Annotated in this window: 624 protein-coding genes, 4 tRNA genes, 3 rRNA genes, 1 other RNA gene, 1 pseudogene and 1 riboswitch (1 of these 634 cut by a window edge); of the genes and pseudogenes, 363 read left to right on the top strand and 270 right to left on the bottom strand. The window is 61.1% G+C overall.

The annotated features are described in order from the left end of the window. Positions 1-531 precede the first annotated feature (531 nt). The 4 genes from rpmH to mnmE all read left to right on the top strand — a co-directional run bounded on the left by rpmH (position 532) and on the right by mnmE (position 4,355). Positions 532-666, top strand: coding sequence for a 50S ribosomal protein L34 (rpmH, locus tag ACWHXT_RS17900; protein ID WP_447530481.1), 135 nt, complete (start codon positions 532-534; stop codon positions 664-666). Positions 667-679: 13 nt separating this feature from the next. Continuing rightward, positions 680-1,081: a ribonuclease P protein component gene (gene rnpA / locus ACWHXT_RS17895; protein ID WP_447956811.1), complete on the top strand. Its 402-nt coding sequence runs from the start codon at positions 680-682 to the stop codon at positions 1,079-1,081. Between the two features lie 115 nt (positions 1,082-1,196). Then, a complete protein-coding gene (yidC, locus tag ACWHXT_RS17890) occupies positions 1,197-2,882 on the top strand; it encodes a membrane protein insertase YidC (RefSeq protein ID WP_447956810.1) in 1,686 nt (561 codons plus the stop codon). A gap of 102 nt (positions 2,883-2,984) precedes the next feature. Beyond that, entirely contained in the window at positions 2,985-4,355 is a 1,371-nt protein-coding gene (gene mnmE, locus ACWHXT_RS17885; RefSeq protein ID WP_447927534.1) for a tRNA uridine-5-carboxymethylaminomethyl(34) synthesis GTPase MnmE, read from the top strand. 6 nt (positions 4,356-4,361) lie between these two features. On the opposite strand, the gene ACWHXT_RS17880 is transcribed toward mnmE, so the two are convergent. From ACWHXT_RS17880 to rarD, 5 genes are all read right to left on the bottom strand, one after another. Next, positions 4,362-5,054, bottom strand: a complete 693-nt coding sequence (locus ACWHXT_RS17880; protein ID WP_447956809.1) for an SDR family NAD(P)-dependent oxidoreductase — start codon at positions 5,052-5,054, stop codon at positions 4,362-4,364. Between the two features lie 37 nt (positions 5,055-5,091). Then, the gene (locus ACWHXT_RS17875) at positions 5,092-6,333 is read right to left on the bottom strand and encodes a multidrug effflux MFS transporter (protein ID WP_447956808.1); all 1,242 of its coding nucleotides are present in this window, start codon (positions 6,331-6,333) and stop codon (positions 5,092-5,094) included. Next, positions 6,330-6,938 carry a TetR/AcrR family transcriptional regulator gene (locus ACWHXT_RS17870; protein ID WP_447956807.1) on the bottom strand — a complete coding sequence of 203 codons (609 nt, stop codon included), beginning with the start codon at positions 6,936-6,938 and terminating at the stop codon, positions 6,330-6,332. Before ACWHXT_RS17870 ends, ACWHXT_RS17875 begins: the two co-directional genes overlap by 4 nt. A gap of 212 nt (positions 6,939-7,150) precedes the next feature. After that, complete coding sequence (locus ACWHXT_RS17865) at positions 7,151-8,242, bottom strand: cobalamin-independent methionine synthase II family protein (protein ID WP_447956806.1); 1,092 nt, start codon at positions 8,240-8,242, stop codon at positions 7,151-7,153. A gap of 112 nt (positions 8,243-8,354) precedes the next feature. After that, complete coding sequence (gene rarD, locus ACWHXT_RS17860; RefSeq protein WP_447956805.1) at positions 8,355-9,263, bottom strand: EamA family transporter RarD; 909 nt, start codon at positions 9,261-9,263, stop codon at positions 8,355-8,357. A gap of 108 nt (positions 9,264-9,371) precedes the next feature. On the opposite strand from rarD, the gene ACWHXT_RS17855 reads away from it, so the two are divergent. Beyond that, positions 9,372-9,824, top strand: coding sequence for an Lrp/AsnC family transcriptional regulator (locus ACWHXT_RS17855; protein WP_447956804.1), 453 nt, complete (start codon positions 9,372-9,374; stop codon positions 9,822-9,824). A gap of 20 nt (positions 9,825-9,844) precedes the next feature. Here the strand turns inward: ACWHXT_RS17855 and ACWHXT_RS17850 are convergent, their stop codons facing one another. The 4 genes from ACWHXT_RS17850 to rdgB all read right to left on the bottom strand — a co-directional run bounded on the left by ACWHXT_RS17850 (position 9,845) and on the right by rdgB (position 13,362). After that, entirely contained in the window at positions 9,845-10,687 is an 843-nt protein-coding gene (locus ACWHXT_RS17850) for a 23S rRNA (adenine(2030)-N(6))-methyltransferase RlmJ (protein WP_447956803.1), read from the bottom strand. 110 nt (positions 10,688-10,797) lie between these two features. Next, the gene (locus ACWHXT_RS17845; RefSeq protein ID WP_447956802.1) at positions 10,798-11,550 is read right to left on the bottom strand and encodes an OmpA family protein; all 753 of its coding nucleotides are present in this window, start codon (positions 11,548-11,550) and stop codon (positions 10,798-10,800) included. A gap of 44 nt (positions 11,551-11,594) precedes the next feature. Further along, positions 11,595-12,761 carry a radical SAM family heme chaperone HemW gene (gene hemW, locus ACWHXT_RS17840; RefSeq protein WP_447956801.1) on the bottom strand — a complete coding sequence of 389 codons (1,167 nt, stop codon included), beginning with the start codon at positions 12,759-12,761 and terminating at the stop codon, positions 11,595-11,597. Next, a complete protein-coding gene (rdgB, locus tag ACWHXT_RS17835) occupies positions 12,754-13,362 on the bottom strand; it encodes an RdgB/HAM1 family non-canonical purine NTP pyrophosphatase (protein ID WP_447956800.1) in 609 nt (202 codons plus the stop codon). Before rdgB ends, hemW begins: the two co-directional genes overlap by 8 nt. Positions 13,363-13,620: 258 nt before the next feature. Here rdgB and ACWHXT_RS17830 point away from each other — a divergent pair, with 258 nt between their 5' ends. The 6 genes from ACWHXT_RS17830 (at position 13,621) to ACWHXT_RS17805 (ending at position 17,884) form a co-directional block, all read left to right on the top strand. After that, positions 13,621-14,313 carry a LuxR C-terminal-related transcriptional regulator gene (locus tag ACWHXT_RS17830; protein WP_447927524.1) on the top strand — a complete coding sequence of 231 codons (693 nt, stop codon included), beginning with the start codon at positions 13,621-13,623 and terminating at the stop codon, positions 14,311-14,313. 20 nt (positions 14,314-14,333) lie between these two features. Beyond that, on the top strand, positions 14,334-14,882 hold the full coding sequence (locus tag ACWHXT_RS17825) for a CsgE family curli-type amyloid fiber assembly protein (RefSeq protein ID WP_447927523.1): 549 nt from the start codon (positions 14,334-14,336) through the stop codon (positions 14,880-14,882). Continuing rightward, positions 14,882-15,304, top strand: coding sequence for a curli assembly protein CsgF (locus tag ACWHXT_RS17820; protein WP_447927522.1), 423 nt, complete (start codon positions 14,882-14,884; stop codon positions 15,302-15,304). The genes ACWHXT_RS17825 and ACWHXT_RS17820 overlap by 1 nt, the downstream gene beginning before the upstream one ends. An 83-nt stretch (positions 15,305-15,387) precedes the next feature. Further along, positions 15,388-16,218 carry a CsgG/HfaB family protein gene (locus tag ACWHXT_RS17815; protein ID WP_447927521.1) on the top strand — a complete coding sequence of 277 codons (831 nt, stop codon included), beginning with the start codon at positions 15,388-15,390 and terminating at the stop codon, positions 16,216-16,218. Positions 16,219-16,466: 248 nt separating this feature from the next. Further along, positions 16,467-16,991, top strand: coding sequence for a hypothetical protein (locus ACWHXT_RS17810; protein ID WP_447956799.1), 525 nt, complete (start codon positions 16,467-16,469; stop codon positions 16,989-16,991). Positions 16,992-17,047: 56 nt separating this feature from the next. Further along, positions 17,048-17,884 (top strand): curlin subunit CsgB, encoded by an 837-nt coding sequence (locus ACWHXT_RS17805; protein WP_447956798.1) that lies wholly within the window; start codon positions 17,048-17,050, stop codon positions 17,882-17,884. Between the two features lie 108 nt (positions 17,885-17,992). Here ACWHXT_RS17805 and ACWHXT_RS17800 read toward each other — a convergent pair whose 3' ends face one another. The 5 genes from ACWHXT_RS17800 to ACWHXT_RS17780 all read right to left on the bottom strand — a co-directional run bounded on the left by ACWHXT_RS17800 (position 17,993) and on the right by ACWHXT_RS17780 (position 22,869). After that, positions 17,993-18,262, bottom strand: coding sequence for a hypothetical protein (locus ACWHXT_RS17800; RefSeq protein ID WP_447927518.1), 270 nt, complete (start codon positions 18,260-18,262; stop codon positions 17,993-17,995). A gap of 174 nt (positions 18,263-18,436) precedes the next feature. Next, a complete protein-coding gene (hemL, locus tag ACWHXT_RS17795; protein ID WP_447530463.1) occupies positions 18,437-19,717 on the bottom strand; it encodes a glutamate-1-semialdehyde 2,1-aminomutase in 1,281 nt (426 codons plus the stop codon). A gap of 93 nt (positions 19,718-19,810) precedes the next feature. Then, positions 19,811-20,620 (bottom strand): bifunctional hydroxymethylpyrimidine kinase/phosphomethylpyrimidine kinase, encoded by an 810-nt coding sequence (thiD, locus tag ACWHXT_RS17790; RefSeq protein ID WP_447956797.1) that lies wholly within the window; start codon positions 20,618-20,620, stop codon positions 19,811-19,813. Further along, positions 20,620-21,051, bottom strand: coding sequence for a protoporphyrinogen oxidase HemJ (gene hemJ, locus ACWHXT_RS17785; RefSeq protein ID WP_447530461.1), 432 nt, complete (start codon positions 21,049-21,051; stop codon positions 20,620-20,622). Before hemJ ends, thiD (ACWHXT_RS17790) begins: the two co-directional genes overlap by 1 nt. Before the next feature lie 9 nt (positions 21,052-21,060). Beyond that, the gene (locus ACWHXT_RS17780; RefSeq protein ID WP_447927516.1) at positions 21,061-22,869 is read right to left on the bottom strand and encodes a chloride channel protein; all 1,809 of its coding nucleotides are present in this window, start codon (positions 22,867-22,869) and stop codon (positions 21,061-21,063) included. Positions 22,870-23,087: 218 nt separating this feature from the next. Here ACWHXT_RS17780 and argC point away from each other — a divergent pair, with 218 nt between their 5' ends. The 19 genes from argC to mgtE (ACWHXT_RS17685) all read left to right on the top strand — a co-directional run bounded on the left by argC (position 23,088) and on the right by mgtE (ACWHXT_RS17685) (position 40,781). Then, a complete protein-coding gene (gene argC, locus ACWHXT_RS17775; RefSeq protein WP_447956796.1) occupies positions 23,088-24,116 on the top strand; it encodes an N-acetyl-gamma-glutamyl-phosphate reductase in 1,029 nt (342 codons plus the stop codon). 120 nt (positions 24,117-24,236) lie between these two features. Further along, the gene (gene erpA, locus ACWHXT_RS17770) at positions 24,237-24,590 is read left to right on the top strand and encodes an iron-sulfur cluster insertion protein ErpA (protein WP_447530458.1); all 354 of its coding nucleotides are present in this window, start codon (positions 24,237-24,239) and stop codon (positions 24,588-24,590) included. Positions 24,591-24,756: 166 nt separating this feature from the next. Next, a complete protein-coding gene (locus ACWHXT_RS17765) occupies positions 24,757-25,524 on the top strand; it encodes a transporter substrate-binding domain-containing protein (protein WP_447956795.1) in 768 nt (255 codons plus the stop codon). A 91-nt stretch (positions 25,525-25,615) separates the two neighbouring features. Further along, positions 25,616-26,287 carry an amino acid ABC transporter permease gene (locus tag ACWHXT_RS17760; protein ID WP_447927513.1) on the top strand — a complete coding sequence of 224 codons (672 nt, stop codon included), beginning with the start codon at positions 25,616-25,618 and terminating at the stop codon, positions 26,285-26,287. A 10-nt stretch (positions 26,288-26,297) separates the two neighbouring features. Then, complete coding sequence (locus tag ACWHXT_RS17755; RefSeq protein WP_447956794.1) at positions 26,298-27,056, top strand: amino acid ABC transporter ATP-binding protein; 759 nt, start codon at positions 26,298-26,300, stop codon at positions 27,054-27,056. Between the two features lie 576 nt (positions 27,057-27,632). After that, positions 27,633-29,537 carry a tRNA uridine-5-carboxymethylaminomethyl(34) synthesis enzyme MnmG gene (mnmG, locus tag ACWHXT_RS17750; protein WP_447956793.1) on the top strand — a complete coding sequence of 635 codons (1,905 nt, stop codon included), beginning with the start codon at positions 27,633-27,635 and terminating at the stop codon, positions 29,535-29,537. Continuing rightward, positions 29,534-30,199, top strand: a complete 666-nt coding sequence (gene rsmG, locus ACWHXT_RS17745; protein WP_447894745.1) for a 16S rRNA (guanine(527)-N(7))-methyltransferase RsmG — start codon at positions 29,534-29,536, stop codon at positions 30,197-30,199. The genes mnmG and rsmG overlap by 4 nt, the downstream gene beginning before the upstream one ends. Continuing rightward, positions 30,199-30,966: a ParA family protein gene (locus tag ACWHXT_RS17740; RefSeq protein ID WP_447927509.1), complete on the top strand. Its 768-nt coding sequence runs from the start codon at positions 30,199-30,201 to the stop codon at positions 30,964-30,966. The genes rsmG and ACWHXT_RS17740 overlap by 1 nt, the downstream gene beginning before the upstream one ends. Positions 30,967-31,019: 53 nt before the next feature. Then, entirely contained in the window at positions 31,020-31,949 is a 930-nt protein-coding gene (locus ACWHXT_RS17735) for a ParB/RepB/Spo0J family partition protein (RefSeq protein WP_447927508.1), read from the top strand. A gap of 224 nt (positions 31,950-32,173) precedes the next feature. Beyond that, on the top strand, positions 32,174-32,563 hold the full coding sequence (locus ACWHXT_RS17730) for an ATP synthase subunit I (protein ID WP_447956792.1): 390 nt from the start codon (positions 32,174-32,176) through the stop codon (positions 32,561-32,563). Positions 32,564-32,579: 16 nt separating this feature from the next. After that, complete coding sequence (atpB, locus tag ACWHXT_RS17725) at positions 32,580-33,407, top strand: F0F1 ATP synthase subunit A (RefSeq protein WP_447956791.1); 828 nt, start codon at positions 32,580-32,582, stop codon at positions 33,405-33,407. A 107-nt stretch (positions 33,408-33,514) separates the two neighbouring features. Continuing rightward, positions 33,515-33,742 carry a F0F1 ATP synthase subunit C gene (gene atpE / locus ACWHXT_RS17720; RefSeq protein ID WP_018918432.1) on the top strand — a complete coding sequence of 76 codons (228 nt, stop codon included), beginning with the start codon at positions 33,515-33,517 and terminating at the stop codon, positions 33,740-33,742. A gap of 76 nt (positions 33,743-33,818) precedes the next feature. Beyond that, positions 33,819-34,289 (top strand): F0F1 ATP synthase subunit B, encoded by a 471-nt coding sequence (locus ACWHXT_RS17715; RefSeq protein ID WP_447530448.1) that lies wholly within the window; start codon positions 33,819-33,821, stop codon positions 34,287-34,289. A gap of 11 nt (positions 34,290-34,300) precedes the next feature. Beyond that, positions 34,301-34,834 (top strand): F0F1 ATP synthase subunit delta, encoded by a 534-nt coding sequence (locus ACWHXT_RS17710; protein WP_447956790.1) that lies wholly within the window; start codon positions 34,301-34,303, stop codon positions 34,832-34,834. A gap of 16 nt (positions 34,835-34,850) precedes the next feature. Further along, positions 34,851-36,395 (top strand): F0F1 ATP synthase subunit alpha, encoded by a 1,545-nt coding sequence (atpA, locus tag ACWHXT_RS17705; protein WP_447927504.1) that lies wholly within the window; start codon positions 34,851-34,853, stop codon positions 36,393-36,395. A gap of 65 nt (positions 36,396-36,460) precedes the next feature. Next, positions 36,461-37,351 carry a F0F1 ATP synthase subunit gamma gene (gene atpG / locus ACWHXT_RS17700; RefSeq protein WP_447927503.1) on the top strand — a complete coding sequence of 297 codons (891 nt, stop codon included), beginning with the start codon at positions 36,461-36,463 and terminating at the stop codon, positions 37,349-37,351. Positions 37,352-37,419: 68 nt separating this feature from the next. Continuing rightward, positions 37,420-38,799, top strand: coding sequence for a F0F1 ATP synthase subunit beta (gene atpD / locus ACWHXT_RS17695; protein WP_447530444.1), 1,380 nt, complete (start codon positions 37,420-37,422; stop codon positions 38,797-38,799). Between the two features lie 24 nt (positions 38,800-38,823). Then, positions 38,824-39,252 (top strand): F0F1 ATP synthase subunit epsilon, encoded by a 429-nt coding sequence (locus tag ACWHXT_RS17690; protein ID WP_447927502.1) that lies wholly within the window; start codon positions 38,824-38,826, stop codon positions 39,250-39,252. A 149-nt stretch (positions 39,253-39,401) separates the two neighbouring features. Continuing rightward, on the top strand, positions 39,402-40,781 hold the full coding sequence (gene mgtE / locus ACWHXT_RS17685) for a magnesium transporter (protein ID WP_447530442.1): 1,380 nt from the start codon (positions 39,402-39,404) through the stop codon (positions 40,779-40,781). Between the two features lie 109 nt (positions 40,782-40,890). Here mgtE (ACWHXT_RS17685) and ACWHXT_RS17680 read toward each other — a convergent pair whose 3' ends face one another. Beyond that, on the bottom strand, positions 40,891-42,084 hold the full coding sequence (locus ACWHXT_RS17680; RefSeq protein WP_447927500.1) for a cation diffusion facilitator family transporter: 1,194 nt from the start codon (positions 42,082-42,084) through the stop codon (positions 40,891-40,893). 179 nt (positions 42,085-42,263) lie between these two features. Between ACWHXT_RS17680 and ACWHXT_RS17675 the strand changes: the two genes are divergently transcribed. From ACWHXT_RS17675 to nhaD, 5 genes are all read left to right on the top strand, one after another. After that, complete coding sequence (locus ACWHXT_RS17675; protein WP_447956789.1) at positions 42,264-43,064, top strand: undecaprenyl-diphosphate phosphatase; 801 nt, start codon at positions 42,264-42,266, stop codon at positions 43,062-43,064. A gap of 27 nt (positions 43,065-43,091) precedes the next feature. Beyond that, on the top strand, positions 43,092-44,204 hold the full coding sequence (locus tag ACWHXT_RS17670) for an FAD:protein FMN transferase (protein ID WP_447956788.1): 1,113 nt from the start codon (positions 43,092-43,094) through the stop codon (positions 44,202-44,204). A gap of 1 nt (position 44,205) precedes the next feature. After that, a complete protein-coding gene (gene glmU, locus ACWHXT_RS17665) occupies positions 44,206-45,573 on the top strand; it encodes a bifunctional UDP-N-acetylglucosamine diphosphorylase/glucosamine-1-phosphate N-acetyltransferase GlmU (protein ID WP_447956787.1) in 1,368 nt (455 codons plus the stop codon). Between the two features lie 30 nt (positions 45,574-45,603). Continuing rightward, entirely contained in the window at positions 45,604-47,430 is a 1,827-nt protein-coding gene (gene glmS, locus ACWHXT_RS17660; RefSeq protein WP_447956786.1) for a glutamine--fructose-6-phosphate transaminase (isomerizing), read from the top strand. 149 nt (positions 47,431-47,579) lie between these two features. Beyond that, a complete protein-coding gene (gene nhaD / locus ACWHXT_RS17655) occupies positions 47,580-49,046 on the top strand; it encodes a sodium:proton antiporter NhaD (RefSeq protein WP_447927495.1) in 1,467 nt (488 codons plus the stop codon). 116 nt (positions 49,047-49,162) lie between these two features. Here nhaD and ACWHXT_RS17650 read toward each other — a convergent pair whose 3' ends face one another. The 3 genes from ACWHXT_RS17650 to ACWHXT_RS17640 form a co-directional block, all read right to left on the bottom strand. Beyond that, on the bottom strand, positions 49,163-49,777 hold the full coding sequence (locus ACWHXT_RS17650; RefSeq protein WP_447530435.1) for a CBS domain-containing protein: 615 nt from the start codon (positions 49,775-49,777) through the stop codon (positions 49,163-49,165). 130 nt (positions 49,778-49,907) lie between these two features. Then, complete coding sequence (locus ACWHXT_RS17645; protein WP_447956785.1) at positions 49,908-51,302, bottom strand: ATP-binding protein; 1,395 nt, start codon at positions 51,300-51,302, stop codon at positions 49,908-49,910. Then, positions 51,299-51,976, bottom strand: coding sequence for a response regulator transcription factor (locus ACWHXT_RS17640; protein ID WP_447530433.1), 678 nt, complete (start codon positions 51,974-51,976; stop codon positions 51,299-51,301). The genes ACWHXT_RS17645 and ACWHXT_RS17640 overlap by 4 nt, the downstream gene beginning before the upstream one ends. Before the next feature lie 71 nt (positions 51,977-52,047). On the opposite strand from ACWHXT_RS17640, the gene ACWHXT_RS17635 reads away from it, so the two are divergent. Continuing rightward, positions 52,048-52,974 (top strand): GNAT family N-acetyltransferase, encoded by a 927-nt coding sequence (locus ACWHXT_RS17635; protein WP_447956784.1) that lies wholly within the window; start codon positions 52,048-52,050, stop codon positions 52,972-52,974. A 384-nt stretch (positions 52,975-53,358) separates the two neighbouring features. Next, entirely contained in the window at positions 53,359-53,955 is a 597-nt protein-coding gene (locus tag ACWHXT_RS17630) for a c-type cytochrome (RefSeq protein ID WP_447956783.1), read from the top strand. A gap of 57 nt (positions 53,956-54,012) precedes the next feature. Here the strand turns inward: ACWHXT_RS17630 and rep are convergent, their stop codons facing one another. Continuing rightward, the gene (rep, locus tag ACWHXT_RS17625; RefSeq protein WP_447956782.1) at positions 54,013-56,079 is read right to left on the bottom strand and encodes a DNA helicase Rep; all 2,067 of its coding nucleotides are present in this window, start codon (positions 56,077-56,079) and stop codon (positions 54,013-54,015) included. Positions 56,080-56,308: 229 nt separating this feature from the next. On the opposite strand from rep, the gene ACWHXT_RS17620 reads away from it, so the two are divergent. Next, on the top strand, positions 56,309-56,773 hold the full coding sequence (locus ACWHXT_RS17620; protein WP_447530429.1) for a tRNA (cytidine(34)-2'-O)-methyltransferase: 465 nt from the start codon (positions 56,309-56,311) through the stop codon (positions 56,771-56,773). Here the strand turns inward: ACWHXT_RS17620 and pyrE are convergent. Next, positions 56,768-57,445 carry an orotate phosphoribosyltransferase gene (pyrE, locus tag ACWHXT_RS17615; protein WP_447927490.1) on the bottom strand — a complete coding sequence of 226 codons (678 nt, stop codon included), beginning with the start codon at positions 57,443-57,445 and terminating at the stop codon, positions 56,768-56,770. The genes ACWHXT_RS17620 and pyrE overlap by 6 nt on opposite strands. A gap of 136 nt (positions 57,446-57,581) precedes the next feature. Between pyrE and ACWHXT_RS17610 the strand changes: the two genes are divergently transcribed. Next, positions 57,582-58,349 (top strand): exodeoxyribonuclease III, encoded by a 768-nt coding sequence (locus tag ACWHXT_RS17610; protein ID WP_447530427.1) that lies wholly within the window; start codon positions 57,582-57,584, stop codon positions 58,347-58,349. Between the two features lie 102 nt (positions 58,350-58,451). On the opposite strand, the gene rph is transcribed toward ACWHXT_RS17610, so the two are convergent. Continuing rightward, complete coding sequence (rph, locus tag ACWHXT_RS17605; protein ID WP_447894725.1) at positions 58,452-59,189, bottom strand: ribonuclease PH; 738 nt, start codon at positions 59,187-59,189, stop codon at positions 58,452-58,454. Positions 59,190-59,313: 124 nt separating this feature from the next. On the opposite strand from rph, the gene ACWHXT_RS17600 reads away from it, so the two are divergent. Together ACWHXT_RS17600 and ACWHXT_RS17595 are read left to right on the top strand one after the other, a co-directional pair. After that, positions 59,314-60,192, top strand: coding sequence for a YicC/YloC family endoribonuclease (locus tag ACWHXT_RS17600; RefSeq protein ID WP_447956781.1), 879 nt, complete (start codon positions 59,314-59,316; stop codon positions 60,190-60,192). Between the two features lie 93 nt (positions 60,193-60,285). After that, the gene (locus ACWHXT_RS17595) at positions 60,286-61,032 is read left to right on the top strand and encodes a glutathione S-transferase family protein (RefSeq protein ID WP_447956780.1); all 747 of its coding nucleotides are present in this window, start codon (positions 60,286-60,288) and stop codon (positions 61,030-61,032) included. Positions 61,033-61,072: 40 nt separating this feature from the next. Here ACWHXT_RS17595 and ACWHXT_RS17590 read toward each other — a convergent pair whose 3' ends face one another. The 9 genes from ACWHXT_RS17590 to hsdR form a co-directional block, all read right to left on the bottom strand. Then, positions 61,073-62,134 (bottom strand): HlyD family secretion protein, encoded by a 1,062-nt coding sequence (locus ACWHXT_RS17590; RefSeq protein ID WP_447956779.1) that lies wholly within the window; start codon positions 62,132-62,134, stop codon positions 61,073-61,075. A 27-nt stretch (positions 62,135-62,161) separates the two neighbouring features. Further along, positions 62,162-63,709 (bottom strand): MFS transporter, encoded by a 1,548-nt coding sequence (locus ACWHXT_RS17585; protein ID WP_447956778.1) that lies wholly within the window; start codon positions 63,707-63,709, stop codon positions 62,162-62,164. Positions 63,710-63,825: 116 nt separating this feature from the next. After that, on the bottom strand, positions 63,826-64,254 hold the full coding sequence (locus tag ACWHXT_RS17580; protein ID WP_447956777.1) for a MarR family winged helix-turn-helix transcriptional regulator: 429 nt from the start codon (positions 64,252-64,254) through the stop codon (positions 63,826-63,828). Between the two features lie 277 nt (positions 64,255-64,531). Further along, positions 64,532-65,302: a DUF3800 domain-containing protein gene (locus tag ACWHXT_RS17575; protein ID WP_447956776.1), complete on the bottom strand. Its 771-nt coding sequence runs from the start codon at positions 65,300-65,302 to the stop codon at positions 64,532-64,534. Then, positions 65,271-65,558: a hypothetical protein gene (locus ACWHXT_RS17570; protein WP_447956775.1), complete on the bottom strand. Its 288-nt coding sequence runs from the start codon at positions 65,556-65,558 to the stop codon at positions 65,271-65,273. Before ACWHXT_RS17570 ends, ACWHXT_RS17575 begins: the two co-directional genes overlap by 32 nt. Beyond that, positions 65,555-66,922: a restriction endonuclease subunit S gene (locus tag ACWHXT_RS17565; RefSeq protein WP_447956774.1), complete on the bottom strand. Its 1,368-nt coding sequence runs from the start codon at positions 66,920-66,922 to the stop codon at positions 65,555-65,557. Before ACWHXT_RS17565 ends, ACWHXT_RS17570 begins: the two co-directional genes overlap by 4 nt. Then, positions 66,919-68,544 carry an N-6 DNA methylase gene (locus ACWHXT_RS17560; RefSeq protein ID WP_447956773.1) on the bottom strand — a complete coding sequence of 542 codons (1,626 nt, stop codon included), beginning with the start codon at positions 68,542-68,544 and terminating at the stop codon, positions 66,919-66,921. The genes ACWHXT_RS17565 and ACWHXT_RS17560 overlap by 4 nt, the downstream gene beginning before the upstream one ends. 23 nt (positions 68,545-68,567) lie before the next feature. Next, the gene (gene fic, locus ACWHXT_RS17555; RefSeq protein WP_447956772.1) at positions 68,568-69,782 is read right to left on the bottom strand and encodes a protein adenylyltransferase Fic; all 1,215 of its coding nucleotides are present in this window, start codon (positions 69,780-69,782) and stop codon (positions 68,568-68,570) included. 48 nt (positions 69,783-69,830) lie between these two features. Continuing rightward, positions 69,831-73,367, bottom strand: a complete 3,537-nt coding sequence (hsdR, locus tag ACWHXT_RS17550) for a type I restriction-modification system endonuclease (protein WP_447956771.1) — start codon at positions 73,365-73,367, stop codon at positions 69,831-69,833. Positions 73,368-73,636: 269 nt separating this feature from the next. Between hsdR and ACWHXT_RS17545 the strand changes: the two genes are divergently transcribed. Then, positions 73,637-74,512, top strand: coding sequence for a pirin family protein (locus tag ACWHXT_RS17545; protein ID WP_447956770.1), 876 nt, complete (start codon positions 73,637-73,639; stop codon positions 74,510-74,512). Here ACWHXT_RS17545 and ACWHXT_RS17540 read toward each other — a convergent pair. Next, on the bottom strand, positions 74,509-75,135 hold the full coding sequence (locus ACWHXT_RS17540; protein ID WP_447894714.1) for a DNA-3-methyladenine glycosylase family protein: 627 nt from the start codon (positions 75,133-75,135) through the stop codon (positions 74,509-74,511). The genes ACWHXT_RS17545 and ACWHXT_RS17540 overlap by 4 nt on opposite strands. Before the next feature lie 135 nt (positions 75,136-75,270). Between ACWHXT_RS17540 and ACWHXT_RS17535 the strand changes: the two genes are divergently transcribed. The 4 genes from ACWHXT_RS17535 to ACWHXT_RS17520 all read left to right on the top strand — a co-directional run bounded on the left by ACWHXT_RS17535 (position 75,271) and on the right by ACWHXT_RS17520 (position 78,586). Then, positions 75,271-76,614, top strand: a complete 1,344-nt coding sequence (locus ACWHXT_RS17535) for a type II toxin-antitoxin system HipA family toxin (protein WP_447958066.1) — start codon at positions 75,271-75,273, stop codon at positions 76,612-76,614. Next, positions 76,611-76,937, top strand: coding sequence for a helix-turn-helix domain-containing protein (locus ACWHXT_RS17530; RefSeq protein WP_447956769.1), 327 nt, complete (start codon positions 76,611-76,613; stop codon positions 76,935-76,937). The genes ACWHXT_RS17535 and ACWHXT_RS17530 overlap by 4 nt, the downstream gene beginning before the upstream one ends. 118 nt (positions 76,938-77,055) lie before the next feature. Further along, positions 77,056-78,252 (top strand): MFS transporter, encoded by a 1,197-nt coding sequence (locus tag ACWHXT_RS17525; protein WP_447927479.1) that lies wholly within the window; start codon positions 77,056-77,058, stop codon positions 78,250-78,252. Positions 78,253-78,334: 82 nt separating this feature from the next. Continuing rightward, positions 78,335-78,586, top strand: a complete 252-nt coding sequence (locus ACWHXT_RS17520) for a hypothetical protein (protein WP_447927478.1) — start codon at positions 78,335-78,337, stop codon at positions 78,584-78,586. Positions 78,587-78,599: 13 nt separating this feature from the next. On the opposite strand, the gene ACWHXT_RS17515 is transcribed toward ACWHXT_RS17520, so the two are convergent. Beyond that, on the bottom strand, positions 78,600-79,295 hold the full coding sequence (locus ACWHXT_RS17515; RefSeq protein ID WP_447956768.1) for an extensin-like domain-containing protein: 696 nt from the start codon (positions 79,293-79,295) through the stop codon (positions 78,600-78,602). 179 nt (positions 79,296-79,474) lie between these two features. On the opposite strand from ACWHXT_RS17515, the gene gmk reads away from it, so the two are divergent. The 4 genes from gmk to ACWHXT_RS17495 all read left to right on the top strand — a co-directional run bounded on the left by gmk (position 79,475) and on the right by ACWHXT_RS17495 (position 83,136). Continuing rightward, entirely contained in the window at positions 79,475-80,107 is a 633-nt protein-coding gene (gmk, locus tag ACWHXT_RS17510) for a guanylate kinase (protein ID WP_447927476.1), read from the top strand. 85 nt (positions 80,108-80,192) lie between these two features. After that, entirely contained in the window at positions 80,193-80,450 is a 258-nt protein-coding gene (rpoZ, locus tag ACWHXT_RS17505) for a DNA-directed RNA polymerase subunit omega (protein ID WP_447530409.1), read from the top strand. A gap of 27 nt (positions 80,451-80,477) precedes the next feature. Then, complete coding sequence (locus tag ACWHXT_RS17500; RefSeq protein ID WP_447927475.1) at positions 80,478-82,610, top strand: RelA/SpoT family protein; 2,133 nt, start codon at positions 80,478-80,480, stop codon at positions 82,608-82,610. A gap of 136 nt (positions 82,611-82,746) precedes the next feature. Next, on the top strand, positions 82,747-83,136 hold the full coding sequence (locus tag ACWHXT_RS17495; RefSeq protein WP_447927474.1) for a RidA family protein: 390 nt from the start codon (positions 82,747-82,749) through the stop codon (positions 83,134-83,136). A gap of 63 nt (positions 83,137-83,199) precedes the next feature. Here the strand turns inward: ACWHXT_RS17495 and ACWHXT_RS17490 are convergent, their stop codons facing one another. Further along, positions 83,200-84,078: an SDR family oxidoreductase gene (locus ACWHXT_RS17490; RefSeq protein WP_447956767.1), complete on the bottom strand. Its 879-nt coding sequence runs from the start codon at positions 84,076-84,078 to the stop codon at positions 83,200-83,202. A 152-nt stretch (positions 84,079-84,230) separates the two neighbouring features. On the opposite strand from ACWHXT_RS17490, the gene ACWHXT_RS17485 reads away from it, so the two are divergent. Further along, a complete protein-coding gene (locus ACWHXT_RS17485) occupies positions 84,231-85,142 on the top strand; it encodes a hydrogen peroxide-inducible genes activator (protein ID WP_447927472.1) in 912 nt (303 codons plus the stop codon). Further along, on the top strand, positions 85,139-87,217 hold the full coding sequence (gene recG, locus ACWHXT_RS17480; protein ID WP_447958065.1) for an ATP-dependent DNA helicase RecG: 2,079 nt from the start codon (positions 85,139-85,141) through the stop codon (positions 87,215-87,217). Before ACWHXT_RS17485 ends, recG begins: the two co-directional genes overlap by 4 nt. 4 nt (positions 87,218-87,221) lie before the next feature. On the opposite strand, the gene yccS is transcribed toward recG, so the two are convergent. The 4 genes from yccS to ACWHXT_RS17460 form a co-directional block, all read right to left on the bottom strand. Then, positions 87,222-89,405: a YccS family putative transporter gene (gene yccS / locus ACWHXT_RS17475; protein ID WP_447956766.1), complete on the bottom strand. Its 2,184-nt coding sequence runs from the start codon at positions 89,403-89,405 to the stop codon at positions 87,222-87,224. 373 nt (positions 89,406-89,778) lie between these two features. Next, a complete protein-coding gene (locus tag ACWHXT_RS17470; RefSeq protein ID WP_447530403.1) occupies positions 89,779-90,135 on the bottom strand; it encodes a hypothetical protein in 357 nt (118 codons plus the stop codon). Then, positions 90,135-90,407 (bottom strand): HU family DNA-binding protein, encoded by a 273-nt coding sequence (locus ACWHXT_RS17465; RefSeq protein WP_447530402.1) that lies wholly within the window; start codon positions 90,405-90,407, stop codon positions 90,135-90,137. The genes ACWHXT_RS17470 and ACWHXT_RS17465 overlap by 1 nt, the downstream gene beginning before the upstream one ends. 104 nt (positions 90,408-90,511) lie before the next feature. Beyond that, positions 90,512-91,699, bottom strand: coding sequence for an FAD-dependent oxidoreductase (locus ACWHXT_RS17460; RefSeq protein ID WP_447956765.1), 1,188 nt, complete (start codon positions 91,697-91,699; stop codon positions 90,512-90,514). Between the two features lie 139 nt (positions 91,700-91,838). On the opposite strand from ACWHXT_RS17460, the gene ACWHXT_RS17455 reads away from it, so the two are divergent. The 5 genes from ACWHXT_RS17455 to ACWHXT_RS17435 all read left to right on the top strand — a co-directional run bounded on the left by ACWHXT_RS17455 (position 91,839) and on the right by ACWHXT_RS17435 (position 96,049). Beyond that, the gene (locus ACWHXT_RS17455; protein ID WP_447956764.1) at positions 91,839-92,402 is read left to right on the top strand and encodes a chorismate--pyruvate lyase family protein; all 564 of its coding nucleotides are present in this window, start codon (positions 91,839-91,841) and stop codon (positions 92,400-92,402) included. 33 nt (positions 92,403-92,435) lie between these two features. Next, on the top strand, positions 92,436-93,326 hold the full coding sequence (gene ubiA / locus ACWHXT_RS17450) for a 4-hydroxybenzoate octaprenyltransferase (protein ID WP_447956763.1): 891 nt from the start codon (positions 92,436-92,438) through the stop codon (positions 93,324-93,326). 95 nt (positions 93,327-93,421) lie between these two features. Further along, positions 93,422-94,111, top strand: coding sequence for a phosphate regulon transcriptional regulator PhoB (gene phoB / locus ACWHXT_RS17445; protein ID WP_447927466.1), 690 nt, complete (start codon positions 93,422-93,424; stop codon positions 94,109-94,111). 3 nt (positions 94,112-94,114) lie between these two features. Continuing rightward, positions 94,115-95,419, top strand: a complete 1,305-nt coding sequence (gene phoR, locus ACWHXT_RS17440; protein WP_447956762.1) for a phosphate regulon sensor histidine kinase PhoR — start codon at positions 94,115-94,117, stop codon at positions 95,417-95,419. 294 nt (positions 95,420-95,713) lie between these two features. Beyond that, on the top strand, positions 95,714-96,049 hold the full coding sequence (locus ACWHXT_RS17435; protein WP_447927464.1) for a hypothetical protein: 336 nt from the start codon (positions 95,714-95,716) through the stop codon (positions 96,047-96,049). 341 nt (positions 96,050-96,390) lie between these two features. Here the strand turns inward: ACWHXT_RS17435 and cysZ are convergent, their stop codons facing one another. The 6 genes from cysZ to ACWHXT_RS17405 all read right to left on the bottom strand — a co-directional run bounded on the left by cysZ (position 96,391) and on the right by ACWHXT_RS17405 (position 102,291). After that, complete coding sequence (gene cysZ / locus ACWHXT_RS17430) at positions 96,391-97,128, bottom strand: sulfate transporter CysZ (protein WP_447956761.1); 738 nt, start codon at positions 97,126-97,128, stop codon at positions 96,391-96,393. Between the two features lie 67 nt (positions 97,129-97,195). Continuing rightward, positions 97,196-97,921 carry a phosphate signaling complex protein PhoU gene (gene phoU, locus ACWHXT_RS17425; protein ID WP_447927462.1) on the bottom strand — a complete coding sequence of 242 codons (726 nt, stop codon included), beginning with the start codon at positions 97,919-97,921 and terminating at the stop codon, positions 97,196-97,198. A gap of 29 nt (positions 97,922-97,950) precedes the next feature. Further along, positions 97,951-98,757 carry a phosphate ABC transporter ATP-binding protein PstB gene (gene pstB, locus ACWHXT_RS17420; RefSeq protein WP_447927461.1) on the bottom strand — a complete coding sequence of 269 codons (807 nt, stop codon included), beginning with the start codon at positions 98,755-98,757 and terminating at the stop codon, positions 97,951-97,953. Further along, entirely contained in the window at positions 98,742-100,157 is a 1,416-nt protein-coding gene (gene pstA, locus ACWHXT_RS17415) for a phosphate ABC transporter permease PstA (protein ID WP_447956760.1), read from the bottom strand. The genes pstB and pstA overlap by 16 nt, the downstream gene beginning before the upstream one ends. Then, positions 100,157-101,269: an ABC transporter permease subunit gene (locus tag ACWHXT_RS17410; RefSeq protein WP_447956759.1), complete on the bottom strand. Its 1,113-nt coding sequence runs from the start codon at positions 101,267-101,269 to the stop codon at positions 100,157-100,159. The genes pstA and ACWHXT_RS17410 overlap by 1 nt, the downstream gene beginning before the upstream one ends. Before the next feature lie 74 nt (positions 101,270-101,343). Then, positions 101,344-102,291 (bottom strand): PstS family phosphate ABC transporter substrate-binding protein, encoded by a 948-nt coding sequence (locus ACWHXT_RS17405; RefSeq protein WP_447956758.1) that lies wholly within the window; start codon positions 102,289-102,291, stop codon positions 101,344-101,346. Between the two features lie 121 nt (positions 102,292-102,412). Between ACWHXT_RS17405 and ACWHXT_RS17400 the strand changes: the two genes are divergently transcribed. Further along, on the top strand, positions 102,413-102,829 hold the full coding sequence (locus ACWHXT_RS17400) for an acyl-CoA thioesterase (RefSeq protein WP_447530389.1): 417 nt from the start codon (positions 102,413-102,415) through the stop codon (positions 102,827-102,829). A gap of 57 nt (positions 102,830-102,886) precedes the next feature. Here ACWHXT_RS17400 and ACWHXT_RS17395 read toward each other — a convergent pair whose 3' ends face one another. From ACWHXT_RS17395 to hexR, 3 genes are all read right to left on the bottom strand, one after another. Beyond that, entirely contained in the window at positions 102,887-103,975 is a 1,089-nt protein-coding gene (locus tag ACWHXT_RS17395) for a TRAP transporter substrate-binding protein (RefSeq protein WP_447956757.1), read from the bottom strand. Positions 103,976-104,076: 101 nt separating this feature from the next. After that, a complete protein-coding gene (uvrD, locus tag ACWHXT_RS17390; protein WP_447956756.1) occupies positions 104,077-106,278 on the bottom strand; it encodes a DNA helicase II in 2,202 nt (733 codons plus the stop codon). 74 nt (positions 106,279-106,352) lie between these two features. Continuing rightward, positions 106,353-107,207 (bottom strand): transcriptional regulator HexR, encoded by an 855-nt coding sequence (gene hexR, locus ACWHXT_RS17385; protein WP_447530386.1) that lies wholly within the window; start codon positions 107,205-107,207, stop codon positions 106,353-106,355. A 265-nt stretch (positions 107,208-107,472) separates the two neighbouring features. On the opposite strand from hexR, the gene ACWHXT_RS17380 reads away from it, so the two are divergent. After that, the gene (locus ACWHXT_RS17380) at positions 107,473-107,691 is read left to right on the top strand and encodes a PA3496 family putative envelope integrity protein (RefSeq protein ID WP_447956755.1); all 219 of its coding nucleotides are present in this window, start codon (positions 107,473-107,475) and stop codon (positions 107,689-107,691) included. A gap of 102 nt (positions 107,692-107,793) precedes the next feature. Here the strand turns inward: ACWHXT_RS17380 and ACWHXT_RS17375 are convergent, their stop codons facing one another. From ACWHXT_RS17375 to ACWHXT_RS17365, 3 genes are all read right to left on the bottom strand, one after another. Next, on the bottom strand, positions 107,794-109,137 hold the full coding sequence (locus tag ACWHXT_RS17375; protein WP_447956754.1) for a sodium-dependent transporter: 1,344 nt from the start codon (positions 109,135-109,137) through the stop codon (positions 107,794-107,796). Positions 109,138-109,300: 163 nt separating this feature from the next. Then, positions 109,301-110,155, bottom strand: coding sequence for a DUF72 domain-containing protein (locus ACWHXT_RS17370; protein ID WP_447958064.1), 855 nt, complete (start codon positions 110,153-110,155; stop codon positions 109,301-109,303). Between the two features lie 59 nt (positions 110,156-110,214). After that, positions 110,215-111,009 (bottom strand): IclR family transcriptional regulator domain-containing protein, encoded by a 795-nt coding sequence (locus ACWHXT_RS17365; RefSeq protein WP_447894693.1) that lies wholly within the window; start codon positions 111,007-111,009, stop codon positions 110,215-110,217. Positions 111,010-111,134: 125 nt separating this feature from the next. On the opposite strand from ACWHXT_RS17365, the gene aroQ reads away from it, so the two are divergent. The 7 genes from aroQ (at position 111,135) to ACWHXT_RS17330 (ending at position 118,772) form a co-directional block, all read left to right on the top strand. Then, positions 111,135-111,584: a type II 3-dehydroquinate dehydratase gene (aroQ, locus tag ACWHXT_RS17360; RefSeq protein WP_447956753.1), complete on the top strand. Its 450-nt coding sequence runs from the start codon at positions 111,135-111,137 to the stop codon at positions 111,582-111,584. A gap of 193 nt (positions 111,585-111,777) precedes the next feature. Continuing rightward, entirely contained in the window at positions 111,778-113,076 is a 1,299-nt protein-coding gene (locus ACWHXT_RS17355; protein ID WP_447956752.1) for a class-II fumarase/aspartase family protein, read from the top strand. 184 nt (positions 113,077-113,260) lie between these two features. Continuing rightward, complete coding sequence (locus ACWHXT_RS17350) at positions 113,261-114,082, top strand: CoA transferase subunit A (protein WP_447956751.1); 822 nt, start codon at positions 113,261-113,263, stop codon at positions 114,080-114,082. Continuing rightward, entirely contained in the window at positions 114,079-114,852 is a 774-nt protein-coding gene (locus tag ACWHXT_RS17345) for a CoA-transferase subunit beta (RefSeq protein ID WP_447956750.1), read from the top strand. The genes ACWHXT_RS17350 and ACWHXT_RS17345 overlap by 4 nt, the downstream gene beginning before the upstream one ends. A gap of 24 nt (positions 114,853-114,876) precedes the next feature. Beyond that, the gene (gene pcaF, locus ACWHXT_RS17340; protein ID WP_447956749.1) at positions 114,877-116,079 is read left to right on the top strand and encodes a 3-oxoadipyl-CoA thiolase; all 1,203 of its coding nucleotides are present in this window, start codon (positions 114,877-114,879) and stop codon (positions 116,077-116,079) included. Between the two features lie 11 nt (positions 116,080-116,090). Further along, a complete protein-coding gene (locus ACWHXT_RS17335; protein ID WP_447956748.1) occupies positions 116,091-117,263 on the top strand; it encodes an alpha/beta fold hydrolase in 1,173 nt (390 codons plus the stop codon). A gap of 57 nt (positions 117,264-117,320) precedes the next feature. Then, positions 117,321-118,772 (top strand): aldehyde dehydrogenase, encoded by a 1,452-nt coding sequence (locus ACWHXT_RS17330; RefSeq protein WP_447956747.1) that lies wholly within the window; start codon positions 117,321-117,323, stop codon positions 118,770-118,772. 84 nt (positions 118,773-118,856) lie between these two features. Here ACWHXT_RS17330 and ACWHXT_RS17325 read toward each other — a convergent pair whose 3' ends face one another. After that, on the bottom strand, positions 118,857-119,759 hold the full coding sequence (locus tag ACWHXT_RS17325; RefSeq protein ID WP_447956746.1) for a LysR family transcriptional regulator: 903 nt from the start codon (positions 119,757-119,759) through the stop codon (positions 118,857-118,859). Positions 119,760-119,860: 101 nt separating this feature from the next. Between ACWHXT_RS17325 and mdlC the strand changes: the two genes are divergently transcribed. From mdlC to pcaG, 5 genes are all read left to right on the top strand, one after another. Further along, positions 119,861-121,441 (top strand): benzoylformate decarboxylase, encoded by a 1,581-nt coding sequence (mdlC, locus tag ACWHXT_RS17320; protein ID WP_447956745.1) that lies wholly within the window; start codon positions 119,861-119,863, stop codon positions 121,439-121,441. Between the two features lie 76 nt (positions 121,442-121,517). Further along, positions 121,518-122,534, top strand: coding sequence for a TRAP transporter substrate-binding protein (locus ACWHXT_RS17315; protein WP_447956744.1), 1,017 nt, complete (start codon positions 121,518-121,520; stop codon positions 122,532-122,534). A 67-nt stretch (positions 122,535-122,601) separates the two neighbouring features. Next, positions 122,602-123,540, top strand: a complete 939-nt coding sequence (gene pcaQ, locus ACWHXT_RS17310; RefSeq protein ID WP_447956743.1) for a pca operon transcription factor PcaQ — start codon at positions 122,602-122,604, stop codon at positions 123,538-123,540. 127 nt (positions 123,541-123,667) lie between these two features. After that, positions 123,668-124,390 carry a protocatechuate 3,4-dioxygenase subunit beta gene (gene pcaH / locus ACWHXT_RS17305; RefSeq protein ID WP_447956742.1) on the top strand — a complete coding sequence of 241 codons (723 nt, stop codon included), beginning with the start codon at positions 123,668-123,670 and terminating at the stop codon, positions 124,388-124,390. 16 nt (positions 124,391-124,406) lie between these two features. After that, on the top strand, positions 124,407-125,039 hold the full coding sequence (gene pcaG / locus ACWHXT_RS17300; protein ID WP_447956741.1) for a protocatechuate 3,4-dioxygenase subunit alpha: 633 nt from the start codon (positions 124,407-124,409) through the stop codon (positions 125,037-125,039). A 94-nt stretch (positions 125,040-125,133) separates the two neighbouring features. Here pcaG and ACWHXT_RS17295 read toward each other — a convergent pair whose 3' ends face one another. The 3 genes from ACWHXT_RS17295 to ACWHXT_RS17285 are packed head-to-tail and all read right to left on the bottom strand — an operon-like array spanning position 125,134 to position 128,237. Then, entirely contained in the window at positions 125,134-126,159 is a 1,026-nt protein-coding gene (locus ACWHXT_RS17295) for a TRAP transporter substrate-binding protein (protein ID WP_447956740.1), read from the bottom strand. 48 nt (positions 126,160-126,207) lie between these two features. Beyond that, the gene (locus tag ACWHXT_RS17290) at positions 126,208-127,176 is read right to left on the bottom strand and encodes a PDR/VanB family oxidoreductase (protein WP_447956739.1); all 969 of its coding nucleotides are present in this window, start codon (positions 127,174-127,176) and stop codon (positions 126,208-126,210) included. Beyond that, positions 127,173-128,237, bottom strand: coding sequence for an aromatic ring-hydroxylating dioxygenase subunit alpha (locus tag ACWHXT_RS17285; protein WP_447956738.1), 1,065 nt, complete (start codon positions 128,235-128,237; stop codon positions 127,173-127,175). Before ACWHXT_RS17285 ends, ACWHXT_RS17290 begins: the two co-directional genes overlap by 4 nt. A 135-nt stretch (positions 128,238-128,372) precedes the next feature. On the opposite strand from ACWHXT_RS17285, the gene ACWHXT_RS17280 reads away from it, so the two are divergent. The 4 genes from ACWHXT_RS17280 to ACWHXT_RS17265 all read left to right on the top strand — a co-directional run bounded on the left by ACWHXT_RS17280 (position 128,373) and on the right by ACWHXT_RS17265 (position 132,050). Further along, positions 128,373-129,038 (top strand): GntR family transcriptional regulator, encoded by a 666-nt coding sequence (locus tag ACWHXT_RS17280; protein WP_447927429.1) that lies wholly within the window; start codon positions 128,373-128,375, stop codon positions 129,036-129,038. A 170-nt stretch (positions 129,039-129,208) separates the two neighbouring features. Then, a complete protein-coding gene (locus tag ACWHXT_RS17275; RefSeq protein ID WP_447956737.1) occupies positions 129,209-130,240 on the top strand; it encodes a TRAP transporter substrate-binding protein in 1,032 nt (343 codons plus the stop codon). A 3-nt stretch (positions 130,241-130,243) separates the two neighbouring features. Continuing rightward, on the top strand, positions 130,244-130,771 hold the full coding sequence (locus tag ACWHXT_RS17270) for a TRAP transporter small permease (RefSeq protein WP_447530364.1): 528 nt from the start codon (positions 130,244-130,246) through the stop codon (positions 130,769-130,771). Beyond that, positions 130,761-132,050 carry a TRAP transporter large permease gene (locus tag ACWHXT_RS17265; RefSeq protein ID WP_447927426.1) on the top strand — a complete coding sequence of 430 codons (1,290 nt, stop codon included), beginning with the start codon at positions 130,761-130,763 and terminating at the stop codon, positions 132,048-132,050. Before ACWHXT_RS17270 ends, ACWHXT_RS17265 begins: the two co-directional genes overlap by 11 nt. Before the next feature lie 4 nt (positions 132,051-132,054). Here ACWHXT_RS17265 and ACWHXT_RS17260 read toward each other — a convergent pair whose 3' ends face one another. Both ACWHXT_RS17260 and ACWHXT_RS17255 read right to left on the bottom strand, forming a co-directional pair. Then, positions 132,055-132,768, bottom strand: a complete 714-nt coding sequence (locus ACWHXT_RS17260) for a lipopolysaccharide kinase InaA family protein (RefSeq protein ID WP_447956736.1) — start codon at positions 132,766-132,768, stop codon at positions 132,055-132,057. A 75-nt stretch (positions 132,769-132,843) separates the two neighbouring features. Further along, a complete protein-coding gene (locus ACWHXT_RS17255; RefSeq protein WP_447956735.1) occupies positions 132,844-133,746 on the bottom strand; it encodes a helix-turn-helix domain-containing protein in 903 nt (300 codons plus the stop codon). Between the two features lie 153 nt (positions 133,747-133,899). Here ACWHXT_RS17255 and pobA point away from each other — a divergent pair, with 153 nt between their 5' ends. After that, positions 133,900-135,084: a 4-hydroxybenzoate 3-monooxygenase gene (pobA, locus tag ACWHXT_RS17250; RefSeq protein WP_447956734.1), complete on the top strand. Its 1,185-nt coding sequence runs from the start codon at positions 133,900-133,902 to the stop codon at positions 135,082-135,084. A gap of 77 nt (positions 135,085-135,161) precedes the next feature. On the opposite strand, the gene ACWHXT_RS17245 is transcribed toward pobA, so the two are convergent. From ACWHXT_RS17245 to glyA, 7 genes are all read right to left on the bottom strand, one after another. Continuing rightward, positions 135,162-136,544: an L-serine ammonia-lyase gene (locus ACWHXT_RS17245; RefSeq protein ID WP_447956733.1), complete on the bottom strand. Its 1,383-nt coding sequence runs from the start codon at positions 136,542-136,544 to the stop codon at positions 135,162-135,164. Between the two features lie 156 nt (positions 136,545-136,700). Further along, positions 136,701-137,567, bottom strand: coding sequence for a formyltetrahydrofolate deformylase (purU, locus tag ACWHXT_RS17240; protein WP_447956732.1), 867 nt, complete (start codon positions 137,565-137,567; stop codon positions 136,701-136,703). Positions 137,568-137,624: 57 nt separating this feature from the next. Continuing rightward, positions 137,625-138,275 (bottom strand): sarcosine oxidase subunit gamma, encoded by a 651-nt coding sequence (locus tag ACWHXT_RS17235; RefSeq protein WP_447956731.1) that lies wholly within the window; start codon positions 138,273-138,275, stop codon positions 137,625-137,627. Then, the gene (locus ACWHXT_RS17230) at positions 138,268-141,309 is read right to left on the bottom strand and encodes a sarcosine oxidase subunit alpha family protein (protein ID WP_447956730.1); all 3,042 of its coding nucleotides are present in this window, start codon (positions 141,307-141,309) and stop codon (positions 138,268-138,270) included. The genes ACWHXT_RS17235 and ACWHXT_RS17230 overlap by 8 nt, the downstream gene beginning before the upstream one ends. Further along, the gene (locus tag ACWHXT_RS17225; RefSeq protein ID WP_447956729.1) at positions 141,306-141,695 is read right to left on the bottom strand and encodes a sarcosine oxidase subunit delta; all 390 of its coding nucleotides are present in this window, start codon (positions 141,693-141,695) and stop codon (positions 141,306-141,308) included. Before ACWHXT_RS17225 ends, ACWHXT_RS17230 begins: the two co-directional genes overlap by 4 nt. Before the next feature lie 11 nt (positions 141,696-141,706). Continuing rightward, positions 141,707-142,957 carry a sarcosine oxidase subunit beta family protein gene (locus tag ACWHXT_RS17220; RefSeq protein ID WP_447530354.1) on the bottom strand — a complete coding sequence of 417 codons (1,251 nt, stop codon included), beginning with the start codon at positions 142,955-142,957 and terminating at the stop codon, positions 141,707-141,709. Between the two features lie 44 nt (positions 142,958-143,001). Then, positions 143,002-144,333: a serine hydroxymethyltransferase gene (gene glyA / locus ACWHXT_RS17215; protein ID WP_447956728.1), complete on the bottom strand. Its 1,332-nt coding sequence runs from the start codon at positions 144,331-144,333 to the stop codon at positions 143,002-143,004. 384 nt (positions 144,334-144,717) lie between these two features. On the opposite strand from glyA, the gene fdhA reads away from it, so the two are divergent. Continuing rightward, complete coding sequence (gene fdhA, locus ACWHXT_RS17210; protein ID WP_447530352.1) at positions 144,718-145,905, top strand: formaldehyde dehydrogenase, glutathione-independent; 1,188 nt, start codon at positions 144,718-144,720, stop codon at positions 145,903-145,905. A gap of 158 nt (positions 145,906-146,063) precedes the next feature. Here the strand turns inward: fdhA and ACWHXT_RS17205 are convergent, their stop codons facing one another. After that, positions 146,064-147,170, bottom strand: a complete 1,107-nt coding sequence (locus ACWHXT_RS17205) for an FAD-binding oxidoreductase (RefSeq protein ID WP_447554626.1) — start codon at positions 147,168-147,170, stop codon at positions 146,064-146,066. A 380-nt stretch (positions 147,171-147,550) separates the two neighbouring features. Here ACWHXT_RS17205 and ACWHXT_RS17200 point away from each other — a divergent pair, with 380 nt between their 5' ends. Further along, positions 147,551-148,843, top strand: a complete 1,293-nt coding sequence (locus ACWHXT_RS17200; protein ID WP_447956727.1) for an aromatic ring-hydroxylating oxygenase subunit alpha — start codon at positions 147,551-147,553, stop codon at positions 148,841-148,843. 102 nt (positions 148,844-148,945) lie between these two features. On the opposite strand, the gene ACWHXT_RS17195 is transcribed toward ACWHXT_RS17200, so the two are convergent. Beyond that, a complete protein-coding gene (locus ACWHXT_RS17195; protein ID WP_447956726.1) occupies positions 148,946-149,182 on the bottom strand; it encodes a hypothetical protein in 237 nt (78 codons plus the stop codon). A 381-nt stretch (positions 149,183-149,563) separates the two neighbouring features. Between ACWHXT_RS17195 and ACWHXT_RS17190 the strand changes: the two genes are divergently transcribed. Further along, positions 149,564-151,306 (top strand): sodium:solute symporter family protein, encoded by a 1,743-nt coding sequence (locus ACWHXT_RS17190; protein WP_447956725.1) that lies wholly within the window; start codon positions 149,564-149,566, stop codon positions 151,304-151,306. Between the two features lie 84 nt (positions 151,307-151,390). Continuing rightward, positions 151,391-152,278, top strand: coding sequence for a DMT family transporter (locus ACWHXT_RS17185; protein ID WP_447956724.1), 888 nt, complete (start codon positions 151,391-151,393; stop codon positions 152,276-152,278). Between the two features lie 81 nt (positions 152,279-152,359). On the opposite strand, the gene ACWHXT_RS17180 is transcribed toward ACWHXT_RS17185, so the two are convergent. Beyond that, positions 152,360-153,424 carry an aldo/keto reductase gene (locus ACWHXT_RS17180; protein WP_447956723.1) on the bottom strand — a complete coding sequence of 355 codons (1,065 nt, stop codon included), beginning with the start codon at positions 153,422-153,424 and terminating at the stop codon, positions 152,360-152,362. Between the two features lie 72 nt (positions 153,425-153,496). Continuing rightward, on the bottom strand, positions 153,497-154,093 hold the full coding sequence (locus ACWHXT_RS17175; protein ID WP_447956722.1) for a flavodoxin family protein: 597 nt from the start codon (positions 154,091-154,093) through the stop codon (positions 153,497-153,499). A 117-nt stretch (positions 154,094-154,210) separates the two neighbouring features. On the opposite strand from ACWHXT_RS17175, the gene ACWHXT_RS17170 reads away from it, so the two are divergent. Both ACWHXT_RS17170 and ACWHXT_RS17165 read left to right on the top strand, forming a co-directional pair. Further along, a complete protein-coding gene (locus ACWHXT_RS17170) occupies positions 154,211-155,116 on the top strand; it encodes a LysR family transcriptional regulator (RefSeq protein ID WP_447956721.1) in 906 nt (301 codons plus the stop codon). Positions 155,117-155,340: 224 nt separating this feature from the next. Then, positions 155,341-156,654, top strand: coding sequence for a hypothetical protein (locus ACWHXT_RS17165; protein WP_447956720.1), 1,314 nt, complete (start codon positions 155,341-155,343; stop codon positions 156,652-156,654). Positions 156,655-156,741: 87 nt separating this feature from the next. On the opposite strand, the gene etfB is transcribed toward ACWHXT_RS17165, so the two are convergent. From etfB to gbdR, 7 genes are all read right to left on the bottom strand, one after another. Then, positions 156,742-157,575, bottom strand: a complete 834-nt coding sequence (etfB, locus tag ACWHXT_RS17160) for an electron transfer flavoprotein subunit beta (protein ID WP_447956719.1) — start codon at positions 157,573-157,575, stop codon at positions 156,742-156,744. After that, on the bottom strand, positions 157,565-158,842 hold the full coding sequence (gene etfA, locus ACWHXT_RS17155) for an electron transfer flavoprotein subunit alpha (RefSeq protein WP_447956718.1): 1,278 nt from the start codon (positions 158,840-158,842) through the stop codon (positions 157,565-157,567). Before etfA ends, etfB begins: the two co-directional genes overlap by 11 nt. Continuing rightward, entirely contained in the window at positions 158,839-160,851 is a 2,013-nt protein-coding gene (locus ACWHXT_RS17150) for a (Fe-S)-binding protein (RefSeq protein WP_447956717.1), read from the bottom strand. Before ACWHXT_RS17150 ends, etfA begins: the two co-directional genes overlap by 4 nt. 80 nt (positions 160,852-160,931) lie before the next feature. Next, positions 160,932-163,004, bottom strand: a complete 2,073-nt coding sequence (gene dgcA, locus ACWHXT_RS17145) for a dimethylglycine demethylation protein DgcA (protein ID WP_447956716.1) — start codon at positions 163,002-163,004, stop codon at positions 160,932-160,934. Positions 163,005-163,014: 10 nt separating this feature from the next. After that, the gene (locus ACWHXT_RS17140) at positions 163,015-163,548 is read right to left on the bottom strand and encodes a DUF5943 domain-containing protein (RefSeq protein WP_447554613.1); all 534 of its coding nucleotides are present in this window, start codon (positions 163,546-163,548) and stop codon (positions 163,015-163,017) included. A 90-nt stretch (positions 163,549-163,638) separates the two neighbouring features. Beyond that, a complete protein-coding gene (locus ACWHXT_RS17135) occupies positions 163,639-164,616 on the bottom strand; it encodes a dipeptidase (RefSeq protein WP_447530341.1) in 978 nt (325 codons plus the stop codon). Between the two features lie 228 nt (positions 164,617-164,844). Then, positions 164,845-165,987 carry a choline metabolism transcriptional regulator GbdR gene (gene gbdR, locus ACWHXT_RS17130; RefSeq protein WP_447956715.1) on the bottom strand — a complete coding sequence of 381 codons (1,143 nt, stop codon included), beginning with the start codon at positions 165,985-165,987 and terminating at the stop codon, positions 164,845-164,847. 344 nt (positions 165,988-166,331) lie between these two features. Here gbdR and mscL point away from each other — a divergent pair, with 344 nt between their 5' ends. From mscL to ACWHXT_RS17110, 4 genes are all read left to right on the top strand, one after another. Beyond that, a complete protein-coding gene (mscL, locus tag ACWHXT_RS17125) occupies positions 166,332-166,823 on the top strand; it encodes a large conductance mechanosensitive channel protein MscL (protein WP_447956714.1) in 492 nt (163 codons plus the stop codon). Positions 166,824-167,109: 286 nt separating this feature from the next. Continuing rightward, positions 167,110-167,814, top strand: coding sequence for a gluconate 2-dehydrogenase subunit 3 family protein (locus ACWHXT_RS17120; RefSeq protein WP_447894657.1), 705 nt, complete (start codon positions 167,110-167,112; stop codon positions 167,812-167,814). Between the two features lie 2 nt (positions 167,815-167,816). Next, the gene (locus ACWHXT_RS17115) at positions 167,817-169,589 is read left to right on the top strand and encodes a GMC family oxidoreductase (RefSeq protein ID WP_447956713.1); all 1,773 of its coding nucleotides are present in this window, start codon (positions 167,817-167,819) and stop codon (positions 169,587-169,589) included. A gap of 11 nt (positions 169,590-169,600) precedes the next feature. Beyond that, a complete protein-coding gene (locus ACWHXT_RS17110; RefSeq protein WP_447956712.1) occupies positions 169,601-170,914 on the top strand; it encodes a c-type cytochrome in 1,314 nt (437 codons plus the stop codon). Positions 170,915-171,000: 86 nt separating this feature from the next. On the opposite strand, the gene ACWHXT_RS17105 is transcribed toward ACWHXT_RS17110, so the two are convergent. The 6 genes from ACWHXT_RS17105 to hemC form a co-directional block, all read right to left on the bottom strand. Continuing rightward, on the bottom strand, positions 171,001-171,315 hold the full coding sequence (locus ACWHXT_RS17105; protein WP_447956711.1) for a hypothetical protein: 315 nt from the start codon (positions 171,313-171,315) through the stop codon (positions 171,001-171,003). Positions 171,316-171,687: 372 nt separating this feature from the next. Further along, the gene (locus ACWHXT_RS17100; RefSeq protein WP_447956710.1) at positions 171,688-172,002 is read right to left on the bottom strand and encodes a hypothetical protein; all 315 of its coding nucleotides are present in this window, start codon (positions 172,000-172,002) and stop codon (positions 171,688-171,690) included. A 298-nt stretch (positions 172,003-172,300) separates the two neighbouring features. Next, a complete protein-coding gene (locus tag ACWHXT_RS17095; RefSeq protein ID WP_447956709.1) occupies positions 172,301-173,560 on the bottom strand; it encodes a heme biosynthesis HemY N-terminal domain-containing protein in 1,260 nt (419 codons plus the stop codon). Next, on the bottom strand, positions 173,557-175,005 hold the full coding sequence (locus ACWHXT_RS17090) for a uroporphyrinogen-III C-methyltransferase (protein ID WP_447956708.1): 1,449 nt from the start codon (positions 175,003-175,005) through the stop codon (positions 173,557-173,559). Before ACWHXT_RS17090 ends, ACWHXT_RS17095 begins: the two co-directional genes overlap by 4 nt. A gap of 16 nt (positions 175,006-175,021) precedes the next feature. Then, complete coding sequence (locus tag ACWHXT_RS17085; protein ID WP_447956707.1) at positions 175,022-175,801, bottom strand: uroporphyrinogen-III synthase; 780 nt, start codon at positions 175,799-175,801, stop codon at positions 175,022-175,024. Positions 175,802-175,814: 13 nt separating this feature from the next. Next, the gene (hemC, locus tag ACWHXT_RS17080) at positions 175,815-176,759 is read right to left on the bottom strand and encodes a hydroxymethylbilane synthase (RefSeq protein ID WP_447530330.1); all 945 of its coding nucleotides are present in this window, start codon (positions 176,757-176,759) and stop codon (positions 175,815-175,817) included. Positions 176,760-176,913: 154 nt separating this feature from the next. Here hemC and ACWHXT_RS17075 point away from each other — a divergent pair, with 154 nt between their 5' ends. The 8 genes from ACWHXT_RS17075 (at position 176,914) to ACWHXT_RS17040 (ending at position 185,110) form a co-directional block, all read left to right on the top strand. Further along, a complete protein-coding gene (locus ACWHXT_RS17075) occupies positions 176,914-178,983 on the top strand; it encodes a sensor domain-containing protein (RefSeq protein ID WP_447956706.1) in 2,070 nt (689 codons plus the stop codon). Positions 178,984-179,099: 116 nt separating this feature from the next. Next, positions 179,100-180,503 (top strand): argininosuccinate lyase, encoded by a 1,404-nt coding sequence (gene argH / locus ACWHXT_RS17070; protein ID WP_447927390.1) that lies wholly within the window; start codon positions 179,100-179,102, stop codon positions 180,501-180,503. Beyond that, on the top strand, positions 180,500-180,613 hold the full coding sequence (lptM, locus tag ACWHXT_RS17065) for an LPS translocon maturation chaperone LptM (protein ID WP_447927389.1): 114 nt from the start codon (positions 180,500-180,502) through the stop codon (positions 180,611-180,613). Before argH ends, lptM begins: the two co-directional genes overlap by 4 nt. Continuing rightward, on the top strand, positions 180,613-181,884 hold the full coding sequence (gene lysA / locus ACWHXT_RS17060; protein ID WP_447956705.1) for a diaminopimelate decarboxylase: 1,272 nt from the start codon (positions 180,613-180,615) through the stop codon (positions 181,882-181,884). The genes lptM and lysA overlap by 1 nt, the downstream gene beginning before the upstream one ends. Beyond that, complete coding sequence (gene dapF, locus ACWHXT_RS17055) at positions 181,884-182,717, top strand: diaminopimelate epimerase (RefSeq protein WP_447956704.1); 834 nt, start codon at positions 181,884-181,886, stop codon at positions 182,715-182,717. The genes lysA and dapF overlap by 1 nt, the downstream gene beginning before the upstream one ends. A 17-nt stretch (positions 182,718-182,734) precedes the next feature. Further along, the gene (locus ACWHXT_RS17050; protein WP_447956703.1) at positions 182,735-183,445 is read left to right on the top strand and encodes a DUF484 family protein; all 711 of its coding nucleotides are present in this window, start codon (positions 182,735-182,737) and stop codon (positions 183,443-183,445) included. After that, positions 183,438-184,349, top strand: coding sequence for a tyrosine recombinase XerC (locus ACWHXT_RS17045; protein WP_447956702.1), 912 nt, complete (start codon positions 183,438-183,440; stop codon positions 184,347-184,349). Before ACWHXT_RS17050 ends, ACWHXT_RS17045 begins: the two co-directional genes overlap by 8 nt. Next, positions 184,346-185,110, top strand: a complete 765-nt coding sequence (locus tag ACWHXT_RS17040) for an HAD family hydrolase (protein WP_447927384.1) — start codon at positions 184,346-184,348, stop codon at positions 185,108-185,110. The genes ACWHXT_RS17045 and ACWHXT_RS17040 overlap by 4 nt, the downstream gene beginning before the upstream one ends. A 39-nt stretch (positions 185,111-185,149) precedes the next feature. On the opposite strand, the gene yihA is transcribed toward ACWHXT_RS17040, so the two are convergent. After that, positions 185,150-185,809 (bottom strand): ribosome biogenesis GTP-binding protein YihA/YsxC, encoded by a 660-nt coding sequence (gene yihA / locus ACWHXT_RS17035; protein ID WP_447927383.1) that lies wholly within the window; start codon positions 185,807-185,809, stop codon positions 185,150-185,152. Between the two features lie 326 nt (positions 185,810-186,135). Between yihA and ACWHXT_RS17030 the strand changes: the two genes are divergently transcribed. From ACWHXT_RS17030 to dtd, 6 genes are all read left to right on the top strand, one after another. Further along, positions 186,136-186,768 (top strand): thiol:disulfide interchange protein DsbA/DsbL, encoded by a 633-nt coding sequence (locus ACWHXT_RS17030; protein WP_447956701.1) that lies wholly within the window; start codon positions 186,136-186,138, stop codon positions 186,766-186,768. 5 nt (positions 186,769-186,773) lie between these two features. Next, complete coding sequence (locus ACWHXT_RS17025) at positions 186,774-187,622, top strand: endonuclease/exonuclease/phosphatase family protein (protein ID WP_447929185.1); 849 nt, start codon at positions 186,774-186,776, stop codon at positions 187,620-187,622. A 133-nt stretch (positions 187,623-187,755) separates the two neighbouring features. Beyond that, positions 187,756-188,304 (top strand): TRAP transporter small permease subunit, encoded by a 549-nt coding sequence (locus ACWHXT_RS17020; RefSeq protein WP_447956700.1) that lies wholly within the window; start codon positions 187,756-187,758, stop codon positions 188,302-188,304. Between the two features lie 20 nt (positions 188,305-188,324). Beyond that, positions 188,325-189,716: a TRAP transporter large permease gene (locus tag ACWHXT_RS17015; protein ID WP_447929184.1), complete on the top strand. Its 1,392-nt coding sequence runs from the start codon at positions 188,325-188,327 to the stop codon at positions 189,714-189,716. A 13-nt stretch (positions 189,717-189,729) separates the two neighbouring features. After that, entirely contained in the window at positions 189,730-190,551 is an 822-nt protein-coding gene (gene thiD / locus ACWHXT_RS17010) for a bifunctional hydroxymethylpyrimidine kinase/phosphomethylpyrimidine kinase (protein WP_447958063.1), read from the top strand. Position 190,552: 1 nt separating this feature from the next. Next, on the top strand, positions 190,553-190,993 hold the full coding sequence (gene dtd, locus ACWHXT_RS17005) for a D-aminoacyl-tRNA deacylase (RefSeq protein ID WP_447956699.1): 441 nt from the start codon (positions 190,553-190,555) through the stop codon (positions 190,991-190,993). A 156-nt stretch (positions 190,994-191,149) separates the two neighbouring features. Here dtd and ACWHXT_RS17000 read toward each other — a convergent pair whose 3' ends face one another. Then, entirely contained in the window at positions 191,150-193,090 is a 1,941-nt protein-coding gene (locus tag ACWHXT_RS17000) for an ABC-F family ATP-binding cassette domain-containing protein (protein WP_447956698.1), read from the bottom strand. Positions 193,091-193,116: 26 nt separating this feature from the next. On the opposite strand from ACWHXT_RS17000, the gene ACWHXT_RS16995 reads away from it, so the two are divergent. From ACWHXT_RS16995 to ACWHXT_RS16960, 8 genes are all read left to right on the top strand, one after another. Then, positions 193,117-193,689 carry a TIGR02444 family protein gene (locus tag ACWHXT_RS16995; protein ID WP_447956697.1) on the top strand — a complete coding sequence of 191 codons (573 nt, stop codon included), beginning with the start codon at positions 193,117-193,119 and terminating at the stop codon, positions 193,687-193,689. A 158-nt stretch (positions 193,690-193,847) separates the two neighbouring features. Continuing rightward, positions 193,848-194,897, top strand: a complete 1,050-nt coding sequence (locus tag ACWHXT_RS16990; protein ID WP_447927379.1) for a TRAP transporter substrate-binding protein — start codon at positions 193,848-193,850, stop codon at positions 194,895-194,897. A gap of 143 nt (positions 194,898-195,040) precedes the next feature. After that, complete coding sequence (locus tag ACWHXT_RS16985) at positions 195,041-195,619, top strand: TRAP transporter small permease (protein ID WP_447927378.1); 579 nt, start codon at positions 195,041-195,043, stop codon at positions 195,617-195,619. Between the two features lie 29 nt (positions 195,620-195,648). Continuing rightward, entirely contained in the window at positions 195,649-196,932 is a 1,284-nt protein-coding gene (locus ACWHXT_RS16980; RefSeq protein WP_447956696.1) for a TRAP transporter large permease, read from the top strand. 18 nt (positions 196,933-196,950) lie between these two features. Next, positions 196,951-197,394 carry a universal stress protein gene (locus ACWHXT_RS16975; protein ID WP_447927376.1) on the top strand — a complete coding sequence of 148 codons (444 nt, stop codon included), beginning with the start codon at positions 196,951-196,953 and terminating at the stop codon, positions 197,392-197,394. Positions 197,395-197,522: 128 nt separating this feature from the next. Then, positions 197,523-198,233: an FKBP-type peptidyl-prolyl cis-trans isomerase gene (locus tag ACWHXT_RS16970; RefSeq protein WP_447956695.1), complete on the top strand. Its 711-nt coding sequence runs from the start codon at positions 197,523-197,525 to the stop codon at positions 198,231-198,233. A gap of 121 nt (positions 198,234-198,354) precedes the next feature. After that, positions 198,355-199,194, top strand: a complete 840-nt coding sequence (locus ACWHXT_RS16965; RefSeq protein ID WP_447956694.1) for an FKBP-type peptidyl-prolyl cis-trans isomerase N-terminal domain-containing protein — start codon at positions 198,355-198,357, stop codon at positions 199,192-199,194. Next, positions 199,195-200,244 carry a poly(3-hydroxybutyrate) depolymerase gene (locus tag ACWHXT_RS16960; RefSeq protein ID WP_447956693.1) on the top strand — a complete coding sequence of 350 codons (1,050 nt, stop codon included), beginning with the start codon at positions 199,195-199,197 and terminating at the stop codon, positions 200,242-200,244. It abuts the gene before it with no gap. A gap of 18 nt (positions 200,245-200,262) precedes the next feature. Here ACWHXT_RS16960 and ACWHXT_RS16955 read toward each other — a convergent pair whose 3' ends face one another. Further along, complete coding sequence (locus tag ACWHXT_RS16955; RefSeq protein WP_447956692.1) at positions 200,263-200,874, bottom strand: SCO family protein; 612 nt, start codon at positions 200,872-200,874, stop codon at positions 200,263-200,265. Positions 200,875-200,877: 3 nt separating this feature from the next. Then, positions 200,878-201,378, bottom strand: coding sequence for a hypothetical protein (locus ACWHXT_RS16950; RefSeq protein ID WP_447956691.1), 501 nt, complete (start codon positions 201,376-201,378; stop codon positions 200,878-200,880). 116 nt (positions 201,379-201,494) lie between these two features. On the opposite strand from ACWHXT_RS16950, the gene ACWHXT_RS16945 reads away from it, so the two are divergent. Beyond that, entirely contained in the window at positions 201,495-202,412 is a 918-nt protein-coding gene (locus ACWHXT_RS16945; protein ID WP_447956690.1) for an AEC family transporter, read from the top strand. 306 nt (positions 202,413-202,718) lie between these two features. Then, on the top strand, positions 202,719-202,856 hold the full coding sequence (locus tag ACWHXT_RS16940) for a DUF2256 domain-containing protein (protein WP_447956689.1): 138 nt from the start codon (positions 202,719-202,721) through the stop codon (positions 202,854-202,856). Positions 202,857-203,328: 472 nt separating this feature from the next. Here the strand turns inward: ACWHXT_RS16940 and trmB are convergent, their stop codons facing one another. From trmB to thiS, 3 genes are read right to left on the bottom strand one after another with little or no spacing between them, the layout of a single operon-like run. Beyond that, positions 203,329-204,078 (bottom strand): tRNA (guanosine(46)-N7)-methyltransferase TrmB, encoded by a 750-nt coding sequence (gene trmB / locus ACWHXT_RS16935; protein WP_447956688.1) that lies wholly within the window; start codon positions 204,076-204,078, stop codon positions 203,329-203,331. A 35-nt stretch (positions 204,079-204,113) separates the two neighbouring features. Next, positions 204,114-204,908, bottom strand: coding sequence for a thiazole synthase (locus tag ACWHXT_RS16930; RefSeq protein ID WP_447927368.1), 795 nt, complete (start codon positions 204,906-204,908; stop codon positions 204,114-204,116). Positions 204,909-204,939: 31 nt separating this feature from the next. Continuing rightward, positions 204,940-205,161 carry a sulfur carrier protein ThiS gene (gene thiS, locus ACWHXT_RS16925; protein ID WP_447927367.1) on the bottom strand — a complete coding sequence of 74 codons (222 nt, stop codon included), beginning with the start codon at positions 205,159-205,161 and terminating at the stop codon, positions 204,940-204,942. A gap of 123 nt (positions 205,162-205,284) precedes the next feature. Between thiS and ACWHXT_RS16920 the strand changes: the two genes are divergently transcribed. Both ACWHXT_RS16920 and ACWHXT_RS16915 read left to right on the top strand, forming a co-directional pair. Then, on the top strand, positions 205,285-205,665 hold the full coding sequence (locus ACWHXT_RS16920; protein WP_447956687.1) for a DUF423 domain-containing protein: 381 nt from the start codon (positions 205,285-205,287) through the stop codon (positions 205,663-205,665). Between the two features lie 61 nt (positions 205,666-205,726). Continuing rightward, positions 205,727-206,863 (top strand): Gfo/Idh/MocA family protein, encoded by a 1,137-nt coding sequence (locus ACWHXT_RS16915; RefSeq protein ID WP_447956686.1) that lies wholly within the window; start codon positions 205,727-205,729, stop codon positions 206,861-206,863. Here the strand turns inward: ACWHXT_RS16915 and ACWHXT_RS16910 are convergent. Further along, positions 206,860-207,474, bottom strand: coding sequence for a nucleotidyltransferase family protein (locus ACWHXT_RS16910; RefSeq protein ID WP_447956685.1), 615 nt, complete (start codon positions 207,472-207,474; stop codon positions 206,860-206,862). The genes ACWHXT_RS16915 and ACWHXT_RS16910 overlap by 4 nt on opposite strands. Continuing rightward, positions 207,464-208,438 (bottom strand): XdhC family protein, encoded by a 975-nt coding sequence (locus tag ACWHXT_RS16905; RefSeq protein WP_447956684.1) that lies wholly within the window; start codon positions 208,436-208,438, stop codon positions 207,464-207,466. The genes ACWHXT_RS16910 and ACWHXT_RS16905 overlap by 11 nt, the downstream gene beginning before the upstream one ends. Before the next feature lie 192 nt (positions 208,439-208,630). Between ACWHXT_RS16905 and ACWHXT_RS16900 the strand changes: the two genes are divergently transcribed. The 4 genes from ACWHXT_RS16900 (at position 208,631) to fucP (ending at position 214,196) form a co-directional block, all read left to right on the top strand. After that, positions 208,631-209,188: a 2Fe-2S iron-sulfur cluster-binding protein gene (locus ACWHXT_RS16900; RefSeq protein WP_447956683.1), complete on the top strand. Its 558-nt coding sequence runs from the start codon at positions 208,631-208,633 to the stop codon at positions 209,186-209,188. Next, on the top strand, positions 209,185-210,135 hold the full coding sequence (locus tag ACWHXT_RS16895; protein WP_447956682.1) for an FAD binding domain-containing protein: 951 nt from the start codon (positions 209,185-209,187) through the stop codon (positions 210,133-210,135). The genes ACWHXT_RS16900 and ACWHXT_RS16895 overlap by 4 nt, the downstream gene beginning before the upstream one ends. A gap of 3 nt (positions 210,136-210,138) precedes the next feature. Beyond that, positions 210,139-212,322 carry an aldehyde oxidoreductase molybdenum-binding subunit PaoC gene (paoC, locus tag ACWHXT_RS16890; protein ID WP_447956681.1) on the top strand — a complete coding sequence of 728 codons (2,184 nt, stop codon included), beginning with the start codon at positions 210,139-210,141 and terminating at the stop codon, positions 212,320-212,322. Positions 212,323-212,846: 524 nt separating this feature from the next. Then, a complete protein-coding gene (gene fucP / locus ACWHXT_RS16885) occupies positions 212,847-214,196 on the top strand; it encodes an L-fucose:H+ symporter permease (RefSeq protein WP_447956680.1) in 1,350 nt (449 codons plus the stop codon). Positions 214,197-214,212: 16 nt separating this feature from the next. Here fucP and ACWHXT_RS16880 read toward each other — a convergent pair whose 3' ends face one another. Next, positions 214,213-214,926: a FadR/GntR family transcriptional regulator gene (locus ACWHXT_RS16880; protein ID WP_447956679.1), complete on the bottom strand. Its 714-nt coding sequence runs from the start codon at positions 214,924-214,926 to the stop codon at positions 214,213-214,215. Between the two features lie 98 nt (positions 214,927-215,024). On the opposite strand from ACWHXT_RS16880, the gene ACWHXT_RS16875 reads away from it, so the two are divergent. The 6 genes from ACWHXT_RS16875 to ACWHXT_RS16850 are packed head-to-tail and all read left to right on the top strand — an operon-like array spanning position 215,025 to position 220,165. Beyond that, positions 215,025-216,347 carry an enolase C-terminal domain-like protein gene (locus tag ACWHXT_RS16875; protein ID WP_447956678.1) on the top strand — a complete coding sequence of 441 codons (1,323 nt, stop codon included), beginning with the start codon at positions 215,025-215,027 and terminating at the stop codon, positions 216,345-216,347. Positions 216,348-216,361: 14 nt separating this feature from the next. Then, positions 216,362-216,778, top strand: a complete 417-nt coding sequence (locus ACWHXT_RS16870) for an RbsD/FucU domain-containing protein (protein ID WP_447956677.1) — start codon at positions 216,362-216,364, stop codon at positions 216,776-216,778. Continuing rightward, entirely contained in the window at positions 216,778-217,572 is a 795-nt protein-coding gene (locus tag ACWHXT_RS16865) for an amidohydrolase family protein (protein ID WP_447956676.1), read from the top strand. The genes ACWHXT_RS16870 and ACWHXT_RS16865 overlap by 1 nt, the downstream gene beginning before the upstream one ends. Further along, positions 217,569-218,567: an aldo/keto reductase gene (locus ACWHXT_RS16860; RefSeq protein ID WP_447956675.1), complete on the top strand. Its 999-nt coding sequence runs from the start codon at positions 217,569-217,571 to the stop codon at positions 218,565-218,567. The genes ACWHXT_RS16865 and ACWHXT_RS16860 overlap by 4 nt, the downstream gene beginning before the upstream one ends. After that, positions 218,564-219,415 (top strand): fumarylacetoacetate hydrolase family protein, encoded by an 852-nt coding sequence (locus ACWHXT_RS16855; RefSeq protein WP_447956674.1) that lies wholly within the window; start codon positions 218,564-218,566, stop codon positions 219,413-219,415. The genes ACWHXT_RS16860 and ACWHXT_RS16855 overlap by 4 nt, the downstream gene beginning before the upstream one ends. A 3-nt stretch (positions 219,416-219,418) precedes the next feature. Further along, positions 219,419-220,165 carry an SDR family NAD(P)-dependent oxidoreductase gene (locus ACWHXT_RS16850; RefSeq protein ID WP_447956673.1) on the top strand — a complete coding sequence of 249 codons (747 nt, stop codon included), beginning with the start codon at positions 219,419-219,421 and terminating at the stop codon, positions 220,163-220,165. Positions 220,166-220,253: 88 nt separating this feature from the next. Here ACWHXT_RS16850 and ACWHXT_RS16845 read toward each other — a convergent pair whose 3' ends face one another. After that, complete coding sequence (locus tag ACWHXT_RS16845) at positions 220,254-222,443, bottom strand: malate synthase G (protein ID WP_447956672.1); 2,190 nt, start codon at positions 222,441-222,443, stop codon at positions 220,254-220,256. Positions 222,444-222,636: 193 nt separating this feature from the next. Between ACWHXT_RS16845 and ACWHXT_RS16840 the strand changes: the two genes are divergently transcribed. The 3 genes from ACWHXT_RS16840 to ACWHXT_RS16830 all read left to right on the top strand — a co-directional run bounded on the left by ACWHXT_RS16840 (position 222,637) and on the right by ACWHXT_RS16830 (position 225,753). Beyond that, the gene (locus ACWHXT_RS16840; RefSeq protein ID WP_447956671.1) at positions 222,637-223,677 is read left to right on the top strand and encodes an alpha/beta hydrolase; all 1,041 of its coding nucleotides are present in this window, start codon (positions 222,637-222,639) and stop codon (positions 223,675-223,677) included. Between the two features lie 59 nt (positions 223,678-223,736). Further along, on the top strand, positions 223,737-224,894 hold the full coding sequence (locus ACWHXT_RS16835; RefSeq protein ID WP_447956670.1) for an MFS transporter: 1,158 nt from the start codon (positions 223,737-223,739) through the stop codon (positions 224,892-224,894). A gap of 103 nt (positions 224,895-224,997) precedes the next feature. Next, positions 224,998-225,753: a glutaredoxin family protein gene (locus ACWHXT_RS16830; protein ID WP_447927356.1), complete on the top strand. Its 756-nt coding sequence runs from the start codon at positions 224,998-225,000 to the stop codon at positions 225,751-225,753. A gap of 10 nt (positions 225,754-225,763) precedes the next feature. Here the strand turns inward: ACWHXT_RS16830 and ACWHXT_RS16825 are convergent, their stop codons facing one another. Beyond that, positions 225,764-226,933 carry an MFS transporter gene (locus ACWHXT_RS16825; RefSeq protein WP_447956669.1) on the bottom strand — a complete coding sequence of 390 codons (1,170 nt, stop codon included), beginning with the start codon at positions 226,931-226,933 and terminating at the stop codon, positions 225,764-225,766. Between the two features lie 369 nt (positions 226,934-227,302). Between ACWHXT_RS16825 and ACWHXT_RS16820 the strand changes: the two genes are divergently transcribed. The 8 genes from ACWHXT_RS16820 (at position 227,303) to ACWHXT_RS16785 (ending at position 236,921) form a co-directional block, all read left to right on the top strand. Further along, positions 227,303-228,904, top strand: a complete 1,602-nt coding sequence (locus tag ACWHXT_RS16820; RefSeq protein ID WP_447956668.1) for a peptide ABC transporter substrate-binding protein — start codon at positions 227,303-227,305, stop codon at positions 228,902-228,904. 138 nt (positions 228,905-229,042) lie between these two features. After that, positions 229,043-230,629: a peptide ABC transporter substrate-binding protein gene (locus tag ACWHXT_RS16815; protein ID WP_447956667.1), complete on the top strand. Its 1,587-nt coding sequence runs from the start codon at positions 229,043-229,045 to the stop codon at positions 230,627-230,629. A 64-nt stretch (positions 230,630-230,693) separates the two neighbouring features. Continuing rightward, a complete protein-coding gene (gene oppB, locus ACWHXT_RS16810) occupies positions 230,694-231,620 on the top strand; it encodes an oligopeptide ABC transporter permease OppB (RefSeq protein WP_447956666.1) in 927 nt (308 codons plus the stop codon). A gap of 12 nt (positions 231,621-231,632) precedes the next feature. Then, positions 231,633-232,565, top strand: a complete 933-nt coding sequence (locus ACWHXT_RS16805) for an ABC transporter permease (protein ID WP_447894619.1) — start codon at positions 231,633-231,635, stop codon at positions 232,563-232,565. 9 nt (positions 232,566-232,574) lie between these two features. Further along, positions 232,575-234,179, top strand: coding sequence for an ABC transporter ATP-binding protein (locus ACWHXT_RS16800; protein ID WP_447956665.1), 1,605 nt, complete (start codon positions 232,575-232,577; stop codon positions 234,177-234,179). A 192-nt stretch (positions 234,180-234,371) separates the two neighbouring features. Continuing rightward, positions 234,372-234,653 carry an EF-hand domain-containing protein gene (locus ACWHXT_RS16795; RefSeq protein WP_447927351.1) on the top strand — a complete coding sequence of 94 codons (282 nt, stop codon included), beginning with the start codon at positions 234,372-234,374 and terminating at the stop codon, positions 234,651-234,653. A 171-nt stretch (positions 234,654-234,824) separates the two neighbouring features. Next, positions 234,825-235,898, top strand: coding sequence for a porin (locus ACWHXT_RS16790; protein WP_447927350.1), 1,074 nt, complete (start codon positions 234,825-234,827; stop codon positions 235,896-235,898). Positions 235,899-236,093: 195 nt separating this feature from the next. Further along, the gene (locus ACWHXT_RS16785) at positions 236,094-236,921 is read left to right on the top strand and encodes a sulfurtransferase (RefSeq protein WP_447956664.1); all 828 of its coding nucleotides are present in this window, start codon (positions 236,094-236,096) and stop codon (positions 236,919-236,921) included. Positions 236,922-237,198: 277 nt separating this feature from the next. Here the strand turns inward: ACWHXT_RS16785 and ACWHXT_RS16780 are convergent, their stop codons facing one another. Further along, positions 237,199-238,101, bottom strand: coding sequence for a LysR family transcriptional regulator (locus ACWHXT_RS16780; protein ID WP_447956663.1), 903 nt, complete (start codon positions 238,099-238,101; stop codon positions 237,199-237,201). Positions 238,102-238,219: 118 nt separating this feature from the next. Between ACWHXT_RS16780 and ACWHXT_RS16775 the strand changes: the two genes are divergently transcribed. Beyond that, the gene (locus ACWHXT_RS16775) at positions 238,220-239,617 is read left to right on the top strand and encodes a M20 family metallopeptidase (protein ID WP_447956662.1); all 1,398 of its coding nucleotides are present in this window, start codon (positions 238,220-238,222) and stop codon (positions 239,615-239,617) included. 20 nt (positions 239,618-239,637) lie between these two features. Continuing rightward, positions 239,638-241,152 (top strand): AbgT family transporter, encoded by a 1,515-nt coding sequence (locus tag ACWHXT_RS16770; protein ID WP_447956661.1) that lies wholly within the window; start codon positions 239,638-239,640, stop codon positions 241,150-241,152. Between the two features lie 356 nt (positions 241,153-241,508). Here the strand turns inward: ACWHXT_RS16770 and ACWHXT_RS16765 are convergent, their stop codons facing one another. Both ACWHXT_RS16765 and ACWHXT_RS16760 read right to left on the bottom strand, forming a co-directional pair. Further along, on the bottom strand, positions 241,509-242,732 hold the full coding sequence (locus ACWHXT_RS16765; protein WP_447927345.1) for a hypothetical protein: 1,224 nt from the start codon (positions 242,730-242,732) through the stop codon (positions 241,509-241,511). 248 nt (positions 242,733-242,980) lie between these two features. Then, entirely contained in the window at positions 242,981-244,492 is a 1,512-nt protein-coding gene (locus ACWHXT_RS16760; RefSeq protein WP_447956660.1) for a YifB family Mg chelatase-like AAA ATPase, read from the bottom strand. 270 nt (positions 244,493-244,762) lie between these two features. Between ACWHXT_RS16760 and ACWHXT_RS16755 the strand changes: the two genes are divergently transcribed. After that, positions 244,763-245,101, top strand: a complete 339-nt coding sequence (locus tag ACWHXT_RS16755) for a type II toxin-antitoxin system PrlF family antitoxin (protein WP_447956659.1) — start codon at positions 244,763-244,765, stop codon at positions 245,099-245,101. Then, positions 245,098-245,595 (top strand): type II toxin-antitoxin system YhaV family toxin, encoded by a 498-nt coding sequence (locus ACWHXT_RS16750; protein WP_447956658.1) that lies wholly within the window; start codon positions 245,098-245,100, stop codon positions 245,593-245,595. The genes ACWHXT_RS16755 and ACWHXT_RS16750 overlap by 4 nt, the downstream gene beginning before the upstream one ends. Before the next feature lie 54 nt (positions 245,596-245,649). Here the strand turns inward: ACWHXT_RS16750 and ACWHXT_RS16745 are convergent, their stop codons facing one another. From ACWHXT_RS16745 to ACWHXT_RS16725, 5 genes are all read right to left on the bottom strand, one after another. Next, the gene (locus ACWHXT_RS16745; RefSeq protein WP_447956657.1) at positions 245,650-246,525 is read right to left on the bottom strand and encodes an ABC transporter substrate-binding protein; all 876 of its coding nucleotides are present in this window, start codon (positions 246,523-246,525) and stop codon (positions 245,650-245,652) included. Between the two features lie 122 nt (positions 246,526-246,647). Beyond that, complete coding sequence (locus ACWHXT_RS16740) at positions 246,648-248,771, bottom strand: TonB-dependent siderophore receptor (protein ID WP_447956656.1); 2,124 nt, start codon at positions 248,769-248,771, stop codon at positions 246,648-246,650. Between the two features lie 100 nt (positions 248,772-248,871). Beyond that, positions 248,872-249,792 (bottom strand): helix-turn-helix transcriptional regulator, encoded by a 921-nt coding sequence (locus tag ACWHXT_RS16735; protein ID WP_447956655.1) that lies wholly within the window; start codon positions 249,790-249,792, stop codon positions 248,872-248,874. Between the two features lie 8 nt (positions 249,793-249,800). Beyond that, positions 249,801-251,930 carry a TonB-dependent receptor gene (locus ACWHXT_RS16730; protein ID WP_447956654.1) on the bottom strand — a complete coding sequence of 710 codons (2,130 nt, stop codon included), beginning with the start codon at positions 251,928-251,930 and terminating at the stop codon, positions 249,801-249,803. Between the two features lie 219 nt (positions 251,931-252,149). Further along, complete coding sequence (locus ACWHXT_RS16725) at positions 252,150-252,542, bottom strand: accessory factor UbiK family protein (protein ID WP_447956653.1); 393 nt, start codon at positions 252,540-252,542, stop codon at positions 252,150-252,152. Positions 252,543-252,877: 335 nt separating this feature from the next. Here ACWHXT_RS16725 and ACWHXT_RS16720 point away from each other — a divergent pair, with 335 nt between their 5' ends. The 3 genes from ACWHXT_RS16720 to glnK all read left to right on the top strand — a co-directional run bounded on the left by ACWHXT_RS16720 (position 252,878) and on the right by glnK (position 255,082). Then, a complete protein-coding gene (locus ACWHXT_RS16720) occupies positions 252,878-253,216 on the top strand; it encodes a P-II family nitrogen regulator (RefSeq protein WP_447530269.1) in 339 nt (112 codons plus the stop codon). A gap of 77 nt (positions 253,217-253,293) precedes the next feature. Further along, positions 253,294-254,541, top strand: coding sequence for an ammonium transporter (locus tag ACWHXT_RS16715; protein ID WP_447956652.1), 1,248 nt, complete (start codon positions 253,294-253,296; stop codon positions 254,539-254,541). A 202-nt stretch (positions 254,542-254,743) separates the two neighbouring features. Then, on the top strand, positions 254,744-255,082 hold the full coding sequence (gene glnK, locus ACWHXT_RS16710; RefSeq protein WP_227389979.1) for a P-II family nitrogen regulator: 339 nt from the start codon (positions 254,744-254,746) through the stop codon (positions 255,080-255,082). A 135-nt stretch (positions 255,083-255,217) separates the two neighbouring features. Here glnK and ACWHXT_RS16705 read toward each other — a convergent pair whose 3' ends face one another. Further along, positions 255,218-255,994: a ferredoxin--NADP reductase gene (locus tag ACWHXT_RS16705; RefSeq protein ID WP_447956651.1), complete on the bottom strand. Its 777-nt coding sequence runs from the start codon at positions 255,992-255,994 to the stop codon at positions 255,218-255,220. 172 nt (positions 255,995-256,166) lie between these two features. On the opposite strand from ACWHXT_RS16705, the gene ACWHXT_RS16700 reads away from it, so the two are divergent. Beyond that, positions 256,167-257,093 carry a LysR family transcriptional regulator gene (locus ACWHXT_RS16700; protein WP_447530266.1) on the top strand — a complete coding sequence of 309 codons (927 nt, stop codon included), beginning with the start codon at positions 256,167-256,169 and terminating at the stop codon, positions 257,091-257,093. A gap of 22 nt (positions 257,094-257,115) precedes the next feature. Here the strand turns inward: ACWHXT_RS16700 and ACWHXT_RS16695 are convergent, their stop codons facing one another. From ACWHXT_RS16695 to ACWHXT_RS16675, 5 genes are all read right to left on the bottom strand, one after another. Further along, entirely contained in the window at positions 257,116-258,975 is a 1,860-nt protein-coding gene (locus ACWHXT_RS16695) for a methyl-accepting chemotaxis protein (protein WP_447956650.1), read from the bottom strand. A gap of 192 nt (positions 258,976-259,167) precedes the next feature. Then, positions 259,168-261,279 carry a methyl-accepting chemotaxis protein gene (locus ACWHXT_RS16690; RefSeq protein WP_447956649.1) on the bottom strand — a complete coding sequence of 704 codons (2,112 nt, stop codon included), beginning with the start codon at positions 261,277-261,279 and terminating at the stop codon, positions 259,168-259,170. A 272-nt stretch (positions 261,280-261,551) separates the two neighbouring features. Next, positions 261,552-263,657 (bottom strand): methyl-accepting chemotaxis protein, encoded by a 2,106-nt coding sequence (locus ACWHXT_RS16685; RefSeq protein ID WP_447956648.1) that lies wholly within the window; start codon positions 263,655-263,657, stop codon positions 261,552-261,554. Positions 263,658-263,930: 273 nt separating this feature from the next. Continuing rightward, a complete protein-coding gene (locus ACWHXT_RS16680; RefSeq protein WP_447956647.1) occupies positions 263,931-266,042 on the bottom strand; it encodes a methyl-accepting chemotaxis protein in 2,112 nt (703 codons plus the stop codon). 327 nt (positions 266,043-266,369) lie between these two features. After that, the gene (locus ACWHXT_RS16675) at positions 266,370-266,801 is read right to left on the bottom strand and encodes a host attachment protein (protein WP_447956646.1); all 432 of its coding nucleotides are present in this window, start codon (positions 266,799-266,801) and stop codon (positions 266,370-266,372) included. 98 nt (positions 266,802-266,899) lie between these two features. On the opposite strand from ACWHXT_RS16675, the gene ACWHXT_RS16670 reads away from it, so the two are divergent. Next, complete coding sequence (locus ACWHXT_RS16670) at positions 266,900-267,508, top strand: histidine phosphatase family protein (RefSeq protein WP_447956645.1); 609 nt, start codon at positions 266,900-266,902, stop codon at positions 267,506-267,508. Here the strand turns inward: ACWHXT_RS16670 and ACWHXT_RS16665 are convergent. The 7 genes from ACWHXT_RS16665 to hemE all read right to left on the bottom strand — a co-directional run bounded on the left by ACWHXT_RS16665 (position 267,505) and on the right by hemE (position 275,109). Then, entirely contained in the window at positions 267,505-268,233 is a 729-nt protein-coding gene (locus tag ACWHXT_RS16665; protein WP_447929182.1) for an amino acid ABC transporter ATP-binding protein, read from the bottom strand. The genes ACWHXT_RS16670 and ACWHXT_RS16665 overlap by 4 nt on opposite strands. Before the next feature lie 63 nt (positions 268,234-268,296). Continuing rightward, positions 268,297-269,397, bottom strand: coding sequence for an amino acid ABC transporter permease (locus ACWHXT_RS16660; protein ID WP_447956644.1), 1,101 nt, complete (start codon positions 269,395-269,397; stop codon positions 268,297-268,299). Positions 269,398-269,413: 16 nt separating this feature from the next. Beyond that, positions 269,414-270,604, bottom strand: coding sequence for an amino acid ABC transporter permease (locus ACWHXT_RS16655; protein WP_447956643.1), 1,191 nt, complete (start codon positions 270,602-270,604; stop codon positions 269,414-269,416). A gap of 82 nt (positions 270,605-270,686) precedes the next feature. Further along, on the bottom strand, positions 270,687-271,712 hold the full coding sequence (locus ACWHXT_RS16650; protein ID WP_447927328.1) for an amino acid ABC transporter substrate-binding protein: 1,026 nt from the start codon (positions 271,710-271,712) through the stop codon (positions 270,687-270,689). Between the two features lie 251 nt (positions 271,713-271,963). Further along, positions 271,964-272,935 carry an amino acid ABC transporter substrate-binding protein gene (locus ACWHXT_RS16645; protein WP_447956642.1) on the bottom strand — a complete coding sequence of 324 codons (972 nt, stop codon included), beginning with the start codon at positions 272,933-272,935 and terminating at the stop codon, positions 271,964-271,966. 198 nt (positions 272,936-273,133) lie between these two features. Continuing rightward, on the bottom strand, positions 273,134-273,994 hold the full coding sequence (gene speE, locus ACWHXT_RS16640) for a polyamine aminopropyltransferase (protein WP_447956641.1): 861 nt from the start codon (positions 273,992-273,994) through the stop codon (positions 273,134-273,136). Beyond that, positions 273,991-275,109: a uroporphyrinogen decarboxylase gene (gene hemE / locus ACWHXT_RS16635; RefSeq protein ID WP_447956640.1), complete on the bottom strand. Its 1,119-nt coding sequence runs from the start codon at positions 275,107-275,109 to the stop codon at positions 273,991-273,993. The genes speE and hemE overlap by 4 nt, the downstream gene beginning before the upstream one ends. 221 nt (positions 275,110-275,330) lie before the next feature. On the opposite strand from hemE, the gene ribA reads away from it, so the two are divergent. The 6 genes from ribA to ACWHXT_RS16605 all read left to right on the top strand — a co-directional run bounded on the left by ribA (position 275,331) and on the right by ACWHXT_RS16605 (position 282,037). Further along, complete coding sequence (gene ribA / locus ACWHXT_RS16630) at positions 275,331-275,966, top strand: GTP cyclohydrolase II (protein ID WP_447927324.1); 636 nt, start codon at positions 275,331-275,333, stop codon at positions 275,964-275,966. Between the two features lie 71 nt (positions 275,967-276,037). After that, the gene (locus ACWHXT_RS16625; RefSeq protein ID WP_447956639.1) at positions 276,038-277,369 is read left to right on the top strand and encodes a diguanylate cyclase; all 1,332 of its coding nucleotides are present in this window, start codon (positions 276,038-276,040) and stop codon (positions 277,367-277,369) included. Beyond that, positions 277,362-279,020, top strand: coding sequence for a sensor histidine kinase (locus tag ACWHXT_RS16620; protein ID WP_447956638.1), 1,659 nt, complete (start codon positions 277,362-277,364; stop codon positions 279,018-279,020). The genes ACWHXT_RS16625 and ACWHXT_RS16620 overlap by 8 nt, the downstream gene beginning before the upstream one ends. Next, a complete protein-coding gene (locus ACWHXT_RS16615) occupies positions 279,017-280,333 on the top strand; it encodes a sensor histidine kinase (protein WP_447956637.1) in 1,317 nt (438 codons plus the stop codon). The genes ACWHXT_RS16620 and ACWHXT_RS16615 overlap by 4 nt, the downstream gene beginning before the upstream one ends. Next, positions 280,333-280,761, top strand: a complete 429-nt coding sequence (locus ACWHXT_RS16610; protein WP_447956636.1) for a response regulator — start codon at positions 280,333-280,335, stop codon at positions 280,759-280,761. Before ACWHXT_RS16615 ends, ACWHXT_RS16610 begins: the two co-directional genes overlap by 1 nt. 226 nt (positions 280,762-280,987) lie before the next feature. Further along, the gene (locus ACWHXT_RS16605; RefSeq protein ID WP_447956635.1) at positions 280,988-282,037 is read left to right on the top strand and encodes a homocysteine S-methyltransferase family protein; all 1,050 of its coding nucleotides are present in this window, start codon (positions 280,988-280,990) and stop codon (positions 282,035-282,037) included. 14 nt (positions 282,038-282,051) lie between these two features. Here ACWHXT_RS16605 and djlA read toward each other — a convergent pair whose 3' ends face one another. Continuing rightward, on the bottom strand, positions 282,052-282,819 hold the full coding sequence (djlA, locus tag ACWHXT_RS16600; RefSeq protein ID WP_447927318.1) for a co-chaperone DjlA: 768 nt from the start codon (positions 282,817-282,819) through the stop codon (positions 282,052-282,054). Positions 282,820-283,100: 281 nt separating this feature from the next. On the opposite strand from djlA, the gene ACWHXT_RS16595 reads away from it, so the two are divergent. The 4 genes from ACWHXT_RS16595 to ACWHXT_RS16580 all read left to right on the top strand — a co-directional run bounded on the left by ACWHXT_RS16595 (position 283,101) and on the right by ACWHXT_RS16580 (position 287,619). Then, positions 283,101-284,270: a zinc-dependent alcohol dehydrogenase gene (locus tag ACWHXT_RS16595; protein ID WP_447927317.1), complete on the top strand. Its 1,170-nt coding sequence runs from the start codon at positions 283,101-283,103 to the stop codon at positions 284,268-284,270. Positions 284,271-284,290: 20 nt separating this feature from the next. Continuing rightward, the gene (locus ACWHXT_RS16590; protein ID WP_447956634.1) at positions 284,291-284,830 is read left to right on the top strand and encodes a hypothetical protein; all 540 of its coding nucleotides are present in this window, start codon (positions 284,291-284,293) and stop codon (positions 284,828-284,830) included. A gap of 193 nt (positions 284,831-285,023) precedes the next feature. Continuing rightward, on the top strand, positions 285,024-287,348 hold the full coding sequence (locus tag ACWHXT_RS16585) for an FdhF/YdeP family oxidoreductase (protein ID WP_447958062.1): 2,325 nt from the start codon (positions 285,024-285,026) through the stop codon (positions 287,346-287,348). Further along, positions 287,341-287,619 (top strand): MarR family transcriptional regulator, encoded by a 279-nt coding sequence (locus ACWHXT_RS16580; RefSeq protein WP_447956633.1) that lies wholly within the window; start codon positions 287,341-287,343, stop codon positions 287,617-287,619. Before ACWHXT_RS16585 ends, ACWHXT_RS16580 begins: the two co-directional genes overlap by 8 nt. A 28-nt stretch (positions 287,620-287,647) precedes the next feature. Here the strand turns inward: ACWHXT_RS16580 and dxs are convergent, their stop codons facing one another. From dxs to ACWHXT_RS16565, 3 genes are read right to left on the bottom strand one after another with little or no spacing between them, the layout of a single operon-like run. After that, entirely contained in the window at positions 287,648-289,576 is a 1,929-nt protein-coding gene (gene dxs / locus ACWHXT_RS16575) for a 1-deoxy-D-xylulose-5-phosphate synthase (protein WP_447927313.1), read from the bottom strand. Positions 289,577-289,607: 31 nt separating this feature from the next. Then, the gene (gene ispA, locus ACWHXT_RS16570) at positions 289,608-290,501 is read right to left on the bottom strand and encodes a (2E,6E)-farnesyl diphosphate synthase (RefSeq protein WP_447956632.1); all 894 of its coding nucleotides are present in this window, start codon (positions 290,499-290,501) and stop codon (positions 289,608-289,610) included. Next, positions 290,495-290,791: an exodeoxyribonuclease VII small subunit gene (locus ACWHXT_RS16565; RefSeq protein WP_447530240.1), complete on the bottom strand. Its 297-nt coding sequence runs from the start codon at positions 290,789-290,791 to the stop codon at positions 290,495-290,497. The genes ispA and ACWHXT_RS16565 overlap by 7 nt, the downstream gene beginning before the upstream one ends. 256 nt (positions 290,792-291,047) lie before the next feature. Between ACWHXT_RS16565 and serA the strand changes: the two genes are divergently transcribed. Beyond that, positions 291,048-292,292: a phosphoglycerate dehydrogenase gene (gene serA / locus ACWHXT_RS16560; RefSeq protein ID WP_447927310.1), complete on the top strand. Its 1,245-nt coding sequence runs from the start codon at positions 291,048-291,050 to the stop codon at positions 292,290-292,292. A 161-nt stretch (positions 292,293-292,453) separates the two neighbouring features. On the opposite strand, the gene ACWHXT_RS16555 is transcribed toward serA, so the two are convergent. Beyond that, positions 292,454-293,140 carry a pirin family protein gene (locus ACWHXT_RS16555; protein ID WP_447927309.1) on the bottom strand — a complete coding sequence of 229 codons (687 nt, stop codon included), beginning with the start codon at positions 293,138-293,140 and terminating at the stop codon, positions 292,454-292,456. A 226-nt stretch (positions 293,141-293,366) separates the two neighbouring features. Between ACWHXT_RS16555 and trhO the strand changes: the two genes are divergently transcribed. From trhO to hglS, 5 genes are all read left to right on the top strand, one after another. Continuing rightward, the gene (gene trhO / locus ACWHXT_RS16550; RefSeq protein WP_447958061.1) at positions 293,367-294,314 is read left to right on the top strand and encodes an oxygen-dependent tRNA uridine(34) hydroxylase TrhO; all 948 of its coding nucleotides are present in this window, start codon (positions 293,367-293,369) and stop codon (positions 294,312-294,314) included. A 149-nt stretch (positions 294,315-294,463) separates the two neighbouring features. Continuing rightward, a complete protein-coding gene (locus ACWHXT_RS16545) occupies positions 294,464-295,288 on the top strand; it encodes an IclR family transcriptional regulator (protein WP_447956631.1) in 825 nt (274 codons plus the stop codon). 216 nt (positions 295,289-295,504) lie between these two features. Next, on the top strand, positions 295,505-297,883 hold the full coding sequence (gene ybiO, locus ACWHXT_RS16540) for a mechanosensitive channel protein (protein WP_447956630.1): 2,379 nt from the start codon (positions 295,505-295,507) through the stop codon (positions 297,881-297,883). 130 nt (positions 297,884-298,013) lie between these two features. Then, positions 298,014-298,832: a flagellin N-terminal helical domain-containing protein gene (locus ACWHXT_RS16535; RefSeq protein WP_447956629.1), complete on the top strand. Its 819-nt coding sequence runs from the start codon at positions 298,014-298,016 to the stop codon at positions 298,830-298,832. A 157-nt stretch (positions 298,833-298,989) separates the two neighbouring features. Further along, positions 298,990-300,351 carry a 2-oxoadipate dioxygenase/decarboxylase HglS gene (gene hglS / locus ACWHXT_RS16530; protein WP_447956628.1) on the top strand — a complete coding sequence of 454 codons (1,362 nt, stop codon included), beginning with the start codon at positions 298,990-298,992 and terminating at the stop codon, positions 300,349-300,351. Positions 300,352-300,364: 13 nt separating this feature from the next. Here the strand turns inward: hglS and ACWHXT_RS16525 are convergent, their stop codons facing one another. Further along, complete coding sequence (locus ACWHXT_RS16525; protein WP_447956627.1) at positions 300,365-301,918, bottom strand: BCCT family transporter; 1,554 nt, start codon at positions 301,916-301,918, stop codon at positions 300,365-300,367. 321 nt (positions 301,919-302,239) lie between these two features. Between ACWHXT_RS16525 and ACWHXT_RS16520 the strand changes: the two genes are divergently transcribed. The 3 genes from ACWHXT_RS16520 to ACWHXT_RS16510 are packed head-to-tail and all read left to right on the top strand — an operon-like array spanning position 302,240 to position 304,854. Continuing rightward, on the top strand, positions 302,240-303,298 hold the full coding sequence (locus ACWHXT_RS16520) for an ABC transporter substrate-binding protein (protein ID WP_447956626.1): 1,059 nt from the start codon (positions 302,240-302,242) through the stop codon (positions 303,296-303,298). Further along, on the top strand, positions 303,298-304,080 hold the full coding sequence (locus tag ACWHXT_RS16515; RefSeq protein ID WP_447956625.1) for an ABC transporter ATP-binding protein: 783 nt from the start codon (positions 303,298-303,300) through the stop codon (positions 304,078-304,080). The genes ACWHXT_RS16520 and ACWHXT_RS16515 overlap by 1 nt, the downstream gene beginning before the upstream one ends. A 9-nt stretch (positions 304,081-304,089) precedes the next feature. Continuing rightward, entirely contained in the window at positions 304,090-304,854 is a 765-nt protein-coding gene (locus ACWHXT_RS16510; protein ID WP_447530229.1) for an ABC transporter permease, read from the top strand. A 29-nt stretch (positions 304,855-304,883) separates the two neighbouring features. Here the strand turns inward: ACWHXT_RS16510 and ACWHXT_RS16505 are convergent, their stop codons facing one another. Continuing rightward, the gene (locus tag ACWHXT_RS16505; RefSeq protein ID WP_447530557.1) at positions 304,884-305,570 is read right to left on the bottom strand and encodes a DUF481 domain-containing protein; all 687 of its coding nucleotides are present in this window, start codon (positions 305,568-305,570) and stop codon (positions 304,884-304,886) included. A gap of 184 nt (positions 305,571-305,754) precedes the next feature. On the opposite strand from ACWHXT_RS16505, the gene ACWHXT_RS16500 reads away from it, so the two are divergent. From ACWHXT_RS16500 to urtE, 10 genes are all read left to right on the top strand, one after another. Further along, complete coding sequence (locus ACWHXT_RS16500) at positions 305,755-307,431, top strand: ATP-binding protein (protein WP_447927293.1); 1,677 nt, start codon at positions 305,755-305,757, stop codon at positions 307,429-307,431. Between the two features lie 45 nt (positions 307,432-307,476). Further along, entirely contained in the window at positions 307,477-308,196 is a 720-nt protein-coding gene (locus ACWHXT_RS16495) for a response regulator (RefSeq protein WP_447927292.1), read from the top strand. Between the two features lie 165 nt (positions 308,197-308,361). Continuing rightward, the gene (locus tag ACWHXT_RS16490; protein WP_447956624.1) at positions 308,362-309,372 is read left to right on the top strand and encodes a Bug family tripartite tricarboxylate transporter substrate binding protein; all 1,011 of its coding nucleotides are present in this window, start codon (positions 308,362-308,364) and stop codon (positions 309,370-309,372) included. A gap of 109 nt (positions 309,373-309,481) precedes the next feature. Further along, on the top strand, positions 309,482-309,964 hold the full coding sequence (locus ACWHXT_RS16485) for a tripartite tricarboxylate transporter TctB family protein (protein WP_447927290.1): 483 nt from the start codon (positions 309,482-309,484) through the stop codon (positions 309,962-309,964). 38 nt (positions 309,965-310,002) lie between these two features. Beyond that, complete coding sequence (locus ACWHXT_RS16480; RefSeq protein WP_447927289.1) at positions 310,003-311,490, top strand: tripartite tricarboxylate transporter permease; 1,488 nt, start codon at positions 310,003-310,005, stop codon at positions 311,488-311,490. Between the two features lie 365 nt (positions 311,491-311,855). Then, a complete protein-coding gene (urtA, locus tag ACWHXT_RS16475) occupies positions 311,856-313,163 on the top strand; it encodes an urea ABC transporter substrate-binding protein (protein WP_447958060.1) in 1,308 nt (435 codons plus the stop codon). 83 nt (positions 313,164-313,246) lie between these two features. After that, on the top strand, positions 313,247-314,854 hold the full coding sequence (gene urtB / locus ACWHXT_RS16470; protein WP_447956623.1) for an urea ABC transporter permease subunit UrtB: 1,608 nt from the start codon (positions 313,247-313,249) through the stop codon (positions 314,852-314,854). 3 nt (positions 314,855-314,857) lie between these two features. After that, on the top strand, positions 314,858-316,006 hold the full coding sequence (urtC, locus tag ACWHXT_RS16465) for an urea ABC transporter permease subunit UrtC (RefSeq protein ID WP_447927287.1): 1,149 nt from the start codon (positions 314,858-314,860) through the stop codon (positions 316,004-316,006). Beyond that, on the top strand, positions 316,003-316,839 hold the full coding sequence (gene urtD / locus ACWHXT_RS16460) for an urea ABC transporter ATP-binding protein UrtD (protein ID WP_447956622.1): 837 nt from the start codon (positions 316,003-316,005) through the stop codon (positions 316,837-316,839). Before urtC ends, urtD begins: the two co-directional genes overlap by 4 nt. After that, positions 316,839-317,549, top strand: coding sequence for an urea ABC transporter ATP-binding subunit UrtE (urtE, locus tag ACWHXT_RS16455; RefSeq protein ID WP_447956621.1), 711 nt, complete (start codon positions 316,839-316,841; stop codon positions 317,547-317,549). Before urtD ends, urtE begins: the two co-directional genes overlap by 1 nt. Positions 317,550-317,565: 16 nt before the next feature. On the opposite strand, the gene ACWHXT_RS16450 is transcribed toward urtE, so the two are convergent. From ACWHXT_RS16450 to ACWHXT_RS16425, 6 genes are all read right to left on the bottom strand, one after another. Next, positions 317,566-318,030, bottom strand: a complete 465-nt coding sequence (locus ACWHXT_RS16450) for an RES family NAD+ phosphorylase (protein WP_447956620.1) — start codon at positions 318,028-318,030, stop codon at positions 317,566-317,568. Further along, positions 318,027-318,476, bottom strand: coding sequence for a type II RES/Xre toxin-antitoxin system antitoxin (gene parS, locus ACWHXT_RS16445; RefSeq protein ID WP_447956619.1), 450 nt, complete (start codon positions 318,474-318,476; stop codon positions 318,027-318,029). Before parS ends, ACWHXT_RS16450 begins: the two co-directional genes overlap by 4 nt. Positions 318,477-318,590: 114 nt before the next feature. Further along, positions 318,591-319,511 carry a metal ABC transporter permease gene (locus ACWHXT_RS16440; protein ID WP_447956618.1) on the bottom strand — a complete coding sequence of 307 codons (921 nt, stop codon included), beginning with the start codon at positions 319,509-319,511 and terminating at the stop codon, positions 318,591-318,593. Next, positions 319,508-320,599 (bottom strand): metal ABC transporter permease, encoded by a 1,092-nt coding sequence (locus ACWHXT_RS16435; protein ID WP_447956617.1) that lies wholly within the window; start codon positions 320,597-320,599, stop codon positions 319,508-319,510. The genes ACWHXT_RS16440 and ACWHXT_RS16435 overlap by 4 nt, the downstream gene beginning before the upstream one ends. A 3-nt stretch (positions 320,600-320,602) precedes the next feature. Then, positions 320,603-321,385, bottom strand: a complete 783-nt coding sequence (locus ACWHXT_RS16430; protein WP_447927280.1) for a metal ABC transporter ATP-binding protein — start codon at positions 321,383-321,385, stop codon at positions 320,603-320,605. A gap of 12 nt (positions 321,386-321,397) precedes the next feature. Continuing rightward, positions 321,398-322,369 carry a metal ABC transporter solute-binding protein, Zn/Mn family gene (locus ACWHXT_RS16425; protein WP_447956616.1) on the bottom strand — a complete coding sequence of 324 codons (972 nt, stop codon included), beginning with the start codon at positions 322,367-322,369 and terminating at the stop codon, positions 321,398-321,400. Between the two features lie 238 nt (positions 322,370-322,607). Here ACWHXT_RS16425 and ACWHXT_RS16420 point away from each other — a divergent pair, with 238 nt between their 5' ends. Next, positions 322,608-323,978, top strand: coding sequence for a diguanylate cyclase (locus ACWHXT_RS16420; RefSeq protein ID WP_447956615.1), 1,371 nt, complete (start codon positions 322,608-322,610; stop codon positions 323,976-323,978). Positions 323,979-323,997: 19 nt separating this feature from the next. On the opposite strand, the gene ACWHXT_RS16415 is transcribed toward ACWHXT_RS16420, so the two are convergent. The 3 genes from ACWHXT_RS16415 to ACWHXT_RS16405 form a co-directional block, all read right to left on the bottom strand. Continuing rightward, positions 323,998-325,374 carry a PepSY-associated TM helix domain-containing protein gene (locus ACWHXT_RS16415; protein ID WP_447956614.1) on the bottom strand — a complete coding sequence of 459 codons (1,377 nt, stop codon included), beginning with the start codon at positions 325,372-325,374 and terminating at the stop codon, positions 323,998-324,000. Between the two features lie 95 nt (positions 325,375-325,469). After that, positions 325,470-325,871, bottom strand: a complete 402-nt coding sequence (locus tag ACWHXT_RS16410; RefSeq protein ID WP_447956613.1) for a DUF2946 family protein — start codon at positions 325,869-325,871, stop codon at positions 325,470-325,472. A 166-nt stretch (positions 325,872-326,037) separates the two neighbouring features. After that, positions 326,038-326,376 (bottom strand): hypothetical protein, encoded by a 339-nt coding sequence (locus ACWHXT_RS16405; protein WP_447956612.1) that lies wholly within the window; start codon positions 326,374-326,376, stop codon positions 326,038-326,040. A 372-nt stretch (positions 326,377-326,748) separates the two neighbouring features. Between ACWHXT_RS16405 and ACWHXT_RS16400 the strand changes: the two genes are divergently transcribed. The 7 genes from ACWHXT_RS16400 (at position 326,749) to ureG (ending at position 332,138) form a co-directional block, all read left to right on the top strand. Next, entirely contained in the window at positions 326,749-327,633 is an 885-nt protein-coding gene (locus ACWHXT_RS16400) for an urease accessory protein UreD (protein ID WP_447956611.1), read from the top strand. 24 nt (positions 327,634-327,657) lie between these two features. After that, complete coding sequence (locus tag ACWHXT_RS16395) at positions 327,658-327,960, top strand: urease subunit gamma (RefSeq protein ID WP_447530206.1); 303 nt, start codon at positions 327,658-327,660, stop codon at positions 327,958-327,960. A 108-nt stretch (positions 327,961-328,068) separates the two neighbouring features. Then, a complete protein-coding gene (locus tag ACWHXT_RS16390) occupies positions 328,069-328,389 on the top strand; it encodes an urease subunit beta (RefSeq protein ID WP_447927272.1) in 321 nt (106 codons plus the stop codon). Next, positions 328,386-330,098 carry an urease subunit alpha gene (ureC, locus tag ACWHXT_RS16385; protein WP_447956610.1) on the top strand — a complete coding sequence of 571 codons (1,713 nt, stop codon included), beginning with the start codon at positions 328,386-328,388 and terminating at the stop codon, positions 330,096-330,098. Before ACWHXT_RS16390 ends, ureC begins: the two co-directional genes overlap by 4 nt. A 196-nt stretch (positions 330,099-330,294) precedes the next feature. Then, complete coding sequence (ureE, locus tag ACWHXT_RS16380; protein ID WP_447956609.1) at positions 330,295-330,810, top strand: urease accessory protein UreE; 516 nt, start codon at positions 330,295-330,297, stop codon at positions 330,808-330,810. After that, complete coding sequence (locus tag ACWHXT_RS16375; RefSeq protein ID WP_447956608.1) at positions 330,800-331,483, top strand: urease accessory protein UreF; 684 nt, start codon at positions 330,800-330,802, stop codon at positions 331,481-331,483. Before ureE ends, ACWHXT_RS16375 begins: the two co-directional genes overlap by 11 nt. A gap of 22 nt (positions 331,484-331,505) precedes the next feature. Beyond that, positions 331,506-332,138 carry an urease accessory protein UreG gene (ureG, locus tag ACWHXT_RS16370; RefSeq protein ID WP_447927268.1) on the top strand — a complete coding sequence of 211 codons (633 nt, stop codon included), beginning with the start codon at positions 331,506-331,508 and terminating at the stop codon, positions 332,136-332,138. Between the two features lie 280 nt (positions 332,139-332,418). On the opposite strand, the gene ACWHXT_RS16365 is transcribed toward ureG, so the two are convergent. The 8 genes from ACWHXT_RS16365 to ACWHXT_RS16330 all read right to left on the bottom strand — a co-directional run bounded on the left by ACWHXT_RS16365 (position 332,419) and on the right by ACWHXT_RS16330 (position 341,419). Continuing rightward, positions 332,419-332,661, bottom strand: a complete 243-nt coding sequence (locus ACWHXT_RS16365) for a formate dehydrogenase subunit delta (RefSeq protein ID WP_447956607.1) — start codon at positions 332,659-332,661, stop codon at positions 332,419-332,421. Further along, positions 332,637-333,491 (bottom strand): formate dehydrogenase accessory sulfurtransferase FdhD, encoded by an 855-nt coding sequence (gene fdhD, locus ACWHXT_RS16360; RefSeq protein ID WP_447956606.1) that lies wholly within the window; start codon positions 333,489-333,491, stop codon positions 332,637-332,639. Before fdhD ends, ACWHXT_RS16365 begins: the two co-directional genes overlap by 25 nt. Then, positions 333,488-336,373: a formate dehydrogenase subunit alpha gene (fdhF, locus tag ACWHXT_RS16355; protein ID WP_447956605.1), complete on the bottom strand. Its 2,886-nt coding sequence runs from the start codon at positions 336,371-336,373 to the stop codon at positions 333,488-333,490. The genes fdhD and fdhF overlap by 4 nt, the downstream gene beginning before the upstream one ends. Next, positions 336,370-337,926 (bottom strand): formate dehydrogenase beta subunit, encoded by a 1,557-nt coding sequence (locus ACWHXT_RS16350; protein ID WP_447956604.1) that lies wholly within the window; start codon positions 337,924-337,926, stop codon positions 336,370-336,372. The genes fdhF and ACWHXT_RS16350 overlap by 4 nt, the downstream gene beginning before the upstream one ends. Next, positions 337,923-338,417 carry a formate dehydrogenase subunit gamma gene (locus ACWHXT_RS16345; protein WP_447956603.1) on the bottom strand — a complete coding sequence of 165 codons (495 nt, stop codon included), beginning with the start codon at positions 338,415-338,417 and terminating at the stop codon, positions 337,923-337,925. Before ACWHXT_RS16345 ends, ACWHXT_RS16350 begins: the two co-directional genes overlap by 4 nt. A gap of 240 nt (positions 338,418-338,657) precedes the next feature. Next, positions 338,658-339,920 (bottom strand): TRAP transporter large permease, encoded by a 1,263-nt coding sequence (locus tag ACWHXT_RS16340; protein ID WP_447894555.1) that lies wholly within the window; start codon positions 339,918-339,920, stop codon positions 338,658-338,660. Continuing rightward, the gene (locus tag ACWHXT_RS16335; RefSeq protein WP_447956602.1) at positions 339,917-340,450 is read right to left on the bottom strand and encodes a TRAP transporter small permease; all 534 of its coding nucleotides are present in this window, start codon (positions 340,448-340,450) and stop codon (positions 339,917-339,919) included. The genes ACWHXT_RS16340 and ACWHXT_RS16335 overlap by 4 nt, the downstream gene beginning before the upstream one ends. A gap of 6 nt (positions 340,451-340,456) precedes the next feature. Beyond that, positions 340,457-341,419, bottom strand: a complete 963-nt coding sequence (locus ACWHXT_RS16330; protein WP_447929179.1) for a TRAP transporter substrate-binding protein — start codon at positions 341,417-341,419, stop codon at positions 340,457-340,459. 363 nt (positions 341,420-341,782) lie between these two features. On the opposite strand from ACWHXT_RS16330, the gene ACWHXT_RS16325 reads away from it, so the two are divergent. From ACWHXT_RS16325 to ACWHXT_RS16310, 4 genes are all read left to right on the top strand, one after another. After that, positions 341,783-343,168 (top strand): FAD-binding oxidoreductase, encoded by a 1,386-nt coding sequence (locus ACWHXT_RS16325; protein ID WP_447894553.1) that lies wholly within the window; start codon positions 341,783-341,785, stop codon positions 343,166-343,168. A 581-nt stretch (positions 343,169-343,749) separates the two neighbouring features. Continuing rightward, positions 343,750-343,826: transfer RNA gene (locus ACWHXT_RS16320), tRNA-Arg, on the top strand. Positions 343,827-344,095: 269 nt separating this feature from the next. After that, positions 344,096-344,953 carry an alpha/beta fold hydrolase gene (locus ACWHXT_RS16315; RefSeq protein ID WP_447956601.1) on the top strand — a complete coding sequence of 286 codons (858 nt, stop codon included), beginning with the start codon at positions 344,096-344,098 and terminating at the stop codon, positions 344,951-344,953. Positions 344,954-345,666: 713 nt separating this feature from the next. After that, positions 345,667-346,710: a diguanylate cyclase domain-containing protein gene (locus tag ACWHXT_RS16310; protein ID WP_447956600.1), complete on the top strand. Its 1,044-nt coding sequence runs from the start codon at positions 345,667-345,669 to the stop codon at positions 346,708-346,710. Between the two features lie 55 nt (positions 346,711-346,765). Here the strand turns inward: ACWHXT_RS16310 and ACWHXT_RS16305 are convergent, their stop codons facing one another. From ACWHXT_RS16305 to ACWHXT_RS16290, 4 genes are all read right to left on the bottom strand, one after another. Then, positions 346,766-347,686, bottom strand: coding sequence for a YihY/virulence factor BrkB family protein (locus ACWHXT_RS16305; protein WP_447956599.1), 921 nt, complete (start codon positions 347,684-347,686; stop codon positions 346,766-346,768). A gap of 341 nt (positions 347,687-348,027) precedes the next feature. Then, complete coding sequence (locus ACWHXT_RS16300; protein ID WP_447956598.1) at positions 348,028-349,653, bottom strand: BCCT family transporter; 1,626 nt, start codon at positions 349,651-349,653, stop codon at positions 348,028-348,030. A gap of 204 nt (positions 349,654-349,857) precedes the next feature. Continuing rightward, positions 349,858-350,832, bottom strand: a complete 975-nt coding sequence (gene hemB, locus ACWHXT_RS16295; protein ID WP_447927256.1) for a porphobilinogen synthase — start codon at positions 350,830-350,832, stop codon at positions 349,858-349,860. A 204-nt stretch (positions 350,833-351,036) separates the two neighbouring features. Continuing rightward, positions 351,037-353,337 carry a TonB-dependent siderophore receptor gene (locus ACWHXT_RS16290; protein ID WP_447956597.1) on the bottom strand — a complete coding sequence of 767 codons (2,301 nt, stop codon included), beginning with the start codon at positions 353,335-353,337 and terminating at the stop codon, positions 351,037-351,039. A 104-nt stretch (positions 353,338-353,441) separates the two neighbouring features. Here ACWHXT_RS16290 and ACWHXT_RS16285 point away from each other — a divergent pair, with 104 nt between their 5' ends. The 4 genes from ACWHXT_RS16285 to ACWHXT_RS16270 all read left to right on the top strand — a co-directional run bounded on the left by ACWHXT_RS16285 (position 353,442) and on the right by ACWHXT_RS16270 (position 357,324). Next, positions 353,442-354,200: a winged helix-turn-helix domain-containing protein gene (locus tag ACWHXT_RS16285; RefSeq protein ID WP_447956596.1), complete on the top strand. Its 759-nt coding sequence runs from the start codon at positions 353,442-353,444 to the stop codon at positions 354,198-354,200. A gap of 162 nt (positions 354,201-354,362) precedes the next feature. Next, positions 354,363-354,485, top strand: a complete 123-nt coding sequence (locus ACWHXT_RS16280; RefSeq protein WP_447956595.1) for a hypothetical protein — start codon at positions 354,363-354,365, stop codon at positions 354,483-354,485. A gap of 252 nt (positions 354,486-354,737) precedes the next feature. Then, positions 354,738-356,459: a putative bifunctional diguanylate cyclase/phosphodiesterase gene (locus ACWHXT_RS16275; RefSeq protein WP_447956594.1), complete on the top strand. Its 1,722-nt coding sequence runs from the start codon at positions 354,738-354,740 to the stop codon at positions 356,457-356,459. Between the two features lie 37 nt (positions 356,460-356,496). Continuing rightward, positions 356,497-357,324, top strand: coding sequence for an alpha/beta fold hydrolase (locus ACWHXT_RS16270; RefSeq protein ID WP_447956593.1), 828 nt, complete (start codon positions 356,497-356,499; stop codon positions 357,322-357,324). Here ACWHXT_RS16270 and ACWHXT_RS16265 read toward each other — a convergent pair. The 4 genes from ACWHXT_RS16265 to ACWHXT_RS16250 all read right to left on the bottom strand — a co-directional run bounded on the left by ACWHXT_RS16265 (position 357,303) and on the right by ACWHXT_RS16250 (position 360,683). Further along, positions 357,303-357,779 carry a LabA-like NYN domain-containing protein gene (locus ACWHXT_RS16265; protein ID WP_447530168.1) on the bottom strand — a complete coding sequence of 159 codons (477 nt, stop codon included), beginning with the start codon at positions 357,777-357,779 and terminating at the stop codon, positions 357,303-357,305. The two genes, ACWHXT_RS16270 and ACWHXT_RS16265, sit on opposite strands and share 22 nt — an antisense overlap. A 62-nt stretch (positions 357,780-357,841) precedes the next feature. Next, positions 357,842-358,633 carry an ABC transporter ATP-binding protein gene (locus ACWHXT_RS16260; RefSeq protein ID WP_447956592.1) on the bottom strand — a complete coding sequence of 264 codons (792 nt, stop codon included), beginning with the start codon at positions 358,631-358,633 and terminating at the stop codon, positions 357,842-357,844. After that, on the bottom strand, positions 358,630-359,667 hold the full coding sequence (locus ACWHXT_RS16255) for a FecCD family ABC transporter permease (RefSeq protein ID WP_447894529.1): 1,038 nt from the start codon (positions 359,665-359,667) through the stop codon (positions 358,630-358,632). Before ACWHXT_RS16255 ends, ACWHXT_RS16260 begins: the two co-directional genes overlap by 4 nt. After that, positions 359,667-360,683 carry an ABC transporter substrate-binding protein gene (locus tag ACWHXT_RS16250; RefSeq protein ID WP_447956591.1) on the bottom strand — a complete coding sequence of 339 codons (1,017 nt, stop codon included), beginning with the start codon at positions 360,681-360,683 and terminating at the stop codon, positions 359,667-359,669. Before ACWHXT_RS16250 ends, ACWHXT_RS16255 begins: the two co-directional genes overlap by 1 nt. Before the next feature lie 42 nt (positions 360,684-360,725). Continuing rightward, positions 360,726-360,917, bottom strand: a riboswitch (cobalamin riboswitch). Positions 360,918-361,021: 104 nt separating this feature from the next. Between ACWHXT_RS16250 and ACWHXT_RS16245 the strand changes: the two genes are divergently transcribed. Further along, a complete protein-coding gene (locus tag ACWHXT_RS16245; RefSeq protein WP_447956590.1) occupies positions 361,022-361,489 on the top strand; it encodes a DUF2243 domain-containing protein in 468 nt (155 codons plus the stop codon). Further along, positions 361,490-362,299, top strand: coding sequence for a cytochrome c oxidase assembly protein (locus ACWHXT_RS16240; RefSeq protein ID WP_447956589.1), 810 nt, complete (start codon positions 361,490-361,492; stop codon positions 362,297-362,299). Between the two features lie 67 nt (positions 362,300-362,366). Here the strand turns inward: ACWHXT_RS16240 and ACWHXT_RS16235 are convergent, their stop codons facing one another. The 3 genes from ACWHXT_RS16235 to ACWHXT_RS16225 are packed head-to-tail and all read right to left on the bottom strand — an operon-like array spanning position 362,367 to position 365,310. Further along, positions 362,367-363,434, bottom strand: coding sequence for a TRAP transporter substrate-binding protein (locus ACWHXT_RS16235; protein WP_447956588.1), 1,068 nt, complete (start codon positions 363,432-363,434; stop codon positions 362,367-362,369). 32 nt (positions 363,435-363,466) lie between these two features. Next, the gene (locus ACWHXT_RS16230) at positions 363,467-364,756 is read right to left on the bottom strand and encodes a TRAP transporter large permease (RefSeq protein WP_447956587.1); all 1,290 of its coding nucleotides are present in this window, start codon (positions 364,754-364,756) and stop codon (positions 363,467-363,469) included. A gap of 2 nt (positions 364,757-364,758) precedes the next feature. Next, positions 364,759-365,310: a TRAP transporter small permease gene (locus ACWHXT_RS16225; protein ID WP_447956586.1), complete on the bottom strand. Its 552-nt coding sequence runs from the start codon at positions 365,308-365,310 to the stop codon at positions 364,759-364,761. Positions 365,311-365,681: 371 nt separating this feature from the next. Here ACWHXT_RS16225 and araD point away from each other — a divergent pair, with 371 nt between their 5' ends. From araD to ACWHXT_RS16190, 7 genes are all read left to right on the top strand, one after another. Next, positions 365,682-367,415: an L-arabinonate dehydratase gene (gene araD / locus ACWHXT_RS16220; protein WP_447956585.1), complete on the top strand. Its 1,734-nt coding sequence runs from the start codon at positions 365,682-365,684 to the stop codon at positions 367,413-367,415. 12 nt (positions 367,416-367,427) lie between these two features. After that, positions 367,428-368,231 (top strand): HpcH/HpaI aldolase family protein, encoded by an 804-nt coding sequence (locus ACWHXT_RS16215; protein ID WP_447956584.1) that lies wholly within the window; start codon positions 367,428-367,430, stop codon positions 368,229-368,231. A 70-nt stretch (positions 368,232-368,301) separates the two neighbouring features. Then, a complete protein-coding gene (locus tag ACWHXT_RS16210; RefSeq protein WP_447956583.1) occupies positions 368,302-369,183 on the top strand; it encodes an SMP-30/gluconolactonase/LRE family protein in 882 nt (293 codons plus the stop codon). 43 nt (positions 369,184-369,226) lie between these two features. Next, positions 369,227-370,675, top strand: a complete 1,449-nt coding sequence (locus ACWHXT_RS16205) for an NAD-dependent succinate-semialdehyde dehydrogenase (protein ID WP_447958059.1) — start codon at positions 369,227-369,229, stop codon at positions 370,673-370,675. 9 nt (positions 370,676-370,684) lie between these two features. Further along, the gene (locus ACWHXT_RS16200; protein WP_447956582.1) at positions 370,685-371,452 is read left to right on the top strand and encodes an SDR family NAD(P)-dependent oxidoreductase; all 768 of its coding nucleotides are present in this window, start codon (positions 370,685-370,687) and stop codon (positions 371,450-371,452) included. Positions 371,453-371,475: 23 nt separating this feature from the next. Then, positions 371,476-373,515: an alpha-glucosidase gene (locus tag ACWHXT_RS16195; RefSeq protein ID WP_447956581.1), complete on the top strand. Its 2,040-nt coding sequence runs from the start codon at positions 371,476-371,478 to the stop codon at positions 373,513-373,515. Continuing rightward, entirely contained in the window at positions 373,515-374,270 is a 756-nt protein-coding gene (locus ACWHXT_RS16190; RefSeq protein WP_447956580.1) for a TSUP family transporter, read from the top strand. The genes ACWHXT_RS16195 and ACWHXT_RS16190 overlap by 1 nt, the downstream gene beginning before the upstream one ends. Positions 374,271-374,305: 35 nt before the next feature. On the opposite strand, the gene ACWHXT_RS16185 is transcribed toward ACWHXT_RS16190, so the two are convergent. Then, a complete protein-coding gene (locus ACWHXT_RS16185; protein ID WP_447530154.1) occupies positions 374,306-375,346 on the bottom strand; it encodes a LacI family DNA-binding transcriptional regulator in 1,041 nt (346 codons plus the stop codon). A 195-nt stretch (positions 375,347-375,541) separates the two neighbouring features. Further along, positions 375,542-377,023, bottom strand: a complete 1,482-nt coding sequence (locus ACWHXT_RS16180) for a carbohydrate porin (RefSeq protein WP_447956579.1) — start codon at positions 377,021-377,023, stop codon at positions 375,542-375,544. A gap of 390 nt (positions 377,024-377,413) precedes the next feature. Between ACWHXT_RS16180 and ACWHXT_RS16175 the strand changes: the two genes are divergently transcribed. Beyond that, a complete protein-coding gene (locus tag ACWHXT_RS16175) occupies positions 377,414-378,430 on the top strand; it encodes a hypothetical protein (protein ID WP_447956578.1) in 1,017 nt (338 codons plus the stop codon). 126 nt (positions 378,431-378,556) lie between these two features. Here ACWHXT_RS16175 and speB read toward each other — a convergent pair whose 3' ends face one another. Then, entirely contained in the window at positions 378,557-379,459 is a 903-nt protein-coding gene (gene speB, locus ACWHXT_RS16170) for an agmatinase (protein ID WP_447958058.1), read from the bottom strand. Positions 379,460-379,607: 148 nt separating this feature from the next. Here speB and ACWHXT_RS16165 point away from each other — a divergent pair, with 148 nt between their 5' ends. Both ACWHXT_RS16165 and hpxO read left to right on the top strand, forming a co-directional pair. After that, complete coding sequence (locus tag ACWHXT_RS16165) at positions 379,608-380,531, top strand: LysR family transcriptional regulator (RefSeq protein WP_447956577.1); 924 nt, start codon at positions 379,608-379,610, stop codon at positions 380,529-380,531. A gap of 174 nt (positions 380,532-380,705) precedes the next feature. Beyond that, complete coding sequence (gene hpxO / locus ACWHXT_RS16160; RefSeq protein ID WP_447956576.1) at positions 380,706-381,908, top strand: FAD-dependent urate hydroxylase HpxO; 1,203 nt, start codon at positions 380,706-380,708, stop codon at positions 381,906-381,908. 18 nt (positions 381,909-381,926) lie between these two features. Here hpxO and ACWHXT_RS16155 read toward each other — a convergent pair whose 3' ends face one another. Then, positions 381,927-383,246: an NRAMP family divalent metal transporter gene (locus ACWHXT_RS16155; RefSeq protein WP_447956575.1), complete on the bottom strand. Its 1,320-nt coding sequence runs from the start codon at positions 383,244-383,246 to the stop codon at positions 381,927-381,929. 187 nt (positions 383,247-383,433) lie between these two features. Between ACWHXT_RS16155 and ACWHXT_RS16150 the strand changes: the two genes are divergently transcribed. Continuing rightward, the gene (locus ACWHXT_RS16150) at positions 383,434-384,063 is read left to right on the top strand and encodes a hypothetical protein (RefSeq protein ID WP_447956574.1); all 630 of its coding nucleotides are present in this window, start codon (positions 383,434-383,436) and stop codon (positions 384,061-384,063) included. A 101-nt stretch (positions 384,064-384,164) separates the two neighbouring features. Beyond that, on the top strand, positions 384,165-384,437 hold the full coding sequence (locus tag ACWHXT_RS16145) for a DUF2798 domain-containing protein (RefSeq protein ID WP_447530147.1): 273 nt from the start codon (positions 384,165-384,167) through the stop codon (positions 384,435-384,437). A 2-nt stretch (positions 384,438-384,439) separates the two neighbouring features. On the opposite strand, the gene ACWHXT_RS16140 is transcribed toward ACWHXT_RS16145, so the two are convergent. From ACWHXT_RS16140 to ACWHXT_RS16120, 5 genes are read right to left on the bottom strand one after another with little or no spacing between them, the layout of a single operon-like run. Next, entirely contained in the window at positions 384,440-387,934 is a 3,495-nt protein-coding gene (locus ACWHXT_RS16140) for a pilus assembly protein (RefSeq protein WP_447956573.1), read from the bottom strand. After that, positions 387,931-388,443: a pilus assembly PilX family protein gene (locus tag ACWHXT_RS16135; protein WP_447956572.1), complete on the bottom strand. Its 513-nt coding sequence runs from the start codon at positions 388,441-388,443 to the stop codon at positions 387,931-387,933. The genes ACWHXT_RS16140 and ACWHXT_RS16135 overlap by 4 nt, the downstream gene beginning before the upstream one ends. Further along, positions 388,440-389,348 carry a PilW family protein gene (locus ACWHXT_RS16130; protein WP_447956571.1) on the bottom strand — a complete coding sequence of 303 codons (909 nt, stop codon included), beginning with the start codon at positions 389,346-389,348 and terminating at the stop codon, positions 388,440-388,442. Before ACWHXT_RS16130 ends, ACWHXT_RS16135 begins: the two co-directional genes overlap by 4 nt. Before the next feature lies 1 nt (position 389,349). Beyond that, on the bottom strand, positions 389,350-389,757 hold the full coding sequence (gene pilV, locus ACWHXT_RS16125) for a type IV pilus modification protein PilV (protein WP_447894508.1): 408 nt from the start codon (positions 389,755-389,757) through the stop codon (positions 389,350-389,352). Further along, on the bottom strand, positions 389,754-390,212 hold the full coding sequence (locus ACWHXT_RS16120) for a GspH/FimT family pseudopilin (RefSeq protein ID WP_447956570.1): 459 nt from the start codon (positions 390,210-390,212) through the stop codon (positions 389,754-389,756). The genes pilV and ACWHXT_RS16120 overlap by 4 nt, the downstream gene beginning before the upstream one ends. Positions 390,213-390,636: 424 nt before the next feature. On the opposite strand from ACWHXT_RS16120, the gene ACWHXT_RS16115 reads away from it, so the two are divergent. Further along, positions 390,637-390,825, top strand: a complete 189-nt coding sequence (locus ACWHXT_RS16115; protein ID WP_447894506.1) for a hypothetical protein — start codon at positions 390,637-390,639, stop codon at positions 390,823-390,825. Further along, entirely contained in the window at positions 390,818-392,290 is a 1,473-nt protein-coding gene (locus ACWHXT_RS16110) for a sodium:solute symporter family protein (protein ID WP_447956569.1), read from the top strand. Before ACWHXT_RS16115 ends, ACWHXT_RS16110 begins: the two co-directional genes overlap by 8 nt. Positions 392,291-392,468: 178 nt before the next feature. Here ACWHXT_RS16110 and ACWHXT_RS16105 read toward each other — a convergent pair whose 3' ends face one another. Beyond that, complete coding sequence (locus ACWHXT_RS16105) at positions 392,469-394,445, bottom strand: methyl-accepting chemotaxis protein (RefSeq protein ID WP_447956568.1); 1,977 nt, start codon at positions 394,443-394,445, stop codon at positions 392,469-392,471. A 220-nt stretch (positions 394,446-394,665) separates the two neighbouring features. Further along, the gene (locus ACWHXT_RS16100) at positions 394,666-396,939 is read right to left on the bottom strand and encodes a molybdopterin cofactor-binding domain-containing protein (RefSeq protein ID WP_447956567.1); all 2,274 of its coding nucleotides are present in this window, start codon (positions 396,937-396,939) and stop codon (positions 394,666-394,668) included. A 254-nt stretch (positions 396,940-397,193) separates the two neighbouring features. Between ACWHXT_RS16100 and ACWHXT_RS16095 the strand changes: the two genes are divergently transcribed. Beyond that, positions 397,194-397,682 (top strand): MarR family winged helix-turn-helix transcriptional regulator, encoded by a 489-nt coding sequence (locus tag ACWHXT_RS16095; protein ID WP_447956566.1) that lies wholly within the window; start codon positions 397,194-397,196, stop codon positions 397,680-397,682. A gap of 32 nt (positions 397,683-397,714) precedes the next feature. Here the strand turns inward: ACWHXT_RS16095 and ACWHXT_RS16090 are convergent, their stop codons facing one another. The 7 genes from ACWHXT_RS16090 to ACWHXT_RS16060 all read right to left on the bottom strand — a co-directional run bounded on the left by ACWHXT_RS16090 (position 397,715) and on the right by ACWHXT_RS16060 (position 404,382). Continuing rightward, positions 397,715-399,232 (bottom strand): tripartite tricarboxylate transporter permease, encoded by a 1,518-nt coding sequence (locus tag ACWHXT_RS16090; RefSeq protein ID WP_447956565.1) that lies wholly within the window; start codon positions 399,230-399,232, stop codon positions 397,715-397,717. Between the two features lie 21 nt (positions 399,233-399,253). Beyond that, entirely contained in the window at positions 399,254-399,778 is a 525-nt protein-coding gene (locus ACWHXT_RS16085) for a tripartite tricarboxylate transporter TctB family protein (RefSeq protein WP_447956564.1), read from the bottom strand. A gap of 35 nt (positions 399,779-399,813) precedes the next feature. Beyond that, positions 399,814-400,782: a Bug family tripartite tricarboxylate transporter substrate binding protein gene (locus ACWHXT_RS16080; RefSeq protein ID WP_447956563.1), complete on the bottom strand. Its 969-nt coding sequence runs from the start codon at positions 400,780-400,782 to the stop codon at positions 399,814-399,816. 178 nt (positions 400,783-400,960) lie between these two features. Further along, positions 400,961-401,599 (bottom strand): isochorismatase family protein, encoded by a 639-nt coding sequence (locus ACWHXT_RS16075; RefSeq protein WP_447956562.1) that lies wholly within the window; start codon positions 401,597-401,599, stop codon positions 400,961-400,963. 5 nt (positions 401,600-401,604) lie between these two features. Beyond that, on the bottom strand, positions 401,605-402,372 hold the full coding sequence (locus ACWHXT_RS16070; protein WP_447956561.1) for a maleate cis-trans isomerase family protein: 768 nt from the start codon (positions 402,370-402,372) through the stop codon (positions 401,605-401,607). Between the two features lie 13 nt (positions 402,373-402,385). Then, a complete protein-coding gene (locus tag ACWHXT_RS16065) occupies positions 402,386-403,219 on the bottom strand; it encodes an alpha/beta fold hydrolase (protein ID WP_447956560.1) in 834 nt (277 codons plus the stop codon). Then, positions 403,216-404,382 (bottom strand): FAD-dependent monooxygenase, encoded by a 1,167-nt coding sequence (locus tag ACWHXT_RS16060; protein ID WP_447956559.1) that lies wholly within the window; start codon positions 404,380-404,382, stop codon positions 403,216-403,218. Before ACWHXT_RS16060 ends, ACWHXT_RS16065 begins: the two co-directional genes overlap by 4 nt. 422 nt (positions 404,383-404,804) lie before the next feature. Here ACWHXT_RS16060 and ACWHXT_RS16055 point away from each other — a divergent pair, with 422 nt between their 5' ends. The 5 genes from ACWHXT_RS16055 to ACWHXT_RS16035 all read left to right on the top strand — a co-directional run bounded on the left by ACWHXT_RS16055 (position 404,805) and on the right by ACWHXT_RS16035 (position 411,052). After that, on the top strand, positions 404,805-405,290 hold the full coding sequence (locus ACWHXT_RS16055; protein ID WP_447956558.1) for a (2Fe-2S)-binding protein: 486 nt from the start codon (positions 404,805-404,807) through the stop codon (positions 405,288-405,290). Further along, complete coding sequence (locus ACWHXT_RS16050) at positions 405,283-408,192, top strand: c-type cytochrome (protein ID WP_447956557.1); 2,910 nt, start codon at positions 405,283-405,285, stop codon at positions 408,190-408,192. The genes ACWHXT_RS16055 and ACWHXT_RS16050 overlap by 8 nt, the downstream gene beginning before the upstream one ends. A gap of 43 nt (positions 408,193-408,235) precedes the next feature. After that, positions 408,236-408,424 (top strand): hypothetical protein, encoded by a 189-nt coding sequence (locus tag ACWHXT_RS16045; RefSeq protein WP_447894492.1) that lies wholly within the window; start codon positions 408,236-408,238, stop codon positions 408,422-408,424. Further along, positions 408,417-409,934, top strand: a complete 1,518-nt coding sequence (locus ACWHXT_RS16040) for a sodium:solute symporter family protein (RefSeq protein ID WP_447956556.1) — start codon at positions 408,417-408,419, stop codon at positions 409,932-409,934. The genes ACWHXT_RS16045 and ACWHXT_RS16040 overlap by 8 nt, the downstream gene beginning before the upstream one ends. An 86-nt stretch (positions 409,935-410,020) precedes the next feature. Beyond that, a complete protein-coding gene (locus tag ACWHXT_RS16035; RefSeq protein WP_447956555.1) occupies positions 410,021-411,052 on the top strand; it encodes a leucyl aminopeptidase in 1,032 nt (343 codons plus the stop codon). Between the two features lie 80 nt (positions 411,053-411,132). Here ACWHXT_RS16035 and ACWHXT_RS16030 read toward each other — a convergent pair whose 3' ends face one another. From ACWHXT_RS16030 to ACWHXT_RS15995, 8 genes are all read right to left on the bottom strand, one after another. Continuing rightward, complete coding sequence (locus tag ACWHXT_RS16030; RefSeq protein ID WP_447956554.1) at positions 411,133-412,062, bottom strand: 5-oxoprolinase subunit C family protein; 930 nt, start codon at positions 412,060-412,062, stop codon at positions 411,133-411,135. Beyond that, the gene (locus ACWHXT_RS16025; RefSeq protein WP_447956553.1) at positions 412,059-412,763 is read right to left on the bottom strand and encodes a 5-oxoprolinase subunit B family protein; all 705 of its coding nucleotides are present in this window, start codon (positions 412,761-412,763) and stop codon (positions 412,059-412,061) included. Before ACWHXT_RS16025 ends, ACWHXT_RS16030 begins: the two co-directional genes overlap by 4 nt. Next, positions 412,760-413,518: a 5-oxoprolinase subunit PxpA gene (locus ACWHXT_RS16020; protein ID WP_447956552.1), complete on the bottom strand. Its 759-nt coding sequence runs from the start codon at positions 413,516-413,518 to the stop codon at positions 412,760-412,762. Before ACWHXT_RS16020 ends, ACWHXT_RS16025 begins: the two co-directional genes overlap by 4 nt. Before the next feature lie 27 nt (positions 413,519-413,545). Then, positions 413,546-415,324, bottom strand: coding sequence for a peptidase M14 (locus tag ACWHXT_RS16015; RefSeq protein WP_447956551.1), 1,779 nt, complete (start codon positions 415,322-415,324; stop codon positions 413,546-413,548). Continuing rightward, a complete protein-coding gene (locus ACWHXT_RS16010; protein WP_447530134.1) occupies positions 415,321-416,169 on the bottom strand; it encodes an ABC transporter permease in 849 nt (282 codons plus the stop codon). Before ACWHXT_RS16010 ends, ACWHXT_RS16015 begins: the two co-directional genes overlap by 4 nt. Positions 416,170-416,178: 9 nt before the next feature. Next, the gene (locus ACWHXT_RS16005; RefSeq protein ID WP_447956550.1) at positions 416,179-417,102 is read right to left on the bottom strand and encodes an ABC transporter permease; all 924 of its coding nucleotides are present in this window, start codon (positions 417,100-417,102) and stop codon (positions 416,179-416,181) included. Between the two features lie 57 nt (positions 417,103-417,159). Next, positions 417,160-418,635 (bottom strand): ABC transporter substrate-binding protein, encoded by a 1,476-nt coding sequence (locus ACWHXT_RS16000; RefSeq protein WP_447958057.1) that lies wholly within the window; start codon positions 418,633-418,635, stop codon positions 417,160-417,162. Between the two features lie 99 nt (positions 418,636-418,734). Next, on the bottom strand, positions 418,735-420,582 hold the full coding sequence (locus ACWHXT_RS15995; protein WP_447956549.1) for an ABC transporter ATP-binding protein: 1,848 nt from the start codon (positions 420,580-420,582) through the stop codon (positions 418,735-418,737). Between the two features lie 215 nt (positions 420,583-420,797). On the opposite strand from ACWHXT_RS15995, the gene ACWHXT_RS15990 reads away from it, so the two are divergent. After that, on the top strand, positions 420,798-421,328 hold the full coding sequence (locus tag ACWHXT_RS15990; RefSeq protein ID WP_447956548.1) for a winged helix DNA-binding protein: 531 nt from the start codon (positions 420,798-420,800) through the stop codon (positions 421,326-421,328). 35 nt (positions 421,329-421,363) lie between these two features. Here the strand turns inward: ACWHXT_RS15990 and ACWHXT_RS15985 are convergent, their stop codons facing one another. Both ACWHXT_RS15985 and ACWHXT_RS15980 read right to left on the bottom strand, forming a co-directional pair. Then, the gene (locus ACWHXT_RS15985) at positions 421,364-422,911 is read right to left on the bottom strand and encodes a sensor domain-containing diguanylate cyclase (RefSeq protein ID WP_447956547.1); all 1,548 of its coding nucleotides are present in this window, start codon (positions 422,909-422,911) and stop codon (positions 421,364-421,366) included. Between the two features lie 293 nt (positions 422,912-423,204). Beyond that, the gene (locus ACWHXT_RS15980; RefSeq protein ID WP_447956546.1) at positions 423,205-423,951 is read right to left on the bottom strand and encodes a sulfite exporter TauE/SafE family protein; all 747 of its coding nucleotides are present in this window, start codon (positions 423,949-423,951) and stop codon (positions 423,205-423,207) included. A gap of 401 nt (positions 423,952-424,352) precedes the next feature. On the opposite strand from ACWHXT_RS15980, the gene ACWHXT_RS15975 reads away from it, so the two are divergent. After that, positions 424,353-426,032 carry a methyl-accepting chemotaxis protein gene (locus ACWHXT_RS15975; protein ID WP_447956545.1) on the top strand — a complete coding sequence of 560 codons (1,680 nt, stop codon included), beginning with the start codon at positions 424,353-424,355 and terminating at the stop codon, positions 426,030-426,032. A 15-nt stretch (positions 426,033-426,047) separates the two neighbouring features. Here the strand turns inward: ACWHXT_RS15975 and mgtE (ACWHXT_RS15970) are convergent, their stop codons facing one another. The 7 genes from mgtE (ACWHXT_RS15970) to ACWHXT_RS15940 all read right to left on the bottom strand — a co-directional run bounded on the left by mgtE (ACWHXT_RS15970) (position 426,048) and on the right by ACWHXT_RS15940 (position 434,094). Then, positions 426,048-427,403, bottom strand: coding sequence for a magnesium transporter (gene mgtE, locus ACWHXT_RS15970; protein ID WP_447927215.1), 1,356 nt, complete (start codon positions 427,401-427,403; stop codon positions 426,048-426,050). Positions 427,404-427,634: 231 nt separating this feature from the next. Then, positions 427,635-428,282: a 3-oxo-tetronate 4-phosphate decarboxylase gene (otnC, locus tag ACWHXT_RS15965; RefSeq protein WP_447956544.1), complete on the bottom strand. Its 648-nt coding sequence runs from the start codon at positions 428,280-428,282 to the stop codon at positions 427,635-427,637. Next, a complete protein-coding gene (gene otnK / locus ACWHXT_RS15960) occupies positions 428,279-429,565 on the bottom strand; it encodes a 3-oxo-tetronate kinase (protein ID WP_447956543.1) in 1,287 nt (428 codons plus the stop codon). The genes otnC and otnK overlap by 4 nt, the downstream gene beginning before the upstream one ends. A gap of 21 nt (positions 429,566-429,586) precedes the next feature. Further along, positions 429,587-431,074 (bottom strand): tripartite tricarboxylate transporter permease, encoded by a 1,488-nt coding sequence (locus ACWHXT_RS15955; RefSeq protein WP_447530123.1) that lies wholly within the window; start codon positions 431,072-431,074, stop codon positions 429,587-429,589. A gap of 36 nt (positions 431,075-431,110) precedes the next feature. Continuing rightward, positions 431,111-431,572, bottom strand: coding sequence for a tripartite tricarboxylate transporter TctB family protein (locus ACWHXT_RS15950; RefSeq protein ID WP_447530122.1), 462 nt, complete (start codon positions 431,570-431,572; stop codon positions 431,111-431,113). 87 nt (positions 431,573-431,659) lie between these two features. After that, positions 431,660-432,625, bottom strand: a complete 966-nt coding sequence (locus tag ACWHXT_RS15945) for a tripartite tricarboxylate transporter substrate binding protein (RefSeq protein ID WP_447956542.1) — start codon at positions 432,623-432,625, stop codon at positions 431,660-431,662. Between the two features lie 86 nt (positions 432,626-432,711). After that, positions 432,712-434,094 (bottom strand): flagellar biosynthesis protein FlgA, encoded by a 1,383-nt coding sequence (locus ACWHXT_RS15940; RefSeq protein ID WP_447956541.1) that lies wholly within the window; start codon positions 434,092-434,094, stop codon positions 432,712-432,714. Between the two features lie 286 nt (positions 434,095-434,380). On the opposite strand from ACWHXT_RS15940, the gene ACWHXT_RS15935 reads away from it, so the two are divergent. Next, complete coding sequence (locus ACWHXT_RS15935) at positions 434,381-435,055, top strand: GntR family transcriptional regulator (RefSeq protein ID WP_447927210.1); 675 nt, start codon at positions 434,381-434,383, stop codon at positions 435,053-435,055. Positions 435,056-435,082: 27 nt separating this feature from the next. On the opposite strand, the gene ACWHXT_RS15930 is transcribed toward ACWHXT_RS15935, so the two are convergent. Next, on the bottom strand, positions 435,083-435,283 hold the full coding sequence (locus tag ACWHXT_RS15930) for a hypothetical protein (protein ID WP_447927209.1): 201 nt from the start codon (positions 435,281-435,283) through the stop codon (positions 435,083-435,085). A gap of 421 nt (positions 435,284-435,704) precedes the next feature. On the opposite strand from ACWHXT_RS15930, the gene ACWHXT_RS15925 reads away from it, so the two are divergent. After that, positions 435,705-437,399 carry a reverse transcriptase domain-containing protein gene (locus ACWHXT_RS15925; protein WP_447956540.1) on the top strand — a complete coding sequence of 565 codons (1,695 nt, stop codon included), beginning with the start codon at positions 435,705-435,707 and terminating at the stop codon, positions 437,397-437,399. Here ACWHXT_RS15925 and ACWHXT_RS15920 read toward each other — a convergent pair whose 3' ends face one another. The 11 genes from ACWHXT_RS15920 to ACWHXT_RS15870 all read right to left on the bottom strand — a co-directional run bounded on the left by ACWHXT_RS15920 (position 437,400) and on the right by ACWHXT_RS15870 (position 443,291). Continuing rightward, a complete protein-coding gene (locus tag ACWHXT_RS15920) occupies positions 437,400-438,554 on the bottom strand; it encodes an Arm DNA-binding domain-containing protein (protein ID WP_447956539.1) in 1,155 nt (384 codons plus the stop codon). It abuts the gene before it with no gap. Positions 438,555-438,704: 150 nt separating this feature from the next. Next, positions 438,705-439,151 carry a hypothetical protein gene (locus tag ACWHXT_RS15915; protein ID WP_447956538.1) on the bottom strand — a complete coding sequence of 149 codons (447 nt, stop codon included), beginning with the start codon at positions 439,149-439,151 and terminating at the stop codon, positions 438,705-438,707. Further along, entirely contained in the window at positions 439,148-439,393 is a 246-nt protein-coding gene (locus tag ACWHXT_RS15910) for a hypothetical protein (protein WP_447956537.1), read from the bottom strand. The genes ACWHXT_RS15915 and ACWHXT_RS15910 overlap by 4 nt, the downstream gene beginning before the upstream one ends. 66 nt (positions 439,394-439,459) lie before the next feature. Continuing rightward, a complete protein-coding gene (locus tag ACWHXT_RS15905; protein ID WP_447956536.1) occupies positions 439,460-440,260 on the bottom strand; it encodes a DUF2303 family protein in 801 nt (266 codons plus the stop codon). 56 nt (positions 440,261-440,316) lie between these two features. Next, a complete protein-coding gene (locus ACWHXT_RS15900; RefSeq protein WP_447956535.1) occupies positions 440,317-440,670 on the bottom strand; it encodes a hypothetical protein in 354 nt (117 codons plus the stop codon). A 30-nt stretch (positions 440,671-440,700) separates the two neighbouring features. Then, entirely contained in the window at positions 440,701-441,099 is a 399-nt protein-coding gene (locus ACWHXT_RS15895) for a pyocin activator PrtN family protein (RefSeq protein WP_447956534.1), read from the bottom strand. Beyond that, positions 441,092-441,421, bottom strand: a complete 330-nt coding sequence (locus ACWHXT_RS15890; RefSeq protein WP_447956533.1) for a phage antirepressor KilAC domain-containing protein — start codon at positions 441,419-441,421, stop codon at positions 441,092-441,094. The genes ACWHXT_RS15895 and ACWHXT_RS15890 overlap by 8 nt, the downstream gene beginning before the upstream one ends. Further along, on the bottom strand, positions 441,418-441,756 hold the full coding sequence (locus ACWHXT_RS15885) for a hypothetical protein (protein WP_447956532.1): 339 nt from the start codon (positions 441,754-441,756) through the stop codon (positions 441,418-441,420). Before ACWHXT_RS15885 ends, ACWHXT_RS15890 begins: the two co-directional genes overlap by 4 nt. After that, on the bottom strand, positions 441,753-441,947 hold the full coding sequence (locus ACWHXT_RS15880) for a hypothetical protein (protein WP_447956531.1): 195 nt from the start codon (positions 441,945-441,947) through the stop codon (positions 441,753-441,755). Before ACWHXT_RS15880 ends, ACWHXT_RS15885 begins: the two co-directional genes overlap by 4 nt. Positions 441,948-442,036: 89 nt before the next feature. Beyond that, a complete protein-coding gene (locus ACWHXT_RS15875; RefSeq protein ID WP_447956530.1) occupies positions 442,037-442,654 on the bottom strand; it encodes a BRCT domain-containing protein in 618 nt (205 codons plus the stop codon). 25 nt (positions 442,655-442,679) lie between these two features. Beyond that, positions 442,680-443,291 (bottom strand): S24 family peptidase, encoded by a 612-nt coding sequence (locus ACWHXT_RS15870; protein WP_447956529.1) that lies wholly within the window; start codon positions 443,289-443,291, stop codon positions 442,680-442,682. 163 nt (positions 443,292-443,454) lie between these two features. Between ACWHXT_RS15870 and ACWHXT_RS15865 the strand changes: the two genes are divergently transcribed. The 3 genes from ACWHXT_RS15865 to ACWHXT_RS15855 all read left to right on the top strand — a co-directional run bounded on the left by ACWHXT_RS15865 (position 443,455) and on the right by ACWHXT_RS15855 (position 444,572). After that, positions 443,455-443,682, top strand: a complete 228-nt coding sequence (locus ACWHXT_RS15865) for a hypothetical protein (RefSeq protein ID WP_447956528.1) — start codon at positions 443,455-443,457, stop codon at positions 443,680-443,682. Positions 443,683-443,872: 190 nt separating this feature from the next. Further along, positions 443,873-444,382, top strand: coding sequence for a phage regulatory CII family protein (locus ACWHXT_RS15860; RefSeq protein WP_447956527.1), 510 nt, complete (start codon positions 443,873-443,875; stop codon positions 444,380-444,382). Continuing rightward, entirely contained in the window at positions 444,375-444,572 is a 198-nt protein-coding gene (locus ACWHXT_RS15855; protein WP_447956526.1) for a TraR/DksA family transcriptional regulator, read from the top strand. The genes ACWHXT_RS15860 and ACWHXT_RS15855 overlap by 8 nt, the downstream gene beginning before the upstream one ends. Here ACWHXT_RS15855 and ACWHXT_RS15850 read toward each other — a convergent pair. Together ACWHXT_RS15850 and ACWHXT_RS15845 are read right to left on the bottom strand one after the other, a co-directional pair. After that, positions 444,548-444,868 (bottom strand): hypothetical protein, encoded by a 321-nt coding sequence (locus ACWHXT_RS15850; RefSeq protein WP_447956525.1) that lies wholly within the window; start codon positions 444,866-444,868, stop codon positions 444,548-444,550. The two genes, ACWHXT_RS15855 and ACWHXT_RS15850, sit on opposite strands and share 25 nt — an antisense overlap. A 222-nt stretch (positions 444,869-445,090) precedes the next feature. Then, positions 445,091-445,579, bottom strand: a complete 489-nt coding sequence (locus ACWHXT_RS15845; RefSeq protein WP_447956524.1) for a hypothetical protein — start codon at positions 445,577-445,579, stop codon at positions 445,091-445,093. Between the two features lie 256 nt (positions 445,580-445,835). Between ACWHXT_RS15845 and ACWHXT_RS15840 the strand changes: the two genes are divergently transcribed. The 7 genes from ACWHXT_RS15840 to ACWHXT_RS15810 all read left to right on the top strand — a co-directional run bounded on the left by ACWHXT_RS15840 (position 445,836) and on the right by ACWHXT_RS15810 (position 450,695). Continuing rightward, positions 445,836-446,870 carry a PriCT-2 domain-containing protein gene (locus tag ACWHXT_RS15840; protein ID WP_447956523.1) on the top strand — a complete coding sequence of 345 codons (1,035 nt, stop codon included), beginning with the start codon at positions 445,836-445,838 and terminating at the stop codon, positions 446,868-446,870. Beyond that, positions 446,870-448,342, top strand: a complete 1,473-nt coding sequence (locus ACWHXT_RS15835) for a DUF5906 domain-containing protein (RefSeq protein ID WP_447956522.1) — start codon at positions 446,870-446,872, stop codon at positions 448,340-448,342. Before ACWHXT_RS15840 ends, ACWHXT_RS15835 begins: the two co-directional genes overlap by 1 nt. 239 nt (positions 448,343-448,581) lie before the next feature. Then, the gene (locus tag ACWHXT_RS15830; protein ID WP_447956521.1) at positions 448,582-448,959 is read left to right on the top strand and encodes a hypothetical protein; all 378 of its coding nucleotides are present in this window, start codon (positions 448,582-448,584) and stop codon (positions 448,957-448,959) included. A gap of 247 nt (positions 448,960-449,206) precedes the next feature. Next, a complete protein-coding gene (locus ACWHXT_RS15825) occupies positions 449,207-449,776 on the top strand; it encodes an N-acetylmuramoyl-L-alanine amidase (RefSeq protein WP_447956520.1) in 570 nt (189 codons plus the stop codon). Between the two features lie 28 nt (positions 449,777-449,804). After that, positions 449,805-450,128 (top strand): phage holin, lambda family, encoded by a 324-nt coding sequence (locus ACWHXT_RS15820; protein WP_447956519.1) that lies wholly within the window; start codon positions 449,805-449,807, stop codon positions 450,126-450,128. Beyond that, on the top strand, positions 450,125-450,556 hold the full coding sequence (locus ACWHXT_RS15815) for a hypothetical protein (protein WP_447956518.1): 432 nt from the start codon (positions 450,125-450,127) through the stop codon (positions 450,554-450,556). Before ACWHXT_RS15820 ends, ACWHXT_RS15815 begins: the two co-directional genes overlap by 4 nt. Then, positions 450,507-450,695, top strand: coding sequence for a hypothetical protein (locus ACWHXT_RS15810; protein ID WP_447956517.1), 189 nt, complete (start codon positions 450,507-450,509; stop codon positions 450,693-450,695). Before ACWHXT_RS15815 ends, ACWHXT_RS15810 begins: the two co-directional genes overlap by 50 nt. 4 nt (positions 450,696-450,699) lie before the next feature. Here the strand turns inward: ACWHXT_RS15810 and ACWHXT_RS15805 are convergent, their stop codons facing one another. Then, positions 450,700-451,443, bottom strand: coding sequence for a hypothetical protein (locus tag ACWHXT_RS15805; protein WP_447956516.1), 744 nt, complete (start codon positions 451,441-451,443; stop codon positions 450,700-450,702). Between the two features lie 242 nt (positions 451,444-451,685). On the opposite strand from ACWHXT_RS15805, the gene ACWHXT_RS15800 reads away from it, so the two are divergent. The 24 genes and pseudogenes from ACWHXT_RS15800 (at position 451,686) to ACWHXT_RS15685 (ending at position 474,455) form a co-directional block, all read left to right on the top strand. Beyond that, positions 451,686-452,159 (top strand): terminase small subunit, encoded by a 474-nt coding sequence (locus ACWHXT_RS15800; RefSeq protein ID WP_447956515.1) that lies wholly within the window; start codon positions 451,686-451,688, stop codon positions 452,157-452,159. Then, entirely contained in the window at positions 452,113-454,110 is a 1,998-nt protein-coding gene (locus tag ACWHXT_RS15795) for a phage terminase large subunit family protein (protein WP_447956514.1), read from the top strand. The genes ACWHXT_RS15800 and ACWHXT_RS15795 overlap by 47 nt, the downstream gene beginning before the upstream one ends. Beyond that, on the top strand, positions 454,107-454,328 hold the full coding sequence (locus ACWHXT_RS15790; RefSeq protein ID WP_447956513.1) for a hypothetical protein: 222 nt from the start codon (positions 454,107-454,109) through the stop codon (positions 454,326-454,328). Before ACWHXT_RS15795 ends, ACWHXT_RS15790 begins: the two co-directional genes overlap by 4 nt. After that, positions 454,329-455,960 (top strand): phage portal protein, encoded by a 1,632-nt coding sequence (locus ACWHXT_RS15785; RefSeq protein WP_447956512.1) that lies wholly within the window; start codon positions 454,329-454,331, stop codon positions 455,958-455,960. 107 nt (positions 455,961-456,067) lie between these two features. Beyond that, the gene (locus tag ACWHXT_RS15780) at positions 456,068-456,361 is read left to right on the top strand and encodes a hypothetical protein (protein WP_447956511.1); all 294 of its coding nucleotides are present in this window, start codon (positions 456,068-456,070) and stop codon (positions 456,359-456,361) included. Positions 456,362-456,432: 71 nt separating this feature from the next. Continuing rightward, the gene (locus ACWHXT_RS15775) at positions 456,433-457,659 is read left to right on the top strand and encodes a S49 family peptidase (protein WP_447956510.1); all 1,227 of its coding nucleotides are present in this window, start codon (positions 456,433-456,435) and stop codon (positions 457,657-457,659) included. A 36-nt stretch (positions 457,660-457,695) separates the two neighbouring features. Next, the gene (locus ACWHXT_RS15770) at positions 457,696-458,046 is read left to right on the top strand and encodes a head decoration protein (protein WP_447956509.1); all 351 of its coding nucleotides are present in this window, start codon (positions 457,696-457,698) and stop codon (positions 458,044-458,046) included. A gap of 40 nt (positions 458,047-458,086) precedes the next feature. Beyond that, positions 458,087-459,127 carry a major capsid protein gene (locus tag ACWHXT_RS15765; RefSeq protein WP_447956508.1) on the top strand — a complete coding sequence of 347 codons (1,041 nt, stop codon included), beginning with the start codon at positions 458,087-458,089 and terminating at the stop codon, positions 459,125-459,127. Between the two features lie 60 nt (positions 459,128-459,187). Next, entirely contained in the window at positions 459,188-459,457 is a 270-nt protein-coding gene (locus tag ACWHXT_RS15760; RefSeq protein ID WP_447956507.1) for a hypothetical protein, read from the top strand. Beyond that, entirely contained in the window at positions 459,457-459,756 is a 300-nt protein-coding gene (locus ACWHXT_RS15755) for a head-tail joining protein (RefSeq protein ID WP_447956506.1), read from the top strand. The genes ACWHXT_RS15760 and ACWHXT_RS15755 overlap by 1 nt, the downstream gene beginning before the upstream one ends. 15 nt (positions 459,757-459,771) lie before the next feature. Next, positions 459,772-460,374 (top strand): hypothetical protein, encoded by a 603-nt coding sequence (locus tag ACWHXT_RS15750; protein ID WP_447956505.1) that lies wholly within the window; start codon positions 459,772-459,774, stop codon positions 460,372-460,374. After that, entirely contained in the window at positions 460,371-460,778 is a 408-nt protein-coding gene (locus ACWHXT_RS15745) for a phage tail terminator protein (RefSeq protein WP_447956504.1), read from the top strand. The genes ACWHXT_RS15750 and ACWHXT_RS15745 overlap by 4 nt, the downstream gene beginning before the upstream one ends. A 67-nt stretch (positions 460,779-460,845) precedes the next feature. Further along, positions 460,846-461,016 carry a hypothetical protein gene (locus ACWHXT_RS15740; RefSeq protein WP_447956503.1) on the top strand — a complete coding sequence of 57 codons (171 nt, stop codon included), beginning with the start codon at positions 460,846-460,848 and terminating at the stop codon, positions 461,014-461,016. Next, entirely contained in the window at positions 461,009-461,971 is a 963-nt protein-coding gene (locus ACWHXT_RS15735) for a phage tail tube protein (RefSeq protein WP_447956502.1), read from the top strand. The genes ACWHXT_RS15740 and ACWHXT_RS15735 overlap by 8 nt, the downstream gene beginning before the upstream one ends. A 68-nt stretch (positions 461,972-462,039) precedes the next feature. Further along, positions 462,040-462,381: a hypothetical protein gene (locus ACWHXT_RS15730; protein WP_447956501.1), complete on the top strand. Its 342-nt coding sequence runs from the start codon at positions 462,040-462,042 to the stop codon at positions 462,379-462,381. Between the two features lie 116 nt (positions 462,382-462,497). Further along, a pseudogene (locus tag ACWHXT_RS15725) lies at positions 462,498-462,863 on the top strand (DUF1799 domain-containing protein); the annotation flags it as partial. Between the two features lie 55 nt (positions 462,864-462,918). Further along, complete coding sequence (locus ACWHXT_RS15720) at positions 462,919-463,494, top strand: hypothetical protein (RefSeq protein ID WP_447956500.1); 576 nt, start codon at positions 462,919-462,921, stop codon at positions 463,492-463,494. A 265-nt stretch (positions 463,495-463,759) separates the two neighbouring features. Next, complete coding sequence (locus tag ACWHXT_RS15715; protein WP_447956499.1) at positions 463,760-469,645, top strand: EF-hand domain-containing protein; 5,886 nt, start codon at positions 463,760-463,762, stop codon at positions 469,643-469,645. After that, positions 469,642-471,126, top strand: a complete 1,485-nt coding sequence (locus ACWHXT_RS15710) for a hypothetical protein (protein ID WP_447956498.1) — start codon at positions 469,642-469,644, stop codon at positions 471,124-471,126. Before ACWHXT_RS15715 ends, ACWHXT_RS15710 begins: the two co-directional genes overlap by 4 nt. A 1-nt stretch (position 471,127) precedes the next feature. Beyond that, positions 471,128-471,997: a hypothetical protein gene (locus ACWHXT_RS15705; protein WP_447956497.1), complete on the top strand. Its 870-nt coding sequence runs from the start codon at positions 471,128-471,130 to the stop codon at positions 471,995-471,997. Continuing rightward, complete coding sequence (locus tag ACWHXT_RS15700; RefSeq protein WP_447956496.1) at positions 471,998-473,560, top strand: phage head spike fiber domain-containing protein; 1,563 nt, start codon at positions 471,998-472,000, stop codon at positions 473,558-473,560. It begins immediately after the preceding gene. Beyond that, positions 473,557-473,973 carry a hypothetical protein gene (locus ACWHXT_RS15695; RefSeq protein ID WP_447956495.1) on the top strand — a complete coding sequence of 139 codons (417 nt, stop codon included), beginning with the start codon at positions 473,557-473,559 and terminating at the stop codon, positions 473,971-473,973. Before ACWHXT_RS15700 ends, ACWHXT_RS15695 begins: the two co-directional genes overlap by 4 nt. Positions 473,974-473,975: 2 nt before the next feature. Then, entirely contained in the window at positions 473,976-474,260 is a 285-nt protein-coding gene (locus ACWHXT_RS15690; protein WP_447956494.1) for a hypothetical protein, read from the top strand. Between the two features lie 3 nt (positions 474,261-474,263). Then, positions 474,264-474,455, top strand: coding sequence for a hypothetical protein (locus ACWHXT_RS15685; protein ID WP_447956493.1), 192 nt, complete (start codon positions 474,264-474,266; stop codon positions 474,453-474,455). 83 nt (positions 474,456-474,538) lie between these two features. Here ACWHXT_RS15685 and ACWHXT_RS15680 read toward each other — a convergent pair whose 3' ends face one another. The 6 genes from ACWHXT_RS15680 to smpB form a co-directional block, all read right to left on the bottom strand. Then, positions 474,539-475,225 (bottom strand): hypothetical protein, encoded by a 687-nt coding sequence (locus ACWHXT_RS15680; protein ID WP_447956492.1) that lies wholly within the window; start codon positions 475,223-475,225, stop codon positions 474,539-474,541. A 17-nt stretch (positions 475,226-475,242) separates the two neighbouring features. Next, positions 475,243-476,517 (bottom strand): Y-family DNA polymerase, encoded by a 1,275-nt coding sequence (locus tag ACWHXT_RS15675; protein WP_447956491.1) that lies wholly within the window; start codon positions 476,515-476,517, stop codon positions 475,243-475,245. After that, on the bottom strand, positions 476,514-476,960 hold the full coding sequence (locus ACWHXT_RS15670) for a LexA family protein (protein ID WP_447956490.1): 447 nt from the start codon (positions 476,958-476,960) through the stop codon (positions 476,514-476,516). The genes ACWHXT_RS15675 and ACWHXT_RS15670 overlap by 4 nt, the downstream gene beginning before the upstream one ends. Next, positions 476,957-477,187 (bottom strand): DUF1654 domain-containing protein, encoded by a 231-nt coding sequence (locus ACWHXT_RS15665; protein WP_447956489.1) that lies wholly within the window; start codon positions 477,185-477,187, stop codon positions 476,957-476,959. Before ACWHXT_RS15665 ends, ACWHXT_RS15670 begins: the two co-directional genes overlap by 4 nt. Positions 477,188-477,392: 205 nt before the next feature. Continuing rightward, positions 477,393-477,772, bottom strand: a transfer-messenger RNA (tmRNA) gene (ssrA, locus tag ACWHXT_RS15660). Between the two features lie 43 nt (positions 477,773-477,815). Next, positions 477,816-478,307 (bottom strand): SsrA-binding protein SmpB, encoded by a 492-nt coding sequence (gene smpB / locus ACWHXT_RS15655; protein WP_447894478.1) that lies wholly within the window; start codon positions 478,305-478,307, stop codon positions 477,816-477,818. A 126-nt stretch (positions 478,308-478,433) separates the two neighbouring features. Here smpB and ACWHXT_RS15650 point away from each other — a divergent pair, with 126 nt between their 5' ends. Both ACWHXT_RS15650 and ACWHXT_RS15645 read left to right on the top strand, forming a co-directional pair. Next, positions 478,434-478,868, top strand: a complete 435-nt coding sequence (locus ACWHXT_RS15650; protein ID WP_447530103.1) for a type II toxin-antitoxin system RatA family toxin — start codon at positions 478,434-478,436, stop codon at positions 478,866-478,868. Then, entirely contained in the window at positions 478,858-479,178 is a 321-nt protein-coding gene (locus ACWHXT_RS15645) for an RnfH family protein (protein ID WP_447956488.1), read from the top strand. Before ACWHXT_RS15650 ends, ACWHXT_RS15645 begins: the two co-directional genes overlap by 11 nt. A 3-nt stretch (positions 479,179-479,181) precedes the next feature. Here the strand turns inward: ACWHXT_RS15645 and ACWHXT_RS15640 are convergent, their stop codons facing one another. Further along, positions 479,182-479,679, bottom strand: coding sequence for an outer membrane protein assembly factor BamE (locus tag ACWHXT_RS15640; RefSeq protein ID WP_447956487.1), 498 nt, complete (start codon positions 479,677-479,679; stop codon positions 479,182-479,184). A gap of 72 nt (positions 479,680-479,751) precedes the next feature. Here ACWHXT_RS15640 and fur point away from each other — a divergent pair, with 72 nt between their 5' ends. Then, positions 479,752-480,162, top strand: coding sequence for a ferric iron uptake transcriptional regulator (gene fur, locus ACWHXT_RS15635; protein WP_394583316.1), 411 nt, complete (start codon positions 479,752-479,754; stop codon positions 480,160-480,162). 116 nt (positions 480,163-480,278) lie between these two features. On the opposite strand, the gene recN is transcribed toward fur, so the two are convergent. Next, entirely contained in the window at positions 480,279-481,952 is a 1,674-nt protein-coding gene (recN, locus tag ACWHXT_RS15630) for a DNA repair protein RecN (RefSeq protein WP_447956486.1), read from the bottom strand. Between the two features lie 198 nt (positions 481,953-482,150). Between recN and grpE the strand changes: the two genes are divergently transcribed. The 4 genes from grpE (at position 482,151) to ACWHXT_RS15610 (ending at position 487,163) form a co-directional block, all read left to right on the top strand. Beyond that, positions 482,151-482,795 (top strand): nucleotide exchange factor GrpE, encoded by a 645-nt coding sequence (gene grpE, locus ACWHXT_RS15625; protein WP_447530098.1) that lies wholly within the window; start codon positions 482,151-482,153, stop codon positions 482,793-482,795. Positions 482,796-482,934: 139 nt separating this feature from the next. Next, positions 482,935-484,866: a molecular chaperone DnaK gene (gene dnaK, locus ACWHXT_RS15620; RefSeq protein WP_447927205.1), complete on the top strand. Its 1,932-nt coding sequence runs from the start codon at positions 482,935-482,937 to the stop codon at positions 484,864-484,866. A gap of 124 nt (positions 484,867-484,990) precedes the next feature. Continuing rightward, positions 484,991-486,148: a molecular chaperone DnaJ gene (gene dnaJ / locus ACWHXT_RS15615; protein WP_447530096.1), complete on the top strand. Its 1,158-nt coding sequence runs from the start codon at positions 484,991-484,993 to the stop codon at positions 486,146-486,148. Positions 486,149-486,263: 115 nt separating this feature from the next. After that, complete coding sequence (locus tag ACWHXT_RS15610; protein ID WP_447956485.1) at positions 486,264-487,163, top strand: DMT family transporter; 900 nt, start codon at positions 486,264-486,266, stop codon at positions 487,161-487,163. Here ACWHXT_RS15610 and ACWHXT_RS15605 read toward each other — a convergent pair. The 3 genes from ACWHXT_RS15605 to ACWHXT_RS15595 are packed head-to-tail and all read right to left on the bottom strand — an operon-like array spanning position 487,141 to position 490,068. After that, on the bottom strand, positions 487,141-487,890 hold the full coding sequence (locus ACWHXT_RS15605) for an ABC transporter ATP-binding protein (protein ID WP_447956484.1): 750 nt from the start codon (positions 487,888-487,890) through the stop codon (positions 487,141-487,143). The two genes, ACWHXT_RS15610 and ACWHXT_RS15605, sit on opposite strands and share 23 nt — an antisense overlap. Next, positions 487,884-488,957, bottom strand: coding sequence for a FecCD family ABC transporter permease (locus tag ACWHXT_RS15600; RefSeq protein ID WP_447956483.1), 1,074 nt, complete (start codon positions 488,955-488,957; stop codon positions 487,884-487,886). Before ACWHXT_RS15600 ends, ACWHXT_RS15605 begins: the two co-directional genes overlap by 7 nt. Further along, positions 488,947-490,068 carry an ABC transporter substrate-binding protein gene (locus ACWHXT_RS15595; protein ID WP_447956482.1) on the bottom strand — a complete coding sequence of 374 codons (1,122 nt, stop codon included), beginning with the start codon at positions 490,066-490,068 and terminating at the stop codon, positions 488,947-488,949. Before ACWHXT_RS15595 ends, ACWHXT_RS15600 begins: the two co-directional genes overlap by 11 nt. A 286-nt stretch (positions 490,069-490,354) precedes the next feature. Between ACWHXT_RS15595 and ACWHXT_RS15590 the strand changes: the two genes are divergently transcribed. The 5 genes from ACWHXT_RS15590 (at position 490,355) to greA (ending at position 496,797) form a co-directional block, all read left to right on the top strand. Beyond that, positions 490,355-490,639: a DUF2218 domain-containing protein gene (locus ACWHXT_RS15590; RefSeq protein WP_447894470.1), complete on the top strand. Its 285-nt coding sequence runs from the start codon at positions 490,355-490,357 to the stop codon at positions 490,637-490,639. Positions 490,640-490,749: 110 nt separating this feature from the next. Beyond that, positions 490,750-491,562: a 4-hydroxy-tetrahydrodipicolinate reductase gene (gene dapB, locus ACWHXT_RS15585; RefSeq protein WP_447927199.1), complete on the top strand. Its 813-nt coding sequence runs from the start codon at positions 490,750-490,752 to the stop codon at positions 491,560-491,562. Positions 491,563-491,895: 333 nt separating this feature from the next. Continuing rightward, entirely contained in the window at positions 491,896-493,041 is a 1,146-nt protein-coding gene (gene carA / locus ACWHXT_RS15580; RefSeq protein ID WP_447958056.1) for a glutamine-hydrolyzing carbamoyl-phosphate synthase small subunit, read from the top strand. Between the two features lie 52 nt (positions 493,042-493,093). Continuing rightward, the gene (gene carB, locus ACWHXT_RS15575; protein WP_447956481.1) at positions 493,094-496,324 is read left to right on the top strand and encodes a carbamoyl-phosphate synthase large subunit; all 3,231 of its coding nucleotides are present in this window, start codon (positions 493,094-493,096) and stop codon (positions 496,322-496,324) included. Next, positions 496,321-496,797 (top strand): transcription elongation factor GreA, encoded by a 477-nt coding sequence (gene greA / locus ACWHXT_RS15570; protein ID WP_447530088.1) that lies wholly within the window; start codon positions 496,321-496,323, stop codon positions 496,795-496,797. The genes carB and greA overlap by 4 nt, the downstream gene beginning before the upstream one ends. 87 nt (positions 496,798-496,884) lie before the next feature. Here the strand turns inward: greA and yhbY are convergent, their stop codons facing one another. Further along, complete coding sequence (gene yhbY / locus ACWHXT_RS15565) at positions 496,885-497,211, bottom strand: ribosome assembly RNA-binding protein YhbY (RefSeq protein WP_447530087.1); 327 nt, start codon at positions 497,209-497,211, stop codon at positions 496,885-496,887. A 122-nt stretch (positions 497,212-497,333) separates the two neighbouring features. Here yhbY and rlmE point away from each other — a divergent pair, with 122 nt between their 5' ends. The 16 genes from rlmE to ACWHXT_RS15485 all read left to right on the top strand — a co-directional run bounded on the left by rlmE (position 497,334) and on the right by ACWHXT_RS15485 (position 514,351). Further along, a complete protein-coding gene (gene rlmE / locus ACWHXT_RS15560) occupies positions 497,334-497,984 on the top strand; it encodes a 23S rRNA (uridine(2552)-2'-O)-methyltransferase RlmE (protein ID WP_447927196.1) in 651 nt (216 codons plus the stop codon). 194 nt (positions 497,985-498,178) lie between these two features. Further along, entirely contained in the window at positions 498,179-500,173 is a 1,995-nt protein-coding gene (gene ftsH / locus ACWHXT_RS15555; RefSeq protein ID WP_447927195.1) for an ATP-dependent zinc metalloprotease FtsH, read from the top strand. A 117-nt stretch (positions 500,174-500,290) separates the two neighbouring features. Further along, entirely contained in the window at positions 500,291-501,199 is a 909-nt protein-coding gene (gene folP / locus ACWHXT_RS15550; RefSeq protein WP_447927194.1) for a dihydropteroate synthase, read from the top strand. Continuing rightward, entirely contained in the window at positions 501,196-502,545 is a 1,350-nt protein-coding gene (gene glmM / locus ACWHXT_RS15545) for a phosphoglucosamine mutase (protein WP_447956480.1), read from the top strand. Before folP ends, glmM begins: the two co-directional genes overlap by 4 nt. A gap of 92 nt (positions 502,546-502,637) precedes the next feature. Continuing rightward, the gene (gene tpiA / locus ACWHXT_RS15540; protein ID WP_447956479.1) at positions 502,638-503,387 is read left to right on the top strand and encodes a triose-phosphate isomerase; all 750 of its coding nucleotides are present in this window, start codon (positions 502,638-502,640) and stop codon (positions 503,385-503,387) included. A gap of 4 nt (positions 503,388-503,391) precedes the next feature. Continuing rightward, the gene (secG, locus tag ACWHXT_RS15535) at positions 503,392-503,751 is read left to right on the top strand and encodes a preprotein translocase subunit SecG (protein WP_447927191.1); all 360 of its coding nucleotides are present in this window, start codon (positions 503,392-503,394) and stop codon (positions 503,749-503,751) included. Positions 503,752-503,799: 48 nt separating this feature from the next. Next, positions 503,800-503,886 (top strand) — tRNA-Leu (locus ACWHXT_RS15530). A 106-nt stretch (positions 503,887-503,992) separates the two neighbouring features. Beyond that, positions 503,993-504,069, top strand: a tRNA-Met gene (locus tag ACWHXT_RS15525). Between the two features lie 314 nt (positions 504,070-504,383). Next, positions 504,384-504,845 (top strand): ribosome maturation factor RimP, encoded by a 462-nt coding sequence (gene rimP, locus ACWHXT_RS15520; protein ID WP_447530080.1) that lies wholly within the window; start codon positions 504,384-504,386, stop codon positions 504,843-504,845. 65 nt (positions 504,846-504,910) lie between these two features. After that, positions 504,911-506,425 (top strand): transcription termination factor NusA, encoded by a 1,515-nt coding sequence (nusA, locus tag ACWHXT_RS15515; protein ID WP_447927190.1) that lies wholly within the window; start codon positions 504,911-504,913, stop codon positions 506,423-506,425. A 27-nt stretch (positions 506,426-506,452) separates the two neighbouring features. Beyond that, the gene (infB, locus tag ACWHXT_RS15510; protein ID WP_447927189.1) at positions 506,453-508,984 is read left to right on the top strand and encodes a translation initiation factor IF-2; all 2,532 of its coding nucleotides are present in this window, start codon (positions 506,453-506,455) and stop codon (positions 508,982-508,984) included. 17 nt (positions 508,985-509,001) lie between these two features. Beyond that, positions 509,002-509,409: a 30S ribosome-binding factor RbfA gene (gene rbfA / locus ACWHXT_RS15505; protein WP_447894461.1), complete on the top strand. Its 408-nt coding sequence runs from the start codon at positions 509,002-509,004 to the stop codon at positions 509,407-509,409. After that, the gene (truB, locus tag ACWHXT_RS15500) at positions 509,409-510,329 is read left to right on the top strand and encodes a tRNA pseudouridine(55) synthase TruB (RefSeq protein WP_447956478.1); all 921 of its coding nucleotides are present in this window, start codon (positions 509,409-509,411) and stop codon (positions 510,327-510,329) included. The genes rbfA and truB overlap by 1 nt, the downstream gene beginning before the upstream one ends. A gap of 117 nt (positions 510,330-510,446) precedes the next feature. Next, entirely contained in the window at positions 510,447-510,716 is a 270-nt protein-coding gene (rpsO, locus tag ACWHXT_RS15495; RefSeq protein WP_074397689.1) for a 30S ribosomal protein S15, read from the top strand. Positions 510,717-510,933: 217 nt separating this feature from the next. Beyond that, positions 510,934-513,096, top strand: a complete 2,163-nt coding sequence (gene pnp, locus ACWHXT_RS15490; RefSeq protein ID WP_447927187.1) for a polyribonucleotide nucleotidyltransferase — start codon at positions 510,934-510,936, stop codon at positions 513,094-513,096. Positions 513,097-513,181: 85 nt separating this feature from the next. After that, a complete protein-coding gene (locus tag ACWHXT_RS15485; RefSeq protein ID WP_447956477.1) occupies positions 513,182-514,351 on the top strand; it encodes an MFS transporter in 1,170 nt (389 codons plus the stop codon). Between the two features lie 203 nt (positions 514,352-514,554). Here the strand turns inward: ACWHXT_RS15485 and ACWHXT_RS15480 are convergent, their stop codons facing one another. The 4 genes from ACWHXT_RS15480 to pcnB form a co-directional block, all read right to left on the bottom strand. Next, positions 514,555-515,733, bottom strand: coding sequence for an acetyl-CoA C-acetyltransferase (locus ACWHXT_RS15480; RefSeq protein ID WP_447956476.1), 1,179 nt, complete (start codon positions 515,731-515,733; stop codon positions 514,555-514,557). Positions 515,734-515,845: 112 nt separating this feature from the next. Next, positions 515,846-516,709: a pantoate--beta-alanine ligase gene (gene panC / locus ACWHXT_RS15475; protein WP_447956475.1), complete on the bottom strand. Its 864-nt coding sequence runs from the start codon at positions 516,707-516,709 to the stop codon at positions 515,846-515,848. Between the two features lie 62 nt (positions 516,710-516,771). Further along, positions 516,772-517,269: a 2-amino-4-hydroxy-6-hydroxymethyldihydropteridine diphosphokinase gene (folK, locus tag ACWHXT_RS15470; RefSeq protein ID WP_447956474.1), complete on the bottom strand. Its 498-nt coding sequence runs from the start codon at positions 517,267-517,269 to the stop codon at positions 516,772-516,774. Between the two features lie 12 nt (positions 517,270-517,281). After that, on the bottom strand, positions 517,282-518,667 hold the full coding sequence (pcnB, locus tag ACWHXT_RS15465; protein ID WP_447927182.1) for a polynucleotide adenylyltransferase PcnB: 1,386 nt from the start codon (positions 518,665-518,667) through the stop codon (positions 517,282-517,284). Positions 518,668-518,733: 66 nt separating this feature from the next. Here pcnB and ACWHXT_RS15460 point away from each other — a divergent pair, with 66 nt between their 5' ends. After that, entirely contained in the window at positions 518,734-519,348 is a 615-nt protein-coding gene (locus ACWHXT_RS15460) for a hypothetical protein (RefSeq protein ID WP_447956473.1), read from the top strand. Positions 519,349-519,523: 175 nt separating this feature from the next. Here ACWHXT_RS15460 and ACWHXT_RS15455 read toward each other — a convergent pair whose 3' ends face one another. The 5 genes from ACWHXT_RS15455 to dksA form a co-directional block, all read right to left on the bottom strand. Further along, positions 519,524-520,915, bottom strand: a complete 1,392-nt coding sequence (locus ACWHXT_RS15455) for a sigma-54-dependent transcriptional regulator (RefSeq protein WP_447956472.1) — start codon at positions 520,913-520,915, stop codon at positions 519,524-519,526. Next, a complete protein-coding gene (locus ACWHXT_RS15450; RefSeq protein ID WP_447956471.1) occupies positions 520,893-523,838 on the bottom strand; it encodes an ATP-binding protein in 2,946 nt (981 codons plus the stop codon). Before ACWHXT_RS15450 ends, ACWHXT_RS15455 begins: the two co-directional genes overlap by 23 nt. Next, positions 523,828-524,004, bottom strand: a complete 177-nt coding sequence (locus tag ACWHXT_RS15445) for a hypothetical protein (RefSeq protein WP_447530068.1) — start codon at positions 524,002-524,004, stop codon at positions 523,828-523,830. Before ACWHXT_RS15445 ends, ACWHXT_RS15450 begins: the two co-directional genes overlap by 11 nt. Before the next feature lies 1 nt (position 524,005). Beyond that, a complete protein-coding gene (gluQRS, locus tag ACWHXT_RS15440; protein ID WP_447956470.1) occupies positions 524,006-524,905 on the bottom strand; it encodes a tRNA glutamyl-Q(34) synthetase GluQRS in 900 nt (299 codons plus the stop codon). Positions 524,906-524,997: 92 nt separating this feature from the next. After that, complete coding sequence (gene dksA / locus ACWHXT_RS15435; protein ID WP_447927177.1) at positions 524,998-525,435, bottom strand: RNA polymerase-binding protein DksA; 438 nt, start codon at positions 525,433-525,435, stop codon at positions 524,998-525,000. A gap of 183 nt (positions 525,436-525,618) precedes the next feature. On the opposite strand from dksA, the gene ACWHXT_RS15430 reads away from it, so the two are divergent. Together ACWHXT_RS15430 and sfsA are read left to right on the top strand one after the other, a co-directional pair. Next, positions 525,619-526,779, top strand: a complete 1,161-nt coding sequence (locus tag ACWHXT_RS15430) for an aminotransferase class I/II-fold pyridoxal phosphate-dependent enzyme (RefSeq protein ID WP_447956469.1) — start codon at positions 525,619-525,621, stop codon at positions 526,777-526,779. Continuing rightward, the gene (sfsA, locus tag ACWHXT_RS15425; protein WP_447956468.1) at positions 526,776-527,510 is read left to right on the top strand and encodes a DNA/RNA nuclease SfsA; all 735 of its coding nucleotides are present in this window, start codon (positions 526,776-526,778) and stop codon (positions 527,508-527,510) included. The genes ACWHXT_RS15430 and sfsA overlap by 4 nt, the downstream gene beginning before the upstream one ends. A gap of 4 nt (positions 527,511-527,514) precedes the next feature. On the opposite strand, the gene metW is transcribed toward sfsA, so the two are convergent. The 5 genes from metW to ACWHXT_RS15400 all read right to left on the bottom strand — a co-directional run bounded on the left by metW (position 527,515) and on the right by ACWHXT_RS15400 (position 531,600). After that, complete coding sequence (gene metW, locus ACWHXT_RS15420) at positions 527,515-528,108, bottom strand: methionine biosynthesis protein MetW (protein WP_447530551.1); 594 nt, start codon at positions 528,106-528,108, stop codon at positions 527,515-527,517. Continuing rightward, the gene (metX, locus tag ACWHXT_RS15415) at positions 528,108-529,304 is read right to left on the bottom strand and encodes a homoserine O-succinyltransferase MetX (RefSeq protein WP_447927174.1); all 1,197 of its coding nucleotides are present in this window, start codon (positions 529,302-529,304) and stop codon (positions 528,108-528,110) included. The genes metW and metX overlap by 1 nt, the downstream gene beginning before the upstream one ends. A gap of 51 nt (positions 529,305-529,355) precedes the next feature. Continuing rightward, a complete protein-coding gene (locus ACWHXT_RS15410) occupies positions 529,356-529,949 on the bottom strand; it encodes a YggT family protein (RefSeq protein ID WP_447530062.1) in 594 nt (197 codons plus the stop codon). A 54-nt stretch (positions 529,950-530,003) separates the two neighbouring features. Further along, a complete protein-coding gene (gene proC / locus ACWHXT_RS15405; protein ID WP_447956467.1) occupies positions 530,004-530,828 on the bottom strand; it encodes a pyrroline-5-carboxylate reductase in 825 nt (274 codons plus the stop codon). A gap of 73 nt (positions 530,829-530,901) precedes the next feature. Further along, positions 530,902-531,600, bottom strand: coding sequence for a YggS family pyridoxal phosphate-dependent enzyme (locus ACWHXT_RS15400; RefSeq protein WP_447956466.1), 699 nt, complete (start codon positions 531,598-531,600; stop codon positions 530,902-530,904). 33 nt (positions 531,601-531,633) lie between these two features. Between ACWHXT_RS15400 and ACWHXT_RS15395 the strand changes: the two genes are divergently transcribed. Beyond that, on the top strand, positions 531,634-532,677 hold the full coding sequence (locus tag ACWHXT_RS15395) for a type IV pilus twitching motility protein PilT (protein ID WP_447530059.1): 1,044 nt from the start codon (positions 531,634-531,636) through the stop codon (positions 532,675-532,677). Positions 532,678-532,682: 5 nt separating this feature from the next. Here the strand turns inward: ACWHXT_RS15395 and ACWHXT_RS15390 are convergent, their stop codons facing one another. Continuing rightward, positions 532,683-533,852: an anhydro-N-acetylmuramic acid kinase gene (locus tag ACWHXT_RS15390; protein ID WP_447956465.1), complete on the bottom strand. Its 1,170-nt coding sequence runs from the start codon at positions 533,850-533,852 to the stop codon at positions 532,683-532,685. A gap of 111 nt (positions 533,853-533,963) precedes the next feature. On the opposite strand from ACWHXT_RS15390, the gene tyrS reads away from it, so the two are divergent. From tyrS to ACWHXT_RS15360, 6 genes are all read left to right on the top strand, one after another. Next, entirely contained in the window at positions 533,964-535,160 is a 1,197-nt protein-coding gene (gene tyrS / locus ACWHXT_RS15385; RefSeq protein WP_447927170.1) for a tyrosine--tRNA ligase, read from the top strand. A 438-nt stretch (positions 535,161-535,598) separates the two neighbouring features. Continuing rightward, positions 535,599-537,131, top strand: a 16S ribosomal RNA gene (locus ACWHXT_RS15380). 344 nt (positions 537,132-537,475) lie between these two features. After that, positions 537,476-540,366, top strand: a 23S ribosomal RNA gene (locus ACWHXT_RS15375). Between the two features lie 111 nt (positions 540,367-540,477). Beyond that, positions 540,478-540,593, top strand: a 5S ribosomal RNA gene (rrf, locus tag ACWHXT_RS15370). The 16S, 23S and 5S rRNA genes sit together here, the layout of an rRNA operon. 435 nt (positions 540,594-541,028) lie before the next feature. Next, positions 541,029-541,226, top strand: a complete 198-nt coding sequence (locus ACWHXT_RS15365) for a hypothetical protein (RefSeq protein ID WP_447956464.1) — start codon at positions 541,029-541,031, stop codon at positions 541,224-541,226. A 145-nt stretch (positions 541,227-541,371) separates the two neighbouring features. After that, the gene (locus tag ACWHXT_RS15360; protein ID WP_447956463.1) at positions 541,372-541,968 is read left to right on the top strand and encodes an isochorismatase family protein; all 597 of its coding nucleotides are present in this window, start codon (positions 541,372-541,374) and stop codon (positions 541,966-541,968) included. Here ACWHXT_RS15360 and yaaA read toward each other — a convergent pair. Then, the gene (gene yaaA / locus ACWHXT_RS15355; protein WP_447956462.1) at positions 541,943-542,722 is read right to left on the bottom strand and encodes a peroxide stress protein YaaA; all 780 of its coding nucleotides are present in this window, start codon (positions 542,720-542,722) and stop codon (positions 541,943-541,945) included. The genes ACWHXT_RS15360 and yaaA overlap by 26 nt on opposite strands. 135 nt (positions 542,723-542,857) lie before the next feature. Beyond that, positions 542,858-543,889, bottom strand: coding sequence for an NADP(H)-dependent aldo-keto reductase (locus ACWHXT_RS15350; protein WP_447956461.1), 1,032 nt, complete (start codon positions 543,887-543,889; stop codon positions 542,858-542,860). A gap of 239 nt (positions 543,890-544,128) precedes the next feature. Between ACWHXT_RS15350 and ACWHXT_RS15345 the strand changes: the two genes are divergently transcribed. Beyond that, entirely contained in the window at positions 544,129-544,614 is a 486-nt protein-coding gene (locus ACWHXT_RS15345; protein WP_447530052.1) for a tetratricopeptide repeat protein, read from the top strand. A 10-nt stretch (positions 544,615-544,624) separates the two neighbouring features. Then, a complete protein-coding gene (locus ACWHXT_RS15340) occupies positions 544,625-545,158 on the top strand; it encodes a hypothetical protein (RefSeq protein ID WP_447956460.1) in 534 nt (177 codons plus the stop codon). 38 nt (positions 545,159-545,196) lie between these two features. Here the strand turns inward: ACWHXT_RS15340 and ACWHXT_RS15335 are convergent, their stop codons facing one another. The 5 genes from ACWHXT_RS15335 to ACWHXT_RS15315 form a co-directional block, all read right to left on the bottom strand. Beyond that, on the bottom strand, positions 545,197-545,742 hold the full coding sequence (locus tag ACWHXT_RS15335; RefSeq protein WP_447927164.1) for an LOG family protein: 546 nt from the start codon (positions 545,740-545,742) through the stop codon (positions 545,197-545,199). A 45-nt stretch (positions 545,743-545,787) separates the two neighbouring features. Beyond that, the gene (locus ACWHXT_RS15330; RefSeq protein ID WP_447530049.1) at positions 545,788-546,309 is read right to left on the bottom strand and encodes a DUF501 domain-containing protein; all 522 of its coding nucleotides are present in this window, start codon (positions 546,307-546,309) and stop codon (positions 545,788-545,790) included. Between the two features lie 11 nt (positions 546,310-546,320). Continuing rightward, complete coding sequence (locus tag ACWHXT_RS15325; protein WP_447894440.1) at positions 546,321-546,623, bottom strand: hypothetical protein; 303 nt, start codon at positions 546,621-546,623, stop codon at positions 546,321-546,323. Positions 546,624-546,658: 35 nt separating this feature from the next. Further along, on the bottom strand, positions 546,659-547,060 hold the full coding sequence (locus ACWHXT_RS15320) for an acyl-CoA thioesterase (RefSeq protein WP_447894439.1): 402 nt from the start codon (positions 547,058-547,060) through the stop codon (positions 546,659-546,661). Positions 547,061-547,126: 66 nt separating this feature from the next. Further along, complete coding sequence (locus ACWHXT_RS15315; RefSeq protein ID WP_447956459.1) at positions 547,127-547,951, bottom strand: hypothetical protein; 825 nt, start codon at positions 547,949-547,951, stop codon at positions 547,127-547,129. 66 nt (positions 547,952-548,017) lie between these two features. Between ACWHXT_RS15315 and ACWHXT_RS15310 the strand changes: the two genes are divergently transcribed. Continuing rightward, the gene (locus ACWHXT_RS15310) at positions 548,018-548,371 is read left to right on the top strand and encodes a hypothetical protein (RefSeq protein ID WP_447956458.1); all 354 of its coding nucleotides are present in this window, start codon (positions 548,018-548,020) and stop codon (positions 548,369-548,371) included. On the opposite strand, the gene ACWHXT_RS15305 is transcribed toward ACWHXT_RS15310, so the two are convergent. Continuing rightward, a complete protein-coding gene (locus tag ACWHXT_RS15305) occupies positions 548,368-548,799 on the bottom strand; it encodes a hypothetical protein (protein ID WP_447929176.1) in 432 nt (143 codons plus the stop codon). The two genes, ACWHXT_RS15310 and ACWHXT_RS15305, sit on opposite strands and share 4 nt — an antisense overlap. Before the next feature lie 37 nt (positions 548,800-548,836). Between ACWHXT_RS15305 and ACWHXT_RS15300 the strand changes: the two genes are divergently transcribed. Continuing rightward, positions 548,837-550,003, top strand: coding sequence for a MalY/PatB family protein (locus ACWHXT_RS15300; protein ID WP_447956457.1), 1,167 nt, complete (start codon positions 548,837-548,839; stop codon positions 550,001-550,003). On the opposite strand, the gene ACWHXT_RS15295 is transcribed toward ACWHXT_RS15300, so the two are convergent. From ACWHXT_RS15295 to ACWHXT_RS15260, 8 genes are all read right to left on the bottom strand, one after another. After that, positions 550,004-550,942: a co-chaperone YbbN gene (locus tag ACWHXT_RS15295; protein WP_447956456.1), complete on the bottom strand. Its 939-nt coding sequence runs from the start codon at positions 550,940-550,942 to the stop codon at positions 550,004-550,006. Positions 550,943-551,075: 133 nt separating this feature from the next. After that, positions 551,076-551,429 (bottom strand): hypothetical protein, encoded by a 354-nt coding sequence (locus tag ACWHXT_RS15290; protein WP_447956455.1) that lies wholly within the window; start codon positions 551,427-551,429, stop codon positions 551,076-551,078. A gap of 33 nt (positions 551,430-551,462) precedes the next feature. Further along, positions 551,463-552,287, bottom strand: coding sequence for a nickel import ATP-binding protein NikE (gene nikE / locus ACWHXT_RS15285; protein WP_447956454.1), 825 nt, complete (start codon positions 552,285-552,287; stop codon positions 551,463-551,465). Next, complete coding sequence (locus ACWHXT_RS15280; protein WP_447956453.1) at positions 552,284-553,075, bottom strand: ATP-binding cassette domain-containing protein; 792 nt, start codon at positions 553,073-553,075, stop codon at positions 552,284-552,286. The genes nikE and ACWHXT_RS15280 overlap by 4 nt, the downstream gene beginning before the upstream one ends. Next, positions 553,072-553,938: a nickel ABC transporter permease subunit NikC gene (gene nikC, locus ACWHXT_RS15275; RefSeq protein ID WP_447956452.1), complete on the bottom strand. Its 867-nt coding sequence runs from the start codon at positions 553,936-553,938 to the stop codon at positions 553,072-553,074. Before nikC ends, ACWHXT_RS15280 begins: the two co-directional genes overlap by 4 nt. Further along, positions 553,935-554,879, bottom strand: coding sequence for a nickel ABC transporter permease subunit NikB (gene nikB, locus ACWHXT_RS15270; protein ID WP_447956451.1), 945 nt, complete (start codon positions 554,877-554,879; stop codon positions 553,935-553,937). Before nikB ends, nikC begins: the two co-directional genes overlap by 4 nt. Continuing rightward, entirely contained in the window at positions 554,879-556,441 is a 1,563-nt protein-coding gene (gene nikA / locus ACWHXT_RS15265; RefSeq protein WP_447956450.1) for a nickel ABC transporter substrate-binding protein, read from the bottom strand. Before nikA ends, nikB begins: the two co-directional genes overlap by 1 nt. Positions 556,442-556,893: 452 nt before the next feature. After that, a tRNA-Met gene (locus ACWHXT_RS15260) sits at positions 556,894-556,970 on the bottom strand. A gap of 273 nt (positions 556,971-557,243) precedes the next feature. On the opposite strand from ACWHXT_RS15260, the gene phbB reads away from it, so the two are divergent. Continuing rightward, entirely contained in the window at positions 557,244-557,990 is a 747-nt protein-coding gene (gene phbB, locus ACWHXT_RS15255; RefSeq protein ID WP_447894423.1) for an acetoacetyl-CoA reductase, read from the top strand. A 78-nt stretch (positions 557,991-558,068) separates the two neighbouring features. On the opposite strand, the gene ACWHXT_RS15250 is transcribed toward phbB, so the two are convergent. Next, positions 558,069-560,891: a DUF349 domain-containing protein gene (locus tag ACWHXT_RS15250; protein ID WP_447956449.1), complete on the bottom strand. Its 2,823-nt coding sequence runs from the start codon at positions 560,889-560,891 to the stop codon at positions 558,069-558,071. A gap of 194 nt (positions 560,892-561,085) precedes the next feature. On the opposite strand from ACWHXT_RS15250, the gene minC reads away from it, so the two are divergent. The 4 genes from minC (at position 561,086) to sbcB (ending at position 564,700) form a co-directional block, all read left to right on the top strand. Further along, complete coding sequence (minC, locus tag ACWHXT_RS15245) at positions 561,086-561,826, top strand: septum site-determining protein MinC (RefSeq protein WP_447530034.1); 741 nt, start codon at positions 561,086-561,088, stop codon at positions 561,824-561,826. A 179-nt stretch (positions 561,827-562,005) separates the two neighbouring features. After that, entirely contained in the window at positions 562,006-562,824 is an 819-nt protein-coding gene (minD, locus tag ACWHXT_RS15240; RefSeq protein WP_447927130.1) for a septum site-determining protein MinD, read from the top strand. Beyond that, the gene (gene minE, locus ACWHXT_RS15235; protein WP_447530032.1) at positions 562,821-563,072 is read left to right on the top strand and encodes a cell division topological specificity factor MinE; all 252 of its coding nucleotides are present in this window, start codon (positions 562,821-562,823) and stop codon (positions 563,070-563,072) included. The genes minD and minE overlap by 4 nt, the downstream gene beginning before the upstream one ends. Positions 563,073-563,203: 131 nt before the next feature. Next, positions 563,204-564,700 (top strand): exodeoxyribonuclease I, encoded by a 1,497-nt coding sequence (sbcB, locus tag ACWHXT_RS15230; RefSeq protein ID WP_447956448.1) that lies wholly within the window; start codon positions 563,204-563,206, stop codon positions 564,698-564,700. A 22-nt stretch (positions 564,701-564,722) separates the two neighbouring features. Here sbcB and ACWHXT_RS15225 read toward each other — a convergent pair whose 3' ends face one another. Continuing rightward, positions 564,723-567,584 carry an insulinase family protein gene (locus ACWHXT_RS15225; protein ID WP_447956447.1) on the bottom strand — a complete coding sequence of 954 codons (2,862 nt, stop codon included), beginning with the start codon at positions 567,582-567,584 and terminating at the stop codon, positions 564,723-564,725. Next, the gene (locus tag ACWHXT_RS15220) at positions 567,584-568,270 is read right to left on the bottom strand and encodes an SOS response-associated peptidase (protein WP_447956446.1); all 687 of its coding nucleotides are present in this window, start codon (positions 568,268-568,270) and stop codon (positions 567,584-567,586) included. Before ACWHXT_RS15220 ends, ACWHXT_RS15225 begins: the two co-directional genes overlap by 1 nt. A gap of 180 nt (positions 568,271-568,450) precedes the next feature. Between ACWHXT_RS15220 and ACWHXT_RS15215 the strand changes: the two genes are divergently transcribed. Together ACWHXT_RS15215 and ACWHXT_RS15210 are read left to right on the top strand one after the other, a co-directional pair. Beyond that, entirely contained in the window at positions 568,451-569,065 is a 615-nt protein-coding gene (locus ACWHXT_RS15215) for a TetR/AcrR family transcriptional regulator (RefSeq protein ID WP_447927126.1), read from the top strand. Further along, a complete protein-coding gene (locus ACWHXT_RS15210; protein ID WP_447956445.1) occupies positions 569,062-569,748 on the top strand; it encodes a 1-acyl-sn-glycerol-3-phosphate acyltransferase in 687 nt (228 codons plus the stop codon). Before ACWHXT_RS15215 ends, ACWHXT_RS15210 begins: the two co-directional genes overlap by 4 nt. Before the next feature lie 6 nt (positions 569,749-569,754). Here ACWHXT_RS15210 and ACWHXT_RS15205 read toward each other — a convergent pair whose 3' ends face one another. Further along, the gene (locus ACWHXT_RS15205) at positions 569,755-571,029 is read right to left on the bottom strand and encodes an HlyC/CorC family transporter (RefSeq protein WP_447927124.1); all 1,275 of its coding nucleotides are present in this window, start codon (positions 571,027-571,029) and stop codon (positions 569,755-569,757) included. An 82-nt stretch (positions 571,030-571,111) separates the two neighbouring features. Beyond that, positions 571,112-571,909, bottom strand: a complete 798-nt coding sequence (locus ACWHXT_RS15200; RefSeq protein WP_447956444.1) for a cytochrome C assembly family protein — start codon at positions 571,907-571,909, stop codon at positions 571,112-571,114. Between the two features lie 296 nt (positions 571,910-572,205). Between ACWHXT_RS15200 and ffh the strand changes: the two genes are divergently transcribed. From ffh to ACWHXT_RS15145, 11 genes are all read left to right on the top strand, one after another. Next, positions 572,206-573,627, top strand: a complete 1,422-nt coding sequence (ffh, locus tag ACWHXT_RS15195) for a signal recognition particle protein (RefSeq protein ID WP_447927122.1) — start codon at positions 572,206-572,208, stop codon at positions 573,625-573,627. A 300-nt stretch (positions 573,628-573,927) separates the two neighbouring features. Continuing rightward, positions 573,928-574,176, top strand: coding sequence for a 30S ribosomal protein S16 (gene rpsP / locus ACWHXT_RS15190; protein WP_447530023.1), 249 nt, complete (start codon positions 573,928-573,930; stop codon positions 574,174-574,176). Between the two features lie 100 nt (positions 574,177-574,276). Then, on the top strand, positions 574,277-574,822 hold the full coding sequence (gene rimM, locus ACWHXT_RS15185; protein WP_447956443.1) for a ribosome maturation factor RimM: 546 nt from the start codon (positions 574,277-574,279) through the stop codon (positions 574,820-574,822). Positions 574,823-574,890: 68 nt separating this feature from the next. After that, a complete protein-coding gene (gene trmD, locus ACWHXT_RS15180) occupies positions 574,891-575,652 on the top strand; it encodes a tRNA (guanosine(37)-N1)-methyltransferase TrmD (protein WP_447929173.1) in 762 nt (253 codons plus the stop codon). 139 nt (positions 575,653-575,791) lie between these two features. After that, positions 575,792-576,148, top strand: a complete 357-nt coding sequence (rplS, locus tag ACWHXT_RS15175) for a 50S ribosomal protein L19 (protein ID WP_447927120.1) — start codon at positions 575,792-575,794, stop codon at positions 576,146-576,148. A gap of 110 nt (positions 576,149-576,258) precedes the next feature. Further along, positions 576,259-577,140 carry a site-specific tyrosine recombinase XerD gene (gene xerD / locus ACWHXT_RS15170; RefSeq protein WP_447927119.1) on the top strand — a complete coding sequence of 294 codons (882 nt, stop codon included), beginning with the start codon at positions 576,259-576,261 and terminating at the stop codon, positions 577,138-577,140. A gap of 5 nt (positions 577,141-577,145) precedes the next feature. Continuing rightward, positions 577,146-577,907: a DsbC family protein gene (locus tag ACWHXT_RS15165; RefSeq protein WP_447956442.1), complete on the top strand. Its 762-nt coding sequence runs from the start codon at positions 577,146-577,148 to the stop codon at positions 577,905-577,907. A gap of 84 nt (positions 577,908-577,991) precedes the next feature. Next, positions 577,992-579,308 (top strand): homoserine dehydrogenase, encoded by a 1,317-nt coding sequence (locus tag ACWHXT_RS15160; protein WP_447927117.1) that lies wholly within the window; start codon positions 577,992-577,994, stop codon positions 579,306-579,308. 4 nt (positions 579,309-579,312) lie between these two features. Further along, on the top strand, positions 579,313-580,707 hold the full coding sequence (gene thrC / locus ACWHXT_RS15155; protein WP_447956441.1) for a threonine synthase: 1,395 nt from the start codon (positions 579,313-579,315) through the stop codon (positions 580,705-580,707). Then, positions 580,707-582,515 carry a single-stranded-DNA-specific exonuclease RecJ gene (locus tag ACWHXT_RS15150; protein WP_447956440.1) on the top strand — a complete coding sequence of 603 codons (1,809 nt, stop codon included), beginning with the start codon at positions 580,707-580,709 and terminating at the stop codon, positions 582,513-582,515. The genes thrC and ACWHXT_RS15150 overlap by 1 nt, the downstream gene beginning before the upstream one ends. Positions 582,516-582,570: 55 nt before the next feature. After that, complete coding sequence (locus ACWHXT_RS15145; protein ID WP_447530015.1) at positions 582,571-583,188, top strand: YitT family protein; 618 nt, start codon at positions 582,571-582,573, stop codon at positions 583,186-583,188. Here the strand turns inward: ACWHXT_RS15145 and gstA are convergent. Then, entirely contained in the window at positions 583,151-583,786 is a 636-nt protein-coding gene (gene gstA, locus ACWHXT_RS15140; RefSeq protein ID WP_447956439.1) for a glutathione transferase GstA, read from the bottom strand. The genes ACWHXT_RS15145 and gstA overlap by 38 nt on opposite strands. A 115-nt stretch (positions 583,787-583,901) precedes the next feature. Between gstA and ACWHXT_RS15135 the strand changes: the two genes are divergently transcribed. Beyond that, positions 583,902-584,795 carry a LysR family transcriptional regulator gene (locus ACWHXT_RS15135; RefSeq protein WP_447956438.1) on the top strand — a complete coding sequence of 298 codons (894 nt, stop codon included), beginning with the start codon at positions 583,902-583,904 and terminating at the stop codon, positions 584,793-584,795. Positions 584,796-584,875: 80 nt separating this feature from the next. On the opposite strand, the gene ACWHXT_RS15130 is transcribed toward ACWHXT_RS15135, so the two are convergent. Together ACWHXT_RS15130 and ACWHXT_RS15125 are read right to left on the bottom strand one after the other, a co-directional pair. Then, a complete protein-coding gene (locus ACWHXT_RS15130; protein ID WP_447956437.1) occupies positions 584,876-587,140 on the bottom strand; it encodes a heavy metal translocating P-type ATPase in 2,265 nt (754 codons plus the stop codon). Continuing rightward, positions 587,137-587,550, bottom strand: coding sequence for a MerR family transcriptional regulator (locus ACWHXT_RS15125; RefSeq protein WP_447956436.1), 414 nt, complete (start codon positions 587,548-587,550; stop codon positions 587,137-587,139). Before ACWHXT_RS15125 ends, ACWHXT_RS15130 begins: the two co-directional genes overlap by 4 nt. 324 nt (positions 587,551-587,874) lie before the next feature. Between ACWHXT_RS15125 and ACWHXT_RS15120 the strand changes: the two genes are divergently transcribed. The 10 genes from ACWHXT_RS15120 to rimI all read left to right on the top strand — a co-directional run bounded on the left by ACWHXT_RS15120 (position 587,875) and on the right by rimI (position 597,242). Beyond that, positions 587,875-589,227, top strand: coding sequence for an OmpP1/FadL family transporter (locus ACWHXT_RS15120; protein WP_447956435.1), 1,353 nt, complete (start codon positions 587,875-587,877; stop codon positions 589,225-589,227). Positions 589,228-589,378: 151 nt separating this feature from the next. Continuing rightward, on the top strand, positions 589,379-589,942 hold the full coding sequence (locus ACWHXT_RS15115) for a flavin reductase family protein (RefSeq protein ID WP_447956434.1): 564 nt from the start codon (positions 589,379-589,381) through the stop codon (positions 589,940-589,942). A 118-nt stretch (positions 589,943-590,060) separates the two neighbouring features. Beyond that, positions 590,061-590,756, top strand: coding sequence for a nicotinamidase (locus ACWHXT_RS15110; protein ID WP_447956433.1), 696 nt, complete (start codon positions 590,061-590,063; stop codon positions 590,754-590,756). 188 nt (positions 590,757-590,944) lie between these two features. Next, positions 590,945-592,043, top strand: a protein-coding gene (gene prfB, locus ACWHXT_RS15105) for a peptide chain release factor 2 (protein ID WP_447530010.1) whose coding sequence is annotated in 2 segments (ribosomal slippage) — positions 590,945-591,019 and positions 591,021-592,043 — 1,098 coding nt in all. Because the reading frame shifts where the segments join, the coding sequence is not laid out codon by codon here. 63 nt (positions 592,044-592,106) lie between these two features. Continuing rightward, on the top strand, positions 592,107-593,618 hold the full coding sequence (gene lysS / locus ACWHXT_RS15100; protein WP_447956432.1) for a lysine--tRNA ligase: 1,512 nt from the start codon (positions 592,107-592,109) through the stop codon (positions 593,616-593,618). A gap of 103 nt (positions 593,619-593,721) precedes the next feature. Continuing rightward, positions 593,722-594,108 (top strand): hypothetical protein, encoded by a 387-nt coding sequence (locus ACWHXT_RS15095; RefSeq protein ID WP_447530008.1) that lies wholly within the window; start codon positions 593,722-593,724, stop codon positions 594,106-594,108. A gap of 101 nt (positions 594,109-594,209) precedes the next feature. Continuing rightward, positions 594,210-595,610, top strand: coding sequence for an MFS transporter (locus ACWHXT_RS15090; protein WP_447956431.1), 1,401 nt, complete (start codon positions 594,210-594,212; stop codon positions 595,608-595,610). 41 nt (positions 595,611-595,651) lie between these two features. Further along, the gene (locus tag ACWHXT_RS15085; RefSeq protein WP_447530006.1) at positions 595,652-595,960 is read left to right on the top strand and encodes a BolA family protein; all 309 of its coding nucleotides are present in this window, start codon (positions 595,652-595,654) and stop codon (positions 595,958-595,960) included. Next, positions 595,957-596,796 (top strand): hypothetical protein, encoded by an 840-nt coding sequence (locus ACWHXT_RS15080; protein WP_447956430.1) that lies wholly within the window; start codon positions 595,957-595,959, stop codon positions 596,794-596,796. The genes ACWHXT_RS15085 and ACWHXT_RS15080 overlap by 4 nt, the downstream gene beginning before the upstream one ends. Next, positions 596,793-597,242 (top strand): ribosomal protein S18-alanine N-acetyltransferase, encoded by a 450-nt coding sequence (rimI, locus tag ACWHXT_RS15075; RefSeq protein ID WP_447956429.1) that lies wholly within the window; start codon positions 596,793-596,795, stop codon positions 597,240-597,242. Before ACWHXT_RS15080 ends, rimI begins: the two co-directional genes overlap by 4 nt. Here rimI and ACWHXT_RS15070 read toward each other — a convergent pair. Beyond that, positions 597,239-597,433, bottom strand: coding sequence for a cell division protein ZapB (locus ACWHXT_RS15070; RefSeq protein ID WP_447530003.1), 195 nt, complete (start codon positions 597,431-597,433; stop codon positions 597,239-597,241). The genes rimI and ACWHXT_RS15070 overlap by 4 nt on opposite strands. 80 nt (positions 597,434-597,513) lie before the next feature. Beyond that, entirely contained in the window at positions 597,514-598,128 is a 615-nt protein-coding gene (gene rsmD, locus ACWHXT_RS15065) for a 16S rRNA (guanine(966)-N(2))-methyltransferase RsmD (protein ID WP_447956428.1), read from the bottom strand. An 89-nt stretch (positions 598,129-598,217) separates the two neighbouring features. Here rsmD and ftsY point away from each other — a divergent pair, with 89 nt between their 5' ends. From ftsY to rpoH, 4 genes are all read left to right on the top strand, one after another. Next, positions 598,218-599,708: a signal recognition particle-docking protein FtsY gene (gene ftsY, locus ACWHXT_RS15060; RefSeq protein WP_447956427.1), complete on the top strand. Its 1,491-nt coding sequence runs from the start codon at positions 598,218-598,220 to the stop codon at positions 599,706-599,708. Continuing rightward, on the top strand, positions 599,705-600,373 hold the full coding sequence (gene ftsE / locus ACWHXT_RS15055) for a cell division ATP-binding protein FtsE (protein WP_447956426.1): 669 nt from the start codon (positions 599,705-599,707) through the stop codon (positions 600,371-600,373). Before ftsY ends, ftsE begins: the two co-directional genes overlap by 4 nt. After that, positions 600,370-601,428 (top strand): permease-like cell division protein FtsX, encoded by a 1,059-nt coding sequence (gene ftsX / locus ACWHXT_RS15050; protein ID WP_447927089.1) that lies wholly within the window; start codon positions 600,370-600,372, stop codon positions 601,426-601,428. The genes ftsE and ftsX overlap by 4 nt, the downstream gene beginning before the upstream one ends. Before the next feature lie 179 nt (positions 601,429-601,607). After that, positions 601,608-602,474 carry an RNA polymerase sigma factor RpoH gene (gene rpoH / locus ACWHXT_RS15045; RefSeq protein WP_447927088.1) on the top strand — a complete coding sequence of 289 codons (867 nt, stop codon included), beginning with the start codon at positions 601,608-601,610 and terminating at the stop codon, positions 602,472-602,474. A 121-nt stretch (positions 602,475-602,595) separates the two neighbouring features. On the opposite strand, the gene slmA is transcribed toward rpoH, so the two are convergent. The 5 genes from slmA to coaBC all read right to left on the bottom strand — a co-directional run bounded on the left by slmA (position 602,596) and on the right by coaBC (position 607,327). Beyond that, positions 602,596-603,204 (bottom strand): nucleoid occlusion factor SlmA, encoded by a 609-nt coding sequence (slmA, locus tag ACWHXT_RS15040; RefSeq protein ID WP_447927087.1) that lies wholly within the window; start codon positions 603,202-603,204, stop codon positions 602,596-602,598. Between the two features lie 18 nt (positions 603,205-603,222). Then, positions 603,223-604,122, bottom strand: coding sequence for an acetylglutamate kinase (gene argB / locus ACWHXT_RS15035; protein WP_447927086.1), 900 nt, complete (start codon positions 604,120-604,122; stop codon positions 603,223-603,225). An 84-nt stretch (positions 604,123-604,206) separates the two neighbouring features. Beyond that, positions 604,207-605,589: a phosphomannomutase/phosphoglucomutase gene (locus ACWHXT_RS15030; RefSeq protein WP_447956425.1), complete on the bottom strand. Its 1,383-nt coding sequence runs from the start codon at positions 605,587-605,589 to the stop codon at positions 604,207-604,209. Between the two features lie 11 nt (positions 605,590-605,600). Continuing rightward, positions 605,601-606,056 (bottom strand): dUTP diphosphatase, encoded by a 456-nt coding sequence (gene dut / locus ACWHXT_RS15025; RefSeq protein ID WP_447956424.1) that lies wholly within the window; start codon positions 606,054-606,056, stop codon positions 605,601-605,603. After that, positions 606,053-607,327, bottom strand: coding sequence for a bifunctional phosphopantothenoylcysteine decarboxylase/phosphopantothenate--cysteine ligase CoaBC (gene coaBC, locus ACWHXT_RS15020; RefSeq protein ID WP_447956423.1), 1,275 nt, complete (start codon positions 607,325-607,327; stop codon positions 606,053-606,055). The genes dut and coaBC overlap by 4 nt, the downstream gene beginning before the upstream one ends. A 185-nt stretch (positions 607,328-607,512) precedes the next feature. Here coaBC and radC point away from each other — a divergent pair, with 185 nt between their 5' ends. The 7 genes from radC (at position 607,513) to ald (ending at position 612,853) form a co-directional block, all read left to right on the top strand. Further along, complete coding sequence (gene radC, locus ACWHXT_RS15015; protein WP_447927082.1) at positions 607,513-608,187, top strand: RadC family protein; 675 nt, start codon at positions 607,513-607,515, stop codon at positions 608,185-608,187. 226 nt (positions 608,188-608,413) lie between these two features. Then, a complete protein-coding gene (gene rpmB, locus ACWHXT_RS15010; RefSeq protein ID WP_447529991.1) occupies positions 608,414-608,650 on the top strand; it encodes a 50S ribosomal protein L28 in 237 nt (78 codons plus the stop codon). 36 nt (positions 608,651-608,686) lie between these two features. Further along, the gene (gene rpmG, locus ACWHXT_RS15005) at positions 608,687-608,842 is read left to right on the top strand and encodes a 50S ribosomal protein L33 (protein WP_394582617.1); all 156 of its coding nucleotides are present in this window, start codon (positions 608,687-608,689) and stop codon (positions 608,840-608,842) included. A gap of 160 nt (positions 608,843-609,002) precedes the next feature. Further along, positions 609,003-609,830 (top strand): bifunctional DNA-formamidopyrimidine glycosylase/DNA-(apurinic or apyrimidinic site) lyase, encoded by an 828-nt coding sequence (mutM, locus tag ACWHXT_RS15000; protein WP_447956422.1) that lies wholly within the window; start codon positions 609,003-609,005, stop codon positions 609,828-609,830. A 39-nt stretch (positions 609,831-609,869) separates the two neighbouring features. Continuing rightward, complete coding sequence (locus ACWHXT_RS14995; RefSeq protein WP_447927080.1) at positions 609,870-611,060, top strand: class I SAM-dependent rRNA methyltransferase; 1,191 nt, start codon at positions 609,870-609,872, stop codon at positions 611,058-611,060. 45 nt (positions 611,061-611,105) lie between these two features. Next, entirely contained in the window at positions 611,106-611,540 is a 435-nt protein-coding gene (locus ACWHXT_RS14990; RefSeq protein ID WP_447958055.1) for an acyl-CoA thioesterase, read from the top strand. Between the two features lie 194 nt (positions 611,541-611,734). Then, the gene (gene ald, locus ACWHXT_RS14985) at positions 611,735-612,853 is read left to right on the top strand and encodes an alanine dehydrogenase (protein WP_447956421.1); all 1,119 of its coding nucleotides are present in this window, start codon (positions 611,735-611,737) and stop codon (positions 612,851-612,853) included. A gap of 53 nt (positions 612,854-612,906) precedes the next feature. Here the strand turns inward: ald and ACWHXT_RS14980 are convergent, their stop codons facing one another. Further along, positions 612,907-613,155 carry a SlyX family protein gene (locus tag ACWHXT_RS14980; protein ID WP_447927078.1) on the bottom strand — a complete coding sequence of 83 codons (249 nt, stop codon included), beginning with the start codon at positions 613,153-613,155 and terminating at the stop codon, positions 612,907-612,909. Positions 613,156-613,319: 164 nt separating this feature from the next. Between ACWHXT_RS14980 and ACWHXT_RS14975 the strand changes: the two genes are divergently transcribed. Then, the gene (locus ACWHXT_RS14975) at positions 613,320-613,865 is read left to right on the top strand and encodes a cold-shock protein (RefSeq protein ID WP_447956420.1); all 546 of its coding nucleotides are present in this window, start codon (positions 613,320-613,322) and stop codon (positions 613,863-613,865) included. 67 nt (positions 613,866-613,932) lie between these two features. On the opposite strand, the gene ACWHXT_RS14970 is transcribed toward ACWHXT_RS14975, so the two are convergent. The 9 genes from ACWHXT_RS14970 to ACWHXT_RS14930 all read right to left on the bottom strand — a co-directional run bounded on the left by ACWHXT_RS14970 (position 613,933) and on the right by ACWHXT_RS14930 (position 621,941). Then, positions 613,933-614,322: a hypothetical protein gene (locus ACWHXT_RS14970; protein ID WP_447956419.1), complete on the bottom strand. Its 390-nt coding sequence runs from the start codon at positions 614,320-614,322 to the stop codon at positions 613,933-613,935. Continuing rightward, on the bottom strand, positions 614,319-615,500 hold the full coding sequence (gene dapE / locus ACWHXT_RS14965; RefSeq protein ID WP_447956418.1) for a succinyl-diaminopimelate desuccinylase: 1,182 nt from the start codon (positions 615,498-615,500) through the stop codon (positions 614,319-614,321). The genes ACWHXT_RS14970 and dapE overlap by 4 nt, the downstream gene beginning before the upstream one ends. Continuing rightward, positions 615,487-616,512 (bottom strand): 2,3,4,5-tetrahydropyridine-2,6-dicarboxylate N-succinyltransferase, encoded by a 1,026-nt coding sequence (gene dapD, locus ACWHXT_RS14960; RefSeq protein WP_447956417.1) that lies wholly within the window; start codon positions 616,510-616,512, stop codon positions 615,487-615,489. The genes dapE and dapD overlap by 14 nt, the downstream gene beginning before the upstream one ends. An 88-nt stretch (positions 616,513-616,600) precedes the next feature. Beyond that, a complete protein-coding gene (locus ACWHXT_RS14955; protein ID WP_447956416.1) occupies positions 616,601-616,948 on the bottom strand; it encodes a Spx/MgsR family RNA polymerase-binding regulatory protein in 348 nt (115 codons plus the stop codon). 56 nt (positions 616,949-617,004) lie between these two features. Further along, the gene (gene dapC, locus ACWHXT_RS14950) at positions 617,005-618,201 is read right to left on the bottom strand and encodes a succinyldiaminopimelate transaminase (protein WP_447956415.1); all 1,197 of its coding nucleotides are present in this window, start codon (positions 618,199-618,201) and stop codon (positions 617,005-617,007) included. 147 nt (positions 618,202-618,348) lie between these two features. Further along, positions 618,349-618,849 (bottom strand): TadE/TadG family type IV pilus assembly protein, encoded by a 501-nt coding sequence (locus tag ACWHXT_RS14945; RefSeq protein WP_447956414.1) that lies wholly within the window; start codon positions 618,847-618,849, stop codon positions 618,349-618,351. After that, positions 618,839-621,085: a pilus assembly protein TadG-related protein gene (locus ACWHXT_RS14940; protein ID WP_447956413.1), complete on the bottom strand. Its 2,247-nt coding sequence runs from the start codon at positions 621,083-621,085 to the stop codon at positions 618,839-618,841. Before ACWHXT_RS14940 ends, ACWHXT_RS14945 begins: the two co-directional genes overlap by 11 nt. A gap of 78 nt (positions 621,086-621,163) precedes the next feature. Further along, on the bottom strand, positions 621,164-621,613 hold the full coding sequence (locus ACWHXT_RS14935) for a TadE/TadG family type IV pilus assembly protein (protein ID WP_447956412.1): 450 nt from the start codon (positions 621,611-621,613) through the stop codon (positions 621,164-621,166). A gap of 115 nt (positions 621,614-621,728) precedes the next feature. Then, positions 621,729-621,941: a Flp family type IVb pilin gene (locus tag ACWHXT_RS14930; protein ID WP_447956411.1), complete on the bottom strand. Its 213-nt coding sequence runs from the start codon at positions 621,939-621,941 to the stop codon at positions 621,729-621,731. A gap of 401 nt (positions 621,942-622,342) precedes the next feature. Between ACWHXT_RS14930 and cpaB the strand changes: the two genes are divergently transcribed. From cpaB to ACWHXT_RS14890, 8 genes are all read left to right on the top strand, one after another. Further along, a complete protein-coding gene (cpaB, locus tag ACWHXT_RS14925) occupies positions 622,343-623,332 on the top strand; it encodes a Flp pilus assembly protein CpaB (protein ID WP_447956410.1) in 990 nt (329 codons plus the stop codon). 149 nt (positions 623,333-623,481) lie between these two features. Continuing rightward, positions 623,482-624,705, top strand: coding sequence for a type II and III secretion system protein family protein (locus ACWHXT_RS14920; protein WP_447956409.1), 1,224 nt, complete (start codon positions 623,482-623,484; stop codon positions 624,703-624,705). 8 nt (positions 624,706-624,713) lie between these two features. Beyond that, positions 624,714-625,883 carry an AAA family ATPase gene (locus tag ACWHXT_RS14915; RefSeq protein WP_447956408.1) on the top strand — a complete coding sequence of 390 codons (1,170 nt, stop codon included), beginning with the start codon at positions 624,714-624,716 and terminating at the stop codon, positions 625,881-625,883. A 68-nt stretch (positions 625,884-625,951) separates the two neighbouring features. Beyond that, complete coding sequence (locus ACWHXT_RS14910; RefSeq protein WP_447554150.1) at positions 625,952-627,193, top strand: CpaF family protein; 1,242 nt, start codon at positions 625,952-625,954, stop codon at positions 627,191-627,193. Next, a complete protein-coding gene (locus tag ACWHXT_RS14905; protein ID WP_447956407.1) occupies positions 627,186-628,070 on the top strand; it encodes a type II secretion system F family protein in 885 nt (294 codons plus the stop codon). Before ACWHXT_RS14910 ends, ACWHXT_RS14905 begins: the two co-directional genes overlap by 8 nt. Before the next feature lie 2 nt (positions 628,071-628,072). Next, entirely contained in the window at positions 628,073-628,948 is an 876-nt protein-coding gene (locus tag ACWHXT_RS14900; protein ID WP_447956406.1) for a type II secretion system F family protein, read from the top strand. After that, the gene (locus tag ACWHXT_RS14895) at positions 628,948-629,616 is read left to right on the top strand and encodes a tetratricopeptide repeat protein (protein WP_447956405.1); all 669 of its coding nucleotides are present in this window, start codon (positions 628,948-628,950) and stop codon (positions 629,614-629,616) included. The genes ACWHXT_RS14900 and ACWHXT_RS14895 overlap by 1 nt, the downstream gene beginning before the upstream one ends. A 31-nt stretch (positions 629,617-629,647) precedes the next feature. Beyond that, positions 629,648-629,959, top strand: a complete 312-nt coding sequence (locus tag ACWHXT_RS14890) for a DUF3613 domain-containing protein (RefSeq protein WP_447956404.1) — start codon at positions 629,648-629,650, stop codon at positions 629,957-629,959. 138 nt (positions 629,960-630,097) lie between these two features. On the opposite strand, the gene ACWHXT_RS14885 is transcribed toward ACWHXT_RS14890, so the two are convergent. The 3 genes from ACWHXT_RS14885 to map are packed head-to-tail and all read right to left on the bottom strand — an operon-like array spanning position 630,098 to position 634,105. Then, entirely contained in the window at positions 630,098-630,628 is a 531-nt protein-coding gene (locus ACWHXT_RS14885) for a prepilin peptidase (protein WP_447956403.1), read from the bottom strand. Between the two features lie 13 nt (positions 630,629-630,641). Beyond that, entirely contained in the window at positions 630,642-633,317 is a 2,676-nt protein-coding gene (locus ACWHXT_RS14880) for a [protein-PII] uridylyltransferase (RefSeq protein ID WP_447956402.1), read from the bottom strand. After that, entirely contained in the window at positions 633,317-634,105 is a 789-nt protein-coding gene (map, locus tag ACWHXT_RS14875; RefSeq protein ID WP_447529965.1) for a type I methionyl aminopeptidase, read from the bottom strand. The genes ACWHXT_RS14880 and map overlap by 1 nt, the downstream gene beginning before the upstream one ends. Positions 634,106-634,433: 328 nt before the next feature. Between map and rpsB the strand changes: the two genes are divergently transcribed. The 18 genes from rpsB to tilS all read left to right on the top strand — a co-directional run bounded on the left by rpsB (position 634,434) and on the right by tilS (position 655,156). Continuing rightward, positions 634,434-635,183: a 30S ribosomal protein S2 gene (gene rpsB / locus ACWHXT_RS14870; protein WP_447927057.1), complete on the top strand. Its 750-nt coding sequence runs from the start codon at positions 634,434-634,436 to the stop codon at positions 635,181-635,183. Positions 635,184-635,407: 224 nt separating this feature from the next. Continuing rightward, the gene (gene tsf / locus ACWHXT_RS14865; RefSeq protein ID WP_447956401.1) at positions 635,408-636,277 is read left to right on the top strand and encodes a translation elongation factor Ts; all 870 of its coding nucleotides are present in this window, start codon (positions 635,408-635,410) and stop codon (positions 636,275-636,277) included. A 122-nt stretch (positions 636,278-636,399) separates the two neighbouring features. After that, the gene (pyrH, locus tag ACWHXT_RS14860; protein WP_447529962.1) at positions 636,400-637,167 is read left to right on the top strand and encodes a UMP kinase; all 768 of its coding nucleotides are present in this window, start codon (positions 636,400-636,402) and stop codon (positions 637,165-637,167) included. A gap of 4 nt (positions 637,168-637,171) precedes the next feature. Further along, on the top strand, positions 637,172-637,729 hold the full coding sequence (gene frr, locus ACWHXT_RS14855; protein ID WP_447927055.1) for a ribosome recycling factor: 558 nt from the start codon (positions 637,172-637,174) through the stop codon (positions 637,727-637,729). Positions 637,730-637,814: 85 nt separating this feature from the next. Further along, positions 637,815-638,600, top strand: coding sequence for a polyprenyl diphosphate synthase (gene uppS / locus ACWHXT_RS14850; protein WP_447927054.1), 786 nt, complete (start codon positions 637,815-637,817; stop codon positions 638,598-638,600). Beyond that, positions 638,593-639,414, top strand: coding sequence for a phosphatidate cytidylyltransferase (locus ACWHXT_RS14845; protein ID WP_447927053.1), 822 nt, complete (start codon positions 638,593-638,595; stop codon positions 639,412-639,414). Before uppS ends, ACWHXT_RS14845 begins: the two co-directional genes overlap by 8 nt. Next, positions 639,411-640,616, top strand: coding sequence for a 1-deoxy-D-xylulose-5-phosphate reductoisomerase (gene ispC / locus ACWHXT_RS14840; RefSeq protein ID WP_447956400.1), 1,206 nt, complete (start codon positions 639,411-639,413; stop codon positions 640,614-640,616). The genes ACWHXT_RS14845 and ispC overlap by 4 nt, the downstream gene beginning before the upstream one ends. Before the next feature lie 19 nt (positions 640,617-640,635). Further along, a complete protein-coding gene (gene rseP / locus ACWHXT_RS14835; RefSeq protein ID WP_447956399.1) occupies positions 640,636-641,994 on the top strand; it encodes an RIP metalloprotease RseP in 1,359 nt (452 codons plus the stop codon). Positions 641,995-642,092: 98 nt separating this feature from the next. Then, entirely contained in the window at positions 642,093-644,444 is a 2,352-nt protein-coding gene (gene bamA, locus ACWHXT_RS14830) for an outer membrane protein assembly factor BamA (RefSeq protein ID WP_447956398.1), read from the top strand. A 63-nt stretch (positions 644,445-644,507) separates the two neighbouring features. Beyond that, a complete protein-coding gene (locus tag ACWHXT_RS14825) occupies positions 644,508-645,005 on the top strand; it encodes an OmpH family outer membrane protein (protein ID WP_447529955.1) in 498 nt (165 codons plus the stop codon). A 50-nt stretch (positions 645,006-645,055) separates the two neighbouring features. Next, positions 645,056-646,093 (top strand): UDP-3-O-(3-hydroxymyristoyl)glucosamine N-acyltransferase, encoded by a 1,038-nt coding sequence (gene lpxD, locus ACWHXT_RS14820; RefSeq protein ID WP_447956397.1) that lies wholly within the window; start codon positions 645,056-645,058, stop codon positions 646,091-646,093. 134 nt (positions 646,094-646,227) lie between these two features. Further along, the gene (gene fabZ, locus ACWHXT_RS14815) at positions 646,228-646,671 is read left to right on the top strand and encodes a 3-hydroxyacyl-ACP dehydratase FabZ (protein WP_447529953.1); all 444 of its coding nucleotides are present in this window, start codon (positions 646,228-646,230) and stop codon (positions 646,669-646,671) included. Continuing rightward, positions 646,668-647,435 carry an acyl-ACP--UDP-N-acetylglucosamine O-acyltransferase gene (lpxA, locus tag ACWHXT_RS14810; protein WP_447927048.1) on the top strand — a complete coding sequence of 256 codons (768 nt, stop codon included), beginning with the start codon at positions 646,668-646,670 and terminating at the stop codon, positions 647,433-647,435. The genes fabZ and lpxA overlap by 4 nt, the downstream gene beginning before the upstream one ends. A 58-nt stretch (positions 647,436-647,493) precedes the next feature. Continuing rightward, positions 647,494-648,687: a lipid-A-disaccharide synthase gene (lpxB, locus tag ACWHXT_RS14805; RefSeq protein WP_447956396.1), complete on the top strand. Its 1,194-nt coding sequence runs from the start codon at positions 647,494-647,496 to the stop codon at positions 648,685-648,687. Beyond that, positions 648,668-649,288, top strand: coding sequence for a ribonuclease HII (gene rnhB / locus ACWHXT_RS14800; protein WP_447956395.1), 621 nt, complete (start codon positions 648,668-648,670; stop codon positions 649,286-649,288). Before lpxB ends, rnhB begins: the two co-directional genes overlap by 20 nt. A gap of 36 nt (positions 649,289-649,324) precedes the next feature. Beyond that, positions 649,325-652,831, top strand: a complete 3,507-nt coding sequence (dnaE, locus tag ACWHXT_RS14795; RefSeq protein WP_447956394.1) for a DNA polymerase III subunit alpha — start codon at positions 649,325-649,327, stop codon at positions 652,829-652,831. 107 nt (positions 652,832-652,938) lie between these two features. Beyond that, positions 652,939-653,895, top strand: coding sequence for an acetyl-CoA carboxylase carboxyltransferase subunit alpha (locus ACWHXT_RS14790; protein WP_447927044.1), 957 nt, complete (start codon positions 652,939-652,941; stop codon positions 653,893-653,895). Beyond that, positions 653,876-655,156 (top strand): tRNA lysidine(34) synthetase TilS, encoded by a 1,281-nt coding sequence (gene tilS / locus ACWHXT_RS14785; protein WP_447956393.1) that lies wholly within the window; start codon positions 653,876-653,878, stop codon positions 655,154-655,156. The genes ACWHXT_RS14790 and tilS overlap by 20 nt, the downstream gene beginning before the upstream one ends. A gap of 6 nt (positions 655,157-655,162) precedes the next feature. On the opposite strand, the gene ppx is transcribed toward tilS, so the two are convergent. Then, positions 655,163-656,698 carry an exopolyphosphatase gene (ppx, locus tag ACWHXT_RS14780; protein ID WP_447956392.1) on the bottom strand — a complete coding sequence of 512 codons (1,536 nt, stop codon included), beginning with the start codon at positions 656,696-656,698 and terminating at the stop codon, positions 655,163-655,165. 445 nt (positions 656,699-657,143) lie between these two features. On the opposite strand from ppx, the gene rho reads away from it, so the two are divergent. From rho to ACWHXT_RS14750, 6 genes are all read left to right on the top strand, one after another. Beyond that, entirely contained in the window at positions 657,144-658,403 is a 1,260-nt protein-coding gene (rho, locus tag ACWHXT_RS14775) for a transcription termination factor Rho (protein WP_447529945.1), read from the top strand. Between the two features lie 33 nt (positions 658,404-658,436). After that, positions 658,437-659,930 (top strand): 4-hydroxy-3-polyprenylbenzoate decarboxylase, encoded by a 1,494-nt coding sequence (gene ubiD / locus ACWHXT_RS14770; RefSeq protein ID WP_447927041.1) that lies wholly within the window; start codon positions 658,437-658,439, stop codon positions 659,928-659,930. 31 nt (positions 659,931-659,961) lie between these two features. Beyond that, positions 659,962-660,759 (top strand): FAD-binding oxidoreductase, encoded by a 798-nt coding sequence (locus ACWHXT_RS14765; RefSeq protein ID WP_447956391.1) that lies wholly within the window; start codon positions 659,962-659,964, stop codon positions 660,757-660,759. 546 nt (positions 660,760-661,305) lie between these two features. After that, a complete protein-coding gene (locus tag ACWHXT_RS14760; protein WP_447927039.1) occupies positions 661,306-662,367 on the top strand; it encodes a 3-deoxy-7-phosphoheptulonate synthase in 1,062 nt (353 codons plus the stop codon). Between the two features lie 93 nt (positions 662,368-662,460). Then, the gene (locus tag ACWHXT_RS14755) at positions 662,461-662,967 is read left to right on the top strand and encodes a DUF3087 family protein (RefSeq protein WP_447956390.1); all 507 of its coding nucleotides are present in this window, start codon (positions 662,461-662,463) and stop codon (positions 662,965-662,967) included. A 43-nt stretch (positions 662,968-663,010) separates the two neighbouring features. After that, a complete protein-coding gene (locus tag ACWHXT_RS14750; RefSeq protein ID WP_447956389.1) occupies positions 663,011-663,736 on the top strand; it encodes an MliC family protein in 726 nt (241 codons plus the stop codon). Between the two features lie 160 nt (positions 663,737-663,896). Here the strand turns inward: ACWHXT_RS14750 and ACWHXT_RS14745 are convergent, their stop codons facing one another. Continuing rightward, positions 663,897-664,973, bottom strand: a complete 1,077-nt coding sequence (locus ACWHXT_RS14745) for a metal-dependent hydrolase (RefSeq protein WP_447956388.1) — start codon at positions 664,971-664,973, stop codon at positions 663,897-663,899. Positions 664,974-665,169: 196 nt separating this feature from the next. Between ACWHXT_RS14745 and gloA the strand changes: the two genes are divergently transcribed. Further along, positions 665,170-665,304, top strand: partial view of a lactoylglutathione lyase gene (gloA, locus tag ACWHXT_RS14740; protein WP_447529938.1) — the 5' end (the start) only. The gene runs 306 nt beyond the window's last position; only the first 135 of its 441 coding nucleotides appear in the window; the start codon lies at positions 665,170-665,172; its stop codon lies beyond the right edge, outside the window.

The following is a 665,304-nucleotide window of genomic DNA, read 5'->3' as shown; positions in this document are numbered from 1 at the left end:
TCATCTCACCATCAGTTGAAAACGGCCGCCTATTGTAGCGCCCAAAGAGCCGGTTATCCACACGTGCAAGGGGCACTTTTCGGCCTGTGGACAACTTGCGATGAGCTTTTGGGACAAGTCGCGTAGACGCTGCGGATAAACCATCCACAGGGGCTTTTTTACCCGGTCGTCCACACCTGCCACACACCTTACAAGCCGCTTTTCTACGGCTTATGCACACATTTTTTATGCCTATAACAGGTTGTTTATAAAAAAATAAAACCACTTATCCACAAATAGTATCCCCACTATTAATAACAACAGGTTTTAAATAACTTCATTAGTAATAGTAGTTGCGTCAAAGGCGTTCATTAAAGGCATGTTACGAGCCGTTAGCGCATATTTAGCGTTTTTTGTGCGCAGAAAAATTGCACCGCGGCGCCGAAGTCTCTACAATTTCCGGTCTTGAATTGGATCTCCCCGGCTAGTTCCTCACTGGACCGGGTCGTTTGGAATTCACTTTCGTCCTAAACCACGTGGGAATAACGAGTTATGAAACGCACTTTTCAACCCAGCGTTCTTAAGCGCAAGCGCGCGCATGGCTTCCGTGCTCGTATGGCAACCAAAAATGGCCGTGCTGTCATTACACGCCGTCGCGCCAAAGGCCGTAAGCGTCTGAGCGCCTGATTTCGGATTGCGTGTGTCGCATCAAGGCTATCCCCGGAGTTTACGTTTACTGAACGCCGGGGATTTCAGCTACGTATTTGAGCAGGCAGACCTGAAAGTCCATGGCAAAGGTATGATGGCGCTCGCACGCTTCAATACCCGAGGTCATCCTCGCGTTGGACTGGTGGTCAGCAAGAAAAACGTCAAGCGTGCCGTTGACCGTAACCGCTTCAAGCGTCTCGTTAGAGAATCCGTTCGGCTTCGCCAACACCGCTTACCCTCTGTGGATATAGTGATATTGGCCAAGCGCGGTGTTCAGGATATCGATAATGAAACACTTTACCGCCAGCTACACGGCATGTGGAAACGACTCCAGCGCGACGCTTTGGCAGCACCACCGCCTCCCCCGCTTGCTAACGCTACGCATGGCGCTTGATCACACACTCCGCCGCTCGGCCTCGGCCTGCCTTATGGCAGGCTTTCGTGTGTCTTGGGCCGAGTAAATGACGCCGCGCCATTAGCATGTTCACCACCCATCGGGCAGAACCCTCATGGACGTAAAACGACTTTTATTGCTGATTCCACTGGCTGTACTGGCCTATCTTCTAGTGATTCAGTGGAATCAGGACTACGGGCAAACCAGCTACGACTCGACGCCGGAAATCACCCAGCGTGAAAGTACCGGGGCCAACACCGAGTCGACCAACGATGACTTGACCGTACCCAGCACCGGCGCCCCCCAGGGTAGCGCCAACGAAGAGATGCCGACGGAAGCGGCCGGTGAGTCCGAAGGTCGCGACTTCATCGCCGTCACCACCGATGTACTCGATGTACGTATCGACCCCTACGGCGGGGATATCGTGTTCGCCGCCCTGCCCCAGCACAAGATGACCCTGGACTCCGAGCGCAACTACGTGCTGCTCTCGGACAACGCCACGCGCAGCTACGTCGCGCGTTCGGGCATTCAGCTGGACGGCCAGGCAAGCCGTATCGCCTTCACGCCGGAGCGCAACGAATACCGTCTGGGTAACGACGAGCAGACCCTCGAGGTCGACATGACCGCCGAGGTCAACGGCGTCGACGTCACCAAGCGGATGACGTTTGAGCGCGACAACTACGCGGTGGACGTCAGCTACTTCGTGGCCAACAACACCGAGAACCCGGTCAGCGCCCGCTTTATCGGCCAGCTTGCCCGGGACAACAGCCCGGACCCCTCCAGCGGCGTCACCCTGGGCATGAACTCCTACATGGGTGCGGCGTACTCCACGCCGGACACGCGTTACGACAAGATCGATTTCGACGACATTCAAAGCTCGAGCTTTGAAAACCGCGAAGCCGAAGGCGGCTGGATTGCGATGATCCAGCACTACTTCGTTTCGGCCTGGGCCCCGTCGCAGAATCAGCAAAACCTCTACTACGTCACCACCGACGCACGCGATCGCAACGTGGTGGCCTTTGCCGGCCCGACCAGTAACGTTGCCGCCGAAGGCGAAGCGACGCTGGGCGCTACGCTCTACATGGGCCCCAAGGTGCAGGACTACCTGGAACAGGTCGCGCCCAACCTGCAGCTCACCGTGGATTACGGCTGGCTCTGGTTCATCGCCAACCCGCTTTTCTGGCTGCTGGACCATATCCAGGACATCGTCGGTAACTGGGGTTGGTCGATCGTACTGCTGACCGTACTGGTCAAAGCCGTGCTCTTCCCGCTCTCCGCCAAGGCGTACAAGTCGATGGCGCGGATGCGCAAGCTCGGCCCGGAGATGCAGCGTCTCAAGGAGATGTACGGCGACGACCGTCAGAAGATGTCTCAGGAGATGATGAAGTTCTACCAGAAAGAGAAGATCAACCCGCTGGGCGGCTGTCTTCCGATTCTGGTTCAGATGCCGGTGTTCATCGCGCTTTACTGGATGCTGCTGGAGTCCGTTGAGTTGCGCCACGCGCCGTTCATGTTCTGGATTCAGGATCTCTCGGTGAAGGATCCCTACTTCATCCTGCCGATTTTGATGGGCATTTCGATGTTCGTTCAGCAGATGCTCAACCCGACGCCTCCCGATCCCATGCAGGCGAAGATCATGAAGATGCTGCCCATCATCTTTACCTTCTTCTTCCTGTGGTTCCCGGCAGGCCTGGTCATCTACTGGGTGGTCAACAACATCATCTCGGTGGCGCAGCAGTACTTCATTACCCGGCGCATCGAGAACGACCCCAGTGTCGGTAAAGGGATGCGAACCAAGTAATCGCCCCCTCGCTTGACTCACCAGACCCCCGCCCTCGTGCGGGGGTCTGGCGTTCAGGGCCGGACAAATTCACAATACCGCCATTCATCCAGGAGGCGTGCCATGGCACAACGACTTTATACCCAGGACACGATCACCGCCCTTGCCACCCCGCCCGGGCGCGGCGGTGTCGGCATCATTCGCGTCTCCGGGCCCGCCTGCGGCGATATCGCCCGTGCCATCCTGGGGCGCTACCCGGCCCCGCGTTACGCCCACTACGGCGCCTTTCACGGCGAAAACGCCATCATCGACGAAGGTGTGGCGCTCGTATTCGAAGGCCCGAACTCGTTTACCGGCGAAGACGTGCTGGAGCTTCAGGGCCACGGCGGGCCGGTCATCATGGATATGCTGCTCGAGCGCTGCGTGGCCCTGGGCGCGCGCCTGGCGCGGCCTGGCGAGTTCTCCGAGCGCGCCTTTTTGAACGACAAGCTCGATTTGGCCCAGGCCGAGGCGATCGCCGACTTGATCGATGCAACCTCGCGCTCGGCGGCCCAAAACGCCGTACGTTCGCTTCAGGGCGAGTTCTCCAACCGGGTCGCCCAGCTCGTCGAGCGCTTGATCGCCCTGCGGGTCTACGTGGAAGCCGCCATCGATTTTCCCGAAGAGGAGATCGACTTTCTCGCCGACGGCCACGTGGCCAACCGCCTCACAGAGGTCCAGCAGTCGCTTTCTGAGGTGCGCCGCGCCGCGGGCCAGGGCGCGCTTTTGCGCGAGGGCATGAGCGTGGTGATCGCCGGGCGGCCCAACGCGGGTAAATCGAGCCTTTTAAACACTCTGACCGAGCAGGAAACGGCGATCGTCACCGAGATCGCCGGCACCACCCGGGACGTGCTGCGCGAGCATATTCACATCGACGGCATGCCGCTACACATCATCGACACCGCCGGGCTTCGAGACACGCCAGATGCAGTGGAGAAGATCGGCGTGGCCCGCGCCTGGGAGGAGATCGAGCGTGCCGACCGGGTGCTGTTGATGGTGGACGCCTCGACCACCGAGGCCACGGACCCCATGGACATCTGGCCCGAGTTCGTCGCCCGCCTGCCGGATCAGAGTCGCCTGACGCTGGTGCGCAACAAGATCGATGAAAGCCAGGAAGACGCCGGGCTAGACGACGCCACCGCCACGCCGACGCTGCGCTTGTCGGCGAAAACCGGGGCGGGTGTGGATAACTTAAAAACCCACCTGAAAGACGTGATGGGCTTTGCCGCCACCACCGAAGGGCGCTTCTCGGCCAGGCGGCGCCACCTGGACGCGCTGGACCGAGCCATGGCGGCACTGGACAACGGCCGTGCCCAGCTCGAAGGCATGGGCGCCGGCGAGCTGCTCGCCGAGGACCTGCGCGACGCTCAAGCCTCGCTTGGCGAGATCACCGGCGAGTTCAGCGCCGACGACCTGCTGGGTGAGATTTTCGGCAGTTTCTGTATCGGCAAATAGCGGGGCTCACCACGCAAGCGGCGCCCCCGTATAATCGATGAAACGCTGTTCGAGACAGTCGGAGTGAGTGTTCACTACGTCGACGATACCCTTTACGCTCTCCTCAACGGAGACCGGCGCGTCGTCGCCGCCCATCCCGGTTCTCACCCAACCCGGGTGGATATTGAGCACGCCCACCCCGGCGGGCTGTGCCTGGTGACGAGCGAAGCCGCGGGTCAGGCTGTTCAACGCCGCCTTGCTTGCCCGGTAGAGTTCGCGGTCGCCCTCTTCGTTGAGGGCAACGCTCCCCATGCGCGAACTGATAAAGGCAATGCGGCCCTTCTGGCGCATATGGGGGAGTAGCGTGCGCGCCAGGGTGACCGGCGCGGTGGCGTTGATCCAAAAAAGCTCGGCCAGCGCCTCGCGGCTGACACGTTCGGCGCGCTGGTGCTCCGGCCCCATGACCCCCGCCGCGATCAGCAGCAGATCGATGGGGGACTTTATATCCAAAGCACCAACGCTCGCCGGGTCGGCGAGGTCAACGTGGACGATGTCGAGCTTACCCGGGAAGCGCTGACCCAGCGCGTCCAGCGCCTCGGTGGAGGCACTGGGGCGAACACCCGCCGCGACCTCGAAGCCCTGGGTTAGTAGCTCGCCCGCCAGGCCAAGGCCGATCCCGCGCGAGGCGCCGATCACTACGGCGCGCTGAAGGTTGCTCATTGTCTGCTCCTTTTAATCGTCTCATTCACGCGATAGATCACGCCGACTCGGCGGCACCGGCCGTATAAGCGCCGCCCTGCTCTTTTTGGCTCGCCAGCCAGCAAAGCACGAGCGCCAGCGCCCCGCAAATCGCGATGGTCGCGGGTAGCTGGGCGGGGCTGACGGTGGTCAGGCTGACCGCGAAGCCGACCAGGGCGGAGAGCAGGTACTGAAGCACGCCCATCAGCGCCGAGGCGACGCCGGCGGGTGAATCCGCCGCGTTCATGATCAGCGCCATGACGTTGCCGAACACCATGCCGAGCGAGGCGATCGCAAGCCCGAGGATCAGGCTATAGGTGAGCAGCGTCGGTGCGCCGAGCGCATTGACGCACCAAAGCGCCGTGCCTGCCAGGGTATAGATCGCCGTACCGGCCATCATCACACGCCAGGCCGACCACTCGCGCTTGATCAAGGCATTACTGACCGCACCGCCCAGCACCAGGCCCACCGAGTTGGCGGCGAAGAGCTGGCTGTACTGGGTCGACCCCAGGCCGAAGTGCTCCATGAACACGAAGGAGGAGCCGCTGATGTACGAAAAAAACGCCCCCATCACCAGGCCGCTCGCCACGCTATAAAGCATGAACACCGGCTGGGCGAACAACCGGGCGTAACCCTTGACGATACTCGCTGCACTTAGCGCCACGCGCTGCTCTACCGCCAGGGAGTCGGGAATGCTCACAAGCCCCCAGACAAGGCCGACCGCCCCCAGAGCCGCCATGGCCCAGAAGATCAGATGCCACTCGGCGTAGATCAAAATGAGCCCGCCCAGTACTGGCGCGACGATCGGCGCCACCATCATCACCTGCATGAGAATTGAAAACTTCTGCGCCGACTCCTTGAGCGCATAAACGTCATCGATGATCGCCCGCGGCGCCACCAGACCCGCCGCCGCCCCCAGCGCTTGAAGAAAACGCGCGGCCAGCAGTGTTTCAAAAGAGTGGGCGAGCGCGGCCAGGACAGAGCCTGCAATGAAAACGCCTAGCCCGATCAGAAGCGGCCAGCGCCGCCCGAAACGATCCAGCAGCGGCCCGTAGATCGCCTGGCCGACCGCCAGGCCGATCAAAAAGATCGCCAGCGTCTGCTGGATATGGCCGGCGGAAACGCCGAGATCCTCGGCGATATCCGGCATGCCGGGCAGGTACATGTCGATCGCCATGGCGTCGAGCGCGGTGATCAAGGCCAGCAAAATGAGCAGCCCGGTGCCGATGGCCTTGACGGGCGGTTTGGTGGGGGTCGTCATGACGTTGTACTCATCGAATGGCGAAGGGTCAGGGAGTCTTCGAAAATGTGCATCAACGCTTCGAGGCGGCGTTCACTAAGCGCGGCGGAGGTATAGATCAGCTTGACCTGCAGACTGTCCACGATGCCCAGATACGCCAGAGCGAAGCGCTCCGTCTGTGTTGGTGATAGCGGGGTTTGGGCCTCGCCCCAGCGCGCAAGCCGGTCCAAAAAGGCGTCTTTCAACTGCGCAAGGTAGGCTTCGTGGAGCGCGTCGATCCGCTCGGCAAGCGCAAGCGGCGGCATGTAGCTTACGCGCAGAAAAAAGCGTAAATGAGCGGTCTCGCCAAAGCGCTGCACCAGCGCCTGGCAGTAGCCCGAGCCGGGAAGCACCTGGGCGCCTTCGCCTTCGAAGCACTCGCTGGCGAAGGCGCGCTCGGCGTCGAGCGACTCCTCGAAGGCGGCCATGAAAAGCGCCTCCTTCGAGGCAAAATGGGCATAAAGCGAAGCCTTGCGAATACCGACGGCCTCGGCGATGGCGGAAAGCGAAGCGCCGTCGTAATTAGCCTCGGCGAAGTGCGCCACCGCCGCCGACACGATGCGCTGGGTAGCCTTTGAGCGAGCCATGAAGTGCCTCGTAAGCGAGCTGAGTAAGAGCGGCGCAATATACTACCTACCGGAAGGTAGGTAAAGTTTTCCAGCACGGCTTATCTTCATTTCCCCACCACGTCGGCACAAAAAACCCCGCCAGGCGCTGGCGGGGTTTGGTCAAAACACAAAACGGCGAATAGGGTGACTCCCCGGGTAACGGCTTCATGCCCCGGGGCAGTGAAACGGAGCTAGTCCCCCCAGACCTCGCGAGCGACGCGAACCACCAGCTCGAGCTTGGCCTGCTGCTCAGCCTCGGTGATCGCGTTACCCTCTTCGGTAGAGGCAAAGCCGCACTGAGTGCTCAGGCAGAGCTGCTCGAGCGGCACGAACCGGGCCGCCTCATAAATACGCGCCTTGATCGCCTCCGGGTCTTCGAGCTCACCGGTTTTGGTCGTCACCAGGCCAAGCACCGCCTTCTGATGGCCGGGCTTGATAAAGCGCAGCGGCTCGAAGTCGCCGGCCCGGTCGGAGTCGTACTCCAAAAAGAAGGCGTCGATATTCACCGAACCAAACAGCAGCTCGGCGACCGGCTCGTAGCCGCCCTCGGAGATCCAGGTCGAGCGGAAGTTGCCCCGGCAGACGTGCATGCCCACCACCAGGTCAGAAGGCTTGTCCGCCAGCGCCTCGTTGATCACCCGCGCGTAGGTTTGCGCGAGTTCGTCCGGGTCTTCGCCGCGCTCGATGACCTGGGCGCGCTGCTCATCAGAACAAAGATACGCCCAAACGGTATCGTCGAGCTGCAGGTAGCGACAGCCCGCGGCGTAAAACGCCTGAATCGCGTTCTTGTAGACCTGGGCCAGATCGTCAAAGAAGTCGTCGATGTTCGGATAGGCGTCCTGGCTTACAACGTTACGCCCGCCGCGAAAGTGCAGCACGCTGGGGCTTGGGATGGTCATCTTGGGCGTGGCGCCGTCGCTGATGCTGGCAAGGTACTTGAAGTCCTCGAGCATCGGGTGCGCGCCAAAGCCAAGCTTTCCGGTCACGCGCACGTTGCGCGATTTGGTCTGCACGCCGGAAAACTGGATGCCTTGTTCTGCGTCGTAGCCTTCCACGCCTTCGAGGGCCTCGAAGAAGTCGAAGTGCCACCAGGCGCGACGGAACTCGCCGTCGGTGACCACCTTCAAGCCGCACTGGCACTGCTCGGCGACGGCGTGCTTGATCGCCGCGTCTTCTATTTGACGCAGGTCGCTTTGGCTTTTTTCACGGGCGTTCTTGATCGCCGCCGGGCGCAGCAGGCTGCCGACGACATCGGCGCGAAAAGGGGCTTTATGTTCGCTCATCGTACTCTCCTGCTCTGTTTGAGTGTTTCTCGATGCCCCCATGCTCGCGCAAACCTGGCAGGGACAAAAGTGATCTTTTCTTGATCCTGCGTGAATCATTTTAATAGTGCGATCAGCAGGCCGTACGCGGGCGCTGCCTTGCCCTTTTCACCCCGAGCCCACCTTCCACACAGAGCACCGCCACGGCAAGCCAAATGGCAGCATAGGTTGGCCACTCGTTCGCGCTGACCGACTCCCCCATCCCTAGCGCCACCACGAACAACAGCAAAGGCTCGACATAGACCAGCAGGCCGAAAAGGCTCAGGTTGAGAAGCGGCGCCGAGAGCGCCTGAAACACCAGCGCCAGGGCGCTTAACAGCCCAAGGCCGAGTACCAGGCCAAGCGGCGCGATGCTGGCGGCGCCGAGCACCTCCCCGCCTTGAACGATGAAATAGACGCTGACCGGCAGGGCCAGCAGCATATCGAACCAGAGACCACCAATGTGGTTGGTATCGGTTACCCGGCGCAGCCAGAAATAGAGCGGATAGCCAAGGCTCACCAGAAGCGTTGGCCAGGCAAGCGCCTGGGAGAACAGCAGCTGATTGAGCGCCCCCGCCAGAGCGAGCAGGCTAGCGAGCGTCTGAAAGCGCGACAGGCGATCCTTGAAGGCCAGACGGCCAACGATGACCATGGTGATCGGCATCAGAAAGTACCCAAGCGACACCGCAAGCCCTTGGCCATTGCCCGGCGCCCACATGAAAAGCCACAGCTGGAGCGCAAGGAGCGCCGCGCCGAGTAATCGGGTTGCCCAGAAGTAGCGCTCGGCCTTGAGCCGTCGATAAACGAGCGCCACCTGCCCACCATGGCCGCGCACCAGAATAAAAAACGTCAGGCAGGGAAAGGTGAGCAGCATTCGCCAACCGTATATTTCCCCACCATCGAGCGTATCCAGCAGCGACGTATAGGCGAACAGAAGCGCGAAAAAAAGCGAAGCCGTCACGTTCAAGACGACACCGAGCGCCGTGTTAGGGGCGGTTTGCATAAAGCGTATCCGGGCCAGGCAGTGTCGCGGTACTTTATTGCATCGGATACGATAAAGGCGCTCGAATTAACGCCTTATATTGATAAATTTTCTCACCGAGTGATCAGCATGGCCCTGGACGACTACGACCGTTCTCTACTCAAACATTTACAGCAGGAGTGCCAGACGCCGCTTCGCGAACTGGCCGAGGCGGTGCATCTCTCCACCGCTTCCGTACAGCGGCGCATTCAGCGGCTCAAAAAGGAAGGCTACATAAAAGCGAACGTGGCGGTACTCGACCCGGACAAGCTGGGTCAGGTGATCACTATCTTCGTAGAAGTACGCGCGGACAAGACCCACGCCGCGGACCTGGACGCGCTGAAAGCCCGCTTCTCCGGCCCGGAGATCCAGCAGTGCTACTACGTCACCGGCGAGGCGGACTTCATGCTGGTGTTACTGGTCCCCAGCATGCGCCGCTTCCAGCAAATCTGCGATGCGCTTTTCCACGAAAACCCCAACGTTAAGTGGTTTCGCACCCTGGTGGCGCTGGACCGGGTCAAATCGACCCTCGAGGTCCTTTAAACATCCCGCGAACGGCTCGTTTACTCCGCTACCAGCCACTGCGCCTGGTAGCGGCTCTCCTTGCCCAAAAGCGGGGTAATCTTGTTCATGGCCCCCTTTAGATGCTCATCGAGCCCCCAAGGCGGGTTGATCACCAGCATGCCGCTTGCGTACATGCCGTGGTTCTGGCCGGCGGGGGCGCGGTGTAGCTCGCTACGCCATATCTTGCGCACGCCGCTGGCCTTTAACGTCTCCAGCAGCGTGTGGTGATGCCCCGCCGGAAGCAGTGGATACCAGATCATGATGACCGCGTGGCGGGCCTTTTCGAGGGTTTGAATCACGGCGTCGGCCACCTCGCGGTACTCCGCTTTTTGCTCATAGCTTGGGTCGATCAATACGCAAAGCCGCGGCGTTTTGACGGGCACGCGCTTTTTGAGCTCCTCCAAACCGTCGCCATTAAGGCGCTTTGCCGCCGGCGGTAGTGCCTGGGCGTCGAGTTCGGCGTGCTCCCCCGGGTGCAGCTCGCAAAGGCGCAGCGCGTCTTGCTCGCGAAGCCGCTGGGAAAGCCACCAGGGCGAGCCCGGGTAGTGGCTCAACGGGCCACTTTTTGGCTGGATCGTCTGGATACGCGCCAGCCATTCCTTCAAAAGTGGCTCGTCGAGCTGCTCCCGCGCCTGCCAGAGAGGCACGACGCCCTCGCGGTGTTCTTCGAGCTTCAAGGCCTCCCTGGTATCCAGAGGGTAAAGCCCTCGACCCGCATGAGTATCTATATATGTAATGGCGCTTTCTTTACGTAATAGATAGCCAGTGACGGCGTAAAGCGTAAGGTGCTTGTGGACATCGGCAAAGTTGCCGGCGTGGTAGGCGTGTTGATAAGAGAGCATAGCGGTTCACAACGCGGTGTAAAAAAGCCCGCTATCAAATAATAGCGGGCTCGGATTAAAGGCCTTGGCCGGGGCGTTTGAGCCTACCGGCCTACCGGAGCATCAGCTGTTTAGTAGCCGCTGCCCTGGCCCTGCTGGCCCTGCTGGCCCTGCTGGCCCTGCTGGCCCTGCTGGCCCTGCTGGCCTTGCTGACCCTGGCCGTTACCGGTGGGTGTCAGGGTAATTTCAACGCGGCGGTTCTGCGCGCGGCCCTGGTCGGTGTCGTTGGTGGCCACCGGTTGATTGGCGCCGTAGCCGCGGGTATTAAGACGCGACGAAGAGACACCGTTTTGGCCCAGGTAGCTGCCGACCGCCTGCGCGCGGCGCTCGGAGAGGCGCTGGTTATAGTCCGCATTACCGACGCTGTCGGTGTGGCCGGCGATATTCACACGGGTATCGGTGTACTGGTTAAGCACCCCCGCCACTTCGTTGAGCGCGCTGCGTGCTTCACCGGTAAGCTCGGAAGAGTCGAAGCCGAAGGTTACGCTGCTGGGCATGTTGAGGACGATATCGTCGCCGCGGCGGTCGATTTCGATCCGCGAGCCCTGCAGGCTTTCGCGCAGCTGATTCTCCTGGCGGTCCATATAAGCGCCGACACCGGCACCGGCGGCGGCGCCCACGGCGGCGCCGATCAAGGCACGGTCGCGGCGGCTGGTGGAGCCATCACCGGAAAGCGCGCCGGCCGCCGCCCCTACCGCGGCACCAATACCTGTTCCCATACCGGTGCTGGAGCGCTGCGATTGGCCACCGTAAGGGTCAGAGGAAGCACAGCCGGCAATTAACAGGGCGGCGGCTACCGGGGTCAGCAGTCGAGAAATACGCATCACTCACTCCTTAAAAAACTCATTTGATTAACCAGGCTGCCGGGCTAGTCGTCACTGATTTGCTCAAGCAGCTCGTTCAAGAATAATAGACCTTGCGGCGATGCACGTAGTTTTTCGGGCATTTCCATCAAAAGTCCTTTTTTGTCGGCACCGTGCAAGCGCGCCAATAAAGTCTCTAGCGGCTGGCCGGTGTAGGCAGGCCACAGCGCCATGTCGACACCGTCGGTCAAACGCAGCGCGTTCATGGCAAACTCCAGCGCAAGCTCGGAAGGCTCGATCACCGATTTGCCAGCAATAAAGCCGCGCGGGTCGGATTGGCGGCGAAGATAGGCGTCGGGCTGGCGGGTTTTCCAGCGCCGCTCGATCGTCCAGCGGCCATCCGCCCCTATGTGCGAAAGCTTGCCGTGGGCGCCGGCGCCTATCCCCAGGTAGTCGCCGAACTGCCAGTAGTTGAGGTTATGGCGACTTGCCTTGCCAGGCTTTGCGTAGGCGGATATTTCGTAACGCGAAAGTCCCGCCTTGACGAGACGCTCGTGGCCTCGCTCCTGAATATCCCAAAGCGCCTCCTCTTCGGGGAGCACCGGGGGGCTTGAGTGAAACGCGGTGTTGGGTTCGAGCGTAAGCTGATACCAGGAGAGATGCTCCGGCGAAAGCGCCAGTGCCTGGTCGATATCCTCCAGGGCAAGCGTAGGTGTCTGGCCCGGCAAACCGTGCATCAGGTCGATATTCAGATTATCGAAACCCGCCACGCGGGCATGGCCCACTGCCTTGATGGCTTCATCGGCGCTGTGAATGCGCCCAAGGGCCTCGAGCTGAGCGCTTTGAAAGCTTTGGGTGCCGATCGAAAGGCGGTTGATCCCTGCCTCCCGGTAGCCGACGAAGCGCGCCTGTTCGGTGGTGCCCGGGTTGGCTTCCAGCGTGATTTCGATATCCGGGGCGAAGGGCAGGCGCGCCTGTACTTCGCCTAAAAGGCGTCGGTAAAACGCCGGCGAGAGCAAACTCGGCGTGCCGCCGCCGATAAAGATCGTGGCGAGTTCGCGTCCGTCGGCCAGGGCCAGGTCACCGTCCAGGTCACTTAAAAGCGCCTCGAGATAGGCGTTTTCCGGCAGCGCCCGGGAGGTCGGCTCGTGGGAGTTGAAGTCGCAATAAGGGCACTTGCGAACGCACCAGGGGGTGTGGATATAAAGCGAAAGCGGCGGGGTACTACCCATGCGCCACCTTCAAAAAATCGACCAGGCCCTGTAGGGCGCGGCCGCGATGGCTCAGCCGGTTTTTGGTATCCGCAGGCAGCTCGGCCACGCTCATGCTCTGCTCGGGCAGCCAGAAAAGCGGGTCGTAGCCGAAACCGTTTTCGCCTCGCGGATGGGCGAGAATTTCACCGTCCCAACTGCGCTGAACGATGATCGGAACCGGATCCTCGGCGTGGCGCAGGTACACCAGCACGCACCAGTAGCGCCCGCTGCGCTGGCCTTCGGCGCAATCGGCAAGCGCACTCAAGAGTTTCTCGTTGTTGCGTTCATCGCTTTTGGGCTCGCCGGCAAAGCGCGCCGAGTAGATACCCGGGGCACCGTGGAGCGCGTCGACTTCCAAACCCGAGTCGTCGGCCAGCGCCGGCAACCCGCTAACCCGGCTGGCCTCGCGCGCCTTGAGCAGCGCGTTTTCGACGAAGGTCAGTCCGGTCTCTTCTACGTCATAAACGCCAAACTCCGACTGCAGGCGCACATCGAGCATCAAGGGGGCCAAAAGCTGTTTGAACTCTTTTAACTTGCCAGCATTGCCACTGGCTAACACAAGCGTATTGACGGCGGACATGGCGTAACCTCCCAGTAAGAACCGCTCAGTTTACGCCTAACCGCACGCCAGCTAAAGATGCCTTGCCTGCGTAGGGCGCCACCACACCGGCCGCCAGCTGGCGCCGCTTCAGTCTTGACCGCTAACTTCTCTAATCGAATGGTTGTATAAAAACTACTTTAAACATATTTTTAGTAACATAACTTTACTAAAAAAACATTATAGGTAACAATCCGCGCATTATCGTCTCACACTTTATTAGCAGCCGGAGGGTTATCGATGGCGCAGCACAAAACCCCGGGCGTGGTGTATATCGTCACCGAAAAAAGCCCCCAGTCTCACTTGTTTGCCGAGTATTTGAATAAGCAGACGGGTTACACCATTCATCTGTATGCTCCCGGGGTTTCACTGCCCGAGGCCACTATCGGCAAACAGCTTCTGCTGGTGGATGCCGACCACGTCAGTGTCGATGTCATCCCGGATTGGCAGGAGAAGCTCCCCGAGTCGCTCTCCCAGGCACCGCTGGCGGCGTTTAACATCCGCGACATGGATCACGCCCTGGAAGCACTCTCCTGCTCCCAGCTCAAGGGGGTGTTCTACCGTAACGAGAGCCTCGAGGTGATCTGCAAGGGCATTCACGCCCTGCTCAACGACGAGCTTTGGATGTCCCGCGATTTAATGGCGCGGCTGATTATTTTTTACCGCAAATACCAAAGCAATGCGTTCCGCCCGGCCTGCGGGCTGACCAACCGGGAGATGGAGATCATCTCGCTTCTCAGCGGCGGGTCCTCCAACCAGCAGATCGCCGAGAAGCTTTTTGTCAGCGAGCACACGGTCAAGTCGCACCTTTACAACATCTTTAGAAAGATCAATGTGCATAACCGTATTCAGGCGCTGAACTGGATCCACCAGAACCTCGGCCCCATCCTGCCCAATATCGAGACAGCGCGTAGCCTGCAGCGCGGGCGCTAAACCCTACCGAGAAAACGACCATGGCCTTGTATCGCACGCTACTGCTGTTGGGTGCGCTGTCGCTGGCGCTTGCGGGGCCGGTATCCGCAAGCGAGCCGGTATCGCCCCATCAGCCGGCCTCGCCGAGCGACTCGTTGCCGGGCAACGAGCTGCCGGAAAACGAGCAGGCAGCGGTCGATGCGATCAACCGTCTCTCGGGCCCTGACGGGGCCGAGGTTGAGCCGCGCGGCTACGGTAGCAGCGAGCTGACCGGTGTGATGGTCGACCGCACCATCACCATGGCAGGCAAGACCTTCTACCGCGCTTTTAGCCAGCGGGCCATGGGTAACCCGCTGATCAATAACGCGACCCTCATTGTCCAGGAGCGTCCGGATGCCCGCTGGGGAAGCCAGCTTTGGATCCTGCAGGGCAACCAGATGTATTTCCGTACACAGCTTTCGCCACGCATCAATCAGGCGGATCAAGCGGCAGAAGAGGCCGTGCAAATCGTTCAGGACGCGCTGCTGCGGGAGCAGTTGGCTACCACCCTGACCTTCGATAAAGACTTGGGAAGTGAGGAGTTACGATAATGAACGTCAAACGACACCCCCTGTGGCTGGGCACTATCGCGGTGGTAGCACTTGCCGGGGGGAGCGCGGCGTCGGCAGGGGATCTGGTGTACCGGCCGCTGAACCCATCCTTTGGTGGCGACCCCTTCATGGGCTCGTATCTGCTGGGTAAGGCGCAGGCGCAAGACACCAACACCGACCCCAATGCGCGCAGCATACAGCAGCTCTCCTCCACGGACCGTTTGGTTCAAAACCTGGAAAGCCGGCTGATTTCACAGCTGATCTCCGATGTAGGCGCGGGCAACGTCAATCAGGGCTCTTTCGATAGCGGCGAGTTCAACGTGGTGGTCAGCGACAACGGCGGCCAGCTCGTGGTGCGCGTGGTGGACAAGCTCACCGGTGATGTCACCAATATCAGCGTGGGCGGGCTCTTCAACCCATAGTGAAGCGGTATTCGACACTGTTCAAAAACCAACCGGCTAAACGCCAACATAACGCTTACGTGTGTCGTCAGGGGAACATCAAAATGAAAATCATCGCTTCACTCATGCTGGCGGCGCTATTGAGCGGCTGCGCCGGCATGGTCGCTAATTCCAACGATCTGGAAGGCGCCCAGGCCACGCTGACCCCCCGCGGCTCGACCTACCAGGACCTGGTTTCTTTACCGCCGCCGGCGGGTAAAATTTTCGTATCGGTGTACGATTTCCGCGACCAGACCGGCCAATACCGCCCGGCACCGGCCAGCACGTTCTCGACCGCGGTGACCCAGGGCGCGGCGGCAATGCTGACCGGGGCGCTGGCGGACTCCGGCTGGTTCATTCCGCTAGAGCGGGTCGGCCTGCAGAATCTTCTAACCGAGCGGCGTATCATCCGCGCCGAGTTCGAACGCTTCAATCAGCCGGATACGCTGCCCTCGCTGCGCGCGGCCTCGGTCATGCTCGAAGGCGGCATCATCGCCTACGAATCCAACGTGCGTACCGGCGGTGCCGGGGCGGAATACTTCGGTATCGGCGCGTCGGGCCAGTATCAGGTGGATCAGGTGACGGTCAACCTGCGCGCGGTCGAAATATCTACCGGCGAGATACTCGCCAACGTCACCACGACCAAAACCATCTATTCGAAAGAGCTTCGCGCAGGCGTTTACCGGTTTATCGATTTCCGCCGCTTACTGGAAGCCGAAGTCGGTATTACCTCCAACGAGCCTGTCCAGATGGCCGTCATGTCCGCGGTCGAGTCGGCGGTCATTCATCTCATTGCCCGGGGTGTCGAGAACAATCTCTGGAACCTGGCCAACAATGCTAACGCACAGGACACTCTATTAGCCGAGTATCTTAATGCGCCAACGCCTGCCTTATAGGCCACTATCATGATTGGCTTACTAAAAAAATAGTCATACGTTTCATTAAAAAAAGCGGCGCTACTTCTCGGTAGCGCCGCTTTTTTTAACTCTATTACGGGATATTAGAAAAACCGTACTCCAGAGAGCCGCTTTTTTTAGATATTTGATCACGCGTTTAAGAAAAGCCCTGATAGCGCAATTTATTAAATAGTCCAAACTCAACGAATCACTACATTTAGATACAAAACTTTTCAAAAGGTAATGAGATGACGACTCGACAGGCGTTTTTACCACGTAAAGCGCTGGCGCTCTCGAAGCCCCTGGTTCGGTCTTTTCTAGCGTTTGTCATCACCTATTCAGCCGCGCTGAATGCCCAGGCGCAAAGCCGTGTAGAGCAGTACTTTCAAACCTCGCAAGCACCCGTTTATACAGACAATTACAGCATTATAAGGCAAAACGGCCATCACAACCGTACCGCCGTAACACAATCGTATTCCGCCCAGTATCAACACGGCAACTTTTCCAATATTCGCCAAACCGGCAACTTCAATACCGCCTCCATTACGCAAGCCGGAGGTAATAACGTCGGGGTCGTTTTACAAAATGGTGACCGTCACCTCGCCACCATTAATCAATCCTATGGCGTTCAGGGGTTACACGCCTTTGTGTCCCAAACGGGTCATCAAAGCGATATCGAGATTTCACAATCGGGGAGTGGCTACCGCGGCGTTAGCGTGGAACAGCAGGCGTTCTCGGGTAACGCACGACCAGTCATCGTCGACACTTACTGAGCCAATCTCTTTGTCTCAGTAACAACTAAAGCAAGCGTCTTGAAAGGGAAATCCACATGAAAACTCAAATCACCACTATTGCCGCCGCCATTGCCATCGCCATGAGCACTGCTGCCTCCGCCCAGTTCGCTGGAAGCGACTCCACTATCAATCAAAGTGGTGACCACAACGCTAACAACGTAACCCAGTGGGGCTCACAGACATCTCGCGTTCAACAAAACGGCGTGTACAACAAAACGACCGTCAACCAGGATGACGTTGACGGCGTTGCCACCACGCTTCCGGGCTGGAACGATTCAGGTATCGAGCAGGTCGGCGAAGGTAACGTGGCAAGCGTTGATCAGATGGGCGCCAAGAACCAGTCAACCATCTACCAGGGCGGCCTGAACAACCAAGCCTCTGCTGACCAGAACGGGGTTGCCAACGTCTCTGTTACCAACCAAAACGGCGAAAACAACACGACGGATGTTACCCAGGACGGCTGGCTGAACGACAGCTATGCCTATCAGGAAGGTACTGGTAACAACGCGACCGTCACCCAGCAAGGCAAGCTCAACCAGTCCGTCATCGAGTCCGTCGGCAGCAGCAACGACGCCACTATCGCTCAGGATGGCACCGCCAATGACAGCTACGCCTACCTGGAAGGCAACAACAACGTGGCCAACGTCAGCCAGCAAGGTTATTACAACGAAAGCAACATTTTGACCACCGGCGGCTACAACACGGCCGACATCTCGCAGTCTGGCTACAACCACGACTCCTACGCTTACACCGAAGGTTACGGCAACCAGCAAACCGTATCCCAAAGCGGCAGCTTCTTCGGCGGCGGCCACACCTCCAGCATCACTACCGTGGGCAACAACAACATGAACGTTGTCGCTCAAGGCCACTAAGCCAAGACTTTGATGCCAGAGCCCCGATATCAGGTCCTCCACGCGCTGCTCGCTTGAAAGACCTGGAGTCAAAAAACCGCCCTTCGGGGCGGTTTTTGCGTTTTGTTGCTAACGAATAGTGAGCGTCAGCGTGCCACCTTTGCCTTGGGTCGACGAACGCGAACGGTTGGTGCCCTTCAAAATATCCACTTCCAGCCGTTCGTTATCGGTTAAAAGCGTCACCTCCCCCTCGAGCGCGGTGCCTTCATAGCTGAACTCAAAGGGTACGCTTTTGCGTTCCTCAAAGTACTCGGTGACTTCATCGCCGTTGCTCACCCGCCAATGGGCGGAAAACTCAGCACCTGGCGTGCCGCTTACGTTGATCTGAATGGGGGTCATATGCTGCTCCTGATAGGCAAGCGCACCTGTGGATAAAACAGAGGCCAGGCTTGCAACGCCAAGGGTGTAAGACCAAAACGACTGCCATTTCATGATGATTGACCTTGTGAACCAACAGCGCCGCTTCGATGAGCGGCGCTTTGAGTATAGCAGTGCGTTGGCCAGCGCCGCGGTTTATAGCAGGGCAAACGCCTTCTCGGCGGCGTCCAGGGTTTGCTGAATGTCTTCCGGCGCGTGGGCACTGGACATAAAGCCCGCCTCATAAGCCGAAGGCGCCAGGTACACGCCCTGGTCCAGCATGGCGCTGAAAAAGCGCCGGAACATGTCCGCATCGCAGGCGGTTGCCTGGGCAAAGTTATCCACACGCGTTTGCGAGGTGAAAAAGAGCCCGAACATGCCCCCGGCGGACTGGGTCATCATGGCCACGTTCGCCGCGTTCGCGCGCTCCTGCAGGCCTTCGCAAAGCGTTTGCACCCGCTGGGTCAGCGCATCGTGAAAGCCCGGTGTCTTGAGCTTTTGCAGCAGCGTAACCCCGGCGGCCATGGCCAGCGGGTTGCCCGAGAGCGTACCGGCTTGATAAACCGGGCCCATGGGCGAGACGTTCTGCATGATGTCGCGCCGGCCGCCAAAGGCGCCCACCGGCATACCGCCGCCGACGATCTTGCCAAGGCAGGTCAAATCCGGGGTGATACCGTAGTGGGCCTGGGCGCCGCCGAGCGCGACGCGAAAGCCGGTCATCACCTCGTCGAAAATCAACAAGCTACCGTACTCGTTGCACACCCGGCGCAGCGTTTCCAAAAAGCCGGGCTGAGGCGGAATGCAGTTCATGTTGCCCGCCACGGGTTCGACGATAATGCAGGCGATCTGCTCGCCGATTTCGGCAAAGCAGGCCTCGACGCCTTCCGGGTCGTTATAGGAGAGCGTGATGGTGTGCTCGGCAAGCGAGGCCGGCACGCCCGGCGAGCTCGGCTCGCCGTGGGTCAGCGCCCCGGAGCCGGCTTTCACCAGCAGCGAGTCGGAATGACCGTGGTAGTTACCCTCGAACTTGACGATCTTGTCCCGGCCGGTGCTGCCCCGGGCCAGGCGAATCGCGGACATCGTTGCCTCGGTGCCGGAGCTTGTCATGCGCACCATGTCCATGGACGGGATCATTTCGCAGATCAGATCCGCCATGGTGGTTTCCACCGCCGTGGGCGTGCCGAAGGAAAGTCCGTTATCGAGGCGTGCACGTACCGCATCGAGCACGTCCGGGTCGGCATGGCCGGTGATCATCGGCCCCCAGGAACCGACGTAGTCGATATAGCGCTTGCCCTCGACGTCGAACAGGTAAGCCCCCTGGGCGCGCTCCATGAAGACCGGCGGGCGGTGAAGGCCCTTGAACGCGCGAACCGGCGAGTTGACCCCGCCGGGAATATGGCGGCTTGCAAGTTCAAAGAGTTCGGCAGAAGTGGTCATGGCATCCTCAACGTGAATGACTCGAAAGTGAATAGCTTAGTCCTTTAAACGCGGACTTAAATAGACGCGTTACCGACCCGGCGGCCAATGAGATCAAAAGCGGGTTGGGCGTGACAAGCGGTTGGGCAGGTACTGCCCGTCCGGCGGCTCGAACGCCTCGGACAGGGCCTGCCAGGTAAAGCGCTGGGCCTGCTCGCAGGCAGTAGGTAAGCGCTCACCTACCGCCATGCGCGCGGCAATGGCGGAAGCCAGCGTACAGCCCGAGCCGTGAAAGCGCTGCGCCAGGCGTGGCCACTGCCACTGGCGCGTAGTATCCGGCGAGTGCAGCGTATGCACGACCTGGGCGTCGTTTCCCGGCAGTGGATCGTCGGTGGCCGTTACCAGCACCGCTTGGCACCCCTGGGAAATAAGCGCCACCGCGCGGGTGGTATCGTCCGCGCCCGCTTCTACGTCCGGCGTCAAGGCGACGAGCTCGAACCGGTTGGGCGTCAGAATATCCACAAGGGGGAGCAGGCGCTCCACATAGCGTTTTTGAAGCGCGGCTGTGGATAAATCAGCACCGCCCCCCGCCTTGAGCACCGGATCGGCAATCACCGGCACGCCGGGAAAGCGGCGAATGATGCGCTCGGCGGCCAACAGCGTCGCTTCATCGGCCAAAAGGCCCAGCTTGATCGCGCTGACGGGAAGCCCCTCGAGCGCATGGGCCATCTGTAACATCATTTGCGGGTCGGCGGGCAGCACACGCTGGACATCGTGGCAGTTTTGCACGGTGGTGGCGGTGGGAATGGTCATTGCCCAGCCGCCACAGCCGGCCACGGCTTCGCTATCGGCGATCAGCCCCGCGCCCCCGGTCGGGTCGTGACCCGCCAGTACCAATACGACGGGAGGAAGCGGCTTTATCATCAAAAAGGCTTAATGACGGCAAGCAGAACGACGGCGATCAACACGATGACCGGGGCTTCATTGAAGAAGCGGAAAAAGCGATGGCTTTTGGTGCAGCGGTTTTGCGCAAACTGCTTCAAATAGATCAGGCAGACGTGATGGTAGGCCACCAGTAGCGCCACCAGCGTCAGTTTGACGTGCATCCACCCCTGGCTCATCCAGCCGGGTATCAGATAGAGCATGATCCCACCAAACAACAGCACCAAAATCATCGAGGGGGTCATGATGCCGCGATAGAGCTTGCGCTCCATGGTCTTGAAGTAAGTGATCGCTTGCTCATCCCCGTTGTCACGGGCAGTGGCGTGGTAGACATACAGCCGCGGCAGATAAAAAAGCGCGGCAAACCAGGTCACAACGGCCATCAAATGCAGGGCCTTCATCCATAAATACATGGTTTCTCCTTACGCGGTCGGCTCATTGTCACGGGGGTCGGTTTTGTCACGAGGGTCAGCATAGTGGTAGTAACGCTCGATCGCCCCCCGGGTAATGATACCTGAAATTCGCTGCTGCTTTGGCCGATAACCGTGCACCACGTAAAGCGCGCCCAGGGCGTTGTCCTGAAGCTTCAAAAAAGCTTCGGAAAGCGTGGCCTGTAGCGCGATCGGCGCCATCTCCACGCGCTGACCAGGAATTTCCAGAAGGTCCACCTGCTCGTCGTCCGGCGGTGGCTCACCGGCCAGCGCCTCGTCGTGCTCCAAAAGCCAGCGCGCCAGCGCCGAGGCTTTCAAACCCAACACCGGCTTTTTATCGCTGGAGCGCTCGATCAGAAGCCACATTGGATTGGTTTCCAGGAGCTTACGCGCCTGGTCCGGCGTGACGATTCGCTCGGTACGCACTAGCTGGCGCTCCATCACCGCGGGTACCGACACCCGGGAAAGCGCCTGCATCAGCGGCTGTTGAAGGGGGTGTAGGCCGTAACGTACCGAGCTGATAAAAAAGCCTTCGCAACCCGTTAGCTGGCGCGAGGTTAGACAGGCCACCACGACCACCAGCATGCCCGGCAGCATGATGTTCGGGCTGTGGGTCAGCTCCAAAAGCGCCATCAGCGCGGCCAGCGGCGCCTGAAGCACCGCGCCCATCATGGCCGCCATCCCCAGCATGGCAAAAACGCCTGGGTCGGCGGCGGGCGCCGGCCAAAGCCAAAGACCAAGCGAGCCGCTGAGTGCACCGGCGGCCGCTCCGACCACCAGTACCGGGCCGATAATGCCAATCGGTACACCTCCGGCCACGGTCAGCGCGGTGATCAATAGCTTGGCAATGACCAGCCCCAGCAGCACGCTAACGCTTAGCTGGTCGTTGAGCGCCGCCGCCAGGCTGTCGTAGCCAATGCCCTGTACCTGAGGGAACCACCAGGCCACTGCGCCGGTGGTCACACCGACCACCGCCAGGCGCAGCCAAAGCGGCAGACGGCTCAAACGCTGAGTGCGCGCAATGTGAATGAAAAGCCCGGCGAGCAGGCCGATCCCCAGGCCAGTCACCACCACCCAGGGCAGGTTCATCAGCGAGCCCAGCGCTACATCGGGAATGCGAAAGGCGGGTTCGCTACCGTAAACCGCCTGAGCGACCACCGCGCCCATGGTCGAGGCCAAAATGACCGGCATGAAGCTCATCAGGGTGTACTCCATCATCACCACTTCCATGGCGAAGATGACCCCGGCGATCGGCGTATTGAACGAGGCGGAAATACCCGCCGCGGTACCACAGGCGACCAGCACGCGAAGGCTGTTGTTGGGCAAGCGAAGCTTGAGGCCAAGCCCGCTGGAGGCGGCCGCGCCCAGGTGGATCGCCGGGCCTTCGCGCCCGGCGGAAAGCCCGCCGAGTACCGACACCACCCCGACCCACCACTGGTTGAGCCAGTTGCGCATGGGAAAGCGCCCCTGGTGGTAGGAGAGCCGCTCGATCACGTGACTAACGCCGAGCTTGTGTGCCGCGGCTTTCTGGCGGTAAAGAAAAACGCCGATGAGCGTCACCGCCAAAAGCGGCAGCAGCGCGCGAAGCCAAGGAGCAAGACCTTCGAACGCCTCCGGGTCGCCCTCGGGCATATAGACGATCGCGCCGGCTTCCAAAAGCAGGCGAAAGCCCACCATCACAGCGCCGGTAATGACGCCGGAGACCAGGCCCAGTACGCAGAGCTGGGGCAACGCGTCGACGTTGGCCAGCTGGCGGCGGAAGGCGTCGAGGGTGAAATCTGCTCGGGAATAGCGTGCCACAGCCGCGTTCCTTGCCTGTTGGTGGGTTCTTATCGGTCGAGGTTAAAGCGTAGTGCGTTTATTCGGGGCGGCCAAAAGTGAGGACTTACTCATTGAATCCGTCACGCCTGGGCTGTCACTCTTGTGTATCATAGCTTGAAGCGCTTAGACAGCCCGGTGCGGGTTTATTAGGCTTGAAGACGCGCGGTTCATATCAACGAACGGACAAGAGGTGACTTGTGATCAAGGTCGGTATCGTAGGCGGTACAGGGTATACCGGAGTGGAGCTTTTAAGGCTTTTAGCCGGGCATCCAGAGGTCAGCGTCGAGGCGATCACCTCGCGCTCGGAGGCCGGTGTCAAGGTGAGCGACATGTACCCCAACCTGCGCGGCCATTTTGATGCACTCGCCTTCAGCGAGCCCGATGCCAACGCGCTGGGCGCCCTGGACGCGGTATTTTTCGCCACGCCCCACGGGGTGGCCCACGCGCTGGCCGGTGAGCTATTGGCGAACGGCACGCGGGTCATCGACCTTTCCGCGGATTTTCGTCTGCGCGACGCCGAACTCTGGAGCCAGTGGTACGGCCAGCCTCACGGCGCGCCGGCGCTGCTCGAAGAGGCGGTCTATGGCTTGCCGGAAATGAACCGCGAAGCGATCAAGGGCGCGCGGTTGATCGCCGTGCCTGGCTGCTACCCCACCGCCGTACAGCTTGGTTACCTGCCGCTACTCGAGGCCGGGCTGATCGATGAAACACGGCTGATCGCCGACTGTAAATCCGGCGTGACCGGCGCCGGACGCGGTGCCAAGGTAGGCTCGCTTCTCGCCGAGGCGAGCGAATCGATGAAGGCCTACGGCGCCTCGGGCCATCGCCACCTGCCGGAGATCCGCCAGGGCCTGAACGATATGCAGGAACACCCGATCGAGCTGACCTTCGTGCCTCATCTAACGCCGATGATCCGGGGCATTCACGCCACGCTCTATAGCACCTTGAAAGTCGACGCAACGGAGCTGCAGGCGCTTTTCGAATCGCGCTATAAAAACGAGCCATTCGTGGATGTGATGCCCGCCGGCAGTCACCCGGAAACGCGCAGCGTCAAAGGCAACAACACCTGCCGGCTCGCGGTTCATCAACAGGGCGGTACCGTCATCGTGCTGTCGGTCATCGACAACCTGGTCAAGGGCGCTTCCGGCCAGGCGATTCAGAATTTGAATTTGATGTTTGGCCTCGACGAGACCCTGGGCCTCAACGCTCCGGCGCTGATGCCCTAGACGGAAAGCGCTGTCGCAGAGGTGCTATCCAGAAAAAGGCGACGTAATAGTTGACCCTTTTGCTCGGGATTACCCATAATTGCGCTTTCACCCAGCCATTTTAGCTCGCGGGAGGTACCCATGAGCGGTGCAGAAGCTTTCGTACCAACCCCACTTTTGCTGTCCGACAGCGCGCGACGGCGTATTCAGGCGCTCATGACCGAGGAGCACAACGACGCGCTGAAGCTTCGCGTGTACGTGACCGGCGGCGGCTGCTCGGGCTTTCAGTACGGGTTCGACTTTGCCGACAACGTCGCCGACGACGACACGCTGATCGAGTTCGGCGCCGCCGCTCTGGTCGTCGACCCGCTTTCCTATCAATACCTGGTCGGCTCGACGATCGATTTCGAAGAGGGTCTGGCCGGCGCCCGTTTTCGCGTGCAAAACCCCAACGCCACCACCACCTGCGGGTGCGGTGCGTCGTTCATGGTTTAGGTCGTGTTTCAGAGCAAGACCCACTTCTTGCGTTAATACCACCCCCGGTTCGTGACTTGACGCCTTGGCGGTTTCTCGCCAAGGTTGATAGGTCTACAACATTGCGCGCGGTCGACGGGCATGACGCCCCACGACCGTTAGCGTCATATAAAACACGGGGAAACACATGAACACTCCGCTTACCTATAGCGCCATTGCCGCCGCGTTGACTCTAAGCCTTGGCAGCGCCTCGGCGCTTGCCCAGACGCCTTCGGTCAACGTCGCCACCGACCCAAGCTTCGTGCCCTTTGAAATGATGGATTCCGAAACCGGCGAAATGATCGGCTTCGACATGGACATCATCAACGAAGTGGCCAGCCGCGCCGGGTTCGAGGTCAATCTCACCACCATGGAGTTTTCCGGCATCATTCCGGCGGTACAGACCGGCAGCCAGGAAATCGCCATCGCCGGCACCACGATTACCGAAGAGCGTGCCCAGGTCGTCGATTTTTCCGACCCCTACTACGACTCCGGTCTTCAGATCATCGTGCGCGCCGATAACGACGACGTCGAAGATCTCGAAGACCTGCAGGGCTTGAGCATCGCGACCAAGATCGGCTCGACCAGCTACAACTTCCTGCAAGAAGAGCTGGGTGACGACGCCGAGATTACGCCTTATCCCGATACGCCTGACATGTACATGGCACTTCTGGGCCGCAACGTCGACGCCGTGCTGTACGACGCCCCCAACGTCGCCTACTTCTCGCAAACCCGGGGTGATGGCCGCACCAAAGTGGTCGGCCCACTCTACGAAGGCCAGCAGTACGGGATCGTCTTTCATAAAGGCAGCGAGTGGTTAGAGCCGACCAACGAAGCGTTGGCCGCCATGCGCGAAGATGGTACCTACGACGAGATCTATGAGAAGTGGTTCGGCGACGCCCCGGACGCCGAATAACGCCTCGCTCTTTTCGACGCGAACACCACTTCTTCAGGGTCGGGCGGATAGTCGCTCGACCCTTTGTATTTTACTCATCTGGAGATAACGCGTGGACGTTACCTTTGAGTTCGACTGGTCAGCGGCGCTGGCTTCGATCCCCCACCTGTTACCCGGTATTCCCTGGACGCTGGCGATCTCCTTCGGGGGGCTGGCGATCGGTTTTTTCATCGGCATCTTCTTCGGCCTTCTGCGCATCAGCTCCGTGGCCTGGATGCGCTGGGTCGCGAGCATCTACATCGAAGTATTTCGTGGCACGCCGATACTGGTGCAGGTGCTGTTCATCTTTTACGGGTTGCCGCAACTACTGGGTGGCCCCATCGATCCGCTGGTGGCAGGTATCGCCGCCATCGCGGTGAATTCCGGCGCCTACATTTCCGAAATCGTGCGCGGCGGCGTGCAGTCCATCGAGCGTGGCCAGCGCGAGGCGTCGCTGTCACTGGGGCTTTCGCGCACCCAGGCGTTTCTCTACGTGATCTGGCCCCAGGCGCTACGGCGTATGGTGCCGCCTTTGGGCAATCAGGCCATCATCAGCATCAAGGACACCTCGCTGTTCTCGATCATCGGTGTCGGCGAGCTGGTCCGTCAGGGCCGTATCTACATCGCGACCACCTTCAACGCCCTCGAGGTCTACTTCGTAGTGGCGCTGATGTATCTGGCGATCACCTGGACACTTTCCATAGCGCTGCGTCTGCTCGAGCGTAAAGGCATCGCAGGACAATAAGGAACGCACAATGAACACTCACAAACCGCCCATTGTGCAAATGCGCAAGCTCAACAAGCACTTCGGCAGCCTGCACGTACTCCAGCACATTGACCTGGAAATCACTCCCGGCGAAGTCGTGGTGGTGATCGGCGCCAGTGGCTCGGGCAAGTCCACGTTGATTCGCTGTATCAACGGACTCGAGGAGTTTCAGTCGGGCACACTGGAGGTCGATGGCAATGTCCTCGAGCCCAAAGGTAAAAGCACCAAGGCGCTGCAAACCATTCGCACCGAAGTCGGCATGGTGTTCCAGCAGTTCAATCTATTCCCGCATCTAAGCGTTGTGGACAACGTAACGCTGGCACCCATCAAGGTACGCCGCCAAAGCCGCGAGCAGGCCTCACAGAACGCCAAACGCCTGCTCGATCGGGTCGGCATCGCCGACCAGGCCGACAAGTATCCAGGCCAGCTCTCCGGCGGTCAGCAGCAACGCGTCGCTCTCGCTCGGGCACTCGCCATGGAGCCGCGCCTCATGCTCTTCGACGAGCCGACCTCGGCGCTGGACCCGGAGATGATCGGTGAGGTACTCGATGCCATGCGCGAGCTCGCCAAGGAAGGCATGACCATGGTGATCGTCACCCACGAAATGGGCTTTGCCCGGGAAGTGGCGGATCGCGTCATCTTCATTCATAAAGGCGAAATCACCGAAGAGGGGCCGCCTGAACAATTGTTCGATGCGCCTCGACACGAACGTACCCAGTCGTTTCTGGCACGGGTGCTCAAACACTGAAACACACCTACCGAGGGCGTTTTTAAACCATCTTTTGGGTTAAAAATGCGAATAAAAAAGGGCCTGTCACCATGACAGGCCCTTTTTTTGCCTGTGGATATCATTTTTTCAATTTTCTTCATGCTTGTCTGTAGCCCGCGTCACTTGGGCCATCGGCGCTTTAGCCCGGTTACCCACAGTGTGTTTATAGCCACGCGCACAGCACAGGTATGCAGCGGTGGATAACCCGTGTTTTTTTAGCGCTGTGCATAAGTGCCCCTTTCATCCACAGCCCCAACACCACTTCTGCGCAGGCACTCCGCTGGTTAATCACCATTCGTTCAACAATATAATTGTTTAATAAATATAAGAAATATTCAGTTATACACAGATTTTATCCACACCAATAGTTACAACATCAACAGAACTTCTCTCTATATTTTTTATTTTGTTATTTATAAGTGCAAAGACGTGAAATCCCGGTGTGGAAAAACCTGACTGTTATTCACAGGAGGTTTATACTGGCCGGCTTATCGAGTCCTGCTCGTTTTCAAATGATCAATAGGCGCTTTTTGAAGGGCCAAGTTGAGGTGTTAATTGAATTACCCCGACCGCTTTGACGTGATTGTCATCGGCGGTGGCCATGCGGGAACCGAAGCCGCGCTGGCCTCTGCTCGTATGGGTTGTCAAACCCTGCTGCTCACCCACAACATCGAAACCCTGGGACAAATGTCGTGTAACCCCGCCATTGGCGGCATCGGCAAGAGTCACCTGGTCAAGGAAATCGATGCGCTGGGCGGCGCCATGGGGCTTGCCACTGACCTTGGCGGTATTCAGTTTCGCGTTCTAAACGCCAGCAAAGGCCCGGCGGTTCGCGCCACCCGCGCCCAGGCCGACCGTGTACGCTACAAAGCCGCCATTCGCGGTATGCTGGAAAACCAGCCGAACCTGACGATTTTTCAGCAGGCGGCGGGCGATCTGGTTGTGGATAACGACACCGTTCGCGGCGTGGTGACCGAGACCGGTATTCGGTTTATGTCCGAAACCGTCGTCCTGTCGACCGGTACGTTTTTGGGTGGCGTGATTCACATTGGCCTGGATAAAAGCCGCGGCGGCCGAGCCGGCGATCCGCCCTCCAACGCCTTGGCCGAGCGGCTACGCGCACTGCCGTTTCACGTCGACCGGCTTAAAACCGGCACACCGCCGCGTATCGACGCCAAAAGCGTGGATTTCAGCCAGCTCGAAGAGCAGCCCGGCGACACCCCGACACCGATCATGTCCTACATGGGCTCGCGGGATATGCACCCGCGTCAGGTCAGTTGCCACATCGCGCAGACCAACGAACGCGCCCACGACATCATCAAGGCGAATCTGGACCGCTCGCCGATGTACTCCGGGGTGATCGACAGCACCGGCCCGCGCTACTGCCCGTCGATCGAGGACAAGGTTCACCGCTTTGCGGATAAAACCAGCCACCAGGTTTTCATCGAGCCCGAAGGGTTGGAGACCAACGAGCTCTACCCCAACGGCATCTCGACCTCGCTGCCTTTCGACGTTCAGCTCCAAGTCGTGCGCTCGATGAAGGGCCTTGAAAACGCGCATATCACCCGGCCCGGCTATGCCATCGAGTACGATTTCTTCGACCCGCGAGACCTCAAACACTCGCTGGAGACGAAATTTATCCACAACCTGTTTTTCGCCGGCCAAATCAACGGCACCACCGGCTACGAAGAAGCCGGTGCCCAGGGGCTGCTGGCCGGCTTGAACGCCGGCCGCCGCGCCCGAGAGCTGGAGGCCTGGCATCCGCGCCGCGACGAGGCGTATCTGGGCGTGCTGGTGGACGACTTGATCACCATGGGCACCAAAGAGCCCTACCGGATGTTCACCTCGAGGGCGGAATACCGGCTGATGCTGCGTGAAGACAACGCGGATCTGCGCCTGACCGAAAAGGGCCGCGAGCTTGGTTTGGTCGACGATGCGCGCTTTGCCGCGTTTAGCCAAAAGCGCGACGCCATCGAGCGCGAAAGTGCGCGTCTTGCCACCGTCTGGGTACAGCCAAAAACCCCGGCAGCGGAGAAAGTCGCCGAAAAAACCGGCCAGCCGCTGCCGCGAGAGTACTCGCTGGCGGATCTTTTGAAGCGCCCGGAGCTTAGCTACGCTGATATCACCGCGCTTCCCGGCCTTGAAAGCGATCTGGTCGACAACGAGTTCGTGGCCGAGCAGGTCCAGATTCAGGCCAAGTATCAGGGCTATATCGCCCGTCAGCAGGACGAGATCGACAAGCTCAAGCGCCACGAGGCGACGCCGCTTCCCGCCGAGCTCGACTACCAAAAGGTCGAGGGGCTTTCCAACGAGATTCGCCAAAAGCTTGCCGAAGCGCGTCCGGAAACCCTGGCCCACGCGGGGCGTATCTCTGGCGTGACACCGGCGGCGGTCTCGATTTTGCTGATTCACCTGAAAAAGCGCCGCATGATCAAAAATGCCGAGGTGGCGAACGGATGAGTTCGTTAGCGCCTTTGATCAAGGAGTTGCCCGGCGAGGTCGCGTCGCGCCTGGACAGCGGCCTCGAGCAACTCGACATCGCCATCAGTGCCGAGCAGCGCGACCAGCTTTTAGCGCTGGTGGCGTTATTGCACAAGTGGAACCGGGCTTATAACCTCACTGCGGTGCGCGATATAAACGACATGGTCGCCCGGCACGTGCTCGACAGCGCAGCGATCGCCCCCTACGTGACCGGGGCGACGCTTCTGGACGTGGGCGCGGGCCCAGGACTTCCGGGGCTGGTCATCGCCATTTTGAAACCGGATATGCACGTCACCCTGGTCGATAGTAACGGCAAGAAGGTGCGCTTTCAGCGCCAGGCCGTGATGGAGCTTGCCATTAAAAACGCCACACCCACTCAAACTCGGGTCGAGGCGTTCAATGGCCAAACCTTCGATCAGGTAGTATCGCGCGCCTTTGCAAGCCTTGACGACTTCGTCACCCTGACCCGGACGCTAGTGGCCCCCGGCGGGCAGTGGCTGGCCATGAAAGGTCCCGGGGCCGATGAAGAGCTTGCGGCACTTCCCGCCGATATCGCGCTCACCGCGCGGCATTGGCTGCAAATCCCTTATGATACGGCGAAACGGCAGCTGTTGATTCTGACCCCTGAAGGAGCCTCGTAGTGAGCCAGATCATTGCCCTGACCAACCAAAAAGGCGGCGTGGGCAAATCCACCTCGGCCGTTAATCTCGCGGCGAGCCTTGCAAGCCTTGACCGGCGCGTACTGCTGGTGGACCTGGACCCCCAGGGCCACGCCAGCATGGGCAGCGGCATCGACAAGTACGCGCTTGATAAAAGCGTACTGGACGTGCTGCTGGGCGAGGCCCGCGCTGCGGATGCGATCGTGACCAACCTGCCGGTCAATTACGACGTACTGCCGGGCAATGGCGACCTGACCGCCGCCGAGGTGGAGCTTCTGGATAGCGAAGAGCGCCAAAGCCGACTCTCCATGGCGCTCAATACCGTGGCCGGTAACTACGACGTCGTCCTCATCGACTGTCCGCCGTCGCTCAACATGCTCACGGTCAATGCCTTGACCGCCGCCGACGGCGTGCTCATTCCCTTGCAGTGCGAGTTCTACGCCCTCGAAGGCCTGTCGGCGCTGTTAGACACGGTCGAGCAGATCAAGGAGAGCGTTAATCCAGCGCTTGCGATTTCCGGTATATTGCGCACGATGTACGATAAACGCACCAGTCTTACCCGGGAAGTGGACAAGCAGCTTCGCGATTTTTTCGGCGACGCGCTTTTGAAGACCACCATTCCGCGCAACGTAAAAGTGGCCGAGGCACCCAGCCACGGCTTGCCGGTGACCCACTACGCACGCTTTTCGCGGGGAAGCCAGGCGTACCGCGTGCTTGCCAAAGAGTTGATTCGCAAGCTTTCGCTTTAATGGCGGTAAGTGCCTGAGGACAGGTTCTTGATACAACGTTTAAGGGGAAACGCATGACGCGTAAACGCGCGCTGGGACGTGGCCTGGATGCCCTCATTGGAGCGGGCGCACGCCGCCGTGACAGTCTGGATCTCACCAGTGAGGAAACGTTTGAGAGCATCGACCCGGCTGCGCCTGCCAGCGCAGCCTTCGACGCCACCAGCGAACGCCTGGAGCGTTTGCCGCTTGGCCAGCTAAGCCGCGGCAAGTACCAGCCCCGCCGCGACATCCAGCCCGAAGCCCTGGAAGAGCTTGCCGACTCCATCCGCGCCCAGGGCGTCATGCAGCCTATCGTGGTGCGCCCGGTCGGCGAAGCGCGTTACGAGATCATCGCCGGCGAGCGGCGCTGGCGGGCCGCGCAGCTTGCCGAGCTCGACGTAATCCCCGCGGTGATCCGCGAAGTCAGCGACGAAGCCGCGCTGGCGCTGGCGCTGATCGAAAACATTCAGCGCGAAAACCTCAACGCGGTAGAAGAGGCGCTGGCGCTCAAACGGCTAGGGGACGAATTCGAGCTGACCCAGCAGCAGGTCGCCGATGCGGTGGGCAAGTCGCGCACTCAGGTGGCGAACCTTTTACGGCTTTTGACCCTGGACCCCGAAGTACAAACGCTTTTAGAGCGCGGCGACTTGGATATGGGCCACGCCCGGGCGCTTTTATCGCTTGCCAGCGCCCAACAGCGCCGCATCGCCCACGAGGTGGTCAATAACGACCTGACCGTGCGCGCCACCGAAGCATTGGTGAAAAAGCTCGCCAGCGACGAAAGCGCGAAAGCGACCCCCAAACGCTCGATCAAGACGACGGATGTGACCCGGCTCGAGACCCAGCTGGGCGAGCTTCTCGGCGCGCCGGTCTCCATCGACCACGGCCAACGAGGCAAGGGAAAGGTCACGATCCGCTATACGAGCCTTGAAGAACTCGACGGAATTTTGGGCCATATAAAATAAATAGCAGGCTTATTAAAAAGTCGCACGATAGCGTCTTTTTTTAACTCTTTGGTCGCAACTGCGCGCTTGGACGGGCAAATTAGGCGCAACTTCGGTTGAAGGTACGATAGCGCTTCCCTATAATCGCGCAAGATTTGTGCAGGTTGTTTCGATAATCAAAACGCCCGCATCAGGATTTTACAACGACTAGCCCGAGAAGCTGGGGCAACAGGTGCTGAGAAATCATGCAGCGATTCGAAGCCCAGCGCCGCCGAGCCTACAGCGTTTCGCTTTTACGGGCTCAATCGGGGGTTATGCTGATCGGGATGGCGCTGGCCTACGTGCTGGCGCAGCCTGGCGGGGCGATCTCGGTGGCGTTGGGTTCGCTGGTCGCGATCGTACCCTATGCTTTTTTCATAAAGCGTATGGGCGTTTTTTCGAAACGCCAAAAACGCAATGCAACGCAGCTGATGCGTGCAGAAGCAGGCAAGTTTGGTTTGACGGTGGCTCTTTTTACGCTGGTCTTCGTGGCAGTGCCCCCCTCAAACCCTACTTTATTTTTTAGTGCTTACGTTGCGGTAATTTCGACGCATTGGCTCGCGCCCTGGCTAATGCTCAAAAAATCGCACAACTGATTGAGGTGACAACTCTATGGCCGCAGGAAACGAAGTCTCGACGACTTACTATATCCAGCACCACCTGCAGAATCTGACCTTCGGGCATCACCCGGTCAACGGTTGGTCGCTGGCGCAGTCGGCCGAAGAGGCAAGCGACATGGGGTTCTGGGCGATCCACCTGGATACCATGGGCTGGTCCATCGCCATGGGGATTTTGTTCATCTGGCTGTTCCGCAAGGCGGGTAAAATCGCCACCTCCGGCGTGCCCGGTGGTCTGCAAAACGCCGTCGAAATGGTCGTCGAATTCATCGAGAACTTGACGCGTTCGACCTTTCACGGGCGTAACCCCCATATCGCGCCGCTGGCGCTGACGCTGTTCGTGTGGATTCTGCTCATGAACACGCTCAAGATTCTACCCGTCGACTACGGCCCGGTGCTGTTTGCCAAGCTCGGCGTGGATTACATGAAGATCGTGCCGACCACCGATGTCAACGCCACACTGGGCATGGCGCTGGGCGTGTTTGGTCTGATTCTTTACTACAACATCAAGGTCAAGGGCGCGGGCGGCTTCGCCAGAGAGCTCTCACTGACGCCGTTCAACCACTGGCTGCTGATTCCGTTCAACCTGGTGCTCGAGATCGTCTCCTTGCTGGTCAAGCCGTTCAGCCTGGCGATGCGTCTGTTCGGTAACATGTTTGCCGGTGAAGTGATCTTCATTTTGATCGCCATGCTGCCCTTCTGGGCCATCTGGGTGCTGGACGTGCCGTGGGCGATTTTCCACATCCTTATCGTGACGCTTCAGGCCTTCATCTTTACCACGCTGACCATCGTGTATTTGAGCGCCGCGCACGAACATCACTGATTAAGGCGTACCCGGCGCGCGGCGCCGGGTGTCGCTTGAGTTTTGTATCAACACCCGTTTCATTAACCCTCAACCCTTAACCAAAACTTGAACTCAGGAGCAACATCATGGAAATGGTTTATCTCTCAGCTGCCATCATCATCGGTCTGGGCGCACTGGCAACCGGTATTGGCTTCGCCATTCTGGGCGGCAAGCTGCTCGAATCTACCGCGCGTCAGCCGGAGCTTGGCGACCAGCTGCAAACCAAAACCTTCATCATGGCGGGTCTGCTCGACGCGGTTCCGATGATCGGTGTTGGTATCGCGATGTACCTGATCTTCGTTGTTGCCGGTTAATTTAACTTGACCGAGCGGTAGATCGCTCGGTTTTGTTTCACTCCGGTCGCCACGAACTTGTCAGAGGTACAGTCCTGTGAATATCAACATGACGCTTATCGGGCAGACGATCGCCTTCGCGATCTTTGTCTGGTTTTGCATAAAGTACGTGTGGCCTCCGATCAGCAATGCGCTTCACGAGCGCCAGAAGAAAATTGCTGATGGCTTGGACGCAGCCAGCCGTGCAACGCGCGATCTCGAGCTTGCTCAGGAACGCTCCGAGCAGACGCTCAAAGAGAGCAAGGAGCAGGCGTCCCAGATCATCGAGCAGGCCAACAAGCGCTCTGCCCAGATGATTGAAGAGGCACGCGAAGAGGCTCGCGCCGAAGGCGAACGCATCGTTGCAAGCGCCCGCTCCGAAATCGAGCAGGAAGTGAACCGTGCCAAGAATGAGCTTCGCGCTCAGGTTTCTCATCTCGCGGTTATCGGCGCTGAGCGTATTTTGCAAGAGTCGGTCGACGAGTCAGCACATCGCAAGTTGCTTGATGAGCTTGCCGCCGAACTGTAAGGAGGTGACCCATGGCGGAACTACTTACCGTCGCTCGTCCTTACGCTAAGGCAGCGTTTGAATACGCGCGTGATCACGAAGCGTTTGATAGCTGGTCTCAGGCGCTGAATTTTTTGAGCGTTGCGGTTGCCGATGACGGCCTACGCCGAGTGCTGGGTAGCCCAAAAGTCGTCAATGAAACCAAGATCGAGCTGCTTTCCAGCATTTTGCCGGAACAGCCCGAGGGCATTACGCGGTTTTTGACGACCCTGGCGACCCAGGGCCGTCTGTTGGCACTGCCTTTCATCGCTGATCAGTTCGAGCGCCTGCGCGCCGAGTTCGAGCAGCGTGTCGAGGTGATGGTCACGTCGGCCTACAAGCTGACGGCGCCGCAGAAGACCAAATTGGCAAACGCGCTTAAGAAACGTCTGAATCGCGAAATCTCAATTTCTACTCAGGTAGACAAGTCGCTCATCGGCGGTGTCATCCTGCGTGCCGGCGATACCGTCATTGACGGCTCGGTGCGTGGTCGATTGAACCGCCTTACTGATGCGCTAACCGCTTGAGTCCGAGGGACATGGCATGCAGCAACTGAATCCTTCCGAGATCAGCGACATCATCAAGCAGCGAATCGAGAAGCTTGACGTCGCATCCGAAGCCCGTAATCAGGGTACCATCGTCACCGTTTCCGACGGCATCGTGAAAGTTCACGGCCTCGAAGACGCGATGTTTGGTGAAATGATCGAATTCCCGAATAGCATCTTCGGCATGGTGCTCAACCTTGAGCGCGACTCCGTCGGCGCCGTGGTACTGGGCGACTACCTCCAGCTCGAAGAGGGGATGACCGCCAAGTGTACCGGCCGCATTCTCGAAGTGCCGGTGGGTCCGGAACTCGCGGGCCGCGTAGTCGACGCACTCGGTAACCCCATCGACGGCAAGGGCGACATCAACGCCAAGCTGACCGACGCGGTCGAAAAAGTCGCACCTGGCGTCATCACGCGTCAGTCCGTCGACGAGCCGATCCAAACCGGTCTGAAGTCGATCGATTCCATGGTGCCGATCGGCCGCGGTCAGCGTGAGCTGATCATCGGCGACCGTCAGATCGGTAAGTCGGCGATCGCCATCGACGCGATCATCAACCAGAAAGGCAAGGGCGTCACCTGTGTCTACGTGGCGATCGGTCAGAAGCAGTCGACCATTGCCAACGTCGTGCGCAAGCTCGAAGAGCACGGTGCGATGGAGCACACCATCGTGGTCGCGGCCGGCGCGTCCGACCCGGCGCCGATGCAGTTCCTCGCCGCCTACTCCGGCTGCACCATGGGCGAGTACTTCCGCGACCGTGGCGAAGACGCCATGATCGTTTACGACGATCTCTCCAAGCAGGCCGTGGCGTACCGTCAGGTATCGCTGCTGCTGCGCCGTCCGCCGGGCCGTGAAGCCTACCCGGGTGACGTGTTCTATCTCCACTCGCGTCTACTTGAGCGCGCTGCGCGCGTCAACGCCGACTACGTCGAGAAGTTCACTAACGGCGAAGTCACCGGCAAGACCGGCTCCTTGACCGCACTGCCGATCATCGAGACCCAGGGCGGCGACGTTTCCGCGTTCGTTCCGACCAACGTGATCTCGATCACCGACGGTCAGATCTTTCTGGAAACCAACCTGTTCAACTCCGGTATTCGTCCGGCGATCAACGCAGGTTTGTCGGTATCGCGTGTCGGTGGTTCGGCCCAGACCAAGATCATCAAAAAGCTTGGCGGTAGCGTGCGTCTGGCGCTTGCGCAGTACCGGGAGCTTGCGGCGTTCTCGCAGTTCGCTTCTGATCTCGACGAAGCGACGCGTAAGCAGCTCGAACACGGTCAGCGTGTCACCGAGCTGATGAAGCAGCACCAGTACTCGCCGATGTCCGTGGCGGAAATGGCGCTGACGCTCTACGCCGCCAACGAAGGCCATCTGGATGATGTCAGCGTCGACAAGGTGTTGGACTTCGAGCGTGCCCTGCACGACTACATGAAGTCCGAACACGCTGAACTGCTCGACAAGATCAACCAGACCGGTGACTACAACGACGAGATCAAGGACGGCATGAAGTCCGGTCTCGAACAGTTCAAGGCGACTCAGAGCTGGTAATGTCCGGCCCGCCTATCGGCGGGCTTGCCTACTTTCTGAGAGCCACGAACGAAGGGTAGATCGCTATGGCAGCTGCAAAAGAGATACGCAACCAGATCGGAAGCGTCAAAAATACGCAGAAAATCACCAGCGCTATGGAAATGGTCGCTGCGTCGAAAATGCGTAAAGCGCAAGATTTGATGAAGGCAGGCCAGCCGTACGCCAGGCAGATTCGTAACGTGGTCGGCCACATCGCGGACGCAAACCCCGAGTACAAGCACGACTACATGGTCGAGCGTAACGAGGTCAATCGCGTCGGTTATATCGTGGTCTCCACGGATCGTGGACTGTGCGGCGGCTTGAACGCCAACCTGTTCAAGGCCGTGGTGAAAGACGCCAAGGCCTGGCACGAGCAGGGCGCGGAGCTCGACTTCTGTGCCCTCGGCTCCAAGGCCAGCGCGTTTTTCCGCAACTACGGCGGTAACCTGGTGGCCGCGAAAAGCGGGCTGGGTGAAAAGCCAACGGTTGAAGGTTTGATCGGCAGCGTCAAGGTGATGCTGCAAGCGTACGACGAAGGACGTCTCGACCGGCTCTACGTGGTGTTTAACGAGTTTATCAACACCATGACGCAAAAGCCGGTGGTCCGTCAGCTTCTGCCGCTTTCGCCGGATATGGGCGACGACGACGCCTCCAACGATGAAGAAAACGCCCGTCCCGGAAGCTGGGACTACCTGTATGAACCGGATGCCAAGGCGTTACTCGATGGCCTGTTGGTTCGCTTCATCGAATCCCAGGTCTATCAGGCGGTGGTCGAAAACGGCGCCTGCGAGCAGGCCGCCCGGATGATCGCCATGAAGAGTGCCACCGATAACGCGGGCAATCTGATCGACGATCTGGAGATGGTGTACAACAAGGCCCGCCAGGCCGCCATCACCCAGGAAATTTCCGAGATCGTCGGCGGCGCTTCAGCCGTATAACGCCCTTGATGCCGCGAGTCGGCATCGGGCAGACAGGTTTCATTTGCAGGTTTTAAAGAGGAACCAAGATGAGCGGACGTATCGTACAAATCATCGGCGCGGTGATTGACGTAGAGTTTCCGCGGGACTCTGTGCCCAAGGTCTACGACGCGCTAAAGGTCTCTGAAAAAGAGACCGTCCTCGAAGTCCAGCAGCAGCTGGGCGACGGCGTGGTGCGGACCATCGCGATGGGCTCCACCGAGGGCTTGAAGCGTGGTCTGGACGTGACCAACACAGGGGCCGCAATTTCTGTACCCGTCGGTACCGAAACGCTAGGCCGGATCATGAACGTGCTGGGCGAGCCGATCGACGAAGCTGGCCCGATCGGCGAAGCCGAGCGCATGCCGATCCACCGCAAGGCACCGAGCTACGCCGACCAGGCGGCTTCCAACGAGCTTTTGGAAACCGGTATCAAGGTCATCGACCTTGTGTGCCCGTTTGCCAAGGGCGGTAAGGTAGGCCTGTTCGGCGGCGCCGGTGTCGGTAAAACCGTCAACATGATGGAGCTTATCCGCAACATCGCCACCGAGCACAGCGGCTACTCCGTATTCGCCGGTGTGGGTGAGCGTACGCGTGAGGGTAACGACTTCTATCACGAAATGACCGAATCCAACGTTATCGACAAGGTATCGCTGGTCTACGGTCAGATGAACGAGCCGCCGGGTAACCGTCTGCGCGTAGCACTGACGGGACTGACCATCGCGGAGAAATTCCGTGACGAAGGCCGCGACGTGCTGCTGTTCGTCGATAACATCTACCGCTACACCCTGGCGGGTACCGAAGTATCGGCCCTGCTTGGCCGTATGCCGTCGGCGGTGGGTTATCAGCCGACACTGGCCGAAGAGATGGGTGTGTTGCAGGAGCGTATCACCTCCACCAAAGCAGGCTCTATCACGTCTGTGCAGGCGGTTTACGTTCCCGCGGATGACTTGACCGATCCGTCACCGGCGACCACCTTCTCGCACCTGGACGCCACCGTGGTACTGGCGCGTTCTATCGCCGAGCTGGGTATTTATCCTGCGATCGACCCGCTGGACTCCACCTCGCGTCAGTTGGATCCGCTGGTCATCGGCGACGAGCACTACAACGTCGCCCGCGGCGTACAGGGTGTGCTGCAGCGCTACAAGGAACTCAAGGATATCATCGCCATTCTGGGTATGGACGAGCTGTCGGACGAAGACAAGCTGGCCGTGGCCCGGGCGCGTAAGATCCAGCGCTTCTTGTCGCAGCCGTTCTTCGTCGCCGAGGTGTTCACGGGTTCGCCGGGTAAATACGTGTCGCTGAAAGACACGATTAGCGGCTTCCAGGGCATTCTGGACGGCGAGTACGACGATATGCCCGAACAGGCCTTCTACATGGTCGGCTCTATCGACGAAGCGGTCGAAAAAGCCAACCAGATGAAGAAGTAATCCCGTTCACTAGGGGGATTCGCTATGGCGAATAGCTTCACTTGCACTATCGTCAGCGCCGAAGCGTCCATCTTCTCGGACAGCGTCGAGCAGGTCATCGCCTCCGGTTTGATGGGCGATCTGGGTATTTTACCCGGCCACACGCCGCTTTTGACCGAGCTTCAGCCGGGTCCGATCCGGGTGATCATGAACGGCGGCGTGGAAGAGAACTTCTTCGTGTCCGGCGGCTTCATGGAAGTCCAGCCCGAGGTGGTGACGATTCTTGCCGACGCCGCGGCGCGGGCGAGCGACCTTGACGAGGCCGCCGCCGAGCAGGCGCGTCAGGACGCGCTCAAGGCCTTCAACGAGAAGTCCGCCGAGCTCGACTACACGCGCGCCTCGGCAGAACTGGCCGAAGCCGTTGCCCAGCTGCGAACGATTCAGCAGCTGCGCAAGAAGGCGGGTAAAGGCTAGAGCTCACGCGTGACGTGAATAAAACGCTCCTTGAACCCCTGGCGGTTTAAGGGGCGTTTTTTTTATCTGCTACTATAAATTCCGGCAATGTAGCGAGCTATCTATCTGCAAAACTCATCTAACATAACGCCTCTTTCAGGGAGATTGCGATGTCGCTATCCGATGAAACCTTGCAGGAATTGAAATCAACGCTGCTGGGCGAGCTTTCCCAGCAAGCGCCGAGCCAGGCGGTGTCCGAGCGTCTGGCGGAAGTACGTTCGGCGGATATCGCCCAGGTGCTCGAAGAGTTCATCGAAGATGACGAAGAGCTCACCGCGGCGATAGCGATTCTCGATATCCTTTCCACCGAGCGCGCGGCCAACGTGCTGGGCTACCTGCCCGGCGAAAGCCAGCTCGAGGTAGTCGCCGAGCTCTCCGATACCCAGGTCCTAAAGCTATTGGAAGAGATGGGCTCGGACGAGCGGGCGGATCTTTTCAACCTGCTGGGGGAGGATCGCCGCGAAGCGCTTTTGCGGCGGATGGCCCACCAGGAGCGTGAAGACCTAAAGCGTCTGGCAAGCTATGTAGAGGGCACTGCCGGCGCCATCATGACCTCTGACTATGTAGCGATAGCCAGTGGCATGACGGTGTCGCAAGCGCTGATGCGGGTACGCCAGACCGCGCCGGACGCCGAAACCGTGTACCAGCTCTACGTGCTGGACAGCGACGGCGAGCTGATCGGCACGATGTCGCTTCGCCAGCTCATGGTGGCGCGCCCCGGGGCGATGGTCGACGACATCATGATCAAGGACGTGATCAGCACCGCCGTCGATAACGGCCAGGAAGAAGTCGCCCGGGTGGTGGCGCGCTACGACCTGCTGGCGCTGCCGGTGATCGACATCGACGGGCGCATGGTGGGGATCGTCACCCACGATGACGCCATGGACGTGGCGGAGTCCGAGGCGACGGAAGATATCCACAAGGGGATGTCGATCGGCCAGCTTGAGGACGGCGTCAGCCGCGTCAAGCTTTGGAGCCTTTACCGCAAGCGCGTGACCTGGCTGGTGCTATTGGTATTTGCCAATCTGTTTTCCGGGGCGGGCATTGCCTACTTCGAGGACGTGATTGCCTCTCAGGTGGCGCTGGTGTTCTTTTTGCCGCTTCTGATCGGTAGTGGCGGTAACGCCGGTGCCCAGGCGGCGACCTTGATGGTGCGCGGGATGGCCACCGGGGATGTCGGCGTCAAGGACTGGGGCAAGATGCTCGGACGCGAGCTCATGGTCGCCGGGGCGTTGGGGCTGACCATGGCGATTGCGGTGACGCCGATCGGTATCATGCGCGGCGGCGAAGCGGTGGCGATGATCGTGGCGCTGAGCATGGTGACCATCGTGCTGTTTGGCAGCTTGATCGGTATGTGCCTGCCCTTCGTGCTGGAGCGTTTCAAGGTCGACCCGGCCACGGCGTCGGCACCTTTGGTGACCACCCTGATCGACGCCACGGGCGTACTGATCTATTTCACCATCGCCACCATCATCCTCTCGGCGGTCTGAACCACCGCCCAATGCCGGCGCTGCCCCTGTATTGCAAAAGGCAGCGCCCGCGCCACCCTGCGCCGATTCACGATTCACGATTCACGATTCACGATTCACGATTCACGATTCACCGAAGCGCGCTGCTCGCCGCCCGGGTGATAAAGAGAATCTCCACGTGGCCCAGCCACTCGATATCACTGGCCATGGCCTTGAGCTGGCTGGCCAGGCACTGGGGCGGCTGATGCACGGCGTCGCTGATGATCAGCGACACCGAGACCTTGTTGTCCAGATAGTGAAGCTGCAATTCGTTCAACGTGCGCCATACCGGGTGGGCGTACCAGCGCTCGTCGAGCGCTGCCTCGACCTCCGGGCGAAGCGGCAGCCCCGGGAGCTTGCTCGGGTCGCCTTCACCGGCGTCGTCCTCGGGGTCGATATGAAAAATGACGTCGGTGAGCAGGGGAAACTCGTGACGCAGTCGGCGGCTCACCTCGTTGCCGATCTCGTGAGCCTCGGACACCGTAATGGTGGGGCCGACCACGATGTGTAGATCGACCATGACCCAGCCCGCGGATTGGCGAGTGCGCAGGTCGTGTACGCTATCAACACCGGCCACGCTACAGGCCACGTCGTGCATCTGCTGCTGAACGTCTTCGGGGAGTGCGGTATCGACCAGCTCCCGGGCGGATTGCCACAGTAGATCCCAGCCGACCTTACCCACCAAAAGCCCCACCACTACGGCGGCTACCGCGTCCACCCAGCCAAGCCCGAACTGGGCACCTAAAAGCGCCACCAGCACCACGGCGGTCGAAAGCGCATCGCTTCGCGAGTGCCAGGCGTTGGCTTCCAACAATTTAGACTGCACACGCTTGGCCACTCGCATGGTGTAGCGGAATATCCACTCTTTACTGGCCAGTGCGGCGACGGTGATGGCGATCGCCACGTACCCCGGAGCGCTTACCCCCTCGCCGCTTAACAGCCGGTCAACGCTTGACCAGGCGATACCGCCGGCGACGAATATCAGGATACTGCCTAGTAACAGCGTGGTCAGCGTTTCGATACGCCCGTGGCCGTAGTGATGGTCGTTATCCGGTTCCTGGCGGCCGTAGTGGATCGCGGTCAGCACGAAACCATCGGTGACCAGGTCCGAAAGCGAATGGATACCGTCGGCGACTAGCGCCGCCGAGCCGACCAAAAAGCCCACCGCTACCTTGACGATGCTCAAAAAGCCGTCCAGCCAGGCGCCAATGTAGGTCACCCGCTTGGCTTGTTCGTGGTCAAGTGTATGATTTTGAACCACTGACGATTCTACGGTCTGAGACATGGGTACCTTGCAGGGCGTGCACGTTCATTAGAGCCCCATTGTAGCGTATAGCGGCGTAATCTATAGCCCCCTGGCGCTTGTTCGTTGAGAGAAACGGACAATGCGCCAAGAGGCAGGTATTGTTTGCTCGCCTGACAGGTAAACATTCTTTAAATAACGACAGACGAATAGGACAATCCATGGATTGGCTTCAGGTGGTAGTGTTAGCGGTCGTGCAGGGGCTGACCGAATTTTTACCCATTTCGAGTTCCGCTCACCTCATTTTAGTGCCCGTATTGACCGACTGGGACGACCAGGGCCTGGCCTTCGATGTCGCGCTTCACCTGGGCAGTTTGAGCGCGGTCATCCTCTACTTTCGCCGTGAGCTTTGGCAGATGGTGGCCAGCAGCCTGACAGCGGTGGGCGGCCGGGGCGTCAACCGCGAGGCAACGCTGGCGCTTTGGGTCGTGGTGGCCACGATACCGGTGTGTCTGGCCGGGTTATTGCTGCAAGACATCGTGGAAGGTTATATGCGCTCCACGCTGGTGATCGCCATCAGCCTGATCGTCTTTGGCCTGGTGCTGGGCTACGCCGATTGGAAAAAGCGCGGCACCCGCTCCGAGTACGATATGCGTTTGAGAGATGCGCTGTTTATCGGCGCCGCCCAGATACTCGCGCTGATCCCCGGTACCTCGCGCTCGGGGATCACCATTACCGCCGCGCTGATGGCGGGCATGAGCCGCGAAAGCGCTTCGCGGTTCTCGTTTCTGCTTTCCATTCCTGTCATTATATTAGCCGGTGGGCTCGAGGCGTTTAAGCTGGCAAGCAAAGGCGCCTCGGTCGACGTGCCGGTCATGCTGGGCGCGACGGTGCTGTCGGGCATCAGTGCTTACCTGTGTATCCACTACTTTTTAGCGGTGATTAAAAAGCTGAGCATGCAGCCGTTCGTCCTCTATCGTGTGCTGTTCGGCGCTTGGCTTTTGTGGTTTTTTTATTTCTAATGCCTGGGCGTTTTAAAGGGACCCAACATGAAAAACTATTCGCCGAGGTTGCACCACGCCGCGTTTTTACTGATGGCGCTGCTGCTTTTGGGCTGCTCCGAGCAAGACCGCCCGCTTGATTCCCCCGTACGCTTCGAAGGCGGCATTTTTGGCACGTTTTATCAGGTGACCATTGCCGATTCGCTCACCCAGGGCGAAGCTCAAACGCTGGAAGAAGGTGTTCTTGCCGAGCTCGAAGACGTCGACCAGGCGATGTCCACCTACCGCGACGACTCGGAACTGATCGCGTTCAACAACGCCCCGCTGGGCGAGTGGCAACCGCTTTCCAACGAATTGATCGAAGTAATGGCGATTAGCCAGTCGGTGGCCCAGGCGAGTAACGGCGCTTTCGATATCACCATCGGCGAGCTGGTCAATCTGTGGAGTTTTGGGCCCGAGGCTCGCCCGGAAGAGGTTCCTTCCGAGCAGGAACTCGAGGATCGCCTGGCGCGCATCGGCTTCGACGCCGTCGAGGTCGACACCCAGCGCATGCAGGCCAGGCGCAATCGCGACGTTTTCATCGACCTTTCCGGCGTTGCCAAGGGCCACGCGACGGATCGCGTGGCGGCGTATCTGGACCAGCAGGGCATCGAGGATTACCTGGTGAACCTGGGCGGCGACTTGATCTCCCGCGGTCATCGCAGTGAGGCCGACCAAGAGCCCTGGCGCATCGGTATCGAAGTACCTCAAAACGGCCAGCCCCGGGCCCAGCACGTCATTCCACTGGAGACGCTGTCGGTGGCGACCTCCGGCGACTACCGCCACTATTTCGAAGCCGACGGCCAGCGTTACGCGCACACCCTCGACCCGCGCACCGGCCGCCCGATTACCCATCGTTTGGCCTCGGTATCGGTGTTTCACCCCTCCAACGCCTGGGCGGATGCCTGGGCTACCGCGCTTTCGGTGGCGGGGGAAGAGGGTGGCATGCAGATGGCCGTCGACAATGACTTGAGCGTGCTGATGCTCGTCAATATCGGCGAAGAGCAGTGGCAGAGCCTGGCAAGCCCCGCTTTCGTCGACTATTTCGGTGAAGCGTTGATGGCCGAGCTGGGTATCGATGCCTGGAACGCCGAGACCTCACCCGCTTCAATCAGGGACTAACATGCAAGAACTCGACATCGTCATCCTCGCCGCCGGTAAAGGTTCGCGGATGCGCTCGCAAACCCCCAAGGTGCTGCATACGCTTGCCGGCAAGGCGTTGGTGCAACACGTGCTCGATACCGCTGCCACGCTCGCGCCTACCCGCACCCACGTAGTGATTGGCCACGGCGGCGAGCAGCTTCGCCAAGCGCTGGCCGGTCAGGCGGTCACGTTTGCCGAACAAACCGAGCAAAAAGGCACCGGCCACGCGGTGATGCAGGCTACGCCCGCCTGTGGCAGCGGCAAGGTACTGATACTTTACGGCGACGTGCCGCTGATTCAGGCCGAGACGCTCACCGCACTGCTCGAGCAGGTGGACGAGACGCACATGGGGCTTTTGACCGTGACGCTGCCTGATCCCAGCGGCTACGGGCGCATCGTGCGTAACGCCGAGGGCGAGGCGGTGGCCATCGTCGAACAAAAGGACGCCCGCCCCGCCGAGCTTGCCATTACCGAGTGCAACACCGGCATCATGGCGATGACCACCGAGCAGCTCGAACGCTGGCTGCCGAAGCTTTCCGACCAGAACGCCCAGGGTGAGTACTACCTGACCGACGTGATTGGCCTGGCAAGCGCGGAGGGCACGACGGTGTGCACCGCCCAGCCGCAAAGCGCCGCCGAGGTCGAAGGGGTCAACAACCGCGCGCAGATGGCGCGGCTCGAACGCACCTACCAGCTCGATTTGGCCGAGGCGCTGATGGCCCAGGGCGTTGCCCTGGCCGACCCGGCAAGGCTCGATGTGCGCGGCACGCTCACCTGCGGCGAAGACGTCTTTATCGACGTGGGCTGTGTGTTCGAAGGCGACGTGCGCCTGGAAAACGGCGTACGCGTCGGGCCCTACAGTGTGATTAAAAACAGCGTCATCGGCGCGGAAAGCGTGATCGAAAGCCACAGCGTCATCGAAGATACCTGGAGTGCGGGGCGCAACCGGGTGGGCCCCTTTGCCAGGCTTCGCCCGGGTACCCGGCTGGCGCTCGACGCCAAGGTCGGCAATTTCGTCGAAACCAAGAACGCCGAGGTGGGCGAGGGTAGCAAGATCAACCACCTAAGCTACGTGGGCGACGCCACCCTGGGGCGGGCGGTGAACGTAGGCGCCGGCACGATTACCTGCAACTACGATGGCGCCAACAAGCACCACACCGTGATCGGCGACGAGGCGTTTATTGGCTCCAACAGCGCCCTGGTTGCCCCGGTCACCGTGGGCGCCGGGGCAACGGTCGGCGCAGGCTCGACGATCACCCAGAACGTCAGCGACCAGGCGCTTGCGCTCACCCGTAGCCCGCAGACACAAAAAGCGCCTTGGTCGCGCCCGACCAAAAAAACCTCTTGAACCCATCGCCCAAAAGCCAAGGAGAGACCCATGTGTGGCATCGTCGCAGCGGTTGCACAGCGTAACGTACAGGAGATCCTGCTGGAGGGACTCAAACGCCTGGAGTACCGCGGCTACGACTCCTCCGGCATGACGGTGCTTAGCGAGGGGGCCCTAAGGCGCCATCGGGCGGTGGGCAAGGTCGGCGCCCTTGCCGAAAAACTCGGGCTTGAAGCGCTTCCCGGCACCTCGGGCATTGCTCACACCCGCTGGGCCACCCACGGCAAGCCCACCGAGGCGAATGCGCACCCGCACCACAGCCAGGATCAGGTGGCCGTGGTGCATAACGGCATCATCGAAAATTTCGAGCCCATCAAGGCGCGCCTCGAAAATGACGGTTACGCGTTCAGCTCACAAACCGACACCGAAGTGATCGCTCACTTACTCAGCGAGAAGCTGGCCAGCGGATCGGATTTGTTCGAAGCGACCCGGTATATCGTCAAAAATCTGGGCGGCGCCTACGCGCTGGGTGTGATGAGCAAAAGCGAGCCCGGTGTGGTGGTCGGCGCCCGCCAGGGCAGCCCGCTGGTGGTGGGGGTAGGCATCGACGAGGCATTTCTCGCCTCGGACCCGATGGCGCTTTTACCGGTGACCGATCGGTTTATTTATCTGGAAGAGGGCGATCTGGTCGTGCTGCGCGACAAGGGCGCGATCACCGTGGTCGACCGCGACGGCCAGACCGTCGAGCGGCCTATCCACACCTTCGAGCACGGCGATGGTTCGGCGAGCAAGGGCGAGTATCGCCACTATATGCTCAAGGAGATTTTCGAGCAGCCCGCGTTGATGGGCGAGGCCCTTGAAGGCCGATTAAGTGATGACGGTGTCCTAATTGAAAGCTTCGGCCCCGATGCCTACGCGCTTTTCGAAAAGGCCCGCCAGATCCACATCATCGCCTGCGGCACCAGCTTTCACGCGGGGCTTGTGGCGCGCTACTGGCTCGAGCGCTACGCCGGTGTACCCGTGCAGGTGGAAGTGGCCTCGGAGTATCGCTACCGCTATCCGGTGGTACCCGAAGGGACGCTGTTCGTGACGCTCTCCCAGTCCGGGGAAACCGCGGATACCCTGGCGGCGCTGCGCTTTGCCAAAACCCTGGGGTATCTGGGTACGCTTGCGATATGTAACGTGCCGGGAAGCTCGCTGGTGCGCGAATCCGACATGGCGCTGATGACCCGGGCCGGCCCGGAGATCGGCGTGGCCTCGACCAAAGCGTTCACCACCCAACTGGTCGCGCTGATGCTTTTGACCCTGAGCGTGGCGAAAGCCAACGGGCGGGGGGATTACGGTGAGATCGTTGAGGTGTTGCGCGAACTGCCCGCGCTTTGCCAAAAGGTGCTGGCGATGGACAGCCAGATCGAGGCGCTCTCCCAGGCGTTTGCCGAAAAGCACCACGCGCTCTTTCTGGGGCGTGGCGCCCACTATCCGGTCGCGCTGGAAGGCGCGCTCAAGCTCAAGGAAATCTCCTACATTCACGCCGAAGCCTACCCCGCCGGCGAGCTCAAACACGGGCCGCTGGCGCTGGTGGACAGCGAAATGCCGGTGATATCAATCGCGCCCAACGATGACCTGCTGGAGAAGCTCAAGTCCAACCTGCAGGAAGTACGCGCCCGGGGCGGGCAGCTTTTCGTGTTTGCTGACGAGAACGTGGGCATCGTCGCCCAGGAAGGCATCGAGGTACTGACGCTACCTCACGTGCACGAAGCGCTGGCGCCGCTGCTCTACACGCTTCCGCTGCAGCTTTTGAGCTACCACGTGGCGGTTCTCAAGGGGACCGACGTCGACCAGCCCCGCAACCTGGCCAAGAGTGTAACCGTCGAGTAGGGCTCATAAACCTTCGTTAATCGACTTTGCAAGGCGCAGTGAATTGGCGCATCTTATGCGCAACCGCTGCGTTGCAACACTTAGTTAGTGTGCTTATCATTTGGCGGTGTCTCTCCATTCCTACTTAAAACGCTCAGGATCCCGCCGCCATGACTTCATCGAACGTCCTTGCAACCCGGTGCTCCAACCGCCGGGGTGCTTGGTTGTTGATCACGCTTCTCCTCCTCGCTTTTCCTTCGCTCTCCTTTGCCGCTGCTGGCCCGCTCGATCTGACCACCACCGTCGCTGGTATCAGCTGTGTGATCATCTTCATTCTCGCCTATGCGCTGGTGATGAGTGAAGAGATCATCCATATGCGCAAGTCCAAACCCGTGCTGGTGGCCGCCGGGCTCATCTGGGCAATCGTTGCCTGGATTTACGTGCAGGCGGGGATGCCCGAGGAGGCCGAAACGGCGTTTCGCGAAACGCTTTTGGAGTACACCGAGCTTTTGCTCTTCTTGCTGGTGGCGATGACCTACATCAACGCCATGGAGGAGCGGCGCATTTTCGATGCGCTGCGCGCCTGGCTTGTGCGCAAGGGCTTTAGCTACCGCAGTCTTTTCTGGATCACCGGCTTTCTCGCCTTCTTCATCTCGTCCATCGCCAACAACATGACCACCGCCATGCTCATGTGCGCGGTGGTGCTCAAGGTCGCCGAAGGCGATAACAAGTTCATCGGGCTTTGCTGTGTGAACGTGGTGGTGGCCTCCAACGCCGGCGGCGCCTTCAGCCCCTTCGGCGATATCACCACATTGATGGTTTGGCAGGGCGGACAAATTCCTTTCGAGGGTTTCTTCGTACTGCTGATACCGGCGATCATCAACTTCGTCGTGCCCGCCACTATCATGAATTTCTTCATTATCAACCGCCAGCCCGCCGCCTTGACCGAGAACGTCTGGCTCAAGCGCGGCTCGCGGCGCATCATCGCGCTGTTTTTGGTCACCGTTGCGATCTCGGTGCTTTGTCACTCGGTGCTCAACCTGCCGCCGGCCATGGGCATGATGTTTGGCCTGGGGCTTTTGCAGTTTTTTGGCTACTACCTGCGCCAGAGCCTGCCCCGCTCGCTGGAGCGCAAGCGCGAGCGCTACTCCCGCCGCGGCGATTGGAAAAAGCTCGAGCAGTTGGGTAGCGTCGTACCGTTCGATATTTTCAGCCGGATCGCCCGCTCGGAGTGGGACACATTGCTGTTCTTCTACGGGGTCGTGCTGTGTGTCGGCGGTTTGGGCTTCATGGGGTATTTGAGCCTGCTCTCCGAGACCCTCTACGGTAGCTGGAACCCGATCTGGGCCAACGTGGTGCTGGGGCTCATTTCGGCGGTGGTCGATAACATTCCGGTGATGTTCGCGGTGCTTTCGATGGCGCCGGACATGACCGAGGGCAACTGGCTGTTGATCACCCTGACCGCCGGCGTGGGCGGAAGCCTGCTCTCCATGGGCTCGGCGGCGGGCGTGGCCTTGATGGGCCAGGCGCGCGGCATTTACACTTTCGCGGTACACCTGCGCTGGGTGCCGGCCATTTTGCTGGGCTACGCGGCCAGCATCGGCGCGCATCTTTGGATCAACGCGTCGCTGTTTTAAGCCAGGGGCACCGCAGGGTGCCCTTGCCTCACCAGTTGGTATGAAAGTGTTGGCCAGCCAAACAAAAACCGCCCTCTAAAAGAGGGCGGTTTTTTCGTGATGGGGTGCGGCGCGTTTTATAAATCGTGGCCGGTGATGACCTGGCAAATGTCGGCGAAGCTGCTGGCCATGGGCACCACGGTATTGTCGATCTTGCCATTGCCCTGACCGATGGCGTTTTGAATATCGGTCACTGAAATCAGGCCGCGAACGCTCAAGGCGTGCTCGGCGTTGTGTTCGGTGATCAAAAGATGCTGCTCGGTGAAGCTCTCCATCGAGAGGATCAAATCCTGGATGCTCATGGACGTGAGGTGCTCCATGGGCATGGCGCTGAGTTTTTCCCAAGGCGTCATGATCATTTCGGCGGTGATCTCTTCGCGGTCGAGCTGGCGCTGCTGCATGGCCAGGTTCACCCGGCGGGTGCCGATGACTTCCTTGGCGGTCAAAACACCCACGCAGTGCTCGTTGCGATCGATCACGAACAGCAGTCTTACGCCGCTGTGGCGCATTTTCAGGTGCGCTTCGTTGATCGGGGTGTCCGCGGCGATGGACTGCGGCGCTACCTGGGTGAAATCGGTCAGCAGCGAAAGCGCCGGGCTTTGCTGGGTAAGCTCCTTGGCCGCGGGGGTGGTCAAAAGCGGTGTTTGGCCAAACTGAACGAGCGGCTTGGGCTTGCGAACCATTAAATTCATGGCAGTACCTCCGTGATCTGTCAGGGTGCGCAGGCGGTTACGCCTGCTTTATGCATTCAGATTTACACGGAATCCTTACCACAACCTTAAGGGTGTCCAATTATTGTTTAATCAACATGATAACCAACGGCTATGGTGGTTCGGCGTTGCCGCCTTTGGCCAGCACGGCGCGCACGCGAAGCCCGCCCTGGGGGGCATCTTCCAGGCTTAATTGCCCGGCGTGGCGTTTGACCAAACGCTCGACGATCGAAAGCCCCAGGCCCGCACCGGCACCCGGGCCTGCGCGCTGAAAGCGCTCCATCGCGCGCAGCCGCTCGCTTTCCACGATCCCCGGGCCCTGGTCGTCGACGGTGATCGTGACCGTATCGACGGTGGCGCTGAGGGTTACGGTAATGGTGCTCTGCTGTGGGGCGTGTTGAAGCGCGTTACCCACCAGGTTTTGGATCAGCGTCTCGATCGCGCCGGGCTCCTCGTTCATTTGCCACGGGGCCTGGTCGTCGGCGTCGAGCAGCAGCTGCTGGCCGCCTTTCGCCGCCAGCGGGGAGAGCTTTGCCAGGGTTTCGCGTGCTTCGATAGCCACGTCGACCTGCCTCGAGGCCGGGTGTGCGTCGGTGTCCGGGTCTAGCCGCGCCAATGTGAGCAGTTGGCTGACCAGGCGGGTAGAGCGGGCCACGCCGTCGCGCAGCCGCGTCAGCGACGCTTCGCGGTCGTGGGCGTTATCGGCGGCCAGGGCGTTCTGGGCGTGAAGGTCGAGCACGGCAAGCGGGGTGCGAAGCTCGTGAGCGGCGTCGGCGATAAAGCGCTTCTCGCGCACGCGCAGGCGGCTGACCCGTTCGAGCAGCCGGTTGAGGGCGCCGGCGATGGTATCGAGTTCAAACGGCAGCGGCTCGCGCGGCAGCGGCTTCAAATTATTGGGGTCACGGTTTCTGATCTGCTCGGCCATGCGCGAAAGCGGCGCCAACCCCCAGCCGATCGACCACCATAAAAGCACCGTTAATAGCGGCAGGCCCAAAAGGTCCGGCAACAAGGTGCGCAGCGCCACAGTGGTAATCAGCTCGTCGCGCATGTCTTCGCGCTCGCCGACCACTACCTGGCGGGCGGTGTTGGGCACGTCCAGCACGTAAATTCGCCACTCGGCATCGCCAAGCTCTAGCGACGAATAGCCGGAGGGCTGCTGATTCAGCGAAGCCTGTGGGGCGTTGGCCGAGCGCAGCAGCAGTGCGTCCGCCTCCCACAGTTGAAAGACGAGCTGGCTTTCGTAGCGGTGGCCCGCCGTGTGCTTGGGGGCCTCGTTGGCCGTGCGCAGCGCGTCTTCCAGGCTGCCCAATAGCACCGCCCGGTCGGCCTCGGGCAGCGGCGCGCGCAGCAGGCCTTCCAACAGGCGCGCGTTTTGCGACAGGCTGGCGTCGTAAAGCTCTTCGATCTCCTGGGCGGCGTAGCGGTAGCTGATGAACCCGATGACCAGCATGCTGAGCCCGAACACCAGTAGCGTAAGCCCCAGCGTGCGCTGGCGAAGCGACTTCATGAGGCCGACCCCGAGGCCGCTTTATCCATTACGTAGCCAATGCCGCGCACCGTGCGTACCGCATCGCTGAACAGTTTGCGGCGCAGGTGATGCACGTGTACTTCGATGGCGTTGCTCTCGACGTCCTCCTCCCAGCCGTAAAGCAGTTGAGCGAGCGTATCCCGGGTAAATACGCGGCCGGGGTGGCTCATGAACTCCTGTAACAGGGTCAGCTCGCGACGCGAGAGCGCAATCTCCTGGCCCTGGTAGGTCACGCAGAGCGTGTCCGGGTCGAGTACGATGCCCCGGCAGGTCAGCTGCGAGCTCACCTGGCCCTGACTTCGCCGCAGCAGCGCGCGCAGCCGCGCTTTTAGCTCTTCGACTTCAAAGGGTTTGGTGAGGTAGTCGTCGGCGCCAGCGTCGAGCCCGGCAATGCGGCTGTCCACGTCGTCGCGGGCGGTCAGCACCAGCACCGGTACCTGGACGCCCTGGCGGCGGGCACCTTCCAGCACCGCCATGCCGTCCAGCCGGGGGAGCCCCAAATCCAGAATGACGGCGTCGAAAACTTCGTTTTTCAAGGCGTTCAACGCCGCGGTACCTTCGCTAAGATGGTCCACGGTATAGTGCTCGGGCTTCAGGGCCAGGCGAATGCCGGAGGCCAGGCTGGGATCGTCTTCGACCAGCAGTATACGCATAGGGGCGGATGACTCCTTTCATTCACAGCGGGCTCGTTCAGGGGCTATCGCAACGCGCCGGAAAATCTAACATGCCATGTCACGAGGCTTTCGACCACTCCTACCTTGGCCCTTGTCCTGCCCATCGACGGTTGGAGGCGCTAAGCCACCTGGCCGCGTTTTACGACCCGGCACAGCAGGCGGCTCTGAAAACCTCTTTGGAGCGCGCCCAGGCAGGGCTGCCGCTCAACTGGGACGGCTTTTGGATCATCACGCGCGCAGAGCGCATCGAGGCCACCCTTTGGGTAGAGCCGCTGGCCGACGCCACCGCCCAGGTTTGGCTACCCGCCCGGCAAAATAGCGCCGCCGAGGCGTTACTCGCCGGTGTCCATCAGTGGGTAAGCCGCCAGGGCTTCGATCTTTGCCACGTCATGCTAAGCAGTGGGCAGAGCGACTGGGCGGCGATGCTGGCGGCGAGCGGGATGGAGCGCATCGCCAGGGTGGCGCATTTGCGGGCGCCCTGCGCGGCGACGTACACCGCATCGTCGCCTCTTCTCATGGCGCCCTTTGGCGGGCTGAGCCGGGCGCGTCAGCTCGCGCTGTTGCGCGCCATCAGCGAAGCGTCGCTGGACTGCCCGGCGCTGCTCGAGGCACTGTCCATGGAGACCCTGTTAGCCGGATTTTACGCCCAGGCACCGGCGGCGCCGCGCCATTGGTACCAAGTCATCTATAAGGGCGAGACCGTCGGCGTTTTGCTGCTGGCCCCGCAAACGTCGTCAAGCTGGGCGCTGCAACTGATGGGGATCGTTCCGGCCTGGCGCGGCAAGGGGCTGGGCCAGGCGCTTGTCGAGCAGGCGCAGGCGCTGGCCTACAAAGGCGGCGCCCACACGCTCACGCTAACGGTCGATGCGCACAATACGCCCGCCTGGCAGGCCTACACACGGGCCGGTTTCAGCGGCGATAGCACCCAGCAGCTCTACGCATGGCGCCGGGAAGAGCCCGAGGGTCGAACCAGCTGAGGCAAGGGGGCTGAAGAGCGGGTCTGACAAGGTCGTCATGGTGCGAGTTTTTACTCTATACTGAGCGCGTTCCATTAAGGAATACCTGTCTACTCATGGAGGAATCGCAATGAAAATTATCCTGGGCATCATCGTATTCATTTTTCTTGTCGGGCTTTTGACGCTGACCGGTGTCTTTAACCTCATTTTCTGATCCCGCGGCCCCAGGCAGACGCCGCTCTGCCGATGCTTTACGATTGGATCGCTACACGCGCTGGTATCACGCCTTCTACGCACCAAGAGGCGCGATGCCAGCGTTTGACGTTAACGGCCGCGTTTTATAGGGGGTCCGGAGTGAATTTCAAGCGCGTGGCAGGGGCTTTATTAAGCGTTGTCTCAAGTTTTGTGTGGGCTGATAACGACGCGTTGAGAGCGCAAGGCGAGGCGGTCTACGACCGGCTTTGTATGGCGTGCCACCAAACCGGGGTGGCCAGTGCGCCGATTCGCGGTGATAGCGAGGCCTGGGAGGCCCGCCTGCCCCAGGGCTTCGAGGTACTGCTGCGCCACGCAATCGACGGGGTCGGCGCGATGCCGCCGCGCGGAGGCAACCCCAATCTTTCCGACGACGAAATGCGCGCAGCGACCTTCTATCTGGTCGAGCCCGTGATGGAGGAGCCGGCGCCGCAGCAACGAGGCGAAGCGCCAACCGAGCCCTCAGCCCCCGACCCCGCTGACGACGAAGAGGGCGCTTCCCACCGCCAACTCGATGGTGAAGCGCTTTACGCCCGCGCCCGGTGCGCCTCCTGCCACGCCACCGGCATTGCCGGTGCCCCGGCGCTTGGCGATTCCAACGCCTGGGGCGAGCGCCTGGATAAAGACCCCGACGTGCTCTATCAAAGCGTGATTGCCGGTAAAGGGGTGATGCCGCCCCGCGGCGCGAGTACCGCTTCCGACGACGAGCTCAAGGCAATGGTCGACTTCATGGTCGAGCGCTCTCGCTAGCTCACTTCGTTTATCCACAGCCGCATCGAACGAAGGCGCTGTGGATAACCCGGGCCGCTAGTCGAGCAGCGAGCGCAGCCCGGCGATGGCATCCTTGCCACGCGCCTGCTTTTTAACCGGGTCCTCTTTATCGGCACGGCCTTCCCAGTCGAGATCCTCCGCGGGCAGCTCGTCCAAAAAGCGGCTGGGCTGGCAGTCCATCAGCTCACCATAAGCCTTGCGCTGGCGAGCGAGCGTCATCGTCAGCGTGCGCCGCGCGCGGGTGATGCCCACGTAAGCCAAACGGCGCTCCTCTTCCACCGTGCCGACCTCGATGGCGTTGCGGTGAGGCAGCAAGTCCTCTTCCAACCCCATCAGGTAGACATGAGGGAACTCGAGGCCTTTGGAGGCGTGCATGGTCAAAAGCTGCACGCGATCCGAGTCGTCCTCCTCGGCCTGCTGCTCGAGAATATCGCGCAGCACCAGCCGCGAAATGGCGGCTTCGACGCCGTCGGTCTCTGTGGCGGTGGAGTCGTCGTCCTCTTCCGGGTCGCGATTGAGCGATTTTTCGAGCTGGTCGATCAGAATCCACACGTTAGCCATGCGCCGCTCGGCGATGGTCGGGGCGCTGGCGTTTTGATAAAGCCAGGCTTCGTAGTCCATGTCGCGCAACATATCGCGAATGGCAGCGATGGCATCGCCCTGGTCCATGCGTTTGCGCACGCCTTCTATAAAGTGGGTAAAGCGCGCGAGCCGCTCCACCGCTTTGGTCGGCAGCACCTGCTCGAGGCCCAGCTCTCGGCAGGCGTTAAAAAGCGAGATATTGCGCCCGGTGGTCTGGTCGTTGGCGTAGTTGGCGAGCTTTTCAAGCGTGCCCGGGCCGATCTCCCGGCGCGGCACGTTGACGATGCGCAAAAAGGCGTTGTCGTCAGATGGGTTGATCAAAAGGCGCAGGTACGCCATGGCGTCCTTGATCTCGTTACGCGAGAAAAACGACGTGCCGCCGGAGAGCTTGTAGGGAATCTGGTAGTGCTGAAGCTTCAACTCCAAAAGCCTGGCCTGGAAGTTGCCCCGGTAGAGCACCGCGAAGTCGCGCCACTCGGCACGCTCCTTGATGCGCCGGGTGAGCATTTCGCTGGCCACGCGCTCGGCTTCGGCCTCTTCGTGGCGATTGACCACCACGCGGATCGGCGCGCCGTCGCCCATGTCCGACCAAAGGGTCTTATCGTAAACGTGGGGGTTGTTGGCAATCAGCGTGTTCGCCGCGCGCAGAATGGTCCCGGTGGAGCGGTAATTTTGCTCGAGCTTGATGACGTTCAAGCGGGGAAAGTCCTCGCCCAGGGTGACCAGGTTTTCCGGCCGCGCCCCGCGCCAGGCGTAAATCGACTGGTCGTCGTCGCCGACCACCGTGAAGGTGGCACGCTCGGCCATCAACAGCTTCACCAGCAGGTACTGAGACACGTTGGTGTCCTGGTACTCGTCCACCAGCATGTAGTGGATCTTGCGCCGCCAGCGGGCCAGCGCTTCGGCATCGTTTTGTAACAGCACCACCGGCAGCAGAATCAGATCGTCGAAATCCACCGCGTTGTAGGCTTTCAGGTGGCGGTTGTAGGCTTCGTAGACGCGCGCGGCGAACTGCTCGTCTTCGTCTTCGGCGTGGGAGAGCGCCTGACCGGGCAGTACCAGGTCGTTCTTCCAGGTGGAAATCTTGCCCTGCACCGAGTTGATCTGCTCGGCGTCGACCTGGGCGTCCTTGTTCATCAAATCGCGCAAAAGCGCCTTGGCGTCTTCCGGGTCGAAAAGCGAAAAGCCGGGTTTGTAGCCCAGGGTCTTGAGCTCGCCGCGAATGATGTTGAGCCCCAGGGTGTGAAAGGTCGACACGGTCAGGCCGTGGCCTTCCTTGCCCTTGAGCATCTGGCCCACGCGCTCTTTCATCTCCCGGGCGGCCTTGTTGGTGAAGGTGACCGCCGCGATCCGCCGAGCGCTCATCCCGCACTCCTGCACCAGATAAGCGATCTTGGTGGTGATCACGCTGGTTTTGCCCGACCCCGCCCCGGCAAGGACCAGGCAGGGGCCATCGATATATCGAACAGCCTCTTGCTGGCGCGGATTAAGGCCTTTGATGCGTCTTAAAATAGAGGACATGGACACTACCTGGCAGGAAAGCGGGACGCTTTGGCCGTATCATACAGGGCGGCAGGTCGAAGGCGAAACCGGTGAATAAATACGTCGAATGGAGTCAAAAAAATCTTTTCTAACATTAGACCAAAGTTCTATAAGAGTTTGTATAATACCGCGCCACCGTTGGGCGAAATCGTCACCCGGCGGGGGCGTGCCACCGGAGCGGCATTGCGCAGGCCAAAGGGTACTCGTCATGTTTGAAGTAGCGCTGTTCGAACCGCGCATGGCACCCAATACGGGCAACATCATGCGCCTGGTCGCCAATAACGGCTGCCGGCTTCATCTGATCGAGCCATTGGGCTTTGATCTTGAAGAGAAAAAGCTGCGCCGCGCCGGGCTCGACTATCGGGATCTGGCCAACGTGACGCGCCACGCCGACTTTGCGGCGTTTGCAAAGGCCATGGCCGGGCGCACCATGTGGGCCATTACGACCAAGGGGGGAAGGGCGCACAGCGAGGCGGCGTTTGCCCCCGGGGACGTGCTGCTGTTCGGCTCGGAAACCGGTGGTTTATCGGCCGAGGTGCACGCAGCACTGGCAGAGGAGCAGAAGCTGCGCATCCCCATGCAGCCCAATAACCGCAGCCTGAATTTGTCCAACGCCGTGGCGGTGGTGAGTTTCGAGGCCTGGCGGCAGCAGGGCTACAAAGGCGCGCTATAGCGCCTGGGAAGCCACCACGCCGTAGCGGTCGCGGTAGGCACGCACCGCCTCGGCGTAGGCGAGCATCTCGCCGCCTTCGTGCTCTTCGAGATATTCAAGTACTTGCTCGAGAGTGACGATACTTACCACGGGCATGGCGTACTGGTCGCTCACTTCCTGCAGGGCGCTTTTCTCGCCCTGGCCGCGCTCCTGGCGGTCCAGCGCTATGATCACCCCGGCGGCGTGGGCGTTTTCGGCCTCGATCAGCGCCATGACCTCGCGAATGGCGGTGCCCGCCGTGATCACGTCGTCGATGATCAAAATATTGCCGGCAAGCGGCGCGCCGACGATGTTGCCGCCTTCGCCGTGGGCCTTGGCTTCCTTGCGATTGAACGCGTAAGGCATGTCCTGGTCATGGTGGTCGGCCAAAGCGGCGGCGGTGACGGCGGCCAGTGGAATGCCCTTGTAGGCCGGGCCGAAAAGCACGTCGGCCTCGAGGTCGCTGTCCATGATGGCCTGGGCGTAGAAGCGGCCCAGCTTGGCCAAGGCGCGGCCGGTTTGGAACAAACCTGCGTTGAAGAAATAGGGGCTGACGCGCCCGGACTTAAGCGTGAACTCGCCGAATTTAAGCACGCCCTGCTCAATAGCGAAGGCAATGAAGTCGCGCTGATAGGGTTTTAAAGTCGCAGTCACGGCGATGGTCTCTTAAGCAAAAATGTGAGTGAACGTAACCGTTAATGATCAGGTAAATAGTCTGATTAAGCTTGCCTATTTACCCAAACGTCTAAACGTCGGGTATCATACAGCAGCGACGCAAAAGGGACGATTTATGAAAATTGCCAGCATTAATGTCAATGGTATACGTGATGCCGTCGACCGTGGCTTCCTGGACTGGCTGGCTCAGCAGGATGTCGACGTGGTCTGCGTGCAGAACCTCAAAGCCAAGAGCTTTGAGCTGGGCGACCATATCCTCTATCCGGAAGGTTTCGAAGGCTACTTTTTGGACGCCGAAGAAGATGGCTTCGCCGGGGTCGGTTTATATTGCCGCAAGATTCCCAAAGCCATCATGTACGGGCTGGGCTTTCCCCAGTGCGACCACGAAGGGCGCTTTTTGCAGGCGGACTACGACCGTTTCAGCATCGCTACCTTCCTGATGCCCGACGGCTCCGATCAAAAAGCCAAACAGGCCTTCATGGAGCAGTACCAGGAGTACCTGACGAAGATGTCGCGCAAACGCCGCGAATACATCATCTGCGGTACCTGGCACGTCGCCCATAAAACCGTGGATCTGGCCAACTGGTCCGACAACCAGCTCACGTCGGGCTTTCGCCCGGAAGAGCGCGCTTGGATGGACCAGGTGCTCGGCCCGACCGGCTTCATCGACACCTTCCGCGAGATCAATCGCGACGCCGGTGAGTATACCTGGTGGCCGAAACTCGACCAGCAGGTTCCTCGCGACCGCCAGGAAGGTTGGCGCATCGACTACCAGCTGGTCGGCCCGAACTTTCGCCGCCACGTGGTCGACGCCTGGATCGACTATGACGCGACCTTCTCCGAGTACGCCCCGCTGATCGTCGAGTACGACCTGGCCCTTTAAGGCCGAGCGGCTTCCCGCGTCGCGCCGGTAGTCACTTTCAAGTAGCCGTCAAAAAGGCCAGCTTAGCGCTGGCCTTTTGCGTCTCGATAGCGGCGTAATGGTTTAGCCGCGAATGCCCAGCGCCTCGCGTTGATGTTCGCGCAGCTCCTCTCCGGCCTTCTCGGCCAAATCCAGCATGGCGTTGAGTTCGGCGCGGCTGAACGATTCGGCCTCGGCGGTGCCCTGCACCTCGATCAGCTCGTTGGTGTCGGTCATCACCACGTTCAGGTCGGTGTCCGCCTTGCTGTCTTCCGGGTAGTCGAGATCGAGCACCGGCACGCCTTTGTAGATACCTACCGAGATGGCGCTGACCAACTGCTTGAAGGGGTCGCCCTTGATCTTTTTCTCGCGCTGTAGGTAGCGAATCGCGTCCAGCAGCGCCACGCAGCCGCCGGTGATCGCCGCGGTGCGCGTACCGCCATCGGCCTGGATCACGTCGCAATCCACGGTGATCGTGAACTCGCCAAGCTTCTTCAGATTCACCGCCGCGCGCAGGCTGCGTCCGATCAGGCGCTGGATTTCCAGCGTCCGGCCGCCCTGTTTGCCCCGGCTGGCTTCGCGGCCGCTGCGCGAGTGGGTCGCCCGGGGCAGCATGCCGTACTCGGCGGTCACCCAGCCCTGGTGCTTGCCACGCAGCCAGCGCGGCACGCCCGCCTCGACGCTTGCGTTACACAGCACTTTGGTATCGCCAAACTCGACCAGCACCGAGCCTTCGGCGTGGCGGGTGTAGTCGCGGGTCAGGCGGATATCGCGCAGCTGGTCGGCCTCGCGGCCACTGGGGCGAACAACATCGGGACGCATAGCACCTCTCAATCGCGCTCAAAAGCGCATCACTCGGAAAAGCCGTCTATTGTACACGTCCTGACGGTTAAACCCGCCCCTATCGGGTAGACTGAAGAAAATGCGCTTTCAAAGGATCTGATCAATGGGTAACACTCGCTGCGTACACAGTATGACCGCTTTTGCCCGGACCGAGCAGGCAAGCGCTTTCGGCACGCTGCAGATCGAAATTCGCTCCGTGAACCAGCGCTACCTGGACCCGCATTTTCGCTTGCCGGAGGCGCTACGCGAGCTCGAGCCCACGCTTCGCGAAACGCTCAGGCAGCGCCTGGCGCGGGGCAAGATAGAGTGCAACCTGCGCTTTGAAAGCGCCGACGACGTTCAAGCGCCCACGGTCAACCAGGCGCGGCTAAAAGAGATCGCCGACGTGCTCGCGACCATTCAGGCCCAGGTACCGGGCGCCGCAGCGCCGACGACGCTGGCGCTTTTGAACCACCCCGGCGTAATGGAGACCCAGCACCTCGACCAGGAGGCCATCAAGACCGCCGCCCACGCCCTTTTTGAGCAGGCCCTGGACGAGCTGATCGACGCCCGCGCCCGCGAAGGCGAAAAGCTCAGCGCGATGATCGAAAGCCGCCTCGATGCGGTCAGCGAGCAGGTGCGCCTGGTGCGCGGTTTTCTCCCGCAGATTCTAGAGCGCCAGCGCGCATTGCTGCTCGAACGCCTGGAAATCGCCCGCACCGAGCTCGACCCCCAGCGCCTGGAGGCGGAGCTTGTCATGGTCGCCCAAAAGGCCGACGTGGACGAAGAGCTCGACCGCCTGGAAGCCCACGTGGATGAGGTACGCCGCCAGCTGGTTGAGCCCGGCCCCCAGGGCCGCCGGCTGGATTTTCTGATGCAGGAGCTCAACCGCGAAGCCAATACGCTCTCGTCGAAATCCGTGGTCGCCGACACCACCCGCTGCGCGGTGGAGCTGAAGGTATTGATCGAGCAGATGCGGGAGCAGATTCAGAATATTGAGTGATCAAGGCTTTTGACCCAAAGCGTCGGGTTTTCGCAATGGCCGCCCCGTGCACTACGCTGTCTCTATACCGTTTAGCAGACACGAGCCTTGCCCATGCCCATGACCCTCTACGCCCATCGCCTCTCCCAGCCTTCGCGGGCTGTTGAAATTCTTGCCCGGGAGCTGGGCCTCGAGTACGACTTCCACGAGATCGACTTCGCGGGTGGTGAAACCCATGCGCCGTGGTTTGCCGAGATCAACCCCTTCGAAACCGTCCCCGCCCTGCAGGCGACCTCATCGGCAGGTGACACGTTTTCCCTCGGCGAAAGCCAGGCGATCATGAAGTACCTTTGTCGCACGGCAAGCGATCGACAGTGCGCCAAGCGCTGGTATCCGGGGGATGAAGATGCGCTTGCCTCCGCTCGGATCGACCAGTGGCTTGCCTGGATGCACGCCGGCGTGCGTCGCTTCGATATGTTCCACTCCATCATGAACCTGCACCTGACGCTGCCCATGCTCAAACGCGAGATTCAGGCCACCCAGCTGAAACCGCTACAGGATGGCCTGGCGTCGGGCCTTGGCGTGCTGGAGGCGCAGCTTGCGCGACACGCGAAGGCCGGCCACTCGGCCACGCTGCTGGGCGGCGAGCACCCCACCCTGGCCGACCTGGCCATTAGCTGCGAGCTCTATCAGATCAAGGCGACGGGCTACTCGTTCGGCGGTTATCCCAGCGTCGACACTTGGCTTACCGGCATGGCCAAGCGCGCGCACTTCAAGGCCGTTTGCGACGTGGTGGACGCCCAGGGGCGCGAGATCCGCGAGCAAAGCGGAGCGTATCTGGCGCTGGAAGCGTTCGGGTAGTTTTTGCTGACCATGCGGGCGCTCAAAGCCGCCCGGTCCGTTAGCCGGGCGCGCCGGTTTGAATCGTCGTCTCGACTGAGAGGCCGACCCGCAGTTTGTCTAGCCCCGGCTGGTCCGGGTCCAGGGCGATGCGCACCGGCAGGCGCTGGACGATCTTGGTGAAGTTGCCCGAGGTTTCGTTGGATGAGACCGGCGAGAAGGTCGCCCCGGTGGCCGGCGCCAGGCTCTGAACGTGGCCGTGCAGGGTAAGCTCGGGGAAAGCGTCCACGTCGATATCCACCGGCTGGCCGGGGGCGATCCGGGTAATATCGACCTCGCGGTAGTGAGCGGTGATATAGATCGCCTCGACCGGCACGATGGCGAGCTGCGCGCTGCCGGTATCCACCCAGGCCCCTTCGCGGGCCGACTGTTCGGCGGTCACCCCATCCACGGGCGCTTTTATATGGGTACGCGACAGCGCCAGCCGGGCTTTCTCCTGCTGTGCCAGGGCCTGGTCCAGCGCGGCGGCGGCGCTGTCACGCTGCGCCTGGAGCACCTCGGCCTGCTGGCGCACGCTCTCCAGATCGGCCTGGTCGGCCTGGCGCTTGGCTTGAAGCGCCCGGGCGTTGGCATCGGCCTGCTGGGCGTTCTGGTCCGAGACGTTGCCGTTATGGCGCAGGTGGCGAAAGCGCTCCGCCGTGGCGTGGGCGTAGTCGGCGTTGGCCCCATCCTGGGCGAGCTGCGCTTGGGCCTGACGAACCCGGGCGGGTTGCTGGGCCCGCTGCGCCTCGATCCGCGCAAGCTCCGCCCGGGCCGCGGCTACCTGGCCCTGGGCTTCCTCCAGCGCTGCCTGGTAGTCGCGCGGGTCGATCTCCATCAACGCATCGCCGCGGCTGACCCGCTCGTGATCCTCGACGTGAACGGCCACCAGATCGCCGCTCACCTGCGGGGCGATCACCACGTAGTCGGCGTCCAGGCGCGCATCGTTGGTCCAGACGGTGTCGCTGTGCCACTGTTGATACGCAAGCCAACCGGCGGCGCTGGCCGCGAGCAGCAGGATGGTCGCGCTCAGTATCAGGGGTGTTCGCGCTCGTGGGCGGGCGTCATCGGTTGGGGTACTCATGGCATTCTCAGGCTAGGGATTTTAGGGTTAGAGCGGCTTGGGCCGGTTGAAACGCGGCGCAAAGGTGCGCTTGGGCAGTAGACACAGTGGCAGTAGCAGCAGGGCGGCCAGCGCCATGACGCGCCAGATATCGGCGTAGGCGAGCACCTGGGCCTGCATCTCGAGCTGCTCGTACAGTGCGTGAAAGTGCTCGCCGCCTTTGGCGTTAGCCGACCAGGCCAGCGCTTCGCCCTCGTGGCCCCCCAGCGGCAGCGCGTTGGCCAGGCTGAAGCGCTGCCCGCCCAGGCGGTCCAGCAGGGTCTGCAGGTGGTGAGCATGGGTGGTGACTAGCGCATGGCCGATGAGGCCGCTGGCCACCGGCCCGGCCAGCGCCCGCGAGGTGTTGATCGTGGCCGAGGCGAACGGCCCCTCCCAGGGGTCGATCACCGCCGTGGAGGTCGTCAAAAGGCTCACCACTACGATCGACTGGCCCATGGAGAAAATCACCTGCGAGAGGTAGAACTGCTCCCGGGTCCAGGCCAGGGTCGCGCCACTGTTCATCCAACTGGCCAGCGCCATCAGCACCAGCCCCAGCGCCACCATCCAGCGGCTATCCACGCGCTCGAAGTTTAATACGAACGCGGTCAGCGGCAGCATCACCAGCGACGGCAGCGCCAGCGCCAGCATGACGGGCAGGATCTGCAGCGGGCGGTAGCCGTGTATCTCGGCCAGAAACTCCTCCGGCAGCGAAGCAGCCGAAGCCCCCAGGGCGATCACGCCGATCAGCATGGCGATGCCGAAGCCGAAGTTGACCCGTTTGACCAGCCCCGGCTGAATCAGCGGTACCGGCGCGACGCAGCAGCGCAGGATGAACAGCGGCAACAGCGTCGTGCAGGCCAGCGCCAGCCAGCCCGCCTGGGGTGAGTTGAACCAGTCCCACCGCTCGCCCTGGGTGAACAGCACCACCAGGCTTGCGCAGGCGCTCCAGCCCAGCAGCCAGCCCAGCCAGTCGAACTGACGCCAGCGGTTGGGCGGGCGCGGGTCCTGGGGCAATCCGTAAAGCAGCAGCGCCGCCGCCAGCACGCAAAGCGGCACCACCGCCCAGAACACGAAGTGGGTACCCAGGTCATGGTGGGCCCACGCCACGATAGGGTTGGCAATGTTAGGGGCGAAGGTGGCCGTCAGGCCGTAGGCGGCCAGCCCGAAGAGCTTGGTCGATGGCGTCAAAAAGCGCAGCGCCACCGCCATCAACAGCGGAATCAGAAAGCCGTTGGTGAGTCCCTGCAACCAGCGCAAGCCCAGCAGCACCGCCCGCGATTCGATGAACGTACAGCAAAGCCCGACCGCCCCGAGGGCGAGTACCGCCGCCACCGCGAAGCGGCGCATCGAATAGGTCACCGCCAGCCAGGGCGCAACCAACATGCCCATGGCGACGCCGGTGGCGTACAGCGTGGTGAACCAACTGCCTTGGTCGACACTGAAACCGTAGGCGCCGCGAATGTCCGCCAGGGCCAGCGACGTCGCTTCTTCGTTGATGTCGGCACCGATACAGGCCAGCAGCATACCGACCAGGCCAAGAACCAGGCGTAGGGACATGAAACACTCATTGCGATGAAAAACGGGCGGCCAAGCCAGCCCAAGGGCGGGCAAACCTATAGCTATAAGTTGACTTTGTCAACTTGTGCCACCATCCATCGCACTAAGTGATTGTTTTAAGGTGTCTCGGGGAGATCGTTACCGATATGTTCCAGCATGCGGTCGAGCAGGGTCTCGAACTGCCGGGCTTCGTCCGGTGTCAGCCCCGCGGTCAACGTGGCGGATAGCGCGCGGCGCACGTCTTCCAGGCGCTCGAACAGCGCCCGGCCCTCAGCGGTCAAGGAAACCTCGGTGAGCCGCTTGGCCGTCGAATTGCCGCAGCGAATGATCAGTTCCTGGCGCTCCAGCTCACGAAACGCCCGCGCCACCTGGCCCTTGTCCCACCCCCGGCAATGCAGCAGCGCTTGCTGGGGCTGGCCGGGAAAGCGTCCCACCACCGACAGCACGCGCATTTGAAAGGTCGACAGCGCGATACCGTCGCGCTTGGCAAGCTCCGCCAGCCGCGCCCGGCTTAAAAAACTCACTTCGGCTAGCTTGTCGATCATGGTTGGCTCCGTGTGTGAAAAACGGCGCTTCTCTGCGCATGTTGTTACCTTTTCGCTATAGTACGCGCGAAAGCATAAAGGCGTGGCGAATCTGAGATGCAAGGGTAGAGGAGGGTTCTCGCTAGTGTGCATCCTGGATAAGCGTGCTTCTGCTAAACGTTGACTTCTTACCTAACAGGTAACACACTTCGTGTTAAATGGACTGGGAGTGCCCGGTCGGCGTCTAAACCTCGGTGAGCTTCATCGAGGTTTTTCGCTATCTGGACGATGCAAAAACTCACGGCAAATGCTTGAGCCCCCACTGATCATACCCATCGCCTACCGCTTGCCTGCCGCCTTCGCAGTAAAACTTTCTTCGCAGCACATCGAAGGCTTGGTTGGGCTGCTCTGGCTTGAGCACGTGTCGGCCGATAGGCCGTGCCACTAAATCCGCGAGCTGAAGCCCTGCCGAGTTGCTGGTTTTAGCGGCCATGCGGATGCTAAAAGGCAGGTCGTGCTGATATTTGTTCTTGCCGTCGCAGATCCGGCGAAACGCCAATTCAAGCTCGATATCTTCCTTGGCACCGCGCTTTTCGACGATGACATGGGTGACGAGCTTTTCCTGCCCTTTCTCTTCGACGAAATCGAATAGTGTTTCCAGGCAGTGCTTCAGCGCCAGATGGTACGGGTTATCCTGCTCATCGCGGCTGTTCAACCGGTGCTTTTCGATGACACAGGAGGCGAGAATGAAGTTGCTCTCTTTTATCAGCGTACTCAGTCGTCCCATGAACGCCTGCTTATCGGCCCGGTTTTTGAATAGTATGAAATCGCCTTTCTCCTTGCGAATCTCGTGTTCGTGCAGAATCACCAGGTCGTGGCCGAAGTAATCGAATTTCAGCTGTTGCAGTGCCGGTACCACGGTCGAAAGATAGTGACCCTTGTAGAAAATACAAAAGGCCAGCACAAAGACCGGGTAGTTGGGGTCGATATTGGCCATGCCGTGGTCGCCACTTTCATCGACATAGACGACAAAGTCGCTAAAGCCTCGCGTGTTGCCAATATCGGCCATGCTCGTATCGCTCCTCATAAGGCTTAAGTCCCCTCGACATCCATGCAGCGTTAGCGTAGTCGGGTATCGCGCGGCCGAGCCAAGGCAGGCAGTGCGCGGCCTCTACAAGCTCGTCGCTGCGGTAGTGAATCGCGCCCTGGCCGTGGTCGATGCCCTTGAGCTCGGCGGACTCGAAAAACTCGACCTTGTGCCAGAACGATAAGATGCGCTGGGCTTGGGCCGGTGCTGCGAAGGGCGCGGATGCCGCCTGACTCATGTGGTGGCCTTCTTCCGTGGGCGTTTCTTCGGCGCCTGGGCGGCGCGTTCGGCCTTGATGCGCGCCAGAAGCGCCTCGGCGCTGTTCTCGCCGCTGATCAAGTCGGGATTGTCCTCGCGCCACTGGGCGGTCAGCTCGCCGCGAAAGGCTTTGGCGAGGATGGATTGGGTGAGCTGGTTGACGCGTTCAAGGGCGCTATTGGCCTGGCGCTCGACGGTATCGGCGTAGGCGAAGAGCTGATCGACGCGGCGGACGATTTCGGTTTGTTCATCGAATGAAGGCAATACAAAATTTAATGCACGGATAGACTTAGCGTTGATATTAGGTTGTGTTATTGCAGTAGAGCTCAGCCCCATTTTTCGCTGACCTTCAGGTGAAGTGAGAGCATAATAGATAAAGCGTTTATTGGCTGAGCTTTTTAATCTAAAACGAATAAGGTATGCACTAGGAATAGCAGTATAATCACCATCAAAAAGTGCCATAACACCAATACTACCTGTGCGTGTAATAAGCAGATCGCCAAGCTGCAATTTGAATTGATTTAATTTTTCAGAAGTAACTTCAACTTTGGGAGTTTCTGGTGTGACCCTGACCACCCCGTTATCCATATCCGTTGTACGAATAGTGGGTATGCCGGATTCAGAGTTTGTATAGTCATTTTTACTAAATCTAGGTCCATAGAAAGAGCTATCAACTACCTCATCGAGCTTTATTTCTTTTCCTTGATCTACATTTGCCTTCTTTCGCCACTCCTCCGTCAACCGTCCACTCACCGCCGCCGCGAGCACGGATTGGCGAAAGCGCTTGAGGATCTCGGGAATGCGTTCGAGGCGGGCTTTGGTGCCGTCCACCTGCGCCAGCAGGGTATCAAGCTTATCGGCGATGACCTTTTGTTCGGCGAGGGGGGGAAGTGTAATCGAGTGCTCTTTGATTACTGTTTGAGAGATATTTGGCTGCGCCCCACCTTGACCTTTAGCTATAAAAGCATCTTTTTCGTTTCTTAATAAGTAATAGAGAAAGTTGCTATCGGTTAAGCTAGAAACAGGCTGCCCAACGCCACATGCCTGATTGGTTGTTGCATCAATTCCAAGGATCGAAACTTTACCGATTGTCGCGCCATACATTGCTATTACAACAGAACCTTGTGAAAAAAATTTAGCACTCGATTTTTGAACACCAAGATCCGTAATGTATTCGCTTGCCTCAGACAAAACCTTGAGGCCGAGATCCCCTGTTTTAATCCATGGAATATCGCCACCGTAGTAATCTGTGTTTTTGCGCGAGGGAGTTCCACCAGAACCCCAGACGGCGATGCTCCCTAAGGTTGTGCAATGCCATTCATTCGGAAAGGTGCTATCCGTCATTTGATCTCACCCATCATTTCCTGCACTAACACCCGCTGCCCGTCGGCTTCTTCCTCAGCCCCCAACTCTCGCATCAGCCCATCCAGCTCACCCAGCGCCTGCACCAGCTCGCTCATCGCTTCTCCGGCCAGCACCTCGGGGGCGGGCAGCTCACTAGCATCGACGCTGTCCTTGTCCTTGAGCCAGCTGATATCCAGCGAGTCGCCCTTGGTGTCGCGAATCCACTCGCGGCTGAAGCAGCGCCAGCGGGATTTGGCGAGGCGGTCGTCATCCACGCCCTGGTTTTCCTCCGTGGCCTCCGCATCAACGGCGATCTCGTCGGCGTTGAACGACCACTCGCCTTCCTGGCGGGGGCTTCGGCCGTTGGGGTCGTCGCCATACACGGCCTCGAACGGGGTCAGGTGCTGCTTACCGAACGGCGTGCGCTTGCCGAAGCTCGGCATGTTGGTGCGCAGGTCATACACCCAAACGTTGTCGGTGCAGCCGGTGTCCTGGTGCTTATCCGCCGCGCTGCCTTTGGTAAAAAACAGCACGTTGGTCTTCACGCCCTGGGCGTAGAAGATGCCGGTGGGTAGGCGCAGAACGGTGTGCAGGTGGCATTTGTCCATCAGGTCGCGGCGCACCTCCGCCCCTACGCCGGCTTCAAACAGCACGTTGTCCGGCAATACCACCGCGGCGCGGCCGCCGGGTTTCAGGTTGCGGTAGATGTGCTGCAAAAAGGCGAGCTGCTTGTTGCTGGTTTTATATGTCAGGTCGTCGCGGGTAATACTGGCATCACCGCCTTTGCTGGTACCAAAGGGCGGGTTGGCGAGGATCACGTCGGCTTTGTCCAGGGACTTCCCGGCATCGCCCAGGGCGTTGCCCAGGTGCACCACGCCTTCGTTATCGCCCTCCATGCCGTGGAGCAGGCAGTTCATCAGCGCCAGGCGCCGGGTGCCGGGCACCAGCTCGATGCCGGTAAAGGCGCGGTTTTTCTGAAACGCCTGTGCCTGGGCCGTCAGGTCGAACAGGTCGTCGGTCTGCTCCTTGATGTAGCGGTCAGCGGCGATCAAAAAGCCCGCCGTCCCCGCGGAGGGGTCCTGCACGGTTTCCCCGGCCTGGGGTTTTACGCAGCGCACCATCGAGTCGATCAACTGGCGCGGCGTGAAGTACTGCCCGGCGCCGGATTTGGTCTCGTTGGCGTTTTTCTCCAAAAGCCCTTCGTAGAGATCGCCCAGGCCATCTGCCTGGGCGCTGAACCAATCGATGCCGTCGAGCGCCTTGATCATCTGCTCCAGGTGGCGCGGCTCGCGCAGCCGGGTCTGGGCGTCGGCGTAGATGGCGCTGATCAGCGGGTCGGCATGCACCACGTAACCGTTGCCATCGCGGCCGCTGGAAAGGCTCAGCAGAATGCGCTTGTAGTCATCCAGCAGGTTAAGGCCGGATTTGTTGTTCAAGTCCGCCCAGCGGCAGCCTTCCGGCAGCGGGTGGCGCTCTAATGTGCTCGCCTCGGTATTCTCGTGAACCATCTTGATGAACAGCAAAAGCACCAGCTCGGTGACGTAGTCCGAGTAGTTGATGCCGTCGTCGCGCAGCACGTCGCACAGGTTCCAGAGCTTTTGGACGATGTCGTTATTGGTCATGAAATTCCAGACTTATAAATCAATCAATGGTAAGGGCGCAGCGTGTTGCTGTCGCTGGTCATCAGGTTTAGCAGGCGCGGGTTAAGAAAAAGCTTTTCGTTTCCGGCGGTTTTTTCCTGCAATACGCCAATATCCACCAGCTGTTTAAGGTATTGGGAGGCGGTCTGTCGTTTGGCGATCCCTTTGTCGACCAGATTGCTGATGCGACAATAAGGCTGCTCAAAAACAGTCTGCACCAGCTCGTGGCTATAGATCTTTGGCAACCGTTGCCTGACATGATCTTCTGTCTGGCGAATAAGCTCGCGCATGGCGGCGATTTTTGCGCAGGTCCATGTGGATACTTGCTCGATCCCCTGGAGCATGAACACGACCCATTCCTGCCAGTGGCCCGTACGGGTCACCTGGGTCAGCAAACGGTAGTAGTCGTTTTTATGGGCCACGATATAGCGGCTCAGGTAGAGAATCGGCAAGGTCAGCAACTGCTGTTCGATCAGGTAGAGTACGTTCAGTATGCGTCCGGCACGGCCATTACCGTCATGAAAAGGATGAATGGCTTCGAACTGGTAATGGCTGACGGCCATTTTGATCAATGGGTCGATGTCATCTTCGGCATGCAAATAATTTTCCCAGTTGGCGAGCAAGTTGCGAATGACGTTCTCGCCACTGGGGGGCGTATAAACGGTTTCGCCTGTCGCCTGATTGCCGATAATGGTGCCCGGTATCTTGCGGATATCCATGTCCACACCCTTGAGGGTGCTGCAGATATCGACCGCCGTATTGGTACACAGAGGCTTACGCTGAAGGGAGGTGAACCCTTCGAAAAGCGCGGTGCGATATCTCAGCGCTTCTTTGGTCGCGGCATCGGCCCCTTGGTCTTCCTGGGAGTACTGAAACAGCTTGTCGGTGGTCGTGACGATGTTTTCGATTTCGGAGCTGTCTTTCGCTTCCAGCAGCGGGAGGAGGTTGATCAGCAGCGTCTGATTAGGAATCAGCTCTCCTGCCTGCTTTAGTTCCGCCAGCGCTGCACGGGCACGGATACAGGCTTTAAGAATTGTCACCGTTTCCAGTGCTTCCTCAGTCGGTGGAAGCGAGGGAAGCTGGTTGTAAGGTTGATCTGCCTGCCAATCCATGTACGATTTTCCAATAAATTTCGACATAGTTATAAGTGGCAAGCAGTCTATGTCGACGTTATCGACATGGCAATCACCTTTGTCGAAAAAATAATAAAAAATCGACATAGAGCTAAGCCATGTCGATACGATCAACACGATTTACCGCGCCTTACTTTACCCCGCCTTTGGTGGCCACATCGCCTCAATAAGTTCTTCCAGCACGCCATCCAACTGGTCATCAAGTACCTTGTCCAGCTGTTTGGCGCCGCCGGGCAGGGCGGGAAGCTGGTTGACCGCCTCGCGGTCGAGAATCACGTCGTGGACCAGCTGCTTGGCCAAGCGCTGGAGCCACTTGCGTTGGTTGGCGTTCCAGGCGTGCTGGGTGAGGATCGCGTCCATGGCCTCGGCCACGCGCTGCTGGAACGGCTTGAGCGGCTCGCCCAGGGCCGCGCGGCGGATGTGGCCGATAATGCTGGCGGCGATGTCCTGGTTGGTCTGGTTGCGCACCGCGCTTTGCAGGTTGGCCTCAGAGTAGCCCTGGCCATCCAGCAGCAGCTTGACCTCCTTGAGCTGTTCGCGGGTCAGGTCACGGGGCGCGTTGACAGCGACCGCCAGGGCGGCGGAGTGGTTGAGCTGCTCGTTGATGAAGGCGTTGAAGCTGTCGAGGTAATCTTCCGGGCGCTTGTGCACGCCGTAGCTTTGGCTGCGCTCGCGGATCTCGTCGTCGTGCTCGGCAATGATCGGCAGTCGCTCGCGGCCCACCAAGTGTTTCACCTCGGCCAGTTGATGAACAAGGTTGCTGTGCTTGCCAAGAAACGCCGACGCCTCTTTGGGCCCCAGCGCGTGTAGGTGCTCGTGAAGCTTGCCCGGCTCCACCTCCCACTGACGGTGCAGTTCGGCAAGTTTTTCCTTAAGCGCGGGTTTCTGCTCCGCTTTGGCCTCGGCCTTACGCAGCACGCGCATGACCTTTTGGCTGAGCTGGTCGAGCACTGCATCGGCCTGGCTTTGATCCGGCGTTTCGCCTGGGCTGTTCAGCGCATTTTCGAGCTGCTGCGGGTCGCTTAGCTCGTTTGCCAGTTGGGCAAGGCTGACGTTGGGGTCGCGCACCAGCGGTTGCATGGTGTTGACCTCGGCAAGGGCGGCGTAAATATCCACCGGGTCGTAAAGGGTGAAAACGGTCTTGCCGATGTCGTCGCAGCGCCGCGTAGCGCGGCCGATCATCTGCTCGAACAGAATGCGCGAACGCACCCGGCGCATGAATACCAGATGGCAAATGCGGGGCACGTCGATGCCGGTGGTTAATAGATCAACGGTTACGGCGATGTTGGGGTAGCGCTCGTTTTTATAGCGCCGGATGAGCTGGCTGACTTTTTCGCTCTGGCCGGTAATCTTGGCCACGGCGGCCTGGTGGTAGCTCTGCCCATAAAGTGCTTTGAAGGCGATATCCAGCGCGTTTTTGACCATATCGGCGTGGGCGTCGGTGGCGCAGAAGATCAGCGTTTTCTCATCACCGAACGGGTCCAGCTCCTTGGCAAGCTGCTCACAGATGACGCGGTTGAAATCGGGCGCAATCACCTGGCGGTTGAAGGCTTCGACCTCGAAGCTCAGCTCGTCCTCGAGCTCAGCGGTGTCGACTTCGCCGGTTTGCGGGTTGAGCACCTCGACGGTGGCGCCCTTATCGAACTGGATGCCCTCTTGGGTCAGCAGCGTTTCGTAGCGGATGGGTGGCTCGTGGTCGATTAGCCAGTCGTCCGCCACCGCTTCCCGGTAGGAGTAGGTGTACACCGGTTTGCCGAAAATCTCGCTGGTATGGCGTGCCGGGGTGGCGGTCAGGGCGATCTTCACCGCGTCGAAGTAATCCAGCACGCGGCGGTAGCTTGAGAGGTACTGGCCGGGGTCGCGGGTGGCAAGCTCGCCCTCGGTCATCTCCTGGTCGAGGGTATAGCCGCGGTGGGCCTCGTCGATGATGATGCAGTCGAACTGGTCGATGGGCGGCGGGGCGTCGCTTGCGAAAATACGCTTCACCATGGCCTGCACGGTGGCGACCTGTACGCGGGTTTCAAGCTCCGCCACCTTGTCGCCCAGCTCGGCGACGTTATAGATGCTCGAGAGCGTGTGGTTCTGCTCGAGCGGCGCTTCGTTGAAAGCGTCCACCGCCTGGTCGCCAAGCGCTGTCCGGTCGACTAAAAACAGGATGCGGTGAAAGCGCTCGGTTTTTAAAAAGCGGTACATCAGGCCGATGATGGTGCGGGTTTTGCCCGTGCCGGTGGCCATGGCCAGCAGGGCGGTGCGCTGCCCGTGCGCCAGCGCCTGCTCGGTCGCGGCAATGGCCTTCTGCTGATAGTCGCGCAGGTTCAGATAGCCGAAGGGCTCGCTCTGCAACAGCTTCTCGGCGTTGCACCGGTCGCGCTCGAGCAGGTTCACCAGGCCGCCGGGTGTATGAAAGGTAGGCAAGGCGCGGCGCAGGTTGCTGGGCTCGCGCACGTCGCGAAACCAGGTGCCCGACTGCTCCTTGAGCTGGGGCACGTAAGGGCGGCCGTTGCAGGAGTAGACGAAGGGCACCTTGTAGTGGGCCTCTTCCTCAAAGGGCCAGGCAATGGTGCGCCCGGCAAGCGCCCAGGCACCCACCAGCGGCGGCGCGATGCTTAACCCCTTGCTGTAGCGCTCGGCCTGCTCGATCTTGCCCGCGACGTTGACGTTCTCTTTCTTGGCTTCGACCACGGCCATCGGCGTCAGCCCCACAAACAGCACGTAGTCGGCCTGGTCTTGCTTGCCGGTGGTCTTGCCGCTGCTGGGCAGGCAGGGCCACTCCGCGATGGCGCGGTAGGTGCCTTTCTCGGGCCGCGCGCCCTTGGCGTAGGTGATTTCCTGGCTGTAGACCTCCCAACCGGCTTCCTTGAGCTGCTGGTCGATCAGTAGCCGGGTGAGCTCTTCGCTGAGCTCCAGCGACTGGCTGGCGGCCTGGGTCTGGGTGGCGATTTTCTGGCGCTGCTGGCTCTTTTGCTGCTCACTCTGCGCGTCGAGCTTTCGCTGGAGCGCCTGAATTTTCTGCTCGTAGGCCTGGCGCTGGCCATTAAGCGCCCGTTCGTTTTGCTGGGCCTGCTGGCTGAGCGTTTGCGCCTCCTGGTCCATGGCGTAGGCCAGCGCTTCGAACTCCTGCTTTTCTTGCTCGACCAGCTGGCTGAGCTGTTGGCTGTCGTCCAGCGCGAGGTTGGCGCTTTTAAGCTCGTGGCGTAGCTGTTCTATATCGCCCTGCAGTTGGCGCAGTTCGATGCTGGGGTCGCGGGGTGGCACGAAGGCGCCGGGCTTGAACGCCGTACCTGCCTGGCCAAAGGAGCGGTGAAACCAGATCGCCAGCTCCCGGGCGAGGCGTAGGCCGTCCATCGCCTCCTTGTGCTGAGTGCGAAACTGGTGCGTCGCCTTATTGCCCTCGATACGCAGGGTATGCAATAGCTCTTTGACCTGAGGCTCCAGGCGCAGCTCGCGGTTCAGGCGGTAGAGCAGGTCGGCCTGGCTGGTCTGCTGATCAAATTCGATGCCAGAGACCGCTGCCATATGCTGGGCGAGCGCCTCTCCCAACTGGCGCAGCTTGATCAGCGTGGTATTGGGGTCGTTGGCAAAGGCACGCTCGGCGGCCGCGGCGAGCTCGGCCAGCAACGCGTCGTGCTCGGCCAAAAAGCCAAAATTCGTGGGGGCGTGTTCGGTCGTCATTCCCAGGGCGCTCCGTTCTTGGCTCTATATGGTTTGGCCGTACCGTACCGGCATACTAATTGAACCCGCTCATGACGTTAAGACAACTTTAGGTGGCCGCGCCGCCCAACATTAGCCGTTAGAGAATGTCTGCGCCCCCTGTTACTCGAATGCTTGCCTGTCGCGCCGCCCTTCGCTCGATTTACTTCAACCAAACCCGGGAGATTATTCGCTCCCCAATCGCGGCGTCGGGTTTTACACTGAGGATATTCTGGATAAAGGAGCCTCTCATGTCCGCAGCGAAGCCTTCCACCCCCCGCCGCGTCATCGCCCAGCACGCCGCCCACCGGGACGATATCGGCGACCTGACCACCCGGCGGCCGCTACCGGGGCCCGGGCTCGATCAGCTCGACCCGTTTCTGTTTTTGAATCACCACGGCCCGCAAACCTATCCGGCGAACAATCAGGGGCTGCCGTTTGGCCCGCACCCGCACCGCGGGTTCGAGACGGTGACGTTTATTTTGGAAGGTTCGCTCGCCCACGCGGACAGCACCGACCACCAGAGCGTGATTCATGAAGGCGGTGTGCAGTGGATGACCGCGGGCAGCGGTATCGTGCACGCCGAAGTCTCGCCGCCCGAGTTCAAGCGCGAGGGCGGCCCGCTGGAGATTCTCCAGCTCTGGATCAACCTGCCGTCAAAACTGAAGATGAGCGACCCGCACTACGTGGGCCTGCAGCAGCATGATATCCCGGCGCTGGCGCTTCCCGGCGGCGGCGAGCTGAACCTGATCGCCGGTCAGTGGGACAACAAGACCGGCCCTATCGAGGCATTGACCGGCATTTTCATGTCGACCCTCACGCTGCCCGCAGGTTCGAGTGAGGCGTTGCCCGTGGCCGCTGGCCGCCAGGTGTTTCTCTACGTGGTGAACGGCGAGGTAAGCGTGGGCGGCGAGCCGGTCAAGGCGCATCACCTGATCGAGGTCGACCGCGAGGGCGAGACCCTTGAAATCGAAGCCTCATCGGGTGCGCGGCTGCTCTTTGGCCACGGTGACGTTATCGACGAGCCGATCTTCTCCCACGGCCCCTTCGTGATGACCACCCGCGAGGAGATCGTCCAGGCGGTCGAGGATTACCAGGCGGGCAAGTTTGGCGGGTTGAACGCTTAAAGCGGCTCGCCCCGGTAGTAGTGCCATAGAAAAAGCGAGCCTACGCTTCGCCAGGGCGCCCAGTGCTCCACCAGCTGGCGCGCTTGCTTGGGCGTGGGCTTGTCGTCCATGCGCTTTAGCCGGCCCAGGGCGACGCGCAGCGCCAGGTCGTCCGCGGGGAAAATATCCGCACGCTTGAGCGAGAACATCAAATAGATCTCGGCGCTCCAGCGGCCAAAGCCTCTGAGTTGGGTGATCGCGGTAATCGCCGCGTCGTCGTCCAGCGCCTCCAGGCCGTCGGCGCTGAAGGTGCCGGCAAGCTCCGCCTCGGCCAGGCCCTTGGCGTACTCGACCTTGCGCCAGGAGAGCCCGGCATCGCGCAGCGCCTGTCCTTCGACCTCCATCACCGCCTGGGCGTGAAGCTCCGGTAGCAGCGTATTCACGCGGCCCATGATCGCCCGCGCGGCGCCGGTGGAAATCTGCTGGCTGACGATGGTTGAGAAGAAGGTGGCGAAGCCCTTGTCGCGTTGGCGCGGGGCGGGCGGACCCACGTGCGCCAGGGCCCGGGCGATATCGCGGTCGGCCTCGGCAAGCGCGGCCATGGCGTGGTCGAGGGTGGGCTGGGTAGAGATATCGAACGACATGAATCACCAATGGTTAATGAGCAAAATAATGTTCATTAGAGTCTATTTTGAGCGCTGGTGCGCAATAAAATGCACAAAATAAGCCCCTGAGCTATAATTTTGAGTAATAAATTACTCAATCAAGGTAGCCCGATCGTGCTGATGATCCAACTATTTCATCGCGGCCAATGGCAGGACGCCGCCGAGCTGGTCATCGAGCACCCCTTGCAGGGGCGCCGAGGGGCGGCCCGGCTGGGCTATGTGACCGATTACGCGCTCGAGTATCTCGAGCGCGACGATGACGCGGCCTGCAGCTTACGTTTACCCGTCGCGTTAATGGAAACCCACCATTCGTCGACCTGGTTTACGTTTCTTGATGACATCATGCCGTCGGGCGCTAGCCGGCGCTATTGGGTCACTCAACTGGGGATCGCATCGCTGAGCGAGGCGGAGCAGGATTACACCCTATTGGCCAACGGCACCATCGCGCCGGTAGGCAATCTGCGCATCAAGGAGTCGCTGCCCGCACGCCCGGCGGGCAGCACACTGGAGCAGCAGCGCTTTCCTTTACGTGATGTCGTAGACCGGGATAGTGACTTCCTGGCCTATGCCCAGCAAATGGGCGCCGCGGGTGGGGGCGCGACCGGTGCCGGTGGCGAGGCGCCAAAGCTATTGCTGCGCTGTACGCCTGATGATCAGGTCTGGATCGATACCTATCAGGACGACCAGGCCAGCACCGACCCGCACTATTTAGTCAAATTTCCGCGCGGTCAACGCAGCGAGCTCGACAGCAACATTCTGCGCGCCGAGTACCACTTCTACCAGGAACTCACCGCCCTTGGCGTGGCCACCATCGACACCCAGGGTATGCGGCTGCTGGAAGGCGAGCGCTATCCTTCGCTTTGGCTACCGCGGTTCGACGTGGCACATATAGCGGGTCAGCGTACTTTTTTCGGTCTGGAATCCGTTTACGCCGTGATGGGCCGCGAACCCGGAAGTTTTCTGAATCACTTTGCGGTGATCGAGGCATTGACCGGCAGGCTTGGCAAGCAGTATCGCGTATTGGAAGAGGGACAGCCCTTCGATCAAGCGCCGTTCGTGTGTGAGTGGGTCAAACGTGATCTGCTCAACATTGCGTTTGCCAACAGCGATAATCACGGCCGCAATACGGCGTTACTGAAAACACCGCAAGGGATTTGGCTGGCGCCGATTTACGACTTTGCACCGATGAAGGCCGACCCGGAAGGTATCATTCGCACCACGACCTGGGGCGCGCCTTTCGAGCAGGGGCGAGAGGTCGACTGGTTCGCCATTGCCGAGGCGCTAAAAACCTACCTGCCCCCGGAGCAGTTGATGGGCGAGCTGCAAGCCCAGGCCAGGCAGTTGCTCAGCTTGAAAGAGCGTCTTGCCCTGCGGGGGGTGGCGCCCACGCTTCTGGACTCGCCGGCGCTGGGGCTCGATTACCTGGACGATAAGCTTAAGCGTTGGGGGCTACTATGAAGCGCAAAGCGTTAAGTAGTATCGAGCGCGAGGCGCTGCTGGTGGAGCTGCTCGACCAGCTGCTGCGTGAGGAAATGAGCACCGGCCAGGTACTGCGCCAATTGCGTCGTGAGGTGCTGGGAATGTCGCAAACGCAATATGCCGAGAAGGTCGGTATCAGCCGCCGCTCGCTCTCCGATATCGAAGGGGATAAAGCGAGCCCGACGCGGGCGCTGCTGGACCAGGTATTCCGCCCGCTGGGGTTGCAAGTAGGGTTGATACCCAAGAGCCGCCAGCTGCGCGAGCGTCTGTTATCCGTCAAGGCGGATGGCCGCTCGTCTTGAGGGTACCTGCCGAGATGCCATGTTTTCGTGGCAAAGAGTTTCTACTTTAGTCTAATCCTGCGATCATTTACCCCATTCCAAACGTTTTAAAAGCGGGCTAACCCCCGAGGAGCAGAGTGTGCAAGAGTCTTCCGCGGGCCGGGCGAGTAACCCTCGTCTGGCCGAATTTGCGTTAGCGCTGGGTGGTTTTGGTATCGGGACCAGCGAGTTCGTCATCATGGGGCTAATGAACCGGGTGGCGGGGGATTTGGCCGTGACCGTGCCCCAGGTGGGGTATGCGATCAGCAGCTACGCCCTGGGCGTGGTGGTCGGCGCGCCGATCATTTCCGCGATGGCGGCCCGGGTGCCCAAGCGCTCGCTTTTGATCGTGCTGATGCTGGTGTTCGCCGTGGGTAACATTGCCAGCGCCATGGCGCCGGGGTTTTGGTCCTTCGTGGGGCTGCGCTTTTTGGCCGGCCTTCCTCACGGGGCCTACTTCGGCGTGGCGGCGCTGGTGGCCGCCGGGGCGGTTCCCGTGGACCAGCGGGCGCGGGCGGTTTCCCGAGTCATGCTGGGGCTGACGGTGGCGATTTTGCTCGGCGCGCCGCTGGGCACCTGGGCGGGTAACCAGTTTGGCTGGCAAATCGCCTTTGCCGGGGTGGGGGGCATTGCGCTTTTAACGGCGCTGCTGATTCGCCTTTACGTGCCCGTTCAACCCTTCGATGCGCTGGCGAGCCCGCTCAAGGAGCTTTCCGCGCTGATCAAGCAGCGCGTGCTGGTCACGGTGGCCATTGCCTGCGTGGGCTGTGGCGGCATGTTCTCGATCTTTAGCTACGTGATGCCGACGCTGACCCAGCAGGCCGGTATGAGCGAGGCGCTGGGCCCGCTGGTATTGGTCATCTTCGGTGTCGGCTCGATCATCGGTAACCTGGTGGGCGGGCGCATGGCCGACAAGAACCTGATGCGGGCCATTCCGCGTATTTTGATCTGGTGCGCGGTCATTCAGGGGCTTTACTACTTCGCAGCCAATAACGTCTGGACCGGGCTTTTGTTCGTGGGCCTGGTAGGCACCAGCATGGCGCTGGCGCCGTCGCTGCAAACGCGGCTAATGGATGTGGCCGGCGATGCCCAGACCATGGCGGCCTCGCTCAATCACGCTGCCTTCAACGGCGCCAACGCGCTGGGCGCCTGGCTTGCCGGGCTTGCGATCAGCGCCGGGCTTACGCCGTCGAGCACTGGCTTCGTGGGCACCGGGCTTGCCCTGTGTGGTTTGGTCATTTTCGTGTTCGGGCGCTGGCTTGAAAAGCGCACCTACCAGGTAGCCCAGGCGCGGTAGCGAAGCGTTGGCGTAATTAAATTGGCGCAGGTGGGTAATTCTTTCTAAGGTATAAGAGTGCACCCCCATAAGGAGATGACTCATGCATACTCAATTTGTAAAAGCCTCGCGTATTTTGACCCTGGGCGCCATTGCGGCTCTGACCATCGGCCTGGCGGGCTGCGGCTCGACCTCTGGCGAGCGCGCCACCAGCGGCGCGGGCCTTGGCGCGGCGGCGGGTGCCGGTACCGCGGCGGCGACCGGTGGTAGCGTTGGCGGCGGCGCGGTGCTTGGCGCAGGCGCCGGTGCGGCGGCGGGCGCGCTGACCGACGAAGACGACATCAACCTCGAGTGATCGCTCGCCGCGCCTAGCGGCAAAGGCTGAACCCGCGCATGCCCATATGAAAGTGATCGGCATGCGCGGCGTTGTATTCGGGCCCTAGTACGTTGCCAAAGGTGTTGCAGGCACCGTCCCGCGCTTCTCTGAAGAACTCGCCCACCGCCCCCTCGTCATTCCAGTTATTGATCAGCGTAATACGCTGGCCATTCTCGAACCGAAACCCGGTTACATCCAGTGCTTCTGCCGTGGCGTGTTCGCTGCGCCTGCCCGATTCACGCCCGTATACGTTACGACACGCAAAGCTTCCCACGTGGTCGACCTGGCTTACGCGGCTGCCCATGATCCGTTCGGCGGCAGGCTGTAGTTCGTGGCGTTCGAACATTACCCAGGCAAGTGCCATCGGGCAGGTGGCCACGAAGCTTCGGTTAAAGCGCACGCTGCTCGCGTTCATGCGCACGACGTTGGTGAGCGGACAACTGGCCGTGGGCGAGTAGTCGCTCATGGGGGTGACGTCGAGTTCGCCGGGTGGCGCGGTCTCGAGCGCTGCCAGGCAACCGGCGCGGTCGCCCTCCAGCCGCTTGAGTTTTAGCTGCGTGACCGGGGTGACCGGGTCGTCGATGTGCAAGGGCGCCCAGGGCGCCCACTCGCGGGGGACCTCGATCAGGCCTTTTTGCAGCGCCACGCCCAGTGCGATCAGCGCTAATATAAAGATCGTTCCCCGCATACCGCACTCCTTTCGATGACGTTCGTTGCGTGGCTTCTACCATGTCGTCTACTTATGTCTTCTACTACAGACCGCGCGGCAGGTATGCGATACTGCCCGCCTTTAGTGCGCACCGCGGCCAGCAAGCGTGGCGGCGTCACAGGGCTAACGACTGTTTTTATCAATTAGGGAAGCGTTTCATGTCCCAGGGTACGCTGTTTATCGTTTCGGCGCCGTCCGGCGCTGGCAAAACCAGCCTGGTTCGCGAGCTGATCGAGAGTATGGATGGCCTTCAGGTATCGGTCTCGCATACCACACGGGGCCGCCGCGAAGGGGAAGTGGACGGGGTGAACTATCACTTCTGCCAGACCCAAGCGTTCGAAGAGATGATCGAGCGTGGCGACTTTTTCGAGTACGCCAGGGTCTTTGATAACTACTACGGCACCTCGCGTCAAGCCGTTCAGTCGCTGCTGGCCGCCGGCCAGGACGTGATTCTGGAAATCGATTGGCAGGGCGCGCAGCAGGTCAGAGCGCAGATGAAAGACGCCGTCTCGATCTTCATTTTGCCGCCTTCCCGGGCCGAGCTCGAACGCCGCCTGGCCAGCCGCGGCACCGACGAGCATGCGGTGATCGAGCGGCGCATGCGCGACGCGGTCAACGAGATGACCCATTTCGACGAATACGACTACCTGGTCGTGAACGACGACTTCACCACCGCCCTTGGCGAGCTCACGTCGCTGGTCATCAGCCAGCGGCTAACGTGTGTTGCCATGCAGCATCGCCACGCGCCGCTGCTCAAAGCGCTCTTGTCACAGGCGCCGGGCGTCGAGTAATCTATCGGGTCAAGTTGCCCATTTTGCCGGGCTGGCAGGCGTTTTAAGCGCTGCTGGCCCGGCGCCGTTATTAAAGGAAAACCCCATGGCACGCGTAACCGTTGAAGATTGTTTGGAAAATGTTGAAAACCGCTTCAAGCTGGTGATGATTTCCACCCAGCGTGCCCGTCAGCTCGCCCGTGGCTCGCGGGATTCGCAATTGGCCTGGGAAAACGATAAACCGACGGTCCTGGCGCTGCGTGAAATTGCCGCGGGTCTGGTCGATCATACCGTGCTGGACGAACCGGTCGAGGCGCCGGTGCGTCAGCGCCCGGCCGCGCCTAGCGTCCAAATCGACGACTAAGCCTAAAACCGATCAGGGGCGCGGTAAATGTTCACCATCGATGACCTGGCCGACCGACTCGGCGGCTATTTACCCTTGGATGAAATCCAACAGGTCAAACGCGCCTTCTACTACGCCGAGCAGGCCCACGACGGCCAGCGCCGCCGCTCCGGCGAACCCTACGTTACCCACCCGCTCGCCGTGGCCAATATCCTGGCCAACATGCACATGGACCATCAGAGCCTGATGGCCGCCATGCTGCACGATGTCATCGAAGATACCGGGGTCTCGAAACACGCCCTCGGCGAGCAGTTTGGCCACCCGGTGGCGGAGCTGGTCGACGGTGTCTCGAAGCTGACTCAGATCACCTTCGAAGACAAGGCCGTCGCCCAGGCCGAGAACTTCCAGAAGATGGTGCTGGCGATGTCGCGGGATATTCGCGTCATCATCGTCAAACTCGCCGACCGCCTGCACAACATGCGCACCCTGGGGGCGCTTCGCCCAGACAAGAAGCGGCGCATCGCTCGCGAGACGCTGGAAATCTACGCCCGCGTGGCCGGGCGGTTGGGTATCAACACCATTCGTATCGAGCTCGAGGATCTCTCCTTTCAGGCGATCCACCCGATGCGCGCCGAGCGGATCAAGCGCGCGGTGGCCAAGGCCCGGGGTAACCGGCGCGGCGCGATGCGCGAAATACAGTCCTCGCTGCAACAAAGCCTCGACGACGAAGCGCTCAAGGGCACGGTGGTCGGCCGGCAAAAGCACCTGCTATCGATCTATAAAAAGATGCGCGACCAGCGCAAACCCTTTGCCGAAATCATGGACGTGTTCGGTTTTCGCATCATCACCGACGATGTGGCGAGCTGCTATCGCATCCTGGGCGTGGTCCACAACCTGTTCAAGCCGGTACCCGGGCGCTTCAAGGATTACATCGCCATTCCCAAGGCGAACGGCTACCAGAGCCTGCACACCACGCTCTTTGGCCAGCGCGGTATGCCCATCGAGGTGCAGATACGCACCCGCGAAATGGAAGCCATGGCGAACAACGGCATCGCCGCGCACTGGCTCTACAAGGCCGGCCAAACCTCCCATCCCATCGCCGAAGGCAGCCATGCCCGGGCGCGGGCCTGGGTGAAGGGGCTTTTGGAGATGCAGCGCCACGCCGGCGACTCGCTGGAGTTCATCGAGCACGTCAAAAACGACTTGTTCCCCGACGATATCTACGTCTTCACGCCCAAGGGCGACATCATGGAGCTCCCCCAGGGGGCGACGGTGGTCGATTTTGCCTACAGCGTGCACACCGATATCGGCAACAACTGCATCGCGTGTCGTATCGACCGCCACCTGGCGCCGCTTTCCACGCGCCTTGAAAGCGGCCAGACCCTGGAAATCATTACCGCCCCCGGCGCGCGGCCCAATCTCTCCTGGCTCAACTTCGTTTCCACCGCCAAGGCGCGTTCGGCCATTCGCCACGCGCTGAAACACCAGCAGCAGTCGGAAGCGATCATGCTGGGGCGGCGGCTTTTGAACAAGGCGCTCGCCTCCTTCGAGACGAGCCTCGAGGAGCTCGACGAACGGATCTTCCCCCGGGCGTTCAAGGAGCTGGACGTGTCCTCGCTGGACGTCTTGCTCGAATCATTGGGCCTTGGCAATCGCATGGCCTACGTCGCCGCTCGGCGGCTGGTGGACGTTGCCCACGGCGTCGACGGCGGCCCCAAACGGCTGGAAAACAGCGATGACGCCGTGGTGATCAGCGGCAGCGAAGGCATGGTGCTGAGCTTTGCCCGCTGCTGCCACCCGCTGCCCGGTGACCCGGTCGTCGGGCATTTGTCCGTGGGCAAGGGCATCGTCGTGCATCGCAGCGAGTGCAAGAATTTGTCGGATTTGAGAAGCGATCCGGAAAAGCTCTTCAGCCTGGAGTGGTCGGAGAACATCGACGAAGACTTCCCGGTGGCGCTGCGTATCGAGATCGAAAGCCGCCGAGGCCTGGTGGCCGAGCTTGCAGGTCTTGTGACCGACGCCGACGCCAATATCGAGCGTATCGGCATCGAAGAGCGCGACGCTCGTCTATCCACGGTGAACCTGACGCTCTCGGTAAAAGGGCGGGTTCACCTGGCCCGTATCATGAAACGTATCCGCAACCTGCCAAGCGTCAGCAAAATAACTCGAATAGCCAACTAAGCCCTCCCTGACCGCGCGCTTTCAATGCCCTTGATGCGCGGGCGGGAGCGGCTTTTTCGGTACGGTTGGAAGGTTTTATTCGTTTAACACATTTATTAAAAATGCCATTGAATGGCCGCAACAGGAGCAAGGCACCATGAGCAATAAAGCCGTTATCAATACCGAGAAAGCCCCGGCCGCCATCGGCCCCTACTCTCAGGCCATCAAGGCGGGCAATACGGTTTATATGTCCGGTCAGATTCCGCTCGACCCGGAGTCCATGGAACTCGTAGCCGGTGATATCGAAGCTCAAACGCGTCAGGTGTTCACCAACTTGCAGGCGGTGTGCGAAGAAGCCGCCGGCTCGCTTACCGATATCGTCAAGCTCAACCTGTACCTGGTGGACCTGGATAACTTCGCCATCGTTAACCGCGTAATGGAAGAGTTCTTCAAGGCGCCGTTCCCCGCGCGCGCCGCGGTGGGCGTTCGCGCGCTGCCCAAGGGAAGCCAGGTGGAAGCCGAAGCCGTGATGATCATTGGCGACTAAGCGTTGCCAAAGAGCCAAAAAAAGAGCGAGCCCGCGGGCTCGCTCTTTTGTGTTGTAAAGCCGTTACGCTTTTTGTGGCTTGAAGCCGCCTTCCTTGAGGATCTGGGCGTAGCCCTCGCGAAAGCTCGGGTAGCGAAACGCGTAGCCCGTCTCGCGGATACGGCTGTTATCGCAGCGTTTACTGGTGCGCCGGCGAAGCGGCGACTGCATGGTCTCGGTAGTTTCCACCTTGAGCTCTTTGGCAAGCCAGCTCATGACGTCGTACATGGTGGCGGGCTCAGAGTCGCTGCCCAGATAAAGCTCGGCCAGGGGCTTGCCGCTCTCCTGACACTGGATCAGGTGGGCGAGTATGCCGGCGCAGTCGTCGCGGTGAATACGGTTGGAGTAGATCGCCGGCGTTATGGCGGCCATACGCCCGCCCAGTACCTGGTGGATCAGCCGGTCGCGGCCCGGGCCGTAGATGCCCGAAAAGCGCACTACCGTGCCGGGCAGCGGGTGGTTCAAAAGCGCCTGCTCGGCTTCGCGCATCAGGCTGCCGGAGAAGCTGGTGGAGTCCGTGGGGCTGACTTCGCTGACCGCTTCACCCTCTTGCTGGCCATAAACGCTGGTCGAAGAGACGAAGAAAATACGTCGTGGCGGCACGTCGTGTTGCTCCAGTACGCCGAGCACGCGCTTCAAGCCATCCGGGTAGGCGCTTTGGTAGGCGCTCTCCTCGAAGCGGTCGGCGCTGACGGTGTAGATCACGTAGTCCGCCTGGGGTAGCGCCGTGGCGCTCGCCCCTTCAAGTTGGTTAAGATCGAGGGCCAGGGGTTCGATACCAGTACCCTGTAACGACTCGGTTTGGCGGCGCACGCCCACCACGCGATGCCCTTGATTGATAAGCTCGCGCCCCAGGGTGATGCCGATATCGCCACAGCCGATAATCAGTACAGTGAGTTTCACCTGCGCACTCCTTCTGATAAATATTCCCTATTAGATACAAAGTCCCTTTGAGATATGCCATCGTCAAAGAGCTTTGTCTGTCCTTGCCATCCCGTTCATGGCCACGACGATGCGTCACGACCTGCTACGAGAGGATGCCAGCCGGCACCGTTATGACTTTAACAGAACTTCGCTACATCGTAACCCTTGCACAAGAGCGCCACTTCGGCCGCGCTGCCGAGCGGTGTCACGTCTCCCAGCCGACGCTCTCGGTGGCGGTCAAAAAACTCGAGGACGAACTCGACACGCCCTTGTTCGAGCGCTCCAAGTCCACGGTGCAGGTCACCCCGCTTGGCGAGAAGATCATCGCCCAGGCCCAGCGCGTGCTGGAGCAGTCCAGTCTGATTTTCGAGCTGGCAAGCGCTGGGCGCGACCAACTGGCCAACCCGCTACGCATTGGGGCCATTTACACCATCGGGCCTTACCTTTACCCGCACCTGATTCCGGCGCTGGCCAAGGTGGCGCCGCAAATGCCGCTCTACATCGAAGAGGGGCTGACCGGCACGCTGCGTAGCAAGCTTAGAAGCGGCGAGCTGGACGTGATCATCGTGGCGCTGCCGTTTACCGAAACCGACGTGGTGACCAAGGCGATTTACGACGAGGCGTTCGAGGTGCTGATCCCCAGCAACCACCCCTGGGCTGCGCGGGAGGCGATCGATAAGGAGGATCTGCTCGAGGAGCGGCTTTTGCTGCTGGGCGAGGGGCACTGCTTTCGCGACCAGATACTGGAGGCCTGCCCGGCGATTACCCACAAGCTCAATAGCCCGAGCAATACGCTGATAGCCGAAGGCGGCTCCCTCGAGACGATCCGCCATATGGTGGCCTCGAAGCTGGGCATTACGGTGTTGCCGCAGTCGGCGTTGGGTACAGAGAAGCACGAGCAGTCGCTACTGACAAGCCGGCCCTTCGTGGCGCCGGCGCCTTCGCGGACTGTGGCCATTGCCTGGCGGGCGAGCTTCCCTCGGCCCAAGGCCATCGACGCCTTGATCGAGGCGATCAGCCAGTGCCGGCAGCCCGCGCCATGAACGAGCTCGATGCGCCGGTCACCGAGCTCAAGGGCGTCGGCGAGGCGCTAGCGCTCAAACTTGCGCGGCTAGGGGTCGAGCGCGTGAGCGACCTGCTGTTTCACCTGCCGCTGCGCTATCAGGATCGTACCCGCGTCACGCCCATCGGGCTCTTGCGCGCGGGCAGCGAGGCCGTGATCGAGGGCGAAGTCACCGCCTGCGATATCGTCAAGGGGCGAAGGCGTAGCCTACTGGTGCGCCTGCGCGACGCAAGCGGCATCCTGAGTCTGCGGTTTTTTCACTTCTCGCCGGCCCAAAGCCAACAGCTGCGCCCGGGGGTTACGCTGCGCGCCTTTGGCGAGGCCCGCGCCGGTGCCACGGGTCTTGAGATCTACCACCCGGAGTACCGCCCAAGCGGCGCCGCCGATACGCCGGTCGAAGAGCATTACACGCCGATTTACCCCACCACCGAAGGGCTGCACCAGACCCGGCTGCGCGCTCTCACAAGCCAGGCGCTCGCCAGGCTAACCGATACTCCGCAGGCGCTGCCGGACATGATTCCGCCGGCACTTGCCGAGCGTTTCGACCTGCCGGGGCTTCACGAAAGCCTCGCGCTTTTGCATCAGCCGCCGCCGGATGTGGACCTGGATACCCTGGCCCAGGGCCTGCACCCGGCCACCCGGCGGCTGGCGCTCGAGGAGCTTCTGGCCCACCAGTTAAGCCTTCGCGAGGTGCGCCTGCGTATCCAGGCCGATGGCGCGCCCAGGCTTCCCGCCGGGCGCAGCCTGCAAACCCGCTTTTTGGCTCAGCTGCCGTTTGCGCTTACCGGCGCCCAGCGCCGGGTGCTCGAGGAGATCGAACTCGATCTGGCCGAGCCCGCACCGATGCTCAGGCTGGTTCAAGGCGATGTCGGTTCGGGCAAGACCGTAGTGGCCGCCATGGCCGCGCTTTCGGCGCTTTCCGGCGACTGCCAGGCGGCGATCATGGCGCCCACGGAGATCCTGGCCGAGCAGCACTACCGCTCCTTCAAGGCCTGGTTCGAGCCGCTGGGGATCGAAGTGGCGTGGCTTGCCGGCAAACTCAAGGGCAAAAGCCGCCTGGATGCCAAGGCGGCCATCGCCGATGGCCGGGCGCGCATGGTGGTCGGCACCCACGCGCTTTTCCAGGACGATGTGAAGTTTCACTGCCTGGGGCTTGCGATCATCGATGAGCAGCACCGCTTCGGCGTTCATCAGCGCCTGGCGCTGCGCGAAAAGGGCGAGGCGGGCGGGCTAACCCCTCATCAGTTGATCATGACCGCCACGCCCATTCCGCGCACGCTTGCCATGAGCGCCTACGCGGACCTGGACGTCTCGGTGATCGACGAGCTGCCGCCGGGGCGCACGCCGGTTAAAACCGTCGTGGTTTCTGATGAGCGCCGCCCGGAGGTGGTCGAGCGGATCCGCCGCGCCTGCAGCGACGGCCGCCAGGCCTACTGGGTCTGCACGCTGATCGACGAGTCCGAGGTATTACAGTGCCAGGCCGCCGAGGTCACTCGGGAAGAGTTGACCGCCGCGCTGCCGGAGCTTGCCATCGGCCTGATCCACGGGCGCATGAAAGCCGGTGAAAAGGCCGAAGTGATGGCGGCGTTCAAGCAAGGCGAGCTCGATCTGTTGGTCGCCACCACGGTGATCGAGGTGGGAGTGGACGTCCCCAACGCGAGTCTCATGATCATCGAAAACCCGGAGCGTTTGGGGCTTTCCCAGCTTCATCAGCTGCGCGGCCGGGTGGGGCGGGGTAGCCTGGAGAGCTTCTGCGTGCTGCTTTATCATCCGCCGCTCTCCAAAAGCTCCAAAGAGCGCCTGGGCGTGATGCGTGAAACCACCGACGGCTTTCGCATCGCTGAAAAAGATTTGGAGATTCGTGGCCCCGGCGAAGTGCTGGGCACCCGCCAGACCGGGCTTGCCCAGATGAAAATCGCCGACCTGGAGCGCGATGCTGATCTGCTCGAACGGGTTACGGCCCTTGCCCAGGCGCTGCAAAGCGATGGCGAGGCCACCGCCGTGCTGGTGCGCCGCTGGCTGGGCGAGGCGGCCGGGCGCTACGGCCAGGTATAGCGGTTCATGAGGCGTCGGATTTGGTTTGGGTCAGCCGCCCGGCGCTCTGCGCCAGCGGCGTTAGCTGTTCGGCGATCAGCCGTAGCTGGCTCTGAATGGGCCGGTAAAGCGTAACGGCGTTGACGTCGCTCTCGGGCGTTTGCACCGGCTCGCCCAGCGCGTCCAGAAGCGCACGGGTCTGGTCTTCCAAATCCGTGACGGGCCGGCGCTTGTGGAGTTGCTCGGTCAGCGCCGCCAGCAGCTCGCTAATCCGTTTGGCCTGGGGCATCAGCGCGGCGTCGTCTTCGTCCTCGGCCAGCCGGTGGCGGTGGGCGCCCAGCGCGGAAAGGTGGCTCAGTAGCGTATTGGAGAGCACCAAAAAGCGCAGGCCGCTGTCCGCATCCTGCTTGCGGTAGTGGCCCGGCTCGTGAAGCATGTTGGTCAAAAGCGTCGAAAACGCCGCATCGGCGTTGTGCGCGTTGCGCCGCGCCAGGCGGTAGCTCAAATCGTCCTGCTTGCCCTCTTCGTACTGGTGGACGATCTCGTCGAGATAGCCGCGGTGGCTGGTCAGCACCTTGGCGGCTTCGCGGTAAAGTTTGCGTCCCTGCCAGTCCGGCAGAATGAAAAATACCGCCAGCCCGGCAATGACCGCGCCGATCAGCGTATCGAACAGCCGCGGCCAAATCAGATTAAAACCGTCGCCCACCTGGTTGAAGCTGCAAAGCACCAGCAGGGTGATCGAGGCGGTCGCGACCACGTAGCGCCGCTCCCGGTTGGCAAAGAACGCGACCCCGGCGGCCACCGCGATGATGCTTTGAATGCCAGGCTGGGGGAACAGGCTGATCGACGCCCAACCCACGATCAAGCCGATCACCGTGCCCAGAATACGCTGGGAGAGAAAGCGCCGAGTGGTCGCGAAATTGGGTCGGCAGACGAACAGCGTGGTGAGCAGGATCCAGAAGCCCTGTTCCGGGTCCAGCCAGTGCAAAATCGCGTAGCCCGCCATCAGCGCGGTGGAAAGGCGCACGGCGTGGCGAAAGGTCGGCGAGCCCAGCGTCAAATTCAAGCGCACGCGGCTCCAGGCATCCTTGAGGCTGGCCGGCGAGCGGTCATAAAGCGCGCTGTCGCGCCGCTCCACGCTGCTGTCCGGGTTATGGGCGCTGGCGATCTGCGCCTCTAGCGTGGCCAGGTTGTCCGCCAGCGCATTGAGTGGGTGAATCAGGTTGCGCCACTCCGGGCGTCCGCGGTCGCGCAGGTTGTCGATCGAGGCGCGCAGATCCCTTAGCGCCTGCTCGCTTTGCTCATGGCTAAACGGCCGGTTCAATAGCAGCGATTTGGCCAGCTGGCGGCACGCCCGGCCCTGCTGGTCGAGAAGACGCTGGCAGCGAAACAGCACGTCGTGGTGGAAAAACGCCTCGGTCAGCGCGCCGTAGGGGTAGTGGGTGGAGCTTGCTCGCTCGTGGATATCCTGGGCCACGAAATAGATGCGCAGGTAACGATTGAGTTTACGGCTACCGCGTTGGCCCTCCAGCCGGCGAAAGATCATCTCCTTGGCCTGGTTCAGCGCGGCGACCACCTGGCCGTTTTGGTGCGCCAGCGCCACTCGGCGCGCCTCGACATCCACCCCGCGCACCGGCTCAAAAAGCGCCGACTTGAGAATCAAAAACTCGCCCAGTGTTTTGTAGACCCGCGCCATGCTCTGCTTGAGCGGCTGGCGGGAAAAAAGCGCGCACCAGATGACCGAAATGACCCCGTACCAGGCCGCCCCCGCCAGCAGCAGAAGCTGGCGCGAGGCCACGTCCGCATCCACGCCGCCGTGCTGCTCGATATTGATCATCGAATAGATCGATAGAATCAGCGTGCCCGAGGCGATCGTCGCGTAGCGCTGGCCGATGGCGCCGAGCATGATCAGCGTAAACGCCGACACCCCCAGGCCCAGCGCGAACAGCCACGGCCAGGGAAACAGCCACTGGACGATAAAAGAGGCCAGCGCAAAACATAACAGCGTGACCACCAGCGCCTGCAGGCGGCCCTGCCAGCTATCGTCGGTTTCCGAGAGCGCGCAGGCGATAATGCCCAAAAACAGCGGAATCACCAGCGCCACGTCGGCCTGCAGCACGCTAAAAAGCAGCGCCCCGCTAAAGGCGATAAACACGCGCAGGCTGTAGGCGAACTTGTCCAGGGTCCAAAGGCGGCGCAGGATCGGCATGGCGTCTCTTCGTTTGATTTATTAGACGTTAGTATAACAATGGCGGCGCATGGGTTGCTATGGCGCACCTATCAAGCGGTTACTTTAGGATATTTCACCGATGCATTGGCCAACGCGACATAAAGCCGTTGCCTTGGACTTTTATTCGGATACACATGTAAGGAAAGGTGCTGGTATAGCGGGGTAAAGGGCGTTTGGCCTGGGACGAGGGTGGCAATCATCAGGCACATCCAAAAAGGTGCAAACCGGCGCGTAATGGATGTATTGGCGGCTATTCGAAGAGGCGCTCAGCAACGCGTAAGCTTGAACGTGGCGATCAGCTTGCAGCAGACTAAAACAGCCCGCCCCCTTGGCAGGGGCGGGCTGTTAGCCGTTACAAATACTTCAAAAGCTTCTGCAGCTTGTTCATATCGCTGGAGTCGCCGACCAGGCGTACGTCGCCGTTCATCATGCCGTGCAGAAAGGCTTGCTGGGTCGGTTTTTTGAGTATTTTCAGCGCGGCGTCCTGGTCGCGAAAACGTAGTTCGAGGTCCAGGTCGATGGGCAGGCCTTTACCGGTGTCGATGCCGTTAGGCGTCATTCGGTAGTGGCGGGCAGTGCCGAGGTCTTCCGTGGCAATGCCCCAGTCCAGACTGCGCATACGCTCAAGCTGTTCTTTGAAACGCGGCTTACGCCGCAGTGCTCGCTTGAGCATCAAGCCAAGTAGCCACAGCGTTAGCCGGAGTTTCATTAGGAAACGGCGTCCTTGAGCGCTTTACCGGGCTTGAACGCCACGTTTTTGCTGGCCGGAATCTTCAGCGGCTCGCCGGTTTGCGGGTTTTTACCGGTACGGGCGGCGCGTTCGCGCACGGTGAAGGTACCGAAACCGATCAGGGCCACGTCTTCACCCTTGGCCACGCTATTGGTGATTTCATCAAGAATGACGTTCAGCACTTGGCCCGCTTTGTCTTTGGAAAGATCAGCGTTTTCAGCAATGGCAGCGGCGAGTTCAGGTTTGCGCATAAAAGGGGTCTCCCTGATAGAAAAAGTAAGCGTAACGCTTATGAGTGTTATTGAAAACAAACGAGTGTTTTAACTTTATGGCCTGATCACCAATCGGTCGTGGATCAGCCTAGCAGCGCAGGCACCGCTCTGGAAAGCTCCACTTTCCTTTTGACGCAACTGCCTGTCAACGCAAACCCGACTAATTGACCATCTTTATCTTCGCCAAGGGCGGCGAGCGCATCGCCTTCGCCCTCGATACGCCACTGCGCGACGGGCGCAGGCGGGGAGTAGGCCACCACGGGCAGCAGCGGCGTTTTCACTACCACCGGCCAGGCGCCAAAGCTTACTGGGGTTGGGGTGCCGGCCAGGGTGGCCGCCAACGCCTTCACACTGGCTTGAAGGGGCTGTACGTACATGGCATTGACGCCGTCGACACAGGCGGCATCGCCCAGCGCGTAGATCGCAGCGTTCGAGGTTTGCAGGTAGCGGTCCACCTGGATACCGCTTGGCGACACGTCAAGCCCCGCCTGGCGAGCAAGCGCTGTGCGCGGGGTCAGACCGGTGGCCATTAGCACGGCATCCACGCGGCAGGTTTCGGCGTTATCGAGGGTGAGCATCAGATCGTCGTGTTCATCCGCTGCGATAGCGCTTACCGTGCGGCCCAGCGCCAGGGCAATGCCGCCCGCTTCGAATGCGCTGCCCAGCGCCTCGCCAAGCGGCGCGGGTAGAAGGCGCGGTAGCGGCGTGGCTTCCGGGGCGATTAGCGTGACCTGGTGACCCGCGGCGTGCAGATCGTTGGCGAATTCGCAGCCGACCAGTCCTGCGCCAATGACCGCCACCCGGGCACTGCGCGAAGCCAGTGCTTCATGCAAGCCCCGGTAGTCGTCCAGGTCGTTCACGCTGAAAAAGCGCCCGGTCAACGTGTCGGGCACGTCAAGGGCCAGGCGTGGGCTGGCGCCGGTGGCCAGCACGAGCTTTTCGAAAGCAAGCTGCTCGCCGTTGGCAAGCGTCAGGCGCCGGCTATCGACGTCGAGCGCGGTGACATGGGTATGGGGGCGCAGCGTGGCGTCGAGCTCGCGGGCCACCTCGTCGGCGCTTTGCCTGGCGAGTGCCTCGGGCGCCAGGCGTTTGCCAAAGCCCGTGGAGAGCAGTGGCTTGCTGTACTCATCGCCGCTGTCGAAACTTACCAGGGTGATCGAGCGGGTGTCACCTTGGCGCCGCAATGCCCGGGCCAGACCGACACCGGCCATGCCGGTGCCCAGGATGATCAAATCTACCGGCTTTTCGGTTTGAGATAAAGAGTGGGTCATGCCATCACCCAGTGTTGGAACCATGATGTTTTCAATGACGGTCTTTAAATGAACGGTCTTCAAGAAAATGTCGTTGAGAAAAGTGCGTTAGAACGTCATGTTACACTAGCTTCAACGACTTGACCGCCCAGGAGGCCGCGTGGCTTCACCCCTTTTGCACCCTACCCCCTACGCGCGCTGGCAACCCGTGAACGCGCTGCGCCCGGCCATGAGCGCCGCCTGGTGGCAGTGGGTGGCCTCGACCGATTCCCTGACCCAGCGGCTGGTCTCGGCAGGCCAGCCCAACCCCTTTCGCGTGCAGCTTTTGCGCCAAACGGTGGGGGTGCCCACCCGCGACGAAGCGCTGGCACTGGGCCTGGCGCCGCGCCGTCTGGCCTGGCTTCGTGAAGTGGCCCTGTGCGTGGATGACGCCCCTTGGGTTGTGGCGCGTTCGGTGGCGCCTCTCGAGCAGCTTCAGGGGCAACACCTAAAGCGCCTTGGCGAACGTTCACTGGGGAGCTGGCTGTTTCGCCAGCCGGATCTTGTACGCGGGCCCCTCTTTGCCACCCGCCAGCGGCCAGCGTTTGCCCGCCGCTTGTGTCCTCCTGGGGCGGCCGGGGTGTGGGCGCGGCGTTCGGTCTTTTATCACGCCGGCCTGGCGCTATTGGTCCAGGAGGCCTTTTTATCCACGATGGCGGATGATCTTGGCATGGCTTCGCGCTAGGCTAGACGCGCGTTTTGTCTTTGAGAGGTAAGCATGGATCGTTCACTGCTGCGCCCTACCGGGTGGTCTCGGGCGGCGGATTTCATCACCCTGATGCGCCTGGACCGGCCCATCGGCACCTGGCTTTTGATGTGGCCGACCCTTTGGGCGCTGTGGGTGGCCGGCGAAGGCGTGCCGGGGCGTGGCGTGCTGCTGATCTTTATCGCCGGGGTCTACACCATGCGCGCGGCGGGCTGCGTGGTGAACGACTACGCCGACCGCCACTTCGATGGCCACGTCAAACGCACTAAAAACCGGCCGCTGGCGACCGGGCGTATCAGCGAGACCGAAGCCAAACTGCTGTTCATCTTGCTGGTCGCCGCCTCCTTCGTGCTGGTCCTGCTGACCAACTGGTTTACCGTGGCCCTCTCGTTGGGCGGTGTGGCGCTGGCGTTTATCTACCCCTTCATGAAGCGCTATACCCATTTCCCGCAAGTGGTACTGGGCGCCGCGTTCTCCTGGGCGATCCCCATGGCGTTCGGCGCGGTGCTGGGCTACGTGCCTTTCGAGGCGTGGGTCCTGTTTTTGGCCAACGTACTGTGGACCGTTGCCTACGATACCCAATACGCCATGGTGGATCGCGACGATGACCTGAAGATCGGCATCAAGTCGACCGCCGTGCTATTTGGCGAGGCCGACCGGTTGATCATCGGGCTGCTGCAGGCGGCCACGCTTGCGCTGCTGGCGCTGGTGGGCTGGCGTGTAGGGCTTGGCGGATTCTTCTGGCTGGGCCTTGTGGCCATGGCGGTGACCTTCGTGCATCAGCAGCGCTTGATCGTTGGCCGCGAGCGCGACGCGTGCTTTCAGGCGTTTTTGAACAACCACTGGTCGGGTCTTCTGGTATTTGCCGGGCTGGCCTTGAGCTGGTGGCCGGTGACAGGCTAATGTCGGGGATGTCATAAAACTGTCACCCGCCCATGGTGTGATTGTCACCGATATGTCATCGAACCACTTTCGTTTGGACACCGTGAGGCCCGCCAATGACCGCCAAGACCGTTTTGATCGTCGATGATGAGGCGCCCATTCGCGAGATGATCGCGGTGGCGCTGGAAATGGCGGACTATCGCGTGCTCGAAGCGGACAATGCCCAGGACGCCCACGCCCTGGTCGTGGACCATCAGCCGGACCTTCTGCTGCTTGACTGGATGATGCCGGGCACCAGCGGGATCGAGCTTGCAAGGCGGCTGAAGCGCGAAGAGGCGACCGCCGAAATCCCGATCATCATGCTGACCGCCAAGGGCGAAGAAGATAACAAGATCCAGGGGCTCGAAGCGGGGGCAGACGACTACATCACCAAGCCGTTTTCGCCTCGCGAACTGGTGGCGCGTTTGAAAGCGGTGCTGCGCCGAACGACGCCACGCGGCGTGGAAGACCCCATCGAAATCAACGGTTTGATGCTCGATCCGGTAAGCCATCGGGTCAGCGCTCACGGCAAGGCATTGGATATGGGGCCCACCGAATATCGCTTACTGCAGTTTTTCATGACCCATCAGGAGCGCGCCTACACCCGTAGCCAACTGTTGGATCAGGTATGGGGCGGCAACGTCTACGTCGAAGAGCGCACCGTGGACGTGCATATCCGCCGTCTGCGCAAGGCGCTGGGCGATGCCCATCAGAACCTGATTCAAACGGTGCGCGGCACCGGGTACCGCTTCTCCGCCCGGGTGTAGCGCGTGCGTTTGTGGAGCCGAGAGCTTTGGCGTATCGCGGGTCTGGCCACCCTCGGCGTCGTCCTGGGTTGGCTGTTTGGCTCGCCGGGGCTGGGGCTGTCAGCGGGTTTGGGGGCGTGTCTTTTTTATCATCTGCGCCAACTGCGTACTCTGCATCAGTGGCTGACCTTCACGCCCAACGAAGAGCCCCCCGCGGCCAAGGGCCTTTGGGGTGTGCTGCTGGACCGACTCTACCGCTACCAGAAAAGCCAGCGGATCACGCAAAGCCGACTAAGAGCCACGCTTGCGCGTATTCAGGAATCTTCTGAGGCGATGCGCGACAGCGTGGTCATGCTCGACCGCCACGGCGATCTCGAATGGTGGAACAGCGCCGCCCACCAGATGCTGGGACTGCAAACCGCCCACGACCGTGGCCAGCACATTACCAATTTGCTGCGCGATCCCGCCTTCGTGCGCTACTTTTCCGCGCGCCAGTACAGTGAGCCATTAACGCTTACCTCGCCGATCGACGAGCGGCGTATTCTCGAGTATCAAATCACGCTCTACGGCGATGACGAGCGTCTGGTAATGGCGCGCGATATTACCCGGCTGCACCGCCTGGAGCAGATGCGCCGTGACTTCGTGGCCAACGTGTCCCACGAGTTACGCACGCCGCTTACCGTGCTTTCGGGTTACCTGGAAACCTACAGCGATTTAAAAGACGAGCTGCCGCCCCGGTTGGGGCGCAGTATCGGCCAAATGCAGGCGCAAACCCTGCGTATGCAGAACCTGGTCAATGACTTGCTACTGCTTTCCCGATTGGAAATCGACCAGGGCGGCAAGGATCATCAGCCGTTGGCGCTGGCGCCGCTTTTACAAAGCATTCACCAGGATGCCAACGCTCTTTCCCAGCAGCAGCACACCGAGCCCCAGCGTATCGAGCTTGTGATCGAAAGCGACGCGCGGCTGATCGGAAGCGAGCAGGAGCTTCGAAGCGCCGTTTCCAACCTGATGTTCAACGCCGTGCGTTACGCCCCCGGGGGGAGCGAGATCACGCTGCGCTACGCCCCCCTTCCCGACGGCGGCGTCTGTATCGAAGTGGAGGATAATGGGCACGGTATCGACCCGGTCCATATTCCCCGCCTGACCGAGCGCTTCTACCGCGTGGATAAAGGCCGCAGTACCGCCACCGGTGGTACTGGGCTCGGGCTTGCCATCGTGAAACACGTCCTGCTGCGCCACGACGGAAAGCTTCAAATCGACTCTCACCCTCAGCAGGGGGCGCGTTTTCGCTGCGTCTTTCCCGTCTCGCGAATTGCTCAGACCTAGGTATATGAGACCAAAGTTGTACAGTGTGTCAAAATGGCATACAAGATTGGGTCACAAATTGTCTATGTGTCATTATTAGCCACTTTTTAGTGATGCAAACGCCGTTGTCCAGCTTTCTGTATAAGACTTGTAATATTTTAAGTTCTTGTTTTTAAAGTAATATTAATTTTTATGCCATGTTTGGCACAGCCTCTGCAAAGCTTTTGGTAAGAAAGACAGCTGCTTCAAAGTAGTCGACCGAAAGGTACTCTTTCTTACTTTAAGCGGTAACCACAGCGATTCAGGAGGTGGAATATGATGTCCAAGGAGCTACTCAAGAAAGCTGGTATTCTAGGTATTTCGTTTGGCCTATTGGCAAGCCCGATGGCGTTTGCAGATACCACCGATCACTCGTCGATCGAGGAAAACCAGGACAGCATGGTCGAGCAGGATCCGGCGCACGAGTCATCCGGTGTCAATATGAACACCAATGACAACCCGGATTACACTCAGGAAGAGCTCGAAACCGACCATCACACCCAAGGCCCCAACGATGAAACCATCGGTGAGCCAGACTCAATGGGTACTGCAACCGAAGAGGGTGCAGAAACTTCTCCGGAAGGCGTAGTTGAGAAAAACTCTGATTCATAAGTAACATTTTGTTGCATTTTCTGTACAAAGCGTTACGCTTAGGGAGTGAGCATTTATAAGGGACAGGATGTCCCACTGCATGGATGCTCCAAACGATTCAAGGATTGAATCAAGCGACGATCAACAACGTTAGTCAGGGTTAGATTCCAAGGTTGGAGCCCCTCAAAAGGATAGGAAGCTTTCGTTACGCATCGCAATCGCTAAGCATAAATGAAGACCCCGCCTCGTAGCGGGGTCTAGTTTTTATGGGTATAACGTTTTTTTGCTATAAACCTTTTGATCACTATAAAGGTTTACGCCTCGGCTACCTCGCGTACCCCACCTTTGAAAAGCCTGCCAGCTCAGACTCGATCATGAGTCAACTGCTTGATATCCCGGTAATGGGCGTCCCACATCAGCACCGCTCCGGCCACGGCCCCTGGTAGCAAGAAAAGGTTGGCAAGCGGTATCCAGGTAATCAGCGTGACAAGCCCCCCGTAGCTCATGCTCGGCCACCAGCGCGCGGCCAGGCGTTGGCGCATGTCTTTAAAGCTCACCTTGTTGTTATCCATGGGGTAGTCCAGGTAGGTGATGGCCATTACCCAGGCGGAAAAAAGCGCCCAGAGTAGCGGGGCCACTAAATTGAGCCCGGGTATCCAACTTAAAACGAATAGAAGGGCGGCGCGGGGCAGAATATAGCGCAGCTTGACCAGCTCGCGGCCCAGCGCGTCCAGGGCCGTTTTCGCCAGGCCCCGGTCGTCCAGCGGCTCGACACCGGTGGCGCTGCGCTCTATGTGGGCGGCCAAAAAGCCGTAAAAAGGAGCGGCGATTAGATGCGTCACCAGCGTGAAGGTAAAAAATATCGCCACCAGCAGGCTCAAGACGAACAGCGGCCAGATCAGCCAGGAGAGCCAGTCAAGCCAGGCCGGTATACTCGCCATGGCATGGTCCAGCCAGCCGGAAAAGCGCCGAGCGGTGAAGCTTGCAAGACTGATGTAGACGATCAGATTGATCAGGATGGGAAGAAATATATAGCGCCGTAGTCCTTTTCGGTAGACCAGGCGGATGCCCTGGCTCAGGGCGGAGACCGCAGTTAGCATCGAGGATCCTTATAAATACGCCCGGGTGGAATGCCTGGGCGTATTGCAGGCTCAACGCTTTAAAAGGTCAAGGCTTTTTTAGCATCTGCTCATCGAGGCTGTCCGGCGCGGTGTGGCGAATATCGAGCCCCTTCACCAGGTAGACCACGTACTCGGCCAGGTTGTTGGCGTGATCGCCCACGCGTTCGAGCGCTCGCAGCACCCACATGATGCTCAGCACCGAGCTGATCGAGCGCGAATCTTCCATCATGAAGGTCATCAGCGAGCGCATGGCGCTGCCGTATTCATCGTCCACGGATTCGTCTTCGCGCACGACCTGCATGGCAAGTTCGGTATCGAAGCGGGCAAAGGCGGTGAGCGCGTCGCGCAACATCTTGCGAACGTGCTCGCTGATATGGCGCACCTCGACGAGGCCACGAATACCGCTGCTGTTGTCGGATAGCATCAGGGCGTTACGCGCGATCTTGCTGGCTTCGTCGCCGATGCGCTCCAAATCCGACGTAGCGCGAATCACCGCCAGAACCAGGCGCAAATCCGAGGCGGCGGGCTGGCGCCGGGCGAGTACGCGAGTGCACTCCTCGTCGATCTTCAGCTGCATGTCGTTGACCTGGCGGTCGTTGTCGCGCACTTCTTCGGCCAAGTGGCTGTCGTTTTCCATTAGCGCGTGTACGGCGTTTTGTACCTGCTTTTCTACCAGCCCACCCATCGCCATCAGACGGGTTTTCAGCTCTTCCAGTTCCTGATTGAACTGGCGCGAAATATGCTGGCTATGGGTATCGCTTGTAATATCCATCGAGCACTCCTGCGGGGATCGGCGCCGGGCTATGTGACCCGGCCGGTGATGTAGTTTTCGGTCCGCTGCTGTTTCGGGTTGGTAAAGACCTGGTCGGTCGGGCCGTATTCGACGAGCTCGCCGTCATTCAAAAAGGCGGTGTAATCGGATACTCGCGCGGCCTGCTGCATGTTGTGCGTCACCAGCACCAGGGTCAGCTCGTTTTTAAGATTGCGAATCAACTCCTCGATTTTGAGCGTGGAGATCGGATCCAGCGCCGAGGCCGGCTCGTCGAGCAGCAGTACGTCGGGCCTGACCGCCAAGGTGCGCGCGATCACCAGCCGCTGCTGTTGGCCGCCGGATAAAAGCCACGCCGAGCGGTGCAGGCGATCCTTCACCTCGTCCCAAAGCGCGGCGGATCTAAGCGCCCACTCGATGATGTCGTCGCGCTTGCGCTTGGGCAGGCGCCGTTCCAGGCGCAGGCCAAAGGCTACGTTTTCGTAGATCGACATCGGGAAGGGGTTGGGGGTTTGAAACACCATGCCCACACGACGGCGAAGCTCGCTCACATTGATGTCCGCCTCGAAAATATCGCGCTCTTCAAGCTCGATACGGCCGTGGTGAACGGCGCTTTCGTTAAGGTCGTGCAGCCGGTTGAACGCGCGCAAAAGCGAGGACTTACCGCACCCGGAGGGGCCGATAAACGCGGTGACCCGGTGGCGCGGCACTTGCAGCGTTAGCGCCTTGAGCGCGGGTTTGCCGCCGTAGGTCAGGCTGAAGTCCTGGACGTTCAAACAGCGCTGTTCGGCGTCAAACGTCACTACCGGCGGCGGTGCGGCTTTCAAGGGCGCGGCCATGACTCTCCTCGTTGACGCCGTAAATAATGACGTAGAAATATGGCAGTTAGGTTAAGCACCAGCACGATCAGCACCAATAAAAGCGCCGTGGCGTAAACCAGCGGAATGGCGGCCTCGACATCATCGCCATGAAAAGCGGTATCAAATAGATGATAGCCAAGATGCATGAATTTGCGCTCGAGATGCAGGTAGGGAAACTCCCCGTCCAGCGGCATCTGCGGGGCCAGCTTGGCGACGCCGACCAGCATCAGCGGTGCTACTTCTCCTGCGGCCCGGGCCACGGCCAGAATCACCCCGGTCAGCATTGCCGGTGTCGCCATGGGTAGCACGACCCGGGTCAGCATCTCCAAACGGGTCGCGCCCAGCGCCACGGCGCCTTCGCGCTGGGCGATGGGCACGCGCGCCAGGCCCTCTTCGGTGGCCACGATCACCACCGGTAGCGTCAGCAGGGCAAGCGTCAATGAGGCCCACAAAAGCCCGCCGGTACCGAACGTGGGCGAGGGCAGGGCGTCATCGAAAAACCAGCGGTCGATCGAGCCCCCTACGCCGTAAACGAAAACGCCTAGCCCGAACACGCCGTAAACGATCGAAGGGACACCGGCCAGGTTGCGCACGCCGATACGCACCAGCCGGGTCAGGCGATTCTGGTGGGCGATCTCGTTGAGATAGATCGCCGCCAGTACGCCAAAGGGCGTCACGATCACCGACATCAAAATCACCATTAAAAGCGTGCCGAAAATGGCCGGCCAGACCCCGCCGCCGGTATTGGCCGCCCGCGGGCCTTCGCTCAAAAACCGCCACACGCCTCGACCCCAAACGGCGGTTTTTTCCAGCAACGAGAGCGCATTGGGCGTCTGGAAAGCGCTGATGCTTGAAAGCGGCTGCACCAGGCGCTGCCCCTGGCTGGTGAGCAGTATTAGCTGGCCCTCCGGGCGGTGCTCCCGGGCTGTAGCGACCAGCCCGGCAACGCGCGTTCGGGCGGCGGTGCCGGTTAGTCGCTCGCCTTCGAGCTCCAAAGCGCTCAGCCGGGCGATGATATCCCCCCTGGGGCTTCGCTCGAGCCGTACCACGTCATCGGGTGTGGTCCGGCTTGTGATCTCGTCCAGCGCGATCCAACGCCAGTCGGCGCCGGTTCGTTCGCGGTTGCCGGTAAAGTAAAGCCGCTCGGCGCCCTCGCTCTGGGGAAGGGGGGCCTCGCGTATCGGCTGGCCGATCACCTGCTCGCCGGAGCGCAGCGTCAGCTCTTCGAGCGTGGCCGGCCAGAAATGCCCCAGCCCTTTGACGGTGAGCAGCGTGAGCAGCGTCGCCAGCATCAAAAGCGACAGCGCCACGCAGCCGGCGCAGAGCCAGGCCCAAAGGGTGTCGCCGGGCCAAAAGCGGCGCTGACCGGCGCGTACCATCAGTACCCCCCCAGCCGCTGGTAGCGGCGGCGCAGGCGCTGGCGAACGACTTCCGCCAGGGTGTTGACCAAAAAGGTGAACATAAACAGCACGAGTGCGGCCAAAATCAGCAGGTGATAGGTCAGCCCGTCCGGCGGCGCCTCGGGCAGCTCGATGGCGATCGCCGCCGAAAACGAGCGCAGCCCCTCGAAGGGGCTCAGGCTCATGAGCGCGGCGTTACTGCTCGCCATGAGGACGATCATGGTTTCGCCCACGGCGCGGCCGGCGCCGATCATCACCGCCGAAAAGATACCCGGCCCCGCCATGGGCAGGGCGACCTTCCAAAGCGCCTGCCAGCGGCTGGCGCCGAGGGCCTGGGCGCCTTCCATCAGCGTTTGCGGCGTCCCGTAGAGCGCGTCTTCGGCCAGCGAATAAACGCTTGGAATGATGGCAAACCCCATGGCAAGGCCGACGATCAGCGTATTGCGGGTGGTGTAATCGATACCGAAGCGCTGATCCAGCAGCCGGGCCAGGTCGCCGCCCAGCCACTGCTGCTCGATCATGGGCGCAAGCCAGAGAGCGAGTGCCGCCATGACGGCGACCCAGGGCAGCAGCCAGAGCCCGGCCCGGTCGAGCGAGAGCCTTCGGCGCAGCGCTTTCGGCGCCCTATGCCATAAAACGCCTGCCAGCGCCGCGCTCAGGGGCAGCCACACCAGAAGTGTCAGCGCGCTGGCAAGGTGGTGCTCCACCCAGGGCGCCAGCACGAGCCCCGCCACGAAGCCGATGACCACGCCGGGCACCGACTCCATCAGTTCCAGGGTTGGCTTGATCCGCGCACGAAGCCGCTCGGTCATGAACAGGGCCGAAAAAACCGCCGCGCCCAGCGCCAACGGCACCGCCAACAGCAACGCAGCCAGGGCGGCCTTGAGCGTGCCCCAGGCCAGGGGCGACAGCCGCGCCAGCGAGAAATCGTCGAACCGGGTCAACAGCGGAAGCGTTTCCCATACCAAAAACACGCCGATAGCCAGAATCGCCAGCAGCACGCCAACGCCGGCGGCGGTGATCATGGCGATGGCTAAGCGGTCCTTGAGTGTTCGCCAGGACAAAGGCGCCGGCAAGGCAGGTCGCGTCATAGGAACATCTTAAGAGAGCGCGTGGGGTAACCGGAGTAAAGCATCAGCTCTCCTTAACGTAAGTCATTTTTATGTCAGTCGTGTGACACCGGCTGCGTTTCGCGCTGCTCGTCGGTTAGCGGTACAAAGCCTGCGTCCCGCACGATTTGCTGGCCCTCGACGGACATGATCAGTTCGATGAAGGCCTGCTCGACCGGGGGCAGCGGCGTATCGGGAGCGGCGTTCACGTACAGGTACAAATCTCTTGAAAGCGGATACTCGCCGCTTTGGATCGTCGTCTCGGTGGGGAAGATCGCTTTGCCCTGACCATCGATGATGCCCAGCGGGTGCACCATGGGTGTCAGGTGATGATAGCCGCTGTAGCCCATGGCGTCCGGCGCGTGGCCCACCGCGGCCACGACCGCCGAAGAGCCCGGGTATTCGCTGATATCGGCTCGAAACTGCCCGCCGCACAGCGCCCGCTGGCGGAAAAGATCGAAGGTGCCCGAGGCCAGGTTGCGCCCGCTGAGCGCGATGCGCCCATAAGGCCACTGTGGCGGTGGCGTGATGTCGGCCCAGCGGCGAATCGGCGTGCTGGCCCCGCAGGCGCGGGTGGTGGAAAAAATGGCGTCCAGCGCCTCGGGGGACAGCGCGTTCAAGGGGTTGTGTCGGTGCACCACCACGACCAACGCATCCCGGGCGACGCGAAGTTCGCGTGGCGGATAGCCGTAGCGCGCTTTGAAGCGGGCACGCTCGCCTTCGCTCATGGGCCGCGACATGGGGGCGAGGCGCGTCGTCCCCGCGGTGAGCGCCGACGGTGCAATCGCCGAGCCGCCCGCCTGAAACTGCACGTTGATATCCGGGTGGCGCGCGTTGAGCGCCTCGCCCCAGCGCAGCACCAAACTCGCCATGGTGTCGGAGCCGGTCGCCCCCAGGGTGCCGCTAATCGGCGCGCTCGCAAAGACCGGCGCGCTGAGCCAAAGCAGCAGCCAAAGTGCAAGGCTTACGTATTTATTGGCTGGGCGTAGCCCGCGACTGTTCAAACGATCCACCTCTTGTGATTAGCTGACGCCGGATGCTAACCGTGCCATCATGTCCGCATCCTGTTACAAAAATACGTTACAGCCGTCTTTTACAACAATAAGCCTTTGAAGCGACCCGACTATGACACCGCTTGAACATGACCTCGACGATGCGCCTGCTCCGCTTGGGCAGTTGACGCTAAAGCTACTGGCTTCGCGTCAGGATACCAATCTTTATGGCGATATTGCCGGCGGCTGGCTGGTCAACCAGATGGACCAGGCCGCGGAGTTGGCGGCCGGCCGTGAAGCAGGCGGGCGCACCGCGACGGTGGCGATCGAGTCGATGGACTTTCTAAGCCCGGTACGGGTGGGCTCGATGGTCAGCGTATACACCCAGGTACAGGAAATCGGCCACAGCTCGATCAAAATCGATGTCGAGGTGTGGGTGCGCCCGCCCCAGGGGCGCACCCTCGAAGAGCGCCAGAAGGTGACCGAGGCCCGCTTCGTGGTCGTGGCCCTGGACGATAACGGGCGTATTCGCGCCGTGCATAGCGACTAGCGCGGCCATCAAAAAGGGCGCCCTGGGCGCCCTTTTTCAATGCTCTGACGCAGACACTCAGGCGCCGATGCTCTCGCGGCCCTTGAAGTAGGCGTATTCGCCGATATCGCTGAACGGGCGCATCAACTGCTGGAACGCCGCGTAGGATTCGTAGACGCGGCGCGACTCTTCGTCGTTTTCGGTCTGGCGCTGAATCACTTCTTTCGATGCCTCGAACAGCGCCTGCATGACGTCGTCCGGGAAGGTGCGAAGCTCGACGCCGTGCTCGTCGACCAGGGTTTCCAGCGCCTGAGCGTTGTGGAAGGCGAACTCGGTGAACATGGCCAGGTTCGAGGCCCGGGCGGCTTCGCGAATCACCGCCTGCAGGTCTTCCGGCAGTTCGTTCCAGGCGTCCAGGTTGATGAAACTTTCGACCAGCGCGCAGGGCTCGTTCCATACCGAGGTGTAGTAGTAGTCGGCGACCTGGTGCAGACCGAAGGCCATGTCGTTGTACGGGCCGACCCAGTCCGCGGCGTCGAGCACGCCGGTCTGCATCGAGGTAAAGATCTCGGAGCCTGGCATGTTCACGGTGCTCACGCCGATGCCGTTCATCGCCTCACCGGCAAGACCGGGCAGGCGCAGACGAAGGCCCTGCATGTCGTCCAGCGAGTTGATCTCTTTTTTGAACCAGCCGGCCATCTGCGGGCCGGTGTTGCCTACGGCGAACGGCTTGAGGTTGTGGTTGGCATACACCTCGTCCCAAAGCTCCTGGCCGCCGCCGTGGTAGATCCAGGCGTTCATTTCGGTGGTGGTCATGCCAAACGGCACCGCCGTAAAGAACTGCGCCGCCGCCACCTTACCGCGCCAGTAGTAGGGCGTGGAGTGGCCAATTTCGGCAGTCCCTGCGGACACCGCATCGAATACTTCGAGAGCCGGGACCAGCTCGCCGGCGCCGTGTACGCGAATGCGCATGCGCCCATTGGAGAGCTCTTCCACCCGGCGGGCGAAGTCGTTGGCGCCGGTACCCAGCGCGGGGAAGTTTTTCGGCCAGGAGGTGACCATATCCCAGGTGTAGGTTTGTTGGGCCTGGGCGCTGCTCACGAAGGGGGCGGCGGCGACACCAGCGGCGCCGAAGCCGGCGGTTTTGATGAATTGGCGGCGTTGCATGAGAGGGGATACTCCAACAAGGTCTGTTTTTTTATAGTTGCACAAAGGCGCAAGCGTCGCTTGTGAGTATGCGCCAAAGGGGTTTTGTTGGGCAAGTGAGCCTAAAGCGGGGTGAGCTTGGCAAAACCGAGTACCAGCCACTTGTCGCCTTCGCCTTCGAAACTGACGTGCACCCGGGCCCGCGCGCCCTGGCCTTCGGCGTTGAGGATCATGCCTTCGCCGAACACCGGATGACTCACGCGCTGGCCCACGTGAAGCTCCGGAAGCTCCCCGTCGCTCTCGATGGAGGTCTGCGCGTAGTTGGGCCGCGCCGAGGCGGTGACCGGGCGGGCGACGTGGCCGCGCAGGCGTACCTCTTCGAGCAGATGCGGCGGCAACTCGCGCAGAAACCGCGACGGCCGGGGGAAGACCTCCTTGCCGTGCAGCCGCCGCGTTTCGGCGTGGGTCAGGTAAAGCTTCTGCATGGCGCGGGTCACGCCCACGTAACAAAGCCTTCGCTCCTCTTCCAGGCGCCCCGGCTCCTCGACGGACATCTTGTGCGGGAAGAGGCCCTCTTCGACGCCGGCGATGAACACCACCGGAAACTCCAGACCCTTGGCGGAGTGCAGCGTCATTAGCTGCACGCTGTCTTCGAACTCCTCGGCCTCGTGGTCGCCGGCGTTGAGCGCGGCCTCGGACAGAAACGCCTCCAGCGCTACCATGCCTTCGCCGGCTTCCGGCGTCTCAAAAGCGTCGCCCTGGGTGAAGGCCCGCGCCGCGGTCACCAGCTCGCCCAGGTTCTCCACCCGCGCCTGGCCCTTCTCGCCGCGCTCGCTCTTGTGATGCTCGATCAGCCCGGTGTGCTCGACGACGTGATCGATGATCTCGTAAAGCGAGAGCCCTGCGGCGTCGTTGTCGAGCTGCTCGATCAGGTTGGCGAATTTTTGTACGGCGTTACCCGCGCGGCCTTTCAACGTGCCATCACCGACGGCGTCGTGCAGCGCCTGCCAAAGAGAGACGCTCTCCAAACGCGCCCGGTGGCGCAGGATTTCCACGGTACGCGTGCCGATACCCCGGGTGGGCACGTTGATCACCCGCTCCAGTGAGGCGTCGTCGTCACGGTTGAGCAAAAGACGCAGGTAGGCCAGGGCGTTCTTGATCTCCAAGCGCTCGTAGAAGCGGTGGCCGCCATAGATGCGATACGGCATCCCCTGGCGGATCAGCGTCTCCTCGATCAGCCGCGACTGGGCGTTGGAGCGGTAAAGAATCGCCACGTCGCGCCGGTTCACGCCTTCGTCGACGCGCTCCTTGATGGTGTCGACGATGTAGCGCGCCTCCTCCAGGTCGTTGAAACCGGCGTAGACCGAGATCGGCTCGCCTTCGACGCCGTCGGTCCAAAGATTCTTGCCCATGCGCTCGCTATTGTGGCTGATCAAGGCGTTGGCGGCGTCGAGAATGGCACTGGTGGAGCGATAGTTCTGCTCCAGGCGCACGGTATGGGTCTGGGGGAACTCGTCTTCGAAGCGGCGAATGTTCTCGATTTTCGCCCCGCGCCAGCCGTAGATCGACTGGTCGTCGTCGCCGACCGCGGTCATCGGCGTCTGCATGCCGGTCAGAAGCTTCAGCCAGGCGTACTGCAGGGTGTTGGTGTCCTGAAACTCGTCCACCAGCACGTGGCCGAAGCGCTCGCGGTAGTGGTTCAAAAGCGCCGGGTTGTCCCGCAAAAGCTCCAGGCTTCTAAGCAATAGCTCGCCGAAATCGACCAGCCCGCCGCGCTCGCAGGTGAACTGGTAACGCTCGTAGAGTTCGACCATCTGGCTTAGATAGCCGTCGCCTTCCACATTGACCTGGTGCGCTCGCAACCCCTCTTCCTTGCAGCCGGAGATGAAGCTCTGCACCTGGCGCGGTGGGTAGCGCTCGTCGTCGACGTTGTAGTCCTTTAGCAAGCGCTTGACCAGGCGTAGCTGGTCGTCGGAGTCGATGATTTGAAAGTTCTGGGGGAGTTTCGCGTCCTGCCAGTGGGTGCGCAAAAGCCGGTGGGCGATGGAGTGAAAGGTGCCCACCCAGACGTGGCGCATGGAGATGCCCAAAAGCGCTTCCAGGCGCGTGCGCATCTCCCGGGCGGCCTTGTTGGTAAAGGTAACGGCGAGCAGCGCGTAGGGCGAAAGGCCCTCGGCCTGCATCATCCAGGCGATGCGATGCACCAGTACCCGGGTTTTACCCGAGCCCGCCCCGGCGAGCACCAGTAGATTGCCCTGGGGGGCGCTGACCGCCTCGCGCTGCGCGGGGTTGAGCTGATCGAGAATCGCCGTCACGTCGTCCATGGTAGCCGCTGCCGGTTTGCAAATGGGCCGACAGTTTAACACAGCCCGGCCACTGGACGACCATACAGTGCGTGCTAGCTTTCGTCCGGGTAGCGCAGCGTATTCAAGCTCTTCTTCACCGCTTTTAACTGCTCGGCAAGCTTCGGCCCGCGGGTTTTGGCAACGCCCACCGCCAGCACGTCGATCAGCACCAGATGCGCAATGCGCGAGCTAAGCGGCGTGTAGATCTCGGTATCTTCGTGGACATCGATGTAGAGCGGCAGGCTCACCTCGTCGGCCAAGGGCGACTCGCTCGGGCAAAGCCCGATCACCGTGGCGCCGGCTTCCCGGGCCAGGCGAACGCTTGCCACCAGCGCCTTGGTGCGCCCGGTTTGCGAGATCGCCACCACCACGTCGCCTTCCTGGAGGGTGACCGCGGACATGTTCTGCATATGCGGGTCGGCGTAGGCGGACGTGGAAATCTGCAGGCGGAAGAACTTGTGCTGAGCGTCGAACGCCACCGCCCCGGAGGCGCCAAAGCCGTAGAACTCGACCCGGTTGGCCATGGCCAGGGCGTTGACCGCGCGACCGAGGGCGTCGTTATCCAGCCGGTCGCGCACCGATAAAAGCGTACCCACGGTGGAGTCGAAAATGCTGTGAGAGAACTCCGCCACCGAGTCGCTATCGTTCATCGAGAACTGGGCGAACTGGCTGCCCGAGGCAAGCATCTGCGCCAGCTGCAGCTTGAAATCCTGAAAGCCGTTACAGCCCAGCGCCCGGCAAAAGCGCACCACCGTGGGTTCGCTGACGCCGGCTTCCGTTGCCAGGTCCACGATGCGCATGTGGATCACTTCGTCGGGGTTACGCAACACAAAACGCGCGACTTTTTGTTCGGAGCGGCGAAAGTGCTCCATGCGGCGTCTCATTTCATCGAACAGGGCGCGACTCACGGTGAGCTCCTTGATTATTCGGTACACGCTACGATCCCATAGCGTTTTCGACAGTATGCCTGACCCAAGCGCGTTATGCGCCGTCAAGCCGTTCGCCATTCCTGCGTGGCGCTTGCGCGTTTAAAAGCCGTTAAAGCTTTTCTTTCCGGACCGTCATCATTTTGTCAAGTAGGTTATAGTAATAAGTGACGTGCCGCACTGCATCATAAATAGTGGTCACGGATGCAGGTGGACGAACGCCGATTCACCTGAGGGAGCATCGATTATGAAAAACGTCGAACGCTTGACGTCGCTTAAAAGCGAACTGCTCGAACTATTCATGGGAATGGAAGTCGCCGAACACACGCAGCGCCGGAGAAGCGCCGCCCAGCGCAACCTGAAGGCGCGCCGCGGCATCGAGCTACACCGGGAGTCACAAAAACTTTCCCGAGACATCGCCCCGCTGCCGGACGACGATGAGCTGGCGCACCGCGCGCTTCACTAGCGCGTAACGGGTCAACGTGCCGGGTCCAGCCTTGCGCAGATACCAAAAGGCCCTGCCAATGGCAGGGCCCGTCAGTGGCCGACATCCGTTTTGCCAAGCGGCTTAGATGAAGCCCGCCACGAACACCACGACCACGCCAATCGGTGCCACGTATTTGGTCAGCAGATTCCAAAGGCTGTAGTCGTACACGTCCATGCCAAGCTCCTTGCGCGACTCTTCCTTGTCCAGGCAAAGCGAGTAGAACACGATCGCGCCCAGGCCGGTCAGCGGCAGCAGAATCTTGCCGGTGAAGGTGTCCAGGAAGTCGAAGATGTTCAGCCCGAACAGCAGTACGTCCTCCCACACGTTGAACGACAATAGTGCCGCCACACCGACCAGCCACACGGCCACGGCACTGACCAGCGTGGCGCCCAGGCGACCAAGACGCGTGCGCTCCTCCAGGGTTTCCACCACCGGTTCCAGCAGCGAAATCGCCGAGGTGAGTGCTGCGAAGGTCAACAGCAAAAAGAAGCCGAGTCCCAGGAGGCTTCCGCCGACCATGTTGCCGAAGGCGATAGGCAGCGTAACGAAGATGAGGCCTGGGCCGCTGGAGGCATCGAGGTTCGTGGCGAAGACGATCGGGAAGATCGCAAGGCCCGCCAGCAGCGCGATGGCGGTGTCGAGGACGATGACCGTCCGCGCGGTACTCAGCAGGTTGACGTCCTCACCCAGATACGAGCCATAGGCCATCATGATGCCCATACCCAGCGACAGCGTGAAAAAGGCTTGGCCCATGGCGGCCAGCATGACGCCGCCGTTGAGCGCGCTCCAATCCGGGGTGAACATGAAGGCGAACGCCTCACCGAAGGAGCCGCTCACCGCGCCGTAACCGACCAGCACCAGTAGAAGGACGACCAGTGCCGGCATCAGGATGCGCGCGGCGGCTTCCAGCCCTTTGGTAACGCCGCGGGCCACGATGCCCACGACCAGCACCATGAAGAGCGTGTGCCAGATCAAAAGCGAACCCGGGTCGCCCAGCAGCGCGCCGAAGGCTGCTTCGCTGGCCTCGGCGTCCTGGCCGCTGAACGAGCCGGCCACCGCGTTGATGGTGTAGTTGAGCGACCAGCCGCCGATCACGCTATAAAACGACAGGATCAAAAACGACGCCAGCACGCCGCTGATACCCACCAACGCCCACCGACGCGTGCGGCCATGGCGTTTGGCGAGATCCGCCATGGTGTTGATCGGGTTTTTCTGACCACGCCGGCCGATCATCCACTCCGCCACCAGAATCGGTAGGCCCACCAGCGCCACGCACGCCAGGTAAACCAGAACGAAGGCCGCGCCGCCGCTTTCACCGGTCAAGTATGAAAAGCGCCAAATATTCCCCAAGCCAACCGCTGAACCAGCGGCCGCCAGCACAAAGCCCATACGCGATGACCATTGTGCATGTGCCAGTTTTGCCATACATCACCCAAGGTTTTCAGTTTGTAATAAGCTTTTTTAAGCTAACGCCCCCACTCGATAACATTAAGTGGCTATCGAAAGTATGCGCAATTTATATGAACAGCGCCCACCATGCCAGCGCCCGCCGGTGCCCGGTGGGCAATTCCTCACGCTGAAGGCTCGGCTAGAAGAGCGGTGTTTGGGTGTCGCCGGGGAAGGTAGCCAGTGCGGGGAGCGAAACCTGTTCGCACAAGGCGTTATAAAGCATTTGTGCCATCTGGGGCGACTCGCGGTTATCCGCTGTATGCACAAACAAGAAAGGGGTTTTCCCCTGATTTATCCACAGGTTGATACGCGCTATCCACGGCGTGAAATAGTCCCTGTTGATCGCCTTGTCAATGTGCCCGATGAAACGAATGACCGGCTGATTCGCCGTTGAAAGCACGTGTAGCGGGAGTTTCGGCTTTTCCTGACGCGCTTTGTCAAGCCCCGGATGGCGTTGGTCCGGCGTTGAAAAGACCGGACGCACATCCAGCATTACGCGGTTAGCCGAATAAGTTATCAACAATTGGTTAAGCGCTTTTTCCGCGTCCCCTTTCTGGAAAAACTCGGGGTGGCGTACCTCGACGGCGCAGGGTAAATGCGTAGGCCACTGGGCGAGCAGCGCCTCCAACCTGGGCAGCTCCTGAGCGCCGAAATCCCGGGGCAGTTGCACCATGGTGGGCCCTAGCCGGTCGTGCAGCGGCGTCAGTACGTCGAGAAACGCCCAGGCGTCGCCGAGCGAGCCCAGCCGCTGGTCGTGCGTTACCCGCGCGGGCAGTTTGAAGCAGAAACGAAAGTGCGCCGGCGCCTGACGCGCCCAGGCCGCAATGGTGTCGCTCTTCGGCGCCCCGCTGTAAAAGGTGGTATTGCCCTCGACACTCGAAAATACGGTGGCGTAGTCGCTTAAAAGATCCGTTTTTGCGTGGCGCGGGTAAAGGCTACCTTGCCACTCCTGGTTGGCCCACATGGGCAGGCCAAGGTAAAGGGGAGGAGGCATACTCATCAGCGGACACCCTTTTAGTGAAGCGCAGCTTTCAAGCGAGATTTAAACGAAGGTTAACGCGTAATGGCGGTGCGTATCTGCGCGGCCTTTTGCTGTAATAGCGGCAGATACTCCTCGAGCAGCGTGTCCATATCGACACGCGCCGCATTCGTGCTGATATTGATCGCCCCCAGCAGCCTACCCGAGGCGTCAAAGGCCGGTACGGCAAGCGAGCGTAGGCCGGAGTCAAGCTCCTGGTCGGCAACCGCGTAGCCCTGCTCGCGAACGGCGTGAAGCCGCTTTTTGAGCGCCGTTTTATCGACCAGGGTCTTGTCGGTGTAGCGCTTTAGGGCAATGCGCTCCAGATACTCCTCGAGCGCCTGCTCAGGGAGCTGGGCAAGCAGAACGTGGCCCATCGACGTATGTGCCGCCGGCAGGCGAGTGCCGATGGAAAGCGTAATGGCCATCAAGCGATGAGGCGCCGCTGAACGCGCGAGGTAAATGACCTCGTCACCGTCGAGCTGGCCAAGCGAGGAGGACTCCCCGGTCCGGGCGGTAATGTCTTCCAGGAACTGCTGGATAACGCTACGATAATTGTTCGCGGAAAGAAACGAATAGCCCAGCTGCAGGACTTTGGGCGTCAGCTCGAAATAACGCTGGTGCTTTCGCACGTAGCCGAGCGCGTGCAACGTGAGCAAAAAACGCCGCGCCTTGGCGCGATTCATGTCGGTGCGCGCGGCCACTTCGCTCAAGGTCATACGTGGATGCGCATCGTCGAAGGCCTGAATGACCTCCAGGCCACTGGCCAGGGCAGAGACAAAGTCACGGCTATCGGGCGTGAGCACATCGTCCGGTAAAGAGTCTTTCATAGCGAAGGGGTCACCGTTGGCACGCGGTTATAAAAAAGCTAATGTAACATAGTGTTCGAATAGCGAACAATTATTCGTTAGTCTGCTCCAGTACCCTCAACCCGCCATCAAGGAAGCCATCTACTATGGGTCACAAAAAGGTAACGGTACTGCACGGGCCGAACCTCAATCTTTTGGGCACCCGCCAGCCCGATATCTATGGCCACGAAACCCTGGAGGACGTGAACAACCGGCTGCGCGAAGCGGCGCTGCCGTCAGGGTGGGAGGTCAACTGCTTTCAAAGTAATCACGAAGGCGCGCTGATCGATGCAATCCACGCTGCCCGGCAAGACGGGAGCATAGCGATCATCATCAATCCGGCGGCTTATACGCACACCTCCGTTGCCATCCTGGATGCACTCAACGCCTTCGAAGGGAGGGTCATCGAAGTGCATATTTCCAACGTGCACAAGCGCGAAAGCTTTCGTCACCACTCCTACGTGTCATTGCGCGCTGACGGGGTGATCGCCGGGCTTGGAACACAAGGCTACCTGGCGGCGCTGGACGCCATCATGAAAGCGCGCGGCGCTGTTTGAAGCGCAGGCAGTGGCATATCGAGCGGTAACGAGGGGTCATTGATATCTGGAATACACCTTAGTGCCCCGGTACACATAGCAAATATTCATACCATTTTTCCATTGAGAGCGGTTGTTACGCTATTTTCATGCTCTGAATAACCGTCATCGGAGCCCCACACCCATGCCCGCCCCCTTCTTTAAGCACCCCTTCATGAGCCAGAGCGCGCTTTCCACCTGTGACGAAAGCGCCATGGTACGCGCCATGCTGGCCTTCGAGCTGGCGCTGGTGGAGATCCAGGAAGCCTCGGGGGCAGCGCCCGAAGGCGCAGCCCTGATAATGCGCGAGCAGCTCGAAAGCGCCACCTTCGATACCGCCGAACTCGCCGAGGGCATCGCCAGCGGCGGTAACGTTGCGATTCCATTCGTTAAGCAGGGCCGGGGGCGACTCGGTGACGACCTCAAGCGCTACTGGCACCAGGGCGCCACGAGTCAGGACGTGGTGGACACCGCGCTTATGCTGCTGCTCAAACCGCGCCTGGAGGCCCTCGATACCCTGCTGAAACGCTGCCGTGCGGCGGCAATCACGCTCATGGAGACCCACGTCGAGACCCCCATGGTCGGGCGCACGCTGATGCAGCAGGCGCTGCCGATCACCTTCGGCGTAAAGGTGTCCCACTGGGCCGTTGGCCTGGAGCAGGCGCGCCGGCGTTTGGCAGGAGTGGAGCTGCCGGTACAGTTCGGCGGCGCCGTGGGCGTGCACTCGGGCTGGGGGGGGCACGGCCTTGGCTGGATGGACGCGCTGGCCAAGCGGCTGGGGCTGGCGGCACCGGTGCTACCCTGGCACACCGACCGCTACCCGGTTCAAAGCCTGGGCGCCGCGCTTGATGGCGTCGCAGGGGCGGTCGAGCGCATCGCCCTGGATATTTCGCTGCTGACTCAGACCGAAGTCGGTGAAGTGGCCGAACCTTCGGCCCCCGGTATGGGCGAGTCCTCCTCCATGCCGCATAAGCGCAATCCGGTGCGCTGCGCGCTGATTCGCGGCGCCGCCCGGCAGGTACACGGCCACGCCAGCGTGCTTTCGAACGCGGCGGCGCAGCCTCTGGAGCGTGGCCTGGGCGAGTGGCATGCCGAGTGGGCCCCGCTCACGGAAAGCGCGCTATTGGTCGAGGGCATGCTGGAGCAGGCCGCGGTGCTACTCGAGGGGCTGGAAGTCAATCCGCAAGCGATGCGGCGCAATCTGTCGGCAACCGGCGGCGGCATCATGGCCGAGCCGGTCGCGCGTTTGCTGACACCCGCGCTGGGGGCAGAGCGGGCAAAGACGGTGAGCGCCGAAGCCGCCGAACGAGCACGCAAGCAGGAGCGCCCCTACGCCGAGGTACTCGCCGAGTACGCCGACGTGGCAAACGCCGTTAGCCAAGAGGCACTGGAGCAGACCTGTGATCCCGCTTTATACCTTGGTAGCAGCGTCGCCCAGGTAAGCCGCGCTAAAGATTGGTTGGAAAAATCATAAGCAAATGAATTATATAGATTAATTAGGCTGAATTTAAAAAGGGCGGCGGTTATCGAAGCGCTACCGCCATGGCCTGGGGTTTGACGCTATTCGCTTAGCGCAGTAACTTGTTCGTATAAAGAATGTATGTTCGTTATGTGAACAAGTTGTCAGAGATGGCAATTCCCTGCTAAGAGGCACCCCTATGGCCGAGTTTCTCAGCCTGCATGACGCGGTGGCGCGCTACGTCGAAGACGGCGCGACCGTGGCCATGGAAGGCTTTACCCACCTGATTCCGTTTGCCGCGGGTCACGAAGTGATCCGCCAGCAAAAGCGCGACCTCACCCTGATCCGCATGACCCCAGACATCATCTACGATCAGTTGATTGGCGCCGGTTGCGCCAAAAAGGTGATCTTTTCCTGGGGCGGCAATCCGGGCGTTGGTTCGCTTCACCGCCTGCGCGACGCGGTCGAGAAGGGCTGGCCTCGCAAAATCGAGATTTTGGAGCATAGCCATGCCGCCATGGCCTGCGCGTTCGAAGCCGGTGCGGCGGGGTTGCCGCTGGCGGTGCTGCGCGGCTACGTGGGAAGCGAGCTGCCAAGCGTCAACGACCAGATCAAGTTCATCGAGTGCCCGTTCACCGGCGAGCGCCTGGCGGCGGTACCGTCGGTGCGCCCGGATGTCTCGATCGTGCACGCCCAGCGCGCGGACCGCCAGGGCAACGTACTGGTGGAAGGCATCGTCGGCGTTCAAAAGGAGGCCGTACTGGCGGCCAAACACAGTATCGTCACGGTGGAAGAGATCGTCGACGACCTGGCGACCCACCCCAACGCCTGCGTAATTCCGGGCTGGGCGATCAGCGCCATCGCGGTGGCCGAAAAGGGCGCGCTGCCCTCCTATACCCACGGCTACTACGGGCGCAGCAACCGCTTCTACAAGGAGTGGGACGCCATTGCCCGGGACCGCGATACCTTCACCCAGTGGCTTGACGATAACGTCTACCAGGCTGGGGAGAATGCCCAATGAGTCTTGAGTACACCTCGTCTGAAATGATGACGGTCACCGCGGCCCGGGCGCTGGAGAACGGCTCGACCTGCTTCGTGGGCATCGGCCTGCCGTCGGAAGCGGCCAACCTGGCGCGGCTGACTCACGCCCCGGATGTCGTGCTGATTTATGAATCCGGCACGCTGCAGACCAAACCCAACGTGCTGCCGCTCTCCATTGGTGACGGCGAACTTGCCGAAACCGCGCTGACCACCGTCGCCGTGCCGGAGATGTTTCGTTACTGGCTACAGGGCGGGAAAATCGACGTCGGTTTTTTGGGCACTGCCCAGATCGACAAGTACTGTAATCTCAATACCACGCTGATTGGCGACTATCGCGAACCCAAAGTGCGCCTGCCCGGCGGCGGTGGCGCGCCGGAGATCGCTACCAACGCCGGGGAAGTGTTCATTACCTTGAAACACTCCAGCCGGGCCTTCGTCGAGCGGGTCGATTTCGTGACAACGCTCGGCTTCGGTCGCGATGGAAAGGGGCGCGATAACGTCCCCAACATCGGCAAGGGGCCCACCCGGGTGATCACTGATCTGTGCGTGATGAAACCCGACCCGGACACCAGGGAGCTGGTGGTGGTGTCGCTTCATCCGGGGGTAACCCGGGAGCAGGTGCAGGAAGCCACCGGCTGGGAGATCCGCTTTGCCGAGCAGCTTTCGAGCACCCCGGAGCCAAGCGACAACGAGTTATCAGTTCTGCGCGAGCTGAAAGAGCGCACCGACCGCGCCCACGCCGGCCAGTAGGCATTTGAGTTGCAGGAGAGAACGATGAGCGATGTTTATTTGTGCCACCCCCGCCGCACCGCGGTCGGCCGTTTCGGCGGCACCCTGGCGCCGGTTCGGCCAGACGATATGGCCGCAACGATTTTCAAGGCGGTGCTTCAAGAGGCGCCAAGCCTCGACCCGGCGGCCATCGAAGAAGTCTTCATGGGCTGCGCCAACCAGGCCGGCGAAGACAACCGCAACGTGGCGCGCATGTCGTCGCTTTTGGCGGGCATTCCCACCTCGGTGCCTGGCACCACCATGAACCGGCTGTGTGGCTCGGGCATGGACGCCGTGGGCACCGCGTTTCGCGCCATTAAAGCCGGGGAAATGGAACTCGCGCTTGCCGGCGGCGTGGAGTCGATGTCCCGCGCGCCTTATGTCATGGGCAAGGCCGACAGCGCTTTTTCCCGCGGCCAGAAAATCGAAGACACCACCATCGGCTGGCGCTTCGTGAACCCGATCATGAAAAAGTCCTTCGGTATCGACTCCATGCCGGAGACCGCGGAAAACGTCGCCGAGCAGTTCAATATCTCCCGCGAGGACCAGGACGCCTTCGCGCTGCGCTCTCAGCAGAAAACCGCCGCAGCGCAAAAGGCCGGTCGTTTCGCCCGCGAAATCACCGCCATCGAGATCCCCCGGCGCAAGCAGGACCCGCTGATTTTCGACACCGACGAGCACCCGCGGGAAACGACGCTCGAGAAGCTCGCTGGTCTTCCGACCCCGTTTCGCGAAGGCGGCAGCGTCACCGCAGGTAACGCTTCTGGTGTCAACGACGGCGCCGCCGCCATGCTGGTGGCAAGCGACGCCGCTGTGAAGCAGCACGGTCTGACGCCCATGGCGAAGATCATCGGCATGGCCACCGCCGGGGTCGAGCCCCGCATCATGGGCTACGGCCCGGTACCGGCGGTGAAGAAACTGCTCGCGCGTACCGGCATTTCCCTCGACGATATCGACGTCATCGAGCTCAACGAGGCGTTCGCGTCCCAGTCGCTGGCCTGTATGCGCGATCTGGGACTCAAAGACGACGACCCGCGCGTGAACCCGAACGGTGGGGCGATTGCGCTGGGGCACCCGCTGGGCATGTCCGGCGCGCGGCTTTTGCTCACCGCCGCTTATGAGCTTCAAAATAGCGGCAAGCGCTACGCACTCTGCACCATGTGTGTCGGCGTCGGCCAGGGTATTGCCACGCTGATCGAACGCGTTTAACGGAGGCCACCATGGCGTTTCATACGATTAATGGCCGCAGCGTTGCCTATCGGCTGCTCGGCTCGCAAGCCAATCCGCTGGTGGTGCTGGCTCACCCTTTGGGCATGAGCCAGGCCGTGTGGGACGACGTGATACCCACGCTGCTCCCCCGCTACCGCGTACTGACCTGGGATCTGCCCGGCCACGGCGCCAGCCAAGCGGTCAACGACGCCAGGGTCAGCCCTGCCGATCTGGCCCATGAAGCCTTGGCGCTGGCAGAGCTTGCCGGCGCGCGGCGTTTTCACTTCGTGGGCACCTCGATCGGCGGCGTCGTGGGCCAGCAGTTGATCGCCGAGCATGGCGATCAACTGCTCTCCGCGACCCTCACCAATACCGGTGCGGTGATCGGTAACCCGGATTTATGGAACACCCGCGCCGGCCGCGTGCGTGAAGAGGGGCTCGAGGTCATGGCAAAGGAGATCGTCCCGCGCTGGTTCGCGCCCCAGGCGTTCGAGGCGAGCCCCGCCCTCAAAGCGGGCTGGTGTGTCCAGATGGGCCGCGGTGATGACGAATCCTACGCCCAGCTTTGTGAGATGCTGGGCCGCGATACCTTCACCGGCCGGCTGGCCGGCAAGCGCGCCAATGTGCACCTGCTTGGCGGAAGCGAAGACCTCGCGACGTCGCCGGCGACCCTCGAGGCCCTCTCAAAAGAACTCGGCGGTGCACCGCTCGAGGTTTTTGACGGCGTAGGCCATGTGCCGTCGGTCGAGGCGCCGGCGCGCTTTGCCGAGACACTTCTGAGCGTCATGGCGATAGCGCTTGGCGATGTGGCCAACGAAGGCGTGGCCTACGCCACCGGTCTTGAAACCCGCAAGCAGGTGCTGGGCGAGGCGCACGTCGAGCGTTCCACCGCCAACGCCAACAGCCTGGATGCGCCCTTCCAGCAGATGATCACGCGGCTGGCCTGGGGCGAGCTCTGGAGTAACGAGGACCTAACGCGGCGCGAGCGCAGCATGATCACCACCGGCATTTTGGCAGCACTCGGCCGTGAAGAGCTGACGCTGCACCTGAAAACCGCTCAACGTATCGGTTTGAGCGAGGCCGAGTTGCGCCAGGTGTTGATGCACGTGGCGATCTACGCCGGCGTACCGGCGGCCAATCACGCCTTTGCCCTGGCCAAGGAGCTTGGCTGGGGTGAGGGGTAGCCAATCTTTCGTCAGTCGTTCTTAATAACAATTCAACGAACACCAAGGAGCCACGCCATGACGCCTGTTCAACTGTTAATCGACGGCCAGACCTGCCCGGCCTCACACAGCGCCACCTTCACGCGCAACAACCCGTTGAGCGGTGAGGCGGTGTCCGAGGTGTCGGCGGCGTCGCTCGAGGACGTGACGCGCACGGCCGAGGCGGCGCAGCGCGCGTTCAAGACCTGGTCGCAGGTCGGCCCGAGCGAGCGCCGGGCGAAGCTCAACAAGGCCGCCGACCTGATGGAGGCGCGCCGAGAGGCGTTCGTCGACGCCATGGTCGACGAGACCGGCGCCACGCCGGGCTGGGCCGGGTTCAACGTCATGGTGGCAGCGAATGTGTTGCGCGAATCGGCGGCGCTGACGACCCAGATCCAGGGGGAGGTGATCCCCTCCAACGTGCCGGATAACCTGGCCATGAGTGTCCGGGTGCCTTGCGGTGTGGTGGTGGGTATCGCGCCCTGGAATGCGCCGATCATCCTCGGCACCCGTGCCATTGCCGGGCCGCTTGCCTGCGGCAACAGCGTGATCCTCAAGGCCTCTGAGATGTGCCCGCACACCCACGCGCTGATCGGCGAGGTGCTCGATGAGGCGGGTCTGGGCGACGGCGTGGTCAATGTCATCCACAACGACCCGGCACAGGCGGCGGACGTGGTCAGCGCGCTGATCGCGCATCCGGCGGTGCGGCGCATCAACTTCACCGGCTCCACCCACGTGGGGCGCATCATCGCCGAGCAGGCGGCCAAACACTTAAAGCCCGTGCTTCTCGAACTGGGCGGCAAGGCGCCGTTTTTGGTGCTCGACGACGCGGACATCGACGCGGCGGTGGAGGCGGCGGCCTTCGGTGCTTTCTTCAACCAGGGCCAGATCTGCATGTCCACGGAGCGCTTGATCGTCGATGACGCCGTGGCCGACGAGTTTGCCGAGAAGCTCGCGGCGAAGGCGAAAACGCTGCGCGCCGGCGACCCGCGCGACGACAGCAACGCCCTGGGCACGCTGGTGGCGGCCGCCGCCGGCGACAAGCTCAATGCGTTGATCGACGACGCGACCGGCAAGGGCGCACGGCTCGCGTGTGGCGGCAAGGCCGAGGGCGTGGTGATGCAGCCCACGCTTTTGGATAACGTGACCGCCGAGATGCGCCTCTACGCGGAGGAGTCCTTTGGGCCGCTGGTGGCCATGATGCGTGTCAAGGACGAAGAGGAGGCCATCCGCATCGCCAATGACAGCGAGTACGGCCTTTCCGGGGCGGTCTTCACCGGGGACAGCGCCCGCGGGCTGCGCGTGGCGGGGCAGGTCGTCACCGGCATTTGCCACATCAACGCGCCCACGGTGCACGACGAGCCGCAGATGCCCTTCGGCGGTGTCAAAAGCAGCGGCTACGGCCGTTTCGGCGGCAAGGCGGTGATCGAAGAGTTCACCGACCTGCGCTGGATGACGCTACAGACCGGCCCGCGCCACTATCCGATCTGATACCTGCGTCAGTAGCCATCTTTTAGTCACGACCCTGAAAGCGGCGCCTTGTGCGCCGCTTTTTTGGGCCGGGCCGCCGCGAGGCTACGCTCGTTGTGCGGCGGTCACGGCGTCGATGACGGTAGCGCAGAACCAGCGCTGGGACGCCGCGCTGCGGGGTTGAGCATGCCAGTGCAGCGCGACCTCGAAGCTCGGCACCGCGAAGGGCAGCTCATGGATCCGGAGCCTGGCATCAGCAAAGCGCGCGGCAATCTGAAGGGGCAGAATCGCGATGAGATCGCTGCCTTGCAGAACCTGGGGGAGCACCGAGAAGTGCGAAAGCGACAGGCTCACCTTGCGCTCGATACCGCGCTGCGCCATGACCTCCTCGACCAGGTCGTGGCCCGACGAGGAGGCGATCGACACGTGCCGACCGTGGACGAACCGCTCGATGCTCAAGTCGTCGTCGGCCGCGCCGCCTTGCCGGTCGAGCAGGCAGACGTAGCGATCCTCGAGCAGCACGTGCTTGTCGATATCGGCGCCGCCGAGCGCCCGGCTGCAGATCACCGCATTGACCTTGCCGGTGGTCAGCCACTCCCGCGCCTTGTCGATCTCCAGCGGTACCACGTCGAGCTCGGCCTGGGGCGCCTGGGCGTAGAAGGCTTTCAAAATGGCGGGCAGCAGTGCCATTTCGCCCAGGTCGGTCAGCGCGAGGCGAAAACGGAGTTCGCAGCGCTCGGGCGTAAAGTGGCGGCTGGCGTCGATGGTGTCGTTGATCTGGCGCATGGCCTCTTTCAGCGACGGATAGAGCTGGCGCGCGACCGTAGTGGGCTCCATCCCATGGGCGGTGCGCACGAACAGCCGGTCGTCGAACAGCTCTCTTAGCCGATTCAAGGCGTAGCTGACCGACGGCTGGGTGACGTGCAGCTTTTCGGCGGTCAGCGTCACGCTGCCGGTTTCATGCAGCATCAGTAAGGTGCGAATCAGGTTCAGATCGACCTGCGCCATAACTATAAGCCTCATCTATTTTTATAAGAAATATTATTGATTTGATCAATTATAGGCGAGCCCGCTAGGTTGGATGCAAGACATCCAACAAGGAGCAGCCGATGCCCAGCGTCCACGCCACGACCTACGCGCTCTTGCGCCGCCAGGGAATCACCAAAATCTTCGGCAACCCAGGCTCCAACGAACTGCCGTTTCTCAAGGGCATGCCGGAGGACTTCGAGTACATTTTAGGGCTTCACGAGGGGGTGGTGGCCGGCATGGCGGATGGCTACGCGCTGGCCAGCGGCAAGCCCGCCTTCGTGAACCTGCACGCCGCGGCGGGCACGGGCAACGCCATGGGCGCGCTGACCAACGCCTGGTATTCCCACTCGCCGCTGGTGTTCACCGCCGGCCAGCAGGCGCGCTCGATGATCGGTGTCGAGTCGATGCTCGCCAACGTCGACGCGCCGCAGCTTCCCAGGCCGCTGGTCAAGTGGAGCTATGAGCCGTCCTGCGCCGAAGACACGCCGCGGGCGCTGAGCCAGGCGATTCACAGCGCGAGCGCGCCGCCCAGGGGGCCGGTCTACGTCTCCATTCCCCACGACGACTGGGAGCGCGAGGCCGGCGATGAGGCACGCCACCTGCTGGAGCGCGAGGTGCGCCATGCCAGTGCGCCGCAGGTGGGGCAGGTCGAGCGCCTGGCCGGGCGGCTTCAAGCGGCGGCGAACCCGGTGCTGGTACTCGGCCCGGAGGTCGACGCCGAGCAGGCAAGCGCGCTGGCCGTCGAGCTTGCCGAGCGCCTGAAAATGCCGGTATGGGTGGCGCCGTCGGCGTCGCGCTGCCCTTTTCCCAACCGCCACCCCTGCTTTCGCGGCGTGCTGCCCGCGGCCATCGCCGGGATCAGTGAGCAGCTCGAGGGCCATGATCTGGTCGTCGTCATCGGGGCGCCGGTGTTTCGCTATCACAAGTACGCCCCGGGGCGTTACCTGCCGGAAGGGGCGAGCCTCGTGCACGTTACCTCCGACGCGGACGAGGCCGCCCGGGCGCCAATGGGTGAGGCGTACGTGGGCAGCGTGCAGGGCATGCTCGAGGCGCTCTTGCCGCGTCTCGAGGCAAGCAGCCGCGCGATGCCCGAAGCGCTACCGACACCGGGCGCCGTGCAGGACGAGCAGGACCGAATGGCGCCGGCTAACGTGTTCGAAGCGGTGAACGCGCTGGCGCCCAAGGATGCCATCTACGTCAAGGAGGCCACCTCGACGGTGGAAATCTTCTGGGAGCGGGTCGAGATGCGCCACCCCGGTAGCTACTTCTTCCCCGCCGCCGGCGGGCTCGGCTTTGGTTTGCCGGCGGCGGTCGGCGTCCAGCTCGCCCGGCCGGAGCGCCAGGTGATTGGCCTGGTCGGCGACGGCTCGGCCAACTACGCCATCACGGCCCTCTGGAGCGCGGCCCAGTACCGCGTCCCGGTGATCTTCATCATTCTCAAAAACGGCACCTACGGCGCCCTGCGCGGCTTTGCCCGGCACATGCAGGTGGACGACGCCCCGGGGCTCGACGTGCCCGATATCGATTTCTGCGCGCTGGCCGAAGGTTACGGCGTAAAGGCCGTATGCGCGACGAATCGCGAGGATTTGGAAGCCGCGCTGACGAAAGGCCTTGGCATGGATACTCCGCTGCTGATCGAGGTGCCCACGCTCCAGACCTAAGCGCGAGCGCCACTACGCTTTCGCAACTCGCTCGACAATGACCATCGCTTGATAATGACAACAAGAGGACGACCTCATGAAACGCGCCATCTCACTCAACCTGCTGGCTGCCTGCGTCGCTACCGCGTCCTTCGGCGTCCAGGGCGAAACGCTGCGAATGTCCCACTTCTGGCCCTCGGCCTCTGCCGTCCATAAGGAGATTTTCGAAACCTGGGCGCAGAGCGTCGAACAGGCCTCCCAGGGGGAACTCGACGTCCAGATCTTTCCCTCGGGCACGCTGAGCAAGCCAGACCATGCCTACCAGGGCGCGGTGAACGGCGTCTCGGACATCGCCGCCTCGCTTCAGGGTTACACCTCCGGTCGCTTCCCGCTTTCCGAGATCGTGCAGCTGCCGGGGGTCTCCAGCAGTGCACCGCAAGGCTCGTGCATTCTCCAGACGCTCTTCGACGAAGACCTGATCGCCAGCGAGTACGAGGACGTCAAGGTGCTGTTTTTGTTCACCACCGGGCCGGCGTACCTGCATACGCGCAGCACCGAAATCGAGTTGCCTTCGGATCTGGCGGGGCTGCGTATCCGCCGGCCGAGCGACGTCGCCGGTGAGATGCTCTCGAGCCTGGGGGCGGATCCGCTGGGCATGCCGGCGCCGGATATTTATACCTCGCTGCAGCGCGGCGTCATGGATGGTTTGAGCTTTCCCTGGGAGGCGATGCGCGTGTTCGGGATCAACGAGCTGGTCGACTACCACCTGGAGGTGCCCTACTACTCGGGCGCGGTCATGGCGGTCATGAATCGTGATGCCTATGAGGGGTTGAGCGATGATATGCGCGCGGTGATCGACCAGCACAGCGGTATGGAATGGTCCCAGGTGGCCGGTGAGGTGTATCACCAGCTCGATGCGGTGGGCCGTGAAGAAGCGCTCGAACAGGGCGATACCATCCACACCGTCGAAGACCCCTTGAACGACCCCGAATGGGCAGGGCCGCTGGAAGAGGGCACCGAGCGCTACCTGACGCGGCTCGAACAGCGCGGCCTGGATAACGCCCGCGAGGTCCATGAGCGCGCCTTGAGCCTGCGCGACGAGTGTGCAGAGTGAATCGCGTGGTTTCCTTGCGCGGGTGAATCGGCGAAGGTAGGGGCTTTCCTTTCGCGGATGGAGAGCCATGCTGAACGCTCGCATCAAACTGCGCCACCTGATGGCGTTTCTCGAAGTGGCCAAGCGGCGCAGCTTCGCCCGCGCCGCCGAGGCGCTGGCGATCAGCCAGCCGGGCATTTCCAAGGCGATACGCGAACTCGAGGAGATTCTCGAGACGCCGCTTTTCGAGCGCGCCGCCCAGGGGGTGTCGCTCACCCAGGCGGGGCTGACGCTGCTGCGCCACGCCGGCCCCGCCATGCGCGCGTTGGACGAAGGCGTTGGCGCCATTGGCGATGCCCACCGCGGCAAGCGCTGGCTGCGCGTGGGCGCGCTTTCCACCGTCGAGAGCCGGCTGCTGCCGGTAGCGATACAGCGCTGGCATAGCGCGCCGCCGCCGGGCCAGGGCGATACCTGTGTCTCGGTGGTGAGCGGGGCCAGCGCCTATCTGCTGTCGCGGCTGCGTTTGGGCGAGCTGGACATGGTGGTGGGCCGCATGACCGAGGCGCGGGAGATCGGGGATCTCTACTTCGAGCACCTCTACTATGAGCCTTTGGTTATCGTTGCACGGCAGGCGCACCCCCTGGCGGCGCTCTCTTCGGTGGCCGCCGAGCAATTGATTGCCTACCCGTGGGCATTGCCGCCACCCCAGACCACGCTGCGCCAGCAGGTCGATAGTTTCTGTGTACGCCACGCCATCTCCTTGCCGGCGCTGCTGCTGGAAACCCTCTCGCTGCCGGTCAGTCACCGCTACACCCTGGAGAGCGACGCGCTCTGGATCGCCCCGCGGGAAGCGGTAATCGGGGAGCTCGAAAAAGGGGAGCTCGTCGAAATCGCGCTGCCCTTCGAAGCCCAGGGGGGCTCGGTGGGGATCTGCACCAACGCGAGCATGGAAAAGTCGATGACCCGGGATGCGTTCTGCGAAACGTTGCGCCAGGTCGCGGCGCAGCGCATTCAACCAAGGTCTTAGTGGTCATAACCTATAGGTTATGAGCGAGCATGACTCTTCAATTGGCAAGGGTGGGGCGACGCGCCACACTCGTAACTTACCGGCGCAAGAGCGGCCGGTGCTTACAACGTCATCAAGAGCTTCGCCCATGACCCATAATCATAAACGCTTCGTGACCCGCGACCGTAACTGGCACCCCCCTGCCTACGCCCCCGGCTACAAGACCTCGGTGGCGCGCTCGCCCCAGCAGGCGCTGATGAGCCTGCAGCAGCCCACCGCCTCGGAGCTGACCGGCCCGGACTTCAGCCACCTACGCCTTGGCCGTTTCGATAACGACCTGCTGATGAATTTCACCCAGGGCGAAGGGCTGCCCCAGGGCGAACGGATCATCATGTATGGCCGCGTGGTCGACCAGTTCGGCAAGCCCGTGCCCCACACGCTGGTGGAAATGTGGCAGGCCAATGCCGGCGGGCGCTACCGGCACAAGAAAGACGCCTACCTGGCGCCGCTGGACCCCCATTTTGGCGGCGTGGGGCGCTGTCTGACCGACGACCAGGGCTTTTACCGTTTCCGTACCATCAAACCCGGACCCTACCCCTGGCCCAACGACGTGAACAGCTGGCGCCCGGCGCACATTCACGTCTCGGTGATGGGGCCGTCGATCTCGACGCGGCTGATTACCCAGATGTATTTCGAGGGCGACCCGCTGATTCCGCTTTGCCCCATCGTTCATACGCTGAACGACCCGGAGGCGGTCGAAACGATGATCGGGCGGCTGGATATGGCCCAGAGCCGGCCGATGGATTGCCTTGCGTACCGCTTCGATATCGTGGTGCGCGGCGAACTCCAAACCTATTTCGAAAACCAGTGAGGCGGGGGAGACTATCATGAAACAGCCTAACACCCAGCCGACCAGCGAGCTGATGCTGCGCGAAACCGCCTCGCAGACCGCCGGCCCTTATGTGCACATCGGCCTGGCGCCTGCCGCCGCCGGCAATCCCGAGCGCGACGAAGAAATCTGGAACGAGATGGCCGGGCCGGATGCCAGGGGCGAGCATATCGAGATCGTCGGCATCGTCATCGACGGCAATGGTGAGCCGGTACGCGATGCCTTTTTGGAGGCGTGGCAGGCCGACGCCGACGGTCATTATCAAATGGATTACGATTTACGTAATGCATTCAATAGCTTCGGGCGCACCGCCACGATTGCCGAGCAAAAGGGCGAATGGCTGTTCAAGACCGTCAAGCCGGGCGCTGTCGTCCACCCCAGCGGCACGCCGATGGCCCCGCACATCAATCTGGCGGTGTTTGCCCGGGGCATCAATATTCAGCTGCAGACGCGCCTTTACTTCGACGATGAGGCTGAGGCCAACCGCGCATGTCCGGTGCTCTCGCGGGTCGAGTCGGACCAGCGCCGTCAGACGCTGATCGCCAAGCGCGAGGAGGCCGATGGCGTCACTCGCTACCGCTTCGATATCCGCCTTCAAGGCCCGGGCGAGACGGTCTTTTTCGATTTCTAGCCTTATCGTATACGTAACAGCCAGACCATAAAAAAGCGCCGCACTCCTGTGCGGCGCTTGCCGTTTATCACGCCGGTCGAACGGGGTGTGATGGCTAGGCGTTGGTCGTCGCGCACGCCTGTTTAAAGCCCATGGCGGCATCGTAGATCTCGCTGGCGTTACCCCCTACCTCGTCCAGGTAGCGATCGATGGTTTCGCGCAGTACGGGGCCCCAGTCCGGGTCGTTCAGCGCATCCTCGATGGCGATAAACTCGTGGCCTGCTTCGACGGCCTCCTGGCGGCCTTGTTCGATCAGCGTGTCGTAGACTTCAGCGGCACGCATCGACCACTCCATGCCGCTGTGATCGTCGATCACTTGCTGAAGCTCCGCGGAAAGATTGTTGTAGTTGCGCTGGTTCATGACCGCGAACAGCGACAGATCATAAAGCGGCACTTCGGTGTGATAATTCGCCAGCTCGTTGAGGCGGAAGGTTTTCATGCCCTCCCAGTTAAAGCTCAGGCCATCCACCACGCCGCGCTGCATGGCGGTGAACACATCCGGGGCGGGCATGCCCACGGCCTGGGCGCCCAAACGCTCCATCATGTCACCCACGACCGGGGTGGGGCGTCGCAGCCTCAAGCCCGCCAGGTCGTCTGGCTTTTCAATCTGGCGCTCCTTGGTATGCAGGTAGCCCGGGCCGGTGGTGAAGAAGAACAGCGGATGCGTATCGGCGTACTCGTCGTCCAGGTGGCCCTGCTCATAAAGCGATTGCAGAATGCAGGCGCCTTCGTGCGCGCTCGAGGAGACGCCGGGCAGCTCGACGATCTGGGTCAGCGGAAAGCGCCCGGCGGTGTAGCCCTGAGCGGATGAACCGATATCCGCAATCCCTCGCCCGGTGCTCTCGTAGGTTTGCGCGGATTTGGCCAGTGTCTGGCTGGGAAAGACCTCGACATTGAGCTCGCCGTTGGAAGCCTCGTTGATGCTTTCGGCCCAGGTCTGAAAAAGCGCGCGGTCGATCATCGAGCCGCCGGGCCATACGTGGGCCAAGCGAAGCGTCGTTTGCGCCTCTACAGCGGCGGGCAATAAAACCAGCGCGCTCATCATTGCGGCGCGGGTCACGGTCGTCGGGGTTTTTTTCATTATAGTTATCCTTTTGTCTATCCAGAGAAACCAGGGGCGTTGGAACCCTTAAAGATCCAATACCAATACACTGCTTTTAGCACGCGAACAGCACGGCGTGAACTGGTCATTGGCCGCGTGCTCATGATCTTCCAGATAAAGGTCGCGATGATCCGGCTCGCCCTCCAGTACACGGGTCAGGCAGGTGCCGCACACGCCTTGTTCGCAGGAGACCATCACCTCGATGCCGTTTTCGGCGAGCACCTGGTGTACCGTCTTGTCCGCGGGTACGGTGAAGCTTTGACCGCTGCTGGCGATACGTACCTCGAAGCTTCCATCGTCGTCGCTCGACGTCTCGGCGCCGCTGAAATACTCGGTATGCACTTGGTCACTCGGCCAGCCATCGGCCTTGCAGGCGGTCAGGACGGCGTCGATGAAGCCCTTGGGGCCGCAGACGTAGACGTGGGTATCCGGATCCGGCTGGCCGAGCAGTGTCTCGAGGTTCAGGTGTTGGCTTGGTTCGCCATCATCGAAGTGAAAGTGCACCCGCTCGGCGAACGCGGACGCCTTCAGGCGCTGGTAGAACGCGGTTCGTTCCTGCGATCGGGTGCAGTAGTGGAGCGCGAACTCCCCGTCGGTGTGCGCCAGGCGTTCGGCCATGCAGAGCAGCGGCGTGATGCCGATACCGCCGGCCAGCAGCAGGGTGCGTTTGGCAGGTTCGAGGGGAAAGTGGTTCTTGGGCGCGCTGATCTGCATCAGCTCGCCCACCTGTAGCTCGTCGTGCATGGCGGTGGAGCCGCCGCGGGAGGCCGGGTCGCGCAGCACGCCGATCAGGTAGCGCGCGCGGTCGTCCGAGTGGTTGCAAAGCGAATACTGGCGGATGAGTCCCTCTTTGACGCGCACATCGATATGCGCGCCGGCGCTAAAGGCCGGGAGCTCCCGGCCGTGCGGATCAGCGAGTTCAAGCGTAACGATATCGAGCGCTTCCTCGTGGCGGGCCTTGACCTCCACGATCAGCGAAGGGGCCGTATGGCTCATGCGCTCGCCTCCACCGCCGTTTCACGCTCCTCGGTGAGGATGCGGTCGATGATCCGGCGCGCCTGTACACCGCCGCCGTCGATATTGAGCTTCAGCAACTGCCGCTCGGGGTAGGCGAGCAGGTTGCGCTGCTGCGCTTCGAGCATCTCGAGGTCTTCTTCGAAGATCTTGCCCTGGCCTTCGCGGATCCTCTCGGTCAATGCCTGATCTTCGGGTTTGAAGTTGCGCGCCATGCCCCAGAAGTACCAGATCGAGGTATCCGATTCCGGGGTGATGAAGTCCACCACGATGCTCGAGGCTTTCTTGTCCGCCGGTGCATCGGCGCCGCCGTTGCCCGCGTGGGCGACCCCGACTTCGATCAGCACGTGGCTTGGTGGGGTGAAGCGACAAATTTGCCAGCGGTCCACCGGCACGTCGTCGGCCAGGCCGTTGCCGCGCAGCGCCGCCTGCCAGAACGGCGGTGCGGAGATGTTTTCCATTTGGCGGCTGGTGATGACCTCGTCGCCATTCGTTTTGGTGTCGGGAGCGGATTCCTCGATCTCGGGCTGGCCGATACTCGAGGCGTGCACGTAGGTCTCGTGGGTCAGGTCCATGAGGTTGTCGATCATCAGCCGATATTCGCAGCCGATGTGGTAAAGACCACCGCCGTAGGCCCACTCGGGATTATCCGCCCACTCGAGAACCGGGATGAGGTCGGCGTCTGCCTTGTCCGGGTCGCCGGGCCAGATCCAGATAAAACCATAGCGCTCCTCGACCGGGTAGGACGTGACGCTGGGGAAGCCGCGCACGCGCTGGCCGGGCATGCTGTCGCACTTGCCGCTACAGTTCATTTCCAGGCCGTGGTAGCCGCACACCAGCTTGCCGTCGCGCACGAACCCGAGAGAGAGCGGCGCGCCGCGGTGGGGGCAGAAGTCTTCCATGGCGGCCACGCGGCCTTCGTCACCGCGGAAGAACACGAGTTGCTTGTTGCAGATGGTTCGTCCTAGCGGCTTGCCGTCCAGTTCGTCAGGCATGCAGGCGACGTACCAGGTATTCAATGGGTAGGGAGCTTGTTGCGTCACGGTGATATCCTCTTTGAAGTTTTCTTTTTTATTGGATCCAAAGTAAAGGGCATGAGTGATTTGGTGGTCAACCCATACTTTGGTTTAGCCTGCTCGCTGAGTGGGGCTAAAGGCTGTTGATATAGGGACGCATTGATGAGTAGCAACGATAAAAGCGTTGCCAGCCGGCTTCGTAAATTGATCGAGGAAGGGGACTACCCGCAAGGTGAACGGCTGGGCGAAGAGGCCGTCGCCGAGCATCTGGGGGTCTCGAGAACGCCTGTGCGCCTGGCGTTCAGGAGCCTGGAGCAGGAAGGGCTACTCAAGCGGGCGGGTAAACGCGGTTTTATGGTGCGCGAGTTTACCGAGGACGACATTCACTGCGCCGTCGAGGTTCGTGGCGTTTTGGAGGGTTTGGCCGCGCGGCGCCTGGCCGAGCGGGGCGTATCGGAAGAGCAGCGCCGTGAGTTGTTCTTTTGGATCCAAAAAGGGCGAGAGGTGATCGAGAAGGGATCTTTGAGCGAAGCCGATATCGAGTGTTGGATCGAACTCAATTACCGTTTTCATGAAAAGATCGTGAATTCAGCCGGTAGTAGTGTCATTGGCGATGCCATTGCGCGTAACAACCACCTGCCCTTCGCGGCCGCGGCCTCCATCGTGATCGATGACAGTGAATTGATCCGTGAATTTAGAAAGTTGCAATTGGCCCAGCTGCATCACGAGCTTATTTATCAGGCGCTTGAAAACGGCGAGGGGGCGCGTGTCGAAATGTTGATGCGCGAGCACGCTTTGATTGGTATCCGCTATGCAGAACGCTTCTGACCCACTGCTTGGCGTCGCTCACCAGGCGCCTGTGCCCAAAGGATTTTACAAAAAAGTAGACCAAGGTCGATTAGCTCTGAGGGGATTAGTGGATTAAGGTTGTTTTCATAAAACGAACTAATATTCGTTATGCGAACAAGTGCGTTCTACTGACTGGACTGGAGCTTCTCATGAAAGCAATTTTCACTCGGTGTGCGATTGCCGCCACCATTGCGGGTCTCTCGATGGCCTCAGCCCAGGCGGCCACCACGCTACGTATGGCCCACTTCTGGCCAGGCGCATCCGGCGTCAATGAAGACGTTCTGCAAGCCTGGGCCGATACCATTGCCGAAGAGTCCGACGGCGATCTGACGGTCCAGATGTTCCCCTCGGGGACGCTTGCCAAGCCCGATTCCATCTACGAAGCGGCGGCCAACGGTATTACCGATATCGGGGCGACGGCGCAGGGGTACACGGCGGGCCGTTTCCCGCTTTCTCAAATCGTCGAGCTACCCGGCGTTGCCAACTCGGCGACCCAAGGCGCGTGCGTACTGCAAACCCTTTATGACGAAGGCCATCTGGATAGCGAGTATGAAGATACGCGCCCGCTTTTCATGTTCACCACCGGGCCTGGCGGTATCCACACCATCGATACCGATGTTCAAACCCCCGCTGACCTGGAAGGCCTGCGTATCCGCCGCCCGACCGCCGTTGCCGGTCAAATGCTGGAGAACATGGGCGCAAGCCCGGTCGGGATGCCAGCGCCGGATATCTATACCTCCATGCAGCGCGGCGTGATCGATGGTTTGAGCTTCCCCTGGGAGGGCCTGGCGGGCTTTCGTATCAACGAGTTGGTGAGCTATCACACCGAGGTGCCGTTTTATACGCTGGTGTTCGTCGCCACGATGAACCAGCGCGCTTACGAGCGTTTGACGCCCGAACAGCAGGCGGTGATCGACGATAACTCGGGCATGAAGTGGGCCCAGAAGGCCGGTGAAGTATTCGATCGCCTGGACGTAGAAGGCAAGCAAGAAGCCGTCGACGCGGGACACACCATTCGTGAAATCGAAAACCCGCTCGAGCACCCCGATTGGCAGGGTCCGCTGGAAGCCGGTATCGAAACGTATCTGAGTCAGCTCGAAGAGCGTGGGTTGAGCCAGGCACGCGAGGTTTACGAGGCAGCGTTGAGCGCCAGCGCCGACTGCGCCGCACGCCAGGAGTAATGAATGCAGACTTCCCTGGAAAGGGCCAGCCATGGGCTGGCCCTGTTATGCCGTGTCATTGCCGGGATCGCCCTGGTGGCGCTGCTGATGGTCACGATTGCGGATGTCAGTACCCGCTATCTGTACCGGTTGACGGACGGCGCGTTCGCGCTGCGTGTCAGCGGCAGTGTGGAGCTTGTGAGCTATCTCATGCTGTGCTCCTTGCTGGCCGCCATGGCCGCCAACGTCGAAAAAAGCCAGGTCGTGGTCGAGGCTTTTTCACACCGTCTGCCCGCCTGGATGAAAAACCGGCTTCATGGCGTTTATCTGTTCGGCTTTGCCGCCCTGGGGCTGGTGCTGTTCACCGGGCTTTTGGATTCGGCGGCAGCGGCGTCGCGACACGGAGAGGTAACCCAGGATTTACGCCTGCCCATGGGGCCCATTTATTACGCCGCGGCCGCCATGAGCCTGATGCTGGGTATTCGCAGCGCCCTGCATGCTTTGCTGGGTGCGCTCTTTGGCGCTGAAGGAGACGTTGCCAATGGGGAGTGAAATGATCGGGGCCATAGGCCTTGGGCTGCTGTTGGTCCTTATGGTGCTGCGGGTGCCCGTCGCGTTGACCATGCTGGTGATCGGGGTGGGCGGCTTTGCGTGGATCATTAGCTGGGACGCTGCCATCGCGCAGTTGAAGACCGTGCCCATCGAAGTGCTTTCGAACTACAGCTTCAGTGCCGTGCCCATGTTCATCTTGATGGGCGTACTGGCTGCGCATTCGGGCATGGCGGGCAAGCTTTTCGATGCCACGCGCACGATCTGCGGGGGCTGGAAAGGGGGGCTGGCGATCGCCGCGGTGGGGTCGTGCGGGGTGTTTTCGGCCATCTCCGGTTCGTCGCTTGCCACGGCGAGCACCATGACCCGGGTGGCCCTGCCGGAAATGGAACGCTATGGCTATAACCGGGGTCTTGCGACCGGCGCTCTTGCCGCTGGCGGCACCTTAGGCATCATGATTCCGCCCAGCATTGCCCTGCTGATCTACGCGATTTTAACCGAGCAGTCCGTTGGTGACATGTTCATGGCCGGACTCATTCCCGGCCTGATGGGGCTTGTGATGTACGCCCTGACGGTGACGGTGATGATGCGCCTGCGCCCCCAGCTGGCGGTAGCCGGCGAGCCGACGACCTGGCGGGCGAAGCTGGGTTCGATCTCCGGGCTGCTGCCTTTCTTCGCCGTATTTTTGGTGATGATCCTGGGGATCTATTTCGGTCTTTTTACCCCGACCGAAGGCGCAAGCGTGGGGGCATTCGCCACGCTTTTGTACGCTTTCTATAAAGGGATGCGCCTGGTCGGTTTATGGCGAAGCCTGCAAGAAACGCTGGCGCTTTCGGCGGTCGTTTTCTTCATGCTGGTGGGTGCCGAGACGCTGGGTTATTTCATCTCGGTCTCGCGGATCTCTTTCTCGATCAGCGATTTTTTGATGGGCGTGGATCTGGCACCCATCGCGATCGTGCTCTGTATCCTGCTGCTCTATTTCGTGCTGGGCATGTTCATGGATTCGATCGCCATGCTGGTGATCACGGTGCCCGTGGTGTATCCCATTATTCAGGCACTGGGTATCGATCCGGTTTGGTTCGGGATTATTACCGTGTTGACCGTGGAGCTTGGGTTGATCACCCCGCCGGTGGGAATGAACGTATTCGTGATCAAGGCCATGGCGCCTCATGTGGGCCTTGGTGAGATTTTCAAAGGCGTTGCGCCGTTTATTGTCTCGGACTTCATCCGCCTGGCGCTTTTGATCGCATTCCCTGTCTTGAGCACGTTTTTCCTGCTCTAGTCTTTCAAGGCACGCCCTGGAAATAGGGCGCGAGCCGAGCGCTGAGCTCGGCTCGATACGCCGCTCCCTCGATGCGGTTATGCTCGAGCATGTGCTCGAGCAGTTTGGCCCGTTTGCTCGTCGAGGACGGCAGCGCCTTGATATGGGTATCGATCCAGATCAGGTGGTGCTCGCTGTCGACCAGTAAATTATCGATGTGCAGGTCGCGGTGGTAATAGCCTGCCTGGGCAAGCTGAGCGACCTGCTGGCCGAGGGATTCGATAAACGCGTGGCGCCCCTGCTCATTCTGCGCTTCGAAATAGGCGCTGCCCGTGGTGCAATTATTCATGTACTCCATCGCATAGAGTGACCCCAGTGGGTTCAGAAAGTTGAGCGCCACGCCGTAACAGCGTACGTCCACCGTGCGCTGGCCCAGCTTTTTGAGGACCCGTCGGCTTTTGAACTCCTTGTGAGCATCGTAGGAACCTGTCAGGCGCTTGGAGAGGATATCGCGTCCCAGCCAGCGCCAGAAATTCCGCTTGGGGGAGTACTTGTCGCCCACCAGCTTGAACAGGGTGCTCGACTGCGGTTGGGCATAAAAGCGGCTGCTGCTCTGCGCATCGAGCTGCGGCATGGGCTGCAGCTCGCCAAGGCTTAGCAAGCGGGCATGCTGGGTGTCGCGGACCAGGTACCAGGACGGTTTTTCGGGAAAGATGAAGCGCTGTAATTTTTTCTTCATTGAAATCTTGGATAATGACGTTAATCGGGGGAGCTACGCTCGCGGCGCCGGCGGCCGGTTGATCGATCTACTCCGCTAGTGCGTTAACAGGTGCGTTTGCCGCTGGCGAAATTCGCGAGGGGCCTGCGCCGTATTGCGCTTGAAAAAACGCGTAAAGTACGCCGGCTCGGAGAACCCCAGGCTATCGGCGATTTCGGCAACCGTCATGTTAGTGTAGGTAAGTTGCCGCTTGGCTTCCAATAACACGCGCTCGTGAAGGAGTTGCAGCGCGCTTACGCCTGCTTGTTTGCGACACGTCAGATTGAGGTGGGCGCTGCTCATGCCTAGCTGGTCTGCCAGCATCGCGATGCTGGGTTGCTGGCGGTAGTGCGTCTCGACCAGTGCCTGAAAACGCTCGAAGTGCTGCCGCCCTTTCTCGCTTCGCTGGGAGCGGCGGCTTTTGATGCTCGTCTTAGCAGGCAGGGTGAGGCGCTCCAGCTCGATCGCCAGCGCCTGCGCCAATATCTCCAGTAGCTGACGACGCCCCGGCGCCGGACGATGGTACTCCCGGCTGATTTGGCCGACCAGCGTGGCGATCTGCTGCTGGTTGCTGGCGCCTTCCAAACGGTAAAACCCCGCCTTCGACAGTACTCTGCTCCCTTCCAGGGCGCGGGAAAGGTGCTCCGCCAACGGTTTGGCGAGGGTAATGATGTCGCCCTCCACGTCAGCAGAGAAACGAAAACCGTGAATCGTCATGGCCGGCACCACGATCGTACCCATATCCTGGAAGTGGTGATGGGCGCCCTCCAGCTCCAGCGCCACGCTCCCCCGCTTGATCAACAGGATATGCACGAGATCGGCGTGCCGGTGGGGGCGAATACGCCAATCGTGCAAGCGGCTGCGCTCGGCAATGGATTCACAGTGCAGCAAGTCCGGCGTCGGCCAGTGCTCGGTTTCGCCGTATAGCTTGAAGACGGGGACAATCGGACGCTGTGTCATCGGGCGGCAATCACCGTGTTCGACCAAGGTGGGTCATGGATACGTGAAAAGTCCAAGAGACTCTCGATATTCTGCCTTATGTTAGCGCCTTTATCGGTCAAAAATACAAGCCATACGTTTCGCTTGATAATAATGACGATGAGGCCTCCCCCCATGAAGACACAAGTTGCGATTATCGGTGCCGGCCCCTCCGGGCTGTTGCTGGGCCAATTACTGCATCGCCAGGGTATCGACAACGTGATCGTCGAGCGGCGCAGCGGCGAGTACGTGCTGGGCCGTATACGGGCAGGCGTGCTCGAGCAGGGCATGGTGGATTTGCTGCGCGAAGCCGGCGTCGATGAGCGCATGGACAAGGAAGGCTTGCCCCACGACGGTTTCGAGCTGGCCTTCGATAACCGTCGCGTGCGCGTCGCGCTGGATGAGTTGACCGGCGGCAGTCAGGTGATGGTCTATGGGCAGACCGAGGTCACCCGTGATTTGATGCAGGCCCGTGAGGCCGCTGGCGCCACGACGCTCTATGAAGCTGAAAATGTTCAGCCTAGTGATCTGGAAAGCGACTCGCCCTATTTAACCTTCGAGCACAACGGCGAAACCGTACGCCTGGACTGCGACTATATCGCCGGGTGCGATGGCTATCACGGCGTTTCCCGCCAGGCCATCCCCGAAGACCGCCTGACCGAGTTCGAAAAGGTTTACCCGTTTGGCTGGCTCGGGATGTTATCGGACACGCCACCGGTCTCCGATGAGCTGATCTATGCCCGCCACCCGCGCGGTTTCAGCCTATGCAGCATGCGCTCCGCGACCCGCAGCCGTTACTACCTGCAGGTGCCGCTGGACGAAAAAGTCGAAAACTGGTCGGACGAGCGTTTTTGGGAGGAGCTCAAGCGCCGTTTGCCCGAAGAGGTGGCCGAACAGCTCGTGACTGGCCCCTCGATCGAAAAAAGCATCGCGCCGCTGCGCAGCTACGTGGTCGAGCCTATGCAGTACGGCAAGCTGTTTCTGGTGGGCGACGCCGCGCATATCGTGCCACCCACCGGTGCCAAGGGGCTGAACCTGGCCGCCAGCGACGTGAATACGCTTTACCGGCTGATGGTGAAGGTCTACCAGGAAGGGCGCACGGATCTGATCGAGCGCTATTCGCAAACCTGCCTAAAGCGCATCTGGAAAGCCGAGCGTTTCTCCTGGTGGATGACCTCGATGCTGCACAACTTCTCCGATGAAGAGGATTTCAACAGCCGCATGCAGCTAGCGGAGCTCGATTACGTAACCAGCTCTCGAGCCGGTTTGACGACGATTGCCGAGAACTATGTGGGATTGCCTTACGAGTCGCTGGAGTAACGCCCATTCGAGTCTGATTGATACAACAAAGCCCAGGCAAGGCCTGGGCTTTGTATCGGAACGAGCCCGTTCCCGTATCAACACTCGATCGCATTCACCGCCAGCCCCCCCTTGGAGGTCTCCTTGTACTTGTCGAGCATGTCGCGGCCGGTGTCGCGCATGGTGCGGATCACTTTATCCAGCGAGATGAAATGGGTGCCGTCGCCGCGCAGCGCCATTTGGGCGGCGTTGATCGCCTTGACGGTGGCGATGGCGTTGCGCTCGATGCAGGGTACCTGAACAAGCCCGCCCACCGGGTCGCAGGTCAGCCCCAGGTTGTGCTCCAGGCCAATCTCAGCGGCGTGCTCGACCTGCTCCGGCGTGGCGCCCATCACCTCGGCCAGGCCTGCAGCGGCCATGGCGCAGGCGGAGCCGACCTCGCCCTGGCAGCCCACCTCGGCGCCGGAAATCGAGGCGTTTTTCTTGCACAGTATGCCAATCGCACCCGCGGCGAGCAGAAAGTCCACCACGTTGCGCTCGCTTGAACCTGCCTGGAACTTCATGTAGTAGTGCAGCACCGCCGGGATGATGCCCGCCGCACCGTTGGTCGGCGCGGTCACCATCCGCCCGCCGGCGGCGTTTTCCTCGTTCACGGCCAGCGCGAAGATGTTGACCCACTCCATGGCGGAGAAGGTGGTCGCGATCAGGCAGGGGTCCTGTTCGGCGGCCGACAGGCGTTGATGCAGAAGTTTGGCGCGGCGTTTGACGTTGAGCCCGCCGGGCAGCACGCCTTCGTGGGTCAGCCCGTTGTCGACGCACTCGCACATTACCCGCCAGATGCGCCACAGCTCGTCGCGCACCGCCTGCTCGGGCCGCCAGGTTTTTTCGTTGGCCATCATCAACTGGCTGACGCTCATGTTTTCGCGCTTGCAAAGCGCCAGCAGCTCCTCGGCGGAGTTGAAGTCGAAGGGGATCTCGGCGGTGTCCATGTCTTCGAGCTTGGCGTCCACCTGGCTTTGGTCGACCACGAAGCCGCCGCCCACCGAGTAGTAGGTGTTTTCCAAAAGCGTGCGGCCGTCTTCGGCAAACGCGCAGAGCTTCATGGCGTTGGGATGGTGGGGCAGGCTCTCTTCGTGAAACACCAAATCCCGGTCCCACACGAAGGCCACATCCTGCTGGCGACAAAACGACAGGCGCTGGGTCTCTTTGAGCGCGCTGATGGTTGGGCCGATGATCGCCGGGTCGACCTGGTCCGGGCGCTCGCCGAGCAGGCCCATGATGATGGCGTGGTCGGTGGCGTGGCCGATGCCCGTGGCCGAAAGCGAGCCGTAAAGGTGCACTTCCAGGCGGCTGACCTGGCCAAGCATCTGGCCCTCGTCCACGGCCGTGGCAAACTTGAAGGCCGCCATCATGGGGCCGACCGTGTGCGAGCTGGATGGACCGACGCCAATCTTGAAAAGGTCGAAGACACTGATAGGCATGGGAGACCTCTGAATTGAGAGTATAAAGCCCGCTCACTGAGTATAGGACACGCGAAGCGCACATTGATGCTACGCCTTCGCACGCGCCTTGCTTGTAAGCAGACTTCATTGTTGTTGTGCTGTGCCCATCACGTGGGCCGCAAAGGCCAAGCGGTACTAGTTACCGAACACCACGGTGCGGCCGTTGTGCAAGAACACGCGCCGCTCGAGGTGGTAGCCAATCGCCCGGGCGAGCGTCAGGCATTCGATATCGCGCCCCTTGGCCACCAGGTCCTCCGGGTAGTGCGCGTGGTCCACCGGCTCGACGCCCTGGGCGATGATCGGGCCTTCGTCCAGGTCGTTATTGATGTAGTGAGCGGTGGCGCCGACGAGCTTCACCCCTTTTTCGTAGGCCTGGTGGTAGGGTTTGGCGCCCTTGAAGCCCGGCAAAAGCGAATGATGAATATTGATCGCCCGGCCGTCGAGCAGCCCGCACATGCGTGGCGAAAGTACCTGCATGTAGCGTGCCAGAATCACCAGCTCCGCACCGGTTGCTTGGATGATATCGAGCACCTGGGCTTCCTGCTCGGCCTTGGTGTCCGGGGTGATGGGTAAGTAATGGTAGGGCAGGTCGTGCCACTCGGCCAGCGCTTCTAAATCCGGATGATTGGAGATGATCGCCCGGATATCCAGCGGCAACTGCCCGGTGCGGTAACGGTAGAGCAGGTCGTTCAGGCAGTGGTCCGCCTTGGAGACCAGAATGACCGCCCCGGTGCGCTTGGCCGGCGGCGTCAGCTCGAAGGCCATCTCGAAGGCGTCAGCGCGGGACGTGAAATCCTCCAGGAACGCCTGTTCGTTGAAGGGCTCGCGCTCCGGGCGAAACTCCGCGCGAATGAAGAAACGCTCGCCGAGCCGATCATCGAAGGAGCTCAGCTCGGTAATGTAGCAGTGTTGCTCCTTTAAGAAGCGGGTCACGACATCGACCGTCCCCAGAATGCTGGGGCATTGGGCGGTGATAATCCAGGTATCCGTCATTCGGCTCATGGCGCGTCTCATTCATCCACAGTCAGGGGCGGCCGGCGGGGCCGGCCGAAGTGTTTGTTATTGTGTGTCGATCCCGTATTCTTTCGATGCATCGAGCAGCCAGCGGTAGCAGTAGTCGGCAAAACTTCGCCGGATGACCAGCTCCCACTCGGTGTCAGACGAGCGGCGCAGCACCACGCTCGCCTTGGCGAATACCGTGGTCACGCCCTTGCCCACCGGGAAGGCGCTGGGGTGAACATCGAAGGAGATCGATTTCATCAGCACTTCGCGCGCGTTCGCGCCGCCAAGCGTCAGTACGGTTTGGCCGCCGCTGACGTTGACGATGCTGAAATGAGCGCCCCCCAGCGCCTGGCGAAGCGCCCGCTCCAGGGCGAACTCTTCGCCGCCGGGCACGATCACCAGCCACTCGTCCGGCGAGATCCACTGAATCGAGCGCTCGCCGCTTTCGCCCTGCGTCATCGTGTTGGGTTTGGCGGGAAGACTCAGCCCCAGCACCTGGCGCACCGCCTCGTCCAGCACGATGGCGCCGCCGCGCAGCACCAGATGGCCCATTAGGGCTTTTTCGCGCAGCACCACGCCCGGCGACGCTTGGCGCGCCTCCGGCGTCGCTTGCTGCTGGTAGCTCCAGGCCAGCGGCGACTCGACCGCTGGGTTGCCGTCAGGCACGGTGTTGAACTCTTGCACGTTCGATACGCTCGCGTTAGACATGCTGACGCTCTCCTTTCGGGTCGATGAAGACGGGGCTTACGATTTCGGCCTCGTGCATCGTGCCGTCGGTCATGGGCAGGTAGACGGTCTGGCCCATGCGCTCGCGGCCTTCGACCACCACCGCCAGGGCGAAGCCGTGGCCTAATGAGGGGCTGTAGTAGCTCGAGGTCACGTGGCCTTTCATGGCCATGGGGATGCTTTGCGTGCTGTCGAACACGATCTGCGCGCCCTCTTCGAGTACCACGCTCGGGTCTTTCGGCTTCAGGCCGACGAACTGTTTGCGGTCGCCGCGCATGGTGTCCGGGCGGCTCAGCGCGCGCTTGCCGATCCACGGGAAGGGCTTGTCGTAGCCGATCGCCCACTGCATGCCCAAATCTTCCGGGGTCACCGAGCCGTCGGTGTCCTGGCCGACGATGATCAGGCCTTTTTCGGCGCGCAGCACGTGCATGGTTTCGGTGCCGTAGGGCGTCAGCGCGTACTTCTCGCCGTGTTCAAAAAGTTTTTTCCAGACGTGCAGCGCGTAGTTGGCCTGAACGTTGATCTCGTAAGCAAGCTCCCCGGTAAACGAGATACGGAACACCCGTGCCGGGACACCGGCCACGTTGCCTTCCTTCCAGTCCATGAATTTGAACTGCTCTTTGTCGAGATCGATATCGGTGACTTCCTCCATCAGCTTGCGTGCATCCGGCCCGGTCACGGTCATGGTCGCCCAGTGATCCGTCACCGAGTTGAAGTAGACCTGAAGCTCCGGCCACTCGGTCTGGTGCCAAAGCTCCAGCCACTCCATCACCCCGGCGGCACCGCCGGTGGTGGTGGTCATCAGGAAGTGGTTGTCACCGAGGCAGCTGGTGGTGCCGTCGTCCATCAGCATGCCGTCTTCTTTACACATCAAGCCGTAACGCACGCGGCCGACGTCGAGTTTGGCCCACTTGTTGGTGTAGACGCGGCCCAGAAATTCGCGGGCATCCGGGCCCTGAATGTCGATCTTGCCAAGCGTCGAGGCATCGAGAATCCCTACGCCTTCGCGCACCGCCAGACACTCCCGGGCGACGGCGTCATGCATGGTTTCTTTTTTACCGTTCACCGTGCGGGGGAAGTACCAGGGGCGTTTCCACTGGCCCACGTCCTCGAACTCGGCGCCGTTTTCCAGGTGCCACTGATGCAGCGCGGTGTAGCGTTTCGGATCGAATAGCTCGTTGCAGTGACGGCCGACGATGGCGCCGAAGGTGATCGGCGTGTAGTTGGGGCGGAACACCGTGGTGCCCACTTCCGGAATCGAGCGGTCCAGGCAGCGTGCGGCGATGGCCATGCCGTTGATGTTGCCAAGCTTGCCCTGGTCGGTACCAAAGCCGAGTGCGGTGTAGCGTTTGACGTGCTCGATGGACTCGAAGCCTTCCCGGGTGGCAACTTCGATGCCCGCGGCGGTGACGTCGTTTTGCAAATCGACGAACTGCTTGGGCGCGCGCAGCGCACTCTTTTCGTGGGGGACCTGGTAAAGCGCGCAGCCCAAACCGTCGCGGCGGGCGCGGGTGGCGGGCACCTCACACACTGGGGCGTTTTCGAAACCGCTTGCCTGGGCGGCCTTTTGGCCGGCGCGGGCGGCGTCCGCCAGTGTCTCGGTGAGCGCGAAGTGGCCGGCCACGCCGCCTACCGAAACCATGCCTTTTACTTCGCCGGGCACGAAGCCCAGAAGCTCTTCGTTCCACTGCGGGCGGGTGCCGGTGTGCGAGGAGAGATGCACCACCGGGCTGTAGCCGCCGGAGCTTGCGATGGTGTCGCACTCGAGGTCTTCGGTTTTACCGGTGACCACGAAGCGCTCTAGATCAACGGCGCAAACGCGGGCGCCGGTGACGCGCTGACCGCCGCGCGCTTCGACGACGCAGCTTCCGGTGATCACACGAATGCCGCTGTCCCGGGCCTGGCGCACCAGGTCGCCGTCCGGGTTGGCGCGGGCATCGACGATGGCGACGACCTCGCGGCCTGCCTCTTTCCAATCGAGCGCGGCGCGGTAGGCGTGGTCGTTGCTGGTCGAGAGCACCAGTTTGTTACCCGGCACCACGGCGTAGCGGCGAATATAGGTCGACACCGCACCCGCAAGCATGATGCCGGGCAGGTCGTTGTTGGCGAACACCAGCGGGCGTTCGTGGGTGCCGCTGGCAAGCACCACCTGGGTTGCCCGTACGCGGTGAAGCCGTGCCCGGGGCTGCCCCGGGAAACCGGCTTCCCGGGCGGTGTCCGCCAGGTGCTCGGTGCGCCGCTCGTGCAGCGTCACGAAGTTGTGGTCGTGGTAGCCGTTGGCGGTCGTGCGGGGCAGTAGCGTGACGTTGTCGAGACCGGCAAGCTCTTTTACGGTCTCGTCGACCCAGCGCACCGCGGAAACGCCGTCGAGCGTCTCGCGGCTATCCAGAAGCGAGCCGCCCATCTCCTCCTGCTCGTCGCAGAGAATCACCCGGGCGCCGGCGCGGGCGGCGGTCAGCGCCGCCGTTAGTCCGGCGGGGCCGGCACCGACGACCATCACGTCGCAGTGGTGGTGCATGTGGTCGTAGATATCCGGGTCGGACTCGGTCGGTGCCCGGCCAAGGCCCGCGCCCTTGCGGATGTACTTTTCGTAGGTCATCCACATGGAGGCCGGGGCCATGAAGGTCTTGTAGTAAAAGCCTGGCGGCATGAAGCCACCGCCTAAACGGCCCACCCAGCTCATCACGTCGCGCTGGACGTTGGGCCAGCCGTTGGTGCTGCGCGCCGTTAGGCCTTTATAAAGCGCCTGCTGAGTCGCGCGTACGTTGGGCACCTGGGTGTCGTCCCGGGCGCCGAGCTGGACCACGGCGTTGGGCTCTTCGGCGCCGGCGGCGACGATGCCGCGGGCCCGCGAATACTTGAAGCTGCGGTTGACGATGTCCACGCCGTTGGCGAGCAAGGCCGAGGCGAGCGTGTCGCCCTTGAGGCCGTGGTAGCGCTGGCCGTTGAAGGTGAACTCGAGCACCTGGGAGCGATCGACACGACCGCCGGCATCGATACGATTGGTCTGCGTCATGACGAAGCCTCCTCGTTCAGGGCCTTTGTTTCGGGCTGGGCACCGATGGTTTGCCAGCCGCCGTCGGCGGTTTGTACGCCCTCTTCATTGCGGACTTTTTCGGACTCGGCGGTGATGGTCGGCTGCTCGCCCATCGGGTAGGTCTCGAGGATTTCGTAAGTCACCGTGTTGCGGGTGATGTTGAAAAACTTGCGACAGCCCACCGAGTGCACCCACATTTCATGGTGAATACCGCGCGGGTTATCGCGAAAGAACAGGTAGTCGCCCCACTCTTCGTCGGTGGTGTTTTCCGGGTCCGCGGGTCGCATCAGGTGAGCCTGCCCGCGAGGGTGAAACTCCTCTTCCTCGCGGTGCTCCTGGCAGTAGGGGCAGTGAATATAGAACATGTTAGCTCTCCTCAGTGCGCAACGCCGGCGGCGCCGTGTTCGTCGATCAACGCGCCGGTGTGGAAGCGGTCGATGGAGAAAGGCGCGGCGATCGGGTGCATTTCACCCTTGGCCAGGCTGGCCGCAAACACGTGGCCGGAGCCGGGGGTGGCCTTGAAGCCGCCGGTGCCCCAGCCGCAGTTGAAATAAAGCCCCTTCACCTTCGTTTTCGAAAGTATCGGGCAGGCGTCCGGGCAGGTATCGACGATGCCGCCCCACTGGCGGTTCATGCGCACCCGTGAGAACATCGGGAACATTTCGACGATGGCCTGCAGGGTGTGTTCGATGGTCGGGTAGCTGCCGCGCTGGCCATAACCCACGTAGCCGTCGATACCCGCGCCGATGACCAAATCGCCCTTGTCGGACTGGCTAACGTAGCCGTGCACGTGATTCGACATGGTGACGGTGTTGAGCACCGGCTTGAGCGGCTCGGAAACCAGCGCCTGCAGCGGGTGGGACTCGAGCGGCAGCTTGATGCCCGCCATGTTGGCCAGCACCCCGGAGTTACCCGCCGCCACGCAGCCCACGGTATTGGCTTCGATGTCGCCGCGGTTGGTGTGCACGCCCAGCACCTTGCCGTCGCGAATCTTGAAGCCGGTGACTTCGGTGTTTTGCAGAAGATCCACGCCCAGGGCGTCGGCGGCGCGGGCGTAGCCCCAGGCCACCGCGTCGTGACGGGCAACGCCCGCGCTTTTCTGCCAGGAGGCCCCCATGATCGGATAGCGCGCTCGGTTGGAGATATCCAGCTCCGGCTCGATCTCCTTGATCTGCTGCGGGGTCACCACTTCGCTATCCACGCCGTTCAAGCGGTTGGCGTGGACGCGGCGCTGAATGTCGCGCATGTCCTGCAGGGTGTGGCCCAGGTTCAATACCCCGCGCTGGGAGAACATGACGTTGTAGTTCAAATCCTGGGAAAGACCCTTCCACAAGTCGAGGGAGTGGTTGTAAAGCCTGGCGGCTTCGTCCCACAGGTAGTTGGAGCGCACGATGGTGGTGTTGCGCGCGGTGTTGCCGCCGCCCAGCCAGCCTTTTTCGACCACGGCGACGTTCTTGACGCCGAACTCCTTGGCCAGGTAGTAGGCGGTGGCCAAACCGTGGCCGCCGCCGCCGACGATGATCACGTCATAGCGTTTTTTGGGCTCGGGGTTGCGCCACTGGCGCTCCCAGTTCTCGTGATGGCCGAGCGCATGTTTGACCAATCCGAAGCCGGAATAACGTTGCATAAATCTCTCCTGAATCGGCGCCGGAAAGCCCGCCGCGGCGATCGTTAAGCGATGGAAGTGGCGCTTTCGGTAGCCTGCTCGCCCTGGGTTTGGGCCTGGCCGTACACCGGATGGCGGGCGCACAGCTCAGAGACGTTGTCGCGCACCTGGTTCTCCACCTCAGTGGTATCTTTTTGATCGGCAAGCACGTCGAGAATGTCGCAGATCCAGCCGGCCAGGTGTTCGCAGTCGGCTTCATTCATGCCGCGGGTGGTCACCGCCGGGGTGCCAATGCGAAGGCCCGACGTGACGAACGGGCTTTGTGGGTCGTTGGGCACGCTGTTCTTGTTGACCGTGATGTGCGCGCGGCCAAGCGCGGCGTCGGCGTCTTTGCCGGTTACGCCCTGTTTGATCAGCGAGACCAAAAAGAGGTGATCGTCGGTGCCGCCGGAGACGACGTCGAAGCCGCGCTCGACGAACACCCGCGCCATGGCCTGGGCGTTGACGATGACCTGGCGCTGGTAGTTGACGAAGTCCTGGTTCATCGCTTCCTTGAACGCCACGGCCTTGGCGGCGATGACGTGCATGAGCGGGCCGCCCTGCTGGCCCGGGAAAACCGCGCCGTTGAGCTTCTTGTAAAGCGCCTCGTCGCCGTCGGCGGAGATGATCAGGCCACCGCGCGGGCCGCGCAGCGTTTTGTGGGTCGTGGTGGTCACCACGTGGGCGTGGGGTAGCGGGCTTGGGTAGAGGCCCGCGGCGACCAGACCCGCCACGTGGGCCATGTCGACCATCAAGTAAGCGCCTACTTCATCGGCGATGGTGCGAAAGCGGCGCCAGTCGACCACGCGGGAATAGGCCGAGAAGCCCGCGATGATCATTTTCGGCTGGTGCTCGCGGGCCAGACGCTCGACCTCGTCGTAATCGATCTCGCCGGTGCCTTCGACCAGACCGTACTGGATAGCGTTGTAGTGCTTGCCGGAGAAATTCGGCGCCGCACCGTGGGTCAGGTGGCCGCCGTGGGCCAGGCTCATGCCCAGAATGGTGTCGCCAGGCTTGACCAGCGCCATGAAGACCGCCGCGTTGGCCTGGGCGCCGGAGTGCGGCTGCACATTGGCGTAGTTGGCGCCGAACAGGCTGCAGGCGCGCTCGATGGCGAGTGCTTCGACCTTGTCGACGAACTCGCAGCCGCCGTAGTAGCGCTTGCCCGGGTAGCCTTCGGCGTACTTGTTGGTCAGCTGCGTGCCTTGGGCTTCCATCACCACCTGGCTTGTGTAGTTTTCCGAGGCGATCAGCTCGATATGGGCTTGTTGGCGCGACGTTTCTTCAGCGATTGCCGAGGCAAGGGCTGTGTCGTAGTCGGCCAGACGGGCATCAGAAAGAAAATTATTGTGTGACATCGAGTGCTCCAGGCTAGTCGCTCTGTTCGGTCTGAGAGTCTGTTAGCGCCGGTATTTTGACTACCGTTTGACGCTATCCTGCCGCGATAGTATCGCCGGGCCTCGCCCCCAGGATGCTTGCCGACGTCACCGCTCGGCGTATTTGCGACATTCGCTGAAAAATCGTGTCGCGGGGTAAAAGAGGTCGTCCAGCTACCGTTCGATGTCGTCTGTGAGTAACTTTCGCGTCGGCTAATAGACCATGCTGGAGCAGCGAGCTAATGCTCTTTGGCGGGTTTCTGACAAGCACCGGCTTGTGTCGCCGCGCCAAGTACGCCAGTTTTCTTCAAGAATAACGATGCAGCGTGGTCACGGCCGCGCGGCACCTGGAAAAGAGGATGTCCCATGTCCAATAATCGTGGTGTTGTTTATATCGGCGACGGGAAGGTCGACGTACAGGATATCGCCTACCCGAAAATGGAAACCCCCAATGGCAAGCCCATCGATCACGGTGTGATCCTGAAAGTGGTTTCAACGAACATCTGCGGCTCGGACCAGCACATGGTACGCGGGCGCACGACCGCCCCGACCGGCATGGTGCTGGGCCACGAGATCACCGGCGAGGTGATCGAGAAGGGCAAGGGCGTCGAATTCCTGGGCATCGGCGATATCGTCTCGGTGCCGTTCAACGTCGCCTGCGGGCGCTGCCGTACCTGTAAAGAGGGCCATACCGGCCTTTGCTTACACGTCAACGACGACCGCGCCGGCGGCGCCTATGGTTACGTCGACATGGGCGGCTGGGTCGGCGGTCAGGCGCACTACGTCATGGTGCCCTACGCCGACTTCAACCTTTTGAAGTTCCCGGACCGGGACCAGGCCATGAGCCAGATTCGCGACCTGACCATGTTGAGCGACATCCTGCCTACGGGCTTTCACGGCGCTTTAAAAGCCGGCGTTGGCGCGGGCTCCACGGTGTATGTGGCCGGCGCGGGCCCGGTCGGTTTGGCCGCGGCCGCCTCGGCGCGCCTGCTGGGGGCGGCGGTGGTGATGATCGGCGACTTTAACAAGGACCGCCTGGAGCACGCGCGCAAGATGGGCTTCGAGCCGATCGATTTGAACAACCACGACCGCCTGGGCGAAATGATCGCCGCCGTGGTCGGCGAGCCGAGCGTGGACAGCGCCATCGACGCGGTGGGCTTCGAGGCCGTGGGCCACAGCGGCAAGGAGCAGCCCGCGGTGGTGCTCAACCAGATGATGGACATCACCCGCGAAGGCGGCTCTATCGGTATCCCGGGCCTTTACGTGACCGAAGACCCGGGCGCGACGGAAAAAGCCGCGCAAACCGGAAGCCTTAGCCTGCGCTTTGGCCAGGGCTGGGCCAAGGGCCTGTCGTTTCATACCGGCCAGACCCCGGTGGTGCAGTACAACCGCCAGCTGATGCAGGCGATTTTGCACGGCCGTTTGAACATCGCCGAGATCGTCAACGCCCAGGTAATCTCGCTCGAGGACGCGCCAGCGGGCTACGAGCAGTTCGATCAGGGCGTGGCCAGCAAGTTCGTGCTCGACCCGCACGGGCTGCTCGGCGTCGCTTAACGCGTCTCGTCGTCTCGTCGTCTCGTCCAACGCCCGCGGCCACTGCCGCGGGCGTTTTTTTATCTTTGGTTCCAACACGATATGGGCATAAAAAAGCGGATACCACGAGGTGGTATCCGCTTTGCGCCCTTTGAGTTGCGCCCTTTGAGTGTAGTGACTTAGAAATCCACCACCAGGCTGTTCTTGGGCCGACTGCAGCAGCTGAGAATATAACCCTCTTCGATATCCTCCTCGGTGATACCGCCGTTGTGCTCCATCTCCACGTCGCCGGACTTGAGCTGCACCCGGCAGGTGCCGCAGATCCCCATACCGCACGCCTTGGGAATATGGAGCCCAAGCTTGGCCGCGGCGGCGTGGACCGTCTCGCCAGGCTGAATGCGCACGCTCTTGTTCGACTGGGCGAACTCGACGCTGAGAAGGTCTTCGGGCTCGGCAAGCTCGGCTTCCACTTCCGCTTGCTCGGCAAGCTCCTTGACGTCTTCTTGAACGTCGACCGGCGTGGCGCCGAAAAGCTCTTCGTGGTAGTGGTCCATGTTGAAGTTGTTGGCCCGCAGAATCGCCTTGATGGCGTTCATGTAGGGCACCGGGCCGCAGCAGAAAATCTCGCGCTCGAGAAAGTCCGGGGCCATCATTTCGAGCATGGGCTGGGTCAAAAAGCCCCGATAGCCCGCCCAGGCCTCACCGATATCGTCTTTTTTCTCACAGACGATATGCAGTTTGAATTCGGGGATCCGCGAGAACATGTGCACGAGCTCGCGGTGATAGATCACGTCCCTGGGCGCCCGGGCGCTATGAATGAACTCGACGTCCACATTGGTATTGGTGTCGAAGAACCAGCGCGTCATCGACATCAACGGCGTGATGCCCACGCCGCCGGAGAGAAACAGAACCTTGTCGGCGGGGAAGTCGATGGAGTTGAAGTTCCCCACCGGCCCGTGGACCACCAGCTCGTCGCCGACTTTCATGTTGGTGTGCAGCCAGTTGGAGACCTGGCCGCCCGGTATCTGCTTGACCGTGATCGAGAAGCTGTAGGGGATCGAGGGCGAGCTCGAGATGGTGTAGGAGCGCATCACCGGCTGGTTGTCGATTTCGAGCTCCAGGGTGACGAACTGGCCCGGCTTGAAGAAAAACATGACGGGCTGCTCGGCCATGAAGCAGAACGTGCGCACGTCCGGGGTTTCCTGAATGATCTTGACGCACCGCACGTGGTGGCGGCCATTGGTCCAGGTCTGGGTCGTGACGGGGTTGAAATAGTTCGTTGTCATCGTCGTCTCAATATGGCCGTGCTATCGCGTTGCCTTCACCGGCCCGTCCTTGCACTGCACGGTCCAGCACCATTGCCTGCATTCTGGGTACGCGCTTTCGGGCCAGCTTACCTGTTAGCGACACGTACTTATCTGGCGCCACCTCAAGGCCGTGAGAAATCCGTTTTCGCGTCGTCGGTACGCTACGCAGTGTCGTCGGCAGATAATTGACGTCAAAACCCCTGGACCACAATCCTTTTCATAAGTGGCAAACCACAAGTAGCCATCGCCGCGCGCCCGCACAACGTCAGGTCACGCAACTTAAACAACAAGACAATTACGTTTGGTCAATGACTGTGTCGCCGCCCTCAAGGGGAGGCGGGTTTAAAAGGATATCTGGTATGAACAACACGACGGATTACACCCAGAACGACCCCCTGGCCGCCATGCGTGAGGAGACGGTCGAGATGCTCACGTCTCGGGCGCGCACCTACTCGTTGCCGCAGCCGTTTTATAACGACGCGCGGCTTTTTGCCCTCGACATGCAAGAGATCTTCGAGAAAGAGTGGCTGTTTGCCGGCATGAGCTGCGAGATTCCCGCCAAGGGCAACTTCATGACCCTCGAGATCGGCGACAACCCGGTCGTGATCGTACGCGGCGGCGAAGGTGAGATTCACGCCTTCCATAACGTCTGCCGCCATCGCGGCTCGCGCCTTTGCAGCACCGAAAAAGGCAAGGTCGCCAAGCTGGTCTGCCCCTACCATCAGTGGACCTACGAGCTCGACGGGCGTCTCTTGTTCGCCGGTAGCGAAATGGGCAGCGACTTCGATTTGAATGAGTTCGGCTTGAAGCCGGTGAGCGTACGCACCGCCGGCGGCTTCGTGTTCATCAACTTAAGCGAGAACCCCTCGTCGATCGACGACTTCCTGGTGACGCTGGAGCACTACCTCGAGCCCTACCAGATGGACAACGTCAAGGTGGCGGTGGAGTCGAGCATCGTCGAGCAGGCGAACTGGAAGCTGGTGCTCGAAAATAACCGCGAGTGCTACCACTGCAACGGCGCTCACCCGGAGCTTTTGAACTCGCTGATGGAGTTCGACGACACCGAAGACCCGCGGGCCACGGACAAATACAAGGACCTGGTGTTTCGCAAGCAGTCAGATTGGAACGGCGAGCAGGTGCCTTGGCAGCTCAAGCGCTTTGGCAGCCGCAACCGCATCACCCGTACGCCGCTTCTGGATGGCGTGGTCTCCATGACCATGGACGGCAAGCCCGCCTGCAGCAAGCTGATGGGCCGCTTGACCAGCCCGGATATGGGGTCGCTGCGCATTCTGCACCTGCCCAACTCCTGGAACCACTTCATGGGCGATCACTCGATCGTGTTCCGCGTGCTGCCACTGGGCCCGCAGCAGACCATGGTGACCACCAAGTGGCTGGTGCACAAGGACGCGGTCGAAGGCGTGGATTATGATCCGGAGAACATGCGCCGGGTGTGGGACGCCACCAACGACCAGGACCGCCGGCTTGCCGAAGAGAACCAGCGCGGCATCAACTCGAAGGCCTACCAGCCCGGCCCGTACTCGGAAACCTATGAGTTCGGCGTGATCGACTTCGTCAACTGGTACGCCGAGCGCATGTTGGAGAACCTGGGCGGCGAGGGCGTTTCACTCTCGCTTGCCAAGGCTCAGGGCTAACCGCCCGCTTTTTGCCTACCTACCGGCGCTCCCGCTTAGCGGGGCGCCGGTTTTTCGTTTCTAACCCTTCAAGATCCCTTCAAGCGCTGGCGGCCGACTGGCCTACTCGACAAAGGCCAGATGACGCTCGACCGCCTCGCGGACCTCGGGCAGCACGATATCCTGCCGGGCTTTTAGCGCTTCAATAAAGGCGGGTAACCCATCCACGGGCTGCTGGCGGTGGGCGCTGGCCGCGATCCGGGCGCAGGTGTCCGGGTCGGCATCCAGGGGGAGCGCGATCCCCAGCGTCTCGAGCCGCGCACGAAAGTCATCACCATCGATTAGTTCGACAATCATCATGGCTGCATCCTCTTATCAATGGGTCGCGACAAGCGAGGCTAAAGCGCTCAGTGTACGCAAAGTCGCTTTGTACGTGCGCGATAGACAGCGTCTTTGGCTACGTCGAGGTCGGTTTTGGGTAACCGGGTTTCGGTGACGGGCTCAAGGCTTTATACGCCGTGGCCGGTACAGGCGTGCCGCGCACAACAAGGGGTGAAAAGGTGATGTCGCTTGCCCCAGAGCTGCCTTTCTCGCAGGTGCATTGGCGTATGTCGTAATTCCGGCAGCCGCTGGCGCTAATAGCTAAGAGTACGCTTATAAAGCGCTGCATCATGCTGTAAAGCGTCTTGAAAGCGCTTGGCAACCCCGCTTAACAACATCAATAACCTTACGGCTGCGCTTATGATTTACACCATCGCGATACTGTTGAGCCTGGTCGGCTACTTTGTGATCGGGCATCTGGCCGGCCGGCGCGTCAAGGGCCTGGATGACTACCTGGTGGCTGGACGCAACGCACCGACCTTTTTCATTCTGGGCACCCTGGTGGCAAGCTACCTAAGCACCAGCGCCTTTCTGGGGGAAACCGGGTTTGCCTACCAGGGCTATCCTTTCGTCATGCTGATCTTTGCCGCGATCAGCACCTCGGGCTGCTTGCTGGGCGCGCTGGTGTTTGGCCGCTATCTGCGCCGAAGCGAGGCGAATACCGTGCCGGAATTTTTCGGCAAGCGCTTCGCCTCGCGTCGGGTGCAAATCATTGCCGGGCTCACCACGATCATCGGCCTGGGCGCCTACCTTTTGGGCGTGATGCAGGGCGCGGGCATCATGTTTGCCGAGCTGACCGGTATGCCCTACTGGGTGGGCCTGGTACTGGTCTGGGCGACTTACACTGGCTTTATTCTCTACTCCGGCTCCCCCGGGGTCATGCTCACTGACACGATCATGTTCGTGATCTTTTCGCTGGCAGCAATAGGCGGATCGATCTATGTGATTCAGGACCTGGGCGGCTTCAGCGGTGTGATCGAAGGGCTTCTAAGTCAAACCGACAAGCCCGATATCGCGCTGTGGCACGGCGTGCTGGAAGGCCCGAACGCTACTTTCTCTACTCCCGGCGAGGCGCTGGTTTGGGGTTTGACGCTGGGTCTTGTGTGGGCGGCGGTGCTCGCGGCGAGCCCCTGGCAGTCGAGTCGCTACCTGATGGCGCGCAACGAGCACGTGGTGATGCGCTCGGCCATGCTCACCGCGGTGGCACTCGCCGTTTTCTACGCGCTGATGATGGTGACCGGGGCGGCGATCAACCTGTACGACCCGGGCCTCGACCCGGAGCGCTCGATGATTTGGGTGGCGCTCAACATCCTGCCGACCTGGCTTGGCATCGTGATTTTGACCGGGGTGTTCGCCGCCGGGCTCTCGTCGTGCTCGACCTTTCTGTCGATCATCGGCTTTAGTATTTCCAACGATATTCTGCCTGCTTCGACGAACGAGGCCTCGGCGATGCGCAAAAGCCGCCTGGCGGTGCTGGCTGCCGGGCTGGTCGCGCTGGTGCTGGCGCTTTTTCAGCCGCCGGCGGTCATGGCCGTGGTGTGGTTTGCCGCGACGCTCTTCGCTTCGTCCTGGGGCCCGGTGGCGCTTTTGAGCATCTGGAGCAAGCGGATCACCGCCGCAGGTGCTGGCTGGGGGCTGGCGGTGGGCTTTGCCGGTAACGTGGCGATTTCGTTGATGGTTCAGGCCGAGTGGCTGAGCCTGCCGGTGTATCTGCACCCGGTACTGCTCAGCACGCTGATGGCGCTGGTGGCCATTGCGCTTGCCTCTAAAGCCACGCGCGTCAGCCAGGCCGAGCACACCTACCGCGCGTTTCTGCACGACTTTGATACCGAGGCCGTTCGCGGCTGGGTGCCGGGTACCCGCTGGATCGCGCTTTGCACCATGCTAAGCGGCGTGGCGATCGGGATCTTTTTGTGGCAGCAGTACGCGGTCACGCTGGCTGGCTTTGCCGAGCCGTTTGGCGTGGCGCCCGGGGCGGTGCAGGGCGCTTACGGGCTGGCTATTGGCTGCGGCGCCATGTTATTGATGGCCGGCGGCGTCGGCTTCTGGCTGGTGCGCCCGCGCTCGCCAGCCCCTCATCGGGCTAGCGCGGCGAGCCGCTAAAATCAAAGGACGTCCGCTTACCGCCCAACCGCCCGCCTTTATGGCGGGCGGTTGGTTTTTTTTAACCGACCCGGAGCTAAAACAATGCAGCCAAGTGCTTATCAACGCGGCCTGGTCATCGTGGTGCTGGGCGTGGTGTGTCTCAGTTTCGACGGTTTGTTGATCCGCCTGGCCAATACCGATGGGTGGACCATCGTCTTTTGGCGCGGTTTTCTGATGTTGGGTGTGCTGGCGCTGTTTTGCCTTTCCGGTAAACGCCTCGCCACGCTGCGCGACACGCCGCTCGCAGCGCTCGCCTCGTCCGTTCTGCTGGGGCTGATTTCGCTACTCTTCGTGCTGGCGGTAATGAACGCCAACGTTGCCAACGTGGTGGTGATTCTGAGCTCGGCACCGCTATTTGCCGCGATCCTGTCACGGGTGTTTTTGGGCGAGCGCGTGGCGCTGCGCACTTTGATTGCCATTGCGCTCTGCATGGCCGGTATGGGCCTGGTGTTCATGGGTGAGGGCGCCCAGGGCATGCTTTTGGGCAATCTTTACGCGCTCGCCGCCGCCGCCGCGGTAGGGGGCAATCTCACGCTGTTGCGCCGCTTTCCAGGTCTTGACCGTATCGCGCTGATCGCCGGGGGCGGGCTTTTATCGGCCGCGCTCGCCCTGCCCATGGCCGCACCGTTTGCGCTGAACGCCCCACAGTTTGGCGTACTGGCGCTGATGGGCCTGGTGCAAATGCCGCTGGCCACCGTGCTGATCAACAGCGCCACGCGCTACTTGCCCTCCACCGAAGTAGCGCTTTTCTATCTGGTGGAAACCGCGCTGGGCACGCTCTGGGTGTGGTGGCTGCTTGGTGAAGAGCCCACCGCCTCGACGCTGGCCGGCGGGGTGGTGGTCATTACCGTGCTGGTGCTGCACTCCTGGATTGGCCTGCGCCGGGAGCGCCAGCGGCTGAGGTTGCATCCGGGGGTGGCCGGAAAGTAGTGCGCTTGCCACTTTACGTTATGAAACTGGGGGCTTGATGCGCTCTTTGGGTGGCTACATGCAGTTCAACCCAGGGTGGGGTCACAGTCGCGGCGTCGACCCCAACGGCGTGAAAGGGTCAGGGTGGCGGCTGGCATCCTGGTGATCCACCATCCAGCCGGGGTAGTAAGGCGGCAAGGCACTCACGGCCTCCAGTCGCGCCAGCTCCTCGCCCGTAAGAGTGACATCGACCGCCCCCAGGTTATCGTCGAGCTGATCCATGCGTTTGGCGCCGATAATGACGCTGGTAACAGCCGGTTGGGCGAGCAACCAGGCAAGCGCTACTTTTGCCACGGAAATACCCCGCGCGTTCCCGATGGCGCGCATCTCGGCAATGCAGGGCCAGGCCTGATTCAGATCCACGGGTGGAAAGTCGAAAGTACTGCGCCGGGCCCCCTCCTCAACCGATGCCCCCGGGCCGAACTTCCCCGAGAGTAATCCACCGGCAAGCGGCGACCAGACAAGCAGCCCCATTTCCTCTTCGATAACCAGCGGCACCAGTTCGCGCTCTGCATCCCGTCCGGCAATCGAGTAATAGGCCTGGAGTGCCTCAAAGCGAGTGGCATTGAGGGCGGTACTCAGCCCCAGCGCTTTACCGATCTTGCCCGCGTGCCAGTTCGAGACACCGACATAGCGGACCAACCCTTGGCGCGTCAGGTCATCCAGCGCCCGCAGTGTTTCCTCTATTGGGGTGATGGGGTCGCTCGCGTGAATCTGGTAAAGGTCGATATGGTCGACCTGAAGACGCTCCAGGCTTCGCTGAACAGAATCCATGATATGACCGCGCGACGCCCCTTGAGCGTTGGGTCCGGGCCCCATGACACCTCCCGTCTTGGTCGCCAGCACAATGTCGCTGCGCCGCACGCCGAGGTCTCTCATTGCCTGACCCAGGATGCGCTCGGACTGACCGAAAGAGTAAATATCGGCGGTGTCGATAAAGTTGATTCCTTGCTCTAACGCATGGGCGATCAAATCGTTGGCGTCAGCCTGATCCACCGCCCCGATGGTCGCCCACATGCCCGCGTCCGCATTGCCACCCAGTGTCATCGTGCCCAGGCACAGCTCGGACACATACAGACCCGTACGGCCCAGTCGATTGTATTTCATGGCGCCTCCTTCGAATTCGTGGATTCCAACGTCAGCATGACGCCGGGCGGACCTCGCCGGCTCGAAGTGAGCTCAGAGGGGCTGAGACTTCCCGGCTCGAAACTGCCCGGCAATCAATGCGACCCGCGCGCCATACAGGCGGGCCGTTTCCAGATCGCCTGGCGACATCTCTTCCGGCGACGCATCGGCCGGCGTCTGCGCCATGGGGGCGATGTAGGAACCCATACGGTTCAGGTCGTCGCGTTTCGACGCCTTGGCGTTCGCCGGTTTGATATCCAGGCCAACCCATATCCCGGCGTGCTGTCCGGACAGCAGGACGAAATACTCGAGCGTGTTGAGTTTGTCGCCGTTGAGGCTCGCACTGTTGGTGAAGCCGCCAAAGATCTTGTTTTGCCAAGCGCCTTCGAACCAGGGCTTGGAAGAGGCATCCGCGAATTTCTTGAACTGCCAGCTAGGGCCGCCCATATAGGTCGGCGAGCCGAAGACAATGGCATCAGCACCCGCGAGGGATGGCCAGGCATCGTCGGCAATATTGCCCTCGGGGTCGATGGCCACCAATACGGTGCCGGTGCCTGCGCCTTCGGCGACGGCCGCCGCCATGCGTGTGGTGTGACCGTAACCGGAGTGATACACGATGACCGTTTGAACAGGCATGAAATCTGAGTTCATGAGGGTTCTCTTATGGGGAATGTGGTGGTGTGGTGAACGACATGGGCTACTTTACTGAGTCCCCAATGTGCTATAAATCATCCCAATCTGAACGCTCTGTTATCTATTTGGTGAACAATGCCCAATCTCCAGACCCTTTTAATTTTTGCCCGCGTGGCGGAAATGTTGAGCTTCACGCGTGCGGCTGAAAGTCTGGGGATCCAGAAAGGGCGAGTGTCGACAGTGATTCGTGGGCTCGAGCGCGAGATGGGGGCGGCGCTTTTGCACAGAACGACACGTAGCGTGCAGTTGACCGAAGACGGCCGTGCTTTCTACGAACGCGCACGTGACCTGCTGGCCGATGCTCAGGACGTGCAGTCCATGTTCGCCAGTAGCGATGCTCCTCTTAAGGGGAGGCTGCGCGTCGATATGCCGACCGAGTTGGCAAAGACCGTCGTGATCCCCGCGCTGCCGCAACTGCTCGATGCGAACCCTGAGTTGGCACTTGAGATGTCCAGCACGGATCGCCGGGTCGATCTCGTTCAGGAAGGGTTCGATTGCGTCATCCGTCTCGGGCCCATCATCGACGACCGGCTGGTCGCCCGCGCGCTTGGCAAGTTGCGAATGGTGAACGTGGCAAGCCCGGGCTATCTGGCAAAGTACGGCACACCGCAAACCCTCGATGACCTGCTCACCCAGGGCCACCGGATGGTTCACTACGCGCCGACCCTCGGCGCCCGACTGGAGGGATGGGAATATCCGGAGGGGAATGGCTATGCATCACTTGCCTTGCCTGGGGCGATGCAGGTCAACAATGTGCAGACCTATCATGCGGCGGGGCTGGCGGGGATTGGACTGATCCAGGCCGGTTATTCGACCCTTGCGCACCACATCGAACGCGGCGACCTGGTGGAGGTTCTGCCCGATCTACGCCCCGAACCGCTGGCGGCATGGCTGGTGGTCGCGCATCGGCGCAACCTTTCCCCTCGCGTGCGGGCCTTCATGACGTGGATCGAGCGTGTATTGGAGCCCTATTTCGATTAGCAGGTTGCATGGCTAGCAAAGACGCCATGGCGGCTGTTGGGCTGGAAGAGCCAGCAGGTTTGCGAGACGTTCTGCTTATGGGCGCCGGTAGAGGGCATTGCTAAAGGCTGCCATCGGCTAAAGGCGACCATTCAGCCCAATAAATAGATCTGTCCTTTTTTCTATACCGCTATGGATGCTTGGTGACTAGACTGAGGTTTCGCACCCACGAAAGAAGAGATGTCATGCCGATATGCCGCCCTCTGCTGCACGGGTTCACCGCCGCCGCCCTGCTTGCGTTCACGAGCACATCCCAGGCCGACACTGAGCAAAGCCCGCATGACGCGGACTACGTTCCGGTCCCGCTGAATTCTTCGATCGACCGGGTGCAACCCATGACCGGCATCGTGTTGTGGAACGACAACGCCCGTGACCTCGCCGCACTTGGCGATGACGTGCAGCTGGAGTTCGCCTACTTCAAGTACAGCGATGTCGTCACCGAGCCGGGTGTCTATGACTGGTCTCGGGTCGAGGCCGCGCTGGCGTCCTCGGCGGCGCGGGGTCACCAGATGATCCTACGCTTTCACGACACCTACCCCGGACAGACCCGGGTCTCGATTCCTGCCCACATCGCAGACGCGCCGGATCACGAGCTGAGCTACCACGATATCGAAGGCGAGCGGACCTTCGTGCCGGACTGGCGCTCAGAAACCCTCCAGGCGTTCATTCTCGAATTCTACAGCCGGTTTGCGCAGCGCTACGACCTCGATTCACGGCTTGCCTTCCTGCAGGTCGGTTTCGGCTCCTACGCCGAGTACCACCTATGGGACGGGCCGTTGACGCTCGGCACCACGTTTCCGTCGAAGGCCTTCCAGCAGCAGTTTTTGACACACCTGGGTGACACCTTCGTAGAAACGCCATGGTCGATTTCGATCGACGCTGCGAGTTCCAGATACACGCCGTTCTCGGCGGTACCGGCCCTGCGCCAGCTGCGCTTCGGTCTGTTCGACGATTCCTTCATGCACGAAACGCATTCGGAGAGCGATCAGGAATACAACCGCGCCTCTTGGCTGTTCTTCGGCAGCACGCGCTATCACGACAACCCCGCGGGCGGCGAATTCAACTACTACAGCGATTACGACCAGGAGCATGTGCTGGCTCCGGACGGTCCCTGGGGGCGAAGCTTCGAATCCCTCGCGGCGCAGTATCACATCAGCTACATGATCGGAAACGACCAGCCCGGCTATCAACCCCGCGAGCGGATCCGCGAGGCGTCGATGGCGACCGGCTACGCGTTTCGGGTCGCGACGCTCGCCAGCAATGGCGAGTGCGTGCGTCTGACGGCGCGTAACGAAGGCGTGGCGCCGATCTATTACGACGCTTGGCCCGCCGCGGATGGTCAGCGCATGGACACTTCGTTAAAAGGGTTGCTGCCCGGCGAGGAACGCACCGCCGAGGCCTGTATCGGCCCGCATGCGCGGGAGGCACTAGAGATCAGCATAGAAAGCGATCGGCTGGTGCCGGGGCAGCGCATCCAGTTCAACGCATCGACGCCGTAGGCGCATCGAGCAAAGGCCACGGGGCTTCAATCCGTGGCCCCAGCCGGTATTCGAGGTCACCCACGGCCTTGATGCGCCGTTAAGCGCCTAACGCAGTACGCCTTCCTCCTTGAGCAACTTGAAGATCGCCTCGGCGCCCTGTTCCGGGGTGACATCGCTGAGCGTTTGTCCGCCGCCGCCATCGGCCTTGGCCGCCGCGGCTTTGAAACGGTCCCGCGCCGAGGAAGATTTGACGATCCTGAGACGTTTGGGGCGTTTGCGGGCCGGGTAGAATTGCCAGCCGGCAAGGGGTTCGTCGAGCACGCTTTGCGCCTCGCTCGGGGCCAGTTCGCCGCGTTTGGCCGGGCCGAAGGCGCTTTGACGCGCCGCCGGGGCGCTGGTGTCCACGGTGGCAATCGCCGGCAGGCGAATACGCAGGCGCCGGCGCTTGCCCCGGGGCAGGGCTTGAAGCACCACCGCCGTGCCCTGTTCGACTTTCTCTACCGCCGCCAGGCTTGTGATGATCGGCCAGCCCAGCGCCTCGGCCAGCAGGTACGGCAGCACCCCGGAGGCCTCGCCGGTTTCGGCGCGGCTGCCGGTCAGAATCAGCTGCGGCGCGTTTTCGCGAAGCGCCTCACTCAGCGCCGGTACCACGTCGGCGTTGGGCGCTTGCTCGATCAGGTTGACGCTCTCGATCCCCATGCCTAGATAGCCGCGCAGCGCCTCTTCGTGCTCGCCCGCGTGTTGGCCGGCGTGGAGCAGCTCGATAGAGGCCCCTTTAAGCGACAGCGCCATTTCTACCGCCCGGGCGTCCTGGTCGGCGCGTCGGGCGCGGGCGGTCAGCGGGTGGCGGCCGATGGAAACCAGCACGGCCACGTGCAGCCCGGCGTTTTGATGAGCGGGGGAAGTGCTTTGTGACGCGGGGGAAGAGTTAGGCGGCATCGCGGTTCTCCTGTTGTTCCAGGCGGTGCTGTTCGACCCGGGCGACCAGCGCGGCCAGCACGGCGCTGGCATCGCCAATGATGGTGAGATCGGCGCGCTTGGCCATATCGCAGCCCTCGTCCAGATTGACGGCGACCACTTTTTCGCAGCTTTGAATTCCCTGCAGGTGCTGAATGGCGCCAGAAATGCCGATCGCCACGTAGACCCGGGCCGAGACCCAGGTGCCGGTGGCGCCCACCTGGCGGTCCCGCGCCATGTAGCCGTCGTCCACCGCCACCCTTGATGCGCCCTTGGTCGCGCCGAGCACCTCGGCGGCGTGGTGATAACCCTCCCAGTCCTTGACGCCGTTACCCGCCGAGAGAATGAACTCGGCTTCCGCCAGCGAGACACTCGCCGGGTCGACCGCCACTTCGCCGAGATCCTCGATACGCCCAAGCACGTCGGGAAGCGCCTGGTTCAATTCGATGGCTTGGGCGGCGTGGCGGGTGTCGCTGACCGGGTCGGCGCACTCGGCCAGCGCCAGTACGATCCGGGGCAGGGCGCGGTGGATATCGTGGCGCCCGGCGCCGGCCCGCGCGGTGGCGCGCCAGGTCGAAGGGTCTTCGTTGGCCTCGACCTGCCACACCTGGGCCGCCGGGCGCTCGCCAAGCCTCGCGGCCAGGCGTCGGCCAAGTTCGCCACCGCCGAGAGTGGAATCAGGCAGCAGCCAAAAGCGCGGCGCCAGCTCGCGCTCGACGCTTTGCAGCACCGCCACCTTGAGCTCCGGCAGGTAGCCGGAGAAGCGCTCGCCCTCCAGGTGCATCAGCCGGTCGATACCGGCGTCACCAAAGGCGCTCTCCTTGTGCTCACCAAAGACGATAGCCACCACCGCACCGGGGTTGGCCGGGTCGGCATCGGCCAGCTGGCGCGCCAGGCCCAGCAGGTCGCGATCATGTGCCGACAGCCGTCCGCCGGCCATATCCGGCACCACGGCGACCATAAACGCCGGCGACTCGATGGTGACGGACTGGCGCGAGTCCTTGGCCTCGGCGCTGTGCGCCGGGGCCTGGGCCGCTTGCTGGGCGCCGCTACGATCAATGCGGCGAACGCCGTTGGGGCCGATGAAGCCGACCGCGCGAGGATCGCGGCGCATCACGCCGTTAGGGCCCATCCACTCGGTGGCTTTGGTTCCACCGCCAAGCTCGGCCAGCACCGTCAAATGTTGTGGGTGCAGGCGGTTTCGGGCGATCCACTCCTTGCGAGGATCGCGGCGCAGAATGTCGCTCATGAGGTTTCCTCCAGCGCCGGGGCGGGCGCGGCCTTGGCCGGTGTCGCTTTATCGGCGGGTGCATCGATGATCAGCGCATCGGCGACCAGCTCGGCGATATCCTTGATGCCGGCGCGGGGCTCGACCACGCCTTCCAACATCGCGGTGCACTGTGGGCAGCCCACGGCGACGAGATCCGCGCCGGTTTCGCGGACGTCTTCCATGCGCATGTCGGGAATGCGCTGCTTGCCGGGAATGTCGGTGATCGGCGCGCCGCCGCCGCCGCCGCAGCAGCGCGAACGGTAGCCGGAGCGGGCCATCTCCTGCACCTCGATGCCCAGCGCCTTGAGCACGTCCCGCGGTGCTTCATACTCGCCGTTGTAGCGGCCCAGATAACACGGGTCGTGGTAGGTCACGCTGCCGCCTTTCCACGCCTTGAAAGTGAGCTTGTTCGCACTGACCAATTCGCTTATGAAGGTGCTGTGGTGCTGGACATGGTAGCGGGCGGGGGCATCAGCCGTGCCCAGCTCCCCGTACTCGTTTTTGAGCACGTGGAAGCTGTGCGGGTCGCAGGTGACGATGCGTGAGAAACGGTAACGGCTCATGGTCTGGATGTTGCGGCGGGCCAGGGTCTGGAAGGTCGCTTCGTCGCCCAGGCGCCGCGCCACGTCGCCACTATCGCGCTCTTCATTACCCAGCACGGCGAAATCGACGCCCGCGGCCCGCAGTACGCTGATGAAGGCGCGCAGGGTGCGCTGGTTGCGCATATCGAACACGCCGTCGCCCAGCCACAAGAGCACCTCGGCCTCGCCCTTGTCCGCCATCAGCGGCAGGTTCAAATCCGCCGCCCAGTAAAGGCGCGAGTCCGGATCGAAGCCGCCGGGGTTGTCCGTGGCGATCAGGTTGTCCAGCACCTCGGCGCCCTTGTTGGGCGTGTTGCCGTGCTCAAGCGTTAGGAATCGGCGCATATCGACGATGGCGTCGACGTGCTCGATCATCATCGGGCACTCTTCCACGCAGGCGCGACACGTGGTGCAGGACCAGAGCGTTTCAGGATCGACCAGCGCGGTGCCTTCGCGGGCGACGATCGGACCAAAGGGGTCGCCCTGATGTTCGCCGACCGACTTGCCGGGGTAGGGCGAGCCGTAATAGTGGCCGTCGCTGCCGCCGGCCATACCGACGACCATGTCCTGAATCAGCTTTTTGGGGTTGAGCGGCTGGCCGGCGGCAAACGCCGGGCAGGCGGCTTCGCAGCGCCCGCACTGCACGCAGGCGTCAAACCCTAAAAGCTGGTTCCAGGTGAAGTCCGCGGGCTTTTCGACGCCAAGTTTGGCGTGGTCATCACCCAGGTGCAGCGCTTTCAGGCCGGTGGAGCGGTGCTCACCGCCGGTCTTGTCCGAGAAGCGCTCCGGGCGGCGGTGAAAGGCCAGGTGCAGCGCACCCGCGAAGGCGTGTTTCATCGGCCCGCCCCAGGTCATGCCGAAGAACATCTCGCCCAGGCCCCAGACGATGACCGCCGCCAGCACCAGCGCCACAATCCAACCGATACCGCTTTGGAAAACGCCTTCCGGCAGAATACCGGCGGTGGGCAGCGTGACCACGAACATGCCGATGGAAAATGCCATCAGGCTTTTCGGCAGGCGCATCCAGGGGCCTTTGGAGAGCCTTGAAGGCGGGGGGCTGCGCCGCTTGGCGACCAGGATACTGCCCAGGAACATGCTGGTGGTGGCGGCCAGCAACACCCAGGCGAGAATCGCGCTGTCCAGGCCAAAACCGTGGACGATGATCGCCAGAAGCGCGGCCAGCACGAAGCCGCCGGCGGTGGCCACGTGGGTGTGGGAGATGTACTTGTCCCGCTCGACGACATGGTGCAGGTCGACCAGGTAGCGCCTGGGCACCTGCATTAGGCCCTTCAATACGGGTACGGGAGAGGGCCGCCCCTGGCGCCACAGGCGGGCACGGCGAACCGCCCCGACGATGGCCAGCGCCAGCGCGGAAAACAGCAAAATCGGTAACAGGGTATCGAGCATGGCGTCTCTCCTCTCAGAGACACCGTAAGGTCTGCGGCCCGGGGCGTGCCCCGGGCCGTTCAGCTTACAGCGTTATTGTGTCAGAAGTCCTTGCAAAGGCGCAGCGCATCGTAGATGGCGGCGTGCGTGTTGCGTGGCGCGGTGCAATCCCCCAGGCGGAACAGGGCAAAGCCATCACCGCTTTGTGAGAGGCAGGGTTGGGGCTCGATCGCGTAGAGCGCTTCGATATCGGTTTGGCCCTTGTTGCGCGACTGCGCCTTGAGCGCGTAGTAGAGCGCCTCGTCCGGGCGAACGCCGTTTTCGACCACGACCTGATCGACCACGCGCTCTTCCAAGGCGCCGGTGTACTCGTTCTCGAGCACCGCGACCAAGGATTCGCCTTCGCGATACACCTTATGCAGGGCGAGATCCGAGGTCATGATGACTTCTTTCTCGTACAGGCTTCTGTAGTAGGTGGGGAAGGTGGTACCGCCCACCGCCGCACCCGGCTTGAGATCGTCGGTGACGATCTCGACTTTTGAGCCCTTGTCGGCCAGGTAGTCCGCCGCCGAGACGCCGGAAAACTCGCAGATGGTGTCGAATATCAGCACGTTCTTGCCCGGCTCCACGTCACCGTTGAGGATCGCCCAGGTGCTGACCACCAGGCTCTGCTCGGTATCTTCGTCATAGCCCCACTCGGGCACCTGGGAGAGAAACGGCTGGCCGCCGGTGGCCAGAATCACCACGTCCGGACGCAGATCATGAATGGTGGCTTCATCGGCTTTGGTGGCCAGGCGCTGGTCGACCTGAAGCCGGTTGAGTTCGAGCTGGTACCAGCGGGTGATACCGGCGATCTGGTCGCGCTGGGGCGCTTTGGAGGCGATGGTGATCTGCCCGCCGATCTGGTCCTTGGCCTCGAACAGCGTCACGTCGTGCCCCCGCTCGGCGCAGACCCGGGCGGCTTCCATACCGCCGGGGCCGCCGCCGACGACGACGACTTTGCGCTTGATGCCGTCGGTTTTCTCGATGATGTGCGGCAACCCCATGTACTCCCGCGCGGTGGCGGCGTTCTGGATGCACAGCACGTCCAGGCCCTGGTACTGGCGGTCGATGCAGTAGTTGGCGCCCACGCACTGCTTGATCTGATCCACCTGATCGTTCTTGATCTTGGCGATGATGTGCGGGTCGGCGATGTGCGCGCGGGTCATGCCGACCATGTCGACGTAGCCGCCCTCCAGAATGCGTTGGGCCTGGTTGGGGTCCTTGATGTTCTGGGCGTGAATGACCGGCACGTTGACCACTTCCTTGATGCCCGCAGCCAGGTGCAGGAAGGGCTCCGGCGGGTAGGACATGTTGGGAATGACGTTGGCCAGCGTATTGTGGGTATCGCAGCCCGAACCCACTACGCCGAAGAAATCGACCTTGCCGGTGGCGTCGAAATAGGCGGCGATGCGCTTCATCTCTTCGTGGTCGAGGCCGTCCGGGTGGAACTCGTCGCCGGTGATGCGCATACCCACCACGAAGTCGTCGCCGACCTCGGCGCGCACCGCCTTGAGCACTTCCATGCCAAAGCGCATGCGGTTTTCAAACGTGCCGCCCCACTCATCGGTGCGCTTGTTGACCCGCGGGCTCCAGAACTGGTCGATCAGGTGCTGGTGCACGGCAGACAGCTCAACGCCGTCGAGGCCGCCTTCCTTCGCCCGGCGCGCGGCCTGGGCGAAGTCGCCGATGATCCGCCAGATCTCCTCTTCCTCGATGGTCTTGCAGGTCGAGCGGTGGACCGGCTCGCGGATACCCGATGGCGAGACCAGCGTCGACCAGTCGAAGCCGTCCCAGCGCGAGCGGCGGCCCATGTGGGTAATCTGAATCATGATCTTGCCGCCGTGCTTATGGACGGCGTCGGCCAGATTCTGAAAGTGCGGAATGATGCGGTCGGTGGACAGATTCACCGAGCTCCACCAGCCCTGGGGGCTGTCGATGGAAACGATCGACGAGCCGCCGCAGATGCAAAGCCCGCAGCCACCCTTGGCCTTCTCTTCGTAGTATTTGACGTAGCGATCCGTGGTCATGCCGCCGTCGGTGGCGTGCACCTCGGCGTGGGCGGTGCTGACCACGCGGTTACGAATCGTCTGACTGCCAATCTGGATCGGTTTGAATAGTGCATCGAATGCCATGGGAGTAACCTCAGCTCAAGGGCGTTACGACAAACAGACCGTGCTCGCAGCCGTCTTCGGCGCCGCTTTGGGTCTGCTCGGCCACCGTGCGCGTCTCACTCCCCCGCGCGGCCAGAATCTGGTCCATGGCGCCGGCGAACCAGCCGGTGAACATGTACTCGATCTTACGATTCACCTTGCCCATCTGATACACGAAGGCGCTGTGCTCCAGGCGTACCCGCGCGGTGCCCGCGTCCAGGTCTATTTCTTCGGTGATGAAAAGCCCCCAGCCGCGCTGGGAAAGTCGCTTCATGTAGTGCTCGAAAACGGCCTCGCCTTCGAGCCCGTGAAGCTCGGCTTCCTTTTCGCACCAGTGCCAGGCGCTCTTGTAGCCGGCGTGGTAGAGAATCTCGGCATACTTTTCCGCGCCCAGGGCTTCTTCGACCGCCATGTGGTTATTGACGAAGAAGTGGCGCGGCACGTAGAGCATCGGCAGTGCGTCGGTCGTCCAGATACCGGTTTCGCTGTCGACGTCGATCGGAAGTTCAGGAGCTGTCTTGGTCACGGTGGTCATCCTTAAAACTTGTACTTGTTCAAACAAGAGAGGGTCATCGGGGCGGCGCTTTTTTGAATCGACTCGCCCCGTTTTCGATCGTTACTCGCCCCACACATCTTTCAACGTGCGCACCCAGTTCTCGCCCATGATCTTTCTGACTTGGGACTCGCTTAAGCCGCGCTTTAAAAGCGCTTCGGTCAGGTTGGGGAACTCGCCGATGGTGCGAATACCTTCCGGGTTGATGATCTTGCCGAAGTTGGTCAGGCGCCGCGCATAGCCCTTGTCGTGGGTCAGCCACTCGAAGAAGTTTTGGTCGTGACCCTGGGTGAAGTCGGTACCGATGCCGATGGCGTCTTCGCCGACGATGTTCATGATGTACTCGATGGCTTCGCAGTAGTCGTCGATGGTCGAGTCGACGCCGTTTTTGAGAAACGGCGTGAACATGGTCACGCCGACGAAGCCGCCGTGGTCGGCAATGAACTTGAGCTCGTCGTCGGACTTGTTGCGCGGGTGCTCTTTAAGGCCCGAGGGCAGGCAGTGGGAGTAGCACACCGGCTTTTTGGACTCGAGAATGACTTCCTCGGAGGTTTTGGCGCCCACGTGGGAGAGATCGCACAGCATGCCGACGCGGTTCATCTCCGCGACGATCTCGCGACCGAAGCCCGAGAGCCCGCCGTCGCGCTCGTAACAGCCGGTGCCCACCAGGTTCTGGGTGTTGTAGCACATCTGCACGATGCCCACGCCGAGCTGCTTGAATACCTCCACGTAGCCGATCTGGTCTTCAAAGGCGTGGGCGTTCTGGAACCCGTAAATGATGCCCGTTTTGCCTTCTTCCTTGGCGCGGGTGATATCCGCGGTGGTGCGCACCGGGCGGACCAGGTCGCTGCACTCTTCCATCAGCTTGTTGGAGGCGACGATGTTGTCCACCGTGGCCTTGAAGCCCTCCCAAACCGAGACGGTGCAGTTGGCCGCCGTCAGGCCACCGCGGCGCATGTCTTCCAGAAGCTCCCGGTTCCATTTGGCGATGATCAAACCGTCGATGACGATGGCGTCTTGGTGTAATTCAGCAGGGTTCATAACGAGGCTCCAGGGTTGTCCATGAAGGGGAGCATAGCGCTGCCCTGGGCCTGCTCTGCTCCTGGAAACGACGACGGAAATTCCAAAAGCGTCATCTTGGGCAATGCGCGTGGCAAAGCCCTCGGCTTCGCGTTAAAAAGCACCGGGGCACTGGGAAGGGGCGGTATAACAAAAGAGCTGCCCGTGGGGCAGCTCTTGGGCAGTGCTTACGGCAAGTGGCCGGGCGCGCTAGTAGTTCACCAGCGGTACGCTTGCAAAGGTCGGCTCGCCCTGGGCGTAGGCCAGCGCCAGCAGAGCGCTCGAGGCGGGTTCGCCGCCGGCTGGCTCGACGCCCCAGGGCTGGATTATCGGCGCGGCCTTGATCTGGGGCGACTGGCGCGACTGCGAGCCCAGGCGCTCGTCGCGCGGGGGAATGCCGAAGCACTCGCGGTAGCACTTGGAGAAATGCGGCGTGGAGACGAAACCACACACCGAGGCGATCTCGATGATCGAAAGCGACGTCTGCTTCAAAAGCTGGCGCGCGCGTACCAATCTGAGCTTCAGGTAGTAGCGCGAGGGCGAGCAGTGCAGGTAGCGCTGGAAAAGCCGCTCGAGCTGGCGCCGGGACACGTCCACGTAGGTGGCAAGCTCGTTAAGCTCTAAAGGCTCTTCGAGGTTGGACTCCATCAGTGCCACGATATCCAAAAGCTTGGGCTGGGTGGTGCCCAGCACGTGCTTCAAGGGGACGCGCTGCTGGTCCTGCTCGTTGCGCATGTGCTCGTAAATGAACATCTCCGAAATACCCGCCGACAGCGCTTTGCCGTGGTCCTGGGCAATCAGGTTGAGCATCATGTCCAAAGGGGCGGTGCCGCCGGAGGCGGTAAAGCGGTCCCGGTCGATGGAAAAAAGCTTGGTGGTCAGCACGATCTTCGGGAACGCTTCCTGCACCGAGGCCAAACACTCCCAGTGAATGCTGGTTTCGTAGTGATCCAGAAGCCCCGCCTTGGCCAGCGCCCAACTGCCGGTACAAATGGCGCCCAGGTGCTTTAGCTGGCGCGACTGGGCCTGCAGCCAGTGAATGTGCTCGCGGCTGACGCTGTGCTGGGGCGCTACCCCGCCGCAAACGATCACCCAATCGAGCGAAAGCGGCGCCTGCATGGCGGCATCCGGGGTCACGTTGAGCCCGTCGCTGGCGCGTACCGACGCACCGTCCTGGGTGAGCGTATACCAGCGGTAAAGCTCCCGGCCGGCCAGCTGATTGGCCATGCGCAGGGGTTCGATGGCAGACGCCAGGGAAATCAGGGTGAAATTATCCAGCAGCAGAAAACCCAGGGTTTGCGGTGCGCTGGGGCGGCTCTCGGGAGCGCCGTATGTTACTTGATCGGATGTCATGGTCTTTACCTCTATCACCTAAACGTCTTGGGTTTTTTATTGTTTTTCTGGTATGTCGCTGGCGTGTTGTTTTAATCCATGAACGAGCTTTATCGCGTCCTGCCTGCATAGTGGCATGGATGACACTTATACTGACAAAGCAATCTTGAAAGAGGTGCGCGGCTTGTCGCAAATAGAATGGCCAAGGTCGCCTGTAAAACCCTCCAATGAGGTTTTCTCGCATTAACCAATAAAACGCAACGTTTTCTGAACACCCGGCGTCGCTTTTTATAAGTGATTGAAGTAGCGGGTTTTATGATTAAAACGTTATATGCTAATAAACTTTCTAAACGAGGAGTGCTGAAATGTCGGGGTTTTTCAAGGAGTTTCGCGAGTTTGCCGTTAAGGGAAACGTCATCGATATGGCGGTGGGTATTATCATCGGCGGCGCTTTTACGCTCATCGTCCAGCGTCTGGTGGCGGATATCATGAATCCGATCATTGGTTTGTTGATCGGCGGAATCGATTTCTCGAACATTTTCATCGTGTTGCGCGAAGGGGCGGTAGCGGGGCCTTACCTGACACTGGCGGCGGCCCAGGCGGCGGGGGCGGTGACGCTCAATATCGGGCTCTTTCTAAACGCCGTCATTAGCTTCGCAATCGTCGCCTTCGTGGTGTTCATGCTGGTACGCACCATCAACCGCCTAAAGCGTGAAGAAGTGGATGAACCCAAAAGCCCGGTAGAAAAGTCCTGCCCGTACTGTTTTATGGCCGTGCCGATCAAGGCAAGCCGCTGCGGGCACTGTACTTCTGCTTTAACAAATGTGGAGGAGGGCGCGCCAAAGGCACAGAGCTAATGATTAGCGCAGTACATTCGGGTATATAAACGCGGTTTACAAAAGTCTTTGCTACTAAAGTTGTAGTCTCGTCTGAAACGCCCGGGATTCGCCGGGCGTCGCTTTTTGGGAGTGCTTTTTTTCTACGCGTTCGGGCAATCTGCTTTGATCGTTACTAAGCTAATTAACCGGTTTTGCATTAAGCTAACCGCCATAATTAAAAGAAGTCTTATAGACGCTTCGCTTGTAAAGCGATCGAAGGACTCGTCACGCCATGGCCTGTCGACGCAAAAGAAGAGGAGAGCACGTGAGCCTTAAAGACGCATCACGCCGGCGCTTTATGAAAGGCGCCTTGACCAGTATCCCCGCGGTCACCATCGGTAGCGGCGTTTCGCTGACTGCCCCCGCCGATGAACCCCCCGAGCAGCTTGGCGACTACCAGCCGATATTTTTCGATGAGAGCGAGTGGGAATTCATCATCGCCGCCTGCGACCGGCTGATCCCCGGCGATGGCCCCGGCCCCGGCGCGCTCGAAACCAACGTCCCCATCTTCATCGACCGTCAAATGGAAGGCCGTTTCGGCCACGCCGCCGACTGGTACATGAAAGGGCCGTTTCCCGACGACGTCCCTGAACTGTTCGGTCATCAGATATCGCTGGCCCCCCGCGACATGTACCGCCAGGGCATTCCCGCGGTCAACGCGTTTTGCCAGCGCCAGCACGGTCAGGCCTTCGCCGCCCTCGACGACGCGGCGCGCGATGACGTACTCACCGCGCTCGCCCAGGGGGATGTCGAAATGGAAGCGATGCGGAGCAGCTACTTTTTCGACATGCTGCTGCAAAACACCAAAGAGGGCTATTTTGCCGACCCCATCCACGGCGGCAACAAGCACATGGCGGCGTGGAAGTTCATCGGCTTCCCCGGCGCACGCGGGGCGTACCGCGAGTGGGTCGACCAGCATAACGTCGAGTATCCGCTGGGACCGGTCAGCATTAACGGGGAGAGAGGATAAGCATGGCTAAGACACAACCACCCGTTGACGTGGTGCTGGTGGGCTTCGGCTGGACCAGCTCGATCATGGGCATGGAGCTCACCGACGAGGGGCTCAACGTACTCGCCCTCGAGCGCGGCGAGGACCGGGACACGGTACCGGATTTCGCCTACCCCAAAATGGCCGACGAGCTCACTTACGGGGTGCGCTACCAGCTGATGCAGCGCCCGGCCAAGAGCACGCTCACCGTTCGCCACGGGCTGGACGACATGGCCGTTCCCTACCGCAACCTGGGGTCGTTTCTACCCGGCGACGGCGTGGGCGGCGCAGGTACTCACTGGAACGGTCATACCTGGCGCCCGCAGCCCGAAGAGCTGAGACTGCGAAGCTACGTCGAGGAGAACTGGGGCGCGGACATCATCCCGGACGAGATGACCATTCAGGACTTCGGCGTCAGCTACGACGAGCTCGAGCCGTTTTTCGACTTCTTCGAAAAAGTGGCGGGCATTTCCGGCAAGGCGGGTAATCTGAACGGCGAGATCCAGCAGGGCGGCAACCCGTTCGAAGGCTGGCGCTCGGATGAGTATCCGATGCCGCCGCTGGCGCGTACCTACAACGACGAACTCTTCGCCGATATGGCGCGAAGCGAGGGCTATCACCCTTTCCCCTTGCCCGCCGCCAACGCCTCCCAGGCCTACACCAACCCCTACGGTATGCAGCTGGGCCCGTGTAACTTCTGCGGCTTCTGCGAACGCTATGGGTGTCTGAACTACTCCAAGTCGTCGCCGCAAACCTGCGTGCTGGGCGCGCTCAAGCGCCGCGAAAACTTCTCCTACCGCACCAACAGCGAAGTACTGCGCGTAGAGCTCGATAACGACGGCCAGCGCGCCACGGGCGTGACCTATGTGGATGGCGAGGGCAATGAAGTCTTCCAGCCTGCGGATCTGGTGATTCTGGGCGCCTATTCGCTGCACAACGTCCACCTGATGTTGCTCTCTGGCATCGGCACGCCCTACGACCCGGAAACCGGCGAGGGCGTCGTGGGCAAGAACTACGCCTACCAGATGAACGGTGGCGCCACGCTCTATTTCAACGACAAGGAGTTCAACCCCTTCGTCGGCGCGGGGGCCAACGGCGAGATCATCAACGACTTCGGCGTCGAGCAGATCGATTTCGGCCAGGAGGGTTTCATCGGCGGCTCCTATATCAATGCCGCGATGACCAACGGCCAGCCGATTCGCAACATGCCGCTACGCGGGGACGCGCCGAGCTGGGGCGTGGGTTGGAAAGAGGCGGTACAAGAGACCTATGGCCACACCATGACCATCGGCTCCCACGGCAGCAACATGTCGTATCGTGACTGCTATCTGGACCTGGACCCCATCTACACCGATGACCACGGTCGGCCGCTCATGCGCATGACCTTCGACTGGAAAGCCAACGACGTGCGCATGACCCAGTTCATGAAGCAAAAGATCGACGCGCTCTCCAAGGCCCTGGGCCCGGACGACTACAAGCTGTCTTTCAAGGACTTCGACTCCCATTACGACGTACGTCCGTATCAAACCACCCACAACGTGGGCGGGGCGATCATGGGCACCGACCCCTCCTCCAGCGCGCTGAACCGCTACCTGCAGAGCTGGGACGTGCATAACGTGTTCGTGATGGGCGCCAGCGCCTTCCCCCAGAACCTGCAGTACAACCCGACGGGGCTGGTCGGCGCGTTGACCTACTGGTCGGCGAAAGCGATTCGCGAGCAGTACCTGCCTAACCCCGGCCCGCTGGTTCAAGCCTAAGGAGAGCGACCATGAAGCATTACCCAAAATGGCGCCAGGGGCTTATTGGCGTCGGGCTTTTAAGCGTGGCCTCGCCCTTGCTGGCGTTCGACGACGCCGACATCGAACGCGGCGAGTACCTGTCCCGCGCCGGCGACTGCGTGGCCTGCCATAGCGCGCCGGGGGGCGAGCCCTTCGCCGGCGGCCTGGCGGTAGACAGCCCGTTTGGCGATATCTTCTCGACCAACATCACACCGGACCCGGAAACCGGCATCGGTGACTACAGCCGCGACGAGTTCGCCGCCGCGCTGAGAGAAGGCAAGCGTGCCGACGGCAAGAATCTTTATCCGGCCATGCCGTATCCGTCCTACTCGCTGATCAACGATGAGGACATCGACGCGCTCTATGCCTACTTCATGGAAGAGGTGGAGCCCGTGCATAACGAGCCGCCGCAAACGGATCTTAGCTTTCCGTTCAGCCAGCGCTGGGGCATCGGGGCCTGGAATTGGCTGTTTACCGCAGACGAGCCTTTCACACCCGATACCGAGCGCAGCGAAGAACTCAACCGCGGCGCCTACCTGGTGCAGGGGCTCGGTCACTGCGGTAGCTGTCACACCGAGCGCGGGCTCTTTTTCCAGGAGAAAGCGCTCAGCGATGGCGATGAGGCTTATTTGTCCGGTGAGGTATTGGATGGATGGTACGCGCCCAGCCTGCGCGGCGACGGTGATGGCGGCAGCGCCATGGAGCGCTGGAGCGAGCAGGACATCGTCGACTACCTGGCGACCGGGCGTAACGACCATAGCGCCGTGGCCGGTGAGATGACCTCGGTGGTGGCGCACAGCACCTCGCGTCTTGACGAGAGCGACCTGCACGCGATCGCCGGCTACCTGAAGTCGCTGGGCAATAGCGAGGGGCGCCGCGTGATTACCACCGAGCAGGTGGATGAAACCGATACCCGGCTGACCAGCGCCGACGTGGGGGATGATCTGGGCGCGCGGCTTTATCTGGATAACTGCAACGCCTGCCATTTCTCCAGCGGCCAGGGCGCCTCCGGCGTCTTCCCTTCGCTTTCGGGAAGCTCGATGGTCAATGCCGACGATGCCACCGGGCTGATTCGCGTGATTCTGGCCGGCGCTCGCTTGCCGTCTACCGAGCAGCGCCCGGCGCAACTGGCCATGCCGGACTTCGCCTGGCGGCTCTCTGACGACGAGGTCGCTGAGGTGGCCAACTTCGTACGTAACGCCTGGGGTAACGAAGCCGGCGGCGTCAGCGCGGGTGACGTAGCCGACATCCGCGAAGAGCTGCCCGAAGAGCGCGTAACGAGCGCGCCGGTCATCGACGACTGACCTTCCGTGCAAACCAAAAAGGGTGCCCGATGAGGGGCACCCTTTTTTTAATGAAAACCCCACCAGTGCGTGGGGTTTTTTAATGCTTAGCTGTGCGTGCGAGCGCGTGAAGCAGCTTTATCGGTCTGCTCGCCGGTCGAACCGTTTCTGGCCAGTACCTGGTCCAAAGAGGCGCTTTGATCGGCGTTCGAGCTGCTGGAAGCAGCGGGCGTGACGTGCTCGCCGGAGGCGCTGTTTTTAGCGATCACCTGATCCATGGAGGCGCTGCGCGCTTCGGCCTGGTGTGTGGCGCTTGATGCGGGCTGGCTGATGGCGTTCAGCTCGGCGGAGCCGCGCTCGGCCAATGCAGAGCCAGAAACGAGTGCAAGTGCAATGGCGGCAGTAGCGGTCAATTTTTTCATGCTGGCGTACCTCAAGATATCGATTGGAAGGTTGTTCGGTTCTTGTCGCAGCGGTTGCTTCAGAACATGAACGTATAATAGGCCTAAAAAATTAGTATAAAAAGCGCTTAAAAGTATCTAGACCATTCGATTAATATGAAAGTAAAGGGCCATTAACCTTGTTGCTGCTTGATGAGGTACCGGAGGGCACTCCTGGTCGATCAAGCCGTTAAGCGGTACATGCCACCCAATCATTGTCGGTCAGGGAGAAGATCGTTCAGCCCGGCGCGGCAACGACAACGCCCCAAGCGCCGCGCACACGACAAAAAAAGGGTGCCCCAGAAGGGGCACCCTTTTTAGTGAAAACCCCACCGAGCGGTGGGGGATTCGTGCTTAGCCGTGCGAGTTAGTGCTTGAAACGGCGTTATCGGTCTGCTCGCCGGTCGCACCGTTTCTGGCCTGTACCTGGTCCAGGGAGGCGCTTTGGTCGGTGTTCGATCCGCTGGAAGCGGCGGCGGTGACGTGCTCGCCGGAGGCGCTGTTTTTAGCGATCACTTGCTGCGTGGAGGCGTTGCGCGCTTCGGCCTGGTGCGTGGCGCTCGATTCCGGCTGGCTAATGGCGTTCAGCTCGGCGGAGCCGCGCTCGGCGAAAGCAGAGCCAGAAACGAGAGCAAGTGCGATGGCGGCAGTAGCGGTCAGTTTTTTCATGGTGGCGTACCTTAATGTAGTTATCGAATATGTTTAGGGGCTCTGTTCGCGCCCTGCGCTTCAGAACATGCACTCATAGTAATGTCGAAAAAGTAGGATAAAAAGCGCTTAAAATCGCATAGACCGTTCGTCTATTTAGAATAATAGCGCGAGTGCGCCGTACCGAGACGCGCTTCATTTGCAGCGCCCGCCGCAAGGCCAGGAGGAGGCGAGAGGTGTTTCAAAGTACCGAGGGCAACCAAAAAAGGGTGCCCGAGGGCACCCTTGAAAAGAGACAGCTTGCTTGCGCAGAACTTGCTTAGCGGCGCTTTTTGGCGCCCTTGCGAGGGCCGTCGCTGTCGCTTGCATCGCTTGGCTGGGGCAGTGAAGGGAGCGACTGAGCCATCATGTCGACGCTTTGGCGGTAGTAGAGCTGGCTCTTGTTGTGCTCGCCAAGGCTTGCGTAAAGGCGGGCAAGCTCGGCACACACTTCGCCGCTCGGGCGCTGGCGCTGGCTGGCTTCGAAGTACTCGAGCGCTTTCTCCCACTGGCCGGTACGCAGGGAAAGTCGCCCGCAGGCAAGCAGCAGTTCCGGGTCGTTGGGGCGCTCTTGCAGCCATTTTTCTGCTTTGGCCAGCTGGCGGGCCGCGTCGACGCCCAAAAGCCCGTAGCGCTTCACCAGCCGCGCGTCCCAGTGAACGTCCAGCGATTGGTTCAAAAGGCGCTCGGCAATGGTTTCTTCGCCCGCCTGTAGGAGCGCTTCGACGTAAAGCACGATCAGCTCGGTGTTACCGCGCAGGTACTCCGGCATGTCCGACCAAAGCCCGCGAACGCGCTCAATGTTGGCCGGGTTGCCGGCTTCGAACACGATCAGCTCGCGGTAGGCTTTGAACTCGAGCTGCTCGCGCTCCTGCTCGGTAATCAGCTTTTTGGCGGTCAGCCGTGGTACCAGGTGGCGCAGGCCTTCCCAGTCGCTGACGCTCAAGTACACCTGCTTGAGCAGCTTGAGCACCTGCGGGTGGTTGGAGAGCTTCTGGTCGAGGCGATTGAGAATCGCCAGCGCCTCTTCCGGCTGCTGCCGGTCAACCATGAGCTGCGCCTGCATCAGGCCCACCGCGGTACCCGCGCCGTCGGTCGAGAGTTGGGCCTGGTTCAAGTGCTCCTGGGAGCGCTCGTGATGGCCCTGGTAGTGGGCGGCAAGCGCGGCGGAAAGATAGTTCACCATCGGCGCGCTGGAGTCATCCGCGGCACCGGCCAGGGTGCGCTCGGCGCGTTTGAAGCGGCCCTCGGTCAGCGCGACCAGGCCGCGCTCCGTGCGCTTCATGGCGCGGCGGTTACGGGCCCGGCTATTCCAGGTGCGAAACCGGCCCATTGGACGAAGGATGCCAGCGAGCAGCCGAAGCACGAAGTGCACCAGGATAAACGCGCCCAGTAGCAGCACCAGGCCAAACCAGAACGAGGTCTGTACGGAGGTATCGCCGACGCGAATCAGCCAGTAGCCGGGTACCGACATCATCAGATGGCCGAACAGAGCCCCCACGGCGAGCCCGGCGACGATTAACAGCAGCAGTTTTCTCATTCGTCACCTCCGCCCTGGCGGCGTGACTCGAAACGGTTGTCGATAAAGCGCGACATTGCTTGCTGCGAGCCGCTGATATCGGGAAGCTCGGGCTCGACGTCGTTTTGTTTGATCTCCTGGAGGCGCGTAATAACGCTTTGCGTCTCTTCGCGTTCGGTGTCGTAGTAGCTATCGAGCAGATTCAGCGCTTTATCCAGGCTTGCCTCGAAAAGCGGCTGCTCTTCTCGCAGCAGTGCAAGCTGGGCTTGCTCGAGGATCAGGCGCAGGCTCTGGCGCAGATACGACTCTTGCTCCGGCGTGACCAGGGCTTCCAGCGCTTCGTCGTGATGACGCACCACGACCAAATCACGCAGCTCGGCGCCAAAGCGCGCCAACTGGCGCTCGAAAGAACCCTGGGGCGGCTGTTCGATACCGGAATTGACCGCGCGCTCCTCGATTTCCTGGGAGAGGCGAAGCCCGGCTACGCGCTCCTGCTGGGCGTTCAGTGCCAGGTAAATGCCGGTACGGTCGACGCGGGGAACGGCATCGAGCGCGGCCAGCTCGCTGGCGATTTCCCGGCGTACCGGCGTCAGTGCCGGGTTGTCGGCGTCTACCAGGCGGGCGTCGGCGGTGCGCAGCAGTGCCGCGGCGCCCTCTACGTCGCCTTCGAGCTGCAGGCGCTGGTTGGCCAGACGCAAAAGGTAGGCGGCTTCGGCGTGGAGCCAGTCGCGCTCATCGGTATCCTGGGCCTGGGAGAGCTGGTCGAGCACGCTATTGACGGTTTCATCGACACTGGCCTGAACCTCGTCGAGCTCGGCGCGCAGTTCGCGAGCGGTGCTCTCGAGGGTTTCGTTGCGCTCGGTCTCATTGCTTTCAAGGCGCGACTCCAGCTCACTCAAGTTCTGCTGAGTGGCACTGCCCTGGGTCTGTTGGTCGAGCTCGTCGATACGCGCCTGCTGGTTATCCAGGCGCTGCCAAAGCTGCCAGGCGACCACGCCCAATACGAGCGCCAGAATCAGCACCAACACGAGTGCGACCACGCCGCCTTTACCGCCGCCACCGGAAGAGGCCGGTTTTTGAGAGGCGGGCGTTTTGGGGGGCGGCGTGGCGCTGGCGGTGCTTTTGCTTGCCGGGGCGCTGGACGCCGGTTTGGCACCGGTGCTGGCTGCGGTGGTGCTCGTTTTGTCGGGCGCGGCGTTGGATGAACCGGGCGTGCTGGTGCCGGTCGTGGCCGGGGCGTTGGCGTTTTTAGCATTGTTGCCGCCTTTGTTGCGGCGACGCGAACGGCTGTTTTTAGTGGCGTAGTCGTTTTGCGCGGCCTGGTCAGCGGCGTTTTTATCATCGACCGGGGGCGAGGCCGCGCTCGATGTCTCATCCGCCACAGGCGTTTCGCTCGCTGGTCGGTTTTGAGAGGCATCGTCAGGCGTTTTGTTGGCGCCTTCCTGGTCAAGTGGTTGTTTGCTCATCTGTCGCTAGCCCTTGTTAAGTTCTTTGATCGACATCGGCATCCCGGGGAGTGCAGGATTCGTTCAACGCTGCTACCAGCGCGGCTTTCGATGCGCCCGACGCCACCTTGAGGTCGCTAAAACCCAGCTTACCGGCAAGTGTCGCTAAACGGTGACTGGAAACGATTAGGGGGTGATCCAACGCCGCCTGTTGACACCATTTTGCCAGATATTCAAGCAGCTCGCCGCTGGTCACAATCAATGTATGAAAACTGCCACTCGCCAGGCGCCTTTGCAACTCGGCGCTGGGCGGCTGGTAGACGCGCCGGTAGACCGCCAGCCGCGTCAAGGCGGCGCCGCGGGCGGTCAGCGTATCCGCCAGCAGCGGCCGTCCGCCTTCGCCGGCCACCAACAGCACGCGCTGATGGGTAAGGCGTTGGAGCGAGGGCAGCGACAAAAGCGCTTCGCTGGTGTCCTCGCCCGCGCTTGCCGGGGGGACATGCACACGGGCACCCAGCGCGTCATGAAGGACCTCCGCCGTGCCGCGGCCGGGGCTATAAAAGGCGATGCCCACCGGTAATTGCGGCCAGTAGCAATCGATTGCCTCCGCCAGGCAGCGGGCCGCAAACGGGCTGATGACGACTATCTTATGGTACTGATCCAGATCCAGCCATACGCTTCGAAGCGTGGCGTCCTCGTCGAGTGCTTGAAGGGTCATTACCTCCAGCGGCTCGACCCAGGCGCCCTCGGCGCGCAGCGCCTCGGCGAGCACTTCGCCGCGCTCGCCCGGGCGGCAGATGAGTACCGGCTCCTTCATGGTGCGGGCGTGCTCATACGTTGTTGCCGTAGACCTCGGCAAGGATTTCGCCCGCGCCCTGGTCGAGCAGGTCTTCGGCGACGCGAATGCCCAGCGCTTCGGGCTCATGGATAGAGCCGCGACCCTCGGCGCGCAGCACCTCGGTGCCTTCCGGGTTGCCGACGAGCCCGCGCAGCCAGATGGTCTCGTTGGCTTTATCCAGCACCGCGTGGCCGGCGATCGGCACCTGGCAGCCGCCTTCCAGGCGGGTGTTCATGGCGCGCTCGGCGCGTACCCGGGTGGCGGTATCCTGATCGTCGAGCGGGGTGAGCAGGCCAATCAGGTCCGGGTCGTGGAGACGACATTCGATACCCAGCGCCCCCTGGCCGCAGGCCGGCAGGCAGATCTCCGGCGGCAGTTCCTGGGCGATGCGCGCATCGAGGCCCAGCCGCTTGAGCCCGGAGGTTGCCAGGATAATGGCGTCGAACTCTTCGTCGTCGAGTTTGGCAAGGCGGGTTTGCACATTGCCGCGCAGATTCAGGATTTCCAGGTCCGGGCGGGCCTCGCGCAGCTGCAGGCCTCGGCGCAGGCTGGCCGTGCCGATACGCGCCCCTTCGGGCAGCTCGTCAACGCTTTGATAGCGGTTGGAGACGAAAGCATCCGTCGGCTCGGCGCCTTCCAGAATCACGGAAAGTCCCAGCCCTTCGGGAAAGTGCATGGGCACATCTTTCATCGAATGCACGGCGATATCGGCGCGGCCGTCGAGCATGGCGTCTTCGAGCTCTTTGACGAACAGCCCCTTACCGCCGATTTTAGAAAGCGGCGTGTCGATGATTTTATCGCCCTTGGTGGACAGCGCCACCAGCTCGACTTCAAGACCGCTATGTGCCGCCATCAGTCGATCCCGGACGTGTTCGGCTTGCCACATGGCCAGTTGGCTCTTACGCGTGGCGATGCGCAATTTGGTGATGGATGACACGTTATTCTCCCTTTGCCGCTGACACGGCGTGTCGAACTATGATAAATCTCATCATAAAGCACCCGGTCTCGCAGTAAAAACAACCAGCCGTAATTGGCTAACGTATAATATTGGCTAACGTATAATGTAAATGTCTTTGCACAGGTAATGCCCTATGCCCTCTGCCGATCTTCAAGGCGAGCTGGATCAATTTTTTCTGTTGTCCCAGGACATGCTTTGCTGCATCGATTTCCAAGGGACGCTGATAAATGTTAACCCCAGCTTCGAAAACCTGCTTGGATATTGTGCCGAGGAGCTCATTGGCCGCCCCTGCGGTGTGATCATCGAGCGCCAGGACCACCCCATTATAGAGAGGGCGCTTGCGCGGATACACCAGGGGGAGCTGGTCGACCCGTTTGATGTTCGCGCTACAAGTCGCGCCGGCGAGCTCAAGTGGTTGGAAGTGAGCGCGTTCGCCAACGACAAGGTGATCTACGTGATTGCCCGGGACATTACCCTGCGTAAAACCTCCGCGCAGCAGTTGGCGCTTTTGGAGCGAAGCGTGGAGTCGAGCACCAACGGGGTCATCATCGTCGATGCCCAGGCCGACGACTTGCCCATGGTCTACGTCAACAAGGCCTTCGAGCAGATTACCGGCTATGAGCGCACGGCGGTGCTGGGCCGCAACTGCCGCTTTTTGCAAGGCGAAGAGACCGACCCGGCGATACGCCGACAGCTTCGCCGAGGGATCAAGGAGCAGCGCGACGTGCACGTGATGCTGCGCAACTACCGCCGCGACGGCACGCTGTTTTGGAACGATTTGTATATTTCCCCGGTGCGCGATGACCAGGGGGTGGTGACCCACTTCGTCGGCGTGCAAAACGATGTCACCGCCCAGCGCGAGTACCAGGCGCAGCTTAGACACAACGCCAACCACGATGCGCTGACCGGGCTTCCCAATTTGCAGCTTCTGAATCAGCGCCTGGCCCAGGGCTGCGTGATGGCCAAGCGCTATCAGCGCTATCTGGCCGTGCTGTTCATCGACCTGGACGACTTCAAACCGATCAACGACTCGATGGGCCACGATGTCGGCGACTTCATTTTGATGAGCGTGGCACGGCGCCTGGAAGAGGAGCTGCGCCCCTGGGATACGGTCGCGCGCATCGGCGGCGACGAGTTCATCGTGCTGCTGCCGGATTTGGCCCACGAGCAGGACGTCATGCAGGTGGTCGAGCGTTTGCTCGAGCGCATCGCCGCGCCTTACTGGTATCAGGACAAGGAGCTGCGCATCACCGCCAGTATCGGTATCGGCACCGACAACGGGAGCGTCGCCAAGCCACGCACCCTGGTGCAACAGGCCGACCTTGCCATGTACAAGGCCAAGCGGCGCGGGCGCAACACCTACCAGTGGTACACCGACGAGCTCAACCGCAAGGTGAGCGAGCGGGTCAACCTGCGCCACGCGCTGCAAAAAGCCATCGAGCAGGAGCAGTTCGAGCTTCACTACCAACCGCAAATCGATAGCGTTACAGGCCAGGTGGTGGGCGTCGAGGCGCTGATTCGCTGGCAACACCCGGAGCGCGGCAACGTCCCGCCCATCGAGTTTATCGGGCTTTCCGAAGAGACCGGCCAGATCATTCCGATTAGCGAATGGGTGCTTAGCCAGGCGTGCAAGGACGCGGTGCGCTTGAATAGCGGGGAGTATGGCCCGATCACCATGGCGGTGAACGTCTCGCCGGTGCAGTTTCAGCGCCCGGGGTTCGTCGCATCGATCGAAAAAGTGCTGAACGAGAGCGGCCTGGCCCCGGCGCTTTTGGAAATCGAGATTACCGAAGGCGTATTGATGGACAGCACCGAGCACGCGATCGAGGCGCTCAACGGGCTGCGAACCCTTGGCGTGCATATCGCGCTGGACGATTTCGGCACCGGCTTTTCAAGCCTTAGCTACCTAAAGCGCCTGCCGATCAACAAGCTCAAGATCGACCGCTCGTTCATCCGCGATGTAACCCACGATGAAAACGACGCCGCCATCGTCGAAGGCGTGATCACCATGGCGTCGAAGCTGGGGCTCGAGGTGCTCATCGAAGGTGTCGAGACCCTCGAACAGTTTCGCTACCTGCGCGAGAAGCACCCCACCTACCTGCAGGGCTACTACTTTGCCCGCCCCATCGCGTTCGACGCCCTGGTCGATTATCTGGATCACTTCGACTGCGACACGGTACTTTTGGACCGCCTGGGCGCCTAACGCGAATACTTTGAGAGCGCCCAAAACCCCGTGCCGCGAACGGGGTCGACTCTGATACACTCGTCGACAACGACTCCCCTGATTTTTGTCACCTTTTTTGTCAGCAGGAACCCTCGATGACCCAAGCTACGAATCAGTCCTGGGGTGGACGCTTTAGCGAGCCCACCGACGCCTTTGTTGCACGCTTTACCGCCTCCGTGAATTTCGACCAGCGCCTGGCCCCCCAGGACATTCAAGGCTCGATCGCCCACGCCACCATGCTAAGCCGGGTGGGCGTATTAACCGAAGACGAGTGCCAGGCGATCATCGACGGACTGACCGAGATCCAGGGCGAGATCGAGCGCGGCGAATTCCAATGGTCGGTGCCGCTTGAAGACGTGCACATGAACATCGAAGCGCGCTTGACCCAAAAGATCGGCATTACTGGCAAGAAGCTGCATACCGGGCGCTCGCGCAACGACCAGGTGGCGACCGACATTCGTCTGTTCCTGCGCGACGCCATCGACATGATCGATGCCGAGCTTTCGCGGCTGCGCGAGGGCATGATCGGCCTTGCCGAGAATGAGGCCGATACCATCATGCCCGGCTTTACGCACCTGCAAACCGCCCAGCCGGTCACCTTTGGCCATCACTTGCTTGCCTGGCAGGAGATGCTCGCCCGGGACCACGAGCGCCTTTTGGACACCCGCAAGCGCGTTAACGTGCTGCCCCTGGGGGCGGCGGCGCTGGCCGGCACCACCTACCCGATCGATCGGCACGTCACCGCCGAGCTTCTGGGCTTTGATCGCCCGGCGGAGAACTCGCTGGACGCGGTGTCCGATCGCGACTTCGCTATCGAATTTACAAGCTTTGCCAGCATCCTGTTGATGCACATGTCGCGCATGAGCGAAGAGCTGGTGCTCTGGACCAGCGCCCAGTTCGATTTCATCGATCTGCCGGATCGTTTCTGCACCGGCTCGTCGATCATGCCGCAAAAGAAAAACCCGGACGTGCCGGAGCTGGTGCGCGGCAAGACCGGCCGCGTTTACGGCCATCTGATGAGTCTTTTGACGCTGATGAAGTCGCAGCCGCTGGCCTACAACAAGGATAACCAGGAAGACAAGGAACCCTTGTTCGACGCCGTCGATACGGTGCTCGACTGCCTGAAAGCATTTGCCGACATGGTGCCCGCCATCGAGCCGAAAAAAGCGAGCATGTACGAGGCGGCGCGGCGCGGTTTCTCGACGGCCACGGACCTGGCGGATTACCTGGTGCGCAAGGGCGTGGCCTTTCGCGATGCCCACGAAATCGTCGGCCAGTCCGTCGCTTTTGGTCTGAAAGAGAAGAAAGATCTTTCCGAGATGAGTCTTGAGGAGCTCAAGCAGTTCTCCGATACCATCGAAGAAGACGTGTTCGAGGTGCTGACCCTTGAGGGGTCGGTGGCCGCGCGTAACCACATCGGCGGCACCGCCCCGGATCAAGTGCGCGCCGCAGCCAGCCGCGCCCTGGAAGCCCTTAAGGCGCACCGGGAGGCGAAATGAAAGCGCTCGTTTCGATCATGCTCATCGCCCTGCTGCTGGCCGGCTGCGGGCAGAAGGGTCCGCTCTATCAGCCCGACGATAACGCGCAAACCGCCGCCGAGGAGAGCTAATGGATCACTTCAACTACCGCGACGGCGTGCTGTTTGCCGAAGAAGTGCCGCTGAGTCGCATTGCGTTGGAGGTCGGCACGCCGTGCTACGTCTACTCCAAAGCGACGTTAGAGCGTCACTTTCGCGCCTATACCGAAGCGCTGGGCAGTCACCCGCATCTTATCTGCTACGCCGTGAAGGCCAACTCCAACCTGGCGGTGCTGGGGCTTCTGGCGCGCCTGGGCGCGGGGTTCGATATCGTCTCCGTCGGTGAGTTGGAGCGCGTGCTGGCCGCCGGCGGCGACCCGTCCAAAATCGTCTTCTCTGGCGTTGCCAAACGCGCCGATGAGATGGTTCGGGCGCTTCAGGTGGGTATCAAGTGCTTCAACGTGGAGTCCACGCCGGAGCTCGAGCGCTTGAATCAGGTGGCCGGTGAGCTTGGCCTGGTCGCGCCGGTGTCGCTTCGCGTGAATCCGGATGTGGATGCGGGTACCCACCCCTACATTTCCACCGGGCTCAAGGACAACAAGTTCGGCATCGCCGTTAGTGAGGCCTTCGATGCTTACGAGCTCGCCGCCCGCCTGCCGAACCTTGAGATCAAGGGTCTCGATTGCCATATCGGCTCGCAATTGACCGAGACGGCGCCGTTTCTGGATGCCCTGGAGCGGCTTTTGCTGCTCATGGAGCGGCTGCGCGAGCGCGGCATCGAGATCGAACACCTGGATCTGGGCGGCGGGCTCGGCGTGCCGTACCGGGACGAAACCCCGCCCCAGCCCTTCGACTACGCCAGTAAGCTTTTGGCGCGGCTGTCGCGCTGGGAAGGCGGCGAGAACCTGACTTTGCTGTTCGAGCCCGGGCGCTCCATCGCCGCCAACGCCGGCGTAATGCTCACCCGGGTCGAGTTTTTAAAGCCCGGCGAGACGAAAAACTTCGCCATCGTCGACGCGGCCATGAACGATTTGATCCGCCCGGCGCTCTATCAGGCCTGGCAAGCGATCGTCTGCGTGGACACCCGCGAGGCGCGCCCGAAGGCGGTCTATGACGTGGTCGGCCCGGTCTGTGAAACCGGTGATTTCCTGGGCAAGGAGCGCGAGCTCGCCATTGCCGAAGGCGATCTACTGGCGGTGCGCTCGGCGGGCGCCTACGGCTATGTGATGGCGTCGAACTACAACAGCCGCCCACGGCCTGCCGAGGTCATGGTGGATAGCGAGCGTTTTCACATCGTGCGCGCTCGGGAAACGCTCGAGAGCCTGTGGGCGGGCGAAACGCTGCTGCCAGACGAGGCGTCTTGATGCTTCTTCACTTCACCAAAATGCATGGCCTGGGCAACGACTTCATGGTCATCGATCTGGTCACCCAGCGCGCCCGGCTCACCAATGAGCTGATCGCGCGATTGGCCGACCGGCGCTTCGGTATCGGCTTCGACCAGCTGCTGGTGGTCGAGCCGCCCCGGGACCCGGACATGGACTTTCGCTACCGAATATTTAACGCCGATGGTAGCGAAGTAGAGAACTGCGGCAACGGCGCGCGCTGCTTTGCGCGCTTCGTCCGCGAGCAGCGCCTGACCCACAAGCACGAGATTTGCGTGGAAACCGCGGGCGGGCCGCTCACGCTCCATGTACAAAATGACGGCCTGGTACGGGTCGATATGGGCCGCCCGCGTTTCGAGCCCGAGGCGCTGGCCTTCGACGCCGCCGAAGACGCCCCGCTGCACGCGATCGATGTTCAAGGTGAGCGGCTGGAGATCGGCGTGGTCTCGATGGGCAACCCCCACGCGGTGCTCACCGTTGAAAGCGTCGAGCAGGCCCCGGTCGAACGGCTGGGCCCGCTTTTGGAGGCGCACCCGCGCTTTGCTCATCGCGTCAACGCCGGCTTCATGCAGGTGGTATCGAAAAGCGAGATCCGTCTGCGCGTTTTTGAACGCGGTAGCGGCGAAACCCTGGCCTGCGGTACCGGCGCCTGCGCGGCGGTGGCCAGCGGCATTCGCCAGGGGCTTTTGCAAAGCCCGGTGACGGTCCACCTGCCCGGCGGAACGCTGCTCATCGAGTGGCCGGATACCAACGGCCCGCTGGTCATGGTCGGCCCGGCCACGCGGGTGTTCGATGGCCGCGTGACGCTCAACTAGTTCCAAGGAGAATAGCGATGTCGCAAGCCCCCGAGCCGCGCAAAACGCTCGACCCGGACCAGGTCGCCTTTTGGCTGGCCCGCCATCCGGATTTTTTCGTCGGCCGGGAGGGCCTGCTTCAGCAGCTCAAGGTGCCGCACCCGGATATCGGCGGCGCCGTGTCGCTTCTGGAGCGGCTGGTGCTGGATCTTCGCCAGCGGGCAGAAGGCGCCGAGGGGCGCCTGGAGCACCTGCTGGAAACCGCCCGGCACAACGAGGCGCAGTACCGGCGCCTGCGTGAAACGATGCTTTCGCTGATCGAAGCCGAGGACCGGGACGCCCTGGCCCAGGCGCTGGCCACCCAGCTGAGCGAGCGCTTCGACACGCCGGCCATGGCGCTTTGGTGCCCGTCCGCGTTGAGCGACGATGAGCCCGCGCTGCCCCAGCCGCCGCGCCACGTGCTCGACCAGCACGCCACTACGCGGCTGAGCGCGCTACTCGATGGCCGCAGCAGCCGCTGCGCGAAGCTTAGTGTGAGCGACTGGAAACGCCTATTGCCCCATACCAAAGCGCCGCGCAAGGCCGGGTCGTGTGCCATTTCGCGCCTCTCCGCCGGCGAGCCCATGGGCTATCTGGTGCTGGCGAGCCCGGATGCGGAGTGCTACAAGGCGAGCATGGACACGCTATTTACCGAGTACCTGGGCGATATCGTCGCCAGGCTGTTGCAGCGTCTGGGGCCGCATGGCTGACCCGACGCTTACCCTCGCGGATGCCATCGACCGCTACCTGACCACGCTCGCCAGGCGGGCGAGCCCGGCGACGGTGGCGGGCTACCGTCAGGATCTAGCCGCGTTCGCGCGGTTTGCCGACAAGCGCGGGATCACCGAGGTCACCGCCCTCGACGCGCCGCTGGCGCGCGCATTTTTGGGGGCCGAGCGAAGCCGCGGGCTCGCCCCTCGTAGCCTGGCGCGGCGCCGCGCCGCGCTCTCCCGCTTTGCCGATGACCTGGTAAGCCAGGAGGTGCTGGCGGACAACCCGATCAAGCTGCTGCGCACCCCCAAACAGCCCAGCCACCTGCCAAGGCCGCTGGATGTGGATATTCTGGCGCAGTTTCTCGACACCCCTCACGACGGCTCGCTGCTGGCCCAGCGCGACCAGGCGATGCTCGAGCTTTTCTACTCCAGCGGGCTGCGCCTGGCCGAGCTTGCCGCGCTGGATGTGACGAGCCTGAATGCGGGCTACGTGCGGGTGCTGGGCAAGGGCGGCAAGCCCCGCCAGGTGCCGGTCGGTGGCCGCGCCCGCGCCGCGCTCGATCAGTGGCTCGCGGGCCGCGGCGGCTGGGCCGGGGAGGAGACTGCGCTGTTTATCGGCCGCCAGGGCCGGCGCCTTGGCCACCGCGCCATTCAAAAGCGCCTGGCGCAGCTTTCTATCGAGCGCGGCCTGCCCGAGCACTTGCACCCGCACCGGCTGCGCCACTCCTTTGCCAGCCACCTGCTGGAGTCGAGCCAGGACCTGCGCGCGGTGCAGGAGCTTTTGGGCCACGCCAACCTGGCCACCACCCAGGTCTACACCCGTCTTGACTGGCAGCATCTGGCCCAGAGCTACGACGCCGCGCACCCCCGTGCCAAACGCCGCCCCCGGAGCGAGCCATGACCGAATCAAGAGCCGAACCAAGAGCCGAGCTAAAAGCCATCACCTTCGATCTCGACGATACGCTTTGGGATAATCACGGCGTGATGCTGAAAACCGAGCAGGGCCATTACCAGTGGCTGTTGAATGCGCTGGCCGAGTGGCAGCGCGGGCGCGGCGAAGCGCCGCTTGCGATCGACTTCGAAGAAGGTCTGGCGGATTACCTGACAAGGCGTCAGGCATTTGCAAAAGCGACCCCCAAGCGCCGGGGCGACTTCACCTGGCTGCGCCTTCGCGCCCTCGAGGCGCAGTTGGAGGCGGCGGGGCTTACGCGCAGTAGCGCCATTTTGTGGGCGGCGGCGGCGATGAACGAGTTCCACCGCTTGCGCGTGCAGGTGACGCCGCACCCGGAAGCCGCCGAGCTACTCGAGACGCTGGGCCAGCGCTTTCACCTGGCGGCCATCACCAACGGCAATATTCACCTCAAGCGCCAGCCCCTGGCCGCCTACTTTCCCATCGCCGTGGCGGCCGGGGAGCTTTTTGCGCCCAAGCCCGACCCCCATGCGTTCGTCACCGTGCTCGAGCAGATGAACGTCGATCCACACAACGCCATGCACGTCGGCGACTCCTGGGAGGAGGACGTGCTACCGGCCAGCCGCTTAGGGATGCACGCGGTGTGGATCGCCGCCGAGAGCGACCAGGTGCTGCCCAGCCGCGTTTACCGGCTGAGCCACGTCAAGGAGTTGCCCGCGCTGATCGAACGGCTGGAGAACGCGGCGGGCTGAGTTATTGGACTGAGTGATGGGACTTGGTTTTGGACCGAGTTATTCGGGCTCCGGGGCGTCGAGCCAGCGGTCCAGGGTCTGGCAAAGCGTGGGCACGCCGTCGCGTTTGAGCGACGAGAAAAGCTGCACCGATACCAGGTCTTCCCACTCGACAAGGCGCGAGCGCACTTTTTGAAGTGACGCGCTCGCCGGGCCCTTTTTCAGTTTGTCCGCCTTGGTGAGCAGAATGTGCACCGGCAGCCCACGCTGGTCGGCCACGTCGAGCATGGTCAGGTCGAACTCGGTCAGCGGGTGGCGCACGTCCATCAACAGCACCACGCCTTTCAGGCTAAAGCGCGCGGTCAGGTACTCGGAAAGATGGCGCTGCCACTCGAGCTTGACCGACTCGGGCACCTTGGCGTAGCCGTAGCCGGGCAGATCCACCATGCGCGTGGCGGGGTTGTTCATCAGGCTGAAGAAGTTGATCAGTTGCGTGCGCCCGGGCGTACGTGAGGTGCGCGCCAGTGCTTTTTGCTGGGTCAGCGCGTTGATCGCGCTCGACTTACCCGCGTTCGAGCGCCCGGCGAAGGCGACTTCGGCGCCGGTATCGTCCGGGCAGAGGCCCAGGTGCGGGGCGCTCACCATGAACTGAGCGGTGGCGTAATTAAGGCGCGGGCTAGCCGGGCGAGGGCTTTCGCTTTCGCGATCTTGAGTCGGCATGGAAAAGATCCTGAATGCTTGAGTCACACATCAAGGCTACCCTGAAGCAGTAAATCCTGGCCCGCACAGTGGCCGGTTCAGAGGCGGCCATTTAAGCCATGGGCGGGATTCGTTACACTTGGTCAGGCCGGTAGGCTTGCTGAAAACGCTAGTGTAACACTGGACGGCGGCGAAAAAGCGGGCAAGTATGGCTTTTGAATTATCTTCACCCTGCGCTTTCACTTTTGTCTGACGGGCTCAGGCGCGGGCTATAAAGGGCCTTACCCGGGAACCGCTTGGCGGTTACGAGAGTCATAGGCTTCGCTCAACTTTGGAGAATTTTTATAATGCTTAAAGTATTCGTGGCGGCCCTGGCCGGTCTTACCCTTTCCGCTGGCGTCAGCGCCCAGGACGTCGTAGAAGGGCAGGATTATACCCTGCTGGAAAACCCGGTAGCGACCGTAGCCGACGACGCCAACGTCGAAGTCACCGAAGTGTTCTGGTTTGGCTGCCCGCACTGCTACGCCCTGCAGGAGCCGGTCAACGAGTGGTACGAAACCCTGGATGACGATGTCGAGATCGTCAAAATGCCGGCCACCATGGGCGGCAACTGGAACACCCACGCGACCGCCTTCTACGCCGCCCAGTCGCTGGGTATCGAAGAAGACCTGCACGAAGACTTTTTTGACGCGATTCATCAAAACGGCCAGTCGCTGACCGACGAAGACGACATCGCCGCGTTTTTCGCCAACTACGGCGTGAGCGAAGACGAGGCCAAAAAGGCCCTGAATTCCTTCCCGGTGCGCAGCGAAACCAACCGCGCCAACAGCCGCATGCGCGAAATGCGCCTGATGGGCGTGCCGGCGCTGATCGTTGACGGCCGCTACGTGGTCACGCCCAGCAGTGCCGGTGGTCTGGACAACATGCCGGTAATCGCCGAGGCGCTGATCGAGCGCGTGCGCAGCGAGCGTGACGAGTAATCGTGCTGAGCACCTCGGCCAACGATAAACCGCTTGGCACGGATAGCCCGCTTTGGGAAAAAGGGTCGCTGAGACTTTTGACCTTCAATCTCCAGGTGGGCATTCAAACCTCGGCGTACCATCATTACCTGACCCGTAGCTGGCAGCACTTCTTGCCCCACCCGCGCCGCGTCAAGCGGCTGGACGTGATGGGCGGGGTGCTCGGCAAGTTCGACGTGGTGGGGCTTCAAGAGGTCGACGGCGGAAGCTTTCGCTCGAGTCGCATCAATCAGGTCGAATATCTGGCCACCCAGGCCGGGTTCCCGCACCACTTCCAGCAGCTCAACCGCAACCTGGGGCGCATGGCCCAGCACAGCAACGGGCTGCTCTCCAAGCTAAAACCCAGCCGCATCGAAGAGCACCGCCTGCCCGGCACCCGAGGGCGCGGCGCCATTCACGTGCGCTTTGGCGACGGCCCGGATGCGCTGCATATTTTCGTGGCGCACCTGGCGCTTAGCCACCGCGGCCGGGTGCGCCAGCTCAACTACCTGAGCGATATCATCGCCCCGCTTCGCCACGTGGTGGTGATGGGGGACCTCAACTGCACGCCGGAGCAGCTGCACGCCCACGAGCGCTTCAGCGCCTCCTTGCCGCTGCATCCGGTCAAGCCGCTTTTGAGCTACCCCTCCTGGCAGCCGCGCCGGGCGCTGGATCATATCCTGCTCTCGCAAACCCTGGAGGCCGCCGAGGTGAACGTGCTCGATCACCTCTTCTCGGATCATCTGCCGGTCGCCGTCGATTTGCCGCTGCCCGCCGCCTGCCTGCAAGCCCTCAAGGATAGCCAGCACCAACGCCCCGCCAGCGCATCGGACTAAGCGCTATAACCGCCCGTAAGCGCTCTTTAAGCCATAAAAGGGCGCTTTGAAGGCCTATCGTGGTCGCAGGGGATGACGCAAGGGCTAGAATCAGCGATCATTTCGAGTCGATTCTTGAAGGCAGGACACCCTAATGCGTGCAAATTCTCACGAGCCGCGTCTGCTGCGCGCCCTCGATGGGCTAACCGAAGGCGTTGGCCGAGCGATCGCCTGGCTTGTGATCGTCATGATGCTGGTGCAGTTCGCCATCGTGGTGCTGCGCTACGTGATTGGAACCAACAGCATCATGATGCAAGAGTCGGTCATGTACATGCACGCCGCGGTCTTCATGCTGGGGTCGGCGTGGACGCTCAAGCACGACGGCCACGTCCGTGTGGATATCTTCTACCGCAAGCTTTCCAGTCGGGCGCGGGCATGGATCGACTTCCTCGGCACGCTCTTTTTGCTCATTCCCGTGGCGCTTTTCATCGCTATTGGAAGCGTCCACTACGTGGCGAGTAGCTGGGCCATTCTCGAACGCTCGCCCAACGGCGGCATCCCAGCGGTGTATCTCTTGAAAACGCTGATTCTGGTCATGGTGGGGCTGTTGCTTTTGCAGGCGGTGGCGCAACTGATCCGCCAGGCGCTGATTATCCGCGGCGCTCTACCCAACCCCTCCCATGAGCACGAGGAGGTCGTCTAGTGGCCGTTTTATTGGACTTCATGCCGCTGGTGCTCTTCGCCGCCGTGTGTGGCGTGTTGATGCTGGGTTACCCGGTGGCGCTGTCGCTTGCCGGCACGGCGCTGGCCTTTGCGGGTATCGGGATGGCGCTACAGGCGCTGGGCGTATCGGTGCCGTTCGAGGCGCGCATGATGGGCGCGATGCCCAACCGTCTTTACGGCATCATGACCAACTCGACGCTTTTGGCGGTGCCGCTTTTCATCCTGATGGGCGTGCTGCTGGAAAAATCCCGAGTGGCGGAGACGCTTTTAGACGCCATGGCGATGCTCTTTGGCTCGCTGCGCGGCGGGCTTGGGCTTTCGGTGGTCATCGTGGGTATGCTGCTGGCCGCCTCGACGGGTATCGTTGGCGCCACGGTGGTCACCATGGGGCTCTTGTCCTTGCCGACCATGCTCAAGCGCGGCTACTCGCCGGCGCTTGCCACCGGCACCATTTGCGCCACGGGCACCTTGGGTCAGATCATTCCGCCTTCGATCGCCCTGGTGCTACTGGGCGACGTGCTCTCCAACGCCTACCAGCAGGCGCAGCTCGCCATGGGCGTCTGGAGCCCGAAAACGCTTTCGATCGGCGATCTGTTCATCGGCGCGCTGGTGCCGGGGCTGATTCTGGTGGTGGCCTATATCGTTTATCTGTTGATCTTCGCCTGGCTCAAGCCCGCCTCGGCGCCGGCGGTGGATCGTGAGACGCTCAAGGCGGAGCTCAATCATCCGGGGGCGATTTGGCCGCTTTTGTTGAAAGGGCTGGTGCCGCCGGTGCTTTTGATCGTGGCAGTACTGGGGTCGATTCTGGGCGGTTTCGCCACGCCCACCGAGGCCTCGGCGGTCGGGGCGTTCGGCGCGCTGGTGCTGGCGGCGGCGAATCGGCGCTTGAGCTTTTCGATGCTGAGAGAGGCGCTTTACTCCACCGCCCAGGTCACCAGCATGGTGTTTTTGATTTTGATCGGCGCGGCGCTGTTTTCACTGGTGTTTCGCGCCTACGGCGGCGAGGAGCTGGTCACCAGCCTGTTCGAGTCGATGCCGGGCGGCGTGGTCGGGGCGACGATCATCGTGATGCTGGTGATCTTTTTGCTCGGCTTCATTCTCGACTTCATCGAGATCACCTTCGTGGTGGTACCGATCGTCGGGCCGGTGCTGCTCGCCATGGGGGTCGACCCCATTTGGCTGGGCATCATGATCGCCGTGAACCTGCAAACCTCTTTTTTGACGCCGCCGTTCGGCTTTGCGCTTTTCTACCTGCGCGGCGTTACGCCACCCGGTGTGCCGACCTCGGCCATCTACAAAGGGGTGATTCCGTTCATCCTGCTGCAACTGGGTATGCTGCTGGCACTGTCGCTTTTCCCGGGAATTGCGACCTGGCTTCCTTCCGTGATGTAAGAGGTAGGTAATGATGACGGACATTGCAAAGGTATTGACCATCGCCGGCTCCGACCCCTCCGGCGGCGCCGGGCTACAGGGGGATATCAAGACGTTCTCGGCGCTGGGCGTTTACGCGACCAACGTCATCACCGCGGTGATCGCGCAGAACACCCAGGGCGTGGCCCAGGTCGAGCCGGTGTCGCCTTCGATGATCCGCGTCCAGCTCGAGAACCTGTTAGCGGATGTCGAGATCGACGCGGTGAAAATCGGCATGGTGGGCAGTCGCGAGGTCGCCGAGGTGATCGCGGACGTGCTCGACAAGCACCGCCCGCGCTGGATCGTGCTCGACCCGGTGATGGTGGCGAAAAGCGGCGATATTTTGGTGGATGACGAGGGCATCCGCGCGGTGCGCGATATCCTGGTGCCGCTGGCCCATGTGATCACCCCGAACCTGCCCGAGGCCGCCGTGCTGCTGGGGTCGGCTTCGCCGAAAACGCCGGACGAAATGGAGGCGATGCTGCCCGGGCTCACCCGGCTCGGCGCGCCTTTCGTGGTGCTCAAGGGCGGCCATCTGACCGGTGAAACCTGCCCGGATCTTTTGGCGACGCCTTCTGAGCACACCTGGCTTCCCGCCTCGCGCATTGCCACCGAGAACCTGCACGGCACCGGCTGTGCGCTCTCATCGGCGGTGGCGGCGTGTCTGGCGAAGCTGCCCCTGGCGGCGGACAGCCAGGCGCCGATTGCCGCGATCAAAGAGGCCAAGCAGTGGCTGCACGCAGCGCTTGAGGCCAGCGAGCGGCTAAACGTCGGCCACGGCCGCGGGCCGGTCCATCACTTTCACCGCTGGTGGTAATATGAAGGCCTTGATTCAGCGCGTTAAAAACGCCGATGTCAGCGTCGAGGGGGAGAGCGTCGGCGCCATCGAGCAGGGGCTATTGGCCCTGGTGGGGGTGGAGCGCGGCGATAGCGAAACAGACGCGGACAAGCTTGTGCACAAACTGCTTCACTACCGCGTGTTCAGCGATTTGGAAGGCAAGATGAACGACAACCTGCAGCAGGCCGAAGGCGGTTTGCTGCTGGTCTCTCAGTTCACGCTGGCCGCCGATACCCGCAAGGGGCTGCGCCCGGGCTTTTCGAGCGCCGCCGCCCCCGAAGAGGGCGAGCGGCTCTTTAACTATCTGGTTGCCAGGGCCCGGGCGGCCTGGTCGAACGTCGAAACCGGCCGGTTCGGCGCCGATATGCAGGTAGCGCTGGTCAATGATGGGCCCGTGACCTTCATGCTCGAAAGCCGCTAGGCTCTGTCTGAAAAGTGCCTGCGCTCGACAATACAGCGTTAAAAATTGGCTCAAAATACTCATTTACACATGTAAACTCCGTTTTTTCGCCAATTTTTGCCTTGTCTTGTCTTCGCTCGTCGACTTTTCAGACAGACCCTAGCGTTCGAGCGGGCGCTAGTGCGCCTCGCTTTCGAGTATTTCGGCCTCCATCGCTTCCAGCGCCTCTTCGGCGGCGAGCCACTGCTGCTCGGCGCGCTCGACGCGCTCCTTGCAGTTGGCCTGCTCGGCCAGCGCATCCGTTAACTCGGCCTTGCGGGCAGGGTCGGTGTAGAGCTCGGCGTCGGCCAGGTTTTCTTCGACGCTCTCGAGCGCTTTTTGCGCGCTCTCCATCGCCTTTTCCGCCTTGTCGCGCTCCTTCTTCTGCGGTCTGAGCTTTTCGCGCAGCTCCGCGGCGGCCTTGCGGGACGCCTTGCGATCCACCGTCGGCGCCTGGCGCTCGTTTTTCTCCTGACGCTCCTCCCGGCGGCTCTCTTCCAGACGCGCTTTCAGCCAGGCGCGGTAGTCGTCCAGGTCGCCATCGAAGGGCTCGACGCGATGATCCGCCACCCGCCAAAACTCATCCACCGTGGCGCGCAAGAGGTGGCGGTCGTGGGAGACCAGAATCACCGTGCCCTCGAAGGCCGAGAGCGCCTGGGTGAGCGCCTCGCGCATCTCCAGGTCCAGGTGGTTGGTGGGCTCGTCGAGCAGCAAAAGATTGGGCTTTTGCCAGGCGACCAGCGCCAGTGCCAGGCGCGCCTTTTCGCCGCCGGAAAACGTGGCCACGTTGCTAAAGGCGTCGTCGCCCTTGAAGCCGAAGCCGCCGAGGAAGTTGCGAATATCCTGGTCGCTGGCGGCGGGCGAGAGGCGCTGCACGTGCACGAAGGGCGTAGAGCTTACATCGAGGCCTTCTAGCTGGTGCTGGGCGAAGTAGCCGATCGAGAGGTGCTCGCCGGGGATGCGCTTGCCGGTGAGTAATTCGAGCTCGCCGGTCAGCGACTTGATCAGCGTCGATTTACCCGCGCCGTTGGGGCCCAGCAGGCCGATTCGGCTGCCTGGCAGCAAGGAGACGTTGACCTTGTCGAGCTGCACGTTATGGCCGTTTTCGCCGGCGTAGCCCAGCTGGGCGTCGTCGAGCACCAGCAGCGGGTGGGAGGTCTTGTCCGCGGCGGGCAGGGTGAAGTGAAAGGGCGAGTCGACGTGGGCCACGGCGATCTCTTCCATACGCTCGAGCATTTTCACGCGGCTCTGCGCCTGACGGGCCTTGGTTGCCTTGGCCTTGAAGCGGGTCACGAAGCGCTCGATCTCCTCGCGCCGGGCCTGCTGCTTGGCGGCTTCGGCCTGCTGCAGCGCGAGCTTTTCCGCCCGGGTGCGCTCGAAACGCGAGTAGTTGCCGCGGTAAAGCTCGACGTCCTGGTGGTGCATGTGCACGATGTGATCGCACACCGCGTCCAGAAAGTCCCGGTCGTGGGAGATCAACAAAAGCGTGCCCGGGTAGCGGGTCAGCCAGTTCTCCAGCCACAGCAGGGCGTCCAAATCCAGGTGGTTGGTCGGCTCGTCGAGCAATAGCAAGTCGGACGGCATGAACAGGGTGCGCGCCAGGTTGACCCGCATCCGCCAGCCGCCGGAAAAGCTCGATAAGGGCTGGGTCAGATTCGCCTGCAAAAAGCCAAGGCCCACGAGCAGCTGCGCCGCGCGAGATTCGGCGGTGTAGCCATCGAGGGTTTCGATCAGGCCGTGCAGTTCGGCTTCGCGGTGGGCATCCTGGGCGTTTTGGGCATCACTCAGGTCTTGCTGGGCCTGGCGCAGGGCGGTGTCGCCGTCCAGCACGTATTCGATGATCGAACGGTCCAGCGCCTCGACCTCTTGCGCCATGTGGGCCACGCGCTGGCCGCCGCTCATTTCGATGTCGCCCTGGTCCGGGCCCAGCTCGCCAAGCAGCAGTTTGAAAAGACTCGACTTACCGGCACCATTGGCGCCGATGATGCCCGCCTTGACGCCGTTATTGAGCGTCAGGTCGGCGTTGTTCAGCAGCGTTTGCGTGCCCCGTTGCAGGGCGACTTGGCGCAGTGCGATCATGCTTTCTCCCGAATGAGGCTTACGTGATGCCCGATTCTAACCGATTGCAGCGCTTGCAGCAGGCACCGCTTTGGGATTTCGCCTGCGACTTCTACGCCTATGATGAGGTGGCGACGGCGTGTCTGACCCTTCAGGACAGCGCCGGGGTCGATGTGTGCGAACTGCTGTTTCACTGCTGGCTCTACCGATACGGGCTGCAGGCGCAAACCGCACGGCTCGAAAAAGCCCGCGCGGCGCGAAAGCACTGGCAGCAAAGCGTGACGCAAACCCTTCGCGCGCTGCGCCGCGACCTAAAACCCGACGCCGCCCACAGCACCTCGATTGCCAGGCTGCGCGAGACGATCAAAACCGCCGAGCTTCAAGCCGAAAAAGAAAATCTCCAGGCCTGGCAGGCGTTTATCGAGCAAACATCCCATGCTGTATCCGCGATTGACGAAGTCGGCAGAAGCGCGCGTGATGTCGGTATTTGGCTGCAAAGTAGGCTTTTTTCGCTCACTTTTGTCCAGAGCCAAAAACGCATGAACGAGCAGGGCCGAGACGTTGAAAGCGCCTGGCGCACGCTGGTGCGCCGCCTTGACCCCGTTAACTGTGCGCGCTAGCCTCAAATTAAGCTATTTTTGAATAACGCGTGGTTTTTGAGTTGCCGTGCCCGCTTTCAAACGTAGCGGGTAATGCATCGACTCCTGCGCTAGCCGTTATTCGAAAATGGATTTTTGCGCACTTCTTGACGCGCTTACCACTGCAAGGGGAACACTGCATGAAGGCTCATAAGGCTTTATCAACGCGCTCGGTCACCTCGAAACTTCTTACCTCGGCAAGCGTAGGCGCGCTGCTGTTCGGGCTAAGCGCCACCGCCCAGGCAGACAACTGGCGTTATGCCCACGAAGAGTACGAGGGCGATGTTCAAGACGTCTTCGCGGTGGCGTTCAAGGAGTACGTCGAGGATAACTCCGACCATACCGTTCAGGTTTATCGCTTTGGCGAGCTGGGCGAGTCCGACGACATCATGGAGCAGACGCAAAACGGTATTCTGCAGTTCGTCAACCAGTCTCCCGGCTTTACCGGCGCGCTCATTCCCGAAGCGCAGATTTTCTTCATTCCGTACCTGCTGCCCACCGATGAGCAAACCGTTCTCACGTTCTTCGATGAAAGTGAAGCGATCAACGAGACGTTCCCCGAGCTCTATGCCGAACAGGGCCTCGAGCTTTTGCAGATGTATCCGGAAGGCGAAATGGTGATCACCACCAATGAGCCGATCAGCTCGCCGGAGGACATGAGCAACAAGAAAATTCGTACCATGACCAACCCGCTGCTGTCCGAAACCTACAGCGCGTTTGGCGCCACGCCGACACCGCTGCCTTGGGGCGAGGTTTACGGCGGTTTGCAGACCGGTATTCTCGACGGTCAGGAAAACCCGATTTTCTGGATCGAGTCCGGCGGTCTTTACGAGGTGTCGCCCCACCTGACCTTTACCGGTCACGGCTGGTTCACCACCGCGATGATGGCCAACCAGGACTTCTACGCCGGGCTCTCCGAGGAAGACCAGCAGCTGGTACAAGAGGCGACCGAGGCGGCCTACGAGCACACCATGGAGCATATCCAGGGGCTGGCCGAAGAATCCCTGGAGAAAATCCAGGCGGCCTCCGACGAAGTGACCGTTACTCGCTTGAACGACGAGCAGATCGAGGCGTTCCGCGAGCGTGCTCCCCAGGTCGAAGAAGAGTTTCTTGAAATGACCGGTGAGCGTGGCGCCGAGCTTCTCGAGCAGTTCAAGGCCGATCTCGAAGCCGTCAATAACGAGTCATGAAGCGCCTGCCATCTTACGTTGGCACCACAAAGCAATGACGCAGGGGCAGCCACGGCTGCCCCTTTTTTGTGTCACCGGTTGACCATGGCCGTTTAACCACCACTTTCCAGACGCTACTTTTAAAACCGCTCAAGGAGAAACCCATGACCGATGAAGAAGCCGAAGATAACTACCGCTCGGGGTTACCCGGCGTGCTGGGCATGATCGACACCGCAATTAGCAAAATCGAGTCAGTGATTCTGGCGCTAGGGGTTTTGCTAATGGCGTTGAATACGGTAGTCAACGTGATTGCCCGGTTCGTGTTTGGCAACAGCATCATGTTTTCCGGCGAGCTAAACCGTATTTTGATCATCATGATCACCTTCGCGGGTATCGGCTACGCTGCCCGCCACGGGCGTCATATCCGCATGTCGGCGATTTACGATGCGCTGCCGGTGGGCGGGCGCCGGGCGCTGATGATCGTGATTTCGCTTTTTACCTCGCTCGTCATGTTCTTTCTGCTCTACTACTCGGTGGTGTACATCCTCGATCTTTATAGCAAGGGGCGGGTGCTGCCCTCGCTCGGGCTGCCCATCTGGATGATCTATATCTGGGTGCCCATGGGGTTTTTGATCACCGCGCTTCAGTACTTGCTGACCGCGATCAAGAACCTGACCAGCCACGACGTCTACCTCTCGACCGGCGTCGTGGACGGCTACAAAGATACCGAAACAGAAGTCTAACAAGCATAAGGCAGGCTTAGGGAAACACTATGACGACGATAATGGTAGTGACCATGATCGCCCTGCTGTTGCTGGGCTTTCCAATGATGGTGCCGCTGATTACCGCCGCGGTAATCGGCTTTTATATGATGTTCAACGGCTTCGGCCAGATGGATACGCTGATTCAGCAGATGATGGCGGGTATTCGTCCGGCCTCCCTGATCGCCGTCCCCATGTTCATTCTCGCCGCCGATATCATGACCCGGGGGCAATCGGCCAATCGGCTGATCGAAATGGTGATGTCGTTTATCGGCCATATCAAGGGGGGCCTTGCAGTGAGTACCGCCGCCTCGTGTACCCTGTTTGGCGCGGTGTCCGGCTCCACTCAGGCAACGGTGGTGGCGGTGGGTTCGCCGCTTCGCCCCAAAATGCTCAAGGCCGGCTACTCGGACTCTTTTACGCTGGCGCTGATCATCAACGCCAGCGACATCGCCTTTTTGATTCCGCCGAGTATCGGCATGATCATCTACGGGGTCATTTCCGGCACCTCCATCGGCGAGCTATTCATCGCCGGTATCGGGCCGGGCCTTCTGATTTTGTTCATGTTTTCGGCGTATTGCATCCTGTATGCGATCGTCAAGGATGTTCCCACCGAGCCCCGCTCGAGCTGGAAAGAGCGCGGCCTGGCGGTGCAAAAGGCGCTCTGGCCCCTGGGCTTTCCGGTCATCATCGTCGGCGGTATCTACGGCGGGGTATTCAGCCCCACCGAGGCGGCGGCGGCCTGCGTGCTCTACGCGGTACTGCTGGAGTTCGTGGTGTTTCGTTCGCTAAAGATGAACGACATCTACACGATCGCCAAATCCACCGGTTTGATCACCGCGGTGGTGTTCATTTTGGTGGCGGTGGGTAACGGTTTCTCCTGGATCATTTCCTTTGCCCAGATCCCCCAGGCCATTCTGGAAGCGGTAGGCGTCAACGAGGCAGGCCCCACCGGGGTATTGATCGCGATCTGCGTGTCGTTTTTCATCGCCTGTATGTTCGTCGACCCGATCGTGGTGATTCTGGTGCTCACGCCCATCTTCGCCCCGGCCATTGCCGCCACGGGCCTGGACCCGGTGCTGGTGGGTATCCTGATCACGCTGCAGGTGGCCATCGGCTCGGCCACGCCACCCTTTGGGTGCGATATCTTCACCGCCATCGCGATATTCAAGCGCCCGTACCTGGACGTCATCAAGGGAACGCCGCCGTTTATCTTCATTTTGATTCTCGCTGCGGCGCTTTTGATCATGTTCCCGCAGATCGCGCTGTTTTTACGCGATGTCGCCTTTCGTTGAACGCAAGGAGTGTGAGGCATGTTTCATCGTATCCTGATACCGGTGGATGGCTCGAAGGGCGCCGTGAAGGCGCTCGAAAAGGCAGTCAGCCTTCACCTTCTAACCGGTGCGGAGCTCTACATTCTGTGCGTTTTCAAACACCACAGCCTTTTAGAGGCGTCGCTTTCCATGGTGAGGCCTAACCGGCTCGACATTCCCGACGACGCCTTGAAAGAGTACGCCACCGAAATCGCCGTCTACGCCAAGTCCCACGCGGTGGAGCTGGGGGCGGAGGCCTCCAAAGTGCGCGCCTTCGTAAAGGGCGGGCGGCCATCGCGTACCATCGTGCGCTTTGCCCGAAAACGGGAGTGCGATTTGACCGTGATTGGGGCCCAAGGCACCAACGGCGACAAGAATTTATTGCTGGGCAGCGTTTCGCAACGCGTCGCGGGAGCATCGCACTGTCCTACACTGGTGGTGTAGTCTTAAACCTTTGACGCAACATAAGGTCTTAAGCGAAGGTAAGCGTATCGTGTCAGCGAACGCTTTGCGCAGAACAGCGACACCGCATTTATTAGCCGGCGCACAGCGTCCTTGAAGAAGGTTTTAAAATGAAAGCAATGGTCTCTACTACGTTCAAAACCACATTCAAAACCGCGGCTTTGACGGGTCTTCTATTGGTGGCCCCCTTTGCCGCCGCCGAGCCGGAAACCGACGAGCAGCGCCTGGCCTACAGCCTGGGCGTTACGCTGGGTGAAAGCATGCAAGCCGATGTCGAAGATCTCGATATCGATACCTTTTCCGAAGGTATGCGCGACGTGTTCGAAGGCAACGAGCTTGCCTTGAGTGAAGAAGAGATGATGGAGACGCTGGTCGCGTTCCAACAGCGCTCCATGCAGGAGCGTGAAGAGCAGGCCGCCGAAATCGCCGAAATGAACCAGCAAGAAGGCGAAGAGTACCTCGAGGAAAACGCCGAGCGCGAAGGCGTCGAAGTCACCGAATCCGGCCTGCAGTATGAAGTGCTCGAGTCCGGCGAAGACGACGGTCAATCCCCCGGCCCCGAAGATACGGTGGAAGTGAACTACGAAGGCATGCTGCTCGACGGCACCGTGTTCGACAGCTCGTTCGAGCGCGGCGAGTCGGTCACCTTCCAGGTCAACCAGGTGATCGAAGGTTGGCAGGAAGCGCTCCAGATGATGAGCGTCGGCGATAGCTGGATGATCTACATTCCGTCCGAGCTTGCTTACGGCGAGCAGGGCCAGGGCCCGATCGGTCCCAACGAGATGCTCACCTTCCGCGTCGAACTGCTGGGTATCGAGTAAGTATAAGCCCGTGCCTTTAAGCTACTCTGCGCCGCTTTTTAGCGGCGCTTTTAGTATCAGGGGCGCTTGGTCATCGTTTAAACGCCTTACGGTAAACAGAGTTTTCAATGAAAGGTTTTCAATGAAAGGATTACTGTCTTCTATCGCTTTGGCTGGTTGGCTGCTGACGGCGCCCTATGCGGCGGCGGCGCCGGACACTGACGAACAGCGCTTCGCCTATAGCTTTGGTACGACGATCGCCGAGGATATGCAGGAAAACCTCGAAATCGAAAACCTCGATTTACAGGCACTCGGCGACGGCATGCGTGATGTGTTTGATCACAACGAGCTGGTGTATGGTTGGCCGGTGATCAATACGGCGGTCCAGCAAGGACCGGGTGGCGCCCTCGACGGCCATCATCTTGGCTACAGCTACGGTGCTACCATGGCGCAAAACTTCATGCGTAATACCGAAGGCCTCGCTGAGCCACTCGACGTCGACATCGATGCGTTCATCGACGGCATGCGTGACGTGTTTGCCGGTAACGCGCTGGCGCTAAGCCGCGACGAGATCAGTGCGACAAGAGAGGCGTTCGAAGCACGCCGCGCTCAAACGGCCAACGAGAAAGAGCGGCTCTTGAATGCCGATAGCGAGGCCTTTCTGGCGCGCAATGCCCAGCGTGACGGCGTGATCGAAACCGACGCCGGGTTTCAGTTCGAAAAGCTCGAGTCCGGCAGCGGCGCCTCGCCCGGCCTGGACGATAGCGTCGAGATCAGCATCCAACGTATGAACCAGGACGGCACCGAGTCGGGTGACCCGGCCTCGACGAGTACCTACGCGATCAGCGAAGCGCAAAGAGGGTTTAAACAGCTGCTGCCGCTCATGCGCGTGGGCGATGTCTGGATGCTCTACACGCCCGCAGAGCTTGACCATGGCAATGGGCTGCAGCTGCAGCGTATCGAGCTATTGAGCATCGAATAAATGAAAAACCCCTGCGTTTTTACCTTTTGGTTGGCGGGCGCGCTTTTGTCGATGGCGGGCGCGAATAGCGACGCTGTCGCCGAGAATGGCACACCCGGGGCGCTACCCCCGTTAGGCACCGCCCACGGCCAGGCAAGTACGGTGGGGGTGTCGTCCGGCGGCTATATGGCCAGCCAGCTCGCGGCGGCGTGGCCGGAGCGCTTTAAAGGGCTTGGCGTCGTGGCCGCTGGGCCCTGGGGGTGTGCGCAAGGGACATTGAGCCTGGCGCTTCGCCAATGTATGCAAGTGAGCCGGGGGCTACCTTCGCTCGAGGCCTTGGACGAGCGCCTCGCGCGCTACCGCGAGCAGTCGCTGGTGGGCAGCCGGGAAGCGCTTGGCGCGCTTCGCGTATTCATTGCCCACGGCGACGACGACGAGGTGGTGGCACCGGAGTTGGGTGCGCTGCTGGCCCGCCAATGGCGTGGCTGGAGCGCAGAGGACCAGGTGCGTTTCACACCCGGAAGCCAGGGCCACGGCTGGCCGGTGCGCTTGCCCGCGCAGGCAAGCGTTGGCCCCCACGCGCTGGGGGGCTGTCGTCAGGGCGGGGGCAGCTTCGTGCTCGCCTGCGACGACGACCTGGCCGCGGATATGCTCGAGTGGCTCTACCCTGAGCGCGCCGGGGCAGCGTCCGATGGCGCGCTAATCGCCTTTGATCAAAGCGATTTCGCCGCGAAAGGCCTGGCCGACACCGGCTATCTTTTCCTGCCCGAGGCGTGTGAAGAGGGCGGGTGCCCGGTGACCGTGGCGCTTCACGGCTGCCAGATGAGCGTCGAGGACATTGGTGACGTGTTCATCCGCCATAGCGGCCTGAATGATTGGGCGGCCGCGCACGGCCAGGTCGTGCTCTACCCCCAGGCCGAAAGCAGCCTGGCCAACCCCCAGGGGTGTTGGGACTGGTGGGGCTTTGCCGAAAGTACCTGGCAGCTCAACCCGCAGCACGATACCCGCGAAGGCGTGCAGGTACAGGCGTTGATGAATATGCTGGATAGACTCGAAGCGCCCCTGGATTGAGCGCCTTCGCGGCGCTCGTTAGCTTTTTTGGCGGCGAAGCTCCCGGTCCAGGGCGGACACCAGCGCGCCGGGCGTGGGCGAGTGAAGCACCTGCTCGAGAACGTCTCCTTCCCGATTGACCAGAAAAAGCCCGGCGGTGTGATCCAGGGTGTAAGCCATGGAGGAGTCCGGCGTGTCGACGCGCTGCCACACCACGCCGTAGCGCTCGGCCACGTCCGCAAGCTCTTTGGGCGACCCCACCAGGCCAATGAACTCCTCACCGAACGCTTCCATGTATTCGCGCATGCGCGCCAGGGTATCGCGCTCGAGATCGACGGTCACCATTACCGGCACCACGCGTTCGCGGGTCTCTTCGTCGAGCTGAGCCAGCGCCTGGCGTTTGACCGCCAGGGTGATCGGACACACATCGGGGCAAAACGTGTAACCAAAAGAGACCACGGCCACCTGGTCCTCTTCCAGCTGGGTCAGCGCGAAAGCGCCGTCGGTCGAGGCCATGGCGATCGGCCCGCCGCGCAGGCCCTGCTCATCGTCGCTCGAGCCCATGATGAAAAGCGCCAGCGCGGCGAGCGCGGCCACCCCCAAAAGCGCCGCTGAAATGACCGCAGGGCGCTTTTTTAAACGTGTTTGCATTGACTAACTCCTGGTGACGTCGAAATCGAACCAACTGCCGATTTTCCCTTCCGGGGTGGTTAGTATGACACGTGCGCGCCAAGGCATGACGGCCTGGGTGCACATACCCACCTGGCCCTGGCCGTTGAAGTGGCCCGGGGCGGTGGCCATCAGGTTAAAGCGATGAAGCCCCATGTCCATGTCACGGCCGTTGAACACGACGCTTACCTGGCTTGCCTCGATCCCTTCGATCTTGACCTCTAGCGGCAAGACACTCAGGGCGTCGATCGAGCCGTCCACGTCCACGGCGAAGCTGAGCTGGCCATCACCCAGGGGGGCGGTGCAGGCACTGTCGTGGAGTTGGCAGCCCGGGTTCGGGGCGAACCAGGTGATATCGTCGCCGCCGCGCAGCCAGCTGTTCAGGCCATACACCAGGCAAGCCATCAACGCCACGGCGGTCACCAGCATCAGCACATTGAGGACAGGAAATCCGCTAACGTATCCCGAAGAGGTTGGTTTGTTCATGGGAAAAGCGTCACGATACGGCCATAGGCTAGAAAAGATACTGCATGGTAGCAGCAAACGTGCCCCAGGCCAGTGGCCAGGATGTCGCACGTGGGCGGGGTCAATCAGGAGTAGCGATGAACAGTATTACCGGGGCGCTGGGGCCACTTTTTTTGCTGATTCTGCTCGGCGTGGCCCTTGGCTACAAGCGCTGGCCGAGCAGCGAGTTCTGGGCGCAGATGGAAAAACTCATCTACTTTCTACTGTTTCCCGCCATGCTGGTGGCAACGCTTGCCACCGCGGATGTAAGCCAGGTGCCGGTGGCAAGGCTTGCGGGCGTGCTGCTCGGCGCAATTATCCTTCTTACACTGCTGCTCTGGGGGCTACGCGGGTGGCTTTTGCTCCCCGCCCCGGCGTTTACCTCGGTCTTCCAGGGGGCGATTCGCTTCAATACCTACGTGGGGGTGGCCGGTGCCGGGGCGCTGCACGGAAGTGCAGGGGTAACCACCGCGGCGGTGGCGGTCGCGGTGATGGTGCCGGTGGTCAATGTTCTCTGCGTGGCGAGTTTCATCAAGGCGGGGACGCTTGGCCCAGCGAGCCTTCGCGCCAGCGCCCTGGCGCTGATCAAGAACCCGCTGATTTTGGCGTGCCTCGCGGGTATTTTTCTGAACCTGACCGGGATCGGCTTGCCGGGCTGGAGCGAAAACGCCGCGAAACTGCTGGGCCGCGCGGCGCTACCGCTGGGGCTGGTCGCCGTTGGCGTGGCGCTGCGCCCGGCGGCGCTTTTACGTATAGACCGGGGAACACTCACCACCAACGTGACCAAGCTTTTGGTGATGCCCGTCGTCGTACTGCTGCTGGCCTGGGCTCTAGGCCTCGATGCGCTGAGCCGCGACGTGGCGCTTTTGTTCGCGGCACTCCCCACGGCCACCTCGGCCTATATCCTTGCCCGCCAGCTCGGCGGCGACTCTGAGCTCATGGCGGCGATCATCACCGGGCAGACGCTTTTGGCCATGCTCACGCTGCCGTTATGGCTTCAATTAGCCAGCGGGTAAAAATAAATAAAAAGTATTCGCATTTGTGTTGACGCAGTAAATGAGAATGATTATATTGTCCTTGCTGGCGTTTGATGAGACGTCAGGGCCAAGGCAGCAGACTTTTTCTGTCATGGTTTCTCCCTCTCATTGCTAGTCACGGTCTTTTGCCACTCCTCTGGAGTGGCTTTCTTTTTTTGGGCCCTTCGAATCGTTATCTCAGGCACGCCGTGGCCTCAACCCCCTGCCGATGATGCAAGCTGCGCGCGCTAAAGTGTCTAGACCGAGGCGCTCACTCATTGTCCTTCATTCCAGGCTCTCGCGATCATGGCCCACCAGAAACCCCACCTGCCGACCAAAATCTGCCCCGTCTGTCAGCGACCCTTCACTTGGCGCAAGAAGTGGGCGCGGGATTGGGACAACGTCGTTTACTGCTCGCAGCGGTGTCGGCGTTCGGGCGTTTGATATCGGATGGCCATAAAAAAAGCCGCCAACGCTGGCTAATGCCGATCAGTTAAGCTTGGCTAGCCCCTGTGGGACGGAGATTTAGCTCGCGACGGGTGGCTTGGCCAGGGCGCCTGACGGCGCCATTCGCCGAATGGTCGGACTACCGCTGAAGTGGGCTCCACAACAACGAAATCTTGCATCCATCCCTTGTAGGAGCAGGCTTCAGCCAGCGATGCAGCGCAACGCGCTGCTGGGGTTGGTGATGATGGCAACCAAAAGTGCCGTCGCCACCGAAGGGCGGCTATCGCCGCCATCGCCCAATGGAATTGGGCTCCTACAATGGAGTCGTGCCTCATCCCTCGTAAGAGCAGGCTTTAGCCAGCGACGCAGCGCAACGCGCTGCTACAATAGATTTACCGCTCGTTGTGGGTAGGCAAAAGCCTTAATTGATCGGCATTAGCCAACGCTGGCGGCTTTTAATCATCGCGGGTTAACGCGCCTTCCGGTAAATCAGATCCCACACGCCGTGGCCGAGCTTCTCGCCGCGGGCCTCGAACTTGGTGAGCGGGCGAAAGCCGGGGCGGGGCACGAAGGGCGCGGTGTCACTTTCAGCGGTGTTGGCGTAGCCGGGCGCGGCTTCCATGACCTCGGCCATCCACTCGGCGTAGGCTTCCCAGTCCGTCGCCATATGAAAAAAGCCGTCCGGCTCCAGGCGGGTGCGAATCAGTGCCACAAACGCGGGCTGGACTATGCGCCGCTTGTGATGCTTTTTCTTCGGCCAGGGGTCGGGGAAGAACAGCTGCACGGTGTTGATCGAGGCTTCCGGCAGGCACTCTTCCAGCACCTTCAAGGCGTCTTCACGGTAGACCCGTAAATTGGTGAGACCCAGCTTGTCCGCCTCGTCGAGCAGCTTGCCCACGCCCGGGGCGTGTACTTCGATACCGATGAAGTCGGTTTCGGGATGGGTTTTGGCCTGCTCGATGAGCGAGTTACCCATGCCAAAGCCGATCTCGACCACCCGCGGCGCTTTGCGGCCGAACAGCGCATCGAGATCCTGTAGGCCGTCGGCGAGGGTGAGGCCCAAGCGGGGCCAGACGTCGTCGAGCCCGCGGGTTTGCGCCGGGGTCATGCGCCCGGCGCGAATGACGTAGCTTTTAATGCCGCGGCGGTGAAGCGGAGCGTCCTGGCTTTCGGGGCCGGTAGCGCCATTTTCAGGCGAAGGTGCGTTGTCGTCGTTCATGGTGTCTCGGCAGGGTCTCTCTAAGGGGCGTTGAATCAGCCGTTGATGCGGCCGGCAAACGGGGTCGACGGGTCGGCGCTTTGGCGCCGCGGCATGCGCCCGGATAAAAACGCATCGCGCCCGGCCTGAACGGCGAGCTTCATGGCGTTGGCCATACGCAGCGGGTCTTTTGCGTGGGCGATGGCGGAGTTGAGCAGCACGCCGTCGCAGCCAAGCTCCATGGCCTGAGCGGCTTCCGAGGCAGTGCCGATTCCGGCGTCGACCAGTACGGGCACGCTTGCCTGTTCGATGATCAGGCGAATGTTGTAGGGGTTTTGAATGCCGTGGCCGGAGCCGATCAGCGAGCCCAGCGGCATGATCGCGCAGCAGCCAAGCGCTTCGAGCTCGCGGGCCACGATCGGGTCGTCGCTGGTGTAGACCATGACGTCGAAGCCATCGTCGATCAGCGTTTTGGCCGCGCTGAGTGTTTCCACCACGTTGGGGTAGAGCGTGGTCTCGTCGCCCAACACCTCGAGCTTGACCAGGTTGTGGCCGTCCAGCAATTCGCGGGCCAGCCGGCAGGTGCGCACCGCATCCTTGGCGGTGTAGCAGCCGGCGGTGTTGGGCAGCAGGGTGTAACGGCTGGGCGGGATCACGTCCAAAAGGTTCGGCGCGTCGGCGTCCTGGCCCAGGTTGGTGCGGCGCACGGCGAAGGTGACGATCTCGGCGCCGCTTTGGGCCACGGCTTCGCCGGTCTCGGTCATGTCCTTGTACTTGCCGGTGCCCACCAAAAGGCGCGAGCCGAAGGTGCGACCGGCAACGGAAAACGGCGTATCGTGTAGTGCTGTCATAAAAAAATCCTCGAGCGCGAGCAAGGCCTGGCTAGCCGCCGCCGATGGCGTGAACCACTTCGATCTGGTCGCCTTCTTGCAGCGCGGTGGCGCCAAGCTGGCTTTTGGGAACGATCTGTTCGTTGATCTCGACGGCGATGCGCCGCTCGGTCAAGCCGAGCTGGGCGACGAGGTCCGCCGCCGTCAGCCCTTGATTAATGGCGTAAGGTTCGCCGTTGAGCCTAAGCTCTATGGAGGCATTAGGGGTAGACATGGGTGATGAGTATCCCTTGAATGAGGCAAACGATCCCTATTGTAGCGGTTTAGAGGCGCTCAAGGTATGTCACCCAGGATATGAAAGCGCTAAAGAATTCGACAACCTTTCAAGGAGCGTACTGTGCAGCAAGCCGATAAAGGATGGTGGTGTTGGGTCGCGGTTTCCGGTGCGCTTATGGTCGCGCTCGGTGCCTACGCCGCCCATGGGCTGGCCGAGCGGGTGAGCAGTGACATGGTCGCCGCCGTGGAAACCGGCGTGCGCTACCAGGCCTGGCATACGCTGGCCATGCTGGCGGTGCTCGTATGGCGCGCCCAACGCGCCCGCGCCGGGCAGCGGCTGGTGCTATCGCTTTGGCTTTTGGGCACGCTCTGCTTTTCCGGCTCGCTTTACGCCATGGCACTGGGCGGGATGAACCTGGGGCTGGTCACGCCCATAGGCGGGCTCGCGCTGATCGGCGGGTGGTTGTCACTTCTTTTGGTGGTGCTGATCGCACGCCCTTAAGGGCAGCGCCGCCGGTCGCAGGAAGATGAAGTAAAACGCAGTTTTTGACGAGGAGAGACCCATGAGCGAGCAAGCACCCCGCCGTTTGCGGGCGGCCATGCTGGGCGGCGGCCAGGGCGCGTTCATCGGCGCGGTGCACCGCCTGGCGCTGCGCCTGGATAACCACTTCGAGCTACTTGCCGGGGTGTTCTCCTCGAACCCCGAGCGCAACCGGGCAAGTGCCCAGACGCTCTATATCGAGCCGGCGCGCTGTTACACAGACGTCGACGCGCTGATCGAGACCGAGGCGAGGCGAGACGATGGCATCGAGGTGCTGATTATCGTCACGCCCAACCACCTGCACTTCGACGCCGCGCTCAAGGGCCTTGAGGCGGGGCTTCACGTGGTGTGCGAAAAGCCCATGACGCTGACTTCAGCTCAAGCCGGGCGCCTCGAAACGGCGGCGGTGCAAAGCGCGGGGCACTTTTTGCTCGCCCACACCTACGCGGGTTACCCGATGATTCAGCACGCCCGTGAAATGGTCGCCACGGGGGCGCTTGGCAAGTTACGCCACGTTCAGGTGGAGTACGTGCAGGAGTGGCTGAGCGAGGCGCAAGGCGAGGATAACCGCCAGGCGGCCTGGCGAATGGACCCGGACAAGGCGGGGGCAGCGGGGTGTCTGGGCGATATCGGCGTGCACGCCTTTCAACTGGCGCAGTTCGTCAGCGGTCAGAAGATAACGGATGTGAGCGCCTCCTTGACCACCGCGGTCGAAGGGCGGCTACTGGACGACAGCGTTCAGGCGTTGTTGCGCTTCGAGCCCGGTACCAGCGGCATGCTCTGGGCCAGCCAGTGCGCCCCAGGCTTTGAAAACGAGCTGAGCATTCGCCTGGTCGGCGATAAGGCGAGCCTGCAGTGGGCCCAGGAGAGCCCCAACGAGCTGTGGCTCAAGCCGCTCAACGCCCCCAGCCAGCGTTTGACCCGCCGGGAGGACGCCGTCAGCCAAACGGTAGGGCGCAGTATTCGCCTTCCCGGCGGCCACCCGGAAGGCTATATCGAGAGTTTCGCCAATCTCTATCAGGGGTTTGCCGATGGCGTGACGGCGAAGACGCCGCCCGCCTGGCTACCCGGCATCGAGGATGGCGTGGACGGCATGCGCTTTATCGACGCGGTGCTCGCCTCCAGTCGACAAAACGGTGTTTGGACCCGGCTCGGCTAAGAGCCCCCGGTGTTCGGGGTGCTGTGTGACGGGCCGGCCAGGTCCGCCGGCCGGTCGATATCCATCGCCACGCCCGGGTCATCGACTGGCAGCACCCGATGGTGCGCCGCGTGGGCCTTCAATACCCGCCTGGCGCCTTCGCCGCCTTTGATGCTGGAAAGTGCTTCCCAGAAGGCACGACCGAATATCACCGGGTGGCCCTGCCTGTCCTCGACGCTGGGCGAGACGATGATGTCGGGCCCACTCATTGCCATGAGCGCGGTAAGGGTTCCGCTTTGGATATAGGGCATATCGCCCAGCAGTACGGCGGCGGCCTGAATGTCTGACAGGGACGGGTCCTCCAGGATCGCGCTGAACGCCTCGCCGATACTCGCCCCCAACCCGTGGCCGGCGCTTTGCACGCGGATCAGCGAGCACTCCTCGAGGCCCTTGGGCGTATCCTCTTCGCGCACCACCACCCGCAGGCTCGTAAACGCTCGCCGGGCGTTGGCAACGCTTGTGATCAACAAGGAGCGACCATCGCTCAGCGCCGCTTGGCGTTTATCCGCCGCGCCGAACCGGCTCGAGTAGCCCGCCGCCATTACCAACGCCATCACCGTATCAGAGCTCATCGAGACTTTTCCCGTGCTGTACGCGCACGATATCCGCCATCACCGCCAGGGCGATTTCGGCGGGGGTTTTGCTGCCAAGCGCCAGGCCAATGGGCATGTGGATGCGCGAAAGCTCGGCTTCATTCAAGCCGCCGGAGCGTTGCAGGCGCTCGAAGCGCGCCTGGGAGGTGCGTTTTGATCCCATCACGCCGATGTAGAACGCCTGGGTGCGCACCGCCTCCATCATCGCCAGATCGTCGATGCGTGGGTCGTGGGTCAGTGCCACCACGGCGGTGGCAGCGTGACAGCTGCCCTGGGCGATATACATTGATGGCAGCACGTTCTCAACCCGAGCGCCGGGCACCTCGAAACTCGCGCAGGCGCGCTCGTCCGGATCGCACACGATGACCTCGAACCCCAGAGTGAGCGCAAAGGCGGCGCAGGGCGCGGTGATCGGCGAAATGCCGGCGATGACCAGCCGGTGCGCCGGCGAGACGCGCAGGTGGATAACCTCGTTGTGGCTTTCCACCCGCGGCCCGGTCGGCGGGGCAGGTCGCAGCGTGCGCGCCCCGCTTGCGGTATTCACTTCGCGCATCAGGGGCGCGCGGCCTTCGAGCGCCGTGAGCAGCGCGCTCAAGTGCTCGCGGGTTTGTGGGGCGGGCAAAAGCCGCTCGACCAGCACATCGAGTACGCCGCCGCAGGGCAGTGTTACGTTCGGCGCGTCGGTATCGGCGGTGTCGCCATAGCGGGTAGTGGTGACGGCCTGGTCGAAGGCGCCCCGGGTGAGCCGCTTTAGAAAATCCTCCTCCACGCAGCCGCCGGAAAGCGAGCCGATGTGCTCGCCGCGGGCATTCGCCACAAGCCAGGCGCCCGGCGCCCGGGGCGAGGAGCCGAAGGTGTCCAGTACGGTGCAGAGCCAAATCGTTTGGCCCTCGTCACTCCAGTCCCGCGCTCGTTCGATGACCTTGAGGTCGAGGTGTTGCATCGAGAAAACCATTCCTTGTTGGGCGGACCTTTTAAAACGGCCCGCGTTCATCTGCCTGCTTAGCGTAGACCACTGGCGCGCTTTAATTTGGGTTATTGGATGCGTTGAGGCGCTGGCTTTAATAGCGACTATGCTTAATGCGTCATGACCGTGACCAGGCTATAGCGACGAAAAAATCAAAGGCAATTCAAAATGACCTCAACGACGACGTTCGAGAAGCATCCTGACGGCGCTCAAACGCGCTCAGCAGTTGCCCTTTCCATCAACGGCCAGCGCTACGAGCTGGAACTTGATAACCGCACCACGCTGCTGGACGCCCTGCGCGAACATCTAAAATTCACCGGCTCCAAAAAAGGCTGCGATCTTGGCCAGTGCGGGGCGTGTACGGTGAACATCAACGGCGAGCGGGTGAACGCGTGTTTGACCCTTGCCGTCATGCATCAAGGCGATGAGATCACGACCATCGAAGGCGTGGGGGATGTCGAGCACATGGACCCCATGCAGCAGGCCTTCGTCGACAACGACGCCTTTCAGTGCGGCTACTGCACCCCGGGCCAGATCTGCTCGGCGAAAGCGACCCTCGAAGAGATCCGTGCCGGTATCCCGAGCCACGTAACGAAAGAGCTCGAGGGCCCCATCGAGATCAGCGATGAGGAGATTCGCGAGCGCATGTCCGGCAATCTTTGCCGCTGCGGCGCCTACGCCAACATTCTCAAAGCCATTCACCAGGTAGCCGAGGAGCGCTCATGAAATCCTTCTCCTTCGAGCGCATCGACGACGCCGCCCAAGCGGCGGCACGCGCCTTTGAAGTGCCGGGCAGCAAATTCATTGCCGGCGGCACCAACCTTTTGGATCTCATGAAACACGAGATCGAAGTCCCGCCGCATCTAATCGATATTACCGGTACCGGCCTTGACGCCATTACCGCGACCGACGAAGGCGGGCTGCGCATTGGCGCTATGGTGAGCAATACCGCGCTGGGCGCCGACGAGCGTATCAAGCGCGACTACCCGGTGCTGAGCCGGGCGCTTTTTTCCGCCGCGTCGAGTCAGCTTCGCAACAAGGCGTCCACCGGCGGCAATCTGCTGCAGCGCACCCGCTGCCCCTACTTTTACGATACGGCGATGCCCTGCAACAAGCGCGAGCCGGGTGCTGGGTGCGCGGCGCTGGATGAAGGCGCCGATACCCGCCAGCTCGGCGTGATCGGCACCTCGGATCACTGCATTGCCACCCACCCCTCGGACATGGCCGTCGCGCTTCGCGTGCTGGACGCCGAGGTGGAAACCACCACGGCCCAGGGGCAAACGCGCAGACTCACCCTCGATGAGTTTTACAAGCTGCCCGGCGACACCCCCGAGGTGGAAAACGCGCTGGAGCCGGGTGAAATCATCACCGGCGTGGTGCTGCCCGCCCCGGTCGGCGGACGCCAGCGTTACTACAAGGTGCGTGATCGCGCCTCGTACGCCTTTGCCCTGGTGTCGGTGGCGCTGATCGAAACCGACGATGGCCAGGGCCGCGTGGCACTCGGCGGTGTGGCGCCCAAGCCCTGGCGGCGCGAGGACGCCGACGCTGAGCTTGGTAACGGTGCCCAGGCGGTGATGGCAAAGCTGCTGGACGGCGCCCGCCCCACCGAGGAAAACGCCTACAAGCTGACGCTTGCCGAACGTACGCTTGCTGCCCTGCTGGCCAAGGAGTGATGTATGGATTTTAATCAGTCAACCGACGACAACCTGTTCGATCGCGCGCGCATCATCGGCAAGCCCCACACGCGCATCGACGGCGCGCTCAAAGTGACCGGCACCGCCCCTTACGCCTACGAGCGTCACGATGTGGCGGCGAACCCGCTGGTCGGCTACCCCCTGGGGGCGAGCATCGCCAAGGGCCGGATCACCCGCATGGACGCCTCGGCGGCGCGCAATGCCGAGGGTGTGGCGGCGGTGATCACCGCGCTGGACATCGATGAGCTGCCCCGGCCCTCCACGAACGTGGCCAAGCTGTTCGGTGGCGACATCGTCGAGCACTACCATCAGGCCATCGCGGTGGTGGTGGCCGATACCCTGGAGCAGGCGCGAGCGGCCACGTCGCTCATCGAGGTGGAGTACGAGCAAACGCCGGGGGAGTATGACCTGGACGATGCCTGGAAGCGCCTTCAGGACAGCGATGTGGTCGCGCACGTGGGCGATGTAGACGCGGCGTTCGAGCGCGCCGACGTGACCATGGACGAGACCTATCACACCGCCTCGCAAAGCCACGCCATGATGGAGCCCCACGCGACCATCGCGGACTGGTGCGATGGCAAGAAAATGACGCTCTGGACCTCGAACCAGATGATCGAGTGGACCCACCAGGCGCTGGCGACCACCTTCGAGCTCGACCCGGACGACATCCGTTTGGAAAGCCCCTACATTGGCGGCGGCTTCGGCGGTAAGCTGTTTCTTCGGGCCGATGCCGTGCTCGCCGCGCTGGGTTCTCGAGAGACCGGCCGCCCGGTGAAGGTGGCGCTGCCGCGTTCGTTCATCTTCAACAACGCCACCCACCGCTCCGGTACCGTGCAGCGGCTGCGCATCGCGGCCAACAAGGATGGGCACATTACCGCCTTCGATCATGCGGCCATTTCGCATACCCTGCCCGGCGGCAGCGGCGAAGACGCGGTGAACCAGACACGCTGCTTCTACGCCGGCGAAAACCGCCGCACCGCCCATCACGCCATCGACATGAACCTGCCGGAATCCGCCGACATGCGCGCCCCCGGTGAGGCGACGGGCTTGGCCGTGCTGGAAATCGCCATGGACGAAATGGCCGAAAAGCTCCAGATGGACCCGGTGGAATTCAGGATTCTCAACGACACCCAGGTCAATCCGGAAACGCCCGAGAAACGCTATAGCGATCGCCATTTCGTGGAGTGTTTGCGCAAGGGCGCCGAGGCGTTCGGCTGGGCTTCGCGCAACACCACCCCCGGCGGGCAGCGTGAAGGGCAGTGGTTGATCGGCCAGGGCGTGGCGGGTGCCTACCGCGGTGCCCCCACCCTGGATTCCGGTGCGCGGATACGCCTTAGCGAAGGCCGTTTGATCGTCGAAACCGATATGACCGATATCGGCACCGGCTCCTACACCATCATCGCCCAGACCGCTGCGGAAACCATGGGGCTGGAAATGGACGATGTGGAAGTGCGTCTGGGCAATAGCGCCTACCCCACGGCCTCGGGCTCCGGTGGCCAAATGGGCGCGGCCAGTGCCACCGCCGGGGTTTACGCGGCGTGTCTGGCGCTACAAGGCGAGATCAACAAGCGCCTGGGTATCGAGTCGGCGCGCTTCGAGAACGGCCAAGTGATCACCGATGATAAAAGCGTCGCCTTGCGCGATGTGGCCCAGGGCGAAGAGATCGTCGGCGAAGACACGCTGCACTTTGGCGACTTCAAGGATGACCTGGAGATCGGCACCTTCGCGGCGCATTTCGTCGAAGTGGCGGTACACGCCTACACCGGTGAAACGCGCCTTCGTCGCATGCTCTCGGTGTGCGATGCCGGGCGTATTCTCAACCCGATTACCGCGCGCAGCCAGGTACTGGGCGGCATGACCATGTCGATCGGCGCGGCGCTGACCGAAAGCCTGACCGTGGATACCGCGCGGGGCTTTTTCGCCAATCACGACTTCGCCGGCTACGAGATAGCGGTTCACGCTGACATTCCCGACCAGGACGTGATCTTTCTGGACACCCAGGACAGCGCCTCCACCCCCTTGAAAGCCAAAGGGGTCGGGGAGCTGGGCATTTGCGGCGGCGCCGCGGCGGTGGCCAACGCCATGTACAACGCCACGGGCATTCGCCTTCGCGACTACCCGCTGACCCTTGATCGTATGCTCGATAAATTGCCGGCTGTCTCTTAAGCCACTTTAAGCGCCAGCGTAGCGGGCGGTGACGTGCGCCACCGGGCGCGCGTAGCCGCTTGCTCAAAAGCTGTAACTCGATCCACGCCCACGCCAGGCTTGTTCAGCCGGGCGTGGGCGATTGCGTTTAGCCCGCTAAACGGCGATTTAGACCGCTGGGCCCCCGCCAACCATACCGGACCGGCCTAAAACGGCCACGTAATCCTTCTCATCGGTAAAGCCCAACGGGTCTCCCCCTCGTGCAAGTGCTCCAGGTCTTTCTCCTGACGCTTTTAAGCCGTTTGATGACCGGTAGCCGTTTTCCAGAAGGTGCCACCAAGCGGCTGCCTTTTTCTCCATCCCGATAAATGCTCGCCAAGACAGCTCTCTGTAGAGGTGGCTGGATAGAGCTGGCTGGCCGATGTCTTGTCGAATTAGACGAATGGCGTACCTCGCCGGACTTGCCATCTCGAGGGGGCTTAGCTAGTTTACGTTTAAAGATAAATTCATCATACGAATTTAAAAAATACAATAAGGAGCTACGTATGCAACCTCATGCCAACAGGGCCGCGGCGTCAGAACGACCAAGCGAGAAAAAAGAGTCGTTTCTTCATCACGGTATGCGCTTGCCTTTCCTGCTGATCGTCGCCTGCTTTGCGGCGTGGGGGTTGGCGGGAAATTTGACCGATCCGCTGGTATCGGTCTTTGGTTCGGTGTTCTCGATGAGCGCCTTCCAGTCTTCGTTGGTGCAATTCGCCTACTACGGGGCGTATTTCGCGCTTGCGATCCCGGCGGCCTGGCTCAACTCCCAGCTTGGTTACAAGGGAGGCGTGCTCATAGGGCTTTTGCTTGCCGCGACCGGTGGGTTTCTGTTTTTCCCCGCATCGATCGTCATGACGTATTCCGTATTTCTGCTGGCGCTATTTACCCTGGCGGCAGGGCTTTCGATCCTGGAGACGTCGGCCAACCCTTATGTCATGGCGATGGGGCCTCGCGGGAATGCCACGCGCCGTTTGAACTTCGCCCAGGCTTTTAACCCCATCGGCTCTAACCTGGGCGTTTTGCTGGCCGCCATTTTCATCTTGCCCCACGTCAATCCGGCTACCGCTGTCGATCGCGCGGCGCTTTCACAGCAAGAGCTCGAGAGCATGCAGTCCGCCGAGCTACAGGCGGTCATGGGGCCCTATATCACGCTGGCGCTGCTTTACGTGGCGATCGCGGTTGCGATCGCGATGGTGCGCGTACCGAAGCGCGAGGGGCTGATGGCTGATAAAACCGACAAGGTGGCGATGTTGCCCGGCACGCGACTGGGCCGCCTGATGGCAAATCGGCGCTACTCGTTTGGCGTCATCGCTCAGTTTTTCAACGTCGCCGCGCAAACCTGTATTTGGACGTTCACGATCCACTACGTGACGGGGAATCTGGGGGTGAGTAACACGGTCGCCGGTTACTGGCTCCAGGCCTCACTGCTGGTTTTTCTGTTTTCCCGTTTTCTCATGGTGGGGCTGATGGGGCGTATCGATCCCCGCAAGTTGATGACATTCATGTGTGTGCTTGGCGTGGCGCTTTCGACATTCGCCGTCATCAATAGCGGCATTGCCGGTGCCGTGGCGCTCGTATTGCTAAGCGGCTGTATTTCGCTGCTGTTTCCCACGATTTATGGCATTGCTCTGACCGGGCTTGGCCAGGATACCAAATACGGTGCCGCAGGCCTGGTCATGGCGATCGTCGGCGGTGCGCTCATTCCGCCGTTACAGGGCTGGATCATCGATATGACGTCGGCAAGGGTGAGTTATCTGGTGGTTACCGGCTGTTTCCTGGTGGTTGCCGCCTACGGTGTTTATACGTTGCGCAACCCCGTTGCCGTTTCGACCAGTGATGAGGACCTGGCTTGAGCGAGGGCGCCAAACGCTAGTCTTCCAGGTTGATGGCTACCTGGGCCAGATGCGTACGCATCGCCGCATGGGCGGAAAGCGGGTCACCAGCGGCAATCGCATTCAGTATGGCCAAGTGCTCGTGGTGCGTGGTGTCGAGACGGCCGGCTCGGTAGATGGACTGCCAGGTTCTCATTCGAAGCGTCGGGCGGGAGAGTGCTTCGAGTAAGGCGATAAGGATCGGGTTTCGAGAGATTTTGGCCACCGTAAGGTGAAATTCCAAATCGATGGTCATGGCGGCTTCGTGATCCTTGGCCTTGATGGCGGGTTCTGCGGCTTCAATGAGGCGTCGGAGTGCTTCGATGTCTTCCGGGGTCCGGCGCGAAGCGGCGGTCGCAGCGGATTCGATCTCGAGCGCCTGGCGCACGGCATGCAGGTCGTGCGAGGACTTGTCGCCCTGGATGCTTGCCCAAAACTCCAGCGGCTTCAACAGCAAATGGGGGTCAAGCGTCGTGACGGTAGTGCCCGACCCTTGCCGTGTCTCGAGAATGCCCATGGCGGCGAGTGCCCTTACGCCTTCTCGAAGCGAGCTTCGTGACACATTGAAACGCTCGGCCAGTATGGGCTCCACGGGAAGCCGATCCCCGGGTTTTATTTCCCTGGCGGTGATCATGTCCTGGATGCCCTGAACGACCACTTCGTTTTGTGAGGGACGGCGTGCAGCCTCGCCTGCTGGGTTATCTCTGCTCATAAACGGATCCGAGTGCCGGCGGTAAGTTGGAAAAGGTTTGGAGTGACTCCAGGCGTTAGGCTAGAGTCAAATACATCATATGAATTGGAGTTTTCTCTATGGCGACCGTGACCTCGATTGACCTCGTCGACCTTCGTTTTCCCACCTCGGATAGTAGCGACGGATCCGATGCCGTCAACAAGGATGCCGACTATTCCGCTGCTTATCTCACGCTGGTGACGAACGATGCCGCACTTTATGGGTGTGGGTTCACTTTTACCATAGGCCGCGGGAACGATATCTGTCTTCGCGCCATCGAGGCATTAGCTAACCGCTTCATTGGCCGTGATGCAAACGCGTTGTGCGATAGCCCAGGCCACGTTTATCGCGAACTGGCTTCTGACTCCCAGCTTCGCTGGCTTGGGCCGGATAAAGGTGTCGTTCACCTGGCCCGCGCCGCCGTCATGAATGCGGTATGGGACATGGCGGCCCGCCGGGCAGGGCTTCCGCTTTGGCAATTCGTTTGCGAGATGGAGCCCGCCAGGCTCGTCGAAAGCCTCGACTTGAGCTATCTCTCCGAGGTGCTGACCGCCGATGAAGCCGTCGCCATGCTCGAGGAGCAAAGGCCTTATCAACAGGAGCGGATCGCCGAGCTAAAAGAGCAGGGTTTCCAGTGCTATACCACCTCGGCGGGTTGGTTGGGATATTCGGATGAAAAGCTCGAAAGGCTTTGTCGTGAAGCCGTTAGCGAAGGCTACCGGCACATCAAGCTCAAGGTGGGCGCCGAGCCCGCCGATGACGAGCGCCGACTGAGTATCGCGCGCAAAGCGATCGGCCCCGATGTATCGCTCATGATCGATGCCAATCAGATATGGGATGTTCCAAAAGCCATCCAGCGGGTAAGAGCGCTTGCCCACCACGATTTGCTTTGGATCGAAGAGCCGACCAGCCCGGATGACGTGTTGGGTCACCGCGCCATCGCAGACGGCGTTCGCCCGGAGGGGATCGGTGTTGCCACGGGCGAACACGGCATGAATCGCGTGCTTTTCAAGCAGCTGCTACAAGCCGAGGCGGTGGACTTCGTCCAGATCGACTCCTGCCGCCTCGCCAGTGTCAACGAAATCATCCCCGTGTTGTTGATGGCCAAAAAGTTTGCCAAGCCCGTTTGTCCGCATGCTGGCGGCGTAGGGCTTTGTGAGCTTGTCAGCCATCTGGTGATGATCGATCACATCGCGGTGTCGGGTCCGGTGGAAGGGCGGGTCGCCGAGTACGTCGATCATCTTCACGAGCACTTCGTCGACCCTTGCCATGTGAAAAATGGGGCCTACCTGCTACCCGATGCGCCCGGCTATTCGGCGGAAATCAAGGCGGCTTCCCTGGCAGACTGGGCCTGGCCGGAAGGTCGCGAGTGGGCGAAGCGGCAAGCGGAGTCTAAGCAATGATAAAGGGAGCCATTTTGCACCCGGAGTTGCTTTGCGCCCTTGCTAAAGCCGGGCATGGCGCAAAAGTGCTCATCGCCGATGCGCTCTATCCGCACTCGACCGGAGTGTCGCCGGAGGCCGTGAAAGTGCATCTGAACCTTTGCGAGGGAATGGTGCCGGCTGCGAAGGTGCTGGAAGCTATTGCGGCAACGATTCACATCGAGGCCGCCACCTACATGCAAACCGCCAGTGGAGATGCCTCCGAGGCGGTCAGGGAGTTTCAAGGGTTGCTCGAGGGGCACCTTCATGGCGGCGGCTCTGGCGTTGGCTGGTCGAGTTTGGAGCGGATGGACTTCTATGCGGCTTGCAGCGAGCCACCGGTCTGTCTGCTCGTCGCTACCGGTGAATCGCGGCCCTATTCGAATCTCTTGCTCACGGTGGGGGTGCCCTGATGATCGATACCCATCTTCACGTCTGGGATACATCGAGCGTCCCCATCTCATGGCTGTTTGATGCAGATCTGCCTGCTAAAGCCAGCGTTCCCGATGAGTTTAATGACCGCCGGTACGTGCTGGTCGAAGCCGATGCCGACGATCCGGGGCAGGAAGCCGACTGGCTAAGCGACGTCGCCGCCCGTGATACCCGCATTCATGGCGTAGTGGCAAGCGTGGTACTGGAGGCACCGGATGCGGCCGAGGAGCTGGCCAGGGTCGTGGCGCTGCCCGGCGTGGTGGGAGTACGACGGCTTTTACAGGATAGAGGCCTCTTCGACGACCCAGACCTGCTGGCGGGAATGAAGCTGCTCGCCGACCACCGTCTGCCTTTCGATGCGTGCGTCCGGGCAGCGGAGCTGCCGGCGCTTACCGATCTGCTCAAGCAGGTGCCCGAGCTTACGGTCGTGCTGGATCACATGGGCAAGCCTGACGTCGGTGATGAGCAGGCCATGAACGACTGGCGACGCGATATGGCGCACCTTGCCGCGTTACCCAACGTTCACTGCAAACTCTCGGGTTTGCCCGCCCAGTGCCGCGATTCGCTGGAATTGACCCAGGCCACGGCCAGCGTGGTGGGGGAGGCCACAAGGCTCTTTGGACCCCAGCGCTGCCTACTGGGCAGCGACCGCCCCGTAAGCCAGGACCCTGACGACTGGTGTTTACGCGTGCTCGAACGTCTACCCGCCGAGTGGCACTCGGTCATCGCAGAGAAAAACGCGCTGCATATTTATGCAAGGAGGCCAGCCCAATGACGACGCATACACTCACTGATCGCTTGCCGGAGAAACTTCGCGGCGCGTTTGGCCGGCTGGGCCTGGGGACGGCGCAGTTCGGGAATATGGGGAAGGAAGTCGATGAGGCAGATTGTCTGGGCGCTGTCGAAACGGCCTGGCAGAACGGGCTGCGATTCTTCGATACGGCACCTCACTATGGGCTAGGTCTTTCCGAAAAGCGACTAGGCAAAGCGCTGGATGGGCGGCCACGAGACGACTATGTGATCTCTACCAAAGTCGGCCGGTTGCTGGACAAGAACCCCACACCTCGAGGAACGGATCGCGATAACGGTTTTTGGGTACCCGATCATTTGACCCGGGTGCGCGACTACACCGCTCGGGGCGTAGAGCGCAGTCTCGAGGCCTCGCTTGGGCGTCTTGGGCTCGAGGCGGTCGACATTCTCTGGATTCATGACCCGGAGGAGCCGACGGACCGTTTCAGCGAGGCGCTTGGCGGCGCCGTGCCGATGCTGGAGCGGCTGCGTGATGAAGGCGTCATCAAGGCCTGGGGAGTCGGTTCAAAGGATGCCGCGATGCTGCGTCGTTTCGTCGACCACGCCAATCCCGATCTGATCATGCTGGCCGGCCGCTATACCCTGCTCGAACAAGAGCAGGCCGGGTTGATGACCGCTTGCCACGCGAAAGGCGTTGGGGTCGTTGCCGTCGGGGTCTTCAACTCGGGGCTGCTTGCGCGAGAAGAGCCGCCCGCTGATGCGTGGTACGAGTACGGGCCGGCACCTCAATGGGCACTGGATCGGGCCCACCGGCTCGCCAAATTGGCGCGTGATCATGGCGTGTCCCTTCCCGAGGCAGCGCTGCAATTCCCACGGCGGCACCCGGCCGTCGTCAATGTCATGGCGGGTATGCGTTCGGCCGCGCAAGTGCAGGGCAACCTTGCGCTAGCGTCGTCGTCGATACCCGAAGCTTTCTGGAACGATCTACAGGCGCAAGGCCTGCTACAGGAGGAAGTATGAAACTGTTACGCCGTGGTGAACCCGGTTACGAAGTACCGCTCGCCGAGATCGATGGCAAGCTCTACGATGCATCGCCGCTGGGTGACTTTGGGCCGTCTTTCTGGGCCAAGGGCGGTGTCGAAAAGCTTAAAAAGCTGGCGCAGGAAGGCCGTCTAACCCCCGTTACGCTCGATGAAAACGTTCGTTACGCCTCGCCCGTGGCCACCGCTTCGGCCGTCATCTGCATCGGTCAGAACTACGCCGCCCATGCTGCCGAGTCCGGTGCCGAGCCCCCCAAACAGCCTATCGTCTTTCTCAAGACCCCGAACACCATCGCCGGGCCCAACGATACCGTCACCATTGCACGCCATTCCGAGAAAACCGATTGGGAGGTCGAGCTGGGTATCGTTATCGGCAGCCAAGCGGCTTATTGCGACTCGGTGGAAGAAGCGGCGAGCCATATAGGCGGCTACGTACTGGCAAACGATCTGTCGGAAAGAGCGTTTCAGTTGGAGATATCCGGGGGCCAATGGAGTAAAGGGAAGTGCTGCCCGGGCTACATGCCTCTGGGGCCGTGGGTGATTACGCCCGACGCGTTTAACCCTAACGATGCCAGGCTTCGCTCGTGGGTCAATGGCGAGCCGCGTCAGGACTCTAGCACTTCCGACATGATCTTTAACTGTGCCGAGATCGTGCGCGATCTCTCCCAGTATATGCAACTGGAGCCCGGTGACGTGATATCCACAGGGACGCCCAAAGGGGTGGCGGTTTCGGGGCGCTTCTCCTATTTGAAGCCAGGCGATGTGGTCGAGGTCGAGATCGACGGATTGGGACGTCAACGCCAGGTCTACCGCGCCTGGGAGGAGTAGATCATGCAGGCACGCTTTGAAGGTCTGGTCGCGCTGGTGACCGGTGGCGCCTCGGGGATCGGCGCGGCAATCGCCAAACTTTTGGCGCAGGAAGGCGCCCAGGTCGCCGTTTTGGATGTCACGAATCCCGAAAACGATCACTTTTGGCATCCGTGCGATGTCGCTGACAGCGCCTCGGTAGAGGCGGCGGTTCAGGCCGTGGTAGCACATTTTGGACACCTGGATATCGTGGTGAATAACGCGGGTATCGGGGCGCAAGGGAGCATCGCGGATAATTCGGATGAAGAGTGGTCCAGGGCCTGGGATATCAATGTGACGGGCATGGCGCGCGTGACTCGCGCGGCGTTGCCGTATCTGAAAAAATCGAGTGCGGCATCAATCACCAACATGGCCTCGATCGCTTCCACGGCTGGGCTTCAGCAGCGCACGCTTTACTCTGCGACCAAAGGCGCGGTGCTCTCGTTGACACGGGCCATGGCTGCCGATCATGTACGGGAGGGTATTCGCGTTAACTGCGTGGCACCCGGTACCGTCGATACGCCTTGGGTAGCGCGGCTACTGCAGCAGGCCGATGACCCGGCCGCCGAGCGGCGGGCGTTGGAAGCACGTCAGCCCCATGGCCGGCTGGTCAGCGCCGAGGAAGTGGCACGCGCGGTCGTGTATCTGGCCGACCCTGGCAATCGCTCGTCGATCGGGGTCTGTCTGCCCGTCGATGGGGGCATGGAGGCTCTGAGGCTGAGGCCCAGGTAGCGCCCCAAAATGGTGTCATCAGAAAAACGGCCCTCAAGGAAAACCTTGAGGGCCGTTGGCAATGAGTGCACCCGGTAGTGGCGTGGTATTACTTCGCCTTGTGCGCTTTTTTCTTATGCACCTGGCGCCACTCGTGGAGTAGCGGTTCGGTGTAGCCCGAGGGCTGTTCGCGGCCTTTAAAGATCAGGTCAGACGCGGCCTTGAAGGCGGTGGAGCCATCAAAGTCAGCGCTCATGGCGGTGTAGGTAGAGTCGCCAGCGTTCTGCTCATCCACTACCTTGGCCATGCGCTTGAGCGTTTCTTCCACGCGTGGTGCATCGACAATGCCGTGGTGCAGCCAGTTGGCGATATGCTGGCTGGAAATCCGCAGCGTTGCGCGGTCTTCCATCAGGCCAACATCGTGAATGTCCGGTACTTTCGAGCAGCCCACTCCGTGCTCTACCCAACGTACCACGTAGCCCAAAATGCCCTGGCAGTTGTTATCCAGCTCCTGCTGAATCTCGTCATCCGACCAGTTGGTGTTCTCGGCGACCGGCACGGTGAGTAGCTCGTCGAGCAGGTCCGTTTCGCCCTGGCTTTCAAGCTCACGCTGAACGTCGGCGACCTTCACCTGATGGTAATGCAGCGCGTGGAGCACCGCCGCGGTGGGCGAGGGCACCCAGGCGGTGTTGGCGCCGGCTTTCGGGTGGCCGATTTTTTGCTCGAGCATGTTATGCATCAGATCCGGCATGGCCCACATGCCCTTGCCGATCTGGGCGCGGCCACGCAGGCCGCAGGCCAGGCCCACCTGTACGTTGTTCTTTTCGTAAGCGGTGATCCAGGCGGCGGACTTCATGTCGCCCTTGCGCACCATCGGGCCCGCTTCCATGGCGCTGTGCATCTCGTCGCCGGTGCGGTCCAAAAAGCCGGTGTTGATGAACACCACTCTTGATGTCGCCTCGGCAATACACGCCTTGAGGTTCACCGTGGTGCGGCGTTCTTCGTCCATGATGCCCATTTTCAGGGTGTCGCGGCTCATGCCGAGGATATCTTCCACACGGCTGAAGAGTTCGTTGGCAAAGGCCACTTCTTTGGGGCCGTGCATTTTCGGTTTGACGATGTAGACCGAGCCTGCGCGGGAGTTGCGCGGTTGGTCGGCGTCTTTTTTCAAATCATTCAGTGCGAGCAGCGAGGTCATGACGGCGTCGAGAATGCCTTCGGGCAGCTCGTTGCCGTCTTCATCCAGAATGGCCGGCGTGGTCATCAAGTGGCCCACGTTGCGCACGAACATCAGCGAGCGGCCGGGAAGTGTGACGCTTCCGCCCTCGGTGGTTTGCCAGGTGCGGTCGGCGTTGAGCGTGCGCGTGGTCGTCTTGCCGCCTTTTTCGATCTTCTCTTCCAGATCGCCGCGCATCAGGCCCAGCCAGTTGCTGTAAATGCCGACTTTATCCTCGGCGTCGACCGCGGCCACGGAGTCTTCGCAGTCCATGATGGTGGTCAGCGCGGCTTCGACCACGACATCCTTCACCCCCGCCGGGTCGGTCTTGCCGATCGAATCCGTCGCGTCGATCTGAATCTCGAGGTGCAGGTCGTTGTTGGAGAGCAGCACCGCGCTTGGCGCGCTTTCGTCGCCGTTAAAGCCGATCAGCTTGCCGGCATCTTTCAGGCCGGTTTCGCGCCCGCCCTCCAGGGTTACCACCAGGTGGCCGTCGCGCAAGCTATACTTGACCGCATCCCGGTGGGAACCGGTGGCCAGGGGGGCTGCGCGGTCCAGCACGCCGCGGGCGTAGGCGATGACCTTTTCACCGCGCTTGGGGTTGAAGCTTGTGCCCTTCTCGGCGCCGTCCTCTTCGGAGATCGCATCGGTGCCGTAAAGCGCGTCATAGAGGCTGCCCCAGCGGGCGTTGGCGGCGTTCAGCGAGTAACGGGCGTTGCTGACCGGCACGACCAGCTGCGGGCCTGCCTGAATGGCGACTTCACGATCGACGTTGGCCGTTGTAACGTTAACGTTGGCCGGGGCGTCCACCAGGTAATTCTGCTTTTTAAGGAAGCTTTTATAGACGGCCATGTCGTTGATCGCGCCGGGATGCTCCTTGTGCCAAGCGTCGAGCGCTTGTTGCAGCGTTTCGCGCTCTTCCAGCAGGCGCTGGTTTTTCGGGGTAAGATCGAAGAACAAGGCATCGACGCCGGACCAGAAGGCGTTTTCGTCGATACCGGTGCCCGGCAGGGCGTGTTCGCTGATAAAACGGTCCAGGCTGGCGGCCACCTGTAGACGGTGGCGCGTGATACGCTCGCTCATGGGTCTCTCCTGTGAAGGTGCCCGTGGGGATGAAGGGGCCACGGCCCGTATCAATGAGTATTTATGGAAAATACTTCCATAAACGCTGGGGCGTGTAAATAGCGTAGTCGTTAAAGCGCCGCTGTGCTCGACTAAATGATAATAACGCGCGCGATGGCCAGGCGGGCTACATGGCCATTCAGGGAGACAGGTAATGCACGAGTTCGATCATTTATCAGAGGTGTTCCGCCAGGCAAGCGATGCCCCGGCGCTGCACTACCTGGCGCCGGGGACGGCGCTGACGCAGGCGGTGAAAAGCTACTTTCAGCACTACCAGCTCGACACCCTTTTCGAGAGTACGCCCTCGGTCTATGCCGGGTTTATCGACACCGGGCAGTTCAACTTGTGGTGTCAGGTCTGGAGCCCTATTGCGCCCAAGGGCACCATCTTCGTGGTGCACGGCTATTTCGACCACCTGGGGCTTTATCGCCACCTGCTAAAAAGCCTGCTGGACAAGGGCTGGCTGGTGGTGCTGTGGGATTTGCCCGGCCACGGGCTTTCCAGCGGCCCCCGCGCGGAAATCAACGAGTTCAGCGACTATCAGCACTGCTTTACCCACCTAAAAGAGACGCTGCAGGCGGCGAGCTTGGCGCCCACGCCTTGGGTCGGCATTGGCCAAAGTACCGGCGGGTCCATTCTGATCACCGACGCCCTGGAAAAACGCGAAGCGGCCCGCTGGGCGGGTATCGTCCTGCTGGCACCGTTGGTGCGCCCCTGGCGCTGGAGCCAGGCCAGCTGGGTGCATCTAATCGCCAGCCCCTTTGTAAAAGAGCTGCCCCGCAAGTACCGCCCCAACTCCACCGACGAAACCTTCACCGCGTTTCTGCGCGACCAGGACCCGCTGCAGCCCGAGCGGCTTAGCGTTGCCTGGATTTCGGCCATGCGCCGCTGGATTCCCAGGCTGCTGGCGTTCGAGCCGCTGGCGCTGCCCACGCTGATTTTACAAGGCGAGCAGGACATGACCGTGGACTGGGAGCGCAACCTCGAAATTTTGGCCGACAAACTGCCCGAGGCGACGGTGTATCGCCACCCCGAGGCGCGCCACCACCTGGTGAACGAAGCCGCGACCATCCGCCAAGCGCTTTTTGCCGAGCTCGAGGATTTTATCGACCGGGTGGATACCGAGTTTCCCGCCGAGCCCGAGCGCAGGGCCCGCGGCAAGAAGGCGGCCTCTTCCAAAGCGCTGACGCCCTAAAGCCCATGGCACGACGCGCTTTTTCTTCGCCGGGCCTTTTGGCCAAAAGGCCGGTGGCCGTGATTGCCATCGCTCAGTTGCTGGGCACCTCCCTGTGGTTTAGTGCCAATAGCGCTTTTGATGAGCTGATGCGCGTCTGGAGCGTGAGCGCCACGGATATCGGCTGGCTGACCGGCGCGGTGCAGGGCGGTTTCATTCTGGGCACGCTTTTGCTGGCGCTTACGGGGCTGGCGGACCGCTTTCGAGCCAGCCACCTGTTCGTTGGCTGCGCGCTGGCCGGGGCGCTATTTAACGCGCTGTTTGCCTGGGGTGCGCAGGGGCTTGGGGACGCGCTTTTCTGGCGCTTTCTGGTGGGGCTGAGCCTGGCAGGGATCTACCCGGTGGGCATGAAACTAGTGGTGAGCTGGGCGCCAGAGCGCACCGGCCAGGCGCTTGCCCAACTGGTCGCTATGCTGACGCTGGGCACCGCCTTGCCCCACGGCCTCAAACAGCTGGGGGCCGAGATTGCCTGGCAGGTGGTGATCAGCGCGTCTTCGCTGCTGGCGCTTTTGGGGGCGGCGTTGATTTTTTGGCTGGGCGATGGGCCCCACCTGCCCGCGCGACCCAAGCCCGGGGCCAGGCGTATTCGTGTGATCGAGGCGTTCAAGGTCCCCCGCTTTCGCGCGGCGGCCTGGGGCTATTTTGGTCATATGTGGGAGCTCTATGCTTTCTGGACCCTGGTGCCGCTGCTGGTGGCAAGCTCGGTGCTGCCTGGCGCCTACCCGGGCCTTGGTATTTCGGGCTTGGCCTTCGGTGTGATCGGCATCGGGGCGCTGGGGTGTCTGCTGGGCGGGGCGCTTTCGCGAAGATTTGGCAGCGCGCCGGTGGCATTGGCGGCGCTGGCGCTGTCGTGTCTCTGCGCGGTGCTGTTCGCGCTATTCTGGCGTCAGCTCCCCCCGGTGGCGCTTTTGGCGCTGCTGCTGGTGTGGGGCGCGGCGGTCGTGGCGGACTCGCCGCAGTTCTCGGCGCTTTCCGCCAGGGCCTGCCCGCCGGCCATCGTCGGCGCGGCGCTGGCCATTTTGAACGCCATCGGCTTTGCCATCACCGTGGTGTCGATTACCGCCATCACCGCCCTATTCGAGCGCACCGGCCTGGACGCGGCCTGGCTTTTAGTGCCAGGGCCCATAGCCGGGCTTCTGGGGTTCGCTCTGACATTGCGCCGCCACCGCGCGCGCTAAGCTTGCTCCCCCGGGCTGGCGCGCCTTGACCCATGGGTGGCCCATAGGTTCTACGCTTATTGACGAACCCCCATGAATTCGAAGACCCCTTCAGGAGGCGACGATGGCAAGTACTACCCAGGGCACGGCCCGCGTCTATCGTATGAACATGACCACCCACCGCTGCCCGTTTGGCGTGAAAACGGTGGATCTTCTCAAGCGCAAGGGCTTTACGGTGGAGGATCACTGGCTGACCTCCCGCGAGGAGATCGACGCCTTCAAGGCGCGGGAAGACGTCAAGACCACGCCCCAGACCTATATCAATGACACGCGCATCGGTGGTTACGAAGACGTACGCAAGCACCTGGGCCTGCGCGTGCGCGACCCCAACGCCACCACCTACCGCCCGGTGCTGGCGATCTTCGCCGTGGCCTTGTTGATCGGCCTGGCCGTGAGCTGGGCCGCTCAGGGCACGTTGCTGGGCCCGCGTATGCCGGAGTACGCCATCGCCACGGCGATGGTGCTGCTTGGCCTGCAAAAGCTTCAGGACGTGGAAAGTTTCAGCACCATGTTCGTCAACTACGACCTGCTCGCTCAGCGCTACGTGCCCTACGGCTACGTGTATCCTTTCATCGAAACCCTGGCCGGTCTTTTGATGCTGGCCGGGGCGCTTATTTGGCTGGCCGCGCCGCTGGCGCTTTTTGTCGGAGGGGTGGGCGCGGTCTCCGTTTTCAAGGCGGTTTACATCGACAAACGCGAACTCAAGTGCGCCTGCGTGGGCGGTGGCAGCAACGTGCCGCTGGGTTTCGTGTCATTGACCGAAAACCTGGTGATGGTGGGCATGGGCCTTTGGATGCCGCTGCGCATGTGGTTGGGCTAAAAAGCACGGTTTATTCACTCTTGCCGGCGCGGGCGTCTTGGCGCCGGCCCGCGGCCAGCAGCGCAAGCACCGACACCAGGGTAAGCACGTGCACTACCCCCACCAGCACAAGGGCCCCCGCCCAGCCCCAATGGCTGTAGCAAAAGGCGGCAAGCGTGGCGCCCAGGGCGCCACCGGCGTAGTAGAAAGTAAGGTAGAGGCCACTTGCAAACGAAGCGGGCACGCGTTGCGCCCGGCTTACCATACGCGTGGTCAGCGTTTGCAGCAGGTAGGTGCTAATGGCAAAGAGCCCGACACTTAACAGGCTCGTGTAAAAGCCGGTATTGGCGAACGCCAGCGACACCCACAGCAGCGCGGTAAAGGGCAAAAAGAAGCGCGTCTCGCTGCTGTTTCGATAGAGTTTGGGGCTGGCGATGACCGCGGCGATGGCAGGCAGGGAGGCAAGGTAGACCAGCCCGATCTGCGCGGAGGAGTAGTTGAAGGGCGCCTGGGCGAGGCGCAGCCCCAACACGGTAAAGACAGCGCTTTGGGTAAAAAGCAGGGTAAAGCCCACGCAGTACGCCACCGCCAGGCGGTTCTCCAAAAGCGCCTTTTTGAGCAGTTGAAGGTAAGGCGCCCGCTCGCTCGGCGGCGCCAGCTTAAGCGGCTGTGTTTGCGTTTGCCGGAAGATGACCAGCCACGAAAGCCCCAAAAGTGCCGCGCAGCTCAAGAACCCGCCGCGCCAGGCGAATACATCCAGCGCCCAGGCGGGGTAAAAGCGGCTTAACGTGCTGCCGATAATGGTGCCGGCCACAAAAAAACCGACCCGGCGGGCGCGCTGCGCCTCGTTGTCAGCCTGGGCCAGCAGCGCGACGGTGGACGTCAGAACGCAGGGCAAGACCACGCCCTGGGCCACGCGAAGCCACCAGGTGACGCTCAGCGTAGTGCTGAACGCCAGCAGGATATTCAGCGCGATCAAAAGCCCGACGCCCATCAAAATGGCGCTATGCGAGGAGTGCCCCCGAGTAATGCGGTTGGCAAAGGGGGCGGTCAGCATCATGCCAAAAAGAGTGGCCATGTTGAGCCAACCCGCCTGAGTGAGGCTGGCATCGAGCCGGCCTACAAGCCAGGGGTAGATCGCCTGCAACTGGTACAGGTTGAAAAAAGCACTCGTGGAGCTTGCGAGTATCAAAAGGCGCATGGCCGCTTCCTGTACCAGTAGAGAAGGTGACGAGGTGTGGCCCCATACTACCTAACAATAAGGCGCTCAGCGGCCCAGGGTCGCCCGGGTTTTTACACGCCAGTCTGTTCACTTAGCGTGATTTTATCGTTTGGTTACCATTGGGTGGTTTAAATAACCAGGTTTTTATTTAAGCCAAAGTAAATAACGTGTGTTATTAGTTGTACAAGAGAATTATTTGTTTCACTGGCTAGACGGCTAATTAAAAAAACCATAATATCCTTAGAAAAGAAAACAGCGAAAAACAGCTGATATAGCGTTTCAAGCGCACGCCTATCGATATCACAACAACCAGATAAGTCATATTTATCAGATCCTTGGGAGATCACTATGCGCCTTGTAAGCGGTGTGCACAAACGTGCACTGTCCACTGCGGTATTTATTGCGTCTGCAGCCCTTGCTAGCCAATCGGTTCAGGCTGAAACACTGGATATCGGTGTGATGGGCGAACTTGCGTCTTTCGATACTTCCCAGGTCTCGGGCGGTGTTTGGGAGTCCCAGGTGCTCATGGACGTGTTCGAAGGCCTCTTCAAAGAAGGGCCGGATGGCGAACTCCAGCCGGGCATGGCAACGGATTACGAGATCTCCGACGATGGCCTGACTTACACCTTCCAGATGCGCGAAGGCGCGGTCTGGTCGGATGGCGAGCCGGTCACCGCCGAAGACTTCGTGGTGGGATGGCGTCAGATGCTCAACCCCTCCAACGCCTCCAAATACGCCTACATGCTCTACCCGGTGGTCAACGCACGGGCCGTTAATTTGGGCGAAGAGCCGCTTGAGGCCTTGGGCGTAGAGTCGCTCGACGACGGGCGTACGCTGAAGGTCGAGCTCAATCATCCGACGCCCTACTTTACCCAGCTTTTGACCCACTACACCGCCTACCCGCAGCCCGCGCACCTGGTAGAAGAGCACGGCCGGCGTTGGATCGATCTGGATCATATCGCCTCCAACGGCGCCTTCCACCCGGTCGAGTGGATTTCGCAGTCCACCATCACCACCGAGAAGAGCCCGACCTACTACGACGCGGACGACGTGAGCCTGGACGGCGTGGTGTTCCACACCACCGAAGACCGCAATGCGGCGATCTCGCGCTTTCGCGCCGGGGAACTGGATATCATTCGGGACTATAATTCCGAGCGCTACGAGTGGCTCATGGAGAACCTGCCCGACGCCACCCAGATGGCGCCTTACCAGGGCGCCTACTACTACGTGTTCAACCACCGCGACGGCCACCCGACCACGGACGCGCGGGTACGCGAAGCGCTCAACCTGGTGATTCGCCGCGACGTAATCACCGAGCAGCTGATGAAGGGCACCTTCGAGACCGCCTTTTCGTTGGTGCCGCCCGGCACCAGCCACTACGAGCAGCAGCCGATGGCGATTGCCGACGAGTCCTTCGATGACCGCATGGCCCGCGCCCAGGAGCTGATGGAAGAGGCGGGCTATAGCCAAAGCAATCCTCTTAATCTGCGCCTACGCTACAACTCCAACGATGAGCACCAGCGCATTGCCGTGGCCATCGCCGCCATGTGGCGCCCGCTTGGGGTCAATGTCGAGATGATCAACTCCGAAGCGACGGTGCACTACCAGTCCATCGCCGAAGGGGATTTCGATGTCGCCCGGGCTGGCTGGATTGCCGACTACAACGACGCCGAGAACTTCCTGGTGCTGCTGCAAAGTGGCGTGGGTAACAATTACGGCGCCTACAGCAATTCCGAGTTCGATGCCTTGATGGACGAAGCGGCGCAGACCCAGGATCTCGACGAGCGCCAGGCCATTCTCGAGCAGGCCGAACAGCTGGCGCTTGAAGATAACGCCTTTGCACCGCTGATGTTCTACGTCAGCCGCAACCTGGTCAATCCGGCGCTATCCGGCTGGGAGAATAATATCCAGGACGACCATCCGTCGCGCTGGGTAAGCTTCGACGAGTAGTCACTGCTCGCAAGGCCGGTACGGCCGGCCTTGCCTTCAAAGTGTTTTATTTCCCGATTTTAATCGCTTACGCCTCACCAGGCCGGCGAAGCCGTGCGTGTCCCAAAGGACGCGACCGGCCCAAAAACAGGAGGCCGTATGCCCCATTTATCCCGTTTGGCGGTGGCCATCGGTGCTGCCACGCTTGCACTGACAAGCCTTGGTGCCCAAGCCGCGACGCTGCGTATCGACAACGGCGCGGAGCCGGGTACGCTTGACCCGCAGCGCTCCAGCGGTGTCTGGGAGTCCCGCATCATCCGCGAGATGTTCGAAACCCTGGTAAGTTACAGCCCCGAAGGCGAGCTGGTGCCGGGCCTGGCCGAGCGCTGGGAGATGAACGAGGCCGGTGATGAGCTGACGCTTTACTTGCGCGAGGGCGCCGAGTGGTCCGACGGCGAGCCGATTACCGCCGATGATGCGCTTTACAGCCTGCGCCGCCTGCTGCGCCCCGAAATTGCCGCGCACAATGCCCAGCTTTACTACCCCATCGAAGGCGCTCACGCCGTCAATATTGGCGAGGCCGAGCCGGAAAGCCTGGGCGTTGAAGCGCTGGATGAACACACCCTGCGCATTCATTTCGCTAAGCCCGCCGCCTGGTTCATGCAGGCGCTGGCGATGCCCGAGGCCGCGCCGCTGCCCGAACATTACGTGACCGCACAGGGCCAGCGCTGGATCACCCCGGGGCAGACGCCGGTGAGCGGACCCTTTACGCTTGAGCAGTGGCAGCCCCAGGACCATATCACCCTGGCGAAAAACCCGGCCTACTACGCCGCCGCCGACGTCGCCCTCGACGAGGCGATCTTCTACCCTATCGATGACGCCAGTGCGGCGCTGACCCGCTACCGCGCGGGCGGACTGGATATCAGCTATGGCGGCGTGCCCGGCCAGCAGTTCGGCTGGATCGAGGAGAACCTGGCGGATGCGCTAAAGGTGAGCCCGATGGTCGCCAGCTACTTCTACATGTTCAACATGGAAGAGGACAGCCCCTTCAGCGATGTGCGTGTGCGTGAGGCGCTGAATCTCGCCAGCCGCCGCGAAGTGATCGCCGACCAGATTTTGGGCATGGGACAGGTGCCCTCTTACTGGTTTGTCCCGCAGGCGACCTCGGGCGGCACCCAGGGCAAAATGGCGTTTGCCGATATGCCCATGGACGAACGCCTCGAGCGCGCCCGGCAACTGCTGGATGAGGCGGGCTACGGGCCGGACAACCCGCTCGAGGTCGAGCTGCGCTACAACACCCTGGACGATCACCGCCGGGTCGCCGTGGCCATTGCCGCCATGTGGCAGCCATTGGGCGTCGAGGTGTCGCTCAACAATAGCGAAGCCGCCACCCACTTTGCCAACATCAATGAAGGCAAATTCGAGCTGGCCCGCTACGGCATGGTCGCCACCATCGACGACCCCTACGACTTTTTGAACGCCTACAGCGACGGCGGCACCTCGGCGCGCAGCACCGGCTACCACAACGCCGAGTACGACGCGCTGGTCGCGCGCAGCGATGCGATTCTCGACCCCGAGGCGCGGGCCGAGGTGCTGACCGAGGCCGAGCAAATGCTGCTCGACGACTACGCGCTGCTGCCGATTTACGACTACGTCAATTTGGCGCTGGTCTCGCCCAGGGTTTCCGGTTGGCACGCCACGCCGCTGGACGTTCACCCGCTTCGTTACATCACGCTCGAGGAGTAGACACCGAGATGGCACACCACGCCGCACCTGGCCTGCACGATCGTCAGCCAAAAAGGGCAGAGGCATGCTGACTTATATTGCCAAACGCCTGGCCATGGCGATTCCGACGCTTTTGATCGTCATTACGCTGTCGTTCTTTTTGATGCGCATGGCCCCGGGCGGGCCTTTCGATGGCGAGCGCCAGCTGCCGCCGGAGATCGAGGCCAACCTGATGGCCGCCTATCACATGGACGAGCCGCTGTGGCAGCAGTACCTGCGCTATATGGGCAATCTGGCCCAGGGCGATTTCGGCCCTTCGTTCGTCTACAAGGACTTCTCGGTCAGCGACCTGCTGCTCCAGGGCTTTCCGGTCAGCCTTCAGCTTGGTGCGCTGGCGATCGTGCTGGCGCTGCTGCTGGGGATTCCCATGGGGGTGTTTGCGGCCTTGAAGCGCAACAGCGCGGTGGACTACACGCTGATGGGGGTGGCGCTGGGCGGCATTGCGGTGCCCAACTTCGTGATTGCGCCGCTGATGGCGCTGTTTTTCGGCATCATGCTGGGCTGGCTGCCGGTGGGCGGCTGGAACGGCGGCGCGCTGCCTAACCTGGTGCTTCCCGTGGTCGCGCTGGCGATTCAGCAGATCGCCTATATTGCCCGGATGATGCGCGCCTCGATGATCGAGGTGCTGGGCAGTCATTTCATCCGCACCGCCCGGGCCAAGGGACTCACCGAACGCGAAGTGATTCTGCGCCACGCCCTGCGCCCGGCGATGCTGCCGATTTTGTCTTATCTCGGACCGGCGATTGCGGGCATCATCACCGGCTCCGTGGTGATCGAGCAGATCTTCGGGTTGCCGGGCATTGGCCGCTACTTCGTTCAGGGCGCGCTCAACCGGGACTACACCCTGGTGATGGGAACGGTGGTGTTCTACGGCGTACTGATCGTCTTGATGAACCTGATCGTCGATCTCCTTTATTCGCTATTCGACCCCCAGATCCGCTATGACGATTGAACGGAGCGCGTTATGACCTCTACTTATCACGCCACTGACGAGCAGCCGGGCAACGGCGTTGGCGGCGGTAGCCCCAACCCGCCCAAAGCGCCGCTCAAGGGCGAGAGCCTGGGCCAGGAAGCGTGGCGCCGGCTGCGCCAGAACCGCGCCGCCATGGCCAGTATCATCGTGCTTTCGCTGATTGCGCTGGTGTGTATTGTTGGCCCATTCTTGCTGCCCTGGGGGCTTGCCGAAGTGGATTGGAGCGCCTTTGGCGTGCCGCCCACCACCGAAGGGTTTCATTTGCTGGGCACCGATGCCAACGGCCGCGATCTTCTGACCCGCACGCTTTATGGGGGGCGTATTTCGCTGTCCGTGGCGCTGGTGGCGACCTTCGTAAGCCTGGTGATCGGCGTGCTCTACGGCGCCATTGCCGGGTACCTGGGCGGGCGAGTCGATAACCTGATGATGCGCTTTGTCGACATCATGTATTCGCTGCCCTTCATGTTTTTGGTCATCCTGCTCATGGTGGTGCTGGGGCGCAATATCCTGCTGATCTACGCCGCCATCGGCGCCGTCGAGTGGCTGGATATGGCGCGTATCGTGCGCGGTCAGACCCTGGCGCTCAAGCGCCGCGAGTTCGTCGAGGCCTCCCAGGCGCTCGGCGTGAAGGATTCCAAGATCGTCACCCGCCACCTGATTCCCAACTCCATTGGCCCGGTGATCATTTACGTGACGTTGACGGTGCCCAAGGTGATTTTGCTCGAAAGCTTCCTTTCGTTTTTGGGGCTGGGCGTTCAAGAGCCGCTGACCAGCTGGGGCGTTTTGATCAGCGAAGGGACCTCCAACATGCAAGGGGCCCCCTGGATGCTGATCGTGCCCGCGGTATTTTTGGCCGTAACGCTTTTTTGTCTCAATTTTCTGGGCGACGGGCTGCGCGACGCCCTCGACCCACGTACCCGCTAGGAGGCCAGGATGTCCAACGCTTTACTGGAAGTCGATAACCTCAAGGTGGATTTCGAGCTGCCCAACGGCACGGTCTCCGCGGTCAAAGGCGTAAGCTTCAGCATTGCCGAAAACGAGACCCTGGCGCTGGTGGGCGAGTCGGGGTCGGGCAAGTCGGTGACGTCTACCGCGCTGATGCGGCTGTTGCCGAGCCTTGCGAAGATCTCCGGGGCGATCCGTTTCGAAGGGGAGAACCTGGTCGAGGCCTCCAACGCGCGGATGCGAAGCCTGTTGGGTAACGATATTTCGATGATCTTTCAGGAGCCGATGACCTCGCTCAATCCGCTCCACCCGATTGGCCGCCAGATCGCCGAGGTCCTCAAAAAGCACCGCAAGATGAGGGGAAGCGCCGTGCGCAGCCGCGTGGTCGAGCTATTGACCCAGGTCGGTATTCCCGAGCCTGCCAAGCGCGTAGCGAGCTACCCGCACGAGCTTTCCGGTGGCCAGCGCCAGCGCGTAATGATCGCCATGGCGTTGGCCTGCGAGCCGCGGCTACTGATTGCCGACGAGCCCACCACCGCCCTCGATGTCACCGTTCAGGCGCAGATTCTCGACCTGCTGCGCGATCTGCAAAAGCAGTACGGCATGGCGATTTTGTTCATCACCCACGATTTGGGCCTGGTGCGCCGCTTTGCCGAGCGGGTCTGCGTGATGTGCCAGGGCGAGCTGGTCGAAAGCGGGACGACCGAAGAGGTGTTCACCGCGCCCCAGCACGATTACACGCGCATGCTGCTCGACGCCGAGCCCAGCGGGCGCAAGTTGCCGGTGGCCGACGACGCGCCGGTGATCCTGCAGGCCGACGACATGAAGGTGCGCTTTACGGTGCGTAAACGCCTGTTCGGCAAGAACAAGTACTTCCAGGCGGTGCATGGCATCAGCCTCGACGTGCGCCGCGGGCAGACCGTGGGCATCGTCGGTGAGTCCGGCTCCGGCAAGTCCACCCTGGGCCGCGCTCTGCTGCGGCTTTTGAAAAGCGACGGCCGCCTGCGCTTTGAAGATACCGACATCACCGGCTTCGACAAGTCGCAAATGCGCCCGCTGCGCTCGCGCATGCAGGTGGTCTTTCAGGACCCCTTCGGCTCGCTTTCGCCGCGTTTGACCGTCGGCGAGATCATTAGCGAAGGGCTCAAGGTCCACTTCCCCGAACTCGGCCGCCAAGCCCGGGAAGAGCGGGTCATCGAGTCCCTCGAGGAAGTGTCGCTGGACCCGGCGATGCGCAAGCGCTACCCCCATGAGTTCTCCGGCGGCCAGCGCCAGCGTATCGCCATCGCCCGGGCGCTGATTTTGAAGCCGGACTTCTTGCTGCTCGACGAGCCGACCTCGGCGCTCGACCGCTCGGTGCAGATGAGCGTGATTCGCCTGCTGCGCGATTTGCAGCAAAAGTACGGGCTCACGTATCTGTTTATCAGCCACGATCTCGCCGTGGTCCGGGCCCTGGCCGACAACGTGCTGGTAATGAAAGAGGGCCGGGTCGTAGAGCAGGGCAGCACCGAGGCGATCTTCGATCGTCCTCAGGACCCCTATACCCAGGCGCTGCTCGAGGCTGCCTTTCTTAATGATGACAAAGTCGCTTGAAAAGTCGCTTGAAAAAGTCGCTTGATGTGCCAACCAAAAAGGCGGCGTGAAAGAACTTGTGCCAGGGCGGTGTACGCCATGGCGTAAGGAGTCGGCGGCCGCCGGGGGAGAGGGGTTATCCCGGTGAGCGGCCGCCGATGCGTAGTAAAACTAAAAATGAACGACAGGAGAAGCGTTGTAATGAAGATAAAAATGGCATTAGTCACGGGATCCATCATTTTGCTCGGGGGCTGCTCACAGCTGCCCTATGGGGATGGCGAGGGCAGCTTTGCCGAAGCCAAGAGCCAAAATGCGATACCGGCGGATGTGCGCGCTGCGTTCGATCGCCTGGACACCGACGGCGACGGCGTGATCGACCCGACGGAAGCGTCTACGTCCTCTGAAATTAGCGGCAGCTTTAATCTTTATGACACCAATGCCGATGGCGTCATCTCGCTGGAAGAGTACGCTGCCCGCATCAGAGACGAGCGATAGCCAAATAGCTTAGCGGCTTGTGACAGCAGGGCGGGTGTACGAAAAAGGGGCCCAGCCGCTATAGATTGGCTTATAGAAATATTTATATAAAATTAAATAAAGTCAGGGATACAAAAAATGCTTAACCGTATAAAACCTTTTGCAGTGACAGGCGTACTCGCAGCAATGGCCATGAGCCAGTCGGCCCAAGCGGCCACGGTGTACGAAACCGCGGATACGCGACTACAGATTGGGGGCAGGATTGCCGCCGCCAGTACGTTTTTGAACGGTGTCGAGAACGACAACGATCCGAAAAACGCGGGCTCGCGTATCAACGTGGTGCACGAGTTCAACCTGGCGGATGGCTGGTCGACGATCTCCCGCGCGGAATGGGGCTTCGATCCGTTTTTTACCGATGGCACTAACGACCGTTTCAAGCGTTTGCTCTATACCGGGGTGAGCAGCGAAGAGTACGGCACGGTATTGATCGGTAAACAGTGGTCGCTTTGGTACGACATGCTGGCCTGGTATACGGATTACTTCTGGATCAACGGCGCTGCCGCCCAGGGTAGCTTCAATGCGGGCTTCAGTGGCGATGGCGGCGAGAACGGCCTGGGGCGTGCCGACAACGCAATCTCCTGGCAGAACACCTACGACAAGCTCACCGTGGGCCTGATGTATCAGATCGAAGGCAGCGAATTCGATGCCGAGGTGCCCGAGTACAGCAACATCGAACGCTTCAAGCGCAAGTACGGCGCCCAGGGCGTGGCCCGCTACGCGGTGACCGATGATTGGAACGTCGGCGTAGCCGTCCAGCACAGCAATATCGACAGCACCCTGGATGGCGGCTCAGAGAGCAGCGCCGATGCCAACGCAGCGCTGTTTGGCACTAACTATGCCCCGGGCAACTGGTACTTCGCGCTGACCGCCGGTGAGTACCGCGATACGGTGTTCGATAGCACCTTTTCCGGCCTGGAACAGCAGGGCAGCGGCATCGTCGATACCGCGCGGGGTTATGAAGGCGTAGCCCACTACACCTTCGAAAACGTAGGCCCTGGCAAGTTCGAGCTCTACTCCGGCTTCAACCGCCTGGAAGATGACGACTCCAGCGCCCGTAACGCCTTCTACCTGCTGGGCGGCGCTTACTTCCTGATGGACGACAACCTGATCCTCTCGGCGGAGTACAGCCTGGACGACTCCAAAGACGCCAATGGCGACGACATTAACGCCAACAGCACCTCTTTGCTGGTGCGCTACAACTACTAGGCGCTGTCCCGCTCGCTAACTAGCTTTTTGCCCCGCCTTTCGAGCGGGGCTTTTTTGTGTCGAACCGCCACCGCTTGCCGGCGTTGGCCAGGCCCGCTCAGGCGATGCGCTGCCTTGTTGGTCCCTAAATTGGCCGCGCGCGGTGCCCGGTGAGCGTTGTATAGTCAATGTACCAACCAACGGGAGCTTCCTTTCATGTCCGATATTCTGCTCGCCGCCCCACATCTTTGGGATCGTTTGAACGGTGACGCACCGCCCAAAGTGCTGGATGCCTCGCTACCCAATAGCCCTATCGCGGCTTACGTCGCGCAGGATGACCGTAAAATCCCCGGATCGCTCGAATTCGATATCGAGCAGGTTTTTTCCGATCCCAACGGGGCGTTTCCCCATACGCTGCCCGCCCTGGAGAGCCTGCAAGAGGCGTGCAGAAGGCTCGGTCTGGCGCCCGAGGACGACATCGTCATCTACGATAACCGGGGCGTTTACTCTTCTCCGCGGGCCTACTGGCTGCTGACCCAGGCAGGCTTTACCAACGTGAGCCTGCTCGACGGCGGCTTGCCCGAGTGGCTGGCCCAGTCGCTGCCGGTTCAGCAGGGCTATACGACGCCGAAGCCGCTGGCCGCACCGCCGGTACTCAAGGCCAATAGCAGCGTGATGAGCGTCGATGACGTCAGCACCAATATTGCAAAGCCGCGTTTCAAGCTGGTGGATGCCCGAAGCGCCGAGCGCTTCTCCGGCGCAGCGGCCGAGCCCCGCCCCGAGCTTCCCAGTGGGCACATTGCGGGATCACATAACCTTCCCTTCACGGAGGTTCTGGAAAAGGGCCACTTCAAGAGCCCGGAAGAGATCTCAAGGCTCATGCTCGGCAAAGCGCTCTCCCCGTCGGATCACCTGACCTTCAGCTGTGGCTCCGGTATTACGGCCTGTATCCTCTGGGTCGCGGCCGAGCTTGCCGGTTACGAACACCTTTCGCTGTTCGATGGTTCCTGGACGGCGTGGGTGATGAGCGGGCGCCATAGGTAATGAAAGGCTCTGCTTCTCGCGACATCTTTAGCTTTTCCCAGCATCCGCTCCTGCTATTGGTAACCATAGGTGTCAATTAACTATGGCTGGAGGGAGGTCTTGCCCTTTAGAAGTTGTCCAACGTGAGCGCTACTCGCAACCTCGAAGGTAGGAGCGGGCCGAGTGTTTGTGTCATTTTTTGAACAGTGAAATTTCCAGCGTTAAGGGGTTGGCGCCGAGCCTGTGGTATCGATTAGAGGTAAAACTTACTTTAGATTAAGATCAGGGCTTTAAACTTCTACTTCGAGAGCTTATCTATTTCAGCTATTAATAAATCTAAAAGGAAAGATACATTTTTCGGCATTTTTCTACCTTCTAAAGTCTGCACTTCTACATTTCTTAGATTAAGCTCTTTATGAATAAAGGGTCTAACTACAACAGATTGGTTAACTTGGTTGCTCATATGCGATGAAGCTGAACTTGTAAGCGTTATAGCGTTTGATATAGCTGCAAACTGTTGTAGAATGCCAGAATAGTTGCTCACCAAGGTAGGTTCTATATGGATACCTACTGAGTTGCAGCAAATTTCAAATAATTGCCGCTGTGTTGTTCCCTCTGGCATAATGGCTAAAGGGTATGGCTCAAGGTCTTTTGCATGAAGTTCTTTTTTCCTTGATAAAGGATGTTCTGCTCTCATTAGAGCAAGGATTGGTGATTCTTGAGAGAAATTTATCTTGATTCCCGATGAATAAGAAGAACTAAAAGTTAAAGCAATGTCTGCCTTTCCTTCTTCTACTAATTCGGTTGCTGCTGAAGGCGATACGACAGTAATAGAGAATTTTACATTCGGATAATGGTTATGGTATTTCGTGATAACAGTTGGTAAAAAACATCTTGAAAGTCCTTCTGTACTTGCAATATTGATACTTCCTACCGTTCTATCATTTTCACCTTTTATTTCGTCAATGATGCGTTTTTCTTCTAGGAAAAGTTTTCTAGTATAACCTAGAAGCTTTACTCCTGATGAACTCAAACACATTCCTTTAGGAGAGCGTTCGAATAGTTTGGCGTCAATTTCATGTTCCAAGAGCTTAATCTGTCTGCTAATAGCAGAAGAAGCTACGTGTAGCTTTGCGGCGGCATTTCCTAAAGACCCTGTTTCGACTACGGTCAAAAAATAAAGTAAAGCCTTGTTATTCAATTGTTTACCTCTGTTCTAAAAAAGAGAATGCCTTGCATAAATTCTCTTATAGTAGCAATTTAAAATAAGCAATTACAATGAAATAATATTTCGAATCTGCAATTGGTGTTGAAAAATCATGGATAAGAATAAGCTTTTAAAAAATATAACACTAGCTTTTGAAAATGGTGATTTTGAAGATACATTGAGGCGTAGAGTCACCTACCAATCTGTGAGTCAAGGAAAAGCCGATCCTCAGTTTCTAAAGGGTTATATGGAACAGCATATAAAGCCAGAACTTGAAGATATGGGGTTTGAATGTCGATTCTTCGAAAACTCCGTGGAAGGAAGAGCCCCTTTCATGGTTGCTTGTAGAATAGAGAAAAAAGATAGTCCAACTGTTTTGACATACGGTCATGGGGATGTTGTTGCTGGATATGATGAGCAATGGACAGGCGATTTAAAACCTTGGGAAATGAAACTGGCTGGTGATGCATGGTACGGAAGGGGTACGGCTGATAATAAAGGTCAGCACACAATAAATATCATGGCTTTGCATGAGGTTATAAAAGAAAGAAATGGAAATCTAGGTTTTAATATAAAAATGATTTTTGAGATGGGCGAGGAGCAAAGCTCACCAGGATTACGTCAGTTTTGTAGAGAACAAAAAGAGCTGCTTGCTTCTGATGTGTTTATAGCATCCGATGGGCCACGCATAAGTAAAGAAAGCCCAACCTTATTTTTGGGTGCGCGAGGATCTATTTTACTTGAACTTTCTGTAGAACCAAGACAGGAAGGGCTTCACTCCGGGAATTGGGGAGGAATAGTCAGTAACCCCGTTATCGTATTGTCCAATGCAATATCAGAAATTGTGAGTAAATCCGGCAAGATATTGATACCGGATTTAACACCAAAGGAAGTCCCTGAAAATATAAAAACGATTTTGAAAAATATAAAAATAGATGAATCGTCTTTAGGTCAATTGATTGATAGCGACTGGGGAGAAAAGGAATTAAGTCTGGCCGAAAAGCTGTTTGCCTGGAATACCTTCGAGGTTTTAGCCATTAATGCAGGTGATATTGAAAAGCCTGTTAACGCTATTCCTCCCAATGCAAAAGCAATATGCCAGCTTAGGTTTGTAGTCGGTACAAATCCCGAAGCTATCGAGAAAAATATAAGAAAGTACTTTAATGAAAATGGTTTCAAAGATGTATCTTTAAAAGTGCTGAGAGGTTCTCCCGCCACTAGGACTTCTTTAGATTCACAATGGGTAAAAGATATAACAAGATCAGTTGAAGAGGTGATAAAAAAGCCTCTATCAATCATTCCTAATTTTGGTGGAGCACTACCAAACGATACGTTTTCTGAAATTTTAGGCCTTCCCACTATCTGGGTTCCACACTCCTATCCTGGTTGCAAGCAGCATGCTGCAGATGAACATTTACCTAAACAACTTGCTTATGAAGGTTTGTTAATAATGGGTAGCATCTTCTGGGAATTGGGTAACTCCAAAAAAACTAAAACGGTACTAAACTAAGATAGACAGGAGAGATGAAAATGAAAAACAATTCAGCATCTTCACTTATGTTAAAATCGCTGTCAGGGGTTGAAAAGCTTGGTAATAAGCTGCCCCATCCGTTTTTACTTTTTATATGGCTAACATTGATCGTTGCTATCATATCGGTCATAGGGAGTTTTCTTGAATGGTCTGTTATTCATCCCCTTACGAATGAGACTATTAATGTCAGAAATCTGTTAGGAGCAGAGGGCCTATATTTTGCATTAACTTCAGTGATACCCAATTTTGTCGAATTTAAGCCGCTAGGGCTGGTGCTGGTTACTATTTTGGGTGTCGGAATTGCTGAGAAAACAGGGTTTTTCGAAGCTGTTATCAAGAAAACATTGTTGAGAACGCCAGCAAAGCTAGTCACGTATATGGTGTTTTTTGTTGGAATTACAGGTAACTTAGCCTCTGATGCAGCCTATATGATAGTGCCTCCCCTAGCTGCGCTAATATTTAAAAGTGTTGGGCGAAATCCTATTGCTGGACTGGCTGCCGGTATTGCAGCAGTAGGGTGTGGGTTTACAGCAAATATTTTTATTGCTGGAACGGATATGTTGTTGTCTGGTATTACGACAGAAGCTGCATCAGCGGTTGATCCCGATGCTATCGTATATGCAACCGATAATTGGTTTTTTATGATAGCTTCCGTGTTCTTTCTATCATTTGCAGGTGTTGTCGTTTCTGAAAAAATTGTTGAACCAAGGCTAGGTAATTATAAAGGAAGTAATAACGAAGAAGTAAGTGATTTACCCATCGAAGCTAACAAGGCTCTACGTAGGGCGTTTATATCAGCTGCTATTTTCTTGTTTGTAGTTACCACGTTATGCTTGGTTCCAGGGTCAATATTGTTGACGGAAGATGGTGGTATTTTGGGATCACCGCTACTTAATAATATTGTTATATTTATAACGCTCTTCTTCGCTGTTGTAGGTATCGTGTATGGAATAAATGTTAATAAAATAAAGTCGACCAAAGATGTGGTAGACTTTATGGGGCAGACCGTGGCTGAGATGTCTGGCTTTATTGTGCTCATATTTATTGTTTCTCAATTCATTGCCTACTTGAAATGGACGAATATTACTATTTTTCTAGCCGTTGAGGGTGCTGCCGTTTTAAGCGGAATGTCTTTGGATGGGCCGCTTTTGCTAGTTGCTTTTGTTTTCCTCTCGACATTTTTAAATATGTTTATTACAAGTGGATCGGCTCAATGGTCATTAATGGCGCCGGTATTTGTTCCTATGTTTATGATTTTAGGGTTTGAACCAGCATTTACGCAGCTAGCTTTCAGAATAGGTGATTCAGCTACAAACTTTATTACCCCACTCCAGCCTTTTGTTGCCGTTATGCTAGGGTTTTTATATAAGTACGATAAAAACGCTGGTTTTGGAAAACATGTTTCACTTGTATTGCCGTATACCTTAATGTTCTTGTTCGCTTGGCTGGTTTTACTTTCATTCTTCATGGTTTTCGATTTGCCGATAGGCCCAGGTATATATATGAGAGGGTGATTTTTAATTCAAAGGAGTAAAGAAAGAGAGCCCTTTAGGCTCTCTTTCTCATGTGTTAAAGTTTAGATTGGAGTTAAAGGGGGGGGGCTTTTTTTATGATATTTTATTTCAATTCCGATAGCTAAAAATAGAGTTTTTATTTTTGATAATGCTTTAGAGTTTTCAGGGAGAAGATCAGGTCTAAATCGGCAGAGTTAGCAATGACTTCAAATATTACCTCTAGTTTCTTTTAGGAAAAGAGCTTGCTTTTGAACACTATCGGTTAAGGTTTTTCCTGCGCCCGGAACCCTATAGGAAGAAGCGATATTGTTTAGCAAGTAGTGGTCGCCCCAGTGCTCGATAAAAGTTTTCTAGTTTCAGGATGAAATTTTCTTCTTGAAGATTAAGCCTAAAGTAGAGACAAAGCACATAGCTAAAAATGCAACAAAAAATATGCTAGCAGAAGAGAAGTTCATCATGGCAAAAATGGTGATTAGAGAAACCACGAGCATTCCAGCATATTCGCTAGTGATTTTTTTTCTGTACGATGAGTTGATTTCAGATGAAGTGTGGACCTTTTGAAGTTGCCTAAGAAAGGCGAGGTCGGATAAAGGCGTACCTATTGCTAATAAGAAAGATACAGCGCTATAAAATAACAGCGAGCTCGGTGCTATTAGTAGTAAAAAGAACCCAAAGGCTGTAAGGACTCTTCCCAAGATTAAAAAGGATCCTGGTCGAGACATCTTGAGCTTTCGGCAGAACATGTTAGATACGACATTGCCGACGCCATAGCAAAAGCCTACTATGGCATAATGACTGACTCCAAACTCATCGCTAGTACTGCTAAAGATTAAAGCCATACCGATAACCATAGAAGCGTACCAGCAACCAGCGTTAATGCCCTGTGAAAGGAATGCATACTTCAGAAACACTGAGTTATTGGTTTTATCTCTTCTTTGGACTTGATCATGGGATATCAGTGTATCCTCTCGATCCTGGTTTTCAATTTTAGGCTTGGAGTTGATCTGTCGATATGTCCAATACTGCCCCATCGCAGCAACTAAAAAGAGACAAGAGCTCAATGCTGCTATATTTTTATAGGGTAGTAGATAAGCTAATAACCCCACCACAGCGGGCGACAAAATCCGAGCTACTCTTGAAGCATTGTCGACTTTTGCAGTTGCTATCTTAAGCTCCTGTTCCGGCATTTCTATGTCGGATAAGCCGGAAAAAATAGCGCCGTCTAGATGTGGTCTTATAGCTGAAAGGGACATGGCAATCAAAACTAAAAATGTTTGTTGGATGTTGTAATAGAAAATTATTACCGCTATTGCCGACAAGACGAACCTGGTTATGTTTAATTTTGCAGAAAATTTATAGGGTTCAAATAGACGTGATTTCGTAAAATTGAATTTGAACAAACCACTAACAAAAGCTGATGCTAAAATAAAAAGTACTAACAGGCTTCCATTGGAACCATAGCTTTCTATGATATAAAATATTACTCCGATGTTGAATATTTCCAAAGCAGCGCACCCTGCTAGTTCGGAGTAAGCTATAAGGTTAAGCTGTCTTCTTTGCGAAGTTACAGTTTTGTTCATACAATGCTGTCTTCTTTTGTTAGTCTAATAAATAGCTCTATAGATTTTTATAGATTCATTCCGCTTTGTAGCTTTATAGGAGTAATTAAAGCCGGCAGGATTGGCTAAATTGAGCCCAACAAGTTTGGGTGGAAAATGCTAAGCCAGAAAATAAACTCCTATTTTCCTTAAACAGCACCCTCTCGATTTAACCCCATCCAGCTCGTCTGCGCCTAATTCCACTCCGGAAAAATTAGCGCCAATGACCCTCAGCCACCCTTCAACAGCCGGTCCAACTGCCGGTAGCCGATGGCCTCGATCAGATGCGGTTGGCCGGGTTTGGGTTCGCCCTGTAAATCCGCAAGTGTTAGCGCCACGCGCAGCACCCGGTGGTAGGCCCGCGCCGAAAGTTTGAGGCGTTCCAGCACCCCGGCAAGCCAGGTGCGCTCTTCGTCGTTTAAATCACAGGCGGCTTCCAGGGCCTTGCCGCTGAGCTGGCTGTTGAGCGCGCCACGCGTCATCTGACGCGCTCGGGCCGCCATTACGCGCTCGCGCACCGCCTCAGACGATTCGCCTTGGGTCTGGGCGGTGAGCTGCTCCGGCGGAAGCGCCGGCACTTCTACCTGCAGGTCGATACGGTCGAGAAGCGGGCCGGAAAGCCGCGCCTGATAGCGCTGGATCTGACTCGCGGTGCACTGGCAGCGGCTGCGCGGGTCGCCCAAATGCCCACAGGGGCACGGGTTCATGGCGGCGACTAACTGGAACCTGGCTGGGTAACGACGCTCGTGACTGGCGCGTGACAGATGAATTTCCCCGGTTTCCAGGGGCTGGCGAAGCACTTCCAATACGCTTCGCGAGAACTCCGGCAGCTCGTCCAGAAACAGCACGCCCATGTGGGCAAGCGAAATTTCGCCGGGTTTGGGTTTCGAGCCGCCGCCGACCAGCGCGGCGGCACTGGCGCTGTGGTGGGGTTGGCGAAAGGGGCGCTGGCCCCAGTCTGCCTCTAGTGCCAGCCCGCATACCGAGCGCACCGCGGCGACCTGTAGGGCGTCGTCTTCACTCAGTGGCGGCAAAATGCCCGGCAGGCGGCTGGCCAGCATGGTTTTGCCCGTACCCGGCGGGCCCGCCAGCAACAGGTTGTGGCCCCCGGCGGCGGCGACTTCCAGCGCCCGGCGCGCCTGGTGCTGGCCGCGCACGTCACAAAGGTCCGGCGCCGGGTTTTTTGCCTTCGGCGGGGCCGGTAGCACATGGGGCTTGATGCGGGTTTGATCCAGCAGATGAGCGACCACTTCCCAAAGCGACGCGGCGGGCAGCACGTCCAGGCCGTTACCCGCAAGCGCGGCTTCGTCGGCGCAGGCGGTGGGCACGATCAGCTTGCGCCCGGCGGTCTTAGTGGCCATTGCAAACGGCAGGATGCCGGGCACCGGGCGCAGCTTGCCGTCCAGGGCCAGTTCACCGGCGCACTCGATGTCTTCCAGGGTATCGACCGGCAACTGGCCGGAGGCGGCGAGAATGCCCAGCGCAATGGGCAGATCGAAGCGCCCGCCCTCCTTGGGCAGATCCGCCGGGGCCAGGTTCAGGGTGATACGCCGGGTATTGGGAAAATCGAAGCCCGCATTGACCAGCGCGCTTCGCACGCGCTCGCGGCTCTCCTTCACAGCGGCCTCCGGCAAGCCGACCAGGGTCAGCCCCGGCAGGCCGTTGGCCAGATGTACCTCGACCTGCACCGCCGGGGCGTCGAGCCCCACACCGGCACGCGTATTGACAATGGCAAGCGTCATCCCCGCCCCCTGTGCAGATGTCTAATTTTTCTTTTGAAAATTAAACTTAACGTATTTGGCAAGGATTGGGTAGCCGTCTAACGTAATGGGCAAGCCCAATAAACTGACTACATCATCGAGTCTCGGGCCAAACCGTCACGCTGACCGATATTGCCTTTTTATTTCCGGCCCACAATGGCCAAACCACACGTGGCAAGTGCTGATTGACGAGGTAATGCAGATGCATTAATTTGATTGCATTGCTTTTGCATTATCGTTATTTGGAGAGTGATGATGACGACGCTTCTCGAAGATGACTCTACCTTAACGGATCGTTACCAAACGACGGTGCCTGCGTCGATACGTCGGGCACTCAAGCTTGAGCGACGCGACCGCCTGCGTTATACCGTGCGTCCAAACGGAGACGTCGTCCTCTCGCGTGTCCAGGACGATACGGGCCCTGATCCGGTCATCGCTAGTTTTCTCACCTTTTTGGAGCGCGATATGGGCGCGCATCCGGAAACGATTCGCCCCTTAACGGCGAACCATTTTGCCGATGCCGAGCGCCTGACCGCCGGCATGGAGGTAGACCTCGACGAGGTGCTCGACGAGGATGATGAGGAAGAATGACGCCGCTTACGGTGAATGGATGGACGCTTTATGCCCATCCGCTGTTTTTGGAGCAGGTGCAAGCGCTGACCGCTAACGTCCAGCGTCTCAAGGCGAAAGACCCTACGGGATACCGAAGCAAACCCGCCACCAAGCGTCTGGCCGCGATCATCAAGCTGGCCTTGAACGATATTCCGCAGGATCCGTCCAGTGCTCAGTACCGACAAGGAAATACGCTCGGTACTGAACGCACCCATTGGCAACGGGCAAAATTTTACCAACAGTACCGGCTGTTCTTTCGCTTCGATGCGGCGAGCAAAATCATTATTTATGCGTGGGTTAATGACGAGCGCACAAAGCGTGCTTATGAAAGCAAGCACGATGCCTATACGGTCTTCCGAAAGATGCTCGCTCGGGGCCACCCGCCGGACAGCTGGGAGGCGCTGAAAAGCGCTGCGTCCGGCAACGCGACTCGCCTCGATGAGCTGTTAGCATCCCATGACCGCGACGTCTGAAGGGGTTCAGTAGGCCGCTAACGCTCGACGACCTCACTACGCGACTCTGACGACCTATCGAGCGGCTGGTCGTGGGCGATTATCCAGCGCCGCGACAAGCTCCCGAGCAAAGCGCTGGGCCGAGGGCAGCGCCCCGAAGCTCCATACCGGTGCCAGGCGGATGACGTTGTCGTTTTCGATGGCGGGCAGGTGCTGCCAGAGCCCGCTCCGGGCCAGCGCGTCTTCCACCCCGGCGGGGATCGGGTCGATGATCAGCAGCGTCGCCTCAGTATGGCGCGTGAGCGCCTCGACCCCGACCAGTGAAAACCCCCAGGCGTTGGTCCCTTCCTGCCAGGCATTCTCCAGACCCAGCCGCTCCAGTACCGCGCTGTAGAGGCTGTTCGCGCCAAATACCCGCACGTGGCGGGCGTCCATGAACTGAATCATCAAAAGCGGCGGCGTGGCCGTCGGGACGTCGCCGCGCAGGCTTTCCAGCAGTGCTTCGGTGTCGTCGACCAGCGCGCGCGCTTGCGCCTCACGCCGGGTCCGCTCGCCCAGGCGGTGGGTGAAGTCGATGATCTCCTGCCAGGTGTCCGCGCCCGGCGAGTAGAGGGGAAGTGAAGTGACCGGAGCGATGCGCTCAAGCTTCGGCGTCAGCCCTTCGAACATGGGCGATATCAAAAAGCCTTCCGGCGGCGACTGCGCCATTAGCTCGAAATTGGGCTGCTGGCGAAGCCCCAGGTCGGTGACGTCATCGGGAATGCGCGGTTCGCCGACCCAGTCGTGGTAGGCGGGGATCTGGGCGACGCCGCTGACTGGGGCGTCGATCGCCAAAAGGGTTTCGGCAATGGTCCAATCGAGGGTGGCCCACTGGGCCTGGGCGGTCAACGGCAGCAGGCCCGCTACGAAGAGCAGGCCGCGAATGAAAGTCGTGGTGGCGTTAGAGCGCATGACGGGGCGTCGCTTGAAGAGTCAGCCGGTATTTAAACGATAATCCTTCTTGTGTGCAAACCACGCCGCGCCAAAACGCCGGGCGCAGCGGCCCGGGCGCGGCGGTGGCGCAAAGGGCATCGTTAAAAGCGGTAGTGAATGCTTGCGGTAACGCTGCGCTCGGCGCCGAAGTAGCAGTAGTCCAGCGAGTTGCAGCTGGCAACGTACTCCTTGTCCAGCACGTTGTTGACGTTGAGGCGGGTTTCGACGCCTTCAAAGCCCTGCTGGCTCCAGTCATAGCCCAGGGTGGCGTCGACCAGGGTGTAGTCGGGCACGGTTTCGGTATTGGCCCGGTCGGCGGCGATATCCGCGTAGTGGCGCACGCCGAGGCCCATATCCACCCCCAGCAGCCCGCCGCCTTGGGGCGTGTAGTGGCCCCAGGCCTGCAGCTGGTGGCGCGGGGCGTAAATGGCCCGGTTGCCTTCGTTGCCGTCATCGCTTTTGGCGTAGGTGATGTCGGTAAAGCTGTAGCCTGCCTGTAGGGCCAGGGTGTCGGTGAGCTGCGTTTGCGCGCTCAGCTCGAGCCCCTGGGATTCGATTTCGCCAACGGCCCGGTAAGGGTCGGTGGGCTGCTCCTTGGTGGCCACGTTCTCCTGGCTGATATGGAAAAGCGCGGCGCTGTACATGCTTTGGCTTTTTGCAGGCTGGACCTTGACCCCCGCCTCCCACTGCTCGCCCTCCATGGGCGCCAGCAGGTCGCCGCGCGCGTCCACGAAACTGGTGGGGGTGAAGGCGGTGGAGTAGCTAAGGTAAGGAGCTACGCCGTTATCGAACAGATACACCGCCCCGGCGCGACCGCTGAACTGGTTGTCGCTCAATGCGCTGGTGTCGTCGGTGGCCAGGTTGGTGTTGTCGATGTCGACCCAGTCGTAGCGCCCGCCCAGGGTGAAGCGCCAGTTGTCCATGGCGATTTGGTCCTGCAGGTAGACCCCGGTCTGCTCGATCTTGTGGTGTTCGCGAGTAGGCGCGTAGAAGGTCGCGCCCTCGAGCCCGACACCGTAGACCGGCTCGAAAGCGTCGAGTGAGGGAAAGGCGCCGGAGGGCCAGGAAACCTCGTTTTTACGCCGCTGATAGTCCACGCCGAACAGCAGCCTGTGATCCAGGGCGGCGCTCTGCACCTGGGCTTCCAACTGGTTATCGACGGTCCAGGCCTCGAGGGATTCGTCGCTGCCCGAGTAGTAGCGGGTCAGCTCGGAGGCGTCCGGCGCCGCCCAGCCAAAGCCGTAGACCTGGTTGAGCACCACGTCCGAATTCAGGTAGCGCAAAAGCTGGCGCCCGGTGATGGCCTCGTTGAAGCGGTGTTCGAGGGTGTAGCCCAGCATGCGCTGGGTGCGCTCATATGTATCGAAGGCCTCTTCGCCGTCAAAAAAGGTGTTGCTGATTTTACGGCCGTTGTGTGGGGTTACCGCGCCTTCGAAAGGTACGCCGGAGTGGTAGCCGCCTTCGGGTTCGTCCTGCAGGTAGGCCTCGACGGTCAGGCTGGTCTCGTCGGTCATGTCCCAGGTCAGCCGCGGGGCGATCGCGTAGCGCTGCTCCTCGGCAGGGTCGAACTGGGTATCCGCGGCGCTGGCGATGCCGGTCAGGCGGTACGCTACGCGCTGCTGCTCGCCGAGCGGCCCGGTCAGGTCGAACGCGGCGCTGCGCTGATTATTATTGCCCAGCCGAAAGCGCAGCTCGCTGTTTTGCTCGAATTCTGGGCGCTTGCTGTTGAGCGCCACCACGCCCCCCGGTGAGGCGCGCCCGTAAAGTATTGATGCCGGGCCGCGCACCACCTCGATGCTCTCCAAAAACCAGGGGTCGACGCGCATGGAACTGTGCGAGTTGGCATCGCCCATGACTTTCAGGCCGTCCAGAAAGGTATTGCTGAGACTCCCGTCGGAAAAGCCGCGCAGCACCAGGTAGTCGAAGCGGTTGGAGGCGCCGACCTGGTTGGAGTAGACCCCCGGGGTGTAGTCGGTGGCGCGCTGCACGGTGTCCACGCCGCGGCGCTCGATCTCTTGCTGGCTAATGGTCGAGACGCTTTGCGGTGTTTCGATCGTCGGGGTTTCGACCTTGGTCGCCGCCTGCTGGGCGGTGACTGTCACGGTAGGCAAGCCAAGCGGGCCGCCTGGGTCGGTTTGTGCGTGAGCGGCGGATAAGGCGCTGGTTGCCAGTGCCATGGCAAGCGTCAAAGGATGATAGACAAAGCGGTGCTGAAGCAAAAGCATGACCCATTCCCGGTGTTTATAGTAATGAGAATTATTACTTTTTATTCGAGGGAAAGGATATGCCGGATGCCAAATGATCTATGCGCAACGCCAGCAATGCTCATGCATCGACGCGGCGCAGGACAGCCGTGGGCGCGACCCCGAACTGGCGTTTGAAAGCGGTGGCAAAGTTGGTGGCCTGGCGGTATCCGCAGGCGTGAGCTACTTGCTGGACGCTGTAACCCTTTGCGAGCTGCTGGTAGCCCTTTTGTAGGCGGCACTGGCGAAGGTGGTCAAAGATCGTGCAGCCGTAACGCGCGCGAAACTTCTGGCGCAGGCTGCTCGGGCTCATGGCCGCGCGTTGGGCCAGCGCCTGCAGCGAATAGTCGGCCATTGGGTGGCGGCTTAGCGCGTCACGCAACTGATCGAGCCGTTCTTGCTCGCGCGTTTGGGCGCTGGGGGGCGCAACGGGGTGGGCCGCCGGCGAGAAGGGCAGCCCATGGCCCAGTAGCTGCAGGGCCAGGCCCTGCCAAAGCAGTTTCTGGCGTTCATCATTGAGCGGATGTTCGCCAAGGGCCAACAGCTGTGAAAAAAGAGCCGGTGGAAGGGAGCAGACACGCAGCTGGGGGCCCTGGGGCTCTGGCAGGGCATGGGTTGCGGTCGTCAGAACGGCAATATTGAGCGTACGCAAACGCGTCTGCGCGGGTTGCTCGACGACCAGCGGCGCTTGGGCGGTAAAGTGCGCGCATAACGCCTGGCCTTTGCCAATGTGGGTCTGCTTCTGGCCCTGGGCAAGGCGGATGCTCCCCTCCATGACCACGCACATGAACCAGGGCACCGACCGGGTCGAGCGTGAGAGGTAGCCGTGGCGCACCTCGAGATCCGACAGGGTGAGGTGCAGCGCCGGGGGCAGCGACAGATCGCGAATGCGCCCTTGAGCAACCGGTTCGTCGGGAAGCGCCGCCGGGTGCCCGTAGTCGATGCCGAATCGATGTCCCAACTGGCGTAGCGCCGTTGGTGTGAGTGACGTGAGGGTCGGCATCGAAAGGCTCAGTACTCCAGCGACCAGCCCAGGGTGAACGTACGCCCCCGGGCCTGGTAGTCGTAAAGGTACTCCGGCCCATAGTTGGGCGAATAAAAGCCCACGGCCCGCTGGCCCCAGGGCGTGGAGTACTGCTTGTCGGTCAGGTTGCTGATCCCCAAACTCAGGGTGCCGATATCGGTCTGCTGGCTTCCGATCACATCGAAGGTGGTAAAGCCGTCGATGCTATCGCCCTCGGCGTCTTCGTACTGGCGGGCGTGGCTGCCCTGAAGGCGCAGCGTGCGTACGTCATCCTGCCAAGCCACGTGGGCGGTCAGGGTGTCCTGGGAGGGGTAAGGGGCTACGGTAATACCGCGGTCCTGCCAACTGCCGTCTACCTTGCGTTCGGAGGCCAGCGCGTGCAGGGTGCCGCCCACTTCCCAGTGGTGGCCGATGAAGCGGGTGAGCGAGGCTTCCAGGCCGTAGTCGCGGCGGTCGTCGTCGATCTGGGTCACATTGAGGTCATCGTCGAGCTCCATGGCGGTGTCCGACCAGGCGTAGTAGACCGCCGCCTGGGTCAGCCAGTCACCGCCCTGGTAGCGCCAGCCAAGCTCGACCTGGCGGGTCTTGATGCCGTCCAGCGGGTTGTCCGCTACGGTTTGCCCGGCGCGGCCATAATACTTGGACGGGTCGGGCAGCTCGAAGCCCTCCGAGTAGCCCAGCCAGCTCTGATGGCCGTTGTCGAAATCATACAGGGCGCTGGCGTTATAGAGCGTGACGTCGTAGTCGCTGGAGCCGCCGGGCACGTCGTTGAAATCGTCGATGTCCACGTCCATGCGCTGGTGGCGAATGCCGCCGCTGAGCTGAAGCTGGTCCGTGGCCCACCACTCGCTTTGGGTAAACAGCGCCAGCGTGTCGATATCGAAACCCGGATAGCGGGGCGTGACGCGATCGGCGCGCTGTACGAGCCCGCCGGAGCTATCGCTTGCGGCGCGATCGAAACGCATCTGCGAGGCGTCAAACGACTCCCGGTCCAGGTCCGCGCCGTAGGTCACATTGAGATCGTCACGTGGATCTGCCGAGAACAGCGCCTTCAAGCCGCTAAGCTGGGTGTTCTGCTGGGAGGCGGCGAAGTAGTAACCGCCGTCCTGGGCGGCGTAAGGGAAGGGATAAAAACTCGATTCCTCCTCCCGATGAAACGCCTGCAGGTAGAAATTCTGATTCAAAAGATCGGCGTGGTGGTAGCTTGCGCTGATCATCTTGCGGTCGGTACGCGGTTCGCGGTCGGCGGTGAAGCCGTCGCGGATATCGGCGCCGTCGAGATTCGCCGTGTTGGCGGCCAAATTCGGGTAGTAGACGCCGCGGTTGCCCTCTTTGCCGGAGTCATAAAGCTGCCCGCTGAGCATCAGCGTCTGTTCGTCGTCAAGCTCGACGCGTAGGTTGCCGAGGATATCCAGCTGACGATTGTCCTGCAGGTCGCTTTGCGCGATATCGGGGAAGATTTCATCGCCCCCGGCGTCGTACTGGCGGCCGTTTTCCATCAGGGATACGCCAATGCGGCCCTGTACCGTTTCATTACCGCCGCTGGCCGACTGGGAAAGGCGCCGGTCGAGGTCGTGGCGTGTGTTGAAGCCGCTGGTGACGCTCGCCTGGGTCTCGAAGTGGGGGCCGCCGCGCTCGCCTTGTTTGGTGATGATGTTGATCAAGCCGCCCGTGGCGCCGCCGCCGTACAAGCTGCTGGTGCCCGAGAGCACCTCGACGCGCTCGATATTGAACGGGTCGATGGCGTCGAACTGACGCGATAGACCGCGGGAGTTATTCAGCGATACACCGTCGATGAGTACCTGAACGCTGCGCCCGCGCATGTTCTGCCCTGCATTGGTGCGCCCCTGGGGGCCGAAATCCAGCCCCGGCACCAGCCGGCCCAGCGCCGTTTTCAAATCGCCCCCGGCGTTGATCTGCTGCTGTAGATCGGGCCCTTCGACCACGTGTACCGCCCCCGGGATCTGGCTGATTTGAGTGGGCGTGCGCGAACCGACCACCACCAGCGTGTCCTGGGCTGCGGGTTCCGCGCTGGTCGTCGGTTGGGATTGAGAAAGGGCCGTCAAGGGAAAAGCACCGCTCAACAAAGCGGCGCTTAGGGCGACATAGCGAGTCATGAGAGATCCAGAAAGCAGATTGTTATTGATAGAACGCCGTTCATCGACGCTGCAAAGCGCAATGATAGGTGTTCTCATTTTTTATATCAATCTACGTGGATCGGCGCTTCGAACGTCACAAACGCCCACGCGGCAAAGGGGATAAGCCGCGCGGCGCTTTGAGTATGGCTACCCTAAAGTACTGTTATAAAAGACTTTTAAAGGGCTGCTTATAACGAGCTATTCGCCCAGATCGTCCACTGAGCCCGTGGCATCCTTGGCCGCCTTGACGGAAGAGGCGCGGGGCTTGGGCGTCTTTTTGGCGGGCTCCTGGGGGGCCGGCGTGGTCTGCGCCTCGGCTTCCATGGGGGTGGCCTTATCGGCCTGGCTTGCGTCGATCGAGGCTTCCAGGTTGGCCACCTGGCGCTCCAGCGCTTCGACCCGGGAGCGGGTGCGTTGGAGCACGTCCATTAGGATGTCGAAGTCTTCCCTGGACACCAGCTCCATGCGATCGAACGCGCCGCGCATGACTTGCTGCACGCCTTTTTGAATGTCTTCCGGTGCGTGAGAAGCATTTTGCAAGCGGTCGCCAATTTGCTGTGCGAGTCGGCTAATGCGGTCTTGGGTCGCCATGGCTATCTCCTGATACGAACGCATAAATGTGAACGGCTTTCTCGTAAGGATACGCAACCCAGGCGAAATACGCATGTTTCGCATGCGTTTGGGCGGTGACTTTTTCGTTTGCATCAAAATGAAGCGACCCGCTTTGGCGGGCGCACTCCTATAGTGCGTCCGCTTTGTCGTGCACCGGCTTAGCGCGCCGCAACGTGTTGGATTTGCCTTGGCCGCAGGCTTAAGTAGCTGATTTATTATTTAAATTTAATGAATGGCACGGTATGCGCATTATCGAGGCAAGGCATTAATTTCAGGCGGCGGCGCCGCTATTTATCCAGCAGGGGAGCTCCGGGATGAAACTCATCACCGCTATCATCAAGCCATTCAAGCTCGACGATGTCCGTGAAGCACTTGCCGATAACGGTGTGCAGGGGATCACGGTGACCGAGGTAAAGGGGTTTGGGCGTCAAAAAGGCCATACCGAACTTTATCGCGGCGCCGAGTACGTCGTGGATTTTCTACCCAAGGTCAAGGTGGAGATCGCCGTCGATGATGATCGCCTGGACAGCGTGCTCGATGCGATCTGCAGCGCGGCGAACAGCGGCAAGATTGGCGATGGCAAGGTGTTCGTCACGCCCCTTGAAGACGTCATTCGTATTCGTACCGGCGAGCGCGGTGCCGACGCCGTATAACCCGAACCAATAAGTCACACGGCGATTTTGTGAGCATTTTTGCTTGATACAACGTTTTAGTAGACGGGGAACGACTCATGAACGAGGTAACCGATCTGAGCTACGCGCTCGATACGTTTTACTTTTTGATTTGCGGCGTGCTGGTCATGTGGATGGCCGCCGGCTTTTCGATGCTGGAAGCCGGTATGGTGCGCTCCAAGAACACCGCGGAAATTCTAACCAAAAACATCGCGCTGTTTGCCATCGCCTGCACCATGTACCTGCTGGTGGGCTACACCATCATGTACTCCAGCGGCGAAGGCGGTTTTCTGCCGAGCCTGGGCTTTTTGATTGGCGCGGAAAACGGTGTCGACGCCGTACTGAATGGCGGTGAAGACGCGCCCTACTACGCCATGCGCTCTGACTTCTTCTTCCAGGTCGTGTTCGTGGCAACCGCCATGTCCATCGTTTCTGGTGCGGTGGCCGAGCGCATGAAGCTCTGGGCGTTTTTGGCCTTTGCCGTGGTGATGACCGGCTTCATCTATCCGGTCTCCGGCTACTGGACCTGGGGTGGCGGCTGGCTGGACGCCCTGGGCTTCTCGGACTATGCCGGCTCCGGCATCGTGCACATGGCCGGTGCGGCCGCTGCACTGGCGGGCGTGCTGATTCTGGGCCCACGCAAGGGCAAGTACGGCAAGGACGGCGCTATTCACGCCATTCCTGGTGCCAACATGCCGCTGGCCACACTCGGTACCTTTATCCTGTGGATGGGCTGGTTCGGCTTCAATGGCGGCTCGGAACTCAAACTGTCGGATGTCGCCTCGGCCAATAACGTCGCCCAGGTGTTCGTGAATACCAACGCCGCCGCCGCCGCCGGCGTACTCGCCGCGCTGGTACTCGCCAAACTGTGGTTCCGTAAGGCGGATCTCACCATGGCGCTCAACGGGGCGCTGGCAGGGCTCGTCGCGATCACCGCCGACCCGCTTTCTCCCACCGCGCTGGGGGCAGCCACTATTGGCGCCGTGGGTGGTTTGATCGTCGTGGCGGCCATCGTCACCCTCGACAAGCTCAAGCTGGACGATCCGGTCGGTGCGATTTCGGTGCACGGGGTCGTGGGCATCTGGGGCCTGCTCGCCGTGCCCTTGAATAACGGTGACGCCTCCTTTGGCGCGCAGCTGATCGGTATCGTCGGCATCTTCGGCTGGGTCTTTGCGGCAAGCCTGGTGGTCTGGCTGATACTCAAAGCCCTCATGGGCATCCGCGTCAGCGAAGAGGAAGAGTACGAAGGCGTGGATCTCGCCGAGTGCGGCCTGGAAGCCTACCCGGAGTTTAGCGTCAAGAAATAACCAAAGCGGTCCTTTTACAACGATGTGGCCTATACAACGTGACCCATACAACGATGCAACATAGTGAGCTTACGGCCTCCCCTCGTGGGAGGCTTTTTTATTCTCTGGCGGTAGCGGTGTATGCTTGGGGTAGCGGGCAACGGTTTTGTCGTTGTGAACGTCTGCCCCACAACAATCGGACAGCAAGCGAGAGGATGTCACCATGAAACTCATATCAGCCATTATCAAGCCGTTCAAGCTTGATGACGTACGCGAATCCCTCTCGGACATCGGCGTGCAGGGGATTACCGTAACGGAAGTCAAAGGCTTTGGCCGTCAGAAAGGCCATACCGAGCTTTACCGCGGCGCCGAGTACGTGGTGGATTTTCTACCCAAGGTGAAGCTGGAAGTGGCCGTCGACGACGAGCTCGCCGAGCAGGTCATCGAGGCCATTACCCAGGTGGCGAATACCGGCAAAATCGGCGACGGCAAGATTTTCGTCATGCCACTGGAGCAGGTCATTCGTATCCGTACCGGCGAAACCGGCAAGGATGCGGTATAAAGGGGTAAATAGTTAGTCGTGAATCGTGAGTAGTAAAAAACCCCTGTGGAGTATCTCCAGCAGGGGTTTTTTGTTGGTATCGCGATGAAGGTGGCGCCGAACATCACCATTCACCATTCACCATTCACCAGCCCATCACTTCTCGACAAACGCCCGCTCGATCACGTAGTCGCCGGGTTCGCCCATGCGCGGCGAGATATTCAAGCCCAGCTCGTCGAGCAGCGCACTGGTATCGTCGAGCATCGCCGGGCTTCCGCAGATCATCGCCCGATCCTGGCGCGGGTCGATGGGCGGCAGGCCCGTGTCCTCGAAGATTTTGCCGCTGCGAATATGGTCGGTCAGCCGCCCCATGGTGTGGAACTCTTCCCGGGTCACCGTGGGATAGTAGACGAGCTTTTCGGCGATCTCTTCGCCCAGGTATTCGTGAGCGGGCAACTCCTTGGTGATGAAGTCGGCGTAGGCAAGCTCCGAGACTTCGCGCACGCCGTGGACCAGCACGATTTTTTCATAGCGCTCGTAGACTTCCGGGTCCTGAATCAGGCTCATGAACGGCGCCAGGCCAGTACCGGTGGAGAGCATGTAGAGGTTACGCCCGGGCAGCAGGTCGTCGCACACCAGCGTGCCGGTGGGCTTGCGGCTCACCATGATCTGGTCGCCCACCTGAAGGTGCTGTAGGCGCGAGGTCAGCGGGCCGTCCGGTACCTTGATGCTGAAGAATTCGAGGTGGTCTTCATAGTTGGGGCTGGCGATGGAGTAGGCGCGCATTAGCGGTTTGCCGTCCACTTCCAGACCGATCATGACGAACTGGCCGGTCTTGAAGCGCAGGCTGCGCTCCCGCGTGGTACGAAAGCTGAACAGGGTATCGTTCCAGTGATGAACGCTCAGCACTTCTTCCAGGGCAAACTTGCTCATGACAACTCCTTGGGGGCGAATGACGACGCGAGTAAGCACTCATTCGCATTTCATATTCTTAAAAAGAATAAAGGCGGTTAGGTATGTTGCCGTCAAGTCTAAACAGCGGGCGCATATCTGTTAAGTCAATTATACTGATAAACGTTATCCGTAAAATCGATATAGGCCGGGTATGCACTATACGTTACGCCAGCTCGAGGTCTTCGTGGCCGTGGCCCAGCACGAAAGCGTCTCAAAGGCGGCGCGCGCGCTTGCCATGTCCCAATCCGCCACCAGCACCGCCCTCACCGAGCTCGAGCGCCAGTTCGACTGCCAGCTGCTCGACCGGCTCGGCAAGCGGCTAAAGCTCAACGCCCTGGGCTTTCAACTGCTGCCCAAGGCGGTGGCACTTCTGGACCGGGCCGAGGAGGTGGAGGAGCTTCTGCGCGGCCAGAAGGGAGTGGGGGCGCTCGAAGTGGGGGCCACGCTGACCATCGGCAACTACCTGGCTACGCTTTTGATCAGCGATTTTATGCAGCGCTACCCCGGAAGCCGGGTGCGGCTGGCGGTGCGTAACACGCGTCATATCATCGAAGGGGTGCGCCAGCACTCGCTGGATTTAGGCTTGATCGAAGGGCAGTGCGACGACGAGATGATCGTCAGCCAGCCCTGGGTCGAGGACGAACTATGCGTGTTCTGCTCACCGCGCCACCCGCTTGCCGGGCGCAAGCATCTGGAACTCGAGCAGCTTTTACGCGAGGACTGGATCATGCGCGAAGAGGGCTCGGGCACGCGCATGACGTTGGAGCATGCCGCCCGCCACCGGCGCAGTCGCTTCAATACGCTGTTGGAGCTCGAACACACCGAGGGCATCAAGCGTGCGGTGGAGTCGGGCCTTGGCATCGGCTGCGTCTCGCGGCTTGCGCTGCGCGACGCCTTCCGGCGGGGCAGCCTTGTTGAGCTGCCCACACCGGAATTGGATTTGAAGCGCCAGTTCACTTTCATCTGGCACCGCCACAAGTACCTGACCACCGGCGTGCGCGAGTTTCTGCGCCTGTGTCGCGAGATGACCGCCGGCGCCAGCCGCAGCGACGATATCGCGCTACCGCCGGTGCCCTAGAGGGAAAAGCCCGGGCCCAGGATTAGAACGACGGCAGCGAGCGTGTGGATTGATTCTCCGTCAGCGGCGGCGCTGCGCGCTCGGACAGCTTGAAGCTGCCGATCGTCTCGGCCAGGTGATTCGCCTGCTCTTTGAGCTGCTCGGCGGCGGTGGTGGACTCCTCCACCATGGCGGCATTTTCCTGGGTCATGCGGTCCAGGTCGGCCACCGCGATGTTGACCTGGTTGATACCGTCGCTCTGCTCGCCGGTCGCGGCGGTAATTTCCTCGAGCACGTCGGACACGCGGGTGATGTGCTCCACGATGCTTTTCATGGTGGCACCGGCGTTACGCACCAGGGTGGTGCCGTTATTCACCTTGCTCTGGGAATCCTCGATCAGCTTTTGAATGTCGTTGGCCGCATCGCTGCTGCGCCTGGCCAGCATGCGCACTTCTTCGGCCACCACGGCAAAGCCGCGACCGTGCTCGCCGGCGCGCGCGGCTTCCACCGAGGCGTTCAGTGCCAGCAGGTTGGTCTGAAACGAGATGCTGTTCATCAGGGTGACGATCTCACCGATCTTGTCCGAGGCCGTCGTGATCTCCTCCATGGTGGTCACCACGCCCGCGACCACTTGCCCGCCTTCATTGGCGACTACAGACGCGGTTTGCGAGAGCTTGTTGGCTTCTTTCGAGGACGCCGCGGTTTGCTGCACGGTGCTGGTGATTTCCTCGATGGAGGCGGAAGTCTGCTGCAGGCTGGCCGCGGTGTTGTCGGTACGCCGCGACAAATCCTGGCCACCGGTGGCGATCTCGCTGGCCGCATGGTGAACCGACTGGCTGCTGGTGCGAACGTCGATCAACACCGACTCCATCTTGTCGACGAAACGGTTGAAAGCGCCGCTGATTTGGGCCACTTCGTCACGCCCTTGCTCGGGCAGGCGGCGGGTCAGGTCGCCTTCGCCGCTGGCGATGTCGTCCAGCGCATCCCGGGCGCGCTCAAGCCCCTTGAACATCTGTTTGAGCCACACGCTCAGCAGTAAGGCCGTGACGACGAGAATGAGCAGCAGCACCACCAGCGCCGATTTGATTAGGGCCCGCAGGCCCGCCGTGGCTTCGCGTTCGTCCAGCGCCACGCCAAGCTCCCATTCGGTGCCGGCAATGGGCGTGGAGGCGATGCGTTTGTGTCGGCCATTGACCTCGATGTCTTCCCAGGCGTTACGCGTTGCGTTGAGCCGGTCGATGGTCGCCGGGCTAAGGGTTTGGCTAAGCCGGGTCAACGGCTGAAGTGTCAGCGCCGCATCCGGGTGGGCAATCAGGGTTTCGCCGCTGCTGCTTAGAAAGGCGAAGCTCGACGGGGTCGGCTGGATGGCGTTGACCTGATCGATGAGGCTGTCGATCTCGACGTCGCCGCCGATCACGCCGACGAGACGGCCATTGCGCTTGACCGGGGAGGCCAAGGTAACCACTAACTGACCGCTGTTATCGTCCAGATAGGGAAGGGTGACTATGGTGCTGTCCTGGGCAACGGCGGTTTGATACCAGCCACGTTGACGTGGATCGTAGTCATCGCCTGGTATCCAGCCGTCGGAGGAAAGATGGCTACCATCGGCCTGGCCGAAAAAGGCTGCGATGAAACCTCCCGAATCTGCCAACTGCACTAAGTGTGCAAGAGGGTCACCGTTTAGAACGGGGTCGCGCGCCCCTTCTATCATGGAAGACCGCGCCGCTATCCACTCTTCGATCGCCAGCGCATTGCCTTGGGAGATGGAGGCAAGCTGTTGGGTCACCTGCTCGTCGTTGTGGGATTTTAGCGTCAGGTAGCTGACCGCGGCGTTGATCGTGAGCGCTAAAGTAATCACCACCAGGGTGATTACCAAAATGCGCATGCGTAGCGAAGAAAGCATGGCGTGATCTCTGTCAGGAAGGTGGGTAATTGAGTAGACCATTCGGTCTTGAAATAATGGGGTTGTCTCTCTATCGGCGTTGTGGGGTGCGACTTTAGTTTTACCGAACTCTTTTTCGCAGTCCGGCCCCATAAAAAAAGGGCCTCCTGTGGAGGCCCTCGATGGGTACCGGGTAGCGTCAAAGCGGCCCGTTTAGCGGCCGGGCAAGGAGAGCGGCGAGGCGTGTTGCTCGCGACCCGTACGCTCCTCGGCCAAGGTAAAGGCGCCGACCAGCTCGGCCAGGCGTTCCGCCTGTTCCTTCAACTGCTCGGCCGCGGTGGTGGACTCTTCGACCAGCGCGGCGTTTTGCTGGGTCATCTGATCCAAATCGCTCACCGCTGTGCTCACCTGGCTAATGCCGTCGTTCTGCTCGGCGGCGGCGGTGCTGATGTCGCCCAGCATCTGGTTCACCCGGGTGACGCTTTCGGCCAGCTCATGCATGGCCTGTTCGGCCTGGTGCACCAGCTGCGTGCCGCTTTCGACTTTTTCCGTAGAGGCCGTGATGCGCTGGCGGATGTCCGCCGCCGCGTCGCTGCTGCGCGCGGCGAGCATGCGTACCTCTTCGGCCACTACCGCAAAGCCGCGGCCGTGTTCGCCGGCGCGCGCCGCTTCCACCGAGGCGTTCAACGCCAGCAGGTTGGTCTGGAAGGCGATGCCGTCGATGACCTTGACGATCGCCTGGATCTCATCGGAGGTCGTACGGATATCGCCCATCGTCACGACCACTTGCTCGAAGGCGCTGTTGGTGCGCGTGGCCAGTTGCGCGGCGGTTTGTGACAGGCCGCTGGCTTCTTTCGAGGCGCTGGTGGTGTGGCCCACGGTGCTGCTGATCTCCTCCATGGCGGAAGAGGTCTGCTGCAGGCTTGCCGCCGCCTGGTCGCTGCGCCGGGAAAGATCCTGGCCGCCCTGGGTGATCTCGTTGGCGGCGTGGTGAACGGAGTTGCTACTGGCGCGTACGTCGACCAACACATCGTGGATTTTATTGGCAAAAGCGTTGAACTGAATGGCGAGCTCGGCGGCTTCGTTACGTCCGCGCACCGGCAGGCGCTGGGTCAGGTCGCCGTCGCCGGAGGCGATGTCGCGCATCCGCTCGGCCAGGTGGCGCAGCGGCCGGGAGATGCTGTTACCCAGCAGCCAACTGACGAAAAGGCCGGCCAGCGCAATCAAGAGCCCCATGAGAATCATGCCCCACATGGACGAACTGGCCTGCTCGCCGAGTTCGTCCTGCAGATTTTGCAGGCCGGCCATGACCGCGCTTTCCGGCAGGCGCAGCATCAAAACCCAGGGTGTTTCGATGTCGCCGATGGTAAAGGGCCAGTAAAGCTCGATGACCCCTTGCTCCCGGTCGTAGCGGCGTACGGGCTCGCCCGCCTGGGCGCCTTGAATAGAGGACTGCAGAGACGCGTCGAGTACGTCGCTGCTAAGCTTACCAAGCGCTTCCTGGTGGGCAGTGTGCGCCGCCAGGGAGCCGCCCGAGGCGATCAAGGCCATTTCGCCGGCACCGTCGTAGAGCGACTGATTGGCTTCCTGCAACATGGATTGAATGAAGTTGACCGATAGATCGACACCGGCGGCGCCGCGGAACTCACCGTCGACCAGTACCGGTACGCTGAACGAGGTCACCAACACGACCTGACCGTCGTAGTCGTAGGGCACCGGGTCCACGATGCAGGTGGTTAGCGTATCGCGCGGGCAAAGGTAGTACTCTCCCTGGCGGACCCCGTTGGGCTGGCGCGTTTCGCTTTCCATGCTCTCATCGAGCGGAAGCACCACGATGTTGTCGCTATCGTCGCGGTACCACAAAGGACGAAAGCGGCCATCCGGGCCGTAGCCAAGCTCTTCACGGCCGGCAAAGACCTCGTCACGCCCGAACGCATCCGGCGCCCAGCCAATATAGGTGCCCAGCAGTTCCGGGTTGTCGATGGCGGTCTGACGGATCACCTGGGAAAGCTCGCGGCGGCTCAAATACAGCGAAGGGCGGCCGGATTCGTCGGTCACGCCCATCAAGGCGTTGGTGCGCGCCAGGTTTTCGCTCAGGAGCAGGGCATTTTCCAGCTCACCCTTGATGCGCTCGGCCTGTTCCCCCGCCACGGAATCCAGGCGGACTTCGATGTTGCGCTCGAGAAGCTCTTTCGTCTGGCGCTCTACCAACTGGTTGGAGCGCCCATCGGCGATGATCGAATAGACGACCAGCGCAGCCACGACCAGCAGAATACAACTGCCCACCAAAAGCGCGATGAGCGTGCGTACGGATTTGAAATTCATTTCAAACGCCCTTGTGAGCCGCTTGCCAAGCGATGTGAGAGTGAGGCTGCGGCATCCGTTAAGATGCGCAAACGCAGTGAGTGCAGCATTGAACGTTCATCCTGTAGGGGAATATGGCGGAGCAAATAGACCGTGTGGTCTATGCCGATAATCATCTATCGACCTCGCCCCATGCGACTTGAAGCTTTTATGACGATTACTTGACAATGAGTGTGCAGGGCCTCCTCGGGAGGCCCTAATGGTCAGTGGCGGGAATGAAGCGCCCAAGGCTCTTACCGATCGCCCGAGTGAGCGGGCAGGGCGTGGGGCTTGACGCTCGCATCGTTGTCGAGTGTAAACGCGCCGACCAGCTCGGCCAGGCGCTCTGCCTGTTCCTTCAACTGTTCGGCAGCGGTGGTGGACTCCTCGACCAGCGCCGCGTTTTGCTGGGTCATCTGATCCAAATCACTCACCGCGATGCTCACCTGGCTGATGCCATCGTTTTGCTCGGAGGCGGCGGTGCTGATATCGCCCAGCATCTGGTTCACCCGGGTGACACTTTCGGCCAGCTCATGCATGGCTTGTTCGGCGTCGCGTACGAGCTGCGTGCCGGTGGTCACCTTGTCCGTCGAGGCCGTGATGCGCTGGCGGATATCCGCCGCCGCGTCGCTGCTGCGCGCGGCGAGCATGCGCACCTCTTCGGCCACCACCGCAAAGCCGCGGCCATGTTCGCCGGCCCGCGCCGCCTCCACCGAGGCGTTAAGCGCCAGCAGATTGGTCTGAAAGGCGATACCGTCGATCACCTTGACGATGGCCTGGATCTCTTCGGAGGTCGTGCGGATATCGTTCATGGTCACCACCACCTGGCCGAAGGCGCCGTTGGTACGTTCCGCCAGTTGCGCGGCGGTTTGCGACAGGCCGCTGGCCTCTTTCGAGGCGCTGGTGGTATGGCCCACGGTGCTGCTGATCTCCTCCATCGCGGTGGAGGTCTGCTGAAGGCTGGCCGCCGCCTGGTCGGTGCGTCGGGAAAGATCCTGGCCGCCCTGGGTGATCTCGCTGGCGGCGTGGTGGACCGACTCACTGCTGGCGCGCACGTCGACCAGTACGTCGTGAATCTTGACCGCGAAGGCGTTGAACTGGGTGGCGAGCTCGGCGCTCTCATCGCGGCCGTTGACCGGCAGGCGTTGGGTCAAGTCGCCGTCGCCGGAGGCGATGTCGCGCATGCGATCGGCCAGGCGGCGCAGGGGGCGGGCAATACGTCCGCCTATCCACCAAAGCGCCAGCATACCCAGCGCGGCCAGCACCAGCCCAACGGTCGTCATGCCTAAAGTGTTTCGATCGCGCTGTTCGCCGAGCAGGTCTTGCAGCGCATTGATGCTAGCGAAGACGACGTCTTCGGGAAGCTGTAGCACCAGCACCCAGGGCCGCGCGGTATCGCCCATCTGGAGGGTGTGGTAGCGCTGTAGCATCCCGTCGTGGGTATTGCTGCGCAAGCTCGCCTGGGACTGGGCGACCTCGATCCCTTCCAGTAAGTCGCTACTCAGCGTATCCCGGGCGGGTTGGCCGAGAGTTTCGCTATTGGCTGTATCGGCGACCAGACCGCCCTGGCCTGCGACCAGCATCATGCGGCCCGCGCCGCCGTAAAGTTCCTCGTTCGCATCGCTGAGCAAGGTTTGGATGAAGTTCAGCGATAGATCGACCCCCGCGACGCCGCGAAATTCGCCGTCGACCAGAATAGGGGCATTGAAGGATGTCACCAGCAGCGATTCGCCGTTGTAATCATAAACGGCGGGGTCGATCACGCAGGGGGAGAGCGTCTCTTTGGGGCAAAGGTAGTACTCGCCTTCGCGCACGCCGCTTTCCATCACGGTTTGGCTATCCATGGTGTCGCCCAGTGGAAGCACGGCCAGCTCGCCGTCTTCGGTGCGATACCACCAGGGCATGAAGCGCCCGCTGCCGTCGTGGCCGTACCGCTCGTCGCCCACATAGAGGGCGTCGTCGCCAAAGGCGTTGGGCTCCCAGCCGATGAAAACGTCGAGTAACGACGGGTTATCGGCAACGGTCTGACGAAGAAGGTTGGAAAGCTGGCGACGGTTTAACGACAGCGCTATTTCGCCTTCGGCATCGGTGGCCCCCATGAGCGCATTCGTGCGCGCTAGCGACTCGGCGGTTTGCAAGGCGCTATCCAGCTCGGCCTGGATACGCTCGCCCTGGGCCTCGATGATCGCGTTCAGGCGGGCGTTTAGCGCTGTTTGCGCCTGTTCGCGGGTGTGCTCGTCGATGGTGTGTGCCGTGCGGGTGGTGGCCACCAGGTTATAGATCACCAGAGCCGCCACAATCGCCAGCAGGCAAGGAGTCGCGAGCGCAAGCATATAAGTTCGCAGCGAGCCAAAATGCATAATCGATCCTTAAGAGGCAGACCAGTGAAAAGGGGAGTTAGCGCATCCTTCCATGGGGTGATCCTGGGGCAGGAGAAAACAGCGCGAGGTTTTGCATGGACTGCCTGGCGCCGACGTGATGACCGGCCCTTAAAACGTGATAGCGTTCATTTCAGGTTATCGACGCTTGCATCGTTGACTTGAAATGAAGGATTAAACGGCCCGCCGCGCCGCTTTGGATCTGCGGTATTAGAGGATGAAAAGGGGCCCTCGAAGGGCCCCTAAAAGGTCTGCTTAAAAACCCGACCGGGCAGGCGGAGCAAGCAGGGGCGAGGACGACGGCGAGGCGCCTTCGAGGGTAAAGCCGCCGACCAGCTCGGCCAGGCGCTCTGCCTGTTCCTTCAACTGCTCGGCGGCGGTGGTGGACTCCTCGACCAGCGCCGCGTTTTGCTGGGTCATCTGGTCCAAATCACTGACCGCGATGCTCACCTGGCTGATGCCATCGTTTTGCTCGGAGGCGGCGGTGCTGATATCGCCCAGCATCTGGTTCACCCGCGTGACGCTTTCGGCCAGCTCATGCATGGCTTGTTCGGCGTCGCGTACGAGCTGCGTACCGGTGGTCACCTTGTCCGTCGAGGCCGTGATGCGCTGGCGGATATCCGCCGCCGCGTCGCTGCTGCGCGCGGCGAGCATGCGCACCTCTTCGGCCACCACCGCAAAGCCGCGGCCATGTTCGCCGGCCCGCGCCGCCTCCACCGAGGCGTTCAGCGCCAGCAGATTGGTCTGAAAGGCGATACCGTCGATCACCTTGACGATGGCCTGGATCTCTTCGGAGGTCGTGCGGATATCGTTCATGGTCACCACCACCTGGCCGAAAGCGCCGTTGGTACGTTCCGCCAGTTGCGCGGCGGTTTGTGACAGGCCGCTGGCCTCTTTCGAGGCGCTGGTGGTATGGCCCACGGTGCTGCTGATCTCTTCCATCGCGGTGGAGGTCTGCTGAAGGCTGGCCGCCGCCTGGTCGGTGCGCCGGGAAAGGTCCTGGCCGCCCTGGGTGATCTCGCTGGCGGCGTGGTGGACCGACTCGCTGCTGGCGCGTACGTCGACCAACACGTCGTGAATCTTGACCGCGAAGGCGTTGAACTGGATGGCGAGCTCGGCGGCTTCGTTGCGTCCGCGCACCGGCAGGCGCTGGGTCAGATCCCCCTCGCCGGAGGCGATATCGCGCATCCGGTCGGCCAGGTGGCGCAGCGGGCGCGAGATGCCGCTCCCCAGTAGCCAGCTGACCACCAGGCCCAGCAGGGCAATGATCAGCCCCATGATGATCATTGCCCACATGGAGGACCGGCCCTGGTCGTTCAACTGCGCTTGCATGTTGTTAAGCCCCGCCATGACGGCGCTTTCCGGCAGGCGAATGATCAGCACCCAGGGGGTGCCGCTTTCATCGACATCGAACGGCCAGTAGAGCTCGATCATGTCGGATTCGCTGTCGAGATTGCGAACCGGCTGACCCAGGCGGGCGCTGGCTAGGTCGGGCAACAGGTCGGCGGGAAGCGCCTGCTCGGCGTTTTCGCCCAGCAGGGCGGGCTCGCTGGTGTGGGCGGAAAGCGCCCCCTGGGAGGCGACCAGCAGCATCTGGCCGGCACCGTCGTAAAGGGTTTGGTTGGCTTCTTCCAGAAGCCCCTGAAGGAAATCGACCGCAAGGTCGACACCGGCGCTGCCACGAAACTCGCCGTCGACCAGGATGGGCGCGTTGAACGAGGTCACCAGCAGGTTTTCGCCGTTGTAGTCGTACCAGTGCGGGTCGACTACGCAGGTGCGCTCGGTCTCTTTGGTACAAAGATAGTATTCCCCCTTGCGAATACCGTCGTCTCCGCGCGCCTGGTTTTCTATGTCGCTACCCAGCGCGAGCACCTCGATGGCGCCGCTCTCGGTGCGGTACCACCAGGGCATAAAACGCCCGTCCGGGCCGTAGCCCAAATCTTCCTGCTCGGTGTAGAGCGCGTCGTTGCCAAAGGCGTTGGGCTCCCAGCCAATGAAAGCGTCGAGCAGATCCGGATTATTGACCACCGTTTGGCGAATCAGCATCGAAAGCTCGCGGCGGCTCATGGTCATGAGCGGGCGGCCCTCGTCATCCTCCAGGCCCAACATGGCGTTGGTGTTCGCAAGCGACGTTGCCAGCGTCAAGGCGTGTTCGAGCTCGCCCTGGATATCTTCGGCCTGGGCCGACGCGATGGCGGTCAGGCGGGCCCCGATGTTCTGTTCGAGCAGCGCATGGGTTTCATCCTCTACCAGCGCCTGAGAGCGCGCGTGGGTAATGAGCGAGTAGATCACCAGCACGGCGACGACCACCAGGATACAGCCGCTGACCAGGGTCGCGATCAGCGTACGGACAGATTTAAAATGCATTTTATTTTATCTCTGCAGCGTTGCGATTAGTGTTACCGGCTCTGCAAGGCGCCATGGCCGCTGGCAGGCGTAAGGCTCTCCAGCACCTTGCGCACCTTGCGCACCTTGCGCGACCTGGTCGCCAAGGCGGCAATGTTTTGTTAGGGGGAATGAGTTATATCACTTAATGCTTATCGGCAAGCGAGGTAATTTCTTGAAGCGCGGGGGGCCGTTTCAGCGCGGGGGGAAGGATTGGGTCGCAAACAGCTTTGAAAGGGTCGTCGGGGGGCAGGTGATCGACGAGAGCGGCGCCACTTTGGAGAAGCGCCGCTCGAGGTGCTAAAGGGTTTAGCTCAGCTTGCTGATGGCTTTATCGATATCATCGACGGAGGCCTTGCTCAAATCCTTCGAGAGCGTATGCGTCACCATCTTCTGGGTCGGCTTGTCGAGCTTATCGCGCAAAAGCCCCAAAAACTTGGGGGCGGCGACCAGGATGAGTTCATCCATCTTGTTGCTCGTGCGGGCGTCGAACAGATACTTGACGACCTGCTTGGCGAACATCTCGTTTTCGTGCTCAAGCGCTTCGCCGCCTTCGGCGGAGGAGTGCGACGAGCTCGAGGCGGAACCATGAACGTCCGCGCCGGGGCTGTCGGTGACCAGGTCGCCTTCGTGCATGCGCCCTTCGGCGTGTACCAGGCTCTCTTTTTCCGTGAGCTTGTTGGCTGCGTGGGTAAAAATACGCGCTCTGCCCGCATCTGCCACCACAATATAAGTTGCCATAATCAAACGTCCTCCGTGTCGTTAATGGTTGATTAAACATGGCAAGCGTTTAGCGTTAGGTCAAACGAAACCCCTCGCTCACTCACACGGTACAAAAGATGCTCGATCAGCAGAGAGAACAACGCGATGACCATTGGCGTAACCGCTACCTGTTAATGCGTCACGGCCATAGCCTGGCCAACGAACAGGGGCTCATCATTAGCGCGCCGGCCCAGGGCCTGAATGCGTTCGGGCTTTCAGAAACCGGCGAGCGCCAGCTTGCGGCGGTGGTGGCCGACTGGCGCTGGCCGGCGCCTTCACGCATCGTCCACTCGGACTTTTTACGCACCACCCATACCGCCCAACGTGTGGCCGAAGCGTTCGGGCTTTCGCTTGAAAAGGAGCCTCGTTTGCGCGAGCGCTATTTTGGCTCACTGGATGGCCAGGGCGACCGTTTTTACCCAAGCGTATGGGCGCTGGACGCCGAGAATGCCGACCACCAAACGCACCAGGTAGAGTCGGTAAGCCAGGTAGCGGCGCGGATGCAGGCGGTCATCGAGGAGATGGAGAGCCGCCTCGAGGGGGAGGTGATGTTGCTGGTCAGCCACGGCGACCCGCTGCAGATACTGCTCACCGCGCTAAACGCCAGGCCGCTCACCGAACATCGTGAGCAGCCTGCGCTTTTGCCTGCCAGTATCACCCTTATAGGGGCGAACGGCGGCGCCTAGTGGCCGAGAATCTGGCTCAGGAACAGCTGGGTACGCTCGGACTGGGGGTTGTTGAAAAACGGCTCCGGGGCGTTCTCTTCGATGATTTGGCCCTGGTCCATGAAGATCACCCGGTCAGCCACGGTTTTCGCGAAGCCCATTTCGTGGGTCACGCAGAGCATGGTCATGCCTTCGTTGGCAAGCTCCACCATGACGTCGAGCACCTCCTTGATCATCTCCGGGTCGAGTGCCGAGGTGGGCTCGTCGAACAGCATGACGTCCGGGTGCATACACAGCGAGCGGGCGATGGCAACGCGCTGCTGTTGGCCGCCGGAGAGCTGGCCCGGGTATTTTCGGGCCTGCTCGGCGATGCGCACCCGCTCGAGATACTGCATGGCCTGGGCTTCGGCTTCCCGGCGGGACTTTTTCTGCACCCACATCGGCGCCACGCAGCAGTTCTCCAGCACGCTCAGGTGGGGAAACAAATTGAAATGCTGAAACACCATGCCCACGCTGCGGCGTACCTGCTCGATACGCTTGACGTCCTGGGTCAGCGGCACGCCGCCGACCACGATTTCGCCCTGCTGGTGCTCTTCCAGGTGGTTGATGCAACGAATCAGAGTGGATTTGCCCGAGCCCGAGGGCCCGCAAATGACGATACGTTCGCCGCGTTTGACTTCGAAATCGATGTCGCGCAGCACGTGGAAGTCGCCGTACCACTTGTTGACGCCGCGCATCTCGACCATCTGGTCCTGGGTATTTAAAGCTGCTTCGCTCATGAGGTTATCCTTGAAATCCTAAGGGCGGCGTTAGTTCTTGTGGCCGGTGTTGAGGCGGCGTTCCAGATACTGGCTGTAGCGCGACATGCTGAAACAGAAAATCCAGAACATGAACGCGGCGAACACATAGCCTTCTATCGAGAAGCCCAGCCAACGCGAGTCGGAAAGCGCTGCCTGCACGATGCCCAATAGATCGAAAAGGCCGATGATCATGACCAGCGTGGTGTCCTTGAATAGCGATATGAACGTATTCACGATGCCGGGGATCATCATCTTGAGCGCCTGGGGCATGACGATCAGCCCCATGCGCTTCCAGTAGGTCATACCCAGCGCCGCCGCGGCTTCGTCCTGGCCTTTGGGAATCGCCTGTAGCCCGCCGCGAATCACCTCGGCCATGTAGGCGCTTTGAAAGAGCGTAATGCCGATCAAGGCGCGAATGAGCCGGTCGACGCTGAGTTCCGAGGGTAAAAACAGCGGCAGCATCACCGAGGCCATGAACAGCACGGTAATGAGCGGCACACCGCGCCAGAACTCGATGAACACCACTGCGAAGCTTTTGACGATGGGCATGTTGGAGCGCCGGCCCAGGGCCAGCACGATGCCGATGGGAAGCGCCCCCACCATGCCAACGGTGGCAAGCAGCAGGGTCAGCATCAGCCCTCCCCAGCGGTGCGTGGGTACGCGCGGCAGGTCGAAATAGCCGCCGTGGAGCAATACGTAGGCGATCACCGGGAAGACCAGCAGCGCAAATACCGCCACCCAGCGCTTGAACGGCAGGCGCGGAATGGCAAGCCAGGCGATCAGCGCGAAAAAGCCGACGAAGACGATATTGGCGCGCCAGATTTCCGAGCGGGGGTAGAGCCCGTAGATGAACTGGGTAAAGCGCGCCTTGATGAACACCCAGCAGGCGCCTTCCCGGGAGCAGTCTTCGCGGGTGGTACCGACCCAATCCGCGTCGATGATCGCCCATTGCACGGTGGGCACCACCAAAAGGTACAGCACGTAAAGGCCAATCAAGGTAAACAGCGTATTGATAGGACCGTTGAAGAGATTGGCGCGCAGCCACGCCACGGGGCCGATGGTGCTTTTCGGGGCCGGGCGCTGCTCGATCATGGTTTGATTGTGAATCATGGTTGTTACCCTCGCCCTAGCGTTCGACCAGCGCCACGCGGGCGTTGAACCAGTTCATGAACATGGAGACCAGCAGACTGATCGTTAGATAGACCCCCATGGTCATGGCGATGACCTCGATGGCCTGGCCGGTCTGATTCAGCGTGGTACCCGCAAACACCGAGACCAGATCCGGATAGCCGATGGCGGTGGCAAGCGACGAGTTCTTGATCAGGTTCAGGTATTGGCTGGTCAGCGGCGGAATGATCACCCGCATCGCCTGGGGGATCACCACCAGCCGAAGAATCAGGTTGCGCGGCAGGCTCAGCGCCTGGGCGGCTTCGGTCTGCCCATGAGAGATCGCCTGAATGCCCGAACGCACGATTTCGGCAATGAACGAGGCGGTGTAGATCGAAAGCGCCAGCCACAGTGCCAGAAACTCCGGAATCACCGTGACACCTCCGCGGAAGTTGAACCCGCGAAGTTCCGGCACGTCCCAGGTGATCGGCACGCCGGTGGCTAAAAGCACTAAAAGCGGCAGGCCAAAAATCAGCAAAAAGGCGATCCAGTAGGCGGGCAGGCGCTTGCCCGTGGCCTCATGGCGGCGCTTGTTCCAGACGATCAGCGCGATACTGGCCACGATCGCCACGAGAAAGGCGGCGGGGATCAATCCAAAGCCGGACTCGAAAAGCGGCTCGGGCAGGTAGAGCCCGCGTACGTTCAAAAACATGACTTCACCGAAGGCGAGGCTGTCGCGCGCACCGGGAAGGGTGCGCAGAACGGCGAAGTACCAGAAAAAAATCTGCAAAAGCAGCGGGATATTACGAAAGGTCTCGATATAGGCGGCGGCCAGTTTGGCGATGAGCCAGTTAGGCGAAAGCCGGGCGATGCCCACGATGAAGCCCACGAGAGTCGCTGCCAGCACGCCAAGGCCGCCCACCAGCAAGGTGTTGAGCAAACCCACGAAGAAGGTGCGCCCGTAGGTGCTTTGCGATGAGTAATCGATCAGGCTCTGTACGATGCCAAAGCCTGCGGTGTTGTCCAAAAAACCAAAACCGGTGGTGATGCCCCGTGCGGAAAGGTTGTCCTGGGTGTTGCCCACGATATAGAGCAAAAAGATGGCGACGACCGCCACCACCAGCACCTGAAAAATGAGCGCGCGTTTAGCGCGGTCTCGCCAGAAAGGGGGCTTGTGGCCCACCGGGCGAGCATTGGGTCTTACTGACATGAAAGCGTCTCCGCAATACGGCAGGATCAATCAAACGGCCCGCCTGGGTGTTAGCGCGGCGGGCCGGGGTCAAGCGAGACGCTTAGCGAATCGGCGGTGCGTAGTGGAAGCCGCCCTGGTTCCAAAGAGCGTTGACGCCGCGCTCGATCTCGAGCGGTGAATCCATACCGACGTTGCGATCAAAGCTTTCGGCGTAGTTACCCACTTGGCTGATGATGTTGTACGCCCAGTCGGCTTCAAGGCCCATGCCTTCGCCGTAGTTGCCGTCCTGGCCCAGAAGACGCGCGATATCCGGGTTTTCACTGTCCATCATGTCGTCGACGTTTTCGCTGGTCACGCCGTACTCTTCAGCGTTGAGCATGGCAAACAGCGACCACTTAACGATGTTGAACCAGGTGTCGTCGCCCTGGCGAACCACCGGGCCCAGCGGCTCTTTGGAGATGATCTCGGGAAGGATCATCGCGCTGTCCGGCTCGTCGAGCTGGATGCGCAGCGCGGCGAGCTGGGAGGTATCCGAAGTCAGCACGTCACAGCGCCCGGACTGGAAACCGCCCACGGTTTGCTCGGAGGTGTCGAAGACGATCGGATCGAAGGCCATGTCGTTGGCCCGGAAGTAGTCCGCCACGTTGAGTTCGGTGGTGGTACCGGACTGGATACAGATCGCCGCGCCGTCGAGCTCGTCGGCGCCGTTAAGGCCCAAGTCACGGTTGACCATGAAGCCGATACCGTCGTAGAAGGTCACGCCAGTAAAGTTCAGGCCCAAGGTAGTGTCGCGGGTGGTGGTCCAGGTGGTGTTACGAGAAAGCACGTCGATCTCGCCAGACTGCAGCGCGGTGAAGCGCTCGACGGCGTTCAGCGAGATGTAGTTGACCGCGTCCGCATCGCCCAGCACGGCAGCAGCCACGGCGCGGCAGACGTCAACGTCCAGGCCTTGCCACTCGCCGCTGTCGTCCGGGGCGGAGAAACCGGGCAAACCATCACTTACGCCACACTGCACGGCGCCTCGTGAGCGCGTATCTTCCAAGACATCTGCCTGAACGCTTGCTACACCCGATAAGGTGATGGCGCCAGCACAGCCCAGCAGTACCACGTGTTTTTTGTTAAGCATGGTTGTTTCCCTTCCTCGTTATTAAATTTCGTTATAAATGCCGAAGCACGGCACATAACGCTAGCAAGGAAGATGCCAGAAAGGACATATCGGCTCATTCAGCGCTTTTCAACGCAAAAGCGGCAACGTTTTGACCAAAGTTGTGCTGCAAAAAAGTGCAACTTCGGCTACTGGTTGAGCTTCTTTGGTGCACTGGCCGTGCGGACCCTGCCGAATCGGCCAGTGAAAACAGGCGAGTGGGGCAAAAATGGTTAGCGAATGGGTGGGGCGTACTGAAGGCCGCCATCGCGCCACAGCCCGTTCAGCCCGCGTCCGATATTAAACGCTGAGTCAGCGCCCACGTTGCGATCGAACATCTCGGCGTAGTTGCCCACCTGCTTGACGATTTGATAGGCCCAGTCGGCATTAAGGCCCATCGCCTCGCCGAAATTACCGTCGCGGCCCAGTAGGCGCATCACATCCGGGCTTTCGGATTCGAGTTGTTCGTCCACGTTGGCCATGCTCACGCCCAGTTCCTCGGCGTTGAGCATGGCGAACAGCGACCATTTAACGATGTTGAACCACTGATCGTCGCCCTGGCGCACCGCCGGGCCCAGGGGCTCCTTGGAGATCGTCTCGGGGAGGACGATGGCCATGTCCGGGTCGGCCAGCTGCATGCGCTGGGCGTAAAGCTGCGAGGCGTCGGAGCTTAAAACGTCGCAGCGTCCGGACTCGAAGCCGGCGATGGACTGCTCCGGGGCGTCGAACACTACCGCATCGAAGCTCATGCCGTTCAACCGGAAGTAGTCGGCCAGGTTGAGTTCGCTGGTGGTGCCGGACTGGGTGCACACCGCCGCGCCGTCCAGCTCGCTTACGCTTTGAACGCCCAGTTCGCTTGCCACCATGAAGGCCTGGCCATCGAAGTAGCTCACCCCGGTGAAATGGATCCCCAGGGTCGTATCCCGGGTCGAGGTCCAGGTGGTGGTGCGGGCCAACACGTCGACCTCGCCGGACTGAAGCGCCGCGAAGCGCTCGACCGAATCCAGCGGCACGAACTCGACGTTGGCGCCTTCCCCCAGGGCGGCGGCGGCCACCGCGCGGCAGATGTCGGTATCCAGCCCCCGGTAGGTGTCTTCGTCGTCCAGCGCCGAGAAGCCGGGCTGGGCCGCATTGACTCCGCAGCGCAGACTGCCGCGCTCTTGCACCGTTTCAAGCGTGGTGGCCAGCGCCAGGCTCGGCAGCAAAAGCGCCGCCCCGGTCGCTAGCTTGATGCGCCAACCCCTGACCCTTGGGATAGCCCCTGGGATAGCCCTTGTGAGGGTCCTTTTGATTGCCCTTGTGTGATCCGCTTTGTTCATTGTTGTGTCCCTTGCGTGGGTAAGCGCTACAAAAAAGGCCGAGCAGTGCCCGGCCTCGATTCAGTGCGTGTCGCTTTGGGGAATTTAAGCGAAAGCGGCGCGCATAAACGGCGGCAGCGCCAGGGCGCCGCGGTGAGCCTCTACCGTGTAGTACTGTAGCGGCATTTCATGCTCCGCGGCAGCCTCTTCGCGAAAGCTTTCAACGTTTGTCGCCTTGCCCGCCAGCGTCACGCTCCACCAGCCCGACGGATAAACCGGCTGGGGGAAGGGCAGCGTTGCCACGCTCTCGAAACCGGCCGACTTCATGTCTTCGCGCAGTTCACGAATGATCGACCCGCTGTGATATAGCGGTGATTCGCTTTGCTGCACCAGCACGCCGCCGGGACGCAGAATGCGGTGGCAGCGCGCCAGAAATTCGGTCTTGAATAGCCCTTCCGCCGGGCCGACCGGGTCGGTGGAGTCGATGATGAGGACATCGACGCTTTCGTCCTCGGCCTCATCGACCCACTTCACGCCGTCAGCGAACAAAAGCTCCGCGCGCGGGTCGCCGTTGGACGCGACCAGCGCCGGGAAGAAGCGTGTGGAGGCCTTGGTGACCTCTTCGTCGATGTCGATTTGAGTGACTTTTTCCACGCTTTCGTGACGCAGCACTTCCTTCAGCGTGCCGCAGTCGCCGCCGCCGATGATCACGACGCGCTTCGGGTCCTGATGGGTGAAAAGCGCCGGATGGGCGATCATTTCGTGGTACAGGAAGTTGTCCCGGTCGGTGAGCATCACGCAGCCGTCCAGCACTAACAGGTTGCCGTAGGTCTCGGTGGCATAGACTTCCAGGTGCTGATAGGCGCTTTGTACATCCCAAAGCTTCTCGCTGACTTTGAGCGAGAACGCGCTGCCGTGGGCGTCGAAGACTTCGGTGAACCACTGCGTTTGATCGAAATCGCTCATCGGCTCTCTCCAGCGTCGCTTGGGTGGTCGTTCTTGTGATACTGGGGGCTAAGCTCGTGCAGTGCCTCCATGAAGGCGCTGACGTGGTCGGGGTTGGTGAACTGGCTGATGCCGTGACCCAGGTTGAAGATATGGCCCGGCCCGTGCCCGTAGCTTTCCAGTACCCGGGCGACTTCGGCGCGAATGGCCGAGGGCCGGGCAAACAGCACGTTGGGGTCCAGGTTGCCCTGTAGCGCCACCTTATGGCCCACCCGGTCGCGGGCGTCACTGAGCTCGGTGGTCCAATCAAGCCCCACCGCGTCGGCACCGGCGCAGGCGATGTGTTCGATCCACTGCCCGCCGTTTTTGGTGAACAGAATCACCGGCACGCGGCGGCCGTCGTGCTCGCGGATCAGGCCCGAGACGATCTGCTCCATGTAGCGAAGCGAAAACTCGAGATACGCCGGTGTGGAGAGCGAGCCGCCCCAGGTATCGAAAATCTGCACCGCCTGGGCGCCGGCGCGAATCTGGGCATTGAGGTAGTCGGTCACCGCGTGGGCCAGCGTATCGAGGAGCTGGTGCATGGTGTCCGGGGTGTCGTAGAGCATGGTTTTCAGATGGCGGAAATCCTTGCTCGAGCCGCCTTCGACCATGTAGGTCGCCAGCGTCCAGGGGCTGCCGGAGAAGCCGATCAACGGCATGCGGCCATTGAGTTCGCGGCGAATGGTGGACACCGCGCGCATCACGTAGTCCAGGTCGCGCTCGACGTCGGGCACGCCAAGCGCCGCGACCTCTTCCGGGGTGCGTACGGTCTTGCGAAATTTCGGCCCTTCACCGGTTTCGAAATAGAGCCCCAGGCCCATGGCGTCGGGAATGGTCAGAATGTCCGAGAACAAAATCGCGGCATCCAGCGGAAAGCGCTCCAGCGGCTGCAGGGTCACTTCGCAAGCGAAGTCCTGATTGCGGCAAAGGTCCATGAAGCTGCCCGCCTGGGCGCGGCGCTCGCGGTACTCGGGCAGGTAGCGCCCGGCCTGGCGCATCATCCAGACCGGCGTGCGGTCCACCGGCTGGCGGGCCAAGGCGCGTAGAAAACGGTCGTTTTGCAAAGGGGGAGGAGATACAGCGGAAGAGGACATAAACGCCTGCTCTAGGGAAATTTGCCCCTATTGTAGGCGAGGTAGTGCGCATCAGGATAGCGGCGCTCGTCGGGCGGCGGTGGGTAGAATGTGGCCGATTCGTCGTTTTATCGCCGCTTGCGTGGATGCAGGCCGTGAGGCCGGCGCCGCTTTTTGGTAAACTACCGAGTTCTTTTCCTACTCACATCGTTTCCGGCTCTGGTCGATTTGCGAGGTAACCCGTGACCATTCGCTTCATTGCCGCCTCCCGGCTGCCCACCCCCTGGGCCACATTTACCATGCACGGCTTCGAAGACGATGCAACGGGCAAGGATCATATCGCCCTGACGCTTGGCGATGTGACAGGCGTTGCCCCGGTGCTCGGCCGCGTGCACTCCGAATGCCTGACCGGCGATGCGCTGTTTTCGATGCGCTGCGACTGCGGCTATCAGCTTCAAGAGGCGCTCAAACGCATCGCCGAAGAGGGCCGTGGGGTGCTTTTGTACCTGCGCCAGGAAGGCCGCGGCATTGGCCTTTTGAACAAGATTCGCGCCTATAACCTGCAGGACCAGGGCGCGGACACCGTCGAGGCCAACGAGCGGTTGGGCTTTGGCGCCGATATGCGCCGCTATGATCTTTGTGTGCCGATGCTCGAGCATCTCAATATCCAGGCGCTCAAACTGATGACCAACAACCCTCGCAAGGTCGAGGCGCTGACCAACGACGGCGTCAACGTGACCGAGCGTTTGCCCATTACCACCGGCCTCAACCCGCACAACGAGCAGTACCTGGCCACCAAGGCCGGCAAGCTTGGCCACATGATGGCGCTCGGGGATTTTACTCAGGCCGAGGATGTGGATATCGAGCGTAAAAAGTGAGTGATTGACGACGCTTGACTCTTGTCCGCCTTCTGAGCAGTCTTGCCAAATGAACTGGCAGAAGGCAAACAATGAAACAGTCATCGAAACAGGTGGGAAAGCCGTTATCGATAGTGCTGGTCGAAGACGACCCGGGCGACGCGGCGCTGATCCAATACACCTTCAAGTATGATCATGGCGATAGCACGCTCACCTGGGTCGAGAGCCTTGCTCGGCTCACCGATTTTTTGACGCAAGCCGCCTCCTTTCCGGATGTCATCCTGCTCGATCTCAGCCTTTCAGACGCCAGCGGTATCCAGACCGTTTTGGCCTGCAAGCAGATCGCCAGCGGCGTGCCCATCGTGGTGCTGACCGGGTTCGATGACGCGGACTTTTCTCTCGAAGTACTCGAAGCCGGCGCCCAGGACTACCTGATCAAAGGCAAGATCGACGCCGACTCCCTTCACCGCGCCATTCGCTACGCCATCAGCCGGGCGAAGCTCGAACAGCGTTTGGTGATCTCGGAAGAGCGCATGGCCGCGGCCATCGAGGGCGCCAAGCTTGGCGTGTGGGAGTGGCTTTTGCAGGAGAACGCCTTTATCTACAGCGATCGCTGGCTGGCAACGCTTGGCTATCAGCGAGAGCACGCCGACCTTCCGAAAAGTGTGGAAGAGTGGTTTGCCCAGATCCACCCGGAAGACGGCGATCGGGTCGAGGCCACCATCGCGCGTCATACCCAAGGGGAAGAGCCCAATTACCAGTGCGAGTTTCGTATGCGCCACCGGGATGGCCACTGGGTCTGGGTGTTCGAGTCGGGGCATTTGGTCAGCCGCAGTGCCGACGGGCGGCCACTCAGGATGGTCGGCGTCCAACAGAACATCAGCGAACGCAAGGCCATGGAGGCGCAGCTAACCCAGCTTGCCATGTACGATGAACTGACGGGGCTGCTCAATAGGCGAAGCTTCATGGACCTGGCAAGGCGCGAGCTGGCGCGCTTGAAGCGCAATGATGGCTACGCCGTCTGCGTGGTCATGCTGGATCTGGACCGTTTTAAAAGCGTTAACGATACCTACGGCCACGGCGCCGGCGATGCGGTATTGAAGCAGTTTTCCGCGACCGTGACACGTCAGCTGCGCCAAACGGATGTGTTTGCACGTTTGGGCGGCGAAGAGTTCGTGGTGGTACTGCCCGACACCGACCTGGCCGGCGCCGAGATAGCCGCCGAAAAGCTGCGCGCCTCGGTCGAGGCGATGCAGGTACCGCTTGAGTGCGTGAGTTCACCGCTCAAGGTCACCACCAGCATTGGCGTCGCGCGCATGCAGGGCAGCGACTCGCTTCCGGACGGCGCCCTGGCGCGGGCCGACAGCGCCCTTTACGAGGCGAAAAAGGCCGGGCGTAACCAGGTGTGCGTCCATCATGAGTAGCGAACCCCTTCAATTTGCGGCCATCTTCGGTCAAAACGGCTGGCCCTGGGTCGTTTTTTTGGCCGTCGCTTTGGTGGTCTCCATCGCGCTGCAGGGGCTGATCTATTGGCGCAGCCGCCAACGTTTAGTCCGGTTGAAAAGCCAGCAGAAAGCGCTGAGCCATATCCTTTGGGGTACCTCGGCAGGTACCTGGGAGTGGAACATTCAAACCGGTGAAACACGCTTGAACGAGCGCTGGGCAGAGATGGTCGGCTATACACTCGATGAGCTAACGCCCACCACGGTAGCGACCTGGGAGCGATTTTGTCATCCGCAGGAGCTGGCCCGCGCCCATCAGGCGTTACGCGCGCATCTCGAGGGCGAGACCGAAAGCTACAACATCGAATTTCGCATGTGCCACCGCGACGGTCACGATATCTGGGTGTACGCGCGCGGCCGGGTGGTCGACCAGGACGAGGCGGGCAATGCGCGATGGATGGCCGGTACGCACATCGATATTACCCAGCGTAAAGAGGCCGAGGCCCGGGCTCAGGTAATAACCGATCGCCTCACCAAACTGAGCGCGCGGCTACCCGGCGCTATTTTCCAGTACTGGAAAAAGGCCGATGGCACGGTACACGTTCCCTACGCGAGTATCGGCATCAAGGACATCTACGGCCTGACACCGGAGGAGATCAACGAAGACGTGGGCCGTGTTTTTGCCGTGATTCACCCGGAGGATCTCGACAAGATGGCCGATAGTATCGACGCCTCGGCCAAAGCGCAGAGCGTCTGGAATCTGACGTTTAGAGTGAATCACCCGGAAGCGGGGCTTCTGTGGATAGAAGGGGACTCAAAGCCCGAGCGCCTTGCCGATGGCAGCACGATTTGGCACGGCTACCTGCGCGACGTCACCGCCTCCTACCTGCTTCAGCAAGAGCGCGACGATTACCGCGAATCGCTGGAGAAATCCAATCGCGAGCTGGAACACTTTGCCTACGCGGCCTCCCACGATCTACGCCAGCCGCTGCGTATGGTGACCAGCTACGCCCAGCTTCTAGAGCGCCACCTGGGCGAGCGGCTGGACGACGACGCAAGCACCATGCTGCATTACATGAGCAATGGCGCCAAGCGTATGGACGCGATGCTGCTTTCCCTGCTGGAGTACTCCCGGGTGGGCCGGCAAATCCCGTCGTTGAGCGTCTTTCCCCTGCGCGAGTCTCTCGATGAGGCGCTTCACTTTCTCGCCCCGGCGATCGCGGACGCCAGCGCCACGGTGGCGGTGCAGGGCGAGTGGCCCGAGGTGAAAGCAAGCCGCGATGGGCTAACCCGGCTTTTCCAAAACCTGGTGGGCAACGCGCTCAAATATCACGCCTTCGATAAACCGGTCGAGGTGACGGTCGCCATTGAGCGCTGCGCGCGTGAAGATACCTTGCATATCACGGTGGCCGACAACGGTATCGGCATCGAGCCGGACCAGATACCGCGCCTGTTCAAGGTGTTTCAGCGCCTGCATAGCCGCGAGCGGTTCGAAGGCACCGGCGTGGGGCTTGCGATATGTCGCAAGATCGTCGAGCACCACCACGGGCAAATCCGGGTTTCCTCCGCCGGTTTGAACCAGGGCAGCTGTTTCCATGTCACGCTACCCTGCGACGTACTGAGAACGCCATGAAACATAAAGCGCAGATCACGGTGCGTACGCTTTTGTGGATGTTGATGCTGCTGCCTTCGTCGGGGTGGGCCGACCTGAGCTTCGATGAGTACTTTTCGCACAGCCCAGTGCCGATGTGGATGGTGGCGGTAGACGATGGCGATATCGTGCGCGCCAACGCGGCGGCCGCCGCCTTCTACGGCTACGCGGATCTTGAGACGATGAACGTCGATCAGATCAATACCTTTACCCCCGACCAGGTGCGCCAGGAAATCGAGCGCGCCAGCCGCCAGGCGCGTAACCACCTCATCTTTCGACACCGGCTGGCCGATGGCAGCACCCGCATCGTCGGGGTGTATTCCCAGTCTTACCGCCAGGCAGACGAAGACGTCATGCTATCGTCGATTTACGATATGAGCGCTATGGATGGGGCGAGTAAACGGCGCTATATCGAAACGGTCGAGCAGCAGGTGGACTTGCAAATAGCCGAGCTGAGCCGCGCCCGCGAGCGCGCCCGCTGGTTTTGGATAGGCAGCGCCCTCGCCCAGGCGCTCGTCATCGTGTTGTTGGCGCTGGCCCTTTGGCGCCTGCGTAGCGCCCAGCGCGAAAACGTCCGGCTGATCGACGAGCTTTCGTTTCGTAACCAGGAATTGGAGCGCTTGAGCCAGGCCATGGCGCACCATTTCCAGGAGCCGAGTCGACGGCTGGTGAGTTTCGCCCATCAGTTGCAGCGCTCGTCCCAAACGCCGAGCGACTCGAACGGGGCGCTGGCGGTTCACTTTATCGCGGACCAGGCCCAGCGCCTGAGGGACCTGGTCGGCGATGTCCAGTGCTACCTGGGCGTGGGGACGGTCGCCGCGCCCTCGGAGCGCGTCGATGTCGAGCAGCTGGTCAACGAGCTCTATCAGTTCGAACCCGCGCTTTCAGCCCTGCGCGAGGCGGGCAGCTTGCGCGTCGAAGGTGAGCTTTATGAGGTCTGGTTCAACCACAAGCAGCTTGCCCAGTTGTTCAACGTGCTGTTGCACAACAGCTGGCAATACCGCCATCCAGAACGGCCGCTGGACATCGTGATTAGCGCCAGCGTGAAAAAAGGGCGCGTCCAGTACCGGGTGGCGGATAACGGCCAGGGCATCGCGCCGGAATACCGCCAGCAGGTCTTCGAGATGTTTGCACGGCTGGTGCCTAACAGCGAGGAATACCCCGGTACCGGCGTAGGGCTTGCCAAAGTCGTCAAGATGCTGCGCAAGGTGAATGGGCGTATAACGGTGGAGGACGGCATGGCGGGTGGGGCGTGCTTCGTCTTCGATTTGCCACTGGTCAGGGAGAAACCGTAATGGATGGACATTTCGTTGTGCTATTGGTGGAAGACGAGCCCGCCGACGTGCATCTTGCCAGAATGGCCTTCAAGGAGGGCCATATGCTGGTGGATGTGCACGATGTCGGCGACGGCGTCGAGGCATTAGCGTTTTTGCACCGTGAAGGTAAATACGCGTCAGCGCCGAGGCCGGATCTGATCCTTCTGGATCTCAACATGCCGCGCATGGACGGCAAGGCGTTTTTGAAACGCGTGAAGTCTCTGGAAACGCTGCGCCAGATTCCGGTGGTGGTGTTGACCACCTCGGAAGCCGAAGCGGATATCTTAGCGTCTTATGATTTGGGGGCAGCCGGATTCATCGTCAAACCCATGGATATCGAGCAGTTCGTCGCCTCGATTCGCTCATTGGAAGACTACTGGCTGACACTGGTACGCCGGCCAGGCTAAGTGCTTGGCTTTCTGGGTGGCGCGGGCCTTGGCCGGGTGGCAGAGCGTGCGCCTTGTGGGCGGTAAGCCAGTCCCGAGCGTTAATATTTATAATTTTCTCGTTGATATATCCAATGATGAATTCGGCTCATTTTCAGGGAGCGGATTTTTCATTGGTTTTACGCCGACCAGGCCTGCCAAACTGAGCCTTCATTGACGATAAAGCTCATTTCGGAGGCACTCCCCCATGGTACAAGACCTGATCACCCGGCGGCTCGATGACGGCCCACTTATCTGCGCCGAGGGCTTTCTTTTCGAGCTCGAGCGCCGCGGTTACCTCTCGGCGGGGGAGTTCGTCCCGGAAGTGGCGCTGCTGCGCCCGAACGCGTTGGAAGCATTGCACCGCGATTTTCAGCACGCGGGTTCGGACATCGTGCAGGCATTCACCTACAACGGCCACCGCGAAAAAATGCGCGTGATCGGCAAGGAGGAGCTGCTGGAGCCCTTGAACCGGGCCGCGCTCAAAATCGCCCGCAAGGTGGCCGATGAACAGCCCGGCAACCTGATGGCCGGTAACATTTCCAACAGCAACGTATGGGACCCTCAGGATCCGGCGTCCCAGCAGAGCGTGCGCGCCATGTTCGATGAAATGGTGCAGTGGGCCGTCGAGGAGGGCGCGGATTTCATCATCGGCGAAACCTTCTACTACGCCGGTGAAGCCCAGGCAGCGCTGGAGGCGATCAAGGCCAAGGGGCTGCCGGCGGTCATCACCCTGGCGCCGATGGCCGAAAATAAAATGATCGATGGCCCCGGTATCGTGGAGACCTGCGTGGCGCTCGAGCAAAACGGCGCCAGCGTGGTCGGCCTGAACTGCTTTAGGGGGCCGGATACCATGCTGGACTGGATCCAGCAGATTCGCGAGGCGGTGTCTTGTCACGTCGCGGCACTGCCGGTGACCTTTCGCACCACGGCCCAGGAGCCCACCTTTTTCAATCTTTCCGACACCCAGGGGTGCAGTTGCCCGTCGCCTCACGGGCGCCCTTTCCCCACCGCGCTGGACCCCTTGTTCTGCAACCGCTACGAGCTGGGCGCCTTTGCTCGCAAGGCCTTCGATAGCGGCGTCAACTATCTGGGTGTCTGCTGCGGCGCGGCGCCCATGCACATCCGCGAAGTGGCCATGGCCGTTGGCCGCGAGCCTGCCGCCGCGCAGTTTGCCGAGCGCATGGAGAACCACTTCATGTACGGAAGCCACGAGCGCTTGCCGTCGCATATCGCCGCGCTGGGCGAAAAGGCCTGATCAGGGGCTTGCGCTCACTCCCGGGCGCGGCTGATCCGCTCGTAAGCGTTGCTGATTTCGCTGGTACGCTGCTGGGCCATGTCGCGCATGCTTTCAGGTAAGCCTTTACCGGCCAACTTGTCCGGGTGATTTTGGCTCATCAGGCGCCGGTAGGCTTTTTTGACCTCGGCGTCGCTGGCCTCTTCACTAACCCCCAATACCCGGTAGGCGTCTTCGAGGGAAGTTTCGCTGGTACCCGCGGCGTTGGCGGAGGCGCGCTGCATCATCGCCTCGATCTGGCGTACTTCGGTTTCGCTACAGCCAATGCCCTGGGCCACGCGCATCATCATGGCGTGTTCACTTTCTTGAATCTCGCCATCGGCGGCGATGGCGCTGAGCTGTACCTGCACGAACATCTGGCGCATCACCGGCTGGCGCTGCGTCAAGCGGCCCACCCGGGCAAGTTCTGCGTCCAGGTCGAAGCTGTCCGCCTGGCCACGCTCGAAGGCGGTGCGCATCTGGGCGCGCAGCGCATCGCTTAGCTGCATCTGACTGAAAAGACGCTCGGCGATGTCGCGCTCGTTGTCGCTAACGCGGCCATCAGCCTGGCAAAGACACCCCATCACGGCGAAGACCGACTCCAGATAGCCCTGTTCGATCTGGCGGCGGGCGGTGATCAGCCGGCGTATCGCGCGCTGGGCGATCCAAAAGCCAACCCCGCCACCGACCAGCAGGCCAATGGGGCCAAAAATGGCCAGGCCCAGCAAACCAAACAGCAGCGTCGAAATAAGCAAAAACGTCATAGTACTCTCAAGCGGTCGATGGAAAAGAGGCGGTGAACGAATTTATCACTTTCAGCGCCGCTATATTGGACAGTGGCGTCATTATAGAAGGATTCGTTTTAAGTGCCTGTAGCCGGCGACGTTTGTTTAACCGCATGCTCACCGGTACGAGGCCTAAAAGCGGGGCCGTTGGTCGCCACTACCTTCGCTTTTATCCTTTGTTAAACGTTTATTTTCGGGGGTGCACTATAGTGATAGCTGGCATGGCATCGGCCATGGCTAACCCTTTCAGGAGAGCCACCATGAAAGCACTATGTTGGCACGGCAAGAACGATGTCCGTTATGACACGGTTCCCGATCCGGAAATAGAGCATCCTCGCGATGCCATCATCAACGTCAGTAGCTGCGCGATCTGCGGCTCTGACCTGCACCTCTATAACCACTTTATCCCCGCCATGGAAAATGGCGACGTGCTCGGCCATGAGTTCATGGGCGAGGTCATGGAAGTGGGGCACGACAATAAGAAACTCAAAGTGGGCGATCGTATCGTCGTGCCGTTCATCATCACCTGCGGCGAGTGTCCTCAGTGTCAGCGCGGCAATTTTTCGGCCTGTGAGCGCTCCAACCGCAATAAGGGCCTGGCGGACAAAGCCTTTGGCCATGCCGGCGCCGGGCTTTTCGGCTACTCCCACTTGACCGGCGGCTACGCCGGCGGCCAGGCCGAATACGTGCGCGTGCCCTTTGCCGATAGCACCCATATCAAGGTGCCCAGCTCGCTCACCGACGAGCAGGTGCTCTTTCTGGGCGATATCTTTCCTACCGGCTGGCAGGCCGCCGTCCAGTGCGATATCCAGCCCACCGATACGGTGGCGATCTGGGGGGCGGGGCCGGTCGGTCAGTTCTGCGTGCGAAGCGCCGTGCTGCTCGGCGCCAAGCAGGTGGTGGTGATCGATAACGTTCCGGAGCGCCTTGCCATGGCCCAGGCGGGCGGGGCGATAACGATCAATTTCGACCAGGAGAGTGTGCTGGAGAGGCTTCAAACGCTGACCAGCGGTAAGGGCCCGGAAAAATGTATCGATGCCGTCGGGCTCGAGGCCCACGCCACCCGGTCACTGGACTCGGCCTATGATCGGGTCAAGCAGGCGGTCATGCTGGAATCCGACCGCTCCCACGTGCTGCGCGAGATGATCTACGTCTGTCGGCCGGCCGGGGTGCTGTCGATTCCCGGCGTTTACGGTGGGTTGATCGACAAGTTTCCCATCGGCGCGCTCATGAACAAGGGGTTGACCGTACGCTCCGGCCAGACCCACGTGAACCGCTGGAGCGAGGATCTTCTGCGCCGGATCGACGAAGGCCAGATCGATCCGTCCTTCGTGATTACCCACTCCGTTGGGCTCGACCAGGGGCCTGAAATGTACAACACCTTTCGCGAAAAGCAGGATGGGTGCATCAAGGTCATTCTCAAGCCGTAAACGAGCCAAGGGAGGTTTCGATGGCGAACTATCCAAACCGTACGCCCCGGCGTATGACCCGTTCGATGAGCGGGGCCGACCGGGTGGCGCGGGGCCTTGGCTGGCTGAGCCTGGGCATCGGGCTTTATAAGCTGCTGGCGCCGAAAAAGCTTAGCGGCGCGCTGGGTATGAAAGGTGTCAGTGGACGGGTGCGCGCCGGCGGCGTTCGCGAGATCGCAAGCGGCGTCGGGGCGTTATCGGCCAACCCTACCCAGGCGGTATGGAGCCGTGTCGGCGGCGATGTATTGGACCTGGCCGCGCTCTCCTATGCCCTGCAGGACCGCCATAATCCCAGGCGCCAGAATATTTACCTGGCACTGACCGCGGTAGGGGTACTGACCGCCGTCGACCTGTGGTGCGCCAAAGCGCTTTCTCAGCGCCATGCCTACCAGGGCGGCGTCACGCCGGACTTTCGCCGCCGAAGCGGCTTCCCCGGCGGTTTGGCAAGCGCCCGGGGAGCGGCGCGCGGTTTTGACGTGCCCAGCGACATGAAAGACGCGCTCCCCACCCCGCCGCGTTAACGTTACGTTCTTTATATCCACGATGGCCAGAACTCGGACAGCCCAAAAGCGTCCGAGTTTTAGTCCTTTCTAAACGGCCAGACCCGGCCGGTGCGCTTGACCCCGCCCGGCTTTTACTCGAACGTTACGCCTATAAAGGCGCCCGCCGCGCTTGGGGCGTGGCGCCTGCCAAGACGACATTTGGAGATACATGATGGCCTCGCCCACTTTTGATACCGCGGACACCAAAAAAGCGGCCAAACACGACCCTGACGTGGGCGAGTACCATAGCCCCGCCGGCGGCTGGGGGGCGCTCAAGGCGGTGGGCAAGCACTTGCTGCACAGCCGTTCACCGGCGACCAACGCCCGCTCGCTTTTCAAAATCAACCAGCCCGATGGCTTCGATTGCCCCGGCTGCGCCTGGGGCGACCCGGAACACGGCTCCTCCTTCGAGTTTTGCGAAAACGGCGTGAAAGCGGTGACCTGGGAGGCGACCGCCAAGAAGGTGAAGCGCGATTTTTTTGCCAAACACAGCGTCACCGAGCTCAAGACCTGGGATGACTACCGCCTGGAGGATCAGGGCCGGCTGGTCGAGCCCATGGCGTATAATGCCGAGACCGACCACTACGAGCCCATCGAGTGGGACGCCGCCCTCGAGCTGATCGCCGCCGAGCTCAAGGCGCTGCCCACGCCAGACGACGCCATCTTCTATACCTCGGGTAAGGCCTGTAACGAGTCGGCCTACGTGTTCCAACTGCTGGCCAGGCTTTACGGGACCAACAACCTGCCGGACTGCTCCAACATGTGCCACGAAGCCAGCGGTGTGGCGCTGGGGGAGGCGCTGGGCACCGGCAAGGGCAGCGTGCGGCTGGAAGACTTCGAGCACGCCGAGGCGATTTTCGTGTTTGGCCAAAACCCGGGCACCAACCACCCGCGTATGCTCGGTACCCTGCGCGAGGCCGCCGAGCGCGGCGCGACTATCGCAAGCTTCAACCCGCTGCGCGAACGGGGTCTCGAGAAATTCGCCGACCCGCAAAAGCCGCTGGAGATGCTGCGGGGCGGCAGCCACCGGATCAGCTCGCACTACTTCTGCCCGAAGCTTGGCGGCGATATGGCCACGCTGCGCGGTATTGCCAAGGCGCTGTTCGAGCGCGAGGCCAGCGGCGAGTCGGTGCTGGATGAGGCCTTTATCGACCAGCACACCGAGGCGTTCGAGGCCTACAAGGCGCAAGTGGATGCGACCGACTGGGCGGCGCTGGAGGCGCAGTCCGGTTTGAGCCGCGACGAAATGGGCCAGGCCGCCGAGCTCTACGCCCGCTCTAACGCGACCATTATCTGCTGGGCGATGGGCATTACTCAGCACGTGCACTCGGTGCCCACCGTGCGCGAAATCGTCAATGTATTGATGCTGCGCGGCAATATGGGCCGACCCGGCACCGGTACCTCGCCGGTGCGCGGCCACTCCAACGTGCAGGGTGACCGCACCATGGGCATTTTCGAAAAGCCCACTGACGAGCTGCTGGACGCCCTGGAGGCGCGCTACAAAACGCCGATGCCCCGGGAGCACGGCGTGGACTCCGTCGCCGCCGTGGAGGCGATGCGTGACGCGCCCGGTAAGATATTCATCGGCCTGGCGGGTAACTTCACCCGGGCGATTTCGGACAGTGGGGTGGCCGAGGCGGCGATGGGCCAGTGCCGGCTGACCGCCTTCATCAGCACCAAGCTCAACCGTAGCCACCTGATTACCGGCGAGAAAGCGCTGATTCTGCCGTGCCTGGGGCGCAGCGAAATCGACAAGACCGGCGGCAAGACCCAGCTGATCACCGTCGAGGACTCGATGAGCATGGTGCACGGCTCCGCCGGCATCAACCGCCCGGCAAGCCAGGACCTGCCGTCGGAAATCGCGCTTTTAACTCAGCTTGGCGAGCACTTGCTGGGCAGCGAGAAGGTGGACTGGGCGGCGATGCGCGAGGATTACGACGTGATTCGCGATCACGTGGAAGCGGTGATTCCCGGTTTCGATAACTTCAACGAACGCGTGCGCGTGCCGCGCGGGTTTTGGCTGGGCAACCCCACCGCCGAGCTCACCTTTCCCACCGAAAGCGGCAAGGCCGTGTTCTCGAGCGAAGCGCTCCCCGAGCGCGTCATCCACCAGCAAATGGCCGAACGCGACGGCTGGCTGACGCTGCAAACCATGCGCTCCCACGATCAGTACAACACCACGGTGTACGGCTACAACGACCGCTACCGCGGCATCGAGAACGGCCGCCAGGTGGTGTTTTTGAACGCATCCGATATTGCGCGTCTGGGTGTCGAAGCGGGGCAGTGGGTCGACCTGGTGGGCGAGTCCGACGATGGCGTAACCCGCCGCGTCGAGGGCTTCAAGGTCGTGGCGTATGATACGCCCAAAGGGTGTGCGGCGGCGTATTACCCGGAGACCAACCCGCTGGTGCCGCTCTCCCACAAGGGCGACGGCAGTCACACCCCGGCGTATAAATCCATCGCCATCCGCCTGGAGCCCAGCGCCCGCATTGCCTGATTCTCAGAGTCTAAACAGCGCGCTGGAAACGCTCCAGCGCGCCCATCCAAAGCTCGATACGCTAAGCGCGCTGGTGCTGGTGGCGCTGGATCGAGTGGCCGGGGAGGCCGCGCTTTCCACCGCCCAACTGGCGCGGCGCCTCGAGATCGAGCACGCCCTGATTCGCCGCGCCTGCGCCGAGCTCGAAACCGAGGGCTGGGTGGTGATCGAGCCCGCCGCCGGGCCGGGGCCGGCGCTACGAGTACGCCTGAATGCCTCGCTTCGTCTTTAACGCCGGCTCTTTAGCGTGGGTGGGGCGTTTATTTTGCCAGCAAAGCCAGGCGTTTTTCGATCGCCGCCTGAATACCCGGTGCATCCAGCCCGCAGTCGCGCAAGAGCTCGTCCGGGGTGCCGTGCTCGACGAAGCTATCCGGTAAGCCCAGCGTCAGTACGTTCGCCTGGATATTTTCGGCGTGCAGCAGCTCCAGCACGGCGCTACCCGCGCCGCCGGCCACCACGTTTTCTTCAAGCGTCACCAGCAGGTCGTGCTCGGCGGCGGCCTCCAGCACCATTTGATGATCCAGCGGTTTGATCGAGCGCATGTTGATATGCGTGGCGCCCAGGGTCTCGGCAACTTCCTGTGCCGGGCCGTTCATGCTGCCAAAGGCGAGCAGGGCGACTTTGGGGGCGCCTTCTTTGGCCCGCGCCCGAAGCTCCGCCTTGCCGATGATCATCGGCGCCAGGTCTTCCGGGGTGGCCACGCCCGGGCCTGTGCCGCGTGGGTAGCGCACCGCGGCGGGGCCTTCGTGATAGTAGGCGGCGCTCAGCATGGCGCGGCACTCCGCTTCGTCCGCCGGGGCCAGTAGCACCATGTTGGGCACGCAGCGCAAAAACGAGATATCCATGCTGCCGTGGTGGGTCGGGCCGTCTTCGCCCACCAGCCCGGCACGGTCGATGGCGAAGGTGACATCGAGCCCCTGTACCGCCACGTCGTGAATCAGCTGGTCATAGCCGCGCTGCAAAAAGGTCGAGTAGATCGCCACCACCGGCTTCATTGCCTCACAGGCCATGCCGGCGGCGAGGGTCACCGCGTGCTGCTCGGCGATCGCCACGTCGAAGTAGCGCGCCGGGTACTCCTTCGAGAAGCGGATCAGATCCGAGCCTTCGCGCATGGCCGGGGTAATCCCCATCAGGCGTTGGTCGGCGGCGGCCATATCGCAAAGCCAGTTGCCGAATACATTGCAGTATTTCTGCTTCGGCGCGGCGGGGGCGGCGCTCTTTTGGGCCTGCGCTGCCGCCTTGTTGGGCTTTTCAAGCTTGGTGATCGCGTGGTAGCCGATCTGGTCCGCTTCGGCGGGCAGAAAGCCCTTGCCCTTGACGGTTTTGATATGCAGAAACTGGGGGCCGGGTTGGTCGCGAAGCGCGCTCAGGGTGTCGGTCAGCGCTTCCAGGTCGTGGCCGTCGATGGGGCCCACGTAGTTGAAACCGAGCTCCTCGAACAGCGTAGCGGAGCTTACGAAACCCTTCATGTGCTCTTCGGTGCGCTTGGCAAGCTTGAGCGCTCCCGGCAGGTGCGAAAGCACTTTCTTGCCCTCTTCGCGCATCTTCAAATACGGCTTGCTGGCGAGCATGCGCGCTAGATAAGTGGCCAGGCCCCCGACGTTTTCCGAAATCGACATTTCGTTGTCGTTGAGCACCACGAGCATATTGGCGTTCATGTGGCCGGCGTGGATCAGCGCTTCGAACGCCATACCGGCGGTCAAGGCACCGTCGCCGATGATCGCGCAGACCTGGCGCTCATCGTTTTGGGCGCGGGCGGCCAGTGCCATGCCGAGCGCGGCGGAAATCGAGGTGCTGGAGTGGCCCACGCCGAAGGTATCGAATTCGGACTCCGCGCGGCGGGGGAAAGCGGCCAGGCCGCCGTGCTGGCGAATGCCGGTCATGGCCTCGCGCCGTCCGGTCAAAATCTTGTGCGGGTAGGCCTGGTGGCCGACATCCCACACCAGCCGGTCGCTTGGGGTGTTGTAAACGTGGTGCAGCGCCACGCTTAGCTCGACCACGCCAAGCCCTGCGCCGAAGTGCCCGCCGGAGACCCCCACGCTATATAACAGGTACGCGCGCAGCTCGTCGGCCAGTTCGGCCAGCTGACGGTCGTTCATGGCCCGCAGGGCCGCGGGGTGGTCAAAGGAGTCGAGCAGCGGCGTGGCCGGGCGCTCGCGGGAAATCTCGTCGAACAGCTTCATGGGCATGGTGTCACGGTCGTTTTTTGTACAGGCATCGTTAATGGTCGCGCTCGATCATGTAGTCGGCAAGCTCGGCCAGGGGGGCGCCTCTTTCACCTAGCGGCGCAAGGGCGGCGGTGGCCTCTGTGATGAGCTCGCGGGCCTTGCGCTTGGCGCCTTCAAGGCCCAAAAGGCTCGAGTAGGTAGGCTTGGCCCGCAGGGCGTCGGCGCCGGATATCTTGCCAAGCGTAGCCGTATCGCCGGTCACGTCCAGTACGTCGTCGTGGATTTGAAAAGCGAGCCCGATGGCGCGGGCGTAGCGAGCCAGTGCTGCAAGCCGGGGGTCGGTTTCCTCGACGGCGACAAGCCCGCCCAGGCGTACGGCGGCTTCGATCAGCGCGCCGGTTTTATGGGCGTGCATGTGGGCAAGCGAGGCGACATCGGGCTGCCCGCCCACGGCGGCCAGATCCAGCGCCTGACCGGCGACCATGCCCTGGCGCCCGGAGGCCGTGGCCAGGGTCGTCACCATGGACCCCAAACGCGGATGATGAGTGCGTGCCAGCACTTCGAAGGCCAGCGCCTGCAGGGCGTCGCCAGCCAAAATGGCGGTGGCTTCGTCGAACGCCTTGTGCACCGTGGGTTGGCCGCGGCGCAGGTCGTCGTCGTCCATGGCAGGCAGGTCGTCGTGGATCAGCGAGTAGGCGTGAATCAGCTCGATGGCCGCCGCCGGGGCGTCCAGCGCCTGCTCTTCGGCGCCCAGTGCACGACCCGCCAGATACACCAGCAGCGGGCGCAGGCGCTTGCCGCCCACCAGCAGCCCGTGGCGCATCGCCGCTTCCAGACGTGCGTCGACGGCCGTGCTCTGGTCGAACAGCGCGTTTAGCGTGGCATCGACTCGGGCGCTGCTGGTTTCGCGGTGCGCGCTTAGGCGCAGGGGGCTTTCGCTTACCATGGGGGTGTGTCCTCGGCGTCGTCCTCAGTGGGGGCATCACTTGGCGCGCTGGCCGGGCCATCGAAGGGCGTCATGCTCAACTTGCCATCACCGTCTTCGCTTAACGCGCGCACTTTGAGCTCGGCGCTGTCGAGGCGCTTCTGGGCATCGCGAGTCAGCGTTACGCCCTCTTCAAAGGCGGTCAGCGCCTCCTCCAGGGAGAGCTCGCCTGATTCAAGCCGCTCCACCAGGGTTTCCAGCTGGGAAACCGTGGCGGCGAAATCCTGTGCGGGGGGAGTGCTATCGCTCATTGACCCATGCCTACTTATTGACGCCCTTTGCCTGGGCTTCGAGTGTGCCTACTATGAAGGGCACAGTATACACCCAGGCCAGGGGGTGGCGCCTGCCCAGGGCTACGCCGAGGTTTCAACGTGCGCCCCGTTCATTTTGAAAACGCACACTTTTCATCCGCTCGAGCCGCCGGGAAGGGGCCTTGTCGTGCTACCATGATGGCCTTTCATGAACCGATAAACGGCGGCTTCGCCGAGCATAGGGGTTGATTCAGCCATGGCCAAAACGTCCCTGGACAAGAGCAAGATCAAAATCCTGCTACTCGAGGGCGTCCACCAGAGCGCGGTGGACAATTTTCGCAACGCCGGATATGAAAATATCGAGCACCTGCCCACGTCCCTGGACGAAGAGGCGTTGATCGAGAAAATCCGCGATGTCCACTTCATCGGTATTCGCTCCCGCACGCAGCTCAACGAGCGCGTGTTCGCCGCCGCCGAGAAGCTCGTCGCCGTTGGCTGTTTCTGTATCGGTACCAACCAGGTGGATCTTAACGCTGCGCTCAAGCGCGGCGTGGCGGTGTTCAACGCGCCGTACTCCAACACGCGCTCGGTGGCCGAGCTGGTGCTGGCGCAAGCCATCATGCTGCTACGCGGTATTCCCGAGAAAAACGCCCGTGCCCACCAGGGCGGCTGGCTGAAATCGGCGAAGAACTCCCACGAAGCGCGCGGCAAGACGCTGGGAATCGTCGGCTACGGCAGCATCGGTGCGCAGCTTTCGGTACTGGCCGAGGCGCTGGGCTTCAAGGTGATCTACTACGACGTGATCACCAAGCTTGGCATGGGCAACGCAAGCCAGGTCGGCAGCCTCGACGAGCTGTTGACCCGCTCGGACGTGGTGAGCCTGCACGTGCCGGACCTTCCTTCTACCCGCTGGATGATCACTAAAAAAGAGATCGCGCGGATGAAGCCCGGGGCGGTTTTCATCAACGCATCCCGCGGCAGCGTAGTGGAGATCGAGCCGCTGGCCGAGGCGATCACGTCGGGTCATCTCAACGGCGCGGCGGTGGACGTTTTCCCGGTGGAGCCCAAGGGCAACAGCGAAGAGTTCGAAAGCCCGCTACGCGGCCTCGAGAACGTGATTCTTACCCCGCACATCGGTGGCTCGACGCTGGAAGCCCAAGAGAATATCGGCGTCGAAGTGGCCGAGAAGCTCACCACCTACTCCGATAACGGCACGACCATCACCTCGGTCAACTTCCCGGAAGTCGCGCTGCCTGCGCACCCGGACAAGCACCGCCTTTTGCACATTCACGACAACGTGCCCGGCGTGCTTTCGCAGATCAACCGGGTGCTCTCGGAAAACGGCATCAACATCTCGGGCCAGTACCTGCAGACCAACGAAAAGGTCGGCTACGTGGTGATCGACGTGGACAAGGCCTACGGCCCGCAGGCGCTCGAGGCGCTCAAGCAGGTCGAGCATACGCTGAAAATCCGCGTGCTCTACTCGGCGCACAATAGCTAAGCGGCCTTGTCCCGAGGGCCGTGCCGACCCGCCCTAGGCGAGGGCGCTGTGAACCCTTCCCTGGGCGCTACTTTCGCCCTCCCTGGCGAAAGACCCTCGCTACGGGCGGCTCGGCACGGCAGATATAACGGCCTCCTTCGGGAGGCCGTTTGGCGTTGGGCTTAGGCCAAATCGAACAGCAGTACCTCGGCGTTGACGGCGTCACCCAGTTCAAGCGGCTCGTCCGGGGTGAGGGCGGCGGCGTCCCCGGCTTCAAGGCGGGTATCGTTGACCGTCAGCTCGCCTTTCACCACGTGAAGCCAGGCGTGGCGCCGGGGCGGCACTGCGCCGACGTCGCCGTCGAACAGGCCGCCGTAGAGGTTGACGCTCTGGTGGATACTCACCGAGTCATCGTCCCCGTTTTGAGAGACGAGCAGGCGCCACTGCCCTTGGCGGGAGGCCGTGGAGAACGCTTTTTGCTCGTAACTCGGCGCGATGCCGCGGCTTAGCGGCTCGATCCAGATTTGGAGAAAGTGAAGCCCCTGGGTTTTAGAGTGGTTGTACTCGCTGTGGCGCACGCCGGTGCCGGCGGACATGCGCTGCACATCGCCCGGGCGCATGACTTCCCCGTTGCCCATGCTGTCCTCGTGAGCCATTTCGCCTTCGAGCACGTAGGAGATGATCTCCATGTCCCGGTGGGGGTGAGTGCCAAAACCGTAGCCCGGTTTGACCCGGTCTTCATTGATGACCCGCAGGGCGCGAAAGCCCATATGCGCCGGGTCCATGTAGTTGGCAAAAGAGAAGGTGTGGTACGAGCGCAGCCAGTCGTGGTCGGCGTAGCCGCGCTCCAGGGAGCGGCGAATCTTCATGAGAATTCCTGGGTGAACGGGCAAACGTTCACTATACGCCGGGAGAACGCACTCGGAGGTGAAGCTTTTAAGCCCTTAACGTCGATAAAATCGACGAATGACGCTTTTTGGGCTGGGATTGACCTGCGTCAACGTGCCGGCGTTCAAGCGCCCGGCGGTTTGCGCTAGAATGGGCGCGTTTTTAACCCGGTCCGCCCTTTACGAGGGCGACTACCTGGAGAGTTCGATGACCCAATCTACCCCGGCGGCGCCTATCGTGGTGGCCGCGCTTTATAAATTCGTCACCCTGAACGATTTCGAAGCCCTGCGCGAGCCGCTCAGAAAGACCATGGCCGATAACGGCGTAAAAGGCACGCTGCTAATCGCCAAAGAGGGCATCAATGGCACCGTGGCGGGCCCGCGGGAAGGGGTCGACGCGCTGCTTGGCTGGCTCACCGCCGACCCACGCCTGGCCGATATCGACCATAAAGAGTCCTTCTGTGACGAGATGCCGTTCTACCGCACCAAGGTAAAACTTAAAAAAGAGATCGTCACCCTGGGCGTCGACGGTATCGACCCCAACGACACCGTGGGCACCTACGTCGAGCCCGAAGAGTGGAACGACGTGATTTCTGACCCGGAAGTACTGGTCATCGATACGCGCAACGACTACGAAGTGGAGATCGGCAGTTTCGACGGCGCCATCGACCCGAAAACCACTACCTTCCGGGAGTTTCCCGACTACGTGCGCGAGCACTATGACCCGGCCAGGCACAAGAAAGTCGCCATGTTTTGCACCGGCGGTATCCGCTGCGAAAAGGCCTCGAGCTTCATGTTGAAGGAAGGCTTCGAGGAGGTGTATCACCTCAAGGGCGGCGTGCTGAACTATCTGGAAAAGGTACCCGAAGAGAAGTCGCTGTGGCACGGCGAGTGCTTCGTGTTCGATAACCGCGTGACCGTGCGTCATGATCTTAGCGAAGGCGCCTTCGAGCAGTGCCACGCCTGCCGCCGGCCGATTTCCGAAGAAGACATGCAAAGCTCGGCCTATGAGCCGGGTATTAGCTGCCCGCACTGCATCGACTCGCTGCCCGAGAAGACCCGCGCGGCGGCCCGGGAGCGCCAGCGCCAGATCGAGCTGGCCAAGGCCCGCGGCGAACCCCATCCGCTGGGCCATGACCAGCGTAAAAGGGCCTAAGCGCTAGCGCTGCCCTCATCGACAGCGCCGCTCGGCGCTGTCGTACCCCTGCCCGCCAGAATGGGATTTATTTCCGTAAACGCGACACCGGCCCACGGCTCGCGTTATCCTGCTCGCTTTGCGCCGCAAGTGAGTAAGGAGAGAGCACGGTGAGTGACGCCAAGCGCAGGTCAGTGGGACGCCCGGCAGGCACCGCAAAAGCGAGCGGCGGGCACAGCCAGTCGCTGGTACGTGGCCTAACGCTGCTCGAACATCTGGCGGCAAGCCCGTTGGGGCTGGCCCTTTCAGAGCTTGCCGAACAGGCCGAGCTCGCCCCCTCGACCGCCCATCGGCTCCTTCAAGCGCTGCAAAGCCAGGGGTTCGTGACTCAGGAGAGCGAACAGGGACTTTGGCGCATCGATGTCAAAACCTTTCGCATCGGTAACAGCTTTTTGGAGGCCCGCGACGTGGTCGCCACCAGCCGCCCGTTTCTCAGAAGGCTCACCTTCGAAACCGGCGAAACCGCCAACCTGGGTATTCGCGATGGCGCCACGGCCGTGTTTCTCGCCCAGCATGAATCCCCCCAGATGATGCGCATGATCACCCGCCTTGGCTCCCGCGCGCCGCTTCACGCCTCCGGTGTGGGCAAGGCGCTGTTGGCCGGCATGAGCGATGACGAGCGCAGCGAGCTTTTAAAAGACGAGGCGCTCGCGCGGGTGACCCCCAATACCTTTTTCGACCCCGACGCACTGGAGGCGGAGGTGCGCACCATTCGCGCTCAGGGCTTCGCCTGCGACCGCCAGGAGCACGCCGTTGGTCTTCACTGCGTGGCGGCGTGCATTTTCGACGAGCGGCGCATGCCGGTTGCGGCGATCTCGGTGTCCGGCCCCATGACGCGTATTCCCGAAGAGCGCCTGTTGACGCTGGGGGCGCTCGTGCGTGAGGCGGCCAACAACATCACCGCCAAGCTCGGCGGGCGGCTGCCGGATGCGTGACAGCGCTTTGTCAGCCGCGCGTTGGCAAGTGCCGGGCGACCTTGAAAATGATCAATTTTGTGTAACGAGCGTTTTTTAACTCATGCTACGCTGCGGCCTGTAAAATCAGCCGCTTTAAACGCTCCATGCACGTTACGCTGCGCAACGCTATGCTGTGCGTAAGGCGATTTAGCCGTTGGATTGGAATTACTACACCACCTAAAGGGAGACTCCGGTGTGAGGCCACTACGTTCACTATTCGGGCTAAGCGTTTGGTTGCTTGCGCTCTTCGTCATGATAAGCCCGGCGCTGGCGCAAACCACGCTCGGTGCCGATGAAGAAACAGCAAGCGCGGATACCCAGGCGCCACCGTCCTACGAGGCGCTAGCCAACCTTCTTGAAAACGACCAGTCCCGTCAGCAGCTCATCGAGCGGTTGCGAAGCGAAGCCTCTACGCTTCCCGGTGAGCTCGACCAGGAGCTCTCCCCGGAGGCCGCCGCTGCCGGTGGCAACGTGGCCCCCGAGGACGTTTCCTTGCCCCGCCAGCTCGCCGAGCTGACCAGCCGGGTCGTGGGGGATGTCGGCACGCAGCTCGAGCAGGCAGTCGGCATCGTCGGTGGCCTGTTTAGTGGCCAGGGCGGCGGCGGTAGTTTCGATACCGCCGCTTTCATTAGCGCGGCGATCAATCTGGGAATCGTGATTGCAGCCACCTTCGTCGTCTTCATGGTGTTTCGGCGGCTGGCGAAATCGGTATTCACACGGCTTAGCGGCTGGTCGCAAATCGGTGAAGGAGCCTCCTCGATACTGCGCCTGGTGGCCTGTGTGGCGATTGCCGCCGTGGTCGATGCGCTGCTGATTGGCGCCTCCTACGTCGTGGGTAATTTGGTCGCGACGTTTGCAGTCGGTGAAACCGGCGAGCTTTCTACGCGCGCGTCGCTCTTTCTCAACGCCTTTTTGATCATCGAGCTGATCAAGGCGGCGTTTCGTATGCTCTTCTCGTCGCGCTACGAGGGCCTGCGCCTGCTGCCGATTTCCGCGCCGGAAGCGTCCTACTGGAACAGTTGGATCGCCCGGCTAGTGGGGATGGTCGGCTACGGCCTGATGGTCGTGGTGCCGCTGATCAACTTCTATATCACGCCCACGCTTGGCCAGGCGGTCGGCACGCTGATCATGGTGCTGGCGTTTATCTACGCCGTAACCGTGGTGCTTAAAAACCGCGTGCGCCTGCGGGATAACCTGCACGGCATGGGCAGCCGCACCACGATGACGGCCAGCCGTATTTCGCTGAACCTGTTCGCCCGCACCTGGCACCTGTTCGCGCTGCTCTATTTCCTCATCGTATTCGTGCTGACCCTGGTGCGCCCGGGCGACGCGCTGCCCTTCGTGCTGTTCGCCACGCTCAAAACCCTGGTGGCGGTCGTGGTGGGGATTCTGCTCTCCGGCTTCTTGACCCAGTCCATCGGCCGGCGTATCCAGCTTTCCGAGGATCTGCGCCGCAAGCTTCCGATGCTGGAGCACCGCCTGAATAGCTACGTGCCCAATGCGCTTCGCGTGCTACGCACGATCATCCTCGTGGCCGTGGTCATGGTGGTGCTGGATGCCTGGGGCGCCTTCAACCTGGCCGGCTGGTACGCCTCCGAGCGCGGCGCGCTGATCGTGGGTCGTTTGATCAGCATCGCGGTGATTTTGATCGTGGCGCTGGGGGTGTGGCTCGGCCTTGCCAGCCTGATCGAGCACAAGCTCAACCCGGAAACCGGCGGCGGCGAACCCTCGCCCCGGGCCAGAACGCTACTCAGCCTTTTCCGTAACGCCCTGGCGGTGGCCATGGTGACGATCACCGGCATGATCGTGCTGTCGGAAATCGGCATCAATATCGGCCCGCTGATTGCCGGTGCCGGTGTGCTGGGTCTGGCCATTGGTTTTGGCGCCCAGAAGCTCGTGCAGGATGTGATCACCGGCGTATTCATTCAGATCGAAAACGCCATGAACACCGGCGATGTGGTCACCGTGGGCGGTGTCACCGGTACCGCCGAACGGCTGAGCATTCGCTCGGTGGCGATTCGCGATCTCTCCGGCACCTACCACGTCGTACCGTTCTCGAGCGTGGATACCGTCTCCAACTATATGCGCGAGTACGGTAACCACGTGGGCGAGTACGGTATTGCCTACCGTGAAAGCATCGATTACGCCATCGAACAGCTGCAGCTCGCGTTTGAAGATCTTAAAGCCAGCGAAGAGCATGGCTTCAAGCTGCTGGCGGATATGACCGTGGCCGGCGTGACGGCGCTTGCCGACAGCTCGGTGAACATTCGCGTGGTGATCAAGACCACACCGGGCGACCAGTGGGGCGTCGGCCGTGCCTACAACCGCCTGGTCAAGATGCGCTTCGACGAAGCCGGTATCGAGATCCCGTTCCCGCATACCACGCTCTACTTCGGCGAGGACCGCGACGGCAAGGCGCCGCCCGCGAACCTGCGCATTCTGGATTCGACCGCCAAGGAGAAGAGCGCGGTGCAAACGCCGGTCTCCGAATCCGCGGTGCCCAGCCAGCACACCAGCGAAGCGGATCACAAGACCCCGCACCACGACGATGTCGAGGACACCGACGATACGTAAACGTATCTAAAGTGAACGACCAGCAGGGCCGCCTTCGGGCGGCCCTGCTGCGTTTGAGGCGCTCACTCATGTTTTCCAGGCGACGGCCGATACATTCAATCAGGCGTTCATCCAGGGATACACCGCAGACATGTTCAGCCTCAAGACCAATATGTCGTCGCTGCTGGTGCAGAACAACCTGCGCACCAGCCAGCAGATGATGCAGACCTCCATGCAGCGGCTCTCTTCGGGGCTGCGGATCAATAGCGCCAAGGATGACCCGGCGGGGCAGGCGATTGCCAACCGCATGGGCGCGCAAATGCGCGGCATGGACCAGGCCATTCGCAATACAAATGACGGTATCTCCCTGGTGCAAACCGCCGAAGGCGGGCTGAATCAAATCAACGATAACCTGCAGCGCATCCGCGAACTCAGCGTACAGGCCGCAAGCGACACCTACAGTGCTAGGGACAAACGCTCGATCCAGGACGAGATCGACCAGCGCCTGGACGAGATCGACCGCATCGCGGGCCAAACTAACTTCAACGGCAACAACCTGCTTAGCGGCACCCGGGAATTTTCCATTCAGACCGGCGCCAACCCCGGCGACAGCATCAGCGTGCGCATGATGTCGATGGACCGTCAGGCGCTGGGCCTCGACGGTTTTAGCGTGCTTCAAGGGCAGGCCACGGAAAAGCCCATGGCGCTTTTGGATGAAGCGATTGGCAAGCTCGACCGCCAGCGAAGCTACTTCGGCGCTACGCAAAACCGCTTCGAGAGCGTGATCGACGGCCTGGGCAACAGTATCGTCAATCTGTCCGCCGCCCAGTCACGCATCCAGGACGCCGACTACGCTCGGGAAGCCTCCAATATGGTGCGTGCACAGATTCTCCAGCAGGCCGGCATCGCTATACTGGCCCAGGCCAACCAGCAGCCCCAGATGATCCTGCGCTTGTTGGAGGGGCTGTAACCCCCAACGCCCCACGCCATCCTTTCTAGCCTGACTTCTAAAAGATCACGCGACGCCATTGCCGAAAGCAGGGCATCGCGTGTTATTTCGTTTGTGGTGCGCCGCACTTGTTTGCTTTGATAAGGGGAATCTCCCTACAACACAGTGAGGCAGCGCCATGGCTCAAAGCTCGTTTCTATCCACCGATGAGGTGCGCGACCGTTTCTCCAAGGCGATGTCGGCCATGTACCAGGCGGAGGTGCCGCAGTACGGCACGCTGCTGGCGTTGGTCGATCAGGTCAACAAGGAGACGCTCGAGTGCCAGCCAAGGCTTCGCCGGCGTTTACAAGCCCAGGGCGAGCTGACCCGGCTAAGCGTCGAGCGCCATGGCGCCATTCGCGTAGGCACCGCCGACGAGTTGGCCATGCTCGGCCGCTTGTTTGCCGTGATGGGTATGCACCCGGTGGGCTACTACGATCTTTCCGAAGCGGGGGTGCCGGTGCACTCCACCGCCTTTCGCCCCGTCGACGACGATGCCCTGGCCCGTAACCCCTTTCGCGTCTTTACCTCGCTTTTGCGCATGGAGCTGATCGAAAGCGATACGCTCAGAGCCCGGGCCGAGGCGATTCTGGCCGAGCGGGACATTTTCACCCCCAAAGCGCGGGCGTTGATCGAGCGTTTCGAAACCCAGGGCGGTTTGAGCGAGGAAGAGGCCGAGGCCTTCGTGACCGAGGCGCTGGAGACCTTCCGTTGGCATCAGGAAAGTACGGTCGATCTGGACACCTACCAGGCGCTTCACGACGAGCACCGCTTGATTGCCGATGTCGTCTGCTTTCATGGCCCGCACATCAACCACCTGACGCCGCGCACGCTGGATATCGACGAGGTGCAGCGGCGCATGCCCCATGAAGGTATGAATCCAAAGGCGGTGATCGAAGGGCCGCCGCCGCGGGCGTGCCCCGTCTTGCTGCGACAAACCAGTTTTAAAGCGCTGGAAGAGTCGATCCGCTTTAGCGGGGCTACCGAGGGCAAACACACCGCCCGCTTTGGTGAGATCGAACAGCGTGGCATGGCCCTGACGCCCAAGGGGCGGGCGCTTTACGACCAGCTTTTGAGCGAAGGCCGCACGCGGGCTCAGGGGTTGGACAATAACGCCTACCAGGCAGTGATGAGCCAGGCGTTTGAAACGATGCCGGATAGCTTCGAGGAAATGCGCCGTGAAGGTTTGGGCTACTTCCACTACCGCCTGACCGACGCAGGCCAGGCGGCCAGCAGCCAGCACAGTGGCGATATCGAAGCGCTGATTCACCAGGGGCTGGTCGAGGCCCAGCCGATCACCTACGAGGATTTTCTACCGGTGAGTGCGGCGGGCATCTTTCAATCCAACCTGGGCGGTGGCGAAAACGCGGCCTATGCCGGTAACGCCAACCGCCAGGCGTTCGAAGAGGCGCTCGGGGCGCCGGTCATCGATGAGCTGGCGCTTTACGCCGAGCGCGAACGGGCCTCCATGCAGGCGGTATTGCGCGCGCTAAAGGCCTGACCGGCGGTGGGGGCTAGTCGATAATACCCTGTTCCCGCGCCATGGCATAAGCCGCCTGAGGGCCGTTCCAGAGCGAGGGAAGCAGAATCAGCGAGACCGGCACCGCGGTGATCACGATGAACTGCTGCAGCGCGGCGATCTGGCCTTCACGCATGGCCAGCAGCACCGCGGCCATGATCGCCATGACCACGCCCCAGAAGGCACGCAAAAACGGGCTGGGTTCGTCGTGGCCGGCGCCGACCATGGCAATCGAGTAGCTCATGGAGTCGCCGGTGGTGGCCACAAAAATGGTGGTGAGCAGCAAAATCGCCAGCGCCATCCAGGTGCCACCGGGCAATGCCTGGGCCAGGGTGAGGGTGGCAATGTCGAACTGGAAGCCCTGCAGCGCCTCGGTCAATTCGATCACGCCGGTCAACTGGTAGTAAATGCCCGAGCCGCCAAGCAGGGTGAACCAGACCGTGGTGGCGAGCGGGGCGATGACCGCCACGGCCAGAATCATCTCGCGAATGGTGCGCCCGCGGGAGATACGTGCCACGAAAATGGCCATCAAGGGGGCGAAGGCGATAAACCAGGCGTAGAAAAACACGGTCCACCACTGCATCCAATCCGCCGGCGCGGTCTGGGAGGTCATGGTCACCATGCGGAAGAAGTCATTGAAATAGGTGCCCATAGCGCCGAAGTATGTGTCGAACAGAAACAGCGTCGGCCCGAACAAAAAGACGACCGCGCCGATGCCCAGCGCCAGCATGACGTTGAAGCGGCTCAAGAGCTGCATGCCCTTGTGCACGCCGCTGACCCCGGAAAGCACGTACACAATGCCCAGGGCTAGCAGAACCGAAAGTCGTGTAACGAAGGTGTTGGGCAGCCCGAACAGCACCTCAAGGCCATGGCTGACCTGGGTCGCCAGAAAACCGATCGGCCCGACGGTGCCCGCCACCACGGCAATCACGCAAAAGGCGTCGACGAGCCCTCCTAGCGGGCCGCTCATCAAACGCTCGCCGAATACCGGGTAGAGCAGGGTGCGGGGTTGTAGCGGCTGGCCTTTTACGTAGTGAGCGTGGGCCAGCACGATCGCGGTGAGCGAGCCCAGAATCGCCCAGCCGACGAACCCCCAGTGGGTAAACGACTGGGCCAGTGCTCCGGGCACGGCGGCGCGCACGCCCGGGTCGGTGTCGAAGGCGGGTGGCACGTTCACGAAGTGATAGATCGGCTCGCCGGCGGCGAAAAAGACGCCACCGCCGCCGAGCAGCGTACACAAGATGATCGAAATCCACTTGAAAGTGCTCATTTCTGGTGCATCGAGATCGCCGATTTTGGCCTTGCCCGCCGGGGTCAGCGCAAGGCCGATAGCAATGAAGAACGTCACCAGCATCAAAAACTGGAAGTAGGTGCCAAAAGTGAGCGCGCTCCAGGCAAAGCCTGCGCTGATCGTATCGGCGACCAGGTCCAGATCAAAAAACGACATCGCGAGAAAAACCACGATGAATCCAATACTTAGAATAAGTACGACGGGATCGCCTAGCGTAGAACGCCTGCGGCTTTCACCGTCGTGAGCCGGTTTATTCATCAAGAAGAACACCTTTGGTGGGACGAGAGAAAGCCGTTTGTTTTGCGTAGAGCGTAGGCAAAATCTGGATAAAAAAAAGCGCCATTGGGGAAATGGCGCGAGGACAGGAAACAGCGTTTAGTATACAAGCGCTGTAGACCAAAGTCTAACGTGTTTTGCTTTGGTGCGATAAATAATTTCATCCGCACCTTTTTGGCGCAATAAAAATAAGGACCTCCTTGAAAAACCTCTTTTAACTGACTGATTTTAATGCACAAGCCAAATAATGGCAGTGTTGCTGCAGAGTTCAGGACTCGTTCGATCGTATACAAGGTGCTCACCATGGCTTGCTGTTTCTTCCCCATTCAGACATATAAAGGTGCTTTTTCGCCGCGTTGGGCGGGCGTTGCCGCGCTTTTGCTGCTGCCCGCCTCGGCCATGGCCGACACGCCCATTCGCTTTCAGTTGGATTGGCGCTTCGAGGGCCCGGCCGCCCCCTTCCTCATGGCCGAGGAGAAGGGCTATTTCACCGATGAAGGCCTGGACGTTCAGATCGACTCGGGCAGCGGTTCCGCCGGGGCGATCAACCGGGTCGCCTCCGGGGCCTACGAAATGGGCTTTGGCGATCTCAACGCGCTGATCGAATTTCTCGCCGAGAACCCGGATGGCCCGGGTATTCAGGGCGTCTATATCGTTTACGACGGCACCCCGGCGGCGGTCTTCGCGCGCAAGGGCAGCGGTATCGAAACACCAAAGGATCTGGCTGGCAAGACTATCGCCGCCCCCGCCTTCGATACCGGCTACCGCGCCTGGCCGATCTTTGCCAGCGCCAACGACCTCGAATCTGACGCGGTCGAGTGGCAAAACGTCGACCCGACCCTGCGGGAAACGCTGCTCACCCGGGGCGATGTCGATGCGATCACGGGCTTTTACTTCACCAGCCTCTTGAACCTGGAGGAGCGCGGCCTGGCCGAGGAGGAGCTGACCATCATGCCCTTCCCGGAGTACGGGGTGCCGCTTTACGGCAACGCCATCATCGCAAGCCAGGACTTCGCCGAGGAGCACCCGGAGGCAGTCGAGGGGTTTCTGCGCGCTTTCAACCGCGCCCTGCAGGAAACCATGGACGACCCGGAAGCGGCCATCCAATACGTGCAAAACCGCGACGGCTTGATCGACGCCGAGATGGAAACGCGGCGCCTCAAATTGGCCCTCGATAGCGTAGTCGATACGGCGGATGCCCGCGAAAACGGCGTCGGCGATGTGGACGGCGAGCGTCTCGAGCAGGCCATTGCGCTGGTCGCCGAGGCGTTCGAGCTACCCTCGACGCCAACCAGTGAGCAGGTCTTTACCTCGCGTTACCTGCCGCCGCTGGATGAGCGGATGTGGCTGGAGGCCGAGTAATGTCGGAAGCGTTCGTCCGTTTCGATGACGTCAGTCTCTCCTATGACGGGGTGGATAACGCCATCGAAGCCATCGACCTGGGCATCTCCGAGGGCGAGTTCGTCGCCTTCGTGGGGCCATCGGGGTGCGGTAAATCGACCTTCATGAAGCTTTGCACCGGCCTTCACGCGCCCACCCGCGGCGCGATAAGTGTGGATGGCAGCGCCGTGACCGGGCCGCTCAAGATATCGGGCATGGCGTTTCAAAACGCCAACCTGCTGCCCTGGCGCACCACGCTCGACAACGTGCTTCTGCCGCTGGAGATCGTCAAACCCTACCGCCACCAGTTTCGCAAACGCCGCGAGGAGTTCGTCGGCTGGGCGCGCCAACTCCTCGAGACGGTGGGCTTGGCCGGTTATGAAGACCAATATCCCTGGCAGCTCTCCGGCGGTATGCAGCAACGCGCCTCGATTTGCCGGGCGCTGATTCACCAGCCGCGCCTTTTGATGCTCGACGAGCCCTTCGGGGCGCTGGACGCCTTCACCCGCGAGGAGCTCTGGTGCGTGCTGCGCGACTTATGGGAGGCGCAGCGCTTCACCGTGGTGCTGGTCACCCACGACCTGCGCGAGGCGGCGTTTCTGGCGGATACGGTGTACGTGATGAGCCCGCGCCCGGGCCGGGTGATCGAAAAACGCGCGATCGATCTGCCCCGCCCGCGCTCGATCGAATCCACTTACGAGAAGCCCTTTATCGATCTGGTACACGAACTGCGCGGCCGGATCGGCGATGTGCGCGCAACTTAAGGCTCTTACATGAAACGACCGAGTAAAACCGCCGAACGCCTGGCGCCCTGGATCGCCGTGCTGGTGCTGATTGTGGTGTGGGAAGTCACCGTGCGGCTTTTCGATGTGCCCAGCTTCATCTTCCCCAGTGCCCTGGACACCGGCCAAGCGCTCATCGACTACGCCGGGCCTATCGGCGTCCACTCCTGGCAAACCTTCTGGACCACCCTGATCGGCTTTGGGCTGGGGGTGGCCGTGGGGCTCGCGCTTGGCTTCATCATTGGCTCGTCGCGCTTTTTGTATAACGCCTGCTACCCGCTGCTGGTCGGCTTCAACGCCATTCCCAAGGTGGCCTTCGTACCTATCCTGGTGGTGTGGTTCGGCATCGGCTCCGTGCCGGCGATTCTGACCGCGTTCTTGATCTGCTTTTTTCCTATCGTGGTCAACGTGGCCACCGGCCTTGCCACCCTGGAGCCGGAAATGGAGGACGTGCTGCGGGTACTGGGGGCGCGGCGCATGGACGTGCTCTTGAAAGTGGGCCTGCCGCGCTCGCTGCCGTATTTTTTCGCCTCGCTGAAGGTGGCGATTACGCTGGCCTTCGTGGGCACGGTGGTCTCGGAAACCGTGGCCTCGAACCAGGGGATCGGCTACTTGATGATGAGCGCGGGCTCGCAGATGCGCATGGGGCTGGTGTTTGCGGGCTTGATCGTGATCAGCGCCATGGCCATGGTGATGTACGAGCTCTTCGCGGTGCTTGAAAAGCGCATGACCGGCTGGGCGCATCGCGGTCAATAAGGCCGTCGCGGCCCGTAAAAGCTAGCGCGCTACCAGCGGTACAAAAGCGAGGCGCTGGTGGTGTTGTCGGTGCGCTCGCTGGCGTCTTCCGGCGGCTCTGAGTTGTGTTTGATTTCATGGGACAGGCGCATGGAGATGCGCGCACTCACCCGAGCGGTCAGCGAGGTAAACGAGCGCGAGGTGGTGTTGGAGTCGGTGTACTCGACGGACATCTCCTGCTCGAACTCGGTGTACTCGGAAAACCCATAACGGTAGGCCAGCGCGCTGTAGGCCACCGCCAGGCGCTCGTTATCGTTGTCGCGCAGCCGGTCGTCGCGGTAGCCCGGCCCCGCCTCCAGCGAAAGCGAATGGGGTTCGCCGGATAGCAGCTGGCGGCCGTAGCCGCCGATCACCGAGAGCTGCTGGTCGTAGCCGGCAAAGCGGTCCTTTTCCCAGCGGGCGAAGCCAAAAAGATAGTGCGGGCCGTTGAAATCGAAGCGTTCGCGCCCGGCCAGCAGGTACTGCTCGGCGCTGGTTTCGCCGTCCTTGGTGACGTTGCGCACCTCGCCGCGCAGCGAATGGGTCAGATCCCCGGTCAGCCAGGTCAGGCGCGTCTTGCCGATCAGGGTCTGGCTGTCGGTATTGCCCGAAAGATGGGTGAAACCAAGCTCGGCATCGCCGGTGAAATTCGGCGAAGCCTCTTCCGGCGGCGGCGGGGCGTAGAACGGATTGGCCATCGCCACGCCTGCAAAAAGCGGCCAACTCACCAGCACACTGCTTCTTAATAAAGTAAGCACGTTAGCTTTTTTCCCTGAAATTGACGAAAGCGAGCCAGCGCTCGGGTAGGCAAAAGCGCCATAGGTTACCGTGGCTTCGCGCTGCGTGCCATAATGACGCCACCGCGCACGTTGAGTTCCCCTTATGACGACTTCCCGGCCCCGCTCGCTTGCCGATCTCAATCCTGCCCGGCGGCCGCGTTCCAGGCGCCGCTGGTATAAACGCAGTTTCCGCCTACAGGTGATGCTGCTGGTGGGTTTTTTGCTGGCCGGGATGCTGCTGGCCCAGGGCGCCTACCTCAACCACCGCAAAACCGATATCGTCACCCAGCAGATGGGCGAACGGGCGCTGGCCGTTGCGAAAACCGTGGCGGGGATGCCGAGTATCGTCGAGGCCTTCGCCGCGCCGGACCCGGCGGGCATCATCCAGCCGCTGGCCGAGCGGGTGCGCCAGGAGACCGGCGCGCGCTACGTGGTGGTGGGCAACGCCCGCTCGATTCGCTATTCCCACCCGGTGCCCGAGCGCCTGGGCCAGCGCATGGTCGGCGGCGACAACGAACAGGCGCTGATCTACGGGCAGTCGTACATTTCCGAAGCCACGGGGACCTTGGGCACGGCGATGCGCGGCAAGGCGCCTGTCTGGGATAACGAGGGCAATATCATCGGCCTGGTGTCGGTGGGGTTCATGACCGACCGGGTGGCCCTGGACGCCGCGCGCTATACCACCCTGAGCTGGGTGCTGGTGGCGCTGATGATTTTGCTCGGCTTTGCCGGCGCCTACTGGCTCTCCCAGCATCTCAAAAAAGTGATTTTAGGGCTCGAACCCTACGAGATCGCGCGCATCGCGATCGAAAAAGAGGCCATCCTGCAGTCCATCCACGAGGGCATTTTGGCGGTCAACCGGGAAGGCCATATCACGCTGGTCAACCAGCAGGCGCGCCGCTTTCTCAAACTTCCCGACGACCACGTGCTGCTGGGCCAGCCGATTCGCGAAGTGGTCCCGAATTCCCGGCTGCTTGAAGTGCTCAAAAACGGCGAGCAGGAGTTCGATCAGCAGATGTGGCTGGGCGATCATCCGGTGGTGGTCAATCGCGTGCCGATTCTCGACGGCGACGACATCGAAGGCGCGGTGGCGACCTTTAGAAGCCGGCGGGAAATCATCGACCTTTCCCAGGCGCTGACTCAGGCAAGCCGCGATGTGGACATGCTGCGCGCCCAGGCCCATGAGTTCTCCAACAAGCTCTATACCATCTCCGGGCTTTTGCAGCTCGAGCGCACCCAGGAGGCGCTCAAGCTGATTCACCAGGAAACCGAGCGCGCTCAAGCGCAAATGAGTTTTTTGATAGCCCATGTCGCCGATACGGTGCTAAGCGGTACGCTTTTGGGCAAGCTGACCCGGGCCCGCGAGCTTGGCGTTGCGCTCGAAATCGACGAGCAAAGCTCGCTCTCTCAGCCGCTTACGCCAAGCGGCCAGGAAGTGATGATGAGCGTGGTCGGCAATCTGCTCGACAACGCCTGCTTTGCCGCGCTCAATGGGCCCCTGGCGAGCACGCCGACCGTGCGGCTTTTTTTCACGGATTTGGGCGAGCAGCTACTGATCGAGGTGGAAGATAACGGGGCCGGTGTGGCACCGGAGCACGCGAGCACCATTTTTGACGAGGGTTTTTCGACCAAGAGCGGCAGCCACCGGGGCATTGGGCTTGCCCTGGTGGCCAGGCTTTGCCGCCAAAACGGCGGGGCGGTCACGCTGGAAGAGAGCGAACTGGGCGGGGCGTGTTTTATCGCGGTGCTGGACCGGTCGCTTTGCAGTACCGCGCCTTGAGGGGCGCGTCGAGTGATAACAAGATAACGCCGAAGGGGACACGGCATGACTAATACGCAGTACGGCATTCTGGTCGTCGAAGACGACTTTCGCATCGCCGACATCCACCAGGCCTTCATCGAGCAAAGCGACGGGTTTTACGTAGCCGGCTCCGCGCGCACGGCCCGGGAAGCGAAGGCGCTGCTCGACGCCCGGTCGGATTCGATTCATCTGGTGCTATTGGATGCCTACCTGCCCGATGTCGAGGGGCTGGAGCTTCTATGGACCATTCGCCGGCACTACACCCGCGTGGATATCGTCATGGTGACCGCGGCCAAAGAGGTGGAGACGATTTCCGAGGCGCTGCGCGGCGGCGTATTCGACTATTTGATCAAACCCATCGAAGCCTCGCGGATGACCCGGATGCTGACTCGCTTTCGCCGTGAGCGTGAAGCCATGGCGAACCGCGGGGAGATGAACCAATGGGAGCTGGACCAGGTGCTGGCCAGGCTCACGCCCGAAAGCGCTCATAAAGCCGAGCCCCAGGCGCTGCCCAAGGGCATCGACCGTTTGACGCTGGATCGCGTCGTGGCCGCGCTGGCCGCCGATGCCACGGCGCTGACCGCGGTGCAGGTCGCCCACGCCCTGGGGGCTAGCCGTTCGACGGCGCGGCGCTATCTGGAATTTCTGGTCGCCGAGCAGCGCGTCGTCGCTGAACTTGGTTACGGCGATGTGGGGCGCCCGGAGCGGCGCTACCGGCTCGTGGATACCCCCGCGCTATCCTGAAGCGGTCCATCTTCCAAGGCATCGGCTACCGGGCGTGAACAAAATGAACAAAATGCCCATAAAGAATTTTTTAGCGTTTATGACCACAAGCTTGTTTCGGCCCGCCTGGGTCTTCTAACGTTCGCGACGTAAAGATCATAACAACACCGACACGTGGAGAACGCCATGACGCTATTTTTAAAGACCACGCCCTCAAAACGTCTCGCTCTGCTGGCCCTGCCCGCTGCCCTGTTGGCCGCCGTGGGGTCCTCCGCCCAGGCTCAGGAGTGGACGCCGAGTAAATCCGTTGAATTCATCGCCCCCGCCAACCCGGGCGGCGGCTGGGATACCCTGGTACGTACGGTGTCTCGCGTCATCCAGCAAGAAGGCCTGGCGGACGAGAACTACGCCGCTATCAACGTCCCCGGCGGCGGCGGCGCGGTCGCCTGGGCGCAGATCGCCCGCGACGACGGCAACCCCCACAAGCTCTTCGCCACCAGCCCGCCCATCATTTTGGTGCCGCTGGCCGGCGCCTCGCGCTACGACCACACCGACTTCACCCCGGTGGCGCGGCTGATCACCGACTACTCGATCATTCTGGTGGCCGAGGATTCCGAATATCAGGACCTCAACGACCTGTTCGCAGCGCTTGAAGAGAACCCCAATCTGAGTGTGGGCGGCGGCAGCGCCCCGGGCTCGATGGATCATATCTCCATGGCGGGCGTGGCCTCGGCGGCGGGGCTCGACGCCTCCAGCGTCAACTACATTCCCTTCTCCGGCGGCGGCGACGCCATGACCAACCTGATGGGCGGTCACGTCGAAGCGGTGATCACCGGCGCCGGCGAATCCGTTGGCCAACTGGGTGAAGGCAGCCAGCTCCGTGCCCTCGGCGTTTCTTCGCCGGAGCGCCTGGGCGGCGGGCTTGCCGATGTACCCACCTACCAGGAACAGGGCGTGGACTACACCTTCGATATCTGGCGCGGCGTAATGGGCGCCCCGGATATGCCCGAAGAAGCGGTCGCCTACTACGAAGAGCTCTTCGCCGAGATGCTCGAGACCGATGGCTGGCAAGAGGCCCGGGATCAGCTCGGCTGGATCGACGCCTATCAGGACAGCGACGCGTTCGGTGACTTCCTGGACGCGCAGCAGGAGCAGTTCAGCAGCGTGCTAAGCGACCTGGGCCTTCTGCGCCAGTAAAACGGCCGTCGCGTTACGACCCCGGTGGCCGTATGGGCCGCCGGGGTCGTTTGCCTGAAACGCGGGCCTAGCCCTACCTTCGCGGCCCTTCTTTTGAAAGAGACTCCTCATGACGCGATTAAACACCAATCAGTGGCTGGCCCTCGTGCTTGCCGTGTTCGCGGCAGCGTATCTGGCCATGGCCTGGCAGGTGCCGACGTTTCCGTTGCCGCGCCCGGTCGACTCGGACCTTTTTCCCAAAGCGCTTGGCGTGACGCTGCTGCTGCTGGCCGGGTTTCTGTTTTTCGAAAAGCCGGCGCCGATTGCCGGAAGCGACGAGATCGACGAGCAGGCTCAGCAAGGCCCGCTGTTGTTGACCCCCTGGGCGCGCGTCATCGTGACCTCGGTGGCGATCGCCGCCTACGCGCTGCTGCTCGTGCCGCTGGGTTTCGTGGTGGCCTCACTGCTTTTGTGCGTGGGCCTGACCGCCTACTACGGCTACCGCCGTCATGGGGTGAACCTGGCGGTGTCGCTGGCGGTGGTGCTGGGGCTTTATCTGTTGATGACGCGGGTGATGGATGTCTACCTGCCCACCGGCATACTGCCGATTTAAGCGCCGTCGTCTAAACGCTGCTAACGAGAGACACGCCCATGGATGCCTTGAACAATCTCATGTACGGCTTTGGCATCGCGCTCGAGCCGATCAATATCGCCTACGTTTTCGCCGGCGTGTTTGCCGGCACCATCATCGGCATGCTGCCGGGCCTTGGGCCGATCAGCGCGCTGGCGCTGATGATTCCGATCACCTTCTCGATGGAACCCTCCTCCGGGCTGATCCTGATGGCCGGGGTGTACTACGGCGCCATCTTCGGCGGCTCGACCTCGTCGATTCTTTTGAACGCCCCAGGGGTTGCGGGCACCGTGGCGACCTCCTTCGATGGCTACCCCTTGGCCAAGCAGGGCCTGGCGGGCAAGGCGCTGGCGATTGCCGCCTACTCGTCGTTCGTGGGCGGTACGGTCTCGGTGGTCTTTCTGATGCTGGTGGCGCCGCTTCTGTCCAAAGTGGCGGTAAGCTTCGGCCCGGCGGAGTACTTCGCGCTGATGGTGCTGGGGTTGACCGCAGTGGTGTCGCTTTCGGACAAGTCCCTGGTGAAAGGCCTGATCGCCGCCGTGGTGGGCGTGATGATCTCGATCGTGGGCATCGACATGCAAACCGGCACCGAGCGCTACACCTTTGGCTCGGCGCAGCTGCTCGACGGCATCGATTTCCTGGTGGTGGCGCTGGGTATCTTCGCGCTGGCCGAGGTGTTCTACATGCTGCTGCGCGGCGGGGGTGGCAAGGAGGCGCCGCGTAACGCCATCGGCTCGCTGAAGCTCACCCGCTCGGAAGTGGGGCAGATCGCCGGGCCGGTCAGCCGAAGCTCGGTGCTGGGCTTTTTCACCGGCGTGCTGCCCGGCGCCGGCGCCACGATCGGCTCGTTTCTGGGCTACAGCATGGAAAAACGCATCGCTAAAGACGGCGATACCTTTGGCAAGGGCAACATCAAGGGCGTAGCCGCGCCGGAAGCGGCCAACAACGCCGCCTGCACCGGCTCCTTCGTGCCGCTGCTCACTCTGGGCGTGCCCGGCTCCGGCACCACGGCGGTACTGTTGGGCGCGCTGCTGGTCATGGGCGTGACGCCTGGGCCGATGATGCTCGAACAGCGCCCGGACGTCTTCTGGGGCGTGGTGGCGAGCATGTACGTGGGTAACATATTCTTGCTGGTGCTCAACCTGCCGCTGATTCCCCTGATCGCCAAGATTCTCGATCTGCCCCGGGCGATGCTGCTCTCGCTGATCTTGATATTTTGCATGATCGGCGTGTACGGCATGAGCTTCAGCGTGTTCGATTTGCTGCTGCTGTTAGGCTTCGGCCTACTGGGCCTTGGGATGCGCTTATTCGGCTTTCCCGCCGCGCCGCTGATTCTTGCGCTGATTCTGGGCAACATCATGGAGGAGTCCATGCGTCGGGCGCTGCAGATCTCCGGCGGTGACTGGATGACCTTCGTCGAGAAGCCCATTTCGCTCTCGCTGCTCGCCGTCGCGCTCTTGTCGCTTTTGCTGCCGCTGCTCAAAAAGCGCCGCAAGCGCGCCGTGTGATGTTCGCTTTCACCCATGCTTTGAAGCGCCCTTCGGGGCGCTTTTTTGTGCATAGGTGCTGGCTCCATGAAACGCTTTTGGTGCATGGCGTGGGCGGGCGCATCAGAAACGATCAGCGCCGAGCCTGTATTGATCCTAATTGGTGCAGCTAAAGCCGGCTAAGCCGGGTTTGGTGTTGATAACCCATTGACTTAAAAAGCATGACCGCCCAAGGCGCCATCCTGGCGCATCCCTTGCAAGAGTGATAAGCGATACCTGCCCGGTTTAACGCCCCCGCAGGCCCGCTATTCAAATAACGAGCCCTTTTCAAAGGGCGCAAGGAGATCCAAGTGGCCAAACCAACGCTTCCTCTTTCCCGCCGTTTCATGACCTCTTTACTGGCTGTCGCCGTCATGGGCGCCGGCGCCCAGGCCGTGGCTCAGGAGAGCAACGACCCGATCAAGGTCGGTATTCTCCACTCGCTCTCCGGCACCATGGCGATCAGCGAGTCGACGCTGAAAGATACCGTCGAGATGCTCATCCAGCAGCAAAACGACGCGGGCGGGCTGCTGGGCCGGGATCTTGAGGCCGTGGTGGTCGACCCGGCTTCCAACTGGCCACTGTTCGCCGAGCGCGCCCGGGAGCTGCTCGCCCAGGAAGAGGTGGACGTCATTTTCGGCAACTGGACCTCGGTTTCGCGCAAGGCGGTGCTGCCGGTGGTCGAGGAACTCAATGGCCTGCTCTTCTACCCGGTTCAGTACGAAGGCGAGGAGTCCTCGGAAAACGTCTTCTACACCGGGGCGGCCCCCAACCAGCAGGCGATTCCCGCCGTCGAATATCTGATCAACGAAGTGGGCATCGAGCGCTTTGCGCTGATCGGCACCGACTACGTCTACCCGCGTACCACCAACCGTATTCTCGAAGCCTTTTTGAAGGACGAGCACGGCATCGCGGATGAAGACATCATGGTCGACTACACGCCGTTTGGTCATTCGGACTGGCAGAACATCGTCTCCGAGATCCGCCGCTTCGGCGAAGAGGGCAAGCCCACCGCAGTGGTCTCCACCATCAACGGCGACGCCAACGTGCCGTTTTATCGTGAGCTTGCCAACCAGGGGATCGACGCGGCGGACATCCCGGTCATCGCTTTTTCGGTAGGTGAGCAGGAGCTTTCCGGTATCGACACCGGCCCGCTGGTCGGCCACCTGGCCGCGTGGAACTACTTCATGAGCGTGGACACCGACGAAAACTATGACTTCATCGACGCCTGGATCGAGCATACCGGTGATGAAGAGTCGGTCACCAACGACCCGATGGAGGCCCACTACATTGGCTTCAACATGTGGGCGGAAGCGGTTCGTAAAGCGGGCACCACCGACGTGGATGCCATCAAGGACGCCATTATCGGCGTGAGCGTGCCGAACCTTTCCGGCGGCTATGCGGCCATGATGCCCAATCATCACATCACCAAGCCGGTGCTGATCGGCGAGGTGCAGGACAACGGCCAGTTCGACATCGTCTGGCAGACGCCCTCCACGGTGGCCGGCGACGCCTGGTCGGATTACCTGCCCGGCTCTCGCGACCTGATCAGTGACTGGCGCAAGCCCATGGAGTGCGGCAACTTCAACGTGGTCAACGGCTCCTGCGGTGGCAGTAACGCCGCTGAGGAAGCCGAAGCGGCGCTGGCCGAGTAGCGTTTTCGAGTACGCCTTTTACCCGGGCCGCGTAGGCGGCCCGGGGCACGCCATCTCTTACTCATACTCAAAGGAAGAACCCGATGAGGCGTTTCCTTTTCTGGGCGCTGCTGTGCCTGCTGGCCGGCTTTTTACCGAGTGCGGCGGCGCAAACCAGCGCCGCTTCGCCCAACGACGACTCCGGCTACGCGCTGCTCGAAACCCTGGACGTGGATTCCTACCGCGACAAGGGCGAGGCGATCTCGAATATCTTGCAAAGCGACGACGAGCGCGCCCGGGAGTGGCTCCAGGCGCTGTTGGACGGCCGCCTGCAGCGAACGGATGACGGTCGTTTCGTGGTCGTGTTGGACAATAGCGGGCGCAACTGGCCGGTGGAAGACGCCCTGACCGGCGAGGCGCTCGGCGAGATGTCACGCCGCGAGCTGGATCGCATCGGCATCAACAACGCGCTTCGAAACCAGCTGCGTAGCGCCATCGCCGTGGTGGATCTCTACTCGCCCAACGTGGAGCGCCGGCGCACCTCCGCGGATCGCCTGCTGGGCGAGGTGGACGACGAGCTTTTTGATACGCTGGCCACGGTGATCACGGAAGCCGAAGACGACTACGTCAGCATGCGCCTGGCCCAGGCCGTGGCGATCTACCAGGCAGAAAACGGCGAGATGGAAGGCATCGAGGCGCTTTCGGGCAGCCTGCACCCCCGCGCCCGTGTAGCCCTGAACCGGGCGGCGAGCGGCGACAATCCGGCGGTGGCCGAGGCGGCGCGCAACGCCCTGGGCAATATCGAGCAGAGCCTCAAGATCAACCGCGGCGTCGAGACGCTCTATTTCGGCCTGAGCCTGGGCTCAATACTGGTACTCGCGGCGATTGGCTTGGCGATCACTTTCGGCGTGATGGGCGTGATCAATATGGCCCACGGCGAGCTGATGATGCTCGGCGCCTACACCACCTGGATGATGCAGCAGCTACTGCCCGGCCAACCGGGCCTGGCGCTGATGCTCTCCATCCCGGCGGGCTTTTTGGTGGCCGCACTTGCCGGCATCGCCATCGAGCGTAGCGTGATTCAGTTTTTGAAGGGCCGCCCGCTGGAAACGCTGCTGGCCACCTTCGGTATCAGCCTGATCCTCCAGCAGCTGGTGCGCACGGTGATTTCGCCGCTGAACCGCACGGTGATCACCCCGGAGTGGATGAGTGGCTCGCTGGTCATCAACGACGCGCTGTCGCTGACGCTCAACCGCCTTTACGTGATGGGCTTTGCGCTGTTGGTGTTTGCCGGGCTGATGCTGGTCATGCGCCGCACGCGCCTGGGGTTAGAGGTGCGCGCCGTTACCCAGAACCGCGCCATGGCGCGCTCCATGGGCATTCGCGCCACTCGGGTCGATATCATGACCTTCGCGCTGGGCTCCGGTGTGGCTGGGCTTGCCGGCGTGGCGCTTTCTCAGCTCACCAATGTGGGGCCGAACCTGGGCCAGAACTACATCATCGATTCGTTCATGGTGGTGGTGTTCGGCGGCGTGGGAAATCTTTGGGGGACGCTCGTGGCCGGGCTTTCGCTGGGCGTCATCAATCAGGTCCTCGAGCCCTGGGCCGGGGCGGTACTCGCCAAGATCATCGTGCTCGTGTTCATCATCTTGTTCATTCAAAAGCGCCCGCGGGGACTCTTCCCCCAGAAGGGCCGCGCGGCGGAGGGTTAAGCGATGAGCCTGCATTCAACCTCGAGCCGCTTCTGGCTCACCCGCCCCTTTGGCGAGCGCGCCACGCAGATTTTCCTCGGCGTGCTGCTGGCGGCCTTGGTGATCGTCACCGTACTGCACGTGGCGCTGCCCCGGGGCCACGCGCTGCATATCAACGCCTATACGGTGAATCTCTTCGGCAAGTACTTAAGCTACGCGCTGCTCGCCGTGGCGGTGGATCTCGTCTGGGGGTATCTGGGTATTTTGAGCCTGGGCCACGGGGCGTTTTTTGCTATCGGTGGTTACGCCATGGGCATGTACCTGATGCGCCAGATTGGTGAGCGCGGCACCTACGGCGACCCGGTATTGCCGGACTTCATGGTGTTTCTCAACTGGGAGAGCCTGCCCTGGTACTGGCACGGCTTCGACATGGCCTGGTTCGCCTTCGCCATGGTGCTGCTGGCGCCCGGCCTTCTGGCGCTGATCTTCGGCTTTTTGGCGTTTCGCTCCCGGGTCACCGGGGTGTATCTCTCGATCATCACCCAGGCGCTGACGTTTGCGCTGATGCTGGCGTTTTTCCGCAACGAGATGGGCTTTGGCGGTAACAACGGCCTGACGGATTTTCGCGAGATACTCGGCTTCAACCTGCGCAGTTCTGACACGCGCCTCGGGCTCTTTATAGCCTCCGGGGTGGCGCTGGCGCTGGGCTATATCCTCTGCCGGGCGATCGTCACCAGTAAGCTGGGCCGGGTGTGCGTGGCGACCCGGGACGCCGAGGCGCGTACGCGCTTCATCGGCTACCGGGTCGAGCGCTTCCAGCTATTCGTGTTCGTGGTTTCGGCCATGCTCGCGGGCGTGGCGGGGGCGCTCTACGTGCCGCAAGTCGGCATCATCAACCCCAGCGAGTTCGCGCCGCTGTTTTCCATCGAAATCGTGCTGTGGGTCGCGCTCGGCGGCCGCGCTACGCTGTATGGCGCGGTCATCGGCGCGATCCTGGTCAACTACGCCAAGACCGTGTTCACCGGCGTGATGCCGGATGCCTGGCTCTTTGCCCTCGGTGGGCTGTTCGTGCTGGTCACCGTGCTGCTGCCCAAGGGCGTGGCCGGGCTGCTGCCCCATCTTTCGCGGCGGCGTACCCCTTCATCCAGTGAGCCCCGGGAGGCGAACGCATGAGCTTTATAGAATCGCTAAAAGCCCGCGATCGGGTGTTCGATTTCATGACGCCGCAGGCCTCAAAGGTGGATGTGCGTCATGGCCCGATTCTCTACATGGAAGACGTCACGGTCAGCTTCGACGGCTTCAAGGCGATCGACAAGCTGAACCTGACCATCGATGACGGCGAGCTTCGCTGCATCATCGGCCCCAACGGGGCGGGCAAGACCACCATGATGGATATCATCACCGGCAAGACCCGGCCCACCGAGGGCAGCGTCTGGTTCGGCAGCCGCCACAACCTTTTGGACATGAACGAGCCGGAGATCGCGAGCCTCGGCATCGGGCGCAAGTTTCAAAAGCCCACGGTGTTCGAGGCGCTCAGCGTCTTCGAGAATCTGGAGCTGGCCATGGCCGCGGACAAGCGCATCGTGGCCACGCTCACCGCGCGCATGACCGGCGAAATCCAGGACCGCATCGAAGAGGTGCTGACCACCATCGGTCTGACTCAGCTTCGTTTTCAGCCGGCGGGCATTCTCTCTCATGGCCAGAAACAGTGGCTCGAGATCGGAATGCTCCTGATGCAGCGCCCGCGGCTGTTGCTGGTGGACGAGCCCGTCGCCGGCATGACCGAGCAGGAGATGGAGCGCACCGCCGAGCTTCTCACCGGGCTTGCCGGCAAGCAGTCGGTGGTGGTGGTCGAGCACGACATGGGCTTCGTGCGCTCCATCGCCCGCCAGGTGACCGTGCTGCACCAGGGCAGCGTGCTGGCCGAGGGCAGCATGGATCAGGTCGCCATTGACCCCAAAGTGGTCGAGGTGTACCTGGGTGCCGACGACGAGGAGGCCGCCTGATGCTCTCCATCGACAAACTCAACCAGTTCTACGGCGAAAGCCACACGCTCTGGGATCTCGATCTCGAGGTACCCAAAGGGCAATGCACCTGCGTAATGGGCCGCAACGGCGTGGGCAAAACCACGCTGATGAAAGCCATCATGGGTGAGGTCGCCGTAAAGAGTGGCCAGCTTCGTTACCAGGGCGGCGATACCGGCGAGATCGAACTGACCAAAAAAGCGATCGAGGCGCGCTCCCGGCTGGGCATTGGTTACGTGCCCCAGGGCCGGCAGATTTTCCCGATGCTCACGGTGGAAGAGAACCTGCGTACGGGCCTGGCCGCCCGCGGCGACGGGCTGAAGAAGATCCCCGCGCGGATTTTCGAACTCTTCCCGGTGCTTCAGGAGATGAAGCACCGCCGCGGCGGCGATCTCTCCGGCGGCCAGCAGCAACAGCTCGCCATCGGCCGGGCGCTGGTGATCGAACCCAAGCTCTTGATTCTGGACGAGCCGGGGGAGGGTATTCAGCCCAACATCGTCGCCCAGATCGGCCAGGTGATTCGCCAACTGATCGAAGAGGACGGCCTCACGGTGCTGCTCGTCGAGCAGAAACTGCCGTTTGCGCGCAAATACGCCGACCGCTTCGTGATCATGGACCGCGGCCGCCCGGTGGCCAAAGGCGAGATCGGGGAGCTATCCCAGGAACTGATCAAGACGCACCTGACGGTTTGAGTTATCCACACCCGGTTTAAAGTCTAGAGTCGGCTTGAAAAGGCAGTTCTTCGGCGGTGGTCGTCATTTGATCGAACAGTGGATGCGCCGGGTTGAGCATGTAGTTGAGCTCTCGCGGCACGATTACGCTGGGTAGCGCCAGTGCCAGGCTTTGTTTTGATGCCAGCCAGCCGTCGCCCAGCTCCGCGGTTTCCGCGGGTGCCGGTGCTTCCTGCCAGTTATCGGGTAAATCTTCTATTCCAACGCGTAGAATGCTCTCGGCGGGTAGCGTCAGCCGCAGTAGTGCATAGGTCTCGAGCAGCCGGTAGCTCTCCAGGTGCACCATGATTTCGAGAAGCGCAAGTGACTCGGAGCTTGCCACATACACACAGGCGTTGCCGGGGCTGTTCCAACGCCCGCCGTAAAGCCGTGCGCCCTCGCCATCGAAGGCGGTGTCCTGGTACTTGCGCTTGACCAGCCTGTACGCCTGAACCTCGCTCACGCGGTCACTCCGTGCTCCAGCCGGCCAATCAGGTTCAGCACCGTTTGGTACTCGGCGGAGGTCGCGCTCATCTCCACTGGCCTGCGCCCGCCCAACCCTACATTGGGTTTGAGCAGCCAGGCGCGGGCGCTCTCGGTGTCACCTTCGAACAGATCCAGCGCCGCCTTGAAGAGTTCGGCAAAGCGGTAAAGCCGGTCGCTTTCCGCCATCTTGAAACGTCCCGATTTGGCACGGCGGCTCAGCGTGGCCGGGGGGATATCCACATAGCCTGCCAGGGCCTTTTGCTCGATACCCGATACCCTGGCAAGCTGAGGGTAAACCCGGTATTCCACGCCTTCATGCAATAGCTCATGCAGTTTGCGACCACGGGCGGGCAGGCCAACCTGCTGCCAGAAACCGGCAGCCAGCGCTTTGGGGGGCTGGTATTGGGTAAAGGACGTATCCATTGAGTTTTCACTTGATATGTCTGTGGACTATCAAATGGTATAGGCGCAAACGTCGTTGCTGTCAAGCGATAGGCTTTGACCGCGCTGCCTGGCGCTTGACGTTCCTGCCGCCTTTTACGAGGTCGGCGGCGGCTCCACCGGCGCTTGCCTCGCCCGGCGGCGTTTGAGCACTTGGGTGACAAGCCCATACCGCGGCCCGCCCAGAAAGGCGAGGATCAGGAACACGCCGGTCATCACCGCCATCATGCCGCCGATCGAGACGTTCAAATGCACGGCCAGGTAATAGCCACTAATGCTCGAGGCAATCGAGATCAGCGCGCCGATGATGAACATCATCCACAGGCGGTCGGTGAGCAGGTAAGCAGCCGATGCGGGCACGATCGCAAAGGCGATGAACAGCACTGCCCCCACGGCGTCGAAGGCGGCCACGGCGGTGGAACTGGTCAGCATCAAAAGACCATAGAACAGGATCGTCGGCATGAAGCCAAAGGTTTTGGCAAGCGCCGGATCGAAGGTGGCGAGCTTCAGCTCCTTATAAAAAACACCGATAAAGGCGTAATTGAGCAGCGTCATCACGCTCATCGACACCAGCGCCTGGGGAATGGGTAGCCCAAACATGTCGACGGTATCCAGCCAGACGAAGCCGATCTCCCCCAGCAGTACCGTGTGGGTGTCGATGTGCACGTCGTGGGCGTAGATATTGAGCAGCAGCACGCCGATCGAGAACAGCGCCGGAAACACCAGGCCGATGGCGGCGTCCTGCTTCACACGTTTGGTGTTGGCGAGCGCCTCGGTGAGAAATACTGTCAAAAGCCCGGTCAGCGCGGCGCCGATGAGCTGCACCGGCCCGCTTTGCTGCTTGGTGAGTATCCAGACGATGACGATGCCGAACACGATCGAATGGCTGATGGCATCCGACAGCATGCTGTTGCCGCGCAGCACCAAAAAGGTGCCCACCGCCGAAGAGGCGATGCCCACCATGGCGCCGACCAGAATGATCGGCAGGGCGGTGCTGTCGAGTAGTGCCTCGATCATGGCGCGACCTCCTCGAACGTGGCGACCACCTGCCGGGCCTTGGCCTGGCCGGAAGCGGTCAACCCCCAGCCCGCCTCATCTTGCGAGTGGGCCAGATACCCCTGGCGCTTGAGCCGGGCAAGCGTTAGCCACGCGCCCAGGGACAAACGGCGTGGCGCGGGTCTGGCCGGGTGTTTATAAAGCGTGTAGAGCAGCTGCTGCTGTTGCAGCTCGGCTTTCTGGCGGTAGTGTTTCATCATTCCCCACAAAAGACCGCGGCCAGGGGCCAGCGCAAGCGACAGCAGCACGATGGCCGTGGCGGTCAGTACGATCAGCGGGCCGGTGGCGAGCCCGCGGGACAGCGTGCTGATCGTCGCCCCGGATACGCCGCTGACGATGCCCACCCCCGCGGCAATCGCCAGCATCGTGCCCAGGTGGCGGCTCCATTGCCTTGCCGCCGCTGCCGGGGCGACGATCATCGCCGCCATCAGAATCACCCCGACCATCTGCAAACCGACCACCACGGCGAGTGCCACCATGGCGGTGAGCGTGGCCTCGATGGCCGTGGCGGGCATGCCCAAGGTGCGGGCGTACTCGGCATCGAAGGTGACCAGCTTGGCCTGCTTCCAGAAGGCGGCGAGCAGTGTGAGAGTCGCCAGCGTTACGCCGCCCATCACCCAGAGATCCGAGCGCAGCGTGGCGGCGGCTTGGCCGAAGAGAAAGGCCTCGAGCCCGCCCTGGGAGGCGTTGCTGGTGCCCTGGATGTAGGTGAGCAGCACGATGCCGACGGCAAAAAAGAGGCTCAAACACACGCCCAGGGCGGCGTCGGTTTTCAAGCGGCTTTTGCGGGTGAGCAGCAGCATGATGAGCGCGGCGAGCGAGCCGGTGGCCAGCGAGCCCAGCATGATGCCGCCGATGTCGCGGCTGCCGGTGATGATGAAACTCATGCATATGCCCGGAAGTGCGGCGTGGGAGATGGCGTCGCCCAAAAGGCTCTGGCGGCGAAGTACCGCAAAGCAGCCCAGCGGCCCGCTGATCAGGCCCAAGAGAGATGCGCCGATCACCACGTTTTGAAAGGTGTAGTCCGATAAGAGCGCGAGCCAGTCCATGGGTCAGGTCACTTTCGAGGCGGGAAACATCAATGATTCGCTGTCGCCCAGCAGGGCGATCTGGCCGCCGTAGGCCTGGCGCAGATGATCGATCTTGAAGACTTCGTCGGCCGGGCCGGCGGCGATCACCCGCACGTTCAAAAGCAGTAGCCAGTCGAAGTAGCTGCTCACCGTTTGCAGGTCGTGGTGGACGACGATCAGGGTTTTGCCCGCGTCTCTCAAACGGCGCAGGATATCGATGATCGCCCGCTCCGTGGTGGCGTCCACCCCGGCCATGGGTTCGTCCAGAAAGTAGACATCCGCCTGCTGCACCAGTGCCCGGGCCAGAAACACCCGCTGTTGCTGGCCGCCGGAGAGCTGGCTGATCTGGCGGTGGGCAAGCTCGCTCATGCTCACCATCTCGAGCGCCTCCATCGCCTCCTGGCGCTCTTTACGGCCCGGGCGCTTGAACCAGCCCAGGCGCCCGTAAAGGCCCATGGTCACGACATCCAGCGCGGTGGTGGGGAAGTCCCAGTCCACGCTCGAGCGCTGGGGCACGTAGCCCACCCGCTTGCGCTGGGCCGCGTAGGGCTTGCCGTGCACCTTCACCTCGCCGGAAAGCGACGGCACCAGCCCCAAAAGGCTCTTGATCAGCGTGCTTTTGCCCGCCCCGTTGGGGCCGACGATGCCCGCCATCACGCCCGCCGGGATATCCAGATCGATATCCCAAAGCACGGGCTGGTTGTGGTAGCTCACGGTCAGGTTGTTAATGCTGAGGGCCGGCTCAGCGCTTGCGGGTATTGCCATTAAGCGTGCCTTTTATCCCTGTTGGTCGAGCTGCCACTGGCTTGCCCACTCATCCAGCGTGTCGGGCAGCGGGGCAAGGGTACCGCCCAGCGCCTCGACGATATGCTGGGTATTGCGGTAAAGCATGCCCATATAGGTGCCGTCGACGGTGCCCGTATCGCCCATGGCGTCCGAATAAAGCTCGCCGCCCACGCTCACCGTGTGGCCGCGCTGTTTGGCTGCGTCGATCACCGCCTGAATCGTGCGCGGGTTGATCGTGCTTTCGACGAACACCGCCGGCACGCCGCGCTCTACCACACTATTGGCCATGCTGCGGATATCGGCAATGCCGGTTTCGGTTTCGGTGCTGATACCCTGAATGCCTTCGACCTCGATGTCGTAGGCGCGGCCATAGTAGCTAAACGCATCGTGGGCGGTGACCAGCACGCGCTGCTGCTCGGGAATGCTGGCAATGCTCTCCTTGACCCATTCGTGAAGCGCCGAAAGCTCGCCCTGGTAGCGCTCGCTATTGGCCTCGATGGCATCACGACACTCAGGTCGCGCCTCTATCAAGGTGTCGCTAAGCGTAGGTACGATCTGCGCCCAGAGCGAGATATCCATCCACAGGTGCGGGTCGACGCCGTAGGCCCCCTGGGCGCTGATCAACGCGTCCTCGCCGATCGAGGCCGGGGCCACGGCCAAAGTCGGTGTGCGTTTGGAGAAGTTCTCCAGCACCGAGCCGAGCTGGCCTTCAAGCGAATAGCCGGAGTAGAGAATCTGCTCGGCGCCGCGCAGTAGCGCCACATCGCTGGCGCTGGCCTGGTAAAGGTGTGGGTCGACCCCCGGGCCCATCATGGCCTCGACGCTAACGCACTCGCCGCCCACCTGTTGGGCGACATCGGCAATCATGCCGATGGTCGCCACCACATTCAGCGGCTCCTCGGCCAGGGCCTGCGAGCTTAGCGGCAAAAGCCCCAACGCCATGATCGCGCGTTTTAGTGCCATGGATACCTCCGGGCATCGAATGAAAAGAAACCGTGCATTGCACTGCGCAATTTATTTTACATGCAGTAAGAAGTATAGCCTTTGCTAAGTTTCTTGCCTTACAAAAATTATGTCAAGCCGCCGCGTCCTTCACCGAACTAAAAATGTGCGCAAACCATGATGTGGATAAAAAAACCTAAGGCGAATTTTTGTTAATGTTATCGTTTGGTCTAATTAATCTTAATTGGCGGGGTGGACGATGCGCTATAAAGATAAGTACCAGCTAGTGACCCAGTGGGAGACGCTTCAAGAGCGTACGCCCAGGTCGGTACGCCAGGCAGTGGCTCAACTGGTCTACGCCTATCATGAGCCGTTCGCCCACCATTTCTACCACACCATGATGGAGGACCCTCACGCCAAGCTGTTTCTGTCCCATGACCAGGTCAAGCAGCGCTTAAATCCTTCGATGCAGCGCTGGCTGATTTCGATGTTCAGCGAGGAGCACGATGATTTACTGGCATTGGTGGAGCAGCAGGAGAAGATCGGCCAGATTCATGCCCGGGTCGATATTCCGGTCAACCTCGTTCTTGGCGGTGCCCGCCAGCTAAAACAGGCTTTTTATCAGCGCATCGAAGAGGACCTTTGCGAAGCGCGCACGGCGGGCCGCGCCGCTATTTACGTTTCTGACACGATCGATATGGCCATGGAGATCATGAGCTACGCCTACTCGGTCGCCAGCGAGCGCAACGCGCGTACCGAAGAGGCGTACAAGCTCTTTACGCTCACGCAAAATATTGGCGATGAGCGCGAGCGGCAGCGTTCGGCGCTGCTCGATTGGGAGAATACGCTGATGTATGCCGTGGCCTCGCAGCAGCCGGTTCAAACCTTGCTGCCTCTTGCGAGCTCCGAGTTTGGGCTCTGGTATTTTCACAAGGCAAGCCACGTGTTCGAAGGCGTACCCGAGATCGGGAGTATCACCGGCTGCATCGAGCGGATCGACCACCAAACCCTGCCCGAGCTGGCCCGGCAAGAGGCGGGCCAGCGCCAGGCAGCGCTTGCCAGTATTCGTGACGGTATTCGCAGCATTTTGATGCTGCTGGACGACATGCTCAAGCGCGCCTCCCAGCTGGAGGCCGGGCGCGATAGCTTGACGCTGCTACTGAATCGCAAGTTCCTGCCGGTGGTGCTTGGCCGCGAAATCGAGCTTGCCCGCCAATCCGGCAAGCAGTTCGTTTTGTTGATGCTCGATATCGATCACTTCAAGTCGATCAACGACCGCTTCGGTCACGAAGCCGGCGACCACGTGCTGCAGCACGTGGCCGGTATCATGGAGCGCTCCACCCGCGGTGGCGACTATGTGTTCCGCATGGGCGGCGAGGAGTTTTTGATCGTGCTGGTCAATAGCTGCGCCGAGGGCAGCCGCCTGTTCGCCGAGCGGCTGCGCCAGGCCATTGCCAAGGAGTCCATGGTGGTCGGCGCCGACACGCTGCTCAACGTCACCGCAAGCTTCGGCCTCGCCTTGTACGATGGCCACCCGGACTACCAGCGCACGATCCAGCGCGCCGACGAGGCGCTTTATAAAGCCAAACACACCGGGCGTAACCGGGTCGTGATGGCGGATAACGGCTAGCCTGAACGTCCTGGCGCCTTCACGTCTGGCGAGATGTGAAACGGCGCTCCTGCAACGGGCGAACCAAAAACCAGTCGATGACCAGCATTACGGCAATCGCCGCACCGGTCAGCGGAAACAGCACCCCGCCGATTACCAGAATGGCGATGATGCCGCGAAAGGCGCGTTTATCTGTAGGCAGTGGCGGTACGCCGACGCCCCCTTTCGGGCGGCGTTTCCACCACATCACGCCGGCACTGACACATAGCCCGATGATGGCGATACACACCGCCAGAAACACCAACTGGTTCGCCAGGCCGAATTCCTGGCCCATGTGGACGCTGATGCCGAATTCCAGCCAGCGGCCCAGCGGCCCGTAGTCTTGGTAGCTCATGTCCACAAGCGGCTCGCCGCTGTACTGATCCAGATGCACCACGCGCTGCTGGCTTGAATCGTTGGGGTAGACCGAGCCCGTGTACACGCCCGTGGCGCTTCCTGGCAGGTTCACCGCGAAGCCGTCATGCAGGCCGAGCCTCTCGAAGGTCGCCACGGCCTCGTCCAGGCCGATACCCGCCTGGGCCGCTGCTGGAGTGGGCGCGTTGGATTCGGGAATGCGCGCTTGCTCCATCGACCAACTGGTGGTCGTTCGCTCGCTCAAGCGCGCCTCGGACATCGGCACCTCGACCCGCACCCCGGCGGGGTAGCCGAAGTTGTTGCCGTTGGCCCATTGGTTCACCTGGCCACCCCAAACCCCGGACCAGGGCATCCCGGTGATCGCCAGAAACAGGATGAAGCCGCCGACGAACAACCCCGTCACCGCATGCAAATCGCGCCAGAACACGCGTTTTTTCGGCGTTCCGCGCACGCTGACCACACCGCCGTTGGCCTGGCGCCGGGGCCACCACAGGTAAATGCCGGTCAGCACCAGCAAAATCGCGAAGCCGCCGGTGATCTCGATTAGCTTGCGCGGCGTGGCGCCGAAAAACTTGAGGCTGTGCAGGGTGCGCACCGTCCACATGAGGGTGCCCTGGTCGTCCAGCATGCCGAGCACGTTGGCGGTGTAGGGGTTTACATACACCGCCAGGCGCTCGCCTTGTGGGGTGCGCACGGTGATTTCCGCCGAGCTTTCCGGGGTGGCCGGGGCGGTGTATTTCAGCGCCGTGCCCGGCTGTGCTTCGAGCGCGGCGCTCACCATCGCCGAGGGCGCAGCGGTACTCTCTTGAGCCTCCACGCGTTTGACGTCGGCGTGAACGATGGCGTCGATCTCATGATGAAAGAGATAAAGTGCGCCGGTGATCGACAGCATAATCAAAAACGGCAGGACCAGAAGGCCCGCGTAGAAGTGCCAGCGCCAGACGGCGAGGTACATATCGAACGGCTTTTTCGCCGTCGACGGGGTAGTGGCGTGAGATGACATCACGAATCCTCGAACGCCCGATTAATGGGCGCTTTGATAGCGACAAGCGCCTGGCGGTCAAAAGCCGACAGGCGATCAGAAATAGAGACGAGTCGCTAGGCAGCCGGCGGTGCGCGGGGAGGTGCGTGGCGGTAGTGATCGAGGGAGGCGAACCCCTGCAACGGCATTTGCGGCAAGGGGGCCTGGTGAATGAACGCCTGCCGGGCAATGGTGGGCAAAAGCGCGTGGGCAGAGGGGAACTGCTGCCAGATCGAGCAGTAGCCGCACTCGTGAAACCAGGTGAAGATCGGCTCGGTTGGGGCTGGCGGCTGCCCGTGGTGGGCGTGATGCCCTTCGTGACCCAGCCCTGAATGCGCGTGATGGTCGCCGTGGTGGGCATGATCGTGCGCTTGAAGCTGTGAGATCAGCGGGCCCACCAGCAGCAACAGCATCGCCACCAGCGCCATACAAAGCGCTATGCGATACCAGTGCTTGCCTGTTGAGCGTTGTAACTGCACGAAGCGATCTATCCTGATGAGCCACGAGGTCGTTGGCGGGGAATGGCTAGATCGTAACGCAAAGTTGTTCAATGGGCAGTATTGCCCAGGTGGTCTTTTGTCACATGGCCATCAGGCGGCACGCGTGCCGCCTGGTCAAGAATCGCAAGCGCCAGCGGCGATAGCGTTACTCAATCACGTAATCTGCGGCGTTGGGCCCCGCTTCACTGAAGCGAATTTCGACAGGAAACTCGCTATCGCAGCCTTGCACCATCCAAAGCTCCTTCCATTGCTGGGCGCCCTCACTTCCCTCGGGCATGGCCATCACGTAAGGATAGAGCTCTTCAGGGGTGTCGCAGCCCATCATGTCGACCTTGGCGGCAACGCCGGTCATGGCATCTTGCATCAACTGCTGGTTGGCAAGGGTGCCTGGCTGGACGGCGCCTTCGGGCAGCGGCTCTGCAGCAACGGAGCTGCTCATCACGCCAAGTAGCAGACTAGCGGTCAATGACTTGGATAGTTTCATGAATAAGACTCTTTAAAGGTGATGGGCTAAAGGCGAAGCTTGATTAGCTTTTGGCAAGCTTTCTTATATAAACGCTACAGGAAAAGGTTGTCTAGTAACTTTAGCGAGTGCCCAACATTGAATGCGCAGGGCAAACAGTCGGCCCTGGCGTCAATAAGGGTTGCGCAAACAGTGCATCACGCCAGCAGAGCCGCCACTTTTTGGTGCGCGATGGTGTTTTTTGTTCTTTTTTGGTGCAAGAGGAAGGCCGGGATTGTTGAGATAGCGTTCCAATGCTGGATTCGAGCACGCGCCGAGACGTTTCACCATTTTGGCGCATTAATTGCATTTCCAGGTGAACGGATTGTTTAACGGACAAAAGCGATAGCTCCTATGACCTTATGCGATAGCGCACCTTCGCTCGCGTCTTCCGGCCACCGCTTCGATGAAAGTCGCCGTTGGGCGGCTTCACTGGGCCTGGTGTTCGCCCACCGCGACGGCGCCACGCGCCTGGTCCAGGCGCGCCACCAGGGCCCACTTCGCGTGCAGCGCCCCTTCTACCCGGAAGGCCGCGGCCAGGCGTGTCACGTTTACGTGCTGCACCCACCCGGGGGCCTTGTCAGCGGCGATGCGCTGACCATTAGCGCCCATATTGAGCCCGGCGCCCACGCGCTTTTGACCACGCCCGCGGCCAACAAGCTCTATAAGGCGGACAGCCAGGGTGTGGCCTGGACCCAGCGTACCGAGCTCACCGTGGACGACGGCGCGGTGCTCGAGTGGCTGCCCCAGGAAACCATTGCTTTTGATGGCTCGAAAGGCGAGCAGCACACCCATATCGCCCTTCACGGCAGTGCTAAATGCCTTGGTTGGGAAGTCATGGCGCTGGGCCGCCCGGCAAGCGAATTGCCGTTCGTTTCCGGGCGTATCGAGCAGCACTTTCGGCTGACCCAGGATGGCAAGCCCTTGTGGCTCGAGCGCCAGCCGCTGGACCCATTAAATCCGCGCTTTGTGGGCCGCTGGGGCCAGGGCGGTGCCACCGTGCAGGCCACGCTGTGGGCGGTCGGGCTCGATGATAATCAGCAAGCCGCCGAGGCGCTGCGCGAGGCGCTGCCGGATAGCCCCCACTGGGCGGTCACGCAGCGCCACAATGTGCTGCTGCTGCGTTTTCTGGGCCAATCACGTAATGAAGCCTGGGCGCTTTGCGAGCAAGCCTGGCGGCTTTTGCGCCCGCGCCTGATCGAGCGCGAGGCCCATACGCCGCGCATCTGGTTAACGTAATCTCTCTTTTAAGGACGACGCCCCATGGAATTGACCCCACGAGACAAAGACAAGCTGCTGCTGTTTTCCGCCGCCCAGCTGGCCGAGCGGCGCCGCGCACGAGGCCTGAAGCTCAACTACCCGGAAGCGGTGGCGCTGATTAGCTTTGAGATTATCGAAGGCGCCCGCGACGGCAAGAGCGTGGCGGAGCTGATGAGTTTTGGCCGCGAGATCCTCAGCCGCGAGGACGTGATGGAAGGCGTGGCCGAGATGGTCGATGAGGTGCAGGTCGAAGCCACGTTTCCCGATGGCACGAAACTCGTGACCGTCCATACGCCGATTGTGTGAATCGTGAATCGTGAGTAGTGCTTTGCGTATGCGTGAATCATGGGGTTGATACCACCACTCACCACTTACCATTCACTACTCACCTGTCACAAAAAACAGGAGAGCGCCATGATTCCTGGCGAATATCAGTTAAAAGAGGGTGATATCGAGCTGTGCGTGGGCCGCGAGCGCATCACGGTGGAGGTCGCCAATACCGGCGACCGGCCGGTGCAGCTGGGATCGCACTACCACTTTGCCGAGGCCAACCCGGCGCTTGTGTTCGATCGCGACAAGACCCGCGGTTTTCGTCTGGACGTGGCGGCAGGCACCGCCATTCGCTTCGAGCCGGGCCAGACCCGGGAAGTCACGCTGATTCCCTTCGTTGGCAAGCGCGAGATCTACGGTTTTCGCGGTGACGTGATGGGGCCGCTGGAAGGAGACAATCAATGACGACCAATAAAATCAGCCGCCAGGCCTACGCGGACATGTATGGCCCTACGGTGGGTGACCGCGTGCGCCTGGGCGACACCGAGCTGTGGATCGAAGTCGAGCGGGATGCCACCCACTACGGCGATGAAGTAAAATTTGGTGGCGGCAAGGTGATCCGGGATGGCCAAGGCCAGAGCCAGCGCGTCGATGAGGCGGTGATGGACACCGTGATCACCAACGCCTTGATTGTCGACTGGTGGGGCATCGTCAAGGCAGATGTCGGTCTGCAAAACGGGCGCATCGCGGCGATTGGCAAGGCCGGTAACCCGGACACCCAGCCGGACGTCGAGATCGTCATCGGCCCGGGCACCGAAGTGATCGCCGGGGAGGGCAAGATCCTCACCGCCGGCGGTATCGACGCGCACATCCACTTCATCTGCCCCCAGCAGGTGGAAGAGGCGCTGATGAGCGGCGTGACCACTATGCTGGGCGGCGGCACGGGCCCGGCCACCGGCTCCAACGCCACCACCTGCACCCCCGGCGCCTGGCATATCGGCAAGATGCTCCAGGCGGTGGACGACCTGCCCATGAACATCGGCCTGCTCGGCAAGGGCAACGCCAGCCTGCCGGAGGGCCTGGAAGCGCAGCTCGAAGCCGGCGCCATGGGCTTGAAACTTCACGAGGACTGGGGTACCACGCCGGCATCGATCGACAACTGCCTGAGCGTGGCGGAAAAGTATGACGTGCAGATCGCGATTCATACCGACACGCTCAACGAGTCAGGCTTTGTGGAGGATACCCTCGCGGCGTTCAAGGAGCGCGGCATTCACACCTACCACACCGAAGGGGCGGGCGGCGGCCACGCGCCGGATATCCTGACGGCCTGCGCCAAGGAGTACGTGCTGCCGTCCTCCACCAACCCGACGCGCCCCTACACGGTGAATACCATCGACGAGCATCTGGACATGCTGATGGTGTGCCACCACCTGGACCCGAACATCCCGGAAGACGTCGCCTTTGCCGACTCGCGCATTCGCCGCGAAACTATCGCCGCGGAAGACATTCTGCACGATTTGGGCGTGATCTCGATGATCGCCTCGGACTCCCAGGCCATGGGCCGGGTGGGTGAAGTGGTCTGCCGCACCTGGCAGACCGCCCACAAGATGAAAACCCAGCGTGGGTTGCTGCCCGAAGACGAGCAGCTTGGCGCCGACAACCTGCGCGCCAAGCGCTATATCGCCAAGTACACCATCAACCCGGCGATCACCCACGGCATCGCGCATGAAGTGGGCTCCATCGAGGTGGGGAAGCTTGCGGATCTCGTGCTCTGGAAACCGGCATTTTTCGGCGTGAAACCTTCGCTGATTTTGAAAGGCGGCATGATCGCCGCCGCCCCCATGGGTGACCCCAACGCCTCGATCCCCACGCCGCAGCCGGTGCACTACCGCCACATGTTCGGCGCCTTTGGCCGCGCGGCGAGCCAGACCCGGCTCAACTTCGTAAGCCAGGCCTCGATCGACGCGGGCATCAAGGAGCGCCTGGGGCTGCAAAGTGAATTATCCGCGTGCAAGAACGTGCGCGGCGTTCGCAAAAAGGACATGAAGCTCAACGACGCCTGCCCGGAACTCAGCGTGGACCCGCAAACCTATGAAGTGCGCTGCGACGGCGAGCTCCTGACCTGCGAGCCCGCCACCGAGCTTCCACTGGCCCAGCGCTATCACCTGTTCTAGAAGCCGTCGCTAGCTAAAGCGGCTCCTACGGGGGCGTGGGCTCGCCCTTGTAGGAGCTGGATTCATCCGGCGATGGAAGGCGCTAGCCTTCCCTTACTTGCGGCGCCCCCTTAAAGAGGTCGCTAGCTAAAGCGACCCCCTACAGAACAAGGGTCATGGTAAAAACTCAATTGATTGGATGATCAAGAGGTCGATCATGCTGAAACTGATAGAACGTCTAGGCCCGATAGAAGAAAGCGCGGCCACCGACACGCTGACGCTGCCCTTCGAGCTGCGCATTCGCGGCCGCCTGAAAGCCGAAAGCGACGGCGGCCGGGCGCTGGGGCTGTTTCTCGACCGTGGCCCGGTGCTGCGAAGCGGCGAGGGCTTGAAAGCCGAAAGCGGCGAGGTGATCCGCGTGTGCGCCGCCATCGAGCCGGTGGTCACCGCGCGTATCGAAGCGGGCCTGCCCCTGGCGCGGCTGGCCTATCATTTAGGCAACCGCCACGTGCAGCTGGCCCTCGGTGAAGACGACCAGGGCGGCTGGGTGCGCTTTCCGCCGGATCACGTGCTGGAGGAGCTGGCCACGCTACTCGGCGCCACGCTCGAACATGGTGAGGCCTCCTTCGACCCGGAGCCCGGCGCCTACAATCAGGTGGGAGGGCATTCCCACGGCCACTCCCACGATCACGGACACAGCCACGACCATCACGATCACGCCCATGAGCACTGACGCCGACAGCGACCTGGCCCTTTTGGGATTGATGCAACTGGTAAGCCCCGCGCTACCCATCGGCGCCTTCGCGTTCTCGCAAGGGCTCGAAAGCGCCTTCGAGCTTGGCTGGGTCAGCGACGAAGCGAGTCTGGCCGCGTGGCTGGAGGGCGTGCTGGAAGATGGCCTGACCCGCTGCGAGCTGCCGGTCATCGCCAGGCTTTTCAGAGCGTTCGATGAAGACGACAGCACCGTCATAGCCGAGTGGGATACTTGGCTCGCCGCCACCCGGGAAACCTTCGAGCTGGCCGCCGAGGATAGCCGCCTGGGGGCGTCACTCAAGCGCCTGCTGGCAAGCCTCGAGCTGCTGCCCCAGGCCGGGCTTCTACCCGAACAGGCCGGTTACGTCACGCTCTTTACCTACACCGCCCACCGGCGCGGGGTTAGCTCGCGCCAGGCGCTGATCGGTTTTGGCTGGGCGTGGCTCGAAAATCAGTTGGCGGTGGCTTGCAAGGCGCTGCCCCTGGGCCACACCGCGGCCCAGCGCATCATCGAGCGGCTGCGCCCCGCGCTGGTAGAGGCGGTAGACGCGGCGCTGGTGCTCGATGACGACGCACTGGGGCCGATACTGCCCGGCGTGGCGCTGGCCAGTGCCCTGCACGAAACCCAATATTCGCGGCTTTTTAGAAGCTGATGGACCGATCGAGGAGAACGACATGACACACTGTTTACGCGTAGGGGTCGGTGGCCCGGTAGGCTCCGGCAAGACAGCACTACTCAAGCAGCTCTGCCTTGCGCTGCGCGATCACTACGACATCGCCGTGGTGACCAACGATATCTACACCCGTGAAGACGCGGACTTTCTGCTCAAGCACGACGCGCTCCCGGCGGACCGGATTTTGGGCGTGGAGACCGGCGGTTGCCCGCACACCGCGATTCGCGAAGACGCCTCGATGAACCTGGCGGCGATCGACGACCTGCAGGCGCGCCACCCGGGCCTTGAGCTTGTGATGGTGGAGTCCGGTGGCGATAATTTGTCGGCGACCTTCAGCCCGGAGCTTTCCGATCTCACGCTCTACGTGATCGACGTCTCCGCCGGCGACAAGATTCCGCGCAAGGGTGGCCCGGGGATCACCAAATCCGATTTGCTGATCATCAACAAGATCGACATTGCCGAGCAGGTGCACGCCTCACTCGAAGTCATGGAGCGGGACTCGAAGAAGATGCGCGGCGAGCGGCCCTTCGTGTTCACGAACCTGTACGACGGCGTAGGTCTCGAGGAGATCATCCGCTTCATTCTCGATAAAGGGATGCTGGAGGAGCGCCGCGGCCAAAGCGCGACGGCGTAAGCGGGGGGCAATAGCGCTTTTTTTAATTAAAAAGGCCGCTCTGACCAGGCGGTTAAATGGTCAGAGCGGCCTAAAAGCGTGTGGTGCAGTCCTTGTCCAAACGGGCCATCCTTGGCCACCACACGCACACAGTGGACGCCACGGCCCTCAATCACCTTAACCCAGGTTATAAAGCGTATTTTATCGCCGGAATTAGTCGTTTCTTGAGGCTAAATAGTCGCTCACAAAGAAAAAAATGGCGCTTGAAGCTTTTTTGACGTTGTTGTTTCAAAGTAGGTATTCAGCTTGCCTGACGCTTATCGAGCCGGTCGGACAATAGCGTTGCCGCCCGGTGAGCGGCCGGTGAAAGTCCGCTCTCTTCTCGTTGAAGGCTTTCCACCAGGCGCTTTTTCATGGCGCGGGCCCAGAAGGTTTCGAGATGGCGGCAGGTGGCCTCTGCGGTAGCTTCTTCGTCGCGCCCGCCGCCCAGGTTGGCGGCGATCTGGTTGATCATATGAATCAGGTTGTCGTCGTTGGCCGACATAACGCGTCTCCTTGAGGGTGCGCCGCGTTTGGGCGGTGGTAGATCACATGGCGGTTGCCGCGGGCGAAGCCGACGAGCAGCAAGTTGGCCGCCTCGGCCTGCTTGACGGCCAGCGCCGTGGCGGCGGAAACGGCCACCAGCGCACCGATACCGGCGCTGGCGCACTTGTGCACCATCTCGTAACTGGCCCGGCTGGAGACCAGCACGAAGCCATCCAGGAGCGGCGTTTCGCTTTTGGCCAGCGAGCCAATGAGTTTGTCCAGGGCGTTGTGGCGGCCCACGTCCTCGCGCACCCGCTGGATCTCACCCTTCGCGTTACACCAGGCCGCGCCGTGCACCGCGCCGGTGGCGGCTTTGAGCGGCTGATGGTCGGCAAGTGTTGCCAGCGCCTGGGCAATGGCGGCGTCTTCGATGGCGGGCGCCGCTACCCGGGGGATCGGGCGAATCGCCTGGTCCAGCGCCTCGGTGCCGCAAAGCCCGCAGCCGGTGCGCCCGGTCATGCTGCGCCGGCGCTCTTTCAGCGCCATCAAACGCTCGGTGGCGATGTCCAGGTGAACGGCCAGGCCGTGCTCTTCTTCCACGACCTCCCAGTCGTAGCACTCGTGAGGGTGCGCGATGATGCCTTCGGTTAGGCTAAAGCCCAGCGCCAGATCCTCGAGGGCGTCCGGGCTTGCCATCATCACCGCGTGGGAAATGCCGTTATAGATCAGCGCGACCGGCACTTCCTGGGCCAGAGCGTCCTGTTCGGTCTGGCCTTGCCAGCCATCGCGATATCGACGCACCTCGACCTCGAGGCGCGCCAGGGCGTTTGCGTCAGAAGGCGCGCTCATGGCGCCTCCTGCTGAGCCCTTGCCAGATGGCTCTTCTGAGTTTGATCGAAGGTGCTGAAACGCTGCTGCCAGGCGGAGGGCTGGCTGACTTTTTCGACCTGCACGGCGGTCACCTTGTATTCGGGGCAGTTGGTGGCCCAATCCGAGTTATCGGTGGTAATCACGTTGGCGCCACTGCCGGGGTGGTGGAACGTCGTATAGACTACCCCAGGTTGCATGCGATCGCTAAGCCGGGCGCGCAGCACCGTCTGCCCGGAGCGGCTGGTAATGCCCAGCCAGTCGCCGTCCTTTACGCCGCGAAGCTCGGCATCCGACGGGTGTAGCTCCAGCACGTCCTCGTCGTGCCAGTGCTGGTTGTGGGTGCGCCGGGTCTGGGCGCCCACGTTGTACTGGCTGAGAATCCGCCCGGTGGTCAGCAAAAGCGGGAAGCGGCGGTTGGCGCGCTCCTCGGTGGCGACGTACTCGGTGATCGCGAAGCGGCCAAGCCCGATCGGGAAGCTGAACTCGTGCATGGTCGGCATGCCGAGCGGGTTGTCGTCGTTGCACGGCCACTGCAGGCTGCCGTACTGCTCGAGCTTTTCAAAGCTGACGCCTGCGAAGCTCGGCGCAAGCGAGGCGATCTCGTCCATGATTTCCGACGGATGGGTGTAGTTCATCGGGTAGCCCAGCGCGTTCGCCAGGTCCTGGGTCACCTCCCAATCCTGCTTGCCCGCCACCGGCGACATGACCTTGCGCACCCGGTTGATACGCCGCTCGGCGTTGGTGAAGGTGCCGTCCTTCTCCAGAAAGCTGGAGCCGGGTAGCAGCACGTGGGCGAACTTGGCCGTCTCGTTGAGGAAGATATCCTGGACGATCAGGCAGTCCAGCGAGCGCAGTGCGGCCTCGACGTGCTGGGTGTTGGGGTCGGACTGGGCGATATCCTCGCCCTGCACGTACATCGCCTTGAAGGTGCCCTCAATCGCCGCGTCGAACATGTTGGGAATGCGCAGCCCCGGCTCGTCGTCGAGTTTTACGCCCCACACTGACTCGAAGCGCCCGCGAGCGGCGGGATCCGCCACGTGCTGGTAGCCCGGTAGCTCATGGGGGAAAGAGCCCATGTCGCAGGAGCCCTGCACGTTGTTCTGGCCGCGCAAGGGGTTCACGCCCACCCCTTCCCGGCCGATGTTGCCGGTGGCCAAAGCGAGGTTGGCGATGCCCATTACCATGGTCGAACCCTGGCTATGCTCGGTCACGCCCAGACCGTAGTAGATGGCGCCGTTGGGGACGGTGGCGTAGGTGCGCGCGGCCTGGCGCACTGCATCAGCAGGCACGCCGGTAATCAGCTCAGAGGCCTCCGGAGAGTGGCGCTCTTCACTGATGAACGCACGCCAGCTCTGGTAGGCATCGGTGTCGCAGCGCCTGGCGACGAAGTCGGTGTCCTCGAGCCCTTCGGTGACCACCACGTGGCCCAGGGCGTTGACCAGCGCGACGTTGGTGCCCGGGCGTAGCGGCAGATGCTGGGCCTCGCTCATGTGCGGGGTCTTTAAAAGGTCGATACGGCGCGGGTCGGCGACGATCAGCTTCGCGCCCTGGCGCAGGCGCTTGCGCATCATCGAGCCAAACACCGGGTGGGCGTCGGTGGGGTTGGCGCCGATGACGATGATCGCGTCGGACTTCATGACTGAATCAAAGGTTTGGGTACCCGCGGATTCGCCCAGGGTGGTTTTCAGCCCGTAGCCGGTCGGCGAGTGGCAGACCCGGGCGCAGGTATCGGTGTTGTTGTTACCAAACGCCGCGCGGATCAGCTTCTGCACCAAGTAGGTTTCCTCGTTGGTACAGCGCGACGAGGTAATGCCGCCGATGCTCTCGCGGCCGTGCTCGGCTTGAATCGACTTCAGGCGCTTGGCGGCAAAACTGATGGCTTCTTCCCAGCTCGCCTCGCGCCAGGGCTGGTCGATCGAGTCGCGGATCATCGGCGTGGTCAGGCGGTCCGGGTGCGAAGCGTAGCCGATGGCGAAGCGCCCCTTCACGCAGGAGTGGCCGTGGTTCGCGTCGCCGCCCTTGTAGGGCACCATGCGTACGATCTTATCGCCCTTCATCTGTGCTTCGAACGAGCAGCCCACGCCGCAGTAGGCGCAGGTGGTCACCACGCTTCTGTCCGGCACGCCCTGGTCGATTACGCTCTTTTCCATCAGCGTGGCCGTAGGGCAGGCCTGCACGCAGGCGCCACACGAGACGCAGTCCGAATCCATAAACGCTTCGTCCTGACCCGCCGAGACCTTGGAGTCGAACCCGCGGCCGTCGATGGTCAGCGCGAAGGTGCCTTGGACTTCGTCGCAGGCGCGCACGCAGCGTGAGCAGACGATGCACTTGCTCGGGTCAAAGGTGAAGTAGGGGTTGGAGGTGTCTTTTTCGGCGTCCAGGTGATTTTCGCCGCTAAAGCCGTAGCGCACTTCGCGCAGGCCGACGCTGCCGGCCATGTCTTGAAGCTCGCAGTCGCCGTTGGCGGAGCAGGTCAAACAGTCCAGCGGGTGGTCGGAAATGTAGAGCTCCATCACGCCCCGGCGCAGCTTGGCCAGGCGCTCGTTTTGGGTCGTCACCTTCATGCCTTCGACCACCGGCGTGGTGCAGGAGGCAGGCAGGCCACGCCGGCCTTCGACCTCTACCGCGCAGAGTCGGCAGGAGCCAAAGGCTTCCAGGCTGTCCGTGGCGCAGAGCTTCGGGATGCTGATGTCGGCGAGTGCCGCGGCGCGCAGCACCGAGGTGCCTTCCGGTACGCTGATAGTGACGCCGTCGATCTCGAGGTTGACGGCGGCGGCACCCGGGGTCGGGGAGGGCGTGCCGTAGTCCTTGCTGAAATCGACGCTGTTGGCCTGGCGCCGGGGATCGAAATGTTCAATCATGAGCGTTCTCCACTGGCCGAGCGCTGGAAGTCTTCAGAAAAGTGGTTCAGCGCGCTCTGTACCGGGAAGGGCGTCATACCGCCCATGGCGCAGAGCGAGCCATCCACCATCGTGTCGCAGAGATCGCTCAGCAGGGCGAGGTTATCCGCGCGGTGGTCATCGGCGCGAATGCGATCGATCACCTCCACGCCGCGGGTCGAGCCGATCCGGCACGGCGTGCACTTGCCACACGACTCCACCTTGCAGAACTCCATCGAGAAGCGCGCCTGCTCGGCCATGTCGACACTTTCATCGAACATCACCACGCCGCCGTGGCCCACCCCCGCGCCGACCTCGGCGAAGGTTTCGTAATCCAGCGGCATATCCCACTGGCTCTCCGGCAGGTAAGCACACAGCGGCCCGCCCACCTGCACGGCGCGCAAGGGCTTGCCGCTTAGCGTGCCGCCGCCGAACTCCTCCATCAGCGCTCGCAATGTGGTGCCGAAGGCAAGCTCGATAAGCCCGCCGCGCTTGACGTTGCCCGCCAACTGAAGCGCCAGCGTGCCCCGGGAGCGGCCCATGCCGTGGTCGGCGTAGGCCGCCGCGCCTTCGGCGAGAATAAACGGCACCGCGGCGAGCGAAAGCACGTTGTTAACCACGGTGGGGCGGCCAAACAGGCCTTCGATGGCGGGCAGCGGCGGCTTGAAGCGCACCATGCCGCGCTTGCCCTCCAGGCTTTCCAGAAGCGAGGTCTCTTCGCCGCAGATGTAGGCCCCGGCGCCCAGGCGCACCTCCAGATGAAAGGCACGACCGCTTTCGCGGATGTCATCGCCGAGATACCCGGCAACGTTGGCGCGACGGATGGCCTCGTCCAATATCTCCTTGGCCAGCGGGTACTCCGAGCGCAGGTAGATGTAGCCTTGGGTCGCGCCCACGGCGAGCCCGGCGATGGCCATGCCCTCGATGAGCATGTAAGGGTCACACTCCATGGCGAGGCGGTCGGCGAAGGTGCCGGAGTCGCCCTCGTCGGCATTACACACGATGTACTTTTGATCCGCCGGCGCGTCCAGCACCGTCTGCCACTTGATGCCGGTAGGGAAGGCCGCACCGCCGCGCCCGCGAAGCCCGGAGGCCTTCACTTGTTCGACGATGTCCTGACTTGTCAGCTTTAGCGCCGCCTCGAGGCCCGCAAAACCGCGATGAGCGCGGTAGTCGTCAAGACATAGTGGGTCGGTGATACCGATACGCGCAAAGGTCAGGCGCTGCTGACGGGCGAGATAGTCGATTTCCTCCGTTAGGCCGAGCGCCAGCGGGTGGCTGACGTTGCCTTCGAGCAGGCCGCTGTCGAGCAGCGCGGGCACATCGCTTGGGGTAACGGGCCCATAGGCAAACCGGCCCTGGGCGGTTTCCACCTCGACCAGCGGCTCGAGCCAGAAAAGCCCCCGGGAGCCGTTGCGCACGATGCTGATGCCTTCGTGGCGAGCGGCGGCTTCGCGCTCCAAGCGCTTGGCCACGGCGTCGGCACCCACGGAGCGCGCGGTGGTATCACGGGGGACATATACACGAATACTCATGCCATCACCTCCAGCGGCCGCGTTTGCAACTCATCCAGCAGCTCATCGAAGGCCTCCGGCGTGACGCGCCCGCGCACCTGGTCATCCACGCGAACCGACGGCCCGCAGGCGCAGTTACCCAGGCAGTAAACGGCCTCCAGGGTAATCTCCTGGTCCGGCGTGGTCTGGTGGTAATCCACCCCCAGCCGCGTTTTGGCGTGGGCTTCGAGCGTGCGTGCGCCCACGGACTGACACGCCTCGGCACGACATATCTGCACGACGTGGCGCCCCGGTGGGGTGGTGCGAAAATGGTGATAGAAACTGATCACACCGTGTACCTCGGCGCGGGTCTGCTGAAGCGAGTCGGCGATGAGCGGTACGGCGTCATTAGGGATAAAGCCAAAGCGGTCCTGGAGGGCATGAAGAATTGGCAAGAGCGCGCCTGGCGTGTGTTTAAGCGCGTCGATCTCGGCCTGTATCGACGGCGACGACCATTCTCGAGACTCGTTCATCAGGTCTCTCCCGGTGCTGATTGTTTATTATAAATATGCACGCTTATGCTTGTTTGAAACGGTCATTAAAAGGGCGTGCACCACGGTCAATGTCACGCTGGCATCAAGCCAACATTAACCTACGCCCCCCAGGGCCTGGGTATCTCATACCGGCACGTATGAAGCTTATTGCGCCAGGGGCGTGCCGTTTGGCACGCCCCTGGCGTCAGTGCGCGTAAAGTGTGTGGAACACGTGGGCGGCTAGTTCCCCGACCACCCCATGAAAATGGGCACGTAAACCACCAAAAGCAGCACGCCGATCAGCCCGAGTAGATACGGGATGATCGCGCGAGTAATGCGCTCCAGCGGGAGCTGGGTAACCGAGGAGGCCACATATAAGTTGATCGCCACCGGCGGGGTGATCATGCCAATCGAAAGCCCCACCACGATGATCAGGCCAAAGTGGATCGGGTCGATGCCAAGCTGCAGCACCAACGGCAGCAAGACCGGCGTGAGAATAATCAGGGCGCTGGCGGTTTCGATGAACACGCCGGTGAGCAGAATCACCGCGACCACCAACAGCATCACGACCAGCGGATCGGTGGAGAGCGATAGCACCGATTGCGCAATAGCGCCGGGCACCTGCCAGCTCGAAAGCGTCCAGCTCAGCACCGCCGACATCGCAATCACCAGCATGATGACCGCCGTGGTCATCGCCGAGCGGATCAGTAGCCGATACACCTGGGGCAGCGTCAAATCGCGGTAGACGAACAGCGACACCAGTAGCGCGTAGTTCACCGCCACCACGGCGGCCTCACTCGGCGTAAAAATACCGGTGAAGATACCGCCCAGAATGATTATTGGGGTCATCAGCCCCCAACTGGCGGACTTGAAGGTGCGCCAGATCGTTTTGGGTGAAAGCGGCGTGCCCTTGGGGTACTGGCGCTTGTAGGCCTGGGTAATGGCAATGGCCATCAAGCCCAGGCCCATCGCCAGGCCCGGCAGAAAACCGTTCAAGAAGAGGGTCGATACCGACTGCTGGGCGATCACCGCGTAGATGATCATGGGCACCGAGGGCGGGATCACCACCCCGATGGTGCCGCTGGCCGCGATCAAACTGGCCGCCGAAGCGGGCTCGTAGCCCTTGCGTTTGAGTTCCGGCACCAGGCTCGAGCCTACCGCGGCGGTGGTCGCTGCCCCGGAGCCGGAAATCGCGGCGAAGAACATGCCCGCCATGATGGAGACGATCGAGAGCCCGCCGCGCATAAAGCCCACCAGGGAGTCGGCGAAGCTCACCAGCCGCTCGCTCACCTTGCCCTGGGCCATCAAATCGCCGGCCAGAATGAACATCGGAATGGCGACCAGCGCAAACGAGTTGATGCCCTGAAACATCTGCTGGGTGACCACCATCAGCGGCACGCCGGCCTGGTAAAGCGCGTAGAGCGAACTGGCCCCAATGGCGAAGGCGATGGGTACGCCCAGCAGCATCAGCAGGAAAAAGAGCCCAAAAAGAAGCAGTGTCATGGCGTTTGCTCCCCCATCGGCTTTCTCGGCTCACCCTCGAGGGCGATCTCGAAAAGATCCACCAGCGCGTACCAGGCCATGATCGCGGCGCTGATCGGCATCACTGCGTAGACGTAGGACATCGGCAGGCGTAATGAGGCGGATTTCTGAAAACTCTGCACCTGCATGTAGCGATAACCGATCACGATCAGCGTGATCATGAACGCAATCACCGCGAGCACGGCGAGAAAGCGCGCTGCCTGGCGAAGCCTTACGGGCAGCGCATCGACGGCGAAGGTGACGGCGATATGATGACCACGCTGGAAGGCCAGCGTACCCGCCAGAAAGGTGATCCAGATCAGCAGAAAGCGCGCGACCTCCTCGGTCCAACCCACGGCGGTGAACAGCACTCGCGAGACGATCTGCAGCGTGATCACCCCGATGAGCGCGGCCATACCGGCGAACACGACGGGCTTGAGCACGGCGTCGAGGCCGCGCTCGACGGCTCTCGACAGCGAAACGGCAGCGTTCAATGACGATGTTAACGACATGGCGGCCTACTCGAGCGCCTCTTGAATGCGCGGCAGGTAGTCGCCGAACTGCTCGCCATACTGCTCGTAGATCGGCGCCACGGCCGCCTGGAAGGCCTCGATATCCGGCGATTCATTGATCTCCATGCCGGCTTCTTCCAGGGCGGTGAGCTGCTCGGCTTCCATCTCGGCGTTTTGCGCGCGGGCGTATTGGGAAGCCTCGCGGGCGGCTTGCTGCACCAGGGTTTGCGCCTCTTCGGGGAGCGCGTTCCACTTGGGCAGGCTCATCACGAACAGCGCCGGGGCGTAGATGTGGCGCGTCATGGTCAGGTAGTCCTGGGTCTCGGCCAGGTTGAACGCGTGGATGGCGTTGATCGGGTTCTCCTGGCCGTCGATGGTGCCCTGCTGAAGGGCGGTCAGTGCCTCGGTCCAGGCCATGGGCACGGCGTTGGCGCCCAGGGTGCGGAAGGTATCCACGTAGACTTCGTTTTCGATCACGCGCAGGCGCAGGCCGTCCAGATCCGCCGGCTCATTGATCGGGTGGCGGCTGTTGGTGATGTTGCGAAAGCCGCGCTCGGCAAAGGCCAGGCCTTTCAGGTTGACGTCTTCGAGCGAGTCGAGAATCTCCTGGCCGATCTCGCCGTCGAGTACTTCGTAAGCGGCCTGTGCATCGGGAAAGAGAAACGGCAATTCGAACACCGAGAACGCGTCGACGAAGTTGGCCACAGGCCCGTTGGTGATCAAACCCATGTCGACGGTGCCGATCTGCATGCCTTCGAGCAGGGTGCGCTCGTCGCCCAGGCTTGCGTTGGGGAAGATCTCGACGCTGATCGCGCCGTCGCTTTGCTCGCTTAAAATCTCCTGAAAGCGGGTCGCGGCGAGGTGGTAGGTGTCGTCGCTATTGACCACGTGGGCCAGGCGCAGCGAGGTTTGCGGGAGCTCGGCGCTGGCCGTGCTGGTAAAACCCAAAAGCCCTGTGGCGGCAATCATGAGCGCGCCGCGCAGGTGGGCCAGGGAGAAGCTGAAAGAGGGAGAAGAGTTTGCGTGTTCCACGAGATGTCCTTCGGTGAGTCGCTTTTTTAGTGATTGGCGGGCGTATTATAACGGCGTGCGTGCTCTACCATAGCGGTTTTGGCGCGCAATTCCCCGCCTGAAAGGGCGGTATTAGCCAAAAGAACACTATGGCCCCCGGGCGCTTGAGCGGGGCTTGCGTTGGCGGTAGCCTGCATACCCCCCAATGCTTGCCGGTCAGGCTTTCGCGCTTATAAGGTTATGGGGTGATTTTATATACGCTATAGCTAAATTAAAAACAGGCGGGCCATCGCGTCAGGGCCCGCCCTCAAGGTTGAGATCATGGACACGTTGATTAACGAGCTCGAGAACATCGTTGGTAAAAAAGGCGTTTTGCTGGGTGACGACGTTGCCCAGCGCAGCGTCGACTGGTTCACCAAGGCCCCCTGTGAAGCCAAGGCGATCATTCGCCCGCAAAGCACCGAGCAGCTCAGCCAGGTGATGGCCGTTTGCCATGGCGCCAAGCAGGCGGTGGTGACCCACGGGGGCTTGACCGGCGTAGTGCACGGCGCAGTGGCCAGCCCCAACGAGCTGGTCGTGTCCCTCGAGCTGATGAACAAGATCGAATCGACGGATGCGGTGGGCTCGACCATGCAGGTGCAGGCCGGCGCCACGCTGCAAAGCGTGCAGGAAGCGGCCGAGGCGATCGACATGCAGTTTCCGCTTGATTTAGGCGCGCGCGGCTCTTGCACCATTGGCGGCAACATTGCCACCAACGCCGGCGGTATCCGGGTGATTCGCTACGGCATGATGCGCCAGCAAGTGCTCGGCCTCGAAGCGGTGTTGAGCGACGGCACCGTGGTCAGCTCCATGAACACCATGCTCAAGAACAACGCCGGTTATGATTTGAAGCAGATGTTCATCGGCAGCGAAGGAACGCTGGGTATCGTCACCCGCGCGGTGCTGCGCCTGCAGCCGATGATGCCCAGCGAGCAGACCGCGCTGGTCGCCGTACCCTCGTTCGAGGCGCTCACCGGGCTTTTGAAGCTCGCCTCCAAAGAGCTCGCCAACAGCCTGAGCGCCTTCGAGGCGCTTTGGAACAATCACTACGCGCTGATGACCAGTGAGGCCACCAAACACGCCGAGATCCTCGCCGGCGACTCGCCCTTTTACGCCATCATCGAGACGCTGGGGTCGAACGAGGAGCAGGACGCCGAGGCCTTCGCCGCGGTGCTCGAAAGGGCCCTGGAGGAGGAGTTGATAACGGACGCGGTGCTTGCGAACTCCAGCACCCAGCGCCAGGGTATCTGGGACATTCGTGAAGACATCGAAACCCTGGTGTACGAGCTGAACCCGATGTTCTCTTTCGATATCAGCCTACCCATCGCCCATATGGACGAGTACGTCACCACGCTCGAAGAGAAGCTGAAAGCGCAGTGGCCGGAGACCGCGCAACTCGTGGTATTCGGTCACCTGGGCGACGGCAACCTGCACATCATGATCACCGTGCGCGATGCAAGCCCGCATAGCCGCCGCGACGTGGAAGAGCAAGTATACGGGGCGCTTGCAAAGTACCAGGGCTCGATCTCCGCCGAGCACGGCGTGGGGCTGGAAAAGCGCGACTACCTGGCGCTCTCCCGCTCGCCAGAAGAGATCGCGCTGATGAAGCGCATGAAGCAGGCGCTCGACCCGAAGGGGCTGTTGAACCCGGGCAAGGTGCTCGCCTAAGCGCATCCTGTGATGCCAAAAGCCGCCCCGTGGGGCTAATGCCGATCAGTTAAGCTTGGCTATCACCTGTGGGGCGGAGCTTTAGCTCGCGACGTGTGGCTTGGCCAGGGCGCCTGACGGCGCCATTCGCCGAATTATCGGACCACCGCTGAAGCGGGCTCCCCAACAACGAAATCTTGCATCCATCCCTTGTAGGAGCAGGCTTCAGCCAGCGATGCAGCGCAACGCGCTGCTGGGGTTGGTGATGATGGCAACCAAAAGTGCCGTCGCCACCGAAGGGCGGCTATCGCCGCCATCGCCCAATGGAATTGGGCTCCTACAATGGAGTCGTGCCCCATCCCTCGTAAGAGCAGGCTTTAGCCAGCGACGCAGCGCAACGCGCTGCTACAATAGATTTACCGCTCGTTGTGGGTAGGCAAAAGCCTTAACTGATCGGCATTACCCCGTGGGGCGGCCAAGCGGGGTTTACTCGGCCAGCGCCTCGCGAATGCGCGGCAGGTACGCGCCAAACGGTTCGCCGTACTGTCCACCGCTTCCCGGCTGGACAGCGCCCGCCCACAAAGGTAGGATACGCCCCCTACGCGCCCGTAGCTCAGTTGGATAGAGTATCGGCCTCCGAAGCCGAGGGTCGCAGGTTCGAATCCTGCCGGGCGCGCCATCCAGACTTCTCAAGCCTTCCAGTCAGTTCCCGAGTAGACGAAAAACACAGCAAAATCAGCGGTTTTTGTCCCGCGCTTTGCCAAGTGTTCCTGCCGAATCCAAGCCCGTTTGTGGTATAGAACAGAGTGTAGAGTCACCCGAATGGTCGAGCCTCTCTGGCGTGTAATATGCACAGCCGAGCGCAGGTCATCCTGGCTCTTGGCGCGCAATCCGTGACCTGAACGTCTACGCTGAAACGTTTCGCCACGTGGGCAAAGGGGGGCAGTGATGTTCGAGGGATTCAAGCTGGAGACGGTTGAGCTTGCCGAGGCGACGTTGAGAGTAAGACATGGCGGCTCGGGGCCGCCGGTGCTGTTACTGCATGGCCACCCTCGAACCCACATGACCTGGCATCGCGTCGCCCCGCTTCTAGCGGCGCATCACACCGTCGTTTGCCCTGATCTTCGAGGCTTTGGGGAATCCTCCAAGCCCGTGGATACGCCGGACCATGCCGGCTCCTCCAAACGCGCCAAGGCGCGGGACTGCGTCGCGCTGATGCGCCACCTCGGCTTCGAGCGCTTCGCCGTCGTTGGTCATGACCGCGGCAGCTACACCGCCTTTCGCACGGCGATGGATCATCCCGAGGTGATCGACAAGGCCGTCATGCTCGACGGCGTACCCATCCTCGAGGCGCTGGAGCGCTGCGACGCGCGCTTCGCGACCGAGTGGTGGCATTGGTTCTTCTTCGCCCAGCTCGACAAGCCCGAGCGCGCCATTCTCGCCGACCCGGATGCATGGTATGGCGGGAGTCGTGAGGCGATGGGAGAGGCGTCCTACGCGGACTTTCGCCGGGCCATTCACGACCCGGCGACCGTTCACGGCATGATCGAGGACTACCGGGCCGGCTTGAGCGTGGACCACCTCCACGACCGGCAGGACCGTGAACAGGACAAGCGCCTCCAATGCCCAGCGATGGTGCTGTGGTCGCTGCGTGACGATCTGGAGCGGCTTTATGGCGACGTGCTCGAAGTCTGGCGCCCGTGGACGACATCGGTGGAGGGGCACGGCCTCGACTGCGGCCACCACATGGCCGAGGAAGCCCCCGAGGCGCTGGCGAGCACCCTTCTCGACTTTTTGGGGCGGTAGGCGTCCTGCCACGTGGCGCTGATCCTGGTTTGTTCTCGAATTGCGTCAATTGTGGCAAGGGGCGCTTTGCGATTATTTACATATAAAACAATTTCTTAACATGTGTCATCGAGCCCTTCCGGGCGCGCCAGGATTCATTGAAAGAAAGCCTTTGAGTGATCACGCGCCCCTTTTTTGTATCGCGACGATACGCACGTCCGGCGTGTTCTCGGGTCAGACGCATCATGACGGTGAATTTGAGTGGGTTTTAAACGGTTAATTTAGGCATTGCGTCACAGGGGGATAGGCTTTAATTAATTCTTGAAGTATCGCTTTGGGTTATTACTATTATTTAAGTGCGCCTGCTGCTTCCAACCTTGGCATCTGGCGGCAAGGTGCTGGCAAGCCCGGCTCACTCAACCGGTAGGGCCGTGCTCAGTTCGCCCGGGAGGAGCCAGCGGAGTAGGTCTCGGGAGTATTCACCCTTTTTAAGTTAGCAGTTGCTTTATTTTAATGCGTTAAACATTGCTCTCGATAAAATTTTTATTTTCGGGATTTTTTAGCTCCCTTTTACCAGTGACGATCAGTCAGCCTTGGTTATCGAGGGTTTTAAAGGTACGCGGATGCAAAATAGTATTAATGTGTTTGGTTGTACTGTTTACTTAATGTTGATAATTCTTTTTTTATGGATTAGCTACGTTCCCGGTACGAAAAGTGGGCCTGGATGGTGGTGCATGGCGCTGCTTTTTGCACTGCTTTCCCGCTTTTCACTCATTTACATAGACCCCACGTTGCAAAACGAGTTAACCACGATTTTCTACTTCGTGTTAGGTACCATAGAAAAGCCTTTACTCATTCTTGGGCTTATCCGGTTTTTAGAATTAAAGCGCAGTATCGTGGCCATTTGGTTTGCCGCTGCCTTTTTAGAGGTATGGTTTTTTTCGGTCTGGTTTTTCGATTTATCCATTTGGTTATTGAGACCGTTAGGCGCCGCGTTTTTCTGCTTGACGATGCTTTATCTTTCTATTATCTGTTTTAAAAATAGAAAAGCCTTACCCGGCGGCGTTATGTACGGGATCTCTTTTTTTAGTTTGGCTTTTTCGATTAATTGGATGATGGCTTACCCGATCTTTGCGCGCTTTCCTGGCTGGGGCGCCTTCGTACTCATAATCACCTCTGTGAGTAAGATGGGGTTGTACCTGTTTCTACTGGCGGGCGTGTTTCTTTCCTTTAAAACGAGATTGGAGCGTGCCGAAGCCGAAGCGCTTCATTTGGCCCATTACGACGCGCTGACGGGCATGAATAACAAGCTGTATCTGGACGGTATTTTTGATTATATGGTCAGCTCTGCCGAGCGCTCTGGAACGCTACTGGCGGTCATTTTTATAGACCTCGATGATTTCAAACCGATCAATGACTCGGCGGGGCACGAGGTGGGCGATAAAGTGCTTGCCAAAGTGGCGCAACGAATAACCGGCTGCGTAAGAGCGACGGATGTCTGCGCTCGTTTGGGCGGTGATGAATTCGTGGTATTAGCGGCCCACCTGGATAAACCCGAACAATCGATTTTGTTGGCTGAGAAGCTGATAAAAAACATCAGCCGAAATATCAGGATAGCGTCGAAGGACTATCGCGTCGGCGTGAGTGTCGGCATATCGCTTTATCCGCTTCATGGTCAAGACCTCTCAACGCTGCTGGCCCTCTCTGACAAGGCCATGTATGAAGTGAAAAAGCGAGGAAAAATGAACGTCTCTCTTTATAACGGGGGAGAAGCTTAAACTTAAGCGCAAACGTAAAACGACACCTTGCCAGCGAGAGCGGGTGCATTGATTTTCAATCCACCCGGCTAATCGCCTCGCGGTCAGGGTCCACATACCACACCAGGCCAAGGCGCGAGTTGCGCTCCAGGTCGGCGATGACCTGGGCGCCCAGCAGTAAAATGATCGCGCCTACTTCAAGGCTCAACAAAACGATGATCAGTGCCGCTAAAGAGCCGTACACGGCATTGATGAACGATAGGTGGGTAAAGTAATAGACCAGAAAGAGCCTGACCCCCTCCCACAAAAGCGCTGCCACGAAACCGCCCACCACGGCTCTTCCGATAGCGATCTGGACCACCGGTAATATTTTGTAAATCGCACTGAAAAGCAGGAATACGCCGAAAAAGCTGAACAGGTTCAGAACGGGCTCTGAAAGGCCCGCCAAGGGGAGTTCCTGGGCGAACAGCGCAAGTGCCAGGGCGTTGAGCGAACTTGCCAGGGTCACGACCAGCGTGAGCGCCATGAGCCCGGCGCCCAGCACCAGCATGAACGCGTACGGTAGCACCAGCGAGACCCAGGTACTGCGCCGGGGGCAGTCCGGGGCGTGGAAGATGAACGAAAGGGCATCTTCGAGCATACGAAAGGCAAACGAGCTAAGCAGTAGCAGTATCGGCAGGCTGAGAATGCCGATCACATCGCGAGAGTCGAGTAGCCCGCGTACCGCGTCCATCACGACATCGGCATGGGCCGGGGCCAGGTGGCGGGCCTGTATCGCCAGCACGTTCAGCAGGTGCTGCTCGTCGACTACGCGGGTCGACATGACCCCCAGCAAAGCAAAGAGCGGCACGACGGAGAGCAAAATATTGTAGCCCACGCCGCCGGCCAGCAGGATGCCGCGATTTTTCAAAAAGTGGCACAGTACCCGCCAGGCAAACGATGCCAGACGGGGGAGCAGAAGGAGAACGCCACTGACGAATGTGCGGTTGTGGGCCATCGCGCGCTACGCTCCTTATACATCGGGGATATCGGGCTTTGCATCGACCGGCCATTCGAGAAGCCGGTAAAGCGCCACTGTCTTCAAGAAAGTGGCGCCTTTGGTATCTTACCCTGATTAGCCCGGGAACGCGTTAAAGCGCTGAAACCCAAGGGGGGCCTGCCGCGTCATTGAGTAACGGGCAGGCAGGTGCTTTAGGCTCTGTCTGAAAAGTGCCTGCGCTCGACAATACGGCGTTAAAAATTGGCTCAAAATACTCATTTACACATGTAAACTCCGTTTTTTCGCCAATTTTTGCCTTGTCTTGTCTTCGCTCGTCGACTTTTCAGACAGACCCTGGGTTACTCTTTCGGGTTGAGCTCGCTTTGGCTGGGCGGCGCTTTGACCGTCACTTCGTGCAGATTTTCCTGGGAGAGCGCGCGGTAGAGGGAGAACATCATGGCGAATACCAAAAGGAACATGGGTAGGCCGACCACGGTCACCACCTCCTGCAGCGCGGTGAGCCCGGCATCGCCAGCCAGCACGATGAGCATCGCCGCCAGCACCCCTTCAGAGACACCCCAGAATACCCGCTGATGCCAGGGGCCCGCGTCCGGGCTTCCGGTACACAGCATATCGACCACCAACGAGGCGGAGTCCGACGAGGTGGCAAAGAAGATCGCCACGATCACGACCGCCAGGCCCTGAATCAGCGTGGCGGCGGGGAAGTTATCGAAAAACGCGAACATGGCCAGCGGAATACTCTCGCTTACCGCCGCGGATAGCATACCGGCCTGCTCGCCCAGCGCCTGGCGTGCCTCGGGTCCAATGCCGTCGATCTCCATGGCCGACCAGCCAAAGATGGCAAACCACACCAGGGTAAACATCGACGGGGCGAACAGCACCCCCAGCACGAACTCGCGAATGGTCCGCCCGCGGGAAATACGCGCCACGAAAATCCCGATGAAGGGGGACCAGGTCACCGTCCACGCCCAATAGAACACGGTCCAGCTGCCCTGCCAGCCCCAGTCGACGCCGTTGCCGTCGTAGCTTGCCAGGGTGTCGTTCCAGAACGCCAGCGGCAGCAGGTTGGTCACGTAAAGGCCAAAGGTCTCCACGACTGCGCGCAGTAAGAAGACGGTGGAGCCGGTAAAAAGCACGAAGATCATCAGCCCCACGGCCATACCGATATTGATATTGGAGAGCCGCTTGATACCGGCATCCAGGCCCGCCACGATCGAGCCGACCGCCACGCTGGTCAGCACGGCGATGATGACGACCTTCGTAAACACGGCGTCGGGAATACCGAAAAGCTCGGTGAGTCCTGCGTTGATCTGTTGCGTTCCCAAGCCAATCGAGACCGACACGCCGAACAGCGTACCCAGGATCGCGGCGATATCGAGGGTTTTGCCGATGGGGCCGTAAATCCGGTCGCCAATGAGCGCGTAAAACACCGAGCTGAAACGCATCGGCAGATCATACCGGTAGATAAAGTAGGCAAACGCCAGCCCCGGCATGGCGAAGATGGCCCAGGTATGAAGCCCCAAATGGTAGATGGCAAAGCTCATCGCGTCGTCGGCGGCTTCTACCGTGAACGGCTCGACTCCCGCGCGGGGCGGGGTCGAAAAGTGGGAAATGGGCTCGGCGACGCCCCAAAACATCAAGACCGTCCCGATACCACCGGCAAACAGCATGGTGAACCAGGAAAGGTTGGTGTAGGTGGGCTTGGCATCATTCCCGCCCAAGCGGATCGCGCCGTAGCGGCTCATGGCCAGCCAAAGCAGAAACACCACCCAACTCGAGACGCCGAAAATGAACAGCCAACCCAGGTTGGTCACGATCCATTCACGCCCGGCACCGAAGGCGTCGCCAATCGCCTCGGGGGCGATCAGCAGCACGATCAGAAACGCCACCATGATCCCGGCCGAGGTGAAAAATATGAAGGGGTCGGTTTTTAACCTCAGCTTCCCTGCAAGTGCATTCAACATCTTTTTGCTCCCTGTATTTCTTTCAACATAGGAGCTATTGGCTTTTAGCGCCAAAGCAAAGCGTGCCGAGGCGTTGCACGGGCGGCTCGTTTTTCCGGTGCCCTTTCAGGTTCACGGGCCGCTATCACGCCGCCCAGGAAGGCGTAGCGTGAAAACGGCGGCCCGTTAGCTGTGCGTTGAGCGGTTACCGGGCAACGCTTGCGCCTAGAGCCCTTCTTCCAGCAATTGCGGGGCAAAGTAGGTCATGATCAGATCCGCGCCGGCCCGGCGCATGGCGCCCAGGGTTTCGCGCACGACGGCGGATTCGTCGATCACGCCCTGTTGTGCAGCGAACTTGATCATCGCGTACTCACCGCTGACCTGGTACGCCACCAGTGGCAACAGGCTTTGGCGACGAATGTCGGCCATGATGTCCAGATACGCCAGCGCCGGTTTGACCATCAGAAAATCCGCGCCCTCGGCTTCATCGGCCAGCGACTCGTTGAGCGCTTCGCGGCGGTTCATCGGGTCCATCTGGTAGGTCTTGCGGTCGCCTTTTAGCTCGGTACCCGCGGCTTCACGAAACGGGCCATAAAGCGCCGAGGCAAACTTGGTGGAGTAGGCCATGATGGGGGTCTCAGAAAAGCCCGCCTCATCGAGGGCTGCGCGGATCGCCGCGACCTGGCCGTCCTGGGCGGCGGAAGGCGCGATGATATCGGCACCGGCCTTGGCCGCCTGCACGGCCTGAACGCCGAGGTTCTTGATCGTGCGGTCGTTATCTACGGTGTTGCCCTTCAGGATGCCGCAGTGCCCGTGGGTGGTGTATTCGCAAAAGCAGATATCCGGAATCACCACTAGCTCCGGCGCGGCTTCCTTGATGGTACGCACCATGCGCGCCACCATGCCGTCTTCCTTGAGCGCATCGCTGCCGGTTTCATCCTTGTTATGGGAAATACCGAACGGCATGATGCTTCTAAGCCCCAGAGCGCTCAGGCGCCTGGCCTCGTCACCCAGCTTGCTTTCCGGCACGCGGTACTGGCCCGGCATGCCCTCGATCGGCGTGTACTCGTCGGTCTCCTCCTCGACGAAAATGGGGTAGACCAGATGTTCGGCGCGAAGCGAGGTTTCACGCACGATGGTGCGAAGCGCGTCGTTTGAGCGCAAACGACGAAGACGGGCCTGGGGAAACTGGGCCGGCATGAGACCTCCTGATGAGAGTGGAAAAGACGTTCCAATCACCAGTATAACGCTGTGCGCAAGGCCGGTCAGGGTATCAAGCTCATGAAAGGGCGCTATTGAAGGACACGCCTACCCAAGGGCGCAGAGCAGGCTGACAGAGAAAGGCAAGACCCCATGCCGGCGTTTGACCGGCATGGGGGAGCGCTCGATGAAAGCGCGGCGGGCCTAGAACTCGGTGCGCAGGGTGAGTGTCGCGCTGCGCGGCGTGCCGTAGACAGCGCCGGCGTAGAAGCCGAAGTTGTCGTAGTAGGTTTTGTCGAACAGGTTGTCGACGTTGAGAGTGACGTTGGTGGCGTCTGTCACGTCGTAACGCGCCATGGCGTTCACGGTGGCGTAGCCTGCCCAGTTGGCGGGCGTGGAGCCGGTGCTGATGCCGTCGACGGGTTTACCGGCGGGGCCGGAGATCGCATCGATACTGCTCTGCGCATAGACGCCGGTACCGAAGGTCCAGCGATTCAACATACCCGCCGGCTCATAAGTGGTGTGGAGCTTGAGCAGGTGGGAGGGGTCGCTGCGCCCGTCGGAGTCGATGCGGCGAAAGTGCAGGTAGGTGTAGCCGCCGTAAACGTTCCAGTTCGGCGTAATGGCGCCGGCAATCTCCAGATCCACGCCGTCGGTTTCGTTACCGGTGCCGGCGCGGTAGGCCTGGTTGCCGTCCGGTGTGAGGTTGGCGCCGTCGAGCACGGCGCTGTTTTCCTGGCGGGTGCGGAAGTACGCCGCGGAGGCGTTCAGGCGGCCGTTGAACCACTCGCCCTTCACACCGGCCTCGTAGCTGTCGCCGTCGATAGGCTCGACCGGGTCACCGCTCACGGTTTGGCTGCTTTGTGGGGTGAAGATGTTGGTGTAGCTTGCGTAGAGCGAGTGGTTGTCCGTGAGGTCATAGACCAGCCCCGCATAGGGGGTGAACACGCCGGTTTCGCGACGGGTGGTCGTGTCGCCGGAGGCGGTTTCGTTTTCGGTTTTATAGTAGCTGGTACGGCCACCCAAAATGACGGACAGCGGTTCGGTGACGCTTAGCCGCGTAGAGGCATACAGGCCGCGCAGGTCGGTTTCGGTGGTGCTGCGCTGGCCGTTTCGCGCGCCGCTCAGGCCGATGTCGCGGTCAACGCCGTTGCGCCAATCGGTGATCGGCAGGCCATTGGCGTTGCGGTACATGCAGCCTTCGGAAAATTCGGACATCGTGCTGCTGGACAGCGTGCAGTCGTGATCATACGTGCGTGAACGGGTGCGGCTGTCGCTGTAGCCCACCGCTAGATCATGACGGCGGCCGAGCAGATCATAAGCCCCCTTCAGGTCGATACTGGCAGAGCGCTGGCGCGTCTCGTTGTCGTTGCGCATCCCGTTGAGAATGGCACCGCCGCCATCTTCTTCCCAATAGCCGTTGTAGGTGCCACTTACTGGCCCGCGGTTGACCTTGCCCAGGGCAAGGTTGCTCAGCGCATCGGTTTCACTTTGGGCGGCCTGAACTTCGACGCTCCAGTCATCGTTGAAACGATGCGTCAGCGAGGCGAAGGCGGTGTTGGTTTCTTGCTCGGCGTAGCTCCACTCTGGCACCAGGTTGGTGCTGCGCGAAAGATCCGTGCGGCGGCCGCTGGCGAACCAGATGGGCACGTTGGCGCCCCAGCCCGCGCCGGAGGTCTTGTTGTACTCGTACTGATAGCCCAGGCCGAACGTGGTGTCGTCGCTTACATCGAATTCGAAGTTGGCCAGCGCCGCTCGGTTGCGGTTGGATTCGTGATCGCGAAAGCCATCGCCTTCGCCTTGGGTTACGACGAAGCGCGAGCGAACGCTGCCATCCTCGGTGAGCGGCAGGTTCAAGTCCGCCCCGGCCCGGGCGTTGTCCCAGCGCCCGTAAGAGACGTAGGCGTTGCCGCCGAACTCCGTGCCCGGGCGCTTGCGAACCAGGTCGACGGTGGCCGAGGGGTCGCCGGTGCCGCCCAGCAGGCCGTTGGCGCCGCGCACGATATCCACGCGCTCGTAGAGATCCAGGTTCAGGGAGTTGCCGCCACCCGCGAATCCGGTGTCGCCCGGAAACTGCAGGCCGTCGATCTTCCAGTTGCTGATACCGTAGCCCCGGGCGCGGAAGGTGTTACGCACCCCCACTTCCGATTTGTTGGAGGTGATGCCCGGGGTAAGCTCTAGCGCATCTTCCAGGTTGACCACTCGCTGGTCGTCCAACTGCTGGCGGGTCACGCTGGTCACCGACTGCGGCGTCTCCCGGGGGGAAAGGTCCAGCCCGGCGGAGCTGCTGGTGTCGGAAACCGTGTAGCTTCTGCTCGGGTCACCCTGGTAGCGGGCCTGGACGGTGATGGTGTCCATCTCGACGTTGGCCGAGCTCTCAGAATCGGTTTGAGCTAACGCGCCACCACTCAAAAGGCCGGCACTTATCGCGGCGGCAATAGCGATAGCGAGGGGCTTTTTTGACCATTCAGCGGTATCGAGCGAGGGGGGGTGAGCACCGAGCATCTAAATGTCCCTTAAAATAATAATGATTAGTATTTACGATAATAGAAGCCCCGATTATATTAGCGCTTTGGTTTAAGAAAGTTTTGGTCTATGAGGCGTATGTAATGGATTGTTTGGCAGCGGGCTCACCCACTACATCAAGTACCGGCCGGCAAGTTGAATGCGACGTCATTCTGGTGGTGGACAACGATGAGGAAAGCAGCGCCCAGGTGTGTCGCTACCTGGCAGGCGTAGGGTATCGCACGCTTAGGGCCGCCAGCGGCGACGAGATGTGGGAAAAGCTCGATGACCGCGTGGCGCTGGTGCTGTTGGAGCATCTACTGCCGGGAGAGGATGGGCTAAGCCTTTGCCGGAGCTTGCGCTATCAGAACAATACGCCGGTGATCATGACCAGCGCCCGGGGGGCGTCGGCGGAGCGCATCATCGGCCTGGAAATCGGTGCCGACGACTATCTCTGCAAGCCCTTTGACTTTCGCGAGCTGCTGGCTCGTATTCGCGCCGTACGTCGGCGGGTGGCGCAAGGCTTCGCGCCGGCGCCGCCCGCACAGGAAACCGAGCGTCATTTTGCCGGTTGGCGTTTGGATCTGCGGCTGCGCCGGCTCCATTCCCCTACCGGGCGTGTCTACGATCTTACTCGTTCGGATTTCATGGTGCTGGAGGCGCTCAGCGAGACGCCCAATCAAATCATCAGCCGCGATGCGCTGAGCCGTCATGCCCTGGGGCGGGAGTATTACCTCAACGACCGCTCGGTGGATGTCTGCATCAGCCGTCTGCGTCATCGCCTCGAAGACAACGCGCGCAAGCCTCGCCTCATTCGCACCGTACGCAATGAAGGCTATCTACTCGAATTGGCGACGGCGTAAAGCAGGCATCCGCATCGAAGTGCTGCGTTGTTCTCGGCGTATTATTCCGGCGAAAGCCACGCCACCCTTCTTGCCATGAAGACAGCGCGCTATCATCGCGCACGTCCCGTCAAGCGGTGACGTTTTCAGTGGTGCAACGCTCGTGTCGGGAATCCGGTCGTTATGCATAAAGCAGGCGCGTTATTGACGCGGGGGCCTATCGGTCGCCACGTGAAGGAGATGGCCATTACCAGTGGGCTAAGCCTGTGGGCGCTGTTCTTGATCGAGATCCTGACGCTTACCTGACCGAATGGCTGGATAGCTGGCCTGAACGGCTGCCCCAAGAGGGATATGGAAAAACTCACGGCCGTCTGTCGTTTCAAACTAGCGGTGGCCACCTAAAAAGTGGCGAATTGACCACGTGAAAACCCGGGGGAAAAAACCAATAAAATTTGGGCTTATAAGGGGAACGTGTTATAGAAATATGCCGATAAACAAATGTTAATAATATAACTCGGTTAAAATACAGTTTTTTTCAGTGCGTTCATAAGGTTTACGATGTACACACCCGGCCTGCTATCGTTCGATGAGTTCCCCGTGGGATGTATGGTTACCGATGATAGCCGCCGGATCCTCTATAGCAATCAATATATGAGCGACCAGTACGGCTACGCGTTCGAGTCGCTGCGAAACCGGGATCTGTTCGAGTTATTCAGTAAAGCGTCCCAGGTGCTGATCGAAACCTTCGTGGCGCCCGCCCTGGCACGCGATGGCCAGTGCGAAGAGATCCGTTTGTCGCTGGTTCCCCCTTCCCAAAAAAGCCAGCCGGTAATCATTAGCGTCGTCGCTGATAGCACGAACGCGCGTCTTTTTTGGAGTATCGCGAACGCGAACCGCTCGGAGCAGCTGTTCGTCGAGCTAAAAAAGACGCAGCAACTGCTGGAACAAAAAGTGACTCAGCTGCGCGCGCTCTCAAGCGTCGACCCTCTTACAGGGCTTCCCAACCGCGCCGCGCTCAGCCGACATCTCGACCGTCAAATTGCCGCGCGGCAAAGCGGCTTTGCACTCGCCTTCATCGACCTGGATGGTTTCAAAGAGGTCAACGATCGGTATGGCCACGAAACCGGCGACAAGGTGCTACAGCAGATTGCCAAGCGGCTGACCGATACCCTTCGCCACAAGGATATGGTCGCCCGTTTCGGCGGCGACGAGTTCGTCGTGGTGCTGGATGGCTATTTCGATCAAACGCTTGCCCAAAGCCCGCTTTATCGGCTCATCGACCGGCTTGCAGAGCCGGTTTTCGTGGACGATGTGTCGCTCACGCTGTCGGCCAGTATCGGGCTTACGCTTTACCCGCAAGCCAAAGCGTTGGAGCCCGACCAGCTGATTCGCCAGGCCGACCAGGCCATGTACCAGGCCAAGGTCGCGGGTAAAAACCGGGTATGTTTTTTCGATATCGATGACGAAGAGGTGCAAAAGGAGCGCCACGCCGAGCTCGTGGCGATCGACCGGGCAATGGCCGCGGGGGAGTTTGCGCTGTTTTACCAGCCTAAAATCAATATGCGCACGGGCAAGGTCGTGGGTGCCGAGGCGTTGATTCGTTGGCACCACCCGGCGCGGGGGCTGGTCGGCCCCCAGGATTTTCTGCCGGTATTGAGCGACACGCCCAACGGGGTGCGGCTAGGGTACTGGGTCATTCGTCAGGCGCTTGCCCAGCTAAGCGCCTGGCAAAGCCAAGGCCTGGAGACGGTAGTGAGTGTCAATATCGACGGCTACCACTTCCAGCACCCCCGTTTTTTACAGGAACTCGGCACGATCCTGGCGGATTTTCCCGAGGTGGCGAAACGCTGCCTGGAGCTCGAAGTGCTGGAAACCAGCGCCATCGACGATATCGACCAGGTGGCGCTGGTGATCAGCGCGTGCCGCGCCCTGGGGCTTCAGGTATCGCTGGACGATTTTGGCACCGGCTACTCGTCGCTTAGCCACTTAAAAGAGCTGCCGGTGGATACGCTCAAAATCGATCGCAGCTTTGTCCAGAACATGCTCGAAAGCCGGGGGGATCTGGCTATTTTGAAAGGGGTGATCGGCTTTGCCCAGGCGTTCGAATTCGGCGTCATTGCCGAAGGCGTGGAGACCCTGGCGCACAGCCGGGCGCTTTTGGAACTGGGCTGCGAAATAGGCCAGGGTTACTTCATTGCCCGCCCCATGCCCGCCAGCCACTTCCCCGGGTGGGTCGCGGCGTGGGCGCGAGAGGAGTTTCAAAGAAAGTACGGGGATTAAAGTACGGGTATTAATGTTTCAACCAGGAGGAAGCGGTTTGTTAACCAAAGCGGGCGTCATGGCGCGCAACAATATTACCGTGGTGGGCGAGGGCGACCAAACGCTCATGTTGGCCCACGGGTTTGGCTGCGACCAGCGGGTATGGCACTACCTGCTGCCGGCCTTGAAAGAGCGCTATACGCTGGTGCTATTCGACTACGTAGGCTCCGGGCAGTCGCAGCTAGCGGCGTTCGATATGAACCGCTACGCAACGCTCGAGGGCTACGCCCGGGACGTCATCGAGATCATCGAAGCGTTGGATTTGAACGAGGTGCACTTCGTCGGCCATTCGGTCAGTGCCACCATCGGCCAGCTGGCCGCGCTCGAAATACCCGAGCGCTTCGCCAGCCAACTGATGATCTGCCCCTCGCCATGCTTTTTGAACCTGCCACCGGATTATCACGGTGGCTTCGAGCGCGCGGACCTGGAAGAGCTTTTGGATTTGATGGAGCGTAACTATATCGGCTGGGCCCACTATCTGGCGCCGCTGGTGCTGGGCCCGGAAAGCTCCGAGAAGCTCATCGGCGAGCTCTCCGAGAGCTTCTGCTCCACCGACCCGGTCATTGCCAAGGTATTTGCTCGGGCCACGTTCTTTGCAGACTACCGGGCGGTGCTGCCCCGCGTGCGCCACCCGGCGCTGCTGCTACAAAGCCAGGTCGATACGCTGGCCAACCCGGAGGTGGGCCGCTATATGCACGCGCGTATGCCGGACAGCACGTTGAGGGAGCTGCCAAGCGTGGGCCACTGTATTCACATGACCGACCCGGAGACCGTGGGCCTTGAAATCAACGCCTGGCTCGCCCGTTACGTGCGCAACAGCGCCTGATCGATAGGGATGAAGGCGCTGGCCGCCTGGATCAGCGAGGCGGCGGTGAGCGGGGCGACGCCGTATACTTCGACGCGTTTACCGTGAACCCGGCGAATTTTTTCCGCGAGCAGGTCGAAGTCGCCGTCGCCGGAGACCAGCACGATGACATCGGCAAGCGGGGCGTGTTCGATGGCATCGAGGGTGATGCCGACATCCCAGTCGCCCTTGGCCGAGCCGTCGGCGCGCTGGATGAACGGTTTCAACTTCACCTCGAAGCCGATGCGGCGAAGGATGTTCTGAAACTCCCGCTGCTTGGCGTCGCCCTTGTCGATGGCGTAGCAGTAGGCCGCCGTTACCTCGCGATTCGCGCTAACCCGCCGCCAGAACGCATGGTAATCGAAGTGTTTACCAAACGCGTCGCGCACGGTGTAGTAAACGTTTTGGGTATCCACAAAAATGGCGACGGTGGTCATAGGCGTGGGCCGTTTTGCGCGGTGCAAGGGCCGCCAAACAGTCGGGTCAGTCGTTGGGGCATCTAATGAATCCTTTGAAAAGCGATGAGCGGCGCGCCGCCTTCCGGGTCGTCCACCAGGCGGGCATTCACGGCAAATAGCGTGTTCATGAGCGCCGGGGTGAGCACCTCGGTGGGCGTGCCGAGGGCCACGATGCGCCCGGCCTTCATGGCCAGCACCCGATCACAATGCAGCGCGTGTTGCAGGTCGTGTAGTGCGACGACGGCGGTGATCGGAAGCCGCCGAATGAGTTCCAGTATGGCGAGCTGGTGGTGAATATCCAGGTGGTTGGTGGGTTCGTCGAGCAGCATCAGCTGGGGCGTTTGCGCCTGGGCCCGGGCGATGTGCACGCGTTGGCGCTCGCCGCCGGAAAGCGAGCTCCACTCACGGTGGGCCAAATCGAGCATTTCGACCGCGTGCAGCGCCTGGTCGACGGCGGCTTCGTCCGCGTCGCGCCAGCCGCCCAGCCGCCCAAGCCAGGGCGTGCGGCCAAGCTCGACCGCGTCCCGGGCGGTGATGCGCTCGTCGGTGTCGGCCTGCTGGGCCACCAGCGCCATGCGCTGGGCAATCTGGCGCCGGCTCATGCGGGCAAGCGGCGTGCCGTTGAAGCGTACCTCGCCCTGGGCGGGCGTCAAAAGCCCGGCCAGCAGACGTAGCAGGGTGGATTTTCCCGCGCCGTTGGGGCCGATCACGCCCAGCGTCTCCCCCGGGTGAATATCGAGGTCCACGCCCTCGACGATCACCCGCCCCTGGAGCACCCCGCTAAGGCCGCGGGCGCTGAGCAGCGGCGGGGGTGAAGCGGTCGGCGTCTTCATCGCCGCCCCCGCACCATCAAGTAGGCAAACGCCGGGGCGCCGACCAGCGCGGTAATCACGCCGATCGGCAGCACCTGGCCGGGGATCACCACCCGGGAGACGACATCGCAAAGCACCATGAACAGCGCCCCGCAGAGCGCGGTGGCGGGCACCAACTGGCGGTGACGCACGCCCACCAAAAGGCGGCAGGCGTGAGGAATCACCAGGCCCACGAAGCCGATTGCACCGGTGATCGAGACCATGACCGCCGTGACGAGCGCGGCGGTGCCGATCAAAAGCGAGCGGGTCAGCCGCAGATTCACGCCTAATGAGGCCGCGCTTTCCGCGCCGAACGCGAAGGCGTCCAGCGCGCGCACCTGGCTAAGCGCCACGCCAAGGCTTGCGACCGCCACGGGCAGGGCAAGCCAGGCATCCGGCCAGCGCACCGCAGAAAGATTGCCCAAAAGCCAAAACATGATGCCGCGGGCCTGCTCGGCGTTGGCCGAGTGGGCGATGATAAAAGCGGTCAGCGCGTTGAAAAGCTGCGCCCCGGCGATGCCGGCCAAAATCAACACCCCCGCGCCTCGGGTGCCGGGGCCGCTGCCCGCCATGTGGGCGAGCAGCGCCACGAAGCTGAACGCGGCTAACGCGCCGGCAAACGCACCCATCGACATCGAGATCATGCCCGCCCCCACGCCGGCGACGGTCACGGTGACCGCGCCGGTGGAGGCGCCCGCGGAAATACCCAGCAGGTACGGGTCGGCCAGGGCGTTGCGTAAAAGCGCCTGTAAAATCACCCCGGACACCGCCAGCCCTGCGCCGCAGCAGGCGGCGACCGCGGCGCGCGCCATGCGGTAATGCCACACCACGGCTTCATCCAGGCTATTGAGCGGCTGGTCGGTCAGGCCGGTCTTTTTGGCCAGCACGTCGAGCACGGTGGAAAGCGGAATGCGCGTTTCGCCGACCGCGGCGCCGATAAAAAGCGCGGCGAGCAAACAAAGCGGCATCAGCCAAACCCAAGTGGCGGCGGCGGGGCGCGCCGTTTTCGCGCGCATCAGAGCGCCAGGTCGAAATCGGCCAGGTGCTCGACCAGCGTCTCGAGGGCGAAAATGCTGCGTATCGAGGGGTCCATGGCGTGGGCGTCGATGTCGATCACGCGCTCGCTTTGCACCGCGTCGAGCAGCCCGGTCACCGGGTCGCTTTGTAGGTAGTCGCGTTTGGTGGCCAGGTCGTCGGCGGGGAAGCGGCGGCGCTCCATGCGTGCGGCGGCGATAAAGGTAGGGTTGGCGCGGGCGATGTGCTCCCAGCCCACGCTCGGCCACTCCTCTTCGATGCTCACCACGTTGTCGATGCCGAGGGTGCTCATCATCCAGTCCGGTACGCTGTTCACACCCGCCACGTAAGGGTCGCTACCCAGCTGTGCCGAGGAGTACCAGAACACGCCGCTGGCATCCTTGGGCAAGCTGAGTGCCTGGGCGGCCTCGATCGCGGCGGTTTCTCGCGCCTTGAGCGCCTCGATGGCAGCATCGCCGCGCTCTGATACATCGAACATACGCGAAAGCGTCGCGATGGCCTGATACACCAGCGCCGGGTCGAAGAGCGTGCGCCGCGCGCCGTCCATGCTTTGGACGTTGTCCTTGCCCTCGCACTCGGTAGGCAGGGTCCAAAGCGCCACCCCTGCGTCGTCGAACATCTCGGGCGTGCCCACCACGCCGGCCGGCCCGACCATCCACTCAAAAGCGGAAATCACCAGGTCTGGCTCTTTGTTGATCACGCTTTCAAAACTGGGCGCGTCGTCGGAGAGGCGCTCGACGCCGGCATTCGCCTCGGCAAACTCATCGAGCACCGGGTTGACCCAAAGCGAGGTGCCGACCATTCGTTCTTCGAGGCCGAGCAGATAAAGCATTTCCGTCGCCGCCTGGCCGATGGTGACCACCCGCGCCGGCGGCGCTTCGAGGGTGATGGCATGACCGCAGCTTTCAAGCGTGAGCGGGTAGTCGGTGGCCGCCAGGGCAGCCGGCGCCGCGCAAAGGCCCAAAAGGGCCGTTGCGTTACGTAATGTCAGCATCATGTACACTCCCGTGCATGATCCGCGGCCGCCTGGGGCGCCGTGGTGAGTGAAGAGTCGTCGGCAGTTCTCCTGACTGACGGGTCATGGCTAGCTCACCTTCCCGGACGTAGCGTCCAGTGGTCTCTCGAGCGTCGCTCGCCGCCTACAGTTGCGGGGGCAGTTCCGGTTCGCGGCCAGGCCGCTTTGGATTCTCTATTAAGTTTCCGAAGAAACACCGACGCGCGCTATTCTAGAGAGCGCTCCTGGGCAGGGCAATTGCTCATTGCGTCAGGCGCCGCCCGCCCTTTACCCAGGGTTTGGGCTTGCCTACGCTTACATGACTGTCAGGGAGAACGGCGATGACTAGAATGGCGAATGCATCTACCACGTTGAGCGCAAAACGCTCGCTTTGGGCGGCGGTGCTGGCGGGCATCGGGGTCATGGCGGCCGTCGATGAAATCGTCTTCCACCAGCTTTTGCAGTGGCACCACTTTTTCGACTTCTCCACGCCGGCCTTCGGCATTTTGTCCGACGGGCTGCTGCACGCTTTCGAGCTGCTGGCGGTGGTGGTGGGGGTCTTCATGCTGCTGGATCTCTCCCAGCGCCAATGTTTGAGCATTGCCTGGGCAAAAGCGGGCTTTTTTCTGGGGATGGGCGGCTTTCAGCTCTTCGATGGCTTGATCAACCACAAGGTGTTGGGCCTGCATCAGATTCGTTACGGCGTGGACCCGCTGATGTACGACCTGGTATGGAACGCCTTCGCCCTCGTCTTTTTGCTGGTCGGGGTGTGGTTTTTCCGGCGCGCCCGGTCAAGCGCCGCGCGTTAAATGCACGCCCACGCCAACCCCCACGGCGCGCTGCTGGATTGGCTGCCCTTCGCGCTGGTCGTCCTCGTCACGCTGGTGTATCTGGTTGCCGCCCAGGGGCTTCACCGCCGGGCGTTCTGGAGCCGCAAGCGGTGCGGCTTCTTCGTGCTGGGCAGCGCGCTGCTAGGCGTGGCTTTCTGGCCCTCGCTGATGAACTGGGCACACCACGACCTGACCGGGCACATGACGCTGCATCTTTTGATCGGCATGTTCGCGCCGCTTGCCTGGGTGTTGGCCGCCCCGGTCACATTGCTGCTCAAAACGCTTCCGCAGGCGGGCGGCAAGGTGGTAGTGGCGCTTCTTCACAGCCGCTTCATTCGCTTGATCGCTCATCCGGTCACCGCACTGTTTCTCAACGTGGGCGGCATGTACGTGCTCTATATGACGCCGCTCTACGCCGCTTCGCTTGAAAGCCCGACGCTTCACTACGCCATTCACCTGCATTTCCTGCTGGCAGGTTATCTTTTCTGCTGGGCGATCCTCGCCGAGCCCGACACCTCGCCTCACCGGCTCAGCCTGCGCTTTCGCCTCGGCGTGCTGTTCGCCGCCATCGCCACCCACAGCCTGCTTGGCAAGCTAATGTATGCTCAAGGCTTGCCCCAGGGCACCGGCCACACCCTGGAAGACGTGCAAGCCGCCGCGCAGCTGATGTACTACGGCGGCGACCTGGCCGAGGTGCTGCTGGCGGTGGTGTTGATGACGTTTTGGTTGAGACGGCCGGTGGGGCGGCGAGAAGAGATAGGGGGAAGAAAGATGGTGCAAGGGGGATAGTGTGGCTGTCAGCCTGTTGGAGTGACCAGGCTGACAGTTATCTTAAGTTTAAGCTATTGTTCGGCGCTTATGACCCCAGAATGGAATCCCGGTCAGCATTGGCACGCTCTTCTGCCCGGTCACGGGCCGCTTCGAAGGCGTCCAAAAAGCTTTCGCCGTCTTCGCCAAACGTCTCCAGGTACCACTCCCTGACAGGATCGGCCAGGGCGCGAAACTCTTCCATCTCTTCTTCGGTCGGCGTGTAGATCTCGCCTCCCGCTTCTTCCCATTTGCGGTAAGCCTCCAGCTCCTTGCGTGGCTGGATACCAAACTGAACCGTCGCCATCATCGCCGCACCATCGGCAACGACACGCTGTTGCTCGGCCGTTAGCGATTGAAACTTCTGGTTCCCCATGAGCCACATGGCCGCCATGTACGCATGGTTATCCATGGTCATGTGCTTGATGACTTCCTGGAAGTTCATGTTGGTGATGTCTGAAATCGAGTTGAGCGTGCCGTCGACCACGCCGGTTTGCAGGCCGGTATACACTTCAAGCCAAGGCAGCGGGGTCGGCGATGCGCCCATTTCTCTGACCATGAGCTGCTGGATTTCCGACTCTATCGTGCGAAAACGAAGCCCTTCGGCATCGCTGGGCGTGCGAATTTCACGCTCGCCGTTGACGATGTTGCGCCAGCCTCCGGTCTGGGTCATGGACATCAGGCGGATGCCATCGTTACTGGCCTTGAGAATCTCATCGCGTAAAAAGCCGGTAAATTCCGGGTCGGTGAGCATGTTCATCGCCGCCCGGTCATCGGGGAACGTGTAAGGAATGTCCAGGCCCTGAATCGGGGGGTAAACCGAGGCGACGCCACCGGCCGTCGCCGTGTAGATGTCGACGATGCCTGCCTGCATGGCTTCGAAACACTCGTTGGCCGAGCCACATAGCTGCGCGCCGGCAAAGATATTGACGTTGATGTCGCCGGCGGTACGGCTCTCCACGTAATTTTTGAAGACCAGCGCCGCGTCATACTCCTGGTCTTCTTCGTTGGCGAGAAACACCAGATTGAGGTCGGTGGCGTGCGCCAGGGTTGACGTGAAAAGCGTGCCCCCGACTAGCAGCGTGGCGAGCGTTTTACCGGCGTGTTTCATGGACATTGTCATTGTTCTCCTTGGAGTTTTATTACGGGTCAAGCGACATAACCAAACATTCTGGGTAGTGCCAAAATGAGGTCAGGGATATAAACCAAAGCGAAAAGGATCGCGATCTCGACAAAAAATAGCGGCAGCATCTCCCAGGCTATTCTCTCGATACGTTCCTTACTGATACTACTGACCACAAAGAGGACCAGGCCCATCGGTGGCGTTATGAGCCCCATGATCAAGGTGATGCTCATTACGACAGCAAAATGGATGGGCTCAACGCCGACACCGATCATCACGGGGGCCAGGATGGGGCCCAAAATCAGAATGGCGGGGCCGGCATCCATGATCGTGCCGACGGCCAATAGAAAAACCACGACCAGAAAGAACAGAATCCGCGGATCGTCGGTAACGGAGAGGATGAAGGCGCTTACGAGTTGCGGCGTGCCTTTCAGGCTGACCAGCGATGCAAACGCGACGGCCGCCCCTACCAGCAGCAGAATGACCGCTGAGTTCAAGGCAGCTTTACCAAACAGACGGGGAAGCTCTTTGAAGCTGATTTCACGGGTCACGAAAAGCCCAAGAATCAATGCGTAAAAGGCAGCAACGGCCGCGCCTTCCGTGGGCGTAAAAATACCGCCCACGATACCGCCGATAAGAATGACCGGCGTAAGAAGCGGCATGAAGGCGGTCACGAATGCCTGCCACTTCTCTTTCCACGTGGCTTTACGAAGCGGCTCCGGGAACTCCTTGAAACGGGCCATGATGGCAATCGTGATCATGAGCCCTAAACCGATCAGGATGCCCGGCACGATGCCGCCCGCAAACATGCCCGCCACGGAGACGTTCATGATGAACGCATAAAGAATGAAGATGCCGCTGGGCGGAATAATGCTGGCAATGACCGCGGATGCGGCGGTGATCGCCGCCGAGAAACGGTTGGTGTAACCCGATTGGCGCATGGCCGGGATCATCACGGACCCCATGGCGGATGCATCCGCGACTGCCGAGCCTGAACCACCCGCCAGCATGAGGGAGGAGGCAACCGAGACCTGGCCAAGGCCGGCTTTGCGGTGGCCAATAAGCGTTTCGGCAAAACGCACGATACGCGCGGTGACCCCGCCCGCTGTCATCAGCTCGCCCGCCAGAATGAAGAAGGGCAGCGCCATCAAGGGGAAACTATCGATACCGGCAAAAAGACGTTGGAATAAAAGGTTGAGAAAGACCGGCCGGCCTTCCAACAGCAGACTAACGCCTGGCGCAAAAAGCATTAGAAAAACAATCGGCATGCCCGCGATTAAAAGAAAGAGGAATACCCATAAATAAGCAAAGGCCATGGTTATACCTCGACGTTGTCGTTATCAGCAGACGTTTCATGCCTGGCTGGTAAATGGATGTTGAAAAAGAGGCTATATGCCAAACGCAGGACGCGTTCAAAAGAGCTTAAAGCCGTGAGAAAAAAGCTTAAGGGGAGGACGTAGTAAACGATCGACATGCTAATGCCAAGCGATAGACTCGCGATCGTGGCACCTCGGTCGATACGGTCAAAGCCGAGTTTGATACACCAGATCAATACCGCCAAAACACATAGTTCGAGCAACAACTGCAAAAGGCGCCATAAAAAGGCATCTTTAAACCAGTCCGTCACTATTTCAAGGCTTGCGTTGAGCCCTTGGCGATGGGCGGCAGGAAAGAACAAAAACGCCATCCATACCATCATGAAACGCGCCAACTCCTCCGTCCATCCGAAGCTGTCGCTGAGCACGTAACGGAAAAAAACGTGGGTAATCATGATACCCAGCATGGCGGCCAGCAGAAGCGTTGCCATATATCCCGCCCAGCGTGTTGTTATCCCGTTTATACGATCAAGTAGGGCGATGAACGTGGGCATTGCCGCCTCCGTAAGGCAGTTAAGCCTCCTTTGGGAGGTTGCCTTCTTCTTTGTAGTAGTAAAGGTGAGCTTTTGATAGCGTATCTCGTAGCGCTGCGAAAATGTTAGTGATGCCCCTATAGACTGTCAAGCAAACCGGCGCCAGTTCGGGGCTGATAGGCTTAGACATAAGTCTTATATATGGAAAATAACCCACTTATAGTTCGTTAAGATTATGATTTTAATTTATTATTACTATCGTTTCGATGGCTGGTCCAGTCATCGAGTTGACAGCTCTAAACGCCGAACGCTATATTTTCGTAGCGCTACGAAAATATAATAAAAAGGGAAGCCATCTTATAAACGCCCGTTACGACCTAAAGGCATACGACGTGACAAAACAACAGCGACGCAAGATCGAAGAGCTGCGCAGCCAGCGCTGGTACGACTCCCAGGATATGCGAGGGTTTGCGCATCGCCAGCGAACCCAGCAAATGGGCTTGCGCCGCGATGAGTTCATGAACAAACCGGTCGTTGGCATCATCAATACCTGGAGTGACTTGAGCCCCTGCCACGCGCACCTGCGGGATCGCGCCGAGGCGGTCAAACGGGCGGTGTGGGCGAGCGGCGGGTATCCCGTCGAGCTGCCTGCCTTGTCGCTGGGGGAGGTGCTCGTCAAACCCACCACGATGCTTTACCGCAATTTTCTGGCGATGGAAGCCGAAGAGCTGCTCCGCTGCCACCCGATCGACGGTGTGGTCCTTTTGGGCGGCTGTGACAAGACCACGCCCGCTTTGCTGATGGGCGCCATCAGCATGAATATACCGGCGATATTCTGCTCGGCCGGCCCCATGCTCAACGGGAAATGGAAAGGTAAAACGCTGGGTGCTGGCACCCATACGCGTAAATATTGGGATGAGTTACGCAGCGGGAATATTACCCAGGAAGAGTGGATCGACCTGGAGTCGCGAATGACGCGCTCCAACGGCACGTGCAACACCATGGGCACGGCCTCGACCATGACGTCGATCATCGATGCGATGGGCCTTAGCCTGCCGGGTGCCTCGAGCATTCCAGCGGCGGACGCCGCGCATACCCGCATGGCGTCCGAGTGTGGTAGCCGTATCGTGGAGATGATCTGGGAAGATCTTAAGCCCTCCGATATTCTGACCCGGGATAACTTTCTTAACGGCGTCAAATGCTATATGGCGCTGGGTGGCTCGACCAACGCCGCGATTCACCTCATTGCGCTGGCCCGCCGCGCCAACGTCGAGCTCACCCTGGACGACATGGACACGGTCGCGCGTCAAATTCCCGTTTTGGCGAATATCTTCCCGTCAGGCAACCACCTGATGGAAGACTTCTATTACGCCGGGGGGCTACCCGCTCTGCTGCTGCATTTGAGCGACCATCTAGCGCTTGGGACGGCCAGTGTCAGCGGCCGGACGCTGGGCGAGAACCTGCAAGAAGCCGAGTGCTACGACGAGAATGTTATTCGCCGCCTGGACAACCCGGTCTGCGACGGTGCGGCGCTGGCCGTACTGCGCGGTAACCTGGCGCCGAGAGGTGCGGTCATCAAGCCAAGCTCCGCCGATGCCAAACTGACCCGCCATCGTGGCAAGGCGATCGTGTTCGAAAACCACGCCGATATGGTGGCGCGTATCGATGACCCGGATCTGGACGTGACGGCGGACAGTGTCCTGGTATTGCGTAGCGCTGGCCCCAAGGGGGCGCCGGGTATGCCCGAGTGGGGTGCCCTGCCGATTCCCAAGAAGCTATTGGCTCAGGGTGTCAGAGACATGCTGCGCCTGTCGGATGCCCGCATGAGCGGCACCCACTACGGTACTTGCGTGCTCCACATTGCGCCCGAATCCGCCGTTGGCGGGCCGCTGGCGCTGGTGCGCAATGGCGATGAAATCGAGCTGGATGTCGCCGACCGGCGCCTGGCGCTTTGCATCAGTGATGAAGAGCTCGAAAAGCGCCGCCAGGCATGGCGCCCCCCCAGCCCGCGTATCGATCGCGGCTACACCGCCATTTATCAGGAGCATGTCACCCAGGCCGATCAGGGCTGCGACTTCGACATTCTGCAAAACGGCCAGCGCCAGCCAGAGCCGGAAATCTTTTAAGGAACAATTCCAATGACGACACTTCCCAAGAACACGTTCAAACAGTGGCTGAGTGAACCCGGCAAGGTGCCCGTAGGCACCTGGTTGATGACGGCAAGCCCCAATGTAGCCGAAGCCATTGGCTGGGCGGGTTTCGATTACGTCGTGCTCGACATGGAGCACGTCCCCATTGGTATCCCCGAGGCGATCGCCATCATGCAGGCCGTCGCGGGCACGCCGACTGAGCTCGTGGTGCGCCTTCCCTGGAACGATCCGGTCATCGTCAAGCGGGTGCTCGACAGCGGCGCCCAGACGCTGATGTTCCCCTATATCCAAAATGCCGAGGAAGCCTCCCAGGCGGTGTCGTCGACACGCTATCCCGGTAAAGGCAGCCGCGGCGTGGCGGCGGTTCACCGCGCCAGCCGCTACGGTACGGTCCCGAACTATTTGCAGGAGGCGGGCGAAGAGATCGCGGTGATCCTGCAACTGGAAACTCCCGAAGCGCTGGCGGCCATGGAAGACATTGCCGCGGTGCCGGATATCGACGGATTCTTCGTGGGCCCGGGCGATCTTTCCGCAGCCATGGGACACATTGGCGATATACGCCACGCCGATGTCCAGGCCGCCATCAAAGAGGCCGTAGAGAAGAGCCAGCGGCTGAACTTGCCCTGCGGCATCGTGGGCGCCGACCCTGAACTGGTGGGCCAGTACCGGTCGCTGGGCTTCGGTTTTGTCGCCGTGGGCTCGGATATGAGTCTGATGATGTCGCGGGCCAAAGAGTACGTGGGCGCTCTCAAGGGCGGCGAGGTGGATACGGGCAATAGCGGCGTCTACTGACGCCATCGCCGTGTGGGCGTCCGCCGCGACACGATGTTTTGTCATCTGCAACCGAGATTCGAGAGTGACCATGATGGATACTTCTTTCACGACGGTTCTGCCCGCTCAGGCCCTGCTTGGCGAGTGCCCGGTATGGGCGGAAGACGAGCAGGCGCTTTACTGGGTGGATATCGAAGCCCCTGCCCTGAATCGGTTTGACCCGGCTAGTCAGCAGAACCAGCAGTGGTCGATGCCGGAAAATATCGGCTGCTTCGGGCGCCGCCAGGGGGGCGGTTTCATTGCAGGGCTGCGTTCGGGAATATGGCTGCTGGACAGCGAAGCGCAATTGGAGCACTGCGTAGCGCGCCCGGTCGAGGATACCTCGATCAGCCGCTTCAACGATGGGCGTGTCGACCCTTGGGGGCGCTTTTGGGCGGGCACCATTCATGAGCCCCGGGACGTACCGGCCGCGTCGCTTTTCCAGGTCGATGCAGGGCTCCAATGCCATCAAATCGCGGGTGATATCAAGGTCTCCAACGGGGTCGCTTTCAGCCCGGACCGTAGCTGGGCCTACCATTCGGATACGCCTAATCACGTGATTTACCGCTACCCGCTGAACCCGGAAACCGGCGACGTCACCGGTCCGCGGGAAGTGTTTCACCGCTTCCCCTTTGGTAACGGGCGCCCGGACGGGGCGGCGGTCGATAGCGAAGGCTATTACTGGTCCGCACTTTACGAGGGCGGCCGGGTGGTGCGGTTATCGCCGGCGGGGGAGATCGTGGCCGAGTACCCGCTGCCCGCCCGCTGCCCCACGATGTGCGCGTTCGGCGGGCCGGATTTAAAGACCCTGTATGTTACCTCGGCCCGCCAGGGGCGCTCGGCGGAGGAGCTCGACCAATACCCCGAGTCCGGGAATCTTTTTGCCATGCGTGTAGACGTGGCAGGGCAGAGCGAGCCTCTGTTCATTGGCTAGCCCTGGTGCTGGCCTTAATTCGAATAACGTTGAGGATCACATGATGTTGAAACTAAACGATGCCACTTTACTGCGTGAGGCGTGCCTGATCGGTGGTGAGTGGGTGGGCGCTGATAACAATGAGGTAAGTAACGTCACCGACCCCTCAAACGAAAGCGTACTGGGCCAGGTACCGCGCCTGGGCGAAGCCGAAACGCTACGCGCCATCGATGCGGCCGACGCGGCCCTGCCTGCCTGGCAGGCGATGACCGCCAAGGCGCGCGGCGCGCTTTTGCGGCGCTGGCATGATTTGCTTCTCGAACACCAGGAAGACCTGGCGGCACTAATGACCGCCGAACAGGGTAAGCCGCTGGGCGAGGCGCGCGGGGAGATCGGTTTCGCCGCCAGCTTCTTCGAGTGGTTCGCCGAAGAGGGCCGGCGTACTTACGGGGATGTGATCCCGACACCGCAAAGTGACCGCCGCTTACTGGTCGTCAAGCAGCCCGTCGGCGTGTGCGCCGCGATTACGCCCTGGAACTTCCCGGCGGCGATGATCGCCCGCAAGGCCGGGCCAGCGCTGGCAGCAGGGTGCACCGTCGTCATCAAACCGGCGGCGCAAACGCCCTATTCGGCGCTTGCCATGGCGGAGCTTGCCATGCGGGCGGGCATTCCGGCCGGGGTGGTCAACGTGGTCACCGGGGAGGCACGTGCTATCGGTAAAGCCATGACCGAAAGCCCGAAAGTGCGCAAGCTCTCTTTCACCGGCTCCACCGCTATTGGCAAGATGCTGCTCAAGCAAAGCGCCGATACCGTCAAGAAAGTGTCGATGGAGCTCGGCGGTAACGCCCCGTTTATCGTGTTCGACGATGCCGACCTTGAAAAGGCCATCGAAGGCGTCATGCAGGCGAAATTCCGCAACGCCGGGCAGACCTGCGTGTGTGCGAACCGAATCTTCGTGCAGGCCGGTATCCACGATGCCTTTACCAAGCGCCTTGCCGAAGAAGTCGCCAAGCTCAAGGTGGGCCCAGGCCACGAGGACGGGGTCGATGTCGGACCGATGATCGATGCATCGGCCGCTGACAAGGTGCTGGAGCAGATCGAGGATGCGCTCGCCAAAGGCGGCCAGCTCCTGCTGGGCGGGCAGCGCAAGGAAGGCAACTTCTTGACGCCGGCCGTACTGACCGGCGCGACGCCGCAGATGACCTGTTTTGGTGAAGAGACGTTCGGCCCGCTGGCACCGGTGTTCCGCTTTGAAAGCGAAAGCGAAGTGATCGCCCAGGCCAATGACACCGAGTACGGGCTGGCAGCGTATTGCTACACCCGCGATTTGAGCCGCGCCTGGCGCATGTCCGAAGCACTGGAGTACGGCATGGTGGGCATCAACAACGGCCACGTATCGACCTGTGAGGCCCCCTTTGGCGGTATCAAGCAATCGGGCCAGGGTCGTGAGGGCTCCTATCTAGGCATCGAGGACTACCTTGAAACCAAATATATCAACATGGCCATCGAGTGAAGCGCTCTCATGAATGATTATCGTGACGTGACGTATCAGTCGCTCAATGACAAGCGTGTGATCATTTCCGGCGGCGGGTCGGGCATCGGGGCCGAGCTGGTCAAGGCGTTTATTGCCCAGGGCGCTCGAGTCGCGTTTCTGGATATCGACACGGATGCCGGGGAAGAGCTGGTACGAACGCTTGGGCCTAAAGCTACGTTCCATGCCTGCGATATCCGGGAAATCGAGCGCTTGCAGGCGGTGGTGAAAGAGATCGAGGCAGCGCAAGGGCCCACGCAGATCCTGATCAACAACGCAGGGCTCGATGATCGGCACTCCATTGAGGACATTACGCCGGAGTACTGGGACAACTGCCAGGCCATCAACCTGCGCCACCACGTATTTGCCACTCAGGCCGTACTGCCTGCCATGAAGGCGGCCGGCACTGGCGCCATCATCAATCTGGGGTCCATTTCCTGGATGCGAGGGCGCCCCGGTATGGTGGGCTACACCGCCGCCAAGGCAGCGATCAATGGGTTGACCCGCACCCTGGCCCAGGAGCTGGGGGAGCACGGCATTCGCGTCAACTCCCTGGTGCCGGGCGCCATTCTAACGCCGCGCCAGGAGCGGCTTTGGCTGACGCCGGAAGTCAATCAGCGCTTTCTTGACCTGCAGGCGCTGAAATTCCGGCTTCAAGCCGATGATGTCGCGCGCATGGCGCTCTTTCTCGGCTCCGAGGAGAGCCGCGGCTGTACCGGCCAGAACTTCATCGTCGATGCAGGCCTGACCCTCAACTGATTTAGCGGCGTTCAGCGCCGCCCGTGCAACGAGAAACTCCTATGCAAATAACGACCACACACGGCCAGCTAAGTGTGACGCTGGGCGGCGAAGCCCTTCTTGTTCACCGACCCGAAGCGCCGGCTTTCTTTATTGGCCGCGGCAAAGAGCGCATGGAGATGTACCGGGGTAATTTCGAGATCGAGGATTATCTGGAAAGCCGCGAAGCGCTGACGCATTTAACGGCCGTTGAAGAGGCGGGCGGGGTCCAGCTGGCGCTGCGTCGTTATCGCGAGGACGAGGTACAGCTGACGCTGCGTTTGGTCGAACTGGAAGACGGGGTTCGTCTGGAGTCGCTTGCCGCGTCAGACGGTGTTAACCGCTTCTGGCTGCGCCTGGCGGCGCAAGATGAAGAGCGGGTATGGGGCTGCGGCGAGCAGATGTCCTACTTCGATTTGAGAGGGCGTCATTTTCCGCTCTGGACGTCCGAGCCCGGGGTGGGTCGGGACAAGTCGACCTACGTGACGTGGCAGTCGGATGTGGTCAATCGGGCGGGCGGTGACTATTACCACACCAACTATCCCCAGCCGACCTTCGTTTCCTCGCGGCATTACTTCTGTGACTTGGAAACGACCGATTACGCGGATTTCGATTTCAGAAATGATGCGTTCCACGAGCTACAGGTATGGGGCGTTCCATCGACCATTTTGCTGCGCAGCGCCCCGACCTTTCTCGAGCTGGTCGAGCGTATCGGCGCGCATTTTGGTCGCCAGCCCCAACTGCCCGAATGGGTGTATAACGGGGTCATTTTGGGGCTCAAGCGCGGCCAGGAACACGCCGAAGCCAAACTGGCCGAAGCGCTCGCCACGAATATGTCGGTATCCGCCTTGTGGTGCGAAGACTGGGCGGGCGTGCGCGAAACGAGTTTCGGCACGAGGCTTTTCTGGGATTGGCGCTGGCAGGCCGAGCGCTACCCAAGCCTCGACACGATGATCGAAGAGTTGCGCCAACAGGACGTGCAGTTTCTTGGCTATGTGAACCCTTATCTATGCGTGGATGGGCACTTCTTCCCCGAAGCGCAGGCCCAGGGCTACCTGGCGACGGATGGGCAGGGCCAGACGGCGGTGGTCGATTTTGGTGAGTTCGATTGCGGCGTCGTGGACTTTACCAATCCGTCGGCATGTACGTGGTTTAAAGACGTCATCATCAAGCAGCAGATGCTGGATCTGGGCGTGCGCGGCTGGATGGCGGACTTTGGTGAGTACCTGCCTATCGATGTCACCTTGAGTAATGGCGTGTGTGCCAAGCAGGAGCATAACCGCTGGCCGGTGCGCTGGGCGCAGGTGAACGCAGAAGCCATTGCCGAAGCCGGTCTGACGGATGAGACCACCTTCTTCATGCGGGCGGGCTACAGCGGTGTGCAGGCACATTGCCCGCTGCTCTGGGCCGGCGATCAGTCGGTGGATTTCACACGTCATGATGGACTGGCGACAGTCATCTGCGCCGCCCTTTCCTCGGGCTTGATGGGCAACGCCTTCCACCATAGCGATATTGGCGGCTATACCAGCCTGTTTGGTAACACCCGCGACGGCGAGCTGTTCATGCGCTGGACCGATATGGCCGCCTTTACCCCGGTCATGCGTACCCACGAATCCAACCGACCGACCGAGAACCTTCAGTGGTTCGACGACCAGGAAGTGGCCGCACACCTGGCCCGCATGAGCCGCATTTACGCGCGCTTATCGCCGTATCTCAAGTCACTGGTCGTCGAGGGCAGCGAGAAGAGCGTGCCGGTACAGCGCCCGCTGTTTTTGCACTTCGAAGCGGACGAGGCGTGCTACGCCATTCAGGATCAGTATCTGTATGGGCCGGATGTGCTCGTCGCGCCGGTTCACGAGGCGGGGAGAAGCGACTGGTCCGCCTACCTACCCCAGGGCGTCGAGTGGGTACACCTTTGGAGTGGGCAGCGCCATGCCGGCGGCCAGCGCGTCACGGTAGACGCGCCCTATGGGCAGCCCCCGGTGTTCTACCGCGGCGATAGTGCCTGGACATCGCTATTTGAAGACGTGGCTGGCCAAAAGTGATGAGCGTCTCGGCCACCTTGCTGCTACTGGGCTGGGTGGCGTTGGCCACCTATGCCCAAACGATCACCGGGTTCGCGTTCGGGCTGATACTGATGGCGGGCGTGGTACTTTCCGGGCTCGCGCCGGTGTCGATGGTGGCCATACTGATCAGTATTTTGAGTCTGTTCAACTGTGCGCTGGCGCTTTATCGCAACATGAGCAATGTGGACTGGCAGATCGTCGTTTTATGCTCGCTGAGCGGTTTCGTTACGCTCGTGTTTGGTGTCTGGGCGCTGGCGTTTTTAAGCGGGAGCTACGTACACTGGCTGCAGCTGATTTTGGGGCTGGCGATCATTTTGAGTAGCCTGATGCTGGTGCTTAATCCGTTGCCCCAAAATGCCCGGTCCGGGCGGCTATCGTTTCTGTTCTTTGGAGGCTTGTCGGGCTTTATGGGCGGCATGTTCTCCACCTCGGGTCCGCCGCTGGTGTTTCACTTCTACCGCCAGCCGCTGACGCTGGCAGTGATCCGCGACTGTTTGCTGCTGATCTTTGCGATCAACTCGCTACAGCGCCTGATCATCGTCGGGGTGAGCGGCCAGCTAACCCTGAATATCCTGGTATTGGCGGCGACGGCTATACCGGTGGTGATGCTATTTACCTGGCTTGGGCGGCGTTACCCGCCACCGCTTGGTGAGCGCAGCTTACGCCGGGTGGCCTTTTTACTGCTGTTCGCCTCGGGTGTGAGCTTATGTGCCTCTTCGCTGCTTGCGGCTTGAAGCATGGCCCTGCCTCGTTATTCGACCCGATAGAACTAGCGCTGACGAAGGCTGCTGGCCCTGGGGAGTAATTCGAACCCAAGATCCAGGCTACGCTCCTGCAAATGGCCCTGGAGGCGTTGAAGAACGCACTGGGCCACCACGTTGCCGATCTCCTCTCGCGGCGGGCGGATAGTCGATAAAGGCGGGAGCGTGCAGTTACTGAAGTCCATGTCACCGAAGCCGATCATGGCAATATCGTCAGGAATCCGGATTCCCCGCCGCTGGGCTTCACCTATCGCACCCAGGGCCAGCATATCGTTACCGAAAATGATGCCATCCGTATCGGGGTGGCTCGCGAGCAGGTCGATGAACGCCTGGTTGGCGGCTTCCGCCATGCGCCCCGGCCCGCAGTCGATAACGCGTGTGTGAGACCTTCCCAGGAGGTCCACCAGGGCCGCTTCGCTACCGGCGCAGCGCTGCTTCGCGCGTTCGTCGACGCTCAAGCGGGTGCCGATAAACGCGATCTTTTGACACCCGGATTCGATCAGGTGACGTGCCTGAGCACGGCCGACATCGTGATGCGAAAAGCCGACCAGGGTATCCAACGGGTTCGAGCCCAGTTCCCACATCTCGATGACGGGAACGTCCGAATTGCTCAGCATCCGCCGGGTTTCCCGGCTGTGGTTCAAGCCCGTCAGTACCATGGCGCTGGGCGACCAGGACAGAAACGTTCTGACCACCGCCTCTTCTTCGGCCTCCGCGTAGTCGCTATGGCCCAGCAGCAGTTGATACCCTTGTGCCCCCAGGGCTTTCTGCATGGTATTGACCGTCGAGGCAAAGATGGCATTCACCATGGAGGGAACCACTACGCCAATGACCCGTGTTCGCGCGGCGGCAAGGGCGCCTGCCATCAAATTGGGCACGTAGCCCAGCGTATCGATCGCCGCTTGTATGCGCTTGCCCAACTGTCCGGAAACCTCATCGGGTTTACGCAGATAAAGCGATACTGTGCTGGCCGACACATCAGCAAACTTGGCGACGTCGTTCATTGTGACGCGCTGGGTCGAACGACGCTGGCGAGATTTATTATTCATACCCTGGCTCTCTAGCAAACACGATGTCGAGGGCTTGGTACCCTACACGCTTTAAAGCATGTTTAATTATATCATAAGCGTGATTTTCGTAGCGCTAGGAGCGACGAGCAGACACTAAAAACCCATGGAGCGCGCTCCATGGGCAAAGACGAACATCAAGACAGTCAACACGATGTGAGCGGTGTTGCCGGCACCTTAAAAGAAGGTTTCAGCCTGTACACCAAAGCTCCATTGGCCGCCCGTAAAGTTATCATTACCAAAGGGGTCTTCAGTGTCATAGCCGTTAAGGTCGCTGTCCCAATCGGTGTAGGATGCAAACGCACGAAGCTCGGGCCTTTGCCAAAAGCCGCCTACATCCAGCTTGAACGTGGGGGCGATGGTGAACTTGGCAAAATTCCCGCTGACCGCATTGCGGTTTTGATACCCTTCGGGGCTTAGATCCATGTATTGATAGCTCGCCTCGTACTGCATTTCGAAATTTTGCGTCAGCTCGTTGGCAAGGCGTGCGTTCGCCGTAACCCAGCGATAGCTATCGCCTTGCGAAAACCGATCCTCGCTCGTTTCGGCCAGCAGCGCCGGCGCAATACGCCAGTTAGGTGAAAGGTACGTGGTGCCGTAGACCGCCAGGCGGGCCGTTTTAGCATCGTCGATCAAATCCCCGTTGGACCCCAGGCGTTTGACCTCGGCGCCGAGCCCCTGGCCGTAAAGTAGCGCCGCCTTGAAGTTACCTTCGGAAAGCCCAAAGAAGGTATCTCCATGGTAAGCCACCATACCGTGGGCGCCGTTATCGGCGGCGGTATCGCGGCTTTCCGTCAGGCGGTCGTCGTTATCAGCAGCAGACATTGCGTTGACCATCATCTGCCAGTTACCCACGTAGTTATTGGACGTCAAAATAAGGCTGTCCGTGCTGCCTCTACCCGGGTCGCGCGGGTCACCCACTGGGAAGTCGCTGAAGCTTCGGCCATAGAGCGAGACATTGGTACGCCAGTTATCGGTGGGCTTTACATCGTATATCCCGGCGCCGGTGCCGGCCAAAAACACCACGTCGCTGTCCAGCCAGTGGATATCGAAGGTGTCGCGATCGATACGCTTACCCGCCCAGATAGCGGCATCTTCGAATGCCCCGGTAAAGCTTGGAAGCTGGTCCAGCTCGACGTACACCTGGCGCACGTTGAGTTCCGACTCGTTGGCCGTCCAGTCATTGCTGGTGGTCACCGAGTCGGCAATCGCTACGCGGAAAAGCGACCTGGCGCCGCTATCGAGCTGCTTGCGTAAATTGAACATCAGGTTGACGTAGGTATCCGGCTCGTTTCCCAAGCGGCCAACCGCGCCGCCCAGGGGCCCCGCAGGTGTCACATAGGGGCCGCCGGAAATGCTTTTGCCATCCTCGCCAATGAGTAGCCCCGAGCGGGCATAGCCATTGAGGGAAAGACCCTCATCGTTGGAGGCGCGCCTTTCCAGCACATCAAGACGCTGAGAAACCGATGTGGTATTGGGTTCCAGAGACTGAGCATCATCGATTTCCTGGGGCTGATTGTTGCGGGCTTCCGCCGCTTCCAGACGTGCCTCGAGATCGGCCAAGCGTGCTTCTATATCAGCGTCGTTTGCATGAGCGAATGTACTGGCGCCGGCAAGCGCAATGGCGGCCGTTAAGGGAGCGAGTGCCAAAAGCTTCATTTTAAGGATCCTTTGCTTAACAAGCTGTTGTTGTTATCCAGAGTCATTTCGTAGCGCTAAGATATAAAGATTAAAAAAATACTGCGCTGACGCAGTACGTCATCGTAGCGCTACGAAATTTATTTTGTACTAGACGATAGTATCGACCCTGTTGAAAACCTTTTTCTGGAAGAGGGGCCGTCCTGCTTCATATTCACTACTCAAAAGTAACCATTCATAAGCGCTTTCGTACGCCTTTGGGCATCGCTCTTGGCATCGCCGGTAAGTTTCTTTCTTTAAACTTCATTTCTCGAACTCCCGGGTCTAACAAAAATTTGCTATCGTCCCTGGTGCTTTAGCTTTGTCTGAATTATCGCGGCGTGTGAGCGATGTCATTCGGCTTGGATGTGTGTGTATTTTCAACTTTTAAGAAAGGGAGTATCTATGTGGGATTTCCGGCTTGGCCAGGCGATTGGTCTCATGCTCAAGACGTTACCTTTTATTATCTTCCGGTTAGCCGTGTATTTCGGGGTGGCGTTGGCTTACCTGTTGATGACTGGTATCGGCGCCGGTATTGGGTGGGGCGTTGGCGGTTTGGGTGACGCGGGCTTTCAGGAGTCAACCACGTTCTGGGGAGGTGCTATCGGGTTTGGTATCGTGGGTGGCGTCATGTACTTCTTGCGAGAGTATCTCCTGTACATGGTCAAGGCAGGGCATATCGCCGTCCTGGTCGAGCTACTGGAAGAACAAACGCTACCCCAGGGGCGGGGGCAAATCGAACACGCCAGTCAAGTCGTCAAGGAGCGGTTCGGTCAAGCCAACGTGTTATTTTTGGTCGATCAACTGATTAAAGGTGTGCTCAAGTCGTTTATCGGCCTGGTGAAAACCGTCTTCGGCCTTCTTCCCATTCCAGGGGCTCAGCAGTTTTTGAATATTCTGCAGGCGTTTTTGCGTATCGCGGTTGGGTTTATCGATGAAGTGATTTTGGCGTACTGCCTGCGCACACGCTCAACGAATGCGTGGGCGGGCTCCCGGGACGGCCTGATTCTTTATGGGCAGAATCTTAAACCGATGATGCAGAATGCCGCTTGGCTGACGGTCATTATGTATCTGCTGTCCTTCGTGGTGTTTCTCGTCATGTTGGCGCCGGCTGCTTTGGTGGCGTATCTCATTCCAGGCGGGTGGTCAGCCACGGGCATCTTGATTGCACTATTGTTTGCCTGGAGCGTGAAAGTCGCCGTGCTCGAGCCGCTGGCCGTTACCTGCATGATGCAGGTCTATTTCAAGGTGATCGAGGGGCAAACGCCGGACCCGGAATGGGAGGCCAAAATCGAGGGTATGTCCGGCAAGTTTCGCCGGCTGAAAGAAAAAGCCACGGACGCTTCAAAGGGCAGTGATACGCCCGCTAGCAGCCACGTCAACTCGTAGGACGCGTTTGCCTCCGTTGCTTGGCAGGGGGCTGAGAATATGAGGATGTCAGCTCGTTTCTAAGCGAACTACGCTTGGCGCTTTAGAATGTCACGATTAATAAAGCGCCAAGGTATGAAAACGCCATCAAAGGCGTTTGGCCGCCCCCAACACATACAAAAACTCAAGCCCCAGGGTGGCGGCGGCCAGGGAGGTGATCTCGCCGTGATCGTAGGCGGGGTTGACCTCCACCACGTCCATGCCGACCAGCTCCATACCGACCAGGCCCCGAATGACCTTCAGCAGTAAATCGGTCGACATGCCGCCGCAGACCGGGGTGCCGGTGCCCGGGGCAAAGGCCGGGTCCAGGCCGTCGATATCCAGGCTTATGTAGGCCGGGTGGTGGCCCACGCGGGCGCGGATTTTTTCGAGTACCGCTTTCGGCCCATGGTCGTTCACCCAGTCGGCGTCCAATACTTCGTATGGGTGGTTCTGGCGATCGAAACTGGTGCGAATGCCGATCTGTAGCGAGTGTTCGGGCACGACCAGCCCTTCTTTCAAGGCGTGGTGAAAAATGGTGCCATGATCAAAGCGCGTGCCCTGCTCGTAGGTGTCGGTGTGGGCATCAAAATGGATCAGCGCCATGGGGCCGTGTTCGCGGGCGTGGGCGCGTAGAAGCGGCAGGGTAATGTAGTGGTCGCCGCCGAGGGTCAACATCTTTTTGCCCGCCCCTAGCCAGCGCCCGGCGTGGCTTTCCAGGTTGTCCACCAGGCTTTCGGGCTCGCCGTAGGCGTAGTCCAGGTTCCCCGCATCGCACACCTTTAGGCGCTCCTCGAGCGCGAAATCCCAGGGCCAGCGCTTGCCTTCCCAAATCAGGTTGGCCGTGGCCTGGCGAATGGCGTTAGGCCCCATGCGCGTACCCGCTCGGCCGGAACAGGCCAAATCGAAGGGCACGCCGCTCACCACCACCTCGGCATCGCTCGTTTTAGGGTCGAGGGCCTTGGGCACGTTCATAAAGGTGGAAATCACGTCGCCGTAAAGGCTTGGCATGGTGGGTGAGGCAAGAGGGGAGAGCTGAGTCACCGGCAGATGTCTCCAAAAGGAGGAGGAGGGAAAGGCCGGACCATAAAAGGTTTTAGGTAATGAATAAAATGAATGTTTAGAATTAATCCATTCACTTCATTGATGATGGTGATTCATGCGCTTGCCTCGCACCTTCGATCTCAACCTGCTTCGGGTGTTCGTCACCTTGATGCAGGAGCGCCACGTGACCCGGGCCGCGCTTAAGCTCCACCTGAGCCAGCCCGCGATCAGCCACGCGCTCCGGCGCCTGCGAGAAGGACTGAACGACCCGCTTTTCGTGCGTACGGACCAGGGGATGCTGCCCACGCCTCGGGCCGAGGCGTTGCTGCCGGTGGTGCGCCAAGCGCTCGCCTTGCTGCAGGAGGGCCTCGCGCCGCCGGCCGCTTTCGACCCGGCGACCAGCACACGCCACTTTACGCTGGCCACGACGGATTATTTCGAAGAGCTCATGTACCCGCCATTTTTAAGCGGGCTGCTCAGCGGCGCCCCCCATATAAGCTTTGCCATCGAGCTCATAACGCCCCAGGTGCTGGGCGAGGGATTGAAAAGCCACGAGGTGGATATGGTGGTCGGGCTGGATAGCCAAGTCGAGCTGCCCTTTGGTGTAGTGGCAACGCCGTGGCTTGCGGAGCAGTGGGTATGCCTGGCCGCGACGAACAACGCCCAGGTAGGGGCGTCGCTCAGCTTGGCCGAGTTCGCCAAGCTACCCCACGTGGAGCTTGCCGACATCAGCGGGCTGGGGCCGAGCTCTATCGACGGTTGCCTGAGCGCGCACGGTTTGACGCGGCGGGTGGTCTCCCGAAATCTTAACTATATCGCCGCCGCGCGGGTGGTGGCGCTAACCGGGGCGGTGATGACGCTTCCTCGGCGTATGGCCGAGCGGTTCACCGCGCTGTTGCCGGTACGCCTGGTCGACGCCCCGGGTGAGCTTGGCGCGCTCACACTCACGCTGATTCAGCACGAGCTTTACGCCCACGAGCCCGCCACCGTCTGGCTCTTCGATGAGCTGCGCGGGTTTGTCGCATCCACCGAGACGTAAGGCTGGCCCCGATATTGCTCGTTCAAAGCAGTGTTATGTCGGGCGTCCGCGAGGGGATATACGCTTTGGACGATAGATGCGGTAGGCTCGTGGAAGACCTTTGATAGCCACTTTTTATAACCACTTCTTATAGCTACTTTTTATAACAACTGTTTTACAAGATCGGGAGGCGTTATGGCGTTGAGTATTGTCGTGATTGGCGCAGGCATGGGCGGGTTGAGCGCAGCGCTTGCGTTCAAGCGCCAGGGGCACCGTGTGCAGGTGTTCGAACGGGTCGAGGTCATGCGCCCGGTCGGGGCGGCCATTTCGCTTTGGCCCAACGGCGTCAAAGTGATGCACCAGTTGGGCCTGGGCACCACGGTAGAGCAGATCAGCGGTGACATGACGCGCATGCGCTACTTGAGCCATGAGGGCCACCTGCTCAGCGACTTCTCGCTGACGCCGCTTTATGACGCGGTCCATCAGCGCGCCTGCCCGATTTCCCGCGCCGCGCTTCAGCAAATGCTGTTCGATGCGGTCGGGGCGGAACATATCGCGCTGGGGCGTAGCTGCGTGGATTACGAAGCCGATGATGACGGCGTGACCGCCGTGCTGGAAGACGGCGAGCGCGTCGAGGCCGACCTGTTGGTGGTGGCCGACGGCACGCACTCACGCCTTCGCAACAAGATCGTCGGTCAGCGTGTCGAGCGCCAGTACGTGGGCTACGTGAACTGGAACGTGCGCGTGGCCGCCCACCCCGACCTGGCCCCGCTGGAAAGCTGGGATCAGTACGTCGGCGAGGGCAAGCGCGTCTCGCTCATGCCCATGGGCACCGGAGGAAATGACGAAGGCCAGCAGGAGTTCTATTGCTTCTTCGATGTGCCGCTAAAAGCGGGTACGCCCGCCGATTCCGAACACTACCGCGATGAGCTGAAAGCGCACTTTGCCGGCTGGAGCCCGGCGGTTCAGAGGCTGATCGATCAGTTCGACCCGGCGCGTATGGCGCGGGTGGAGATCCACGATATCGAGCCGTTAAGCACGCTCATCGATACCCGTGTGGCGCTCCTGGGCGACGCCGCCCACGGCATGGCGCCGGATCTGGGCCAGGGCGGCTGTCAGGCGATGGAAGACGCTTGGGTGCTGGCCGAGGCGGTCAATAAAGCGCTAGCGGAAAATGGTGAGAGGGCACAGGCGTTAGCGCAAGCGCTGGCGCAGTACGATCATGCCCGGGTAGAGCGCGTGGGCGAGATCGTTGCGCGGGCGCGCAAACGCGCCGACATGATTCACGGCGAAAACCCCGCCGAAACCCAGGCCTGGTACGAGGCGTTAAAACACGAGGATGGCCAGGGCGTGCGTGAGGGTATCCAAAAGACGGTGGTAGGCGGCCCGTTGAGCTAGGCCGCCGGTGGTGGAGGCTTACAAAAACTGCACGACGATATAGCCCAGGGATAACAGCGTCAGCGTGGCAATCGCCAGCCAGCTCCAGGCGTTGATCAGCTTCGAGGGGCGAAGCGCTGGGGGGACGGTCGCGCCGTTGGCGGTGAAGTGGTTCAGCGCGGCAAGTATCGGGCTCAGCAAAAAGGCCACGACCATGACAAAGTCCATGAACAGCCGGAAGTTGCCCATCAACGTGTAGAGAATCACCGCCGCCAGCAGCGAAAGCCCGGCCAGCGATACCAGAAACGCCGGGCTGCCTTCGATGGTGCGCGTCTCTTCGATGGCCCCGGCAGGCCGGGTAAAGGTGTACCAGGAGGCACTGATCATGCGCGGAAAACCGTCGAGCACGGTCAAAAGCGTGGTGAGCATGACGGTAAAGGCGGAAATGCCCACGACCACGCCGCTCCACTCGCCCAGGGTGCTGGTGTAAAGGCTAATCACTTGGGTGGCAAAGCCGACCGCGCCGTCCGCCGGGTTGATGGCTTGGCTGTGCATGACCCCCGCGCCCATGATCACGAAACACGCGGCCAGCACGCCCGCGCCGATGTAGCCAATGTTGAAGTCGATTTTTTCGGCGGCGGTCTCGCTGCGCGTGCCCTGTTTTTTGTTGCGCGCCTCGGACCAGAGCGAGTTCATGATGGCCAGTGTGATGTCGGAGGGCATCAGGCCCAGCACGGCGACCAGGGTGACGAAAGTGGCCACGCTCCAAAGCGGCGATGCCGCGGTGGCCGGGTAGAACGTCCATTCCACCAGCGGCAGGGCGGCGGCAGCGGCCAGCACCGTAGTCACGCTCAAAATCACCACGAATACCTTGTTGACCCAGTCCAGTAGCTTGTAACCTCCGGCAAAGGTGAGCACGCCGCAAAGCGCAATCAAAACCACCGCGACGGTAGGCGGGCTCAGCGTCAGGGGCACGATGCTGCCCGCAAGACCTGCGGTAGTGATCGCAATGGCGGCGATGATGATGGCGGTGACTGGAATCTGCACCAGCGCGAAAATGCCGACCACAGAGCGACCAAAGGTTTGGCGGTATCCTTCGACCAGGGATTGCCCGGTGACGCTGACATAAAACGGGCCAAAGAAGAACGAAGGATACTTCAAGAGCACCGCAAGTAGAATGAAGCCCAAAAGCCCAATACCGTACTCGGCACCGGCTCTTGTAGATTGCACCACGTGGGAGGTGCCAATCGCCGCGCCCGCAAACAGAAAGCCGGGACCCAGCGCCGCCAGGTATTTTTTGGCATGGGACGGTCGATGCGGTGCATCGTCACTCAAGGAAGTGGAGTGTTGAGAGGGCATGAAATGCTCCTTATGAGCCAGATAACCAGTCAGGCGGTGTTATTGTTTTGCCCGTGCTGCGCGTGGCGCTATGGTAGCTTAGCTTGACTGCGCTTTCATGCCACATTCGAATATAGACGCAGATATTGTTAAATATAAGTAACGCTTGATTGACTCTAAACCCCCCATCTTATGAGTAGGCCCGCCCATGCTTAGTGCGATTGTTTACGCTTTGATCTTTATCGGCGTCACCGCCACGCTTTATCAGCTCTATGCGGTCAACTACGCCATCAATTTCGATAATCACAAGAAGCTTTCGATGAAGGACCGGGCGCGCCTTGAATCACTCAAGGCGGCGGCCGAGCGCGACCGGGAAAGCGGTGGCCAGGAGTTCGGCCAGGCGGTAGAAACGGCGTTGGGAGCGGAGTTCGATAAGACGTTGGCCCGGGAGGCGTTCGAGCGCGAAGACGATGAAGCCGCCATGGCGCTACTGCGTCGTCGCTCACAGCTGCGTTTTGGCCCCCGTTTGACCGCGCGTCTTCCGCTTGTGGGCCGCATGGCGTTGCCCCGGCGCGATTGGCGGCCGCTTTTTATCGGCCTGGTCATACTCAATAGCCTCATTGCCCAGTTTTTGGGCGGCATGAGTATCTACACGCTGCTTTATCCCGTCATCACTCCCTCGCTTGGTTGGCTGAACGAGCCGGTCATTCTGATGGTGCTGATTTTTCTGCTCATACCGCTGAATTACCTGATCGGGCAGCTGGATTTCTACCTGAACGACCTTTACCAGCTAGGGCGCCTGGAGCAGAAGAAGGCCTCCTCCACCGCCTATGCGTGAAGCGATGCCGGTTAAGCGCTACTCCCGGCACCGGGGCCTTTCACCCACCGGCGCTAAACGCGTAAAGTAGCCGGCTTGCTAAATCGATAAAGGCCGTGGTGATGGTTCGAAAAATTTTCCCCGAGCAACGCCTGCTGGCGGCGCGCAAGCTGCACCCGAAGTTTACTCCGCTGGTGTTCGCTTTTTACATGTCGTCCATCATGGCTTTTTTGATGACGCTGGTGATTACCGCCGTTAACAGCGGTTGGGAACCGGGGTTCATGGGCCAGGTATGGCAGGCGTACCGGGTGGCGATGCCGGCCGCCTTCTTGTGCATTTTAGTGGTGCGCCCGCTCGTCGCCCGGCTGGTTCAGTGGACCGTACGGTCCTGGTGATCTTAACGTAGCGCTTCGACTTCCTCGCCGGTCAGCTGGCGCCAGGAGCGGCGCCCGAGCGGCACTTCGTTGAAATCGACCGTGATCAACCCGCTGCCATCCGGCGAAGCGGCTGAATCCCCTGGGTTGCCGATAAAAAGCGTTTCGCGCCTGGTCTCTGAATTTTTGACCCCCACTAGGCGCTCGCCGCTGCCTACCTGTAGGCCTACGATGGCATTGCCGTTGATCGTGGCGTTGCTATCGACCTGCCCATCGCGGTTGAGGTCGAAAATGGTGGACCCGCCGCTGCCGCCGGTATCGGCCAAAAGCGATAGAAAATAACCCACACGTCGGCCGCCACAAGGGTCCGTATTATCCGGCAGCAGGGTCGAAAACCGCACCCGCCTGGGAAGGCCGCTCGAGAGGGACGGCGAGGCGGTGACGCGCTCGCCTATGGGCAGCTCCATTCGCCACCCCGGCTGGTTGCCGGTCAGCGCAAGGTTGGTGGTAGCGCGTGCGATTACCCCGTTTTGGGCGGCGGTGGCGGTAATGCGTTGGGTCAGAAGCTGGCCGGCCGTCACCGGGCTCGTGCGATCGACCTGATCGCGAATACCGATCAACTGCTGAACGCCCCGGTCGCTTATATCCTGATTTCTAAAGTAGCTACCGGTGCCGAAGAGCACCATGAGCCCGTCCTGCGCGTTGCTACTCAAGGTAACCGCAGGGGCCGAGGTGATCGGCTGGGCGCGGGAGCCTGAGTAGAGTTTCGTGATCGTACCGCGGCCTCTTAGTGAAAAGCGCCACATGTTGCCTGCCAGGTCACCGGCGTAGGCGAAGTGAGCACCGCTGTTAAATTCTGGCCACGCCGTAATGGTCGGCGTGGCCAGCCCGTTCGGGGCCTCGAGCGTACCTTCGCCGGTTTTCAGGTGGGCGATCAGTTGACCGGTCGCCAGATTGACCACGAAGAGCGAGGCCTGGTAGCCGGTGCTGTTGTAACCGTTACCAAAGATGGCCGCCCAGGTACCATCGCTTAGCTGGGTAATCGTGGGTTCGCTCACACCGCTTCCCAGCTCCGGATGACGAAACTCCCACAGCACACTTTGCGCGCCCATTTGGGTCGGCTGGGTCACATCCAGCGCAAACACCGTGCGCCCGCCCGACCCCATGGTACCCACGACCACGGCGCGGGGGGTGCCATTGACCGTTATTTCGCGCGCCGCCGGGGTGCCGTCCATGAAGTAGCGGTGGCTGTAGGTTGCCCGGGTCAGTTCACGAAGCGGGGGTGAGCTCCCCTGGGTGAGCTCCGAGGGCAGATAGGCAAAGAGCTCGCGCCCGGTATCCGCGTTGAAGCCATGCAGCATGCCATCGTTGGCGGCCACCAATAGGAGTGGTACGCGCGTGTCGCTTTTGGGGAGCACGACCGGATTGGCATTGATGATGTCGCCCAGAAGCGACTGGCGCGCGCGTAGCGGCGGGCGGTTGAGTCCCTGAAACCAGTCGATCTCTGCCTGGGTGAACCCGCTGGTGGTCGTGCCCAGCACCGCCCCGGTACGCCGTGCGTCTGGTTGTGGGCGATAGGAGGTCAAAAGACGGCGGCTCCCGGCCTGACCGGCCAGCTGAGTTTCACCGTTCCAGCGGGGCGTCAGTGCACCGTTGGGTCCGATCGCGGCGGCGGTCAACCGGCCCGACCAGTCGTCACTTCGAAAACCCGCGCTGTAAAGCAGGTTATTGCTCTCCAAATCAAAGGAGTCGTTACTCACCGCCGAGGACGTATTGGATTGCGAGGCGGTGATGATGTTGCCGAGCACCTGCTGCATTACCTGGTTAAGGGAGGCTTCGTCGTTGGCGAAGTAGGCGCGTTCGGTGCCGCCCGCCCGGGCCAGTTCGCCCAGCGGGTCCTGGGGCACGCCGGGCAGGTTGTTGATGTCCGGCGGCAGGTTGAATCCCACGACGTAGGTTCTGACCGGTTTTGGCAGTGCTCGGGCGGTATCGTCATAAAGGCGTCTAATGGCGTTTTGGGCTTCTCCCAGTGCCTGGCCCACGTTGTTGCCCAGCGAGCGCCCGAAACGGTCGACCGAGGGCAAGCCATCGGTGAGCCAGATATTGGCATTGACCAGACACTGCTGGGCGCTGGGGTTGTTGATGTTCGGGATGCGCATTCCGGCGCGAGCCCCCTGGTTGCTGGTAAAGGAACTGCCCGCGCTAGTATTGTTCAGAAAGTAGTCTCGCGCGGTGTACATGGTGCCTTCGATGGGGGTAAGCCCGGTCGCGAGCAACGGCCAGGCGGGATCGACCATCGGGTTGCCACTGCCGTTCCAGTCGTGGCGCTGCGGCTGCAGTTTGGTGAGAATCGATGTCCAGTGAGCGTTGTCGATCGAGCCATCGGGAAGCGATCCGCCGATAGGTACATGAAGATAGCCAAGCCCTGGGGAGGAGGCGGTACGCCACTCTAATTGGTTCAGTGCGATAGAGGCAGTATGCGCCCCCCAATTGGGAATGCCGCGCTGGCGCAGGCTGTCTACCAGTGGAAGGTTGTACGTGCCTATGATGGGTGTACGGCCCAGAAAACCTGTATAGCCCGCGATGACGGGGTCGTCGTACCACACCCGATTGGGTTCGATAACCGACCAGCCGGTATTATTGCCCGCAAGCCCTCTATAGCGTTCGACACGTTGATCGGCGGTGGCCGTGGGATTTTGGATGTTGCGCCAGTACTCGGTAACATCGTGGGTGGGCACACCCGTGGTATAGGACTCGTCGAAGGTGTAGCCCGGCACGCCTACGTTAAAAAAGGTATAGAAATTACTGTTTGGCAGCTTTGAGCGAAAGCGCTTGGTGGAAGCATTCCAGGCGCCGGTAAAGTTGGGTGCGTACCAGCTGGGGTTGGCCGTTGTCGAATAACGAGCGTCGAGTGCGCGTTCGGTTAGCCGCCACACCACGGTACGGCCGTTAAAGGCATCGTCTCGAGTTCGAGAGGCCGGGTTTTGCTGATACGCCATCAGCCCCAGGTTGATCTCGCCCCGGTAACGGTCGATCAACTCGCGCCCTACGCGCTTCATGATGCTCGATTTGCTCAGCGGTGAACGCGCTCCCGCCGGGCAGTCCGAGGCTCTGAAGCTGTTCAACTGGCAGGCAGCGAGGTTTTCCCGGTCGCTTGGCGCCGTGCCGATTGCTACCCGGCCATCCAGGCCCTCCTGGCCGCTTTCCGAGTTATCCAAAATCAACAGGATATTAGGATCGACGTGGCTTACCGCATTGAGCGGCGCGTTGGCCAGGCCCGTTCTATCGGCCGGTATTGCATACTCTTCATTGATGACGCCGCCGCCGCCACTGACGGGCGGTTCCGTGGTGGTGGGCGGCTGAGAGGGAGTGCCTGTCGTGGGGGGAGAGGTGGTGGGAGGCGGCTCGGTAGTGGGCGGTGGGCTGGTCCCCAGCGCCATGACAGGGCTTACCCCAAAGCTTGCCGCCAGGGTCATCAGCAGGGTGGCGGTCAGCCGCGCGTAGCTCGGTTTGTTCATGGTTTTACTGCCGCCCCCTGTTCATGTGCAAAAAATACTTCAAGCATAACGGCCGTATCCTGCGACTTACCAAACCCTACGGAACTGATATTAAAAAGAAATTCAATCATTTCCAGGCCTGCGCCGGTGTGGTGCGAGCCAAGCTCGGCGACCAGCTCGATACAGTAATAAGAATCGAGGATTTGTCCTGCCCCTTCTTTCCCATGAAAAGACCAGTTTTTTAAATTTTTTAATACTTCCCTGGTGGGTTCTAACTGCCCACGGCAATCACGATTACGAAAGTCTTGTATTGAAGGGTTTTCTTTTAATTGTTGCTCAGCCTCATAGAGAGCGGCTTCGGCAGCTTGTAGCGCTGCATTGTAATCCTGCTGGTTAAGCGCCATGCGTCCCTGGGTTATCGAGCCTTGCATCGACGAAAGGCTCACCAGCGTCACGATGGCCAGAAAAATCAGGCTGAGTACCAGCGCCATACCGCGCTGAGCCGTTGGATGACCGTACTCGCGGTTCATGGTCGACTCCCCGGGTTCCTTAGCGCGATGGTCGTGGTGAACGCCTGATAAAGGCGCCCGTCATCGGCGTTAAACGGGTTCGAGCGAAAGTTGCCAGTGGCAATCGTGGTGGGCGCCTGGCGCAGGCCGGTACGCTCGCTTTGTACGATCAGGCTGATACGTACGGCGCGAACTTCTTTCCACTGATCAGCGCTTAACGCCTCGGGGGGCAAATACTCGTCACCGATCAAAAAGAGGGCGCGAAAGGCCGGGATGTGGCTCGCGAGTACTTCGTTCCCTCTATCGCCGCTGGTATCAACGCGTCTAAGCGAAGGGGCGTTCGCGTTGTCGTCATCGGTGCCCAGATAGTAAGTGGCACTATCCAGTACCCATGCAAAGGTTCTGCTTTCCGGGTAGTCGCTAGCGCTAAGGTTTGGTGGGAGTTCACCCTGAAAAAGGGCACATTTGAATGGGCCCTGTAATAAGACTAGCTGCTTTGGTGGTGTGAACCTGTCGACTCGTACCGGGGTCGGTTGGGGGAAATCCGGCGATAGCCCGCCACGAAAAGCAATACTGTGGGTATTGGGTAAGGCATTCTCGAGGGAGCCGGGAGGTCGGCTGTATCCCTGTATCGCCGGGGCAGGCGTCACCGACGTATGTACCGGGGTTTGGTTCCCCGCACAGCCCCCCTTGAAATCGACCTGACGAAGCTCCCGGGAGAGCGTTTCCAGCGCGAACCGCCCGGTATCCTGCATATTGGCCAGCGCCGTGGTGATTTGGTAGCTGCGCTGGGAGGCGACAAAGAGCTGCGTGGCGCCCAGCACCACCATGACGCCGATCACCATCGCCACCAAAAGCTCGACCAGGGTAAAGCCTGCCTGGGGCGGCGAAGCGCTGGTCGAGAGAAAAAGGCGGCGATCGCGCATCTTAAAGCTCCGAAACCAGTTGGATGCGGCGCCGCTCGCCGGGGGAGGACGGCTCTTCAAAGCTCACTGTTACGCTTATCTCTGGCGGGGTCACCACGACCTCGCCCAGGCCTTGGGGCAGTACGTCGGCCAGGTCACGCACCCAGCCTTGGGTGTCGCTGGCCACCAGGCCGCTGCCGCTCGAGGGCTGCCCCGGGGTCAGCGCGTAGGCCCTCGCATCCTCTTTATTGGCACGAATACGATCCAGCATGTCCTGGGCCATGTTGGTGGCCTGGGTTTCCAGATAGGCGCTTCGCTGCTGCGAGAGCGCCTGGGTTTGGAGCGCGACCACGCCAAGTAGCCCAATCGACATGATGAGCATGGCAATCAGCGCTTCTAAAAGCGAGACCCCGCGCTGCGCGTTTTTCATGGACCCCCGGTGGCGCGTTGTTCACCGCAGCCCTGTACCCGCGAGAGGCCGCTGCGCTCCAGGCGAATACAGCGCGCCTGGCTGCCCAGCTGAAGGGAAAGGGGCTCGGTGATCGGGTGGGTAAAGCGCCCAAGGCTATTAAAACGGATGGAAGACGGGGCGCCCGCGACGTTCAGGTTTTCAAGCGACTGCGGCCAGCGGCGCAGTGGGTTGCCACCCGGGTCGACGACTTCCCAGCCGGCCGCCCAGCCGCCCGTTAGCGGGGTCAGCGATACGCTTCGGTTACGCCGCACCGCTTCGCTTCGCGCGAAATTTAGCGCGGTCTTGAACTCGTTGGTGGCACCCACCACACGGTTTGTCTCGATCAGCCGAGCGAAGTTGGGAAACGCCACCGCCGCGAGCAAGGCCAACACGGCCAGCGCGACCAAAAGCTCTAAAAGCGTAAAACCAGTCATAAGGCGGTATCTTTTAAGGGCCACGGCGAACTCTTTAAAGACCTGCAAGACGCTACCCGGCAAGTCATTCATTATCGTGAGTCGTTGCCCTTCATTAATATGAGTCGACAACGGCTTGTCTGGTCATAAAGTATCAGAATTGCTTGAAGAGGTAGGCGTGAAATACCCGGCTTAAATGCACGTAATTAAGCCAATGCCGGGCACCGGGAAGGCGCTTTGGCCGCTCTCTGCGCGTAAGGCAGAGCGCCTGGCGTAATGTCCTGGTGTTTTGACGGTGTTTTTAACGCAAACTTGTGTAAAGCATCACGCTTTCTTGACAGGAGAATTGGCAAGGGCAAAGTATGCTGAAATGCTTCGTCTGCCTGTCAGTGGCGTTTCAAGGCGGGCAACAGGTCGATATCGCCAATACAACAAGAGGTACATCATGGCGCGCGAAAAATGGATATGGGCCGTTTGGGCAGTGGTCGTACTGTGCTGTCTGGTGCCTTATACCGTGTTGACTCACGTAGCGGCCTGGTACGGCAGCTTTCTGTTCTGGAGCGGGGCCGGGCTTTTGGTGATCGTGCTGAATATTTTCATCACTCAAGGATTCAAGGAGTACGACGGTGACTGAGTCGATGATATGGGTCGCCATCGTGCTTTATCTTGTCGTATCGGTCGTGATCGCGTTTTTATCCCGCCAGGGGCGGGTAGACAGCATGTCCGGGTATTTTCTGGGCAATCGGCAGATGAACGGGTTCGTGTCCGCGCTTAGCTATAGTGCCACGACCTACAGCGCCTTCATGATGGTGGGGCTGGCCGGGCTTACCTACGCGGGGGGCGTCGGGGCGCTGGGCTTTGAGATCATCTATTTTGCCGGCGTGTCGTTGGTGGCGATTTTCGGGCCGCGCTTTTGGGCGGTGGGCCGCGCGTTCGGTTTCGTCACGCCCAGCGAGATGTTGGGCTTTCGTTATCACAGCAAGTACGTGGCGCTCTCGATGTCGGTGGCCAGCTGTATTTTTTTGATCCCCTATTCGGCGGTGCAGCTGGCCGGCGTGGGTTACCTTTTGGAGGGCATGTCCGGCGGGGCGGTGAGCTTCACCACCGGAGTGGTACTGGCCACGGCGATCGCGGTGTTCTTCTCCTACATCGCCGGCATTCGCTCGGTCATGTGGACCGACTCGCTGCAGGCGCTGGTGATGATCGTCGCCTCGACGCTGGTGGCGCTGTTGGTCATTCGAGGGCTAGGGGGCTTTAGTGGGCTTTTCGCAACGCTTTCGAGCGAGCACCCCGAGGTGCTCACCGTACCGGGGCCGGGGCTTTTTAGCCTGACCACCTTTTTGGGGTTAAGCATCCCCTGGTTTTTCTTTAGCCTCTCCAACCCCCAGGTAAGCCAACGCCTTTTTATGCCGGCCTCGCTCACTGCCATGCGCCAGATGCTGATTGGCTTCATGGTGTTCGGTTTGATCTACACCCTGGTATCGGTGCTATGGGGGTTCTCCGCGCTGGTGGCTTTTCCCGGCCTCGAACGCGCTGACCTTGCCACGCCGACCCTGCTCGGCTCCGGTCTCGTGCCGCCACTGCTGGGCGTGATCGTGATGGTCGGTATTCTGGCCGCTGCGGTCTCCACGATCGATTCCATCATGCTGACGCTTGCCTCGATGCTTTCCCGCGACGTTTATACCCACGCTCGGCCCGGCGCGGGCGAGAAGCGCCAACTGCTGGTCGGCAAGCTGGTCGTGCCGGTGATCGCGCTGCTGGCGCTGGGCTTTGCCGAACTCCAGCTGGATTTGATTGCGGTGCTTTCCGTGGCCGCTTCCTCCGGGCTGGTGGCCATGGTGCCAGCCATCGTGGGGGCTTTTTATTGGAAACGTGGTACGGCATTCGGGGCACTGGCCAGTATCCTGGGGACCAGTATGTTCGTACTCGCAATGTACGCGACCGGAAACTCGCTACTGGGCTTACCGGCAGGTATCTGGGGGATTTTTGTCGCAACGCTGCTGTTTGTGGGGGGGAGTTTGTTGACGACGCCTCACGCTGCGTCACGCGCAGCGTTTTTAGACGCGGTCAACGATGTGCTCATAAAAAAACGGCGATAAGGCCTTCTCGACCTACCTTGCGCGTGGTGTCGAATAACGACTTGATGGTGGTCAGCAGAGCACCTCAACACTTGGCTTTCGCCGGTGGGCCGACCTTTTAACGCCGATGATAAAAAACCCGCGATCCAGGATCGCGGGTTTTTTTTACAGGCGAGTGTCAGGTGAGAGGCGAAACGTCTTAGAACTCTTCCCATTCGGCAACATCCTGGCGAGCAGCACGCGGGGCGGCAGAGTGCTCGGGCTTTGGAAGCGCGCTGGCGCTACGCTGCGTAGACGGCAAGGGGGATGTGAAGGAGGCGGTTTCGTTACCCAACACGAAATCACTCATCAGCCGATTCAGACGCTGGGCATTCTCGCGCATTTGCGCGGCCAGCGAGGCGTTTTGACTGACCATCGAGGCGTTCTGCTGCGTCATGGTGTCCATTTCCGCCACCGCGGTGTTGACCTGCTCGATGCCCGCCGTTTGTTCTCGAGCGCCGGCGGCAATCTCGCCCATGACGTCGGTCACTTGGGTGATGCTTCGATGGATCTCTTCCATCTGCTGAGCCGCGGTGGAAACGATTTGGTTACCCTCTTGGGTGTGGCCCACCGACACATCGATCAGGGCACGGATATCCTGAGCGGCGGTAGCCGAACGGCTGGCAAGCATGCGCACTTCACTGGCAACGACGGCAAAACCGCGGCCCTGTTCACCTGCGCGGGCGGCTTCGACCGAGGCGTTGAGCGCCAGAATGTTGGTTTGAAAAGCAATCGAGTCGATCAAGCCGATAATATCGCTGATCTTGTGAGAGGACTCGGTAATCGCCTGCATTTTGGTCTGCATCTGGCGCATGGACTCGTTGCCACGTTGCGATGCACCGGACGCCTCGAAAGCCAAGCCATTGGCCTGTTCGGAAGCTTGCGAGGTGTGGGCGACCGTCGAGTGAATTTCCTCCATCGAGGCGGAGGTTTCCTGCAAGTTAGCGGCCGCCTGGTCGGTGCGCGTGGAGAGCTCCTGCGTGCCGTCCGCGATATCGCCGGCGCCAGCCAGTACGGTCTGCGCGTTTTGGCGTACCTCCTGAAGCGTTTCCTGCATCCGCTCCACGAAGGCGTTGAAGCCTTTTGCCAAATCGCCCACTTCGTCTTGGGATTTGACCTCCAGACGGCGGGTCAAATCCCCTTTGCCCTGGGCGATATCCGCCATGGCGCTGGCGGTATGCCGGATGGGGGCAAGCGCTCGGCGAGCGGCGAAAGCGACCACGACCAGCAATAGCCCAAAGAGGATTAGGCCCGCCACCAGCAGTGAGAGCAATAGATGGTGGGTTACGCCGGTAAACACGGCGGCGGGCACGGTGGTACCGACGACCCAGGAGGTATCATCGACCGGGTTCCACATCATGGTCTTATGCGCGCCATCGGGCATGATGAGGTTTCCCGAGCCGGGCTGGCCGCTCAGCATCTGCGAACTTAGCGCACTCAAACCCTCGTAGCCGTGCGTTTGATCACCCTCGGTGTAGTTGAGCGCGAGCCGATACGAGGCTTCTGGATGGGCGATGACCAGCCCTTGGCTATCGATCATCCACCCGTAGCTTCCTTCCCCTACATCGATTTCCGAGGTGATATCGGAAACGGCCGACATCGTTAGGGTAATGCCCAGCAAGCCAACGCGATTACCGTCTTCGTCGAACACGGTATCGACTACCAGCGCCGTCGGTAGACCGCTCACCATCGAGATCACGGGATCTGCTAAAAGGCTATCTGCCGTGCCATCGACGACCAGCGCTTGAAAGTAGGGGCGTTCGGAGATATCCAGACTGACGCCAGCATGCGTTAAGGTATCCCCCGTGGCATCGGAAAAAAACAGCGATTCGATGGCGCCATCTGCGGGGTAGCGTTTCTCCAGCCACGTGAGATGCTCAGCCAGTGGTACGTCTTCGGCCAGGCGCTCGTCCTGGGCGAGTGTGGCATTCCACTCCCGATAGCCATTGATCCAGCGGCTGACCTCATCGGCTCGCGCGTCTACCTGGCGCATGGCGGTATTGTTGATCAGTGAAGGAATCGCCTGATTAAGCTGCATGTTGACGACTACGCCCAACACGATAGCAACGGCTAACAAGGGTAACGCTACCGCCAAAAGAAGCTTTTGCGTTAACGAAAGTCGAGAAAACTTGCTCATTAATAGCCCTATTGGATTGAAAGTCGACCGTTACTGATCCTCTTGGCGGAGCAGCATGAACGGAGGGGAACATCTTTAACGTTATTCAAACTTTATTAACGGCGATGCATTATTAAACTTGAGCAAATAATGGCCTAATTAAAGCTGGTTTTAGTTTAAAAATAGTTAATAAAGGATGTTTGAAACGAAGCCTTTAATGCTTCATATGTGTTTGATTAATTTATGTTGATTTTTTCATTGTTGGTTTCGAGTTTGACTCTCCTCTTACACAGGCGGCGGTAAAGGGGGGGTGGGTAAAGCGCACGCCGATAGCATCGAAGAGAGCATTTGCAATCGCGGGCGCTCCAGGTAGTGAGGTCGATTCGCCAACTCCGAGAGGCGGCTGGTTGGGTTGTTCGAGCATTAGAAGTTGTATCTCGGGGAGCTCGGAGAAGCGTAAAATCGGGTAGCTGCCCCATTCCCGGTTGACCGGCACACCCCGTTCGAACGTAACGCGCTCCTTGAGAGTTCGGCTGAGCGTTTGAAGGATGTTGCCCTGCACCTGATGGCGTACGCCGGCCGGGTTGACGAGCAGCCCGGCATCCTGAGCCACGTACAAACGCTCGATGACGATGCGCCCGCTTTCGGGATGCACCTTGAGTTCCACGGCCCAAGCGGCCAGCGCCGCGCCGAAGCCGGGAAACTTGCTGTGCACGTATTGGGCGTAGGCAAAGCCGCGACCGTGATGCCAGCCGTCGCTCGAGCGCGGCGCGCTGAACGCCGGGCGCGCATCCCAGCGCGCGCGTTCGGCCAGAGCGCTCACCAGCTCTGCCGCCCGAGGGTCGTTCAAGTGGCGTATCCGAAAGGCCACCGGATCCTCGCCCGCCTCGTAGGCGAGTTCGTCGATAGCGCTTTCGTGGGCGAAGGCGTTGGGCATGGCCGAAACGCCCCGCAGCCAGGAGGCGCGCACCAGGGTGGGCACGTCGTCACAGGCGATATAGCGATGTGCAAACCGGTAAGGCGGTACCGAGGTGCGATCGCCCATCTTGAAAGGGACGTCGCTCGGCGCCTGAGCGCCGGTAAGTAGCAGCGCAAGCGTCGGGGCGTTGTTGGACGGATAGCGGGTCACGAACCGATAGCCTTGGAGCTTGCCACCTTCATCGATGCCGGTATCAACCTCCATCCGCTGGGCCGCTCCCTTGGGCTCCCAGAGATGCTCTTGCTCTCGGGTAAGTTGAACGCGCACGGGCTTGCCAACGGCGCGAGACAAGAGCGCCGCGTCGGCACCCACGTCGTCGGCGCAGTTGCGCCCGTAGCAGCCTGAAGTCTCCATACGGGTCACGGTGATGGCGCCCTCGTCCAGCCCCATCAATCGTGAAAGGTCCGCGCGCAGGCTATGCGGGTTCTGTGTGCCGGACCATACTTCGAGCCCGCTCTCGCGGTAGTCGGCTACCGAGCACGACGGCCCGATCGAGCCATGCAGTTGAAAGGGCCAGAGATAGCTGCGCTGCACCCGGTGGTGGGCCGTTTTAAGCGCCGTGCCGACCTCGCCCTCTTCGAGCAGTACGCGCCGCTCGGCAGGAAGCGTTTCAAGGGCGTGCTCGACATTGTCCAGGTCGGGCAGTGACTCGGGCGTGCGCCAGTTCACCTTGAGCCGGCGCGCGGCGGCGGCGGCCTGCTCTTCGCGCTCGGCCACCACACCGATGAAGTCGCCGATGACGACTATTTTGATCACCCCGGGCATATCGCTGACCGAGGCTTCGTCAACGGAGATCAGCGAGGTGCCCACGAACGCGCCTCGGTCGTGGCCCGCGTAGGGCGGGCGTACCACGCGAGCGTGAAGCATGCCCGGCACGCGCACGTCGTGGACGAACGTCAATGCCCCGGTGGCCTTGCCCGGGATATCCACCCGCGCAGACGATTGGCCCACCAATTGGTAGGTATCCACTGGCTTCAAGGGCGCCTGGTCGTCGAGTTTCAAAGCGTGGCGGGCGCCCTTGAGCAGCGCGGCGTACTCGATGCCCTGCGAGGCGCTATCATCTGGCGCGATGCGGCCATCGCGGCAGACGAGCTGCTCACGATTCTTGTTGAAATGCCGGGCCGCCAGGTCGAGCAAATGCTCGCGCGACTGGGCGGCGGCGCGGCGCAAGGGTTCGGCGGTGATCTGGATCGTCGCACTGGCAAGCGTCGGGCCCTGGTTGGGCACTTCAAACGGGTTGCCCAGTATCATGGTGACTGCATCGAGCGGCGCGTTGAGCTCCTCGGCCACGATCTGGGCCAGCGCCGTGCGGATCCCCGTGCCCAGATCCACGTGGCCGTTGAAGGCGAGTACCCGGCCATCGGCGAGCAGGGCGATGAAGAGCTCGGGCTCGGTCGGTACGAAATCCGAATGTGTACCTGGTTGCCCCGGAGCCGGCTTGGGCGAGGGGAGCGCATCTTTGTAAACGACGAGGAGGTCGCTGTCGTTTAACAGCGCCTGACGGTCGTAGTGGCGTTTATCGTGGTCGCTTTTCAAGGGTGCCTCCCGCGTTATTGTTGATGAAACCGTTGTAGAGATCGTCGTCGAGATCGCTGGTGAAATGCCCGTCAGGCGCACCAAGGGTTGCCTGCGTTCAATAGAAAATTATAATGTGTACGCCATAAATCGGCGACACAAGCCGTTCCAGTAGCCAATGCGTTAAAGCGCTTTCCCTGCGAGCCTTTGCTTTCGGGTGTCATACTGGCCTTGATACGCCGTTTCTGGCTCAACATTCACCGCAGGGAGTTTGAATGACACCGGATCGTTTAGCGCACGACGACGCTCACCCCGACCACCCAACGCCTTCACTGCAAGGGTATGAATTTTCCGAGCAGGTCGGCCATCTGCTACGCAAGGCTTACCAGCGCCACGTCGCCATTTTTCAGCGCCATACCACCGACAAGCAGCTCACCGCCATTCAGTTCGTGACGCTGTGCACCGTCATGGAGCGCGGCCCTAGCTCGTTGACCGATATCGTCAACGCCACGGCTATCGACCCCGCCACCATTCGTGGGGTGATCAAGCGGCTCAAGGCGCGTGACTGGGTCAGTTTGACCACCGACCCTTCCGATCAACGCAAGGTGATGGTCGTGATTACTGAGCCCGGCGAGGAACTGGTCGAGGCGATGGTGCCCAAGGCCAAGCAGACCAGCGATGCCACCATGGCCAACCTCAACCCGGCCGAGCGCGTGGCGCTGATGCATCTGCTGGAAAAAATGAACGCCGACGCCGCGTCCTGACCCAGCGCTTTGGCAGCTTTTAGTGGCTCGAATCACGGCATCTTCGCCCGTTTGATATCCTTGCCAAGACGTACCCAGAGCGGTGCCAGAAGCGGCAGGGCGATGGCGAGTATCGAAAGCCCGAACAGAGCCAGCGCGATCGGGCTTTGCAGAAATACCTCCCAGGAGCCGCGGCCCAGCAACAAGCTGCGGCGCAGGTTCTCCTCGAGCAAAGGCCCGAGTATCAGCCCGAACGCCAAGGGGGCGGCGGGCAGTGACAGCAGATACAGCACGTAGCCCACCGCGCCGAACGCCAGCATGATGTAGACATCCGCCATGCTACTGCGAATGGCGTAGGCCCCCACCACACAAAGCAGCGCGATGCCGATCATCAGCAGGTGCGACGGGATGCGCAGCACCCAGGGTAGCCAGCGCATCAATAAAAGCCCGATGACCAGCGTGAGCAGTAGCGCGATGAAGAACCCGGCGTAGAGGCTCGACACGAACCCCGGGTTCTCGGCAAACAGCATCGGGCCCGGGCGCAGACCGTGGATCAGCAGCGACCCCATCAATACCGCCGTGATGGCATCCCCGGGTACGCCGAGGGTCATCATCGGGATCAGGGTGCCGCCGATGCTCGAGCTGTTGGCGGCCTCCGGACCCACCACGCCCTCGATGGCGCCGTGGCCGAAGCGCTCCGGGTGTTTGGAAAAGCGCATCTCCTGAGCGTAGGCGATGGCCACCGCAATCGCCGAGCCCGCAGCGGGAACGGCGCCGACCAGCGCACCGATCAGCGAGCCGCGCAGCATCGATGCCCAGCGTTTGGCAATCTGGCCAATGCCGGGTAACGGCGACGCCGTGGCGTGTGCGTCGACTTCCGGGATCGCGCGATGGGTGCCATGCAGGTGCTTGAGCACTTCGGCCAAGCCAAAAAGCCCTACACACAGGGGGACCAGCTCGATGCCGCCTTGCAGACCGCGGGTATCGAAGGTGAAGCGCGAGACGTCGGTCAAGGCGTCGAAGCCCACCATGCCGCACAAAAGTCCGATAGCGCCGACCAGCAGCCCGCGTACCGTGGAGCCCGGCGAGGCGTAGGCCAAAAGCACCAGACCGAACACCGCGATGGCCGTGAATTCCGGACTGCGAAAGCTCATGGCGATCGAGGCGAGCAGGGGCGCGATGAGCACCAGAAGCGCCAGCCCGACGACCCCACCGATACTCGAAGCCACCAGCGCGTAGACCAGCGCTTCCTTGGCCCGGCCCGCGCGTGCCAGTGGGTGGCCGTCCAGCTGGGTGACGATTGCCCCGGGCGTGCCGGGAATATTGATCAGAATGGCCGAGATCGAGCCGCCGTAGACGCTGGCAACGAACACGCAGAGTAGAAAGAGAATGGCAAACGCCGGGTCCATGCCAAAGCTCAGCGGTAATAAAATGGCCAGCGCCATGGTGGAGCTCACCCCGGGCAGCGCGCCGAGCACGATTCCCAGCAGCGTGCCCAGTACCGCCAGCGTCACCCCCCAGGGCGAGAACAGGGTGGCCAGCAGAGCGGAAAAGAAGCTATCGATCAGCATGGTCGTCTCCTGGCCGGGGCGTCACAGCGCCACCCCGAGCAGCGTAATGAAAATCAGGTGCAGGGAAAGGCCGAGCAGCGCCGCCACGGCCATACCTACCAGCAGGGCACGCCGGCGGCTTGCGTGGCGCCGGTACTCGAGCCAGACCAGCCACGGCGCAGCAAAAAGCCAGGCGGCCGCCAAAAAGCCGAGCCAGACCACAAGGCCTGGCAATAAGAGCAAGGAGGCAAGCAGCGCCGCGGCGTGGGCGTGGCGACTGAACGCGCTGTTCCCTGGCGGTACCGCTGGATCCTGGGCTGAGCGCTGTTTCAGCGCCCAGCCGGCCACCCCCTTGAGCATCAGCAAAACGCCGCCGAGCATGAGCAGGCTCAATACGGCCAGCGGCAGAAGCGCCGGCCCCGGGTCGGGGCCGGCGCCCAAAGTATTCATCAGCCGGGCGTTGGTGTAGGTATCGAAAAAACCGGCCAGGGCGACGATGCTGAAAAAAAGGCCGCAGGCGAGGTCGCGCCCGACGACGCGATCCAGACGAGGTGCGAGTGTACGCATGGCGTTATCCCTCCGTTGAGACAAGGCCCGCGCGCTCAGCGCGTAAGCTCGGCATCCACCAATCCGGCGGCGGCGAGAATGTCGTACACCTCATCGGCGCGCTCGGTGAGGTAGCGGTTGGTGGCTTCGCGCTCCTTGGGCGCAATCACCAGGCCTACGTCGCTGGCCGCCGCTTGAAACGCATCGTCCTCGAGCAGGGCGTAGAAGGCCGAAGCCAAGGCGTCGCGGCGCTCGTCCGCGACGCCTTGCGGCAGGTAGAGCATGAAGAAGTCTTCCGCCGTGAAGTCGTAGCCCTGCTCCTGGAAGGTGGGGATGTCCGGGGCAAAGGGGTGGCGTTCGTTGGCGGCGACCCCCAGCAGTTTGAGCTGGCCCGAGGTGTGCTGGTCGGCCAGCAGCGGTATGGGCAAAAGCGCGGACATCACCTCGCCGGAGAGCAGCGCCGAAAGCGTCGGCGCGTAGCCCTGATAGGGAATCTTGGTCATTTCGACGTCGAACTGCGCCTCGAGCATGCTGGCCGCAATAAAAGAGAAGCCGCCGGGGGAGTCGTTGCCGTTGATGATCGTCCCCGGGGCGCCGTTGAGGGTCTCGAGGTAGGCGTCGATATCTTCGATGCCCGTATCGCTTCCCACCGCCAGGGCGGCCGGCTCCGGGCCGATGAAGACCAGCGGGTCGAGCTCGTCCAGAGGCGTGGCGTTGGGGTTCATGTAGCTCTGGGCGATGGCGTGGGTGCCCATCATGCCCAGCGTATAGCCATCTGCAGCGGCCTCGGCCACGTGACGAACCCCGGTAGAGCCGGCAGCACCGGTGACGTTCTGCACGACCACGGGCACGGAGAGGACCTCGCCTGCGTGGTCGGCCATCAGGCGCGCGGCCAGATCGTACGCACCGCCGGCGGGCCAGGGCACGACAAGGGTGAGCGCGCGCTCAGGGAATTCATCGGCGAGAACGCTTGAGCTCAAGGCGAGGCCCAGGGTGGAGGCTACTAGCAAACGGCGAAGTGTCATGTCGGGTACCTATCAGGTGTCAGGTGGATCAACGCGAAGTGTTTTTTATGGTTGTGGGTGTGATGGCGTGCGTTGAGTAGGGCTCCTTTTGGTAGTGGTGAATAGTGAGTCGTAAGTGCTGAATCCTGGTTTGTCGGTCGGAAACGCCCGAGGGGCCGGGGCCGCTCGGGCGTTTTGGTCAGCTTTTCTGGATGTGCTCGATGGCGGTTTGCCGGTCGATGACGTCGCCGTACTTACTGTCGATATCGAACAAGTTCGCCTCGTGTGGGGCCGGGTGGCGGTCGCCCACGCAATCGCGCACGACCATGACGCGAAAACCGTACTGAAGACCATCGACGGCGGTGGCGCGAATGCAGCCGCTGGTCGAGCAGCCGGTGACGATGATCGTGTCCACCTCCATGGCTACCAGCATCGAGGCAAGCGATGTGCCAAAGAACGCGCTGGCGTACTGTTTGGTGACCACCGGCTCCGTGGGCGCGGGCGTTACCTCATCGCAGAACTCGGCAAACGTATTGCCCGCCACCATGGCGCGCATCACCGGCGACTTCTTCACCCACACGCCGCCGTCGAGTTGATCCGGGGCGTGGTAGAGAATGTTGGTGTGGATGACAGGCGTGGCGCTTTGCCGGGCAGCGTCGAGCAACGCCGGCATCTTGCCCACGGCCTCGACCACGCCAGGGGCGTAGAGCGGCGACTCTTCCAGCACATAGCCTTTCATGAAGTCCACCACCAACAACGCCGCTTTACGCCCGAAGCCGATCCGGCCGTCCCAGACGCCTCGGTAGTTGTCCTGAGCCGAACTGTCCTGTGTCGACATGGTCGTTACTCCGAATAAGCGCCCGAGAGCAGCGCCCCGGCGCCGGGCACGATCGGCTCGAGATCCAGCGCCTTGAGCATGGCGTAGGTGGTGGCGATGGCGGCGGTGATCACCGGCTTGCCGGTCAGCGCCTCGACCTTGGGCACCGCCGCAAGCGAGGGCATCTGGACACAAGCCGAGAGCACGATGGCATCGATGTCGGTTAGATCGAGACTTGCCACGATATCCGGCAGGTTGGCCGGGTCGTGGCGCGCCACGTCCAGGTTATTGGGAATTTCCAGCGCCCGGTAGTCGACTACCTCGATGTTCTCCTGGCGAATGTAGTCCACCACCATCTCGGTGAGCGGCTTCATGTAGGGCGCCACGACCACCACGCGCTTGGCTTTCATCACGTGCAGGCCGTCGACCAGCGCGCCGGCGCTGGTCACGACCGGCGTGTCGCTGTCGTTCTCCTGAGTGCGGCTGCGTAGGCGTTTCTGGGACTCGCGGTGATAGCCTGGGCCCATGGACATGATCGCCACCAGGCAGGCGTAGCCCATCACGTCCACGGCGGCGTCGGAAAGCTCCAGCGCGCAGCGGTCGGACTCGCCGTCCATCGCGGCCAGCTCATCCTTGCTGACGTTTTTCATGCGCATACGGCTGGAGTGGAACGTAAAGCGTTCCGGGCGAATCAGCTGGCGCGCGTTCAGCATCGCGGGAATTTCCGTCTCCATGGTGATGTTGGAGCTCGGCACAATCTGGCCAATACGGTAAGTCTTGTTATCGGAAGTCATGGTGGTCGGCCTCTTAAAGCGAAGTGCCCAGGAAGTCGTCGAAGGCGGTGAAGAAGCCGTCGAAGTCATCCCAGGGAATCATGTGACCGGCGTTGTCGGCGGTGGTGATGCGAATCGACGGCAACAGCGTCTGGATCTCCTCGCGATCCTCTTGCTGGATCACGCCCCCCTTGCCCGCGCAGATCAAAAGCGTGGGAACCTCGATGGCGGAGAAGTCCTGATGGATATCGACGGTATGGAACTCCTCGAAGGTCTGCACGATGGCCGGCGTGTAGCAGGTATGCAGCCACTCGGCGCGTAGGCGAAGCTGCTCCTCGCTCCAGGTGGGGCAGTAGGTGCGCATGGTGTCGATGCCCACGCCTTCGGTGCAGTCCTTGATGGAGTCCACGTACCATGGCAGCTTGCTGGGGTAGTCACGACGGCCGGGGCCGGAGACCGGCGGGTCGATGAGTACCAGCTTGTCGATACCGTGGGCGCCGCGGTTCATGGCGCGAAGCGCAAAGCGTGCGCCCATGGAGTGGCCGGCCAGAACCACATTCTCAAGGCTTAGGGCCTCGATAAAGGCCACGATGTCATCGGCGCAGGTGTCGGTGTCGTAGGCAAGCTCGGGGCCGGTTGCGGAGAGCCCGCGCCCGCGAACGTCGAGCACGTAGGTGTCGAAGTGGCGGCCCAGCCGCTCGGCCACGAACGCCCAGGTAACGGCGGGGCTGGTAATGCCCGGGACGATGACCAGCGGCTGGCGTGTAGACGCGTTATCGCCACCAAAGCGCAAGTAGTGCTGGCGAATGCCGTTGGCGTGAACGTTGGCGCCGTACTGATACGTGCTGGTGGAGGTCGTATCGGTCATGCCGGGCTCTCCTCGTTGGCGGTGTTCGGTGTCTTGAGCGGTGTTTCGAAAACGTCGTAGCCAAAGACCCAGGCCGGGTCCTCTTCTTCGCGAAGCCAGGTGTTGTCGTGGGACACCTTTTGCACCCGCGAGGCACGCTCGAATCGGTTCGCGCGGTAGAGTTCGAAGGCCGCGTGGTAGTCGTCCGCGCCCACCTCTTCCAGACAGCGCACCAGCATGGCGGCGTCTTCGATGGCCATGGCGGCGCCCTGGGCCATGTGCGGTTTCATGGGGTGGCAGGCATCGCCCAGCAGCACCAAGCGGTTATCGTGCCAAAGCGGTAAGGGGTTGCGTTCCAGAAGCGGCCACTTGGTGACCGATTCGGTGCACTCGATCAGCGCCTGTACAGTCGGGTGATACCCCTTGAACGCCTCGAACATCTCCTTCTGGGAGCTATCGACGAAGGACGTACCGTGATTCCAGTCGGGCTCCGGCACGCCGGTCACGTAGTAGTACTCTTTTTCGTCGCCGGTCACGAAGTAGACCATCATGTGGCGATCCTCGGACCACCACTTCACGCAGGCCTCGAAATCCAGGTCATACGCCTTGAGCTTTTCGGCAGAGATGATGGCCCGGTGGGCGACCCAGCCGCTGTAGGTTGGCGCTTCAGCGCCCAGCAACTTTTCGCGAATCTGCGAGTTGACGCCGTCGGCGCCGATCACCAGGTCCGCTTCTTCGACTGTGCCATCGGCGAAGGTCAAGCGAACCTTGTCGCCGCTATCGTCGACGTCGGTCACACGCTTGTCGAAAAAGAGCTGGTCCTGGTCAAGGGTGTCGACCATGAGTTCGTGCAAATCGCCGCGGTGCACGGTGATATAAGACGCCCCGTAGTGTTCGCGGGCGTATTCGCCCAAGGGAATGCGTGACTGATATTCGCCGGTCATGCCGTTGCGGCTGAACCAGTAATCCGGGTGAGAGCCCATATCGTCGAGCTTGTCTTCGATGCCGATGCGGCGCATGACCTTCATCACGTTGGGACCCAAGTGGATGCCGGCGCCTAGGCGAGAAAACGCGGGAGCCTGTTCGTATACCTTGGTGGGGTAACCGGCTTGCTGAAGTAATGCGCCAGCAGCGGCGCCGCCGAGTCCTGCACCGATGACGGCAATGGTGGGTTTATCGCTCATGGAATCGTTTCCTCGCTTTTTATTGGCTTATCGCGCTCGGGGAGCGCTTGGGGCCTCAGGAGATGGCCTCTTTTCATTTAAAATAACGTATACACCATTTATTTTTTGGTCAAGAGAAAACGCGCGTAAATTCTTTAAACTCTTTGAATATTGTGTTTAATATGTAAGTGCATGAATAAAAACATTATTAAGTAATTATTAGAGTTTTTATAAAAACTTGATTGTCATGCGGTCGAAATGCTATACGTTTTATATGCCCTTATTTAAGGTGTATGCACTATTAATGCTCGGATTTGGCGCCTATGCACTTATATGGTGCCGGGTCGACCACCAAGCCATTGAGGCAGCTTGAAAACGTGCTGCTATAAGAAGCGGGCACCACCGACGACAAACGACTTCAACAATAACGACGGTCATCCCCTATGACGCTGAAGTTAAACGTAAACGGCCAGCACCACGCGTTGGCCGTCCCTCTGGATACGCCACTGTTGGCCGTTCTACGCAACGATTTGGAACTCAACGGGCCGAAGTATGGATGCGGGCTGGGCGAGTGCGGCGCGTGCAGCGTGCTGGTCGACGGCGTCGCGGCGCGCGCCTGTGTATTGACGGTGGCCGCGGTGCAGGGCTTCGAGATCACAACGCTTGAAGGGCTTGCCGACCACCAGCGTCTGGACCCGGTGCAGCAGGCCTTTATCGACGCCCAGGCCGCCCAGTGCGGGTATTGCCTGAACGGTATGATCGTTAGCGTTCGCTCGCTGCTCAATCACACCGCCACACCTTCCGAGGAACAGATACTCGCCGCGCTCGATCACAACCTCTGCCGCTGCGGCACGCACCTGGAAATTCTGGCGGCGGCGCATCTTGCCGTGGAGCTCGAGGCCGACCGGCGAGGAGGCGAGAATGCGTAGATCGCTTGACGCCTCATCGTCGACGCAAAAGGCGCTGCCCGTTCAACTGCCCGGCCTTCGCTACGGCGTCGTCATTCGCCCGCCCACCTACCAATGGACCGGCGATCGCTTCGAGAGCGCCCGGCTGATAAACGTCGATGATGTGTCGCTTGCCGCCCTGGATGGTGAGGTCCGCGTGGTCGTCGACGGAAATTTTGTCGGCGTGGTCGCGACGACCCTCGAGGCCGCGCGTAACGCCGCTCAGCAGTTGGTGCTTCGCTGGGAAAAGCCCGCTCCGGTCAAGGCTCAGCGCGAAACGCCCCTGGCAAAGCCAGGCACCGACGATGAATTGGCGCGCGATTATGGCTGGCCAAGCCGCTTACGCTGGGGCGAGGCGCCGGGGTGGGTGATCGCCGAAAGCAGCGACGACGCACTGAATATCTGGACGCGAACCGCCACCCCCGAAGCGCTGCGCCATGACCTTAGCTTGGCCACCGCGGTCGATGGCGCGGCGATCACGCTGTATGCCGCGGATGGACAGGCATTGGCGACGGGATTGGGCCGCCATTGTGGCGATGACGCCGCCGTGGATGCGGCGCTTCTGGCGAAGGCGGTGGGGGGGGCAGTGGCGGTATGGCTGAGCGCGGCGTACGACGCTGATGTGAAAGCGCTGGGGCGGGCGCAGCGTATGACGCTTGGCGCGACGCACCAGAATGACGCATCCATTTCGCATTATCGGTATCGCCAGGCCTACGCCAGCGGCGAAGTCGCGGCCATCGGGCTGCTATTAAGCGGGCGGGCTATCCTGGAGGCGCTGCCCGAACATGACATACCGCTTTTTACGCCCTACCGTTTCGAGAAAGCGCACCTGTCGGCGCGCACCGGTGAGCGGCCCGCTGCTACTATCACGCTTCAAGATGTGCAGCAGACCTTTGCCCGTGAGGCGTTCATTGATGAGCTCGCCCACGAAAGGGGGCAAGACCCGCTGACCCTGCGCTTGAACCACCTGAACGATGATCGGGGTAGCGAGTTGCTGGCTTCTGTGGCCCGTCAGGCTGACTGGCCGAAGAAGGCGCCAGTCGTGACGCCCACGAGCGACGTCTTGCGAGGGCGAGGCTTGGCCTACGCCCAGCTACCCGACCGCCACCAGCGTCTGGAAAGCGGTGTGCGCTCGGCCTGGATTGCCGATGTCGACGTCAACCGCGTGACGGGTGATGTCCAATTGACGCGGCTGGTGGTGGGACAGGACAGTGGCGACGAGATGGACACGGCGCAACTCCAGCAAACCCTCCAGGCACGCGTGCTGGGGGAGTCGCGCGGGCTACTCGGCCGCGCGCCGGCCTTCGATGAATGGGGCGATGGTCAGGCGTCGGACACTTCTTCAAACGCGCTCACGCCACACTCAACAGAGCTTTCGACGCCATCGCACTCGACGCCAGCGGCCTCTGACGCCTTACCGCTGACCCTGAATGATGCCGAGTTTGCCCCCGGCGTGGCCGTCATCGCCAATGCGCTGTTCGATGCCACCGGGGTGCGTTTTCGCGAGCCTCCCTTCACTGCCGGGCGAGTGCGCCAGGCCCTTGACGAGCAGGATCCCGACACCCGAAAGGGCTTGCCGGCTGGCGCCACGCCAACGCGCAAGAAGTCGACACGACGGCGCTGGCTGGCAGCGGCGGCGCTGACGACGGTGGCGGGCAGTGCTGTCATGGCTTTGCCGTGGAAAGGGGCGATCGCTCCGGTCACCAGGCCCGGTGCCAACCTCTACTCTGCCGAGACCATCGAGCGGGGGCGGCTGGTCGCGGCGGCGGGCGACTGCGTCGCCTGCCACACGACTGAAGGCGGGGCCACCAACGCCGGCGGGCATGCTTTCGAAACGCCCTTCGGCACGCTTTACAGCACCAATATTACCCCGGACGAAGCAACGGGCATCGGCAACTGGTCTTTTGCGGCCTTCGAGCGTGCCATGCGCGAAGGCGTCGGCCGGGACGGGCGCCACCTCTACCCGGCGTTTCCCTACACCGCATTTGCCAAGACAAGCGATGCTGACCTGCAAGCGCTTTACGCTTACTTGATGGCGCAGCCGGCGGTATCCGCTGCGGCGCCAAAAAATGCGCTGACGTTTCCTTTCAACGTGCGCGCTCTCATGGCGCCTTGGCAGGCGCTTTATCATGATCCTACGCCTTTCCAGCCGGACCCTGCCCAGAGCGAGCTTTACAATCGCGGCGCTTACTTGGCCGAGGGACTTGGCCACTGCAGCGCCTGCCATAGCCCGCGCAACGCCATGGGCGCCGAGAAGCAGGGTGAGCAGTACCTGGCCGGCGCCGTGGTAGACGGGTGGGAGGCGCCGGCGCTCAATACGCTGTCGCGCTCGCCCGTTCCCTGGAGCGAAAGCTCGCTTTTTGATTACCTGCGCCATGGAAGCACTGAACTGCACGGCGTTGCCTCCGGGCCGATGGCGCCGGTAGTGGCTGGGCTTGGCGAGCTGCCGGAGTACGACGTTCGCGCCATTGCCCACTACGTTGCGCAGCAGATGCAGGCGCCGGCCGAGGATGTCGCCTCGGTCCGAGCCGAAGCCCAGCGGCTGACCGCTGGCACAACCGCCGAGCCAGCGGGCATGGAGGAGGGCGCACAGCTTTTCCAGGGCGCCTGCGCGGCCTGTCATGTGGATAACGGCATACCCGGTTTCACTAAGGCGTCGACGTCGCTTGCGCTCAATACCAACCTGCACAGCGACCGACCCGATAACGTCATTCAATCGATCATGGGCGGTGTGCACGACACCGCCATGCCCGGCTTCGCCGACAGCTTGAGCGACACCCAGGTCGCCACGCTGACGGCTTACTTGCGGGCGCGGTTTGCGCCCGAGGCAGACCCCTGGCAACAACTCGAACAACGCGTCGCTGAAATACGCCAGCCTCACTAAAACAATACGACTTTCTCCCCGACGATATAAACCGAGGTGGATCATGAAACGAAGCAAGTGGATATGGGCAGTCTGGCTGGTGGTCCTGCTGAGCTGTCTGGTGCCCTACACCTTACTGACCAATATCAACGCGTGGTACGGCAGCTTTCTATTCTGGAGCTGCGCGGGGCTCGCCATCATCGCGCTGAACGTCTACATCACCAAGGATTTCGAGGAGCACGACAATGACTGAATCGATGATTTGGTGGTCCATCGGCATTTATCTACTGATCGCCGTCGGTATCGCGTTCTTGTCCCGCCAGGGCCCGGCGGAGAGTATGTCCGGCTACTTTCTGGGCAACCGGCAGATGAACGGGTTCGTCTCGGCGCTGAGCTACAGCGCCACGACCTACAGTGCGTTCATGATGGTGGGTCTTGCCGGGCTGACCTACGCCGGCGGTGTGGGAGCGCTGGGCTTCGAGATCATCTACTTTGCCGGTGTCTCACTGGTGGCGATCTTTGGCCCGCGCTTCTGGGCGGTGGGCAAGAAGTTCGGTTTCGTGACACCCAGCGAGATGCTGGGACACCGCTACAACAGCAAGCGAGTGGCCATGGCGGTCTCCATTGCTAGCTGTATCTTCTTGATTCCATACTCCGCCGTACAGCTGGCCGGTGTGGGCTACCTGCTCGAAGGCATGAGCGACGGCGCCATCACCTTCACCACCGGCGTAATGATGGCCACTATCATCGCCATTTTCTTCTCCTACATCGCCGGTATCCGCTCGGTCATGTGGACCGATTCGTTGCAGGCGCTGATGATGATCGTGGCCTCCACCCTGGTGGCGTTTCTGGTCATTCAGGGCCTGGGCGGCTTCAGCGGGCTGTTCGGCACGCTGCAGGCCGAGCATACGGTCTCGCTCAGCGTGCCGGGCTCCGGGCTTTTCAGCTTCGTGACCTTCATGGGGCTGTGCATTCCCTGGTTCTTCTTCAGTTTGTCCAACCCGCAGGTGAGCCAGCGCCTGTTCATGCCGTCGTCGCTGCGCTCCATGCGTCAGATGCTGATCGGCTTTCTGGGCTTTGGCTTCATCTATACGTTGGTGTCCGTGCTTTGGGGCTTCTCGGCACTGGCAGCCTTTCCGGGGCTAGAGGGGGCTGATCTTGCCACTCCGTCGCTGCTGGCATCTGATTTCGTGCCGCCGCTTCTGGGTGTGATCGTCATGATCGGTATCATGGCCGCTGCGGTGTCGACCATCGATTCCATCATGCTGACGCTGGCCTCCATGCTTTCGCGCGATGTCTACGCCAACGTCAAACCCGGCGTCGATGAAAAGCGACAACTGCTGATGGGCAAGATCGTCGTTCCCATCATCGCGCTTTTGGCACTGGGGTTTGCCGAGCTGCAGCTGGATCTGATCGCCGTGCTCTCGGTGGCCGCCTCATCGGGGCTGGTCGCGATGGTGCCGGCGATCATCGGCGCCTTCTTCTGGAAGCGTGGCACCGGCGCCGGGGCGCTGGCCAGCATCATCGGCACCAGTGTGTTCGTGCTGATCATGTACGCCACGGGTAACTCTCTGCTGGGTCTGCCCTCCGGTATCTGGGGCATCCTGGTCTCTACCGTCTTGTTCGTTGGCGTGAGCCTTGCAACCCGACCCCATCTGGCCTCGGCGGACGCCTTTCTGGGCGCGATTACCGACGAGCTGGGTCGTAAAAAGCGCCTACCGGGCACTACCACGACCACTTCTAGCAATAAAGCCACCGTCTGATGCATTGAACGGGGCTTAATCGATCTCTGCGCTGTCGGATGACGGCGCAGAGGCCGCACGCTCATCGACGCTCTTCAGGAGGCGTTATGGATCACGCAAGCTTTACGGAAATCTGTCTTCACCAGTTGAAAATGTCCGGGGTCAAATCCGACGAACGGCTCATCGTGCTTACCCAAGGCAACGAGCGCCTCGACTACGCCGACGCGTTCATGGCCGCCGGCCAGCGTCTGGGCGCCAATATGTACCATATGCGCCTGCCCGCCCCCTCCGCGATGGGCGGCTGGAATGTAGGCACCACGGGCTTGGCCGTTATGCCGGATGCGGTCGAGGCGCTGAAGAACTGCGACATGCTCATCGACTGCATCTTCTTGCTTTTTTCACCGGAGCAAATGGCCATTCAGGACGCGGGCACGCGCGTGCTCACTGCGGTGGAGCCGCCGGAATTGCTGGCGCGCATGTTGCCGTCCAAAGAGCTTAGAGAGAAAGTCGAGATCGGCGCGGCGATGCTGGAAAAAGCCAAGGTCATGCGTATTACCTCGTCCCACGGCACCGACGTGGCCTATAAGCTGAACACCTACCCGACCGTAGCCGAGTACGCCTGTACCGACGAACCGGGGCGGTGGGATCACTGGCCGTCCGGCTTTGTGTTCACCGGCGGCGATGACGATGGTGTGGACGGCACAATCGTCGTCGCACCGGGCGACATTCTACTGCCCCAGAACATGTACGTCCGCGAGCCGATCACCTACACCATCGAGAAGGGCTGGATCACCGATATTCGCGGCGGCCTTGATGCCGAGCTGGTCAAATCCTACATGGAGAGTTTCGACGACAAGCGCGGGCTGGGCATGAGCCACGTGGGCTGGGGCATGAACCCGAACGCCAAGTGGCACCGTATGGTACCTGGCGAATTTCCTGGCGGCATGGGGATGGAGCCGCGCAGCTTCTACGGCAACGTGATGTTCTCCACCGGCCCCAACAACGAACTCGGCGGCCCCAACGACACCGCCTGTCACCTGGATATTCCCATGCGCGGCTGTTCGCTGTTTCTGGATGACGAGCCGGTGGTGGTGGACGGCGATATCGTGGTGAAGGATATGCAGATGCCGAGAAGTTAAGGCGTTTCCCATAAACGATCAAAGGCGCCCTTGGGCGCCTTTGATCGTTTATGGGCTTGCTACGGTCCCCAACGTTACAGTTATCCCCATACCGCCAGTTGCCAGCGATGGATCCCTTGTGCCCGGGTGGCGCTTATCGGTTGAAGCCGGACTTCGGTGCCGGGCAGGCACTGGGCGAGCAGCGCACAGGCGCTGGGGGTAAGCGCGCCGATACGTGGGTAGCCACCGATGGTTTGGCGGTCGTTCATCAGCACGATGGGTTGGCCGTCCGGCGGCACCTGGACCGCGCCCAGGGGAATGCCCTCCGAGACGATACCCGACAGCGCGCTTTGAAGCGGCGCTCCGGTCAGGCGAATACCCATGCGGTCGGCGCGCTGGTCGACCGTCCAGGGTTGATTGAAGGCGTTATAAAGGCTGCGCCCGGCAAACAGCGCAGCCTGCGCCCCCAGCACCATGGGCAACGGGCAGCCTGGCGCGGGAAGCGGCAACTGCGCACCTCGGGGCAGCGTGCGCGACGTATGCTGGCCGCCGTGCCAGCTGAGCCGGTCGCCGGTTCGTAGCGGCTTGCCGTCATCGTGAAGCCCGCCGATTTCCTCCCGCGCCGTGCAGGCGCGGCTGCCCATTACCTTTGGGGCATCGAGCCCTCCGGGAAAGGCCAGGTAGGTGCGTAGCCCGGTTTTGGGCTGACGAAACGTCAGCTTCTGCCCGGCGTCGAGCGTAAAACATCCCTGAGGCGCTAGCGGCTTGCCGTCGATACGTGCGTCCAGGTCGGCACCCGCCAGCGCGAGTGTCACGTCGCCTTCGGCTTGCAAGGTGAGGTTGCCGCCCATGGCGATCTCGAGCGCGGCGCAGTTTGACGCGTTACCCAAAAGCCAATTGGCCCAGCGGTACGAGATCCAGTCCGCCGCGCCGGACTGGGTGACGCCCAGATGGCTGACGCCGAAGCGCCCGTTATCCTGAATCAGCGCCAAAGGCCCTGCCTGCTCTACGATCAAACCGGGCTGGTTCATGGGCGCTCCTCCAGCGGGGTGGTGTCGCCGCCGGCGGCTTCGAACTCGGCTTTCGATACCGCCTTGAAGCGCACCTTGTCGCCCGGGCCAAAGAGCGGCTCGCCCCGCCGGGCGTACTCGAATAGCGGCACCGCGGTGCGGCCCAAAACGTTCCAGCCACCGGGGGAAAGCAGCGGGTAGATCGCCGTTTGCCGGTCGGCAATGCCCACACTGCCTGCCGCTACCCGTTGCCGGGGCGTTTGCAGCCGAGGGGTGGCCAGCGCTTCATCCACCAACCCCATGAAGCCATAACCCGGCGCGAAGCCTAGCGCGAAGACGCAGTAGTCGTGATCGCAATGGCTTTTTATGAGCTCATCCACGCTAATCCCGGCGCGCTTGGCGACCCGGGGTAGCTCCGGCCCGACGCTTTCGTGGTACCAGACGGGTATCTCATGGAGCTGACCGTTTTGCGTGTCAGCGGGCGCAAGACCCGTGAGTGCCTGCTTGATCAGCGCGGAGGCTTCAGAAAAAGCGAGTTTTTGACAGTCGTAGTGTATCAACAGCGTGGTGTAGGACGGGACGAGATCGATCAGCGCCTCGCCAAAGGCGCGGCGCAGCGCGGTATCCGCGGCGATGATCCAGGCCATGTTATCTTCGTCGATGACGTCGAACAGTCGCGCGGTAATCGCCTCCATGGACGCGGTTTCAAGGCGCAGGTTCACGCTGACTCCATCGCGTCGAAGGCCTCGCGAATGGCGCGCACCGCTGCCACGGACTCTGGATTGTCGCCGTGCACGCAGAGCGTGTCACAAGGTAGCTGAAACGGTGTGCCATCTAGGGCGGTGAGGGGCTCGCCCCGGGCCAGCGCTTTGGCCTGGGCGACGATGCTCGCCTGCTCTTGATGCACGGCCCCGGGCAGGCGGCGTGAGACCAGATGGCCGTTGGCGTCATAGGCGCGGTCGGCGAAGGTCTCGAACCAGAGCGTGACCCCCATTTGGGCGGCAAGCTCACGGTGTGGCGCGCTGTCGGCGGTGGCCATCACCATCAGCGGCAGGTTGGCGTCAAAGCCGCGAACGGCGCGCATGGCGCCTTCCAGTAGCTCCAGGTTGGCGGCCATGTCGTTATACATCGCTCCATGAGGCTTGATGTAGGTAAGCTCGGCGCCTTCGGCGCGGCAAATCCCGGCCAGCGCCCCGGCCTGGTAGAGCATCATGTCCTCGACTTCCGCCGCCGAACACGCCAGGGAGCGCCGCCCAAAGCCCATTAGATCCGGGTAACCGGGGTGGGCGCCGATGCGCACGCCATGCTGGGCGGCCAGCGCCACCGTGCGACGCATGACGTGGGGGTCGGAGGCGTGATAGCCACAGGCGATGTTGGCGCAGTCGACATAAGGCATCACCTCGGCATCCAGCCCCAAGGTCCAGTTGCCAAAGCTTTCGCCCATGTCACAGTTGAGCAGCGGAAGCTTCCTATTCATCGTCGAGCCCTCTTTGGGTGAGGTTGATCAGCATGATTCGTCGGGCAGTGTCATCGTCTGATAACACCGGTAGGCGCTCATGACGGTTTCATACTGCACCTGGTGAGCCATCACGAAATCATCGTCGTAAATGGTCTCGTCAGGGTATTCGGTAATCAATTGCAGCGGCGTTAGCTGCTGGTCGTTGCGGGTCAGCAAATAGGGAATACCGTGGCGGGTGGCAAACTCTAGACGCCCGGCGTGGGCCTCGAACGCCTCGATTTGCCGCTGGTTGTAAGCCACCAGCCCCGGTACTTTCGCCAAATGGGCGGTCACGCGCTCGAGCAGTGCCTCGGCTTGGGCTTCCCAGTTTTGATGAAAGCGCAGTACGAGAAAAAAGCCTTTGGGAATCGACCATAGCTCGAAGTTACGCGGCACATAGCCGGTCAGCGGGCGCGTCCACTCGTGGGCGGGGTAGCCGTGCAGATTGATATGCAGCTGGGCGCCGCTCAGCGCCTTGGCGCGCTCGCGAATCGCCAGTTCGAATTCACCGCCGGCGGGCTGATCCTGAAGGTCGCTTCCAAACGCCGTGTAGCGTGCGGCATGGTGCATGTGGGTGGGCTGCTCGGCGGCCAGACGCTGCTGCAAGCGGTAGCCGTCCGGGTTCTCGAGCGGTGAAAGCACGAAGTGCGTATCGCCCTTTTGGTTCAGATCGCGCCCCGCCCGCAGGGCCCCGACGATGCCGGAAGGCTCGTTGGCGTGCTGGGCTGCACTGATCATGACCGCGCGATCACGGCCTTGACGGTAGCGCGCCAAAAGCCGGCGCCCGCTGCGGCTTTTGGCCGCGAGCTCTTCGCCGCCCAGCGCCGCGAGCTGGGTATGGATCTGGGCAACGCTTAGCGGGCGGCAAGCGGTATCGAGCGCCATCTCATCACCCGGTGATGCTTCCTCACTGCACAACCGGCGAAGCGTGATGGTGAGCGATGGCGCTTGGTGGGGGCGTGTTTTGATCTCCGGCACGATCTGGCCGGGCTGAATCGAGCGATCGCCCAGTGGCAGACCGGCCAGATGCTGGTAGTACTCCAGCAGGGAGAAATAGAGCTCTTCGTGTAACCCTTCGGCCAGGCTTATGTGCTCGAGGCCGAAAGGCAGCCGCGTATCCTGGCAGGGCAGGGTGACGCTGATGTTGAGCTCTTCGAAAAATGGCTGCTGGGAAGGCCACTGGGCGTGGGTGATCGCCTCCATGGCGGTTTCGAATAGTTGGACGTAGTCGCAGGTGTAAACGGTGCTTTCATTCTCGCCGCTCGACGTGCGCCATTCGACCCAGCCGCAGGGGGAAAGCTGCCAGGTGTCGACGTGATCCAGATGATGGCGGTTGGGCGCCGCCACCCTGACGTACTCTTGCGCCCCGCCCGGGCCGGTCAAGACCAGCTCGTAATGGTAGAGCGCGGTTTGCGCCTCGCAGGGCACGGCTTCCCAACTCACGTCCGTTTTCTTATCCAGCATGCCGGCGAGCGGGTAGGCTTCCAGCATAAAGCGCTTGGGCGCTTCTCGCGGGGCGGGGTAGCGGACATGAAGGGCGCGCAGCGGCTTTTCGCCCGGCGCTTCGAGCACGTTTTCGAGCACGTAGTGCACCAGGGGTTTGTAGGCGCTATAAAAGTGCGCCTCGATGCCCAGGTCTTGCAGGATCTTCTCCGCGCGCTGCCTGGCATCGCGGTCGTCGAATACCCAGGCGTTCAACGTGTCCCCCGGGGCAAGCTTTTTCGAGTACGCGGCGGCCAACGCCTCCACGCTGCGTTCAAAGGTCGTTTCCAGCAGTGGGGTCATTTTGATGTCCGTCCTGTGGGGTCGAGCGTATCGCGCAGCCAGTCACCGAGAAGGTTAAGGCCCAGTACGGTGAGCAAAATGGCGACACCGGGAAAGACACTTACCCACCAGGCCGTTTGCAGGTAGGTACGACCTTCGGCGAGCATGCCACCCCAGCTCGGGATGACCGGGTCGACGCCCAAACCCAGAAAGGTCAGGCTGCTTTCCAGCAAAATGTTGTTGGCGACGTTGAGCGTCATCAGCACGATGACCGGGCCCAGCATATTGGGCAGCAGGTGTTGGAAGAGGATGCGCCAATCGCGCACGCCGATCGCCTGGGCCGAGAGAATGAACTCACGATCCTTGAGCGAGAGTACGGACCCTCTCACCAGGCGGGCATACTGCACCCATTGGGACACGATAAGCAGGATGATCATATTGGTCAGCCCGCCGCCCACGACCGCGATAAAGGTGATCGCCAGCAGAATAAAGGGCAGAGCGAGCTGCACATCGGCAAAGCGCATCACGATCATATCGACGATGCCGCCGTAGTAGCCCGATAAGAGCCCCATGACGATGCCCAATACGACCGCCCCCAGGGCGGAATAGAAGCCCACCTTGAGGGAAATCTCGCCGCCGATGATGACCCGTGCGAGCACATCACGCCCTAACGGGTCGGTGCCGAGCGGGTAACCGCCGTCGGCCAGCGGCGGCGTGAGGCGCATGGCGAGGTTGACCCCGCTACCACCTTCTGGAAACAGCCAGCCCGAGAAGATGACGGCTAGGCCGATGCCGCCCACCAGCAGGGCGCCCACAATGAACTCGAAGCTTTTAAAGCGCTCCAGATTCAGCGAATTGACTGACATAGTGGCCTCTTAGCTTTTGCGCACGCGGGGGTCGACGAAGCCATAGGCAATATCGACCAGTAAATTGATGGAGATGATCAAAAGCGAAAGCACGGTAATCACGCCCTGTAGCACCGGGTAGTCCCGAGCGGCCACGGCGTCGAAGGCGAGCGTGCCAAGCCCTGGCCAGTTGAAGACGCGTTCTACGACGACGATCCCTCCCAGCAACCCACCGAACTGCAGGCCAAAATAGGTGATCAGCGGGATCGAGCAGTTGCGTAGCGCATGTTTATAGAGCACGGCCGAGTTGGATAACCCTTTGGCTCTGGCCACCATGATGTACTGAGAACGCAGCGTTTCCAGCATGGTGGTGCGCACCAGACGTACGTTGGTGGCGGTCAGGATGATGCCCATCGTGGCCGCGGGCATGATAAAGCTCTGCCACCCTTGCATGCCGCTTGGCGGCAGCAGGTTGAAGGTGATCGAGAACAAGAGCACCAGCATGATGGCCAACCAGAAGTTGGGAAACGAGAGGCCGACCAGCGAAAGAACGCGAATCACCTGGTCGGGCCACTTGCCGCGGGAAACGGCCGCCTTGATGCCCAAAGGAATCGATAGGGCGATAGAGACGAAAAGCGATGTAAACGCCAGCGCCAGGGTGGCGGGCAGCGCGCGGCCGATCAGCTCGCTGACCGAGGTACCCCCCATGAAGCTACGCCCCAAATCGCCGGTGAACAGGCCCTTCAAAAATTCCAGGTACTGAACCAAAAAGGGCTGGTTGAGGCCGAGGGCTTCGCGGATGCGGTCGAGATCCGCCTCGGTGATACTGCCCGCCCCTTGAGCAAGCATCACGGCGGGGTCGCCGGTCAGGCGAATCGCAAACGACACGATCAGCGTTACCGCCACGAGGACGAACAGCGCCTGCAGCAGTCGATAAAAAAGAAACTTGGCCACGGGGCCTCCCTCTCGAGAATCAATAGGCCGCCGCTCCAGGGCGGCGGCGCCTTGGGCTTATTCAGCGACGTCGACGTCGGTGAGACGGATGCGGCTATCCGGCGCTGGTTCAAAGTTCTCGACCCGGGTGCTCACGCCATAAAGCGCATTAAGGCTATAAAGCGGCATCTCGAGAGCTCGTTCTTTGGTATAGCGCGCGATCGCCTGGAGCAGGTCTTCGCGCTGCTCGCGATCCGTAATGCTGCGCTGGGCATTGAGCATGTCATCGAGTTCGGCGTCGCTATCGTAGGGGTTCCAGCGCTCATCGGTGTGGTACATCAGGTAAGCGGTGTTATCGAAGTCGAAGGTCCAGCCGCCCCATTTTTGCTGGAACATCGCACCGGTGCGCCCTGCCGGAATAATATCGTTGAGCAGGACATTGGTTTCGTAAGGCTGAATGGTGGCGTTGAGCCCGATGCCCTGCAGGTAGGCAGCAACGGCCTGGGCCACTTCGGCAAAGGTGGAATCGTTGCCCCGCACATCGATTTGCAGCGAGGCGCCTGGCTCTACGCCGGCCTCCGCGAGCAGCGCCTGGGCGCGCTGGGGGTCGAAGGGGTAGGGCTCAAGCTCGGGGTCGAAGCCGAAGGATTGGCTGCCCTGAAAGCTTGCGATCACGTCGCCTTCACCCGCCAAAATCGAATCGACGATCGCCTGGCGGTCGACGGCCATGATGATGGCCTGGCGCACCCGCTCGTCGGCGGTAATGCCGGACTGCGTATTGAAACGGAGCGCCTCTACCGTGGGGGAGGCGACGCTGACCACCTCGGCGTTGGCGTGATTATCGATCGACTCGATCATGCCAATCGGGATGGTGGGCGGCAATACGATATCGACCCGACCGGACTGAAGCTCCGCGACGGCGGTGGAGGGCTCGGGAATGAACCGGTAGGTCACACTGTCGAGCTTGGGCGCACCTCCCCAGTGATCGGCGAAGGCTTCCAGTTCGACGTCGGAGCGGGGAGTATAGTCGACGACCTTGAAAGGCCCGGTGCCGACGGGGTGGCTGTTGAAATGATCGTCGCCGTGCTCTTCGAGATAGCCAGGCGGCACGATCATCGCGCCGTAACCGGCAAGCTTTGTGAGCAGCACGGGGTCCGGCTCGTTGAGCAGGAAGTCGACGGTATACTCGTCCACCACCTCGACGCTAGAAATCGCGGTGTAGTTGGAACGCTGCGGGCCCCGCGCGCCCTGTTCACCGAGCAGCCGGTCGAAGGTGAATTTAACCGCGTCGGCGTTGAACGGTTCGCCGTTATGGAACACGACCCCTTCGCGTAGCGTAAAGCGGATACGTTCGCCTTCGTCCAGCTCCTCCCAGCTGGTGGCAAGCCCTGGTACCAGCTCCATATCGGGGCCACGGTACGTCAAGCCATCGAAAATGTTGGTGGCGACGGCCGCCCAGTTCACCAGAAAGGTGTCGATCGGGTCCCAGCTCCCCGGGTCTTGCGGAGAGGCAATCGTCAGCGAGCCAGCGTGGCTTGTGCCCGCGGCGGCCATGGCGACGCTAAGAGCGCAGGCTTGAAAGAGGCGGTTGTTTTTCATTGGTATATTTCTCCGGACGCTTGTTATGGGCGTGATCAGGGTAGAGGCTAAAGACTAAAGACGTGGCGATGCGCCACCGCGGGAGACGAAATGGCCAGCGGCAATTTCATCGAGCGCCAACACGGTGGGCTCATCGCCCACCTTGCGGATCGGACTTGGAATCTCTCCATCCAGCAGCAGATGTTCACGGCGGTGGTGCGGGTCGGCGACGGGGACGGCCGAAAGAAGTTTCCGGGTATAGTCGTGCTGGGGCGTATCGAACACATACTGGCGCGGCCCCATTTCGACGATTTGCCCCAGGTGAAGCACCGCCACCCGGTGGCTCATTTTCTCGACGACCGCCATATCGTGGCTGATGAACAGATACGCCAGGCCCTCTTCGCGCTGAAGCTGCATCATCAGGTGAATGATTTGCGCCTGAATAGACACATCCAGCGCCGAAAGCGCCTCATCGGCAATGATGAGCTTGGGCCTGGAGGCCAAAGCGCGGGCAATGCAGATACGCTGGCGCTGGCCCCCGGAAAATTCGTGGGGGTAGCGGCTGGCATGCTCGGGTTTCAAACCCACCCGCTCCAGAAGCTCGTTGACGCGCTGCTTGATACGTTGGCGGTCGCCCATCAAGCGGTGGGTATGAATGGGCTCGGCCACGGAGAACCCTACGGTTTTACGCGGGTCGAGGGATGCGAAGGGGTCCTGGAAGATGTACTGCACCTCTTGGCGCAGTTTCATTTTTTCCCCGCGTGACATGCTGGCAACCGATTTGCCGGAGAAAACGATATCGCCGCTGTTGCTTTTTTGAAGCTGCTGGATGGTGCGCCCGATCGTGGATTTACCCGAACCGGACTCGCCCACCAATGCCAGCGTTTCGCCGGGGTAAATATCGAAACTGACGTTTTCGACCGCGTGCACCCGATGGCTTACACCGCCAAAAAAGCCCTGGTTGATATCAAAGCGCGTTACCAAATTGCGCACGCTGACCACGGGCTCTTCCTGAGCGCGCACGGTGTCCTGGGTCACCGGCTCACCTTGCGTTTTGATCCGTTGGCCGTCGAAGATCACGAGGGGTTCGGCCCGGGGGAGCGCTTCGCCTTGCATACTGCCAAGGGTCGGCACCGCCGCCAGTAACGCTTGGGTATAAGGCTCGCGAGGGGTCTTGAAAAGCGCGCCCACCTCCGCTTCTTCTACTTTTACGCCATTACGCATGACCACGACATGATCGGCGACTTCCGCCACGACCCCCATGTCGTGGGTAATGAAGATGACGGCCATGCCAAGCTCTTGCTGAAGGTCGCGGATGATGGCCAGAATTTGCGCCTGGATCGTAACGTCCAGCGCGGTGGTGGGCTCATCGGCGACCAGCACTTTGGGTTTGCAGGCCAGCGCCATGGCGATCATGACGCGTTGACGCATTCCGCCCGAGAGCTGATGAGGGTAACGTTTGAGTAACGATTCTGCGTCCGCCAGCCGTACCAGGCGTAGCAGTCTAAGCGCCTCTTCCCGCGCGGTGGCTCGCGTATATTCACCGTGCAGTAGCAACACCTCGGTAATCTGATCTCCAATGGTGTAAACCGGATTGAGCGATGTCATCGGTTCCTGGAAGATCATCGAAATCTCTTTGCCGCGGATGCTGCGCATCGCTTTATCGGATAGCTGGGTTAGATCCTGCGCGGCGCTATCAGGCGTTGGGCGAAACAGGATTTTACCGTTGGGGATATGGGCATTGAGGTAGTGCACCAGCCCCATCGTGGCCAGCGAGGTCATCGATTTTCCCGACCCGGATTCGCCGACGATGGCCAGTGTCTGGCCCGCGTAAAGATCAAACGATAGATCCTTGACGACTCGGTTAGAGCCGAATGCGATATCGAGCGATTGAACAGAGAGTAGAGGCGGTATTGAAGACACGAAGTTACCTACACTTTTTATATAATTTATCTAGAAATTATCTACATGGTGTTCTTATGTCAATCGTGCATCGTCCATTACAAATACGACTAACGTCGTATTCCGCTGTTTGAGTGCATTTCCCAAACGGGGGTAAAACCATTGATAATGGTCGCTTGTTCAATTGGGCAATGCCAAAACAAGCCATTAATATTAAATATAATTGAGTGAAAATAATGAGTGAGGAGCACGCTGAAAAACGGTCTGGACGAAGCCCCATCGTTTCGTCCGAACATTTGTCACATAAAGCACATGAGCTTTCCGAATTCGAGTTCGGGCTGATCATCTCCAGCAATGCGTTCAACCGTTGGATGGTGCGTTGCATGAATGCAACGGGGTATCCAGAACTCGGTGCGCTGGATATTTTAGTGCTCCATAGCGTCAATCATCGTGACAGGGCCAAACGGCAAGGGGATATTTGCCTGGTCCTGAACGTCGAGGACACCCATACCGTGACGTACGCACTGCGAAAGCTGGTAAAGCTGGAGCTGGTGGTGGGCGAAAAACAGGGGAAAGAGACGCTTTTTAGTACGACGGAACCCGGGCGTAACGCGTGCAAACGTTACGCTGAGATCCGTGAGGCGTGCTTGATCGAGTCTCTTGACTCGATGGGGATCGAACGCAGCGAGATTAGCCGCTTGGCGAGTATCCTGCGCGCCATGTCCGGGCTTTACGATCAGGCCGCCCGGTCGGCCGCTTCGTTATAGGCGGTGTTGGGAGATACAAATCGAGCAGGTCCCGCTCAAGGCCCGGATAAAGCCTGACGCCCGTAAATTGCCACACCGCTGCGCCCGGCGCGCTTGATGTGGTACATGCTCTGGTCGGCGGCGGCGATCAGTTCGTGCTCGTTGTCGAATACACCGTCTTGCACACAGGCAATGCCGATAGAGACGGAGATATGAAGCGGGGTTTCGCCGCTGTAGAACATGGGTTCTTTTTCGAGTAACGCCATGATGCGGTGCGCGAGCCGCTCGGCGTTTTGCGCCGTTTCATCGGGCATGATGATGAGAAACTCTTCGCCGCCGTAGCGCCCAGCGATATCCGAGGCGTCGACCAGCGAAGCGAGCACTTTGCCAAAGCGCTGCAGCACGTTGTCACCGGCGCGGTGGCCGTGTTGGTCGTTGAGCCTTTTGAAGTGGTCAAGATCGATGAATACCACGGACAGGGTGCGGTTTTTCTGACGGCACAGGGTAAAACGCATCTGAAGCTGTTCATCGAGCCAGGCGCGATTGGCCAACTGCGTGAGAGGGTCGATACGGCTTCGCTCGAGCAGCGCGTCGTGCTGATGCTCCAATTGTCTGAAGCTCACCTGCTGTGCCTCCAGCCGCGCGCTAATAGCGAGAGCGTGCTGAAACAGCAGCTGTTTCGCCTCACTCAGTACTTCCTGGCTATCGATAGGCAACGGCACGGCCAGCTTGAGTAGGTCGCTTAACAGATTGATCTGCTGATGCATTCGATGGAACAGCGATTCGAGCAAGACCACGTGCTCGGTATCCGAGGCAGAGAGTTCATAAAGCAGCGTTGCAAAGGACTGAGCCGGGGTATTCGATAGCCACGCATCCGCCAGCGGACCTGAAAAGCGGACGCATATGTCGAACGGGGCCTTTGCCAACACGCTGTCGTGGCTCTCGTCGATCGCGGTGACGATATTTTCCGGCAGGCCCCACTTGGCCGCCAGCCACGCGCCAATCAGCGTATGGTCGCAGCCAAAGCGCTGGCGCTCCTCTTTGGCGAGCCGCATGTGAGAGCGGTCGGGCTGGGTGTAGAGCGTGGTCGCTTCCTCGGGGTAAGCCATTTGCAGCGCCAAAATGCCAATGTCTTGCAGCAGCGCAATGGTAAACGCCTGGCCCAGGTAATCGGGGCAGAGCGTTCGGGCAAGCTGGCTTGCAATCGCCGCCGAGGTAATGGCCCGCTGCCAGACCGGTATGGCGATCTCGTTGGTTTGGTCGTCTTTAAACAGTGCGAAGCTCAAAACTGCCGCCAGCGTCGCGTCGGTGCCCAAGCGCTGCGTGGCCTCAAGGCTCGTTTGCGCGGGGTTGGGCGCGCGCACGAGATGCGCCGTATTTGCCACCGCAATCAACTGCGCGGTAAGCGCCGGGTCGTGTTCGATGACACAGGCATACTCCTTGAGCGACGCGTCCGGCATGCGCGCGACCTCCAGCACCTGCATGGCGACCGCCGGCATCGACGGCAACGAGGCCGTATTCAAAAGTGATTTGCTTAGAAAGCTGGGCAACTTTTCCGACAGCGCTGCATAGAGCGTGCCGTTAGCCACTGAATGGCTCTTCATCTTCTCTCCATATGCAATGCTCAGCGCAATAAGCGATTATTATGGCCTCACGAAAGCATATACTTTTAAAGGACTTGCGTCGTCGTTAAAACGCTATAACGTCTTCTCTATACAGCAGAAATTGCTATTTTAAATTAGTCGAAAGCCGCTGATTTAAAGTGTCGTCAATTCTTCGGGCGCGCGTGTCGTGACAATGAGGCCGCCGCTCGTTTGCGTCAATTGGCGAAAGGTACAGGCACTCTGTCGCGCTTACGCCCCGGTAGATGCGTTCATTCGGGCCAGGAATCTTAGTGCTAAGCGCTTAGGGATTGCACGGTCAGGTTGGTGCCCACCAGTAGCATGGCCAGGATGACCAGCCGGTAGAACAGTACATCGTTCACTCGGCTTTGCAGCCAAAGCCCGTTACGCACCCCCACCCACGCCACCGGTACCAGTAAAAGCGAGGCCCAGGCACTGGTCAGGTTGACTTCGCCCAGCCACAGATACGGTCCGAGTTTGATGGCGTTGACGATGGCAAACGCCACCGCACAGGTAGCAATGAACGTCTCCTTGGCAAGTTTGCGCGGCAGCAGATACACGTTGAGCGGCGGTGCGCCGGCGTGGGCGATGAAGCTCGTGAACCCGCACACACTTGCCGCGGGCAGAGCCCAGCGTGTGGAGATGGGCTTTTTGGCGACCGGCTTTAACAGCATGTAAACGGCAAACACCAGCGATAAAAGCCCCAGTACCAGCCGAACGCCCTGATCGCTCAAGCTGCCAAACAGCAGCGTCCCGATCGCCACGCCGATAAAGAGCCCGGGCAGAAAGCGCCACACTTCTGCCATATCGTGCTTGCCCCACCACGCTTTCACCGCGAAGACGTCCATCACCAAAAGCAGCGGTAATAACAGTCCCGCCGCTTGGGTCGGGCTGATCACCAGCGCCATCAGCGGCACCGAAAGCGTGCCGAACCCTCCCGCAAAACCACCCTTGGAGACGCCGGTGAGGTACACGGCAAAAACGATCAATATCCAGGCGGTGGTGGAGTAATCGGGAAGCATGGGGACCCTGGTCTAATAAAGTGAAGTCTGCAACGCGTCGTGAAAGAGTCGAGTCGGGCACCCGACTCGCTTTCGGCGGAGGATAGTAACACGTCATTACTTCCTTACCGTCTTGTTTGAACTGATTTTCGACTTTTATCAGTGTGTTAATGGTTTTTGGCTATTTAGTTGAATAGATTAAATGAATTGAAGTTTTAATGGTTTTGGCCGTTTTTAGACATATCGGAAATGGGTGATCGACGACGAAACTCCGCTTTTTATCATGGGGCAGTCAGCTCGATCGTATTACTCTGCACCGCCGCTGATTGGCATGGTTCGTTCAGCAGGCTGGCCTCAAGGTGTTGGTAGTAAAAGGAAACGCCTATAAAAAAGCGCTTTGAAGCGTTCGATCTTCAACCGCAATGGCGCCTATAAAACGACTGTTCAGCGAGTGTCCCTTCCTGAGTTCTCTATCACCTAATGGAATATACATAATGAAATTCAAGGACCTTTCTATTAGTAAGCAGATTGGTTTAGGGTTTTTAGTGCCTGTCTTGTTTTTAGTGTTTACGGGGCTTTTGAACTCGTTCAGCCTTCGCAGCATTAACGACACCATGAGTTCTCTTTATTATGATCGCGTGGTCCCCTTGCAGGATCTTAAAGTGATTTCGGATTCTTATGCGGTGGATGTCATCGATGCCGTTAACAAGGCCAACGCGGGCTTAATGAGCGCCGAAGAGGCGCTCGAGGCGGTTCATGGCGCCCGCGATGTCATTGCTGATCGCTGGCAAGCTTATATAACGACGACGCTGACGGCCGAGGAGGCGGCGATAGCCGATCAGGCCCAGGCGCTATTTGAACCAGCCAACCGCGCGTTGGATGGGCTCGAGCAAACGTTGCAAACCATGTCAGGGCGGGCCGTGGGCAGGCTCGACGCTCACGATGGCGCCTTGTACGCCTCCATCGACCCTATAAGCGCGACGATCAATCGACTGATCGATGAGCAGCTCGTCGCCGCGCAGCGGGGGATGGAACATGGCGATGCCCGGTACTATCAGGCGATGCTGTCGACCCTGGTACTTGGGTTATTAGCGGTGCTGATATCGGTAGGCGCGGCCGTCGTCATTACGCGAGGTATTACCCGGCCGCTGGGTCAAGCCGTTCAGCAGTCCCAGGCCGTCGCCGATGGCGACTTATCGACCAGTATCGAACCCGACTCCCAAAACGAAATCGGTCAGCTGCTGATGGCGCAAAAGTCGATGGTCGCAAGTCTTGCCCAAGTGGTGTTCGATGTGCGCCGTAACGCCGAAAGCGTCGCGACGGCGAGTGCGCAAATCGCGCAGGGCAACGACGACCTGAGCCAGCGCACCGAGGTGCAGTCCTCGGCGCTTGAGCAGACCTCGGCTTCGATCGAGGAGATGGGCTCCAGCGCGACCCAAAATGCTGAAAACGCCATGAATGCCAACCAGCTTGCCGCCAGTGCCAGCACGGTCGCTCGGGAAGGGGGCGGTGTCGTGGAGCAGGTCGTACAGACCATGCGAGACATCAATGAAAGCAGCCGCCAGATTAACGATATCGTGGGTGTCATCGACAGTATCGCGTTTCAAACCAATATTTTGGCGTTGAATGCCTCGGTAGAAGCGGCGCGGGCCGGTGAGCAAGGCCGCGGTTTTGCCGTGGTGGCCGGTGAAGTGCGTAATTTGGCCCAGCGCAGTGCGCAAGCGGCTCAAGAGATCAAGGCATTGATCAGTATCAGCGTAGAGCGCGTGGGTAAAGGCACCCAGCTGGTGGATCAGGCGGGCGTCACCATGCAAGACATCGTTGCATCGATTCAGCACGTCAGCGATATCGTGGGAGAGATTAGTAGTGCCAGCAGCGAACAGAGCGCCGCCGTTAGCCAGGTGAGCCAGGCGATCAGCCAGCTCGATCACACCACCCAGCAAAACGCGGCGCTCGTTCAAGAGTCGGCCGCGGCCGCCGCAAGCCTTAGGGATCAGGCCCACGACCTGGTGGGGGCCGTGGAGAAATTCAAGCTGTCAGAACACCCTCTAATGGCTAATACGAGCGGTCGCCCTTTGCTCGATAAAGCGCCCGCGAGGTGAAGGGGGTACCCATCTTCATAAAATAATCACCGTCGCCAGGCCCAGAAACGATAGAAAGCCGACGACATCGGTCACGGTGGTCAAGATAACCGCGCCGGAGAGCGCGGGGTCGATCTTCAGCCGCTTCAAGACCAAGGGGATCAGTACGCCCGAGATATTCGCCAGACTCATGTTGATAAAAATGGCCAGCGTGATGACCACGGTGATGAGCACCTGGCCAAACCAAAGATAGGAGATAGCGCCCACCACCAGTGCCCAGACCAGGCCGTTACTCATGCCGACCCAAAGCTCCTTGTTATAGAGCCAGCGCTTGTTATTACCGGCCAGTTGGCCAAGGGCCAGGCCACGGATCACCACCGTTAGCGTTTGGCTGCCGGCGATTCCCCCCATGCTGGCGACCACCGGCATTAGAATCGCCAGCGCTACGATTTGATCCAGCACCGCCTCGAACCGCCCGATGACGAACGCCGCCAAAAAAGCCGTCATTAAATTGATGCCCAGCCATACGCCGCGGCTTTTGGCGCTACGCACGATGGGCGTGAACACCTCTTCTTCGTCGCTGACGCCGGAAAGGTGCTTCAGCGTTAGATCCGCGTCGTCCTGGGTGATTTCCAGAACATCTGCCGCATTGAGCTGGCCCACCAGCAAGCCGTCGCTATCGCACACCGGGACGAAGGGCAGCTCTTTTGAGCGCAGCAAAATAGCGGCGTCGCTGACTTTCATCTGATCGTTGAGCGTAAAAAAGTCATCCATGTAGTCATCGACCACCGCGTCCTGGGGCTGCTTGATCAAGTCGATCAGCGTCAGCGTACCCAGCAGGCGTTTGTCTTTATCGGTGATCATGACCTGCTGCGACTCATCGTCGAGCAGGTGATGGATGCGGATATAACGCTGTACGGCTTCAAGGGAAACACCCTGCTTTACATTGACCGTCTCCGGGTCCATGTAGCGGCCCACGACATCCTCTTCGTAGGCGTGCAGGTTCTCTACCTGGGCGCGAATATTGTCGTCGAGGCTTGCGTAAACGCTCGTCTTGACGTCCTCGTCAGCCACCTCGAGCACTTCGGCCACGTCCTGGGCGTCCAGGCCCCTGACGATGTTTTCGATATCGCTGATCGACAGATCTTCGACGTAGTCCGCACGGATATCTTCATCGACGCTTGCCAGCACTTCGCCGATCAGCGTAGCGGGGATGAGTTCCCACAAGAGGTTACGCGTCTTGGTGGGAAAGGATTCGAGGATGCGCGCTATTTCCAGGGTTTCAAGATCGTCGAACAGGGTCTTCAGTGCCGGCGTGTCGTTTTCATCGAGTCGCTCTTGAATATAGAGAAGCGGCGTCTCGCCATCGGTGTACGGTTCGTCGTCGGCCATGAAATCCTTCCTTGGGCGCATGATCGGTAAAAGAGGGGGTGCGTAGCGGTATAATGGCCCACCTTTCAGTCTATGGTGTACCTGCGTGGAAAGCTATACGCCACAATGGATTACCAATGCGCACGACATCCCGGGGTACGGCGCATAAAAAGCCCCACTTGTTGATCAAGAGGGGCTTAAGAGCCGCTGCCGTTATCGCCTCGAAGAAAAGGGCGGAGTCGCGCTTGATACTCAGTCGCGTGGAAACCGCGCCTCGAGTGCCGCGACCTGTTCAGGCGTCAGGATACGGGGGCTCTCGCCACGAAGTAGCAAAAAGAGTTTTGCCGTCTCTTCGAGCTCTTCCGTTGCGTAGACGGCGGCTTCCAGGTTTTTACCGGCGACGACCGGGCCATGGTTGGCCAACAGAACCGCGCTATGTTGGCCCGCTAAACCACGTACCGCATCGCCCAGCGCTTCATCGCCGGGTATATGGTAAGGCACCAGCGGAAGCTTACCGACGCGCATGGCGTAATAAGCTGTAATGGGGGGGATGCAGTCGCAGGGGGCGATGTTGGGTAGACACGAGACGGCCACCGAATGCGTCGAGTGCAGATGTACGATAGCGCCGGACTGCGGCCGCTCGTCATACATGGCCGTATGAAGGAAGTGCTCTTTGGTGGGCTTGTCGCCGCTCAAGAGCTGGCCGTTTTTATCCAGGTGTGAAATGCGCGCCGGATCCAGCCGGCCCAGACACGCATTGGTGGGCGTCATCAGCCAGCCGCCGTCGTCCAGGCGAACGCTGATGTTGCCGCTCGAGCCCATGGTCAGGCCGCGATCGAAAAGCGATTTTCCGAGCAAGCTGATGTGTTCGCGTAGCTGGTTCTGCTCGTGTTTGCTCATGACAACACCTCAAACGCTCGAGTGAAGAAATCGACGCCGCCAAAATTGCCTGATTTCAGCGCTAGTGAAAGCGGCGCCGTATGGCCGTCCAGTGTCGCCTGAGTCCAGGGAACGCCTGGATCGATCTGCTCGCCAATACGAAGCGCGGTAATGTTCAGCGCGGACACCACTGCGCCCGAGGTTTCGCCGCCGGCCACCAGCAGGCGGCCGACACCCTTGTCGACCAGCGATACCGCGAGCTGACTCAATGCGTTTTCGACCAGGTGGCCGGCCTTTTCCACGCCGAGCTGGTTCTGAGCCGCTTTGACTTTCTCCGGATCGGCGGAGGCATACACCAGTACCGGGGCGTTTTGCTCGATACGCGCAAGCGCAAATGCCAGGGCTTCGTTCCAGTGAGTATCACCGTTTGCCAGATCCAGCGGATGGATCGCAAAGCCGCCTTCCGGATGGCACGCCAGGAAATCATCCACTTGAGCAAGCGTTGCCCGGGAGCAACTGCCGGAGAGCACCAGAGCGCTGCCCGAGGCGGGCTGCAGGCGGCCAGGCTCGGTGATCTTGTCCAGCCACCCTTGCCGGCGGTATTGGGCGGGCAAGGCTTGGCCAAGGCCCGAACCGCCGGTGACCAGCGCTAAATTGACGGTCGCTTCGGCAAGGACCTCCAGGTCACGATCATCAACGCTGTCGCAAATCACGTGACGAACGGTGTCCGCCTGCAGGGCGGCGAGGTGGTCGCGCGTGGCTTCGGCGCCTTGGGTCAATACGCCACGCGAGGCCAGGCCCACGGCGTGCGGCGTTTGCTTCGAGAGCACGCGCACCAGATCTGCATCGGTCATCGGCGTGAGCGGGTGGTGCTGCATGCCGCTGTCGTTCAAGAGTCGGTCACCGACGAACAGATGCCCTTGATAGACCGTACGCCCATTGACCGGAAAGGCGGGCACCAGGACGGTTTGCGAAGCCTTCAGGCGGTCGAGCAAGGCATCGGCCACCGGGCCGATATTGCCCTGATCGGTTGAATCAAACGTCGAGCAGTACTTGAAAAAGAACTGCCGGGCGCCCAGTTCGCGCAGCCAGTCGAGCGCGGCGAGCGAATCGGCAACCGCCTCATTCACGGGGCAGGAGCGGGATTTGAGCGCCACGACCACCGCGTCGACATCGCGCAAGTCGGGCAGGGCGTCGGGCACGCCGATCACCTGCACACAGCGCATGCCGCCGCGTACCAGGTTGTTGGCCAGGTCGGTGGCGCCGGTAAAGTCATCGGCGATAGCGCCTAGTACGATCGTCATATTCGTTCTCCAAATCCCGGCTTAAGAAGCAGTACGGCGCCGCGCGCGTTTAATCAGCGGCATGATCAACGTTGCCGTGAGCAACAAGAGGGCGATGGCCAAGAGCGTGGCGCTAATCGGGCGATCCAAAAAGATGCCGAAATTTCCCTGGGACATCGAAAGCGAACGGCGAAGCTCACTCTCGGCAATGGGGCCGAGCACCAGCCCCAAAATGATCGATACCATGGGGAAGTTGATCTTCTCGAGCAAGTAGCCCACGACACCAAAGCCCAGCATGAGCCATACGTCGAACATCGAGTTTCGCACCGAAAAGGTTCCCACGATGCAGCACATGATGATGATGGGGCCCAGCGCCGAGTAAGGTACGTTCAAGAGTTTGGTGAACAGCACGATAAACGGCTTGGAGAAGAGCAAAATCATGAAATTGACGATGAAAAGGCCGGCAAAGACCGCATAGATCAAGTCGCTACTGGTGAGCATGAACATCGGCCCCGGCTGCAGGCCGTGCATGATGAAGGCGCCCAGGATGACGGCCGTGGTACCGCTGCCCGGGATGCCCAGGGCGAAAAGTGGTACCAGCGCCCCCATGGCGGCGGCGTTATTGGCGGACTCCGGGGCGGCAATGCCTTCCGGGGCGCCCTTGCCGAATTTTTCCGGGTGCTTGGACCAGCGAACCGTTTCGCTGTAGCTGACCATGGCGGCGGTACTGGCCCCGATACCCGGCAAAATGCCGATGACGACGCCAATGATCGAGGAGCGAGACAGCGTAGCGCCAATCTGACGCAAAACGGGCAGGTCGAAAATCTTGACCTTCACTTCCTTGAGTGGCTGGTGGCTCGCGTGATCCAGCGTGCGCTTCATGACCTCGGACACCGCGAAAAGCCCGACGATCACGGGAATTAGCCCGACGCCTTCCGCCAGGTTGAGGTTATCGAAGGTATAGCGGCTGGTGCCGGTCAAGGGGTCGATACCGATGGTGGCGATAAATAGCCCCAGCGCCGCCCCGATCAAGCCAAAGATAAGCCGCCCGCCGAGTGAAGCCACCACGGTTAGCCCCAGCACGGCCAGCGCGAAGTACTCGGGGGATGAAAATCTCAGCGCCATGGTGGCCAGCACCGGTGTAAAGATGATCAGGGCAATGGTGCCCACGATGCCGCCGATCGCCGAGCTCAAAACGCCGATGCCCAGTGCCTTGCCCGCTTCGCCCCGCTGCGTCATCGGGTAGCCATCAAAAGCCGTCATGACCGCCTCGGGGGTGCCGGGGGCGCGGTAGAGAATGGCGGTAATCAGTCCCGAGAAGACCGTGGCTCCATAAATGGCGGTCAGCACCATGAAGGCGGTGGTGGGCTCCATGCCGTAGGTCACTGGCAGCAAAATGACCACGAGGATCACGCCGCTGATGCCGGGGAGCGCACCACCGATAAAACCGATAAAGACGGCTGAGGTTAATAGCAGCAGGTTCAGTGGCTGCATCACCACGGCTAACCCGCCCAAGAAATTTTCTAGCATGATCGACTCCCTGGAAAGTGGGGAATGGGGGCAGCCTTACGGCATGGGAATGCCCAGCAGTGATACGAACACGCCCTGCATGAGCGCCGCTGCCACCACCAGGGTAATGGTGATCGTCACCCACGAGCGGGCGCCGAGTAACAGCGTGCCGACCAGCGTGAACACCAGGCTTGCAATAAGGAAACCGACGCTTTGCATCAAGAGCGTGTAGCCGGCGGCGGCGGCCATGAACCACCAGTGACGCGTACGTCCCAGAGAGAAAGAGAAGCGGTGGGTAGGGGGCTCGTCGTCCGTCACCCCGCGCGTGGGATCGCGCCAGGTCAGCACCAAAAGCACGAGTCCAAGTACGCATAAAACGGCGAGCAGCGTTAAAGGCCAAACCCGTGGCCCAATGAAGGTGGAGACCTGCGCCGAGCTTGGAAACTGCAGCGTCGGGTAAAGCCCAACAACCGCAAGTAGCACGATCCCCAGCGCGAAAATAGTGATTCTGACGTGCATGGCCAATCCTGAGGGGAACATTGGAAGACCGGTCAGTTGACCGGTCTTTGAAGCAAACAGAACGTAACGCTTTTACAAATCTGTCTATCAGTCGTTTTGTAGAAGCCGCGAATAAAGCTCGAGGTTGTTTTCCAGGCGCTGACGATACTCATCGCCATTCATCCAGCCATCGCGATAATCCAAATTCACACGTTCGGCGTAGCTCTGGTACTCCTCGGAGTCGTAAACTTCCTGAAAGGCGTCCTGCAGGCGCTGAACAATGGGCGCCGGGGTATCGGCATGTACGAAAATGGCGCGGTCGTTACCGTCGGTCAGATCCCAGTCGTGCTCCACCGTGGTGGGTACCTCCGGATAATCTTCGAGACGCTCGTCGCTAAAAATCAGAATCGGCGCCATCTGGCCTGCGTCGATATAGCTCAAAAGCGGGCTCAGTGACGTCGTGGTGGCATCGATGTTGCCGCCCAGCACGTTCGCCGTGGCGTTACCCGTGCTGTCGTAGGGAATGAAGTTCATATCCAGCCCCGAGGCATCCACCAGTGACAGAAACGCCATGTGGTCCGGACTCGCCGTATGGGTGCCGCCCACGGTGACTTCGCCCGGGTTTTCCTCGGCGTAAGCCATGAACGCCTCGAAATCTTCAAAGCGCTCCGGATTGACGAACAGCGCCATGACGTCGGATTGCATGCGCGCGATAGGCGTCAGCTGATCCAGACCTACCGGGTTTTGCCCGGCGGCAAGCGATGTCACAAGCGTCGTAGAGGCGAAATCCAGGGTATGCCCGTCGGCGGCGCCGTTTGCGGTGCGTTGGTGAGCCAGGGCGCCGGAAGCGGCCGGCAGGTTGACCACGGTGATGCGCGCACCACCCACCGCTTCTTCGAACATGGGGCGAACCACACGGGCGAAGTTGTCGGTGCCGCCGCCAGCGCCGGCGGCCACCAGAAACTGGATGGGTTTGCTGGGGAACGAGTCGGCGTCGCTTGCATTGACAGAGGTGGCGACACCAAGCAGGGCTAACCCGAGAGCGGCGTATTTGATACTGAACTGAGTAGGCATGATTTTCTCCAGAGCGATTGTTGTTGCTTTTAGGGACTGTCTACATGGGAAAAGGGCAATAGCCTCTATTGCCCGGACGTAAGGTGTTACGGGCTCAAAAGCGCATCTTGCTTGAGGCGAAGCTCTTTTAACTTGCTCTCAGCCAAAGTGATATCGGCAAGCGTAATCGGCTGGCCCGGGGCGATATCGCGAACTACTTTCGCCCCCGGCAGCAGATAGAACGGCACGTTGGCATCACCGGAAAGCGCCGCGGCGGGGTGGATCTCCGGGCGCAAGCCTTCGATATGGCGATGATGACCTTTCATCTCGAGCAGTTGTCCCGCCGGGATCGCCTGAGTGGTGCGCGCCGTTAGATCGAACCTGGGTGTCGTGGCGTGGCCACCGCCGGAGGTGATGCCGTTGAGTACCGCATCGAGCAGTGAAATCGGCGCTTCGAGCCCGAGCAAGTGCCGCGGTAGATAGACCATGGCGCTATCGCCACTCTGGCTGAGCACGTGCCCCTTGTCGCGAAGCAACTGCCAAACGTGAGGGTCTTCGCAGCGCACTACGGCGAACACGCCGCCAGCGAAGCTCAGCTCGTCAGGTCGACGCAGGCAGTTGAACACTTCGAGTCGCTGGGGGCCCTGAAGAACGCCGCCGTGGGCTTGGGTATCCAGAAGGGTGGGCACTTCGTGGGTGCGCAACACCATGGCATGAAACTCGGGCAGGTCGGGCTGTAGGCCGGTGGCGTTGGCGACATTGACCATTTCGCACAGGTCGGGCACTGAAATCTGTGGGATGGCGGAGAGGGCCTCGCTGCGTGCTTTCACCGTCGCACGTGGATCGCGTTCATCCAGTGTCCAGAGCGACGCCATGTCAGCGGCATCGTAGGTGGCGCCGTTACAAATAACGCAGCCCCGGGCTTCATCCCAGATAAAATCGTATTCGCTGCTTTTGCCGGCTGAAACGATTTCAAAGCCCAGGGTTTTCGCCCAGGTCAACAAACCGATCAAAAGGCTTGGTTGGTCGCCGTCGAGCGGCGTAAAGATTCGCCCTTGCTGTTCTGCCAAACGCGTCAGGTAGGGCCCTACCACCGATTCGGTTTCTTTGGTCGCGATACCCACGTGCTTGCCGGCCAGCAGCGCACTCTCGGCATATTGCGCGCCAATATCCGGAATGCCGGTGGATTCAACCAGGATGTCGAACGGTAGTGTGGCCACGGTATCGAAAGACGCCGTCGCAATGAAAAAGCCTTTCTCCCAGGCATTTTCAGCTTCCGCGCCAGAATGGCATACCATTATATCTTTATCTGAAATACCCGCATGGCGTAAGGCGTCAGCTGCTCTTTCCGGATTGATATCGATCGCAATACGCGCTGACAACTTTTCCATCTGGCGTGCCTGGCGCAGTACGCCACGGCCAAAGTCGCCCGCGCCCGCAATGCAGGCTTCGACCGTTTTAGCGGTTTCAAAATGTTGTAAATAGTTCATAGATAAAGGGTATTTCCTGATAAATCGATAGCAGACAACAGTAAGAGAACGAATGTATACCTGCCTCGATGACATAACAAAACGACACACGGATCGAAAGAATGTAGTGGTATACCATTTGGAGGGTCAACGCATCGCCCATGCTACTTTAGTAGTTGTTTGTTCATGATTGGCTATAAGTACATGAATATTATGGAGAAGCATTACGTTTGAAGTTGCCGATTTATTTGAAAGGTATTTTTTGGTATGCCACTCTTGCTCGTCGCTAACAAAAGTGAATAACGCTATGGAAGAGACCGTTCAAGTCAGTCATGCCGGGTTGGTAGAAAAAGTCGCTACCTATTTGCGTGAGCATATCGTGATGGATCATTTTCAGCCGGGCCAGCGCTTGCCCGAGCGTACGCTGGCCGTCGAGCTTCAGGTATCGCGAACTCCCCTGCGTGAAGCGTTGAAAATTCTTGCGGCCGAAGGGCTCGTGGTGATCTCTCCCAACCGGGGAGCCGTGGTGGCGGATGTGAGTGCGGCGGACATGAAGGAGAAGGCGTACGTACTTAGTGTGCTGGAGCAGGCTGCCGCGGAGCTTACCTGCGCCGTGGCTACTGAAGAGGATATTGCAGAGTTTCAGGCGCTTCATTACGAGATGAAGGCGGCTTTCGTGAGAAGAGATCGGCAGAATTACTTTCGTCTGAATCAGGATATCCACAATCGGATCGTGGCGCTCTCTGGAAATTCCACCTTAATCGATATGCACGCCAACTTGAGCCGCCAGCTTTACCGCGTCCGCTACCTTTCGAATCAAAAAAACGAGAAGTGGGCGACCGCCATGGAGGAGCACGAAGCCATTCTGAAGGCGCTAGAGGCGCGCGATGGCAAACAGGTAGGGCATGAGCTACGCAACCATTTGGGTAAAACCTGGATCAAGTATGCTAACGGTGAACCCGTTCGTGATACATCGGCTTAAAGACCGATAGGAGCGCTAGCGCCACGTCTACTTTTTGTTCTTACGCATGAAGGGCAGCACTTTTGCCATGGTATCTGCCATCACCTGATCAAGCGGCTTATGATCGAGGCTCACGGCTGCCCGGGCGGCGGTATAAGTGCCCTTGTACTCTTTGGCAATGGCCTCGTCGCTCATGCTCTCGGGTAACTGCTCTTTCTGGCGTATCGCATCGATGACGTGTTGATCCATATCGCTTCGCCTCCAAAAAGTCGTTTCCTGTAGTTTAGGCTATAAATTGGCAGAAGGGGCTTGGCGCCAGCTTGCCTAAAAAATTCGACTCCGGGGGGTGCGTCCATCTCACAGGCACAAAAAAAGCACCCGAAGGTGCTTTTTTTGTGGGGTGTCTGGTGGAGGCGGCGGGAATTGAACCCGCGTAAAGAACAGTTAAATCAACGAATTAAATATAAAAGCTAACATAATGCTGACACAGGTTCTTTACAGTAAAGATATATCGATGTTAAAAAGCTTAGGTGGCCTTCGGGCTGTTTCTAGACTGAGGAGCTACTCCTTGGCGCGAGGACTTTCAATTTAGCCTACTTTTGCCGGAATATTGGACTGGACGTTACAATGTTACCTGTAAGGCGATATGTGGAGCCCGAGGCCACATCTTATGGAAAGCATCAATAAATTTCTTTTGATCGATAGTAAAGCGAGCCTGTCTGATTTTTTTGGGCTCAAGGTGGGCAAGCTAAACTATCTTTTATATAAGCTAGGTCCTGAGGAAAAGTATTCTACTTTCGAGATAGAGAAAAGAGCGGGCGGTAAAAGAATTATAGATGCACCAATTAAGCCGCTTAAAGAAATCCAGCGTGAAATTGCATCAATACTGTATTCAATCTATAAGCCAAAGCCAGGAGTTTATGCTTACGTCAAAGATGGTGGCATAAAGAAGAACGCTGAAGTACATCTCGGCGCGCAGGTGTTATTTAAGGTGGATATAAAAGATTTTTTTCCAACCGTTCATATTGGGAGAGTTATTGGCTTGTTTAAATCAAAGCCATTTTCTTTTTCTAATCAAGTAGCCGTTATATTAGCTCAGATTTGCTGTAAAGATGATAGGCTTCCTCAGGGCTCTCCTGCATCACCTATAATTTCTAACTTTATCTGTAGAGGTTTAGATATAGACTTGCTAAAATATGCTAAATCTATAAGATGTAAGTATTCTAGGTATGCAGATGATATATTTTTATCAACTTATAGAAAAAGCATGCCTTCATCAGTTTGCACGATCAATTACGATGACACATTGAGTAGTATTGTTGTTAATAAGGCATTAATAAAAATTTTTGAAAATCATGGTTTCGAAATAAATAAACATAAGACCTCAGTTGCTTTTAAGCATAACAGACAAATTCTGGCAGGTATTAAAATAAACGAAAAGCTTAATATCGATAGAAGTTTTATACTTCAGTTAAGGGCTATGCTGGACTCTTGGAAGAAGCACGGCTATAGGTATGCTGCTCATAAATACAACTCCTCCAGAGTTAATTTTGCTTATGAAAAATCTTTTAGATTAGCTGTTAGAGGGAAGGTAGAATACCTAGGGTATATTAAGGGCTATGGTGACACTGTTTACATGAAGTACGCACAACTTCTTAGTCGATTAGATGCTAAGTATATTTTTAATAAAAGAGGGTTTATTCCTGTAAGTAACAATAAATTGATAGTCTACACTGAAGGTGTTACTGATGAAAAGCATATAAAGTTTGCTTTGAATTGTTTTAAAAGAAATGGTGAATTTCTTGGCCTTGAGCTTAGCTTTAACCGTCAAGCTGGAGTGAGTGGTGCTTCTGATTTATTAAAAGTTCTTGAGTACAGTCAAAGAGAGAAAAACGACCAATTCAAGGTTTTTCTTTTCGATGATGATGACAATAATACTACTAACAAGCTTAAGATGCATCAAAATGAATACGTAAGAAATTATGGTAATAATATTTGGGCAGTACTGACGCCTAGGCCTTCGCATAGAGTTGAAGAAAATAAGTTTTGTATTGAGATGTACTATACTGATCAAGATCTACGAAAAACTAATGATTTAAATAGAAGGATATATTTAAATTCTGAATTTGATGATAAAGGCTTTCATAAGTTAGAGAATGTCGTCAGGACAAAACCTCAGCAAGGCTTGATTCTAGACGATAATGTTTTCAATTTAAGTAGTAAAGAAAAAGTTAGTCTATCAAAAAATGCATTCGCTGAATCCGTTCTTGAAGGAAAGCAAGGTTTTAATGATATGGATCATGAAGGCTTCCGGAATTTATTCAATATAATGCAAGAAATATATGATGAAGCTTATCCCGGTTAACTACGAATTATTGGAGAAAGCTTTCGTAGCCAGCATGCCTGCCTGACTATTTGTCGTCGGTATCCAGCCAGAATAAATCCTCGCAGTTGTCACCACGCTTGTATGCCCCATCTGCTTCGAGACCCATGCCAGCGGCTCGCCGGCGCTGACCATCATGCTCGCGTAGGTGTGGCGGGTTTGGTAGGGGCGGCGGTACCGGACGCCGGCGCGTTTGAGGGCGTGGGTCCAGAGCGTTTTCCTTATTGCTTGATCACCCGGCCAGGGCTCACCGGTGCGGGGGTTGAGGAACACGCGGCCGCTGGGGTGGAGAAGGCTGAGCGCCTTTTGCTGTTTCAGGGCGTCCAGGGCGCGCGGTAGCAGGTCGATCGTGCGGGTGCCGGCCGTGGTCTTCGTGGTTTCCGCTTCGCCTTTTCCTGCTTGGGTGATCGCTCGGGTGATCCGGCAGCGCTTTTGCCGCCAGTCGATATCGCCCCATTCCAGTGCGACTAGCTCTGACGTGCGCAGGCCTGACCATAGCGCGAACTGAATCAGCGGCACGCCGTCGCTGGGTAGCGCCGCCAGGATCGCGGCTTGTTCTTCCGCGGCGAAGGGGTCGATATCATCGACCTCTTTGGGCGGTTCGATCTTGCGGTAGTGCCAGCCGGCGAGTGGGTTGCTGGTGATCAGCTCGTCGTGCATGGCGTCGTCCATTGCGGCGCGTAGTGGGCTGATAATGTTCGAGATCCGTTTGTTGCTGCAGGTGAGGGTGGCCGCCCAGGTGCGGACGTGGCCGCGGTTGAGCTCGGCCAGCATCATGTGGCCGAACTGGGGAATTAGCTGCCCCTCGATGATCTTGCGGTAATCCTTATGGGTGCTGGCTTTGATCGTGGGCTTCTTTGCCTCGAGCCAGGTATTCAGGTAGTTGTCGAGCCGGTCTTGTCGCAGGAACTTGCGGGCGCGCTTCGAGCGGGGGAAGGTGACTTGATAGTCGAAGGTGCCGGCGTCGATCGCTGAGAGGATAGCGGCGCGATGCTGCGCCGCTTTTTTCAGGTTAGCGGGGGTGGGCTCGAGCTTGAGGCGTTCGCGGCAGCGGGCGCCCTGGTAGATGAAGTCGATTTCGATACTACGGGCCGAAGCTGCCCGGACCCCGTCTTGGTTGCTCCCTTTATTACCCACTTTGCGTACCCCTCCAGTGACATCAGAATGCGCCCATCCGGCGCTTTGAAAAACTGCTCCCCTTCCCGCCACTCGGCGCGCTTGATCTTCGATCGAATGGCGAGCTCGCTGTAGCCTGTTAGCTCGCTGAAGCGGCCTATAGTGACGTGATCAATTGGCAGCATGGTCGCCTCCTAGTGTGCCTGCATCGGCGGCGGGTTGGCCTGGCATCGTTTCGGGCTTAATGCCAGGCGCTTGGGTCATGCGTTCTTCACACCATTCCTTGGCCATCGTGAGGGGAAAGACCTTGATGGTGCGGTAGTGCTTAAACAGCTCGTTCCATACCTCTTTGGCAAACTCCGAGACGGCTTCGGCCTGCTTTTCAGCGTCGCGCTTGGCGAGGCTATGCGCGGGCATTTCGTCGATCGCGGCTTGCAGCGCGGGGCCCGCGCCTTGGGCGATGACGGCGGCGACGAGGTTTTGCAGGTTGGCGTCAAGCGCGAGGCAGGCGTGGCGGGTTTCTTGCAGCTGTTGGTGACTGCGCTGTGCGGCATCAAAGGCCGCGCGGGCGGCCTGTTCGCTGTTTTGGTAGGTGGCGCGCCAAGCTTCGTAGTTCATGGCTGACCCCCGTTCTGGTACGCGGCCAGTGCCTTGGTGAGTGCTTCGTGCTGACCATACAGCTTGATGTTCGCGCGCAGGTCGCGCGGTGACATCCAGAGCTCTTCGTGGTCGCCTTCGCTGTGAATGACTTCGACGCGTGCGGCTTCGGCGCCGCGCATCTTGCGGCGGGGGTTGAACTCGATGAATTGAAACTGGGGGTACTGTGGGCCCGGTGCGGCCTCAGCGTGTGCTGATTGCATTGGTGTGCTCCCGTGAGGTTAAAACCCCGCCGCTGGTGGTGGGCAGCGGAGGGGCGGTGGTGCGGCTTACTTGTTGAAGGAACCCAGTAGCAGGGTGGTGTGTTCGTCGAGTTCGTTTTCCAGCACTTGCTTGAACTCTTTCGCCATTTCCTCGCGGGCGGCTTCCAGGCCGACGATACGCAGTTTCAAGCGCGGTTTGGTGTCGTCGGCCAGGATTGAGACGCGCATCTCGAACGTGCGGAAGCTGAGGCCTTCGTAGGGCAGGCAGTGGAAGCGGATGATATCCGGGGTGCTGTCGCCGGTGGTGGCGTCCAGGGCGTCCATGCCGCTGCGCTTGGTGTTCCAGTCACCTTCTTCGTGGCTGCGCTCGCTGGTGGCCTTGATTTCAATCTTGCGTACGGCGTTGGCCAGCTGCTTGGCGGTCAATTCCTGACCGTTGCTGTCGATCCCGGTGATGCAGTGATGCCAGTCTTCGATCCAGTGCGCGAGCTCTTTCTGGGCGAAGGTGCTGCCGTTGGCGTCCAGGCAGGCCTCAAACGCGGCGGTCTTTTCCAGGCGGAGGGTGGCGGTGTGCTCGCCGTGGCCGGGGGTGTCGGCGCGGCCAAGATCAAAGAAAGCCTTGCCGCTCATGGCGTCGATATCCACGAACACGCGGGCGGTGTCCTCGTCGTTGACGTAGTTGGCGTAGTCCTCGATCGAGCTGGTCGAGAACGCCCCGCGGAAGCGGCTGGGCGCGGTCTGGTACTGCTCGAGCGATACCAGCTTGTAGCCTTCCGGTACCAGTATGGTGGGTACGTCGGTGCCGGGGTTGCCGATCTGTGCGGCGTGGACGAGGTCTTGAATCTTCTCGATGGCTTGGTGATCCATGGTGCGTTCCTTTTGCATTGGTGTGCGTGTGGTGTGGGTGTGTCAGAGCGCGCTGGTTAGGCGTGCTGGGTGTTGGGCTGTTCCTGAAACTCGAACTTGCCCTGGTTCTCGGGGAACAGCGTGAGCTTGCCGCCGCGGCCGACGTAGAGCGGGGTTTTGGTGGTGTTCTCTTCAGAGCGTTTGCCCTTGGCGGTGGGTACCACGTAGCTGAGCTTGTGGGCGCAGTCGACCTGGGAGCTGTCCGCGATTTGCTTGAGTGAGAGCTTGACCGTCACTTCGGCGGCCTTGCCGTGTTGGACGCAGCCAGCGGCGGCGTCACTGAGGGCGCGGGCGAGCTTCTCGCGGAAGATGCCGGCGTCGAGGTCGTCGAGCAGGCTATTGATGTCGGTGCTGGTGGGTTGGTCTGACATTGTCGTTTCCTTTCGTGGTGGTGTTGGCCGTCAGGCCGGGGTTTGCGGCGTGGCGTTGGCCACGTCGCGAAACTGGGTGGTGGGTACAGCGTCGATCATGCGCTGGCGTAGGCGCCGCTCGGCCTTTGGCGTGGTGAACAGCACTTCCCGGGCGCGGGCGCTTTCGACGGCGTGGTGTTCGAGAAACGCGGCGAGCTGGTAGATGCACACAAACGCGATGCCTTTCTGGCTACCGTCCAGCACGATCACTGGCAGCGGAATGGTGCGTTCGCGCAGTGCGCGGCGGAAGCGCTCGGCGCTGCGGTTGCGGAACAGGGCGGTGCGCACGTCTTCGAGCGGGATCATTACCTTGCCGAACTGCTGGTAGAGCAGGCCGACGGTGCTGTTGTCGACGGGCGCTTCGTCCCAGTTGGGCATCGGCTCATTCATCGTTCGCTGCCTCGCGCTTTATCTGGATGCGCAGGCGGTTAGCGATGTAGAGCAGGCCGCGCTCTGTGACGAGCGTTTTGGCATAGGGCCGCTCGGTACTGGTGCCGGTGTGCTCAAACGATTTGAGCTCGACGACCAGACGCCCGGCACTGGTGTGCGGGCGGGTGGCGACGTTGCGGGCATCGAGCATGCCGATCTCACGCAGTTGGCGGCACAGGGTGGTGCGGCCGGTACCGAGCAGGGCGGCGGCTTCTTTCAGCGAGTAGCGGCGGCCTAATGTACGCGCCGGCGTGGCCTGGAATTCGTTTGGGAACGGTGTCATGCGGCGTTTCCTCCATCTGGTGGGGTTAGGAGGTCTTCGAGTTTGCGGGCCAGCGCTTGCAGCTGCGGCAGTGCATTCTCGGGTTGGGGCCAAACGTCGCGGGGGTTTGGCAACTCGATGTTATGCCGGCTTTCTGCCACAAAGTTGCTCACTTCAATTTCTGATAAGCGTCGAACCTCGACAGTGAGCGTTTGAACGTTGCCGCTGTATTCAACATTCACCGCGCGCTCGCCCTGGAGGCTAATGGTGATTGCCAGATCCTGAATATGGGCGATCGCGTCTCGGTGAGTTTGCGCGATCGTGGCCGCAGGCTGAATGGGGATGATAGAACTCATGCCGCACCGCCTTGCATGCGCTGATAGCGCGCCGCTTCTTCAGGGGTGAGCAGGTAGATGGTGTGGGATGTCGAGCCGGTGCGCCGGGCCGCGATGCGGCCGGTGGTGGCCTGCATGGCCGCAATCGCGATGTGGCTGTTACCGGCGGCCGGGTGCATGAGCACCCGGCAGGGTTGGGCATTGGTGTGCATTGTCGTGCTCCGGTGGTGGGCGGATACGACAATGAGTTTTAAACACCTCAAGGTTATCTGTCAACCGTTGAGGTTAAAAACCTAGATGGTTATATAAAAACATGCTTCATAAAATGATCTTCATCCACAATGATAACTGGGTGGCCGCTGTCTTTTAGGGCCAGTGCTTGCTCGATCTTGCGGCCATGGCTGGAATACATCCACTCCTCATTAGCGATGGTGCCGATAACCAAGTAGTCGACTTTCTTGGACATTGACGACTTGCAGGCGCCCCCGCGATCGGTAATCAAAAGCTGGCATTCGCTGCGAGGGCCAAAAGCCATAATACCGGTGAACAGGAAGGTGCGGTCAGGAAAGTCGATGGTGGGCATCGGATCGTCAAGCGGCAGGCGAGTAGGGCTGCGGAAGGCTTTGAGTTCGCCATGGTCGCCGGTCAGCGTGTGAAGCATTTCCAGCAGCTCGGCAGATTCATCGTCGTGAAGCTGACCATCGGCAAGCATCTCGTTGACGCGGGCGTAGAGTATCCGGTAAACGGGATCTTCAGCCAGCGCGGTGGTTTGCCTGAGCCAGTGCTGTAGGAATTCAGCCTCAGCCTTGATGATTCTGCCATCGGCGGCCAAGCCGCGAGCCAAGCCTATCAGCTCATCAAGTGAGCGGCTTTGCACGCGCGCCTGCACGTACTGTTTGAGCGGTGCGTATTCTTCCATCTTCGTTCCCCTTTGCGGTTAAGCGTCAGAGAACCTTAACGAGGTATAGACCTTTGCCGACCACTTCCCAGGTGTCGTCCATCTTCATGTACTGCGGTTCCCATTTAGGATTCTTGGCGCAAAGGTAATAGTCCCCATCCTCGTACCGGATCTCCTTGAATGTCCCGCTATTGTTTTGATTGCAGCGGGCGTAGACGACATCACCAGAGACCCATTCCGCTTCGGGATCGATAACGATTCGATCCTTGGGATTGAAGTCCGGTTGCATGCTGATGCCGTCAAGTATCAGCACGAAGGCGCGCTGGCTGCACGAACCTGGGGCTGGTACATATTCTTCGATTTCGGCCTCCTCAAACGCTTCCTTGAGAGCGCCGGCGGTTGCCATACCAATGACGGGTAGCAAATGGCCTACTGGAGCCAAAATATCCGCATCGTGGATGTCATGGGTGTTGTGGTTTTCTTTGACCGGCTCTTCCAAGTTTCGGACATCATCTAAATAGGTGATCGGGAGTTGTAAGTTCTTCTCGATATGCCTGGCAAGGCGCTCACCGATATTCTTGGAAGGATTTTTGCCCGCGAAGCTGCTGCACTGACTAGGCGCTCGATCCAGCTTGTCTGCCAGATTTTGCAAGTTCATCTTTCTCTGAGCCATCACTCGCCGCAGCAGCTGTAGGCGTAGGTCATATATATTCATGAGGTTATAATTACGCATAACCTAAGAGGTTGCGATAACCATAGAGGTATTTACTTTTTTATCTTTAGGTGTCATCTTGACTATATGACCTTCAGGAGACATTGAAATGAAGCTTCGGGATTACCTCAAAAAACTAGACGAGCCTTCGCTTGAAGCATTTGCTGAGCGTGCCGGAACTTCGACCAAGTACCTGAGAGCACATGTAGTAAGCGGCTCTCGAGGAGCATCATTGAAATTCATGCGTTCACTGGCCCGTGCCAGCGAAGGGAAGGTTTCCCTGCTGGAAATATTGGAGCATTACGGAGTTAGTAAGGAAGAACTCGAAGCCGCCTAACCAGCGGCTTTGATAGGGTGCCGGGCAGACCTTCCCACCACAGGTCGTCCTGCCCGGCGAGGTGCAGAGAGCTTTAACGTCCACCACAGACACTCTCTGCGTGTGCGCACACCAATGCATAGCCTGCAGCACGTTTCCAATATAACCGATTGGCGGCGGGCTTGCATGGCATAGAGACGGGAGTAATGCCATGTCCAAGGTCTGGCTTTCTTCGCAGGAGCGCGCCGAGCGCGAAGTCCTGCCCCTCAATTTGTCGCTTTATCACGCAGCGCGCGACTACCCCGGCGGCGGCAAGGCGATTGCCGCGGTTTACGGGCTGCCGGCGACAACGCTGCAGCACCGGCTAAACCCCAACGCTGATACCCACCGGCTGACGATCGATGACCTCGAGTACGTACTGGCCACCACCGGCGACCCGCGCATTCTGGATTCGCTGTTGAACCTGGTGCCGGGCGCACACTGGTTCGAGCATGAAGAAGCCGCCGACGACTGCTGCGAGCATCAGTTGATGGAGTCGGTGGCGGTGCTGTCGACCCAGGTGGGCAACCTGCTCACGCGCATCAGCGATCACCGCCGCGATGGCACTTACCACGAACATGAAAAAGCCGAGCTGAAAAAGCTGCGCGGTGAGCTGTTGGGCTCGCTGCAGGCGGTGCTGGTATGTGCTCAGCGGTTCGATGGGGAGGTGGGCCATGGATAAGGCGGATATCGCGAACGATTATATCGAGTGGCGTACCGAACAGGCGCTCAAGGCGCGGCAGCGGCCCCAGGGTATTGCGAGCCGGGCGGTGTGCAAGGCGTGTGACGAGCCGATCCCGGCGGCGCGGCGTGAGGCACTGCCGGGGGTGCAGCTTTGTGTGGTGTGTCAGTCGGCGACGGAGGGGCGGTGATGCATACTCAAATTCAGCTTATTGGCGCCGGCCAAACGCAGTTTGGCTTGCTTAACGGGGGCCAAATCATCCAGCTGCTTGGTCGTCTTGAAGAGGCGCGCGCAGATCGTGGGGCCGTAGTAGGCGATCATGCGTTTGTCGTGCAGATCGGTCGCGACCTGGTCCAGCTTCTTGGGGCCCCAGTCGAAGAGTTCGTCCGGGAGGATGGCGAAGTCGTTTTTGGTGAGGTGTTCCTTGCCGGGATTGGCGACGTGGGCCAGCAGCTTCATTTCGTCGGCGGTGGTGGTGGTGTGCATGAGATTGTTGGCCTCTTTTCTAGGCGAATTGTTGCCGGTTATTTACTTTTTAGGGCCAGGCCGACCACTTGTTGGGATTTGCCGTTTCACGGTTTTGGCAGCGGGTTTTTTCTTCTTGGCGCTTGCCGTGACAGGTTTGAATTTAGTGGTTTTCTTAATAACTTTTTTGACCATAGAGCTACCTCAAATGAACCTGTTTTTGAGCTGATTATTCCTTTTGAATTAACTGCATGCGCGCAGAAAAATATTCCATCGTTTGAGTCGTTTAACTTGTTCCGTATCGTCAAGGTTGAGTTGCAAAGACGTGTCAATTTCCGCAACCAACCGCAGACCTTCTACAACACCGATATCTTCGCCATGCAGCTTGATCAATTGGCGATCTATTTCATCATCGCTCAAGTCCCGCATTTGGCTCCAAAGCGCGGTGTACATTTTACGGCTTACCGCTGCATGCACTTTGGCTTCAGCAGGCTTGTAGACAATTTGGAGGATGCTTGTAAGCGTGAGCAACACACCGGCCACGCTGGCAAGTACCGGGCTGGCTCTAAAGATGGCACCAGCGGCGCTGCTAAGGCCGATCAGTGTGACAAGCGTCAAGGCCAAGTCGGCATTTCGTGCAAGATTTCTATAGCGGCCGAGAAGGCAAATGGCAGATCTAATTTCCCACTCCATGTCATCACGGGTGCGGGGAGCGCTTTGTTCTGTATCCATTTTGCCTCCTCAGGCTTTTTACTGCTTATTTTTCGGGGGCTTAGGTGGTGGCCGGTTGGACGTTGGCACCTGAGCGTTACCCCGATCAGGATTGGGCGGTGTTGTAGGTACCGGCCGTTTCGGTGGTTCACGACGGTCGTTTGTCATGGGTACTCCTTGGAGGGTGTAGTGGGTTTGGTCTTCGCACTTCTAAGCTTACTTCATCGCCATGATGGGTGCCCACCCTTTGGTGGTTACGTTGCAAAGGAGGTGATCCATGCAGCGTGATCTTTTAACTCTCGATGAGCTTCGTTTGGCTTTAACCCATATACCCGCCGATGACCGCGAGACGTGGGTGAATATTGGTAACGCGGTGAAAACCGAGTACGGCGATGACGGCTGGTTCGCGTGGGACGAGTGGAGCCAGGGCGGGGATAGCTATAACGCGGCGGATGCCAAGAGCGTTTGGCGGAGCCTGCAGCCGGGCCATGTGACCCTGGGGACGATTATCAAGTTGGCCCAGCAACATGGCTGGAAACGCGAGCGGAAAGAGCTGAGCGCTGTTGATCGGAAGCGCATGAAGGGCGAGCAGGAAGAGCGTCGCCGGGCGCGGCAGGCAGAGATCGAGGCGGACGAGCAGCGCCGGGAGGCAATGCGGGAAACGGTGGCGATGGCGTGCCGGCATTTCATCAAGAAGCATTGCGTTCGCGAGGGTTCGTCGCCGTATCTGGATGCCAAGCAGGTCGAGGCGTTCGGGGTGTGGTTTCCGCGGTACTCGGTGGTGATCAGCATCGACGATCAGGCGCAGCGCGCGGACGTGTGGCCGGGTAGTGAGGTGAAGCGGTTCTTCGATGACTTGCCCCAGCCGCGGCCGGACCATATTTCGTTCATGCATATCCGTGCCGGCGATCTGGTGGTGCCGCTGCGTAATGTGAATGGCCAGGTGGTGTCGATTCAGGTGATCAAGCCCAACGGCAAGAAGCTGTTTCCGAAGTACGGGCGTAAGGCGGGTACGTGGCACCGGATTGGGAATGCCGAGGAGGCGCCGGTGGTGGCGGTGGCAGAGGGCTACGCCACGGCGGCCACTATTCACATGGCGACCGGCTGGCCGGTGGCGGTGGCTCTTGATGCGGGGAACCTGCAGCGCGTCGTGCCGTTGGTGAGCCAACTTTATCAGCAGGCGCGCCTGGTGGTGTGTGGCGATGACGACCCGCAACTGGCCGACAACCCGGGCCGCACGAAAGCCGAAGATGTGGCGCGCGCGGTACACGCGGTGGCGGCCTTCCCTGTTCTGACTAGCGAGGCGGCGTAATGGCTGATTGGAATGACCTGCACGTTGCCCAGGGGTTGGATGCGGTGAGGCATCAGCTTTTTGCTGCGGTGGAAGCGGCAAATGATGCCGGTGAACCTCTCCCCATCGCCCCCTCTCTTGAGTGCGGTACCAGTGATAACGGTCAAGGGCAGGATGGCGCGCTCACTCACGCCCAGGAGGGGCAGGAGGAGGTCAGCCAATACGGGGTGCGCATTCGCAAGGACGATATGCTGACGCACTTCCGGCTGATTTACGGTACTGACCTGATTTGGGATGGGATGCGCGGCAGGTTGATACGGGTACCGCACGTGCGCGAAGCGGTGGGCCGGGAGTCGTTCAAGGAGTGGCAGGACCACCCGTGGCGAATGATTGCCGAGGAGGTGGTGTTCGACCCGACCGAGATGGTGGACCCGCGTTTGAACGTGAACCTGTACGACGGTTTCAAGATGGTGCCGGATGTACGCGGCGCCGATGGCTGCGAGCTGATCCGAGCGCACATTTACCGGCTGTGCGGTCAGCGCGACGCGGAGTTCTGGTGGCTGATGAAGTGGATGGCGTTGCCCCTGCAGCAGCCCGGTACGAAGATGGCCAGCGCGGTGCTGGTTCACGGCGCTGAGGGCACGGGTAAATCGTTGCTGTTCGAGGGTATCCTGAAGCGTATCTATGGCGAGTACGGGGTAACGATCGGGCAGGCGCAGCTGGAGAGCCAGTTCACCGGGTGGCAGTCGCGCCGGTTGTTCGCCCTGGCCGAGGAGGTCGTGAGTCGGGCGGAGAAGGCGCACTACAAGGGCGTGCTCAAGCATGTGGTGACCGGTGACGAGCTGCAGATCAACGAGAAGAACATGCCGCTGCGCAGTGAGCAGAACCATGTGAACTTCGTGTTTCTCTCCAATTCGACGGTACCGCTCGAGCTGGACCTGGGGGATCGGCGCTACTTCGTGCTGCATGTCGAGGATGTGCCGCCTCCGGATTACTTCGAGCGGTTATCCGACGAGATGGCGAAGGGGGGCGTCGAGGCGTTTTATCATTACCTGTTGAACCTGCCCCTGGGGGATTTCAAGCCGCATACCAAGCCGCCGCTTTCGGACGCCAAGCAGCGTTTGATCGACTCGAGCCTTTCGCCGGCGCGGTACTTCATCTACGAGTGGCGCAACGGTGATATCCCGGATCTGCCGTACGGGGTGGTGGCGATCCCTGATTTGTGGAAGGCCTTTCTTCGATGGTGCGAGAACACGAACGAGTTCAAGACCAAGCAGCGCTGGTTTTGTGATGAGGTGGCCCGGGACATGCTGCGCGATCGGCGCGACATTCGCTATCCCTCCAGTAGTGGTGACTTCAAGACGACGCGGTTGTTCGTGCCGCCGGAGTATGCGGACAAGATCGGCAAGAAGGGGTGGCCTGACATCGCAGGCGACCAGGCGCGACAGTTTCGTTTCAGGGTGGAAGTGAAGAGCGAGGGGGCCGGGGCATGATTCAGACAGTCAGACAGACCATCAGACAGACTTTCAGACAGAGAAATCCCGGCGCCATGCGGTTTCCGACAGTCCGACAGACTTTTTGCCAGTAGCCCATGCGCGCGCGTACGCACATGACTAACCCCTTATTATTTCTGTCTGAATGTCTGAAAGATTAGATAAGTATCTATTTAGTCTAAAGAATTTAATCAGACAGACATTCAGACAAGTATTCAGACAGTCAGACAGAGGCCGTTATGATCAAGGAAATCGACCAATTACTGCAGCACTGGGCGGATCAGTTGAAAGGCCGTGGTATGCGCCAGTGCTCGCCGCTGGGCAAGTTGATGGAGTTTCAGGGTGTGATGCCAAGCGGTGGACCGAAGGGCAGCCGTGACCCGCTGGGCCATGGCGATATGGACGATGCGAGCTGGGAAGTGCAAGCGGCGCTGAAGACGCTGGAGGATCGGCTGCAGGTGCTGGCTCATGAGCATTACCTTTGGAACGGGTACAACGATGCGAAGGCGCAGCGCTTGGGTCTGGCTGAGCGCACCTATTACGATCAGCTCCAACGCCTTCACCTGGACCTTAGAGAGGCGCTGAGGGCGAAGCACAAGCGTTCAAAACGTGCGTGACCCCTGCGCATTGCGGCGTTTGGCCTGCGCATTGCGGCGTTGGCATTACCACCCTATTGATGCCACCGCAGTCGAGGGTCATCATTCAGCTACTGTCTAGTAGATGCGCCTTTCACAAGTACTAAGCCCCGCCTTCGAGCGGGGCTTTTTGTTGGGCGCATGACAACCAGCTCCCGTCCGTGGTGGGCGGTGCCTCGCATGGCTTCGGTCATGCGGGGCATTTTTATTTTGGAGGTGTGCCGTGAGCATGCGTTGGATTGATCACGTTAACGCCATCCCGCAGCGGCCGCCCCAGGTTCGCTCGGTGATGGTCTCTGCTGGGCATAGCGATACGGTGCCCGGCATCGTGGCGAATGGGTACAAGGAAGCCGATATCGTGCAGCGCTTTCGCGATGCTGTGAGTGTTGAGCTTCAGCGGCTAGGTATCGAGCACCTATTGGATGGCGAGCCGGGCGAGAACCTGCCGTTACGTGAAGCGGTGAAGGTGGCAGCAACGTGTGATATCGCCATCGAGTTTCATGCCAACGGCGGCGGCCCTGGTGCGACCGGCGTTGAAACGCTGAGCCAGGCACACAACAAGCCGTTAGGTGCTGAGCTTTGCCGTGTGACGGCTGAGTTGCTGGGCATCGCTAACCGCGGCGCCAAGCCGGAAAACTCCGGTCAGCATTCGCGGCTGGCGTTCGTGAGCCAAGGCGACGGCATCATTCATGAGTTGTTCTTTCTCTCCAATGCGAACGATCTGCACCAGTTCCTGACGCATCAGGGCGAACTGGCCTCGCGCGTGGCTGAGGTCATCGCCGACGCCGCACGATCGTAACGAACCCCTTTTATCAGCGAGTCATTCAATGCCGGGACGTGACCCCAATTTATGGCAAGCGCTCTTGGCTTATATCGCCACAGCTTGGCCGCAGTTTTACGCTGCTGGGCTAGCGTTCATCGTCGGACTGATCCGTAGCATTCATGCCGGTAATCGTGTGAGCAAAAGCTGGTTAGAAGCCGCGCTGTGCGGTTGCCTGACACTTGCAGCGTTTCCGGTGCTGCGTTACCTGGGGTTGCCTATCGACTTGGCGGCTGCGATCGGCGCGGTGATTGCGTTCAAAGGCACCGAATGGTTTGGCAAGCGTGCCGATGAGCTTTACGAAAAGTTGATTGGCAGGTGGCTGAAATGATCAAGCGCATCTTGAGTAACGCATCTGGCTGGCTCATCGCCGCGCTGCTGGGTATCACCGTCTTCGCGGGCATGCAGGCGCGCAACTATGCGCTGCAGCTATCGGCGACGGAAACGCGGCTGGCGAGGGCACATGATCAGGTCGAGATACTGCAGGAGCATCAGCGCTGGCAGCGCGAGCAGATCGACCGGATCAGCGCGGTACTGGCGTTCCGCGATGAGCAAGTAACGCGTGATAACCATCTGGTCGACATGATGCGCGACACGGCCGCCCAACTGGAGAGAGACGATGCGACGACACATGACTGGGCTGGTCAGCCTCTTTCTAGTGCTGTTAGTGAGTGGGTGCGCCGGCTCCCCGAAGACGGTGACCGTGCCGATGGTGATCACGCCGAACGTGCCGGCCCATCTGCTGACGCCGCTCGCTGAGCCGCGGCGCGCCGTGCAGCGTAACCGCGACTTGCTGCAACTGTTAGCCGATTACGAATCGCTGCGGCGCCGGGCGAATGCGGATCGTGTAGCGGTGCATCAGTTGTTGCTCAAGCCTGGCTCGGCGGGGGAACGGTGACACGCTAGCGGCGAAACGGTGATACGCCCAGCTCTGCTCGTTCTTTACGGCGTTTAGCTTCTAGTTCTTGATACAGTTTGGGATGGTCGATCCATCTTTCTGCTGAGAAAAACCAGGCTCGATTTATTGCTGAAAGCATGCTGAAGGTTATGAAGAACGCGATAGATAATCCTACTTCCCAGCCAACCAGGTTCATGACGTTCTGCAAGATTGAGTTCGTCGTATCAATCATTACCAGGTTGGGAAAAACGTTGGAAAGTATGAGTATGAGCGTGCCGAAGAGGATGTTTCCTACCTGTCTTTGCTGAGCCTCAGCCTCTCGGTTTCGTTCTACAGCATCGTGATAGCGAGCGATCATGTCCTTATCATCCTTTTCGTATGCGTCTGTTTTGTAAGTACCGAGATCGACATAGCCAAACGGATGATGGTTGCGGGCTTCAGAGTGAAAAATCTTTGGAATATGCACGACTATCATGGCGACTATCGAGCTGGCAAATGGGGTAAGCAAAGCAGCATATAACGTGAATGCAACGACAGTAATAAATACGAAACTAAGGTTGCTGAGTACTGGGGTAGCCTCGCTATCCCAACCCAATATGCCTGGCTGGCCAGCGAAGATCATTGCCAGATCAAGGAAGAGTAGAAGCTGCAATAACTGCAGGGCCCACTTGGCTTCCCATGCTCGATCAATAACGCTGATTAGCTCCCTAAAAGTAGGTTTCGAACTACCGCTACTGTGTTCGCTCATTCATGAACTCCTTTGAGGTTGAAAAAGTGGGATGGAAGCCTATCTCAAACGCGTGGGTCCTCCCAGACGAAATTACGAAAGTACGGGGGAGAATAGCCGCGGAATTCGTGCAGCTGAAAAATGCCTTTGGCTTCCTTACTTTTTAATCTGATCAATAGGTTATCGACGTGGATTCAGTTGAGCTGATCAATGTTTGTCATGGCGCGCTGCAAACCTGGCATGACCAGGAACTGCCGGCCGCTATGAATAAGCGGGCTCTCGCTGAACTGCTGCTGGTATCCGAACGCACGTTGACCGAGTGGCAGCAAAAGGGGATGCCGGTTGCCCATTCGGCGGGCAGGGGTGCCAGCAACGAATACGCGCCGGCGTTGGTGATTGCCTGGATGTTAGCCCGTGCGAATGAGTCGCCCCGGGAAAGTGCCAAGGATCGGCTGGACCGGCTACGCGGCGACCAGCTCGAGCGCGAGATGCTCAAGGAAGATGGCGTGATCGTTATGCCCGATGACTTGGAGGTTGAATACGACTCCATGGTCGACGCTGCTCGGGCGGAGTTCCTTTTCAATATGCCTGATGCGCTGGCGTCGGAGCTGACTGCCATCCTGGGGGTCGAGGTCGATGTATCGACGATCCGGCGCTATGTCGAAGATGCACTAACCACGTTGAGTAACTATGAGCCAACCGACCCCGACGAACATGCCGCTGAGGACAGCGCTTAGGCGCAATGCGCGTCGTTGGGTCAAGCGGTTGGCCGGCAAGTGGGCGCCGCCGGAGCGTATCACCACGTTAGAGTGGGCGAACAAGTATCGCTGGATGAGCGAAGTGGAAACGGCGCGGCCTGGCAAATACACCGTGAACGTGACGCCGGCCTTGGCGTTACCCGGTGGGCCACTCGAAGCGCTTGATGATCCCAATGTCGAAGAGGTGTGCTGTCAGAAATCGGCTCAGGTGGCTTGGACCTCGGGCGTGCTGGGTAACGCCCTGGGCCGCTGGATCGACATTGATCCGTCGCCCATCATCGGGCTGTTCGCGAAAGACGGCGCCGCCAAGGAGTACGTGGCCGAGAAGTTCGAACCGATGGTGGAAGCTACGCCGCGGTTACGTAACAAGATCGACCTGCGCTCGCGCAAGCTGCAGCAGCGTCAGCAATTCAAGCGCTTCCCGGGCGGCTTTCTCAAGTTAGTGGGTTCCAATTCGCCGTCGTCGGTGAAGTCTACCCCCAGCCCGCGCGGTTTCGTGGAAGAGCCGGACGACTGCAACCTGAACCTGAAGGGCCAGGGTGATTCGATTCTGCTGCTCAAGGAGCGCGGCAAGACCTACGGCCGAGGCCGGAAGAAGTACATCATCGGTGGTACGCCGACGATCGCGGGTATCTCCACGATCGAAGCAGAAATGAAGCTCAGCGACGAACGCCGTTGCTACGTACCGTGCCACCACTGCGGCGAGTCGCACGAGCTCAGCTTCGATAACCTGGTATGCCCCACGGAAGCTGACCGACACCATCCGATCTTCGGCACCTTCCGGCCGGAGCGGACGATTTACGCTTGCCCCCATTGCGGTGGTGAGTGGAGCGACCAGGAGAAAAACGCCAACGTGCGCCAAGGCACTTGGGTAGCCACCTCTGAGTTTCGTGGCATCGCTGGATTCTATATGACGGAGCTGTTGAGTACGTTTCCTGATTCCCGCTTTGCGCGTCTGATGGAGAAGTGGCTGGGTGCGCTGCACGGTGCCGAGCAGGGTGACTACAGCGACCTGATCGTTTTCACCAACAACCAGATGGGCATGCCCTACGAGTTCAAGGGTGACGCGCCAGAAGCGGACACACTGCGCGACCGCGCCGAAGACTACCCAGAGCGAACGGTACCGAACGGCGGTTTATTGCTGACCGCCGGCGTCGACGTTCAGCACGACCGCTTGGCGGTCATTATCCGCGCCTGGGGCCGAGGCGAAGAGAGCTGGCTGGTGTTCTGGGGCGAGCTCTTCGGCAACACCATGGACAAGGTAGATCCGGTGTGGGACGAGCTGGATAAGTTGCTGACCACCGGCTTTGAGCACGAAGGCGGCGCCTCGCTACGCGTTTCGGCGATCACTATCGACAGCTCGGACGGCCAGACCAGCGACGCCGTTTACCAGTACGTACGTGCGCGTCAACGCCACGGCGTCATGGCAGGCAAGGGCGCCTCGCTGAATAGCGAAAACCGCGAGATATTCAGCCGCCCCAAGGTGTCCGACGACACCAACAAGCAGAACACCAAGGCCGACAAGTACGGCCTGCGCCCGTTCATTGTGGGTACCCACAAGGCCAAGGACCTTATCGATGCGCGTATTCGTTTGCTGGGTTCTGGCCCGGGGCGGATGCACTGGTATCGGGATGTTCGTTCGGACTACTGGGAGCAGCTGACCGCGGAAGTGAAAGCGCCGCATCCCCGCAACCCGCGTAAAAAGGTGTGGCAGAAGAAAGCCGGCAAACCTAACGAGGCGCTGGATTGCGAGGTATACGCGCTACACGCTGCGCGTAGCTGCCGAACGCACGTACTGCGTGCCAGTGATTGGGACAAGCTCGAAGTCACGCTGACCCAGACCACACTATTTGAGTCGCCTGCAGCGGTGCCCGCTCAGCAGGCCGCGCCACAACGCAAGCGCCGCCGTATGAGGAACCGTAACGTATGACACAGCAAACCTATGCTGAGCGACTGCGCTTGGTGCGTGAAGCGATCGACAAGATTTTGGGCGGCTCGCAGTCATGGCGCTTTGGTGATCGGCAGTATACCCGTGCGGACTTGGCCGCTTTGCAGCGCATGGAAACTCACTACGCCAGGATGGCCGCCAAAGAGCGTTCGGCGGCCAGCGGCCGTGGGCGAAATCGTATCCGCTACGTGGGGTTTTAAATGGGCATCTTTCCAAACTTAGGCACTGCCCGCGCCAAGTTGGCGGAAACCCAGGCTCAACAGGCGATGGAAGAAATCAAGCGCCTTAAAGCGACCCAACCCAGTAGCGGTGCCAACGTCGGTAGCGAAACCCGTCACCGAGGGGCCAGCCGCATGCTGCGTAGCATGCTGAGTTGGCTGCCCGGCTTGGGTAGCCCGCGGCAAGACACACCTACCAGCGAACGCGAAACGCTGATTGCGCGTTCGCGGGACGCGTACCGCAACCACATGATGGGGCGTGCCGCCATCAGTCGGGCGGCCACCAACGTGGTAGGCATGGGGCTGACCGTGCGGCCAAACGTCGATGGTCAGGCACTCGGTTTGAGTGACGACGAAACGGACGCCTTAAATGATCAGCTCGCCCGGGGCTTCGCGCTGTGGGCCGAAGATCCTAGCGAGTGCGACGCGGAAGCATCCCAGGACTTCTATATGCAGCAGCGGCTGGCTTTCGTCAGCGCGATGGTTAGCGGCGATGTGTTCGGTTTTACGCCCTTCGAGAAGCGCACCGGTGGGCTGTTCGGCATCAAACTGCAGTTGGTGGAGGCCGAGCGCGTGGGCAACCCGTTCAACGTGTTGAATACCTCGCGAGAGCTGGACGGCATTCGAGTTGATCGGCTGGGCCGGCCCACTCATGTACGGCTGTGCAGCGGCTACCCCAGCGATCACTTGGCCCGGCACGACTGGCAATGGATGCCGGTGTTTGGGTCTGAGACAGGCCGCCGTCGCATCCTGCAGCTGATGAACGAGAAAGACCGGCCCAGCCAAGTGCGCGGCGTACCCTATCTGGCCCCGATTCTGGAAGCGCTGCAGAAGCTCGAGCGGTTCAGTCAGGCCGAGCTGACCGCGGCGGTGATCAGCGCGATGTTCACGGTGGCGATCACCCACGATAACAGCGAAGACGAGCAAGGCTTGGGCGGCGGCACGCTTTGGGACGAGCAAAGTAGTGACCCCGGTAAGCCGGGCCGCCCGGTGGTGCAGAGTAACCGAGAGCCAGAGCCCGAAAGCGATAATCTGACCCTGGGTGAAGGCGCGGTGTGGGACTTGGAAGAGGGCGCCAAGCCGGTACCGGTCAGCTCCAACCGTCCCAATCCGGAGTTCGACCCGTTCTTTATGGCAATCGTTAAAGAGATCGGCGCGGCGCTGGATCAGCCCGCCGAGGTGTTGCTGATGCACTTCTCGACCAGCTACACCGCGGCGCGGGCCGCGTTCAACCAGCTGTTCAAGTTCGTGAAACAGCGCCGCCATCATTTAACGGTGCAATGGTGCCAGCCGGCGTATGAGCTCGTTATCGATGAGATGGTGGCCAGTGGCATGATCAACCTGCCGGGCTACCGCGACCCGGCCAAGCGCCGTGCCTACGTGCGTTCGCTCTGGATCGGTGAGCCGCTCGGCTCGCTCAACGAACTGATCGACGCCCGCGCAGCTACCGAGCGCATCGCCAACGGCACCAGTAACGAACACCTTGAAACCATGGCGCTGCACGGCGAGGACTGGGAAGACGTGCATAAGGATCGTGCGCGTGAGATCAAGCGCAAGAACACGGATGGTGTGCCTTTGTACGTAGGTGGAAAGGTTCATGATGACCCCCAATAGAAAAAGGCTACTACATCATTTACGGTGGATTTTTTTTGGGGTACTGCTATGGTTTTTGATCGTGCTCGGAATGATTCAAATCGTATTATTTTGCGAGGGGCAAAGCCATGGCAGATTTATCAAATGTTGATACTGGATGTGAGACATGCGGTCAAGATAGTTCCTATATCTTGATGCATGCCTCTCATGAGGTGTTTGAGCCACCAGAGTTTTTTTGCGAACTCCATGCTGTTAACAACAAGTGGCCCGAAATTGAAGTGTCGAGAATGGTTCGGGATGAATGTCCACTTTGCGATGAAAGGCATGGTGTCGAAATAGGTGGGAAGACATTTGAACCTGTATTCCCAGTTGAGGAAATGGATAAAGTGGATGACTCTCTTTATTGTAAAGAGCACCCCTGATTCGTTTTTATAGTATCAACACTAAACCCGCTACGGCGGGTTTTTTTATGCCCAAAATTCGAGGAGCCACCATGACATGCACCGCTTTAGAACTCGCGGCGAATCGCCCGTGGCTGATCACCAGCGAAGCGCTCGATAGCGTGATGGCGGTGGCGGATCGGCAGGGCGACGTTGAGGCACTTGAAACACGCTTGGGTCGCTCGCTGGATAACACACGTAGCGTCACCGTGCGCGATGGCGTGGCGGTGATTCCGGTAACCGGGCCGATCTTCCGCTACGCCAACCTGTTCACTGAAGTCAGCGGGGCCACCAGCACCCAAGTGCTGGCTACCGACTTTCAAGCTGCATTTGACGACCCCGCGATCAAAGCGATCATCCCGGTGTTTGATTCTCCTGGTGGTGAGGCCACCGGCATTAATGAGCTGGGTGACCTGATTTACAACATGCGCGGCCGTAAGCGTGTGGTTGCCTACGTCAGTGGCATGGCCGCCAGCGCCGGGTACTGGGTTGCCAGCGCTGCTGAAGAGGTGGTGGTGGACGACACCGCCCAGCTGGGCAGCGTGGGTGTGGTGCTGAGTCTGCGTAAGCGCGAAGACAAACCCGGTGAGAAAAGCTACGAAATCGTTTCCAGCAATGCGCCGAACAAGCGGCCCGACTTGGAAACAGAAGCGGGCCTGGCGCAGCTGCAAACGCGCACCGATGAGCTGGCCAGCGTGTTTCTCGACAAAGTGGCGCGCAATCGAAGCTTGCCCCGTGAACAGGTCAACGACCTTTTCCGCCAGGGCGGCATCGCCACCGGCGCACTGGCGGTTGAAGCAGGTATGGCCGACCGCCTTGGTTCGCTGGAATCTCTCATTGCCGAGCTGGCCGGTTCCCCTGCCAGTAATCAACCCAGGAGTATCACCATGACCACCGTGAAAACCACGGCCGAGCTTCAGGCCGCGATCGAGGCCGGCACCGATCCGAAGACGATCCAGATTGCTGCCGGAGAAAGCGTTGATACCGACAAGCTGCGCACCGAAGCGGCGGAAAAGGAACGTCAGCGTTGTATCGGAATTCAAGCGCTGGCCATGCCGGGCTTTGAGAAGGAAGTGGCGGCGGCTTTGGCCAATGGCGATAGCGTCGAAGCCACCGGCTTATCACTATTCAAAGCGGCACAGGATCGCGGTATCAGCCTGCAAGGCATCCAAGGCGATAGCACCGAGGCCGGTACCACGACACCGCCGGCAGGTGGCGAGGGCGCAGATAAAGAGCGTGCCCAGGCAGTGGACGCCATTTCCAAGCGCTGGGGCAAGTAAGCCAGCGTTTAACCTATTACTGACAGGAGTGAGCCCATGCCTGGCATGACTCAAGCATCCCATCATCCCCGCCAACTGGTCGGGGGTGAATTTCCTATCCGCTTTACCACCGTGCTCGTGGCTGAAGGCCCCGCGCTGGTCGCCGGTAGCGTGCTGGGTGAAGTGACCGCCGACGAGATGTACGCGTTGAGTGCGGCAACTGCCGAAGATGGCAGTCAGGTACCCAGTGTCGTGCTTTGGGAAGACGTTGATGCCACCGAAGGCCCGGTACCGGCAGAGGTCATGCTGACCGGTGATCTGCGCGCCGCTGCACTAACGCTGGGCGAAGGCCATACGGTCGAGTCTGTGCGCAAGGCCTTACGGCGCTGGTCACTGTTCGTTCTCTAACCGAGCGCGCACACTTCTTTCATTTGATCTGGAGAACCCCATGGATTTGTTTGAACTACGCACGATGCTTGCGGCTGTAGAGCGTATGCCGCGCCCGCGCCGCTTCCTGACCACCACTTTCTTCGGTGCCCAGCCGGTCATGGCCACGACCGAGCACATCGATATCGATATCCAGAAGGGTAATCGCAAGATGGCACCCTTCGTGCGCCCCAATCGCCCCGGTACGGTGGTCGACCGTCAAGGGTTCACCATGCGCAGCTACAAGCCGGCGTATGTGAAGCCCAAGCTCGAGACACGAGCCGGCGAACTGCTGGTTCGTCAGCCGGGCGAGCATATCTATTCAGCGCGTACGCCGCTGGATCGCGCCGGTGAGCAGTTGGGCCGTGACATGCAGGATCTGGACGACCGCATCAGCCGCCGTGAAGAGTGGATGATCGCCCGGGCGCTAACGACCGGTCAGGTGCCCATCATCGGCGAAGGGGTGAACGACCTGATCGATTACCAGATGGATGCCGATAGCCTGGTCACCGAAGCCACGTCATGGACGGCAGCGGGCGCGGACCCTATCGCCGACCTGCGCAAGTATAAGCGTCGCGCGCAGCGGAAAAGCGGCCGTACCGCCAACGCTTGCGTGATGAGCGCGGAAGCCGCGGATGCGTTCCTGGACAGCGAAGCGGTGCTCAAGAAGCTCAACACGCGTCGCGTCGATCTTGGCCTGATCAAACCGGAGCAGTTGCCGGATGGCGTTTCATACTTGGGCTACCTGAACGACCCAGGCTTGGATCTTTATCAGTACGAAGAGTGGTTCACCCCGGACGGTGACGACGGCAAGGACGGTTTGGACGATGAGCCGATGATTCCGGCGGGTGGCTTGATCATTGGCCCCACCACCAGCCGTAACTCCATGCTGTACGGCGCGATCAAGGATGTCGACGCGATCGAGGGCGGGTTGTTCGACGTGGATCGCTACCCCAAGAGCTGGACCGACAAGGACGCCGGCGTGCGCTGGTTCTCGATGCAGTCGGCGCCGATTCCCGGCTTTCATGAGCCCGACGCTTTCGTCTTCGCCAAGGTCGTTTAATCACCCCGCCAAGTGCGGGGTGATTTGTTTCGAGGCAACGTAAATCCGAAGGAGGTCATCATGGCCGCTAAGCAGTACGTGGTAACGCGAGGGCAGATCGAGAAGGGTAATGAAGTGCTCGCCAAACAGGGCGAGCCTTACAAGCCCCAAAATGCTATCGAAGAAAAACGCCTGTTGGATTCAGGGTTGATCGCTGAGCTGGGTGCGTCAGTGAAGGGTAAAGGTCGTGGCAAGGTGGCTACCGTGGCGCCACCTTCGAAGCTACCGTCCGATGTAGGCAGTACGGATGGCGAGGGCGTCGGTACCGGTGATGGCATCGGCGGCGAGTAATGAGCGCCTTCGATGATGAGGTTCGCCAAGGGCTTGCCGAAATGCATCGCGACGCGGGCAAGCTGGGGGCGTACCACGGCAGCGAGGCGAGCGCTTCCGGTATCTACGTAGTGCTCGATACCGGTTATGAAGTATACGACCAGGACCAGGTGGCCATGCGTGTTACCACGATTTCAGTACTGGTAGCCGATGTGGCCACATCCCGACAGGGCGATACGATCGCGCTGCCGGGGCGCACCTGGACCGTTCAGCAAACCCTCGAAGATGATGGCTTCGAACGGCGCCTTTGGGTGTCATAACGCCGGGAGGCATGCATGCCCAACCTGCAATTCGATATACGCAATCGGGATCAGTTGAAGCAACTGTTCGACCCCAAGGACATCGAGAAAGCGCTGTCCTGGTCGACCAACGCCACGGCGCGCAAGGCCGCCACGCTGATTAGCAAGGAAGTCCGTCAGCGCTATGACGTGAAGGCGGGCGATATACGCAAGCGACTGAGCATCGAACGCTACGACCGCGACATCGGCCGGGCGGTACTCTACACCGGTCGGCGGTTGCCGCTTTCGCAGTTCAAGCCCCGCGAGCGCTGGGTCACCGTCAGCTCAAGGCGCCGCGTGAAAAACGGACCGCGCAAAGGCAGCATGGCACGCCGGCGGGGCGTCACGGTGCAAGTGCGAAAGAATGAGGGCCGCAAGCTGGTTCAGGGCGGCTGGTTGGCCAAAGGCCATATCCTGCGGCGTAAAGATAAAGGTGATACGCAAAGCCAGCCTATTAAGCGCTTTGGCCCCTCGATTCCGGAAATGGTCGATAACCCGCAGGTCATGCAGGCCGCGCAGGATCTGGTGCGTGAAGACCTGCCGCAGCAGTTCAGCGGGCGGCTGGACTACATCCTCAGCAGAAAGGCAGGCATGACATGAGCACCGAGCCCGACTATGACGTGATCGATGAGGTGATCGACCGGGTGCGCGAGCAGTGCCCCGGTATGGCCACGGTCGACAACGCCCCGTTTGCCGAACCGATCGACAATTTCGACATGCAGACCCCGGCCGCGCTGCCCTGGTTTGCCGAAGACGTGGCCACCGGCGATGCCGAAACGAACCGGCCCATTCAGCAAGTGCGCCTCACCTACGGCGTGTGGCTGGTCTGCAAGCGTCACGAGTTCAAGGCCCAGCGTCGCGCGCTACGTAAAGCGCTGATGGGGCACGGCTTCAGCCGTATGCATAACCCCATGCAGTACCGTGGCGGCCAGACCGTGGATATACGCGGTGAGCTAATCTGGTGGCGCGAATACTGGACCACTGACACATGGATACACGGCTAGCATAGCCGCGATACCCACCACCCAAACCCCGCCGCGTGCGGGTTTTTTTACGCCCGGAGGAAAGCCCATGCCCAGTATCGGCGGACGGTACCGCATGAAAAACGGCAAGCCCGAGCTTGTCCACGAAACCAAACCCGCCCCGGCGCCCGCCGGGGCGAAAGAGAAAACCAAGGCCGCGCAGCCCGCCGGCAAGTCCGCCAAGCCGGCGGCCAAGAAAGAGGACTCTGGCAATGAATGAGCCACTACTCTGGCGAATCATGACCGTTGGCGCGATCATCGAGGATCAACGCGGCGTAACGCCGGACGATCTCAGCGGCATGGTGTTTTTCGACGTCATGACCAAGGAAAGCCCCGGCGTCTACCAGGGCGATACCGCCGAGCGCGAGCGCATGAAGCCCGGCTTCGGTGCCAACGAGCAGGTCAACGTCGCCCCTTATTCCACGCGCACCATTCGCGTGCCCTACGCGGGTTCCGGCACCCCCGGCGTGCCGCCATCGTACTGGCCGCTGATGCTCGCCGCTGCTCACCGCGAAACGATCGACACGAGCGATAACAACGCACACGTGGCGTACGAGCCGGTCTCGAGCAATATGCACTCGATCTCGCTGTTCTGGTGGTCCGACAACGACGAGCTGCAGGTGCTGCCCGGTGTACGTGGCTCGGTTACGCGGACCTCTGACGCCAAGGCCATGCCGTACTTCGAATTCAGCTTTACAGGCCTGTACCAGCGGCCCCGCACTGAGGCCCCGCCCACAGGCGGTACCCGCGCGCCACAGGCCAAGGAAGTCCCGGTGAACAAGCAGAACAGCGTGTTCGAGCTGTTCAAGCAGAAAGTGCCGATGCAATCCTGGTCGTTCGACATGGCCGCCCAGGTCGAGCACCGCAACCTGGTGAACTACGAAGGCGTGCATATCACTGATCGTCAAGCGACCGGTCAGCTCAACATCCAGAAGCCGCGGATCGAGGACCTCAATATTTTTGAGCTGATCGAGTCGCACAACGGCTCGGTGGAAGGCGAGATGATGTTCAAGCACGGCACCGCTCCCGGCAACATCGTCGAGTTCGAAGCCGCCCGCGTGCAGCTCTCGAACTATCAGGAAGCGGACAACCAGGGCATCACCCACTGCACCATGGACACCCGCCTGCTCTCCGCGCCGGAAGGCGACGGCGACTACCGCTACGTGTTCCGTTAAATGCCACCACACCTAAACGCGCCGCCCTGAGCGGCGCTTTTGTTTGCCGACTATTCAAGGAAACCACCATGTCTCTCGTACTCAAGAAAATCCCCACCATTACCGTCGACGTGCCCGTGCAAGTGCCGGAGGAGGAGAACCCCTCCACCATTCAGGCCACATGGAAGCTGCACAACTGGGACGATTACCGCGCCACGGTCACCGCTCAACAGGCGGGTAAAAAAGACGACGAAGACCTCATCAAGGATCTGCAGGGCATCACTGGTATCAAGGGTGAAGACGGCAAGGACCTGCCGTTCGACAAGGACCTCCTCGAGCAGCTAATGCAGACCACTTACATCCGCCGCCCGCTGATCCTGAGCTGGTTCGCGGCGCAAGAAGGGCGTAACCAGGCCGCCGCAAAAAACTAAGAGGCGCTGGCCAGTGGTGGGCCCAGGGGCCCGCCCCCAAAGACCAGCGGAAGAAAGACACAAGCCGCTGGGGCCTCACGGATGATAACCCCGAGCCGGAAGCGCCCACGCAGTTCGAAGTGTGGGAAGAGCACTGGCCGGCGCTCGAACTGTTTTTCGCCATGCGCACCCAGTGGCGTGTGGTCGCTGGCATGGCCGGCGAGCACCGCCAAGGCATCGATTACACCGCCCTATACGGACACCCCAAATTCGCCCGCCTCGGGTTTGACGAGCAGGACGAACGGCTGGCGCAGATTCAGCACATCGAAGCGGGGGCCCTGGCCGTAATGAACAGCCAGAGCCACCACGCCGAACAGGAAGTGGAAGACCGCCGCCGCATGCACGACATGATCATGCAGAACCATCTCGCGCAGCAGAAGCTGCTATTGGAGGACATGCGTACGAGGATGGGGCTGGATTCGAGAGGGCGGTTTATTGCCTAGCAAAACTTAGCCCGGTGCGGTACGTTCCCAATTGAGATCATTGAGGGGAACAACAATGCACCATCGCATAATGCCAGACCGAGAACGCTGGAGTAACTGGGTCACGCTGGCTTGGATATTTGCCGTTATAGCATGCTTGGGTGGAATTTTTCTTGTGGTGAACTTCGGCTATGTTGAGATACCGAGGGCTGGTGGTTACGGTACTCGACGCGAACCGAGCCTGTTTATTTGGGCGCTTGCGATTGGCCAGGCGATCAGTTCTATTATGCTTGCCGTCATATTTAGCATGCTCAACAGCATTTACCAGAACACCTGCGACCAGATGAAAGCGACGGTGCCAAAGGAAGTTCCCTTGATGCCAGAAGAGAAAAAGCATTCTGGAAAGGGCTTGCGGCTAACACACGTAAAGCCAGAATCACCGCTATCAGCCGTTCTCTATACCGGCTGTCTCATCATTAGGGTTAATGATCAGCCAGTAGATAGCGTCAAAGAGATAGAGCCACTGATAACGAAAGCGCCTACAAAGGTCGAGTTCCAGGCGCCCATGGGTGAACAAGCGACAAAATGGGTTCATCTTAAGCCACATCAGGACCTCCATTTGAAGGGCGAGGCCGCCGAGATTCCAGCTTAATGGAGGTGAAGATGTTTAAGCGCGTTCTGATTCCAGTGACTATGGCTTTTTTGGCGCCCACCGCTTGGGCACAAGAAACGGTCAATAACGAGCAGTACGAGCACGGGCGCACGACAGGCACTTATACCGCAGATTTAACCAACCCCATGGAGTAGCGATCGTAGCTCCGAATAAGCCCGCCACCGCGCGGGCTTTTTAATACCCGACATTTAATCAGCCCGCCGCGTGCGGGCTTTTTTGTGCCAGTAATTCGAGGTGTAGCCCCATGGCGCAGAACTATAAAACTGGCTTGATAATCACTGGCGATGCCAGCGGCGGTATCCGGGCCATCAAGGCCACGGACGACGAGCTGGGCAAACTGAACAAGGGCTTCGACCGCGGCTCGCGCCGTAGCCGCCAGTTCAACCAGGATATGAACGCGACCAGCCAAGGGCTGACCATGCTCCGCCGGGCGGCCGCCCCCGTTGCGGGCGCGATCGCGGGAATGTTCGCGGCGAACACCATCAAAAGCCAGATTGACTTTGGTGCGTCGTTGGCGGACATCAACACCCGCCTAGGCGCCTCGGCCGAGGCGCTGAGCCAGTACAACTACGTCGCCAAGCTGAGCGGCGTCGAGTTCGGCCAGCTCACCACCGCGTGGCAGCGCCAAACGCGCCGTATTGCGGAAGCCGCCACCGGCACCGGCGTGGCATCCAAGGCGCTCGAACGTCTCAACCTGAACGCAAAAGAGCTCAGCCAGCTCGCTCCCGAAGACCAGTTCGAGCGCATCGCCACCGCCATGCAGTCGGTCGAAAGCAGCAGTGAACGCGTGGCACTGGCGCAAAAGCTTTGGGACAGCGAAGGCGTCAAACTGGTGCAAGTTGTCAACCAGGGCACCGAGTCCATTGCCGCGATGCGGGCGGAGGCTGATGCACTGGGGCTGACGATCAGCAACGAAACGGCGTCGGCAATGGGGGCATATAACGCCGAAGTGGACCGGCTGTCGTTCGCCGCTCAGGGCTTGAGTCAGTCGATTGCCAGTGAGCTGATACCGTCAATAACGCAGGGACTGCAAGCCACGAATGCCTTCATTCAGGAGGCAGGCGGGGCATCAAGCATTCTGAATGAAATAAAGGATGTGGCGGCGCTGGCAGCCGTTGTAGTGGCTGGACGTTACGCCGGTGCGTTTGCAGCATCGGCAAAGAAATTAGCCGCAAATACTGCCGAGACATACACCAACGCGCAGGCGAATGCCGCCGCCACTCAAGCAGCCGCCCGCAGGACCGCCGCTGAAAAGCAATCCGCCATGGCGATGCTGAGCACGGCGCGCCTAGAAGAGCAGGCGACCCGAGGCACGGCGGCCCATGCTTTGGCATTGGATAATCTGAGTCGCGCTCGTGCTCAGGCGGCTACAGCGGCCGGCGCCCATACAGCCGCAACCAACGCTAATGCCTTGGCAATGCAGCGCAACACCGTATCGGCATACGCCATGGCTGCAGCGAGCCGTGCGGCCAGTGCATCGCTGGCGCTGATCGGCGGCCCTGTGGGCGCCGCCGTGCTGGCAGGCACGGCGGCCTATTACTTCCGCGACTCACTCGGGTTCACGTCTGCAGCCGCGCGCGAGACCACGCAGGACATCGATCAGCTCACTGATAGCCTGGACAACTACACCCGCGCCCAATACGAAAGCAACCGGGTTTCGATTGTGCAGGATCTCGCCGAGGCCCGCATCGAAGCTGAGAAACTGTCGCGGCAGATTCTTGAATTGCAGGACCAAAGCCGCGACGAAGGCGTTATCTATCAGGGCCGCGGGGGTGCCGCTACCAGTCAGCTACCGGCCTTAAGGGCCGAGCTGCAAGAGCAGCAACGCATTGTTCGAGCCAACGAGGAAGGCCTCAGAAAGTACGACCAGGCATGGAAAGACGTACTCGAGTCGCAAATCTCGGGCGTCAGCATCTTCCGTACGCTCGACCAGTGGTTGATGACGAACGGCGATTCGGCATCGGAAACGTCCCGCCGCTTCAACGCCCTGGGCGACTCGTTGGGCGAGGGCGACGAGAAATGGGACGACTACATCGCCAAATTGCAGGCCGCGCGCGATGTCATGGGCATGACCGCCGCCGAGTCCGCGCAGTATGCCGCTGCCCAAGCGGGTTACAAGGGCCTGTACGCCGACCAGGCGGCGGCCGTTGCGGGGCAGACCGACGCTTTAAGCGACTATCAGAAAGCCGTTGCCGACGGCAACGAAACCGAAGCGCAGGCCCACTTAGCGCGCGCCCAGCGCTACGCTGAAGCGGAAGCGATGGTGCAGGCGCAGCTGCAAAACATCGACACGCTGACCACGCTACTTCAAGGCGTGCAAACCGAGCTTTCCGCTACGGCGCTCTCTGCCGCGCTGGTAGTAGGCGATGGCTCCGGCGCCGCCGCGGCGAACGTGGCTGCCGCCATTGAGGCTATCAACAACCGTGCGGCCGCCATTCGCAACACCACGACCGTCACGGTCAAGAACACCGCCGCGAACCGCGAAGCGAGCAAAGCCGCGCGGGAGGCCGAGCAAGCTGCGCAGAAGCAGGCCGATGCCCTGCAGTCCATCCGGGAGGAAATGGACCCACTGCTACGCGACCACGCGACGTATGTCGATCGCATCACCGTGCTCGAGAAAGCGCTGGCCGCCGGTACGATCACCCAGAAAGACTTTGGCGACGCCGTGCGCTGGAGCGCCGAGCAGTACACGCGCGCCGCCTCCGGCGCCGAGGACTACGAGAACCAGACCGAATCGCTGGTGAGCAAATATGATGCTCACAACCAGCGAGCGAAACTGCTACGCACCGAGCTAGAACAGATCAATCAGCGCTACCGTACGGGCATTTACGACGGCGACCAGTACGGTCGCATGGTCCAAAACGTGCGCGATGAGATGGACCAGCTCGCGAAAGAAGCGGATGGCAATAGCGACCGCATCGCCCAGAGCTTCACTACCTGGGGCACCGTAGCGGATAACACGCTGCGCAGCGTCGACGACGCCGGCCGAGACGCATGGCTGGGTCTGGTCGACGGCTCCACCAGCGCACGGGAAACCATCGAGCGCGGCTTCGAGCAGACGCTAGCGAACATCGGCCACATGCTGAGCACCCAGCAGTTAACGTTCTATGTGTCGGGCGTGATGGGAATGGATAGCACCGGCATGCCGGGCGGTGGCGGCGGTGGTTTCAATCTCGGTTCGATGGGCTCAATTCGCAACGGTTGGCAGGCCGTGCAAAGTGGCGTTGGTAATATCCAGTGGACCGGCGCGGGAGGCCAGCAAGCGTACGGCGGCGGCTGGGCGAATGCAGCGACCCAAGGTACCGGGGCGAGCGGCTACCTCGGCGGCAGCATGCAGAACTTCTCGGGCATGCAGGGCCTCGCCAGCGCCGGTACCGGCTTCGCCGGTGGGTATGCCGGTACCCAAATGGGGCAATCGCTATTCGGAAAAAATGCGGGAAGCTCGTGGGGCGCAACAGGTGGGGCGGTAGCGGGTACCTATTTCGGTGGTCCGCTCGGCGCGGCGATTGGTGGCGCTATCGGCGGGGCGCTTGATGCCGCGTTTGGTAGCGGTAAATCCAATCCACGCCTGAACGTTAGCACTTACGGAGAGCAGTCAGCGTTCTCACACGATTCCATCGCGACCAGCGCACTGGGTACGATTGGGTTCGGTCAGGGTACCCGGCGCTCCGACGAAATGTTCGGGTCCGTCGAGAAGGAACGGGAATGGCTTGCCAGCTATGCCGCGCTAGACAACATGATGGCGTCGCTTGCAGAGACCCCCGCGCAGCTTGAAGAAATGCAGCGAGCCGCACAGGGGTTTCATGTGTCTGTCGGCACCGCGGCGGAAGCCAGCGCGCGCATGAATGACCGTACCGTCACGATCGCGGCGACGATCGATGGCTACTTCGCCGCGTCGTTGAGAAAAGCGGGCATCAACGCGGAGCAGATGACAGCGCGTGTCGTAGACGCCGCTCAGGCCATGAATCTCGTGGATTCCGCGAGCGAGCGCCTGAACCTCAACTATGACAAAAACGGCCATGTCGCAATGCACTGGGCCGATGCAATGGCCCAGCAGGCCGGCGGGGTGGAGAACCTGGCGTCGCTGCAAAGCAGCTACTACCAGCAGTTTTTCAGCGAAGCCGAGCGCGCCGCAAACCTGCAGGACGACCTGACCCGTGCGCTCAATGCGATGGGGATGGCCCTGCCGGAAAACGAGGCCGGGTTCCGGCGACTGGTCGAGGCGCAGCGGCAGCACACCGCCGCGGGGTCTCAGAACTACGTGCAGCTACTGCAACTGAGCGACGGGTTCAGCGAGCTACAGCGAATGCTGGGCAAAACCGAGGTGGCCACCGACGCCGCGACCGACGCCCAGCGCCGAGCCGAGGAAGCGGCCCGGGCGCAGGAGGAGCACGAGCGTACGAAAGGCCAGCTCGAAACCCGTTACCTGAACATGCTCGGTACCCGCGAAGCCGAACTCGAGCTACGCGCCCGCGAGCTCAATAGCATCGATGAATCTAACCGCTGGCGGCTGGAGTACATCCATGCGCTCGAGGACGAACAGGCGGCGCAGAAAGCCGCTGAACAAGCGCAGCAGGAGCGCACACGGGCGATCGAGAAAGAGGCTCAAGCCTGGGCCAACGCCCGTGACCAGCTTACGAACTTCGGCAACAGTATTAGCGGATGGGTCGCACAACTGAACGCCACCGATACAGGTGGGGGCACGCCTCGGTCACGTCTCGAAGCGTCTGACGCGGATTTCTGGGCGCAGTACGAAAAGGCGCTGGGCGGCGATCGCAATGCGCAACAGGGCTTGACCCAGTACGCTGATCGTTACATCAACAACCTGCAAGAGATGTACGCCAGTAGCGCGCCGGCGGCGGCGGGTATCGCCGAGATCCGCGACGCGATGGAGCGCCTGCCGGAAATGCTGAGCCCTGAGCAATTCCTCGCGGACGAGTTCAGGGGCATCATCGGCGAGCAAACCGGCGTGCTCGCCGGCCGGGTCGATCTCAACGGTGACGGCACGGTATCGGCGTTAGAGCAGACCATCGCGGCGAACTGGAGCACGACCGAACTTTTAAGCGGTGTGCTCAATACGGAGATGAACCGGCTGGGCACTACGGTGCTGACCGAGGCTCAGGTGCGTAAAGCGCTGGCGCCGCATGCCACGGATGCCGAGATTGATCGGCTCATTCGCGAGGTAGACACGAACGGCGACGGCATGATCAATCGCCAAGAACTGACCAACGCGCGCCTCGCTGGGCTGGAGGGCGGTTTCGCTCGCGCGATCGCGACCGAGTTTGATCGAATCGACATCGATGCCAGCGGGTTCATTGACTACAACGAGTTCCGCCGCGCGTTCGCGGGGATGGCCACCGATGCTGAGCTTCGCCGGATTTTCGGCAAACTCGACAAAGACGGCTCGGGTACGATCAGCCGGCTTGAGGCGATCAATTCGACTACCGGCCGGGTGAGCAGCAATACGGGCCGCATCGACAGCAACACCGGCAACATCGATAGCCGAGCGCGTAACTCGCAAACCGGCATGCGTGTGACCCTGACCCACGGCCAGCCCGGTGACGTGTTGAGCCAGATTGGTTGGGTTTTCGGGCAACAAATGCACGGCTGGTCGGCGCGTATCGGTCAAGAGCATGCGATTCAGATGCGGCGCCAGGGTATCGGTAACTCCGGTACGCCGTACTGGGCAGGCGGCTACACCGGCCCGGGCGGCAAATATCAGCCCGCGGGTACCGTTCACGCAGGCGAAATCGTCTGGAGTCAGGACGACATCACCCGCGCCGGTGGGGTCGATAACGTCGAAGCGTTGCGCTTGGGCACAGCCAGCGCCGCGGTCCTGCAAATGCAACTGCCGGACGCACCGTTGCCCATGCCGACACCAGTGCTGCCCATGTCTCAGCATTCACTACTGGGCCAAAGCGATCAGGTAGAAGCATGGCGCGACCTGCTGAACGAAAACAGGCATCTGCGCCAGGACGTAAACCGCTTGCTGGGTAAGATCGAGCAGCACACCGGTGCCGGTGTCGCGGTACAGCAGGAGGGCTTTAAACAGCAGATCAACGAGCAGCGTAAGGGCAATCGTTCGCTCGACGACATGAGCGCCGCCGCGCGGCTGGAGGGTAGCCGATGAGTGGTTACTGGTTGTTTGCCGTCGATGCGCTGGACCCGGACGACCGCCCGGTGACGTTGCGCTTCAGTACACCCGGGTATATCGACCCCGAGCCCATCCGATGGATACCCCGCATCAAGCAGCCCGGACTCTTTAGAGCCGGGCTTTTTGCTGGGGATCTGTTGAGCACGTCACGCAGCGGCTACGGCGAGACGACGCTGATTAACAACGATGGCCAGCTCGATTGGCTGGTGGACTACGCCACCGACGGTCGCCGGGTAGTGCTCGAGCGCGTCGACGAGGACAAACGGGTCACGGTGCTGGATGGTACCGTCGCCCGGGTCGGGTTCGAGAGCGGCCGCGTTTCGTTCAAACTGCGCGATCCGCTCGAGCGTCTGCAGCAGCCGCACCCGCACAACCGATTTGCAGGCGATAACGTCGCGCCCAACGGGCTGGAGGGCACCGACGAGGACATTGGCGGCAACGTGAAGCCAAGGCTTTACGGCCAGGTGCGCAACGCCAATATCAGCCAGTTCGCGGTGAACACACAAAAGCTCATCTACCAGGTGAGCGATGCCGACTGCACCGTCACCGCTGTTTACGACCGGGGGGCCGAGCTGACATTTGACGGCGATTACTCATCGCTCGCCGATCTGCAGCGCACCGCCCCGGCGTCCAGCGGCTGGCAAAACTGGGAGCCGCCAAAAGGTACGTGGCGTCGGTACAAAGGCTACGTGCGGCTGGGTAGTTCGCCCCTGGGCGAGGTCACGTGTGATGCTCACGCACCGGTCACGCGCGCGGGCGAGGTGGTCAAGCAGCTGGCCCGCGAGGCCGGGGCCACGGTCGACAGCATTGGCGCGCTGAATGATCGCGGTGACGTTCGGCTATGGGTCACGGATGAAACCCCGACCGCTGCGCTGATCGATCGCCTGGTAGCGTCTTGCGCAGGATTCTGGCGGGTAACGCAGGTGGGGCGGCTGGTGGCCGGTTTGCTCACCGCCCCGGGCGCGCCGGTACTCACGCTGCGCGATCACCACATTATTAGCATCGACCGGGAAGCTGCCGGCGCAGGCAGTAACGGCTTGCCGGTGGGGCGTGTGACGTGGCAGGCCGACCGCATCGAAACAGTGCAATCGGATCTTGCGGGTGGCGTGTCTGAAACCCGCCGGGCGCGGCTTTCCAGCCAGTACCGCGACGCGGTGGCCGAATCCAAGTCCACTCTCGACCGCCACCCGCTTGCGGCGGCCGTCACCGTGGCCAGTGATTTGGCGACTCGGTCCGCCGGGCAGCAAACCGCCCGCGACGTGCTGGCGTTGCTATCACCCCGGCGCGATCGCCTGAAAGTCGTGGCCCGCATAAGCCGCGCCGCCGCCATTCAAATAGGCCAGACCATCCGCATCGAGACGCCCCGGCTGGGCTACAGCGCCGGGCGTAACGTGCTGGTTGTGGGCCGTGAACCGGACGGCGAGCGCAACCGCGTAACGCTCAATCTGTGGGGCTGAGATGGACCCGAAAAAAATAGTTCTGTGTTGGCCCAATCACGTCAACGAGGCCACGGCCAGCGGCGGCGGCTGGGAGCAGCAGCTACCACTGGCCCAGGTGCTGGACCGCACCCCCAGCGAGCTGGCGCGCTCGATGGATCTAACGCCCGCGAATACGCAGATGTGGCTCACGATCAAGCGCTATCGGCCCATAGGCGTGGTGGCGCTCTACGCGCACAACCTGAGCGCATCGGCACGCTGGCGCGTCAGCGTCTATTTCGAGGAGGCCAGCGGCGAGCCCGCTTGGCAAAGCGAGTGGGTGCGCGTCTGGCCTGCGGTTTATGCCACCAGCGAGCTTGAGTGGGAATACGACAATTTCTGGGGCGGCGAGCTGGACGAGGACGACCGCGACAGCTTCACGCCGCTGGCCAAAATGTTTCTGCCCACGATTCGCGTCGCGCGAACGGTGCATATCGAGATCAACGACCCCGGTAATCCGGTGGGCTATGTGTCCGTGGGCCGGGTGTTTATTTCAGACGTGTGGCAGCCGGAATACAACATGAGTTTCGGCGGTAAATGGGGCTTCGATGACGGCACGACGGTGGAGGAGGCGGGCGACCCCAATCGCACCGAGTTTTTCGACATCAAAACCCCGAAACGAACGCTCACGTTTTCCCTCGACCACCTCACCGAGCAAGAGGGATTCCGGCGGATGCTGGCGATGCAGCGAAAGCTGGGCACCCATGGCGAGGTGCTGTTCGCCGAGAGCATCGAGGACACCCCGGAGAGCTTTTCAAAAACATTTATCGGCCGGCTGACAGCGCTAAACCCGCTCGACCACCCGCACGTCGCAAGTTACACGAACGCCCCCTCACTGATGGAGATTATTTAGATGGCTGATTCAGCACATTTCCCGGCCAAAATTGGCGGCAGCGGCCGCAGCTACACCGCCGACGCGAACCCCGATACCGGCATGTTCGACGGGGGCCACCGGCGCAATATGATTCCGATGGCGGCCGATATGGTCAGCGCCGCTGGGTATGTGAGCCAGTACGCCTCGGCGATCGATGGGGCCAAGGCTAACGCTGATAAAGCGGAAGATGCTCGCGGGTATGTCAAGGCATTTGCGGATGGCATCCGATTCAGCGTTCTAGATAACTACAGAAGGCGTGCCACATTAGGTCTGGATTTCGTTCGTGGTCACTATTTTGTTGATGATGGTGAGCGCATTGAATCCAGTGATTTGACTAAGGTAATGAGCTTCGAAAGGGCGAGCCCGAAATGGGCTCGCAGCCCTAACGTAAATCATCGCATGTATTCGAGCGATAACCCGGCTCGTTCATGGTTGAATGGAAAGTCGGGTGGCATTAGCCTGGAGAATGAAGGTACGAACTTGGCACTTTCTTCCAGCGATATATCGACAAGGTTATGGTCCTCGTTCGAGGGTGTTACGCGCCTTGAGCGCGCCGGCCACCTGACTATCGTGCACGGGAACGGAAGCGGTAGTAATCGAGTAGCGTTTCGGTACGCGAATGAAAATGTGATCAACGTTGAAGCCGGCCGATACTATACTTTTTCGGGTACTTTCAAACCTTTGGCTGCTCAGTCCTTGCTTGTCTATGTCGGCGGCGCGTTCACAGAGCAGGGCGGCGCCTCCAGCGTTCGAGTCCGTTTTGATACGGCTCCGCTTTTGGCCAGTGTCGCGTTCAACGAAGCAGGTAGCGATGTAAAAAACCTGGTGTTTGAGCCGTTGGGCGATGGATCTTACTTCTTTTCATTTACGGTACGGTGCTACTCAAACGCTAGTGAGCGGCCAATTTATTATGCGTCGGACGTTGATTTGATCGGCTCTACCCGCGCAAGCGGCCCCTGCATAGGTATAGGGAATCTTCAGGTGGAGGACGGTCAGGAATTTTCTTTCCATATACCCACTGACGATAGTGCGGTTACTCGCAGTAAAGATGTGCTCTACAAGTCGTTGGGTGATGAATTCAATGCTAGTGGCAGTACGTTTTACATGGAGTTCAATCCGCGATTGCTGGGCTATCGGCGCGGAATATTGACACTCGCCCTGGCCCCCGAGTCGGCGAATAACAACTTCGGTATTTTTACGGGCCAGGCTGATGGAAACTTGGAGCTGGCATCGTTCACGTATGAAGCGGGGGGCGATAACCAGAATTTCGCTGCATCGGTTCGTGCAAACCAGTGGCACAGAGTGGCGTTCAGTTTTAACTCGAAAGGGGAGGTGCGCGCCTCATGGAACGGTCGTCGCGCGAGCCAAATGATTGGAGGTGCCGTCGTCGAGTTGCTGGGAAAAAGGCTAAGCCTCTGTGTTTCAACCAGCGCAGGTCGAGTTCTGGGTGCGGCGAATGGCTACGAGGCAATGAGTATCAGGGAGATTCTACTGGTGCCGGATGAGTTGTCGAATGCTGAGTTGGAGGAGATGACACGATGATTGATTCGATTTTGTATATTGGTGATTTCATATCCCTGGTTGATTATCTGGACGAGCATGAGCCCGGGCTGCTGCTGCGCAACGATGACGGATCTCGTGTAGAGCCACCCATCGTTACCGGAATAGCGAGGACGCCTGCCGTTTCTAATGGTAATCAGGTGATGGTCTATGCCCGATTAAGAGCAGAGGAGAGTGAACGTTGGCGTTACATGCCAGGTGTTGAAATTTTGGCGGAAGAAGCCTTTAACGGATTTGGTACAGGTGATCGGGTGTATCAACAGATATTCAGTGATCCTGAGCGGCTTGCTAAATACGATAGTGTCTATAATCGTGATCCAATCGAGGTCAATGGGGAGGATGGTGGCTACGTTTATACACCGCCCGCTAAATTTGGCATCATTGCTGGGGCCTGACCATGAGCTATCAAACCCACGTCGCCTTGCGCCTGTCCGACGTTCCCGGCGCGGTGCCCGCGCTCGACCAGCTCGACGCCGGGACGCTGGCGTTCAATACCGCTGACCGGGTGATATACGCCCGGTTCGGCGACCAGATAGAGCCCATCAACATGACCTCCGCGCACCGCGACCAGCTCGCCGCCTTGGGCACGATGGCCACCCGCAACGTGTTCATCTCCGATCAGCCGCCGGACGACGCCCAGGGCGAAGACGGCGACGTGTGGCTACAGCACTGGAGCACCTGACCCATGCACGTACGCATCGAAGAGCGCTGGCGCTACGCCGAGGAATGCGTGCGCGTGGCCGGCCGCTGGCGTGCCGCGTCCCGCTGGGAGCGCATCGACGGCCGCTGGGTGCTGGTGCGCGATGCCCGGACGTGGGCGCTTAAGGAATTGGAATGGGAGGATGATCGTTTTTGGGAAGGGGTGCCGAGTCAGTAGCCGCCCGGGCACTAACCCTGGGCGGTTTTCTGTAGCTAAAAAAGCTAAAAGCCTTGGGAAATGCTAGAGCCAAGTTATATAGCTTAATCAGTTTTATATTTAATTAAGCTAGAATCTAAGCTTAAGTTTTTTTCCAATAATCGATATACGCTGCGTTCACTTCCTTCATTTTCATTTTGAATATGTAGTTTAATGTAAGTCATTTTGCTATAGTGTTCTTTTTCAATTTCTTTGTACATAGTAATTTTTATTTTGCTTTCTTTTTCTGTTGTTATTAAAGAGTGATTCGCTTTCGCTAAAAGTAAGGCTGTCTGGTAAAAATCCAAGTATGGTGTGTATTTTTCTTTCGTCTTAATTCTGTTTGACCGTATAAGCAAAAGCTCTATTTTTTCATTTAACTTAAGCAGGTGCTCTTCAGCTTTTTTAATTCCGGTGCCATTGAGTGATGATTTAGTGTTAATTATTTCTTTTTTGCCTTCCAGTTCTTCCAAGAACTCTTTATTCTCATTTTCACTGATGTATCTTAATAAACTTCTTGTCAATATCGACAGAGACTCTTCTTTTTCTTGGTTGTTATATATAATAGTTTTTAAGAAAGATATTAGTAAGAATGCAAGAGCAATTATAGTTGATATATTTGCTATTTTTGAAAGCTCATGGCTATTAGTTAAGTTGTAAAGTAAAGGGATTGAGGTTAACGATAAAAATATCAAAAAAGTATAGAAATATAAGTCAGATATTTTCCCTGCCAAACGATGTATCTTGTTCATTAGCTTCTCTCATTGATTCACGATTTTACAATCGGGATTTCATCCCAGCTCGTAGTATACCTTGGCGTTCGATGCTCGCAACGCAGCTCCCAGTTGTTCACTTTTCGCTGCATTCCCAGCCCGATGGTGCCTTTCCCGTGTTCCCGGTTGAGTTTGTCCAAGGTAGCCATGAGCAGCTCATTCTTCTCCCGCGCTTCATCACTTTCTGTCATGCCCAACAGCCCTAGCTGCTCGTTCTCGTGATCGCACAGGTCCATGAGCATCACGCCGCACTTCTGATACCAGATCCCTTCGCGAAAAATCTGCTCAAGCCCGGCGCTGGCGGCGCGGATCAGAGCCCGGCTATCGCAGGTGGCGCTGGGGAGGGGCACCACCACACTCTTACTGTAGCTGGGCAGGTCGTCACGAAATCGATTCGTGCGCACGAAAACCATGATCGCCTGGGCGAGGCCTTGCTGCTTACGAAGCTTCTCGCCGGCCCGCGCCGCGTGCACGCGTACCGCCTCCCGAAGATCGGCTTTATTCTGGGTAAGCCTGCCGAAAGAGCGCGACACCATAATCTGCTTTTTTGGCTCGGTCATGTCGTCGAGCTCGATACAGTTGACGCCACGGAGTTCGTACACGATGCGCTCCATCACCACCGAGAAGTGTTTGCGCAGGTGCTTGGGCGATGCCTCACGCAGTTGCCAGGCCGTCTCGATGCCCAGCGTGTGCAAGCGCGCGGCGCTTCGATGGGCCACGCCCCATATCTCGCTCACTGGCAGCTGCTCGAGGAACGCCCGAGTGTCGTCGCTATCCGGATGCATGATCGCCACCCCAGCGAATCCGGTCTCTTTCTTGGCGCGATGATTGGCGATCTTGGCGAGCGTTTTCGAGGTGCTGAGCCCTACGCTCACCGGAATACCGGTATCACGCTTCACCTGGGCCCGCATGACCTGGCAGCGATCGGTCAGGGTGTCGAGCGCGAACCCCTCGAACGAGAGAAACGATTCGTCGATGCTGTAGACCTCGACGTGGGGCGTGTGCTGCCTCAGGACGTCGGTCACGCGGCGGCTCATGTCACCGTAGAGAGCGTAGTTTGAGCTCAGCAGCGTGCACTGCCTGCGGACGTGAGGCTCGATCTTGTGGGCCGGCATGCCCATGGCCACGCCGAGGTCCTTGATCTCTTGCGATCGCGCGACGACGCATCCGTCATTGTTCGAGAGCACGCCTACCGGCTCACCCTCGAGCCGCGGCTGAAACACGCGCTCGCAGCTTACGTAGAAGTTGTTGCAGTCGACCAAAGCAATCATGTTGAAAACCCTGGAGCAAGGGCGTGAACGTTATGAGTTACGACGCCCCACACTTCGCAATCGTGACCCATCAGCGGAATGGGTTTGAAGTTGGGGTTTGATGCGATCAGATAGGGGCGGTTACCCATCATGCTGTAGCGCTTACAGGTAAATTCCCCGTCGATACTCATGATGACGATGTGACCCGGGCGGGGCTGCAGTGACCGATCGACGATGAGTAGGTCGCCATCGTAGATTCCGGCACCTTCCATGCTCGTTCCTTTGGAGCGCAGGAAGTACGTTGCGCTCGGGTGCTGAACCAGATGCGAGACAAGATCGAGCTCGGCTTCCAAGTAGTCGTCGGCGGGCGATGGGAAACCTGCGCGCACGAAGCCACTGATCAGTGGAATCTTTGATGGGAAGGACGTGTTGGCGCGTCCGAGGACTGATAGGTGCATGTTCATGCCATGCTCTCCTCGGGGTTCCAGCGGATGCGTACTTGTTTGGCAGTGTCATCGAGAGGAGTCATCGTCACGTTCTCGACTGTACCCAAGTCGCTCAACATCTGTAACCAATCCTCGGCGCTGTCGTCGGGCTGACGCTGGATTTCGACGCAGCGATCGGCTTGAGCTTTTGGGCTGCCGATTTTGCGCTTTACGCGTTCAACCAACTGTTGGTAGGTATTCGACATGACGGTCCTCCTTGTATATCTGTTTATATATACAGTATTAAGAAGCGGAGTATAAGCAGGGGGGCTGATGAATGCTAGGGGTGGGGGAGAGCGATTTGGTCTAAAAAAGCTGACTCAAAAGCTGACATAGCTATGCCTAAATAGGCCCTTTCCAACCTATAGACACAAAAAAAGCACCCGTAGGTGCTTGATTTGTAGGGGTGTCTGGTGGAGGCGGCGGGAATTGAACCCGCGTCCGCCAGCACTCGCCCATTGGCTCTACATGCTTAGATTTCGTCATTTGCTTTAACGTAGCTGGCTCCGACGATCAGGATCCAGTCACGCGAGCCTTCTAAAGTTTAACGGTTGACGAGAAGACACCGCCAACCGCGGTCCTATCAGCTTTAGCTCATATCCCCGCAGTGATGAATAGGCACATCACCTTGGGGCCAGACAAGAAGCTAGCAGTTGTTACGCTGCCAGCGCGCCTTGAGCATAGTTTTCGTCGTTTGCGACTATTTTTCGTGATGTGGTATTTACGAGATACATCACGCTCTCGGCATGCACCGCAGGGTTTGTCACCGGCGTCGAAACCATGTCGCCCCCAGGTCAGAGCAGTATTCTAACGTGCTCAGCGCTAATTGACCAGCTACGCGCGGTTATGTTCCCGCATGATTCGACCTTTCTGACGGTCCCAGTCGCGATCTTTTTCGGTCGCGCGCTTATCGTGAAGCTGCTTACCGGTCACCAGCGCCAACTCACACTTCACCATATTGCGCTTCCAGTAGAGCTTGAGCGGCACGCAGGTGTGGCCCTTGTCCTGGGTGACCGAGAAGATCTTGGCGATCTCCTTGCGGTGAAGCAGCAGTTTGCGCGTGCGGGTCGGGTCAGCAATCTCGTGGGTGCTGGTGGTGTTGAGCGGCATGATGTGGCTACCCAGCAGCCACGCTTCGCCATTACGCACCAGAATATACGTGTCGGTGAGCTGACCCTTGCCCGCGCGCAGGCTTTTAACTTCCCAACCCGCAAGCGAAAGGCCTGCTTCGAAGGTTTCGTTAATGTGGTACTCAAACCGCGCCTTCTTGTTCTGGGCGATGGCGCTGTTGCTGGGGCCCTTGCTCTTGCCGTTCTTAGTGGCCATGAAACCTCATCATTAATCTGTCGATAGCACCCCCTTCGTTATATGGGGAGGCGTGATACCATTCAAGGTCTGAAATATTATTTCCCATGATACGCTTTGGGCACTGTGAAGTCAGCGGAGAGGTCAATGCCAACCGTTAATCGTACCGCCATGGTGCGGCACACCCCCCAACAGATGTTCGATTTGGTCAACGATTTCGAACATTACCCCGAGTTTTTGCCCGGGTGCCGCCGTGCCCGCCTGATCGAGCGTGACGAAACGCATCTGATTGGCGAGATGACGCTGGGCCGCGCGGGAGTGGAGCAAACCATCACCACGCGCAATGATCTGTACGCCCCGGAGCGTATCGAGCTTTCGCTGGTAAAGGGCCCGTTCAAGCGGTTAAAGGGCCGCTGGCTCTTCACGCCCATGGGCGAGGGCACCTGCAAGGTTAGCCTGGAAATGGAGTTCGAGTTTGCCAACCGGTTGCTGGGTATGGCGTTTGGCAAGCTGTTCCAGCAAATCGCCGGCCAGTTGGTCGATGCGTTCACCAAGCGCGCAGACGAACTATATGGCCGCTGAGACCTCGAGCGCGCTTTTCTGCGTGGAAGTGGTGTTTGCCACGCCGCAGAAACAGCGCATCGTGAAGGTGGACGTCACGCCCACCACTACCGCCCGGGAAGCCGTCGCAAAGGCCGAACTCCCCGCGCTTTTCCCCGAGCACCCCGCCAATACCTTTGACGAAGCGCCATTGGGCGTTTTTGGGAAAGCGCTGCGCGAGCCAAGCGTGCAAACGCTTTCACCCGGCGATCGCATCGAGGTGTACCGCCCGCTTCAGATCGACCCCAAGGCCGCCCGTCTGGCGCGTGCCAAGCGCCAGACGGGCGGCTAGCCCTTAGTCCAGAATCACGGGCTGCGGGTCAGGCGCGTTCTCCGGGGTCGGTGTGGGCGCGTTCTCGGGCGCTGGCGTCGTCGTTTGCTGGTTCGGCGTCATGATCGGCATTGCTGGGTCGGCGGTTTCGGTCGCCGGCCCTGCGCCCTCACTGCGACTGACCGTCGGTGCGCGCGAAAGATCGCCCTGCTGCTCGACGTTGGCGAGCCGCCCCTGTTCGTCAAAAGTGAGCGTTACGCGGCGCTGCTCGACGCCGGCGTACGCCTTGTCCAACCGGTAGACGTAGTCCCACTCGCGGGAATCGAAGGGCGCCTCTAAAAGCGGGCGTCCCATGACGTAGGTGACCTGCTCCTGGGTCATGCCGGGCTGCAGCTGGCTGACCATTTCCTGGGTCACCAGGTTGCCTTGAGGGATGTCGCGCTTGTAAACGCCAACGTAGCTACAGCCGCTGACGACGGTCAGGGCAACGGAAAGCGTAATGATACGAGTCAATTTTTGCATTTGGGCCTGTTCTTCACTATCGTGGTTTCGGTCGATCATACCCGACCTAACCTGTTACTGCGAAGAGCAACCATGGCCGATCAGAACCATGAACTACGCAAAGCCGGGCTAAAAGTGACCCTGCCGCGTGTCAAGATTCTCCAGATTCTCGAAAATGCTTCGGGCCAACACCACCTTAGCGCAGAAGAAGTGTATAAAACACTGATCGATGCGGGTGAGGATGTGGGCCTGGCGACCGTCTATCGCGTGCTGACTCAGTTCGAGTCGGCGGGTCTTGTGATTCGTCACAATTTCGACGGCGGCCACGCAGTGTTCGAAATGACCCAGGAAGACCACCACGACCATATGGTGTGTCTGGAAAGCGGTGAGATCATCGAGTTCGTCGATGAAATCATCGAGCGTCGTCAGCAAGAGATCGCCGAAGAGCACGGCTTCGAGCTGATCGACCATGCGCTGGTGCTGTACGTACGCCCCAAGGCGTAACGCGCACTCCTTCAAGCGGTTTGATTGAGTCAACGAACCGCAGCGCTCACAAAAGCGCCCCGGCTGCTATCGCAGTCGGGGCGCTTTTGGTTTCGGGCGCGGCAGGCTTTTAGCCGCTAGTGCGTTGGGCGCTGGCTGGCGTTGAGCATCTCCCGGGCGTGGGCCAGGGTTTGCTCGGAGAGTTTTACGCCACCCAGCATGCGTGCCAGCTCGCTCACCCGGCCCTGGTCGTCGAGTAGCGCCATGTGCGTCAGGGTGCTGTCGCGCTTGGCCTGCTTCTCGATATGCAGATGCTGGTGCGCCTGGGCGGCGACCTGGGGCAGGTGGGTGACGGTCATGACCTGGCCTTTTTCGCCCAGTTTGCGCAGCAGTTGACCGACGATTTCCGCCGTAGCGCCGGAAATACCTACGTCCACTTCATCGAAGACCAGGCTTGGGATGGTGGAGTGGCTGGCCGCCACGACCTGGATCGCCAGGCTGATGCGCGAAAGCTCACCGCCGGAGGCCACTTTGGTGAGCGGCTTGGCCGGCTGGCCCGGATTGGCGCTGATCAAGAACTGCACCTGGTCCAGGCCCTCCTGGCTGGGCGTTTCACGTGAGGAAACGGCCACCTCGAAGCGCGCCTTGCCCATGGCCAAAAACGCCAACTGTTGCTGGACTTCCTTGCCGAGTTTGATGGCGGCTTTCTGGCGCGCCTCGGAGAGCGCTTTGGCCTCCAGGCGGTAGCGCTCGCGGTACTCGGCCACCTGGCCGCTTAACGCTTCGATGTCTTCGTCGCTCGCCTCGAGCTGGGCGAATTCCTGGGCAAGCGCTTTGTGAAGCGCACAGAGCTCTTCCGGGGCGATGTGGTGCTTGCGTGCGATGCGGTGAACATCGGTCAGGCGCTCGTCCACCCAAGCCAGGCGCTCCGGGTCAAGCTCTGTGGCGCTGGCGAAGTGGGAGAGCTCGCTGGCGGCTTCCTCTACCTGAATGCGGGCATCTGAGAGCATGGCAAGCGTATTGGCCAGCACGCCCTTGTCGCTGCCGGGAAGCGCCGTCAAGCGCGCGTGGGCCTGATTCAGCAGCGACAGCGCCCCGCCTTCATCGCTTTCGCAACACTCCACGGCAAACTGGGTCTCGCGAATGGCCTCCTCGGCGTGGGCCAGCGTATGCTGCTCCTCTTCCAGGGTTTGCAGCTCCCCCTCACTCAAGTCCAACTGGTCGAGCTCTTCGACCTGGTAGCGCAGTAGCTGACGCTTGGCCTCGACTTCGCTGCCGGCCTCGCTGCGTTTTTTCAGCCGTGCCCGGGCGCTGCGCCACTCCTTGAAGGTTTCGGTCAACGACTGGCGCTTGGGTTTGAGCCCGGCGTAGTCGTCCAGCAGGGCAAGGTGGGTCTCTTCGCGCATCAGCGCTTGATGAGCGTGCTGGCCGTGTACCTGAATGAGCAGTTCGCCCAGCGCTTTGAGATCGGCGATGGTCACCGGCTGGCCGTTGATCCACGCCTTCGAGCGACCGCTGGCGCTGACCACGCGGCGCAAAAGGCACTCTTCCGACGAGAGCTCTCGCGCTTCGAGCCACTCGGCAGCGGCGGGCAGGTGGGTAATGTCGAAACTGGCGGAAAGATCGGTGCGCTCGCAGCCGTGGCGTACGCTCCCGGCCTCGGCGCGTTCGCCCAGGCAAAGCCCCAGGGCGCCAAGCAAGATGGATTTGCCCGCCCCGGTTTCACCGGTGATGGCGGTCATGCCGTCGGTCAAGTCGAGCTCCAGACGGTCAACGATGGCGTAGTCCTGGATCACTAGCTGCGTCAGCATAGGGCCTCCTGGGCAGGGCGCTATAGAAACTGGATGCTTATACAATGATTGTTGTTTTATACAGTAGTCGATAACTCACTTCAATGCCCCTCTTGAGATGACGGCCAGGGCCCCCATATAGCGTGCATACGCATTGATAAACCCTTTGTTTCATCAGGCAGCCGCATTAGGCGCCGCGACCTCATTTAGGAGTACGGCATGGCGAAAGAACCGCAAACCCCCATGGATGACGAGCTGGCCCGCCAGGAGCAGGAGGCCGACGTCACCGAGCAGGCCGACGAAGAGCGCCTGGTCGAGGGTGACCTGGAAGGCGTGCTGGACGACGAGTCGCCGCTGGGCACCGACACTTTGGAGCAGGGCGTGGATAACCCGGAAGCCGAAGTGTTGGCCGCGCGGGTAGAAGAGCTCGAACAGAGTTTGTCCGAGGCCAAGGACCAGTCGCTGCGCGCCTCGGCGGAAGCGCAAAACATTCGTCGCCGCGCTGAAGCCGAAGCGGAAAAAGCGCGCAAGTTCGCGCTCGAGAAGTTCGTGAAAGAGCTTCTGCCGGTGGTCGACAGCCTCGAAAAAGCCCTCGAGAACATGCAAGAAGACGCCACTGACGTACACCGTGAAGGCGTGTCCATGACGCTCAAAATGCAGCTGGACGTGCTGAACAAGTTTGGTGTCGAAAGCGTGGAGCCCCACGGCGAGCCCTTCGACCCCCAGGTGCACGAAGCGATGACCATGGTTCCCAACCCGGAGCTCGAGCCCAACACCGTGATGGACGTGATGCAAAAGGGCTACCTGCTCAACGGTCGTCTGGTTCGCCCGGCGATGGTCGTGGTCAGCAAGAAAGCGGAGTGATCGAGTTAGGGGTTAATACGAAATCCCCCCTTGAAAAGTTCAAGGCGGCCCCCAGATAAAGGCCAACCCGCGGTAGTTACCGCACACCGATTGCTCAACAGCATTTAGTTTTGTCACAACCGAATTCGAGGTTTTTGCTATGGGACGTATTATTGGTATTGACCTGGGCACCACCAACTCTTGTGTGGCGGTTCTCGATGGTGATAGCTCCAAGGTAATTGAAAACGCCGAAGGCGGCCGCACCACGCCGTCCATCATCGCCTACACCGATGACGGCGAAACCCTGGTCGGTCAGGCCGCCAAGCGCCAGGCCGTGACCAACCCGGAAAACACCCTGTACGCCATCAAGCGTCTGATCGGCCGTCGCTTTAAAGACGACGTCGTTCAAAAAGACATCAAGATGGTGCCGTACAAGATCGCCGAAGCCGATAATGGCGACGCGTGGGTCGAAGTAAAAGGCAAGAAAATGGCACCGCCGCAGGTCAGCGCGGAAGTGCTCAAGAAGATGAAGAAAACCGCCGAAGACTACCTCGGCGAAGAAGTGACCGAAGCGGTCATTACCGTACCCGCCTACTTCAACGACAGCCAGCGTCAGGCGACCAAAGACGCCGGTCGCATCGCGGGTCTGGAAGTCAAGCGGATCATCAACGAGCCGACCGCCGCTGCCCTTGCCTACGGCATGGACAAGTCGCGCGGTGACAAGACCATCGCGGTTTACGACCTGGGCGGTGGTACCTTCGATATCTCCATCATCGAAGTGGCCGACGTCGATGGCGAAACCCAGTTCGAAGTGTTGGCCACTAACGGCGACACCTTCCTGGGCGGCGAAGACTTTGACCTTTCGTTGATCAACTATCTGGTCGCGCAGTTCAAGTCCGACAGCGGTATCGACCTTTCCGGCGACAACCTGGCCATGCAGCGCCTGAAAGAAGCCGCCGAAAAAGCTAAGATCGAGCTTTCAAGCGCCCAGCAGACCGACGTGAACCTGCCCTACATCACGGCAGACAACACCGGTCCCAAGCACCTGAACGTCAAAGTGACCCGCGCCAAGCTCGAGTCGCTCGTCGAAGAGTTGGTTCAGCGCTCGCTGGAACCGTGCAAGATGGCGCTGAAGGACTCCGGTCTTTCCGCATCTGAAATCGACGACGTCATCCTCGTCGGTGGTCAAACGCGTATGCCGCTGGTTCAGCAGAAAGCCGCTGAGTTCTTTGGCAAGGAAGCGCGTAAAGACGTCAACCCGGACGAAGCCGTGGCCGTAGGCGCCGCGATTCAAGGCGGTGTACTGGGCGGCGACGTGAAAGACGTCTTGCTGCTCGACGTCACCCCGCTGACGCTGGGTATCGAGACTCTCGGCGGCGTGATGACGCCGCTGATCGAGAAGAACACCACCATCCCGACGAAGAAGACGCAAACCTTCTCCACCGCGGATGACAACCAGACGGCCGTGACCATTCACGCCGTGCAGGGTGAGCGTAAGCAGGTATCGCAGAACAAGTCGCTGGGTCGTTTCGATCTCGCCGACATTCCGCCGGCACCGCGCGGCGTACCGCAAATTGAAGTTGCCTTTGACTTGGACGCCAACGGTATCCTGAACGTCTCCGCGAAAGACAAGGCGACGGGTAAAGAGCAGTCGATCGTCATCAAGGCTTCCAGCGGTCTTTCCGATGAAGAAGTCGAGCAGATGGTGCGCGACGCCGAAGCCCACGCCGACGAAGACAAGAAGTTCGAGGCGCTGGTCCAGCTGCGTAACCAGGCCGACGGCATGATTCACGCCACGCGCAAGACGCTGGAAGAAGCCGGCGACAAGGCGACCGATGAAGAGAAGCAGAACATCGAAACCGCCATTGCCGATCTCGAAGCGGCGGTGAAGACCGACGATCAGGACGATATCCAGAAGAAACTGGATGCCCTGACCGAAGCCTCCGGCCAGCTGGCACAGAAGATGTACGCCGAGCAGGCTGAAGGCGCTCAGGCAGAAGGCGAAGGCGGCGAAGAAACCGCGTCCAAGCCGGAAGACGACGTGGTTGACGCCGAGTACGAAGAAGTCAACGACGAGCAGAAGAAGCAGTAATTTCTCTTTCTGCCAAGGTTAGCAGTGACGCGGGAGCCCTCTCCCGCGTTGCTGTTTCCGCGGCCAGGACGTTTATCGTGACCTGTACCGTCAAGTGCATACCTAACCAGGAGGCGTAGGACCCATGTCCAAGCGCGATTATTATGAAGTCCTGGGTGTTGAAAAAGGGGCCGATCAGAAAGAGATCAAAAAGGCCTATCGCCGCCTGGCGCAAAAATTCCACCCTGACCGTAACCCGGATGACGAAACCGCCGCAGAGAGATTCCGCGACGTATCCGATGCCTACGAAGTGCTCAGCGACGAGCAAAAGCGCGCTGCTTATGACCAGTTCGGCCACGCCGGTGTAGACGGCCAGGGCGGCGGTTATGGTGGTGGCGGCTTCGGCGGCGGCGGTGGCGCCGGGGACTTCAGCGACATCTTCGGCGACGTGTTCGGCGATATCTTTGGTGGGGGCGGCGGTCGTCGTCGTGGCCCGAACGCCCCGGCCCGCGGCTCGGATCTACGCTACAACCTGGAGCTGGATCTGGAAAACGCTGTCGCCGGTACCACGGTCGACATTCGCGTACCGCGCCACATCAACTGTGACCGCTGCGACGGTGAAGGTGCCGAGCCCGGTACCAGCAAGGACACCTGCCCGACCTGTCAGGGCATGGGCCAGGTACGCATGCAGCAGGGCTTTTTCGCCGTGCAGCAAACCTGCCCGACCTGTCACGGCTCCGGCATGCAGATCAAGGTGCCGTGCCACAAGTGTAATAGTGAAGGCCGCGTACGCGAGACCCGTACGCTGTCCGTGAAGATTCCGCCTGGCGTGGATACCGGCGACCGTATTCGCCTGAATAGCGAAGGCGAAAGCGGCGTGAACGGCGGCCCGGCCGGCGATCTTTACGTGCAGGTCGCGATCAAGTCGCACCCGATCTTCCAGCGCGACGGCAAGCACCTGCAGTGCGACGTGCCGATCAACTTCGTCGATGCGTCCCTGGGGGGCGAACTCGAAGTGCCGACGCTCGATGGCCGCGTGAAGCTCAAGATCCCGCCGGAAACCCAAACCGGGCGGCTCTTCCGCCTACGCGGTAAGGGCGTCAAACCGGTTCGCGGCGGCGCGCCGGGCGATCTGCTCTGCAAGGTAGTGATCGAGACTCCGGTGAATTTGAACGAAGAGCAGAAAGGTCTGCTGCGTCAGCTCCAGGAGAGCTTCGACGGCAGCAACAGCCACAGCCACTCGCCGAAGAAAACCGGCTTCTTCGACAGCGTGAAGAAGTTCTTCGAAGAGATGAAGCCGTAAGCTGAAGGCCTCGGCGTTGGTCGGGTGCTCCATGGAGTACCTGGCGCGCCTTTAGCGTACAAAGTCCCCGGTGCCTGGCGCCGGGGACTTTTTTGTAGAAAAAAGCGAGTCGACCATGACCGGAATCGAAGACCGCCCAGGGCTGGGCATTTTCTTGCGCGTGCTGTCCGGGGTGATGTTCACCGGCATGCTGGTGTGCATCAAGGCGGTGAGCGAGACGGTCCCGGTGGGCCAGTCCATCTTCTTTCGCTCGCTGTTCGCGCTGATCCCCATCGTCATCTTTTTGATGATCCGCCGGGAATTCCCCACGGCGCTGGCCACCCGGCGCCCGCTCGGGCATCTGCTGCGCTCCGGGCTTGGGGCGGCGGCGATGTTTTGCTCGTTTTCGGCCGTCGCTTTTCTGCCGGTGGCCGAGGCGACGCTTTTGGTGCAGCTGGCGCCGATCTTCATGGCGGTGGGCGGCGTGCTGCTGCTCGGCGAAAAATTTTCGTTCTACCGCGGCGGGGCCATCGTGCTGGCGCTGGCCGGTATGGCGGTGCTGGTGGTGCCCCAACTGAGCGGGGCCGGAAGTGACGGCCGGCTGTTGGGCTACGCGCTCGGCACCGTGGGTGCGCTTTTGACCGCGGGCGCTCTGCTGACCATCCGGCATATCTCGCGTACCGAAACCGCCGGGTCGATCGCGTTTTATTTCATCGTGGTGTCGTCGCTGGCGGGGCTTGCCACGTTCCCGTTGGGCTGGGCAGAGCTTACCGGCACCGAGTTTGCCCTGCTGGTGCTTTCCGGGCTGTTTGGCGGGGCGGGGCATATCGCCATGACGCTGGCGTTTCGCTATGCCGAAGTGTCGCGGCTGGCGCCGTTCGAGTACGTGGCGCTGGTCTGGCCGATTGCTGCGGACTGGGTGCTGTTCGCCATCCCCATCTCGAGTGGCTTCATCATGGCGCTGCCCCTGATGCTGGCCGGCGTCGCGCTGGCCTCCCTCGAAGGCCGCCGCTCTAAACGGCCTCTTCGACGATAAGCTGAGGGTGGCCCTTCGAGCAGGGCTCGATGCGCGCCGCCACTTTGTAGACCTGGCGCAAGAGATCCGGCGTGATGACCTCTTGAGTGGGGCCGCAGGCGATCAATCGGCCGTACTCCAGTACCATCGAAGCATCGGTGAAGCGCAGTGCGTGGCCCAAATCGTGCAGCGCGACCAGAATCAGCATGCCGCGCTCGTCGGCCAGCCGGCGCAGTACGCTCAGCAGGTTGATCTGGCGGTTCAAGTCCAGCGCCGAGGTGGGCTCGTCGAGCATGAGGATGTCCGGCTCCTGCACCAGCGCCTGGGCGGCACTGACCAGCTGGCGCTGGCCGCCGCTCAAATCGCCGATGTCGCGCTCGCCAAGGGCGGCAATGTTCAACTCACCAAGCGCCCGGTCGACCTGGGCAAGATCCTCCGGCTGTACCTTTAGGCTTCGCCCCTGCATGCGTGCCAACAGCACCGACTCATAAACACTGAGCACCGCCTTCGCACCGGTGTCCTGGGGCATGTAGGCCACCGGGCGTTCGGACTGCGTATTGCCGATGACCACTGCGCCCTGGCCCTGCACCAGGCCCAGGATGCGGCGAAAAAGCGTCGATTTACCCGCCGCGTTGGGCCCCAATAGCGCCACCACCTGGCCGCCGTGAAAGGTGGGGGTCGTGACGTCATCGACGATGGTGCGACGTCCGTAACGCGCCGATACGTGATTGAGCGTGAGCGTTACCATGAGGCCTTCTTGTGGTTTAACACGAGAAACAGAAAGAACGGAATGCCGACTAATGACGTGACGATGCCGATGGGAATGATCGTGCCGGGAATGATCAGTTTGGAGATCACCGAGCCCACCGACAAAATCAACGCGCCGCAAAGCGCCGAGCCCGGCAGGAAAAAGCGCTGATCCTCGCCCACCAGCATGCGGGCGATGTGCGGGCCCACCAGGCCGATAAAGCCGATGGTGCCCACGAACGCCACCGCCACCGCAGAGAGCAGCGAGACCAGCACCAGTACTTCCAGGCGCAGCGCGCGCGGCTTGACGCCCATGCTCTCGGCCTTGGCGTCGCCCAGGCGCATGGCGGTCAGCGCCCAGCCATGGCGGGCGAGTAGCGGCAGGATCGCCCCCAGAATGCCCAGCGCGATCCAGAACTTGGGCCAGGTCGCCTTGGTCAGACTCCCCATGGTCCAGAACACGACCGCGGTCACCGCCTCCTGGCTTGCGAAAAACTGGATCAGCGACATCAGTGAATTGAAGATGAACACCATGGCGATGCCCAGCAGCACGATGGTCTCCACCGTAACGCCGCGCTTTAAGCTCAGCGCGTGGATCAAGAACGCCGTGAACATGGCCATGATGAAGGCGTTGAGCGGCACCACGAACTCGATGGAGGCGGCGGGGATGATCGCGACACCAAACGCAAGGCCCAGGGCAGCGCCGAAGCTCGCCCCGGCGGAGATGCCCAGAGTGAAGGGGCTGGCCAGTGGGTTGCTCAAAATGGTCTGCATCTGCGCGCCGGCCACCGACAGACTCGCGCCGACCACCAGCGCCATCAGCGCCACCGGCATGCGCATCTCCCAAAGGATCACGCGGATCTGATCGCTGACGCTTTTTGGGGTGAGCAGTGCCGCGATGACTTCGCCGAGGCTATAGCGGGCCGGGCCAAGCGATAAATCGACGCATAGGCTGAAAAACAGGGCCACGACCAGCGCGACGAGAATCAGCTGGCGGCGTAGCACCTGGGTTTTATAGTGGCTGCGCCCCTGGCTTGCCGGGACGCTCAGGGTGGTATCACTGGCCATCGAGGGAGATCCAGTAGCCGGGTTCATAGTCGATCGGCAAGAAGCGCTCGTGAAGCTCGCGCATCGTGGCCTCCGGGTCCAGGTCTTCGAAAAGATCCGGGTGTAGCCACTTGGCGAGCTGCTGAATGGCGACGAAGTAGTAGGGGCTGTTGTAGAACTGATGCCAGATCGCGTGGACGTTGCCATCCTCGACGGCTTGAACGCCGGTCATCGCCGTGCGGTGGGTGAGTCCTTCGAGTTTGGCTCGCGCCGTGTCCATGTCCGCGCCCGGGCCCATGCCGACCCAGTCGCCGCCGGGAACGTAGGCGTCCCAGTTGCCGCCGGTCACGACGATGTGCTCCGGGCTTGCGGCGACGATCAGCTCCGGGTTGAGCGTACCGAAACTGCCCGGGATGATGCCCTCGGCAATATTCGCGCCCCCGGCAAGGGTGACGTACTCGCCGAAGTTACCGGGGCCAAAGCTCATGCAGCACTCATCGGAGTAGCCGCCGGCCCGGTCGATGAACACGCTCGGCCGCTCGGGGTCGGCCTCGTCGATCACGTTGGTGACACGGGCCAGCTGCGCCTCGGCGAAGTCGATGAATTCCTCTGCCGCTTCTTCATCGTCCATGATCTGGCCCATCAGGCGGATCGAGGGGATCGTGTGGGCAATCGGGTCTTCACGAAAATCGACGTAGACGATGGGAATGCCGAGCTGGCCGAGCTTATCGTCGTAGGCGGCGTCCTCGGTCGCCGCCTTGGCTTCCAGGTTCATGAACACCACGTCCGGGGTTAATGAAGCGGCCTGCTCGACGTCGAAGGTGCCGTCCTTGAAACCGCCGAAGGTGGGTAGCTCGTCAATCGCCGGAAAGCGCTCGGCGTAGCGCGCGTAGTTATCCGGATCGGCCTGGGAGAAATCTTCGCGCCAACCCACCACGTGGGTGAACGGTGCTTCGGGCTCGAGCAGACCCAACAGGTAGATCTGGCGGCCTTCACCGAGTATGACCCGTTCGGCGGGAGCATCGAAATGCACCTCGCGCCCGGTAATATCCACCACGTCGATACCGTCGGCCATGGCAGCCGTGCAGCTCAGGGCGGCCGCGCCGGCCAGGGCTTTTAGGTGTGAGCTCATAAATTTTCCCGCCGAGTCTGCCCATAAAAAGGCTGAAGATAAAAAGTCATCATGGTGTCTATAAAGAGTCGGGCCGTTCAACGGGGCCAGGCGCCCTGAGACAACTGTGTATGATTCGCATTTACATGGGGTATTATCGAGAAATACCGCATAGCTGTCGAGCGGTTAGCGCCAAACTGTTCCAATTATTCAAACACTGCGTTGCGTAAGCGTTCAACGCAGCGTTTGTCAGTTTTCAACGCCGATCTTAAGCTACATCGATCGTTTCTTATGAAAGGAGAGTGTCATGCCGATATCCCGTGCTGAAATTGCCACCGAATCCGGTGAACGCTTGATCAACCGTTTGTGTAAGCACTGGTCGCACAAGCTCGAGGTCGAGTACACCGCTCAGGATGCCAAAATCGTCTTTCCTGAAGGCGGCACCTGCCTGATGCACGCCGAGGCCGATAAGCTCGCGGTCTCGATCGAAACCCTCGATGAGGCAACGCTGGATAAACTCGAAGGCGTCGTCCAGAACCACCTGGAGCGCATGGCCAAAGACGAGACGCTGGAGATCGTCTGGGAAAACTAGCCAGGCCGCCCGCCGGCCGTGATGGCCGGCGGGCTCTGGTATACTCCCGCGGATGAATGAATAAAAGGCGCCGTCTGGCGCCTTTCAGGCGATTGCACCCAGGAGATTGTATGACACGAGTGGCCATCGTAGGCGTAGCGGGGCGCATGGGCCGCACGCTGGTAAGCGCGCTAAATCAGGATGAGAACGCAACACTGGCCGGCGGTATCGTCGAGCCGGGAAGCTCGCTCGTCGGTGCCGATATCGGCGAGCTGGCGGGTACGGGCAAGTGCGGCGTGACCGCGGTCGACTCACTCAACGCCATCGTCGACGACTTCGACGTGCTGATCGACTTCACCGCCCCGCAAGTAACGCTTTCGAATCTGGCCTTCTGCGCCGAGCACGGCAAGGCCATCGTGATCGGTACCACCGGCATGAACGATGACGAGCTCGCCGCCCTCGATAGCTACCGCGATAACGTCGCCATGGTGTTCGCGCCCAACATGAGCGTCGGTGTGAACCTGACCCTCAAGCTTCTGGAAACCGCGGCCAGGGCGCTGGGCGATGAAGGTTACGATATCGAGATCGTCGAAGCCCACCACCGCCACAAGATCGATGCCCCCTCCGGTACCGCGGTCAAGATGGGCGAGGTCATCGCCAAAAGTCTGGATCGCACGCTGAAAGAGCACGGCGTGTTCGAGCGCGTGGGCCAGTGCGGGCCGCGCACCGATACCGAGATCGGCTTTGCCACGGTGCGCGCCGGCGATATCGTCGGTGAGCACACGGTGATGTTCGCCACCGAAGGCGAGCGCATCGAGATCACCCACAAGGCATCGAGTCGCATGACGTTTGCCAAGGGCGCGGTGCGCGCGGCGCGCTGGGTCGCGGAGCAACGAAGCGGGCGTTTCGATATGCAGGACGTGCTCGGGCTGGGTGAGGCTTGAGCTGGATTTGTAGCCAAAAGGCTGGTCTGGTTGTCTGAAATGCTGTAACATTCCAAAAATTTTGGCCGGGTGGTGGCATGTGAGTAGAAAGTAAACGGCGAACGCTGCGCTTGTTGCACTGGCTTTATTGAAAAATTGCCCAACGCCGTACGCTAAACCATGGCCACCTGCCACGGAAGAACAACAAGCGGGATGAAACCGATTTTTTCTTTATCGGCTTCGTCCCGCTTTTTTACGACCCGACGTTTGCACGCAAACGCCGACACCGGATCGCCGAGCCTGCGCCCCCAGGCGCCTAACAGCATGGGAGAAGTTGTCTTGAATAACCCCGCATTGAGCAAACCTGCGATATTGGCCCTGGAAGATGGCAGCGTGTTTCACGGAGTTGCCATCGGCGCCGAAGGCGTCACGAGCGGGGAGGTGGTGTTCAATACGGCCATGACCGGCTACCAGGAAATTCTCACCGACCCCTCCTACACCCGCCAGATCGTTACACTCACCTACCCGCATATCGGCAACACCGGCATTAACCCGGAAGACGTGGAGTCCGCCTCCATTGCCGCCGCCGGTCTGGTGATTCGCGATCTCCCCCTGATGGCCAGCAGCTTTCGCAGCCAGCAGAGCCTTTCCGAGTATCTGGAAAGTCAAAACGTGCTGGGCATCGCCGATATCGACACCCGCCGCCTGACGCGCCTTTTGCGCGACAAGGGCGCGCAGAACGGGGCGATTCTAGCGGGTCGTGATGCCGAGGGCGACGACGCCGTCGAGCGGGCGCTGGCGGCGGCCCGCGCCTTTCCCGGGCTCAAGGGTATGGATCTGGCCAAGGAGGTCTCCTGCAAGCAGGCCTATGAGTGGAGCGAAGGCGAGTGGAGCCTGGGCGCGGGCTACGCCGATACTTCGACCTTTGATCGGCCTTACCACGTGGTGGCGTATGACTACGGGGTGAAATTCAACATCCTGCGTATGCTGGCCGCTCGCGGCTGCCGCTTGACCGTGGTGCCCGCTCAAACCCCAGCCGCAGAGGTTCTGGCGATGAATCCGGACGGCGTATTTCTGGCCAACGGCCCCGGCGACCCGGAGCCCTGCGACTACGCGATCACCGCGATTGGCGAGATTCTCGAAACCGATACGCCGGTGTTCGGTATCTGCCTGGGCCACCAGCTTTTAGCGCTGGCCTCCGGGGCGAAGACCGTCAAAATGAATCACGGCCACCACGGCGCCAACCACCCGGTGCAGGATCTCGACTCTGGCACGGTGATGATCACGAGCCAGAACCACGGCTTCGCCGCCGACGAAACCACGCTGCCAGGTAATTTGCGCGCCACGCACCGCTCGCTTTTCGACGGCACACTGCAGGGCATCGAGCGCACCGACCGCCCGGCGTTCAGCTTTCAGGGACATCCGGAAGCGAGCCCCGGTCCGAAGGACGTATCGCCGCTGTTTGATCGCTTTATCGACCTGATGCAGGCGCGTCGCTGATCCGTTTGCCAAGCCCTATCGAGCTCATCGTCACTTTTTTGCGGGAACCGTTATGCCCAAGCGTACCGACATCAAGACTATTCTCATCATTGGCGCTGGCCCCATCGTCATCGGCCAGGCCTGCGAATTCGACTACTCCGGCGCCCAGGCGTGTAAAGCGCTGCGCGAGGAGGGCTACCGGGTGGTGCTGGTCAACTCCAACCCGGCCACCATCATGACCGACCCGGTCATGGCCGATGCCACCTACATCGAGCCGATCACCTGGCAGGCCGTCGAGAAAATCATCGAGGCGGAAAAGCCCGACGCGATCCTGCCCACCATGGGCGGGCAAACCGCGCTCAACTGCGCCCTCGACCTTGAAAAGCACGGCGTGCTCGACAAGCACGGCGTCGAGATGATCGGCGCCAACGCCGACGCCATCAACATGGCCGAGGACCGTGATCTCTTCGACCAGGCCATGAAGCGCATTGGCCTCGAGTGCCCGAAGGCGAAGGTCGCCCACGCCATGGATGAAGCCTGGGAGATTCAAGCGGAGCTTGGCTTTCCAACCATCATCCGGCCTTCCTACACCATGGGCGGCTCCGGCGGTGGCGTGGCGTACAACAAGGAAGAGTTCGAGGAGATCTGCACCCGCGGTTTCGAGCTTTCCAACAATCACGAGCTTTTGATCGACGAGTCGCTGCTGGGTTGGAAAGAGTACGAAATGGAGGTCGTGCGCGATAAAAACGATAACTGCATTATCGTGTGCGCCATCGAGAACTTCGACCCTATGGGCGTGCACACCGGCGACTCGATCACCGTGGCCCCGGCGCAGACGCTGACGGATAAAGAGTACCAGATCATGCGCGACGCAAGCCTTGCGGTGCTGCGCGAGATCGGGGTGGAAACCGGTGGCTCCAACGTTCAGTTCGGCATGGACCCGCAAACCGGGCGCCTGGTGGTCATCGAGATGAATCCACGGGTCTCGCGCTCCTCGGCGCTTGCCTCGAAAGCCACCGGCTTTCCGATCGCCAAGATCGCCGCGAAGCTCGCGGTGGGTTACACCCTGGACGAGCTGCAAAACGATATTACCGGCGGGGCGACCCCGGCGTCTTTCGAGCCGTCCATCGACTACGTCGTCACCAAGATTCCGCGCTTCACCTTCGAGAAATTCCCCCAGGCCAACGACCGCCTCACCACCCAGATGAAGTCGGTAGGCGAGGTAATGGCGATTGGCCGTACCTTCCAGGAGTCGCTGCAAAAAGCGCTGCGCGGTATGGAAACCGGCAACGACGGCCTCGATCCGATCATCACCGACTTTAGTGATGAGGCGATGGCGCAGATCAAGGGCGAGCTGCAGGCCGCCGGCGCCGAGCGCATCTTCTTTGTGGCCGACGCCATGCGCGCCGGTATGAGCGTCGAAGAGGTCTTCGCGCTGACCAACATCGACCGCTGGTTTTTGGTGCAGCTCGAAGACCTGATTCTTTCTGAGGCCTCTGTGGCCAAGCGCGCGCTGGGCGACTTCTCGGCCCGCGAGCTCTACCAGCTCAAGCGCAAGGGCTTTGCTGACGCGCGCCTGGCCAAACTGCTCGGCGTCAGCGAAAAGGAATTCCGCCAAACCCGCCAGGCCGCGGGTATTCGCCCGGTTTACAAGCGTGTCGATACCTGTGCGGCGGAGTTCGCCTCGAGCACCGCCTATATGTACTCCACCTATGAAGAGGAGTGCGAGGCCGACGTTTCCGATCGCCAGAAGATCATGGTGCTCGGCGGTGGCCCGAACCGGATCGGCCAAGGCATCGAGTTCGACTACTGCTGCGTTCACGCCGCACTCGCGATGCGCGACGACGGCTATGAGACCATCATGGTCAACTGCAACCCGGAAACCGTCTCCACCGACTATGACACCTCGGATCGGCTCTACTTCGAGCCGGTGACGCTGGAAGACGTGCTCGAAATCGCCGATAAAGAGAAGCCGGCGGGCGTGATCGTCCAGTTCGGCGGCCAGACCCCGCTGAAGCTCGCCCGGGAGCTCGAAGCCGCCGGCGTGCCGATCATCGGCACCACCCCGGATGCCATCGATCGCGCCGAAGACCGCGAGCGCTTCCAGCACATGATCGAGAAACTCGGTCTCAAGCAGCCGCCCAACGCCACCGCGCGCAGCTTCGACGAGGCCTTCGCCAAGGCCGAGGCGATCGGCTACCCCTTGGTCGTGCGCCCCAGCTACGTGCTCGGCGGGCGCGCCATGGAGATCGTCTACGACGCGTCTGAACTCGAAAACTACATGACCAATGCGGTGAAGGTCTCCAACGACTCGCCGGTGCTGCTGGATCACTTCTTGAGCGCCGCGGTCGAGGTCGATATCGACGCGGTGTCCGATGGCGACGCCGTGGTGATCGGCGGCATCATGCAGCACGTCGAGCAGGCCGGGGTGCACTCCGGCGACTCCGCCTGCGCGCTGCCGCCGTACTCGCTGCCCGCGGACGTGCAGGACGAGATGCGCGACCAGGTCAAGCGCATGGCGGTGGAGCTGGGTGTGAAGGGGCTGATGAACGTGCAGCTCGCCTGGCAGGACAATGAGATCTACGTGATCGAAGTCAACCCGCGCGCCTCGCGTACCGTGCCGTTCGTCTCCAAGTGCATCGGCACCTCGCTTGCCCAGATCGCCGCGCGCTGCATGGCGGGTCAAACCCTGGCAAGCCAGGGTTTCGAGCGCGAAATCGTGCCGCATTTTTATAGCGTGAAAGAAGCGGTCTTCCCGTTCAACAAGTTCCAGGGGGTCGATCCGATCCTTTCGCCGGAGATGAAGTCCACCGGCGAAGTGATGGGCTCCGGCGACACCTTCGCTGAGGCATTTTTCAAGGCGCAGCTGGGCGCCGGGGAGGCCATTCCGGCCCTCGATGGTCCGCGCAAGGCCTTCTTGTCGGTGCGCGAGCCGGACAAAGAGGGGATTATCGAAGTAGGCCGTTCTCTGCTAACATTGGGCTTCACGTTATGTGCCACGCGCGGAACGGCCGCTGCACTCGAAGCGGCCGGGCTCACAGTCGAGCACGTCAATAAAGTTTACGAAGGTCGCCCCCATATCGTCGATTCGCTCAAGAACGACGAGATCGCCTACATTGTGAACACTACCGAAGGTCGTCAGGCTATCAACGACTCTTCGATCATTCGCCGTACTGCTCTCGCGCGCAAGGTGCCCTATGCGACCACCCTGGCGGGCGCTAATGCCGTTTGCATGGCGCTCGAGTACGGTCGGGAGATTACGGTGCGGCGCCTTCAGGATCTGCATGCAGGAGCAAGTCAATGAACAAGGTCCCGATGACGGTAGCGGGCGAAAAAAGTCTTCGCGAAGAGCTCAACCACCTGAAGGGCGAAGCGCGCCCTGAGGTGATTGCCGCGATCGCCGAGGCGCGCGAGCACGGCGATCTCAAGGAGAACGCCGAGTATCACGCGGCCCGCGAACAGCAGGGATTTATCGAAGGACGCATTCAAGAGATTGAAAGCAAGCTCTCCGGCGCCCAGGTGATCGATGTCACCAAGTTGCCCAAAACCGGCAAGGTGATCTTTGGTGTGACCGTGGCGCTTTTGAATCTGGATAGCGACGCCCAGGTCACCTACCGTATCGTCGGTGAAGACGAAGCGGATATTAAATCCGGGCGCATCTCGGTCACATCTCCCATCGCCCGCGCGCTGATTGGCAAGGAAGAGGGCGACATCGTGGTGGTCAAGACCCCCGGTGGCGATGTCGAATACGAAATCGAAAGCGTCGAGCACATCTAAACCTAGCGTTTGATGGCACAAAAAAGGCCCGGGCAGTGATGCCCGGGCCTTTTTCATGGCGCTTCTCGATAGCGCTTTAGCGCGTGCTCAGTGGCGGCCGTGATGGTTCTCGAAGCGGCTGACGTTGGAAAGTTTGGGGTTGGCGCTTGGGTTTCGGCGGTAAAAAAGCGCCATCTTGCCAATGGTTTGGACAAGCTCCGCGCCACTTTCATTGACGAGCTCCTGCACCATGGCCGCGCGATCGTCGCGCTCGGGGAGGGCCAGCTTCACCTTGATCAGCTCGTGATCGCGCAGTGCGCGGTCGAACTCGGCGAGCAGATTCTCGGAGATGCCGTTTTCAGAGACCGTCACGACTGGGTTCAGGTGATGGCCAATGCTGCGAAATGCTTTCTTTTGTGCCTGTGACAAGCTCATGGTATCTTGCGGTATCCCGGTTTGCGCTTAACGCTCCATCTTACGGTGAAACGCCGTCAAGTGAAAGCAGTCCACCCGGCACTTTCGCACATTCACCCCCATACGCTAGATGTAGACGCCTCATGCAGCAAAAGCCAGCAGGTCCCAAACGCTCCGCCAGCAAGACCAGCGCCAACTGGATGAAAGAGCATTTTGACGATCAGTACGTCAAGCAGAGCTGGCAGGACGGCTACCGCTCGCGCGCAAGCTACAAGCTTTTAGAGCTCGATGAAAAAGACAAGCTCTTTCGCCCGAACATGACGGTGATCGACCTGGGCGCCGCCCCCGGTGGCTGGAGCCAGGTGGCCGCCGATAAAGTCGGCATGGACGGTGTCGTCGTCGCCTCGGACATTCTGGAAATGGACGCGCTGGCCGGCGTTGACTTCATCCAGGGCGATTTCACCGAAGAGAGTGTGCTGAACGCCATTCTCGAGCGGCTGGGAAATCGCCGCGTCGACCTTGTGATGTCGGACATGGCCCCCAATATGAGTGGCATGGCCGCCATCGACCAGCCCCAGGCGATGTATCTTGTCGAACTGGCCCTGGAGCTTGCCCGGGAAACGCTCTCCAAAGGCGGCACCTTTCTGGCCAAGGTGTTTCAGGGCGAAGGGTTCGACGCTTATTTGAAGGAGTTGAGAGGCGACTTCGACCGCGTAGTGACGCGCAAGCCCGGCGCTTCGCGGGCCCGCTCTCGGGAGGTCTATTTTCTAGCCCAGGGGTTTCGCGGCCGCTAATTCACGCCGCGAAGAAAACGATCATGGCGATTGCCGCGAAGGCAATCGCACTGCGTGTCATACGGGCCGTAAGGCCCGTATGGCATACATGGCCCAAAGTCAAACGTGCTTTGGCAATGGTTGAACGTAGTGCTCTAGTGTAAGGTCTGAGTATCGACGGTTAACTGACGGATTCTTGTAATGAGGGTAGCCCCTTGAACGATATGGCGAAGAACCTGATTCTGTGGTTGGTCATTGCGGCCGTGCTACTGACAGTGTTCAACAATTTCAGTACGGAAAGCGCACCCCAGTCCACTAACTACTCCCAGTTCGTGCATCAGGTGCAAAATCAACAGGTTCGCAGTGTCACCATCGATGGCTACACCATTCAGGGTGAGCGCACCGACGGGTCGCAGTTCCAGACCATCCGGCCGGCGGCGGAAGACCCGAAGCTGATGGATGACCTGCTGAGCAACGACGTCACCGTGGTCGGCAAGGAGCCGGAGCAGCAGAGCATCTGGATGCGCCTGCTGATCGCCAGTTTCCCGATTCTGCTTATCCTTGCCATCTTCATGTTCTTCATGCGCCAGATGCAGGGCGGCGCCGGTGGCGGCAAGGGTGGCCCGATGAGCTTTGGTAAATCCAAGGCCAAGCTGCTCTCCCAGGATCAAATCAAGACCACCTTCGCCGATGTCGCCGGCTGCGACGAAGCCAAGGAAGAGGTCGAAGAGCTGGTCGACTTTTTGCGCGACCCGACCAAGTTCCAGCGCCTGGGCGGTACGATTCCCCGCGGCGTGTTGATGGTAGGCCCGCCGGGTACCGGTAAAACGCTGCTGGCGAAGTCCATTGCCGGCGAAGCGAAAGTGCCGTTCTTCTCGATTTCCGGCTCTGACTTCGTCGAGATGTTCGTCGGTGTGGGCGCATCCCGTGTGCGCGACATGTTCGAGCAGGCCAAGAAACAGGCACCCTGCATCATCTTCATCGATGAGATCGACGCCGTGGGCCGCTCGCGCGGTGCTGGCATGGGCGGTGGTAACGACGAGCGCGAACAGACCCTCAACCAGCTGCTGGTCGAGATGGATGGTTTCGAAGCCAACGAAGGCATCATCGTGATCGCCGCGACCAACCGTCCGGACGTTCTCGACCCGGCGCTTTTGCGCCCGGGCCGTTTCGACCGTCAGGTCACCGTGGGCCTGCCCGATATTCGCGGCCGCGAGCATATTCTGGGCGTTCACCTGCGCAAGGTGCCGCTGGCCGAGGACGTCAAGCCGGTCTTCATCGCCCGCGGTACCCCCGGTTTCTCCGGTGCCGATCTTGCCAACCTGGTCAACGAAGCCGCGCTCTTTGCCGCGCGTCGCAACAAGCGCCTGGTGGGTATGGACGAGCTGGAGATGGCCAAGGACAAGATCATGATGGGCGCCGAGCGCAAATCCATGGTCATGACCGACAAAGAGAAGCTCAACACGGCGTATCACGAATCCGGTCACGCGATCATCGGTTTGGTGATGCCCGAGCACGACCCGGTCTACAAGGTGACGATCATCCCGCGGGGCCGGGCGCTGGGTGTCACCATGTTCCTGCCGGAAGAGGATCGTTACAGCCTCTCGCGTCAGCAGATTCTCAGCCAGATCTGTTCGCTGTTCGGCGGGCGTATCGCCGAAGAGATGACGCTAGGCGCCAACGGCGTGACCACTGGTGCCTCCAACGACATCAAGCGGGCCACCGAACTTGCCCACAACATGGTCGCCAAGTGGGGCTTGTCCGATGAGATGGGCCCGATCATGTACGACGAGGACGAATCGCACCAGTTCCTCGGCGGCCCGGGGCAGAGCGGCGGCAAACTGAAGTCCGGCGAAACCACCACGCGTCTGGACAAGGAAGTGCGCAAGATCATCGACGACTGCTACGAGCAGGCGCGCCAGATCCTGCACGATAACCGCGACAAGCTCGACGCCATGACCGAAGCGCTGATGAAGTACGAAACCATCGACGCGAGTCAGCTCAAGGACATCATGGAAGGCAAGGACCCGCGCCCGCCGGAAGGCTGGGATGACGGCGACTCCTCCGGCGGCGGTACGCCGGCGGGTGGCGAGCCGCAGCCCAAAGCGGATGAGCCGGACCATGGCGATGCCAATGACGATGGCGAAGAGGACGACGACGAACCTCGCCGCCGCCCCTCCGACCCGCTTGGCGGTCCGGCCGGGCCCTGAGCCTAACGCTGGGGTCGTCATGCTCGCCCCGCTTCTAAAGCGCCCCACCTCGGGGCGCTTTTTTTTGGTATGCTAGGCGCCATCAAGCCGCCCCGTTTTCTATCTATCAGGCTGTTCATGAAACCAACGCTCGATCCACACCAGGCCCCCAGCCACGTCACTCAGTTGCAGTGCGGTCGTCATCGGCTGGATCTCTCCTTTCCTCGGGTCATGGGGATATTGAACGTCACCCCGGACTCTTTCTCCGACGGCGGCCGCCACGTCTCGCTCGACGACGCGCTGCGCCGCGCCGAGCAGATGCTGGCCGAGGGCGCGGCGGTGATCGACGTCGGCGGGGAGTCCACGCGCCCCGGCGCCGACGCCGTTCCCGAACAGCAGGAGCTCGACCGCGTCGGCCCGGTCGTCGAGGCGCTAGTGCGCGAACTCGACGCGCTGGTCTCCGTCGATACCAGTAGCGCTTTGGTGATGCGCGAGTCCGCCGCCCTCGGTGCCGGTATGATCAACGATGTACGTTCTCTCGAGCGCGACGGCGCCTTGGCCGCCGCCGCCAGTAGCGGGCTGCCTGCTTGTTTGATGCACCGCCAGGGCGAGCCCCAGGATATGCAGCATTCGCCGGCCTACGACGAGCCCATCGAGCAGGCGGTCGCCGATTACCTGACAAGGCGCATCGCGGCCTGCGAAGCGGCCGGGTTCAAGCGCGATCAGCTGCTGCTCGATCCGGGGTTCGGGTTTGGCAAAACCGTTGAGCACAACCTGCGTCTTTTGAATCAAATGCGCGCGCTCGAGGCGCTGAACCTGCCGCTGTTGGTAGGCATGTCGCGTAAAAGCATGATCGGCAAGGTGCTCGGTCGGCCGGTCGAGGAGCGTCTGCCTGGCGGGCTTGCACTGTCGGCCATGGCGGTCGAACGCGGCGCCAAAATACTACGTGTGCATGATGTCGGCGCGACGGCGGATGCCGTTACCATGGCCTGGGCGGTCCTCCAGGAAAGCTGCGAGCCGCCGGTCCACAAGGAACTCTTCTCATGACACGACGCTATTTCGGAACCGATGGTATTCGCGGCACGGTCGGCGAGACGCCGATCACCGCCGACTTCATGCTCAAACTCGGCTGGGCGGCAGGGCAGGTGTTGCGCCGCTCGAACGGGCGCACGCGGGTGTTGATCGGCAAGGACACGCGCATCTCTGGCTACATGTTCGAGTCGGCGCTGGAGGCGGGGCTCTCCGCCGCCGGGGTCGATGTCTCGCTGCTCGGCCCGATGCCCACGCCGGGCATCGCCTACCTGACCCGCACCTTCCGCGCCGATGCAGGCATCGTCATCTCCGCCTCGCACAATCCGTTCGAGGATAACGGCATCAAGTTCTTTTCCGCCGAGGGCAAAAAGCTTCCCGACGAAGTCGAGGACCGCATCGAGGCGATGCTGGACGCGCCGCTTTGCACCGCCGAGGCCGGGCAGCTTGGCAAGGCCGCGCGCATCGACGACGCCGCGGGGCGCTACATCGAATTCTGTAAATCGACGCTGCCCGACCGACTGAGCCTGCACGGCCTGAGCGTGGTGCTCGACTGCGCCCACGGCGCGACCTACCACATTGCGCCGAGCGTATTTCGCGAGCTGGGCGCCGAGGTCAGCGTGATCGGCGCCACGCCTAACGGGCTCAATATCAATCACGAAGTGGGCTCGACCCATCCGGCGGCGCTGCGTGCGGCGGTGATTCAGCAGGGCGCTGATTTAGGCGTGGCCTTCGACGGCGACGGCGACCGGGTGCTGTTGGTCGATGCCGACGGCCGGGAAGTCGACGGCGACGACATCCTTTATCTCATCGCCCGGGACCGCCATGAGCGCGGTCTTTTGCAGGGCGGCGTGGTCGGTACGCTGATGAGCAACTTCGGCCTGGCCAAGGCGCTGGAAGCGCTAGGCATTCCCTTCGAGCGCGTCAAGGTCGGCGACCGCTTCGTGATGGAGAAGATGGCGGCCAACGGTTGGGAGTTGGGCGGCGAGTCCTCGGGTCATATCGTATGTGGCCATGCGCAGACGACCGGCGACGGTATCGTCTCGGCGCTTCAGGTGCTGGCGCTGATGATGCGCGAGCAAAAAACGCTCGCTGCGCTGTTAAAGGCCTTCGAGAAGGTGCCCCAGGCGCTGGTCAACGTCCGCCTGCCCGCCGGTACCCATGCCAAAGACGTCATGGACGCTCCGGTACTCAATGAAGCGGTCGGCGAGCTCGAAGCAAAGCTCGGCGACCAGGGGCGAGTGCTACTGCGCCCCTCGGGTACCGAGCCGCTGATTCGTGTAATGGTCGAAGGCCGCGCGCACCTGGACGTTCAGGCGCTGGCCGAAACCCTTGCAAAGCGGGTCGAAGCACTACTGACCTAAGCCTGGCCCGCGTTCGGCCCAAATGTGGGCAGCGGTTGTCTTGACAAGGCCGCTCCTATACCATTTCGCTCCACCTTGAGTGAGGATATTGAATGCGCACACCACTGATTGCCGGTAACTGGAAAATGAACGGCTCAAGGTCGCTGATCGACACCTTTGCAAGCAGCCTGGCGGCCACCCCCTTGCCCGAGCAGGTCGAGGCGGCGCTGATCGTGCCTTTTCCCTACCTCGACGCCGCGCAGCGGGCGTTTCAGTCGACCTCGCTCAAGCTGGGGGCGCAAACGCTCAATACCGAGGCCTCGGGGGCGCATACCGGCGAGGTGAGCGCGCCGATGCTCAACGAGTTCGGTGTCTGCTATGTGCTGGTGGGTCATTCCGAGCGCCGCGCGCTTTACGGTGATACCGACGAGGCGATCCTTGGCCGGGTCAACGTCGCGCTCGATCACGGTCTGACGCCCATTCTATGCGTGGGTGAAACCCTGGAGGAGCGCGAGGCCGAGCGCACCATGGACGTGGTGCTGGCTCAGGTGGACGCAGTGCTTACCCATCTAAGCCACGAAGCCCAAAAGAAACTGGTCATCGCCTACGAGCCGGTATGGGCGATTGGTACCGGGCGTACGGCGACCCCGGAGCAGGCGCAGGATGTAATGGCCGAGGTGCGCGCGCACCTTGCGCGTTTTGATGACACCCTCGGTGAGGAGCTCGTGCTTCTCTACGGCGGTAGCATGAATGCCGGTAATGCAGCCGAGCTACTTGCAAAGCCGGATATCGACGGCGGTTTGGTGGGCGGTGCCTCGCTCAAAACCGATGATTTTTTCGCTATTTGTCAGTCAGCAGGATAACGCCATGCAAGTTGCAATTTTAATGGTTCACGTGGTCATCGCGATCGCGCTCGTAGTACTTATCCTGCTTCAGCAGGGTAAAGGGGCCGATGCCGGCGCCTCCTTCGGCGGCGGTGCCTCACAGACGGTCTTCGGTTCCCGCGGCAGCGGTAACTTTCTGTCGACCGCGACCGGCGTTCTGGCGGCGGGGTTCTTCGTCACGTCCATGGCGCTTGCCTACTTTGCCACTCAGGCAGGACAGGCCCCGGAAGCCGGTATTCCGGACTCGCGCTTAGTCGAGCAACAACAAAGTGTTCCAACACTTGACGACGACTCGGGAAGTGTGGATAATACCGCGCCAGTGCTAGAGGAAAACGGCGACTAAGTATTTGAGATTAAATGCTTGTTGACGCTTTCTTTAGCCTCCCCTGATGCCGAAGTGGTGGAATTGGTAGACACGCTATCTTGAGGGGGTAGTGACCGTATGGTCGTGCGGGTTCAAGTCCCGCCTTCGGCACCACCGAGAAACTGGTTGGATCGGTTTCGAGGATTTCAGGGTGGTACCTGAGACGAGAAAGCCCTTGACGAAGGTCGTATAAGGGACTAATATCGTCCAGCTAGATTGATGCGGGGTGGAGCAGTCTGGTAGCTCGTCGGGCTCATAACCCGAAGGTCATCGGTTCAAATCCGGTCCCCGCTACCATCTTTTTTCAAACGGTGTATGCACAGCGCTTCAGTATTGGCTGGCAATAGAATCACACCGGTTTGTTAAAATGGTATTACAGGTTTCTTTTAAAAAGCCCCTTCCTGTGAAGGGGCTTTTTGTTAGTAGCGTCTTTACACACGCTGACGCTACCGGCAGATTTAAGAGTAGCTTTTTGCGAGCCAAGCGTGTCTTGCGCGCCGGCACCTGCCGCGACGTCGAAGACACATTTTCAGGTAACGCCAATCAGCCACCTAGCTTTTCTCATGACTCCTGGCCAGGTGCCTGATGCAACGGCTATAGGAGCTTCGTCTGTGGCCACAAAACACGCAGCGCTGCACGCGCTGATTGAGCCTGTTGTCGCCGCCATGGGCTTCGAGCTATGGGGCATCGACCATCTTTCTCAGGGCAAACATTCACGCCTGGTGATCTACATCGAGCGTGAAAGCGGCGTCAGTGTCGAAGACTGCGCTGATATCAGCCGTCAAGTCAGTGCCGTCATGGATGTCGAAGACCCTATTCCCGGCGAGTACCGCCTGGAGGTTTCGTCGCCCGGTATGGCGCGTCCTTTGTATACCCTGGATCATTTCACACGCTACCAGGGCCACCAGGTGGCGCTCAAGCTGCGCACCGCCTTTCATGGCCGGCGTAAATATCAGGGGCTGCTCGCGGGCGTGGAAAGCGACGAAGTGCTGCTTCAGCTCGACGGCGAAGAGTACTGCTTTCCCATCGAAAGCATCGATGCTGCACACATTGTCCCGCAGTTCGAAGATTAAAAAAACGGCGGCCCCCCACGGCTTGGGCGAGGCACAAAGGACAGGTTTACTGGCGAGGCATACGCATGAGTAAAGAAATTTTAATGGTCGTTGACGCGATCTCTAATGAAAAAGGCGTTTCACGCGACGTAATTTTCGAAGCGGTCGAAGCGGCGCTGGCTAGCGCCTCGCGCAAGCGTTTCGAGCAGGAAGAAGCCAACGTGCGCGTGGAAATCGACCGCCGCACTGGCGACTACGACACCTACCGCTACTGGACCGTGGTCGAAGACGACGAGTTCGAAACGCCGGATTACGAAATCAAGCAAACCGTTGCCGAACGGCGCGACCCGCCTTTGGCGCTGGGTGAGGTCACCGAGCAGAAGATCGACAACGCCGTGTTTGGTCGTATTGCCGCCCAGACCGCCAAGCAGGTCATCGTCCAGAAAGTCCGTGAAGCCGAGCGCGCCGAAGTGGTCAGCCAGTACGCCGACCGCGAAGGCGAGCTGGTCGCCGGTATCGTCAAGAAAACTACCCGTGACGGGCTGATCATCGACCTGGGCGAAAACGCCGAGGCGTTTTTGGCGCGTAACGAAATGATTCACGGCGAGCGCTACCGCATGAACGAGCGGGTGCGCGCGCTGCTGGTCAAGGTCGACCCGGAGGCTCGCGGCGCACAGCTTCAGCTCTCGCGCACCAATGCGCAGTTCATCATCGAGCTTTTCAAGATCGAGGTGCCGGAAATTGCCGAGCAGCTCATCGAAATCAAGGGTGCGGCCCGCGATCCGGGCTCGCGCGCCAAGATCGCCGTCAAAACCAACGATCGCCGTATCGACCCGGTCGGTGCGTGTGTGGGTATGCGCGGCTCGCGGGTGCAGGCGGTGTCATCAGAGCTTCAAAACGAGCGTGTAGACATCGTGCTGTGGGACGACAACCCCGCGCAACTCGTCATCAACGCCATGGCGCCGGCGGACGTTGCCTCCATTTTGGTGGATGAAGACGCCCACGCCATGGACGTCGCGGTCGCCCAGGACAATCTCGCTCAGGCCATCGGCCGCAGCGGCCAGAACGTGCGCCTGGCATCGGAACTCACCGGCTGGCGGATCAACGTCATGACCGAAGACGAGGCCGAGTCCAAGCGCGAGCAGGAAATCGATAGCCTCGTGGACTCCTTCGTTCACCACCTCAGCGTGGACGAGGACGTTGCCCGGCTATTAGTGGAAGAAGGGTTCACTACCCTGGAAGAAGTCGCCTACGTGCCGCTCGAAGAGATGCTCGAAATCGAAGAATTCGATGAAGAGCTCGTCGAAGAGCTGCGCGCACGTGCCAAGGACGAGCTACTGACAATGGCGATCGCCTCGGAAGAAGCGCTCGACGGTGCCCAGCCGGCAGACGATCTGCTGGAAATGGAAGGAATGGAGCGCCACCTGGCCTTCATTCTTGCCAGTCGGGGCATTGTCACCATGGAAGATCTCGCCGAGCAGTCTGTCGACGATCTGGTCGATATCGAGGAGTTAGACGAAGCGCGCGCAGCGGCACTGATCATGACTGCCCGTGCGCCCTGGTTTGAAGACGATAGCGAAGCGGCTTCGAACACACAGTAAACAGGTCACGGGCTTGGGAGGGTCACAATGTCAGATATGACGGTTAAAGATTTTGCAGTAAAGGTGGGCCGCGATGTGCCCCGCCTGTTGGAACAGATGAAAGAGGCGGGCCTTAAGCACGCCTCGGAAAGCGATGCGGTCTCTGAAGACGACAAGCAGACGCTGTTGAGCTTTTTGAAGAAAAGTCACGGCGGCGGCGACGCTGCGGATGCCGGTAAAAACCGCATCACGCTGACGCGCAAAACGCGTAGCCGGATCAAAACCGGTGAGCGCGGCAAGACGATCGAAGTTCAGGTCCGCAAGAAAAAGACCTACGTCAAGCGCGCCGAAGAAGAGCAGCCGAAAGCGCCGGAGCCCACGCACTCGGGCCCGCGCCAGCTGGTAGGCGATATGGCCGAGGCCGAAGCCGAGAATAAAGCACGCGAGGCTCGCGAAGCCGAAGAGCGCGCCGAGGCCCAAAAAGCCAAGGCCGCTGAAGAAGCCGCGCGTAAGGAAGCCGACGCCAAGGCGCCGGCGCCGGCCGAAGCCGCCGTGCCCGAGCTTCAGATCGACGAAACCCCGGCCTCCGAAGAGATGCCGCCGGCGCCGCCGAAAGAAGGTCGTACCGACCGTCGCACCGCGCCGCCCAAAAAGGCCGCGGCGAAGAAAAAAGGCCGTGACGAAGATGACGACCGTGGCGATCGCGAAGAGCGTAAGCGTGGCGGCAGTGCCAAGAAAGCCAAGCGCTCCGAGCGTCGTGGCGGCCGCCGCGGCCCGGGCCAGAGCGGCAACGGCAAGCACGGCTTCCAAAAGCCCACGCAGCCGATCGTTCGCGAAGTCTCGATTCCCGAATCGATCAGCGTCGCTGAGCTGGCCGACAAGATGTCGATCAAGGCCAATGAAGTGATCAAGGCCATGTTCACCATGGGCGCGGCGGTGACCATCAACCAGACGATCGACCAGGATACTGCGGCGATCGTGGTGGAAGAGATGGGCCACAAGGTCAAGCTGGTCAAGGACGATGCGCTCGAGACCGAAATGATCGAGGGCATCTCCTACGAAGGCGATGAGATTACCCGCTCGCCGGTCGTGACCGTCATGGGTCACGTCGACCACGGTAAGACCTCGCTTCTCGACTACATTCGTCGTGCCAAGGTGGCCACCGGTGAAGCCGGCGGTATTACCCAGCACATCGGCGCCTACCACGTCGAAGACAACCACGGTGGCGTGACCTTCCTGGACACCCCCGGCCACGCGGCGTTTACCGCCATGCGTGCCCGCGGTGCCAAGGCAACCGACGTGGTCATCCTGGTGGTGGCGGCGGACGACGGCGTCATGCCGCAAACCGTTGAAGCGATCGAGCACTCCAAAGCGGCCGAAGTTCCCATGGTCGTGGCGGTGAACAAGATCGATAAAGACGGCGCGGATTTCGACCGTATTCGTAACGAGCTTTCCCAGCACGGCGTGATTTCGGAAGAGTGGGGCGGCGATACCCAGTTCGTTCACGTCTCCGCGAAAACCGGTGACGGCATCGAGGAGCTGCTGGAAGCGATCCAGCTGGTATCCGAAGTGCTCGAGCTCAAGGCCGTACCGTCGGCGCCGGGTAAAGGTGTGGTCGTCGAATCGCGCCTCGACAAGGGCCGTGGTCCGGTCGCGACCGTACTGGTACAAAACGGTACCCTCAAGCGCGGTGATATCGTGCTGGCCGGCCTGCACTACGGCCGTGTACGGGCGCTGACCAACGAACTCGGCCAGCAGGTCGAGGAAGTCGGTCCGGCGATGCCCGTCGAGATTCAGGGCCTGGACGGTACGCCGGACGCCGGTGACGACTTCATGGTCGTGGCCGACGAGCGTAAAGCGCGGGAAGTCGCCAACTTCCGTCAGGGCAAGTACCGCGAAGTACGCCTGGCGCGTCAGCAGAAAGCCAAACTCGAGAACATGTTCAGCCAGATGGGCCAGGACGAAGTGGCCAAGGTCAACATCGTCTTGAAAGCCGACGTTCAAGGTTCGCTCGAGGCGATCCGCGGTGCGCTCGAGGAGCTCTCCACCGCCGAAGTCGAAGTGGCCGTGGTTTCATCTGGTGTGGGCGGTATCACCGGTACCGACGCCAACCTGGCGCTGGCCAGTGAGGCTATCCTGGTCGGCTTCAACGTCCGTGCCGACGCCGCCGCGCGCGAAATCGTCGAACGTGAAGGCCTGGATCTGCGCTACTACAGCGTCATCTACCACTTGATCGACGAGGTCAAGCAGGCGATGAGCGGTATGCTCGCCCCCGAGTGGAAAGAAGAGATTGTAGGTATTGCTGAAGTCCGCGATGTCTTCCGCGCGCCGAAAATTGGGGCAATTGCCGGTTGTATGGTGGTTGAAGGCAACGTGCATCGTAATAAGAAGATCCGCGTACTGCGTGATGATGTAGTGATTTACGAAGGTGAGCTCGAATCGCTGCGTCGCTTCAAAGACGATGTGCAGGAAGTGCGCAACGGCGTCGAGTGTGGTATCGGCGTCAAGAACTACAACGACGTCCAGGTCGGCGACAAGATCGAAGTCTTCGACCAGGTCAAGGTCGAGCGCACCCTGTAAGGCTGCGAGGAGCAATCATGCGCGAATTCAAGCGTACCGACCGGGTAGCCGACCAGCTCCAAAAGGAGCTGGCGGTGCTTATCCAGCGCGAGATCAAGGACCCGCGCCTTGGCATGGTCACGGTCAGCGGCGCGACCGTCAGCCGTGATCTGGGCTACGCCGATATCTACGTCACCCTGTTGGGTGAGCAGGACCCGGCGCGCATCAAGGAAAACCTGCAGGTGCTCAAACGCGCCAGCGGTTTTCTGAGAAGCCAGATTGCCAAGCGCATCAAGCTGCGTCATGTGCCGGAGCTGCGCTTTCATTTCGATGAAAGCGTGGTGCGCGGCCAGCAGCTCTCTTCGCTGATCGACGAGGCGGTCTCGACCGACCGCGCCCGTCAGGACGAAGAAGAGGGCGGTAACGAAGACGAGGCGCCGCGGTAATGGCGCGTCGTCGTAAGGGCCTGCCGGTCAACGGCGTGGTGCTGCTGGACAAGCCCCAGGGCGTGTCCAGTAACCATGCCTTACAGCGCGTGCGCCGGCTGTTCGAGGCGCAAAAAGCGGGACATACCGGCACCCTCGATCCCATGGCGACGGGCTTACTGCCGATCTGCCTGGGTGAGGCGACCAAGTTCTCCGCGCACCTTCTGGAAGCCGACAAGATGTATCGCACCCGGGTCGAACTCGGGGTGATCACCGATACCGGCGATGCGGAAGGTAGCGTGGTCGAGCGCCGCGAGGTGCCGGCGCTTTCGAATGACGACGTCGAGGCTGCCATTGCACGCTTTCGCGGCGAGATCGACCAGGTACCGCCGATGTACTCGGCGCTCAAGCATCAGGGCAAAAAGCTTTACGAACTGGCCCGCGAGGGCAAGGAAGTGGAGCGTGCAGCGCGCAGAATTAGCGTGTATGATGCCCGGCTGCTCGCGTTCGACGGTCAAACGTTCGAGCTCGAAGTAAGCTGTAGTAAAGGCACCTACATTCGCACGTTGGCCGAAGATATCGGTTTGGCGCTCGGATGCGGCGCTCATATCAGCCAGCTAAGACGGCTCAAGACCGGCCCCTTCGATGGCAGCGCGATGTGGACCCTGGAGGCGTTAGAAGCTCTTGGTGAGCAGAGCGCGCGTGAGGCCGAATTGATGCCCGTGGACGTACTGGTCGACCACCTCCCTGCGCTTAGCGTGGACGAGGCCGCTCATACCTCCTTGTCCTACGGTCAATCCGCCAGGCTCGACGTGGGGGCGCTGCCGCCCAACGAGCTGGCACGACTTTACTACGCCGAGTCGTTTCTCGGCTTGGGCGTGGTGAAAGGGCCCCAGGAAGTGGCCCCCAAGCGGCTGTTAAGCACGGTCGCGCTTTCGTAAGTTCGCTGGTAAAACGTTGCAAGGACGCCGCGATTTACGCGAAAATACCCTTTGAGACTGCAAATATGCGTGGTCTCACCCATTCAATGTTAAGCATATTGCTGACTGGAGAGACAGATGGCACTAACCGCTGAGAAAAAGGCCGAGATCGTCAACGAATACGGCCGCGGCGAGAGCGACACCGGTTCCCCCGAAGTGCAGGTTGCCCTGCTGAGCGCCAACATCAATGGCCTGCAGGACCACTTCAAGACCAACAAGCAAGATCACCACTCGCGTCGTGGTCTGATCCGCATGGTAAACCAGCGTCGTAAGCTGCTGGACTACCTCAAGCGCAAGGATTTTGAACGCTATCAGTCGCTGATCCAGCGTTTGGGTCTGCGCCGCTAAAACGCCTTGTCGCGCCCCTTTTCATGAGGGGGGCGACAAGCCGCGTAGCGTGCAATCAAAACGGGTAGCCCTTTGGGGCTACCCGTTTTTTTATGCCCAAAACGCGCTAAAAGCGGGAGGAAAGGGGCGAATTCGGGTTTCTGGTAGCCCTTGAGCGCCACAGCGCCTAGAATAGTGGCGAGTCAAAACGACCCCAGAAAAGACAAGTAGCTATTTTATGTTAAAGGAAGTCGCCGTGAATCCGGTAAAAAAAACGTTCCAGTACGGTCGTAGTACCGTCACCCTCGAAACCGGCCGTATCGCTCGCCAGGCCAGCGGTGCCGTGATGGTCACCATGGACGACACCGTCGTGCTCTGCACCGTGGTCGCCAAGAAAGACGTCAATCCTGGCCAGCCCTTTTTCCCGCTCTCGGTACACTACCAGGAAAAGACCTACGCGGTCGGCAAGATTCCCGGCGGCTTCTTCAAACGCGAAGGGCGCCCCACCGAGAAAGAGACGCTTACCTCGCGCCTGATCGACCGTCCGATTCGCCCGCTTTTCCCGAAAGGCTTCATGAACGAAGTACAGGTCATCTGTACCGTTCTCTCCACCGACCGTAACCACGACCCGGATATCGCCGCGATGCTGGGTACCTCGGCGGCGCTTTCGATCTCCGGCGTGCCGTTCAACGGCCCGATCGGTGCCGCGCGCGTGGGCTTCAACGAAGAGCAGGGTTACTTTCTGAACCCGACCGTCGAAGAGCTTGCGACCTCCGAGCTGAACATGGTCGTCGCCGGTACCGAAAAAGCCGTGCTGATGGTCGAGTCCGAAGCCCAGGAGCTTCTGGAAGACGAAATGCTCGGCGCGGTCCTCTTTGGCCATCAGGAAATGCAGGTGGCGGTCTCCGCTATCAACGAACTGGTCGCCGAGGCCGGCAAGCCGCGCTGGGAATGGCAGGCCGCCGAGGAGAACGCGGCGCTTAAAACCGCCATGGCCGAAGGTTTTGAGGCTAAAGTCGGCGAAGCCTATCGCATCACCGACAAGATGCAGCGCCAGGACGCTCTGGCCGCGCTGAAAGACCAGGCGCTCGAAGAGCTGGTGGCCGTCGAAGGTGAGCCGGTCAACGACAAGTTCGCCAAAGACGACGTCAAAGGCGCCTTCGCAAGCCTCGAGAAGCGCGTCGTGCGCTCGCGGGTCGTGAAAGGCGAGCCGCGTATCGATGGTCGCGACAACACCACCGTGCGCCCGCTAGACATCGAAGTCGGCGTGCTGCCCAAGACCCACGGCTCGGCGGTGTTCACCCGTGGTGAAACCCAGGCGATCGCCATCGCGACCCTGGGTACGCTGCGCGACTCACAGCTGATCGAATCGCTGGAAGGCGAGCGTAAAGACCGCTTCATGCTGCACTACAACTTCCCTCCCTACTCGGTCGGCGAAGCCGGCTTCATGGGCGGGCCGAAGCGCCGTGAAATCGGCCACGGCCGCTTGGCGCGCCGCGGTGTACAGGCCATGCTGCCCTCGGAAGAGGATTTCCCCTACACCATTCGCGTGGTCTCCGAGATCACCGAGTCCAACGGCTCGAGCTCCATGGCCTCGGTTTGTGGCTCCTCGCTTGCGCTGATGGATGCAGGTGTGCCGCTGAAAGCGCCGGTGGCGGGTATCGCCATGGGCCTGGTCAAAGACCCGGAAGGTTACGCGGTGCTGACCGATATTCTGGGCGACGAAGATCACCTCGGTGACATGGACTTCAAGGTCGCCGGCTCCGTCGAAGGCGTGACCGCGCTCCAGATGGATATCAAGATCGAGGGCATCAACGAAGAGATCATGGAGACCGCGCTGCAGCAGGCCCACCACGCGCGTATCTCGATCCTCGAGCAGATGAACGCCGTCATTAATCAGAGCCGCACCGAGGTTTCTGATAACGCACCGTCCATGGCGACGATCAAGATCGACCCGGACAAAATCCGCGACGTCATCGGTAAAGGTGGCGCCACCATTCGCAAGATTTGCGAAGACACCGGCGCCTCCATCGATCTCGACGATGATGGCACCGTGCGTATTTATGCCGAAGACAAGAAAGCCGCCAAGGCGGCCATCGACACCGTACTGGCGATCACCGCCGAGGCGGAAATCGGCAAGCTTTACAACGGTAAGGTCGTGCGTATTGCCGACTTCGGCGCGTTCGTGAACATCATGCCCGGCACCGACGGTCTGGTACACATCTCGCAAATCGTCCAGGAGCGCGTCAACGACGTGCGCGATTTCCTCAACGAAGGTGACGACGTGGTCGTGAAGGTGCTCGACATCGACAACCGTAACCGCGTGAAGCTCTCCATCAAGGAGATCACCGAAGAAGAGAAAGCGGCGTTTGCCGCACAAAGCGAAGCCACCGTCGAATAAGCGATCCGAAGGTGCTCCCTCCGCCCCCGTTGCCTTTGGCTGCGGGGGCGGCGTTGTTTGGGAGAGCGGTCGATAAGGAGAAATCATGGAGAAGGATGTCGCCAGGTGGTGGGCGGTCATTGCGGTCATGTGCGGGATTTTCCTGCTGGTCACCGCCGAGCAGCTGCCGATCGGGCTGCTCTCGCAGGTAGCGGGCGAGATGGGCGTCAGCGAGGGCACCGCTGGCTTGATGGTGACGGTACCCGGGGTGGTAGCGGCGCTGTCGGCGCCGCTGTTGCCGGTAGCGGTGGGCCGCATGGACCGCCGGGTGATGCTGACCGGTTTGATGATCATCATGACGCTGGGCAGCGTGCTCTCGAGCATGGCCGAAAGCTTTGTCATGCTGCTTGCCGCGCGGGTGCTGATCGGCATGAGTATCGGAGGTTTCTGGGCGGTCGCGGGCAGCATCGCGCCCAGGCTCGTGCCGGAGGAGAGCGTGGCCAAGGCGATGACGATCATCTTCGGTGGCGTCACGGCGGCCTCGGTACTGGGCGTGCCGCTGGGTACGCTCTTGGGGGATATCAGCAGCTGGCGGTGGGTGTTTGGCGGCCTGGGAGGCTTTAGTCTGCTGACCGCGGGTATGATCTGGCTATGGTTACCCAGCCTTCCGCCCCGGGAGCCGGTACGCCTGCGCATTCTCGCCCAGCAAGTGCTCAATCGCGGCGTGCGCGTAGCGGTACTCACCACCGGCTGCGTGGTGGTGGGCCACTTCGTCGCCTACACCTTCATCAGCCCGATTTTGCAAAACGTCAGCGGCATCGAGCAGCGCAACGTGGGCACCCTGTTGCTGCTTTACGGGGCGGCGGGCATTATCGGCAACGTGATCGCGGGCATGCGTGCGGCGCGCAACCCCTACATCGCCGTGCTCATGATTCCGGTGCTGCTGTTGGTCGTGGTGGCGAGCTTTCCGCTGCTGGGCACGAGTCCGTTCAGCGGCGTGGCGCTGTTGACGGTGTGGGGCGCGATCTTCGGCAGCATCTCGGTAAGCATTCAAACCTGGATTCTGCGTACCGCGCCCAACACCGAGGCGGCCACCGCTTTAATGGCCTTCGTGTTCAATATGTCGATTGGCCTGGGGTCACTTCTGGGCGGGCGCGTGGTGGACGCCACGAGTCTACCCACCACCATGTGGGCCGCCGCCGGGCTTTTCCTGATCGGGGTGGTGCTGGTTGGTCGTACGCCTTCAAGTCTGGTCAACAGCGGCAGGATTCGGTAGCTACTTCAAACATCGAGCATCGGGGTCCGGAAGAGACCCTACGCGGGGGCGCTGTAAATACCTCCCTGTACGCTACTTTCGCCATCCCTGGCGAAAGACCCCCGCTACGGGTCTCTTCCGGCCACACTGGGGTGGTTGAGATATAGCTGCAATCAAAAGCCCCTGCTCGAAGGCAGGGGCTTTGTTGTTTAGAAGGCCTGAAGTTACGGCCGCTCGATGGCCAGCGCCACACCCTGACCGCCGCCGATACACAGCGTGGCAAGGCCTTTTTTGGCATCCCGGGCGATCATTTCGTGAATCAGCGAGACCAGTACGCGACAGCCCGAGGCGCCGATCGGGTGGCCCAGCGCAATCGCACCGCCGTTGACGTTCACTTTGGACACGTCCCAGCCCAGCTCCTTGTTGACCGACATCGCCTGGGCGGCAAAGGCTTCGTTCGCCTCGACGAGATCCAAATCCTCGAGGCTCCAGCCGGCTTTCTCAAGGCACCGCCTTGTCGACGGCGCTGGCCCGATACCCATGATCGCCGGGTCCACGCCGGCGTTGGCGTAGGCCTTGATGCGCGCGAGCGGCTCGAGGCCCAGCTCCTTGGCTTTCTCCGCCGAGCAGACCATCACCACGGCGGCGCCGTCGTTGAGAGAGGAAGCGTTGCCCGCGGTGACGGTGCCGTCTTTCTTGAACGCCGGCTTCATGCCACCCAGTTTTTCCGCAGTGACTTCCCGCGGGTTTTCGTCGGTATCGAACACCACCGGGTCGCCCTTGCGCTGGGGGATCTCGACCGGCACGATCTGGCTTTTGAACTTGCCTTCCTTGATGGCGTTGGAGGCGTTCTGCTGCGACTGGGCGGCGAACTCGTCCATTTGCTCGCGGGTGATGCCGTACTTCTCGGCCAGGTTCTCGGCGGTAATGCCCATATGGAAATCGTTGAACGCGTCCCACAGGCCGTCGTGGACCATGGTATCGATCGCTTTCCAGTCGCCCATGCGTTGGCCGTTGCGCGAGTTGGGCAGCACGTGAGGCGAGGCGGACATGTTCTCCTGGCCACCGGCAATGATCAGATCGGCATCGCCGCACAGGATGGCTTGCGTGGCCAAATGCACCGCTTTGAGGCCGGAGCCGCATACCTTATTGATGGTCATGGCCGGCACCGAGTCCGGAAGACCCGCATTGATGGACGCCTGGCGAGCCGGGTTTTGGCCCACCCCCGCAGTCAGCACCTGGCCGAGCAGCACTTCGTTGACCTGATCCGGCGAGACGCCGGTGGATGAGAGAATGTCCTTGATGACCAGCGAGCCGAGTTCGCTGGCGGGAATGCCCGCGAGCGAGCCGCCGAAGCTACCGACCGCGGTGCGCCGTGCGGCGACGATGACCACTTCTTGCATGACAGAACTCCCGAAATGAATAAGGCCGTAAGCCTGTGAGCGAGCGTATTGAATTCAAGCGTGTTCAATCAGCATAGGGGAAAGTCGTGCGTCGCGACAATACGCTTTTGGTTCACCCTCGTGGGGCGCGCCTTTGCAGGGTGACGGCCACGTTATCGATCAGGCGCGTTGGGCCGAGCTTTGCCGCCGCTAGTAGTACCGCCGCCGAGGTGGTGGGCGTTACCGGGCCAAGCGCTGCGCTTTTTAGCTCTACGTAGTCCGGTGTAAAGCCCGCAGCCCCCAGGGCCGCGATCGCCTGGTCGAGCACGAGCGGGGCGGGCTCGCCGTTTTCCAGCGCCGCTTTCGCTGCTTGCAGGGCCTGGTAAAGCCTGGGCGCGGCGGCGCGCTGCTCGTCACTCAAGTAGCCATTACGCGATGAAAGCGCCAGGCCGTTCTCGGCGCGCTGTGTCGCGACACCGATGATCTCGATGGGCATGTGCAGGTCCGCGACGAATTTTCGGATCACCGCCAGTTGCTGGTAATCCTTCTCGCCGAACAGCGCGATGTCCGGCTGCACCAGGTTGAACAGCATCGTCACCACGGTGGCCACGCCGTCGAAGTGACCGGGGCGGGTGGCGCCGCAAAGCCCTTCGGAAACCACCGGCACCTGCACCCGCGTCTGAGCATCCAGGCCGCCCGGGTAGAGCGCGGCGGCGGTGGGGGCGAATAGAAAATCGCAGCCGGCCTCGGCAAGCTTTGCCTGGTCCTCTTTTAGGGTGCGCGGGTAGGCGTCCAGGTCTTCACCCGGGCCAAACTGCATCGGGTTGACGAAAAGGCTCGCCACTACGATATCCGCGTGCTGGCGCGCGGTTTCCACCAGCGCCATGTGCCCGGCGTGCAGGTTGCCCATGGTGGGTACCAGCGCGATACGTTTCCCGGTTCGGCGGTCGTCGTTGAGCGTCGATCGAAGGTCGGCGATGTCGTGCAGCGTGCGCATTATGGTTGGCCTGGCAGGGGTAAGACAAAAATGGCGCGGGCGACGTCGAGCCCCGTGGGTCGTTAACCCGGGCCGTCTTCGACCAGTCGCTGAATGCCGGGGTTTTCGATGCGCTCCAGCCAGTGGCGGGCGGGCTGATCGTGCAGGGTAATCGCAGCATCGAGCTCGGTAAGCGGCATCAGTACGAAAGCGCGCTCGTGCATGTGCGGGTGGGGAACGCTTAAGCGGGGCTGCTCGATGCGCTGCTCGTCGAAGAGCAGGATATCGAGATCCAGGGTGCGTGGGCCCCAGTGGCGCAAACGGCGGCGGCGGTGGCGCTGCTCCAGGCCTTGGAGCTGATCCAGAAGCGCCAGCGGTGAAAGCGCGGTATCGAGGGCGACGACGGCGTTGACGAAATCCGGCTGGTCCTGGGGGCCCACCGGGCGGCTGGCGTAAAGCGAGGAGACGCCGCTGACCCTGGTCAGCGGCAGCTCGCCCAGCTCGACTATCGCCCGGCGTACCTGGGCCAGCGGCTCTTCGATATTGCTGCCAATGCCGATATAGGCAAGCGATGAGATCATGGCGCTGGCTCGCTAATCGCTTTTGCGCGTCGGCTTACGGCGCTTTTTACGCCGCCGGTCGCCCTGGCTTGCCGGGTCGCCGCCCACCTTTTGCAGCAGGCGGCGCTGTTCGTGCTCGTCGCCCTGCTGGAACGCTTCCCACCACTCGCCAAGCCCGCGGGGTATTTCACCGGCTTGCTCGCGCAGTAGCAACAGGTCGAAAGCGGCGCGAAAGCGCGGGTGTTCGCGGCTTTGAAACGCGCGCTTGCCGCGACGCATGGGCAGGCGTGCCTGAAGCTCCCAGATCTCGCGCATCGGCATACCAAAGCGCTTGGGGATCGAGATATGTTGAAGCTGGCGCATCACTACGTCCTGGGCGGCGGTTTGCAGCGCGGGTACCGCGGGCATGCCTTCGCCTTCGAGCTCTGCCAGGCGTAGCGAAACCGGCCCCCACAAAAACGCGGCGAACAAGAACGCCGGGGTCACCGGGCGGTCGTTGGCGATGCGCTTGTCGGTATTCATTAGCGCCTGCTCGATCAGCTCCTCGACCCAAGCGGCGTCGGCCATGGCTTCCTCGGCTTCGGGGAAGAGCATGCCGAACAGCCCGTAGTGGCTCAAAAGACGGAAGGTCAAAAGCCCCTGACCGGACATGAAGAGCTTGAGCGCTTCGTCGAATAGGCGCGCCGGCGGAATTTGCAGCAAAAGCGGCGCCAGCTCGTACATCGGCGCTTCGGTTTCCGGAGCGATCTCGAAGCCCAGCTTGGCGGCAAAGCGCACCGCGCGCAGCATACGCACCGGGTCTTCCCGATAACGGGTCGCCGGGTCGCCGATCAGGCGCAGCGTGCGTGCGTTGATATCGCCGATGCCGCCGGCGAAGTCATGAATCGAGAAGTCGGCGATGCTGTAGTAAAGCGCGTTGACGGTGAAGTCACGGCGCAGCGCGTCCTCTTCGATGCTGCCCCAAACGTTATCGCGCAGTAGAAGCCCATCGTCGGATTGCTGAGCGATATGATCGCCGTGTTCGTCCTGGGGCTTGCCTCGGAAGGTCGTTACCTCGATGACTTCGCGCCCAAAGCGGACGTGAACGATACGAAAGCGCCGCCCGATCAATCGCGAGTTGCGAAACAGCTCGCGCACCTGATCCGGCGTGGCGTTGGTCGCCACGTCGAAATCCTTGGGTGTTTGACCAAGGAGCGCATCACGAATGCAGCCACCGACCAGATAGGCACCAAAGCCTGCACCGTCCAATCGATAAAGTACTTTCAAGGCGGCGTCGCTGATCTGCTGACGAGAAACAGGGTGCTCGGAGCGGGGGATAACGTGAGGCGTTAAGGCCTCTGTAGGGTTTTCTTGGGAATCGAGCAGGTTTTTCAATTGCTCTCCCGAACCAGGTAAAAAACGGGTAAGTCCTCTAAACATGCGACGACATCGACTCGCAGTTAAAACGTAGGTTATTTAACAAAGGGTTTGATAAATGATAAGTCGATGAGTGTAGCCGACGCCCAACGCCTTGCAAAGCATTCAGACGAGGATTGTACAAAACGTTTAAAAAACGACGTTCATAAAGGCGTCAATCCCCCGCGGCCAGATGCGGAAAGGGGAGGCCAAAAGGGCCTCCCCTGTCAATTGGGTCAATCAGCATCCGTGCTGCTGTTTTTCTTCATGATGGCACATCGCCCTGAATACGCACCGCAGTCAGTAAAGCGTTACTCACTCTGCTCCGACCGCCTCGTATTCAAAACAATAATCCAACCGCGAACTCTTCTCTCCCGGCGAATTGTTATTGGGTCCGGGGGGTACATCGCAAAGCGTTTATTATTGTTGGCCGCTTTGAGGGTGTACGTCGCGTCCTTTTTCGGGTGGTTGCTTTCGATTGTTTTTATGGATGCGCCTGCTTTCAAGCGCCAGCAATTTGCAAGACATCAGCCGTTTGTTGTTATTGGTCGCTTATCTTGCCCCCGCCCTGTTGTTTTTGTTTTGGCGAGGTCTGGGCGGTATGACTTGTTATTGTTGTTGTTTAACCGCTACCCGATTTGTTTTTCTTACCCAGTAATACTGCACTTGGCGTGCCACTTGTTAAAAAGAAACGTCATTTCATGAACTTGTAGTATTTGAGTATTTTTTGAGCGGGCGTCGCGCACCAAGTGTTACCTTCGAAACAGCGTTTTTAAACGTGTTGTGTGTGGGAAGGTAACAGCCCAAATGCCCGCTTTTTTAAATATTTTTTATTGAAATCAGGATATTAGACGTTAGTCGTAGGGCGCGGTGCGTGGCATCAAGGCGTGGAGGTATCGCCCCCCGCTCCTGGGCGCTTGGCGGTCTTTTTACGCGGAATACCTAGCCGCTGGCGCCGTTCCCAGAGGTTTTTACGGCTAATGCCCAATTTTTGTGCAAGCTCGGTTTCGCTCATCTGATCCTGGTGCTCGAGCACGAAATGCTGAAAGTAATCCTCCAGCGACAGATCCTCTTCGTCTTCGAACGACTCTTTCGCTTCGGACGTCGCACTGGGCGCCGGGCGGTGAGGCACCGGCCCCAGCCCTAAGTCGTCAGGGTGGATCAGGTGGCCCTCGGCGAGAATCACGCCGCGCTCGAGCGCGTTTTCGAGCTCGCGCACGTTGCCAGGCCAGGGGTAGTCCTGCACATCCTGACGCGCGGCGCGCGAAAGGCGAAGACCTGGCCGGTCGTGGCGCTGGCAGGCTTTCTCCAGCAGGATGTCGGCGATTTTCAAAACGTCCTCGTCACGCTCGCGAAGCGGCGGCAGGGCGATCTGCATGACGTTGAGGCGATAATAAAGATCCAGGCGGAACTCACCGCTTTTGGAAAGCGCGCGCAGGTCCCGGTGGGTCGCGGTAATCAGGCGGACGTTCACGTGACGGGTTTCCACGGAGCCGATCTTGCGGATTTCGCCTTCTTGCAGCACGCGCAGAAGCCTTGCCTGGGCATCCAGCGGAAGTTCGCCGATCTCGTCGAGAAACAGCGTACCGCCGTCGGCGGCTTCTACCAGCCCGGTGCGAGCAGCGCTTGCGCCGGTGAAGGCGCCTTTTTCGTGGCCGAAAAGCTCGGACTCGATCAGCGTTTCCGGGATCGCCGCGCAGTTGACGCAAATAAGCGGGGCCGCCGCGCGCTTGCTCTGCTGATGAAGCGCCCGCGCCACCAGCTCCTTGCCGGTGCCGGACTCGCCCTGGATCAGCACGCTGACATCCGCCGGAGCGGTTTTACGAATCCGGGTGTACACCTGCTGCATGGCGGCGCAGTCGCCGATCATGATTTGGCGGGTGCCGCCCTCGTCGGTAATTGCCGGGGCGCTGCCGGCCGCCATGGCGCGCTTGTGCAAAATGCCCTCGACGGTTTCCAGCAGCTCGTCGTGATCGAAGGGTTTGGCGACGTAGTCCACTGCGCCAAGCTTCAATGCCTCGATCGCCGAGCGCATGCTGGCGTAGCTGGTCATGACCAGCACCGGCGCCGGGGCGGCGGCTTCGATCAGCGCGGTGCCCGGCTCGCCCGGCAGGCGCAGGTCGCTGATGATGAGATCGAACTCGGCAAGCGCCAGCGTTGCCGTCTCCTCGACGCTGGCCGCCTCGACGACCTCATAGTGGCTGCGTTCGAGCAGGCGCTTGAGGGCGCTGCGAATAATCGCTTCATCTTCAACAATCAGTATCCTGGCCATTTAGGGGTCGATCATCCTGTTGGTAAAGCGGCAGCCAAAGCGTAATGGCGGTACCGCACGATTGTCCGCTCGGGGGCGAGGCGCACTCGATTCGGCCCTGGTGCTCGTTGATAATCTGGTACGCCACCGAAAGCCCAAGCCCGGTGCCTTCTCCCGGTGCCTTGGTGGTGGTGAAGGGCTCGAACAGGTGATCCTTCACGCTTTCCGCGATACCTTCGCCGTTATCCGTGACGCGCCACCAGGCCTGCCCGGCCTGCTCGCCGGCGTCGATCAAAACCTCGCCCGGCCCCTGGCAGGCGTCGCGCGCGTTGCCCAGCAGGTTCACCATTACCTGGGTCAAGCGCTGGGCGTCGCCCTGAACAGTGAGTTGCGCCGGGCAGGCGTTGTCAAAGCTAACATCCTCGCCCGACCGGGCCAGGTGGATCAAGTGTAGCGCGTCGTCGCTGATATGGCGGAGCACGACGCGCTCTGCCGGGGGCGGCAATGACTGGCGCCCGCCGTGGGCAAAGCCCACCAGCGAATTGACGATTTTAGTCACCCGCTGGGTCAGCTCCTGGATGTGATCGGCGGTTTCCAGCAATGCCGGGTCGCTGGTATCGAAACGCAGGTTTTGGGCAAGCGATGAAATCCCCGTGATCGGGTTGCCGATCTCGTGGGCGACCCCGGCGGCCAGTTGGCCGATCGAGGCCAGACGCGCGGCGTGCACCAGCTCCTCTTCGAGCCACTTCATCTCGCTGTGGTCCTCGACCAGGATCACGCTACCGCCGCGGCTATCGAGCCCGCTCAGCGCGGCCTGGTGCAGGGTCAGGAAGTAGTCCCTGCCGTGCAGGCACGCCGGTTGCTTGTAAAGCGGGCCGCCTGGCGTGTGCTGCGCGCTTTTTAATAGCTCGGGCCAAGGCGCGGGGAGGCTGTCGCGGTGCGCGCCGATCACACTCTCGCCGCTAATGCCGGATAGCTCGGAAAGCGCCTGGTTCCACATGGTCAGCTCGTCGTCATCACCCAGTACGCAAAGCCCGACCGGAAGGTAAGCCAGGGTCTGGCGGTGGTGGCGGCGCAGCCCGTCGAGCTCCCGGGCAAGGCCGGTGAGCCGGGAGCGATAGGCCTCAAGGCGGCTCTCCACGAAGTGGATATCGTCGGTCACCGGCGCGTCGTCGTGGCGATAGGGTAGGTAGCGGTCGACGATGTCGCGGGCAACAGAGGGGCCCATTAGCCCGGAAAGGTTCGCCTGGAGCCGGTCGCGCAGCCGGCGCAGCGCGTAGGGCCGGCGCTCCTCGGGGCCCAGGTTGAGCGCTTTCATTGCCCGGGCCACTTCGCGTTCGGCGGCCTCGTCGCCCAGCGCCTGGGCCAGGTGGGTGTGAAAATCCGCCGGGGTGGCGGCTTCCAGCGGCAGGCGCTTGGAGCGGATCACCGCATCGACCGAGCACGCCTCCGCGGCGCTCTGTTCGCCTTCCGAGGTGCGGGTGAAAAGCGAGATGACGATCAACAGCACGATATTGACCGAAAGCGATATCAGCGTAGTGGTGTACCAGTCCGGGGCGCCCGGGGGCATCATGTCGACGAACGGAAGGCTAGGCAGCGAGGTGGAGAGCAACAGCGGCAGCCAAAGCCCCCAAAGCCATATCAGCGCGCCGCCGATAAGACCGGCCACCATGCCGTTACGGTTGGCGCCGGGCCAGTAAAGAAGCGCGAGCATTCCCGGTAAGCACTGGGCGATGCCGACAAAGGCGGCGAGCCCCAGGTCTGTGAGGGTGTGGTGGCGGCTGATGCCTTCGGCAAACAGCCAGCCGCTGGCCACGACGGCCACGACCAGCGCGCGGCGTAGCCATAAAAGCCAACCGTAAAGATTACTGCGCGCCTCCGGCGGGCGGGCGACCAGCACCACGTGGTTGAGCACCATGCCCGATAGCGCAATGGCCATCACCGCCATGGTGCCGCTGGCCGCGGCCAGGCCCGCCAAAAAGGCCAGCGCCCCGACCCACCAATGGGTGGAGAGCTGATAGGCGGCGTAGGCGGTCAATGAAAGGTCGCCCCCCAGCGACTGCGCCGCCCACCAGATCAGCGGGATGGGAAGCGCCATCAGCAGCAAGAACAGCGGCAGCGTCCAGCTCGCCTGTAAGAGCGTATGCCGCGAGAGATTCTCGGCAAAGGTGATTTGAAAAAGATGCGGCATCATGAAAGCGGCGGCGAAAAACAGCAGCAGCAGCGTACGCCACTGGGCGGGGTCCAGCCTGGGCGTAGCCGCCTGGGCAACGAGCCCGGGGCCGTCGAGCCATTGCTGCAAATCCTGGGGGCCGCTGAACACCCACCAAAGGGCGATGGCGCCAAGCGCAAGCATCGCCAACAGTTTGATGAGCGCCTCGAGGGCGAGCATGCTCAAAAGCGTGTCGTGGCGATGCTGATGGCGGTGGCGGGCGCCGCAAAGAATGGCGCCCAGCGCGATGATGGCGCAAAAAAGCAGCGTCGCGACGTCGCTGTAGCGGCTATGGGTCAAGTGAAAGACCGCATCGCTCAGGGTTTTGACCTGAATACCCAAAAGCGGCAGCACCGCCAAAAGGCTTAACAGGGTGACCAGGGTGCCCACCCAGCGCGAGCGAAAGCGAAACGCGAACAAATCGGCAAGCGAAGAGAGCTGGTAGGTGCGGGTGATGCGCTGAATGGGCACCAGCAGCACCGGCGCGAGCAAAAACGCCCCGGCCGCGCCCAGGTAGTAGGCCAGGTAGCCAAAGCCCGCCTCGGCGGCAAGCTCGAGGCTGGCGTACACCGCCCAGGCGCTGGCATAGATGCCCAGCGCCAGCGTGTAGACCAGCGGGTGGCGAGTCAGGCGTACCGGAATGAGCCCCCGCTCGACCGCTACGCCGGCGCCCAGTAGCAGGCCAAAATAGCCAAGCCCCAGGGCGATGACGCCGACTAGTTCAACGCTCATCCAGCTTCCTTTTTTGCTCGAGCCAGAGGGTCAGCGCGATCAGCCCGCCCCAGATCAAAAACGGGCGATACCACACCGTCCCCGGCTCGCTCCAGCCGCCCATCAACACCGGCGAAAGCAGGTAACCGCCGAACACCAGAAAAAGCAGAATACGGTAGACGTACATATCAGCGCTCTTCCGGCATGGGCCGCTCGACGTTGGGCACCAGCCGCGCCGGCTGCCAGTGGGCGATGGCCCAGGTAAGCTGCTGATCGGGCGGGGCGCTTTGAAGCGCGCTCGGCGGGGCCTGGTCCAGCGCGACCAGTGCCTGGTAAAGCTGGCGGCGAACGGCATCGGGTTCATCCGCCAGCGCTGGCGCCAGGTTCTGTTTGGAGAGCTTTTGTCCCGCCGCGCTCATCACCAGCGGTAAGTGCAGGTAGCGTGGGGCCGGGTAGCCAAGCGCGGTTTGCAGTTGGCCCTGCCAGGGGGTGTTGTCGAGTAGGTCGTGGCCGCGCACGATATCGGTCATGCCCTGCTCGAAGTCGTCCACCACCACGGCGAGCTGGTACGCCCAAAGGTGATCCTTGCGCTTCAATACGACGTCGCCAAGTGCGGCCGGGTCGAAACACTGCTCGCCGAATAAGCGGTCGTGCCAGCGAACGGGGCGCTTGGCGATATCGCTGCGCAGCCGCCAGGCGACGGGCTTGCCCGGGTCGCTCACACCCTGGCGGCACCAGCCGGGGTAGATCGAGTAGTCCTGCCACTGCTTGCGCGAACAGCTGCAGGGATAGGCAAGGCCTTGCTCGGCGAGGTTATCCAGAGCGTGCTGGTAGCGCGCGAGCCGGCTACTTTGCCAGACGACGTCGCCGTCCCAGTGAAGCCCAAAGGCTTCGAGCTGGCGCAAAATGGTGGTGTCGGTGCCTTGTGGACAGCGCGGGGGGTCGAGGTCTTCGATCCGCACGTGCCACTCGCCCTTTTGGGCGCGGGCGTCCAGGTAGCTGCCGAGGGCGGCCACTAGCGAGCCAAAATGCAGCGGACCGGAAGGCGTGGGCGCAAAGCGGCCCCGATAGCGTACGGTGTTGGTCATAAAGCCCATCATGAGCCAGGTGGAAACGCTCGGCAAGACACAAAAACGGGCACTCGCGGTGCCCGATTAGAGGGGGTAGAGCCCCGGCGTGATTATCCGCCCAGCTGTTTTTCTTTCAGCTCGGCCAGGGTTTTGCAGTCCACGCAAAGCGTGGCGGTGGGGCGCGCTTCCAAACGACGAATACCGATTTCGACGCCGCACGCTTCGCAGAAGCCATAGTCGTCTTCATCGATGTTCTCGATGGTTTCGTTGATCTTCTTTAAAAGCTTGCGCTCGCGGTCCCGGGTACGCAGTTCCAGGCTGAAGCCCTCTTCCTGGGTTGCCCGGTCGGCGGGGTCGGCGTAGTTATTGGCGTCTTCTTGAAGGTGGCGCACGGTGCGGTCCACCTCTTCCATGAGGTCCTGCTTCCAATTGAGGAGTAGCTGGCGAAAGTGCGCAAGCTGCTTGGCGTTCATGTACTCTTCACCCGGTGCCGGCTCGTACGGGGTGAAGGATGTGGACGCTTCCGGTTTCTGTTCCGCTACTGACATGGGAGTGCCCCTTACTCAAGTGACTGCTGATCGACCGTGACAACGCCACGATTTCACGTCAAAGGGATGCTTGTTTAGCGGAAAATTGGCCGCTATGCAAGTATTATAGGGTGCCTAAGACGTTAGTCTAATTGCCGCCCGGGGCCGAATAAAATCAAACGATCGAACGAACAAGGAGTTTGAATGGGTTGGAATCCACGCCTTGACCAGGTGGCCCCTTTTCGCGTGATGCACCTGTTGGAAATGGCCCAGGCGCGCGAAGCCCAGGGCTTTGACGTCATTCATTTGGAGGTGGGCGAGCCGGACTTCGCAACGCCGGCGCCGATCATCGCCGCCGGCCAACGAGCGCTCGCCGATGGCAAGACCCGCTACACGCCAGCGGCGGGCCTTCCTGCGCTTCGTGAGGCGATCAGCGGCCACTACTTCGATCACTTTGGCGCCGAGGTCGACCCCGCGCGCATTATCGTCACCCCCGGCGCCTCCGGGGCGCTTTTGCTGGCAAGCCAACTACTGGTAAGCGAAGGCGACCGGGTGCTGATGGCCGACCCCAACTACCCCTGCAATCGCCACTTCATGGCGCTGGCCGGCGCCGAGGTCGACGCAGTGCCGGTGGGGCGTGAAACCGGCTGGCAGCTCGACGCCACCTTGATCGAGAAGCACTGGCAGCCGGCCACGCGCCTTGCCATGCTCGCCTCTCCCTCCAACCCGACCGGGCATACCTTGAGCCGCGCCGGGCTTGCCGGCGTGTGCGAAGCCGTGGCGGCCCGGGGCGGCGAGCTTTTGGTCGATGAAATCTATCAGGGGCTCAACTTCGACGACGCGCCGCTTTCCACCACCGCGCTCTCGAAGGAGGCCTTCGTGGTCAACAGCTTCTCGAAGTACTTCGGCATGACCGGTTGGCGCCTGGGTTGGCTGGTGGCGCCGGAGCGCGCGGTGGAACCCTTGACGCGACTTGCCCAGAACGTTTTTCTCGCCGCGGCCACGCCCTCCCAGCACGCGGCACTGGCCGCCTTCACGCCGGAGTGCCTTGCAGAGCTCGAAAGCCGCCGGGTGACCCTGAAAGAGCGCCGTCAGGTGCTGCTCGATGGCCTTTTCGATCTTGGGCTGGCGCCGGACGTTGCGCCCCAGGGGGCGTTCTACGTCTGGCTGGATATCTCGCGCTACAGCCGTGACAGCCAGGCGTTTTGCGAGCGGCTGCTGGTCGAAGAAAACGTAGCCATCACGCCAGGCGTCGATTTCGCGGTACACGGTGGCGAGCATTTCGTACGTATCGCCTTCACCAGTGACGTGGCTCGCCTGCACGAGGCACTGGTGCGCCTGGCGCGCTTTGTCAGCCGGCTATGATCACCTACGAAAGCGCCCTGGTGCCGGGCATACTGCTGCGCCGCTACAAACGCTTTTTGGCCGATGTGCGCCTCGATGACGGCCGCGAGGTCATCGCGCACTGCCCCAATACCGGCTCGATGAAAAGCGTCAACGTGCCGGGGTGTCGGGTGTGGCTCTCCCAAAGCGACAACCCCAAACGCAAGCTCGCCTGGACCTGGGAGCTGATCGAACTGCCCGGCCTGGCTGGCCAGGTGGAGCTCGCCTCCATTCATACCGGGCGCGCCAACCGCATCGTCGAAACGGCCCTTGCGGCGGGCAAGCTCGAAGCGCTGGCCGGCTATGCCCGGCTTCGCCGCGAGGTCACGGTGGAAGGGTCGCGGCTCGACTTTCTGCTCGAGGATGACGAAAGCCAGCGCCGCGCCTATATCGAGGTCAAGCAGGTCACGCTGATGGAAGACGACGGCCACGGCTACTTCCCCGCCTCAGTCAGCACGCGGGGTCTCAAACATTTGCAGGCGCTCGAGGCGTTGGCGCGCCAGGGCGAGCGGGCGGTGCTGGTATTCTGCGGCGCCCGCGAGGGCATTTTCGATGTCGGCCCGGCCAGCCACATCGACCCGGCCTACGCCGCGGGCCTTGAAGCCGCGGTGGCCCAGGGGGTGGAAGTGCTGGCCTACGGTATCGGGGTGGGCTGGGAGGCGGGCGCGCCGATCAGTATCGGCATCGAGCGCGCCCTGACGGTCCGCCTTTGAGCAGCTAGCGGCGGCGCACGCGAAAAATCGCGATTTCGCCGAACAGGTTGGGCCACCAGCGCGAGGTCCAATGGCCGCGATGTTCGCCCACGCCCACGGCACGGTCGACGATCACCAACCCCTTCTCGCGGCAGAGCTGCTCGAAGTCGTTGAAGGTGGAAAGATGGATGTTGGGCGTGTCGTACCAGGCGTGGGGCAAGGATTTGGACACCGGCATGTAGCCGCGCAGGCCCAGGTACACCCGGTGGCGCCAGTAGGCGAAGTTGGGGAAGGTGATGATGCCCTCGTCCGCCACCCGCAGCATCTCATCGAGCATCTTGTCCGGGCGGCGCAGCGCCTGTAGCGCCTGGGTCATGATCACCTGGTCGTAGCGTTGATCGCCGAAGTTGCCGAGCCCATCGTCCAGGTTGTGTTCGATGACCGAGACCCCGCGCGCCACGCACTGGGTAATGCCCGCCGGGTCGATCTCCAAACCGTAGCCGGTGACGTTTTTCTGCTGGGAGAGGCGCTCCAAAAGGGCGCCGTCGCCGCAGGCAAGATCCAGCACGTGGGCGCCTTCGGGCACCCAGTCAAAAATCAGCTCGAGGTCGGTGCGCATCATGCCGGGCTCTCCCCGCGGGTGTCTGAAAGGCCAAGGCTTTGCGCCGAGCGCTCCATGAAGGCGCTAAACAGCGCCTCGTAGCGCGGCTCCGGCAGCAGGAAGGCATCGTGGCCGTGGGGGGATTCGATATTGGCGTAGCTGACCGGTTTACCCGCCCGAATCAACGCATCGACCAGCTCTCGGGAGCGTGAAGGCGGAAAGCGCCAGTCCGTGGTGAAGCTTACGATGAGAAACGGACACTGGGCCGGGGCGAGCGCAGAGGCTAGGTCGCCGCCGTGCAGCGCCGACGGGTCGAAGTAATCCAGCGCCTTGGTCATCAGGAGATACGTGTTGGCATCGAAGGCGGTGGAGAAGGCGTCGCCCTGGTAGCGAAGGTAGGACTCCACCTGGAACTCCACGTCGAAGCCGAAGTTCAGGTCGTCGGTTCGCAGGTCGCGGCCGAACTTGCTGCCCATGGCGTCTTCCGACAGATACGTGATATGGCCCACCATGCGCGCGAGCTTCAAACCACGCTTGGGCACCGTATTCTGTTCGGCGTACCAGCCCTCATGAAATTCCGGATCGGAGCGGATCGCCTGGCGGGCGACCTCGTTGAAGGCGATGTTCTGCGCCGAAAGGCGCGGGGTCGCGGCAATCACCACCGCATTGGCGACCCGTTCGGGATGCGTGATCGTCCACTGCAGCACCTGCATGCCGCCCAGGCTTCCGCCCACGGCCGCCGCCCAGCGTTCGATGCCCAAATGGTCAGCCAGCCGCGCCTGACTGGCCACCCAGTCGATGACCGTGATCACGGGAAAATCCGGCCCCCACTGGCGGCCGGTGGCCGGGTTGTGGCTTACCGGCCCGGTGCTGCCGTGACAGCCGCCCAGGTTATTCAGCGAGACGACGAAGAAACGGTCGGTGTCGATCGATTTGCCCGGGCCGATATGAGCGTCCCACCAGCCGGGTTTGGTATCGTCGGGATGGTGATACCCCGCCGCGTGGTGGTGGCCCGACAGCGCATGGCAGATCAGCACGGCGTTGCTGCGCTCGGCGTTGAGCGTGCCGTAGGTCTCATAAATCAGCTCGTATTCGGGCAGCACCTTGCCGCAGGCAAGCGCCAAGGGGGTGTCGAAACGAGCAACGTGGGGCGTAACCGTCCCGACGGAGTCCGCCGGGTGGTCAGGTGTTGGCCGCGTGTCTGGATCAGGCATTGAAAACGGTAATCCTGCTAAAAAGTCGATAACGGCGCGCGTGACGCGCGCTTAAAGCCCGACCAGCGCGCCCGGCGCACCCGCCTGGCGAATCAGCGAGCCCACGACCAGCGCGTCGATCAGGTTGATGGCGATAAACACCACGATCGGGGAAAGGTCGATCATGCCAAGCGGCGGAATCACTTTACGCACCGGCGCCATGATCGGCTCGACCAGTTGCATAACCAGCAGTGCGCCCGGATGACTTGCGTTGGGAGCGACCCAGCTCAGAATGATCATTACGATCAGGGCGAAGAAGTAGATCTTCAAAATGGCGTTGGCGAGCGCGGCGACCCCGGCGATCACCAGTTGCACCACCGGCGGCATGCCGAAGCCGATGAGCATCAAAAGGGCGATGATGCTGACCACCTTGAGCACGAAGGCCGCCGCCAGGGTGGCAAGATCAAAGCGCCCAGCGACCGGGCCTAGAAAGCTCTGGAACGGCCCGACCACGGGTTGGGTAATTTTGACCACCGACTGGCTCAGCGGGTTGTAGTAATCCGCGCGTGAGGCCTGCAGCAAAAAACGCAGCATTAGTATGAATAAATAGATGTTGATGAGGGTGTTGACTAGCGTTAACCCGGCGCTACCCATTTGGCTGCCCATTGCTTGCGTCTCCGTTGCGTTAAATCGTGCTGAATGTTGGGGTGAGCGTTTGGCTCAGTGGCCGCGCAGCTCTTTGGCCATTTCGCTGGCGCGCTCGGCGCAGGCCTGCATGGCGCTTGCCATCGTGTCACGAAGTCCAGCGGACTCCAGGTGCTCGATCGCCCGCTCGGTGGTGCCGCCAGGTGACATGACGTTGCGCTTGAGTGTGGCCGGGTCGTGTTCGCTTTGCTGGGCCATGGTCGCCGCGCCCAGCGCGGTTTGAATCGCCAGACGCCGCGCGGTCGCCGCAGGCAGGCCCTGGGCGACGCCCGCCTCTTCCATCGCCTCGAACATCAAAAAGAAGTAGGCCGGCGCACTGCCGGAAACGGCGGTCACCGCATCGAGCAGCGCTTCGTCCTCGACCCACTCGACGATCCCGACCGCTTCCATCAGCTCGCCCGCCAACGTGCGCTGGGCATCGGACACGCCGCGGTTGGCGTAAAGACCGCTGGCGCCAACGCCCACCAGCGAAGGCGTATTGGGCATGCAGCGCACAAGGGCGGTGTTGCCGCCCAGCCACGCATCGATTGTAGCGGCTTCGAGGCCAGCGGCAATCGAAATGACCAGCGGCGCTTGTGCCCGAAGGGTGTCGGCAAGCTCGGCGCAAACGTTTTGCATGATTTGCGGTTTGACCGCCAGGATCACCACATCGGCATTTTGGATCGCCTTACCGTTGTCGGTATGGGTGTGGATGCCCATTGCGTCGCGAAGCGGGGTTAGCGCCTGCTCGGTAGGGGCGGTGGCGGTAATGTGCGCGGCGCTGACGCCGCTTTCGATGAGCCCGCCGATAATCGCCTTGGCCATGTTGCCCGCGCCGATGAAGGTAATGTTGTTCGCCATGGGAAATCCCTTGTTAAAAATGTACCGCCAGTGGCGGGGTCGTCGGTTGAGCGCGTGTCGGGCGCCTGGCGTGCTAATCCCGGGCGCCGAAAATCGCGCTGCCCAGGCGCACCAGGGTCGCGCCTTCCTGCACTGCCGCCTCGAGATCGTCGCTCATCCCCATCGAAAGCGTATCCAGCGGTGCGTCGGGGAGCGCTGTTTGCAGCTCGGCGAGCAGCGCAGCCAGGGCGGCAAAGGGCGCGCGCTGGTGCTCGAGGTCCTCTGCCGGGGCGGGGATCGCCATTAGCCCGCGCAGGGCAAGCCCGGGCAGGGCAACGATCTCCTCGGCCAGGGGCCGCACCATCTCCGGCGCAAGCCCTGATTTGCTCGCTTCACCGCTGATGTTCACCTGCAGGCAGATATTGAGCGGGGGCAGATGCGCGGGGCGGTAATCGCTCAAGCGCTTGGCGATCTTGATGCGCTCCACGCTGTGCATCCAGGCGAAGTGTTCCGCCACCGCGCGGGCCTTGTTGGACTGAAGCGGGCCGATGAAATGCCACTCGATATCGTCCAGATCACTTAGCTCGCGCTGCTTGTCCAGCGCCTCCTGCAGGTAGTTTTCGCCAAAGGCGCGCTGACCAAGCTGCCACGCCTGGCGAATCGTCGCGGCCGGCTTGGTCTTGCTGACGGCCAGCAGGCGGGCGCTATCTGCGGGGCGGGCCGCGGCGTCAAGCGCGTGCTCTAAACGCACGCGGGCCTTGGCAAGGGATTCGGAAAGCGCGATCTCTGTCATACTGAATTACCTTAACACCGCCAGGGAAGAGAGATGGATATTACCGAACTGCTGGCATTCTCGGCAAAGCAGAATGCCTCGGACCTGCATCTGAGCGCCGGTTTGCCGCCGATGATTCGCGTCGATGGCGATATCCATCGCCTCAACGTGCCCGCCATGGGCCACGAAGAGGTCATCGCGCTGATCCACGCCATCATGAACGAGCGCCAGCGCCAGGAGTATGCCGAGCACCTGGAAATCGACTTTTCCTACTCGCTACCCGATGTCGCCCGCTTTCGTGTCAACGCCTTTACTCAGGCCCGGGGCGCCGGGGCGGTGTTTCGTACCATTCCAGGCGAGGTGCTCTCCATGAAAGCGCTGGGCCTGGGTGACGTGTTCGAGCGTTTGGCGATGCTTCCCAGAGGGCTCGTACTGGTCACCGGCCCGACCGGCTCGGGCAAGAGCACTACGCTCGCCGCACTGATCGACTACATCAACCAGTACCGCTTCGAGCATATTCTTACCATCGAGGACCCGGTGGAGTTCGTGCACGACAGCAAGCGCTGTTTGATCAATCAGCGCGAAGTGCACCGCGATACTCACAGCTTCGCCAATGCGTTGAGAAGCGCGCTACGCGAGGACCCGGACGTCATCATGGTGGGGGAGCTTCGCGATCTCGAGACCATCCGGTTGGCGCTGACCGCCGCGGAAACCGGCCACCTGGTGTTTGCCACGCTGCATACCACCTCGGCGGCGAAAACCATCGACCGTATCATCGACGTTTTTCCCGGCGAAGAGAAATCCATGGTCCGCTCGATGCTGTCCGAATCGCTGCAAGCGGTGGTCGCGCAGACGCTGCTCAAACGCGAAGGCGGCGGGCGCGTGGCCGCTCACGAGATCCTGATAGCCACCTCGGCGGTGCGTAACCTCATCCGCGAGGACAAGGTGGCGCAGATCTACTCGGCGATGCAGACCGGGGTGAACCTGGGCATGCAAACCCTCAACGCCTCGCTGTTGAAGCTGGTCAACGAAGGCGCGGTGAGCTTCGATGAAGCCCAGTCCCGCGCTCAAGGCGCACTTACGCCCCCTCGGGAGTAAGCCTTTCAAGTGGCGTACACGCCGCCCAACACCCGCGGGCCCTTGGCGCCGGTGACCGAGGCCAGGTTGCCGGGCAGGCCTTCCAGACGCTGGTGGGCCAGCCAGCCAAAGGCGCCGGCTTCGATCCAGTCCTCCGGCCAGCCATAGGCGGCGGGCGAGGTCAGCACTGCGTTAGGCAGGTGGTGGGCAAGCCTTGCCATCAGGTATGCGTTATGCGCGCCGCCGCCGCCGGTAATCAGGGTGAGTGGCGCGGCCGACGGTAAAAGCTTATCGATCGCCCCGGCAACGCTTACGGCGGTGAGCTCGGCAAGCGTTGCCTGCACATCCGCCGCGTCCTCCTCGCCGGTTAGCTTTTTAAGCAACCACTCGGTATGAAACAGCTCCCGTCCGGTGCTGCGTGGCGGGGTCAGCGCGAAAAAGGGCTCGTCGAGCAATCGGGCCAGCAGTGCCGGATCGATTTGGCCGCTTTTCGCCCAGCCGCCGTCTTTATCGAAGCGCGCGGTTGGGTGTTGGGCGTGGCGGGTAAACCAGGCGTCCATCAGCACGTTGGCAGGGCCGGTGTCGAAGCCTAAAACGGGCTTTTCCGGCGCGGCGGGCAGCCAGGTGACGTTGGCGATGCCGCCCAGGTTGAGAACGAGCTGCTCCTCCCCCGCCGTTTGAAAAAGCGCCTTATGAAACGCCGGCGCAAGCGGCGCGGCCTGGCCGCCGGCGGCCAAATCGCGTCGGCGAAAATCTGCCACCACGGCCATGCCGGTCAGTTCCGCCAAAAGGCTTGGGTTGTCCAACTGGTGTGTATAAGCCGGCCCGCCCGCGTGGCCTTCTGGGGCATGCTCGATGGTTTGGCCGTGGCTGCCGATGGCGCGAATCTCGCCAGGCGTTCGGCCCGCTTTTTCCAGCAGCGCCTTTACGGCCCTGGCCTGGAGCGCGCAAAACTGCGCCTCGGCGGCGGCGAGCTCGGAAAAACGTGTGTGCTCGGCGTGGCACAGCGTTAAAAGTGCCTGACGCAGCGGTTCGGGCATCGGCTCGGCGTGAGTGCCCAGCAGTTTGGGGGCGCCGGAAGGCGATATGGCGACCAGGGCGGCGTCGATACCGTCGAGGCTGGTGCCGGACATCAGCCCTATATAGAGAGGTGTATCGGGATGGTGCGATGTAGCGGGTGCGAGAGGCGTCGTCATTAGCGTTTCCAAAGCGGTGAAGGCTCAACCGTGGCCGATTGGCATGGTAACATTGCCGGTTGTTTATCATCTGTTGCCCCTACCGGGCAAAGCTTAAAGTGGAGAGAGGCAATGAGTGAGGTGGATCAGGCGCTAGCGCTACTATCGCGCGGTACGCACGAAATCCTGATAGAGGACGAGTTAAAGCAGAAGCTCGCGTCAGGGCGCAAGCTGCGTATCAAGGCGGGCTTCGACCCCACCGCGCCTGATTTGCACCTGGGCCACAGCGTACTGCTCACCAAGATGCGTCAGTTCCAGGACCTGGGCCACACGGTCATTTTCCTGATCGGCGACTTCACCGGGCGCATCGGCGACCCGACGGGCAAGAACGTGACCCGTAAGCCGCTCACCGAGGAAGACGTCAAGGCCAACGCCGAGACCTATAAAGAGCAGGTCTTCAAGATTCTCGATCCCGAAAAGACCGAGGTGCGCTTCAACGCCGAGTGGTTCGGCGAGATGAGTGCGGCAAAGATGATCGAGCTGGCCGCGCAAAGCACCGTGGCGCGTATGCTCGAGCGCGATGATTTCGAGAAGCGCTACAAGGCCAACCAGTCCATTGCGATTCACGAATTCCTCTACCCGCTGGTGCAGGGCTATGACTCGGTAGCGCTGGAAGCCGACGTGGAGCTTGGCGGCACCGACCAGAAGTTCAACCTGTTGATGGGCCGCGAGATTCAAAAGCACTTCGGCCAGGAGCCTCAGGTGGTTATCACCATGCCGCTGCTCGAAGGCCTCGACGGCGTGCAGAAAATGTCCAAGTCACTGGGCAACTACGTCGGCGTCGATGAGTCGCCAGGCTCGATGTTCAACAAGCTGGTCTCGATGCCGGACAGTTTGATGTGGCGCTACTTCGAGCTCTTGTCGCTCAAATCCAACGAAGAGCTGGACGCTATCAAGCAAAGCGTCGAGCAAGGCGCCAACCCGCGCGATATTAAAATGGAGCTGGCCCGCGAGCTGATCGCCCGCTACCACGGCGAGGAAGCCGCGGCCAACGCCCACAAGTCCGCCGGTAACCAACTGGCCGATGGCGAGCTGCCCGAGGACCTGCCGGAAGTAGAGGTCGACTTCGAGGGTGGCGAAGCGCCGATCGCCAGCGTGCTCACCCGCGCGGGGCTGACCAAAAACAGCGCCCAGGCCAAGGACATGCTCAAAAACGGCAGCGTTAAAGTCGATGGCGAGGCAGTGGCGCCGAGCACCATGTTATCCACGGGCAAGGCCTACGTTATTCAGGCGGGCAAGAAGCGTTACGCGCGTGTGACGCTAAAGTGATCGTTTTTTGAAAAAGCCCTTGCACTCCCGGCAGTGAATCCGTAAAGTACGCATCCGCTGCCGGGGACGCAAGGCGTTGCCAGCGGTGAATGAGAGTGAAAACTCTCGGTTTGTCAGGAGGTTAGCGTTTTTTTGTTCGCTCGCTTCACTCGCCAAAATCGGCGGTTGACAAACTTCAGGAAATGCGTAGAATACGCCTTCCTCGCTACGGCAACCGGCTCAGGTCATCGAGTCAAGTATTAGTCGAAGCGAAACCGCTCTTTAACAATTTGATCAGGTAATTCATGTGGGCGTTTGCCGATGAGGGTGACAAGTCACCTTATATCAAGGCAAGCGCACAAGAAGAATTTTCGAATTCTTCAAATTCGTTTGAACCTTGAGCCAGGATTGATTCGCCTCTGTTGCTTTCGAGCGACAGGCAAGAATCACAATGATTTTAAACTGAAGAGTTTGATCATGGCTCAGATTGAACGCTGGCGGCAGGCTTAACACATGCAAGTCGAGCGGTAACAGGTCCAGCTTGCTGGACGCTGACGAGCGGCGGACGGGTGAGTAATGCATAGGAATCTACCCGGTAGTGGGGGATAACCTGGGGAAACCCAGGCTAATACCGCATACGTCCTACGGGAGAAAGGGGGCTTTGGCTCCCGCTATCGGATGAGCCTATGTCGGATTAGCTGGTTGGTGAGGTAACGGCTCACCAAGGCAACGATCCGTAGCTGGTCTGAGAGGATGATCAGCCACATCGGGACTGAGACACGGCCCGAACTCCTACGGGAGGCAGCAGTGGGGAATATTGGACAATGGGCGCAAGCCTGATCCAGCCATGCCGCGTGTGTGAAGAAGGCTTTCGGGTTGTAAAGCACTTTCAGCGAGGAAGAACGCCTGGCGGTTAATACCCGCCAGGGAAGACATCACTCGCAGAAGAAGCACCGGCTAACTCCGTGCCAGCAGCCGCGGTAATACGGAGGGTGCAAGCGTTAATCGGAATTACTGGGCGTAAAGCGCGCGTAGGTGGCATGACAAGCCGGTTGTGAAAGCCCCGGGCTCAACCTGGGAACGGCATCCGGAACTGTCACGCTAGAGTGCAGGAGAGGAAGGTGGAATTCCCGGTGTAGCGGTGAAATGCGTAGAGATCGGGAGGAATACCAGTGGCGAAGGCGGCCTTCTGGACTGACACTGACACTGAGGTGCGAAAGCGTGGGTAGCAAACAGGATTAGATACCCTGGTAGTCCACGCCGTAAACGATGTCGACCAGCCGTTGGGTGCCTTGTGCACTTTGTGGCGAAGTTAACGCGATAAGTCGACCGCCTGGGGAGTACGGCCGCAAGGTTAAAACTCAAATGAATTGACGGGGGCCCGCACAAGCGGTGGAGCATGTGGTTTAATTCGATGCAACGCGAAGAACCTTACCTACCCTTGACATCCTGCGAACCCGGAAGAGATTCCGGGGTGCCTTCGGGAACGCAGAGACAGGTGCTGCATGGCTGTCGTCAGCTCGTGTTGTGAAATGTTGGGTTAAGTCCCGTAACGAGCGCAACCCTTGTCCCTATTTGCCAGCACGTAATGGTGGGAACTCTAGGGAGACTGCCGGTGACAAACCGGAGGAAGGTGGGGACGACGTCAAGTCATCATGGCCCTTACGGGTAGGGCTACACACGTGCTACAATGGCCGGTACAAAGGGCTGCGAACTCGCGAGAGTAAGCGAATCCCGGAAAGCCGGTCTCAGTCCGGATCGGAGTCTGCAACTCGACTCCGTGAAGTCGGAATCGCTAGTAATCGTGGATCAGAATGCCACGGTGAATACGTTCCCGGGCCTTGTACACACCGCCCGTCACACCATGGGAGTGGACTGCACCAGAAGTGGTTAGCCTAACTTTGGAGGGCGATCACCACGGTGTGGTTCATGACTGGGGTGAAGTCGTAACAAGGTAGCCGTAGGGGAACCTGCGGCTGGATCACCTCCTTAAACGATGCGTCACTCTCCCGGCAAGCGCTCACAATGAATTACCTGATCAAGTAGCTGTTGATGCGCAGTGACAAACGTTCTGTCCTTCACACATCAAAAGAAAAAGCCTTGAGGTTTCAAGATCTTTTTTCTTTTTTAACGTGAAAGATCGCTTGTCACTGCTTATGGCAGTCGCTCTTTAACAATGTATATCATGCTGACAGTATCGAATGACGATACGAAGACAAAAGCCCTCGGGCTTGCGTGTTCGTGGCGTGATCTCGATACGCAATTGTTTTGTGATACGTTTCAAGCGTATCCGGCAATCGTTGTCATTGCGGGATCCAGACTCCTTCGGGTTATAGGGTCAAGCAATGAAGCGCACACGGTGGATGCCTAGGCAGTCAGAGGCGATGAAAGACGTTGTAGCCTGCGATAAGGTTCGGTGAGGTGGCAAACAACCTGTGACCCGGACATCTCTGAATGGGGAAACCCACTGACCACAAGGTCAGTATCGTATCCTGAATACATAGGGATACGAGGCGAACCGGGGGAACTGAAACATCTAAGTACCCCGAGGAAAAGAAATCAACCGAGATTCCCCCAGTAGCGGCGAGCGAACGGGGACCAGCCCTTAAGCATGTGAATGGCTAGACGAACGGATTGGGAAGTCCGGCCGTAGCGGGTGATAGCCCCGTAGTCGAAAGTCTGATCATGTGAAATCGAGTAGGTCGGGGCACGAGAAACCCTGATTGAAGACGGGGGGACCATCCTCCAAGGCTAAATACTCCTGACTGACCGATAGTGAACCAGTACCGTGAGGGAAAGGCGAAAAGAACCCCGGCGAGGGGAGTGAAATAGATCCTGAAACCGTGTGCGTACAAGCAGTAGGAGCCCACTTGTTGGGTGACTGCGTACCTTTTGTATAATGGGTCAGCGACTTATATTCAGTGGCGAGCTTAACCGATAGGGGAGGCGTAGCGAAAGCGAGTCTTAACTGGGCGACCAGTCGCTGGATATAGACCCGAAACCGGGCGATCTATCCATGAGCAGGGTGAAGGTTGAGTAACATCAACTGGAGGCCCGAACCAGGATCTGTTGAAAAAGATTTGGATGACTTGTGGATCGGAGTGAAAGGCTAATCAAGCCCGGAGATAGCTGGTTCTCCTCGAAAGCTATTTAGGTAGCGCCTCACGTATCACCACCGGGGGTAGAGCACTGTTTCGGCTAGGGGGCCATCCCGGCTTACCAACCCGAGGCAAACTCCGAATACCGGTGAGTGCAGCGTGGGAGACACACGGCGGGTGCTAACGTCCGTCGTGAAAAGGGCAACAACCCGGACCGTCAGCTAAGGTCCCCAAATCCTGGTTAAGTGGGAAACGATGTGGGAAGGCTCAGACAGCTAGGAGGTTGGCTTAGAAGCAGCCATCCTTTAAAGAAAGCGTAATAGCTCACTAGTCGAGTCGGCCTGCGCGGAAGATGTAACGGGGCTCAAACCAGGTACCGAAGCTACGGGTTCATCCTCTGGATGAGCGGTAGAGGAGCGTCGTGTAAGCCGATGAAGGTGGATCGAGAGGTCTGCTGGAGGTATCACGAGTGCGAATGCTGACATGAGTAACGATAAGGGGAGTGAAAAACTCCCCCGCCGGAAGACCAAGGTTTTCTGTTCGATGCTAATCAGAGCAGAGTGAGTCGGCCCCTAAGGCGAGGCCGAAAGGCGTAGTCGATGGGAAACGGGCTAATATTCCCGTACCGGATGTCATTGCGATGGGGGGACGGAGAAGGCTAGGTGAGCCAGGCGTTGGTTGTCCTGGTGAAAGCGAGTAGGCCTGGGTCTCAGGTAAATCCGGGACCCTTTAAAGCCGAGACGCGAGACGAACGGATTACGATCCGGAAGTCACTGATGCCACGCTTCCAGGAAAAGCCTCTAAGCTTCAGATGACATGCGACCGTACCCCAAACCGACACAGGTGGTCAGGGTGAGAATCCCAAGGCGCTTGAGAGAACTCGGGTGAAGGAACTAGGCAAAATGGTGCCGTAACTTCGGGAGAAGGCACGCCGGATTAGGGTGAGAGGACTTGCTCCTTTAGCCCGAACCGGTCGAAGATACCAGGTGGCTGCAACTGTTTAGTAAAAACACAGCACTCTGCTAACGCGCAAGCGGACGTATAGGGTGTGACGCCTGCCCGGTGCCGGAAGGTTAAGTGATGGTGTTAGCCGCAAGGCGAAGCTCTTGATCGAAGCCCCGGTAAACGGCGGCCGTAACTATAACGGTCCTAAGGTAGCGAAATTCCTTGTCGGGTAAGTTCCGACCTGCACGAATGGCGTAATGATGGCCACGCTGTCTCCACCCGAGACTCAGTGAAATTGAAATCGCCGTGAAGATGCGGTGTACCCGCGGCTAGACGGAAAGACCCCGTGAACCTTTACTATAGCTTCACACTGGATACTGATGTTGCCTGTGTAGGATAGCTGGGAGGCTTTGAACTCCGGACGCCAGTTCGGAGGGAGCCAACCTTGAAATACCAGCCTGGCATCATTGGTGTTCTCACTCGGGTCCGTTATCCGGATCGAGGACAGTGTGTGGTGGGTAGTTTGACTGGGGCGGTCTCCTCCCAAAGAGTAACGGAGGAGCACGAAGGTACCCTCAGCACGGTCGGACATCGTGCAATGAGTGCAAGAGCATAAGGGTGCTTGACTGCGAGACAGACACGTCGAGCAGGTGCGAAAGCAGGTTCTAGTGATCCGGTGGTTCTGTATGGAAGGGCCATCGCTCAACGGATAAAAGGTACTCCGGGGATAACAGGCTGATACCGCCCAAGAGTTCACATCGACGGCGGTGTTTGGCACCTCGATGTCGGCTCATCACATCCTGGGGCTGAAGTCGGTCCCAAGGGTATGGCTGTTCGCCATTTAAAGTGGTACGCGAGCTGGGTTTAGAACGTCGTGAGACAGTTCGGTCCCTATCTGCCGTGGGCGTTGGATGTTTGAGAAGGGCTGCTCCTAGTACGAGAGGACCGGAGTGGACGCACCTCTGGTGTTCCGGTTGTCACGCCAGTGGCATTGCCGGGTAGCTATGTGCGGACGGGATAACCGCTGAAAGCATCTAAGCGGGAAGCCCCCTTCAAGATGAGACATCCCCGAGGCCTCGAGCCTCCTGAAGGGCCCAGCGAGACCAGCTGGTTGATAGGCACGGTGTGGACGCGCTGCAAGGCGTTGAGCTAACGTGTACTAATGGCCCGTGAGGCTTGACCCTATAACACCCAAGGGGTCTGGTCCTGCAGTGACAACGACGCTCGACAGAGCACCGGATACGCAAAAAAGAAACGATCACAAGACAGTCAGCCGATATACATTGAAAGTTACGCCTGACGACCATGGCTTGCGTGAACCACCCGATCCCTTGCCGAACTCGGAAGTGAAACCGCAACGCGCCGATGGTAGTGTGGGGTCTCCCCATGCGAGAGTAGGTTATCGTCAGGCACCTCTTCGAAAAAGCCCCGAGCACTCTGTGTTCGGGGCTTTTTTATGCGTGCAGGAAAAGGCCGGATGGCCCAAACAGGGCCCGCCACGGTGCCTCCGCGGCCCTTGTAGGAGCCCGATTTCATCGGGCGATGGCGGCGCCCAGCCGCCCGGGGTTGGATTTGCCACCGTGCCGGCCGTCCATCCCGGCGGCGCGGTGCGCCGCATCGCTGGCTGAAGCCTGCTCCTACAAAAACAGGGGCACAACAAGGCCTCGGTGCCACCGCCCCTGCAGGAGCCCGATTCATTGGTGGTCCGATACCTCAGCGATGGCGGCCTCGCCTCTTTTTGCTAAAAGTTAAAATTTTGCTCGCCCTGCAATGGCATTTAATTCGGCAGCTCCTTAAAATCGGGGGGGTAGAGACAGTCTGGCATCGTTCAAAAGGAGAGGTTGATATGAAAGCGCCGCTACTGAAAAAACTGACGTTGGCCCTGTTAATGGGCGTGATGCTGGGCGGCTTGGCCGCGTGTGACAATCAGGGCCCGGCGGAAGAGGCGGGGGAGAGCATTGATGACAGCATGGAAAGCGCCGGCGAAAGCATCGAGGAGATGGGCGAAAGTATCGAAGATTCCGCCGACGATGCGTCCAACTAACGCTTTTGCGTGACATTGAATGTTTTGAAACAGCCGCTTATAAGCGGCTGTTTTACGTTGCGGCCCCGCCGCGCCTGCTGGGCTAGACTGCAAAGACGGCGTGCGCGAAAAAGCGGGGCGCCGAGGGCAACGAACAGGAGGCGACGTGCGTTTACGAGCCGACAATACGCTAATGCTGTGCGTGGATTTTCAAACGGGGTTGATACCCGTGATCGAGCACTTCGAGCAGGGCCTGGCAGAGGCCGCGTGGCTTGCCGGCGTCGCGCAAGAGGTCGGCGTGCCGGTGTGGCTGACCGAGCAAAACCCGGTAAAGCTGGGGCCTACGGCACCGGCGCTGAGCGATGCGCTAACGGATCACCGTGTATGGGAAAAGCAGCACTTCAGCATCGCCGAAGAGCCCGAGTTCATGGAGGCGCTTAACGCCCTGGGGCGGCGTCAGGTCGTGTTGTGTGGCACCGAGGCGCATATCTGTGTGCTGCAAAGTGCGCTGGGGCTGTTGGAGGCCGGTTACGAGGTTTATTGGCTGGTGGACGCCACGCTAAGCCGGCGCCCGGTCGAAACCGGGCTTGCCCGTAAGCGCGCCGGCCAGCACGGTGCGATAACGGCGACCGCGGACATGGTCGCCTACGAATGGCTTCACCGTTGCGACAGCGCGCTTTTTAAACGCGTACACCGGGCGTTTTTGAAACCTCGCGCCGGGCGTACGCTGAGCTTTCTTAGCGATCCGCCTCGCGGCGAGTAAACACCAGGGTGTTACCCTCGGACGCCGCCTTGTCGAAACCGTAACCCGCCACATCGAATGCCTTGAGCGCTTCGGGCGCGTTGATCTGCTCGCGAATGATCCAGGCGCTCATCAGCCCGCGGGCCTTTTTGGCGTAAAAGCTGATGATTTTGTAGTGACCGTTCTTCTCATCCTTGAACACGGGCGTGATGATTTCGGCGTCGAGCTTTTGGGTATCCACCGCCTTGAAGTACTCGTTGGAGGCAAGATTCACCAGATGTTTGGAGCCACTTTCACCGATCGCCTGATCGAGTGCCCGGGTTAGCGTAGGCCGCCAGTAGGCGTAAAGGTCCTTGCCGGCCTCGTTGGGGAGCTTCGTGCCCATCTCCAGCCGGTAGGCCTGAATCAAATCCAGCGGGCGCAGCAAGCCGTAAAGACCGGAGAGAATACGCAGATGCGTTTGGGCGAAGCGGTTATCGGCCTCGCTAAAAGTCTGCGCCTCGAGGCCGGTATAAACATCGCCCTGAAACGCCTGAGCGGCGGGCTTGGCGTTGTCCAGGTCAAACGGCGGCTGCCACTCTTTAAAGCGCGCGGCGTTGAGCCCGGCGAGCTTATCGCTGACCCCCATCAACTCGCTGATCTGTTGAGGCGAGTAGCCGCGCAGGATGTCGATCAGCGGCTGGCTATGCTCGAGCAAATCCGGTTGGGTAACGTGTTGGGTCGTCGAAGGGGTTTCAAAGTCCAGCGTCTTGGCTGGCGAAATGACGCTTAGCATCGTTTGCTCCTTAAGCGCAGCTTCAAAATGGGCTACGAGCGGTGTCGAAATGGACACCATGATACCAGGCCCCGGCCTTGGCCGGGGCTATGGAGCCGATAGTAAAAGCCACCGTCAGGTCGCTTTTGAAAGCGCTTAGGGGCTCGGGTTGGAGATACGCCGATGAATCTCGTCGATGCCTTCGAGTACCTCGTTATCGAGCTTCAACGACTCGCTTGCCAGGTTGGCTTCGAGCTGCTCCATGGTGGTCGCGCCGATGATATTGCTGGTCAAAAAGGGCCGCGAGTTAATAAAGGCCAGCGCCATCTGCGCCGGGTCCAGGCCGTGCTTTTGGGCAAGCGAGACGTAGGCCTGAGTAGCTTCCTCCGCCTGGGGCGAGGTGTAGCGCTTGAAGCGCTCGTAAAGCGTCAAGCGGCCCTTGGCCGGGCGAGCACCGTCCAGGTATTTACCCGAGAGCACGCCAAAGGCCAGCGGCGAGTACGCCAGCAGGCCGACGTCCTCGCGGTGGGCGATCTCGGCAAGGCCGACTTCGAAGGAGCGGTTGAGCAGGTTATAGGGGTTTTGCACGCTGGCAACGCGGGGCAGGTCGAACTCATCGGCCAGCTGTAGCATGCGCATCACACCCCAGGGCGTATCGTTGGAAAGGCCGATCGCGCGCACCTTGCCCGCATCCACCAGCTCCTTGAGCGCCTCGAGCGTTTCTTTGAGCTGCGTGGCGTCGTTATCGTCGGCAACGGTATAGCCAAGCTGGCCGAAGAAGTTGGTTTTGCGCTCTGGCCAGTGAAGCTGGTAAAGATCCACGTAGTCGGTTTGTAGGCGCGCAAGACTTGCGTCGACCGCCTGGTGGATATGCGCGCGGTCCATGCGTGAACCCCCGCGAATATGCTCGACGCCCGGGCCGACGATCTTGGTGGCCAACACGACATCGTCGCGGGCGCCGCGCGCCTTGAGCCAGCTGCCGACATAGCGTTCGGTAAGGCCCTGGGTCTCGGCCTTGGGCGGAACCGGGTACATCTCGGCGGTGTCGATGAAGTTGATACCAAACGCCACGGCGCGGTCGAGCTGTTCGTGAGCTTCGGCTTCGCTGTTTTGTTCGCCATAGGTCATCGTACCTAGACACAAACGGCTGACGTCCAGGCCGGTTCTACCAAGTGGGCGGGTCTGCATGAATACCTCCTGAGTGGCGTAATGCCGCATTGCAACACTTTTAGAGGGTGCAAGGCGGCGGCGTAAGGGCATGTTAGCGATGCTTGGTTAAAGCAGCAAATGAAGGGGGTTGAGTCGGGGCAACGGCAGGCGTATGCTTGCCAGCCCATTCGCCGGCCAAACGCCGGTTTACCGTAGGGTTAGCCGCTTGAAGTGATTGGCTAGCTTAAGCTCTCAACAGATAGGCAGGGTGGTTTGCCATGCCGCAGGCATCATCTTTGTTTATTCGGCTCGAGTTTCGTTTGGCCGAACAGCTATTTCGTTCCCGTTGGCTACTGCCTCACTCGCGCCGTACGCAGCGCCTGACCATGCGCTTGTACAAGCGCTGCGCCGAGGCCGGGCACCCGGATGCGCTTTCGACCTACGGTCAGATGCTGTTTCAACGCAGCCTCTCGCCTCAGGACAAGGCACGCGGCGCGCGCTACGTGCTGGAAGCCGCCCAGGCCGGTGACGTTCAGTCCCAATATCAGGCCGCGCGTATCCACGAACACGGCTGCGTGCAGTACCCGTGCCGCGAAGATTACGCCGTCACCTGGTACGCCCGGGCGGCCCAGGCGGGCCATAAACTGGCTGCCGAGCGCCTTTCGCGCGCCTATCAATTAGGCGAGCTGGGCCTGGACGTGGACGGCGAACGGTCGGCCTACTGGCAAAGCGTGGCGAGCCCCTCCCAGGTAGTCGCAGCGTGACGGTGGGCGTATGACACCCCCCGAGACAGAGGCACTCCCCACTATTCTGGATATCGAGGCCTCGGGGTTTGGCCGCGGCAGCTACCCCATCGAGATCGGCCTGGCCCGCGCCGATGGGAGCTGCTGTGCGTTCCTGGTACAGCCGTTGGAGGAGTGGACGCACTGGGACCCCAAGGCAGAGCTTCTTCACGGGATCTCCCGCGAGCGTCTGTTTCAGGAAGGCTATCCGGTACGTCAAATCGCCCACTGGCTCAACGACGAGCTGCGCGAGCTGGGCAAGGCCTACAGTGACAGCTGGGGCTATGACAACACCTGGCTTTCGCTGCTGTTTTATCACGCCGGTATGCTGCCTCACTTTCGCCTCGAGGCGCTGCGTATTCTGATGACCGAGCCGCAGCAGGCGCTTTGGAGTCAAACCAAGGAAGCGATCATTAGCGATGGCTCGATCCAGCGCCACCGCGCCGGCGACGACGCCCGCTTACTGCAGCTCACCTACCAACGTACGCGCGCCGACATTCAGAACGTGATTACCCGGCCCCGTTAATTGTCGCCGCACGCTTTGCATGCATCGAGTTTGCAAGGCTAGCCGAGCTGACTTTCCAGCATCTGAATCAGTGCTTCGGGGGTGTCGGCATCCATCAGCATGCTGCGGGTGGACGAAGACAAAAAGCCCTGCTCTACGGTGTTGTCCAAAAAGGCTAATAGCGGCGCGTAGAAACCCTCGGTATCCAGAAGCGCCAACGGCTTTTCGTGAAGCCCTAAATAGCCCCAGGTCCAGACCTCGAAAAGCTCCTCGAACGTGCCGATACCGCCGGGCAGTGCCACGAAAGCGTCGGCATGGGCCGCCATGGTGGCCTTGCGCTCGTGCATGTTGGCCACGCGGATCAACTCGGTCAGGCCAAAATGTGCCTGCTCACGCTCGACCAGATGCGTCGGCATCACGCCGATGACCTCGCCGCCGGCGTCCAGCGCCGCATTGGCAAGCTCACCCATCAGCCCGACACTTGCGCCGCCGTAAACCAGCGTATGACCACGTTTGGCCAGAGTGTCGCCCAGCGTACGGGCCGCTTCCATGAAGGCCGGGCGACTCCCCGCGCGGGAGCCAAGATAAACGCAGAGTCGCGACATACCGATTCTTCCTTAAAGCGATGGTGTGAAGATTTCGCGTCGTGCTCAGGGCACGAACCGATCGATCTGATAGTGCTCGTCCATCCACGCCCCGATCACGTTATGGCCGCCCAGGTGGTGGGCATACTGGGTATGCAGGCAGCGTATCTGCTGCCAGTTGCTGATACCGCCGATACCGCGCTCGGTGAACACCTCGGTGTAGCCCAGCCGCGCGACTTCCTCGCGTTGGGCATCGCTCATGAAGGACCAGCGCGCGGCCACGTAGTCACGATGGCTTTGCTGATAGTGTTCGAGAAAATCGGGCTCGTCCTGAAGGCGTTGTTCCAATGACTTGATGACGCCCACCGCTTCGACCCGGGAGATCTCGATCTTGAGCACATCGGAGCAAAGCCAGTAAAGCGTGGGGAAGGGTTTACCATCGACGATCGGCGCCATACGCAGCGCCAGGGGCGTGCCGTTTTGGTCGGTGGCGGCAACGGCTTCGATACCGCGGGGCGCCCGGCCAAGCTGCTGGGTAATGATCGCCAGTTGGCGCTCATCGGGGGCATGATCGGTACGAATTACCATCGAAAAATCTCTTAACGTTGCTCGTCTTGAACAAATTTATTGGAGCGGCCCACCGCGCGGTAAAAGCAGCGGGTGAGCTGTTCCGGGGAGGCCACGTAGCACCAGGTGCGCTCGCAGTATTCGGCGGCGCGCGCCATCAGCGCATCATACAGGCGGTTGAACGGGGCATCATAATCGTAGGGGTCGGCGCCGAACAAGCGGATATGCGGATAGTCGGCAAAACGCTCGATGAAGTAGCGCTCCAGGTCCGCTTCCACCGCCTTGTGCTGGGCCGTGTTGTCCGGGTCTAGCCAAAGGTTATAGCGAATAGCCATCGGTGCTCCTCGGGGCCCCTTGCGCGGGCCGGTACTTAGGCAGGCGCATCCTGTAAATGCGCGGTCAACGCCTCGCGTAGCGCGCCTTCGATGGGAACGGCGCGTTTTGCCTGGTGGTCGTACTGCAGCATGACGGTGTGGCCCACATTGGTCAGCGTGCCCTGCTGGTGCGCCTCCTGCGTGACCGTGAACGAGCTGTTACCCAGGCGCGTCAAGTAGGTACGCAGTTCGATGTCGTGACCGTAAAACAGTTCAGCGCGGTAGTCGATCTCCATGCGCGCGATCATCAGCCGCCATTTTTTAGGGTCCAGATCCGGCGTGAAGAGCTTGAAAAGGTCGTTGCGCGCCAGCTCGAACCAGGCGGGCAGGCGCGTATTGTTGATATGGCCCAACGCGTCGGTATCATAAAAAGCGGGTTCAATCCTGCGGGTGAACATGGGCGATGCCTTGTGGGTAGAGGGTGATGGGTGACGCCTTCAGAATCGGCCCTGATACCCGCCGGGTCAACTGGTTTGACCCGGCGCGGGTCGACGATTGGCCCACCAACGCTGGCCCTGCATCCAACCGACGAGCCAGAGCGTTGCGAGCGCGAAGCCTGCCAGGGTACCCGGCAAAAGCCCCCACTGTTCGTAGGTGTAGGAGATACACAGAGCGTAGCACAATAGCGAGCCCAGCCCCATCGGGTAGTGTTTGATGACCGTGGCGGTGGGCTCGGGGCCCTGGCTTAGGTGCAGAATCAGCAAAAAGGGCAGCATCGTGATGGGAAAGGCAGCCAGCGTGCCCGCCCAGGCCGTTGGCACCCAATGAGCGAGGCTTGTGATGACAAAGATGATCAGCGTGGCGAGCAGCGCGCGCAGGCAAAGGGCTCGCCAGGAAAACGGCGCCCGCGCGGTTGCCATGCGCTCGGGAATGCGCCGAAAAAGCGTGCTGAACACGGCGATGGCACAAAGCGTTGTAAGCGTGCCGGTCAGCCGCGTGAAATCGAACTGGGCCAGCACCAGGCTCACCGAAAACCAGGCCACAATCCCCCCGGCGGTGCCGGTGAGAACACCGGTAAGCCCGGATTTTCGCCCACAAAGCCAGTAGCCCGCCCCCAGTGCCATGGTGGCGGTGAAGCCTGCCAGGGTATGGACCGCGCTCTGCGCGGCAAACAGCGGCGATATTTCCAGGCCGATAAAGAAAAGCGCCAGCGCGGTGCCCAGCGGATAGCCCGCCAATAACCCGGCCACTTTGGGGCTGACTCGCACCGCGATCACGCCAAGGCCCAGCACCATGACCACCGATACCACTATTTTGGCGAGCTGCCAGCTTAAGGGAACTTCCAGCATTGCCGATTATCCTTATAGTCGATACGTATTATGGGTTTTTATTCTTGGCCTGGAGGGCCGCGCCTTTTGGACTTTGCTTCTCGGTCGGGCCAGTCGCTTTCGCCGCCGGACAAACCGGACGCCTGCGAGCTTTGCCAGCGCCCCGCGGCGTTGACCAAACACCACCTCATTCCGCGTACTCTGCACAACAAGGCACGCTATAAAAAGCGCTACAGCCGCGAGGTGCGCCTGACCGCCATCGCCTGGCTTTGCCACCCTTGCCACAAGCATATTCATGGACTTTATAGCGAGCGCGAGCTGGCCGACCGCTTCCCCTCGGTCCAGGCGCTGGCGGAGGACCCGGATACGCGTGCTTTCGTGAGCTGGCTTGCCACCAAGCCCGCGGGCTTCAAGCCGAAGTCGCCGGTACGTCGGCGCTAGACCAGGCGAAGGCCCTGCTGGTCGCGCCAGGCCGCCTCGAGAGCGTCCTTGAGCGGCGCCTGCAGGTGGCCGGGCAGCGCGGCCTGGGCGGCCTCCCGTGAATCGAACGCGCGGTTTTTGAGCCAACAGTACGCCCAGGCGCAGGCCTCTTCTTCGCTTTGCGGCGCCGGGCGGGCGGGCATCTGGTTGAGCAAAAAGACCGCGGTGCGCGGTGCCCAAAGCGGCATATTCCCTTGGGTGTCACCGCTCCACTGCGTAAGCTCGGCGCCGCTGGGCGTGGTTTCTGGCGCGCCCAGCTTGGCGACGCGCGCGGTCTCGGCCAAAATGAGCGCCAACTGATCGGCATCCGCTTGGCCAAGCGAGCGCCACTGGCGCAAAAGCGCTGCAAGCCCGGCGCGCACCTTGGTGTAAAAATCGTTTTGCGGCATGCTCATCGATACCCTTTAGCAATCAGTGAGATGTTTCATGGCCTTTGATTTTGCCACGCCTGTCGAGCGGCGCCAGCCCGAAGGCGACTATTCTTCACAAAAATGGCACCGCTACGGTAGTGAGATATTGCCGCTTTGGGTCGCGGATATGGATTTTCACTCGCCGCCCGCGGTCATCGAGGCGCTCCAGGCGCGGGTCGAGCACGGCGTTTACGGCTACGGCGAGGTGCCCGAGATACTCAAACAGACGCTTTGTCAGTGGAGCGCGGCCCACTACGGCTGGCCCATCGAGCCCGCCTGGCAACACTGGCTGCCAGGCGTGGTACCCGCGCTGCACTTTGCAACCCTGGCGCTGACCGAGCCCGGCGAGGGCGTGCTCACCGTCGCCCCCATTTACCCGCCGTTTTTGGCCGTGGCCGAACGTACCGGACGCCTTGCTCAGCAGGCGATGCTCGCCGAACCGGAAAGCCCCGGCGAGCCCTGGCAGCTCGACATCGCCGCGCTGGAGGCGGCGATTACCCCGCAAACGCGCCTGCTGCTGTGGTGCCAGCCGCACAACCCCACCGGACGCGTCTGGCGCCAGGAGGAGCTTGAAAGGCTCGCTGAGCTGGTCGAGCGCCATGATCTGTGGGTGGTGTCTGACGAACTACACTGCGATTTGCTGCTCGACGAAGGCGCGACGCACCAGCCGTTTGCGGCGCTGTTTCCCGCGCTTGCAAGGCGTACGATTACGCTCTGGGCGCCATCCAAAACCTTCAACCTGGCAGGGCTTTCCAGCGCCTGCGCGGTGATACCGGATACCAACGTGCGCCAGCGCTTCGCCCAGGCGTGCAAAGGGTTTTTGCCCGAGGTGAACGTGCTGGGGCTGGTGGCCGCACAAGCCGCCTACCGCGAAGGCGAGCCCTGGCGCCAGGCGCTGCTCGACGTATTGCGAGGACACCGCGAAACACTGGCCAAGTACGTGGCGCGCTGGCCAGGTGTCGAGATGAGCGCACCGGAAGCGACTTACCTGGCCTGGCTCGATATGCGCCGGGCGGGGCTTGGGGAGTCGCCCTATCAGACGCTCAAGGAGCGCGCGGGGGTAGCGCTTTCCGACGGGGCCGCGTTTGGCTGCCCGGGCTTCGTGCGCCTTAATTTCGGCACGACCGCCTCGCAGTTGGAGGCGGCGTTAACAAGGCTGGACGCGGTGCTGGGCGCGCCCTGATCAGTAGAGCAGGGCGAACAGCTTGCGGCGGTAGGCAACGGTCAGCGGGTGGTCGGCCCCTAGCGCATCGAACACCTGCAAAAGGGTCTTGCGCGCGGCGTCGTCATTGAACGCGCGGTCGCTCTTCATCAGCGCCAGAAGGCCTTCGAGCCCCGCGTCATAGTCGCCGTCGGCCACTTGGCGCAGGGCGCGCTGGTAGCGTGCTTCACTGTCGTCGCGCTCGCCTAGCGCGGCGATTTCCTCATGGGAGAGCGCCTGCTCGCTGAATTCGATGCTGGCGCGTACGCCGCGCGCCTGGGGAGCATCGCGCTCTTCCGGCGGCAGGTTATCGATGACGCTACGCGCTTCATCGAGCTCGCCTTTGGCGGCCATGACGCGGGCAAACGCCACCTGGTAGGCGTAGTGCTCCGGGTATTGGGTCATCAGGCCCTGGTAGATCTCCTGGGCGGTGGCGGTATCGCCTTCGGCCAGGGCCGCCTCGGCCTGCTCTTCCGGGCTTGCCGGGGCGTTTTCCGGCGTCTGAATGTAGCGCCCGAGCCACTCGCGCACCTCCGTTTCGGGGAGCGCTCCCTGGAAGTTATCGACCAGGCCGCCCTGGCTTATCAGTTTGACATCCGGCACCGAGCGCACGCCAAGCTGTGCGGCGATCTCGGGGTTGGCCTGGGCGTCGAGCTTGGCCAGCAAAAACGCGCCGCCGTATTCGAGGGCGAGCTTTTCGAGCACCGCCATGAGCTGCAGACACGGCTCGTTGTCCGGCGAGTAGCAGTCCAGCACGACCGGCACCTGGGCGGAGGCTTCCAGCACCTTTTGGATATTGGCAGCGCCTAGCTCGATGATGACGTCGTCACGCGAGACGTTACCTTGGGGGCTACCGGTTTGTGCGGTTTCGGTGGGCTCGGCGGACAGCGTGTTGCCAGTGCGGGGATCAATAATCGACATGATGAATTCTGTGCTCTGCTGGATAAAGTGATAAGACAAGCATGACACATGATATGCAGGCAGGGGCGGGGTTATTCAAGCGGTACCGTCGCGTTTGGCGGCACCGCTTTCGAGCAAGGAAGGAGGGCGGGGCTTACTGTTGCGCGTCGAGCTCGGCCTGCATGTCGTCGAGCATGGTGTACATGTCGTCACAAAGCGCCTGGGAGGGCTGATGATCAGAGTCCGGCTCCATCATCTCGAGCTCGCCCTGGTGGCGTTCGATGACCTCTTCGGCGTTACCCGCCGCGGTGATCTCCTCCATGGACGCCGTTACTTCTTCCATGCTGCGGCCCTGGTCCATCTGGTTGGCCGTATAGGCCTCGAACTGATCGTACATGCTTTGGTTGGCGGCCATCAGGGCCTCGGCGGAGCACGCCTGATTTTGCGCAAACGCGCTCTGCGCGGTCAGGGCGGCGGCCAGGCTCAGCAAAATAGCGGTCTTTTTCATTCGATCAGTTCCTTTAAAAATGGGGCGTAGCCGTTAAAGGACAGTCGCGGGCGCGAGTCGTTCCCCGGGCGGGGCCGCCTTGGTTGGAAAAGCGGGCAGCACCGCGTCCAAAAGCGCCCGGCCCTCGTGGGAGGCAAGCGCCAGCGGCGCCGTGACGGGGCTCTCTTCCACCACGCGACCGCGCTCCATGACCAGCACCCGCGAGCAGAAGCGCTCGACCAGGCGAAGGTCGTGGGTCACGAACAAAAACGCCACGCCCTGATCGCGCCTTAACGCTTTAAAGAGCTCCAGCATTTGAATTTGCAGGTGTAGATCCAGATTCGATACCGCTTCGTCGAGTACGATCAGCGACGGCCGGGGCGCCAGTGCCCGGGCGATACACACCCGTTGAAGCTGGCCGCCGCTGAGCTCAAAGGGGTAGCGCGTGGCCATGCGCGCCTCGAGGCCGGTAGCGTCCAGAAGCGTTGCCACCCGCGCGGCGCGCTGCGCGCGGGTGAGCCCGGTTAGGTGGATAAGAGGCTCACTTATGATCTCGAAAACGCTAAGGCGCGGGCTCACCGCCCCCTGCGGGTCCTGAAACACCATCTGTACCTGGCGGCGAAACGCCAGCCGCTGGGCAGGCGTCATGGCCGAAAGCGGCTGCCCCTGAAAGGTTACGGCGCCGCGACTGGGCGTCTCCAATCCGGTCAAAAGCCGCGCCAGCGTACTCTTGCCGCAGCCGCTGCGGCCCACCATGCCCACCGTTTCGCCCTGTTCGATGGCCATCGACACCGCCTCGAGCACCGGGGCCGGGCGTTTGCCAAAAAGCGCGCGGCGGGCGTAGGTGTGATCCAGATCCTGGGTGGCCAAAAAGCTCATGGTGCTCCCCCGGAATGCGGATAGAGCGACAGGTGCGCCTCGACCAGCCGCCGGGTAACGGCGTGGCTTGGGTGGCTGAATATCGTCGCCACCGTCGCGCTTTCGACGATCCGCCCCTGGTCCATGACCAGCACGCGATCGGCCAGGCGCGCGACCACGCCCATGTCGTGGGTCACGAGCAAAAGACCCAGCCCAAAACGCTCGCGCAGCCTGGCCAGCAGGTCGAGAATCGCGCGCTGGTGAACGCTATCCAGGTCGGTGGTGGGTTCGTCGGCAAAGAGAAACGGCGCCTGGCTTGCCAGCGCCAGCGCGATCATTGCCCGCTGAAGCATCCCGCCGCTCATCTCGAAAGGGTAGTGCTTGAGCAGACGTTGAGGCTCGTCGAGCCCCGCGTCGATCATCGCCTGATGAATACGCGGGGCGCGCTCCTTTTTGATCACGCCCAGCGCTTTTAAGCTCTCCTCGGCATGGTCCTTGAGCGTGCGCACCGGGTTAAAGGCGCTGCGCGGGTTCTGCATGATCGACGCCACCACTCGGCCGCGCAAAAGCGAGGCCGCGATCGGCGCGCCGTCCAGGGATACCTGGCCGGCGCTTTTCTGCACGCCGCCGGGCAGGGCGTCGAGGGCCGCCGCGCAGGTCAGCGATTTACCCGAGCCGCTGGCGCCCACCAGGGCGACGACCTCGCCGCGATTCAGCGTCAGCGAAACGTCGTCCACCAGCCGCTCCTGTGGGGCATCGACGGTCATGTTCGAAAGGCTCAAGGTGCGATGGGGCCGTGGGTCGCTCACAATAGCTGCTCCCGGTGGAGGTGAGGGTCGAGGTGATCGCGCAGGGCATCGCCAAGCAGATTGAAGGCCATCACGCTGATAAACAGCGCAAGCCCGGGCCAGAGCATCAAAAGCGGCTCGGTCCAGACGAACTGGCGCGCATCCGAGAGCATCACGCCCCACTCCGGCGTCGGGGCGGCCACCCCCAGGCCCAAAAACGAAAGGCTTGATACGTGCAGCATGATGTGGCCGATATCCAGCGATGCCAGTACCGCCAGCTGCGAAAACGTGGCCGGCAGCAGGTGGCGCAGGAACACCTGCGTTCGGCTGGCGCCGGCCATGGTGGCGGCGCTGATGAAGTCGCGGTGTTTGAGGGAGAGCACGACGGCGCGGGTGATGCGCGCGTACCAGGCCCAGTGCGAAAGCGCGATGGCGAGCACCACGTTGGTCAGTCCTGTACCCAGCACAGCGATCATGAAAAGCGACAGCACGAAGGTGGGAAACGTCAGGAAAATGTCGATTAGGCGCATGATCACCTGGTCGGTGCGCCCGCCGATGAAGCCGGCACTGCCGCCGACCCCGATCCCCAGCAGCAGCATCAACGAAAGTGTGATGGCCACCACGCCCAGCGAGACCTGCGTGCCCGCCATCAGGCGGGTGAGAATGTCGCGCCCAAGGTGGTCCGTGCCTAGCCAGTGCGCGGCGCCGGGCGGCGTTAGACGCTCGGCCAGCACCACCGCATTGGGGTCGTAGGGCGAAAGCCAGCCGCCGAATAGCGCAGCGCCGGCCAGTGCCGCCACCAGCAAAAACGCGACCCATGTGCTTAGGCGCGCCTGGCGCCACCCGCCTCGGCGGGGCGGCGCGGTCGTGGCGGTCGTGTTCATTGCACCCCCTCGCGGGAGACGCGAATGCGCGGGTCTGCCCAGGCGTAAACGATATCGACGATCAAATTGCACACCACAAAGATCGCCACCAGAAGCAGTGTGAAGCACTGGATGACCGGGTAGTCGCGGTTGAAGATCGCCGACACCGCGAAGCGGCCAACGCCTGGCCAGCCGAAGATACTTTCGATGATCAACGTGCCGCCGATCAACTCGCCGATATGCATACCGGAGGCGGTAATGATGGGTAAAAGGGCGTTTCGAAAGACGTGGCGGCGTTCGACATCGCGCTCACCGAGACCGCGCAGGCGGGCGAAGCGCGCGTGGCGCTGCCCGGCGACCTCCAGCATGCTGGCGCGCAGCATTCGCGCGTTGATCGAAAGCGACATCAGCGAGACCGCCACCACCGGCATGATCAGGTGCGCGATGCTCCCGTAGCCCATGGGCGGCAGCCACCCAAGGGTCACCGAAAACAGCAGCACCAGTAGAAAGCCGAGCCAAAAGTTGGGCATGGAAACGCCGAAAAAGGCGATCAGGCGCACCGCCGCATCCGGCCCGCGGTGATGGTGGCGCGCCGCCCAGCGCCCCAGCGGTATCGAGACGACAAGTGTCAGGACGAAGGCTGCCCCCGCCAGCTGCAGCGTGGCGGGCAGAAAATGAAGAAGATCCGGCAGCACCGGCCGCTGGGTCGCGTAGGAGACGCCAAAATCCAGGCGCAGCGCGCTCGAAAGCCAGTCCAGGTACTGCTTGATCAAAGGCTGATCGAGGCCCAACGCCGCTCGGGCGTGTTCCAATGCCTCGGCGGTCGGCGGCACCTGGGAAAGTCGCAGGTAGTCCAGCGCCGGGTCCGAAGGCCCCAGGCGCAGCAGCAAAAAAATCAGGATCGAGGCGGCCAGCAGCAATAGCGGCAGCAGCAGTAGGCGTTTGGCAATGAACCCCGCCATTAGTCGGCGTGCTCCGGGGTAAAGCGCTCGAAGGGGATCTCGCCCGGCATGGCGCCGAAGTGGATCGCCCCGATAGCCGGGTCCGCCACCGCGAGCACGTTGCTATAGGTCAGCGGCAGATAAATGGCGGCCTCGTGCAGGCGGGTCAGCAGCGTCTCGAAGAGCGCCTGGCGGTTCTGCTCATCCGTCGAGACCAGAATCTCTTTGATCAACGCATCGATTTCCGCCTTGTCCGGCAAGCCCAGCTGCGCCTGGTAGTCGGCGTGGGCGGGCACGCGCATGGCGCTAATGAAGGCGTGCGGATCGAAGGGCGCCCCCCAGGTGCGGTTGAAAATCATGCCAAAGCGGCCGTCGCGCTGGCGGGCATAGACGCTGCTCTCCTCCTCGCCGATCAGGCGGATCAGCATCCCCACCTGGCCGAGTTCGGCCTGCACGATCTCTGCCATCGACTTGGCGATGGCATCGTTGCCGGTAAACACCAGGTCGATCTGAAGCGGCTCGCCGCCTTTGGTGCGAACGCCGCGGTCCATCGTCCAGCCCGCCTCGTCGAGCAGCTCGGCGGCGCGTTCGCGATCAAACTCGTAGGGGGGCAGGTCCACATCGGCGTAGGGCACGCTTGGCGCAAACAGCGAATCCGCAGCGCGCTGGGTGTTGTAGAACACACTCTCCACGATGCCGGCTTTATCCACCGCGTGATTGATCGCCTGGCGTACGGCGCGCTCGCGTGTGGCGCCATGCTGGCTATTGAGCGCCAGCATCAGCGTCTCGGCCGGCTCTGAAAGCGCGGTGGTGTAGCGCCCGCTATCGGCCAGGCGCTGAAAAGTGTCCGGCGAAACCGGCCCTTCGGCGCCGTAGATCAAATCGATGCTGCCGGTTTGCAGCGCGATGGCGCGGGTGTTGGGGTCGGGAATCACGCGGACATCGATCTCATCGAAGCCCGGTGTCTGGCCCCAGTAGTGTTCGTTTTGCGCAAAGCGGTCAAACTCGCCCAAGCGCGTCTCGTCGAGCACCCAGGGGCCCGTGCCGATCGGCGCCAGGACGCCACCGGCGCTGTCATCGAGCTGCGACGGTGCCACGAAGCGAAAAGGGCGGGGCAGGGTAAGATCCTGCAGTGCCGGGTAGTAGGGCTCGGCCAGGGTCAGCTCGACGGTATCATCACTAAGCGCGCGGACGTGCTCGATCTGATTGACGAGCTCGAGCCAGGCGTGGGGGGCCGGATGGGCGAGCACCGCCTCGAAATTGGCCACCACCGCCGCCGCATCGAAGGGCTCGCCATTGGAGAACGTGACGTCGTCGCGCAGATGAAAGGTGTAGGTGCGCTTGTCCCTGGAGACCTCCCAGGAGCGGGCCAACCAGGGCGCCACCGACCCATCCGATTGATACTTTACCAGCGGCTCGTACACCATGGATTGGGCAAACATCTGATTGGGCGTGTAGCCGTGCGGGTTCAAGGGGCCCACGTTGCTCGGCCAAGAGACGTTGAGGCGTGTTTGCGCCTGAGTCTGACCGGTAAGCCCCAGGGTTAAAGAGAGTGCCAACAGGGCACCAAGAGCTGCGCGCACGGCTACCTCGAAAGTCTTGAAGAGTATGATGAATTATCAAAATTATCATACTTGGGCGCCGGGGCGTAGGGCGGCGCTGAACGTCGCAACGCGATCAGGCAAAGAATAATGACCAGACACAAAAAAGCCGCTACCTTTCGGTAACGGCTTTTTTGTAGGAGATGGTAGCGGGGACCGCTGATCTTAAAACAAAAGCGAACCGATGACCTTCCAGGGCTTATAAAGAGCTGAGCCCGACGCGCTTTTCTCGCATATCGCCACTTTCCAGACACAAAAAAGCCGCTACCTTTCGGTAACGGCTTTTTCGTAGAAGATGGTAGCGGGGACCGGATTTGGGCTGATGACCTTCCAGGGCTTATAAAGCGCCGAGCCCGACGCGCTTTTCTCGCATATCGCCATTCTCCAGACACAAAAAAGCCGCTACCTTTCGGTAACGGCTTTTTCGTAGAAGATGGTAGCGGGGACCGGATTTGAACCGATGACCTTCGGGTTATGAGCCCGACGAGCTACCAGACTGCTCCACCCCGCATCAACGTGTGGCGTATTCTACGCATATTTGGGCCCGCGTCAATGGTTTATATAAAGTTTTCCTGTTGAAGCCCGTTTGATTCATCGTGCTGCAACATTGGCGTAGTAACGCTATGCTTTTAAGACGCCTTGCAAAGCGCGGGTGTCGAGGAAAAGAAGATAACAACACGGTGCGCGATAAGCCGACGCGTTTATGCGCCAATTTAGAGTGGCTTGCGGCGCTACGGGCGTTTACGTTTGGTGCAGGCCATTTGTCATATCAGGGAGGTAGTCAATGGCTAATCAACCCCAGGTTGCTTGGGTGACGGGCGGAACGGGTGGCATCGGTACGGCGATTTGCCGGTCGCTGGCCGAGGCGGGGTACCAGGTCGTGGCCGGGTATCGTAATCCGGAAAAAGCCAAAACGTGGCTGGAGAGCCAAAAAGCCGACGGTTTCGACAACATCGCGCTTTCCGGTGTCGATCTATCGGACTACCAGGCGTGTATGGACGGCGCCCGGGAGATCACCGAAACCCACGGCCCCATCAGCGTGTTGGTGAACTGTGCCGGCATCACCCGGGACGGTACGTTGAAGAAGATGGACCAGGCGCAGTGGAGCGAGGTCATCGATACCAACCTCAATAGCGTGTTCAATACCTGCCGCAGTGTCATCAACCCCATGCTCGAGCAGGCGTATGGGCGCATCATCAATATCTCCTCCATCAACGGGCGCAAGGGCCAGTTCGGCCAGGTCAACTACGCCGCCGCCAAGGCGGGGATGCACGGTCTGACCATGTCGCTGGCACAGGAAACGGCCACTAAAGGCATTACGGTCAATACCGTCTCCCCCGGCTACATTGCCACCGATATGATCATGAACATCCCCGAGAAGGTGCGCGAGGCGATTCGCGAAACCATTCCCGTGAAGCGCTACGGTACGCCGGAAGAGATCGGCCGGCTGGTCGCGTTTCTGGCCGACCAACAGTCGGGCTTTATCACCGGCGCCAATATCGATATCAACGGCGGCCAGTTCATGGGCTAGTCGCGGGCCTAGCGTCCGCGCGGGCGCCCGCGCATGAGCAAGCGCAAATAAAAGGGGGAGGCCAAAAGCCTCCCTTTTTTAGTGCTCGCCTGGTGCGCCAGGCGAGGGTAGTTGTGCCAGATGGCCCAGCAGGCTATCGAGCTCACCGGCTTCGCGTTGCCAAATTTCGTTCGGCATGGGGCCGAGCGCTAAAAGGGCCTCGAGAATCGCCTGGGTCTCTTCGGCCTGACTGCGCTCGCCGCTCAACCCTTCGTTCAAACGCTCGACCTGAATGGCCAGGCGCAGCGGCTCGTCCTGGGGTTTGACGCTACCCACCGCCAGTAGCGAAAGGTGAACGCGAAGCTTCGCCAGCGCCTCGTTGACCGCCTGGTGTGCCTGGTCAGAAAAGGGCTGGGCGTTGCCGCGCGCGGCGTTGCGCCGCTGGTGGGCTTTCAAAAACGCGCCGAAAAGCGGTGCCCCCAGGACGTCAGCGGCGTCCACCGAGGTGGCGGCTGACTGCTCGAGGGCGGCGTGGTCGGCGGCCAGGTGCGCCTTGATCAGCGGCGTAAGCGCCTGCCACTGATCCACGATGGCCGCCACCGCCAGGCGGCTCAGCCGGTCGCGCCGAGCGCGAACAATGCCACTCAAGCGGCGCTGCATCCCTTCGCTTCGTCGGTTGCGCGGCAGCGGCTCCAACTGTTGGGCGCGTTGAATGAAAGCCTCGAGGGTGGTGGCGTCATCGGCTTTGGCGGGCTGCCAGCTATCCATTTCGTCGATGAGCGTCTGCATGTCGTCGAGCTTCTGCTGCTGGCGGGCCGCTTGCTCGTTTTTATGCGCGTCGCGCTGGGCGAAGAGCTGGTCACAGGCGTGGCGGAAGTGTTTCCAGAGCGCCTGCTCCTCGCCCTTGGGCGCCCGGCCCAGGCTTCGCCACTGCTGCTGAAGCGTCTTGGCGCGCTGAATGCGCTCGTTGAGCGGCTGCTCGGCATCGTGTAGAAGCGCCTGAACCTCCTCGATCAACGCCCGCTTTTGCGCGGCGATCTGCTCGGCGCGTTGGTCGATCAGTGCCTGCAGTCGGTGGCGTACCTTGCCAAAGCGCCGGCCCACCGCTTCCGAGGCCTCGCGCGGGACCGGGGCGTATTCGCGCCATTGGTGGCGTGCCTTGTCGCGAATTTCGCGCAGCACGTCCGGGTCGGCGTTTTCAGAGGGTTGCTCGCAAAGCGTTTCGAGCTGTTCGCAGAGCTCTTCGCGGCGGCGAAGGTTGGCGCTGCGCGTCTGCTCCAGCGTCTCGCGCCAGGGGGCCAGGCGCTCGTGGATACGCTCCGATGCGTGACGAAAGCGCGCCGCAAGCTCGCGGCTGGCCGCCGCGTCGCCCAGCGCCTTCCACTCCTTGACGAGCTGGCGGTGGCGGCGGTCCAGCGCCGGCTCGGCCATGTAAGTATCGTCGGCGAGCGCCTCGATGCTCGTACAGAGCTGTTCGCGCTTGGGCCCGGCCACGAAGCCGCGCCAGTCGCGAAGCTCGGCCAGCTGCGCGCCCAGGTGCCTCAAGCGCGCCTTGAGCGGTTTTGCCTTTGGCGTGTCGAGCGCCTCGAGGGTGGGTTTCAGGCGCTGGTGAAGCCGGCTGGCGCTTTTGAACGCGCCGCGCTCGAGCATGTGCTCGAAATTATCGAGCTCGGCGTCGAGCGCCTCCAAAGAGGGGGTATCCCGTTGGCTTTGTTGCTGGTCGAGCGCAAAAAGCTCGAGTGCGCGCTGTAGAAGCGCTGGTTTGGCCAGCGTCTCGGGCCAGGCAAGCGAGGACGTAAGCTCGGCAAGCGTCTTCAGGTCGTGGTTGGCCAGCGCCGTTTCGAAGGCGGACTGGTGGCTTTGCCAGCGCTGCCAGGCCTCCATGACGCGCTCGTACTCATCGAGCGCCTGGGTGTAGCGCGCCTGGGCGGTTTCCGGCGCGGCGTGCTGGTCGGAAAGTGACTGCCAGCGCTGGCCCAAAAGTTGGCGCTGGGCGCGCAGGCTGTCGATATCCTGAAGCGTTACGGCCTCGGCGTGATCGAGCCCGCGCAGGGTCTGCTCCAGCCCAGCCAGCAGCTGCTCTCGGGTGGTCTCCACTTCGTCGCGGCGAAGTTGGCTCTGCTGGCGGGCCTGCTCCTGGGTTTCGTGGTCGCTCAAGGTTTTGCGCGCGCCCAGGCTCGCGCGATGAAAGCGCTCCTCCTGGTCGGCGCTCGGCGGGTGTTCGAGCTTTCGCCATTCGCGCTCCAGATGGCGAAGGCGCCCGCCGTAAAGCGGCTCCCAGGGGGCGCCCGCCAGTTGCTCGAGCTTGGTTAAAAGCTCCTCGCGGCGGGCCTTTTGCTGCTCGAGCCAGGCGCTGTCGTGGCGAAGTTTGTCCAGCTTTTCCCGCGCCAGGCGCATGACGTGGCGGTCGCGGCGCGCCTGTTTTAAAAGCCGCTTCAGGCTCTCTTCGTCTTCGATACGCTCGGCGGCCCGGTGGCGGACGCTGGCCACGCCGTTGTGGCACGCCTGGTGGATCAAATCGGCGTCGTCGGTTAGCGCGGCCAGGGCGGTCAGGCGCAAATCCAGGTTGTCGCCGCGCAGGGCAATGTCGTTTAGCAGCGCTTTATCGGTCAGCGTAGCGGTAAGCTGACACCGGGTGTGAAGGCTGGTCTGGCCCTGGCGGCCGGTGAGCCGTTCGAGGGCGGTGTTATACCACGGGCCATTCTCGCCCTGATCGGGGAGGCGGCTGACCAGCGTCTCGATATCGTCCAGTGCCTGTAATGCGGCAAGCTGGATATCGGGTTTTGGATCATCGGCAAGCGCTTTCAAGGCCTCGCGCTGTTCTGATTGTTGTGGGTCCAGCTGATGGAGTGCCTTGAGGCGGACCTCGGCGTCGGGGTGCTGCCACCGAGGCGCGAACAGGCGTCTTAACAGTCCGTGCATGAATCATCCTGCAAGAAGGTGCGTCGCGTGAAAAAAATCAGCCGTCGGTGCTTTGGTAGTTGCAGTCACCGGCGCTGTCGCTTAGCTTTGCCATTGGTAATGTGACTTTGCGCCCAAAATCCAGCGGGCCTTCACATCCCCGGCGCGAGATTGCGCTACGATTATCTTACCTGAACATGACATGGAGTTCGGCCATGAGCCTCAATGCCGATAGTGCCGACAACGCCTTTACCTTTAAAGGCGGCATGCTGCCCATGACGGTCATGGAGTTAAGCAGTGCCGACCCCGAGCAGATCAGGCGTCAACTGGCCGGCAAACTCTCACAATCCCCCGCGTTCTTTCAGCATACACCGGTTGTACTGAGCGTGGAAAAGCTCGATGAACCGCACCTGGCCCTGGAGCGTATTTGCGCGGTGTGCCGCGACCACAAGCTTTTGCCGGTCGCGGTACGCGGCGGCCCGGAGCCGGTTCGCCAGTCGGCCTGGGCGCTCGGCCTTGGCTGGTTCGCTCCGGTCGAAGAGAGCCGAGCGCGAGCCCTTGAAAGCGTAGAGCCCACCAGCGCCCCGGTCGAACCCGCCGTCGAGGCGGGCAGCGAACCCGTGGCGGTGGCGACCCGATTATTTCGCGGTACCGTGCGCTCGGGCCAACAGGTGAGCGCCGCCGAAGGGGATTTGATCGTCATCGGCGCGGTCAACGCCGGCGCCGAGGTGCTGGCTGCGGGCAGTATCCATGTCTACGGGGCACTTCGCGGTCGCGCGCTGGCGGGCATTCACGGGAATACCCACGCCGGCATCTACTGTCGCGAGCTCGAAGCGGAGCTTCTTTCTGTGGCGGGCAACTACAAGCGCCTCGAGGATATCGACCCGAAGCTTTTAGGCGCCGCCGCCCAGGTACACTTCTCCGAGGAACAGCTCGAGATCAAACTGCTGGCGTAAACCTGAAATCGATACGCCGTTTGCCGTAGAGAGCGACGGGCGTAGCGACGTACAGGTTGCTTTTCGTTACAGTAAGGCCGTATTGATACGTCTACTGACTGACATTGATGTTCTCGTTGCGCGCGACGACGATAAAAATATCCCCCCGCGATGTAACGACCTCTTAAAGGAAATGACTCTTGGCCAAAATTATTGTAGTGACCTCAGGTAAAGGGGGGGTCGGTAAAACCACCAGCGCGGCGGCCATTGCCACCGGGCTTGCGCTGCGCGGCAAAAAAACCGTCGTCATCGACTTCGACGTGGGCCTGCGTAACCTGGATTTGATCATGGGCTGCGAGCGGCGCGTGGTTTACGACCTGGTGAACGTCATTCAGGGCGAGGCGGCGCTCAATCAGGCGCTGATCCGCGACAAGCGTGTAGAAAACCTGTTTATCCTGCCGGCCTCGCAAACCCGCGACAAGGACGCGCTGACCCAGGAAGGCGTGGAAGAAGTGCTCGAACAGTTGCGTAACGATTTCGACTTCATCCTGTGCGACTCGCCCGCGGGGATCGAGCGCGGCGCGCAGCTGGCCATGTACTTTGCCGACGAAGCGGTGGTCGTGACCAACCCGGAAGTCTCCTCGGTGCGCGATTCGGACCGTATTCTGGGGCTTTTGGGCTCCAAGACCCGCCGCGCCGAACAGAGCCTGGACCCGGTCAGGGAGCACCTGCTGATCACCCGCTACAACCCCTCGCGCGTAACCTCCGGCGATATGCTCACGCTCGAAGACATTCGCGAGATCCTGGCGATCAATTTGATCGGGCTGATTCCGGAGTCCGAGGCGGTGCTGCGAGCGTCGAACCAGGGCGTGCCGGTCACCCACGACGGCGCAAGCGACGCCGGTCAGGCCTACGCCGATACCGTCTCGCGTCTTTTGGGCGAAGAGATTCCGCTACGCTTTCATGAAGTACAGCGTAAAAGTCTTCTGAACCGCATGTTTGGGGGAGGTCGTCGATGAAACTGCTGGAATTCTTGAAGCGCGAGCGCAAGAAGTCCGCTTCGGTCGCCAAAGAGCGTTTGCAAATTATTGTGGCCCACCAGCGCAGCCAGCGTGGCCAGCCGGATTACATGCCGATGCTCGAGCGCGAACTTCTGGAAGTAGTGCGCCGCTACGTGCACGTCGCGGACGACGCCATTCAGGTGTCGCTGGACAGCGAAGACAACTGCTCGGTGCTCGAACTCAACGTCACCCTGCCCAAGGAGTGAGCGAGAGGGCGGCATGAAGTGAGTCGAGCAGGGTGGCGGGGCCGGGCATGACGACCCGTGCCGGGTTTGAACTTTTTTGTATAACGGCGTTGTTGTAGGCTGGCGGGATACGTTCACGGGAGTATCCGCACATGGCGCCAGCCAACGCCGCCCCTGCCAGTTTTCTTTGGCACGATTATGAAACCTTCGGCGCCGACCCGCGCCGCGACCGCCCCGCGCAGTTCGCTGCGCTGCGCACCGACGCCGACTTCAACGAGATCGGTGAGCCGGTAGAGATCTACTGCCGGCCCAGTGATGACGCCTTGCCGCACCCCGCCGCTTGCCTGATCACCGGGATCACCCCGCAAAAAGCCCAGCGCCACGGCTTGGCAGAGGCCGAGTTCGCCGGCCGGATACAGGCGCTCATGGCAGAGCCTGGTACCTGCGCGGTGGGCTATAACAGCCTGCGCTTCGACGACGAAGTCTCGCGTCATCTTTTTTACCGTAATTTTCTCGACCCTTACGCCCGCGAGTGGCAAAACGGCAACTCCCGCTGGGATTTGATCGACGTGGTACGCGCGTTTTACGCGCTGCGCCCCCAGGGAATCGAGTGGCCCACACGTGAAGATGGCGCGCCGAGCTTCAAGCTCGAAGACCTGACCGCGGCCAACGGCATTGCCCACGAAGGCGCTCACGACGCGCTGGCAGACGTGCGCGCGACCATCGCGCTGGCAAGGCTTTTGAAAGCCCAAAACCCCAGGCTCTTCGACTACCTGATGGGGCTTCGCGGCAAGCGCGCCGTGGCGGCCCAGCTCGATGTGGCAAGCGCCAAGCCGGTGCTGCACATCTCCCGGCGCTACCCGGCCAGCCGCGCCTGCAGCGCGCTGGTCATGCCGCTGGCCGAACACCCCACCAACCCCAATGGCGTGATCGTTTTCGACCTGAGCGCAGACCCTGGTGAGCTCACATCGCTGAGTGTCGAGCAGATCCGCCAGCGGGTCTTCGTCAGCCAGCAGGACCTGGCCGAGGGCGAGTCGCGTATTCCGCTCAAGGTGATTCACATCAACCGCTGCCCGGTGGTATTTCCCGCCACGGCATTGAAGGATGTAGAAGGCCCCAAAAAGGGTGAGTACGGCGACATTCAGGCGCGCCTGGGGATGGACGTCGAGCAGTGCCGCAAACACTGGAGGGCGCTGCGCGCGGACTTGCCGGGTGTTGCTCGAAAAGTGGCCGAGGTATTCAACGCAGGCTTCGATGACGCCCCCCAAGACCCGGATCTGATGCTTTACTCGGGCAGCTTCTTCTCCGCGGCGGATCGCCAACAGATGGAGCGGGTCCGGGAAATGGCGCCCTGGGATTTGGTCGGTCAGCGCTTTCCCTTTCAGGACCCGCGGCTGGAGGAGATGCTGTTTCGCTTTCGCGCGCGCAACTACCCCGATACCCTGGAAGGCGAAGAGCGCGAGCAGTGGGAGGCGTTTCGCTGGGCGCGATTGAACGACCCGGCGCTTTCCGGCTTTACGCTAAAAGCCTTCGCTCGCGAAATCGAAGGTTACAACCAGCAGCGTTTGACCGACTACCAGCGCCAGGTGCTCGAAGAGGTGGTGATGTTCGTGGAGGCGATGCTGCCCGCTCAGGCGTTCGACGCCTGAGCGGGGAGGTCAAAGCGCCGCTTTAGGGCGCTTCGCGTTCATCGGTGGGCTCGGGGAAGGGCTCAAGGCTTGCCCGGTAGGCGGCGGTGTCGCTGGGGGTATCACCCGGGTCGAAGCGCACGTCCAGGGTGCGCGCCATAAGCGAAGGCCAGGCGGCGCGAATGTCATCGGCGCTTACCTCGAGTACCTTCTCGGCCATCGTTTCGCGGCGGTCGAAGCGAATCGGCGTGCGCGCGGTGGCCTGCCAGTAGCGGTTGACCATGCCGGAAAGGCTCGTATCGCGCTGGGCGTAGCGGCTGGCCACCGCCTGACGGTGAGGCGCAAGCGTCTCGTCATCCAGGGTTTCAAGCTCGTCGGTGGCGCTTTCCAAAAAGCCCTCGATGCGCCGGGCGATCTCGTCGCTTTCGACATCCGCCGACTGAACGATAAAGGCAATGCCCGGGGCGTCCAGCAGCGGCGAATAGCTGGCGCTCACTACGTAGCCGAGCTGCTGCTCGGTGCGCAGGGTTTGGTAGAAAGCGGTATTCAGCCACTGGGCAATGACGATGAGCGCAGCCTGCTCGTCGTCGCTTTGGTCGCGCCCCTGAACGTAGCGAAGCACCAGCGACTCGTCCCGGGCGCTGTCCGGGTGGAGCACCGCGCCGCCCTCATCGATGGCCAGCGGCGTTACATCCAGAATATCTTCGCGGGTCAGGCGCGGGCGCAGCGTATCGCGAATCAGCGTGGCTTGCTCCCGGGCTTGCTCGGCCGCGAGGTTACCCACCGCCATGGCGTCGACGTACAGCTCACTTAAAAAGCGCTCTCGAAAGTCTTCCAGGTGGTGGCACTCGAGACGCTGGCTGGCCGCATACAGCGCGCGGCTATCCCACTGCGGTGTTAGAAGCGCTTCGCCCACCAGGCGGCCGGCCTGATTGTAGAGCGGCGCCTGGGGGGCGTTTTGCCACTCGCGCTGGAGCTGGTAGCGCACCCGTTCGAAGGTCTCGTCGGTGATCTCGGCGGTTTTCAACTGCTCGATCGCCTGCTCGATAAACGGCGTTTGGCCGTCGCGCCAGCCCGAAAACGCCAGCGTCATGCCCCGAGCGTGGGGGTAGGCGTCGAAGGATTGGCCCGCAAGCCAGGCAGGATACAGCGAGGTGCTCAAGCTGTCGTTCAGCCAGCCCGAGAGCATACGCGTCAGCGCCGCTTCCTCGGCAGAGTAGCTCGCGCTGGGGTGCTGAAGGCTAATGCGCCACTCGACGCTTGGCGTGTTGAAGCGGCTATCCTGCATGTGCCAGGCGGTAAACGACGGCGCCTCCAACAGGACGTCCGGCCTCTCGTCCTGCCCCTCTTCCAGGCTCAGGTCGCTGGCGATAAAGGGGTTGGGCTTGGCAAGCGCCAGCCCGCCAAGCGCTTCACCGCTTGCTTCGGGGGCGGGAAGCTTACGCCACTGGGTGTCGAACCAGGGCGAGACGGTATCGCTTTCGACCTCCGCCGCCGAGTAGGCACGGATCATGTTGGCAGGGGTCAGCGCGTCCAGATACGCCTGCTGGGCGTCTCTATCCATGCCGTCCATACGGTAGGGGGCGTATTGAACGTCTTCGACCGGGTAGCGCGAAAGGCTCATGGCCAGGCGGGTGGCTTCGCCTTGCGGGTCGCCGTGCTGCTGAAAGCGAAACGCCTGCTCGGCAAGCGCGGCCTGCTCTTCGAAGCGCCAGTCCTCGATCCCCTCGCGTTTGATCTCGTTCACCGCGGCAAAGAGTGTCGCCTGAACGTCGTCGAGGCGCTCGGCGCCGCTTTGTGTCAGGTTGATGGACACCACGAACAGCGCGTGCTCGCCGTCGCCCCGGCCCACGCCGGCGCTAAGCCCGAAGGCCAGCCCCGCCTCACGCAGCACGGCCAAAAGACTGCCTTCGCTTTCATCGCCCAGCAGGTGGGCGGCCATTTGCGAGGGCTTGGTGCGGTAATCGCTGGTGGGGTCCGGCACCGGGAAGTAGAAGTTGAGTTGGCGGCGGTCCTCGAGGGATTGGCGCTCGATATAGATCGGTAGGTCATCGCTTAGCGCCAGCGGCTCGTCGATGACCGGCGCCTCGAGGCCGTTGTCCGGAATATCGGCAAAGCGCTCCACGACCCATTCTTCCAGCGTATCGAGCGGCTGCGGGGCGACCACGGCCAGGTTCATGACGTTGGCATCGTAGTGGTGGTGGTAAAAATCGATGATCCGGTCGCGCAGGCTCGTTTCGCCTTCCGGGGGGCTTGCCAGGGTCTCGCGGCTGCCCACGGCAAAGCCGGTGGTGGCGTTGTCCGGGTTCAATACCTGGTCGAGCACGTCGCTTTCCCGGCGCGAATCGTCGCGGATGCGTGCCCGGTACTCGGAGTGGACGATATTACGCTCGCTTTCGAGCTGGTCGGCGTTGAAAAGCGGCGAGAGGAAAAACGCGCTGAAGCGGTCGAGCGCCCCGGGCAGTGCATCCGGCGCTACGTCGAAGAAGTAGTTGGTGTCTTGCTGGGCGGTAAACGCGTTGTGCGAGCCCGCGTTGTTGGCAATGTAGCTCTGGTAGGCGTCGGGTTCCGGGTAAGGCTCGGTACCGAGAAACAGCATGTGCTCGAGAAAGTGGGCCAACCCCAATAAATCGTCCGGGTCCTGGGCGCTGCCCACTCGCACGTTCATCGAAGCGGCTGCCTTGTCGGCCTCCGGGTCGCTGACCAACAGCGCGTGCAGGCCGTTTTCCAGGGTCACGACCCGATAGTCGCGGGCATCGAAGGGGCTCGTGATCGGGGTGGTGACCTCGGCCACCGGCGTATCCTCAGCCCATAGGGCAGGGGCATACCCGGTCAGGCTGAGTACCATGCCGGCCGCGGCGTAGCGTAAGGTCAAGGCAGGGGCGGTAGGGTGTGGGCGTAACATTAAAACTCCTCGGGCGCGGTCCATCGCAGCATGGCCCCTTGCGGGTGAGCACAGGCAGCCGACTGGTTGGCGGGGTTATTGACACTCTTTGATACCGGAAAGGCGCCCAACAGTTCCAAAGGTGCCGGGGTCATCAGCGCGTGAAGGTGCGCCGACGAGCTTGCCGGGTCCAGCCAGCGATCCAGTGCCGAGGGTTCGATGACCAGCGGCAGCCGGTCGGTCAGCGTGGACAAGCAGACGTTGGCCGGCACGCTGATCAAGGCGGTGGAATCGGTAAACGCGGTCAGCGTGGTGTGGTAGCGACACCAAAGTGCCCCCAGCAGCAGCGGGGCACGGTCGGTCGCGGTGACCAGGTAGGGCTGCTTGCCGCCGGGGCGCTGCTGCCATACGTAAAAGCCGGTTACGGGGATGACGCAGCGCCTCGCGTTGAAGGCTTCTTCGAACATCGCCCGCTTGTCGAGCGACTCGGCCCGGGCGCAGTGCGGGGCATGGTCGAGCACCTTGAGCCAGGGCGGCGTTAGCCCCCAAAAAAGCGGCGTGTGGCGGATAACGCCCTGTTCCAGGCGAAGGGCCGATACCGGCTGGCGCGGCGCTAAATTGGGCGAACTAATGAAGGGGTCGCTTTGACTGAGTTCGGGCACCATGCGGGAAAGCGATAGGCGCTGCACGTGTAGGCGTCCCGTCATGCCTGTCTCCTTATAACCCGTGTTAAATATGCTGGGCGCGGGGCGACAAGAATACGCTAAATGTCGTGCATTAGTATCGAAAACAGTGTTCGATGTGAGGTATCCTGTCTTATATTAACCCTTGCTCAAACTCAAGTGCGTTGAGGCATTCGCCTTTTTGCCTGACCTGAAGAGATCGCCATGGCCCGTCCCCGACAGCATGCGCCCGATACCCTCCATGCGCAGGTCATGCACGTTTGCGACGAGTGGCTGGCCTCGCGGCCTGTCCACGGTTTATCGCTGCGTGCGCTGGCCCGGGACGTGGGGTGCGCGCCGAGTACGCTACTCAAACTTTACGGCAGCTTTAACAATTTATTGCAGCACGTCAACGTGGAAACCCTGGCGCGGCTGCAGCAAACCATCGAGAGTCTGACGGAAGACGAGCCCGAGCCCTGGCTTCGCGAGCTGGCCCACGCTTACTGGCACTTCGCCGAGGCGGGCTGCTACCGCTGGCACCTGCTGTTCGACTACCCCCTGGCCGAAGAGGGCGAGCTCGACCAGCGCCAAAGCGATTTGATCGAGGCGCTATTTACCCAAGTGGAAACTTCGTTAAAACGCTACCAGCCCGCGCTGGATGACATGGAGGCGCGCCGGTTGGGCCGCACGCTGTGGGGCAGTGTGCATGGTCTGGTGCAGCTGGGGCTGAATGAGCGCCTGGGGTACTGGCAGGGTCAGCAGCTCAAGGTCGACGAACTGTTGGATCAGCTAATGAGCACGGTGCTGGCCGGGCTTCGCGCTCAGGGGGCGCCCGCGTGACACGGGTCGTCAAACCGGTGCGCTACGTACTGCGCTACGCCATCTATATCGCCATGCGGCTGTGCTACCGGCTGCGCGTTCGCGGCCGCGAGCACGTGCCCCGCAAGGGCGCGGCACTGGTGGTGTGCAATCACGTAAGCTTCATGGATGCGCTGGTGTTGGGCGGGGGCAGCCCCCGGCCGCTGCGCTTTGTCATGGACCAGCCGATTTTCGACTCGCCCTGGCTCAAGTGGTGGTTTCTGCTGGTCGGGGCGATTCCGGTCGAGTCCGAGCGGCGAACGCCGGCGGGGCTTCGCCGTACGCTGGAGATGATTAGCGAGGCGCTGCGCGACGGCGAGGTGGTGATGATCTTTCCCGAAGGGCGGTTGACGCCGGACGGGGAGCTGCAGGCCTTCCGGCGCGGTTTGGAAACCATGCTGGCGCGGGACAACGTGCCGGTGGTTCCCGCCGGGCTTGCCGGCCTCTGGGGTTCCTGGACGTCGCACTGCGGCGGCAAAGCGCTCAAGAAGTGGCCGTCGCGCTTTCGTGCGCCGGTTCGGCTCACCTTCGGCCCGCCGGTGATGGCCCAGGACGCCGAAGGCGCGGCGCTGCGCCCTTATCTCGAGGCGCGCGTGAAGGCACTCAAGATCGCCGGTGAGCTGGACATCGCCCAGCGCGGCCAGGCCTCGCAGAAAAAGATCTAGACCGGCTTAGCGCCGGGGAAGACGGATCAGCGGCCAGCAGCGCGCCGAGGTGATCAGGTTGTCGCGGATTTCCAGAATTTCCATTCGCGTATTGCCGATTTGCAGCGACGCCGGCCCTTCCGGGAACGCCTCGAGATGCTCCAAAATCAACCCGTTGAGGGTCTTGGGGCCGTCGGTAGGGAGCTGCCAGCCCAGCATCTTGTTGATCTCGCGGATGTTAGCGGTACCTTCGATCACGTGGCTGCCGTCATCCTGCTGATGAATCTCTTCGTCTTCCGAGACGTCGGTGGTGAACTCGCCGACGATCTCTTCGAGAATGTCCTCCAGCGTGACCAACCCTTCCACGTCGCCATACTCGTCCACTACGATGCCGATACGCCGCTTCTGTTTTTGAAAGTTCAAAAGCTGCGTGTGCAGCGGCGTCGATTCGGGAATGAAGTAGGGCTCGCGCGCCTCTTGTACCACCGCCGCCTTGGTGACTTCGTCGCGGGAAAGAAAGCGCGCCGCGTTGCGCAGGTGGAGCATGCCGATGATGTTGTTGATATCCCCTTTGTAGACGGGCAGGCGAGTGTGCTGGCTGGTACGTATCTGGGCCAGAATATCCTCGAGCGAATCGTCCAAATCGATACCCAGTACCTCGTGGCGCGGCACCATAATGTCGTTTACCGTCACGTTTTCCAGATCCAGAATCGACAGCAGCATGGCACGGTGGCGGTAGGGGATCAGCGTACCCGCCTCGTGGACCACGGTACGCAGTTCGTCCCGGGTCAGGCTGTCACCGCCGCTATCGACGCTTTTGACCCCGATCAGGCGCAGCAGGCCGTTGGAAACGGCGTTGACTAGCCAGACCAGCGGATAGAGAAGCTTCAGCAGTGGCTCCAGCGCCATCGAGGTCGGGTAGGCGATGCGCTCGGGCTTGATCGCGGCGTAGGTCTTGGGCGTTACCTCGGCGAAAATCAGAATGACAATGGTCAAAAGCGCCGTGGAGATGGCCGGGCCGGACACCTCGCCAAAGAAGTGGATGGCGATGATGGTCGCAATCGACGCCGCCAGGTTGTTGACGAAATTGTTGCCGATCAGGATGACGCCGATCAGCCGGTCGGGGCGAGTCAAAAGGCGCATGACCCGCTTGGCCCGGCGGTCGCCGCTGCCCGCCTGGTGGCTGAGTCGATAGCGGTTGATCGACATCATGCCCGTTTCAGAACTCGAGAAGAAGGCGGATAGCAGTATCAGTAAGGCTAAAAGGCCGAACAGTAATCCCAGCGGGAAATCGTCGCTCAAGTCGAAAGTTCCTTTATGGCGTATCAAGCTCGTTTTTAGAAGCACGTGGGGTGTCTGTCAAGAACACCCCCTCGAGGCCCGGCTAGCGGTTAAGGATTATTTCCAGCACGAACTTACTACCGAAGTACGCCAGGATCAAAAGCAGACAGCCGCCCAGCGTCCAGCGCACGGCGCGCATGCCCCGCCAGCCGAACCGGTAGCGACCGATCAAAAGCGTCGTAAAGATGACCCAGGCGGCGATCGAGAGCACGGTCTTGTGCACCAAATGCTGGGCGAAGAGGTTGTCGAGAAAGATCAAACCGCTTGCAATCGAGAGCGTGAGTAGCACCACCCCTGCCCACACCAGTTCGAATAGCACCCGCTCCATGGTGGTCAGCGGTGGGAGCGACTGCACGATGCCACGAATGTGGTGGTGGCGCAGGGCCTGGTTTTGCAGCCCAACCAGCACGGCCTGAACCGCGGCAATCGCCAGTACCGCAAAGGCCAGCGCCGAGCTTGCCGCGTGCAGTAAAATACCCGGCGTAAGCCCGGTATGGCTTCCCTGGTTGGGAAGCCAGGTGGCGAAAATCAGCGCGACCCCGGCCAGCGGGAAAAGCGCGATACTGGCGTTCAGCACCGGCTTGAATAGGCTTGCGACCAGCACCACGCTCACCGCCACGGCCATCAAAAGCGTCACACTGGTGGAAAAGCCGGGCAAAAGCCCTGGCGTCTCACCCAGTAGCATGACCACGACTGGTATGTGCAGCAAAAGCCCGAATGCGCCCAAAAGGCGCACCATGGCCCGCCGCGGGGGTACCCGGCGGAACAGCGTCATGCCCTGCCAGATGGCCGCGGCAATGTAGAGTACAAAAGCGATGGTGGCGAAAGGTAGCGCCTGCATGATGCTATCCGTGCGCTTCGCGCGCGTAAGGTTAAGAAACGTCGTCGATGACCCGGTTGTCGATTAATACGTCTGGCCGTCGCTAACCAGGTGGTCGATAAACACGTCGTTGATGAACACGGCTAAGAATAATCAGTCAGGCCGAGAGACTAGCGCCTACTATAACCAATCGTAAAGCGTCGCACAGCAGTGTATCGCGAGAAGCCATAGAGACTCGCGCGTTGAGCGCGTATAATCGAACCTACACACGTCCGGCGGCGTCTACGCCCGGCGGCAGCGATAAAGGCAGAGGCCCCATGTTCCAGAATCTGAGCGAGCGTCTTTCCCAGACGCTGAAGTCGATTAAAGGCCAGGCGCGCCTGACCGATGACAACATCAAGGAAACGCTTCGCGAAGTGCGTAAGGCACTTTTGGAAGCGGACGTGGCGCTGCCCGTCGTCAAGGAATTCATCGAGCGCGTGCGTGAGCGCGCCGTCGGCCAGGAAGTATCTAAAAGCCTCTCGCCGGGCCAGCAGTTCGTCAAGATCGTTCAGCAAGAGCTCGAAGCGATCATGGGCGAGGCCAACGAAGGGCTGACCCTTAAAAGCTCCCCCGCCGTTGTGCTGATGGCGGGTTTGCAGGGCGCGGGTAAAACCACGTCCGTTGCCAAGCTTGCCCGCTTTTTGCGCGAGCGCGAGAAGAAGAAAGTGCTGGTAGTGTCGGCGGACGTTTACCGCCCGGCGGCCATTGATCAGCTCGAGACCCTGGCGAAAGAGGTCGAGGTCGACTTCTTCCCATCGAGCTCGGACCAGAAGCCGGTCGACATCGCGAACGCCGCCATTAAGCACGCCAAAATTCAGTTCCACGATGTCGTGCTGGTCGATACCGCGGGCCGTTTGGCCATCGACGAAGCGATGATGGCCGAGATCCAGGCGCTGCATAAGGCGATCACCCCCGACGAGACGCTGTTCGTCGTCGACGCCATGACCGGCCAGGACGCGGTGAACACCGCCAAGGCGTTCCACGAAGCGCTACCGCTGACCGGCGTGATCCTCACCAAGGCCGACGGCGACGCCCGTGGCGGTGCGGCGCTGTCGGTACGTCACATTACCGGCAAGCCCATCAAGTTCATGGGGATGGGTGAGAAAGTCGACGCCCTCGAACCGTTCCACCCGGACCGCGTCGCCTCGCGCATCCTCGGCATGGGCGACATGCTCTCGCTGATCGAGGAAGCCGAGCGCACCGTCGACAAGGACAAGGCCACCCAGCTTGCCAACAAGGTCAAGAAGGGCGACGGCTTCGATCTCGAGGACTTCCGCGAGCAGCTCCAGCAGCTCAAGAAGATGGGCGGCATGGGGGGCTTGCTCGGTAAGCTCCCCGGCATGGGCCAAATGGCTGAAATGGCCCAGGGCCCGGGCCCAGAAAAAGAGATGGGCAAGCTCGAGGCGCTGATCAACTCCATGACGCCCAAGGAGCGCCGCTCGCCGGACATCATCAACGGCTCGCGCAAGCGCCGTATCGCCGCCGGCGCCGGTCTTCAGGTGCCGGATTTGAACCGCCTGCTCAAGCAGCACAAGCAGATGCAGAAGATGATGAAGAAAGCCGGCAAGAAAGGCGGCATGCAGAAGATGATGCGCGGCATGTCCGGCATGATGGGCGGCGGCGGCGGCCCCGGTGGGCCTGGCGGTATGGGTGGCCCCGGCGGCATGGGCGGCGGCGGTGGGCTGCCCTGGCGTTAAGGCTTGCCTATCAAAAGAGTGTGTCTGGTTGACGCCTTATGAGTTTTCTGGCGGCCAGACTTTCCAAGTTGGCCGCATTTGCGTAGAATGCGGCCTCTTCATGCGTGGGTGTTAGGGCTTTGCGCCAGTCGCGCTGCTTCGATCTACCCGTGAAGTATGGGAAAAACGGTACGTATCAGGCACTTGGGTTTTAGTAACCTCTGTACAGGTAACGCGTACCGGAAACTGCATGATGAGTGTTCTGATGGCGATGTGCGCCATGCTCCACTCTCGTAACCTCAACCGAAGGATAGTTATCGTATGGTTACCATTCGTTTGGCACGTAGTGGCGCCAAAAAGCGTCCCTTTTACCACCTGACCGTGACCGACTCGCGCAACGCGCGTGATGGCCGCTTCATCGAGCGCGTTGGCTTTTTCAACCCGGTTGCCCGTGGTCAGGAAGAGCGTCTGCGCGTAAACCTGGAGCGCGTTGCACACTGGCAGGGCCACGGTGCACAGCTTTCCGGCCGCGTTGCCGAGCTGGTTAAAGAAGCAAGCAAGCAGGCGTAAGTCTGCCGAGAAGTGCCGTATCGAGAAACGCGATGCGGAGACCGAGATACTGTAGTGCTGGATACCCCGGCGCTGGATATAGTAGTAGGAGCGTTGGTGAATGACCCGTGTTGACGCCAGCCAGGCTGACGACGCTCATGTCGTATTGGGTAAGCTGACAAGCCCCCATGGGGTGAAGGGTTGGCTCAAGGTCTACTCCTACACGAATCCGATAGACAGTATTTTGGAGTACCCGGAGTGGTGGGTGCGCCAGGGCCAGACCCTGACGCGTATGCCGGTCATTACGGGGCGTCGCCAGGGCAAGGCGCTGGTGGTGCAGCTCAAGGATATCAATGACCGTACGGCCGCCGAAGCGCTGGCCCAGGCCGAGATCCTGCTGCCCAAAGAAGCCCTTCCCGAACTGGCCGACGACGAGTACTACTGGCACGAGCTCGAAGGCCTACAGGTCTTTACGGTGTCAGGCGAGCGGTTGGGGCAGGTGAGCTACCTGTTTGAAACCGGCGCGAACGATGTCATGGTGGTGCGCGGTGATGAGAACGCCATCGACCGGCGCGAGCGGCTGGTGCCCTTTCTGCCCGATGACGTGGTGCGTGAGGTCGACCTGGGCGAGAGCAAGATGATCGTCGAGTGGGACCCTGAGTTTTGATGATCGATTCGAGCATCGATTCCCGCACCGAGACGTCCGGTATGGAAAGTGAGCCGACGGCGCCCGCTATGTGGATCGGCGTGGTATCGCTTTTTCCCGAAATGTTCGAAGCCATTACCCGTCAAGGGGTGGTGGGCCGAGCGGTCGAGCGGCGCCAGATCGCCCTCGAGTTCTGGAATCCGCGGGAGTATGCCACCGACAAGCATCGCAGCGTGGACGACCGGCCTTACGGCGGTGGCCCAGGCATGCTGATGAAGGTCGACACACTGCGCGGCGCGATTGCCGATGCAAAGGCCCAGGGCCAGGCGCGCAATGGTCAGGTGCCCAAGGTGATTTACCTTTCACCTCAGGGGCGAAAGCTTGATCAGAAAGGCGTCGAAACGCTTGTCAACGCGGGCCCTTTGGTCGTGGTTGCCGGGCGTTACGAAGGCATCGACGAGCGCGTGGTGGAGAGTGACATCGACGAAGAGTGGTCGATTGGCGACTATGTGCTAAGCGGCGGTGAGCTGCCGGCCATGGTGTTGATCGACGCGGCGGCAAGGCTGATACCCGGCGTACTGGGGCATCAGGATTCCGCCATCGAAGACTCGTTTAACGACGGCTTGCTGGACTGCCCGCACTATACGCGTCCGGAAGTGATCGACGGTAAGAGCGTGCCCGATGTGCTTTTAAGCGGCCATCACGGCGCCATCAAACGCTGGCGGTTGAAACAGTCGTTAGGCAGAACCTGGCAGCGCCGACCCGATTTATTGGAAGGGCGCGAGCTGAGTGCTGAGCAGCGGCGTCTGCTCGACGAGTTTATCGAAGAACACGCCCAGGCCCACGGGTAGGTCAGGGCGGCGGTGCAGGGCGTAACGCACCTGCGTCACCCATAACGACTCCCGCGTAGCTCGCTTCGAGCGCCGGGATCACGGTTTGCCCCTTCCACCATTGCGTGGCGAACCATTACGTTATTCAGGAGTAAGCAACATGAGCAGTAAAAACAAGGTGATCCAGGCGCTCGAAAACGAGCAAATGAGCAAAGAGATCCCTGGCTTCGCCCCCGGCGACACCGTCGTCGTTCAGGTGAAAGTAAAAGAAGGTACCCGCGAGCGTCTGCAGGCCTTCGAAGGTGTGGTCATCGGTAAGCGTAACCGTGGCCTGAACTCCGCGTTCACCGTGCGTAAAATCTCTCACGGTGTGGGCGTTGAGCGTACCTTCCAGACCTACAGCCCGCTGGTTGACTCTATCGAAGTCAAGCGTCGTGGTGACGTTCGTCAAGCCAAGCTTTACTACCTGCGTGAGCGTAGCGGTAAGTCGGCTCGTATCAAGGAAAAGCTGGCTTAATCGCCGCTTTTCCCGGGCGCCTTGCCGGCGCCTGGATACAAAACCCCGTCACCGCTTTGCGGGGCGGGGTTTTTTTATTGGCGCGCTTCAAAGCCTGGATACGTTGACCCATGAGCGATATCGACATCTTTCTGGACGCCCTATGGCTCGAGCAAGGCGCAAGCGATCATACGTTAGCGGCCTACCGGCGCGATTTGAGTGCCTGGCAAGCGTACCTGGCTCGCTTTGACGAACCCCTGCTGGCGCCAGAGTCCGGCCGTTTTACCGGGCTACTCGATGAGCGCCAAAAAGCGGGCTATCAGCTGCGCAGCAACGCCAGGTTGCTTTCATCGCTGCGTAGCTTTTACCGCTGGGCGCAGCTGCATGGCCATATCGCCCGGGACCCGCTGGCGGATGTGACGCTGCCCCGGGTGCGCCCGAGCCTGCCCAATACGCTGGAAGAGGACGAAGTAGAGCGGCTACTGTTGGCGCCGGATACCGCGACCCCGCTGGGGCTTCGCGACCGCACCATGCTGGAGCTGCTTTATGCCTGCGGGCTGCGCGTATCAGAATTGGTTGGGCTCTCGAGCGACGCGGTGAATCTGCGTCAGGGCGTGGTGCGCGTGCGCGGCAAGGGCGATAAAGACCGGCTGGTGCCTATGGGCGACGAAGCGATCCAGTGGCTCGAAACCTATATCAAAAACGCTCGGCCGGCGCTGATGAAGGACATCACCCGGCCGGCGCTGTTTCCCGGCCGTGCCGACAAAGCCATGACGCGACAAACCTTCTGGCATCGGATTAAAATTCACGCGATAACGGCCAGCATCACGCGCCCGCTGTCGCCCCATACGTTGCGCCACGCCTTTGCGACGCATTTATTGAATCATGGGGCCAATTTGCGGGTCGTACAGCTGCTACTTGGGCACAGTGACCTGTCCACGACGCAAATTTACACGCATGTTGCCCAGGCGCGCCTGGAGCAACTGCACGCAGATCATCATCCACGAGGTTGAAGACCATGGGTCAACGCACCACGTTCACGGCCGGCGCGCCGCCTTACACGCGCCTTGCTTCACTGTTTTTACTGGGCGCGAGCCTGCTACCCGGGCTCGCTTACGCCAACGCCCAGACCCTTTCCGAGCGCCTCGAGGTCAATGGCCAGCCGATGCCGGTCGAGCAGGTCAACGAGACGCCGATGGACGGCATCTACCAGGTGCGTCTGGAAAACGGCGAGTCTTTTTATGCCAATGAAGACGGCAGCTACTTTTTGGTCGGCGATTTGTACCAAAACGCCGAGCAGGGGCTGGTCAACCTGACCGAGCAGGCGCAGAACCAGCAGCGCGTGGCGGCCCTCGATGAGGTGCCGGAGTCCGAGCGCTTCGTGTATCGCGGCGTGGACGAGCCGCGGGCAACGGTGGTGATCTTTACCGACCCGACCTGCCCCTACTGCGAGCGCCTGCACGAGACCGTGCCGGAGCTCAACGAGCGCGGCATTGCCGTACACTACCTGGCGTTCCCGCGGGCCGGCATGGAAAGCGATGCGGCCACCACGCTTGAAAAAGCCTGGTGCTCGGATAACCGCAGTGAAGCCATGACCCGGGCCCAGCAGCGCGAAACCCTGGCGGGCAGCGTATGCGACAACCCGGTCGGCGAGCAGTACGAGCTCGGCAGGGCGCTGGGCGTGCAGGGAACGCCGGCGATCATTTTGCCCGACGGCCAGATGGTGCCAGGATTTGTACCCCCGGACCGGCTGGTGGGCATGTTAGGCTTGGACGACTAAGCCTGAAAGACGAATAACGCCGCCACGCGTGGCGCACGCCAATTCAAACGTTAAGACGCAGCACGTAGCAAAAGGGGAAGTATTTTGAAACCGGTAAGAGTAGGCCTTTGTGGTTTGGGAACGGTCGGCGGCGGCACGTTCAACGTATTGACGCGTAACGCGGAGGATATCGCCCGCCGCGCCGGCCGGCCCATCGTGATCGAGCAGGTCGCCCATCGCAGTATTCACCCCGACTGCGACATTACCGGCATCAACGCCACCTCGGACGTCTTCGAGGTGGCCACCAACCCCAATATCGACGTGCTGGTCGAACTGGTGGGCGGCTACGACGTGGCCCGGGAGCTGGTGCTCACCGCCATCGAAAACGGCAAACACGTGGTCACCGCCAACAAGGCGTTGATCGCCGTACACGGCAACGAAATCTTCAAGGCCGCCCACGAGAAGGGCGTGATCGTGGCGTTCGAGGCCGCCGTGGCCGGCGGTATCCCGGTCATCAAGTCGCTGCGCGAGGGCCTGGGCGCCAACCGCATCGACTGGGTGGCGGGCATCATCAACGGCACCGGCAATTACATTCTGACCCACATGCGCGACGAAGGCCGGGCGTTCGAGGACGTGCTGGCCGAAGCCCAGGCGCTGGGTTACGCCGAGGCCGACCCCACCTTCGACGTGGAAGGCATCGACGCCGCCCATAAGCTGACCATTCTGGCGTCTATCGCCTACGGGGTGCCGCTGCAGTTCGACAAAGCCTTCACCGAAGGCATCGCGCGCATCACCGCCGAGGACGTGGACCAGGCGGATAACCTGGGCTACATCATCAAACATCTGGGCATCTGCAAGCGTACCGACCAGGGGCTCGAGCTTCGCGTGCACCCGACGTTGATCCCTAAAGAGCGGCTTCTGGCCAACGTGCACGGCGTCAAAAACGCCATCGCGGTGATGGGCGATGCGGTCGGCCCCACGCTTTACTACGGTGCCGGCGCCGGTGCCGAGCCCACCGCCTCGGCGGTCGTGGCCGATATTCTGGACGTGGCCCGGGATATCACTACCGACCACCACTACCGCGTGCCGTACCTGGCCTTCAGCGGCATCAACGATGACGCGAACCAGCTTCGTATCATGCCGATGGAAGAGATCACCACCGCGTACTACCTGCGCCTTTTGGCGGTCGACCGCCCCGGCGTGCTGGCCCGGGTGGCGACCATTCTGGCCGAGCAGGGCATCTCCATCGAGGCGCTGGTTCAAAAAGAGGCGACGGAAGGCGAGCTCGTACCGATCATTTTGCTGACGCACCGCACCAAAGAGCGCCACATGAACGACGCGATTCGCGAAATCGAAGCGATGGCGGATATCGCCGGTCCCGTGACACGCATCCGCGTGGAGAGTCTGGACGAAGGAGAGTAATCACATGCGCTACATCAGCACGCGTGGGCAGGCGCCCGCGCTCTCGTTCGAAGAGGTCGTGTTGACTGGTATGGCAAGCGACGGCGGGCTTTATGTGCCCGAGACGCTGCCGACCTTCTCGCGAGAAGAGCTGGCCGAGATGGCCGGGCTCTCCTATGCCGAGATCGCCTTTCGCGTGATGAAGCCCTTCGTGGGCGGCGAGATCGATGACGATACCTTTCGCCGCCTGGTGAAGGAGGCCTACGCCACCTTCAGCCACGATGCGGTCGTGCCGCTCAAGCAGCTCGATGCCAACCACTTTTTGCTCGAGCAGTTCCACGGCCCGACGCTTGCGTTCAAGGATGTAGCGCTACAGCTGCTTGGCCGGCTGCTGGATCACTTTCTCGAAAAGCGCGGCGAGCGTGCGGTGATCATGGGGGCGACCTCCGGCGATACCGGCTCGGCGGCGATCGAGGGGTGTCGCCACTGCGACAACCTGGATATCTTCATCCTGCACCCGCACCAGCGCGTCTCGGAAGTGCAGCGCCGCCAGATGACCTCTGTGCTTGCCAACAACGTCTTCAACATTGCCATCGAGGGCAATTTTGACGACGCCCAGGCCATGGTCAAGGCGAGCTTCGCCGACCAGAACTTTTTGCAGGGCACCCGGCTGGTCGCGGTCAACTCGATCAACTGGGCGCGCATCATGGCCCAGGTCGTCTATTACGTGGCGGCCGGTGTTGCCCTGGGGGCGCCGCATCGCGAGGTCAGCTTCTGCGTACCCTCGGCGAATTTCGGCAACGTTTACGCCGGGTATACGGCGTACCAGATGGGCCTGCCGGTCAAGCAGTTCATCATCGCCACCAACGCCAACGACATTCTCCACCGCACGCTTGCCGACAACGACTTCTCCAAGAAGTCGCTTGAAGCCACGCTCGCGCCGTCGATGGATATCGTCGTGTCGTCTAACTTCGAGCGGCTGTTGTTCGACGCCTACGAGCGCGACGGTGCCGCGGTGGCCGCCCTTCTGGAGCGATTCCAAACCGAGCCTACCGCGCTTGCCGAGGCGCCGCTTGCGCGGCTGCGCGAAAAATTCGCAAGCTACAGTGTCGACGACGCCACGATTTTGGAAGTGATCCGCGAGGCGCACCACCGCACCGGCGAGATGCTCGACCCGCACACCGCGACCGGCTATCGGGCCGCCGAGCGCGCCCGCGCCGATCAAGCCACCCCGGTGGTGACGCTGGCCACCGCCCACCCGGCCAAATTCGCCGAGGCCGTGGTCAAGGCAGGCTTTCAAGGCGTGGCGCTGCCCACGCACATGGATGATCTGCTCGAGCGAGAAGAGCGTTATACGGTGCTTCCCGCGGAGTTGGCCGCGGTTCAGCAGTTCGTCGCCGAGCATCGGCGCACGTATTGATGACCGATTTGAGCGCCGCGCCCACTACGCTGTTACACAACGCCAGCCGTCCTCGTCTCACGCCGCGTCCGGTGGACGAGGCGGTGTACGCCCGGGCCCTGGCCGAGGGGCTCACTGCGCTGCAGGCCAGGCTTTTAGCCTCGCGCCTGCCAGGCTACGAGGCCCCGCTCACGCCGCTGGTCTCGCCAAGTCTTCGCTACCTGGCCCATCCGGAGAAGCTAATGGATGGGCGTCGCGGGGCCGAGCGTATCGCCAAAGCGGTCGCCGAAGGCGAGTCCATCGGTATTTTGACCGACTACGATGTGGACGGCATTACCTCCCACGTAGTGATCCGGCGCACGCTGGTCGAGCTTTTCGGTGTGCCCGAGTACCGGCTTCACAGCCTGATCGGTCACCGTATCAACGACGGCTACGGCATCAGTTTGCCGCTGGTCGAGCGTACGCTCGCGCTTAAGCCGCTGCCGACGCTGGTCATCACCGCGGATTGCGGCAGCAGCGATGAGCCGCGCATTGCCCGCCTCAAGGCGGCGGGCATCGACGTGGTCGTGAGCGACCACCATGCGCTGCCCCAGCAAGGCCCGCCGGAATCCGCCTACGCCTGTATCAACCCGACGCGAGACGACTGCGATTACCCGGATAAAACCATCGCCGGCTGTATGGTGGCGTGGCTTTTGATGTCGCTGGCCCGGGGCGTGCTGATCGAGTGGGGCGTGCTCAATACGGCCACCCCCAAGCTCTCGCCCTGGCTCTCCTACGTGGCGCTCGGCACCGTGGCCGACTGCGTGTCGCTCGGCGCTAGCCCCGCCAACCGCGCGGTAGTAAGCCAGGGGCTTACGTTGATCAACCGCATGGACGCCGCCTGTTGGCGAGCGATGGCGGCAAGGCTTGGCGCGGATAGCGTGCCGTTCAGCGCCGAAACACTGGCCTTTCAGATGGGCCCGCGCATCAACGCCCGTTCGCGTCTCGACGACCCTTACGCTGCACTTCACTACATGCTGGCCGAAAGCGATGTGGTAGCGAACCGCCAGCTCGAAGTGCTCGACCAGGACAACCAGTCGCGCAAGGCGATCGAAGCCGATATGGCAGAAGAAGCGAAGCGCCTGGCGGCCCCCGCCATCGAGGCGGATGAACCCGCCGTGGTCGTATTCGTGGAGCAGGGCCACGCCGGGGTTCAGGGCATCGTCGCCTCGCGGCTGGTGCAGGCTTACGGGCGCCCGGCGGTGGTGCTCACCAAAGCTGCCGCGCCCCACATGCTCACCGGCTCCGGGCGCTCGATCGAGGGCCTACATATGCGCGACGCCCTGCAGCGCACCTTCGAGCTTGCCCCGGACGCGCTACCCCGCTTTGGCGGGCACAGCGGCGCGGCGGGCGTGGGGCTACCGTTTGAACAGCTCGAGGCGTTCAAGGCGGCGTTTTTACAGGCCGTGACCGAGCAGTTGGGCGATGAGCCGCGCTACCCAAGGCTTTTGACCGACGGCACGCTGTCCGCTGCGCAGCTGAGTTTAACGACGCTGGATGAAATCGAGGCCCTGGGCCCTTACGGGCGCGAGTTCGACCCGCCGCTGTTCGAAGGCGCGTTCATCATCGAGTCGCTGCGCCCGGTGGGCGGTGAAGGCGTACACCTGATGATGGAGCTCTCCCAGGGCCCGGTCACCTTGAAAGCGATCTGGTTTCGCGCGCTGACCCCCGGCGAGCTACCTGGCTTCGACGTAGGTGATTCGCTTCACTGCGCGTTCAAGCTCAACCGCAACCGCTGGCGCGGCCGGGAGTCGCTGCAACTGATGGTCGAGCACGCCAGCGTCGTTTAGGCGAGCCCCGTCAGGCCGGGCGTTTACAACCGAATGATAAAAGGATGGATGCCCCATGCGCGTGGAGGATCTTCCCAGCGACCCGCACAAACCCTATGAAGACGTCATGGCGATGCTGCTGGGCACGTTTTTCGTGGCGCTGGGCGTCACCTTCTACACCCAGGCCGTGCTGCTGACCGGCAGTACCGCGGGGCTGGCGCTTTTGCTCAACTACATGAGCGGCTGGGGCTTCGGTGCCTGGTTCTTCGCGATCAATCTGCCGTTTTATTATCTTGCGATCAAGCGGATGGGGTGGAGCTTCACCCTGCGCACCTTCGTGGCGATCGGACTGGTATCGCTATTTGCGGAGCTCACTCAGCAGTGGGTCGCCTTCGAGCGCGTGCCCTCGCTCTATGCCGCGCTCATGGGCGGGGCGCTGATGGGCATCGGGATGCTGATGCTCTTTCGCCACCGCACGAGCCTGGGCGGCATCAATATCCTCGCGCTCTACCTGCAGCAGCGCCACGGCTGGCGGGCGGGCTACGTGCAACTGGGTATCGACGGGGTGATCCTGCTGGTCGCGCTGACTCAGCTGCCGCTGGACCGGGTGGCATTCTCGGTGCTGGGGGCGGTTACGCTGAACCTCATCATCGCGCTCAACCACAAGCCGGGGCGCTATATCGGGGTGAGCTGATTTGGGCGGCTTCAATGGCCAGCGCAGTCTTCACCGCTGGTCTCTCAGCGATTTGCTTCATGTAACGAAGAAGCGATGGCCATTGAACCAGCTCGATGTGAAAGCGAATGCACCAGCGTAAAACCGTGAAAAGATAGGCATCGGCAGAGCTAAACGTATCTCCCATCACGTACTCTCTTTGCTCCAGGACGCTTTCAAGATAGTCGATTCGACGCGCGGTTTTATCCCGAAATATCCGTTGGGCAGCCTCAGGTAAATCGGCGTTGAACAGAGGTGCCAGCCCTGCATGTAGTTCGCTGTTGATAAAAGCAAGCCACTCTTGAAGGCGATAGCGTGTCAGGTGAGTGGTCGTCGAGCGTTGAAGAGCGGCCGTATCGACGAGATACGTCAGTATGACCGGCGCTTCAGTGAGCACTGTGCCATCGTCAAGTTCTAGAGCTGCGACATACCCCTTGGGGTTGATCAACCAGAAGTTGCGCTGATCCTCAGTCAACTTGGTGACATTGTCGACACGCACGAGTTCAACGTTAGTTTCTAGTTCACGGCACATGATATGTGGGGCCAGTGAACAAGCACCTGGGGCGTAGTACAGTTTCATGTCAATTCCTGAATGGCGGTAAAATTATCTAACTAGCGTATTGGCAAGTGTGCTGAAGGTGCTCGTGGCTGTTAAATTAATATCTCATTAATGAGGTATTAGTTGAGCTAATGGCATGATGAACTTATCTCACTGGCGTTTAGTGATCGCCATTGGTAGAACAGGCACGATTTCCAGTGCGGCCGAGCGTGTAGGTATGACGCAGTCAGGAGCCAGTCAGGCGCTGGCTCAGCTCGAAAAAACACTCGGTGGCAAACTGTTCACTCGTAATCGTCAGGATGTGACGCCGACTGCATTGGGTGAGCAGATCCTCAAGCATGCGCAGGACATGCTGGAGAGCTTCAATGCCATCCGTACTCTTGCGGATGATCGCCAAGGATTGGAGGGGTCAAGCGTGCGGATCGGCTGCTTCCCCTCCATCATTACGACGCGTTTAGTCAGTCACTTGGCGAGATTTCGCCAACGTTATCCAGGGATCGACATCACTCTCCTGGAGGGAAGTGATAGTGAAGTGGATGCTTGGCTGGAGAGTGGCACGATTGACCTGGGCGTCACGCTAAATCCGTCTGCTGATCGACATGCACTCATGCTGGGTAGCGATGCCTGGGTAGTGCTGGTCCCTAACGCACATCCGATGGCGCGCCGATCAAGCGAGCTCGGAATCGACTTCGCATCGTTAACGCCGCAGCCCTATATTCATGCAACGGGCGGCTGTCATATCAATGGTGTGCGTCTGGCTGAAGAGGCCGGGCACCAATTCGCCGATATCCGCGTAGAGGTACAAGATTGGGCAAGCGCCTGCGCGCTGGTCAGAGAAGGCATGGGGGTTGCCATAGTGCCCGAGTCCGTTCTACCAAAGCAGACAAGCGGTCTTCGCCATTACCCTTTGTCACCTCACGTTTATCGATACTTTGGCTTGGTTGCTAGACGTTTTCCTGAGGTTAGTAAGGCAGTTGAAGCATTCTGGCAGCATATGGTCCATTCCCTTGATACAGGGAGGGTCAAGTGAGGCCATGCATCTTCAACTCATCCAAAACCACCAGACGATCAGGGCGATCAGCAAAACGCCCGTTAGATTCACCAGTACGCTCATGACGGCTCCCTGGCGGTGGGGGTGAAGCGGCGTAACCGACTGGCGTTGCCGACGACGGTCACGGAGGAGAGCGCCATCGCGGCCCCGGCGATGATCGGTGAGAGCAGCATGCCGGTCAGTGGGTAAAGCGCGCCGGCGGCGATGGGAATGCACAGCAGGTTGTAACCGAACGCGCCCGCCAGGTTCTGCTTGATGTTGGCAAGGGTAGCGCGGCTGAGTTCGATGGCGGTGGCGACACCGTGAAGCGAGCCGTGCATCAAGGTAACGCCGGCGCTTTCCATGGCGATATCCGTGCCGCCGCCGATGGCAAAGCCGACATCCGCCTGGGCCAGCGCCGGGGCGTCGTTGATGCCATCGCCGGCCATTGCCAGGAGGTCACCCCGCGCCTGGCGGCGCTTGATTTCCTCGAGCTTGCCCTCGGGGGAAAGCCCGGCCATGAATTCATCGATACCTACCTCCCGGGCTACCGCCGCCGCCGTATGCCGGTTGTCGCCGGTCAGCATCACCACCGTCAATCCATCGCTTTTCAAACGGGCGATGCTGGCGGCGGCGTCCTGGCGAACCGGGTCGCTGACGGCGAATACACCGGCAAGCGCGCCGTTGACCGCGATATACACCGCCGACCGGGCGTTCTTTTCGAGCGCGGCGGTCATCTCGGCCGCCGCGTCCAGGCCAATACCGGCCTTCTCCAATAGCCGGGCGCTACCCAGCAGCAAACGGTCCCCCTGCTCGGTGGTGCCGCGCACCCCCGCGCCGGTGTCGCTTGCAAACGACTCGAGCGCTACGACCTCCGTCGTTTGGGTCCTGGCGTAGGCACAAAGCGCGTTGGCCAGCGGGTGCTGCGAGCGCTGCTCCAGGGCGTTCACCGCGCCCAGTAGCCAGGCGCGATCGGAATGAAAAATAGCCGCCTCGAGCACGCGGGGCTTGCCCTCGGTCAGCGTGCCGGTTTTGTCGACTACCAGGGTGGTGAGCCGGCAGGAGCGCTGCAGCGCCTCGCCGTCGCGAATCAGCACCCCGTGCTCGGCGGCCTTGCCCACGCCGATCATGGTGGAAAGCGGCGTGGCGAGACCCAGTGCGCAGGGGCAGGCGATGATCAGCACCGTGGTCGCCGTTACCAGCATGTAAAGCGTTGGTGGCGCCGGGCCCAGGTTGAACCATATAAGCGCGGTGAGCACGGCCAGAATCATCACGGCGGGTACGAAGACGCCGGAGATTCGGTCGGCCAACTTACCAATCGGTGGGCGCGCGTTTTGCGCGTGGGCGACCTGCTCGGTAATACGTCCAAGGCGAGTGTCCCGGCCGGTGTGGGTGGCGCGATACAAAAGACTGCCCTCGCCGTTGACCGTACCGGCGGCAAGCACCGCCTGAGCGGCTTTATACACCGGCGCGGGCTCACCGGTGAGCATCGATTCATCCACATGGCTTTGCCCGTCGAGCACCACGCCGTCTACGGCCAAGCGTTCGCCGGGGCGTACGCGCAGGGTGTCACCGGGCACCACGTCATCGACATTCACTTCGAAGGTATCGCCATCGCGCTCGAGACGCGCGGTCGTGCCCTGCAGATCCAAAAGTTGGCCGAGCGTCTGGCGGGTACGGCCCCGGGCGCGAAGCTCCAGGGCGTTACCCAGCAAAATGAGCCCGACCACCATGGCCGAAGCCTCGAAGTAGATACCCCGGGCGGCCTCGGGCAGCCAGGGGGCGAAAAGCACCACGGCCATCGAGTAGAGCCAGGCCGCGCCGGTGCCCAGGGCAACCAGCGTATCCATGGTGGCCTGGCGGTGGGTCAGCTGGCGCCAGGCGTTGGTGAAAAAGTGCCGCCCGGGAAAGGCCAAAATAGCCAGCGTTAATAGACCGATCACCAGCCAGAAGATGCGGCCCATACCTTGCGGGGCGGGGTGGTAAACCAGCATGGCCAGCATCAATGGCAGCGCCAGGGCCAGCGACAACACCCCGCCGCGCAGGCGCGCCTGGTAGGTGGCTTCTTCCTGGTCGCGGCGGCGCTGCTCGGCTTGTTTGAAATCGACGATCGGCTCGGCGATGTAGCCGCTCGCCGCCACTGCCTCGCACACCGCCTCGCTCGATACTTCGCCGCTCACCTCAGCGGTTTGGGTGGCGAAGTTGACCGTGGCGTGTTCGACCCCGGGGATCTGGCCGAGCGCGCGGTCCACGCTTTTAACGCAGCCGGCGCAGTTCATGCCGCGAATTAAAAAGCGCTGGGGGCGCTTATCAAACGATGCGCCAACGCAGGTATATGATTTCATGAGCGGGAATCCGGGAAACTCTCGATGAGTCGGCAGATACTGTGGCCGGTGGGCGTGGCATCGGGCATGGCCTGCCAGCTTGCAAGCGCCTGCTCCATGCGCGCGGCCAACGCTTCGAGCTCTTCGATGCGCGCGCGTATCTGGGGCAGGCGGCTCGACAGCAGGTCGCGCACCAGCGGGCAGGGGGAGTCACCCTGGTCGGCGTGGGCCAGGATGTCGCGGATTTCGGCCAGGCTAAAGCCCAGTGTCCGCGAGCGCTGAATGAAGGCGAGCCGTTCCAGGTCGTCGCTGGAAAAGAGCTGGTAGCCGTTGTCCGGGTGGCGCGCCGGGTGCAAAAGCCCTTCGCGGCTGTAGTGGCGTACCGTTTCGGCGCTGACCCCCGCGCGCCTGGCCAGCTCACTGACTTTCATGAGGGCCGCGGTTTGTGAGGGACTTGTTTGGGAGGCACTTGTTTGGGAGGCACTTGGCTGCATGGTCGCGTTACCGTTGTCGACGTTCATGTTCAGTGTAAAACCTGTGGGTGGCCCATAGGTCAAGCACGCCAGGAAAACTCGGTAAAGTTAACTAAAACACCGATTTAAAACGCTCGTAAGACTAATGGATAAACCCCAAAAGAAATAAAACGACCGTTTGCCCCTTGAACCTACGCCGACATTGGGCGAAAACTAGCGCTGGGGCGAATAATAACGCGGGCGGGGCGTACCTCGCCGGATCATTGGGAAATGAGGCTCACTATGCATAATAACGTTAAAAAACTGGCGATGGTGTCCGCCGTGGCGGCGGCGACCTTTGCAAGCCAGGCCAACGCTGGCGGCTATCAAATCAACGAACAGAGCGTCAGCGGCCAGGGTTACGGCCATGCCGGGCGTAGCTCCAACATACACGATGCGACCATCGTGTACGGTAACCCGGCGGGCATGTCGTTTTTGGACCGCGCGCAGTTCACCGCGGGTGCCACCTACCTGAATCCTAAAACCAAAATTCGTAACGTCCAGGCCAACCGCACGTTGGATTCCGGCGTTGCGACCGGCGGTTTGCCCAACGGTAATCAGATTCCCGTCGGCAGCATCGGGGGCACTAACGAAGGCGATATGGTGCCGGGTACGCTCGTCCCCTTCGCGTTCTACGCGCATCCGGTGAACGAGCAGCTAGCGTTCGGCTTCGGCGTTTACGCCCCGTTTGGCTCTAAAACCGACTATGAAGGCTCCTTTCAGGGGCGCTACTTCGGCGACTACACCGAAGTGACCGTGGTCTCGGCACAGCCGACGGTATCCTACCGCTTCAACGACCAGTGGTCGGTGGGCGCGGGCGTGACCTACAACTCGGTCGACGGCGAGCTGCGCCGCCAAATCCCCTCGGGCACCGGGTTTAACGCCGCCACCGATGTCGACTCCCGCGTGGACGGCGACGACGAAGCCTGGGGTTACAACCTGGGCGTGATCTACCAGCCGGTGCCGGAAACCACCCTGGGCCTGACCTACCGCTCCAAGGTGGATTACACCCTCGATGGCAACTTCTCCGCCACCGACCCGCTGGGTAACGTCGTACGCGCGGACAACGCGTCGCTGGATCTGACCACGCCGGAGACGGTCAATTTCTCGGTCACCCAGCAAATGAGCGACCGGTTCAAGCTGATGTTTGGTACCTCCTGGGTGCGCTGGAGCCAGTTCGACGAGATCCGCGTGACCGGCACCGATGGCGGTACCATCACCCAGGAGACCCAGAACTACTCCAACGCCTGGGCGTTTGCCACCGGCGGCGAGTACCAGCTGACCCCGGCCCTTGCGCTGCGCGCCGGCTTTACGCTCGACTTCACGCCTACCAACGACGCGCACCGCAGCGTGCGGATTCCCTCCGACGACCGGCGCATCTTCTCGCTGGGCGCGGGCTGGTCGCCGACGCCGGATCTCACCCTGGATGTCGCCTACTCCTACCTGACCGAGCGCAGTACCTCGGTGGACCAGGAGCGCCAGGATCTATTGGCAAGCCCGGCGACCGGCGGTGTACCGGTGGGTGGGGCGACCTACACGGCGGACTACAAAAACGAAGCTCACGGTATCGGCGCCCAGCTGACCTACCGTTTCTAAGCCTTGGGCGAGGGACATCCACCGAAATCCGGTAGACCCGTGATCGGGTGAGGGACAAAGCGCTGGCCATGTTGCCAGCGCTTTTGGTTTTATGGGACAAAGGCCATACCCTTGAGTTGGCCAACTTCCCCCTCTGACCGGAGGTTTTTTTATGTCCCGCGCGTTGGTGAAAGAAGATTTCCCCGTTTCGAACGCCAGGCATTTTCTCGAGCCTGGCCCGATCGTACTGGTTTCCTCTCGCTGGCAGCAGCAGAGCAACATCATGACCCTGGGGTGGCATATGATTATGTCCTTTTCCCCTTCGCTGGTGGGCTGCGTGATCGCCGCCGGCAATCATACCCACGAAATGGTGCGCGAAAGCGGCGAGTGCGTGATCAATATCCCGTCGGCGGCACTGATCGACACGGTCGTGGGGATCGGCAACTGCTCCGGCAGCGAGGTCGACAAGTTTGCAGCATTTGAGCTCACGCCCGGTTCGGCCTCGAAGGTCGATGCGCCGTTGATCGACGAGTGTTACGCCTCTTTCGAGTGCCGTTTGCACGACGAGGCCATGATCGACGGATACGACCTGTTCATTTTCGAGATCGTCAAAGCTCACGCCGCCCCCGGGGCGGACGAACAAGCGTCGCTGCACTATCAAGGCATGGGGGCGTTCATGGTGTCGGGCACTACCCTCGATCGCACGGAGTTGTTCAAACCCTCGATGCTCGTCTGAGCAAAAACCGGTGGCGAGCAGGCGCCTGCTCGCCACCGCTTGCGCCTCGAGGGGCGGGCCTCGATACTGAATGAGTGACTTTTAGCGGGTTTCACGTCTTGGATCTCAGGAGCGTTGCATGGTGGAAGATGATGTCGTAGCGGCAAGCCGCGAACCGCAAGCCGACCCTTTGGCCCTGGTGGTGAAAGAGCGCGCGGCGCAGAGTGCGCTGATCATCGTGGATGTTCAGCCGGATTTTCTGCCCGGCGGGGCGCTTGCCTGCGCCGAGGGGGATGCCATTTTGCCCGGCATCGAGGCGTTGCTGGCAAAGCGCGCCTTTGGCCACGTGGTCGCCACCCAGGATTGGCACCCACCGGCGCATATCTCCTTCGCCTCGCAGCACCCGCCCCATCAGCCTTTCGAGGCCATCGAACGCTTTGGCCACCAGCAAACCTTGTGGCCGGATCACTGTATTCAGAGAAGCGAAGGCGCGGCGCTACATCCCGCGATCGACTGGACCCCTTGCGACGCCATCATCCGTAAAGGCACCGACCCACAGATCGACTCCTACAGCGCGTTTCGCAACAACCAGGGCCCGGACGGCAAGCGCCCGGCCACGGGGCTTGCGGGCTGGCTTCGCGATCGCGGGGTGAGTGATGTCTATCTCTGCGGGCTGGCGCGGGACGTTTGCGTTCTGTGGAGCGCCGAGGACGCGGTGGCCGCGGGGTTTCGCACCCACTTTCTCTGGTCGCTGACGCGTCCGGTTACCTTCCAGACCGATGCCGCGACGCGAGAACGCCTGGAAGAACTCGGGGTCATCGTCGTCGAGTCGTGACGATGGCGTCGCCCTGAAGGGGCGGGCGGTGGTTTTAGCGCGGTGGATGCGGGAAGCGTGGGCTTTCGTTACAATGCGTTCCAACGATTTTGCCGCTTCGGGGGCTTGCGCAGGCGTTTATCGGCCAGTGCTAAGACCGCCCGGTGGCGTTTGCCTTTTTTCGAATCCTCAACAAGGTCAGGCCACTCATGTTGGAAACCAACCCGCTACACACCCAGATCAAGGACTTGTCTGAGCGGACAGACGTTCTTAGGGGGTATCTTTGACTATGCCGAGAAGAAAGATCGGCTAGAAGAAGTCTCCCGCGAGCTCGAAGACCCGAACGTCTGGAGCGATCCGGACTACGCCCAGAAGCTGGGCAAAGAGCGCGCCACTTTAGAGACGATCGTGGCGACCATCGACGAGCTGGACCAGGGCCTGGGCGATAGCCGCGACCTGTTGGAACTGGCCGAGATGGAAGACGACGAAGCCACCGTCGAGGAAGTTCATAAAGAGCTCGACAGCATGCAGGCTTCGCTCGAGAAACTCGAGTTTCGCCGGATGTTCTCCGGCGAAATGGACGAGAACAACGCCTATCTCGACATTCAGTCCGGCTCCGGCGGCACCGAAGCCCAGGACTGGGCGAACATTTTGCTGCGTATGTACCTGCGCTGGGCCGAACACCACGGCTTCAAGGCGGATATCATCGAAGCCTCCGCCGGCGAAGTAGCGGGCATCAAGTCCGCCTCGCTGCATATCCAGGGCGACCACGCTTTTGGCTGGCTACGCACCGAAACCGGGGTTCACCGGCTGGTGCGCAAAAGCCCCTTCGATTCCGGCGGGCGTCGTCACACCTCGTTCGCCTCGGTGTTTTTGTCACCGGAGATCGACGACACCTTCGAGGTGGAGATCAACCCCTCGGATTTGCGCGTGGACACCTACCGCTCCAGCGGCGCCGGCGGTCAGCACGTCAACACCACCGACTCGGCGGTGCGGATCACCCACGAGCCGACGGGTATCGTCGTGGCCTGCCAGAGCCAGCGCAGCCAGCACGCCAACCGCGACTTCGCCATGAAGCAGCTCAAGGCGCGGATCTGGGAACACGAGATGCAAAAGCGCAACGCCGCCAAGCAGGAAGCCGAGGACTCCAAGGCCGATATCGGCTGGGGCAGCCAGATCCGCTCCTACGTGCTCGATGACCAGCGTATCAAGGATCTGCGCACCGGCGTGCAGTCGAGCAACTGCGACAAGGTGCTGGACGGCGACCTGGATCAATTTATCATCGCAAGCCTCAAGCAGGGCTTGTAATCTTTTTGCGGGGTCAGGCCGTGTTTGGTGCATGACCCGCCTGGAACATACATAGGGTGCTGGATGGCTAACCAAGACGCGTCTTCTCTGGACAACGAAAACCACCTGATCGCCGAGCGCCGCGCCAAGCTTTCCGCACGGCGCGAGACCGCTGCCGCCCAGGGTAAAAGCGCTTTCCCCAACGGTTTCCGCCGCGACAGCCTCACCGTCGAGCTCGAGAATCTGCTCGGCGACAAGGAAAAGGCCGAACTCGAGGCGCTGGATCACCAGGCGTCGGTCGCCGGGCGCATCATGCGCAAGCGCGGCCCGTTTATCGTCATTCAGGACGTGGCGGGCCAAATCCAGCTCTACGTGGATAAAAAGGGCTTGCCCGCCGAGCTTTTGGAAGAGATCAAAAGCTGGGATATCGGCGATATCGTCGCCGCCAGTGGCCCGGTGCACAAGTCCGGCAAGGGCGATCTCTACGTGATGATGGTCGAAGCCGAGCTTCTGACCAAGAGCCTGCGCCCGCTGCCGGACAAGTTCCACGGCCTGACCGACCAGGAGGCGCGCTACCGCCAGCGCTACGTCGATCTGATCATGAACCCGGCGTCGCGCAAGGCGTTCGAGACGCGCGCCGCGGTGATCAGTTCGATGCGCCGGTTCTTCGAGGCCCGGGGGTTCATGGAGGTCGAGACCCCCATGCTTCAGCCTATCCCAGGCGGGGCGACGGCGCGGCCGTTCATCACCCACCACAATGCGCTGGATATGGACATGTACCTGCGCATCGCCCCGGAGCTCTATCTCAAGCGCCTGGTGGTGGGCGGCTTCGAGAAGGTCTTCGAGATCAACCGCAACTTTCGTAACGAAGGCCTCTCGACCCGGCACAATCCCGAGTTCACCATGGTCGAGTTCTACTGGGCCTACGCCGATTACAACGACCTGATGGACATGACCGAGGCGATGCTGCGCTCGATCGCCGAGCAGGTACTGGGCACCACGCTCCTTTCCTACCAGGGCGAAGAGTACGACTTCGGCCAGCCGTTTCGCCGCTTGTCCCTCAAGGATTCGATCCTCGAGTATGGCGATAACATCACTGAAGCCGAGCTCGATTCGCTGGAAAGCGCCCGGGCCGTGGCCGAGCGTGTTGGCATCAAGGTGAAGCCGAGCTGGGGGCTGGGCAAAGTCCAGACCGAGATTTTCGAAGAGGTCGCCGAGCCGAAACTCGACCAGCCCACTTTCATTACGATGTACCCGGCGGAAGTCAGCCCGTTGGCGCGGCGAAGCGACGCGGACCCCTTCGTCACCGACCGTTTCGAGTTTTTCGTCGGCGGGCGCGAAATCGCCAACGGTTTCTCGGAGCTCAACGACGCCGAAGACCAGGCCGAGCGCTTTCGCGAGCAGGCCGCCGAGAAAGACGCCGGCGACCTGGAAGCGATGTACTTCGACGGCGACTACGTGCGCGCGCTCGAGTACGGCATGCCGCCAACGGCGGGGGAGGGCATCGGCATCGACCGTTTGGTGATGCTGTTTACCGACAGCGCCTCGATTCGCGACGTGCTCTTGTTCCCGGCCATGCGCCCGGAAGTGGAATAAAACATTGGTGAAAAAGCCATTAACGCCAATGCGCTAGTAAAAGTTGGTAAGGGCGCGCTATAGCGCCCATAATGGTCAACGTTTCGACGGCGAGGAGAATCCCATGAAACTGCTTAACCGCTCCGCTCTGAGCGTCAGGCCGACCCAGCCCTTTGTCGACTGGATCAATGCGCTGGAACCCACCATGGGAGACGACGACCTGACCCTGGACGACGTCGAACGTGAAAGTACCATCTACCTCATTCCCGAAATGGATACCCCTGAAGCACTCGAGACCTTCGTGCGCGAGCGCTTCAGCGATATCCTGGAAACCGAGCTAAGCGCCTGGGAAGAGGACGAAAGCCAGTGGCCCAAGCCGCTGGACTGGACGCTTTTCCAATCGTTTCTCCACGTCGAGCACAGCTACCTGGCCGTCGATTTGGATGATGAAACGGCGCTGGAAATTTCCGACGTCGAGGACGCGCTCTCCCTCGAGACCGACGCGCCCTAGCGCTTGGCTCGACTCAGCGCTGCACGACAAAACCGGCTCCGGCCGGTTTTGTCGTTGTAATGGCCTTTAACCGTAGCGGTCTTGAGAGGAACGCCCGCCCCATGCGACTGTTTGAAACCCGCCCCAATGATGACGGCCTGCCCGGTCGCGAACGCGCGCTTGCGCTGTTGGCGCTGATGACCGGCACCACCATGGCGGTGATGGACACCACCATGATCAACCTGGCGCTGCCCACCATCGCCAAGGACCTGGGCGCCTCGGCCTCGCGCTCGGTGTGGATCACCAATATCTTCCAGGTGGTGTGCGCGGCGTTTTTGCTGGTGTTTGCAGCGCTTAGCGAGCTGATCACTCGGCGGCGGCTCTACCTGTTGGGCCTGGCAACGTTCGTGGCGGCGTCGATTGGCGCGGCGCTGTCACGAAGCCTTGAAACGCTGCTGGTGTTTCGCGCGCTGCAGGGCCTCGGCGCGGCGGCGACGCTCTCCATCGGGCCCTCGCTCTACCGGGCCATCTTTCCCAAACGACTGTTAGGCAGCGCGATGGGGATGAGCGCGCTGGTGGTCGCCGGGGGCTACTCCGCCGGGCCCACGCTTAGCGGGGTGATTCTCTCCTTCGCCAACTGGCCCTGGCTTTTTGCGCTCAACGTGCCGCTGGGGCTCTGCTCGCTCTGGTTCGCCGCCCGCGCTTTGCCTCGTGAAACGCCGCGCCAGGGCAGCTTCGACGTGTGGGGCGCGTTCTGCTCGATGGCTATGCTGGCAAGCTTTTTTCTCGCTATGGACGCGCTGGGCCACGCAGCTCCGGGGCAGGGGCTTTCGTGGGCGCTTTTATGTCTGACCACGGCTGCGCTGTTCATAAGGCGCCAGCGCCGGGCGCGCTACCCGCTGCTTCCGCTGGTGCTGTTTGGCGAGATGCGCTTCACCCTGGCAGTATCCGCCTCGGGGCTTGCCTTCATCGGCCAGGGGCTGACCTTCGTGGCGCTGTCACTTTTCTATCAAAATCAGATGGGCTTCACGCCGCTTCAAACCGCTTGGCTCTTCACGCCCTGGCCGCTGGCCATCATGGTGGTAGGCCCGCTTGCCGGGCGGTTGGCGGATAAGCTCAACCCCAGCGTGATTTCGAGTATCGGGCTTTTGTTCTTGATTGCCGGGCTAGTGGCGCTGGCGCTGGTGGATGAAAGCACCGGCATTGCGGGAAGTCTTTGGCGCACGGCACTTTGCGGGATCGGCTTCGGGCTATTTCAGCCGCCCAACAACCGCGAAATGATGGCGAGCCTGCCCGCCGAGCGAAGCGCGAATGTCTCCGGGGTGATGAGTACGGTGCGCACCGTGGGTCAATCCTTCGGCGTGGCGGTGGTCGGGGCGGCGCTGGCGCTGGGGCTTTCGGTGCAGGCCACGCTCTGGTTCAGCGCGCTGACCACTTGCCTTGCGCTCGCGGTCAGCCTATCGCGCATCTCGCTTGCGCGTCGCGCGCTCGTTGAACGGCGGGCATCGTCGCCGCCCCGCTAAGGGCGTACAATAAAAGCGTTTATCCACCCAGGAGGCCGGTCATGACGTTGCAGACACAAATCGAAGAGAAATTAACGGCGCTTTCGCCCGACGTGCTGCGCGTAGAGAACGAAAGCCACATGCACAACGTGCCCGCCAATTCCGAGACCCACTTCAAAGTGACGCTGGTCTCCGAGAGCTTCGAGGCGATGATGCCGGTCAAGCGTCACCAGCAGATTTACGCGCTGCTGGCCGACGAGCTGGGCGGGCCGGTTCACGCTCTGGCGCTGCACCTTTATACCCCCCAGGAGTGGGCCGCCCGCGGCAGCGAACGGCCTAATTCCCCGGACTGTCGCGGCGGCGGGCAGTGACTCCGGAAGCCAGCCGACGCCACTACCTGGACGCCATGGGCATCACGGCCTGGGCGTGCCGGTACCAGCTGCCCAACGCCCTGCCCACCGAGGCCTGCGAATGGGAGGCGCCCGCCGCGGCCGCCGAGCCGCGCCAGGCGCTGCACGCACTGCTCGAAGAGCAAAGCGCTGCGCCGCCCAGGGCCCCGGCCAGCACTCAGGCGGAGCCCGAACCTGGCGCCAGCACCCCGCCCAAATCCGCCCGGGCGCTGCTGGGCGATATCGCCCCTCCCGAGCGAGCCGAGCCAGCGCCCGCCCCTGCCCCTGAAAAAGCGCCGGCCAGCACCCCGGTGGCGCACGCCGAGCCGGTGGTGTTTACCGTGACTTGCGTGTGCATCGACGGGCGCTTGCTGAGCCTGCACCCGGGCGCGCCTGGCCCCGGCGAGCAGCGACTGCTAGGCAACATGCTAAGCGCGGCGGGGCTGATCGACGGCGCGCTTCCTCAATTGATCACCTTCAACTGGCCGCCGGTGGCCAACGCCTTTGCCTCTGAAGACCCGATGGGTGAGGCCCGGGAAGGCTTGGCCGCCTTTATCGAAGGCGCAGCCCGGCGCCAGGGCTGGCAGCTCGAACGGCTGCTCTGGTGGGCGAAGCCCTCCTTGGAGAGTGATGAGCCAAGCGAAGGTGGCCACACGCTAAGCCAGGTACTCGAGCTTCGTGAGCGTCAAAGCCATACGCTGGACCTGCCTGTTTGGCAGGGGCCAGCGCTCGATACGCTCACGAGTGCGGCGGCCAAGCGCGCGCTGTGGCCCGAACTTTTACGCCTTGCCCAGGGCGCGGCGGAGCGCCCTGCGTGATCGAGGCGCTATCTGCTGCGCATCTCACCGACCTGGTCGCCCTGGAGGCCCAGGCCCGCAGCGGGGCGAGCGAGCGCGCGCTCGAACAGGCGCTTACGGATTCGAGCATGGTCGTGCTGGGCTTATGGCGCCAGCAGCGCCTGGTGGGCTACGCGCTCATCGCGCGGCTTCCCTTCGAGGCCGAGCTGCAGGCCATTGGCGTTTTGAGCGCGTATCGCGGTCAAGGCCTGGGGCGGGCGCTTGTGGAGGGGGTGTTCGACCAGGCGCGGGCATGGCAAAGCGAGCGGGTGCTGCTCGAGGTGCGCGAGCACAACGTGGCGGCGGTCAAACTTTATGAAGCGGCGGGGTTTGGCGTGGACGGGCGGCGAAAAAACTACTACCCGGCCGCTAACGGGGCCGGGCGAGAGGATGCGCTGTTAATGTCAGCGCTAGACACGCAGCCTTAAACGGAACCCGAGGTGTCGCTCGATTCGAATTTCGACAGCACGCCCTGTAGGCGGCGTTCCCACTCTTCGTGCTCTTGCTTGTACTCGGCGTTCTCCTTGCGAAGCTCTTCGTTTTCGAGCTTCATCAGCTCCAGCGCCTCGACGGCATCGGTGACTTTCTGTTCCAGCTGGTTAAATAGTTCAAGGCTCATGCCTACCTCCAAAAAGCGGGGCAGAAGGGCCTGCCCACAGTAAATGACGCGTTGGGAGTGCGAGCGTAACGCCGTGCTGACTATTGGGCAAGCGCGGTGCGCCGGTAAAGCCGCGCGGTGCTCTCGCCGGCGGCGGTTTCCCGGTAAAGCTGCCAGTTGGCGGGCACCTGCGGGGTCAAGGCGCGCTCGGTTTCCAGGTAGATAGACGCCTCGGCGCTTAGCCAGCCGCCGTCTTCCAGCGCCTGACAGCACGGCCCGGCCAGGCCTTTTAGAAACGGCGGGTCGATGAACACGATGTCGAACGGCGTGGAGGCGCCCGCTAGAAAAGCGGTGGCATCCTGGCTTTTGACCTCGGCGTTGGTGGCGCCCAGGGTCGCCAGGTTCTGCTCGATCAGCGCGGCCACGCGGGCCTCACGCTCGACGAACACCGCCTGGGCGACCCCGCGCGAAAGCGCCTCGATCCCCAGCGCGCCGGAGCCTGCGAACACGTCCAGGGCGCGCTTGCCGACAAGCATTGGCCCCAGCCAGTTGAACAGCGTTTCGCGCACGCGATCGGGCGTTGGGCGAAGACCTGGGTGGTCGAGCACCGGAAGCTGGCGGCGGCGGTAATCACCGCCGATAATACGTAGCTTGCCGAGGGCTTTGGATGCGTCGCGAGGCGCAGAGGTTTTGCGTGAAGGGCGTTGTCGTTTCATATGGCTGATTGTAGCGGGCCGATTATCCAAAGTCTTGGTTGGCGGTGGTAGGATGGTCACAATGTTCACCTTTTTAGTTGGATACCCCCATGTTCGGTTTCTTGAAACGTAAGAAAAAGCACGATCCCCAAAAGTCCCAGGCGCCTCAAGAAGAGCGCGCCCTGGACCCGACCCCGCAGGAGCCCGAAGTCGAGCCCGAGCCTCAGCAGCCGGAAGTCGAGCCCGAGCCGCAAACGCCCGAGGTAGAGCCCGAGCCGCAGAAGCCCGAGGTGGAACCCAAGCCCCAGGAGCCGGAAGTCGAGCCCGAGCCCCAAAAACCCGAGGTGGAGCCCGAGCCGCAAAAGCCGGAAGTCGAGCCCGAGCCCCAAAAGCCCGAGGTGGAACCCGAGCCACAAAAACCTGAAGTAGACCCCGAGCCGCAAAAGCCTGAGGTCGATCCTGAACCTCAAAAGCCGGAAGTCGAGCCTACGCCTCAGGAGCCCGAGGTCGAGCCTGAATCGCCGCGTACCCCCGAGGTCGACCCGCAGCCCGCCGGCCCCGAGGTAGAGCCGACCCCCACCGAGCCCGAGACTGCCCCGGTCCAAGCCGCGGCCCGGACCGCCACCCAGGAAAAGCCGGTGGCCGCGAAAGCGGAAAAACAGGGCTTTTTCGCGCGTATCAAATCAGGGCTTGGCAAGACCCGGGCCAACCTGACCGATGGTCTGGCGGATCTGTTTCTGGGCAAAAAGCAGATCGATGACGAGCTTTTGGAAGACCTGGAAACCCAGCTGTTGATGGCCGACGTGGGGATCGAGGCGACCACCGCGATTATCGAACGCCTGCAAGCCCGGGTGTCGCGCAAGGAGCTCAAGGACCCGGCTGCGCTCTACAAGGGCTTGCAAGAAGAGCTTGGCAACATGCTCGAGTCCGTCGCCAAACCGCTCGATTTCACCAAAGAGGGGGATGGACCCTTCGTCATTTTGGTGGTCGGTGTGAACGGCGTGGGCAAGACCACCACCATCGGCAAGCTGACCCAGCGTTTTCAGCGCGAAGGTAAACGCGTGATGCTCGCCGCCGGTGACACCTTCCGCGCCGCGGCGGTGGAACAGCTCAAGGTGTGGGGCGAGCGTAACAGCGTGCCGGTGATTGCCCAGCACACCGGCGCCGACAGCGCCTCGGTCATCTACGATGCGGTCAGCGCGGCGAAGTCCCGTGGGGTGGACGTTTTGATTGCCGACACCGCCGGGCGGCTGCACAACAAAAGCCACCTGATGGAGGAACTCAAGAAGGTCCACCGGGTGATGCAGAAAATCGATACCGCCGCCCCCCACGAGGTGATGCTGGTGCTCGACGCCGGCACCGGCCAAAACGCTATCTCCCAGGCCAGCACCTTCAACGAAGCCGTGCCGGTTAGCGGTATTACGCTGACCAAGCTCGACGGCACCGCCAAGGGCGGGATCATTTTCGCCCTGGCCAAGCAGCTCAATACCCCGATCCGCTTTATCGGCGTTGGCGAGAGCCTGGATGATCTGCGTCCTTTCGATGCCGATGATTTCGTCAATGCGCTGTTCGACCAGCCCGAGAGCCACGCCCGCGCATGATCGCGTTTGAGCACGTGGGAAAACGCTACGGCGGGCGCTTCGAGGCGCTGGCGCATCTCAATTTTCGCGTGGGCCAGGGCGAGATGGTGTTTTTGACCGGCCACTCCGGGGCGGGTAAAAGCTCGCTTTTACGCCTGATCATGCGCCTGGAGCGGCCCAGCCGTGGGCGGGTGGTCGTGGCCGGCCACGATATCGCCCGGCTTCACTCAAGCCAGGTGCCGTTTTACCGGCGCCAGATCGGCGTGGTCTTTCAGGACCACCAGCTTCTGTTCGATCGCAGCGTGTATCACAACGTCGCGCTGCCGCTGGAAATCCAGGGGCTCGAGCCGCGGGAATCCGCGCGCCGGGTGCGCGCCGCCCTCGATAAAGTAGGGCTTTTGCACCGCGAGAAAGCGCTCCCCGTGGAGCTCTCCGGCGGCGAACAGCAGCGGGTAGGCATCGCCCGGGCGGTGGTCAACAAGCCCGCGCTGCTGCTCGCCGACGAGCCGACCGGCAACCTGGACCCGCACCTGTCCGCGGATATCATGGGGCTGTTCGAAGACTTCAATCGCATCGGCACTACGGTCATGATCGCAAGCCACGACCTGGCGCTGATCGCCAGGCTACGCCACCGTATTCTGCGCCTGCGCGACGGCCGCCTGATCGCCGACGAGGGGGCAGTATGACGCGCCGGACAACGCCCCCCAGCGGCCCCGCTCGCCGCACCGGCGCGGTCAGCCGACCGGCCGCCGGGCACGCCAGTACTCCCCATAAGGCAGCCGCGCCGCGCCCGCCCAAGCCCCGCGCCACGGGCCCGGGGTTGGGCAGCCGGTTGCGCGCCTGGGGCCGCCACCACCGGGCCATGCTCGGTGACAGCCTTTATCGACTGGTGCGCCACCCCTTGGGCAACGTACTCACGATGCTGGCCATCGCCATTGCGCTGGTGCTGCCCGCCGCGCTTTGGCTGACGCTGGATAGCGCGCGGCTGCTCGACGCCGAACTCGACGAAAGCGCCACGCTTACCGTTTACTTGCAAACCGAGGTGGACCCGGCTCAGGCGGCGCGTATCGACGAGGCGGTCAGCGCCGAACAGGGCGTGCTACAGACCCGGCTGATCAGCGCCGAGGAGGGCATGGCGGCGTTTCAGCGCTCGCTGGGCCTCGACGATACGCTGATGGGCCTCGAGGAGAACCCGCTGCCCGCAAGCATCGTGATCAACCCGCAAAGCGTCGAGCCGCTGGCCATGGAGCAACTCGCCGGGCGCCTGGAAGGTTTGTCGGGGGTCGATGAAGTGCGCGTGGATTTGGCCTGGGTAGAACGGCTTCGCCACCTGGCGGACCTGGGGCGGCGGGTGGCGCTGGCGCTGGCCGTGCTGTTCGGCTTTGGGGTTTTGCTGGTGGTGGGCAATACCATTCGCCTTTCCGTGGAGAGCCGTCGCCGGGAGATCGAGGTGGTCATGCTGATCGGCGCCACTCACGCTTTCGTGCGCCGGCCCTTTTTGTACAGCGGGGCCTGGTACGGCTTTGGTGGGGGCTTGATTGCGCTATTGCTGCTGGCGCTGGGTAACCACTGGCTGTCGATGCCGGTGGCGGCGCTGGCGGCAAGCTACGGGGCGAGCTTCACATTGCCGCAGTTGGATGTGACGGGCTCTACAATTTTGCTATTCTGCAGTACACTATTGGGCTGGCTGGGGGCATGGCTTGCCGTGTCGCGCCACCTATCCAGCATTCGCCCGCGCTAGGTTTTTTAGCGCGGGTGCGCCACCCGGCTCGAGCCATGGCCCGGGTTATATGAACCTTATACATTGGTTGCTGTCATAGCGACAACGCTGACACCGCTATGTCGATCGTGAGCCGCGCGATGGATCATGTTGATGACGATAGCAGGTCAACCAGGATTGGTAACGAGGAGACCATCAGCATGGGTACTAGTCTTCTACCGGTGGGGCAGCTCTCTCCAGGCAATGACCTGGGCGGCTATATTCAAGCGGTTAACGGCATCTCCGTACTCACCGTCGAGGAGGAGCGCGAGCTTGCGTTCCGCCTTCACGACGACGGTGATCTCGAAGCGGCGCGGCGTCTGGTCATGTCGCACCTGCGCTTTGTGGTACACATCGCGCGCAGCTACTCGGGCTACGGGTTGGCCCAGGCCGACCTGATCCAGGAAGGTAACGTAGGCCTGATGAAGGCCGTCAAGCGCTTCGACCCCAATCAGGGCGTGCGCCTGGTCTCCTTCGCGGTTCACTGGATCAAGGCCGAGATTCACGAGTTCGTGCTGCGCAACTGGCGGATCGTCAAGATCGCCACGACCAAAGCGCAGCGCAAGCTGTTCTTCAACCTGCGTAGCGCCAAAAAGCGCCTGGCCTGGTTGAACAACGACGAAGTCGACGCGATTGCCAAGGATCTGGACGTCAAACCCGAGATCGTGCGCGATATGGAAGGCCGCCTTTCGGCGTTCGACGCGGGCTTCGACGCCTCGCCAAGCGACGACGAAGATAGCCCCTACCAGTCCCCGTCGCAGTTTCTCGACGACGCCACCCTCGACCCGGCCACCCAGCTCGAGGACAGCGACTTCGAAGAGGACTCCACGCGCCGTCTTCAGGGCGCGCTCAAGGAGCTCGACGAGCGCTCCAGGGACATCCTTCAGCGCCGTTGGCTGACCGATGACAAGTCGACGCTTCATGATTTGGCCGATGTCTACGGCGTCAGCGCCGAGCGTATCCGCCAGCTCGAAAAGAACGCCATGAAAAAGCTTCGTCTGAAGATGGGCGAGGGCGTGGCAGCCTAGGGCGGCGCTGAAAGCCCCCGAAAAGCAAAGCGCTTGAAATGCAAGGTCCTTGAAATGCAAAGCCCTTGAAATAAAAAGCCCCGGCTCATCGCCGGGGCTTTTTTATGCGCTCAAAACGCGGTTAGGCGGGCTGGGCGATCTCCCGCAAAAGCCCGCTTGCGATCAGCGGCCACTGGTCCTCCCAGTACTCGGTGGGGGCGCGCTTGAAATCGCTGCGTACGTACTGCGATATGCGCCCCTCGGCCTGGGTGATCAGCAGGTTCGCCGCCGCCGAGGCGGTAATCGTCGGGCGAAGTCCTTCGCGGATCTCGGCCTCGCGCAGAATCTGCTTGAACTGGGTTTCCAGACGCTCGAACAGCTGATGAACACGCTGTCGCAGGCGGGCGGTTTCGCCGGTCAGGACATCGCCGCCGAGCACCCGGGCAAGCCCGGGGTTTTTCTCGGCAAAGCCCAGCAGCAGCGAGAGAATCGTCGCGCAGCGGCGCTCGGCTTCGGGAATGTCCTCGAGAATGCGCGTAATGCGCGCGAACACGTTTTCTTCGATATAGTCGATCAAGCCTTCGAACATCCGCGCCTTGCTCGGAAAGTGGCGGTAGAGCGCCGCCTCGGACACGCCGACCTGGCGGGCCAGGGCAGCGGTGGTGATGCGCTTGCCGCTGTCCTCTTCGAGCATGATGGCCAGTGCCTGCAGGATCTGTTCGCGGCGGCGAGGTTTATTGTCATCGCTCATGGTGCTGATCCCTTGTGCTTAGCCTGCGTCACTGATCAAGGTGCCCACGCCTGCCTTGGTGAATATCTCGAGCAGGATGGCGTGAGGCACGCGGCCGTCGACGATCTGCGCACTGACGACGCCGCCTTTTACGGCATCCAGCGCGCAGCGTATTTTCGGCAGCATCCCGCCGTGGATCGTGCCATCGGCGATCAGCTCGTCGACCTGGCGCGTCGTCAGCCCGGTCAGCACCTCGCCTTTGCCGTTCATCAGCCCCGCCACGTTGGTCAACAGCATCAGCTTTTCGGCGCTGAGCGCCTCGGCGAGCTTGCCCGCCACCAAATCGGCGTTGATGTTATAGCTGTGGCCCGCATCGTCCACGCCGATCGGCGCGATCACGGGAATGAAATCGCGCTGGGCGAGCATTTCGATCAGGTCGGTGGAGATCGACTCGACCTCGCCGACGTGGCCGATATCGATGATTTCCGGGGCGGTCATTTCCGGGCTTTTATGCTCGACCTTGAGCTGGCGGGCGCGAATCTGGGCGCCGTCCTTGCCGGTCAGCCCGATCGCCTTGCCGCCGCTTTGGTTGATCAAATTGACGATGCTTTTATTGACCAGCCCCCCCAGCACCATTTCGACGACGTCCATGGTCTCGGCGTCGGTGACGCGCATTCCGTTGACGAAGCGCGACTCGATGTTGAGTTTTTCCAAAAGGCTTCCGATTTGCGGGCCGCCGCCGTGAACCACCACCGGGTTGATGCCGACCTCTTTCATCAGCACGATGTCGCGGGCGAAGGAGTTGATCAGCGTGTCTTCGGTCATGGCGTTGCCGCCATACTTCACGACGACCGTTTTGCCGGAAAATTGCTGAATATAGGGAAGCGCTTCGGACAGCACCTCCACGACGACCCGGGGGTCGTGGGTGTTCGCATTCATTGCTTTATCCCTTGCGTTGATTTTTTAGCGGCGCTTGGGCCTTTATGGCGCGCTTTTAAAGCGCGCTCTGTGTGACGCGATAGGCTAACGGATGGGGCCGGTATCGAGCGCGGGGGCGGCGCGGGCAAGAGCGCGGGCAAAGCGCGCTTGTATATCGGCCAGGGCCGCTTCGCTCTCCCCTTCGAAGCGAAGCACCAGCGCCGGTGTGGTGTTCGACGCCCGGCAAAGCCCAAAGCCTTCCGGATAGTCCACGCGTATGCCGTCGATCGTGGTCTTGATACCTTCGCCGAAGTCGCCATCTCTGGCAAGCACTTCCACTAGGCCAAACTTTTCTTCATCCGCCACCGGCAGGTTGATCTCCGGCGTGCTGAATTCCTGGGGAAAACGCTCAAACAGTGCGTCCGCATCAAGGGGGCCGGCTGCCAGAATCTCCAAAAGGCGGGCGGCGGCGTAGAGGCCGTCGTCGAAGCCGTACCAGCGCTCCTTGAAGAAAATGTGCCCGCTCATTTCGCCCCCCAGCTGCGCCCCGGTTTCGATCATGCGCGCCTTGATCAGCGAATGCCCGGTGCGCCACATCTCCGGCTCGCCGCCGGCGTCCAGAATGACGCGGGGAAGGGTGCGGCTGCACTTGATGTCGAACACCACCCCGGCGCCCGGGTGGCGGGTGAGCATGTCGGTGGCGAACAACGCCAGAAGATGATCCGGGTAGATCATGCGCCCGCGCGGCGTCACCACACCCAGCCGGTCGCCGTCACCGTCGAAGGCAAGTCCTATATCCGCGCCGCGCCGCTCGACCTCCTCGATCAACGAGACGAGGTTCTCCGGCTTGCCCGGGTCCGGGTGGTGGTTGGGAAAGTGGCCATCGATCTCGTCGAAAAGCGGCGTGGTCTGAACGCCGAGCCGGCGGATCAGCTCGGGGCCGAGCTCGCCGGCCACGCCGTTGCCGCAGTCCACGACGGCGTGTAGCGGGCGCGTCACGCTCACATCGCCAAGAATGCGTTCGAGATACGCCGCGCGTACGTCGACTTCACGGTAGCGGCCTTCGCCCTCATCGAGCGCGCCATCGACGATGCGCTGGTAGAGCGCGGTAATGGTGTCGCTGGAGAGCGTCTCGCCGCCCAGTACGATCTTGAAGCCGTTGTACGCCGGCGGGTTGTGGCTGCCGGTGACCATCACCCCGGAGCGGCCCACCCCCAGCGTATGAGTGGCAAAATAGAGCACCGGTGTCGGCACCATGCCGATATCGACGACGTCGGCACCGGCGCTCAAAAGTCCCGTGATGAGCGCCTTTTGTAGCCGCGGCCCGGAAAGGCGCCCGTCCCGGGCGACGATGACCGTACGCTCGCCCCGGGCAGCGGCCGCGCTGCCAATCGCCTGGCCGATCAGCGCGGTGGTCGCCTCGGTCAGGGTGTCGTCGACGACGCCGCGTATATCGTAGGCGCGAAATATCGAAGCGGGTACCGTCATGGTCGAACTCCTTACTGGCTGCCGGTGCTGCCAAAGCCGCCGCTGCCGCGCACACTGTCCTCGAAACTATCGACGACCTCGAGCGTGGCCTGAACCACCGGCACCAAAACATACTGGGCCAGCCGGTCGAACGGCTCGAGCGTGAAGCTCGCCCGGCCGCGGTTCCATACCGAGATCATCAGTTCCCCCTGGTAGTCCGAATCGATCAAGCCTACCAGGTTGCCCAGCACGATGCCGTGCTTATGGCCAAGCCCGGAGCGGGGCAGAATCATGCCGGCAAGGCTTGGGTCTTCGATATGGATCGCAAGCCCGGTCGGGATCAGCTCGCAATCCCCCGGGGCCAGCGTCAGCGGGGCGTCGAGCAGGGCGCGCAGGTCCATACCCGCCGCACCTTCGGAGCCGTAGGTGGGCAGGTAGTCCAGCATGCGTTCGTCGAGCACCTTGCACTTCAATGGGGGGCGGCTCATGGGGCGGCTCCAGCGGTTGAATCGGTCAGGGAAAGCGCTTTTTCGATAATCAAACGAGCCAGCGCCGTTTTGGGTTGGGGCGGGGCGCTGAGCTGGTCAGTGCCCTCGGGGGCGCGCCAGACGAGCAGCGCCGCATTGTCGTCGCTGCCAAAGCCCAGGCCTTGTTGCGCGACGTCGTTGGCCACCACCATGTCGAGGTTCTTGCGCGCAAGCTTGTCCCGGGCGTAGTGAGCCACGTCCCGGGTTTCGGCGGCAAAACCCACCACGAAGGGGCGCGCCTCCTTCGGCAGCGCCGCGACCTCGGCGATGATATCCGGATTTTTCACCAGGGTGATCGTGAGCGTGTCGCTGTCGTCGGTTTTCTTCAACTTGTGCTCGGCGGCGTGCTCGGCGCGGTAGTCCGCCACCGCCGCGCAGCCGATGAAAAGCGCCGCCTGGGAGGCGAGTTCGAGCGCCTGTTGGTGCATTTCGAGGGCGCTTTCGACGTCGATACGGCTAACGCCGGCCGGGGTGGGCAGGTTCACCGGCCCACTGATCAGCGTCACCCGAAAACCCGCCTCGAAAGCGGCGGCGGCCAGCGCATAGCCCATCTTTCCCGAGCTATGGTTGGAGAGATAGCGCACCGGGTCGAGCGCCTCACGCGTGGGGCCGGCGGTAATCACCACGTGGGGGCGGTGCGCTTGCGCAAACGCTGGCGGGGCGCTCATGCGCCTGGCGAGCGCCTCGACGATTTCGTCGGGCTCGCTCATGCGCCCGGGGCCCACGTCGCCGCAGGCCTGCTCGCCGGCGGCGGGCCCAATCACCTGCCACTGATCCGCCTCGAGCATCCGGGCGTTGCGCTGGCTGGCCGGGTGGCGCCACATCGCCTGGTTCATCGCCGGGGCAATCAGCCTTGGCGCCTCGCAGGCAAGGCTTAGCGTGGTTAGTAAGTCGTCGGCCAGGCCATGGACCAGGCGGGCGATCAAATCCGCCGTGGCCGGCGCGATCAAGAGCGCATCCGCCCAGCGGGCCAGTTCGATATGGCCCATGCCGGCCTCGGCGTCCGGGTCCAAAAGCGAGGTTCTCACCGCCTCGCCGCTAAGCGCCTGTAGGGTCAGCGGGGTGATGAACGCCTGGGCGCCGTCGGTCAGCACCACGCGCACCTCGCCGCCGGCCTGCTTGATGAGCCGAATGATCTGGGCACTTTTATAGGCGGCAATGCCGGCGCTGACGCCCAGCAGGATGCGCTTGCCTGCCAGCGGCGAACCCGCCAAGGGCTGTATCGAAGCCATAACACTCCCCAGGAACAACGCCTGAATAAGTCAAAAGCCGGGCGCTTCAAGGCCCGCTCCAAAGGGGCTCACCATACCATTTGGCGGCGCGTTTTGGCATGCTCGACCCCAAGGGTAAAAGCCAGGTATAGTGAGCTTTATGGAGTGGCGATTAAACAATACACGGCCGCCACGGGGAGGGGACGATGGGGATCAATCATTGGCCGGAGGGCGAGCGTCCGCGAGAAAAGCTTTTAACGCTGGGCGCCCAGGCACTTTCCGATGCCGAGCTGCTGGCGATTTTTTTGCGGGTAGGGGTCAAGGGGCGCTCCGCGGTGGACCTGGCGCGGGACCTGCTCACTCGCTTTGGGGGCTTGCGGCCTTTGCTGGAGTCCGACCAGGGCGCCTTTTGCCAGGCCCACGGGCTAGGGGCGGCCAAGTTTGCCCAGCTACAGGCTACGCTTGAGCTCTCCAGGCGCCATTTGGCGTCTCAGCTTGCTCGGGGCAATGCCTTGACCTCGCCGTCGCTTGTGCGCCACTACCTGCGCTCCCAGCTACGGCATCTCGGTCACGAGGAGTTCGCGGTACTTTTTTTGGATACCCAGCACCGAATCATTCGCTATGAAGCGCTGTTTCGCGGTACCCTAGACAGCGCATCGGTGTACCCCCGCGATGTTGCCAAACGCGCCCTGGAACTCAACGCGGGCGCGGTGATTTTGGCCCACAACCACCCTTCCGGGGTGGCCGAGCCCAGCGACGCTGACCGACGCATCACCGAGCGCTTGACGCAAGCGCTAGGGCTTTTCGATGTTCGCGTGCTGGATCACTTCGTGGTGGGGGACGGCGATGTAATCTCTTTTGCCGAGCGCGGCTGGCTTTAAAAGGCCTGGCGTCTTCCCGTTTAAAGGGCCTTTTTGACCCTTTTGGCACGCTTTTGCTTGCTGTTGGCCGGGTGCTCTGGTATAAAGTGCCACCTTTAAACTTGGGTTGAATAACGGATTCGGGTAAAGCCAAGCCTTCACGGGCGTCGACTTCCTCCCTGCTCCGGTTTGCCCGACAGTTTTGAACACTCAGGCTTATGTCCTGGCCAAGCGGTTGGAGGCTCTCATGTCCAAAGTATGTCAGGTTACCGGCAAGCGTCCGGTAACTGGTAATAACGTATCACACTCCCAGCGTAAGACGCGTCGTCGTTTCTTGCCGAACCTTCACACGCACCGTTTTTGGGTCGAATCCGAAAACCGTTTCGTGAAGCTGTGCGTCTCTTCCAAGGGCATGCGCATCATCGACAAGAAAGGTATCGAAACGGTACTGGCCGACATCCGTAAAAACGGCAGCACTATCTAAGCCGCTTTTGCACCGACTTTTTTGGGAGAATGAACCATGCGCGACAAGATTCGTTTGGTGTCCAGTGCCGGTACAGGCCACTTCTACACCACCGACAAGAACAAGCGGAACACCCCGGACAAGTTCGAATTCAAGAAATTCGACCCGGTCATCCGCAAGCACGTTATCTACAAGGAAGCGAAGATCAAGTAATTTCGATTACGCTGATCGGCTTTCACCGCAGGCATATGCCTGTTGAAAACCCGGCCCTCAAAGCCGGGTTTTTGCGTGCATGGCGCTATTAAAGCGGTCGTGCGCCCCGAAGTGTTGGGGCATTTTTCGACGAAAGGTTTTGCCACCACAGGTTGTTGCCATGCCCGAGCTGCCCGAGGTTGAAACCACCCGTTTGGGGATCGCACCCTATATCGAGGGCCAGGAGATTACCGAGGTGCTGGTGCGCAACCGCCGCCTTCGCGTACCGGTGCCCGAGGATTTCGAAACGCGCCTGATCGGCGCGCGGGTAGGCAGCGTTGCACGCCGGGCCAAGTATTTGCGCATACCGCTTGCAGGCGCGGCCGGTGATGCAACGCTTTTGTGGCACCTTGGGATGTCCGGGAGCCTGCGAGTTGCCCGGGTCGGCGACCTGCCCAAAAAGCACGACCACGTGGACCTTGTGACTGCCGATGGCTTCGTACTTCGCTATCACGACCCGCGCCGCTTTGGCTTTGTCGACTGGCAGCACGGCGACGGCACCCATGACCCGCGGCTGGCTCATCTGGGCCCGGAGCCGCTCGGTGAGGCCTTCAACGGCGAGTGGCTCTACACGCTTTCAAGACACAAGCGCGTGGCGGTCAAGCCGTTTTTGATGGATAACCGCGTGGTGGTCGGGGCGGGCAATATCTACGCGGCCGAGGCGCTGTTCATCGCGGGGATCGATCCGCGCCGCGCCGCCGGGCGTATCTCGCGTAAGCGTTATGAGGACTTGGCGTTAGCGGTCAAGGAGGTGCTGGCCGCCGCCATCACCCAGGGCGGCACCACGCTTCGCGATTTTGTCAGCGGCCAGGGCGAGCCTGGCTACTTTGCCCAGCGGCTCAACGTTTACGGGCGCCAGGAGCTGCCCTGCAGGCGCTGTGGACAGCCACTCAAACGTATCATCCTGGGCCAGCGCGCCAGCGTTTTCTGCCCGGGGTGTCAGCGCTAAACTTAACCCTACGCTTTGCCGATGCTTTTGGAGACACCTGTGACCCAACGCCTGCGCTTGAATAAAAATGCCGACCGCCGATTGAAGGCGGGGCATCTATGGATCTACTCCAACGAGGTGGATACCAAAGAAACACCGCTCAAGGAGTTCGCCGCTGGCGAAGCCGCGCTGATCGAGGCCTCCAACGGCAAGGCCATTGGCGTGGCCTACGTGAACCCGCACTCGCTGATCTGCGCGCGCATCATGTCCCGCGACCCGGAAATGCGCCTGGACCGGTCCCTGTTCGTCCACCGCTTCAACCAGGCGCTGGCACTGCGTCAGCGCATGTTCGATAAGCCCTTTTACCGCTTGATTCACGGCGAAGGGGACCTTCTGCCCGGGCTTGTGATCGACCGTTTTGGCGATGTGCTGGTCGTCCAGCTCAATACCGCCGGTATGCAGGCGCTTTCCGAGGAGATCGTCGACGCCCTCGAGAAGGTCATCAAGCCCGAAGTGATCGTATTCCGTAACGACACCGGCGGCCGCCGCCAGGAAGGTCTCGAGGCCCAGGTCGAAGTGGTCAAGGGCACGCTTCCCGACGAAGTGCTGATCGAGGAGAACGGCGCGCGCTTCGTGGTACCGGTGCTGAACGGCCAAAAAACCGGCTGGTTTTATGACCACCGGGTCAACCGGGCGTGGCTCAACGGCCAGGTGGCGGGCAAGCGCGTGCTGGACGTATTCAGCTACGTGGGCGGCTGGGGCGTGCAGGCGGCGGCCAGCGGTGCAAGCGAGGTGCTGTGCGTGGATAGCTCCAGCGCGGCCCTCGAGCAGGTGGCGCGCAACGCCGAGCTCAACGGCGTGCACGAGCAGGTGGCCATTGGTGAAGGCGACGCCTTCGAGGCGCTCGCCGCGCTCAAGGCCGAGGGCGAGCAGTTCGACGTGGTGATTCTCGACCCGCCGGCGTTCATCAAAAAGCGCAAGGACATCCCCAACGGCGAGCGCGCCTATGCCCGCCTGAATCGCGAAGCGATGCGCCTTTTGGGCCGCGACGGGCTCTTGCTCTCGGCCTCGTGCTCGATGCACCTGGCCCAGGATCGGCTGGTCGACGTGGTGCGGGGCGCGGTGCGCCACCAGGACCGTCACGGCCAGGTGATCTACCAGGGCCACCAGGGCCCGGACCACCCGGTACACCCGGCCATTCCCGAGACCTCGTACCTCAAGGCGCTGGGTGTGCGCGTTTACCGCGACTAAGCGATAGGCCACCATGGTGCCAGGTCGGCGGAGTAAGGAGCGATGATGGAGTGGGTACTGCCAAAGCCGTTCGTGCTGGATATCACCGTTGACGCGCGCGCCATCGATGCCTACCAGCACGTCAACAACAGCGAGTATCTGCGCTGGGTCGAGCAAATCAGCTGGGCCCACTCCGAGGCGCTGGGCCTCGATCTGGCGCGCTACCGGGCGCTCGATAGGGCCATGGTGGTACACCGCCACGAGCTCGACTACCTTGCCCCGGCGTTCGAGGATGATGCGCTACAGCTGGCCACCTGGATCATCGAGTGCGACGGGCGTTTCAGCCTGACCCGGCGGTTTCAGCTCAAGCGCAAGGCGGACGACAAAACCCTGCTCAACGCCCGCACCCGCTTTGTGTGCGCTGCCCTGTCGAACGGGCGGCCCAAGCGCCTGCCCGACGAGTATCAACGCATCTACGGGGCGGCCATCGTCGAAGAGTAGCGTGGGAGGGTCGCCTGGGAGAGTAGCTTGGAAAAGTAGCGTGGATTTTGCTGTGAAAGCATCGTTTACGCGGTAATTTTCTACTGAAAAACGCCTTTAACGGCGTTTTTCTTGTTTTGGGGCCAGATTCTGGCGGTACGGCCTGACTGTGCTGTAATGAAGGAAGATAACCCGATTCCTTCACGAGGCCTGCCATGCATATCGCCGTTCCTAAAGAGATCAAAAACCACGAGTATCGCGTTGCCCTGACCCCCACCGGTGCGCGTGAGCTGGCCGGGCGCGGCCATACGGTCAGCGTTCAGCAGGCCGCCGGCGAGGGCGCCGGGTTTGCGGACGGCGATTTCGAGGCGGCGGGGGCGCGCATCGAAACCGACGTCGAGGCGCTTTGGCAAAACGCCGAGCTGATTCTGAAGGTGAAGGAGCCTCAACCCGAGGAGGTCGCGCGCTTGAAGCCCGGCCAAACGCTTTTCACCTACCTGCACCTGGCCGCCGAGAAGACGCTGACCCAAGGGTTGATCGAAAGCGGCGCGACCTGCATTGCGTATGAAACCATCGTCGATGGTAAAGGGGGGCTGCCGCTTTTAGCGCCCATGAGCACCGTGGCCGGGCGCATGGCGGTTCAGGCGGGCGCCCACAGCCTCGAGAAAGCCCAGGGCGGCGCCGGGGTGCTGCTACCCGGCGTGCCCGGCGTCGCGCCGGGTAAGGTAACGGTGATCGGCGGCGGCGTGGTGGGCGAAAACGCCGCGCGCATGGCGCTTGGCCTCGGCGCGGACGTCACCATTCTGGACCGCTCCATTCCCCGGCTGGAGACCCTGGACGACCGCTACCAGGGGCGCATCAAAACGGTCTACTCCACCGCGGATGCGCTGGATGAAGCCGCCAGGACCTCGGACATGATCATCGGCGCGGTGCTGATCCCGGGGGCGGCGGCGCCCAAGCTGATCACCCGTAAGATGCTTGCGAGCATGAAGCCCGGTAGCGTACTGGTGGATGTCGCCATCGACCAGGGCGGCTGTTTCGAGACCAGCCGGCCCACCACCCACGCCGAGCCGACCTATATCGTCGACGGCATCGTTCACTACTGCGTGGCGAACATGCCCGGGGCGGTAGCGCGCACCTCCACCCTTGGCCTGACCAACGCCACGCTACCCTTCGTACTGGCGCTGGCGGACAAGGGCTGGCAGCAGGCGCTCAGAGACGACGACCACTTCGCGGCAGGGCTCAACGTGCACGCCGGCAAGCTTACCTACAAGGCGGTCGCCGAGGCCTTCGACCTCGAGTACGTCGCCAGCGGGCCACTGCTCGGCGTCTAGCCCGGGGCGTTCATAGCCCGGTGTTTGCTGGCAATACGATTTAAGGGCAGAGCCTAGTAGTGCGGGGGCACATCGTCTTCAGGGCGGTGTGCCTCTTCGTTCGATGAGTCGTTGAAAGCCTGGTGCTGCTCGCGCAGGCGGTCGCGCATTAATGTGCTTAGCTGCTCGAGCTTTTCCAGGCGGCGCTCCTGCTGGGCGACGGCCTGGTCGAGGGTGTCCAGCCAATGCTCCTGGTAGGCGAGCTTGCTTTCCAGCGTCTCCAGCCGTTGGCTGAGCTCGGCAGGCGATAATTCATTTAGCATGATAAGATCAATACCTTGTAGTGTATGCTCGACACGGTTGACCCGCCCGGCGTTAAAAAATCGATGTGGCGCTTGCGTTTATCGCGTTACGGGCGGGTTGCTATAATCGTTTCGTGTATTTTCCTTTGTTTGTTACTCCTACAACAAGAGAGCTTTTACTATCTATGAATCCAAAAGTTGTTGTGCGTTGTTTATTGATCAGTGTATTACTCGCAGCTCCTACGCCGCTGCTGTTGGCAGGTCTTGTTCATTTAACCGATGCGCCGCTGGCTGAACAGTGGCTTTCAGAACTTGCCATTATCGGCACGACCGGCGTGTATATTGCGGTAGCGCTGGGTAGCTTTATCGTTTTGCTGGTCGGCACCCTGGCGGCGGCAGCATTTGCACCGCCGGTCGTGGTCAATGCCGATGCCGTTCGCGCTGAACCGGCCCGGCCCAAAGCCGCGCCGCGTCACGAGCCGGCCGACGAGGAGCCGGAGGATGTGATCGACCCCAACGACGGGCGTGAAGAGGGCGAGGTCAAGTGGTTCAATACCAATAAAGGCTACGGCTTCATTACCCGTGATAACGGCGAGGACGTGTTCGTTCACTTTCGCGCCATTCGCGGGCGCGGGCCGCGCATGCTGGCCGAAGGCCAGATCGTGCGCTACAACGTGATTCAAAACGACCGCGGGCTACAGGCCGACGATGTAAGCATCATCGAATCCTGAACGCCCTTTAAAGTAGCCTCGCTTCAAACCACAGGCCCCGCTATCGCGGGGCCTGTGGCGTTTTGGGCTAGCGTCCGGAGTCTGGCCAAGCGATGCGCGCTTGCTGGCCATCGGGCAGTACCTGCCAAAAGGCGTCCGGGTCGTCGCCGGGGCTCCAGCCGCCCAGCGAGCAGCGCACTTCGGTTTCAAGCGCCTCTGCGGCGGCCTGGGCGCAGGCCTGGTCGTTCTCCCAGGGCGTATGGGCGCTGTCAAACCAGAGGCTTGCGAAGCCATCGGCGGTTTTGTCCATCACCAGTACAGGAATCACCTGCCCCTGGTGTGCGCCGCGGGTTCGCCACTGGTGCTTACCCGCCGGGGCCAGCGGCGCGGCATCGATGACGTGGTCAAGCCAGCCGTTCAGCCGCTCCAGGTCGAGCTTGGCGATGTATACTTCGATATCGGGAAAGCGCTCACTCATCGGTCGTCCTCGCGGGCGTTGGCGGGCGTGAACAGCGCACCCAGCGTTGCCTCGTAGATGCGGCTGAGGGTTTCCAGGTCGCTTGCGCGCACGCGCTCGTTCGCCTTGTGAATCGTGTCGTTGAGCGGGCCGAGCTCGACTACCTGGGCGCCCAGGGTGGCAATGAAGCGCCCGTCCGAGGTGCCGCCACTGGTGGAGAGCGTCGGCGCAGAGCCGGTTATCTCGCTAACCCCCTGCATCACCGCATCCACCAAGGCCCCTTCGGCGGTCAAAAACGGCTCGCCGTTGAGCGTCCACTCGATGTGAACGTCGAGCCCGAAGCGCGCCAGAATCGCCTCGGTACGCGCCTTCAACGTTTCGCTGGTCACCTCGGTGGAGTAGCGAAAGTTGAACACCACCTCGATCTCGCCGGGAATCACGTTGGTGGCCCCGGTGCCCGCGCGAAAGTTCGATATCTGAAAGCTGGTCGCGGGGAAGAAATCGTTGCCCGCGTCCCAGTGCTCGGCCACCAAGGCATCCAGCGCCGGCAGCGCCTGGTGGATCGGGTTTTGCGCCAGGTGCGGGTAGGCGACATGGCCCTGCACGCCCTTGACGTGCAGCACGCCGCCGAGTGAACCGCGCCGGCCGTTTTTGATCACATCGCCCAGTGTATCGGTGGAGGAGGGCTCGCCGACGATACAGTAGTCCAGCCGTTCGTTGCGCTCGCGAAGGTGCTCGACCACCGCCCGGGTGCCGTCGATGGCCGGGCCTTCTTCGTCGGCGGTGATTAAAAACGCAATGCGCCCGGGGTGGTCCGGGTAGCGGGCGACAAAGCGCTCAACGGCGGTGACCATCGCCGCCAGGCTGCCTTTCATGTCTGCCGCGCCGCGCCCGCAAAGCATGCCGTGATCGTCGATACAGGGCGTAAAGGGCGCGAACTCCCAACTGGTGTGCGGGCCGCTGGGCACCACGTCGGTGTGGCCGGCAAACGCCAGCACCGGGCCGTGATGGCCGCGCACCGCCCAGAAGTTTTCCACGTCGCCAAAGGGCAGGCGCTCGATATGAAAATCGAGCGCCTCGAGGCGCTCGATGAGCACGGCCTGGCAGCCCTCGTCGTCCGGGGTGACCGAGGCCCGGCCCAGCAGATCGAAGGCGAGCGCGAGCGTGGGCGACAGCCCCTCCGGCTCAGTTATGGGCATGCAGCGCCTCGTTCAGCGCAACCGCACTCTTGTTGGTCAAGCACTCGACGCGCCCGGTTTGCGAATTACGCCGCAATAGCAGGTCGTTTAGACCGGCCAGTTCGCGCCCGGCGACGACGCCGGCATCGTTTTTCTCGTCGTCGAGCAGCGTGACCTTGGTGCCGGCGGTGATGTAAAGCCCTGCTTCCACCGTACAGCGGTCTCCCAGCGGAATACCGATACCGGCGTTGGCGCCGATCAGGCAGCCTTCGCCCACCTTGATGACGATATTGCCGCCGCCGGAGAGCGTGCCCATGGTGGAGCAGCCGCCGCCGAGATCCGAGCCTTTACCCACGAGCACGCCCGCGGCGATACGCCCTTCGATCATGCCCGGGCCTTCGGTGCCGGCATTGAAGTTGACGAACCCTTCGTGCATGACCGTGGTGCCTTCACCCAGATACGCGCCCAGGCGCACCCGGGCGGTGTCGCCGATGCGCACGCCGCTGGGCACCACGTAGTCGGTCATTTTCGGGAACTTGTCGACGCAGTCCACGGAAAGCGGCTGGCCGGCCAGGCGCGCTTTCAAACGCCGCGCGGGCAGCTCTTCGATATCGATCGCACCTTCGCTCGACCAGGCGATGTTGCGCAGCAGGCCGAACATCCCGGTCAGGTCGAGCCCGTGAGGCTTGACCAAACGGTGCGAAAGCAGGTGCAGCTTGAGGTATACCTCCGGGGCGCTTTGCGGCGGCTGGTCGGTGTCGATGAACATGGCGACCAGCGGGCGCTTGCTGTCGGCAAGGGACTCGGCAATCGCTGCCTGCTCCGCGTCGCCGGCGTCCTTCAAGGCGCTGGCAAGACGCTGGCAGTCCTCGGGCAAAAAGCTGATCGCTTGCGTGCCTTGCGGGGCGTCCAACGCCTTCTGGGCGGCGGCCACCAGGCTTTCGGCGGGGTTGAAAAGCGGGGCCGGGTAGTAGATTTCCAGCCAGTCGCCTTTAGTGTTTTGCGTGCCGATTCCAAGCGCGAAGCTCAGCATAAAGCGTCTTCCTTTCAAGTGTGTCGATATCTAACGGTGTGCGTACCAGTAAGGTGTTACTGGGTGAACCCGTTACTGGGTGAACCCGTTACTGGGTAATAGTGTCGTAATCGCCCTCTTTGTAACCTACCAGGATCTGGTGGCTATCGAGTTCGAGAAGCGGGCGCTTTAAAAGCGTCGGGTGCTTGAGAATGAGCTCGCGCCCGGAGGTCGCGTCGATATCCTCTTTTTCCTCTTCTGGCAGTTCGCGCCAGGTTTTACTTTGCTTGTTGATCGCCTTCAACAGCGGTACCTGTTCGAGGATATGCTCCAAAAGGGGCGCCGAGAGGCCGTCCTTGCGCAGGTCGTGGGTCTTGAAGGCCAGGCCTTTTTCGTCCAACGCCTTGCGCGCTTTACGGCAGGTGTCGCAATTGTCGATTACATAAAGCGTTAGCATAAAGTCGTCTCCTTGAGCGTCGTGGCGGTTGTCGTTGGGGGTTGCTCGACGCAGCGCTAGCCGCGCTCGATCATCCGGCGCAGCCGGTGCGCCGCCTCGAGCGTGGGCGCTAACTCGGCGACCAGTGCCAGGCGCAGCCGGCCCGCGCCTGGGTTGTGGCCGTTGGCATCGGCGCGGCCCATCAAACTGCCCGGCAGCACGCTTACGTGCTCTTCGCGAAACAGGCGCTGCATGAAAGCGATGTCGTCACCGCCGGGCACGGCGGGCCAAAGGTAAAAGCTTGCCTCGGGCGTGGGAAAATCCATCACCGGGGCCAGCACCTCGGTTACGGCGCTGAATTTTTCTCGATACGCGTCGCGGTTGGCGCGCACGTGCGCCTCGTCCTGCCAGGCCGCGATCGAGGCGTGTTGAAGCGGCAGCGACATGGCCGAGCCGTGGTAGGTGCGGTAGCGCTTGAACGGGGCCAGAAGTTCGGCGTCGCCGGCCACGAACCCGGAGCGAAGCCCCGGCAGGTTCGAGCGCTTGGAGAGCGAGTGAAACACCACGCAGCGGCGATAATCAAAACGGCCAAGCTCGGCGCAGGCTTGTAGTAGCCCCGGGGGCGGCGTGTCTTCGTCGAGATAGAGCTCGGAGTAGCACTCGTCTGATGCGATGATGAAATCGTGCTCGTCGGCCAGTTCGATCAGCTGTTTGAACTCGGCAAGCGGGGTGACCGCGCCGGTGGGGTTGCCCGGCGAGCAGATAAACACGATCTGAACGTCCTGCCAGGTGGCGGCGTCCACCTGGGCGTAATCCGGGCGAAAGCCGTTTTCCGCGGTGCAGGCCAGGTAGTGCGGCTCGCCGCCAGCGAGCAGCGTGGCGCCTTCGTAAATCTGATAAAACGGATTGGGCACCGCGACTTTGGCTGGCCGGCTGCGATCGAGGGCGGCTTGCACGAAGGCGAATATCGCCTCGCGGGTACCGTTGACCGGCACGATCTCGCGATCCGCGTCCAGGCCCGTAAGGTGGAAACGCCTGGCCGCCCAGTTGGCGATGCTTTCACGAAGCGCGAGCAGGCCGTTGGTCGCCGGGTAGCGGGCCATTTCGTGCTGATACGCCGTTAGCGCCTCCAGCGCCCCCTTGAACGGGGCATGCTGGGGCTCGCCGATGGTGAGCGCAATGGGATCGAGCTCGGCGGGGGGTGTCAGCCCCTTTTTCAGCGTGGCCAGCTTCTCGAACGGATAGGGATGCAGCGCGTTAAGATCAGGATTCATGGCGGGTCCGTGGCGGGCCTGGGCGGCGGCTGAAAATTGTCAGCTACCGATTATAGGCAACCCCCAGGGCTTGCTCAAACATACCGGGAAATAAGCCTCCGCCAAACGGGTCACGCCCAGGCCGCCTCATTACGCCTCGAGGAGGCCTCAAAGATAGGTGATGGTGTAGCCGCGCACCCAGGGGCGGCCGCTGTCGTCGTTGTGGGGGGGCAGGTACAGGTTACCGATTCTGACCTGGGGCACGATGGGGTCGTTGGCCTGGAGGCAGACGTGAAGCAGGTAGCGCGGGCTTCGCGACGGGGCCGGGTGGGCCTCGTACGCCCAATGGCCGTAGTTTGTTCCCGGCAGGGGTTGCCAGGGCGCGCTTTCCGGCGCGTCGCAGCCGCCACGCCAGGCACCTGGCAGCCAGCTATGGGTGATCGACTGCTCCACCTGCTCGCCCAACCGCGCCAACACCATGGCGTGGGGGGCGTCGGTGTCGACGCGCATCGCCGCGCGGGCCGCCTCCGCCGCCCAGTGCTGAAACGACAAGCGCGCGACCGCCGGCAGGGCAAACGCGAAAGCGCCATACACCAGGGTAAAAAACAGCAGGAAGATGGCCGCGAACTCGATCGCCACGGCGCCGCGCTGTTGGGCGTTAGTAGGCAATCGAGGGCACCCCGCAGTTGGTCGAGTGAAGGTGGACCTCGGTCTGGCCAAGCGTTACGCCCAGCGCCCCGGGCAACTGCGTACTCACCAGCGTTCCAACACCGGTCAGGCTGGGTTTCACGGAATTCAGCAGCGTCCCCAGCAAAAGACATGCCTTACCCGAGCAGGTGACGGTATTGGTGGTGGCGTTGGTGACGCTTAGCGCGTCCGACGTAGCTATCAATGCGAGCGGAGGAGAGTCCTTGGCCGCGAGTAATTGGGTCAAATTATTTGTCAGGCAGCTGTTCCAGCGCGTAAGGGATCTACTGACCAAGCCGCAGGCGCTATATCGATTGCTCAGTAGGTTCAAAGAGTAATCGGCGTAGGCTTCAAAAGCGGCTCTGAAACGCACTCCTCTGCAGAGAACACCTACCACCGTGCATGTGAGAGAGCTAAGAGCAGGTACGTAGGGCGCGTTGGGAACGATAAAGTTATCGGTGAGCACCGGGACAAGAGGCTGGCCGCTGGTATTGCGCGCCTGGCTACCATCCAAGATCAGCGACAGCACCGCCTGGACATCGTAAAAGCCATCACTTCTCTTCGTCGCCTCGAGGTATTGGGTGGCTAGCTGGCCAAGCAGCACGTTTTGCGACTTGTCACCCACCATAAGCGTCTCTTGGGAGTGCCGCTGCGGCGTACGAAACAAGCCAGATAGAAGATCGAGAAGATTACTGACCAGGCCGTTGACCGTATCGCGTAGCGCCAGCGCGTCGGGCTGAATCGTGCGTTTTTCCGCCGCGCGCATATCAGACAGAAGGGCTTGGCGACGAAGGCCGTTGATATGCGAGCGCCCGGTGAGCATGGGCTGGCTGAAAAGCCTCAAAAGCTCGGTGTTTTCGAGCCGCGCGGCGCAGCTTTGGGGCCCCGGCGCTGCGCCTGGTGCAGCCAAGTTCCCTACGCAGGCCTCCAGGGTCGAGGTCGTTACCGCAATATCGGCGGTGGGCGTATCGAACTGGCACTGTAGCCGGGTGAGCTCGGCCTGGGCCGAGCCAAGATCGAGGGTGATCGGAAAGTTGACCCGTACGCCCAGCAGCCCGGAAAAGGGGCCGAGCGGTGCCAGACCCGCGGTATCGAGTTTGACGTCGAGCCTGAGCTGGCCGCCCGGCACCTGGCTGCCCGCCGGCCCAATGGCGATCACCGGTGCCGAGACCATTCGGGCCGCTACCTCGAGGCCGAAAAGCCCGTGGCTTTCAAGCGCAATCGTTTGCTCGCGGGTGCCGGTCAGCAGCGCCACGGCCAAGAGCTCGGCCAGGTTTACGCGGCTTTCGAGTACCGCGCGGGTGCTGTTCACGGCGTCCCGCTTTAGCTCGATCAGCCCGGTGGCGTCGCTTCCCAGTAGTTTCAGCTTGACCTGGCCAAGCCGCGGGTTGGCGGCGATCGCGCGGCCAAAGGCGCGAAGCGAGGCGCGCAAGCTCTCGTCGTCGACGTTCTGGGCCATCGCGTCGATCAACTGGGAAAGCGTCAACGAGGCAAGCCTTTGATCGGTGAGCGCGATCAGCTCCAGGGACGTCATACGCGACAACTCCACGATGCTGGTCTCGATACCGAGCGCTTTGAAAAGCCCCAGCGGGCTTACGTCGGTGCTGGCAACGCCGCTTGCGTTGAGAGTCGTCAGATGCGTGGTGTCCACCCCGGCCGCGCGCAAAAAGCGCCCCACTGGTCGTTCTCTTTCCAGGCGCAGAAGTTGGCTGCCGACCGTAAAGGCGGCCACCGCATCGCTTCGCTGGGCGGTCGCGCGGGCAGTGAGCGTGACGTTCTCACCAAGGCCACCACTGACCAGGGCGCCGCCCCGTAGCACGAGGCTCGCCGGGGTCGAGCGACTCACCGTGACCTCGACGGCGGCGTGGGGGATCGGCGATACCTGGCGCATCCCGTCCTGGCTTGCAAGGGTCACGCAGCGCAGTGACAGCGCCCTTTGGGCATCCGCGACGAAGCCATGAACGGCGGCGGATTCCAGGGCGAGCGTGTGGGCAAGGGCGGGGGCGCCGGCACAATAACCCCGCGGCAGGCGGGCAGAGGCCTCCAGCGCCGCCATATCGGCCACTTTCTGCAGCTGGCGCTTTTCGAGAAAAAGCCGCCCGGTATCGACCAACAGCGCCATGACCAACAGCAGCGTCATCAGTACGAAGGCCGTCAGGCCACTGATGAAACCGCGCTGATACAAGGGGCTGTGATGGCCAGAAAAAGCCGGGGTCATGTTCACCTACCTGTTATCAAAACGAAGGAAAACGCTTTTCCGTTGGGCGTGTTCTCACCCCAAAATGCACCGCTAATGCTACGGCGCGGCCACCTCGAGGGTCCGCAAATAGGCGCGCCCCACTATCTGGTCGGGCAGCGGGGGGAATTGAGCGCCCAACAATCGGATGGGGGGGAGTATGGTGTCCGGTGAAGGGTGATGCAGGCAGACATGCCAGGCGCCTTCCAGGGGGGCGACGGTCAAATAGTGGTCCTGGCTTGCGCAGGGCGCGACCCAGGACGCCGGCATCCATGCGGCGTCGATGATCGAGGCGATATGTGCCGCCGCCTCGTCCTGGGTAGCTTGATGATGGTTTTTCCAAACCAGGCCTTCTCTTAACGCATCCGAGGCCAACTGCTGATAAGTGGCACTCAGCAACAGTGGCATGGAGAGGCCGATAGCGCCGTAAAAAAGCCCCAGAAGCAGAACGAAACTCAGCGCAAACTCGATACTGACGGCACCGGTTTGGTGCGCTTTAAAAGTAGGCACGGTTATTCAGCCGATATTGGATTAGCCATCGCTTTTAACTACTGTTATAAAACGAGCGTTATATAACGGTTGCGATAGAGATTTCCCAATTGTTTCCGGGATCGTTTTCCTGGCTTTAGTTACCGGTCGGCGGTGTATCGTTACCAATTTTAAGGCCTGTCACGATGTCTTGGAAAAAGACCACGATACCGTCGCCCAGTATTGTGAGAATGGCGATCAGTCCCGCCGCAATCAAACCCGCAATCAGCGCGTACTCAATCGCCGAGGCGCCTTTTTTATCGGTGTGAAGGGTGGTCAGGTAGGTGTAGAGAGAAACGAATGCTTTCATTAGGAATCTCCGATTCAAGTTTTGCGGTGCAGGACCGCTAGAGGGTTATCGATCGTTTAAGCCATTGTTCAAGAAGCGATATCTATTTATCGTCATCTTGCGCATTTTCATGAGTAATTTTTTACTTCTTTAGATAGTGCTTTTAGTTAAGTGGTTGTTTTATTAGCTAGTTGTTTTAAAGATAAAGCTGAAAGCGTTATGTTTGAGACGCAATCACTCTTTTTATTTGTTGTCGTGTAAAGTGTCGGGTATCTATTGAACGTTATCGTTGGTACTTTTTAATGACGGATTAAGCCGACTTTTTATAGGCTTTTCGGTTTAAAGTGATTTTAACTTTGCCGGTACGCTAGCCCTCCTGGTCGATGGACCAAACAAGCGCACAGTGTTGGGAGCCAACAATAGTGAGTAGCCGTTTTTTAATGTGTATTGCGGTGGCGCTGGTGGTGGCGGCCATCGCCGTGGGCTATGCGGGTATTCGAATCGCCCAGCAGCCCGCACCGGCGCCTGCCGCGGGCGTTGACGCATCCGGCGACCCGGTGCTTGGCGAAACGGCCGAGCCCCTGCCCGGGGTGGAGGTCGTGGTGGTCGCGAAGGACCTGCGCGCTTATCATCCAATCGTTCGCGAGGATCTCCAGATAGAACGGCTGAGCCTGATGCCGCCGGGCGGGTTCAGCGATCCGGATCTTTTGATAGGGCGCTCCGTGGGGCTCGATACCGCTCAAGGGACGGTATTGAAAGAGAGCCACTTTGCCAGCGGCGGTACGGTGGCGCGCATGATTCGATCCGACGAGCGGGCGATTGCCGTACCTTTCAACCCGGCCATGGGCGCCGGGGGGCATGTCTCGCCCGGCGACTACGTGGATGTGCTGCTGTTTCTTCCCCAGACCGAGCAAAACGCCGATCGTACGATGCAGGTGGCCGTGCCGGCCCTGCGCGTATTGACGGTGGGTAGCGTGCTGGGGCTGACCGCGGAAGGCGAAACGGTCCAGCCGCTGTCGACTCTAACCGATAGCGCCTCGGGGGGCGCCAACCCGTCCTCGGGAACGCTGGTGCTCGCCGTCCCCGAGACGCTGCTCACCCGCTTTGCCCTGGCCGCGGATGTCGGCGAGCTAAGAATTGCCGTGCGCGCCTCTGAGGAGCGGCGTCTGGCCGATTTTCATCGCGGGGCCCCCGGCGCCTCTTCGATCCAGGACCTCAACCAGCAGCTTTTTCAGTTCGAGCAGTTGGCCCTGCGCCCGGCTGCGCCCCCCCCGGCCGTGCCCGTGAATGATACCGCGCCGCCCCCGTACCAGCAGGCGCCGGCGCCTGCGCCTGCCCCGCGTTCGCCAGAGACCAGCGAATCGTCGGTCGCCGTGATTCGCGGGGCGGTGAGAAGCCTGGAAGCGCCTTAGACCGCGGCTGCATTGTTAACGACGTGCTGTTATCAACGACGTGCCATTATCAACGACTTGCCAGTCACCACATGCTTGTTACGACCTACTCATAACGATAAACCAATAACGAGATGCCAGGGCGTTAAAGGCCAGGGTAAGGGAGACCAATGAAGAACCTGATACGCATGTTAGCCGGCGTGCTGGTGGGCGTGGGGAGCTACTCCTCCGGGGCGCTTGCGCAGTCCAGCTGTAGCGAGTTGAGCCAGGTGCCGGCCGCGCTCGAATTGGCCCCGGGCATACACCGGGAGGTGGCGTTGCCGGTCGCCATCGAGCGCCTGGCGGTCGGCAATCCTGAGGTGGCCAACGTGCAGCTGACCTCCGGCAACGCTTTTTTGATTACCCCCCTGGCGGGCGGCGTCACCAACGCCTCGATTTGGACCCCCTGCGCCGATGCGCCGGTCGAGATCGCCCTGAGCGTTTCGGGCGCCGCGAGCCAAGCGCTTGGCGAGCGCGCTTTGCAACGTGCGCCGGTGCCCTCCCAGGTGCAGACCGACATTCGCTTCGTCGAGGTCAACCGGACCCGGCTTCGCGAAGTCGGGGTGTCGCTGTTCGGCGCTTCTAATAACAATCTGTTCGCCTCGCCAGGCGTTGGCCCCGGGTCCGTCGGCGTGGGCACCATCGGCGCGTTGACCCCCGGCGCCAACGTGCCGCTTTCCAGCAGCGGTTTCAACCTGGTGGTCGGGGGGGGAAGTCAGCGCGTCATGGCCGCGCTTAGCGCCCTGGAGACCAGCGGCTTCGCCTATACCCTGGCGCGGCCGAGTTTGGTCGCGCTGAGCGGGCAAAGCGCCAGTTTTCTGGCCGGCGGCGAGTTCCCTATCCCCGTGCCCAGTGCAGGTAGCGACAGCGTCTCCATCGAGTACAAGGAGTTCGGGGTGCGGCTCACGCTGACGCCGACGGTCATCGACGAGCAGCGGATTACGCTCAAGGTCGCCCCGGAAGTCAGCGAGCTTGATTTCGCCAACGGCGTCACCATTGAGGGCACGACGGTGCCCGCGCTGACGGTTCGCCGTTCGGACACCAGCGTTTCGCTTGCCAGCGGCGAAAGCTTCATCATCAGCGGCCTGATCAGCACCAATCGCAGTGCCCAGGTGAGGCAGCTCCCGGGGATCGGGAGCGTGCCGATCCTTGGCGCTTTTTTCCGCAATAGCCAAACCCGCAGCGAAGAGCGCGAACTGCTGATGATCGTCACGCCGCACCTGGTACAGCCCATTGCGGCGGATGCGACGCTGCCCGCCCTGCCCGGCGAAGAGGTGCGCGATTACGCGCCCAGCGTGCACGAGCTGCTGCTTGAGGACGGCTCGTTCAACCGCAGCGCCGGACTGTCACAATAGGGGCGATGATGCAGATATTCATGGTATGCGGCTGCGGCGACGCAGAGATTAGCTGGCTCAAGGCGACCCTGGTGGAGCAGACCCGGCTGGTGCCGGTCAACCCTCAGTTGGAAGCCATTATCGGCTTGGCCGATCAGATGGGCAGTGGCCTCATCTTTTTCTATATCGACCCGAGTAACAGCGACATGGCGCTTTTGGTGATCGAGGGCGTGGTCGAGTCGCGCCCGGATCTTGCCGTCGTCGCCGTCGGGGAGAGCGCCGAGAACGCGCTGGTGCTGGGTGCGATGCGCGCCGGCGCGCGGGACTACCTGACCGTGGGTCAGCGCCGCAGTGAGGTGCAAAGCCTCATGCGTCGGCTGCTTCGAAAACAGCCGTCGATCATCGGCGGAAGCTCCGGCCCCCGCGCCAACGTGGTGGTGCTGGAGGGCACGGACGCCACGGCGGATACGACCTGGGTGGCCGCCCATCTGGCGCTATCGGTGGCCGAACAGCACTCGCCGGTTTTGTTGATCGATGCCGCCCCCGGGCTTGGCGAGCTGGAGGCGCTTTTGAACCTGAAGTGCAGCTTTGGCGTCGAGGACGCCATGAGTTCCGCCCAGCGTATCGACAGCGCGGTCATCGCCAACGTGTTTTCCCGGCACGAAAGCGGGCTTTTCGTGCTGCCGCTGCTCCAGGACGAGCGCTATCCCGAGCAATACAGCTACGCGGAAGCGATCCTTTTGTTGGGGGTTTTGCGCCAGCACTTCGCCTTTATCGTGATCAACGCCTGCGGCCAGGCGGACAGCGGGTTTTTGCGCGCCCTGGCAAGCGCGGCGGACCAGGTGCTTTGGTACGTCCAGCAGAGCGTGCCCTGCAGCCGTCGCAATCTGGAGCGGCTGCAGCGCTACAAAACGGAAGGCATTACTCTGAACCGGCTGGGCTTGCTGGTGGACCGCCATTTACCCAGCGTCTCGCCCACACCGGAGGTGCTGGCGGACACCTTCGCCACGCCACTTGCCGCGGTGCTGCCGGCACTAGCGGAACAGCGGCTCAATAGTCTCAACCAGGGCGTGCCGCTGTTTGAATTGGCGCCCCACAGCGAACTCTCCAGAGCGTTGCGGCGCTTGGCCAAAACGTTATTGCCCGAGTCGGTGGAAGAGCGTCGAGGGCGTTGGCGATGGCCCCGGCTACGGCGCTAACCCCCGGCCAGGTATCGGGTTGGGAAAGATCATGAGGGTTTTGCATTGCACACCAAAGAGGACGTCTTATGGAGCGAGTGGGCCGCCAGCAGCTTTTTCAGCTTAAAGAGCGTTTGCACCGCTACCTGATCGATCAGCTAGGCGATGAAGGCTCTAACCTGGTCGAAGGCAGCCGGCACGAGCTTAGGCGGTTTCTGGCCGTGCATATCCAGTCCTTTACCCGGCTGCATCAGTTGGCGGTGTCGGGCTATGAGATCGACCGGCTCACCGAGGAGATGATCGACGAGCTCACCGGCTTCGGCCCGCTGGAAATGCTGCTCAGTGATCCCAGCGTGACGGAGATCCTGGTCAACGGGTGTGAGCGTATTTTCGTCGAGCGCCGTGGGGTGCTGTCGCAAAGCGATTTGCAGTTCGTCGATGACCATCACCTTCAGCGGGTCATTCAGCGCATTCTTGCCCCGCTTGGGCGGCGGCTGGACGAATCCTCGCCCATGGTCGACGCCCGCCTGCCGGATGGCAGCCGGGTCAATGCGGTGATTCCACCCATCGCTCTGGACGGCGCCTGTCTTTCGGTGCGTAAGTTTCGTAAGGACATGCTGCAAAGTAAGGAACTGGTCGGCGCCGGCTCGCTGAACGAGGACATGTTGGCGTTTCTCGAGTGCGCGGTGAAAAGGCGCTGCAATATCGTCATCAGCGGGGGAACCGGAACGGGTAAAACCACCATGCTGAACCTGTTGAGCAGCCTGATCGATCAGCGCGAGCGCCTGGTGACCATCGAGGATACCGCGGAGCTTCAGCTCAAGCACGGCCACGTCGTGCGTTTGGAGACGCGCCCGCCCAACGCGGATGGCCACGGTGAGGTGACCGCTCGAAACCTGGTGCGCAACGCGCTGCGCATGCGCCCCGACCGGATCATCTTGGGCGAAACCCGCGGGGTCGAGGTGCTCGATGTGCTCTCGGCGATGAACACCGGCCACGAAGGGTCGATGACCTCGATACACGCCAACAACGCCGGCGATTCACTGCTACGTATCGAAACCCTGGTGGGGCTTTCCGGCGTTCAGGTGCCCGAAAGTACCGTGCGCCGCTCGATCGCCTCGGCGATCGAGGTGATCATTCAACTGTCCCGTTTGCCCAGCGGCCAGCGCTGTATCAGCGAGATCATCGAGCTTGGCGGGCTGGAGCAGGGCAATTACGTCACCAACCTGCTGTTTCGCTACGACCGGCACCAGCAAAGCTTTGTGCAAAAGAGCACCCAGGTGGTCAACGAAAAACTCCAGGGCGCATTACCGGGGGCGAGCGGTGGGTAGCGTATCGCTTTTGTTGATGGTGGGCAGCTTCATGCTGCTAGGCGCCGGGCTTTTGTTGGTGAACTTAAGCCGCCGCCAGGCGGTGGGTGAGCGCGTGGGCCAGCGGCTTCAAAGCGAGCGCACACCGATGACCCGACGCGAGCGCCGACCCAGAGGCGTGGCGCGCTGGATAAGCCAGGCCGGGCTCGAACTGCCCTCCTGGGTGGTGGCGGTGGCAACGGCGCTGGTGCTTCTGCTGGCGCTGATGCTGACCCAAATTAGCTGGATGCTGCCGCCGATTGCGCTCGTCTTGATAGCGCTGGTGGTCTATCTCGTCGGGCAGTGGCGGGCGCAAAAACGCCTGGAGCGCATGATCGCGCAGCTGCCTACGCTGTTGGATCATATGATACGCAGTATCAAATCCGGTAGAACCTTGAGCGATGCCATGCTGCTTGCCATGAAGCGCTGCCCCGACCCGCTCAACCAGGCGATACAAACCGTGCGCCGGGATATAGAGCTTGGCATGCCGCTGGCGGAAGCGGTCAACGAGTTTGCCGAGGATTACCCCCGGGAGGAGTTTTACATGCTGGCGCTGGGGGTTCAGGTCAACCAGCGCTATGGCGGCAACTCCACCGATATGCTCAATAACCTGATCATGATCATCCGCGACCGGGAGCAGGCCAGCCGCCAGTTGAGTGCCATGACCGGCGAGACGCGTATCAGCGCGATAGTATTGGCCGGCCTGCCCATCGCCATAGGGAGCTATATTTTGATGACGAACCCGACGTTCATACTCGATATGTGGGCAACGACGCCCGGTAAGGCCATGCTGCTACTTTCTTTAACGCTACAAGTGACTGGCTGTACGCTTTTGTGGCGTATGCTGAAGAGTATGTAACCATGACGCTTTTGACCCTCAGTGCGTTACTTTTTTTTGTTGCGGCGGGCCTGGTGGGCTATGTGCTGCTCACCAAGCGCTGGAAAGCGGCCATGATTGCCCAGCGCATCGCGGTGACCGATACCCCTGGCCGCATATCGCGGCGTACGCTGCTGGGAGAACTTGCCTACCTGGATGGCAAGCTGGACGCGGAAGTTCCGAAGTTGATGGAGCAGTTGAGCTGGCGCGGCGTCGACCAGCGGGCCACCTATTACGCGTTTCAGTTGGGCGTGCCGATCGCGACCGGCGTACTGGCCACCCTGGTTAGCGCGCTTTGGGGCGATGGCCCATCGCTGTTGGCGGTATTCATCGCCGCGGCGCTCGGTTTTTTTCTGCCCAAGCGCTGGCTCAAAAAGCAGGTCGCAAAGCGCCACGCCGCTATCAACGAAGAGGTGTCGGCGATGCTGCCGCTGTTGCGCATGCTCTTCGAGGTGGGCATGACCGTGGATCAGTCGCTGCGGGTACTCTCCCGGGAGGGAGAGCACATTCTGCCCGAGCTTTCCCGGGAACTCCGGCGCGTGCTCAGCCGCGTCGACGCCGGCCTCGACCTGGCCACTGAGCTCAGCGTCATGGCCGAAAGGCTTGATGTGGACCCGCTCAACGACTGCGTGGTGATTCTCGAGCAGTTGATACGCCAGGGCGGTGGGGCGGTCGCCTCGCTCATTTCGCTCAAGGAGCTTTTCCACGACCGGCGAATCACCGACCAGCAGGAGAAGGTCTCCAAGCTTTCGGCCAAGATGTCCGGGGCGATGGTCTTGTTTCTCTTTCCAGCGCTGCTGATTATTCTGGCAGGGCCTGGCTTTATGGCCATTTTTGCCGCGATATCGGGGATGAATTGATGAACCATGTTTTAGCGAGCGCTACGGTGCTTCTCGCGCTGGCGCTTTCCGGCTGTGCCGGGGTGTCCTCGACGGCGGGCGCGCCGGTCGATGCGTGCCGCCAACTGGCGCCGGAACAGCAGCTCGCCGTCGAGCTTGCCAACGATATGGCCGAGCAGGGAAGGCCCCATGCGGCGCTGGCCCACCTCGAGCAGCTGCCCGAGTCGATTGCCGAGGTGCGCCTGCGCAAGGCGCAAATTTTGCGTCAGTTGAAGGACCCCGAAGCGCAAGCGCTCTACCGCTCGCTGCTCGACAGCTGCGTGGCCGCCGAGGCGCACCAGGGCCTTGGCCAGGTAGCCGTCGTTGCTGGCGACTTCGATCAGGCGCTCGCCCATATGCGCGAAGCGGCCAGGCTCTACCCCGCCAGTTTCAAAATCCGTAACGACCTGGGCTTCGTTCATCTACAGCGTCGCGAGCTCGAAAAAGCGCGGTTCGAGTTCATGACCGCGCTGGAGCTAAGCCAGGACGACGCGCTGCCGCTGGAGAATTTAATGACGCTGCTGATCTATCAGCAGCGACCCCAGGCCGCAAGCGCGCTGCTGAGCAACGGGCGGGGGACGCCCCTACAGTACCAGCGCGCCGAAACCCGCGCCCGCCAGATGCAGCTGGAAGATCAGCAGCGCCGTTAAGTCCATGCGCCGCTACAAGGGAGATAAAGAAATGGCATATTGCAAGGTAGGTAGCCTGCGGGGCGCCCAAGCCAAGGGCGTTGGTCGGGGGTTGGTCGCGCTGGTGGCCGCGCCTTTGATGGTCGCCCTGTTAAGCGGCTGCGCGGGCCCGGGCAAGCATTCGATGACCGCGGCGGATAACTGGCTACAGGTTCAGCGCCAGGGCCACCAGGCATCGCTTACGCCCCAGTCCCTCTCACCCCGGGAGCAGGAGCTTGCTCATCAGCGCTGGCTTGATAGCTTCAACCACCCCATTCCCGAACGCTACGCAAGCGATACCGCCGGCGGTTTCAGCGGCAACTAGGGTCTGTCTGAAAAGTCGACGGGCGAAGACAAGACAAGGCAAAAATTGGCGAAAAAACGGAGTTTACATGTGTAAATGAGTATTTTGAGCTAATTTTTAACGCCGTATTGTCGAGCGCAGGCACTTTTCAGACAGAGCCTAGCCGGTGAAGCTGATGGCCCCTAGCACCAATAGCACGAGCGCCAGCGCAATGAAGGGGGCGTAGGCATAGTAGCCCGGTTCATCTGAATCTTGAACGAGAGGGTCCTGGGTGTGATCGCGCGGGGGCGGGCAAATCCCCGGTGCGTAGTGCGCAAGGGCCGCCCGGGTTTTTGCCGGCAAGCGCCGCGCGAGGGTGTGCCACACGACGAGCAGCGCCGCCGTCAGCGCCACTACCGCCAGCAACCCCGTCGTGCCCAAACACAGGCCAAGGGCGGCCAGCAGTTTGACGTCGCCTCCGCCCAGTACCCCCTTTACGTGGCCGGGTATGGCGAGCAGCAGCGCGCCTCCCACCCCGAATAGCGCCTGGGGCCAGGCCACCCCGATCAGGCTTTCGCCGGTCACGGCCAGCCACCCCGCGGCCAGCAGCAAAAACGGATACACGAGGCGGTTGGCGATCTGGCGTTTGCGAAGATCCATGTAGGCCACGGCCAGCACCCATACGAATAGAAGCGCTATACCCGGCGCCACCGGCCCTCCTTGCTCACACGCCCAGCTCCTCGATCAAACGCTCGCGCAGGCGCTGCTGGCGCGCCGGGTCGGTCAGCGCCTCGCCCGCTTTGGTGGTGATGAAGAACACGTCCTCGACCCGCTCGCCAAGGGTTGCGATCTTGGCCGTAGAAAGCGCGATATCCTGCTCCATGAAGATACGCCCCACTCGGGCGAGAAGGCCCGGGCGGTCCGGGGCGGTCAGCTCCAACAGGGTGCGCTCGTTGGCCGGGTCCTGCTCGATGATCACTTCCGTTGGCACCTTGAAGTGCTTGAGCTGGCGCGGCGTATGCCGGGTGACGATCTGCGGGTAGTCGTCCGGGTCGTCGAGTTCCTCGACCAGGTGGCTGCGCATCTCTTCGATGCGATCAACATCGCGAATCGGCTGGCCCTGGCTGTCCAACACGATGAAGGTGTTGAGCGTCCAGTCGTTGTGCGAAGTCGCGATACGCGCGTCGTGAATCGAAAGCCCCAGCTGCTCCATGGCCGCGGCGGTGGCGGCGAACAGGTCGTCCACCGAGCGGGTGTGGATAAACACCTTGGTCCCGCCTTCGGCCATGTCCTCGGTGGGCGCACTGATCAACACCAGCGGAAGTAGAGAGGGCTGGTGGGCGAGAATGCCCTGGGCCTGCCAGACGATCTCGCTGGGCGCGTACTGTAGAAAGTAGTCCTCACCCAGCGACTCCCACAGGGTATCGATCTGCTCGCTGGCCACTCCCAGGTTCTGCAAAAGCGACCGCGCTTCACAGCGGGTTTCACGGATCCAGTCGTCCCGGTCCGGCGGGTTTTTGAGCCCGCGGCGCAGCGCGCGCTTGGTTTCCGCGTAGAGCTGGCGCAAAAGCGACGCCCGCCAGCCGTTCCAGAGCGTGGGGTTGGTGGCGTTGATATCCGCCACGGTGAGCACGTAAAGATAATCCAGGCGGGTTTCGTTGCGCACCACCAGGGCGAAGTCGCGAATCACGTCCGGGTCGCTGATGTCCCGCTTTTGCGCAGTCATGGACATCAAAAGGTGATGCTCGACCAGCCACTTCACCAGGTTGGTGTCGTGCAGCGAGACGTGGTGGCGGCGGCAGAACTGCTCGACATCGAGGGCGCCGATGATCGAGTGGTCGCCGCCGCGGCCCTTGCCGATATCGTGATAAAGCCCGGCGATCCACAAAAGTTCGAGTTTGGGCAACTGGTGGATCAGCGGGGCGGCGACCGGAAAGTCCGCCTTGGCTTCGGGTTTTCTAAAACCGTTCAAAAACTTGAGCAGGCGCAGGGTGTGCGCGTCGACGGTATAGATATGGAAAAGGTCGTGCTGCATCAGGCCGACCGCGCGGCCGAACTCCGGCAGGTATTTGCCCAGAATGCCGTAGCGGTTCATACGCCGGAGCTGGCGCGGTACGTTACCCGGCGAGCGGATGATCGCCATGAACAGGCGCTGATGGTGCGGGTCGTCGCGGTAGTGGTCGTCGATCTGGTGGCGGTGGTCGCGAATCAGCCGGATGGTGTCGGCGCGCACCCCTTCGATCTCCGGGTGCTCGGCCATCAGCAGGAAAAGCTCGAGCATCGCCTCGGGGTGGTCGCGAAACAGGCTGCGCGAGCGCGCCTGAATGTAGCCGCCCTTGGTCTCGAAGCGCTCGTTGAGCGTGACCGTTTCGAGCTCTTCCTTGCCGCGCAGAATGACCTCGTCGAAGTGCTGGAGCAGCATGTCGTTGAGCCCGGCAAGGGCGGTGACGTGACGATAATAGCGCTTCATGAACTGCTCGACGGCCAGGCGCTCCGGCGTATCGCGAAAGCCGAACATCAAGGCGATGGTGCGCTGATGATCGAACAGCAAGCGGTCCTCGGCGCGGTCGGTCAGCATGTGCAACGCATAGCGTACCTGCCATAAAAAGGCCTGGCCCTGGCTTAGAATGCGAAGCTCCGCGTCGTTCATGAAGCCGTTGGCCACTATGTCGGCGTACTGCTCGATATCGAAGTGGCGCTTGGCAATCCAGCCGATCATCTGAATATCGCGAAGCCCGCCCGGCGAGCTTTTGATATTCGGCTCCAGATGATACTCCGAGTTGTTGTAGCGGTAGTGGCGGGTGATCTGCTCTTGCCACTTGGCCTCGAAAAAACGATCCGCCGGCCACAGATTTGCCGGGCTCAAACGGCTTCGCATCGCCTCGCGCAGCCGCTTTGGACCGGCGACCAGGCGCGATTCGAGCAGGTTGGTGATCACCGTGACGTCGTCTCGCGCCTCGCGCTCGCAGTCATTGAGCGAGCGCACGCTGTGGCCGATCTCCAGGCCAATATCCCATAAAAAGGTGATAAAGGCGGTGAGCGGCTCGCGGTAAGCGCTGTCGTCGTCTTGCTCCAGCAGCAGCAGCAGATCGATATCGGAGTGGGGGTGAAGCTCGCCGCGCCCATAGCCGCCTACGGCGACCAGGGCGATGGCGTCATCCGGCCAGGCGTGGCGCTGCCAGGCGATGGCCAGTAGCTGGTCCAGGTACCAGGCGCGCCCGCGCACCAAATCGCGGATGTCACCGCCGGCCCGAAACTGCTCGTCCAGGCGCGCTTGCAGCTGCTTGAGCGCCGCCTTGAACGGGGCCACCGGCGAGCGCGTGCCGGCGAGTTCCGCGCGAAACGCCTTAAGATCGAACAGGGTAGCGTCCGGCTCGAACCGGTGGTGGTGTAAAAGCATCAGTTCAAGAAGCTGAAATCTTCGTCGCTGCGCGCAGTCAGCACGTCAACGCCGCTTTCGGTAACCAGCAGCGTGTGCTCCCACTGGGCGGACAGGCTCTTGTCCTTGGTGACCGCGGTCCAGCCGTCGCGCAGTACCTTGGTCTTGTAGCCGCCGACATTGATCATCGGCTCGATGGTGAAGCACATGCCGGGCTCGAGTGCGATATCCGCGCTCGGCGCGTAGCCGTCGTAGTGCAGAAACTGCGGGTCTTCGTGAAAGCCGGCGCCGATACCGTGGCCGCAGAAGTCGCGTACCACCGAGTAGCCGTTGCCTTCGGCGTGCTTTTGAATGGTGCGCGCAAGCTCGGAAAGATGCACGCCGGGTTTGACCTGGGCGATGCTCTTGTAAAGGCACTCCTGGGTCACGCGACACAGGCGCTCGCCCTGGATGGTCTCGCCGATGATGAACATCATGCTGGAATCACCGTGGTAGCCGTCGGCGGTTTTGACGGTGATGTCCAGGTTCATGATGTCGCCGTTTTTCAGCTTCTTGCTGAAGTCCGGGAAGCCGTGACACACCACGTGATTGAGCGAAATGCAGGTGGCGTGGGTATAGCCGTGGTAGTTCAGCGGCGCAGGTTGTGAGCCTAGCTCATCGACGATGTACTCGTGACAGCGCTTGTCGATCTCGCCGGTGGTGACACCTGCGGCTATAAAGGGCGTGATCATTTCAAAAACGCTGGCCGCCTGACGGCCGGCTTCGCGCATCTTTTCGATTTCTTCCGCTGTCTTGATTGGAACGTTCATGACTTCTCGATATGGCGTGTTGGGTCGGGAGTAGACGCAAACCCAGGGGTGCGACTTCATCTTGACAATGATATATGGTATAAAGCCGCGCGCTTTACTGCAATCGCCATCCCGTAATCGCCCCGCGATCGAGCCGGCGGCGGGCAAGCGTACAAGAGGAAGCCCTGCGGATGTCCCGTGAGGCTAAACAGCAAGCCTTGAAAACACACATGCACCGGCACATGGTCCCGGGTGCCTTTAGCCTCGCTAGACGCTGATTCAGCGTCGAGACTATCGGTCGGATCCATGGGGTGCGTGGAGGCCTAACCCGAGTTTCAGGAGTTTTACCATGGCACACGTTAACATGCGTGACCTGCTCAAAGCAGGCGCTCACTTCGGTCACCAGACCAAATACTGGAACCCGAAGATGAGCAAGTTCATCTTTGGCGCGCGCAACAAGATTCACATCATCAACCTCGAGCACACCCTGCCGGCGCTGAACGAAGCGATCGACGTGGTCGAGAAGATGGCGTCGTCCAACAACAAGATTTTGTTCGTTGGTACCAAGCGCAGCGCCAGCAAGGTCATCAAGGAAGAAGCCAACCGCGTTAGCCAGCCGTTCGTCAACCATCGCTGGTTGGGCGGCATGTTGACCAACTTCAAAACGATCCGTCAGTCCATCAAGCGTCTGCGCGAGCTTGAGACCATGCACGAAGACGGCACGTTCGCGAAGCTGACCAAGAAAGAAGTTCTGATGGCGACCCGCGAGCAAGACAAGCTCGAGCGCTCCATCGGCGGTATCAAGGAAATGGGCGGTCTGCCGGACGCGCTGTTCGTGATCGACGTCGATCATGAGCGTATCGCGATCAACGAAGCCAACAAGCTGGGTATCCCGGTCATTGGCGTGGTCGATACCAACTCCAACCCCGATGGCGTGGATTACGTCATTCCGGGTAACGACGACTCCATCCGCGCGATCCAGATCTACGTGAAGGCGATTGCCGACGCGTGTGGCCGCGCTAAAGAAGGTCGTCCGGACGAGTTCGTTGAAGTAACCGACGAGCAGGCGTCCGCCGAAACCGACGCCGCGGCCGAGTAACACGGTCACGGTGGATGCGGCGGGCCGTCTAGCCGCATCGCGTGAAGGGGGCTTTGGCCCCCTTTTGCCCGCTTGGCGGGCCGATTACGCCAGGTTTGACGCCGGCATACGCACTACAAACGATGATCTGCGCTGAACGGGCAGTGATACAAAGCGGTCATACGCCTTGTCTATACTTTGTAGCGCGTCTAACTCTCAAGAATCCTTTCAGAGGTGAATTTCTCATGGCAGCTATCAGCGCCTCTCAGGTTAAAGAACTGCGCGAACGTACCGGTCTTGGCATGATGGAGTGCAAAAAAGCACTCACCGAAACCGGTGGCGATATCGAAGTGGCAATCGAGAACCTGCGCAAGAACTCGGGTCTCAAAGCCGCCAAGAAAGCCGACCGTGTCGCCGCCGAAGGCGCCGTGGTGACCCGCGTTGCCGACGACGGCAGCTACGGTGTAATGGTCGAGATCAACTCCGAGACCGACTTCGTTTCGCGCGATGAAAACTTCATCAATTTCGCTAAAAAGGTCGCCGACGCCTTCTTCGCCGCTAAAAGCGAAGACGTGGCCGCGGTTACCGAAGGCGATATCGAAACCGAACGTGAACAGCTCGTTCAGAAGATCGGCGAGAACATCGGCGTGCGTCGTGCCGTCGTCGTCGATGCCGTCGAAGGCGGTCTGGTGGGCGAATACGTCCATGGCGGTCGTATCGGCGTGTTGACCGTACTGACCGGCGGCGACAGCGAAACCGCTAAAGGCGTGGCGATGCACGTGGCGGCGATCAATCCGAGTGTTTCTCACCCGGAAGATATGCCCCAGGCCGAGCTCGACGAAGAGAAAGCGATCATCCTGGCCCAGCCCGACATGGCCGGCAAGCCCGAGCAGATCGCCGAGAAGATGGTTCAAGGCCGTTTGAAGAAGTACCTGGCCGAGAACAGCCTGACCCAGCAGGCCTTCGTCAAAGACCCCAACCAGACCGTTGCCGAGTTCGTCAAGGCGGCCGGTGGTGAAGTGGTCAGCTTTACGCGCTTTGAAGTGGGCGAGGGCATCGAGAAAGAAGAAGTCGACTTCGCTAAAGAGGTAATGGAACAGGCTGGCCGTCGCTAAGGTCGCAGGTTCCCGTTCGATAATGGCGTGCGCGTAAGCGCACGCCATTGTGTATCCGGCCTTTGCGTTCGGCCCTTAAAAGGACCTGCTACCCCCTTTGTTCTTTATCCTGGAGAGATGCCATGTCACGTGATGTTCAAGAAGCCAACCCCATCGCCGGTAAAATGGATAAATCGAAATCCAAGTACAAGCGTATCTTGCTCAAGCTTTCGGGCGAGGCGCTGATGGGCGAGCACGATTTTGGTATCGACCCGGCGGTGCTGGATCGCATGGCGCTGGAGATCGGACAGCTCGTGGGCATCGGTGTCCAGGTGGGGATCGTGATCGGAGGCGGTAATCTGTTTCGCGGAGCGGCGCTCAACGAAGCAGGTATGGACCGTGTAACCGGCGATCACATGGGAATGCTGGCAACGGTGATGAATGCACTGGCGATGCGTGACGCCCTCGAGCGTTCCAACATCCGCTCGCGGGTGATGTCAGCGATTCCCATGAGTGGCGTGGTGGAGCATTACGACCGCCGCACGGCGATTCGCTATTTGACCTCCGGCGACGTCGTGCTGTTTTCCGCCGGCACCGGCAACCCGTTCTTTACGACCGACTCGGCCGCGTGCCTGCGCGGTATCGAAGTCGATGTCGACGTGGTCATTAAAGCCACCAAGGTAGACGGTGTGTACAATAAGGATCCGGTCAAGCATGCCGACGCCGTCAAGTACGAGCAGTTGACCTACGACGACGCCCTCGAGCAAAAGCTTGGCGTAATGGATTTGACCGCTATCTGCCTGGTACGTGACCATGACATGCCGGTACGTGTATTCAACATGAACAAGCCTGGCGCCTTGCTCAACCTCGTCGTAGGGGGCAAGGAAGGCACGCTGATAGACAGAGGATGAAAACGTGATTAACGACATCAAGAAAGATGCCGACGCGCGCATGCAAAAAAGTGTCGACGCGCTGCATACCAACTTCAAAAAGATCCGTACCGGCCGCGCCCACCCCAGTATTCTGGACGCCGTCACCGTGGATTATTACGGCGGTCAGGTGCCCCTCAATCAGGTGGCCTCGGTCAACGTCGAAGACGCGCGCACCCTGGCCGTCACGCCCTGGGAGCAGCCCATGGTGCCCAAGATCGAAAAAGCGATCATGACCGCCGATTTGGGCCTCAACCCGTCGAGCGCCGGTAACGTGATTCGCGTGCCGATGCCGATGCTGACCGAAGAAACGCGCAAAAGCTACATCAAGCAGGCGCGTTCCGAGGCCGAAAACACCCGGGTGGCGATTCGTAACGTACGTCGCGACGCCAACGGCGATTTCAAAAACCTGCTCAAGGATAAAGAGATCACCGAAGACGATCAGCGCCAGGGGGAAGACGAGATCCAGAAGCTGACCGATAAGTACATTGCCGACATCGAAAAGGCCCTGGCCGCCAAAGAGCAGGATTTGATGCAGGTGTAGTCGTGTCTTTTATTACGCCCGGTGCGGTTTGCCGCCCCGGGCGATTGTATGGCTTATTTATGACTGAACGTTGGTGCGAGAACTCATGACGTCGCCGCAGTTTCCGACCCAGGCGCCGTGCGACGCGCTGCCTTCTCACGCCGGGGAGTCGAGCCCGTTGCATATCGCTATTATCATGGATGGTAACAACCGCTGGGCACGCGCCCGGGGGCTTTCCGGCGTACGCGGTCACCGTGCCGGCGTAGAAGCCGTGCGCGCGGTGATCCAGCGCGCCGCCGAACGCGGCATCAAGACCCTGAGCCTGTTCGCGTTCTCCAGCGAAAACTGGAAGCGTCCGGCGGCGGAGGTCAATGCGCTGATGGAGCTCTTTTTGATGGCGCTCAAGCGCGAGGTCAAAAAGCTTCACGAGCGCAATATAAGGCTTTCGGTGATCGGCGAGCAGCAGGGCTTTTCCCAGGCCATACAAAAACATATTCAGCGCGCCGAGACGCTGACCGAGAGCAACACCGGCATGCACCTGGTGATCGCCGCCAACTACGGCGGCCACTGGGACATCGCCCGGGCCAGCCGCGCGCTTGCCGAACAGGTGGCGGCGGGTACCCTCGAGCCAAGCGAAATCGACGAAACGCGCCTCGGTCAGGCGATGAATACCTGTGATGTGCCGCCGGTGGATCTGTGTATTCGCACCAGCGGCGAGCAACGGCTCTCCAACTTTTTGCTCTGGCAGCTTGCCTACGCCGAGCTCTACTTCTCCCCCTTGTTTTGGCCGGACTTCGGTGCCGCGGCGTTCGACAGCGCCCTTGACGAGTTTTTCTCGCGGCGCCGACGCTTTGGCATGACCGATGAACAAATAGAGGCGCAAGGTGCTTAGACAGCGGATCATCACCGCAGCCTGGTTGGCGCCTCTGACGCTGATCGGCCTGTTTGGATTACAAGGCGGCGCCTTTGCGCTTTTCACCGCGCTCATCGTACTGCTGGGCGCCTGGGAGTGGACCAATCTGGCCGGCGTTACCCGCCGCTCAAAACGCCTCAAGCTGGTGGCGTTGACGGCGCTGTTCATGGCGGCCATGTGGTTAGGCGGGGCGGCCTTTGCCGCCTGGCCCTTGTGGGTCGCCGCGCTTGGCTGGGCGGTCAACTTCTACTGGGTGGCCCACTACCCGGAGAAGCGCCAGCAGTGGCAAAGTACCACCTGGCGGCTGGCCATGGGCCTTTGGGTGCTGCTGCCGTGCTGGGTGGGCTTCAACGTGTTGCGTGAAAGCGGCGCGGTGTGGCTACTGTTCGTACTGCTGCTGGTGTGGGGCGCCGATATCGGGGCCTACTTCGCCGGGCGGCGCTTTGGCAAGCGCAAACTGGCTCCCCGGGTCAGCCCGGGCAAAACCTGGGAAGGTGTCTTCGGGGCGCTGACCGCCACCGCTATTCTGGCGCTCGGCTTTGCTTTTTGGCAGCCGATGGGCGTGACCGGCGGCCTCATCTTGATTGCGATGACGGCGCTGGTGACCTTCGTGTCGGTGCTGGGTGATCTATTGGAAAGCATGCTCAAGCGCTTTCGCGACATCAAGGACTCGAGCAATTTGCTGCCCGGCCACGGGGGCGTGCTCGATCGCATCGATAGCCTGACCGCGGCGGTTCCGTTGTTCGCGCTTCTCTACGTGGAAGTGCTTAGCGTTCAGGTCACCGCGCTATGAGCTCAGCCAATCCGCAACGCATCACGGTGCTGGGCTCGACCGGCTCGATCGGTAAAAACACGCTGGACGTGATCGCCCGCCATCCGGCGCGCTATCGCGTCCACGCGCTAACCGCCCACACCTCGAAAGAGGCGCTTTTCGAGCAGTGCAAGGTGCACCACCCACAGGCTGCGGTACTCGACACCGCCGAAGACGCCGCCTGGCTCGAGGCCGCTCTCGAAGGGGCCGGGCTTACCACGCAGGTGAGTTTTGGCGAGCAGGCGCTGTGCGCCGTCGCCCGGGACGCCCGAGTGGACACGGTGATGGCGGCGATCGTTGGCGCGGCGGGGCTTTTGCCGGCCCTGGCCGCCGCTGAAGCGGGTAAGCGTATCTTGCTTGCCAACAAGGAGGCGCTGGTGATGAGCGGCGCGCTCTTCATGGACGCCGTGGCGCGCTCCGGTGCCACGCTCCTGCCGATCGACTCCGAACACAACGCGATCTATCAGTGCCTGCCGGTGGAGCACCGCGGCGGGCTCGAACGCTTTGGTGTGCGAAAGCTTTTGCTGACTGCCTCCGGCGGGCCGTTTCGCCAGTGGGAGAGCGCCGCTATCATGGCGGCGACCCCGGAGCAGGCCTGCGCGCACCCCAACTGGTCGATGGGGCGCAAGATCTCGGTCGACAGCGCCACGCTAATGAACAAGGGCCTCGAGCTGATCGAGGCGTGCTGGCTGTTCGACGCCACCCCCGAGCAGATTCAGGTGGTGGTGCACCCACAAAGCGTGATTCACTCCATGGCGGCTTACAGCGACGGCTCGGTGATTGCCCAGCTGGGCAACCCGGATATGCGCACGCCCATTGCCTATGGGCTTGCCTGGCCCGAGCGTATCGAGGCCGGCGTGGAAACGCTCGATCTTTTCCAGGTGGCGCGGCTCGATTTCGAGGCGCCGGACGAAACCCGCTTTCCCTGCCTGCGTCTTGCCCGGGAAGCCATGCAGCGCGGCGGCGCTGCACCGGCGGTGCTGAACGCGGCCAACGAAGTCGCGGTAGAGGCCTTTCTCGACGGCCGCCTTCGCTTTGGCGCCATTGCCGAGCTGGTGGAAGGCGTCATGGCCTCGCCGCACGCGCACCGCGCGGACACCGTCGAGCAAATTTTGGCGGCGGACCAGTGGGCGCGGGAGCAAGCAAGACACTTGCTCGAAACCGCGGATACCCGCGAGGCGTGAGATCACCAAGGAGTAGCGTGTGGGGCTTGTTCAGAACGTTTTAGCGGTTATCGTCGTGCTGGGGGTGCTGGTCACCTTCCACGAGTTCGGTCATTTTTGGGTCGCCAGGCGCTGCGGCGTCAAGGTGCTGCGCTTCTCGGTCGGCTTTGGCAAGCCCTTCTGGTCGAAGACGGATCGTCACGGCACCGAGTTCGCCGTGGCCGCCATTCCGCTGGGTGGCTATGTCAAGATGCTCGACGAGCGCGAAGCGCCGGTACCCCAGGACCAGCTCGACCAGGCCTTTAACCGTAAAAGCGTCTGGGCGCGTATCGCGATCGTCGCCGCCGGGCCGATCGCCAATTTCCTGCTCGCTTTGGTGGCCTACTGGGCGCTGTTCGTGGCCGGTACGACCACGGTCATGCCGATCGTCGGCGACGTGGTCGAGGGCTCGCCCGCTTTTGAAGCCGGCCTCCCCGAAGGCGCGGAGATCACGGCGGTCCAGAACGACCCCATGCGTTCCTGGGAAGATATCAACCTAAAGCTCGTTTCGCTGATCGGCTACAGCGGCGAGCTCGCCATCGAGGCACGAGACAACGACGCCAGCGCACCGCGCACCTACGCTCTGCCGGTGACTCGCTACCTCGCCCGTCAGGACCCGCCTCAGCCGCTGCAGAGTTTAGGCTTCGCCCCCTGGCGCCCGGACGTACCGGCGGTGCTCGGCCCGGTGCTCGACGGTGAAGCCGCAGCCGTTGCCGGGCTCGAACCCGGGGATCGGATGATCGCCATCGACGGTGAGCCCATCGCCGACTGGATGGCTTTTGTGTCGATCATTCGCGAAAGCGCCGGTCAGACGCTGGAAATACGCTATGAGCGCGACGGGGAGCCGGCAGCGTTGTCGCTGACACCGGCGCGCAAACCACTGGAGAACGGCGCCGAGGTTGGGTACATTGGCGCAGGGGTAGAGCAGATCGATTGGCCCGAAGAGCTCACGCGCGAGATCCGTTTTGGTCCCGTCGAGGCAGTGGGGCAGGCGTTTTCGCGCACCGGCGGAATGATCATGTTAACCCTGGATGCGATTCGCAAGATGCTGGTGGGACTCATTTCGCCGTCCAACCTGTCCGGGCCGATCACCATCGCGCAAATCTCCGGCGATTCCGCTCGGGCGGGGGTGGAAGCGTTCCTGGGCTTTTTAGCGTACCTTTCCATCAGCCTCGGTGTTTTGAACCTTCTGCCTATTCCGGTACTCGATGGTGGGCACTTACTTTACTACTTCATCGAAATCGTGCGCGGACGCCCGGTTTCGGAAAAAGCCCAGGCGGTGGGGCTGCGTATCGGACTCGCCATGGTAGGGACGCTGATGGTAATGGCGCTCTACTTCGATCTGATGCGCCTTTGGTAATGACGCGTGTAGCGCCTAAGATGCCTTGTCATCCGCCTGCACAAATGTATATGGTGCCTGTTTAATAACCGGCAGACCAACGCGAGCGAACTGACTGCATGAAAATCAAGACCCTTGGAATGGCGGCACTCCTGCTGGCGGCGGCGGGTAGCGCCCAGGCACAATCCTTTGACGTTTCGGACATTCGTGTAGAAGGGCTGCAGCGCGTATCTGCCGCCTCGGTCTTCAATGCCTTTCCCGTCAGCGCCAACGACAACGTCAGCGAGCAGGAGCTGGCGGAGGCGGCGCGTAATCTGTTCGCTACCGGCCTTTTCGAAGACGTATCGCTTGCCCGGGAAGGTGACGTCCTCGTCATCCAGGTCGTCGAGCGCCCGACCATCGCGCGTTTGAACATTACCGGCAACAGCGAAATCGCCGATGACGACCTGCGCCGAGGCTTGCGCCAGTCCGGCCTTTCCGAAGGCCAGGTGCTGCAGCTCTCGACACTCGAAGAGATCCAGCGCGAGCTCGAAGGCGTCTATCAGTCCCAGGGACGTTACAGTGCGAGCATCAGCACCGACGTTCAGGAGATCGACGAAGGTCGCGTTCAGGTCAACATCAACGTCAACGAAGGCGACGTTGCGACCATCCGCCAAATCAACATCGTCGGTAACGACGACTTCGACGACGAGACGTTGCGCAGCGTGTTCGAGCTCGAAGACCGCCCCGGACGCATCTTTGGCTGGTTCTCCAACGACGAATACTCCCGCGAGGCGCTGGCCGGCGATATCGAGCGGCTGCGCTCGTTCTACCTGGACCGCGGCTACATCAATTTCGACGTGACCTCGACCCAGGTCTCCATCGGCCCGGAACAAACCGACATCTACATCACCCTGAACGTGGATGAAGGCGAGCAGTTTCGCGTCGGTGACATCCGCTTTGCCGGTGATCTGCAAATCAGCGAAAGCGAAGCGCGTCAGCTGCTGGAAGTGGAAAGCGGCGACGTCTTCTCCCGCGGGCAGATCAACGCCTCGACCGAGGCGCTGCGAAGCCGCCTGGGCGCCGAAGGCTTCGCCTTTGCCGAGGTGCAGGGCGTGCCTGAGCAAACCGGCAGCGGCGATAGCGTGGACCTGGTGATCGCCGTCGATCCGGGCCAGCGCGCCTACGTTCGGCGTATCGAATTTTACGGTAACACCACCACCCAGGACGAAGTGCTGCGCCGCGAGATGACCCAGATGGAGGGCGCGCCGGCCTCCACCGACTCGATCACTCAGTCCCGCCAGCGCCTCGAGCGGCTCGGCTTTTTCAGCCAGGTCGAGGTCGACACCCAGCCGGTGCCCGGCCAGCCCGACCTTCTGGACGTGACCTATAACGTCGAAGAGCAGCCCTCGGGCTCGGTGTCGGCAAGCGTGGGCTTCTCGCAAAGCGCCGGTATCATCTACGGCGTGGGCCTGGCGCAGAACAACTTCCTGGGTACCGGTAACCGGGTCAACATCGGCGCTCAGCGAAGCGATACCTTCACCAGTGTCAACTTCGCCTTCACCGACCCCTACTGGACGCTGGACGGTATCTCGCGGGGCTATAACGTTTTCTACCGCGAGACCGACTACGCCGACTCCGACATTTCGACGTTCTCCACCGACGCTTACGGCGCGGGTATCAACTTCGGCTACCCGATCAGCGAGCTTTCGCGGCTCAACTTCGGCGCCAGCATCGAAGACCTGACGGTCAAGACCTACTTCGATACCGCCTCGGAAATCCGCCGCTACGTGGAAGAGGAGGGTAAGGATGCCCAAAGCCTGAAGCTCACCGCCAGCTGGACCCGCAACAACTTGAACCGTGGCGTCATGCCGACCGCGGGTAACTACCAGCGCCTGTCGGTGGAAGCCGGCGTGCCGGGCAGCGACGCCCAGTACTACAAGGCTCGCGCCCGCGCGCAGCAGCTCTTCCCGGTCAACGAAGAGCAAACCTGGGCGCTGAAGTTCACCGGTAATTTGGGCTACGCCGATACGCTGGGAACCAACGACCCGTTCCCGTTCTATGAAAACTTCTACGCCGGCGGTTTGGGCTCGGTGCGTGGCTACACCTCCAACACCCTGGGCCAGCGCACCACGCCGGCTCGCGAAGGCGGCCGTGACCGGACGCTTGGCGGTAACGTATTGATGGAAGGCAGCGCCGAGATACTCTTCCCGCTGCCCTTCGTCGAAGATCAGCGCTCGATTCAGCCGTCGCTGTTCGTGGATGCGGGTAACACCTTCCTGGACTCTTGCTACGATGTATTGGACGAAGACGCCGGACGCCAGCGCTGCAGCTCTGGTGTCGACCTGGGCGATCTACGCTACAGCGCGGGTGTGGGCCTTGCCTGGCTAACGCCGGTTGGGCCGCTTACCTTCAGCGTGGCCAAGCCGCTCAACGATGAAAGCGGCGACGACACGCAGTTCTTCCAGTTCTCGTTGGGCCAAACGTTCTAATACGCCCATGGTCGGCCGGCGCTTGCCGGCCTGACCCGCGTCAGCTTAAGAAAAGGAGTTAGCATGCGTAAATTGACGGCCGCGGTATGTCTTCTCGGGAGCATGGCGCTTCCCGCTTTTGCCTCCGAGGTGGCGGTACTCGATTGGCGCGCTGCGCTGATGAACACGCAGTCCGCACAAACCTCGCTGAGCCAGCTGGAAGGTCAAATCGGTAGCCAACAGCGCGAAGCCCAGGGCCTGGGCAACGAGCTCCAGCAGCTTCAGCAGCGCCTGCAAAACGAAGGCGAGACCATGGGCCAGGCCCAGCGCGAATCGCTGATTGCCGAGCTTCAGCAGAAGGGCAGCCGCTTCGAGCAGCTGCGCCGCGACGTGCTGCAGGCCCAGCAAAACTCCGAACAGCAGTTTCTGGAAAGCGCCGAGTCCAAACTCGAGCAAGCCGTCGAGCAGGTACTGGCGCGTCATAACATCGATGTGCTGGTGGAGCCCCAGGGGGTACTGCACTCCTCGACGGATCTGCCCAACGTTACCAACGAAGTTACGCAGATTTTCGACTCGCTATAAACTAATCGATGGGGTGCGGCGCTGTCGCACCCGCGCAATTGTGGGCTCCCATGACGCACGCTTCTCACACCATCACGCTGGCTGATATCGCTCGCCACCTGGACATCGCCTACGACGGCGACGCTGACCAGCCGATTCGCGGATTGGCAACGCTCAAGGAAGCCGAGCCCGACCAGATCGCTTTTTTGGCCAACCGCGCCTATCTCAAGGATCTGACGACCACCCGGGCAGCGGCGGTGCTGCTTCACCCCGAGCACGGCAAAAACTGCCCGGTGCCTCGCCTCGAGATCGACAACCCGTACCTGGCCTACGCCAAAGTCTCCCAACTGTTCGACCCCGTGAAAGCGCGTGACACGATCGGTATTCACCCAACCGCGGTGGTCGCCGACGACGTCGTGCTGGGCGAAGACGTCTCGATTCAGGCCAACGCGGTGATCGAGTCCGGCGTCACGCTGGGCGCGCGGGTGGTGGTCGGCGCCGGCAGCATGATCGGCGCGGACACCACGATCGGTGAGGGCTCGCGCCTTCACGCCAACGTCACCGTTTGCCACGGCTGCGTGATCGGCAAGCGGGTGATCCTGCAAAGCGGCTGCGTGATTGGCGGCGACGGCTTCGGTTTTGCCCACGACGGCGCGGGCTGGCACAAGATCGCCCAGCTGGGCGGGGTCGTGCTCGGCGACGACGTGGAAGTCGGCAGTTGCTCGAGTATCGACCGCGGCGCACTGGGCGATACGTTGATCGGCCGCGACGTCAAAATCGACAGCCAGGTGCAGATCGCCCACAACGTGAGCATCGGCGATCACAGCGCGCTGGCGGGCTGCGTGGGTATTGCCGGCTCCACCCAGGTCGGCAAGCACTGCATGCTGGGCGGCGGGGTCGGGCTCTCCGGGCACCTGACGATCTGCGACGGCGTCCAGGTCACCGGCATGAGCCTGGTGACCAACTCCATTCTAGAGCCGGGCGTTTACTCCTCCGGCACCGGGGCGATGAACAACACCCAGTGGCGCAAGAACGCCGTGCGTTTCAAACAGCTCGACGAGATCGCCAAGCGGCTGAACAAGTTGGAAAAAGTACGCCGCGATGACTAGAGGCGCGTTTTAGGTTCGCGCCAGGTGGCCCTTCACCCGGCTGCGGGGGTATAATTCGCCACCTTTTGCCAGCGTCGACGCTGGCATTTACCTGATTCGCTGTCAGGTTTTTTGTCTTTTTTGAGGTCGTTACGATGGTTATGGATATTAACGAAATTCGCGAATACTTGCCTCACCGCTACCCGTTCTTGCTGGTGGATCGAGTGACGCAGTTAACTGTGGGCGAATCCATCGTGGCGTACAAGAACGTCAGCATCAACGAGCCCTTCTTCAATGGGCACTTCCCCCATCACCCGATCATGCCCGGCGTGCTGGTGATCGAAGCACTGGCCCAGGCCTGCGGCATTTTGGGCTTCAAAACCGTCAACAAACTGCCCGCCGACGGCTACGTGTACTACCTCGTGGGCAGCGACAACGTGCGCTTCAAGCGCCCGGTCATGCCCGGCGACCAGCTGCGTCTGGAGGCGAACGTGATTCGTGGCAAACGCGGTATCTGGAAGTTTGCCTGCGAAGCCACGGTGGACGGCGAGCTTGCCTGCGCAGGGGAAATCATCTGTGCCGAGAGGAAGGTAACTTGATACATCCTACCGCACTGGTCGACCCAACGGCCCGCCTTGCCGACGACGTCGAGGTCGGCCCGTTCAGCGTGATCGGCCCCGATGTCGAAATCGACGAGGGCTCGGTGATCGGCCCCCACGTGGTGGTCAAGGGCCCCACCAGGCTTGGTAAGCGCACGCGTATTTTCCAGTTCGCCTCCGTGGGTGAGGAGTGCCAGGACAAGAAGTACGCCGGCGAACCCACCCGCCTGGTGATGGGCGATGACAACGTCGTGCGCGAAGGCGTGACGCTGCATCGCGGCACCGTGCAGGATCGCGGCGAAACCACCATCGGTTCGCGCAATCTGTTCATGGCCTACGTCCACGTCGGCCACGACTGCCTGATCGGCGACGACTGTATTCTTGCCAACCAGGTGACCCTGGCCGGCCACGTGACCGTCGGCAACTTCGCGATTCTGGGCGGGCTCTCGGCGGTCCATCAGTTCTGCCACTTTGGCGACTACGCCATGGCCGGCGGCGGCTCGATCATCACCAAGGACACGCCCTGCTACATGATGATCAACGGTAATCCGGCCGAGGCGCGCGGCCTCAACCTGGTGGGGCTCAAACGCCGCGGCTTCAGCCGCGAGGCGATCAGTGCGCTGACCGCCTCCTACAAGCTGGTCTACCGTCAGGGAATGACCGTCGAGCAGGCCCTCGAAGAAATGCGCACGCGCTTCGATATCCCCGAGGTCACGCACTTCGCCGACTCGATCGAGCGCTCCACGCGCGGTATCGTCCGCTAGATCAGAACCGGGTGACGCTCTGCCACGGCGTGACCACCAACGCCACAGGAAGATGAGCATGGCCTTAGCGCGTGTATACCTTGTCGCCGGCGAGCTCTCGGGCGACCAGCTGGGCGCCGGGCTGATGCGCGCGCTGCGCGCGCGCCACCCAGGCGTCGAGTTTCGTGGTATCGGTGGACCCAATATGCAGGCCGAGGGCATGCAGAGCCGCTTTCCGCTGGAAACCCTCTCGGTCATGGGGCTGGTCGAGGTGGTCAAGCACCTGCCCGAACTCGTTCGCGTTCGCCGCACGCTCTTTGTTGAGGCGTGTGAGTGGCAGCCGGACATCATGATCGGCATCGACGCGCCGGACTTCAATACCGGCCTCGAGCTCAAGCTGCGCCGCGCGGGCATCAAGACCGCCCACTACGTCAGCCCCTCGGTATGGGCCTGGCGCCAGGGCCGGGTCAAAAAGATCGCCCGCGCCGTGGACGCCATGCTGACGTTTCTGCCTTTCGAGGCGGCGTTCTATCAACGTCACCAGGTGCCGGTCGCTTTCGTCGGCCACCCGCTGGCCGACGAAATGGCGCTTCAAAACGACCGCACCGCCGCCCGCCAGGCGCTCGGGCTTCCCGAGGACGGCCCCCTCTTGGCGGTGCTGCCCGGCTCCCGGGGCAACGAAATCCGCTTCATGGGTGAGACCTTTCTCGAGGCGGTGACTCGGCTCAAGGAGCGCCATCCAGCGCTTTGTGTGGTCATTCCCGCCGCCACCGCGCAGCGCTACGAGGAGCTCGAGGCGCTTTTACGCCAAACCCCGGCGCTCGCGGCCACGGTCACGCTCATTCAAGGCCGCGCCCGCGAGGCCATGGTGGCCAGCAACCTGGTGCTGCTGACCTCCGGGACCGCCGCACTCGAGGCGATGCTTTGTCACCGGGCGATGCTGGTGGCCTACAAGATGGCTCCGGCCACTCATTGGCTTGCCAGGCGGCTGGTCAAGACGCGCTGGATCTCGCTGCCCAACCTGATCGCCCAGCAGGCGCTGGTGGAAGAGCTCGTTCAGGACGCCGCCACGCCGGAGGCGATTGTCGACGCGCTGAATGCGCTGCTGGAGGATGACGCTTCCCGCCAGGCGCTGGAGGCGCGCTTTGCCAGCATGCACGCCGCGCTTCAACGCGGGGCGAGCGTTCGCGCGGCGCTGGCCGTCGAGGCGGTCGCCGAAGGCCGCCCGCTACCCAAGGATTCCGAGGAGGCGTATGGCCATCAAGACACCTAAAGAGTACCCGCCTTTACAGATTCCCTACGCCGGCGCGTACCTGGCCGGTGTGGACGAGGTCGGGCGCGGCCCGCTGGTGGGCAGCGTCGTCGCCGCGGCGGTCATGCTCGACCCGGCAGCGCCTATTGATGGGCTCAACGACTCGAAGACGTTGAGTGCGGCCAAACGCGAAGCGCTGGATGCGCAGATTCGAGCCCAGGCGCTGGCTTACTGCGTGGCCGAGGCGAGCGCTTCGGAGGTGGATACACTCAATATTTTTCACGCCACGCACCTGGCCATGCGTCGGGCGATTGACGGCCTCGCCCCGCAAGCAGAGTATTTGCTGGTGGACGGCAATCGTTTACCCGGCCACGCGCTTCCCGGCCAGGCCGTCGTCAAGGGCGATGCCCGCCACCCGGCGATTGCCGCGGCCTCGATTCTGGCCAAGGTGGCCCGGGACGCCCAGATGGTGGCGCTCGATGCGCGCCACCCTGCCTATGGTTTCGCCCGCCACAAGGGCTACCCGACCAAAGAGCACCTCGCGGCGCTGGCGGCGCACGGCCCGCTGAGTGAACATCGCGTAAGCTTTGCGCCGGTCAAGCGTCAGCTAGCGCTGGCCTGACGACGGCCCATTTATTTATCCAGTGGTGAAAGTCCTATGACGTCTCCCTTCGTTCATCTGCGTTTGCACAGCGAATACTCCCTGGTCGACGGCCTGGTGAAGCTGAAATCGCTGGTCAGCACGACTGAAAGCCGCGCCATGCCGGCGCTGGCCTTGACCGACGAGGCGAACCTGTTCGGCCTGGTGAAGTTCTACAAGGCCGCCCAGGGCGCAGGGCTCAAGCCGATCATCGGCTCTGACCTGTGGCTGGCGAACCCTCATGATACGGCGCACCCTTACCGCATTACGCTTTTGGCGATGAACGACGTGGGTTATCGCAACCTGACCGAGCTGATCTCCAAAGGCTGGAGCGACGGCCAGCGCCAGGGCCGCGCGATTCTGGACAAGCAGTGGGTGCTCGAGCAAAGCGACGGGCTGATCGCGCTTTCCGGGGCACGCGAGGGCGAGATTGGCCGTCACCTTTTGAGCGAGCACGAGCGTGAAGCGAAGGCGCTTTTGGAGCAGTGGCAGGCGGCGTTCCCCGACCGCTTCTACCTGGAGCTCGTGCGTACCGGGCGCGCGCTGGAAGAGGCCTGCGTGCATGCAAGCGTGAAGCTTGCCGTGGAAACCGGCACGCCGGTGGTGGCCACCAACGACGTACGTTTTCTGGAGCGCGACGACTTTTGGGCCCACGAAACCCGGGTGGCGATCGGTGAGGGCAAGGCGCTCGATGATCCGCGCCGCGAGCGCCGCTACTCACAAGAGCAGTACCTGAAAACCCCGGAGGAGATGGCCGAGCTCTTCTCGGATATTCCCGAGGCGCTGGAGAACAGCGTGATGATCGCCCGGCGCTGCAGCGTCGATGTGCGCCTGGGCGAAATCTTTCTGCCGGAGTTCGGCATCCCCGAGGGCATGACCCAGGACGAGTTCTTTAGAAAGGTCTCCCACGACGGCCTGACCGAGCGTCTCGATTTTCTGTTTCCCGCTGAGCGCTACCCGCGGGACAGCGACGAGTACAAGGAGATCGACCAGCGCTACCGGGAGCGGCTCGACTTCGAGCTCGAGATCATCATCCAGATGGGCTTTCCCGGCTACTTTCTGATCGTGATGGACTTCATCCAGTGGGCCAAGGACAACGACGTGCCGGTGGGCCCGGGGCGTGGCTCCGGCGCCGGCTCCTTGGTGGCCTACGCCCAGAAGATCACCGATCTCGACCCGATTGGTTACGATCTGCTGTTCGAGCGCTTCTTGAACCCGGAGCGGGTCTCGATGCCCGACTTCGACGTCGACTTTTGCATGGAAAAGCGCGACCGGGTCATCGACTACGTGGCGGATCGTTACGGGCGTAACGCGGTGTCCCAGATCGTCACCTTCGGCACCATGGCCGCCAAGGCCGTGGTGCGCGACGTGGCCCGTGCCCAGGGGCGGCCCTACTCACTCGGCGACAAGCTCTCCAAACTGATTCCCTTTGAAGTGGGCATGACGCTTGGCAAGGCGATCGAGCAGGAGCCGGCGCTCAAGGAGTTTATCGAGAACGACGACGAGGCCGAAGAGATCTGGGAGATGGCGCTCAAGCTCGAGGGCACCACCCGCGGTACCGGCAAGCACGCCGGCGGCGTGGTCATCGCCCCGACCAAGCTGACCGACTTCTCGCCGCTTCTGTGCGACGAGGACGGCTCGGGGCTGGTGGTGCAGTTCGACAAGAACGACATCGAAGAGGCGGGGCTGGTCAAGTTCGACTTTTTGGGTCTGCGTACGCTTACGATCATCGACTGGGCGCTGGAGATGGTCGACAAGGTGCGCGACGCCGCAGGCCAGGGCTCGCTCAACATCGACGCCATCCCGCTCGACGATGGCAAGACGTTTGAAATGCTCAAGCGCGCCGAGACCACCGCGGTGTTCCAGCTCGAATCCCGCGGCATGAAGGAGCTGATCAAGCGCCTGCTGCCGGACTCACTCGACGACATGATCGCTTTGGTGGCGCTTTTCCGCCCGGGCCCGCTGCAGTCCGGCATGGTGGACGACTTCATCAACCGCAAACACGGCCGCGCCGAAGTATCTTATCCACACCCGGATTACCAGCACGAGCTGTTGAAACCGGTGCTTTCGCCGACCTACGGCATCATCCTGTACCAGGAACAGGTCATGCAGATCGCCCAGGTCATGGCGGGGTACAGCCTGGGCCAGGCGGACATGCTGCGCCGGGCGATGGGTAAGAAAAAGCCCGAAGAGATGGCCAAGCAGCGCGCCGGCTTCATGGAAGGGTGCGCGGCCAACGGCATCGACAAGGACCTGGCGGGTAACATCTTCGACCTGGTAGAAAAATTCGCCGGTTACGGCTTCAACAAGTCGCACTCGGCGGCCTACGCGCTGGTCTCCTACCAAACTGCATGGCTCAAGGCCCACTACCCGGGGCCGTTCATGGCCGCGGTGCTCTCCACCGAGATGGACAACCTCGACAAGGTCGTTCCCTTGATCGAGGAGTGTCGCAACTTAAAGCTCACCGTGACCCCGCCGGACGTCAACGTGGGCGGCTACAAGTTCACCGTGGATATCGAGGCCCGGGTGGTTTACGGGCTGGGTGCGATTCGCGGCGTCGGCGAAGGCCCCATCGGCGCCATCGTCGAGGCCCGCGAGACGGACGGCCCGTTCAAGGATCTGTTCGATTTCTGCCGGCGCATCGACGCCAAGCGGATGAACAAGCGCACCCTGGAGGCGTTGATTCGCTCAGGCGCCTTGGATAATCTCGGCCCCAACCGGGCGGTGCTGTTTGCGGCCATGGAAGACGCCTTGAAGGCGGCGGCCCAGAACCACGCCAACCAGAATCTGGGCATGATGGACATGTTCGGCGAGGCGTTCGCGGTGGAGGAAGAGCAGGAGAGCGATGTCTACCTGGAGTACCGCCACGCCCGGGAGTGGTCCGATCGTGAGCGACTGGCCGGCGAAAAGGACACCCTCGGCCTTTATCTCACCGGTCACCCGATCGACGAGTACGAGCGGGAGCTCAAGCGCTTCGTCTCCACGCGCATCAGCGAGCTCAAGCCCTCCTGGGAGCCCCAGCGGGTCGCCGGGCTGGTGGTCGCCATGCGCACCATGAAGTCCAAGCGCGGCGACACCATGGCGTTCGTCACCCTGGACGACCGTACCGGACGCATCGAAGCCTCGATCTTTGGCGAATTGTTCGAGCAGCTTAGAGGCCAGAGCCTCGACGGCCAGGTGCTGATCGTCGAAGGCGACGTGTCGAGCGACGACTTCTCCGGCGGGCTCAAGCTACGCGGCAAGGAGGTCACGCCCATGGTGGCGGCGCGGCTGCGCTACGGGCAAGGCGTGGAGATCGCCCTGGACGCCGCGCAGATCAACGGCCGGCTGGTCGAGAGCCTGCGCGATTGTCTAACCCCGTACCGCGACGAGGCCGGGCTTCCGATACACCTTCACTACCGCCACGCGGATGCTACCGGGTGGCTGGCACTCGACGAAAGCTGGAGCGTGACCCCCAGCGACGACCTGTTGCAAACCCTTCGCGACGTCGAAGGCCAGGTCGGTATTCAGCTGCGCTACAAGTAGCGTTTGACCGGTGCGCCTTGCGCGCGCCGGTTAGGGTGCGATAATGCACGTTTGACGACGTTTTTAATCAGGCTTGTTTTTTTACAGGCAGCTTACAGGCAGAGCCGATGAACCCCAACTATCTCGATTTTGAACAGCCCATAGCAGAGCTTCAGGCGAAAATTGAGGAGCTGCGCTTGGTAAGCTCCGACAACCAGGTCAACCTGTCCGACGAAATTACCCGGCTCGAAGAGAAAAGCCGCAAGTTGACCGAGTCGATCTTCAAGGATTTGACGCCCTGGCAGGTATCCCAGATTTCGCGCCACCCCCAGCGCCCCTATCCGCTGGACTACTTCGCCTCGATCTTCACCGATTTCGACGAGCTGCACGGCGACCGTAACTTCGCCGACGACGCGGCCCTGGTGGGCGGCGTGGCGCGCCTCGACGACGCCCCGGTGATGGTGATCGGTCATCAGAAAGGGCGCGACGTCAAAGAGAAGGTGCGCCGCAACTTCGGTATGCCGCGCCCGGAGGGCTACCGCAAGGCTTGTCGCCTGATGGAAATGGCCGAGCGCTTCAAAATGCCGGTGCTGACCTTCATCGACACCCCCGGCGCCTACCCCGGTATCGACGCCGAGGAGCGGGGCCAATCCGAGGCCATCGCCTATAACCTGGCGGTCATGTCGCGGCTGAAAACCCCGATCATCTCGACCGTGGTGGGCGAGGGTGGCTCCGGCGGGGCGCTGGCCATCGGCGTGTGCGACGAGCTGCACATGCTGCAGTACTCGACCTACTCGGTGATCTCGCCGGAAGGCTGCGCCTCCATTTTGTGGAAAAGCGCCGACAAGGCGTCCGAGGCCGCCCAGGCCATGGGCATCACCGCCGAGCGCTTGAAAGAGCTTGGCTTCGTCGACGAGCTGATCAAGGAGCCGCTGGGCGGCGCTCACCGTCACCCGCAAACCACCGCCGAGCGCGTCAAGCAGACCCTGGGCGAAAGCCTCGACCGGCTCAAGCGCATGGATACCGACGCGCTGTTGGAGCGCCGTTATGATCGCCTGATGAGCTATGGCGCGCCCACCGCATAAGCCCTCGGATTCGCTCGAACGGCTGTTGACCGACGCCCTGGCGCATACAGCGCCGGGGCGCTCTATTTGGGTGGCGCTCTCCGGCGGGCTGGACTCCACGCTACTGCTCACCCTGGCCGCCAGGGTATGCCGCCAGACCGGCCGAACCCTTCACGCCCTGCACGTCAACCACGGCTTACAGCCCGGTGCCGCCGGCTTCGAGGCGCACTGCCAGGCCCTGTGCCATACCCTTGAGGTGGCGCTTAGCGTGGCCACCGTCCACGTCGATGTTCAGGGCGACGGGGTCGAGGCCGCCGCGCGGCGAGCGCGCTACCAGGCGTTCGCCGCGCACGTGCCTCCGGGGGATACGCTGTGGCTTGCCCAGCACCAAAACGACCAGGCCGAAACCTTTCTGCTGGCCGCGCTTCGCGGCAGCGGCGTGCGCGGTCTGGCGGGTATGCCTTACGTGCGCCAGTGGCAGGGGCGCACGCTTTTGCGCCCCTGGCTTGATACGGCGCGCAGCGATTTCGAGGCGGCCGCCCAGACGCTTGGCCTTCAGTGGTGCGATGACCCGACCAACGAGGATATCGCGCTCGACCGTAACCGGCTGCGCCACACCGTGATGCCCGCCCTGGCGCAGCGTTGGCAGGCGCCAGCCGCGCTTGCCCAAAGCGCGGCGCTGGCCGCCGAGGCCGACACGCTGTTAAGCGAGTACGCCGCCGAGGATCTGGCCCGTATCACCTGCGGACCCGGATGCGTCGACGCCACCGCGCTCGGCGCCTATTCGCCGGCCCGCCAGCGACTTTTGATCCGCACGCTCTGTCAGTCGCTCGAGCTTCCCACCCCGCCCAGGGCGCGTTTGATGAGTCTTTTGAGCCAGCTAAGGGCGGCGGCGGATGCCCGCGTGCAGGTGAGCTGGCCCGGCGCCGAGGCGCGGTTATGGCGGGGGCGGCTTTATCTCATGGCGCCGCTGGGCGCGCTGCCCGAGTGGCAGGTGGAGTGGAACGGCGAGGCGGGCGTTGCGACACCCCTGGGGCCATTGAGCGTGACGCTGAACCCGCTACAGGCGGTGACGCTGCGCTTTCGCAAGGGCGGTGAGGTGATCGATCTGGCCCGGCGTGGGCGGCGCGATCTCAAGCGACTGCTGCAGGAGGCGGGAGTGCCGCCCTGGCAGCGCCCGCGGGTGATCGTGGTGATGAGCGGCGAGCGCTGCCTGGGCGCTTTGAGTGAGGCCGGCCAGGTGCTGTTCGAAGCCCGGGACGCCGCGCTTCGCGGCGTTTGAGCGCTTTTACACCAGCTTTAGCGCAAACCCCGCCGCCTGCATGTAGGCCTGCTCCTGCTCTAAATCGGTGCTCAAAAGCGTCGGTTCGTCGCTTGCCGGCAGGGTGAGGGTCAGCGTCTGTTCGCTGGCGCTCAGGTTCGGCGCGGTGGGCGCCTCTTCCGGGCGGGAGTGGTTGATCAGCACCGCCAGACGCAGAAGCCGCGCCAACTTGGCATTGGCATCGCGCTGGGCTGCGGGCAGGTTTTGCCACTCCTTGACCGGAAACTTACGCCGATGGGCGCGCACCAGGTGGGCCAGAAGTTGCTGCTCCGGGCGCGAGAAACCGGCCAAATCCGAGTGCTCCAGCAAGTAGGCGCCGTGGCGGTGAAACTGGCTGTGGGAGATCGCAAGCCCTATTTCGTGCACCAGACACGCCCACTGCAAAAAGTGGCTCTGCTCATCGGAGAGCCGCCAGGCGCGCTTGACCTGGTCGAACAGCCGCCTGGCGGTCAGCGCCACGTTGCCGGCCTGGCGGGTATCCACATCGTAAATGCGCTGCAGATTGGTCAGGGTTTTGGCGCGGGTGTCCTCGGCGTCGTTGCGCCCGGCCATGTCGAACAGCACGCCTTCGCGAAGCGCCCCGTCGGCAAAGCGCATCTCCTTGAGGTCGAACGCCTCGAAGATCGCACCCAAAATCGCCACGCCCGCCGGGAACACCCGGGCGCGGTCCTCCTTGAGGCCGTCGAGGGCGACCTTGTCGAGGCTTTTGCATTTGATCAGCCGCTCGCGCAGTTTCTTGAGCCCCGCCCGGGTAATCAGGCCTTCCTGAGGCGTATCGCCGTAGGCAAAGAGCACGCTGGCGGCGGCCTTGATGGTGCCGCTGGAGCCTACCGGGTCGGCCCAGCCCAGGCGCTGGTAAGGGCGCTGGATGTTGGCAAGCTCGGAAAGCGCGGCAAGCTCGGCGCGGCGCATGCGCTTCTCGCTGAGCTCGCCATCGGGAAAGTAGCGGCTCGAGTAGGTCACGCAGCCCATGCGCAGGCTCTCGAGTGCTTTGGGCTCGAAGGCCTCGCCGATAATCAGCTCCGTCGAGCCGCCGCCGATATCGACGATCAGCCGCCGGCCGCTCTCGGCCAGCGCGTGGGCCGCGCCCAGATAGATCAGCCGCGCCTCTTCGCGCCCGGCGATGATCTCGATCGGGTAGCCCAGCTGGGCTTCGGCCTGTTCGATGAAATCCTGGCTGTTGTGGGCATCGCGCAGGGCGTTGGTGCCCACCACGCGCATATTGGCCGGGTCGATATCGTTCAAAAACGGCGCAAAGCGCGCCAGGCACTCGAGGGCGCGCTGCATAGCGGGTTCGCTCAGATAGCCGCTCTCATCGAGCCCGGCGGCTAGCTGCACCTTTTCACCCAGGCGCGCGACCACCTGAAGGCGCTCGTTGGCGTAGTTGGCCACTAGAAGGTGGAAGCTATTCGACCCCAGGTCGATGGCGGCCAGACGCGCCGGTTCGGTACTGTCCGAGGCCGGGGCCGGGTCGACGTCCGAGAGCGAGAGATCCTTGAGCATGAGCGTTCCTTCCAGTGGGCTATGCCAAGGTTGCGTCGCCAATAGGCCGTTGTCAATTGCCAGGGGCTTGCGTTTAGCCCGTTGCTTGACTACCATCGAGCTACTGGCCTGATCCAGGGTGGTTCGTTGGCACTTTCTAACGAACATTGACCTAACGAACGTTGACGCAGAAGCCGTTGTTTCGAAACGTCAGCCTGGAACGTCTAACTGGCCTGATTCCAAGTCGTCAGAACCCGTTGATTCTGCTCACTCCTTGAGTAGATCAAAATAAGCAGATTCCAAGCACCTTCGAGTCGAGCAGCACCTGCGCTTTCAGTATGGCGGGGCGGCGTCGCTCAACTCGTCTAGCGGGACCTGAACGCACCACTGGGCGGACTCAAAACGCCTCCTGTCTTATTCCCGGCGCTCGGCGCCTGGCTTTCATGAGCAATTTTCTAACACTCCGATGAATCTCACTGAACTCAAGCAAAAATCCGTTCCCGAGCTGCTCGAAATCGCCCGCGAAATGGGGATCGACAACCTGGCTCGTTCGCGCAAGCAGGACATCATCTTCGCTATCCTCAAAAAGCACGCTAAAAGCGGTGAGGATATCTACGGCGACGGTGTGCTGGAAATTCTCCAGGATGGCTTTGGCTTTCTGCGCAGCGCCGACAGCTCGTATCTCGCCGGGCCGGACGACATCTACGTGTCGCCGTCACAGATTCGTCGTTTCAATCTGCGCAAGGGCGACTCGATCTCCGGCAAAATTCGTCCGCCGAAAGAGGGTGAGCGCTACTTCGCGCTGTTGAAGGTCAGCCAGATCAACTTCGACCGTCCGGAAAACGCCAAGCACAAGATTCTCTTCGAGAACCTGACGCCGCTGTTTCCCAATGACCGGCTCCCCCTGGAGATCGGCAACGGCTCCACGGAAGATCTGACCGCGCGTATCCTCGATTTGACCGCGCCGATCGGTAAGGGCCAGCGGGGGCTTTTGGTGTCGCCGCCCAAGGCGGGTAAGACGTTGATGCTGCAAAACATCGCGACGTCCATTACGCGCAACAGCCCCGAGTGTCATCTGATCGTGCTGCTGATCGACGAGCGCCCGGAGGAGGTGACCGAAATGTCGCGCACCGTGCGCGGCGAAGTGGTCGCCTCGACCTTCGATGAGCCGCCGGCCCGCCACGTGCAGGTCGCCGAGATGGTCATCGAAAAGGCCAAGCGCCTGGTCGAGCACAAAAAGGACGTGGTGATTCTGCTCGACTCCATCACCCGCCTGGCGCGCGCCTACAACACCGTGGTACCCAGCTCTGGCAAGGTACTCACCGGTGGTGTCGATGCCCACGCCCTTGAAAAGCCCAAGCGCTTCTTCGGTGCGGCGCGTAACATCGAAGAGGGCGGAAGCCTTACGATCATCGCCACGGCGCTGGTCGACACCGGCTCCAAAATGGACGAAGTGATCTTCGAGGAGTTCAAGGGTACCGGCAACATGGAAGCGCACCTGGACCGCAAACTGGCGGAAAAGCGCGTTTTCCCGGCGATCAACATCCGCCGCAGCGGCACCCGCCGCGAGGACCTTCTGGCCTCGGAAGACGAAATGCAGCGTATGTGGATTTTGCGCAAGCTCTTGAACCCGATGGAAGATACCGCCGCCACGGAATTTTTGATCGATCGCTTGAAAGATACCAAGACCAATCTTGAGTTTTTCGAGGCGATGAAGCGCCGTTAACACGGCGGGCGATCACGACCACGGGGAAAGGTTTTGAAATATAACGACTTGCGCGATTTCATCAAAGCCCTCGAGGAGCGCGGTGAGCTTAAGCGAATCCAGGTGGAGGTAGACCCTTACCTCGAGATCACCGAGATTTGCGATCGGACCCTGCGCGCCGGCGGCCCGGCCCTGCTGTTCGAGAACGTGAAGGGCCACGACATGCCGCTTCTGGGCAACCTGTTCGGCACGCCCGAGCGGGTGGCGCTGGGCATGGGCCAGGAGTCCGTCGCGGCACTTCGCGAAGTCGGTAAGCTTCTCGCATTTTTGAAAGAGCCGGACCCGCCCAAGGGCTTGAGAGACGCCTGGGAGAAGCTGCCGATCTTCAAGCAGGTGCTGAGCATGGGGCCGAAAACCGTCAAACGCGCCCCGGTGCAGGAAGTCGTGTTCGAAGGCGAGGACGTCAACCTCGACGCGCTTCCGATTCAGCACTGCTGGCCCGGCGACGCCGCTCCGCTCGTGACCTGGCCGCTGGTCATCACGAAAGGCCCGCACAAAAAGCGCCAGAACCTGGGGATTTACCGCCAGCAAAAAATCGGCAAGAACCGGCTGATCATGCGCTGGCTCTCTCACCGCGGCGGGGCGCTGGACTTTCAGGAGTTCCAGAAAGAACACCCCGGCGAGCCTTTTCCCGTGGCCGTTGCCCTCGGCGCCGACCCGGCGACCATTCTGGGCGCGGTGACCCCCATTCCGGACTCACTTTCCGAGTACGCCTTCGCCGGGCTCTTGAGAGGCTCGCGTACCGAGCTCGTGGCCTGTCATCACGCGGATTTAGAAGTGCCGGCGTCCGCGGAGATCATTCTGGAAGGCTTCATCTACCCGGATGACATGGCCCCGGAAGGCCCCTATGGGGATCACACCGGCTACTACAACGAGGTGGATCACTTCCCGGTGTTTACCGTGACGCGCATGACCCGTCGCCGCGACGCGATCTATCACTCGACCTATACGGGTCGTCCGCCGGACGAACCGGCGATTCTCGGCGTGGCGCTCAACGAAGTCTTCGTGCCCATTCTCAATAAGCAGTTTCCCGAGATCGTCGATTTCTACCTGCCGCCGGAAGGGTGCTCTTACCGGATGGCCGTGGTGACCATGAAAAAGCAGTATCCCGGCCACGCCAAGCGCGTGATGATGGGGGTATGGAGCTTTTTGCGCCAGTTCATGTACACCAAGTTCGTGATCGTGCTCGACGACGACGTGGACGCGCGCAACTGGGAAGACGTGATGTGGGCGATCACCACGCGCATGGACCCGGCCAGGGACACCGTGATGGTGGAAAATACGCCGATCGACTACCTGGATTTCGCTTCGCCGGTTTCAGGGCTTGGTTCCAAAATGGGGCTCGATGCCACCAACAAGTGGCCTGGCGAAACCGATCGTGAGTGGGGCACGCCCATCGTCATGGACGAGGCGGTGAAAGCCCGGGTCGACGAGCGCTGGGAATCGCTGGGCATCGGTATCGAGCGTCCGGCTTCGCGCCACGGCTAGCCAAGTACGCAGTTTTTTTAAAGAGGCTTTCATGAGCACAAGGGCGCTACATCAAACGTCAGGGCGTCAGACGATTACCTGTCGGATTACCGATATCAAAGAGTTGAGTTCTGACGTGCTCGGGGTGACGCTCAAGGGCGACCCCCAGGCGATCAATCACCTGCCCGGCCAGTATCTCGAGCTCAAGCTCGATGACACGACCTGGGTGCCGTTTTCCATCGCAAGCCATGGGCGCGGCGACGGTGTCATCGAGCTGCACATTCAGCATCGCCCGGAGCGCGATAATTCCGTCAGGCTGCGCGAGCTTCTCACCCTTTCCGGCGAGCTCACCATTCGCATGCCCGGCGGCGAGAGCGTGCTGGATAGTCAAAGCCACCGTCCGCTTTTGTTGATCGCCGCCGGTACCGGCTTTGCGCAGATGAAGGCGATCGTCGAAGCGGTGCTCGAAGAGCAGCCGGCCCGGCCCGTGTTCATCTGGTGGGCGGCGCGGGAACATCGCGACCTCTACGCCGAGTATCTGGCCAGCGAGTGGGCGGCGCGCTTTGACAACGTGCACTTTCACGCGGTTACCGAGCTCGAATTGGATCAGCCGCTGGCGGACAGCCCGCGCATCGCCCACTACCAGGGGCGCATCACCGACGTGTTGGAGCGCGCCTTGCCCACGCTTGCCATCGAAGGTACGCCCGTGGCAGTGGGCGAGTGCGATGTGTACCTGTCCGGCTCACCGGGCATGGTCTACGCCTGCGTGGACGTATTAGAAGCCCACGGCGCAGTGCCGGACAGGCTTTACTCGGACGTCTTCGCCTACGCGCCGCGCCCGGCCAAATAGCCAACTTCTATAGTCCGCCTTTGAGGGGCGAGCGGTAGAGTTGTTATTTTTACGCAATGCAGGCAGGATAAGCCCATAACGCTTATCGGCCTTTCAACCGGATAAACCCATGATCCATTTACGAAACAGCAAAGCGACACTGGCCACGCCCCTGGCGGCGGCTTTCGCCTGCGCGTTTGGTTATGGCGTTTATTGGTTTAGCCCCGGTATGCCTCGGGCTGGCGCTTAGGCCAACCCCGCAGGCATACCTTCTGGGTTGCCTGCCGACGTTTGAAACCCCGGCTGGTAACCCCGCCGGGGTTTTTGCGTTTTGAAGCGCGTTTTACCCACCACCCGATGTGGAATTCACGACACGTTCATCAAGGAGTTCGACCATGACCGCTTATGCCAACGCTTTTGCTGCCTCGTTGATGGGTTACGGCTATAGCTGGCGATTTAGCGGCGCGCGGTCGGTACAGGTAGCCACCTCCGGCCGGGCCCCTGTGGGTGGCACGACGAGTATCCGATGTCCTTTGATGAATGAGAGTTAACGCCATGAGTGCTTTGATGAGTGCGACCCGCTCCGCCCAGTCCCTAAGCAGCGCCGAGCCCCAGAACCCACAGCCGCTCCCCCTGCCCGATGAGCTTTTGAGCCGGGTGCACGTCGATGCCGCCCTGAGCCGTCAGCTCGATGGGCAGCGCCAGGCTGTCCAGCGCATTCTGACCGGCGAGGACTCGCGCCTTCTGGTCGTGGTCGGGCCCTGCTCGATCCACGACCCGGACGCGGCGCTGGAGTACGCCGACCGCCTTGCGGCACTGAGCGAGGAGGTCAGCGAGCAGATTCTGCCGGTGATGCGTGTCTACGTCGAAAAACCCCGCACCACCGTGGGCTGGAAAGGCCTGGCCTACGACCCGGATTTGGACGGTACCGGCGACATGGCCCGGGGGGTGACCCGCTCCCGCGAGCTGATGCACGCGGTTGCCAGTCGCGGGCTGCCCGTGGCCACCGAGCTTTTGCAGCCGATGCTCGCCCCCTACCTGGAAGACCTTTTGAGCTGGGTGGCGATCGGCGCGCGCACGACCGAATCCCAGCTTCACCGCGAGCTTGCCAGTGACCTGCGCGCCGCGGTGGGCTTCAAGAACGCCACCAGCGGTGACTTGCAGGTGGCCATCGACGCCATGCAGGCCGCCGCCCACTCCCATCAGCGCTTCGCCCAGGACGGTAAAGGCCGCCCGGTCATGCAGCAAAGCGCGGGCAACCCCCATACCCATGTCGTGCTGCGCGGTGGACACGGCGAGCCCAACTACCAGGCCCATCACGTCCGCCAGGCGAGTGCCCGGCTGATGGAAGCAGGGCAGAACCCGCGGCTCATGGTCGACTGCAGCCACGCCAACGCGCGCAAGGACCACCGGCGCCAGAGCGAGGTGATGCTCGACGTGCTCGACCAGCGCCAGGCCGGGGATGCCCATTTGGTCGCGCTGATGCTCGAAAGCCACCTGTTCGAAGGCAAGCAGGCGTTGAAGCCCGGCGCCATGCGCTACGGCGTATCAGTGACCGATGCCTGTGTCGGCTGGGATACCACCGAGCACCTGCTCAAAACCGCGGCGCAGCGTTTGGCCGGCCAATAATCCAGGGCGTTGCGCATCCCCGGGCATTTACAGCCGGCGCTTGCCAGGCCTGACCACCCCCGTATGATAGAGGCTATTTAATCGGAGGTGGCGATGGCCTTTACCCTGCAAGAGCAAGAACCCAAGCGCTACCGGCGCAAGGCGCGCATGATCAGCGTCGTGATGGTGGGCCAACTGATCATCTTTGGCATGCTGTTTTCACTGCTGCTGAGCTCGGCGCTGGGCAGCAGTATCTGGACTCACGGTTTAGGGATCGTGCTCGGACTTTTGGCGACCAGCGCGCTCTTTGCCGGGCTCAAGGAGCGCCCCTGGATGGGCGAGATCAGCTACGTTTGGCAGCTCAAAAACCATCTTTCGCGCATCCAGGGCTACCAGGACTCGCTTACCCGCGCCGTCGACGAGGACAACCGCGCTGCGCTCGATATTTTGAGCTTCTACCACGAAGGGGTGGATCAGGTAGCCGCGCTCAACGATAAACAGCCGGATCCCGCGCGTTTGCAGCAAAAAGAGCACGTGGTCGAGCGCCGTCAGGCGCTTGGCCTGCCGGATCGCGTGACGGTTTTCGACCCTCACGATCTGGGCGCGTTTACGCGCGGCTAGTGCTCACTCAACTCCACTAAAAAAAGCGTTACAGGGAACATTCATGCTCGATTCTAAACCGCTCAAGGCGCTCGGCGCCGCTTGTCTGGGCCTATGGCTTGCCGGCTGTGCGGCGCCGTCCGGCGGTCAGACGCCGGGGACGACGACGACGCAAAACGCCGCGCCGCTGCTGCCGTCGTCGCTTTTTCCCGGTAGCGCCGAGCGCTTCACCGCTTGGCACTGCCAGCCGGCCAACCAGCACCTGGTGGCCGCCGATAACGACCAGGCGCTGCGGCTATGGTCGCTCCACGGCGCCTGGCAGCTGCCCCGGGCCGTCGTTGCCAGCGGCGCACGTTATCAGGATGGCGAAATAAGCGTTTGGGACCGCGGCGAAAAGGCGCTGGTCGAAACCCCGCGCGGCCAGCTTCAGTGCCAGAAAGCCGGACAGCGCCAGGCGTTTACCCGCGCCGAGCACCCGGGGGTGATGTTTCTCGGCCAGGGCCAAAAGCCTGCCTGGCGCGTCTCGCTTGCCCACGACGAACCGGTCATTAGCCTGGCGACTCGGCCCGACCAGCCCGTCGAGCGCTTCCCTTATATGATCAGCGTGCTGGATAACGAGGCCGGCCGGGTGGTGCTCGAAAGCGCCGATGTCGAACCTTTCTTCAGAGTACGCATCGACGCGGGCGCCTGTTTCGATCGCGTCAGTGACGAACCCTTTCCGGCCCGGGTAACGCTCACCTACCAGGGCGAGCAGTATAGCGGGTGCGGCCAGGGCATAGCGCCCAACTAACGCGGAGCCTTTCGTTAGCTAAGGTCTGTCTGAAAAGTCGACGAGCGAAGACAAGACAAGGCAAAAATTGGCGAAAAAACGGAGTTTACATGTGTAAATGAGTATTTTGAGCCAATTTTTAACGCCGTATTGTCGAGCGCAGGCACTTTTCAGACAGAGCCTAGCGACGACACGCCTGGGTTTCGCCTTCGACACGCCATTCGGGGGCGATGAAATCACTTGCACAAAGCGCATTCTTGTCGCCGGCCACGCGGCGGGCCAAGCGGGTGAGCGCCGAAGCGCTCAGGCCTCGCTCGGTGGGGCGCTGCTCGCTGACCGCCACCGGCACCCACGCGCCATCCTGGAGGGTCGCCAGGGTGAAGTTGAACGGGTGAAAGCCTGGAAAGCCCAGGCGCAGGTCGGTGGCGATCAGGGTCTCGTCACCTTCGACCGACTCGACCTCGTAGCGTAGAAAGGGCCCGCTGAACCAGGCCAGACGCTGGCCCAGCGTGCTTGAAAGCGCCGCGTTTTCGAGCGGCTGCCGCTGGCGTTGAAAGGTCTCGATCATCGGCGGCTGATCGTCATCGAAAACGCTGACCAGCCCCTCGTAGTAGCGATTCCCCTCTACGGCCGTGGCCCGCCACAGCAAAATGTTGAACGGCGTGGGCTGAATCATCAGCGCGGCGTTTTCCAGGCCCCGCGCCTCGAGTTCCGGTGCCAGGCGCGCCTCGACGGACCACTTCATACCCGCCGCCATCAGCAAGTAGAGACTCGAAAGCAGCAGCCCCAGGGCGCAGTAGTAGACGACCCGGCGGGTGAGGCACGCCGCAAAAAGCCCGCCCAGCAGCGCCAGACTATAGAGAGGGTCGATAATGAACACGATGGGCCAGGCGGCGGGGGCTACCTCCAGCGGCCAGAGCAATTGGGTGCCGTAGGTGGTCAGCGCATCGAGCAGCGGGTGGGTAAGGAGCGCGAGCGTGAAAAATAGCCACCAGCGGCCAAGCGATGCTCGCCCCGGCAGAAAGCGCCAGCTTAGTAGCGCCAGCAGGCTGCCAAGCCCGGTCAGCACGAACAGCGAATGGCTAAAGCCGCGGTGTTCGGTCACGTTGAGAATGGCGTCGCCGTAGTCCAGGGCAACGTCCAGGTCGGGCAGGGTGCCCAAAAGCGCGCCCACCAAAACGGCCTTGCGGCCAAGGCGGCGGCCCAGCACCGCCCCGCCGACAGCGGCGCCCAGGGCCGCTTGCGTAATCGAATCCACAACGTTTCCTTAACGGGTGTTAAAATCTTCGTAAGCGTAGCATTATACGTTTTTGTTTTCGCGTTGACTGGCTGTATTGGGGTTGTACAAAAAGCGTGGGGATTGCCGTCCCTGACCCTTCATCAATGACTCAATCGGGTCTATTCTATTTGCGTTAACGTTCTGTGACGCCGAGTGCTTTCAAAAAGGGGATTTTATGCGGTTTTTACATACCATGGTGCGTATCAGCGATATCGACGCTTCGCTGCACTTCTACTGCGATCTTCTGGGCATGGAAGAAGTGCGCCGCAAGGAGAGCGAAAAGGGCCGCTTTACGCTGATTTTTTTGGCC

The sequence above is a fragment of the Vreelandella halophytica genome (assembly GCF_968193635.1).
The sequence above is the reverse complement of the archived record's forward strand: the minus strand, read 5'-3'. Positions and strand labels throughout refer to the sequence as shown.

Excerpts from the sequence above, each read along its gene's own strand:
- ACWHXT_RS15840 (WP_447956523.1), top strand. The coding sequence starts at position 445,836 with ATGCAGCGTGATCTTTTAACTCTCGATGAGCTTCGTTTGGCTTTAACC.
- ACWHXT_RS16225 (WP_447956586.1), bottom strand. The coding sequence starts at position 365,310 with ATGCCCACGTTCATCGCCCTACTTGATCGTATAAACGGGATAACAACA.
- ACWHXT_RS16085 (WP_447956564.1), bottom strand. The coding sequence starts at position 399,778 with ATGCGTACACTCGCACCTCGTCTGGATCGCGTCGTCGGGCGCGACCTC.
- argB (WP_447927086.1), bottom strand. The coding sequence starts at position 604,122 with ATGAATGCGAACACCCACGACCCCCGGGTCGTCGTGGAGGTGCTGTCC.
- ACWHXT_RS15110 (WP_447956433.1), top strand. The coding sequence starts at position 590,061 with ATGGTGGAAGATGATGTCGTAGCGGCAAGCCGCGAACCGCAAGCCGAC.
- ACWHXT_RS17195 (WP_447956726.1), bottom strand. The coding sequence starts at position 149,182 with ATGATGATTGTCGAACTAATCGATGGTGATGACTTTCGTGCGCGGCTC.
- ACWHXT_RS15760 (WP_447956507.1), top strand. The coding sequence starts at position 459,188 with ATGGCCGCTAAGCAGTACGTGGTAACGCGAGGGCAGATCGAGAAGGGT.
- ACWHXT_RS17325 (WP_447956746.1), bottom strand. The coding sequence starts at position 119,759 with ATGGCGCAGGTCGATCTGAACCTGATTCGCACCTTACTGATGCTGCAT.
- yihA (WP_447927383.1), bottom strand. The coding sequence starts at position 185,809 with ATGCCGACTCAAGATCGCGAAAGCGAAAGCCCTCGCCCGGCTAGCCCG.
- ACWHXT_RS16255 (WP_447894529.1), bottom strand. The coding sequence starts at position 359,667 with ATGCGCGCGAAAACGGCGCGCCCCGCCGCCGCCACTTGGGTTTGGCTG.
- ACWHXT_RS17690 (WP_447927502.1), top strand. The coding sequence starts at position 38,824 with ATGGCGAATAGCTTCACTTGCACTATCGTCAGCGCCGAAGCGTCCATC.
- ACWHXT_RS16485 (WP_447927290.1), top strand. The coding sequence starts at position 309,482 with ATGACGCGATTAAACACCAATCAGTGGCTGGCCCTCGTGCTTGCCGTG.
- rpmG (WP_394582617.1), top strand. The coding sequence starts at position 608,687 with ATGCGCGACAAGATTCGTTTGGTGTCCAGTGCCGGTACAGGCCACTTC.
- ACWHXT_RS15705 (WP_447956497.1), top strand. The coding sequence starts at position 471,128 with ATGGACCCGAAAAAAATAGTTCTGTGTTGGCCCAATCACGTCAACGAG.
- ACWHXT_RS15865 (WP_447956528.1), top strand. The coding sequence starts at position 443,455 with ATGAAGCTTCGGGATTACCTCAAAAAACTAGACGAGCCTTCGCTTGAA.
- gstA (WP_447956439.1), bottom strand. The coding sequence starts at position 583,786 with ATGAAACTGTACTACGCCCCAGGTGCTTGTTCACTGGCCCCACATATC.
- ACWHXT_RS16830 (WP_447927356.1), top strand. The coding sequence starts at position 224,998 with ATGGCAAGTACTACCCAGGGCACGGCCCGCGTCTATCGTATGAACATG.
- ACWHXT_RS17735 (WP_447927508.1), top strand. The coding sequence starts at position 31,020 with ATGACGCGTAAACGCGCGCTGGGACGTGGCCTGGATGCCCTCATTGGA.
- ACWHXT_RS16335 (WP_447956602.1), bottom strand. The coding sequence starts at position 340,450 with ATGTCGTTAACATCGTCATTGAACGCTGCCGTTTCGCTGTCGAGAGCC.
- dnaE (WP_447956394.1), top strand. The coding sequence starts at position 649,325 with ATGACGTCTCCCTTCGTTCATCTGCGTTTGCACAGCGAATACTCCCTG.
- ACWHXT_RS16245 (WP_447956590.1), top strand. The coding sequence starts at position 361,022 with ATGACTAGAATGGCGAATGCATCTACCACGTTGAGCGCAAAACGCTCG.
- mdlC (WP_447956745.1), top strand. The coding sequence starts at position 119,861 with ATGCCCAGCGTCCACGCCACGACCTACGCGCTCTTGCGCCGCCAGGGA.
- ubiA (WP_447956763.1), top strand. The coding sequence starts at position 92,436 with ATGGATCGTTCACTGCTGCGCCCTACCGGGTGGTCTCGGGCGGCGGAT.
- secG (WP_447927191.1), top strand. The coding sequence starts at position 503,392 with ATGCAAGTTGCAATTTTAATGGTTCACGTGGTCATCGCGATCGCGCTC.
- ACWHXT_RS17825 (WP_447927523.1), top strand. The coding sequence starts at position 14,334 with ATGGCCTTGTATCGCACGCTACTGCTGTTGGGTGCGCTGTCGCTGGCG.
- ACWHXT_RS16285 (WP_447956596.1), top strand. The coding sequence starts at position 353,442 with ATGGATTGTTTGGCAGCGGGCTCACCCACTACATCAAGTACCGGCCGG.
- ACWHXT_RS17260 (WP_447956736.1), bottom strand. The coding sequence starts at position 132,768 with ATGAAGAAAAAATTACAGCGCTTCATCTTTCCCGAAAAACCGTCCTGG.
- ACWHXT_RS17610 (WP_447530427.1), top strand. The coding sequence starts at position 57,582 with ATGAAAATTGCCAGCATTAATGTCAATGGTATACGTGATGCCGTCGAC.
- urtC (WP_447927287.1), top strand. The coding sequence starts at position 314,858 with ATGAGCCTGCATTCAACCTCGAGCCGCTTCTGGCTCACCCGCCCCTTT.
- ACWHXT_RS16625 (WP_447956639.1), top strand. The coding sequence starts at position 276,038 with ATGAAACAGTCATCGAAACAGGTGGGAAAGCCGTTATCGATAGTGCTG.
- ACWHXT_RS17435 (WP_447927464.1), top strand. The coding sequence starts at position 95,714 with ATGATGTCCAAGGAGCTACTCAAGAAAGCTGGTATTCTAGGTATTTCG.
- etfB (WP_447956719.1), bottom strand. The coding sequence starts at position 157,575 with ATGCCGCCTAACTCTTCCCCCGCGTCACAAAGCACTTCCCCCGCTCAT.
- ACWHXT_RS17100 (WP_447956710.1), bottom strand. The coding sequence starts at position 172,002 with ATGAAAAAACTGACCGCTACTGCCGCCATCGCACTTGCTCTCGTTTCT.
- nikC (WP_447956452.1), bottom strand. The coding sequence starts at position 553,938 with ATGAACACGACCGCCACGACCGCGCCGCCCCGCCGAGGCGGGTGGCGC.
- dtd (WP_447956699.1), top strand. The coding sequence starts at position 190,553 with ATGAAGGCCTTGATTCAGCGCGTTAAAAACGCCGATGTCAGCGTCGAG.
- ACWHXT_RS16020 (WP_447956552.1), bottom strand. The coding sequence starts at position 413,518 with ATGAATAGGAAGCTTCCGCTGCTCAACTGTGACATGGGCGAAAGCTTT.
- recN (WP_447956486.1), bottom strand. The coding sequence starts at position 481,952 with ATGCTGACGCAGCTAGTGATCCAGGACTACGCCATCGTTGACCGTCTG.
- ACWHXT_RS16680 (WP_447956647.1), bottom strand. The coding sequence starts at position 266,042 with ATGCATTTTAAATCTGTCCGTACGCTGATCGCGACCCTGGTCAGCGGC.
- ACWHXT_RS15730 (WP_447956501.1), top strand. The coding sequence starts at position 462,040 with ATGTCTCTCGTACTCAAGAAAATCCCCACCATTACCGTCGACGTGCCC.
- ACWHXT_RS15085 (WP_447530006.1), top strand. The coding sequence starts at position 595,652 with ATGACGTTGCAGACACAAATCGAAGAGAAATTAACGGCGCTTTCGCCC.
- ACWHXT_RS17830 (WP_447927524.1), top strand. The coding sequence starts at position 13,621 with ATGGCGCAGCACAAAACCCCGGGCGTGGTGTATATCGTCACCGAAAAA.
- ACWHXT_RS14895 (WP_447956405.1), top strand. The coding sequence starts at position 628,948 with ATGAACCATGTTTTAGCGAGCGCTACGGTGCTTCTCGCGCTGGCGCTT.
- ACWHXT_RS17805 (WP_447956798.1), top strand. The coding sequence starts at position 17,048 with ATGAAAACTCAAATCACCACTATTGCCGCCGCCATTGCCATCGCCATG.
- ACWHXT_RS17355 (WP_447956752.1), top strand. The coding sequence starts at position 111,778 with ATGAGCCAGAGCGCGCTTTCCACCTGTGACGAAAGCGCCATGGTACGC.
- trhO (WP_447958061.1), top strand. The coding sequence starts at position 293,367 with ATGACCCAATCTACCCCGGCGGCGCCTATCGTGGTGGCCGCGCTTTAT.
- ACWHXT_RS15895 (WP_447956534.1), bottom strand. The coding sequence starts at position 441,099 with ATGAATGAGCCGATGCCCAACTGGGACGAAGCGCCCGTCGACAACAGC.
- aroQ (WP_447956753.1), top strand. The coding sequence starts at position 111,135 with ATGGGTCACAAAAAGGTAACGGTACTGCACGGGCCGAACCTCAATCTT.
- pilV (WP_447894508.1), bottom strand. The coding sequence starts at position 389,757 with ATGAAAAACGCGCAGCGCGGGGTCTCGCTTTTAGAAGCGCTGATTGCC.
- ACWHXT_RS17020 (WP_447956700.1), top strand. The coding sequence starts at position 187,756 with ATGCGTGCAAATTCTCACGAGCCGCGTCTGCTGCGCGCCCTCGATGGG.
- ACWHXT_RS16535 (WP_447956629.1), top strand. The coding sequence starts at position 298,014 with ATGTTCAGCCTCAAGACCAATATGTCGTCGCTGCTGGTGCAGAACAAC.
- ACWHXT_RS15905 (WP_447956536.1), bottom strand. The coding sequence starts at position 440,260 with ATGGATCACCAAGCCATCGAGAAGATTCAAGACCTCGTCCACGCCGCA.
- ACWHXT_RS16440 (WP_447956618.1), bottom strand. The coding sequence starts at position 319,511 with ATGATCGAGGCACTACTCGACAGCACCGCCCTGCCGATCATTCTGGTC.
- trmB (WP_447956688.1), bottom strand. The coding sequence starts at position 204,078 with ATGAACGACGACAACGCACCTTCGCCTGAAAATGGCGCTACCGGCCCC.
- ACWHXT_RS16865 (WP_447956676.1), top strand. The coding sequence starts at position 216,778 with ATGATCGATACCCATCTTCACGTCTGGGATACATCGAGCGTCCCCATC.
- yhbY (WP_447530087.1), bottom strand. The coding sequence starts at position 497,211 with ATGAGCTTGTCACAGGCACAAAAGAAAGCATTTCGCAGCATTGGCCAT.
- ACWHXT_RS16740 (WP_447956656.1), bottom strand. The coding sequence starts at position 248,771 with ATGCTTTTGCTTCAGCACCGCTTTGTCTATCATCCTTTGACGCTTGCC.
- hemB (WP_447927256.1), bottom strand. The coding sequence starts at position 350,832 with ATGCCGGCCCAGTTTCCCCAGGCCCGTCTTCGTCGTTTGCGCTCAAAC.
- pcaF (WP_447956749.1), top strand. The coding sequence starts at position 114,877 with ATGAGCGATGTTTATTTGTGCCACCCCCGCCGCACCGCGGTCGGCCGT.
- ACWHXT_RS17110 (WP_447956712.1), top strand. The coding sequence starts at position 169,601 with ATGAAGCATTACCCAAAATGGCGCCAGGGGCTTATTGGCGTCGGGCTT.
- ACWHXT_RS16840 (WP_447956671.1), top strand. The coding sequence starts at position 222,637 with ATGCACGAGTTCGATCATTTATCAGAGGTGTTCCGCCAGGCAAGCGAT.
- ACWHXT_RS17680 (WP_447927500.1), bottom strand. The coding sequence starts at position 42,084 with ATGTCTCAGACCGTAGAATCGTCAGTGGTTCAAAATCATACACTTGAC.
- ACWHXT_RS15430 (WP_447956469.1), top strand. The coding sequence starts at position 525,619 with ATGGGTTGGAATCCACGCCTTGACCAGGTGGCCCCTTTTCGCGTGATG.
- ACWHXT_RS17375 (WP_447956754.1), bottom strand. The coding sequence starts at position 109,137 with ATGGCAAAACTGGCACATGCACAATGGTCATCGCGTATGGGCTTTGTG.
- ACWHXT_RS16375 (WP_447956608.1), top strand. The coding sequence starts at position 330,800 with ATGAGCACTGACGCCGACAGCGACCTGGCCCTTTTGGGATTGATGCAA.
- ACWHXT_RS16095 (WP_447956566.1), top strand. The coding sequence starts at position 397,194 with ATGACACCGGATCGTTTAGCGCACGACGACGCTCACCCCGACCACCCA.
- sfsA (WP_447956468.1), top strand. The coding sequence starts at position 526,776 with ATGATCACCTACGAAAGCGCCCTGGTGCCGGGCATACTGCTGCGCCGC.
- ACWHXT_RS16280 (WP_447956595.1), top strand. The coding sequence starts at position 354,363 with ATGCATAAAGCAGGCGCGTTATTGACGCGGGGGCCTATCGGTCGCCAC.
- ACWHXT_RS17255 (WP_447956735.1), bottom strand. The coding sequence starts at position 133,746 with ATGACACAGCGTCCGATTGTCCCCGTCTTCAAGCTATACGGCGAAACC.
- ACWHXT_RS17800 (WP_447927518.1), bottom strand. The coding sequence starts at position 18,262 with ATGACCCCCATTCAGATCAACGTAAGCGGCACGCCAGGTGCTGAGTTT.
- ACWHXT_RS17675 (WP_447956789.1), top strand. The coding sequence starts at position 42,264 with ATGGATTGGCTTCAGGTGGTAGTGTTAGCGGTCGTGCAGGGGCTGACC.
- ACWHXT_RS17370 (WP_447958064.1), bottom strand. The coding sequence starts at position 110,155 with ATGCCTCCTCCCCTTTACCTTGGCCTGCCCATGTGGGCCAACCAGGAG.
- ispA (WP_447956632.1), bottom strand. The coding sequence starts at position 290,501 with ATGGTAAGCGAAAGCCCCCTGCGCCTAAGCGCGCACCGCGAAACCAGC.
- ACWHXT_RS16075 (WP_447956562.1), bottom strand. The coding sequence starts at position 401,599 with ATGTCGACACAGGACAGTTCGGCTCAGGACAACTACCGAGGCGTCTGG.
- metW (WP_447530551.1), bottom strand. The coding sequence starts at position 528,108 with ATGCGCACCGACCTCGAGCTGATTTTTGACTGGGTGCCCGAAGGCGCC.
- atpG (WP_447927503.1), top strand. The coding sequence starts at position 36,461 with ATGGCAGCTGCAAAAGAGATACGCAACCAGATCGGAAGCGTCAAAAAT.
- ACWHXT_RS16210 (WP_447956583.1), top strand. The coding sequence starts at position 368,302 with ATGATGGATACTTCTTTCACGACGGTTCTGCCCGCTCAGGCCCTGCTT.
- thiD (WP_447956797.1), bottom strand. The coding sequence starts at position 20,620 with ATGATAAAGCCGCTTCCTCCCGTCGTATTGGTACTGGCGGGTCACGAC.
- ACWHXT_RS15365 (WP_447956464.1), top strand. The coding sequence starts at position 541,029 with ATGAAAGCGCCGCTACTGAAAAAACTGACGTTGGCCCTGTTAATGGGC.
- ACWHXT_RS16970 (WP_447956695.1), top strand. The coding sequence starts at position 197,523 with ATGAAAGCAATGGTCTCTACTACGTTCAAAACCACATTCAAAACCGCG.
- ACWHXT_RS14920 (WP_447956409.1), top strand. The coding sequence starts at position 623,482 with ATGAAGAACCTGATACGCATGTTAGCCGGCGTGCTGGTGGGCGTGGGG.
- ACWHXT_RS15090 (WP_447956431.1), top strand. The coding sequence starts at position 594,210 with ATGCGACTGTTTGAAACCCGCCCCAATGATGACGGCCTGCCCGGTCGC.
- ACWHXT_RS15765 (WP_447956508.1), top strand. The coding sequence starts at position 458,087 with ATGGATTTGTTTGAACTACGCACGATGCTTGCGGCTGTAGAGCGTATG.
- dapB (WP_447927199.1), top strand. The coding sequence starts at position 490,750 with ATGACACGAGTGGCCATCGTAGGCGTAGCGGGGCGCATGGGCCGCACG.
- ACWHXT_RS16745 (WP_447956657.1), bottom strand. The coding sequence starts at position 246,525 with ATGCGCTCTAACGCCACCACGACTTTCATTCGCGGCCTGCTCTTCGTA.
- mutM (WP_447956422.1), top strand. The coding sequence starts at position 609,003 with ATGCCCGAGCTGCCCGAGGTTGAAACCACCCGTTTGGGGATCGCACCC.
- ACWHXT_RS14750 (WP_447956389.1), top strand. The coding sequence starts at position 663,011 with ATGCTCGATTCTAAACCGCTCAAGGCGCTCGGCGCCGCTTGTCTGGGC.
- ACWHXT_RS15400 (WP_447956466.1), bottom strand. The coding sequence starts at position 531,600 with ATGACAGAGATCGCGCTTTCCGAATCCCTTGCCAAGGCCCGCGTGCGT.
- ACWHXT_RS17465 (WP_447530402.1), bottom strand. The coding sequence starts at position 90,407 with ATGCGCAAACCTGAACTCGCCGCTGCCATTGCTGAAAACGCTGATCTT.
- ACWHXT_RS16825 (WP_447956669.1), bottom strand. The coding sequence starts at position 226,933 with ATGCGCCTTTTGATACTCGCAAGCTCCACGAGTGCTTTTTTCAACCTG.
- ACWHXT_RS17485 (WP_447927472.1), top strand. The coding sequence starts at position 84,231 with ATGACTTTAACAGAACTTCGCTACATCGTAACCCTTGCACAAGAGCGC.
- ACWHXT_RS16015 (WP_447956551.1), bottom strand. The coding sequence starts at position 415,324 with ATGACCCCACTGCTGGAAACGACCTTTGAACGCAGCGTGGAGGCGTTG.
- ACWHXT_RS17090 (WP_447956708.1), bottom strand. The coding sequence starts at position 175,005 with ATGAGCAAACAACCACTTGACCAGGAAGGCGCCAACAAAACGCCTGAC.
- ACWHXT_RS17280 (WP_447927429.1), top strand. The coding sequence starts at position 128,373 with ATGAGTAGCAACGATAAAAGCGTTGCCAGCCGGCTTCGTAAATTGATC.
- lysA (WP_447956705.1), top strand. The coding sequence starts at position 180,613 with ATGGATCACTTCAACTACCGCGACGGCGTGCTGTTTGCCGAAGAAGTG.
- fdhD (WP_447956606.1), bottom strand. The coding sequence starts at position 333,491 with ATGAGCGCGCCTTCTGACGCAAACGCCCTGGCGCGCCTCGAGGTCGAG.
- speE (WP_447956641.1), bottom strand. The coding sequence starts at position 273,994 with ATGAGCGATTTCGATCAAACGCAGTGGTTCACCGAAGTCTTCGACGCC.
- ACWHXT_RS17470 (WP_447530403.1), bottom strand. The coding sequence starts at position 90,135 with ATGAAACTCCGGCTAACGCTGTGGCTACTTGGCTTGATGCTCAAGCGA.
- ACWHXT_RS17380 (WP_447956755.1), top strand. The coding sequence starts at position 107,473 with ATGAAAAACGTCGAACGCTTGACGTCGCTTAAAAGCGAACTGCTCGAA.
- ACWHXT_RS15680 (WP_447956492.1), bottom strand. The coding sequence starts at position 475,225 with ATGAACAAGATACATCGTTTGGCAGGGAAAATATCTGACTTATATTTC.
- ACWHXT_RS16090 (WP_447956565.1), bottom strand. The coding sequence starts at position 399,232 with ATGCTGATCGATAGCTTCTTTTCCGCTCTGCTGGCCACCCTGTTCTCG.
- speB (WP_447958058.1), bottom strand. The coding sequence starts at position 379,459 with ATGCCAAGCCTTTACGGCGACGTGATTTCCACCTTTATGAACGTGCCC.
- ACWHXT_RS16815 (WP_447956667.1), top strand. The coding sequence starts at position 229,043 with ATGCCCCATTTATCCCGTTTGGCGGTGGCCATCGGTGCTGCCACGCTT.
- pstA (WP_447956760.1), bottom strand. The coding sequence starts at position 100,157 with ATGGTACGCGCCGGTCAGCGCCGCTTTTGGCCCGGCGACACCCTTTGG.
- ACWHXT_RS16555 (WP_447927309.1), bottom strand. The coding sequence starts at position 293,140 with ATGAAGATTCGCCGCTCCCTGGAGCGCGGCTACGCCGACCACGACTGG.
- ACWHXT_RS17205 (WP_447554626.1), bottom strand. The coding sequence starts at position 147,170 with ATGACAACGAACTATTTCAACCCCGTCACGACCCAGACCTGGACCAAT.
- ACWHXT_RS16395 (WP_447530206.1), top strand. The coding sequence starts at position 327,658 with ATGGAATTGACCCCACGAGACAAAGACAAGCTGCTGCTGTTTTCCGCC.
- yidC (WP_447956810.1), top strand. The coding sequence starts at position 1,197 with ATGGACGTAAAACGACTTTTATTGCTGATTCCACTGGCTGTACTGGCC.
- ACWHXT_RS17045 (WP_447956702.1), top strand. The coding sequence starts at position 183,438 with ATGGCTGACCCGACGCTTACCCTCGCGGATGCCATCGACCGCTACCTG.
- ACWHXT_RS17875 (WP_447956808.1), bottom strand. The coding sequence starts at position 6,333 with ATGACGACCCCCACCAAACCGCCCGTCAAGGCCATCGGCACCGGGCTG.
- ACWHXT_RS15095 (WP_447530008.1), top strand. The coding sequence starts at position 593,722 with ATGAAACTGCTTAACCGCTCCGCTCTGAGCGTCAGGCCGACCCAGCCC.
- ACWHXT_RS16590 (WP_447956634.1), top strand. The coding sequence starts at position 284,291 with ATGGCGAACTATCCAAACCGTACGCCCCGGCGTATGACCCGTTCGATG.
- ACWHXT_RS14930 (WP_447956411.1), bottom strand. The coding sequence starts at position 621,941 with ATGAAAGCATTCGTTTCTCTCTACACCTACCTGACCACCCTTCACACC.
- urtA (WP_447958060.1), top strand. The coding sequence starts at position 311,856 with ATGACCTCTTTACTGGCTGTCGCCGTCATGGGCGCCGGCGCCCAGGCC.
- ACWHXT_RS17165 (WP_447956720.1), top strand. The coding sequence starts at position 155,341 with ATGCCGATATGCCGCCCTCTGCTGCACGGGTTCACCGCCGCCGCCCTG.
- ACWHXT_RS17085 (WP_447956707.1), bottom strand. The coding sequence starts at position 175,801 with ATGAAGGAGCCGGTACTCATCTGCCGCCCGGGCGAGCGCGGCGAAGTG.
- ACWHXT_RS15775 (WP_447956510.1), top strand. The coding sequence starts at position 456,433 with ATGACATGCACCGCTTTAGAACTCGCGGCGAATCGCCCGTGGCTGATC.
- cysZ (WP_447956761.1), bottom strand. The coding sequence starts at position 97,128 with ATGCTAACTGCGGTCTCCGCCCTGAGCCAGGGCATCCGCCTGGTCTAC.
- ACWHXT_RS15935 (WP_447927210.1), top strand. The coding sequence starts at position 434,381 with ATGGAAGAGACCGTTCAAGTCAGTCATGCCGGGTTGGTAGAAAAAGTC.
- ACWHXT_RS15790 (WP_447956513.1), top strand. The coding sequence starts at position 454,107 with ATGACACAGCAAACCTATGCTGAGCGACTGCGCTTGGTGCGTGAAGCG.
- pcnB (WP_447927182.1), bottom strand. The coding sequence starts at position 518,667 with ATGTTTAGAGGACTTACCCGTTTTTTACCTGGTTCGGGAGAGCAATTG.
- ACWHXT_RS17315 (WP_447956744.1), top strand. The coding sequence starts at position 121,518 with ATGAAACGCGCCATCTCACTCAACCTGCTGGCTGCCTGCGTCGCTACC.
- ACWHXT_RS15735 (WP_447956502.1), top strand. The coding sequence starts at position 461,009 with ATGAATGAGCCACTACTCTGGCGAATCATGACCGTTGGCGCGATCATC.
- ftsX (WP_447927089.1), top strand. The coding sequence starts at position 600,370 with ATGACGCGCCGGACAACGCCCCCCAGCGGCCCCGCTCGCCGCACCGGC.
- bamA (WP_447956398.1), top strand. The coding sequence starts at position 642,093 with ATGAAAATCAAGACCCTTGGAATGGCGGCACTCCTGCTGGCGGCGGCG.
- ACWHXT_RS17820 (WP_447927522.1), top strand. The coding sequence starts at position 14,882 with ATGAACGTCAAACGACACCCCCTGTGGCTGGGCACTATCGCGGTGGTA.
- ACWHXT_RS15990 (WP_447956548.1), top strand. The coding sequence starts at position 420,798 with ATGAGTGAGGAGCACGCTGAAAAACGGTCTGGACGAAGCCCCATCGTT.
- urtE (WP_447956621.1), top strand. The coding sequence starts at position 316,839 with ATGCTCTCCATCGACAAACTCAACCAGTTCTACGGCGAAAGCCACACG.
- uppS (WP_447927054.1), top strand. The coding sequence starts at position 637,815 with ATGACGTCGCCGCAGTTTCCGACCCAGGCGCCGTGCGACGCGCTGCCT.
- ACWHXT_RS17220 (WP_447530354.1), bottom strand. The coding sequence starts at position 142,957 with ATGCAACGTTATTCCGGCTTCGGATTGGTCAAACATGCGCTCGGCCAT.
- ACWHXT_RS15950 (WP_447530122.1), bottom strand. The coding sequence starts at position 431,572 with ATGCACGTCAGAATCACTATTTTCGCGCTGGGGATCGTGCTACTTGCG.
- dxs (WP_447927313.1), bottom strand. The coding sequence starts at position 289,576 with ATGCCCATGAAGCTGTTCGACGAGATTTCCCGCGAGCGCCCGGCCACG.
- ACWHXT_RS15120 (WP_447956435.1), top strand. The coding sequence starts at position 587,875 with ATGCATAATAACGTTAAAAAACTGGCGATGGTGTCCGCCGTGGCGGCG.
- ACWHXT_RS15215 (WP_447927126.1), top strand. The coding sequence starts at position 568,451 with ATGGCCCGTCCCCGACAGCATGCGCCCGATACCCTCCATGCGCAGGTC.
- rimM (WP_447956443.1), top strand. The coding sequence starts at position 574,277 with ATGACCCGTGTTGACGCCAGCCAGGCTGACGACGCTCATGTCGTATTG.
- ureG (WP_447927268.1), top strand. The coding sequence starts at position 331,506 with ATGACACACTGTTTACGCGTAGGGGTCGGTGGCCCGGTAGGCTCCGGC.
- ACWHXT_RS16820 (WP_447956668.1), top strand. The coding sequence starts at position 227,303 with ATGCGCCTTGTAAGCGGTGTGCACAAACGTGCACTGTCCACTGCGGTA.
- ACWHXT_RS16765 (WP_447927345.1), bottom strand. The coding sequence starts at position 242,732 with ATGAACAAAACTGTAACTTCGCAAAGAAGACAGCTTAACCTTATAGCT.
- ACWHXT_RS17520 (WP_447927478.1), top strand. The coding sequence starts at position 78,335 with ATGCATACTCAATTTGTAAAAGCCTCGCGTATTTTGACCCTGGGCGCC.
- ACWHXT_RS16940 (WP_447956689.1), top strand. The coding sequence starts at position 202,719 with ATGGCCCACCAGAAACCCCACCTGCCGACCAAAATCTGCCCCGTCTGT.
- ACWHXT_RS16905 (WP_447956684.1), bottom strand. The coding sequence starts at position 208,438 with ATGCAACACCTCGACCTCAAGGTCATCGAACGAGCGCGGGACTGGAGT.
- ACWHXT_RS15855 (WP_447956526.1), top strand. The coding sequence starts at position 444,375 with ATGGATAAGGCGGATATCGCGAACGATTATATCGAGTGGCGTACCGAA.
- pyrH (WP_447529962.1), top strand. The coding sequence starts at position 636,400 with ATGTCACGTGATGTTCAAGAAGCCAACCCCATCGCCGGTAAAATGGAT.
- ACWHXT_RS16230 (WP_447956587.1), bottom strand. The coding sequence starts at position 364,756 with ATGGCCTTTGCTTATTTATGGGTATTCCTCTTTCTTTTAATCGCGGGC.
- ACWHXT_RS15460 (WP_447956473.1), top strand. The coding sequence starts at position 518,734 with ATGAGTGTAGCCGACGCCCAACGCCTTGCAAAGCATTCAGACGAGGAT.
- purU (WP_447956732.1), bottom strand. The coding sequence starts at position 137,567 with ATGAGCCGAATGACGGATACCTGGATTATCACCGCCCAATGCCCCAGC.
- ACWHXT_RS14890 (WP_447956404.1), top strand. The coding sequence starts at position 629,648 with ATGGCATATTGCAAGGTAGGTAGCCTGCGGGGCGCCCAAGCCAAGGGC.
- ACWHXT_RS16165 (WP_447956577.1), top strand. The coding sequence starts at position 379,608 with ATGCGCTTGCCTCGCACCTTCGATCTCAACCTGCTTCGGGTGTTCGTC.
- ACWHXT_RS17400 (WP_447530389.1), top strand. The coding sequence starts at position 102,413 with ATGACACCGCTTGAACATGACCTCGACGATGCGCCTGCTCCGCTTGGG.
- urtD (WP_447956622.1), top strand. The coding sequence starts at position 316,003 with ATGAGCTTTATAGAATCGCTAAAAGCCCGCGATCGGGTGTTCGATTTC.
- ACWHXT_RS16520 (WP_447956626.1), top strand. The coding sequence starts at position 302,240 with ATGGCTTGCTGTTTCTTCCCCATTCAGACATATAAAGGTGCTTTTTCG.
- rlmE (WP_447927196.1), top strand. The coding sequence starts at position 497,334 with ATGCAGCAAAAGCCAGCAGGTCCCAAACGCTCCGCCAGCAAGACCAGC.
- thiS (WP_447927367.1), bottom strand. The coding sequence starts at position 205,161 with ATGTCTACCCCTAATGCCTCCATAGAGCTTAGGCTCAACGGCGAACCT.
- ACWHXT_RS16235 (WP_447956588.1), bottom strand. The coding sequence starts at position 363,434 with ATGTCCATGAAACACGCCGGTAAAACGCTCGCCACGCTGCTAGTCGGG.
- ACWHXT_RS16315 (WP_447956601.1), top strand. The coding sequence starts at position 344,096 with ATGTTCGAGGGATTCAAGCTGGAGACGGTTGAGCTTGCCGAGGCGACG.
- fabZ (WP_447529953.1), top strand. The coding sequence starts at position 646,228 with ATGGTTATGGATATTAACGAAATTCGCGAATACTTGCCTCACCGCTAC.
- ACWHXT_RS17095 (WP_447956709.1), bottom strand. The coding sequence starts at position 173,560 with ATGAGAAAACTGCTGCTGTTAATCGTCGCCGGGCTCGCCGTGGGGGCT.
- ACWHXT_RS16055 (WP_447956558.1), top strand. The coding sequence starts at position 404,805 with ATGACGCTGAAGTTAAACGTAAACGGCCAGCACCACGCGTTGGCCGTC.
- pnp (WP_447927187.1), top strand. The coding sequence starts at position 510,934 with ATGTTAAAGGAAGTCGCCGTGAATCCGGTAAAAAAAACGTTCCAGTAC.
- ACWHXT_RS17845 (WP_447956802.1), bottom strand. The coding sequence starts at position 11,550 with ATGCGTATTTCTCGACTGCTGACCCCGGTAGCCGCCGCCCTGTTAATT.
- ACWHXT_RS16425 (WP_447956616.1), bottom strand. The coding sequence starts at position 322,369 with ATGGCACTAAAACGCGCGATCATGGCGTTGGGGCTTTTGCCGCTAAGC.
- ACWHXT_RS17560 (WP_447956773.1), bottom strand. The coding sequence starts at position 68,544 with ATGACCAATAACGACATCGTCCAAAAGCTCTGGAACCTGTGCGACGTG.
- gbdR (WP_447956715.1), bottom strand. The coding sequence starts at position 165,987 with ATGACATCCGATCAAGTAACATACGGCGCTCCCGAGAGCCGCCCCAGC.
- ACWHXT_RS16770 (WP_447956661.1), top strand. The coding sequence starts at position 239,638 with ATGAAAAACAATTCAGCATCTTCACTTATGTTAAAATCGCTGTCAGGG.
- ACWHXT_RS15130 (WP_447956437.1), bottom strand. The coding sequence starts at position 587,140 with ATGAAATCATATACCTGCGTTGGCGCATCGTTTGATAAGCGCCCCCAG.
- ACWHXT_RS17540 (WP_447894714.1), bottom strand. The coding sequence starts at position 75,135 with ATGTCGTTCGATATCTCTACCCAGCCCACCCTCGACCACGCCATGGCC.
- ACWHXT_RS15780 (WP_447956511.1), top strand. The coding sequence starts at position 456,068 with ATGGCAGATTTATCAAATGTTGATACTGGATGTGAGACATGCGGTCAA.
- carB (WP_447956481.1), top strand. The coding sequence starts at position 493,094 with ATGCCCAAGCGTACCGACATCAAGACTATTCTCATCATTGGCGCTGGC.
- ACWHXT_RS15900 (WP_447956535.1), bottom strand. The coding sequence starts at position 440,670 with ATGTCAGACCAACCCACCAGCACCGACATCAATAGCCTGCTCGACGAC.
- ACWHXT_RS17180 (WP_447956723.1), bottom strand. The coding sequence starts at position 153,424 with ATGAAATACAATCGACTGGGCCGTACGGGTCTGTATGTGTCCGAGCTG.
- ACWHXT_RS15755 (WP_447956506.1), top strand. The coding sequence starts at position 459,457 with ATGAGCGCCTTCGATGATGAGGTTCGCCAAGGGCTTGCCGAAATGCAT.
- ACWHXT_RS16700 (WP_447530266.1), top strand. The coding sequence starts at position 256,167 with ATGCACTATACGTTACGCCAGCTCGAGGTCTTCGTGGCCGTGGCCCAG.
- atpA (WP_447927504.1), top strand. The coding sequence starts at position 34,851 with ATGCAGCAACTGAATCCTTCCGAGATCAGCGACATCATCAAGCAGCGA.
- thiD (WP_447958063.1), top strand. The coding sequence starts at position 189,730 with ATGACGGACATTGCAAAGGTATTGACCATCGCCGGCTCCGACCCCTCC.
- ACWHXT_RS15150 (WP_447956440.1), top strand. The coding sequence starts at position 580,707 with ATGACCGATTTGAGCGCCGCGCCCACTACGCTGTTACACAACGCCAGC.
- yaaA (WP_447956462.1), bottom strand. The coding sequence starts at position 542,722 with ATGCTAAGCGTCATTTCGCCAGCCAAGACGCTGGACTTTGAAACCCCT.
- ACWHXT_RS16595 (WP_447927317.1), top strand. The coding sequence starts at position 283,101 with ATGAAAGCACTATGTTGGCACGGCAAGAACGATGTCCGTTATGACACG.
- ACWHXT_RS17710 (WP_447956790.1), top strand. The coding sequence starts at position 34,301 with ATGGCGGAACTACTTACCGTCGCTCGTCCTTACGCTAAGGCAGCGTTT.
- ald (WP_447956421.1), top strand. The coding sequence starts at position 611,735 with ATGCATATCGCCGTTCCTAAAGAGATCAAAAACCACGAGTATCGCGTT.
- tilS (WP_447956393.1), top strand. The coding sequence starts at position 653,876 with ATGGCGCGCCCACCGCATAAGCCCTCGGATTCGCTCGAACGGCTGTTG.
- rep (WP_447956782.1), bottom strand. The coding sequence starts at position 56,079 with ATGTCCTCTATTTTAAGACGCATCAAAGGCCTTAATCCGCGCCAGCAA.
- grpE (WP_447530098.1), top strand. The coding sequence starts at position 482,151 with ATGGCGAAAGAACCGCAAACCCCCATGGATGACGAGCTGGCCCGCCAG.
- ACWHXT_RS15715 (WP_447956499.1), top strand. The coding sequence starts at position 463,760 with ATGGCGCAGAACTATAAAACTGGCTTGATAATCACTGGCGATGCCAGC.
- pcaH (WP_447956742.1), top strand. The coding sequence starts at position 123,668 with ATGACCCATAATCATAAACGCTTCGTGACCCGCGACCGTAACTGGCAC.
- ACWHXT_RS17105 (WP_447956711.1), bottom strand. The coding sequence starts at position 171,315 with ATGAAAAAATTGACCGCTACTGCCGCCATTGCACTTGCACTCGTTTCT.
- folK (WP_447956474.1), bottom strand. The coding sequence starts at position 517,269 with ATGATCTCATCGCTTGCCTATATCGGCATTGGCAGCAATATCGAAGAG.
- ACWHXT_RS15830 (WP_447956521.1), top strand. The coding sequence starts at position 448,582 with ATGATCAAGGAAATCGACCAATTACTGCAGCACTGGGCGGATCAGTTG.
- ACWHXT_RS16215 (WP_447956584.1), top strand. The coding sequence starts at position 367,428 with ATGACGACACTTCCCAAGAACACGTTCAAACAGTGGCTGAGTGAACCC.
- ACWHXT_RS16290 (WP_447956597.1), bottom strand. The coding sequence starts at position 353,337 with ATGCTCGGTGCTCACCCCCCCTCGCTCGATACCGCTGAATGGTCAAAA.
- ACWHXT_RS15825 (WP_447956520.1), top strand. The coding sequence starts at position 449,207 with ATGCGTTGGATTGATCACGTTAACGCCATCCCGCAGCGGCCGCCCCAG.
- ACWHXT_RS16515 (WP_447956625.1), top strand. The coding sequence starts at position 303,298 with ATGTCGGAAGCGTTCGTCCGTTTCGATGACGTCAGTCTCTCCTATGAC.
- ACWHXT_RS16200 (WP_447956582.1), top strand. The coding sequence starts at position 370,685 with ATGAATGATTATCGTGACGTGACGTATCAGTCGCTCAATGACAAGCGT.
- truB (WP_447956478.1), top strand. The coding sequence starts at position 509,409 with ATGGCGCGTCGTCGTAAGGGCCTGCCGGTCAACGGCGTGGTGCTGCTG.
- nikE (WP_447956454.1), bottom strand. The coding sequence starts at position 552,287 with ATGAGCTTTTTGGCCACCCAGGATCTGGATCACACCTACGCCCGCCGC.
- fic (WP_447956772.1), bottom strand. The coding sequence starts at position 69,782 with ATGTCGATTTTTTATTATTTTTTCGACAAAGGTGATTGCCATGTCGAT.
- sbcB (WP_447956448.1), top strand. The coding sequence starts at position 563,204 with ATGGCGCCAGCCAACGCCGCCCCTGCCAGTTTTCTTTGGCACGATTAT.
- ACWHXT_RS15665 (WP_447956489.1), bottom strand. The coding sequence starts at position 477,187 with ATGTCGAATACCTACCAACAGTTGGTTGAACGCGTAAAGCGCAAAATC.
- ACWHXT_RS14915 (WP_447956408.1), top strand. The coding sequence starts at position 624,714 with ATGCAGATATTCATGGTATGCGGCTGCGGCGACGCAGAGATTAGCTGG.
- ACWHXT_RS16790 (WP_447927350.1), top strand. The coding sequence starts at position 234,825 with ATGAGCCAGTCGGCCCAAGCGGCCACGGTGTACGAAACCGCGGATACG.
- ACWHXT_RS15295 (WP_447956456.1), bottom strand. The coding sequence starts at position 550,942 with ATGTCGATTATTGATCCCCGCACTGGCAACACGCTGTCCGCCGAGCCC.
- pcaQ (WP_447956743.1), top strand. The coding sequence starts at position 122,602 with ATGCTGAACGCTCGCATCAAACTGCGCCACCTGATGGCGTTTCTCGAA.
- lysS (WP_447956432.1), top strand. The coding sequence starts at position 592,107 with ATGGCTAACCAAGACGCGTCTTCTCTGGACAACGAAAACCACCTGATC.
- ACWHXT_RS15675 (WP_447956491.1), bottom strand. The coding sequence starts at position 476,517 with ATGATTGCTTTGGTCGACTGCAACAACTTCTACGTAAGCTGCGAGCGC.
- argH (WP_447927390.1), top strand. The coding sequence starts at position 179,100 with ATGACCCAAGCTACGAATCAGTCCTGGGGTGGACGCTTTAGCGAGCCC.
- ACWHXT_RS16035 (WP_447956555.1), top strand. The coding sequence starts at position 410,021 with ATGGATCACGCAAGCTTTACGGAAATCTGTCTTCACCAGTTGAAAATG.
- ACWHXT_RS15885 (WP_447956532.1), bottom strand. The coding sequence starts at position 441,756 with ATGAGTTCTATCATCCCCATTCAGCCTGCGGCCACGATCGCGCAAACT.
- tpiA (WP_447956479.1), top strand. The coding sequence starts at position 502,638 with ATGCGCACACCACTGATTGCCGGTAACTGGAAAATGAACGGCTCAAGG.
- tsf (WP_447956401.1), top strand. The coding sequence starts at position 635,408 with ATGGCAGCTATCAGCGCCTCTCAGGTTAAAGAACTGCGCGAACGTACC.
- recG (WP_447958065.1), top strand. The coding sequence starts at position 85,139 with ATGAACGAGCTCGATGCGCCGGTCACCGAGCTCAAGGGCGTCGGCGAG.
- hemL (WP_447530463.1), bottom strand. The coding sequence starts at position 19,717 with ATGACCACTTCTGCCGAACTCTTTGAACTTGCAAGCCGCCATATTCCC.
- ACWHXT_RS15030 (WP_447956425.1), bottom strand. The coding sequence starts at position 605,589 with ATGACGGTACCCGCTTCGATATTTCGCGCCTACGATATACGCGGCGTC.
- ACWHXT_RS15250 (WP_447956449.1), bottom strand. The coding sequence starts at position 560,891 with ATGCACGGACTGTTAAGACGCCTGTTCGCGCCTCGGTGGCAGCACCCC.
- ACWHXT_RS16675 (WP_447956646.1), bottom strand. The coding sequence starts at position 266,801 with ATGGCAACTTATATTGTGGTGGCAGATGCGGGCAGAGCGCGTATTTTT.
- ACWHXT_RS16655 (WP_447956643.1), bottom strand. The coding sequence starts at position 270,604 with ATGTCAGTAAGACCCAATGCTCGCCCGGTGGGCCACAAGCCCCCTTTC.
- ACWHXT_RS16695 (WP_447956650.1), bottom strand. The coding sequence starts at position 258,975 with ATGCTTTCTTCGCTACGCATGCGCATTTTGGTAATCACCCTGGTGGTG.
- mgtE (WP_447927215.1), bottom strand. The coding sequence starts at position 427,403 with ATGGCCGACGACGAACCGTACACCGATGGCGAGACGCCGCTTCTCTAT.
- glmU (WP_447956787.1), top strand. The coding sequence starts at position 44,206 with ATGCAAGAACTCGACATCGTCATCCTCGCCGCCGGTAAAGGTTCGCGG.
- ACWHXT_RS17855 (WP_447956804.1), top strand. The coding sequence starts at position 9,372 with ATGGCCCTGGACGACTACGACCGTTCTCTACTCAAACATTTACAGCAG.
- ACWHXT_RS17500 (WP_447927475.1), top strand. The coding sequence starts at position 80,478 with ATGTTCACCATCGATGACCTGGCCGACCGACTCGGCGGCTATTTACCC.
- ftsY (WP_447956427.1), top strand. The coding sequence starts at position 598,218 with ATGTTCGGTTTCTTGAAACGTAAGAAAAAGCACGATCCCCAAAAGTCC.
- uvrD (WP_447956756.1), bottom strand. The coding sequence starts at position 106,278 with ATGGACGACGTGACGGCGATTCTCGATCAGCTCAACCCCGCGCAGCGC.
- ACWHXT_RS16305 (WP_447956599.1), bottom strand. The coding sequence starts at position 347,686 with ATGGCCCACAACCGCACATTCGTCAGTGGCGTTCTCCTTCTGCTCCCC.
- atpD (WP_447530444.1), top strand. The coding sequence starts at position 37,420 with ATGAGCGGACGTATCGTACAAATCATCGGCGCGGTGATTGACGTAGAG.
- ACWHXT_RS15645 (WP_447956488.1), top strand. The coding sequence starts at position 478,858 with ATGGCCGCTGAGACCTCGAGCGCGCTTTTCTGCGTGGAAGTGGTGTTT.
- ACWHXT_RS16775 (WP_447956662.1), top strand. The coding sequence starts at position 238,220 with ATGGATAAGAATAAGCTTTTAAAAAATATAACACTAGCTTTTGAAAAT.
- ACWHXT_RS15745 (WP_447956504.1), top strand. The coding sequence starts at position 460,371 with ATGAGCACCGAGCCCGACTATGACGTGATCGATGAGGTGATCGACCGG.
- ACWHXT_RS16000 (WP_447958057.1), bottom strand. The coding sequence starts at position 418,635 with ATGGCCGCCGCGGGCACAAGCCACGCTGGCTCGCTGACGATTGCCTCT.
- ACWHXT_RS16080 (WP_447956563.1), bottom strand. The coding sequence starts at position 400,782 with ATGACACTTCGCCGTTTGCTAGTAGCCTCCACCCTGGGCCTCGCCTTG.
- ftsE (WP_447956426.1), top strand. The coding sequence starts at position 599,705 with ATGATCGCGTTTGAGCACGTGGGAAAACGCTACGGCGGGCGCTTCGAG.
- ACWHXT_RS15320 (WP_447894439.1), bottom strand. The coding sequence starts at position 547,060 with ATGTTCACCCGCAGGATTGAACCCGCTTTTTATGATACCGACGCGTTG.
- ACWHXT_RS15770 (WP_447956509.1), top strand. The coding sequence starts at position 457,696 with ATGCCTGGCATGACTCAAGCATCCCATCATCCCCGCCAACTGGTCGGG.
- ACWHXT_RS15345 (WP_447530052.1), top strand. The coding sequence starts at position 544,129 with ATGCCGCAGGCATCATCTTTGTTTATTCGGCTCGAGTTTCGTTTGGCC.
- dapD (WP_447956417.1), bottom strand. The coding sequence starts at position 616,512 with ATGCTGAGCTTCGCGCTTGGAATCGGCACGCAAAACACTAAAGGCGAC.
- ACWHXT_RS17170 (WP_447956721.1), top strand. The coding sequence starts at position 154,211 with ATGCCCAATCTCCAGACCCTTTTAATTTTTGCCCGCGTGGCGGAAATG.
- trmD (WP_447929173.1), top strand. The coding sequence starts at position 574,891 with ATGTGGATCGGCGTGGTATCGCTTTTTCCCGAAATGTTCGAAGCCATT.
- dnaJ (WP_447530096.1), top strand. The coding sequence starts at position 484,991 with ATGTCCAAGCGCGATTATTATGAAGTCCTGGGTGTTGAAAAAGGGGCC.
- ACWHXT_RS16705 (WP_447956651.1), bottom strand. The coding sequence starts at position 255,994 with ATGAGCAAGTTTGCCCTGGAAGAAGTGCTGAGCGTTCATCACTGGAAC.
- ACWHXT_RS16030 (WP_447956554.1), bottom strand. The coding sequence starts at position 412,062 with ATGAACCAGCCCGGTTTGATCGTAGAGCAGGCAGGGCCTTTGGCGCTG.
- ACWHXT_RS16750 (WP_447956658.1), top strand. The coding sequence starts at position 245,098 with ATGACGCCGCTTACGGTGAATGGATGGACGCTTTATGCCCATCCGCTG.
- ACWHXT_RS17670 (WP_447956788.1), top strand. The coding sequence starts at position 43,092 with ATGAAAAACTATTCGCCGAGGTTGCACCACGCCGCGTTTTTACTGATG.
- ACWHXT_RS16120 (WP_447956570.1), bottom strand. The coding sequence starts at position 390,212 with ATGACTGGTTTTACGCTTTTAGAGCTTTTGGTCGCGCTGGCCGTGTTG.
- ACWHXT_RS14760 (WP_447927039.1), top strand. The coding sequence starts at position 661,306 with ATGAGTGCGACCCGCTCCGCCCAGTCCCTAAGCAGCGCCGAGCCCCAG.
- ACWHXT_RS17185 (WP_447956724.1), top strand. The coding sequence starts at position 151,391 with ATGCAGCCAAGTGCTTATCAACGCGGCCTGGTCATCGTGGTGCTGGGC.
- ACWHXT_RS14825 (WP_447529955.1), top strand. The coding sequence starts at position 644,508 with ATGCGTAAATTGACGGCCGCGGTATGTCTTCTCGGGAGCATGGCGCTT.
- ACWHXT_RS16980 (WP_447956696.1), top strand. The coding sequence starts at position 195,649 with ATGACGACGATAATGGTAGTGACCATGATCGCCCTGCTGTTGCTGGGC.
- glnK (WP_227389979.1), top strand. The coding sequence starts at position 254,744 with ATGAAACTCATATCAGCCATTATCAAGCCGTTCAAGCTTGATGACGTA.
- ACWHXT_RS17030 (WP_447956701.1), top strand. The coding sequence starts at position 186,136 with ATGCTTAAAGTATTCGTGGCGGCCCTGGCCGGTCTTACCCTTTCCGCT.
- ACWHXT_RS16300 (WP_447956598.1), bottom strand. The coding sequence starts at position 349,653 with ATGTTGAATGCACTTGCAGGGAAGCTGAGGTTAAAAACCGACCCCTTC.
- ACWHXT_RS17350 (WP_447956751.1), top strand. The coding sequence starts at position 113,261 with ATGGCCGAGTTTCTCAGCCTGCATGACGCGGTGGCGCGCTACGTCGAA.
- ACWHXT_RS16725 (WP_447956653.1), bottom strand. The coding sequence starts at position 252,542 with ATGGCGACCCAAGACCGCATTAGCCGACTCGCACAGCAAATTGGCGAC.
- ACWHXT_RS17175 (WP_447956722.1), bottom strand. The coding sequence starts at position 154,093 with ATGAACTCAGATTTCATGCCTGTTCAAACGGTCATCGTGTATCACTCC.
- etfA (WP_447956718.1), bottom strand. The coding sequence starts at position 158,842 with ATGAGCGACATTCTGCGCCGCGATCCTCGCAAGGAGTGGATCGCCCGA.
- fucP (WP_447956680.1), top strand. The coding sequence starts at position 212,847 with ATGCAACCTCATGCCAACAGGGCCGCGGCGTCAGAACGACCAAGCGAG.
- ACWHXT_RS16205 (WP_447958059.1), top strand. The coding sequence starts at position 369,227 with ATGTTGAAACTAAACGATGCCACTTTACTGCGTGAGGCGTGCCTGATC.
- phoU (WP_447927462.1), bottom strand. The coding sequence starts at position 97,921 with ATGGATATTACAAGCGATACCCATAGCCAGCATATTTCGCGCCAGTTC.
- ACWHXT_RS15455 (WP_447956472.1), bottom strand. The coding sequence starts at position 520,915 with ATGGCCAGGATACTGATTGTTGAAGATGAAGCGATTATTCGCAGCGCC.
- ACWHXT_RS16720 (WP_447530269.1), top strand. The coding sequence starts at position 252,878 with ATGAAACTCATCACCGCTATCATCAAGCCATTCAAGCTCGACGATGTC.
- rsmD (WP_447956428.1), bottom strand. The coding sequence starts at position 598,128 with ATGAAACGACAACGCCCTTCACGCAAAACCTCTGCGCCTCGCGACGCA.
- ACWHXT_RS17235 (WP_447956731.1), bottom strand. The coding sequence starts at position 138,275 with ATGTCTAACGCGAGCGTATCGAACGTGCAAGAGTTCAACACCGTGCCT.
- ACWHXT_RS16845 (WP_447956672.1), bottom strand. The coding sequence starts at position 222,443 with ATGAGCGAGCGTATCACGCGCCACCGTCTACAGGTGGCCGCCAGCCTG.
- ACWHXT_RS17460 (WP_447956765.1), bottom strand. The coding sequence starts at position 91,699 with ATGACCCACTCTTTATCTCAAACCGAAAAGCCGGTAGATTTGATCATC.
- ACWHXT_RS16070 (WP_447956561.1), bottom strand. The coding sequence starts at position 402,372 with ATGACTTCCGATAACAAGACTTACCGTATTGGCCAGATTGTGCCGAGC.
- ACWHXT_RS16955 (WP_447956692.1), bottom strand. The coding sequence starts at position 200,874 with ATGCAAACACGTTTAAAAAAGCGCCCTGCGGTCATTTCAGCGGCGCTT.
- ACWHXT_RS15590 (WP_447894470.1), top strand. The coding sequence starts at position 490,355 with ATGCCGATATCCCGTGCTGAAATTGCCACCGAATCCGGTGAACGCTTG.
- ppx (WP_447956392.1), bottom strand. The coding sequence starts at position 656,698 with ATGCTCAAGGATCTCTCGCTCTCGGACGTCGACCCGGCCCCGGCCTCG.
- ACWHXT_RS16250 (WP_447956591.1), bottom strand. The coding sequence starts at position 360,683 with ATGATGCTGACATTACGTAACGCAACGGCCCTTTTGGGCCTTTGCGCG.
- ACWHXT_RS16660 (WP_447956644.1), bottom strand. The coding sequence starts at position 269,397 with ATGATTCACAATCAAACCATGATCGAGCAGCGCCCGGCCCCGAAAAGC.
- ACWHXT_RS15695 (WP_447956495.1), top strand. The coding sequence starts at position 473,557 with ATGATTGATTCGATTTTGTATATTGGTGATTTCATATCCCTGGTTGAT.
- ACWHXT_RS15165 (WP_447956442.1), top strand. The coding sequence starts at position 577,146 with ATGGGTCAACGCACCACGTTCACGGCCGGCGCGCCGCCTTACACGCGC.
- rnhB (WP_447956395.1), top strand. The coding sequence starts at position 648,668 with ATGGCCATCAAGACACCTAAAGAGTACCCGCCTTTACAGATTCCCTAC.
- rplS (WP_447927120.1), top strand. The coding sequence starts at position 575,792 with ATGAGCAGTAAAAACAAGGTGATCCAGGCGCTCGAAAACGAGCAAATG.
- ACWHXT_RS17595 (WP_447956780.1), top strand. The coding sequence starts at position 60,286 with ATGCCCATGACCCTCTACGCCCATCGCCTCTCCCAGCCTTCGCGGGCT.
- ACWHXT_RS16180 (WP_447956579.1), bottom strand. The coding sequence starts at position 377,023 with ATGAAGCTTTTGGCACTCGCTCCCTTAACGGCCGCCATTGCGCTTGCC.
- rpoH (WP_447927088.1), top strand. The coding sequence starts at position 601,608 with ATGGGTACTAGTCTTCTACCGGTGGGGCAGCTCTCTCCAGGCAATGAC.
- ACWHXT_RS14980 (WP_447927078.1), bottom strand. The coding sequence starts at position 613,155 with ATGCTAAATGAATTATCGCCTGCCGAGCTCAGCCAACGGCTGGAGACG.
- ACWHXT_RS16480 (WP_447927289.1), top strand. The coding sequence starts at position 310,003 with ATGGATGCCTTGAACAATCTCATGTACGGCTTTGGCATCGCGCTCGAG.
- otnC (WP_447956544.1), bottom strand. The coding sequence starts at position 428,282 with ATGAGCAAACACGAGCAGAACCAGCTACGCGAACACATCAGCTTGCTC.
- ureC (WP_447956610.1), top strand. The coding sequence starts at position 328,386 with ATGACGACCAATAAAATCAGCCGCCAGGCCTACGCGGACATGTATGGC.
- tyrS (WP_447927170.1), top strand. The coding sequence starts at position 533,964 with ATGAGTGAGGTGGATCAGGCGCTAGCGCTACTATCGCGCGGTACGCAC.
- ACWHXT_RS16565 (WP_447530240.1), bottom strand. The coding sequence starts at position 290,791 with ATGAGCGATAGCACTCCCCCCGCACAGGATTTCGCCGCCACGGTTTCC.
- ACWHXT_RS17265 (WP_447927426.1), top strand. The coding sequence starts at position 130,761 with ATGGGGAGTGAAATGATCGGGGCCATAGGCCTTGGGCTGCTGTTGGTC.
- ACWHXT_RS16860 (WP_447956675.1), top strand. The coding sequence starts at position 217,569 with ATGACGACGCATACACTCACTGATCGCTTGCCGGAGAAACTTCGCGGC.
- ACWHXT_RS16800 (WP_447956665.1), top strand. The coding sequence starts at position 232,575 with ATGTCCAACGCTTTACTGGAAGTCGATAACCTCAAGGTGGATTTCGAG.
- pcaG (WP_447956741.1), top strand. The coding sequence starts at position 124,407 with ATGAAACAGCCTAACACCCAGCCGACCAGCGAGCTGATGCTGCGCGAA.
- ACWHXT_RS17865 (WP_447956806.1), bottom strand. The coding sequence starts at position 8,242 with ATGAGCGAACATAAAGCCCCTTTTCGCGCCGATGTCGTCGGCAGCCTG.
- ACWHXT_RS15870 (WP_447956529.1), bottom strand. The coding sequence starts at position 443,291 with ATGAACTTGCAAAATCTGGCAGACAAGCTGGATCGAGCGCCTAGTCAG.
- ACWHXT_RS16350 (WP_447956604.1), bottom strand. The coding sequence starts at position 337,926 with ATGAGTATTCGTGTATATGTCCCCCGTGATACCACCGCGCGCTCCGTG.
- ACWHXT_RS16975 (WP_447927376.1), top strand. The coding sequence starts at position 196,951 with ATGTTTCATCGTATCCTGATACCGGTGGATGGCTCGAAGGGCGCCGTG.
- ACWHXT_RS14900 (WP_447956406.1), top strand. The coding sequence starts at position 628,073 with ATGACGCTTTTGACCCTCAGTGCGTTACTTTTTTTTGTTGCGGCGGGC.
- ACWHXT_RS15225 (WP_447956447.1), bottom strand. The coding sequence starts at position 567,584 with ATGTTACGCCCACACCCTACCGCCCCTGCCTTGACCTTACGCTACGCC.
- lpxD (WP_447956397.1), top strand. The coding sequence starts at position 645,056 with ATGACGCACGCTTCTCACACCATCACGCTGGCTGATATCGCTCGCCAC.
- fdhF (WP_447956605.1), bottom strand. The coding sequence starts at position 336,373 with ATGATTGAACATTTCGATCCCCGGCGCCAGGCCAACAGCGTCGATTTC.
- ACWHXT_RS15610 (WP_447956485.1), top strand. The coding sequence starts at position 486,264 with ATGACCGGAATCGAAGACCGCCCAGGGCTGGGCATTTTCTTGCGCGTG.
- hemE (WP_447956640.1), bottom strand. The coding sequence starts at position 275,109 with ATGTCCTCTTCCGCTGTATCTCCTCCCCCTTTGCAAAACGACCGTTTT.
- ACWHXT_RS17870 (WP_447956807.1), bottom strand. The coding sequence starts at position 6,938 with ATGGCTCGCTCAAAGGCTACCCAGCGCATCGTGTCGGCGGCGGTGGCG.
- ACWHXT_RS15115 (WP_447956434.1), top strand. The coding sequence starts at position 589,379 with ATGTCCCGCGCGTTGGTGAAAGAAGATTTCCCCGTTTCGAACGCCAGG.
- otnK (WP_447956543.1), bottom strand. The coding sequence starts at position 429,565 with ATGACGATCGTACTAGGCGCTATCGCCGATGACTTTACCGGCGCCACC.
- ACWHXT_RS15200 (WP_447956444.1), bottom strand. The coding sequence starts at position 571,909 with ATGCAGGCGCTACCTTTCGCCACCATCGCTTTTGTACTCTACATTGCC.
- ACWHXT_RS15445 (WP_447530068.1), bottom strand. The coding sequence starts at position 524,004 with ATGTACGTCTACCGTATTCTGCTTTTTCTGGTGTTCGGCGGTTACCTG.
- ACWHXT_RS16185 (WP_447530154.1), bottom strand. The coding sequence starts at position 375,346 with ATGAATAATAAATCTCGCCAGCGTCGTTCGACCCAGCGCGTCACAATG.
- ispC (WP_447956400.1), top strand. The coding sequence starts at position 639,411 with ATGAGCTCAGCCAATCCGCAACGCATCACGGTGCTGGGCTCGACCGGC.
- ACWHXT_RS15810 (WP_447956517.1), top strand. The coding sequence starts at position 450,507 with ATGGTGATCACGCCGAACGTGCCGGCCCATCTGCTGACGCCGCTCGCT.
- ACWHXT_RS15670 (WP_447956490.1), bottom strand. The coding sequence starts at position 476,960 with ATGAACATGCACCTATCAGTCCTCGGACGCGCCAACACGTCCTTCCCA.
- ACWHXT_RS17815 (WP_447927521.1), top strand. The coding sequence starts at position 15,388 with ATGAAAATCATCGCTTCACTCATGCTGGCGGCGCTATTGAGCGGCTGC.
- ACWHXT_RS17810 (WP_447956799.1), top strand. The coding sequence starts at position 16,467 with ATGACGACTCGACAGGCGTTTTTACCACGTAAAGCGCTGGCGCTCTCG.
- ACWHXT_RS15800 (WP_447956515.1), top strand. The coding sequence starts at position 451,686 with ATGAATAAGCGGGCTCTCGCTGAACTGCTGCTGGTATCCGAACGCACG.
- hemJ (WP_447530461.1), bottom strand. The coding sequence starts at position 21,051 with ATGTATTTATGGATGAAGGCCCTGCATTTGATGGCCGTTGTGACCTGG.
- ACWHXT_RS15305 (WP_447929176.1), bottom strand. The coding sequence starts at position 548,799 with ATGCCGCAAAACGATTTTTACACCAAGGTGCGCGCCGGGCTTGCAGCG.
- ACWHXT_RS14880 (WP_447956402.1), bottom strand. The coding sequence starts at position 633,317 with ATGCTTTTACACCACCACCGGTTCGAGCCGGACGCTACCCTGTTCGAT.
- ACWHXT_RS16265 (WP_447530168.1), bottom strand. The coding sequence starts at position 357,779 with ATGACCACCGTCGCCATTTTTGTGGATACCCAAAACGTTTACTACACC.
- ACWHXT_RS15910 (WP_447956537.1), bottom strand. The coding sequence starts at position 439,393 with ATGCAATCAGCACACGCTGAGGCCGCACCGGGCCCACAGTACCCCCAG.
- coaBC (WP_447956423.1), bottom strand. The coding sequence starts at position 607,327 with ATGGCTTCGATACAGCCCTTGGCGGGTTCGCCGCTGGCAGGCAAGCGC.
- ACWHXT_RS16785 (WP_447956664.1), top strand. The coding sequence starts at position 236,094 with ATGTCCGATATTCTGCTCGCCGCCCCACATCTTTGGGATCGTTTGAAC.
- ACWHXT_RS17880 (WP_447956809.1), bottom strand. The coding sequence starts at position 5,054 with ATGAGCAACCTTCAGCGCGCCGTAGTGATCGGCGCCTCGCGCGGGATC.
- ACWHXT_RS16135 (WP_447956572.1), bottom strand. The coding sequence starts at position 388,443 with ATGAACCGCGAGTACGGTCATCCAACGGCTCAGCGCGGTATGGCGCTG.
- dksA (WP_447927177.1), bottom strand. The coding sequence starts at position 525,435 with ATGTCAGTAGCGGAACAGAAACCGGAAGCGTCCACATCCTTCACCCCG.
- ACWHXT_RS15145 (WP_447530015.1), top strand. The coding sequence starts at position 582,571 with ATGCGCGTGGAGGATCTTCCCAGCGACCCGCACAAACCCTATGAAGAC.
- ACWHXT_RS15975 (WP_447956545.1), top strand. The coding sequence starts at position 424,353 with ATGGCGCCTATAAAACGACTGTTCAGCGAGTGTCCCTTCCTGAGTTCT.
- ACWHXT_RS17135 (WP_447530341.1), bottom strand. The coding sequence starts at position 164,616 with ATGAACCCTGCTGAATTACACCAAGACGCCATCGTCATCGACGGTTTG.
- ACWHXT_RS16010 (WP_447530134.1), bottom strand. The coding sequence starts at position 416,169 with ATGTCAGTCAATTCGCTGAATCTGGAGCGCTTTAAAAGCTTCGAGTTC.
- ACWHXT_RS17570 (WP_447956775.1), bottom strand. The coding sequence starts at position 65,558 with ATGAGTCAGGCGGCATCCGCGCCCTTCGCAGCACCGGCCCAAGCCCAG.
- ACWHXT_RS15325 (WP_447894440.1), bottom strand. The coding sequence starts at position 546,623 with ATGGCTATTCGCTATAACCTTTGGCTAGACCCGGACAACACGGCCCAG.
- ACWHXT_RS17335 (WP_447956748.1), top strand. The coding sequence starts at position 116,091 with ATGGCGTTTCATACGATTAATGGCCGCAGCGTTGCCTATCGGCTGCTC.
- ACWHXT_RS16985 (WP_447927378.1), top strand. The coding sequence starts at position 195,041 with ATGACCGATGAAGAAGCCGAAGATAACTACCGCTCGGGGTTACCCGGC.
- ACWHXT_RS16190 (WP_447956580.1), top strand. The coding sequence starts at position 373,515 with ATGAGCGTCTCGGCCACCTTGCTGCTACTGGGCTGGGTGGCGTTGGCC.
- ACWHXT_RS17495 (WP_447927474.1), top strand. The coding sequence starts at position 82,747 with ATGAGCAATAAAGCCGTTATCAATACCGAGAAAGCCCCGGCCGCCATC.
- ACWHXT_RS15330 (WP_447530049.1), bottom strand. The coding sequence starts at position 546,309 with ATGGTAATTCGTACCGATCATGCCCCCGATGAGCGCCAACTGGCGATC.
- ACWHXT_RS14955 (WP_447956416.1), bottom strand. The coding sequence starts at position 616,948 with ATGCTAACGCTTTATGTAATCGACAATTGCGACACCTGCCGTAAAGCG.
- ACWHXT_RS16685 (WP_447956648.1), bottom strand. The coding sequence starts at position 263,657 with ATGCATTTTGGCTCGCTGCGAACTTATATGCTTGCGCTCGCGACTCCT.
- ACWHXT_RS16045 (WP_447894492.1), top strand. The coding sequence starts at position 408,236 with ATGAAACGAAGCAAGTGGATATGGGCAGTCTGGCTGGTGGTCCTGCTG.
- atpB (WP_447956791.1), top strand. The coding sequence starts at position 32,580 with ATGGCCGCAGGAAACGAAGTCTCGACGACTTACTATATCCAGCACCAC.
- ACWHXT_RS17580 (WP_447956777.1), bottom strand. The coding sequence starts at position 64,254 with ATGATCGACAAGCTAGCCGAAGTGAGTTTTTTAAGCCGGGCGCGGCTG.
- ACWHXT_RS15915 (WP_447956538.1), bottom strand. The coding sequence starts at position 439,151 with ATGAACTACGAAGCTTGGCGCGCCACCTACCAAAACAGCGAACAGGCC.
- ACWHXT_RS17345 (WP_447956750.1), top strand. The coding sequence starts at position 114,079 with ATGAGTCTTGAGTACACCTCGTCTGAAATGATGACGGTCACCGCGGCC.
- ACWHXT_RS16690 (WP_447956649.1), bottom strand. The coding sequence starts at position 261,279 with ATGAATTTCAAATCCGTACGCACGCTCATCGCGCTTTTGGTGGGCAGT.
- ACWHXT_RS14790 (WP_447927044.1), top strand. The coding sequence starts at position 652,939 with ATGAACCCCAACTATCTCGATTTTGAACAGCCCATAGCAGAGCTTCAG.
- thrC (WP_447956441.1), top strand. The coding sequence starts at position 579,313 with ATGCGCTACATCAGCACGCGTGGGCAGGCGCCCGCGCTCTCGTTCGAA.
- ACWHXT_RS17190 (WP_447956725.1), top strand. The coding sequence starts at position 149,564 with ATGATTTACACCATCGCGATACTGTTGAGCCTGGTCGGCTACTTTGTG.
- oppB (WP_447956666.1), top strand. The coding sequence starts at position 230,694 with ATGCTGACTTATATTGCCAAACGCCTGGCCATGGCGATTCCGACGCTT.
- ACWHXT_RS16060 (WP_447956559.1), bottom strand. The coding sequence starts at position 404,382 with ATGAGCGATAAACCCACCATTGCCGTCATCGGTGCAGGACTCGGCGGC.
- ffh (WP_447927122.1), top strand. The coding sequence starts at position 572,206 with ATGTTCCAGAATCTGAGCGAGCGTCTTTCCCAGACGCTGAAGTCGATT.
- ACWHXT_RS16275 (WP_447956594.1), top strand. The coding sequence starts at position 354,738 with ATGTACACACCCGGCCTGCTATCGTTCGATGAGTTCCCCGTGGGATGT.
- ACWHXT_RS17585 (WP_447956778.1), bottom strand. The coding sequence starts at position 63,709 with ATGTCCCTACGCCTGGTTCTTGGCCTGGTCGGTATGCTGCTGGCCTGT.
- ACWHXT_RS15710 (WP_447956498.1), top strand. The coding sequence starts at position 469,642 with ATGAGTGGTTACTGGTTGTTTGCCGTCGATGCGCTGGACCCGGACGAC.
- ACWHXT_RS16805 (WP_447894619.1), top strand. The coding sequence starts at position 231,633 with ATGACCTCTACTTATCACGCCACTGACGAGCAGCCGGGCAACGGCGTT.
- rpsP (WP_447530023.1), top strand. The coding sequence starts at position 573,928 with ATGGTTACCATTCGTTTGGCACGTAGTGGCGCCAAAAAGCGTCCCTTT.
- ACWHXT_RS15785 (WP_447956512.1), top strand. The coding sequence starts at position 454,329 with ATGGGCATCTTTCCAAACTTAGGCACTGCCCGCGCCAAGTTGGCGGAA.
- ACWHXT_RS14990 (WP_447958055.1), top strand. The coding sequence starts at position 611,106 with ATGGAGTGGGTACTGCCAAAGCCGTTCGTGCTGGATATCACCGTTGAC.
- ACWHXT_RS16965 (WP_447956694.1), top strand. The coding sequence starts at position 198,355 with ATGAAAGGATTACTGTCTTCTATCGCTTTGGCTGGTTGGCTGCTGACG.
- ACWHXT_RS15220 (WP_447956446.1), bottom strand. The coding sequence starts at position 568,270 with ATGACGGGACGCCTACACGTGCAGCGCCTATCGCTTTCCCGCATGGTG.
- ACWHXT_RS16525 (WP_447956627.1), bottom strand. The coding sequence starts at position 301,918 with ATGAATAAACCGGCTCACGACGGTGAAAGCCGCAGGCGTTCTACGCTA.
- ACWHXT_RS15685 (WP_447956493.1), top strand. The coding sequence starts at position 474,264 with ATGCACGTACGCATCGAAGAGCGCTGGCGCTACGCCGAGGAATGCGTG.
- ACWHXT_RS17590 (WP_447956779.1), bottom strand. The coding sequence starts at position 62,134 with ATGAGTACCCCAACCGATGACGCCCGCCCACGAGCGCGAACACCCCTG.
- ACWHXT_RS16260 (WP_447956592.1), bottom strand. The coding sequence starts at position 358,633 with ATGAAGACGCCGACCGCTTCACCCCCGCCGCTGCTCAGCGCCCGCGGC.
- ACWHXT_RS17115 (WP_447956713.1), top strand. The coding sequence starts at position 167,817 with ATGGCTAAGACACAACCACCCGTTGACGTGGTGCTGGTGGGCTTCGGC.
- rarD (WP_447956805.1), bottom strand. The coding sequence starts at position 9,263 with ATGCAAACCGCCCCTAACACGGCGCTCGGTGTCGTCTTGAACGTGACG.
- ACWHXT_RS16855 (WP_447956674.1), top strand. The coding sequence starts at position 218,564 with ATGAAACTGTTACGCCGTGGTGAACCCGGTTACGAAGTACCGCTCGCC.
- dgcA (WP_447956716.1), bottom strand. The coding sequence starts at position 163,004 with ATGGCATTCGATGCACTATTCAAACCGATCCAGATTGGCAGTCAGACG.
- ACWHXT_RS15940 (WP_447956541.1), bottom strand. The coding sequence starts at position 434,094 with ATGAACTATTTACAACATTTTGAAACCGCTAAAACGGTCGAAGCCTGC.
- hsdR (WP_447956771.1), bottom strand. The coding sequence starts at position 73,367 with ATGACGACCGAACACGCCCCCACGAATTTTGGCTTTTTGGCCGAGCAC.
- ACWHXT_RS15350 (WP_447956461.1), bottom strand. The coding sequence starts at position 543,889 with ATGCAGACCCGCCCACTTGGTAGAACCGGCCTGGACGTCAGCCGTTTG.
- panC (WP_447956475.1), bottom strand. The coding sequence starts at position 516,709 with ATGCGCACGCTGCACGACATCGCCGACCTTCGATCGACGCTCAACGAC.
- ACWHXT_RS15740 (WP_447956503.1), top strand. The coding sequence starts at position 460,846 with ATGCCCAGTATCGGCGGACGGTACCGCATGAAAAACGGCAAGCCCGAG.
- ACWHXT_RS15640 (WP_447956487.1), bottom strand. The coding sequence starts at position 479,679 with ATGCAAAAATTGACTCGTATCATTACGCTTTCCGTTGCCCTGACCGTC.
- ACWHXT_RS17050 (WP_447956703.1), top strand. The coding sequence starts at position 182,735 with ATGTCGCAAGCCCCCGAGCCGCGCAAAACGCTCGACCCGGACCAGGTC.
- ACWHXT_RS15300 (WP_447956457.1), top strand. The coding sequence starts at position 548,837 with ATGGCCTTTGATTTTGCCACGCCTGTCGAGCGGCGCCAGCCCGAAGGC.
- yccS (WP_447956766.1), bottom strand. The coding sequence starts at position 89,405 with ATGCCGATCCTGCGCCGCCTTTGGACCCTGGACAAGTTCGCCTACAGC.
- ACWHXT_RS16430 (WP_447927280.1), bottom strand. The coding sequence starts at position 321,385 with ATGGCAATACCCGCAAGCGCTGAGCCGGCCCTCAGCATTAACAACCTG.
- ACWHXT_RS16900 (WP_447956683.1), top strand. The coding sequence starts at position 208,631 with ATGACCTCAACGACGACGTTCGAGAAGCATCCTGACGGCGCTCAAACG.
- ACWHXT_RS17015 (WP_447929184.1), top strand. The coding sequence starts at position 188,325 with ATGCCGCTGGTGCTCTTCGCCGCCGTGTGTGGCGTGTTGATGCTGGGT.
- ACWHXT_RS16795 (WP_447927351.1), top strand. The coding sequence starts at position 234,372 with ATGGCATTAGTCACGGGATCCATCATTTTGCTCGGGGGCTGCTCACAG.
- ACWHXT_RS15835 (WP_447956522.1), top strand. The coding sequence starts at position 446,870 with ATGGCTGATTGGAATGACCTGCACGTTGCCCAGGGGTTGGATGCGGTG.
- ACWHXT_RS15690 (WP_447956494.1), top strand. The coding sequence starts at position 473,976 with ATGAGCTATCAAACCCACGTCGCCTTGCGCCTGTCCGACGTTCCCGGC.
- rbfA (WP_447894461.1), top strand. The coding sequence starts at position 509,002 with ATGCGCGAATTCAAGCGTACCGACCGGGTAGCCGACCAGCTCCAAAAG.
- ACWHXT_RS16240 (WP_447956589.1), top strand. The coding sequence starts at position 361,490 with ATGCACGCCCACGCCAACCCCCACGGCGCGCTGCTGGATTGGCTGCCC.
- ACWHXT_RS15335 (WP_447927164.1), bottom strand. The coding sequence starts at position 545,742 with ATGTCGCGACTCTGCGTTTATCTTGGCTCCCGCGCGGGGAGTCGCCCG.
- ACWHXT_RS16960 (WP_447956693.1), top strand. The coding sequence starts at position 199,195 with ATGAAAAACCCCTGCGTTTTTACCTTTTGGTTGGCGGGCGCGCTTTTG.
- ACWHXT_RS15860 (WP_447956527.1), top strand. The coding sequence starts at position 443,873 with ATGTCCAAGGTCTGGCTTTCTTCGCAGGAGCGCGCCGAGCGCGAAGTC.
- ACWHXT_RS15720 (WP_447956500.1), top strand. The coding sequence starts at position 462,919 with ATGCACCATCGCATAATGCCAGACCGAGAACGCTGGAGTAACTGGGTC.
- ACWHXT_RS16155 (WP_447956575.1), bottom strand. The coding sequence starts at position 383,246 with ATGCCCTCTCAACACTCCACTTCCTTGAGTGACGATGCACCGCATCGA.
- ACWHXT_RS16910 (WP_447956685.1), bottom strand. The coding sequence starts at position 207,474 with ATGAGCTCTGATACGGTGATGGCGTTGGTAATGGCGGCGGGCTACTCG.
- rpmH (WP_447530481.1), top strand. The coding sequence starts at position 532 with ATGAAACGCACTTTTCAACCCAGCGTTCTTAAGCGCAAGCGCGCGCAT.
- ACWHXT_RS17755 (WP_447956794.1), top strand. The coding sequence starts at position 26,298 with ATGAACACTCACAAACCGCCCATTGTGCAAATGCGCAAGCTCAACAAG.
- ACWHXT_RS16760 (WP_447956660.1), bottom strand. The coding sequence starts at position 244,492 with ATGACGCTTGCCATTGTCAATACGCGTGCCGGTGTGGGGCTCGACGCC.
- ACWHXT_RS16730 (WP_447956654.1), bottom strand. The coding sequence starts at position 251,930 with ATGACTCGCTATGTCGCCCTAAGCGCCGCTTTGTTGAGCGGTGCTTTT.
- ACWHXT_RS16665 (WP_447929182.1), bottom strand. The coding sequence starts at position 268,233 with ATGGTCGAGATGCGCGGCGTCAACAAGTGGTACGGCGACTTCCACGTG.
- glyA (WP_447956728.1), bottom strand. The coding sequence starts at position 144,333 with ATGTCACACAATAATTTTCTTTCTGATGCCCGTCTGGCCGACTACGAC.
- hemW (WP_447956801.1), bottom strand. The coding sequence starts at position 12,761 with ATGGGTAGTACCCCGCCGCTTTCGCTTTATATCCACACCCCCTGGTGC.
- phbB (WP_447894423.1), top strand. The coding sequence starts at position 557,244 with ATGGCTAATCAACCCCAGGTTGCTTGGGTGACGGGCGGAACGGGTGGC.
- slmA (WP_447927087.1), bottom strand. The coding sequence starts at position 603,204 with ATGAGCGATGACAATAAACCTCGCCGCCGCGAACAGATCCTGCAGGCA.
- dnaK (WP_447927205.1), top strand. The coding sequence starts at position 482,935 with ATGGGACGTATTATTGGTATTGACCTGGGCACCACCAACTCTTGTGTG.
- ACWHXT_RS16500 (WP_447927293.1), top strand. The coding sequence starts at position 305,755 with ATGACGACTTCCCGGCCCCGCTCGCTTGCCGATCTCAATCCTGCCCGG.
- ACWHXT_RS16330 (WP_447929179.1), bottom strand. The coding sequence starts at position 341,419 with ATGATTGCCGCCACAGGGCTTTTGGGTTTTACCAGCACGGCCAGCGCC.
- ACWHXT_RS15930 (WP_447927209.1), bottom strand. The coding sequence starts at position 435,283 with ATGGATCAACACGTCATCGATGCGATACGCCAGAAAGAGCAGTTACCC.
- ACWHXT_RS15985 (WP_447956547.1), bottom strand. The coding sequence starts at position 422,911 with ATGAAGAGCCATTCAGTGGCTAACGGCACGCTCTATGCAGCGCTGTCG.
- ureE (WP_447956609.1), top strand. The coding sequence starts at position 330,295 with ATGCTGAAACTGATAGAACGTCTAGGCCCGATAGAAGAAAGCGCGGCC.
- ACWHXT_RS17330 (WP_447956747.1), top strand. The coding sequence starts at position 117,321 with ATGACGCCTGTTCAACTGTTAATCGACGGCCAGACCTGCCCGGCCTCA.
- ACWHXT_RS17530 (WP_447956769.1), top strand. The coding sequence starts at position 76,611 with ATGAAGCGCAAAGCGTTAAGTAGTATCGAGCGCGAGGCGCTGCTGGTG.
- ACWHXT_RS15890 (WP_447956533.1), bottom strand. The coding sequence starts at position 441,421 with ATGACACCGTTCCCAAACGAATTCCAGGCCACGCCGGCGCGTACATTA.
- ACWHXT_RS16140 (WP_447956573.1), bottom strand. The coding sequence starts at position 387,934 with ATGAACAAACCGAGCTACGCGCGGCTGACCGCCACCCTGCTGATGACC.
- ACWHXT_RS16105 (WP_447956568.1), bottom strand. The coding sequence starts at position 394,445 with ATGAGCAAGTTTTCTCGACTTTCGTTAACGCAAAAGCTTCTTTTGGCG.
- ACWHXT_RS16895 (WP_447956682.1), top strand. The coding sequence starts at position 209,185 with ATGAAATCCTTCTCCTTCGAGCGCATCGACGACGCCGCCCAAGCGGCG.
- ACWHXT_RS15820 (WP_447956519.1), top strand. The coding sequence starts at position 449,805 with ATGCCGGGACGTGACCCCAATTTATGGCAAGCGCTCTTGGCTTATATC.
- ACWHXT_RS16390 (WP_447927272.1), top strand. The coding sequence starts at position 328,069 with ATGATTCCTGGCGAATATCAGTTAAAAGAGGGTGATATCGAGCTGTGC.
- rph (WP_447894725.1), bottom strand. The coding sequence starts at position 59,189 with ATGCGTCCCGATGTTGTTCGCCCCAGTGGCCGCGAGGCCGACCAGCTG.
- ACWHXT_RS14755 (WP_447956390.1), top strand. The coding sequence starts at position 662,461 with ATGGCCTTTACCCTGCAAGAGCAAGAACCCAAGCGCTACCGGCGCAAG.
- nhaD (WP_447927495.1), top strand. The coding sequence starts at position 47,580 with ATGACTTCATCGAACGTCCTTGCAACCCGGTGCTCCAACCGCCGGGGT.
- ACWHXT_RS16490 (WP_447956624.1), top strand. The coding sequence starts at position 308,362 with ATGACGCTATTTTTAAAGACCACGCCCTCAAAACGTCTCGCTCTGCTG.
- ACWHXT_RS16995 (WP_447956697.1), top strand. The coding sequence starts at position 193,117 with ATGCCCGATTCTAACCGATTGCAGCGCTTGCAGCAGGCACCGCTTTGG.
- ACWHXT_RS16950 (WP_447956691.1), bottom strand. The coding sequence starts at position 201,378 with ATGAACAAACCAACCTCTTCGGGATACGTTAGCGGATTTCCTGTCCTC.
- xerD (WP_447927119.1), top strand. The coding sequence starts at position 576,259 with ATGAGCGATATCGACATCTTTCTGGACGCCCTATGGCTCGAGCAAGGC.
- ACWHXT_RS14975 (WP_447956420.1), top strand. The coding sequence starts at position 613,320 with ATGAATCCAAAAGTTGTTGTGCGTTGTTTATTGATCAGTGTATTACTC.
- ACWHXT_RS17765 (WP_447956795.1), top strand. The coding sequence starts at position 24,757 with ATGAACACTCCGCTTACCTATAGCGCCATTGCCGCCGCGTTGACTCTA.
- ACWHXT_RS16505 (WP_447530557.1), bottom strand. The coding sequence starts at position 305,570 with ATGGCCAATCCGTTCTACGCCCCGCCGCCGCCGGAAGAGGCTTCGCCG.
- ACWHXT_RS16495 (WP_447927292.1), top strand. The coding sequence starts at position 307,477 with ATGACTAATACGCAGTACGGCATTCTGGTCGTCGAAGACGACTTTCGC.
- ACWHXT_RS15410 (WP_447530062.1), bottom strand. The coding sequence starts at position 529,949 with ATGGGCAGCCAAATGGGTAGCGCCGGGTTAACGCTAGTCAACACCCTC.
- folP (WP_447927194.1), top strand. The coding sequence starts at position 500,291 with ATGAAACCAACGCTCGATCCACACCAGGCCCCCAGCCACGTCACTCAG.
- ACWHXT_RS17515 (WP_447956768.1), bottom strand. The coding sequence starts at position 79,295 with ATGCGGGGAACGATCTTTATATTAGCGCTGATCGCACTGGGCGTGGCG.
- ACWHXT_RS16610 (WP_447956636.1), top strand. The coding sequence starts at position 280,333 with ATGGATGGACATTTCGTTGTGCTATTGGTGGAAGACGAGCCCGCCGAC.
- ACWHXT_RS17000 (WP_447956698.1), bottom strand. The coding sequence starts at position 193,090 with ATGATCGCACTGCGCCAAGTCGCCCTGCAACGGGGCACGCAAACGCTG.
- rsmG (WP_447894745.1), top strand. The coding sequence starts at position 29,534 with ATGAGTTCGTTAGCGCCTTTGATCAAGGAGTTGCCCGGCGAGGTCGCG.
- lpxB (WP_447956396.1), top strand. The coding sequence starts at position 647,494 with ATGGCCTTAGCGCGTGTATACCTTGTCGCCGGCGAGCTCTCGGGCGAC.
- ACWHXT_RS15595 (WP_447956482.1), bottom strand. The coding sequence starts at position 490,068 with ATGAGCTCACACCTAAAAGCCCTGGCCGGCGCGGCCGCCCTGAGCTGC.
- urtB (WP_447956623.1), top strand. The coding sequence starts at position 313,247 with ATGAGGCGTTTCCTTTTCTGGGCGCTGCTGTGCCTGCTGGCCGGCTTT.
- ACWHXT_RS15845 (WP_447956524.1), bottom strand. The coding sequence starts at position 445,579 with ATGGATACAGAACAAAGCGCTCCCCGCACCCGTGATGACATGGAGTGG.
- dut (WP_447956424.1), bottom strand. The coding sequence starts at position 606,056 with ATGAGCCGCCCCCCATTGAAGTGCAAGGTGCTCGACGAACGCATGCTG.
- rpoZ (WP_447530409.1), top strand. The coding sequence starts at position 80,193 with ATGGCACGCGTAACCGTTGAAGATTGTTTGGAAAATGTTGAAAACCGC.
- hglS (WP_447956628.1), top strand. The coding sequence starts at position 298,990 with ATGGCTCAAAGCTCGTTTCTATCCACCGATGAGGTGCGCGACCGTTTC.
- ACWHXT_RS17850 (WP_447956803.1), bottom strand. The coding sequence starts at position 10,687 with ATGCTCTCTTATCAACACGCCTACCACGCCGGCAACTTTGCCGATGTC.
- ACWHXT_RS16880 (WP_447956679.1), bottom strand. The coding sequence starts at position 214,926 with ATGAGCAGAGATAACCCAGCAGGCGAGGCTGCACGCCGTCCCTCACAA.
- ACWHXT_RS16875 (WP_447956678.1), top strand. The coding sequence starts at position 215,025 with ATGGCGACCGTGACCTCGATTGACCTCGTCGACCTTCGTTTTCCCACC.
- nusA (WP_447927190.1), top strand. The coding sequence starts at position 504,911 with ATGAGTAAAGAAATTTTAATGGTCGTTGACGCGATCTCTAATGAAAAA.
- ACWHXT_RS17075 (WP_447956706.1), top strand. The coding sequence starts at position 176,914 with ATGCCCTCTGCCGATCTTCAAGGCGAGCTGGATCAATTTTTTCTGTTG.
- ACWHXT_RS17600 (WP_447956781.1), top strand. The coding sequence starts at position 59,314 with ATGGGTAACACTCGCTGCGTACACAGTATGACCGCTTTTGCCCGGACC.
- ACWHXT_RS15390 (WP_447956465.1), bottom strand. The coding sequence starts at position 533,852 with ATGACGACGCCTCTCGCACCCGCTACATCGCACCATCCCGATACACCT.
- ACWHXT_RS16620 (WP_447956638.1), top strand. The coding sequence starts at position 277,362 with ATGAGTAGCGAACCCCTTCAATTTGCGGCCATCTTCGGTCAAAACGGC.
- ACWHXT_RS15485 (WP_447956477.1), top strand. The coding sequence starts at position 513,182 with ATGGAGAAGGATGTCGCCAGGTGGTGGGCGGTCATTGCGGTCATGTGC.
- serA (WP_447927310.1), top strand. The coding sequence starts at position 291,048 with ATGGCCAAAACGTCCCTGGACAAGAGCAAGATCAAAATCCTGCTACTC.
- ACWHXT_RS17290 (WP_447956739.1), bottom strand. The coding sequence starts at position 127,176 with ATGAGCCATACGGCCCCTTCGCTGATCGTGGAGGTCAAGGCCCGCCAC.
- ACWHXT_RS16365 (WP_447956607.1), bottom strand. The coding sequence starts at position 332,661 with ATGTCGGCCAACGACGACAACCTGATTCATATGATCAACCAGATCGCC.
- gluQRS (WP_447956470.1), bottom strand. The coding sequence starts at position 524,905 with ATGACCAACACCGTACGCTATCGGGGCCGCTTTGCGCCCACGCCTTCC.
- ACWHXT_RS15945 (WP_447956542.1), bottom strand. The coding sequence starts at position 432,625 with ATGCCTACTCAGTTCAGTATCAAATACGCCGCTCTCGGGTTAGCCCTG.
- ACWHXT_RS15795 (WP_447956514.1), top strand. The coding sequence starts at position 452,113 with ATGAGCCAACCGACCCCGACGAACATGCCGCTGAGGACAGCGCTTAGG.
- ACWHXT_RS15805 (WP_447956516.1), bottom strand. The coding sequence starts at position 451,443 with ATGAGCGAACACAGTAGCGGTAGTTCGAAACCTACTTTTAGGGAGCTA.
- minE (WP_447530032.1), top strand. The coding sequence starts at position 562,821 with ATGAAACTGCTGGAATTCTTGAAGCGCGAGCGCAAGAAGTCCGCTTCG.
- ACWHXT_RS17645 (WP_447956785.1), bottom strand. The coding sequence starts at position 51,302 with ATGAAGTCGCTTCGCCAGCGCACGCTGGGGCTTACGCTACTGGTGTTC.
- ACWHXT_RS17565 (WP_447956774.1), bottom strand. The coding sequence starts at position 66,922 with ATGACGGATAGCACCTTTCCGAATGAATGGCATTGCACAACCTTAGGG.
- ACWHXT_RS15605 (WP_447956484.1), bottom strand. The coding sequence starts at position 487,890 with ATGGTAACGCTCACGCTCAATCACGTATCGGCGCGTTACGGACGTCGC.
- mscL (WP_447956714.1), top strand. The coding sequence starts at position 166,332 with ATGTCGGGGTTTTTCAAGGAGTTTCGCGAGTTTGCCGTTAAGGGAAAC.
- ACWHXT_RS14970 (WP_447956419.1), bottom strand. The coding sequence starts at position 614,322 with ATGAGTGAGCGCTTTCCCGATATCGAAGTATACATCGCCAAGCTCGAC.
- ACWHXT_RS16050 (WP_447956557.1), top strand. The coding sequence starts at position 405,283 with ATGCGTAGATCGCTTGACGCCTCATCGTCGACGCAAAAGGCGCTGCCC.
- ACWHXT_RS17410 (WP_447956759.1), bottom strand. The coding sequence starts at position 101,269 with ATGACGCGACCTGCCTTGCCGGCGCCTTTGTCCTGGCGAACACTCAAG.
- paoC (WP_447956681.1), top strand. The coding sequence starts at position 210,139 with ATGGATTTTAATCAGTCAACCGACGACAACCTGTTCGATCGCGCGCGC.
- ACWHXT_RS16945 (WP_447956690.1), top strand. The coding sequence starts at position 201,495 with ATGAACAGTATTACCGGGGCGCTGGGGCCACTTTTTTTGCTGATTCTG.
- infB (WP_447927189.1), top strand. The coding sequence starts at position 506,453 with ATGTCAGATATGACGGTTAAAGATTTTGCAGTAAAGGTGGGCCGCGAT.
- ACWHXT_RS16405 (WP_447956612.1), bottom strand. The coding sequence starts at position 326,376 with ATGAAACTATCCAAGTCATTGACCGCTAGTCTGCTACTTGGCGTGATG.
- ACWHXT_RS16755 (WP_447956659.1), top strand. The coding sequence starts at position 244,763 with ATGATGACGACGCTTCTCGAAGATGACTCTACCTTAACGGATCGTTAC.
- ACWHXT_RS17365 (WP_447894693.1), bottom strand. The coding sequence starts at position 111,009 with ATGAAAGACTCTTTACCGGACGATGTGCTCACGCCCGATAGCCGTGAC.
- dapE (WP_447956418.1), bottom strand. The coding sequence starts at position 615,500 with ATGCCCATAACTGAGCCGGAGGGGCTGTCGCCCACGCTCGCGCTCGCC.
- rpsB (WP_447927057.1), top strand. The coding sequence starts at position 634,434 with ATGGCACACGTTAACATGCGTGACCTGCTCAAAGCAGGCGCTCACTTC.
- ACWHXT_RS14765 (WP_447956391.1), top strand. The coding sequence starts at position 659,962 with ATGAGCACAAGGGCGCTACATCAAACGTCAGGGCGTCAGACGATTACC.
- ACWHXT_RS17225 (WP_447956729.1), bottom strand. The coding sequence starts at position 141,695 with ATGTTCTATATTCACTGCCCCTACTGCCAGGAGCACCGCGAGGAAGAG.
- nikB (WP_447956451.1), bottom strand. The coding sequence starts at position 554,879 with ATGGCGGGGTTCATTGCCAAACGCCTACTGCTGCTGCCGCTATTGCTG.
- ACWHXT_RS15340 (WP_447956460.1), top strand. The coding sequence starts at position 544,625 with ATGACACCCCCCGAGACAGAGGCACTCCCCACTATTCTGGATATCGAG.
- ACWHXT_RS15980 (WP_447956546.1), bottom strand. The coding sequence starts at position 423,951 with ATGCTTCCCGATTACTCCACCACCGCCTGGATATTGATCGTTTTTGCC.
- ACWHXT_RS16715 (WP_447956652.1), top strand. The coding sequence starts at position 253,294 with ATGAACGAGGTAACCGATCTGAGCTACGCGCTCGATACGTTTTACTTT.
- fur (WP_394583316.1), top strand. The coding sequence starts at position 479,752 with ATGGCCGATCAGAACCATGAACTACGCAAAGCCGGGCTAAAAGTGACC.
- ACWHXT_RS15955 (WP_447530123.1), bottom strand. The coding sequence starts at position 431,074 with ATGCTAGAAAATTTCTTGGGCGGGTTAGCCGTGGTGATGCAGCCACTG.
- ACWHXT_RS17295 (WP_447956740.1), bottom strand. The coding sequence starts at position 126,159 with ATGAAAAAAACCCCGACGACCGTGACCCGCGCCGCAATGATGAGCGCG.
- ACWHXT_RS16345 (WP_447956603.1), bottom strand. The coding sequence starts at position 338,417 with ATGAACGAGTCTCGAGAATGGTCGTCGCCGTCGATACAGGCCGAGATC.
- hpxO (WP_447956576.1), top strand. The coding sequence starts at position 380,706 with ATGGCGTTGAGTATTGTCGTGATTGGCGCAGGCATGGGCGGGTTGAGC.
- ACWHXT_RS16850 (WP_447956673.1), top strand. The coding sequence starts at position 219,419 with ATGCAGGCACGCTTTGAAGGTCTGGTCGCGCTGGTGACCGGTGGCGCC.
- ACWHXT_RS15650 (WP_447530103.1), top strand. The coding sequence starts at position 478,434 with ATGCCAACCGTTAATCGTACCGCCATGGTGCGGCACACCCCCCAACAG.
- ACWHXT_RS15815 (WP_447956518.1), top strand. The coding sequence starts at position 450,125 with ATGATCAAGCGCATCTTGAGTAACGCATCTGGCTGGCTCATCGCCGCG.
- ACWHXT_RS16510 (WP_447530229.1), top strand. The coding sequence starts at position 304,090 with ATGAAACGACCGAGTAAAACCGCCGAACGCCTGGCGCCCTGGATCGCC.
- atpE (WP_018918432.1), top strand. The coding sequence starts at position 33,515 with ATGGAAATGGTTTATCTCTCAGCTGCCATCATCATCGGTCTGGGCGCA.
- ACWHXT_RS16065 (WP_447956560.1), bottom strand. The coding sequence starts at position 403,219 with ATGACCGATACGACCTCCACCAGCACGTATCAGTACGGCGCCAACGTT.
- ACWHXT_RS17230 (WP_447956730.1), bottom strand. The coding sequence starts at position 141,309 with ATGACGCAGACCAATCGTATCGATGCCGGCGGTCGTGTCGATCGCTCC.
- ACWHXT_RS17635 (WP_447956784.1), top strand. The coding sequence starts at position 52,048 with ATGCCATGTCACGAGGCTTTCGACCACTCCTACCTTGGCCCTTGTCCT.
- greA (WP_447530088.1), top strand. The coding sequence starts at position 496,321 with ATGAACAAGGTCCCGATGACGGTAGCGGGCGAAAAAAGTCTTCGCGAA.
- rpmB (WP_447529991.1), top strand. The coding sequence starts at position 608,414 with ATGTCCAAAGTATGTCAGGTTACCGGCAAGCGTCCGGTAACTGGTAAT.
- ACWHXT_RS15700 (WP_447956496.1), top strand. The coding sequence starts at position 471,998 with ATGGCTGATTCAGCACATTTCCCGGCCAAAATTGGCGGCAGCGGCCGC.
- ACWHXT_RS15395 (WP_447530059.1), top strand. The coding sequence starts at position 531,634 with ATGGATATTACCGAACTGCTGGCATTCTCGGCAAAGCAGAATGCCTCG.
- dapC (WP_447956415.1), bottom strand. The coding sequence starts at position 618,201 with ATGAATCCTGATCTTAACGCGCTGCATCCCTATCCGTTCGAGAAGCTG.
- ACWHXT_RS14940 (WP_447956413.1), bottom strand. The coding sequence starts at position 621,085 with ATGACCCCGGCTTTTTCTGGCCATCACAGCCCCTTGTATCAGCGCGGT.
- fdhA (WP_447530352.1), top strand. The coding sequence starts at position 144,718 with ATGTCCAATAATCGTGGTGTTGTTTATATCGGCGACGGGAAGGTCGAC.
- smpB (WP_447894478.1), bottom strand. The coding sequence starts at position 478,307 with ATGGCCACTAAGAACGGCAAGAGCAAGGGCCCCAGCAACAGCGCCATC.
- ACWHXT_RS15290 (WP_447956455.1), bottom strand. The coding sequence starts at position 551,429 with ATGAAAAAGACCGCTATTTTGCTGAGCCTGGCCGCCGCCCTGACCGCG.
- djlA (WP_447927318.1), bottom strand. The coding sequence starts at position 282,819 with ATGACGTTTTTGCTTATTTCGACGCTGCTGTTTGGTTTGCTGGGCCTG.
- ACWHXT_RS17650 (WP_447530435.1), bottom strand. The coding sequence starts at position 49,777 with ATGAATTTAATGGTTCGCAAGCCCAAGCCGCTCGTTCAGTTTGGCCAA.
- ACWHXT_RS17275 (WP_447956737.1), top strand. The coding sequence starts at position 129,209 with ATGAAAGCAATTTTCACTCGGTGTGCGATTGCCGCCACCATTGCGGGT.
- ACWHXT_RS16915 (WP_447956686.1), top strand. The coding sequence starts at position 205,727 with ATGAGCGAGCAAGCACCCCGCCGTTTGCGGGCGGCCATGCTGGGCGGC.
- ACWHXT_RS16145 (WP_447530147.1), top strand. The coding sequence starts at position 384,165 with ATGGTTCGAAAAATTTTCCCCGAGCAACGCCTGCTGGCGGCGCGCAAG.
- ACWHXT_RS17640 (WP_447530433.1), bottom strand. The coding sequence starts at position 51,976 with ATGCGTATACTGCTGGTCGAAGACGATCCCAGCCTGGCCTCCGGCATT.
- ACWHXT_RS16615 (WP_447956637.1), top strand. The coding sequence starts at position 279,017 with ATGAAACATAAAGCGCAGATCACGGTGCGTACGCTTTTGTGGATGTTG.
- rho (WP_447529945.1), top strand. The coding sequence starts at position 657,144 with ATGAATCTCACTGAACTCAAGCAAAAATCCGTTCCCGAGCTGCTCGAA.
- ACWHXT_RS16990 (WP_447927379.1), top strand. The coding sequence starts at position 193,848 with ATGAAGGCTCATAAGGCTTTATCAACGCGCTCGGTCACCTCGAAACTT.
- ACWHXT_RS17395 (WP_447956757.1), bottom strand. The coding sequence starts at position 103,975 with ATGCAACGCCGCCAATTCATCAAAACCGCCGGCTTCGGCGCCGCTGGT.
- ACWHXT_RS16130 (WP_447956571.1), bottom strand. The coding sequence starts at position 389,348 with ATGCGCGATCGCCGCCTTTTTCTCTCGACCAGCGCTTCGCCGCCCCAG.
- radC (WP_447927082.1), top strand. The coding sequence starts at position 607,513 with ATGGGGATCAATCATTGGCCGGAGGGCGAGCGTCCGCGAGAAAAGCTT.
- glmS (WP_447956786.1), top strand. The coding sequence starts at position 45,604 with ATGTGTGGCATCGTCGCAGCGGTTGCACAGCGTAACGTACAGGAGATC.
- ACWHXT_RS15480 (WP_447956476.1), bottom strand. The coding sequence starts at position 515,733 with ATGCAAGAAGTGGTCATCGTCGCCGCACGGCGCACCGCGGTCGGTAGC.
- ACWHXT_RS15450 (WP_447956471.1), bottom strand. The coding sequence starts at position 523,838 with ATGAGCGTTGAACTAGTCGGCGTCATCGCCCTGGGGCTTGGCTATTTT.
- minC (WP_447530034.1), top strand. The coding sequence starts at position 561,086 with ATGAGCCTCAATGCCGATAGTGCCGACAACGCCTTTACCTTTAAAGGC.
- mgtE (WP_447530442.1), top strand. The coding sequence starts at position 39,402 with ATGTCGCTATCCGATGAAACCTTGCAGGAATTGAAATCAACGCTGCTG.
- ACWHXT_RS15125 (WP_447956436.1), bottom strand. The coding sequence starts at position 587,550 with ATGAAAGTCAGTGAGCTGGCCAGGCGCGCGGGGGTCAGCGCCGAAACG.
- parS (WP_447956619.1), bottom strand. The coding sequence starts at position 318,476 with ATGGATACGTCCTTTACCCAATACCAGCCCCCCAAAGCGCTGGCTGCC.
- ACWHXT_RS15135 (WP_447956438.1), top strand. The coding sequence starts at position 583,902 with ATGATGAACTTATCTCACTGGCGTTTAGTGATCGCCATTGGTAGAACA.
- ACWHXT_RS16150 (WP_447956574.1), top strand. The coding sequence starts at position 383,434 with ATGCTTAGTGCGATTGTTTACGCTTTGATCTTTATCGGCGTCACCGCC.
- pstB (WP_447927461.1), bottom strand. The coding sequence starts at position 98,757 with ATGGCCGCGCCCTTGAAAGCCGCACCGCCGCCGGTAGTGACGTTTGAC.
- ACWHXT_RS17730 (WP_447956792.1), top strand. The coding sequence starts at position 32,174 with ATGCAGCGATTCGAAGCCCAGCGCCGCCGAGCCTACAGCGTTTCGCTT.
- ACWHXT_RS17545 (WP_447956770.1), top strand. The coding sequence starts at position 73,637 with ATGTCCGCAGCGAAGCCTTCCACCCCCCGCCGCGTCATCGCCCAGCAC.
- ACWHXT_RS17040 (WP_447927384.1), top strand. The coding sequence starts at position 184,346 with ATGACCGAATCAAGAGCCGAACCAAGAGCCGAGCTAAAAGCCATCACC.
- dapF (WP_447956704.1), top strand. The coding sequence starts at position 181,884 with ATGCTTCTTCACTTCACCAAAATGCATGGCCTGGGCAACGACTTCATG.
- ACWHXT_RS16115 (WP_447894506.1), top strand. The coding sequence starts at position 390,637 with ATGGCGCGCGAAAAATGGATATGGGCCGTTTGGGCAGTGGTCGTACTG.
- pobA (WP_447956734.1), top strand. The coding sequence starts at position 133,900 with ATGAAGACACAAGTTGCGATTATCGGTGCCGGCCCCTCCGGGCTGTTG.
- ACWHXT_RS15070 (WP_447530003.1), bottom strand. The coding sequence starts at position 597,433 with ATGAGCCTTGAACTATTTAACCAGCTGGAACAGAAAGTCACCGATGCC.
- ACWHXT_RS15875 (WP_447956530.1), bottom strand. The coding sequence starts at position 442,654 with ATGGAAGAATACGCACCGCTCAAACAGTACGTGCAGGCGCGCGTGCAA.
- ACWHXT_RS15850 (WP_447956525.1), bottom strand. The coding sequence starts at position 444,868 with ATGCACACCACCACCACCGCCGACGAAATGAAGCTGCTGGCCCACGTC.
- proC (WP_447956467.1), bottom strand. The coding sequence starts at position 530,828 with ATGGCGAACAACATTACCTTCATCGGCGCGGGCAACATGGCCAAGGCG.
- ACWHXT_RS15925 (WP_447956540.1), top strand. The coding sequence starts at position 435,705 with ATGGAAAGCATCAATAAATTTCTTTTGATCGATAGTAAAGCGAGCCTG.
- ACWHXT_RS15750 (WP_447956505.1), top strand. The coding sequence starts at position 459,772 with ATGCCCAACCTGCAATTCGATATACGCAATCGGGATCAGTTGAAGCAA.
- rdgB (WP_447956800.1), bottom strand. The coding sequence starts at position 13,362 with ATGTCCGCCGTCAATACGCTTGTGTTAGCCAGTGGCAATGCTGGCAAG.
- erpA (WP_447530458.1), top strand. The coding sequence starts at position 24,237 with ATGAGCGGTGCAGAAGCTTTCGTACCAACCCCACTTTTGCTGTCCGAC.
- ACWHXT_RS15880 (WP_447956531.1), bottom strand. The coding sequence starts at position 441,947 with ATGCACACCAATGCCCAACCCTGCCGGGTGCTCATGCACCCGGCCGCC.
- gmk (WP_447927476.1), top strand. The coding sequence starts at position 79,475 with ATGTCCCAGGGTACGCTGTTTATCGTTTCGGCGCCGTCCGGCGCTGGC.
- ACWHXT_RS16415 (WP_447956614.1), bottom strand. The coding sequence starts at position 325,374 with ATGTCATCTCACGCCACTACCCCGTCGACGGCGAAAAAGCCGTTCGAT.
- ACWHXT_RS16930 (WP_447927368.1), bottom strand. The coding sequence starts at position 204,908 with ATGACAGCACTACACGATACGCCGTTTTCCGTTGCCGGTCGCACCTTC.
- ACWHXT_RS16585 (WP_447958062.1), top strand. The coding sequence starts at position 285,024 with ATGGCCTCGCCCACTTTTGATACCGCGGACACCAAAAAAGCGGCCAAA.
- rpsO (WP_074397689.1), top strand. The coding sequence starts at position 510,447 with ATGGCACTAACCGCTGAGAAAAAGGCCGAGATCGTCAACGAATACGGC.
- mnmE (WP_447927534.1), top strand. The coding sequence starts at position 2,985 with ATGGCACAACGACTTTATACCCAGGACACGATCACCGCCCTTGCCACC.
- ACWHXT_RS14910 (WP_447554150.1), top strand. The coding sequence starts at position 625,952 with ATGGAGCGAGTGGGCCGCCAGCAGCTTTTTCAGCTTAAAGAGCGTTTG.
- ACWHXT_RS16040 (WP_447956556.1), top strand. The coding sequence starts at position 408,417 with ATGACTGAATCGATGATTTGGTGGTCCATCGGCATTTATCTACTGATC.
- ACWHXT_RS16735 (WP_447956655.1), bottom strand. The coding sequence starts at position 249,792 with ATGCCGACCCTCACGTCACTCACACCAACGGCGCTACGCCAGTTGGGA.
- metX (WP_447927174.1), bottom strand. The coding sequence starts at position 529,304 with ATGCCTGATCCAGACACGCGGCCAACACCTGACCACCCGGCGGACTCC.
- ACWHXT_RS16670 (WP_447956645.1), top strand. The coding sequence starts at position 266,900 with ATGCTCGATCAGCAGAGAGAACAACGCGATGACCATTGGCGTAACCGC.
- ACWHXT_RS17200 (WP_447956727.1), top strand. The coding sequence starts at position 147,551 with ATGAACAACACGACGGATTACACCCAGAACGACCCCCTGGCCGCCATG.
- ACWHXT_RS16435 (WP_447956617.1), bottom strand. The coding sequence starts at position 320,599 with ATGGACTGGCTCGCGCTCTTATCGGACTACACCTTTCAAAACGTGGTG.
- ACWHXT_RS17575 (WP_447956776.1), bottom strand. The coding sequence starts at position 65,302 with ATGGCCGATATTGGCAACACGCGAGGCTTTAGCGACTTTGTCGTCTAT.
- ACWHXT_RS16400 (WP_447956611.1), top strand. The coding sequence starts at position 326,749 with ATGACCTTATGCGATAGCGCACCTTCGCTCGCGTCTTCCGGCCACCGC.
- ACWHXT_RS16420 (WP_447956615.1), top strand. The coding sequence starts at position 322,608 with ATGCGCTATAAAGATAAGTACCAGCTAGTGACCCAGTGGGAGACGCTT.
- glmM (WP_447956480.1), top strand. The coding sequence starts at position 501,196 with ATGACACGACGCTATTTCGGAACCGATGGTATTCGCGGCACGGTCGGC.
- map (WP_447529965.1), bottom strand. The coding sequence starts at position 634,105 with ATGAACGTTCCAATCAAGACAGCGGAAGAAATCGAAAAGATGCGCGAA.
- lptM (WP_447927389.1), top strand. The coding sequence starts at position 180,500 with ATGAAAGCGCTCGTTTCGATCATGCTCATCGCCCTGCTGCTGGCCGGC.
- ACWHXT_RS16325 (WP_447894553.1), top strand. The coding sequence starts at position 341,783 with ATGGACACGTTGATTAACGAGCTCGAGAACATCGTTGGTAAAAAAGGC.
- ACWHXT_RS16650 (WP_447927328.1), bottom strand. The coding sequence starts at position 271,712 with ATGCTTAACAAAAAACACGTGGTACTGCTGGGCTGTGCTGGCGCCATC.
- ACWHXT_RS17620 (WP_447530429.1), top strand. The coding sequence starts at position 56,309 with ATGTTTGAAGTAGCGCTGTTCGAACCGCGCATGGCACCCAATACGGGC.
- ACWHXT_RS17270 (WP_447530364.1), top strand. The coding sequence starts at position 130,244 with ATGCAGACTTCCCTGGAAAGGGCCAGCCATGGGCTGGCCCTGTTATGC.
- ACWHXT_RS17245 (WP_447956733.1), bottom strand. The coding sequence starts at position 136,544 with ATGCCTATCAGTGTCTTCGACCTTTTCAAGATTGGCGTCGGTCCATCC.
- phoB (WP_447927466.1), top strand. The coding sequence starts at position 93,422 with ATGACCGCCAAGACCGTTTTGATCGTCGATGATGAGGCGCCCATTCGC.
- ACWHXT_RS15315 (WP_447956459.1), bottom strand. The coding sequence starts at position 547,951 with ATGCTGGAAGTTCCCTTAAGCTGGCAGCTCGCCAAAATAGTGGTATCG.
- ACWHXT_RS15600 (WP_447956483.1), bottom strand. The coding sequence starts at position 488,957 with ATGGCCAGTGATACCACCCTGAGCGTCCCGGCAAGCCAGGGGCGCAGC.
- ACWHXT_RS16340 (WP_447894555.1), bottom strand. The coding sequence starts at position 339,920 with ATGACACTGCTTCTTTTTGGGCTCTTTTTCCTGCTGATGCTGCTGGGC.
- ACWHXT_RS17150 (WP_447956717.1), bottom strand. The coding sequence starts at position 160,851 with ATGCTCGATACCCTGTTACCGATTTTGCTGTTTTCCGCGCTGGCGCTG.
- ACWHXT_RS16605 (WP_447956635.1), top strand. The coding sequence starts at position 280,988 with ATGGTACAAGACCTGATCACCCGGCGGCTCGATGACGGCCCACTTATC.
- ACWHXT_RS16310 (WP_447956600.1), top strand. The coding sequence starts at position 345,667 with ATGGCGCTGCTTTTTGCACTGCTTTCCCGCTTTTCACTCATTTACATA.